The sequence below is a fragment of the Ectopseudomonas chengduensis genome (assembly GCF_900102635.1).
Lineage (GTDB): Bacteria > Pseudomonadota > Gammaproteobacteria > Pseudomonadales > Pseudomonadaceae > Aquipseudomonas > Aquipseudomonas chengduensis.
This window is the reverse complement of sequence record NZ_FMZQ01000001.1, coordinates 1-911553: the sequence shown is the minus strand read 5'-3', so window position 1 is coordinate 911553 and position 911553 is coordinate 1. Positions and strand designations below refer to the sequence as shown.

The window sequence follows — 911553 nt, the reverse complement described above, 5'->3', positions numbered from 1 at the left end:
TCGCTAGAAACCTTGACGCCTTTCAGCTCAATACGTGTCAACCCACAAGCCTTGAGCCCCATGCCCGGCTCGGCACGGCGACAGACACCTTTGCTCGCCGCATCGACGATAAACAGCGCCGGGCCATCAACTGCCTGCGCGCTTACGATCAATCGACTGGCAGCCAGACCGGCGATGACCAGCGCCTTCTCCCCATCGAGCAGATAGTGCTTGCCGCGCTTGCGCGCCCGCGTCGCGGGTTGACCAGCATCGGTCAATACGCCGGGCTCTGTTACCGCCAACGCGAAGCCTGGCGCGCCCTGTTCACTGACGAATGCCGGCAACCAGGCAGCCTGCTGCGCAGAGCCTCCCCAGCGCCGAATGCAATTGGCAGCAGACAGCGGCACCAGCAAGGCCGCGGCCAGAGAAAAGTCGCCCTGCGCCAGGCTCTCGGCGATCAGCGCGTTGCTGAGCACGGTGCACTCCCCAGCAAGACCACCTTGCGCTTCGGCAACACCATAGTGTGCCAGGCCCAGTTCATGCGCCTGATTGAGCAGTGCCGCAGGCACGTGAGCCTCGGCGTCGGCCCCGTGCGCAGCCGGGCGCAGAACCTCCAGCGCGAAGCTCTGGAGCATGTCCACCAGCATCTGCTGTTCTTCGGTCAGTGACAGATCAAACAGGTCGTCGGCCGCCGCGCGCGGCTTGTTGCTGGTGCCGCCGGCGGCCAGGCGAAAACTGGCGCGGCTACCGCTGTAGACGAGCTTCTCGAAGGATTTGCGTACCTTGAGGCGGTCTGGCCAGTCGGCCTGGGCCAGCTTGCTCAGTACGCTCAGGGCCTGGCCCTGGGTATCGACGATCATGGCATCTCGCTCCACGTGAGAGATGCCATCGATGATGCGCTGCCGACTGACGCACGCCTATGACCCTCAAGACGCGGCGCGGCGGCAATCGGGTCAAGCCATCGCCAGGGAAACGTACTGGCTGAGCAAGACCTGCGCCTTGCTCAGCCAGCCGTCATTTGCTGCGAATCTTCTCGACGATAGCGGTGGTGGAGCTGTTTTCCACCAAACCGAGCACACGCACTTCGCCGCCATAGGCCTGGACGATATCGGCACCTACCACCTGATCGATACCGTAGTCGCCGCCCTTGACCAGCACATCCGGCTGCACCTGCTTGAGCAGGCGCTCGGGCGTGTCTTCACCGAAGCTCACCACCCAATCCACCGCCCCCAGGCCGGCGAGCACTGCCATGCGCCGGTCGACGGCATTGATCGGACGCCCCGGACCTTTCAGGCGGCTGACCGAGCCGTCATCGTTGATCGCCACGATCAGACGATCCCCCTGCGCGCGCGCTTGCTCCAGATAGGTCACGTGGCCGGCGTGAAGGATGTCGAAGCAGCCGTTGGTGAAAACGATCTTCTCGCCATGGGCGCGGGCGTCGTCAATGGCGATCAGCAACTGATCCAGGCTCAGTACGCCCCGCTCGGAACCTTCTTCACGCTGTACCGCGCGACGCAGCTCGGGTGCGCTGATGGCGGCAGTGCCCAGCTTACCGACAACGATGCCGGCAGCCAGGTTGGCCAGGGCCACCGCCAGCGGCAACTCTTCGCCCGCAGCAATGGAAGCTGCAAGGGTAGAAATCACCGTATCGCCTGCGCCGGTGACGTCGAACACCTCGCGAGCACGGGCTGGCAGGTGCAGCGGGGCGTGATCCGGGCGCAGCAGGGTCATGCCGTGCTCGCCACGGGTCACCAGCAGGGCCCCCAGCTCCAGTTCGCGCATCAGCGTGGCACCCTTGCTGACCAGCTCGGCTTCATCGGCGCAACCGCCAACGATAAGCTCGAACTCGTGCAGATTGGGGGTGATCAGGCTGGCGCCACGGTAGATGGAAAAGTCCTTGCCCTTGGGATCGGCCAGCACCGCAATGCCCTTGTTGCGCGCGGCCTGGATCAGCACCTGATGATTCTGCAGCGCACCCTTGCCATAGTCCGATAGCACAAGCACCTTGATCCCATCGAGCAACGTATCGACCTCACGCGCCAGGGCGACGGTGTCGGTGTTGAACGGTTCCTCGAAGTCCATACGCAGCAGTTGCTGGTGACGGCTCATCACCCGCAACTTGACGATGGTCGGCTGGTCGTCGAGGCGCTGGAAATGAGTTTCCACGCCGGCGCCATTCAGGCTGTCGCTGAGGCTTTCGGCGGCTTCATCATTGCCGGTCACGCCAACCAGCAAGGCCCGCGCACCGAGTGCGGCGATATTCAGGGCTACGTTGGCAGCACCGCCGGGACGATCCTCGATCTGGTCGACACGCACCACCGGAACCGGCGCCTCCGGAGAAATCCGCGAGGTGCCGCCATGCCAATAGCGATCGAGCATCACGTCGCCTACCACCAGAACGGCGGCTTGGTCATAGCGGGGCATGGTCAGCTTCATGGGAGCTCCAGAGCAAAAAATGGAGAGGATAATAACATGGCCACTCAGTCAACCCGAGCATCCCTATCGGGTAACGCGCGCACCCAGAACAGCTCATGACGACGTACTGCCTTGCGGAAGAAATCATCCTGGCCGACTTCGGGCCAACGCCGCCCAGCCAGTACCCACTGAATTAAGCGACGAAGGCGTTTTTTGAGAGGCAATGGCGTCTGCAAATCATGCTGCATGGCCAACGCCTGCGCCTTGTCCATCCGCACAGAATCTTTCAGAAGCGGGCTCCACAGTCCATCGATCGATAGGCCTGTATGGCAAGGGGGCAACGATATGCCATTGCCAACAGGCCCCATGGGCCAACGATCATTATCATATAGGTGATTGGCATAGAGCAGACGCACCTCAGGGCTCCATTCACTCAGGGCAACTGCCTCGTCGAGAAGCTTGCTGGCCTGTATATGATCAGGGTGAGGATCAAGTTCCGGATGAGGTAGAACCACTACCTCAGGACGAAAAGCAACAAGCAGAGTAGCCAGATCACCAACAAGGTTCCGCCACGATGGCACTCCATCGAGATCGCCAGGCAAAGTAATAGGATTGAAACGGCGCACACTGCGTATATCCGACTCACCCGACTCCAGAGACGGGAAAGCCTGCTCTGGAGCCGAGGCCATGGGCGTCAGCTGAAGACAATAGTACCCCAACTGCACACACCTGCTTGCAGGCACGCCCCCCCACAGCGGAACAGCCAGGCTACTCCAGCTACGCAGGCGCCCCTTGAGACGGGCCGCCGCGGCCCTGTCGAGGCCCATGCGTGCATAGTTATGAGCCTCGATTTCACCTTGAGTGAGCGTCACAATGCAGGCCTCATCACTTCGACTATAGAGACCAAAGGCAGCAAGCTCGGCATCGTCCGCATGTGGCGCAATGACCATCACGCGTCGCATTGCATAATCGGGGTTTGAAAATGCGTATAACCGTACTTCAGTCGAGAGCCGGCAAAACCGCGTACGCAATCGCAGTTTTCCGCTTTGCAGCTCGGGCAACAGACCAGAAATATTGAGGTAACGCCGACCACGCGCGCCCTGCTCGAAATCCTGCCTGTCAAGTATTGCCTCAGCACAGATCAGAATATGGGGGTCTAGCCAGCGTCCCAGCCAGGAACTATGGATGGATACTTCAAGAATGAGCGTGTCCATCGCATTCGTAAGATCGACTGTATCCAGAGCTATCCGCCCCTTGCTCAATGTCCCGGTAGCGACTTGGCTCGAAGCAGGAAATGAATACTGATAGTCGTCTCGCGGCGAGTAAAAGAGATGGTCAGAGAACCAAGCCTCGTGAGCAATCCAAGCCAAGAGTAGAAGTACTGGCAGACTACTCCAGCCAGCAAACCAGTCCAGCGCCACCATAATCGGTAACGCAACAGCCATAGTAATGCGCTTGTTGCGCCGATGACGGCGCAACAGTCCTTGCTTACGTGTTTCCATTTTTTATGTCCGAAACGCGGCAACCCTGCTGCACCAACGATCCTTGTACTCTCGATCGGCTCTGCCGAAAGAGTAGCGCAATGCCTTTCCTTGTTGTCGAGCGTCAGACCATGCAGCTTGAGTATTGATGAAGCTCAGGACACTGCCCGGACTGAGGTGTTGAGCACGAGGGTCGACTCCGCCATTGATGTACTCGTAACTGAGCCAGTTTGGCGACTCAACCCTGTACAACACCTGAACAGCAGTAGGAACACCATCCAAAATCAGCAGGGAGCCTTGAAGCAGCTCGCGCAACAACGCAAATACTTCACTCAGATGGCCTTTCCCCGGCACGGGAAAGCCCCAGCGTCGCTCGAACAGTTCGGTATAGATAGCGGCGAAGTCATCTGGAGCGAACTCGCCCACAGAGCGTACTGTACCGCCGGCCTCCTCGAACAGGCGTAGCTCACGCCTCTGGTTATAGCGAAACTTCTTCGAAAGCTCCTCAGGGGCTCGTGCCATCGCCAACTGCTCTTTCTGCAGACGAAGCCCTGGAAAAACCACCCGATTAAGTTCGGAGATGTAGCTCACCTCATGCCGCAACGGTGCTCGTGCGTCCACAGCGGCAGGGAGAATGATTTCAGCATTGCCAAGGTCAAAGAGTTCACGCTGCCCTTTGCTCTTCAGAACCTTGCGCGAAAGTGCGAGGTAGCGCCCCCATGTAGGAATGGCAGCCTGAATTTCGCCCCCAACAAAGTATCCGAGGTAACGCACGGGTATACCGGCAAGGCCAGAAAGCCGCTCGACCACTAGCGGGTGGGTAATGACGCTCCCTCCGAATCGAGCCCAGGCTAAAGCATAGTCCGCGGCCTCGATCACGTCCCAGCCACGCTCCCTCCAGAAACGCAGATAGCCCAGCATCAAGTATCCTGCTCGATTGAATTATCAGTGCCAGCGTCTTCAAATTGCGTGGAATGCAAGCGAGCGTAATATCCATTACGCTCCAACAACTCGGCATGACTGCCGCGCTCGACGATCTGCCCCTGGTCCATCACCAGAATCAGATCAGCCTTCTCGATGGTGGTCAGGCGATGCGCGATAACCAAAGTGGTGCGGCCCTGCATCACCTGATCCAGTGCGGCCTGGATATGCCGCTCGGACTCGGTGTCGAGCGCCGAGGTGGCCTCGTCGAGGATCAGCACCGGCGCATCCTTGAGCAGCGCCCGGGCGATAGCCAGGCGCTGGCGCTGGCCGCCGGACAGCAGCACGCCGTTCTCGCCGACCAGGGTGTCATAGCCTTGCGGCATCTTCTCGATGAACTCGGCGGCATAGGCATCGCTCGCCGCCTGCTGAACGGCTTCGAGCGGTGCGCCAGCCAGGTCGCCATAAGCGATGTTGTTGCGCACCGTGTCGTTGAACAGGGTGACGTGCTGGGTAACCAGGGCGATATGGCGGCGCAGGTTGCGCAGGGTGTAATCCTCCACATCCACCCCATCGAGCAGGATGCTGCCCTGCTCGTGGTGATAGAAACGCGGAATCAGGCTGGCCAGGGTCGACTTGCCGCTACCGGAACGCCCGACCAGCGCCACCATCTGCCCCGGTTCGGCGACGAAGGAAATATTGTTCAGAACGGGCTTTTCCGAGCCGGGGTAGCTGAAACTTAGCTCCTTTACTTCCAGTCGGCCGCTGACGCGCTCGCGCTCCTGAGTGCCGCGGTCGACCTCCGGCTCCTCGTCGAGCTGCTCGAAGATGCTTTCGGCACCTGCCACACCTTTCTGGATGGTCGAGCTGACCTCGGACAGTTGACGAATCGGCTTGGGCAATAGACCCGCCAGAGTGATATAGGCCACCAGATCACCCGCCGAGGCATCACCACGCAGCCACAGGACAAGAAACATCAGCACAGCCATGGCACTGTAGATCACCAACTGCAGCGAAGGCGTATAGACCGCGTTAGTCTTGACCATCTTCAGCTGCTTGAGCTTATTCTCCTCGCTGGCACCGAGAAAGCGCTGTTTCTCGTAATCCTCACCACCAAAACTGCGCACCACGCGGTAGCCCTGGATGCTCTCGGAGGTGACGTGGGTGACATCACCCATGCTGGCCTGGATCTTCTTGCTCTGCTTGCGAAATTTCTTACTGGTGCTCGTCACCATCAGACCGATGACAGGCAGGATAGCCACCATCACCAAGGTGAGCTTCCAGTTCATCCACAGTAGCGTGGCAAAAAGGAACACTACGGTCATCCCTTCACGCACCACGACCTTGATCGCATCGGTAGCAGCACCGGTTACCATGGTCACGTTGTAGGTGATGCGGGAAATCAGGTGACCGGAGTTGTGACTGTCAAAATAACGGTTGGGTAAGGTCAGCAGATTGTTGAACAAAGCAATACGCAGATCCTGTACCAACCCCATGGAGACCTTGGCAAGATAGTAATTCCCAAGAAACGAGCCGATACCCTGCCATAGCGCGATCAGAACGATCAGTAACGGCACTGCCTGCAACAGCTTTAGTTCAGCAAGCCAGGGCGCATGCTCAAGCACCCAAGGCACTCCAGCAAACAGACCGGCGTCGGGATTGCTCAGCCCGTCGACAAAGAACTTGAGCATGTACCCCAGCATCGGCTGGGTAGAAGCGAAAATTAGAAACCCGACGAGACTGATGGTGAACAGTCCCCAGTAGGGAACTACGTAGCGCAACAATCGCAGATAGACTTTCAGGCTCGATTGTTGGGTAGGATTGGCCATTCAGCTCGTCTCACAGGCAGGATTAGCAAGAGGCGATTGTACCAGCACTGCCTATTTAAGCGCCCAGGCGCATCAGAAGTTTTGCCATCATAGTGGCATTCAGAGGCACCAACTCGTAGACGCCACATCAAAATGCCACTACGATGATCTGTTATGCCCCAATACAGCGAAGCCGCTCGCACCTCAGTAGACAAGGACCCCCAGTAGTGATCTCTCACGGATGGATGAGCAAAAGCAAGCATCACGCCCAGCAGCTCCAGAACACAACTCTTTACGCGACAGATACAGAGACTGGAAAGTCATTGAAAAGCCTCTGGCCGCAGATCAGGGAATTGCTCTCAAAGCGCCGTAAAACGGGAGAAAAGCGGCTTGCACGCCCCCTCACCCGAGAAACAGCAAGCGCGCTTTTCATCAAGGCATCCACAATAGACAGCATTCCTGCGCGAATCAGAACAACGCTAGGGATCAGGCGCCGATCAGGCCTATATGATTGGGTTCTTGAAGAGCTAAACAATCACGCAGAAGCGCAGAAGCGAACTACGCTGGTTCCCAAATTGCTTGGCTACGGCCTGGTTCGCCAGCGTAGCGGTTTGGTTACCGAGGTGTTTTTGAATTATGAAAATCTAGCCGACTGGCTTGATGGCTTCGACTGGCTGCAGCAAAACCCATCGCAGGCCAATTCATTCGCAGAAGCCTGCCTGGAACTGATCACACAACTCAATCAGTCAGGTATCTACCACCTAGATCTTTGGGCGGGGAACGTCATGATTCACGAGGGCAATCTTGAAGACCTGAAGGTGATTGACCTGGAAAATTGCTACATTGGTGACAACCCTCACTCCAGTGAAACGCTGGGCTTTCAGTTTGCTTTCTTGTACCAGCATCAGCTACACGACTTCATAAGCGAGTCGCTCTATGATCAGCTTGTAAGCACGCAACTTGCCAGACTTAAAGGCATTGAACAATCTCGTTTTCGACTCTTCTATGATCACTTCAAGCACCACGGCGCAGATCGCAAGGAACGTCACCTCATCCCCAAAACCGGGCAGCTAGAGAGACTCAAACCAGCACACTGAGCCAAGGCCGGCTTTCGGGCTCTGAGGACCGACAAAAGACAAGGCACGATCAGTGGCCTAAGCGGACAATTTTACGTACCCTAGCAGGCTAAATTTTCATGCCTGCCATACGCGAACACTCAAGACAGCACGAGTGACGAAAACTTGGCAGGCGTAAACATCCAGCATTAGAAAACGATTGATATGACCACCGCTCAGCCACTAACGCAAGAGGCATTCCAGAAGCTAATTCAGGGCGCAGAGAGCATTGAAGAAGATAGCCACGGCCCGAAGGTCTATCGTTTTGAAAATGGCGAATATTTGAAGGTCTTCAGACGCAAGCGCTTACTGTCATCCGCCCTACTGCGCCCCTACTCGCAACGCTTCTGGGAAAATGCATCACGATTAGAAGAGCTAGGTATACCCACGGTGCAACCTCTACAGTTGTTCAAGCTGGCAACAGCAGGCTGGACTGCGATCCACTACAAAGCACTGCCGGGGGAAACACTGAGGGATCTGTTCACTCAGCATGGAGAACTTTCAGCCTCCCTGTTTGAACAGCTAATCGAGCTGTTCAAAGATCTGCATCGCAAGGGTATCTACTTTCGCTCGCTACACCTAGGCAACATCGTTCGCACACCCGAAGGGCAACTGGGCCTGATCGATATCGCCGACCTACAGTTTCTTGCAGGCCCACTGTCCAAGGACAAGATCCGCCGTAATCTTGCCCACTTCGAGCGCTACCTCAAGCATAACGGGCTAGCCGACTTCCCCTTCGACACCCTTGCAAACCGCGTAAGCCAGCCCTAAACAACGTCACCAAATCGTGAAAGGCCCATGATGGGGCTGCTATCAAGCAGACGCCCCCTTCATACCCGTGCCAACTTTGCGCAAGACAGCAAAATGCAGGGCAATAGGTATCCAAATAATGAACCAATGCTCCTTGGGCCTCGACATAAAGGCACTACCTTCGGTCATACCGGCCATGAAGCCATATACAAGTAACACCGAGCTGATGATCACCAAGCCCGACGACCTGTAACGCCAAGCCTGGGAGAAGCCGTAGACATAGAGGCTCAGCCACATCACTCCTCCTGCCAGACCAGTCTGGTAGATGACCCCCAGCGTCAGGTTGTGAGTATCCGCCAGCAAGTAATCAAGGTCCGGCAGGTAAATATCAATGGAGGCGTCATAGCCATGGCCCAGCCACAACACAGGCAAGGTCTGACGCCAAGCGTCCTGCCATATGAACGGACGATACGACAAGCCCCGCTCCAGGGGGTTGTAATCCACCCCCCAGAAACCCAACATGATCGCCAGCGATACCACCGCCGCCAAGACAATTACACGACGATCTCCCAGCAGAAGCACCAGCCAACCCACACAGACCAGCAATGCCAGCAACGGTGTACGCGACCCGGTCAGGAACAGCAAGCAAAGCAACACAACGAACATCGACAGCTTTACAGCGAAGTACCGCCGACTGGTAACCAACGCCCCCATCACCATCACCGTGAAAAAACCATACACGTGCGTGGTCAGCAAAGGATTGTATAGTGCCCCCATGCCCTCCAGGCGCTCAGGCCTGTTCTCATCCATGCCATACATGAGCATGGTGATCAGAGCAAAGAGGCTTGCAAAAACGGCAGCCAGTGCGACGCACTGCACCAGCCGGCGCATATCGTGTTCCGCCATCGCCCCCACAGCTAGCAACAACATCAGCACATAGAGCGGCTGCTTGAGCTTGGAGTAATTCTGCTCGGGAGACCAAGACAACGAAAGCATCACATACAACGAAAAAACCAAGAAAAGAACCAGATAGGGCTGACGCAACTGATGCAGAAAACGCACTGGCGATACTAGCGCGACCAACAGCGTCGGCAATGCCAACGTGGCGTAATAAAGCTTGTGGTAGAGCGAGCGATCACCGATCCAGAACATTCCGGTCAGAAACGCCAGAAGCGCAAGAGGCGCCCAGTAGCCCACATAGCCGTTGTAAATCCGCTCTCGCCAGCCCGCCAATGAAACTTCCCCCTAAACCGATCACTGAAGCGGTTGCCCGTATCAGAAAGCAACCGCTAAACACCCTTGAGTCAGGCAAACAGAAGGCGCAATGCGCCACGTACCACCTTGGCATTCCAGTAACGCACCGGAATCTGACGAATCAGCTCACGTGCCAGGGGCTTGTCGCGATTTGATGCTTTGAGAAACATAGAAACCAGATAACGCCGTGTCACCGCCTCGTAACTTGGATGATCAGAGAAACAGGCATAGGTCTTGAGCATATTGTCAGTCATAAAGCGTAAATGCTTATAGGTATTACTCTCGTGCTTACGGTAGTCAGCCAGTACCTCGCCCAAGATATCGATGTAAAAGCCTGCCCGAAGGATCTTTAGACAAATGTATACATCCTCGAGCCGGATATCCGGATCGAAGCCTCCTACGGCCTCGAGCGCCTCACGACGAAACATGAGCGTAGCTGCTTGTGGACCAGGTTTGCGATCGAGAAAGAGATCATCGAAGTCCAGGCGGCGGAACGGCAAGTGACGTAGCTTCTGTTCACTGTCAGGAAATGGATTGCCCTGCGCATCGATAAAATCGATGTTTGCCGAGCAGATACCTACTTCCGGCTTATCGTGCAGATACGCGACCTGCTTGGCGATACGCTCAGGACGCATGATGTCGTCAGAACCAAAGGGCACGATAATCGAGCCCTTGGCGCGAACGATAGCGGCGTTGAGAGTACGACTCAGCCCCTGATTGGACTGCCGCTGGAAATCGAAATCGTACTCCGCCTGCAATACACGGATACGCTCAACACTGTCGTCCTTGGAACCATCGTCAACAACCAGCAACTCGATGTTCGGATAGCTCTGTGCCAGAACACTACGGATGCTGGCTTCAATGTACGGAGCATGGTTATAGGAAGCGATGATCACCGAAACCAGGGGCTTCCCGGTTAAATCGTCGTGTTTGGGATTATCACTCATAAACCGAGACGCCACTCAAAACATAAAAAAGAACCGAGGCAACAAAACCTCTTGCTTTTACCTGAACCAAGAGAACCAACCCTTACTTAATGTGGATGCCCGCAACGGCAGCGCCATCGCCTCAACGATCTTCTGGCCGATCATCTGAAAACTGTATTGCCGCTCAGCGAGCAACCTTCCCGCGTCAGCAATACGTGCGGCCAACTGAGGATCGTTACGCAGCAGAGACAACTTCTCACGCAACTCTGCAACGTCACGATAGAGCACAAGATTCTCCATATCTCGAAATCCCAGCGCAGAGTTTTCCCTGTCTCCTTGATCGTAGGCCAACAAAACACAGCCACAGGCCATGGCCTCGAAATTCTTGATCATGTACTCCCCCATACCGACGTCTGCACTGACGAAGAAGCGGATTCGATTCAAGGTCTCGCAGTACTCTTCGCCCGAGCGGGTCTTGGTCACCAGGAGGTTCTCAACCTGCCCCAGCTCGTCCAGCAGCGCTTTACGCCCTGAGTAGGCGACACTCTTGGTGCTGCCGACGAACGCCAGCTCGATGTCCCGCTCTCGCTCCCGGTAGGAAAGCAGCGTCTGATCGTAGCCCTTGGGTACAAATACGGCATCGAATCCTTCGTCTTGCAGACGCTTGGCCACATCCGCGCCCGAACTAATGATCCGCACCCAAGGCATGCGCCGATAGTGCGCACTGAACAGACCGGTGTATTTGCAGGGAATGTAATTCTGGTACGCGTCGTGCTCCAAAATCACCAGATTCGGCACGGTACGAATGAAACGCCACTGACGCATTTCCTTCTTGAAGCGCAGGAAAAACAGGATGCGATCATAGCGCGCAGTATCTACGTGCTTGTGAAAATAACCCCGCAGATCGGCCTGCTCGTCGCTGCTCAACCAGCGAATATCGCACTCGCACTGCGCAGCGATACCGTCGTACAGGCGATCTAGAATCGCGCGCTGCTCTTTCTGCACCAGGAACAGGACTTTCAATAGGACTTCCCTAAGAGCTATTGACGCTTGATCTCAAGCGTATGAATCAGTGAACCAATTTGAAAAGCCGCTCGAGTGCTCTATTAGAGCGGATACAAAACAGCCACAGAAATTGAAAAAATCGTTCTCACTCAGAGCATGTAGCCGATCATCATCACGATAAAGGGCCGAAGCGAACTCAATGCAATCAACCGCGTCCCACTTAACAGCCCAAAATCGACATGGGCCTCGAATGATGCATGAAGCACCAGGGTCAGAGCAAAACCATCGCTTTTCGTCTCGACTCAATCACGCAATCGCATGAGCACCGGCCACGGCAGACTCCAGAACGCCTTAAACGCAGCCTGGTCGGAAAAATGCTCCTGCAGACGCTGAGTCATACGTGCAGCGCATGCAGCACGGGCTATTCCGTCAAGCCTGGCGACACGCTGCAGTGCCAAAGCCAAACCATCCGTATCCCCCAATGGGAATAACTCACCGACACCATCGACGACCTCACGACCACCACCACAATCCGTACAAATAAGCGGTAGGCCAGCGGCCATAGCCTCAACCAGCACCATGCCGAAAGGCTCGTGATCAGAGGTCAGAGCGAAACAATCAAACGCACGGAGATAACGCCGGCCGTTGGTAACCTGACCGAGAAAACGAACTTGCTGCTCAATACCCAGCTCGGCAGCTAGCTCTTTTAAAGTCTTCTCTAGCCGACCGCTACCCATGATTGCCAGCAAACTGCCGGCAGGCAATCCAGGCAAAGCCTGAGCGAAACCACGAATCAAGGTCGCTTGATCCTTATCCGGATGCAGGCGGCCAACATTGCCTACGACCCAAGCACCAGCCGGCAATTTCAACACTTCGCGAGCGAAGTCGCGGTCATGAAGCTGGGCTTGAACAGCCTCGATATCCAGACGGTTATATAGCGTAGAAATACGCGACGCATCCCAGCCCGGTAGACTGGCACGAATGTCATCACGCACAGCATCGGAAACGCCTAACAACCACAGGCGTGCTTTGAAAAGGCTGGCGAACAGCCTACGCGAGAAGCGCTGATAGTCGCCAAACGCATGGTGTACACCAATCACTGGCAGGGTGCTGCCCAACAACGCGACATAAATCGGCTTACCTCGGTGGGCAATACACAGCTTGAAATTACGCGTGGCAACCAAGCGACGCATATCTCGGATCGCCGCAAGCTTGAGACCCCGTACATCAGCACTCGTGTAATCAAGGAAAATCACCTCGTCCGAAGCTGAGCCAAGCCGGACGATTTCACTCGGTTTTCCTGTCAGATAGACAGTACACACCTTGTAGCCTGTATCAGCGAACAGGGCGGCGTACTGTCGTGCACAGTCCAAAAATGGACCGTCATAACCATGGCAGAACTGCAGAACCCAGCGCTGCCGCTGGTCAGCAGCCTGTTCAGACGTTGTCATACCAATCCTTGCCGTCCTTGACCACGAGCACGTCTTCCATGATCAGGTACTGCAGGTCCGAACCGTAGAACATGTTCAGCGCGTCGGTCGGCGAGCAGATCATCGGCTCGCCGCGACGGTTTAGCGAGGTGTTCAGCGACACGCCGTTGCCGGTGAGCTTCTCCAACTCCAGCATCAGGTCATACCAGCGCGGGTTGTATTGACGCTCCAGTACCTGGGCGCGCGAGGTGCCGTCTTCATGTACCACTTCGCTGACGCGCTCCTTCCACTCCTCGTTCACCTCGAAGGTGAAGGTCATGAACGGGCTCGGGTGGTCGACCTTGAGCATCTTCGCTGCCACAGTATCTAGCATCGACGGGCAGAAGGGTCTCCAGCGCTCACGGAATTTGATCTGCTCGTTGATGCGATCAGCCACGCCCGGAATACTCGGGCAACCGATGATCGAGCGACCACCGAGGGCGCGCGGACCAAACTCCATACGTCCTTGGAACCAGGCCACGGGGTTGCCGTCGACCATGATCTTGGCGATGCGCTCGGGGGTATTGTCGATGCGCTTGAACACCGGCTTGTTCGGGTGCTTGGCGCAGGCGGCGATGACCTCCTCGTTGCTGTACGAGGGGCCGAGGTAGACGTGCTCCATCTTCTCCACCGGTACGCCGCGCTTGTGCGAGACGTAGGCAGCAGCACCAACGGCGGTGCCGGCGTCGCCAGAGGCCGGCTGCACGAACAGTTCCTTGACGTCATCGCGGGCGATGATCTTCTGGTTCAGCTTGACGTTCAGCGCGCAGCCACCGGCGAAGGCGATCTTGCCGGCTTCCTTGAGGATGTCGCCGAGGTAGTACTCCATCATCTGCAGCGCCAGCTTCTCGAACAGCGCCTGCATGCTGGCCGCGTAATGGATATAGGGGTCATCGGCGATGTCACCCTCGCGCTTCGGGCCGAGCCATTCGATCAGCTTGGGCGAAAAGTAGTAGCCCTTGCCCTTCTCTTTGTAGCGACGGAAACCGATGACGTTGGCGTACTCGGTATTGATGATCAGCTCGCCGTTCTCGAACTTGGCCAGACGCGAGAAATCGTACTTGGCGGCGTCACCGTAGGGTGCCATGCCCATGACCTTGAACTCGCCATCGAGCATCTCGAAACCCAGATACTCGGTGATCGCACCGTAGAGGCCACCGAGCGAATCCGGGTCGTAGAACTCCTTGATCTTGTGGATCTTGCCGTTCTCGCCGTAGCCGAAGAAGGTGGTGGCATACTCGCCCTTGCCATCGATGCCGAGGATCGCGGTCTTCTCCTGGAAGCCCGAACAGTGGTATGCGCTGGAAGCGTGGGCCAGGTGATGCTCGACCGGCTCGATCTTGACCTTCTTCAGGTCGAAACCGAGCTGCACCAGGCACCACTCGATACGCTTCTTGTAGCGTTTGTAACGGCGGTTGCCGAACAGGATGGCATCGAGGGCACGATCAGGCGCATAGGCGTAACGCTTGGCATACTGCCAGCGGGCCTTCTCGAAGATGCTGATGGGAGCAAAGGGAATCGCCACCACGTCGACGTCGGACGGTTTGATCCCGGCTTGTTCCAGGCAGAACTTGGCCGATTCGTAGGGCATGCGGTTCTTCGCGTGCTTGTCGCGCACGAAGCGCTCCTCTTCCACCGCCGCGATCAGCTTGCCGTCGATGTACAGCGCAGCGGACGGATCGTGACTGAGGGCGCCGGACAGGCCGAGAATGGTCAGTGCCACAGGTTTGAGCCTCTAATTCGGGCAGGTGCCAGGCACCTGCGGTAAACGTTGGTTGAGCAACTGGTGCAGGGTAGAGTCCGCCGGCCAGTTGCGCAGAAAACGTGCGCGATCGCGGGCATAGGCCCTGGCGAAGCTGCGCGTGCTGCGATGCTGCCGCATGGCATCCAGATCGATCAGCGACCAGGTGTCCAGCGCATCATCCCAAAACAGATTGTGCCCCTTGAAATCACCGTGGCTGATGCGTTCGCGCAGCAAGGCAGCGAAAAGGCGATCAAGCGCCAGCAGTTCGTTTTCCGGTGGCGTAGCCTGCGTGTATGCCTCGAAACGCGCGATTATATCCTGCCCGCCGCAATAGTCGGTAATCAGGTAAGCGCGACCGCGTAGCCAGCACCAGCGCCGCTCGAGCACGGCCAGCGGCGTTGGCGTGGCGATGCCAAGCAGTTGCAGGCGATTACCCTCACGCCAGCTGTGCCAGGCGCGACTCGGGCGCCAGAAGCGCTTGAGCCAGTGCAGCCAGTTCTTCACGTTGTAGCGTTTGACCACCAGCGGACGGCCCTCGAGCTCGACATGCGCAACCGTAGCACTGCCTCCAAGTTTCAAAGCCTGTCCGCTCGCCAGCGCAACATCCGGAGCCTCCAGTATGGGCTCCAGGCTTGCTGCGCACTCGCGGCGCACCACACGCAGGCCAAAGGCCCCAATACTCGCGGAAAACAGGCTGCAATCGCGCGCGACCTTGCTCAGATAATCGCGCAGCCGCCAGCGTCTCACTTTACTCACTTCGACCAGCAGCGCTTCCAGCGGCAGTGCATGCTCACCATTGGCCAGCAGGTAGTGGATCAGCAACTCTTCGATAAAGGGATCTAACTCCGCTGGTAACTGAGCAAAGAACACACCAAGGTTTTGCAACACCCGTGCACGCGACAGCGGCTGTCCCGCCTGTTCGACCTGCACACCTCCCCCATCGATAAGAAACAACTCGCCGTCCTGCCGCAACAGGTTGTCCAGGTGCAGATCAGCCTGCCAAAGACCCCGCGAGTGCATATGTCCGATAACTGCTAGAGCCTCGCCTAGTACTGCCTGCTGGGCATCAGCCAGTAGCGGTAAACGCTCGACGTTCCGCCAGGCCTGCCAAAGACTCTCGGCCTTTTCCAGGTATTCGAACAGCAGCCAACCACCTACCCCATCAATGAAACCCTCGGATAGCAATGCCGGCGAGAGGAGGTTCTGCTCGACCAGAAGGCGCGCGCCTCTCAGCTCACGCTGAAAATGACGCTCTGCCTTCGCCCCTACCAGCAACTTGGCCAGCACCGAACGACCGCGCCAGCGCGCCAGGCCAACGTAACGCTGCCCCGGCAATACACGTAGTAGAGACTCCAGCTGCAATGCGTCACCGTCCAGCTGCAGCGTTAGCGGTAGCGAGGGAGCCCGCCCCGCATGAGAAAGTTGCTCCAGTTGCATCAGCGCGACTCCTTATGTGATCGACGCGCGCCCAATAGTGCAAACCAGTGCTCCAGCCCCACTTCGCTACCGAGATAGGCTGCCAGTAACTTACGTATATCTGCTGCTTTCCAGACTCCGGCCCGACGCAGCAACGGCTCTAGATCTTTGATCCGATCACGCTTACCAAATAGCAAAGGACGAGTTTTTTCCAGGTCGATCAGTTGCGCCTGAAAACCCGCAGCGCCTTCGCGCAGAAAAATGTGCTTGGGGTAAAAGCAGCCGTGTACCTGCCCTGCCTGGTGCAGGCAGCGCGCTAGCTCGCCACACGCACGGAGAATGCCGGATCGATGTACCTCTCCCAATCCTGGCCACTGCATCAACCAGTGTTCGAGATCCTGCCAACCATCCAGCGCACGGGTCAGCAGCACGGCACGCTGCTCGCCAGAGAAACGGCGCTGTGCGAATAACGCTGCCTGCAGTGAAGGAATGCCCAACACAGAGTAGCGTTGGATATTGCGAAACTCGCGAGCGAAGGTAGGCTCACCAAGCGGACGGAGCAGACTACGCGTCAAGTGATTGCTCTGCCGCTTGAGGTAATAGGCAGCGTTATCCAGCTCAAGCCGATAGACACTACTCCAACCACCACGCTCGGTGTTGGGCTCATCCACCGCCTCCAACTGCAGGGCCCACAGTGCGTCGAAGCTGGCCAGACCGTGACGCTCCAGCAATGCACGATCATGCGCCGCAATAAAATCGGTCACTCCCTGCCCTCGAAGAATTTCAGGATACGTCGCACACGCTGCTTGTCACTCTGACTCAACCGAACACGGCCACGATACTGCAGATAAAAGCGCAACCGCTGCGTGCGTGAAAGCACCCGCTTGGCCACTTTGTCCAGACAGGCTAGATCTTTGATGATGCGGTAATGCAACAGCGGCCCCCACCAGAAGCTGCCGGTAGGGCAATCGATAAAAAACAGCTTTCCCGCCTCGTTAACCAGCAGGTTGCGCCACTTCAAATCATTGTGGGTGAAATGATGGTCATGCAAGGTACGGGTGTGCTGCGCCAATTGCTGACTGATACCTGCAACCCAGTGTGGATTGGCAAGCCGAGCATCTCCATGACTGGCCATCTCAGCCATATCACGTGTGTTTTCCAGCTCACGCGTCACTAAAGCCCCGCGTATAAATGCTCCGCCTCGTCGCTCCAGCCCATGCGCTACGATAGGCGCGGTCGGAATACCCCATTTGGCGAACAACTTGAGGTTCTGCCACTCCGCCTTGACTCGCGGGCGCCCAATATAGTGACGCAGTCCCTTCCCCGCTCCCCAGTAACGCTTGACGTAGTAGCGAACACCGGAAATTTCTACTCGAACGACCTCGGACAATGGATCAGAGGTCAGGCGCTCACCTTCGAGCAGAAAAACCGCTTCCAAGCTATCAAAAGCGCTCAAAAACAGCGGATCGCCATCAACCTCATGCTTCCAAGCTGACATGGTTATCGCCTCACCAGCGTGGGAATTTCCCGCAGAACGCGGCTCAACGGAATAAACGGTCGCCAAACAGTTTTTCCCATCCACTTGAAGGTGAACAGCGGATTAATAACCCTATTGAGAGAATTGAAACCAGGCCGCCAAGTAAAGTCCAAACGACGTCGAGTGATGGTGAAGGTTCGCAGCCCCAATAACGAACCCAAATGTCCACCACCCGAATCATTGCTGATCACGATGGAGCAGCTACAGAGAAAATCCACCAGTCCCTTCAAGTCAGTGAAAGCATGTACGGTGAAACCCTCATACTGCGCTTGCAATGCATCCCTTTCGGCAGGAGTGCCGACAAACTCGACCTGCCACCCCTTAGCAACCAAACTCCTAGCCAGACGCCGATAGCCACGACTCGAATAATTCTTTTTGGCATGCGGCGTCGTTGGGAAAATCGCGATACGAGATCCAGCATCACCTACCACAGCGGGCAGGAATTGAAACCCCATCAGAGGAGTAGCCGGGTCAAGTCCCAGCACTTCCTCAGCATAGAGATCGATCCACTGCACCATGGTTTTTCCAGCTTTCGGATCGCGGCAAATGACATTGTGGGCAGCAGGAATTAGAACCCCATCAATTAACACGGAACGTTGATCGAGCTGAAATCTGGCCGGAAGCTTCTTACCAGATAAGTAAGCAACGTTACTCAATGACAACAGTTCAACTCCGGCTTGAGACGCCTTGATCAGCCAGTCGATGTAGCAAATCACCAGATCATTGCTTTCAGCCAGCGCAGCAACATCTGGCTGCGTCTCTCCAATGATCTCTAGGCCTGGTAAATACTCGCGCACGGCCGACAAAGAAGCAGAGACGACCGTGACCTGAGCACCGGCGGCCTGCAGACGCCAAGCAAGGCGTAGAAACAAGGTTGTGTCTCCCAGAGCCGAGCACGACACCACCGCCACTTTCATCCCCGCACGGATAAATGTCTTCTCTCCCGACATTTACAGTCGACCTCCATAACGTTGTTTACGCTCATACAGTTTCGCCGCCTTGCGCTCCAGCCAGGCGAGCAGAGTCGCTTCCTCGCGCAGTACCTGACGCAATGGACGCTGGAAGTAGGTGCGCAGAAAGCGCAACTTGTCGCGGCGAGTCAGGCCGATATCCAGCACCGAGAAATACAGAGCGGCCAGGTCCTTGTCACGCCAGCGGCGGGGCACTGTGTCTCGCACCTGGGCGCGGTGCAGGTCGATGACCGACAGGCGCAGGTCATCGGCCTGAATCGGCCGATCGGTGTGCAGCAGGAAATGGCAGATATAGCAGTCGCGGTGGTTGACCCCGGCGCGGTGCATGTTGCCGGTCATCTGCGCCACTTCGCGGATCAGCGCCCACTTGAGCGAGGCCTTCGGCGGTTGCTGCGCCCAGTTGAGGCTGAGCTGCTCCAGATCTACGGTCGGCGCCAGCTCTTCGGTGACGATGAACGAGTGCTGACGCGCCGGATTGCTGCCGCGCTCGCCGTAGGCCACGGCGGTCATGGTCGGCACACCGACCTCGGTCAGGCGGGCGATCGCCTGCCACTCCTGTGCGGCACCGAGCACCGGCGCCTTGGCCGTGAGCAGGTTCTTGGCGATTTCTCCCCAGCCGATGCCACGGTGGATCTTGACGAAGTAACCGCGACCGTCGACCTCGGTGCGCAGGGTGCGACGCCCTTCCAACTCGCGATAGACCTGGCCCTGCAGCGCCTCGACGGCCTCAAAGGCATCGCGACCCGCCCACAGGCTCTTGAAGGGTTCGGCAAGAATCAGCTTCACGCGCGTCTCTCCGCGAGGATCACGTCGGCGGCCTTCTTCGGCATCGAATACAGGTCGGCGCTATCGGCATAGAGCAGGCCGTTGCGGCTCCAGAAAGCGCGGCGCTCAGGGTCGGCCAGCATATCGGCCAAGGTACGGTTGAGATGGTTCTGCTCGAAGGGGCTGGGCAGCACGCGGCCGCAATCGGCATCGGCGATGTAGTGGGCGTAGCCGCAGACATCGGTGACCAGTACCGGCAAGCCGGATACCAGCGCCTCCAGCAGTACGGTGCCGGTGTTCTCGTTATAAGCCGGATGGATCAGTAGATCGGCACCGAGCAGGAAGCGCGGAATGTCGCTGCGCCCCTTGAGTATCTGCACCTGATCGGACAGACCCAGCGCCTTGATCTGCAGCAGGAAGGGCTTGGGATCGTCCTGGCCGATGGCGATCAGCCGGGTGCGCTTGCGCAGCTCGCGCGGCAACGCGGCCAGCGCCTTGAGACTGCGATCCAGACCCTTGGTCTTGAAGCCGGAACCAATCTGCACCAGCAACAGGTCGTCGTCGGCCAGCTTGAACTCGCGACGGAACTCGGTGCGAATCTCGGCGGCATTGGCCGGCGCGCGGCGGTCAAAGGCAATGCCGGGCGGCAGCAGGTGGAAACGCTGCAGCGGGGTTTTGTAGTGTTTGATGAATAGCGGCTGCTGCACCTCGGAGATCATCAGAATCTCGGTCTTCGACTCCGGCGCGAACACCGCGCGCTCGTAGTCGGCGAAGTGCTTGTAGCGGCCCCAGCGGCGGTAGATCGGGTTGCGCAGGGTCTGCGCCTTGTCCTCGAAACAGCCGTCGGCGGCATAATAAACATCCAGGCCCGGCATCTTGTTGAAGCCGATCACCCGGTCGACCGGGTCGCGTTTCAAATCAGCCTGCAGCCAGGCGCTGAATTTCTCGTTGCGGCGATGATTGAACAGCGCACGCACCGGTGCCACGCGCACATCGAAACCGCCGGGGTTTTCGCCCTCCCAGATCGGCGTGTAAACACGAATGGCATGGCCACGTGCCTGGCATTCGAGGGCGATACGCATGAAGTCGCGCTGCAGCCCGCCGAAGGGGAAATATTTGTAGAGAACGAAGGCCAGTTGCATAGCCGCTCCTTAAAGGGTGCCGGGAGGCGCGAGCAGCAGCGCCTCCAGTTCCAGGCCGACGCGCTCGGCGCCGAGGCCGTCGAAGCAGGGCTGGTCACGATCACCGCTGCCGGCGTTCGGGCCGCTGGCACACAGGTGAATCTGGCTACGACCGTAGGCACCCACCTTGCCGGGCAACGTCGGGCCATACAAAGAAATATTGGGTACATCCAGTGCAGCAGCCAGATGGCCAAGCCCGGTGTCGACGGAGACGCAGGCGCTGGCACCGGCGATCACCTTGGCCACACCGGCCAGATTGAGCTTTGGCAGTACCGCCGCATGCTGAAGACCGCTGACGATACGCTCGGCACGCGCCTTTTCCGTCTCGTTGCCCCAAGGCAGACGCACGGCCCAGCCCAGCTCGTCCATGCGTTCAGCCAGCGCACGCCAGTCGGCTTCCGGCCAGTGCTTGCTGGCCCAGGTGGTGCCATGCAGGAACACCAGATACGGCTGCGCGGCGGCATCCATCATCGCCGCACGGTTGAGGCCGTAGTCACCGCTGCCGGACGGCAGCGTATAACCGAGTGCCTTGGCGAACAGCTGGCGCACACGCTCCAGGGCATGCTGATCCTTGGCCACCGCGAAGCGGCGGTCGTAGAAGCGACTGGCCAGCGGCTCACGCGCCGAGTCGCGATCCAGCCCCGCTACCGGTGCCGACACATAACGGGTCAGCCAGGCGCTTTTGAGCAAGCCCTGGGCATCGATCACCAGGTCATAGCGGGTCTCGCGCAGACGCCGCTTGAAGCGTGCCCATTCGCCGCTACGCCAGGTGCGCAGCGGATGCTTGCGCCAGCGGCGAATGGCCACCGGGATCACCTGGGACACGGCTGGATGCCAGGCGGGAATCTCGGCGAAGCCTTCCTCCACCACCCAGTCGAAGCGGATACCAGGAATGGCGCGGGCGGCATCGGTCAACGCCGGCAGGGTATGCACCACGTCGCCCAGCGAAGAGGTCTTGATGATCAGTACCCGCAAATCAGTCGCCCTCGACCAGGGTCAAGGTTTCGCCGACCAGCCGATCCAGTGCCTCGATCACCGGGCGCGGCTTGAGTTCGCGCAGGCAGTTGTAGTGACCAAAACGGCAGGTTCGATCGAAGCAGGGGCTGCACTCCAACCCCAGGCGAACGATCTCGACGCGATCGGCCAACGGCGGGGTGAAACCTGGCGAGGTGGAGCCGTAGACCGCCACCAGCGGACGGTTCAGCGCCGCTGCCACGTGCATCAGCCCGGAGTCGTTGGACACCACCGCAGTGGCCGCCGACATCAGGTCGATGGCCTCGGCCAGGCTGGTCTGCCCGGACAGGTTGCTGACTTCCTCACGCAGCCCCGGAATCAGGCGCATGCGAATATCTTCGCCGCCGGCATGGTCGTTCTTCGAGCCAAACAGCCAGACCTGCCAGCCCTCGCGAATCTTGATCTCGGCCACCTTGGCATAGTGCTCGGCCGGCCAGCGTTTGGCCTCGCCGAATTCGGCGCCGGGACACAGCGCCAGCACTGGGCGATCCAGCTGCAGTTCGAACTTGGCCAGCGCGGCATCACGACTGGCTTCATCGATCACCAGACGTGGCTGTGGATAGGGCTGCGACAACGCAGCGCCGGGCTCATAGGCCAGCGCCATGAAGCGCTCGATCATCAGCGGATAGCTGTCCTTGTCCAGCGTACGAATATCGTTGAGCAAGCCATAGCGCATCTCGCCCTTCCAGCCGGTGCGCTTGGGGATGCCGGCGAACCAGGGCACCAAGGCGGACTTGAGCGAGTTGGGCAGCAGGATCGCCTGGTCGTACTGACCGACCAGCGACTTGCCGATGCGCCGGCGCGTGGCCAGGTCGAGCACGCCGTGGCCCAGCGGCAGGCTCAGCGCGGCGCGCACCTCAGGCATACGATCGAGGATCGGCCGGCTCCAGTCCGGCGCCAGCACATCGATCTCGCACTCGGGATGGCGCTGTTTCAGACACTGGAACAGCGTCTGCGCCATCACCATGTCGCCTACCCAGCTTGGCCCAACGATAAGTATCTTCATATCTTTTCCAGAAACGACCGGGGAGGCTCAGAGCCCGCCTGCAATCAGCTGCGCGTCGGTCATGCGTCGTTGCAAAAGGGTCTTGGGCGTTCATTTACCGCAGTAAACTCACGCCCTCGCCCCTGTTGCGCCTAGCCTGACGCTAACTCGCAAGATTACCGGCGGACTCTTGAGGCCTCCCCGTCGAGCCTTCGAGCAATCGCTTACTTGACCAGCGTACGCCATTCGGCGTGGCCACCGGTTTTGCCGGTGACCAGGTCGAAGTAGGCTTTCTGCAGCTTCTCGGTAACCGGACCACGGCGGCCGGCACCAATCTTGCGACCATCCACTTCACGAATAGGCGTGACTTCAGCGGCAGTGCCGGTGAAGAAGGCCTCGTCGGCGATGTACACCTCATCACGGGTGATGCGTTTCTCCACCACCTTGATGCCGTGTTCTTCAGCCAGGGTCAGGATGGTGCTGCGCGTGATGCCGCTGAGACAGGAGGTCACTTCCGGGGTGTACACCACACCGTCCTTGACCAGGAAGATGTTCTCGCCCGAGCCTTCGGCCACGTAGCCTTCCGGATCTAGCAGCATGGCCTCGTCGGCACCGCCAGAGATGGCTTCCTGCAGGGCCAGCATCGAGTTGATGTAGTTACCGTTGGCCTTGGCACGGGTCATGGCGATGTTGACGTGGTGGCGGGTGTAGGAGCTGGTGCGCACCTTGATGCCGGCTTCCAGCGCCTCTTCGCCCATGTAGGCGCCCCAGTGCCAGGCGGCGACGACCACATGCACCTTCAGGCCAGCGGCGCGCAGGCCCATGCCTTCGCTGCCGAAGAACACCATCGGGCGCAGGTAGGCGCTTTCCAGACCATTTTCACGCACGGCGGCACGCTGCGCTTCGTTGATCTCTTCCTTGCTGAAAGGGATCTGCATATTGAAGATGTGCGCCGAATCGAACAGGCGGTCGGTGTGCGCCTGCAGGCGGAAGATCGCGGTGCCGTCCGGGGTGTTGTAGGCGCGCACGCCCTCGAACACGCCCATGCCGTAGTGCAGGGTATGGGTCAGCACATGGGTGTTGGCTTCGCGCCACGGCACCAGTTTGCCGTCGTACCAGATCACGCCATCACGGTCGGACATCGACATCTTGCCTGCTCCTCAAATTCGCTTCACGGTTCGATCAGTAGGTGGGGCCTCAGGCCCCATTGTTCAACTCAAGCCCCAGCTCACGCCACAGGCGCATCACGGCGCGGCGCTCATCCTGGAACTGATCACCCGGCACCACCCCAGGCTGCTTCTGCAGCGCCTGGCGATGGGCAGCCGAGCGATAGATCTTGTAGACCTCACGCAGCAATGCCGCATCCTCGGCGCTCATCAGACCGACCCGCTCCAGACCTTCCAGAATGCGGATGTTATCGGTGAACTCGAGTAGCTGCGGGTGTTGCCACGACCAGGCCAGAGCCGCGTATTGCACCATAAATTCGATATCGACGATACCACCGGCGTCCTGCTTCAGATCGAAGGAAGACGTGGCCTCGAAGGCATTCGGCGCCGTTCCGGCTGCGGTATTTTTGTTGCCAAGGTTGTCGCGCATCTTCGCGCGCATCTCGCTGACCTCGACGCGCAGTGCCCCGATATCGCGCTGACGACCGAGCACCTCGGCGCGCACGCGAGCGAATTCGCCGGCCAGGCGTGAACATCCCACCAGCACCCGTGCGCGCACCAGCGCCTGGTGCTCCCAGGTCCAGGCCTCGTTTTCCTGATAGCGCTGGAAGGCGCCGAGCGAGCTGACCAGAAGCCCGGCTGCGCCCGATGGTCGCAGGCGCATGTCCACCTCGTAGAGCGCGCCGGAGGTGGTCTGGGTGGTCAGCAGGTGAATGATGCGCTGGCCCAGACGGGTGAAGAACTGCGCGCCATCGATGGGCTTGGCGCCGTCGGTCTCGGCCTGCGGGTCGCCGTCATGAATGAACACCAGATCCAGGTCCGAGCCATGGCCGAATTCCAGGCCACCGACCTTGCCATAACCGACGATGATGAAGTCCGGGTCGCACAGCGTGCCATCGGCACGCTGCGGGCGACCATGACGCTGCACCGTATGCTGCCAGGCCAGCGCCAGCACCTGATCGAGAATTGCCTCGGCCAGCCAGGTCAGGTAGTCCGACACCTTCATCAGGGGCAGCGTACCAGCGATTTCCGACGCAGCCACGCGCAGACTGTGGGCCAGCTTGAAGTGGCGCAGCGCCTCCATCTGCTGCTCCAGATCCTCCTCGGGAATACGGATCAGCCGTTCGCGCAGCTCGGCGGCCAGCTCCGGCGCCAGCGGCGGTGAATACAGCCGTCCTTCGTTGAGCAGCTCATCGAGCAACAGCGGATAGCGGGCGATCTGCTCGGCAATCCAGGGACTGGCGGCACAGAGAGTGATCAGACGCTCTAGCGCGCCTGGGTTTTCGCTCAAAAGCACCAGGTAGGCCGAACGCCGTGCGACCTTCTCCACCAGCGGCAGCACCCGCTCCAGCACCAGATCCGGCTTGTCGTGCTCGACGGCCTGCGCCAGCAGCCTTGGAATGAAAGCATCCAGACGCTCACGACCGAGGCGCTGCATGGCGCGCACCTGCGGCCCGTTGCGCAGATCCCCCAGACGCCGACAGGCTGCGTCTGGCTCGATGAAGCCCGCCTCCTGCAGCTGCAGCGCGGCAGCCTCGTCGTCCAGTGCCCCTTGCCATAAAGGCAGCCACTCGGCGCCAACGCAGGCCTCGCCAGCATCCGACTCATCTTCGTCAGGATCGGCGATCACCTGCTGGAAATGCCATTCGATGCGGCCACGCCAGTGCATCAGGCGCTCATGAAAACTCGCCCAGTCAGCGAAACCCATGATCGCCGCCACACGCGCCTGATCCTGCGGGTCGGCCGGCAGCATCTGCGTCTGCCGATCACCGATGCCCTGCAGAGCATGCTCGGCATAACGCAAGAACTCGTAGCCTTCCTTCATCTCCGCAACCACGGCAGGCGGCAGATAACCCTGCCCCTCCAGCGTGGTCAGTACCTTGAGCAGCGGCCGCTGCTGCAGGCTGAGGTCGCGCCCGCCGTGAATCAGCTGGAAGGCCTGGGCGATGAACTCGATCTCGCGAATGCCGCCGGCGCCGAGCTTGATGTTCTCGCTCATGCCCTTGCGCCGCACTTCCTGCTGGATCAGCAGCTTCATCGCGCGCAGCGCCTCGATGGCGGAGAAATCCAGGTAGCGGCGATAGACGAAGGGGCGCAGCATCTCCAGCAGTTCGGCACCCGCGGCCTGATCGCCCCCCACCACGCGCGCCTTGATCATGGCGTAGCGCTCCCAGTCACGGCCCTGGTCCTGGTAGTACTGCTCCAGCGCATTGAAGCTGAACACCAGCGCGCCGCTCGAGCCATATGGGCGCAGGCGCATGTCGGTGCGGAACACGAAGCCGTCGACGGTGATCGCATCCAGCGCCTTGATCAGCTTCTGCCCCAGACGGATGAAGAACTCCTGATTATCCAGCGGGCGCTTCACACCCTCGGTCTCGCCACCTTCGGGATAGCCGAAGATCAGGTCGATGTCCGAAGACAGGTTGAGTTCGTGCGCACCGAGCTTGCCCATACCGAGGATGACCATGTGCTGCGGCTGGCCGCTGCGCCGCCCCACCGGCGTACCGAACTGCGCGCAATGGCGCGGGTACAGCCAGTGATAGGCCAGATCGATGCAGGCATCGGCGAGATCGGACAGATCGCGACAGGTTTCACCGAGCGCCGCCTGGCGACTGAAGTCGCGCCAGATGATGCGCAGTTGCTGGCGATTGCGAAAACGCCGCAGGCAGCGTCCCAAGGCATCCTCATCGGCACACTCGGCCAACTGCGCCTCCAGTTGCTGGCGCAGCTCGCCCGATGTCAGGCTGCGCTCCAGCTCACCGGACTCCGCCAGCGCGACGAACATCTGTGGATCACGCTGAGCCTGCTCGGCGACGAAATCGCTCAGCGCCGACACCTGCCGCCAGACATTGCGGCGTTCTTGCGGCCAGGCGGCGACATGTTCAGCCAGAGCTTGATGTTCGGCCAAAGCGGTTTGCAGTGACTGTTCGGCGCGTTCGGCCAGAGAGACAAGAGAAGGGGGCAACTCGACCAGCAACGGCAGGCTCATGGTCTATCCTTTTGGCGGACTGCCGGACGCACGGTGCAATCGCCCGCAGCCCCGCTCCAGCGGGGCACGCGCGGCCGGCGGTGCCGCGGATTGTAGTTTTACTACGAAAGAATTGTATCCAGAGGGCTGAATCCGTCGTCGAAATGTAGTAAAACTACAAGCGGCCGGTCCTACCCCCGGTAAATCCAAGAATTTCAACTCGCCCGCCCAAAAAGCCGGTGAGACCCAACTGGCCTCCGATTCTGGAAGCCTTTCCGCCCTGGAGCAAGCCATGCAAGACCTCGATCCGATCGAAACCCAGGAATGGCTGGACGCCCTTGAATCCGTCCTCGACCGTGAGGGTGAAGACCGTGCCCATTACCTGATGACCCGCCTGGGCGAGCTGGCCACCCGTAGCGGTGCGCAACTGCCCTACGCGATCACCACGCCTTACCGCAACAGCATCCCGGTAACCCATGAAGCTCGCATGCCCGGCGACCTGTTCATGGAACGCCGCATTCGCTCGCTGGTGCGCTGGAACGCCCTGGCCATGGTGATGCGCACCAACCTGGACGACCCGGATCTGGGCGGCCACATTTCCAGCTTCGCCTCCTCCGCGACGCTGTATGACATCGGTTTCAACTACTTCTTCCAGGCCCCGACCGACGAACACGGCGGCGACCTGGTGTTCTATCAGGGCCACGCCAGCCCTGGCGTCTACGCCCGCGCCTTCATGGAAGGCCGCATCAGCGAAGACCAGATGAAGAACTTCCGCCGTGAAGTGGATGGCAAAGGTCTGTCGTCCTACCCGCACCCCTGGCTGATGCCGGACTTCTGGCAGTTCCCCACCGTGTCCATGGGCCTCGGCCCGATCCAGGCGATCTACCAGGCCCGCTTCATGAAGTACCTGGAAGCGCGCGGCTTCATCCCGGCCGGCAAGCAGAAGGTCTGGTGCTTCATGGGCGACGGCGAGTGCGACGAGCCGGAATCCCTCGGTGCCATCTCCCTGGCTGGCCGCGAGAAGCTGGACAACCTGATCTTCGTCATCAACTGCAACCTGCAACGCCTCGACGGCCCGGTACGCGGCAACGGCAAGATCATCCAGGAACTCGAAGGCGTGTTCCGCGGTGCCCAGTGGAACGTCAACAAGGTCGTTTGGGGTCGCTTCTGGGATCCGCTGTTCGCCAAGGACAAGGACGGCGCCCTGCAGCGTCGCATGGACGAAGTGGTCGACGGTGAATACCAGAACTACAAGGCCAAAGACGGCGCCTACGTGCGCGAAAACTTCTTCAACACCCCGGAGCTCAAGGAGATGGTCAAGGATCTCTCCGACGACGAGATCTGGAAGCTCAACCGTGGCGGCCACGACCCGTACAAGGTCTACGCAGCCTACCACCAGGCCGTGAACCACGGCGGCCAGCCGACCGTGATCCTGGCCAAGACCATCAAGGGCTACGGTACCGGCGCCGGTGAAGCGAAGAACACCGCGCACAACACCAAGAAGGTCGATGTCGACAGCCTGCGTCAGTTCCGCGACCGCTTCGACATCCCGGTCAAGGACGAAGACCTGGAAAACCTGCCGTTCGTGCGCCCGGAGCCGGGCAGCCCCGAGTACAAGTACCTGCACGAGCGCCGTAACGCGCTGGGTGGCTTCGTACCGCAGCGTCGCCAGCAGAGCTTCAGCATCCCCACCCCGCCGCTGGATACCCTCAAGGCCATCCTCGACGGCTCGGGCGACCGCGAAATCTCCACCACCATGGCTTTCGTGCGCATCCTCGCGCAGCTGGTCAAGGACAAGGAACTCGGCCAGCGCATCGTCCCGATCATCCCGGACGAAGCCCGTACCTTCGGTATGGAAGGCATGTTCCGTCAGCTCGGCATCTACTCCTCGGTGGGCCAGCTGTACGAGCCGGTCGATAAAGATCAGGTGATGTTCTACAAGGAAGACAAGAAAGGTCAGATCCTCGAGGAAGGCATCAACGAAGCCGGCGCCATGAGTTCCTTCATCGCCGCCGGCACCTCGTACTCCAACCACAACCAGCCGATGCTGCCGTTCTACATCTTCTACTCGATGTTCGGCTTCCAGCGCATCGGCGACCTGGCCTGGGCCGCTGGCGACAGCCGCACCCGTGGCTTCCTGATCGGCGGTACCGCCGGCCGTACCACCCTCAACGGTGAAGGCCTGCAGCACGAAGACGGTCACAGCCACATGCTGGCAGCGACCATCCCCAACTGCCGCACCTACGACCCGACCTACGGCTACGAGCTCGCAGTGATCATCCGCGAAGGCATTCGCCAGATGACCGAAGAGCAGCAGGACATCTTCTACTACATCACCGTGATGAACGAGTCGTACCAGCAGCCGGCCATGCCGCAAGGCGTGGAAGACGGCATCATCAAGGGCATGTACCTGCTCGAGGAAGACAAGAAGGAAGCCGCACACCACGTGCAGCTGCTGGGTTCCGGCACCATCCTGCGTGAAGTCGTCGAAGCAGCGAAGATCCTGCGTGACGAGTTCAACATCGGCGCCGATGTGTGGAGCGTCACCAGCTTCAACGAACTGCGTCGCGACGGTCTGGCCGTGGAGCGCAGCAACCGCCTGCACCCGGGCCAGAAGCCCAAGCAGACCTACATCGAGCAGTGCCTGAGCGGTCGCAAGGGCCCGGTCATTGCCTCTACCGACTACATGAAGCTGTTCGCCGAGCAGGTTCGTCAGTGGGTTCCGAGCAAGGAATACAAGGTCCTGGGCACCGACGGCTTCGGCCGCAGCGACAGCCGCAAGCAGTTGCGTCACTTCTTCGAAGTGGATCGCAACTGGGTCGTGCTCGCCGCCCTGGAAGCCCTGGTCGACCGCGGCGAAATCGAAGCCAAGGTGCTGGCTGACGCCATCGCCAAGTTCGGTATTGACGCCGACAAAGCCAACCCCCTGGACTGCTAAGGAGCGTAGCGATGAGTGAATTGATTCGCGTACCCGACCTCGGCGGTGAAGGCGAGGTGATTGAACTGCTGGTAAAGGTCGGCGACCGTATCGAAGCCGACCAGAGCGTACTGACTCTGGAGTCCGACAAGGCCTCCATGGAAGTGCCCTCGCCCAAGGCCGGCGTGATCAAGGAAATCAAGGTCAAGATCGGTGACCGCCTGAAGGAAGGCGACGAGCTGCTGGTGCTGGAAGTCGAAGGTGCTGCGCAAGCGGCGCCTGCGCCGAAAGCCGCAGCCGCACCTGCCGAAGCGCCGAAAGCAGCCGCTCCGGCGGCGGCTCCTGCACCTGCCGCGACCAGCAACAGCGTACAGGACGTGCATGTGCCGGACATTGGCACTGACGGCAAGGTCAAGGTCATCGAAGTCATGGTCAAGGCCGGCGACACAATCGAAGCTGACCAGTCGCTGATCACCCTGGAGTCCGACAAGGCCTCCATGGAAATCCCCTCGCCGGCTGCCGGCGTGGTGGAAGAAGTGCTGGTCAAGCTGGATGCCGAAGTCGGCACCGGCGACCTGATCCTCAAGCTGCGCACCGCTGGTGGCGCAACCGCCAGTGCTGCGCCGGCTCAAGCCGCTGCACCTGCTGCTGCGCCTGCCGCCGCACCTGCTCCCGCTGCCGCCGCCCCGGCTGCTGCTTCGGTGCAGGACGTGCACGTGCCGGACATTGGCACCGACGGCAAGGTCAAGGTCATCGAGGTCATGGTCAAGGCTGGTGACAGCATCGAAGCCGACCAGTCGCTGATCACCCTGGAGTCCGACAAGGCCTCCATGGAAATCCCCTCGCCGGCTGCCGGCGTGGTGGAAGAAGTGCTGGTCAAGCTGGACGCCGAAGTTGGTACTGGTGACCTGATTCTCAAGCTCAAGGTCGCGGGCGCTGCACCGGCCGCAGCGCCAGCGCAAGCCAGCCAGGAAGTGCACCGCGTACCGGAAGGCGCCGCACCGGAAGTGGCCGCAGAAGTACGCGCCATCGCCTCGCTGTCGGCTGCTGCCGCCGAAGTCGCCAACGCGCCCAAGCGTGATGGCGCCAAGGTGCATGCCGGTCCCGCCGTGCGTCAGCTGGCTCGTGACTTCGGCGTGGAACTGGCAGATATCGCCGGTACCGGCCCGAAAGGTCGCATCCTCAAGGAAGACGTGCAGGTGTACGTCAAGGCGATGATGCACAAGGCCAAGGCCGCACCGCAGGCGACTGCCGCTGCTGCCACCGCTGGCGCCGGCATCCCACCGATCCCGACCGTGGACTTCAGCAAGTTCGGCGAAATCGAAGAAGTGGCGATGACCCGCCTGATGCAGGTCGGCGCTGCCAACCTGCACCGCAGCTGGCTCAATGTGCCACACGTGACCCAGTTCGATTCGGCCGACATCACCGACCTGGAAGCCTTCCGCGTCGCACAGAAGGCCGTGGCCGAGAAGGCTGGCGTCAAGCTGACCGTACTGCCGCTGCTGCTCAAGGCCTGCGCCCACCTGCTCAAGGAGCTGCCGGACTTCAACAGTTCGCTGGCCCCGAGCGGCAAGGCGATCATCCGCAAGAAGTATGTGCATATCGGCTTCGCCGTCGATACGCCGGACGGCCTGCTGGTGCCGGTGATCAAGAACGTCGATCAGAAGAGCCTGCTGCAGCTCGCGGCTGAGGCCGCCGCCCTGGCGGAGAAAGCGCGCACCAAGAAGCTTTCGGCTGATGACATGCAGGGCGCCTGCTTCACCATCTCCAGCCTCGGCCACATTGGCGGCACCGGCTTCACGCCGATCGTCAACGCGCCGGAAGTGGCGATCCTGGGTGTCAGCAAGGCGACCATGCAGCCGGTGTGGGATGGCAAGGCCTTCCAGCCCAAGCTGATGCTGCCGCTGTCGCTGTCCTACGACCACCGAGTGATCAACGGCGCTGCCGCCGCACGCTTCACTCAGCGTCTGTCGCAGCTGCTGGCCGATATCCGCACCATCCTGCTGTAAATCGTTTCGAGCACGCCACGCTCGCATCCTCAACCCCGCCCATTCAGGCGGGGTTTTTTTTGCTTTCTTTCAGAGCGGTGTGAGGCCTCTCAGCCCTTCTGCACATTGCGAATCAGAAAGCTCAGCGCCTTGGCCAACTCGCCCGCGCCCTGGTGATCACGCACGATGCTCAGCAACGGGCTGCCATCCGCCGGGTTGAACAGCACACAGCGGATACCGCCGGTCGGACACTCGTAGCGGATGAACGGATCGATACCGAACACCGCAACACGCTGATTGCGCACCGAGATGGCGGTGCCCTGCGCGCCACGACTCTCCTCACGCAGGATAAGCTCCCCGGCATTGCCGACATTGAAGCGATACAGCAGGTCCTGCCGCTGCGCCTGGCCAACCTGGTAACCCGCGCGCAGGGCGTAGGTTTCCAGCAATGCATTGCTGTGCGCGAGCAACGCATTGCGCTCGTTGTCGGTCAGATAAAGACGCTTGAGCCCGTCCAGATAAGCAGCCTGCTCGGCACCCTGCAGCGTCGCCGCATCATCGGCGCCGGCAACCGCGGGTATGGCCGTAAAAAGTGCTCCGCCAAGCACCATGGCCATGAGTTTTCTTGTCAGTCTCGCTTGCATGATGCACCCTTGCCGAACGCTATAGTGAAGTAGGCCTGAGCCCTAGCCTCCGTCCGTGCCGCTGCGCCCTCTGGCAGCAGCGGCCCTGTACTGAGAACGGATGCCTCGCCTGGTCAGCATACTGGAAGCCCGCCGCCCAATGAAAAGCCATCCCGATGCCAGCGCACGCTCGGCAGCCGAGGTTGTGACGCAGTTGCCAGTGCCCTCGCGGCTCGGCATGCTGCGTTTCGAGCGCTTGAACGAGCCAAGCTGGGCACTGCTGTTTCTCGACCCGGCCTGCGAACGCCAGCTAGGTATCAGCGCCAGCGATCTCTGCGCGCTGGTGGATGCCCCCTACGCCAGCCTGATGGAGCCCGAGGCGCGCTATCGCCTGCACGACGCCATCCAGCAGCAACTGCTGCAAGGCCCGCATTACCTGGTGCGCTACACCCTACATACCCCGCAAGGTGCTCTGACCCTGCTGGAGATGGGCGAACCCTTCAAACAGCGCAACCGCCAGTTGCTGCGCGGCTATCTGCTGGTAGCGGACGAGAGCCTCGATCAGTTCGCCCCTGCCGAACAGGAGCTGTACACGCAGAATCAGCAACTGCGCAGCTCGCTGCAGCAATATCAGCGCACCCAGAATGACCACCTGCAACACCTCGCCCGCTCACGTACCCAGCAGCAGCTGATCGTGCGTCTGGCGCGCCAGCGCTACACCTCCAGCGACCCTCAGCAGGAAGCGGCCGAACTGATCACCCAGGCCGCCTGCGAGGTCTACGGTGTCGCTCGCGCCGGCATCTGGAAGCTGGGCAGTCATCACCTGGATTCCGTGTCGCTGTACCGCCGCGACCTGGACCGCCACGAACAACTACCGTCGATAAACGCACGTAATTTCCCGCAGTACCTGCAAGCACTGCACAGCGGCCGCGCCATCGACGCGCACGACGCCCAGCACGATCCGCGCACCTGCGAACTGGCCGCCAGCTACCTGCAGCCGCTGGATATCTGCTCGATGCTCGACGCCAGCATACGCATCGAAGGCGAAGTGGTCGGCGTGCTCTGCCTGGAGCACATCGGCGGCCTACGCACCTGGCACGCCGACGAGATCGCCTTCGCCGGCGAGTTGGCCGATCAGTTCGCCCAGGTGCTGATCAACCAGCAGAAACGCAGCGCCACCAGCGCCCTGCATCTGTTCCAACGCGCCGTCGAACAGAGCGCCAGCGCCTTTCTGCTGGTCGACCGCGACGGCCGGGTGGAGTACGTCAACCCCAGCTTCACGGCCATCACCCTGTACAGCAGCGACGAGGTCTGCGGCCACCGTCTGTCCGAGCTGCCGGCGCTGAACAACCTCAGCGACCTGCTGTTCGATGCCGGTTCGAGTCTGGCCGAGCACAGCAGTTGGCAGGGCGAGTTCCGCAGCCGACGCAAGAACCTGGACCCCTACTGGGGCCATCTGTCGATATCCAAGGTGTATGGCGACGATGGCGAGCTGACCCACTACATCGGCATCTACGAAGACGTCACCGAAGCCAAGCTGGCACAGCAGCGCATCGAACGCCTGGCCTACACCGACAACCTGACCAACCTGGGCAATCGCCCCTCGTTCATCCGCAGCCTCGAACAACGCTTTGCTCAGAATACGCAGCAGCCGCTGGTCCTGCTGTTGGTGGACATCGACAACTTCAAGCGGATCAACGACAGCCTCGGCCACCAGACCGGCGACAAGCTGCTCTCGGCCCTGGCCCGGCGCCTGCGCAACAGCCTCGGCGCCAAGGGCACACTGGCACGCTTCGCCAGCAACGAGTTCGCCATCCTGCTCGACGGTTGCGATCAGGACAGCGGCCTGCGCGTCGCTCATCAGGTGCTGCAGACCCTGGACAAGCCGCTGTTCGTCGATAACCAGTTGATCAGCATCACCGGCTCGCTTGGCCTGGCCCTGGCACCGGAACACGGCGACGACCCGCAGACGTTGATGAAGCACGCTGGCCTTGCCCTGCACAAGGCCAAGGCCAACGGCAAGCATCAGGTGCAGCTGTTCACCGAAGAGCTCAATGCCGAGGCCAACTACAAGCTGTTCGTCGAGAACAACCTGCGCCGAGCCTTGACCCAAAGTGAGCTGGAGGTGTTCTACCAGCCCAAGCTGTGCCTGAAAAACGGCCAATTGCTGGGTTTGGAGGCGCTGCTGCGCTGGCACCATCCGGAAAAGGGCATGATCCGCCCTGACCAGTTCATCAGCGTCGCCGAGGAAACCGGACTGATCATTCCCATCGGCAAGTGGGTAGTGCGCCAGGCCTGCCGCATGAGCAAGCAGATCGCCGCCATCGGCATGGGCGAACTGCAGGTGGCGATCAACCTGTCACCCAAGCAGTTCTCCGACCCCGATCTGGTCGGCTCCATCGCCGCCATCCTGCACGAAGAACAGCTCGACCCGCGCCTGCTGGAACTGGAGCTGACCGAGAGCCTGCTGCTGGAAGCGACCGAGGACACCCGCCACCAGCTCGGCCGTCTCAAGAGCCTGGGCCTGACCCTGGCCATGGACGACTTCGGCACCGGTTATTCCTCGCTCAGCTACCTGAAGAAATTCCCCATCGACGTGATCAAGATCGATCGCAGCTTCATCAAGGACATTCCCGACAATCAGGACGACATGGAGATCACCTCAGCGGTGATTGCCATGGCCCACAACCTCAAGCTCAAGGTGGTCGCAGAAGGCATCGAAACTGGCGCCCAGCTCGGTTTCCTGCGCCGCCAGCAATGCGACGTAGGCCAGGGCTACCTGTTCGACAAGCCGATTCCCGGCCGCGAACTGATCGACAGCCTGCGCCGCTACCCCTGCCGGCCACAGGCCGACCAACGGACGTAATACGCCTCACTGCGCGTAGTCCACTACCTACCCACTTCCAGGAGACCGCCATGGTTCTGCGTTCCCAGATTCTCGTTAACAAGGATGTCCTGCCGACTGCCGAGCAGGCCTTGCCCGGCCGCACAGAGGCGATGCCAGTAGCGGACACTCATTACGTCAACGGCAACCCGATCAAGGCGCCCTTCCCCGCCGGCCTGCAACAGGCAGTATTCGGTCTCGGCTGCTTCTGGGGCGCCGAACGACGCTTCTGGCAACAGCCTGGCGTGTTCAGCACGGCGGTCGGCTATGCCGGTGGCCTCACGCCCAACCCCACCTACGAGGAAGTCTGCTCGGGCCTGACCGGACACACCGAAGTGGTACTGGTCGTGTTCGATCCGCAGCAGACCAGCTTCGAAGCGCTGCTCAAGGTGTTCTGGGAAGTGCATAACCCGACCCAGGGCATGCGCCAGGGCAACGACCAGGGCACCCAGTACCGCTCGGCGATCTACTGCCAGGACAACGCTCAACTGAGCGCCGCCAAAGCCAGCCAGGCACGCTTCCAGGCTGAGCTGGACAAGGCCGGAGTGGGCAGCATCACCACTGAAATCGCCGAGGCGCCGACCTTCTACTACGCCGAGACCTACCACCAGCAATACCTGGCGAAGAATCCGGGCGGCTATTGCGGCCTCGGCGGAACAGGCGTATGTCTACCCCCTGAATCTTGAGCACGGGTAACGGGTCGTGGAGCTGAGCAGCATTTCCAGCCAGGTATCGAGTCAGGCATCGGCGCAGATCTCCGCGCAGATGTCGCTTCTGCTGCTGCGCAAGACGCTGGAGCTGCAGGCCGCCAATATCACCGGGCTGGTGCAGTCAGCTGCACCGGTCAGCGCCCCCAGCAATCCGCCCAACCTGGGCAACAGCATCGATGTGATGGCCTGAACAACTAATGCCTTCAGGCCATCAGCCGGACTAAACTGCGGGCAATTAGCCATCGATTGACGAGCCCGGCATGCCCGCCACTCTCCCTACCATCACCCCCGATCAGCTTTGCGTCGGTCTCTACGTCCATCTGGACCTGAGCTGGTGGGAGCATGATTTCGCCTTCAGCAATTTCAAGATCAAGGACGAAGCGCAGATTCGCGCCTTGCGCGCGCTCAACCTGAAGCAGCTGCGCTATGACCCGGCGCGCAGCGACTGCCTGCCCGCGCCTCTCGTCGACAGCGTCACCACCCCTCCTGTAGAAGAACCGCCGGTCGATCCGGAAAGTCAGGCACGCCAAGAACGCGTGGAGAAACTGCGCCACCTGCGCAGCCGCCTGGCCGAGGTGGATCGCCGCTTCATCGAGGCCAGCCAACGCATCAAGACGCTCAACCAGACCCTGCGCAGCCGCCCGGAAGACGCCATGCGCCAGGCCGGCGCCATCGTCAGCGAGATGGTCGAGACGCTGCTCGGGACGCCTGGCGTGGTGCTGCATGGCATCACCGGCAAGGCGGCCGAGGACAGTTACTTCCATGCCCTCAACGTCACCGTGTTGTCCCTGCTGCTCGGGCGCCAGCTCGGCCTCGACAGCGAGGCCTGTCATAGCCTCGGCCTCGGCGCCCTGTTGCACGATATCGGCAAGCTGGAAGTACCGAGCAAGGTGCTACTCAAGCCCGAGCCGCTGACCCGCCCGGAGCAGCAATTGCTGCAAATGCACACCGATTTCGGCCTGCGCATGGGGCAGAAGCTGATGCTCGATGACGAGGTGCTGCGCATCATCCATGAACATCACGAGCACTGCGACGGAAGTGGTTATCCGCGTGGGCTGCGCGAGGCCGCTATCGGCCGCCTGAGTCGTCTGGTGGCCATCACCAACCATTTCGACGGGCTGTGCAACCCGCTCGACCCGCGCCAGGCGCTGAGCCCACACGAAGCCCTAGCGCTGATGTTCAAGCAGCAGCGCGAACAATTCGACGAGGTGGCGCTGAAGGCCTTCGTTCGCGTGATGGGCATCTACCCGCCGGGCAGCCTGGTGCAGCTGGAAGATGAGCGCTATGCGCTGGTGCTGGGCATGAACCCAACTCAGGCGTTGAAACCGACGCTGATTCTCTACGACGCCGACATTCCCAAGCAGGAAGCCCTGATCGTCGATCTCGCCCAGGAGCCAAAGCTCGCCATCGCCCGCAGCCTGCGCCCCTCGCAACTACCGCTGGAGGTGCTGGAGTACCTCAGCCCGCGGCGCAATCTCAGCTACCACATCGAGCCCAACCACAAGCCCGCTTGAGCCCCTTGTAGCCCGGATGCAATCCGGGGATCGGGGGCCACGGCTCCCGGATTTCATCCGGGCTACGCGCTTATGACTTGCCGCTTGGCGCTTCCTCGATCAACCAATCCAGGCGCCAGCCGCCCTGGCTCTGGCCAAGCACATCGGCCAGCCAGGGCAGCAGCTGCTTGAGTTCGTCCTCCAGGCCCCATGGCGGATTGCTGATCACCAGACCCGAGCCGCTCAGACGCGTGGCGTCGTCCGGCGCGTGCACGTAGAGCTCAGTGCGCAGCAGCTTGGGCGCGGCGCTCTTTTGCAGATCGCGGTAGAAGCGCGCCAGCTGTCGCTCATCCTTGATCGGGTACCAGATCGCCACGATGGCCTGGCGCATACGCCCGTGCGCTTCGTTCAAAGCCTCGACGCAGCGCTGCAGCTCATCGGCCTTCTCGAACGGCGGGTCGATCAGCAGCAGCACGCGTTTCTCGCGGGTCGGCATCAGCGCCCGCGGCACCAGCCAGCCCTCGCCCAGGTGCACAGCGACGCGGCGATCGCCGCGCATATTGTCCTTGAGCAGGCGGCCATCCTCGGGGTGCTTCTCGTTGAGCTGCAGACGATCCTGCTCACGGCTGAGCAGCCGCGCCAGTTCGGGCGAGCCGGGGTAATAGCGCAGCTCGCCATCCGGATTCATCGCCCGCACCACCTCCAGATAGGCCTCCACGGCATCCGGCAGGTGCTCGGCCTGCCACAGGCGTGCGATACCCTCCAGGTACTCGCCGGTACGGCTGGCCGCATCGCCATGCAGGTCGTACAAACCGAGTCCGGCATGACTGTCGAGGTAGGCGAAAGGTGCCTCCTTTTTCGACAACAGGCTGATCAGGCGAGTCAGCACCAAATGCTTGAGTACGTCGGCGTGGTTGCCGGCATGGAAGGCGTGGCGGTAGTTCATGGAGGTCTCCGAAGCGGTCGCCAAGTTTACCCGTTGGAAGGGCTTTACGCGCGCATCAGCTCCAGCAACAAGGCCAGCGGCGGGTGCTCACCGGCGTCGCGACGACGTACCAACAATGTAGTCGTTGCGCCAAGCTCAGGGGCGATGGCCTGGTATTGCACCAGATGCACACGCGGGTGACTGTCGAGCAGGCTGCGTGGCAACAGGCCGATCCCCATACCGGCAGCAATGCCGGCAAAGATCGCATCGATGGAGCCATAGCTCTGCCGCGCCGCCACCTGCAAACCACGACTGACGGCCCAGCGCTCAAGGCGCTCGCGGTAATGGCACCCATCGGGGAAACCCAGCAGAGTCTGCGGTCGACTCTCCAGTTGGGTGCCATCCTGCTCGGGCGGCAGCACCAGCATCAGTTCCTCCTGCCAGATGGGCAGGCAGTCGAGCTGAGGATGCTCGAACGGCCCGCCGATCAATCCGCCGTCCAGTTCTCCTGACAACACCCCCTCGACCAGTCGCCGGCTCGGCCCGGTGCTGAGTTGCAGGTTCACTCGCGGAGCCCGCTGGTGGAAAGCCGCCAGCAGCTCAGGCAAACGCACCGCGGCGGTGGTTTCCATCGAGCCCAGACGCAGATCGCCGCTCCAGATATCTTCCTGCACGCTGCGCCAGGCCATCTGGCAAAGCTGCTCCAGATGCTCGGCATGGGGCAACAAGCGTTCGCCGGCCGCAGTCACTCGCAGACGCTGCCCCTGACGCTGAAAAAGCCGGATGTCCAGTTGCTGCTCCAATTGACGAAGGCGCGCCGAGACGTTCGACGGCACGCAGTGCAGGCGCACGCCGGCGGCGCTCAGCGAGCCCTCCCGAGCCACGGCGAGAAAATAACGCAGCAGCTGCGGATTGAGTCGTTGCCAGGCATCCATGACATTCACCAAAAGTGAAAATAGAACGCAATATTTTTCACTAACCATCAAGCAACGACAATGACTAAGGTGGGCAGCACGAACGGAGACCCTATGCCCAGACTCGACCGCGCCCACCTCACTGCCCTGCTCGCCGCCGCACTGGCGCTGGTGGTCGTCCACGCGCTGGGCCGTTTCGCCTTCACCCCCTTGCTGCCACTGCTGCTCGACGACGGCCTGTTCGATCTGGCCCAAGGCGCCCAGTTGGCGACCTGGAATTATCTCGGCTATCTGCTTGGCGCCCTGCTTGCGCTGTTCATGGCCAACCCGCGCGGCCTACGCCTGGGCTTGCCGGCCGCCTTGCTGGTCAATGCCGGCCTGACCCTGGCCCAGGTGTTCACCCACGACGTCGACCTGCTGGCCGCCCTGCGCCTGGCCAACGGCGTCAGCAACGGCGTGGTCTTCGTGCTGGCCCCGGCCCTGGTGCTGGAGTGGCTTGCCCTGCGCCAGGCCACGGCGCTGAGCGGCCTGGTCTATCTGGGCTTGGGTGGCGGCATGTTGCTGTGCGGCCTGCTGGTGGCCATAACCTCATGGCAGGGACCGATGCGCTGGCTGCCGATCGCGCTGTGCGCCCTGCCTCTGGCGCTGTTTTGCGCTCCGATGCTGAGGCGCCTGGCGCGTGATCTGCCCGACAAGCCACCCGCGACCGCCCGTAGCGCATTGTTCGGCAGCCACAACCTGGCGTTGCTGATGGCCTATCTGGGAGCAGGCCTGGGTTACATCCTGCCATTGACCTTTCTGCCGGCCCTGGCTCGCGAACAGCTGCCCGCCGGTCATCCGCTACTGGTCGGCAACTGGTGGTGGACGGCGCTCGCCTGCCTGCTCTCGGCGACGCTGTGGAATCATGCCGGCGCCTGGCTGGGCGATCGTCGTGCCCTGCTGGCCAACTACCTGCTGCAACTGCTCGGCGTGACGATGCCGATCCTGCTGCCCGGTCCCTTTGGCGTCATGACCTGTGCGCTGCTGGTCGGAGGGACCTTCCTCGGCACCGTATTGCTGACCCAGCGCCTGGCCCGCGCCCTCAACCCGGACCAAGGCTTGCGCCTGGCCGCCCTGCTGATCAGTCTGTACAGCGGCAGCCAGTTGCTCGGCCCCTGGCTGGTGCAACACTGGACTGCCGCCGGCCATAGCCTCACGAGCAGCTTCCTTATCGGTACGACGGCATTGCTCTGGGCCGTCCTGTGGGCCTGGCAGGTGTCCGAACCACGATCCCATGCTGAAATGGAGCCATCCCATGTCTCTCACCGCCCTGCTCAACACTGACCTGCCCCTGATCCAGGCGCCGATGGCCGGCTCGCAGGATCATCGCCTGGCCGCCGCCGTGTGCCAGGCCGGCGGCCTCGGCTCGATTCCCTGCGCCATGCTCACGCCTGCCGCCCTGCGCCAGGAGCTGCAGGCGATGCGCGAGCTGACCGAGCGGCCGTTCAACCTCAACTTCTTCAGCCATGTGCCGCCCGAGCCGGACGCGGCCCGCGAGGCTGGCTGGCGCGAAACGCTGGCGCCCTACTATGACGAGTTGGGCGTAGACCCGGCGAGCATTGCCGGCGGACCCGGACGTTTGCCGTTCAACGCCGAAGCGGCCGCGCTGGTGGAGGAATTTCGCCCGGCGGTGGTCAGCTTCCACTTCGGCCTGCCGCAGCCTGACCTGCTGGAGCGAGTACGCCGCAGCGGGGCGAAGATCCTCTCCAGCGCCACCACCCTGGACGAAGCGCTGTGGCTACAGGAACGCGGCGTCGATGCGGTAATCGCCCAAGGACTGGAAGCCGGAGGCCATCGCGGGCACTTTCTGGATTTCGACCTTAGCCGCCAGCTCGGCACCTTCGCCCTGCTGCCGCAACTGGTCGATGCCCTCGACGTACCAGTGATCGCCGCCGGCGGCATCAGCGATGCCCGTGGCGTGACCGCAGCCATGGCCCTCGGCGCCGCTGGCGTGCAGGTCGGCAGTGCTTATCTGTTGTGCCCGGAAGCCACGACCAGCGTCCTGCACCGCGCAGCACTGCAGAGCCCTGCGGCGCGCCATACCGCACTGACCAACCTGTTCAGCGGTCGCCCGGCACGCGGCATCGTCAATCGCCTGATGCGCGAGCTGGGGCCGCTGAGCACGCAGGCGCCAGCCTTCCCCCTGGCCACTGCGGCCATCGCTCCGTTGCGCGCGGCGGCCGAGGCGCGGGGCAGCGGCGACTTTTCACCGCTGTGGGCCGGGCAGAACGTCGCAAGTTGTCGGCCCATGCCTGCCGCCGAGCTGACCCGTGAGCTGGCACAGAGCCTCGGTCGTTCGACATGACAACTGGCACTCTCGCGCAGGCTGGAGCCTAGGCTCCGCCAATTTCCTGGGTTCCCGCGTTCGCGGGTATGACGGTCAACTGATGCCGTAGGGCGGGTGCAACCCGCCATTACCGGAGTGGCGGGTTGCACCCGCCCTACTCATATCGGCCAACCAGTGACTATCACCGCCGATGATGATGCTGGGCAGTCAGGCGGCAGACTGCCTAGACTCGGTCGATCATCTGGAGGCCCGTTCCATGTCCGAGACCCTGCTCAGCTCCCGCAACCTGGCGTTCGAACTTTATGAAGTGCTCGACGCCGAAGCACTGACCCAGCGTCCGCGCTTCGCCGATCACAACCGCGAGACCTTCGATGCGGCGATCAGCACCGCGCGCGGTATCGCCGAAGAGCTGTTCGCCCCGCACAATCGCAAGAACGACGAACACGAACCGCAGTACGTCGACGGCGGCGCGGTGCTGATCCCCGAAGTCGAGCCCGCCCTGCGTGCCTTCCATGAAGCCGGTTTCCTCAATGCCACCCGCGATTTCGAGCACGGCGGCATGCAGCTGCCCAACCTGCTGTCACAGGCCTGCTTCGCGCATTTCCAGTCAGCCAATATCGCCACCAGCTCCTACTCGATGCTGACCATGGGCGTGGCCAACCTCATCGAGGCCTTCGGCAGCGAGGAGCAGAAGTCCCGCTACCTGCAGCCGATCATCGATGGCCGCTTCTTCGGCACCATGGCGCTGACCGAACCGCACGCCGGCTCGTCGCTGTCGGACATTCGCACCAAGGCCGAACCGCACGCCGACGGCAGCTACCGCATCAAGGGCAACAAGATCTTCATCTCCGGCGGCGACCAGCCGATCTCCGAGAACATCGTGCACATGGTGCTGGCCAAGCTGCCGGATGCACCGCCCGGCGTTAAGGGCATCAGCCTGTTCCTGGTGCCCAAGTTCCACGTGGGCGACGACGGCTCGCTGGGCGCGCGCAACGACGTGACTCTGGCCGGCCTGTTCCACAAGATGGGCTGGCGCGGTACTACGTCCACCGCGCTGAATTTCGGCGACAACGGCGAATGCGTCGGCTACCTGGTGGGCAAGCCGCACGCCGGCCTCTCCTACATGTTCCAGATGATGAACGAGGCGCGCATCGGCGTCGGTATGGGCGCGATCATGCTCGGCTACGCCGGCTACCTGTATTCGCTGGACTATGCGCGCAACCGTCCGCAGGGCCGTCAGCCCGATGGCAAGGACCCGAGCAGCCCGCAGATTTCCATCGTCGAGCACGCCGATGTGCGGCGCATGCTGCTGACCCAGAAGGCCTACGTCGAAGGCGCCTTCGACCTCGGTCTGTACGCCGCACGCCTGTTCGACGACACCCACACCCTGGAAACCGCCGAAGAGCGCACCCGTGCCCTGGAACTGCTCGACCTGCTCACGCCCATCGTCAAATCCTGGCCCTCGGAGTTCTGCCTCAAGGCTAACGAGTTGGCCATCCAGATCCTCGGCGGCCACGGCTACACCCGCGAATACCCGGTGGAGCAGTACTACCGCGACAACCGCCTCAACCCGATCCACGAAGGCACCCACGGCATCCAGTCGCTCGACCTGCTTGGGCGCAAGGTTTCGCAGAACGGCGGCGCAGCACTCAAGCAACTGCTCAAGCTGATCAACGACTGCTGCCAGCGCGCCAGCGCTCATGAATCGCTCACCGCCCTGCGCCAGCCGCTGGAGCAGCTGTTGGCACGCCTGCAGGCAGTGACCCTGGCGCTGCTCGGCGATCTGATGAGCGGCAAGGTCAATCAGGGCCTGGCCAACTCGGCGCTGTACCTGAAGGTATTCGGCCACACGGTGATCGGCTGGCGCTGGCTGGAACAGGCGATTCGCGCCGAGCAAGGCCTGGCCCGCAGCGACAATGCCGAGGAGCAGGCCTTCTATCGCGGCAAGCTGCAGGCGGCGCGCTACTTCCTGACCTGGGAGGTGCCGAGCTGCCACCACGAGCTTGCCATTCTCGAGGCTCGCGACGACACCTGCCTGGGTATGCAGGATGCCTGGTTCTGAGGTCGGCGAGTGCGCTCCGAGGCGTCTTGCGACAGGGCGCCTCGGGGCGATTTAGAAAAATGTAATAACCTTTTTGACAGCGGTACGAAGGCTACGGTTAGAATCCCTGGCACGCGCCATGCATAGCGGCGCCCCCGATGACCCAGCCAGGAGTACGCGCCATTGGATGCCAGCGCCATCAATAATCTGTTCTTGATCGGCGCAATGCTGGTAGCAGCCAGCATTCTGGTCAGCGCGTTCGGAACACGTTTCGGCATCCCCATCCTGGTGATTTTCCTTGGTGTCGGCATGCTGGCCGGCACTGACGGCCCTGGCGGCATCATCTTCAACAACTATCCCCTCGCCTATCTGGTCGGCAACCTGGCGCTGGCAGTGATCCTGCTCGACGGCGGCATGCGTACGCGCGTTTCGACCTTCCGCGTGGCCTTGTGGCCATCGTTGTCGCTGGCGACGCTCGGTGTGGTGATTACGGCCGGCCTGACGGGCCTGGCGGCCGCATGGTTGTTCAATCTGACGCTGCTGGAAGGTTTGCTGATCGGCGCCATCGTCGGCTCCACCGACGCGGCGGCGGTCTTTTCCCTGCTTGGCGGACGCGGCCTCAACGAGCGGGTCAGCTCCACACTGGAAATCGAGTCCGGTAGCAACGACCCGATGGCGGTATTCCTCACCGTCACCCTGATTGCCATGCTGTCCAGCGGCCAGACCGGCTTCAGCTGGGATCTGCCGATCCAGCTGCTGCAGCAGTTCGGCCTTGGAACGTTGCTCGGCCTGGGTGGAGGCTGGTTGCTGCTGAAGCTGATAAACCGCATGGAGCTGGCCACCGGCCTGTACCCCCTGCTGGTGGTCAGCGGCGGCCTGATCATCTTCGCCATCACCACTGCAGTGGGCGGCAGCGGCATCCTGGCCATCTACCTGTGCGGCCTGCTGCTGGGCAATAGCCCCATTCGCTCGCGCCACAGCATCCTGCACATGCTCGACGGCCTGACCTGGCTGGCGCAGATCGGCATGTTCCTGGTCCTCGGCCTGTTGGTAACGCCGCACGAGTTGCTGCCCATCGCCCTGCCGGCGTTGGCCTTGGCGCTGTGGATGATTCTCTTCGCGCGGCCGCTGTCGATCTTCCTCGGCCTGCTGCCGTTTCGCGCCTTCCATGACCGTGAGCGAATCTTCATCGCCTGGGTTGGCCTACGCGGCGCCGTGCCTATCATCCTCGCGGTATTCCCGCTGATGGCCGGCCTGCCCAACGCGCAGCTGTTCTTCAACGTGGCGTTCTTCATCGTGATCATCTCCCTGCTGCTGCAGGGCACCAGCCTGCCGCTGGCCGCCAAGCTGATGCGCGTGACCGTACCGCCGGAGCCGGCCCCCGTGTCACGCGCCGGCCTGGAAGTGCACCCGACCAGCCAGTGGGAGCTGTTCGTCTATCGTTTGGGCGCAGAAAAATGGTGCATCGGCGCGGCCCTGCGTGAGTTGAACATGCCGGAAGGTACCCGCATCGCGGCGCTGTTCCGTGGCCGCGAGCTGCTCCACCCGTCGGGTAGTACGCGTCTGCAAGCTGGCGACCTGCTCTGCGTGATCGGTCACGAACACGATCTGCCGGCACTCGGCAAGCTGTTCAGCCAGGCGCCCAAGCGCGGCCAGGACCTACGCTTCTTCGGTGATTTCGTGCTGGAAGGCGACGCCGAGCTGAGCGCAGTCGCGGCGCTCTATGGTTTGAAGCTCGACGAACTGGAAGGCAATCAGCCGCTGGGCCGCTTCATCGCCCACGAAATCGGTGGCGAACCCGTCGTCGGCGACCAGGTGGAGTGGCAGGGCCTGACCTGGACGGTCGCAGCCATGGAAGGGAACAAGGTGCGCAAAGTCGGCGTCAGATTCCCCGAAGGCACGCGCCCAAGCCCTGGGCTGCACTTCTAGCAAACGGTAGAAAACTACCGGCTGATACTCTGCTAGCATCAGCTTCACGCGCGGGCCACAGGGCCCGCGCGTGCGTTGTGCCGCAGGTATTTTCAATCGCCATCGCTCACTCAGTAGATCAATCGACCATGTCTCTGTTGCGCCTTTCCCTTACTGCCATTGTGTTTACCCTGTGTCTCGGTGCCGCGCAGGTATTTGCCGAGGAGCCCCCAAAAGCCGAAAGCGTGCAGCAGAGCCTCGACGGCCTGGCAGACCGCAAGCTGCCGGAAGCCGAGCAACTGGCACTGAAGCAGACGCTTGAGCAGACCCTGCGCATGCTGCAGGACCGCCAGACCGCCGATCAGCGCCTGAGTGACCTGCGCAAGCAACTGGACGACTCGCCGCGCCTGATCAACGAAGCCCAGCGCGAGCTGAGCCGACTCAAGTCCAGCCCGGAAGTACCGATCGCCGAACGTCACGCGCGCACCAGCCTGGCGCAACTGGAGCAACTGCTCACTGACCGTTCCAACCAGCTTACCGAGTGGAACAAGGCGATCATCGAAGCCAACAGTCTGGTCATCACTGCACAGACGCGCCCCGAGCGCGCGCAAGCCGAGATCAGTCAGAATCAGGCGCGCAGCCAGATCATCAATGATGCGCTCAAGACCGGCCGCTATGACGGCAAGCCCCTGAGCCCGGAGCGCCGTGACCAGTTCAATGCAGAACTGGCACTGCTCGCAGCGCAAACGCAACTGCGGCGCCAGGAACTGGCAGGCAACAGCCTGCTGCAGGACCTGGGTGGCGCCCAACGCGCCCTGCTTGAGGAACGCATCAACCGCGCCGAACAGGAGCGTCAGGCACTGCAGAGCCTGATCAATGATCGACGCCGCGCTGAGTCGGAGCAGACCGTGGCCGAGCAGTCCCTGGAAGCTGAACGCGCCAGTTCGGACAAGCTGCTGGCCAAGGAGAGCACCCTCAACCTAAAGCTCTCCGACTACCTACTACGCGCAACCGACCGCCTCAACAGCCTGACCGAGCAGAACCTGCAAACCCGCCAGCAACTGGACAACCTCAATCAGGCCAACCAGGCGCTGGACGAGCAGATTCGGGTACTGCAGGGCAGCCTCCTGCTGTCGAAGATTCTCTACCAGCAGAAACAGGCGCTGCCGAAGCTCAAGCTAGAAGACGGCTCGCTGGCCGACGAGATCGCCGACATTCGCCTCTACCAGTTCGAGCTGAACAAGCAGCGCGACGAGATCAGCGACCCCGCCCGCTACGTGGAGAACCTGCTCAGCGGTCAGCCGAGCGAGGAGGTCACCCCGGAACTGCGCAGTGCACTGCGCGAGCAGCTCAACACCCGGCGTGAATTACTCGACCGCCTCAATCGCTCGCTGAATGCGCTGCTCAATGAATCGATCACCCTGCAGCTCAATCAAAAGGAGCTGCAAAGCACCGCCAGTAGCCTGCGCGCGACTATCGATGAGCAGATGTTCTGGATTCCCAGTAACAAACCCCTGGATCTCGAGTGGCTGAAGACCGCGCCCCATCATCTCGAGCAGCAACTGGCCGATATGCCCTGGGGCATGGCCATCAGTGAGCTTGGCGCCGGCCTGTTCGAGCGTCCGCTGGTGTTCCTGCCGCTGATTCTGCTCTGCGCCCTGATTCTCTGGCGCCGCCAGTACCTGTTCAACAAGCTCAGCGCCCTGCATAGCGACATCGGCCACTACAAGCACGACAGCCAGCTGCATACACCGATGGCACTGGGGCTCAACGTCATCCTTGCGCTGCCGGTCACACTGTTCCTGGCGCTTTGCGGTTATGCCCTGCTGCACGATGCACGCGGGCAGAACCTCTATCTGGGTGCCGCACTCTATGAAATGGCGGAAGCCTGGCTGGTGTTCTACACCCTGCACCGCATTCTTTCCCCGGATGGCGTGGCCATCCTGCACTTCCACTGGCCACCGGCCAACGTTGCCTTCTTCCGTCAGCATCTGCGCCGCCTGGGCCTGGTGGTGATGGCGCTGGTGGCCGTGGTGAGCATAGCCGAACACCAGCCGGCAAGCCTGGCCAACGACGTCATCGGCATCGCCGTGGTCCTGAGCTGCTACGCCCTGATGGCCTGGCTGCTGTTCCATCTGCTGTTCAGCGCACCGCTGCGCGAGAACACTTCCGCCTTGCGCACCGGTGTCGGCGTGCTGTTCAACCTGCTGCCGCTGGCGCTGATCGGTGCGGTCGCCTTCGGCTACTACTACACGGCGCTCAAGCTCACCGACCGCTTGATCGACACCCTTTACCTGCTGATCATCCTGCTTATCGTCGAGGCCACGCTGGTGCGCGGTCTGAGCGTGGCGGCACGGCGCCTGGCCTATCAGCGTGCCTTGGCCAAACGCCAGGCACAGGCCAAGGATGGCACCGAGGGTGAGGCGGTGATCGAGGAGCCGACGCTCGATATCGAGCAGGTCAACCAGCAATCGCTACGCCTGATCCGCCTGGCCCTGCTGGGCGGCTTCCTGGTTTGTCTGTACTGGGTCTGGGCCGACCTGATCGGCGTTTTCACCTACCTCGATACGATCAATCTCTACGAGTACAGCAGCGGTACCGGAGACAACGCGACGCTGGTGCCCATCAGCCTGATGGACGTGATGGGTGCGCTGATCATCGTCGCCATCACCGTGGCTCTGGCGCGCAACCTACCGGGCCTGCTCGAGGTACTGGTGCTGTCGCGCATGCGCCTGGCGCAGGGCAGCGCTTACGCCACCACCACCCTGCTGTCCTACGTGCTGGTAGGTATCGGTATCGTCACCACCCTGTCCACCCTGGGGGTGAGCTGGGACAAGCTGCAATGGCTGGTGGCCGCGCTGTCAGTGGGTCTGGGCTTCGGCCTGCAGGAAATCTTCGCCAACTTCATCTCCGGCCTGATCATCCTGTTCGAGCGCCCGGTGCGTATCGGCGACGTGGTGACCATCGGCAACCTGTCCGGCACAGTGAGCAAGATCCGTATCCGTGCCACCACCATCACCGACTTCGACCACAAGGAAATCATCGTTCCGAACAAGACCTTCATCACCGGCCAGTTGATCAACTGGTCGCTGAGCGACACGGTCACCCGCGTCACCCTCAAGGTCGGTGTCGGCTATGGCTCGGATCTCGATTTGGTGCGCAAGCTGCTGCTGCAAGCGGCGCAGGAAAACCCTAGAGTGCTCAAGGAGCCATCGCCCATCGTCTACTTCCTCAACTTTGGCGAAAGCACGCTGGATCACGAGCTGCGCATCCACGTGCGCGACCTCGGCGACCGCAACCCGGCCACCGACGAGATCAACCGCTTCATCGAGCGCGAGTTCCCGAAGAACGGCATCAACATCGCCTTCCGTCAGGTCGAGGTGTATGTGAAGAACCTGGAACACGGCGAGCAGAAACTCGATCAAAAGGATCTGGCCAAGGCCGCAGCTGCTGGGGCCGCCAGCCTGCAGCAACCACCCAAGCCGCCCGCGGCGCCATGAGCAGTCAGGAACCCTGGTGAAAAGTCTCGATACGCTGAGCTTCGACAACCGCTTCGCTCGCCTCGGCGATGCGTTCTCAACCGAAATACTGCCCGAACCGATCGAGCAGCCAAGGTTGGTGGTGGCAAGCGAGTCAGCCTTGGCTCTGCTCGATCTCGCCACTAGCGAAGCACAGCGCCCCGAGTTCGCCGAACTGTTCGCCGGACACAAACTCTGGGAGGAAGCCGAACCGCGCGCCATGGTCTATTCCGGGCACCAGTTCGGCGGCTACACCCCGCGCTTGGGCGACGGTCGCGGGCTGCTGCTGGGCGAGGTGGTCAACGAGGCCGGAGAGCACTGGGACCTGCACCTCAAGGGCGCCGGCATGACGCCTTACTCGCGCATGGGCGATGGCCGCGCAGTACTGCGCAGCTCGATCCGCGAATTTCTCGCCAGCGAACACCTGCACGCCCTCGGTATCCCCAGCTCGCGCGCGCTGTGCGTGACGGGATCGAGCACGCCGGTGTGGCGCGAGAAGCAGGAAAGCGCGGCCATGGTGCTGCGCCTGGCGCAGAGCCACGTGCGCTTCGGCCACTTCGAATACTTCTACTACACGCGCCAGCACGAGCACCTGAAGACGCTGGGCGAACACGTCATGGCCTGCCACTTCCCGCAGTGCCTGGAACAGGACGAACCCTGGCTGGCGCTGCTGCGCGAAGTGATCGAACGCACCGCCGCGATGATCGCCTACTGGCAGGCCTATGGCTTCTGCCATGGTGTGATGAACACCGACAACATGTCGATCCTCGGCATCACCTTCGACTACGGCCCTTACGCCTTCCTCGACGATTTCGACGCCAACCACATCTGCAACCATTCCGACGACACCGGCCGCTACAGCTTCAGCAATCAGGTGCCCATCGCTCACTGGAACCTCGCCGCACTGGCCCAGGCGCTGACGCCCTTCGCCGCGGTCGAACACTTGCGCGAGGCCTTGGAGTTGTTCCTGCCGCTGTACCAAGCGCACTACCTCGACCTGATGCGCAAGCGCCTGGGTTTCACCAGCGCCGAGGATGAGGACGAAGCGCTGATCCAGCGGCTGCTGCAACTGATGCAGCAGGGCAAGGCCACCGACTACACCTTGTTCTTCCGCCACCTCGGCGAACAGGCGCCAGCCGAGGCACTGAAAATCGTGCGCGAGGATTTCGTCGACCTCGCCGGCTTCGACGCCTGGAGCCGCGACTACCTGGCCCGTTGCGAACGCGAAGGCGGCGAACAGGCCGAACGCCAGGTGCGCATGCATTCGGTCAATCCCAAGTACATCCTGCGCAACTACCTGGCGCAGCAGGCCATCGAAGCCGCCGAACAGGGCGACTATGGCCCGGTACGCGAGTTGCACGCGGCGCTCTCGCGCCCGTTTGACGAACAGCCGGACATGCAGCGCTATGCCGAGCGCCCGCCACAGTGGGGCAAGCACCTGGAGATCAGCTGTTCGTCGTAGACGAGGGTGGACGCCTGAACCTTGGGTGCACCGCGTGCACCAAGCGCCCGCTGACCGCGCAGGATAAATCCACCACCGCTGACGGCGGTTGCACTCACACGACCCAACTGGCCGGCGCAGGTGAGTGATAACGCGCCAGCCAGCGGAGCCGGATGCCTTATTCATTAAATCGAAAAGGCATATAAACCTTTCCAAACATTCTTAGACTATCTAATACAAGCCCACTATCTTGGCGCCCTGCCAGGCCGCCCCGGTGCGCGCCCGATACCTCACACGAGATTCGACGCTAAGGATGCTCATGCCCTGGGACTCCCTACCCTTGCTATTCGTCGGCGCCCTGCTGATCTGGGTGCTCTATGCCTTCGTCCGCGAAAAGTGGAGCCCGGACATCGTCGCAGCCATCGCCGTGGCCGCCTTGCTGGTCAGCCAACTGCTGACGCCGGGCGAAGTGCTCAGCGTGCTGTCCAACTCAGCCCCCGTGACCATCGCCTGCATGTTCGTGCTCTCCGCCGCGCTGGAGCGCACCGGCTGCATCGACGCCCTCGGCAATTGGCTGGGCAATCTGGTCGGCACCAGCCCGATTCGCGTGCTCACCGGCCTCACCGTCACCGCGCTGGTGGTATCGGCCTGCCTGAACAACACGCCGGTGGTGGCCATCCTCACCCCGGTGGCCATCGCCTTGGCGCGCCGCGCCGGCACTCTGCCGTCGAAACTGCTGATTCCCCTGTCCTACGCCACCATTCTCGGCGGCACCCTGACCATGATCGGCACCTCGACCAACATCCTGGTCGACGGCGTCGCACGCAAGGCGGGCATGGCGCCCTTTGGCATCTTCGAGATCACCGGCGTCGGCCTGATCATGGCCGCCTTTGGCATGCTGTACCTGCTGACCATAGGCCGCCACCTGCTGCCGGAACGCGAGACCCTGTCGCGCCAGCTGCGCCCGGATCTGTCGCGCACCTTCATGACCGAACTGCTGGTACCGCACGACTCACCGATGATCGGCAAGACCCTGCACGACGCCAACCTCAACGGCGGCAGCGGCCTGCAGGTGCTCAAGCTGTTCCGTGAAGAGCAGGAGCTGACCGAACCCGGCGCCGACACCCTGCTGGCCAGCGGCGACCGCCTGGTGCTGCACGGCCAGGTCAAGGATGTGGTGGAGCTGCGTGAGAGCGGCCACCTGAGCTTCAACCGCGGTGACGCCTTCGAGACCATCAGCAGCCACGACGTGATTCTCGCCGAGGCCATCGTCGGGCGTAACTCACGCTATAGCCACCGGCCGATGCGCGACCTGGACCTCACCGCGCGCTACGGTATCGCTGTGCTCGCCGTGCATCGCCAGGACGAGAACGTGCAGGGCAACCTCGATGATTTCGAGCTGCAATTCGGCGACGTGATGCTGGTCGAAGGCACGCCAGCGCAGATCAAACGCTTCGCCGATAACGGCGAACTGATCAGCCTCAACGCCGTACAGGAGCGCGCCTTCCGCCGCGACAAGGCACCCATCGCCATCATCGCTACCCTCGCCGTGATGTTGCTGGCCGCCTTCGGCGTGATGCCCATCGAAGGCCTGGCGATCATCGGCGCAGTGACGGTGCTGGCGACCCGCTGCCTGGACGTGGAGGACGCCTACAAGGCTGTCGACTGGAAGATTCTCAGCCTGATCTTCGGCATGCTGGCGATCAGCATCGCCATGGACAAGGTCGGCCTGGTCAAGCTGATGGTGGAGAACGTCATGGGCTGGCTGCCCTGGGCCGGACCGCTGTTGATGTTGAGCTTCATCTATCTGTTCACCTCGATCTTCACCGAGGTGCTGTCGAACAACGCAGTGGCCGTACTGGTGACCCCCATCGCCATCGGTATGGCGCAACACCTGGGCGTCGACCCACGCGCCTTCGTGGTCGCAGTGATGTTCGCCGCCAGTGCCAGCTTCGCCACGCCCATCGGCTACCAGACCAACACCTTCGTCTACAACGCCGGCGGTTACCGCTTCACCGACTTCATGAAGATCGGTATTCCCCTGAATCTGCTGCTATGGGGCGTGGCCACCCTGGTCATCCCCTGGTTCTTCCCGCTGACCCCGCTCTGACTTGATATCCGCAGGCGCTGGCTCCATTTAAGGCACATGACCCACGGAGCATCGCCTCATGTCCGATCCGCTGCTGATTCCCTGCCCACACTGCAACGGGCTCAACCGCATTCCCGCCGAGCGTCTGCATGACGCCCCACGCTGCGGCCGTTGCAAGAGTGAAGTGCTGCCCGCTGCGCCCATCACGCTCACCCAAGCCAACTTCGCCAGCCAGTTGAAAGGCGACCTGCCATTACTGGTGGATGTCTGGGCCAGTTGGTGCGGCCCCTGCCAAGCCTTCGTACCGACCTTCCAGCAGGCAGCCGCACAACTGCAGGGACGCTGCCGTCTGGGCAAGCTCGATAGCGAGGCCAACCCGAACCTGGCCGGGCAACTGGGCATCCGCTCCATTCCCAGCCTGATACTGTTCAAGGGCGGCGTCGAAGTCGCCCGCCAGAGCGGCGCCATGCCGCTGCCGCAACTGCAGGCCTGGCTGCGCCAGCAGGGCATTTAGGATGCACCTATAGCCCGGATGCAATCCGGGGATAGCCGGTCCGCGATTTCCCGGATTGCATCCGGGCTAAGTGCCTGGTGCTCTTGAGCGCTTCGGTCAGTCGCCACGGGCGCTGCGGTCAATTGCAGCGCGCTATCCGCCCCTTAGTCTGGCAAAACGTCCGCTCAAGGAGTTTCGCCATGCCGCTGCCCGTGGAAATCGCTCGTCAGCTCACCGAAGAACAGATCGCCTTCGTCAAACGCAGCGGCCTCAAGGCCGAGGTCCTCGAGCCTGGGTTCATACGCCTGCGCATGCCCCTGCAAGGCAACCAGAACCATATCGGCAGCATGTACGCCGGCGCCTTGTTCACCCTCGCGGAAATACCCGGCGGCGCGCTGTTTCTGACCAGCTTCGACGCCCAGCGCTTCTATCCCATCATCAAGGAAATGAACCTGCGCTTTCGTCGCCCGGCCACGGGCGACATTCAGGTCGAGGCGCGCCTCTCAGCCGAGCAAATCGCCCAGCTGGAAGAACAGGCCAACCAGCAGGGCAAGGCCGAATATCTGCTGGCGCTGCAACTGACCGACGGCAGCGGCGAAGTGGTCGCAGAAAGTCGCGGGTACTACCAATTGCGTTTACGCTGAATGACGCCGCTGCCTGCATTCGCAATCGGTAACAGTCTCCGACCTTGCCATAGGTCAAAAGAGCGGCTATCTGAACAGGCACAATAAAATTGCCGAGGGGTATCGGCAGGAGAGCCGTCACCATGTTCAAGCACATTCTTATCGCCCATGACCTGCGCGACACCGCTGACATGGCGTTGTGCCGCGCCACCCAGTTGGCGCAGCAGCACAACGCCCGCCTGAGCATCCTGCATGTGCTCGACCCCAGCCAGAGCAGCGAACAGCACGAAAAGGCGCGCCAAGCGCTGGACCGCAGCCTGACCCGATACGCCCCTCCTGGCACCGAACTGCGCATGCTCAGCGGCAAACCTTCGGAAGTGGTGCTGCAACAGGTTCAGGACAGCGGCTGCGACCTGCTGGTGCTGGGCGGGCACCACCAGCGTCATGACTTTTTCTCCGGCACCAGCCTCGATCGCATCGCCCGCCGCTGCACCGTGCCGCTGCTGCTGGTAGCGCGCAACGACTCCCATCCTTATCAGCGGGCGCTGGCCGCCATCGACTTCTCCCTGTGCGCCTGCAGTGCCCTCGGCCAGGCCTATCGCCTGCTGCCCGGCGATGCCGAGTTGCACGCTCTACATGTATTCGAACCGGACAAGGGCACCCCGCAGCAGGTGGAACTGCAACTGCAGACCCAGCGCGGCCTGATCGATCAGCTGTTGCAGGACGAAGCGCAAAGCCTGCCGCCTGGCGGTCCGAAGCTGAGCCACGAAGTACTGCAGGGCGGCATCCTGCGCAGCCTGCAAGAGCAGATCAAAACGCGTCGAGCAGAACTGCTGGTGCTCGGCAGCCACGGCCGCAGCGCCTTCTCCCAGGCACTGCTGGGTAGCCTGGCGCAGCATTTCCTGCACAAGGCGCCTTGCGACGTGTTCGTGGTGCGCTAGTCCGTGCGGTCAAAGAGCCGATAACCCATTACTCATTCAGGGCGGCCGTTCGGCCGCCCTTGGCACTGCGGCAACACACCCGCCATCCGACCAGAGGCATAGACGGCCAGCAGCCGGCATCCAGATTCCCCCTCGATGCCAGGGCACAGCATCATAGATGCCAATTAGCCATCATCCTTGTAGAATCGCCCCGCCTAATGGCCAAACCGATGCATACAAGGAGTAGTTTCATGAGTATGGAAAAGACCTTCAGACTGGTCGCCGTTACCTTCCTGCTGGCGCTTTGCGTTGGCTGCGCAACGAGCCGTTCCGAGATCGATGTGAAAGTTCCTTCACTGGAGCTGGCCGCTAACCCCGAAGCCGGCAAAGGCAAGAAGGTGTACATCAGCACAGTCGATGAACGTGTTTTCGAAATCAAGCCTGACCAGGCCGACATCCCGTCGCTGAAGAATGCGGAAACGACTGACCGCTCGATCACCGAGCGGGCCGTTGGTCGCAAGAGAAATGGCTACGGCAAAGCGCTTGGCGACGTTCTGCTGCCATCTGGACGCACCGTTTCCGCCCTGGTCGAAGAGTCCGTGGCCTCTGCCTATCGGCAAGCCGGCTATGACGTGGTGACAGAGCCCAACGCCGCTGGCGCTACCGAGGTGAAGGTTCGCGTCAAGGAGTTCTGGTCATGGTTTTCGCCGGGCTTCTTCTACGTGACGGTGAACAACAAGTCGCGCCTGAACATCGAAGCCGCAGGCCAACCGAACATGGAGATCGTCACGCTGAAAAGCGATGGCATGCAAGCCGTTACCGACAGCGACTGGAGAGCCATCACCGAAGCTGGCCTCCGGGAAATCGCTCAAGAAACCGCCAACAAACTCTGATGCATCAAGCTGAAACAAGAACGCCCCGATAACATCGGGGCGTTCTTGTTTGGCAGGCGTTGAAAGCTATTACTCAAGCCGCCCAGGAGGGCGTCAATCAGCCGCGTTCAGCAGGTCGTGCAGCTCGACGAACTGCTGCGTCAGCTTGTGCCGTGCATCCAGATGGATCAGCGGCGTGCATACCTGGTGCGATTCGCGCATCTTCACCGAGCTCATCAGGTTCACCGGCAGCACCGGCAGGCCCTCGGCGACCAGCTCGTCCAGCAACTGCTGCGGCAAGGTCGCGCGCGGCTGGAACTGGTTGACCACGATGCCTTCCACCTCCAGACCATCGTTATGGTCCTCCTTCAACTCGTCGATCTCGGCCAGCAGGCCATACAGGGCGTTGCGCGAGAAGCTGTCGCAGTCGAAGGGAATCAGCACACGGTCGGCCGCAATCAGTGCGGAAACCGTATAGAAATTCAGTGCCGGCGGTGTGTCCAGGTAGATGTGGTCGTAATCTTCGGCCAGTTCGTCGAGCAGTTTGCGCAGCTTGTTGATCTTGTGTTTCTGCTCCAGCTTCGGCTGCAGCTCGGCCAGCTCGGCCGTGGCGGTGACCACATGCAGGTTGTCGAACGGCGTCTCGTAGATATCCACCTTGCCCTTCTTGGCAAAAGGCCCGGAAGCCAGGGTCTGCTTGAAGAAGTCGGCAATGCCCATGGGAATTTCCTCGCCGGTGAGCCCGGTGAGGTAGTGGGTCGAGTTGGCCTGGGCATCCAGGTCGATCAGTAGCGTACGGTAGCCCTGCGCCGCACTGACCGCGGCGAGATTACAGGCGATGCTGGACTTGCCCACGCCCCCCTTCTGGTTGAACACCACACGTCGCATCGCCGCTCTCCCTGATCTGGAATGGTCCGAATTTTATGCAAAGCCCATGACAAGCACGAGACGTAGGCCACATCGCCATCATCCGCCCATCAGAAGAAGCTGCGCAACATTTGCACAGCGCCGCGTGCATCTAGATAATGCCCGCCCGAACAGATACCGGCACTATGCCATGGCACTGACTGACGCCGCCTCTTTCAGGCGCCCTGTCGTGCCGACCAGTATGCCCGGAGTGGCGAAAAGCCTCGTGCTATGAATTTCCAGATCGAAGGATTGCGCGCCTGGGCCCCCGGCCTGGAGTCAGAGGATGATTGGCGTGCCTGGTGCAACGCCCCCACGGTCGTGCCTGACGACCAGCAGCAGCCGGACGTGAGTTTCCTACCCGCCATGCAACGGCGCCGCCTCAGCCGGCTGGCGCGGATGCTGTTCCATGTCGCCTGGCCACTGGCCGAAGGGCAAGGCCCTCTGCCACTGGTGTTCGCCTCTCGGCATGGCGAAACCCCACGCACACTGGCGATTCTCAACGAACTGGCGAAGGGCGAACCACTGTCGCCCACCCAATTCAGCCTTTCGGTGCATAACGCCATCATTGGCTTGTGGTCGATCCTGCGCGAAGACAACAGCGAAATGACTGCCATGGCTGCAACCGGGGATGGTCTGGAACAGGCCATGCTCGAAGCCAGCGGGCTACTCGCCGAAGGCGCCCCCGCGGTTCTGCTGGTCATTGCCGAAGAGTTGCCGCCCGAGCTCTACAGACCCTATATAGATGACGTACCCTTCTCCTACGCGCTGGCTCTACTGTTGAAACCGGGCAAAACCTGGACCTTGAGCCTCGCACCTGCCGAATCCGGCTTACCCGCCGCCTGGCCACACCCCCTGAACCTGCTGCGCGCCTTGCATGGCGGGCAGCGAACGCTGACTCATTACTGGAAAGACCGCCAATGGACCTGGTCACGCAACGAGGCCTGAGCCCTTACAGCCCGCCTTATGCATGGAGGCTTGTCGCCACCGCAATGAGCTTCGCCCTGTTCGGCGTCGGCGGTGTGCTGCTGCGCGTGCTGGTATTCCCGCTGCTCAGCCTGCTGCCAGGCGACACTCAGCGTCGGCGTACCCGAGCGCGCGCGGTGGTCAGCCGCACCTTTCGCCTATTCGTCGAGTTCATGTTCCGCACCGGCGTACTCACCTATGAGGTCGAGGGTGCAGAACGCCTGGGCCGCCCGGGGCAGATGGTGATCGCCAATCATCCCTCGCTGATCGATGTGGTCGTGCTGATCGCTTTCATCCGCGATGCCAACTGCGTGGTCAAGCAAAGCCTATGGGAAAACCCCTGCATGCGCGGGCCGATTCGCGCCGCCCAGTACATCAGCAACAGCGGCAGCATGGACATGCTTGACGAAGCTGCCGGCGCCCTGCAAAACGGCGAAACCCTGATCATTTTCCCCGAGGGCACTCGTACCGTACCTGGCAGCAGCCCGGAATTTCATCGTGGCGCCGCCGCGATTGCCGTGCGCGGCGCCAGCCTGGTGACCCCGGTGGTCATCAGCGTGACGCCCACGACGCTGACCAAGGCCGAGCCCTGGTACAGCATTCCGTCGCGCCGTTTTCACTTTCGGCTGCGGGTCGGGGAGGATATCGAACCACGCCAATTCACCGAGCAGGCGCCATTGCCGATAGCTTCGCGCAAGCTCAACGACCATCTGCACCAACACTTTATGAAGGAGCTCGCCTCAGATGAGCGATCTGCAACTTGAAATCAAGAACCTGATCATCGATGCCCTCGGCCTCGAGGACATGAGTGCCGATGACATTGGCGCGGAGCAGACTCTGTTTGGCGAAGGGCTCGGCCTGGACTCGGTGGACGCGCTCGAGCTGGGGCTGGCGATCCAGAAGCGTTTCGGCATCAAGATAGACGCTGAAGCCAAGGACACGCGCAAGCACTTCGCCAACGTCGCGAGCCTGGCTGCGTTCGTTTCCGCCCAGAAAGCTGCCTGAGGATTTCACCGATGCAAAGCCGTGAAGAAATCTTCGCCACCCTGCGTAGCGCCCTGGTGGAGCTGTTCGAGCTGGAGGCCGAGCGTGTGACCCTGGACGCCAGCCTGTATGAAGACCTGGAGATCGACAGCATCGATGCAGTCGACCTGATCGACCATATCAAGCGCCAGACCGGACGCAAGCTCGCCGCCGAGGAGTTCAAGAGCGTGCGCAGCGTGGGCGATGTGGTCGAGGCCGTGTATCGCCTGATCAATGACACGCCTCAGACCCAAGACTGACCCCATGGCTCGCCTGTTTGGCCTGCTGTTGCTGATAGCCGGCGTGCTCTACCCGTTCGCCGTCTATTACGGCCTGGAGCATTGGTCGCCGCGTGTGTTCGCCGCGTTGCTGGGCGGCCTCTGGCTGGCCCGCGCCCTGACGGCGCGTCGCCGACCGGGCGGCCTGTGGCTGGCCGTGGCGGCGTTGGTGTTCTGCCTGCTGCTCGGTGTCGCCAACGAACCGGTGCTGCTGCGCTGGTACCCGGTGCTGCTCAACCTGATGCTGCTGGCGCTATTCGGCCTTAGCCTGAAGTTTGGCCCGCCGCTGGTGGAACGCATGGCGCGCTTGCGTGAGCCGGAGCTGCCGGACGTCGCCGTGCGCTACACACGCACCGTCACCAAGGTCTGGGCCCTGTTCTTCCTCGGCAATACCGTCCTGCTGATGGCACTGGCAATGTGGGCACCGCTGTCCTGGTGGACGCTCTACACCGGATTGATCTCTTACGGCCTGATCGGCCTGTTGTTCGCTGGCGAATGGTTGATCCGCCAGCAAGTAAGGAAACACGAATGACCTGGCTGCCCCTCACCGATCTGCTGCTGGCGGCTCAGCCCGAGCGTCAGGTTGCCCTGTATCCAGCCCTGAATCATGCGGCGTTGCGTGAGCACGCCCTGCGCCTGGCCGCCGCCCTGCAGGCGCGCGGTGTACAACGCGTAGCGCTGTATCTGGAAGATGCTGCCGAGCTGGCCATCGCCCTGCTCGGTGCCTGGCGTGCCGGCGTACAGGTTCTGCTGCCCGCCGATGCCCAAGTGCAGACACGTCAGCGCCTATCAGCCCAGGTCGACCTGTGGCTGGACGATCTGACCGAGTTGGATGCCGAGCCGCTGCCAGGCGCACGCCTGCTGCCTGAGCATTGCCGAGTGACCCTGTGCACCTCCGGCTCCAGTGGCGAACCCAAGCTGATCGACAAGAGCCTTGCGCAGCTGGCCAACGAGGTCGAGGCATTGGAGCGGTTGTGGGGTCAGAACCTCGGCCAGGCCACCATCCTCGGCAGTGTCGCCTGCCAGCATATCTACGGCCTGCTGTTCCGCCTGCTCTGGCCGCTATGCGCCGGTCGCCCTGTGTATCGCCGCGCCCTGCCATTCCCTGAAGATCTGCAGCAGGCGAGCCTGGCTATCGCCAGGGGCAGTGCAAGCGTAGCGAGCGCAGTAGCTTGCACCGCCCCTGGCTTCGCCTGGGTCGCCAGCCCGGCCTTGCTCAAACGCATGGGCGACAACCTCGACTGGTCGGCACTGAGCTGCGTGAAACAGGTATTTTCCTCCGGTGGCGCGCTGCCCAGCGAAGCGGCCGAATCCCTGCACGAACGCCTGGGCCAGTGGCCGACGGAAATCTACGGCAGCTCGGAAACCGGCGGTATCGGCTGGCGCCAGGGCGACACAGCCTGGCAGCCGTTCCCAGGCGTCGAGCTGAGTCTCGATGAAACCGGCGCCCTGCGCATCGCTTCGCCGTACTTGCCAGCCGGGCATATCGAACAGAGCGCGGATGCCGCCGAGATCGGTGCTGACGGCCGTTTCGTTCTGCGCGGGCGCCTCGACCGCATCATCAAGCTCGAGGAGAAACGCATCTCCCTGCCCATGCTCGAGCAGGCGCTGATCAGTCATGACTGGGTAACCGATGCCCGCCTTGGCGTGATTCAGGAAGGCCGAGCCTTCCTCGGCGCCGTGCTGGCGCTGAGCCCGAACGGCGTGCATGTCCTGCGCAATCAGGGCCGTCGTAGCGTGACCGAAACCCTGCGCCGGCACCTGGCCGAACACTGCGAAACCATCGCCCTGCCGCGCCGCTGGCGTCTGCTGCTGGAGTTGCCCTACAGCAGCCAGGGCAAGCTGGCGCAGAGCCAGATCGACGCCCTGCTGGCCGCGCCACGCCCGACGCGGGTGGAGCCTGTCAGCGCCGAACAGCGCGACGGCGAATGGCTGCTGCAACTGCAGGTGCCACTGGATCTCGCCCATTTCACCGGCCACTTCCCGCAGACGCCGGTGCTGCCAGGCGTGGTGCAGGTGGACTGGGCCCAGCAGCTGGCGCGCCAATTGATCATCGACCTGCCACCGCGCTTCGCCGGCATGGAAGTGCTGAAATTCCAGCAACTGGTGCGCCCCGGCGACACCCTGCAGTTGTCCCTGCGTTTCGATGCCGAACGCGGCAAGCTGTATTTCGCCTATCGCAATGGCGAGGCAGCCTGTTCTTCCGGGCGCATTCTGCTGGAGCCGGCCCATGGCTGAGCCAGGCTTCAATCCCTGCGCGGTGATCCCGGTGTACGACCACGAGCGGCCATTGCCCGGTGTGGTCGGGCAACTGCGCCGCGCCAGCTTGCCATGCCTGCTGGTGGATGACGGTTCCAACGCGACCTGCGCGGCGGTAATCGACGAACTGGCGCAGCAGCCGAATATTCACCTGCTACGCCTGCCCAGCAACCAGGGCAAGGGCGGCGCGGTAATGGCCGGTCTGCGCGAAGCGGCGCGCCTCGGTTACAGCCATGCCCTGCAGGTAGACGCTGATGGTCAGCACGATCTGAGCACTCTGGATCAGTTCATCGCCGCCGCTCGCGCTCATCCGCAAACCCTGGTCTGTGGTTATCCGCAATACGATGCGAGCGTGCCCAAGTCGCGCCTCTACGCGCGCTACCTGACCCACGTCTGGGTCTGGATCAACTGCCTCTCGCTGCAGATCCGCGACTCCATGTGTGGTTTTCGCATCTACCCGCTGCCGGCTACCCTGGACCTGCTCGATACGGTGAAACTCGGCCGGCGCATGGACTTCGACACCGAGATACTGGTGCGCATGGCCTGGCGCGAGCAGCCCATGCACTGGCTGCCGACCCGTGTGCATTACCCGGCCGATGGCCTCTCGCACTTTCGCCTGTGGCACGACAACCTGCTGATCTCCGGCATGCACGCCCGGTTGTTCTTCGGCATGCTGCTGCGCGCCCCGAGGATTCTATGGCGCAGGCTGGTCGCATGAGCGCTGCCGAGCACACCGATCACTGGGCTCGGCAGAAGGAGCGCGGCAGCTTTCTGCTGATGCGCTTCACCGTCGCTGCCGCGCGTCTGCTCGGACGCCGCCCCCTGGTGCCGCTGCTGTATCTGATCGTCCTGTATTTCTACATCTTCGGCCGCAGCGCGCGGACCAGCATCCATCAATACCAGCACAACCTGGCGAACTGGGGCGCACGCCCCGATCTGCGACCCAGCCGCCGTTCGGTGCTGCGTCAGTTCCTGGCGTTCGCCGACAGCCTACTGGACAAGCTCGACGTGTGGAACGGCCGTCTGCCCTTGCAGGAACTGCAACTGGTCGACCCCGGCAACCTACGCGATACCTTGCATGACGGTAGCCGCGGAAGGCTGCTGGTAGGTGCTCACCTGGGCAACCTGGAGGTCTGTCGGGCACTGGCCGAGCTTGGCGAGCGGGTGCGCATGAATGTACTGGTACACACCAAGCACGCCGAGCGCTTCAACCGTCTGCTGGGCGAATCTGGCGCTAGCCACCTGCGCCTGATTCAGGTCAGCGAACTGGACCCGGCAATCATGCTGCAGTTGGCTGAGCGCCTGGAGCGCGGCGAGTGGCTGGCGATCGCCGGCGACCGCGTGCCGCTGCATGGCGGACGCAATGTCACGGTCGACTTTCTTGGCCAGCCCGCCGCCTTCCCTCAAGGTCCGTGGTTGCTGGCCGGCCTGCTGCAATGCCCGGTCGGGCTGATGCACTGCCTGAAGATCGACGGGCGCTACCAGGTGCGCCTGGAACATTTCGCCGATGCGGTGAGCTGGAAGCGCAGCGAGCGCGACCAGGTGGTTCACGGCTGGGCACAACGTTACGCGCAGCGCCTGGGCGAACACTGCCTGGACGCACCGCAGCAATGGTTCAACTTCTACCCTTTCTGGAAGCGAGATGACGACATACCAGCCTGAGCCGGTGATCTTCGGCGAGCGCGCCCTGACCATCGAGAACATCGTAGCCCTGTCGCAGCGCCAGGCCCGCGCCCAGTTGCAGGACGATGCCGCCTACCGGGAAAAGATCGCCAAGGGCGCGCGCTTCCTCGACACCCTGCTGGACAAGGAAGGCGTGATCTACGGCGTGACCACCGGCTACGGCGACTCCTGCGTGGTCGCGGTGCCGCTGCATCAGGTCGAGGCGCTGCCCAAGCACCTGTTCACCTTCCACGGCTGCGGCCTGGGCAAACTGCTCGACGCGCCGAGCAGCCGCGCCGTGCTCGCTGCCCGCTTGCAGTCGCTGTGCCACGGTGTTTCCGGCGTGCGCGTGGAACTGCTGGAACGCCTCCAAGCGTTCATCGAGCACGACGTGCTGCCCCTGATTCCTGAAGAAGGCTCGGTCGGCGCCAGCGGCGATCTCACCCCGCTGTCCTACGTCGCCGCCACCCTCAGCGGTGAACGCGACGTGCTGTACAAGGGCGAGCGGCGCAGCGCTGCCGACGTGCACCGCGAACTGGGCTGGACGCCGCTGACCCTGCGCCCGAAAGAAGCCCTGGCGCTGATGAACGGCACCGCCGTGATGACCGCCCTGGCCTGTCTGGCCTATGCCCGCGCCGACTACCTGCTGAAGCTGGCGACGCGCATCACCGCGCTCAACGTGATCGCCCTGGAAGGCAACCCGGAGCACTTCGACGAGCGCCTGTTCGCCGCCAAACCGCACCCGGGCCAGACCCAGGTCGCCGCCTGGATTCGTCAGGATCTGGCTGTCGAAGCACCGCTGCCGCCACTGCATCGCCTGCAGGATCGTTATTCGATCCGTTGCGCGCCGCACGTGCTTGGCGTGCTGGCCGACAGCCTGGGCCTGCTGCGCCAGTTCATCGAGATCGAACTCAACAGCGCCAACGACAACCCATTGTTCGACGCCGAGACCGAGCGCACCCTGCACGGCGGGCATTTCTATGGCGGGCATATCGCCTTCGCCATGGACAGTCTGAAGAACCTGGTGGGCAACGTCGCCGACCTGCTCGACCGTCAGCTCGCCCTGCTGGTGGATACTCGCTACAACCATGGCCTGCCGAGCAACCTGTCCGGCGCGCCGGCCGCAACGGCGATGATCAACCACGGCTTCAAGGCCGTGCAGATCGGCGCCAGCGCCTGGACTGCCGAAGCGCTGAAGAACACCATGCCGGCCAGCGTGTTCTCGCGCTCCACCGAGTGCCACAACCAGGACAAGGTGAGCATGGGCACCATCGCCGCACGCGATGCCCTGCGCAGCCTGGAGCTGACCGAGCAGGTCGCCGCTGCCACGCTGCTGGCCGCCAACCAGGGCGTGTGGCTGCGCGAGCAGGCCGGCAAGCAGGACATCCCCGCGCCACTGGCTGCCATGCGCGAGCAACTGGCCAGCGACTTCCCACCGGTGATCGAAGACCGCGCGCTGGAAGGTGAGCTGCGCCTGTGCCTGGAACGCATCCGCACCCAGCACTGGAGGCTGTATGCGTAGCAAGGGCGTATTGCAGGCGGAAATCGAACTGCAGGTGCAGTTCTATGACGTCGACATGATGGAAATCGTCTGGCACGGGCACTACGTCAAATACTTCGAGCAGGCGCGCTGCGCGTTGCTCGACAAGCTCGACCACAACTACCGGCAGATGCGCGATTCCGGCTACGCCTGGCCGGTGATCGACCTGCAGGTGCGCTACGTGCGCGGCGCGCAGTTCGGCCAGCGCATCATCGTGCGCGCCGACCTGGTGGAGTGGGAAAACCGCCTGAAGATCAACTACCTGATCAGCGATGCCGAAACGGGCGAACGCATGACCCGCGGCAGCACCGTGCAGGTGGCCGTGGAAATCGCCACGCGGGAAATGCAGTTCGCCTCGCCACAGGTGTTCATCGATGCCGTGCAGAGGGCCATCGCGTGAAACGCCTGCTCAGCGCCGCACTGGCTGGCATCGGCTGCGTAGCCCGGATGCAATCCGGGAGAAACCTCATTGCCCGCTACATTTTCCGGATTGCATCCGGGCTACTGCTGGCGAGCACAGCCCAGCTGGCGCTGGCCTTCGACCTCGACCAGCTCAGCGAGCAGCTTGGTGAGCCCGAGGTGGTGCGCGGCAGTTTCATCCAGGAAAAGCACCTGCGCGCCCTGCCGCAACCGTTGACCAGCCGCGGCACCTTCGTCCTGGCCAAGGATCATGGCCTGCTCTGGCTGCTGCAACGCCCGCTGCAGCAGGACTACCGCATCGACGCGCAAGGCATCGCCCGGCGCAGCGAGCAGGGTTGGCAGTTCGTCGCCCAGCAAAGCGCCACCGCACAGCAGAACCGCCTGTTCCTCGCGGTGCTCAAGGGCGACAGCAGCGGTCTGCGTCAGGATTTCGAGCTTAGTTTGAGCGGCACAGCCGAGGACTGGCAGCTCGATCTGACACCTCGCAGCGTCCTGCTCAAGCAGGTATTCAAGGCCATCGTCATCAATGGTGGTGAGCTGGTGCAGCGCATCGAACTTCAGGAAACCCAGGGCGACAGCACCGTGCTGCGCCTTGAGGACAATCAGGCCGACCAGTCCCTGAGCGATGCGGAGCGACATGACTTCCAGAGTTGAATACTGGGGCTCACGGCTGTTCCCGCTCGCCCTGCTGCTGCTCGTTGTCGTTGCTGCCTGGCAGTGGCGCGGCGGCGCGCCCATCTCCGCCAACCTGCTGGAGCTGGTACCCAACGGCACGCCGGACGTACTCGAGCAGCAGGCCGTGCAACGCATGCAGGAGCCGCTCAACCGCGAGCTGCTGGTGCTGATCAGCCACCCGCAGCGCGAACAGGCACTGGCGCTGGCTGCCGAACTGGGCACACGCTGGCAGCAGCAGGAGCTGTTCGAGAGGGTGCAGTGGGATCCGCAAGCCGACCTGTCCGGCATACGCCAGCAATTGCAGGATCAACGCCTGGCGCTGTTGCCGGCTGCCGACCGTCAATTGCTGATCGACAACCCGGCCGCCTTCGTCGAGCGGCGTGTGCAGGATCTGTTCGACCCCTTTCGCAGCCAGGGTGTAGTCGCCACCAACGATGACCTGCTCGGCCTCAGCACCCTGGTGGAGAAAGGGCTTCCCCACCAGCACAATGTCCAGGTCGATCTCAGCGGCGCGCTGATCGCCGAAAGCGAGGGAACCACCTGGGCCCTGCTGCGCGCCCGCACCAATGCCGACGCCTTCGACGGCAACCTGGCGCTGGCCGTGAACGATCTGGTCACCCAGGCTCGCAACGAGGTGCAGGCAGGCGGCGGCCAATTGCTCGCCAGCAGCGGACTGCTGTATTCCGCCCACGGCCAGCGCGAAGCTACTCGCGAAATCAGCCTGATGGGCAGCATCGCCAGTGCCGGCGCCCTGCTGATGATGCTGCTGGTGTTTCGCCGGGTACGCGTACTGCTCGCCTTCATTCCCGCAGCCATTGGCGTGCTCGCTGGGCTCACGGCCTGCGTCGCGGTGTTCGGCCATGTTCATGTGATGACTCTGGTGCTGGGCGCCAGCCTGATCGGCGTGGCCATCGACTACCCTCTGCACCTGCTGTCGAAAAGCTGGACGCTGCAACCCTGGGATAGCTGGCGTGCCCTGCGCGCCACGTTTCTTGGCCTGACCCTCGGTCTGCTGACCAATGTCATCGGTTATCTGGCCCTGGCCTTCACGCCGTTCCCGGCACTCAAGCAGGTGGCGATCTTTTCCGCCGCCGGCCTGCTCGGCGCCTACCTGAGCACGCTGTTTCTGCTGCCTACGCTGCTCGGCAAGGCCGCGCTCCGTCCCTGGCAAGCGCCGCATGCTCTGGCACAGCGCCTGCTCGACCAGCGCGAAGCCTTGCTGCGTAAACTGCCCACACCCTGGCTACTGTTGATCTTCGTCCTATTCTGCGCCGGTGGCCTGTTGCAGCTCTCGCACAAGGACGACCTGCGTCAGTGGGCCAGCGTGCCACCGCAATTGCTGGAGCAATCGAAAACCATCAGCCAGATCGTCGGCATGCAACCGACCAGTCAGTTCTTTCTGTTGCGTGCCGACGATGAGGAGCAACTGCTGCAACGCCAGCAGTCTTTGAGCCAGCGCCTGGACAAGCTGGTGGAACAAGGCCAGTTGAAGAGCTACCTGGCACTGAGCCAACTGATGGCGCCAGCCACCCAGCAGGAGGCACTGCGTCAAGCCGTGGCACGACTGCCGAGCCACAGCGCCGCGCTCAGCGAACAGGGCATCCCCGCCGATGCCATCGCGCGGGAGGCGCAACAGCTGCAAACCCTGCCGACGCTGAACATCGACCAGGTGCTCGCCGCGCCGCTCAGTGAGCCCTGGCGACCACTCTGGCTAGGCAACGCCGATGATGGCCAGGTCGCCGGTCTGATCAGCCTGCAAGGCTTGACCGACAGCAATCTACTTGCCGCCCAGGCCGAAGGGCTCGACGGGGTGAAGCTTGTCGACCACCTCGGCGAACTCAATCGCCTGTTCGCCGCCACGCAAGTCAGCGCCGCCGAGCTCAAGCTGGCCTCCTGCCTGTTGATCTTCGCCGTGCTGTGCATCTTCTTCGGCGCACGCGGTGCCGCTCGCGTACTGGCGGTCTCTCTATTGGCCGCACTGGCCAGCCTGGCCAGCCTCGGCTGGCTTGGCCAGCCCTTGACCCTGTTCAGCCTGTTCGGCCTGCTACTGGTCACCGCCATCGGCGTGGACTACGCCATCCTGATCCGCGAGCGGGTCGGCGGTGCGGCCACCAGCCTGCTCGGCACACTGCTGTCGGCGCTGACCACCTGGTTGTCGTTCGGCCTGCTGGCCGTTTCCAGTACGCCTGCGGTGAGCAACTTCGGCCTGGCCATCAGCATCGGCCTGGCCTTCAGCTTCCTCCTCGCCCCCTGGGCGGGCGACGCGCAAGCAAAGGATAAGCATCCATGACGGTCGCCCTATTCTGGTTGCTGGCCCTGGCCATCTACGCACTGGTCGCGGTCGTCGGTGGGCGCCGCCTGATTCCCATCGTCGGCCAGTTGCTGGTGGCGGCACTCGCCATCCCTGCACTGCTGTTGCTGTGGGCCGAGCCGCACTGGCAACTGAACGCCAACGACCTGCTCGCGCCCGACTGGCTGAACCTGGCCTACGGCCTGTGCTTCGCGCTGCTGCTCGGCTATATCCTCAGCGACGTGATCGACCTCGATCTCAGCCCGGCCTGCGTGAAGATCGCCCTGCCGAGTTTTCTCGTGCCGATGCTGGCTGGCCTGGCATGCTCGCTGTGGCTACTGCCCGGCGAGCGCGGCTGGCTGAGCGCGGTGGGCATTGGCCTGCTGTTCTCCATCACCGCCATCCCGGTGCTCTATCTGTTCCTGCAGAGCATCGGCTACCCAGCCGCCGCTACCAAACGCCTGCTGCATGCGGCGATTCTGATGGATTTCATGTGCTGGAGCCTGTTCGGCCTGGCCCAGGGCAGCAGCCAGCCCGCGACACTGCTGTGGCCGCTGCTGGCAGCACAGCTGCCCCTATTGCTGCGCGCAGTCAGACTGAATCACCCGTCGTTCTATAGCCTGCCGTTCTTCGTCCTGATGGTGTTGTTCCAGCAACTGGGGCTGAACGCGCTGGTGTTCGGCATCGCCTACATGCTGTGTCTGAGCTACCTGAAGCAGCCTTTCGTCCTGCCGTTGGCACAGCGTCACTGGAAGCTGTTGATGAATGGCATCGCGGTGCCGCTGATTCTCACTTACGGCGTCCTGCGGGTAGATTTCCATGGCCTGGATCAACATCTCTCCTGGCTGGTCTTGGGTACCCTGCTGGCGCTGCCGGTCATCAGCAAGGTGCTTGGCAGTTGGCTGGGCCTGCATTGGGCAGACCCGGCCGCGTCGGCGCGGATCAAATGGCGTGAAAGCCTGCTGCTGAACATCCGTGGCCTGACCGAAATCGTGTTCCTCAACCTGCTCTTGCAGCTCCAGCTGATTGATTCAACGGTGTACTTCGGCCTGCTGCTGATGAGTCTGTTCTCTACTCTGTTTCCCGCCCTGCTGGGCCGGCACACCGTCAATCATGAAGCGAAAGCCCGCTATGAAATCTCCTGAACTCGAACAACGTCAGATCGTCGTCATCGGTGCCGGCCCGTCCGGCGCCATCGCCGCCGCCATCCTCAAGCGCCAGGGCCACGACGTACTGCTGCTGGAGCGCCAGCGCTTCCCGCGCTTTTCCATTGGCGAAAGCCTGCTGTCGCATTGCCTGGACTTCGTCGAAGAAGCCGGCATGCTCGAAGCCGTCCAGGCCGCAGGCTTTCAGACCAAACATGGCGCCGCGTTCGCCTGGGGCGATCGTTACACCAGCTTCGACTTCCGGGACAAGTTCACCGAGGGCAAGGGCTCGACCTATCAGGTGATCCGCGCCGACTTCGACAAGCTGCTGGCCGACGAGGCCGAGCGCCAGGGCGTGGAGATTCGCTACGAGGAGGAAATCTTCGCCGCTGATTTCTCCGGCGACTGCCCGCGCCTGTCGGTTCGCCGCCTGACCGACGGCCACGAGTACCAGGTCGAGTGCGCTTTCGTTCTCGACGGCAGCGGCTATGGTCGCGTGCTGCCACGCCTGCTCGACCTCGACACGCCATCGGCCTTCCCGGTACGCCGCGCGGTGTTCACCCATATAGAGGACAACATCGACCCGGCCTCGGGCTTCAACCGCGAGATGATCCTCATCACCACCCATCCGACCCTGCGCGACGTGTGGTTCTGGACCATTCCGTTCAGCAACGGCCGCTGCTCGCTGGGCGTGGTCTGCGCGGCTGAACACTATGAGAACTACCCGAAGGATCTCGACGCCTGCCTCAAGCAGTTCGTCGCCGAAACCCCTTCGCTGAGCAAGGTGCTGGGCAACGCCGTGTGGGACACCCCGGCACGCGAGATCAATGGCTACTCGGCCAACGTCAAGAGCCTGCATGGACCAGGTTTCGCCCTGCTGGGCAATGCCGCCGAGTTCCTCGACCCGGTGTTCAGCTCTGGCGTGACCATCGCCATGCGTTCGGCAAGCATGGCCGCCGGGCTGTTGCATCGTCAGCTGGGTGGCGAAACGGTGGACTGGGAAAACGAGTTCGCCATCCCCCTCAAACGCGGCGTGGATACCTTCCGTGTCTACGTCGAAGGCTGGTACGAGGGTTCCTTCCAGGACGTGATCTACTACGAAAAAGCTTCCCCGGAGATTCGCCGCATGATCAGCTCGATCCTTGCCGGCTACGCCTGGGACAGCAAGAATCCCTATGTTTCCGAACCACGCCGACGCCTGCGCGTGCTGGCCGAGCTGTGTTCCCAACCCTGACAAGGACCGTCGATGAACGCCCTGCGCCCCGTCTCGCCCACCTACGTCGAAGAAACCCGCTTCGGCTTCTGGTTCCTGCAGAGCCATGTGTGGCAACACCATGTGCTGCGGGTTGCGATCAACGATCTGGTGCGCCTGACCGGCGGCCCGCTGCCGCAAGCGCCGGTACTGCTCGATGCCGGCTGCGGTCAGGGCCGCTCCTTCGGTCTGCTCAACGCCGCCTTCGCACCGGCGCGGATGATCGGTCTCGACGCCGATCCGCACAGCCTCGAGTGCTCGCACCGCGAGGCCGAGCGCCTGGGCCTGAAGGTCGAACTGATCGCCAGTGACTGCGCCTCCATCGACCTGCCCGACGCCAGCGTCGACCTGCTGTTCTGCCATCAGACGCTGCATCATCTGGTGGAGCAGGAGAAAGCCCTGGCCGAGTTCTGGCGCGTGCTCAAACCCGGTGGCCGTCTGCTACTGGCCGAATCGACCAAGTTCTACATCGACACCTGGGTGATCCGCTGGCTGTTCCGCCATCCGATGCACGTACAACGCAGTGCCGAACAGTACCTGGACATGCTGCGCGACCAGGGCTTCCAGTTCGACGATGCCAGCGTTTCCTACCCCTATCTGTGGTGGAGCCGGGCCAAGGACTTCGGCCTGCTGGAGCGCTGGGGGCTGATGCGGCCAAAACCCGTCGGCCAACGCGACGAAACGCTGCTCAACGTAGTGGCGTGCAAACCGTGATGCCACGCATACTCCTGCTCGTCGCCAGCCTGCTGCTGGGCGCCTGCGCTGCACGCACCCCTGTGCCGTCAGTGGCCCCGGCATTGGTCGCAACGCTGCCGCTCACCCTGCAGATCCAGCGTGAACAGGCAGACGTGCGTCAGGACTGGCTACTGGTGATCCAGCAGGAGGGTCCTGCCCTGCGCTGGTCGCTGATGGACCCGCTCGGTATCCCGCAGGCGCGCCAGCTACTGGATGCCGGACAATGGCGCAACGACGGCCTGTTGCCACCCAACACCGAGGCCCGCGAGCTGTTCGCCGCACTGCTGTTCGCCCTGACCCGCGCCGACGCGCTGCCGGCTTACCCGGCTGGCAGTTGGCAACAGGAGAACGATGAGCGGCGCCGACTCGCGCCAGACTGGACCATCGATTACCACGGCCCTGTGGATTTCACCCTTGGCAAAACCGGCCTGAACTACCGGATACGCGCACTGAACCTGGAAGAAAGCGACTGATGCCCCGCTCCCCAACCCCCGGCTACCTCAATGCACTCGGCCTGCTCTGTGCACTCGGCGAAGGCAAGCAAGCCGTGGCCGATGCGCTGTTCGCCGGTGACACCTCGGGCATGCGCGCCGAAGAGGGCTGGGTCAACGATCGCAGCCTGACGGTAGGCGCCGTGCACGTCGATCTTCCCGCCATGCCTGCAGATTTCGAGGCCTCCCACAGCCGCAACAACCAGTTGCTGCTGGCCGCTGCGCAACAGATCGAGCCCGAGCTGCGCGCAGCCATCACCCGTTTCGGCGCGCAGCGCGTCGGCCTGGTGCTGGGCACCAGCACCTCAGGCATCCGCGAAGCGGGCGAGCATATCGCGCACCATCTCAACGAAGGCACGCTGCCCGCCGAATACAACTACGCCCAACAGGAAATGGCCGCACCGGCTAACTTCCTCGCCGACTGGCTGGGCCTGACTGGCCCGGTGTACTGCCAGTCCACAGCCTGCACCTCCAGCGCCCGTGCCATGCTCAGCGCTCATCGCCTGCTCAGTCAGGGTCTCTGCGATGCAGTGATCTGCGGTGGCGTCGACAGCCTGTGTCGCCTCACCCTGAATGGCTTCTCGTCGCTGGAGGCGGTTTCGGCCGAACCCTGCAATCCGTTCTCGGTGAACCGCCACGGCATCAATATCGGTGAGGCGGCGGCGTTGTTTCTGATGACCCGCGAGCACGGCCCCATCGCCTTCTTCGGCGGTGGCGCCACCTCCGACGCCCACCATATCTCCGCACCGCACCCGGAAGGCCTCGGTGCCCGTGCAGCCATGGAGAAGGCGCTGGCCAACGCCGGCATCGCCGCCAGTGAAATCGACTATCTCAACCTGCATGGCACCGCTACGCGGCATAACGACGTGATGGAGAGCAAGGCCGTGCACGCCCTGTTCCCCACGGGTCTGCCTTGCTCCTCGAGCAAACCTATGACCGGCCACACCCTGGGCGCCGCCGGCGCGCTGGAAGCTGCCTTCTGCTGGCTGACCCTGAGCCAATACAACCGCGACGGCCTGCTGCCACCGCACCTCTGGGATGGCCAGCACGACCCCGAACTGGCGCCCCTCCAACTCGTCCGGCCTGGCGACCGCCTGGCACGTGACCAGGGCCGCTACCTGATGAGCAACTCCTTCGCCTTCGGCGGCAACAACGTCGCACTGATCCTGGGAGATGCCCCATGAGCCTGTGGCCCGTCGCCGAACTGGTGCCCCACGCGGGCAACATGGTGCTGCTCGATGAAGTATTGAGCTGCGATAGCGAAGCGATCGAGGTACGCCTCGTCGTACGCCCGGACGGCCTGCTCAGCGATGCCGACGGCAACCTGCCAGCCTGGACCGGCATCGAGCTGATGGCGCAGGCCATCGCCGCTTTCGCCGGCGTCCAGGCCAAGCGCGCCGGTTTGCCGGTGGAACTGGGTTTTCTGCTAGGCACGCGCAAGTACGCCTGCAACGTCGAGTGTTTCCCCGCTGGCAGCGAGCTGCGCATCCGCGCCCTGTGCTCGCTGCAGGACGACAACGGCATGGGCGTGTTCGAATGCCATCTGCAAGGCCCTGACATCCATGCCGAAGCCCGTCTCAATGTGTTCCGCCCGCCGCAGCCGGCGGTCTATCTACAAGAGCAGCAAGAACAATCCCATGACTGAAAGCACTTCCGCCCCCACCGTTCTGGTCACCGGCTCCAGCCGCGGCATCGGCCGCGCCATCGCCCTGCGCCTGGCGCGCTCGGGCCATGACATCGTCCTGCACTGCCGTTCGCGCCGCGATGAGGCCGAAACCGTGCAGGCGCAGATCGCCGAGCTGGGTCGCCAGGCGCGCATCCTGCAGTTCGACGTATCCGATCGCGCCGCTTGCCGCGAGGCGCTGGAGGCCGATGTCGAGCAACACAGCGCCTACTACGGCGTGGTGTGCAACGCCGGCCTGACCCGTGACGGCGCCTTCCCGGCGCTGTCCGAGGAGGACTGGGATCAGGTGCTGCGCACCAACCTGGACGGTTTCTACAATGTGCTGCACCCGCTGACCATGCCGATGATTCGTCGCCGCGCACCAGGTCGTATCGTCTGCATCACCTCGGTGTCGGGTCTGGTCGGCAACCGCGGTCAGGTCAACTACAGTGCGTCCAAGGCCGGCGTGATCGGCGCTGCCAAAGCCCTGGCAATCGAACTGGCCAAGCGCAAGATCACCGTCAACTGCGTAGCACCTGGCCTGATCGATACCGAGATCCTCGACGAGCTGGTCCCGGTGGACGAGATTCTCAAGATGATCCCGGCCGCCCGCACGGGCACCCCCGAAGAGGTAGCCGGTGCGGTGAACTTTCTGATGTCCGACGAGGCGGCGTACATTACGCGCCAGGTTCTCGCGGTGAATGGTGGTTTGTGTTGATGAAACGTGTAGTCGTCACCGGCATGGCCGGTATCACCTCGCTGGGCAGCGACTGGCCAACCATCTCGGCCGCGTTCAAGGCCGGCAAGAGTGGTATCCGGCGCATGGACGAATGGGACCGCTTCACCGAGCTGAACACCCGTCTGGGTGGGCCGGTGGACGATTTCGTCCAGCCCAAGCACTGGAACCGCAAGCAGACCCGTAGCATGGGCCGGGTGTCCAAGCTGGCCGTGTATGCCGCCGAACGCGCCATGGAGCACGCCGGCCTGCTCGGCGATCCGTGCATCGCTGACGGGCGCATGGGTGTAGCCTGCGGCTCGTCCACCGGCAGCACCGAGGAGGTCAAGGCCTTCGGTAACATGCTGCTGAACTCGGTGGCGGACGGCCTCAATGCCAACTCCTATATCCGCATGATGCCGCACACCACGGCGGCCAATATCAGCATCTTCTTCGGCCTCAAGGGCCGCCTGATCCCGACCTCCAGCGCCTGCACCAGTGGCAGCCAGGGCATCGGCTACGCCTACGAGGCGATCAAGTTCGGTCGCCTGAAGATGATGCTCGCCGGTGGTGCCGAGGAGCTGTGCCCGACCGAAGCCATGGTCTTCGACGCGCTGTACGCCACCAGCCTGAAGAACGACGCGCCACACACCAGCCCGCGCCCCTACGACAGCGGCCGTGACGGCCTGGTAATCGGCGAAGGCGCCGGCATCCTGGTGCTCGAAGAGCTGGAGCACGCCCTCGCCCGCGGTGCCACCATCCATGCCGAGATCGTCGGTTTCGGCTGCAACTCCGACGGTCAGCACGCCACCAAGCCGGTGCAGGAAACCATGCGCGGCGCCATGCAGCTGGCACTCGATGACGCCGGCCTGGAACCCTCGGCAATCGGTTACGTCAACGGCCATGGCACCGCTACCGAACAGGGCGACGTCGCCGAGACCCTGGCCACCAGCAGCCTGTTCGGCGCACAGATGCCGATCAGCTCGCAGAAGAGCTACCTCGGCCATACCCTGGGCGCCTGCGGGGCGCTGGAGTCCTGGTTCAGCATCGAGATGATGAATTCGGACAGTTATGTCTACACCCTGAACCTGGACGAAATCGACCCGGCCTGCGGTGAGCTGGACTATCTGCGCGGCGAGTTCCGCCAGATGAGCCATGAATACGTGATGAACAACAACTTCGCCTTTGGTGGCGTGAACACCTCGCTGATCTTCAAGCGCTGGCAATGACCTTCAACTGACAAGGAACATGGATGATGTCTCGTTTCACTCGATTTGCTCTGATCGTTGCGTTGCTGCTGGGCGTCGCAGCCTGTACGTCAAAGCCGGTGATGAACATTGAGAACCGCACACCCACTTCGGCGGCCAGGAATGAGGATGATATGCGTAGGGCTATTCTCGCCGCGCTGCAAAGCCGCCAGTGGACGGTCGAGCGTGCCGACCGGGGCAACATCATGGCGTTGATTCAGCGACGCAGTCACCAGGCCGAGATCACCATTCCCTACAGCGCGTCGAGCTATTCGATCCGCTACCGCGACAGCCAGAACCTTGGCTACAAAGACGGCAAGATCCATCGCAACTACAACAAGTGGATCCATAATCTGGATCGCAGCATCCAGCAGGAACTGAACAGGGCGTCCTTCTAGCAGGTGCCTGGTTGGTAACGGCCTGTTCATCAGTGCTACAGGCCCAAGCGCAGCAGACGTTGAACGAGCTTTTACATACAGTGATATTCAAGGAGATAACCATGCAAGCAAAAATCTGGAGCACTGCCGCACTTCTCTCCGTCGCCCTGATGCCCGGCCTCAGCCAGGCGCGCGACACCGCTCACTTCCTCGACTTCCAGTCGGTGGTCAACGAAGCCACCCAGGCTGGTCGTCTCGACGGTTCAGTGAAGTTCTACCTGAACAAGACCCCGGCTGGTGCTCAGATCATCAACGCCAACGTCACCACCAGCCAGAAGACCAACGCCTTCAACAAGAGCGATGAGGAAGCCTGCAGCTGGGTTCTGCAATCGGCCCTGATCAAGTTGCAGAACGCTGCCAAGGCCGCCGGAGCCAACGCAGTGGTCGACCTGGCCAGCAACTACAAGAACAAGGAATACCGTGACGACAGCAAATACGAATGCCATGCCGGCGCCATCATGGCCGGTGTCGCGCTGAAGGCCAAATACGCCAAGGTGAAGTGACACCAGCGGCACTCACGCAAAGGCCACCGTCGAGGTGGCCTTCTCACGCAAGGAAGCCCTCTCCCATGTCGAAACTACGCATTGCACTGCTCTTGCTCGCAACGGTAACCCTACTAGGCGGTTGCACTGCTACCCGGGTCACGCCACTAAAGGCGGCGGCCGACCAGATGTGTATCGAAGAGAACCCAAAAGTTCAGGTCAACGACTTCGTGCCCGTACTGCAGGAAGGCTTCGCACGGCATGGAATCCAGACGCAGATCTACTCGCAGATTCCCAGAGCAGACTGCCCTTACGTGGTGACTTACACCGCCCGCCGCTCCTGGGACATGGCGCCGTACCTATCCACCGCCGAAATCACCATCCTCGGCCCGCGGCGCCAGACACTGGCCAAAGCCAACTATCACCTGCGCGGCAAGGGCGGCCTGTCGCTGATGAAATGGCAAGGCACCAAAAGCAAGATAGACCCGGTCATCGACGAGCTGCTGGCCAGCGCACAGTTGAGCAGCGCAGCCCCACCTCCCGCACAGACCCACTCGACAGCCGAGCCACGCAAGAGCCTGGATGAACGCGTGCGTGAGCTGCAGCAGCAAAAGCTCGGCTATGAGGATTATCAACGCGCCTATCGGCAGCTTCTGCTGGAGCACCAGAGCGGACAATAGAGCAGCTGAGCGCTGAGATCTCAGAGCACGAGTGGCAAGAACATCCAGCTACGCCCCATATACTCGCGGTAGGCCTCGCCGAAATAGGCCAGGCACTCGCGCTCCTCACAACGCGCGGCACACCACAGCAGCACGCTGGAGAGCACTGCCAGCAACACGATCAGCATATCGATACGCTTGAAAGCGATGCCCCAGGCCAGCAGCAGCAACGAGCAGTACATGGGGTGCCGGATGTAGCGGAAGATGCCGCCCGTCACCAGCTGCGACGTGCGTTCGAAAGCAAATAGCTCATCATCCTGGCGCTGCTCACCGGCCTGACCAAAACGGCGCATCTGGTACACGCCAGCGAACAGCACTGCCAGCGAAAGACTCAGCAGCACCCAGGATATGCGCTGATGCAGTTCACCCCGGTCGCCGAACCAGAACGGCGCATTGAGTACCAGCATCAGCGCCATCACCTCCCACGCAAGAAAACGATAGAACCCGTGACTGCGTGGATTGCCCAGGGTGCGCCATGAAATTCCCACCAGCAATGCGCTGAGCGCCACAAAAGCCACCAACTGCCAGATCGTCACTGCATCCTCCCTCTATCCCTGCTCTGATACACTGCGTCGCCCGTATGCACCGACCGACCGCCATGGATCGTACCCAACTGCACACACTGCTGCCGCACCAGGGCGACGCTCTCTGGCTGGATGCATTGGTCGATCATGACAGCCTCAATATCCGCGGACTCAGCGCCTGGCATCATCTCGACAAGCTTGGCGAAAATGCCTCGCCTTGCCTGCTGTTCGAGGCCGCAGCCCAACTTTGCGCCGCACATGGTGCCCTATACGGCGAAGCGGATGCCATTGAAATGGCCCTGGTCGGCAAACTTTCCCAGCTCAATCTGCACCCGGTCACACGCTGTGCAGAGCCGCTGCTGGTCAGCGCCCAACAGGAGGCGTTGAGCCCCGCCGGCGCACTCTACGCCTTTGCCATACAGGCTGGCAGCCAAATGCTGCTGGACGGCAAACTGCTGCTGGTACTCGTCCGTGCTTGAGTTACGTGACGTCAGTTTTCGCTACCCAGGTGCAGACGCTTCGGCTCTGCAAGGCATCGATCTGCAGCTAGAAGAAGGCCAGTGCCTGGGCCTGCTCGGCAGCAATGGCGCAGGCAAGACCACACTGCTCGCGCTGCTTAGCGATACCCTCACCCTGCAGCAGGGCGCTATTCGTTGGGATGGCCCGCGTAGTCTGGGCCTGGTGCCGCAGCAACTGGCGTTCTACGCCGAGCTCACGGTCGCCGAAAACCTCGCGCTGTTCGCCGATCTGTACCGCCTGCACGGCGCCCAGCGCCGCCAACGCCTGGAGCTGTGCATCGCCAGCTGCGCCCTCGAAGACAAGCTGTCGCGCCGCGCCGCACGCCTGTCCGGTGGCGAGCAACGTCGTCTGAATTTCGCCATCGGCCTTTTGCAGCCGGCGCGCCTGTATCTGTTCGATGAAGCCACAGTCGGCGTCGATGCCGGCAGCCGGCAACTGCTGCTCGATGCCGTAGAGCGACTCGCTGCGCAAGGCCATGGGGTGATCTACACCAGCCACTATCTGGACGAGGTCGAGCGCGTGGCTGGGCGCATCCTGCTGCTGCATGAAGGCAAGGTACGTCTCGATGTCGACAAGCAGCAGTTGCTCGATGGCGGCCACGGCCTGTTGCTGGAATGGCCGGAGCAGGTTCCCGCCGGTTTTCAGCAACTGCTCGACCAGCTGCAACTGAGCGCCGAGACGCTGCCCGACGGCCTGCGCATCGGCAATCTGGACAGCCAGCAATTGCTGGCGATCACCCAGTTCCTTGCCACACAGCCGAGCCCACCGAGCCTGCTGCGCTTTGGCCGGCCCTCGTTGGAGCAGCTCTATCTGAGCCTCAACGGAGGCCGCCTGTGACCCCGTTGCTGGCGCTGGTGCGCAAGGAATGCCTGCTGCTGCTACGCGACCCGCATGCGCTGGCGGTGCTGTTCATCATGCCGATCCTGTTTCTCGTGCTGATGGCCGCCGCGCTGTCCAACTACCTGAGCGACCAGCCGCCGCCCCTCGACCTTGTGCTCGCGGCTCCGCAGCACAGCGAGGCCAGTGCGTTCTTCCAACAGGCCTTGCAGGAGCAACTGCCAGGCAGCCGGGTGCTCGTCAGCAGCGACGAAGCTCTACCGCACATCATCCTTGCCGATGACTTTAGCGAGACGCTGCTGGACACGCCGCACACAGGCCCCGCACTGACCTATCCCGCGCGCGTCGACAGTCAGACCCGTCAGCGCCTGCGCGCCGCGGTCAACATCGCCCTGGCCCAGACCCGCCTGCTCGCCTACCTGGAAGACAGCGACGCACTGCCGCAGGACATGGACGCAGAGCAGCGCCTGCAACTCATCCGCCAGCGTACCCAAAGCCAGCTCAGCGAGCTGCAGGTGCTGGCCAGCGGCGAGCTCAGCGGCAAGGCCAACGCCAGCCAGTTGAGCGTGCCAGCCTGGCTGATCTTCGGCATGTTCTTCGTCGCCCTGCCGATGGCCGGCGGCTTCCAGCGCGAACAGCAGAGCGGCGCGCTGCTGCGCTTCCGCGCGCTGGGCCTGAGCCCTGCCACCCTGGTGCTGAGCAAACTGCTGCCCTACCTGGTGATCAACCTGTTGCAGTTCGCCCTGCTGCTGGCCATCGGCGTATACGTGCTACCGCTGCTCGGGCTGAGCGGCCTGAGCCTTCCCGGTTCGCCACTGCCATACGTGCTACTGGCCCTGAGCCTGAGTCTGGCCGCCTGCAGCCTGGGCCTGTTGCTGGCCGCCCTGGCGCGTAGCAGCGAACAGGCGTTGCTGCTTGGTGGTGGCCTCAATATCATCCTCGCCGCAATCGGCGGCATCATGGTGCCCAAGAGCGTGATGCCCGAGGCCATGAGCCAACTGGCAGAAATCTCGCCGATGAGCTGGGCGCTGGACGCCTTCCTGACCCTGCTGGTGGGCCAGGGAACGCTCGCCGACATCGCCCCTGACTGTGCCCGTCTTCTGCTGTTCGCCATCCTGCTGGGCGGCGCCGGGCTTTACCTGTTCCGCAAACGAGTGCAGCAAACGCAATGGACCACACACTACTAGAACAAGAACTCAAGCAATTGCTGATCCGTGAGTGCGACAAGGAAGACGACATCGACTGGCAGAGCATCGCCGATGACGAGCCGCTGTTCGGTCAGCAGAGCCGCATCGCCATGGACAGCCTCGATGCTCTGCAGGTGTCCCTGGCCCTGCAGCAGCACTATGGCGTTCGCATCGAGGGCGCCAAGGATGGACGGCGTATTCTCAACAGCATCGCCAGCATTGCGGCCTTTATCAGGCAGCAGCCGTGACACCCATCTACCTCCAGCGCGGCGCCCTGCACAGTGCGCTGGGTGTCGAGCTGCGCAGTGCTGGCAATGCGCTGCGGCAAGGCTCACGTGCGCTTCCCAGCTCGTTCCTGTTGCACGAATTGCAGCAACCGCGCGCCTATCTGAGCGTCGCCGACAGCGGCGAAAGCCGCGACCAGCGTTTTGATCGCCTGATCGGCGAGACACTGGGTGAACAGCCGCAAGACCTGAGCGACTGCCTACTGATCGTCGCCAGCACCAGCCTCGACATCAATGACCTGGAAACGCTGGTGGCAAGCGAAGGCGGCTTTCGTTCGGAGCATTCGACGACACTCGACCTGCTGGCCCGCACGCTACAGCAACGCTGGGGCTTCGCTGACGCCTTCACCCTCAACACTGCCTGCACCAGCGCCGCCAACGGCCTGCTGTATGGCGCACGGATGCTCGCCGCCGGCCTCTACGAACGTGTACTGGTACTGGCCTTCGAGACACCCAGTGCCATCGCCCAGCAAGGATTCGGCGCACTCGACCTGACCAGCCCGAGCGGCGCCTACCGGCCCTTCCACCCTGAGCGCGACGGTCTGATTCTTGGCGAAGCCTATGCCGCCACGCTGCTGGCACGGGAGCCCGGCGAGGCGCCGCTGGCGAAGCTGCTCGGCGGCTTCAGCGCCTGCGACACCAGCAACCTGACCACCACCTGCGAGGACGGCAGCCATATCGACTGGGTGATGCGTGAGGCCCTGCGCAGTGCCGGTGTCGACTCCGGGCAGATCGGCCTGGTGAAGCTGCACGGCACGGCCACAGGTGCCAATGACCGTGCAGAGAGTAATGGCGTGCGCCTGCTGTTCGGCGACGCGCTGCCGCCGCTGTGCGTACTCAAACCCTGGCTCGGCCATACCCTGGGCGCCTGCGGCCTCAGCGAAACTTTGCTGCTCGTGGAAAACCTCGCCAGCCTGCCAGGTGTGGACTACGCCGCCGAAGCCCTGCTGCCACTGAATGGCGCACCACTGACCATCGAGCCAGACAGCCTGCTGCTGGCCAACTTTTTCGGCTTCGGCGGCAACAATGCCAGCCTGGTACTGCAGCGCTGCACGGGAGAACAGGTATGAAACCGGTCATCGCCGCTTGCAGCGTTCGCGGAGATGCAAGCTGCTCCGACAAGGATCTCAAGACCGCTCTGGGCCAGTGGCTGGCTGCCCCGCCACGGCGCATCGACCGCCTGATCCTGCAGGCCCTGCTCTGCACGGCGCCATTGAAAGCCCAGGTACATAGCCGCTGCGGCCTGTACCTGGCGTCGCAGCATCCGGCCCGCGCCACCATGGGCGCCTTGCTCGATGCTGTTTGTGTGCATCAGCGCCAACCCAAGCCCTTCGAGTTCGTCAACAGCGTGAGTAACGCTGCCGGCTTCCACGTCGCCTCACAACTCGGGTTGGAAGGTCCAAATCTTTTCATCGGCGCAGGTCCAAACGTCTGGAAGCAACTCCAGGCGCTGGCCGCCCTGGATCTCGGCGACGGCCTGGTCGATCAGGCGCTGCTGGTGGTGATCGAGGAGAACGGGGACTTTCAGGCACAGGCGGTGTTGGTCGAAGCGCCCACGAAAGCACAGGACTTTGCCGGGCTGACGGCAGGCATCGAAGTCCTGCATCTGCAGCTCTAGCCTGACTTATCGATGGCATTGGTGGGCTGAAGCCCACCCTACGGGGGCTGCAGATGCGGTTCGGTAACTGTAGGGTGGGCTTCAGCCCACCGCGGCCAGCCTCAACCCTTGCGCTTGGCCCAAGCGCCCAACTCTCTCATCAATGCCCGCTCCTGATCGGCAATCGTGCGCAGGCTGTCGGCAATCGGCCTGAAGTCCGGTGCCTCGCCCTTGCTGCGGCTGGCACGCACGCAGGCCGAGGCGAACTGGCGCCAGTCGTCGCCCACCGAGGTGAGCCGCACCGAAGCCTCCTGCAGGCTGGCGTCACCGATCTTCTCGCCGGCCTCCTGCAAAAAGCTGGCGTACATGAAGCGAAAGCCCGCACCGCCGGTGCCGATCTCTTCCTGCATGCGCACGATATGGGTCAGGTACAGGCGGTTGTACTTGGCCTGAGCAGGGTCGAGCGCCTCAACGCATTTGGCCAGGTGCTGGATGCCACGAATACCGATCCATGGCAGCGGCATACCGTCGAGGATGCGCGAGGTGGACAGCACGCTCTGGCGGATCAGGCGCTCCCAATCCTGCTCCGACGACACATCGTCGAGGTAGTACATCAGGCCCTTGGCCGCCAGCGCGCCCTTGGCGAAGCGTGCTTTCTGCAGGTCGGCGCTGGCGCAACGCACCGGCGCCTCGAACACCGGGTCGCTGAGCAGGTACTCGTCGCCGTCGCGCCCATACGCCAGCAGGTTGTGCGCATTGAAGTGAAAACGCATCTCCGGCGGGAAATACGGCAGCCAGAATACCGAACTTTGCAGACCGGCCAGACGACCGCTGTCGAGCGCCGCATCCAGCGCCACGCGGCCCTGCTCGGGATTGGAGAAGGTGCGACTGGTCAAACGCACGCCGAGGCGCTTGCTCAGGGTCTTGATCAAGTGCCGTGGCGGCATGCGGTAGGCAATCAGCGGCATGCCACCGATCTTGACGATCGGCAGGTAGGCGAAGGCCAGACCCGACGCCAGGCCGAAAGCCATCGGCTCGCTCATCGGCAAACCGGCGTGGGTCAACAGGCTGGCCATGACGCCACTTTCGCAGTGGGCGCTCTGACGGTGCTGGAACGCAGTCATGGCAACTCTCTCTGGTAGCGACGCAACTCGTCGATGGTCAGGCCAAAGGCCTCGGCGTAGCGCGCCAGCACGGAGGTACTCAGGCGGCGATAGATATCTGGACGGAAATGCCGACGCACGCGCCATTGCCACAGACCAGTGATCTGCGCCAGCGCCGGCTCATCCATACGGTAGCGGTACATCAGGCATTTCAGAGGTGATAGCTCGCCGCGCTGCCAGAGCGCCAGGGCCTCGGCCTCCTGCGCCTCCAGCTCGGCGACGGCCAGTTGCGTGGCATAGGATTCAGGCTCCCAGCCAACGCTCTGTGCGCCCTGGTAATGACCGCCCTCATCGACGGCATAAAGCAATTTGCTGTGCCCGCCATAGGCGGAGCCGGGATCCTGCGGAACTTCGTCAAGCTTCATCGCCGACCACCGTCAGGTGCATGAACGCACTGGAAAAGCGCCCGCTTTCGGGCACGTAGCAGAGCAACCTCTGGCCGCTGCGCAGGTGCCCGCCATTGAACAGCTCTTCAAGGATGATGAAAATCGACGCCGCACCGGTGTTGCCCTTGCTGGTCAGGTTGGTGAACCAGCGCTCCATCGGGATCGGCAGGTCGACATTGGCCAGACCCACGGCCAGCGGCTCGCGGAAGAACTCCGAGGAGTAGTGCGGGAGGAACCAGTCGATGTCAGCCACGCGCAGCTCGCGGCGCGGCATGATGCGCCGCAGCGCCTCTTCCACGGTGTACTTGACGATGTTCTCGTTGAGCAGCTTGACGTTCTGCTTGATCGCCATCACCGACTGCTTCGCACGCTGATCGGCGTCGTAGCGGCTCCAGCCGCGCAGGGTGTCGTCCTGCATGTCGGCACCGGCATACATGCAGGGTGGCATCTGGTCGGCGAACGAGAGGATGTCCAGCCAGTCGATGCGCAGGCTAAGACCGCTCTGATTAGGATGATCCTGCAACAGCACGGCGCCAGCGCCATCGGACAGCATCCAGCGCAGGAAGTCCTTCTCGAAGGCGATCTCCGGGTGGCTCTCCAGCTCGTCGACGCGGCTCTCGTACTCGGCGTTGAAGTTGCGCGCCTGCATCAGCGTCGAGGCGACCTCAGAACCACAGGCCACGGCAGTACGGCTCTCGCCACTGGCCACGCTCATCCAGGCGTATTTCAGCGCCGTCATCCCGCACAGGCAGATGCCGGCAGTGGTCGCCACTTCGCAGGAGGGGTTACCCAGTTCACCGTGCACCATCACCGCGTGGCCCGGCATCACCTGATCCGGCGAAGAGGTGCTGGCTACCAGGCAGTCGAGCTGGTTCAGCTCGAAACCCTCGCCCTGCAAGCCGCGTATCGCTTCGGCACTGAGCTGCGCATTGCTCATGCTTGGCTCGCCGGTCGCCGGGTCGATGACGTAGTGACGCTGCACAATGCCGTTGCGACGCAGCACCAGCTTGCGCGCGCGTGACGGCTTGCCGCCGACCATGCCCAGGCGCGCTTCCATCTGCTCGTTGTCCACGGGCTCGTGCGGCAGGCAGGCGCTGATGCGGTTGATGAATACAGGGGTTACCACGGTCTTACCTCAGGTCACATCACTCGCCGGACGGGCCGGCAAAGTAGGCCTTCTCTCGCTGGATACGCGCCTTGAACAGCGGCGCCAGCAATTTTTTCAACAGCGCGGTGATCGGCACCACGGTCAGAATCAGGCAAATCAGAAATACGATATACAACACCAGCCCAGCGCCGCGTCGGCGACTCTGCTGCGGGCCGAGCGCCGACAGCAGGCGGCTCCACAGGGTGAAACTACGGTTGCCGACTTTTTCGCTGGCGATCAATTTCTCATCTACTTTCACAGCCCCCAAGCCGGCGAGCATCGGTGCTTCGATAGGCAGCTCGTCAGCGAGCAGCCGACGCGCCATAGCGTCGCCGAAGCGGCTGGCCGCCGCCAATTCCCGTTCGTCGATACCGGCACGCGGCACCCAGCTATAGGGCTTCTGCCGGCCGGTGAACATCCACAGCGGCGTAGCCAGGAAGCTGGCAGCCGTACCGCAGGCATCGGTCAGCACCACGTTGTCTACCAGCTTCGCGCCAAGCGCCTGTAGGCGCGCCTTGACCTTCTCCTGCGCCATTAGCCACATGTTGCGGCAACCGATCAACGTGACCACCGGCGTATCCTTCAGCAGGCGAGCCGCCTCAGGCGAGGCGAGAAAGCTGGTGCACGGCAGCGAGGGCGAGAGGAACCAGACCTGATAGGCCAGGATCACCAGGTCATAGCGCTTGTCGGCATCCACGGCGAGCGGCAGCAACGGCTGCGGCTTCATCAGCACGGTTTCCGGGAAGATGCGAAAGAACCCGAGAAAGGGCCAGGGAAAGGGGAAAGGTTCGGCCGGCTGCAGCGTCAGGAAATCCACCTGGATGTCGTCGCACTCGCGCAGCGGCGCACAGACCGATTGTGCCAAGCGGTCTAATTGGCCAGTCTGAGAAAAATGGACGACTAAAACATGACGCATTCGCGGCGCATTCCCTGCAAAATGCGCAAATTATGCCACAGAGAATTCTTCAAACCGTAACCCGCCTGTGCCAACTTTGCCTATTGGTTCCGCTACTCGTTTGCCAATCGCTCCGGGCAGGCGATCTGCTGATCGAGGTGGACGGCAAGCAGGATCAGGCAAATCTCTATCTGGCGCTGGTGCCAGCCGACCAACAGGACTGGCAACCCAGCCTGCGCGAACTGCAGGGAACGGAAACGCCACTGCTTATTACCGACCTGCCGCCCGGTCGCTACGCCGTGCAGGTGTTTCAGGACAGCAACGGTAACGGCCAGCTGGATCTCAGCCCGCGTGGCATCCCGTTGGAGCCAGTGGGTTTCTCCGGCAATCCATCGCTATTCGGCGGCAAACCAAAACCCAGTGAAAGCCTGTTCGAGCACAGTGATACGGACAGCGTGATCAGTGTGCGACTGATTCCACCGCGCAAAAAGAAGGAGCGCGTGGCACCCGTGGCACCACGCGCTGGGGATCGCTAGCGGCCAGGCAAACTGGCCTGGCCGCCCGGCCGCGGCTTGGCTTATTGGTGATACTGCGCCGACAACTCATGTACAGCCTCGAAGAAGGCGCCTGCATGAGCCGGGTCGACTTCCGGGGTGATGCCATGGCCAAGGTTGAACACATGGCCGCTACCAGCGCCGTAGGCGGCCAGGATGCGCGCCACCTCGGCACGAATCGCCGCCGGCTTGGCGTACAGCACCGCCGGATCCATGTTGCCCTGCAGGGCAACCTTGTCTCCGACACGGGCGCGGGCGCTGCCGATGTCGCACGTCCAGTCCAGACCCAGCGCTTCGGCGCCGGTGTCGGCCAGGGATTCCAGCCACAGACCACCGCCCTTGGTGAACAGGATCACCGGCACACGACGCCCGTCGTGCTCGCGGATCAGGCCATCGACGATCTTCTTCATGTAGGCCAGGGAGAACTCCTGGTAGGCCGCCGCCGACAACGAGCCACCCCAGGAATCGAAGATCTGTACCGCCTGCGCACCGGCCAGGATCTGCCCGTTCAGATAAGCGGTGACCGACTGCGCCAGCTTGTCGAGCAGCGCGTGCAAGGCTTGCGGGTTGTCGTAGAGCATGGCCTTGGTCTTGCGGAAGTCCTTCGACGAACCGCCTTCGACCATGTAGGTGGCCAGCGTCCACGGGCTGCCGGAGAAGCCGATCAGCGGCACGCGGCCATTGAGTTCACGGCGAATGGTGCGCACGGCGTCCATCACATAGCCCAGATCCTTCTCCGGGTCGGGCACCGACAGCGCCTCGATATCGGCCAGGTTGCTGACCACTTTCTTGAAACGCGGGCCTTCGCCAGTCTCGAAGAACAGGCCCTGGCCCATGGCATCGGGAATGGTGAGGATGTCGGAGAACAGGATCGCCGCATCCAGTTGCGGGTAGCGATCCAGCGGCTGGATGGTGACCTCGCAAGCCAGCTCCGGGTTCTTCATCAGGCTCACGAAGTCGCCGGCCTTGGCCCGGGTCGCGCGGTACTCCGGCAGATAGCGGCCGGCCTGGCGCATCATCCAGATCGGCGTGACATCCACAGGTTGCTTGAGCAGGGCACGCAGGAAACGGTCGTTCTTCAGGGCGGTCATGGCAGAGTCCTAGAAAAAAGTGCGGGCATTTTCGCAGACCCCAAAACAAAAGGCACGGCGGGTGCCGTGCCTTTTGTCCATCGCGACGATATGCCGCGACGATTCACCAGCTGCGATAGGGCAGAAACTTGCCGTTGAGCACGATCTGTACACGGTCACCCTTGGGGTCGGCGACGCGGGAAATGTCCATGCTGAAGTCGATGGCGCTCATGATGCCGTCGCCGAATTCTTCGTGGATCAGCTCCTTGATGGTCTCACCGTAGACGTTGATCATCTCGTAGAAGCGGTAGATCAACGGGTCGGTGGGCACGGCCTTGTCCCAGTGCTTGTGCGGGAAGGCCTGCAGTGCGGTGGAGACCTCCACCGGCAATTCGAGCATCTCGCACAGGGCATCTGCCTGCGCCTTGGGCATGCTGTTCATGCCCAGGCAGGCGGAGGTCGTCCACACCGGCGACATGCCGATGCCCTGGCCAAGTGCGGCCCAGTCCAGGCCAAGGCGCTCTTTGGCGGCGGTGATGGTGATGCGCATCTGTTGCTTATCCATGGTGAAACTCCTTCACAGTGGTCAGAGGTACGACCCTGGCGGCCGCTGCCGGCTCGTCCAGGGCGGGGTTGATTTCGGGCGGGAAGCCTTGCTCGTCGGCCACGGTGCGGCCGCGCAGCTCGTGCGAGCGGTTCACCAGAAAGTCCACGAGGTGGTTACGGATGCGGTAGTACGCCGGGTGATGAATCACTTGGTCGCGCTGCCGTGGCCGTGGCAGGTCGATGCGCACCGACTCGGCGATACGTGCCTGCGGGCCGTTGGTCATCAGCAGGATGCGGTCGGAGAGCAGGATCGCCTCGTCGATGTCATGGGTGATCATGAACACCGTCTGCTTGGTGGCGCTCCAGATCTTGATCAGTTCGTCCTGGATCACCCCGCGGGTCAGGGCATCCAGCGCACCGAAGGGTTCATCGAGCAGCAGCAACTGCGGCTGGGTGGCGAAGGCGCGGGCGATGCTCACGCGCTGGCGCATGCCTCCGGACAGCTGCGCCGGCTTGCGCGCCTCGGAGCCGCCCAGGCCGACCATTTCCAGGTACTTGCGGCTGTGCGCACGGCGCTGCTCCTTCGACCACTGCGGGAAACGCGCACGCACGCCGAACTCCACGTTCTCCAGCGCGCTGAGCCAGGGCAGCAGGCTGTAGTTCTGGAACACCACGCCGCGTTCGAGGCTGGGCCCGGCGACTTCCTTGCCGGCCATTTCCAGCGTGCCTTCGCTGAAACTGTCGAGTCCGGCCAGGGCATTGAGAATGGTCGACTTGCCGCAGCCGGAGTGACCGATGATGCAGACGAACTCGCCCTGATCAAGACCGAAGCTGACGTCTTCGAAGACCGTCAGCGGCTCGCTGCCGGGTTGCGGGAAGCGTTTGGCCAGGCGTCGGGCATCGAGAAAATAACGGGACATGACATCACTCCTGGTAGCTGACGAGACGGGCGACGCTGCCCAGCAGAAGGTCGAGCAGCATGCCGACCACGCCGATCATCAGAATCGAGAAGATCACGCTGGCCAGATTGAGGTTGTTCCACTCGTTCCACACGTAGTAGCCAATACCGGTGCCACCGACGAGCATCTCGGCGGCGACGATCACCAGCCAGGCGATGCCCACCGAAATACGCATACCGGTAAGGATGGTCGGCATGGCGGCGGGCAGGATCACGCTGAACGCCGTGCGCAGCGGGCTCAGCTCATGGGTGCGGGCGACATTGATCCAGTCGCGACGCACGCCCGCCACCCCGAAGGCGGTGTTGAGCAGCATCGGCCACACCGAGCAGATGAAGATCACGAAGATCGCCGAGGTCTGCGAATCCTTGATCACGAACAGCGCCAGCGGCATCCAGGCCAGCGGCGAGATCGGTCGCAGGATCTGGATGAAGGGATTGAGCGCGCGGTACATCAGCGGCGACATGCCGATGACGAAACCGACCGGGATCGCCACCAGCGCCGCCAGCAGATAACCGGTCAGTACCCGGTACAACGAATGTGCGAGCTGGATGCCGATGCCCTTGTCGTTGGGCCCGTTGTCATAGAACGGCTGGCTAAGCTCGGCATAGGCATGCGCCAACACCACCGAAGGCGGCGGCACGCGGGCCTCCTGCTCGGCCTCGCCCATGAGCAGGGCGTATTCGTCATCGGCACTGACTGCCGCGCTGGCGGGCACTCGGCAGAGCACCTCCCAGATGGCGAGTAGCAGCACCAACAGCAGCGCGGAGAGGATCGCCGCGCGCAGGGAAATGGACGCTTTCATCACGACCTCCGCATGGCGAAGCTGGCCAGGTAACCGTCCGGATCGGCCGGATCGAAGGGTTTGCCCATCACGCTGAACGACTTGTAGGCATCCGCCGGTACCGGCAGACCGAGCTCTTTCATCACCTTGCCGGCGTCAGCCGCGAGGAACACCCGCTCGGCAATATTGCGGTAGTCGACATCCCCCTGCAGATAGCCCCAGCGCTTCATCTGGGTGAGGATCCACACCGCCATCGACTGCCAGGGGAACGGATCGAAGTCGATGCGCTGCGGCTCGTCATGAATGTTGCCCAGGCCATCGGCATAACGCCCGCTGAGCACCTGCTGCACCACCGGCACCGGCTGGTTGAGGTAGTTGCGAGTGGAGATCGCCTCGGCCACCGCCTTGCGGTTCTCGGCCTTGGAGGAATACTGCGTGGCATCGATCAGCGCATGCAGCAGCGCGCCATAGGTGTTGGGATTCTCGCTGGCGAAGCGCTGGCTGCAGGCGAAGGCGCAGCACGGATGGCCCGGCCACAGCTCCTTGGTCAGCAGGTGGATGAAACCGACCTTCTCCCACACCGCGCGCTGGTTGAACGGGTCCGGCGAGAGGAAGCCATCGAGGTTGCCGGCACGCAGGTTGGCGACCATCTCCGGTGGCGGCACCACGCGAATCTGGATGTCGCGATCCGGGTCCAGGCCATGCTCGGCGACGTAGTAGCGCAGCAGGAAGTTGTGCATCGAGTATTCGAACGGCACACCGAAGCGCATGCCCTTCCACAGTTTCGGATCGCGCTTGTCCTGGTGCTGCATGCCGAGCACGATGGCCTGGCCGTTGACGTTTTCCAGCGCCGGCATGACGAAGGGCGTCTGCGTCGAACCCAGCCCCAGGCTGATGGCCAGCGGCATCGGCGAAAGCATGTGCGAGGCGTCGTATTCGCCGGCCAGCGACTTGTCACGCGCCACCGCCCAGCCAGCGGTCTTCACCGTTTCGACCTCCAGCCCGTACTTGGCGTAGAAGCCCATCGGCTCGGCCATGATGATCGGCGTGGCGCAGGTGATGGGCACGAAGCCGATCTTCAGCTTGGCCTTTTCCAACGGACCAAGGCTGTCCTTGACCGCCGCCTTGACCGCATCCAGCGGGATCATGCTGCCCAGAATCGCCGCCGCGACACCGCCACCGATCATTCCCATGAAACTGCGCCGGGAGAAATCGTTATGGCCGAACACACCACGCACGATGGCGTTCTCCACCGCGCGATCGAGCATGGCCTCGCTGTCATCGGGCAGCGCAGCGGCACTCGGCGTGCAACGCTGGCAAGCACACCCGGCGGCATGGGAAAGCTCGCTGTCGGGGCTGAATGGATCGTCCAGGCTGTTGACGCTCATCGTGATCACTCCTGCGATGGCCTGCCCCAGATTGGTGAGGCGGGCGCTGACTGGGCTGGGCCATTGCTGGCCGGTTCATGTCAGCTATTGCAGGAGCTATACCAGTTCAAAAACATATATAAGCAATTGAAAAATATAGATTTTTAATAAAATCAATAAATACGAAATATCGTTATTCGCGAGAATTCGTCAGATTAAAAAACGATATCTCGTCAACTGGCACGCCCTTTGGATAACGACCTGAAAGGCCAATCCCGAGAGCGCCGCGATGCCCGATCCCAATGCCGCCAGTCAGTTGTTGCTGCAACACATGCAGAGCGCCAGCCTGGTCATCGATCCAATCGACGACCGCATCCTGCATGCCAATCCAGCCTGCTGCGCTCTACTCGGCTGGCCGCTGGATGAACTGCTCGCACTGCGCGCCAGCCGTCTCTGGGCGCATGACCTTGGGGCACTGGTCACCTTCACCGAAGAGGTGCAGGTGCGCGGCAATGCCTGGCGTGACGGCCTCGGATTGCTGCATCACGATGGCGAACGCCTGGAGGTGGAAATCGAGGGCAGCCGGCTGACGCGTGACGGCACTACCCTGCTCGGCCTGCTGATCCAACAGCGTCGCCGCCTCGACGCCCTGCGCGGGCTGGCCGAAGCCGAGCGCTATCAACGTCAGGGACTGCTCGAATGGCAGGGCGTGGAACGCATCTTCCGCCAGTTCGAGCGGCAGAATCAGCTGATCCTCGGCGCCGCTGGCGAGGGCATCTACGGGGTCAACCGTAATGGCGAGACCACCTTCGTCAACCCGGCGGCCGAGCGCATTCTCGGCTGGCGCGCCGACGACCTGATCGGCCACAACATTCACGACCTGATTCACCACCACCATCCCGACGGCAGCACCTACGACGGCCATACCTGCCCGATCTACGCCGCCTTCAACGACGGCGAGGTGCATCAGGTGGCCGACGAGGTGTTCTGGAACAAGGACGGCAAACCGATCCCGGTGGATTACACCAGCACGCCGCTGCGTGACGACGGCGAACTGGTCGGCGCCGTGGTGGTGTTTCGTGACATCAGCGAGCGCCTGGAGACCGAGCGCCGGCTGCGCCAGGCACTGAGCGAAGTGCAGCAGCTCAAGCAACGCCTGGAGCTGGAGAATGCCTACCTGCAGGAGGAAATTCGTGGCGAGTACGCCCAGCACGACCTGGTCGGACGCAGCGCTGCCATGCAGCAGGTGATCCGCCAGATCGAACTGGTCGCCCCCACCGGTGCCAACGTGCTGATCACCGGCGAGTCAGGCACCGGCAAGGAACTAATCGCCCGCGCCATTCACGACAACAGCGGACGCAGCCGCCGCCCACTGATCCGGGTGAATTGCGCAGCGGTACCCCGTGAACTGTTCGAGAGCGAGTTCTTCGGCCATATCCGCGGCGCCTTCACCGGCGCGCTGAATGACCGCGTCGGGCGCTTCGAATTGGCCGATGGCGGCACGCTGTTTCTCGACGAGGTAGGGGAAATCCCTCTGGAGCTACAGAGCAAGCTGCTGCGCGTGCTGCAGGAACAGCAACTGGAGCGGGTCGGCGACAACCGTACCCGCCAGGTCGACGTGCGCGTGATCGCCGCCACCAACCGCGACCTGCGCCAGGAAGTACGTGCTGGCCGCTTCCGTGAAGACCTGTACTTTCGCCTCAACGTCTTCCCCATCGAGTCGGCGCCACTGCGCCAGCGCCCGGAAGACATTCCGCCGCTGGCCCAGCACTTTCTCAGCCGCGCCTGTCGCCAGCTCAACCGCCCTGAGCCCAGCCTGCGCCTGGCCGACATCCAACGCCTGCAGGCCTATTCCTGGCCGGGCAACATTCGTGAGCTGGAGAACCTGATCGAGCGCGCGGTGATCATTTCACCCGGCACCCGGCTGCGCCTTGATCTGCCCAACGACAGCGGTAACGACGCGCCGTCACAGCCACAGGTGGAACAGGAAATGCGGATTTTCACTCAGGGCGAGCAACGCCGGCAGATGCGCGAAAACCTGATCGCAGCACTGAAGGCCTGTGCGGGCAGGATATCGGGGAAGGACGGCGCGGCGCGGTTGCTGGAGCTGAAGCCAACGACCCTGCGCTCACGCCTGGAGAGTTTCGCCATCGACCCGCGCGACTACAGACCACATAGGTCGCAGCCGCGCAGGTACGAGACGAGTCAGACGCCGAGGTAGTCGAGGATGCCTTCGGCGGCGTTGCGGCCTTCGAAGATCGCCGTCACCACCAGGTCGGAACCACGCACCATGTCGCCACCGGCGAAGATCTTCGGGTTGCTGGTCTGGTGCTTGAACTGCGACTGCTCGGGCGCCACGACGCGGCCTTGGCTGTCGGTCTGGATTTCGAACTGCTCGAACCAGGGCGCCGGGCTCGGGCGGAAGCCGAAGGCGATCAGCACGGCTTCGGCCGGGATAATCTCCTCGGAACCCGGGATCGGCTCGGGGCTGCGACGGCCACGGGCATCGGGCTCACCGAGACGGGTCTCGACCACCTTGATGCCTTCCACCTTGTCTTCACCGACGATGGCTATGGGCTGGCGGTTGAAGAGGAACTTCACGCCCTCTTCCTTGGCGTTCTTCACTTCCTTGCGCGAGCCCGGCATGTTCTCTTCGTCACGGCGGTAAGCGCAGGTCACGGCCTTGGCGCCCTGACGGATCGAGGTGCGGTTGCAGTCCATCGCGGTGTCGCCACCACCCAGTACCACGACGCGCTTGCCCTTCATGTCGATGAAGTCTTCCGGCGACTTCTCGAAACCCAGGTTGCGATTGACGTTGGCGATGAGGAAGTCCAGCGCGTCGTAGACGCCCGGCAGGTCCTCGCCCGGGAAGCCGCCCTTCATGTAGGTGTAGGTGCCCATGCCCATGAAGACGGCATCGTACTCATCCAGCAGTTGCTGCATGGTCACGTCCTTGCCGATCTCGGTGTTCAGGCGGAACTCGATGCCCATGCCGGTGAAAACTTCACGGCGGCGGCTGAGTACGGTCTTTTCCAGCTTGAACTCGGGGATACCGAAGGTCAGCAGGCCACCGATTTCCGGGTTCTTGTCGAACACCACCGGGGTCACGCCGTTGCGCACCAGCACGTCGGCACAACCCAAGCCGGCCGGGCCGGCACCGATTACCGCGACGCGCTTGCCGGTCGGTTTGACCTTGGACATGTCCGGGCGCCAGCCCATGGCGAAGGCGGTGTCGGTGATGTACTTCTCCACCGAACCGATGGTCACCGCGCCGAAGCCGTCATTGAGGGTGCAGGCACCTTCGCAGAGGCGATCCTGCGGGCACACGCGGCCGCAGACTTCCGGCAGGGTGTTGGTCTGGTGCGAGAGTTCGGCAGCGGCCAGGATGTTGCCTTCCGAGACCAGCTTGAGCCAGTTGGGAATGAAGTTGTGCACCGGGCACTTCCACTCGCAATACGGGTTGCCGCAGCCCAGGCAGCGATGCGCCTGGTCTGCAGCTTGCGCCGGCTTGAAGTTGTCGTAGATCTCGACGAACTCCTTCTTGCGCTGACGCAGCAGTTTCTTCTTCGGGTCTTTGCGCCCGACTTCGATGAACTGGAAGTCGTTATTCAGACGTTCAGTCATTGCATTACCTCATCAAACCACTTCAGGCGCATTCTTATTGCGGGTTGGCACGGGTGCTGGACAGCAGCGACTTCAGACTGGCCGCTTTCGGTTTCACCAGCCAGAACTTGCGCAGGTAATCGTCCAGGTTTTCCAGCAGGTTCTGCCCCCACTCGCTACCGGTTTCCTCGACATACTCGGCGAGAACGCTTTCCAGGTGGCTGCGGTAAGCCTCCATCGCTTCATTGTTGATGCGTTGGATTTCCACCAGCTCGTGGTTGACGCGGTCGTAGAAGCCGTTGTCCATGTCGAGCACGTAGGCGAAGCCGCCGGTCATCCCCGAGCCGAAGTTGTAGCCGGTCTTGCCCAGTACGCAGACGAAACCGCCGGTCATGTACTCGCAGCAGTGGTCGCCAGTGCCTTCCACCACGGCATGGGCGCCGGAGTTACGCACAGCGAAACGCTCACCCGCGGTGCCGGTAGCGAACAGCTTGCCGCCAGTGGCGCCGTACAGGCAGGTGTTGCCGATGATGGCGCTGTCCTCGGTAGCGAACGGGCTGCCGGCAGGCGGGGTGATGACGATCTTGCCAGCGGTCATGCCCTTGCCCACGTAGTCGTTGGCGTCGCCTTCCAGGCGCAGGTGCAGACCACCGGCGTTCCACACGCCAAAGCTCTGCCCGGCAGTGCCCTTGAAGCGGAAGGTGATCGGCGCGTCATTCATGCCCTGGTTGCCATGCACACGGGCGATCTCACCGGAAATGCGCGCACCGATGGAACGGTCGCAGTTGCCGATGTTCAGCTCGAACTCACCACCGGTCTTGCCGGCGATGGCGTCCTTGGCCATGTCCACCATCTTCTCGGCCAGCAGGCCTTCGTCGAACGGCGGGTTCTTAGGCACCTGGCAGAACTGCGGCTTGTCAGCCGGGATATGTGCGCTGGCCAGCAGCGGCGACAGATCCAGATTGCCCTGCTTAGCGGTTTCGCCCGGCAGCACTTCGAGCAGGTCGGTGCGGCCGATCAGCTCTTCCAGGCTGCGCACGCCCAGCTTGGCCAGCCACTCACGGGTTTCCTCGGCGACGTAGGTGAAGAAGTTCATCACCATCTCGACGGTGCCGATGAAGTGATCCTTGCGCAGCTTGTCGTTCTGCGTGGCCACGCCGGTGGCGCAGTTGTTCAGGTGGCAGATGCGCAGGTATTTGCAGCCCAGGGCCACCATCGGCGCGGTGCCGAAGCCGAAGCTCTCGGCGCCGAGGATGGCTGCCTTGATTACGTCGAGACCGGTTTTCAGACCACCGTCGGTCTGTACCCGCACCTTGCCGCGCAGGTCGTTGCCGCGCAGGGTCTGGTGGGTTTCGGCCAGGCCCAGCTCCCACGGCGCACCGGCATAGCGGATGGAGGTCAGCGGCGATGCGCCAGTACCACCGTCGTAACCGGAAATGGTGATCAGATCGGCATAGGCCTTGGCCACACCGGCAGCGATGGTGCCGACACCGGCTTCCGCCACCAGCTTGACCGACACCAGCGCCTTCGGGTTGACCTGTTTGAGGTCATAGATCAGCTGCGCCAGGTCTTCGATCGAGTAGATGTCGTGGTGCGGCGGCGGCGAGATCAGGGTCACGCCCGGCACTGCATAGCGCAGCTTGGCGATCAGGCCGTTGACCTTGCCACCCGGCAACTGGCCGCCCTCACCGGGCTTGGCGCCCTGGGCCACCTTGATCTGCAGCACTTCGGCGTTGACCAGGTATTCCGGGGTCACGCCAAAGCGGCCGGTGGCCACCTGCTTGATCTTCGAGCTTTTGATGGTGCCGTAGCGGGCCGGGTCTTCACCGCCCTCACCAGAGTTGGAACGGCCACCCAGGCGGTTCATCGCCTCGGCCAACGCCTCGTGCGCCTCCGGCGACAGCGCGCCAAGGGAGATGCCTGCAGCGTCGAAGCGCTTGAAGATCGACTGCAGCGGCTCGACTTCGTCCAGGGAAATCGGCGTGGCGGACTCCTTGACCTTGAGCAGGTCGCGGATCATCGACACCGGGCGGGTGTCGACCAGCTTCGAGTATTCCTTGTACTTCTCGTAGTTGCCTTGCTGCACGGCGTCCTGCAGCGTGCGTACCACGTCAGGGTTGTAGGCGTGGTACTCGCCGCCGTAGACGAACTTGAGCAGGCCGCCCTGCTGGATCGACTTGCGGTTGTTCCAGGCCTCGAAGGACAGCAGCTTCTGCTCGCTTTCGATGTCGACGAAACGCGCGCCCTGGATGCGGCTGGCCACGCCACGGAAGCACAGCTCGGTGACTTCATCGGCCAGACCGACGGCCTCGAACAGCTGCGCACCACGGTAGGACGCGACCGTGGAGATACCCATCTTCGACAGGATCTTCAGCAAGCCCTTGGAGATGCCCTTGCGGTAGTACTTGAACACTTCGTACAGATCGCCCAGCACTTCGCCGGTACGGATCAGGTCGCCCAGCACTTCGTAGGCCAGGAACGGATAGACCGCCGAAGCACCAAAGCCCAGCAGCACGGCATAGTGGTGCGGGTCACGCGCGGTGGCAGTTTCCACCAGGATGTTGCAGTCGCAGCGCAGGCCTTTCTCGGTCAGGCGGTGATGCACGGCACCAGTGACCAGCGCGGCATGCGCCGGCAACTTGCCAGGAGCGATGTGACGGTCGGTCAGCACCAAGAGCACCTTGCCGGCACGCACGGCTTCCTCTGCCTGGTCGGCCATGTTGCGCACGGCCGCTTCCAGACCCAGCGACTCGTCGTAGTTCATGTCGATGACATGACGGTCGAAGCCCGGGCGATCCAGGTTCATCAGCGCGCGCCACTTGGCAGGCGAGATCACCGGGCTGCTAAGAATCACGCGGGTAGCGTGCTCCGGCGACTCGCTGAAGATGTTGCGCTCAGCGCCCAGGCAGATTTCCAGGGACATGACGATCGCTTCGCGCAGCGGGTCGATCGGCGGGTTGGTGACCTGCGCGAACTGCTGGCGGAAGTAATCATAAGGCGAACGCACGCGCTGGCTGAGCACGGCCATCGGTGTGTCGTCCCCCATGGAGCCGACCGCTTCCTGGCCCTGTTCGCCGAGCGGACGCAGCACCTGGTCACGCTCCTCGAAGGTGACCTGGAACATCTTCATGTACTGCTTGAGCTGATCCGGGTCGTAGAAGGCCGAACCGTGGTCGCGATCTTCCAGCGTCGCCTTGATGCGCTGAGCATGCTTGCGCAGCCACAGCTTGTAGGGGTGGCGCGACTTCAGGCGGCTGTCGATGGACTCGGTGTCCAGCACCTGGCCGGTTTCGGTGTCGACGGCGAGGATCTGCCCCGGGCCGACACGGCCCTTGGCAATGACGTCCTCAGGCTGGTAGTCCCACACGCCGATTTCCGACGCCAGGGTGATGTAGCCATTCTTGGTGGTGACCCAGCGCGCCGGGCGCAGACCGTTACGGTCGAGCAGGCACACGGCATGGCGACCATCGGTCAGTACCACGCCGGCCGGGCCATCCCAGGGCTCCATGTGCATGGAGTTGTATTCGTAGAACGCGCGCAGGTCGGCGTCCATGGTCTCGACGTTCTGCCAGGCCGGCGGAATGATCATGCGCAGGCCACGGAACAGGTCGATACCGCCAGTGACCATCAGTTCGAGCATGTTATCCATGCTCGAGGAGTCGGAACCGACGCGGTTGACCAGCGGGCCCAGCTCGTCGAGATCGGGAATCTGCTCGTTGGCGAACTTGGTGCGACGGGCCTGCGCCCAGTTGCGGTTGCCAGTGATGGTGTTGATCTCACCGTTGTGCGCGAGATAACGGAAAGGTTGTGCCAGCGGCCACTTCGGCAGGGTGTTGGTGGAGAAGCGCTGGTGGAAGACCGCGATGGCGGTCTGCAGGCGCTCGTCACCCAGGTCCGGGTAGAACTGCTGCAGGTCCGCCGGCATCATCAGACCTTTGTAGATGATGGTCTTGTGCGAGAAGCTGCAGATGTAGTGGTCGCTGTCGTCGGCATTGGCGACAGACGAGCGACGACGGGCGCTGAACAGCTTGATGGCGAATTCCTGGTCGCTCAGACCTTCACCGCCAATGAACACCTGCTCGATCTGCGGCAGGCGCTCCAGCGCAAGCCTGCCCAGCACGCTGGTGTCGATCGGCACCTTGCGCCAGCCCACCAGTTGCAGGCCGGCCGCGAGGATTTCGCGGTTCATGTTCTCGCGCGCGGCTTCGGCCTTGGCCGAATCCTGATTGAAGAACACCATGCCCACAGCATATTGCGCAGGCAGTTCGACGCCGAATTGCTCCTGGGCGATGGCACGCAGGAATTGGTCGGGCTTCTGGATCAGAAGACCACAGCCATCACCGGTCTTGCCGTCGGCGTTGATACCGCCGCGGTGAGTCATGCAGGTGAGGGCCTCAATAGCGGTATTGAGCAGGTGATGACTAGGCTCACCTTGCATATGGGCGATCAAGCCGAAGCCGCAGTTATCCTTGAACTCATCAGGACGGTACAAACCTGCTTTCATAGGGGAAACTCTCACCAGGCTGCCTAGACCTCAGGCAAATTACTTTCTAATTCAATTACTTAAACCCGAAAAGCGGGCACGGGCCAGCTTTGCATAGGCAAAAGGGAGGTCATTGTACATATCCACCCATGGCGTCACAAATTTTCGTGACGAGGGGGTGAAAGTTTATGTCGCAAAAACGAAGGATAAGACCGCAAGGTCGTGCTAACGACTAAGCGGTCATCTTGGGACAGAGCGTCTAACGGCTCATTTCCTGCTGGATACTGCCCAGCGTACGAGGCCAGGGCTTACCGGCCTGCAGCTTGGCCGGCAGCGTTTTCACGGCCGCCTGAGCGGCATCGCGACTGGAGAAGCTACCATAGGTCAGCACGTACAGCGGCTGCCCCTGGTGGACCTTCTTGAAGTAACGGTATTCGCTGCCACCCTCACGCACCAACGCCTGAATATTAGCCTCCGAACGCGACCCGACCACCTGCAAGGCATAGCGGGACGCGGGCTGCTGCGCGTACCAGTTGGTCGCCGCCCCACCTGAGGCCACAGCCGGAGCCGGCGCGGGAGCAGGAGTCGCTGGCTTCGGCGTAACAGGCTCAGGCTGCTTGGCAGGTGCAGGTGCAGGTGCAGGTGCAGGTGCAGGTGCAGGTGCAGGTGCAGGTGCAGGTGCAGGTGCAGGTGCAGCAGTGATTGGAGCCGAAGGCGGAGTGACTGTCGAGGGCTCAGGCGACGCTGGCGGCTCAAAGTTATCCAGTTCTTCACCCGCCGCCTCAGCCAGAGGCTGGCGAATAACGGCTTGCGATTCTCCCACAAGCGGCAATGGCAGCGGCTGACTGGCGCCTGCGAATTCAATGGCTGGCGCGCGACTTTCCGCAGCAGGCGCTTGCGCCGGCTCTTCAGCTTCTACAGGCGGCGCGGAGGACTGCAAAGGTAGCGACGTGTTGCTAGCCACCGGCGCCGGCGGGGCGGACTCGCGCCCCTGCATGAACCAGGCAGCGGCAACACCCACCAACACCACGGCCAGCGCCAACAGATGCTTCTTCGGCAGAGCAAAACCACCGCCCGCACCACGCCCGGCCGAGCGCTGCGCGAGCATCTGCTCAACCAGCAGTTCACGCGCCTCCTGATTGATTGCCCCAGGCCAACCCTGAGAACGGAGATGAATGTCCTCGATCTGCTCTTCGGTCAACAGATCGATACTCTGACCGGCCCCATCGAGCCGCTGCGCCAAATAGTCTCGCGTCTCTTCTTCGGCGTACGGCTGAAGCTCAATCGCGTGATAACACTCCTCGCCACCTGCCAGCGCCTCCAAGCGCGCCAACAGATCCTGCTCGGCAAACAGAAAGATGTGCGGGCGCCCCTCGGCATTACCTGCAGCAAGCGCCAAAACGCCTTTCAATGCCGCGTCATCCAGTTGATCAGCGTCGTCGACCAACAGATAGACCTCCTGCCCGGTCAACGCCAACTGCCCTACCTGCGCCAGAATCGAACGCACATCGGCCTGAGCAATGGACAACCCCTGAGCGACCTGGCGCAGAAGCGCCTCGCTACCGGTGACACCCTGCGCGACGACAATGCTCTGCACCGCCTGCTTGTTGGTACTGGCCACCAATGCCTGACGTAGCAGCGTCTTACCACTACCTTCGGGACCAACCACTGCGAGCAACAGCTGGCTGTAACGTGCAAGGTGATGCAATTGCCCCAGCACTGGCTTGCGCTGCGCCGGGAAGAACTTGAAGCCAGGTACGCGTGGCGCAAAGGGGTCGTGACTGAACTGGTAATGCGCCAGGAAAGCTTCGTCAGCATGCAAACTGGTCATGGATCACTCTTCAAGAGTTGGACGACAGAGCCAGCGCTACGTAATCGCTACGCAGCGTGGCGTCGAGAATTTCACGCGGGTAGTCGGCAGTCACTACAGCCTCACCCAATCGTTTGAGCAACACGAGACGCAGCTGACCATCGAGCACCTTCTTGTCCACTGCCATATGCTCGAGGAACTGCGCAGGCGTCATGTCCTGCGGCGGCACCACCGGCAGCCCGGCAGCCTGCAACAGACGTACACCTCGGTCTCGATCCGCCGCCGACAGCCAGCCCAGGCGATAGGACATTTCCAGCGCCATCACCGTTCCAGCGGCAACGGCCTCGCCGTGCAGCCACACGCCATACCCCTGCTCGGTCTCGATGGCATGCCCAAAGGTGTGGCCGAGATTGAGAGTGGCACGCACTCCCGACTCACGCTCGTCCGCAGCGACGACACGCGCCTTGGCCGCACAGGATCGCTCGATAGCTTCGGTAAGCGCCTGCTGATCAAGCGCACGCAAGGCCGGCATATTCTGCTCCAGCCATACCAGGAAGGGCTCATCGCAGATCAGGCCATACTTGATGACCTCGGCAAGGCCAGCCGACAATTCGCGAACGGGCAAAGTGTTCAGACTGCTTGTATCGATCAGAACGGCCTTGGGCTGATAGAAGGCACCCACCATGTTCTTGCCCAGTGGATGATTGATGCCAGTCTTGCCGCCCACCGACGAATCGACTTGCGAAAGCAGGGTCGTCGGGACCTGGATGAAATCGACACCTCGCTGATAACAGGCCGCAGCAAAACCCGCCATATCACCGATCACACCGCCACCAAGTGCCACGACAGTGGTGCGGCGATCATGTCGAGCGCTCAGCAGACCATCGAAGATCAGTTGCAAGGTTTCCCAGTTCTTGAACGCCTCACCATCGGGCAGCACCACGGTGGTGACGCTGTAGCCCTCGAGCACCTGCAGCAGTGTTTGCAGATACAGCGGCGCGACGGTGTCATTGGTCACGATCGCCACCTGCCGACCAGCTATGTGCTGCGCGAGCAGCTCAGGGCGGGACAGCAGCCCCTGACCGATATAAATGGGATAGCTGCGTTCAGCGAGATCGACGTAAAGAGTCTGCATGAGGCCCCCAGGATAAAAAGGCCACTAGGATAGCGCAGTTCGCCCCGCGCTTTAACGGGGCGACAAGGCTTCCAGACGCGACAGAATTTCCTGAACCACCATACGCGGCGGACGCTCGTCCGTCTCGATGATGATATCGGCGACCTCTCGATACAAAGGATCACGCATGGCCATCAGATCCCTGAGCACCTGAGCCGGATTGGCCGTGCGCAACAACGGACGATTACGGTCACGCGACGTGCGGTCGATCTGCTGCTCCACCGAAGTGTGCAAGTAGACGACTCGGCCACCAGCATGCAGCGCCTGGCGATTCTCCGGACGCATAACCGCACCGCCACCAGTGGCCAGCACAAGGCCGTCCTGCATCGAGAGCTCGGCGATCACCGCCCGCTCGCGCTCACGAAAGCCCTGCTCACCCTCGACATCGAAAATCCAGGGTATATCGGCACCGGTGCGCTGCTCGATCTCCTTGTCGGAGTCCTTGAAAGACAAACGCAGTTCTTTGGCAAGCAAACGCCCGATGGTGCTCTTTCCAGCTCCCATCGGGCCCACGAGGATTACATTCCGCACTTAGGTCATCGGTTCACAGCAATGGCTTGGTTGTTCATGATGCGCGGAGTGATGAAAACCAGCAACTCGGCTTTGTTGTCCCGAATGATATCTCGACGGAACACACGCCCCAAGAACGGCAGATCACCCAAAAATGGTACTTTCTCGACGGCACTCGTCTGGGTATTGGAGAACACGCCCCCGATGACGATGGTTTCACCATCATTGACCAACACCTTGGCGTTGACCTCGTTCTTGTTGAGCGGAGGGACACCGTTGACCAGATTTGCGAAATCAGGAGCATCTTTCGTGACCTTGACCTCCATGATGATGCGATTATCCGGAGTGATCTGCGGAGTGACTTCCAGAGCCAACGCAGCCTCTTTGAATGACGTAGTGGTCGCGCCACTCGAACTGGCCTCCTGATAAGGAACCTCCTGCCCTTTCAAGATCTTTGCCGTTTCCTTGTCAGAGGTAACCACTTTCGGCTGCGATACGATCTCGCCGTTGCCGGTTTTCTCCATGGCAGACAGCTGAAGATCAAGAACGATATTGCTGCCCAAATAACCTATAGCGATACCAGATGTGCTGTTCTGCACGCCCATGTCAACGAAGGGCAAGTTGGCAAGGCCATCGTCCACCGTGGTATTACCAATCGTGTCGGTACCCAAAAACTTACGCTGCCCAGTGTCTTCATCGAAAATCTGCGCGCCATCTTTGCCACTGACATCCCATCGGCCATTACGCACCGATCCCCCCCAGCGCACGCCAAGAGCCTTGTCATAATCGACGTTGGCCTCAACGATACGCGCCTCGATCATGACCTGCCTGACCGGGATATCGAGTTGAGCAACGATGCGACGCAACTCGTCCAGTCGCTCCTGAGTCTGGTACGCGATAATGCTGTTGGTACGATCATCGACGGTGATGGAGCCACGGCTATCAGGTGTACCGTCGGCACTGGTGACCGACTGAAAGAGCTTGGCCATATCGGTGGCCTTGGCGTAGTTCACTTGGATCAGCTCGCGACGAAGAGGAGCCAGCTCGGCAATCTGCTTCTGCGACTCGAGCTCCTGCCGCTCACGAGCAGCTATCTCGTCTGCCGGAGCCACCAGCAAGACGTTACCAATCTGGCGCTTATCCAGGCCTTTGGTCTTCAACACAAGGTCCAGCGCCTGATCCCAAGGCACATTCTGCAGACGCAGGGTGATGTTGCCAGCGACAGTGTCACTCGCCACCAGATTCAGATCGGTAAAATCGGCGATCAACTGCAGGACAGAACGCACATCGATGTCCTGAAAATTGAGCGATAGTTTCTCACCGGTATAGGCGAATCGCTCAGCATTACGACGCTCGACATCGTCCTGGCTAAGCGGCTTTACACTCAGAGTCAGCTTGTTCTCGGTCTGGTAAGCCAGGTAATCGTATAAACCAACTGGTTCGATCACGATACTGGTTTTTTCTGCGCTACCCGTGGCACTAACGAACTGTACCGGCGTCGCAAAATCCTTCACATCCAGGCGCACACGCAGGGATTCAGGCAGCTCAGTTTTGGCAAAGTCCAGACGAATCTTCCCGCCCTGCTCTTGGATATCAGGGCTCACCGATGCATCGGAAAGGGTAATGACAATATTACCCTCGCCCTGCTCGCCACGTTGGAAGTCGATATTGCTGATTGCTTTCGCCTGCGGCCCATAGGTTTTCTTGGGCGGAACAGCCGCTACCGAAACAGGCGCCGAGGCAGAGGGCCGCGACGCGACGGCAGAAGAATCACCAACCAGAACATACAGATCATTACCCTCAACTCGGGTGCTGTATGGCGCCAGACTGGTGAGATTGACGATCAGGCGGGTACGGTCCTTGGCCTCGACAATGGTAACGCTACGCGCATTGCCGACGCCCAGTTCACGATTCTTGGAGCCGAGCTTGTTCGACACTCCCGGCAGATCCAGAGCGATACGCGCAGGCTGCTCGATGGTATAGCCGCGAGGAGCCGTCACCGGCTCATCGAAGGAAAGCTTCAGCTCAACTCGATCACCAGGCAAACTGGCGACATTCAAATCCTGAAGATTGGCCGCCAATACCGCGGGCGACAGCAGCGCCGCCAGCAGAGCGACGCTAAGACGCGAAAGAGAGCTGTTCATTTTCGTATCCCGTGTGGCAGACAGATTATTTATATTCATTTCTCACCCCGCCCCGTCAGGAGCGCTCCTTCAAGGAAAGGCTGCGTGGTCGCTCAAGCCAGCCACCTTCGCCATCTGGGACAATTTCCATAACATCTATCTTGGAGTCATCGATCACGAGAATCTTGCCGTGGTTACGCCCAAGAAAGTCGCCTACTTTTACACGATGAACACCACCCGCACCGTTAACCAGAGCGAATAACTGGTGATCGTTTCTCAACGTGCCAACCATCTCGAATGTTTCGATGTTGAACCCTTCGAGGAATTGCTTGACACGACTTTCATCAGGCTTGATCTCTGGCGCCCCTTTTTGTCGGGTGACGACATCGATTTTAACCGGGGGCTGAAACGGGCTACGTAAAGACGCAGCACGATAGGTGAAGCTTTCATATGGCTGAAAAGTCGGCAGCGGCTCAATAGCGCCTTTAGGCTTTGCGCGCACTTCATCCATATAGATACGCAAATCGGAAAAATCACCACCGACGCCGCACCCGGCCAGAAGAGAAAACCCCGCCACCAGAACCAAACGAGAGAAACTCATTGTTGAGCCCCCTTATCATTGTAGCGATAGGTCTTGGCCATGATCTGCATGTTCAGGCGACTGGAGCTTTCAGCACTGACGGGTGCCAACTGGAAGTCATGCAAGGTGACGATACGCGGCAGGCTGGCAACACCACTGACGAAGGTCGCAAGGTCGTGATAACCGCCGGTAACTTTGATCTGGATCGGCAATTCGATATAGAACTGCTGAGCCACTTCCGGCAACAGCTTGATCTCTTCAAACTCCAAGCCACTACCCAAACCGGTACGGGTAATATCTTCCAGCAAACCCGGAACTTCGGTATCGCTTGGCAACTGACGCAAAAGAGCGCCAAAGGATACTTCCATCTCCTGCATCTGCTCCTTGTAGGCCTCAAGGTTCGCCGCCTGAAAAGCTTTGCTGGAGAACTGCTCCTTCAGCGTCACCTCTTCTCGCTGACGCTGCTCGAGCATGCTTTGCAGATCCTTGAGGTGAAAGTTGTAGCCCAACGCCAGAACGATAATAAGCAGTAGCAGGGCCGCAATGAATTTGACCGCACTAGGCCAAGACCCAACATTGTTCAAATCAAGATCATTGATATCAATGCTGCGCAGGCTGTCCAAGGAATCTTTAATACTCATTGCACCGCCTCCGCTTTTTCTTGATCAGGCTGTGTCTGCTGCACCGTCAACTGAAACACATTCGCCTGATCCAAAGCCCCCGCAGTAACGGCTTTGACTTCAGTCAGATTGGGAGCGGTTAACCACTCAGAACCATCCAAGTTACGCATCAGATTCGAGACGCGATTATTCGATTCAGCCGCACCAATAATGGCAATGCTCTTACCCGCCATTTTCACATTGGTGAAATACACACCGTCCGGCAGCGTTCTCACCAACTGGTCGAACACACGACCGATAATTGGCCGGTTACCCTGCAAGTCTTGAATGATCTTCATGCGTTCCAACAATTGCTGGCGACGCGTTCTCAACTCACTGATTTCCTTGATACGCGCATCGAGAACTGCGATCTCCTTCTTGATGAAGTCATTTCGCGCATTCTGGTTACTGATTGCCGCACTGAGAAATTGATCACCCAGAAACACCAAACCAGCTGCCACAACGAGGACACCGACAAGGCTTACCAGAAACCGCTGCTTGCGCTCCTCGCGCAGCTGTTCACGCCAGGGAAGTAGGTTAATCCGCGCCATCAGTCGAAACTCCTCATCGCCAGACCACAGGCAATCATCAGTGCCGGCGCATCACTGGCCAGCGCACCGGCGTTGACCTTGCTGCTCAGCGCCATATCGGCAAAGGGATTGGCCACTAGCGTCTGCGTACCGATCTTCTGCTGGATCAGCCGATCGAGATCAGGAATGGACGCGGTACCGCCGGCCAGGAGGATGTAGTCGACATCATTGAATTGCCCGGCGGCGAAGAAGAACTGCAGCGAACGCGAAACCTGCTGAACGACAGCTTCTTTGAACGGTTGCAAAACCTCACTGTCGTAGTCATCTGGAAGACCACCTTGCTTCTTGGCAAGACCAGCTTCCTCGACCGACAGGCCGTAGCGGCGCTGGATTTCCTCGGTCAGTTGCTTGCCGCCGAAAAGCTGCTCGCGGGTGTAGATGGTGCGGCCATTGTGCAGAACACTGAGCGTGGTCATCGTCGCGCCAATATCCACCACCGCGACGGTCAACTCATCGTGACCACCACCCAGCTGCGCCTCCAGCAGGCCGTAAGCGCGTTCGAGGGCATAGGCCTCGACATCGACCACTTTCGCGGTAAGTCCTGCGAGCGCGAGGGCTGCCTCGCGGACTTCCACGTTCTCCTTGCGGCATGCAGCCAGCAGCACCTCTACCCGCTCGGGGTTACGCGGCGCCGGCCCCTGCACTTCGAAATCGATGGCGACTTCTTCCAGAGGGTAAGGAATGTATTGATCGGCCTCGATCTTCAGCTGGTTTTCCAAGTCGTCCTCGGAAAGACCCGCTTCCATTTCGATGGTCTTGGTGATGACAGCCGAACCCGCCACAGCAACCGCGGCCGTCTTGACGCCGCTCTTGGCCTTGGCCAATACGCGAGAGAGCGCCTGACCGACCCCCTCCAGCTCGGCGATGTTCTTCTCTACCACTGCGTTAGGCGGAAGCGGCTCGACTGAATAAGCCTCTACCTTGTAGCGGCTTCCCGAGCGACTCAGTTCGAGGAGCTTGACCGAAGTCGAGCTGATATCGATCCCCAGCAGCGTATTCGCTTTCTTAGTGAAGAGCCCTAGCACGACCGTTTTCCTATTGGCATCCGCGACTTACGGACTATTTATGTTTTTCCACATTAAATATCAGTCTTGACAGAAGCGCAAATGGCTCCCCGGGAAAAAAAACGCTTATAATGTGATCAGCTTTTCCCTTTTAGCCTCGGCTCCTGCTTAACTCATTCTTTTACTTGGAATTCCGAACATTTTGATACGCCTGCTGAAGTTCATCTGGTGGTCTTGCGTTGCCGTTTTTTGTGGGCTGTTGCTCAGTTTCAGCGGCGCGTTTCTTTATCTTAGCCCGACCCTTCCTTCCGTCGAGTCGCTGCGCCAGGTACAGCTGCAGATTCCTCTGCGCGTCTACAGCAGCGACGCCAAGCTGATCGCCGAGTTCGGCGAGATGCGCCGCTCGCCCATTCGCTTCGACGAAATCCCCAAGGAATTCATCAGCGCTTTGCTGGCTGCCGAAGACGATAATTTCGCCAATCATTATGGCGTCGATGTGACCAGCCTGATGCGCGCTGCCACGCAATTATTGAAAAGTGGCCAGATTCAGAGCGGTGGCAGCACCATCACCATGCAGGTAGCGAAGAACTTCTTCCTCACCAGCGAGCGCAGTTTCTCGCGCAAGGCCACCGAAATTCTTCTGGCCTTGCAGATTGAGCGCGAGCTGAGCAAGGACGAGATTCTCGAGCTCTACGTCAACAAGATCTACCTCGGCCACCGCGCCTACGGCATCGAAGCTGCCGCACAGGTGTACTACGGCAAATCGATCCGTGACCTGAACCTGGCACAGATGGCCATGATCGCCGGCCTACCGAAAGCTCCCTCGCGCTACAACCCGCTGGTCAACCCGACCCGCGCCAAAGAGCGCCGCGACTGGATTCTCGGCCGCCTGTATCGCCTGGGCCGTATCGATCAGGCTAGCTACGAGGAAGCGCTTGCCGAGGTAGTCGATGCGCGTTATCACGTTCCCACACCAGAATTGAGCGCTCCTTATATAGCCGAGATGGCACGTGCGGAAATGGTCGGACGCTATGGCAGCGAGGCTTATACCGAGGGCTTCAATGTCACCACCACCGTGCCTAGTCATTTGCAGGAAGTGGCCAACACCGCCCTGCGTGACGGACTGATCGCCTATGACCAGCGCCACGGCTATCGCGGCCCTGAGAGTCGCCTGCCGGGCATGACCCGCGAAACCTGGCTGACCGAACTGGCCAAGTTCCGCAGCATCGGTGGCCTGGAGCCAGCAGTGGTTAGCCAGGTAGAGAAAAGCGGCATTCTGGTACTGACCCGTAACGGCGAAGAACAAGCGGTGTCGTGGGACAGCATGAAATGGGCACGTCCTTTCCTCAACACCAACAGCCTCGGACCGCGGCCGCAGCAGCCCGGCGATGTCACCCAGGTCGGCGATATCGTTCGCGTGCAGCGCCAGGAGGATGGCAGCCTGCGTTTCACCCAAGTCCCCGCTGCGCAGAGCGCGTTGGTCTCCCTCGACCCATACAGCGGCGCCATTCAGTCACTGGTCGGTGGGTTCTCATTCGATCAGAGCAACTACAACCGTGCCGTGCAGGCCAAGCGCCAGCCGGGCTCGAGCTTCAAGCCCTTCATCTATAGCGCGGCTCTCGATAGCGGCTACACCGCAGCGACGCTGGTCAACGATGCGCCGATCATCCTCTCCGACGACTACCTGTCGCAGAAGTGGCGCCCGAAGAACGACAACAACACCTTCCTCGGCCCGATTCGCATGCGTGAAGCGTTGTACAAGTCGCGCAACCTGGTTTCCATCCGCCTGCTGCAGGACATGGGCATCGACCGTAGCTTGCGCTATATCGAGCGCTTCGGCTTCGCCCCGCAGGATCTGCCGCGTAACCTGTCACTGGCACTCGGCACTGCCAGCCTGACCCCCATGGAAATCGCTGAGGGCTGGGCCGCCTTCGCCAATGGCGGTTACAAGATCGAGCCGTACCTGATCGAACGCATTGATGACCGCAACGGCAAGCCGCTGTTCCGCGCCAATCCGGCCCGCGTGCCAGGCAGCGCACCGACCGAGGAGAATGCCAACCTGACGGTTAACGCGGCCGACGATCTGCCCCTGGAAGAACCCAAGGTAGCCGAACAGATCATCGACGAGCGCACCGCCTACATCATGACCAGCATGCTGCAGGACGTGATCAAGCGCGGTACCGGCCGACGTGCTCTCGCCCTTGGCCGCAATGACCTGGCCGGCAAGACCGGCACCACCAACGAGTCCAAGGACAGCTGGTTCTCTGGCTACAACGCCGATTACGTAACCACCGTCTGGGCCGGCTTCGACCAGCCGGAGAGCCTGGGCCGCCATGAGTACGGCGGCACTGTCGCGCTGCCGATCTGGATGAACTACATGGGCGCAGTACTCAAGGATCGCCCCAACCATCTGCCCAAGGAACCCAAGGGGCTACTGACGCTGCGCGTCGACCCGATCAGTGGCCGCGCTGCCGCACCCGGCACACCGGACGCCTATTTCGAACTGTTCAAGAGTGAAGACTCGCCCCCTCCGATGAGTGAGTTCGAACCTGGCATGGGTGTTCCTGGCAGCCCGCTACCGGCCGACGAGATGGCGCCGATCGACTTGTTCTAGGATAAGGCTCAGGCGACAGCAAGCGTCGCCTTGAGCCGAATCACAGACAATAAAAAACCCGCCGAAGCGGGTTTTTTATTGCTCGGCCGATCAGCCGTTGAACACTTCATCCACCGATTTCAGCGGATAGTGCTTCGGATAGGGCAGGGTCGCCACACCGGATTCGATGGCAGCCTTGGCCACGGCATCGCAAACCACGGTGATCAGACGCTGGTCCATCGGCTTCGGAATGATGTACTCGCGACCGAACGACAGTTCGATACCGCCGTAGGCGTCGCAGACTTCCTGCGGTACCGGCAACTTGGCCAGGTCACGCAGCGCCAGGGCGGCGGCGATCTTCATTTCTTCGTTGATGCGAGTAGCGCGCACGTCCAGAGCACCGCGGAAGATGAAGGGGAAACCCAGTACGTTGTTGACCTGGTTCGGGTAGTCGGAACGACCGGTAGCCATGATCACGTCGTTGCGCGTCTCGTGCGCCAGCTCCGGCTTGATTTCCGGGTCCGGGTTGGAGCAGGCGAAGACGATCGGGTTGGCCGCCATGCGCTGGAGATCTTCCGGGCTCAGCAGGTTGGCGCCGGACAGACCGACGAACACATCCGCGCCGTCTAGCGCATCGGACAGAGTGCGACGATCGGTCTCGTGAGCGAACACAGCCTTGTACTGGTTCAGATCATCGCGGCCAGCGTGAATCACGCCCTTGCGATCGATCATGAAGATGTTCTCGACCTTGGCCCCCATGCTCACCAGCAGCTTCATGCAGGAGATGGCGGCAGCACCGGCACCCAGGCAGACGATCTTCGCCTCTTCCAGGGTCTTGCCGGCGATTTCCAGGGCGTTGAGCATGCCGGCAGCGGTGACGATCGCAGTGCCGTGCTGGTCATCGTGGAATACCGGAATGTCGCACTGCTCGATCAGCGCGCGCTCGATCTCGAAGCACTCGGGGGCCTTGATATCTTCCAAGTTGATGCCGCCGAAGGTGATGGAGATGCGCTTGACGGTGTCGATGAAGGCCTGCGGGCTTTCCGAATCGACTTCGATATCGAACACATCGATACCAGCGAAACGCTTGAACAGCACGCCTTTACCTTCCATCACCGGCTTGGAGGCCAGCGGGCCGAGGTTACCCAGGCCGAGGATGGCGGTGCCATCGGAAATAACGGCTACCAGGTTGCCTTTACCGGTGTAACGGTAGGCCAGCTCGGCATCACGAGCGATTTCGCGAACCGGCTCAGCGACACCCGGACTGTAGGCCAGCGACAGGTCGCGGGCAGTAGCAGTGGCTTTGGTCAACTCGACGCTCAGCTTACCGGGGCGGGGCTGGGCGTGATATTCGAGAGCGGCAGTTTTTAGATCTGACATAGTGGCATTTCCGCTTTTGTTGGCTGTTGAACGGGCAGGCGGCCGAGGATACGCAAGTTGTATACACCTGCACAAGACCGTTCGGTCGCGATTGAAGCGCCGCGCTAGCGCAGCGTTTTCAACCACTCGCCAGGCCGCGGCTCACCGCTTGGGTAGAGCCCGTTGAGCAGACGCAACTGCGCCTCGCCATCGACTGGCAGCGGCGAATTCTTGGCCAAAGCGGAGATACTCTGCCCTGCCTTCGCCCTTACCAGGTGCAGGCGCACTGGCTCGGCCAGCTTGCGTTCGGCCGCCTTGAGCGGCCGGTAACTGCGGATAACCTCAAGGAAACGTTGATCCTCGGTTTCCAGCGAGGCACGTCCTTTCACCGCTGCCACGAAAAGGTAAGCGTTGTCGCCGCGATAGATTACCGCCACGCGACGCGCCGACTGCCCCTGCAACACCGCCGTATAGCCCTGCAACGCACCAAGGCGCAGCTCCTCGCCGGCCACCAGACGCTGGTTGCCGACGCGTTGGCGCAGAAATTCGGCGGGCGACAGACGCTTGTCCGCCGTCTCCAGGGTCATGGCGATGAAAGCCTGCTCATCCGGGGTGTGGCCGATCAGCACATCGGGGCGATTGACCAGTTGCCAGCCCTGCGGGTAGGTCAGGGTGAAGTCCAGCTCGCCGTGATAGAAATTGCGCCCACGGCGAATACCGCTGGCGGCCGAATCGCCGAACACCAGGCCGTCGAGCATCTGCAGGAAATTGTCGCGGCCCACTTCCTGATTGCCGCCCACCAGCGCACGCGCAGGACCGATCACCTCCTGCAGACGACGATCATTGTCCGGGTGGGTGTCGAACAAGCCGTGGTAGCCACCCGCCGCGGGCGCTTCGCCGCGCTTGGCTGCCTGCTCGCGGGCGAAATCTTCCTGCGCCTTGAGCACCTTGACCACTTCGATCATCGCCTGCGGATCGTAGCCACCACGCGCCAGGTATTGCGCGCCCAGACCATCGGCCTCCAACTCCATGTCGCGCCCGTAGCCGCGCACGAACGCATTACCCATGGCGCTGGTCAGATCCCCCACTGCGCCGACACCAGTACCGATAGCCGCAGCCTGCCCGAGCAAGCCCCAGGCCGTGGACTGACTTTGCTGGCGCACACTATGGCGGGCCGTGACGTGACCCACTTCGTGACCCAGTACAGCAGCCAGCTCCGCCTCGGAATTCAGATAAGCGAGCAGGCCACGATGGATATAGATGTAGCCCCCCGGCAAGGCGAAGGCGTTGACGTCCGGGCTGTCCACCAGGGTGAAAACGTAGTTGAGCTGATTGCGATGGCTGCTGCGTGCTACCCGCTCGCCGACGCGCTGAATATAAGCCTGCAGTTTGGCGTCCTCATAGCGCGGGTATTGCTTGAGGATTTCCTGGTTGTAGCGCGCCCCGAGCTCCAGCTCCTGGCGCTCACTCATCATCACGAAGTCGTTGCGACCCGTGGCAGGATTGACCGCGCAACCTGCCAGCCAGCTGCAGATCAGGCACAACATCAATGCACGCATCATGGCAACACCTCCAGCATCGCCGAATGAGTAAGCGGCAGCATCCAGCGCGCCTGCCCGGACTTCAAGCCACCGCGACTCTGGCGATCGATGACCCAGCCCCGCGCCTCCACCCGTTGCCCTTCGAGCCGCTGCAACGCGCGCACGTCGAACTCGCCGAGCAGCTCAGGCGCCACGCGCAATACCCGACCACCATCGAGATCGATCCAGAGGCCACCGCGATTGCGTTGCACGCCTGCAACCCGCCCGCTGAGCAAGGCGAAGCCGCCACTCTTTAGTTGGCCAGCCGTCTTCACTTGCTCGGTGCGCCACACACCCAGACGTTGACGCCGAGCCTGGCGCTCGGCCTGTGCCTGACAACTCACGAGTACGCTATTGGGCGCCACGGCGACCATGAACCCAAGGCCTTCACCTAGCAACTGCGCTTCCAGATTACGCCCCTGACGGTCGTAAAGGTGGGCCAGGGTACGACCGTAACGGTCCTTGCGCTGCTCGCCGTAGAGCAGGCCGACACGCCCATCACTGGCATCGACCAGTGCCTGCAGGCGACGTTTGGACTGCACGGCGAAGGGCTCGTCACTGCGTCCCTTGCGCCCCAGCTCAGGTGCGTTGATGCCGATCAGGCGAATGCTGCGCCCATCGGCCAGGCGCACGGTGTCGCCATCGACCACCTGGCGCACCGCAACCTGAACCAGATCTGCGCGTAACGGACAGAAGGCCTGAGCCAGATCGACACAAAGCAGAGAAACGAAAAAGGCGCCCACCAGGGACGCCTTTTTCAGTATCACGGAGTGGCGCATGCCAGATTCCGTTTTCGTTCGGTCGCTTACTTGGCGCCGAATACGCCGAAGCGCTGCTTGAAGCGATCGATACGGCCGCCGGTGTCCAGCACTTTCTGCTTACCGGTGTAGAACGGGTGGCACTCGGAGCAAACGTCGAGGCTCAGGTTCTTGCCCAGGGTGGAGCGGGTCTTGATCACGTTACCGCAGGAGCAGGTAGCGTCGATTTCGACGTAGTTCGGATGGATATCGGCTTTCATCGTGCTTTCCTCGGGGTAGTCGTGCCGCCACCCGACCAATGTCAGGCACCGCACAGAAATAGGCCGCGCATCTTACCAGAGACGCAGACCGATGCAAGCCACGCAAGGCGCCGGTCGTCGCGTGTTAAGATCGCCGGCCTGTCAATGGAGCTTCTGGCTTGCCCAACCTGATCCTGCGCCTCGCCCTGCCCTCGCCGCTGCGCCGCCTGTTCGACTACCTCGCCCCCGCCGGCGTGTCGCGCAGCGCCTTGCAGCCAGGCGCACGCCTGCGCGTGCCCTTCGGCCGGCGCGAGATGATCGGCGTGCTGGTGGAAGTCGACAGCCAGAGCGACGTCCCGACGGACAAGCTCAAGCCCGCCCTGGAATTGCTCGACGCCCGCCCACCGCTGCCGGCGTCGCTGTTCAAGCTGTGCCTGTGGACGGCGCAGTACTACCAGCACAGCCTCGGCGACACCCTGAGCTGGGCCTTGCCCGTGTTGCTGCGCCAGGGCGAGCCCGCCGAAACCCGCCAGGAGCGTTACTGGCTGGCCAACAAAGGCGCCAGCGTCGACGACCCACGCCTGGCCCGCGCACCACGCCAGCGCGACGCCCTCAAGGCACTGGCGCAACACCCGCACGGCGTGGCCCACAGCCTGCTCAGCCAGCTGCAACTCAACCGCGACAGCCTGCAATTGCTGCATGAGAAGGGGCTGGTACGGGTCGAGGTGCGCCGCACCCAGCCGCATGCCAAGCCGGCGCACTGGCTGGCACAACCGGAATTGCCGCTGAATGCCGAGCAACGCGCCGCGGTGAATGCCGTGGCGTCAGGCTGGGACCAGTTCAACGCCTTTCTACTGGCGGGCGTCACCGGCAGCGGCAAGACCGAGGTCTACCTGCAACTGATCCACCAATGCCTGGAGGCCGGCAAGCAGGCGCTGGTGCTGATCCCCGAGATCAACCTCGGGCCGCAGACCTTCGACCGTTTCGCCCGCCGCTTCAACGCGCGCATCGCTCTGCTGCATTCGGCGGTGAACGACCGCGAGCGCCTCGACGCTTGGTTGGCGGCACGCGATGGCGAGGCCGACATCATCATCGGCACGCGCTCGGCGCTGTTCACGCCAATGAAGAACCCGGGGCTGATCATCGTCGACGAAGAACACGACGCCTCCTATAAACAGCAGGAAGGTCTGCGCTACCACGCCCGCGACCTGGCGCTGGTGCGCGCCCGCCAGGAAGACGTGCCCATCGTCCTCGGCTCGGCCACACCCTCGCTGGAAAGCCTGCACAACGCCTACACCGGCCGCTATGCCCTGCTCAAGCTGACACAGCGCGCCGGCGGCGCCAGCCAGCCGCGCTTTCTGCGCCTGGATGTGAAGAGCCGGCCACTGGACTCGGGCATCTCCGGCCCGATGCAGCAGGCCATCACCCAGACACTCGCCGCCGGCCAGCAGGTGCTGGTGTTTCTCAACCGCCGCGGCTTCGCCCCGACCCTGCTCTGCCACGACTGCGGCTGGCTGTCCGAATGCCCACGCTGCGACGCACGCATGACCGTGCACCAGCGCTACCAGGAACTGCGCTGCCATCACTGCGGCCACGTCGAGAAGCAGCCGAGCAATTGTCCAAAATGCCAACACGTCGACCTGCGCCCGGTCGGCGCCGGCACCGAACGCGCCGAAGAGCGCCTGGCGCTGCTGTTTCCCGACTACCCGGTGCTGCGCGTCGACCGCGACAGCACCTCGCGCAAGGGCGCCATGGATCGCCTGTTCGCCACCATCAACAAGGGCGAGCCGTGCATCCTGGTCGGCACCCAGATGCTCGCCAAAGGTCACCACTTCCCGCGGGTGACGCTGGTGTCGATCCTCGACGCTGACGGCGGCCTGTTCTCCGCCGACTTTCGCGCCAGCGAGCGCATGGCGCAGTTGATCGTGCAGGTTGCCGGTCGCGCTGGCCGCGCCGAGGAACCGGGCAAGGTGATCATCCAGAGCCACCTGGCCGACCATCCGCTGCTGGTGCAACTGACCGAGCAAGGCTACTTCGCCTTCGCCGAACAGGCGCTGAGCGAACGCCGCAGTGCCGGTCTGCCACCATTCTGCCACTTGGCGTTGCTGCGCGCCGAAGCGCACAAGCCTGGCCAGGCCGAGAGTTTTCTCGATGAGGCCTGCAGCGAGGCCGAACATTTGCTGGGCGAACTGGGTCTGACCGGCATCGAACTGCTCGGACCGGTGCCCGCACCGATGGAACGCCGCGCCGGGCGCTTCCGCGCGCAACTGCTGCTGCAGGGCAATGCCCGCGCGCCACTGCACCGGCTGCTCAACCGCTGGTTGCATGCACTGGAACAGATGCCTAGCGGCCGTGCGGTACGCTGGTCGCTGGATGTCGATCCGATCGACCTTTTCTGAACCGCATGCCGGCTTTATGTAGAAACGAGCGGCGCTAGCGAACTCCGGCAGTCCGTAGGGTGGGCCGGGCGGCGTCCCGCTTCAGCCCACCAACAGCGGTTAGCGTTGGTGGGCTGAAGCCCACCCTACCCACTACCCACGGAAACGCGGCACGCTTTTCCTTGCCGCTTGTGGCTTGCAGCTTGCTGCTGCTCTTATAATGCGCAGTTTTCGATCAAAGCCCCAAGGCAACCCGAGCCGAACATGAAAGACAGCATTCGCCACCTGATCCAGCAAGCCCTCGACCGCCTGACCGCCGAAGGCGTGTTGCCTGCGGGCCTGACGCCGGCCATCCAGGTGGAGAACACCAAGGACAAGAGCCACGGCGACTTCGCCAGCAACATCGCCATGATGCTGGCCAAACCCGCCGGCATGAAGCCGCGCGACCTGGCCGAGAAGCTGATCGCTGCCCTGCCAGCCGACGAGCAGATCACCAAGGTGGAAATCGCCGGCCCCGGCTTCCTCAATTTCTTCCAGAACAGCGATGCCCTGGCTCAACGCCTGGAAGCTGCGCTGGCTGACGCCAAGCTCGGCGTACGCAAGAACGGCCCGACGCAACGCGTGGTGGTCGACCTGTCGGCGCCCAATCTGGCCAAGGAAATGCACGTCGGCCACCTGCGCTCGACCATCATCGGCGACGGCGTGGCGCGCGTACTGGAGTTCCTCGGCGACACGGTGATCCGCCAGAATCATGTCGGCGACTGGGGCACCCAGTTCGGCATGCTGCTGGCCTACATGCAGGAAAACCCGGCCGCCGCCGAAAGCGAACTGGCCGACCTGGAAGGTTTCTACCGCACGGCGAAGAAGCGCTTCGACGAATCCCCTGAATTCGCCGACCGCGCCCGTGAGCTGGTGGTCCAGCTGCAGGCCGGCGACGCCGAGTGCCTACGCTTGTGGCACCGTTTCAACGACATCTCCCTGTCGCACTGCCAGGCGCTGTATGACCGTCTCGGCGTCAAGCTCTCCATGGCCGACGTCAGGGGCGAGAGCGCCTACAACGACGACCTGCCGCAGGTGGTCGCCGACCTCGCCGCCAAGGGCCTGCTGACCGAAGACAACGGCGCCCAGTGCGTGTTCATGGACGAGTTCAAGAACGCTGAAGGCAAGCCGCTGCCGCTGATCGTGCAGAAGGCCGGCGGCGGCTATCTGTACGCCACCACCGACCTGGCAGCCACCCGCTACCGAGCCAACGTACTCAAGGCCGACCGCGTGCTGTACTTCGTCGACCAGCGCCAGGCCCTGCACTTCCAGATGGTCTTCGCCTGCGCACGCCTGGCCGGCTTCGTCCCGGCCAGCATGGAAATGGAACACATGGGCTTCGGCACCATGAACGGCCCGGACGGTCGTCCGTTCAAGACCCGCGACGGCGGCACCGTGAAACTGGTGCAGCTGCTCGACGAAGCCGAGCAGCGCGCCTACAGCCTGGTCAAGGACAAGAACCCGGAACTGACCGAGGACGAGCTGCGTCAGATCGCCCGCGTGGTCGGCATCGCCTCGGTGAAGTACGCCGACCTGTCCAAGCACCGCACCAGTGACTACAGCTTCAACTTCGACCTTATGCTGAGTTTCGAGGGCAACACCGCGCCCTACCTGCTGTACGCCTACACCCGCGTCGCCAGCATCTTCCGCAAGCTGGGCAAGGGCGTTGATGAAATCGGCGGGCAGATCACCCTGGTCGCCGATCAGGAACAGGCACTGGCTGGCAAACTGGCGCAGTTCAACGAGCTGCTCGGCAATGTGGCCGACAAGGGCACGCCGCACATGCTGTGCGCTTACCTGTACGACATCGCCGGGCTGTTCTCCAGTTTCTACGAGAACTGCCCGATCCTGACTGCCGAAGACGAAGCCACGCGCAACAGCCGTCTGCGCCTGGCGGCCCTCACTGGCCGTACCCTCAAGCAGGGCCTGGAGCTGCTCGGCCTGGAAACTCTGGAGCGGATGTAAATGGCAGCGCGCAAGAAACCGGCGCCGAAACGCGGCGCCAGTCGCTATCAGGCCCCGGCGAAGAAGCCCGTACCGGGCTGGATCTGGCTGGCCTGCGGCCTGGTGGTCGGTGGTTTCTTCATGTTCCTGTTCAGCCTTGAACCGGGCCGTGACGAGATCAAGCGCGACAAGGGCGAGCAGGTGCGCAGCACCAAACCCGAACCGAAACCGACGCAGCCCGAGCCGGCCAGGCCCAAGTACGACTTCTACACCCTGCTGCCGGAGTCGGAAGTGATCCTGCCGCAGGCACTGGAAGAAACGCCGCCCCCCGTGCCCGAACAGAAACCGGTCACCCCGGAAGAGGCTGCGAAGATCGACACCGCTCGCGCCGAAGCTGCGCTCAACGGCCAGGTGCCGCCGCCTGCGCCGCCGGTACTGGCCAGCGCGCCCGTCACCACGCAGTTCTTCCTCCAGGCCGGCTCGTTCCGCAAGCGTGACGATGCCGACACTGTGCGCGCGCAGATCATCCTGCTCGGCCAGAACGTACGCGTGGAAACTGGCAAGGTGCGCGACGAGACCTGGCACCGGGTTCTGGTCGGCCCCTTCGCCAGTCGCGAGCAACTCGCGGCCGCGCAGAAGACCCTGGCAGCCGGCGGCTTCAGCAACCTGCTGTTACAGCAGCGTCAGGTCCGCTGAGTCGACTGCAAGCTGCGAGCGAATTAGGGGCTAACTGGCAACAATACCGCGTGGAGCAAGCTCTGCTCGCGAAGCTTTTGCACCGGCTCGGCTCGCGAGAAGTGCTCGCTCAACTTCCGTGCCTTAACGTTGCCTAGGCTGGCGGGATGGCATTTGTGCAGGGTCAGGCGGAATGGCGAAATCGCCGCAGCGACTGCACCACATCCCGCCCGCATGCTCTACGCATCCTGAGCGACCACAGCGTGGGCAGTTACTCTCACCAGCCCCACTGGGAAAGTCTGGAACAACTGAAAGGGATACAGTCCAATGTCCTCCCTGCTCCTGAACTGGCCTGAGCAGGTCGTAGGTTTTGAGCATATCCAACAGGCCTGTATGGCCGTAAGTCTGGGGCGAGAATGATGGATCGGTACGTTTCAGGTATTGCCCAAGCGCTCCCAGACTCACCTTTCCTTCACTGGTGTCGCTTGTAAGCAACGCCACAGCATCTACTACAAAACGTGGCCGGCGCTTGACTGGGGGTTTAACTGGCTCTGGCTTCGCTACCTCGACCTTCGCCCCCAGATCGACTTGACCGCCCCCCTTGTCAATGTCCTCACTCGGAATAACCTGCACTGGCACCGGACGTGCCCATTCGAAGAATTGGTCGCTGGCATTACGCAAGGCATCCGGCGTTTTTGCCTCACCAACAATACAAACGGTCGCACCACGCTCACGTAGCTTGCGGCACAAGTAAGCGAAGTCGGAGTCGGAAGTAACCAGGCAGAAAGTGTCAGCCCGCTGATCGAATAACGCCTCGAGAGCATCAAGAGCCAAGGCAATGTCTGCAGTATTTTTCCCAGCAGCATACTGATACTGCAAGCAGGGGGTGAATGCCTGATGCACCAAAGCATCCTGCCATCGATTACTCAGGGTCGTGTGATTACCATAACCCCGTCGCAAGACCACTCGCCCAAATTGCGCTACAACACGCAAGGCATGTTCCAGAATATCTGGCGAGACATTGTCGCAGTCCACCAGTACAGCCACACGCGCCTCATGCGCCCCCTGATATGCACTCATCCCTAGCGTTTCCCCTGTCAAATCGGATTACGCAAGATCTTAACGAACACGCACAACATCCGCCCAATGATCTTCAGCCAGCAGCTTCAGCAACCTGCTGTTACAGCAGCGTCAGGTCCGCTGATCGCCGTTTGATCCGCCGCCGGTTGAAAATCTGCGGCGGGCACCCCATCTGAGTTTCCATCAGGGCAAGTTCGCCCCGCAGCGTGGAGATTCACCCTTGACCACCATCGTTTCAGTGCGCCGCCACGGCAAGGTCGTGATGGCAGGCGACGGCCAGGTTTCCCTCGGCAACACCGTCATGAAGGGCAACGCCAAGAAGGTGCGCCGCCTCTACCACGGCCAGGTGCTGGCCGGTTTCGCCGGTGCCACCGCCGACGCCTTCACCCTGTTCGAACGCTTCGAAGGGCAACTGGAAAAACACCAGGGTCATCTGGTGCGAGCCGCCGTCGAGCTGGCCAAGGACTGGCGCACCGACCGCAGCCTGAGCCGCCTGGAAGCCATGCTGGCAGTGGCCAACAAGGACGCATCGCTGATCATCACCGGCAACGGCGACGTCGTCGAACCCGAGGAAGGCCTGATCGCCATGGGCTCCGGTGGCAACTTCGCCCAGGCCGCAGCCCGCGCCCTGCTGATGAAGACTGACCTGTCCGCCCTCGAGATAGCGCAGACTGCACTCGGCATCGCCGGCGACATCTGCGTGTTCACCAATCATCACCAGACCATCGAGGAACTGGACGCCCCCGAGTGAGGCCTATCTAAAAACTACCTGCGTTGTCATCGCCGCGTTGAAAACAGGCTCGGAATGCTCATTTACAACAGTAAAGTCGACCGCGACTCCGACCGTTCCTCGCCTGTTTCCGCCTTGCGCTGACTGCCTCGCCTACGTTTTTAGAGAGCCCCAAGCGTCCATTTTTTTCATAGATTCGATAGCGAGCCAAATTCCATGTCCATGACGCCCCGCGAGATCGTCCACGAACTCAACCGCCATATCATCGGCCAGGACGACGCCAAACGCGCCGTCGCCATCGCCCTGCGCAACCGCTGGCGGCGCATGCAGCTGCCGGCCGAACTGCGCCAGGAAGTCACGCCGAAGAATATCCTGATGATCGGCCCCACCGGCGTCGGCAAGACTGAGATCGCCCGTCGTCTGGCCAAGCTGGCCAATGCGCCGTTCCTGAAAGTGGAAGCCACCAAGTTCACCGAGGTCGGTTATGTCGGCCGCGATGTCGAATCGATCATCCGCGACCTGGCCGATGCAGCGGTGAAGATGCTCCGTGAGCAGGAAATCACCAAGGTCCGCCATCGCGCCGAAGATGCCGCCGAGGAGCGCATCCTCGATGCCCTGCTGCCACCCGCGCGCCAGGGTTTCGGCGACGAGCCGGTGCGCAGCGAGGATTCCAATACCCGTCAGCTGTTCCGTAAGCGCCTGCGCGAAGGTCAGTTGAACGACAAGGAAATCGACATCGAAGTGGCCGACTCGCCCATGGGCGTAGAGATCATGACCCCACCGGGCATGGAAGAAATGACCAACCAGCTGCAGAACCTGTTCTCCAGCATGGGCAAGGGCAAGAAGAAGAGCCGCAAGCTCAAGGTCGCCGACGCACTGAAACTGGTGCGCGACGAGGAGGCCGCGCGCCTGGTCAACGAGGAAGAACTCAAGGCCCGCGCCCTGGAAGCCGTCGAGCAGCACGGCATCGTTTTCATCGACGAGATCGACAAGGTCGCCAAGCGCGGCAATACCGGCGGCGCCGATGTGTCGCGTGAAGGCGTGCAGCGCGACCTGCTGCCGCTGATCGAGGGTTGCACGGTCAACACCAAGCTGGGCATGGTCAAGACCGACCATATCCTGTTCATCGCCAGCGGTGCCTTCCACCTGAGCAAGCCCAGCGATCTGGTGCCCGAACTGCAGGGCCGCCTGCCGATCCGCGTCGAGCTCAAGGCGCTGAGCCCGCAGGACTTCGAGCGCATTCTCAGCGAGCCGCATGCCTCGCTCACCGAGCAGTACAGCGCACTGCTGCAGACCGAGGGTTTGAACATCGAGTTCGCCGAAGACGGCATCAAGCGTCTGGCCGAGATCGCCTGGCAGGTCAACGAGAAGACCGAAAACATTGGCGCCCGTCGCCTGCACACCCTGCTCGAGCGCCTGCTGGAGGAGGTGTCCTTCAGTGCCGGCGATCTGGCAGGCCAGCAGAACGGCGAACCGATCCGTATCGACGCGGCTTACGTCAACGGTCACCTCGGCGAGCTGGCACAGGACGAAGACCTGTCGCGCTATATTCTGTAAACCCCGTAGCCCGATCTTGTAGCCGGTGGCCGGCGTCATTCTGTAGGAGCGGCTGGGCGGCATTCCGCTTCAGCCGCGAAATTCGCGGATAAATCCGCTCCTACAGGACGGTGCAATCACTCAACGGGGCGTTGTGCCTAAAAAGATCACGGAAATCAGCCATGCCCATCCCCAGCGCGATCAAACTGCACAAGGCCTCGAAAACCCTGGAACTGCGCTACGGCGAGCAGAGCTATTCGCTCAGCGCCGAGTTCCTCCGGGTGCACTCGCCGTCGGCCGAGGTGCAGGGGCATGGTAAGCCGATTCTGCAGACCGGCAAGCTCAACGTCGGCCTGGAGCGCATCGAACCGGCCGGCAACTATGCACTGAAACTGTGCTTCGACGACGGCCATGACAGCGGTCTGTACACTTGGGAATACCTCTACGAACTGGCCACCCGGCAGGATCAACTCTGGGCCGAATACCTGACGCAGCTCAGTGCTGCAGGCCAATCCCGCGACCCCAACGAAAGTGTCGTGCGCCTGATACTCTGAACCGCACGCACACCTCGTCGCAGAGCGCTCGCCTTCCTATCCCGACTCATTACCCGGTAGTTAGAACGATTTTTCTAAACTATCGCGGCATACTCTCGCCCCATCGATCAGCTTGCCTAACGGCAAAAACTCGGGTAACCAAGGAACTGGCAGGTTCCCTGCATTTGGCCCAGCCAGATGCAATGCATGACGCGGACCCGATCCGCACCCGGCAACCCGAGCAGTACCTGGCCCCTGTTTCGCCGCGAGCGCAGCCGGTACGTGACTCAGGACAATGGAGCGTCGCAGATGAGTGATAAGAATAACGAAGACTTGAAACGCCAGGCCTCGGAAAACACCCTGGGACTCAACCCGGTGATTGGCATCCGCGGCAAGGATCTCCTGACCTCTGCCCGCATGGTGCTCTCCCAGGCACTCAAGCAACCCTTCCACAGCGCCAAGCACGTCGCCCATTTCGGCCTCGAACTGAAGAACGTCATGCTCGGCCAGTCCGCACTCAAGCCCGAAGACGGCGACCGCCGCTTCGCCGACCCAGCCTGGAGCCAGAACCCGCTGTATCGCCGCTACCTGCAAACCTACCTGGCCTGGCGCAAGGAGCTGCATGACTGGATCGAGCACAGCTCGCTGTCCGAGCAGGACGCCAGCCGCGGCCACTTCGTGATCAACCTGATGACCGAAGCCATGGCGCCGTCCAACAGCATGGCCAACCCGGCAGCGGTCAAACGCTTCTTCGAAACCGGCGGCAAGAGCCTGCTCGACGGCCTCTCGCACCTGGCCAAGGACATGGTGCACAACGGCGGCATGCCCAGCCAGGTGAACATGGAAGCCTTCGAGGTAGGCAAGAACCTGGCCACCACCGATGGCGCCGTGGTGTTTCGCAACGACGTGCTGGAGCTGATCCAGTACAAGCCGATCACCGAGAGCGTGCACGAGCGCCCACTGCTGGTGGTGCCGCCGCAGATCAACAAGTTCTACGTCTTCGACCTGTCGCCGGAAAAGAGCCTGGCGCGCTTCCTGTTGCGCAGCCAGGTGCAGACCTTCGTGGTCAGCTGGCGCAACCCGACCAAGGCGCAGCGCGAGTGGGGCCTGTCCACCTACATTGAGGCGCTCAAGGAAGCCATCGACGTCATCTGCGCCATCACCGGCAGCAAGGACGTCAACATGCTCGGCGCCTGCTCCGGCGGCCTGACCACCGCGTCCCTGCTCGGTCACTACGCAGCGCTTGGCCAGCAGAAGGTCAACGCCCTGACCCTGCTGGTCAGTGTCCTCGACACCCAGCTCGACACTCAGGTGGCGCTGTTCGCCGACGAGAAGACCCTGGAAGCCGCCAAGCGTCGCTCCTACCAGGCCGGCGTGCTGGAAGGCAGCGATATGGCCAAGGTGTTCGCCTGGATGCGCCCCAACGACCTGATCTGGAACTACTGGGTCAACAACTACCTGCTCGGCAATGAGCCGCCGGTGTTCGACATCCTCTACTGGAACAACGACACCACGCGCCTGCCGGCCGCGCTGCATGGCGAGTTCATCGAGATGTTCCGGACCAACCCACTGACCCGCCCGGGCGCGCTGGAAGTCTGCGGCACACCGATCGACCTGAAGCAGGTCACCTGTGATTTCTTCGTCGTCGCTGGCACCACCGACCACATCACCCCCTGGGATTCCTGCTACAAGTCGGCGCACCTGTTCGGCGGCAAATGCGAGTTCGTGCTGTCCAACAGCGGCCATATCCAAAGCATTCTCAACCCGCCGGGCAACCCCAAGGCGCGCTACATGACCAATAGCGCGATGCCGCTGGACCCGAAAGCCTGGCAGGAAAGCTCGACCAAGCACGCCGACTCCTGGTGGCTACATTGGCAGACGTGGCTGAGCGAACGCTCGGGCGAAACCAAGAATGCTCCACGGGCGCTGGGCAACAAGAAATTCCCGGCTGGCGAAGCCGCACCAGGCACCTATGTGCACGAACGCTGATTTTCAGTCTCAACCGCAGTGGCACCGGGAAGTGCCGCACGCCACGACGGTCTGACCGGCGTGGAACCAGGTAACCCCTGGTAACCCTGGAGGCGGCCCGGACGGCCCTCTCCAGCGCTCAACTCCACAGGGGCTGCGCCTATGCCGCAACCATTCGTATTCCGCACCATAGATCTCGATGGGCAGACCATCCGCACCGCGGTGCGGCCGGGCAACAGCCAGTTGGTGCCGCTGCTGATCTTCAACGGCATCGGCGCCAACCTGGAACTGGTGATGCCCTTCGTCGCCGCCCTGGACCCGGAGCTGGAAATCATCGCCTTCGACGTCCCCGGTGTCGGCGGTTCCTCCACGCCGGCCACGCCATACCGCTTCCCTGGTCTGGCCAAGCTGGCAGCGCGCATGCTCGATTACCTCGACTACGGTCAGGTCAATGCCATCGGCGTGTCCTGGGGCGGTGCCCTGGCGCAGCAGTTCGCCCATGACTATCCCGAGCGCTGCAAGAAGCTGATCCTCGCCGCCACCTCGGCCGGTGCAGTGATGGTGCCGGGCAAGCCCAAGGTGCTCTGGCGCATGGCCAGCCCGCGGCGTTATGTGCAACCGTCCTACGGTGTACGCATCGCCCCGGACATCTATGGCGGAGCCTTCCGTCGCGACCCCAAGCTGGCCATGGCGCATGCGAGCAAGGTGCGCTCGGGCGGCAAGATGGGCTACTACTGGCAGCTGTTCGCCGGCCTCGGCTGGACCAGCATCCACTGGCTGCACAAGATCCGCCAACCGACCCTGGTGATGGCCGGCGACGACGACCCGCTGATTCCGCTGATCAACATGCGCCTGCTGGCCTGGCGCATTCCCAACGCCGAACTGCACGTGATCGACGACGGCCACCTGTTCCTGGTGACCCGCGCCGAAGCGGTGGCGCCGATCATCATGAAGTTTCTCGAAGAGGAGCGGCACCGTGCGGTGATGCACCCGCAGCCCACACCCGTACGCCAGCACTGATCGCACCAGCTTGGTGCGCATTGTTCTGCGTGCTCGACAAAGGGGCCGCTCAAGGCTTCTTGTTTTTTCGACGCGGCGCTCTGGAATGCACTTCCCGCGCGCCTGGTACAGGGCTTGCTGCACACCCTGCACAAGTACAAGGTGCGTGTCAGGCAGTCCGCGCCATGCAAAGTCTCTAGACGGTTTGACGACGGAGTGTTGCCCCATGCGAGACAAGTCGAACCCGGCTTCACTGCCGGCACCTGCCAGTTTCATGAACGCCCAGAGCGCGGTGGTGGGCGTGCGCGGTCGCGATCTGTTGTCCACCATGCGCCTGCTGGCCGCCCAGGGCCTGAAGAACCCGCTGCGCAGTGGACGTCATCTGCTGGCCTTCGGCAGCCAGCTTGGCCGGGTGCTGCTCGGCGATACCCTGCACAAGGTCAATCCGCAGGATGCGCGCTTCGCTGATCCGACCTGGCACCTCAATCCCTTCTACCGACGCAGCCTGCAGGCCTATCTGGCGTGGCAGAAACAACTGGCTGCGTGGATCGACGACAGCGACCTGTCGGCTGATGACCGCGCCCGCGCGCGCTTTCTCGCATCGCTGATGAGCGACGCCCTGTCGCCCTCCAACAGCCCGCTCAACCCGCAGGCACTCAAGGAGCTGTTCAACACCGGAGGCAGCAGTGCCTTCAAGGGTTTGCGCCATCTGTTCGACGACCTGCTGAACAACGACGGCCTGCCCAGCCAGGTCAGCAAACACGCCTTCGAAGTCGGCCGCAACCTGGCCTGCACCCCCGGCGCGGTGGTGTTTCGCAACGAGCTGCTGGAGCTGATCCAGTACAAACCGATGAGCGAAAAGCAGTACCTGCGCCCGCTACTGATCGTGCCGCCGCAGATCAACAAGTACTACATATTCGACCTGTCCAACGACAAGAGCTTCGTCCAGTACGCGCTGAAGAACGGCCTGCAGACCTTCATGATCAGCTGGCGCAACCCCGACCCGCGCCATCGCGAATGGGGCCTGTCGAGCTATGTGCAGGCCGTCGAGGAGGCCGTCGATGCCTGCCGTGCCATTACCGGCAGCAAGGACGTCAACCTGCTCGGTGCCTGCGCCGGCGGCCTGACCATCGCCGCCCTGCAAGGGCACCTGCAGGCACGCCGCCAACTGCGCAAGGTTGCCAGTGCCACTTACATGGTCAGCCTGCTCGATAGTCAGATCGACAGCCCGGCGATGCTCTTTGCCGACGAGGAAACCCTTGAGTCGGCCAAGCGCCGCTCCTACCAGCAAGGCGTGCTGGACGGTCGCGACATGGCCAGGGTATTCGCCTGGATGCGCCCCAACGACCTGATCTGGAACTACTGGGTCAACAACTACCTGCTCGGCAGGCAGCCGCCAGCCTTCGACATCCTCTACTGGAACAACGACAACACGCGCCTGCCCGCTGCACTGCATGGCGACCTGATCGATTTCTTCAAACACAACCCGCTTAGCCGCGCGGGTGCGTTGGAGGTCTGCGGTACGCCGGTGGATCTGGCCAAGGTCAACGTCGATAGCTTCAGCGTGGCCGGCATCAACGACCACATCACGCCCTGGGATGCGGTCTATCGCTCGACCCTGCTGCTTGGCGGCAACCGCCGCTTCATCCTGTCCAACAGCGGGCATATCCAGAGCATTCTCAACCCGCCAGGCAACCCCAAGGCCAACTACTACGAGAACACCAAGCTCACCTCCGACCCACGTGCCTGGTATCACGACGCCACGCACCAGCAAGGCAGTTGGTGGCCACAGTGGCTGGAATGGATGCAGGCGCGCTCCGGCGCGCAACGCGAAACCCTGATGGCGCTGGGCAACCAGAACCATCCACCGATGGAGGCAGCGCCCGGCACCTACGTGCATATCCGCTGAAGCGGCATGCCAAGTGCAAACAAAGCCCAGGCGGCATGCTCGCCCCTCATCCGGCGCTTCGCATCACCTTCTCCCTTGGGAAGAATGGCATTAGCGGTGCCGCCACACGACTTTCACGGCAAAGGGATGGCCGGCTGCACGCCGGCCGGTTATCGTCAGTCCTTCGCGCCTAATTGAACAAGAAGCCAAGGATGAAAACCCGCGAGCGCATTCTGCAAACCGCCCTGCAGCTGTTCAACGAGCAGGGCGAGCCCAACGTTTCCACACTGGAGATCGCCAACGAGCTGGACATCAGCCCGGGCAATCTCTACTACCACTTCCATGGCAAGGAGCCGCTGATACTGGAGCTGTTCGAACGCTTCCAGAGCGAGATGGCGCCTTTGCTCGACCCGCCAGCCGAAGCCCAGCTGGACGTCGAGGACTACTGGCTGTTCCTGCACCTGATCGTCGAGCGCCTGTCGCAGTACCGCTTCCTCTTCCAGGATCTGTCCAACCTGGCCGGGCGCCTGCCAAAACTGGCGCGCGGCATTCGTCACTGGCTGAACGCGCTGAAACGCACGCTGGCCTCGCTGCTTGCCCGCCTGATGGCCGACGGCCAACTGAACAGCGGCACCCAGGCGCTCGGCCAACTGGTCGAGCAGATCACCCTGACCCTGCTGTTCTCCCTCGACTATCAGCGCATCCTCAACCAGGAAGGTGAAGTGCGTCTGGTGGTGTACCAGATCATGATGCTGGTGGCGCCGCACCTGAACCAGCCCTCACGCAGCACCGTCGAGCACTTGGCGCAGCGCTACCTGGAAGCCTGATGCGCAGCCGTGCGCACGCCAATGACACGCTGGGAATGTAGGGCGGGTGCAACCCGCCAGAGCGCAAATGGCGGGTTACACCCGCCCTACAAAGCCGAGACGCATCCACGGTTGATGCGCATGGCCCGCCCTGCGAGCAGAAACGCAAACGCCCGGCACTAGGCCGGGCGCTTGTGATCCCGAGAAACTCAGGACGGGGTGGCTGGAGTTGCCGGGGTGGCAGCCGGAGCCGGTGCAGCGGCCGGCGTTGCGGCGGCGGCCGGAGCCGGTGCCGGTGCAGCCGGTTTCGGCGCAGCTGCCTTGGGCGCTGCCGGTTTCTTCGCAGCCGGCTTCTTCGCTGCAGCAGGCTTGGCTGCTGGCTTGGCTGCCGGCTTGGCGGCGGCCGCTGGCTTGGCAGCGGGTTTCGCTGCGGCCTTGGCTGCCGGTTTCGCCGCAGGTTTAGCTGCCGGCTTGGCGGCTGCAGGTTTCGCGGCAGCCGGTTTGGCTGCTGGCTTGGCTGCAGCTTTGGCAGCAGGCTTGGCGGCCGGCTTCGCAGCAGGTTTGGCAGCTGCTTTCGCAGCCGGCTTGGCGGCAACCTTCGCGGCAGGTTTGGGCGCAGCTTTGGCAGCAGGCTTGGCGACCGACTTGGCCGATACGCCAGTGATTTTCTCCAGCTGCTTGGTCAGGCTGTCGACCTTGTCATTCAATGCCTTGACCTCGTTGCGGCTGGGCACGCCCAGACGCGAAATGGCATTGTTCAGACGCTTGTCGAAGGCCTCTTCCAGCTCACCCCATTTGCCGATTGCCCTGTCCTTGACCTCATCGACCTTGGACTTGGCGGAACCGACCTTGGAACCGACGCCGGCTTTCACCGCGCCAACCTGTTTGTCGACTTCGCTCTTGGCCTGCTTTTCAGCCTTCTCGCCGTCCTTGACCAGCGTGTCGAACAGCTTGGTGCCGTCCTTGCTGACCTTGGAATAAGCGCCCAAGCCTGCCAACCAGATCTGACGCGAGTATTTCTCGACCTCGCCGATCCAGGAGCTGGTCTGTTTCTCGGTTTTCTTCTTAACAGCCATCCTGATCTCCTTATTTGGTACGCGCGACATGCTCGAGCAACGCGCTCAGCTCATCCAGCTTAGCAGAGAGTGCTTCAACATCCTGCTTGGACGGAATGCCGATACGGTTCAGAGCGGAAGCCACACGAGTATCGAAAGCCTTCTCGATCTTGTCGAGCTGAACTTCGACCTTGCCTTTAACACTGGTGACATTGCTGTTGACCGACTGCTTGACCGATTCGATCTGGCTGTTGGCGGCTTCTACCTGCTCGTCGACCAGCTTCTTGCCTTTGCTTTCGACGCCTTCACCGGCCTTGACCAGCTCCTTGAAGTATTCAGCCCCCTCGACACCCGCCTTGGCGTAAGCGCCCAGGCCAGCGAGGTAGATCTTGCGGGCATAGCCCTTCACGTCGTCGAACAGACCGGCTTTGTCTTCGACCACGGCTTCTACTTTTTTCTTCACGGCAACTTTCGACATGGTGCACCTCACGCGCTTTGACAGTTAGCGGAAACGCCCACGGAATGCAGGCTTGGGTACACCCTAAGGAGAAAAATTAGAAATCGCATACTAGGAACAGGCGACAGCATGCATGTTCCATGCGACCCAGTGGCGGCGGGCACAGCGCACCCTACTGGCTTGCCGCTGCTCTCAGGCCAGCGATTTGTCCAGCACCTGCTCGATCTCGCGCTGGATCATGCCGCCCATGGGCGACAGCAACAGCCCGAGCTTGAGCTCCACACGCACAGTGTCTTCACCCACCGCGATGCTGCCGTCGGCACCGCTGCGCTTGAACTCCAGGGTGTCGCCGTTCCAGCGATAGCGCACGTCGTACTCGCTGGCCAGGCGCTCGGCCAGGCGTTCGGCCTTCTCGCGGGCGGCCTCGCGACCGAGGGAATGGGATCGTTCGACACGAATACGGGACATGGCAACTCCTTGAACTGGCGGCGTGCCGCACGGCTGCGGCATGAGGTCACATCACTCTACCAGCCCATCGGGCGAGCGGGCACCCAGGCAAGACAAAGGCGCCAGGCGCCTTTAGAATGGTGCGGTTTTCTACCCGGTGAGAGCGACATGAGCGATCCACGCAAGGCCCAGGAGCAGGAACCCACCACCCACTTCGGTTTCCAGGATGTGCCGGAAAGCCAGAAGGCGGAGAAAGTGGCCGAAGTCTTTCACTCGGTGGCGGCCAAGTACGACCTGATGAACGACGTGCTGTCCGGTGGCCTGCATCGCCTGTGGAAGCGCTTCACCATCGAACTGTCCGGCGTGCGCACCGGCAACCGCGTACTGGACATCGCTGGCGGCACCGGAGACCTGACCCGCAAGTTCTCCAGCATCGTTGGTCCGACCGGGCAAGTGGTGCTGGCCGACATCAACGACTCGATGCTCAAGGTCGGTCGTGACCGCCTGCTCGACAAGGGCGTGGCCGGCAACGTGCAGTTCGTCCAGGCCGATGCCGAGAAGCTGCCGTTCCCCGACAACCATTTCGACGTGGTCACCATCGCCTTCGGCCTGCGCAACGTCACCCACAAGGAAGACGCCCTGCGCTCGATGCTGCGCGTGTTAAAACCCGGCGGTCGCCTGCTGGTTCTGGAGTTCTCCAAGCCTGGCAACCCGCTGCTGGCCAAGGTCTATGACACCTACTCGTTCAGCTTCATGCCGCTGGCCGGCAAGTTGATCACCAACGACTCGGAAAGCTATCGCTACCTGGCCGAGTCGATCCGCATGCACCCGGATCAGGAAACCCTCAAGGCGATGATGGTCGACGCCGGCTTCGAGCGCGTCACCTACCACAACATGACTGGCGGCATCGTCGCCCTGCATCGCGGCATCAAGCCTTAATGCTCATCACGGGCTTGCTGGCGGGCGTCGAGGCGGGCCTCAACCGCGCCCTGCGCCTCGATGACACGGCCTTGCCGCGTCTGCAGGCACTGAGTGGCAAGGTCATCGCCGTACAGTGCCAGAGCCCGGCACTGGAGCTGTTCATTCTGCCCAGTGGTGATGGTCTGCAACTCGCCGCACAGTGGCATGCACCCGCCGACTGCACGCTCACCGCACCTGCCGCCAGCCTGCTGCGCCTGGCCCTGAGCCGCGAGAAAACTGCCGTGCTGCATCGCCCTGAGGTATCGCTCGATGGCGACAGCGCGGTGCTGCTGCAACTGGCCGGCATCCTGCAGGATCTGGAGCTGGACTGGGAATACGAAATCTCGCGCTGGCTCGGCCCGGTGGCCACTACCCTGCTCGCCGGTCACCTGCGCAGCCGGGTCAATCTCGCCAGCCACGGCGCCACCAGCCTCAAGCAGAATCTGGCCGACTACCTGGCCGAAGAATCACGCACCCTGGTGGGCCAGCGCGAAGCCGATGCGCGTTTCGCCGAGCTGGATCAACTCAAACTCGCCCTCGACCGCCTGGAAGCACGCATCGAGCGCCTCACTTCTGCCAATAAGTCCGACGCATGAAGCTGCTTGCCGTTCGCCGCCTGTTGCGCATCCAGCGCGTAGTCATCCGCTATCAACTGGACGAGATGCTCTTCGAGCTACCGCTGCCATTCTGGCTGCGCGCGCTATCCTGCCTGCTGCCCTGGCGCTGGCTGCCGCGCAAGACGCTGGCGCTGTCGCGCGGCGCACGTCTGCGTCTGGCGCTGGAAGACCTGGGGCCGATCTTCATCAAGTTCGGCCAACTGCTGTCCACCCGCCGCGACCTGCTGCCGCCGGATATCGCCGATGAGCTGGCGCGCCTGCAGGATCAGGTACCGCCCTTCCCGGAAGAGCAAGCCATCGCCCTGATCGAAGCCCAGCTTGGCGCCCCGGTGAGCGAGCTGTTCGCCCGCTTCGACAGCCAGCCCCTGGCCTCGGCCTCGGTGGCTCAGGTGCATGCCGCGCAGCTGAAAAGCGGCGAGCAGGTGGTGGTCAAGGTGGTGCGCCCGGGCCTCAAACCGGTGATTCGCCAGGACCTGGCCTGGCTGTTCCTGATCGCCCGTATCGCCGAGAAAGCCTCGGCCGATGCCCGCCGCCTGCGCCCGGTAGAAGTAGTCAGCGACTACGAAAAAACCATCTTTGATGAACTCGACCTGCTGCGCGAAGCAGCCAACGCCAGCCAGCTGCGGCGCAACTTCGACGGCTCGCCTCTGCTCTACGTACCGCAGGTGTACTGGGACCTGTGCCGCCACCAGGTGCTGGTAATGGAGCGCATCTACGGCATCCCGGTGACCGACCTGGCGACCCTGGCCGACCAGCGCACCGACATGAAACTTTTGGCCGAGCGCGGCGTGGAGATCTTCTTCACCCAGGTGTTCCGCGACAGCTTCTTCCACGCCGACATGCACCCCGGCAACATCTTCGTCAGCACCCGCACGCCGTGGAGCCCGCAGTACATCGCCATCGACTGCGGCATCATCGGCAGCCTCACCGACGAAGACCAGGACTACCTGGCGCGCAACCTGATCGCCTTCTTCAAGCGCGACTACCGCAAGGTCGCGCAGTTGCACATCGACTCGGGCTGGGTACCGGCCGACACCAAGGTCAACGAGTTCGAGGCGGCGATTCGCACCGTGTGCGAGCCGATCTTCGAGAAGCCGCTGAAGGACATCTCCTTCGGCCAGTTGCTGCTGCGCCTGTTCCAGACCGCCCGGCGCTTCAACATGGAAGTGCAGCCGCAACTGGTGCTGCTGCAGAAGACCCTGCTCAACATCGAAGGCCTCGGCCGTCAGCTCTATCCGGATCTGGATCTGTGGAGCACCGCGCAGCCCTTCCTCGAACGCTGGATGCGCGAGCGCATCAGCCCGCTGCATCTGCTGCGCAACCTGCAGCAACAAGCCGAGCAGGTGCCTCACCTGTCACAGATCGCCCGCGACACCCTGGAACGTCTGCAGCAGCCGGTACAGGTCCAGACCAGTGCACCACGCGACCACTGGACACTGCGCCTGCTTGGTGCGGCACTGATCGGCGCCGGCACCATGCAAGGCCTGGCACCACTGCTGGCCACCTGGCCAGCCTGGCTGATGGTCGGCGGCGGGCTCTATCTGGTGCTGCGCCGATAGCCAGTTGGCTGCGGCACTGGCACACTTGGGGAATTCACGGGCCGAGGCCCGGCGTAACAGATACGGAATACCGATGAACGATTGGCTCGACGAAATCCACTGGAACGAAGATGGCCTGGTGCCGGCCATCGCCCAGGACTACCAGAGTGGCCGCATCCTGATGATGGCCTGGATGAACCGCGAATCCCTGGCCCTCACCGCCAGCGAACAACGCGCCATCTACTGGTCGCGCTCACGTGGCAAGTTGTGGCGCAAGGGCGAGGAATCCGGCCATGTGCAGAAACTGCACGAACTGCGCCTGGACTGCGACGCCGATGTCATCGTGCTGATGGTCGAACAACTGGGCGGCATCGCTTGCCACACCGGTCGCGAAAGCTGCTTCTATCGGGTATACGAGAATGGCGGCTGGAAAACCGTCGACGCGGTGCTGAAAGATCCGCACGCCATCTATGCAGGACACAGCCATGAGTGACACCCTGAGCCGCCTGGCCGAGGTGCTGGAGTCGCGCAAGGGCGCAGCGGCCGACAGCTCCTACGTCGCCAGCCTGTATCACAAGGGTCTGAACAAGATTCTGGAAAAGGTCGGCGAGGAATCGGTGGAAACCATCCTCGCCGCCAAGGACGCCGCCGCCAGCGGTGACTGCAAGGACCTGATCTACGAAACCGCCGATCTGTGGTTCCATAGCCTGGTCATGCTCGCCGCCCTCGGCCAGCATCCCCAGGCTGTGCTGGATGAACTGGATCGCCGTTTCGGCCTCTCCGGCCACGCGGAAAAAGCCGCGCGACCGCAATCCGAATAAACCTTCATTACGGAGTACATATCATGGGCTTTGGCGGTATCAGCATCTGGCAACTCCTGATCATCCTGCTCATCGTGGTCATGCTGTTCGGCACCAAGCGCCTGAAAGGCCTTGGCTCGGATCTGGGCGACGCGATCAAGGGTTTCCGCAAATCGATGGATAGCGGCGAAGCTGAAAAGCCAGCCGTGGAAGAGCCCAAGGGCCAGACCATCGACGCCCAGGCACGCAAGGTCGAAGAGCCAGCGAAGAAAGACTAAGCCATGTTCGACATCGGTTTTACCGAGCTGCTGCTGGTCGGTCTGGTGGCCCTGGTGGTGCTCGGCCCCGAGCGCCTGCCAGGCGCCGTGCGTACGGCCAGCCTGTGGATCGGCCGGATCAAGCGCAGCTTCAACTCGATCAAGGCCGAGGTGGAGCGCGAGATCGGCGCCGACGAGATTCGCCGTCAGTTGCATAACGAGCGGATTCTCGAACTCGAGCGGGAAATGCAGGCGATGAAGCAGGACATTCTCGGCACCGGCAAAAGCGACAATCCGCCAGCGGAGAACAGCGCCAAATCGACTGCCGACACGGCCCCGAGCGTTCAGGACAAGAATCCCCAGCCATGAGCAATAATCCACAAGCCGACCAGGAAATGCCTCTGGTCTCGCACCTGGCCGAGCTGCGTACTCGTCTGTTGCGCTGTGTAGTGATCATCCTGCTGATCTTCGCCGGCCTGTTCTACTTCGCTCAGGATATCTACGCCCTGGTCGCTGCACCGTTACGCGCCTATCTGCCAGAAGGCGCGACGATGATCGCCACAGGGGTCGCCTCGCCGTTCCTGACGCCATTCAAGCTGACCCTGATGTGTGCGTTGTTTCTAGGCATGCCGGTGATCCTGCACCAGATCTGGGGTTTCATCGCGCCGGGGCTATACACCCATGAGCGACGCATCGCGGTGCCGCTGCTGATTTCCAGTATCTTCCTGTTCTATGCCGGCATGGCCTTCGCCTACTTCGTGGTGTTCCCGATCATGTTCGGCTTCTTCGCCAGCGTGACCCCGGAAGGCGTGGCGATGATGACCGACATCGGCCAGTACCTGGATTTCGTCCTGACGCTGTTCTTCGCCTTTGGCGTGGCCTTCGAGATCCCTATCGCTACCTTCCTGGTTATCTGGGTAGGCCTGGTCGACGTAGCGACTTTGCGCAAGAGCCGCCCCTACGTCATTGTCGGCTGCTTCGTGGTCGGTATGGTGCTGACGCCGCCGGACGTGTTCTCGCAGACCCTGTTGGCCGTGCCGATGTGGCTACTGTTCGAAGCCGGTGTACTGGCTGGCGCGCTGGTCAAGCGCAAGCGCGACCAGGAACAGGCCGAAGAAGAAGCCAAGCCCGAAGACCAGCCACCCGCGCCGCTGCCGTGAACCTGCTGCTGCTGGAGGACGCCGACTTCGTCGGTGGCGAGCGGGTACGCCTCAGTGGCAGGCGCCTGAAACATCTACATGAAGTGCATCGCGCCGAGACCGGTGATCGCCTGCGCGTCGGTCATCTTGGCGGCCTGATGGGCGAAGGCCGACTGATCGCCCTGGATGCCGAGCATGCCGAACTGCATGTCAGTCTCGACCAGCCGCCACCGGCCAAGCTACCGCTGACCCTGATCCTCGCCCTGCCCCGCCCGAAGATGCTCAAGCGCGTGCTGCAGACGGTCAGCGCCATGGGCGTGGCGCGCCTGGTATTGGTCAACAGCTACCGGGTGGAGAAGAGTTTCTGGCAGACACCGTTTCTCGAGGCCGAGGCCATTCGCGAACAGCTGATCCTCGGCCTGGAGCAGGCGCGCGACACGGTGCTACCCGAAGTAAGCATCGAGAAGCGCTTCAAACCCTTCGTCGAGGATCGCCTACCGGCCCTGGCGGCCGGCACACTTGGCCTGACCGGCCACCCCGGTGATTACCCGGCCTGCCCGCGCGCCGTCGAGCAACCGGTGACCCTGGCCATCGGCCCGGAGGGCGGCTGGATTCCCTACGAAGTCGAGCTGCTGCGCGAAGCAGCAGGCCTGCAACCGGTGCAGCTGGGCGAGCGCATTCTGCGGGTGGAGACGGCCGTGCCGGCGTTGCTGGCCAGATTGTTCTAAACGCGAACGAGCAACCTGTAGGAGCGAGCTCTGCTCGCCAAGCGTTCGAGTCGCCAGCATTCGCGAGCAGAGCTCGCTCCCACAAACTACCGCTATACCTCAAGCAGAAAGGTCACCGGCCCATCGTTGACCAGGTGCACCTGCATATTGGCGCCGAAGCGTCCGGTGGCGACCTGCGGATGCTGGGCTCTGGCCATTTCCACCAGAGCATCGAACAGCGCAGCCCCCTGCGCGGGTGGCGCAGCGCTGGAGAAACTGGGGCGCATGCCGCTTTTGGTGTCGGCTGCCAGGGTGAACTGCGAGACCAACAACAGCCCGCCTTGCACGTCCGTCAGCGAGCGATTCATCTTGCCCGCCTCGTCGCTGAACATGCGGTAGTTCAGCAGCTTGTGCAGCGCGCGGGACAGACTGGCCTGATCGTCCTGCGGCTCGATGCCGACCAGCGCCAGCAGGCCCTGATCGATGCTGCCCACCACCTCGCCTTCGACCTCCACCCGTGCACCGCTGACGCGCTGGATCAGCAGCTTCATGCATCCTCCGGCGGCAGGTCGAGCAGGCGCCGGGCCATCTGTTCGGCAGCGCGGATCAGCGCATCGGTGATACCGGGTTCCGCCGCCGAGTGGCCGGCGTCACGGATGATCTGCAGCTCGCTGTTGGGCCAGGCCTGGTGCAGCGCCCAGGCGTTGTCCAGCGGGCAGATGGCGTCGTAGCGACCGTGCACGATGATGCCCGGCAGATGGGCGATCTTCGGCATGTCACGGAGCAGTTGGTTAGGCTCGAGGAAGGCGTCGTTGACGAAGTAGTGGCACTCGATACGGGCGATGGACAGTGCCCGATGCGCCTCGCTGAAGCGCTCGACCACCTGGGTGTTGGGACGCAGGGTGGCAGTACGCCCCTCCCAGGTCGACCAGGCCTTGGCCGCATGCATCTGGGCGATCTGGTCGGTACCCGTCAGGCGCTTGTAGAAGGCCTGCATCAGGTCGCCGCGCTCCTCGACCGGGATGGGCGCCACGTAATCCTCCCAGTAATCGGGGAACAGGCGGCTGGCGCCTTCCTGATAGAACCAGCTGAACTCCTGCGGCCGACACAGGAAGATGCCGCGCAGGATCAGTCCATGCACGCGCTGCGGATGCGCCTGTGCATAGGCCAACGCCAGGGTCGAGCCCCAGGAGCCACCGAACAGCACGAACTTGTCGATACCCAGATGCTCGCGAATACGCTCGATATCGGCGATCAGCGCCTGGGTGGTGTTGTTCTCCAGACTCGCGTGCGGCGTCGAACGGCCACAGCCGCGCTGGTCGAAGGTGACGATGCGATACAGGGCGGGATCGAAGTAACGGCGGCTGGCAGAATCGCAGCCGGCACCGGGGCCGCCATGAATGAACAGTACCGGCAACCCATCCGCAGAGCCGCTCTCGTCGATGTACAGCACGTGCGGTTGCTCGACCGCCAGTTCATGGCGAGCGTAGGGTTTGATCTCCGGGTACAAAGTCTGCATGGTTGGCTCCTGTTGGCTGGGCTACAACTGCCGTGTTCCACTCTGCCCGGCATCATAACCATGAAAAGGAAGTTCAGCATGTCGATGCGTCATCTGGCTTGGTCGCTGTTTATGTCCTTCACCCTCCTGCTCGCCGGCTGCGGCGGCGGTGACGACCCGCAGGCCGCTCTGGAGGCGGCCGTTCAGCAGTTGCAGGACAACATCGAGGCCAAGAGCACCGGTGCAGTGCTGGAGCAGTTGCATGGCGACTTCCTCGCCCGCCAGGAGCTGGACCGCGAATGGGCCAAGCGCACCATGACCCTGCTGTTCCTGCGCCACAAGAACATCAAGGTCATCGCACTGGGCAAGAACAGCTGGATCGACGCTGCGATCAGCAGCAAGGGCTATACCGAAGCTCAGGTAGGCCTGAGTGGCGCCGAGGGGTTGATCCCCGACAGCGCGCGGCACTATTCAGTGAAGCTGGAATGGTGGCTCGACGGCAGCGAATGGAAGCTGGCGCGCCTGGATTGGGAGTGAAAGCGTAGCCCGGATCAATCCGGGAAATCCCGGTAGACATCCCCGGATTGCATCCGGGCTACGGGCGAGCGCTGGATCAATCGGCCTGACGCCAGATCAGGTCCGAGGTAACGTAGCCCTGCTCGCGCGCGACGCTGAGCAGCTTGTCGCGGGTTTCCTGATCCACTTCAGGGGTGCGCGAGAGCAGCCAGAGGTACTTGTGCTCCGGGTGACCGACCAGTGCCACGCGATAGTCCTCGTCGTGGTAGATCACCCAGTAGTCGCCCTTAATCGGCAGCAGCTTGCTGGCCCAGTTGTCGAAGCGCACCCACAGCTTGTCGGTTTGCCCTTCGACCTGAGGCTCGGCGACGCCCTTGGCCTCGATCCACTCACCGTCCTTGTCGCGGCAGCGGTTGGTCACGTCGATGCGGCCATCGTCACGCAGACCGTAATGCGCTTCGGACTGCACGCAGTTGCGCTGGAAGAACATCGGCAGGCGCGCCAGCTCGTACCAGGTGCCCTGGTAGCGCTGCAGGTCGACCTGCATGGTCTGCGGTGGCGGTTTGGGGATGCTGCCGGTACCGGAATTGGCGCAGCCGGCCAGGGCGAGAATGGCGCTGGCGATTAGGATCGAACGCATGGAAGCTCCTGTTTACTTGAGTCCCTTGCCGGAGAACAGCATGACCTTGTCCCCGGCGTACTGGACACTGATATAGGCCTTGTCGTCGCCCCAGGTGCAACTGGTCATCCCCAGTGCGCCGGCACACTCACCGGGCGCGCCGAGCAGGTTTTCCACTTCCTGCTTGCTCATACCGGCCTTGAGCTTGGAGTAGTTTTCCTGATTGACCTTGCTGCAGGCGGCGAGCAGGCAACAGGCGAGCAACGCGACGATACGCATCGACATGATGGGTAAAACTCCTGATGGGAAGGTGCCAGCAAGCTTGGCATAGCCGACGACGACTTGCCCGCTTGGAGTTCAGAAACGCGAGCCGGGTTCCCGCAGGAAGGCCTGTTCTTCGTCAGTGCAGCCGCGACCGAGAATCGCATTGCGATGAGGAAAGCGACCGAAACGGGCAATCACCCGCTGATGACGCTCGGCAAAATCGAGGAAATTGGCGAACAATGGCCGCTCATCGACAGCTGCTTCGCTCAGCAGATCAGCAAACAGCTCGACCGCGCGGTCCTGCAAGGGCAGATCTTCGGCGTGCTCGAAGACCAGATAGGCAAACACCCGCTGGATCGGCGTCAGCCTAAGGTCCCAGCCACGCTCAAGGCCCTCCTGCAGCAATGGGCGAGCCCGGCTGTCGCCGGCAAAGGCCCGCGGCGTATCGCGAAAGATCATGCGCGGCAGTTGATCGAGCAGGATCAGCTGTGCCAGCCAACCCTGCGGGTCGTCCGTCCAGCCTTGCAGCTCGCCAGCCAGTGCCTGCTCGACCAGGGCGCCGAACCGCGCCTCTGCCTCACGATCCTGGCTGTCGCGCTTGCCGAACCATAAACCCTGGCGCGCTGCGGCGACTTCGGTAGCGCTGCCTTCGGCACCGAACCACCAGTCGAGCAGCGGTTGCCAGGCGCTCATCAGTTGCGGTGGTAGGCGGTGATACGCAGCACTTCTTCCTTGGAGCCGAGGAATACCGGCACGCGCTGGTGCAGGGAAGTGGGCTGGATATCGAGAATGCGCTGGTTACCGTCGGTCGCGGCGCCGCCGGCCTGTTCGATGATCATCGACATCGGGTTGGCCTCGTACATCAGGCGCAGCTTGCCCGGCTTGTCCGGCTCGCGGGCATCACGCGGGTACATGAACACACCACCGCGGGTGAGGATACGGTGCACGTCGGCCACCATCGAGGCGATCCAGCGCATGTTGTAGTTGCGCCCCAGCGGCCCGGTTTCACCGGCCAGCAGCTCGGAGACGTAACGCTGCACCGGGGCTTCCCAGTGGCGTTGGTTGGACATGTTGATGGCGAATTCCTTGGTCGACTCCGGCACCTTGATGTTGTCGTGGGTGAGCACGAAGCTGCCGAGTTCACGATCCAGGGTGAAGCCTTTTACGCCATCGCCCAGGGTCAGCATCAGCATGGTCTGCGGGCCGTAGATGGCGTAGCCGGCGGCAACCTGCTGGGTGCCCGGCTGGAGAAAGGCTTCCTCGCCCAGGTCGCCGGTTTCACCGTTGCGCTCGGGGCTGCGCAGCACCGAGAAGATGGTGCCGACCGAGACGTTGACGTCGATATTGCTGGAGCCGTCCAGCGGGTCGAATACCAGCAGGTAGGCACCTTTGGGGTACTTGCCAGGGATCTGGTAGGCGTTGTCCATTTCCTCGGAGGCCATGCCGGCCAGGTGGCCGCCCCACTCGTTGGCTTCGAGGAGGATTTCGTTGGAGATCACGTCGAGCTTCTTCTGCACTTCGCCCTGCACGTTTTCGCTGTCCAGGCTGCCCAGCACGCCGCCGAGGGCGCCCTTGGACACCTGGTGGCTGATCGCCTTGCAGGCCCGCGCCACGACTTCGATAAGGAAACGCAGGTCGGCCGGGGTGTTGTGGCTGCGAGTCTGCTCGATCAGGTAGCGGCTCAGGGTGACGCGGGACATGGACGGCTCCGGAAAGGGGAAAAATCGCGCGCAGTTTAACCCGAGTCGCCACGCAATGCTGCCTGCCGGGATGGATGGCTGAGATCGGCGCCTGCCAGCAGCCCGCAAACACGATTGCGCCCGTCGCGTTTGGCCTGGTACAGCGCAGCGTCGGCAGCCTGCAGCAGCTCGTCGAGTGCCTGCCCCTGCTCAGGCCAATGGGCCAGGCCGGCAGACAGGGTCACACGCTGGTCGCCGCCACGGGTGGCGACATCGCGAGTCGCCAGTTGCGCGCAGATGCTCTGCAGGCGCTCGCTGGCCTCGCGCGGATCGCCGCCCGGCAATATCAGCAGAAACTCTTCGCCGCCGATACGAAACACCGCATCGGTGCTGCGCAGGTTGTCCAGCAGGTGCTGCGCGACGGCCTTGAGCACGTCGTCGCCGACCAGGTGGCCGCATTCGTCGTTGAGGCGTTTGAAGTGATCAAGATCGATCAGGGCCAGCGCCAGTGGCAGGTTCTCGCGCTGTGCCCTGGCCAGCTCGCGCTCGAAGAACTCATCCAGATAACGACGGTTGTACAGCCCGGTCAGCGGATCGCACAGGGCCTGCTCGCGCAGTTGCTCGTGCAGGCTGGAGATGGTGCGCAGACGCTCCTCACTCAGCGCCAGCGCCTCGGCCAGCTTGAGTTCACTGAGGTGACGCTGGGTCACGTCACGGATATAGAGCATATGGCCGAGCAGGGTCGGGCCATGGCGGGTGGCGCGCTGGATGGCGCGCACACGCACCTCGTAGTAGCGCGCGGCGCTGGTCAGCGTCAGCGGCAGGTCCTGCTCGGGGCCGTTGTGCTCTTGCAGCAACTGCTGCAGATCGGCACCGAAAACCGGCCACTGCTGCAACTCGGTGCCTTGCCATCCCGATTGCAGGCCTGCCAGTTTCAGCGCCGCCGGGTTGGCCTCGATCACGCGCCCACGCGGGTCGATCACCAGCACCGGATCGAGCAAGGCTTCGAGCAGCAGATGACGGGCCACCGGCAACAGGTCGAACAGGCGCACCCCGACGATCAGCCAGGAGAACGCCATCAGGGTGAAGGCGAAACTGAAGGGCGTCGGGTCGAAGCCGAACAGCGTCCAGCCGAACCCCACATAACCGATATTGGCCACCCAGGGCACCGCGGTGACCAGCACGAAGGCCAGATAATGGCGGCGATGCAGCCCCTGACTCAGCGCCGCGGCACGCGTCACCACGCCCATGCAGAAGGCCATGAACAGGTAGACATAGACGGCGGTGGCGTAGAACAGCGGGCCATGCTCGTAGCGCACCGGCGCACCCAGGCTGGCGTCGACCGGCGCACTGCCAGCCCCGTAGAACAGACCATGCCAGGGGTTGCTCAGCGCCAGCCCCCAGACCAGCAGCGGCACCAGGCTCAGCCCGAGGATGCTGCTGCGTGCCAGAGGCGCGCGCATGCTGTTGACGTATTGCCAGAGGAAGACCGCCCAGAACGTCGGCGTGGCAACGATGCCGGGCCAGGCCATGCTGGCCCAGAACATCTTGCAGTCGGCGGCGAAGAAGCTCATCTCAAGAGCCGCGGCGCCCATCCACCACAAGCTGGCCAAGTGCAGAAGGATAAAGCTGTCACGCCCCGGGAAGTCGCGCTGCCGGGTCACCCAGTGCGCCAGCAGGATCACGCCGAGGCACACCAGCAGCGTCACCAGCACAGGCGCCGAGAAACTCCAGCCGGAAGCCATGCAGGCCTGCATCAGCGACTCCTCCGCATTCCCGGCGAAGCAGTGCGTGAGTCGCATACGCAAGCGACACGAGGCGACTGGGCGATGACGCGAATCGAAATACGCAAGGGCCTTCCTGACCTTCAATGCTGGATTGGCGCGGGGTGCCTAAGATACTGCAAAAGCCCTGCCGCATCTGGGCTTTATTGGCCCATGCCTCTCAGGCGTCTGGTGGGCGACGCAGCACACTGGCGGCCATCGCCGCCAGCAACCCAATTCCCACCAGCAGTACAGCCCAGAGTCCCCAACGCTGCCAGTCCTGACCGGCGCCAGCTTGTGATTCGACCGCAGCGGCAAGCGGCTCGACCAACTCGGCACGACCAAGGCTGACAAGTCGTTCAGGCTGATAACCGGGGATCAGGGTGTGCAGCGGCAATGCTGCCGACTGCGCACTCGGGCTACCCAGCGCCAGCCGATAGGGCGGCTCGCCACGGGTGAGAAATACCAGTTGCGTGGCGCGTAGCGCTACCTGCATGCGAGGCGTATCCGCGCCCAAGCCGCTCCCTCGCGCATCCACCTGCACGCGCAGCTGGCGCACCGGCCAACCAGGCAAGGCCAACTCATCGTTCACCACTTCACGCCCAGCCTCAGGCAGACGATAAAGCACCCCGCTTGTCAGCTGGCGCCAGGCACCCTGGTCGCTGCTGCGCGCCTCGAAGCGCAGTGGCGCCAGCGTGTTGCTCTGTTGCAGTTCGACCCGCAGTCGCTCCAGAGGCAATGACAAGGGCAACTGCCACTGGTACTGCCCCTCAGCGCTGGTCTGCGCCGGCATGGGCTCGGACCACACCAGCGGCGCAGCCTGATGAGCCTGCCGCTGACTGCGCAAGGTAACGGCCTGCAGTTGCGGGGCCCGGGCTGGGTTGCTCCACAGCAGACGCAGATAACGGGCACGCTGCCCAGGCAGTTCGACCTGACGCTGATCGATACGCTCATCGGCGAAGCTCAGACGCGCCACCTGCCCGTCTCCCCAACTACGCCAGTGCTGCAGGTCGTCACTGGCCTCGATGCTGAAGCGCTGAAATCCTTCCTCTGCCCCACTCCAGTCCAGATTCAGACGCACCAGCGGCGCATCGATGACGCTGGCATCGAGCAACCAACCGCGCAGTTGCTGCTCGCTTTCGGTCGGTGCATCGCCGCGAAGTTCGATCAGCGTGCCAGTGGTGCTGCGCTCGACGCGCAGCGCAGGCATTTCCTGGGCATCGGCGCGGCCCCGCAACGGAAACCAGCGCACACCATGCTCCTGTTCCTGCTGCACGGTCTCGCTATGCCCCGGAATCAACGCGTAGGCCTGCATCTGATCATTGCTGTCGAATACGCGTAGATCGCGCAAATCACCATGTCCGGCGGCGAGGTGAGCAGCGAAGGGCAGCTCAAGGCGATACCAGGGGCCCTCACCAGCGAGTTGCAGGGCAGCGCTGTGCCGATAGTCCTGAGGTGTCTCACTGGCCTGACTAAGTGCACTCAGCGACAACCCCAGGAGCAGGCCCCAACGGATGAGTTTCATACGGCAGACTCCTGTTCCTCAGCAGCCGACTTTTCGGCCTTGCGCGGCGGCAGCGGGGCGAAATAGCCCACCACCAGCAACAGCACACCGACCCCGATGAACGAGACGATGCGCTCCAGGCCACCACGGTTGCCCAGCTCGACGAAGAACAATTTGGCTACCACCAGGGCGATCAGCGCAGCACCTAACAGCCACAGCTCGCGGCGTACGCGTAGATGCCCAAAGAGCATCAGCGCCAGGGCGATCAGGGTCCAGACGATGGACAGCCCGGCCTGCACCAGCATCGAATCGAACAACGCTGACGTCTGCCAGGGCACACCACCCCAGTGGTGCGCGGTACGCATCACCATCACCGTCAGCAGGGCAAACAGCGAAACACCTGCGACGCCCTGCACCACTTGCTGTGCACGCGCAGGTTGCAGGCCCAAGCGCGGCAGCGCATCACGTGCCCAGACAAACAGCGCGCCCAGGCACAGCAGCAAACCCAACTCCAGTGGATTGAACAGCGGCAAATAAGGCAGCGGATCGCTATCACCGGCGCTATTGGCATTGGCCAGCCAGAACCAGGCGAGCATCAATGCCGCCAGAGGCGCCGCTGCCCACAGCCGGTATTCACGCTCGAACCCAGCCACCGGCCAGGGTAGGCGACGTGCCTGCGCCATTACCCAAAGGAAAGCGGTCGGCAGCAACGCCCAACCCAGCCAGCGCCAGGCGTTGTAGTGGTCGGCCAGGCTCAGCAGCAGATAGCGCAGCTCCAGCGCCAGCACGCCGATCAGCAACCAGCAGCCGAGCACATGGGCGACGCTGGCCGCCCTGCTCGGCAGTAGATCGCCCAGGGACCACAGGATAAGCAGATGCACCGCGATCACGGCAGCCCAGCCCAGCCAGCCGAAATTCGCGGCTGGATGGTAAAAGGGATGCCAGGCGTGGATCAGGACCAAGCCCGCAACCGGTGCCAGCAGGCTGCATAGCACCGCCAACTCGCGCCAGCGGGTGCGTAATGCCAGCAGCATCCAGAGCAGCGCCGACGAGGCCGCCAGCACTAGCAACGCACTGGCTTGCAGATTCGGCGCCACGAAGCGCAGCACCTCACTGGCCAAAGCCAGTGCCCACCAGGCCGCCCCCCAGGCCAGCAACAGCTGGCCCAGGCGCTGCAGACTGACGCCATCGATGCCCGTATCACGGCCGCTACGCGCCAGCCCCTGCAGGCGCCAGGCGCCGATCTGCGCAGCCAGGCCGAGCACAGCGGGGGTCCAGAAGCCGGTGTGCGCCAGCGGCGACAAGCCCTCGCCACTGATACCCGACAGCAGCAACGGCCCAGCAGCAAGGAAGGCCAGGCCAGCGAAGACCTGCAGCGCCAAGCTGAACAGGAACGCCGCGCGCTGCTGCAGATACAGCGCCAGCCACAGAATCAGCAGGCCCGTGCCGCCCCACACAGCGGCAGCCGCCACCCAGGGCAGGACGAACAACACCGCCAGGTTGATAAATACCAGGCCTACCAGCATCACCATCGACAAGGCACCGAGCAGCCGGCGGTTCTCGCGGATCTGCGGATCGCGCGCCGCCAGTAGCATGCCGGCGATCAGCCCCAGTCCCACCATCGACGCCGCCAGCAGGCCGAACCAGCCAGCACTGAAGCCGCCACGGCCAAACAGCGAATCCAGCGCCATCTGCCCGAGGAACAGCAGACCACCGAGCAACTGGATGGCGAAGGCGCTGTAGACGAAACTTGGCGCGGCGATACGCAGGCCGACGAACAAGGTCGCAAGGCCTGCCAACGCCCAGGCGATGGCGGTGCCGGGGGCCTCGAACAGCAGCGGTGCGATCAGATAGACAAACGCCAGCCCGGCCAACCCCAACCAGGGCAGCAGGCGGTGTTCCCAGGCGTTGGCCGCCTGCGGCGCCTGGCGTAGCTGCCAATAGCTGAACAGCAACGCCGCACCGAGCATCAGCGCGCCCAGCGGCGAGCCGTCCAGCAGGCTGCCATAGCCATGCTCCAGACCACTGACGAAAGCCAGTGCCGCGCCCACCTGCAGCAGCAGGGCGAACGCACGCGCCAGCGGCCGTCCCTGACGCAGACCCAACCAGAAGATACCGGCGCCTTCCACGGCCCAGGCCGCCGCCGTCCAACGGGCATCGAGACCGAGCGGAATGGCCAGACTGGCGAATACCACACCGAGCGCCAGACAGGTTTCCACCAGCAGCAGTGCCTGCTCGCCAGCACGCGCCTTGAGCACCCGCGTCAGCAACAGATAGAACAGGCCCAGGCCGAGGGCGCTGAACGCCGCGGCGAACTCGATATGCCGCACCAATGCGACCTGCAGGCCGAAGCCGATCAACGGCGGACCGAACAGCGTGGTGGCATCGACATAGTCGCCACGCCGTAGCGACCAGCGCAGCAACTCGTCACGCGCCTCGGGCGCATTCGCCGCGTCATGCAGGGTGCGGCGGGCGAATAGCAGGCCGATGGCCACGTACATCAGGAAGAACAGGATCAGGAATGGCTGAGTGCTGCCCAGCAGTTCCGGCGTGTAGGAACGCAGCCCCCACGCGAAACCGATGCCAAAGGTGCCGACGAAGCCGATCAGGTTGAGCAGGCGCCAGGCCTTGAACCAGGCGATGGCAAAGATGCCGGCATTGAGCAGGGCGAAATAGGAGAACAGCGCGACATGGTTGCCGCTGCCGGTGGAGGTGAGGATTGGCGCGGCGAAACCACCGAGCGCCGCCGCAGCGGCCAGGCCAAGGGCGTTCTGCTGCACGGCGAGAATCGCCGAGAACAGCGTCACTGCCACCAGCAGGCCGAGGGCCATGCCCGGATCGAGCAGCGGGTGCAGGCGCATGGCGGCGAACACCGTCAGGTACAGCACGGCGATGCCGGTGCCCTGCAGCACCAGGGCGTAACCGGGATTGCGCCGGCGCAACCACCAGCCCAGGCCGAGCAAGGCCAGGGCACTGGCCGCCACGCCCATGTAGCGCAGCTCGACCGGGACCTCGACGCCTTCGGTGGCGTAGCGCAGGAGGAAGGCCAGACCGAGGAACAGCAGTACCACGCCAACCCGCAGCACGGTGTTACCGCCGAACAGCCAGGCCTTGGCAGCAGCAATACCACGCTCGACCAGATTCGGCTCGCGCGGCGTTTGCTCGCGCCAGGGGCTTTGTTGCGCTGCCGATTGCGGCTGGTAAGCAACCTGAGCAGCCAGTGACGCAGGTTCTGCGACAGGCTGCGATGTTTCGATCTCAGGCAGCGGATCAAGTGTCCAGTCCAGCTCGGGCTCTTCAGCAACGACCGGCTCGGGCTGGGCCTCGGGCGCGGAACTGGCGACAGGGTCAGCAGACGCGGGAACCGACTCAGGTTCGCTTCGCTCGCCCTGCTCGACCTTGACCAGGCGCTCGTGGATGGCACGCGTGCCGTGATCGAAGCGCTCGGCGAAGTCCTTGAGCTGCGCAGTCAGCTGCGCATTGCGCGTCTCCAGCCCTTGCAGACGCAGCGCCTGGCCCAGGCTGAGGCCGATCAGCCCGCCAAGAAGCGCACCTGTGACCGATTCGCTAGCGCCCACGCCGAGCACCAAACCGACCAGCATGAAAATCCATTGCATGCGTTATGTCCCAATCCTGAGAAAGAAGTCGCCTCACGTTCCTGCTGGCCGCCCGAGACGAGCCACAGTATAGGAGCCGCGCCGACCCACACCCAGAGAGACGACTGCCAAGCCGTTCACAGGCACAACGCAAAGCGATCAGCCGCCAGCCGGTGCTTCACAAACGCCACGCGCCCGCTATCATCGCCGCCCCGTGACCGTAGGGCGGACTCGGGAGCGAAGCGAACAGTCCGCCGCACAAGACAGGCCTACCCGAGCATCATGATAAAACCCCGCCTGATAGCCGCTGCAGAGATCGACCGCCTGGAAACCTGGGCCAAATACACGGCAGACATGTGCCATAGCTGCATGTCCACCTGCTGCACCATGCCGGTTGAGGTGCGCCTGAACGATCTGATCCGCCTGGAGCTGGTGGACGAGTTCGAGCGCAGCGAGCCACCGAAGAACATCGCCAAGCGCCTGCAGAAGGACGGCATCGTCGAGCGCTTCAACCAGAAGTCGGGCATCTTCACCCTGATCCGCATGTCCAACAACGACTGCCTGTTCCTCGATCGCAAGACGCGCCTGTGCACCGTCTACGACAAGCGTCCGGACACCTGTCGCCATCACCCCAAGGTCGGTCCGCGACCGGGGTATTGCGCGTACAAGCCAAAGTAGTCGAAAAGGTGCCGGGCGAATCTGGCGTCCAGCTCGCCTGATATACCGAGTTCGCCGCGGGGCGCGGCTCCTACGCAAGCACGAGCAGCCCCGCCGACCTGTAGGAGCCCCGCCCCGGGGCGAAGCTTGCTAGCGGCGCAGGCCTATAACCCGGCCAACGCAGACCGGCTGTGGCAATCCCTGATGCTCGCTGGTCAGCTGCGCGACCTTGTCGGCCACCTGAGCGTCAAACTGCGCCGCGCGGCCGGCGGCGCTGTCGATATTCATCAGCATCTGCTCGCTTTCCGCCAGGCTGGCGTCCTCGCCAGGTCGATACAGCGCATGGTGGATATGCAGGCGTTTGGCGTCATGCGCCAAAAGCTGCGTACGCACTTCCACCGGCTCACCCTCCTTCACCTCCGCCAGGAAGTTGAGGTGACATTCCAGGGTGTACAGGGTGTGCCCGGTACGGACGCGGCCGGCTTCGTCCAGGCCCAGCACGTCCATCAGCGCATCGGTGGCGTGGCTGAAAATCAGCAGGTAGAAGGCATCGCGCAGATGGCCGTTGTAGTCGACCCAGTCGGGGGCAACACCGGTGCGGTAGGTGGTAAGTGGTTTGTTGCACATTTCAGTGTGACTCCTGAAGCGGCCCTCTTCCCCAGCCCCCACTCTGTGCCCCAGCTCTTCGCAGAGCTCAGGTCGCAACAGCGGGCGAAGCAGTGCTTCGCTGTTCCCGCTTTTGCCCCATAAATGGGAGGGGGGAGCTAGCTCGGAGCGGCTGGATATTCTGGCGTAGGGTGCGCCATGCGCACCGGGAGTGACTCGGTTACTCGGCGAACTCGAAGCCATGCTTGGCCTTGGTCTGGCGGATCGCCTCCAACACCGCCAGCAGGCAATCGTCGCGATAGCGCTCCAGGGCATCCAGGCTGCGTTCGCCCTGCTGCTCGGCAGTGCCCTCGACCACCGCGTCGATCAGCCCCTCGGTCAGCTCCGGCGCCTCGAGGTACGTCCAGGGCAGCTTCAGCGCCGGGCCGAACTGGGCCATGAAGTGACGCATGCCGGCCGGGCCGCCGGCCAGGGTGTAGGTCAGGAAACTGCCCATAAAGGACCAGCGCAGGCCGGCGCCGAAGCGGATCGCGTCGTCGATCTCGCCGGTGGTCGCCACGCCGTCGTTGACCAGGTGCAGCGCCTCGCGCCACAGCGCCTCGAGCAAGCGGTCGGCGATAAAGCCCGGCACCTCCTTGCGCACATGCAGCGGGCGCATGCCCAGCGATTGGTAGACCTCGATGGCGGCCTGCACCGCCTCCGGGGCGGTCTTCGCACCGCCCACCACCTCCACCAGCGGCAGCAGATACACCGGGTTGAACGGATGGCCGACCACGCAGCGCTCGGGGTGTGCGGCATCGGCGTAGAACTCGCTGGGCAGCAGGCCCGAGGTGCTGGAGCCGATCAACACATCGGGACGGGCGGCGGCGCTGATCTTCGCGTGCAGCTCGCACTTGAGCTCGAGGCGCTCGGGCGCGCTCTCCTGGATGAAATCGGCATCGCGTACGCAGTCTTCGATGGTGCTGACGAAGCGCAGGCGATCCAGCGAGGCGCCGGGGGCCAGGCCCTGTTTTTCCAGCGCCGGCCAGGCATTGGCCAGACGCGTGCGCAATGCAGCCTCGGCGCCAGGCGCCGGGTCCCAGGCGATCACGTCGAGGCCATGAGCCAGGGCACGGGCGATCCAGCCGGCGCCGATGACGCCGGTGCCAAGAGCGGCGAAGGTCTTGATATCGGTAACGAAGGACATGGTGGGTTCCTTGCGGGTGTAGCCCGGATGCAATCCGGGGATGGCAGGTGAAATTTCCCCGGATTGCATCCGGGCTGTCGCGGCTAAAGCCCCTCCCACAAGCGCGGCGCGAATCGGGGGGGCCGGGCGGCGCTGCGCTCTAGCCGCGGCGTTTGAGCTTCATCTTTTCCCGCCCCTCGGCCGGGGTCAGGGCGCGGCCGCCGAGGCGTTCGATGATCTCGATGGCGCGCTCGACCAACTGGCCGTTGCTGGCGTGCACGCCGCGATCCAGCCAGATGTTGTCCTCCAGACCGACCCGCACGTGGCCGCCGAGCAGCATGGCCTGGGCGACCATGGGCATCTGCATGCGGCCGATGCCAAAGCCGGCCCAGGTGATGCCAGGCGGCAGGTTGTCGGCCATGGCCTTCATGGTCGTGGTGTCGGCCGGCGCGCCCCAGGGGATGCCCAGGCACAGCTGGATCAGCGGGTCGTCCAGCAGCCCTTCCTTGATCATCTGCTTGGCGAACCACAGGTGGCCGGTGTCGAAGATTTCCAGTTCGGCCTTCACGCCCAGCTCGGTGATGCGCTTGGCGCCGGCGCGCAGCTGCGCCGGGGTGGAGACGTAGATGAAATCGCCGTCGCCGAAATTCAGGGTGCCGCAGTCCAGGGTGCAGATTTCCGGCAGCAGTTCTTCGACATGCGCCAGGCGGGTGATTGGCCCTACCAGATCGGTGCCGGCGCCGAACTCCAATGGCTGCTCGCCCCGGCCAATCTCCAGATCACCGCCCATGCCGGCGGTGAGGTTGATGATCACGTCGGTATCGCTTTCGCGAATGCGCTCAACCAACTCGCGGTACAGCGCCACGTCACGGCTGGGCTTGCCGGTCTGCGGGTCGCGCACATGACAGTGGGCGACGGTAGCGCCGGCCTTGGCCGCCTCGATGGCGGCGGCGGCGATCTCCTTGGGCGTGACCGGGATCGCCGGGTGCTTGCCGACGGTGTCGCCAGCGCCGGTCACCGCGCAGGTGACGATAACCTCGTAATTCATTTTCGACTGTCCTTTCCAGAGGCGAACGAGTGCCGACGGCTGAGCCGCAGGCGTTGTGCAAAGAGGGAAATTGGCGCCGAATAAACCGGCGCCGTGGTATCAGTTGCCGGCGACCAGCGCGGCGTTGGCGGGCTTGCCGTCCAGCGTGGTGACGCCATCGAGCCAGGTCTCGACCACCTGCGGGTTGGCCTTGATCCAGTCGCGCGCCACCTGTGCTGGCGCCTTACGATCCATGATCGGCTGCATCAGCTCGGCCTCCTGCGCGCTGGTAAAGCGCAGACTGGTGAGCAGGCGGTTGGCGTTGGGGCAACGCTCGGCGTAGTCCGGCGCGGTGACGGTGGACACCGTGGCGGCTCCATCGTTGGGGCCGAACACGTCGTCAGTGCCGGTGAGGTAGGTGACCTGCATCGACAGGTTCATCGGGTGCGGTTTCCAGCCAAAGAACACCACCGGTTTCTCGTTGCGTACGGCGCGGCCAACGGCGGCGAGCATGCCTGCTTCACTCGACTCCACCAGTTTGAAGCCACCCAGACCGAACTGATTGGAGTCGATCATTTTCTGGATCGCCGTATTGGCGCCCGAACCGGCTTCGATGCCATAGATCTTGCCGTCCAGCTCGTCCTTGAATTTGGCGATGTCGGCCAGGGTCTTGAGGCCCTTGTCAGCGGTGTAGCTGGGTACGGCGAGCACGGCCACGGCGTCATCCAGCGACGGCTCGGCCGCGACCTTGACCGCACCAGCGTCGAGGAAGGGTTTGATGTTGTCGTCCATGATCGGCTTCCAGTAACCGAGGAAGGCATCGATCTGCCCTTTCTGAATACCGGCGAAGATGATCTGTTGCGACGCCTGGGTCTGCTTGGTTTCGTAACCGAGGCCCTGCAACAGTTCACTGGCGACGGCGGTGGTGGCGACCACGTCGGTCCAGCCGACGGCGCCGATGCGAACGTTCTTGCAACTGGCGTCGTCGGCCAGCAGGGAGGTACTGAACAGGCTCAGGGTGCAGCACGCGGCAAGCGCGGTAAGACCTTTCATCTGGGTGCTCCTCATCGTGTCACAGCGGTTCTATTTCGTTTTTCTAGAGGCCTGCCAGCGGGCAGAACCCCCACCGTGCTCGGGAATCTTCGTCTCCCGATGAAACCACCTTACGCTTCGATTTCACGCCTCATTCGCACTTGAGCGACTATCTATTGACCTATACCGACTTTCTGCTTGCATGAAAGCCATGCTGGCCCATTAATCTTTCCGATATGCCCGTAGCCCGGATGCAATCCGGGAATCCGCCCCCGGATTGCATCCGGGCTACCTGCCACCCTGCACCGGCGTCTTGACCTGTATGCCTCAGACCTTCTGCTTCCTGCTGCTACCCGGCTTTTCCATGATGGGCCTGATGTCGGCCATCGAACCGCTGCGCGTGGCCAATCGCTTTCGTGGCGAGCTGTATCGCTGGCGCCTGCTCAGCCAGGACGGCAATGCCGTGCAGGCAAGCAACGGCATGTCGCTCAACGTCGACGACGGCCTGGAACTGCCCGCTGACACCCAGGCGCTGTTCGTGGTCGCCGGCTTCGAACCGCTGGCCCACTACGACCACCATCTGGCGCATTGGCTACAACGGCGCGAACCGGAACTGGCAGTGCTCGGCGGCATCGACACCGGCAGCTTCGTGCTGGCCGAGGCCGGGCTGTTCCAGCACCAGCGTCTGACCCTGCACTGGGAAGCCATCGATGCCTTTCGCGAGCGCTACCCGGCGTTGCTGGTCACCCAGGAGCTGTTCGAGATCGACGGTAAACGCATCACCAGCGCAGGGGGCACCAGCAGCCTCGACCTGATGCTCGGCCTGATCGGCCAGGAACACGGCGAGCCGCTGGCGGTGCAGGTGTCCGAACAGTTCGTGGTCAGCCGCATCCGCACCCGTCTGGATCACCAGCGCATGCAGGTGGCCAGTCGCTACGACCTGCACAACAAGAAGTTGGTGCGGGTGGTCGGCGAGATGGAGCGCCAGTGCGAGCAACCGCTGTCCACCGAGGCGCTGGCCGAGTTGGCCGGCATCACCGTGCGCCAGTTGGAGCGGCTGTTTCGTCATCATCTGGATACCACGCCTTCGGCCTTCTACCTTGACCTGCGGCTGGACAAGGCGCGCCAGTTGCTGCGCCAGAGCGATCTGAACGTGCTGGAGGTGGGCCTGGCCTGCGGCTTCGATTCGGCCTCGTACTTCTCGCGCTGCTACCGCAAGCGCTTCGCCGTCAGCCCCAGCCAGGATCGTCACGAACGACCAGGCAGCTAGGCCAACCGTAGCCCGGATGCAATCCGGGGCCAGGCGCCACAGATTCCCCGGCTTGCATCCGAGCTACGCGGTAACGGGCGAAACGCTGGCATATCCGTTCGCGACCTCGGCTTGACGCTTTCGGCAAACCCTCAGTCGTTTTTGCACCGGGTCGCCCTGCCCCCCAGGGATAAGCTCTCCCCAAAGCGCCGACGACCGACTCGGTGCATCCGTTTAGGGGACAAGCCTGATGAGCCCAGCCGAATTGCACGCCGACAGCATCGTCATCGACGGTCTGATCATCGCCAAGTGGAACCGCGAACTGTTCGAAGACATGCGCAAGGGCGGCCTGACCGCGGCCAACTGCACCGTGTCGGTGTGGGAAGGTTTCCAGGCCACGGTGAACAACATCGTCGCCAGCAATAACCTGATCCGCGATAACAGCGACCTGGTCATCCCGGTACGCACTACCGCCGACATCCGCAAGGCCAAGGAGCAGGGCAAGACCGGCATCCTCTACGGCTTCCAGAACGCCCATGCGTTTGAGGACCAGATCGGCTACGTCGAGGTGTTCAAGCAGCTCGGCGTGGGCATCGTGCAGATGTGCTACAACACCCAGAACCTGGTCGGCACTGGCTGCTACGAGCGCGACGGCGGCCTGTCCGGCTTTGGTCGCGAGATCGTCGCCGAGATGAACCGCGTCGGCATCATGTGCGACCTGTCCCACGTCGGCTCCAAGACTTCCGAGGAAGTGATCCTCGAGTCGAAGAAGCCGGTGTGCTACTCGCACTGCCTGCCGTCGGGCCTGAAGGAGCACCCGCGCAACAAGTCCGACGAGGAGCTGAAGTTCATCGCCGACCACGGCGGCTTCGTCGGCGTGACCATGTTCGCGCCCTTCCTGGCCAAGGGCATCGACTCGACCATCGACGACTACGCCGAGGCCATCGAGTACGTGATGAACATCGTCGGCGAAGACGCCATCGGCATCGGTACCGATTTCACCCAGGGCCACGGCCAGGAATTCTTCGAGTGGCTGACTCACGACAAGGGTTACGCCCGCCGCCTGACCAGCTTCGGCAAGATCGTCAACCCACTGGGCATCCGCACCGTGGGCGAGTTCCCCAACCTCACCGAGACGCTGCTCAAACGCGGCATGCCCGAGCGCGTGGTGCGCAAGGTCATGGGCGAGAACTGGGTGCGCGTATTGAAGGACGTCTGGGGCGAGTAAGCCCCTCCCAACCCAATCCTGGTAGGAGCGGCTTCAGCCGCGATCCGTCCCGCAGGGACGGCGTGCCCTGAAGCTTCGCGGCTGAAGCCGCTCCTACGGTTCAAACTCTGGAGTTTCCGTATATGGCTACCCACGCCCCCGAAATGCCCATCGCCGTCGACGACGAAACCGGCGTCTGGACCACCGACGCGCTACCGATGCTCTACGTGCCGCGTCACTTCTTCGTCAACAACCACATGGGCATCGAGGAAGTGCTCGGCGCCGACAAGTACGCCGAGATCCTCTACAAGGCCGGCTACAAGTCCGCCTGGCACTGGTGCGAGAAGGAAGCCGAGTGCCATGGCATTTCAGGCGCTGCGGTGTTCGAGCACTACATGAAGCGCCTGTCGCAACGCGGCTGGGGTCTGTTCGAAACGCAGAAGCTCGACCTGGAAACCGGCCATGCCGAGGTCAAGCTCAAGCATTCGGCCTTCGTCTACGTGTACGGCAAGGTGGGTCGCAAGGTCGACTACATGTTCACCGGCTGGTTCTCCGGCGCCATCGACCAGATTCTGGCCGCCAAGGGCAGCCCGATCCGCACCGTCACCGTGCAGGAGTACAGCGGCGCCGAAGAGGGCCATGACGACGGCCTGTTCGTCACCCGGCCACTCTGAGTCACCCATAAGAAATCCGTGGGAGCGGCCAGCGCCTCCCACAACGCTAGAGCGCTTACCGTGAGGATGCCGTAATGGCCTTCGAAGCAATGTTCCAGCCGATCCAGATCGGCAAGCTGACCATCCGCAACCGTGTGCTGTCCACCGCGCACGCCGAGGTCTACGCCACCGACGGCGGCATGACCACCGAGCGCTACGTCAAGTACTACGAAGAGAAGGCCAAGGGCGGCATCGGCCTGGCGATCTGCGGCGGCTCGTCCGTTGTCGCCATCGACAGCCCGCAGCAGTGGTGGAGTTCGGTCAACCTGTCCACCGACCGCATCATTCCGCACTTCCAGAACTTGGCCGACGCCATGCACAAGCACGGCGCCAAGATCATGATCCAGATTACCCACATGGGCCGCCGCTCGCGCTGGGACGGTTTCCACTGGCCGACCCTGATGTCGCCGTCCGGCATCCGCGAGCCCGTGCACCGCGCCACCTGCAAGACCATCGAGGTCGAGGAAATCTGGCGGGTGATCGGCAACTACGCCCAGGCCGCCCGCCGCGCCAAGGAAGGTGGCCTGGACGGTGTCGAGCTGTCCGCCGTGCACCAGCACATGATCGACCAGTTCTGGTCGCCGCGGGTCAACAAGCGCACCGACGAATGGGGCGGCACCTTCGAGGGCCGCATGAAGTTCGGCCTGGAAGTGCTCAAGGCCGTGCGCGCCGAGGTGGGTCCGGATTTCTGCGTCGGCATGCGTATCTGCGGCGACGAATTCCACCCGGACGGCCTGTCCCACGAGGACATGAAGCAGATCGCCGCCTACTACGACGCCACCGGTATGCTCGATTTTATTGGGGTAGTTGGATCAGGGTGCGACACCCACAACACCCTGGCCAACGTCATTCCGAACATGAGCTATCCGCCGGAGCCCTTCCTGCACCTGGCGGCCGGGATCAAGGAAGTGGTCAAGGTGCCGGTGCTGCACGCGCAGAACATCAAGGACCCGAACCAGGCCACGCGCATTCTCGAAGGCGGCTATGTCGACATGGTCGGCATGACCCGCGCGCACATCGCCGACCCGCACCTGATCGCCAAGATCAAGATGGGCCAGGTCGACCAGATCAAGCAGTGCGTCGGCGCCAACTACTGCATCGACCGTCAGTACCAGGGCCTGGACGTGCTGTGCATCCAGAACGCCGCCACCAGCCGCGAGTACATGGGCCTGCCGCATATCATCGAGAAATCCACCGGACCGAAGCGCAAGGTGGTCATAGTCGGCGGCGGCCCGGCCGGCATGGAGGCGGCGCGCGTCGCCGCCGAGCGCGGCCATGACGTCACCCTGTTCGAGAAGCAGGCCAGCCTCGGCGGGCAGATCAACCTGGCCGCCAAGGCGCCGCAGCGCGACCAGATGGCCGGCATCACCCGCTGGTTCCAGCTGGAACTGGCGCGCCTGAATATCGACCTGCGCCTGGGCACCGCGGCGGACGCCGCGACCATCCTCGACCTGCGCCCGGATATCGTGGTGCTGGCCAACGGCGGCCACCCCTTCCTCGAGCAGAACGAACACTGGGGTTCGGCCGAAGGCCTGGTGGTGAGCAGCTGGGACGTGCTCGACGGCAAGGTCGCGGTCGGCAACAACGTGCTGGTGTACGACACCATCTGCGAGTTCACCGGCATGTCGGTGGCCGATTTCATGGCCGAGAAAGGCGCCAAGGTGGAGATCGTCACCGACGACATCAAGCCGGGCGTGGCCATCGGCGGCACCAGCTTCCCCACCTACTACCGCAGCCTGTACCCCAAGGAAGTGATCATGACCGGCGACCTGATGCTGGAGAAGGTCTACCGCGAGGGTGACAAGCTGGTCGCCGTGCTGGAGAACGAATACACCGGCGCGAAAGAGGAGCGGGTGGTCGACCAGGTGGTGGTGGAGAACGGCGTGCGTCCGGACGAATCGCTGTACTACGCGCTCAAGCAGGGCTCGCGCAATAAGGGCCAGATCGACGTCGAAGCGCTGTTCGCGATCAAGCCGCAGCCGTGCCTGAGCGAGTCGGGCGACGGCTACCTGCTGTTCCGCATCGGCGACTGCGTGGCCCAGCGCAACACCCACGCGGCGATCTACGACGCGCTGCGGCTGTGCAAGGACTTTTAAGCCCACACACGGACGGCCCCCTCTCCCTAACCCTCTCCCCGAAGGGAGAGGGAACTGGTTCGGCGTAACTCTTTCGGTCCCGCCAAGGAGACCAACCGATGTTGAACACCCTACTCCCCATCCTGCTGTTCGCCGCCCTCGGCCTGGCCGTGCTCGGCGCGGCCAGGCGCTTTCTGATGTGGCGCCGCGGCCGGCCGGCCAAGGTCGACTGGATCGGCGGCCTGCTGAAGATGCCGCGTCGCTACCTGGTGGATCTGCACCACGTGGTCGAGCGCGACAAATACATGTCCAAGACCCACGTCGCCACCGCCGGCGGCTTCGTCCTGGCCGCCGTGCTGGCGATCCTCGTGCACGGTTTCGGCCTGCATAACCGCATCCTCGGCTTCGCCCTGCTGGCGGCCACGGTGCTCATGTTCGTCGGCGCCCTGTTCGTCGCCAAGCGCCGGCGCAACCCGCCGAGCCGGCTGTCGAAGGGCCCGTGGATGCGCCTGCCGAAAAGCCTGCTGATGTTTGCGGCGAGCTTCTTTATCGCCACCCTGCCGGTCGCCGGGATTCTGCCCGAGAATTTCGGCGGCTGGATTCTGGCCGCCGTGCTGGCCGTCGGCGTGGCCTGGGGCGTGTCCGAGCTGTTCTTCGGCATGACCTGGGGCGGGCCGATGAAGCATGCCTTCGCCGGCGCCCTGCATCTGGCCTGGCACCGCCGCGCCGAACGCTTCGGCGGCGGTCGTTCGACCGGCCTCAAGGCGCTGGACCTGAACGACCCGAAAACGCCGCTAGGCGTGGAAAAACCCACCGACTTCACCTGGAACCAGCTGCTCGGCTTCGACGCCTGCGTGCAGTGCGGCAAGTGCGAGGCGGCCTGCCCGGCCTTCGCCGCCGGCCAGCCGCTGAACCCGAAGAAACTGATCCAGGACATGGTCATCGGCCTGGCCGGTGGTAACGACGCCAAGTTCGCCGGCAGCCCCTACCCGGGCATCCCGCTCGGCGAGCACAGCGGCGGCCCGCACCAGCCGATCGTCGACCTCAATGGCAAGGCGCTGGTGGAGGCCGAGACCCTCTGGTCGTGCACCACCTGCCGCGCCTGCGTCGAGGAATGCCCGATGATGATCGAGCACGTCGATGCCATCGTCGATATGCGCCGTCATCTCACGCTTGAGAAGGGGGCAACCCCCAACAAGGGCGCCGAGGTGCTGGACAACCTGATCGCCACCGACAACCCCGGCGGCTTCAACCCCGGCGGCCGCCTGAACTGGGCCGCCGACCTCAACCTGCCGCTGCTCGCCGACAAGGGCGAAACCGATGTGTTGTTCTGGGTCGGTGACGGCGCCTTCGATATGCGCAACCAGCGCACCCTGCGCGCCTTCGTCAAGGTGCTCAAGGCTGCCGACGTCGACTTCGCCGTACTCGGCCTGGAAGAGCGCGACAGCGGCGACGTGGCTCGCCGCCTGGGTGACGAAGCGACCTTCCAGCACCTGGCCAAGCGCAATATCGCCACCCTGGCCAAGTACCGCTTCAAGCGCATCGTCAGCTGCGACCCACACAGCTTCCACGTGCTGAAGAACGAATACGGCGCGCTCGGCGGGCACTACGAAGTGCTGCACCACAGCACCTTTATCGACGAGCTGGTGCGCAAGGGCGCGCTGAACCTCGGCCAGAGCAAGGCGAGCAGCGTGACCTACCACGATCCCTGCTACCTCGGCCGCTACAACGGCGAGTACGAAGCACCACGTTCGGTACTCAAGGCCATCGGCATCGAAGTGAAGGAAATGGAGCGCTCGGGCTTCCGCTCACGCTGCTGCGGCGGCGGTGGCGGCGCGCCGATCACCGACATTCCCGGCAAGCAACGCATCCCCGACATGCGCATGGTCGACATCAAGGAAACCGGCGCCGAGTTGGTGGCCGTCGGTTGCCCGCAGTGCACCGCGATGCTCGAAGGCGTGGTCGCCCCGCGCCCGGAGATCAAGGACATAGCCGAGCTGGTCGCCGAAGTGCTGATCGAAGCCACCGAGGTGGCGGCAAAAAAGCCACTCGCCAAGCGTGAACTGGCGGAGGTGCAGTGATGAAGCAACTGCATACAGCGACGGACGTAGGGCGGGTGCAACCCGCCAGCACCTGTCCGGCGGGTTGCACCCGCCCTACGCAAGCGCCTGACCAGGAGATCGCAGCATGAGCGACATCATCCGCCGCGACCCGCGCGCCGAGTGGATCGCCCGCAACCGCCTGCACCCGCTGCATGCGGCCATGCAGAGCCAGGATCAGACCAGCTGGATGGGCCCCGATGGCATCATCCGCAAGAACCCGCACGCCATCGCCGCCGGCTTCATCGGCCCGGCCGGGCTCAAGCGTATCGACCGCAGCGGCGCCCAGCAGGGCAGCGCCGGCAAACGCAGCAGCGCCAGCGTCGAGGTGCAGCTGCCGCTGCATGTGGTCGAGCAACCGGCCTTCCACGTCTGCGTGGTGCCGGACATGGTCGGCGGCCGTCTGTCCAGCCATGACAAGGACCTGCTCGGCCTGGCCCGCAAACTGGCCGGAGACAACGGCGCGGTGGTCGCCGTGGTGTTCGGCGAGGACAAGGAAAGCACTTTCGACACGGCTGGCGTCGACCGCCTGCTGCGCATCGCAGGCGATGCCTTCGACGGCTACGCCCCGGAAGCCCGCGTACTGGCGCTGAGCGCCGTGGAAAGCCAACTGGCACCGCGCTACTGGCTGCTGCCCGACAGCCGCACCGGTGGCGGCGAGCTGGGTCGGCGCCTGGCCGCCAAGCTTGGTGAGCGCCCGGCTACGCGCGTCTGGCAGGTCGCTGGCGAGCAGGCCATCGGCCGCGCCGGCAGTGGCCAGCAGGATATCCAGCGCGCCCTGCCCCGCCTGATCCTGGCCGCCGCCGAATGCGCCGAGCCGGTCAGCGAAACCCGCCATGAAGCTCGCCTGCTGGAGCTGGGCGAGAAGGTCGCCCACAGCCTGTCACGTATCGAAGATCTCGGCCCGGTGGCCGTGGACCCCGCGCAGATTCCCATGGCCGAAGCCGAGTTCATTCTCTCCGGCGGCAACGGCGTGAAGGATTGGGAGCTGTTCCACCAGGCTGCCATCGCCCTCGGCGCCACCGAAGGCGCCTCGCGCGTGGCGGTGGACGACGGTTTCATGCCGCGCAACCGTCAGGTTGGCGCCACCGGTACCTGGGTCACCGCCCGCGTCTACCTGGCCGTCGGTATTTCCGGCGCCATCCAGCACCTGCAGGGCATCGGTGCCTGTGACAAGGTGGTGGCGGTGAACATGGACCCCGGCTGCGACATGATCAAACGTGCCGATCTTTCGGTGATCGGCGACTCGGCAGCGATCCTTGCGGCGCTGATGGAGCGCGTCGCCGCCTGGCGCCAGGAAGGAAAACGTGATGCGGCGTAGCCCGGATGAAATCCGGGTTCACCACCAGCTTTCCCGGATTGCATCCGGGCTACGGGGACACCATGACTGATCTGAATATCGTCGCCCTGGTCTCGGTCGGCGCCCACCCGACCTCGGGTCGCCCGCGCCGCGCCGAACAGGACGCCCGCGCGGTCGAGCTGGGCCTGCGTCTGGCCGGACAGAACCTGCAACTGCTGCATGCCGGCGACCCACAGGCCGAAGCCCTGCGCGGCTACCTGGGCATGGGTCTGGAACAGCTCGATGTGCTGGAACAGCCCGAAGGTGCCGATGCCCTGCCGCTGCTGGTCGACTATCTGCAAGGCAGCCGCACGCAGCTAGTGCTCACCGGCAGCCAGGCAGAAACCGGCGAAGGCTCCGGCATGCTGCCGTTTCTGCTGGCCGAGCGGCTGGGCTGGCCGATGGTGGTCGGCCTGGCGGAGGTCGAGAAAGTGGAGAATGGCGTGGCCCAGGTGCTGCAGGCGCTGCCGCGTGGACAGCGGCGCCGGCTCAAGGTACGCCTGCCCTGCGTGGCCAGCGTCGACAACGCCGCTCCGGTCGCCCGCCAGAGTGCCTTTGGCCCGGCACGGCGCGGGCAGATCGAAGCCCACGAGGTGACGGTGGTGGACGACTCGCTGCTGGCCGAAGCCAGTCTGCAGCCGGCCAAGTCACGGCCCAAACGGCTCAAGGTGATCAAGGCTAAAACGGGCGCGGAACGGATGAAGGCGGCCACGGCCAAAGCCAGTGGTGGTGGCGGCCAGGTGCTCAAGGATGCCTCGCCACAGGAGGGCGCAGAGGCTATCTTCAAGCTATTGATCGAAGAAGGGGTTCTGCGCTAACCGAGGTTTGAAGACCAACTGCGCAGCGCCTGCCTCGCCACAAGGAGCCACGACCATGATGCATGCCGATCTGATCGACCAGGAAGACTTCCGTGAGCGCCTGATCGCGCTGGGCCTGAGCATTCCACCAGGCGTCACGCCCGAGCAGGCCTGCGAGCTGGCTGTCAGCGGCCTCAGTGCCGAGCGCGCCGTGGCCCTGCGCCACCTGGTGGAAGAACTGCTTGGCGGCAGCGCCACCCTGCTGCCCAACGTACGCGAAGCCATCAGCCGCCATCTGCTGCCAGCGCTGGTGCCGAAGCCTGCTTCGGCTTGATCGATCCCACGGCGCACCCTACGCGCGGAGATCAGCCGTAGGGTGGGCTTTAGCCCACCACTCTGTTTGCGTCCGACCTCGTGGATTTTGCGTGGTTTTGGTGGGCTAAAGCCCACCCTACATCCGGCGCAGACGGCTTTAGCTGCGACTCCAAATAAAACGGGGCGCCACTGGCGCCCCGTTTTCATTGCCGCTCGATTCAGATGCGTACGCTGGCGAAGGTCGACTCGCCCTGGGCACGGTTGAGCGCCAGCACCGCGCTGGAATTGACCTGATGCTCGGGGATCGGCAGCAACATCACCAGGTTGTTGCCCTGCTGACCGGCGCGCTCGTCGCGTGGCGGAATGCCAAAGTACTCGCGGTAGCACTTGGAGAAATGCGGGGTGGAGACGAAACCGCAAACCGACGCCACCTCGATGATCGACATGCTGGTCTGCTTGAGCAGCTGGCGTGCGCGGATCAGGCGCAGCTTGAGGTAGTAGCGCGACGGCGAGCAGTGCAGGTACTTCTGGAACAGGCGCTCGAGCTGGCGACGGGAGATGTCGACGAAGCAGGCCAGCTCGTCGAGATCGATCGGCTCCTCGAGGTTGGCCTCCATCAGCGCGACGATTTCCTGCAGCTTCGGCTGGTTGCTGCCGAGCATGTGCTTGAGCGGCACACGCTGGTGATCCTGCTCGTTGCGAATGCGCTCGTAGATGAACATCTCGGAGATGCCGGCGGCCAGTTCGCGGCCATGCTGCTGGCCGATCAGGTGCAGCATCATGTCCATCGGCGCGGTACCGCCAGAGGAGGTGTGGCGATTGCGGTCGATGGAGAACAGGCGAGTGGTGATGGCCGCACGCGGGAAGGCCTCCTGCATCGAGGCCAGGCACTCCCAGTGCACGCTGCAGTCGTAGCCATCGAGCAGACCGGCCTTGGCCAGCGCCCAGCTGCCGGTGCACACCGCACCGAGCAGGCGCCCCTGGCGCGCCTGCAACTGCAGCCAACTGACATGCTCACGCTTGACGCTGTGCTGAATATCCACGCCACCACAGACGATCACCGCATCCAACGCCGGAGCACTTTGCATGGCAGCGTCTGGAGTGATCTGCAAGCCATCACTGGCGCAGACCGGCAGGCCATCATGAGTCAGGGTATGCCAGCGAAACAGCTCCTTGCCGGAAAGCTGGTTGGCCATGCGCAGGGGCTCTACCGCCGAAGCCAGGGAAATCAGGGTGAAGTTGTCCAGGAGCAGGAAGCCGATGGACTGGGCGACACGGTTCTGGGGTTGCGCCCCTTGGCTGAACTGCGACATTGATGGAACCCTCTCACGCTAAGCACGGTGTGAGCCCAATTAGAAGTGGGCCTCTGTTTTATCCTGGCCAGGTTTGAAAACCGGGCGGCTATGCATCTCTACGCAAAGGTCATGCCTAAATTGATCAAGCGTTCAATAAAAACTGAACCTTCAATACATGGCGCGCCAGACGGACTCCTTGCCCCTGCTTTCAGGGTTTGCGAAACGCTCTCAAGGCCTCTTTGCGCAAGGCTTTGAGCATTTCGGTAGCACAGACTGAGCGGCCTGCTACGGCGTCTCTGGCTGTCAGTAACGGACGAGCGGTAACAACAGCGACCGCTCGGTCACACCTGAGGAAATCGATACCCGCAAGCGTCGCACCAAAAGCTCGCGAAGCGGCGGCTTTGCCAGAATCGCTGCACCAGCAAAGGTCACCGCTCGCTGGCGTGCCAGCCGCCAGGAGCACATGGAGAAGAACATCCTGACGAATCCGCAACAGGTTCGCGATGATCCAACTTTCGCCAGCGCGCCCAGCTCTCCAACCGACTCATGCATATCCAATCGCGCCGCGGCGAACCGTCCGTGTCGAGGTCTTTTCTCGGCATGCCGGTGTCGTTTCTCGCTCAGGGGGCGGCCCACCTCTTGCTGTGAAATAGCCAACCGCCCGCTTCAGGAATCTTCCAGCGGCTCCAGCCGCCCGAACAGAGGCACACCCCATGAACAGATTTGCTCGCTGGCTGCTCGTGATCGCCCTCACCTCCTCCACCGCCCTGCACGCCACAGAAGCCGAGCGCTGCGAGCTGGTGCGCCTGAGCGATGTCGGCTGGACCGACATCACCATGACCACCGCCGTTGCCCGTCTGATACTGGGCGAGATCGGCTATCGCACGCAGATACGCCGCCTGTCGTTGCCCGACACTTACCGCGGATTGTCCGAAGGCCAGTTGGACGTGTTCCTGGGCAACTGGATGCCGGCCCAGAGTGAACTGGTGCAGCCTCACCTGGACAGCGGCAGGATCGAGAAGCTGCACACCAACCTGCCGACAGTGCGTTACACCCTGGCGGTACTGACGCCAGGCTACGAGGGCGGACTGAAGGATTTCGCCGACATCCATCGCTTCAAGGAGGAACTCGGTGGGCAGATCTTCGGCATCGAACCGGGCAACGAAGGCAACGAGATGGTCAAGGGCATGATTCGCGACAACACCTTCGGTCTGGCAGGTTTCAGCCTGGTCGAGTCGAGTGAAAGTGGCATGCTCAACCATGTCGAGCGCGCTCAACGCCTGGGCAAATGGGCGGTATTTCTCGGTTGGGAACCGCACCCGATGAACGAACGTCTGAAGATGAACTATCTGGCCGGTGGTGATGATTATTTCGGCCCCAATTACGGAGCGGCACAGGTCAACACAGTGGCACGCGGCGGATTGAGCGCGCAGTGTCCCAACCTGGCTCGGCTGTTCCGCAACATGACCTTCACCATCGCCGCAGAAAACCAGTTGATGAGTGCCGTACTGGAAGGCAATACCAACCGCCGCCGCGTAGCCAAGCAGTGGATCGAAGACAACCCGCAGATGATTGCGGCCTGGCTGGAAGGCGTGACCCGCTATCAAGGTGGCCCTGTCAGCAAGGTGTTCGACGTATCACTGGCAGGAAATGACTGATAAATTCGACGAAATAGCCGAGAAAAACCAATAAAAATGGCAGATAACAAAGACAACCTGTTAGCTCGAAAGGGTTTTCCATCGTCTTGTCGAGAATCACGCCCAGGCTCGCGACATGAACCAGGCGTGACCAACAGGTCATATTGCGCCGCCTTTCGATTTTTCAGCGACTTTCGGCACTACAGCACCTTTCTCTGTAAATTTTTTTCAACATCGCCGCAGCCCCCGCGCTACGCCGCCTGCGCCTCGCTTGAAGGGCTGAAAACCAGCACCGGCGCGGCTTTCAGCCTTGGCCAAGGGACGAAAAAGTCTGTTAAGGTTTTTAAAGCACGTTCTCGAAAGCGCTTCTCGGCACTCACACCGAGCGCTATTCGAAACGACATCACGCAGTGCTTTCAGGAGCCCGAAAAACGGCGAGAACATGGAAAAACACAGGGTGTGACGGGCCATGTCGTCGCCCAACACGTCAGGGTCGCAAACCGATAATTGCGCAGACCCCAAGACTATATCGTTGAGTCAGCCGATGACGTCGCTGCCGCTTCCCGAGGGGAACGGCAGACTGGGGCTCACCGCCCCGGACCGAAGAACATACAAGCGCTGGCCCACCATCGATAGGGCGCCAGCCCAACAAGAAATTTCGGATGTACGCATGCGCCAGGACGACGCATGAACCCCCAAGGGAATGGGCTTCGAAACACTGCCAGAGGGTTTGGAAAGCGGTTTGCAGCACGGCAAGACAGTGGTCACTCATCAACAGGTTGCATCGACGCAGCGGGCAGTTCTTGCCACCCGCCGCGTGCGCTGCAGCGTGCCCGAGCGCCACACTCGACGCCCGCCGCGAAACGTTCGCCAACCTCGAAACTCAGCAAACACCCACACAGGTATCAGAGGCCTGACACAGCTGATCTACGCTTCGACGATGCGTGCCCAGCCGTGCCAGCGTGAACTGGATGCCGATTGAAGGGGAAACGTCCCATGCAGTCTGGAAAGATCGTGGTCGAACACCTGTACAAGGTTTTCGGCCCCAACCCACAAGAAGCCATCGACCTGCTCAAGGAAGGCTGGAGCAAGGAGAGGATTCTGGCCGAGAAAGGCGCCGTGATCGGCGTCAGCGATGTGTCGTTCAGTGTCGAAGAGGGCGAGATCTTCGTCCTCATGGGCCTGTCCGGCTCTGGCAAATCCACTCTGATCCGTCTGATCAACCGCCTGGTCGAACCCAGCGCCGGTGACGTCTACATCGATGGCCAGAACGTGGCCAAGCTGCCGCAATCGCAACTGATCGACCTGCGCCGACGCGACATGAGTATGGTCTTCCAGTCCTTCGCCCTGATGCCTTCGCGCAGCGTGCTGGATAACGCGGCCTTCGGCCTGGAAGTGGCCGGCACCGGCCGCAAGGAGCGCGAGAAGCGTGCCATGGAAGTGCTCAAGCAGGTTGGCCTGGACACCTTCGCTCACAAGTACCCACACGAACTCTCCGGCGGCATGCAGCAACGTGTAGGCCTGGCCCGCGCGCTGACGGTCAACCCGTCGATGATCATCATGGACGAGGCGTTCTCCGCCCTCGACCCGCTCAAGCGCCGCGAGATGCAGGACGTGCTGCTGGAGCTGCAGAAGACCCATCGCCGCACCATCATCTTCGTCTCCCACGACATCGAAGAAGCCATGCGCATCGGTACCCGCATCGGCATCATGGAAGGCGGCAAGCTGATCCAGGTCGGCACCCCGCAGGAGCTGATCGAGAAGCCGGCCAACGAGTACGTGCGCAACTTCTTCGACACCGTGGACACCAGCCGCTACCTCACCGCCGGCCAGCTCAAGGCCGACAGCGTGCCGACCTACGTGCACAACGGCAGGGCGCCGGACGCGGCGAAGATCTGCAAGGAACTGCAGGCGCTGGACAAGCACTACGCGTTCATCGTCGACGAGGACAACCATTTCCAGGGCTCCATCAGCCTGGAGAAGATCGCCCTGATGGTCGACGGCGACGAGCCCAGACCACTCGAAGCGGATGCGCTCAAGCAGGTGGTGCCGGTACCCGAGGACATGCCGCTGGAACACGTCATCACGCGCCTGGTGGACAACGAAGGTCCGATCCCGGTGGTGGACGCCGAAGGCCATTACTGCGGCGCTATCAGCAAGGGCCGTCTGCTGACCCGACTGCAGGGGGAATCCCATGAGTGACAAGAAACTCGACCTGGGTAGCTGGGTCAACGACGTCGTCCAGCACCTGCTGGACAACTACAGCGGTGCCTTCGACAGCATCGGCAAACTGGTCAGCGGTTTCTCCGAAGGCATCGAAGCCTTGCTCATGCTGCCGCCGGCCTGGCTGCTGATCGCCATCTTCGTCGCCCTCGGTCTGTGGCGCATCGGCGCACGCTTCGCGGTATTCACCGCCGTGGCGTTCATCCTGATCGTCATGACCGGGTTCTGGGAACAGACCGTGGTCACCCTCGGTCTGACCTTCTCCTCGACGCTGATCAGCCTGCTGCTGGGCATCCCGCTGGGCATCTGGGCGGCCAAGAGCGAGCGCGTGGCGACCATCATCCGGCCGATCCTCGACTTCATGCAGACCATGCCGGCGTTCGTCTACCTGATTCCGGCGGCCATGCTCTTCGGCCTTGGCCGCGTGCCCGGCATCATCGCCACGGTGATCTTCGCCATGCCGCCGGCGGTGCGCCTGACCAGCCTGGGCATTCGCCAGGTGAACAAGGAAATCGTCGAGGCCGGCCAGTCCTTCGGCTGCACCAGCCGCCAGCTGCTGTTCAAGGTACAACTGCCCAACGCCATGCCGTCGATCATGGCCGGGGTCAACCAGACCATCATGATGGCCCTGTCGATGGTGATCATCGCCTCGATGGTCGGCGCCGGTGGCCTGGGTAACGATGTACTGGCGAGTATCCAGCGCCTGGACATCGGGCTAGGCTTCGAAAGCGGCATGGCCGTGGTGCTGCTGGCGATCATTCTCGACCGCATCACTGAAAGCTTCGGCACCAAGCAGACCGCCCGCGGCGGCATCTTTGCCTGGTTCAGCGGCAAGCTGCAGCGCCAGTAAACATTTTTTCACTTCACAGGGAACCGCAGATGAAAATGATCAAGACCACTGCCGCCATCGGCCTGCTGTCCTGCGCACTGATGCAGGGCGCCATGGCCGCGGAGCCGGCGAGCTGCAAGCAGGTGCGTTTCGCCGAGATTGGCTGGGCCGACATCGCCGCCACCACGGGTGTGGCCATGACCCTGGTTGAAGGTCTGGGCTACCAGCCGCGCAAGATCATGGCCTCGGTACCCATCGCCTTCACCGGCGTGAAGAGCGGCCAGGTCGATGTGTTCCTCGGCTATTGGGCGCCGTCGATGGACGCGGTGATCGAGCCATTCCTCAAGGACGATGGCGTCAAGGTACTGCCCAAGGCCAACCTCGAGGGTGCCAAGTACACCCTGGCCGTGCCGACCTACGCGGCCGAAGCCGGCCTGAAGAGCTTCCAGGACATCGCCAAGTTCAAGGATCAGCTGGGCGGCAAGATCTACGGCATCGAGCCGGGTAACGATGGCAACCTGCTGATCGACGGCATGATCAAGAACAACCAGTTCGACCTCGGCGGCTTCCGCATGGTCGAGTCCAGCGAAGCCGGCATGCTGGTGCAGGTATCGCGGGCAATCAAGAAGAAAGAGCCGGTGGTTTTCCTCGGCTGGGCGCCACACCCGATGAATACTCAGCACGACATCACCTACCTGTCCGGTGGTGACGACGTGTTCGGCCCTGACTACGGTGCGGCCAAGGTCTACACCGTGGTACCGCCGGATTACGAGGCGCGCTGCGCCAACGTCGGCAAGCTGCTGAACAACCTGCAGTTCACCGTCGATATCGAAAGCCAGCTGATGGAAAAGGTGCTGGAGAAGGAAAACCCGCAGAACGTCGCCAAGGAGTGGATCAAGGCCAACCCGGCGATCCTCGACCAGTGGCTGAGCGGCGTGACCACCTTTGACGGTCAGGACGGCGTTGCCGCCGTGAAGAAACACGTCGGGCTGTAACAGGCCACGACCCGATTCGGGCTCGAACCTCAGGGTTCGAGCCCGGAAACCTCCTCGTAAACCACTAGCGGCTGCTTTCTGGCCGTGACGGGGAGGCTTTGCCCGCGAACCGGCAATCTGCTGCGCAACACGGATTCGCAAGGCCCGCAATGAGAACGAGCCAGTCAACGATCTTGCAACTGCCACTCACTGATGGAGCACAACAAATATGCGCGTTTTCAAACACCTCTGCCTCGGCGCTGCCGCCCTGGCCATCGGCATGGGCAGCGCCCTGGCCGCCGACAAACCTACCCTGAAGATCGGCTACGTCAACGGCTGGGACGACAGCGTCGCCGTCACCCATGTCGCCGGTGAAATCCTGCAAAGCAAACTCGGCTACACGGTCGAACTGAAGCCGGTCGAACCCGCCATCATGTGGCAAGGCGTGGCCCGTGGCGACCTCGATGCCACCCTCTCCGCCTGGCTGCCGGCCACTCATGGCGAGTATTTCGAGAAGCTCAAGGACAAGGTGGAAATCCTCGGTACCAACTACTCCGGCGCCAAGATCGGCCTGATCGTGCCGGACTACGTCGAAGCCAAGACCATCGAGGATCTGGAGAAATACGCCAAGGACTTCGACGGCAAGATTACCGGCATCGACGCCGGTGCCGGCGTGATGCGCCGCACCGAAGACGCCATCAAAGAATACAACCTGGCCAGCATCAAGCTGATGCCGAGCTCGGGCCCGGCCATGGCCACCGCCCTGACCCGCGCCGAGAAAGCGCAGAAGCCGATCGTGGTCACCGGCTGGATTCCGCACTGGATGTTCGCCAAGTGGAAACTGCGCTTCCTCGAAGATCCGAAGAAAGTCTTCGGCGACGACGAGCGTGTCGACACCGTGGCCAATCCTGAGCTGAAGGGCAAGGCCGCCGACGCTGCCGCCTTCCTCAGCAAGATTTCCTGGAGCGGTGAAGAAGTCGGCGCGGTGATGCTGGCCATCCGCGAAGGCGCCAAGCCGGACCAGGCCGCCAAGGACTGGATCGCTGCCAACCCGGAGCGCGTGGAAAGCTGGCTGAAGTAAGCCGCACTCGCTGCACGCCATCGAAGCGGGCCTCTGGCCCGCTTCGTCGTTTTGCGAGGCCACGTGCGCGCCACGGTTACCGAGGATAAGGCGGTGCGCATGGCCAAGGTGGCCCCGCGACGCCCTGCGGAATCGGCGCCACGCCCCCACTCTCCCACCTCGTTTGATTGATCGAACGATCAAAATCCGCCTAGACTCCGGCCCAACTTCCCCCGCTGGAGACACCCATGCCCAAGGTCGGCATGCAGCCCATTCGTCGTTCGCAGTTGATTGCCGCCACCCTGGAAGCCGTCGACCAGGTTGGTATGGCCGATGCCAGCATCGCCTATATCGCCCGCCTGGCCGGGGTCTCCAATGGCATCATCAGCCACTACTTCAACGACAAGAACGGCCTGCTCGAAGCCACCATGCGTCACCTGATGCAGGCGCTCAGCGATGCGGTGGGCGCACGCCGTCGCGCACTGCGCGAGGACAGCCCGCGTGCCCATCTGAAGGCGATGATCGACGGCAACTTCGACGACAGCCAGGTCAGCGGTCCAGCGATGAAGACCTGGCTGGCGTTCTGGGCCAGCAGCATGCACCAGCCTGCCCTGCGCCGCCTGCAGCGGGTCAACGACCACCGTCTCTATTCCAACCTGTGCGGCCAGTTCCATCGCGTGCTACCGCTAGATCAGGCACGCTTCGCCGCCCGCGGCCTGGCCTCGCTGATCGACGGCCTGTGGCTGCGCGGCGCACTGTCCGGCGAAGCCTTCGACACCGAACAGGCACGCCGCATCGCCTACGACTACCTCGACCTGCAGTTGAACAAAGCCCGCTAGCCTGTCGCGAAGGCGCATCGGGGGCGGTGGTCCATTTTTGAGTTTGGTGGGCTGAAGCCCACCCTACAGCCCACCCAGGCCAATCTACGGGCTGCGGGCAACGCCTCGTAGGGTGTCGCGGGGCCACCTTGGCCGTGCGCACCGGCCTCCCCCGCATCCCCAAACGTCCCGAACGGAAATTGCACACAGCCGAAGCGGCGCCAAGGACAAGTGGCGCCCGCCATGTCGCTTTTGGTCACGCCGGGTCGTTTTTATTGATTGATCGTTCAATTTAAATAAAATAGGCTGTTCTCCAAGCAGATTGCCAAGTGCAGAGGACAGCCCATGCCCCGTTTCGCCGAACAGCAGCTCTACATCGGTGGCCAGTACGTCGCCGCCAGCAGTGGAGAAACCTTCGACAGCATCAACCCGGCCACCGGCGAGGTGCTGGCCAAGGTGCAACGCGCCAGCCAGGCCGACGTTGACCGGGCCGTGGCCAGCGCAGCCGAAGGGCAGAAGGTGTGGGCGGCGATGAGCGCCATGCAGCGCTCGCGCATCCTGCGCAAGGCGGTGGACATCCTCCGTGCGCGCAACGATGAACTGGCTGAACTGGAGACCCTCGACACCGGCAAGCCACTGTCGGAAACCCGCTACGTCGACATCGTCACCGGCGCCGACGTGCTGGAGTACTACGCCGGCCTGATCCCGGCCATCGAGGGCGAGCAGATCCCGCTGCGCGAAACCTCCTTCGTCTACACCCGCCGCGAGCCACTGGGCGTGGTCGCCGGTATCGGCGCCTGGAACTACCCAATCCAGATCGCTCTGTGGAAATCCGCACCGGCCCTGGCTGCCGGCAACGCAATGATCTTCAAACCCAGCGAAGTCACCTCGCTGACCGCACTGAAACTGGCCGAGATCTATACCGAGGCCGGCCTGCCAGCCGGCGTGTTCAACGTGCTCACCGGCAGTGGTCGTGAAGTCGGTCAGTGGCTGACCGAGCACCCGGGCATCGAGAAGGTGTCCTTCACTGGCGGCACCGTCACCGGCAAGAAAGTCATGGCCAGCGCCTCCAGCTCCAGCCTCAAGGAAGTGACCATGGAGCTGGGCGGCAAGTCGCCGCTGATCGTCTTCGAGGACGCCGACCTGGACCGCGCCGCCGACATCGCGGTGATGGCCAACTTCTACAGCTCCGGCCAGGTCTGCACCAACGGCACCCGGGTGTTCGTGCCGCGCATGCTGCAGGCGCGCTTCGAGGCCAAGGTACTGGAGCGAGTCAAACGCATCCGCCTCGGCGATCCGCTGGATGACGCCACCAATTTCGGCCCGCTGGTGAGCTACGCGCACATGGACAGCGTGCTCGGCTACATCGAGAAGGGCCGCAGCGAGGGTGCACGCCTGCTGATCGGCGGCGCGCGCGTCAGCGACGGTGAGTACGCCAAGGGCGCCTACGTCGCGCCGACCGTATTCACCGACTGCCGGGACGACATGACCATCGTGCGCGAGGAAATCTTCGGCCCGGTAATGAGCATCCTCATCTACGACAGCGAAGAGGAAGTGATCCGCCGCGCCAACGACACCGACTACGGCCTGGCCGCAGGCGTGGTGACGCGCGACCTCAACCGCGCACACCGGGTGATCCACAAGCTGGAAGCCGGCATCTGCTGGATCAACACCTGGGGCGAGTCGCCAGCCGAAATGCCGGTTGGCGGCTACAAGCAGTCCGGTGTCGGCCGCGAGAACGGCCTGGTCACCCTCGGCCACTACACCCGCATCAAGTCGGTGCAGGTCGAACTCGGCGGCTACAGCTCGGTGTTCTAAGCACCGGTGTCTGTGGGAGGGGCTTCAGCCGCGACCCATTTCGCGGCTAAAGCGGTTCGCCGCCCGGCCCGCCCACGAATTGAATCACCGCCCCGTAACCCGGATGCAATCCGGGAACAGTCACCGCGTTTTCCCGGATCACAGCCGGGCAACAGGAGGAGCCATGACCCAGGAATTCGACTACATCATCATCGGCGCCGGTTCGGCCGGTAACGTCCTGGCCACCCGGCTGACCGAAGACGCAGACGTCAGCGTACTGCTGCTGGAAGCCGGCGGCCCCGACTACCGCCTCGACTTTCGTACCCAAATGCCTGCCGCCCTGGCCTTCCCGCTGCAGGGCCGGCGCTACAACTGGGCCTACGAGACCGACCCCGAGCCGTACATGAACAACCGCCGCATGGAATGCGGACGCGGCAAGGGCCTGGGCGGCTCATCCCTGATCAACGGCATGTGCTACATCCGCGGCAACGCGCTGGACTTCGACAACTGGGCCACGGCCAAAGGCCTGGAAGACTGGACCTATCTCGACTGCCTGCCCTACTTCCGCAAGGCGGAAAGCCGCGACATCGGCCCCAACGATTACCACGGCGGTGACGGCCCGGTCAGTGTGACCACGCCCAAGGCCGGTAACAACCCGTTGTTCCACGCCATGGTCGAGGCCGGCGTGCAGGCCGGCTATCCGCGCACCGATGATCTCAACGGCTATCAGCAGGAAGGCTTCGGCCCGATGGACCGCACCGTGACCCCGGAAGGCCGCCGCGCCAGCACCGCGCGTGGCTATCTGGACCAGGCACGGGCACGGCCGAACCTGACCATCATCACCCACGCCACCACCGACCGCATCCTCTTCGATGGCAAGCGCGCCAGTGGCGTCAGCTACCTGATCGGCAACGCCAACGATGCCACCGAAGCCCGTGCTCGCCGCGAAGTGCTGCTATGCGCCGGCGCCATCGCCTCGCCGCAGATCCTGCAGCGCTCCGGCGTCGGCCCCGCCGCGCTGCTGCGCGAGCTGGACATCGCGCTGGTACACGAACTGCCTGGCGTCGGCCAGAACCTGCAGGACCACCTGGAGATGTACCTGCAGTACGCCTGCACCCAGCCAGTGTCGCTGTACCCGGCACTCAAGCTGCTCAACCAGCCCGGCATCGGCGCGCAATGGCTGTTCGCCGGCAACGGTATCGGCGCCAGCAACCAGTTCGAGGCCGGCGGTTTCATCCGCACGCGCCCGGAGTTCGCCTGGCCCAACATCCAGTTCCACTTCCTGCCGGTGGCGATCAACTACAACGGCAGCAACGCGGTCAACGAGCATGGCTTCCAGGCTCACGTCGGCTCGATGCGCTCGCCCAGCCGCGGGCGTATCCAGCTCAAGTCGAAAGACCCGCGCCAGCACCCGAGCATCCTCTTCAACTACATGAGCGCCGATCAGGACTGGCAGGAATTCCGCGACGGCATACGCCTGACCCGCGAGATCATGGCGCAGCCGGCACTCGATCCTTACCGTGGGCGTGAAATCAGTCCTGGCGAGCATGTGCAGAGCGACGCCGAGCTGGATGCCTTCATTCGCGAGCATGCGGAAACGGCTTTCCACCCGTCCTGCTCGTGCAAGATGGGCGAGGACGACATGGCGGTGGTCGATGGTCAGGGCCGCGTGCACGGCCTGCAGGGTTTGCGCGTAGTGGATGCGTCGATCATGCCGGAGATCATCACCGGCAACCTCAACGCCACCACCATCATGATCGCCGAGAAGATCGCGGATCGGATTCGCGGGCGCCAGCCATTGCCGCGCAGCAATGCGCCCTATTTCGTCGCGGGCGAACGCCCGGTGCGTGGTACGCCGCTGCGCAGCCAGCAAGACAGGTTAGTCGGGTAATTCCTGGCGGATCATCCAGTGGCCCTCGGGCGGCATCAGCCGGCCGAGGTCGAAACGATCCAGTGAGTCGGCGTCGAGCATTTCGATCTGCGGGCTCACCAGTTGCGGCAGCTTTTCGCCCTGCAGGCCACGAACGGCCAGGTCCAGGGCGATGCGCGCCTGAATCACCGGTGAGTCGGTGGGTGCAGCCAGTACCTGCCCCTCGCGAATCTGCTCCAGCACCCGCTCGGTGGCATAGAACGACAACACCTGCGTCTCAGAACCGATATTGCGCACCAACTGCGCGGCGAAGGCCGCGGCTTCGGCATTGGCGATCAGATAATCGAGACGTGGATGCTGCTTGAGCAGCTCCCGCGTCAACTGCGCCTGACTACTGCGATCCACTGGGGCATAACCACCATGGGCCAGGGTCACCCTGGTGCCAGGCAAGGCATCACGCAGGCCGCGCTCGGCATCCTGCACCCAGCCAGCATCGGCCGGGCCGGGTAGCCAGCCGACCTGAATCGGCCGCCCTTCACTGACACGTACCAGATACTTGAGCGTGGCACGCGTCATGTCGGCGAAGTCGACCCGCGAATGCGCGCTGAGCCCCGGGCATTCCAGGCGATTGACCAGATCGATGACCGGCCGACCGGCCTTGATCTGCACTTCTGCTGCGCTGCACAGGTCATAGGTGTTGATACTGGCCACGACGAAGGCATCGGCGCCCTCGGCTACACAATGCCCGAACTGCTCCACTTGCACATCGGCATGCTCGTAGCCACCGGCTTCGTAGATCCCCAGGCGCACGCCAAGACGTCTGGCTTCCTGATCCAGCCCCCAGGCCACGCCCCACCAGTAGCGATCCTTGCCATGGGGCAGCAGCGCACAGATACGCCAGGGCTGGCTGGCCGCTGGCAAAGGCCGGTAATCCAGCATGCGGCCATCGGCACGTACCGGATAAGGGAACCACTCGGCCGCCAGCAGCGACTGGCAAGCCAGCGAAAGCCACAGAGTCAACCAGCGCATGACGCCGTCCTTAGCCCTTGCGGGGCGATGTGCCAGTCACCCCAGCGTAGCACCACCTCGGACACCTGCTTACACGTTGGCAACCCGCAGTTGCCCGGGCTCGATCGGCGGCCTAGAGTGGAGCGCACAGACCATGAGAACAGCATGACCAACCCCACCCTGCTCGACCCCAGAACCGCCCGCCTGCTGCCCTGGATAGTCGCCATCGCCTTCTTCATGCAGACGCTGGATGGCACCATCCTCAACACCGCATTACCGGCCATGGCCGCCGACCTCGGCGAAAATCCATTGCGCATGCAGTCGGTGGTGATCGCCTACATGCTTACCGTGGCCCTGCTGATCCCGGCATCGGGCTGGATCGCCGACCGCTTCGGCACGCGGCGCATCTTCTTCGGCGCCATCGCCCTGTTCAGCCTCGGCTCGCTGCTCTGCGCACTGTCGGAGTCGCTGAGCATGCTGATCGGCGCACGGGTCATCCAGGGCCTGGGCGGCGCGCTGATGATGCCGGTCGGGCGACTGGTGGTGCTGCGCGCCTATCCGCGCTCGGAGCTGGTACGGATCATGAGCTTCATCACCCTGCCCGGCCTGCTCGGCCCGCTGATCGGCCCGAGCCTCGGTGGCTGGTTGGTGGAAGTGGCCAGCTGGCACTGGATCTTCCTGATCAACCTGCCAGTGGGACTACTCGGCTGCTGGGCAGCATTGCGCCATATGCCCGACCTGCGCGGCCCTGAGCGCAGCCGCTTCGATACCGTCGGTTTTCTGCTGTTCGGCGCCGCCATGCTGCTGATCACCGTAGCCCTGGAAGGGCTCGGCGAACTGCACCTGCCGACCATGCGCGTGGTGCTGCTGTTGCTCGGCGGCATGGCCTGCCTGGCCGCCTACTGGCTACGCGCCGGGCGCATCGAGCAGCCATTGTTCGCACCCAAGCTGTTCCACACCCGCAGTTTCGCCGTGGGCATCATCGGCAACCTGTTCGCCCGCCTCGGCAGCGGCGCGCTACCTTTTCTCACGCCGCTGCTGCTGCAACTGGCGATGGGCTATTCGCCGGCCCAGGCCGGCATGAGCCTGATTCCGCTGGCACTGGCGGCGATGGCAGCCAAGCCCCTGGCCAGGCCGCTGATCGAGCGCCTCGGCTACCGCAACATCCTCACCAGCAACACCCTGCTGCTCGGCGCCCTGATCGCCAGCCTGGCCCTGGTCGACGCACAAACCTCGACCTTGCAGCTGATCATCCAGCTGAGCCTGATCGGCGCCTGCAACTCGCTGCAGTTCACCGCGATGAACACGGTAACGCTGATCGACCTGGACAACCGCGACGCCAGCAGCGGTAACAGCCTTCTGTCGGTGGTGGTACAGCTGGCGATGGGCCTTGGCGTTGCATCGGCGGCGGCGCTGCTCAGCGGTTTCAGCCGCGAGCTGGGCGACAACGGCCATGTGCTGGAGGCGTTCCAGGCGACCTATCTGTGCGTTGGCCTGCTGTCGATGCTGGCGGCGGCGATCTTCCTGCAACTGGACACGAAAGATGGCCGTAGCGGGCGCAATATCGAGGTTTCAGCGGACGAATGAGCGGGCCTGCTACACTGCCGGCCTGTTTCTTCACCCCCGAGCTCTTGCCGTGACCGCTACTGCCTTCGCCAGCCTGCCCATTTCTACCGCCATGCAGGCCAATCTCGCCGCCATCGGCTATGCCGAGATGACGCCCATCCAGGCCGCCAGCCTGCCGCTGATTCTCAAGGGCCGCGACCTGATCGCCCAGGCCAAGACCGGCAGCGGCAAGACCGCCGCCTTCGGCATCGGCCTGCTGCATCCGCTCAACCCGCGCTATTTCGGCTGCCAGGCCATGGTGCTGTGCCCGACACGCGAACTGGCCGATCAGGTGGCCAAGGAAATCCGCCGCCTGGCCCGTGCTGCCGACAACATCAAGGTGCTTACCCTCTGCGGCGGTGTGCCTTTCGGCCCGCAGATCGGCTCGCTCGAGCATGGTGCGCACGTGATTGTCGGCACGCCGGGACGAGTGCAGGAGCATCTGCGCAAAGGCACGCTGAAAGTCGATGGGCTCAATACCCTGGTACTCGACGAAGCCGACCGCATGCTCGACATGGGCTTCATCGACAGCATCAGCGAAATCATCGAGCAGACCCCGGCACGCCGTCAGACTCTGCTGTTCTCCGCCACCTATCCGCCCGCCATCGAACAGCTTGCCGCACGTTTCTTGCGTAGCCCGGAGCGGGTCGAAGTGGAGGCGCAGCACGACGACGGGCAGATCGAGCAGCGCTTCTACGAAATAGCGCCGAGCCAACGTATGGAAGCGGTCAGCACCCTGCTGCGGCATTTCCGCAAGCAACCGACGGTGGCCTTCTGCGCCACGCGCCAACAGTGCGACGAACTGGCCGCACAGCTGGAGGCCGAGAAGATTTCCGCCGCCGCGCTGCATGGCGATCTGGAACAGCGTGATCGCGATCAGATTCTCGCGCTGTTCGCCAATCGCAGCCTCAGCGTGCTGGTGGCCACCGACGTCGCAGCACGCGGCCTGGATATCGCCGGTCTGGAAATGGTGATCAACGTCGAGCTGTCGCGTGATGCCGAGGTGCATATCCATCGCATCGGCCGCAGTGGTCGCGCTGGCGAGAAAGGCCTGGCACTGAGCCTGGTGGCCCCGGCCGAAGCCGGTCGCGCCCAGGCCATCGAAACCCTGCAAGGCAAGGAACTGGCCTGGTACCCATTGCCCGCGGCCAAGGCGACGGGTGAGCCGCTGCTGCCGCCGATGCACACCCTGTGCATCGGCGCCGGACGCAAGGACAAACTACGCCCCGGCGATATCCTTGGTGCCCTGACCGGCGACGCCGGGCTGCCCGGTAGCCAGGTCGGCAAGATCGCCCTGTTCGACTACCAGGCCTATGTCGCCGTCGAACGCGACGTAGCCCGCCAGGCGCTCAAGCGCCTCACTGAAGGCAAGATCAAGGGTAGAACGCTGCGTGTGCGTCTATTGTAAGGCTGATATAAAGAATCAAACGGCCTGGGCCGGAGTCACCCATGCGCAATATTCTGGTCATTGAAGACAGCCCACTGGTACTGAAGATCCTCGAGCATCTGTTCCGTCAGGAAACCGATCTGGAACCGATCTTCTGTGCCTCACTGGCAGAAGCGGAAGTCATGCTGGAGACCTCTGCGGCGCTGTTCTTCGCCGCCATCGTCGACCTGCACCTGCCGGACGCACCGGACGGCGAAAGCGTCGATCTGGTGATGCGCTACCACCTGCCGTGCATCGTGCTCAGTGGCAGCTACAACGAACAGCGCCGTGACGATCTGCTGATGAAAGGCGTGGTCGACTACGTACTCAAGGAAAGCCAGCATTCCTACGAGTACGCCTTCCGCCTGCTGCACCGGCTCGATCACAACAGCCATATCAAGATTCTCATCGCCGACGACTCTGCGGCGCAGCGTCACTACATTCGCCACATCCTCGAGCCACATCACTACCAGATCATCGAGGCCAGCGACGGCAAGGAGACCCTACGCCAGCTCAATGAGCATCCAGATATCGACCTGCTGGTGCTCGACCATGCCATGCCCGGCGTCAGCGGTTTCGAGCTGGTCAAGCTGCTGCGCCAGAAACTGCGCCTCAATGACCTGATCATCATCGGCGTGTCCGCCGACCCTAAGGGCTCGCTCAGTGCGCAGTTCATCAAGCACGGTGCTGACGATTTCCTGCGCAAGCCCTTCTGCCCTGAAGAACTGAACTGCCGGGTAATGTCGACCCTGGAGCGACGCGACCTGTTGCGCGCACTGAAGAAGGCCGCGCAGTTCGATGCCCTGACCGGCCTGAACAACCGCCGCGCCTTCTACGAACAAGGCATGCAGATACTGCAGAAGGCGCAACGGGAAAGTCGCGAGGTCAGCGTGGCGATGCTCGATCTCGACCACTTCAAGCAGATCAACGACGGCTTCGGTCATGCCAGCGGCGACAGCGCCCTGGTGGTGTTCGCCCGGGCGATGAGCAATGCCTTCCCCGACATGCTGCTGGGTCGCCTGGGCGGTGAGGAATTTGCCCTGCTGACCCTGCATGGCGCGGATCATGTGGCTCAGGCACTGGATAAACTGCGCCGGCAATGCGCCGGCCTGCATTACGCTGTCGGCGCGCCCGCGCTATCGTTCAGCGCAGGCCTCTATCAGGGTGAACCCGAGGACCTGGAAAGCCTGCTGCATGAAGCCGACATTCGCCTGTACCGGGCCAAGCAACAGGGCCGTGCCCGCACCGTACTGGCCTGATCAGGGGCTGTGGCGCTGCAGCGTCGCGGCATAACTGCCGTCGTCGCTCATGGCCTGAATCGCCGCATCGAAACGCCTGGCAATGTCGCGATGCTGGGCCAGACTGCGCCGCACCAGGATGTGCAGGCCGTTCTCACTCAAGGGCTGCGGCAGGAACTCCAGTTCATCGCGGATGGCACTCAGCTTGTTAGCGAGCAGGTGGCGCGCGACCAGCTCATCCTCCAGCGCCAGCTGCACGCGCCCGGCATGCAGCATCCGCGCGGCGATTTCGAAACTGCCGACACCAACCTTGAGCAGCTGCGGATCGCTGTCGAACTCCCTGGAATAGGCATAGCCCCTGACCACCGCGATGTTGTGCGGGTAGAGATCGGCCAGGGTCTCGAACTGAATGTCGCTCCCTTTGCGCCGCATGAAGCGGATACGGTTGACCAGATAGGGCTGGGAGAAATAGCCATACTCGCTGCGATCAGCGCTGTACCAGGCGTTGATCAGTACATCGTAATCGCCACGCTTGAGCCCCAGCACCGCACGCTCCCAGGGCACCTCCACGTAGCTGGTGGTGTAGCCGGCACGGGTGAGCGCCTGCTCCACCAGATCACTGGCCAGACCTTTGCCGGGCAACCGTTGATCATTGAACGGCGGCCAGGGGTCGGCCACCAGGCGCAACAGCTCGGCCGAGGCCAGTGCCGGCGACAGCAGCAAGAGCAATAGCCAGGCACGCACTGCGGGCATTGGTGGCGATCCATCCGAAATGATCAGTTCTAGTGATAGCAGGCACAACGCCACTCGTCACTGTCTCATATCTGAGACAGTCAGACGGGCGTTATACGCTTGCCAGCCACACCGCGACAGAAGCGTCGGCCCAGAGCGGCTTCGGGTAAACTTCAGCGGTTTTCGCGCAGCGCTGGCTGCGTCAGCGATTCACCTGAGGACATTTCGTGTTGCAAACCGACGTACTGATCATCGGCGCAGGCGCCGCCGGCCTGATGTGCGCAGCCACCGCCGCAGCCCGTGGCCGCCGCGTGCTGGTGCTCGACCATGCCAACAAGGCCGGCAAGAAGATCCTCATGTCCGGTGGTGGGCGCTGCAACTTCACCAACCTGTACTGCGAGCCGAACAACTTCCTTTCCGGCAACCCGCACTTCTGCAAGTCCGCCCTGGCGCGCTTCACCCAGTGGGACTTCATCGGCCTGGTGGCCAAGCACGGCGTGCCCTACCACGAGAAGAAGCTTGGCCAGCTGTTCTGCGATAACAAGTCCAGCGACATCCTCGAATTGCTGCTGGCCGAATGTGCCGAGGCCGGGGCACAGATTCGCCTGGACACGGCAGTACACAGCATCGAAAAAACCGCAGGCGGCTTCCTGCTGCAAAGCGACCTCGGCGAAGTGGCCTGCCAGTCACTGGTGATCGCCACCGGCGGGCTGTCGATCCCGACCCTCGGCGCCACCGGCTTCGGCTATCAGGTGGCCAGGCAATTCGGTCACGAATTGCTGCCGACCCGCGCCGGGCTGGTGCCTTTCACCATCACCGACCCGCAGCTCAAGACGCTGTGCACGGAGCTTTCCGGCACCTCGGTGGAGGACTGCAGGGTGAGCTGCAATGGCCAGAGTTTCGTCGAGAACATCCTCTTCACCCACCGCGGCCTATCCGGCCCGGCGATCCTGCAGATATCCTCCTACTGGCAGCCGGGCGATACCGTGCACATCGACTTGCTGCCACATATCGATCTGCCCGAATGGCTCGCTACCCAGCAGCGCGAGCGTGGCAACAGCGAGCTGAAAACCCTGCTGGCCGAACTGTTCACCAAGAAGATGGCGACCCTGCTGGTCGACAGCTGGTTCAGCAACAAGCCGCTCAAACAGTACACGCCCGGTGAGCTCAAGACGATTGCCGAGCGCCTGTCCGACTGGCAATTGGTGCCGGCCGGCACCGAAGGCTACCGCACGGCGGAAGTGACCCTGGGCGGGGTGAATACTGATGAGGTGTCATCCAAGACCCTGGAGTCGCTCAAGGTACCGGGGTTGTATTTCATCGGCGAAGTGCTCGACGTCACTGGCCACCTGGGTGGCTTCAACTTCCAGTGGGCCTGGGCGTCGGGCTACGCCGCCGCGCAATACGTCTGAGGCTAAAATATTGCGCCCCATTTGACGGTGCAGCGGGAACTGCCGACGCGGCGCAGACTCTGCTATGAACAGCAGATGCAACGCTGCAATCACAGGGACGACGCCGCTTCATGACTCTCGAACAAGGCCTGATTTTCGTCATTCTCGTTGCCAGCATGGGCTTGTTCATCTGGGGCCGCTGGCGCCATGACGTGGTAGCGCTGGGCGCGCTGTTGGCGTGCGTGATCGTTGGTCTGGTGCCCGAGCGCGAGGCCTTTGCAGGTTTCGGTCACCCGGCGGTGATCACCGTCGCCTGCGTACTGGTGCTCAGCCATGGTTTGCAGCGCACGGGGGCGGTCAGTCGACTGGCCCAACGACTGCTGCCCAGCGGCGCTGGCGTGCTGCTTTCCATCGCCGCATTGACCGGCCTGGGCGCGCTGCTCTCGGCATTCATGAACAACGTCGGCGCCCTCGCCCTGCTGATGCCCATCGCCCTGCAGATTGCTGCACGCCTGGAGCTGCCGCCGGGGCGCGTGCTGATGCCGCTGGCCTTCGGCACCATCCTCGGCGGCATGACCACGCTGATCGGTACACCGCCGAACCTGATCGTCTCCAGTTTTCGCGCCCAGCATGGCAGCGGTCCCTTCGCCATGTTCGACTTCAGCCCGGTCGGTGTCGCCGTGGCACTGGCCGGCGTGCTGTTCATCGCCCTGCTCGGCTGGCGTCTGGTTCCCAAGCGCGAAGTGGGTAACGCCGCCAGCTTCGACACCGGCCATTACCTGACTGAGGCGCGGGTCAAGGCAGGCGGCAAGGCCCAGGGCAAGACCCTGCGCGAAATCGAGCAGTTGCTCGACGAGGCCGACGCCCAAGTGGTGGCCATGGTGCGTAACAAGCTGCGCCTGACTGCGCCCAACCCGCGGCGTGTACTGCAGGCTGATGATGTGCTGGTGATCGAGGCCGACCCGCAGGAACTGGGTGAAGTACTCGGCCAGCTGGACCTGTTGCTGGAGGCCGAGCGCGAAGCCAAGGAGGCCGAACAGAAAGAGGACAAGGAGGGTGAAACCGAGAAGAAAGCCAGCAATGACGAAGACCGCGCCATGCAGGAACTGCTGGTCAAGCCCGACTCGTCACTGATCGGTCGCTCTGCCAGCAGCACCCGTTTGCGCAGCCGCTATTCCATCAACCTGCTGGCTATCTCCAGGCAGAGCCATCGCTCGATCAAGCGCCTGCGCTCGACCCTGATCCAGAGCGGTGACGTGTTGCTGATGCAGGGCAGCGCCGAGGATATCGGCGAGTTCGCCAGCGACTATGACTGCGTGCCGTTGGCCGCACGCGCCATCAACATTCCCGATCCGCGGCAGGCCAATCTCGCGCTCGGCATCATGCTCCTAGCCATCGCTGCCGCCGCCTTCGGCCTGCTCTCGGCCGCGATCGCCTTCGCCTGTGGCGTACTGGCCTACATGCTGCTGCGTCTGGTGCCGCTGCGCGCCGTCTACGAGTCCATCGACTGGCCGGTGATCGTGTTGCTCGGGGCTTTGATTCCGGTGGCCGGTGCGATGTCCGCCACGGGCGCAGCCGATCTGCTGGCACGCCTGCTGATGGAGAATCTGGCACAGGGCAACGCCATCATCACCCTGACCCTGTTGCTGGTGGTGACCATGACCCTGTCGGATTTCATGAACAACGCGGCGACTGCAGCTGTGATGTGTCCCATCGCGCTGAGCGCCGCCAGCCAGCTCGGCGTCAGCCCGGACTCGCTGCTGATGGCCGTGGCCATCGGCGCCTCCTGCTCGTTCCTCACGCCCATTGGCCACCAGAACAACACCCTGATCCTCAGCCCTGGTGGTTTCCGCTTCGGCGACTATTGGCGCCTGGGCCTGCCACTGGAAATCCTCGTGGTGCTGGTCAGTGTGCCCATGCTGCTGTGGATCTGGCCGCTGTAATCCGCCATTCACGAGCTTGGGGTGATGCCGAGCACCACATCGAAGCGAGCGACCTGCTCGTCGCTCTGCCCGCTCACCGGCACGAAGGGCACGACCAGCAGTTCGCGCAAGCGTGGGTCGCGGATGGCGTTGAGCAGGCCATCGCGCTGATTGAGCGGCTCGCCGTGCACATAACACTGCGTGGCGAAACGCGGCATGCCGGGCAGGGTCACCGCCAGATGGATATGCGGTGTACGGCCGGGATAGGGCACCGGGCGGATGGTGCGAAAACGGTAGCGCCCATCGGCAGCCGTAGTGAAACGGCCATACCCCTGGAACCCGGGGTCGAGCCTCTGGCGGTCACCGCCGCGACTGTGCAGATAGATACCGTTGGCATCCACTTGCCAGATTTCCACCAGCGCCCCCGCCAGTGGCCGGCCGCCCGCATCGAGGATCGAACCGTGCAGTTGCACGCGAATTCCGCGCGCCTCTGCGGCCTGACCGTCGACTCGCACCAGGTCGTTGTCGCGGTCCAGCGGTAGTTGGTCGGGGTAGAAGGGGCCCAGCGTCTGGCGCGGCGTCAGCAACCGCTCGGCCAGCGCCAGTGCCGGGCTGACCAGCAACGCGCCGCCAGCGGCGAAGAGGAGATGACGACGGCTGGACATGGTCTTTTTCCTCCGTAGCGCGCGGCCCAGGCGGCCCCGCGACACGCTATGACAGATGTTCCAGCACCCCTGCGGCCGATTGAAAGGGCAGGCCGTGGGCCTCTGCCACGCTGCCGCAGGTGATCACGCCCCTGGCCACGTTGAGCCCGTTCAGCAGGTGCAGGTCATCCTGCAAGGCGCGGCGTGTGCCCTTCTGGGCGAGCGCCACGACGAACGGCAAGGTGGCGTTGTTCAGCGCCAGGGTCGAGGTGCGTGCCACCGCGCCGGGCATGTTGGCCACGCAATAGTGCACCACATCATCGACCACATAGGTTGGCTCGGCATGGGTAGTGGCGCGGGAAGTCTCGGCGCATCCGCCCTGGTCGATGGCGACATCCACCAACACAGCGCCGGCCTTCATCTGCCGCACCATGTCCGCAGTGATCAGCTTGGGCGCGGCAGCTCCGGGAATCAGCACCCCACCAATCACCAGATCGGCCGCCAACACCTGCTCGCGCACCGCTGCGCGAGTGGAGTAGAGCGTGGTGATGCGATTGCCGTACTGGGCATCGAGCCGGCGTAGCGCGTCGACGCTCTTGTCCAACACCGTGACATCGGCACCGAGGCCGACTGCCATGGCCAGGGCATGACTGCCGACCACGCCGCCGCCGAGAATCACCACCTTGCCCGGCGCCACACCTGGTACGCCACCCAGCAATACGCCACGTCCGCCGCGGGCCTTTTCCAGGCAGCCGGCGCCGGCCTGGATCGACATGCGCCCGGCCACTTCCGACATCGGCGCCAACAAAGGCAGGCGGCCCTGCGCATCGGTCACCGTCTCGTAGGCGATGCAGGTGGCACCGCCGGCCATCAGCTCTTCGGTCTGCGCCCGATCCGGCGCCAGGTGCAGGTAGGTGAACAGCGTGTGGTGGGCTCGCAACCTGGCGCGCTCCACCGCCAGAGGCTCCTTGACCTTGACGATCAACTGCCCCTGCTGGAACACCTCGGACGAACTGCTGGCGATCTGTGCGCCCGCCTCGAGGTAATCCTCGTCGGCGAAACCGACAGCGGCACCGGCATGGGTCTCGATCCAGACCTCATGGCCGAGCGCCGTCAGCTCGGCCACCGACTGTGGCGTGAGGCCGACTCGGTACTCGTGGTTCTTGATTTCCTTGGGTACGCCGATTCGCATAACCATCTCCAACCATTGCGGGCCAACAGTCTGAAGTCTAGGAAAGCGTGAGCCAGCTCACAGGAAATTCCACGAGAAATTTCGTCCGTCCGTCACTGCCCGAACAGCAGGCGCCGCGCCTCTGCGGTGAGCAAGGCCTGCGGATCGGCGTTCACCTGTTCTACCAGCGCGTAGGCACGCTGCACCGCAGGGCGTGCATCGATGCGTTCGAGCCAGGCAGCCATGTTGGGGAAGTCCTCCAGTTTCTGCTGCTGCATCTTCCACAGTTTGGCCCAGGGGTAGATGGCCATGTCGGCGATGGAATAATCGCCCGCCACGTAGTCGCGCTCGGCCAGCTGGTGGTCCAGCACGCCGTAGAGGCGCGCGGTTTCCTTCACGTAGCGGTCGATGGCATACGGAATCGGCTCCGGCGCGTAGCGCACGAAGTGATGGTTCTGCCCTGCCATCGGGCCAACGCCGCCCATCTGCCAGTACAGCCACTGCAGCACGGTGAAACGCGCGCGTGTCTCGCGCGGCAGGAACTGCCCGCTCTTGTCGGCCAGGTACTCGAGAATCGCCCCGGACTCGAACAGGGCGATGGGCTCACCGCCATCGGCCGGCGCATGATCGACGATGGCCGGAATGCGGTTGTTCGGTGCGATCTTGAGAAACTCCGGCGCGAACTGCTCGCCCTTGCCGATATGCACCGGAACGATGCGGTAGTCGAGCCCGGCCTCCTCGAGAAAGATGCTGACCTTGTGGCCGTTGGGCGTGGTCCAGTAGTACAGGTCGATCATTGGTTTTCCTCCACGTGGATCGCGGCCCGCTTGACCGGGCCGTGAGTCGCTTCATACGTCTGCAGGATGCGCGCGAACCAGGCGCCCAGCGCCGAATCCTCGGCCCAGGGTTGCGCGCCCAGGCACCAGGCCCAGAACAACATGCCAGCCAGCAGGTAGTCACAACCGCCAGGGGCATGGCCTTCGAGGAAGGGCTGATCACGCAGCCACATTTCCAGCGGCGCCACGCCTTCACGGAACAACCGCTCACCGCCCTGCGGATCGGCGAACGCCTCCAGGCTCATGCCCAGCGCCTTCTCCCGGCTACTGCGGAAATACTCGCGGTCGGCCGGGTCGATCACCTGCCAGACCCGCGGAATCAGCAACTTCAACAGCGGCACACGCACCATATGAAAGCTCAGGCGCTCGACCAGGCGGGCGCGCTCGGCAGCCAGCGCGCCACCGAGCAAGGGACGTTGTGGATAACGCTGATCGAGGTGGGCGAAGATCGCCAGACTGTCATGCACCGTTTCACCTTCGTCGATCAGCACCGGCACCAGTTTCTGTCCGGAAAAAGCGATCAAATCCTTGTCAGTGAAACGTGTCGGCCGGCTCTGCCAGTCCAGTCCCTTGTGCGCCAGCGCCAGACGTACGCGCCAGCAGTAAGGCGAGAACACCAGCTCAGGATCGGCGCCGCATAACTCGAACAATTCCCGCATATCACCCCCATTAAAAACCGATCAGTCCAGAATCAAGCGAACAAAGACCAGCGCCGGATTGCTCAGGTGCAGTCCAGGCTGGTCATCACCACTGTAACGGTGGCGCGGATCGAATCCGCAGGCACTGCGGATTTCACCTGGGTGCGCAGCCCGCTCATCACACATTGCAGATAACTGGCGCGAGCCGCGAGGTCCCTGCCGTTGCTCAACTCCCCGCAGGCCACGGCGCGTTCGAGCGCCTGTTCGAAGACCTGGCAGATACCCGCGGTGGCCTGTCGCAGAACCGGCACCAGCGCCGGCTCCGACAAGGAGAATTCATTGGCCACGTTGACCAGCATGCAGCCACGCGGCACGCCGTCAGGGCCATCATCTTCGAGCACACTGAGCAGGCGCTCGCGGATGAAAGCGAGCGGCGAGGCACTGGCGTCAAGCTGCTCCAGCAACAAGGCTCGGCGCTGCGCTACGTAGCGGCTGAAGGCAGCGACGAACCAGGCCTGCTTGCTCGGGTAGGTTTGATACAGGCTGCTCTTGGACAACCCGGTGGCCGCCTGCAGGTCCTGCAGCGACGCGGCTTCATAACCGCGTTGCCAGAACAGCTGCATGGCGTTTTCCAGGGCCCGGTCCGGGCAGAAGCTCTTGGGGCGTCCACGTGTCGTCATGCGCTAAATTTAGAACCGATCAGTTCTAAATTCAAGCCTTGGGCTCCTTCAGATCGACGATGCCGCGCAACAACTCCACCGGCAGCGGAAAGACGATGGTCGAGCTCTTGTCACTGGCGATATTGCTCAGCGTCTGCATATAGCGCAGCTGCATGGCGCCGGACTGGCGGCCGAGCATCTCGGCGGCCTGCATGAGCTTTTCCGAGGCCTGCAGCTCGCCCTCGGCGTGGATCACCTTGGCCCGCCGCTCGCGCTCGGCCTCGGCCTGCTTGGCGATGGCGCGGATCATCGACTCGTCGAGGTCGACGTGCTTGATCTCGACGTTGGCCACCTTGATGCCCCAGGCGTCGGTCTGCGCGTCGAGCACCTGCTGGATGTCGAGGTTGAGCCGCTCGCGCTCGGCGAGCATCTCGTCCAGCTCGTGCTTGCCGAGCACCGCGCGCAGGGTGGTCTGCGCCAGCTGGCTGGTGGCGACGTGGTAATCCTCGACCTGGATGATCGCCTTCTGCGCGTCGAGCACGCGGAAGTAGACCACCGCGTTGACCTTGACCGAGACGTTGTCGCGGGAGATCACGTCCTGGGTCGGCACGTCCAGCACTATGGTGCGCAGGTCCACCCGCACCATCTGCTGCAAGCCGGGCACCACCAGGATCAGCCCCGGGCCCTTGACCCGCCAGAAGCGGCCGAGCTGGAACACCACGCCGCGCTCGTACTCGCGCAGGATGCGAAAGGCCGAGGCGAGCAGGGCCAGGACGATGATCGTCAGCGAGAGAAAACTCAGTTCGAAACCCATCAGTGACCTCCTTGGGGCGGCGGTTCATCCACCGCGCTGACCTGCAGTTGCACGCCCTGGCGTGCCGTCACCCGCACCCGCTGCCCGGGCCGCAGCGGCTCGCTGCCCTGCACCTGCCAGCGTTCGCCCTGCAGCGCCACCCAGCCGCTGCAAGGATCCTCGGCCTGCACCGCGGCGACCGCCACCAGGCTGCCGACCAGGCCGCTGTCGCCGGCCACCTGCTGGCGCCGCCTGGCCTTCAACGCCATGCCGAGGATGGCCAGGATCAGCCCCGCGCTGGTCAGCGCCAGGGTGACGATCAGCGCCAGCGGGATGCCGAAGCCCGGCACATCGGTGTCGATCAGGATCAGCGCGCCGAAGACGAACGCCACCACGCCGCCGATGCCGAGCACGCCGAAGCTGGGCAGGAAGACCTCGACGGTGATGAAGGCGATGCCGAGCAGGATCAGCGCCACCCCGGCGTAGTTCACCGGCAGCAACTGCAGGGCGTAGAGGGCGAGGATCAGACTGATGCCACCGAGCACGCCGCCGATGCCGCTGCCCGGGTTGGAGAACTCGAAGAACAGGCCGTAGACGCCGATCATCATCAGAATCAGCGCCACGCTGGGGTTGGTGATCACCGCCAGCAGGCGAGTGCGCCAGTCCGGCGCATGGCTGATCAAGGGCGCACCGGCGGTAGCCAGGGTGACTTCGACGCCTGCAGCTTGCAGGGTCTTGCCGTCCAACTGGCGCAGCAAGTCGCTCAGGTCCTTGGCCAGATAGTCGATCACCTTCTGCTCCAGCGCCTCTTCGGCGGACAGGCTGACCGCCTCGCGCACTGCCTGCTCAGCCCACTCGGCATTGCGCCCGCGCATATTCGCCAGACCACGAATGTAGGCGGCCGCATCGTTGACCTGCTTGGCGGTCATGGCATCGGCCGAGCCCTTTTCGCCTTGCGCGGGCTTGTCCGTCTCGCCCTTGTCAGCCCCCTCTGGTTTGCTCGGCGAGCCCGGCATACCGATGGCCACCGGCGTGGCGGCGCCGAGGTTGGTACCCGGCGCCATGGCAGCGACATGGCTGGCATAGAGAATGTAGGTGCCGGCGCTGGCCGCCCGCGCACCGCCTGGGGCGACGAAACTGGCCACCGGGATCGGGCTGGCAAGGATCGCCTTGATAATGGCGCGCATGGAGCTATCCAGGCCGCCTGGCGTGTCGATCTCGATCAGCACCAGTTGCGCACCCTCGTCCACCGCCTTGGCCAGACCGCGTACCAGGTAGTCGGCACTGGCCGGGCCGATCACCCCATCCACCTGCAAGCGCACCACCGCGCCCGGCGCCGCACTCGCCCCCACCGAACCGCAGAGGATCAGAGCACACAGACACAGACGCAACCAGCCAGGCAACACGTTCGACTCCCAGGCCCCCAGTGATACCGGACAGGTGGCGGAGGGCCTTTATTGAGCATAGTCCATGCTCCAGCGGGTCCCGCGACAGGGCTGGCGGATGTGCTACAGGGGATGTACGGGTGCGCCAGCAGTTGCTCGCTGCAGGAGCGGACTTTTCCGCGAGACGGACGACGAAATCGCAAAAGGCGCCAGGCCAAACAGATTGCCGGCAGACAGATACCCAACGGCCAACCAGTTCCGGTAGGCTGCTCAGATCGTTTCCGACCAGACTCCCTATGCCCCGCCCTCGCCTCCGTCAATCACTGCGCCGCCTCTGGGCGCTGGACAAGTTCAGCGCCAGCCTGCGGGTATTCATCGCCCTGGCCGGAGCCCTGGCGCTATGCGGGTGGCAGGGCTGGATGCATGGGCTGATCCCACTGTTTCTCGGCATCATCGCCAGCGCCCTGACCGAGACCGACGACAGCTGGCAAGGCCGCCTCGGCGCAGTGCTGGTCACCCTGGCCTGCTTCAGCGCGGCGGCCTATGCGGTGGAATTCCTCTTCCCTTATCCCTGGTTGTTCGTCATCGCCCTGGCCTTTTCCGCCTTTTGTCTGACCATGCTCGGCGCACTCGGTGAACGCTTCGCCACCCTGGGTTCCGGCACCCTGATCCTCGCCGTGTACAGCATGATCGGCGTCGAGCAGCGCGGCGGCGTCGCCGGCCTGTGGCTGGAGCCGCTGCTGCTGGTGGCTGGAGCCGCCTGGTACGGCCTGCTATCGGTGATCTGGCACGCGCTGTTCGCCCATCAGCCGGTACAGCTCGCCCTGGCCCGGCTGTTTCGCGAACTGGGCAAGTACCTCAAGCTCAAGGCGGCGCTGTTCGAACCCGTGCGCCAGCTGGATGTGGAGCAACGCCGCCTGCAGTTGGCCCAGCAGAATGGCCGCGTCGTCTCCGCACTCAACGCGGCCAAGGAGATCATCCTGCACCGGGTCGGTGGCGGTCGACCGGCGCCGAAGGTCAATCGCTACCTGAAGCTGTACTTCCTCGCCCAGGACATTCACGAACGCGCCAGCTCGTCGCACTACCCTTACAACGAACTGGCCGAAGCCTTCTTCCACAGCGATGTGCTGTTTCGCTGCCAGCGCTTGCTGCGCCTGCACGGCGAAGCCTGCCAGCGCCTGGGCAGCGCCATCGAGTTGCGCCAGCCGTTCGAATACCGCGAGCTGTGCAGCCAGGCCCTGGAAGACCTGCATGCCTCGCTCGACCACCTGCACCTGCAAAACAACCCGGCCTGGCGCCGCCTGCTGCGCTCGCTCGGCGCCCTGGCCGGCAACCTCGCCAGCCTCGACCTGCTGCTCGGCAGCGCCAGCAACCCCGACGCCCTGGCCGATGAGCAGGACAGCAGCCTGCTGGATCGCGAACCGCATTCGTTGCGCGAGGTCATCGAGCGCATCGGCCAGCAACTGACCCCCACCTCGCTGCTGTTTCGCCACGCGCTGCGCCTGTCCATTGCTCTGGCCGCCGGTTACGGCCTGCTGCACCTGATTCATCCGACCCAGGGCTACTGGATTCTGCTGACCACCCTGTTCGTCTGTCAGCCGAACTACGGCGCCACGCGTCTCAAGCTGGTGCAGCGCATCGTCGGTACCCTGATCGGCTTGGGGTTAGGCTGGGCATTGATCGACCTGTTCCCCGACCCACGCATCCAGGCCCTGTTCGCCGTGGTCGCTGGCGTCGCCTTCTTCGCCACACGCAGCACGCGCTACACCCTGGCCACGGCGGCGATCACCCTGCTGGTGCTGTTCTGCTTCAACCAGATCGGCGATGGCTATGGCCTGTTCCTGCCGCGCCTGGTCGACACCCTGCTCGGCGGCATGCTGGCCGGGCTGGCGGTGTTCCTGATCCTGCCGGACTGGCAGGGTCGGCGCCTGGGGCGCATGTTGGCGAACACACTGAGCTGCAACAGCGCCTACCTGCGGCAGATCATCGCCCAGTACGCACACGGCAAGCGTGACGACCTCGGCTACCGCCTGGCCCGACGCAACGCGCACAACGCCGACGCGGCTCTGTCCACCACCCTCGGCAACATGCTGATGGAGCCTGGCCACTTCCGTAAGGACGCCGACCTTGGCTTTCGCTTTCTGGTGCTGTCACACACCTTGCTCAGCTATCTCTCCGGGCTTGGCGCCCATCGTGGCGAGCAATTGCCGCAGGCGGCCCAGGCACAATTGCTGGAACAGGCCGAAGCGCTGGCGAGCAGCCTCGATGAAATCGCCACCGGCCTGCGCGGCGAGCAGCCGCTGGCCATCCATAGCGATGAAGAACAGGCACTGGCGCAAAGCCTGGAGCAGATTGCCGACGACGTCGACGAACGCCAACGTCTGGTGCAGACGCAACTGGCGCTGATCTGCCGCCAGCTGGCGCCGCTGCGCACCTTGGCCGCGCATCTGCAGAAGGATCGCCACTAGCAGGCTCATGGGGCTTTCTGCCACTATCTGACGACGCCTAGCTCCCAGGCCTTGCCTATGCCAGCCAACCGACACACCACCCTCGCCTACCTGGTCTCGTTGCCGGGTCTGCTGCTGGTGTGCAGTCTGCTTTTGGCCAGCCAGATTACCCTCGCCAGCACGCGCCTGGGTGACAGCAGCGCAGCACAGGATCTCTACGGCCTGGTCGACTTTCTCGCCGATCCCCAGAGCGCCCTGAGCCTGGACGACGTTCGCGCTGTCGATGCCCCTTTCCAGCCCTCGTTGAACCGCCGTGACCTCAGCTTCGGCTATGTGCCGGGGGTGATCTGGCTGCGCCTGGCGCTGCAATCGGATGCCCAGCAAACACGCGTCTGGCGCCTGGAACTGAATTACGCCTCGCTGGACGAGGTGCGTCTATACGACATCGGCGCCGATGGCGTGCGCGAGTCGCGCAGCGGCGACACCGTGCCCTACGCGCAGCGCAGCGTCGGCCATCGCAACCCGGTATTCGAGATCGCGCTGCAACCCGGCGAGCAGCGCACGCTGTACCTGCGCGCCGACTCGCGCGGCAGCATGACCCTCAGCGGCGCACTGATGTCTTCGCGCGATTTCGAGCAGCACAGCCAGAACGGCTACCTGGCGCATGCCATCTACTTCGGAGTGCTGATCGCCTTGGGGCTGTACAACCTGCTGCTGTTTCTCGCCCTACGCGAGCGGCCTTTCCTCAATTACGTGCTGTTCATGTTCGCCTTCGCCCTCAGCGTGCTGTCGCTCAATGGTCTTGGCGCGCAGTATCTGTGGTCCGAAGCGGCGCCCTGGAGCAACCGCATGCTGCCGGTCAGCCTGACGACGGCGGCGCTGCTGTCGGTGGTTTTTGCGCGCAGCTTTCTTGACACCCGCCAGTGGCTGCCACGCTGGGACAAGGGCCTGCTGATGCTGTCCATCGCCATCGGTGCGGCCGTCTTGGCCAGTGTGCTGCTGCCACTGCAGCGCGCGCTGCAGCTGATGTCGCTGACCGGCCTGATCGCCACCCTGACGCTGCTGGTCACCAGCTTCGTCTGCATTGGCTACCGAGTGCCCGGTGCTCGCCTGTTCGCCCTGGCCTGGCTGATGCTGCTGACCGGCGCGGTGCTGCTGGCGCTACGCAACTTCGCCCTGATTCCGTCGAACTTCATTACCCTGTACGCCATGCAGATCGGCTCGGGGCTGGAGATGATCCTGCTGTCCTTCGCCCTGGCGGCACGCTTCAACGAGCTCAAGCGCCAACGCGAAGCCGCGCTACAGCTCAACGAGCAGATCCTCGCCAAGCGCGTCACCGAACGCACCCAGGCCCTGGAACAGGCCAATCAGCGCCTCAGTGAGCTGGCCCTGCAGGACCCACTGACCGGCCTGCCCAACCGCACCGCCCTGCAGCAACACCTGGAGCAGGCACTGGCGCGCAGCCAACGCCGCAACGAACTGCTCGCCGTGATGCTGATCGACCTGGACGGTTTCAAGCCGATCAACGACCAGCACGGCCACGGCTACGGCGACCTGGTACTGGCCGAAGTGGCGCAGCGCCTGCGGCAATACGTGCGCGATACCGATCTGCCTACGCGCCTCGGCGGTGACGAGTTCGTGGTGATCTGCGAGAGCGTGCAATCGGCCGAAGATGCGCACGACCTGGCCAAACGTCTGCTGGAAGGGCTGGATACGCCGATGTACCTGGAAGATCGTGCCGTGCGCGTCGGCGCCAGCATCGGCATCGCCCTGAGCCGCGGCGCCGACGATGCCACCATGCTGATTCGCCTGGCTGATGCCGCCATGTACCGGGCCAAGGCCGAAGGTCGCAACCACGTGCAACTGGCCACCCAATACCTTTGAACAGGGGCCGCAGCCTAGTGCCCGTCAGTTAACTATCAACGCAGCGAATGCGTAGGAGCGGCGCCCCGCCGCGAATCAGGGCAACACGCACTTGCAAGCTTCGCCCCGGGGCGGGGCTCCTACACAAGGCCGCCTTGGAAGCCCTACCCGATCAGCGTCAGGCCGTCGTCTCTTCATCAACTCGAACCCGATAGCACACCATGGACAAGAATCTGCTGCTGCAAGACGTACTCAACCATCTGCAGACCGACCTCGAACAGGCCAGCCTCGCCGCCCTCAGCGCCCACGAAGCGGCCACCCACGAAGAGAACGTCGCCGAGAACAAGTACGACACCCTGGGCCTGGAGGCCGCCTACCTGGCCAGCGGTCAGGCGCGCCGCGTCGAAGAACTGCGCCAGACCCTGATCACCTGGCGCCAATTGCGCCCGCGCCCCTTCGATATCGAGCAGGGTATCGAGCTCGGCGCGCTGGTTCAGCTTGCGACCGAGGATGGCCACGAACAATGGCTGTTCCTTGGCCCACCAGGCGCCAGCATGAAACTGCGACTGGCCGACCAGACCATCCAGGTGCTCGGCAATACCGCACCGCTAGGGAAATTGCTGCTCGGCAAGAGGCCCGGCGACGAGATAAGCCTGCCAGTAGGGAGTCGGCAGCAGGTTTTCGAGGTGCTGGCAGTCATGTAAGCGGAACTATCTGAGCTAGGGTTGGTAATTAGCGATGAACACCATGCCTAGCGAGAGCCAATACCATGGAAAATCCAGTCCACAGCCTGCCAGCCCTGTTCAAGCAGCTCGGCCTGCCTGACGATGCCGCCAGCATCAACGCCTTCATCAGCACCCATTCACCACTGCCAGATGCCTGCAAACTGTCCGAGGCTCCGTTCTGGACGCCGGCGCAGGCCGCGCTGCTGCGCGAAGAAATTCTTGAAGACGCCGACTGGGCAGAAGTAGTCGATCAGCTCAACCTGCGCCTGCACGGCTGATACCGCGCCTGGCATCAAATACCGGGTCGGACGCGTAGGGTGCGCCGTGCGCACCGTTTTTCCCTATCGCCGAGGCATCGGTGCGCGCGGCGCACCCTACGAACTCATCTCGCGCCAGGTCAGGTACATGCGCAGGTCGAATTCGATCTGCGCATAGCCCGGCAACATGTGGTCGCACAGCTTGTAGAAGGCCTTGTTGTGCTCGCTCTCTTTCAGGTGTGCCAGTTCGTGCACCACGATCATCTGCAAGAAGGCCGGCGCGGCGTCGCGAAACAGCGAGGCAACGCGAATTTCCTTCTTCGCCTTGAGCTTGCCGCCCTGCACCCGCGATACCGCCGTATGCAGGCCCAGCGCGCGGTGGGTGAGGTCGAGTCGATTGTCGTAGAGCACCTTGTCGATAGCCGGCGCGTTCTTCAGGTGTTCCTGCTTGAGCGCCATCACGTAGCCATACAGCGCCTTGTCGCTCTGCACTTCATGCCGGCCCGGATAGCGCTGCGCCAGGTAGTCACCGAGCCGATCATCGGCGATCAGCTGACGAACCTGCTGCTGCAAGGCGACCGGATAACCCTGTAGATACTTCAACGCTACGATCCCACATTCATCAGGACCGCCAGTGTAACGGATGCGGCATTACTCGCTGGGCACCACACGCAGCAGACGCCCCTCTGGGTTATCGGTGAGCAGATAGAGCGCACCATCCGGCCCGCTGCGCACATCGCGAATCCGCTCGCCCAGCTCTTCGAAGAGGATTTCCTCACCGGCCAGCATGCCGTCGCGCACACGGATGCGGCGTACGCTGCGCTCGGCCAGGGTGGCCGCGAACAGGTCGTCCTGCCACTCGGGGAACAACTTGCCGCGATACAGGGTCAGGCTCGACGGCGCTATCGAGGGTGTCCAGTGCAGCAGTGGCGCGGTCAGCCCCGGCAGCTCGGTGTAGGGGCTGACGCGCGCACCGGTGTAATCGATACCGAAGGTCGCCAGCGGCCAGCCATAGTTGTTGCCGGCCTCGATCAGGTTGAGCTCGTCACCCCCGCGTGGGCCGTGCTCATGGCTGTACAGGCGATTGTGCTCGGCATCGAAGAAGATGCCCTGCACGTTGCGGTGGCCGAGGCTGTAGATCTCCGGCGCCGCGCCGTCCTGGCCGATCAGCGGGTTGTCCTGCGGTACGCTGCCGTCACGGTTCAGACGCACGATCTTGCCCAGGTGGTTGGCCGGGTTCTGCGCCTCTTCACGCCAGTCGAAACCGTCGCCCAGGGTCAGCACCAGGGTCTTGTCGGCGAGAAAGGCGATGCGCCCACCGTAATGCGCGGCACCGGCCTTGAGCGGCTGGGCGGTGAACAGCACTTCGAAGTCGTGCAGTTCGTCATCCACCAGGCGGGCACGCGCCAGACGCGTGTTGTTGGCCTCCAGCGAGCCGTGCGCGTAGGTCAGGTAAAGCCAGCGGTTGTCGCTGTAGTCCGGGTCCAGCGCCACTTCCATCAGCCCGGCCTGGGCAGCGATGAAGACCTCGGGCAGGCCCGCCAACGGCTCGGGATCGACACTGCCGTCGGCTTCGATGATGCGCAGTCGCCCGACACGCTCGGTGACCAGCATGCGTCCGTCCGGCAGGAAGGCCACGGCCCAGGGATTCTCCAGCCCTTCGCTGAAGGTTTCGATGCGGTAATCCAGGGCCAGCAGCGGCGTACTGACGAACAGGGCGCAGAGCATCAACGCGCGGGTGCTTCTCAACATGGGCAACGCCTTGTCACAGAGAATCGGAAGAAGTTGGCTGCGCCCGGTAGCGCACCCGCCGACCGAGCAGACCGAACAGCAGCGCACCGACGCTGCCGCAGGCCATCAGCCCGAGCGTGCCGAACGGGCTGCGGTCGGCGGCGATCAGCGTCGGCATCGGTGCCAGCGCATTGGCCAGCGCCAGCGCCGTCCAGATCGCTGCCGCGCCCGCCAGCACGAAGATCAGCCACCGTAGCGACGGCATGCGCCGCGCCAACCAGGCAGCCAGCGGCAGGGCGAACAGAAAGCCCAGCGCACTGAGCAGGGCGAAGGTCGGCGCGAAACCGAGCAGATCGAGGCAGGTGGTGCCAACGCGCACATCCAGCGGCATCGGTGCACCGAGCGCCTGCAAGGCGGCGAGGTTGGTCTGGGTCTGGAAGATCGAGGCAAGCAGCGAGGCCAGCAACACGGCGAGGAGGAAAGCGAGCAACAGACGTGGCTTGCTGGACATGGGGGGCAGTTTCCCGGAACGACAGTGCGCGAATTATGGCGCACCCCACCCACCGTTATGCCCCAGGTGTTTTACAGGGTTTTACCTGCGGCAAACCTGGGGCGATCGAAAACGGCGGGGATCGAAAGCCCAATGATAACGACTTTATATTGGCGCCAATAAAACGACATACGGTCGTCACGCTTTCGCCCCGACTGCCGTTATAAAGCGCGCCACGAGCGCACTCGCTGCTCGTGACAGGCAGCCCTGCCACCCTTCTAGCTCGCGTGTCACACGCTGGAACGCCAAGTAAACCGTTACTGACTCCTGGATGAGATGTGCCCCCGACTGAAGTTTCCGTTTTTCAGGAGCTTTGAACATGATCGAACTCGCCATGTGGAACCTCAGCATTCCAGTCGGCGTCCCCGCGACCACCATCGAGACCCGCGTTCTGGCCGGTGGTTATCAGGATCACTATTTCCAGTCCAAAGATGGCGCCATCTTCTTCTGGTCACCGGTCAACGGCACCACCACCGAAAGTGCCAGCTATCCGCGCAGCGAACTGCGCGAGACCTACGCCGACGGCAGCCTGCGCAACTGGACCTACCCCGGCGCCGACCATTTCCTGCGCGCCGCGCTGAGCGTCAGCCAGGTGCCGTCGACCGGCAAGATCGTCATCGGCCAGATCCATGCCTACAAGAGCTCGCTGCCGCTGCTCAAGCTGGAGTACCAGTACAAGACCAAGACCGCCAGCGGCAACATTGTCGCCAAGGTACGCATGACGCCGAATGCCGAGATTCAGACAGTAACCGTGGCCAGTGGCATCGTGCTCAATCAGGCGTTCAGCTATGCGATCAACCTGAAGCCCGACGGCACCCTGGCGATCCAGCTCGACAGGACCAACTGGAGCACCCGCCTGGACTCCTCCTGGGCGGCCAAACCGCTGTACTTCAAGGCCGGCGTCTACACCCAGGACAACACCGGCTACGAGACCGAAGCCGGCGCTGCGCGCTTCGACCAGCTGAGCATCGAGCATCGCGCGTTGCTCAGCACAGCGCCCTGAGCCGCAAACGCCAGGCATGAAAAAGCCGCGACGCTTGCGCAGTCGCGGCTTTCGGCTGGTCCAGGCGGGCGTTGGCCCGCGCCGGATCAGTTGACCTTGGCGTTCAGCTCGCCGCTGGCATAGCGCTGGTACATACCTTCCAGGGAGATCGGTTTGATCTTGGAGGCGTTACCGGCAGTGCCGAAGGCTTCGTAGCGAGCGATGCAGATGTCACGCATGGCGACGATGGTCTTGGCGAAGAACTTGCGCGGGTCGAACTCGCTCGGGTGCTCGGCCATCATGCGGCGGATGGCACCGGTGGAGGCCAGACGCAGGTCGGTGTCGATGTTGACCTTGCGCACGCCGTGCTTGATGCCTTCGACGATTTCCTCGACCGGCACACCGTAGGTTTCCTTGATGTCACCGCCGAACTCGTTGATCACCTTCAGCCATTCCTGCGGCACGGAGGAAGAACCGTGCATCACCAGGTGGGTGTTGGGGATGCGCTTGTGGATTTCCTTGATACGCTCGATCGACAGCACGTCGCCGGTCGGCGGCTTGGTGAACTTGTAGGCGCCGTGGCTGGTGCCGATGGCAATCGCCAGGGCATCGACCTGGGTGCGCTTGACGAAGTCAGCGGCTTCCTCCGGGTCGGTCAGCAGTTGGCTGTGATCCAGCACGCCCTCGGCGCCGACGCCGTCTTCTTCACCGGCCATACCGGTTTCCAGGCTACCCAGGCAACCCAGCTCGCCTTCCACGGACACGCCGCAGGCGTGGGCGAAGGCCACGGTCTGCTGGGTTACGCGGACGTTGTAGTCGTAGTCGGCCGGGGTCTTGCCGTCTTCCTTGAGCGAGCCGTCCATCATCACCGAGGAAAAGCCCAGCTGGATGGAGCGCTGGCACACGTCAGGGCTGGTGCCGTGGTCCTGGTGCATGCACACCGGGATGTGCGGGAATTCTTCGATGGCAGCCAGGATCAGGTGGCGCAGGAAAGGCGCACCGGCGTACTTGCGGGCACCAGCGGAGGCCTGGACGATGACCGGCGAATCGGTCTTGTCGGCGGCTTCCATGATGGCGCGCATCTGCTCGAGGTTGTTGACGTTGAAGGCCGGCACGCCGTAGCCGAATTCGGCGGCGTGGTCGAGCATCTGGCGCATGCTGATAAGTGCCATGGTGTTTCTGTCTCCCGGTTTGGAGGTCGTTAATCGTGCAAGCCTGCCGCAGGGGCAGGCGTTGTTCAAGTTTCCTGAAGCTCGGGCATGCCCACAGCTCTTGTCTCGGCGTCGCCGAGGATGTTACGGGGCCTTGCAGCCGCGGCCTATCAGGTCATCGGTCGCCGTCCAGTAGACCAGGCCTTCCTCACCCTTGGTGTGGAAGGACAGACGCCCGTCACTGTACAGCGCGCCAGATCCTGCCGGCTCCTGAGTCAGACGATAGACGATGTCGTCACCGCCCAGGCGCACATCCACCTGGTCGACGCTGCCGTTGGCGAAGCGCCACAGCACTTCGGTCTGGCTGTCGCATACCCAGCGATTCCATTGCTCCGGCGCCGCCGGCTGGCTGCTGCAGGCCGCCAACAACGTGGCGGCGACAGCAAGCCCCGCCAGTCTGATTCCGCTCATTGCCTCTCCTCGTCAGCAACGCTGTTCCGGTGCCGCGCCAGTGGGTTGACCACTGCTTTGCTCGACACGCTGATCATCCTGAGTGGTCGGGGTTTCGATCTGCGCCGGGCTGAATACCTCGCAGGCCGCCTCCCTTCCTGCGCCGGCACAACCGGCCAGCAACATACCAATCACGCTCAATGCGGCTAACTTGTCCATGACATGACTCCTTGTACGATGATCCGGTTTTCTACAGACCACCCGTTCACGTCAGGGTTTAATCCGCGGCGGGTGAAGGACTCTCCCTCACCCTAGCCGGTGTTTATTGCGCGCGTTGCTCCAGCGCTTGCACGGCCGGCAGCACCTTGCCTTCGACGAACTCGAGGAAAGCGCCGCCGCCAGTGGAAATGTAGGAAATCTTCTCGGCCACGCCGTATTTGTCGATGGCCGCCAGGGTGTCGCCACCGCCAGCAATGGAGAACGCCGGGCTTTCAGCGATGGCCAAGGCCAGGGCCTTGGTGCCGTTGCCGAACTGGTCGAACTCGAACACGCCGACCGGGCCGTTCCACAGGATGGTCTGCGAAGCCTTGAGCATCTCGGCAAACATCGCCGCAGTCTGCGGGCCGATGTCGAGGATCATGTCGTCTTCAGCCACGTCCTTGACCGCCTTGACGGTGGCGGAGGCCGATTCGGCGAATTCCTTGGCCACCACCACGTCAACCGGCAGCGGTACGCTGACCTTGGCCGCGATGGCCTTGGCGGTGTCGACCAGATCAGCCTCGTACAGCGATTTGCCCACCGGCAGGCCGGCAGCAGCGAGGAAGGTGTTGGCGATGCCGCCGCCGACGATCAGCGAGTCGCAGATATCGGCCAGGGAGTTGAGCACGTCGAGCTTGGTCGACACCTTGGAGCCGGCGACGATGGCCAGCATCGGCCGCGCCGGCTTGTCCAGGGCCTTGCCCAGCGCATCCAGCTCGGCAGCCAGCAGCGGGCCGGCGCAGGCGACCTGGGCGAACTTGGCCACGCCATGGGTCGAACCCTGGGCGCGGTGAGCGGTACCGAAGGCGTCCATCACGAACACGTCGCACAGGGCAGCGTACTGCTGGGCCAGTTCGTCAGTGTTCTTCTTCTCGCCCTTGTTGAAGCGCACGTTCTCCAGCAGCACCAGCTCGCCGGCCTTGACCTCGACACCACCGAGATAGTCCTTGACCAGCGGCACGTCGCGGCCGAGCGCCTTGCTCAGGTAGGCGGCGACCGGCGCCAGGCTGTCTTCCTCGCTGTAGATGCCCTCTTCCGGGCGGCCCAGGTGCGAGCAGACCAGCACGGCAGCGCCCTTCTCCAGCGCCAGCTTGATGGTCGGCAAGGAGGCGAGGATACGCGCGTCGCTCTTGACCACACCGCCCTTCACCGGGACGTTGAGGTCTTCGCGGATCAACACGCGCTTACCAGCGAGGTCGAGGTCGGTCATCTTCAGAACGGTCATGGATCAGTCCTTCACAAAGGCTGGTTGTACAGGGGAAGTGGATACAGCGAGAAAATGTTCGGCGACATCGAGCATACGATTGGCAAACCCCCACTCGTTGTCGAACCAGGCCAGCAGGTTGACCAGGCGCGGGCCGGACACGCGGGTCTGGCTGCCATCGACGATGGCCGAATGCGGGTCGTGGTTGAAGTCGCAGCTGGCGTGCGGCAGCTCGGTGTAGGCCAGCAGCCCCTTGAGCGGGCCACTTTCCGCCGCCTGACGCAACACGCGGTTGATCTCTTCTGCGGAGGTGTCGCGCGCAGTCTGCAGGGTGATGTCCAGGCACGAGACGTTGACCGTCGGCACGCGGATGGCCTTGGCCTGGATACGCCCGGCCAGTTCCGGCAGCAGACGCTCGATACCCCGCGCCAGACCAGTGGACACCGGGATCACCGACTGGAAGGCCGAGCGCGTACGGCGCAGGTCTTCGTGGTGATAGGCATCGATCACTGGTTGGTCGTTCATCGCCGAATGGATGGTGGTAATGGAGACGTACTCCAGCCCCACCACCTCATCGAGAAGTTTCAACAGCGGAACGCCGCAGTTGGTGGTACAGGACGCATTCGACACCAGACGCTCGGCACCGCTCAGGCACTGCTGATTGACCCCGTAAACCACGGTGGCGTCGATATCCGCCTCGCTGGCCATCGGCTGCGACAGCAGCACGCGCGGCGCACCGGCTTCGATGAAGCGTTGCGCCTCGGCACGGGTGACGTACTGCCCGGAGCACTCGAGCAGCAGATCGATGTCCAGCGCTGCCCAGTCAATGGCCTCAGGCTCGCTCTGGCGCAGCACCTTCACGCAGTCGCCGTTGATGTGCAGGCAGTCGCCATCGACCTTCACCTCGCCGGGAAAGCGCCCGTGGGTGGAGTCGAAGCGGGTCAGATATTCGATGCTGGCCTGATCGGCCAGGTCGTTCAGCGCGACGATTTCCAGGCTCGCTGAATTGCCACGCTCGTGCAGCGCGCGCAGCACGCAACGGCCGATGCGGCCATAACCGTTGAGGGCGACACGATAGGGGCGATTGGACATAAGAGGTCTCGTATGAACCTAGGGTGGATCGCGCTTCATCGATCCACCGGGCGCTGTAACGGTGGATGAACAGGGCGCCAGTTACGCGCCCCGATCCACCGCTACAGCGTCGTTCTCAACTCAGGCGTCCAGCAGTTCTTCGGCAGTGGCGACGATGTTGTCGACGGTGAAGCCGAAGTGCTCGAACAGGGCCGGCGCCGGGGCCGACTCGCCGAAGCTGGTCATGCCGATGATGCGACCTTCCAGGCCCACGTACTTGTACCAGTAGTCGGCGTGCGAGGCCTCGATGGCGATGCGCGCACCGACCTGCAGCGGCAGCACGTCCTGCTTGTAGCCGGCGTCCTGAGCGTCGAACACGCTGGTGGACGGCATCGATACCACGCGAACTTTATGTCCGGCGGCGGTCAGTTTGTCGTACGCGGCCACGGCCAGACCGACTTCCGAACCGGTGGCGATCAGGATCAGCTCCGGCTCGCCGACGCTGTCCTTGAGCACGTAGCCACCGCGCGCGATGTCAGCCAGCTGCTGGGCATCACGCGGCTGGTGCGGCAGGTTCTGACGGCTGAACACCAGGGCGCTCGGACCGTCGGCGCGCTCGATGGCGTACTTCCAGGCCACGGCGGACTCCACGGCATCGGCCGGGCGCCAGGTGTCGAGGTTCGGCGTGCCACGCAGGCTGGCCAGCTGCTCGATCGGCTGGTGGGTCGGGCCGTCTTCGCCGAGGCCGATGGAGTCGTGGGTGAACACGTACAGCACGCGCTTCTTCATCAGCGCGGACATGCGCACGGCGTTGCGCGCGTATTCCATGAAGATCAGGAAGGTCGCGCCGTACGGCACGAAACCGCCGTGCAGGGCGATACCGTTCATGATCGCGCTCATGCCGAACTCGCGCACGCCGTAGAACATGTAGTTGCCGGACGCGTCTTCAGCGGAGACGCCCTTGCAGCCCTTCCACAGGGTCAGGTTGGAGCCGGCCAGGTCGGCCGAACCACCAAGGAACTCCGGCAGCAGCGGGCCGAAGGCATTCAGCGCGTTCTGGCTGGCCTTGCGGCTGGCGATGGTCTCGCCCTTCTCGGCGACATCCTTGATGTAGGCAGCGGCCTTCTCGGCGAAATCGGCCGGCAGTTCACCGGCGATACGGCGCTTGAACTCGGCAGCCAGCTCGGGATGGGCAGCGGCGTAAGCGGCGAACTTGTCGTTCCAGGCGGCTTCGGCGGCAGCACCGGCGGCCTTGGCGTCCCACTCGGCGTAGATCTCGGCCGGGATTTCGAACGGGCCATGGTTCCAGCCCAGCGCGGCACGGGTCAGGGCGATTTCGTCGTTGCCCAGCGGCGCACCGTGGCACTCTTCCTTGCCCTGCTTGTTCGGCGAACCAAAACCGATGGTGGTCTTGCAGCAGATCAGGGTCGGCTGTTCCACGCTCTTGCGCGCGGTCTCGATGGCCATCTTGATCTCTTCGGCGTCGTGGCCGTCGACGTTGCGAATCACCTGCCAGCCGTAGGCTTCGAAGCGCTTCGGCGTGTCGTCGGTGAACCAGCCCTCGACTTCACCGTCGATGGAGATGCCGTTGTCGTCGTAGAAAGCGATCAGTTTGCCCAGGCCCAGGGTGCCGGCCAGCGAGCAGACTTCGTGGGAAATGCCTTCCATCATGCAGCCGTCGCCGAGGAACACATAGGTGTTGTGGTCGACGATGTTGTGGCCTTCACGGTTGAACTGCGCGCCCAGCACCTTCTCGGCGATGGCGAAGCCGACGGCGTTGGCGATGCCCTGGCCGAGCGGGCCGGTGGTGGTCTCGACACCCGGGGTGTAACCGTATTCCGGGTGGCCCGGGGTACGGCTGTGCAGCTGGCGGAACTGCTTGAGGTCTTCGATGCCGAGGTCGTAACCAGTCAGGTGCAGCAGCGAATAGATCAGCATCGAGCCATGACCGTTGGACAGCACGAAGCGGTCACGATCGGCGAAGTTCGGGTTGCTCGGGTTGTGCTTGAGGTAGTCGCGCCACAGCACTTCGGCGATGTCCGCCATACCCATGGGGGCACCGGGGTGGCCGCTGTTGGCTTTCTGCACGGCATCCATGCTCAGGGCACGAATGGCATTGGCTCGCTCACGACGGCTGGGCATCGCTGAATCTCCTACGGGGGCTGCTTCTGAATGAAGGGGGCGAAAAAAGACGCCTATTTTCGCCCAGCCGGCCCCCATGGGGCAATGACAGATGGTCGTAGAGACCAAATCAGCCCGCCTGCTCGCTCAGAACGCTCACCGCCGGGCTGCCCGGTCCGCCCAGACACGGTGCCTGAAACAACTCGCCATGCCAGACGCCGGCGAGCGTGCGACTGAACACCAGCGTCCAGACCGCCGCCAGTTGCACCGCCAGCAGCAGACCGATGAAGGTGAACAGGCTCAAACCGGTCACGGCCTGCAGCTCGAAGGTGGCCAGGGCGAATACCCCCAGCGGAAAGGTAAAACCCCACCAGCCGAGGTTGAACGGCATGTTGTCGCGGATGTAGTGGCGGGTGAACAGTGTGGCGATCACCAGCCACCACAGCCCAGCGCCCCACAAGGCCAGGCCGCCGATCAGGCCGAGATCCCGCGCCAGCTCGGCGGCGCTGACCAGCGGCGTACCGGCAAAAGCCAGCGGTGCCGCCTGGCCCATGCTGAGCAAGCCCAGACAGCCGGTAGCCAGCGGCCCCAGCGGCAGCCAGCTGGTGGCGGCGAAATCGGTATCCGGCAATTTGTGCAGGGCCAGGCGCAGCAACACCAGAGTGATCAGCGAGAACGCCAGCGACAGCGACAATCCCCAGAGCACGAAACCGGCGACCAGCAACTGTTGCGCCGCCTCGGCCGCCAGATGCGGCGCCAGCGCCCCTGCCGTGCTGGCGGCGACCTCCGGTGCGACGATAGGTAGCAGCCAGACCGCGGTGAGTTTCTCCAGCGCATGATGCTGGCGGGTGAACATCAGATAAGGCACAAACAAGGCGCCGAGCAGCGCCAGCGCCGCATCCAGCCACCACAGCGCATGGGCCAGCGCGTAAATCCCTTCGCCCCAGCGCGGCACACCGAATAACAGCAAGCCCTTGATCAGCACCGCCAGGCCCATGGGAATGGCGCCAAGGAACATGGACTGCACCGGATGCAGCAACATCGGCCAGATGGTTTCGCGAAACAGCGCCAGGCGCAGCAGAAACAGCAGGCTGAACAGCGCGAACAGACCGACTGCGACAAACCACAGCCCCTCGGCAAGCATCGGCAATCCCGGCAAAGGCCAGGGTAGATGAGCGATCACCAACGCCAGCACACCGGTGCCCATGGTCACGGCGAACCAGCTGGGAGTGAAATGGCGAATGAAAGCCAGGGGCTCGGGTAAACGGCTGAAGGGGCGCGGCATGAGTCGGGTGGTCCCGTGACATGAGTGATGGCGCAAGGGTAAGAATTGGCTTGCCATATGAAAAATACATATTCAGCATTCGATACATACCTTTCATTTATGCATCAACCATGAACCTGCACCATCTCAAGGTCTTTCTGGCCGTGGCAGAAGCCGGCAGCATCAGCGCCGGCGCCGAGCGCCTGCACATCAGCCAGCCTGCCGTAACGCGGGAGATTCGCGACCTCGAAGCCAGCCTCGACCTGCGCCTGTTCGATCGCCAGCCACGCGGCGTGCAACTGACCGAAGGTGGTCTGCGTCTGCACGACTATGCGCGGCGCATCTTCGCCCTGGAGCGCGCCGCCGAACGCGACCTGCGTGACTTCGCCCAACTGGAGCAGGGCGAGCTGCATCTGGGCGCCAGCGCCACGCTCGGCGCCTACCTGCTGCCGCCCCTGCTCACCCGTTTTCGCACTCTGCATCCGCAGATATTCGTCAGCCTGGAAGTCAGCAACACCGATGTCGTGACCCGACAACTGGACGAAGGCCGCATCAGCCTGGGCTTCGTCGAAGGCTCGTTCGCCCAGGCCGACTACGCGCATCGCCTGCTGGCGCGCGATGCCCTGCTTCCGGTGGCATCGCCGCTGCACCCGCTGGCCAGGGCCGAGCGCCTTGAGGCCCGCGACCTGCAGGCGTACCCGCTGTACATGCGCGAACCCGGATCCGGAGCTCGCGCCAGTATCGAGCAGGCCTATCGCGATAACGGATTGGAGCCACAGGCCGGCATGGCCATCGGCAGCACCGAAGCGCTCAAACGCCTGCTCGCCGACGGCCAAGGCATCGCCTGGCTGTCGCAGCGGGTGGTCGAACGTGAACTGGCCAGCGGCGAACTGCAGCGTTTGGCAGTACAGGACCTGCAGATCGAGCGTGAACTGCATGTGCTGTGGCGGCTCGGTACCAGCCTGAGCCCGGCTCCCGCCGCTTTTCTGCAACTGAGCCAGGCGCCAGGCTAGCCCCAATACCAATATCAAAACTTTTTGATATTGGTATTGCTGTATGAAAAATGACCGACTAGACTGCGCCCCCATGACCCTGCGCGCACCCCAGTTGGATTTCGACCCCTGCGACGAGCTCGCCGCCCTGTGCAAGGCCGGCGGTGATCCGTTGCGCCTGAACGTGCTGCGCACCCTGAGCAACGATTCGTTCGGCGTGCTGGAACTGGCGCAGATCTTCGCTATTGGCCAGTCGGGCATGAGCCACCACCTCAAGGTGCTGGCCCAGGCCGGCCTGGTGGCCACGCGCCGCGAGGGCAACGCGATCTTCTACCGCCGCGCGCTGCCCAATGGCCGCCTGCACGCCGCCCTGCTGGACGATATCGACGAACTGCCATTGCCTGGCGATGTGCAAACGCGCATTGCCGCCGTTCATCTGCAACGCGCCACCGTCAGCCGCGATTTCTTCGCGCGCATGGCCACCAGCTTCCAGGCCCAGCAGGATCTGATCGCCGGTTTACCGCAGTACCGCGACAGCCTGCTGGCCCTGCTCGACGCCTTGCATTTCGCGCCAGACGCCACGGCGCTGGAAATCGGGCCTGGCGATGGTGCCTTCCTGCCCGAGCTGGCGCGGCGCTTCGCCCGGGTCACGGCACTGGACAACAGCCCGGCTATGCTCGAACTGGCCAGCCAACGCTGCGCCGCCGAGGGCCTGGATAACGTCGAGCTGAAACTGGCCGATGCGCTAGAGGACGCGCCAGTCACGGCCGATTGCGTGGTGCTGAACATGGTGCTGCACCACTTCGCCACGCCGGCCGAAGCCTTTCGCAAGCTGGCCGCCTTGGTCGCCTCCGGCGGCAGCCTGCTGCTCAGCGAGCTGTGCAGCCACGACCAGAGCTGGGCGCGCGAAGCCTGCGGCGACCTGTGGCTCGGTTTTGAGCAAGAAGACCTAGCGCGCTGGGCGACGGCCGCCGGCCTGACGCCCGGCGAAAGCCTCTACATAGGCCTGAAAAACGGCTTTCAGATTCAATTACGGCACTTTGCCAAACCCGATGCGCACAGCGCCTTCAGCCTCCGGCAAGAAAGGAACCGATAGATGAGCGAATATTCCCTGTTTACCTCCGAGTCCGTGTCCGAAGGGCATCCGGACAAGATCGCCGACCAGATCTCCGATGCGGTGCTCGACGCCATCATCGCCCAGGACAAGCACGCCCGCGTGGCCGTGGAAACCCTGGTCAAGACCGGTGTGGCCATCGTCGCCGGCGAAGTGACCACCAGCGCCTGGGTCGATCTGGAGCAGATCGTCCGTGACGTGATCTGCGACATCGGCTACACCAGCAGCGATGTCGGCTTCGACGGCGCCACCTGCGGCGTGCTCAACATCATCGGCAAGCAGTCCCCGGACATCAACCAGGGCGTCGACCGCGCCAAGCCGGAAGATCAGGGTGCCGGCGACCAGGGCCTGATGTTCGGCTACGCCAGCAACGAAACCGACGTGCTGATGCCGGCACCAATCCGCTTCTCCCACGCCCTGGTCGAGCGCCAGGCCGAAGCCCGCAAGTCCGGTCTGCTGACCTGGCTGCGCCCGGACGCCAAGTCCCAGGTCACCTGCCAGTACGAGAACGGCAAAGTGGTCGGCATCGACGCCGTGGTGCTGTCCACCCAGCACAGCCCGGACGTCTCGCTGGCCGACCTGCGCGAAGGCGTGATGGAGTTGATCATCAAGCACGCCCTGCCGGCCGAACTGCTGCACAAGGACACCCAGTTCCACATCAACCCGACCGGCAACTTCGTGATCGGCGGCCCAGTGGGCGACTGTGGCCTGACCGGACGCAAGATCATCGTCGACTCCTACGGCGGCATGGCCCGTCACGGCGGCGGCGCCTTCTCCGGCAAGGACCCATCCAAGGTCGACCGCAGCGCCGCCTACGCCGGCCGCTACGTGGCCAAGAACATTGTCGCCGCCGGCCTGGCCGAGCGCTGCGAGATCCAGGTGTCCTACGCCATCGGCGTGGCCCAGCCGACCTCCATCTCGATCAATACCTTCGGCACCCACAAGATCGCCGAAGACAAGATCATCAAACTGGTGCGTGACGTGTTCGACCTGCGCCCGTACGCCATCACCAAGATGCTCGACCTGCTGCACCCGATGTACCAGGACACCGCTGCCTACGGCCACTTCGGCCGCACCCCGCAGTCCAAGACCGTCGGCGAAGACAGCTTCACCACCTTCACCTGGGAGCGCACCGACAAGGCCGCCGACCTGCGCGCCGCTGCCGGCCTGTAAGAAAGCCCCTGAAAATGAAAAAGCCCCGCCAGAGCGATCTGGTGGGGCTTTTTCGTGCCTGAGGGCTTATTTGCCGAACATCGAACTCAGGCCCTTGAGTGCATCCTTGGTGGCATTCAGCTGGTCAGGTGCGGCAGCCTGAGTGGAAGCATCGGCCTCGGCGCTGAGACGCTCAAAGCCACCATCGAGCGCAGCCAGGTTTTCATTGGCCTTGTCGTTGCTAGCCAGTGCTGCCAACTGCTTGAGCTGAGCCAGACCGTCCTGATTGGCAGCCATCTGCTCCTGACATTTGGCCTGGATCGAGGCGACCTCGGCAGCGTGAGCAGGCAGAGCGGCGAAAGCCAGAGCGGCGAAACAGGCAACGGAAACAATACGCATCAGTGAAGACCTCTAAGGGTTGAGGCCCGGCTGTCCATGCGCCCACCGCCGGGCAAATCCATTTGTTTGGGGGTTGAAAAGGCGCGCGAATTTATCACCCAGATAGCCAGGCAACAAGAAAAAACCGAACAATATCCGAGATTTAGCTGCCAAGGCTGAGCGAATACCCATCCAGCTGCTAGGCTCGGTGAGTACCTTTGAGCAAGGAAGCTCCGCGATGAAACTCGCCCTGCTGCTATTACTCCTTCCGCTGGCTGCCCAGGCCACCCCCTGCCCCGACTGGCCCGCCAGTCGCGCCAATTCCGAGCTCGCCGCACTCAGTCAGCAGATAGCCGAGTGGGACGACGCCTACCATAACCACGGCCGCTCGCTGGTGGCTGATGAAATCTATGACCAGGCCCGCGAGCGCCTGCAATCCTGGCATCGGTGCTTTCCGACTGCCCGCACGGCATTGGCCGACCCTCTGGCTGGCAGCAGCGGGACGATCGCGCACCCGGTGCCGCAGACCGGCCTGCGCAAGCTCAACGATGCGGCAGTGGCGGAGTGGATCAACAGTCGCGACGATCTGTGGATTCAGCCCAAGGTCGACGGTGTCGCGGTCACCCTGGTCTACCGAGACGGCGTGCTGCGACAAGCCATCAGCCGTGGCGACGGACGCCTTGGCCAGGACTGGACAGCCCGCGCGCGGCAGCTACCGGCCATTCCCGCACGCCTGCAGGAACCGCTCGATGCCGTGTTGCAGGGCGAGCTCTACTGGCGCCTGGACGGCCACGTGCAAGGCCGCGACGGTGGGGTTGGCGCCCGCGGCAAAGCGGCAGGTCTGATGGCGCGACAAACGCTCGACCAGCAACAGGCCAGTGCCATCGGCCTGTTCGTCTGGGATTGGCCGGATGGCCCGGCGAACATGTCTGAGCGCCTGCAAGCCCTGCAGAGACTGGGTTTCGGCGACAGCCTGCACTACACCCAGCCCCTGCGGAACGCCAAGGAAGCCCGCAGTTGGCGCCAACGCTGGTTCGATCAGCCACAGCCGTTTGCCAGCGATGGTGTGGTCCTGCGTCAGGGCACGCGGCCATCCGGAGCGCGCTGGCAGGCAGAAGCGCCGCACTGGGCGATTGCCTGGAAATACCCGGCCGGCCAGGCGCTGGCCGTGGTGCAGGCGGTGGATTTCAGCATCGGCCGTACTGGACGTATCACGCCGATCCTGCGTTTGCAGCCGGTCGACCTCGACGAGCGGCGCATCAGTCGGGTCGCTCTCGGCTCGCTGCAAACCTGGGAGAAGCTGGACATACGCCCCGGCGATCAGGTGGCGATACGCCTGGCCGGCCTGACCATTCCACGCCTCGACCAGGTGATCTGGCGCAGCCCGGAGCGTGCAATAGTGCACGCTCCCGATCCCAATCGATACCACGCCCTCAGTTGCTGGCGACTCAGCAGCGAATGTCAGCAACAGTTCCAGGCACGCCTGAACTGGCTCGCCGGCAAACAGGGGCTGAACCTGCCCGGCGTGGGACCGGGCACCTGGAGCACGCTACTGGCGGGGCAGAAACTGGAGGGTCTGCTCGATTGGCTGGCACTCGATAGCGAACACCTGCAACAGCTGCCCGGTATCGGCCCACGGCGCGCCTCGCAGCTGCAGCAGGCCTTCGCCCAGGCCCAGCAGCGCTCACTGCAGCAATGGCTGCAGGCGCTCGGGGCACCAGCCGGTTTCCAGCTCGGCGCGAAGGATGACTGGGCCACGCTAGTGGCTCGCAGCCACGCCGAGTGGATGCAGCAACCCGGCATGAGCCAGAACAGCGCCGAGCGCCTGTTGGCGTTCTTCAGCCACCCGGAGGTTCAGCGCCTGGGCGTGCAACTGCAGGAGGCCGGCACCGTCGGTTTCCTGCCGCAGGAAAATTCACCGCGCGGTTGACCCAGATCAGCAGATGGCTCAATCCGGTCGAACCTCGCGCAACAACCAGGGTCACTTCGAAGTAGACCTTCACGAGGACAGACCATGATCCGTCAAACCGCTTTGCTCGGCCTGCTGCTGGCCGCCAACCTGAACGCCACACCGCTTCTGGCCGCCGAGGGCGATAGCGGCTGCGCCGTCAAACGCCAGGTGCTCCAGGAGAAGATCGACGCAGCGCACAAGAGCGGCAACTCGCGAGAGCTGGATGGACTGCAACGAGCACTGGGCAATGTCGATGCCCATTGTGATGACGCTTCGCTGCACAAGGAGCGCCTGGCCAGCGTCAAGGAAGCCCGGGAGGAAGTGCAGGAGCGCGAGATGGATCTGCGTGAAGCCATGGCCAAGGGCGATCAGGAGAAGATCGCCAAGCGTCAGGCCAAACTGGCTGAGGCACGCGCCGAACTGCAGCAGGCCGAGGCCGAAGCACGCGCCGATCAGTAAGCGCGAAACGCCTTGTGGCACGCCTCGCAACTGTCCTCGACGGCCTGCACAGCCGGCTCCAGCTCGGAGCGACGTAGCGGCGGTGCGGTCGTGGCCTGTACCAGTGCGGCAGTAGCCTGCTCCAGATCACGCGCCATCTTCTGGAACTGCTCCTGGCGCTGCCAAACCTCGGCATTGGCCTTGCTGCGCTCGTCGTCCGCCACCTCGGGGAAATGCTGCCAGGGCTCGTGCGACAGGCGCTCCAGCTCGCCAGCACCGCTGATGAAAGCCGATTCATCGTAGGGAATGCGGCCGCGCAGCATCCCACCGAGGTCTTCGCTGACCTTGAGCATCTCCTTGAACGCTGCCTGACGCATGCCCAACGGCGAGTTGGGGTCGACCCCTCCACAGGCGGCCAGGGTCAGGCAGACGCAGGTGAGCAGCAGGAGTTTCTTCAGGGTCATCGACACGACTTCCGGGCGACAAGGGGCCGCCAGTATCGCGGCTCGCCCCGGTCGGGCCAAGCGACCTCTTGTCACAACAGCTGTCGTTTGTATGCGTTGGTCAGCCAGGGTTCAGGTACGGAAGCGCCCCAGTTGGCTGTTGAGTTGCTGCACCTCGCCCTGAATCTGCGCACTGACCTGCACCACGCTCTCGGTCTCGCCCTGGCTGCGCTCGGCCAGGCTGGAGATGTGCGTTACCCGCTGATCGATCTCCTGCGCCACCTGGCTCTGCTGTTCTGCGGCCGTGGCGATCTGCGCGTTCAGGACATTGATGCCATCCACCGCCCCGACGATGGTCTCCAGCGCCTCACTGGCCTGACGAATGTGCTGAAGGTTGCCGTCGGCCAGGGCCGCGCTGCGCTGCATCGCCAGAACCGCATCACGCGCACCGCCCTGTAAACGCTGGATGATCGCCTGGATTTCACCAGTCGATTGCTGGGTGCGACTGGCCAGGGTGCGCACCTCGTCGGCGACCACGGCGAAGCCACGCCCTGCCTCACCGGCGCGTGCGGCCTCGATGGCCGCGTTGAGCGCCAGCAGATTGGTCTGCTCGGCGATGCCGGTGATCACTTCGAGCACCTTGCCGACACCACCGGTTTCGGCCTCCAGGCGCTGTACCTGCTCGCCACTGCGCTGCAGCTGTTCCACCAGTTCGGCGATCTGCGCGGCACTACGCTGCACCACCTGCTTGCCGCTCTGCGCACAATCATCGGCACTGCGTGCCGACTCGGCTGCATGGGCAGCGTGACGCGCCACCTCAGCCACGGTGGCGCTCATCTCGTTCATCGCGGTGGCGACCTGATCGAGATCCTCGTACTGGCGCCGCACACCATCGCCCGCCGACTGGGCGGCGCCGACCACATTGCCGACATGCTCTCCGGTACGCTCGCCGCTGCGCTTGACCTCCGCCAGCAAGCCACGCACCTGCTCCTGCATGCGGTTGTAGCCGGCGAAGATGCGGCCGATCTCGTTGTCACCCTGACGACCGTCCAGGCTACGCGTGAAGTCGCCGGAGCCGACCCGGGTCAGCGCCCCCTCCACCGCATTGAGGTTGTGCATCAGCGGGCGCAGGCCGAACTGACGGCCCAGCACCACCAGCGCCAGAATGCCCAGCACGCAACCGAACGCCAGCCACATCTGGCGGCGCTGGCTGCCTTCAGCGTGCGCCGCCATCAAGCCGACAGCCTGGTTCATCTCGCGCAGCAACTCGACCGACTGCTGCTCCAGGGCCTTGAGGTCGACTGCCGCATCGCCCGCAACCACACGCTGCAACTGCGTACGAAAGCCCTGCCAGAGACCACCGACCTTGTTCATCTGCGCCTGGACGCTGGGCTCGGCGATGGCACTGATATTGCGCGCCGCGTTGCCACTCAGCAGGTCGCGATGGGCGGCGTCGAACTGCGCCATGGTGGCTTCCAGCGTCGCTGCAGGCAGGACGCCTTCACGCAGCAACAGCGCCTCCTTGGTCATCTTCTGGCTGAGCATGCGCTGCGCGCCGGCAACATTGATGGTCTCCGGCGATACCGACATGCTCAGGTACAGTGCCACCGAGGCGACCACCGCGAGCAGAAACATCAGCGCATAGGAAAACAGAAATTGCTGATTCAGCGTGCGCAGGCCGATGGCACAGAGCAAGCGGTCGAAAAAGGCAGTGGCGGACATGAGAGGCTCCCTGGCAGACGGCGGGGACCCCGCCAAATAACCGGGAGCAAGCAAGAACGTGGCCAGCGGCCAGCCGCCCTACAGGCTGATTGACCTCATAAAACGCACCAGAACGGCGCAATGACTGATCAGTCACGCGCCTTTCTAGCTCATCGTCACAGCCAGCTGCAGATATCGACTAGGCGGACACCACGAACAGCGCCGCGATCAGCCCCATCCCGGCGAACCACACCAGCGAGCGCACAGGCCCCCAGCCAGCCAGATAGCAGATGAAATACAGCACACGGCTGACGATGAATGCCACGGCCAGTTGGTCGAGCAGCCCCTGCTCGGCACCGCCGGCCTGGTGGGCGATGATCACCGCGGCAGCGAACGCCGGGGTTACCTCGAAGCCGTTGAGCTGGGCGTTGTTGGCGCGCTTGCGCCAGCCCTCCAGGGTACTCAGGAACGCACGCGGATCCTGATTGGCGCGCGGCCCGTAGCCGGGGCCAAGGAACTTGGCTGTGGCAGTACCCAGATAGGGCAGAAAGATGGCGATCAGCACGCACCAGTAGGCGAGGGTCATGGAAGCTCCGCAGCTTGGTAATGGAGTGCGCAGCTTGTCTCGACCAGTAAAGAGCGTCCATGGCCAGCATCGCCCAAGTCGATGGCGATTCGGCCAATCATGCCGCCAGCTTGCCCTCTGCCAGCGCCACGGAGGCCGCGAGCATGGCGCGCAGCAACACCGCGCAGCCGGCAGCCAGATCCGTCGGTGCGGCATTCTCGATTTCGTTGTGGCTGATGCCTCCCTCGCACGGCACGAAAATCATCCCGGCCGGGCCCAGCTCGGCGAGGAAGATCGCGTCATGGCCGGCACCACTGACGATATCCATATGCGACAAGCCCAACCCGGCGGCCGCACCGCGCACCGCCTCGATGCAACCCTGGTCGAAATACAGCGGCGGGAAGTCCGCGGTCGGCGTCAGTTCGAAACTCAGGCCGTGCTTGGCACAGGTCGCCTCGATCACTCCACGCACCGCCTCGATCATCGAATCCAGGCGTTCCGGCTGCAGATGGCGGAAGTCCAGGGTCATGCGCACCTCACCGGGAATCACATTGCGCGAACCGGGGTAGGCCTGCAGGCAACCGACCGTGCCGCAGGCATGCGGTTGATGCTCCAGCGCCACCCGATTGACCGCTGCGACCACGGCCGCAGCGCCGACCAGAGCGTCCTTGCGCAGGTGCATCGGCGTCGGCCCGGCGTGGGCTTCGACGCCCTTGAGAGTGAGGTCGAACCACTTCTGCCCGAGCGCACCGAGCACCACGCCGATGGTCTTGCCCTGATCTTCGAGAATCGGCCCCTGCTCGATATGCGCCTCGAAATAGGCGCCCACCGCATGGCCGCTAACCGTCCGGGGCCCGGCGTAGCCGATGGCGTTCAGCGCCTCGCCGACACTGATGCCCTCGGCGTCGCGTTTGGCCAGGGTTTCTTCAAGAGTGAACTTCTCGGCGAACACCCCGGAGCCCATCATGCACGGGGCGAAACGCGAGCCTTCCTCGTTGGTCCACACCACCACCTCCAGCGGCGCTTCGGTCTGTATGCCCAGGTCATTGAGGGTGCGCAGCACCTCGACGCCGGCCAGTACGCCGAAGCAGCCGTCGAACTTGCCGCCGGTGGGTTGGGTGTCGATATGGCTGCCGGTCATTACCGGCGCCAGCGCAGCGTTGCGTCCGGGGCGGCGAGCGAAGATATTGCCGACGCCATCGACAGTGACGGTGCAGCCAGCCTCCTCGCACCAGCGCACGAACAGGTCGCGCGCCTGGCGGTCGAGATCGGTCAGCGCCAGGCGACAAACGCCGCCTTTGACGGTGGCGCCGAGCTGCGCCAGCTCCATCAGCGATTGCCACAAGCGCTCACCGTTGACGTGCGGCTGGCTGGATTGCAGAACCTCGGTGGCAGTGTTCATGGTCATTTCCTCGGCCTCTCTGGTTGTCTGTGACGCGGGACGCGTCTGCTGGATCGCTTCGCGGGCAAGCCCGCTCCTACACCGGTGCCTTGGCCACCACCGGCCTTGCGCTGCGCAGGCTGCACAAGCCGAAATAGATCAAGCCGCCCAGGAAGGAGCCGGTAAACCAGCCGTAGTCGTAGAACCAGCTGAAGGCGCTGCTACCGAGCGACAGCAGAGTCAGCGCCACCGGCACGGCGAAGGCGGCGAAACCGATCCAGTTCCACGCCGGGTAGACGTCATCGCGGTACAGCCCGGCCAGGTCGAGTTGCTGTTTCTTGATCAGGAAGTAGTCGACCACCATGATCCCGGCAATCGGCCCGAGCAAGCTGGAGTACCCCAGCAACCAGTTGGAGTACACGCTCTCCAGGCTCAGCTCGGAGACCAGCAGCCCTAGCTTTTTCAGCAGCTCATGGCCCATCAGCCCCAGGCCGATCAGGCCGGTGAGGATCACCGCCTTGGTGCGGTCGATCAGCTTGGGGGCGATGTTCTGGAAATCATTGGTCGGCGAAACGATATTCGCCGCCGTATTGGTCGACAGCGTGGCAACGATGATCAGCGCCATGGCCAGGGCGACCCAGCCGGGGCTCTGGATATGGCCGATCAGGCTGACCGGATCTGCCACCGTCTGCCCCACCAGACCTTCCGAGGCGGCGGTCATCACCACACCGAGCGCAGCGAAGAGGAACATGGTCAGCGGCAGACCGAAGATCTGCCCGAGAATCTGGTCCTTCTGACTTTTCGCGTAGCGGCTGAAGTCAGGGATGTTCAGCGACAGAGTGGCCCAGAAGCCGACCATGGCGGTCAGCCCGGCGAGAAAGTAACCGGTGACGCTGGCACCCTCGGGGCGATTGGCCGGCTGCGCCAGCAACTCGCTCATCGACACGTTGGGCAACGCCCACACCAACAGACCGGCACCAACCAGCACCAGCAGCGGTGCGGACAAGGTTTCCAGCAATTTGATCGACTCGGCGCCGCGCAGCACGATCCACAGGTTAAGTGCCCAGAAGATCATGAAACCGATCACCTCGCCGGTGCCACCGAGCGCCTTCCAGCCCTCGAAGATCGAACCCAGCAGCAGGTGGATCGCCAGGCCGCCGAACATGGTCTGAATGCCGAACCAGCCGCAGGCCACCACGGCGCGGATCAAGCAGGGCACGTTGGAACCGAGTATGCCGAACGAGGAACGCAGCAATACCGGAAAGGGGATACCGTACTTGGTGCCGGCAAAGGCGTTGAGGGTCAGCGGAATCAACACCACGACGTTGGCCAGCAGGATCGCCAGCAGCGCCTCGCCTACCGACAGGCCGAAGTAGGCGGTGAGCACACCGCCCAGGGTATAGGTGGGCACACAGATCGACATGCCGACCCACAGCGCGGTGATGTGCCACTTGTTCCAGGTGCGCTGATGCACCTTGGTCGGGGCGATGTCATGGTTGTAGCGCGGGCTGTCGAGTACGTCGCTGCCAGCGTTCAGCTCATACAAGCCCTCCCGCTCGGTCACTTCCGATCTGCTCTGTTGCATGGGCCTCTCCAGTATTTTTCTGATTGTTAGCGCATCGGGCTAATTCGATGGCCGGAGTTCAGTAGCCGGCCAGCACGGGGGCAGCGCCACTCAATAAGCGTGCCGCATTCCCCGGCTGGGCCTGCATCCTGCCTGCTTGAACACATTAAGCATCTGATCTGAAAACGTTTTATCTGAAGCCACAGGCGTCGCCAGCAGACGCCATCGACAGACTCGTGACGGCTTGTCCTGTCAGTCAGGATTCAAACTGGTGCAAGCGATTTTTTTTCGCCGCCCAAGGCCGCGCCATGCCAGGGCACAAGCGGCTGATTTTCCATGAGAAATCTTGACCATATTGGCATTCTGTCAAGTGCGTCAAAATGGTGAGAGCCCTCCCCATTTTGGTGATTTTTAGTTTTTATTGTTAACTTTCAATAACTTAAATATAAAATAATTGATCAAAAAATAATCTTGCCCAATCCAATTACTGCAACTAGATTCAATTCCTGTCAACGCTGACAGGAATAGACACCTACCCTCGTCAGCGCCAAAAAGCCAAGAGCCGACATGCATCGGCCAGCCTGCGAGGAACCCACCATGTCGCTGTTGATCCGTGGCGCCACCCTGGTCACCCATGAGCAAAGCTACCGCGCCGATGTGCTCTGCGCAGACGGCCTGATCCAGGCCATCGGTAACGATCTCGACGCCCCGGCCGGCTGCCAGGTGCTCGACGGCAGCGGCCAGTACCTGATGCCCGGCGGCATCGACCCGCACACCCACATGCAATTGCCCTTCATGGGCACGGTGGCCAGCGAGGACTTCTTCAGCGGCACCGCCGCAGGCCTGGCCGGCGGCACCACCTCGATCATCGACTTCGTGATTCCCAATCCGCAGCAATCCTTGCTCGAAGCCTTCCACACCTGGCGCGGTTGGGCGGAGAAGTCCGCGTCCGACTACGGTTTCCACGTCGCCATCACCTGGTGGAGCGACGAGGTCAGCCGCGAGATGGGCGAGCTGGTGGCAAAGTTCGGAGTCAACAGCTTCAAGCATTTCATGGCCTACAAGAACGCCATCATGGCCGCCGACGACACCCTGGTGGCCAGCTTCGAGCGCTGCCTCGAACTGGGCGCCGTGCCCACCGTGCATGCGGAAAACGGCGAGCTGGTCTATCACCTGCAACAGAAACTCCTGGCTCAGGGCCTAACCGGGCCGGAAGCGCACCCGCTGTCGCGGCCTTCCCAGGTCGAAGGCGAAGCCGCCAGCCGTGCCATCCGCATCGCCGAGACGCTGGGCACGCCGCTGTATCTGGTGCACGTCTCGACCCAGGAAGCCCTGGACGAAATCACCTATGCCCGCGCCAAGGGTCAGCCGGTGTACGGCGAGGTGCTGGCCGGCCATCTGTTGCTGGACGACAGCGTGTATCGCCACCCCGACTGGCAAACCGCCGCCGGCTACGTAATGAGCCCGCCGTTTCGCCCGCGTGGGCATCAGGAGGCGCTGTGGCGTGGCCTGCAGTCGGGCAACCTGCACACCACCGCCACCGACCACTGCTGCTTTTGCGCCGAGCAGAAAGCCGCAGGGCGCGATGACTTCAGCAAGATCCCCAATGGCACGGCAGGCATCGAGGACCGTATGGCGGTGCTCTGGGATGAAGGCGTCAACAGCGGCAAGCTGTCGATGACTGACTTCGTCGCGCTGACCAGCACCAACACCGCGAAGATCTTCAATCTCTACCCGCGCAAGGGCGCGCTGCAGGTTGGCGCCGATGCCGACCTGGTCCTGTGGGACCCGCAAGGCACACGCACTATCTCGGCCAAGACCCATCACCAGCAGGTTGACTTCAACATCTTCGAAGGCAAGACCGTGCGTGGCGTGCCCAGCCACACCATCAGCGCCGGCAAGCTGGTCTGGGTCGATGGCGACCTGCGCGCCGAACGCGGCGCCGGCCGTTATGTCGAGCGCCCGGCCTACCCGGCAGTGTTCGACCTGCTGAGCAAACGCGCCGAGCACAGCCGGCCGACGGCCGTCGAGCGCTAAGCCGCTACACAGGCACCCCACTACTTCGCCACACCGGCCCGCAGAGGCCGGATGGCCGCTTATCCGCTGTTAACTGCCGAATAAAAGCCACAAAACCGTGAGGCAATAACCGTGATAGACACCCTCAGCCATTTGCCGCGACCGGATGCCGGGGCGGCCGAACTGGCCGATCGTTTCAGCGATCTGGCCCCACCGCTCACCGCCCGCCAGGCCGCACTGGAAAGCGCTCGCTGCCTGTATTGCTACGACGCACCCTGCGTGAATGCCTGCCCCAGCGAGATCGACATCCCCTCGTTCATCCGCAATATCAGCCACGAGAACGTTCAGGGCGCGGCCGAGAAGATTCTCTCGGCGAATATCCTCGGCGGCAGCTGCGCCCGCGTCTGCCCCACCGAGATTCTGTGCCAGCAAGCCTGCGTGCGTAACAACGCGCAGGAATGCGCGCCCGTGCTGATCGGCCCTTTGCAGCGCTATGCCATCGACAACGCGCAGTTCAGCGAGCACCCGTTCCAGCGCGCCCCGGCCAGCGGCAAGCGCATTGCCGTGGTCGGTGCAGGGCCGGCGGGTTTGTCCTGCGCTCATCGCCTGGCCATGCACGGTCATGAAGTGGTGATCTTCGAGGCACGCGAGAAAGCCGGCGGCCTCAATGAATACGGCATCGCCAAGTACAAGCTGGTCGACGACTTCGCCCAACGCGAAGTGGAGTTCCTTTTGCAGATCGGCGGCATCGAGATCCGCCATGGCCACAAACTGGGCGACGACCTCAGCCTCAGCGAGCTGCACCAGCAGTTCGACGCCGTATTTCTCGGCATCGGCCTGGCGGCCAGCAAACGCCTTGGCCTGCCGGGCGAAGAGGCGCCGGGGCTGCTCGCCGCCACCGATTACATCCGCGAACTACGGCAGAGCGATGACCTGACGCAACTGCCGGTGGCCGAGCGCTGCATCGTCCTCGGCGCCGGCAACACCGCCATCGACATGGCGGTGCAAATGAGCAAACTCGGTGCCCGCGACGTCAACCTGGTCTATCGCCGGGGCTTCGAGGAAATGGGCGCCACCGCACACGAACAGGACATCGCCAAGGCCAATCAGGTACGCCTGCTGACCTGGGCACAGCCGGACGCGGTGCTGTTGAACGATCAGGGTCAGGTGCGCGGCATGCGCTTCGCCCGCACGCGTCTGGAGAACGGCCGCCTGCAAAGCACCGGACAAACCTTCGAGCTGGCCGCAGACGCCATCTTCACCGCCATCGGCCAGGCCTTTGACGGCCAAGCCCTGAACGACCCGCTGGCCCGCGAACTGAAGCGCGAAGGCGAACGCATCTGGGTCGACGCCCAGCTGCAAACCAGCGTGCCAGGCGTGTATGCCGGCGGCGACTGCACCGCCCTGGGCCAGGACCTCACCGTACAAGCCGTGCAGCACGGCAAGCTGGCCGCCGAGGCCATCCACTCTCACCTGATGCTCAATGTGGAGGCCGCATAAATGGCCGATCTATCCATCGAATTTGCCGGAATCAAGGCCCCCAACCCCTTCTGGCTGGCCAGCGCGCCGCCCACCGACAAGGCCTACAACGTGGTCCGCGCCTTCGAGGCCGGCTGGGGCGGCGTGGTCTGGAAGACCCTCGGTGAAGACCCGGCAGCGGTCAACGTGTCGTCACGCTACTCGGCGCACTTTGGGGCTGACAGAAGCGTCCTCGGGATCAATAACATCGAACTGATCACCGACCGCTCGCTGGAAATCAACCTGCGCGAAATCACCCAGGTGAAGAAGGACTGGCCGGACCGCGCGCTGATCGTGTCCTTGATGGTGCCCTGCGTCGAGGAATCCTGGAAAACCATCCTGCCACTGGTGGAAGCCACCGGCTGCGACGGTATCGAGCTGAACTTCGGCTGCCCCCACGGCATGCCCGAGCGCGGCATGGGCGCGGCGGTCGGCCAGGTACCGGAATACGTGGAGATGGTCACCCGCTGGTGCAAGACCTATTGCTCGCTGCCAGTGATCGTCAAGCTGACGCCGAACATCACCGACATTCGCACCTCGGCACGCGCCGCCCATCGTGGCGGCGCCGATGCGGTGTCGCTGATCAACACCATCAACTCGATCACCAGCATCGACCTGGAGCGCATGGTCGCTCTCCCCATCGTCGGCACGCAGAGCACCCACGGCGGCTACTGCGGTTCAGCGGTCAAACCCATTGCATTGAACATGGTTGCCGAGATCGCCCGCGATCCGGAAACCCGTGGCCTGCCGATCTGCGGTATCGGTGGCATTGGTAGCTGGCGCGACGCGGCGGAGTTCGTGGCGCTGGGTTGTGGCGCGGTGCAGGTGTGTACGGCGGCCATGCTGCATGGCTTTCGCATCGTCGAGGAGATGAAAGACGGCCTGTCGCGCTGGATGGACAGCCAGGGCTACGCCAGCCTGCAAGATTTCTCCGGGCGCGCGGTGGGCAATACCACCGACTGGAAGTACCTGGACATCAACTACCAGGTGATCGCCAGGATCGACCAGGACGCCTGCATTGGCTGCGGCCGCTGCCATATCGCCTGCGAAGACACCTCGCACCAGGCCATCGCCAGCCTGCCCCAGGCCGACGGCACGCATAAATACGAGGTGATCGACGCAGAGTGCGTGGGCTGCAACCTGTGCCAGATCACCTGCCCGGTGCAGGACTGCATCGAGATGGTGACTCAGGACACTGGCAAACCCTTCCTCGACTGGAACCACGACCCGCGCAATCCGTACCGCGTGGCCAGTTGAAAATAGCTCGCGGCTAAAACAGTTCGCGGCTAAAGCCCCTCCCACGGGATAGTAGTGCTCTTGTTGGAGGGGCAGAGCGACGCACTGCTTTAGCCGATGGGGTGAGCAAAGACAAAGACCGTGGGAGGGGCTTTAGCCGCGACAGGCAGCGACTGCGATTACGGCTCCAGCCCGATCCCACGCAAGATCACACTGGTCACCGTCTGCACCGCTCGCTCGAATTGCGGCTCGGAGAGCGCCTGGTGCTCGTTGAGCACCGCCACCTGATGGCTGAAGTCGGCGTAATGCTGGGTCGAGGCCCAGATCATGTAGAGCAGCGCCGACGGCTCGACAGCCAGGATGCGCTTGCCCTCGACCCACTGACGGATCTTCGCCTCCTTCATCTTCGCCCAGTCGTACAGGCCCTCGTCGAGGGTGACACCGAGCACCGGCGCGCCATGGATAATCTCGTTGGCCCAAACCTTTGAGCCATACGGCCGACTGCGCGAGTGGTTCATCTTGGCGCGAATGTAGCTGCTCAATACCACGCGCGGGTCATCGAATACCTCGAAGCACTGGGCATCCTGCTTCCACACTTCGAGCAGATCGAGCAGCACGGCGCGATACAGCTCGTCCTTGGTGCTGAAGTAATAGTGCAGGTTCGAACGCGGCAATTCGGCCTGCTCGGCGATATCGGCCATGGCAGTGCCGCCGTAGCCTTTCTCGGCGAAGACCTTTTCAGCGGCCAGGAGAATCTTCTTGACGTTGCGACGGCGAATTTCGATTTTGTGGTTGGCCATGGCCGATCCGTTGCGACTAGACCTGCCAAGGCTACCACTGGCGATACCGACGGGGCGACGGAAAGCCTTGGGCTGCACGCCGCACGCAGCTATAATCCGCCAGCTTCAAACGACCGGCACAGCTCCGGTCGCTCCCGCCACCTGTCCGAGGGGCGCTGCAGCAGGGCAACCTGTCAGGCTCGGATGGGGCGTTAACCATACGCATCAACGGCGCCCATTCGCAGACAACGAATGGAGAGCTTTCATGAGCGCTTTCAACGACTACAAGGTCGCCGACATTTCCCTGGCCGATTGGGGCCGCAAAGAGCTGATCATCGCCGAATCCGAGATGCCGGCACTGATGGGCCTGCGCCGCAAGTACGCCGCTAGCCAACCGCTGAAAGGCGCGAAGATCCTCGGCTGCATCCACATGACCATCCAGACTGGCGTGCTGATCGAGACGCTCACCGCCCTGGGCGCCGAAGTCCGCTGGTCCTCCTGCAACATCTTCTCCACCCAGGACCAGGCCGCTGCCGCCATCGCCGCTGCCGGTATCCCGGTGTTCGCCTGGAAGGGCGAGACCGAAGAAGAGTACGAGTGGTGCATCGAGCAGACCATTCTCAAGGACGGCAAGCCGTGGGACGCCAACATGGTGCTCGACGACGGCGGTGACCTGACCGAGATCCTGCACAAGAAATACCCGCAGATGCTCGAGCGCATCCACGGCGTCACCGAAGAGACCACCACCGGCGTGCACCGTCTGCTCGACATGCTCAAGGCCGGCACCCTGAAAGTCCCGGCGATCAACGTCAACGACGCGGTCACCAAGAGCAAGAACGACAACAAGTATGGCTGCCGTCACAGCCTCAACGACGCCATCAAGCGCGGCACCGACCACCTGCTGTCGGGCAAGCAGGCGCTGGTCATCGGCTACGGTGACGTAGGCAAGGGCTCGGCGCAGTCGCTGCGTCAGGAAGGCATGATCGTCAAGGTTTCCGAGATCGATCCGATCTGCGCCATGCAGGCCTGCATGGACGGCTTCGAGCTGGTTTCGCCGTACAAGAACGGCATCAACGACGGCACCGAGGCCAGCGTCGACGCTGCACTGCTGGGCAAGATCGACCTGATCGTCACCACCACCGGCAACGTCAATGTGTGCGACGCCGGTATGCTCAAGGCCCTGAAGAAGCGCGCCGTGGTGTGCAACATCGGCCACTTCGACAACGAGATCGACACCGCCTTCATGCGCAAGAACTGGGCGTGGGAAGAGGTCAAGCCGCAGGTGCACAAGATCCACCGCACCGGTGCCGGTACCTTCGATCCGACCAACGACGACTACCTGATCCTGCTGGCCGAAGGCCGTCTGGTGAACCTGGGCAACGCCACTGGCCACCCGAGCCGGATCATGGACGGCTCGTTCGCCAACCAGGTGCTGGCCCAGATCTTCCTGTTCGAGCAGAAGTTCGCCGATCTCTCGGCCGAGAAGAAGGCCGAGCGCCTGACCGTGGAAGTGCTGCCGAAGAAGCTCGACGAAGAAGTGGCGCTGGAAATGGTCAAGGGCTTCGGCGGCGTGGTCACCCAGCTGACCAAGCAGCAGGCCGAGTACATCGGCGTGACCGTGGAAGGCCCGTTCAAGCCGGACGCTTACCGCTACTAATGCGTAGGGTGGGTAAGCCCCTGGCTTATCCACCGCCGACTTCCCGCAAGGTGGATGGAAAAACGCCATCCACCCTACGTCTCCAAGGCTAGAAACCCTATGAGCCAAGAACGCCGCTACAGCTTCGAGTTCTTCCCCACCAAGACCGAAGCCGGGCATGAAAAACTGATGGACGTGGCGCGCCAGCTGGCGACCTACAACCCCGATTTCTTCTCCTGCACTTACGGCGCCGGCGGTTCGACCCGCGACCGCACCCTCAACACCGTGCTGCAGCTCGATGGCGAGATCAAGGTGCCCACCGCCCCGCACCTGTCCTGCGTGGGCGACAGCAAAGCAGAGCTGCGCGAGCTGCTGAACCTGTACAAGAATGCCGGCATCAAGCGCATCGTTGCCCTGCGCGGCGACCTGCCATCCGGCATGGGCATGGCCAGCGGCGAGCTGCGCTACGCCAATGAACTGGTCGAGTTTATCCGCACTGAAACCGGTGATCACTTCCATATCGAAATCGCCGCCTACCCGGAGATGCATCCGCAGGCGCGCAACTTCGAGGACGACATCGCCAACTTCGTACGCAAGGCCAAGGCCGGTGCCGACAGCGCCATCACCCAGTACTTCTTCAACGCCGACAGCTATTTCTACTTCGTCGAGCGCGTGCAGAAACTGGGCGTGGACATTCCGGTGGTGCCGGGCATCATGCCGATCACCAACTACAGCAAGCTGGCGCGCTTCTCCGACGCCTGCGGCGCTGAAATCCCACGCTGGGTACGCAAGCAACTGGAAGCCTACGGCGACGACGCCGACAGCATTCGCGTCTTCGGCGAACAGGTCATCACCGAGATGTGCGAACGCCTGCTGCAAGGCGGCGCGCCCGGTCTGCACTTCTACAGCATGAACCTGGCTGGCCCCAGCCTGGCCATCTGGAACAATCTCAAGCTGCAGCGTTAGCAGGCCGCTTACTCACAGGCTGCCCACCCTGGGCAGCCTGCTCGCTTCGCCCTCCCGCCTTGCCGCCGAAGGATCGCCCCTCATGCTCAAACGCACCAAGATCAACGCCTCAGTCAGCCCCAAGGGCAGCCTGGAAACCCTCTCGCAGCGCGAAGTTCAGCAACTGCGCGAAACCGGCTCCGGTAGCGTTTATCGCCTGTTTCGCCAGTGCGCACTGGCGATCCTCAACACCGGCTCGCACAGCGACAACGCCAAGACCATCCTCGAGGCCTACCCGGACTTCGAAGTGAAGATTCACCAGCAGGATCGCGGCATCCGCCTGGAGCTGATCAACGCGCCGGCCGACGCCTTCGTCGATGGCGAGATGATCGCCAGCACCCGCGAGATGCTGTTCAGCGCCCTGCGCGACATCGTCTACACGCAGAGCGAGCTGGAGAACAAGCGCATCGACCTGGACAGCTCCGAAGGCATCACCGATTACGTCTTCCATCTGCTGCGCAACGCCCAGACCCTGCGCAGCGGCGTGGAGCCGAAGATGGTGGTGTGCTGGGGTGGCCACTCGATCAGCACCGAGGAATACAAGTACACCAAGAAGGTCGGTCACGAGCTTGGTCTGCGCGGCCTGGACATCTGCACCGGCTGCGGCCCGGGCGTGATGAAGGGGCCGATGAAGGGTGCCACCATCAGCCACGCCAAGCAGCGCAACCTCAAGGGCCGCTACCTGGGCCTGACCGAACCCGGCATCATTGCCGCCGAAGCGCCGAATCCGATCGTCAACGAGCTGGTGATCCTGCCGGACATCGAGAAGCGCCTGGAAGCCTTCGTCCGCGTCGGCCACGGCATCATCATCTTCCCCGGCGGCGCCGGCACTGCCGAAGAGTTCCTCTACCTGCTGGGTATCCTCACCCACCCGGACAACCAGGACCTGCCCTTCCCGGTCATCCTTACCGGCCCGAAGAGCGCCGGGCCGTATCTGCAGCAGCTGCATGACTTCATTGGAGCGACCCTCGGTGAGGCCGCCCAGCAGCGCTACCGCATGATCGTCAACGACCCGGCCGAAGTTGCCCGCGAGATGGCCGTCGGCATCAAGGCCGTGCGCCAGTTCCGCCGCGAGCGCAACGACGCCTTCCACTTCAACTGGTTGCTGAAGATCGACGAAAGCTTCCAGCACCCGTTCGAGCCGACCCACGAAGCCATGGCCAGCCTCAACCTCACCCGCGAGCAGCCGTTGCATCACCTGGCCGCCAACCTGCGCCGCGCGTTCTCCGGCATCGTCGCGGGCAACGTCAAGGAGAACGGCATCCGCCTGATCGAGGAGCACGGCCCCTACGAAATTCGCGGTGAAACCACCATCATGCGCCCGCTGGATCGCCTGCTGCAGGCCTTCGTCGAGCAGCACCGCATGAAGCTGCCGGGCGGCAGTGCCTATGAGCCCTGCTATCGAGTAGTCGACTGAGGCTGCGCAAGACGCACTTTCACGGCACCCGCAAAATCGCTAATCTGGCGCGATGTCATTATTCCAGCGCCAGATTATCACCACTCTTTTACTGTGCTGTTGCGCCTTCGCCGCCCGCGGCGAAACGCTGCGCCTGGTCACGGATGCCTGGGCGCCCTACGTCTACGAGGAAGACGGCCAGGCCGCTGGCCTCGACTACGAGATCACCCGCGAGGTGCTGCAGCGCCTGGGGGTAAAGCTGGACCTGCAGTTCCTGCCGTGGAAGCGCTGCCTGCTGGAGCTGGAACTAGGCAATGCAGACGGCATTCTGGATATTTTCCATCTGCCCGAGCGCGAAGCGAGCATGCTCTTCGTCGAAGAGCCGCTAAGTGACGTCGAACTGGTGCTGTTCTACGCACGTAACCGCCCCTACCCCTATGAGAGCCTGAAAGACCTGCGCGACCTGGTGATCGGCATCTCGCCAGGCTACTGGTACAACGACGAAACCTTCCGCAATTCGCCCTTGTTCAGTCGCGAAGAGGCTCCGACTCACGAGGCCAATCTGGGCAAGCTGATCCGCCACCGCGTCGATCTGGTCATCAATGACCGTCGCGCCGGCCTCTACCTGACCACCCAGATGGGCTTGCAACAGCAGGTCGACTACAACCGCAAGGCGGTCGGCCACGACCGTCTATACCTCGCGCTGCGTCACGACCCTGCCCTGGCTAGCCTGGCCAAGGACTTCGCTGACGAACTGCGCCGCTTCAAGCGCGAACCTGCCTATGCCCAACTGCAGCAGCGCTACGCCAACCCTGATCGGCTCAAGCCGTGAACCAACCGACAGGCTGGTAGCTGCGCAAGGCTTCAGCTCTGTTATACTCGGGGCTTCCCGCCAGGCTTGCGCCCGGATGCTAGCTCCCAGAAGCCAGCAGTACCGGACGGGATCACGCCCCCACGTGTGATTCAAGCCAGGCTCTACACCCCCAGGGCCACGCCCTCACTTAGTACAGGATTGCTCATGTCCTTTGCCTCCCTCGGTCTCTCCGAGGCTCTAGTCCGTGCGGTCGAGTCCGCCGGCTACACCCAACCCACTCCGGTGCAACAGCGGGCCATTCCCGCCGTGTTGCAAGGTCGCGATCTCATGGTGGCGGCCCAGACGGGTACAGGTAAGACGGGCGGTTTCGCCCTGCCGATCCTCGAACGCCTGTTTCCGGGCGGTCATCCGGATCGCGAACAACGTCACGGCCCGAAACAACCTCGCGTGCTGGTGCTGACACCCACTCGCGAACTGGCCGCCCAGGTGCATGACAGCTTCAAGGTCTATGCCCGTGATTTGAAATTCGTCAGCGCCTGCATTTTCGGCGGCGTTGGCATGAACCCGCAGGTCCAGGCCCTAGCCAAGGGGGTCGACGTACTGGTGGCCTGCCCTGGTCGCCTGCTCGACCTGGCCAATCAGAAAGCCATCGACCTGTCTCATGTCGAAATCCTCGTGCTCGATGAAGCCGACCGCATGCTCGACATGGGCTTCATTCATGACGTCAAGAAGGTGCTGGCCAAACTGCCGACACAGCGCCAGAACCTGCTGTTCTCGGCGACCTTCTCCAAGGACATCACTGACCTCGCCGGCAAGCTGCTGCACAACCCCGAGCGCATCGAGGTCACGCCGCCAAACACCACGGTCGAGCGCATCGAACAGCGCGTGTTCCGCCTGGCTTCCAGTCACAAGCGCGCCCTGCTCGCCCACCTGATCACCCAGGGCGCCTGGGAACAGGTGCTGGTCTTCACCCGCACCAAGCACGGCGCCAACCGCCTGGCCGAGTACCTCGACAAGCATGGTCTGCCGGCTGCCGCGATCCATGGCAACAAGAGCCAGAACGCGCGCACCAAGGCCCTGGCCGATTTCAAGGCCAACCAGGTACGCATCCTGGTGGCCACCGATATCGCCGCACGCGGCCTGGATATCGACCAACTGCCGCACGTGGTCAACTTCGAGCTGCCCAACGTCGAGGAAGACTACGTCCACCGCATCGGCCGTACTGGCCGTGCTGGCCGTAGCGGCGAGGCCATCTCGCTGGTCGCGCCGGACGAAGAGAAGCTGCTGAAAAGCATCGAACGCATGACCAAGCAGAAGATCCCCGACGGCGACCTGCTGGGCTTCGATGCCAGCACCGTCGAGGCCGAGCGCCCGGAAACCCGCGAACCGCGCCAGCCGCGCGGGCAGAAGCCGGCCAAGGCGCAGAACGCCCAGGGCGGCGACAAGCCCAAGGGCGAGCGTAACAACGGTGGTCGCAGAGACAAGGGCAAGGACAGCGGCAAGGATCAGAAAGCCAAGCCGCAACAGCAAGGCCAGGGCCAGAATCGCCGTGGCCAGCAGCCTCGCAACCAGAGTCGTGGCGCTGCGCCGGCTGTTCCACCATTGCCTCCGGATCGCGACCCGGAAGAGTTCCTCGACGACGAAATCGATAATTTCGGCAATCGAGCCGATTACGTACCGGTGCAGAACAAGCCGCAAGGTCGCGGTCGTCGCCCAGGCGGCGGGGCTGCAGGTAATGGCGCGGCTCCAGGCCAGGGCCAGAAAGCCAACAGCAACAACAGGCAGCCGCGCAGTAACGCAGGCGGCAACCCAGGCACCCCCGGCAAGAATCGCCGTCAAGGTGGCCAGGGTGGTCAAGGCCGTAACGGCGGCGGTCGTGGCCGACCGGCGGACGGTCGTATCACCTCGCTGGATCGCGACGAGCTGCCACGCGCCGAAGCGGCCGTGCGCAACCCGCGCGAAAAGCAGCCAATCATCGTGCACAAGGGCTCGCGCCTGGATCGTTTCCCCAGCGCTGAGCAGCTCGACGAGCTGAGCAACAGCACTCGCCCACGCAGCGAGAAACCGGCGCTGCTGACGCGTAACCGCGAAGAGTAAGCTGCCGCGCTAACGAAAACGCCGCCCATTGGGCGGCGTTTTTCATGGTGCGCTGGCGTGTCCGTTGCGTAGGGTGCGCCGTGCGCACCGATGACCCGCCTCGCCCCTTTTATTACTGACGAACACCTTCGACCGAAATGATCAGCTCGACGGTTTGCGAAGCCGGGCCGAGATCCATGGAAATGTCGAAGTCCTTCAGCGTCAGGGTGGTGGTGCCTTCGAAGCCTGCGCGGTAGCCGCCCCACGGGTCCTTGCCTTCGCCAATGAACTTGGCAGCGATCACCACCGGCTTGGTCACCCCGTTCAGGGTCAGGTTGCCGGTCACGTCAGCAGTGCCTTCGCCAGTGGACTTGACCGAAGTGGATTCGAAGGTGGCAGTAGCGTGCTTGCTCGCATTGAGGAAGTCGGCACTGCGGATGTGCTTGTCACGCTCGGCGTGATTGGTGTCGACGCTGGCGGTCTTCAGGGTCACGTTGACCTTGCTCGCCTCGGGGTTGGCGGCATCGAAGCTGAACGTGCCGTCGAAGTCCTTGAAGGTGCCGTACAGCCAGCTGTAGCCCAGGTGGCTGATCTTGAAGTTGACGAAGGCGTGCTGGCCTTGCTTGTCGATGGCGTAATCAGCCGCCACGGCCTGGCCGCCGATAAGAGCGGAGCCCAGAACCAGTGCAGCGAGGGCATTCTTCAACATGGGGTGTTCTCCTTGCGAGGTTGTCGATCTAGATGGGCATGAGCCCGGTTATGAATTGCTTCAGCGCCCGAACATCCGCAGCAGGGTGCTGTCGCGGTCGATGAAATGGTGCTTGAGTGCTGCCAGGCCATGCAGACCGGCGAAAATCACCAGCCCCCAGGCCAGGTATTCGTGAATCGCCCCAGCAATATCTTCCTGTTGCGCGATACCCGTCAGGGTCGCCGGCACACTGAACAAGCCAAACACCTCGATACCACGGCCATCGGCGGTGGAAATCAGGTAGCCGGAAATCATCACACCGAAAAGGCCGAGATAGAGGACGCCATGACCCAGCTTGGAAGCCAGGCGCGTGAGCCGGCCATGGCTGGCCAGGGCTGCCGGCGCAGGATTGAGCTGGCGCCACAGAACACGCAGCAACATCACGGCAAACAGCAGGATGCCGATGCTCTTGTGCAGGTCAGGTGCACTCTGGCGCCACGGGTCGTAGTAGCTGAGCCCCACCATCCAGAAGCCGAGGGCAAACAGACCGAACACGACCAACGCCACCAGCCAATGCAGCACGACGCTGACCAGACCATAACGAACAGAGGTATTGCGCCATTGCATGGGAGGCTTCCCTAATTCAGTTCCGAGCAAGACTAACGACAAATATATCGATTTAAAGCGGAAAATTTCGCTATGAAACATCGAGAAATGCGATATTTCATTTCAACTTCCTTTCGCCGACCAGTTTAGTTCAACGCGCTCGTTGCAGAGTTCATCAGCAGCAGAACGGACGGTGCACTGCACCAGACCAGCGGCAGCGAGCACGTCTCACTGGCGGCTTCTGGTAGGCTGTGCCGCCGAACCCTGGGAGATTTCGCATGAGCCTGAACGACCACTGGATGCAACGCGACCTCGACGTGTTGTGGCACCCCTGCACCCAGATGAAGGATCACGAGCGCCTGCCACTGGTGGCGATTCGCAAAGCCTCAGGCGTATGGCTGGAGGACTTCGACGGCAAGCGCTACCTGGACGCGGTCAGCTCCTGGTGGGTCAATGTGTTCGGCCACGCCAACCCGCGCATCAACGCGCGCATTCGCGATCAGTTGGATAGTCTCGAGCACGTGATGCTCGCCGGCTTTACCCACCAACCGGTCATCGAGCTGTCCGAGCGCCTGGTGCAGATCACCCCGGCTGGCCTGAACAAGGTGTTCTACGCCGACAACGGTTCCTCAGGCATCGAGGTGGCGTTGAAGATGAGCTTTCACTACTGGCTCAACAGCGGCCAGGCGAGCAAGAAGCGCTTCGTCACCCTCAGCAACAGCTATCACGGCGAAACGGTCGCAGCGATGTCGGTGGGCGACGTGTCGCTGTTCACCGACACCTACAAACCCCTGCTGCTCGACACTATCAAGGTGCCCAGCCCGGACTGCTACCTGCGCCCCGAAGGCGTGAGCTGGGAGGAACACTCGCGCCTCATGTTCGCCCATATGGAACAGACCCTGGCCGAGCATCATCATGAGGTCGCAGCAGTGATCGTCGAGCCGCTGATCCAGGGCGCCGGCGGCATGCGCATGTACCACCCGATCTACCTCAAGCTTTTGCGCGAGGCCTGCGACCGCTATGGCGTGCACCTGATCCATGACGAGATTGCCGTCGGCTTCGGCCGCACCGGCACGATGTTCGCCTGCGAGCAGGCCGCCATCACCCCGGATTTCCTGGTGCTGTCCAAGGCACTGACCGGTGGCTACCTGCCAATGGCTGCGGTGCTGACCACCGATGAGGTCTACAGCGCGTTCTACGACGACTACGCCACTCTGCGCGCCTTCCTTCACTCGCATACCTACACCGGTAACCCGCTGGCCTGCGCCGCTGCGCTGGCGACCCTGGACATCTTCCGTGATGACGATGTGATCGAGCACAACAAGGCCCTGGCGGCGCGCATGGCCAGTGCCACCGCGCACCTGGCCGAGCACCCGCATGTGGCCGAAGTGCGCCAGACCGGCATGGCCCTGGCCATCGAGATGGTGCAGGACAAGGCCAGCAAGACCGCCTACCCCTGGCAGGAACGGCGTGGCCTGAGCGTCTACCAACACGCATTGGAACGTGGCGCGCTGCTGCGCCCACTGGGCAGCGTGGTGTATTTCCTGCCGCCCTACGTCATCACGCCCGAGGAGATCGATTTCCTCGCCGAGGTGGCCAGCGAGGGCATCGATATCGCCACACGCGAATCAGTCAGCGTGGCCGTGGATAACCGCTTTCCCGATCATCGCGATCCGGGTTGAGCGAGCCATAAGCGAAGCCCGGTGGGCACGGCGCACCCTGCGAAAACGCGGCGCCCTTGCCGTAGGGTGCGCCGTGCCCACCAGCGCTTTAAACTTGCCGCTTCGAACTTACCGCCTGCAGCTACCCTTATGCGTCTATCCCGCTTCTTTATCGATGCCCCGCTCTCCCTCGGCCAACACGACCTGCCCGAGGCGCAGGCCCATTACATCAGTCGCGTGCTGCGCCACGCAGTGGGTGACGCCGTGCAGTTGTTCGACGGCAGCGGCCAGGAATACCTCGGCGAGCTGATCGAAGTGGGCAAGAAGAGCGTGCGCGTCGAACTGCGCGAAGCCATCGCCGGGATGAGTGAATCCCCGCTGCGCATCCACCTCGGCCAGGGCCTGTCGCGCGGCGAGCGCATGGACTGGGCCATCCAGAAAGCCACCGAGCTTGGCGCCAGCGAAATCACCCCGATCGTCTCGGCGCGCTGCGAAGTACGCCTGAAAGACGAACGCGCCGACAAGCGCATGGCCCACTGGCGCCAGGTGGCGATCAGCGCCTGCGAGCAATGTGGCCGCTCAGTGCTGCCGTTGATCAACCCACCGCTGGAACTGGCCGCCTGGCTGCAGCAGATCGAAGCCGACCTTAAGCTGGTGCTGCACCCGATCGCAGCTCCCCTGCAAAGCCACGACAAACCGAATAGCCTGGCCTTTCTGGTCGGCCCGGAAGGCGGTTTGAGCGAAGCAGAAGTGGACCAGGCAAAAGCCGTCGGCTTCCATGCCGCCCGCCTGGGACCACGCGTTCTGCGCACGGAAACGGCCCCCGTGGTGGCCCTGAGCGTCGCCCAACAGCTCTGGGGCGACCTCCAGGCGTAAAATGTCGCCTTGGCGTAACAAAATGTGACCTCAAGAGATTGCAAGACCGGCAGTCTTTGTCATGCTCTGCGCGCCGCTCGCGCGACCCGCTCACCAGCAACCTGCGCGCGGCCGAGGCCGGCGCCCCGCAGCGTCGTTCCTCTTCCAATAACAAATCAACGGGCTTCGGCCCCGCCCAAAAGGCGGCCGCATGCCCAGGAGCATTGCATGAACGAACTGGTCTCGACCCTGAACGGTCTGGTCTGGAGCCCGGCGCTGATCTATCTATGTCTTGGCGTTGGTCTCTACTTCTCCCTGCGCGGCCGCTTTCTACAGGTTCGCCACTTCAAAGAAATGATTCGCCTGATGTTCACCGGCAAGACCGATGAACATGGCATCACCTCCTTCCAGGCACTGACCATGACCCTCGCTGGTCGTGTCGGTACCGGCAACATCGCCGGTGTAGCCACTGCGATCACCTTCGGTGGTCCAGGTGCCGTGTTCTGGATGTGGATGGTGGCGTTCCTCGGCGCCAGCTCGGCATTCGTCGAGTCCACCCTCGGTCAGGTCTACAAGGAAAAGCTCAACGGTGAATACCGTGGCGGCCCGGCCTTCTACATCGAGCGTGGCCTGGGTCTGAAGTGGTACGCCTGGCTGTTCGCCGTAGTTACCGTGTTCGCCTGCGGCCTGCTGCTGCCGGGTGTACAGGCCAACTCCATCGCTTCCAGCGCGCAAACAGCCTTCGGTATCGACCCGAACGTCACAGCGGCGGCACTGGCCGTACTGATCGGCCTGATCATCTTCGGCGGCGTCAAGCGTATCGCCCACTTCACCCAGGTGGTCGTACCGTTCATGGCGCTGGGCTACATCCTGGTAGCGATGGTCATCATTCTGCTGAACATCAGCCAACTGCCGGACGTCATCGCACTCATCTTCAAGAGCGCCTTCGGCCTCGAAGCCGGTTTCGGCGCCATCGTCGGCATGGCCATCCAGTGGGGCGTCAAGCGCGGTGTCTACTCCAACGAAGCAGGCCAGGGTACCGGTCCGCACGCTTCGTCGGCCGCCGCGGTCAGCCATCCGGCCAAGCAGGGCCTGGTTCAGGGCTTCTCGGTCTACATCGACACCCTGTTCGTCTGCTCCGCCACCGCCTTCATGCTGCTGATCACTGGTCAGTACAACGTGCAGGCTCCGGATGGCAGCGCGATATTCACCGGTATCGCTGGCGTAGCCGCAGGCCCGGGCTACGTGCAGACCGCGATGGAGAACATGATGCCCGGCTTCGGTAACGCCTTCGTCGCCATCGCCCTGTTCTTCTTCGCCTTCACCACCATCCTGGCGTACTACTACATCGCCGAAACCAACATTGCCTACATCAACCGCAAGGTGAAGCGTCCCATCCTCACCCTGCTGCTGAAGTTCGGCATCATCGCGGCTACCGTGTACGGCACCGTACACACTGCCACCTTCGCCTGGGACCTGGGTGATCTCGGCGTCGGCCTGATGGCCTGGCTGAACATCATCGCCATCCTGCTCATGCACAAGGTCGCCTACAAGTGCCTGAAGGACTACGAGCAGCAGTTGGACGAGGGCAAGGACCCGGTCTTCCACCCGGAGAAGCTCGGTATCAAGAATGCCGACTACTGGGGCACCAGCACCTCGGAAGAGAACCTGACTATCGAGAAGGGCGAAGTGCAGCAACCGCAGCGCTGATAGCTGCACCGCAGTAACGAAAAAGCCCCGGCCAATGCCGGGGCTTTTTCATGGGCGAGGTGATCGCGCCGGGTCTCGGTTCAGATCAGGCCAGCATCGGCGAGCAGTTGCTCCAGTGCAACCAGATCAGGAATACGCACCACCTCCTCACCAACGCGCGCTGCGCCCAGCTCCAGAGGCGCCAGCTCGGCATCGGCGCCTTGCAGCTCACTGCCGACCTTCAGCGAGCGCGGAATACCCTGCACCAGCAGCGCGATGAACTTGACCTTGGGGCGACCGCCCAGGGCATTGATCACCGCAACGCGGGCACCACTGGCGACATGCGCCTGGCCGCCGCTGGCGGCCTCGAAGGAGAGCAGCGGCAAGCGCAGATCACGCCAGGCGATCTGGCCGAGAAACCAGTCGGGAGTGCCTTCAGTGACCTGCGGCGCGCGATAGGGGATCAGCTCCGCCACCGCCACGTTAGGCAGCAGCAGGGTGCGGTCGGCCAGAGGCACCAGCAAGCCGGTGAGACTGGCGGCGCTGTTCTGGGTGACGACGGCTTGGCTCATTGAAACGTCCTCAACTGCAATGTTCGGCGAGGTGATTGACCAGCGCCACGGCCAGCTCACGCGGGTCGGCACTGAAGCTGCTGTAACCGCCTTCGCGCAGGCTGTCGGGCATGCTCGGACTGGCGCAGCTGTCGGCGCGCTGGGTCCAGATCAGGCCACCCTGGCGTTTGACGTAGGCGGCGGCGGCGCTGCCATCGCTGCCCATGCCGCTGAACGCGATCACCCCACACTGGGCACCGAACTGCTGCGCCAGGTTGAGCATCATCTGATCGATGGAAGGACTGTAGGGCTCCGGCCAGCCGCGTTCGGCGATCTGCATCGCGCCGTCTTCGGCAAAGCCCAGCTCGTTGCTGATCGGCACCACCACCACCTCGCCACAACGCACCGGGTCGCCATGACGTGCCGAGTTGACGTGCCACTGACTGTGCCGACCGACCGCCTGCGGCAATGCCGCCTCGAAACTGGCGTCGATGTGTTGGGCATAGATGAAGCCGATGGGCAGGCCGCCAGGCAGGGCATCGAGAAATGCCTTGACCGCCGCCGGACCACCCAGCGAGGCAGCCAGCAGCCATACCTGACGGGCCGGCTCGCCAGCTTTCAGCGGCGTATTGGCCAGTGCTTGCGGCAGCTCCAGACGCGCCGGACGCTGCGCTTCGTCGAGCAGTGCCTGCAGGCTCGGCCCGACCGCCTGGGTCGGATCGCCGACCAGGCGCTTGAGCTTGCCGAACAGGCTGCGCTCCCAACGCGGGTAGTTCTCCGAATGGCGCTCGGGGGCATGGCCCTCGCCGAACAGCACCGGGGCGCTGACACGCTCAAGCAGGCTGTCGACCAGCGGCGAATCTTCCGACTGGGCCAGGTCCACCAACCACAGGTCGGTCTCGCAGGCTGCCAGCTGCTCCTCATCGAGCCGCGCCGGGTCGCTGTTGAGCACCACCTGATAACCACCACCGGCCAATGCCTGCTGCAACACATGGCGCTGCAGCGAGGTGTCGGCGATTACTGCGATACGCGCGGAGGTTTTGTCTGTCATGTCCGTTTGACCCGATGGCTATCCACCAGTTGAGCGATGGTGTCGAGCAGCAAGGACTCCTGATAGGGCTTGCCGAGGTACTGATTGACGCCGATGGACATGGCCCGCTCGCGGTGCTTCTCGCCGGTACGCGAAGTGATCATGATGATCGGCAGATCCTTGAGGCGCTCATCGTGGCGCACCAGCGTGGCCACCTCGAAGCCGTCCATGCGCGGCATCTCGATGTCCAGCAGCATGATGTCGGGCCTGTGCTCCTGCAGCTGGGCGATGGCATCGACCCCATCCTTGGCGGTGACCACGTTCATGCCATTACGCTCAAGCAGACGGCTGGTGACCTTGCGCACAGTGACCGAGTCGTCCACCACCATGACCAGCGGCGGCCGGTCAGCCTCGACCTCTTCATTGGCCGCAGCCTGACGCGAAGCCAGACGCGGCATCAGTTGATTCTGCAGATGCGCATGCAACACACGAATGGTCGCCAGCAGATCGAGAATCACCACCACGCGGCCGTCACCGAGGATGGTTGCACCGGAGATCCCGTGCACCCCGGCGAACTGCGGGCCGAGGCTCTTCACCACGATTTCGCGCGAGCCGGCCAGGCTGTCCACCTGCACCGCCACGGCGTGCTCGCTGGAACGCACCAGGATCACCGGCAGCGGCAGGCTCTGGCCCACCAGCTTGGGCTGCTGACCGTTGTTCAGCAGATCACCCAGGTACTTCAGTTCGTAGGCCTGTCCGGCGTACTCGAAACGCGGCGCGTCGGGCGCGTAGTAGGCCTCCAGCTCGAACGGCGACACCCGCACGATACCTTCAATGGTGTTCAGCGGGATGGCGTACAGGTCCTCGCCGGAGTACACCATCAGCGCGCGGTTGACCGACACGGTGAACGGCAGGCGGATGGTGAAGCGGGTGCCCTGGCCGACGGCCGAATCGATGCTCATCGAGCCGCCGAGCTGCTTGACCTCCGAATGCACCACGTCCATGCCGACGCCGCGGCCGGAAATCTGCGTGACCTTCTCGGCGGTGGAGAAACCGGCCTCGAGGATGAACTGGAGGATCTCGTGATCGGTCAGGTCGCTGTCGGCATCCATCATGCCGCGCTCGATGGCCTTGCGCCGCACCGCGTCGAGGCGGATGCCGCCGCCGTCGTCGTCGAGGGTGAGGACGATGTCGCCGCCCTCGCGACCGAGGTTGAGGCGGATGGTGCCGGTTTCCGGCTTGCCGACGTCGCGGCGTACAGCGCTGGGCTCGATGCCGTGGTCGACGGCATTGCGCAGCATGTGTTCCAACGGCGCGACGATGCGTTCGAGCACGGTGCGGTCCATTTCCCCGTCGGCGTTGCCGACGACGAACTCGACCTGCTTGCCCAGCTCACCCGCCACCTGACGCACGATGCGGCGCAGACGCGGCACCAGACGATCGAACGGCACCATGCGGGTGCGCATCAGACCTTCCTGCAGCTCGGTGTTGACCCGCGCCTGTTGCAGCAGCAAAGTCTCGGCGTCGCGGTTCTTCGCCGCCAGGGTTTCCTTCAAGTCGAGCAAGTCCGAGGCCGACTCGAACAACGCACGGGACAGCTGCTGCAGTTGCGAGTGGCGGTCCATCTCCAGCGGGTCGAAATCTTCATAACCGGCGCGTTCGGCCTCGGCCTGATAGCGACTGAGAATCTGCGCCTGGGTCTCGGTGTCGAGACGGCGCAGTTGGTCACGCACGCGGTCGATGGTGGCTTCCATCTCGCTCAGGGTGAAGCCGACATCGCTCACCTGTTGCTCGACACGGCCACGGAAAATCGAGGTCTCACCGGCCAGGTTGACCAGCCCTTCGAGCAGCTCGGCCGGTACCTTGACCAGCTCCTGTGGCGCGCGGCGGGATGCCGCCTCCAGCGCTGCCTCCTGCGCACGCTGCACGAACGGCAGCACCTTCGGTGCCTGCAACTGGCTCGGCACGTCACTGGCAGCAATGATCGGGTTGAGCAGATTGTTCGCAGGCGCCGCGGCTGATTCGGTAACCACTGGCTCATCGCCGAGGCTGGCACTGAGGCGCTGGCGCAGCACATCGAGCTCGTTCTGCAGCCCTTCGAAACCGGACTGCACATCGAGCAGCAGACTTTCCGGCCAGGGTGCCCCCTGCTGCAGCGCCTCGCTGAGATGCTGCTCCAGGTCGTGGCTCAGATCGCCAAGGCGCTTCTGCCCGGCCAAGCGTGCACCGCCCTTGAGGGTGTGCAGCGTGCGCAGCATCTCGTCGATGGCGCTGACATCATCACGTTGTTCTTCCCAACGCCCGATCGCCGCCTCCATCGCTTCGAGTAGGTCATCGCCTTCTTCCAGGAAGATATCGAGGATGTCGCTGTCAGCCTCTTCGGCTTCATCGCTCTCGACCACAGCCCTGAGTTGGACCGCCGACGGCATGCTCAGCTGCTCGTCAGGGTTGGCACGAAAGCGCTTGATCGTCTCGATCAGGGCATGGCCCTGCGGCACCGCGCGCTGACCACGCACGGCTTCAAGCATCTCGGCCAAACGGTCGTGGCAGGCCTGCAGCAGGGTAAACAACTCCTGACTGGCTCTCAGGCGACCGCCACCGAGCCCCTCGTAAAGGAATTCCAGCTCATGGGCCAGATCGCCGATTTCACGAATCTCGGCCATGCGCGCACCACCCTTGAGGGTGTGCAGATCACGCTGCAGGGCTTCCAGCTCCAGACTGTTGTCGACATCGCCCATCCAGCGCTGCAGAGCGGCACCGGCACTGTCGATGATGTCGAAACCTTCCTCGAGGAAGATTTCCACCAACTCGGGATCGCGCTCTTCATGCCAGTTGGCCAGCGTGCCTTGTGGCTCTGGCTCTGGCTCTGGCTCTGGCTCGACGATAGCCTCGGCCAGCGGCGGCAGTTCATCTTCGGGCAACACCAGCTCGACTTCGTCGATCAGCGGCAACCCTGCCTCAGGCTCTGCCTGTGGCGCTTCGTCGAGCACGATTTCGTCTTCGACCAGTGCCAGAGGCGGCAGCTCGACGCTATCGGGCTCCACCGTTTCGATCGGTTCGACGAGCTCGTCGTCCAGCACCGGTTCCATCTGAGCCACTGCGGCCGACAGACTCTGCGGCATGCCGCCCTGGCGGAACTGACGAATTGCCTGAATCAGGTCGTCACCAGAGACCAGCGGCTGGCGGGCCTGCAACTGATCAAGCATCTGCGCCAGGCGATCATGGCTTTGCTGCAACAGGCTGCCCAGCGCCGGCGAATAGTTGTAACGGCGGTCGACCAAGCCCTCGTAGAGCGACTCCAGTTCGTGGCCTAGATCGCCAATCGGGCGAATCGCGGCCATCCGCGCACCACCCTTGAGGGTGTGCAGGTCGCGCTGCAGGGAGGACAACGGCATGGTGTTGTCCGGCTCACTGAGCCAGCGCTCCAGCGCCTGACCGGCGCTATCGAGAATATCCACAGCCTCTTCGAGGAAGATCTCGACCATTTCCTCATCGAGGTCGGCGTCGACAGGGCTGAAGCCCAGTTCGGCCTCGGCCTGCAGTTCCAGGCCAGCGTCCTCGACGATTGCCGGTTCGGTGGGCGTCTCTTGCCACTGCACCGGCTCGGCCTCAGCTTGCTCCAGCTCGGCAGTGGCCTGGTCCAGCTCGATGATTTCCAGGCCCTCGACGCCAGGCGCCAACAAGGCCAGGGTATGCGGATCGATGGCTTCGCTGAGCAGCTCACGCAGCGCCTGTACGCGCTCGGGTTGCGGGCTGACCTGCAAGGCCGCAGCGACCTGATCCATCATGCCGATCAGCGCTTCGTGAGCCTTTTCCGCTTCGTCGAAAAAGCGTTCGCTGACGGCCAGGCTGCCTTCCTCGACGGCACCATAGAGATCCAGCAGGGCCTCGCAGAGCTCGTCGATCTGCGGCAGCTCGGCCATTTCGGCGCCACGACCGAGCGTGGTCAGCTCTTCCAGCAGCGCAGACAGCTCCTGGCGCTCGGACGGATGCTCGCGCCATTTACGCAGCAGGTCCTCGGCATCCAGCAAGATGTCCATGCCTTCGGCGAGGAAGATGCTGATCATCTGCGGATCGCGGCTTTCACCGCTCTGTGCCATGCGCTCGTCTTCGGCGTTGGCGAGACGTTCCTGATGCAGCGCCTGGACGCGGGCAAGGAATGCATCGGCGCCGGGAATAGGTGCCAGAGGCTGAGTCTCGAGATTGTCGAGACCGATACGGAACACGCCCTCGGCGCTGCTCAACAACTCGGCGGCCGCCAGATCCACCTGAATCAGGTTGGTCTTGAACTCCTTGACCAGCTTCTCCAGCGGCGCAGCGATTTCTGCCACCGGCAGGATGCCGGCCATATAGGCACTGCCCTTGAGGGTGTGCAGCGCACGCTGCAGGTCGTCGGTGACTGGCTGCGGCAGCTCCTGGGCGCAATCGGCGAGAAAGCCCACCAGGGTATCCAGATGGGTTTCCGCCTCGTTGCGGAAGATTTCCAGCAACTGTGGGTCAAGGGGCTCACCATTGAGAGACTCGCTATCGAGCGGTTGGTCGGTGACCGACTCGACCTGCTCGACGACCTCGGTAGCGTCGTCAACGCCCACGGGCTCGGCTACCTGCTGGGCGGCCGGGGCGTCAGATTTTGGGGGCGTCAGCCCCTTGGCCAGGGCATGCGCGGTGGCCGCCAGTAGATCGACATCGTCACGCTGACGCTGAGCCTTGGCGGCGAACTCGTCGACCAGCGCCGGCATCAGCGCCACTACGTCGAGCACTACCTGCTGCACCGGTGCACTCGGTTCGATGCTGCGGTCCAGCACGCGGTTGAGCAAATTTTCGATGGACCAGCCCAGCTCGCCGATGATCAGCGCGCGAACCATGCGGCCGCTGCCCTTGAGCGTGTGGAAGGCCCGACGCACTTCGATCAGCGCGTCCTTGTTATCGGTATCGGCCTGCCACTGCGGCAGGTATTCGCCGATAGTTTCCAGCACCTCGCCGACTTCTTCGATAAAGACTTCCAGCAACTCTTCATCCACCGGCTCTTCATCGGCAGGCGGCGGCAACAGGCTCGGCGGCACATCGGCGGCAGGCGGATTGATCGCCTGTACCGGTGCGGCCATCACGTCAGCCATTGACAGCGGCTTCTCTGCCACTGGCTCCTCGACCTGGATGTGCGGCGCGCTGGGCAGCTCGACTTCCGGCAGTTCCAGATCGGCCAACTCCAGCTCGTCCCACTGATTCGCTTCGGCCAGTTGCTCCAGGCTCAGCTCTTCGAGCTCCAACGCCGGCTCGGCCTGGGCGTCGAACAACGGTGCGGCGATGATCTCTTCGCTCTGCGTACTGGGCAGCTCTTCGAGCTCGCCCAGTTCGAAGGTGAAGGTCTCGGCGCTCTCGCTCACTGCCGGCAGGTCAGGCTCGATGTCGACCAGCTCCAGCTCGGCAACGGCTTCGTCAGGTGCATCGACCGACTCGAAGGCCAGCGGCTCGAGCTCGGCGAGGGGCTCTTCGAGCTGTTCGTCCTCGGCGCCCAGCAGTTCGATTTCCTGCAGCGGGTCAGCCAGCGGCGCCAGGCTTTCCTCCTGCGGTTCGACGCGATCGAGAATCGACGGTTTTTCCTTGAGCGGATAACCCAGTGCTTCCAGGCTCTCCTCGGCGACGTCGAGAATCAGGTCGCCCTGGGTGCCATGGTCCTCGGCCAGACGCTCGAGGTAATACTCGACGCTGGTAATGGCGTCTGCCAGGGTGTCCAGGCTCTGCCAGTTGGGCACGGCCTTGCGCGCCAGCAACTGTTCCTGAATGTAGCGGTTGCAGGCGTTGAGCAGGTCGGCAGCGCGCTGCAGCGGAATCATCGCCAGGCCGCCACGAACCTGCGTCAGCAGGCCGGGGACACGTGCCAGATGCTCGTGGTTCCACTGCGAGGCGATGAACTCGATGATCGCGTCCTTGGCCTGTTCCAGACCGTTGCGCGCCTCTTTGATCACCAACTGATGAATCTGCGCCACATCGGTGGTGGGCAGGTGGCTCTGTTCGTTCTTGCTGTCGTCGCTCGGCCCGACCATGCCGGCCAGCGTCGCCTCGACGTAGAGCAACGCACCGGCGACGTCCATCAGCACGGCATCGTTGGGCTCGCGCTGACCGAGGGACAGGCCGTGAATGACGTCAATCTGGTCGAGAATGACCTTGCGCGGCTGGCCGAAACCGAGCACTGCGAGGGTATCGGCGATCTGCTTGAGCGGCGCCAGCAGGGCGTCCAGCTCACTGGGTTGACTGCGATCACTGCGCACGAACAGGTCCAGGCTGTCCTTGACCCGCACCAACTCTTCGCAGAGAGCCGCCACCACAGAACGCATGGCATCACGGTCAGGACCTGCCAGACGGGCACGTTCCTCATCCACCACTTCGTTGTCGGGCAGCGCTTCGTCGAGACGATACTGTTCCTTCAGGGCGCGAATACGCGGCGACTGCGCCGGCGCTTTGGCCACATAGAACAACAGGTTCTTGGTCAGTTCGTCGCTAGCGGGCTGGTTGATGCCATCGGCACCCTGCTCGACCAGACGCTTGAGTTCCTTGTCGACCTGACGCAGCAAGGTACGCACCGAGGTACCGTTGACCACACTGCCGTTGGCCAGACCTTCGACCATACCGGAAGCGATCTGCCACAGGCCGCCCAACGGGGCGTCCTTGCACAGCGTTTCCAGACGAGCGAAGACGCGCGCCATGTAACCGAGATTGGTCGCCAGGTCCTGATTGCGGATCACGCCGACCAGGGCCATTTGCAGCATCTGCCGCAGCTTGCGCAGCAGCACGGGAAGCTCGGCGGTACGCAGGCGCGCCAGGCTATCGGACGGCAACGCCGGCAGGCGTGCGGACATGTCCGGAGAGAACAGGCTGGTTTCCGACAGCAGCTTCTCACCACGGGCGGCGCGCAGGTCGTTGAGCAGCGGCAGCACGACCATGGGCAGGTCGCGGCGAGCGGTCTGGATGCGGTCGAGGTACACCGGCAGTTGCAGAATGGCCTGCATCAGCACTTCCAGGGCTTCGCCCTGGTTGGCCACGCGACCTTCCATCAGTGCCTTGGCCAACTGCTCCATTTCCTCGGCGAGCAGAGCCGCGCCGTAGAACTCGACCATCTGCAAGGTGCCGTGAACCTGGTGCACGTAGGTCAAGCAGAAGCGCATGCGCGTAGGGTCCTGCGGGTTCTCGACGAACGCCTCCAGGGCTTGCCGCGCCTGCTTCAGGGTTTCCCCGATCTCGCCTTTGACCCACTCCAGGGCGACATAATCATGCCGATCACCCATAGCCACTCCACTCATAAACTTGGCCTTATCCCTTGCGGGTAAACGCCAGAACTCGCTCGTCGGCCACCGGCACCAGTTGCGGGTGCTGCCAACCGGCTACTTCGCCCACGCCCACGACCAGCAGGCCACCCGGCGCCAGGCTTTCGGCCAGGCGATTGAGGATGTCGCGGCGACGCCAGCGGCGGAAATAGATCAGCAAGTTCTGACAGAAAATCACATCCATGCCGGACATCGGCGCCTTGGCCAGTTCCAACACATTGAGCTTGGCGCAGCACACACGCGCGGCCAGGCTCGGTCCCACCTTGAAGCGTCCATCGGCCTGGGCGAGAAAGTAGCGCTCGCGCAGCTCGTCACTCACCTGCTCCAGGCGTCGCGCCGAGTAGCACGCCTCGCGTGCCTTGCTCAGTGCGCCCTGACTGATATCGGTACCGGTCACCGCGAAGTGTTCGGGCAACTCGCTGCCTTGCAGAACCTCCGCGGCCTGAATCGCCAGCGAATACGGCTCTTCACCACTGGAGCAACCCACGCTCCACAATTCCCAGGGTTTGCCCAGGCCCGCCGCCAGACGCTCCTGCAGGTACTGCGAGAGCACCTCGAAGGACGGTGGATGGCGGAAGAAGCGGGTTTCCTGCACGGTCAGACGATCCAGCAGGGTCGACCACTCCACCGCGCCACGCGGCCCGTCGGTGACCTGACGGTAGTAGCTGGCGTAATCCGTAACGCCCAGTTCGCGCATGCGCGCACTCAGATTGGTCTGCAGAAAGGCGCGCCGCTGCTCGCTGATCACCACACCGGTACGCGCCTCGAGCAGCGTCTGCCAGTCGTGAAAATCGGCTTGCGACATATCGGCCACCGGGCGCAATGCCCAAACGCCCGCTGACTGCATACCTTCGCCCTGAGTCATGGCTGTGTAGCGAAGGCTGCCGCCAGCCTCCGCACTCCTTTATCAGGCGTCTGGCAGGGTGAAGCCGGACACCGACTTGCGCATCTCACTGGCCATCTTGGCCAGGTTACCAATGCTCTTGGCGGTGGCGGTGGTACCCGAGGACGTCTGCGAGGTGATCTCCTGGATCACGTTCATGGTGTTGGAAATGTGACCGGCCGAAGAGGCCTGCTGACGGGCGGCGTTGGAAATGTTCTGGATGAGGGCCGCGAGGGTTTTCGATACCTTCTCGATCTCTTCCAGTGCCACACCGGCGTCCTGCGCCAGGCGAGCACCGCGAACCACTTCGGAAGTCGTCTGCTCCATGGAGATAACGGCTTCGTTGGTGTCGGTCTGAATGGTTTTTACCAGCGCCTCGATCTGCTTGGTCGCCGCCGAGGAACGTTCTGCGAGGCGTTGTACCTCGTCCGCTACCACGGCGAAGCCGCGGCCCGCATCACCGGCCATGGAGGCCTGGATCGCGGCGTTCAGTGCGAGGATGTTGGTCTGGTCGGCAATGTCGTTAATCAGGCTAACGATGTCACCGATCTCCTGGGACGATTCACCGAGGCGTTTGATCCGCTTCGAGGTGTCCTGGATCTGCTCACGGATGTTATCCATGCCGGTGATGGTGTTGTGTACGACTTCGTTGCCCTTGTTGGCGATGGCTACGGAACGTTCCGCTACCGCGGAGGATTCCGAGGCGTTCGCCGATACCTGGTCAATCGACACGGCCATCTCGTTGATCGCTGCGGAGGCACCGGCAATTTCCTGCGCCTGGTGCTCGGAAGCTTCGGCCAGGTGCATCGCCGTGGCCTGGGTTTCCTGCGCAGCACCGGCTACCTGAACGGCGGTCAGGTTGATGGTGGCTACCAGGTCCCGCAGCTGGTCGATGGAGTAGTTGATGGAGTCGGCGATGGCACCGGTGAAGTCTTCGGTTACCGTCGCGGCCACGGTCAGGTCACCGTCGGCGAGGTCGGCGATTTCGTCGAGCAGACGCAGAATCGCCGCCTGGTTACGTTCGTTCTTCTCGGCGGTCTCGGCCAGACGACGGTTGGTCTCACGCACCATCACCAGACCGATGAGGATGATCGAACCCAGCGCCAGGGCACCCAGCACGTAGCCAAACAGGGTATTGATGGCACGGCCCGAGGCCAGGTCTTCGAAACCGACGGCCAGCTCGGACGCCTTGTCCAGCAGGGTCTGCGAAACGGTGAAGATGGAGCTGGCCGATTCACGCACCTGGAACAGTTCCGGCGAGGTCTCGAGAATCTCGTCCACCGAACCGGATACGAATTCGAACAGCTCGGAAATCTCGGCCAGACGCTCGAGAGCCTCCTCGTCGGTCACCTGGCTGATTTCCATCGCCGCGTTGCCTTCGAGCATGGCGGCCAGTACTCGACCGAACAGGCTGGCATCACGACCGAACATGTCGGCGGCCTGTACCGAGTCTTCGTCACCGGCCAGTACCTTGTTCACCGAACCGAGAATACGCTCGGCCAGCAGCGACTGACGCTGGGCCACAGAGACCTGGGCAGCCGGCGCACCGCTTTCCAGCAGGATGTCGACCACTTCCTCGTACTCGACCTGCAATTGCGGAATGGTTTCCGCCAGGGTGGCGGCTACCTGGTGCAGCGACAGTACGGTCTGCTCACTGGCAATAATGGCGTCGGTGTTCTGCCGCAGGCTGTCCCAGTCCTGCTGCACCGCAGCCATCTGCGCTTGCACCGAAGAAGGTGCCGGAGGCAGGCCGGTATTGGCATCACCATCGGTCAGGTAACTCCAGCGCCGCTGGAAGTCGTTACGCGCTGCACGCAGCAGGCCGAATGCCTCTGCCTTGCCCGCCGCAGCCTCAGTGGCGTTGTTGGCGATACGCTGGGACAGTACGCGCAGCTCACCGGAGTGGCTGATGTACTCGGTATCGTAGTTGGACTGGGTGTTGATGTAGGCGAAGTTCGCGAACAACAGCACGATGGAGACGATAAGCACGACGAACAGCGCCGCGATCAGCGTGCTACTGCGTGCTCCGACCAACAAATTACCTGCATTGAATTTTTTCATTTTCTGGCCCCCGCCTGGACCGACCGCACTACGGTTCCCATGTAACGCCAAAGAGCCGGCAAAGCCGGCCCAACCGAAAATCTACTGATAGGACACATCGAGAAAACCCGGATTGGTGGTCAGCGCATGAGGGCTGAACACCAACCAGGGTTGTTCTCGTTGAAAGACTCCGTGGATAAACGGCGCAATGCTCGCCTCGAGAGGCGGCAGTTGTTCTGAAAATGCATCCACGGGAAAATGTTGCATGCCGAAAACCTCGTCGACGGTAAGGCCAGCGAAGATCTCCTGGTGGTCCACCACCAGCACTCGCCGCAGCTTGCGCAGCGGCGACAGTTCATTACCGAAGAACCCGCACAGGTCCATGATCGGCAGCAGCCGGCCACGCACGTTGGCCACCCCTTTGACCCAGCCCTTCACACCCGGCAGCAGGGTGTAGCGCGGCTCGTGCAGCACCTCTCCCACTTCCCCCATCGGCGCGACGAAAAATCGCTCGCCCATGCGAAAGCCGATGCCGCTCCAGCTCTGCACCGCCGCCTGTTGCGACGGCAGGCCAGCCGCCAAGACCCGGCAACGCTGGTCAATCTCAAGGAGAATCTGGAAAGGAGTCTGCGCGGACATGCCAGCCTTGGCCTTCTTTTTATTTAGTACACGGACAGCACGGCATCAGCCGGCCAGTACCGCATTGAGGGTCTTCAGCAAGGTATCTTCGTCGATCGGCTTGGTCAGGTAGTCCTTGGCGCCTTGGCGCTTACCCCAGACCTTGTCGGTTTCCTGATCCTTGGTGGTGACGATGATCACCGGAATGTGGCTGGTCTCGGCGTCCTTGGTCAGCTGACGCGTCGCCTGAAAGCCGTTGAGGCCGGGCATGACGATGTCCATCAGCACCGCATCGGGCTTTTCCTGGCGAGCCAGAGCCACGCCGTCAGCGCCGTTTTCCGCCTTGAGTACCTGATGCCCATGTTTTTCCAGCATGGCGGTCAGCTTGTACATCTCGGTCGGGGAGTCATCAACAATCAGAATTCGAGCCATGGTGTTTCCCAATACAGAAGTGGCGTACGGCGGTCAGGCCGGAACGTCAGGAGGCTTGTTCCACCGGGGTGAAGTCGGGCACGTGAGCCTTGATGGCACCGAGCAGCTCTTCCTTGCTGAAAGGCTTGGTCAGGTACTGATCGGAGCCGACGATACGCCCCTTGGCCTTGTCGAACAGACCGTCCTTGGAGGACAGCATGATCACTGGCGTGGACTTGAAAGCACTGTTGTTCTTGATCAGGGCGCAGGTCTGATACCCATCGAGACGCGGCATCATGATGTCGACAAAGATGATGCTGGGATGCGTGTCGGCAATCTTGGCCAGGGCATCGAAGCCATCGACCGCGGTGATGACATCACAACCCACTTTTTTCAGCAGAGTTTCAGCGGTGCGACGAATCGTTTTCGAATCGTCGATCACCATCACTTTCAAACCCTCGGTATGCTGTTCCATGTTCGCCCTACCATCGCCTCGGTGAGTCGTTATATTTGCGTTATCAGTATGCCTGAGGCCCAGTCTTCGATGGGGCTTGACCCAATCGTCGGGCCTTTTTAGCACACTCTCCAGATGCAATCTATAAGCCTGCCAGGGCAGCTCCGCCCTTGACCGCGCGGCCCGGCCGGCGCCACCCTGACAGCCATTGTTCGGCGCGGCCAGCCCGGCCTTCGCCCTTATCCCACGGAGTTTATCCCCCATGAGCCTTCGCCTCGGGATCGTCATGGATCCTATTGCCAGCATCTCCTTCAAGAAGGACAGCTCGCTGGCCATGTTGCTGGCCGCTCAAGCACGCGGCTGGTCGCTGTTCTACATGGAGCAGCAGGATCTCTATCAGGTTCGCGGCCAGGCCCGTGCCCGCCTGCGTTCTCTGGAAGTGTTCAATGATCCGCAGCGCTGGTTCACCCTTGGTACGGAACAGGACACGCCGCTCGCCGAACTGGACGTGATCCTGATGCGCAAGGACCCGCCCTTCGATAACGAATTCGTCTACTCCACCTACCTGCTTGAGCAGGCCGAGAACGACGGCGTACTGGTGGTCAATCGGCCGCAGAGTCTGCGCGACTGCAATGAAAAGTTCTTCGCCACCCAGTTTCCCCAATACACACCAGCGACTCTGGTAAGCCGGCGTCCCGACATTGTGCGCCAGTTTGCCGATGAGCACCGTGACATCATTCTCAAACCCCTTGATGGTATGGGTGGATCGCAGATATTTCGCCACCGCGAAGGCGACCCGAATCTCTCGGTGATTCTGGAAACCCTGACCCTGCACGGCCACCAGCAGATCATGGTGCAGGCCTACCTGCCGGCTATTAAGGACGGCGACAAACGCATCCTGATGATAGACGGGGAACCGGTACCCTATTGCCTGGCACGCATTCCGGCTGCCGGGGAGACCCGCGGCAACCTGGCCGCCGGCGGCCGCGGCGAGGCGCGCCCGCTGACCGAGCGCGATCGCGAAATTGCCGCAGCAGTCGGGCCTACCCTACGCGAAAAGGGTCTGATCTTCGTCGGACTCGATGTGATTGGTGATCATCTGACAGAAATCAATGTCACCAGCCCGACCTGTATCCGCGAGATAGATGCCGCATTCGACACCCGTATCGGCGAACAACTGATGGACTGCATTGCGCGCAAACGCGGGTTAAAAGCTTGACGCAGGTGGCAGCCTGGCGCCCGCAACTTGCAGGCGCCTACTGCTACCCGGCAGACTGCGCGATATTCGAAAGCAGACCCGATACGCGATGAACGCAGCAGCCTCCCCACCGACCGCTTCCTCCGCCAACGCCCGACCGGCGGACCGCCTGGGATTCACCCTGTTTCTCGCGGCAGCACTGCACGCGGCACTGATCCTCGGCGTCGGCTTCACCCTGGAGTCGCCGCCGGAAATCAGCAAGACGCTGGAAATCACCCTGTCCACCTTCAAGAGCGAAGAGAAGCCCAAGGAAGCGGATTTCCTGGCGCAGGACAACCAGCAGGGCAGCGGCACGCTGGAACACACTGCAGCACCCAAGACCACCGAACAGGCGCCCTTTCAGGACAGCGAGGTGCGCAAGGTCACCCCGCCCGCCACCCCGCAGCAGCCTGCCACCAGACAGGAAGCACCCAAGGCTGCAGTCGCCACACGCGCACCGCAGCAGCAGAAAACCCCGGTCAAACGCGAAGAAGCCAAACCGGTTCCTGAGACCCGACCGGCGCCAGTGTTTGACTCCGCTCAGCTGTCAGCCGAGATCGCCAGTCTGGAAGCCGAGCTGGCCCAGGAAGTTCAACAGTACGCCAAACGCCCGAAGATCCACCGCCTCAACGCCGCCTCGACCATGCGCGACAAGGGCGCCTGGTACAAGGACGAATGGCGCAAGAAAGTCGAACGCATCGGCAACCTCAATTACCCCGACGACGCTCGTCGCCAACGTATATATGGCAGCCTGCGCCTGTTGGTATCGATCAACCGTGATGGCTCGCTGTACGAGGTACAGGTGCTGGAATCTTCTGGCCAGGCGGTGCTCGACCAGGCCGCACAACGCATCGTGCGCCTGGCCGCGCCCTATGCGCCCTTCACCGGCGACCTGGCCGATATCGACCGCCTGGAAATCATCCGCACCTGGCGCTTCGAGCGCGGTGATCGACTGTCGAGTAATTAGCCAACCCTGACATCGGTGCGCACGGCGCACCCTGTGAAGTGGCGCCAGCAGCCTGGGTGAAATCCGGCAAAGCGCTGCTCACGCTTGTAGCTTGCCGCCTGTCGTTCCAAACTAGGCGTCATGAAGAAATCAGCCCCCACTTCGCTCAAGCACCACTTCCTGATTGCCATGCCGCACATGGCCGATCCGCACTTCGCGCAGACCGTCACCTACCTGGTCGAACACAACGAGCAAGGTGCGATGGGCCTGGTGATCAACAAGCCCAATGGCCTGAATCTGGCTGACGTGCTCGAACAACTACGCCCTGACGAAGAGCCGGCGGCGTTGTGCCACAGCCTGCCGATCTTCGCCGGTGGCCCGGTACAGACCGACCGCGGCTTCGTCCTGCACCCCGCTGGTCCGCAGTTCCAGGCGACCCTGGAGCTGGGCGAGCTGGGCCTCTCCACCTCGCAGGACGTATTGTTCGCCATCGCCGACGGCAGCGGCCCGGATCGCTACCTGATCACCCTTGGCTACGCCGGCTGGGATGCCGGGCAACTGGAAGCCGAACTGGCCGACAACGCCTGGCTGACCTGCCCCGCCGACAGCAACATTCTTTTCGATCTGCCGTTCGACCAGCGTCTTAACGCCGCCGCCGCACGCCTGGGGGTCAACCTCAGCCTGCTGACCTCGCAGGTCGGGCACGCCTGATGAGCGACAAGCCACTGCGCCTGCTGCTGGGTTTCGACTATGGCACCAAGCAGATCGGCGTCGCCGTCGGCCAGGTGATCACCGGCCAGGCCCGTGAGCTGTGCGTGCTCAAGGCACAGAATGGTGTGCCGGACTGGAACCGCGTCGAAGCGCTGATCAAGGAGTGGCAGCCGGATGCCGTGGTAGTTGGCCTGCCGCTGCACATGGACGGCACGCCCAGCGAGATGAGCGCCCGCGCCGAGAAATTCGCCCGCCGCCTCAACGGCCGCTTCAACCTGCCGGCCTACACCCACGACGAACGCCTGACCACCTTCGAGGCCAAGGGCCAGCGCCTGCGCGAAGGCCAGAGTGGCGGCTATCGCGAGCGCCCGGTCGATGCCATTGCCGCAGCCTTGTTGCTACAAGGCTGGCTAGAGGAAAACTGCACGGTCTGAGAGCTACCTGCGTTGCCGATGCTGCGTTAAAAACAGGCTCGGAATGCTCATTTACAACTCGTAAACTGCGCTTCCTCGCCTGTTTTTGCCTTGCCTCGGCGACCTCGCTTACGCTCTCAGAAGCTGTTCATATTTGGAGTTTCGCCATGCTACCCAACCCCAACGACCTGCTGCCGGCCATGGCCAGCGCCCTGACCCAGCACCTCAACCAGCGCCAGATCAGCGAGCCGCGCTTCATCGGCATCCGCACCGGCGGCGTCTGGGTCGCCCAGGCCTTGCTGCAAGCACTAGGGCGTAACGACGCACTGGGCATCCTTGATGTGTCGTTCTACCGTGACGATTTCACCCAGAACGGCCTGCATCCACAGGTGCAACCATCCGAGCTGCCATTCGAAATCGAAGGCCAGCACCTGGTACTGATCGACGACGTACTGATGAGCGGGCGCACCATCCGCGCCGCGCTGAACGAACTGTTCGATTACGGCCGCCCAGCCAGCGTGACCCTGGTCAGCCTGCTCGACTTGAACGCCCGCGAGTTGCCGATCCGCCCCGACGTGGTCGGCGCCACCCTGTCGCTGGCCGCCAGCGAGCGGGTAAAATTGTCCGGCCCCACGCCGCTGACCCTCGAACTCCAGACGCTCGCCAACTGAGACTCCCTGCGATGACGCCACTCGCCGCCAAGCGCCCGCTGCAACTGAATGACCAAGGTCAGTTGCGCCACTTCCTCTCACTCGACGGCCTGCCCCGCGAGCTGTTGACCGAAATCCTCGACACCGCCGACTCCTTCCTCGAAGTCGGCGCGCGGGCCGTGAAGAAAGTCCCGCTGCTGCGCGGCAAGACCGTGTGCAACGTGTTCTTCGAGAACTCCACGCGCACCCGCACCACCTTCGAGCTGGCCGCCCAGCGCCTGTCGGCCGACGTCATCAGCCTCAACGTCTCCACCAGCTCCACCAGCAAGGGCGAGACACTGTTCGACACCCTGCGCAACCTCGAGGCCATGGCCGCCGACATCTTCGTCGTGCGCCATGCCGACTCCGGCGCCGCGCACTTCATCGCCGAGCACGTGTGCCCGAACCTGGCGATCATCAACGGCGGCGACGGTCGTCACGCGCATCCGACCCAGGGCATGCTCGACATGCTCACCATCCGCCGCCACAAGGGCGACTTCGAGAACCTCTCGGTGGCCATAGTCGGCGATATCCTGCACTCGCGGGTGGCGCGCTCGAACATGTTGGCGCTGAAGACCCTGGGCTGCCCGGACATCCGCGTGATCGCGCCAAAGACCCTGCTGCCCATCGGCCTGGAAGAAAGCTACGGCGTGCGCGTGTTCAGCGACGCCAATGAAGGCCTCAAGGACGTCGACGTGGTGATCATGCTGCGCCTGCAACGCGAGCGCATGCAGGGCGGCCTGCTGCCCAGCGAGGGCGAGTTCTACCGCCTGTTCGGCCTCACCGAACAGCGCCTCAAGCTGGCCAAGCCGGATGCCTTGGTGATGCACCCGGGCCCGATCAACCGTGGCGTGGAGATCGAGTCGGCAGTGGCCGACGGCCCGCAGTCGGTGATCCTCAACCAGGTCACCTACGGCATCGCCATCCGCATGGCCGTGCTGTCCATGGCCATGAGCGGGCAGAACGCCCAACGTCAACTCAACGCCGAGGAGGCCAACTGATGCGTACCGCAATCCTCGGCGCCCGCGTGATCGACCCAGCCAGCGGTCTGGATCAGGTCACTGACCTCTATATAGATGGCGGCAAGCTGGTGGCCACTGGTCATGCACCCTCTGGCTTTATCGCCGACCAGACCCTCGACGCCCAGGGCCTGATCGCGGCGCCCGGCCTGGTCGACCTGTCGGTGGCCCTGCGCGAACCCGGCTATAGCCGCAAGGGCAGCATCGCCACGGAAACCCTGGCCGCAGCGGCCGGTGGTGTCACCAGTCTGTGCTGCCCACCGTTCACCAAGCCGGTGCTGGATACCTCGGCGGTGGCCGAGCTGATCCTCGACCGCGCCCGTGAAGCCGGGCACACCAAGGTCTTCCCCATTGGCGCACTGAGCAAGGGCCTGGCCGGCGAGCAGCTCGCAGAACTCGTTGCGCTGCGCGATGCCGGCTGCGTGGCCTTCGGCAATGGCCTGGACAACTTCCGCAGCAGCCGTACCCTGCGTCGCGCGCTGGAATATGCGGCCACCTTCGACCTGCAGGTGATCTTCCATTCGCAGGATGCCGACCTGGCCGAAGGCGGCCTGGCGCATGAGGGCCCGACCGCCAGCTTCCTCGGCCTGGCCGGCATCCCGGAAACCGCCGAAACCGTGGCCCTGGCCCGCGACCTGCTGCTGGTGGAACAGAGCGGCGTGCGCGCGCACTTCAGCCAGATCACCAGCGCCCGCGGCGCCGAACTGATCGCCAACGCTCAGGCGCGCGGCCTGCCGGTGACCGCCGATGTGGCGCTGTACCAACTGATCCTCACCGACGAGGCGCTGATCGACTTCTCCAGCCTCTACCATGTGCAGCCGCCGCTGCGCTCGCGTGCCGACCGCGATGGTCTGCGCGAAGCGGTGAAGGCCGGGGTGATCTCGGCTATCGCCAGCCACCACCAGCCGCACGAGCGCGATGCCAAGCTGGCACCCTTCGCCGCCACCGAGCCGGGCATCAGCAGCGTGCAACTGCTGCTGCCGCTGGCCCTTAGTCTGGTGCAGGACGGCCTGCTGGATCTGCCGACGCTGCTGGCGCGCCTGTCCAGCGGCCCGGCAGCCGCACTGCGTCTGCCGGCCGGCTCGCTGCGCGTCGGCAGCGCTGCCGATATCGTGCTGTTCGATGCGCAGGCTTCGACCGTCGCCGGTGAGCAGTGGTACTCCAAGGGCAGCAACTGCCCGTTCATCGGCCATTGTCTGCCCGGTGCGGTGCGCTACACGCTGGTCGACGGGCATATCAGTTACAAGGGCTGAGCCACCACGGGCCCGCTACCTAGCGGGCTCGCTTTTCGCAGGGCGTACCCGGCTTTGGCTTCCTGAGTCGCTCTACCTCCTGCATCCATGCAGTCGTCGCGAAGCAGTACGCCGCTTTGTGGTGCCGAGTCTGGCTTGAGTCGGCGGACTGTTCGCTTCGCTCCTGAGTCCGCCCTACTCTCCCCGTCCATCCGCGGCACACACCGCACTCGCGACGACATTGGACGAATGAGTGACTCGGCGGTCATGATCCACGTCAGGTTAGGCAGCCGAAATTTTCCAAATGCCACCGCCCTATGACCCCGCTCGCGCCCAGAGGCGCCGGCCTGGCGTCGCGCTGGCCTTGTTCAGGAGCTTTTGATTTATGTCGCGCTTACCTGTGATCGTGGGTTTTGGGGGTTACAACGCAGCCGGGCGCAGCTCCTTCCACCATGGCTTCCGTCGCACCGTGCAGGAGTCGCTGGAACCCCAGGCGCGCCAGGAAACCCTGGCCGGGCTGGCGCAGATGATGAAGCTGGTGCGCGTGGTCGACGGCCAGTACCGCGATCAGGACGGTCAAGCACTCAGTCTGGCGGAGATCGAAAGCCGCTACGCCAAGGAGATTCTGGCCGGCACCCTCGTGCGCCGCCTAGAAAAGCAGCACCTGGATCCGGACGCGGCCCACTGGCAGAAGAGCATCAGCGTCGCCCCCGCCAATGGCGCCAGCCTGAGTTTCATCACCCAGCGCAAGCAATTGCCCGAGCCACTGCCGGCCAACTGGTCGGTCGAAGAGCTCGAAGGCAACGAAGTACGCGTCACCCTGCATGACAGTTGCGAATTCAAGGTCGACAGCTATCGCCCGCTGGCAGTGAAATCCGCCGGCCAGTTGCCCACCGGCTTCGAGCCGAGCGAGCTGTACAATTCGCGCTTCCACCCGCGTGGCCTGGCCATGACCGTGGTCGGCGTCACCGACGCCCTGCGTTCGGTCGGCATCGACTGGCAGCGCATCGTTCAACATGTCGCACCAGACGAAGTCGCCGTGTTCGCCAGCTGCATCATGAGCCAGCTCGACGAGAACGGCTTCGGCGGCATGATGCAGTCGCGCCTCAAGGGGGGCCGCGTCACCGCCAAGCAACTGGCCCTGGGCCTCAACACCATGCCGGCGGACTTCATCAACGCCTACGTGCTCGGCAGCGTCGGCACCACCGGCAGCATCACCGGCGCCTGCGCCACCTTCCTCTACAACCTGCAGAAAGGTATCGAGCAGATCGCCTCGGGCAAGGCGCGTGTGGTCATCGTTGGCAGCAGCGAGGCGCCGATCAACCAGGAGTGCATCGAGGGATACGGCGCCATGGGCGCGCTGGCCACCGAAGAAGGCCTGCGCCAGATCGAGGGCAAGAGCGACGTGGATTTCCGCCGCGCCAGCCGCCCGTTCGGCGACAACTGCGGCTTCACCCTGGCCGAAGCCTGCCAGTTCTTGGTGCTGATGGACGACGAACTGGCCCTGGAGCTGGGTGCCGATATCCACGGCGCCGTGCCGGATGTGTTCATCAACGCCGATGGCTTCAAGAAATCCATCTCCGCCCCCGGCCCGGGCAACTACCTGACCGTGGCCAAGGCCGTGGCCAGCGCCGTGCAACTGCTCGGCCTGGACGCCGTGCGTAGCCGCAGCTTCGTCCACGCCCATGGCTCCAGCACCCCGGCCAACCGCGTCACCGAGTCGGAGATTCTCGACCGCGTCGCGGCTGCCTTCGGTATCGAGCAATGGCCTATCACGGCAGTGAAGGCCTTCGTCGGCCACTCCCTGGCCACCGCCAGCGGCGACCAGGTGATCGCAGCCCTCGGTGCCTTCAAGTACGGCATCGTGCCGGGCCTGAAGACCATCGACGCAGTCGCCGGCGACGTGCATCAGGATCACCTGAGCCTGTCCACCGAAGACCGCAAGGTGGGTGAGCAGGCGCTGGACGTGGCCTTCATCAACTCCAAGGGTTTTGGCGGCAACAACGCCAGCGCCCTGGTGCTGGCACCGCACGTGACCGAGCGCATGCTGCGCAAGCGCCACGGCCAGGCCGCCTTCGACGCCTACCTGGCGCGCCGCGAGAGCACCCGTGCCGCCGCTGCCGCGTACGATCAGCTTGCCCTGCAGGGCAAGTTGGACATCATCTATAACTTCGGCAACGACATGATCGACGACCAGGCGATCTCCATCACCACCGAAGAAGTGAAGGTGCCGGGCTTCGACCAGCCGTTGGTGTTCAAGAAGGACGCGCGCTACAGCGATATGCTCGATTGAGCCTGTCGCGTTCCCGTAGGGCGGGTGCAACCCGCCAATAACGGCGGGTTTCACCCGCCCTACGATTAAAGCGCCCGCGCCAGCTCGATCAACTCTCCACGCCACTCGGCGGCAGCCGGCAAGGCCAGGAACGAGGGGTTGAGGAAGGTTTCGCGCGCCTCGTAGGTCAGCACTTCGCCAGCCAGGTTCAACACCTCGCCACCGGCCCCTTGCAGCACGCCCTGCGCCGCAGCGGTGTCCCATTGCGACGTAGGCGCCAGCCGCGGGTAGCAGTCGGCATTGCCTTCGGCCAGCAGACAGAACTTCAGCGAGCTGCCGATATTGGCCAGCACCGGCTCACCAAAACGGGCGGCCAAACCGGCGAGCAGGGTTTCTTGGGCTGCACTGGAGTGACGCTTGCTGGCCACCAGGGTGAAGCCCTGAGCGGGCGCCAGACGCACACTGATCGACTGCTCCTCACCCGACACGTCGCTGCGCCAGGCGCCCAAACCGGCCCCACCGTAATAGCAGCGCCCGCTGGCGGGAATGCCAACCACGCCGAAGACCACGCGGCCACGCTCGATCAAGGCGACATTGACGGTGAACTCTTCGGAACCGGCGATGAATTCCTTGGTGCCATCGAGCGGATCGACCAGCCACCAGTGCGTCCAGGCGGCGCGCTCGGCCAGCGGGATATCGGCGGCCTCTTCCGACAGCACCGGCACCTCCGGCGCCAGCGCCTGCAGGCCATCAAGCAGGATATGGTGCGCAGCCAGGTCGGCAGCGGTCACCGGCGAGGCATCGGCCTTCTCCGTCACTGCCACACCGCTGCGCCAGTACGGCAGCGTCGCCGCGCCCGCCGCACGAACCAGTTCGATCACCTGAGGAATATGGGGGTGGCTCACAGGCTGAATTCTCCGCGCTGAGTCAGCAGGTCGCGCACCAGATAAAGAGCAGCCAACGCACGGCCTTCGCTGAACTGTTCGTGCTGGGCCAGGCTGGATAGCTCGCGCAGGCTGATGCGGTCGACCCGCATCGGCTCCGGCTCGTCACCGGGCAGGCGCTCCTCGTACAGATTGCGCGCCAGCACCACCTGAATCTTCTGGCTCATGTAACCGGGCGACAGGCTCAGTTCGGTGATGTACTCCAACTCGTGCGCGCCGAAACCGGCCTCTTCCTTGAGCTCGCGGTTGGCTGCCACCAATACGTCCTCACCCGGCTCGATCAGGCCCTTGGGCAGCGACAGCTGGTAGTCATCTGTGCCCCCGCAGTATTCCTCGATCAGCACCGCGTGCTCGGCGTCGAGCATCGCCACCACCATCACCGCGCCATAGCCGACGCCCTTGCCCACCAGACGCTCGTAGGTCCGCTCGACGCCATTGGAAAAACGCAGCTGCAGCTCCTCGACGCGGAACAGACGGCTGCTGGCGACTATTTCACGGGCGAGAACCGTGGGTTTTTGACGCATGGAACGACTCCTTAGCAGGTCGTTGAAAACTACCTGCGTTGGCAATACTGCGTTAAAAACGCCCTCAAAATGCTCATTTACAATCGTAAACTCCGCTTTTTAGGCCGTTTTTGCCTTGTCTTGCCTGCCTCGCCGACGTTTTCAACGGCCTGCTAGCGTGACCTGGCGGGTTATCATACCGCGGCTTTTCCGATTATCCCCGGCGCAGATTGCACGTTCGCGACGCAGGCCGGTAGATTCACGACCTTCGAGCGCAAGACGACCCCATGCCCCCACTGCCCTGGCACCAGATCGACACCGTCCTGCTGGATATGGACGGCACCCTGCTCGACCTGCACTTCGACAACCACTTCTGGCTCACCCACCTGCCGCAGCGCTACGCCGAGCACCATGGCGTCAGCCTGGCGCTGGCCCAGGCCGAGCTGCTGCCGCTGTTTCGCCAGCATGCCGGTACGCTGAACTGGTACTGCACCGACTTCTGGAGCCGCGAGCTGCGGCTGTCGATCCGTGACCTCAAGCGCGAGGTCGCGCACCTGATCGCCCCGCGCGCGGATGCCGAGGTCTTTCTGCGCGCCCTGCGCGAGGCCGGCAAGCGCGTGGTGCTGATCACCAATGCGCACCGCGACTCGCTATCGCTGAAGATGGAACGTGTCGAACTGGCGCCCTGGTTCGAGCGCCTGATCAGCTCTCACGATTATGGCTTCCCCAAGGAAGATCAACAGTTCTGGTTCGCCCTGCGCCAGGACGTCGACTTCGACCCCGCGCGCAGCCTGTTCATCGACGACAGCTTGCCGATCCTGCGCAGCGCCGGCCGGTTCGGTGTCGCCCATCTGCTTGCCGTGCGCCAGCCAGACAGCCAGGCCGGGCCTAAAAATACCGAGGAGTTCGCCGCAGTGGAGGACTACCGGGAGTTGGTACAGGAACTATCTGCGACGTCCTCGTTGTAGGAGCCGGCTTGCCGGCGATCCCGGATGACGATGATCGCCGGCAAGGCCAAGCGCCCCCGCAGCACCTCAGCGCGGGTTTATTCGGGAATGCGCAATACCTGCCCCGGATAGATCTTGTCCGGGTGACTGAGCATCGGCTTGTTGGCCTCGAATATCTTCATGTAGGCATTGGCATTGCCGTATTCAGCCTTGGCAATGGCGCTCAGCGTGTCGCCCTTCTTCACCGTAACGAAGCGCGCTGCGGGGGCGGGCGTGGTCACGCTGATCTGGTCATCGACTTCACCGACACCGGCCACGTTGCCCAGCGCCAGGAGGATCTTTTCCTTCTCTTCCTGGCTGGCCACTTCGCCACGGGCGATGACCTTGTCACCTTCGACACTGACCTCGATGTTCGGGTTGCCCAGGCCAACCTTGGTAACGTGGTCCTTGAGTGATTCGGCGGCCTGCGCCTCCTGCCCCACCAGCGACTCCCAGAGCTTGACCCCGGCGTCTTTGACAAAGGCAAACAGACTCATGGCGATTCCTCTCGTTCCTTGTGAAGGACCGGGCAAAGCCCCCGGAGACCAAAGTCTAGTTCAGGAAACACCCCTGATTAGCATCCGCGCATTAGAATCCGAGCAAACCAGGAGCCCCCATGGACATAAAGCAGCTGAAATTTCTCATCGCCCTCGACGAGACCCGCCACTTCGGTCAGGCCGCCGCCCGCTGCCACGTGACCCAGCCGACGCTGTCCATGCGCCTGCGCCAACTGGAGGACGAACTGGGCCTTGAACTGGTGCGCCGCGGACAACGTTTCGAGGGTTTCAGCGCCGAAGGCGAGCGCATTCTGGCCTGGGCGCGCAGCCTGCTGGCGGCGCAGGATGGCCTGCTTGCCGAGGCAGCCGCCTGCCGTGGCCATCTGGTCGGCACCCTGCGTCTGGGTGTGGTGCCGCTGGCCAGTTTCGACCCGATGCGCCTGATCAGCCTGTTCGCCGAGCGTCACCCCGGGCTGCGCTTCCAGCTGCACGCGCTGAGCAGCGATCAGATTCTGGAGGGACTGGTACGTAATCAGCTCGACCTCGGCCTGTCCTATCTCGACCGACTCGACCGCGAGCACTTCGCCAGCCTGGAACTGGCCGAAGCACGCATGGGCCTGCTCTACGATCAGCGCCACTTCCACTTCGTCAGCAGCAGCCTGCGCTGGGAGCAGTTAGCCAACTTGCCCCTGGGCCTGCTCTCCACCGGCATGCACTTTCGCCAGTCCATCGATCACAGCTTCCGTGCTCGCGGCCTCAGCCCGCAGGTACGCCTGGAGGCCGATGCCGTGCACCACCTGACTCAAGCGGTCAGCGCCGGGCTGTGCTGCAGCGTCATGCCATTACCGGCCGACGGTGCACCGACCGACGGTCATCTGCGCCTGCTACCCATCGAGGACGCTCATACCCTGGCACCTCAGGGCCTGATCATGCGCCGCGGCGCCCCTGCCTCACCGCTCGCGCAAGCCTGTTTCGAAGAGGCACGAGAGTGGCTGGCGAACGCTTGATAGATTTGCTCGATCAACACATCAAAGCCAACGATTAGACGCTCCCCGCCCATGGGCCTAGGCTTAGCTGTGTCAATCTGTCACAGAGCGCGCCTCGATGGCCAAGCCAGCCGCCCAGCCGCACATTGCCAGTGCCTATACCTACGCCGAACTCGGTGACGGTCGCGCGCAGCACGCTGCACTGGCCGAAGAATGTGCCCTGGCGATCAGCTACAACGACCTGAACCAGGCGGTGATGATGGTTTCGCCCCATCACCTGGAAGATTTTGCCGTCGGCTTCAGTTTTGGCAACGACCTGATCAAGTCAATCGACGACATCTATGACATCCAGTTGCGCGGCCTCGGTGACAGCCGCGAAGCCCGCTTGCAGGTCAGCAGCCGTGCCTTCTGGGCGCTCAAGCAGCAACGCCGGCAAATGGCTGGCACCAGTGGTTGTGGCCTGTGCGGTGTGGATGCACTGGAACAGGCGCTACCGGCCCTGACCGCCCTACCCGGCGCAGCATTACCGCCACTTGAACATCTCACCGGACTGCGCGAGCGCATCGGTGAGCAACAACAACTGGCACGCCACAGCGGCGCGCTGCATGCCGCCCTGTTCATCGATGCCAGCGGTGAGATTCGTCTGTGCCGTGAAGACATCGGTCGCCATAACGCCCTGGACAAGCTGATCGGCGCCATCGCCCGCGAACGTATCGACACTCACGGTGGCTTCGCCCTGGTCACCAGTCGCTGCAGCCTGGAACTGCTGCACAAGGCAGTACGTGCCGGCATCGGCACCCTGGTGAGCCTGTCCGCCCCTACCGCCCTGACCGTGGAGTGGGCGCGGCGCCACCGCCTCAACCTGATCCACCTGCCCCATCACAGCACGCCGCGGGTCTACAGCCCCGCGCCTGACGAAGAAGAACGACCATGAGCCTGCAACCCGTCAATCCTCGCTATAAGCCCTACAAAGGCCCAGCCGCTGGCTGGGGTGCACTGAACGCCGTGACCCGCTTCTGGCTGGACAGCAAGCAGCCGTTCAAGAACCTGCGCGCGCTGCTCAAGACCAACCAGAACGGCGGCTTCGACTGCCCCGGCTGCGCCTGGGGCGATTCGCCCGAGGACGGTCACATCAAGTTCTGCGAGAACGGCGCCAAGGCGGTCAACTGGGAAGCCACCAAACGCCGCGTGGACCCGGCCTTTTTTGCCCGCTACACGGTCAGCCAACTGCGCGAGCAGAGCGACTACTGGCTCGAATACCAGGGCCGCCTGACCCACCCAATGCGCTATGACGCCAGCACCGATCGCTACACGAAGACCACCTGGGCCGAAGCCTTCGCCCTGATTGCCAGGCATCTGAAGGCGCTGCCGAGTCCGGATCACGCCGAGTTCTACACCTCCGGCCGGGCCAGCAACGAGGCGGCATACCTCTACCAGTTGTTCGTGCGCGCCTATGGCACCAACAACTTCCCCGACTGCTCGAATATGTGCCACGAGGCCAGCGGCGTCGCCCTCGGCCAAAGCGTGGGCATCGGCAAGGGCAGCGTGACTTTCAACGATTTCGAGCATGCCGACGCCATTTTCGTCCTCGGCCAGAACCCCGGCACCAACCACCCGCGCATGCTCGAACCGCTGCGCGAGGCGGTCAAACGCGGCGCCCAGGTGGTCTGCTTCAACCCACTGAAGGAGCGTGGCCTGGAGCGCTTCCAGCATCCGCAACACGCGCTGGAGATGCTCACCAACGGCTCCGAGCCGCTGAACACCGCGTTCTTCCGTCCGGCCCTGGGCGGCGACATGGCCGCCATGCGCGGCATCGCCAAGTTCCTCCTGCAGTGGGAGCGCGAGGCGCAGGCCAAGGGTGAAGCAGCGGTGTTCGACCATGCCTTCATCGCCGAGCACACCGATGGTGTCGAGGCCTACCTGAAGCTGCTCGACGACTGCAGCTGGGAGGCGCTGCAGGCTCAGTCCGGCCTCAGCCTGCAGGAGATCGAACAGGCGGCGCGCATGTACCGCCGCGCCGAGCGGGTCATCATCTGCTGGGCCATGGGCATCACCCAGCACCACCATTCGGTGGCCACCATCCAGGAAATCGTCAACCTGCAACTGCTGCGCGGCAACCTCGGCCGCCCCGGCGCCGGCCTGTGCCCGGTACGTGGACACAGCAACGTGCAGGGCGACCGCACCATGGGCATCAACGACCGCCCGCCGGTCACGCTGCTAGACGCCCTGGAAAAGCGCTTTCAGTTCAAGGTACCGCGCGAGAATGGCCACAACACCGTCGAGGCGATCAACGCCATGATCGACGGCCAGGCCAAGGTATTCATCGGCCTCGGCGGCAACTTCGCCCAGGCCACGCCGGACAGCCCGCGTACGCACAAGGCGCTGCAGAGCTGCGAGCTCACCGTGCAGATCAGCACCAAGCTCAATCGCAGTCACCTCACCGTCGGCCGCGACGCGCTGATCCTGCCGTGCCTCGGCCGTACCGATATCGACCTGCAGGCCAGCGGCCCGCAGGCGGTGACGGTGGAAGATTCGTTTAGCATGATCCACGCCTCCTACGGTCAGCTCGAACCGCTCTCCGGCAGCGAGATGCGTTCGGAGCCGGCCATCGTCGCCGGGATCGCCAAGGCCACTCTGGGCAACCACCCGGTGGACTGGGGCGCGCTGATCGCCGATTACGACCGCATCCGCGAGCTGATCGCCGACACCATCCCCGGCTTCCAGGATTTCAACCAGCGTGTCGCTCACCCCGGCGGCTTCTACCTCGGCAACTCGGCCGGCGCGCGCCAGTGGAAAACGGCATCCGGCAAGGCCAATTTCAAGGCCAATGCGCTGCTCGACGACCTGCTGCCCCCGCAGGTGCGCGAAAGCGGTGAGACGCCGGATCTGATCCTGCAGACCCTGCGCTCGCACGATCAGTACAACACCACGGTGTACGGCCTCGACGACCGTTATCGCGGCGTGCGCGGGCAGCGCGATGTGCTCTTCGCCAACGAGGCGGACATCCTGCGCCTGGGCTTCAAGCCCGGTCAGAAGGTGGACATCCGCTCGTTGTGGAACGATGGCATCGAACGCCGGGTGAGCAGTTTCACCCTGCTCGCTTTCGATATCCCGGCCGGCCAGGCCGCTGCTTACTTCCCCGAAGCCAATCCGCTGGTGCCGCTGGAAAGCGCCGGCGTCGGCAGCAGCACACCGACCAGCAAGTTCGTCGCCATCCGCCTGCAGGCTGCCAGCGGCGGCAATCTGCTGGGCAGCAGCGCAACCAGCTGACCGGCGGCCAGGAACCTCGTACAGAAATCGCTGGTCAATGGCATAACGCTCGCCATCTGGCGGTTTCTGTTATCGAGGTGTCCATGAAGTCTCTGCAACTCTTCTTTCCCTTGGCCTGACTAGCGGCGGTTTTGCCTTTGCCGGCAATACCGAGGCCGGCCTGGGCGGCGCACTAGGTGGCGCAGTGGGTGCGATGGTTGGTCAGCAGGTCGGTGGCAACACTGGCGCTGCGGTCGGTGCCGGTCTCGGTGGCGCTGCCGGCAGCATGGTCGGCGCGGATCGCCGCAGCCGTACTGAAGCCGCCATTGGCGGCGCGCTGGGCGCAGCCGGTGGCAACGTCGTCGGGCAGCAGGTTGGTGGCAACACCGGCGGCGTGGTCGGTGCGGCAGTCGGTGGCGGCGCCGGTGGCGCACTGGGCAACTACATGGGCAATGCCAGCTATGACGATGACCGTCGCGGCAAGCATCACCGCCACTACCATGGCAAGAAACACAAGAAGCACCACAAGCACTGGCGCCGTCACTGACGGATGCCTGGGGTCTGTTGGCATTTCGACGCAAGCCGTGCGCGAAACGGCAACAGACCCTAGCCCATGCGCTCGTCATCCGAACGTTGGGGTGACCTAGCAGCTTATGCGCCGTGCCGCCGACACAGTCTGAACAGCGCGACTGGCCTGGCAGCCCCTGGCTGCGCTAAGCTGTCGCCATGACCACGCCATACCTGATCCCGCTCCAGACCAGCAGCACGGACGCCGCCAGCGGCCTGCGCATCGGTGGCGACTGGACGCTGGCCCATTACAGCCGACTCGAACCTCAGGTCCTGGCCCTGCGCGAACGCCTGCACGGCCGGGAAAACATCGACCTCGACGAACTGGCCGCACTGGATACCGCCGGCGCTGCGCTGCTGGTGGAACTGCTGGGTTGTGAGCGCCTGCGCCAACTGGCGCAACAGGACAGCCTGAGCGCCGAGCGCCGCGCCTTGCTGCTGGCAGTGGCAGACACCATGGCGGGCACTCAGCAGGTACAGGAACACGCCACACCTTCGGCACTGCGCGAAGTGCTCGGACATATCGGCGAGGCGGTGGAAGGCACCTGGTGCCAAGGCCGGGAACTGCTCGGCTTCATGGGCCTGACCCTGAGCGGCATGCTGACGATCCTGCTGCGCCCGGCGCGCTGGCGCCTGACCTCGCTGACCGCTCATCTGGAACAGTGCGGCCTCAACGCCGTGCCCATCATCGCCCTGTTGACCTTTCTGGTGGGTGCCGTGGTGGCCTTTCTCGGCGCCACCATCCTCGCCGACTTCGGTGCCACCATCTACACGGTGAACCTGGTGGCGTTCTCCTTCCTGCGCGAGTTCGGCGTGCTGCTCACCGCGATTCTCATGGCTGGGCGCACCGCCAGCGCCTTCACCGCACAGATCGGCTCGATGAAGGCCAACGAGGAGATCGACGCCATCCGCACCCTCGGTCTGAGCCCCGTCGAGCTGCTGGTGCTGCCGCGGGTGTTCGCGATGCTCATCGCCCTGCCGATCCTGACCTTCATCGCCATGCTCAGCGGCATGCTCGGCGGCGCGCTGGTCTGTGCACTGAGCCTGGACATCTCGCCGACCATGTATCTGTCGATCCTGCAGGACAGCGACCTGCTGCAGCACTTCCTCGTTGGCCTGCTCAAGGCACCGATCTTCGCTTTCCTGATCGCCCTGATCGGCTGTCTGGAAGGCTTCAAGGTCAGCGGCAGCGCACAATCGGTGGGCGAGCACACCACCTCGGCGGTGGTGCAGTCGATCTTCGTGGTCATCCTACTCGACGCCCTGGCGGCGTTGTTCCTGATGGAGATGGGCTGGTGAGCCAGGAGACCATCATCGAGGTACGCGACCTGTGCAACCAGTTCGGCACACAGGTGGTGCATCAGCATCTGGACTTCGACCTATATCGCGGCGAAATACTTGGCGTGGTAGGCGGCTCGGGGACCGGCAAGTCCGTGCTGCTGCGCAGCATCGTCGGCCTGCGCCAGCCCAATGCCGGCACCGTACGGGTGTTCGGCGAGGAACTGCTGAGCCTGCCGGCCGAGCGGCGCTCGCAACTGGAACGGCGCTTCGGCGTGCTGTACCAGCGCGGCGCTCTGTTCTCCTCGCTGACCGTCAGCGAGAACATCGCCCTGCCGCTGATCGAACACGCCGGCCTGTCGCGCGCGGCAGCCGAACGCCTGGCCAGGGTCAAGATCGCCCTGGCCGGCCTGCCGCAGGACGCCGCCGACAAATACCCCAGTTCGCTGTCCGGCGGCATGGTCAAGCGCGCCGCCCTGGCCCGCGCCCTGGCACTGGACCCGGACATCCTGTTTCTCGACGAGCCCACCGCCGGCCTCGACCCGATTGGCGCGGCGGCCTTCGACCAGTTGATCCGCACCCTCAGCGACAGCCTGGGTCTGAGTGTATTTCTGGTCACTCACGACCTGGACACGCTCTACAGCATCTGCGACCGGGTCGCGGTGCTGGCACAGAAGAAGGTGCTGGTGGCCGACCGCCTGGACGTGGTGGCCGCCACCGACGACGCCTGGATTCAGCAATATTTTCACGGCCCGCGCGGACGCGCGGCTGCACAGGCCGCCACCGCGGCAGGGAGTCAATGAATGGAACCCAGAGCCCATCACGTGCTGATCGGCCTGTTCACCGTGCTCACGGTGGGCGCCGCGCTGCTGTTCGCCCTGTGGCTGAACAAGGCCGGGGCCGATCGCGCCTTCACCGATTACGAGGTGATCTTCAACGAGGCGGTCAGCGGCCTGTCGCAGGGCAGCGCGGTGCAGTACAGCGGGATCAAGGTCGGTGACGTGATCAGCCTCGGCCTCGACCCGGACGACCCGCGCACGGTGCGCGCGCGCATCCGCATCGTCGGCCATACACCGATCAAGCAGGATACCCGCGCGCGTCTGTCGATCACCGGCATCACCGGCCTGGCGGTGATCCAGCTGTACAGCGGCAGCCCGGAAAGCCCGCCACTGGAAGGCAAGGATGGCCAGCCAGGCATCATCATCTCCGACCGTTCGCCACTGTCCCGGCTGATGGCCAATGGCGAGGACCTGGTGGTCAATATCACCCGCCTGCTCAACCGCGCCAACCGCATGCTTTCGCGCGAGAATGCCGAGCGCGTCTCGCGCACCCTGGAGAATCTGGAGCAGGCCACCGCCGGCCTGGCCGAGCAACGCGGCGAGCTGAGCGAAGCCCTGCAACAGGCTGGCGCTGCCACCCGCGAGGCGGCCGAACTGATGCGCACCGCCAACCGCCTGCTCGACGGCCAGGGCAGTCAGGCGCTGGACAATGCCGAGCGTCTGATGGCCTCGCTGGAACGCAGCAGCCGCAGCATCGAGCAGTTGCTGGAAAGCAATCGCAGTGCGCTGGACAGCGGCATGCAGGGCCTCGGCGAGCTGGGCCCGGCGATTGGCGAACTGCGCGATACACTCGGCGCCCTGCGCAGCTTCTCCCGCCGCCTGGAGCAGGACCCCACCGGCTACCTGCTGCGCAACGACAGCATCAAGGAGTTCCAACCATGAAGCGTCTGTCCCTGCTGCTGGCCGCTGGCCTGCTCAGCGCCTGCTCGATCCTGCCGCAGAGCGAACCATTGGATATCTACCTGCTGCCAGGCGCCGCGCTGCCGGCGCAAACTCAGCGCGTCGACTGGTCGTTGCGGGTCAACAGCCCGGTCAGCAACCAGCTGCTCGACGGCACGCGCATCGTCGTGCTGCCTGAGCCCGGTCGGGTCAACACCTACCAGGGCGTACGCTGGAGCGAACGCACGCCGCAGCTGCTGCGTGGCCGCCTGCTGGACGCCTTTCACGATGACGGTCGAGTTCAGGCATTGAGCAACGAAGAGCAGCGCCTGCAGGCCGATCTGGAGCTGGTCAGCGACCTGCGCAGCTTCCACAGTCAGTATCGCGACGGCCGCCCCGAGGCGCTGATCCAGCTCGACGTGCGCCTGGTCGATGCCCGTGATCAGCGCATCCTCGCCAGCCGCCGCTTCAGCGTCAGCCAGTCGGCGAGCGATACGTCGATTGCTGCAGTAGTGAAAGCCTTCGGCCAGGCTGGCGATCAATTGTCCCGCGAGCTGGTGGACTGGACGCTGGCCGAAGGGCAACGCGCTAACCCGTAGGGTGCGCCGCGCGCACCGAATCCCGAGCGCCGATGGTGCACACAAGCTGGCCAGGTAGCCCGGATGCAATCCGGGGCATCGCGACCCGTATTCCCCGGATTGCATCCGGGCTATGGGACTTACCTTTGTAGGAGCGAGCTCTGCTCGCGAAGCCCTTTGCCGCAGCAATATTCGCGAGCAGAGCTCGCTCCTACAGGCCCGTCAACCAATCGCGCACCTCGGCGTAGGGGTACTCTTCCAGCGCAGCGAAGCCAGCCAACTGACGCGCCTTGAGCTTGGTGAACAAGGGCGTGGTCACGCCGCAGAGAAAGCGCGTCAGGCACTCTTGGCTCGGCCTGCAGCCGGCATGCTGCAGGTGCTTCTCGATGAAGGCGGCGCACAGCGCCTGGGCATCGCGACCATTCAATGACGGCAGCTCGGGCGGTTGCGGCAAGCTGGCTACGCGGCCCTGACACACAGAACAATGCCCGCAGCGCTCGGGCGCGTGCTCGTCGCCGAAGTACAGCGCCAGGCGCCGGCTCAGGCACTCGCGGCTCTCGAACAAACCGAGCATGGCCTGGATACGGGCGATTTCGCTGGCCTCGTGGGCGCGGAAGTGCGCGTACAGATCGGCCGCCAATGCTTCGACCTCGAAGTCGCCATCGAGTACGGCGTAGACCTCGGTCATCTGCTTGCTTTCCAGCTCCAGCCAGCCCTTTTCCTGGAAGTAGTCCAGTGCCTTGACCACCCGCGCGCGCTCGGCGCCATGGTCGCGATACAGCAGGTCGAAATCCAGGGTGCTCCAGGTGCGGGCGCGGCGCGAACTGGCCAGAATGGCCTCGACGAACTGGCGCCGCTCGCCCTCGAACTGCGCCAGCAGGGCCTCGTCCTCCAGCAGCAGCTTGAAGCGATACTCGGCGAAGTAGGCATAGCGCGGCGCGATGATGCCGCGTAGCTCGAGCTGCACCAGCAGGGTCTTGAGCGGCAGCGCACGGATATTGCTCAGCTCCGACAACTGGCCCAGCATCAGCTCCCACTGCCCGCCCGTGCCGACCGCCCGCAGGTCATCGAGCACGGCACGAATCCCGTCGAGTTCCGGCGTATCGCCATAGACGAAGTTTTCCAACACGCTGAGGCCGTCGCGGCTGGCCAGCACCAGGCAGTCCGAAGCCTGACCATCACGACCGGCGCGACCGATCTCCTGGCTGTAGTTTTCCACCGACTTGGGCAGGTCGAAGTGCACCACGTTGCGGATATCGCGTTTGTCGATGCCCATGCCGAAGGCGATGGTGGCGACGATGCATTCCAGCTCGCCAGCCATGAAACGCCGCTGGATCGACTCGCGTGCCTCATGCGCCATACCCGCGTGGTAGGCGCTGACCGCCAGGCCGTCTCGCGCCAGGCGCTCGGCGACCTGCTCGGCGGTCTTCTGCTGGGTGACATAGACGATACTGGCCTGACCGCGCCGCGGCGCCAGCCATTGCTGCAGGCGCTGCGCCTTGGCGGAGCCTGCCACCGGCTCGACCAGCAGATTGAGGTTGGGCCGGTAGAAACCAGTGGTGACCACGTCCGCCTCGGCGATGGCGAATTTCTCGCGCATGTCGGCAATCACCTTGGGCGTGGCCGTGGCAGTGAGCAACAACACTTGAGCGATGCCGAACTGACGCTGATAGTCGGGCAGCTTGAGGTAGTCGGGGCGGAAGTTGTGGCCCCACTCGGAAATGCAGTGCGCCTCGTCGACCACCAACAGCGAGATCGGTACCTGAGCGATGAAATTGCGAAAGCGCTCGTTCTTCAGGCGCTCCACCGAGATCATCAGGATCTTCAGCTCACCGCTGCGCGCGCGATTCATCACCTCGGCAGTCTGCTCGCGGCTCTGCGCCGAATCGATGCTGGCCGCGGCAATGCCATGGGCATGCAGGAAGGCCAGCTGGTCCTGCATCAGCGCCAGCAAAGGCGAGATCACCAGGGTCAGGTGCGGCAGATGCAGGGCCGGCAACTGGTAGCACAACGACTTGCCCGATCCGGTGGGAAAGATCGCCGCCGCCGAACGGCCGGCGAGCACGGCACTGATCACCGTTTCCTGGCCAGGACGCAGGTGATCGAAACCAAAGACACGCTTGAGGGTGGACATGCGCTGTCACTCCATTGACCGCTGAATGGTCCCTGACCATAACGCGGTTCGGTAGGGCGCGCCATGCGCAGCGACGTATTGCAGTGCGTAGGGCGGGCTCAGAGGGTGTTTACAAGATAGGCGAACGCAGGCAAGACAAGGCGAAAACGATCGAAAAAGCGGAGTTTGCGTGCTGTAAATGAGCATTTTGAGATCGTTTTCAACGCAGTATTGCCAAGTACAGCCATTTTGTAGACACCCTCTCAGGAGCGCCAGCGAACAGCCCGCCGGATCATGCCAGGCTCGGCCTCGCAACCTGCACCTAGCGCAGCAATGGCGTACTGCCTTCGGCGAGTACGCCCTACTCCGCGGCGTGCATCCTAGTAGGGCGGGTGAAACCCGCCACGCTGGCCACGGCGGGCCTCACCCGCCCTACGCTGTACGCAGCCTCCAACAACGACAAAGCCGCCCGAAGGCGGCTTTGTCAGAGAGCGCGGGTCAGCTTACAGCTGCGGGCCGGCGTTCTTGATCGCTTCGCTGACATCGAACTTCTGGAAGTTGTCGATGAACAGCTTGGCCAGGCCCTTGGCGGCTTCGTCGTAGGCGTTCTTGTCTGCCCAGGTGTTGCGCGGGTTGAGCAGGTTGGTTTCGACGCCCGGCACCGACTTCGGCACATCCAGGTTGATGATCGGCAGGTGCTCGGTCTCGGCACCGATCAGCGCACCGCTCTGGATGGCGGCAATCACACCACGGGTAGTGGGGATGTTGAAACGCTTGCCGACGCCATAGCCACCGCCAGTCCAGCCGGTGTTGACCAGGTAGACCCTGGAGCCGAAAGCGTTGATGCGCTTGATCAGCAGCTCGGCGTAGACGCCGGCCGGACGCGGGAAGAACGGCGCGCCGAAGCAGGTGGAGAAGGTCGACTTGATACCGCCGCCCGAGCCCATTTCGGTGGAACCGACCAGCGCGGTGTAGCCGGACAGGAAGTGGTAGGCCGCCTGCTCGTTATTGAGGATCGACACCGGCGGCAGTACGCCGGTCAGGTCGCAGGTCAGGAAGATCACGGCATTCGGCTCGCCGCCCAGGTTCTTCTCGCTGCGCTTCTCGACGTACTCCAGCGGATAGGCCGCGCGGCTGTTCTGGGTCAGGCTGTCGTCGGCGTAGTCCGGCACGCGGTTTTCGTCGAGCACGACGTTTTCCAGCACGGTGCCGAACTGGATGGCTTTCCAGATCACCGGCTCGTTCTTCTCGGACAGGTCGATGCACTTGGCGTAGCAACCGCCTTCGACATTGAACACCACGCCTTCGCCCCAACCGTGCTCGTCGTCACCGATCAGGTAACGCGACTCGTCGGCGGACAGGGTGGTCTTGCCGGTGCCGGACAGACCGAAGAACAGGGTGACGTCGCCTTCTTCGCCAATGTTGGCGGCGCAGTGCATCGGCAGCACGTCTTTTTCCGGCAGCAGGAAGTTCTGCACGGAGAACATGGCTTTCTTCATTTCACCGGCGTAACGCATGCCGGCGATCAGCACTTTCTTGGCGGCGAAGTTGATGATCACGCAGCCATCGGAGTTGGTGCCGTCACGCTCAGGCACGCACTCGAAGTTGGCGACGTTGAGGATCTGCCACTCGGCCTTGCCAGCCTGGTTGTAGGTGGTCGGGTTGATGAACAGCTGACGGCCGAACAGGTTCTGCCAGGCGGTCGCGGTGGTCATCTTCACCGGCAGGTAGTGCTCTTCGGCAGAACCTACGTGAACGTGGGAGACGAAGTGCTCCTGGGCGTTGTTGAACGCCACGACGCGATCCCACAGGGCGTCGAACTTGTCGGCCGGGAACGGACGGTTGATGGCGCCCCAGGCGATCTGCGCCTCGGTGCTCGGCTCCTGAACGATGAAGCGGTCGGCCGGCGAGCGGCCAGTGCGATGACCGGTACGTACGACCAGCGCGCCGTTGGCGGCCAGTTCCCCTTCACCACGGCGAATGGCTTCTTCGACCAGTTGCGCGGCGCTGATGTCGGTGTACACGGCGTTGTTGGCTTGCGTCATGAGGGTCCCCGTCGGCCGCTGGCCGAGTCTTCCGAACGTTGTGTAGCACAGGGGCAACTGCACTACACGGTAAAAAAGTCGCGGGAGTATGCCAGAAAAGCGAACTGCTTGGCAGCCTCCGATCTGATAGAGAACGGCTATCGTTCAGAAAAGTTCATCAATGCCGTGTATGCGACGGCGCCTCGCTACCAGCACCAGCGAACAGCTGGGCGATATCGGCAGCGTCGAAGGCATAACGCTCGTTGCAGAACTGGCAATCGATCACCACGCTGCCACCCTGCTCGGCCAGCAACAGTTCGGCATCGGCCTGGCCGAGGCTGGCCAGGGCGCTGGCCGAACGCTCGCGCGAGCAGCTGCAACGGAACTGCAGCGGCTGCTCGTCGAACAGGCGCACATTCTCTTCGTGGTAGAGGCGATGCAGCAGGGTCGGATTGTCCAGACCGAGCAGCTCTTCGGCGGTCAGGGTATCGGCCAAGGTCAGCACGTGGTTCCAGCTTTCCTGGCGCGCCTCGGGCTCAGTCTGATGATGCGCTGGCAACTGTTGCAGCAACAGGCCGCGCGCACGCTGGCCGTCGGCCTTGAGCCAGAAACGGGTCGGCAGCTGTTCGGAGCTGGCGAAATAGTTGGACAGGCACTCGGCCAGGTCGACGCCTTCAAGCTCGACGATGCCCTGGTAGCGCTGGCCCCGGGTCGGATCGATGGTGATGGCCAGCACGCCATTGGGCATCAGGCTTTGCAGATCGGCATCGGCGCCGATCTGCTCGGCTTCATAGCGGGCGATACCGCGCAGTTCACGGGCGCTGGAGCATTCCACCATCAGCAGTGACAGCGGGCCTTCCGAACGGGCCTGCAGCACCAGCAGACCATCGAACTTGAGGGTACCGACCAGCAGGGCGGCGGCGGCCATCATCTCGCCGAGCAGTTGCGCCACTGGCTGCGGGTAGGCGTGCTTGGCCAGCACATGAGCGTAACTTTCGCGCAACGCGACCATTTCGCCCCGCACGTCGGTGTCGTCGAAGAGAAAGCGTTGACTGAAGTCGTTCATGGCGGCTGGCCCAGGGTCTGTAAAAAGGCTGGCGATTTTATGCACAAACGCCATCACATCCAAGGCCCGACCGTCATGTGCACCTGCTCACACAGCAAGAGCCAGCCCCTGAACCTCGACTGAACGGCCGCACTGCTGCCCTTGTACTGCCGCCAGCACTGCCTATCATCCGCGCGCCTTGGGTAAGGCTTGTCACATATTTGCAGAGGGATCTTCCATGTCGAGCACGTTCATCAATCGTCACTGGCAGCCACGCGCCATGCTGGTCTGCCATGTCGCAGCTATCGTGCTGCTCGTCAGTTGGCTGTGGCAGCCCACTCGCGAGTTGTGGGACGCCTTCGACCTGTGGCTGTTCACGCTGCTCAACGATCCAGTACATGCGGGCGGCCTGTGGGCACACGTCTGGGCCATCGGCAGCATGCGCCCAGTGGATGCGGGTGTCGGGGTGGTGATGCTGGCAGTGATGCTCAAGGCCGATCTGATCTTCACCGGTGCCCAGGTGCGTCGGGCCCTGTTCGCCTTTCTCATTGCTCTGACAGTCATGCTGCTGATGCGCGTACTGTTCGCCGATCTGGTCGAATACATGGGTTGGCAGCATGCCAGTCCGTCGCTGGTGGTAGAAGGCAGCGCACGTCTGACCGAGATGTTCCCGGCTTGGGAAGAGCGCTGGGACCTGAAGGACAGCGCCAGCCGCAGCTTCCCCGGTGACCACGCCTCGGTGCTGCTGATCTGGGCCTACTTCATGACGTTCTTCGCCCGCAGCTGGCGCCTGCTGCTGGTCTGGGCGATTACCGTGATCGGCATCCTGCCGCGCCTGGTGGCCGGTGCCCACTGGGGGGCGGATGCCTTCGTCGGCGGCGTATTCCTCAGCCTGCTGGCCCTGGCCTGGAGCTGCTACACCCCGCTGGGTTATCGCGCCAGCGAATGGCTGGAGAAGATTACCCTGCCTATTACCTCGCGCCTGGCCAATCTGCCTCTGCTGGGCCGCATGAGCATCGTCAGCGGGCGCTGAACCGGGTAGCCCGGATGCAATCCGGGAGGGTCGATATGATTCCCCGGATTTCATCCGGGCTACAAACAACGCGACTCGCTCCCACAGGCTTGCGCCTAATCCTCATCCGCCCAGGGGTGGCGCAGACCACCTGCCTGCTGTTCGTTGAACTGATGGATCTGCCGGCGCTGCTTCTTGCTCGGCCGACCATCGGTCTGCATACCCACGGCGCCAGCCTTGCGCATCGCCGCAGCCTGCTCGCGGCGAGCGATACTTTCTTCCGTCTCGCGATACAGCAGTTGCGCCTCGGGCGCGCCGCGGCGGACGCAGGATAGCGCCAACACGACCACGGTGCGTTCATCGAAACCGGTGCGCAGCACGTATTCGTCGCCGATCTTCGGTTCCTTGCCCGGCTTGCAGCGCTCGCCACGATGATGGACCTTGCCTCCTTCTATAGCCGCCTTGCACAGGGCACGTGTCTTGAAGAAGCGTGCCGCCCACAGCCATTTGTCCAGGCGGATCTTGTCGTCGTCTTTTTCGCTCATCTCACTCTCTGAAGGGTTCAGGTATTCGCACGCACGGCAGATGCAGTTGTCACACGACACAACTAGAATGCGCGAAATCATAGGCTTTGTCGGCCGCAGGGGACACTCTCACCTTGAAGACTTTCGACCAGCTCAGCGTGATCGGCCTGCGTGAGTGGATCAATCTGCCAGAGCTCGGCATCATCGGCCTGCGTGCCAAGATCGACACCGGCGCCAGCACTTCGAGCCTGCACGCCAGCGATATCCAGCCGTTTCAGAAGGACGGCGAGGACTGGGTGCGTTTCACCGCCTACCTCGGCACCCAGGTGCAACGCCGTCATCGCTGCGAGGCGCAGATGGTCTCGGTCAAACGCATCAAGAGCTCCAACGGCCAGGCGCAGAGCCGCTACGTGATCCGCACGCACCTGGCCCTCGGCGATCGTCTGTGGCCGGTGGAGTTCACCCTGGCCTGTCGCAAGACCATGCGTTATCGCGTACTACTCGGCTCCAAGGCGCTGATCACCGGCCAACTGGTGGTCAATCCGGCACTCAGCTATGTGCAGGACAAACCCTCACTCTCCTCGTCCCTTCCAGGTGCCCAATGAAGATCGCCGTGCTGTCGCGCAACCCGCGCCTGTATTCCACCCGCCGTCTGGTGGAGGCCGGCCAGCAACGGGGCCATGAAATGGTGGTGATCGACACCCTGCGCGCCTACATGAACATCGCCAGCCACAAACCGCAGATCCACTATCGCGGCCAGGCCATGGACGGCTTCGATGCGGTGATCCCGCGTATCGGCGCCTCGGTGACCTTCTATGGCTGCGCGGTGCTGCGCCAGTTCGAGATGATGGGCGTCTACCCGCTCAACGAGTCGGTGGCCATCAGCCGCTCGCGCGACAAGCTGCGCGCCTTGCAACTGTTGTCGCGCAAGGGCATCGGCCTGCCGGTGACCGGCTTCGCCCACTCCCCGGACGACATTCCCGACCTGATCCAGATGGTTGGCGGTGCACCGCTGGTGATCAAGGTGCTGGAAGGCACCCAGGGCATGGGCGTGGTACTGGCCGAAACGCACAAGGCGGCCGAGTCGGTGATCGAGGCCTTCCTCGGCCTCAAGCAGGACATCATGGTTCAGGAATACATTCAGGAAGCCGGCGGCGCCGACATTCGCTGCTTCGTGGTCGGCGACAAGGTGATCGCGGCGATGAAGCGCCAGGCAAAGGCCGGCGAGTTCCGCTCCAACCTGCATCGCGGCGGCAGCGCCAGCCTGATCAAGATCACCCCGGAAGAGCGCATGACCGCTGTACGCGCAGCCCGCGTGATGGGCCTGAACGTTGCCGGGGTGGACATCCTGCGCTCCAACCACGGTCCGCTGGTGATGGAAGTGAACTCCTCGCCCGGCCTGGAAGGCATCGAGACCACCACCGGCAAGGACGTCGCCGGGATCATCGTCGAACACCTGGAAAAGTACGCCGAACCCGGGCAGACCCGCACCAAGGGGCGCGGATGAGCCCAGTGTTCGACGGTCGCCTGGCGCTGATCGCGCCGGCCTCTGCCATCGCCGAAGACGTGCTCGAGGCGACCCTGGCGCAGCTCGACGTGCTGGGTATCCGCTACCACCTGGGCCAGCACGTGCGCGCCCGCCATCGCTACCTGGCCGGCACGCCGGAGCAACGCCTGGAAGATCTGCACCAGGCCTTCAGCCTGCCGGATATCAGCGCCGTCTGGTGCCTGCGTGGCGGCTATGGTTGTGCACAACTGGTGGCGGATATCGACTGGGCGCTGCTGCGCCTGGCCAGCCCGCGCCCGCTGATCGGTTTCTCCGATCTGTCGATTCTGCTCGAAGCCTTTGCGCAGCAGGGTCTGCCAGCCATTCATGGGCCGGTGGCCACGGCGCTCGGCCATCAGGTGCTGTCGGCGCCCGGCGGCCAGCGTGAACGCCTGGCCTCGATGCAGGCGCTGTGGAGCCTGCTCAAGGGCCAGCACCGGCAACTGCCACTGCGGCATATCAGCGGCCCGCAACATGTCATCGAGGGCACCTTGCAGGGCGGCAACCTGACGGCCCTGGCCAGCGTCTGCGGCACCCATGCCGAGCTGCGTCTGGCCGAGGATTCGATCCTGATTCTGGAGGACGTCGGCGAGCCCTACTACCGCCTGGAGCGCAGTCTCTGGCAACTGCTGCACAGCTTCGCCGGCAAGCGCCCGCGTGCGGTGTGCCTGGGCAGTTTCACCGACTGCCCGCGGCGCGGCGTGCACCATAGCCTGGAGCAGATCATTGCCGAATACCTGGCGCCGCTGGGCATCGCCCTGTACGCCGACCTGCCGAGCGGGCATGGCGACAGCAACTTCCCCTGGCCCTACGGTCAGCAGGCGCGACTGAGCGCTAGCAGCCTGAGCTGGTAGGCCACCTCAGCGCTGGCGCGACTGCATCCAGGCGAGAAACTCGGCCTCGACCATCGGTTTGCCGAACAGATAACCCTGCCCGAGGGCACAATCCTGCTCACGCAGCAGCGCCAGCTGGCTGTCGTGTTCGATACCTTCGGCCACGCACTCCAGGCCCAGGTTGCGCGCGATCATCAGGATGGTCTGCACCAGCATGCGCCCACTCGCTTCACCGTCGAGATCGGCGACGAAGCTGCGGTCGATCTTCAGCCGGTCCAGCGGCAGACGTTTGAGGTAAGTGAGCGACGAGTAGCCGGTACCGAAGTCGTCGATGGCGAAGCGCACGCCCTGCGCCTTGAGCTGCTGCATGTTGCCGATGCAGCGCTCGACATCTTCGAGTAACACGCCCTCGGTGATTTCCAGCTCCAGCGACTGGGCCGGCACGGCGTGATCACGCAGGCACTGCTCGACACGTTCCACGCAGCCAGCCTGACGCAGTTCACGCGGGCTGAGATTGACCGCCAGCACCAGTTGCGGCCATTGCGCCTGCCAGCGCGCCAGCGCCGCACAGGCCTGCTCCAGCACCCACTGGCCAATGTCCTGGATCAGCCCGGTTTCCTCGGCCAGGGGAATGAACTGATCCGGACCGATCTCACCACGCTCTGGGTGCATCCAGCGCAGCAACACCTCGGCACCCGCCACGCTGTTGTCAGCCAGCATCAGTTGCGGCTGGAACACCAGCTGCAGTTGCTGGCGCGCGATGGCCTGGCGCAACTCGCTCTGCAACTGCAGGCGTTGGTCGATGGCAACCTGCATCTCCGGGGCGAAGAAATGCAGGGCATTGCGCCCGGCATGCTTGGCCCGGTACATGGCGGTATCGGCCTGCTTGAGAATGTCCGAGGCCTGTTGCAGGCCCAGCGGGTGCAGGGCGATGCCGATACTGGCGCTGATCGCCAGCTCATGGCCGTCGATCAGGCAACTGCCGTGCAGGCCGCGCAGCAATTTCTCGCCCACTGCTGCGGCCTGCTCGGCAACCGCTTGCGGTTCATGGCCCAGCGCTTCGAGCAGCACCACGAACTCGTCACCGCCGAGACGCGCCAGGGTATCTTCAGTGCGCAGCTCACGAGCCAGGCGTGTGGTCACTTCGACCAGAAGGGCATCGCCAACCAGATGACCGAGGCTATCGTTGACCGTCTTGAAGTGATCCAGATCGATGAACAGCAGCGCGCCCAGGCTGCCCTCACGATTCTCGCGATCCATGGCGTGCTGCAGGCGATCGAGCAGCAGGCGGCGATTGGGTAGGCCAGTGAGCTCGTCGCTGTAGGCCAGGCGCTCGATCTCGCGCTGGTAACGCTGACGTTCGGAGATATCGGTGACGCTGGCGCGAATCAGCAGGCTCTCCCCTGGCATGCGCACCAGGCGCACCTCGCAGGGCAACTGGCGACCGCCGCTGTCGCGATGGCTCCATTCGAACACCGGCGCATCACCGGCAATGGCGCGGCGCAGGAAGGCCTTGCCGGCGCGGGAGGACAGCCGACCATCAGCCTGACGCAGCGGGCTGATGCTTTGAATCGAGCGGCCGAGCAGCTCATCGCGGCGATAACGAAACAGACGCAGGGCGTTCTCGTTGCACTCGACGATGCCGCCCTCCGGGTCGAACAGCAAGATCGCCTCAGGCGCGTGCTCGACCAGTGTTCGGTAGCGCGCCTCGGCCTCACGCCGCGCACTGATGTCCTCGACCAGCAGCAGGAACAGCGTCTGCCGGCCACCACCACCGCGCACGGCGCGCAGGCTGACACGGGTGAAGACCACCAAACCATCGGCACGCAGAAAGCGCTTGTCCATCTCGAAGCCATCGCTGCTACCCAGCAGCACCTGCTCCACATGGGCCTGCTCGATCGGCAGATCGTCCGGGTGCGACAGCTGCTGCCAACTGCAGGCGAGCAATGCGTCTCGACTGCGGCCGAGGATGCTGCACAGCTTCTGGTTGACCTCCTCCCAGCCAAAGCTCTGGGTGGTCAGTGCCATGCCGATCAGCGGCGCCTCGAAGAACAGGCGCAGCCGCTCGTCACGCTCGCGCAGTTGCGACTCGGTGCGTTTGCGCTCGCTGATGTCCTGCACCACGCCATAGATGCGCACCAGGCTACCGTCCTGATTGCGCTCGGCCATGCCACGCAGGCGCACCAGGCGTCCGCCCAGACGCGCGGCCAGGCGCACCTCGATATCCAGATCATCCATCCCGCTCAAGGCTGCCTGCAGGGTCTGCATGATCAGCGTCTGGCTCGGCGTGTCGAAGTAATGCAGCGCCTGCTCGAGATTCGGCGGCCCAAGATGAATGTCGCGTTCGACGATGCGGTAGCAGCCATCGCTCCAGAACATGCCGTAGTCGCTGATCTCCAGCACCCAGCCGCCCAGGTTGGCGATGTCTTCGGTCTGGCTGAACAGATGGCTCTGACGCAGTAATTGCGCACGCTGCAGCTCGACCTTGGCCGCCAGCTCGACACGCTCGGTGACATCATGCTGCAGCCCGACGAAATGGCTGATGCCCTCCCCGTCGCGCATCGGCGCCAATACCACCTCGTTCCAGAACGGCTTGCCGTCCTTGCGATAGTTGCGCACCACCGCGTGGCCACTGCGCCCTTCTCGCAGGGCACGGCGCAATGGTTGCAGCTCCAGTTGGGCGCGATCCTGGCCGAGCAGGAAACGGCAGTTGCGCCCCAGCGCCTCCTCGGCGCTGTAGCCGGTTATCTGGCTGAATGCGGCATTGCAGTACACCAATGGCGTATCGACCTGGCGCGCATCGGCAATGGTCACGCCAAGCGGGCTGGCCTCCATCGCCAGGTTGGCACGGGCCAGTTGCTGCTGCATCTGCGCGCTGCGCGCCAGCGCCTGACGCAGATCGCTGAGCGCCCGGCCCACCAGCAAGGTGGCGCCCATCAGCAGCATGACGGCGAAATGCAACTGGCTACGCTGCAGATCCAGCTCACCGAAACTCGGACTGCCGCGCAGTAGCGGTAGCGGCAGGGTCGCGGCGTACACCAGCAGCACCCCATACAGAGCACCGGCAAAGGCGTGCCGCAGCGCCAGTACCAACATGCTCAGGCCAAGCAGCGGTAGGGCGAGCTGAGCCGGCAGGCTGGCGCTGAGCAGCATCAGCACCAGAAATACGCCTGTCGCCAACAGCCAACCACCTGGCGAACGACTGATGCTCAGCGTCGGCGCGCTATCTACCAGCGGCTCGCGGGTCCAGCCGCGCGCCCGCAGCAGCGGGGTGCCGTACGCCAGCACAGGCGCCGTCAGGGCGAGCATATTGATGGTGTCGCTCAACCAGATCGCCAGGCTGTCCTGCGCCCACTGCTCGCTGGCCTGAAAACCGGTCAGCCAGAGGTTGCTCTGCAAGCCGAGCGCCACCAGGGCACTCGGCATCAACACAGCGAAGGCAAAAAATCTCAGCAGATCGCTCAAACGTCCCAGGGCAGGATCGAAAGGCTGACGCCGCAACAGCCACCAGCCCAGAGCAACGGCAGTGGTTTCCGGCAGGCCGTAGAGCGGCGCCCACGCCCAGGGCAGACCCCAGAGCGGCACGCTGATCAGGGCATTGAGGTACAACGCAGGCAGCACCCGCGGCCCCCACCACAGGCACAGGGCAAGGCCGAGCACCAAGGGCAGGTAACACAATGCCACCCCGTCATTCAGACGGGTCGCCAGGGAAATCCAGGTTGCCAGATGGAAAATCGGCAGCGGCAGCCACCAGGTCCAGTTGGGCAAGCGGTCGGGGAAGGCGGCGGGCATGCAGGCCTCGAGTTGATGCGCTGGCACAGCATAGCCCAGCGCCAGAGCGCTTGGAGCATATTGCCAGCACCCTGACCGTCGTCAGGACGGTCGGTCGTCAGCTACACCGCGTCGCGCGGCAACAGCAGGCCGAGCGGCAGGCGCACCCGCGCCTCAAGGCCGCCACCGGAACGGTTGCGCAACTCGACGCTGCCACCATGCAGAGCTGCGATGCGCTTGACGATGGCCAGACCCAGACCGGTGCCACGCCCGCCACGCGCCCGATCACCGCGAATGAAGGGGTTGAAGATGCTGTCCAGCTCGGCCGGATCGATACCGTTGCCACGGTCCAGCACGCTCAGCACCACATAAGGTGCGTTGTGGTCGCCGGCCAGGCTGGCGACCACCTCGACAGCATCACCACCGCCATGATTGAGAGCGTTCTCCACCAGATTGGTGAGCAGGCGCTTGGTCGAGACACGGCGCAGCGGGAAAGGCGGGATCGGTTCCAGGCACAGGCGCACGCGCTCGCCGTTCTGGTTATAGGGTGCCAGGGTTTCGCGCACCAGTTCGGAGAAGTCCAGCTCCTCCACCGGCTCGTCGCGCCCGTCACGGATGAAGGCGAGAAACTGATCGAGGATGGCGTCCATGTCCTCGATATCGCGCACCATGTCCTCGGTCAGTTCGGAATCGTTGTCCATGAATTCCAGGGCCAGGCGCAGACGCGTCAGCGGCGTGCGCAGATCATGAGAAACACCGGCCAGCATCAGCTCGCGCTCGCGCCCGGCCTGCTCGACGTCCTCGGCCATCTGGTTGAAGGCGCGGTACACCTCGGTCATCTCGCTTGGCGTATCGCCCACCGGCAGGCGTACGCTGCGCCCCTGGCCTAGCTGGCGAGCGGCATAGACCAGGCGCTTGAGCGGCGCATTGAGCTGGCGCACGAAGATCCAGGCGGCGGCCGTGGACAGCAGGCCGATACCGAGGAACCAGCCGAGCACACTCCAGATGCGCTGGCCGCGCAGCGGATGCGGATACATCGGCACCCGCACCCAGCCATCGCCGAGACTCGGCGCCCGCACCCACAGCGCTGGCGGCGTGGTCGCGCGCACGCGGGTTTCGGTATCCGGGCCGAGCTCGGTTTGCATCTGCCGCTGGAAGATTTCGCTGTAGGGCCAGTGCTGTTCACTGGCCGGTACCTTGTCCCGCGGGATGCGCTTGAGCCCGGCGGCCTGGGCGATATGGTCGCGATCATCGGGATTGGCTGCCCAGTAGGCGCGCAAGGTCAACGCCGCACCGTGGCTGTACTGGCGGTCGACCAGCACGTCCTCGTTCATCATCAGGTACACCAGGGTCAGCGCCTTGGAGAACAGTACGACCACGAGCACCAGCCAGAGGGTGCGGGCGAAGAAACTTTGCGGGAACCAGTAGGGGGCTTTCATCAATACACAACCGTAGGAGCGAGCACAGCTCGCGAATCGAAACAACGTTTTCGCGAGCAGCGCCCGCTCCTACATGTCACTTGTTGCCGTCGGGCACGAACACGTAGCCCACACCCCAGACAGTCTGGATATAGCGCGGCTTGGACGGATCCGGTTCGATCAGGCGGCGCAGGCGGCTGATCTGCACATCAATGGAGCGCTCCAGCGCGTCCCACTCGCGGCCCCGGGCCAGGTTCATCAGCTTGTCGCGGGTCAGCGGTTCGCGCGCATGTTGCACCAGCGCCTTGAGCACGGCGAACTCGCCGGTGGTGAGCATGTGCACCTGCTCACCCTTCTTCAGCTCGCGGGTGGCCAGGGACAATTCATACTCGCCGAAGCTGACGCTCTCGTCTTCACTGCCCGGCGCACCCGGTACCACCGGCGCCTGACGACGCAGCACCGCCTTGATCCGCGCCAGCAACTCACGCGGGTTGAACGGCTTGGCCAGGTAGTCGTCGGCGCCCAGCTCCAGGCCCTGGATACGACTGGACTCATCGCCCTTGGCGGTGAGCATGATGATCGGCATCTGGTTGCCGGCTTCACGCAAGCGGCGGCAAGCAGAGAGACCGTCTTCGCCCGGCAACATCAGGTCCAGTACCACCAGATTGAACAGTTCGCGCGCCAGCAGACGATCCATCTGCTCGACGTTTTCCACTGCGCGAACCCGATAGCCCTGCTCATCGAAGAAGCGCTCGAGCAAGCGGCGCAGACGGGCGTCGTCATCGACGATGAGGATCTTCTCGCCTTCGGCGACAGGGGCAGCGGACTGGGTCATGGCGTCTCCTTGGACAGCCGTACTGAGGACGGCAAGTGGCGGCATTATCGCTCAGGCGCATGGGTGGGCGCTCTAGCCATTGTTAGCAGATTTTTCCCCAACGGTTCGCAGCTCTCGCGAATGCGGTGTTTATAATGCGCCGCTTTCGTGTCTGGCCAGCATCTTTGCGGCCGCCCTGTCGCTTCAGTGGGTAGTTTTTATATGGACAGCATCAACAACCGCATCGCCGATGAACTGGGCGTGCGCCCGCAACAGGTTGCCGCCGCCGTGGCCCTGCTCGATGAAGGCTCCACCGTGCCCTTCATCGCCCGTTACCGTAAAGAAGTGACCGGTAGCCTCGACGACACCCAGCTGCGCCACCTGGAAGAGCGCCTGCGCTACCTGCGCGAGCTGGACGAACGCCGCGTGGCGATCCTCGCCAGCATCGAGGAACAGGGCAAGCTGACGCCCGAGCTCAAGCGTGAGATTGACCTCGCCGACACCAAGACCCGTCTCGAAGACCTGTACCTGCCGTACAAGCAGAAGCGCCGCACCAAGGGCCAGATCGCCCTGGAAGCTGGTCTTGGCGAGCTGGCCGATGCGCTGTTCAACGATCCGAATCTCGCACCGGAACAGGAAGCCGAGCGCTTCATCGACGCAGAGAAAGGCTTCGCCGACGTCAAGGCGGTGCTCGAAGGTGCCAAGTACATCCTCATGGAGCGCTTCGCCGAAGACGCTGCGCTGCTCGACAAGCTGCGCAGCTTCCTCAAGGACAACGCCACCCTCAGCGCCCGCCTGGTGCCGGGCAAGGAAAACGAAGGCGCCAAGTTCAGCGATTACTTCGAGCATGACGAAGCGCTCAAGGGCGTGCCGTCGCACCGTGCGCTGGCGATTTTCCGCGGGCGCAACGAAGGCATTCTCAGCGCCAGCCTGAAGGTCGGCGAAGAGCTGCCCGGCGCCATGCATCCGTGCGAGCTGATGATCGGCGAGCGCTTCGGTATCAGCGCGCAAGGCCGTGCCGCCGACAAGTGGCTGGCCGAGGTGGTGCGCTGGACCTGGAAGGTCAAGCTGTACAACCACCTGGAAACCGACCTGCTCGGCGAGCTGCGCGAGAAGGCCGAGGACGAGGCGATTGCCGTGTTCGCCCGCAACCTGCACGACCTGCTGCTGGCCGCCCCGGCCGGCCCGCGTGCCACCCTGGCGCTCGACCCGGGCCTGCGCACCGGCTGCAAGGTGGCCGTGGTCGATGCCACCGGCAAGGTGCTGGAAACCGCCACCGTCTACCCGCACGCGCCGCGCAACGACTGGGACGGCACCCTGGCCATCCTCGCCAAGCTCTGCGCCAAGCATGGCGTCGACCTGATCTCCATCGGCAACGGCACCGCCAGCCGCGAGACCGACAAGCTGGCCGCCGAACTGATCAAGAAAGTACCGGGCCTGAAACTGACCAAGGTGATGGTCTCCGAGGCCGGCGCCTCGGTGTACTCGGCCTCGGAACTGGCCGCTCGCGAATTCCCCGATCTCGACGTATCCCTGCGCGGCGCAGTAAGCATCGCCCGACGCCTGCAGGATCCGCTGGCCGAACTGGTGAAGATCGACCCGAAATCCATCGGCGTCGGCCAGTACCAGCACGACGTGTCGCAGCTCAAGCTGGCGCGCAGCCTGGACGCCGTGGTCGAGGACTGCGTGAACGCCGTCGGCGTGGATGTGAACACCGCCTCTGCCGCCCTGCTGGCACGCATCTCCGGCCTCAATGCGACCCTGGCGCAAAATATCGTGCAGTACCGCGACGCCAACGGCGCCTTCGCCTCACGCGCCGAGCTGAAGAAGGTGCCGCGCCTGGGCGACAAGACCTTCGAGCAGGCTGCCGGCTTCCTCCGCGTGATGAGCGGCGACAACCCGCTGGACGCCTCCGCGGTGCACCCGGAAACCTACCCGCTGGTCGAGCGCATCGCCCAGGACACCGGCCGCGACATCCGCTCGCTGATCGGCGACTCGGGCTTCCTCAAGCGCCTCGATCCGGCCAAGTTCACCGACGAGCGCTTCGGCCTGGTCACCGTCGGCGACATCCTCAAGGAACTGGACAAGCCCGGCCGCGACCCGCGTCCGGAGTTCAAGACCGCCGAGTTCCAGGAAGGCGTGGAAACCCTCAAGGACCTCGAACTGGGCATGGTGCTCGAAGGCGTGGTGACCAACGTCACCAACTTTGGCGCCTTCGTCGACATCGGCGTGCATCAGGACGGTCTGGTGCACATCAGCGCGCTGTCGGAGAAGTTCATCAAGGACCCGCACGAGGCGGTCAAGGCCGGCGACGTGGTCAAGGTCAAGGTGATGGAAGTGGACATCCCGCGTAACCGTATCGCCCTGTCCATGCGCATGGGCGACACCCCCGGCGAGAAAGTCGAGGGCGCGCGTGGCGGCCAGTCGCGCGGTGGCAACCGTGGCGGCAATAGCCCACGCAGCGAACGCCATTCCAGCCAGGACAAACCGGCCCCTGCCACCGGCGGCATGGCCGCCCTGTTCGCCAACGCCAAGCAGTTGAAGAAATGAACATGACCGACAACACCGACAACGTAGGCGCCAGCAGCGCCTTTTCCCGCCTGCTCGGCCTGGAGATTCTCCAGGTCGGCGGCGGCGAGGCGCGCGTGCGCCTGACCCTCACCGACGAGCTGCGCAACCTGCACGGCAAGCTGCACGGCGGCGCGCTGTTCTCGCTGATCGACACCGCCATGGGCCAGGCCAGCCACAGCCTGGGCGATGGCGGCCCGAGCAGCGTGACCCTGGAGTGCAAGATCAACTACATCCGTCCGGTGTCCGAGGGCAGCGTGCTGTGCCACGCCAAGGTGCTGCACGCCGGGCGCCGCACCCAGGTGGTGGAGGCCGAAGTGCTGCAGGGCGACAAGCTGGTCGCCAAGGCGCAAGGCACCTTCGCCTGCGTGTAATCGCCTGCGCTCGGTCTGGTCTAATCTGGCAAACCGTTCGCCCCTTGCAGAGTGCAGGGGCGATCCCCATATTGTGGCGACTGCCCAGTTAGGAATTGCATCTTGAGCGATCTTCTCTCCCGCCGCCTGGCTCAGCTCGGCGAGCCGGCCAACCTGTCCCTGCTGGGTGAGTGTCTGCACGGCATCGAGCGCGAATGCCTGCGCGTCGATCGCGACGGCCAGCTGGCCCTGACCCCGCACCCGCAGGCGCTGGGCTCGGCACTGACCCATGCGCAGATCACCACCGACTACTCCGAGTCGCTGCTGGAGTTCATCACCGGCACCGCCAATGATCCAGCCGCCACCCTCGCCGAACTGGACAGCATCCACCGCTTCGCCTACGACAAGCTCGATGGCGAACTGCTGTGGAGCCCGTCGATGCCCTGCGCCCTGCCGGACGAGGAGACCATTCCCATCGCCCGCTACGGCAGCTCCAACATTGGCCGTCTCAAGTACGTGTATCGCAAGGGTCTGGCGCTGCGTTACGGCAAGACCATGCAGTGCATCGCCGGCATCCACTACAACTTCTCCCTGCCCGAGGGGCTGTGGCAGCTGCAACAGCAGAGCGAAGGCAGCGAGCAGAGTGCGCGTGACTATCAGTCGGCGCGCTATATCGCATTGATCCGCAACTTCCGTCGCTACAGCTGGCTGCTGATGTACCTGTTCGGTGCCTCGCCGGCGCTGGACAAGGGCTTCATGCGTGGCCGTCCGCACCACCTTCAGGAACTGGACGCCAGCACCCTGTACCTGCCCTACGCCACCAGCCTGCGCATGAGCGACCTGGGCTACCAGAGCAGCGCGCAGTCCGGACTGACCCCCTGCTACAACGACCTGGCCAGCTACACCGACAGCCTGCGTCTGGCAGTCGGCACGCCCTACCCGGCCTATGTCGCAGCCGGCATCAAGCGCGGCGACGAGTGGCTGCAGCTGAACACCAACATCCTGCAGATCGAGAACGAGTACTACTCGAGCATCCGCCCGAAACGCGTCACCTACAGCGGCGAGCGCCCGATCCAGGCGCTGATGAGCCGTGGCGTGCAGTACGTGGAAGTGCGCTGCCTGGACATCAACCCCTTCCTGCCGCTGGGCATCGACGTGGCGCAGGCGCGCTTCATCGACGCCTTCCTGCTGTTCTGCGCACTGGAAGACAGCCCGCTGCTGGAAAACGGCGAGTGCAGCAGCTGCACCAGCAACTTCCTCAAGGTGGTCAAGGAAGGGCGTCGTCCCGGCCTGCACCTGCACAGAGGCAACCAGCAGGTGGAACTCAAGGTCTGGGCCAGCGAACTGCTCGAGCGCATCCTGCCGCTGGCCGAACTGCTTGATCGCAGCCAGGGCAGCAGCGTGCATATCGAGGCGTTGGCGCAGCAGCAAGCCAAGGTCGCGGATGTGGAAATGACGCCATCGGCCCAGGTGCTGGCGATTCTGCGTCAGGGCAAGAGCTTCACCGAGTTCGCCATGCAGCAGAGCCTGCGCCACGCCGAATACTTCCGCGGGCAACCGCTTAGCGCGCAGCAGCAGCAAGCCTTCGAACAGGCCGCCCACGACTCGCTGGCCGCGCAGGCAGAGCTTGAAGCGCAGCCCAAGGGTGATTTCGATGCTTTCGTCGCGGCCTACCAGGCGAGCATTCTGGCTTTGGCCGTGTAAGGCGGCGAACCGTCGACTGCGTCACAAAGCCAACCAGCGGAGCAAAAGCCAGGATGGGCGGCCACTCCCCTGGCCGCCCGGCCAGCTAGCATTGCCGGGTAAAGGACGATAGACGAGCAGCGCCCATGGCCGATGACGCCACGCCGCAATGGAGCCTGGAAAGCCTGACCAAGGCCTACCAGCAAGGTTATATGGCCGGCCTTACTGGCCAACCCAGGACCCGCCAGCCCTACCCTGAGGAAATCCCCGCTGCGGCCTGGGAGGCCGGCTGGGACGACGGCTTCGAGCAGATGCGCCTGCAGCAGCACAGCGCCTGAATCCTGAACGCACCCAGGGATTGCGCTGGTGGAGATGTAGCCCGGATGAAATCCGGGGGCATTCTAGCTCGCTCTCCCGGATTGCATCCGGGCTACATGCTCGGCCTTGGCCTCCTGCATCGCTCCAGTGTAGGAGCGGCGTCAGCAGCGAAACTCGCGGATAAATCCGCTCTACAGTTGCGGCCTGCTCTCGCCCCTCCTACAACGTCTTCTCGAACACCTTGGAATTGCGCTGGTAGTTGTACAGCGACGCCCGCGCGGTGGGCATGCGCTCGACGCTGCTCGGCTCGAAGCCGCGCTCGCGGAACCAGTGGGCGGTGCGGGTGGTGAGCACGAACAGGGTCTTGATCCCCTGCGCCCGCGCCCTGGCCTCGATCCGCTCCAGCAGCTCGTCACCACGACCGCCGTGACGGTAGTCGGGATTGACCGCCAGACAGGCCAGTTCGCCACAGTCGGAATCGGCGATGGGATACAGCGCCGCGCAGGCGATGATCAGCCCCTCGCGCTCGACGATGCTGAACTGCTCGATCTCGCGCTCCAGCACCTCGCGCGAACGACGCACCAGAATGCCCTGCTCTTCCAGCGGGCTGATCAACTCGATCAGGCCGCCGACATCTTCGATGGTCGCCTCACGCAGGGATTCGAACTGCTCCTGCGCCACCAGCGTGCCGTTGCCGGTGCGGGTGAACAGCTCGCTGAGCAGCGCGCCATCGGTGGCATAGCTGACGATGTGGCTGCGCTTGACGCCGCCCCGGCAGGCCTCGGCCGCGGCATCGAGCAATTCACCCTGGTAGTTGCTGCCCAGGCGCGTCAGATGCGCCGGCACCTGCTGCGGGCGCAGCTCACGCACCAACCTGCCCTGCTCGTCGAGCAGACCGTCTTCGGCGCCGAACAGCAATAGCTTGTCCGCGCCCAGGTCGATGGCCGCGCGGGTAGCAACGTCCTCACAGGCCAGGTTGAAGATCTCCCCGGTGGGCGAATAGCCGAGCGGCGACAGCAGAACAATGCTGCGCTCGTCGAGCTGGCGATTGATGCCCTTGCGATCGATACGCCGCACCTCGCCGGTGTGGTGATAGTCGACGCCATCGAGCACGCCGATCGGCCGCGCGGTGACGAAGTTGCCGCTGGTCAGGCGCAGGCGCGAGCCCTGCATCGGCGAGGCAGCCATATCCATCGACAGGCGTGCTTCGATGGCGATGCGCAACTGGCCGACGGCGTCGATCACGCATTCCAGGGTCGGTGCGTCGGTGATGCGCAGGTCACGATGGTAATGCGGGATCAGGCCACGGGCAGCCAGGCGCGCCTCGATCTGCGGGCGCGAGCCGTGTACCAGCACCAGGCGCACGCCAAGGCTGTGCAGCAGCACCAGATCGTGAACGATGTTGGCGAAGTTCGGGTGGGCAACGCCTTCACCCGGCAGCATGACCACGAAGGTGCAGTCGCGGTGGGCGTTGATGTAGGGCGAAGCGTGGCGTAACCAGGTGACGTAGTCGTGCATGTAGAGATCCGTAGCGTCCAGACGTAGGGCGGGTACAACCCGCCATGAGCGATAGGGCGGGCTCGGGGCGGGCTCTCATCGTCGTTGCACGTCTTCACTCCGCGTCAGGCAATAGTGTTGGATCAACTGGCGCAGCAGCGCCACAGTGGGTTCGATGCGCGCCAGCTCCAGGTGTTCCCCGGGCTGGTGGGCGCAGTCGATATCGCCGGGGCCGAGCACCAGGGTCTCGCAGCCAAGTTGCTGAAGATAAGGCGCCTCGGTGCCAAATGCCACCGCTTGCGCGCTGTGCCCGGTCAGACGCTCGGCCAGGCGCACCAGCTCGGCATCGGCAGATTGTTCGAAGGGCGGTACGGCCGGGAAGAGCGGGCCGTAGTCGATGCGCACCTGGTGCTTGAGCGCCAACGGCTGCAACTTGCCGCGAATCGCCTCACGCAGCTGCTCCGGGTCCATGCCCGGCAGCGGGCGCAGGTCGAACTCCAGCGCACACTGGCCACAGATGCGGTTGGGATTATCGCCGCCATGGATGCAGCCAAGGTTCAGCGTCGGTTGTGGCACACCGAACTGCGGGTTGTTGAATTCGCGCTGCCACTGCGCGCGCAGGCCGCGCAACTCGCCCATCACGTCCTGCATGGCCTCCAGCGCACTGCGGCCAAGCGCCGGGTCGGAGGAATGGCCGCTCTGGCCGAGAATATCGATGCGCTCCATCATCACGCCCTTGTGCAGGCGGATGGGCTTGAGGCCAGTCGGCTCGCCAATCACCGCCGCACGGCCAAGCGGCCGGCCGGCATCGGCCAGGGCCCGAGCGCCGGCCATGGAGCTCTCTTCATCACAGGTGGCCAGGATCAGCAGCGGCTGCTTGAAAGGCTGATCGAGCAGCGGCCGCACAGCCTCGATGGCCAGGGCGAAGAAGCCCTTCATGTCGCAACTGCCAAGACCCACCCAACGGTCACCGACCTCGGTCAGCTTGAGTGGGTCGCTCTGCCACAGCGCGGCATCGAAGGGCACGGTATCGCTGTGCCCGGCCAGCACCAGACCGCCGGGACCGGAGCCATAGCTGGCGAGCAGGTTGAATTTGCCCGGAGCGATCTGCTGGGTTTCACAGGTAAAACCCAGGTCACCCAGCCAGGCGGCGAGCAGCTCGATAACGGGCGCGTTGCTCTGATCCCAATTGGGCTGGGTACAACTCACCGAAGGCGCTGCGATCAGCGCGGCGAACTGCTCTCGAAAGGACGGCAAGGGCATCGGTGCTCTCCTGGGGCGGAGCTCCATAATAGGAGCATCCAACCTCAGGGGAAACCGTCAGGGCGGAATCAGACCCCGCCGAACAGCGCGCGCAGAATGAAGAAGAAGATGATCGACAGGATCGCACCTGCCGGCAGGGTGATGATCCAGGACAGGAAGATCTTGCCGATCATGCCCAGGTTCAGCGCACCGATACCGCGCGCCAGACCAACGCCGAGAATAGCGCCGACCAACGTGTGGGTGGTGGAAATCGGCAGACCCAGACCGGAGGCGCTGACCACGGTGGTGGCGGCAGCCAGCTCAGCGGCGAAGCCACGGCTGGGGGTCAGCTCGGTGATTTCCTTACCGATGGTGGCGATTACCTTGTAACCGTAGGTGGCCAGACCGACCACGATACCCAGCGCACCCAGCAACAGGATCCAGCCCGGCACAACCGACTTCTCGCCTGCAGCCAACTCACCGCCGCTCTGGATCACGCCGACGATGGCAGCCAGCGGGCCGACAGCGTTAGCCACGTCGTTAGAGCCGTGGGCGAAGGCCATGGCGCAGGCGGTGAAGATCATGAGCACCGCGAACACTTTCTCCACACTGGAGAAATGGAAGGCCTTGTCGGCCTCGACATCGACATGGATGCGACTGAGCAGGGCTACACCGATCAGCATGACCAGCACACCGATACCGATCGAGAGCATGAAGCCCTCGGTGCTGGAGAGATTCAGACCGACGTGCTTGAGGCCTTTGGTCATGGTCATCAGCGAGATCACGAACCCGGTGATGAACATGTACAGCGGCACATAGCGCTTGGCGTTCAGGAAGGGATTATCGGTGTCGATGATCAGCTTCTGCACGCTGACGAACAGACAGAAGGAGATGATCCCGGCCAGCATTGGCGTGACCACCCAGCTGGCAACGATGGGGCCGACGCCGTCCCAGTGCACAGCGTCCACCGATACGCCGACGGCAGCGAAGCCGATGACCGCACCGACGATGGTGTGCGTGGTAGATACCGGCCAGCCGCGCGTCGACGCCACCAGCAGCCAGGTCCCCGCTGCCAGTAGCGCAGACATCATGCCCAGAACCATGAGGTTGGGGCTGATCATGTTGGCATCGACGATGCCGTTCTTGATCGTTTCGGTCACCTCACCGCCGGCCAGGTAGGCGCCGGCGAACTCGAAGACCATGGCGATGATGATCGCCTGCTTGATGGTCAATGCACGCGAGCCAACGGATGTACCCATGGCGTTGGCTACATCGTTGGCACCGACACCCCAGGCCATGAAAAAACCGAAAAGGCAGGCAAGCACGAGCAGAATCAGCCCGTAGTCCGCAATCAGAGACATAAATTAGTTTTCCGTAGATCCCAGAAAGGACACTGGCGCTTAGCGCGCCAGCAGTTGTTCCAGTCGGTTGCCCACTCGTTGGGCACGGTCGGCGACATCGCCGACCCAGTCGATGATCTGATAGAGGAACATCACATCGACCGGGGGAAGGTCCTTCTCCAGCTTGAACAGGTTGCGGCGCACCTCGATTTGCAGGCGATCGGTATCGTTTTCGATCGAACCGAGCTCCTCGATCAGGGTTTCCACCAGCACCGCTTCACGGCCGGCGAAACCGGTCTCGAGCAGCTCGTCCAATTCGTTCATCGCTTTCAGCGCCTGGGCGCTGGCGTCCACGCTGCGCTGCACGTATGTGCGCATCAGCGGCTGCAGCGGCTGCGGAATGGCCATCTGGCGGCCAAGCATCAGGCCGGCGATGTCCTTGGCACGGTTGGCGACTTTGTCCTGTACACTGAGCAGCTCAAGCAGGTCCGAACGCGGTACCGGCAGGAACAGGCTCTTGGGCAGGTGCAGGCGCACGCTTTTCTTCAGCTTGTCGGCCTCGTGCTCCAGCCGGGACATCTCCTGTTGCACCTGTTCTACCTTGGCCCAATCCTCGGCCATTATGGCCTCGAAGAAGGGCACCAGGTTCGCCGCGCACTCGTGGGCCTTGGCGATATGCTGTTGCATGGGGCCGATGGGTGAACGACCGAACAGGCTGACAAAGGGATTGATAGGCATAGGGTAAGCCCCCGTTTTGAGAAGGCCGCAAGTATAGGGACCGGCTTCGTCATTCGCCAGCGCGCGTCATCGGTCTGTCACATTTTCATAAAAGGCGTCATAGCTCTCCACCATGGTCAAAGAAACCGAAATCAAACTGCGCGCCAGCCGCGCCACCCTGGCAGCCCTGCGCGAACACCCGCTGCTGAAGAAGCGCAACAAGAGTGGCTGGCAGCGCGGCGAGCTGTTCAATCAGTATTACGACACCCCGGACCGCGAGCTGGCCAGCGCCAAGGTCGCCCTGCGTCTGCGCCGTGACGGCGAGCAGTTCATTCAGACCCTGAAGAGCCGCGGCCAGAGCGTCGCCGGCCTGTCCGAACGCAACGAGTGGGACTGGTACCTGAGCAAGGCCAAGCTCGACCTGAAAAAGCTCGATGACAGTTGCTGGCCGGCCAGCCTGGCCGAACTGGACAAGAAAACCCTGCAGCCGCTGTTCACCACCGATTTCGTCCGCGAGAAGGCCGAAATCGCCTGGGGCCGCGGCAAGGCCAAGGTAGTCATCGAGGCCGCGCTGGACCTGGGCAAGGTCATCGCTGGTGAGGGCGAAGAAGAGATCTGCGAGCTGGAGCTGGAGCTGCGCCAGGGGGAACCCGCCGCGCTGCTGGAGCTGGCCTGCGAGTTGGCCGCCGAGCTGCCGCTGATGCCTTGCGACATCAGCAAGGCCGAGCGGGGCTATCGTCTGTTCGATGCTGGCAGCTACAACCTCAGCCTGCCAGCACCCGAGCTGCAGGGCGAGATGAGCCTGGACGACGCTTTCGCCGCACTCGCCTGGCACCTGCTCGGCGCCAGCCAGCGCCTGGCCGAGCAGTATCGCTGGAATGGTCACTGGAGCCTGTTGCAGCAATGGCTGGAGCAATTGATCGACCTGCGCGCCCTGATCGCCAGCCTCGGCCAGGCAGCACCGCGTGCCAGCTCGCGGGAACTGCGCGAAGCACTAGATGCCCTGCTCGACGATTGGCGTCCGCGCCTGGCGGCCGGGCAGCACGATGACAGCATGCGGCGCAACGCTCCCGCGCTGTTCGCCGCCGAACTGGATGGCTGCCGCTGGGGCCTGCTGTCGCTGAAGCTGTCGCATTGGCTGCTGCAACGCAGCTGGACGGCAGAGCGCAACAATCGCGGCAATCGCCAGGGTAACGCAGCCCTGGGCAACTGGCTGCCGACTCTGCTGAACGAAGAAGGCACGGCCCTGCAACTGCGCCGCTACCAGCAGCAACCGGAAGACCTGGCCGAGCAGATGCCACGCCTGGAGCGCCTGCTGGTCTGGCTGCGCCTGGCACGCGGGGTGCTGGAAGTGCCCGAGGTCGACCGCCTGTATGGCGAGCTGAACAAGCTGTACGAACTGGCGCAGCAGGAGCTGGACGACGAGCAGCGCCAGCTGCGTGCGACTCAGACGCAGATCGTGAGCAGCCTCAAGGCCTGGAAGGCGTTGGTGAAATAGCGGCTGGGCAGGCACAACATTCGCGGCTGAAGCCGCTTCTACAGATTGCTGCACAACGCCCCGATCAGTGACACCATGAAAAACGGGCCCCGCGGGGCCCGTTTTGCTTTCAGCCAGAAGCTCAGTTGCTACTGGTGCTGCGACGGCTGTCGACGACCTGCTGCCAGGACGGATTGGTGGTCTCGTCCATGGCCTGCTGCATGGCCTTCTTGCGTTTTTCCTCGGCGCGATGGGCGAAGAACCAGGCCAGGAAGGTGGCGAACGACACTGCCAGCAGGATCAGGCTGGCCACCGCGTTGATCTCCGGCTTAACCCCCAGGCGCACGGCGGAGAAGATCTCCATTGGCAAGGTGGTCGAACCCGGACCGGAGACGAAGCTGGCCAGAACCAGATCGTCCAGCGACAGGGCGAAGGACATCATCGCCCCTGCTGCCAGCGACGGCGCGATCATCGGCACGGTGATCAGGAAGAACACCTTCCACGGCCGCGCCCCCAGGTCCATGGCCGCCTCTTCGATGGACATGTCCAGTTCACGCAGACGCGACGACACCACCACCGCCACATAGGCCGAGCAGAAAGTGGTGTGGGCGATCCAGATGGTGGTCATGCCACGCTGCATCGGCCAGCCGATCAACTGCGCCATCAGCACGAACAGCAGCAGCAGCGACAGGCCGGTGATCACTTCCGGCATCACCAGCGGTGCAGTGACCAGGCCACCGAACAGGGTGCGCCCCTTGAAGTGAGTGATGCGGGTCAACACGAAGGCCGCCAGGGTACCCAGCGCCACCGCCGCAATGGCGGTGTAGCAGGCGATTTCCAGCGAGCGCATCACCGAGTTCATCAGCTGGGTGTTGTCCAGCAAACCGACGTACCACTTCACCGACCAGCCGCCCCACACCGTTACCAGCCGCGAGGCGTTGAACGAGTAGATGACCAGGATGACCATGGGCAGGTAGATGAAGATCAGGCCAGCCCAGAGCATGATGCTGGAGAAACTGAAACGCTTCATGGGCGGCCCTCCAGCTCTTTCGCTTGGTTACGGTTGAACAGGATGATGGGCACGATCAGGATCGCCAGCATCACCACCGCCAGGGCGGACGCCACCGGCCAGTCGCGGTTGTTGAAGAACTCCTGCCACAGCACCTTGCCGATCATCAGGGTCTCCGGGCCGCCGAGCAGTTCGGGGATGACGAATTCACCGACCACCGGAATGAACACCAGCATGGAGCCGGCGATGATGCCGTTCTTCGACAGCGGCACGGTGATCTTCCAGAAGTTGTTGAAGTTGCTCGAGCCCAGGTCGGAGGCGGCCTCCAGCAGGCTGAGGTCGTGCTTCACCAGGTTGGCGTAGAGCGGCAGGATCATGAACGGCAGGTACGAATACACGACGCCGATATAGACCGCGGTGTTGGTGTTGAGAATCTGCAGCGGCGTATCGATCAGACCAATGCCCATCAGCAGGCTGTTGAGCAGGCCGTTGTTGCCGAGAATGCCCATCCAGGCATAGACGCGGATCAGGATCGCAGTCCAGGTCGGCATCATGATCAGCAGCAGCAGTACCGTCTGGTGCTCTTTCGGCGCACGCGCGATGGCATAGGCCATCGGGTAGCCGATCACCAGGCAGAGCAAGGTGCTGAAGAAGGCGATCTGCAGCGAACCCAGGTAGGCCGACAGGTACAGTGCATCTTCGCTGAGGAAGATGTAGTTGCCGAAATTCAACAGTAGCGTCAGCTTGTTGTCTGCCCACTGGTAGATTTCCGTATAGGGCGGAATCGCCACGTCGGCTTCGGCGAAGCTGATCTTCAGCACGATGATGAAGGGCAGCAGGAAGAACATGAACAGCCAGAGGAAGGGTATGCCGATAACGGCATGCCGCCCAGTGGGCAGATAGCGCGCCAGTTTGCTCGGTTTCATGATTGCAGTACCACGCCGCTGTCGTCTTCCCAGTACACCACCACCGGATCGTCCCAGGTCGGGCGCTTGCCGCGGCGCTCGGCGTTGGCGATGAAGCACTGCACGATCTGCCCGGAAGTGAGCTTGACGTGGTACACCGAGTGACCACCGAGGTAGGCGATGTCGTGCACGTGGCCACGGCTCCAGTTGTACTCGGGATGCTCGTGGTCATCCGGCAGCGCGGTGGCCATCAGCAGTTTTTCCGGGCGCAGGGCGTAGCTGACGGACTTGTTCTCGGCGCGAGTACTGACGCCGTGACCGATGTAGATCGGCTTGTCCAGATGCGGGCAGTCGATGATCGCGTGGTCGACCTCGTCGCTGGTGATCTGACCATCGAACAGGTTGACGTTGCCGATGAACTCACACACCAGGCGGCTGGTCGGCGTCTCGTAGATATCAATCGGGCTACCGGTCTGGGCGATCCAGCCCAGGTGCATGATGGCGATGCGCTGGGCCATGGTCATGGCCTCTTCCTGGTCGTGTGTCACCATCACGCAGGTCACGCCGACACGCTCGATGATCTCCACCAGTTCCAGCTGCATCTGCGAACGCAGCTTCTTGTCCAGCGCGCCCATCGGCTCGTCGAGCAGCAGCAGCTTGGGGCGTTTGGCCAGGGAGCGGGCCAGGGCCACGCGCTGACGCTGACCACCGGAGAGCTGGTGGGGCTTGCGCTTGGCGTACTGGGTCATGTGTACCAGCTTGAGCATCTCGGCCACGCGCTCTTCGATCTCGGCCTTGGGCAGCTTGTCCTGCTGCAGGCCGAAGGCGATGTTCTGCGCCACGGTCATGTGCGGGAACAGCGCGTAGGACTGGAACATCATGTTGATCGGCCGCTGGTAGGGCGGCATGTCGGTGATGTCGACGCCATCGAGGATGATGCGCCCTTCGGTTGGACGCTCGAAGCCGGCGAGCATGCGCAGCAGGGTCGACTTGCCGGAGCCGGAACCACCCAGCAGGGCGAAGATCTCGCCCTTGTTGATGGTCAGCGAGACGTCGTCGACGGCCACCGTCTCGTCGAACTTCTTGGTCACCCGATCGATCTTGACCAGCACCTCTTTCGGTGTCTGATCCCCCTCGAGGGCTTTTTTGTAGGCGCTGGAGGCAACAGCCATTTAGGAAAACTCCCGGAAGATTGTGCCCGACCCCTGCGGCCGGGCAGGAACGATTACTGACCCGACTTGACCTTGGTCCAACTGCGGGTCATCAGGCGCTGCACGCGAACCGGCAGCTCGGCGGAGATGTACAGTTTGTCCAGCACCGCTTGTGACGGGTAAACGGAGGGGTCGTTGCGCACCTCCTCATCCATGAATTCATCCGCCTTGGTATTGGGGTTGGCATAACCGACGTAGTCACTGACTTCGGCGATCACCTCGGGCTCGAGGAGGAAGTTGATGAAGGCATGCGCCTGCTCGGCGTTCGCCGCGTCGGCGGGAATGGCCATCATGTCGAACCAGAGGTTGGCGCCTTCCTTGGGAATGCTGTAGGAGATTTCGATGCCCTTGCCAGCCTCGTCGGCACGGTCGGCGGCCTGCAGGATGTCGCCGGAGAAACCGGCAGCCACGCAGATGTTGCCGTTGGCCAGATCACCGATGTACTTGGAGCTGTGGAAGTAGGTGACGTAGGGGCGCACTTCCAGCAGCTTGGCCTCGGCCTTGGCGTAGTCGTCGGGGTTGGTGCTGTTGGGGTCCAGGCCAAGGTAATTGAGCATGGCCGGAATCATTTCATCACCGGAATCGAGGAAGGCGACGCCGCACTGGCTGAGCTTCTTGATGTTCTCGGCTTCGAACAGCACAGCCCAGGAATCGATCTCTTCGATGCCGAGCACCGCCTTGACCTTCTCGACGTTGTAGCCGATGCCGTTGGTGCCCCACAGGTAGGGCACCGAATACTGATTACCGGGGTCGTTGGTTTCCAGCTGCTTGAGCAGCGCCGGATCGAGGTTGTCCCAGTTGCTCAGCTTGCTGCGGTCGAGCGGCTGGAAGGCGCCGGCGCGAATCTGCTTGCCGAGGAAATGGTTGGACGGCACCACCACATCGTAGCCACTGCGGCCAGCGAGCAGTTTGCCTTCGAGGGTTTCGTTGGAGTCGAAGACGTCATAGATCGGCTTGATGCCGGTTTTCGCCTCGAACTTGGCCAGCGTCTCTTCGCCGATGTAATCGCTCCAGTTGTAGATGTGCACCTTGGGTTGGGCCAGGGCCACACCACAGACAGCGGAGGCCGCCAGGGCGATCAGAGACTTGGGCAGGGTAACTCGCACAGTATCATCCTCGTTATTGTGTGCCGCCCGAAAAAGGCGCGGCACTTTATAGGAAAATCTTCCGCCGATCAGCGTCCGCTCTTGATTCTTGTCCAGTCGCGGGTCAGCCAGCGTTGCACCTCGGGCGTACGCTCCTCGGCAACGTAGAGTTTGGCCATGACCTCCTCGCTGGGATAAACGCCCGGGTTCTCGCGCACGCTCTCGTCGACCAGCTCGGTGGCCTTGAGGTTGGGGTTGGCGTAGGCGACGTAGTCGCTGATCTTGGCGATCACGTCGGGGCGCAGCAGGTAGTTGATGAATTCGTGGGCTTCGGCGACGTTCTTCGAGTCCTTGGGGATGGCCAGCAGGTCCGCCCACATGGCGGTGCCTTCCTTGGGAATGATGTAAATGATCTCGTCACTACGGCCAGCCTCTTCGGCGCGGTCAGCGGCCTGCAGCACATCGCCGGAATAACCGAAGGCAGCACAGATCTCGCCGTTGGCCAGATCGGAAATGAACTTGGAGCTGTGGAAGTAGGTGATGTAGGGACGCACCTTCATCATCTGCTCGAAGGCTTTTTCGTAGTCTTCGCGCTTGGTGGTATGCGGCGACATGCCCAGGTAGTTGACCGTCTGCGGCAGCACTTCGTCGCCCGAGTCGAGCAGGGCAATGCCACAGGAGGCGAGTTTCTCGGCGTATTGCGGGTCGAACAGCAGCGCCCAGGAATCCAGCGGGATGTCATCGCCGAGCACGGCACGGGCCTTGGTGGCGTTCAGGCCGATACCGTTGGTGCCCCACAGGTAAGGCACCGAGTATTCGTTGCCGGGGTCGCCCGCGGCCAGGTTTTCCATGATGGTCGGGTCGAGATTGACCAGATTCGGCAGCTTGGTCTTGTCCAGCTTCAGGTAGGTGCCGGCACGCACCTGCTTGGCCAGGTAATGGTTGGTAGGCACCACCACGTCATAGCCGCTCTGGCCGGTAGCCAGCTTGCCATCGAGGGTTTCGTTGGAATCGAAAACGTCATACACCACCTTGATGCCGGTCTCCTTCTCGAACTCGGCGATGGTGTCCGGCGCAATGTAGTCGGACCAGTTGTAGACCTTGACCACACGGTCGGCGGCCTGGGCAACAGACATACCAATGGCAGCGGCGATCAGGCCGGCCAGCAGGGTAGAACGACGCATAACGTTTCCTCTTCTCGCGATTTGGGTACCTGGCGGGCGAACCCGCCAGGCGGCGTTGCTTCGTTGCTTAGCGACCGGACTTGATCTTGGTCCAGCTGCGGGTCATGTTGCGCTGCACCGCCGGCGCCAGGTCCGGGAAGGTGTAGATCTTCTTCAGCACTTCCGGAGTCGGGTAAACGCCCGGATCGGTGCGCAGCGCCTCATCGACCAGCGGCGTGGCTGCGGCGTTGCCGTTGGGGAACTGCACGTAGTTGGTGATGTTGGCCATCACCGCCGGCTCCATCAGGTAGTTGAGGAACACGTGTGCAGCTTCGACGTTCTTGGCGTCGGCCGGCACTGCCAGCATGTCGAAGAAGGAGCCCGCGCCTTCCTTCGGAATGTTGTAGCCGACTTCCACGCCGTTCTTCGCTTCTTCGGCGCGCGCCTTGCTCTGGTAGATGTCACCCGAGTAGCCGATGGCGACGCAGATATTGCCGTTGGCCAGGTCGGAGATGTACTTGGAGCTGTGGAAGTAAGCCACCGAAGGACGGATGGAGAGGAACAGTTCCTCGGCCTTCTTCAGCTCGTCAGCCTTGCTGCTGTCCGGGGCGTAGCCCAGGTAGTGCAGAGCGGCCGGGAGAATTTCGGTCGGGGAATCGAGGAAGGAAACGCCGCAGGCCTTGAGCTTTTCCATGTTCTCGGGCTTGAACACCAGATCCCAGGAGTCGACCGGCGCGTCTTCGCCGAGCACGGCCTTGACCTTCTCGACGTTGTAGCCGATGCCGATGGTGCCCCACATGTAGGGGATCGAGTACTGGTTGCCCGGATCGCTCGGTTCCAGGGCCTTGAGCAGGTCCTTGTCCAGGTTTGACCAGTTCGGCAGCTTGGACTTGTCCAGTTTCTGGAACACGCCAGCCTTGATCTGCTTGGCCAGGAACGGGTTGGACGGCACGACTACGTCGTAACCGGAGCTGCCGGCCAGCAGCTTGGCTTCCAGTACTTCGTTGCTGTCGAAGACGTCGTAGACGACCTTGATGCCGGTTTCCTTCTCGAAGTTGGCCAGGGTGTCTTCGGCGATGTAATCGCTCCAGTTGTAGACATGCAGCACCTTGCTGTCAGCCTGAGCAGCGCCTGCCACGGCCGCGGTCAGGGACAACGCGAGAAGGGTCTTGCCGAATGTTTTCATGCGTACAGCTCCTGTTGTTGTGTCGTTATTCCAGAGGTCGCGCAAGCCGTTCGAATCAGGCTGGCTCGTGCACTCTGGCGCAGTCTGGCAAGGTCATGGCACCGCTGACAACTTTCCGTGACTGCGGGCTTTCAGACCGACAGGTCACGCAGGGTCAGATCCAGGCACTTGCGTGCTTTCTCCACCAGCTCATCCACTTCCGCCTGGCTGATCACCAGTGGTGGCGCAATGATCATGGTGTCGCCCACGGCGCGCATGATCAGACCGTTATTAAAGCAGTGGCCGCGGCAGATCATGCCTACCGCCTTGTCACCCGGATAACGTGTGCGCGTCGCCTTGTCCTGCACCAACTCGATGGCACCAAGCATGCCGACGCCGCGCACTTCGCCCACCAGCGGGTGATCCGCCAGCTCACGTAGACGACGATGCAAATATGGTGCCGTTTCTGCTTTCACCCGCTCGACGATGCCTTCTTCCTTTAGAATGCGCAGGTTCTCCAGGCCCACCGCTGCCGCCACCGGATGCCCGGAATAGGTGAAGCCGTGGTTGAAATCGCCATGTGCCTCGATCACTTCGAACACCTTGTCACTGACGATCAGTCCGCCCATCGGCACGTAGCCCGAGGTCAGGCCCTTGGCGATGGTCATCAAGTCAGGCTTGAGGTCGTAATACTGGCTGCCGAACCACTCGCCGGTACGACCAAAACCGCAGATCACTTCGTCGGCGACGAAGAGAATGTCGTACTTGGCGAGGATTTCCTTGATGCGCGGCCAGTAGCTGTCCGGCGGAATGATCACACCACCAGCGCCCTGGATCGGCTCGGCAATGAACGCCGCGACATTCTCTTCGCCCAGTTCGAGAATCTTCTTCTCCAACTGGTCGGCGGCCCAGATGCCGAAGGCTTCCTGGCTCATGTCGCCACCTTCACCGAACCAGTACGGCTGCGGGATATGAGCGATGCCCGGGATCGGCAGGTCGCCCTGCTCGTGCATGAACTTCATGCCGCCGAGGCTGGCGCCGGCCACGGTGGAGCCGTGGTAGCCGTTGTCGCGGCTGATGATGATCTTCTTCTGCGGTTGGCCTTTGCACGCCCAGTAGTGGCGTACCAGGCGCAGCATGGTGTCGTTGCCCTCCGAGCCCGAACCGGTGAAGAACACATGGTTCATGCCGGCCGGCGCCAGCTGGGAGATGGCATGGGCCAGCTCCAGCACCGGTGGATGGGCGGTCTGGAAGAAGGTGTTGTAGAACGGCAACTGGCGCATCTGCGTAGCGGCAGCTTCGACCAGCTCCTCGCGACCATAGCCGACCGCCACGCACCAAAGACCGGCCATGCCATCGAGGATCTTGTTGCCCTCGCTGTCCCACAGATGCACGCCTTTTGCCTCGGTGATGATGCGCGGGCCCTTCTCGGCCAGCTGCTTGTAATCACTGAACGGCGCCAGATGGTGAGCCTGGCTCAGGGCCTGCCAGTGCGCAGTCTTGGGGTTGTTCGCTTGCTTGTTCATTACCACACCTTCTTCTGTGAACGCGGCCGGCTCACGGACTCTTGTAGAGTGGGCCGGGCGGCGATCCGCTTCAGCGCGCTCAAGTAGGGTGGGCCGGGCGGCGATCCGCTTCAGCCCACCGAATCGGCCTGCAATGGTGGGCTAAAGCCCACCCTACACCTGCGCCGGAACTACACCGACAGCAGAAGGAACTCGCGTTCCCAGGAGCTGATCACGCGCTTGAAGTTCTCGTGCTCGGCACGCTTGACCGCGACATAGCCACGGATGAACTTCTCGCCGAGGAATTTCTCGGCGTCCTTGCAGGCTTCCATACGCTCCAGGGCGCTCTCGATGGTCACCGGCAGGCGCAGATTGCGACGCTCGTAACCGCGACCCTTGACCGGTGCGCCGGGTTTGACCCCGCCGACCATGCCCATGTAGCCGCACAGCAGGGTCGCCGCCAGCACCAGGTAGGGGTTGGCATCGGCACCTGCCAGTCGGTTTTCCACGCGGCGGTTCTGCGGGCTTGCCTCAGGTACGCGCAGGCCTACGGTGCGGTTCTCCTCGCCCCATTCCACGTTCACCGGCGCCGAGGTATCGGGCAGGAAGCGGCGGAACGAGTTGACGTTCGGCGCGAACAGCGGCAGCAGCTCGGGGATATATTTCTGCAGCCCCCCGATGTGGTGCATGAACAGCTCGCTCATCGTCCCGTCTTCGTTGGAGAAGATGTTCTTGCCGGTTTTGATGTCGACCACACTCTGGTGGATGTGCATGGCGCTGCCAGGCTCGTCGGTGATCGGCTTGGCCATGAACGTGGCCGCCACATCATGCTTGAGCGCGGCCTCACGCATGGTGCGCTTGAACACCAGAATCTGGTCGGCCAGGTGCAGTGCATCGCCATGACGGAAGTTGATTTCCATCTGCGCCGGGCCTTCTTCGTGGATCAGGGTGTCCAGATCCAGGCCTTGCAGTTCGCACCAGTCGTACATGTCTTCGAACAGCGGGTCGAACTCGTTGGCCGCATCGATGGAAAAGCTCTGACGGCCGGTTTCCGGGCGGCCGGAGCGGCCAACAGGTGCTACCAGCGGGAAGTCCGGGTCGCTGTTGCGCTTGGTCAGATAGAACTCCATCTCCGGCGCGACGATGGGCTTCCAGCCCTTCTCGGCGTACATCTGCAACACCTTCTTGAGGATGTTGCGCGGCGACAGTTCGATAGGGTTGCCCTGCTTGTCGAACGTATCGTGGATCACCATGGCGGTGGGCTCGATGGCCCAGGGCACGACGAAGACAGCGTTGGCGTCCGGACGGCAGAACATGTCGATGTCCGCTTCGTCCAGCAGGTCGTAATAGATGTCGTCCTCGACATAGTCGCCCGTCACGGTCTGCAGCAACACGCTCTCGGGGAGGCGCATGCCTTTCTCGTCGAGAAACTTGTTGGTCGGCGAGATCTTGCCGCGGGCAATGCCGGTCAGGTCACTGATCAGGCATTCGACTTCGGTGATTTTGCGTTCTTTCAGCCAGCTCGTGAGCTGGTCTAGCTTGGTACTCATAGAGACCTCAGGGTTGTAGAACCAGCTTGAGTTATAGCGGGTTCAGCGTTGCCCCGCCTTCTCCCTGCAAGCCTCACCAAAGGCCTGAAAGAAGGCGAGATATTCGGGTGGATGCTACTAGGGGTGCGGCACCTCCGACACCCGGCATTTCACTCCACCGAAATAAAATCGCTCACCCTTTCTCACGAGCCCCGAGCCGTCTAGCTCGGGGCATTGCGCTAACCCAGCGAAACCCGCGAGTGGGCGGTGCGCTGCAGAGCAACTGCCAGGGCGCACGCCAGGGAGCGTTGCGCAGCCACGTACGCTATCGTGCAGGGTATGGAATGAGCGAACAGCCTGACGAGACAGGCCGCGCGACGCAGAGGCCGCAAAGGAGAGATGTTGCTGCGTTGCAGCGGTCATGCTCATGACTGATCCGGCCCATATGATGAGCGGGCTCGCCTCGTTGATGAGGGAAGAGGTCGCGTGACCGATGGTCCTAGTGCAAGCGCTGACGCCGATGGCCGGCAGGCAAAACATGAGACACCCGTATTATTGCTGTTATGGGTTTGAACCGAGCTTAGCCTTGTTCATTTTTTTACACAATAGCTCTGTAAAAAATTGAACACACCCCACTGAGCAACCTGAAAGATCAACGCTTGGAGCCCGCTGAAAGGCCTTGGAATGCCCCAAAAATGGCCGCCACGCCCCACTACAGGGCATCATTGGGCCAGCTTGACAGTAAAGTGCGTTTCGGATTGACTCACACCCATGCAGTCGCATGATTGATATATTTAACAAAAAGGTGTTGCATCATGTCGGTACCCCCGCGTGCCGTTCAGCTTAACGAAGCGAACGCGTTCCTCAAGGAACATCCCGAGGTCCAGTTCGTCGACCTTCTTATTGCAGATATGAATGGCGTGGTGCGCGGCAAGCGCATCGATCGAAACGCTCTGCACAAGGTGTACGAGAAAGGCATCAACCTGCCGGCCTCGCTCTTCGCCCTCGACATCAATGGCTCCACCGTCGAGAGCACCGGCCTTGGCCTGGATATCGGTGACGCCGACCGTATCTGCTTCCCCATCCCCAATACCCTGTGCAACGAACCCTGGCAGAAGCGCCCCACCGCGCAGTTGCTGATGACCATGCACGAGCTGGACGGCACGCCTTTTTTCGCCGACCCGCGCGAGGTATTGCGCCAGGTGGTGCAGAAGTTCGACGAACTGGGCCTGCGTATTTGCGCAGCCTTCGAACTGGAGTTCTACCTGATCGACCAGGAGAACGTGAACGGCCGGCCGCAGCCGCCGCGCTCGCCGATCTCCGGCAAGCGCCCGCATTCGACCCAGGTGTACCTGATCGACGACCTCGACGAGTACGTCGATTGCCTGCAGGACATGCTCGAAGCGGCCAAGGAGCAGGACATCCCGGCCGACGCCATCGTCAAGGAAAGCGCCCCGGCGCAGTTCGAGGTCAACCTGCATCACGTCGAAGACGCCATCAAGGCCTGCGACTATGCGCTGCTGCTCAAGCGCCTGATCAAGAACATCGCCTACGACCATGAAATGGATTCCACCTTCATGGCCAAGCCCTACCCGGGCCAGGCGGGCAATGGTCTGCACGTGCACATCTCGCTGCTGGACAAGAAGACCGGCAAGAACATCTTCGCCGCCGACAACCCGCTGGAGAACCAGCCGCTGCGCCACGCCATCGGCGGCATCCTCGACACCATGGCCGCGAGCATGGCCTTCCTCTGCCCTAACGTGAACTCCTACCGCCGCTTCGGCGCGCAGTTCTACGTGCCCAACGCGCCGAGCTGGGCGCTGGACAACCGCACCGTGGCCGTGCGCGTGCCCACCGGCAGCGCCGACGCCGTGCGCATCGAACACCGGGTGGCCGGCGCCGACGCCAATCCCTACCTGATGCTGGCGTCGATCCTCGCCGGCATCCACCACGGTCTGACCAACCAGATCGACCCGGGCGAGCCGATCGAAGGCAACTCCTACGAGCAACTCGAGCAGAGCCTGCCGAACAACCTGCGCGACGCGCTGCGCGAGCTGGACGACAGCGAAGTGCTGAACAAGTACATCGATCCGAAGTACATCGACATCTTCGTCGCGTGCAAGGAAGCCGAGCTGCAGGAGTTCGAGACCACCATCTCCGACCTCGAATACAACTGGTACCTGCACACCGTGTAACACCGAGAAAGCCGGCCGCAGAAGGCCGTGTAAAAACGTAGCGAGCGAAGGTCAGGCAAGACAAAAACAGGCGAAGAAGCGCAGTTTACAAGTGGTAAATGAGCATTCTGAGCCTGTTTTTAGCGCAGCATGGCCGAGCGCAGTAGTTTTCACACGGCCTGACAGAGCCGGCTTCTTTTTGCCTGCTAACTACTGCCTGCTCTGGCGCTCCGCACCAGGGCCAGCGGTTCGCCGTACGGCGACTGCGCTGACATGCATCAAACCCCGGCGAACAAGACCGCCGGATACTGTTGCTTTGATCAATCGGGGAGTTACTCATGCAACGCGCTCTTGCCGCCATCCTGCTAGGCCTGAGCTGCGGCCTGGCTCAGGCCGCCGACAGCATCCGTGTCTACAACTGGAACGATTACATCGCGCCGCAGGTGCTGGAGAACTTCACCCGCGACACCGGCATCGAAGTCGAGTACCACACCTTCGCCAGCGCCGAAGAGTTGGCGCAAGTGCTGGAAAGCGGTCAGCCCATCGACATCGCCGTACCCTCGCACAACGACCTGCCAGGGCTGATCGCCAGCGGCCGCATTCGCCCGCTGGATTTCAACCTGCTGCCCAACCGCACGCACCTGGACAAGCAACTGCTGAGCAAGCTGGCTGCGGTCGACCCGCAGAACCAGCACGCCGTCCCCTACTTGTGGGGCGCGGTTGGCCTGGCAATCAATACCCCCCGAGCCGAGGCCGCCTATGGTGGCCCCCTGCCGGACAGCTGGAGCTTGCTGTTCGACGCCGAACAGAGCAAGCGCCTGGCCAGTTGCGGCATCAGCGTGCTGGATGCGCCGGATGAAACCCTGTCGCTGCTGCTCAACTACCAGGGCCGCAGCCTGGCACGCAGCGCCCCGAGCCGCGTCGAGCGCGCCGGAGAGATACTCGACGCCCTGCGCCCGAACCTGCGCTACGTCGACAGCGAACGCTATATCGAAGATCTCAACAGCGGCGACCTGTGCCTGGCCATGGCCTGGATCGGCGATGCCCTGGCCGCAGCCCAGGCCGGCCAGCCAGTGCGCTTCGTGGTACCGGACGAGGGCTCGGTACTGTTCGTCGACAACCTGGTGATTCCCGCCAACGCCAGCCGCCCCGATCTCTCTCACCGCTTCATCGACTACCTGATGCAGCCGCAGGTGATCGCCCAGATCACCGCCGAGACGCTCTACCCCAACGGCAATGCCAGCTCTGCACAGTTCATCGACAGCGCCCTGCTGCAGCAGCCCGGCCTGTATCCGGATCAGGACACCAAGCGCCGCCTGTATCCACTGGAGGTTCTCTCGGAGAAACATGCCCAGGTACGCAACAACGTCTGGCAGCGCTTCCGCGACGGCAGCTGAGCAGATGGCGAGGCTTGCCTCGCCAATACCGCCTGACGTCCAATAGCACCTCGCCCACCGAGGAGCTCACCATGTCGCGCCCCGCCAGCACCCGCAAACCGCGCGCCAGCAGCCAGGCACGTATTGCCGTGATTCTCGCTGCAGCACGCGAACTGCTGGCCGAGCAAGGCGTGGCCAATCTGTCGATCTACACCGTGGCCGAGCACGCGAAGATTCCACCCTCCTCGGTCTACCACTTCTTCGCCAGCGTACCGGCCCTGCTCGAAGGGCTGACCGCGGACGTGCACGCAGCCTTTCGCGCCTGCCTGCAGGAACCCGTCGAGCATGCCAGCCTGAACACCTGGCATGACCTGTCGCGTATCGTCGAACAACGCATGCTGGGCATCTACGCGCGCGACGCCGCGGCGCGCCAGTTGATCCTCGCCCAGCACGGCCTGGCCGAAGTCACTCAAGCGGACCACCAGCACGACATCGAACTGAGCCGCCTGATGCAAGCATTGTTCGAGCGCCACTTCCCCCTGCCGCAATTACCGACGGATATCGATGTATTCGCCCTGGCCATGGAGCTGGGTGATCGCGTCTACGCACGCTCCGTGCAACTGCATGGCGAAATCACACCACGCCTGGCCGAGGAAGGCATGCGCGTTTTCGATGCCTACCTGGGCCTGTATCTGCCGTCCGCGCTGCCAAAGAGACCTGCGCCGCTGGCGTAATCCCCGTGTAGAGATCGCCAGGCCACCGAAGCCAAGCCCCCAATTCCTCGCCCCATAGTTGATTGGCGCACACGGAGCCGCTGCGTCGCATATGGATTTAATTCGATAAAAATCGCATTAATTTCGCCAAATCGACCAAAGCACCTTCTAATGCCGATATTTATCGGATATAAATCGAACATCCCGCCCTGGTCGATGTTCAGCCACGGCACTCTGAATGGGCCGCCGGAGCGGCCTGCGAACGAGCCAAGAGGTGCTTCATGTCCCGTATCGTTACCGTCGCCGCGACCCAGATGGCCTGCTCCTGGGATACCCCCGCGAACATCGCCAACGCCGAGAGGCTGGTGCGCCAGGCGGCAGCCCAGGGCGCCCAGATCATCCTGATCCAGGAGCTGTTCGAGGCGCCCTACTTCTGCCAGAAACCGAACGCCGACTACACCCAGCTGGCCACCACGGTGGCAGAAAATCCGGCCATCCAGCACTTCCAGAAGGTCGCTGCCGAGCTGCAGGTGGTGCTGCCGATCAGCTTCTTCGAGCGCGCCGGCCGCGCGCGCTTCAACAGCATCGCCATCATCGATGCCGACGGCAGCAATCTCGGTATTTATCGGAAAAGCCATATCCCGGACGGCCCCGGCTACCACGAGAAGTACTACTTCAATCCGGGCGATACCGGCTTCAAGGTCTGGGACACCGCTTATGCCCGCATCGGTGTCGGCATCTGCTGGGATCAGTGGTTCCCGGAATGCGCGCGCAGCATGGCGCTGATGGGCGCGGAAATCCTCTTCTACCCGACCGCCATCGGCAGCGAGCCGCATGATGCCAACATCAGCTCGCGCGATCACTGGCAGCGTGTGCAGCAGGGCCATGCCGGCGCCAACCTGATGCCGCTGGTGGCCAGCAACCGCATCGGCCGCGAAGAACAGGACGGCTATGACATCACCTTCTACGGCAGCTCGTTCATCGCCAACCAGTTCGGCGAGAAGGTCGAGGAGCTGAACCAGACCGAGGAAGGCGTGCTGGTGCACAGCTTCGATCTGACCGAGCTGGAGAAGGTGCGCACCGCCTGGGGTGTGTTCCGCGACCGCCGGCCGAACCTATACTGGCCGCTTTCCACGCTCGATGGTGAAACCCCATCCGAATGAACGTAGCCCGGATGCAATCCGGGGCTTTTTCTCACGACTCCCCGGATTGCATCCGGGCTACAGGTGAAACATGACCACGCTGAACACCACGCCACGCGCCGATGGTTTCCACATGCCCGCCGAGTGGGCACCGCACAGCCAGACCTGGATGGTCTGGCCCGAGCGCCCGGACAACTGGCGCAACGGCGGCAAGCCGGCACAGGCCGCCTTCGCCGCGGTGGCCAAGGCCATCGCCCAGTTCGAACCGGTGACCATCTGCGTGTCCGCAGCGCAGTACGAAAATGCCCGCGCGCGCCTGGACGACGCCAACATCCGTCTGGTGGAAATCACCACCGACGACGCCTGGGTGCGCGACACCGGCCCGACCTTCGTCACCAACGCCAGCGGCGAAGTGCGCGGAGTGGACTGGGCCTTCAACGCCTGGGGCGGCTTCGACGGCGGCCTGTACTGGCCCTGGCTGCGTGACGACCAGGTGGCGCGCAAGATTCTCGAGATCGAAGGCTGCAAGCGCTATCGCACCGAAGGTTTCGTGCTCGAGGGTGGCTCAATCCACGTCGATGGCGAAGGCACCCTGATCACCACCGAAGAGTGCCTGCTGAACAAGAACCGCAACCCGCACCTGTCGCGCGAAGAGATCGAGGCCGTGCTGCGCGAGCACCTGGCCATCGACACGGTGATCTGGCTGCCCGACGGCCTGTACAACGACGAGACCGATGGCCACGTCGACAACTTCTGCTGCTATGTGCGCCCAGGCGAGGTGCTGCTGGCCTGGACCGACGATCAGAACGATCCCAACTACCCGCGCTGCCAGGCCGCCATGCGTGTGCTGGAAAGCGCACGCGACGCCAAGGGCCGTCAGCTGACCGTGCACAAGATGCCGATCCCTGGCCCGATCCACGCCACCGCAGAAGAATGCGCGGGCGTCGACATCGTCGACGGCAGCCAGGAGCGTAGCCCGGAGGTTCGCCTGGCCGGCTCCTACGTCAACTTCCTTATCGTCAACGGCGGCATCGTCGCGCCGAGCTTCGATGACCCGAAGGACGAGGAAGCCCGCGCGATTCTGCAGCGCATCTTCCCCGAGCATCGCGTGGTGATGGTGCCGGGCCGCGAGATTCTGCTCGGTGGTGGCAATATCCACTGCATCACCCAGCAGCAGCCGGCGCCGCAAGGGCGCTGAACCATGTAGGGCGGGCGTAACCCGCACCGCTGCTGGCGGGTTTCACCCGCCCTACATCTATGAACGCCCGGCACATGCTGGGCGTTTTCGTTAGCGCCAACTCACTCGAACGGCTGCGGCCGCGGCGTATCGTTGTTCGACGGCGGCAGGATCGGCAGGGCGAAGCTCGGCTGCTCGCCGGTCAGGGTCTTGAGAAAGGCGGTGATCTTGCCGATCTCCTCCTCGCTCAGCTTACGACCCAGCTGCAAGCGCGCCATGATGTCTACCGACTCCTCCAGCTTCCAGTAGGCGCCGTCGTGGAAGTAGGGATAGGTCAGTTCGACGTTGCGCAGGGTCGGCACCTTGAACTTGAAGCGGTCGGCGTCCTTGCCGGTCAGGCCAGCCACCCCCTCGGCCGGATTGCTGGTTTCATAGGGTTCGACCAGCCCCATCTTCTGGAACGAGTTGCCGCCCAGCGCCGGGCCGTTGTGACAGGCGACGCAGCCGATGGACTTGAACAGCTCGTAGCCCTCCAGTTCGGTCTGGGTAATGGCCTGCTGGTCGCCCTTGAGCCATAGGTCGAAGCGCGAATTGGGTGTGACCAGGGTCTTTTCGAACTCGGCGATGGCGTCGGTCACTTCATCCAGGGTGATCTCGTCGGTCTTGTACACGACCTTGAACGACTCGCGGTACTGCGGGATCGAGCGCAGCACGTCGATGGCGAGAATGTGAGTGAAGGCCATCTCCATCGGGTTGGCGATGGGGCCGGCAGCCTGTTCCTTGAGGTCGGCAGCGCGGCCGTCCCAGAACTGCGCGAGGTTGAGGCTGGAATTGAGCACCGTGGGCGAATTGATCGGCCCTTGCTGCCAGTTATGACCGATGGAGCTCGGCAGGTTGTCACTGCCGCCCATCGACAGGTTGTGGCAGGAATTGCAGGAAATGAACCCCGAGCGCGACAGGCGCGGGTCAAAGAACAGCTGCTTGCCCAGTTCGACCTTGGCCGGATCGGTGATCTCGGCCGCTGCGATAGGCTCGACGGGTTCGTTGCCCGGTACATTGGCCCAGGCGCTGGCGCCCAGGCACAACCCGGCCATCAGGCTCAGAGTGCGCATGTGTGTATCTCCTCAGGTATTGGCTGTTCTGGTTATGTCCTGACCATGCCCAGCGCAAACCCGGGGCGACTTGATCTACATCAAGCCGCACATGCATGCCACCTCAGTGGATATGTTTCATTTCATTTTGCAGGTGTTGATACCCAGCAGTGGATACGCCGGGCAGAAGCGCAAGATGCCGGTCGCCAGTGGTAACACACCGATCCAGCCCCACAGACCGATGACACCGGCCAGGCTCAGTGCGATAAGAATCAGGCCTGCGGCGATGCGCAGACTGCGCTCGAGCGTTCCAACATTGGCTTTGATCGAGGCTCTCCAGGTCAACGTCCGCGCCGGCCTTCCAGCGCAGTAAAGATCAGCATCCCGGCGAGCATCGCCGCGACGAACAGCAGGGCCTGCCAGTGCCCGGTCAGCAGGATGGCAACGGCCGGCCCCGGACAGATGCCAGCGATACCCCAACCGACGCCGAACAGCAGGCTGCCACCAATCAGGCGAGCATCGAGGTCACGACGCGTCGGCAACTGCATGGCGCCGCCGAGCAGTGCCCAGGCGCGCCGTTGCGCCAGGTGCAACGGCAACGCCGCCACGCAGATGGCACCCACCATCACCAGGGCGAGAGACGGGTCCCAGTTACCGGCCAGATCGAGAAAGGCCAGCACCTTGGCCGGGTTGGCCATACCGGCCAGCAGCAGGCCGAGGCCGAACAGTAGACCGGCTAAGAATGCGCTCAGTCTGGCCATGTTCAGCCCCCCAGAAGATGACGTAGAACAAAGACCGTGGCGAAACCCGTGGCCATGAAGCACAGGGTGGCCAGCATGGAGCGCGGAGATAGACGCGAGATGCCACATACGCCATGGCCGCTGGTGCAGCCAGAGCCGTAGCGCGTGCCGATGCCCACCAGCAAACCGGCGCCAATCAGCGACAGCGCGCCGCCATCGAAGCTGATCGCTGGCAAGGCGCCGAACAGCCCCCACAGCAGCGGCGCCAACAGCAGGCCGAGGAGGAAAAATGCCTTCTCGCCGCGCCCTTCTGCGCCTGGCTGCAGAAGGCTGCCGAGCAGACCGCTGATACCGGCCACGCGGCCATTGGCCAGGGCAAAGATGGCGGCGGCCAGACCGATCAGCGCGCCACCGGCCAAGGCCGTCCAGGGGGTGAAGCTGGCCCAGTCGATGCTCATTGCTGGCCCCCGCAGAACAGCCGATACAGGGTTTCGATCACGGCCAGCGCCGCCGGGCTGCTGATGCGATAGAAGATCTGCTTGCCGTCGCGACGGGTTGCCACCAGCCCTTCACGACGCAGCACGGCCAGTTGCTGGGACAGCGTGGGCTGCTGGATACCAAGCAGCGCCTCCAGCTCACTGACGTTGCGCTCACCCTGCGACAGCTGGCAGAGCAGCAGGAGGCGATCAGGGTTAGCCAATGCCTTGAGCAACTGCCCGGCAGCGTCGGCATTGGCACGCAGCTGCTGGATATCGATGGGTTCATCCATGGGACACCTTCACTCCAAACAATATGTATTTTTATATATTGTATTTTGAATAAGTGTCAGCCCAACTGACCAGCGGTTAAGGAGGGGATTGAACAGGCCTTACAGGAGCGCGCCTATCTGCATCAATCGATGCATGCACAATCGTGGGAGGGGCTTTAGCCGCGACAAGAGCTCGCCGCTGAAGCGCCTCCCACAAGGGGTATCGTCACTCCCCGGATTACATTCGGGCTACCACTGACGCCCTACAAGCGAATTCATTAGCGGAGCCCAGAAACGCAGAAACCCGCCGTAGCGGGTTTCCGGGTCGAGGCCAGATGAATCAGGCGTCGGCGTCAGCAGCAGCCTGATAGGCTGCCGCGTCCAGCAGCTTGTCCAGCTCGCTGGCATCGCTTGGCTTGAGCTTGAAGAACCAGCTGCCGTACGGATCGCTGTTGACGCTTTCCGGACTGTCGGCCAGTGCTTCGTTGATGGCGATCACTTCGCCGCCAACTGGCGCATAGATGTCGGAAGCAGCCTTGACCGACTCCACCACGCCAGCTTCCTGGCCGGCGTTCAGCTGCTTGCCAACTTCCGGCAGCTCGATGAACACCACGTCACCAAGGGCTTCCTGGGCGTGGTCGGAGATGCCCACGGTCACACTGCCGTCAGCCTCCAGGCGCGCCCACTCGTGGCTGGCGGCATAACGCAGATCGGCGGGGATATTGCTCATGTGTCTTTCCTCGTAAGCGATGACGGCAAGTGGGCCGTCAGGACAATTTAGCAGGCCGCGGCGCCAGGGGAAGCCAGCACCGCGACCTGATGATTCAGATAAGAGTTTTACCGTTGCGCACGAAACCTGGCCTGACCACCCGCACCGGGAACCACTTGCCGCGGATCTCCACCTCGGCACGATCCCCAGTGGCTGCAGGCACCCGTGCCAGCGCGATGGATTTGTTCAGCGTAGGCGAGAAGCTGCCGCTGGTGATCTCACCGTCACCGATACCTTCGACGCGCACCACCTGGTGTGCGCGCAGCACGCCACGCTCCTCCAGCACCAGGCCAACGAGCTTGCTCGGGCAACCGGCGGCGCGCTGCGCCTGCAGCGCCGGGCGCCCGATGAAGTCGCGCTCGGCTGGCTCCCAGGCGATGGTCCAGGCCATATTGGCGGCCAGCGGGCTGACCTGTTCATCCATGTCCTGGCCGTAGAGGTTCATACCCGCCTCGAGGCGCAGGGTGTCACGGGCGCCAAGGCCGATAGGCGAAATACCAGCACCGACCAGGTCGTTGAGGAAGGACGCCACCTCGGTCACCGGCAGCACGATTTCCAGGCCATCTTCACCGGTATAACCGGTACGCGCGATGAACCAGTCCCCCTCGGGCAGGCCCTGGAATGGCTTGAGCTCGTGGATCAGTGCGGCACGTGCCTGGCTCAACAGTTCGGAAACGCGTGCGCGCGCCTTCGGCCCCTGAATGGCGAGCATGGCCAGATCGCGACGCTCGCGCAGTTGCACATCGAAATCGCTCGCCTGGGCATGCATCCACGCCAGGTCCTTGTCACGGGTACCAGCGTTGACCACCAGGCGGTAACCCTGCTCGGTGAGGTAAACGATCAGATCGTCGATCACCCCGCCCTGCTCATTGAGCATGGCGCTATACAACGCCTTGCCGGGGCTCTCCAGGCGGGCCACGTCGTTGGCCAGCAGACGCTGCAGGAAGGCCTTCGCCTGACTGCCGCTCACGTCCACCACGCACATGTGCGAGACATCGAACACGCCGCACTCGCGGCGCACCTGATGATGCTCCTCCACTTGCGAACCGTAGTGCAGCGGCATGTCCCAGCCGCCGAAATCCACCATCTTGGCCCCCAGTGCCAGGTGCAGGTCATAGAGGGGGGTGCGCTGTCCCATGGGTTATCTCCTTCCGGGCTTGGCGAAGCGATTCAGACCCCCGAGAAGCTAGCTGCGTTGCCATTGCTGCGTTGCAGCCAGGCTCAAAATGCTCATGTGCAAAAGCACACTCCGCTTTTTCACCTGCCTGCGCCTTGCACTGGCGGCCTCGCTTACGCTTCTCGGCACGTCCGCCGGGTTACCCCGGCTCGCGAATGGCGCGCATTGTAGCCGCATGCGTCCGGGGGGTCATCCTGGCTTCAGGTCGTAGGGCGGGTGCAACCCGCCATGCCCCGACACTGGCGGGTTGCACCCGCCCTACATCGTTGTCTTGATCAACCGAAACCGCGGGCCGAACGGCGGATCAGCAGGATCACCGGCAACAGGCCGACCAGCACCAGGGTCAGCGCCGGCAGCGAGGCGCGCGCCCATTCGCCTTCGCTGGTCATTTCGAATACCCGCACCGACAGGGTGTCCCAGCCGAACGGGCGCATCAGCAGGGTCGCCGGCATTTCCTTGAGCACATCGACGAATACCAGCAGCGCAGCCGACAGGGTACCCGGCAGCAGCAGTGGCAAGTAGACCTTGAAGAACAGCCCGAAGCTGCCAACGCCCAGGCTGCGCGAAGCCTCCGGCAGGGAAGGACGGATACGCGCCAGGCTGGTTTCCAGCGGCCCGAACGCCACCGCCATGAAGCGGATCAGATAAGCCACCAGCAGCGCCGCCAGGCTGCCCAGCAATAGCGGCTTGCCGGCACCGCCCAATGCCGTGGACAGCGGAATCACCAGTTCACGATCCAGAAAGCTGAACGCCAGCATGATCGCCACCGCCAGCACCGAACCCGGCAAGGCATAGCCGAGGTTGCCCAGCGCCACACCGAAACGCACGCCGCGATTCGGCGCCTGACGCCGGGCAAAGGCCAGCAGCATGGCCACGCTCACCGTGATCAGCGCCGCCATGCCACCCAGATAAAGGGTATGCAGAATCAGCCCGGCGTAGCGCTCATCGAGATCGAAGCGGCCGCGTTGCCAGAACCAGGCCAGCAGTTGCAGCAGCGGGATGACGAAGGCACAGGCGAACACCAGGCCGCACCAGGCGCTGGCGGCGACGGCCTTCCAGCCATGCAGGTGGTACAGCGCCTTGCCCCGCGGCCGCTCGTTGGCTGGCCGCGCGGCGCCACGCGCACGGCGCTCGCCATAGAGCACCAGCGCCACCGCCAGCAGCAGCAGGCTGGCCAGCTGGGTGGCACTGGTCAGGCTGTAGAAGCTGTACCAGGTCTTGTAGATCGCCGTGGTGAAGGTGTCGAAGTTGAAGACCGACACCGCACCGAAATCGGCCAGGGTTTCCATGATAGCCAGGGCCAGACCGGCGCCAATGGCCGGTCGCGCCATCGGCAGCGCCACCCGCCAGAACGCCTGCCAGGGGCTCTGCCCGAGCACCCGCGCTGCCTCCATCAGGCCCTTGCCCTGGGCCAGAAACGCGCCACGGGCGAGCAGGTAGACGTAGGGGTAGAAAACCAGCACCAGCACGATGATCACACCACCGGTGGAGCGCACGCGCGGCAAGCGCAAGCCGCTGCCGAACCATTCGCGCAGCAGCGTCTGCACCGGGCCGGCGAAATCCAGCAGGCCGACGAAGACGAAGGCCAGGACATAGGCGGGAATGGCGAAGGGCAGCATCAGCGCCCAGTCCAGCCAGCGCCGACCCGGGAACTCGCAAAGGCTGGTGAGCCAGGCCAGGCTGACGCCCAGCAGTGTCACGCCCACACCGACGCCAATCACCAGCGTCAGCGTGTTGCCAATCAGCCGCGCCATCTGTGTCTGCCACAAGTGCGACCAGATCTGCTGATCCACCTCATGCCAGCTCAGCAGCAATACCGACAACGGCATCAGCACCAGAACGGCGACGGCAAGGACGATGGGGTACCAGCGACGCTGGACGGGATGCGGCACGCGGATTCCTCGACTACGCAAATGACGACGCCCCGGCTAGGCGGGGCGTCGCAGTATAACGGCAGCGCTGTGCTCGTCGATGATCGTTCCCGCGCTCCGCGTGGAAATGCAGCTCTCGACGCTCCAGCGTCAGAAGCCAATAGGCCGGGGCGTCACTGGCGACGTACCCACGCCGAAGCGTGGGCGCGATCCCCTTTACTGCCAGCCGGCGCGATCCATCAGCATGGTCGCTTCAGCCTGACGCTTGCCCGCCACTTCGGTAGCGATCGAGTCAGCCTTGAAGCTGCCCCAGGCAGCCACTTCATCGGACGGTGCGACCGCCGGGTTGGCCGGGAACTCCTGGTTGACGCCAGCGAAGATGCTCTGTGCCTCCGGGGTGGTCATCCACTCCAGCAGCTTCTTGGCCTGCTCGGCATGCGGTGCATGCTTGGTCACACCGGCACCGGCCAGGTTGACGTGCACGCCACGGTCGTCCTGGTTCGGCCAGAAAGGTTTGACCTTCAGATCCGGCTGCTGCTTGTGCAGACGGCCGTAGTAGTAGGTGTTGGTGATGCCCACGTCGCACTGGCCGGCGTCGATGGCCTGCAGCAGCGCGGTGTCATCCGGGAATACGTCGGTGGCCAGGTTGTTGACCCAACCCTTGACGATCTCCTCGGTCTTCTCGGCGCCATGGGTTTCGATCAGGGTGGCGGTCAGCGACTGGTTGTAGACCTTCTTGCTGGTGCGCAGGCACAGGCGGCCTTCCCAGTTCTTGTCAGCCAGGGCTTCGTAGGTGGACAACTCTTCCGGCTTGACGCGCTCGGTGGAGTAGAAAATGGTCCGCGCGCGCAGCGACAGGCCAGTCCAGCTGTCGGTGCTGGAGCGGTACTGGGCGGGGATGTTGGCGTCGATCACGTCGGACTTGGTCGGCTGCAGCACGCCTTCCTGTTCGGCCTGCCAGAGGTTGCCGGCGTCGACGGTAATCAGCAGGTCAGCCGGGGTGTTGGCACCCTCGGCCTTGAGACGGGCGATCAGCGGGGCTTCCTTGTCGGTGATGAACTTCACCTTGACCCCAGTCTTCTCGGTGTAGAGATCGAATACCGGCTTGATCAGCTCGTCGATACGGGCGGAGTAGACCACCACTTCATCAGCAGCCTGAACGGCGGTTGCCAGGGTGCTGAGGGTGAATGCAGCGAGAAGCGCGTTGCGAGCCTTCATGGGACCAGCCTCTTGTGGGTGAGCAAAGTGGCTGAATAGTAGTGAATGTTATTTGCCTTCTCAACGTAAACAGCGAGACGACACGCAGCAGTTATTACAAGTTGCGTCAGCTCAGGCTCGCGCCAGTTCCGGCAGGTCGCCGGCCAGCCCAAGCGCCTGACGCACGAACAGCGCCTTGGCCTCGGCCTGGCCGTCGACCAGGTCGAGACCGACGTTGCGCAGCAGGCGCAGCGGCAACGGGTCGGCCTGGAACAAGCGCTGAAAACCTTCCATCGCCGCCATCATCGCCAGGTTGTGCGGCATGCGCCGACGCTCGAAACGGCTCAGCACGCGCTCATCGCTGAGGTGCTCACCGCGTTCAGCGGCATGCAGCAGCACCTCGGCCAGCACGGCGGCATCGAGGAAACCCAGGTTGACGCCCTGCCCCGCCAGCGGATGGATGGTGTGCGCAGCATCGCCAATCAGCGCCAGCCCAGGCTCGACATAACGCTTGGCATGACGCTGGCGCAGCGGGATACACAGACGACGGTCGGCGTGCAGCACCATGCCCAGGCGCGATTCGAAAGCCTTGCCCAGTTCGACGCAGAAAGCCTCGTCGTCCAACGCCATCAAGCGCTCGGCTTCGACCGGCACAGTCGACCAGACGATCGAGCACCAATGCTCGCCGGCAGGCCCTGCCAGCGGCAGGAAGGCCAGTGGACCATCGTCGGTGAAGCGTTGCCAGGCAGTGGCCTGGTGCGGTCGCTCGCAACGCACGCTGGTGACGATGGCATGGTGCAGATAATCCCATTCGCGCGTGGCACAGCCGGCCAGGCGACGCACCGCGGAGTTGGCGCCGTCGGCCGCGACCAGCAGCGGTGCGCGCAGTTGGCGACCATCGGTAAGCGTCAGCAGCCAGTCATCGCCGGAGCGGCGCAGCTGCTCCAGGCGCGCGCCAGGCAACAGACCGATCTGGCTGTCGTGCAGCCTTTCGAGCAGGGCATCCTGCACCACACGATTCTCGACGATATGGCCAAGCGTCTCGGCATGCACGCTGGCCGCAGCGAAGTGGATGCTGCCGGTGCCAGAGCCATCCCAGACGCGCATCTCGCCGTAGGGGCTGGCACGCCGAGTGGCGATGCCCTGCCAGGCGCCCAGGCGTTCGAGAATGCGTTGGCTGGCCATCGACAGCGCGCTGACACGCGGCTCGAACGGCGCCCGGGCATCGAACGGCGCCACGCTCAGCGGGCTGCCGTCGACAATCAGGATATCCAGACCGCAGTGCTCCAACGCCAAGGCCAGGGTACTGCCAACCATACCGGCGCCGACGATGATCAGATCCGCTCGCATATCACTCCTTAAACCCCAGGTTGCGCTGTGCGCATCATGACTCCCTATAGGTGCGCACAGCGCACTCTGCGGAGCTGATCATAGATTGCGGGTTCCCATGCCCATGGCCTGACGGGCGAACCAGCGTTTGGCCGGCGGCAGCAGGTCGAGGCCGAGCAAACCCAGGTTGCGCCCGGCAGTCAGCAGCGGCTGCGCGTTGCTGAACAGGCGCGTCACCTGGTCGGAGAAGCCGACGGTCATTTGCTGATCGAGCTGTTGCCTTTGTTGGTAACGCTGCAGGGTGGCGAAATCGCCCAGTGTTGCCTCGCTATCGATAAGCACCTCGGCCAGCGCCAGAGTATCGCGCAGCGACAGGTTGTAGCCCTGGCCGGCGATGGGGTGCAGGCTGTGCGCGGCGTTGCCCAGCACCACCAGATGCGGACGCACCTGCTCCTGCGCCTCGACCAGGCTCAGCGGATAGAGATGCCGCGCACCCACCTGGCGCAAGGCGCCCAGGCGATAACCGAAGGCCTGCTGCAACTCGCTGAGAAAACTGGCCTCACTGGCGCGCAACAGACGTTCGGCGTCAGCCGCGGCGCGCGTCCAGACCAGTGCGCAGCGGTTATCGCTCAAGGGCAGCAGCGCCATCGGGCCGTCATCGGTGAAGCGCTCGAAGGCCTGCCCGCGGTGCGCCTCCAGCGGGCTGACGTTGGCAATCAGCGCACTCTGCCCATAAGGCTTGCTGCTGACGCCGATACCAAGCTGCTCACGCAGGCCGGAACGCCCACCATCAGCGAGAATCGCCAGGTCGCAGTCGAGGCAGGTTTCGTCGTTCAGGGTCAGGCGATAGCCGTCGTCGAGACGCTGCATGCCGACCACTTCGGCCGGGCAACGCCACTCGATCACATCCGCATCCAGCGCCTGCCACAGACAATGGCCGAGCCAGGCGTTCTCAGCTACGTAACCGAGCGCCGGTACGCCTTCCTCGATGGCCTGCAGGCGCGTGGCGCCGAAGCGGCCGCGGTCGGAAACATGAATCTGCTGAATCGGCTCGGCCCGCTGGGCAATGCTCTGCCACAGGCCCAGGCGCTCGTAGATCAACCGGCTGCCATAGGAGAGCGCGGTAGAGCGCGCGTCATAGCTGGGCTGGTATTCGCTGCCCGGGGCGAAGGGTTCGATCAGGGCGATGCGCCAACCACGCTGACGCGCCGTGTCCTGCAGGGCCAGTGCCAGGCTGGCACCCACCAGGCCGCCGCCGATAATGGCCAACTGTACGCGTGACATGGGCTCAGGCCGCCTCGGTGCGCGCGGCCGCCATCAATGCCTCGATCTCGGCAACGGTCTTGGGCACACCGTTGGTGAGAATCTCGCAGCCCGTCTTGGTCACCACCACGTCGTCCTCGATGCGCACGCCGATGCCGCGCCATTTCTTGGCGACCTTGTCGTTGTCAGGGGCGATATAGATGCCTGGCTCGACGGTCATCGCCATGCCGACCTCCAGCACGCGCCACTGCCCGCCGACCTTGTAGTCGCCGACGTCATGCACATCCATGCCCAGCCAGTGGCCGGCGCGATGCATATAGAAAGGCTTGTAGGCTTCGCTGGCGATCAGCTCGTCAACATCACCCTCGAGCAAGCCCAGCTCCACCAGGCCGGCAGTGATCACCCGCACGGTGGCCTCATGGGCCTCGTTCCAGTGCCGGCCTGGAGCAATGAACTTGAATGCCTCCTCGTTGGCCTTGAGCACCAGCTCGTAGATGGCCTTCTGCTCGGGCGAGAACTTACCGCTGACCGGGAAGGTGCGGGTGATGTCGCTGGCGTAGCAGTCGATCTCGCAGCCGGCGTCGATCAGCACCAGATCGCCGTCCTTGAGCGCCGCGTCATTCTCGCGGTAGTGCAGGATGCAGGCATTGCGGCCGGCGGCGACGATGCTGCCATAGGCCGGCATCTTCGCCCCACCCTTGCGGAATTCGTAGTCCAGTTCGGCTTCCAGGTGATATTCGAACAGGCCGGCGCGACTCGCCTGCATGGCACGGATATGAGCGCGCGCACTGATCTCGGCAGCCTCCTTCATCACCTTCACTTCGGCGGCCGATTTGTACAGGCGCATGTCGTGCAGCAGGTGGTTGAGGGCGACGAATTCGTTTGGCGGCATGGCGCCCTGGCGCGCCTTGGCGCGGATGTGGTTGACCCACTCCATCAGCCGATGATCGAACTCCTGATTGCTGCCGATGGCGTAATAGACACGTTCGCGGCCTTCGATCAGCCCCGGCAGGATGTCGTCGATATCGCCAATGGGGAAAGCATCGTCGGCGCCAAACTGGCTGATCGCACCGTCCTGGCCGGCACGCAGGCCATCCCACAACTCGCGCTCGGGATCACGCTCGCGACAGAACAGCACATATTCACCGTGCTCGCGCCCAGGGATCAGCGCCATCACCGCTTCCGGCTCGGGAAAACCGGTGAGGTACTGGAAATCGCTGTCCTGACGGTAGACATGCTCGACGTCACGGTTGCGGATATACACCGGCGCCGCCGGCAGAATGGCGATGCTGTTGGGTTCCATCTGCGCCATCAGCGCCTTGCGCCGACGGGCATATTCGGACTTGGGGATGCTGATCAAGGCAGGCTCCGACGAAAAATCAGTGCAGGGAGGGTTTGGCAGCAGGCGCCGCAGGTTTGGCGCACTCGGTGAACAGCAGCAGCGGCGCGACACGCAAGTACTCCATCACCTCCATGTAGTCGCTCTCGCCATCCTCCGATTCTTCCAGTGCACTCTGCACCTGGGCGATGGCGGAGAGATCCTGCAACACTTCCATGGCCTCGGCACTCAGTGCTCCGTCGCGAGCGGTCAGGCCGAAGCCACCGAGGAAGCCCTGACACCACTGACCCAGAGCGACCGCGCGCTGCGCCAGCGGGGTTTCGTCATCCGGCAACAGCAGCACCACGGTGACGTCTTCGCTGCACAGCTCACCCTTGACCATTTCCTGCAGGCCGATCAGCGCCTGACGCACGTTGTCCTGCGGCTCGCCACCGAGCAGGTCGGCCGCGTCGAGCAGCCAGGCATCGGCGTCGAAGCCAGCGCCCGCACAGCTGCGACCAAGCAGCAGGCCGTGCAGTTCGGCAGGGGAAACGGAATGCCCGGCGCTGTTGAGCAAAGCGGCGAAGGCGGCGTAGGGAGAGCTTGGAATCGACATAGATAGCTAGGCGCCAGGCGGCGCAATCTCTAGAATGGAGGCCTCGTATCCTAGCACCGGCAGACGCGCCAAGACCATCCGAGGCCGCCGGAGTGATGCCGTCATCTGCATCACACCACTGCTATCCGTGGTTTGACCCGTAGCCGGGACAGGCCTATATAGTCCAGCCATTCCCTCCCATAGCGAGAGCCCATGGAAGACGCCGATCTGCACGCATTGACCGCCAAGCTGGAACTCTTGATCCAGCGTGTCGAGCAGCTAAAGGCTCACAACCGACTCCTGCTGGCGAATGAACAGGCCTGGCGTGAGGAACGCGCCCATCTGATCGAAAAGAACGAAATGGCCCGGCACAAGGTCGAATCGATGATTTCGCGCCTTAAAGCCCTGGAGCAGGACTCATGACCCAGTCGAATACCGTGACCGTCCACATTCTGGACAAAGAATATTGCATCGCCTGCCCGCAGGACGAACGCGCCAATCTGGAAAGTGCGGCTCGCTACCTGGACGGCAAGATGCGCGAGATCCGTACCAGCGGCAAAGTGATCGGTGCCGACCGTGTCGCCGTGATGGCAGCCTTGAACATCACCCACGACCTGCTGCACAAGCAGCAGCGCCTGGATCAGGACGCCAATTCCACCCGCCAGCAGGTGCGCGATCTACTCGATCGTGTCGACCATGCACTGGCCGACGATCCGAGTTCCTGAGTACCGCCATGCCTGCCAGTTCGTCGCAGGCCGCCCCGCAGACCCTCTGTTCGGGTATACTGGGCGCAACTTCCTGGGGTGTGCGCCAGTCGGTGATGTCCCTGAGCCGATACGCACAACCACGGGGGTTGCACGTTGGGGCCGGTGTGCATGTCCGCCTGACGGAAAGCCTTAACGCCTCCTGCAACCTCCACCTTGAACTTTCGGGTTCAAGGGCTAAACCGACAGCGGCACGCCGGGAAGTCATCATTTCCAGCAGTGACCTTCAGCGCTGCTACCCGCCTCGTTCGAACCTCCTTTCATGACTACGCCCGCCACTCTCAGTCGCCCGCAACTGCGCCGCGTGCTGCGCCAGCGTCGACGTGCACTCAGCCGCAGCCAGCAACGTCTTGCCGCGCGTAACCTCTATCGTCAGTTGGCACAAAGCCCGCAGTTTCGCCGCGCCAGGCACATCGCCCTGTACCTGCCCAACGATGGCGAAATCGACCCAAGGCCTTTGCTGGCCGCCGCACACAAGCGCGGCAAACACACCTACCTGCCGGTGCTCAGCGCCTGGCCGCGCACCAAGATGGTGTTTCAGCGCGTCAGCCAGCACGAGAAACTGGCGGGCAATCGCTTCCGCATCCTCGAACCACGCACGCAGCCCAAGCGCCAACGCAAGGTCTGGGCACTGGATCTGGTGCTGCTACCGCTGGTGGGCTTCGATGATCGCGGCGGGCGCCTGGGTATGGGCGGCGGCTTCTACGACCGCAGCCTGGCTTATCTGCGCATGCGCAAAAATTGGCACATGCCGACACTACTGGGCCTGGCGCATGAATGTCAGCGCGTGGAAGAACTGGCGATGGCCAGCTGGGACGTGCCCTTGCAGGCAACGGTGACGGACAAGGCGTGGTATTGAATCGAAAGATGCGGCACCGCGTTCCCTGCGGCGCTTACGCTGGCAGTCCGCGAATCAGGGCTGCTGCGTTACATTGATCGGAGCTTCGCTCTGGCGCTCCCAAAGGCTCTGGGTGTAACCCGTGGTAACCACGCCCAGACTGAACAGTACGACGAGAACCCACAAAAGATCTGGCTTGCGTTTCATCTATTGCCTCCCCCTTCAAGGCAATGCGCGCGTTGGTCGCGCGTTATTGTTGTGTGCAATACGACGGCGCCAAGCGTTAAGCCGGGCATTTTCCGTCAGCGCCAAGCACTGTGCAATTTCCGGCGCCAACCGGCCGTCGGAGATATCCCTCAAACGAGCGTCCGCTTACGGACAGACCTGCAGGAGCAAAGTTCATGCCTTATTGGCTGATGAAGTCCGAACCCGATGAATTGTCCATCCACGACCTGCAACGACTGGGCAAAACGCGCTGGGATGGCGTACGCAATTACCAGGCGCGCAACTTCATGCGCGCAATGAAACCGGGCGATCTGTTCTTCTTCTATCACTCCAGCTGCCCGCAACCCGGCATCGCCGGCATTGCACGTATTGCCGGCGAGATCTACCCGGACCCCACCGCGCTCGATCCGCAAAGCCATTATCACGACCCCAAGGCCAGTACCGAGAAGAACCCCTGGAGCGCTCTGGACGTCGAGTTCGTCGAAGCCTTCGACGAGGTGCTGGCGCTGCAGCACCTGAAGAACAATCCGCTACTGGCCGAACTGGCGTTGGTACAACGTGGCAGTCGCCTGTCGGTGATGCCGGTGAGCGATGCCGAATGGACAGCAATTCTCGCCATGCGTTGAGTCGCATGCGGCACTGTGCTATCACCACACAGAGCTTAGGAGTTTTTCCATGCCGGCATCCTCCCCCTGGCCGGCGCGACTTGCGCTGGCATTCCTGTTACTGGTGCTGAGCGGCGCCAGCGTTCTGCTTTGGCGTCAGATCGAGGCCGTACAGCAACAGCGTGTCGATGAGCGTATCGGCTACCAGGCACGCAGCCTGGCGCGTCAGCTGGAGAGCACGCTGCACCTGGAGGTGGCCAGCCTCGAACGCATCGCCCGCTTGTGGAACAGCCTGGGCCGCCTGCCGCATGCCAGTTGGGGGGAGGAGGTGGAGCGCGTACTGCAAGGCTTTCCCGCCTATCAATCCATCCAGTGGGTCGGCGACGATCTACGCATGCGCTGGCTGCTACCGGTGGCCGGCAACGAAGCGGCGCTGAATTTTCGCCTGTACCCGGAGCACCCCAATTACCCACTGGCGATGGAGGCTCGCGAGAGCGGCGAACAACGTTTCTCCAACAGCTTCGATCTGGTCCAGGGCGGACGCGGCTTCGTCCTCTACACACCGCTGTACCGCGAACATGACGGCACCAAGGTGTTCGACGGTTTCCTCCAGGGCGTATTTCGCGTCGAACCGCTGATGCTGCAGTTGCTCACCCAGATCGATCGCGAAGCCTTTAACCTCGAACTGCTGGAGAACAGCCACAGCCTGTTCCGTCATGGCGCAGCGGACACCGATATGCGACACAGCCTGCAACTGGGCCTGAGTCTGCTCAACAACCAGGACTTCAGTCTGCGCCTGAGCCCCACCGAGCAACTGCTCGACCAGCTCGAGTCGCCCTTGCCCGGCGTGGTGCTCGGCGCCAGCCTGGCGATCAGCCTGCTACTGGTCGCCGCCCTGGCCCTGGCCCTGGAGAACAGCCGTCGTGCCCATGCCCTGCAACTGGCCAACCGCCGCTTCAAGCTGGAGGCCGAACGCCGCGAAGAGACCGAGCAGCGCCTGCGCGAGAACCGCGAGCGCCTACAACTGGTGCTGGACCTGACCGACTCCAGCCATGACGGGCTGTTCATCTTCGACAGCGGCACCCGCGAGCTGCTGCACATGAATCAGGCCACCTACGCCACGCTCGGCTATCGCCCTGAACAGTTCGCCGAGCTGCTGCGCGATGATCCGGAGAAACTCCTGCCAGGCTTCCACCGCTGGCTGGAGCAGGCGCGCCAGGCGCAGCGCGACAACCTCTCGCGGATATTCCAGCGCGAGCTGATCCGCCGCGATGGCAGTCGCCAACCTGCCGAAATCAACACCCAACTGGTGCAGTTGCATGACCGCGAATACCTGATCGCCGTTTCCCGCGACAACAGCGAGCGCCTGCAACTGGAAGCGCAACTGCAGCGCCTGTCACAGCTCGACGGCCTGACCGGGCTGTACAACCGCCGTTACTTCGATCAGCAACTGCTCGCCGAATGGCGCCGCCTGCGCCGCCTCGACGCGCCCCTGGCGCTGCTGATGCTGGATATAGACCACTTCAAGGCCTACAACGATGCACTCGGCCACCTCGCCGGTGACGATGCCCTGCGCAGAGTCAGTGCAGCCCTGCGCGACAGCCTGCAACGCGAAGGCGATACGGCCTGCCGCTACGGTGGCGAGGAGTTCGCGATCATTCTCGCCAACACCAATCAGGAGGGTGCCGAGCAGGTCGCCGCGCGCGTCCATGCAGCCATCGCCAGCCTGGATATCCATCACCCGGCCAGCCCGTTCGGCCAACTGACCCTGAGCATCGGTATCACGGTGGTCGACCCAGTGAGCGACGAACAGCCAGGCGAACTGCTCGCCCAGGGTGATCAGGCGCTGTATCGTGCCAAGCATGAGGGTCGCAACCGAACCTGCCTGTGGCAGCCCCCCGCGCTTGACCTGCATCAAGGCCCCTGAGGCGCATCAGGCAGACAATGGAAATGTCGTGAAAGCCTCCAGCCATGGGGCGCTACAGGGAAGCCGAGATGACCAACGCAAAACGCCGCCTGCCCTATCTGTTCGCCGCCAGCCTGGCCTTGCTGGCGGCCGCAGCCTGGTGGCAACTGCGCCCGGCGGGGCTGGGCGAGGGTTTCGCCAGCGGTAACGGGCGCATCGAAGCCACCGAAGTGGATGTGGCGACCAAACTCGCCGGGCGCGTCGCCAGCATCGAGGTCGACGAAGGTGACTTCGTCGAGCCCGGCCAGATTCTCGCGCGCATGGACACCCAGGTGCTCGAAGCCCAGCTGGCCCAGGCCCGTGCCCAGTTGCGCCAGGCAGAGAATGGCCAGATCACCGCCGCCAGCCAGATCAGCCTGCGTCAAAGCGAAAAACTTGCCGCCGAGGCCGTGGTGCACCAACGCCAGGCTGAGCTGGATGCCGCGCGCAAACGTCACGCGCGCAGCGCCACGCTGGTCAAGCGCAACGCCCTGCCTCAGCAGACTCTGGATGACGATCTGGCCCGCCTGCAGAGTGCCGAGGCCGCGCTGGCCGCCGCCCGCGCTCAGGTCAGCTCGGCCGAGGCCGGCATAGCTGCAGCCCAGTCGCAGGCCATCGAAGCGCAATCGGCGACCGAAGCGGCCCGCGCCAGCGTCGAGAGGCTGCAGGTGGACATCGACGACAGCCAGCTCAAGGCTCCACGCGCCGGCCGCGTGCAATACCGCGTCACTCAACCCGGCGAAGTGCTCGGTGCCGGCGGCAAGCTGCTCAACCTGGTGGATCTGACCGACGTCTACATGACCTTCTTCCTGCCCGAGCGCCAGGCTGGCCGCGTCGCGTTGGGCAGCGAGGTGCGCCTGGTGATCGACGCCGCGCCGCAATACGTGATCCCGGCCAAGGTCAGTTATGTCGCCAGCGTCGCCCAGTTCACGCCGAAAACCGTGGAAACCGCCAGCGAGCGCGAGAAACTGATGTTCCGGGTCAAGGCGCGCATCGACCCCGAGCTGCTGAGCAAGCACCTGCAGCAGGTGAAGACCGGTGTGCCCGGCATGGCCTACCTGCGCCTCGACCCTGAGGCTGAATGGCCTGCACATCTGGCGATCAAGGTTCCGCAATGAACGCGCCGGTCGCACGCCTGGCTGGCGTCGGCCTGCGCTATGGCCAGACCCACGCCCTGCAACAGGTCGACCTGGCCCTGCCAGCCCGCTGCATGGTCGGCCTGATCGGCCCGGACGGCGTCGGCAAGTCCAGCCTGCTGGCGCTGATCGCCGGGGCGCGCAAGCTTCAGGAAGGCAACATCGAAGTGCTTGGCGGCGATATGGCCGATGCCCGCCATCGTCGCCGCGTCTGCCCGCATATCGCCTATATGCCGCAGGGCCTGGGCAAGAACCTGTATCCGACGTTGTCGGTGTTCGAGAACCTGGATTTCTTCGGTCGCCTGTTCGGCCAGGACGCCGCCGAACGCGAACGGCGCATCGACGACCTGCTGCGCAGCACCGGCATGGCGGCCTTCCGCGAGCGCCCAGCGGGCAAGTTGTCCGGCGGCATGAAGCAGAAGCTCGGGCTGTGCTGCGCGCTGATTCATGACCCGGATCTACTGATCCTCGACGAGCCGACCACTGGCGTCGACCCGCTGTCGCGCAACCAGTTCTGGGAGCTGATCGCGCGCATCCGCACGCAGCGCCCGCAGATGAGCGTGCTGGTGGCCACCGCCTACATGGAGGAGGCCGAGCGCTTCGACCATCTGGTGGCGATGGATGCCGGCCGCGTGCTGGCCGAAGGCAGCCCGGCGGAACTGCGCGCACGCACCAACAGCGTCAGCCTGGAGCAGGCCTTTATCGCCCTGCTGCCCGAGGAACGCCGCCGCGGCCATCAGCAGGTGGTCATTCCACCCCTGCAAGACAGCAACGAGATCGCCATCGAAGCCAAGGGCCTGACCATGCGCTTCGGCGATTTCATCGCGGTGGACTCGGTATCGTTCCGCATCCGCCGTGGCGAGATCTTCGGTTTTCTCGGCTCCAACGGCTGCGGCAAGAGCACCACCATGAAGATGCTCACCGGCCTGCTACCGGCCAGCGAGGGCGAGGCGCTGCTGTTCGGCCAGGCAGTCGACCCGCGCGACATGGCCACGCGCAAGCGCGTCGGCTACATGTCCCAGGCGTTCTCCCTGTATGGCGAGCTGACGGTTCGGCAGAACCTGGTACTGCATGCCCAGCTGTTCCATGTCCCGGCCGAGGAGATCGAGCCGCGTGTGACGCAGATGGCCGCACGCTTCGACCTCGGCGAGGTCATGGACATGCTCCCCGAACGCCTGCCCCTGGGCATCCGCCAGCGCCTGTCGCTGGCCGTGGCGGTGATCCACAAGCCGGAGATCCTGATCCTCGACGAACCCACCTCGGGGGTCGACCCGGTCGCCCGTGACGGCTTCTGGCAACTGATGCTCGACCTGTCGCGCCAGGACGGCGTGACCATCTTCATCTCTACCCACTTCATGAACGAGGCGCTGCGCTGCGATCGCATCTCGCTGATGCACGCCGGCAAGGTACTCGACAGCGACACGCCGCAAGGCCTGATGGAAAAACGCGGGCTGGACAGCCTGGAAGCCACCTTCATCGCCTACCTGCAGGAGGCCGTCGGCGTGCAACCGGTCAGCGAGGTGCCGCCACTGGAACAGGCGCCACCCGCGCAGCGTCAGCGCTTCAGCCTGCGCCGCCTGCTCAGCTACGCCCGCCGCGAGGCGCTGGAGCTACGCCGCGACCCGATTCGCGGTGGCATGGCGCTGCTCGGCACGGTATTGCTGCTGTTCATCATCGGCTACGGCATCAGCCTCGATGTGGAAGACCTGACCTTCGCCGTGCTGGATCGCGACCAGACCACCACCAGCCAGGAATACCACCTGAACCTGTCCGGATCGCGCTACTTCCTGGAGAAAACGCCGCTCTCCGATTACGACGAGCTGGAACGACGCCTGCGCAACGGAGACATCAGCCTGGCGGTGGAGATTCCGCCGAACTTCGGCCGCGACCTCAAGCGCGGCGCCAGCCCGCAGATCGGCATGTGGATCGACGGCGCCATGCCGACCCGCGCAGAAACCATCAAGGGCTACGTGACCGGCCTGCACCAGCACTACCTTAGCGAGCTGGCGCGGCGTTCGCCGCAGCCGCAAGCAGCCAACGCCGCCGAGTTGGAAGTGCGCTATCGCTACAACCCGGACGTGGAGAGCCTCAAGGCCATGGTGCCGGCAGTAATTCCGCTGCTGCTGATGCTGATTCCGGCGATGCTCACGGCCCTCGGCGTGGTGCGCGAGAAGGAACTGGGCTCGATCATCAACCTCTACGTCACCCCGGTCACCCGCCTGGAATTCCTGCTCGGCAAGCAACTGCCCTACATCGCCCTGGGCCTGTTCAACTTCATCCTCCTGGCGCTGCTGGCAGTCACCGTGTTCGACGTGCCGCTCAAGGGCAACCCGCTGACCCTGCTGGCCGGCGCCCTGCTCTACCTGGCGTGCGCCACAGGCCTCGGCCTGCTGATGTCGACCTTCACCAAGAGCCAGATCGCCGCGGTCTTCGGCACCGCCATCGTCACCCTGCTGCCGGCCATCCAGTTCTCCGGACTGATCTACCCGGTCGCCTCGCTGGAAGGCGCAGGCGCGGTGATCGGCCAGCTCTACCCGACCTCGCAATTTCTGGTGATCAGCCGCGGCATCTTCTCCAAGGCACTGGAGCTGCAGGACCTGGCCGGCTACTTCGCCGCCCTGGCACTGACCATCCCGCTGCTGACGCTGCTCAGCGCCAGCCTGCTGCGCAAACAGGAGGTCTGATGGAACGCCTGGCCAATATCCTGCACCTCGGCATCAAGGAGTTGCGCAGCCTGCAGCATGACCTGGCGCTGGTACTGCTGATCCTCTGGGCCTTCAGCATGGGCGTTTACTCGGCCGCCACCAGCATGCCGGAGAGCCTGCACAACGCCGCCATCGCCGTGGTCGACGAAGACCAGTCGCAACTCTCAGAGCGCCTGATCCAGGCCTTTCAGGAGCCCTATTTCCGTACCCCGGAACGCATCGACCTGAGCGAGATGGATCGCGGCATGGATGCCGGGCGCTACACCTTTACCCTGAACATTCCGCCGAACTTTCAGCGCGACGTGCTCGCCGGTCGCAGCCCGGCAATCCAGCTCAATGTCGATGCGACGCAGGTAAGCATGGCCTTCACCGGTGCCGGCTACATCCAGAACATCGGCGCCAGCGAAGTGGCCGAGTTCGTCCGCCGCTACCGTGGCGAGCTGCAGCAGCCGGCCGAACTGGCGCTGCGCATACAGTTCAACCCCAACCTGACGCGCGCCTGGTTCGGCTCGGTGATGGAGGTGATCAACCAGATCACCATGCTGTCGATCATCCTCACTGGTGCGGCGCTGATCCGCGAACGCGAGCATGGCACCGTGGAACACCTGCTGGTGATGCCGGTGACGCCACTGGAAATCATGCTGGCCAAGGTCTGGTCGATGGGGTTGGTGGTGCTGGCGGCTGCAGCCCTGTCACTGCTGCTGGTGGTGCAGGGATGGCTGCAGGTGCCGATCGAAGGCTCCATTGCTCTGTTCCTGGCCGGGGCGGCGCTGCACCTTTTCGCCACCACCTCGATGGGCATCTTCTTCGGCACGCTAGCGCGCTCGATGCCGCAACTGGGCCTGCTGATCATCCTGGTGCTGCTGCCGCTGCAGATCCTCTCCGGCGGCACCACGCCACGCGAGAGCATGCCCGAGCTGGTGCAGCAGATCATGCTGGCGGCGCCGACCACTCACTTCGTCGCGCTAGCCCAGGCCATTCTCTATCGCGGTGCGGGGCTGCCCATCGTCTGGCCCTATATGCTGGCCATCGCCGGCATCGGCGCTCTGTTCTTCGTCGCGGCGCTGAGCCGCTTTCGCAAGACCCTGGCGCAGATGGCCTGAACAACATGTAGGAGCGGCTTCAGCCGCGAAAATCACGCTGCTGAAGCCGCACCCTTTCACTGAATAATCAGATTGTTGAACAGCAGGTCTTCGACGATGGGCTTGCCCTCTTCGCCATTGATCGCGTCCTGCACCTGCTTCAAGGCCTCCAGGCGCAGGTTCTCACGGCCATCGGGCGCGTTGATGATCTCGCTGGTCTGCGCCGAGAACAGCATCACCATCTGATGGCGGATCAGCGGTTCATGCTGCTTGAGCTTCTCCTCGGCCTCGGTGCCGGTCACCCGCAGGGACACATCGGCCTTGAAGAACTTCAGACGATTGCCTTGATCCGCCAGGTTGCCGATCAAGGCTGGCGTCAGGTTGTGATAAATCGTCGCAGGAGCCTCCTCCTTCTTTTCCGAAGAGGCCAGGGCAGGCAGGCAGATCGACAGGCTCAGTAGCAGGGCGGTCAACAGTTTCACGTTCGGCACTCCATCGGGGATGTGCCTAGCATAGCCATCCACAGGCCTGCACCCAAGTCCGGCGCTTATGCCGACCTATCAGGCATCGGCATGCTCGTTGACCCCCGGCGGGCGCTTTCTACACTGCATGGCACCCTGCAAGAGGAATGACCTTGATGAAAGCCCTGCTGTGCAAAGCCTTCGGCCCCGCCGACACCCTGGTACTGGAAGACCTGCCAAGCCCCGAACCGAAAAAAAACGAGGTGCTGATCGAGGTGCAGGCCGCCGGGGTCAACTTCCCCGACACGCTGATCATCGAAGGCAAATACCAGTTCAAGCCGCCCTTCCCCTTCGCCCCGGGTGGCGAGGTAGCCGGTGTGGTCAAGGCCGTCGGCGAGAAAGTCAGCCATCTGCGCGCGGGTGATCGGGTCATGGCGTTGACCGGTTGGGGAGGCTTCGCCGAAGAGGTCGCCGTGCCGGCCTACAACGTGCTACCGGTGCCAAAGAGCATGGACCTGACCACCGCGGCGGCCTTCGGCATGACCTACGGCACCTCGATGCACGCCCTCAAGCAGCGCGCCAACCTGCAACCGGGTGAAACCCTGCTGGTCCTCGGCGCCTCCGGCGGCGTCGGCCTGGCGGCGGTGGAAATCGGCAAGGCCATGGGCGCCAAGGTCATCGCCGCGGCGAGCAGCGCCGAGAAACTGGAAGTGGCGCGCAAAGCCGGCGCCGATGAGCTGATCAACTACAGCGAGCAGAGCCTGAAGGACGAGGTGAAGAAGCTCACCGGCGGCCAGGGCGTGGACGTGATATACGACCCGGTGGGCGGCACGCTGTTCGAAGAAGCCTTCCGCAGCATCGGCTGGAACGGCCGCTTCCTGGTGGTGGGCTTCGCCGCCGGCGGTGGCATCCCGGCACTGCCGGCCAACCTGCCGCTGCTCAAGGGCGCATCCCTGGTCGGCGTATTCTGGGGCTCATTCGCCCAGCGCCAGCCGCAGGACAACGCCGCGAATTTCCAGCAACTGTTCGCCTGGCATGCCGAAGGCAAGCTCAAGCCGCTGGTGTCGCAAACCTTCCCGCTGGAGCGTGGTGGCGAGGCCATCGATGCCCTCGGCCAGCGCAAGGCGGTGGGCAAGGTGGTGGTGACTGTGCGTTAGCAGTGCGTAGGGCGGGTGCAACCCGCCGAATCAATCAGTGGCGGGTCGCACCCGCCCTACCACTTTTTCGTTCAACCTCGCGGCGCGTAGGCGAACACGTCGGCGCGCATCTGGTGCGCGTCCATCCCCGCTTCGACCAGTGCATCGAGCGTGGCGTAGACCATCGCTGGCGAGCCGCTGGCATAGACGTGCAATGCCTTGAGATCCGGGAAATCCTCGCGCACTGCTTCGTGCAACAGGCCGCAACGACCCTGCCAGCCACACTGGTCGCTGACTACCTGATGCAGGTGCAGATTATCCAGCTGTTGCCACTCGGCCCAATGTGGCAGCTCGTAGAAATCCTCGGGCCGACGCGCGCCCCAGTACAGATGCACTGGGTGAGCGAAACCCGCCGCGCGGCAGTGCTCGATCAGGCTGTGCATCTGGCCCATGCCAGTGCCGGCAGCGATCAGCACCAGCGGCCCATCGGGCAGGTCGGCGAGGTGGGTGTCACCGTAGGGCATCTGCACGCGAGCCATGCCGTTGCTGCGCAGATGCTCCAGCAGGGCAATGCTGCTGTCCTCGCGGGCGAGGATGTGCAGCTCCAACTCACGCCCGGCGTGCGGCGCCGAAGCCAGGGAGAAGGCCGCCATCTCGTCATCCGGGCGCTGCAGCAGCAGGTACTGCCCGGCGTGATAGCGCGGCGCCTTGCCGGCCGGGGTGCGCAGACACACGCGGAACACATCGCCACCCACGGCCTGGCATTCGGTTACCTGGCAGTTCAGCTCGCGCACCGGCAACTCACCCGGCGCCAGCACGCCATCCCAATGCAGCACGCAGTCTTCCAGCGGCTCGGCCAGGCAGGTGAACAGCTCGCCGTGATCCAGCTCGGCGCCGTTCTGCCGCACGCGCCCTTCCACCAGCAAGGCGGCGCAGATATGGCAGTTGCCGTTGCGGCAGCTCTGCGGACAGTCGTAGCCCAGGCGCCGGGCGCCATCGAGAATGCGTTCGCCCGGATGCAGCGCGAGGGTGACGCCGGAAGGTTGCAGGGTGACGTTCATCAATCGATTCCCAGCTCGCTCCACAGCGCGTCGATACGTGCCACCACGGCTGGATCCTTCTCGATGGCGCGGCCCCATTCGCGGGTGGTCTCGCCCGGCCACTTGTGGGTGGCGTCCAGGCCCATCTTCGAACCCAGGCCGGAGATCGGCGAGGCGAAGTCGAGGTAGTCGATCGGCGTGTTGTCGATCATCACCGTGTCGCGCTTGGGGTCCATGCGCGTGGTAATCGCCCAGATCACGTCATTCCAATCCCGTGCGTTGATATCGTCGTCGGTGACGATAACGAACTTGGTGTACATGAACTGTCGCAGGAACGACCACACACCGAGCATTACGCGCTTGGCGTGGCCCGGGTACTGCTTCTTCATGGTCACCACTGCCATGCGGTAGGAACAGCCTTCCGGCGGCAGGTAGAAATCGGTGATCTCGGGGAACTGCTTCTGCAGGATCGGCACGAACACTTCGTTCAGCGCTACGCCGAGGATCGCCGGCTCATCTGGCGGCCGGCCGGTGTAGGTGCTGTGGTAGATCGGATCGCGGCGCCGGGTGATGCGCTCGACGGTGAACACCGGGAAGGTGTCGACCTCGTTGTAGTAGCCGGTGTGGTCGCCGTACGGACCTTCCGGCGCAGTCTCGCCCGGATGGATCACGCCTTCGAGCACGATCTCGGCACTGGCTGGCACCTGCAGTTCGCTGCCACGCGCCTTGATCAGCTCGGTGCGATGGCCGCGCAAGAGGCCGGCGAAAGCGTATTCGGAGAGGGTATCGGGCACTGGCGTCACGGCGCCGAGAATGGTCGCAGGATCCGCGCCCAGCGCGACGCAAACCGGGTAAGGCTTGTCCGGGTGCTTCTGGCACCACTCGCGGTAATCCAGCGCGCCGCCACGGTGGCTGAGCCAGCGCATGATCACCTTGTTGCGACCGATCACCTGCTGGCGGTAGATACCGAGGTTCTGTCGCTCCTTGTTCGGGCCCTTGGTGATGGTCAGGCCCCAGGTGATCAGCGGCGCCACGTCGCCCGGCCAGCAATGCTGGATCGGCAGTTTGCCGAGGTCGACGTCATCGCCTTCCTCGATCACTTCATGGCAAGGCGCATCCTTGACCACCTTGGGCGCCATGGAAATGACCTTCTTGAAGATCGGCAGCTTGCTCCAGGCATCCTTGAGGCCCTTGGGCGGCTCGGGCTCCTTGAGAAAGGCCAGCAGCTTGCCGATCTCGCGCAGCGAGGACACCTCTTCGGCGCCCATGCCCAGCGCCACGCGCTTGGGCGTACCGAACAGGTTGCCGAGCACTGGCACATCGAAGCCGGTGGGCTTTTCGAACAGCAGCGCCGGGCCGCCCTTGCGCAGGGTGCGGTCGCAGATTTCGGTCATTTCCAGAACGGGCGATACCGGGGTCTGGATGCGCTTGAGTTCGCCGCGCTTTTCCAGTTCACGGATGAAGTCGCGCAGGTCGCGATACTGCATGCAGGAGCCTCGTGTCGGACAGGCAAGAGTCGGCCGCAAAGTTTAGCGCCGAAGTCGGGCTTTCAGAAGGCTTGAAAGCTTCCAGATACGACAAGGCCGGGTTTCCCCGGCCTTCTGGCAAGCCACAACGCTTATTTGCGCTTCATCGACAAGAAGAACTCGTCGTTGGTTTTCGTGGCCTTGAGCTTGTCGATCAGGAACTCGATGGCGGCAATCTCGTCCATCGGGTGCAGCAGCTTGCGCAGAATCCACATGCGCGACAGCTCTTCCTCACCGGTCAGCAGCTCTTCACGACGAGTCCCCGACTTGTTGATGTTGATGGCCGGGAACACACGCTTCTCGGAAACACGGCGATCGAGGATCAGCTCCATGTTGCCGGTGCCTTTGAATTCCTCGTAGATCACTTCGTCCATCTTCGAGCCGGTTTCCACCAGCGCGGTGGCGATGATGGTTAGCGAGCCGCCTTCTTCGATGTTACGCGCAGCACCGAAGAAGCGCTTCGGCTTCTCCAGGGCGTGGGCGTCGACACCACCGGTGAGTACCTTGCCGGAGCTCGGGATCACAGTGTTGTAGGCACGCGCCAGACGGGTGATGGAGTCGAGCAGGATGACCACATCCTTCTTGTGCTCGACCAGACGCTTGGCCTTCTCGATCACCATTTCGGCGACCTGCACGTGGCGGGTCGGCGGCTCGTCGAAGGTGGAGGCGACCACTTCGCCGCGCACGGTGCGCTGCATTTCGGTCACTTCTTCCGGGCGCTCGTCGATCAGCAGAACGATCAGGTGGCACTCGGGGTTGTTGCGGGTGATGTTCGAGGCGATGTTCTGCAGCATGATGGTCTTGCCCGCTTTCGGCGGAGCGACGATCAGGCCGCGCTGGCCCTTGCCAATCGGCGCGCAGAGGTCGATCACACGGCCGGTGATATCCTCGGTGGAGCCGTTGCCGGCTTCCATGGTCAGGCGCTTGTTGGGGAACAGCGGCGTCAGGTTCTCGAACAGGATCTTGTTCTTGGCGTTTTCCGGACGGTCGAAGTTGATGCTGTCGACCTTGAGCAGAGCGAAGTAACGCTCGCCTTCCTTCGGCGGACGGATCTTGCCGACGATGGTGTCACCGGTACGCAGGTTGAAACGGCGGATCTGGCTGGGCGAGACGTAGATATCGTCAGGGCCAGCCAGATAGGAAGAGTCGGCACTGCGCAGGAAGCCGAAACCGTCCTGGAGGATCTCCAGCACGCCGTCGCCGGAAATCTCCTCGCCGCTTTTGGCATGCTTTTTCAGCAAGGCGAAGATGATGTCCTGCTTGCGCGAACGAGCCATGTTTTCCTGGCCCATTTGTTCGGCCATGTCCAGCAGTTCGGCAATCGGCTTTTGCTTGAGTTCGGTCAGATTCATAGGAATGACGTGATCATCGAGAGGAGAAGAAAGCTGTTAGCTTGAGAGGCCGCGCCGCAGAGAAGGCGACAGGATCGCGAACGAGTTCGTATAGGAGTGAATCGGCGACGGCGTGCAGAGAGCTGCATGGAGGATGCAGCGGAGTCGAATTTAACACCGTGAAAAAACAGCGTCTAGCCCCGAAAACGAAAAACCCCGCAAATTGCGGGGCCTCTTCCAGAGCGACTTGCCTCAGAGCGGTAGGGTGGGCTTCAGCCCACCAGCACGCCAACTGCAACCAGCTCGGTGGGCTAAAGCCCACCCTACTTCTTCAGCCCCCTCAGATGTTGCTGTCGAGGAAAGCAGCCAGCTGCGACTTGGACAGCGCGCCGACCTTGGTCGCTTCGACGTTGCCGTTCTTGAACAGCATCAGGGTCGGGATACCGCGCACGCCGTACTTCGGCGGGGTTTCCTGGTTCTCGTCGATGTTCAGTTTGCAGATCTTCAGCTTGCCTTGGTATTCCTTGGCGATCTCGTCGAGCACCGGTGCAATCATCTTGCACGGGCCGCACCACTCAGCCCAATAGTCGACCAGAACCGGACCTTCAGCCTGGATGACGTCCTGGTCGAAGCTGGCGTCGCTGACGTTGGTGATGAATTCGCTCATGAGGAGTCTCCGTGATTCGGAAGCAAAAAAGTGGCGCCATCATAGCCCGGCTTGAGTGACACCGAAAGGCACTGACGATTGAGCCTTTCAATAGTCGCCAATGTAGGCCTCAATCGCCCAGCGTGGTGAAGGCGATGCCGGTGCGCAGTGCGGCGGCGCGGATATGCTGCTGCATGGCCTTTTGCGCCGGGCCGGCGGCATGCCGGGCAAGGGCCTTGATGATCTTGCGGTGCTCCTGCCAGGTCTCCATCGCTCGCTCCGGGCGGATGAACGGCAGCTTCTGGCTTTCCAGAAAGATATCGGCGCTGGAGGTGACCAGGGCGAACATTGCCTGATTGCCGCTGGCTGCGAGTATGCGCTGGTGGAACTCGAAATCCAGCCGGTTGGCCTGCTCGAAATCACCGGCACGCAACTCGCGGCGCATCTGCTCGACGTTGTCCTCGAGGATATCCAGCTCCTCAGCGGTCATCACACCGGCCGCCAGGCCGCAGGCGAAGCCCTCCAGAGCGAAGCGCAACTGAAAGGTATCGGCCGCCGATATCTGTGCAGCGAAGGGCCAGGCGAAAGCGCCGGCCGCCTCGGCCTTACTCGCCTCCTGCACGAACACACCCTTGCCAGCCTGCACGCTGACCAGGCCCAACGCGCTGAGCGACGACAGCGCCTCACGCAGCGACGCACGACTGACACCAAGGCGCTCGGCCAGATCACGCTGCGACGGCAGTGCGTCGCCAGGGCGATAGCCCTCTTCCTCGATCAGGCGACGGATTGCCTGCAAGGCGTATTCGGGTACCGCGCGGGGAGCAGAAGCATTCATGACTGTTCGGGCCGGTCAGTCCAGTAAAGCCGCCTTTGTAAGGCCATAAGCATATTTCAGGCAAGCGACGCCCCCTTGTGGACCAGCTCAGCGCACGAACGCACCGAGATGGCTCAGGAATGCTTCTGACCATTCGGTCAGCTACGTCAACTGTTCAGACCAGTAAGACCTTGTTTCCACTCGTCTGAGGCGATGAAAGCCCTGATTTCATTGAACTTGGCACAGGCGATGCACTGCAGGAACCAAGCAAAACGCTTCAGTTTTCATTCACCAGGAGTTCGACATGCGCAAATTTCACCGCACCCTGCTGGGTACCCTGTTCGCCGCCCTGGCCTTCGGCGCCAGCACCGCTCACGCCGATGCACTCGAAGACATCAGCAAGGCTGGCGTACTGAAAGTCGCCGTACCGCAGGATTTTCCGCCGTTCGGCTCGGTTGGCCCGGACATGAAACCGCGCGGCCTGGATATCGATACCGCACAACTGCTGGCCGACAAGCTGGCGGTGAAGCTGGAGCTGACCCCGGTCAACAGCACCAACCGCATACCCTTCCTCACTACCGGCAAGGTCGATCTGGTGATCTCCAGCCTCGGCAAGAACCCCGAGCGTGAAGCGGTGATCGACTTCTCCGCTGCCTACGCCCCCTTCTACCTCGGCGTGTTCGGCCCGGAAGACGCCGCCATTGCCAGCCTCGATGACCTGAATGGCAAGACCATCAGCGTCACCCGTGGCTCCATCGAAGACATCGAGCTGAGCAACGTCGCTCCGAAAGGCGCCACCATCAAGCGCTTCGAGGACAACAACTCGACCATCGCCGCCTACCTCTCCGGCCAGGTCGAGCTGATCGCCAGCGGCAACGTGGTGATGGTGGCCATCTCCGAGCGCAACCCCAAGCGCGTACCCAGTATGAAGCTCAAGCTCAAGGATTCGCCGGTGTACGTCGGCGTGAACAAGAACCAGAGCGCGCTGCTGGACAAGGTCAACACCATCATCGCCGACGCCAAGGCCGACGGTAGCCTCGAGTCGCTCAGCCAGAAGTGGCTGAAGCAGCCGCTGCCGGCCGGCCTCTGAGCCGCGCGGAGAGCTGAGCCATGGCGTATCAGTTCGATTTCGCCGCCGTCCTGCAGCACAGTGATCTGCTGCTGCAGGGCGCGGCCTTCACCCTCGGCCTGACGGCGATCGGCACCCTGCTGGGCGTCGGTCTCGGCATCGTCGGGGCGATACTGCGCGCCTGGCGCATCCGCCCGTTCGACCGCATTTTCGGCGTCTACGTGGAGCTGATCCGCAATACGCCGTTCATCGTCCAGCTGTTCTTCATCTTCTTCGGCTTGCCCTCGCTCGGCGTACGTCTGAGTGAATGGGAGGCAGCCATTCTGGCCATGGTGATCAACCTTGGCGCCTACTCCACGGAGATCATCCGTGCCGGCATCCAGGCCATCCCGCACGGCCAGCTCGAGGCTGCCAGCGCACTGGCCATGAGCCGCTTCGAGACGTTCCGCCATGTGGTGCTGCGCCCGGCGCTGGGAAAGGTGTGGCCGGCCCTGTCGAGCCAGATCATCATCGTCATGCTCGGTTCGGCGGTGTGCTCGCAGATCTCCACCGAGGAGTTGTCGTTCGCCGCCAACTTCATCCAGTCGCGCAACTTCCGCGCCTTCGAAACCTACCTGCTGACCACCGCGCTGTACCTGATCATGGCCATCGGCATTCGCCAGTTGCTGGCCTGGGTCGGCCGCCGCTTCATCATGGGAGCCCGCTGATGGACTTCACTCTCTGGGACATCCTGCGCAATCTGCTCACCGGCCTGCAGTGGACGCTGCTGCTGTCGCTGGTGGCGTTTGTCTGTGGCGGCATCGCCGGTCTGCTGGTGTTGCTGGCCCGCCTGTCGCCGTTATCGGCGCCGCGCATCCTCGCCCGTGGCTATATCGAACTGTTCCAGGGCACGCCGCTGCTGATGCAGTTGTTCCTGGTGTTCTTCGGTATCGCCCTGCTCGGCATCGACGTATCGCCCTGGCTGGCCGCAGCCACCGCATTGACGCTGTTTACCAGCGCCTTTCTCGCCGAAATCTGGCGCGGCTGCGTCGAGTCGATCAGCCGTGGCCAGTGGGAGGCGTCCGAAAGCCTGGCCATGAGCCGCCTGGAAACTCTGCGCCACGTAGTCCTGCCACAGGCGCTGCGCATCGCCGTGGCACCTACCGTCGGTTTCTCGGTGCAGGTGGTCAAGGGCACCGCGGTGACCTCGATCATCGGTTTCACCGAGCTGACCAAGACCGGCAGCATGCTGGCCAACGCCACCTTCGAGCCGTTCATGGTCTACGGTTTCGTCGCCCTCGGTTACTTCCTGCTTTGCTACCCGCTCTCGCTCGCTGCATACCGCCTGGAAAGGAGGCTGAATGTCACTGCTTAACGTCACCGCCCTGCACAAGTATTACGGCGACAACCACGTACTCAAGGGCATCGACCTCAAGGTCGAAGAAGGCGAAGTGGTCGCCATCATCGGCCGCAGCGGCTCGGGCAAGAGCACCTTCCTGCGCACCCTCAACGGCCTGGAGTCGATCAACGACGGCGTGATCGAAGTCGACGGCGATTACATCGACGCCGCCCGCGCCGACCTGCGCAGCCTGCGGCAGAAAGTCGGCATGGTGTTCCAGCAGTTCAACCTGTTCCCGCACCTGACCGCCGGCGAGAACGTCATGCTGGCGCCACAGGTGGTGAAGAAGACCTCACGCGGCGAAGCCGAGAAAACCGCCCGCCAGATGCTCGAACGCGTCGGCCTGGCGGAGAAATTCGACGCCTACCCCGAACGCCTGTCCGGCGGCCAGCAACAGCGCGTGGCCATCGCCCGCGCCTTGGCCATGTCGCCCAAGGTGTTGCTGTGCGACGAGATCACCTCGGCGCTCGACCCGGAGCTGGTGAATGAGGTGCTGGCGGTGGTCAAGCAGTTGGCCAGCGAGGGCATGACCCTGATCATGGTCACCCACGAGATGCGCTTCGCCCGCGAAGTGGGTAACAAGCTGGTGTTCATGCACCATGGCAAAGTGCATGAGATCGGCGACCCGAAAGCGCTGTTCGCTGCCCCGCAGACCGAAGAGCTGCGCAACTTCATCGGCTCGGTGAACCTGTGAACGCCATGACGCCGCTGCCATTACGCATCGAACCACTGACTCGCGAAGCCTTCGCGCCGTTCGGCGACGTGATCGAAACTGCCGGCGCCACGGCCTTCCCGATCAACGCCGGCACCACCACTCGCTACCACGATCTGGTGCAGGTGGAGCTGGCCGGTGAGGCGCCGCGCCCCCTGGTCAACCTGTTCGAAGGTAAGGCCTGGCACGCACCCGTCGAGATTCGCATGCTCGAACGTCACCCGCTGGGCAGCCAGGCGTTCTACCCGGTGGATGGCGGGCGCATGCTGATTGTCGTCGCGCCGCCCGGCGAACTGGATGAGTCGCAGATCCGCGCCTTCATCAGCGCGCCGGATCAGGGCGTGAACTACGCTCGCGGCACCTGGCACCACCCTTTACTGTGCCTGCAACACCCCGGCCGCTTCCTGGTGGTGGACCGTGGTGGCGACGGCCATAACTGCGACGAGCAGATGCTGAGACAGCCACTTAGTGCGCTAAACCTGCCCTGATCACAGGTCTAGACCAGTTTCATGCGACATCCGTATGCGTTGGCTCATGCGCTCAGTCGTGGCACGATGGCGCGGAAATCGAACGAGATGCCGTAATCATGCCTAACGCCCCTGCCGAGAGTTTTCCCCTGATCGCTGCCATCGACCTGGGGTCGAACAGCTTTCATATGGTGCTGGCCAAGGCCGACAATCACGAAATTCGCATCCTCGAGCGCCTCGGCGACAAGGTCCAACTGGCCGCGGGCCTGGACGACGAGCGCCAGCTCAGCGAAGAAGCGATGCAGCGCGGGCTCGACTGCCTGCGTCGTTTCGCCCAATTCACCAACACACTGCCGGAAGGCGCTGTACGCATCGTCGGCACCAACGCCCTGCGTGAGGCGCGCAACCGCGCGGTGTTCATCCGCCGCGCCGAGGAAATTCTCGGCCATCAGGTCGAGGTGATTTCCGGCCGTGAAGAAGCCCGTCTGATCTACCTCGGCGTGTCCCACAGCATCGCTGACACCCCCGGCAAACGCCTGGTGGCCGACATTGGCGGCGGCAGCACCGAGTTCATCATCGGCCAACGTTTCGAGCCGCTGCTGCGTGAAAGCCTGCAGATGGGCTGCGTCAGCTTCACCCAGCGTTATTTCAAGGACGGCAAGATCACCCCGGCGCGCTATGCCCAGGCCTACACCGCTGCCCGTCTGGAACTGATGGGCATCGAGCAGAGCCTGCGCCGCCTCGGCTGGGAAGATGCCGTCGGCGCCTCCGGCACCATCAAGGCCATCGGCCTGACGACCAAGGCTGCCGGCCTGAGCAATGGTGAGATCACGGTCGAGGGCCTGGCCTGGCTCAAACGCAAGCTGTTCAAGCTCGGCGAAGTGGACAAGATCGACCTCGACGGCATCAAGCCGGACCGCCGCGGCATCTTCCCCGCCGGCCTGGCGATTCTCGAAGCCATCTTCGATGCCTGCGACATCCAGCGCATGAGCCACTCCGAAGGTGCTCTGCGCGAAGGCGTGCTGTACGACCTGCTCGGCCGTCACCAGCACGAGGACGTACGCGAACGCACGCTGTCGGCGTTCATGGAGCGTTACCACGTCGATGTCGATCAGGCCGCTCGGGTCGAGGCAAAGGCGCTTTCAGCGCTGGACAAGGTTGCCAATGATTGGGGGCTGACCGACGACTGGCATCGTGAACTGCTCAGCTGGGGCGCCAAGGTGCACGAGGTGGGTCTGGATATCGCCCACTACCAGTACCACAAACACGGCGCCTACTTGATCGAGCACTCCGACCTGTCGGGTTTCTCGCGTCAGGATCAGCAAATGCTCGCCCTGCTGGTGCGCGGCCACCGCCGTAATATTCCCAAGGACAAGTTCGCCGACTTCGGCGAGGAAGGCGTGAAGCTGATGCGCCTGTGCGTGCTGCTGCGCTTCGCCATCCTCTTTCACCATATTCGCGGCACGCAGAGCATGCCCGAGGTGCAGTTCAAGGTCGGCGACAACAGCCTGGAAATCGTCTTTCCTGAAGGCTGGCTGGCCGCCAACCCGCTGACCTTGGCGGACTTCGAAGCTGAAGCCGAGTGGCTCAAGCGCATCGACCTGACGTTGAGCGTGCGTTGATACCCCGGTGCGCATGGCGCACCCTACGGACGTGGCTCGACCTGTAGGGCGGGTGAAACCCGCCAGGACCGTAAAGCTCTCTCTCCCGGCCTGATCGCCAGCGATCAGGCGCTCATCGGCGCAGGAAGCAGTGCTTCCAAAAACGCGCCTCTTCGCCCCATAAATGGGAGAGGGTCATCAGATGGCCGCAAGCGGCCTTTTTAACGCGTCACGATCACTGGTGCGGTGAGTTTCTCCAGCAAGCCGGACTGCGCGCTGCGCGGGTTCTGGTTGCCGGTGGGCTGCTGGCGCAGGTAACGACCATCGGACTGCAGCACCCAGGCCTGGGTGTTGTCGGTCAGGTAGCTTTCCAACTCCTTCTTTACGCGCATGATGAGCTTCTTGCCCTCCACCGGGAAGCAGGTCTCGACACGCTTGTCGAGGTTGCGCTCCATCCAGTCGGCGCTGGACAGGTAGATCTTCTCGTCACCGCCATTGAGGAAGTAGAACACCCGCGTATGCTCGAGGAAGCGACCGATGATCGAGCGCACCTGGATGTTGTGCGACACCCCGGCGATACCCGGGCGCAGGCAGCACATGCCACGCACCACCAGGTCAATCTTCACCCCGGTCTGGCTGGCCTTGTACAGCGCGCGGATCACCTTGGGGTCGGTCAGCGAGTTGAACTTGGCGATGATGTGCGCCGGCTTGCCTTCGGCTGCAGCTGCGGTTTCCTTGGCGATCAGGTCGAGCAGGGTCTTCTTCAGGGTGAAGGGCGCGTGCAGCAGTTTCTTCATGCGCAGGGTCTTGCCCATGCCAATCAGCTGGCTGAACAGCTTCGACACGTCCTCGCCCAGAGCCACGTCGGCGGTGAGCAGGCTGTAGTCGGTGTACAGCTTGGCGTTGCCGGCGTGGTAGTTGCCGGTGCCCAAGTGTGCATAGCGGACGATCTCGCCGTTCTCGCGGCGCAGGATGAGCATCATCTTGGCGTGAGTCTTGAAGCCGACCACACCGTAGATCACTACTGCACCAGCGGCCTGCAGACGGCTGGCCAGGGCCAGGTTGGACTCTTCGTCGAAGCGCGCACGCAGCTCGATCACCGCGGTGACTTCCTTGCCGTTACGCGCTGCCTCCACCAGGGCGTCGACGATCTCCGAGTTGGCACCGGAGCGATACAGCGTCTGTTTGATCGCCAGCACGTGCGGGTCTTTCGCCGCCTGGCGCAACAGGTCGACCACCGGGGTGAAGGACTCGAAGGGGTGCAGCAGGAGGATGTCCTGCTTACTGACCACGCTGAAGATGTTCTCGGCGTTCTGCAGCAGCTTGGGGATCACCGGAGTGAACGGCGCGTACTGCAGCTCCGGGTGGTTATCCAGGCCGGTGATGCTGAACAGCCGGGTCAGGTTGACCGGGCCGTTGACCTGGTACAACTCGCTCTCGGTCAGGCCGAATTGCTTGAGCAGGTGATCGCGTAGGTGTTTCGGGCAGGTGTCGACTACCTCCAGACGCACCGCATCACCATAGCGACGGCTGAACAGCTCGCCGCGCAGGGCACGCGCCAGGTCTTCGACGTCCTCGGTATCCACCGACAGGTCGGCGTTACGGGTCAGGCGGAACTGGTAGCAGCCCTTGACCTTCATGCCCTGGAACAGGTCATCGGCATGAGCGTGGATCATTGACGAAAGGAATACGTAGTTGTCGCCGGGCCCGCCGACGTCTTCCGGGACCTTGATGATACGCGGCAGCAGACGCGGCGCCGGGATGATGGCCAGACCGGAGTCGCGACCGAAGGCATCGACACCCTCCAGCTCGACGATGAAGTTCAGGCTCTTGTTCACCAGCAGCGGGAAGGGGTGCGTCGGATCAAGGCCGATAGGCGTGATGATCGGCGCGATCTCGTCGCGGAAGTAGCGGCGCACCCAGGCCTTGAGCTTGGTCGTCCAGTAACGGCGGCGGATGAAGTTAATGTTGTGCTTGGCCAGCGCCGGGAACAGCGTGTCGTTGAGAATGGCGTACTGGCGCTCGACCTGCTCGTGCACCAGCTCGCTGATCCGCGCCAGCGCCTGGTGCGGCTGCAGGCCATCGGCGCCGGCCTGTTCACGGGCGAAGTTGATCTGTTTCTTCAGGCCGGCGACGCGAATCTCGAAGAACTCGTCGAGGTTGCTGGAGAAGATCAGCAGGAACTTCAGGCGTTCGAGCAACGGATAGGACTCGTCCAGCGCCTGTTCCAGCACGCGGATGTTGAACTGCAACTGCGACAGTTCACGGTGGATGTACAGGCTGCTGTCATCCAGGCTGGGGATCGGGGCCGGCGGCGGAGTTTCCACCACTGGCGTCTCGGCGACCACCTCGGCCTGAGGCGGGTTGTTGTCGAGCACTTCGCTGTTGAGTCCTTCGCTGTTCATCGCTGGGTTCCTGAGAGCGTCATCGCCCTTGTTTTAGCAGTTCTGCCGCCCGTACGGCGAAATAGGTGAGGATGCCATCGGCACCGGCACGTTTGAAGGCGGTGAGTGACTCCAGTATGACCGCCTCACTCAGCCAGCCGTTCTGGATCGCGGCCATGTGCATGGCGTACTCGCCACTGACCTGATAGACGAAGGTCGGCACCTTGTAGGCATCCTTGACCCGCCAGAGGATGTCCAGATAGGGCATGCCGGGCTTGACCATGACCATGTCGGCGCCTTCGGCCAGGTCGGCCGCCACTTCATGCAGCGCCTCGTTGCCGTTGGCCGGGTCCATCTGGTAGCCGAGCTTGTTGCCCTTGCCGAGGTTGGCCGCCGAACCCACCGCGTCGCGGAACGGGCCGTAGTAGGCGCTGGCGTACTTGGCCGAGTAGGCCATGATGCGCACATTGACGTGATCGGCCAGCTCCAGCGCCTCGCGGATCGCCTGCACACGGCCATCCATCATGTCCGACGGCGCCACCACCTGGGCACCAGCCTCGGCATGCGACAGCGCCTGCTTGACCAGCGCATCGACGGTGATGTCGTTCTGCACATAACCGGAGTCGTCGAGAATGCCGTCCTGGCCGTGGGTGGTGAACGGGTCGAGAGCGACGTCACTGATCACACCGAGCTCGGGGAATTTTTCACGCAGGGCGCGGATCGCGCGCTGGGCGATACCGTCCGGGTTCCAGGCTTCCGCCCCATCCAGGGACTTCTTCTCCAGCGGGGTAACCGGGAACAGCGCCAGCGCCGGAATGCCCAGCGCCACCCAATGTTCGGCTTCCTTCAGCAGCAGGTCGATGGACAGGCGTTCGACGCCCGGCATCGATGGCACGGCTTCACGGCGGTTTTCGCCGTCGAGGACGAACACCGGCAGAATCAGATCATCGACGCTCAGGCGATTCTCGCGCACCAGGCGACGGGAGAAATCGTCGCGGCGATTGCGACGCAGGCGGGTGGCGGGGAACAGACGATTGGCGGGGGTAACGCTCACGGCAGACTCCAGAGCCCGCACGAGCGGGCCAGTGTGACGGTTATAAGCGACCATTATGACCAAATGATGACGGCCAAATGACCGCGTGCGACGGCGAGTCGCACAGCCAGTCGCGCATTGTGGCATGACGCGCCACCTTCCGGCCTCCTCGTGGTCAGAGTAGTCTTCAGCACCTGCATCGATGAGCTCACGGCATGCTCCAAGACCTGATCCGCCAGTTTGGCTACCCGGCACTGGTACTCGGCACCTTCCTCGAAGGTGAGGTATCCCTGCTGCTGGCCGCCTACATGGCCGTGCGCAACGTACTGGAGATCGAATGGGTGGCGCTGTGCGCCTTCCTCGGCACCTTCGCCAGCGATCAGCTGTGGTACTACCTTGGCCGCCGTCACGGCCGCGCGCTGCTAGAACGCAAACCGCGCTGGCAACCGCTGGGCGAACGTGCCAGCGCGCTTATCAAGCGTTACCCGGATCTGTGGGTGCTGTGCTTTCGCTTTCTCTACGGCCTGCGCACGGTGATGCCGCTCACCATCGGCCTGTCCGGCTATTCCTGGCGCCGCTACCTGCTGCTCGACGCCATCGGCGCCGGTGTCTGGGCCGGCGGCATCAGCCTGCTGGCCTACAGCCTGGGCAATGCCATGGGCGGCCTGCTTGAAGAACTGCGCAACTACCAGGTCATCCTGCTCGCGGCCGTGGTGCTGCTGCTTTCCCTCGCCTGGCTATACCGGTGGCGTCAGCGCCGGCGCGGCTGAGCCGCGCGCCAGCCAGATACCCATCAGCGCGTAGGGCGTACCGGGCGGCGATCCGCTCGCCGCAGGCAGTACGCCGCTGCAGCTTCACGACTCATGTGGATATCAGGTCATGCGCCAATGTGCGGACTGTTCGCTTCGCTACGAGCGGCCGGCGTTCCGGTCCGCCCTACGCGCGGCACCAGCCACAATCCAAGCATGCTGACTAGGCTGTAGCCGATCAGCCAGGCCCAGGCGGTGGCATCCAACGTCAGCATGCCGAGTTCGCCGGCCAGCCAGAATGCCGGCAGGTTGATCGCCAGACGCAGGCACTCCAGACGCCAGGCATGGCTGCGGTTCTCCAGCCACATGCCGATGCTGTACAGGCCCAGGGCCATCCACAGACAGGCCAGCAGCACGGCGCCGGTGGCCAGCGCATCGCCCTGCGCCAGCAGCCACACGACGGCCAGCAGGTAGCAGACGAACTGCAGCAGCGCGTAGACCTGCGCGCCGCGCCCCAGCGGTACCTCGAACTTGCGGAAATGGCTCAGGTCCGCCTTGGCCTGCGGGTAACGCGCCGCGACGTCGGCCGGGCGCCAACCGGTAGGCATGAACCAGATGCGCAGCTTGTCCCACCAGGAACTGGCGCGCCTGGCATCACTCCATAGCCCGGCGTAGACCTGCAGGTTGGCCCACAGCGGGTTCCAGCTGGCCAGCGGCACGGTCACGCCGAAGACCACCGGTTCTTCGTCGAGCTCCTCCTGGAAGGTGCCAAAAATTCGATCCCAGACAATGAACACACCGCCGTAATTGCGATCCATGTAGATAGGATTCTGTGCATGATGCACGCGGTGGTTGGACGGGGTGATGAACAGCCACTCGAACCAGCCCAGTTTGGGGATATGCCGGGTATGCACCCAGAACTGATACAGCAGGTTCAGGGCGGCAACGCTGAGGAAGACCAGCGGCGGTACACCGACCACGGCCATCGGCAGATAGAAGATCCAGCCGAAGATGAAACCGGTGCTGGTTTGCCGTAACGCGGTGGAGAGGTTGTAGTCCTCGCTCTGGTGGTGCACCGCATGGGCGGCCCAGAGCACATTGCGCTCATGGCCCAGGCGGTGGTTCCAGTAGTAGCAGAAATCGTAGAAGACGAAGGCGAAGAGCCATACCCAGAGACTGCTTTCGGACAACTCGAACAGCGCCAGCTGCTCCCAGGCGAAGGCGTAGGTCAGCAGGACGACCACCTTGGTGAGAATCCCGATGGCCTGGGACAGTACGCCGGCACTGACGCTGTTAAGGGCATCGGCCAGGCGATAGGTGCGCATGCCGCGCCAGCGGTCAGCGAGCAATTCCAGGCCGATCAGCAGGAAGAAGAAGGGCATTGCGTAAAGAACGTAATTCATGACTGCACCATATCGTTGTACTTGTGTCGGGAATGAGCTGTTATTCATCCTATGCGCAGCTTCGTCAGGCTTCGCGGCGGCAAATGACAGTCCGAGTGGCATTTGGCGACAACCCCAGCATTGGTAATACCCGCGCCCGTTTCAAGGTCGCGTCTTTCCTCACCAGGAGTCGAGCATGAGCAAGAAAGTGGCAGTGATTCTGTCCGGCTGTGGCGTCTACGATGGCGCCGAGATCCATGAAAGCGTGATCACCCTGCTGCGCCTCGACCAGCGTGGTGCCGAAGTCCAGTGTTTCGCCCCTAACGTGCCGCAGCTGCACGTGGTCGATCACTACAGCGGCGACGAGATGAACGAAACACGCAACGTGCTGGTGGAATCGGCGCGCATCGCCCGCGGCCAGATCAAGGACGTCAAGCTGCTGCACATGGCAGAGTTCGACGCGCTGATCCTGCCCGGCGGCTTCGGCGTAGCGAAGAACCTCTCCGACTTCGCCACCAGCGGCGCCGGCTGCACCGTGCAGCCTGACGTGCTGGCGGCTTGCAAGGCGTTCGTCGATGCCGGCAAGCCGGTCGGCCTGATGTGCATCGCCCCGGTACTGGCGGCGAAGATCTTCGGTGCCGGCGTGGTCTGCACCATCGGCAGCGATCATGACACCGCCGCCGCCCTGACCCAGATGGGCGCCGAGCACCATGAGTGCGAGGTCAGCGATATCATCGAAGACAGCCAGCGCAAGCTGGTGACTACACCGGCCTATATGCTCGCCCAATCCATCGCCGAGGCAGCGTCGGGCATCAACAAACTGGTCGACCGTGTGTTGGAGCTGGCGCACCACTGATTTTCAGGCGTCGGCATGTGGCGTTGCGCCTGAATTGACGCTGGGGTCCCGTGGGGTGGGTTGGGCGGCGTTCCGTTTTAGCCCACCTTGATTGCCATTGGTGGGCTGAAGCCCACCCTACGGGCAGGAGTCTTGAACTTTGTAGGGTGGGCTTCAGCCCACGCTCATCGATACTGAAGCTGAAGCGGAACGCACCCGAATCCTCCCACAGGAGTCAGGCCGATCCGGCCAATGCTCAGGGCACTCCTGCATTGCCTCTGGCCAAGTCTTGCGCGGTACTGCAGCGTGGCGACAGGATTTCCCGGAGCCCCTGCCATGTCCCAGCCCTTCGTCCTCAGCCCCGACCTGCAACAGGCGGTGGCCAGTTTCTTCCAGCGCATTCCCTTCAATCAGGTGCTCGGCATCGAGCTCGATGAGCTGAGCTCCGAGCGGGTGACCATGCACCTGCCGATGAAGCCCGAGCTGATCGGCAACTTCGTTCACGGCATCCTGCACGGCGGAGTGATTTCCTCGCTGCTCGACGTCTGCGGCGGCGCCATGGCGCTGATCGGCGCCTTCGCCAACCACCAGCACCTGCCGCCAGCCGAACGCATGAGCAAGCTGTCCAAGCTCGGCACCATCGACCTGCGCATCGACTACCTGCGTCCAGGCCGCGGCCAGCGTTTCACTGCCACGGCCACGCCACTGCGCGCCGGCAACAAGGTGGCGGTGATTCGTATGGAGCTGCATAACGACGAGGGCGTGCTGGTGGCGGTTGGCACCGGCACCTATCTGTGTGGCTGACGGAGTCCGCCATCCCCGGATTTCATCCGGGCTACAACGCTGAAAATGGGTTTGCCATACGCCCCGTAGCCCGGATGCAATCCGGGGCAGCTAACGACTCAAACGCGTGAGAATCCGATCCAGCGCATTGGCGAAGGCCTGCCGGTCCTTCTCCGAATACGGCGCCTGGCCACCACCCACCTGGCCCTGCTCGCGCAGGTCGGTGAACAGATTACGCACCGCCAGACGCTCGCCCATGTTGCGCTCGTCGAACTCGCGACCACGCGGGTCGAGTGCGGCGACGCCCTTCTTCACCAGGCGGTCGGCCAGCGGCACGTCGCTGCAGATCACCAGCTCGCCGGGCACCGCGTGTTCCACCAGATGATCATCGGCCGCATCCGGCCCGCTGGGCACCACGATCAGTTTCACGCAGGCGAAGTTCGGCCGCGCCACGGCCTGCCCGGCCACCAGCACCACTTCGAAACCCCGCTTGAGGGCGAACTTGACCACCTGATCCCGCGCCGCCCGAGGGCAGGCGTCGGCGTCGATCCATACGCGCATGCAGCAACTTCCGCAGAGAAACCAGCGCCCAGTATGCCAGCAGGCGCGAGGCTCAGGCCTGGTAGAACGGCTCGCAGCGCTCACGCACGGCGCGCGACAGGTTGTCCTCGGCCAGTTCGATCAGATCCAGCTCCACCTCGTCCGGCAGCAGCTCGGCTACCAGCGCAGCCAGGCGACGCTGACCACTCACGTCGGCGCCGGAAATTGCCAATAGCAGCCGCGGCTGCGGACCGATGGCTGGATCACGCAACGCAGCGAGAAAGGCCTCACGTATGGCAAGTTGGGCACAGGCCGCTGAGAGTGCCTGCTCCAGGGTGGGGTGACGCAATACAGCCAACGCCAGATCGGGGCTGTCGGCGTAGTGAGTGGAATGGATCGAGGAAGACATGCGCGCACTCGGCAGAGGAATTGGAAGCAGCCTAGGTGCACTGAGACCAGCTGTCGTAGCGGCGGTTCACGCTATGACACAACGAGGACGGGCAAAGCTCGCCCTCGTTCAAACCTGAGTAGGCTAGGCCTGCTCGACCATGCGCCGACGCTCCCCTAGCAGGCTGCGCCCGTACAGCAGGGCGATACCGACCAGCGCCAGGCCCTGCGCCGACAGGCTCCAGGCATCGGCATGAATGCCCAGCCAGTCGAACTCGAAGAAGGCCACCGGACGCGTGCCGAGCACGCCGGCCTCCTGCAACGCGGCCACGCCATGGCCAGCGAAGACCACGGAGAGCACGCATAGCAGCACTGCGTTGACGCCGAAGAAGGTTGCCAGCGGCAGTTTGCGCGAGCCGCGCAGGATCACCCAGGCCAGGCCGATCAGCAGCACCAGCGCGGCAGCGGCGCCGGCCAGCACCGCACCGTGCCCGGCAGGGCCGGCCTGCAGCCAGAGGGTTTCGTAGAACAGGATTACTTCGAACAGCTCGCGATACACCGAGAAGAACGCCAGCACGGCGAAGCCGAAACGGCCACCACCGCCGACCAGGCTGCTCTTGATGTAATCCTGCCAGGCCGCAGCGTGGCGACGATCATGCATCCACACGCCGACCCACAGCAGCACTACGCTGGCGAACAACGCCGTGGCGCCCTCCAGCAGCTCGCGCTGGGCGCCGCTGATGTCGATCAGGTAGGCCGCCACCGCCCAGGTCGCGACACCGGCCAGCAGCGCCAGCCCCCAGCCGATGTGCACACTGCGTACCGCCTGCTGCTGCCCGGTATTGCGCAGAAAGGCGAGAATCGCCGCCAGCACCAGAATCGCCTCCAGCCCCTCGCGCAGCAGAATCAGCAGACTGGCGAAGAAGCTCAGGCTGTCGTCCATGGCGCCATCAGCCAGCAGCGCAGCGGACTTGTCCAGCTCGACCTTGGCCCGCTCCAGTGCCTGGGCAGCCTGCGCGACGCTGGCACCATCCTGCAGCGCCTGCCGATAGGCCATCAGGGCGCGCTCGGTGGTCTTGCGCTGCGCGGCATCGAGGTTGTCGAGAGCGCTTTCGACCAGTTCGAAGCCTTCCAGATAGGCGCCTACGGAGAGGTCATAAGCCTGCTCGCGATCACCTTCGCGATAGGCCTGCAGGCTGCGCTCCAGGGTCGAGCGGGTGTAACCGATGAGCTGCTGCGGACCACGCTGCTCCACTACCGGATGAGCACGCAGGGCGCGGAACGCGGCGACATCGCCGCCGGTGGCGGCGATCTCGGCAGGCGTGCGCCCTGCCAGCTCGTTCATGGCAAAGCGTGTCTGGCTCTGCGCCGGTGCTGTTGTGAAACCGGCGATGTAGGCAGCCAGATCCCAGCGTTGACGCTCGTCGAGCTGATCGGCGAAGGCCGGCATATCGGTGCCTTCGATGCCCAGACCGAGGGTGTTGTAGAGATCGTAAAGGCTCAGCCGATCCAGACGCGCGGCATCACGCAGATTGGCCGGTGCTGGCTCCAGGCCGATACCGGCAGGTCCATCGCCCAGGCCGGTGTCGCCGTGGCACACCGAGCAGTGCTGAGCGTAGAGCGGCGCGCCGCGTTCCGGGTCCGGCGTCAGCACTGGGCTCTGCACCACCTGATAGAGCTCGGCCAGACGTGCGCCCAGTTTGCGGGCGGCGCCAGCAACCTCCTCGCCCGGCTGGCGCTGAGCAATTGCCTGACGCAGATTGCTGACGCCCTGCTCCAACTCGGCGCGGCCGGCCTGAGCGGGCAAGGCGACGATCAGGCCCTGCAGTACATCGAGAAACTCCAGTTGCTCCTGATATTCACCGGCATCGATAACCTGACCGCCCGCAACGGTGGCCGGGTAATCAGCGCCGATGTAACCGATCAGGTGCAACGCCTGTGCGGCACCGTCGAGGGGCTCGCCAATGGCGAGAAAGCTCAGGCTGGCCAGCAAAGGCAGCATCAGCCAGGAAAGAGAGAAGCGAAAGCGGGTCATTAATGCATCCCAAACGAGAATGGGTGGCATTAAATTGTTGCTGGCCTAACGATTGAGCACAAGAAGAATATGAAATATTCAGTAACAAACTGCCGAGCGGAACCTGAAAGACTGCCTTGCCCGCACAGGCGGGCATTCAGAACCTGCGAATCACCTGGGCTCCCGCCTTCGCGGGAGTGACGATGAATGGCTTTTTCAGAACATCCCTGGCAAACGCCATCGGCCAGCGTTGAACGATAGCGAACGAGACTCAGACTGCCGCGCGCTTGACCGTCGCCAACAGGCCGGCCGCAGCTGCGAACAGTGCGGCGAAACTGCGATTCATCACCCGCTGCTGGCGAGGTGTGCGCAGCAGGCGCAGCACTCGCGAGGCAAGGCCGGTGTAACCGGCCATGACGATCAGATCGACGATGATCATGGTCACGCCCATGACCAGATACTGCGCCACCAGCGGCGCATGCGGATTGATGAACTGCGGCAGCACCGCGAGCATGAAGACGATGGCCTTGGGGTTGCTGAAGTTGACCAGAAAGCCACGCAACACCAGGGTCAGCGGCCGGCCGATAGGACGCTCGGCCGCGCCGGCATCCAGATCGCTGGGCAGGGCGACCCACTGTTTGTAAGCGAGGAACACCAGATAGGCCACGCCGAACCACTTGATCAGGCTGAAGGCCAGGGCCGAGGCCGCCAGGACGGCGCCTACACCCGCGGCGACGATGGCGATCTGCAGCGCCAGACCGAGCTGCAAGCCGAGCGCGTTCCAGTAGCCGCGCCAGAAGCCGTACTGCATACCGGCCGACATCGAGGCCACGGCACCAGCACCCGGCGACAGGCTGATCACCCAGCAGGCGACGAAAAAAGCGAGCCAGGTTTCGAGAGCCATGGCGTGATACCTCAGGAAAGAAAAACGGGAGCAGGCGTTAAAGCCTACTCCCGTCCGATCAATCCGGCGAGCCCTTGCGCAGTTGCACCGGCTCACTCGGTTCCTGCTTGCGCATCCGCCCGCGCAGGCGGATGTTGATGGCCTCGACGGCGAGAGAGAAGGCCATGGCGAAGTAAACGTAGCCTTTCGGCACATGCACATCGAAGCTCTCGGCGATCAGCACGGTACCGACGACGATCAGGAACGACAGCGCCAGCATCTTCAGGCTCGGATGCTTGTCGATGAACGAAGCGATGGTGCTGGCCGACAGCATCATCACCAGCACCGAGATGACGATGGCGGCGACCATCACCGGTACGTGCTGCACCAGGCCGACGGCGGTGATCACCGAGTCGAGGCTGAACACGATGTCGATGATGGCAATCTGGATGATGATGCCCATGAAGCCGTAACTCTTCTTCGGTGCATCCTGGCCGCCCTCTTCCGCACCTTCGAGGCTGTGGTAGATCTCCGCCGTACTCTTGAACAGCAGGAACAGGCCCCCGAAGAACAGGATCAGGTCGCGCCCGGAAATCCCCTCACCGAAGACATGGAACAGGTCAGTGGTCAGGCGCATCACCCAGGTGATCGACAGCAGCAGCAGGATGCGCGTCCCCATGGCCAGCGCCAGGCCGAAGAAGCGCGCCCTGGGCTGCTGCTCGGCCGGAAGTCGGCTGACCAGAATGGAAATGAAGATGATGTTGTCGATACCCAGAACAATTTCCAGGGCGGTCAGAGTCAGGAACGCGACCCAAATTTCCGGGTTGCTGAGCCATTCCATTCGGAGTTACTCCAGCGAGGGGTTAGGTTGTGTAGGAAAAGTGACTGGCGACGACGGCCACGCATGGCCGCGGCGTACAGGCACCTTTCGTACAGACCCTAGGTTGCGCGATGCTTCTCGAAGTACGCGAGCTCAGCGCCAGCGCCGTACCGACTTCTGGAAGAACAGACTGTTGGGCACCTGGAGCAACGCGCCGGCCGCGTCTTCGCTGAGATCCTGCAGAGTGGTATAGAACAGATTGATGGCAATGACCCGGCCTTTGACGCCCGGTTTGTCGGCACTGTCGATCACCTCGACCGTATCGCCGATACGGAACGGCCCCATGGTGAAGATCAGCAGCGCGCAGAACATGTTCGACAGCACGCTCCAGATGGCGAAGAACGCCACCGCGGCGACCGCGGTGAAACCGGTCAGCGCCGTCCACAGCACGGTCGCGGAAACACCCAGCCGCTCCAGCACCATGAGCAGAGCGCTACCCATGATCAGCCAACGCACCAGCCCGCGCAGCGGCTGCAGCACCTCTGCCGGCAGCAGGCTGTAACGCGCTCCGAGGCGGCTGATGGCACGGGTGAGAATGCGCTGGGCGATCCACGCCAGCAGGATGATCAGCAGTACCTGGCCGGTGCGAATCAGTGGGTCGCGCCAGGCCGCCAGCAGTTCAAGCTGTTCCATTACTCGGCTTCCTCCAGTTGCTGCTGCAACGCCTCCAGGGTTTCCAGCGCCAGCAGCCAGGCTTCCTCCAGCTCGGCCTCGCGGGCCTTGAGCTGCGCCTGTTCGGCCAGACGCTGGCGCAGCTCATCCTTGCGCGCGGACTCGTACAGACCGCTGTCGCCCAGCTGGGTTTCCACGGTGGCGAGCTTTTCCTGCACCTTGCCCAGCTCCTGCTCGAGCTTGTCGGCCTGCTTCTTGTGCGGCGCCAGTTGCTGACGCAGCGCGGCGGCGGCCTGGCGCTGGGCGCGCTTGTCGGTCTTGTCCGCCGCCCCTTCAGCCGGTGCGCTCGGTGGCGCCTGGCGCTGCCGGTAATCGACCAGCCAGCGCGCGTAATCGTCCAGATCGCCGTCGAACGGCACCACCCGTCCTTCGGCAACCAGCAGGAATTCATCGGTGGTGCTCTTGAGCAGATGACGATCGTGCGAGACCACCACCACAGCACCGGCGAACTCCTGCAGGGCCATGGTCAGGGCCAGGCGCATTTCCAGGTCGAGGTGGTTGGTCGGTTCGTCGAGCAGCAACAGGTTGGGCTTTTCCCAGGCGATCAACGCCAGGGCCAGGCGCGCCTTCTCGCCACCGGAGAAATTCACCACCGGCTCGTCACAACGCGGGCCACGGAAGTCGAAGCCGCCGAGAAAATCGCGCAAGGTCTGCTCGCGCTCGCTGGGCGCCAGACGTTGCAGATGTAGCAGCGGGCTGGCCTTGTCGTCCAGTGAATCGAGCTGATGCTGAGCGAAGTAGCCGATCACCAGGTTTTCGCCGCGGGTCAGGCTGCCACCGAGCGGCTGCAGTTCGGCCGACAGGTTCTTGATCAGCGTCGACTTGCCCGCCCCATTGGGGCCAAGCAGGCCGATGCGCGCGCCGGGCACCAGGCTCAGCTTGACCTGCTGCAGCACAGTTTTGTCGCCATAACCGAGGCGACCTTCGCTGAGGCTGAGCAGTGGCGTGGAGATCTTGTCGGCTTCACGGAAGACGAAGTCGAAGGGCGAGTCGACATGCGCCGCGCTCAGCTCTTCCATGCGCTCCAGGGCCTTGATCCGGCTCTGCGCCTGACGGGCCTTGGTGGCCTGGGCCTTGAAGCGGGCGATGTACTTTTCCATGTGCGCGCGCTGCGCCTGCTGCTTCTCGTACGCCTGTTGCTGCTGGGCCAGACGCTCGGCACGAGTCCGCTCGAAAGCCGTGTAGCCGCCGCGATAAAGGGTCAGCTTGCGCTGTTCGACATGGGCGACGTGGTCGACCACTGCATCGAGAAAATCGCGGTCATGGGAAATCAGCAGCAAGGTGCCGGGGTAGTTTTGCAGCCAGCCTTCCAGCCAGAGAATGGCGTCCAGATCCAGGTGGTTGGTCGGCTCGTCGAGCAGCAGCAGGTCGGACGGGCACATCAGCGCCTGGGCCAGGTTCAGGCGCATGCGCCAGCCACCGGAGAAGTCGCCGACGCGGCGATCCATCTGCGCGTTCTCGAAGCCCAGGCCGGCCAGCAGCTTGCGCGCGCGGGCGTCGGCGGTGTAGCCGTCGGCGCTGTCCAGCTCGCTGTGCAGGCGAGCGATGGCCGCACCATCATGCGCCTGCTCGGCGACGGCCAGTTCGGCCTGCACGCGGCGCAGGTTGTGATCGCCGTCGAGCACGTAATCCACCGCCAGCCGATCGAGAGTATCGACCTCCTGACGCATATGGGCGATGCGCCAATCACCGGGCAGCAGGCAATCGCCGGCATCAGGCGTCAGCTCGCCACGCAACAGGGCGAACAGGCTGGATTTACCGGCGCCATTGGCACCGATCAGGCCGGCCTTGTGACCGGCGTGCAGGGTCAGCTCGGCGCCTTCGAGAAGACGCTGCGGGCCACGCTGTAGAGTGAGGTTCTGGAGTCGGATCATAATGGCGGCGGAGTCTACCAAATCGCCCCGGAGGCCGCGTGCAGGATCTGTGGAATTTCGCCCTCGAACTCTACGCCAGAGCAGGCGTGGAACAGGCCTGCCTGGAGTTGCAGGACACAGGCAGTGACGTTTGCCTGCTGCTGACCGGTGCCTGGTTGCAGCGGCGCGGTGTGCGCTGCCTGGATGAGCGCCTGCAAGCACTGCAGCAAGCGGCTGCCCCCTGGCAACGCGAGGTGATCGCGCCTTTGCGTCAGGTACGCCAGGACTGGCGCGCGAACGCAAGCCAGGATGCGGAACTCGCAGCCTTGCGTGAGCAGGTCAAGAAACTGGAACTGCAGGCCGAGCGGATATTGCTCGATCGTTTGCAGGCGCTGGCCGAGAACTGGCCAAACGAGGCAGGCGGAGACGATTGGCTGATTCGCCTGGCCGGAGGGGACAGCGCCGCGCTGCAGGTGCTACGCGGCGCCGTTGATCACCCTTAGGAAGCGCTCGGAGTACCCGGGGCGGTGGCCCCATTGGTGGCCGCAGGAGCAGCAGGGGCTGCCGCAGCAACTGGTGCGGCAACTGCCTTGGCAACTGCTGGCTTGGCCGGAGCTTTCTTCGCCGGGGCCTTGGCAGCGGCTGGTTTCTTCACCGCAGCCGGCTTGCTGACCGGTTTGCTCGCGGGTTTTGCAGGCGTGGCCTTGGCAGCCGGCTTAGCAGCGGGTTTGGCGACCGGTTTACTGGCTGCTGCGGGCTTGGCGGGTGCTTTTGCTGCAACAGGCTTGGCTGCCGGTTTGGTGGCTGGCTTGGCGGCAGCGGGCTTGGCGGCAGCTTTCGGCGCAGCGGGTTTTGCCGCAACAGCCTTGCTGGCAGTTGGCTTAGCCGCAGGCTTGCTGGCTGCTGCCGGTTTCGCTACTGGCTTGGCGACGGGTTTGCTCGCCGGTTTGGCAGCAGCCGGTTTGGCCGGGGCCTTCTTCACTGGTGTCTTCGCAGCAGCAGGCTTCTTCGCCGCGACCGGCTTGCTGGTCGGTTTGGCGGCCGGAGCAGCGGCTTTGGCCTCACGTACATCCAGCGCCTTACCAGCGGCTTCCTTCACTTTGCCTACGCCCTGTGCCAGCTTCAGGCTTTCCTGGGCATCACGCTTGAGCTGGGCGATGTAGGTGCGGGTTTCGCTCTGGCTGGCCTTGAGCGAGTCGAGCAGCTCCTCCAACTCGGCGACTGCGTCCTTCGCCTTGGCTTGCGCCTTGGCCTTGCCGGCAACAGCAGCGTCCTGCAGCTTGCTGCGGGCCTTGTGCAGTTTTTCCTGCGCCTTGCCGCGCTGCTTCTCCAGCTTGGCGAGCAGTTTCTCGGCGTCGATCAGCGCTTGCGAGCAGGCATTTTCCAGGTGTTCGAGCAGGCTGGCAGACAGTTGGTGCAGCAGGTGCAACGGGGTAGTGATGGACTTCTTCTTGGCCGACATGGCGCGCCTCCAGGCGGATGTGAACGCGCCCATACTAGACGCAGCCGCGAGGGCTCGCCATAGGCCTTTTGGCGAGCCGAGCAGATGCCGAACCACGCTGGCATAATCGCCAAAGCCTTTTGCCGTTTCAGCGCACGCTGCGGCGCCGCGTAACCTCAACAGCCCCTAAGCATCTTGATCGGGAGACACCGTAATGAGCCGCGCCGTACTAGCCGCCCTCGCTATCTGCTGCAGCCTGGGCGTACAGGCTGACCAGCACCAGCAGGATCTGGCCTACAGCCTCGGCGTGCGTCTTGGCGAGCGTCTGCACGACGAGGTGCCAGACCTGCCGCTGAGCGAGCTGCTCGAAGGCTTGCGCCGGGCCTACGAGGGCAAGCCCCTGCGCCTCGACGCCAGCCGGATCGAGCAGCTGCTCGATGAGCACGAAGCGCGTATCGAAGCCTCGCCACAGCGCCAGAGCAAAGCTATCGAAGCCGAGCAGCGTTTTCTCGCCGAGCAACGTCGCCGCCCAGACGTGCGGGCACTGGCCAACGGCGTACTGGTGACCGAACTCAGCCCTGGCAGCGGTCCCATGCCCACCGCTCGCAGCCGAGTACAGGTGAGCTACCGCGGCGAACTGGCGGACGGCAGCGTCTTCGACGAGAGCAGCACACCGCAGTGGTTTCGCCTGGACAGCCTGATCGGCGGCTGGCGCAGCGCACTGCTGCAAATGCCGAAAGGCGCTCACTGGCGCCTGGTGATTCCATCGGATCAGGCTTACGGGGAGGAAGGTGCGGGCGACCTGATACCGCCCTATGCGCCACTGGTATTCGATCTACGCCTGCTCGACGTAGCCGACTGAAGGCTAGCCTGCCGGCCTGATGCCGATCCGATCAGAGCGGCCTTGCGTAGGAGCCCCGCCCCGGGGCGAAGCTTTTCAAGTGCGTTCAAGTGCGCACCGTCCTGATTCGCGGCGAGGCGCCGCTGCTACAAACTTGATGCGCCGACGCTTAACTGACTGGCGTCAGCCTGACGGCCCGGAGTGTTCCGGACCATTGCCAGCAAGGGCTCAGAGCGCTTCGGCGGCCTGTTCCTGATGAGCGTTGTGCAGCACTTCGATCAGGCAGTCTTCCAATTCGAAGCGCTCGTGCAGCAACTGCCCCAGATGATTGAGCTCTGCCACCAGCGACGTGCTGTCGCGACAATCGCCATTGTCGCAGTGGTCATTGAACGCCAGCGCGACCGCCGTAATGGCTTCGATACGCGGGTAGATCTGCTTGGCCAGTTCCAGACCACGCTGGTCGTTGAAGGCCTTGGCCTCGTTGGTCAGTTGCTCGTAGACCTCGAAGTGACCAGCAGACACGTAGTCCACCAGCAATTCGCAGAAACCCTGCAGAGGCTCACAGTTGATGGCTGGCGCCTGCGGCGCCTTGGTGAGGGCGGTGTAAGCCAGCACAAGTTCGCGGCGTTCACCCAGCCAGCGATCGATCAGCTGGTGAACCCCACCCCAACGTTCCTGTGCATTCTGGCAACTCTCAAGCATGATAAACCTCGCTTCCCTTATCGATAATGCCTGTTATACGTCCGCTCCCGAGACGTTTTTCTGTCAATCGGTGCTTGGCCTTGGGAAGGCAACCGCAAAATGGCATTTTTCCGGCGGTGCGTGCGAGCCAGATTATGCTCGTGGGCACCCACCATCAAGGCATCGCCGTGAGAAAGTTTCATACGAGCGTTTAATCTCGAAGCCACGACCCGCGTGGCTTCGTGCAATTCGCATTCTCAATTGCGACGCAGCAGCTGGAACAGGCAGAAACCGAGCATGCCGACGAAACCGAGCAGGCTCCACTCGGGGATGCTCATGCCAAACAGCGTCCACTTCACCTCAGCACAGTCAGCGCTGCCCTGGAACACCAGGCGCACGATGTCCTGCATCGGCAGGGCTTCCATCATGAACTCGAGGCTGGGCAGACAGGCTTCGAGCTGATCGGCCGGTACGCTCTGCAGCCAGATCTGCCGGCCAGCGGTAGCGGCGCCAGCGCCGGCGAACAGCAGTGCCAGCACCGCGTAGATGCGACGACCGAGACTCCCCGGCCCATGGATAGCAGCGATCAGGCAGACCACGCCGAACAGAATCACGCAGATTCGCTGCAGCACGCACATCGGACAGGGTTCCAGGCCGACGACATGTTCCAGGTACAACGCAGCCGCCATCAGCAGTACGCAGCCGATGAATGCCAGGAAAAACAGAGGACGCGGGCTGGCCAAGTGCATGGTGGCTCCGGGAGGGAAATCGAGGGCAGTACGGTAGAGGAAAGCGAGGGCGCCTTTCAAGGCGCCCCATGACTCAGAGCAGGCTGTTCATCATGCCCGAACGCCCCTCCGTCCGTACGGCGAGTGCGCTGCGGCAATCAGCCGCATCCATTCAGGCTGTCACGCCCTGCGGTTGCGGCAGCGGTGGCAAGCCCTGATGCAACAGGCCGAGGCTCTCCAGCAACAGCTGATTGCTGCGTTCCAACTCGCCCAATTGCGCCAGCAGACGCGCCAGCTCGGCGCAGGTTTCCGGGTGGCGCTCGAGCTTCAGACTGGTCTCGAAATAGTCTCGCGCCTTGCCCCACAACTGGTTCTGCAGGCTCAGACGGCCCAGGGTCAACAACAGGGCAGGATCCTGCGGATGCTGCTTGAGCCAGAGTTCGGCCGTTTGCAGCTGACGCGCCGGGTCGGCGCCACGCAGCACACCGTAGAAGCGCGCCAGACGGCTGTCGTAACCACGTTTGAGCGCGCTGCGCAGCACTTCCTCGGCTTCTTCCTGCGCGCCCAGTCGACGCAGTTGCTCGACATAGGTGGCGATCAGCTCAGGCTCCTGACGCAGTGGCGCGGAAAGCTGCTGCCAGGCTTGCGTCAGCGGCTGAAGTGCAGTTTCGCCATGGCCCTGGCCAGCCAGTCCGGCATCGGCCAGGCGACCACGCCAGGTTTCGCGCTCCAGTTCGTCGAGTTCTGCGGCGGGCAGCGCCTTTTCCTTGCGCAACTCGGGCAGCAAGCCAAGCAGTGCCGACCAGTCCTGGCGCTGCAGATACAGACGCTGCAACTGACGCAGCACCAGGTGATGGCCTGGGTGGCGCTCACGCATGGCCTGCAGGGTTTCCAGCGCCGCGTCGCTGTCGCCGCGGTTACGCTGCAGCTCGGCGTGGGTCAGGGCAATCGCCAGTTCGGCCTGGGGTTGCTTGTTCAGTGCGCGTTCGAGCAATGCGTCGCTCTGCTCGTGATCGCCAAGCTTGCTGGCAGCCCGAGCAGCGCCGAGGTAATACATCAACGGCTGACTGTCGGCTTCGGCGGCACGGGTCAGTTGACGCTGGGCACGCGCCCAGTGACCTTCGGCCAGGTCGAGCATGCCCTGCTCGGAAGCCAGGCGCACACGGCGGTTGCGATGCAGACGCGACCAGGGGTTGGCCAGCCGTGTCGAGCTGAGCAACAAACGCAGTGTCCACTTGATCAGGTAGTACAGCGCCACCACGACCACCAGCAGGCCAAGGAATGCCCACAGGCCGGACTGGTAGCGAAAGCCCTGGTAGGCGAACAGCACATAACCGCGGTCGGCCTCGATGGCCAGACTGAGCAGATACAGCCCGGCGGCTATGGCCAGCAATAACAGGAGCCAGATCAGGCGTCTCATTGCGCCTCCCCGGCCGCCGCGGCCCCCTGCCGACGTTGCGCCTGTTTACGTTGCAGGTAGGCCTGCAGCGCATCGAGCGAGTCGCTCAGGTCCGGCACCTTGACCTCGATGCTGGCATCGGCCAGCTCGCCGAAGCGCTGGCGCAGGGCGCGACTGTCCGGGTTGTCTAGGTTGAAGTGGGCATCGAGGATTTCCTCGGCCTGTTTCAGCGACTGCTTGTACACACCGGTCTGACCATGCAGTGCGGCCCACTGCGCCTGTTCCAGCGCCAGCGACAGACTCAGGCGCACCTGCGACAGGCTTTGCCCGGACAGCAGCGGACGCACGTTGCGATCGGCGTCGAACTCGATACGGAAGTACTCCGAAAGCTTCTTCGCCCACTCGCTCCACCAGGCACTGCCGTCGCCTTCGGCTGCCAGGTCGGAGAGCACGTCACCCTGCCCTTCGAAGGTCGGCGCCAGTGGATTGAGGGTAGCGGCCTGCTCACGCAAGGCGCCCAGCTGCAGGAACAGGCCAACGCGATCCGGGCGCTCGGTGGTGCGCAGGGCTTCGAGACTACGGCTGAGCTGCTCGCGGGCGGCGAATGCGGCAGGGTCGTCCTGCTCGCGGAGGATTTCATCGGCGGCCAGTACCAGCGCTTCGGCGCTGGCCACATCCTGCAATGCCGACAACCGCAGGGTTGCCAGACGCAGCAGGTGCTCGGCTTCATCAAGACGCCAATCCTGGCGGCTACCATCGAGCACGCTTTCCAGGCGCTGGCTCATGCGCTGCTGATCGCTCTGCAGATTGGCCAGCAGGCGACGGCGCTCGTCCAGCTCGGCCGCACTGGGCAGGGCGGACAGACGCGAATCGAGGCGTTGGGCCAGCTCATCCACTTTCTTCGCACTGTCGTCACGGGTGCGCTGCAGGTCTTCGGCCTGCTGCAGGTCCCTGCTCTGCATTGCATGCAGTTGCCACAGGCTCCAGCCGCCAGCACCGGCGCCAGCCAGGCCAATCAGCAGGGCGAATGCGGCAAGGCCGCTGCCACCGCCACTGCGTGGTGCCTTCACCGGTGGCGGTGCAGGTGTGGGTTTCACGGCTTCGCTGGCCGGTTTTTCTTCTGGCGTGTTCGGGGTGGATGCTTCGCTCACGTATCCGTCCTTTTAGAGGGCGGCAGCCGGAAACTGCTCCAAAGCTGCCTGCAAGGCCGCGGCACTGGCGCCGCGACAGTCCACAACGATCTGGGCACCCGCAGCGCAGGCCTGTTCGGCGACGCGCGGGCTGGGTACGAACAAGGGTAGCCGAGCCAACGCCGGCCAGTCATCGCCGGCTAGCTGCAGCAGATGTTCGAAACCCTGCCCACTGCTGACAACCAGGCCATTCAGGCGTTCCGCTCGCACTTGTCGGCTCAGCTCGCCCGGCGCGTAATGCGGCAGTACGCGGCGATACAGTGGCAGATAGTCGACGCTCACACCTTGGCTACGCAAGCGCTCGGCGAGGAATTCTCGGCCACCTTCGCCACGCAGGATCAGCACGCGCGGTGCAGGTGCCGCGATGGCCTGCTGCAGTGCAGGCAGAGCGAGCAACGCCTCACTGTCATCGCCCGAATCGGGAAAATGCACGCTTAAGCCTTGCTCGGCGAGTACCGCAGCGGTAGCCGCACCGACACTGAACCAGGGCAGATCAGGCGTCGGCGCCCCATGCTGCGCCAAGAGCTGCAGGCCAATTCGGGCTGCCGGCTTGCTGACCACGATCACCGCGCAGTAACGCTGCAAATCGGCAAAGGCGCTGCGCTGCTCGAGTGTCTCATCCAGCGTCTCGATGGCCAACAGCGGCATGCAGTGGCTGACGACACCCTGCGCAGCCAGGGTCTGCGCCAGCGCCGCACAATCCTCGGCAGGACGCGTCAGCAACAGGCGCCAAACGCTCAAGGGTGACCGGCCTCACCATAAACGGCCTGGAGAATGGCGTCAGCCCCCTGCGCCAGCAGCGCCTCGGCGACACGCACCCCCAGAGCCTCGGCATCGCTACTGGCGGCGCGATCTTCGGCGCGCAGCAACAGGCCGCCGTCAGGTTGGCCGACCAGGCCGCGCAGCCACAGCTGGTCATCTTCGAGCAGGGCATAGCAGGCGATAGGGACCTGGCAGCCGCCATTGAGGTGCTTGTTCAGCGCGCGCTCGGCGGTGACACGTAGCGCGGTGTCACGGTGATGCAGCGGCGCCAGCAAGGCATGCACGTCGCTGTCGGCACTGCGGCATTCGATACCCACGGCGCCCTGGCCGCCGGCCGGCAGGCTGTCCTCGGCGCTGATCGAGCTGCGGATGCGGTCTTCGAACCCCAGGCGAATCAGGCCAGCGGCGGCAAGGATGATAGCGTCGTACTCGCCGGCATCAAGCTTGGCCAGGCGGGTATTGACGTTGCCGCGCAGGAACTGGATTTTCAGATCGGGCCGGCGCGCCAGCAGCTGGGCCTGACGGCGCAGACTGGAAGTACCGACCACGCTGCCGGGCAGCAGCGCATCGAGGCTGGCATAGGTGTTGGAGACGAAGGCGTCGCGCGGGTCTTCACGCTCGCAAATGCAGTACAGGCCCAGCCCTTCGGGAAAGTCCATCGGCACGTCCTTCATCGAGTGCACGGCAATGTCGGCCTCGTTTTCCAGCAGTGCGGTTTCCAGCTCCTTGACGAACAGCCCCTTGCCACCGATCTTCGCCAGCGGCGCGTCGAGCAGCTTGTCGCCGCGGCTGACCATGGGCACCAGACTGACCTTCAGACCGGGATGAGCCTGTTCCAGGCGGGCTTTGACATGTTCGGCCTGCCACAGGGCCAAGGCGCTCTTACGGGTGGCGATGCGAATTTCGCGGGACATGAGGCAATTCCAGAAAACCGATTGCCGCGAATCATAACAGGCTCGCCCGACGCCGGCGGAAGGAGGCGGCCATAGGCCGCAGCCGGCGACCCGCTATAGCGACTGCATCATCTTGCGCACACCGGCCACATGGCGGCGACTGACCACCAGCGAGTCACCCTCGAGCCCCTTGAGGAACAGTTGAAAGTGCCCGAGCGGGGTGCGCTGCAGGCGCTCGATACGCTCACGCGCCACCAGCGCATTGCGGTGGATGCGCACAAAGCGGTCACCGAACTCGTCTTCCAGCGCCTTCAACGGCTCATCCAGCAGGACTTCACCGCCCTCGTGACGCAGGGTGACGTATTTGTGGTCGGCGATGAAGTAGACCACGTGATCCAGCGGAATCAGCTCGATGCCCTTGCGGGTACGGGCACTGATATGGGTACGCGGGCCACCGCCAGTCTCCGCTGCGGGACGAGTCAGGGCGGCCAACTGCACACGATTGGGCCGCTCGGCCTTTTTCAGCGCTTCGCTCAGGCTCTCAGGCCGCACCGGTTTGACCAGATAGCCCACTGCACTGACCTGGAAGGCTTCCAGAGCGAACTCATCATGCGCCGTGCAAAAGATCACCGCTGGCGGCGCTTCGCGCTCGCACAATTTGGCAGCCACCTGCAGGCCGTCGAGGCCGGGCATGCGGATATCCAGCAGGACCACATCCGGCTTGAGGCTATCAATCAGGGTCAGGGCTTCCTCGCCATTGCTGGCAGCGGGCTCCAAGACCCGGTAACCCTCGAGCTCACCGACCATGCGGCTCAGGCGCTCGCGGGCAAGGGGTTCGTCATCGACGATCAGGACATTCATATTGCTCTGGCTTCCTGCGTGAGTCTCGCACAAGGATAGCGTAGACAGCTGTAGTGACGGCCGTCACGGCGCTCCACGCTGAGACTCGCGCGCGGCCCAAAAAGTGCCGCCAGGCGCGCATCGATATTACTCAGCGCTTGCTGCGTTCCCCGTGACGGATGCTGCTCGCCCCGCTCTTCATACGGATTGCTGACACACAAGCTGAACACACCATCCTGGTAATCCGCCTCGACCCGCACCAGGCCGCCTTCGATACGCGGCGCGATGCCATAGATCAGCGCATTCTCCAACAGAGGCTGCAGGGTCAGCTGGGGAATCGGCAGATCCTCCGGCACACCTTCTACCTCCCACTGCAACTGTAGTCGCTCGCCGAGCCGATAGTGCTCGATCGATAGATATCGTTTCGCCAGTTCCAGTTCCTCCTTCCACGGCACCAGCGTGCCAGGTTTGGCCAGGCTGGCGCGAAACAGATCGGACAGATCCAGCACCGCCTGCTCGGCCTTGTAAGGATCGAGCGTGACCAGGCTGGCGATGCTGTTGAGGCTGTTGAACAGAAAGTGCGGGCGAATCCGCGCTTGTAACGATTCGATCCGCGCACGCAGCTCGGCCTGCTCCTGCCGACGCCATTGGCTCTGCAGATAGAAATAGCGTAGCAGCAGTGCGGACATGATCAGGCTGATCAACGCATGACGCAGATAAAGATTCACTTCACCACTGCGCGGCAGCGGCCCACCCAGCTCGTAATAGTCGGCCACCGCCGTACAACCCAGGGTCAGCAGCACCACCAGCGCGCAGCACAGCCCCCCAGCCAACGCGGGACGCAGACGTGCCAGCAGCGGCCGCAAGCGGCAGAGCACAGCAGCCGACAGCAGCACGATCCACTGCACGAACAGTGAAGTCAGGGCCAGGCGTACCCAGTCGAACCCCGGCGTCATCGGTTCGGCGAGCACCAATACCAATACCAGCAACTCGGCCAACAGCACCATGCTCAGCAGCGCTTCGGGCTGACACAGTTCCGGGACGAAGAAGTCGTCGATAGCGGCGTTGTATTTGTTCTTGGTAGAGGATTGTCTGTGCATCGACGCAGTTTCCTTGTCGCCCTGCGAGCCGGCAAGCCAGACGGCCCCAGCCGGACAAAATAAAGCACCGAAATGCCGCCTTCAGGGCAAAATTGTGAAGCAGCCGACAACGCCATCGAACGCCCAACGGCGAACGCGCCCCGGCGAAACGCCTGCCGACCCTGTTATTATCGACGCACTTTGTCCGCCATGCCGGCCGCCGACGCGGCCGCCCGATCCAGAGCCCGAACCAGAGCAAGTGCCATGAGCAGCGAAAAAACCAACCAATCCTGGGGCGGCCGCTTCAGCGAACCTGTCGACGCCTTCGTCGCCCGCTTCACCGCCTCGGTCGAATTCGACAAGCGCCTGTACCGCCACGACATCATGGGCTCCATCGCCCACGCCAGCATGCTGGCCAAGGTCGGCGTCCTCAGCGATGCCGAGCGTGACGCCATCATTGATGGGCTCAAGCAGATCCAGGGTGAGATCGAAGCCGGCCAGTTCGACTGGCGCGTCGATCTGGAAGACGTGCACATGAACATCGAAGCGCGTCTGACCGACCGCATCGGCGTTACTGGCAAGAAGCTGCACACCGGTCGTTCGCGCAACGATCAAGTGGCCACCGATATCCGCCTGTGGCTGCGCGACGAAATCGACCTGATCCTCGCCGAGATCACTCGCCTGCAGCAGGGCCTGCTGGGATTGGCCGAAGCCGAAGCGGACACCATCATGCCGGGGTTCACCCACCTGCAGACCGCCCAGCCGGTGACCTTCGGCCATCATCTGCTGGCCTGGTTCGAAATGCTATCGCGCGATTACGAACGCCTGGTCGACTGCCGCAAGCGCACCAATCGCATGCCGCTGGGCTCGGCCGCACTGGCCGGCACCACCTATCCAATCCAGCGTGAAATCACTGCACAATTGCTGGGTTTCGACGCCGTTGGCGGCAACTCGCTGGACGGTGTATCGGATCGCGACTTCGCCATCGAATTCTGCGCCGCCGCCTCCCTGGCGATGATGCATCTGTCGCGCTTCTCCGAAGAGCTGGTGCTGTGGACCAGCGCCCAGTTCCAGTTCATCGACCTGCCGGATCGCTTCTGCACTGGCAGCTCGATCATGCCGCAAAAGAAGAACCCGGACGTGCCCGAGCTGGTGCGCGGCAAGACCGGCCGCGTGTTCGGCGCCCTGACCGGCCTACTGACCCTGATGAAAGGCCAGCCGCTGGCCTACAACAAGGACAACCAGGAAGACAAGGAACCGCTGTTCGACGCCGCCGACACCCTGCGCGACAGCCTGCGCGCCTTCGCTGACATGGTCCCGGCGATCAAGCCCAAGCGCGAGATCATGCGCGAAGCGGCGCTGCGCGGTTTCTCCACCGCCACCGACCTGGCCGACTACCTGGTGCGCAAGGGCCTGCCCTTCCGCGACTGCCACGAGATCGTCGGCCACGCGGTCAAATACGGCGTACAGAGCGGCAAGGACCTGGCCGAGATGAGCCTGGACGAGCTGCGCCAGTTCAGCGACCAGATCGGTGATGACGTATTCGCCGTGCTGACCCTGGAAGGCTCGGTCGGCGCACGCGACCATATCGGTGGCACGGCGCCAAATCAGGTGCGTGCGGCGGTAGCGCGCGGTCGGGAACTGCTGGCTAGCCGCTAAGCGACTTCTCGGAGAAAACTGGGGAAAAGGAGTTCCCATGGCAGAATTGTTGCTGCGCGGTTTGGCGTTAATTGCCGAGATCGCGCTTGAAATCATCATCGGCTATGTCTTCTACACCACCGGCTGGCTGGCACTACGACTTTTGACTCTGGGCCACTACCCGAATCTGCCGCTGCGCGTGGCCGACCCTATGGGTTCACGCAGCGCCTGGGTCGCCACGTTCGGTTTTCTCTGCCTGGTTGGCCTGCCCCTGACGTGGCTCACCGTCACTTACAGCTGAACACTGCCGCGAGACATTCCATGGCTATAAATATCCGCCCTGCCACCCCTAACGACGCCGAGCTGATACTGCGCTTTATCACCGACCTGGCCATCTACGAAAAGGCCGAGCATGAGGTGAAGACCGACGCGGCCGGCATCCGCGACAGCCTGTTCGCCGAAGGCAGCACTGCCCACGGTCTGATCTGTGAGAACGACGGCCAGCCCATCGGCTATGCCGTGTACTTCTTCAACTACTCCACCTGGCTGGGCAAGCACGGCCTTTACCTAGAGGACCTCTACGTCAGCCCCGAGGCTCGCGGACTGGGCGCCGGCAAGGCGCTGCTGCGCCATCTGGCACAACTGGCCGTGGCGAGGGGCTGCGGTCGCTTCGAGTGGTCGGTGCTGGACTGGAACACCCCGGCGATCGACTTCTACGAATCCTTCGGCGCCCGTCCGCAGAGCGAATGGACGACCTATCGCCTCACCGGCCAGGCCTTGCTGGACTTCGCCGCAGGCTGAGCAAGCCAGCGTCTGGCCAGGGCAACACCTCTGGCCTAAGGTAATTACACCTCCACCTGCTCCAGACCATCATGCGCACACTCCTTGCACTGCTCAGCGTTATCGCCCCGGCACTGACGGCGGCGACACCGGTCACCATTCCCGTCAATGCATCCTGGCATATGCAGCTCGATGGCAAACTGCAAACACCCAATCGCCTGGTCTATAACATCGACCTGTACAACACGCCCAAGCAAACCATCACCAATCTCAAGGCGGGTGGCCGTATCGTCATCTGCTATTTCAGCGCGGGCACCTGGGAAGACTGGCGCAGCGACGCTCAGGCCTACCCCACGGCGGCGCTGGGCAAAGCATTGCCTGATTGGCCTGGCGAGCGTTGGCTCGACTATCGCCGTGACGATGTACGCCAACTGCTCGCCAAACGCCTGGACCTGGCCGTCGACAAGGGCTGCGACGCAGTCGATCCGGACAACGTGGACGGCTACAGCAATGACAATGGCCTGAGCCTGACGGAAGCCGAGCAAATAGACTTCAACCGCTGGCTGGCCAGCGAGGCGCACAGCCGCGACCTGAGCATCGGCCTGAAGAATGCCGTAGAACTGCTGCCTGAGCTTGGCGACTACTTCGACTTTGCCATCAACGAGAGCTGCTATCGCTACAACGAATGCGACGGTTACAGTCACATGCGCAGCCAGGGCAAACCGATCTTCATCGCCGAATACCGCACCCTCAATACGAGTCTTTGCAGTCGAGCCGCGAACTCCGGCTTTCGTCTGCAATTCTTCAAAGTCAGCCTGAAGGGCGTTGGCGTCCCCTGCGACTGAGCCTGGGCCAGAACACGAGAGAAACCATGAGTCAAAACAACGAGCAAGAAGACGAAGACTTCGCCGAAGCCACCCTGATTCAGGCTATCGAAAACCAACTGGAAAGCGGTGAGCCCGCTGCAGCCAAGGCGGTTTACAACAAGCTGACGCTGGTCGGTTACGAGCGCGAGGAGATCCTCGAGCTGATGGCGCTGGTTCTGGCCCATGAAGTCGACGCCATGCTGCGCGAGGATCGCCCCTTCGATGGCACCTGGTATGAGCAGGCCCTGCGCGCCCTGCCGGAGCTGCCGGAAGAAAACTGAGCAAGGATTGATCCAGGCCACTGGCCGGACTGGCAAGCAGATTACTACTGTCACTGCCAAACCCGACCAGGAAGGCACCGTCCTCGATGGCCTGTCAGTCGACTCGAACTCTCGCTCTGCTTGTCTTCACGCTCTGCTTGAGCGGAGCGTGCATTGCTCGAGCCGAAACGCCGCGTATTGGTGCTGAGGATGACTGGCACCCTTACACCGCTCTGCGCAATGACAGGATCGAGGGCATGTCGGCAGACATAGTCCGCGCCGCTTTCAGTGCCAGCGACACGTCCGTCGAGCTGACGCCGTACCCCTATTCGCGCTGCATGGAGCTGGCGCGCTCAGGCAGCCTGGCAGGCTGCTTCAACACCACACCTGACGCGCACATCCGCGCGAAGTTCCTGTTACCGCAGGAGGTGCTGTTCAGCGACGATATTTTGCTCTGGGGCCATGCAGGGGACGCGGCAATAGATGACCTGGACGCCATCCGTGGCAAACGCGTGGCAGTCACCATCGGCTATACCTACGGCGAGTACTTCGACAGCTATGCAGATATCCAGCGCATTGCGGTACGGCGCGATATCAATGGCTTTCGCATGCTGCAGCGCGGGCGCGTGGACTACGTCATCGCCTTTCGCGGCACCACCGACGCACTGCTGCGCGACAACCCCGAACTGGTCGGCCAATTCAAGGCGCTGACCAGGGTGCATCGCCCGCGACTCTACTTGACCTTCTCCCGCCGCCACCCGCGGGCTGCTGCCTTGCTGCGCGACTTCGACGCAGGCATGCGACAGATCAGGCAGGATGGTACCTATCAACGAATTCTCGCCAACTGGCAGCTCAGCGATGGGCAGAGCGCGGCACATGGCTCTACACTGCAAGAGCGCCATAACAACAAGACGGAGTCACCATGAAGTCATTCACCGCTGACCTGATCGACGAGCTGGAAATCCTCGCCCTGTACAACCTGGACAATCATCAGGAGGGGCTAAAGGTGCACAACAACGCCTCATTCAAGGCGCAAGGCGCCATCACCCGTCTTCACGAAAAAGGCCTGGTGAGCCAAGCCGACGGCGGCTATCTGACCAGCCTGGGCATCGATGCCGCCGAGCATGCGCAAGCCCTGTTGACCATTCTCTCGACCCGTCAGACCACCTCCGCTTAATCTCGGTTGCCCGCCGGCCGCCCTTAAGGGAAAGGCGCGGCGGGCGATATAGCGTCAAAGGCACTGCACTGGCGAGCCTGCCGCTGATAGGCTTGCCGGATCTGCAGTAGAGTTCGAGCATGACGCGCACGCAGGAAATACGCCCCGATATCGATGACGGCATCGACCGCAAGGTGCTGGCGCAACTGCGCGCGCGCTTTCTGCAGATCAATCAGGGCCGCCTGCAGCGGGCCATGGAGGCGCTGTCCACACGCCAGCAACTGGTCCTCAAGCTGTTGCCATTGCTGCTGCACGTCAATCATCCACTGCTGCCTGGCTATGTCTCGGCCAGCACACCGGCCGGCCTCAGCGGCTTCGAGCCGGATGATGCCAGCCTCGCCGAAGTCCAGCGACTGACCCGCTCCTTCGTCTACAAACCGCGTCGCGGCCAGGGCGCTGCGCCGCTGCATGGCCTGTTCCTGATGGGCAGCCTGGGCACCGTGGCGCAGGCCGAACAGAGCGATATGGACCTGTGGTTATGCCACTCGCCCAACCTCACGGCGCAGGAACTGCAGGACCTGCGCAAGAAGTGCGACCAACTGGAAAGCTGGGCTGCCACTCAGGGCGCCGAGGTGCACGTCTTTCTGGTCGACCCGCAGCGCTTCACCCAGGGCGCGCGTGAGGCGCAACTGACCTCCGACGATTGCGGCACCACCCAGCACTATCTGCTGCTCGACGAGTTCTACCGCACCGCCATCTGGCTAGGCGGTCGTACGCCGCTCTGGTGGCTGGTGCCGGTCTACGAGGAAACGCGCTATCACGACTACTGCCGCATCCTGCTGAGCAAGCGTTTCGTGCGCGCCGAAGACGTACTGGACCTCGGCAACCTGGCGCATATCCCACCGGAAGAGTTCATCGGCGCCGGCATGTGGCAGCTGTACAAGGGCATCGAGTCGCCCTACAAGTCGGTGCTCAAGCTGTTGCTGACCGAGGTCTACGCCAGCGAGCATCCCCAGGTCGAGTGCCTGGCGCTGCGTTTCAAACGGGCGGTGTTCGAAGGCCGCCTGAACCTCGACGAACTGGACCCCTACATCGTCGTCTACCGTCGCCTGGAAGAGTATCTGAGCGCGCGCGGCGATCAGGAAAGGCTGGAGCTGATTCGCCGCTGCCTGTACCTGAAGGTCAACAAAAAGGTCAGCCGCCCACCGACGCGCGGCCGCACCAAAAGCTGGCAGCGCCTGCTGCTCGAGCGCCTGACGGCGGAATGGGGCTGGCACAGCCGCCAGCTCAACGTGCTCGACAGTCGCAGCCAGTGGAAAGTGCGCCAGGTCGCCGCCGAGCGCCGCGTGCTGGTCAACGAACTGACCTACAGCTACCGCTTTCTCTCGCAGTTCGCCCGCACTGCCGAGACCGGCAGTTCACTGAACAACCGTGACCTCAACGTGCTGGGCCGGCGCCTGTATGCAGCCTTCGAGCGCAAGGCCGGCAAGGTGGAGTATATCAACCCCGGCATCGCCCCGGACCTGGCCGAAGACACCCTGACCCTGGTCCAGCACCCCAGCCCCGAGGCGCCCAACGAATACCAGTGGGCGCTGTTCAACGGCAGCCTGGGCGCCCAGGAGTGGAGCGACTTTGCCCCGCTAAAGCGCTCGCGCGAACTGATCGAACTGCTCGCCTGGTGCCATCGCAACGGCGTGATCGACAGCAGCACGCGCCTGTCGCTGCACCCAGGCAGCAGCGACCTGACCGATTTCGAACTGTCCAACCTGATCGCCAGCCTGCAGCAAAGCTTCCCCTTGCCGCAGCCCAGCGTCGAAGAAGCCGCCCTGCTGCGTGCCAGCATCCCCAGCCAGGTGCTGTTGCTGGTCAATGTCGGGGTAGACCCGCTCAGGCAGCACAGCCAGATGAACGTGCACATGACCACCGGGCGCACCGATGCGCTGGGCTATTCGGGGGTGCGCGAGAACCTGGTACTGACCCTCGATCAGGTGGTGCTCAACAGCTGGAACGAACTGCAGGTCAGCCGCCATGACGGCACCGACGCCCTGCTCGACTGCCTGCGCGATCTGCTCAACAGCTTGCCGATCGGCGGCCCGCAACCCCAGGTACAGGTGCGCTGCTACTGTCGTAATCGCGCCCAGCCGATTGCCGAACGCGTCGACGAGTTGCTGCGCGACCTGCTCAACACCTATGCCGAAGGTCGCCAATCACGCTATCTGGTGCAGGTACGTCAGCATTACCACGTGTTGCAGCTGACACCCGGCCAGGTCAGCCACGCTGCTCTGGGTGATCTGCCAGCGTTGCTGGAGCACCTAGGCGCCGAGCAGGAGCTTTACAGCCCTCTGCATCTGGACCGCTATGCCCTCGATGGCGACGACCTCGCGCTGATCCTGCCCATGGGCCGCCCACAGTGCATCCAGGTGTTCTATCGCGTGCACGAAACCAGCGGCGAAGCGGAACTGACCCTGCTCGATGAACGCAATGCACTGTGGCGCCGGCGCCTGCCATTTCGCGATGAGCAGAGCCTGCTGACGCCGATCCATCGTTTCCTGCAGTCATTGCTGTATCGGCGCAATGCCATGCTGCCGCTCGATGGTGCCGACAACCAGCCGCCGCTGGAAATTCTCTACTACCAACTGCTGCCGGCGGCGCCATTACGCGCTCAGCGCCTCGAGCGCAGGCCGGCGCCCGAGGCGCAGGTCAGCCACCCGTTCTACGATGTGCAGGCCATCGTCGAGCCTGGCGACGGTCGCCAGCGCCACGTCACCCTGTACTGCAACCATCGCGAATTCTCAGAGCTGGAGTACGGCCGCGAGCTGTATCGCGCCGTGGCGCAGCACATCCTCGCCCAGCGTGCCGGCGGCGAACGCTATCCCTGCTACATCACCGACCTCGACCTGTCCGCCGTGCTGGCCGGGCAACAGGCGCAAACGGTGCATTACCTGCACTCCAAGAGCGGGCTGGAAGATGCCCTCAATACGGCGCTGCAGCAGGTCTAGCCCTTCATCGGCGCATCCGGATTGTTCAGTGCATAGAGGTAGCAGCCGCCCATGCTGTGGTTGGCGGCGACACCTCCGTAACTGGCGGTGAAGGTCACCGGCAAGCCCAGGTGCTGATAGAACCAGCGATCACTGTCCGCCGGTGGCACCTCGGGCACCAGGTCGCTGTCGTTGACCAACCGGTAAGTCGGCACGGCCAGCCCATTGTAATAGCTGGCGAACGCCGGGGACGCCAGACGCGGGCTGGCAAAGTTGTAATGCTGCAGCGGCAATGCAGGCCAGCGCTGCAGCAGATCCGGCACCACCAGCGTACTCAGGGTGCTGCCCAGGCTGTGACCACAGGCCCAGAGCCGCGCCTGCGGCTGCAAGCCGTCCAGTGCCAGCAGAGCCTGGTCACGCAACGAGGTGTAGAGTTTCAGAAAGCCGTCGTGCACCAGACCCGCCCCAGCCTGCCAGGGGTAGTCGCGCTGATCCAGGTCGAGGTCATCGAGCCAGTCCTGCACCGACTCGGTGCCGCGAAACACCAGGTAGCAATCACCCTGCGGATCCCGCGCGGCGAAGCCGAAGGGCTCGGACTCATTGAACACATGCCACTCGCTGAGCACGCTCCAGATCGGCGCGGAAAGCTGCCAGCCTTCCAGATCAGGCTGTTGCCAATGAAAGTGCTCGGGCGAGCGCGGGCACTGCTGCGCCAGCCATTGCTCGTACTGGTCGTAGGCGGCCATCAGCAGCTCGGCGCACAGCAAGGCGCGCGACAATTGGTAGGACGGCGGGAAATACAGCGGCAGACTCGGCATGGCGAGGCCTCCTTGCCATTAGCGGAAACCTCACTCTAGCCCAGCCTGGGGAAAGGCGTCAGCGGTCGTATTCGCCCGCTGCTTCCGGCTGGTATTCGACTTCCAGCAGGGTCAATTTGAGCTGCTTGCCGCCCGGCGCCGGCCAGTCGATGTGCTGGCCGACGGACAGACCGAGCAAGGCGCTGCCGACTGGCGCAAGGATGCTGACCTTGCCTTCGCCACCGGCATCCTGCGGGTAGACCAGGGTCAGGTGATAGTCCTTGCCGCTGCTCTCCTCGCGGCAGTGCACGCGCGAGTTCATGGTCACCACACCGGCCGGCACCTCGTCGTGCCCCACCACTTCGGCACGATCCAGCTCGGCCTGTAGCGCTTCTGCGCCAGGGCCGAACTCGTCCAGGCTGTCGAGCAGGCGCTCCAGACGCTGCAGATCGAGGCGAGTAATGGTGATGGTCGGTGAGCTGTTCATGATGCCGGGCGGACTCCTTGCGTAAACCGTAAAAAAGCAAAACCCCGCCCGAAGGCGGGGTTAAGCTGAATGTTCTGTCGAACCCTAACACAGCCGGACAAATAAACAAGACTGCTGGGTCAACGGCCCTGCTGGCGCTGTTGCAAACGCTGCTGCGCCGCCTGGCAGATCAAGCGGCGGCGGGCATTATCGGCCGCGCTCCAGTCAAGAATCTCCTGCAAGGTGCGGCCACAGCCCAGGCACTCATCGCGCTCGTCGAGGCAGCACTGGCGCCGACAGGGTGATGCCAGCGGCGCTTCGCTCGGCTCAGAGCTCATCGAACTCCAGCTCGGTGCCGCATTGCTCAAGGGTGATGCGCACCAGCATCTCGCCCAGTTGCTCGTCACTGGTATCGCAGATCCAGCGCCCTTCGGCCTCGTCATAGTCGAAATGGAAACCACCGGAGCGCGCGGCCAGCCACAGCTGACGAATCGGCTCCTGACGGCTGAAGATCAGCTGGCTGCCGTTATCGAAGCGCACCGTCAGCACACCGGCGCTGTTTTCCAGATCGACGTCCAGGCCGCTGTCGTCGAAGATGTCCTCCACCGCCTGCTGGGTGGCATCGACCAGGTCGTGAAAGCGGGCTTCGCTCAGGCTCATTGGGGTGTCCTCACTAGATGCAGCGACTGCAGAAAAATTAGGCGAAAACGCAAAACCAGGCTAGCGGCCTAGGCGCAAAGGTGGCGACGGTACTCGCCCGGACTCGTTCCCGTCCAGCGACGAAATGCGCGCGCCAGCGAACCCGGCTCGCTGAAACCGACCAGAAAGGCGATTTCCGCCAGTTCCAGTGTGGGGTCGCGCAGGTAGTGCAGCACCAGTTGCTGGCGGGTTTCGTCGACCAATTGGCTGAACGACAGCCCGCCCTCACGCAAGCGCCGCTGCAAGGTCCTTGGGCTTAGCGCCAGAGCAGCGGCGATGGTCTCCAGATCAGGCCCTTGCTCCGGCAACTGGCGCGCCAGCTCCAGACGCGCGCGATCGAGCACGCTGTAGCCCTGATTGAGCTCGGCCAGCAGGCGATCGGCGTAGGCATCGAGCATGCCACGCACCTGAGCATCGGCCTGGTTCAGCGGCGCCGCGAGCAAACGTTTGGGAAAGATCAGGGCATTGTCGGGTTGATCGAACAGCACCGGGCAGCGAAAGATGCGCGCGTGCTCAGAGGTATCCGCCGGCGCCGGATGCTGGAAGCGCACCTCGGTCGGCGCAATATCCAGGCCGCTGATCCAGCGTCCAAAACTGACCCAGCCGGCCAGGGTTCCTTCACTCAGCTGGCGCTGCTGCTGCGCCAGCAACGGCTGCCAGCTGTGGGCGACCAGCGGCTCGCTGTCGGGCCGAGCGGGCTCGTCGTCGAGCACGACCAGCCCCAGGTTGCCAACCAGCGAGGCATAGCGCGCCTGGCGATGCAGCGCGTCAGCCAGGGTTGCGCAGCTCATGATCAGGTAACCGAGCACGCCGTAATAACCCGGCCGTACCGATTCCCCCAGATGCAGGCCCAGATCCGGGTCGCCAGTCAGGCGCACGCCTTCGCCCAGCAGCGTCAGGTAAGCACTGGCCGCGATGCGCTGATCGCGCTGGCTCAGGGCTTCAGGACTGAGCTGGGCATGGGCGAGCAGCGCGTCGGCCGCCACCCCCTGGCGCTGCAGGTGTTCGATAAGGCCTTGCAGGTAGGCTACCGAGACCGAGCCGGCCAGAATCGCGGGATTGTCCATCAAGGCTCCTCGTTACTCGCCGCATGCTAACCCAAGCCGGCACGAATGCCTTCGGCACACACGCCAGATGCAGACGCAAATCGAGCCAGCGCCCCGCCAGGCGGGCGCCGGGCGCATAGGCAAGGTGGCAGGGGGTCGGTATACTCCGGCGCAATTCACGCTTATTTTCAAGGACTGTCCCATGAAGCGACTGACCCTCGCGCTCCTCGCCGCCGTTTGCCTGCTGGCTGGCTGCGGTCAGAAAGGCCCGCTGTACCTGCCGGGCGACGACAACGCCGGCAACAGCCGAGACCGTTTCGAACTCTGACAGGAGCTGCCCCATGGAAGCCTTCAACTACCGCGACGGTGAGCTGTTCGCGGAAGGCGTTGCCTTGTCCGCGCTGGCCCAGCGCTTCGGCACGCCCACCTACGTCTATTCCCGCGCACATATCGAAGTGCAGTACCGCGCCTATGCCGATGCCCTGGCCGGCATGCCGCACCTGGTCTGCTTCGCGGTCAAGGCCAACTCCAACATCGGCGTGCTGAACGTGCTGGCACGCCTCGGCGCCGGCTTCGACATCGTTTCCAGCGGTGAGCTGGAGCGCGTCCTGGCCGCCGGTGGCGAGCCGAGCCGCATCGTCTTCTCCGGCGTTGGCAAGAGCCGCGACGACATGCGCCGCGCGCTGGAAGTCGGTGTGCACTGCTTCAACGTCGAGTCCAGCGTCGAGCTGGAGCGCCTGCAGAAGGTAGCTGCCGAGCTGGGCGTCAAGGCGCCCGTCTCGCTACGGGTCAACCCGGACGTGGACGCCGGCACCCACCCGTACATTTCCACCGGCCTCAAGGAAAACAAGTTCGGCATCGACATCGAGCAGGCCGAGGCGGTCTACGCCCGCGCTGCCGAGCTGCCGAACCTGGAAGTGATCGGCGTCGACTGCCACATCGGTTCGCAGTTGACCACCCTTGAACCCTTCCTCGATGCCCTGGATCGCCTGTTGCTGCTGGTCGACAAGCTGGCCGCGCGCGGTATCACCATCAAGCATCTGGATCTCGGTGGTGGCCTTGGCGTGCAGTACCGCGACGAGCAGCCGCCGCTGGCCGGCGACTACATCACCGCCGTGCGCAAACGCCTGCAAGGTCGCGACCTGGGCCTGGTGTTCGAACCGGGCCGCTTCATCGTCGCCAACGCCGGCGTGCTGCTGACTCAGGTGGAATACCTCAAGCACACCGAGCACAAGGACTTCGCCATCGTCGATGCGGCGATGAACGATCTGATCCGCCCCGCCCTGTATCAGGCGTGGATGGACGTGTCGCCGGTGCAGCCGCGTGAAGGCGAGTCGCGTAACTACGACCTGGTCGGACCGATCTGCGAGACCGGCGACTTCCTGGCCAAGGATCGTCAGTTGGTGCTGGCCGAGGGTGACCTGCTGGCCGTGCGCTCGGCAGGCGCCTATGGCTTCGTCATGAGCTCCAACTACAACACCCGCGGCCGCGCCGCCGAGGTGCTGGTGGATGGCGAACAGGCTTATGAAGTGCGTCGTCGCGAGACAGTCCAAGAGCTCTATGCCGGCGAAAGCCTGCTGCCGGCCTGAGGGCGACGTCATGCTATTGCGCTTTACCAAGATGCACGGCCTGGGTAATGACTTCATGGTCCTCGACCTGATCAGTCAGCACGCCCACGTGCAACCCAAGCATGCCAAACAATGGGGCGACCGCCACGTCGGCGTCGGTTTCGACCAACTGCTGATCGTCGAGCCGCCGAGTCACCCGGATGTCGACTTCCGTTACCGCATCTTCAACTCCGACGGCTCGGAAGTTGAGCAGTGCGGCAACGGCGCGCGCTGCTTCGCCCGCTTCGTGCTGGACAAGCGCCTGACCACCAAGAAGGTCATTCGCGTCGAGACCAAGAGCGGCATCATCGAGCTGCGCGTGCAGAACGATGGCCAGGTCTGCGTCAACATGGGCGCACCGCGCCTGCAGCCGGAACAGGTGCCGTTCCAGGCCGACCAGGCCGCGCTGACCTATCGCGTCGACGTCGAGGGCCAGAGCGTCGAGCTGGCCGTGCTGTCGATGGGCAATCCGCATGCGGTGCTGCGCGTCGACAACGTTGATGACGCACCGGTGCATACGCTCGGGCCGAAGCTGGAACACCACCCGCGCTTCCCGCAGCGGGTCAATGTCGGCTTCCTCCAGGTGCTTGACCGCAAGCATGCGCGCCTGCGCGTGTGGGAGCGTGGTGCCGGCGAAACCCTGGCCTGCGGCACCGGCGCCTGCGCGGCGGCCGTTGCGGCCATTCGCCAGGGCTGGATGGATTCGCCCGTGCAACTGGAACTGCCAGGCGGCAAACTGTCCATCGAATGGGCAGGCGAGGGTCAGCCGGTTATGATGACCGGGCCCGCTGCCCGCGTATACGAAGGACAGGTTCGCCTATGACCGACCAGCAGGATTCGCCCAAACCGCTCGATTCGGAAACGGTCGCGGCCTATCTGCGCCTGCACCCGGAGTTCTTCATCGACCATGAAGAACTGATCCCCGAGCTGCGTATTCCGCACCAGTCCGGCAACGCCGTGTCGCTGGTAGAACGCCAGGTCAAGCTGCTGCGCGAGCGCAACATCGAGATGCGCCACCGCCTTGGCCAGTTGATGGACGTGGCGCGCGACAACGACCGCCTGTTCGACAAGACCCGCCGCCTGGTGCTGGACCTGCTCGATGCCGGCAGCCTCGAGGAAGTGGTCGGCGTGGTCGAAGACAGCCTGCGCCATGAATTCCAGGTGCCCTTCGTTGGCCTGATCCTGTTCAGCGACAACAAGCTGCCGGTCGGTCGCTCGGTCAGCTCGGCCGAGGCACATCAACAGGTCGGCGGCCTGCTCAGCGGCGGCAAGACCATCTGCGGCGTATTGCGCCCGCATGAGCTGGAGTTTCTCTTCGGCAAGGAAGACGCGCCGCAAGTCGGCTCCGCCGCCGTGGTCAGCCTCAACCATCAGGGCCTGCATGGCATTCTCGCCATCGGCAGCGCCGACCCGCAGCACTACAAGAGTTCGCTCGGCACCTTGTTCCTCAGTTATATCGCCGAAGTACTGGCCCGCGTACTGCCGAGTTTCGCCACGCCGCTGCGCTCGGTACGCTAGCAGGCCGTTGAAAAACGTAGGCGACGACTGCATGGATGCAGGAGGTAGAGCGAAGCAGGAAGCCCGAGCCGAGGCAGCCAGTGCAATACCGATGGCGGCCCCACAAAAACAGCCGAAAAACGACCGGGGTCGCGTCCGACTTTACGTGTTGTAAATGAGCATTTTGACTGGGCTCGCACGCGAGGCTGTTTTTAACGCAGCAATGGCAACGTAGGTAGTTTTTCAACGACCTGCTAGGTCGTGTAGGGTGGATGACGAAGCTCATCCACCATTGGCCCGTTCGGAAGCCGACACGTGACACTTGAAGCCCACCTCGACGCGTACATCGAACACCTGCGCCGCGAGCGCCAGGTGTCGACGCATACCCTCGACGGCTATCGGCGTGATCTCGGCAAGGTGCGGGCATTCTGCGAAGCCGAAGGCCTGAGCGACTGGGCCGGGCTGGACACACGCAACCTGCGCCGCCTGGTCGCCCGCCTGCATCAGCAGGGCCTGGCAAGCCGCAGCCTGGCGCGCCTGCTCTCGGCCACCCGCGGCCTCTATCAATATCTGTTGCGTGAAGGCCTGTGCCGTCACGATCCGGCGACCGGCCTGAGCCCGCCAAAACGCGAGCGCCGCCTTCCCCGCACCTTGGACGCCGACCGCAGCGCGCAACTGCTCGACGGCGCAGTCGAGGACGACTTCATCGCCCGCCGCGATCAGGCCATGCTCGAGCTGTTCTATTCCTCGGGCCTGCGCCTGTCCGAACTGGTAGGGCTCGATCTCGACGGCCTGGACCTGCCCGCTGGGCTGGTACGGGTGCGCGGCAAGGGCAACAAGGTGCGCGAACTGCCGGTCGGCAGCCTGGCGCGACAGGCACTGGAGCAATGGCTGCCGCTGCGCAAACTGGCCAACCCTGGAGACGGCGCGGTATTCATCAGCCAACAGGGCCGCCGCCTCGGGCCGCGCGCGGTGCAGCTGCGCGTGCGCCAGGCCGGCGTACGCGAGCTGGGCCAGCACCTGCATCCGCATATGCTGCGGCACAGCTTCGCCAGCCATATGCTGGAGTCTTCGCAGGATCTGCGCGCCGTGCAAGAGCTGCTCGGCCACGCCGATATCGCCACCACGCAGATCTACACCCACCTGGACTTCCAACACCTGGCCAGTGTCTACGACCAGACCCATCCACGTGCCAAGCGCAAAGGCGGCTCCGAATGAGCATTAAACTGATCACCTTCGACCTCGACGACACCCTGTGGGACGTCACTCCGGTGATGCAGGATGCCGAAGCCGCCCTGCGCAATTGGCTGGCCCTGCATGCGCCGCGCCTGGGCGCGGTGCCGGTCGAGCATCTGTGGGCGGTCCGCAGCCGTCTGCTCGACGCCGAGCCGATGCTCAAGCATCGCCTCAGCGAGCTGCGCCGGCGCATTCTGTTTCACGCCCTGGAAGACGCCGGCTACCCGCACAACGAGGCGCAGACGCTGGCCGAAGCGGGATTCCAGGTCTTTCTCAGCGCCCGCCATCAGGTCGAACTGTTCACCGAGGTACATCCGACGCTGGAGGCCTTGGCCGAGCGCTTCATGCTCGGCGTGATCACCAATGGCAATGCCGACGTGCGGCGCCTGGGTCTGTCGGACTACTTCCAGTTCGCCCTGTGCGCCGAAGAACTGGGCATCGGCAAACCCGACCCGAAACCTTTCCGTGAAGCCCTCAGCCGCGCAGGCGGCGTGGCGGCCGAGCGCGCCGTGCATATCGGCGATCATCCCAGCGACGATATCGCCGGTGCTCAGGCAGCCGGCATGCGTGCGATCTGGTTCAACCCGCAGGGCCGAGCCTGGGAAGGTGAGACGACACCAGACGCGCAAATCAGCAGCCTGGCAGAGCTGCCCGCGTTGCTGGGCAGTTGGATGCGTTAATCCAGCCCCCTTGTAGGAGCCCGCTTGCGGGCGATCAGGACGACCGCAAGTGGATCGCCCGCAAGCGGGCTCCTACGAGATGCCGGCGCGGGCATACTGCGCCCCCCGTGATCTGCGCCGCCCCGGATTGCCGCCAGGGATGGCGGACACAAAAAACCCGCCACAGGGGCGGGTTCCTTGTAGCTAGCCGTCCTCAGATGGGGCGGCTGCCGTATTTGCTGTCGGGCTTCTTGGGTGGGTCGGCGACCACATTGGGCTCCACCTCCTGCACCTTGCCACCACGGGAGAGAAACTCTTCCATGGCACGCGCCAGGGCATCGCGCTCCTTCTGCTTGGCTTCGATGCTGGGCAGCTCATCGACTTCAACGGCTTTGGCCTTGCTCTTCTTGCCGCTGGCTACGACCGCACCATCGCCTTCATCGTCGCCGCTGTCGCCGTCATCGGCAGCAGCCAGCTCCTCACCATCGTCCTCGTCAGCCCCGTCCAGATCGTCTTGTTCCAGGTCTTCGTCGCTCATGTTCAACCTCATGACTTGCGAAAAGCAGGTTAGTTATAGCCCAGTCGCGCGATGTACACCGCTCGACCGGAAAAAATTCAAATAGCCTCACCATGCAAGGTCGCCACCACTCGCCGAGCACCGCCATGATCGCGATGCTCACCAAGGTAGATCCCCTGCCAGGTACCAAGCGCCAGCCGTCCCTGCTGTATCGGCAGCTGTAGCTGAAAGCCCAGCAGACTGCCCTTGAAGTGCGCCGGCAAATCATCCGGCCCTTCGTAATCGTGCTCGTAGCCCGCCTCCCCCTGCGGCACCAGACGGTTGAAGAAGCGCTCGAAATCGCGGCGCACCGCGGGATCGGCGTTCTCGTTGACCGTCAGCGATGCCGAGGTGTGCTGCAGCCACAGATGCAACAGACCAACACGTACCTGCGCCAGTTCCGGCAATGCTGCCAGCACTTCTTCGGTCACCAGATGAAAACCGCGCTCACGCGGGCGCAGACTGATGATGCGTTGCTGCCACATGCCGCTCTCACTCTCGATGACTCCAGCGCGCGCATTCTAGCGTGCTGCCAGAAAAAACAAAGGGCGCCCGAAGGCGCCCTTTGCGATTTACCGGAGGATCACTTGTTGGTGAATTCCGGGTAGGCCTCCATACCGCACTCGGCGATATCCACACCTTCGTATTCTTCTTCTTCGCTGACGCGCAGACCGATCACCGCCTTGATGATGCTCCAGACGATCAGGCTGGCGATAAATACCCAGGCGAAGATGCTGCCGATACCCAGCAACTGAGCACCCAGCGAAGCATCGCTGTTGGTCAGGCAAACAGCCAGCAGACCCCAAATGCCGACCACACCGTGTACGGAGATGGCACCAACCGGATCGTCGATCTTGACCTTGTCCAGACCGAGGATGGCGAACACCACCAGCACACCACCCACGCCGCCAATCAGAGTCGCCTGCAGGCCGCTCGGGGTCAGCGGTTCGGCGGTGATGGCCACCAGGCCAGCCAGGGCACCGTTGAGCGCCATGGTCAGGTCAGCCTTGCCGAACAGGATGCGGGCAACGATCAGCGCGGCAATCAGGCCGCCGGCGGCTGCCATGTTGGTGTTGACGAACACCTGGGCAACGGCGTTGGCGTCTTCGATGGTGCTCATCTTCAGCTGCGAGCCGCCGTTGAAGCCGAACCAGCCCATCCACAGGATGAAGGTGCCGAGCGTCGCCAGCGGCAGGTTGGCACCCGGGATGGCGTTGACCTGGCCGTTGGCGCCGTACTTGCCTTTACGTGCACCGAGCAGCAGCACACCAGCCAGAGCAGCGGTAGCACCCGCCATGTGAACCACACCGGAGCCTGCGAAGTCGAGGAAGCCTGCTTCGTTGAGGAAGCCCGAGCCCCATTTCCAGAAACCCTGAACCGGGTAGATGAAGCCGGTCATGACCACGGCGAAAGCCAGGAAGGCCCACAGCTTCATGCGCTCGGCAACGGCACCGGACACGATCGACATGCAGGTCGCGGCGAACACCACCTGGAAGAAGAAGTCCGAACGGGCCGAGTAGTAAGGTGCATCGTCGCCACCGGCTAGTACCGAGTCGACGCTGTTTTCGTCACCGATCAGGAAGCCCAGGCTCGGCAGGATGCCGCCTTCCGGGCTGGAGTACATGATGTGGTAGCCGATCACCAGGTACATGACGCTGGCCACGGCATAGAGCGCCACGTTCTTGGTCAGGATCTCGGTGGTGTTCTTGGCACGCACCAGGCCGGATTCGAGCATGGCAAAACCCGCTGCCATCCACATCACCAGGGCACCACAGATCAGAAAGTAGAAGGTATCGAAGCCGTACTGCAATGCAGTCAATGCTGTGTTATCCATTTTTCACCTCTTGCCGCGCTTTTGTAGTGCGCTGTTCGGTTGAAACGTCCAGGTTGGCTCAGGACGCGTCCGCATGCTTACAGGTCGTTGCCACGCTCGTTCTGGATCACCGGAACCCCTGCGCCGTGAGGCGACCAGGCATTCCCATCACTAGGCCGAGCGCAAGACCAAAGAGGGTCTGGCACAGCAGAGCGGCGAAGACATCGCCGGCTCCGGCTTTGGCCCTCGAAAACAGCGTAAAGCCAGAATTCGAGGACAAAAGGGCTCCTAGCCCTGCGAAAGTTCGCAGAGTCATGGGTTTACTCCTGGGGCGTGGGGTTCGGAGGCTTGTTAGATCGCGTCGGTATCGGTTTCGCCGGTACGGATACGAATCGCCTGTTCCAGGTTGACTACGAAAATCTTGCCGTCACCGATCTTGCCGGTGTTGGCAGCCTTGGTGATGGCCTCGATCACGCGATCGAGCTGATCGTCAGCGATGGCCACGTCGATCTTCACCTTGGGCAGGAAGTCGACCACATACTCGGCACCGCGATACAGCTCGGTATGACCTTTCTGGCGGCCGAAGCCCTTGACCTCGGTGACGGTAATGCCCTGCACGCCGATCTCCGACAGCGACTCGCGCACGTCGTCCAGCTTGAACGGCTTGATGATGGCAGTGACTAGCTTCATGAAACTTTCTCCCGTGTAAGGTGGACTTGCCCCAGGAATTGCGAACCCGGCTCAAGTCTAAGCGCAGTGTCTGGCTTTTGTAATGCACCGACCGCTCCAGCCTGGCGTGGTCGATACCCACCAACCGCTCCCGACGAAGCACTCCCCCGCTTCGCCTGCAGCACCAGAACTGCATCGGTGCATGCGTCGCTGGGGTCTAAGCAGAAAGCTTGCCAGCTCACGCAAAAGCGCTATCTATCAAGCCTTTAACAGCTTCCAGCCACGGTGACCGGTCATTCACGTCGAATGCAGCGCACAAACTTGGTGCATAGGCACATTGAGTAATGCTCAAAAATCGTGCAATCAGTGCTAGACCTCCCCGCCGGAGGCTGCGTGCTACACTGCCGACCGTCTGTTTACGGAACCTGATCATGCTGCCGCCGAAAGCCTTGCTCGACACTCTCAGTAGCCACGCCTCGCGCCTTTTCAGCGGCGACAGCCCGCTGCCTCGCGCCGAACTGGAAGCGCAGTTCAAAGCCCTGCTACAGAGCGGTTTCAGCAAGCTCGATCTGGTCAGCCGTGACGAATTCGACAGCCAGATGGTGGTCCTGGCCCGCACCCGCGCTCGCCTCGAGGCGCTGGAAGCAAAGGTCGCCGAACTGGAAGCCAAGCTCACCGCCGCAGACTAAGGTTATGTTGTAGGAGCGGCTTCAGCCGCGAACAGGCTTCGCGGCTGAAACCGCTCCTACAGGCACTGCACCCCACTTGATCAAGGAGCGATCATGTCCCTGGCCATCGTTCACAGCCGTGCCCAGGTCGGCGTCGAAGCACCGGCTGTCACCGTCGAAGCGCACCTGGCCAACGGCCTACCCTCCCTGACGCTGGTGGGCCTGCCGGAGACAGCAGTCAAGGAGAGCAAGGATCGCGTGCGCAGCGCCATCCTCAATGCCGCCTTCGAATTCCCCAGCAAACGCATCACCTTGAACCTCGCGCCCGCCGATTTACCGAAAGACGGCGGCCGTTTCGATCTCGCCATCGCCCTGGGGATTCTCGCGGCCAGCGGCCAGGTGCCGGCTCAATCCCTGGACGAATGCGAATGCCTGGGCGAACTGGCGCTGTCCGGCGCGGTGCGTCCCGTGCAGGGCGTATTGCCGGCAGCCCTGGCCGCGCGCGCAGCCGGGCGCACCCTATTGGTGCCACAGGCCAATGCCGAAGAGGCCAGCCTGGCCTCAGGGCTGAAGGTAATCGCCGTCGAGCACCTGCTGCAGATCGCCGCGCACCTCAACGGCAGTGCTCCTCTCGAACCCTACGCCGCCCAAGGTCTGCTCAGGCAGAGCCTGCCCTATCCGGATCTGGCTGAAGTGCAGGGCCAGTTGGCCGCCAAACGTGCGTTGCTGGTGGCCGCCGCTGGATCGCATAACTTGCTGCTCAGCGGCCCACCCGGTACCGGCAAGACGCTGCTCGCCAGCCGCCTGCCCGGCTTGCTGCCGCCTCTGGACGAGAGCGAGGCCCTGCAGGTCGCCGCCATCCATTCGGTAGCCAGCCATCTGCCGCTGCAGCACTGGCCGCAGCGCCCCTTTCGCACGCCGCACCACAGCGCCTCCGGGCCGGCATTGGTGGGGGGTGGCAGTCGCCCGCAACCTGGTGAAATAACCTTGGCCCATATGGGCATCCTGTTCCTCGATGAGCTGCCGGAATTCGATAGGAAAGTGCTGGAGGTGCTGCGAGAACCGCTGGAAAGCGGCCACATCGTCATTGCCCGGGCACGCGACAAGGTACGTTTCCCCGCGCGTTTTCAACTCGTTGCCGCCATGAACCCTTGCCCTTGCGGCTATCTGGGCGACCCGAGCAACCGCTGTCGTTGCACACCGGAGCAGATCCAGCGTTACCGCGCCAAGCTGTCCGGGCCACTGCTCGATCGCATCGACCTGCACCTGACGGTCGCCCGCGAAACGACGATATTGAACGCCCCACCGCAAGATGGCGAAAGCACTGCGCAGGCGGCATCCAAAGTGGCGCGGGCACGTGAGCGACAACTGCAACGTCAAGGGACGGCCAATGCCTTTCTCGACTTGCCCGGCCTGCGCCAGCACTGCGCCCTGAGCGGCGCGGATCGTCAGTGGCTGGAGAGCGCCTGCGAACGTCTCGGCCTGTCGCTACGCGCCGCGCACCGAGTGCTCAAGGTGGCGCGCACACTGGCAGACCTGGCGGAGCAGCAGCAGATCAGCCGTGAACATCTGGCCGAAGCGCTGCAGTATCGCCCCGCCGCGGGATGAATCAGCGGAAGCGCTCGACCTCCTGACGCAGTTGAGCGGCCAGGCGATCCAGCTCGCGCGCGGTATCGGCCAGGTTGGCCACCACTTCACGCTGCTCGCCATTGGCCTGGGCGATGCTCTGCAGGTTGGCGCTGAGCACGGTTGCAGTGCTGCTTTGCTCGCTGGTAGCGGTGGTGATGGCGGCGAATTGCTCGCCGGCCTCGGCGCTCTGCTCACTGATCTGCGCCAGCGCCGCAGCCACCTTGGCGTTACGTTCCAGGCCATCCTGCATCAATTGTCGGCCGTGCTCCATGGTGGCGATGGCGCTGCTGGTCTCGCTCTGGATGCTGCCGATCATGGTGGAAATCTCGTTGGTCGCCTCACGGGTGCGTCCAGCCAGGTTGCGCACTTCGTCGGCGACCACGGCAAAACCGCGGCCCTGCTCGCCGGCACGTGCGGCTTCGATGGCAGCGTTGAGCGCCAGCAGGTTGGTCTGGTCGGCGATCGCCGTAATGACGCTGACGATACCGCCGATCTCCTGGGAGCGCTGGCCGAGGCCGTTGATGGCCGTGGAGGTTTGCTCAAGTGCTTCGGCGATCTGCACCAGCGCTTCGGAAGCCTGATCCATCGAGGTACGCCCGATGCGGGTTTGCTGGGCATTGTCGCTGGCCAGGCGTTCGGTGCTGCGCATGTTGTCGGCGATGTTCTGCGAGGTGGCACTGAACTCCTCCACCGCGCCGGCCATGCTGCTGATCTCGCCGGATTGCTGGTCGATGCCCTGATAGGCGTCACGTGACAGCGTGGACATCCCTTGCGAGCGCGCGCTGACATCCTGAGCGGCGCTGCGAATACCCGCCACCATGCTTGCCAGCGCCTCGCCCATGCGGTTGAAGCTGCGCGCCAGCTCACCGATCTCATCGCCGCTGGACTGCGCCATGCGCGCACCAAGATCACCGGCACCGAGCGCCTGCGCCTGCTGTACCAGATCGCCCAGCGGGCGCAGTTTGCGTCGCAACAGCCAGACCACGGCGATCACCGCCAGCAGCAGGGTCAGTGCACTGCCAATCGCCAGCTGGGTACCGACACGCCAGGTGACGGCCTGAATTTCCTCGCGCGGCATGCTCGCCAGCACCATCCAGGGTCCGCCGGCAAAGGGCATGGCGACACTGTAGAACTCATTCTGGCCGTCGTTCCAGAAACCGCCGTCCCCCGAGTGAGCGATCAGCTCGCCGAGGGCTGCCGGTAGTGTATCCAGAGCGCCAGTGCCAGCGGGCTTGACCAGCCACTTACCCTGCTCGTCGAGCAGGGCAAGTGAGCCCGTTTCGCCAATCCGAAATTCGCTCAGTTTTTTGAATTGCAGCTTCTGCGCATCGGTGTAGTCGAAGCCGACGAACAGCACGGCAATGACCTGCCCACTGCCATCACGCACGGGGGTGTACTGGGTCATGTAGTTGCGGTCGAAGAGCAAAGCCCGGCCCACGTAATTCTGCCCGGCCAGCAGGCGCTGATAGGCCGGGTGCTGGTGATCAAGCGCCGTTCCCAGAGCACGAGTGCCGTCCTGCTTGGTCAGCGAGGTGGTGATGCGGATGAATTCGCTACCGTCACGCACGAATACCGTGGCCACACCCGCAGTCATGCGCGTGAAGTCATCGACCTCGGTGAACTCGTTGTTCAAGCGCGTAGCCCCCAGGTAAAGCGCAGGTGTCTGCAGGCTGCCGACACTCACACGCTCGTCACTGCGCACCTGCAGCCCTGTACTGAAGCGCTGTTCGAACAATCCAGCCAGACGCTGCGTGCTCTCACGCAGGCTGCCATGGAAGGTTTCGAGCTGGTCGGCCAGCAACCCCGCCTCGCTGCCCAGGTGCTTTTCGCGAGTGACCAGATTGGCCTCGTTGAGTGAGCGCAGGGCAAACAGGGTGCTGACGCTGATCAGCAGCACCAGCACCAAAGCCAGCATGGCAGCCAGTTGCAGGGCTATACGAGAGCGAGGAGGATTCATGAGGACTCCAGGTGTGCGCCCATGGGCATATGGGCAGATAACTCAGGCAATTTCGATACCACCTAGTCGTCATATGACTCGGCGAAAGGGCGCGAGGATACTTGAGCACTCAGCTCGGTCAATATCAAAGCGCCATACGGTCGTCATTTATTATCAAAACAGCGTGACGGAGTGATGATTGATAGGTTTCATCGATCGCTCAATAGATGATGGCACTCATAACTAGAGAGAGCAGCCTGGCCACACTACAGTCGACCTGCCCGGTCTTGGATGGCCGTCAGCGCCCTGAGCGCTGGCCATGACCGTTCAGCGCAAACGCTCGACCTCGGGCAGTGCCAGCGCGGCGACCTCCGCCAGCAAGTAGTCACGCAAACGCTGCAGTCGTGTCTGCGCACGATGTCCACGCGGCCACACCATATAGTAGCTGTCGCCACTGAATACCGCCGTCGGCCAGGGCACGCCTAGCCGGCCGGCATTCACGTCCTCGGCCACCATCAGCAGATCACCAATGGACACGCCATAGCCGCGTGCCGCCGCAACGATGCCCAATTCGAGCATGTCGAACAGCTGCCCGGTCTTCAGCGGCACCTGTTCGATCAGGCCTGTAGCCTGCAACCAGCGCCGCCAGTCGCGACGATCCGGCGTCGGGTGCAGTTGCTCCGCCGCGCGCAGCCGCGCCAGCGACCAGGGGCCGGCCTCAGAATCGCCGGCAGCGCACACCGGAATCAGCCATTCCTCGAACAGCAGCACGCTCTCCCACTCATCTGGAAACTGACCATCAGACAGCAGCACCGCGCAGTCGAAGGGTTCATGGCGGAAGTCGACCTTGTCCACGTCCATCCAGGCACTGGTGAGCTGCACTTCGCTATCCGGGTTGGCCAGACGAAAGTGCGACAGGCGCGCCAACAGCCAACGCATGGTCAGGGTCGAAGGTGCCTTCAGGCGCAGCACCTCATCATCGGCGAGCAAGACAGCGCTGGCACGCTCCAGTGCATCGAAACCCTCACTCAGCCCCGGTAGCAGGGCGCGGGCCGGATCGGTCAGGTGCAGGCTGCGACCGCGGCGCTCGAACAGACGGCAGGCGAAGTACTCCTCCAGCGTGCGGATATGCCGACTCACCGCGCTCTGTGTGATGGCCAGCTCTTCGGCGGCGCGCGTGAAGGAGGCATGCCGGGCTGCGGCCTCGAAGGCGCGCAGGGCGTAAAGCGGTGGCAAACGACGACTCACCGCATCGGACCATGAGTTTTAATCATGCCTGGCATGGCTATTTTCCTTTTGTGAGCAATCGACAAGAACCACAGAATAGCGGTCATTGCTCATCTCCTGACAGACAGGAGATGCTCCCCCTACCGAAGTTTTACTCATCATGAAGAATTCCCTTGCCCACGAACTGGGTGCGCTGCTGCGCCTGGCCGGCCCGCTGATCTCCGCACAGCTGGCCCACGCGCTGATGATTTTCACCGACACGCTGATGATGGCCATGCTCGGCCCGCAGCAGTTGGCCGGCGGCGCACTGGGTGCCACCTGCTATTTCATCTTCTCGATCTTCTGCACCGGGGTGATCGCCGCGGTGGGCAGCCTGATCGCCATCCGCCATGGCGCGGGCGATCCGCGGGGTATCACACGTCTGATCCAGAACGGCCTGTGGCTGGCCATGCTGCTGGGCGTAGCCAGTGCGCTGTGCCTCAACAGTCTAGGCCCGCTGCTGCCGCATCTGGGTCAGGACCCAGGCGCGGCCAGCCAGGCCATGGAGTTCCTGCGCCCACTGTCGCTGGCCCTGCCTGGCTACCTGTGCTTCATGGCGCTGCGCGGCTTCACCAGTGCCATTGGTCACCCTGGCCCGGTGATGGCCATCAGCATCGCCGGCACCATCGCCAACTTCGTCATCAACTATGCGCTGATCAAGGGCTGGTTCGGCCTGCCCAGCCTGGGCCTGACCGGCATCGGCATGACCACTGCCCTGGTCAGCAGCGCCATGGCACTGGCATTGGCACTGTACATCCTGCTCTCGCCGACCTATCACCGCTACAAACTGCGGGGCGGTGTGGGCCGCCCACAAGGGGCAGAAATGCGCGCCCTGCTGCGGCTGGGCCTGCCCATTGGCGGTACCTACGCCGCCGAGCAGGGGCTGTTCACCTTCGCCACCCTGTGCATGGGCGCGCTTGGCAGTGTGCAACTGGCGGCACATCAGATCGCCATGCAGACGGTGGCGCTGGCGTTCATCGTGCCGCAAGGGCTGTCCTATGCGGTGACCTTCCGCGTCGGCCTGCATTACGGTGCCGGGCATCTGCACCTGTCGCGCCTCAGCGGCCATCTGGGCATGGCCCTGGGAGCGGCGTTGATGCTGCTGTTTGCCCTGCTGTTCTGGCTGCTGCCGGAGTGGATCATCGGTCTGTTCCTCGACCGCCACGACCCGGCGTTCGCCAATATCGTCACCCTCGCGGTCAGCCTGCTGGCGATCGCCGCCTGGTTCGAGCTGTTCGATGGTTTGCAGAGCATCGCCATGGGCGCGATCCGCGGGCTGAACGACGGCCGCACCACCCTGCTGATCGGTCTGACTGGCTACTGGTGCGTGGGCGCACCGCTGGTCTGGCTGTTCGCCTTCGCCCTTGGCTGGGGCGCACAGGGCGTCTGGTGGGGCCTGGCTGCCGGCCTGGCGGTAACGGCGAGCGGTCTGGTGTTGGGCTTCCAGTGGAAAACTGCGCGCCTGCAGCGGCCACTTGCGGTAGAAGGCGAGACCTGCCTGTCGTAGCCCGCATGCAAGCCGGGGTCGTGTGCGGCATATTCCCTGGCTTGCGTCCGGGCCAGGATCAGCCGCCGCCGAGCAGCGGCTGGCGCAGGCCGAACACCAGAAAGCGTGCCAACTCCGCCAGAGGTATGGCCTTGCTGATCAGGTAGCCCTGTACCTGATCGCAACCAAACTGGCGCAGCATGTCGAGCTGCTCGATGTTCTCCACCCCTTCGGCCACCACCTCGAGATTGAGGTTGTGCGCCAGATTGATCATCGCCCGCACCAATTGGCGATTCTCGGCACGCTCGCCCATGCCACCGACAAAGCTCTTGTCGATCTTCAGCAGGGTGATCGGCAGGTTGTTGAGATGAACGAAAGACGAGAAGCCGGTGCCGAAGTCGTCCAACGAGAAACGCACGCCGAGCCGCCCAAGCGCCAGCATGGTCTGCTGCACCTGATCGCTGCGGCGCATCACCGCGGTTTCGGTCAACTCGAACTCCAGCCACTGCGCATCGACCCCGCGTTCTTCGATCAGGCGGCTGAGGGTCGGCAGCAACTGGCTGTCCTGAAACTGGCGGAACGACAGGTTGACCGCCATATGCAGTGCCGGCAGGCCGCGCCCACGCAGCCACTGCATATCGCGCAGGGCACGGGAGATGACCCAGTAACCGAGCGGTACAATCAACCCGGTTTCTTCGGCCAGCGGTACGAATTCATTGGGCGAAAGCAGCCCACGCTCGCTGTGCTGCCAGCGCACCAGCGCCTCCAGGCCGACGATGCGCCCGCTCTTCAGGCACAGGCGGGGCTGATAATGCAGCTCCAGTTCGTCACGGCGTAGAGCGCGGCGCAGCTCGCCTTCCAGATCGGCCTGGCTGCGTGCGCTGCGGTTCAGGCGTTCATCATAGACATGAAACACGCAGCCTTGCTGATTCTTGGCCTGTTGCATGGCGATATGCGCGTGCCACAGCAGCGGGTCGGCGCCCTCGCCCGCACGGGCATGCGCCAGGCCAAGGCTGCAACCGATCAGCAGACTCTCGCCATCCACCCAGTAAGGCTCACCCAATACTTCGGTGACGCGCTCGGCGAGGTGCTCCACGCGCTGCGGATCGCGGCGTGCATCGAGCAACAGTGCGAATTCGTCGCTGCCCAGACGCGCGATCTGATCGCAGGGCTGCAGCAGCCCCTTGAGCCGCGCCACCACCTGCAGGATCAGGCGGTCGCCGGCCTGGTAGCCGAGGGCATCGTTGGCGTGACGGAAGTTGTCCAGATCGAGGTGACCCAGCACCAGGCCACGGCCGCCACACTCGGCCAGGCGCGCCGCGAGCAGAGTCTGGAACCCCTGGCGATTGGCGATGCCGGTCAGGGGGTCCTGTTCGGCCAGGCGCTGCAGGGTGTGCTTGAGGTTGCCCTGTTCGCGCACGTAGCGCAGGCAACGGCGCAGCACGTCGAGGTTGAGGCTGCCGCGCACCAGCCAGTCGCTGACACCGGCAGGTTCTTCGACTGGCTCCTCGTCGAGCAGCAGGACGATGGGCAAGGGGCACTGATGGGGTTCGGGAAGACGATCCGGGGTACTCAGCAGCAGACCGCTGGCGTGATCATCGAACAGGTTGCTGGCCGCTTCCCATGACGGCGCGGTAATCAGCGGGGATGGGCTGCCCAGGGCGCTCAACTGCTCGCGCAACAATTCGGCCCAGTCCGGCGTTTCCGCCAACAGGACCAACCGCAAGGGTTCGACGAGCGTGGACAAGCAACCTCCCCCAATGACCACAAGAATGATGGCGAATCGCGTCGCCTTAACGCGCCGTAATCGGCGTCTAATCAATCACATCCGTGCGAAAGGTAGTGCAGATCCTGAGGTATAGCCAGTAAACCGACAAGTGGGACCAGAGTACTGGAATAAAGTGATTAACCAAGTGCATGGCTATGCAATTTCGTGCGCTAGGCCACAGTTCCGGACGGTCGCGGCAGAAGTCGCCAGGCCTGTTAAAATGCGCGGCCCTTTTTCTGCGAACGATCCCATGTCCCGACTGAACCCCCGGCAACAAGAGGCCGTGAACTACGTCGGCGGCCCGCTTCTGGTGCTCGCCGGTGCCGGTTCCGGCAAGACCAGCGTGATCACGCGCAAGATCGCCCACCTGGTGCAGAACTGCGGCATCCGCGCCCAGCACATCGTCGCCATGACCTTCACCAACAAGGCCGCGCGTGAGATGAAAGAGCGCGTCGGCACCCTGCTCAAGGGCAGTGAGGCGCGCGGCCTGACCGTGTCCACCTTTCACAACCTGGGCATGAACATCATCCGCAAGGAATACGCGCGCCTGGGCTACAAGCCCGGCTTCTCGATCTTCGACGACGGCGACATCAAGGCGCTGCTCAGCGACATCATGCAGAAGGAGTATTCCGGCGACGACGGCGCCGATGAGGTGAAGAATCTCATCGACAGCTGGAAGAACGACCTGATCCTGCCCGACGAAGCCCTGGCCAAGGCGCGCAATCCCAAGGAGCAGACCGCCGCCATCGTCTACCTGCACTACCAGCGCACGCTCAAGGCCTACAACGCGGTGGACTTCAACGACCTGATCCTGCTGCCGGTGAAGCTCTTTCAGGAGCACGCCGACATCCTCGAGAAATGGCAGAACCGCATCCGCTACCTGCTGGTGGACGAATACCAGGACACCAACGCCAGCCAGTACCTGCTGGTGAAGATGCTGGTGGGCATGCGCAACCAGTTCACCGTGGTCGGCGACGACGACCAGTCGATCTACGCCTGGCGCGGTGCGCGCCCGGAAAACCTGATGCTGCTCAAGGAGGACTATCCGTCGCTGAAAGTGGTGATGCTGGAGCAGAACTACCGCTCCACCAGCCGTATCCTCAAATGCGCCAACGTGCTGATCGCCAACAACCCGCACGTGTTCGAGAAGCAGCTGTGGAGCGAGATGGGCATGGGCGACGAGATCCGCGTGATCCGCACCCGCAACGAAGACGCCGAGTGCGAGCGCGTAGCCCTAGAAATCCTCACCGAGCACCTGCGCACCCAGCGCCCGTACAGCGAATTCGCCATCCTCTATCGCGGCAACTACCAGGCCAAGCTGATGGAGCTGAAACTGCAGCACCACCAGATTCCCTATCGCCTGTCCGGCGGCACCAGCTTCTTCGCCCGCCAGGAGGTGAAGGACCTGATGAGCTACTTCCGCCTGCTGGTCAACCCGGACGACGACAATGCCTTTCTGCGGGTGATCAACGTGCCGCGCCGCGAGATCGGCTCGACCACCCTGGAAAAACTCGGCAACTACGCCAACGAGCGCAAGATCAGCATGTACGCCGCCGCTGGCGAGATCGGCCTTGGCGAGCATCTCGATGCGCGCTTCACCGAGCGCCTGCAACGCTTCACCCGCTGGATGGATCGGGTGCGCCAGGAGTGCGCGCAGAACGATCCTATCGCTGCGATTCGCAGCATGGTCATGGACATCGACTATGAGAACTGGCTACGGCAGAACGCCTCCAGCGACAAGGTCGCCGACGCGCGCATGGGCAACGTCTGGTTCCTCGTCGACGCGCTGAAGAGCACGCTGGAGCGCGACGAAGACGGCGACATGACCATCGAAGACGCCATCGGCAAGCTGGTGCTGCGCGACATGCTCGAACGCCAGCAGGAAGAGGAAGAAGGCGCCGAGGGCGTGCAGATGATGACCATGCACGCCTCCAAGGGTCTGGAGTTTCCGTCGGTGTATATCATCGGTTTCGAGGAAGAGATTCTCCCTCACCGTTCCAGCATCGAGGCTGACACCATCGAGGAGGAGCGGCGCCTGGCCTATGTCGGCATCACCCGCGCCAAGCGCAACCTGGCGCTGACCTTCGCCGCCAAGCGCAAGCAGTACGGCGAGGTGATCGACTGCTCGCCGAGCCGCTTCCTCGACGAACTGCCACCGGAAGACCTGGTGTGGGAAGGCCTGGAAGAGGCGCCGGTGGAGGTCAAGGCGGCACGCGGCAACGATGCCCTGGCCAATATGCGGGCGATGCTCAAGCGCTGAGATCATGGCTGACTGGTGTATGGTCGGGTTATTCGGTGGGCTGAAGCCCACCCTACAGACCTGAAGCCCAGGTCTTGCTGTCTGGTGGGCGAAAGCGGATCGCCGCCCGGCCCACCCTACCCCGCTCTTACACAACGTAGGGTGGGCTTCAGCCCACCACTTCAACTGGCACCCTCTTCATATTTGCCAGTCAGAAGAGAACATCGTTCAGAAACAGGGACTGAAACCATGCGCACTTTCACGCTCGACCTCGATGCCCTGATTCAACTGATCAATGGCCGTGAGCAGCAGGAGAACTGGCTGGATCTGGAAAGTGGTAGCGTTCTGACCCTGCCTGCGGAAGATCACTACAGCGACGAGCGCCAGCAGATCGAACTCGATCCCGAGCGCTACAGCCAGGTGCCCAACCTCGACGTTCCCCAGCGGGTGGCCATGCGCGAATCCTTCCTGTTCACCCTTGACGATGTGCATGCCCACCCACTGCTCAGCGCCGCGCTGACCGGGCGCAGGCCGCTGCGCGCGTTCGACTACGAGATCGAGGCCTTTCCAGCGATTCGCGAACAGTGGCAGGCCTACGAGATCAAGCAACTGCGCGAGTACGTCCTAAACTGGCTCTACGAACTGGGCATCGAGCCCGCACCGGACAAGCTGCCGCTGGATACGCGTGGCATTCCCAGGGATATTCTGCGGCGGCTGAGTAAGAGCGCCTGAGCGGAGCACACCCGGATTGCATCCGGGCTACAGTTGGCAATGGCTAACAACCTGTCCAAGCGGTCAACTGGCCACAACTGTCGGGCAGGCTACGGTTTCACTACACAATGCAGGGCATTTTGAGCGAAAATCCGCAGCTTTTCTGCTCAACCAGAGGATCGACCGTGGAGTCGTTGAAACAGAAGATTTGCAGCGAAGGCATCGTGCTGTCCGAGCATGTACTCAAGGTGGACGCCTTTCTCAACCACCAGATCGATCCGCGCCTGATGCAGGAGATCGGCCACGAGTTCGCCCAGCGTTTCGCTGGCCAGGGCATCACCAAGATCGTCACCATCGAGGCCTCGGGCATCGCTCCGGCGGTGATGGCCGGCCTCGAGCTGGGCATTCCGGTGATCTTCGCGCGCAAGTTTCAGTCGCTGACGCTCAAGGACGACCTGCTGATCTCCAAGGTGTTCTCCTTCACCAAGCAGACCGAAAGCACCATCGCCATTTCCGCCCGTCACCTGACCGCCGCGGACCGCGTACTGGTGATCGACGATTTCCTCGCCAACGGCCACGCCGCCAAGGCGCTGATCGACCTGATCCAACAGGCCGGCGCCCAGATTGCTGGTATCGGCATCGTCATCGAGAAATCCTTCCAGGACGGCCGCAACCTGCTGGAGAGCGAAGGCTACCGCGTCGAGTCGCTGGCCCGTGTTGCCGCGCTGGAGAACGGCCAGGTACGTTTCCTCGACTAAAGACGGTGCACGGCCTCGCGCGCTTTAGGACGCGGCGGTAGCCTGCAGGCCCGCCAGCAGCAAACGCTGGTAGAGGGCTTCACGCACCCCATCCGGCGCCTCCAGACTCATGCGCCGCAGATGCTCGGGGTAGATGGCCGGCTCGGGCGCTTCGAGCGTGGCCTTGCCCAGTTCCAGTATTTCGGTCAGGCGCAGCTTGCTCTTGAGCCAGCTCAGCGCCCGCACCAGATCCTGCTCCACCGTACTGAAGTCGCTGCCTAGCGGATATTCGGCGAACAGCGGCGAATGCTCAGTACGCAGCGCCTGCAGGCGTTCGGGCAAGTTGTTGCCGAAGCGCTCATCGAGCCGGAAATCCGCCGGCAGCTTGCCGGCCTGCTGGGCCTGCTCGATCAGCCCGTTCTGGAAGCGTGAATCGCTGATCTTGAGCAGCGCCTCGATCACCTGCGCGTCGGTCTTGCCACGCAGATCGGCGATGCCGTATTCGGTCACCACGATATCGCGCAGGTGCCGAGGGATGGTGGCGTGGCCATAGTCCCAGACGATGTTCGAATTCACCTCGCCGCCTGATTCGCGCCAGCTGCGCAGCAGCAGGATCGAGCGCGCATCCTCCAGCGCATGGGCCTGGGCGACGAAGTTGTATTGCCCGCCTACGCCGCTAAGCACCCGACCGTCCTCCAGTTGATCGGCCACGCCTGCGCCGAGCAGGGTCATGGTGAAAGCCGTATTGATGAAGCGTGCATCACGGCGCTGCAGACGCTTGAGTTCCTCTTCACCGTACAGCTCGTTGATATAGCGGATGCCGGTCATGGCAAAGCGCTGCCGTTCGCTGTCATCCAGCTCGCGCAGACGCCGGTAGAAGCTTTCCGGGCCGAGGAAGAAACCGCCATGCAGCACCACGCCGCCCTGTGCGCTGCCGAGGCAGGACTGCAGATGAGCCTGCGCCTGAGGATCGCTCAGGTCAGCCGCGACTCGGCTACCGTCAGGCAGGTGTAACTCGCCCTTCTCCAGCCGGATTTCGCCACGCAGCATGCCGCTATCGCGCAGCCAGGCCAGATCGCTTGGCTGCAACTTCGTCGGCAGCCCCGCGTCGACCAGCGCCTGAACGCTGTGTGGCCGGCCCTTTTCATCCAACGCGCCACTACAGGCCAGACGCTGCAGACGCAGATGCGGGTAGACCCGACGCCGCAGCAGACCGGCCTCGGCCAGTGCCAGCAAACCGTTGACGAACATTTCGCTGCAGCCATAGAGGCCCTGATCGAGCGGTTCGAGACCGCCACTAGCGGCGATTTCCCCCGCCCACTCATCAGCATGCAGCGCCTGTAACAGTGCGCGGTAGCGGGCATTGTCGTCCTGCCTGGCCATCAGCGCCGACGCCAGGGCATCACCCATCGCACCAATGCCGATCTGCAGGGTGCCGCCGTCGCGCACCAGGGTGCTGGCGAACAGGCCGATGCAATGATCCTGCAGGGTCACAGGCATGTTCGGCGTGGAGAACAGCGTGGTGCACTCGTCCTCGCCGATATGGATATCGAAGGTATCGCGCGACACCTGGGCATCGCCGGCCATGTAGGGCAGATCACTGTGGATCTGAGCGACGCTGAGCACGGTCTCGCCAGCCTTGCGGCGCTTGTCCAGCAGTGGCAGCAGATCGAGGGTGACGTCCGGGTTGCAGCTCAGGCTGAAATGCTCGGGCTGCGCGGCGTCGACGGCGACCAGTTGGGCGACCAGATTCAGGCCCTTGGCATTGAGGTCGCGGGCGACATGGCTGTAGTTGCTGCTGATGTAGTCCTGCTGCGCCGGCTCGCACTCGAGCAGGCTGCCGGGCTGGAAGAAGAACTGCTCGACGCGCACGTTGGCCGGTAGGTTGCCGCTGTGCAGATCGGCGAGAAAATCCAGCTCGGGATAATCGCCGTAGACCCGGTCGACGAAAGGTTCGAGAAAGCGCCGCTGCAAGTCCTGGCCGGCACGCGGACGCGCCAGGCACAGCGCGGTGTAGATGGTCAGTTGCCGCTCGGGCATCTCCCGCACCCGTGCATACAGCGCGTTGACCCAGCGATTGGGCTTGCCCAGGCCGAGCGGTAAACCCAGATGAATCGGCCCGGCGATCTCGCTCAGTACGCGGTCGACGGCTTGTTCGAGGGTACAGGTGTGCGGCATCTGACGCTCCTCGCGACATCCATGACGAATGCAGCTTGGACTGTGTAGCCACCGGCATGGTTGCATGCCGCCGCCAGAAACGAAAAAACCGCCCGGAGGGCGGTTTTTCAGGGAAGAGACAGGTCTTACAGACCGGACATCTTCTTGATCGCTTCACGCAGTTCGTCGTCCGAGCAATCAGCGCAGGTGCCTTTCGGCGGCATGGCGTTGATGCCGGAGATGGCCTTGGCCAGGATGCCGTCGAGACCGCCCTGGTGGTCGGCACGCTCTTTCCAGGCAGCGGTGTCGCCGATCTTCGGCGCGTCCAGCACACCGGTGGCGTGGCAGGCATTGCAATGCTTGGCGATGATGTCGTCAGCGGTGCGTGCACCACCACCGGCGGATGCGGCGACGGTTTCGACGCCCTTGCACTCTTCGCCCATGATGCACACCTCGCCTACAGGCTTGAGGCGCTCGGCGATAGCTTCATCGGTCGTGGCCTGAGCAGTCACTGCCCACAGGGCCAATACGGCAGCCGGTACTGCCAGCATTTTCTTCATCAGATTCACGGTACACCCTCTTCGTGGCTAGTCACGCCCGCGGCCACGGTTTCGCGAGCGGGCGACAGTATAACGGCAAGCAGGCCAGGCCGAAACAACCCATATTGTCGCAGGGTTATTGATCAGAAGTTCGCTGGCGTCGTGGCACTGATCAACCGCGCCGGTACATCGAACGGATTGCGGAAGCGATGCGGCTTGCTGCTTTCGAAGTAATAGCTGTCGCCCGGTTCGAGGATGAACACCTCGTTGCCAACGGTCAGCTCCAGCTTGCCCTCGACCAGCATGCCAGCCTCTTCGCCTTCGTGGGCGTACATTTCGTCACCGGTGTCGGTGCCGGCCGGGTAGGTTTCGTCGAGGAAGGAAATGGCGCGACTCGGGTGGGCCTTGCCAATCAGCTTCATGGTGATGGCGCCACTGCAGATATCGGTCAGTTCGGCGGCACGATAGACCACCTGGGTCTGGTTCTCCTGCTCCATGTCGAGCGAGAAGAATTCCACCAGCGACATGGGAATGCCGCCGAGCACCTTTTTCAGCGAACTGATCGAGGGGCTGACACTGTTCTTCTCGATCATGGAAATGGTGCTGTTGGTGACGCCCGCCCGCTTGGCGAGTTCACGCTGGGATAGGCCTTTGAGCTTACGAATCGATTGCAGTCGAACGCCGACGTCCAATGCTGGAATCCCCCTTGGGATAAGAGACGGAAAAGTGTCCGTATCATGGCATAGCGTTCGGAATTTACAACACTTGCGTTCACCCTTCGCCTACACGGCAAGCTCAGCCCCCGAGATAGAGCAGCGGTACCCGCCGCAGGTTGCAGAAAATCTGATAGGGAATGCTACCAGCCGCCATGGCCACGTCGCTGGCCAACACCTGCTTGCCCCATAGTTCGACATGGCTGCCAAGGCCGGTCTGTGGCAGATCGGTCAGGTCCACGGTCAGCATGTCCATCGACACGCGGCCGATCAGGCGGGTCAGTTGACCGTCCACCATCACTGGCGTGCCGCTCGGCGCGTGGCGCGGATAGCCGTCGGCATAGCCCATGGCGACCACACCGACGCGGGTCGGCCTTTCGGCGACGAAGCGCGCGCCATAACCCACCGGCTCGCCGGTCGGCAGTTCACGCACACTGATGACCTTCGACTCAAGGGTCATCACCGGCTGCAGGCGCGCGGCCTGCTCCTGAGCCTGTTCGAACGGCGTGGCGCCGTACAGCATGATGCCGGGGCGCACCCAGTCGCTCGGCACCTGGGGCCAGCCAAGCACGGCCGGCGAATTGCGCAGGCTGACCTCGGCGCTCAGGCCTTCGCGAGCCTGCTGGAACACCGCCAACTGCTCGGCCGTGCGCTCGCACTCGGGCTCGTCGGCGCGGGCGAAGTGGCTCATCAGCACGATCTTGCTGACCTTGCCGCTGGCCAGCAGGCGACGATAGGCATGCTGATAATCGGCCGGGTGCAGGCCGACACGGTGCATGCCGCTGTCGAGTTTGAGCCACGCGGTCAGCGGCTTGCTCAGTTGGGCCTGCTCGATCGCATCGATCTGCCACTGCGCATGAATCACGCACCACAGGTCATGCTGGTCGATCAGCGCCAGCTCATCAGCCTCGAAGAAGCCTTCGAGCAGCAGGATCGGCGCGCGAATGCCCGCTTCGCGCAGTACCAGCGCCTCTTCGATGCAGGCCACGGCAAAGCCGTCGGCCTCGGCTTCGAGTGCCTGCGCACAGCGCACCGAGCCATGCCCGTAGGCATCGGCCTTGACCACGGCCAGAGCACGGGCGCCGCTCAGTTCGCGGGCCAGGCGGTAGTTATGACGCAGGGCATCGAGGTCGATCAGGGCACGGGCAGGACGCATGGTCGTTTATCTCTCAATCATTCGCTGAGGCGACGGTTTTTCGTAGCCCGGATGAAATCCGGGGTCATGCCGACAAGTCGCCATTCAAAAAAAACCCGGCGGGGGAGCCGGGTGAAAAGCCAACACAAAAAAATTCCGGGAGAATTTTTTGACGTCGCTTGCGACGGCCCGGAGGGTTGCCGCCATGGATGGCAGGCAACAAAAAGCTGTGGCCGCCTCAGACGGCAGCCACCACGCACATTTCCACCAGCACTTCGGGCTTGTACATCTTCGCCTCGACGCAGGCGCGGGCCGGTGCATGGCCGTCGGCGACCCAGGCGTCGTACTCGGCGTTGAGGCCGTCGTAGTCGGCCATGTCCTTGAGGAAGATGGTCAGCGAGAGAATCTTGCTCTTGTCGCTGCCACCTTCGGCCAGCATCTTGTCGATGTTGGCCAGGGTCTGGCGGGTCTGCTCGCGGATGTCACCGTCGAAGTCATCAGCCAACTGGCCGGCGAGGTAAATCGTGCCGTTGTGGATCACCACTTCGCTGTAGCGTTTGGCCACATGCAGGCGCTGAATCGACATAAAGCTAAAGCTCCTTGAATTGCGAAAGCGCGAAGGCTATCAGGTGCGCAGTGGCTGCGGTGCAGCTTGCACTTCGCGCGCCTTGCGCGAGTAACGCGAGATATCCAGGCCGTCGGCGCTGATCTGCGGGCGCTTGTTGGCCATCAGGTCGGCGAGCAGGCGACCGGAGCCACAGGCCATGGTCCAGCCCAGGGTGCCGTGGCCGGTGTTGAGGAACAGGTTGCGGAAGGCGGTGCCACCCACGATCGGTGTGCCGTCAGGCGTGGCCGGACGCAGGCCGGTCCAGAAATCGGCGCGTTGCAGATCGCCGCCTTGCGGGTAGAGGTCGGCGGTGATCATTTCCAGGGTTTCGCGACGACGCGGGTTGAGCGACAGGTCGAAACCGGCGATCTCGGCCATGCCACCGACGCGGATACGGCCATCGAAGCGAGTGATGGCGACCTTGTAGGTCTCGTCGAGAATGGTCGAGGTCGGCGCCATGTCGGCGTTGACGATAGGCACGGTCAACGAATAACCCTTGAGCGGATACACCGGCGCACGCACGCCCAGCGGCTTGAGCAGTTGCGGGCTGTAGCTGCCGAGAGCGAGCACGTAGCGGTCGGCGGTTTCCAGCTTGCCGTCGATCCACACGCCGTTGATACGGTCGCCCACGGCGTCCAGGCGCTGGATGTTCTGGCCGAAACGGAACTCGACGCCGAGCGCCTTGGCCATGTCCGCCAGCTTGGTGGTGAACATCTGGCAGTCGCCGGTCTGGTCGTTGGGCAGGCGCAGGGCACCGGCCAGCTTGTGTTTGACACCAGCCAGGGCCGGCTCGACGCGAGCGATGCCATCGCGGTCGAGCAGCTCGAAGGGTACGCCGGAGGCTTCCAGCACGGCGATGTCCTTGGCAGCGGCATCGACCTGGGCCTGGGTGCGGAACAGCTGGGTGGTACCGAGCTGACGGCCTTCGTAGGCGATGCCGGTCTCGGCGCGCAGCTCGTCGAGGCAATCGCGGCTGTACTCGGACAGGCGCACCATGCGCTCCTTGTTGATCGCATAGCGGCTGGCGGTGCAGTTGCGCAGCATCTGCGCCATCCACAGGTACTGGTCGACGTCACCAGTGGCCTTGATCGCCAGCGGCGCGTGTTTCTGCAGCAGCCACTTGATGGCCTTCAGCGGCACGCCCGGGGCGGCCCAGGGCGAAGCGTAGCCCGGAGAAACCTGGCCAGCGTTGGCGAAGCTGGTTTCCAGCGCCGGGCCGTTCTGACGGTCGACCACCACCACCTCGAAACCCTGACGGGCGAGGTAGTAAGCACTGGCGGTACCAATCACACCGCTGCCGAGAACCAGAACACGCATGTTTTTCTCCCCGCCGCGCCCAAGGCGCGTGCGTTACAGGCCATTGTTGTCGATGGGCGCAGTATAGGAAGAGCCGTGCAGTGCTTTTCACCATATACACAGCTATATTTGGCGAGAATTCTTGGCAAAAAGCCGTTTTGCAGAGGCGGATTCCCCATGAGAACCCAGCATCAAAGCCGTCGTGAACTGGACAAGATCGACCGTAACATCCTCCGTATCCTGCAGGAGGACGGGCGCATCAGCTTCACCGAACTGGGCGAGCGCGTGGGCCTGTCGACCACGCCCTGCACCGAGCGCGTACGCCGCCTGGAGCGCGAGGGCATCATCATGGGCTACCACGCCCGCCTCAACCCGCAGAACCTCAAGGCCAACCTGCTGGTGTTCGTCGAGATCAGCCTGGACTACAAGTCCGGCGACACCTTCGAGGAATTCCGCCGTGCCGTGCTCAAGCTTCCGCACGTGCTGGAATGCCACCTGGTATCCGGCGACTTCGACTACCTGGTGAAGGCGCGCATCAACGAGATGGCCAGCTACCGCAAGCTGCTAGGCGACATCCTGCTCAAGTTGCCGCACGTGCGTGAGTCGAAGAGCTATATCGTCATGGAAGAGGTTAAGGAATCGCTGGCCCTGCCGGTGCCGGAGTGAGCCTGTAGGAACGGGCTCTGCTCGCGCCTACAGGGTGGTTGTCCTCACCACGCTCTGCGTCCACCTGCGGCAAGTCGTGGCGCGGAGCGCCACCGCAGGGGCTACCACGCAGAGCGTGGGAGCCATCAGCCTAAGACGGCGACTGAAGGGCCACGCGGGGCTCAACCCAAAACCATGTAGACCGCCACTGCCACCATCAAACCACCGAAGACAAAGCCCTGTATTCGTAGGGATTGGTCTGATGTAAACCGTCCGAGAATCACTTGCCCGCCATATATCCAGGGAAAGTGACAAATGATCCCCACCAGCAGGAAAGCTCCGGTCAGCACCGCCACCTGCGGGCCCAATGCTCGATCCGGCCGCAGGAACTGGGCAAACATCACTGCCACCATCGAGTGGATCTTGACGTTCAGCAGCACGGCAACGATGCCGCTGACCATCCCCATGCGCTCCACCGTCTGGGCCTTCTTGCCAGGTGCGGCAGAGCGGAAGAATCCCCAGGCCAGATACAGTACATAGGCCGCCCCCGCCCACAGCATCACCTTATGACTTTGCGGGTACTGCAATAGCAGCGCCCCAAAACCGAGCCCATAAAGCAGGCATAACAGAACATTGCCGATTTCAAACCCCAGCCAGAACGGGCCGGTGCCCTTCAACCCGAAACGCGCCCCGGACAGCGCCAGCACCGTGTTCCCTGGCCCAGGACTGATCACCATCGGCACCGCATACCCGAGAAAAACCGCGACAAGCTCCGGCGACATCACAACCTCCCATTTCCTAATCGATTTCAGGGAGTTAACCGGCGTTTGCAGCAGCGGGGAAATGATCTAATCTCGGGCATTGGATAAATATAGCTAATGGAAGACCCATGCGCCGTCTGCCGCCACTGGGGGCCGTCCGCGCGTTCGAAGCTGCCGCCCGCCACCTGCATTTCACCCGTGCTGCCGACGAACTGGCGGTGACGCAGGCCGCCATCAGCCATCAGGTGCGCCTGCTGGAAGAGTGGCTGGGCCAACCGCTGTTCGAGCGCCGTGGCCGGGTGCTGGCCTTGACACCCACCGGAGCCACCTACCTGGCTGAGCTGACCCCGGCGCTGGAACGTATCGCTGCCGCCAGCGCCACTGCTCGCCGCCCGGCCAATGGCCCAGTGCGGGTAACCGTTCTGCCGTCGCTTGCCGCACGCTGGCTGGTGCCGCACCTTCCCGCCTTTCAGGCCGCCCACCCAGAGATTGACCTGCAATTGACCACCACAGCCGACCTGTGGGACGGCAGGGACACTCGCTTCGACCTTGGCCTGCGATCCGGCCCCGGTGGCTGGCCCGGCCTGAACAGCGCCCTGCTGGCCACCGAAACCCTGACCCCGCTGTGCAGCCCAGCCCTACGCGAGGCCCTGCCCGCTTCCTGCACACCACCAGACCTGCTACGCCATCGCCTGCTGCACGACACGCCGAAAGGGAATTGGGGGCGTTGGTTCAGTGCCGCCGGCTACCCGGATCTACCGGTGCCAGCTGGACTGAACCTGACCGATTCCGCCATCGCTCTTCAGGCCGCCGCCGATGGGCAGGGCGTCGCACTGGGACGGCTGTTTCTGGCTGCGGCAGACCTGCGCGCCGGGCGGCTGGTGATGCCCTGCCCGGAGCAGCGGATCTCCAACGACTATGCCTACTGGCTGGTCTGGCCGCCACGCCATGACGCCAACCCGGCCATTACCGCCGTCAGGGACTGGATACGCTCTACTGCACAGTCTGAAAACACAGGGGCAGAACAGGCTTAAAGTAGCTGGTCGTTAAACCAATGGACCGGTGCAGCACACCTCCCCAGCAGGGTGAGGCTCGTGCCGTCCCCTACACCAACCGCTGCCGCGTCGTGGCGATCAGGCGGTGTACCTGACGCTCGACCGCAGGCGCGATCGGCTGCTCCGGTCCACGGGCATGTGGGCAGGGGAGATTGGGTGTGGTGCCGAACAGGCGGCAGATCAGCGGGCGCTGGTCGTACACCTCGCAACCATTGGGCCCCAGGTGCACGCAGTTGTACTCGGCCAGCGCCGCGTCATGCTCGGCCTCGCTTTTCACCGGCAGGCGCGCCAGCTCCTCGGACGAAGCCGTGACCGGCCCGCAACAATCGTGGCAACCGGGCACACAGTCGAAGCGCGGGATCTGGCGGCGCAGGTGGTCGATCTTGCGGTCGGTGCAGCTCATGCTCGGGCGCCCTGATACGAAGTTGGCAGTTTACAGCGCCCCAGCAAACCAGGCGTAGCCCGGATGCAATCCGGGAACTGTTGCGAGAGCGTGATGCGCACGACCTTGGCGATCCCGCGACACCTAGCGGGAAATCCCGCTTTTTTCCGCTGGCCTCTTGGCGCCGGACGGATCACGCGCTTATGCTGCGTTGAATTTTCCACACAACAAAATCAGGATTTCGCACATGAACGCCCGCGTTCACCAGCCCGTCCACAGCCCGCAGCATGCCGCTTCCTATTACGCCGCCAGCGTCAATCGCCAGCAGGCCTACCCGCCCCTGGGCGGTGAGCTGCAGGTGGACGTGTGCATCGTCGGTGGCGGTTTCAGCGGCCTGAACACCGCCATTGAGCTGGCCCAGAAAGGCCTGTCGGTGGCGCTGCTGGAAGCGCGCAAGATCGGCTGGGGCGCCAGCGGGCGCAACGGCGGGCAGCTGATTCGCGGCGTTGGCCATGATGTCGAACAGTTCGAATCGGTGGTCGGCAAGGACGGCGTGCGTCAGTTCAAGCTGATGGGCCTGGAGGCGGTGGAGATCGTGCGCGCACGCGTCGCCCAGTACCAGATCGATTGCGATCTGACCTGGGGCTACTGCGACCTGGCCAACAAGCCGGCGCACATGGAAGGCTTCGCCGAAGACAAGGCCGAGCTGGAAAGCCTCGGCTATCGTCACGAACTGCGCATGGTGCCGAAGGAGCGCATCCATGAAGTGGTCGGCTCCGACAACTATCACGGTGCCATGATCGACATGGGCTCGGGCCACCTGCACCCGCTCAACCTGGCGCTCGGCGAAGCCGCTGCCGCCCAATCGCTCGGCGTGCAGCTGTTCGAAGACTCTCCGGTGACACGTATCGACTACGGCAGCGAGGTGCGCGTGCACACCGCCAATGGCCAGGTGCGCGCCAAGTACCTGGTGCTGGCTTGCAATGCCTACATCAACGGCCTCAACCCGACCCTCAGCGGTAAGGTGCTACCGGCCGGCAGCTACATCATCGCCACCGAGCAACTTTCCGAAGAGCAGGCGCGGCAACTGATTCCGCAGAACATGGCGCTGTGCGACCAGCGCGTGACAGTCGACTATTACCGACTCTCCGCTGACCGCCGCCTACTGTTCGGTGGTGCCTGCCACTATTCCGGGCGCGATCCGGCCGATATCGCTGGCTACATGAAGCCGAAGATGCTCAAGGTGTTCCCGCAACTGGCCGATGTGCGCATCGACTACCAATGGGGCGGGATGATCGGCATCGGCGCCAACCGCCTGCCGCAGATCGGCCGACTCAAGGATCAGCCCAATGTGTTCCACGCCCAGGCTTATGCCGGGCACGGCGTCAACGCCACGCACCTGGCCGGCAAGCTGCTCGCCGAGGCCATCGCCGGCCAGGAAAGCCGCGGCTTCGACCTGTTCGCCCAGGTGCCGCACATGACCTTCCCCGGCGGCAAACACCTGCGCTCGCCGCTGCTGGCACTGGGAATGGCCTGGCATCGATTGAAAGAGCTGCTGTAGTGCCGTGATCGATGAGGCGCCGTTGATTGCGGGCGCTCAATATGGAAGTAGAACCAGACACAACGCAACCGCTGCGTAAATCACACCAGTGACTTTGTTGAGCGCGGCTTTGTTGTCTAAAGCCGCACGCGCCTTGTGGGCGAGAAACATGTACCCGCCATAGATCGACAGCGAAATGACCATCGCCGTCAGACTCAGGGCAACAGCCTGGATGGTGTACGAAAAATATGGACTGATGAAACTGGGGTAGATGAGCAGGCTTGCCAGCCACCCCTTGGGGTTGGTCAAGGAGACGAGAAACGAATCGGCAAACATCTTCCTTTGGCTCGACATTTCCGTCTTGGCGTCGCTTGATCCGGACGTCGTGAAGAAGGCCCCGAACGCGAGGGAGGCAAGATAGATCCCCCCGCCCCAGCGCAAATAAGTCAGCACCCAACGGTTGTCTTGGATAAGCAAACCGACGCCCAACAGCACCACGATAGCGTGGACGGCTGTCGCCAATCCAAAGCCGAATGCGCCGGGCAACGTTGCTCTGACTCCGTGCTTGAGCGCCTGCGCAACCGCAAACGCAACGTTCGGCCCAGGCACGGCAACTGCGCCCGTGAAGGCCGCAGAAAACAACAACAGCAAATGCCAATCCATAAAACCACCAAAGCCGTCTCACTACCCAGGCTCAAATGCAATCCGGGCTTACAGCCTCCATAACGGCAGTCCCCGAAAACTGGTGCGTACCCCACCGCAGAGCACCGACATGTATCCGTGTCGGGCGCTAGGACGTGACCTTGCGCTGCTCGGAAACCAGGCGCACCGCCAACCCGGCCAGCACACCGCCCATCACGTAGCGCTGCGCGACCAGCCAGCGTGGCCTGCCCACCAGCCACGCCGACAGGCTGCCGGCGAACAGTGCGATGAGCAGATTGACCGTAAAGCTGACGCTGATCTGGGTCAGCCCGAGCAGGATGCTCTGCTGGAATACCGAGCCATGCTCAGGCGATACGAACTGCGGGAAGATCGACAGGTAGAACACGGCGATCTTCGGATTCAGCACATTGGTCAGAAACCCCATCAGCAGCAGCCGCGAGGGTGGGTCTGCTGGCAGTTGCCGGGCTTCGAAAGGTGATCGTGCACCGGGCCGGACAGCCTGCCAGGCGAGATAAAGCAGGTAGGCTGCCCCCGCCCATTTGAGCAGGTCATAGGCAACGGGAATCGCCAGAAACAGGGCCGTGATGCCCAGCGCCGCGGCAAACATGTGCACGACAAAGCCCAGGATGACACCCAGCAGCGAGATCACGCCGGCCTTGCGCCCCTGGCAAATGGAGCGCGAGATCAGGTAGATCATGTTGGGGCCCGGCGTCAGCACCATCAGCAGCGCTGCACCGGCAAACAGCAGCAAGTCGTTCAGCGGAACCATCAAGATCTCCCAGTCTCAACCTGGCAGGGTCTCATTCATAACGTCCAGAACGGTCGACTCGCCTCGCGCTCGGCCTGGGCGCGGCTGAGGCCGATGTCGCGCAGTTGCTGGTCGTTGAGCTTGAGCAGCACGCGACGAGTGTTCAGGCGCCGCCAGAAGGCCGGCCAGTCGCGGCCGAAGTAGCGAACCTCGCCCTTGTGCCTCGTAATCCGCACGGCCTCACCTAGTGCTACGAAATCTGTATTGCTGAACCCGGTCATGGCTGTTCTCCCGTTGTCTTCTGTCATGGGAGATCAGAATGCCGTCAGAAGAAAAGTCATGACAGATCCAAAAAACTCTTATTAACTCCATACAGATTCCGCACATTTTCCCCTGAATGGGAATTTTCGCGCTGATCTGTACTGGTCTCAGTTAATACACCCTGGACGAACCGGACGACTGCCATGACGCTCTATCTGAATCTGGCCGAACTGCTCGGCACCCGCATCGAGCAGGGTCTGTACCGCCCCGGCGACCGCCTGCCGTCGGTACGCAGCCTGAGCCAGGAGCACGGCGTCAGCCTCAGCACTGTGCAACAGGCCTACCGTCACCTGGAGGACATGGGCCTGGCCTCGCCGCGGCCGAAGTCCGGCTACTTCGTACCGCTGGGGCGACAAATGCCCGCGCTGCCGCAGATCAGTCGCGCGGCGCAGAGGCCGGTGGAAGTTTCGCAGTGGGATCACGTGCTGGAGCTGATCAGCAGCTCACCGCAGCACGACATGCTGCAGCTGGGCCGCGGTCGTCCGGACATCAGCGGCCCGACGCTGAAACCGCTGCTGCGCAACCTGTCACGCCAGGCGCGTCGGCAGGACCCGGACGTGCTCACCTATGGCGGCATTCGCGGTGACATCCGCCTGCGCGAACAGATCGCCAGGCTGATGCTCGACTCCGGCTGCCAGCTGGAGGCCGAAGATCTGGTAGTCACCACCGGTTGCCACGAGGCGCTGTCGGCGGCGGTGCGCGCCATCTGCCAGCCCGGCGATATCGTTGCGGTCGACTCGCCGAGCTTCCACGGCGTGATGCAGGCGCTCAAGGGCTTCGGCATGAAGGCGCTGGAATTACCCACCGACCCGCTCACCGGAATCAACCTCGACGCCCTGGAAATGGCCCTGGAGCAGTGGCCGATCAAGGCCATCCAGCTCACGCCCAACTGCAACAACCCGCTTGGCTACATCATGCCCGACGCCAACAAGCGCGCCCTGGTCGCCCTGGCGCAGCGCTTCGACGTGGCCATCATCGAGGACGACGTCTACGCCGAGCTCGCCTACAGCTACCCACGCCCGCGCAGCATCAAGTCCTTCGATGAGGACGGCCGCGTACTGTTCTGCAGCTCCTTCTCCAAGACCCTGGCGCCGGGCCTGCGCGTCGGCTGGATCGCTCCAGGGCGCTATCTGGAGCAGGTGGTACACATGAAGTACCTGGGCACCGGCAGCACCGCGCAGCTACCGCAGCTGGCCTTGGCCGAGTTCCTCAAGGACGGGCACTACGAACCGCATCTGCGGCGCATGCGGGCGCAGTACCTGCGCAGCCGCGACCTGATGGTGGATTGGGTCAGCCGCTATTTCCCGGCTGGCACCCGGGTCAGCCGCCCGCAGGGTAGTTTCATGCTGTGGGTGGAGATGCCCCAGGGTTTCGACAGCCAGAAGCTCAACCGCGCCCTGCTGCCGCACAAGATCCAGATCGCGCCGGGCAGCATCTTCTCGGCGGCCGGCAAGTACCGTAACTGCATCCGACTCAACTACGCCGAGCCGCCCAGCACAACGATCGAAGCGGCGGTGAAGCAGATCGGCGCGACCATCGCCGAGCTGATCGAAGAGGCCGACCTGCAGCACACGCAGGATCTCGGGCAGTGGCGCTGAGCCGGTTCAGGAACGCGCCGCTTCCATCTCGCTGAAGGCCCCGCGCTTGCTCGCCAGGATGATGAACACGAAGGCGCCAGTAGCCATCATCAGCGGCAGCGCATGGCCGCTCAGCCACTGGCTGACGGCACCTGTGGTGAGTGGCCCGATCAGGCAGCCTAGGCCCCACAACTGGGCGACATGGGCATTGGCGCGCACCAGTTCGTCGTCGCGGTAACGCTCGCCGATCATGATCAGCGACAGGGTGAACAGACCGCCCGCGCTGGCACCGAAGGCCACCAGCACCGGCCAGATCACTGGCGTATGCAACAACGGCGGAATCGCCAGGCTGGACACCAGCAGCACGATGCCGCAACCACGGAACAGCAACTGCCGCGACATGCGGTCAGCCAGCCAGCCGATGGGCAGCTGCAGCACCGCATCGCCGACCACCACCACGCTGACCATGAACAGCGCCACCTCCTGAGTGAAGCCCTGACGCAGCCCGTAGATCGGTAGCAGGGTCAGCATCATCGCTTCGAAGGCAGCGAACAACATCACCGCCCAGGCAATCGCTGGCAGCTTGCGGCAGAACACCAGCAGGCCGCGCCCAGAAGCGCTGTGCGCATCCACCTTGGGTGCGCCGGTACGCCCTAGCAGAACCAGCGAGCCGCCGATCAGCAGGCACACGCCCGTCCAGAAACCGGCATCGGTGGCCGTACCGAGCGCCGTCAGCAGCAGCGGGCCACTGAGCTGACTGAGGGCATAACCGGTGCCGTACAACGCCACCAGGCGACCACGCCACTTCTCCACCGCCAGCTGGTTGATCCAGCTTTCACCGAGGATGAACACCACGGTCAGGGCCACACCGATGAACAGGCGCAGCCCCACCCAGACCGCGTAGTTCTGCACCAGCGCCAGCCCCGCCACCGATATCGCACCCAGCAGCAGACACAGCTGCATCAGCACGGTGGTGCCCAAGCGCGCCGCCAGACGCCCGGCCAGCAACGCACCGAGCAGCACGCCGACAGCCGGAGTCGCCGCCATCACGCCGATGGCGAAGGAGTCGTAGCCCCAGCTTTCCAGGCGCAGCGAAACCAGCGGCATGGTCACGCCCAGTGCCAGACCGATGCTGATGACCGCCGCACAGACGGCGAAATAGGTGCCCCAACGCATTGCCAGACTCCTTTATGTCGTGGCTCTGAAACAAAAAATGCTCCGACCCTGTGTTGCCTGCGCGGCTTGGAGCAAGGCGTAGGGTGCGCCGTGCGCACCTGGGCTTACCACCCACCTCTGCTCAAGGTGAGAAATGGCTGGTGCGCGCGGCACACCCTACGAATCCAGGCCATCGCACGCTCGGTGGCAACGGCTGGATCTCATACGGTATTGATCCATAACCAAACAAAACGGCCGGACCTCCCTAAGGAAACCCGGCCGCAGGTGTGGCTCACAGGGAGCCGGCCCCGAAGGGCGGACCTCAGGAGAGCCAGAAGACTCTCCTTCAAAATAGATTTCCGGCCAAATTCAGCGCCGAAAAAGATCTTCTGGCCTAAGGCCAGACAAGGCGCCCCGGAGCTTTCAAGCGCAGCGTACTGCAGTACGTGAGCATTGAAAGCGAGGACGCAACGCCGTATGGCCGACGACCAGGAGATCGCCCCGCTGCCGCTACAGTTTGATCCAGGTGGACTTCAGCTCTGTGTACTTGTCGAACGCGTGCAGCGACTTGTCGCGGCCGTTGCCGGACTGCTTGAAGCCACCGAACGGCGCGGTCATGTCACCGCCATCGTACTGGTTGATCCACACGCTGCCGGCGCGCAGCGCCTTGCCGACCAGGTGGGCACGCGACAGGTTGCTGGTCCATACCGCTGCAGCCAGGCCATAGATGGTGTCGTTGGCGATGGCGATGGCCTCGTCCTGGTCATCGAAACCAATCACCGACAGCACCGGGCCGAAGATCTCTTCCTTGGCGATGCGCATGGCGTTGTTCACGCCGTCGAAGATGGTCGGCTCGACGTAGGTGCCGCCCGTTTCTTCCATCACGCGCTTGCCGCCGGCCACCAGCTTGGCGCCGTCGTCATGGCCGGCCTGGATGTAGCTCAGCACATTGTTCATCTGCGTGGTGTCGACCAGTGCACCGACGTTGGTCGCCGGGTCCAGCGGGTTGCCCGGCTTCCAGGCCTTGATCGCCTCGACCACCATGGGCACGAAGGTGTCCTTGATGGCGTTCTCCACCAGCAGGCGCGAACCGGCGGTGCAGACTTCGCCCTGGTTGAAGGCAATGGCGCTGGCAGCCGCTTCGGCAGCGGCCTGCAGGTCCGGCGCGTCAGCGAAGACGATGTTCGGGCTCTTGCCGCCTGCTTCCAGCCAGACGCGCTTCATGTTCGACTCGCCAGCGTAGATCATCAGTTGCTTGGCGATCTTGGTCGAACCGGTGAACACCAGGGTGTCGACGTCCATGTGCAGAGCAAGGGCCTTGCCGACGGTGTGGCCGAAGCCTGGCAGCACGTTGAACACGCCCGCCGGAATGCCGGCCTCGATGGCCAGCTGGGCGATGCGGATACCGGTCAGCGGCGACTTCTCGGACGGTTTGAGGATGATCGAGTTACCAGTGGACAGCGCCGGGCCAAGCTTCCAGCAGGTCATCAGCAGCGGGAAGTTCCACGGCACGATGGCGGCGACCACTCCGACCGGCTCGCGGGTGACCAGGCCCAGCTCGTCATGGGCGGTGGCGGCGACTTCATCGTAGATCTTGTCGATGGCCTCGCCGCTCCAGCGGATAGCGTTGGCGGCGCTGCCGACGTCGATGCTCAGCGAGTCGCTGATCGGCTTGCCCATGTCGAGGGTTTCCAACAGGGCCAACTCCTGACCATGCTCTTCGATCAGCTCGGCGAAGCGGATCATCACCTTCTTGCGCTTGGCCGGGGCCATGCGCGACCACACACCGGATTCGAAGGTGGCGCGGGCATCCTTGACCGCCACGTCAGCGTCAGCCTGGTCACAGCTGGCCACCATGCCAAGCAGGCGGCCGTCGACCGGGCTGATGCATTCGAAGGTAGCGCCAGACTCGGCGGCGCGGTACTCACCGTGTACGAACGCACGGGTTTCGATGGTCAGGGTCTTGGCACGCTGTTCCCAGTCGGCACGAGTCAGGCTAGTCATTCCGGCATCCTCTCAATGGGTGGAAGCGGCGTCCGCGAGGGCGCGCACTGTCAATAATTCTGCAAGGCCAGATCGCTGGCCAAATCCTGTCTGACACACTAAACCAGAGGGCTGTGGCTTTTCAATATTTTTGACATAGACCGGCAAAAGCCCTTGTCATGTTCGTTTTTTTAAACATAGACTGTTGCCACGACTTTCCCGCGAAGGCCCTATGGTCGCGCGGTTGCCGCCACCGACACCATGGAACAGCCAGATGAACATCGAACAGATCGTCGACTTCGCTCAGGCCGGCACGGCCGCCGAACACTATCGCCCAGCGCCGGAAAAAGTGCTCAAGGGCGACCCGGAGCAAAGCGTGCGCAACCACTACAGCAGCCCCTGTGGTCAGTTCAGCACCGGCATCTGGGAAGGCGCCGTGGGTCAGTGGACGGTGAGCTACACCGAGCACGAGTACTGCGAGATTCTCCAGGGCGTGTCCGTGCTGCGTGACGCCGACGGCAACGCCAAGACCGTACGCGCCGGCGACCGCTTCGTGATTCCTGCCGGTTTTTCCGGCACCTGGGAAGTACTCGAGGCCTGCCGCAAGGTCTACGTGATCTTCGAGTCCAAGTAAGCACCTGATCCCGAGCCTTACGGACTGGTTCCGGGCTCACCGAATCCTGTTGTTGCTTGTCACCCTTTGGCCCGCCTAGCGCGGGCCTTTTTCTGCGCATCAAAAGCTTCAGCGCACGAGCGCCGCTGCCGAGGCGGTCGAACGCATCGTTCCGGAAGTCAGCGCCAGCAGCGCGAACAGGGCAATGGCGTAATCCATGCTCAGCCAACTCGCCAGCCCGCCAAACACAGGAGCTCCCAGCGTCTGGCCGATGGCGATACTGAGAAAGGCGACCGTCAGCCCGGTCGCGGGCCGTTCAGGCAGCGCCGAAACACCCCAGACCAGATAGATGCCACTCAAGGTGATGTAGGCCGCACCAAACAGCGCGCCGCCTACAAGCACCATGGTCGCCGTGCTGCCAATACCGACCAGGACGATAGCGAACGCCAATGCGCCCAGACACGATCGATGCGCCCGGTCGACACCCAGCTTGGCGATCAGGCTGCCAGCACCTGCGCCAGCGATGCCGGCGACGCCGATGACCATCCAGAGCAACCCCGCCCCGGCGCCTTCCCAGCCCAGACGCCACGACACGATCTGGCTGCCGAACGACCACAGCGCCGTGCTCGCTGCGCCCATCAGCAAAGAAGCGACCACCAGGCGCCTGAGCGCCGCACTGAACGGAGGTCGACCGGCATCAGCCTGACTGCGTGAGCAGGCCGTATGCGGGACATGGCGAGCTGCCAACACCGCGAGCACACATGCCGTAGCAGCGAAGACGCCGTAGGCCAGGCGCCATTCACCGCCGATCATAAGGGCGACGGGAGCGGACAGGATCACACCGGCACTGGTGCCGGCATTGATCAGGGTATTGCTGGCGTCCTGCCGCTGTGGCTGAACGATCACAGCCACAGCGGCCGCCATGGGCGGTGACGCCAATCCAGTACTCACACCGGCCAACAGAACCGCAGCGGCAAGCCACGCCGCAGAAGGCGCCAGGGCAATACCCAGCATGCCCAAGGCCGCAATCAGCGCGGCCACGACGGCAACGGTACGCGCCCCCATGCGTTCGGTCAGCTGCGCGGCCACGACGATGGCAAGGCAGTAGCCCAGAAACGAGCCACCGGCGATCAGCCCGCCCATGGCATCCGTCAGGGCGAGATCCGCATCGATCTGCGGCAGGAACAAGCCGAAGGCGAAACGAGCAAAGCCGTAGCACACGGCGATCAGGCCGAAGCCCGTTGCGCCGAGATAGAACTCACGACTCATGCCCGCGCCCGTTCGACCAGCGTCGTCGCCGCCCTGCGCGCGGTATCCACCGCCGCTATGCCGCGATAACCGGCAGCGGCTGTCGCCCCCTCGAAGAGCACGACGATTTGCTCGATCAGCTCATCATCCACGCCAGGGCCCATTTGCCGGGCGAGGATCTGCCCAACCGTTTCACTGAAGCGTGCCTTGTACGCGGCGACCGCTTCGGTGATTTCCGGCACGGCGCTGCCGATCTCACCTTGCGCGCGCAGGAACAGGCATCCACGCGCCCCCTCTTCACCCATCCAGCCTGCCAATGCATCGAACAGCGCCTCGACGCTGTCTACCTCAAGACGTTGCAGGAAGCGCTGGCCACGGGTCATCAGCACCGCCGCGATGAGTTCATTCTTGCTGCCGGCGTGCTTGTACAACGTCCGGCTGGACATGCCGGCGGCCTGGGCCAGGCGATCCATGCCGGTTGCGTTGAAGCCGTGACGGTCGAACAGATTTTCGGCTGCAGATATGAGCTTCGTGTCTATATTCATGAAGACCAAGGTAAAACGATCATTTTACCCCGTCAACCGAATAGCCAATTTCAGGCAAAAAAAGACCCGCACAAGGCGGGTCTCTTCATGAGCACGCAGGCGCGTGCCCAGCTTCCGGCTCAGGCCAGTTCGTCGAAGCACTCGGCGACGATGGCGATGCCTTTTTCCAGTTGCGCGTCAGGAATGGTGACGGGCATCAGGAAACGGATGACGTTGTAGTAGGTACCGCACGACAGCAGGATCAGGCCCTTGTCGCGCGCACGGGCGACGATCTTGCCAACCAGCTCGGCAGCTGGCTTGCTGTGGTCGCCGCCTTCGAACAGCTCGATGGCGACCATCGAGCCCAGGCCACGCACGTCACCGATCACCTTGTGCTTCTCGGCGATGGTCTTCAGGCCCGCCTTGAGCTTCTCGCCCACGGCTTTGGAACGCTCCAGCAGCTTCTCTTCATCGAACACCTTGAGCACGGCCAGGGCCGCGGCGCAGGCAATCGGACTACCGGCATAGGTGCCACCCAGGCCACCGGGGGCAATGGTGTCCATGATCTCGGCCTTGCCGCACACGCCGGAAATCGGGAAGCCGCCACCAACGGACTTGGCGAAGGTGGTCAGATCCGGCACCACGCCCAGTTGCTCGGTGGCGAAGAAGGTACCGGTACGGCCGGCGCCGGTCTGCACTTCGTCAGCGATCAGGAGGATGCCGTGCCGGTCGCACAGAGCGCGCAGGCGCTGCATGAAGGCCGGGGAGTTGACGTAGAAACCACCTTCGCCCTGCACCGGCTCGATGATGATCGCGGCAATGTCCTGCGGCTGCGCGTCGTTCTTGAAGATGCGCTCGATGCTGGCGATGGACTCGTCCTCGCTCACACCATGCAGCGGGCACGGCGCCTGGGCGCGGTACACACCAGCAGGCATCAGACCCATGCCGGCGGAGTACGGCACCACCTTGCCGGTCAGCGACAGGGTCATCATGGTACGGCCGTGGTAGGCGCCGGTGAAGGCGATCACGCCAGCGCGGCCGGTGGCAGCACGGGCGATCTTAACGGCGTTTTCCACGGCTTCGGAGCCGGAGGTGACCAGCAGGGTCTTCTTGGCGAAGTTGCCCGGCACGCGCTTGGCGATCTCTTCGCACAGCTCGATGTAGGGCTCGTAGGCCAGCACCTGGAAGCAGGTGTGGGTCAGCTTGGTCAGTTGCTCCTGAACGGCAGCGATCACCTTCGGATGCAGGTGGCCGGTGTTCAGCACGGCGATACCGCCGGCGAAGTCGATGTACTCGCGGCCTTCGACGTCCCATACGGTGGCGTTCTCGGCGCGCTCGGCGACGATCGGGTGGATCTGGCCGACACCGCGCGGTACGGCGGCGGCACGGCGTTGCAGCAGGGATTCGTTGGTCTTGCTCATGGTGTCCTCATGGTCGTCCCCGGCGGGAGGTCGGTTCAGCATGCGATGATCGACTGAACCGAGCCCGCGAGGGACTCAATAGGGTTACGACTTACAACCGGGGCGCCGCACGCTCTTTCGCACCTTGCCCCGTCTTGGAAACCAGCAGATTTCCGAATCAGATGCCGCCCAGGCACATGTACTTGATCTCGAGGTAGTCCTCGATCCCGTACTTGGACCCTTCGCGGCCCAGGCCGGACGCTTTCACGCCGCCGAACGGCGCGACTTCGTTGGAGATCAGGCCGGTGTTGATACCCACCATGCCGTACTCCAGCGCCTCGGCCACGCGGAACACGCGGCCCAGATCACGGGCATAGAAGTAGGACGCCAGGCCGAACTCGGTATCGTTGGCCATGGCGATCACTTCGGCCTCGTCCTTGAAGCGGAACAGCGGCGCCAGCGGGCCGAAGGTCTCTTCCTTGGCCACAGCAGCGGTTTTCGGCACGTCGAGCAGAATGGTCGGCTCGAAGAAGGTGCCACCCAGGGCATGCGGCTTGCCGCCCAGGGCCAGCTTGGCGCCTTTGCCCACGGCATCCTCGATATGCTCCTGGACCTTGGCCACGGCCTTCTCGTCGATCAGCGGACCGGTGGTGGTGCCGTCTTCCAGACCGTTGCCAATCTTCAGCTTGCCCACGGCAGCGATCAGTTTCTCGGCAAAGGCATCGTAGACGCCGTCCTGCACGTAGATGCGGTTGGCGCAGACGCAGGTCTGGCCGTTGTTGCGGTACTTGGAGATCAGCGCGCCTTCGACTGCGGCATCCAGGTCGGCGTCATCGAAGACGATGAACGGTGCGTTGCCGCCCAGCTCCAGCGACACCTTCTTGATGTCCTGGGCGCACTCGGCCATCAGCTGACGACCGATCTCGGTCGAACCAGTGAAGGACAGCTTGCGCACGATGGGGTTGCTGGTCAGCTCGCCACCCACTTCACCGGCGCTGCCGGTGACCACGCTCAGCACACCTTTCGGAATACCGGCGCGCTCGGCCAGCTCAACCAGGGCCAGGGCGGAGAACGGGGTCTGCGAAGCGGGCTTGATCACCATGGTGCAACCGGCGGCCAGCGCCGGGCCGGCCTTGCGGGTGATCATCGCGGCGGGGAAGTTCCACGGGGTGATGGCTGCGGTGACGCCGATCGGCTGCTTGATCACGATCAGGCGCTTGTCCGGCTGATGGCCGGGGATCACGTCGCCGTATACGCGTTTGGCTTCTTCGGCGAACCACTCGATGAAGGAGGCGGCGTAGGCGATTTCACCCTTGGCTTCGGCCAGCGGCTTGCCCTGCTCCAGGGTCATCAGGCGGCCCAGATCATCCTGGTTTTCCATCAGCAGTTCGAACCAGCGGCGCAGCTTGTTCGCACGCTCCTTGGCGGTCAGCGCACTCCAGGCCGGCAGCGCCTTCTCGGCAGCCTCGATGGCGCGGCGGGTCTCGGCGCGGCCCATCTTCGGAACGTGGCCGATGATCTCGCCAGTGGCCGGGTTGTTCACGGCAATGGTCTGACCGCTGTCGGCGTCCAACCACTGGCCATCGATATAAGCCTGTTGGCGCAGCAGCTGGGGGTCTTTCAGTTGCATGGCAGTCTCCTTCAGTTCCGACACCCGGGCGTCGGCGTAAGTCGTTGGAGTCACGGGCAGAGCCCGCAAGGCCGAAAAGGAGCCGTGCGGGACCTGGTAATGGATTCAGAGCCGTTGAACGTGCGAGGGTTCAGAATGACTGAACACGCCGTTTGAAATCTCAAACGAATCCTAGGATCGGCAGGGGTAAAGGGCAATAGGTGGCCGGGCAAAAACCTTAAAATAATGGCAGAAACTTCTGAAATACAGGTTCTGGCAGCCAGAAAGTGTAAAGTCCGTTCTGAATAATGCACACTCATGCAGAATGGACGCTAACCGCCGAGATGCGTATGATTGCGCCCCGCAACGCACTCGTAGCTCAGCTGGATAGAGTACTGCCCTCCGAAGGCAGGGGTCGTGGGTTCGAATCCCGCCGAGTGCGCCATTTTAGAAGCCCGCCAGTGTGCGGGCTTCTGCGTTTTTGTTGCCCACAGACGCAAGCGTCTTATAGCGTTGGGCGTTCTGCGGTAGTAAATGCAGCTACACGCCAAACCCCTTGGTAGTGAACATCGTTTACGGATGAACCGGAGGTGAGTGGTTGATATGGCAAATAGCGACCTGATTCTCTACAGCACGGAAGACGGCCTGGCGCAGTTCTCGCTGCGAGAAATGGATGGTCAGGTCTGGTTGACGCAACTGGAAATGGCTGAGCTCTATCAGACCAGCAAGCAGAATATCGGCAAGCACATTCAAGCCGTTATCACTGATGGGGAGCTGGCTGAAGAGGCAGTTGTAAACCAGAAGTTTACTACTGCCGCCGATGGCAAAGATTACCTGACCCGCCTCTACGCACTGCCGATGATCATTGCCGTGGGCTACCGCGTACGCTCCACGCGCGGCACTCAGTTCCGCCAGTGGGCCACTCGAACCTTGGGTGAGTACCTGCAGAAAGGCTTCGTGATGGACGACGCCCGACTGAGGGAGCCGCGCTGGGACTACTTCGATGAACTGCTCAAGCGCATCCGTGACATACGAGCCTCGGAGAAGCGTTTCTATCAGAAAGTGCGTGACCTCTTTACCCTGGCCGAGGATTACCGCGCCAACGAGCAGGACACTGCCAAACTGTTTGCCGAAGTGCAGAACAAGCTGTTCTTCGCCGTTACCGGTCACACTGCAGCCGAGCTGATCGTGAGAAGAGCCGATGCCAGCGAACCCAATATGAACCTACTCAGTTTCAAAGGTGACCGGGTGCGAAAGGCCGACGTGGTAGTAGCCAAGAACTACCTTGACGCCGAAGAACTGGAACAACTCAACCGCCTGGTCGGTATGTTCCTGGATTTTGCCGAGCTACGTGCAGAACAGCGCAAGCACCTGCAACTCGCCGACTGGCGGCAATACATCGACAGTTTCATGGCCTTCAACGAACAGCCACTGCTGCGTACTGCTGGCAACGTCAGCCATGAGCAGATGAAACAGGTGGCACATGAACGTTACGAGCAGTTCGACCAGCAGCGCCGCAGCGCCGAAGCCCTGGCAGCCGACGCTCAGGAGCTGGCAGCCTTGGAGCGCTTGGAAAAGCGCCTGAATGCAAAGAAAAAATCCAAGTGACCGAATACCCGCTCGCGCGATCTGGGTGTTAGAGCCTGAACCTGGAGCAACTGCATGCGCTGCTAGTCACGGTCGCCGGAGTTCAAGGCCGAAGCCGTCAGGCAGGTAGTTGAGCGTGGATGTTCAGTAGCAGAAATCGCCGCACGCCTTGGCGTCTCTACTCACAGCCTCCACAAGTGGGTAAAGGCTGTCACGCCCGATAAGTCGGAGAGGCAGGCCAGTGAGTTACTGGAAGCTAAGAGTGAAACTCTGCGGTTACGGGCCCAGATGCGCCGCCTTGAAGAAGAGCGGGACATATTAAAAAAGCCGCGCGGTACTTTGCCAGGGCGCCCGAGTGAAGTACCGCTTCATGAACGAGCATCACCACCAGTACGCAATTACCACGATGTGTCGGGTGCTGCGGATTGCTCGTGCCGGGTTCACCTGTCTCAGATCGTGAGCAGGAAAACAGCCGACTGCTGAAACTAATCCGCGACTCCTATGCGGCTAGTCGTGGTGTTTACGGTGCACTCCGGGTCTTTGGCGACCTACGGGAGGCTGGGTAACGGACATTACCTATATCCGTACTTGGCAGGGCTGACTTTACTTGGCCGTGGTGGTGGACCTGCATGCACGCAAGGTCGTTGGCTGGTCAATGACCGACGCTGGCCCGAGAGCTGGCTCTGGACGCATTGCTCATGGCCCTTTGGCGGCGTAAACCCAAGGAGCGCGTGATCGTTCACTCCGATCAAGGTAGTCAATATGGCAGCGATGACTGGAAGCGCTTCTGTGCGGCCAACAACCTGGGGCCCAGCATGATCCGGCGCGGTAACTGCTGGGATAATGCGGTGGCCGAGTCTTTTTTCAGCAGCTTGAAGAAAGAACGCATTCGCAAACGCATCTATAAAACCCGCGACCTGGGCAGGGCTGATGTGTTCGACTACATCGAAGTGTTTTACAACCGAACCCGCCGCCACAGTCACTTGGGTGGTGTCAGTCCTGAGGCATTTGAACGTGCCTCATTATGAGGTCGGGAAATGTCTACCAGAGCCGGGGTAGTCCAAGATCGAGCAGGCCAAGGCTCAGGTACGTGCCAAGGTCGAGCCCCCGTTCCGGGTGATCAAGCGGCAGTTTGGGTACACAAATGTACGTTTCCGGGGGGCTGGTGAAGAGCACCACGCAGTTGGTCACGCTGTCGAACCTGTGGATGGTGCGTCGGCATTTGCAGACGAATGCAGGAGTGGTGTGCCTGTGATGCGGGAAATGCTTGCAGCGAGGTCGTCGTGGCGGCCAGAAACACCGAAATGAGTGGGCGATCTGATCATTTTTGATCGGTTTTCTGCTTTCAAAATCGGCGGAGGCTGAAGTTGGCCGGAAATACAGGGTTACTTCAGATATTCCTTAACGCTGCGATTTGAGATGCGGGTGGATCTACGCTCTGGGGCAAGCAAGAGCGGGGTTTATGGAGGACGTTTGCGAACCATTACCGGCGTTGCGCCGGAGTTGCGACATTACGACGTGGATGTTTGATGCTTATGGATTAGGAGAAAACAACGGGGGGCTTTATGCCCTGCCTTGATCGTGGAGAAGACTTCGCTGTGGATAAATTATAACTTTTTACTCTGATAGTAAGATTCGGAAAGATATTGAAATTCTTCATCTACATCTTTCAGGAGTGCCGTGTTTGATATTGCAAGGAGCACCTGCTGTATTTCTTTCTTTTGGCTTTCGCCATGTAGATTGCCTGCATTAATTTCTGATAATGTCTTTTGGATTCTTTCAAGTGAACGCCATTGAAATTGGTTGATATCTGTTTGCCATTTGAGCATTGCATCGACCTTTTGTTTTATTGCTTGCAGGCTTAGGTTGCGTTGAAGTTTTTCAGACTCTGTTCTTTCTTCAATGTCTTCGACGCTGTCAGCGGTGAGTAAGAAATGATTCTGCTGTTCGGCAGCTCTTAGATGTTCTTTTAGAACTCGAAGTTCGTGGTTTTGCCCTTTTTTTGTCAGCCCCGTGTAGTCTTGCTTCACAACGTGAACCTCCCACATCTTCACCCCAATTCCTTTGCTCAACATAGCGAGCAGGGCCGTTGCGTTGACGATCTCACCTTTGTCGCCAGAGTAAAGTTTCAATATCTTTAATCGGAGGTCTATCTGGTAGCCTTCCGCAAAAGCTATTAGTTTCTGGGCGCAAATGTGACAAGGGGATTTCGTCAGTTTTAACGTGACGGGAAGCTTTCGTGCGGCTATAGCGTATGGGACTCTAAGCTCCATCATTACTGGGCTGTCCCATACTTCGTCCCACGCAGACATGAAGAAATCTTCGCAATGGTTTCCGGTCTGCGGGACGGTGTTCGGTATTTTGTAGGTCACGGTGCTGCCACCAGGGTTGTTGCAGAAACGTCCAAATATATAACCGCCTACCTTCGTCAAACCGACAACAAGCGTTTGTGAGTCGTTTAGAGAGAAGGCGTTGGCTGTGCCGCCCATACTAATGGGGTCGAATATGTATCCGGTTTTTATAATTGATGTTTTATCTGCTTGGCATTCGGCAATCGACTCGGAATACACTGTCCCATATTTTCCGACTGGCATATTAAATTCCCTTTGACTTTGTCTACGCTCATCCGGCGAATGGCCTGGCGATGAAAAGGTAGACAGGGATCGTCAGAGTTGCCAGTCAAGGCAACTATTAGCAACTCCTTTCCCTCTGTCCGCTTCGTTTTCCACGGGGCATCGTCGACTGACATTGCGTCTTGAACAGCCACCGCCGCCCTCCTAGCGGCGAAGGCTTTGGCAATCCACCTCGCACCCGGCCCATGCCGAGCTTTTTCGTTATGGGAGACGTAAGCGCTCCATAAACCCCACCCTTGCTTGCCCCAGAGCGTAGATCCACACGCATCTAAAATCGCAGCGTTAGGCGTGGAGTTCCGCAGCAGCAAGGCTTCGTAGTCTTCCACACACGTGGCGCCGGGGAGGCGTTCGAGGACGTGGCACAGCCAAGCGTAAGGCTCCTGGCCATTGGCCTTGGCGGTTTCGATCAGGCTATAGATCTGTGCGCTGGCGGTGGCTCCTTGTGGGGTGTCGCTGAACAGCCAGTTCTTGCGCCCAATGACGAACGGGCGAATGGCATTTTCGGTGCGGCTTGTCCGGCGACCTGCGGTTTGGTCTTGGCCAACCAGGCTTTGAGTTTTACCAGTAGCGGCAGGCTGCGCTGTTGGCGGGCGGCCAGGCGTTCTTCGTCGCGGGCGGCGTTTAGGTCGAGCTCGATGCCGTAGAGCTTTTTGATGAGGTTCAGCACCATGTCGGCGTGACCAGTTTTGCCCTTGGGCTGCACTTTCTGGACGTCGACGAATTTGCGCCGGGCATGCGCCCAGCAGCCCAGACGCTCGATGCCATCTTGCGCCGCTACGGCGTTGTAGCCGGCATAGTCGCCGGTCATCAGGTAGCCGCGATGGGTTCGAATCCCACCGAGGTACCACTTAAGAAGCCCTCCACTGTGCGGGCTTTTTCGTTTTCCTAGTTCCTTCACGGCATACTCTGGGCGCTCTAAACCCTGAGCATCGGCGCCGGGCAATGGAGAGAAATACGCGTGGACATTCTGCCGCTGATCGCTATCGCATCCGTGGTGTTCTTCATCTATTCATGGCAACGCTCGAGGCGCAGGCCACATCCGGGCAAAAGAAGGCGCAACAGCCTGAATGGGCAGGATTCCATCCCTGGATACGGTGACGGGGGCTTCGATTCAGGCGGAGGGGGGCGACTGATCCGTCGTCCTTATCTCAAATCACCCCCAAGGTCAGCGCCTTCAAGGTTGCCGCCGCGCGCGTCGAACACTGCAGCTTGCGGAACACGCTCTCGACATGGGTGCGCACCGTGCTCGGGCTGATGCCCAGGTCACGCGCCACTTCCTTGTTGCTGGCTCCGCTGCTGATGCGTTGCAGAATCTGCGTCTCGCGTTCGCTGAGCAGGCCGTTGCCGGGTTTGCTGACCAGCGGCGCCTGCTCGCCATGCGCGGCGCTGATCACCGCCTGGCAGGCGCGCGGGTCGAAGCGCCCCTGCTCGGCTTCATCCAGCAATACGCGGGAGGCCTGCTCATCGCTGAAGGCAGCGCGCCAGGGGCGTTCGCCACGCAGCGCCAGCCAGGCCAGTGCAGTGCTCAGCAGACGGTGTTCGATCTGCAGGGAGTCGCCACTCAACGAGCGGAAATAGCCGCTGCCATCCAGGCGTTCGTAGGCATGCGCGGCCAGTTGTCCGGCTTGGTTCAGGCCACCGATCTGGCTGCAGGCGCGGTGCGTCCAGTAGGGCACCAGGCGCACCGCTTCGAGATCACCATCGAGCAGTGGGCCGGGCGTGCTCCAGATTCGATTGGGCACGGCCGCCCGGCCCAGGCCATGGATCAGCGCGGCCTTGGCCAGCATGTCGAGGCGATCTTCGGGCAAGCCCCAGAGCCGCGCAGCGTCGCGCACCAGGCTCGCGGCCTGGCGTGAATAGCCGGCCAGCCAGGGCAGCTTGAGGTCGATCACGTCACCCACCAGGGTCAGGGAAACCTCCGGCCCGCTGGCAGGCTGCACGCCCTCGGGTGTGCGCAGCGCTTGCAGCCAATCCGCTGCATGGCCGCTGAGCAGGTCGACGAGTTCAGCGGGATAACGACGATCACCCTGCGCGCCGATCCACTCCAGCGCCGCGTCCAGGCCGTGGGCCCGCGAGAGGATTTCCAGATCGCCAGCCAGCACCACGTGGTAAACCACCTGCGGAATATCGGGATGACGCAGGCCCAGCGGTCGGCCACTGCCGTCGAAGCACTCGAAGATATGGCGCAGACCTCGCTCGACCTCCACACCCAGCGCCAGGGTGCGGGCGATATCGCCGGCGATCTCGCAATGCACCTGGGCCAGCGGCGTGGTGCGCAGCATGGCACGTTGGCCGGCGGCATCGAGGGTTTGCGCGAGCATGGCGCGGCGGCCGCCGACGTCGTCACCGAGCAGATGCATGAAGCCATCGGCGTTGGCGGTACAGCCGGACCAGCGCAGCAGCGCCACCTGCCGGGCTGCATCGATTTGCGCCTGATCACCGCCACCGGCCTGCACCAGCCATTGCGCCAGACGCGCGGTACGCCGCGACTGATCGATGGGCTGGCCCATGCTCAGATCGCCGACCATGGCCAGTGCCAGCATGACGTCTTCCAGCGCGACGGCGTCATTCACCTTGCAGCTCTCCTTTATTTGCAGGCCTCGGATAAACGACCGATACCGGGACACCGGCGCATTATCGACACTGAACTCCCCCAAGCACAGGAGATTCAATCATGTTCAATACCAAGCCGCTGATCCTCGCCCTCGCCATCGCCAGCCCCTTCTTCGCAGTCAGTACCCAGGCCGCCGACGCCAAGCCTTCGGTAGTTATCGTTCACGGCGCCTTCGCCGACGGTTCCGACTGGGCCAAGGTCGTGCCGCTGCTGCAGGATAAGGGCATCAAGGTTACCGTGGTGCAGAACCCGCTGACCTCGCTGGCCGACGACGTCGCCGCCACCCAGCGCGTGCTGAACAACCAGGACGGCGACGTGGTACTGGTCGGCCACTCCTGGGGCGGCACGGTGATCAGCCAGGCCGGTAGCGACGACAAGGTGCGCAGCCTGGTCTATGTCGCGGCTTTCGCGCCGAATGCGGGCCAATCCACCGGCGAGCTCTACGGTGGCTATCCCACCGCGCCGGGCTCGAGCCAGATCGCGGCCGACAAGAACGGCTTCCTCTACCTGACGCCGCAGGGCATGGCCGCCGACTTCGCTCAGGATCTGCCTGCCAAACAGACGGCGATCATGACCGCCACCCAGGGCCCGATCCGCGCGGCGGCGTTCGATGAGCGCACCAGCGTCGCGGCCTGGAAGCAGAAGCCGTCCTGGTACCTCGTCGCCAGTGACGACCGCATGATCGTGCCGCAAATGCAGCGCGACTTCGCCAAGAAGATCGGCGCGCAGACCACCGAGGTCGCCGCCAGCCACGTACCGCAGCAGTCGCGCCCGAGCGATGTAGCCAAGGTGATCATCCAGGCAGTGGAGAAAACGCAGGCTGCCGCTAAATAAAGATTCGGCCTTCAGAATGAAAAATGCCGCACCCTCACGGGTGCGGCATTTTTCGTTGCAGCGCTGTGATCAGCTCAGCGCATCACGGCTGTGCACGCCGTCGACCAGGCGCTGGATGCCCAGCGGGTTGGCGTTCTGCAGCGCCTCCGGCAGTACCTCGTCCGGGTAGTTCTGGTAGCACACCGGGCGCAGGAAGCGGTGGATGGCCAGGGTGCCGACCGAGGTACCACGGGCGTCGGAAGTCGCCGGGTACGGGCCGCCATGGACCATGGAGTCGCACACTTCCACGCCAGTCGGGTAACCGTTGAGCAGCACGCGGCCGGCTTTGACTTCCAGCAGCGGCAGCAGGTCGCGGAAGGCGGTGAGGTCTTCACGCTCGGCGATCAGGGTCGCGGTCAGCTGGCCGTGCATGCTCTGCAGGGCACGGGTCAGCTCGGCGCTGTCGGCGACTTCGACGACGATGGTGGTCGGGCCGAAGACTTCTTCCTGCAGCAGGTGGTCGCCTTCGAGCAGCATGCTCACGTCGGCCTTGAACAGCTGCGGCTGCGCCTGGTTGCCGGCCTGCTCGTTGCCCGCCAGGTGAGTGACCTTGGCATGGCCTTTGAGCTGCGCCACGCCACCGGCGTAGCTGCGCAGGGTGCCGGCGTTGAGCATGGTCTGCGCAGGCTGCGCGCCCATGGCATCGGCCAGGCCGGCGACGAAGTCACTGAACTCGGCGCTGCGAATGCCGATAACCAGGCCTGGATTGGTGCAGAACTGACCACAACCCATCACCACCGAACCGGCCAGTTCCTTGGCCACGGTGGCGCCACGCGCCTTGAGGGCGCCCGGCAGGACGATCACCGGGTTGACGCTGGACATCTCGGCGAACACCGGGATCGGCTGCGGACGGGCAGCGGCCATGTCGCACAGGGCACGACCGCCTTTCAGCGAACCGGTGAAGCCAACAGCCAGGATGGCCGGGTGCTTGACCAGAAGCTCGCCGACACCGCCGCCGAAAATCATGTTGAACACGCCTTTGGGCATGCCGGTTTTCTCGGCCGCGCGGATCACCGCATCGGCCACGCACTCGGCAGTGGCCATGTGGCCACTATGCGCCTTGAACACCACCGGGCAACCGGCGGCCAGGGCCGACGCGGTGTCGCCACCAGCGGTGGAGAAGGCCAGCGGGAAGTTACTGGCGCCGAACACGGCGACCGGGCCGACACCGATCTGGTACTGACGGATATCCGGGCGCGGCAGTGGCTGACGATCCGGCAGGGCACGGTCGATGCGCGCACCGTAGAAGTCACCACGACGCAGCACCTTGGCGAACAGGCGCATCTGGCCACTTGTACGACCACGTTCGCCCTGGATGCGGGCAGCCGGCAGTGCGGTTTCGCGGCAGACAAGGGCAACGAAGTCGTCACCGAGGGCATCGATCTCGTCGGCGATGGCCTCGAGGAACTCGGCGCGGCGCACGGCCGACAGGTTGCGATAGATCGGATAAGCGGCGGCAGCAGCCTGGGCGGCAGCGTCGACTTCTTCCGGCGTGGCCTGGATGAAGGTGTACGGCAGCGCTTCACCGCTGCTGGCGTCGAGGCTCTTGTGCTCGACGGTGCCGGCGGCGCGGCGCTCACCGCCGATGTAATTGTGGCCAGTCAGACTCAGCATGGTGTACTCCTGTCAGGAGGGACGGCAGCGCCGCCCCGGGACAATGAATGAGGCCTCGACCTTTTGGGTCGAGGGGTGACAACTCTACTTCAGTTGTCAGACATATGATAAGTGATAACTTCAAAATTCGTCCCTTGTGAGGGCACAATCCGCAATCTGCCAGGCGGATTTTCGACCCGACAGCAACGCCGCCGGGCCTGACAGCGGCTTAAAGCTGGCGTACACCACCGACCTTCACCTCTGGCGCATGCACGCTGATCCCATTGCGTAACGGTTCACCCAGCGCATCGAGGCTGACCTCGAAGGTATCGCCCGGCTGCGCCTTGATGCCATCGGCGAACGACAGCGTCGCGGTACCGAAGAAGTGCACGTGCACATCGCCGGGACGCAGGAACTGGCGGTACTTGAAGTGGTGGTACTCGAGGTTCTCCAGGCTGTGGCACATGTTGTCCTCGCCGGAGAGGAACTCCTTCTCCCACAGCACCTGGTCGCCACGGCGGATACGGCTGATGCCGGACAGGTGACGCGGCAGCTCGCCGATCAGCATTTCCGGGCCGAAGGAGCAGAAGCGCAGCTTCGAGTGAGCCAGGTACAGGTAGTTCTTGCGCTCGACCACGTGATCGGAGAACTCGTTGCCCAGCGCGAAGCCGATGCGATAGGGCTGGCCATCGTCGCCAATCACGTAGAGGCCTGTCAGCTCAGGCTCCTCACCGAAATCTTCGGCGAAGTCCGGCACCGGGAAGTCCTCGCCGGGGCGAACCACGATGCTGCCATCGCCTTTGTAGAACCACTCCGGCTGTGCGCCTTCGCTGCCTGAGGCCGGGCGACCGCCGGCCATGCCCCACTGGAACATCTGCATGGTGTCGGTGAGCTTGCCTTCGGCCTGCTGCGCCTCGACCTGCTGGTGCATCTTGTCGCGGGTGGAGGCGCTGCCCAGATGAGTCAAGCCAGTGCCGGACACCAGGCAGTGCGCCGGGTCGGCGTGATCCAGCGGAGCCAGCACGCGGCGCTGCTCGATCAGTTCGGCATAGACCGGACCAGGCTCGACGCCCAGGCGCTCGATCTCGGCGATCAGGCCATGGCCGTTGCGAATAGCCTGCAGCGCCAGCTCACGGGTCGTGGCCACGCCCTTGACCACGCTGACGCGCGCCTCACCGACGACGCCGACCTGACGCTGGCCCTGCTCGTTCTCAAACTGAATCAGCCGCATTGCACCACTCCTGCCGTTTTCTGTTGTTCTTGTGCGTCGCGATTGCGACGTTGCTGGCCGGCACTTTAAAAACTGCCCGCGGTGCTGCCTAATGAAAGCTTCTGATTAGGTGATAACTTTTCGTCATCCCCATGCTGCCACCGCTGACCTACATCGTTTCCCGCCTGCGTATTCGCCAGCTGCGATTGCTGATCGCCCTCGACGAACTGGGCACGCTGCATCGCGCGGCCGAGCGCATCGCCATCAGCCAGCCGGGCGCGACCAAGGCGTTGCACGAAATCGAGACGACCTTCGGTACGCCGCTGTTCACCCGTTCGGCACAGGGCCTGCAGGCCAATGACCTGGGCCGCTGCGTAATCCGCTATGCGCGGCTCATCCACTCGGACCTGGCCCACCTGCATGAGGAAATGCAGAGCATCCTGCAGGGCCATGGCGGCCACCTGGCGATCGGCACCGTCGCCGGCTCGGTGCCGCTGGTACTGCGCGCGCTCACCAGCCTGCGGCAGATGCAACCGGACATTTCCGTGCAGATCGTCGAAGACATCAGCCCGCGCTTGCTCAAGCTGCTCGACGAAGGCCGCCTGGATCTGGCCATCGCCCGTACCAGCGGCAGCCAGCACCCGGACGACTACGAATGCCTGAGCCTGCATGCCGAACGCCTGGTGCTGGTGGCCGCGCCGCAGCACCCGCAACAGGACAACCCGGCACTGAGCCTGGCCGACCTGAGCGGTTACAGCTGGGTGGTCTATCCCACGGGTACACCAATGCGCACGGTGCTGGAGCGCGAGTTCGGCGAGGCGGGCCTGGAGTTCCCGCGTTATCCACTGGAAACATCCTCGACCTTCACCATGCTCAGCCTGCTGCAGGAAGACCCACAACTGGTGGCGGTGATGCCCTACTCCATCGCCTGTTCCAGCGAGGACTTTGGTCTGCTGCGGCGCCTGCCATTGGAACTGCAGGCACGCAACGAACCCTGTGCCATCGTCCATCGCCGCGGCAGCAGCCTGTCACCGCTGGCGAGCCTGTTGCTGGAACATCTGCGCAACGAGCAACAGGCGCTGGCGGAGGACTAGGACGCACGTAGCACGGAGCAAATCCGGGCTACCAGAGCGCCTTCGGCAGTCGCTGCAAGTAGCCGATCAGGCGCGCTGACGGCGAGTCAGGTTGTCGATGAAGGCCAGCAGGCCGAAGGTCCAGGGCGCCAGCGCACTGCTGTGCTGCACGCGATTATGCAGCGCGCCGAGCTGGCGACTGCTGATGCTGACCAAGTCACCCAGTTTGTGAGTGAAGCCGTTGCCGGGTTGATCGCGATCTTCGGTCGGGGCGAACAGCGTACCCAGATACAGCAGGAAGCCATCCGGGTACTGGTGGTTGGCATTGAGCGTCTGACCAACGATATCCAGCGGGTCGCGACTGATCTGGTTCATGCTGCTGCGGCCCTTGAGCACGAAACCATCATCGCCTTCGACGCGCAGGTCGACTTCGGCGTTGCGCACGTCGTCGATGCTGAAGCTCTGGTCGAACAGACGGATGAACGGGCCGATGGCGCACGAACCATTGTTGTCCTTGGCCTTGCTCAGCAGCAGCGCACTGCGCCCCTCGAAGTCGCGCAGGTTGACGTCGTTGCCGAGGGTCGCGCCGAGCACCTGCCCGCGGCTGTTGACCACCAGTACCACCTCGGGCTCCGGGTTGTTCCAGGCCGAGCCAGGATGAATGCCGATGTCCATGCCGCTACCGACGGCCGCCAGCACTGGCGCCTTGGTGAAAACCTCGGCATCCGGGCCGATGCCCACTTCCAGGTATTGCGACCACAGTCCCTGCTCCTGCAGCAGTGCCTTCAGGCGCATGGCATTTTCCGAACCGGGGACGACACTGCGCAGGTTGTCACCAATCACCGCGCGCACCTGGCCGCGGATTTCTTCCGCACGCTGCGGATCGCCGCCGGCGCGCTCTTCGATCACGCGCTCGAGCATGCTGGCCGCGAAAGTCACGCCTGCCGCTTTGATCACCTGCAGATCCGCTGGCGCCAGCAGGCTTGGCAGGGCGGCATTACGCTCGCTGCCGCTGTTGGCCAGCAGCTCGGCGACACTGCACAGGCGCTGAGCGCGGCAGTCATGCACGCGCATGGCCAGGTTTTCCAGCTCGCACAGGCCGGCCAGGGTGGGTGACAACGAGCAGAGGTCGAACACACCATCTTCATGCAGCAGCACAGGGACCGGCCCGGCCAGGTCGCCTGGCAGCCAGATGCGCGCGATCAGGGTGCCGGCAAGGCCATCTTCGGGAAGCGTGTTTTCGGGGGTGAGGATCAGGGGGCGGGCCATGGGCGGACTCTTGAATTGTTGTTGGGAGGCGACCGCACAGCACCCCAAATGGATGCCCGGCCGCTGCTGTGCGACCATAGCCAAGCGTTCGTGCACTCGACCAATGACGAATCGTCAACGCCCGATACACACTGGTTATCGCACCGCCTCACAGGGAGTTCCGTAGTCGTGAGCCTGAACAAGCTGCCCACCCTGCATAACTGGCTGCGCCTGCGCCATCTGCAGCTGATAGAAACCCTCGCCGACACCGGCAACATGCACGCCACGGCTCAACAAATGGGGTTGAGTCAGCCAGCGGTGAGCAAGATGCTGCGCGAGATCGAGCAGATGTTCGACTTCGCCCTGTTCGACCGCCAGCCACGCGAGCTGGTCGCCACCGAACTCGGCCTGACGGTGATCGCCTATGCCCGGCGCACGCTCAACGACTGCCAGCACTTCGCTCAGGAGCTCGATACCCTGCGCCAAGGCGGCTATGGCCATCTGCGCGTCGGCGCGATCTTCGCCGCCACTGCCCAGGTCGTGCCGAAAACCCTGCTGCAGCTCAAACGCCAACGCCCGCTGCTGACCATCGAGTTGGTCGAGCACACCAGCGACTACCTATTGCAGATGCTCCTGCACAAGCAGCTGGACCTGGCCATCGGGCGCTTCACCGAGCCGCGCCAGCAGGAGCATTTCAGCTATCAGGAAGTGGCTAGCGAACCCTTCCTGCTCTGCGCCGACCCAGCTCACCCGCTGGCCCGCGAGGCGACGCCGAGTGCCCGTGATCTGGAGCAGTGGCCGTGGGTGGTGTACCCGTCCAACACGCCCCTGCGGCGCATGATCGAACAGGCCTTCAACGACGCCGGCATCCGCTTCCCGCTCAACCGGGTGGAAACCGCCTCGGTGCAATCGACCCTGCACCTGCTGCACCACAGCCAGGCGCTGGCGCTTCTGCCGGAGGCCATCGTCCTGCAGCAGGTGGCACTGGGGCAGTTGGTCCTGCTGCAACCACCACTGCAGACGCCATCGCTCGGCTATGGCCTGCTGCGACGCAAGGACGAACCGCTGTCCGCCAACGCTATGCAGTTCTACGAGGCGCTGCAAAGCGTGCTCGACAGCCCCAGATAACCCCTCGTTATGGGCTGATTACTAAGCCTCATTAGACAGCCCGGTTTGTCAGACAATAGTGTGCAGGCCATGCCCAACCCTCTGACACGGGCTATCGCGACCGAACTGCTGCAGTGACGGCGCGATCACTGACAATAATTTCAATAGGTGACATCCATGCTTTCCACCCAGGCTGGCGCTGCGCGCCGCACCCTCAAATCCCTCCTGCTGTCCGCCCTGCTGGTCTCGCCCATGGCCATGGCGGCTTACCCGGACAAGCCCATCCAGCTGATCGTGCCCTGGGCTGCCGGCGGTGGCAGCGATGCGGCGGCACGTGGTATCGCCGCGGCCCTGGAGAAAGAACTGGGCGTCACCATCAACGTGGTCAACCGTGCGGGCGGCAACGGTGTCGTCGGTCACAGCGTGATGGCCACCGCCAAGCCGGACGGCTACACGCTGGGTTTCATCACCGGCGAGCTGAACATGATGCACTGGCAGGGTCTGACCAAGCTGACCTACAAGGACTACACCCCGATAGCCATGACCAACTATGACTATCCGGGCGTGCAGGTCGCGGCAGATGCGCCGTACAACAGTGTCGGCGAGCTGCTGGAAACCATTCGTAACGAACCCAAGGGCACCATCAAGGCCTCGGGCACCGGCCTGGGCGGCATCTGGCACGTGGCCTTCGCTGGCCTGCTGCTGGAGCAGGGTATCGACCCGCAGAAGATCACCTTCGTGCCGAGCCAGGGCGCAGCGCCGGCCATGGTCGAACTGGCGGCCGGCAGCATCCAACTGGTACCGACCTCGGTACCGGAAGCCCGCTCGATGATCGATGCCGGCAAGGCCAAGGGCCTGGCCATTCTCTCGCCCGAGCGCAACCCGGCCTTCCCGGACATCCCGACGCTCAAGGAGAGCCTCGGCAGTGACTACTCGCTGGGTGAATGGCGTGGTATCGCAGGGCCCAAGAACCTGTCGCCGGAAATCGCCGCCACCCTCGAAGCGGCGCTGGAGAAAGCCTACAAGTCCGACATGTATCAGGATTACATGCATAAGCTGGGCTTCGGTGCGGAGTGGCGCAACACCGCCGACTTCAACGTCTTCCTTGAGGAAAACAACACCTACATGGGCGGCATCATCGAAAAGATCGGCATGAAGAAGTAAGCCCGACCTTCGATACGGCGCCCCTTCGGGGTGCCGTTTGCCTTTACTCGGTTGTATGAGAGTTCATCCATGAAAGACCTTCTGTTCGGTCTGATCTTCATCGCCCTGGGTCTGGGTGTATGGCTGATGGCCCGCGAGTTTCCGGTAGTGCCCGGCATGCAGTACGGCGCCGACTTTTTCCCCACGCTGATCGCCATAGGCATGGCTGCTGGTGGGGTATTGCTCAGCTTCAACGCATTGCGCCAGCTGCGCACGGAGGGGGTCGGCGACAACTCCGGCTTTGGCCTGCCGTCACTGGCTGTGCTACTGCCTTGCGCACTGGTCGTGGCCTACATCTACCTCAGCGAAATCATCGGCGCCGCCCCGATGATGCTGTTGATCATGCTGATTCTGCTGATCCAGCGTGGCGTACGCCTGATGCCATCTCTGGTCATCAGCCTCGTGGCCACCGCGGTCATCAGTCTCTCCTTCGGTCACCTGCTCAAAGTTCCCTTGCCCGTCGGGCCCCTAGGTTTCTGAGGAGCCACCCATGAACGAGTTACTCGACGGCATTCTGCTCGTCTTCAATTTCCAGACGCTGCTGGTGATCCTGCTGGCCGCGCTGTTCGGCGTTTTCGTCGGAGCCATTCCGGGCCTGTCGGCCACCATGGCCGTTGCGCTGCTGGTCCCGATCACCTTCGCCATGGAGCCGACCGCGGCCATCGCCGCCATTATCACCACCGCGGCCATGGCCATCTTTGCCGGCGATATTCCCGGCACCTACCTGAACATTCCGGGTACCCCCGCCTCCGCCGCCTACGTGGCCGACTCAGCAGCGCTGGGCCGAGCAGGGCGTGCACGTGAGGCGCTGGGCCTGAACGTCACCTGCTCGGTGATCGGCGGCCTGACCGGCACGCTGGTACTGGTGATGATCGCCCCGTCGCTGGCCGAGTTCGCGCTGAATTTCAGCTCCTTCGAATACTTCTGGCTGGCCGTGCTCGGCCTGGGCAGCGCGGTGTTCATCTCCACCGGCTCGGCGGTAAAAGGCTTCCTGTCGCTGATGGTCGGCCTGCTGCTGGCCACGGTCGGCCTGGACATGGTCACCGGCGCGCCGCGCTTCACCTTCGATGTGCCCGATTTGATGGGGGGCATCAACTTCATCCCGGTGATGATTGGTTTCTTCGCCATGTACGAGGTGATGAAGCTCTATTCCATCCCCCGCGACAAGGCCAACGCGCAGGACGCGACGCAAACCATCGCCCCCCAGCATGGCAGCGTCTTCGGCTTGGTGCCGACGCACCTCAAGCGTTACTGGAAGAACGTGATCCGCGGTAGCAGCCTGGGCGCCTTCATCGGTGCCTTGCCTGGTGCCGGCGCCGATATCGCTGCATGGATCTGCTATGCCGTCAGCAAGAAGCGCTCGAAAACGCCTGAAGCCTACGGCAAGGGCCATGTCGAAGGCCTGGTGGACGCGGGCTCGGCGAACAACGCTGCAGTGGCCGGTGCGTGGGTGCCGGCGCTGGTGTTCGGCATCCCGGGTGACTCGATCACCGCCATCGTCATTGGTGTGCTGTACATGAAAGGCATGAACCCAGGGCCGACCATCTTCATGGACAACAGCGCCATGGCTTACGGCCTGTTCACCGCGTTCTTCGTCGCCAACCTGATCATGTTGCCGATCGGCTACCTGGCGATCCGCAGTGCCCATGTGTTCGCCGTGACGCCGACACGCGTGCTGATGCCGATCATCCTGTGCTTCTGCATCGTCGGTGCCTTCGCCATCAACAACAGCCTGACCGACGTGTGGATCATGCTGGTCTGCGGCATCGTCGCCTACCTGATCGCCACCGCTGATTTCCCCATCGCCCCGGCGATTCTCGGCCTGGTGCTGGGCAACATTCTCGAAACCAACTTCATGACCTCGATGATCAAGGCCGACGGCAATCTGCTGGCCTTCGTCGAGCGTCCGATCAGCATCGGTCTGGCCCTGCTGGTACTGCTGGTGGCCCTGTTCCCGGTACTCGCCAAGTACTGGCGCATGCGCTACCCACGCGCCCTGCCCCTGTCCAAGGAAGCCATCGAATGAGCCGCATCGCCCCCGAACAACTGGAACATTTCATCCAGCAACTCTTTCTCGGGGCTGACGTCAGCCCCGAGGTCGCCAGCGTGGTCAGCCGGGTGTTGGTGGAAGGCGACCTGCTCGGCCACCACACCCACGGCGTGAAACTGGCCCAGGGTTATCTGCGCGATCTGCGCAGCGGCCACGCCAAGGGCCAGGCCGCCAGCCTGCAGGTCGTGCGCCAGAGCCCGGCGGCGGTGCTCTACGACGCCGACTACCTGCTCGGCCCCTACTGTGTCGAACAAGCGCTGGACTTCACCGCCCAAGCCGCCCGCACCTTCGGTATTGGTGTGGCGACCATTCGCCGCTCGCACCATATCGCCTGCCTGGCCGCCTACCTGCAGCGCTACACCGAGCAGGACCTGATCCCGCTGGTGCTGACCTCCGATCCGGCCGTGGCCTCGGTGGCGCCGCACGGCGGGCTGGACCCGGTGTACACACCGAACCCGCTGGGCATCGGCATTCCCACCGGGGAGAAGCCGATCCTCATCGACGTCAGCATGTCGACCATCACCAACGGCCTGGTGAACAAGACCCACCAGGCCGGCGGCCAGCTGGAACATGCGGCGCTGATCGACCAGGACGGCCAGCCGACGCGCGACACCACGACCTTCTTCGCCACGCCGCCGGGCGCCATCCTGCCCCTGGGCAGCCTGGAGTTCGGCCACAAGGGCTTCGCCCTCGGCACCCTGGTGGAAGCGCTGACCGCCGGCCTGGGCGGCTTCGGCCGCAAGGACGGGGTCAAGCAATGGGGCGCCGCCGTCACCGTGCTGACCTTCGACCCGGCCTTCTTCGGCGGCGTCGAGGAGTTGAAAGCGGAGATGGATCACTTCGTCGCGGCCTGTCTGGAAAGCCGCCCGCGCGTGGCGCAGAGCCCGGTGCGTATGCCTGGCCACGCCGGTATCGCGCGCCGGGCCAAGGCCTTCGAGCAGGGGCTGGAGCTGCCGGAGGATGTGCTGGCGGCGTTGCGCACCGCGGCCAGCGAGGCCGGCAGCGATTGGCCGTTCTGATTGCTCCGATCGGTTAAACAAACGCCGCGATGCCCTTGCCGGGTCGCGGCGTTTTTTATGGACTTGTGCCCCCTGTAGCAGCGGATTTATCCGCGAATTCGGTTCTCCGTCCGACCGTTCCTACGCAAGCTGAATCGGCGCATCGACACCTAATGCGTAGCCCGGATGCACTCCGGGAGTGGCTTGTCGGGCAATGGTTTGCCCCGGATTGCATCCGGGCTACGAAAACATGAAGGTCAGTGGAATAAAAAATAGCCGGGAGCTATTTTCGACGTAGTGGGCGACGCCCCCGAAAGGGTGGCTACCAAGGATGGCAGGTCATAAAAAGCTGCCTCGCACCTGCAGATTCGTGGGTGGGTGCGAGGCAGTTGGAAAACTAGCGACGAATGGCTTCGGCCAAGCCGCGCCAGACGGGATCGTGGATCAGATCGGGCGTCAGTTCCTCCAGGCTGCTGCAGCCCAGCAGCCCCAGGGAACGGTCCATCTCGCTACGCAGGATCTCGATCGCGTGGCTGGCCCCCGGGCCTTTGCCCGCGGCCAGGCCATAGAGACCCGCACGCCCCAGGAACACCCCATCGGCGCCCAACAGACGGGCCTTGAGAATGTCCGTGCCGCGGCGGAAACCACCATCTAGGAACACGCTAACGCGCCCCTTGAGCTGCCGCACGATACCGGGCAGCACCTCCATGGCCGACACTGCGCCATCGAGCTGGCGACCGCCGTGATTGGACAGCACCACGCCATCGACGCCGTACTTGAGTGCCTGGGGCGCATCGTCCGGATGCATCAGGCCCTTGACGATGAGTTTTCCGGGCCACAGGTCGCGCAACCAGGCAATGTCCTGCCAGCTCAGGGTGGCGTCCAGCTCCTGGCCGATGGCACTGGCCGCGCCTTTCACCGAGTCCTGTCCTGGCTTCAACAGATTGCCCAGGTTCTTGAAGCGCGGCACGCCATGGGGTACCAGCACATCCCAGACCCAGCCTGGATGGGCCGCGACGTCCAAGGCATTGCGCAGGTCGAGCTTCAGCGGCCGGCTGTAATTGCGCCGGTCCCACTCACGATTGCCGAGGATCGCACTGTCGGTGGTGACCACTATGGCCTCCAGTTCCAGCGCCTTGCAGCGCGCCACCAGATCAGCAACGTGCTGGCGGGTGCGGTACAGGTAAATTTGCATCCAGGCACGCACCCCGTCGATGGCAGCGATCTCTTCGATGGCGACGGTGGAAGCATTGCTCAGCACGAAGGGAATACCGGCACGGGTGGCCGCCTGGGCCAGGTGCCAATCACCACGATCGGTCAGCAGGCCGTTGAAACCAGTCGGGCCGATCAAACAAGGCATGCTCGATGGACGCTCGAAGAAATGACACCCCAGATCGCGCTGGCCAACATCGACCAGTGTGCGCGGCTGCAGGGTGATGCCCTCGAATACGCTGCGGTTACGCCTGAGCGTCACCTCATCGTCGGCGCCGCCCTCGACATACTCGAAGGAAAAGTTCGGCAACCGGCGGCGCGCCATCTCGCGCAACTCGTCAATATTCTGCGCACGGCGAAAATCGCGCCCTGGGTACAGGCGTCGTTGCATATTCAAACCTCATCTCGTTCAGGTACGGGGCGACAGGCGCCGCCCAATGTTCAACGCTGCCAGGCCACCACGTTCTGGCGCTGCTCACCCAGGCCACTGATGCTCAGGCGCATGCGGTCGCCGGGCTTGAGGAACTGCGGCGGCTGCATGCCGGCGCCGACGCCCGGAGGCGTGCCGGTGCAGATCACGTCGCCCGGGTTGAGCGTCATGAACTGGCTGATGTAGCTGACGATCTCGTCGATGGAGAAGATCATCGTGCGGGTGTTGCCGTTCTGCCGGGTCTCGCCGTTCACACTCAGGTGCATATCGAGATTGCGCAAGTCGGTGATTTCGTCAGGCGTCACCAACCAGGGACCGATGGGAGCGAAGGTGTCGCAGCCTTTGCCCTTGTCCCAGGTGCCGCCCCTTTCGAGCTGATAGGCACGCTCGGACACGTCGTTGACGATGCAGTAGCCGGCGACATGCTCCAGCGCCTGCTCACGCTCGACGTACTGCGCCTTGCGCCCGATGACGATGCCCAGCTCCACTTCCCAGTCGGTCTTTTCCGAGCCACGCGGAATGATCACGGCGTCGTTGGGACCACAGATGGCGCTGGTAGCCTTCATGAACAGCACCGGCTCACTGGGCACCGGCAGGTTGGATTCCTTGGCGTGGTCGGCGTAGTTCAGCCCGACGCAGATCAGCTTGCCGATGTTGGCGATGGGCGTACCGATGCGCACGCCATCCTCGACACGCGGCAGGCTGAGTGGGTCGAGTGCGCGCAGTTCGTCGAGCGCCTTGGGGTCGAGCGTACGCGGGCTGATGTCGAGCACGTGCAGCGACAGATCGCGCAGGCTGCCATCGGCGGCGAGCAGCGCGGGCTTCTCCTGACCCGGCGGGCCGTAGCGCAGCAGTTTCATGCCTTGTCCTCTTGCGGGCAGGCGCTTACGCGCACGCCGTTGATCTCACCCAGCACGTCGAACAGGCGCGGCACGTACTTGTCGCCGTGACCGAGCGCCTTGGCCAGCATGAAGGTCTGGTACACCGCATCGGAAACGATGCCGGTGGTCGGCGTCAGCTTGGTCAACTCGGTGTAATAGCGCATGTCCTTCTCGCAGTTGGCCAGGGCGAACTGCTGCCCGGAGTCGTCACCGTGCAGGACGTAGGGGATGATCCGCTCGAAGGTGCGGCTGTAGCCGCCGCTCATGCTGCAGATCTCGGCGAATGCGGCCAGGTCGATGCCATTCTTCGCCGCCGTGCAGAATGCCTCGGCGAGGATGGTGGCGTTGCCCTGGGAGATGAAGTTGTGGATCACCTTGGCCTTGTGCCCCGAGCCCAGCGGGCCGAGGTGATGGATGGTCTCGGAGAAGCACTCGAGCACCGGACGCACCCGCTCCAGCACGGCGGCATCGCCGCCGGCGAGCACGTTGAGGCGCCCGGCCTGGGCATCCTTGGGCGTGCGGTTGACCGGCGTGTCGAGGTAATGCCCACCGCAAGCGGTCACCTGTGCAGCCAGCTCGGCGGTGCGATTCGGATCGCCGGTGCTGCAGTCGACCACGATCTGCCCCGGACGCAGACCGGCCAGCACGCCCTGCTCGCCAGCCAGGGTGCGACAGACCTCGGCCGTGCCCGGCAGGCACAGCAGCACCACGTCGACGGCACGGGTCAACTCGGCGGCATTGGCGAACTCGCGCGCGCCCTTGCCGACCAGGTCATCGACCGGCTGACGGTTGCGGTGTGCCATCACCCCCAGGGCGAAACCCCGTTTCTGGATGTTGGCGGCCATGGCGTGGCCCATCAATCCGAGGCCGATGAAACCGACATTGATAGCGGTCATGAGCGTTTCTACCTTGAGTGCAGGCGCAGCGGCCGCCGTGCGACGGCCGAGTGCAGGAGGGGATTACTGGGCGTTACGGACCTGGGCAATCTCGGCGTTCATTTCGGCCATCAGCTCAGGACCATACTCAGCCACCAGCTTCTCGACGGTGGGACGCACCTGCTCACGCATGCGCTCGATCTCCGCCGGAGCGACCTCGTTGATCTGCATGCCGTACTTGGCCAACGCTTCGCGAGAACTCACGGCCATCTCGCGGGACACCTTGCGCTCGTAAGCCTGGGCCTCCAGCGAGGCGCTGCGTACCAGCTCACGCTCGGTCTCGTTGAGCTTGTCCCAGGTACGCTTGCTGAAGATCGCGACCAGCGGATCGTAGAAGTGGCCGGTCAGCGACAGGTACTTCTGCACTTCGTAGAACTTCGAGGTCTCGATGGCCGCCAGCGGGTTTTCCTGGCCATCCACGGTGCGGGTTTCCATCGCGGTGTACAGCTCGGTGAACGACAGCGGTACAACGCTGGCGCCCAGCGCGCGGAAAGACTCGATGGCGGTGGGGATCTGCTGCAGACGCAGTTTCAGGCCCTTGAGGTCCTCGACCTTCTCGACCGGATGCTTGCTGTTGGTAACGTGGCGGAAGCCATGGTCCCAGTAGCCCAGGCCGATGATGCCGTGCGGCTCCAGAGTAGTGAGCAGGTTCTGCCCGGCCGGGCCATCGAGCACTGCGTCGACTTCTTCGGTGTCCTGGAACAGGAACGGCAGACCGTACAGGGCAAAGCCCTTCTCAATGCCGGACAGCAAACCCGGGGTGACCAGCGTCATGTCGACGGTGCCACCTTGCACCGAGGAAATCACCTGCGCATCACCACCGAGGGTGCCGCTGGCGAACACCATCACCTTCATCTTGCCGCCACTCTTTTCCTTGATAATCTCGGCGAACTTCTGCGCGCCAAGGCCATGCGGATGGTCCTTGGCCTGGACGAAAGCGATCTTGAAGTTGTGACGGTTGATTTCCTCGGCATGCACCGCCGCCGACAGCAGCATCGCGGATGAGCACAGCAGTGCAGTCAGCGCTTTGGGGATGAATTTCATGACTACGTCCTCTTGTTTTTATGTGTGCCGTTTCCGGCATGGATGTGGGCGGGAAAAGCCCTGGGCACAAGCCGCCAGGGAACGGCCTGTACGCAATCTGGGGGTCAGAACAGCCACTGCGCTGGAACCAGCAGCAGTTGTGGAAAGGCCAGCAACAGGCCAATCACCAACAGTTCGGCAAGGAGGAACGGCAGCACACCGCGCGCCGTAGCCAGGAAGTCGATCTTGGAAACCCCGGCCACCACGTTCAGCACCAGGCCGACTGGAGGGGTGATGAGGCCGATGGCGCAGGTCATGACGAAGATCACGCCGAAGTACACCGGGTCGATGCCCGCCTCGACCGCGACCGGCATCATCACCGGCGCCAGGATCAGGATGATCGGCGACATATCCATGGCCATACCGATCACCACGATGATCGCCACGATCAGCAACATCAGCAGGCGCGGACTGTCCATCAGTGGCTCGAGCACCTCGACCACCGAGCTCGGCAGGTCGGCGACGGTGATCATCCAGGCGGCGACCATCGCCGAGGCCACCAGGAACATCACCATCGAGGTGGTCAGCACCGAGGACAGCAGCACCTGGTACATGCTCTTCCAGGTCAGCTCGCGGTAGATCACCAGCGATACGAACAACGCATACACCGCCGCCACCACGCCGGCCTCGGTCGGGGTGAAGATGCCGGCGCGCAGCCCGACCAGGATGATCACCGGCAGCAGCAGCGCCCACACGCCCTCGTAGAAGGCCTTGAGAATCTCCTTCAGCGGCGCGCGCGGACGGGTGATCAGGGTTTCGCGATTCGAGACCAGGTACCAGGCGACGCACAGCGACAACCCCATCATCAGACCCGGCGCGATGCCAGCCAGGAACAGCTTGGTGATCGAGACGTTGGCGGCCACGCCGAACAGGATCAGGCCGATGGACGGCGGCAGCACCGGCGCGATGATCCCCGAAGCGGCCACCAGACCGGCCGAGGTGGCGCGGTCATGACCGACCTTGACCATCATCGGCACCAGCAGCGCAGCCAGTGCGGCAGCATCCGCGGCAGCCGAACCCGAGAGGCTGGCCAGCACGCAGGCCGCCAGGATGGTCACGTAACCGAGGCCGCCCTTGATGTGCCCAACCAGCGCGACAGCCATGTTGACGATGCGCTTGGACAGGCCACCGGCGTTCATCAGCTCGCCGGCCAGCATGAAGAAGGGCACGGCCATCAGCGGAAAGCTGTCCGCTCCGTTGACCAGCCCCTGGGCGACGATCTGCGCATCGAACAGGTCCAGGTGATACATCATGGCCAGTGCACAGAGGATCAGCGCATAGGAAATCGGCACGCCAATCGCCATGGCGCCCAGCAGGGAAAACACGAAAATCGCGATGATGATCATCACATCACTCCGTTCTTATTATGTGGAGCGCACCGCCCGTGGCAGGTGCAGGCCAGCGGGCGTACTACTGATGAATCTCGGCGGAGAGGTCCGGACGATGGATGTCACCGCCCATGGCCAGCCGTGCAATCTCGTAGAGGTGGATGGCGCAGGCCGACAGGCCGAAGAACACGCCCGTGCCGTAGAACAGGCCCATCGACCAGCCGGTGACCGGTGACGGCATGCTCCAGTTGATCTGCACCTGCTGCCAGCTACCCCAGAAGAACAGCCCCGAGCAGGCCAGCATCAGCAGCTGCGAGAGGATCAGACAGCCGCGCTCGCCCCAACTAGGCAATGCTCGCAAGGCCAGGTCGACGCCCATGTGGCCACGCTCACGCAGCAGGATCACCGCGCCCAGAAAGGTCAGCCAGACGAAGGCCCAGCGCGAGACTTCCTCGGACACCAGGATGCTGTCGTTGAAGGCGTAGCGCAGCACGACGTTGCCGAATACCAGCACCACCATGGTGATCAGGCAGATGATCCCCAGCACCTTGAGCAACGTGAAGTAACCCTCGATGAGCTTATGCATGACGCGCGCCCCATCGACGGAAGGCAGGGAAAACCGGACAGGGAAACGGCTGATTGCCGACGCGCCCCGAGAGATGGCAACGGTCCATCAGGAAGGCCTCACATTGTTGTTTTTGTGGCTGCCGAGCAGCTGTGTGGCAGTGACACTAACACCGTAAATTATTGCGTGCAATGTTCATTTTTGTCAGTATCTTGGCCAGACGATCACAACAACAACGAGAACGCGCCATGCAACTCATCAGCAACAGCCAGACCGTGGTTATCCTCAGCGACCAGGATTCCGTAGCCGTCGCCCGCCGTGCCCTGGCGCGTGGCAGCCGTATCGAAAGCCTTGCCCTGGACGCGCTGGACGACATCCCCGCCGGGCATAAGATCGCCCGCCGCGCCATCGCTGCCGGCGAAGCCGTGCTCAAGTACGGCCAGGTCATCGGCGTCGCCAGCCAGGACATCGCCGCCGGCGCCCACGTGCACACCCACAACGTGTCGATGCCGCAGAGCCACGCCAACAACCAGCTGCCACCGCCCATCGAGCGCACGCCGGTACTGCCACCGGAACAGCGCCGCCGCTTCATGGGTTATCGCCGTCCGGATGGCCGCGTCGGCACACGTAACTACATCGGCATCCTGTCCACGGTGAACTGCTCGGCGACCGTGTCACGCGCCGTGGCCGCGCACTTCAACGGCTCGGAGTTGCTCAAGCGCTACAACATCGACGGCGTGGTGGCGCTGACCCATGGCAGCGGCTGTGCGATCAATACCGAATCGGAAGGCTTCAAGTTCCTCGAACGCAGCATTTGGGGCTATGCCTGCAACCCCAACATCGCCGGCGCGCTGGTGATCGGCCTGGGCTGCGAGACCAACCAGATTTCCTCGCTGATGAAGCGCTACAACATCAGCGAAGGGCCGAACTTCCGCGTCTTCAATATCCAGAACGCCGGCGGCACCCGTGCCAGCATCGCCCGCGCCATCGAACAGGTGACCGAGATGCTCGACGCCATCGGCCGCCTGGAACGCACCTCGGAAAGCGTCGAGCACATCATGGTCGGCATGCAGTGCGGCGGCTCCGACGGCTACTCCGGCATCACCGCTAATCCGGCGCTGGGCTATGCCGCCGACCTGCTGGCCCAGCACGGTGGCACCGCGATTCTCAGCGAAACGCCGGAAATCTACGGCGCCGAGCACCTGTTGATCGCCCGAGCGATCAGCCATGAAGTCGGCCAGAAACTGCTCGACCGCCTGACCTGGTGGGAGGAGTACACGCGCATCAACGGCGCCGAGCTGAACAACAACCCCTCGCCGGGCAACAAGGCCGGCGGCCTCACCACCATCCTGGAGAAATCCCTCGGCGCGGCGGCCAAGGGTGGCACCAGCTCGCTCAACGGCGTGTACGAGTGGGGCGAGCCGATCACCGAGCGCGGCTTCGTGTTCATGGACAGCCCCGGCTACGATCCGGTGTCGGTGACCGGCCAGGTGGCCTCCGGCGCCAACATGATCTGCTTCACCACCGGGCGCGGTTCGGTATCCGGCTTCAAACCCGCGCCCTGCATCAAGCTGGCCACCAACACCGAGATGTTCCGCAAGCTCGAAGAGGACATGGACATCAACTGCGGCGGCATCGTCGACGGCGAACTGAGCATCGCCGAAGCCGGGCAGAAGATCTTCGACATCCTCATCGAGATCGCCTCGGGCGAGCCGTCCAAGAGCGAGCTGTACAACTACGGCGACAACGAGTTCGTGCCGTGGCAGGTGGGCGCGGTGACCTGATCGTCAGACGCTGAAGGAATGAAAAACGGCCGGGCAATCCCGGCCGTTTTCATTGCTGACGTACATCTGTGATGTGTTACCTCGTAGGAGCCCACTTTCTCTGCCGGCACCTCGATCGCCCGCAAGCGGCCTCCTACGGCAACAGCGGCGTCTACGCGTCGATCCGCTCCAGATAGGGCACGGCAGCGATACGGTTATGCTCACGGAAGTACGCCATGCGCTGTTTGACCTTGCGCTCGGCGATTACCAAGTGCTCTTCCATGCTTTGCGCAGCCAGGTCAGGGCGGCCGGCCTGCAAGTTCTCGAAAATGCTCAAGTGCTCGCGGAAGAAGGGCTCTTCATCGGGGAAATAGCTCTTGTCCAGCAGGATATGCTTGCCCGATAGCAGCAGCGAGTGGGTGCGGCGCAATATCTGCAGCATCTGCCGGTTGGGGCAGCAGCCGAGCGTTTCGATGTGCAGGTCGCTTTCCAGGTCGTCGAACTGGCGACTGTCCATATCCGGGTAGAGCGCCATGGCCTGATGCAGACGCTCGATGTAGACCTCGATCCGCTCGGGCTCGATGAACTCCGCGGCGCGCACCAGCACGTAGGGCTCCAGGCGCCGGCGCACTTCATACAGTTCGCCGAGTCGTTCCTCGTCCCACTGTCCGAGCTGCCAACGGGAGCGCTCGTCGCGCTCGACCAGGCCCATCAACGACAGGCGTGTGAGCACCTGGCTGGAGACCGTGCGGCTGATGCCGTAATGGCGTGACAGCTCCAGCTCATTGATGCGGTAGGTGCCGAACAGCGACTGATGCAGCAGGTCGCGCTCGATCTGGTCATAGACCGCCTTCCAGCTTTCCGTCTTGCGCGGAGCCTGAGCGCGATCATCCGTCAGTTTGAAATCGCTCGCCTCCAGCTTGCGCCGCAGCACCTTGCCAGGCTGCGCCCCGACCAGATAACCACGGCCGTCGAACGTACAGACCAGACCTGCCTGATGCAGGTTGAGCAGCGCCTGGCGCACAGGCGAACGGCTCACACCGAACAGATCCGCCAGGGGCCCTTCGAGCAGCAACGTTCCCGACTTGAGGCGACCTTTACGGATGCTCGTTGCGATGAGTTCGAACAGCTGATCGTTGAGATGCTTCTTCATTATTGTTTTCGGGTCATATGTGGGAAGGGGAAGAACCGCAGAGCTCCATACCCCGCAATACTCCTACAGATGACAGCCTCATACAAAACAGCTTTTGCATGCAATGTTCTTTATCGACAACTCGTTGCACCGTGACGACATGCGCAACCCGATGTGCACGCCCTCACAACGGCGCACCCGGTGATCACCAGTGCCTCGAAACCGTAGGCGCAAGCAGCCAGTGAGGCAGATCACAACCTGATCAACATCCGCGACCTGTCGCTGCTGCGTTCGACCAGTACCGACCAGACCAACGCGGCGAGCCAGGAGCTGTCGGTCACAACCAGTTGATGAGGTGCTTTCGGTTGTGACCCGACAGCAAGCCCCTGTTTCAACCTGAGCTCAAGGGCACTCACGGTCACTCTCGAACTCGCGTCAGGCCAAAGGCGACTGAAGTCGCTTAGCGGCTGAGCATGAAGGTTTCGAACTCGAGATCGTCCAGCGCTTCGTTGAGACGATACAACCCCAGGAGTACGCACAGCAGCAGCGACAGGGTGAAACCGTAGCCGAAGAACGTCGGGCCAAGCATCTGGCTGAACAGGGTCAACGCACCGTTCGCCAGGACGAAGAGAACGCAGAGTTCGAGGACGATGGCGCGCTTGTCCAGATAGAAGAACACGTTGAGCAAGGCCATGAACACCACCTGAATGCTCACGCCGATCACGTCGATATAGAACAGCGGCAGGTAGTAGTGCGAGATGCCCAGCCAGGACAACAACTGCGGCGCGAGCAGAAACAGCAGAACCAGGGTCAGCCCCTGCACCTTGCAGATCTCCATCAGGCCCTGGCGAATCGCCAGGATCATCTGTTCCTTGAGCCAGCCGATGTGCTGCAGGGTTTCCCCGCCGCGGATCGCGTCATAGACCCGCTCGTACCACTCGGCGAAGTCGGTTTCGATACGCACCAGGAACACCGCCATGCCGGGGATGATCGACAGGTAGGCGAGGAAGATCGGCAGGTCATAGAGGATCGATGCCCGCAATGGGCCGATCACGGCTTCGGAAGTCGAGGGGTTGAACCAGAAGATGAACTTGTCGATCCAGATGCCCAGGTTGTAGCACAGCCCTGTCAGCAGCAGGCTGCCGAAAACCTGACGACGCTTGAGGAAATCGAACGCGACCAGGCGCTCGGCCGGGTACTCGCGAAGGATGTCGAAGAGGAAGATGAACAGCAGGCTGGAGTGACCGATCAGCAGACCCAGCAGCAGGCCGTCGATATTGAGAAAGCGCAGCAGATAGGCCGAGGCGACCATCAGCGAGTAGCCGAGGAACATCACCCCGAGGATGCGGTTGTAGGCCTTCATCCCGGACAGGAAGATGATCACCAGCCACAGGTTGCACAGCACCACGAAGTTGGCCATCACCAGCAGGCGATAGGAAAACGACTGATCGAACAGCAAGCCCAGCACACAGATCGCCAGCAGCCCCGAGACAATAGTCACCAGCAGCAGTATGCCCACCAGGTTGGGCAGGATCAGGTCCAGGCGCCGTTCGAACAGCCGATCGGAAACGAAGCGGGTGAAGAACAGCTGCAGCCCGCCGGTGAGGATCAACGACGTTGCCATCAGGTAGGTCACGGTGACCAAGAACTGACCGATCAGCGTTTCCGGCAGCACCGCCCCCAGGCTCAGCACGCCGATGAGCATCACGCTGATGATCGACAACACCCACGGGCCGGAACTGATCAGGCCGGCATACAGGTAGGCGCGCATCGTCGAGGTGTAGGAGTCCTTGGACAGGATCTTCCTCAGTTCAAAGCCTATACCCGCCATTACGCGCTCTCCGTGCCTTCGCGATACAACTCGCGATAGCGCGCGAGCATCAGTTCTTCGGTGTAGTAACGTCGCACACGCTCCAGGCCGACGGCCTGGGCCGCCTTCCAGCGCTCGGGATTGCGTAACAGCGAGAGGATGGCGCGCGAGGTGGCCTGCGGGTCGGCGATGGCCACTACCTCCCCCGCCGAGCCGAGCTGGCGATCTTCCTGCGTGGAGCCTTCGACCAGCTCGCGACACGAGCCGACATCACTGGTCACCACCGGCGTGCCGGCGGCCCAGGCCTCGAGCACCACCAGCGGCTGCGCCTCGCTGATCGACGTCAGCACCATAACGCCCAGCTGCGGTACGACTTCGCGCACCTGGCGGAAGCCGAGAAAACGCACCTTGTCCTGCAGCCCCAGGCTGGCCACCAGGCTATGGCACTCGGCCGCGTAATCCGGATCTTCTTCTTCCGGCCCCACGATCCAGCCCTCGGCTTCGGGTATGACGCTGACCACACCACGGATGGCGCGGATGAAGGTTTTGACGTCCTTGATCGGCACCACTCGCCCAACCAGGCCGGCCACCGGTGGCACGCCTTCTGGCCGGCTGAGCAGCGCCTGATCCCAACTGGCCAGATCGATGCCATTGGGGATCACCCGCGTGCGCTCCTCGGGAGCGCCATCGAGAACCTGACGCCGCCTGTTGCCCTCGTACAGCGCGATGATGGAGTGTGCGGATCGGTAGGTGATCAGCCCGATACGCTCGAAGAAGCGGATCCACAATCTGCGGATGTAGCTGACCTCCGCATCGAGGCCGGTGCTCAGGCGCTCGTCGGGGCTTTCGGCGATCCAGCCCGCCTGCGCCAGATCGATCTTGCGTTCCTTGGTATAGATGCCGTGCTCGCTGAGCAGGTAATAACAGCCCCAACGGCGCTGCAGGACGCTGCCCAACATGCCCGCATACCCAGTAGAGATGGAATGCAGCATGCGCGCGCGCGGTAGCGTTCTGGAAACCTCAGCGAGCATGAACAGCGGCGCCTGCATGGAGCGCAGCGTCCAGAAGTAATTGACGAACGACGGATCAGCGCAATGCTGGGTATAGCCGTCGACGATGGCATCCCAGCTGGCACGACTTTGCAGGAAGGCCTCACGGCCGATGCGCCCGGCAGCCAGGGTATCGACGAATGCATCGCCCTGCTCAGCGCTGGGTTCCTCCGGGTTGTGCAGGAAACGGTGCACATCCAGCATCAGCTCGGCCAGCTCTGCGCTCGCACGGGTACTGGTGGTGGGAATCGAACTCCAGGAGTCTTCGAGGAAATGCTCCTGAATGTGCACCACGTTGTCCGGGATGGCGTAATGGCGCTTGCCGTAGGCCTCCTTCTGACCGCCGATGAACAGCACCGAGAAAGTCAGCTCAGGCAGCCCCAGGATCAGCTGGTTGATCCAGCTCGACACGCCCCCGCGCACATAGGGCCAGGTTCCCTCGAGCAACAGGCAGACATCGACGCTCTGCACGTCGGGAACAGCGGATTTCTCACTCATAACCAGTATCTTGCCAAGGCCGCGAAGGGGGGACGTTGCAACAGCTCGGCCGGCATCGTCGCCAGCATGTCTGGAATTTCCTCATAGCGTTGACGCAAAAACGCGATCTCAGCCCGATATGGCGCCAACTGCACCGCATCCATCCCGGCCTGCGCCGACTGGTCGAACTGCGCCAACGCCTCATCGAGATTGCCCTGTTCCATAGCGATGCGCCCGGCCAGCAAGTGCAGCTCGCCACCCGAGTTGCCTTGCAGCGCCGCCACCACATGGCTCCAAGCCTGCTGCAGCACGTGCTCCAGAACACTGCCCTGAGCCAGGCCGACATAGGCAAGTTCCCAGTACCAACGCGCCAGTTGCCCATGCAGGGCGAACTTGCGATCCGTGCTGGCGCTCTCCATATCTGCCAGAGCGCGTTCGATACGCTGGTTGATTCGGCTTTCACGCTGATCGAGCATCGAGTAGGCCAGCAAACGCACATCGTCAGATGGATCGCGCAGCGCCAGCTTGAGAATCGGGATGGCCTCCTTGCTGCGCATGCGTCGTGTGGCGAAGATCGCCGTCAGGCGCTGGTCGGGGTCACGCGCATGACGCAACACGTCCTGAAGGCCGCCATCGCTGAACATCAACTCCTGCTTGCGCTCGCGCGGCCGGAAAGGCAGCTCGGGAACGGCGGTCGCCTCCCAGGACTGCACCTTGCGCTTGCGCGGCAAGTAGAGGGCCGGAAACAGCGCCAGCGCTACGCCGATCATGCCGATCAAGGGGATGAAGAATGAGACGCTGAAAATGAACAGCAGGCTCCAAGGCAAGGGGTAACGATAGCGGCGCGGCAGCAGCAGCCAGATCCCGGCAGCCAGCATCGCACTGCCCAGGCCATGCGCGGAGGCATAGAGCAACGCGGCCTGATGAATCGGGAGATCGCTGACCGCACTGGCCCAGCTCCCGACCTCGAGCAGCGCAGCGCCGCTAAACAGCCACTTGCTGATCATTCAATGCGCACTCGTTGAAGAGGAAGTGTCTCAATGCATCCCGCTCATCACCGCCCTCGAACAGGAACTGATGCGTCTGTATGCCCAGCGAATCAAGATCTCGGCCCTGGCCAAAGCGTTCTGCGAAAAGCTGCCGGATACGCACCAGGTATCCCTGCGCGCCCTCACCCGAGGTCAGCGGCAGCAGCACCAGCACCAGGCGACTGCCGCGACCGTTGATGACCTTGAGCTGGACATCAAGACCGCGCTGGCTGCCTTCCAGCAGACGCTGAACCTCTTCTCCATTTTCCTCGGAGAGTTCGAACGCATACAGGCTGGCCGGCAGGTCGTGGTCGCGCGCATCGGACAGCGAGCGCTTGAGCAATTGCGAGTAGTGCTGGGCATCGGCATCTGGCAGTTGCAGAGCCTGCGCATCGCTCATCAACAGATCGGCAATGTGCCCGGCGAGAATCGCCAGCAGGCTGAAACTGCGTTCGTGGAACATGAAGAACGGCATCTGCTGAATCGCCAACACGGCCAGAATGCGGTCTTCGGTATCGATCAGCGGCACACAGACCTGCAACGCGGAATGCCGGGCGCCTTCGCCACGATCCAGCACCTCGGAGCGCACACTGACCAACTCACCGCGCTGCAGGCACTGGCGTAACAGCACATCGTTGCCGTTCAGCTCGCCCATTTCTCCCAGCGTGGCCAAAGGTCGAGGGTCGACTTGAGTGTTGTCCGTGACCCGATAGAGCCCCGCCACTCGCAACGAGCCGTATTGGGCAAGCAGGGAGATGACCGTATCAGCCAGGGTCTTCAGGGCGTCGCGATCACCAGGCAAGGCACGCAGCTGTTCGCGAAGGCTCAGGAGTGAGCTGCGCAGACTCTGGTCGTTGCCCGCTACGCGTTGCTCCAGGCGATCATGCGAGATACGCAGGATATGGTGGGAACGGGTGAACTCATCGAGCCGCAGCTGGCGATACTCGTTGGCCAGACTGAGCCGCTCGAGGCGGCGTTCCCAGATGTCGCGGAACTCTCCGACCAGCATGCTGCAGAGCAACATGCCGACGATGAAGGACGCCGGGATGTCCAGATAGAGCGCCCACCCCGACAGCCGAAACACGAACAGCGCAGCAATCAGCAATGCGGCGCTGAACAGCCCCTGCAGGAATCCGTAACGAACGCCGAGCAGGATCGGTACGAGAATCATCCAGGGGAACGACGCCACCACGAGCAGGGGGTCGTCCGGCGATAGCCAGTAGCCGAAACCTAGGGCGAGGAGGCTCAGCAGACAGGTTTCCCACCAGGAAACACGGCCACTGGCCCTCGGCGCAAGAATGAAATCCTTGTGGGCAGACTGCATCGTCATTACTCGAAGTCGAGGTTACCGACCAGCTCACGCAGCACCTTCTGCGCCGCCCCCGCCAGACTCTCGCGCGACCAACCCGCACGGGCGCCGCTCGAGCTCCAGACCACGCGGCCGGTAGCCGGCTCCAGCACCTGCAGGCTGACGCCCACAGCGGGTTCGCCATCGAGGCCATTCTTGTACTGCCACTCCTCGACGCTACCGGTGATCACGTAAGCCAGACGCTGTTGGCGCGCCCAGTCGAGAGCCTGGATCTGGCGCTCACGATCGTCCTGCAGCAACAGGTCCTGACGCGGCGCCTGGGGATACATGAGCGGACGCACGCCCTCTTCCGCCAGAATGCTGATCAGGATCTGCTCGGCGCGCTCACCGGCCTGCGGAGTCTGGGCGTAGTTGATCAGTGGCGCGACGCCCCAGGAGGCGTTGCGCGGCAGCGTCTGGCCACTTTCGCGGGTGAAGCTCGAGCACCCGGTCGCGAGTGCTGCAATGACCACCAGGGTCAGGCAACGGATGATTTGCATCGTCATTCCTCCTTTGAGAATCCTTGCTTAGCGCCCAAAGCGGGTGCTGTAGGTAATACCCATGGACCCGCCGGCATCACCCTCTCCACCACGGGGAGCGGATTGATAGCCGAGGGTCACAGCCAACTCGTCATCACCGAACAACTCGACGCCAACGCCCAGGTTGATGCCGTAGTTGAACTGCTTTTCCGTCCACTGCCAGCCGGCAATGGTGTCGACCATCCAGGTGAACTGTGGACGGGTTCGATTCAGTGCGCCGGGGAAGCCTCGGCGCCAGGTGCTGGCGACGTACACCTGGCCGTAACGATCCTGCATGAGCTCCTCGCCCAGGATCGTCGCCCCCAGCGTGGTATCGAAGGGTATGTAGGCACCTCCGTTCGCGCTCAGAAGCTCACTGGGAACCTCGCTCTCGACACTGTTCTTCTGGTAATCGAGGCCGGTACGCAGGAGCCAGGAAGGATCGTCGAAGAACAGCATGTGCCCCCACTCGACGGATACGCCATTGCCAGTGCCGAGCGCATCGCCGCTTCTCGAGCTGTAGCGGCTGTGCGTGATCGACCAGCTCAGCTGGTCACGCGCGGAAAAGCCGTGCTGACCTCTCAGGCCCAGGCCGTCACGCATACCCAGGGCGCGCAACAGCCCGGTGTCATCGACCTGCCGGTGCCAATCCACGGCGATGCCCAGTTCGTCGCGCGAGCTCAGACGCCAGGTCCGCTCGACGCCCAGGCCATGGCGATCATCGTCATCGCGCAGACTGCTGTCGAGGTACAGGCTGAGGTCGCCATCGGACAGCTCTCGACGGGTATGCAGCTTGAGATTGCGCTCGTTGCCCATCACCGCGCTGTCCAGGTTGGCGCTGTCATAGCGCATCTGGTCGAGTTGCAGATCGGCATACCAGTCGTCGCCCAGATTGCGCGCGACGCGCAAGCGAGGCCCGGAGATATCCAGGTCGCCGAAGTCCATCTTGTGCCAACCCAGCTGGATACCCTGCGGTGAGCGTTCCAGCATGCCGGTAGCCTGATAGAGCAGTTGCTGGCGAATGGACACCGGCTGCTCGTCACCCTGGGCGCTGAGCGCAGTGGCCAATGCCTCGCCGTCATGCCCCAGGCGAGCGAGAACCTCGACCTGATGTGCTACGTCCAGGCCACCGCGCTGCAGAAGACGCTGCATCTGTTCACGGTTATCGCTGCGTAGCGCCTGCTGAATCTGATCGTAATTGCCAGGTTCAAGGCCGCGTGCAGCCCCCCAAGCCAGCCAGTCGTCCTTGAGCGCCGCCTGGTTGCCCGCGTCCAGCCGCTCGAGGAAATGTTCGAACCAGAGTTGCAGCGTCGCCTGCTCGCCGTTCCACAACTGCCTGGCCTGCGCCAGCGAAACCAGCGAGCCCTGGCTACCCGCGAGCAGGCGCAGGTACATGGCATAACCTTCCGGCGTTGCGATGATGCGCGTGCGGTCCATATCCTTGAGCAATTGACGACGCAGGCGCCAGGCCAGGTCGGCATAACCCGCAGCCTCGGCAGCATCGGCGTAAGCAGCCAGCGCCAGACGATCTGATGGATTGGACTTGAGGTGTTGACGGAACCAGAGCAAGGCCTCGCCTGTGTTGTTGAGCATCATGTGACCGGTCGCATAGGGCAGCCACAAACGACTGTCAGCCACAGCCCGTGAGCGCCATTGCGGCAGCAGCGCGGCGAGGACATCGCGCTGCGCGTTGTCGATGTAGAACCAGAGCATGCGCTGACGCACCAGGTTGTCTTCCGGGAACTGGGCCAGGGCCTGCTTGTAGAACGCGCTGGCCTGCTCGTATTGCCCGTCCTGGGCGGCGAGCGCGGCACGGGCGAGCCAGTACTGCGAACTGCCACGGCCCGCTGGCGACTGCTCTGCCTCAGCCAGCAGCGCTCTGAGCGTATCCCAGTCACGCAAGGTCTCGGCCAGCTGCAATGCCACGGTCAACCGCGCAACTCTGCCGGTACGCCGCCAACTATCGACGAGGACCTGCAGGGCACGGCGCGGCTCTTTGTCCCAATAGATCCTTATCAGACGATCTTCATCATCCCGGCCCAACGGCACGTCGAGGCTGACCAGACGCTCGTATGCCGCGCGAACGTCGGCATCCCGCTCGAGTTTCCAGGCAAGGTCAGCGCGCAACTGCCAGTATTCGGGATCATCCACCTTGCTCGCATCCACGTCGGTCAGTACCGCCCAGGCCTGATCCGCCTGAAAGAGGTTCCAATGCACCTTGGCCCAGCGGATACGATCTTCGGTGGTCAGGCTCGTGCGCTGAGCCATGCTGGCCCAGAGCTCAGCCTCCTTGTCGAGCTGCTGGGTGTTCTCTAGCAGCATGCGCAGGCGCTTGCGAGCAAACAGATGATTGGGGTAGCGCTGCAGATAAGCCCGTAGCCAGGACTCCGCATCTTCAGGAGTGCCACGGACCTCATGGCTGTATACCAGCGTGTCCACTTCCTGATCCGTCATCTGCCGCTGACGGTCGATGGCCGAGAGCGTACTGACCACCTGATCGAAATCGAACAGCTGCAATGCGTAGCGCCAGACGCGCTCACGCATTGCCGGGTCTTCCTGATGAGCGAGCATCTGTACCCAGTAGTTCAATGCCTGCTGGGTATGCCCGGTCCATTCTGCCAGGCGTGCCAGTTCAGCCATCAACTCGAAATCATCGGGAGCCTGCGCCAGCAGTTGCGGCCCGAGCTGCCAGGCACGCTCGATGGCACCGGATGCCAGACTGAGGCGGAAATCGGCATTGAGTGCCCGATGATCATCGGACTTCAGGCTCAACCAGTGCTGAACGAAGCTCTCGGCAAGATCGAAGCGCTGCGCCGCCTGTGCAGCGTCCACACCTTCGGCAAGCCAATCCAGCGATTGCTGCTCGGCATTCAACTCACCAAGATGCTGTGCCAGCAGCTCCGCGGCCTGCGCGGAGTGGTTTGCAGCGCGCAAGGCATTGAATGCCTCACGCAGGTGCTCGACACGCTTTTGCGCATCCGGCTCCGCCGCGGCCAACTGCAGGTAGATTTGCGCAGCGCCACTTTGGTCATTGTTCGCCAGGCTCCACAAAGCGGCTTCGCCCAGCCAGTGAGTGCGTCGCGCGGCATCACGCTCGGCGAGCGCCTTGTAGGACGTCACGGCCACATCCAGGCCACCGATCTCCAGCGCGTAACGCGCCGTGCGCTCCAGCATGGAGTTATCCAGGTCAGCGATGTTCAGCGCCCGCAACTCCTCGATCAGCTGCGCACGCTGCGCCTCGCTGATACCGTTCGGATCGGCCTGAGCCCTGAGGATATCCAGCATCACCACATAGAACGGGGTAATGGCCAAAAGGCGGCCTTGCAGCTGTTCGAGGTACTCGCGGGCACGCTTGAAGTCACCGACCTGAATCAACTGATCGATCAGTCTCAGCCGCAGCTGGTCATCCTCGGGGTGTGCCTTGATCAGCAGTTCGGTATAGCTGATGGCCACAGCGTCAGGCGCCGTATCTGCGGCCGGAAGGAATACATCCTCGCTCTTGTAGGACAGGGCCAGCAACGCAATCACGAAGAGCGCGACAAGCACGATCATCCATGGGTTGAGCAGGCGCGTTTGGCGCTCACGTTTACTGGTTGCAGATAAGCTTTCCATCTCTCACCCGCTTCATTGGCAACTCGAAATGCCAGATACCCTTGTCAGCCTTCGCCTGAAAGCGACTGCCCCCCACCTGTACCTGACACGCCCTGTCCGAGCGAACGCTGAACGTCAGCGGGAACTCTCCCTCGAAGGAAAACGTGACGTTTCTGTCATCGTTGTAACGCCAGGCAGTCAGCGGGATGTTGGCCTCCTCCAGAGACGGACGCGGATCACGCGTTTCGCGCAGCGCCAGCACCGCCTGAGGCCCGCTGAGGTGCACGTAACGTCCCTGCGGCAGATCTCGCACACCCGCAACCCCCACGGAGCGCGACAGATCGGGCCAGCCCAGAGCCGGGTCGAGACGCAGCGTACGCATGCCCACCAGCCCCCTGACCAACCACGCGCCATCGCTGCGCTTGGCCAGGCTCGCTCGGTAGAGGCCTTCTACGCGCTGGATGTAATCGCTCATCCACAGCGACAGCGGCTGGCTGTCGACCATGGCCTGATAGGTCTGCTTCATCACCCGAATGGAGGCCTGCTTGGTACCCGAGTAGAAGTGGTAATACAGGTGAAAGCCACGCAGGCGGCGCGGGCTGTCGGTCAGCGCGAAGGTTTCCTGCACACCACGGAAGCCGTAGTAGGGCCCCGTCCATAGATTCGTATAGACGTTCTCGTTGATCACCGGCGCGTAGAAGTGCAGGCCTCCGGGGGTCGGACGAATCAATGGATAGAGGCCGGTCAGCGAAGGGTAGGCATTGGTCAGAACCGTGTTGCCGCCGTTGACGTTGGGCAGACCGCTGTCATAGGCCAGCTTGAGCGTCTCGGCACTGGGCATGGCATCACCCGACCAGAAGATCATCTTCACCGGCTTCTCAGGCGTGGTCAGGCGCTGGTTGATGTAGTCGCGTGCGCCCACGACCTCGCGCTGCATGTCCAGCGTCTTGTAGCCTGGAATGGCCATCATGTAGCCGTACTGCGCCTCGAAGTCCTCACGTTGCGACGACTTCTCCGGCTGCCAGAAGAACGGGTGACTGAAGGTGTGGCTGGCGACTTCGACCTTTGGGTCGGCAAAGATCTTGCGGGCGATCGGCTCCAGCTCCCGAGCCAGGTGCGGATACATGCCCTTGGGGCCGACCTCACCTTCGATCACCGACACCGAAGTCAGCAACGGATAGGGGGTGATGAAATCATCCAGTACCTGGATACCGGAGTAAGGCGTACCAGTTACCTCGGCGCGGGAAACGAAACCATCGCCATCGAGGTGCACGGTGGCGATCCGTCGGCCGTTTTCCGTCGTCGTGTCAGGTCTGGGGATGGGAGGCAAGGCGAAGGCGCGCTGGAGGAAAGCGAAGGGGTCGACGATCCAGCGACGGTGATCCAGCCCCTCTTCGAATACATAGGGCGTCAGCACGTATCCGCCCCAACTGCCCGTGGCGACAGGGACATAGCGCCTTTCACCACTACGCAGAGCCACAGCGGCCTGGGTCACGTCAGGATTGGTAACCGTCAGCGCGGGCAGCTCCCGGGTACGCAAGCGCATGGGTGCCTCGAACCCACCGACCAGCGCCGCATCATGCGATTCCAGCACGGCGTCATCGGCAATCGGCTGCGACAGGGTGCGAATACCAAGACGGCTGAGCAGGCTGTCGTTGTCCAGCGGCAGACCGGAAAAGAAAGCCAGCGGTACCTGTTCATCGAGCCGCTTGTTCAGCCAATCCTCGAAGATGTCGCGCTTCTCCGGGGCACCACTGGTCATCCAGACCACGACGCCGGCATACAGTCCCTTGAGCGAACGTTGCGGCAGCGACGCGTCGGCAGGCCAGTAGTCGACACGATATCCCAGGTACTCGAGCAGCCCGCCAAGATAGATATGGCCCGGGTTGTCCTCGAGCTCACCTTCCCGAGGGTCATAGACCAGACCGATACGCCGTGGCTGGACCTCGATGGAGCTCACCCCCAACGCATTCAATTCAGGCGACGTGATGTAGGGAATGAAGCCCTCACGAACCAGGCGAGCGGCAAGCTCGCGTGACTCCTTACGCTGCTCTGGCGGCAGGTACTCGATCGCCACGACCGGAATGCCTTTTGACCGTGCGTCATTGAGGTGCGGCAGCAACCAGTCGCGATCACGCTGCGGCACCTGGCGATAACCGCCCCCTGCAGCGTCCCATCCTGCATACAGGGACTCTACGGCCACGGCAGAAGCGACGCCCGGCAGCTCGGGTAGAACATCGAAGCCGCGATTGAAGAACAACTTGAGTTCGGGCTCGCAGCGATGCATCTGCTGTAGAAGACTTTTCAGGGCCAGGCGCTGCGGTTCCTGAAAAGCTTTGGGTTGGAGATGGAAACTGTCCAGCGTATCGAGAAAAACGCCGTCGTAACCTTGCCCTTTCAGAGCACTGGCTCGGCCAAGGAGATAGTCGCGCCAGGCGGATGCATCGAGATCCATGACCTGACTGTTCCAGGCACTGTTTCTGATGCTGCTGGCAGCGTCCTTCAAGCCGGCCGCGGTGAGATCACCATGGTATTCACCGACCGACAGGTAAGCGAACACCGTGCGGCCCTGGGCCTTGAGATAAGCGAGGTCGGAAGCGGAGACATGTCCGGGTTCAACAACCACCCACTCGAACTGCGAAAGCTCGGGGAGCGGCGGCTCATCGGCGTACCAGAAAGCTACGCTGGAGGGCTGGGCAAGTGCTGTACTAGCGAAAAACGCAACGGCCAGGCTGAAAAGCCCGGCTATTCCATTTGAGAATTTCAACTGATCAACCCACTGAACTGAAAAGCGCTTGCACGCCTACTTCTCTCAGAAACCTCTGGCGAGGTGTCCCCCCGTCACTTGCTGAAACTCTAGTCGACCCCTGGACTTTGAGCACAATCGTGACGCTTATATGTATCGGCATTGAATCAGCACGACCAATAAACTGTCAATTTTCCGATATGCAGCTCAGACAGGCGGCATTTGCACCCAGGAAAAGTCAATTAAATGACTAAAACGGAGCAATATGCGCGCCGGAATAATAGCTTTTTGGCATCACGCCAAGCAACCTTGCGCCAGAGACTCGACAATCCTCGCCTCGCCATTGCAACGCAGAGGTGAAACTCACTCCCTCAGCACTGCCGAACTCTCACACCGGCGCACTGGCCTGCATGGAGGCGCGCTGGGCGAAGGTCTGCTGGAAGGCGGCCAGGCCAGGATGAGCGGCGCGCCAATCGAGATCGGAGAAGCGGAAGTCCAGGTAGCCCAGCGCGCAGGCGACGCCGATCTGCCCCAGGTCGAGCGGGCCCTGTAGTCGTTCGACTTGGCGTTCCAGCTCCGCCAAAGCCCGCTGGATCTTACCCAGCTGCCCCTCCAGCCAGGCTGGCCATTGCAGCTCGGTGGGTCGTGCGGCGCGCTCGTATCGCGCCAGCAGTGCCGCGTCCATCAGGCCGTCAGCCAGTGCCGCCAGGCGCAGCACCTGCCAGCGCGCAGCACCGTCCGGTAGCAGCTTCGGACCTTGATGCAGGGTGTCGAGGTATTCGCAGATCACTCGGCTGTCATACAGCGCCTCACCGTCGTCGCTCAGCAGTACTGGAATCTTGCCCAGCGGGTTGAGGGAATTGACCCGCTCGTTGAGCGTGGTGGGCAGCACGGCGGTGTCGAGCAATTCGATTCGGTCCAACAGGCCGGTTTCTGCAGCCAGTACGCGAACCTTGCGAGCGAAGGGTGAGGCAGCGGCGTAGATCAGTTGCATGCGCGTGTTCCTGTGTCGTGTTGTGAGAAAGCCGGTCGAAGCCTTAGGCTGTGCGCCACCTCAACCGGCGTGAATGTCCCCATGGTCATCGAGAAAAAGATCAACACGGCGTCCGTGAACCTGAAGTCGCTGGATCCGCTCGACCATAGCCTCGAGCTGCTGCACTTCGGCTTCCGTGGCCTGACGGTGGCGGCCGACCGCTTTCTCGAAGCGCGTGGGCTGTCCCGTGTGCACCACCGTATTCTGTATGTGATCGCCCGCGTCGATGCAATCAGCGTCGGTGAACTGGCCATAACCCTGGGCGTCAGCAACCAGGCGCTGCATCGCCCGCTGTCGCATCTGTTCGAGCAGGTGCTGGTGCAGTACACCCGCGAACCGGGCCGGCATCGCTTCAAGCTGCTGGCACTGAGCGAGGCAGGCTCGGCGCTGGAAGCCGAAGCCACCGAGCTGGAGCGGCGCACCCTGCGTGACGCCTTCGCCACCACCGACGCCGACGGTCAGGACGCCTGGCGCCGGGTGATGTTGGCGCTGGCCGAACAGCTCAACTGAGTACGCTCAAGTGATGCGCTCGCGCACCACGATGCACTTGGTCAGCGGCTGAATCAGCGCCTGCGGCGCATCCTCCCAGCCCACCACCTGTGGATTGACCAGCAGGGGATCACAGCAGCCGCTGTGCACCAGATCCAGCACCTTGGGAATATGCTGCTGCACGCTGCAGGCACCGACCGAGAAGGTGACGTCGCGCAGGTACATGTCGAACAGCGGAATCTTCGGGTCGTCGAAGATGATGCCGATGCACGAGCAATGCCCGCCGGGTGCCAGCGCCAACAGGCCACGGCGCAGCGCCTGATGATCACGGGTAGCGGAGATAACCAGGTCATAGCTGCGGTCGAGATCGCGCCCTGCCAGATCGACACCCGCGCCGCTGCGCGCGGCAAGCTGCTGGCGCAGTGGATGCTCATCGAGGTAGTCGACGCTCGCAGCTCCCGCGGCACGTGCCATCTGTACGGCCAGTACACCAAGACTTTCCGTGCCGCCAACCACCAATACACGGGCATCCTGCCGTGTGGCCAGCGGCCGGCTGGCGGCCACCCAGGCATCGGTGAGGTTGTCGCTGGCGCTGGACACGGCCACGGGGTCGAGCCCGGCCGGCAAGGGCACCAGCATGGCGTCGGCGAACGGCACCAGCACCATTTCCGAGAACAATCCACCCCAATGCCCGCCTGCCGGCACACCGTAAGCGGCCATGCGCGGCACCGAGGTACAAGCACTGGAGCGCCCGGCCAGGCATTGAGTACAGCTGCCGCAGGCGATCTTCCAGGGCACCGAAACCAGATCGCCACGGCGCAGGTTACGCACGGCCGACCCGACTTCCAGCACCTCGGCCACACATTCATGGCCCAGCGCGAAGGGCGGCTTGAACGGCGTGGTGCCAGCGATCAGGCGACGATCCAGATCACAGGAGGCCGAGGCGATGGGCCTGACCAATGCACTGGCCGCAGTAGCAAGTTGTGGATCGGGCGCCTCGACCCAGGCCAGTTGGCCGGGGCCCTGAACCATAAGCTCCTTCATGCCTTGGCCGCTCCGATGACGAAGGTGGTGGTGGCCTTGGCGCACAGCTTGCCCTGCGCATCGAGGATCTGCGCGTCGCAGATCGCCAGACTGCGGGTGCGCTCGACCACCCAGCCGCGCACCTGATAGACCTCGCCGGGGCGCAGCGGACGCACGTACTTGACGTTGAGATCCACTGTCGAGTGCGGCACGTCCACCTCCAGGATGGAGAACAGCGCCAGCGCCGCGGCGCCGTCCAGGCAGGTGGCGGCGAAACCACCATGCACGGCGCCAGCCGGGTTGAGATGACGCTGATCCGGACGCCCCTCCAGGGTGATGCTGCCCGCCTCCACCTGCACCGCATGGATACCCATGGTCTCGCCGATTGAGGGCGCCGGCAGTTCGCCGCGGATCAGCGCTTGCAGGGCCTTCAGGCCGGAGGTCACGGGCAGCGAAGCGAAATCGTTCATGGCGGTACTCCTCAAAAAGAGACAATTCTCGGCGCAGGCATTGCCTGTACAGATGCAGGACTGTTCTTACGGTAGTGCCTGCTCGGCATTCACATCAACACTATTGAAGTGACAAACGACCGGGCATTTCAGACAGCGCGCCATCTGCCACCAAAGTCGCACCGAGCGATCACCGCTGACCGGCGTGGATGCGGCACAATCAGCCATCGCAGGAAAAGGACAGGCCCATGCTGATCGATGAAGAACTGACCCTGAAAAAGCTGGAGGTCTTTCTCGCCTTCATGCGCAGTGGCAACCTGGCGCGTGCCGCCAACGAGTTGCAGACCAGCAACGTCAGCGTGCACCGCGCCATCCATTCGCTGGAAAGCGCGCTGCGCTGCCCGCTGTTCAAGCACGAGGGGCGCAACCTGATCCCCCTGGAAAGCGCCTATGTACTGGAAGAGAAAGCCCAGAAGCTGATCCAGGACGCCCAGGAGATGGTGCGCCTGACCCGCGAGGCGGCCGGCTTCGGCGCCGAGCGCTTCAAGCTCGGGGCGCTCTACTCGCTGACGGTGAAGACCGTGCCGCAACTGATCATGGGCCTGAAACTACGGCGCAGCGAGCTGAACATCGACCTGGTGCTCGGTTCCAACGTCGACCTGCTGTACAAGCTGAAGAACATGGAGCTGGACGCCATCCTCATCGCCCTCGACGACAGCGTCAGCGACCCGGATTGCGAGCAACTGGCGCTGTTCTCCGACGACATTTTCCTCGCCGCACCCAACGACTCGCCCTTCGCCGATCACGCCGAAGTGGACCTGGCCGATCTGCGCGATTCGACCTTCATCACCCTGACCCAGGGCTACGCCACCTTCCGCGACGGCGAGCGCGTGTTCAAGCAGGCCGGCTTCGAGCCCAAGGTGGCGATGCAGGTGAAAGACATCTTCACCCTGCTCAGCATGGTCAGTTCCGGCGTCGGTTATGCCCTGCTACCGGGGCGCGTGGCGGCGGTATACGAGAACCGCGTAAAGCTGATCCCGCTGCAGGCCAAGTACCACTTGCAGCAGCATATCGGCGTGGTCTTTCTCAAGGCCAAGGAACGCGACCCGAACCTGCTGGCGCTGCTCGCCGAATGCCGGATGTATAGCCGGCAATCTTAGGAGCCGAGAATGAACTTACCCGCAGGCGTGGCACGGCTGTAGGAGCCGGCTTGCCGGCGATCAGGGCAAGAGTATCGCCCGCAAGCGGGCTCCTACATGATCGCGGGGGTATAGAAAAAGCCCGCCACAAGGGCGGGCAAAGGTCAGCCCAGAAGGCCTCGCATCAGAAAGTAGAGCAACGATGGGCCGAGCAGGCAGCCCAGGGCGGTGTAGAACGCCGCGGTCAGACAGCCGTAGGGCACCAGCTTCGGATCGGTCGCAGCCAAGCCGCCGGCCACGCCGCTGGAGGTGCCCATCAGGCCGCCGAAGATCACCGCGCTGCGCGGATTGTTCAGGCCGATATAGGGCGCAATGAAGGGCGTCGCCACCATCACCAGAATCGCCTTGATCAGGCCGGCAGCAATCGACAGCGCCATCACGTCGGAGCTGGCGCCGATGGCTGCACCGGTTACCGGGCCAACGATATAGGTCACCGCGCCGGTGCCGATGGTGGTCAGACTGACCACGTCGGTGTAACCAAAGGCCATGGCCACCCCGACACCCGCCACGAAGGAGGCGAAGACGCCGACGAACAGCGCCAGCACCCCGGCGAAACCGGCGCGCTTGAGCTCCTCGACACTGACACCGAAGCCAGTGGCGACGATGGCGAAGTCACGCAACATGGCACCACCGAGCAGGCCGATGCCGGCGAACAGCGGAATATCCACCAGGCCTTTCTGCCCGCCGGTGTAAGCCCCGCCGATATAGGACAGCAGCAAGCCAAGCAGGATGGCGATGGCCGAGCCGTGCAGGCGGCCCTTGGTGAACTTGTCGGAAATCCAGTACGACACCCACATGGTGATGCCGATGATGGCGAAGCCGCTGAGCAGGCCGTAGCCGGTAATGACCTTCATCAAAGATTCGTACATGGCAGTCACCGTGGCGCTTTGTTCAGGGAGGGGGCTACGTCGGTTTCAGGCTTCTTTTGCCCGATGCGGCTCAGTGCGGGGACCAGCGCAAAACCGATGGCGACGGCAGCGGTGCCAGCGAGAATCGCCATCGGGCCGCCTTTGAGGGCACCGTAGACGTTCTGCTGGGCGGCCATGGCGACCACGATGGGGATGTAGATGGCGCTCCAGAACTCCACGCCCTGTTCCGACTTGCCGGTTAACAGGCCGCGCTTGCTCAGGTAACTGCCGAGGAAGATCAGCAGAATCATGGCGATACCGACACCGCCAACGTTGGCGGGCACGCCGATGAGTTTGCCCAGCAGTTCACCGATAAAGATGCCTGCCAGGGTGCAGAACGCCAGGAAGGCGACACCGTAGATGATCATTGTTGTTGTCCTCGTCTTACGTATCGAAGTTGTTGTTTTTGTGCTTCGGTAAACGCTACGGCTCAGCGGTCGCGGCTTACCTCCTGACGCAACATGGCGTCGAGTGTATCCAGACGTGCGCCCTCGAAGGCGATTGCCTGGCCGGCATCGAAGACGCGCCGGGCGAGCCCGGTCAGCACGCCACCGGGCGGGAGTTCCAGGTGCAGACGCACGCCGCGCTCATAGGCGGTAACGAGGGTGGCCTGCCAGTCGACGACGCGGCTCATGTTCATGGCCAGGTCATCGCGCAAGATTTCGGGATCACGGATCAGGCGCGCCGAGCTGCTGCTCAGGTAGCGCACCTGCGGTGTACACAGCTTGACCTTGGCGAACGCAGTGGCCAGTTCGCGGGCCGGCTCATCGAGCAGTTCGCAGTGCGACGGCACGCTCATGGCCAGGCGCTTGGCCATACCGGCGCCAAGGGTGCGAGCGCGCTCGGCCACGGCTGCCATGGCGGCATCGCTGCCAGCGATCACCAGCTGGGTTTCAGCGTTGATATTGCCCAGGTACACAGGGCCTTCGGCTTCGGCCAGCAGGCGTTCGACGCTGGCCTGGTCGAGGCCGAGAATGGCGGTCATGCCATGGCCACTGGGATAGGCGCGCTGCATCAGCTCGCCACGCAGGGCGACCAGGCGTACGGCATCGGCAAACTCCAGCGCGCCGGCCACCACGGCAGCGGCATAGGCGCCGATGGAAAGCCCGGCGACATAGTCCGGGTGATGCCCGCGTTCGCTGAGCAGGCGTGCGGTGGCGACGCCGGCGATCAGCAGGCAAAGCTGCACGGCACGGGTGTTTTGCAGCGCTTCTGCCGAATCCAGCAGGCGTACGTCCTCGTCCAGCGCCGCGCTGGCATGCTCGATACAGACCTGCACCACCGGCGCATCGGGCAATGCCTGCAGCATCCCAGGCTGCTGCGCGCCCTGGCCGGGGAAGGCCCAGAGCGTGCTCACGCCGCCACCTGCTGCGATTGCCAGGGGTCGCTGACCAGCAGCGGCCCGTTCTGGGTTTTCAGCAACACGCGTGGCGCCTCGCTGGCCCATTCACGCAGCGCCACGGCGCCGTAAGGAGTTTCCAGTTGCAGGTCGATACGCCCCGGCGCCTCGTCCAGCACGGCACACAGTGCACGCGCCCAGTCGCGGGGCAACTGATGAGGGGTTCGTAACGACAGGTCGAGATCGCTGTCCGGGTGTGCGGCGCTGATGCCGCTGGCCAGTTCGAAGCCCAGACTGCCGGTTACGCCCCAGGCCAGGCCCAGGGCATCGAAACGTGGTGCCAGTTGGCTCAAGGCACGCAACGCCGGCCAATGCGGCCGGGCATGACTGCGCCAGCGCCCGGCCCTGGCCACCGCCTGCGGGCTGACCAGACGGCTGATCTCGCTCACACGCATCCAGGTGGCATGCCGCTGTTCACGCGCGGTGCCACGAATACCCACCGCGACCCAGCCGGATTCAGCCGGCGCACGGCGCACCACCACCGGCACATGCCCGCCCAGGGCGGCACGAGCCCAGGCCGGCGCCTCCTGCGGCAGGTGCTCAGGGCGCAGGCCCCAGAGCAGATCATGTGGACGGGGTGTCGGGTGCATCGACCTTTCCTCTGTAGGGTGCGCCGTGCGCACCGGGCTATCGAAAAACTCTCTGGTGCGCACGGCGCACCCTACGGTGGCCGTTCACACCCTGTTCACCACTGCGCGCGCAAGGCCTCGCGCACCTGACTGGAAGCCGCGCGGTTGGCGGCGCCCAGGCGGTTGCGCAGGTCGCGCGGGCTGCCGGCGATGTCGGCCAGAGCGCGGCTCAGGGCGTCCTGCACGCGGGCCAGATCAGCACGGGTCGGCTGCGTCACCTGCTCGACATCGAGCACATCCGCGAGCAGGCCGAGCGAGGCGTAGCTATCCAGGTCGTAGGCCATCGGCGGCACGCTGGCAGCCAGCACCTCCAGCTCGTCGACGCTGCGCAGGGTGATACGCGCGGCGGCGGCCTTGCCCATGGCATGCACCATCACCCCGGCATCGCGCAGGGCGATCAAGCGGTTGGCCTGATAGCCGTGGGCGAGGAAGGCGCCGGACATGGCCTTGCCCACCAGCAGGCCGATCACTGCATGCCCGGCCAGACGAGCACGGGCGTAAGCGTCCACCGCGCCGGCCAGCGCCTGGTGGATGCCATAGGCTTCCTCACGGCGGCCGTAGGCCTGGCTCGGCACGTCGACGATGGCGATCAGCGCACGTTTGTGGGGGTTATCGCGATCCGCCTCGATGGCTTCGTCCACCGCCTGTGCCAAACCCCAGCCTTCGAGCAGGCCAACCTCGCCATTGCGGGCGCGGGGGAAAGGATTGTTGGCATCGGCGATCACCGCCAGATAGCGCACCGCCTGGCCAGCCAATTCACCATCGGCCACGCGCAGCGAAGCAGGCAAACCTGGTTGCGGCTGGGCATCGCCGGCCAGCGCCTGGAACCAGTGCAGGCCACGTTGTTCCTGTGCAGTTGTCATGTTCATGCTCCCTGGTAGGCGCTGCGCACGGCAGCGGCATCGGCCTGGACGGCGGTGTCGACAGCGCGCAGGCGCTGCAGGAACCAGGCGTGGTGACGGCTGCGTTCCAACGCGGGTTTACCCTTGGCGAACAGCCCATGCAGCTCGCTGCGAATGGCGTCGACGTCATCGGCTACATAGCCATCCACCAGACCGCTGGCGTGGCGCTGCTCGCCGCCGGTCAGGCTCCAGATAAAGGGACGGTCGCGCGAGTCGTACTCGTCCAGCCCGGCCTCCTGTTCGATCACCTGCGGGCCGTTGAGCCCCAGACGCGCCTCGCGGGTCACCAGCAGGTAGCTGCACAGCCCGGCGGCGATGGACATGCCGCCGAAGCAACCGACCGGGCCGGCGACCAGGCCGATCACCGGCTGATACTGGCGCAGCTCGACGATGGCAGCCTGTATCTCGGCGATGGCCGCCAGGCCCAGGTTGGCTTCCTGCAGGCGCACGCCACCTGTTTCCAGCAGCAGCACGGCGCGGGTCGGCGTGCCGGCCTTGTTGTCTTCAGCCGCCAGTTCCAGGGCGCCGGCGATTTTCGCCCCACCCACTTCGCCGAGGCTGCCGCCCTGGAAGGCACCTTCGATGGCGATCACCACCGCAGGCTGACCGTCGATCAACCCCTTGGCCACCACCACGCCGTCATCGGCCTGCGGCACGATGCCCTGCTTGGGCAGCCAGGGCGACATCAGCCGGGCGAAGGGGTCGAGCAACTCACGGAAACTGCCGGCGTCGAGCAGCGCGCGAGCCCGCTGACGAGCACCCAATTCGGTAAAGCTGCGCTGCGCCAGCAAGCGCGCAATGTTCTGATCAGCCATGGTTCAGTTCCTCCAGGCCTTGCTCCAGGCGCAGGCGCACCACACCCGGCGTGGCGCCGAAATCATGGATGGCGATGTTCAGCGCGGGCAGCTGCTGCTCGCGGAACATGCGTTCGAACAAAAGTTGCCAGCGCGGCGCGCTGCCGTTCACCGAGGTCACCACCTGGATCGCCAGGGTGCCGGCCTGACCGGGTTCGAGCAGTACTTCCAGGTCGCCGGAGCCGACGCAACCCACCAGCGCGCGACCTTGGGCCGGTTGCCCGGCAGGAAATTGAAAAGACAGGGTTTCCATTTCACAGACTCCCAAGCTGCGCCGGCAGGTCATGCTGCAGGCGGTCGAGGAACAGGGTGGCGGCGAGCAGATCGGCAGAGCCGCCAGGCGAGGCGCGCAGGCGCAGCATGTCGCGTTCGAGGTCGCGCAAATGGCGACGGCCGTCGAGGCTGGCGCAGCCGCCGGCAGCGAGCACCGCGCGAGCACCGCTCTGCATGCAAGTCAGTCCGGCCATACCGGCGCGGTAGAGCACGCAGGTGTCGGCCAACTGGGTCATGATCGCCAGCAAGGCATCGAGACGGGCGTTCTGCTCCCCTGCCCCGGCAGCGCGGCTGCGCGCCAGTTGCGGCAGCGCCTGCTGGATCACCGCGGGGAAGCCAAGCTGCGCTTCCTCACGGGCGCCATGCACACCGTACAGACGGCAAACCTGCGCGCCATGGCTGTCGCCAGTGACGGGCGCGGCGCGGTCATTGAGCAGGGCCAGGCGTGCGGCGCGTACGGCGACCTGCTCTGCTGCCAACTCGCGGGGTTCGAGTGCAGCAGCAGCACTGAGCAGACCCAGCGCCCAGATTGCGCCGCGATGGGTGTTGACGCCGCCAGTGACGCGCAGCATCTCCACCTCACCTTCGCGACCAATGCGGCCTAGGTCTTCACGCAGGTGTAAATTGATCTCGCCACGTTGCTGCGCGGCCTCGGCCATGGCCTTGAAGCTCGGCCACAGGGCCAGCGCCGAGGCGTGCATCAGGCCCAGGTGCAGGTCGGTGTGCGCGCCGCTGCCACGCCGGTCGACCAGACCCGGCTTGGGCGACAGGTCGGCCTCGTCGATCAGCGCGTCGACGGCCAGGTCGGCCAGCCAATCGCCCAGGGACAGCGAGAGCTCTGGCTGAATTGCATTCAGTGCATTCATCACCAGCTCCTGAACTTGGCGGGCGGGTTGTACAGGCCGCCCGACCACTCGACCAGCTCGGCGATGCTTTTGGCTGCGAGCAGTTCGCGGCTGGCGTCGGTGCGGCGGATGCCGAGGTCTTCGGGCAGGGCGATCAGCCCTTCGCGGCGCATGCGCGCGGTTTCTTTCGGGTCATGACGCAGGCCGATGGCGGTGACGCCGGCGACCGCGGCGATCATCGCCTGGCGCTCTTCCAGGGTGCGTGCCTTGTACAGGTAGGCGATGCCTTCCTCGGTGAGCAGGTGGGTGACGTCGTCGCCGTAGATCATGATCGGTGCCAGCGGCATGCCGACCTTCTTCGCCACGTCCACCGCATCGAGCTGCTCGACGAAGGTGGGCTTGCCGCCTTCCTGGAAGGTCTCGACCATCTGCACCACCAGCTTCTTGCCACGCTCGAGCAGCGGCGCTTCGCTGTCGCCCGGGCGCATGTCCAGCCAGGCAGGCGTCGAATGACGCCGACCACGCGGGTCATGGCCCATGTTCGGCGCGCCGCCGAAACCGGCCAGGCGGCCACGGGTGACGGTGGAAGAATGCCCATCGCCGTCCACTTGCAGCGTGGCGCCGATAAACAGGTCGACCGCGTACTGCCCGGCCAGCTGACACATCATGCGGTTGGAGCGCATCGAGCCGTCGCGGCCGGTGAAGAACACGTCCGGGCGCTGGGCAATGTAGTTCTCCATGCCCAGCTCGGTGCCGAAGCAGTGCACGCTTTCCACCCAGCCGGTCTCGATAGCCGGGATCAGCGTCGGGTGCGGGTTGAGCGTCCAGTTGCGGCAGATCTTGCCCTTCAGGCCCAGCGACTCACCGTAGGTGGGCAGGATCAACTCGATGGCGGCGGTATTGAAACCGATACCGTGGTTGAGCGACTGAACCTTGTGTTTTTCGTAGATACCGCGAATCGCCATCATCGCCATCAACACATGTACCGACGTGATATGGCGCGGGTCGCGGGTAAACAGCGGCTCGATATAGAACGGCTTGTCGGCCACCACCACGAAGTCGACCCAGGAGGCGGGAATGTCGACGCGCGGCAACTCGTCGACGATCTCGTTGACCTGGAAGATCACGATGCCGTCGCTGAACGCCGTGGGCTCGACCAGCGCCGGGGTGTCCTCGGTGCTCGGGCCGGTGTAGATGTTGCCGTGGCGGTCGGCCTGAAAGCCGGCGACCAGGGCGACGTTGGGGATCAGATCCACCAGCAGGCGCGAGTACAGCTCGATGTAGGTGTGGATAGCGCCGACTTCCATCTGCCCGTCTTCGAGCAGTTGGCCGATGCGCAGGCTCTGCGGCCCGGCGAAGGAGAAGTCGAGCTTGCGGGCGATGCCGCGTTCGAACAGATCGAGATGCTCGGCGCGGCTGACGCTGGGCATGATCATGTGCAGGTCGTGCAGGCGGCCCGGGTCGGCCTTGGCCAGCGAGCGGGAGAGAAAGTCCGCCTGCTTCTGGTTGTTGCCTTCGAGCACCACGCGATCGCCGGGGGCGATCAAGGCTTCGAGGGCCGCGACGATCTTGTCGCTGGGCAGGACCACGCCATCGGCGAGGTTGCGCACCTGATCGAGTCGCCGGGCTTTTTCAGCGCGACGACGCGACCACTGCGGCGGTGGGGATATTGTTGTTGTCATTGAAGACTCCACGAGTTCCGCTGTCGTGGAGGCACATTAGGAGCGTGACCCTCGGGTCATCAATCAAGCAGCTCGCGCTATCGTTACGCTCAGGTTAACGATTGCTCAAGCACGGGCGTCAGCGGGATCATCCAGCGTCGAACGCGCGGGCGTCCTGGCTACCTCCAGCCGATCACGGCCGCGTTGCTTGGCCTGGTAGAGCAGCTTGTCGACGCTGTTGAGGAAGTCCAACGGGCGGTCGTGGGCGCCCGGCACAATGGTGCCGACACCGAGGCTGATGGTGAGCAGGGACGACACCGACGAGCGCTCGTGGGCAATGCGCTGCTGGCGTACCTGCTGGCGGCAGCGCTCGGCGATATGGCGGGCAGCGGCCTCGTCGGTCTCCGGCAGCACCAGCACGAACTCCTCGCCACCGAAGCGTCCGACAAAATCCCGTGGCCGGCTGGCCGCGCGGCTCAGCGCCTGGCCGACACTCTTCAGGCAATCGTCGCCCTGGATATGGCCATAGTGGTCGTTGAACTGCTTGAAGTGATCGATATCCAGCAGGATCAGCGACAGCGGCTGCTGGGTGCGCTGGGCATTGGCCCATTCGCTGGCCAGCACCGTGTCGAACATGCGCCGGTTGGCGACGCCGGTGAGACCGTCCTTGTAGGAGTATTCCTCCAGCTGCTTCTGCAGGGTCAGCAGCTGTTCCTCAGTCTTCTTGCGCTCGCTGATGTCGAACATGAAGCCGATCAGCGAATCCACCTCGCCGTTGTCGTCGCGCACCACGTGCACCACGTCGCGAATCCACACGTAGTCGCCAGCGGCGGTCAGCGCACGGTAGTCAGCCTCATGATCGACGCCGTTCTGCGATTGCGCGACGCAGAATTGCACCACCTTCTCGCGGTCGTCCGGGTGCATGCGTGTCGCCCAGTCTTCGGCGCTGACCCAGCTGGCCTGCGACCAGCCCAGCAGCGTCTCGATCTGCGGGCCGATGTAGGCGAAGGTCATGGTCTTCCAGTCGATCTTCCAAGGGATCGCCCGGGTGGACTCGAGCAGGGTCTTGTAGACGGCGCTATCGTTTTCTACGGCTTCGCTCATGGTGGCCTGGCATGAAGGGAGGAAGACTTGTCCTTATACACCAGCCGGTGGACGCAGGGATGCGCAGATCGGACCACCTGCGGAACTTCCCCGGAATGCGCGCCGGTTCATGAAACCAGCCTTGTGCCGGCAATCCCCATCCGCAAGAATGCCGCCCCCTGCCATTGACTGCACGGTCACGGGCAGCATGCCAACAATAACCGGGCATCGACCCGGTAGTCCCCAACGAGGCTAGGCCGACGTCCTTCGTCAGGTCGAATCTTGCAAGCCATCCCGATCCGTACCCAGGCCCGCCACACTCGGCGCCGGCCTCGGCTCTGCGTTTTCCGTAAAAAGGTGTGTCGATGTTCAAGACCTCTCTGGCGGCGGCTTTCGCCGCTCTGCTGTGTTCCGCGCCGGTACTGGCCGAGCCGATCCTGATCAAGTTTTCCCACGTGGTGGCCGAGGACACTCCCAAGGGCAAAGGCGCCCTGCTGTTCAAGCAATTGGTGGACGAGCGCCTGGCCGGCAAGGTGAAGGTCGAGGTATACCCCAACTCCAGCCTGTTCGGCGATGCCGACGAACTGCAGGCGCTGCGCGACAACAAGGTGCAACTGCTGGCACCGTCGCTGTCGAAATTCGAGCAATACACCACCCAGTTGCAGGTGTTCGACCTGCCGTTTCTGTTCGATGACCTGGAGGCGGTGAAGCGCTTCCAGAAGCGCGAGAAGAGTCGCGAGCTGCTGCGCTCGATGGCCGGCCACAACATCTATGGTCTGGCCTACTGGAACAACGGCATGAAGCAGCTCTCGGCCACCCGTGCGCTGCACACCCCGGCCGATGCCGCCGGCCTGACCTTCCGCATCCAGCCGTCGGCGATTCTCGAACAGCAGTTCGCCCGCGTCGGCGCCAGCAGCCTGCGCCTGCCTTTTGCAGAGACCCAGGCAGCGCTGCAGGCCGGCCGGGTACAGGGAGCGGAGAATCCCTGGTCCAATATCGTCAGCCAGCAACTTGGCGCGCTGCAGCCTTATGTCACTGAAACCGAGCATGGCGTGCTGAGCTACATGCTGGTGAGCAGCTCCAGCTTCTGGATCAGCATTCCCTATCAGGTGCGGGTGCAGTTGGAGGCAATCATCGATGAGGTCACCATGGCGGTGAATCTCGAGGCCGAAGCGCTCAATGCCCGTGATCGCCAGCGTCTGGTCGCCGCCGGCAATCAGGTCGTCAGCCTCAACAGCGAACAACGCGCGGCCTGGCGTGCAGCGATGCAACCGCTGTGGCAGGAATATGAGGGCAAGATCGGCAGCGATGTGCTGCGCGCGGCGCAGACGGTCAACCGGCGCTGACCGCCCTCTGCCAACGACCTGCAACAAGCGCTACAAGGCGCCGTTGCAGGTCGACAGGCACTCAGGCCTCTTTGGCCTGCAGGCCCGCGTACAGGCGGGTCAGTTCGTTGAGATGGCGGAACAACGAATCGGTGCTGATGGTGATGGCAGTACCGACGAAACCCTGACTGGCGTGCAAGTCGATACCCTTGAGGGTGAAGCCCCAGTTCGCCCGAACCCGACGCTGGGTCGCAGCAATTTCCTCGCTCGGTGCACCGCGGGCTTCCAGCTCCTTGAGGATGGTTTCGAAGTCGCTCACGGCCTTGTCCAGCTTGGCGTCCAGATCCGGTGCCTGCACTTGCCAGGACTTGGCCATGTAGAGCATGGCAATGCGCTGGGTCTGCACGCGCGCCCAGCCGGTGCGGTGCACCGATGCGCCCATGGCGCCCAGGTGCTTGCCCATCAGGTCACTGACGGTCTGCGTCTGCTGCAGCAGTTCCTCACTGGTGGCGAGCATCTGGGCGGCCTTGGCCTGCTCCGGCTTGGCTTCCAGCTGCTGACGGTAGGAGGCCCAGGTGCCATCGATCCTGGCCAGCGCGGCCTTGATCTCGGCAGTCGGCGCGTAAGCGGTCAGTGCCTTGTGACTGGCATCGAAACGCTCGATGGTTTCCTGCAGCTGACGCTGGGCGGCATCCACGCGCACATCGGCACCCAGCATGAGGTAGTTCTTGGCCATGCGCTGGGTCAGCGAACGCTGCAGGCCCGTCATGTTCATGGCTTCGGAATCGCTCAACTGCGCCAGGCTGGGCACGCTCACCAGCGCGGTACAGGCGAGCAGGAGGAGAGTCAGGTACTTCTTCAACACGTCGGTACTCCAAAATTCGAGAACAAGGCAATGCACCGGAAGCACAAGCCACCGGAACGGGTTGAACCCTTTGAATGCGGGGTTTTTATTGGAATGCGAGAGGGCAGATATGACGGGCGCCGGGCCCACATCCTGCGGAGAGGGGGCGATGATAGCTGTTAAAACGCCATCATTCTGTGCGACCAGTCAAAAAGCGGATCGATGGTCAAATCAGCTGGCTGGCATCAGGTTCGGATGTCCTTTTCCAGTAAGCCAACAACCCGGCAGCAAACATGCCTGCGCTCGACGGCCGGCCGCGCTCGAATTAAAAAAGCCGTCAGTCGCCAAAAAAAGGGGGAGGGCGACCGACGGCTGAGGAGAGGAAAACCATCAGGACAACAGGCTGACCACGCTGGAACGACTGATATTGGCCTGGGCCACCACGGTCTGAGTCACCGCCGCGTAGCTGCTGGGGCTGCGCCGCATCAGGCTGAACACTTCACCGGCAAAATCCTTGGCCCACTCACGCTCGTTGTGATCGGCATGACGGGCGAGAAAGTCGCGAATTTCTTCCTGACGATGGCTGAGTTGCTCACGCAGCGTGCCAATCCGGTCCAGCGCCGCCACCACTTCGTCCAGTGCTCGGCGCAGCTCGCGGGCACCATCGAGGCGCGCCGCCTCGGGCAGGCGCAACATCTGCTCCTCGTGACTGACCACGACCGCCTGAGCCTGGCTTGCCAGCTTGCCTTCGCCCTGCACGCGCAGTTCGCCCTTGAGCTGCTGCCATTCGCTCTCGCGGGCGCTGAACTTGAGCGCCCCGCCGTGATCGACTTCAGCGCGGATGCCCGCCGGACCCAGGCCGGCGTTGAAACGCCGGAGAATCTGCTGCTCGCTCAAACCCTCGTCGAGCACCACCGCCAGCGGCTCGGCCAGCTTGCGTCCGGCGCTGAACAGCAGAGTTTCCTTGCCGGCCTGCTGCACCGCGGCGATGGAGTCCAACCCCTGCAAACTGAAGCGGCTGCGCACCGGCTCGCTGAGACGCAACTTGAAGCTGGCATCCAGGGTTTCGCCGGAGCGCTGGCTGCGTTCGGCGAGCAGCTTGCGCACCTGCTCCAGCTCACGCTTGATGCCGTCGCGTTCCCCAGCCTGGGCATTGCTCAACTCGCGACTGAGACTGAGCTTGAGCTGGCCGAGGCGCCCGGCCAGTTCGCCGAGGTAACTGTCGGCCGCCTGCATCGAGGTCAACTGCTGGTTGAGCTGCAGGTTGAAGGTGGCACTCTTGCCACGCGGCGGTGGCACCGGCTCAGCGGGCAGCTGCTTGCGCTGGCGCTGCAGGGACTGCTCGCCCTGCACCGGACGGCGCGCCTGCGGATCGAGCGCGGTGACGACCGGGAGCTGTGTATCGACCTTGATCACCAATGTCACTCCTTACAGCAGGCTGAACAGCGACATCTCATTGATCTTCAGGTAGGTCTTTTGCGTCGCGCCAAGAGCCAGCTGGTAGTTGTTCAGAGCAATGGTGGCGCCAGCATAGTCCAGCTGCGATAGCTCGCCTTCGATCTTCTGGTTGACCAGCGACACATCCTCGTTGCTGTCATTGAGCAGGCTCAGGGCATTCTGCCGGCCGCCCAGTTCAGTGACCGAGCCGAGAACGCGGCCATGCGCATCATCCAGGGCGCCGAGGGTGTCGGTGATCTGTTGGCGTACGGCCGGATCGGTGGCGTCCAGCGCCGGGTCCTGCAGGGTGTTGATCAGGGCACGCAGCTCGTTGAGCATGCCCACGCCTGCGCCGAAGACGCTGGCCGCGGTGACGTTCTCATCGACCAGCACGCCGTTGGCCACGGCAGCCTGACGGTGCTTGTCGTTGCCGGTCAGGCTGTAGGTCTGGGTCGCGGCATCGAAACTCAGCGCCGGGGTGTCACTCAGGGTGCCGGAGAACAGGTAGCGGCCCTCTTCGTCGCGCACGTTGGCGAAGCTGACGATGGTGTCTTCGATGATCGACAGCTCACCGGCCATAGCGGCCAGGTCTTCGCTGGTGTTGGAGCCGTTGGCCGCCCACAGCAGCAGATCGCGCACGTTGAGCATGGCATCGGAAGTGGACTTGAGGTTGGCTTCCTGGGTCGACAGGCTGCCGGAGACGTTGGCGATGTTCTTGCGAAACTGCTCCAGGCTCGCCTCTTCACGCTGCACGCGCAGCACCCGCACGCTGGCAATGGGGTCGTCCGACGGCAGCAGGATGCGCTTGCCGGTGGCCATCTGCTGCATCAGCTTGCCCAACTCGGCAGAACTGGTGTTCATCGAGTTGTGCATCAGCGAAGTGATCTGCGAGTTGGTGATGCGCATCATGGCTGAATCTCTCTGGAAAGCGCGTCAGAACGCGGCAAGCATGTCGTCGAACAACTGGTTGGCGGTGCTGATCACCTTCATGTTGGCCTGGTAGGCCTGCTGGTAGGTCATCAGATTGACCGCCTCCTCGTCCAGGCTCACGGCGCTGACGCTGTCGCGCTGCGATTGCGCCTGCTGGGTCACGGCGGTGGCGGACTTGAAGTCGGCCTGGTTCTGCCGACTGTCGCTGGCCACCTGGCCAAGCAAGCCGGCATAGGCGTCATTGAGGGTGACCTGGCTGCCACCCAGGGTGATGGTCTGGTTCTTCAGGCCGAGCAGGTCCAGCAGCACCTCGTTGTTGCCGGTCTCCCCCGCCGCCGAGGAGAACGCCAGCTGTTCAGCGGTCAGCGGCTCGATACGCAGCAGTGCGGTGGTACTGGTGGGGTCGTAGACGAACAGCGGCTGGCCGGGGTTGCCATCGAGGTCGAAGCCGGTAGCCAGCACGTCGTTGACCATCTGCGCCAGCTGACTGGCCATGTCGTGCAGGGCCTCCAGGTTTGGTCGCAGGCTGTTGTACTCGACATCGTAAAGGCCGCCGAACGCGCCGCCGAAACCATCCTGACGCAAGGGGAAGCTGGTGCCGGCGAAGGCCAGGCTGACTTCCTGCTCACCCGTGGCGGTCATCGCCACCTTGAGCTGGCCGGCGGTGGGGCCGGCCACCAGCGGCTGACCGTTGGCCAGGGCGACGCTGACCGAACCGTCCGGGGTCTCGTTGACGCGCAGCTTGGCGAACTGGCTGAGCTCGCCGATCAGGCTTTCACGGTGATCGCGCAGTGCGGTGCTGTCACCCTTGACCGACTCGGTCTCGACGATCTTCTTGTTCAGCAGCGCAATGTTCTCGGTCAGGCCGTTGATCTCGGTGGCCATGGCGGTGCGCTGCTCCTGCAGTGCCTTGACCTGCGCGTCGATGTTGCTGCTCAGGCCATTGAAGCGCTGCGCCAGGTTACCGGCCTCGCTGATGATCTGCTGACGCAGGGCGATGGAGCCCGGTGTGGCGCTGGCTTCACTGAGCGCCGCGAAGAACTGGTCGAGGCCGGCACTGATGCTTGAACCGGTACCGGACATCAGCGCTTCCAGCGCGGTCAGGTACTGCTGCGAGGCGCCGTAGAAGTTCTGCTCGGTGGTCGCGCGCCATAGCTGCTGGTTGTGGAATTCGTTGGTCATGCGGCGGATGCTGATCACCTCGACCCCGCCGCCGACGCTCAGGCCGCCCTGCCCGGCCAGCGACCCGGTGATGGTCTGCAGACGGCTGAAACCGGGCGTATTGACGTTGGCGATGTTCTGCCCGGTAGTGGCCAGGGCCACCTGGCTGGCACGCACACCGCTGTAGGCGATCTGGTTGAGGATGCTCACGGCTTAGGACTCCTGACGCTCGAAGCGCATCGGCTGAGCGAAGGCCGCCAGACGCGGCGCTCGGGCGTCGTCGGCAGCGAATTGGGCTGTTACTGAAGACAGGGCGACGGAATCCTCGGCGGACTTAAATTCATCGCGCGCCAATACCTGCTTGCCGGCGACGGCACCGAGCAGCAGACCACTGTCGGCACTCAGGGCACTGGCCAGCTGCTGGCGGGTCTGCGCGCTGAGCGAGGTCTGTTGCTGCACGTCGTCCTTGACCGGTATTTCACGGCTGGCCAGGTCGCCGAGAATCTTGCGCGTGTAGTCGCGGGTTTCCTGGAAGGGGATGCGCTCGATCCAGGCACCGGTGGCGATCTCGCCACTGCGCGGGTCGCCATTGACCTTGAGCCACTCGTCGACGCGGCCGGGGCCTGCGTTGTAGGCGGCCAGCGCCAGCGCCTGATGACCGTCGTAACGCTGCAGCATCTTGTCCAGGTAGGCACTGCCCAGACGCTTGTTGTAGTCGGCGTCGCTGGTCAGGCGGGCTTCGTTGAATGGCAGGCCGAGCTCGGCTGCCATCTCCCGCGCGGTGTCCGGCATCAGCTGCATCAGGCCGCGCGCGCCCTTGGGCGATACGGCGTCGACACGACCGGCCGACTCCTGCTGGATGACCCGATCGACCAGAGCGAGAAAGCCCGCCGAGCTCTTGTCCCAGACCTTGCCCAGGCCGTCGACGCCACGCTGCCAGGTCGCGCGCAGCGGCTCCAGCAGACTGCTGGAGGAACGCTGCGGCAGCTCCGCCGAACGGGCAGCGGCTGCGGCCGCTTGCAGATCCACTGCGCTATCGCCACCGCCGGACAGTTGCTTGACCAGCATGTCGGCGATGCCGGTCTGCTTGCGCCCGGCCAGGGTTTCAGCCAGCACCTCGTCGTAGAAGTCGCGCATGGTGTCCATCTCGCGGCTGCGCATCGGATTGCCTTCGGCGAGCACGTCGCTGGCCTTGCGCATCTGCTTGAGGATCTGCTGCAGGAACAGCGCCTCGAACTGCTCGGCGGCGGCCTGCAACTGCTGCTCGCGGGCGGTGCCGATGCCGTCGGCGCTGCCGCGATGGCTGTTCATGTGTTGGGCGAGGGAAACGATGCTCATGGCTCAGATCACGATCAGTTCAGCGTTGAGGGCACCGGCCTGTTCCAGCGCCTGGAGGATGCTCATGACATCGTCCGGGGTGGCGCCGAGGCTGTTCACGGTGTTGATGATGCTGTCCAGGCTGGCGCCATCGGGCCACTTGAACATGGCGTTCTTGTCTTGGCTGACGGCGACGTCGGAGCGCGGCACCACGGCGGTCTGGCCACCGGAGAAGGCATTGGGCTGGCTGACCTGGGGGTTCTCGCTGATGGTCACGGTCAGCGTACCGTGAGCCACCGCCGCGGCCTTGACGCGCACGCCCTGGCCAACCACCACGGTACCGGTACGGCTGTTGAACACCACACGCGGCCGTTCGCGGCCCTCTTCCACCTCCAGCCCTTCGAGCATGGCCATGAAGCCGATGCGCTGGGTGCTGGTGATTGGCGCGCGAATGGAAATCTTGGTCGAGTTCAGGGCACTGGCGGTGCCGCTGCCGAAGCGGCCATTGACCGCCTCGACCACCTTGGCAGCAGTCTGGAAACTGGGCTGGCGCAGGTTGAGCATGACCTCGTCACGCGTACTGAAATCGCTGGGGATCATCCGTTCGACGGTGGCGCCGTTGGGCACGCGACCGCTGTTGGCAGAGTTGATCGCCACGCTGGAGCCGCTCTGCCCGGTGGCATTGAGGCCACCAACGACGACAGCGCCCTGGGCCAGGGCATAGGTCTCGCCATCGACCCCCTGCAGCGGGGTCAGCAGCAGTTGGCCGCCGCGCAGGCTCTTGGCATCGCCCAGCGAAGCGACGGTGATGTCCACGGTCTGCCCCGGGCTGTAGGACGGCGGAATTTCCGCGGTCACGGTCACCGCCGCGACGTTCTTCAGCTTGGGGTCGACGTTCGGCGGCAGGTTGATGCCGAACTGCTTGATCATGTTCGCCACCGACTGGCTGGTGAAGCGCACCTGGTTCTTGTCACCGGTACCATCCAGGCCGACCACCAGGCCATAGCCGATCAACTGGTTGCCGCGAATGCCTTCGATATCCACCAGATCCATCAGCGGCACGGCCTTGGTCGACAGCGGCCAGGTCAGGAGCAGGGCGACGAGTGAGCGTTTGATCATGATCCGGGCCTCAGAGCGGGAACAGCGGGCTGGTGAAGAAGCGCGTCAGCCAACCGGCCGAGTTGCTGTCACTGAGCACGCCGCGACCGGCGTAGGAGATGCGCGCGTTAGCCACGTTCTGCGAGGACACCTGGTTGGCGCGGTTGATGTCGTCCATGCGCACCAGGCCGACCAGACGGATGTATTCATCGCCCTGGTTCAAGCGCAGCGCCTTCTCGCCCTTGATCAGCAGCGTGCCGTTGGGCAGCACCTGATGCACGGTCACGGCGATGGAGCCGCGCAGGGTGTTTTGCTGCGAACTGCGCGCCGAGCCATTGAAATCACGCTCGGCTTCGGCGGAGCTTTCCAGGCGGTCGTAGGTCTTGCCCAGCACCGTGGGAATACCGACGGATACGCCCGAACTCTTGCCAAAGCTGGTACCGGCGCTCTTGCTCGACTGGGTGGACTCGTCGAGCACCACGGTGAGGATGTCGCCGACCCGCACCGCACGCTTGTCGCCGATCAACGAGCCGCTGTAGCCACTGCGAAACAGCCCGCCACCGGTGCTCGGCGGCACGCTGTAGTCCAGTTGCAAGGGTTCGTAATGGCTCGAGTCTTCGTCGGGCAGCATCTCGTTGAAGCTGGCGCAACCACCCAGGGTCAGCAGCAGAGCGAGCGGGATCAGGCGCTTCATGGCAATCACACGGTCTGGTTGAGGAACTGCTGCATGCCCGACGCAGCGTCGAGCACCTTGGCGTTGGCCTCGTAGGCGCGCTGGATGGAGATCATCGCCACCATGGCCTCGACCACCTGCACGTTGGAGCCTTCCAGCACACCCTGCTTGATATTGCCCAGGCCTTCTTCACCCGGCACGCCTTCGACCGGCTCGCCGCTGGCCACGGTCTCGCGGTAGAGGTTGCCGCCGAGGGCTTCGAGACCGCCCGGGTTGGTGAAGTTGACCAGGGTGATCTGCCCCAGCTCCGAGGGCAGGCTGTCGCCGGCCAGCACGGCGGTGACGATGCCATCGCTGCCCACGGTGAAGCGGCTGCTGCCGGCCGGCACTTCGATGGCCGGTGTCAACGGCAAGCCCTGGGAGTTGACGATCATGCCTTCGGCATTGAGCTGCAGCTGGCCGTTCTCGGTGTAGTAGATGTCGCCATTGGGCGCCTCTACCTGGAAGAAGCCGGCGCCGACAATGGCCAGGTCCATCGGCTGGCCGGTGGTCTGGATGCTGCCTTCGGTGAACACCTTCTGCGTACCGGCCACGCGTACGCCGCTGCCGAGCTGAATGCCCGACGGCACGGTATTGACCTCATCGGCCTGCGCACCTGGTTGCAACTCGATGGCGTAGAACAGGTCCTCGAACACCACACGGTCGCTCTTGAAGCCGTTGGTGTTGACGTTGGCCAGGTTATTGGCCACGGCGCTCATGGCCTTGTCCTGGGCGGCCAGGCCGGTCTTGCTGACCCAAAGTGCGGAACTCATGTGCTGTCTCCTTTGTACTGGTAGCCCGGATGCAATCCGGGGAAATCGTTCCCGGATTGCATCCGGGCTACTCGTCGTGTTCGGTCACCCGTAGGGTGGGCTTCAGCCCACCTGGTTCATTCGGCAATGGTGGGCTGAAGCCCACCCTACAATCGGAATGCTCAACTGCCGCGAATCATCCGGTTGCCGGCTTCGGACAGGTCCTCGGCGGCCTTCATCATCTTTACCTGGGTCTCGAACAGGCGGTTCAGGCTCATGGTCGCCACCAGTTGATCGATGGCGCCGACGTTGCTCGCCTCCAGGTAACCAGAGACCAGTACCGGCGCTTCCATGTCTTCGGCCGGTTGGCCGTCGGTGCGTGCCAGCAGACCGCTGGCATCCTTGCTCAGGTCGGCGGCATCGACATCCACCACGCGGATGCGATCGACCTCGGCGGTGACGAAATCGCCACGCGGGATCACCGATACGGTGCCGTCGCGCCCGATGTGCAGGCTGTCGTACTCGGGCAGCACGATGGGGCCGCCCTCGCCCAGCACGGCGCGGCCGTTCAGGGTCAGGCGCAACTCGGCATCGACCTGCAGCGCGCCGTTGCGCGTGTAGCGCTCGGCGCCTCCATCACCTTCGACGGTGAACAGGCCGCGGCCCTGGATCGCCACGTCGAGATCACGGCCGGTGGCCATCAGCGCGCCGGGTGCCAGGTTGACGCCGTTGTTCTTCACCCGCGCCAGGTGGCGGCTGTCGTAGCCATAACCTTCCACGGTGACGGCTTGGGCTTGCTCCAGGTCGGCACGAAAGCCGGGGGTGTTGACGTTGGCCAGGTTGTTGGCACGCACCGTGAGCGAGCTCATGGTGCGGCTGGCGGCGGTCATTGCGGTGTAACCGAGACGGTCCATGGGTCAGCCTCAGATCGCGCCGAACAGCACTTGGGTGAGTTCCTTGTTGGTGGTCAGCACCTTGGTGTTGGCCTGGTAGTTGCGCTGACCCTCCATCAGGCCGACCAGTTGCTGGGTCAGGTCGACGTTGGAGTTCTCCAGCGAACCGGCCACCAGCGCGCCGAACGGGCCGACACCGGGCACGCCGATCAGCGCGGCGCCGGAATCGGCGGTCTCCACCCAGGCAGTACCGCTGATGTTCTTCAGGCCGCCGGCATTGGCGAAGGTGGCCAGCGCCACCTGGCCCTGCAGCATGCGCTGGCCGTTGCTGTAGTTGGCGTAGACCATGCCGTCCTTCTCCACCGACAGGCCGGTCTGCTCGCCCGCCGCATAGCCGCTGGCGCGGTTGGTGGTGACGACGAAGTCGGAGCCGTACTGGCTGGAGTTGCTGTAGTCGATGGCGATCGCCATCGGGTCGACGCCCGGCAGGGCGAAGCCGACGTTGACCGGGCCGACCGGCGCGGTGAGCGTACCGTTGGTGCCGAAGGTCAGTGCCTGCGGGCCGCCGACGGCGGTGTTGCCCTGGTAGTAATAGGTGTCCCAGGTGTTGTCGCCAGTCTTCACGAAGTACTGGGTAAGGGTGTGTTCCTTGCCCTGGGAGTCGAATACCTTGGTGGTGTAGGTGGAGTTGTAGGTGTTCACGTCCGCCGGATCGAACGGTGCGGTGGCCGGCACGGTCTGGTTGGAGTCCAGGTTCATGACGAAGGCCAGGGTGTCGGTGGCGCGAGCCGGCAGGTTGGCGTTCTGCAGTTGCAGGTCGCCCATGGCGCCGACCAGCAGGTTGCCGGCGGCGTCCACCGGATAACCCTGCAGGGTCTGCCCGGCGGCGTTGACGATGTTGTTGTTCTTGTCGGCGCCGAACACGCCGGCGCGGGTGTAGCTCAGGTCGCCGTTGGTATCACGGGTGACGAAGAAACCACCGCCGGAGATGGCCAGATCCAGGCTGCGTCCGGTGGTGACCAGAGAGCCGCCCTGGCTGATGCTCTGGGTGGTGGCCAGTACTTCCACGCCCATCGCCTGGCTGTCGGCGTAGATGCTGCCGAACTCGGTACGCGAGGACTTGAAGCCGGTGGTGCCGGCGTTGGCGATGTTGTGGCTGATGGTGTTGAGCTGTTCGTTGACGGCGCTGAGGCCGGTCATGGCGATGTTGAAACTCATGGCGACTGGACCTTTGAATTGAACGAGTAGGAGGGTTCAGAGCAGACCGGCGGTCTGCGTCTGGCCGAATTCGGTGATGTTGTAGAAGGGCACGGAGCCGACGCCGATGACTTCCAGTACCGGCCCCTCGGCGCTGACGCGCACCTGGGTGACGCGACCCGCCACTTCGACCTTGGGGTACTCGCCGCTGTCGCTCTTGACCTCGACCTTGTAGCTGCCCGGCGCCAGGCCCAGCGCCTTGGGGTCCAGCTCGAAGGGCACGCGCCCCGGCGCCTGGGAACCGAGGTCGATTTCCTTCTTCACCCCATTGCTGTCGGTGACCACCAGGGCCAGCTTGCCGGCGGCATGCTCCAGGTTGATCTCGCCCTTGACCTTGTCCGCGCCCAGCTCCAGCTGCTCGGTCGCCACCTTCACTTCCTGGCCGACCAGGCCAGCGGCGGTGAGGGTCTGCAGGTTGTCCAGCAGCACCAGGTTGCTCTTGCTCAGCGAGGCCATGTTTTCCAGGCTCTTGACCTGGCTCATGGCGGCGAACTGGTTGAGGAACTCGGTACTGTCCACCGGTTTGGTCGGATCCTGGTTCTGGATCTGCGCGACCATCAGGGTGAGGAAGTTGTTTTCCAGCTGGGTCGCGTCACTGACGTTGACCGACTGCTTCACCGCCTCGTCGATGCTGTAAGCGGGATTGTTCTGGCTATTGTTGCTGACCGTGGTCATCAGGATTCTCCGAGCTTGAGCAGGCCCTGCTGCATGCTTTTCAGGCGATTGAGCACTTCGACGCTGGTCTCGAAGCTGCGGGTGGCCGACATCATGTCGGTCATCTCTTCGATCTGATCGATGTCGGCGTAGAACACGTAGCCCTGGTCATCGGCCAGGGGATTGTCCGGCTCGTAGCGGCGCACCGGTTCGCGACCGGCGGTGACCACATCGAGCACCTGCACATGGGCGCCGCCCATGCCCACGCTGCGGGTCAGCTGGTCGTTGTTGTAGACGGCAGCGAACACCGGCTTGCGTGCCTGGTACACGTCCTCGGCGTTGGCCGCAGCCGAGTCGGCGTTGGCCAGGTTGCTGGCCACGGTGTTGAGGCGCACGGTCTGTGCATTCATCGACGAGCCGGCGATGCGGTAGATGGAGTCGAAAGCCATGATCAGCGCCCCTCGATGGCCTGTTTCAGGCCCCTGAATTTCATGCTGAGAAAGGTCAGGCTGGTCTGGAAGTCCATGCTGTTCTTGGAGAACGCGGCCTGCTCCACACTCAACTCGACGCTGTTGCCGTCCTGCGACGGTTGGGTCGGTACGCGGTACTTGAGATCCGCGCTGCTGGCCGCGAAGGCCTGCTGCGGATCGACTCGCTGCATCTCGCCAGCGAAATCGATGTCACGGGCGAGAAAGCCTGGCGTGTCTTCGTTGGCCAGGTTGGCAGCGAGGATTTCGCTGCGCTGCATGCGCAGTTCGAGCGCTCGCGAATGCAGGCCCACCACGTCATCAATCCGTATACTCATTTACCGGTACCCTTAACCCAAGGTTGTGCCCAGGTGCCTTCAGCACAAAGCGTGCCCAACCCAGAAGAGAGCCGTATCACATTGATTTTCAAGGTATTCACAAGATCGAAAGACAGCTTCCGCGTCGCCGTCCTTCCGCATCGAAGCGCGGCCTGGGGGAAAAGCGGAAAGGTTTTTTCCGCCTACGCGTCGACGCTTTTCCTCCTTGCTCTGCTGCCGCTGAGCGCTGCGCACGGCGAGACCGATGCCGCCAGCCAGATCGATCAGGCCGTGACCGCCCATATGCAGCAGATGCTGGCCGAGGAAGCCAAGCGCCAGGCCTGGCAAGGGCAGCGCCACAGCCTCAATATCACCCTGCTCAATAGCGCCGAACGCCTGCCGACCTGCACCCAGGCACTGGGCGTGACGGTCGCCAGCGATGATCCCTCGCCCCTGTCACGTCAACGCCTGGAGCTAAGCTGCGCAGATGCGCCCGGCTGGAGCGTCACGGCCCTGGTACAGGCCAGTGTGTTCCTGCCGGCCGTGCATGCCGCACGCGTGATCGAGCGCGGCCAGACCATCGCCGCCGAACAGTTGCAACTGCAGGAAGTGAACGTCGGCAGGGCCTCTCGCGGCTTCTATAACAACCTCGACGAAGTGGTCGGCCAGGGCGCCAAGCGCCGCGTGCGCGCCGGCCAGTTGATCGCGCCGAACCTGCTCACCGCGCCCCTGCTGATCCGCCGCGGCCAGCAGGTGACCATCATCGCCAGCCAGGACGGCATCTCCGCGTCGGCCACCGGCGAGGCGTTGGCCAACGGCCGCGAGGGCGAGGTGATTCGCGTGCGCAACCTCGGCAGCCAGAAGGTGATCGAGGCGCAGGTAGTGGAAGAAGGGGTGGTGACCAGCACCTTCAGGTAGGGTGTCATGCCACGTGGGAGGCGCTTCAGCGGCGAGCGGGTCTAGCGGGTCGCGGCTAAAGCCCCTCCCACAAATATGTAGGGCGGGTGAAACCCGCCACCGTCATCAGGCGGGTTTCACCCGCCCTACGCCCAGCCCTCCAAGCGCATGGTGGCTCGCACCAGGCGCTGCTCTTCCTGCTCGATCTCCTGCAGGTTGTCGCGAATGCTGTGGATATGGTCGCGCGCGGCGCGCTGCGCCTGTTCCGGCAGGCGTTCGATGACCGCGTGATACAGCCGTGAATGCTGACGGTCGATCTGCCGTTTCTGCGCCGGGCGGTGGTAGAGGTTGTTCACCGAGGCGAATACGGTGCTGAGCATCAGATCGGTCAGCGACTGCAGGGTGTGCACCAGCACCGGGTTGTGCGAGGCCTCGCAGATGGCCAGGTGAAAGGCATGGTCGAGGCGCGCATGTTCACGCGGGTCGACCGGATTTTCCTGTGCATGAGCCGCCAACATCTCTTCGTAGCGCCGGGTGAGCAGGACGAAATCCGCCTCGGTGCCACGCAGCGCCGCCAGGCGCGCCGACTCGCCCTCGAGCAGGCCGCGCACCTCCAGCAGGTCATACAGGGTGCGCGGCTGCGAGTTGAACAGATGCATCAGCGGGCTGGCGTCGCGCTCGCCACTAAGCTTGGCCACCCGTGAATCGCGACCCTGGGCGGTGTCGATGATGCCGCGCCCGCGCAGTACCTTGAGCCCTTCACGCAGCGCCGAACGGGAGATGCCCAGCTTTTCGCACAGGCGCCGCTCCGAAGGCAACGGCTGGCCCACCTTGAGTACGCCATCGACGATCAGTCGCTCGATACGCTCGGCCACCACGTCACTCACCTGGCGTCGTGCGACGCCCTGCTGCCCGTCCATTCGCCACCTCCGCAGAACTGGTCGTACCAATTTTTAAAGACCACCTTAGATCTTCTGGACGCCAGCATGCAAGCCACGCCGAATAAGACCTTAGACCTATCCCGAGCGAAAGCCTGACGAAAGAAACTGGTCCTACCAGCACCAAAGAGAATGGACGTAAAAATGCAGGCGGCCTAAACATGCAGGCCAAGGTCGCGGCATGACCGCCAATAACAACAACGTCCACGATTGAGCCTGCCATGAGCATTCTGTATGACGAGCGTGTCGACGGCGCGCTACCCACGGTCGACAAGGCCGCCCTGCTGGCGGAGTTGCGCCAGTGCCTGCCCGACCTCGACATCCTGCACACCCAGGAAGACCTCAAGCCTTATGAGTGCGATGGCCTGTCCGCCTACCGCACCACCCCGATGCTGGTAGTGCTGCCCGAGCGCATCGAGCAGGTGCAGCAGTTGCTCAAGCTCTGCCACGCCCGTGGCGTGCCGGTGGTGGCGCGCGGCGCCGGTACCGGTCTGTCCGGCGGCGCACTGCCGCTGGAGAAGGGCATCCTGCTGGTGATGGCGCGCTTCAACCAGATTCTCGAGATCAACCGCGAAGGTCGCTTCGCCCGGGTACAGCCCGGCGTGCGCAACCTGGCGATCTCCCAGGCCGCGGCACCCTTCGACCTGTATTACGCCCCTGATCCGTCCTCGCAGATCGCCTGCTCCATCGGTGGCAACGTCGCCGAAAATGCCGGTGGCGTGCACTGCCTGAAGTACGGCCTGACCGTGCACAACCTGCTCAAGGTCGACATCCTCACCGTCGAAGGCGAATTCATGACCCTCGGCAGCGACGCCTTGGACGCCCCCGGCTTCGATCTGCTGGCGCTGTTCACCGGCTCCGAAGGCATGCTCGGCATCGTCACCGAGGTGACGGTCAAGCTGCTGCCCAAGCCGCAGGTAGCCAAGGTGCTGTTGGCGGCCTTCGACTCGGTGGAAAAGGCTGGCCGCGCGGTGGGTGACATCATCGCTGCCGGTATCATCCCCGGCGGCCTGGAAATGATGGACAACCTGGCCATTCGCGCCGCCGAAGACTTTATCCACGCCGGCTACCCGGTGGAGGCCGAAGCCATCCTGCTCTGCGAGCTGGACGGCGTGGAAGCCGACGTGGCCGACGACTGCGAGCGCGTGCGCGGCGTACTGGAAAAGGCCGGCGCTACCGAAGTGCGCCTGGCCCGCGACGAGGCCGAACGGGTGAAATTCTGGGCCGGGCGCAAGAACGCCTTCCCCGCAGTCGGGCGCATCTCGCCGGACTACTACTGCATGGACGGTACCATCCCACGGCGCGAGCTGCCGGGCGTGCTGCGCGGCATCGCCGAGCTGTCCGAGGAGTACGGCCTGCGCGTGGCCAACGTGTTCCACGCCGGCGACGGCAACATGCACCCCTTGATCCTCTTCGATGCCAACGTGCCTGGCGAGCTGGAGCGCGCCGAGGCCATCGGCGGCAAGATCCTAGAACTCTGCGTCAAGGTCGGCGGCAGCATCACCGGCGAGCACGGCGTGGGTCGCGAGAAGATCAACCAGATGTGCGCGCAGTTCAACAGCGACGAAATCACCCTGTTCCACGCGGTGAAGGCGGCGTTCGACCCCAGCGGCCTGCTCAACCCGGGCAAGAACATTCCCACCCTGCACCGCTGCGCCGAGTTCGGCGCCATGCACGTGCACCACGGCCAACTGCCCTTCCCGGAACTGGAGCGTTTTTGATGTCGCATGATTTCGACGCCAGCGCCGCGCTGCTGGAACAGGTCAACCACGCACTGAACAGTGCCACACCGCTGCGCATCCAGGGCAGCGGCAGCAAGGCCCATCTGGGCCGTGCCACCACGGGCGAAGTGCTGGATACCCGCCTGCATCGCGGCATCGTCAGCTATGACCCCACCGAGCTGGTGCTCACCGCCCGCGCCGGCACCCCGCTGGCCGAGATCGAGGCGGCGCTGGAGGCCAACAACCAGATGCTGCCGTGCGAACCGCCGCACCTGGGTGATGGCGCCACCCTCGGCGGCATGGTTGCCGCCGGGCTGTCCGGCCCGCGCCGGCCCTGGGCCGGTTCGGTGCGCGATCAGGTGCTCGGCACCCGTGTGATCACCGGCCAGGGCAAGCTGCTGCGCTTCGGCGGCGAGGTGATGAAGAACGTCGCCGGCTACGACCTGTCGCGACTGATGGCCGGCAGCTTCGGCTGCCTCGGCCTGCTCGCCGAAGTGTCGCTCAAGGTGCTGCCCAAACCGCGCCAGGTACTCAGTCTGCGCCTGGAAGTGGACGCTCTGCACGCCCTGAACAAGCTCGCCGAATGGGGCCAGCAGCCGCTGCCGATCAGCGCCGCCAGCCACGACGGTGCGGCGCTGCACCTGCGCCTGGAGGGTGGCCAAGGCTCGGTTCAGGCCGCGCGCCAACGCCTCGGTGGCGAAGAGATCGACAACGGCTACTGGCATGAACTGCGCGAACAGCGCCTGCCGTTCTTCAGTGCCAGCGGCACGCTCTGGCGTCTGTCGCTGCCAGCCAACAGTGGTCTGCTCGACCTGCCCGGCCGCCAGTTGATCGACTGGGGCGGCGCGCAGCGCTGGCTGAAAACCGACGCCGATGGCGAACTGATCCAGCGCGTAACGGCCAAGCTCGGCGGCCATGCCACCTGCTTCGCCGCCGGCCAGGCACAACCTTTCCAGCCGCTGGCTGCAACGCTGCTGCGCTACCAGCGCCAGCTGAAGAACCAGCTCGACCCCCAGGGTATTTTCAACCCTGGCCGCCTATACGCCGAGGTATAAGACGTGCAGACCAATTTGAGTGAACAGGCCAAACGCCTGCCGCGCGCCGAGGAAGCCGAACGCATCCTGCGCTCCTGCGTGCATTGCGGCTTCTGCAACGCCACCTGCCCGACCTATCAGTTGCTCGGCGACGAGCTGGACGGCCCGCGCGGGCGCATCTATCTGATCAAGCAGATGCTCGAAGGCAACGAAGTCACGGCCAAGACCCAACAGCACCTGGATCGCTGCCTGACCTGCCGCAACTGTGAAACCACCTGCCCCTCCGGCGTGCAGTACCACAATCTGCTGGATATCGGCCGCGAAGTGGTCGAGCAGGCGGTGCCGCGGCCACTGAACGAACGCCTGCTGCGTCAGGGCCTGCGTACCGTGGTGCCACGGCCGGCGCTGTTCAAGACGCTGACCCAGACTGGCCTGGCCCTGCGCCCGCTGCTGCCGGCCGCGCTCAAGGCCAAACTGCCGCGCGAGATTCGCCCGGCCAAGCCACGTCCGACGCAGCAGCACACGCGCCGCGTGTTGATGCTCGAAGGCTGCGTGCAGCCGGGGCTGTCGCCCAACACCAACGCCGCCACCGCGCGCGTGCTCAATCGCCTGGGCATCAGCGTCACACCAATCCGCGAGGCCGGCTGCTGCGGCGCCGTGGACTATCACCTCAATGCTCAGGAAGCCGGCCTGCAACGCGCCCGACAGAACATCGACGCCTGGTGGCCGGCCATCGAGGCCGGCGCCGAAGCCATCGTGCAGACCGCCAGCGGCTGCGGCGCCTTCGTCAAGGACTATGGCCACCTGCTCGCCAGCGACCCGGCCTACGCGGCCAAGGCGGCGCGGGTCAGCGCCCTGGCCAAGGACCTGGTCGAAGTGCTGCAAAGCGAGGCACTGGAGCAGTTGCAGGTACGCGCCGAGCAGCGCCTGGCCTTCCATTGCCCCTGCACCCTGCAGCATGCACAGAAGCTCGGCGGCGCTGTTGAAGGCGTGCTGACGCGCCTCGGTTTCGGCCTCACTGCCGTGCCGGATAGCCATCTGTGCTGCGGCTCGGCCGGCACCTATTCGCTGACCCAGCCGGCGCTGTCACGCCAGCTGCGCGACAACAAGCTCAATGCCCTGGAAAGCGGCAAACCGGACGCCATCGTCACCGCCAACATCGGCTGCCAGACCCACCTGGACGGCGCCGGGCGTACGCCGGTAAGGCACTGGATCGAAATAGTCGAAGAGGCCATGGCGTGAAAGCCTGAACCCTCTCCCCCGGCCCCTCTCCCATAAATGGGCGAGGGGAGAAAAGCCAAGAATGAGGTATGCCATGCAACACAAAGCCGTACTCAGCCAGAACGAAGTTGCCCAGATCCTCCAGGCAGCCCGCAGCGAAGCGCAGCAACAGGGCTGGGCTGTGGCCATCGCCGTGGTCGACGACGGCGGTCACCCGCTGGCCCTGGAACGCCTCGACGGCTGTGCGCCCATCGGCGCCTATATCGCCACCGAGAAAGCGCGCAGCGCCGCCATCGGTCGCCGCGAAACCAAGGGTTACGAGGACATGGTCAATGGCGGGCGCAACGCCTTCCTCAGCGCGCCGCTGATTACCTCGCTTGAGGGTGGCGTGCCGGTGCTGGTGGATGGCCAGGTGGTGGGTGCCGTGGGCGTGTCCGGGGTCAAGGCCGAGCAGGATGCGCAGGTGGCCAAGGCGGGTATTGCGGCGCTGTAAGCGCTGACGCACGCGCCCAGCGGCGAAATGGATCTGAAGAGCTTCGCCCCGGGGCGGGACTCCTACAACACATTGATTGACCCGCACCACCATGGGCGGATGCAGACAGGAGAACAGAAAATGACCGAACGCGTGCAATGTCAGCGCCTGCAGGTAGCCGCCGAGCTCAAGCAATTCATCGAAAGCGAAGTGCTGCCCGGCAGCGGGATCGAGGCGGCAGCCTTCTGGAGTGGTTTTGACGCGCTGGTGCATGACCTGGCACCGCGCAACCGTGCCCTGCTGGCCGAGCGAGACCGTCTGCAGACCGAACTGGATGCCTGGCATCGCGCCAACCCCGGCCCGATCCGCGACATGAACGCTTACCGCGCCTTCCTCGGCGCCATCGGCTATCTGCTGCCGCAGCCGGAGAAGGTCAAGGCGACCACCGCCAACGTCGACAGCGAAATCGCCACCCAGGCCGGCCCGCAACTGGTGGTGCCGGTAATGAATGCACGTTACGCGCTCAACGCTGCCAACGCCCGTTGGGGCTCGCTGTACGACGCCCTGTACGGCACCGACGCGATCAGCGAAGAGGGTGGTGCGAGCAAGGGCCCGGGCTACAACGAAGTACGCGGCGCCAAGGTGATCGCCTTCGCCCGCGCCTTCCTCGACCAGGCCGCACCGCTGGCCAAGGGCTCGCACGCTGACGCCAGTGCCTATGCCGTGGTCGCCGGCCAGTTGCAGGTGACCCTGAGCAGCGGCGCGCAGACCTCCCTGGCGCAGCCGGAGAAGTTCGTCGGTTTCCAGGGCGAGGCCGCCACGCCGAGCGCCGTGCTGCTGAAAAACAACGGCCTGCACTTCGAGATTCAGATCGACGCGGGCAGCCCCATCGGCCGCACTGATGCCGCCGGTGTGAAGGACGTGCTGATGGAAGCGGCGCTGTCGACCATCATGGACTGCGAGGACTCGGTGGCCGCCGTCGACGCCGCCGACAAGGTAGTGATCTATCGCAATTGGCTGGGCCTGATGAAAGGCGACCTGGCCGAGGAGCTGGACAAGGGTGGCAAGCGCATCACCCGCCGCCTCAACCCCGATCGCACCTACACCGCTGCAGATGGCAGCGAACTGAGCCTGCACGGTCGCTCGCTGCTGTTCGTGCGCAACGTCGGCCACCTGATGAGCAACCCGGCCATCATCGATGGCGAAGGTCATGAGATTCCCGAGGGCATCCTCGATGCGGTGATCACCAGCCTGATCGCCCTGCACGACCTGCAGCGTCGCGGTAACTCGCGCACCGGCAGCGTCTATATCGTCAAACCAAAGATGCACGGCCCGTTCGAAGTGGCCTTCGCCAACGAGCTGTTCGGTCGCGTTGAACAGCTGCTGGGCATGCCGGCCAACACCCTGAAGATGGGCATCATGGACGAGGAGCGGCGCACCAGCGTCAACCTCAAAGCCTGCATCGAGGCCGCCAGCGCGCGGGTGGCCTTCATCAATACCGGTTTTCTCGACCGCACCGGCGACGAGATGCACACCGCCATGGAAGCCGGCGCCATGCTGCGCAAGGGCGATATGAAATCCAGCGCCTGGATCCAGGCCTACGAGCGCAACAACGTGCTGGTCGGCCTGGCCTGCGGGCTACGCGGCAAGGCGCAGATCGGCAAAGGCATGTGGGCCATGCCGGACCTGATGGCGGCCATGCTCGAACAGAAGATCGGCCACCCGAAAGCCGGCGCCAACACCGCCTGGGTGCCGTCGCCGACCGCCGCCGTGCTGCACGCCCTGCACTACCACAAGATCGACGTGCAGGCGGTGCAGAGCGAGCTGGAGCTGATCGACCTGGCCAGTCAGCGCGACAGCCTGCTGAATGACCTGCTCAGCGTACCGGTCAGTGCCGAACGCCCCTGGAGCGCCAGCGATATTCAGCAGGAACTGGACAACAACTGCCAGGGCATCCTCGGTTACGTGGTGCGCTGGGTCGAGCAAGGCGTCGGCTGCTCCAAGGTGCCGGACATCCACAACGTCGGCCTGATGGAAGACCGCGCCACCCTGCGCATCTCCGCCCAGCACATCGCCAACTGGCTGCACCACGGCGTGGTCAGCGAGGCCCAGGTACGTGAGACGCTGCAGCGCATGGCGCAGGTGGTCGACGGACAGAATGCCGGCGATGCGGCCTACCGCCCGATGGCACCGAACTTCGAGCAATCCCACGCCTTCCGCGCCGCCAGCGACCTGGTATTCAAGGGCCGCGAGCAACCGTCCGGTTACACCGAGCCGCTGCTGCATGCCTGGCGTTTGCGCTTTAAAGAGGAGGTCTGAACATCTCACCGATCATGTAGGAGCGGCGCCCCGCCGCGAAGCTGGAGAAAAGCTTCGCCCCGGGGCGGGGCTCCTACACAAGGGGGTTAACAACCGTGGATGGCTATTGATGCCTTCACGGAGCAGTAGCAAGCCCTGACGGTTTCTGACCGTCGGGGCTTTCGAGCATGAGCGCGGCGGCTGCCGTCGCAGCTCACGGAAAGGTCGGTGCCGTGGTGCCCGGCCCTTCCAGATGCGTGGCGCCGGGTGTCCCCGGAAAACTGTGGTTCACAAGAAAAAGAAGGAACCAACCCATGAGTCAAACGCTGCTGTCCATCCTGGCCTTCGTGCCACTGGTGCTAGCGGGTGTACTGCTGATCGGCTTTCGCTGGCCGGCCAAGTACGCGATGCCGCTGGTGTTCGTCCTCACCGCCCTGATCGGCCTGCTGGCCTGGGACATGTCCCTCAACCGGGTCATCGCCTCCAGCCTGCAGGGGCTGATTCTCACGGCCTCGATCCTGTGGATCATCTTCGGCGCGATCCTGCTGCTGAACACCCTCAAGCACTCCGGAGGTATCTCGGCGATCCGCCGGGGCTTCTCCAATATCAGTCCGGATCGCCGCGTACAGGCGCTGATCGTCGCCTGGTTGTTCGGTTGTTTCATCGAGGGCGCCTCCGGTTTCGGCACCCCGGCTGCCGTGGCCGCACCGCTGCTGGTAGCCCTGGGCTTCCCGGCACTGGCCGCGGTGGTACTGGGGATGATGGTGCAGTCCACACCTGTCTCCTTCGGTGCGGTGGGTACGCCGATTCTGGTGGGTGTCGGCGCCGGTCTGGATAGAACCGGCATCACCGAACAACTGGTGGCCACCGGCAGCACCTGGGAAACCTTCTTCCACCTGATCTACTCGCGGGTGGCCATCACCCACGGCCTGATCGGCCTGCTGATGCCGCTGATCATGGTGATGATCATGACGCGCTTCTTCGGCAAGAATCAGAGCTGGAAGGAAGGCCTGGCCATCGCGCCGTTCGCCATCTTCACCGCCTTCGCCTTCTCCCTGCCGTACATGGCCGCCGGCGTGTTCCTCGGCCCGGAATTCCCCTCGATGATCGGCGCCCTGGTTGGCCTGGCCATCGTGGTGCCGGCCGCCAAGGCCGGCTTCCTGCTGCCAAAGGAAACCTGGGACTTTGCCGATCCCAAGGACTGGCCGTCCGACTGGATGGGCAAGATCGAGATGAAGCTGGATGAGGTGGCCGGCAAGGCGCCAATCTCGGTGCCCATGGCCTGGGCGCCCTACCTGCTGCTGGCGGTGTTCCTGGTCATCTCGCGTATCTTCCCCGAGGTGAAAGCGGCGCTGATGAGCCTGAGCTTCGGCTGGAAGGACATCCTCGGTGAGACCGGCGTATCCGGCACCATCGAGCCGCTGTATCTGCCAGGGGGCATCCTGTGCATGGTGGTGCTGGTGACCTTCTTCCTGCACCGCATGCGTTTCTCCGAGCTCAAGGCGGCAGTGGGCGAGTCGAGCAAGACCCTGCTCGGCGCCGGCTTCGTGTTGATCTTCACCATTCCCATGGTGCGTATCCTGATCAACTCGGGGGTCAACGGCAGCGATCTGATGTCGATGCCGGTGGCGATGGCGCAACTGGTGGCCGACAGCGTCGGCGGCGTGTATCCGTTCTTCGCCCCGGCGGTCGGCGCCCTGGGCGCCTTTATCGCCGGCTCCAACACCGTATCCAACCTGATGCTGTCGCAGTTCCAGCTCAATGCTGCCGAGCTGATCGGGGTATCCGGAGCGATGATGGTGGCCGTGCAGTCGGTCGGTGCCGCGGCGGGCAACATGATCGCCATCCACAACGTGGTAGCGGCATCGGCGACCGTTGGTCTGCTCGGGCGTGAAGGCATCACCCTGCGCAAGACCATCCTGCCGACGCTCTACTACCTCGCTGCAGCCGGCTTGATCGCGCTGGTGGCGATGTACGGCATGGCACTGACCGATCCGCTGATGACCAGTCGCTGACTCTGACGGGTCGTGCACTGTGCGACCCGACTTTGGTTGGTCCCTGGCTGGTGGCGAATGCCACCGGCCGGCTTGGCGCGTCAGTACAATTGCGGTAGCTTGCGTCGCGCAACACCGTGAGATTGGCCTGAGGTTTTTATGAAAAAGTGGCAATGCGTGGTCTGTGGACTGATTTACGACGAGAGCCAGGGCTGGCCGGATGACGGCATCGCTCCCGGCACCCGCTGGGAAGACGTGCCGGAAGACTGGCTATGCCCTGACTGCGGCGTCGGCAAGATGGATTTCGAGATGATCGAAATCGGCTGATCACGCCTGGTTTTCAAAAAACGGCGACCCTCGGGTCGCCGTTTTTATTACATCAATCGCGCCTACTGAATAATCACCAGCCTTGCATCCGGGCTACGAAGCCGAACCAACATCACAGCAGCACCCTGCCAAGCCCGCGCCAGAGCCTTCGCCGCGATTGCTGGAGAAAAATCTTCAGCGCCATTTAATCAGCGCCAGAAGCCGGTCGCCCTTCACTTACAGCAGGCAATCACAGCCAGCTTCACTCAACTGAAGGAATATCATCATGGCTCTGTCGATTCATACCAACTACTCCTCGCTGATCACCCAGACCAACCTGGGCAAGACCAACAACGCCCTGGGCACCAACCAGCAGCGTCTGGGCACTGGCTTCCGCATCAACTCCGCTGCCGACGACGCCGCCGGTCTGCAGATCGCTACCCGTCTGAACGCCCAGTCCCGCGGTATGGACGTGGCCATGCGCAACACCAGCGACGCCGTATCGCTGCTGCAGACCGCCGAAGGCGCCTTCAGCGAAATGACCGATATCGTTCAGCGCATGAAAGACCTCGCCACCCAGTCCTCCAACGGCACCAACGCCCAGGCCGACCGTGACGCCCTGCAAGCCGAATACGACGAGCTGGGTAAAGAGCTGGCCAATATCATGACCAACACCAGCTACGCTGGCGACGCCCTGTTCGGTCTTGACGGTGCTACCGGCAAGTTCGGTGCCGCCGCCGTGACGTTCCAGATCGGTGCCACCACTGCCGAAACCCTGGAGCTGGACGCTACTACCCAGTCCGCTGCCCTGGGTACTGCCCTGGACGGCCTGTCCAGCAACTACACCACCCCAGGCACTGCCGGTACTGAAATCGCCGACGCCGCTGGCGCCAACGCCATGATTGATACCATCAACACCGCTCTGGACGACATTGGTGCCATGCGCGCCGCCTTCGGTGCCAACATCAACCGCCTGAACCACACCGCCAACAACCTGGCCAACATGAAGGACAACACCGACATGGCCAAGGGTCGCATCATGGACGCCGACTTCGCCAAGGAAAGCGCCAACATGAGCAAGAACTCCATGCTGATGCAGTCGGGCATCTCCATGCTCAAACAAGCCGGCCAGATGCCGGGCATGGTCATGTCCCTGCTGGGCTGATCCCGCGTCATCCAGGCGCAAAGGATTGCGCCGATCCCTCCCAACGCCCCGCATCCGCGGGGCGTTTCTTATGGCCAGCGGCCACCTCTGCATCCCACCTCATCAGGCGCATTGATCAACTGTCATCAAGCTCAGACATGATCGATACGGCTTCGGCGAATCTCGGCGATATCGTCGACTTCGCCCACAGACTGGCTAGTATTGAGTGAGCGCCCCCAGCGAACGGCAACCTGCTTCCAGCAACAAGCAGCTGGCACAAGACTTGCCAGTGCATTTCTCTGGCGCCAGAATGCCGACCGTCTGTCGCCGGGAAATTTCCCGCATGGAATTGCCGCTCGCCTCAAGGACCGCATGAACACCAGCCCCGAAACGCCGCTAGCCGAGCCGGAAAGCAACATTGCGTGCCTGATCATCAGGACCGGCCGCAGCGATTGTTATGCGCATTTCTACCCGGCGCTGTATCAGCTGACCCTGGTGAAGAGCGGCATCGAAGAGAAGATCGATCTGGGCTACTCCGGCAGCCGCCTGCTCGAGCGTTTACTGCGCGAGCCTGGTGAAGTGGTCTCGCGCGAGGAACTGATGAGCCACGCCTGGGCCGACCGGGTTGTCGGCCAGGGCAGCCTCAACCAGCAGATCTACACCCTGCGCCAGGTACTGGGCGACGAGAAGAGCCGCGAGATCATCCAGACCCTGCCGCGCCGTGGCTACCTGCTGAACCCCAACTATCTGGTCTATCCACCGAGCATCGACGACATCGGCGCAGTCAGCGAAGCACTCGATACACCGACGCCACAGCCAGCCTTTCTGCGCCACCACAGTCGTCAGCGGGCATCCTGGCTGCTTCTGCTGAGCCTGTTCAGCATCATCGGTATCGCCTTGTTCACGGCGCTGTACACCATCAGCCAGCCCAAGGACCTGCACAGCAGCGAAATGAATCTGGGCTCACTGCAGGTGCGCTACATCGATCAAGACCCACAAAGGCTGCAGCAGCTGATTCTGCAGACTCACGGCCTGACCAGCCGGCTTACGGTACTGGCCAGCAAACCGGCCAACCTGATACTGAGCCTGCGCGGCGGCTTCTATGAACTGCTGTGCTTGCAGGTCAACGGTGGTGCACGCTCGCTGATGTTGCACGAAAGCCAGCTTAATCAGGTGGCCGACGCCCAACTGAGCAGGTGTCTGCCATGAGCCAGGGCAAACAGTGCGGCATCAGCGGCGGCTGGTTGCTGACCATGCTCGCCACGGCCTTGGCGATGCTGCTGAGCATGCTCGTGCTGTGGCTGAACTTCATCTCCAGCGCCGAGCTCGACGGTCGTTACCAGTCCACCGGTCAGGTTCATCTGAGCAATGGCCAGGTGTTGGAAATCAGCCACAGCCTGCAGGTCAACCATGGTCGTTTCTATGCCATGACCCGGCAGGGCGACAGCATCCTGGAGACGTCGGGGGTGGTGGAGTACGGTTTCCTCGGCAACTACCGGCTGCGCGTCGAAGACGGTCAGGTCACCGGGCTGGCCAGCGAAGTCGACGACGAACTGGTGTTCAACCTGCTCTACGGCCGACACAAGGGTTCGACCATTCGCCTGACCAGCCTCGATGGCTGTCTCTATGCGCTGGAGACTCGGCAGATCTACTGCCCGGCGCGCAATCTGTAGAGCGAAGCTGGTCACGACTCAAGACTCCGGCGCGCTGAGCTGCGCCCCCTCGGCACGGTATTCCACACGCACCTGGGTCTCGCCGAACAACTCGCGGTACAGGCCTTCGGCCTGACTGGTCAGCAACAGCAGCTCGATACGCCGGTTGGCGCCGTTCTCCGGATCACTGGGTAACAAGGGCATGCCATCCGCCTGAGCAGCGACCTGCAGCACGTTGCCACTCGGCAGGCCAGCCTCGACCAGCACGTTGCGGGCACGCAGCGCGCGGTCGCCGGAGAGGTTCCAGTTGTTGTAACCACCAACCACGCCGCGATAGGGCATGGAATCGGTGTGGCCGCTGATGATCAGATGGTTTTCCACCCGCGCCAGAATCCCAGCCAGACGCTGCAGCAGCTTTTCGAAGTGCGGATTCAGGTGGGAACTGCCGCGGTTGAACATGAAGCGCTGCGAATCGTCCTTGATCAGGACGCGCAAGCCCTGCGGTACCACCTGCACTTCGATGTTGGCCTCAGCGTCCAGTTGCAGCGCCAGCGCCTCCATCAGCTTGGCCAGATCCTGCATCTGCTGCGACTCGGCATAGTGTGGCCGGCGGGCGGGTCCCGGCTGGCCATCGCCCTGTTCAGCACCCGGATCTTCCTCGGGCGTGCGCGCCTGGTTTTCCCGGTCCTGGCGCGGGCTGACCTGCACCGGCACCCCATCGAGATCCAGCGGCGTGGTGCTGGTGCCGTCGAAGATGCCGGCACCACCATCGACCAATGGATTGTTCAGCTGGTCGGCATTGGCGCGGCTGGCGTCCTGGGTCTGCGGCTGGATGATCCACAGCACCATGAACAGCGCCATCATGGCCATGGTGAAATCGGCGAAGGCTACCTTCCAGGCACCGCCATGCCCGTCGTGGCCACCCTTCTTGCTACGACGCTTGATGATGATTTCATGGCCTTCACCGGCACGCGGTTTCATGCCGCGTCCCTTTCATCTTCGTAACGGTTGACCCAGATCTCCAGCTGCTTGAACGCCGGTTTGACGTCCTGCTCGATCAGCTTGCGCCCGGCGTCCACCGCCAGCAGGGTGGGCTTGCCGGCAACGTGGGCGACCAGGGTGGTGCGCACGCACTCGAGCGCCGACATCTCGGTCTTGATGCACTGGCCCATGGCGCTGGACAGCGGATCCATCACGCAGTAGCACATGAAGATACCGAGGAAAGTGCCCACCAGCGCGGCGGCGACGTGGGCGCCGATCTCGGCCACCGAACCACCGATGTTGCCCATGGTGATGACGATGCCGAGGATCGCCGCGAGGATGCCGAAGCCCGGCATGGCTTCGCCGATCTTGTGCAGCGAGCGCGACGGCTGCATCAGCACATGCTCCATCGCCTCCAGCTCCTGCTCGAGGAAGCCTTCGAGTTCATGGGCGCTGATCTTGCCCATGGCCATCAGGCGGAAGTTGTCGGCGATGAAGGCCATCAGGTTCTTCTCCTGACGGATCAGCGGGTACTTGGCGAACAGCTCGCTCTGCTCGGGCTCCTCGATATGCGCGTCGAGCACCTTGAGGCCGCCGACATCGACCATCTCCAGCAGCTCATAGAGCAGCATCAACAACTGGCGCTGGAATTCCTCGCCACGTTTCTTGTAGACGAACACGCCTTTGATCTGATGCAGCATCTCGATCAGCACGTCCTTGGGATTGGCCACCACCAGAGCACCAAAGCCCGCCCCGACGATGATGATCACCTCGGCCGGCTGCCAGAGCATGGCCAGCTCACCATGGGCCATGACGTAGCCACCGAGCACGCAGGCGACGATGATCAATGCACCTAATAACTTCTGCACCCTAGCCTCTCTCGTTCAGGTAGCGACTGGCCTTGGCGATCGCCTGCTTGCTCAACTGGCAGACGCGCGCGTCGCTCAGCTCCAGCACCAGGGCGATTTCCTTGAGGCTCAGCTCATGTTGGTAGTAAAGGGTCAGCACCAGTCGTTCGCGCTCGCTGAGCTGGCTCAGCGCCTGGGTCAGCAGGCGCTCCTTGAGCACGCGGTCCTCGACCGCACTGCTGCCACAGGCGAAGCCCTCGTGGCCGTTCTGCAGCAACTCATCGAGGCTTTCGATCGCTTCGCAGGCATCGGCCTGGAGAAACTCCTGATAATCCTTGGCACTGATTCCGGTCGCCTGGAGGATCTCTTCCTCCTGCGGCACACGACCCAGTTGCCGCGCCAACTGGCGGATGGCGTCGCGGATCTTGTGGGTCTGCTGGCGCACCTGACGCGGCCGCCAGTCCTGACGGCGCAGCTCATCGAGAATCGCGCCACGGATGCGCAGCGCGGCGAAGCGACCGAACTGCTCGTCCGGTGTGCCATAGCGGCGCAGGCATTCGAGCAAGCCCATCAGACCAATCTGCTCCATGTCTTCGCGGTCGAGTACCTGGTTGGCCTGCAACGCCAGCTGACTGACGATGCGCTTGACCAGCGGCAGGTACTGCAACAGCCACTTCTGCTCGGCCCCAGGGGCGAACAGCGCAGCCCCGCCCTGTTCGGCGGCGTAGCGATAGTCAATGGCGCAGTTGGCGTTCATGGCAAAGGTACCTACTGGACGATCAGTTTGCTGACCAGCACATTGGCGAACGGCATCGCCAGCTTCTTGCTGGCGAAGTCATCGAACAGCGCGCTTTCCAGCGTGCCCTGCAGCTCTGGAATGGGCATGCCACGCAGCTTCTCGAAGGTCATGGCAGACAGGTGGGCGACCACCGAATTGCGCACCATCGGGTCGATCTGCTCGAGCTTCTTCGGATCGGTTTCGAGGTCGGCCTGCAGCACCAGGTCGAGTACGAAGTAGTGCTCGCGGTGCTCGCCCTTGAGGCTGACGATGACTTTCTCGATGGGGAAGAAGCGGTATTCGCTGTTGGCTTCCTCCACTTCGCTGCCGGCATTGCCAGCAGAAATGCCGAGCACGGCCTGGCCGGTCTGCATGGACTTGAGCGTGGCGTAATTGAAGATGGTGCCGCCAACCACCACCAGGGTGTTGAAGATAACCAGCAGCAGGAGGACGCGCGGCATTGTCATGACTACTCTCGATTCACTAACGGGAAATTAAACGGTGACCAGCACATCGCTGGTCGATTGCGCGCCATTGCGCTCGCCACCGGCGGGTAGCGCGACGGCAGCGGCCACCTCATCCTCGACGAGCCAGCGCTGGGCCTGCGCCTGTTGCTGCTGACGACCGCCCTGAGCATCGGCGGAGACCTGCACATTGACCTGCACGAAGTTCTGCCCGACCAGCTCCTGACGTAGGCGCTCGCTGGTCTGCTGCAACAGGCGGGCGACATCGGCGTTGGCGGCCGAGAGCTGCACGCTGAGGCGGCCGGACTCATGACTGAGGAAAATTTCCAGGCTGCCCAGCTCCGGCGGGTCGAGGCGGATGGTGGCGTTCTGTATGCGCTGGTTGATCTGCAGCTCCACATGCTCACGCAGGCTGGCCAGCATTTGCTCGCCCCACTGCGTCTGTGGTGCATGCAGCTTGAGCGGACGCTCGGCCGTCAGCGGCGTAGCAGTTGCGGCGGAGGATGTTGCGCTGCCGGGAATGGTTTTATCTGCGTCCGTGCTGATGCTCGGCAGGCGTTCGAGATCGCTCGTCTCGATGACCTCGGTCGCCATGGCCGGCGCCGCAGTCTGTATCGCGATCTCGGCTGCCATCTGCGGTATGGGCGCCGCTACCTGGGGTGACAACGGTTGCTGGCTGAGCGCTGGAGCACTGGCGCTGTGCGACGGCTGAGCTGGCAACTGCTCACGCGGCTGTAGCTGCGGCTGCGGCTGGCCGAGGAGCTCGGCAGGCAACGCGGCAGCCTGCTCGACTTGCTCCGAGCCGTCCTGATGCAGCGGTTCATGCAGCACCTGCTCAGGAGTTTCACGCGCCTCGATATGCACCGCCTGCTGGTCCAGCATGCTGGCCAGCCACTGCTCGGCATCCGCTTCGCTGAGGGTGACCTTCACGGCAGCGGCCTCTTCACTCAGCGGTACCCCTGGCTCGGCGGCGATGAAGCCCTGTACGGCCAGTTGCAGATCGAACGACGCAGTCTCACCGCCAGTGCCCAGAGCCTGGGAAAAGCCGGCCGGCAAAGTTTGCACCGCGGAGTCCGTCAGGTTCACCTGAGCATTGGCATTGATCGCTTGCAACACCTTTTATCTCCCACCCTGATACAGATCGACGCGCATGTAAGCGCTGCGCCCTTCGGCGTATTCCAGGTGCGTCAGCAGTAGCCGACGCACCCGCTCACACTCTTGCGCGCAGGCGATGCGCGCCTGTCCGTGCAACTGCTGCAGATGCCGCTTGGCCTCGCGCACTTCGTCGCTCAGCGTCGGTAGCCCGGCCAGCAGCTGCAGGCACGAGCGGATCAGCGCATCGATCTCGCCGATGCGCGTCCAGTCGCCCTGCTCCAGCGCCTCGGCCAGCTGGCCATGCAGGTGCTGCAGGGCGCGCAGTTCACTTGCGCGTTGCATTCACGCCTTCCCAGCCTTCGCGCAGCACACCGAGCAGGCCGACCACTTCGTCCAACCCCTCCAGCGACAGGCTCACGCTGACATCGGAGAGGCGATAGATGCAGTAGTCGTAGAGCCGCGCCAGACCCTGCACCAACTCGCCGCCGTTCTCGTAATCAAGGGCCCCATTGAGACCGCCGAGGATGTTCAGGCATTTCTCCAGGGACTGGCCCTTCTGCTGGTAACGCTTGGCCTCGATATGACCACGGGCACGCGCCAGCTCGTCGAGCAGGCCGTCGAACAGCACCAGCACCAGCTCGTAGGGCGAGGCCGCAGCGGCGCGCGCCTCGAGGTCCACGGTGCGATAGCTGTCGTAACTTTCGTTGAGGTTGTAGGCACTCATCAGAACATTCCGTAGGTCTGCTCCATCGCCGCCATGGTCTGCATGAGACCGGTGTACTGACGGAGATAGCGGCTGTAGTAGGAGTCGTACTGCTTCTGGATGTTGTCGAACTGCTGATCGACACGGCGCAGCTGGGTGTTGAGGGTGTCCTTACGATTGGTCAGCAGGCCGCCGGCGCTGCTGGTGTAGACCGCCAGGTTCTTGTCCAGGGTGTCGAGCAGGTTGCCCTTGTCGGTGAACAGCTTCTCGAAGCCTTCCGGGTTGGCTGCCACGGCCTTCTCGAAGCGGGCGTTGTCGATGGTCAGCTTGCCGTTGCGGTCGGCGACGATGCCGAACTCGTTGAGGCTCACACCGCCGAACGAGGTGCGCACCAACTGGTTGAGCATGGTCTCGATGGCGCGCACGCTGGCATCGCCAGCCAGAGGCCCGCGACCACCACTCTCGCTACCGCTGGAGGTGAGCGAGTCGAAACTAGTCATCAGCGCATTGAAGGCGCTGACGAAGGTTTGCGCCTTCTCCTTGGTGGCTTTCTGGTCCTGGCCGACTTCCATGGTCAGCGGCGCGTCACCGCTCTTGTGCGCCTTGTTGAAGGTCAGACTGACGCCATCGATGATGTTGTCGAAGGTGTTGCTGGTACTGGTCAGCTCGATACCGGTCTCGCCACCCAGACGCACGATGGCGTCCTTGGCCACGGACAGCTCCTGCCTGCTGGCCACCGCACCTTCAACCGCGGCATTGCCACTGGCGCTCAGGCTGATGGCCTGGTCGGCGCCAGTCTTCTCGCTGGTCAGCACCAGGTTGACCTGGCCATTGCTGCGTACCAGGGTCGCCTTGACGCCATTGTTGTCGCTCGCGCCGTTGATCGCTGCGGCCAGCTCATCGAGCGTGGCGACGGCTCCGAGGTCGACATTGAACGCGTCGCCGCCCTGGCCGATGGTCAGGCTGCCACTGCCGAGGTCGCCGTCCTGCAGCCCTTGCAGGGCAACCTGGCTCTTGCTGGCCAATTGCTGAACGAAAAAGTCGTAACTGCCGGCCACGGCCTTGGAGCCCACTGTAGCGCTGGCATAACCTTCCTGGCTGAAGCTCGCACTGTTGACCAACATGCTGCTGCCGGCCAGCTTGAGACCGCTGGCGGCAGTCTTGAAAGCCTTCAGGGCGGTATCCAGGCTGGTCAGGGCACTGAGCTGCGCCTTGTATGCGGCCTGGTTGCGGTTGGCCTTGGCCAACTGGCCCTGAATTTCGTATTGGGCCAGTTGGGTCGCCATGCTTTGCACGTAATCTGAATCGATAGCCATAGTCGGACACCCGTTTTCCTGTGAGATAGCAATAGCGGTGCCAACAGCTGAAACCCTTGATTTAGAGGGCTCTAGGCGTTCCGCCAGGTGAAAGATCCTTTCCGCTTGCACACTGCTGAACGACGAGCGGAAGGCCAACTTCCGCCTGCGTCGCGCTGGTGGCGGACGTACCGATTACAAAGGCGACAGCACAGGGGGGTGACTTAAGGAAAACGCCGCAGAGAGCGGGCAAACCACAGCATCAGCGGTGACGCGGTGCGCGCAGCGCACCCTACCGATGGCACCAGCCCCGTCCGCGGTACACGCATGCCCCGTAGGGTGCGCCATGCGCACCGGCGCCACTGCGCAACAACGGAAACACCAGAAATGCGCGAGCGCGCGACAGTGTTGCGGCGGGATATCCGCAGAAGGAGCGTAGCCGGCAGGCCTTGCCGAGCTATTCGCCGCCGACGGCGAAGTTCGGCAGGCTGTTGACCGGCTGACGGAAGTTGAAGGGAATGGACTCGACGGCCAGACCGACGTTGCGCTGCACCACGAAATGCAGGTGCGGGCCGGTGCTGTTGCCGGTGTTGCCGGAGCGCGCCAACAGGCTGCCGGTTTCCACCCGCTGGCCTTCACGCACGCTGACCGAGCCCTTCATCAGGTGCAGGTAAACGCCCATGGTGCCGTCGTCATGCAGGATGCGCACGAAGTTGCCGGCCGGGTTGTTGCCGCGGCCGCTCTGCTGGTTCTCGGTCTTGACCACCACACCACCGCGCGCGGCGACGATGGGCGTGCCCTCGGGCATGGCGATGTCCACTGCATAGCGGCCCTTGGGCGTGAAATGACTGTAGGTGCCGTTGGCGCCCTGGGTCTGACGGAACGGACCGCCACGCCAGGGCAACGGATAACGATGGATGCTCGGCTGCAGGCGCGGATCACCGAGGGCGTAGCGCAACCTGGGTTTGTAGCGCAGCGGTTTGCTGGCGTCCTGCGCGGTGAGGGTAGCCAGGCGGATATTGCTGCGCGGTGGCAGCACCCAGCGAATCGGTTTGTCCGGCGCGCCGATGGCGTTCTGTACCTGTTCCAGCCGCAGTTCGATTTCCACCGGCGCATACAGGTCATTGCGAATCAACAGGGTCTCGCCGGCTTCGTGCTTCTTGGTTTCCAGCTTCACCTGGTTGTCCAGGCGCTCGACCATGCGGTCGTTGAACACGAACACCTGCGCGCCGGGCGCAGCCTGATCGCTATAGGTCACCACGCCGTTCTTGTCGACGTACTTGTAGATGGTCAGCGCAGCGGCCTGGCCGCAAAAGACCAGCAGACTGCAGAGAATAATCAGACGCCCTAGCATAACGACTCGGATCTTATGGCTTTTTGATATCCGGGTTAGCAAGACTAGCAGCGCAGCACGGAGTGCGCGAGACACCGACCGTCAGGCTGTGAACCGGCTCACCGCCATTGGTCGGCATGGCGCCCTGGATTGCACCCGGGCTACGGGTTGGCAGGCCCAGCAGCGTGTCAGCGAGGAAGATAACGGCGTAAGCCGAGGCAATGCGTAGCAGAAGATGGTGCGGGGACAGCGCCGGGCGACCCGCGCCACCCAGAGCCTCGGAGCAGATACAGATGATCGCTGTCGTGACACTACGCGCCGGGGCTGAAATGCTTCTGCGCGGTGCCACGGGCGATCAGCCGCGACAGGTAGTCGAGCTTCTGCGGATCGCGGTCGACGAAGCGAAAGGTCAGTTGCAGCCATTCGCTGTCGGGTTTGGGTTCGAATGCCGCCACCGCGTGCAGGTAGCCATTGAGCCGCGCGGTTTCCGCTGCTTCGCCCTGTTCCAGGTCGAGCACTGCACTCTCCAGCACCTGCGGCAGCTGCTCGGTGCGCTTGACCACCAGCAGTGCCTCCTTGAGGCTCAGCGCCTTGATCACGCAGGCCATGCTGCCCGCCGGTAAACGCAGCTGACCCTGGCCACGGCCGGCCGGCGACTTGCTTGCGGCGGCCGGGGCAGGTGCGACACTCGGTGCCGCAGGGGCGGCAGCTGCCGGGGTTGGTGCACTGGTCTTTACCACCTCGGCCTTGCCACCGGTGAGTGCGGCCAGCGAGTCGTTGGCGAAGCCACCTGTGCTCAGCATCTTCGACGGCGCGCTGGACATCAGCGCCTGCAGCTTGCCAGCGCGTTGCAGGGCCTTTTTGACCTTGGTCACCAGCTGTTCGTTGGAGAAGGGTTTGCCGATGTAATCGGAAACACCGGCCTGGATAGCCTGCACCACGTTCTCCTTGTCACCACGGCTGGTCACCATGATGAAAGGCGTGGTTTTCAGGTTGTCCTGCTCGCGGCACCAGGTCAGCAGCTCGAGGCCGGACATCTCCGGCATTTCCCAGTCACAGAGGATCAGGTCGACCACCTGACGGCTCAACATCTGCTGGGCCTTGCGGCCATTGATCGCTTCCTCGATCTGTACGCCGGGGAAATTATCGCGCAGCCCTTTCTTGACCAGATCACGGATAAAGGTCGCGTCATCCACCACCAGCACACTGACTTTGCTCATCGGCCACTCCTGTACGAATGGCGGTAAGCATAGTCATGGCCAGTGGCCTAAGGCCAACGGAAAACGCCGGACGTGCAACAAATCGCGCAAACGAAACGGCCCGGGAAGTCCCGGGCCGTCGGCACGAAGCAGGCGTCAGCCGTTGGACTTGCCCTCGACCTCTTCACGCATGCGGGTCAGGCCGATATGGCGCACATCGGTACCACGCACCAGGTAGATCACCAGTTCGGCGATGTTGCGCGCATGATCGCCGATGCGCTCCAGCGAGCGCAGCGCCCAGATCACATTGAGCACGCGGGAGATCGAACGCGGATCTTCCATCATGTAGGTGACCAGTTCACGCAGCGCAGTCTTGTACTCGCGGTCGACGGTCTTGTCGTGCTGGGCCACGGCCAGGGCCAGGTCGGCGTCGAAACGGGCGAAAGCGTCGAGAGCGTCCTGCACCATCTTGCGCACCTGGTCGCCGATGTGGCGGATCTCGACGTAACCCTTGGGCGCCTCGCCTTCCTCGCTGAGTAGGATGGCGCGCTTGGCGATTTTGGTCGACTCGTCGCCGATGCGCTCGAGGTCGATCACCGACTTGGAGATGCTGATGATCAGGCGCAGGTCGGAGGCCGCCGGCTGGCGGCGGGCGAGGATGCGGATGCACTCCTCATCGATGTTGCGCTCCATCTGGTTGATCTGGTCGTCGATCTCGCGCACCTGCTGGGCCAGGCCGGAGTCGGCCTCGATCAGCGCGGTGACGGCATCGTTGACCTGCTTTTCCACCAGGCCGCCCATGGCCAGCAGGTGGCTGCGCACCTCTTCCAGCTCGGCGTTGAACTGCTGGGAGATGTGCTGGGTAAGGTTGTCTTTGTTGATCATGTTTCGCTCCGCGAAAGCTGCCGGCTTGGATGGCCATGGTGCGAACGGCGCACCCTACACGTTGAGTTTCAGCACTAAGGCCCTTGGAAAATGCTCTCTGGCGCGAAGGGCACGCGCTGACAGTACGGCGCCCGACAAAGCCAGGAAGTATTTGCCATGGCCTTAGCCGTAACGACCGGTGATGTAGTCTTCAGTCTGCTTCTTGGCCGGGTTGGTGAACAGGGTATCGGTGTCGCCGAACTCGATCAGCTTGCCCATGTACATGAACGCGGTGTAGTCGGAAACGCGCGCCGCCTGCTGCATGTTGTGGGTGACGATGACGATGGTGTACTTGCTCTTGAGCTCGTAGATCAGCTCTTCGACCTTCAGCGTGGAGATCGGATCGAGCGCCGAGCAAGGCTCGTCGAGCAGCAGCACTTCCGGCTGCACGGCCACGGTACGGGCGATTACCAGACGCTGTTGCTGACCGCCGGACAGGCCGAGGGCCGAGTCGTGCAGACGGTCCTTGACCTCATCCCACAACGCGGCGCTCTTCAGTGCCCATTCCACCGCCTCGTCGAGTACGCGCTTGCTGTTGATGCCCTGGATACGCAGGCCATACACCACGTTCTCGTAGATGCTCTTGGGGAAGGGGTTGGGCTTCTGGAACACCATGCCGACGCGACGGCGCAGTTCGGCCACGTCCTCGCCCTTGCGGTAGATGTTGCGCCCGTCGATGTTGATCTCACCTTCCACACGGCAACCGTCGACCAGGTCGTTCATGCGGTTGAAGGTACGCAGCAGGGTCGACTTGCCGCAGCCGGACGGGCCGATGAAGGCGGTCACGCGCTGCTTGGGAATATCCATCTTGACGTCGAACAGCGCCTGCTTCTGGCCGTAGTACAGGTTCAGACCCGGCACGGCGATGGCCGTGGTCTCGTTGGCCAGGCTCAGGCTCTGCTTATCACGGCCGAGGGCGGCCAGATCGATACCGTGGGTATGGGTTTCGTGTTGCATAAACTCACTCCGTTCGTAGCTACAAGCTGCAAGCTGCGCACCGGCGGTGCGCGACTCGTAGCTGCGTTAGTGATCCAGCGCCTTGTACTTCTCGCGCAGGTGGTTACGGATATAGACCGCAGTCAGGTTGAGCAGGGCGATAACGATCACCAGCAGCAGCGCAGTGGCGTAAACCAGCGGACGCGCGGCCTCGACGTTGGGGCTCTGGAAGCCGACGTCGTAGATGTGGAAGCCCAGGTGCATGATCTTCTGATCCAGGTGCAGGTAAGGGTAGTTACCGTTGAGCGGCAGGGTCGGTGCCAGTTTCACCACACCCACCAGCATCAGCGGCGCCACCTCACCAGCGGCACGTGCCACGGCCAGGATCAGGCCGGTCATCATCGCCGGGCTGGCCATCGGGATGACCACCTTCCACAGCGTCTCGGCCTTGGTCGCGCCAAGCGCCAGCGAACCTTCACGTACTGCACGCGGAATACGCGCCAGGCCTTCCTCGGTGGCGACGATGACCACCGGCAGGGTGAGGATCGCCAGGGTCAGCGAGGCCCACATCAGGCCCGGGGTGCCGAAGGTCGGCGCCGGGGCGGACTCGGGGAAGAACAGCTGGTCGATCGAGCCACCCAGCACGTAGACGAAGAAGCCCAGACCGAATACGCCGTAGACGATCGACGGTACGCCGGCCAGGTTGTTCACCGCGATGCGGATCACCCGGGTCAATGCGCCCTGATGCGCGTATTCGCGCAGGTAGACCGCGGCGATCACGCCAAATGGGGTAACGATCACCGCCATCAGCATGACCATCAGCACGGTGCCGAAGATCGCCGGGAAGATACCGCCTTCGGTGTTGGCCTCACGCGGCTCGTCGCTGACGAATTCCCACAGCTTCATGGCATAGAAGCCGAGCTTGTCGACGATGCCCATGGCGTTCGGGCGGAAGGCGCGGACGATCTTGCCCAGTTCGATTTCGGTCTGGCGTCCATCGCTGGCGGCCAGGGTCACGCTGTCGCGATTGATCTGCTGGGTCAGCGCCACCATGCGCTCTTCGAGCACCTTGTACTCGGCATTCAGTGCATCGCGACGGGCATCCATGTCAGCCTGGGCAGCGGCGTCCAGCTTGTCCTGCAACTGCAGCTTGCGGCCTTCCAGACGAATGCGCTCCAGGCCATGGTTGATACGGCCGATGTCCTTCTTCTCCAGACGCACCAGCTGTGCGTGCAGGTCGTCGACGCGATCCAGGCGCTCCTGCAATGCAGCCCAGGCCGCATCGCCCTCAGCGACCACCTGGCCACTTTCCTTGACGTTGACCAGGTTGCCGTAGAAGTTGCCCCACTCGCGGCGCTCCAACACGGTGATGCCGGCCGGCTTGCGCGGGTTGCTCAGCCACTCGCCAACCACCCAGGTGAAGTCGGCACCGAACAGCTCGCGGTTACCCACCTTGAGCAATTCGCGGGTCATGAATTCGCCACCTTCGGCCACCGGCAGGCCGGCTGCGGCGAGACGTGCACGTGGCACTTCCTCGACCTGCACCACCTCACCCAGCATCACCCGGGCTTCCTGGCCAGGCACCTGGTAGTCAGCTTCGAGAATATCTGCCGGCCAGAAGTGGCCGAGGCCGCGAGAGGCAATCACTGCCAGCAGACCGAGGGTCATGATGATGGCGATGGCAACGGCGCCTCCGCTCATCCACACGCCTGGGGCGCCGCTCTTGTACCAGGATTTCAGGTTGTTCTGTTTCACGGACATATACCTTCCAAAACCTTAGAGCGACGAATACTTGGTGCGTAGGCGCTGACGAATCAGCTCGGCCAGGGTGTTCATCACGAAGGTGAACAGGAGCAACACCATCGCCGCCAGGAACAGCACACGGTAGTGGGTGCCGCCAACTTCCGACTCGGGCATTTCCACGGCGACGTTGGCCGCCAGGGTGCGCATGCCTTCGAAGATATTCATGTCCATGATCGGCGTGTTACCGGTAGCCATCAGCACGATCATGGTCTCGCCCACCGCGCGGCCCATGCCGATCATCAGCGCCGAGAAAATGCCCGGGCTGGCCGTGAGAATCACCACGCGGGTCAGGGTCTGCCAGGGCGTGGCACCGAGCGCCAGGGAACCGAAGGTCAGGCTCTTGGGCACGCTGAACACGGCGTCTTCGGCAATCGAGTAGATGTTCGGGATCACCGCGAAGCCCATCGCCAGGCCGACCACCAGAGCGTTGCGCTGGTCGAAGGGGATGCCCAGGTCGTTGGACAGCCACAGGCGCATGTTGCCGTCGAACAGCCAGTTTTCCAGATGCCCACTGATCGCGATGGAGAACCAGCCCACAGCGACCACCACCGGAATCAGCAGTGCCGCTTCCCAGCCTTCGGGAACACGGTGGCGGATGGACTCAGGCAGCTTGGTCCAGAGGAAACCGAACAGCAGGATGCCCACCGGTGTCAGCAACAAGAGGCTGAAGATGCCGGGTAAGTGGTTCTCCAGAAACGGCGCGAGGAACAGGCCGGCGAAGAAACCGAGAATCACCGTCGGCAACGCTTCCATCAGCTCGATCACCGGCTTGACCTTGGTGCGCATGCGCGGCGCCATGAAGTAGGCGGTGTAGATCGCTGCAGCCACGGCCAGCGGCGCAGCCAGCAGCATGGCGTAGAACGCCGCCTTGAGGGTACCGAAGGCCAGCGGCGACAGGCTCAGCTTGGCTTCGAAGTCGGTGTTGGCGGAAGTGGACTGCCAGACGTAGTCAGGCTCCGGGTAGCTTTCGTACCAGACCTTGCCCCACAGCGAGCTCCAGGAAATTTCCGGGTGCGGGTTATCCACCACGAAGCGCTGCAGCTTGCCGTCCGACTCGACCAGCACACGACTGGCACGCGGCGACAGGGCGGCGATGGCGCTGCCTTCGGCGACCTGCTCCTTGAGCAGGGTGCGGTGCGCGGTGCTGTGGAAGATGCCCAGGCGCCCGTCGGCATCCAGGGCCATGAAGCCTTTGCGGCGCTCTTCGGGAAGGATCTGGGTGATTGCGCTGTCGCCGAGCTGGAAGCTGCGGATCGACTGGAAGGTGGACTTGCCATCCTGATCGCGCACCATGAACCACTGCTGGATGCCGCCCTTGGCGTCGCCGATCATGATCGAGATGCCACCGAGCAGACTGGTGGCGCTGGTCACGCGATTGGAACCGCCCTTGAGCAGTTCGTAGCGGCCATTGAGGCCACGCTTGCGCAGATCGAAAACGTCGGCACTGGAATCGCCGTTGAACACGTACAGCCACATCTGCCGCGGGTCGAGAATCAGCTGACTGATCGGCTCGCCGATCTGCGGCAGGTTGATGCGCTCCTCGCTGACACTCACCTCGCCGGTGAACAGGTTCTCTTCGCGAGCGAGGCTGATCAGGTGCAGCTCGTTGCCCGTGGAGCCAGCCAGCATCAGCGTGCCGCTGTTGAGATTGACGGCGATGTGCTCGAGCGGACGCCCCTGCGGATCGACCTCGATCGGTGCTTCACCGTAGGGGTATTCGATCTGCGGCGCGATGGCCCGTACGTTATCCGGGTAGGTGATCTTGTAACTGTGCTGAATGATCAGCGCTTGGCCGTTGGACAGGCCCAGTACCACGCGGCGCGTACCCGGCTGATCCTGACCGACGGAGGCGACGCTGACGCCTTGCGGCAGTGGCAACTGCAGGCGCTGCAGGGCTTCGCCACTCTTGAGCTCGAAGAACTGCACGGCGCCGGAAGTATCCAGGCGCATGGCGACCTGGTTCTGCTCTTCCACGGCGAGAAGCAATGGCGCCTGGGCCTCGGCCAGCCAGGCCGGTTGCTGAGCCTTGCGCGACTCGAGCTCGGCGCCCTGGAACATGGGCAGCACGACATGGGCGAGGTAGAAGAAGATAAGGGTGATGGCACCGAGCACCGCCAGACCACCGATGGAGACGTACCAACGCGCCATGCGGTCCTTCAACGCGCGCAGACGGCGCTTGCGTTGCAGGGCGGGCGTGTTGAAGTCGATCCCTAGAGGGTTCTGCGAACGGTTCATGGATTCGTTTGCCAAGTCATTCATGCGAGAAGTCTCTGCGCGGGCTTGATTGCAGCGCATACGGCTGCCCAGGCTTGTCAATTTAGCGGGCTTGTATGACAGAAAGATTACAGTCTACTGACATGACAAAGCCCGCCACCCATGGGGTGGCGGGTTCGTCGAATGGCCTCGCTAGCTAGAGCCAGGCCATCAGGCTGGAAGCCTTACAGACCCAGGTCCTTCATCGCTTTATCGGCGACCTTGGACGGCAGCGGGATGTAACCATCCTTCATCACGACTTCCTGGCCCTGCTTGGACAGCACCAGCTTGATGAACTCGGCATCCAGCGGGCTCAGCGGCTGGTTCGGCGCCTTGTTGACGTAGACGTAGAAGAAGCGAGCCAGCGGGAACTTGCCAGCCAGAGCGTTCTCTTCCGACGCCTCGAAGGCTTCACCGCCCTTCTTCGACAGCGGCACGGCGCGGACGCTGGAGGTCTTGTAGCCGATGCCCGAGTAACCGATGGCGTTCAGGGTGCTGGAGATCGACTGGACAACCGAAGCCGAACCCGGCTGCTCGTTGACGTTGGACTTGAAGTCGCCTTTGCACAGGGCTTCTTCCTTGAAGTAGCCGTAGGTGCCGGATACCGAGTTACGACCGAACAGCTGCAGCGGCTTGCCTGCCCACTCGCCAGTCAGACCGAGGTCACCCCAGGTCTTGATGTCCTTGTCGCCACCGCACAGGCGGGTGCTGGAGAAGATCGCATCGACCTGCTCGATCGACAGCGACTTGATCGGGTTGTCCTTGTGTACGAACACGGCCAGGGCGTCGATGGCAACCGGAACGGCGGTCGGCTTGTAGCCGTACTTCTCTTCGAAGGCCTGGATTTCGCTGTCCTTCATCGGACGGCTCATCGGGCCCATGTTGGCGGTGCCTTCGGTCAGCGCGGGTGGCGCAGTGGAGGAACCAGCGGCCTGGATCTGGATGTTGACGTTGGGGTAGTTCTTCTTGAACTCTTCTGCCCACAGGGTCATCAGGTTGGCCAGCGAGTCGGAACCGACGCTGGACAGGTTGCCCGACACACCGGAAGTCTTTTCATAGGTCGGCAGAGCCGGGTCGACGGCGGCTACAGCAGATACGGCGCTTACGCCAGCGGCGGCGAAAGTCAGGGCCGCCATCAAACGCTTCAGTTTCATGCCTTGCTCCTAGCAGGATAGTGTTGGATGGAACTGGCCCAAGTATCTGCAGGCCACGTGACCACTCTATGAAACGAATGTGACAGTTAAATGAACGTCGACGAGTTTCGGTTGCGGCAGAGAGAGAAAGTACTTCGGATGGTTTGGGGGAAGTGCGGGTCATACTGAACTGGCAGGTTGTGTGCGTATCGCTTACTGGCTTAGCACTATCCGTTACCGCGTGCGCTGAGCGTTTGGGTGGCGCCCGTAAGGGGCGAAACCCAAACGTTCAGACGACGTGCTAACGGATAGTGCCAGCACCGAAAGCACACACTTATTTGCCAGTCCGGGCTACTCAGACCCAATAAAAAGCCCCCGCACGCAATGCGTGCAGGGGCTCGTAACAGCGCCGCAGTGGTTACTGCATGTTCTGCTTCAGCGCCCGCATGCGGTCGTGGCAAGCCCGCACCTTGGGCATCTCCACGGCCAGCAGCACGCGAACATCATTGTCCGCACTTTCCAGCGCATCTTCGAAGGCATGCAAAATGCGGTCTTCCGCTTCCTCCAGCTGCGCGACGTAGGTGGCGTCCTCATCCTTGGCCAGGGTCGCGCGGGTGTCGGCGTAGAACTGGCGCAGTTTGCCCAGCATGGTGCCGCCAGACGCCGGCTCACTCTGGTTGGCCGCGACCTTGACGCTCAAGGCGTCGATCACTTCGGTCTTGGCGCGCACCATGTCGCGGAACAGCGCCTGCAGGCGGATGTCCTTGACCTCTTCGTGGGCATGCTCGTAGAAGCGCTTGCCGTCACGGGTGATTTCGATCAGTTCGTTGAGTTGTGCGGTCTTGCTGCTCATGGATTCACTCCTTGGCGATGGGACTTGCGGGTTGATGGCCATTCCAGTGGCCGGGATTGCTTGAGATTCAACTGCTGATGCGCAGGGCGTCGGCATCGACGCCACGCACACCGCGGATATTGCGGGCGGTCTCGACTGCCAATCGCTTCTCGGCACTGCTCAGCACACTGCCGCGCAGACTGACCAGGCCGTCGTCGGTGCTCACCGTAATGTTCATGGCGTCCAGATTGCGGCTGTAGAGGAAACTGGCCTTGACCTTGCTGGTGATCCAGCTGTCACTGATGTTCTCGCGCGCTTCGTCGAGTGTGGTTTGCACTTCGCTGCTACTGCTGTCGGCAGTGCTGATGCTGAGGTGGTTGAACACTTCGCGCACGCCATCGGTATTGGCTGCCAGCTGGCCTGCCAACTCCTTGGCCGCCGGCGTCTGCGCATGACCACTGAGGGTGATGTTGCCGGTTTCGCTCTTGACCTGGATGTCCAGGCCGCGGGTGTTGCTGTTCCACAGCAACTTGGACTTCACCGTGGCGGCGAGGCTGGCGTCCTCAAGGCGCTGCGCCATGCTCGGCGCATCGCCCTCGACCGCGTCACTGCTGACCTCGATGCGATTGTCCACCGAATCGATGCCATCTATGCTCAGCGCCACCTGCTCGGCCAGCTCTTTCTGAACATCGTTCTCGACCTTGCCGTTGAGGGTGGCCGCGCCATCCTCAACGTCGATATCGAGCTTGAAAGGGTTGAGATGCCGGTTGAGCGCGAAGGCTGTCCAGATCGAACCTTCCTGGCGGGCCGCATCCAGCTGTGCTGATAGCTGACCTTCGGCAGCGTGGCTGGCCACAGGCGTCAGGCCGAGCATCAGCGCGGTGCCGGCGGCCAGTAACAAAGGCTTGAACGGGGGCATGAGTTCACTCCTGTTCGTGAGACGATACAGGCAATATCGCAAGCCCCGTGCCAGTCAGAAGAAATTAAAATTCCCTTTTAAAACAAATATTTATCAACAATAAAGGCACCCTGCCTGCATGCAGGGTGCAGTATCGGCACAGTCGAGCCGTGCAACTTGCATGGTTTTTACCTGACTAAGCTGCATTGACCCGTCAGATGGAGCACATACATGGCAGTTGCAGAGCAAACCAGTGGACGCATTCTGCTGGTGGACGACGAAGCGGCAATCCTGCGTACCTTCCGTTACTGCCTTGAAGACGAAGGCTATGACGTCGCCGGTGCCAGCAGTGCGACTCAAGCCGAGGCGCTGCTGCAGCGACAGGTGTTCGACCTGTGCTTTCTCGACCTGCGCCTGGGCGAGGACAACGGCCTGGACCTGTTGGCGCAGATGCGCATCCAGGCCCCCTGGATGCGCGTGGTGATCGTCACCGCCCACTCGGCCGTGGACACCGCGGTCGATGCCATCCAGGCCGGCGCCGCCGACTATCTGGTCAAACCCTGCACCCCCGATCAATTGCGCCTGGCCGCCGCCAAGCAACTGGAAGTGCGTACGCTGGCCGCACGCCTGGAAGCTCTGGAAGGTGAGGTACGCAAGGCCAAGGACGGTCTCGACTCGCATAGCCCGGCGATGATGGCGATTCTGGAAACCGCACGGCAGGTCGCCGCTACCGACGCCAACATCCTCATTCTCGGCGAATCCGGCACCGGCAAGGGTGAGCTATCGCGTGCCATCCACGGCTGGAGCCGCCGTGCCAAGCGCACCTGCGTGACCATCAACTGCCCGTCACTGACGGCCGAGCTGATGGAAAGCGAGCTGTTCGGTCACGCCCGCGGCTCCTTCACCGGTGCCAGCGAAAGCACCCAGGGCCGCGTCAGTCAGGCCGACGGTGGCACCCTGTTCCTCGACGAGATCGGCGACTTCCCGCTGACCCTGCAGCCCAAGCTGCTGCGCTTCATTCAGGACAAGGAGTACGAGCGCGTCGGCGATCCGGTGACCCGGCGTGCCGATGTGCGCATCGTCGCCGCCACCAACCTGGACCTCGACGAAATGGTGCGCGAGGGCCGCTTCCGCGAAGACCTGCTGTACCGCCTCAACGTCATCACCCTCAAGCTGCCGCCGCTACGCGAACGTCACGAAGACGTGATGGGCCTGGCCGAACGCTTTCTCGCCCGCTTCGTCAGCGACTACGGGCGCCCGGCGTGCGGTTTCAGCCCCGAGGCTGCCGCCGCCCTGCAGGCTTATCACTGGCCAGGCAATATACGCGAGCTGCGCAACGTCATCGAGCGCGCCAGCATCATCTGCCAGAGCGACGTCGTGGAGGTTAGCCATCTCGGCCTGGGCGGCAACGGCGAAGCGCCGAACAATGCCGTGCGTGTCGGCGCAGCGATGAGCCTCGAAGAGCTGGAAAAGGCGCATATTGCCGCCGTGCTGGCCAGCAGCAACACCCTCGACATGGCGGCCAAGACGCTGGGTATCGATACCTCGACCCTCTACCGCAAACGCAAGCAGTACAACCTCTGACCACGGGATTTCCATGAAGCTGTCGATGAAGCTTCGCACGCGACTGTTCCTTAGCATCTCCGCGCTGATCACCGTTGCACTGCTGGGCCTGCTGCTCGGCCTGTTCAGCGTCACACAGATGGCGCGCAGCCAGAGCGACCTGATCCAGCGCGGCTTTGACGCCGTGCAGATCGGCCAGAAGTTGCGCCAGCACCTGGGCGACGAACTGATCGTGCTGATCGCTCAGCAGCCCGATGCGCAGCGCCTCGAAGCCATCCGCCAGTCGTTCCGCGCCACCTTCGACGAAGGCCTGAGGGCCAACCTCGGCAAAGACTACGCCAGCGGGCTGGAGCAAGCAGCAGCGCTTTACGACGAGATGGAACAGGCTGCCAGTAGCGCGATGCCGGACGGCCAGACACCCCATAACCTGGGTGCTCACAAACCCTTCACCGAGGCCTTCCAGCGTCTGCGCAACCATCTCCTGGAACAACAGGATCAGATCGTCGACTGGGTCATCTCGGCCGAGAGCAAAGCGGGCGAGCGCTCGCAACTGATCGCCGGGTTGCTGGTGCTCATCGGCCTCGCGGTATTGGCGATCGGTGTACTCACTGCCCACGGCATCGCCCGCCGCTTCGGCGCCCCCATCGACATGCTGGCACGAGCCGCCGACCAAATCGGCCAGGGCAAGTATGACGTGGTGCTGCCAGTATCGCCGGTGCTCGAACTGGCCGTGCTGAGCCGCCGCTTCGGCCTGATGACCGAGGCGCTGCGCGAATACCACTCGAGCAACCTCAACCAGTTGCTCAGCAGCGAGGGGCGTCTGAAGGCAGTGCTCGACAGCATCGATGATGGCCTGGTCATTCTCGACACCCAGGGCAGCATCGAACACGCCAATCCGGTGGCGCTGCGCCAGCTGTCCTGGTCGGCCGAAATCGTGGGCCAGCCCATCGGCCCGCTGTTGCCCGAGCATGCGGTGGACGAGGCGCTGCGCCGGGTGCTGGCAGGCGAACTACTGCAGGAGCCACCGGCCGACCTGCAGATCGAACGCGACGGCGAGACCAGACTGCTGGCCTGGGCCCTGACCCCGGTACAGGTGCGCGAGGGCGGTAGTGCGGGGGCGGTGATGGTGCTGCGGGACGTCACCAAGCAACGCGCCTTCGACCGGGTGCGCAGCGAGTTCATCCTGCGCGCCTCCCATGAACTGCGCACGCCGATCACCGGTATTCATATGGCTTTCAGCCTGCTGCGCGAACGTCTCTCACTGCCGTCAGGCGGACGCGAGCAGGAACTGATACGCACCGTCGACGAGGAGATGCACCGCCTGGTGCAGTTGATCGACGACCTGCTCAACTTCTCGCGCTACCAGAATGGCGTGCAAACCCTGCAGCGCCGCCCCTGCGACCTAAGCGAAATGATCCAGCAGCTGTCTCAACGTTTTACCGAGAGAGCCGCGGAGCGCGAGGTGACGGTGCTTTGCGAAGTCCACGAGCCCCTGCCGCAGCTTGAGCTCGATGCCGCGCAGCTGCAGCGACTGCTCGATAACCTGACCGACAATGCCCTGCGCTACAGCAACCCGGGTGACAAGATACGACTACAGGCGCGTCGCCATGGCGAACAGGTGATCGTCAGCGTGCAGGACGAAGGCGAAGGGATCCCCTTCGAACAACAGGCGCGGATCTTCGAACCCTTCGTTCAGGTCGGCAGACGCAAGGGTGGCGTCGGCCTCGGCCTGGCGCTGGCAAGGGAGATCGTGCAGTTGCACGGCGGCCAGCTGAGGGTTCATTCGCGCCCAGGCGAAGGCGCCAACTTCTATTTCAGCTTGCCGGTCTGAGGTAGACGACCGGGGTAACGGCCTGTTCACGCGCAATAAAAAACGCCACGGTCTTCGTGGCGTTTTCTTGTTTCCTTGGCGCGGGATCAGCTTCAGCGCAGCACCGGGTCGAACTTGATCCGGCGCCCGGCCATCAACGCGACCAGAAAGCCCGCACCAAAGACGACGCTGCCACCCTTGAGCAGCAGGGCGATACCCTCGTCCAGAGCGGGGCTCAGCCACAACACCGCCAGGCTCGACAGGGTCATGATCAACAACAGGACGGCACTTCTGGACATGGCAGGACTCCTTGTCGGTCAGAACACCCAGCGCGGGGTGCTATTGGCAGGGCGTGGCTCACGGTTGGCGGTATCGGTGTCGCCCTCGTTGGAGATGCGCAGCCACTGCGCATCGTCGCCGATGGCTCCGACAGCGCGGGAGGGCTGGGCACGCAGTTCGGCGGAGCCTTCCTGCTGTGCAGCAGCGCGCGATTGCCACACCGGCGAGTTGGAAAGGGTGAACTCGGCCGTTTTCGCAACGGCTCCGGCCGAACCACTGAAATCTTTGGCGTAAGCCCCGTTGACCAGCAATGCAGCGACGCAAAACAGGCTCACTCGGACGATGTTCATGACGCTTCTCCATCAGCAGGTCAGTCGGGGGCTTACATGACTGATTCTGCAGCGCTCATGCCAACATCAATTTCTATAAAATATCCTTATAAATCAATTACTTAAAACAAAAATCGGCACCTTGCGCCATGCACTTTGCAAGATGCATGAATTACGACACGTGCAATTTGCACGATCAGCTGCGTAGTGGCAGCAGGATGCTGAAACAGGAGCCTTCGCCGAGGCGACTGCTGAGCTCGATGCGACCGTCATGGGCCTGGACGATCTGCTCGCTGATGAACAAGCCGAGCCCAAGCCCTTGCGCGACGCTGGTTCCGGAGACGCGCTCGAACTGCTCGAATACCCGCCGCTGATCGGCCTCGGAGATGCCCAGGCCCTGGTCACGCACCTCGGCGCGGGCCATATCGTCCACCACCCGCACACGCACCGACACAGGTTTACCATCACCGTAGCGCAGGGCGTTGGTCAGCAGGTTGGCCAACACCTGCTCGATGCGGAACTCGTCCATCATCACCGGCGCCGGACCCTCGACGTGCAACTCGATATGGCTGCCGGTATTGGTGAACTGCGCGGCTAGGCTCTCCACCACGTTGCCAGCCAGCACGCCGAGGTCGCCGGGTTCTGGACGTACGGACAGCTTGCCGGTGCGAATGCGCGAAACATCCAGCATGTCGTCGATCAGGCGGCTCAGGCTGCGGATCTGCCGCTCGTCGCGGCTGACCATCTCCTGCAGCTTTTCCGGGCTGAAGGCATCCATGCGCCCCTGCTCCAGGCGCAGCCGGCGCAGTTGCACGTCGAGGATCAGACCGTTGAGTGGCGTGCGCAGCTCGTGCGAGGCGATGGACATGAACACGTCGCGCATCTGCACCGCTTTCTGCAACTCGCCCTGAGTCTCGCGCAGCTCGGCGAGCAGTGCCTCCTGCTCACGACGCGCCGCCTCGACCACCTCCAGTTGCATGCTCAACGCCTTGCGATGGCGGTACAGCTCGACGAACATCGCCACCTTGCTGCGCACCTCGAAGGGCGACAGCGGCTTGTGCAGGAAGTCCACCGCACCGCTCTCGTAGCCGCGGAAGGCGTAGTCCATGTCGCGGCCGACCGCGCTGACGAAGATGATCGGGATATGCTTGGTCTTCTCCGTGCCGCGCATCAGCTCGGCCAGTTCGAAGCCGTTCATGCCCGGCATCTTGACGTCGAGAATGGCCAGGGCGAACTCATGCTCGAGCAGCAGCGACAGCGCCTCGTCGGCGCTGCTGGCCTGGAACACGGTGCGGTCCTCGCTCTGGATCAACGAACGCAGCGCCAGCAGGTTTTCCGGCAGGTCGTCGACGATCAATACCTTGGCTTCAATCTTCCTCAGCATGGCAGGGCATCCAGTTCGGCCAGCAGCAGGCGCATGGCATTGATAGACAGGAGAAAATCCGGTTTCAGCAGGGCCAGCGCGGCATTCGGCATGGTGGGCACCTGCGCGTCGGCAGGCTCCTGCACCAGCGTCAGGCCGCCCGCCTGTTTGATCGCCAGCAGACCGGCTGCGCCATCCTCGTTGGCGCCGGTGAGCAGCGCGGCAGCCAGCTGCTCGCCATAGGCGTCGGCAGCGGACTCGAAAAGAATATCGATCGATGGCCGGGAGAAATGCCGCGGCTCCTCACGACTGAGGGAGAAGCTACGATCGGTTTCGATGGACAGGTGGTAACCGGCGGGCGCCACGTAGACCACGCCGCCACTGAGGTACTCCTTGTCCTCGGCTTCCTTGGCAGGTAGCTTCAGGCGGCGCTGCAGCAGATCGGCCAGCAGACTGTCGCTGCGATCGGGCTGATGCAGCAGGCAGACCACCGGCAACCGGTAGTCCGGCGGCAGGTCTTCGAGCAGGCTCAACAGCGCCTCGACACCACCGGCCGAGGCGCCAATCAGCAGGGCCTGCAGCGGCGCACGCACCTGGCCGCGGAGGTTGATCCGTTGGCTGCTCATCGCTTGCGGAAAATCCGCTCGGGCCGCGACACCGCTTCGAACTGCCGGGCATAGGCAGAGAAATCCAGACTTTCCTTGCTGCCCAGACCGAGAAAACCGCGGTGGCAAAGGGAGTCGTGGAACAGGCCAAGTGCACGGTCCTGCAGGTCGCGGTTGAAATAGATCAGCACGTTGCGGCACGACACCAGATGGGTTTCGGCGAACACGCTGTCGGTGGCCAGGCTGTGATCGGCGAAGGTCACGTTGGCGCGCAACGACTTGTCGAACAGCACCCGATCGTAGGCCGCCGAGTAGTAGTCGGAGAACGCCCGCTTGCCGCCGGACAGCTGGTAGTTCTGGGTGTAAGTGCGCAGGTTGTCGAGGGCGAAGATGCCCTGCTCGGCCTTCTCCAGCGAGTGCGGATTGATGTCGGTGGCATAGATCATGGTGCGTTCCAGCAGGCCTTCCTCGTGCAGCAGAATAGCCAGGGAATACACCTCTTCGCCCGTGCTGCAGCCAGCCACCCAGACCTTCAGCGAGGGATAGGTGTGCAGCAGCGGCACCACCTGCTCGCGCAGGGCGAGGAAGTATTCGGGGTCGCGGAACATCTCGCTGACCGGGATGGTGAGGTACTGCAGCAGCTGCATGAACGCCTGCGGCTCGTGCAGGATACGCGCCTGCAACGCCGAGATGGTCGGGCAATCCAGCTGAGTCTGCGCCTGACGCACGCGGCGCTTGAGCGAGGCTTTCGAGTAGTCACGAAAGTCGTAGCTGTAGCGCAGGTAGATCGCCTCGATCAGCAGGCGCAGCTCGATTTCGTCAGGCATCACAGACGCTCCAGCTTGGGCATCCATACGCGGATCAGGGAGAACAGGCGATCCAGGTCGATGGGTTTGGCCAGGTAATCGTTGGCGCCAACCTCACGGCAGCGCTCCTGGTCATCCTTCATCGCCTTGGCCGTCACCGCAATGATCGGCAGGTTCTTCCAACGGTCTTCCAGACGAATCTGCCGGGTGGCTTCGTAGCCGTCCATCTCCGGCATCATCACGTCCATCAACACCAGGTCGATGTCTTCGCGCTCGCGCAACTTGTCCAGTGCTTCGAAACCGTTGCGCGCGACTTCGACCGTGGCGCCCTTCTGCTCCAGCGCGCTGGACAGAGCGAAGATGTTGCGCACGTCATCGTCGACCAGCAGCAGGCGCCGGCCCTCGAACAGCTTGTCGCGGCTGCGCGCGGTCTTGAGCATGCGCTGGTGCTCGCTGGACAGCTCGGCCTCGACCTTGTGCAGGAACAGGGTGACCTCATCCAGCAAACGTTCTGGCGAACGCGCGCCCTTGATGATGATCGAGCGCGAGTACTTGAGCAGCTCGGCTTCCTCGTCGCGGGTCAGGTTGCGCCCGGTGTAGACGATCACCGGCGGGAAGGAGCAGATGTCCTCCTCGGCCATGCGCCGCAGCAGCTCGTTGCCCTGCATGTCGGGCAGCTTGAGGTCGATGATCATGCAGTCGAACACCGTGTCGCGCAGCTTTTCCAGCGCATCGCCAGCCAGTGCGACGGCGGTGATCTCGATGTCTTCGTCGCTGATCAGGCGGGCAACGCTGTCGCGTTGCAGCGGGTCGTCCTCGACCAGCAGTACACGCTTGACCTGCTGATTGAGCTTGGCCTCGAGCCTGCCGAAGACTTCCTTGAGCTGATCGCGGCTGGTGGGCTTGAGCGCATAGCCAACCGCCCCCAGGTGCAGCGCGGCCTCGCTCTGATCCTCTACCGAGACCACATGCACCGGGATATGACGGGTCTGCGGGTCGTCCTTCAGCCGTTGCAGCACACCGAGGCCTGAGCCGTCGGGCAGGCGCATGTCGAGCAGGATGGCATCCGGGCGGTACTGCCGCGCCAGCTCCAGGCCTTCATCGGCGCAGGTAGCCACCAGGCAGGCGTAGCCCAGTTCGTGAGCCAGATCGAAGAGGATGCGGGCGAAGCGTACTTCGTCCTCGACCACCAGCACGCGACGGCCGCCACGCTCGTCGAGGTGCTCGCGGTCATCGGCGAAAGGCGCTGGCGCTCGCGGCATCGCCGGGGCGGCAGCGACAGCGGCGACCGGCAGTGGCGGCTCAGCCACCACCAGAGGCGCGGCAATCGGCTGGCTCGGGGCAGCGCCCTCGACCAAGCGCTCGGGCAGCAGCAGGGTGAAGGTACTGCCCTCGCCCGGCACGCTGCTGACCGTGATCGAGCCTCCGAGCAACCCGGCCAGGTCACGCGAGATGGACAGCCCCAGGCCGGTACCGCCATAACGGCGATTGGTGGTGCCATCGGCCTGGCGGAAGGCCTCGAAGATCGCCTGCTGCTGATCCGCAGCGATGCCAATGCCGGTATCGCGCACGGCGAAGGCCAGGTAATGGTCATCCTGCCGCGATACGCTGAGAGTCACGCCGCCGCGGTCAGTGAACTTGAAGGCGTTGGACAACAGGTTGCGCAGGATCTGCTCGGCGCGCTGGCGGTCGGTGAACAGCACCTGCGGCAGCTCGCCCTGCTGTTCGATCTCGAAACTCAGGCTGCGCTCGCCCGCCAGCGGTACGAACACATCCCGCAAGCCTTCGAGCAGGCTTGCCAGCGGCGTGCGCTCGGGGCGTATCTCGAGCTTGCCGGCCTCGACCTTGGCGATGTCGAGAATGTCGTTGATCAGGTTGAGCAGATCGTTGCCAGCCGAGTAGATCGACTCGGCGAACTTGACCTGTTCGTCGTTGAGGTTGCCGTTGCCGTTTTCCGCCAGCAGCTTGGCCAGAATCAGCGAGCTATTGAGCGGCGTGCGCAGCTCGTGGCTCATGTTGGCAAGGAACTCGGACTTGTAGCGGCTGGCGCGCTGCAGCTCCTCGGCACGCTCTTCCAGCTGCGCCTGGATGCGGCCGAGGGTGGTGTTGCGCTGGTCCAGCTCGTCGCGCTGGTCGGCCAGTGTCTGCGCCTGCTCGGAGAGCTTCTCGTTGGTCTGCTCCAGCTCGGCCTGCTGGGTTTCCAGGTGCGCCTGAGACTCCTTGAGCACGCGCGCCTGCTGCTCCAGCTCCTCGTTGGCGGCACGCAGCTCTTCCTGCTGGGTCTGCAGTTCCTCGTTGAGTTGCTGAGTCTGGCCGAGCACCTCTTGCAGACGCTGGCGATAGCGCGCTGCTTCAAGTGCCATCCCGACATTGCTGGCGATGGCCTCGAGGAACTCGCGCTCACGCGGCTCCAGTACACGCATGAAGGCCAATTCGACCACACCGTTGACGCGATCTTCGGACTGCAGCGGCACCAGGGCAACGCTCACTGGCTGGCCTTCGCCGAGACTCGAAGCGACCTTGATGTAATCCGCCGGCAGATCATCCAGACAGACCAGACGACGGCCACGAGCAGCCTGTCCGATCAGCCCCTCACCGCGGTAGAAATGCTCCTTGAGGCTGGCGTCCTCGCTGAAGCCATAGCCGGCAACGCGCGTGAGGTCGCCTGTCTGAGCATCGCGCAGATACAGGGCGGCCACCACGCAATTGAGATACTCGGCGAGAAACTCAAGGGAGCGATCGGCCAATTCCTGCACCTGCGGCTGGCCGAGTAGACGCTCGGCCAGCAGGGTCTGGCCGCCGCCCAGCCAGGCACGGCGACGCTGCTCATCGGCGTAATCGGACTGCTTGGCCATCGCCAGTGAATAGGTCTGCGAGAGATTCATCAGCTCACGGCGACCGAACAGCGCCAACAGGGCACTGAACAGGATGCTGATCACCAGATAGATGCCAGCCCCCCAGAGCGTGGTGCTGCTTACTTCGGTATTGCGCTGCCGCCGCAGCTCGCGTTCGCTGTTGATGAAGGTGTCGAGCTCACGGCGCATGCCATCGGTGAGGTTCTTGCCACGCCCGCGCCCAACTTCAGCCAGATAATTGCCACCGTCACGGCGGCTGCCTATGACCTCCTGGGCGAACAGATCCCACTGCTCCTGCAACGCCAGCAGGCGTTCGAGCCGCTGCACCTGTGGCGGGTTGTCGCCGACCATGCCGATGAGCTGCTCGGTCAGCGGACGATACTTGCCGCGCGCCTGCTCGTAGGGCGCGAGGTAGTCCTCGTCACCACTGAGCAGGAAGCCGCGCATGCCGGTTTCCAGGTCCAGCGTCAGCTTGTACACCTCGCTGGCTCTGTTGAGCACCTGGTCGGTGTGCTCGACCCAGCGGATCACATTGAGCAGGTAGCCGATCAACAGCGCGAAGAACAGCGCGCCGACCAGCCCCAGGCCGAGCGGCAGCCCGACGTTACGGTTGAGAATCCGGCGAAACCCTTTTTCGTCCATTGCGGACTCATTCGACATTGGGACGTCCATTCGATGATTGTCTCGCTTGTTCTTATCTGTCCGGGGAAGGCGTATGGCACACTGACCGCGCACCGACTCCGAAGTTTGCCAAACATTCGCGCATTCTGCGCGCTGAAACAGAGAGCCCCATGACCGAAATCGACTGCGCCAGTACCAAGACCATCCTGTTGGTCGAGGATGACGATGTCGTACGCCAACTCACCGCTGAAGTCCTCGGGGAGTTCGGCTATCGCGTCCTTGCCCTGCGCGACGGGCACAGCGCCCTGGAACGGCTGCGCAGCGAACAGCACTTCGATCTGCTGATGAGCGACATCGGTCTGCCCGGGATGGACGGACGCGAACTGGTGGAGGCCGCGCGCCAGTTGCGACCGACCCTGCCGGTGCTGTTCGCCAGCGGCTATTACGAACGCGAACTGCTCGAAGAGGTGCGCGCCCGCGACAGCGCGGCAGCCACCGAGAGCATCGTAAAACCCTATGACTTCAAGCTTCTTGCTCAACGATTGAGCGAACTGGCGGGCTGACGAAGCGGCATCTAGGCTGATTGCAGGTCCCTGGACAGGAGAGTCCGCCGATGCGTTACGCCAACCCGCTTTGCCTGGCTCTACTCACTGCGCTGCTGCTCAGCGGCTGCGCCAGCCAGACCACCAAACCCACACAGTTCTCCGGCTACCTCGCCGACTACTCCCAGCTTCAACCAGCCACTTCAGCCACTGGCGCACCGGTGCTGCGCTGGATTTCGCCGCAGTTCAGGAGCGAGCGCTACACGGCGGTGTATGTGGAGAAGCCGACCTTCTATCCAGAGCCAGTTCCCAGCGATCAGGTCAGCGCGCAAACGCTGGAAAGTGTCCGTGATTATCTGCATCAGGCGTTGATCCGTGAGTTGCAGGGGCGCATGACGGTGGTCAAAGAACCGACCATGGACAGCCTGGTACTGCGCAGCGCGATCACCGGCGTGACGGTTTCCACCGAAGGGCTCAAGGCCTATGAAGTGATTCCTGTCGCCCTGGTACTCGCTGCGGCAACCACAGCCGCAGGCACCCGTGACCGCGACAGCACCATCTTCATCGAGCTGGAGGGCCTCGATGCCCGCACCAGCGAACCGGTGCTGCGTGTAGTGCGCAAGGGGCACGGCCTGACGCTGGAGAACAGCAGCACGCAACTGACCCTGGAAGATCTCAAACCGGTGCTGGACGTCTGGGCGCGTGATGCGCGTGATTTCCAACCTGGCCCACGCTGATCGACCTGCCAGTACAGCAACCGTAGCGCAGCACCATGCTGAGCAGATGATCGGCTATCAGGCGGATCGATAGCACTTGCCGCACTCGGCTTCAGGCGTGAGGCTCAGGAAAAACGCCAGCCGAGGAACGTGCATGCCCAGCATCAACCCTGCCCGCGAGGATCTGCTGGCGTTCGCCGAGCGCATGCCCAGTGATACGCCGATCCTCATGCTCAATCTGCTGCGCTTCAACAGCCAAGCTGCGTATGGCGCAGACAGTCCCCACGCACCCTGCAGCGGGCGCGAAGCCTATGCGCGCTACAGCCGCACCGCGCTGAGCAAGGTCCGTGAAGTGGGTGGTGAGGTGCAGGTGATGGCAGACGTCCACCTGGCTTTGATCGCACCGAAGCAAGAGCAGTGGGATCTGCTTCTGCTGGTGCGCTATCCCTCGTCAGCAGCCTTTTTGAGCATGCTCGCGGACCCCGAATACCAGGCCGCCATCGTTCATCGCAGCGCAGCGCTGGCCGACTCTCGGCTGATCGGCACCACGCCTAGCTGAGCTCTATCCTGCCGCCTGCAGATTGAGCACCAGCAACCGCGCTGCAGTTTCGGCATCCGGCTGGCCGTCGTAGTTGGCCGGGCGATACTTCATCTGGAAGGCGGCGATGACATTGCGCGTCGCCTCATCCAGCTCACCGTGCTGCGGCACCGTGTAGCCATTTTGCGCCAACTGCTTCTGGAACCACTGCACGCTGGGCAGACTGGTGCTGAACAGCGCCTGTTGGCGCGCCACGGCGTCCTCGTTCGGCCAGGGCACCAGGCCCTCATCGGCCAGACGCTTCCAGGGGAACAGCGGGCCCGGATCGACCTTGCGCTGCGGCGCCACATCGCTGTGCGCGATGATCGAGCCCAGCGGTAGCTGGTGACGCTTGACGATGTCCTTGAGCAGCACGATCAGGGTGTCGATCTGCTGCGGCGCGAAAGGTTGCCAGTAGCGCCCCGCTGGCGTCTGGTAGTAGCCCTGATTGACCAGCTCGATGCCGATGGTCGAAGCGTTGAGCCAGGTGCGCCCCTGCCACTCGCTGACGCCGACGTGCCAGGCGCGACGGTTCTCGTCAACCAGGCGGTAGACGGTCGGCGGTGCATCACCGATCAGGTAGTGGCTGCTCACCTCGGTCTGCGTCAGCAGATCGAGCGAGCGTTGCAGGTCAGCAGAGGTGTAGTGCAACACGACGTATTGCACCCGGCTGTTCTGACCGGTCGCGGTGTGACTGTCATCGATACGTAGACCACCGGTGCAACCGGCAAGCAGAACAAGGACGAGGGCAAGGCAAAGAGACTTCATGCGTGACCGAATACGCTCTGCAGGTTGTCCAGCAGCATGTCGACGCTGAGCATGATCAACAGCATGCCCATCAATCGTTCTACCGCCATCAACCCGCGATTACCGAGAAAACGCTGCAGGAACGAAGCCTGCAACAGAATGAATGCCGTCGCCGCCCAGGCCAGGATGACCGCCAGGTAGAGCTCCCAGAGCGGCCCGGTGTGGGTGTTGCGCAGAGTCATCAGCACCGCAAGCGCTGAAGGTCCGGCGACCGCCGGCGTGGCCAACGGCACCAGCATCGGCTCGCCATCCGGCACGTCGCCGAGCAGGCCCTGCGGGCTGGGAAAGATCAGGCGCATGGCGATGACGAACAGGATGATACCGCCGGCAATCGCGGTTGCCTCGCGTGACAGCCCGAGGCTGGTGAGGAATTTGTCACCAAAGGTGAGGAACAGCAGCAACAGGCCAAGGGCGAACAGCAGTTCGCGCGCGGCGATCCACAACCGTCTGCGCGGCTCGACGTTCTTCAGCGCGGCAATGTAGATGGCGATATTGCCGAAAGGGTCGGTGACCAAAAAGATCAGCACGGCAATGCTGAAGATGTCCATGGGCGTCTCCGGTGGCTAGTGCGCATAGTCTAGGGCCTTAGGGGGTCGCCTCGCGAGTCGGGGCCACGGTCAGATTCGAGCATCTTCAGCGCGCGTGGAAATTTTATGACCATTAGCGCCGTAATGGTTCCAGGAAACAACACTCGAAAAAATGTATACAAAGTAGTAGCCAATGTGGCAACAAAATGTCTACATTGACCGCACAAGAACAACAGCGAGTAGCTTTCCCATGACCTCCACCACCCAGCGCCCCGAGGACGAGAACCTCGGCCTCGGCTCCAATCTGCTCTACGGCCTGCAGCACGTACTGACCATGTACGGCGGCATCGTCGCGGTACCCCTGATCGTCGGCCAGGCGGCCGGTCTGTCGCCTGCCGATATCGGTCTGCTGATCGCCGCCTCGCTTTTCGTCGGTGGCGCTGCCACTTTGCTGCAGACCATCGGCTTGCCGTTCTTCGGCTGTCAGTTACCGCTCGTGCAGGGCGTGTCGTTCGCCAGCGTCGCCACCATCGTGGCGATAGTCGGCGCCAATGGCGGTGAAGGCGGGCTGCCGGTGGTATTCGGCGCGGTGATAGGCGCAGCGGCGATCGGGCTGCTGATCACGCCGATCTTTTCCAAGATCACCAAGTTCTTCCCGCCGCTGGTGACCGGCATCGTCATCACCACCATCGGTTTGACGCTGATGCCTGTCGCCGCGCGCTGGGCCATGGGCGGCAACAGCAGTGCAGCTGACTTCGGCAGCATGGCCAACATCGGCCTGGCCGCCTTCACCCTGACCACCGTGCTGCTGCTGAGCAAGGTCGGCAGCGCCACCATCTCGCGCCTGTCGATCCTGCTGGCCATGGTGATCGGCACTCTGGTGGCGGTGGCATTCGGCATGGCCGATTTTTCCAAGGTCAGCGAAGGGCCGGTGCTGGCCTTTCCGGCACCGCTACATTTCGGCATGCCGGTGTTCGAGGTGGCAGCGATCATCTCGATGCTGATCGTGGTGATGGTGATCCTGGTGGAAACCTCGGCCGACATCCTCGCCGTCGGCGACATCATCGACACCAAGGTCGACTCCAGACGCCTCGGCAACGGTTTGCGCGCGGACATGATCGCCAGTGTCGTTGCGCCGCTATTCGGCTCCTTCACCCAGAGCGCCTTCGCCCAGAACGTCGGCCTGGTTGCCGTGACTGGCGTGAAGAGCCGCTACGTGGTCGCCACCGGCGGGCTGATTCTGGTCACCCTCGGCTTGCTGCCGATCATGGGCCGAGTGATCGCCGCAGTGCCGACCTCGGTGCTTGGTGGTGCCGGCATCGTGCTGTTCGGCACCGTTGCCGCCAGCGGCATCCGCACCCTGGCCAAGGTCGACTACCGCAACAACATGAACCTGGTGATCGTCGCTACTTCCATCGGCTTCGGCATGATCCCCATCGCCATGCCCAGCTTCTACCATCACTTCCCGGCCTGGTTCGAGACCATTTTCCACTCCGGCATCAGCTCGGCGGCGATCATGGCGATCCTGCTCAACCTGCTGTTCAACCATTTCACCGCCGGCAACTCGGATCAGCAGTCGGTATTCGTCGCAGGCACCGAGCGCAGCCTGCGCTACCGCGACATCGCCGCCCTGCACGATGGCGACCACTTCATCGGCGGCAAGCTGTACGACGCTCAGGGCAACGAGGTGCCGCTGCAGGAGGAGGACGATCACGCGCCACGGGCACGAACCGCTGGAGCAACCAGCAGGGACCCGGCCGAGGCAACATCCTAGAAGGAGTGAGTGGTTCGTACGGGAGCCGCGGCGCCTGCCGCTGCGGCTCGACGTAGACGGGATCAGGCAGCCTGTTCGACTCGGTTACGCCCCGCGCCCTTGGCGCGATATAGCGCCTGGTCGGCACGTTCGAAGGTGACCTCGGTCGCCTCGCCATTGCGAAACTCGGCGATACCGGCGGAGAAGGTGATGGTCACCGGCTCACCCTTGAAGTGGAACGGGCAGGCCTCGATTGCCGCGCGCAGGGTTTCCAGAAGCTGGACACCTCCCTCCAGCGGCGTTGCAGGAATCAGCAGAACGAACTCCTCGCCACCAAAACGGGCAATGAAGTCGGTCTTGCGCAAACGCTTGCTGAGCTCCCCGGCGATGATCTTCAGCACTCGATCACCTGCCAGGTGGCCGTAGCCGTCGTTGATCCGCTTGAAGTGATCGACGTCCAGCACCGCCAACAACAGCTGGCCGCCATAGCGTTGGCGACGAGCAACTTCCAGGTCGAGACGCTCGCTCCAGGCGGCACGGTTGGGCAACCCAGTCAGGGGGTCCAGCAAGGACTTCTGTCGCTGCTCCTCGATATGCTCGCGAAATTGCTGCGCTTCCTGCTCCATCTCGGCGACACGCTTGACCAGGCCCTGCAGCCGCTCGGCCACGTCGTCTTCACTGCTGTCGCGCTGACGCTGATGACTGCTGACACTTTGCAAGAGCCCTTCCAGGCGCTGTTCCAGAGCCTGCTTGAGCGATTCCAGATCGGCAGCTTCCTGCACGCTGTTCTGCAGATCGCTGACCTGATCCCGCAGTTGCTGGTTGAAACTGCGCGCATTCTCCACTGACGCGCTGTAGCCCTCGTGCGCCTCGCTGAGGGTTTCGATGAAGGCAGCCAGGCGCTCGTTGAGTTGCTTGAGATAGCCGGCAAACTCGCGCTGGCCGCTATCGGTGACGGCAAGCACCAGCACGGCCAGATCATCCAGCACCGGCACCAGCTCGTACCAGTTGAGATTGCCCTCGAGTCGCAGGCGCAGCGCGTCACCTTGCGGCAGATGGCGCGCCGGCAGCTCGAGCTCGTCGAGCAGGCCACGCAGACTGCTGGCGATATGCGGCGCCACCGCGCTGTATCCAGGTTCGCTGCTGGGCAATGAAAACGGGCTGTCGTCGGCACCCTCCTGCCGCACCAGCCCCGGCGGCAGAGGCAGGCTATCGAGCACGGGCGAAGCCTCGTGGGCCTGATGCTGGGCCGGCGCGCTAATCACTCTGGCAACACGGGGAGGCGACTCGTTCGCTACCGCGACGGTGGCAGGCGCGGATGCTGGCGTTGGCGTTGGCGCTGGCTCTGGTGCGGGCTCCTCGATAACGCTAGCGACCTCAGCAACACGGTCCGGCGCATCCTCATTGCTTTCGCTGGTCTCGCTGCGCGAGCCGAACAGGCGCTGAAGCAGGCCTGGTTGTTCCTGCGCCGGAGCCTGCAGAACGGTCAGCGCCTGGCCCTGCAGATTACTCAGCTGGCTGAGCAGCGCCGGCAGCAGGTACTGGTGTGCGGTGGCATCCTGCAACTGCTTGCCCAGTGATTTGAGTGCCTTGCGCACCTCGCGGGGCGGTTGCAGACGCTGTAATTGCTCGATCAAGCCAGCCAACGCAGTCGCAGCCTCTGCGGCACGCTGCTGACGGCGCTGCTCGGAATCCAGCACAGCCTTTTCCAGACGCGGGATAAGGCCGCCCAATGCAGCGTCCATATCGTCGCGGCGAAGAATTTCGCGCATTTCCTGCATGCATTGATCGACCGCCTTGTCCGCGCCCTCGGCGGCCAGGCTGCTGCGCACCAGCCCCCGGCGCAGCAGATCCAGGCGCAACTCCCAACCGCGGTCGAGCTTCTCCTGCTGTTCCAGGCTGCTCAGGTACTTTTCTTTCCAGCGTTGCGCGTCATCGCTCATACGGCTTACTCGGGAGATGGCGTCTTCAGCATAGGCATTTGCGCAGCATTCTGTGCTTCCGGCAGGCGGATTTCCACGGCCACGGGAAGGTGATCGGAAATCGGCTGACTGAGTACATCGACGCGCCCCAGCTCGAGCTCGGAACTGATCAGAATATGATCGAGGCAGCGCTGCGGTCGCCAGCTGGGGAAGGTCGCTTCGACCTGCGGCGCGATCAGGCCGAGGTCGCGCAACGGGGAGCTCTCCAGCAGGTCGACAGCATGGGTGTTCATGTCGCCCATCAGCACCAGGTGGCGAAACTCGCTGACACGCTCACGAATGTAGGCCAGTTGCCGCGTCCGGGTGCGAGCTCCCAGCGCCAGATGCATCATCACCACGCCCAGTGCATGCTCACCCTCGCCCAAACGCAGGAAGATCGCACCACGCCCAGGCGGGCCGGGGAGCGGATGGTCTTCCAGCAGAGAGGGACGCAAACGGCTGAGCACACCGTTGCTGTGCTGGGCGAAGCGCCCGAGATTGCGATTGAGCTGTTGGTACCAGAAGGGAAAGGCCCCCTGCTGGGCCAGGTACTCGACCTGATTGATGTAGCCCGAACGCAGGCTGCCACCATCGACCTCCTGCAAAGCCACCAGATCGAAGTCGGCGAGCAGATCACCGATGCGCTGCAGGTTGCCGGCACGCCCTGCATGGGGCAACAGATGCTGCCAGCTGCGGGTCAGGTAGTGATGATAACGCTGGGTATTGATGCCGACCTGGACGTTGAAACTGAGCAGACGCAACAGGCCGTCGGCTGGCCAGTCGCTCTCGGGCGAGCAGTGCGGGTTGATCTGTGGATCGCACAGACCAACCGCACGTGTCTTTCGCCAGCGGCGCAGCATGCTTCGCGCCTGCGGCCGCTTAAAGCGCCTCGCGCTCCTTGGCGATCAGGTGGTCAGCGACCTGCAGGGTCTGCTGTGGGCCACCGGCCGAGCCCAGGTCGAAGCGATACTTGCCACCGACAACCATCACCGGTACGCCAGTGATCTGGTAGGCCATGGCCAGTTTCTTGGCCTTTTCCATCTGGCCTTTGACGGCGAAGGAGTTGAAGGTCTTGAGGAAGGCATCACGATCAACGCCCTGGGTGGCGACAAAATCGGCAAACTCTTCGGCCGAAGCCAGCTTCTTCTTCTCCTGGTGGATGGCGTTGAACACGGCGTCATGCACCTTGTGCTCGACCTTCATGCTTTCCAGGGTGATGAACGCCTGACCATGCACGTTCCAGATGCCACCGAACAGCGCCGGCACGCGGACGAAGTTGACGTCTTCCGGCAGCTTCTCGACCCAGGGGTTGAGAGTCGCTTCGAACTGATAGCAGTGCGGGCAGCCGTACCAGAACAGCTCCACCACTTCGACCTTGCCAGGCTTGGACACCGGCACCGGGCTCTTCAGCTCGACGTACTGCTGGCCAGCCACCGGCTCGGCATGAGCAGTGATACCGAACAGACTGCTGAGGGCCAGAGCGGCGCCGAGAATCAGGTTACGCATGGGGTACTCCTTGGTAGTAGGCATCGCCTCGTGGCGAATCGCTAGTAAGACCGGACGACACGAGGCAGGTTCCGGCCATTGTAGCCGCGGCGCAAATGAAAAAGGGTGGCCGTAGCCACCCTTTGTCTTGCCAAAAGCAACGATGGTCCGTCAGTGCAGGCCCTGGATGAAGCTGGATACAGCTTCGATATCCTTGTTGCTCAGTTTGGCAGCGATGGCGCGCATGATCATCGCGTCGCCGTCGTTGGTGCGATTGCCTTCGCGGAAGTCGGTCAGCTGCTTGGCCACGTACTGAGCGTGCTGGCCGCCCAGGTGCGGGAAGCCGGCAGCGGCCAGGCCAGCGCCGTTGGGCGAATGGCAACCGATGCAGGACGGCATGCCCTCTTCCAGCTTGCCGCCACGGAACAGTGCTTCACCACGCTCGACCAACTTGGGATCGGCGGCACCAACGCTCATCTTCTGGCTGGAGAAGTAAGCGGCGATGTCAGCCATGTCCTGTTCGCTGAGGTTGTCCAGCATGCCGGTCATTTCGACCACCGGACGGGCACCGGACTTGATGTCGTGCAGCTGCTTGAGCAAGTAACGCTCGCCCTGACCGGCCAGCTTGGGGAAGTTTGGTGCAGGGCTGTTGCCATCGGCGCCATGACAGGCACCACAGACAGCGACTTTGCCCTGACCGGCTTCGGCATCGCCAGCAGCCTGTGCCACGCCAGTGAGGCCCAGGGTCAACAGCAGACTCACGAGTACTTTGTTCATCAGCTAATCCAATTACGGCTAAGAGAGAAAGGGTTATCGAGCGGGCTTACTCACTCGGTCATCAGCTTGATGACCGCCTGGTAATCCTCGGCCGAGCAGTCCATGCACAGGCCGCGCGGCGGCATGGCATTCAAACCATTGGTAACGCTCTGCACCAGTGTATCCATGCCCTTGGCCAGACGCGGCTCCCATGCGGCCTTGTCGCCCTTCTTGGGCGCCGTGGGAATCTGGCCGTTGTGGCATACACCACAGGAACGGTCATACACAGCTTGCGGATCCTGAGCAGCATAGCCGTTGAACGACAACATCATAACGGCAGCAGCAAGCAGCATTTTCTTCATCAGATCAACCTCATCAGGGTTGGGAACGTCCTGCTTTCTATCGAGCAGAGATTTAATCGCTCCCGGCAATTGGGTTCCTGCGGGTGGGACAAAGCGCACACAAAATCTGCGGCATTATATACTGGCAACACTGAAACGGAAACGACGCCCCCTGCCGCCCCCTCTGGGGCGCAGCAGGTGCGCGGAAATGTCGCAAGCCCTCGAACCACTGAACAGGAATCGAGGCATCCACCGGATACCCCCATGCTCCCGAAAAATCCCATCATCGGTCTGTGCCAGCAGGCCAGCTTCCTCATCAGCGCCGCCAAGGTCGATCAGTGCCCCGAGGACAGCGGCCTGGAGGTGGCCTTCGCCGGCCGCTCCAACGCTGGCAAGTCGAGCGCGCTCAATACCCTCACTCACGCCAGCCTGGCGCGCACCTCGAAAACACCGGGACGCACGCAGTTGCTCAATTTCTTCCGCCTGGACGACGAGCGTCGCCTGGTCGACCTGCCCGGCTACGGTTATGCCAAGGTACCGATCCCGCTCAAACAGCACTGGCAGAAACATCTGGAAGCGTATCTGGGCAGCCGCGAGAGTTTGAGCGGCCTGGTGTTGATGATGGATATCCGCCATCCGCTGACCGAGTTCGACTGCATGATGCTGGACTGGTCGGTAGCCAGTGGCATGCCGCTGCATATCCTGCTGACCAAGGCCGACAAACTGGCTTTCGGCGCAGCGAAGACCACCTTGCTCAAGGTGCGCCAGGAAATTCACAAGCAGTGGGGCGAGGCCATCAGCATCCAGCTGTTCTCGGCGCCTAAGCGCATGGGCGTGGAAGAGGCGCAGATGGTGCTGGCAGGTTGGCTGGATCTGTTGCCGGAAGAGGATGAGGAAAGCGCCGAGGAATAAGTCGTAGGGTGCGCTGTGCGCACCTGGATCGTAGGGAGTATTCGGTGCCCACTAAGGAACAGCAGGAGCGGGCCCCAACCTCTCCCGGAGGGAGAGGTTCATCAGAATGCGGCTAGCGGCACTTTTCTATAGGCAAAAAAAACCCCGAGCTTCGTATGGGGAGGGAGAAGTTCGGGGTTCAAGGTCTGAACCGCTAGGGCGGGGTTCAGATGTCTGCCAACACTTAACACAACAAAGGAGCATTGAAGGGCTTAACGGCCATTCATGAACTCTGACCGGGTGGGTTTGCAGAAAGTTCATCGCCGTCTTAAAAACCATTTGCAATAAGAAAGCGCCTTTTGATTCCCTGAAACCCAAAAGCTAGAGCGGCCGCGGCTCTATGCCGCGGCGACGAGCCTCAATGCGCCTCGTCCCAATTGGCGCCGACGCCGACTTCCACCAGTAGCGGTACATCCAGGTCGGCGGCGCCACTCATCAGGCTCTTGAGTTTGGCGCTGACCTCGTCGATCAGTTCCTCACGCACCTCCAGCACCAGTTCGTCGTGCACCTGCATGATGATGCGTGCATCGATGCCGCTGTCCTGCAACCAGCTGTCCACGGCGATCATGGCGCGCTTGATGATGTCCGCAGCCGTGCCCTGCATCGGCGCATTGATCGCCGCGCGCTCGGCGCCCTTGCGCATGGCCTGGTTCTGCGCGTGGATCTCCGGCAGGTACAGGCGACGGCCGTAAACTGTCTCCACATAACCCTGCTCGGCGGCCTGCGCGCGGGTGCTTTCCATGTAGGTCAGCACGCCGGGATAGCGGGCGAAGTAACGATCGATATAGGCCTGCGCCTCCTTACGTTCGACGTCGATCTGCTTGGCCAGGCCGAAGGCGCTCATGCCGTAGATCAGACCGAAGTTGATGGCCTTGGCCTTGCGCCGCTGATCGCTGCTCACCTCTTCCAGTGCCACACCAAAAACCTCGGCAGCAGTGGCCCTGTGCACGTCCAGATCATGGTGGAAGGCATCGAGCAGACCTTTGTCCTTGGCCAGGTGGGCCATGATGCGCAACTCGATCTGCGAGTAGTCCGCGGCCATCATCTTGTAGCCCTTGGGCGCCACGAAAGCCTGGCGGATGCGCCGGCCTTCGGCGGTGCGGATCGGGATGTTCTGCAGGTTCGGGTCGCTGGAGGACAGGCGGCCAGTAGCGGCGACCGCCTGGTGATAGCTGGTATGGATACGCCCGGTGCGCGGGTTGATCTGCTCCGGCAGCTTGTCGGTGTAGGTGCTCTTGAGCTTGCTCAGGCTGCGGTACTGCATCAGCACCTTGGGCAGTTCGAAGTCCTGCTCGGCCAGTTCTGCCAGCACCGCTTCGGCGGTGGAGGGTTGGCCCTTGGCAGTCTTGCTGATCACCGGGTAGCCGAGTTTTTCGTAGAGGATCACGCCGAGTTGCTTGGGCGAGGCGAGGTTGAATTCCTCACCGGCGATCTCGAACGCCTTGCGCTCCAGCTCCACCAGTTTCTCGCCCAGCTCGACACTCTGCTCGCCGAGCAGCTTGGCATCGACCAGCGCGCCGTTGCGCTCGATGCGCGCCAGCACCGGTACCAGCGGGATTTCGATGTCGCGCAGCACTTTGGCCAGGGACGGCACAGCTTCGAGGCGTCCCCACAGTTCCTGATGCAGACGCAAGGTCACGTCGGCATCCTCGGCGGCGTACGGGCCGGCCTGCTCCAGGGCGATCTGATCGAAGGTCAGCTGCTTGGCGCCCTTGCCGGCGATGTCCTCGAAGCGGATGGTGCTGTGGTTCAGGTACTTCAGCGCCAGGCTGTCCATGTCGTGACGGGTGGCGGTGGAGTCCAGTACGTAGGATTCGAGCATGGTGTCGAAGGCCACGCCCTGCACCGTGATCGGCGTGCTGGCATTGGCCAGGACGTTGATGTCGTACTTGGCGTGCTGGCCCACCTTGGCCTTGGCCGGGTCTTCGAGGATCGGCTTGAGCGCCTTGAGCACTGCGTCGCGATCGAGCTGCTGCGGCACGCCCATGTAGGAATGCGCCAGCGGGATATAGGCCGCCTCACCGGCCTTGACCGCGAAGGACAGACCAACCAACTGCGCCTGCTGGGCATCAATGCTGGTGGTCTCGCTGTCGAAGGCGATCAGTTCTGCCTGCTCCAGTTTCTTCAGCCAGGCATCGAACTGCGCCTGCTCCAGTACCAGCTGGTAATCACCGCTGCTTGCCGATGCGGGTTCAGCGGCCTCTTCGGCGGTTTCACCAGTCGGCTCGGCGAACAGATCGCCAGCCGGCGCAGCAGCCTTGGCCGCCAGCGCCTTGTTCTGACGCAGCAGGTCGTCCAGCCAGTTCTTGAACTCCAGCTCGCCGTAAAGCTCCACCAGCGCGGCCTGATCCGGTTCGCCGGGATGCAGCGACTCGATCTCGATATTCAGCGGCACGTCGGTCTTGATGGTCGCCAGCTGATAGGACAGGTAAGCCATCTCGCGGTGCTCTTCGAGCTTGGCTGGCAGGCCCTTGGCGCCACGGATCGGCAGCTCGGGCACCTTGTCGAGGTTGGCGTAGAGCACGTCGAGGCCGCCGCCGATACCAACCAGCAAGCCCAAAGCGGTTTTCTCACCGACACCAGGCACACCCGGAATGTTGTCGACCTTGTCGCCCATCAGCGCCAGGTAGTCGATGATCAGCTCAGGGCCGACACCGAATTTCTCCTTTACGCCATCGGCATCGTAGACGCTTCCCGTCATGGTGTTGACCAGCGTAACGTGCGGGCAGACCAGCTGCGCCATGTCCTTGTCACCAGTGGAGATGACCACGTCGCGCTTTTCCCCGGCCGCTTGCCGCGCCAGGGTGCCGATCACGTCATCGGCTTCAACCCCTTCGACGCACAGCAGCGGCAACCCCAGGGCGCGCACGCTGGCGTGCAGCGGCTCGACCTGCACGCGCAATTCGTCCGGCATGGATGGCCGATTGGCCTTGTACTCGGCGAACAGCTCGTCGCGGAAGGTGCCGCCCTTGGCGTCGAAGACCACGGCAAAGGGGCTGTTCGGGTACTGCTTGCGCAGGCTCTTGAGCATGTTCAGCACGCCCTTCACCGCTCCGGTGGGCATGCCCTTGGAAGTGGTCAGCGGCGGCAGGGCGTGGAAGGCGCGGTACAGATAAGAGGAACCGTCGACCAGAACGAGGGGAGCTTGGCTCATGCGCGGGATCAACCTTTTCGGCGGGTGCAGCGGTAGAATGGCTGCATCGGTGAACAACGAAGGAGCAAGATTACCATGGGTACATTGAATCGCCTGATGCTGGTCGGCCTGTTGGCCTGTGTCCCCCTTGCTGCTCACGCCGAAGATCCGGTATCCGGCGACCCGGATGTGACCATCCGCCAGGACGGCGACCGAACCATTCAGGAATACCGGGTCAATGGCTTCCTCTACGCCATCAAGGTCATCCCGAAGAACGGTAAACCCTACTTTCTCGTTCGCGCCGATGGCAGCGACGGCAACTTCGTACGTTCGGACGATCCGGACATGCTGATCCCGTCCTGGGAAATCTTTAGCTGGTAAGGCAATTAAGGTCTGATATGTCGGTATTCACCCCCCTGGAGCGTCATGAGCTCGAAGTCTTCCTGGCTCCCTATGGGCTTGGCCGGTTGCGTGACTTCCAGGGCATTGCTGCGGGCAGCGAAAACAGCAACTTCTTCGTCAGCCTGGAGCAGGGCGAATATGTCCTGACCCTGGTCGAACGCGGCCCGGTGGCCGACCTACCGTTCTTCATCGAATTGCTCGACGTGCTGCACGACGCCGGCCTGCCGGTGCCCTACGCCCTACGCACGCAGGACGACGAGGCATTGCGCACCCTGGCCGAGAAACCGGCGCTATTGCAGCCCCGGCTGTCAGGCAAGCATGTGCGCGATGCCAACGCCCATCACTGCCAGGAAGTGGGTAGCCTGCTGGCGCGCATTCACCTGGCCACTCGCGAACAGCCGGTGGAACGTCGCAGCGACCGCGGGCTGGATTGGATGCTCGCCGAAGGTCCGAGCCAGGCGCTGAAGCTTGATGAACAGGCGTTGCCGCTACTACGTGATGCACTGGCCGAGATCGCCGAACTGAAGCCGCGCATCCTCGCTTTGCCGCGGGCGAACCTGCATGCCGACCTGTTCCGCGACAACGTGCTGTTCGACGGCAACCACCTCGCAGGGGTGATCGACTTCTACAACGCCTGCTCGGGGCCGATGCTCTACGACCTGGCCATCACTCTCAACGATTGGTGCTCGAACGAAGACGGCAGCCTAGATGGCGCTCGCGCCCGTGCGCTACTCGGCGCCTATGCGGCTCTACGCCCGTTCAGCGCTGCCGAAGCAGAGCTGTGGCCAGCCATGCTGCGCGTGGCCTGCGTGCGTTTCTGGCTGTCACGTCTGATCGCCGCCGAGTCGTTCGCCGGGCAGGAAGTGCTGATTCATGATCCTGCCGAATTCCAACGGCGCTTGGCACAACGTCAGCAGGTCAACCTGCCCCTGCCGTTCGCACTTTAGGACACGCCCCGTAGGGTGCGCCGTGCGCACCAATACCGTTGAGCGCCCGCCGGTGCTCGCGGCGCACCCTACAAGCCCAAACTCAGGGCCGTAGCCCGGATGAAATCCGGGAAACTCTGTGCCATACAGCCTTGATGGTGGTGGTTCGTAGGCACACCCAAGCCGATCAGCTACCCGAAACCAGGCCCGGCAACTGCTCGGCCAGCTTGGCGTTGTTGATCGGCGCACGGATGAAGCCGCGCTGGGTGCCATCCGGGCCGATGATCACCAGATTGCCGCTGTGATCGACGGTGTAGTTTTCCTTGCTGGTGTCAGCCGGGATGTAGGGGATGCTTACCGAGTTGGCGAATTTCTGCAGGGTTTCCTCTTCGCCGGTCAGGCCCTTGAAGCCCGCATTGAAGAAGCCCAGGTACTTGCTCAACTGCTCCGGCGTATCACGATGTGGGTCGACGCTGACCATCACCACGCTCAGCCGTGCGCGAGTTTCTTCGGGCAACTGGGTCTGCAATTGGCGCAGTTGAGCGAGGGTGGCCGGGCAGATATCCGGGCAGAAGGTATAACCGAAGAACAGCAGCTTCCAGTCACCCTTGAGCTGATCAACCGCAACGTCCTTGCCGTCCTGATCGACCAGGCTCAGCGACGGCAGGCTACGGTTCTGCGGCAGCAGGACGATACCGGCATCGAGCAGCGCCGCCGGGTCGCCCTGGCTTTTACTGCTGAGCACCTTGTTGACGGTAAGCCCCAGCACCAGGGCCACGATTGCGACAAGAACGAAAACCGTTGTGTGGGTACGAGTCATGAAATCCCTTAGCTAGCTTTTGCAAACCGTCTGCCACGCCACAGCTTGCTAGATGTTCAACAGCAGATAGTGATCCGCGAGCAGCGCGATAAACAGCAGGAACAGGTACCAGATACTGTACTTGAAGGTATTGATCGCGGCGTGCGGTTTGCTGTCACGGTACAGCACCCAGGCCCAGTGCAGGAAGCGGCCGCCCAGTAGCACGGCGCAAACCAGGTACAACGGCCCGCTCATGTGGATGGCGTAGGGCAGCAGGGTCACCGCGAACATCACCAGGGTGTAGAGCAGGATATGCACCTTGGTGTAGTGCTCACCGTGGGTCACCGGCAGCATGGGGATGTCGGCCTTGGCGTATTCGGCCTTGCGATGGATAGCCAGGGCCCAGAAGTGCGGCGGCGTCCAGGCGAAGATGATCAGCACCAGCAGCAGCGGCTCGGCACTGAGGTGGCCGGTAACAGCGACCCAACCCAGCAACGGTGGAGCAGCACCCGCCAGGCCGCCGATCACGATGTTCTGCGGCGTGGCGCGCTTGAGAAAGCCGGTGTAGATCACCGCATAACCGAGCAATGAGGCCAGGGTCAGCCAGGCAGCCAACTCATTGGTGAACACCATCAGCAGGCTCATGCCGGCGATGGCCAGCAACAGGGCGAAGGTCAGCGCCGCCACCGGCGAGACACGCCCGGCGGTGACCGGACGCTTGTGTGTGCGCGCCATGATCGAGTCGATGCGCCGATCTACCACATGGTTGACTGCAGCTGCCGCGCCGGCACACAGGCCGATGCCGAGGTTGCCGAACAGCAGCACGGTCCAGGGCACACCGGCACGGGTAGCGAGGAACATGCCGACCAGCGAGGTGATCAGCATCAGCATCACCACCCGCGGTTTGGTCAGCTCCAGATAATCGCGCCAGGTGGCGTGTTCGGAGTGAGCTCGCAGCATTGTCGCCATGGCATTGCTCCTTGATTCGTTATTTACCGGCCTTGAACCAGACCGTTGGAAACCAGAGTCGTGCGCCTGCCCGCCAGATCAGATGCTTCACGAGCCGCCGCAGAAACAGCCCTCAGGCGATAGTTGATCAGCACCATCACCAGCAGCAGAGCAGCGCCACCAGCGTTGTGCGCCACCGCCACCAGCAGCGGTAGATGGAAGATCACGTTGCTGATACCCAGGCCAACCTGCACAGCCAGCGCCAGCAGCAGCAGACCGGCCAGGCGCGGCAGCTTGGCAATGCGCAACTTCCAGGCCAGAGCCAACAGCGCCAGCGTTACCAGCAGCGCTCCGATGCGATGGCTCATGTGAATGGCGGTGCGCGCGTCACTGTCGAGCTGTCCGCCCAGGTAGTTGGGGCCGATGTGCTGGGTCAGGTGAAAGCCCTTGCCGAAATCCATAGCAGGCCACCACTCGCCGTGACAGGTGGGCAGGTCGACGCAGGCGACAGCGGCGTAGTTGGAACTGACCCAGCCACCGAGGGTGATCTGCCCGATCACCAGCAGCAGGCATGCCGCCGCCAACGTGCGCAGGCGCCCCGGCAACTGCAGCGGGGCGAATCGTCCAGACAGGCGCAAGGTGAGCAAGGTCAACAGACTGAGCGTGGCGAAACCGCCGAGCAGGTGAGCGGTGACCACCTGCGGCCATAGCTGCAGGGTGACCGTCCACATGCCGAAGGCGCCCTGCAGAATCACCAGCGCCAGAATCGCCAGCGGCAACTTGAGCGGCTGAGTTGGCTCCGCACGACGGCGCACGGACAGGGCAGCAATAGCGAGGATCACCAACCCCAGTGCGCCGGCAAAGTAGCGATGGATCATCTCGTACCAGCCCTTGGCAACCTCTACCGGCGCCTCGGGAAAACGCGCTTCGGCGATGGCCTGCTTGTGCTCGCTCATCGGCACGCCGAGAAACCCGTAGCAGCCTGGCCAATCCGGGCAACCCAGACCGGCATGGGTCAGTCGGGTGTAGGCGCCCAGCAGCACCACCACCACGGTCAGGAGGGTCGCGAACAACGCTAGACGGTAACCGGGCTTGTGCATGTCTACTCCTTGGGCACTGGGCCTTACGCTCTGTCGATATGGACAGAGCGTGGCGTCAACCGATCAGGGAAATTTTCAGCAGGTAGCGCAGATCATCGAGAATGGCCTTGCCCTTGCTGCCGGCCGGATAGCGCAGCACCAGATTGCCGTGTGGATCGACCAGCCATAGCTGTGCCCCCGGCACTGCCTCAGCGGCCTTGTCGTAGGCCTGCAGATCCAGCTGATAGCGTCCAAGTTGCGGGTACTCGCGCTTGAGCGTGGCGTCATAGTCGGCCGGCAATGGCTCGGCCAGCGCCAGGCCGTGACTGGCGCGGGCAGTCTCGCGATTGAGGCCAATCTGGATCTGCCGCGCCAGGTAAACCAGCTGCTGACAGTCGGCCTCACAGGCGCCCGGTGCTGTCACCAGAATCTGCCACAGCGGCTCCACCTCCCCCTGCACGCCGAGATCGGCAAGGGTGCGCCCATCGCCGATCAGCACACCGTGGTAGCTGCGCGTCTCTGGCACCCAGAAGCGCCACTGGTACATGGCGCTGGCCAGGAACATCGGGCCGATGGCGATGGCCAGGATCAACAACAACTGCAGGCGACCACGCCCCTTGCGCGGCGCCTCAGGCATGGCGATGGCTGGGTTCATGACGATGCTCCCGTGCATTGTGAATTCCAAGATAAATGAACAGACCAAGCAGCGCGGCAGCCAGAGAGAACCACTGCACCGCATAGCCAAGATGTTTGCTGGGGCTCATGGCCACGATTGGCCAATCGACGCGATAACTGGCCGGCCCGGGCTCCAGACGCACCTCGAAAGGCAGACCACCACGACCCAGCTGGCGCCAGAGACTGTCGGCCTCGACCTGCGTGATCAGTCGCGGCCAGCCTTCGGTCGCCGCACCGGAGCGCAGATTGAAACCACCAGAGGGCGCGACATAGACCCAGGCAGTGAGTTGCAGCACGCCGTCAGGGCTATCGAAAGGTGGCGCTGTGCGCCGATCCGGCCAAGGCAGCCAGCCGCGATTGAGCAACACCCAGAGACCGCTGGACTGATCGTAGAAAGGCTGCAGCAACTCGACACCGGCATGGCCATCACGGATACGGCTATCGAGCAGCAGGCTGTGCTCGCTATCGAAGTGCCCACGCAGTTGAACGCGGCGGTAGGCAGGATCACGCATGGGCTCAAGCTGCTCGAGGCTGATCGGCTCGGCCGTCCGCCGTGCCTCGAAGCTGGCCAACAGCTGGCGCTTCTCATCGCCACGCTGCAGCTGCCAGAAGCCCAGCCAGAGCAACCCCGGCAGCAGCAGGGCAACCAGCACGCTGGGCAACCAACCGGGACGGAAGGCGCTCATTGCGCCCTGCCGATACGGTCTGGGTTGCTGGCTATACTGCAATGCATCACGTCAATCCCCCGGAGTCTCACATGCTCAAGGCCGCGATCGTCCTCATGCTGCTGGCAACCATCGCCAGCCTGTTCAGCGGCCTGTTCTTCCTGGTCAAGGACGAAGGCCATGGTTCCCGCGTGGTCGGCGCGCTAACTGTCCGTGTCGGCCTGACCGCTATTACCGTTGCCCTGATCGCCTGGGGCTTCTACTCAGGGCAACTGGTCTCTCACGTTACCTGGTAGCCCCCGCTACAGTACGTAGACGAAGATGAACAGGCCGAGCCAGACCACATCGACGAAGTGCCAATACCAGGAGGCGGCCTCGAAGCCGAAGTGCTGATCGGCGTCGAAGTGCCCACGCATGATGCGCACCAGCATCACGATCAGGATGATGGTACCGAGCGTCACATGCGCACCGTGAAAGCCGGTGAGCATGAAGAAGGTGGCGCCGTAGATGCCTGAGCCAAGCGTCAGCCCAAGCTCGGTGTAGGCCTCGATGTACTCCTCGACCTGAAAGAACAGGAATGCCAGGGCCAGCACGATGGTAGCGGCCAGCCAGGCCTTGAGCGGGCCACGGTGGTTCTTCTTCAGAGCATGGTGGGCAAAGGTGATGGTGACGCTGGAGGACACCAGCAAGATGGTGTTGACCAGCGGCAGATGCCAGGGGTCGATCACCCCGCTCGGTGGCGGGAACAGCTTGGAGTCGGGGTTCTGCAACATCGGCCAGCTGTATTCGAAACCGTCCCAGAGCATGTTGGCCACGCCCTTGTCACCTTCGCCGCCGAGCCAGGGGCCGGCCCACATGCGGATGTAGAACAGGGCACCGAAGAAGGCGACGAAGAACATCACCTCGGAAAAGATGAACCAACTCATGCCCCAGCGAAAGGAACGGTCCATCTGCGCGCTGTACAGACCGCTGCGGCTTTCCTTGATGACGTTGCCAAACCAGCCGAACAGCATCCAGGCCAGGATCAGCCCGCCGACGAAGAAGATCAGCGGCCCGTTGGAGCCTTCACGCCCCGCCGACAGATCGTTGAACCAGGTGCCAACACCGTAGAAGCTGACCAGCAGACCAATGGTGGCGACGATGGGCCACTTGCTCTGCGCCGGTACGTAATAGTTCTCGTGACTTTCGTGACTCGACATTGTTGTTCTCCTTATGGAGCCTGTGCCACTGGCGGTTTGCGCGCGGTGATATCGAACAGGGTGTAGCCCAAGGTCAGGTGCTTCACGTCCTGCGGCAGGTCGCGGTCGACGATGAAGCGCACCGGCATTTCGATGCGCTCGCCTGGCTGCAACACCTGCTGGGTAAAGCAGAAACACTCGGTTTTGTGAAAGAAGGCCGCCGCCTTCGAAGGCGATACGCTGGGTATCGCCTGCGCGCTCATCGGCTTGTCGCTGGGGTTATAGGCGACGAACAGCATGTCGCGCGCCTCACCCGGGTGAACCAGGATCTCGTCGGCCTGGGGCCCGAACTCCCAGACCATGCCGGCGGCGTTGGTGGCGAGAAACTGCACGCGCACCTGGCGCTGCTCATCCACCATTTGCTCGCCCTGGTAGGCCCCTGCCGTCTTGCCGTTGATGCCGAAGACCCGGCACATGGCGTCGTAGAACGGCGGCAGGACGAAGATGCCGAAGCAGAACATCACCACCACCACGAGCAGCAGACGGGTAACCAGGCGACGAGTCGCGATGACCTCGCTCACGGCAGACCTCCTATTTCACTTCCGGCGGCGTGCTGAAGGTGTGGTAGGGCGCCGGTGAAGGCACCGTCCACTCCAGGCCTTCGGCACCGTCCCAGGGTTTCGCCGGGGCCGGCTTGCCGCCGCGAATGCACTTGATGACGATGAACAGGAACAGCAACTGAGTAGCCCCGAACATGAACGCGCCGATACTGGAGATCATGTTGAAGTTGGCGAACATCATGTTGTAGTCGGGGATACGCCGCGGCATGCCAGCCAGGCCAACGAAGTGCATCGGGAAGAACGCCAGGTTCATGCCGATGAAGCTCATCCAGAAATGCAGCTTGGCCAGGGTTTCGTCATACATGTGGCCGGTCCACTTCGGCAGCCAATAGTAGGCCGAGGCGAAGATGCCGAAGATTGCGCCAGGCACCAGCACGTAGTGGAAATGCGCCACCACGAAGTAGGTGTCGTGGTACTGGAAGTCCGCCGGCGCGATGGCCAGCATCAAGCCGGAGAAACCACCGATGGTGAACAGGATGACGAAGGCCACCGAGAACAACATCGGCGCCTCGAAGGTCATCGAGCCCTGCCACATGGTGCTGGCCCAGTTGAACACCTTCACCCCGGTGGGCACGGCAATCAGCATCGTCGCGTACATAAAGAACAGCTCACCAGTCAGTGGAATGCCGACGGTGAACATGTGGTGCGCCCAGACGATGAACGACAGGAAAGCGATCGCCGCCGTGGCGTAGACCATCGAGGTGTAGCCGAACAGCGGCTTGCGCGCGAAGGCCGGGATGATCGAGCTGACCGCGCCGAAGGCGGGCAGGATCATGATGTACACCTCGGGGTGACCGAAGAACCAGAACACGTGCTGGAACAGCACCGGATCCCCACCGCCAGCAGCATTGAAGAAGCTGGTGCCGAAGTGGATGTCCATCAGCATCATGGTCACGCAGCCAGCCAGTACCGGCATCACCGCAATCAGCAGAAACGCGGTGATCAGCCAGGTCCAGACGAACAGCGGCATCTTCATCAGGGTCATGCCGGGGGCGCGCAGGTTGAGGATGGTGGCGACCACGTTGATCGCCCCCATGATCGAACTGATGCCCATCAGGTGCACGGCGAAGATGAAGAAGGTGGTGCTCTCCGGCCCGTAGGTGGTCGACAGCGGCGCGTAGAAGGTCCAGCCGAAGTTCGGCCCGCCGCCTTCCATGAACAATGTCGAGACCAACAGGCCGAAGGCCGCCGGCAAAAGCCAGAAGCTGAAGTTGTTCATCCGTGGCAGGGCCATGTCCGGCGCGCCGATCATCAGCGGGATCATCCAGTTGGCGAGGCCGACGAAGGCCGGCATCACCGCACCGAAGACCATGATCAGGCCGTGCATGGTGGTCATCTGGTTGAAGAATTCCGGCTGCACGATCTGCAGGCCCGGCTGGAACAGCTCGGCACGGATGACCATGGCCATCGAGCCGCCCAGCAGAAACATGCAGAAGCTGAACCACAGGTACATCGTGCCGATGTCCTTGTGGTTGGTGGTCAGCACCCAGCGCATCAGGCCCTTGGCCGGGCCATGGTGGTGGTCAGTATGACCGTGGTCGATCACTGCACTCATGTCCTTACTCCTGCGCCTTGGAGAAATCGAGAATGTCCTTGGGCGTGACCATGTCACCGACATTGTTGCCCCAGGCGTTGCGCTCGTAGGTGATGATGGCGGCCAGGTCGACCGGCGACAGCTGCTTGCCGAAGGCGGCCATGGAGGTACCCGGCTTGCCTTGGTAGACGATGTGGATATGCCCCTCGGCCGGCCCGGTGGCGATGGCCGAGCCCTTGAGCGCCGGGAACATCGGTGGCAGACCTTCACCGGTAGGCTGGTGGCAGGCTGCGCAAGAGGTGTTGTAGGCCTTCTCACCACGCGCCATCAGCTCTTCCATGGTCCATTCCTTGCTGGTCAGCTCACGCTCAGCGGCGGCAGCCTGCTTGCGCTCGGCCAGCCAGGCATCGAAGTCTTCCTTGGACTTGGCCTCGACCACCACCGGCATGAACCCGTGGTCCTTGCCGCACAGCTCGGTGCACTGACCACGGTAGATGCCGGGCTCCTCGATGCGCGTCCAGGATTCGTTGATGAATCCTGGGATGGCGTCTTTCTTCACTGCCAGTGCCGGTACCCACCAGGAGTGAATGACGTCGGCGGCGGTGATCAGGAAGCGCACCTTGGTGCCCACCGGCACCACCAGCGGCTCGTCGACTTCCAGCAGGTAGTGTTCGCCCTTGGCTTCGCGGTTATTGATCTGCGAGCGCGGCGTGGTCAGGTTACTGAAGAACTCGACATCCTGACCCAGGTACTTGTAGTGCCACTTCCACTGGTAGCCAGTGACCTGAATATCCAGCTCGGACTCGGAGGTGTCGTAGATCTCGATCAGCGTCTTGGTCGCCGGGATCGCCATCACCACCAGAATGGCCAATGGCACCACGGTCCAGAGAATCTCGACGGTTGTGCTTTCGTGAAAATGCGCGGGTTTCTGGCCAGTGGAGCGGCGGTGCATGATCATCGACCAGAACATGGCGCCGAACACGATCACGCCGATCACAACGCAGATCCAGAAAATGGTCATGTGCAGATCGAAAACGGAGCGGCTGACGTCGGTTACACCGGGCGCCATATTGACCGTCCACTGCGCGTGCGCCGAGCCTAATGCCAGCCACAGCAGGAGGCCCATCCAGACTCGTGGATGTCGCATCATTGCGGGTTCCCCTTGATTGTTCTTGTTATCCCGCCGGCTGAGCCTGCGGCTAAGGGATCGACTGCCATAGAGCGACAAGGCGGAATCACTGTCCGCGTACCGCGCTCAACTGCTGGCGACTACTGCCGAAACCTCTCCGTGCCTGAGCTCGTCCGGTTCCATCAGGTACTGCCTTTCGAACTCGAGTATAGACGGGGAGTTGCACCTGGCAACGTACGCGCAAAAATCGCCGAAGGCGCGCAAGCCTTGTGCTAAACGCCCCGGCTGACGCGGGGTGTAGCCGTTCTGACACAGGCATTTATAGCCAACTCGCATAAGTATGAAAAAGTTATGACAATCGCGTCTTAGCCGACTGCCGGAGCCGGCTAAGGTTCACGTCCATGTCCTGAAATGTAGGAGCCGTCATGAACACCGCCGCCCTTCGTCAATTGATCACCCAGGCTCGTCAGCAGGAAAGTGGCAGCCAGGCTCTCTCGCGCTTCCTGCAGGCACAGCTGGAGCGCCTGCACCCGTCCATCCGTCTACCGGAGGATGATGCGCCTGGGGCACTGACCGCCTTCGTCATCGCCTATATCGAGGAGGTGCCGGACGTGCTCGACGCTGCTGCCGAAGTAGCGCGCGAAGCAGGAATCGAGGCTGCCGTGAAACCGGTGCTGAAGATCGCCGAGCATTTCTTCCTGCAGCCACCAGCGCTGATGGAGGGTCACGAAGGACTCGAAGGCCTGCTCGACGAGGCCTATCTGGCTCATCGCCTGGTGGAAGAGGTCAATGACCGCTACATCGCGCACCTCGGCCAGCCGCTGATCCCGCTGGACACCACACGCGCCAACCTGATCGCCCACCAGTTGATTGGCGAGCCCTTCGCCAACCAGCTCGACGAAGCGGTGCATCATGCCTTGGCCGGTATGCTCGATGACGCCAGCTTCGACCAACCCTCGGTGCAGGCCTACCGCGAGCGCCTGGCGGCGCCGGATACCGCCTCGGCCTGGCGGCGCTGGCCCTGCCTGTCGCAGCAGTTGGGCGTGGAGCTGCAACTCAAGGCGTGATCAGCAGCAGGATCAGAGTCAAGGTCAGCAGCGAGCCGAGGGTAGAGAACAGGATCGCCCGCGACACCAGCGCCGCCTGGCGCTGGTAGTACTCGGCGAGCATGAACGGCCCAGTGCCCGTTGGCAGCGCGCTGAGTAGCAACGCGGCGTGCGCCCAGAACGGCGGCAGGTCGAGCAGCACGAAGGCAATGAACCAGGTCACCAGCGGCTGCAAAACCAGCTTCAAAGCCACCAACGGCCAGGCGCCTTCGCTCGGCCCGCTCTGCCGCTGCGCCAGGAACAACCCCAGCGACACCAGTGCGCAGGGCACCGTGGCGGCGCCGAGCAGGCGCAGAAATTCGTCCAGCGCCGTGGGCATCTGCACGCCACCAAACGCCCAGGCAGCACCAAGCAATGGCGCGACCACCAGCGGGTTTTTCAGGAGCGCCATGACCACCTGCACGATGGCGCCGCCCAACCCCTTCTTACTCTGCAGGCCTACCTCGATGCACACCACCGCCAGGCCGAACAGCACGCACACCACCAGCAGCGAGGCGATCAGCGCGGGCGCCATACCGTCCTCACCCAGTACCAGCACGCACAGCGGAATGCCGATATAACCGGTGTTGGCATAACCGGCACTGAGCCCATCGATGCTGGCGTCAACCAGGCTGCCAGTGGTTTTCCAGCGATACACCAGCGTGACCAGAAACACCGCGAGCATGCCGCCGGTAAAGGCAAGCAAGAAACCGGGCTGCCAGATGTGTGCCCAGTCGGCCTTGGCCGTAAGGCTGAACAGCAACGCAGGCAGGCCGAGCCAGACCACGAAGCGGTTCATTTCCGATGCGGCAGTCTCTCCCAGGCGATTGGTTCGCCGGCAGATGAAGCCAACCAGGATCAGGCCGAAGATCGGCAGCAGGACGTTGAGAACGGTGGACATCAGGCTACGCCGTCGACAGGAAGAGGCCGAGACTAGGGCGCAGAACCGTGCAGAGCAAGCCGCGCGCTGTGATTCGTGTCCGTCACTGGGCGTCTAGCTCAGACCTGCCGGGCAATGCCCGACGCCCTCGCGAGCCTGAGCATGCAAGCGTTGTTGAACGAAATTCTCGATGAAGTCCGCCCACTGATCGGCCAGGGCAAGGTGGCCGACTACATTCCCGCACTGGCCAGCGTGGTGCCCGATCAACTGGGCATCGCCGTGTATGGCAACGACGGCCAGGTGCATGTCGCCGGCGATGCCCGCACGCCTTTCTCGATCCAGAGCATTTCCAAGGTGTTCAGCCTGGTCCAGGCCATCGGCCACAGCGGCGAAAGCATCTGGCAGCGCCTCGGCCACGAGCCGTCCGGGCAGCCGTTCAACTCGCTGGTGCAGTTGGAGTTCGAGCGTGGCAAGCCGCGCAATCCGTTCATCAATGCCGGCGCCCTGGTCATCTGCGACATCAACCAGTCGCGCTACGCCGCACCGGCGCTATCGATGCGCGACTTCGTCCGGCGCCTGTCGGGCAACCCCGAAGTGACGGTGGACAACCATGTCGCCGAGTCGGAGTACCAGCACCGCGCGCGCAACGCGGCCGCAGCCTACCTGATGCAGTCGTTCGGCAATTTTCACAACGAAGTCGAGGCGGTGCTGCGCAGCTACTTCAGCTGCTGCGCGCTGCGCATGAGCTGCGTCGACCTGGCGCGTGCCTTCGGCTTCCTGGCCAATGAAGGTTTCTGCCAGCACAGTGGCGAACAGGTGTTGTCGCCCCGCCAGACCAAGCAGATCAACGCCATCATGGCTACCAGCGGCCTGTACGACGAAGCCGGCAACTTCGCTTATCGCGTCGGTCTGCCGGGCAAGAGCGGCGTCGGCGGCGGCATCGTCGCGGTGGTACCAGGGCAGTTCAGTGTCTGTGTGTGGTCACCGGAGTTGAACGCCGCAGGTAACTCCCTGGCCGGGATCAAGGCGCTGGAGCTGCTCAGCGAGCGCATCGGCTGGTCGGTGTTCTGATTCGATAGGGTATGGTCGCAGCAGGCCGCGCCGTCGTGCGGCCACTGACGAAAAGACCAGGAGTGCCCATGTCGATGCCCGAATACCACATGTTCGCCGCTGCGCCCGCGCCGGTCGCACCGTTCTCCCACGCCTGCGAAGCCGATGGCTGGGTATTTATCACCGGCCAGTTGCCCATCGATCCAGGCAACGAAGCGGCGCCGCTGCCCGAAGGCATCGAGGCGCAAACCCACAAGACCTTCGACAACCTGCTGGTAGTGCTCAACGGCCTGGGCCTGGGGTTGGAAAACGTGGTCTCGGCGCGCGCGTTCCTCACTGACTTCTATAGCGATTACGAGCGCTTCAACGCGGTTTACGCCAGCTACTTCCCCGAAGGCAAACGCCCGGCGCGCACCTGCATCGGCACCACCGGGCTGGCGCGGCACGCGCTGGTGGAGATCGATTTCATCGCTCGCCGGCCATAGGGCCTGTTGAGCTTTTGTAGGAGTCGCGCCCCGCGACGAATGCGGTGTACACCCTCGATTTCACTGAGTGGCAACAATCGCTTCGCCCCTAGGCGGGGCTCCTACAGGTGTGCGCTATGGCCTGCACAGGGTTGCAACGACCCTTTTACAAACCACAGACGCTGCCGTCGCTACGCGGGTCCGCAGCGCCTTCGAGAACGCCGCTGGGGTGGCGTAGCAGCGCGCCAGCGTGGCCCATGGTGTCGCTGAAGGCTTCGTCCAGCACCTCGATCACATGGCCGGCGGCGCGCAATTGCTCGATCAGCTCGGCGGAGAAGCGATTCTCCAGCTTGAGACTGGTGCTGACGTCGCCCCAGGTGCGCCCCAGCAGCCAGCGCGGCGCGGTGATGGCGGCCTGCAGGTCGCTGCCCAGACGATAACGGCTGAACAGCGCGGCCTGGGTTTGCGGTTGGCCTTCGCCGCCCATGGTGCCGTAGCTCAGCACGCGGCCGTCGTCGAACAACGCCAGCGCCGGGTTGAGAGTGTGGAACGGCTTGCGTCCAGGCTCCAAGGCCTGCAGCGCGGCCGGGTCGAGGGAGAAGCTGATGCCGCGGTTCTGCCAGGCCACGCCGCTGGACGGCAGCACCATGCCGGAGCCGAACTCCCAGTACACACTCTGGATAAAGCTCACCGCGCGGCCTTCGCTGTCGATGCAGCCCATCCAGATGGTGTCGCCGGGGGAGGTCGGGCGCGGCCATTCCAGGGCGCTGTCAGGGTCGACCGCCGCCGCCAGAGCATCGAGGTTTTCCGGGGCGAGGAAGCCTTGCGGGTCGGCCGGCACGCGGCGCGGGTCGGTGACCACACGATCACGGATCATGAATGCCTGTTTGGTCGACTCGACCAGGCCATGCACATGGGCGAAGCCTTCGGCCTCGACGACCTTGAGGCGCTCGAACACGCCGAGGATCAGTAGCGAGGCCAGACCCTGGGTTGGCGGTGGCATGTTGTACAGGGTGGCGTCGCCCAAACGCACCTGCAGCGGGGTAACCACCTGGGCCTGGTAGGCCTGCAGATCGGCCAGGCGCAGCGGGCTGCCCAGTTGTTCCAGCTCGGCAGCCATGCGCGTAGCCAGCTCGCCTCGGTAGAAGTCATCCAGGCCTTTTTCTGCCAGGTGCGCCAGGGTGTCGCCCAAAGCCGTCTGCTTCATCAGGCTGCCTTCGGCGGGCACCTGACCATTGTTCAGATAGACATCGGCGAAACCCGGCACGTCCTTGAGTTCATCGAACTTGACCCGCGTCAGATGCGCCTGGCTGCGGCTGACAACGATACCGTTGCGCGCCTGGCCAATAGCCTCGGCGAGCAAGTCGCGCAGCGGCAGCGGCGTACCCCATGCGGATGCCACTTCCAGAGCCTTGGCCCAGCCGCCGATGGTCCCGGCGACGGTAAGCGCGGCCGTCGGACCACGGCTGGGGATCGCCTCCAGGCCAGCGTAGAACGCGCGATCAGCCAGGGCCGCGCTGCTACCGCAGGCGTCGATGGCCACCGGGGCCTTGCCCGGCTCGTGGATCAGCCAGAAGCCGTCACCGCCAATAGCGTTCATGTGCGGATAGACCACCGCGATGCTGGCAGCCGCGGCGACCATGGCTTCGACAGCGTTGCCGCCTGCCTTGAGCACGTCACGGCCGGCCTGGGCGGCCAGGTGATGGGGGGCGACGAAAATGCCGCGGGTGGCGTGGGTACTTTTCAGCATGATCGTTCCTCAGAGGGCAAAGGCGCCAAACAGCATGCGTACTGCTGTAAGGGCCAAAAACAGGGCAAACAGACGGCGCAGCAGGCGCGCGTTGATGGCATGGGCGATGCGTGCGCCCCAGGGCGCGGTGAGCATGGTCACCGGCACGATCATCGCCAGGCCGAGCAGGTTGACATAGCCCAGGGTGGCCGGTGGCAGGTTGTCCGCACCCAGGCCGTTGATCAGGTAGGCCAGGGCGCCGGGCAGGCTGATCACCACGCCCAGGGCGGCGCCGGTGCCCACGGCAATGTGCATGGGCGTGCGGCAGGCATTGAGGATCGGCACGCTGAGGGTGCCGCCGCCAATGCCCATCAGGGTCGACAGGCTGCCGATGAACACCCCGAGCACACTGGTACCGGCTGTGCCGGGCAGCCCGTCGCGCAGGCTCAGGTTGCGCTCGACCGCCATGTTCAGCGCCACCAGCAGGGCGATCACAGCGAAGATCGCCGCCAGCACCTGGCCGCTGAGATAGCCGCTTAGCAACGCACCGATCAGCACGCCGATCAGGGTGCCGGGTATCAGCGGCTTGAGCAGTTCAGGCTTGAGCCCGCCGCGCTTGTAGTGCGCCCTGGCGGAGATGATCGAGGTCGGCACGATGGCCGCCAGCGAGGTGCCGACCGCCACGTGCATACGTACTTCAGGATCAATGCCGAGCAGGGTGAACAGGTGATACAGCACCGGCACGATGACGATACCGCCACCGACGCCGAGCAAGCCGGCGAGAATGCCGGCCACCGCGCCGGTCAGCAGCAGAGCGCTGACCAGCCCGGCCAGCCACAGCGGGCTGTAGGCAGAGAAAAATTCCATAGGCGTTCTCTTATGTGAGGGTTACCAGCCGATTGCCTTAGGCAGCCAGGTCGCCAGGGTCGGGAAGGCGAACACCAGGGCCACGGCGAGCATTTGCAGCGCCACGAAGGGCAGTGCGCCGATGTAGATGTCCTTGGTGCTGATGCCTGGTGGTGCCACGCCCTTGAGGAAGAACAGCGCCCAACCGAACGGTGGCGTGAGGAACGACATCTGCAGGTTCAACGCCACTAGAATCGCCAGCCAGACCATGTCGGTGCCATAGCCCATGAATACCGGCAGGAACATCGGCAGGGCGATGTAGGAGATCTCGATCCACTCCAGAAAGAAACCGAGCACGAACAGCAGCACCATAAGGAACAGGATCGCGCCCAGTTCGCCGCCCGGCAGCAGGCTGAACAGATCATGCACCAGGGCTTCGCCGCCCAGGCCGCGGAAGGCCAGGGAGAACGGCTGCGAGCAGAGCAGGATGAGGAAGATCATCGCGCTGATGCTCAGGGTGCCGTGCAGGGTCTGCTTGAGGGTATCTCGGTTCAGACGTCTGGCGCAGCCGGCGATGACCAGCGCGCCAAGTGCACCGATGGAGGCCGCTTCGGTCGGCGCGGCCAGGCCGCCGATGATCGAGCCAAGCACACAGACCACCAGCAGCAGCGGCGGCAATACCGATTTGGCGATGTTCTGCCACAGCTGTTTGCGGCTGATCAGCGCGCGCTCCTCGGCAGGAATCGCCGGCACCCACTGCGGGCGCAGCCAGCCGAGCAGCAGCATGTAGACGATGTAGACGCCGGCCAGCATCAGGCTGGGAATAAAGGCGGCGGCGAAGATCGAACCCACCGACTCGCCGAGAATATCGGCCAGCAGAATCAGCACCAGGCTCGGCGGAATGATCTGCCCCAGGGTGCCGGAGGCGCAGATGGTGCCGCAGGCCACGCTGGGTTTGTAGCCGCGGCGCAGCAGCACCGGCAGGGTCAGCAGGCCGATGGTCACCACGGTGGCGCCAACGATACCGGTCGAGGCACCGAGCAGCACGCCGACCAGCACGATGGCCAGGCCCATGCCGCCGTTGAGGCCACCCATGGCTTGGCCAACCGTCTCCAGCATGTCCTCTGCGACCCTGGATTTCTCCAGCATCACCCCCATGAAGGTAAACAGCGGAATCGCCAGCAGCGTGTAGTTGCTGACCACGCCAAACATGCGCGCCGGTAGCAGGCTGAACAGCATCGGGCCGAAACCGATCAGGCCGGCGGCGAAACCGGACACAGCCAGGGAGATGGCCACCGGTACGCCGACCATCATCATCGAGAAAAAGGCGAGCACCATCAGGATTGCCAGCCATTCATTGGGGCTCATGGCAAGGCCTCCTCAGGTGTCGGGTTGGATGCGAGCAGGCTCTTGAGGGCACGCAGGGTGTCAGCAATGCCTTGCAGGGCAAACAGGGCAAAGCCCAGCGGCAGAAAGGCCTTGACCAGAAAGCGATGGGGCAGGCCGCCAGGGTCCGGCGAGCCTTCGCCAATGGCGTAGGACTGCATCATGTAATGCCAGCAGACCCAGGCCAGGAACGCGCCGATCAGGCAGGTCGCCAGGGCACTGAACAGATCCACCGCAGCCTGGGTGCGCGGCTGGAACTTCTCGTAGATGAAGTCCACCCGCACATCGGCACGGTGTTTCAACACGTAGGAGATGCCAAGCAGCGCGATGGGCGAAATCAGAAACCATTCAAGCTCCTGCAACGCCACCGGGCTCACGGAAAAGCCATAGCGGATCAGCACGTTGGCCGACACCAGCAGGACCAGCACCAGCACGCAGCCGCGTGCCAGACTGCCCAGGGTCTCGACCAACTGCTCGATGCGGTTGATCACGGCATGCATCGCCTCACACCCCCAGGTCCATGAAGCCTTTTTCGCCGGTGGCCGACCAGCTGCTGTACTTCTTGCGGAACGCCATGAAGTGATCGTGCACTTTGCGTGTTGCCGGGTCGGCGGCAGCCATGCTGGCGAGGGTGTCGTTGGTCACCTCGCGCAGGCGGGTGATGATGTCGCCCGGCAGCGGCTTGGCGATCACACCTTCATTGGTCACCAGGTCTTCCAGGGCATCGGCGTTGACCGCATCGGACCATGCCAGGCTCTCGGCATTGCAGGCCTGGGCGCAGATGCGCACGATGGCTTGCAGGTCGGCCGGCAGGGTTTCCCAGGCCTTCTTGTTGATGATCAGCTCGGTGACGTTGGTCGGCTCGTGCCAGCCGGTGGTGTAGTAGTTCTTCGCGGCTTTATGCAGGCCCATGCGGCGGTCCTGATAGGGTCCGACGAATTCGGCAGCATCGATCACTCCGCGCTCCAGCGCCGGGAAAATCTCGCCGCCAGGCAGCAGCCTTACCGCCACGCCCAGTTCGCTGTAGACCTTGCCGGCCAGGCCCGGCACACGCATTTTCAGGCCCTTGAGGCTATCGACGTTTTCCAGTGGCTGACGGAACCAGCCGGTCATCTGGGTGCCGGTGTTGCCCATGGGCATCGGCACCAGGCCATGGGGCGCGTAGAGTTCTTCCCAGAGTTGCAGCGCGCCGCCGTTGTACAACCAGGCGTTCATGCCCTGGGTATTCATGCCGAAGGGCACGGCGGTGAAGAACTGCGCGGCGGGGATCTTGCCGGCCCAGAAGAAGGCATTGGCGGCGTTCATTTCCACCATGCCACTGGACACCGCATCGAAGCCTTCCAGCGCCGGGATCAGCTCGCCAGCAGCGAAGTGCTGAATCTTCAGGCGGCCATTGGACATGGCCTCGACACGCTTGCAGAAATCGGTCGGGCTGCCCGGCCCCTGCACATAGAACGGCGAGCCGGGCGCGTAGGCGTTGGTCATCTTCCAGTTGAAGGTTTTCTCGTTGGCAGTGGCGATGCCCGAGGCACCCAGGGTCAGGCCTGCGCCTGCGGCAACGGCTCCAGCACCGAGGAATTTACGACGGTTAAGGCTCATGGGGCGGTCTCCAGTTACACAGTGGCTCCGATCAGCGGGATGGCCTATCGGATGTAAAGTGGTCTGGAAGCCCTAGAGCAACACGCGTGCCAGTAGAAAAATATATATAACTTATTGTTTTATAATGACTTATCTATTTTTTGAAGAATATGGCCGTTAGCCAGACTGCACAAAAAATAAGCACCTCTGGGCTGTCGCTTGCGACGAATCGTCAATACGCCACGGGTAATGAATACATTTGTCAGCAGTGCCAAACCATTTGCATACGATCGGTCCGCTGACCTTGCCTTCAACTGACGAATGTCAGTTATGCACTAGATGAGCGCACTGAGCGCTTTTTTAAGGCGCCGACGCTTCCGGAACAGTGAGAAATAGCTCGATGTATCAGGATGTTACAGGCGAGCACCGCCACGACGGTGCTTCACCCGCGTCATCAGTGCCTTGCAGTCAACCGTGAGAATCTCCGGGTGGTTGAAGATATGCTCGCGCACGAAAGCATCGAAGGTCTCGTAGCTGTCGGTCAACGTGTGGATGTGCAGGCTTTTCAGATCACTCATGATGTACAGGCTGACCACCTCCACGGTAGCCGAGAGTCGCTCGGCGACGGCTTCGATAGCATGCGGCGCGACAGTAAGATCGACGAAGGTGGAAATACCCTTGCCGAGCTTTTCCGGATTCACCACAGCGGTGAATTTCTCGATGACGCCGGTATCGACCAGGGCCTGTACCCGAGTGCGTGCGTGGGCTCTGGATATATTGAGCTGGCGAGCGATATCGGCAAAAGAGGTGCGCGAGTCCTTGATCAGGATATTCAGCAGAGCGTTGTCGAGCTTGTTCATGGCTGTCAGCTTGAAGACGAGGGGGCACTGGCGATGCGCAATGCATGCCAACCTCCCTCTCTCGCCCCCACCTACAGCAGCTTGCGGTACTGCACGAATCCCGAGCGCTCACCGATGCGCTCGTACAGCAGCTTGGCCTGGCTGTTGCTCTCGTGCGTCAGCCAGTGCACCCGTGAACAGCCGGCAGCACGCGCCTGCTCGTAGACATGCTGGATCAGCTGACGACCAACGCCGCCACTGCGCTGGCCCTTGGCGACGAACAGGTCCTGCAGGTAGCAATAGTCACCGGTGGTCCAGGTCGAGCGGTGGATGACCCAGTGCACCAGGCCAATGGCCTGGTCACCCTGCCAGGCCAGGGCGGCGCCCATGGGCTCGGCGGGGTCGAGAAAGCGCTGCCAGGTAACGGCGCTGGTCTCGGCTGGAATCTCGGTCATATAGAAGCGCTGGTAGCCCTGCCACAAGGGCAACCAGGCTTCGTGATCGGCAGCGACTACAGGGCGAATTTCGATGCTCATCGTCCTTCCTCTGTTCGGGCAGGTGGATCAGTCGCTCATCTCACCACAGAGATCGCGCGCCAGCCAGTGTTCAACCTCAGCTTGTGGCAAACCGGCGCCGAGCAGGGCGAACAGCTTGCCCAGTGCCGCCTCGCGGGTCATGCCGCCACAGGACACCAGGCCGACCTCGGCCAGACGGCTGCCGGCCGCATACACACCGAACTGCACATGGCCTTGCGGGCACTGACTGATTGCCGCCAGCACCACACCGCGCTGATGCGCCTCACGCAGCACGCTCATCAATTGCGCATCGCCGGCCGGGCCGGTGCCACTGCCGTAGCACTCCAGCAGCAGCCCCTGCACGCCGCTGGCCAGCAGAGCTTGCAGTTGCCCGGCCTGCACCGCCGGATGCAGTGGCAGCACGGCAAGATTGACCGGCTGGCGCGGCTGGCGGAAGTCGATCCGCGCATCGACCGAGGCCCGTTCGGCCTGACGCTGACGCGGCAGTACCTGGAAGGCATCGAAAGCGTCGCTGCGCAACTTCGAGCAACGTGCGCCATGCAGCAGCTGGCCGTTGAAGTAGAGGTGCACGCCAGGCGCGACGCCGCGATACAGCGCGCGCATGGCGCCGAACAGGTTGGGCCAGGCATCACCGCCATCGACACCGGCCGGCTGCATGGCGCCGGTCAGCACCACCGGCACGTCGAGGCCGAGCAGCAGGAAGCTCAGCGCGGCGGCGCTGTAGGCCAGGGTATCGGTACCATGCAGTACCAGCACGGCGTCGTGGCCATGGGTCTGCACGGCGGTGACGATCTCGTCACGCAGCGCCAGCCAGTGGCCGGTGTTCATGTTGGCGCTGTCGATCAGCGGCAGCAGCTCGCGGAAGGTCCATTGCGGCAGCTCGCTGGCGTTCTCGCTGGCTTGTTGGGTGCGCATGCGCGCCTCGAAACCCGAGGCCGGCGCCAGGCCGTCCGCGCTCATCTGCATGCCGATGGTGCCGCCTGTGTACAGCACCAGGAGTTTTTCTGGGGTCGCCATGGGCTCTCCTCACAAATCACGGGTCTGCGCGACATTCGCAACGTCGCTTACGACTGCCCGAACAATGGCTGCCAAAGCTGGCAGGCAAGAAAAAGGGGGCCTTGCCCCCTTCTTCCATCTGAGTCAGATCAACGCTGGTAGACGCGATCACCGATTTCCGCCTGGTCGGCGGTTTTACCCGGCTGCCCCCCCCAGACGGCAGGGTCGAGGTCCAGATCAGCGAACTGCTTGGCATCGAGTACCGGCGACTCAACACCTGCCTTGATCTGGCTATCGTAGTCGCGCATCAGGCGCAGGCCCACCTTGAACAGCAGCGCCAGGGCAATCAGGTTGCAGATCGCCAGCAGACCCATGGTCACGTCAGCGAAGGCGAACACGGTGCCCAGATCCTGCACCGAACCCCACAGCACCAGGCCGACCACCAGCACGCGGTAGATCATCACCGGGCCGCGCTTCTGGCTGAAGAAGCCCAGGGCGTTCTCACCCAGGTAGTAGTTGTAGATCAGGGTGGTGAAGACGAACAGCAGCAGCGCCAGGCTGACGAACACCCGGCCCCACTCGCCGACCACGGCCGCAACGGCGCTCTGGGTCAGCACCACACCGGCCTGTTCCATGCCCGGCTGATACACGCCGGACAGCAGGATGATCAGCGCGGTGCAGCTGCACAGGATCAGGGTGTCGATGAATACGCTGAGCGACTGCACGATGCCCTGCGCAGCCGGATGCTTGACCTCGGCGACCGCGGCCACGTTCGGCGCACTGCCCAGGCCGGCTTCGTTGGAGAACAGGCCGCGCTTGACGCCCATGATGATGGCCGCGCCGATGCCACCAGCGAAGGCCGGCTCGAGGCCGAAGGCGCTCTTGAAGATCAGGGCGAAGGTGGCTGGAACTTCGGTGATGTTCAGACCGATCACCAGCAGCGCCATGCCCAGGTAGGAGAACGCCATCACCGGCACCAGCACGTCGGCGAACTTGGCGATGCGCTTGATGCCACCGAAGATGATCAGACCGATCACCACGGTCAGGGCAATGCCACTGGCCAGGGTCGGGATACCGAAGGTGTCGTGCAGCGAGCTGGCGACGGTGAAGGACTGCACGGCGTTGAAGCCGAAGCCGAAGGTCACCAGCAGCAGGATCGATACGACGATACCCAGCCAGCGCTGACCGAGACCATGCTGAATGTAGAAAGCCGGGCCGCCGCGGTAGCCGCCATCAGCCTCGCGACGCTTGTACAGCTGCGCCAGCGAGCACTCGAAGTAGCTGGTGGCCATGCCAACCAGGGCCACGACCCACATCCAGAAGATGGCGCCCGGACCACCGAGCATGATCGCCACCGATACACCGGCGATATTGCCGGCGCCCACGCGGCCAGCCACCGAAAGCATCAGCGCCTGGAACGAGCTGAGCTGGCCCGGCTGACGCTGGAATGCCTCGCTGAAGATACGGAACATGCTGCCGAAGTAGCGGAACTGGACGAAGCGTGAGGCGATGGTGAAGAACAGGCCAAGGCCGATCAGCATCACGATCAGCAGCTTGCTCCAGATGAGGTCATTGAGAAGATCGAGCATGGAGGCTTTCTCTCTTGTTGTTCTGAATGGGAATGCGCCGCGCCGGGCGGGTGGCGCAATCTTTGGTGAAGGCGCCGCGCGGGACAATTTCGCAGGTCGCGGCGATCTGATGCGAGTTGATGCTAGAATCGCGTCATTCGCATCAGCTGGAGCGGCCATATGTCCGATTCCCTCGGCAGCAATCTGAAATTGCTTTGCAGCCATTACCGCTCGATTGCCGAGGTATGTCGCAAGCTGGCGATCAACCGCGCGCAGTTCAACCGCTACCTGGCCGGGCAGAGCCGACCGACCACGCACAACCTCAAGCGCATCTGCGATTTCTTCGGTGTAGAACCCTTCGAGCTGGCCATGCCGGCCGAGCAGTTCACCCGCCTGATCGGTGCCCGCAGCGGCGATGCGCAGCAGCAAAGTGGCAACGACCCGCTGCTGGACCTGTTCGCCCCACTGCGCCGTCAGGCCAGCCCGATGGAGCGCTACTGCGGCTACTACTTCGAATACTCCAACTGCATGTCGGTACCGGGACACGTACTGCTGTCACTGGTGCACCTGCGCGAGGAGCGCGGCAACTACCTGTTCGAGCGCCAGGAACGCCAGGAGCGCCAGGAACCCACACGCGGCGGCAGTGAGGACTGGGTGCGCTGTCGCTACCTGGGCACGGCGTTCTTCCTGCAGGACCGCCTGTTTCTGGTGGACTACGAGTCGCTCACCGGCAACGAAATGAGCCAGACCATCCTCATTCCCAGCTTCAAGAGCCGCATCATCCGCCTCAATGGCATCAAGACCGGCGTCTCCAGCGGCGACCGCCGCACACCAGCCTGCACCCGCGTGGTCTGGCAGTACCTGGGCAACGAGATCAACCGGGTCAACGCCTATCGCCAGTTGATGCTCTACGCCCCCGACGACCCGCGCATCGACGACGACATCCGCCAGCGCCTGGGCGGCGCGCAGCTGCGTGCTGGGTTGTTCGAGATGGAGTAGGGCGTTACCCCCGCAGCGCCTCCAGGCGCTGCCTCTGCCGCCCCGCTTCATCGAAGTTATCCACAGCCAGCCAGCGCTCGAAGGCCTCGCGGCATGCCGGCCATTCCCCGTCGATGATGGAGAACCAGGCGGTGTCACGGTTGCGGCCCTTGCGCACCATATGTTGACGGAACAGCCCTTCCTGGCTGAAGCCGAAGCGCTCGGCGGCGCGCAGCGAGCGGGCATTGGCCGCATCGCACTTCCATTCCAGGCGGCGATAACCGAGATCGTCGAAGGCGTGGCGCGCCAGCAGATAGACCGCCTCGGTCGCGCCTGGGGTACGCTGCATCGGCGCGCCGAAGGCGACGTGGCCGATCTCGATGCTGCCGTCCTGCGCGGTGATACGCAGGTAGCTGAACAGCCCCAGGGCGCGGCCGCTGGCCAGGTCGACCACCGCATAGAACAGCGGATCACGGCTCTGCGCATTGCCGGCCAGCCAGGTATCGAAGGCGCCTCGCTCGGTGAAGGGACCGTAGGGCAGATAATCCCAGAGCGCCGGGTCCGGCCCCTGCAGCGCGCGCCACAGATCATCGCCATGCCGCGTGACATCGAGTGCTTCGAGACGCACGAAACGGCCTTGCAAGGTGCGCTGGTCCGGTGTGGGACGGGGTTGCCAGTGAGCGAGATCACGCGTCATCAGAAGAGCTTCCTGTACTGGATGAAACCGGAGCGGTCGCCGATGCGGTCGTAGAGCATACGCCCCTGGTAGTTGCTTTCCTGGGTCAGCCAATGCACGCGGCTGGCACCGGCAGCGCGGGCCTCGGCGTAAACGTGCTCGATCAGCGCGCGGCCGATGCCACCACCACGAATGTGCTCGGCGACGAACAGATCCTGCAGGTAGCAGTAGTCACCACTCGTCCAGCAACTGCGGTGATAGATGAAGTGCACCAGACCGACCGCCTCGCCGTCCTGCCAGGCCAGGGCGGCGTGCATCGGCTCGGCCGGGTCGAGAAAGCGCTGCCAGGTGAGGGCGCTGGTCTCGGTTGGGATCTCGGCCTGGTAGAAACGCTGGTAAGCCTGCCAGAGCGGCAACCAGGCGGCGTGATCGGCAGCGGTGATGGGGCGAATGTCGAGCATGATGGCCTTCCTTCGGTGATCAGTCGGTGGGATTCATCTGCGCCGCCAGTTCGTGGTCGCGCGGGTTGTTGGACGTTGCCAGGCCGGTGCGCACGCCGGCCTGATCGCTGGCTGAGCGGTTCTGGCTGAGCTTCCATTTACCTTCGAGTCGGCGAATCGGCAGGGCGAAGCCGACGATGGCGCGCAGCATGGCGTCGATGTAATCGCGCGGCGCATCGCTGACAGCCCAGGGCTGCGGGCGCCCTTGTTCGTGACGGTCGCTGAGGCGGCTGACCAGTTGCAGCAGGCGCTCCGGCTCGTCGAACACCTCGGCCCGGCCCCAGGCATGCACGGCGATGTAATTCCAGGTCGGCACCACCTTGCCGTGCTCGGCCTTGGCCGGGTACCAGCCAGGGTGCACGTAGGCGTCCGGCCCACTGAACACAACCAGCGCCTCGGCGCCGCTGGCCAGGTCACGCCAGTGCGGATTGGCGCGGGCGAAGTGGCCGTACAGGGTGCCGAGCTCGCCTTCGCCAGGTTCAAGCAACAGCGGCAGATGGCTGGCTTGAAGGCCCTGTGCGCCAGCGCTGGTCACGATGGCCAGTCCACTGGCCTGTATCTGCACGTGCAGGCTGGGCAGATCGTCCTGGCGAAAGGCGGCGGGGCAGTACATGACGTTTTCTCCTGGCGTGATGGGGCCATGCTAGGCAGGATATTGGCCTGACGTAAGGTCCATTACCGACGACTTTGATAGAGCCAATCTACCCATCATGAAACGCTCGCCCGCCTTGCCATTCGACCTTTCCGGCATTCATCTGCAGCCCGGTCAGGGCCTGGCGCGCCAGCTCTACCAGGCCTTGCGCGAGCGCATCCTCGATGGCCGCCTGGCCAGTGGCACGCGCCTGCCGGCAAGCCGTGAGCTGGCCACCCTGCTCGGCATCTCGCGCAACACCGTGACCCGCGCGCTGGACCAGCTGTATGCCGAGGGCTACGTGGCCGGGCGGGTCGGCGATGGCACCTACGTCGCCGAGCTGACGCGCCATCGACCTGCCCCGGTGGCAGCCGTCGCCCCGGCAGCGGCCAGCCCGGCAATGCAGCTGTTGCACAACCATCACCTGGCGATGCCCGCCGCGGGCGCACCGCGCGCCTTTCGTATCGGCGTGCCGGCTTTCGACCTGTTCCCCTTCGAGACCTGGGCACGTCTGCAGGCGCGCTTCTGGCGCAAACCCTCGCTGGCACGACTCGGCTATGGCGACCCCGCTGGCGACCTGCAGCTGCGCGAACTCATCGCCGCCTACCTGCGCAACAGCCGCGGCCTGACCTGCGAGGCGCAGCAGATATTGATCACCTGCGGCTCGCAGCAGGCCATCAGCCTCTGCGCGCAATTGCTGATTCAACCGGGCGACCGTGTGGCCATTGAAAACCCCGGCTACCGCGCGGCGGGCCATGCCTTCGCCGTGGCCGGCGCGCAGCTGTGCGGCGTGCCGGTGGACCATGACGGCCTGGACGTCGACGCCCTGCAGCGTCTGAACGATTGCCGGCTGGCCTATGTCACGCCCGCGCACCAGTACCCCACCGGCGTCACCCTGTCGCTGCCGCGACGCCTGGCCTTGCTGGAGTGGGCCAAGCGCGTGAATGGCTGGATCATCGAGGACGACTACGACGGCGAGTACCGCTACAGCGGCACCCCGCTCGCACCGCTGGCAGCTTTGGACGAGCAGCAGCGGGTGATCTACATCGGCACCTTCGGCAAGCTCGCCTTTCCCGCACTGCGCCTGGGCTATATGGTGCTGCCGCCCGCGCTGGCCGAAAGCTTCGCGAGGCGCCAGGCGCTGGAGATACGCCACTCGGAGGTCGGCACCCAGGCAGTGATGGCCGAATTTATCGCTGCCGGGCACTTCCAGCGCCATGTGCGGCGCATGCGTCAGGCGGCGCGCAGCCGCCGTGACGCCTTGCTCACGGCCTGGCCGCAGGCGATTCCCGGATGTGCGCCGTTGCCGGCCGTGGAAGCCGGTCTGCACCTGAGCATCAGGGTCGAGAGCCTGGCCCGTGAGCGTGAGCTGATCGGCGCCGCCCGCGCAGCCGGCATCGAGATGAACCCCTTGAGCGACTACTGGCTGCCCGCCAGTGAAACGGCTGAGGACGCCCGCGCCGGGCTGGTGCTGGGTTTTGCGGCGGTGCCCGAGGCGCAGATCATCGAGGCGGTGCAGACGCTACGTCGGGCCTGGAGGCTGTAACGCAGGCCAATCGGCGGTACGCGCGGCGCACGCTACGGCAGCCACCCTTGAATGGCAGACAAAAAACTGCCGGGAGCAGGTTTTGACGTCGCTTGCGACGGCCCGAAGGGGGCGCCTCTAAAAACGTTGGCGAGGCGGTCAGCGCAATACCGATGGCGGCCCCGCAAAAACAGGCGAAAAACGGTCGGAGTCGCGCTCGACTTTACGTGTTGTAAATGAGCATTCTGAGCCTGCTTTCAACGCAGCGATGACAACGCAGGTAGTTTTTAGAGGCGCCCAAGGGTGGCCGCCAGGGATGGCAGGCCACAAAAAAGGGATGGCCGAGGCCATCCCTGAAGGTTGAGGCTGGTGAAGGCCTCCTATGAAAGCGGTTGCTCAGGCAGCGTTGTCGCTGTTGTAGATCTCGCGATCCAGCTCCTTCTCGCTGCTGCCCACCAGGGTGGTGGTCATCAGGTCGCCGGCGACGTTCACCGTGGTGCGCGCCATGTCGAGGATGCGGTCGATACCGGCGATCAGCGCCACGCCTTCCAGCGGCAGGCCGACCGAGGTCAGCACCAGGCCGAGCATGATCAGACCGGCGCCGGGCACACCGGCGGTGCCGACCGAAGCCAGGGTGGCGGAGAGGATGATCATCAGGTACTGACCGGCATTCAGGTCGATGCCGAAGGCCTGGGCGATGAACAGCGCCAGCACGCCCTGGTAGATCGCGGTGCCGTCCATGTTGATGGTGGCGCCCACCGGCAACACGAAGCCGGCTACGCCCTGCGACACACCGAGGTTCTTGCGCGCGCACTCGATGGACACCGGCAGGGTGCCGGAGCTGCTCGAGGTACTGAAGGCCACTGCCAGCGCCGGGGCGATGCCGCGGAAGAAACGCAGCGGGCTGAGACGCGCCAGGCCGCCGATCAGACCACCGTAGATCAGCAGCATATGGGCGATGCTGGCCAGGTAGATCACCCCGATCACCCCGGCCAGCGGCAGCAGCACCTCGATGCCATGGGAGGCGACCACACCGGCGATCAACGCGAACACGCCGATGGGGGCGAAGCGCATCACCAGGTCGGTGAGTTTGTAGAACACCTCGGCCAGGCTGTCGAAGAGACGGACCACCGGCGCAGCCTTTTCGCCAACCAGATTCATGCTCACGCCCAGGGCGATGGCGAAGACGATGATCTGCAGGATGTTGCCTTCGGCGAAGGCGGTCACCGGGTTGGTCGGTACCAGGCCCACCAGGATCTGCACCAGCGAGGGCGCCTGCTTGGCCTCTTCACTGCCGCTGACAACCATGTTCATGCCTTCACCGGGGCTGAACAGGGTGCCGAATGCCAGGCCGATGCTCACCGCGAAGGCAGTGGTGATCAGGTAGATGGCGATGGTCTTGACGCTGATGCGGCCAAGCTTGGCGCTGTCGCTCATGGCGGTGATGCCCGCCACCAGGGAGACGAACACCAGCGGCACGATGAGCATCTTGATCGCGTTGAGAAACAGCGCGCCGACCGGCGCCAGCCCCAGGGCGAGACTCTTGAACAGCATGCCGACGACCACACCGAGCACCAGGCCGACGAGGATCTGCTGCCACAACGGCACGCGCGCAAGGAAGGAAGAGGAAGCGGTGTTGCTCTGACTCATGTGGTTGTACACCCGGATTGTCGTTGTTGTGGGGCCGTCTGCGCGGCCTTCAGCGGTGCCGCCCCATGAACAGGCTCGAGGGCGGAAATGAACACGCCGCCCAAAGGGGCGGCGCGTGTCATTCGATCAATCAGCCCTGCAGCGGAACCAGGCGCGGGGCAATCATGTTCTCGGGGCGCAGGATGTCGGCCAGGGTGGCCTCGTCCAGCAGCTGCTCTTCGCGCACCAGCTCCAGCACACCGCGCCCGCTGTCCAGAGCGACCTTGGCGATGCGGGTGGCGTTCTCGTAGCCGATGTAGGGGTTCAGCGCGGTGATCAGACCAATGGAGTTTTCCATCAGTTCACGGCAGCGCGCCTCGTTGGCGGTGATGCCGTCGATGCACAGCTCGCGCAGCATATCCATGGCGCGGGTGAGCAGGCGGATCGAGTCGAAGATCTTGTAGGCGATCAGCGGCTCCATCACGTTCAGCTGCAGCTGGCCACCTTCGGCCGCCATGGTCAGGGCCAGGTCGTTACCGATAACCTCGAAGGCCACCTGGTTGACCGCCTCGGGGATCACCGGGTTGACCTTGCCCGGCATGATCGAGCTGCCCGGCTGACGCGCCGGCAGGTTGATCTCGTTGATGCCGGTACGCGGGCCACTGGAGAGCAGACGCAGGTCGTTGCAGATCTTCGACAGTTTGACCGCGGTGCGCTTGAGCATGCCGGAGAACAGCACGAAGGCGCCCATGTCGCTGGTGGCTTCGATCAGGTCGACAGCCGGAGTCAGCGGGTGACCGCTGATGATCGCCAGGCGCTTGACCGCTAGGGCCTGGTATTTCGGGTCGGCGTTGATGCCGGTGCCGATCGCGGTACCGCCCAGGTTGACTTCGGTGAGCAGGGTCGGCGCCAGCAGTTTCAAGTGCTGCAGGTCTTCACCGAGGGTGGTGGCGAAGGCGCGGAATTCCTGGCCGAGGGTCATCGGCACGGCGTCCTGCAGCTGGGTGCGACCCATCTTCAGCACGTGGCCGAACTCCAGACCCTTGGCGGCGAACGACTGGATCAGCTTGTCCAGCGCACCGAGCAGGCTGTCGTGGCCGAGCAGCAGGCCGAGGCGGATGGCGGTCGGGTAGGCGTCGTTGGTCGACTGCGCCATGTTCACGTCGTTGTTCGGGTGCAGGTGCTGGTACTGGCCCTTCTCAAAGCCCATGGCCTCCAAAGCGATGTTGGCGATGACCTCGTTGGCGTTCATGTTGGTCGAGGTGCCGGCGCCGCCCTGAATCATGTCGACCACGAACTGCTCGTGGAACTCGCCCTGGATGATGCGTGCGCAGGCGGTGCTGATCGCCGTGTGCTTGGCGGCGGACAGATGACCCAGTTCGCGGTTGGCGTCAGCCGAAGCCTGCTTGACCATGGCCAGGCCGATCACCAGCTTCGGGTAATGCGACAGCGGCACGCCGGACAGGCGGAAGTTCTGCACGGCACGCAGGGTCTGGATGCCGTAATAGGCATCGGCAGGGACTTCGAGGGTGCCGAGCAGGTCTTTTTCGACGCGAACAGATGCAGCAGAGGACATGATAGCGATGGCTCTTGGGAAATGCGGCGAGTGCCGCGATGCCCATAGAATAGGGGCCCCGACCGTCTCGCTACCAATGCCGTTACTTGCTGCCCTATGCACAATCGGCATAATGTCGATGTGACTGCGGGATAGCGGCAAACGTAGGGTGGGTTAGCCGCATGCTGCCATTGCCGAACATCACGTCGTTCGAGACGCGGTGTAACCCACCATCGTCTGGTGGGTTACGCGACGCACCACGGCAGTTGCGTCTGCCGGACCGCGTTCAGCGTCGCTAACCCACCCTACGCCTCGTGCAAGCCTCGGGAGCCTGCGATGAACCTGGAAACCAAATGGCTGGAGGACTTTATCGTCCTGGCCGCCACCCGCAGCTTCTCCCAGGCCGCGGAAAAGCGCTTCGTCACCCAGCCGGCGTTCAGCCGACGCATCCGCAGCCTGGAAGGCATGCTCGGCCTGACCCTGGTCGACCGCTCCTGCACGCCCGTCGAACTCACCGAGGCCGGCCGGCTGTTTCTGGTCACCGCGCGCAGCCTGGTCGAGCAGCTCGGCGAAGTGGTGCGCCACCTGCACAACCTGGAAGGTCAGCAGGGCGAAATGCTGTCGATTGCTGCCGCCCACTCGCTGACCCTGGGCTTCTTCCCGGAATGGATCGCCCGCCTGCGCCGCGAAGGCCTGCCCCTGACCACCCGCCTGGTGGCGACCAACGTCGGCGAAGCGGTGCATTCACTGCGTGAAGGCGCCTGCGACCTGATCCTTGCCTACTACGACCCCGACGCGGCGCTGCAGATGGACCCGGCAATATTCCCCTCGCTGCACCTGGGCGCGACCTCGATGTTGCCGGTGTGCGCGGTGAGCGAATCCGGCGCGCCGCTGTTCGACCTCGACGGCGGGCAGAGCGTGCCTCTGCTGGCCTACAGCGCTGGCGCCTTTCTCGGCCGTTCGGTCAACCTGCTGCTGCGCCAGCGCGCCCTACGCTCGACCACGGTGTACGAAACCGCCATGGCCGACAGCCTCAAGAGCATGGCCCTGCAGGGCATGGGCGTGGCCTGGGTGCCACGGCTGTCGGTCACCGCCGAACTGGCCCGCGGTGAGCTGGCCATCTGCGGCGGCGAGCACTGGCAGATCCCCCTGGAAATCCGCCTGTACCGCTGCGCCCTGGTACGCAAGGCCGCGGTGCGTTTGCTCTGGCGCAAGCTGGAGACGGGGGAGGTGGGTGGCTGAGCGCCCTGCGGGTAAGGCATTCGCGGCTGAAGCCGCTCCTACAGCTTGTGCGGTGTTCCGTAGGAGCGGCTTCAGCCGCGAGCTTTCAGGGCCGCTCACTTACCCGACTTGATCGACGTCCAGGCGCGCGTACGCACCCGCTCGATCTTCTGCGGCAGCGGCTGCACCACGTACAGCGACTTCTGCAGCTCCGGCGTCGGGGTCAGGTCGTGGTCGTCGGCGATTTCCGCGCCCACCAGCTGCATGCCCGGCACGTTGGGGTTGGGGTAGCCGAGAAAGTCGCTGATCGGCGCGATCACCTTGGGTTCGAGCAGGTGGTTGATGAAGGCATGCGCCTCGTCGACGTTCTGCGCGCTCTTGGGGATGGCCCAGGTGTCGAACCAGATCGGCGCGCCTTCTTTCGGCAGACGCCAGTTGATCGTCACGCCATTGCCGGCTTCCTTGGCGCGGTTGGCGAACTGGTAGAAGCTGCCGGAGTAGCCGATGGCCACGCAGATGTCGCCGTTGGCGATGTCGGTCATGTACTTGGCGGAGTGGAAGTAGGCCACGTAGGGGCGCACCTTGAGCAGCAGTTCGGTGACCTTGTCGTAGTCGGCCGGGTTGGCGCTGTTGGGGTCGAGGCCCAGGTAGTGCAGGGCGATGGGGATGATCTCGGTGGGCGAGTCGAGCATGGCCACGCCGCAGGATTTGAGCTTCTCCATGTACTCGGGCTTGAACACCAGGTCCCAGCTGTTGACCGGCGCGTCGTCACCGAGCGCAGCCTTGACCTTGTCCGGGTTGTAGCCGATCAGCACGGTGCCGTACATGTAGGGCACGCCGTACTGGTTGCCCGGGTCGTTCTTCTCCAGCAGGCCGAGCAGCACCGGGTCGAGGTTCTTCCAGTTGGGCAGCTTGGACTTGTCCAACGGGGCAAATACGCCGGCCTTGATCTGGGTTTCGAGGAACTGGTTGGACGGGATCACCAGGTCATAGCCGGAGTTGCCGGTGAGCAGCTTGGCTTCCAGCGCCTCGTTGGTCTCGAAGGTGTCCCAGGTGATCTGGATGCCGGACTCCTTCTGGAAGTCCTTGGGCACCTCCGGGAGGATGTAGTCGGCCCAGTTGTATACGCGCAGCTCCTTGGCCTGCACCGCGCCGCTGAGCAGGGTGGCGCTGCACAGGGCGACGCCGAGCATCTGTTTGATGGCTTTCATCGTTTCTCACCCCTGAAATGTTGCTCTTGTTTTGGCAGATTTGATCGCCGATCAGGCGCCTTCGAAGCCTTCCAGCACGTTGACCGCGTTGACGCCAATGGCCTCCACGGCGTAGCCGCCTTCCATGATGAACAGCGTCGGCAGGCCCAGCGCGGCGATGCGTCGGCCCATGGCCAGGTAGTCCGGGCTGTCGAGCTTGAACTGCGAGATCGGATCTTCCATGTAGGTGTCCACGCCCAGCGACACCACCAGCACCGCGGCGCCGTAGTCGGCGATGCGCTGGCAGGCCTGTTCCAGCGCGGCGTTCCAGGTGTCCCAGGAACTGCCCATGGGCAACGGATAGTTGAAGTTGTAGCCCTCGCCGGCGCCCTCGCCCAGTTCGTCTGCATAACCGAGGAAGAACGGGAACTCCTCGGCCGGATCGCCGTGGATGGAGGCGAACAGCACGTCGCTGCGCTGGTAGAAGATGTCCTGGGTGCCGTTGCCGTGGTGGTAGTCGACATCGAGGATGGCGACTTTCTTGCGGCCCTGGTCGAGGAAGGCCTGTGCGGCGATGGCGGCATTGTTCAGGTAGCAGTAGCCGCCCATCAGGTCGCCGGCGGCATGATGGCCTGGCGGACGACACAGGGCGAAGGCGCTGTGGGCGCCGTTGGCAATCTCCTGCTGGGCGCTGAGCGCGACCTGGGCAGCGCTGTAGGCGGCCTGCCAGGTGCCGGCAGTGATCGGCGCGCCGCCATCGAAACTGTAGTAGCCGAGCTGGCCGTGCAGGTCATTGGGGATCATCCGGCGCAGGGTGCGCGCCGGCCAGGTGAAAGGCAGCAGATCGCCCTTGCCGCCCTGCTCCTGCCAGCGCGCCCAGGCGCCCTTGAAGAATTCCAGGTAGGCCTTGCTGTGGATGCGCTCGATGGGCGCCAGGCCGAAATCCTTGGGCGCGCGGACTTCGCCGAGCTGGCGAGCCTTGACGCGCGCAAGGATGTGGTCGGCGCGCTGCGGCTTCTCGAAGCAGGGCATCAGCTGCCCGTCGATCAGCTCGCATTTGCCATGGTGCAGGTGGTGGTCGTCGCTGTAGTAGGTGAGCATGCAAAGCGCTCCAGGCTCGTTGTTGTGCCTGCATTGTTCGCCCGCTGGCAGCGAATCGAGAACGCTGGCAACGGCCAAAAGGGGATCGAAATGGCCAAAAAATGGCCGAGAGCGATTTTTTAACAGCGCGTAGCGACGCTGCCCGCCGGGTCGCCGCCAGGGAGGGTAGGCCATGAATCTCCCCACCACCCGCGGCAGGTAAATGTAACAACCCGTGATGCTTAAGCTTTCCTTAAGCCTGGCGGCCGATGGTGGCAACCTGCCTGGGGCCAAGCCCCTTACCATCAGCCACGCCAAAGGATGCCGAGCATGTCGACACCGGCCCGCCGCCCCGTTCGCGCCCTGACGATGCTCGCACTGCTTGCACTATCCAGCGCCGCACTCGCTGATACCGACTGCGCTCGGCAAGACCGCAGCGCCTGGATGCCCGAGTCGCAGTTCCGCGAGCAGATGAAGCGCCAGGGCGTGCAGATCACCAAGTTCCGCATCACCCCCGGCAATTGCTACGAGATCTATGGCTTCGATGCCAACGGCCGCAAGCTGGAGATCTACTACGACCCGGTCGATGCCCGCCCGGTAGAAGAAGTCGCCAGCTCGCACCTGGCTTCGCCCAGACACCCCTGAACCACCGAACATGACCTCGACCCTCAAGACATGCGCCCTGCTGCTGGGCGCTGCCACGGTGTTCGCCTGCGCCTGGTTCGGCGCTGGCCCACACGCGCTGGCGCCCTTCGCCAGCCAGCTAACGGCGCCAGCCGATGCGTCACCGGCCATGGCCGCGCACTTCGCCTCCTCCGATCTGGAGGATTTCGTCCATTCCGCCTCGATCACCGGCTTGCCCGGCGGCGATCTGATGGCAGCCTGGTTCGCCGGTACTCGCGAAGGCGCCGCCGACGTACAGATCCGCGCCGCGCGCTTCGATGCCAGCAGCGGCCAGTGGAGCGCCGAGCGTGTGCTGGCCAGCCGCGAGTCGACCCAGCGCGCGGTCGGCAAGCACATCCGCAAGCTGGGCAATCCGGTGATCAGCCTGGCGCCGGACAACCGCCTGTGGTTGTTCTACGTCTCGGTGTCGCTCGGCGGCTGGGCCGGCAGCGCGGTCAATGCCATGGTTTCTGACGACCTCGGCGACACCTGGTCGGCGCCCCGGCAACTGGTCACCAGCCCCTTTCTCAACATCAGCACCCTGGTGCGCGCCGCGCCGGTGTTCCACACCGACGGCAGCATCGGCCTGCCGGTGTATCACGAGTTTCTCGGCAAGTTTCCCGAGTACCTGCACCTGAGCGCGAACGGCGAAGTGCTGGGCAAGTACCGCATCGGCAAGGGGCGAGATTCTCTGCAACCGACCGTGGTGGCGCTGGACGAACGCCGCGCCGTGGCCCTTTTGCGCTATGCCGGCGAGGAGCATCACCGCGTGCTGGCCAGCTACAGCGAGGATGCCGGGCGCAGCTGGAGCCATCCGCAGCCGGTGGAGCCGAGCAACCCCAACTCGTCCCTGGCGGCGGTCGGTCGCCCGGACGGCAGCTTGCTGGTGGCGATGAACGACCTCGAAGACGGGCGCTTTCGCCTGACCCTTTATGCCACCGACGCCAACCTGGCCAACTGGCGCACTCTCGGCGAGCTCGACGAAAGCCCCAACCCCTGGGGCGAACCGATTGCGCAAGACGAATTCCCGGCCGTGGTCAGTGAAAAATTCCGCGCCAGCGGCGGCAAGCCGGAGCAGCAGGCGCAGTTCCTCGAACGAGTGAGCGCGCGCATGTGCAGCGCCGAGGGCTGCACCTTCGATTACGAATATCCCTACTTCACTCGTGACCGCGAAGGCGCCTACCACCTGGTGTATTCGTGGAACGACATGTTCATCAAGCACCTGAGCTTCAACGAGGCCTGGCTCTCGGAGCGCCGCCCACATGACTGATTTCTGGCTGCCGCATCTGGCCTTCACCCTGCTCGCATTCCTGATCTTCGCGCGCCTGACGCGCACTGCGACGCAGCGCGGCATCCTGCTGGCGGGTTGCCTGCTGCTCAGCCTGGTGCCGGTCCAAGGCATCAGCCTGGCACTGCAGTTGCGCACTTATATCGGCGACCTGTCGGTGGCCAGCCTGGTGCTGCTTGGCTGGGCGACGCTATGCCGTTTTGGCCTGTCGCACGCCGGTGCCCGTGATCGCCTGGCCAGCCTGGCGCTGTTCGCCGGCCTGGCCGTGCTGCTCTACCCGGCGGCGTTGGGCCTGAGCTATGCCGACCCGTACCAGCTGGGCTTCGAACCCCGGCCCATGTTGTTGGTGCTGGGCCTGTTGTGCGCGGTGCTGATCCTCCAACGCAGCTGGCTCGGCGCACTGACATTGGTGTTGGCGACCCTGGCCTTCGCCCTGCGCCTGGGCGCCTCGGAAAACTACTGGGATTACCTGATCGACCCCTACCTGGCCCTCTACAGCCTGGGCGCGTTGCTGAGCGCCGCTGTGCGCTGGCTGCTGGCCCGACCGACAAGGAAACTCGCATGAGCTGGCTGAAATCACGCCGCCTGCATTACCTGGCAGGCCTGACGGCGCTGCTGTTCGTACTCTTCGCCGCCCTGCGCGGGCTGTTTCTGCTGGGCTTTTCCGCTGTCGAAAGCATCAGCGAACCGGATGTGCTGCCCACGCTCGGCATCGGCCTGCGCTTCGACCTGCGCCTGGCCCTGCTGCTGATGCTGCCGGCAGGCATCCTGCTGGCCTTGCCCAGGCTGCGCCTGGCGCGCTTTCGCGCGGTGCGCTGGCTGCTGCGCGGCTATCTGCTGCTGGCCGTGGCCGCGCTAGGCCTGCTCTACATCATCGACTTCGGCCACTACGCCTACCTGGGCGTGCGCCTCAACGCCACGGTGTTGCGCTTTGCCGGTGATGCGCAGATCTCCGCCGGCATGCTCTGGCAGACCTACCCGGTGCTGTGGATAACCCTGGCTTGGCTGGCGGGTGTGGCGCTGTGGGCCTGGGCGCTGCTGCGCCTGGAGCGCGTCACCCTGGATCGACCGCAAGCACAACGAGTCGGCGTGTTGCCGGCAATCGGCGGTGCGGCGGTGGTGGGCGTGCTGGTCTTCTTCGGCCTGCTCGGCCGCGCCAGCGCGCTGAACCTGGAGAACCCGGTGCCGCTGCGCTGGAGCGACGCCTTCTACAGCGGCAACAGCCAGATCGGCGCGCTTGGGATCAATCCGGCGCTGTTTCTCTTCGACACCCTCAAGCTCGAACCCGCCGCCTTCGACGAGGCCGCCACGCGCGAGCATTACCAGGTGGTGGCCGATTACCTGGGGGTCAGCGAGCGCGATGCGCAGGCGCTGAACTTCTTCCGCCACCAGCCGCTGCAGGCGCACCGCATCCAGGCCGAGCGCCCGCCCAACGTGGTCTTCGTCATGCTCGAATCCCTCGGCACCAGCGCCGTGGGCGCCTATGGCAACCCGCTGAACCCGACGCCGAATCTGGATCGTCTGGCTAAGGAGAGCTGGTTCTTCCGCCACTTCTACGTGCCGGTCACCGGCACCGCCAAGACGGTGTGGGCGAGCATCACCGGTATCCCCGATGTATCACGCCAGGAGACGGCGACGCGCAACCCGCTGATCGCCCGTCAACGCACGCTGATCAACGCCCTGCCAGGCTACGAGAAGTTCTACATGATCGGCGGCAACGCCGGCTGGGCCAACATCAATGCGCTGATCCGCCAGAGTATCGACGGCGTGCAACTCTATGAGGAACGCCACTGGCAGTCGCCGCAGGTGGACGTGTGGGGTATCTCCGACCTGGATTTCTTCAAGGAGAGTTCGCAGATTCTCGGCGCACTGCCAAAGGACAAGCCGTTCTTCGCCTACCTGCAAACCTCTGGCAACCACCGGCCCTTCACCATCCCCAAGGACAACGACGGCTTCGAGGCGCTCGACCTGCCGCTGGAGCAGGTGCAGCAGGCCGGCTCGCGCAGCGTCGAGCAGTACAACGCGGTGCGTCTGCTGGATTTCAATATCGGCCGCCTGATGGAGCTGGCCAAGGAGCAGGGTTTTTACGACGACACCATTTTCGTCTTCTTCGGCGACCACAACACCCGCATCAGCCAGATCCCGCACATGGCGCCAGCCTTCGAGCAACTGGGGCTGGAGAGCAACAACGTGCCGCTGCTGATTCATGCACCGAAATGGTTGGCGCCGCGCGAGTTCGACGAAGCCGTGGGCCTGGCCGACCTGCTACCGACCGTTGCCGGGCTGGTCGGCGTGCCCTTCGACAACGGTGGCCTCGGTCGCGATCTGCAATTACCTGCGCCGGAAGGCGAACGCGTGGTGCCGCTCGTGCTGCAGGAAGGCACCTTCCCGGTGATCGGCGCGGTGAGCCGTGACTTCCTCGTGCAGATGCAGCACGACGGCAGCTCGCCGACCCTGCACGACCTGCGCTCGCCGACGCCGCGCGATAACGTCGCCGAGCGCCACCCGCAAGAGTTCCAGCGCCTGCTGGCGCTGAGCCGTGGCTTGCATGAAGCAGCGCGGCTGCAGATGTACCGCAACGTGCAGGCGGAGGAATGAGCGATACCTGTGGGAGGCGCTTCAGCGGCGAGCTTTTATCGCGGCTAAAGCCGCTCCTACGGAGGTGTGAGTTGCCGCTCTTGTAGGAGCGGCTTCAGCCGCGAATGCCATCGCTCGTCTCAGGCGCGAAAGCGGCTTGGCGGCACGCCGCTCCAGCGTTGGAAAGCATGGCGAAAACTGGCCGTCTCGCTGAAGCCGAGCACCTCGGCGATGCGATACACCGGCCATTGCTCCTCGCTGAGCAGCGCCTTGGCGCGCTCGAAGCGCAGCTCGTCGAGCAAGCCCTGGTAGCTGGTGCCCAACTCCTGCAGGTGACGGCGCAGGGTACGCGGCGAGCAATGCATCTGCTGCGCCAGGTTCTCCAGCCCCGGCGGCTCGGCCAACTGCGCGGCGAGCAACTGGCGCACCCGCTCCAGCCAGGCCTGGCGGCTGCTGAACTCGGCGTTCAGACGGCGGCAGCGTTCCACCATGTCGCCGTGGGTCACGCTGTCGGCCAGCGGCAGCCGGCGCTCCAGCAACGCGGCGGGAAAGGCGAAGGCATTGCGCTGTGCCGAGAAACGCAGCGGGCAGGGAAAGCTCTGCGCATAGCGCGAGACGTAGTCTGGCCGAGCGTAGGTGAACTCGGCGCCTTCCAATGACAGCGGCTGGCGTAGCAGTTCGTCACCGATCAGCTTCAGCGAGGCCAGGCACATCTCCACGTTGAAGACTTCCAGTGCCTCGGCATCGCGGTAACCGCTGGCGCAGATCCAGGCCAGCTCACCTTCCACCTGCATGTCGAGGCGAAAATAGGTGCCGAGTAGCGCCGGGTACTGCAGCAACAGACGCCAGGCGTCACCAAAGGTGGCAGCCGAGAGCGCGGCGTAACCCAGCAGCCCATAGGAGGAAACATGCAGGCTGCGCCCCAGGTCGAGCCCCAGGTCAGCACGCAAGGCCAGGGCATTGGCGCACACCTGCAGCTCCTGCACCCGGGTGATGCGCGCGTCGGCATTGTCCAGATCAGCCGCACCAATGCCGCTCCCAGCCAGCAATTGCGGGCGTAGTTCGGGCTGCTCGGCGAAGCGCTGGAGGATCAGGGAAACCACATGCAGGGTGGTCAGTGGGGCGTGCAGCATGATGCGTTCCGTCGGTGCAGATGCGCAAAAGAACGCAAAAAACATGCCTTGCACTTTTCACATCCCGATGCGTTCAGGCCTGCGTCGTGTACTGGCGCAAGGTCAGCCAGAGTTTGGGCGTGCTAAAGTCCGCTGCCGTTTTCAAGGAAGAAATCCTATGCGATCCCTGCTGCGTACCGCGTTGCTGCCCGCTTGCCTGCTACTCGCCGCCTGCGGACAAGAGCCCCAGGTCAAACTGCGATTCGACGAATCCATTCGTGAAGGCGCCGGCATAAAAGGCACCTATCTCGATAGCCTGCAGCGGCTCTTCCAGGAGCTGGGTTATCGTCCGGGCCATCTGCGTTACAGCCTGGTCGATGGTGATGAACAGGCGCTCATGGTCAGGCTGCAGTCCGAGCCACTGGAGCCTGTGCAGCGTGAAGCCCTGACCGCGCGTTTCACTCCGATCCTGCAGGCCCGAGAACACTGGCCGGCCACCCTCGAGATCACCGGCATCGAAGGCGAGCTGCCGATGCCGCTGCGCACCTCGTTCACCGCCCAGGGCCAGCCTTTCATGGTCAAGCAAGAGAACCTCAGCGCGTTCGGCCGGCCTTCTTCATTGGAGGAAGTGTTCTGCCGTATCGAGGTGAAGCTGAATGAGCAACTGCCCGCGCTGAGTTTTCAACGCGCCCGAAACTGGGGCGATGAAGAGCATCCGGGCAGCATGGGCGAGATCGCGCTGGACTCGGAGAACGTACGCATTCCAGCCAGGCTGCGCTTCAGCGATCCGCAGTTGCAAAAGGCCGTGGACGAACGTCAGGTAGAGGTGATCATCGACAACGATGACTACCTGACCAGCCCCATCAAGAAACTGGTATTCGAGATCGGCAGCATGGGCAAATACGTGCTGATCGGGCAGAACACGCTGCTGGGCGACGGCTATCACGAGCGCTGTGCCGACCTCGCGGTAGAAGTTGGCCGGCCCTTCAACCTGTTCATGGGCCAGGGGATCGACCGCCTGACGGCATTCGAACTGCTCGACAATGAGGGGTGAGGCCCCGCCCGAAGGCGGGGATCTTGGTCAGCGATTACGCAGAATGGCGTTGATGAAGTCGCCCTGATTCGGTTCATCCTTGAGGGTGGTGAACTGCAGTTGGCCGTCCTGCTCGCGCAACTTCATGCTTTCGCCGAAACGGCAGTCGACGCCCTTGAGGGTCTTGGCTTCGGCCTTGTAGCGGTCGTCCTTGCCACACAGGTAGGCCATCTGGTTGACCACTTCACCGCAGAAACTCGGCACGCTGAGGCCGATCAGTTGTTCATCGGATATCGCGCTCCAGTCCACCTTGGTGCTCAGCGGGGTGGCGCAGGCTTTGGAGGCTTCGCCGTCGATCTCCTGCAGGCGCGCGCTGTAATCGGCAACACGCTGCTTGCGGTCGAAGGCGGCGAGGCGCGCCTGCAGGCCATCCTTCTCCTGCTTCTGGTAAATCGCCAGGAGGTCCTTCGGCTTCAGCGCCTTGGTCTTGTCCTCGTTGTAGCTGAGCTCGAAGCCCTGGGTGTTCGGCAGGTTGAGCTGGTAGCTCTCGCCGCTCCAGGCGCGGCGCTTGTTCAGCAGGTTGTAGTCGCGGCCATCGAGACGGATGCCATAGTCGCGCTGCTCGTTGCCCAGCTCGCGAACGTCGGTAAGGAACACCACTTCGTCGAGCGGGTGATTGATGCCGCGCACCTGCACCAGCGCCTGCGTGCCGTCAGCGGAAGGGGCCAGCGCCAGGCTCACGCCCTGGCCGGCATCGAATACCTGCGGATGCTTGGCCAGATCCAGCGCAGCGGCTTGAAGGGAAAGCAGGGAGAGGGCAACGAGCGAAACGTACTGTTTCATGACGACACGTCCTTGTTCGGATGAAGAGCGCACAGTATAGCCCGCCACCTGGCGGCGATCTGTGCGCCCGTCCGCGTCCGTTCTGTAGGAAAGTTGCCAGTCCGCGGCCTTGCTCGAATCAGAACTGCAGCACCACCCGCCCCTCGATCTGCCCACCGCGCATTTGATCGAAGATGCCATTGATGTTGTCGAGCTTGTCGCTGTGCACCGTGGCCTTGACCAAACCCTCGCCAGCGAAATCCAGCGCTTCCTGAAGATCGGCGCGAGTCCCGACGATCGAGCCGGTGATCGTGATGGCCTTGAGCACCACATCGAAGATCGGCGTGGGGAAGTCACCCGGCGGCAGGCCGACCAGGGCCACCGTACCGTGCCGACGCGCCATACCGATGGCCTGGCCGAAGGCAGCGTTGGACACCGCAGTGACCAGCACGCCATGAGCGCCACCGATATCGCGCTGCACCACCTCGGCGGGGTTTTCCTTGCGCGCGTTGATGGTCAAGCTGGCGCCGAGCCTGCGCGCCAGTTCCAGCTTGGCGTCGTCGACGTCCACCGCAATCACGTGCAGGCCCATGGCGCGGGCATACTGCACCGCAACGTGGCCGAGGCCGCCGATACCGGAGATCGCCACCCACTGGCCGGGGCGCGCCCTGGTTTCCTTGAGGCCCTTGTATACCGTCACCCCCGCGCAGAGGATCGGCGCGATCTCGAGGAAGTCGACATTCTTCGGCAAAATGCCGACGTAGTTCGGGTCAGCCAGCACGTATTCGGCGTAGCCACCGTTGATCGAGTAACCGGTGTTCTGCTGACCCTCGCACAGGGTTTCCCAGCCGGTCAGGCAGTGCTCGCAGCAGCCGCAGGCGGTGTACAGCCAGGGCACGCCGACGCGGTCGCCCTCCTTGACCCGCGTGACGCCGCTGCCGACCGCTGCCACGTAGCCGACCCCTTCATGGCCGGGAATGAATGGCAGGCTGGGTTTTACCGGCCAGTCGCCTTCGGCGGCGTGCAGGTCGGTATGGCAGACGCCCGAGGCCTCGATCTTCACCAGAATCTGCCCGGGGCCAGGCAGCGGGGTTTTCACCTCCTCGATACGCAGCGGCTCACCAAAGGCGTGGACGACTGCGGCTTTCATGGTCCGGTTCATGCGCGGTTCCTCTTGCATGCGAGTGTCTGTCCAGTGTGCGCGCGCAGCCCACGCCGGCATTGCTCCAGAGCAAGGTTTAGGCGGTTTTCACCCTCTGCCACAGCTTGCATGACAAACGGTCATCGCCACTGCCCGCCAGCAGTGGCTTTGCGTTATACTGCGCGGCCTTCGGCCGGCCGCACCCGGCCAACGAATCATGACAAGCCACGCTGGCCCGCCCGCGTGGCTTGTTGGTTTTTGACGCGCCGCGAGGCGCCCGAGAGAAGAGGCACTTTGATGAGCGCACTGGTTGGCGTGATCATGGGCTCCAAGTCCGATTGGTCCACCCTTAGCCACACCGCCGAGATGCTGGACAAGCTGGGCATCCCCCACGAGGTCAAGGTGGTTTCCGCCCACCGCACCCCGGATCTGCTGTTCCAGTACGCCGAAGAGGCTGAGGCGCGTGGCATTCAGGTGATCATCGCTGGCGCCGGTGGCGCCGCTCACCTGCCGGGCATGTGTGCGGCCAAGACGCACCTGCCGGTACTCGGCGTGCCGGTGCAGTCGTCCATGCTGTCGGGTGTCGACTCGCTGTTGTCGATCGTGCAGATGCCGGCCGGCATTCCGGTCGCCACCCTGGCCATCGGCAAGGCCGGCGCGGTCAACGCAGCGCTGCTGGCCGCCAGCATCCTCGGTCACCAGCATCCGCAGTTCCATGCGGCGCTGAAGCTGTTCCGTCAGGAACAGACCGATACCGTGCTGAGCAACCCGGACCCGCGCGAGGCCTGAAGCCATTCCATCAGGGGCAGCGACACGGCGCATGTGAACGCTGTGCGCTGCCCGGGATGCGCATTTACCGGCGTAAACTCCGCTTCCTGCGCTGCGGGCAGCGCTCAACTGCTTGGTCTCGCCACCTGCTGAAAAGGGGCTTTGTTATGAAAATCGGTGTGATCGGTGGCGGCCAGCTGGGCCGCATGATGGCCCTGGCGGGTACCCCGCTGGGCATGCAGTTCGCCTTCCTCGACCCGGCGCCGGATGCCTGCGCCCAGGCGCTCGGCGAGCATATCCGTGCGGACTATGGCGATCAGGATCACCTGCGCCAGCTGGCCGACGAGGTCGACCTGGTCACCTTCGAGTTCGAGAGCGTGCCGGCCGAAACCGTGGCCTTCCTCTCGCAGTTCGTGCCGGTCTACCCGAGCGCCGACGCCCTGCGCATCGCCCGTGATCGCTGGTTCGAGAAGTCCATGTTCCGCGAGCTGGGCATTCCCACACCGGAGTTCGCCGACATCCAGTCGCAGGCCGACCTAGACGCCGCCGTGGCCAGCATTGGCCTGCCGGCGGTGATGAAGACCCGCACCCTGGGCTATGACGGCAAGGGCCAGAAAGTCCTGCGCAAGCCGGAAGACGTCAGCGGTGCCTTCGCCGAGCTGGGCAGCGTGCCGTGCATCCTCGAAGGCTTCGTGCCCTTTACCGGCGAAGTGTCGCTGATCGCCGTGCGCGCCCGTGATGGCGAAACCCGCTTCTACCCGCTGGTGCACAACACCCACGACAGCGGCATTCTCGCCCTGTCCGTCGCCAGCACCGATCATCCGCTGCAGGCGCTGGCCGAGGATTACGTCGGCCGCGTGCTGGACAAGCTCGATTACGTTGGCGTGCTGGCCTTCGAGTTCTTCGAAGTCGACGGCGGTCTCAAGGCCAACGAGATCGCCCCGCGCGTGCACAACTCCGGGCACTGGACCATCGAAGGCGCCGAGTGCAGCCAGTTCGAGAACCACCTGCGCGCCGTCGCCGGCCTGCCGCTGGGTTCCACCGCCAAGCTGGGCGAGAGCGCGATGCTCAACTTCATTGGTGCAGTACCGCCGGTGGAGCAGGTGATCAGCATCGCCGACTGCCACCTGCACCACTATGGCAAGGCCTTCAAGGCCGGGCGCAAGGTCGGGCATGCCACGCTTCGCAGCGCTGATCGCGCCGCTCTGGATGTCGCGATCAAGGCCGTACAGGCATTGATCGCAAAAGGCTGAGCCGGCATGTTGCGACTACGCTCTTGAATGATGGCAGTCATTCAAGAGCGTCCCGCATGAAGTACCTGTCTGCCCTGCTGCCCCTGATATCCGCGCTGACCTGCAATGCGGCGGACGACGTACTACGCGTCGATTTCCGTGAGCGCACACCAGAGATGCGCGTGGTTGACGGCCTACCCAGCGGCCCACTGGTCAGCGTGCTGGAAACCGCTGCCCAGCGTGTCGGTGTCGAACTGCACTGGCGCCAGGCGCCCTTCCTGCGCAGCCTCGACGATCTGCGCACCGGGCGCATCGACCTGGTGCCGCGCGTGCTCATGACCGAGGCGCGCCGCGCCTATATCCACTACCTGCCCAGCATCGGCAACCAGCCGCTGCATGTGCGCTTCGTCGTGCGCCCCGGGCAGGAAGCGCGCCTGAGCCGTTACGAGGATTTGTACGAGCTGGCCCTGGGGGGCAAGCGTGGTACGGCCTATTTCGAACCTTTCGACAGCGATGACCTGCTCGATCGCGCCTATGTCAGCGACGATGCGCAACTGGCTGCGATGTTCCGGGCTGGGCGCCTGGATACCATCGCGGTGATCGACGCTGCACCGATGGAGGCGCAATTCCAGGCCATGAACTTTCGCGACTACAGCTACGCGCACTACACCCACCAGCAGGTACTGGGCAACCACTTCGGCGCATCGCTGAGGCGCTACCACAGCGACCGAGGCGAACTCTACGACCGCCTTGGCGCTGAGCTGCAACGCATGCGTGAAGAGGGCGAAGTTGCCCTGATCTACCACCGTTATGGCGTTCTGCCGCCAGACGAGGCGAACTGATAGCCCCATTGACTTGTCCCATGACGGGCCTGCCGCATGAGCGGCACTTATCAAGGAGACACGCCAATGGGCATTATCGGCACCATCTTCATCGGCCTGATCGTCGGGTTGATCGCACGTTTTCTCAAACCCGGCGATGACAGCATGGGCTGGATCATGACCATCCTGCTCGGCATCGGGGGCTCCATCGCGGCCACTTACGGTGGCCAGGCCCTGGGCATCTACGAAGCCGGACAGGCCGCCGGCTTCATCGGCGCAGTGATCGGCGCCATCGTCCTGCTGGTAATCTACGGCGCGATCAAGAAGGGCTGACAAGCCCAGGTCAGGAGCCGACTTGTCGGCTCCTCGTTAACGCCGCCACGAGATGCCATAGCCCATGCGCCACCTGCTGCTCGCCCTACTGTTTTGTACCGGCCTGGCCCACGCCGAACTGCCGGAAACCGACTGGCTCGACCTGATGCCACCCGAAGACCGCAAGGCCCTCGAGGAAATGCCCGACATCAGCCACGACACCCCCGAAGGCGACAGCACCTTCTACAGCGAGGGCGGCCTGCGCCAGCAGGATCAGGATCTGCCGGCAGTGATGTACTCCGCCAAGACCGTGCCCGAACTCGACGGCAAGGCCATCCGCCTGGGCGGCTATCCGGTGCCGCTGGAAAACGACGAGAAAGGCAACAGCACCCTGTTCTTCCTGGTGCCCTATCCGGGCGCCTGCATCCACGTGCCGCCACCGCCGCCCAATCAGTTGGTGCTGGTGCGCTACCCCAAGGGCATCGTCCTTGACGATATCTATGCCCCGCTGTGGGTCAGTGGCGAACTGAAGGTGGAGCAGGTCAGCAATGACCTGGCCGACGCCGCCTATGCCATGGACGCGGGCGAAGTACGCCTGGTAACTGACGAAGACCTTTACTGATCGCCCCGGAGTGCACGCATGAAAGCTGCAGCCCTGTTATTGCTCTGCCTGCTGTCCACCGCTGTGCTGGCTCTCGAGCCAGGCGAGCGCCTGGCACCCTGGACGCTGCTCGATCAGCATGACGCGCCCTACACCCTGAATGACGAGACCCGCATCCTCCTGGTCGCCCGCGACATGGACGGCGCCAAACTGGTCAACGCTGCCCTGGAAGGCAAGCCCAAGGGCTATCTGGACGAGCGCCACGCGGTCTTCCTCGCCGACATCAGCCGCATGCCCAGCGTCATCGCCACCCTCTTCGCCCTACCGAAGATGCGCGACTACAACTACCGCATCCTCCTCGACCACGACGCCCGCATCGCCCCGCGTTATCCGGCCGGCGAGGGCGAAGTGTTGTGGTTGCAGTTGGAGGATGGGAGGTTGGTGGAGCAGAAGGTGTTCAAGGAGGCGGTAGCGCTGGAGCAGGCATTGGCCGCAGAGCAGCCCTGATTGCTGCGCGCTACTTTCTCTCCAGCACGCGCGGTGGAATCCTCGCCTGCTTTTGGGCGGCGGTCATCTTCTCATGATACTGGCCATAGGCTTGCCGGGCCTGTTCTCGCTCTCCCAGCGCCCAGTAGGCATCCGCCAGGTTGAGGTAGGCGACGACCCTGTCCGGATGCTTGCGGGTGATGTGCTGCAGCAGTTCCACCGCCTCCGGGTAATGGCCGGCCTGCTCGAACAGAAAGCCTAGGTCGTTCGACCAGCCGACCTTTTGCGGGAAGTAGTATTTCTCGACGATGTAGTTGCCGGGCTCGCAGTCGCCATCCTCATCGCCCGAGAGGAAGTAGCCGACGAGGGTTTTCAGCGCTTGTGCGTCACCCACCTTGTAAGCCTTCAGAGCGGCGTCGAAATTGCTAGCTACCGTCTCCGGCATCAGTTTTTCCGCCATGTTACCCGATGTCTGGTGCGCCAGACGTAACTCCTTCAATACACCGAAGACTCGTCTGCCATCGAAGTTAGCAATCGATATAACGCCAAGGATCTTCCTGTCGATTGAGTAGGTACTCAGGAGCGAATGGTCGCACTCGGAGTTGTTCTCGTTCAGAAGAACTTGGTTCAGATCGAAGGACTTCGCGGTGGCGTCGTACCTGAATCTCAGGTTGAAATTATAGGCACCATTACCCTCCTCACGGGTGATCAGCAGCAGGTAATCTCCTGATCGGGTAGATGGCGAAAGCAGATCGTAGCGCTCGCCCTGCAGATCAATGGCAGTTATCTTGGTCTGACGCTCGGCAAGCAGTTTCGCCGTGTAGCCGTCGTAACTATTGGGCGAGTATTCGTTCTCAATAAGCGGCAGTGCCTTGTCCGTGTCGACCAGTACCATACCTGAGCGATCAGTAATCTGCAGACGCTGTATGTCTGCGCTACCCTCTTCAATGGGCAACTCTCTCAGCGATAACAAGCCTTCGGGACGTAGCGTTTCTCCTAAGGTCACAGGGCTGACCAAAGTCAGAGCCAACGGAAAAATAAACGCCTTGAGTTTATTAGTCACTTTTCAATATTCCGTATATAAATTCGAAATTTTCTCTGCGCTTTTCGTAACTATCGGTATGCAGGTTCACAATCTTGGTAATTTCGTTTGTATGGGTTGTGCTATTACCCGATTTAGCATTCAGCCTTTTCCATTCCCAGAAGCCTAGAGCACTTAGAAGGCCATACTTGGTTTCAAGTACCTGATCAGGATTGGCAACGATGTTGATGTTCTCGTTGGGAATTTTAGCCTTTAGCAGGCGCTCGACCTCTTTGTAGTTTTCCTTCCAAGTCAGCTGAATGAAACCCTTACCCTTATAGGCTAGTCCTTCAGAACAACCACCAGGATTCAGATGGAAATTCTGTCCAGGCACGCTACAACAATATATGCGCTTGGCAATTTCGTCTTCTTGTGGCAATTGTGAATAGGCCTTATCTCTTATGACTCTGTAGCCACTTTTCACGTTTGCTGGCAGCGCATTGTATTGTGCCAGCGATATACGCTTATACCCTAGCTCCTCTGCCTCCTGGGGATAATGACTGAAATATCTAGCAAATTTATCCTTAAGAGCCTCCGTCGAGTACCAAAGACTTTCTTCTTTACCGACGAGTGCGTCGCCCACTTCGGCCTTAACTTGGGCAAAGAATTGGGAAATCCTCTCTGGAGTATTGACCTCGAACAACGTGGCGTATTTGTTGAACAGTGTCCTGACTTCTTCCCGTACGGATTCCTGCGAGGACGGGAAGATCTTTTTCATGTTCTCGGCACTGATCAGTTCGCCTCCCGGGGCTGCAGAGAGGTTCTGCATAATCACCAAGTTGATCGGCTGAAAATGCCAGGCCTTGCCCGCCGCATCGAGCTTCAGACTGTCGGCCACATCGCTCCACCAGCTCAGGGTCTGGATGCGGTTCTTCTCTTCGACCCAGTCCTGGTTGGGGTCATCGGCTGCGTGGCCCATCAGGTCGTCGAGTTCGTCCCAGCGCGCCACATCCCAGAACCACTCGCTGTCGTGCCGGGTGACCAGCTGCGAAATGGATTGTGCGAGCCAGGGCTTCGCCAGTGCCGCCTGAATCTCTTCGGCGGTCATCTTGCCGTCGCGGTTGGTGTCGATGATGTCGTACAGACGGCTGCGCACCGGGCCTTTGTCGGACTGGTCGATAGCGCCCTGGTAGCTGGCCTTCTCGTCGTCGGACAAGCGGCGAGCCGCGTTGAGGTAGTAGGCCAGCCCCGAACTAGGGGTATCGGTATCCTCGAGAAAATCGAAGCCTTCCCACTCCCACGGACTGTGGCGGGTGGTGATGAGCTCCTGTTCTGCCAACCAGCCATTGATGGGCTGGCCATCCTTGTTGGCCAGCAGATCATCGAGGCGCCACCAGTTGGTCTCGGGCGAACAGCCAGTTACCGTGTTGCTGGCCGGAATCTTGATCCTGGCCTCAGCAGGCAGCGCATCCAGCAGGTTCTGCGGCAGGATCAGGTCGACGCCGATCTCGTCTCCTTCATCACTCAGTTTCGGCGGATTGTCGCTCTTGATGTCATCCCGGTGAGGGATCAGCTTGCTGGCTCCGGCGTGGATCTTGAGCAGGGTCTTTTCTTCGACCGGCAGGTTCTGCGCCCAGGTACGGCTTTCGCTGATGAACGCAGGTACGTCTTCACAACTGAAGACTTCCAGATGCAGCAGTTCCTGAGGTGAACCGTCGCTCTTATTTTGGTACTTGCCGACATGGCCGATCAGGTCGCCGGCCTTTATTGGCACGGGTGGATCGAGAAGCACCACCGAGCCCGTGGCCTTGGGCTGCGATTGAGACGTCAGGAAGGAAGACGCGACATAGCCCGGCAGGCTGCCGTCCTCCTTTGGCGTGAGGGCGGGCTGGTCATTGCCACTGATCACCTGTTCGAGCTTGAGGAAGGTGCCCTCGCCCGAGGCGCGAATCTGGGCGCCCTTGCTGAGCTTGCCGATAATCGAGGCATTGCTGCGGGCTTCGGCCCTGACATTGAGTTCGCCGCTGCGAGTGTTGACCGTATAGATACCGGCACCCCAGAAGGTCGGTCGCGCCAGCTTCTCGTCCTGGCGGTAGTCCTTCCAGCACTTGAGGTGCATGTACAGGCTGTAGAGGGTCAGCTTCGGCGGCTTGGGTTTCGACTCGTCAGTGGTTGCCGGGGCCTTGGGCTGCAGCGTATGCCTGACCAGGACGAAGGCGGTGGAAAACGGCGCCCTGATCTGCAGTGGTGGCCGGCCGGCGTAGGTGCTGACGGGATACTCGTCATTGATGCGATAAGCGACCACTTCACCATGAGTCATACAATTGACGCGGCTCTGATCGAAGGCTTCGGAGGTACCTTTGTCCAGATGGATTCCGCCATGCCACAGGCCATTTCCACCGATGGGGTAAAACCCGGCCCTAGCTTTGCTTAATGCGGTCAGATGTTGCAGCGCATTGCCTGTAAGCGCCGTGCATGGGTAGCACCAGTCACCCTTGGCTGCGCTTACACCGCCACCGGCAACGCTCGGATTTTCTTCGTCCGGGTTGAGGGTGCCGCTGACCATATCGGCGATATAGCGCTTGAAATCGGCTTCCTCAAGCTCGGCATGGACGTGGATGGCGCCTACCTGGTCTCCCGATCTATCCGTTGTGGCTTGAATGCCTATGTGCTGGCCATAAGTGATGGCATCGCCATCGTTGACTTTAAACGTAGGATGAAGGTGCAGAATTTGCCCGAGCAACTGGCCGTTGCTGGGCGCATCGTAGATCTTCAATGTGCCGAAGGAGCGGCTGGTCTTGGCGTAGCCGGACAACGGACTGGGAACCGGGACAGATCGGTTACTGCTATCAACCAGCAGCACGAAATCCTTCTTGATGAGTGTGCGCCCACCGATATAACGCACCTCTTCAAGCTTTCCGTTGATAACCTCATAGTCTCGGTTGGCTTCCCGCCCTTTGGAGGGATGGTGCTTAGCGAGGTCTTCGTAGCGGTTCACGTCCTCAATGCGGTTTCCAACACTTTCAACGATCTTGTAGCGACGCCTTGTCATGTCATGTCCTGGGTTTTAATCGTGTTGAACGGTCAGAGGCCGCAGGCCGCTCCGAAAGTCTTGTATGTCTCTGTCTTGCCGTCCGAATCGAAGGTGAGGTCGACGTACCGGTCATCCGACTCGTTGTATTCCGAGTGATTGAACTGCCTGACGGTCGTGAGCGTGGCACTCATGTCGGCATAGGCGTATGCCGCCCCGGTCTCGGTGATCTCGGTCTGTTGCAGTTCCTGGACGGTGCCGGCGATCTTGACGAATAGCACCTCGTCGATTTCCACGGCGATCGGCTGGGCGTAGGGCAGCGCCCGGTAATGCTCATCGGCCGGTACCAGCGCGCAACGGTAGTTCTCGATTCCGCCCCCTTCTTGGTACTGGGTGACGGCTTCCTGGTAGGTTATGGGGTCGAGCTCGAGAGCGGCGCAACCCGCCAGATACCCGCACGACAGGATGCATAGCAGTACCTGGCGGGCGGTGTGTTGCAAGGGGTGTCTCTTTATCTTGGTATTCATCGTTTGGTTCAGCCCGAAAAATTCATGGTTCTCTTCACTTTCTTGCGGGGGTTGAGCAGATTGGCGAATGCCTGCTCCAACAAACTCCCCGCCTTATCGCTATCGGCCATGCCCGGCAGCACGGGCGGTTTGATGCCGATGCCCGAGCCCTTGCCTGGTGAGCCGCCGGCGTTGAGGCGGGTCAACGGGCCGCTGATGGTGATGCCGCCGGGGTCGAGTTTGATAAAGCTTCCGCCGGCCTTGAGCGTCAGTTCGATGCCCGCTTCGATGACCATCTTCTGCCCGGCCTTGAGGTGGATCTCGCGGCCCGCCTTGGTCAGTTGTGCGGTACCCAGTTTGATGTGCTGGTCGGTGCCCACCGTCAGGTGATCCTGCGGTTTGACCTCGACCTTGCGGTCGGCGGTGACGGTGAGGTGTTCCTCGGCCAGCAGTTCGGTGTAGCTGTTCTTCTCCACGGTGTCGTGGCGCTCGTTGCCGACGCGGATCTTCTGGTCGTGTTCGATGTTCTCGTCCCAGTCGCGCTGGGCATGAATGTAGATCTGCTCGGCGCCCTTGCGATCCTCGATGCGCAGTTCGTTGTAGCCACCACCGCCGGGGCTGCTCAGAGTCTTGAACACGCTGCGCGTCTTGTTCGCCGGCAGGTCATAGGGCACCACGTGTTCGGCGTGGTAAAGGCAACCGGTGACCAGCGGCTGGTCGGGGTCGCCTTCGAGGAAGGTGACCAGCACTTCCATGCCGATACGCGGGATGGTGATGGCGCCGTAACGATCGCCGGCCCAGCTGGAGCTGACGCGCAGCCAGCAGCTGGTTTTCTCGTCGGCCTGGCCTTCCCGGTCCCAGAAGAATTGCACCTTGACCCGGCCGTATTCGTCGCAGTGGATTTCTTCGCCGGCAGGCCCCGTGACCACGGCGCTCTGGCTGCCCAGCACGCGGGGTTTGGGGTGAGCGAGTTGCGGGCGGTAGGGCACGTTCCAGGGGGTGGCGAGGAAGCGGTTGCGGTAACCCTGGCAAAAGTCCTCGTCTGCGGCGGACTGCGCCTTACCGGTCACGCCGTGCAGGAGCGCGTTCGCCCCCTTGCTCAACATCGAATCGCTAGTGATCGACTCTTCCAGCACCTGCGGCTGCTTGCCTTCGTGCAGCACTTCGGTGAGCAGCCAGAGGTCGTTCCAGTCGCTGCGTGGATGCTCGGAAATCTCCAGCAGGTGCCCCGTAACCAGCCGCGGCTGGTCGCTCTGTCCTTCCAGTTGCTGGTAGTCGGCGCGGTGGCGCTCCAGGGCGCGTTTGGCCAGGTGCTTGCCGCGCGTGCGGTCGGTGTAGCGGCCGGGATAGTCGTAGTCTTCCAGATCGGGCAGGCCGTCGTTCTCGCCGGCTTGCTCGCTCTGGTAGGCCGCCTCCAGGAGCAGCCGTGGCTGCTCGAAATCGTAGTCACGGCGGGTGGTGCGGCGGGTGCGGGTTTCCAGGCGCAGGGCCAGGCGCTTGATCACCGGGTCGTCGGCGGTCATGCCGCTGTCCTGGATATAGGGTGTGGGCTGGCCAAGCTTGGCGAAGGCGGTCTGGTCGTCGCCGAAGGTCAGCACGTGGCCGCTTGCGCTGTGCTGGAAGTGGTAGTGGATGCCTTCCTCCTCGCACAGGCGCTGGACGAAGTGCAGGTCGCTCTCGTCGTACTGCACGCAGTAGTCGCGCTCGGGGTAGACGGTGGGGCCGAGTTGGAACTGGTAGCCACCCTGGACGATGCCGTGCTCTTCCAGCACCTGGGCGACGATCTGCGGCACCGTCAGGTGTTGGAAGATGCGCTGGTTGGTGCGGTGCGCCAGGTACGCAAGCTGCGGCACGATGGCCAGGTGGTAGCGGGTCAGGCGCTTGCCGGACTCGCCCTGCTCGACCCGGTGGATCAGGCCGTGGATGCCGTCGCCATTGGGGCTGAAGGCGAGGAAGGCGCGCTGGTGCAGCAGGCTGGCCAGGTCGAGGTCCGGCCGTTCACTGATCAGCTCGACGTCGAAGCGATAGGGCTGGCTGATGGCCTCGCGGCCGCTGAATTCGAGCAGCTGCAGGTCGTGCTCGACGCCCTCGATGCTCAGGCTGAAATGGGTTTCGTTGGCCGGGTTGAACATGTGCGTATCCTTTCGATTGAGTCCTTTTCAACAGCCTGTTATGCCTTCTTGCCCAGCCAGCGCTGCAGACGCGAAGCCGGTGGCCGGCGAAACGCGTCGAGCAGCTCGCTGCAGCCGATCTGCCGCTGGCTTTCCTCAAAGGCCAGCGCGATACGCAGGGCCTGCCAGCAGTGCAGCGGCACCTGCGCCGGGCGTTGCAGTTGCCTGTCCAGCTCCATGCTCCTGGCCTGCTTGGCACTGAGGCGACGGAACGGGTGTTGCCCACTGGCCAGCTCCACCAGCACACAAGCCACCGCATAAACGTCGGCAGCAGCCGACAGCGCGGCGCCTTCGAGCAGCTCCAGCGCGGCGTAGCGCGGTGTCCAGGCGGCAATACGGTTGCGACACAGGCGTGGCAGACCAGGCAGCAAGCCCTCCATAGGCTGGCCCAGACCATAATCGAACAGGCGCAGGCCGTCGTCGGCCAACATCACATTGCTGGGCTTCAGGTCACCGTGCAGCACACCCAGTTCGTGGGAATAGGCGAGGGCGTCGAGCAGGGGGATGGCGATATCGCGAAGTTCCTCCCAGGGCAGCCCCTCCGGGCGTTCGCACAGCAGCTGATCGAGGGTCAGGCCGCGCATCAGCTCCAGGGTGATGAAGGCGCGCTCGCAGGCAGTGTCCACTTCGAAGCCGAACAGGCGCACCACATGCCGGTGGTTGAGCCGCGAGGTGAGGGCGAACTCGCTGTAGAGCAGGGCGTTGGCGTCCGGGTACTCGGCGAAGTCGTCGCTGAGAGTCTTCAGCGCGACATAGGGCTCGGGGTCGCCGAACTGTTCGCGCAGCAGATCACGCGCGCGATATACCGCCCCCATGCCCCCAACGCCGAGCAGGCGCTCGATCTTGTAGCGCCCACCAAGCACATCGGGCAGCTCGCCCGGCGCCTGGCGCGGCATTTCGCGCACAGGTTCCTTGGCCGCGGTGGCGGCCAGGGCGAAGTAGGTGAGGTCGCTGGCTTCGGCGGCTTCGATCATTGGCGGATCACCACGGCACTGAGGTTGTCACGGGCCGGGCCGTCGAGCACGCGCTGGAACAGGCGCTCCACGGCCAGGTGCGGCGAAGGCAGGTTGAGGCAGGCGCCCAGCTCGTCGGCGGAAACGCCCTGGTAGAGGCCGTCGCTGCACAGCAGGAAGACATCGCCGGGCAGCACGTCGAGTTCGAGGATGTCCAGTTGCAGGGTTTCGCTGGCGCCGATGGCGCGGGTCAGGGCATGCGCCGCCGGGTGGCGCGCGGCTTCCTGCGGCGTCAGGCCCTGTTCGTCGATCAGTTGCTGCACCAGTGAATGGTCGCGACTGAGCTGATACAGCCGCGCGCCGCGCCACAGGTAGCAGCGGCTATCACCGGCCCAGACGCAGGCAGCGCGGTCCTCCTCGAGCAACAGGGCGACTACGGTGCTGCCGATCACCGTGTCCGGGCGGTCGGCGGTAACGGTCAGCTCCTGGCCGAGCCGATGGTTGAGCCGGTGCAGCGCCTGGCGCAACTCCACCAGCCGCTGGGCGAGGCTACCTTCCGGCAGCTCGGCCAGATGCTCAACGATCAGACGGCTGGCCAGGGCACCGTTCTGATGCCCGCCCATACCGTCGGCCACCACCCACAGGCCCTGCTCGGGCAGGGCCAGGAAGGCGTCCTCGTTGCGTGCGCGCACCTTGCCGGTGTCGGTGCGTGCGGCGCTGCGCCAGGCGCTGGCGACTGCAGTCATCAGAGCGTCGCCGGCAGCTTGAAGCTGCGCAGCAGGCCGATGTCGAACGGGTTCGGCGAGCGCTGACTGTGCAGCAGGTAGTTGGCGTGCAGACCACCGAGGTTGGCCTTGAGGATCAGCACGTCACGACCGCTGTGGTAGTCCACGTCCATCAGGTCGAGCAGACGGAACAGCGACCAGGGGCCAGTGTTCTTCTCGATGCCGACGCGACGACCACCAAGCTCTTCGACCACCAGGCTGGTGCGATCTTCCTCGCTCGCCGCTGGCCAGCGGAAAGACGTGGCAACGATCGGGCCGTGGCGGTATTCCAGCTGCTGCTTGCCGAAGCGGAAGTCGGCGCGACTCAGGCTGGAGTCCAGCGAGTAGGGCTCGAGCTTGAACAGCACCTGCGGCTCAGCCGGGTTCTCGGCGAAGAAGCTGCGGCGGATCACCTGGGCGCGACTCATCTGCAGGAGGAACTCGCGCGATAGCGGCAGGCCACGACCATCGACGCGGCGCAGGCGGTATTCGTCGGCGCTGCCACTGACGAAGGGGCGCAGGTACTGGTCGAAGAAGCGCTCGGCGATGCCCTGGGCCTTGAAGAACTCGCGGAAATCCGCCACCGCCACGTCGCTTTCGCTGTGCGCGGTGAAGGGGTAACGCTGCTTCAGCGAGTTGTCGTAGGCGGCGTATAGCTCGCTCTGATAGCGCTGGTTGAGGAAGTGGTAGGCGTCATTGAGTACCAGCGTCCAGCTGTCCTCGGCCAACAGCGCCAGCCAGTTGCCAATGGGCTGTGGCAGGCGCGCGGCGGCAGTGCGTACCTGGTTGATCGCATCACGCTTGCCGCCCATGCGTGCCTTGGCCATCTCGAATGCAGCCTGGTCGCTGGCGCCGGCATTGGCCAGGCTGGCCAGCTGGCGTTGCAGCTCGTCCAGAGCCTGCAGGCTGGCCGCCAGGTCGACGCCGGCACCGCCGTTATCGTCGAGTAGCTTGTGCAAGCTCTCGAAGCGGCGTTCCAGCGTCTTGCGCGCCGTATCCGGGGTGTTCTTGGCCAGCGCCTGCTGCGCCTGTTCAGCGGCGGCACTGGCCAGCTTGGCGGCTTTGCCCAGCTTGCCCTTGGCGCCTTCCAGCGCTTCGGCGGCGGCGCCGGCATCGTCGGCGGCCTCAGCCAGCCCCTTGAAGCGGGTGTTGTCACGCACTTCCACCAGCAACTGCAGCAGCGGCGAGTTGGCAGCGGTCAGGCCGTTGAGCAGGGCAGCACCGCGACCGGCACTGCCGATCGGTTCCAGGCCAAGCTGAGCGATGGCCTCGCCCCAATAGTTGCCGTAATCGCGGAAGTACAGTTGCTCCAGCTCCACCATCAGGCGACCCAGGTCACCTGCGCTGAGGGTTTCGCCTTCGCCCAGCACCCAGTTGTCACGCAGGATCTCGCGCACCAGATTGCCGCCCTGAGCGGTGAAGGTCTTGCTGTAGCCGTTCTGGGTGTAGAAGCCGGGAATGGCGTAGTCGCTGCCACTGATCAGCCCACCCTGCGGGCCGAGTTTCTGGCTCAGACGGTATTCCGGCAGATTGCGCGCCTGTTCCCGCAGCATGCGGTAGACCACGTTGGCCAGCGACTCGCTGCGCAGCACCTGGCGCGCCTGGGCAACCAGCTGGGCGTTGAGGGCATAGGGCGCGAACGGCTCGTCGAGCAGACGCGCGAAATGGGTATTGAGACCATGCTGCGCTGGGCTGTTGCCGGCGTAGCGCAGCGACCAGTCGGCGGCGACCCATTCCTTGAGGAAGTCGGCATCGCGACGTTCTTCCAGGTTGAGCATCAGGTAGGCACGCAGGCTACCGAGCAGACGCTCGCGGTCGCTGAGGTTGGCACGGATCTGTGCTTCCAGCTGACGGGCCACGCGCGGCAGCAGCAGGTTTTCCAACTCGGCGCGATAGGTCGAATACACCGGAGGATTGACCGCCTCGCCCTGGAACAAGCCGGTACGCTCCAGGTAGGACACCTCGCCCTTGGGTGGGAACACCAGGGTCGCGGCGTAGCTGCTGTCCAGCGCCTTGAGGGTTTGCAGGGCATCGTCCTGCGCATTGATCGAACCATGCTCGCGGGTAAGCTTCTGGGCGATCTCGCGTAGCTCTTCCAAACGGCCGTGGTTGGCCGAGAAGCCGCTGGCCCAGAGCACACCGAACAGCGCCAGCACGGCGAAGGCGGTGGCGTACATGGCACGCTGGCCCCAGTCGATGCGACGCACCTCCTTCTGATCCAGGCCGGCCAATTCGGCCTCGGGGAAGATCACCCGGCTGAGCAGATGATTGATAAACCGTGCGCGACCGCTGCGGAAGGTCGGCAGCGCGCTGTCGGCCAGGCCGAGGTTGCGACCGATACCAGCCGTCAGCGGGTCGAGTTGTTCGTTCAACTGCGGTGCACTGGTCAGGTAAAAGCCGCGCAACTTGCTGGCCCGCTGGTAGCGGTTGCCGGCGAAGGCCAGTTCGATGAACAGGCACAGGCGCTCGCCGATCTGGCCGAGCTGGTGCGGGAAGTCGAGGATGCGGCCACGGCGCTGGGTGTCGCGCTCCTGGTGCATGCGCAGGATCACCTGGCTGTTGAGGCGGCGCAGCAGTTCTTCGAACTCCTGGCGTACGACGCCCACATCGCTGGCGTTCTGCTCCTTGCGGAAGCTGGCGCCGAGCACCTGCTCGCTTTCTTCGCGTGACAGCTGGTCGAAGAACTCGTCGAAGCCCAGTACCTTGTCGGCCTTGCTCAGCACCAGATAGACCGGCACATCGGCGCCCAGGCGCTGGTGGATCTCATGCAGGCGCTGGCGGGTCTGACGGGCCAGGGTTTCCAGCTCCACTTCGCTACCGCCCTGCAGCTGCTCGACCGGAATGCTCACCAGCACACCATTGAGCGGGCGCGCACGGCGCTGGCGTAGCAGACCCAACAAGGTGCCCCAGGCGCGGCCGTCGACCTGCGCGTCAGGCTGGGTCAGGTAGCGCCCGGCGGTATCGATCAGCACCGCATGGTCGGCGAAGTACCAGTCCGCGTAGCGGGTGCCGGACACGTCCTTGGTCAGGCGCTGGCTTTCGCCACGGTTGAGCGGGAAGTCCAGGCCGGAGAAATCCAGCAGGCTGGTCTTGCCACTGCCCTGCGGGCCGAGCAGCAGGTACCAGGGCAGGTCGTTGCGCCACTTCTCGCTGCGCCCGCGGTACAGGCTGGAGCGCTTGAGGGTGCGCAGGGCGTCCTTGAAGCGGTGGCGCAGCTCGTTCTGCTCTTCGCTGATCTGCTCCTCGCGACGCAGGCGCTCCTGGGCGTCGGCGTCACTTTCCTCGGCCTTCTTGCGCGCGGTGGCGCGCCAGCTGGCGAAGACCATGGCCAGGCCCCAGAGCAGGAAGATCAGACTGATGGTCAACAGACGGCTGGTGGCCGACTCCCAGAACTTGTAGTCACTGACGGCCAGCAGCGGGCCGACGAACCACACCAGCAGGGCGAGAATCAGAACCAGCAGCAGGCTCCAGACCCAGGTCTTGCGGAAAAAGGCGCCAAGTTTGGCGAAGAAGCTCTTCATTTCACGTCATCCATGCTGACACCCGAGGCCGGGTCGAGTTGCTGATACGGCTTGAGCACGGTGTCGCGCTGCTCGCCCAATACCCAGGCGAAGCCGCCATACATCATCACCAGGCACATCAGGGTGAACAGCGCCACCAGCCACCACGGCACGATGCGCACCAGGCGTCGGCGGGTGTCCTTGAGGCCCTGCCAGTGCGGCGAGACTTCACGCGGCACATCGCCGCGCAACTGGCGGATCTGTCGGTAGAGGCTGTCGCGCACCGCTTCCAGTTCGAGCATGCCGCGCTGCAGCACGCGGTACTTGCCCTCGAAACCGAGCGACAGGCACAGGTACATCAGTTCCAGCATCGGCAGGTGCTTGACCGGGTTGCGCGACAGGCGCTCGAGCAGCTGGAAGAACTTCTCGCCACCGAAGGTCTCGTTGTGGAACGAGGACAGCAGGCTCATCTGCGACCACTGGCTCTCGTTGCCCCAAGGCGTGGTCACCACCGCTTCGTCGACCACGGTGCACAGCACGTAGCGTGCGGCCATTACCTGGCTGCTCTCGGCGCCATCGTGCAGAGCACGGTGCTCGAACAGCTTGATCTCGCGGGTCAGGCGCTGGTTGAGCGCATCCATGTCCTCGCTTTCGAAGCTGTGTTTGAGCCGCACCACTTCCGAGAGCAGCGTGGAGGCTGCCGCCACCAGCGGGTTGAGGCTGATGTTGAAGCTCTCCGCCGGGCGCAGGCGCGCGGCGAAGATCATGCGTTCCTCAAGCTGCTCGAACTTCGGTGGCGCGCTGAAATCGGTCAGCGGGCTTTCGGCGCGCGCTTCGCCCTTGCGGTTGAGGATGACCGTCTTGTCATCCTGGCCGTATTCCATTTCCTTGGTTGTCATGGTCAGTTCCTGATCGCCCAGAATTTCAGCTCAAGCCCGGTGAACTCGCCGGACACGTGGAAGGCGAAGCCGCCGGAGCGTTCCAGCTGCGCCAGTTCCTCGGAGCTGAGCTCCAAGGCGAAGTAGGTGTTGCCCGAATGGAATGGGATCTGCCGCGGTGCCACTGGCAGCGGTTTGACCTTGATCCCCGGAAGGTGCAGGTTGACCAGTTGGCGGATGCGCTCCACCGGGCCGACCTTGAGGTGCGCGGGCAGGCGCTGACGCAGCTCCTCGGAGTCGCACTGGGCGCTGGCGGCGAGTACGAAGCTGGAGGTGCCGAGCAGCTTGTGGTCGTGCAGCGGCGACACCTGGATGCCGTACTGACGCTGCTGCAGAAGCATCTCGATGGCGTGCTGCTCGAGCACCATCGACAACACCTGCCGGATGGCGTCCATCAGCTTGCGGAAACTCATGCCCTGGTCGCTGTGCAGATAGCGGCCTTCCAGGCGCGGACGTTTGGTCTCGCTGGAGAAGGTCGCCAACTCGCCGAGCAGGCCGACCAGTTCGCGGTAGATCTGCTCCGGGTGTACCTGCTCGACGCCCAGGTGGTGGCGCAGGATCGGTTCGTAGCGGTTGATCAGCTGCAGCATCATGAAGTCACCAACCTCGGCGCCGCCCACCTTGCCGGTGGCGCGGATGCGCTCGGCGAGGATGTCGCCGCGGTGGGCGAGCATGCTGATCACTTCCTTGAGGCAGCTCAGCAGGTAGCCGGAGGCCTGGAAGTTGACGTAGGTCGGGCTGAATTCCGGATCGAGGCTGATCACCCCGTCCGGCGTGGTGTCGAGCACTTCGCACAGCTTCATCTTCACGTAGCCCTGGTCGCTCTGCTGCTCGCCGAGCAGCAGGCGGAAATCCGGGCGACCAGTGCTGACCTGGCTGACGCTGCTGTCACCGGCGTTGCAGTCGGCCACTTCCTCGTCGAAGGCGACGTAGCGCGCCAGCACGTCGCGCTGGTCCGGGCGACGGCTCTCGATGTGATTACCGGTGACCAGCGGCAACGCCAGGTAGACGGGGGTGTTGCCGGTGTTCGGCGGTACGTCCAGGCCCAGCGGCTCGCGCTCGGCACCGAGGTCGAACAGACTGCCGTCAGGCAGCACGCCACTGGCCTTGCTCACCACCAGCTTGCCCATGTTGAGAAACTGGCGGTCGATCTCCAGTTCGAAGAAGCCCCAGGCGTAGCTGTCCAGTTTCTGCGTACGCACCTTGAGCTGGTGATCGAAGTAGCGATCGTTCTGCTGGAAATGCTGTGGTCGCAGCAGCATGCCTTCCTGCCAGACGACTTTATGCTGGCTCATCGGTTGCGCTCCTGCTCGTCATCCAGGTTGCGAATGCCGCGCTCGTCGAGCCGCAGGTTGGCCGCGTTGCGTTGCTGCTCGTCAATGGCAATGACGTAGCGCCAGCTGGCTTCCGGCAGGTCGCGATAGGCGGCGAGCACGCCGACATAGCGGCTGCCCTCCTGCACCGATACTTTCAGTTCACGGGTTTCGCCCGGGCGCAGCTCCAGTTCTTCCTGGGTCACCAGGTCCGGCGCCAGCGCTTCTTTCGGACGCTGGTAGAGGGAGAAGAAATCGGCATTCTCGAAAGCCACCGGGTGCTTGAGCTCCATCAGGCGGATCACGATAGGCGAAGGACGACCGTTGAGGTCCGGGTTGAGCTGGTCGCTGCCGGCCAGGCTCAGGTCCAGCTTGGTCATGGTCGAGTAAGGCGACAGCGCGGCGCAGCCAGCGAGAGTCAGGAGTGCGGCGCATAGGGCCAGGGAAAGCAAGCGAGGCATGGTGTTCATCCTTGAAGGTCGGTATTGAGGGTGGCGATCAGGCGAACCTGCTCTTCGTAGGCACTGGCAAAATCACGGGCGAACAGGCGATCGCTCCAGTCATCGTTCTGCGCCAGCGCCGCATGCAGGCGACGATAGGCACGCCAGCGGCCGCCATCGGTGGCCAACAGCGGTTTGCGCCCATTGCGCTCGAAACGCAGGGTCAGTTGCTCGGGCGTGAACTGTTCGAACATGCCCTTGACCGCTGCGCGGCTGGCGGCGAGCAGCGCCACCTGGTGCGCCTGCAGGTCGCGGAAGCTGCGATTGATGGCCTGCTCGGCCGGCAGTTGGCCAGGCTTGCCGCCACGCAGCAACGCGGTCAGCGTCTCGCTGGTATCCAGGCCATGCTTGAGCGGGTTGTTGCCAGCGCTCTGCACCGTGGTCAGGGCCAGGCGCAGTTCGTTCTTCAGCTCGCTGCGGGTACGCAGGGCCTGCTGCAGGCTGCCGACGCTCTGCTTGAGCAGCTTGGCGGCATTCAGCGCCAGCGCTTCGCGGGCATCCTCGTCGAGGTCGTCGAGGCGCACGCCGAGGGCATCGGCGAACTTCTCCCAGAAAGTCGGCGGCAGGCGCTCGGGCTCCGGGGCGACTTTCGGCTGCGGCGCGGGCGCCGGCATCACCAACTCGGGCACCAGCAGGTTTTCCTCGTCGATCTGCGCGTAATCGCGCTGCTGCGCCTGGGCCATGCTCGGGCGCAGTACGGCAGTCAGATCGTCCACTTCGGCGTAGACGCGCTCTTGCTGTTCCAGGGCGGTGATCGGGTCGAGGTCGAGGAAGGCGTCATCGGGGATGATGCTCCCAGCGGCCTGCGGCAGACCGATATCACCCTCGAACATGGCCGGGTCACGCACCAGGCGCGCACGGATCTCGAAGTCGCCCAGGCAGTACACGCTGCCATGCTCGATGCGCTGCGGACTGCCCTTGGCCAGGCTGGCGCCACTGTCCTTGAGCTGGATACCGTTGCTGCTGGTGTCGGTCAGGTAGAACGCGCCATCGCGATAGCTCACTTCTGCATGCCGACTGGACAGGATGCGCTTGCGATCCGGGATCACCCAGTCGCACTCGTCGGCTCGACCGATCACGCCGCCGGCCTGCTTGAATGTCTTGGTGGTCAACAGACCTGGCACGAACTGCTGCGCGCTGACCACATCGAATACCAGTTCCATGGTGAACCTACTCCTTGCGGTCAGTGGCCGCGTTTCTCGGCTTGCGGGTCGCCCAGCGGGCGGTATTGGTCGTCGCTGAACTTGTAGTTGCCTGTGCAGCCGGCCAGGGCAATGGCCAGGGCGAGCAGGGCGGCGGTCCGATAGCGATGCAGCATGGAATGCGCTCCTTGGGTGAAAGTGAATGAAAGATGGGCAGGCATGCTCAGACCTCGCTCGGGCTGATCTTCAGCCGTTGCATGCGGTACAGCAGGGTGCGCCGGGGCAGACCCAGCTCGTTGGCGGCGTTGGTCTGGTTGCCGCGGTTCTTGCGCAGGCAGTCGAGCAGCAGGTTGCGCTCAAGCCGATCCATGCGCTCGCGCAGGCTCAGCGGTTCGCTGCCTTCGCTCTGGGTCTGCTCCAGATTGAAGTGCTCGGGCAGCAACTCGCCGCCTTCGCAGAGCAGCACGGCGCGCTCGACCACACCCTTGAGCTCACGCACGTTGCCGGGGAAGGCGTAGCCGGCCAGATGCTCCAGAGCGGCATCGCTCCAGCGGCAGGCGTCACGCTGCAGCAGGCCGCTGGCAGTGCTGGCGAAGTGACGCGCGAGCAACAGGATGTCTTCGTCACGCTCGCGCAGCGCCGGCAACTCGATGGGGAAATGCGATAGGCGATAGAACAGGTCTTCGCGGAAGCGGCCTTCCTCGACACGTTTGCGCAGCTCCTGGTGGGTGGCGGCGACGATGCGCACGTCGACCTTGTGCGTCTCGCTGCTGCCCAGGGGGCGCACTTCGCCCTCCTGCAGCACGCGCAGCAGCTTGGCTTGCAGGGTCAGCGGCATGTCGCCGATCTCGTCGAGAAACAGGGTGCCGCCATCGGCCGCATCGAACAGGCCCGGCTTGTCACGGTCGGCGCCGGTAAAGGCGCCCTTGCGGTAGCCGAACAGCTCGCTCTCCAGCAGGTTTTCCGGCAGCGCGGCGCAGTTCTGCACGATGAACGCCTTGCTACGCCGCGCGCCGCAATCGTGGATGGCGCGAGCGACCAGTTCCTTGCCGGTGCCGGTCTCGCCGGTGAGCAGCACGCTGACCGGGCTGTGCAGCACCTTGCCGATCAGTTGGTAGACGCGGCGCATGGCCGGGCTCTGGCCGAGCAGGCCGTAGCCGCTGGCACAGGGCGTGCCTGGAACAGACGAGACGCTTGCAGCACTGGCGGCACCGTCGACAGCTGGTGCACGTAGACGCTGCAACAGCTGCAGCTGAGCCAAGGCGAAACTGCCAAGCTGGGCGAAAGAGGCGGCAAAGCCCTGCAGGATTCGCCGCTCATGGCTGGCCACCAACAGCAGACCACGAGTACGGCCAACGCCGTCATGCAGCGGCAGGCACAGCAAGCTGCGCCAGGCACGGCTGCCTTCCGGCAGACAGGCGATGTTGTGCAGACCGCTGTCGAGTTCGTCGATACACAGCACCTGGTTCTGGCACAGGCAGTACTGCAGCAGCTGTTCGCCGTCATAGTCACTGGGCAGGCTGGCTGACTCACGCGGTTGCAGCAGGCCGTCGAGCCACTCGGCCGAGAGGGTCAGGCGGGTGTTGGTATGGTCCAGCAGATACAGCTGGCCCAGCGCACAGTCGGCAAGTTCGGCCGTGGCACGCACCAGGTTGGCGAGCAGGCGGTCACTGCTGGCAGCGCCGGCCAGTTCGGCATAGCGGCCAAGCAGGGCTTCGGCGTAGCGAAGCGGTTGCGGAACTTCGGCGAACATCGGCGGCACCTCAGGCGAACTCGCAGATCACGGCCGCATCGCCATCCAGCGTGGCGTGCACACGTTGCAGGCTTTCGCCAGCGGCCATGGCATCGAGCAGGCGGTCGACCACCAGCGGCTGCAGGTGCTGGTCGATCAGGTGATCGATCAGGCGCGCGCCGCTGTCGCCATGGGTGCAGCGCTCGGCCAGGTGCTCGACCAGGCCGTCGCAGTGACTGAAGGCGAGCTGACGACGGGCCAGGCGCTCGCCGAAACGGGCCAGCTTGAGGCCGACCAGCTGGCGCAGCAGGTCGCTGTCCATCGGGTAGTAAGGCACCACGCGCATACGGCCGAGCAGGGCCGGCTTGAAGTGCTGGCTCAGCTGCGGGCGGATGGCCAGCTCCAGGTCCTCGGCGGCCGGGCGCTCGCCGCCGGCGCAAAGGCCGGCAATGCGTTCACTGGCCAGGTTGCTGGTCATCAGGATCAGGGTGTTGCGGAAGTTGATCTCGCGCCCTTCGCCGTCGTTGGCCACGCCCTTGTCGAAGATCTGGTAGAAAACGTTCATCACGTCCGGGTCGGCTTTTTCGACTTCGTCGAGGAGGATCACCGAGTAGGGTTTCTGCCTTACCGCCTCGGTGAGCATGCCGCCTTCGCCGTAACCGACGTAGCCGGGCGGCGCGCCGATCAAACGCGAGACGGTGTGTTTTTCCTGGAACTCGGACATGTTGATCACAGTGAGGAAGCGCTCACCGCCGTACAGCAGGTCGGCCAGGGCCAGGGCTGTCTCGGTCTTGCCGACGCCGCTGGGGCCGACCAGGAGGAGCACGCCCACTGGTGCATCGGGCTTGTTGAGGCCGGCGGCGGTGGCGCGCATGGCCTTGTCCAGCGCCTGGATCGCCTGCTCCTGACCACGCACGCGCTGGCGCAGGTCGTCGGCGAAGGTGATGACCTTGGTGTTGTGCTCACGGGCCAGTTGGCTCAGCGGCACGCCGGTCCAGTGGCTGATCACCTCGGCCACCAGGCGCGGGCAGACCTCGAAGCTGACCAGACGCTCGCTGGCCTGGGCGGCAGCCAGCTCGGCCTGGATGGCGCGCAGTTCGGCTTCCAGTTCTTCCAGGCTCGGGCGTGGTTCGTCGCTGGCCTCTTCATCGTTACCCAGACGCGCGGCGGCGCATTGCTTGCGCTGTTCCAGCAGCCGTTCGGCCAGCTCGCGCTGCACGGCCCAGCGGGTTTCCACCTGCTCCAGCTCGGCGCGGGCGGCGACCAGACGGTTTTCCAGGGTATCTAGCGCTTCGCCGTCGATAGCCAGGCCGGCGTCCAGGTCACGGCGCATGGCCTCACCCTGGCGCTCGCCCTCGGCAATCTCGCCGCGCAGACGCTCCAGCGCCTCGGGCGCAGCAGCCAGGCTGATGCGCACACGGGCGCAGGCGGTGTCGAGCACATCCACGGCCTTGTCCGGTAGCTGGCGACCAGCGAGGTAGCGCGCCGACAGCTCGGCAGCGGCAACCACGGCGTCGTCGCGCAGGTAGATGCCGTGGCTCTTCTCGTACACCGGCGCCAGGCCGCGCAGGATGGTCACGGCTTCGTCGACGGTGGGCTCGTGCAGCTGCACCGGCTGGAAGCGGCGGGCCAGGGCCGGGTCCTTCTCGAAGTACTTCTTGTACTCGCTCCAGGTGGTGGCGGCGATGGTGCGCAGCTCGCCGCGGGCCAGGGCCGGCTTGAGCAGGTTGGCGGCGTCGCCACTGCCGGCCTGGCCACCGGCGCCGATCAGGGTGTGGGCTTCGTCGATGAACAGGATGATCGGCTTGGGCGAGGCCTTGACCTCGTCGATCACGCCCTGCAGGCGGCGCTCGAACTCGCCCTTGACGCTGGCACCGGCCTGCAGCAGGCCGAGGTCCAGGCACAGCAGCTCGACGCCCTTGAGCACCTGCGGCACCTCGCCAGTGGCGATGCGCAGGGCCAGCCCCTCGACGATGGCAGTCTTGCCCACGCCAGCCTCGCCGACGACGATGGGATTGTTCTTGCGTCGTCGAGCGAGGATATCGACCATCTGGCGGATCGCGCCGTCACGGCACAGCACCGGGTCGAGCTTGCCGTCGCGGGCCTGCTGGGTGAAGTTGTGGGTAAAGCGCGCCAGGTTGGATTCACCACCGGCTGCCGGCTTGCCACCTGCGGCCTGCGGCTGCTGGCTGAGGGCGAAGTCGCGCAGACGCTCGGCATTGAGCTTGCTCAGCAGCGTCTGATAACGGCTGCCGGCATAGCGCATGGGGTTGCGCAGCAGGGCGAGGATCAGCGCGGCCTGGTCGATCTGACTGGCGCCCAGCTCCAGGTTGGCCACCAGCAGGGCGTCCTGCAGCCACTGCACCAGTTCGGCAGAAAACACCGGGTTGCGCGACTCGCTGTGCTCGCCGCGCGGCTGCAGCGCCTGGGCCAGCTCGCCGGCATCGATCTCGGCATCCTGCAGGGCACGCGCCAGCATGCTTTCCGGGCGCTCGAGCAGGCCCAGCAGCAGGTCTTCGACGAGGATCTTGTTGCCGCCGCGTACCACGCAGCGTTCGGCGGCCATCTCCAGGTCGCGCTTGCTCGCGGCGTCCAGGGCTTGAACCAGTTGTTGCAGGTCGACGTTGATCATTTCATCTGTCCTTAATGAATCTTGCTACCGAGGGTGACCAGACCGTCGGCGTTCTCACGGCCGAGCCAGGTGGTCCAGCCCAGCAGGCAGGGGTTGCCTTCGCCGATGCGCAGGTCGCGGATTTCGTCCTGACGCAGCTCCAGGCGGATGTCGTAGTCCAGCGGATCGCGCAGGGTGAAGCGCACCAGCGCACAGAGCGGTTGGTAACCCGTGCCGATCGGCAGGAACTCGTGAAAGCGCGTCCAGCCCAGCTGGCGCACGTGGATGCGGAACTTGCCACCGCGGTCGCGTACGCGCTCGCCGAGCACGGTGTCTTCGCCGAGCAGACTGTTGGCACGGCCGAGGCGGTTGCGCTGCTCTTCCAGCACCACCACCTGGCGCTCCAGGCACTGCTCGATGAACAGTTCGGCGTGCTTGAAGTAGTAACGCAGCACCGACTCGATCAGCGCCGCCGAATGGGCGCGCAGGCTGAGCAGGCCGAGGTAGGGCAGCAGGCGCTTCCAGTTCAGCTCCTGGGCCTGGCGGATCTGCTCGCTGCCCAGGCCGATCAGGGCGAACAGGTGCGCAGAGAAGGCGTCCATCGCCCCGCTCTGGAAGCTGGCGCGGTAGCGGTACTTCTGCCAGATCGGCAGCAACAGGCGCTGCAGACGATTGTTGAACAGGTCGAGGAAGTCGCGGGTCGGGTTGCCGTCCTCGCTGTCGCCCAGAGCCTGCTCGCTGTAGAAGGCCGGTAATGGTGAACCGCCGCCGAACAGGCCGACCAAGTTGACGCGCATGCGCGCGCGCAGCTCGCCGTGCTCCTCGAAGAACTGCACGCGATCGATATCGCTGCCGGGGAAACCCAGGCTCGGATTGGCCTGGAACTCCAGGTATTCGTAAAGGCGCTCCTCATCCAGATGCGGATGCGCAGCACCCAAGCGCTCCAGCACCAGCTGTACGGCCTGGAACAGGCTGTACTCGCGGATGCCTTTGCTCAATCGAGTTAGAGCAGGGGCTGCTGCCCCATACGTGGCGTCCATTTGTACAACTCTCCCTGTGTGCTCTGTACGTGCAGCTCGTGGTAGCTGTTGAGGCTGGCGTAGAGGGCGAAAAATTCATTGAGTACCGAGGCGAAGAGGAACAGGTCGCCCTCACCCAGATACCCTTCCGGGTTCATGGTCAGTTCAGTGCGTACGCCGCGCACCGGCAGGCCGCGGTGCAGGCGGTCGACGTGGCGATGGCCAATGTTCTTGAGGCCCCCGAGCAGGCGCTTGCTGACGCGCTCGGCGTGCTGGTCGTAGTAACGCGGCAGGTCGTAGGTTTCGAGGATCACCTTGAGCGCCTCGACGTTGGCCAGCGACAGGTAGTTCAGCGACATGTTGGAAATCAGCTTCCACAGGAAGTCGCGGTGCAGCGGCGGCGCATAACTGGGTGTAACGGCGCTGATATTGCGGAAGCTGAGGAAGTCCGGGGTGTCCTCGCTGGGCAGGCAGATATCGCCCAGGCGCAGTTGACGCGGCAGGTTCTGGTTGGTGCAGGTCAGCTCGATGGACAGTGTCTCGTGCTGGTCGAGGTTGCGCAGGCCGAAGCTGAGCCAGGTTTCCAGGCCGTCGCCGAGCATCGAGGGTTGCTGGCGCACGCTGTAGTGCGGGCGCGCCACCGGCACGTCGAAGCTGGGGTCATGTTCGAACGACTCGAACGGCACGTACTCCTCGTAGCCCATGCCGCCCGGCTTCCAGCCGGTGACGCGGTCCACCGAAAACACACCGCAATGCTGCGAATCGAACTCGGCCGGCAGCAGCAGGTACTGATCCTGCTTGCCATCGAGGCGGATCGGGATGGCGTCATGCTGGAACAGGTTGACCACCGGCGTGCAGTACAGGCGCACGTTTTCCAGGGTCGGACGGATACGCTGCACGCCCGCCTTGTGGATATCGAAACGCAGCTCCAGGCCGCGCGCCTGCTTGAGCAGATCCTCGGGCAAGCTTTGAATGGCCTCCAGGCCGAGCAGGTCGACGAAGAGGAACTTCTCCTGGAAGGCGAAGTATTCCTGCAGATAGCGGTAGCCGCGGAAGGTATTCAGCGGGTAGGGGATCAACGCCTCGTCTTCGGCGAAGCCCACCGGCTGCACCTTCTCAGGCTTGAGCTGCAGCGTGCCGAGGGTCTGGCCGAAGGCATCCTGCATCGGTTTGCCAGCAGCATCGAGCAGCACCAGCTGGATGCCGCCGAGATTGCGCAGCAGCGCCAGGTAGAGCATCTGACCGATATAACGCTCGCCGGCCAGGTGCAGACGCAGCTTGTTCAGGCCGATCTCGCCGATATGACCGTCGGCGCTCATGCCCAGACGCAGGCTGAGCAGCGCGCCGTCACCCTTGACCGAGTAATCCAGGCCGTTCAACGCCAGCGGCAGCACTTCGGTGGGGAAGCAGGTGCGAAAGCGGCAGGTGACGCCCTCGATGGCCTTGGCTTCTACCGGCGTGCCACGACCAACCGGCAGCGCCGGACCGGGGCGGGTTAACGGGTCGAACTGCAGCATGCTGAAGGCCGGCAGCGGGCGCATGTAGTTCGGCCACAGCAGATGCATCAGCGAGTGAGTCAGCTCCGGCAGCTCGTCGTCGAGCTTCTGCCGCAGGCGCCCGGTGAGGAAGGCAAAGCCTTCGAGCAGACGCTCGACGTCCGGGTCGCGCCCCGCCTGGCCGAGGAACGGCGCCAACGCCGGGCTGCGCTCGGCGAAACGCTTGCCCAGTTGGCGCAGGGCAGTGAGTTCGCTTTGGTAGTAGTGGTTGAAAGACATCTCAGCGGCTCGTCCATGTGGCTGGGTCGACACAATCGCCGGCGTTGGCCAGCAAAGCGTCGGCGCGGTGGTCATTCCACTGCGCGGGGATCAATTCCAGGTCGCCTATCGGCGGGCTCTGGGTCGGGCAACCATTACGGGACGTCCAGACGCAATGCCGTGGCTGGAACCCTTGCGCTTCGACCGTCATGACAACGATGCACAGCGGCGCATCTGCCAGCACAGCGAAGAGCCGCCAATCCTCGTGGGCGCCAAAGGCGAATCGACCCTGACTGTCGCTGCGCACCTGATAGCTGTGCGAGGTGTCGCTGGCGACCTCAAGAATGAGCGCCGCACCACGCACCGGCTGACCGTTCTCTGCGGAAACTAGACGCCCATCGATAGCCGGGTTGATCGGCGCCGCATGCGGGGCCAACACGCACCCCTGCAGCGCAAGCACTGCCAGCAGATAGCTCCATCGAACCCGAGAACGCAGATGACGATTCATCACGAGCGACTCAACCGCCAATCAACACGGTGCCGGAGCCAGCCACCACGGTATTGCCATGACTGCCCACGCTACCCACCACCGCCGCCGGCTTGCCGTTGATCAGCACGGTAGGAATCACCGCGCCGGACATAGTGCCGCCGCAGGCGGAGGCATCGCCCATGCGCGCAGCGGGCAGGCTGTCGAACAGCACGTCGGGTGAGCCGGCGGCGATCGGGTTGGTGCCGTGGCCGGGAATCGGGCAGGCAGTGGGATCGCTCAGGCGGGCGGCGGGTTTACCGGACATGTGACGCTCCTGGGTTGACGTTGACCTGACCGCTGCCATCCAGGCTCGCGGAGAAACTGACCTGACGCCTGATGCCGTCCATTTCCAGCATCGCGTCGATGGCGAAGGCCTGACGCAAAGGGTCATGGGTACGCGGCAGGGAAATCACCCGCACTTCGCTTAAACGCGGTTCGTACACTTCGATAAAGCGTTCGATGGCGATACGTGCCTGCTGCAGCGAATCGTGCAGCGACAGGCGCATATCGTTCAAATCGGGCAACCCGTAGTCGGGCAACGTTTGCACGCTGCCCGCCCGGGTGCTGAGCATTTTCGCCAGGTGGGTAGCCACCGACGCCATGGCGGAGACCTCGCGGCTCCAGCCAGCACGCTGGCTGGCTTCACCGCCGAGGCGTTCGAACAGGCTTCCGTACCCGGCCATGGATGCTTATTCCTTGTCCAGCTTGCCGACCAGCGACAGGGTGAAATCGGCACCCATGTACTTGAAGTGCGGGCGCACGTTGAGGCTGACGCGGTACCAGCCCGGCTCACCATCGACATCGCTGACGATCACTTGGGCGGCGCGCAGCGGACGACGGCTACGCACTTCGGAGCTCGGGTTTTCCTGGTCGGCGACGAACTGGCGGATCCACTTGTTGAGTTCCAGTTCGAGGTCGGTGCGCTCTTTCCATGCGCCGATCTGCTCGCGCTGCAGCACTTTCAGGTAGTGGGCCAGGCGGTTGATGATGAACATGTACGGCAGCTGGGTGCCGAGTTTGTAGTTCAGTTCGGCGGTCTTGCCTTCTTCGCTGATGCCGAAGAATTTCGGCTTCTGCGTCGAGTTGGCGGAGAAGAACGCGGCGTTGTCGCTGCCTTTGCGCATGGTCAGGGCGATAAAGCCTTCTTCGGCCAGCTCGTATTCACGACGGTCGGAGACCAGTACTTCGGTCGGGATCTTGGTTTCGATCTCGCCCATGCTTTCGAAGTGGTGCAGCGGCAGGTCTTCTACCGCGCCACCGCTCTGCGGGCCGATGATGTTCGGGCACCAGCGAAACTTGGCGAAGCTGTCGGTCAGCTTGGAGGCGAAGGTGTAGGCGGTGTTGCCCCACAGGTAATGCTCGTGGCTGTTGGCGACGTTTTCTTTGTAGACGAAGGTCTTCACCGGGTTGTCTTCCGGGTCGTACGGGTTGCGCAGCAGGAAGCGCGGTACGGTCAGGCCGACGTAGCGGGCATCTTCCTGCTCGCGGAAACTCTGCCATTTGGCGAATTGCGGGCCTTCGAAGTGATCTTTCAAATCTTTCAGGTCTGGCAGGCCGGTGAAGCTTTCCAGGCCGAAGAACTTCGGACCTGCCGCTGCGATAAACGGTGCATGCGACATGCAGGCGACGCTGGCGACGTACTGCATCGTTTTGACGTCAGGCGCGCTCGGGTCGAAGAAGTAGTTGGCGATCAGGGCGCCAACTGGCTGGCCACCGAACTGGCCATATTCAGCGGTGTAGATGTGCTTGTACAGGCCGGACTGCATGATTTCCGGGCTGTCTTCGAAGTCATCCAGCAGATCCTGCTTGGAGGCGTTGATGATCTCCAGCTTGATGTTTTCGCGGAAGTTGGTGCGATCCACCAGCAGCTTGAGGCCGCGCCAGGAGGATTCCAGCGCCTGGAACTCGGCGTTGTGGAGGATTTCGTCCATCTGCCGGCTGAGCTTGGCGTCGATCTCCGCGATCATGCGGTCGACCATGGCCTTTTTTACTGGCTCATTTTCGTTTTGCGGCTTCAGCAACTCTTCGATAAAGGCCGATACACCGCGCTTGGCGATGTCATAGGCTTCGTCGCCCGGAGTCAGTTTGGTCTCGGCAATGATGCGGTCGAGGATGCCGAGGTCGGCGGCGCTGCGACCGCTCTCTACTGCTGCACTAGTGCTCATGAATTAGCTTCCTTGTTAATTGAATCAGGAGTCCAGCTTGCCTTGGGCAGCCAGGCCGAGTTCACCGAGTACGCGGTCACGCGAGTCGTCGTCAGCCAATACGCTTTCGATCGCTTTGCGGAAGGCCGGGGCATTACCCAGTGGGCCTTTCAGGGCGACCAGGGCGTCGCGCAGTTCCATCAGCTTTTTCAGTTCAGGCACTTGCTCGACCAGGTTGGCCGGGTTGAAGTCCTTCATCGAGTTGATGTTCAGCTGCACGGCCATTTCGTCGTCGGTCGGCTCGTCCTGCAGACGGTTAGGCACGGCGAAAGTCAGGTTGAGTTCCTGCTTGGCCAATACTTCGTCGAAGCTGTTCTTGTCGATGCTGATCGGCTTGCGGTCTTCGATCTTGCGATCGTCGGCGCGCTGGGTGAAATCACCCAGAACCATCAGTTTCAGTGGCAGTTCGATCTCTTCCTGGGCGCCGCCGGTAGCGGGTTTGAAAGTGACGTTAATGCGTTCCTTGGGGGCTACCGAGCCTTCTTTGGCCATGGGTGTTCTCCTTTGCGTTGATGGCCCGGAGGCCTTGATTGGGCGTGTTGGCGCCTTACTCCAGCACCACCTCGAGGTCGAGGTGGCACAACCTGCGATAGATCTCGTCCTTGCTGTCGCGCACTGCATGGTTCTGCGGCAGGAGCTCGCAGCAGTTGTGCAGCAAACGCAGCACATCCAGGGCGAGATCGGGTTCCCACTCGCCGAGACCGGAGGCTTGCAGCGTCTGGTCGAGCGATTCGAGTTGGGTCTTGGCCAGGTCGTACTTCTTCGCGGCGAAGCACAGGCGGGCCAGGGTCAGTTGCCAGAAGAAACGCTCGCGGCCGCCACGGGCACGCGACATGCCTTGCTTGAGCTGTTGCACGGCGGCTTTCAGGCCGTCCTTGCGCAGCCCGGGTAGCACCTGCTGCAGGGCTTCCTCCCAGGGCGGTGTGGCACCCTGCTCGCTGGCAACTGGCTTCTTCTCCACTTCCGGCGCCTGCAGGTGCGGCAGCACGTGGGCGCCGATCCAGGCACGGGTTTCGGCGTCGGCGAAGGGCACGCCGTCGTGAAAACGCAGCTCGTCCAGACCGGGAACACGCTGCAGGAACAGGGCGAACTGGATTTCCACCTCGCGCATGGCCTGTTCGGCCTTGAGCTCCTGCAGGCATTCCCAGACCAAGCGCTGGCCGTCGAGCCAGAACGGCGCACGGGCGATGCTGGCTTCGAGGTCAGCGAGCAAATCGGCATAGGCGCCCTGGGCGAAGCGCTCCTTGTAGGACGCCAGCTTGTCGGCTGGCAGGCCGCGCAGGGCGGTGATCTGTTCGGCGTTACGCTCGGGCAGCGACTCGATGGGCAGCCACAGCAGGGTGCGCGCCAGGCGCAGCGGCTTGAGGTCGGTGGCCTTGTTCTTCAGCCACCAGGCGCACAGCGGGCGAGCGGCATCCTGCTGGCTGCGCAGGGCCTTGTGCGCATCCTTCTCGCTTTCGATGGGGCCGCTGCCGGTGATGATCTGGGTAGCGACTTGCTTGACCTGGGCGATGGCAGCGCCGACTGTGCCCGGCTCGGCCTGGCCCTGGCTGGCGCGCTTGATCTGCTCGTCGAGGCGGCGGCACAGCGGCAGCAGCAGCGGCGAGTCCTCGCCGAGGTGGCTCGACAGGGCGGCTTCCAGACCGTGCAGGTGTTCGGCCAGGCGGCGAAACAGCGGCAGCTGTTCGCTGATCGGCACGTGTTCGGCCAGCGCCTGCTCCAGGCGCGGCAACAGCCAGTTGATGGCGGCAGTGCGGGTACGCGCCTTGCGCGGGTGCAACTCGTGCCAATGGTGCTCGCAAAGGTAGTGCAGCAGGTTCAGACCGGCCTGCAGGCCGGCGAAGGATTCGCGCTGGAAAAGGCCCCAGGTCAGCCAGGTGGCGGCCCGCAAATCCTTGGACTGGGTGGTCAGCAGGTTCTCGCTGCCCTCGCGTACCTTCTGCCAGTCGATAGCGCCGGTTTCATGCAGCGACGAGGCCTTGCCCAGCTCGGTTTCCAGCATTTCGTATTCGCTGGAATAACGCACGTCTTCACCGGCGAAGTTCCCTTCATTAATAGGGGATTTGGCCAGATTGAGATAATGAGCGGTGAGCTTGCTGGAGTACGTCATTCCATGACTCGACTATTAAAGTGGGCAACTTCCGCGAAATCTCATATCGCCGCTATGGCTTAGAGAAAACATCGCAGTGCGCAACTTTTTGCGCAGTTGTTTGTGCAACAAATTGCGCAAGATCCTTATAGGTCGGGCATCCTAGCCCCATGACCCGAGGTGAGCAACCGCCCAAAGTGTGAAACACCTAACATTCGTCGACATCTTTCAAATTATTACCGGAACGCTAGAGCCGACTATTTGTCTCGCACTTAGGACAAGTTGTTATCGATGTTTTGCGTTTCAGATAAGCCCTTGGATAGTTGTAAGAAATTACTTACTAGCAAATTAGTGGCGCATCACACTTACTGGCGCATTGATATTATTTTTTGTGATGCCAGCCACTGTCCAGAGAGCTGGCTTTATGCCAGGACAGCCAGCCAGCTCAGCGCCTGTCAGTTCAGCAGAGGCTCGCTGGACAGGCGCAGCTCCAGACGATGCCGCTCGTCGGCTTTCAGTTGCAGGACATCCTCAAGCACATTGGCCGTCTCGATGCAGAGCATGTTCTGCCAGGCGTCGTCGGGAAATTGCGAGAGGCGCTTGGCCTTGTCGACCCACGGATTCCACAGCACGGCCGAACGTGAACCACGGGCATCCAGATGGATGCGCCGCCCCCAGCCGGGGTCGACGATACTCAGCCGCGCGGGGGTATCGAGGTAGATGCGATCCGTCTCGGCGCTGAATCCCAGTTCGTCCTGCTGACGCAGCTCCTGCCAGTCCAACAGGGTGTCGAGGTAACGACAGGCCTGCAGCCCCTCGACGCTGACCTGGCGCACGTCGCTGACGGCGAAGTAGCTGTGCAGCGCCTGGCTCAGGGTCAGGGGCGTGTCACCGCGATTGTGGGTTTCCAGGCTCATGCTGAGATCCTGCGCCAGACGCACGACGAAGGTCAGGCCGACGTCCCTGGGCCAGCCGTCCAGCGGCTGATTACGCGTGTCATAGGCAAAGCGCAGAGTGACAGTGTCGTCCTCCTCGTCGATGCCCAGCAGCTCCCAGTCCAGCGCTCGCACCAGGCCGTGGGCCGGCGCCTGCTCCTGATGGTAGTGCGCCTGCACGGCCTGCGGATTGCGCCGCAGGTCACCGAACCAGGGCCAGCACACCGGCACACCACCACGCACGCTTTGGCCACGTTGGTAGGCCGCATCCGGGCTTAGCCAGATCAGCGGCGGCTGCTCGCCCTGCTGGTAACTGAGAATCTGCGCACCCTGCTGGGCCACCAGCAATTCGCTGTCGGCGGCACGAATGCGCCAGCAGACCAGTTGATCCAGTTCCACGCGTTCGACTTGGGCGGTGCTCATGACGACCTCTCGCTGAGATAGATGACAGATAGTGTGACAACGCAAAAAGCAAAACGCCCATCACAAGGACGGGCGTTTTGCCAAACCAGCCAGCGATACTTATTTGCCGTAGACCTGCTCCGGCAGCCAGGTGATCAGCCCGGGGAAGATGTAGGCGATTACCAGCAGCAGAATCTGGATCAGGATGAACGGCACGACACCCTTGTAGATGGTGCTGGTGGGAATGCTCGCCGGCGTCACGCCACGCAGATAGAACAGCGCGAAGCCGAATGGCGGAGTGAGGAAGGACGTCTGCAGGTTCAGTGCGATCATCACGCCGAGCCAGATCGGATCGAGGCCCATGGCCAGCAGCACCGGCCCGACGATCGGTACCACCACGAAGGTGATCTCGATGAAGTCGAGAATGAAGCCGAGCAGGAAGATCACCAGCATCACCAGGAAGAACGCACCCAGCACGCCGCCTGGCAACTGGGCGAACACGTCCTCGATCAATGCCTCACCGCCGAAGCCACGGAACACCAGCGAGAACAGCGAAGCACCGATCAGGATCATGAAGACCATGGCACTGATTTCGGTGGTGCCGTAGGCCACTTCCTTGAGCTGGCCAAAGTTCAGCTTGCCCTTGCTGAAAGCCAGCAACATGGCGCCCACGGCACCCAATGCAGCAGCCTCGGTCGGCGTGGCATAACCGGCGAGGATCGAGCCCAGCACCGCGCCGATCAGGATCAGCGGCGGAATCAGCGCCTTGCCCAGCTTGCCCCACTCGATCGGACCCAGTTCCTCCTGCGGCAGCGCCGGCAGTTTCTTCGGCTGGAGGATGGCGACTGCGATGATGTAGACGATGTACAGGCCAACCAGCAGCAGCCCAGGAATCAGCGCGCCGACGAACAGGTCGCCGACCGATACGGTCTTCGGCGAGAAGATGCCCATCTTCAACTGTGCCTGCTGATAGGCGCTGGACATCACGTCACCCAGCAGCACCAGCACGATCGAGGGTGGAATGATCTGCCCCAAGGTGCCGGTAGCAGCCAGTGTCCCGGTGGAAATGGCCGGGTCGTAACCGCGGCGCAGCATGGTCGGCAGTGCCAGCAGGCCCATGGTCACCACGGTGGCACCGACGATACCGGTAGAAGCAGCCAGCAGAGCGCCGACCACGCACACGGAAATCGCCAGGCCGCCACGCAGGGTGCCGAACAGGCGCGACATGGACTCGAGCAAGTCCTCGGCCACCCGTGAACGTTCCAGCATCACCCCCATGAACACGAACAGCGGCACGGCGAGCATGGTCTGGTTGTTCATGATGCCGAACAGACGGTTCGGCAGGGCGCTGAGGTAACCGGGGTCGAAGGTGCCCGTGACGACGCCGATAGCGGCGAACAGCAGGGAAACGCCGGCCAGGGTGAACGCCACCGGGAAGCCGGCCATCAAGGCCACGCAAATACTGACGAACAGCAGAATCGCCATCAACTCAGCCATGTTTCACCTCCGGAGCCGGCAGGCGACCGCTGAAGACGTAGAGCGCCTTGATCAGATTGGAAATACCTTGCAGTACCAGGCTGATGACCAGTACCAGGATGATGCTTTTCTGCAGGTAGACGAATTTCAGCCCGCCAGACTCGCTGGAGGCTTCGAAGGTCGACCAGGCATTGCTGACGTAGTCCCAGCTGGCCCAACCGAGAAACAGCGCGACCGGCAGCAGGAACAGCAGGTTACCGAAAATCTCCACCAGCGCCTGACGGCGGCCGCTGAACTTCTGGTAGAAGATATCCACGCGCACGTGACCGTTGCGCTGCAGCACCCAGGACGCTGCGCCCATGAACACCAGTGCGTGAGCGTAAAGCACCGCCTCCTGCAGGGCTGTCGCGCCGATACCGAAACCGTAACGCAGTACCACGACGATGGTGGTACCGATCACCAAGAATACCGTCAGCCAGGCGCAGGCCTTGCCGAACCAGCTGTTGAGCGCATCGATCAGATATGCAAGAGCTAGGGGAAATGAAGGCTTGTCGGACATAGTGAGTCCTTTATCGTTATGAGTAGGAGACAGGACAGCAAGCCGGTTGGCTGCACGTCACGCCGCCCGCGTCCTTGTGAGCCGCAGGCCGGCGATTCTAGGCAGGCTACTGGTAATGCAGCAATGCCCGTACAACTTTAGTCGTATTAGCTAGGCTTGTAGGTCACGACCCCCTATGTTATTCACGCCCGGTCTACCTTCGGCGATCCCGTGGTAAGACCAATACAACAAGAAGGAGCATTGCATGAAACGTCGCGACATACTCGCCGCAGCGGGCGTAGGCCTTGCAGCAACCGCACTGGCTGGCTGTAAAGAAGATGCCAAGAGCGCCGCAGCACCCCAAGAGGGTTCGAGTTCCCAAACCTTCAACTGGAAGATGGTCACCTCCTGGCCGAAGAACTTTCCGGGCGTCGGCGTGGGGGCCGAGCGCTTCGCCAAGCTGGTCGAGGAAATGAGTAACGGCCGCCTGAAGGTCAAGGTGTACGCAGCAGGTGAACTGGTACCGGCACTGGAAGTGTTCGATGCAGTCTCCCGTGGTACCGCCGAGATGGGTCACGGCGCACCGTATTACTGGAAAGGCAAGGTCCCGGCTGCGCAGTTCTTCTGCGCCTCGCCATTCGGCCCCAACGCCCAGGAAATGAACGCCTGGCTGCACCGCGGTGGTGGTCAGCAGCTGTGGGAAGAGGTCTACAAACCCTTCGGCGTGCTGCCGATGGCCTGCGGCAACACCGGCGTGCAGACCGCTGGCTGGTTCAACAAGGAAATGAACTCGGTCGACGACTTCAAGGGCCTGAAGATGCGTACCCCGGGCCTGGGCGGCGAAGTGCTGACCAAGATGGGCGGCACCGTGGTCAACATGCCCGCCGGTGAAATCTTCACTGCCATGCAGACTGGCGCCATCGACGCCACCGAGTGGATCGGCCCATACAACGATCTGGCTCTCGGCCTGCACAAAGCAGCCAAGTACTACTACACCCCGGGCTGGCAGGAGCCGAGCGTTCTGTTCGAGCTGGACGTCAACATCAAGGCCTGGGAAACCCTGCCGCCGGACCTGCAAGCCATCGTTCGCGCTGCTGCTCGTGACGTCAACGGCGACATGCTCGACGATTACAACGCCAAGAACATGGAGGCCATGGAGCAACTCAAGGCCGACGGCGTGGAAGTTCGCCGCCTGCCGGACGAAGTCCTGGCCCGCCTGAAGGAAGTGGCGGCCGAGGTGGTCGATGCCAGCGCAGCGGCCGACCCGGCAGCAACCAAGGTGTGGGAACACCAGAAGGCCTACCTCAAGCGCCTGTACGAATACGCGGAAAGCAACGAGAAGGATATCTACAACATCCGCGGCTGATCGCTCAGCAAAACAAAACGCCGGCTTCTAGCCGGCGTTTTCGTTACTGCAGTTCGCGTTTGCGCTGGGTGAACGTCAACCGCGTCGCGGCGGGACCGGACGAGTGCGACCACTGCCGTCGATGGCGACGAACACGAATACCGCTTCGGTGACCTTGCGCCACTCGTTGGACAGCGGATCGTCGCTCCACACCTCGACCATCATCTGAATCGAACTGCGGCCGATCTCCAGTGCCTGGGTGTAGAACGAGAGCTGGGCGCCCACCGATACCGGTACCAGAAAGGCCATGCGATCGATGGCAACGGTCGCCACGCGGCCACCTGCGACCTTGCTCGCCATCGCGGTGCCGGCGAGATCCATCTGCGATACCAGCCAGCCACCGTAGATATCACCGAAACCATTGGTCTCGCGCGGCAACGCAGTGATCTGCAGGGCGAGGTCACCCTGGGGAATCGGGTCTTCCTGTTCGTAGTCGTTCATCGGTTCGAGACTCGCGGCGCGGTTGTTGTTCTGGGCGCGGAACCCGCATGGCACACGGGCGCAGCGAGTATACCGACTGTGCAGTCGACGAGCGACCACTCTGGCGGGGCGTAAAACGTCACAGCCCATGCGGGGTCGGGCAAAACGCACGACCGGGCAAACCTCGTTCGGGCAGTATGCCTGCCTCCTAAGACTTTATAAAAACGCAAACCAATGATTTACAAGGCTTTTATAAAAATAAAAAGTCTGGCACGGGTGATGCAACGTTCCCAGTGAGTGACCGGTCATGCACCGGTTGCAATACAGAACAAGGAAGAGACGGATAGCGCGCCATCCGCCTCCAACGCAACAGGAGAATCGCCATGTGGATAGTTGCTCTGGTGCTCGCCACCTTGCTGCTTCTGCTCAGCCTGACGCTCGCCAGCGTTGTACTGATTGGCCAGACCCTGTGCGCGAGCCGCAATACCGCCGAGCTGGAGCTGCCCACGGGCGCTGCGCCCCAGCCTCTGGACCCGAGCAACGCGCAAGACCCCTGGCCTGCCTGGGCCATTACCCACTGATCCATCGAGGAGAAACATCATGCTTAGTTGGGCAGTCACTTTCCTGATCATCGCCATCATCGCCGCAGTACTGGGCTTCGGTGGTATCGCCGGCACCGCTGCTGGTATCGCCAAGATCCTATTCGTGGTGTTCCTGGTGCTGTTCATCGTCTCGTTCGTCATGGGCCGCCGCCCGCGTCTTTAGGGAGAGATAGATGCAGTCGATTCACGCCATTGCCGCCGCCCTGCTGATGGGCGGCGCCCTGGCGGCTCAGGCCGCCGACCGCGACACCAGTTTCCATCCAGGCGAGTTGCTCACCAGCAACACCGAGTACCGCCAAGCCTGGCAGGACCTGGTAAAGGATGAAGAGCGCCTGCCGGACTGGCTGATCAATCTCAGCGGCCTTTCTACCCCCATGCAGGCAGTGGAAGCCGATAGTGATCGCTACCTGGTCGGCCAGGTCTGCGAAGCGCACAGATGTTTCGGCCAGCGCGCCTATGTCGCCTTCGAATGGGAAGACGACGAAGCCTACGCGCTGTACGTGCAGGTACCCGACGGCCTGCCCGAGGATCGCGCGCCCAGTGAACACGCCAGCCTGCGCTGGTTGGGCGACCCGGACGAGGAGGTCCAGCAGATGCTGATGGAACAGCTGCGCAGTGATCCCAACTGGTACTAGGCATGGTGCCCGCTTATCGAGGCTGGGAGCGAACTGACCGCCGAACAACCGCGTAACGGCAGTTTGCCGGACGTCCCATGGAATCGGGCGACGCGTTATCATCCCCCGCCAGAACGACGAGGGGGTACGGCATGCTCAATGGCCTGTGGCTGAGTTTTTTTCTGGTGGCAGCAGTCGCGGGCTTCTCCCGCTGGCTAATCGGCGATGACCCGGCGGTGTTCGGCGCCATGGTCGAGAGCCTGTTCGCCATGGCCAAGCTGTCGGTGGAAGTGATGGTGCTGCTGTTCGGCACCATGACCCTGTGGCTCGGCCTGCTGCGCATCGCCGAGCAAGCCGGCCTGGTGGATGCCCTGGCGCGCGTGCTGGGCCCACTGTTCGCGCGCCTGATGCCGGAAGTGCCGCGCGGCCATCCGGCGCTCGGGCTGATCACCATGAACTTCGCCGCCAACGGCCTGGGTCTGGACAATGCCGCCACGCCCATTGGCCTCAAGGCCATGCGCAGTCTGCAGGAGCTGAACCCGGACAAGCTCACCGCGAGCAACGCGCAGATTCTCTTTCTGGTGCTCAATGCCTCGTCGCTGACGCTACTACCGGTCTCTATCTTCATGTATCGCGTCCAGCAGGGTGCAGCCGACCCGACTCTGGTGTTCCTGCCCATCCTGCTGGCAACCAGTGCCTCGACCCTTGTCGGCCTGATCTCGGTAGCGCTGATGCAGCGCCTGCGCCTGTGGGATCCGGTGGTACTGGCCTACCTGATCCCAGGGGCGCTGCTGCTCGGTGGCTTCATGGCCCTGCTCGCCGGCCTCAGCGCCACCGCTCTGGCGGCGCTGTCATCGTTGCTCGGCAACCTGACCCTGTTCGGCGTGATTCTGGCCTTCCTGGTGGTCGGCGCACTGCGCAAGGTCAAGGTCTACGAGCAGTTCATCGAAGGCGCGCGCGAAGGCTTCGATATCGCCAAGAGCCTGCTGCCGTATCTGGTGGCGATGCTCTGCGCAATCGGCGTGCTGCGGGCTTCCGGCGCCCTGGAGTTCGGCCTCGACGGCATCCGCTGGATGGTGGAAACCTTCGGCTGGGACACCCGTTTCGTCGATGCACTGCCCACCGCCCTGGTCAAGCCGTTCTCCGGCAGTGCAGCGCGCGCCATGCTGATCGAGACCATGCAGACCCATGGCGTGGACAGCTTCCCAGCGTTAGCCGCGGCAACCGTCCAGGGCAGCACGGAAACCACTTTCTACGTGCTGGCGGTTTACTTCGGCGCAGTGGGTATCCAACGTGCTCGCCACGCCGTCGGCTGCGCTCTGCTGGCGGAGCTGGCGGGAGTGATCGCAGCGATCACCGTCACCTACTGGTTCTTCGGCTGATCATCTTCGCGCTGGGGCGGCTCAATCGGCACCCAACCCCAGCTTGTCGCCCGCCCAGCTCAGCAACGGATCGGTGTGCTGGTATTCACGCAACGCCAGCAGCTTGGGCGCGATGAACGCCTCGAAGTCCTCGGGCTGCTCGAAATACACCCCGGTGAAGATGGTGAACATCGACTTGTTGCCGACCGTGGCATAGAACAGGTTGCCCACCGGCTCGCCGTCCTGGGTAAGCAGCTTGAGGCTGGCGCGACTGGCCAGCTTGGTTTCCAGCGGCAGATCCTGCTGCACCAGCCCGCTGTCACGCAGGCCGAACGAGGCGCCGAACGTCTCGGCATAACTGGTCATCAGCGCATCAGCGGCGCGCGGATAGAGAGAGACACCGCTGTAGAGATAGAACCAGTCGCTGCCCTCGCTCTCAAAACTGAGGTCGATGCTGCGCGCAGCGTAGGTCACCAGCTTCTCGTAGTGCCCTTCGTCCGGCGCCTCGTAAGCGGCGAAATCCTCACCGCTGAGCAGCAGGCGGCGCTCCTCGGCAAGTGGCGGTTCGTTGTCGATGCAGCCGCCGAGCGACAGCGCGACGAACAACACCAGCATCATCCTGAACATGACTATCCTCCCTGAATAAGCGCGGCCAGCTTGCCTGATCCACGCCTCTGTGGCCAGCCGCAACCCTCGTGGCTGTGCGCGGCACCACAGCCTCCGTGCGCCTGGCGTAAATCGCCACGGCCGCTGGCGACTTCTGCCATTGTCAGCTGGCGGTCGTCTGCCTAGCCTGGCGTCGGTAAAAACCATAATCACAAGGCCTGCGTCTCAACGGGCCACGTCCGTCGCACCGGCGCTCTTCCGGTATTTGAACGGACCAGGGCGGACATCAGTATCCGCCGGGAGGCAATCATGCGCGTTCTGATCACCGGTGCTGCCGGCTTCATCGGCCATCAGCTGCTCGACGAACTGGCCATCCAGCACCCTGAATGGACACTGATCGCCGCAGACATCCGCCCCCTCGCCAGCCAAGGGCTGAAAGCCAACGTCGAGCCAGTGCTACTGGACATGGGCCGCCCGGCGCAGGTGCGTGCCTGCATCAGCGGCTGGAAACCGGATGCCATCGTCCATCTGGCCACGGTGATCCGCCCACCACGCGATATGACCGAAGCCCACCTGCACGCCATCGAAGTCGGTGGTACCCAATGCCTGGTCGATAGCGCACTCGCCAACGGTGTGCGCCAACTGGTGCTCACCAGCTCCGGTGCAGCTTACGGCTACGCCGCGGACAATGCCGAATGGATCGACGAAGATCAGCCGCTACGTGGCCACCCACATTTCGCCTACGCCAAGCACAAACTGGAAATCGAACAACTGTTGGCGCGCTACCGCAAGGAACATCCGCAGCTGCGTCAACTGGTGCTGCGCCCCGGCACCATCCTTGGCAAGCGCCTGAACAACCCGATCAGCGACCTGTTCAAGAAGCGCACGGTGCTGGGCGTGCTCGGCCACAGCAGCCGTTTCGTGTTCATCTGGGAGCAGGACGTGGTCGGCATCATCCGCCAGGGCCTGGAAAAGAACCGCGAAGGCATCTACAACCTGGCCGGCGATGGCGCGTTGGGCCTCAAGGAAATCGCCGAGATCCTCGGCAAACCCTACCGGCCGCTACCGGCGCCGCTGCTCAGCGGCGCGCTGCGCCTGCTCAAACCACTGGGGCTGAGCCAGTACGGCCCGGAGCAGCTGGATTTTCTGCGCTACCGACCTGTGCTGGCCAACCAGCGCCTGAAGGAGGAATTCGGCTACCAACCGCGCTATTCAAGCCGCGAAGCCTTCTACGCCTTCCTCGCCGCCCAGGGCATCAGCTACCACTCAAGCGAAAGCCAATCTTGAGCGTGACCTGGTAGTGACCCACCTTGCCATTCTCGATATGGCCACGGGTGTCGACGACCTCGAACCAGTCCATGTTGCGCACGCTCTTGGCGCATTCGGCCAAGGCGTTCTCGATGGCCTCCTCGATGCTGGTGCGGGACGAGCCGACGATCTCGATCTTCTTGTAGGTGTGGTGGTTGGACATGTCATTGCTCCACGGTGGCTTTACTACCAGCCTAGACCAGCAGCCAGAGCGCGCCCCCGAAATGACCTAAACCCGTAGCTCGCGCTCCAGCCAGCGCGCCAGTTGCTGAGCGCGGCCGTCCCGCGCGCGACCAGGCACCCACAACGCCAGGCGCGCCGACGTTTCGACGAAGCCCCAAGGCGCGACCAGGCGACCATCGGCCAGGTCGTCGGCTACCAGCATCTGCGGAGCTATAGCCACACCGAGGCCCGCCGCGGCGGCCTCCAGCAGATAGTAGAGATGTTCGAAGCCCTGCCCATGCTGCAGCTTGTGCGAGTCGAGCCCTTGCGCAAGGGCCCATTGCGGCCAGGCTTGGGGGCGCGACGCGGTATGTAGCAGCGGCTCATCCAGCAAGGCGGCCGCCGGCGCCGAACCGAGCTGCCCATAACTGGCGTAGCGTGGGCTCAGCACCGGGCCGATGCGCTCTACGCCCAGCTCGTACACCTGCATGTCCACCGGCCAGGGCGGGCTGGCGAAGCACAGGGTGGCATCCACTCCAGGGCGACGCGGGTCCAGTTCGCCCTCACTGGCGGATAACTGCAGGCGCAGTTCCGGTAACTCGCGATTGAGGCGATCCAGACGCGGGATAAACCAGCGTGCCAGCAGGCTGCCGGGGCAACCGAGGACGAAGGGTGCATCGTCCTGGCGCTGGCGCAGCTCGGCACAGACGCCACGCAGGCGCTCGAAGGCATCGCTTGCCGCATCACGCAGGCGCATGCCGGCATCGGTGAGTTTCACGCCGCGACCATCCTTGTCGAACAGGCTGACCCCAAGCTGTTCTTCCAATGCACGAATCTGCCGGCTGATCGCACCATGGGTAACATGCAGCTCCTCGCCCGCACGGCTGACACTCTGCAGACGAGCGGCGGCCTCAAAGGCGCGCAGGGCATTCAGCGGGGGCAGTTCTCGGCTCATTGACTTGTGACTTTTCCTGACATGTCAGGGCAATCTAATCGCTTTTCAGCCTGCCCGCCAGGGGTAGAATGGCGCCATTGCCAATCCTCCTGTCCGCTTGTGGGCAGAGGACCCAGACAGGAGCTCGATCATGACCTCATTTCGCACCGGCCCCGACGCTCGCGGCCTGTTCGGCCGCTTCGGCGGTCAGTTCGTCGCCGAAACCCTGATGCCGCTGATCAACTCGCTGGCGGCCGAGTATGAGAAGGCCAAGAACGATCCAGTCTTCCTCGAAGAACTCGCCTACTTCCAGCGCGACTACATCGGCCGTGCCAGCCCGCTGTACTACGCCGAGCGCCTCTCCGAGCACTTCGGCGGAGCGAAGATCTACCTCAAGCGCGAAGACCTGAACCACACCGGCGCGCACAAGATCAACAACTGCATCGGCCAGATCCTCCTGGCCAAGCGCATGGGCAAACAGCGCATCATCGCCGAGACCGGCGCTGGCATGCATGGCGTGGCCACCGCCACCGTGGCTGCACGTTTCGGCATGCAGTGCGTGGTGTACATGGGCACCACCGACATCGACCGCCAGCAGGCCAACGTCTTTCGCATGAAGCTGCTCGGCGCCGAGGTGATCCCGGTCACGGCCGGCACCGGCACCCTCAAGGACGCCATGAACGAAGCCCTGCGCGACTGGGTGACCAACGTCCACAACACCTTCTACCTGATCGGTACCGCCGCCGGTCCGCATCCGTACCCAGCCATGGTGCGCGACTTCCAGTCGGTGATCGGCAACGAAGTGCGCGAGCAGATCCTGGGGAAGGAAGGGCGCCTGCCCGACTCGCTGGTCGCCTGCATCGGCGGTGGCTCCAACGCCATCGGCCTGTTCCACCCCTTCCTCGATGACGAAGGCGTGCAGATCGTCGGCGTCGAGGCAGCTGGCCATGGCATCGATACCGGCAAGCATGCGGCGAGCATGGCCGGTGGCGCACCGGGCGTGCTGCACGGCAACCGCACCTTCCTGCTGCAGGACGAGGACGGCCAGATCACCGATGCCCACTCGATTTCCGCCGGCCTCGACTACCCCGGCGTCGGCCCGGAACACGCCTGGTTGCACGAGATCAAGCGCGTCGAGTACGTGCCGATCAGCGATGACGAAGCCCTCGAAGCCTTCCACCACTGCTGCCGCCTGGAGGGCATCATCCCGGCCTTGGAAAGCGCCCACGCGCTGGCCGAAGCCTTCAAGCGCGCACCCAAGCTGCCCAAGGATCACCTGATGGTGATCAACCTGTCCGGTCGTGGCGACAAGGACATGCAGACCGTGATGCACCACATGCAGGACAACCAGGAGAAGCACGCATGAGCCGCCTGCAGAACCGTTTCGCCGAACTGAAAGCGGAAAACCGCGCCGCGCTGGTGACCTTCATCACCGCCGGTGACCCCGACTACGCCACCTCGCTGAGTATCCTCAAGGGCCTGCCGGACGCTGGCGCCGACGTGATCGAGCTGGGCATGCCCTTCACCGACCCGATGGCTGATGGCCCGGCCATTCAGCTCGCCAACATCCGCGCACTGGCCGGCAAGCAGGGCATGCAGCAGACGCTGCAGATGGTTCGTGAATTTCGCGAAGGCAACCAGAGCACGCCGCTGGTGCTGATGGGCTACTACAACCCGATCTTCGTCTACGGCGTCGAACGCTTCATCGCTGATGCCAAAGAGGCCGGCGTCGACGGCCTGATCGTGGTCGACCTGCCGCCGGAGCACAACGACGAGCTGTGCGAGCCAGCGCAAAGCGCGGGCCTGGACTTCATTCGCCTGACCACGCCGACCACCGACGACGACCGCCTGCCCACCGTACTGGCCGGCAGCTCCGGCTTCGTCTATTACGTGTCGGTGGCGGGTGTCACTGGCGCCGGTGCGGCGACCATGGATCATGTCGAAGAGGCAGTGGCGCGCCTGCGTCGCCACACCGACCTGCCGCTGTGCATCGGCTTCGGCATCCGCACCCCGGAGCACGCCGCCGAAGTGGCCAAGCGCGCCGAGGGCGCGGTGGTCGGCTCGGCGCTGATCGACAAGATCGCCGAGGCGAAAAGCCCGCAGCAGGCCATCGACGGCGTACTCGGCCTGTGCCGCGAACTGGCTGAAGGGGTGCGTGGCGCGCGCCGCTGATCGTCCTCGATGCAAAGAAAAACCGCTGCTCCTGGCGACAGGGCAGCGGTTTTTTCGTTACGGCATCAGCCGTCTACTCGCCAGCACGCTTGAGCAACTGCTTGCAACGCTCGGACAGGTGCACCACACGCAAGTGCTTGCCGGCGCGCTCGTAGCGCTCACGCAGAGTCTTCAGCGCGGCGATGGCCGAGTAGTCGACGAAGCTCAGGTGGCGGCAGTCCAGGGTGACCTGCTGCGGGTCATCGGCCGGCTCGAACTGCGCGAGGAAGGTGGTGCAGGAGGCGAAGAACAGCGTGCCGTGGGCACGGTAGAGCTTGCTGCCATCGGTCTGCATATCGCTGTCGGCATACAGCTCGCGGGCGTGCTGCCAGGCGAAATTGAGCGCGGCGATGACGATGCCGCAGAGCACGGCGGTGGCCAGGTCGGTGGCGACGGTGATGGCGGTCACCGCGACGATCACCAGCACATCGTTGGCCGGCACCTTGCCGGCCACGCGCAGCGAACCCCAGGCGAAGGTCTGCTGCGCCACCACGAACATCACGCCGACCAGCGCCGCCAGCGGGATACGCTCGATCAGTGGCGAGAGGAACAGCACGAAGAGCAGGATCATCGTCCCGGCGACCACCCCGGACAGGCGCCCGCGCCCGCCCGAACTGAGGTTGATCACGGTCTGGCCGATCATCGCGCAGCCGCCCATGCCGCCGAACAGGCCGGAAGTCATGTTGGCCACGCCAAGGGCTACACACTCACGATCCGGGTGGCCGCGGGTGGCGGTGATCTCGTCGGTCAGGTTCAGCGTCAGCAGGGTTTCCAGCAGACCGACCAGGGCCATCAGCACGGCGTAGGGGGCGATGATGATCAGAGTGTCCAGCGTCCAGGGAATGTCCGGCAGCACCAGGCTCGGCAGGCCGCCGGCAATCTGCGCCATGTCGCCGAGGGTGTGAGTGGGTAGATCCAGCAGATAGACCAGCGCACCGATGCCGAGAATCGCCACCAGCGCCGGCGGCACGGCGCGGGTCAGCCGCGGCAGCAGGTAGACGATGACCATGGTCAGCGCCACCAGGCCGAGCATCAGGTACAGCTCCTTGCCTTGCAGCCAGTGGCCGTCGTGCTGAAAGTGCTCGAGCTGAGCCAGGGCGATGATGATCGCCAGGCCGTTGACGAAGCCCAGCATCACCGGATGCGGCACCATGCGGATCAGCTTGCCCAGGCGCAACAGGCCGAACGCCAGCATGATCAGGCCGCCGAGCAGCACCGTGGCCAGCAGGTACTGCACGCCGTGCTGCACCACCAGGGCGACGATCACTACCGCCATCGAGCCGGCGGCGCCGGAGATCATGCCGGGCCGGCCACCGAACAGGGCGGTGAGAGTGCAGATGATGAAGGCGCCGTACAGGCCCATCAGCGGGTTGACCTGGGCCACCAGGGCAAAGGCGATGCACTCGGGCACCAGGGCGAAGGACGAGGTCAGGCCGGCCAGCAGGTCAGCGCGTAGGCGTGCGGGTTTCATGGAGTCTCGGCAAGCCGGCGGGGGCCGGGCGATGGCAGCGGAACGAAAAGGGGCGCGCATGGTAGCGCCCGAGCGCTCGTCCGTCATGCCCGATGCCGACTGTTCAGACGATAGTTGCCACACCTACGGATATGAAGCAGCCGCTGCTGGATCGCTCCAGCAGCAGCTCGCTCATCGCGGTCTCAATGGCTGTGTGTCGGACTCTGCCCCACATTTGCCTGAGCCGGGGCGAACTTGGAAAGGACGTGGTCCTTCATCCCGCGCGCCAGTTCTTCCTCGTCGAAGAACACCTCGCCAAAACCTTCGCGGCGGAAGATTTCCACCGCATCGGCGCTGTGGGTGCGGATCACGACTTCCACCTGCGGGTTCAGCGCCCGCGCGGTTTCGACCATGCGCTGCACGTTCAACGGATCGGGCGTGGCGATCACCAGCATCGACGCCTTGGCGATATGCGCCTGGATCAGCGTGCCCGGCTCGGCCGAATCACCGCTGACCGCCGCGATGCCCTGGCCGCGGATCTGCTCGACGCGCTCGCGATTCTGCTCGACCACGACGAAGGGAATGCCGCGCTCCAGCAGAGCCTTGGCGATGCGTCGACCTACCCGGCCGTAGCCAACCACCACCACTTGCCCCTCGAGGTACTTGCGCTCGGTACTGGCCGGCAGCACTGCCAGCGGGTCTTCACGAAATTCGAGGCGTCGCGCCAGGGCAGAACGCCGCAGCGCCAGCTCTTTGATCGGTTTGATGCAGGCGAACACCAGTGGATTGAGAGCGATGGAAATCAGCGCGCCAGCCAGCACCAGGCTCATGCCCTCGGCCGAGAGCAGACCAAGGTCCTTGCCCAGTCCCGCGAGGATGAAGGAGAACTCGCCGATCTGCGCCAGGCTCGCCGCCACGGTCAGCGCCGTGCTCAGCGGGTAGCGGAAAGCCAGAACCAGTAGCGCCGCCGCCAGGCCCTTACCGACGATGATGATGGCCACCACGGCTAGAACGCGCAGCGGCTCTTCGACCAGCACGGCCGGCTCGAACAACATGCCCACCGAGACGAAGAACAGTACCGAGAAGGCATCGCGCAGCGGCAGCGACTCCTCGGCCGCACGGTGCGAGAGGTCTGACTCGCGCATCACCGTACCGGCGAAGAACGCGCCAAGCGCGAAAGACACATGGAACAGCACCGCTGCACCATAGGCGATGCCGATAGCAGCGGCGACGACGGAGAGCGTGAACAGCTCGCGAGAACCGGTCTTGGCGATCTGCAGCAGCAGCCAGGGCAGCACGCGGCGCCCGACTACCAGCATCAGCGCAATAAAGCCGGCTACCTGCAGCAGGGTCATACCCAGCACCTGCCAGAGCGGCGTACCGGCATCGGCACCGATCACCTTGCCGCCGAGCATGCCGGCCAGGGGCGGCAACAGCACCAGCACCAGTACGGTGGCCAGGTCTTCCACCACCAGCCAGCCTACGGCGATACGGCCATTCATCGAGTCGGTGATGCCGCGCGTATCCAGCGCCTTGAGCAGCACCACAGTGCTGGCGCAGGACAGCGACAACCCCAGCAGGAGACTTTCACCGAAGGTCCAGCCCCACCAGCTGGCCACACCAAGCCCGAGCACGGTGGCCATGCTCATCTGCACCACCGCGCCCGGTAGGGCGATTTTCTTCACGGCCAACAGGTCTTTCAGGGAGAAGTGCAGGCCGACGCCGAACATCAGCAACATCACGCCGATCTCCAGCAACTGCGGCGCCAGTTCCATGTCCGCAACCATGCCGGGGGTCGCCGGGCCTAGCGCGATGCCCGCCAAGAGATAACCCACCAACGCCGGCAGCTTCAGCTTCTCCGCGATAAAACCGAAGATCAGAGCCAGACCAAAGCCACCGGCCAACATGGTGATGAGAGATATGTTGTGCTCCATCGCACCTCCTGTTTGCGTGAGTTTTCCTATCGCAACATCTGTGCCGCGACCAGATATACCCCAATAGAATAAGAAACAAATCTTATATCACGCTTTCATTCTTCCTACTTTTCCAGTCAGCTACTGGTTCAGCAAGCGTTGTGCAACGTACCCGTTGGATACCTACAACGCCCGGAATAGACGCGAATGACCGGCATGTACCATTCATCGGAAGAAACCCGCGCTAGCGAGCCCGCCGCAAATTCGGCAACCTGAAGGCAAGCAAGACGAGGAGCCCCGCCATGAGCAAGAATCTACTGATCACTGGTGCCAGCCGCGGCATCGGTCGCGCTACTGCCTTGCTGGCCGCCGCTAGCGGCTGGACGGTCGGGGTCAACTACCGCAACGACCGTGCCGCCGCCGATGAGGTGGTGGCGCAGATCGAGGCCATGGGCGGCAAAGCCGTCGCCCTGCCTGGCGATGTGGCCAATGAGGAGGATGTACAGCGCCTGTTCGAGGCCATGGACAGGCTCGGCTCGCTGCACGGTCTGGTGGTCAATGCCGGCATCGTCGCCCCGCCCATGCCGCTGCTGGAGATGAGCGGCGAGCGCTTGCAACGGATGTTCGACGTCAATGTGCTGGGCAGCTACCTCACCGCACGCGAGGGCGCCCGACGCATGGCCCGCAGCCGCGGCGGCGAGGGTGGTTCGATGGTGCTGGTGTCGTCGGTGGCCGCCAGTCTTGGCGCGCCCTTCGAGTACGTCGACTACGCCGGCGCCAAAGGCGCGATGGACGTGCTGACCCGCGGCCTGGCCAAGGAGTTGGGCGGCGAAGGCGTGCGGGTCAACGCCGTGCGCCCGGGGCTGATCGATACCGAGATTCACGCCAGCGGCGGCCAGCCGGACCGTGCCGAGCGCCTGGGCAAGGCGACACCGTTGGGCCGCGCCGGGCGTGCCGAGGAAGTCGCCGAAGCCATCGTCTGGCTGCTCGATGACAAGGCCAGCTACACCACTGGCGCGCTGATCGATATCGCCGGCGGCCGATAGAGCCCAGGATCGCGCCTAACGCCCCTGCTACACTCGCAGAACTCAATCCCAGTGCGGCGCGAAGCCCGGGTTGGCGACGCGCTCGCCACGCTCCAGAGCCTTGATTGCAGCCATGTCCTCGGTGCTCAAACGCAGCTCGGCGGCGACCAGGTTGGCGGCCAGATTGTCGCGTTTGGTCGACGACGGAATCACCGCATAACCCTGCTGCAGCGACCAGGTCAGGGCCACCTGCGCCGGGCTGACGCCATGGCTAGCGGCGATGCGCTGGATCACCGGCTCGGCCAGCACCTTGCCGTAGGCCAGCGGCATGTAAGCAGTCAGATGGATGCCCTGCTGACGGGCGAATTCCACCAATTTGCGGTTCTGCAACAGCGGATGGATTTCCACCTGATTGGTGGCGATTTCGTCCACCCCCACGGCCTCGATGGCCTGGCGCAAATGGGCGATGGTGAAGTTGGACACGCCAATCGCTGCGGTCAGCCCCTGGCGCTTGGCTTCCAGCAGCTCGCCCAGATACTGCGCCACGGGAATCTCATCGTTCGGCGACGGCCAGTGGATCAGTGTCAGATCGACCCGCTCCAGGCCCAGGCGCTGCAGACTTTCCTGCAAACTGGCGATCACCCGACCGCTGCCGAGGTTCTCGGTCCAGATCTTGGTGGTGACGAACAGCTCGTCACGCGCCACGTTGCTGGCGGCGATGGCCTGGCCGACCGCGGCCTCGTTACCGTAGATCTGCGCCGTGTCGATATGCCGGTAACCCAGCTCCAGGCCGGTATGCACCGAGTCGATGGCCACCTGGTCCTTGAGGCGGAAGGTGCCAAGACCGAAGGGGGGAATGAATTTCATGACGAATGTCCTCATCAGGTCGTGAATGGATGGCCGATCAGCAGACCGACGCTGGAACTGAATGGTTCGGCCTGACTCAGCGGATAAAAGTTGCAGGCCGAAGGCAAAGGGCGGGCAGCAGGCAGGCTTGCTGGGGAGCAGTATCCGCGCCAGACTCATGCGAAAAAACCTAACAAGCCAGCAAACACTTTTGACTGAAGATCAACAATGAAGACCAGCCTGGAAGAAATGCTCGCCTTCGTCAGCGTGGTCGACTGCGGCTCGATCAGCGCCGCAGCCGAGCAGCTCGAGCAAACCGCGTCCGGCGTCAGCCGTGCCCTCAGCCGGCTGGAGGAAAAACTCGCCGTCACCTTGCTACGCCGCACCACGCGGCGTCTGGAATTGACCGAGGAGGGCGAGGTGTTCCTGGCCCAGGCGCGGCGTATCCTCGCCAGCGTCGAGGAAGCGGAGGAACAGATGACCCTGCGCCGCCAGGCACCGGCCGGGCGTTTGCGCATCAACACCGCCTCGCCTTTCATGCTGCACGTGATCGTGCCGCTGATCGGCGAATTTCGCGCGCTTTATCCGCAGATCGAGCTGGAACTGAACAGCGACGACCGCATCATCGATCTGCTGGAACGCCGCACCGACCTGGCCATCCGCATCGGCAACCTGCCGGACTCCAGCCTGCACGCCCGACCACTGTGTCACAGCCGCCGCCGCGTGCTGGCCAGCCCCGATTACCTGCGCCGCCATGGCACGCCGACACTTACCGAGGATCTGACCGGGCACAGCCTGATCGGCTTCACCGAGCCGGACAGCCTCAACGAATGGCCGCTACGCCACGCCCTCGGCGAGCGCTGGCGCATCACACCGAGCCTGCGCGCCTCCAGTGGCGACACCATTCTCGAACTGGCCCTGGCCGGCCAAGGCCTGGTGTGCCTGTCGGACTTCATGACCGATGCCACCCGCACCAGCGGCGCACTGGTGGAGGTGCTGGCCGAGCAACGCGTGGAGGTGCGCCAGCCGATCAACGCGGTGTACTACCGCAACACCGCGCTGGCGTCGCGCATCACCTGCTTTCTCGATTTTCTCAGCGAGCGGCTGGGCTGTCCGAGCTGAAGCACACCACGACTGAGGAAAATCGACCGTAGCCCGGATGCAATCCGGGGCCTGAGCTGCGGGTTCCCCGGATTGCATCCGGGCTACGGCAGGCATAACGAAAAGGGCGACTCATCGAGTCGCCCTTTTTCCGATGGCCGGCGTAGGAGCCGCGCCCGCGGCGAATGCTACGGGGCTGGCGACGCAGAAGTCCGAGGCTTCGCCCCCGAGGCGGGGCTCCTACACTTTTGCGTCTCGTGCTGGCCCTGCAGGGCGTGCACAGCGTCTTACTGCGCGGCCTGCAGGCTCCACTCGGCCAGCTTCTGCTGCTTGTAGCTGAGCGCCGCAGCCGGCACCGGGGTGACCTTGCCAGTCTCCATCCAGCGCTTGAGGCGGTTGGCGTCGGCCATGTGGGTGTACTTGCCGAATGCACCGAGTACCACGAAGGCCACCGGACGGTTGGCGATGGTGGTGGCCATCACCAGGCAGCGACCGGCGGCATTGGTGAAGCCGGTCTTGCTCAGGTTGATGTTCCAGTCGGGCTTGCGCACCAGGGCGTTGGTGTTGCGAAAACCCAGGGTGTAGTTGGGCTTGCGGAAAGCCACGGTGGCTTCGGAGTCGGTGCTGAACTGGTGGATCAGCGGATACTGGTTGGCCGCCTTGACCATCAGCGCCAGGTCACGGGCCGTGGCGACGTTCAGTTCGGACAGGCCGGTGGGTTCGACGAAGTGGCTGCTGTGCATGCCCAGCGCCTTGGCCTTGGCGTTCATGGCTGCGACGAAGGCGGCGTGACCACCTGGGTAATGGTGCGCAAGACTGGCGGCAGCGCGATTCTCCGAGGACATCAGCGCCAGGTGCAGCATTTCGCGGCGCGTGATTTCACTGCCGATGCGCACGCGGGAGAACACACCCTGCATTTCCTGGGTGTCGCGGATGGTGATGGGCAGCATCTCGTCCAGCGGCAGCTTGGCGTCGAGCACCACCATGGCGGTCATCAGCTTGGTGACCGAGGCGACCGGCAGGCGCAGGTCCGGGTTGCTGGAATAGAGCTCCTGGCCGGTCTTCAGATCGATCAGCAAGGCACTACCGGCGGCCAGCTCCTGCTTCGGCTGGGCAGGCGCGGCCTGGAGGTTCGAAACAACAAGGCTGCCGCACAGCAGCAGGCCCAAAATCGAATGACGGAGTTTCACGGTTCACTTCACCGGTTGGAGTGTGGGGGCCGCTGGCAGACGTGGAAAACGACCGGCTAGAGCGGCGGCGATCAGTATAAGGATCACGCTTGGCTATTGCAGTATGGCCCGATCAAACGGTTGCTGCTGGCGAATCCAGCTCGGCCTGCAACCAGTCGACGAAACGCGCGGTCAGGCGCTGGCGACGCTTGCGCTCGGGTAGCACCAGGTAATAGCCACGCGCCGAATGCGCCTCGGCCTCACCCAGACGACAGAGCAGCCCCTGAGCCAGAAGTTCATCCACCAGGTGGCGCCAGCCGATGGCCACGCCCTGCCCGGCAATCGCCGCCTGGATCAGCAGGGTGTAGTTGTCGAAACGCAACGCGCCGGGTGTCGGCAGGCTGGCGATGCCGAGGGCGCGGAACAATCCCTCCCAGTCGAACCAGCGCGAGCGGTGCTCGGGGCGCAGGTGCAACAGCGGCAGCTCGGTCAGAACCTCCGTCGGCAGCGGTAGCTGACGTTCGCCGAGCAGACGCGGGCTGCACACCGGAAACACCTCTTCGCGGAACAGCAGGTGCGCTTCGCCATGCTTGAAACGACCGTCGCCAAAACGGATCGCCACGTCGATGTCGCTGGGTACCGTGGCCGGGTCGCGCTCGCTGGTGATCAGGCTGACGTCCACCTCCGGGTACAGGCGGTTGAAGCGCTGCAGGCGCGGCATCAACCAGTAGGCGGCGAAGGCGAAGTCGGTGGCCACCTGCAGCACTTCATGCTGCTGGCGCGCGGTGACGGCGACGAGCCCGGCATCGAGGCTGGCCAGCCCTTCCTGCACATGCGCCAACAACAGCTCGCCGGCCTCGGTCAGCACGATGCCCCGATAGACGCGATCGAACAGGCGCGTGGCCAGTTGCTGCTCCAGACGCTTGATCTGCTGGCTGATCGCCGGCTGGCTGCTGCCCAATTCACTGGCGGCGGCGGTGAAACTGAGCTGGCGCGCGGCCGACTCGAACACCCGCAGCGCGTCGAGCGACAGCCCATCGATGGCTTTAAACATAAGCTCTGCTTATCCGAGGCATGTTTCACAGCCGGGTTTACCCTGCTGCCGTTCTACCGGAATCATGGAGCCAGCACTGTCGCATAAACCAATAGTATGGAATAGCCGCCACCATGAAGCGCCCGAATATCCTCTTCATCATGGCCGACCAGATGGCCGCGCCGATCCTGCCGCTGCACGACGCCGCCTCGCCGGTGCAGATGCCCAACCTGATGAAGCTGGCCGAGCAGGCCGTGGTGTTCGACTCGGCCTACTGCAACAGCCCGCTCTGCGCGCCGTCGCGCTTCACCCTGGTCAGCGGGCGGCTGCCATCGAAGATCGGCGCCTATGACAATGCCGCCGATTTCCCCGCCGATGTGCCGACTTACGCCCATTACCTGCGCCGCCTCGGCTACCGCACTGCGCTATCGGGCAAGATGCACTTCTGCGGCCCGGACCAGTTGCACGGTTACGAGGAGCGCCTGACCAGCGACATCTATCCCGCCGACTACGGCTGGGCGGTGAACTGGGACGAGCCGGACGTGCGCGCCAGTTGGTACCACAACATGTCCTCGGTGCTGCAGGCCGGCCCCTGCGTGCGCAGCAACCAGCTGGATTTCGACGAGGAGGTGGTGTTCAAGGCCCGCCAGTACCTCTACGACCACGTGCGCATGACCCCGGATCAGCCGTTCTGCCTGACCGTGTCGATGACCCACCCGCATGACCCCTACACCATCCCCCGCGAATACTGGGATCGCTACGAGGGCGTGGACATTCCCATGCCGCGCCAGCACATCGAGCAGACCGAACAGGACCCGCACTCGCAGCGTCTGCTCAAGGTCATCGACCTGTGGGACAAACCGCTGCCCGAGGACAAGATCCGCGACGCCCGCCGCGCCTACTTCGGCGCCTGCAGCTATATCGACGACAACATCGGCAAGCTGCTGAAGACACTTGAAGAATGCGGCCTGGCCGAGGACACCCTGATCGTCTTCTCCGGTGACCACGGCGACATGCTTGGCGAGCGCGGCCTCTGGTACAAGATGCACTGGTTCGAAATGTCCGCCCGCGTGCCGTTGCTGGTGCATGCACCGCAGTGCTTCGCCGCGCGCCGGGTCAGCCAGTCGGTCTCCACTCTCGATCTGCTGCCAACGCTGGTGGAACTGGCCGGCGGCCAGGTCGAGCAGGGCCTGGAGCTGGAGGGTCACTCGCTGCTACCGCACCTGCAAGGCAAGGGTGGCCACGACGAAGTACTCGGCGAATACATGGCCGAAGGCACGGTCAGCCCGCTGATGATGATTCGCCGCGGGCCATGGAAGTTCGTCTATTCCGAACAGGACCCGCTGCTGCTATTCAACCTGGACAATGACCCGCTCGAGCGTCAGAACCTGGCCGAGTGCGGCGAGCACAAGGGCATCCTCGCCGGCTTCCTGGCCGAGGCCCGCGAGCGCTGGGATATTCCGGCCATCCACGCCGCCACCCTGGCCAGCCAGCGCCGTCGCCGCCTGGTGGCCGAAGCACTGAGCCAGGGCAAGCTGACCAGTTGGGATCACCAGCCCTGGGTCGACGCCAGCCAACAGTACATGCGCAACCATATCGATCTCGACGACCTGGAACGCCGCGCCCGTTTTCCCCAGGTATGAACCTTTTCCCACTGCCGCCCCCAAACCAGAAGAAAAAAGGAGAGACGCCATGAACCGATTCAGTGTGCTGTTACTCGCGGCAGCGCTCACCAGCGCCGGCGACGTCTGGGCCGAGGACGCCGCCTGTGCCACGGTCAAGCTGGGTGACCCGGGCTGGAGCGACATCGCCGTGACCAACGGCATCGCCAGCTTCCTGCTCGACGGCCTGGGCTACAAGGCGCAAACCCAGACCCTGGCCGTGCCGATCATCTTCGCCGGCCTGCAGAAGGGCCAGGTCGATGTATTCCTCGGCAACTGGATGCCGGCGCAGCAGAGCAATTACGACAAGTTCGCCGCCAGCGGCGAAGTGGACAAGCTGGCGCAGAACCTCGAAGGCACCGAGTACACACTGGCCGTACCAACCTATGCCTATGAGGCCGGGGTGAAGACCTTCGCCGACCTCGACAAGCACGCCGACAAGTTCGGCAAGAAACTCTACGGCATCGCCTCCGGCTCACCCGCCAACGAGTCGATCAGGCAGATGATCGCCGCCGACGAATTCGGCCTGGGCGACTGGACGCTGGTGGAGTCCAGCGAACAGGCGATGCTGGTGCAGGTCGGCCGCGCGGTGAAACGCGACCAGTTCGTGGTGTTCCTCGGCTGGACGCCACACCCGATGAACGTGCAGTACGACATGAAGTACCTGAAAGGCGGCGAGAAGTATTTCGGCGACAGCGGCCAGGTCAACACCCTGGCGCGCAAGGGCTACGCCGCGCAGTGCCCCAACGTCGGCAAGCTGCTGAGCAACCTGACTTTCACCCAGGAGATGGAGAACAGCATCATGGATCAGGTGCTGAGCAAACAGGCCAGCAACGACGCCGCGATCAAGGCCTGGCTCCAGGCCAACCCGCAGGTACTCGATGGCTGGCTGCAGGGCGTCACTACCCGCGACGGTGGCGACGGTCTGGCCGCTGTGAAGGCGCGGCTTTGAATTAACCGCGGCAAGTGAGTAGGGTGGAGTCGCCTGCGGCCCACCCTCGACCCGAATCATGCGCCTACCTGACCGACAGACCCTGCTGCCGTTTCTCCGCTGGTTGCCTGGCATCAGCCGCAAGACCCTCGGCAACGATCTGCTGGTGGGCCTGACCGGCGCCATCCTGGCCCTGCCGCAATCGCTGGCCTACGCGCTGATTGCCGGCCTGCCCGCCGAATACGGCCTGTACGCCGCCATCGTGCCGGTGATCATCGCCTGTCTGTGGGGCTCGTCCTGGCACCTGATCTGCGGGCCGACCGCCGCGATCTCCATCGTCCTGTTCACCAGCGTCAGCCCCATGGCGCGCATCGGCAGCGACGAATTCATCGCCCTGATCCTGCTGCTGACCTTTCTCGCCGGGCTGTTCCAGTGGCTGCTAGGTATGCTGCGCTTCGGCGCCCTGGTGAACTTCGTCTCGCAGTCGGTGGTGCTCGGCTTCACCCTCGGCGCGGCGCTGGTGATCGCCATCGGGCAGATGCCCAATCTGCTCGGCGTCGAGGTCGCCAACCAACCCACGGCCCTGACCAGCCTGCTGCAGATCGGCCAGCACCTGCCCGAGGCGCACTGGCCGAGTCTGGCCCTGGCGGCCTTCACCCTGCTGCTCAGCGTAGCCGTGCGCAAGCTCTGGCCCAAGGCACCTGCGTTGCTGATCGGCCTGGTCTGCGGCAGCCTGCTGGCCTGGTTGCTGCCTGCGCGCTTCACCGCTGACATTGCCCTGGTCGCACCATTCACCAGCGGCCTGCCACCGCTGACTGCGCTGAGTTTCGACCTCGACGACGTGCTGCGCCTGCTACCGGCAGCGGTGGCCTGCGGCATGCTCGGGCTGGTCACCAGCCTGTCCATCGCTCGTGCGCTGGCGGTGAAATCGCACCAGTTCCTCGACGCCAACCAGGAGGTGCGCGCCCAGGGCCTGTCGAACATGCTCGGGCCGTGGTTCTCCGCCTCGCTGTCGGCCGGCTCCTTCACCCGCTCGGCGCTGAACCTGCAGGCTGGCGCGCGTACGCCGTTGGCCGGGGTGTTCTCGGCGCTGCTGGTGGCGCTGTTCGCGGTGTTCGGCGCAGCGCTGCTGACGCATATCCCGCTGCCGGTGATGGCGGCCGGCATCCTGCTGATCTGCTGGGGCCTGGTGGATCTGCCGGCGATCCGTGCACTACGTCGAGTCAGCCGCTCCGAGTTCATGGTGATGCTGCTGACCTTCGCCGCCACCCTGGTGCTGGAGCTGCAGACGGCGATCTACGCCGGCGTGTTGGCCTCGTTGTTCTTCTACCTCAAGCGCACCTCGCAGCCGCGCGTGCGCCTATGGCAGGACGGCGAAGACGAGGTGCTGCGCATCGAGGGCTCGATCTTCTTCGGCGCCTGCCAGTACATTCAGCAGTTGCTGCAGCGCAGCCGCGGGCAGCGCCTGGTGATCGACGCGCGGCACATCAACTTCATCGACTATGCCGGCGTGGAGATGCTGCATCAGGAGGCACGCCGCCTGCAGGCGCTGAAACGCAGCCTGGTAATGCGTCAGGCACGGCCGCCAGTGGTGGAGGAAATTCTCAAGCTCGAAGGCGCCGAGCGCTGCCCGGTGTTGTTCGAGGATTGAGTGAGATACGGGCGGTGCGCGCGGCGCACCCCACCTGGCGGCGCAGGGAACGCTGAGGTTCAGCCCGCCAGTTGACGGCGCAGCTCAGCCAGCACCGGCGCGGTGTCCGGACGCACGCCACGCCACAGCTCGAACGCCTCGGCCGCCTGCTCGACCAGCATGCCCAGCCCGTCCAGGCAGCGCGCCGCGCCCTGCTCGGCTGCCCAGCGGTTGAAGGCGGTCGCCTCACGGCCGTACATCATGTCGTAGCAGACGGTATGACCAGGCTGGATCAGGCTCGGCGCGATCGGCGGCAGCTCACCACCGAGGCTGGCGGAAGTACCGTTGACGATCAGGTCCACCGGCGCATCGATCCAGTCGAAGCCAGCGGCGACCAGCGGACCGAGATCGGCGAATTCACGCACCAGTTGTTCGGCCTTGGCCACGGTACGGTTGGCGATCACCAGCACGGCCGGCTTCTGCGCCAGGAAGGGTTCGAGCACACCGCGCACGGCACCGCCGGCACCCAGCACGAGGATGCGCTTGCCGGCCAGGCTGAAGCCAGCGTTGTCCTGCAGATCACGAGTCAGGCCGGCACCGTCGGTGTTGTCGCCCAGCAGGCGGCCGTCGGCCAGTTTCTTCAGGGTATTCACCGCGCCGGCGCGACGCGCACGCTCGGTCAGCTCGTCGGCCAGGCGAAAGGCCTCTTCCTTGAACGGTACGGTGACGTTGCCACCTTGGCCTTCGGCGAAGAAGGCGCGGGCATCGCCAACGAAGTCATCCAGCGGCGCCAGGCGTGCATCGTAGGTCAGCGCCTGGCCGGTTTGCTCGGCGAACAGACGGTGGATCAGCGGCGATTTGCTGTGGCCGATGGGGTTGCCGAAGACGCAGTAGCGGTCCATGGAAAGTCCTGTTTGTGTAGGAGCCAGCTTGCTGGCGATTCGCTCTGGGCCAGATCACCCGCAAGCGGTCTCCTACGGGAAAATGGCGCCAGTTCGTAGCCCGGATGAAATCCGGGGCGGCCTATAAACTGTCCCGGATTGCATCCGGGCTACAGGATCATGACGTGGCCGACAGCCAATCACGATCGGTCAGGAAGTACTCGGTCAGGCGCGCCTCGATGCTGCCCGGCTCCGGCTTCCAGTCATAGCCCCAGCGCACATGCGGCGGCAGCGACATGAGGATCGACTCGGTGCGCCCGCCGGACTGCAGGCCGAACAGCGTGCCACGGTCGAACACCAGGTTGAACTCGACGTAGCGGCCGCGGCGAAAGGCCTGGAACTCACGCTCACGCTCGCCGAACGGCATCAGCTTGCGGCGCTGGACAATGGGCAGATAGGCCTGGATGTAGGCATCACCAATGGCACGCATGAAAGCGAAGCTGGTATCGAAGTCCCACTCGTTGAGGTCGTCGAAGAACAGCCCGCCGATGCCACGCGGCTCGCCGCGATGCTTGAGGTGGAAGTAGCGGTCGCACCAGGCCTTGAACTTGGGGTAAACCTCGGCGCCGAACGGCGCACAGGCGTCATGCGCAACCTGGTGCCAGTGCACGCAGTCCTCTTCATTGGCGTAGTAGGGCGTGAGGTCGAAACCACCACCGAACCACCACACCGGCTCCTCGCCTGCCTTCTCGGCGCTGAAGAAGCGCACGTTGGCGTGCGAGGTCGGCACGTAGGGGTTTTCCGGATGGATCACCAGCGACACGCCGAGGGCCTGGAAGCCACGACCGGCCAGCTCGGGGCGATGGGCGCTGGCCGACGGCGGCAGGCTGTCGCCGAACACGTGGGAGAAATTCACCCCGCCCTTTTCGATCAGCGCGCCGTTCTCGATCACCCGCGTGCGCCCACCACCACCGGCCGGACGCTGCCAGGCGTCCTCGGCGAACACGGCCTGGCCGTCTTCGGCTTGCAGGGCAGAGCAGATGCGATCTTGCAGGTCGAGCAGGTAGGCCTTCACGGCCTCGGTACGGTCAGTCACGGCGGCACCTTGAACAGAGAGCAGGTCGAAATCGGCGGGCAGCATAGCATTCACCCAGGCACATCCGCAGTTGACGTCGGTCAATCGGGACGATTGGATAGGCTCTTTCGCCGCTTGCAGCGGCGCCGATCAGACAAGGAATCCGAGATGGCCAAGCGTATCGAGTTCAGCCAGCACGGCGGCAGCGACGTGCTGCAGTACCGTGACTACCAGCCGGCAGCACCTGGCCCGCGCGAGGTGCGCGTGGCCAACCGGGCCATCGGCCTGAACTTCATCGACACCTACTTCCGCAGCGGCCTCTATCAGCCGCCCGCGCTGCCGTCGAGCCTGGGCACCGAAGGTGCCGGCGTGGTCGAGGCGATTGGCAGCGAGGTCGAAGGCCTCAAAGTCGGTGACCGCGTCGCCTACGCCACCGGCCCGCTCGGCGCCTACAGCGAACTGCACGTGCTGCCCGCCGACAAGTTGGTGAAACTGCCGGACAACATCAGCTTCGAGCAGGCCGCTGCGGTGATGCTCAAGGGTCTGACCGTGCAGTACCTGTTGCGCCAGACCTATGAGCTCAAGGGTGGCGAGACCATCCTGTTCCACGCTGCGGCCGGCGGTGTCGGCTCCTTTGCCTGCCAATGGGCCAGAGCGCTGGGTGTGAAGTTGATCGGCACCGTCAGCTCGGCCGAGAAAGCGGCGCGGGCCAAGGAACAGGGTGCCTGGGCGACCATCGACTACAGCCATGAAAACGTCGTGCAGCGCGTACTGGAACTGACCGACGGCGCCAAGTGCCCGGTGGTCTACGACGGCGTCGGCAAGGACACCTGGGAAACCTCGCTGGACTGCGTGGCACCGCGCGGCCTGCTGGTCAGCTTTGGCAATGCCTCGGGCGCGGTAACCGGCGTCAACCTGGGCATCCTCGCGCAGAAGGGCTCGCTGTACGTCACCCGCCCGACCCTGGCCGGCTACGCCACCAGCGCGCAACGCCTGCAGGCCATGGCCGACGACCTGTTCGGCATGATCGCCAGCGGCAAGCTGCAGGTGGAAATCAGCAACCGCTACGCGCTCAAGGACGCCGCCGCCGCACAGGATGCGCTGAGCTCAAGGCAGACCACCGGCTCGACCATTTTGATGCCGTAAAACAGTCGCGGCTAAAGCCCCTCCCACGATCGTGGGAGGGGCTTTAGCCGCGAGCATTGGCCAGTCAGGACGGGCGAATTACATCGCCCGTACGCAGGTCACGAATCAGACTGGGATTCTTGCGTCCACCCAAGGCGCCGCCGAGCACCTTGTCCAGTTCATCCGGGAAGTACTGCTCGACGCGCAGACGCGAACGCGCTGAAGGGCGCCCCGCCGGGTTGGCCGAGGTGGAGATCAGCGGCCCGGTGTAGCGGCACAGCGCACGCACCAGCGGATGGTCACTGACGCGCAGGGCAACGGTATCGTGCTGACCTGTGACCCACTCGGGCAGACGATTCTGATGCGGCACCAGCCAGGTGTTCGGACCTGGCCAGCTGCCGGCCAGGCGCTCCTGCCAGACCTCAGGCAGATCATCGAGCAGGAAGTCGAACTGTTCGATGTCGTCGGCCACCACGATCAGCCCCTTGTGCATCGGCCGCTCCTTGAGCGCCAGCAGGCGATACACCGCCTCTTCATTCCAGGGATCGCAGCCCAGGCCCCAGACCGCCTCGGTCGGATAGGCGATCACGCCCCCCTCACGCACCACTCGCGCCGTTTGCTGTATCTGCCAGTTGCTGGCCATCGACTGTCTCCCGCGGAATCAATGGGCGGCAGTCTATCCAAGCCAATGGTTGCCTGCCACGGGCCTTAACAGCCTGTTAACGATTGCGCGCCAGCCAACGCCCGGCCTCGTTACACACCAGACCATCGAGCTCCAACTCGGTCAAAGCTCCCAGCACCTGTGACAGCGGCCAACCGCTGGCCTGCACCAGCGCCTCGGTGCTGTGCGGCGCGGCATGCAGCAAAACCAGCAATGGATGCTCGACGCTAGCAAGCGGCACCGATACAGGTTCGGCGGTTGGAGTCTGCCAGCCATGCAGGGCTTCGAGGATATGCTCGATGCTTTCCACCAGGGTGGCGCCATCCCGAATCAGTTGATGGCAGCCTCGCGCTCCGGGATGGTGGATGGAGCCAGGAATGGCGTAGACCTCGCGCCCCTGCTCGGCGGCCAGGCGCGCGGTGATCAGTGAGCCACTGGAAGGGCTGGCCTCGACCACCAGTACACCCAGCGACAACCCACTGATGATCCTGTTGCGCCTCGGGAAATTACTGGCCTGCGGTGGACAGTCCAGAGGCAATTCTGAGACCAGCGCGCCACCTTGCTCGATGATCTGCGCCGCCAGCCCCACATGCCGCCGCGGGTACAGGCACTGCAAGCCAGTGCCCAGCACGGCCACCGTTTTGCCGCCGCCCTCCAGCGCCCCCTGATGCGCGGCGCCATCGATCCCCAATGCCAGACCGCTGGTGATGACGAAACCACCGCCCGCCAGGCTACGGGCAAAGGCCCGCGCGTTATCCAGGCCGGGCTGCGAGGCGCGTCGACTGCCGACCATGGCCAGTTGCGGCGCCTCCAGCACACCCGGATCGCCCGCCACGAACAACAGCGGCGGCGCATCCGCCAGCTCGCCGAGCAGAGCCGGATAGGCTGGATCGTCCCACATCACCACATGCTGATCAGGCTGATCCAGCCAGTGCAGGGCAGCAGCCGCTCGCTCGCGGATATCCGCACTGCGCCGGGGCTCGGCGCAGGCAGCCGGCAACCCCAACGCACGCCAGGCGCTGGCCGGCGCACTGAGCGCAGCCGAGGCGCTATCGAAAGCGCTCAGGAGTTTGCGAAAGCGCCGCGGCCCCAGCTCTGGCAATAGATGCAGACGCAAGCGGGCTTCGAGCTCGGCAGGAGAAACGGCGGGGGAAAGCGAGGAGGATGCAGGCATGGCGATTCTTCCCTGATAAGTCGCACCGCCATCCTGGCGGCCAGAAAGCACGAGCCCCGCTAGTGCGGGGCTCGTTGGGCATTACGGGTTGCGGACCTTGTCCATCACCGCCAGTTGACGGCTGGCCTGCAGTACCAGACCGTAGCTGAGCTTGTCATAGGTGCGGAACACCATCAGCAAGCCGGAGCGCTCGTCCGGGATCTTCACGTTTTCGCCGGTAACGCGGTCACGTACGGTCTCGCCGGTCTTGAACACCGCCAGCACGTTGCCGATTTCCAGGCCATCGCGCAGCCCCTTGTTCAGGGTGACAACGTCGAACTGGCCGATCTGGCTGACGCCGCGCGGCACATCGAGGATCAAGCCGTCGATGTCGGTTATCGGTTCGCTGGGCATGAAGGTGGAGTTGATCGCACGCTCCTCGGTGGGGAACAGGCGATCTCCCAGGCGTACTTCCTGAGTCGAGCGCTTCAGCAGCAGGGTACCGACATCACCTTCTTCGGCCACGATCTCGCCAGAACCGACATCATCGGCGTTGATACCGAGGAATTCCTGAGTCTCAGGGTCCACGTAGGTCTTGCCCTGACGGAAGATGCCGTAGATCGGGTTCTGTTCGTCGAACTCGCCACGGGCGTAGACACGATCGCCAGCGCCGCTGACCACGCGCTCGGCGTTGCCGGCGACGACGTAAGGCTTGCCGTTGAATTCTTCCGGCGTGTCGACGATACGGTTGCTCAGCAGGAAGCTGTTGATCGCCTCCAGCGGGATAGTCGGGATCGCTTCGGCCATTGGCGTGCTGCGCACCTGCGGCGACAGCTTGATGGTACCGCGCGACTCACCGCGGTTGAGCATCAGGCGCGGCTGACCGTCAACGTAGACCAGATTGAGGGTATCGCCGGGATAGATCAGGTGCGGGTTGGCGACCTGTGGGTTGGCGTGCCAGATCTCCGGCCATTTCCACGGCTGGCGCAGGAACTTGCCGGAAATGTCCCAGAGGGTATCGCCCTTGACCACTGTGTAGCGGTCCGGGTGACCGTCCTTGAGTTGCACTTCGGCCTGAGCCAAGCTGGTCAGGGCCAGTCCGCCCGCTGCAAAGAGCAGGGCGAGTAGTGATTTCCTCATACGGTGAATCCCTTTATTATGTGCCTTCACGTGAAGCGCCCTAGCGCCGCGTGCCAAACCCGCTGATTCCGCGGCGTGAAGCCGTTTTTCAATGCTGTTCATCATCTTAGCAGCGGATTTTGACTTTATTCTACAAGTGCATCACAAACGCATATGGCGATCCTGAATATCCTCGAATTTCCTGATCCACGCCTGCGTACCATCGCCAAACCGGTGGACGTCGTGGATGACTCCATCCGTCAACTGGTCGACGACATGTTCGAGACCATGTATGACGCACCCGGTATCGGCCTGGCGGCGACGCAGGTCAACGTGCACAAGCGCGTGGTGGTCATGGACCTGTCCGAGGACAAGTCCGAACCGCGGGTGTTCATCAACCCCGAGTTCGAGTCGCTGACCGACGAGATGGACCAGTACCAGGAAGGCTGCCTGTCGGTGCCCGGCTTCTACGAGAACGTCGACCGCCCACAGAAGGTCAAGATCAAGGCGCTGGATCGCGATGGCCAGCCCTACGAGCTGATCGCCGAAGGCCTGCTCGCCGTGTGCATCCAGCACGAGTGCGATCACCTCAACGGCAAGCTGTTCGTCGACTACCTGTCCAACCTCAAGCGCGACCGCATCAAGAAGAAGCTGGAAAAACAGCATCGTCAGCGCGCTTGATTCATTTATTCCCAAGGCTTGCGTAGCAGGTCGCATGGAAACGTCACGAGCGAAGGTTAGGCAAGGCGAAAACAGACGAGGAACGGTCGGAGTCGCGTTCGACTTTACGAGCTGTAAATGAGCAGTCCGAGCCTGTTTTCAACGCGGCATAACCGAGCGCAGTAGTTTCCATGTGACCTGCCAGGCAAGCCTTTTTCTTTGGTGACCCCATGCGTATCGTCTTTGCCGGCACCCCGGAATTCGCCGCCGAACACCTCAAGGCCCTGCTGGCCAGCCCGCACCAGATCGTCGCTGTCTATACCCAGCCGGATCGCCCGGCGGGTCGTGGTCAGAAGCTGATGCCGAGCCCGGTAAAACAGCTCGCCGTCGAGCACGGCATCCCGGTCTACCAACCGGCCAGCTTGCGTAATGAAGAGGCGCAGGCCGAGCTGGCGGCGCTCAAGCCGGACTTGATGGTAGTAGTCGCCTACGGCCTGATCCTGCCGCAGGTGGTACTCGACACCCCGCGCCTGGGCTGCATCAACAGTCACGCCTCCTTGCTGCCGCGCTGGCGCGGGGCTGCGCCGATCCAGCGCGCAGTGCAGGCCGGCGACGCCGAGAGCGGCGTCACCGTGATGCAGATGGAGGCAGGCCTCGATACCGGGCCGATGCTGCTCAAGGTCAGCACGCCGATTACTGCTGACGATACCGGCGGCAGCCTGCATGACCGTCTCGCCCAGCTCGGCCCGCAGGCGGTGCTGCAGGCCATCGACGGCCTGGCTGCCGGCACGCTGAAGGGTGAAGTGCAGGACGATGCCCTGGCCAACTACGCACACAAACTGAACAAGGATGAGGCTCGCCTCGACTTCAGCCGCCCGGCCGTGGAACTGGAGCGCCTGGTGCGCGCCTTCCACCCCTGGCCAATCTGTCACACCACGCTGGGCAGTGATGCCCTCAAGGTGCATGCGGCCGAGATCGGCGTAGGCAAGGGTGCTCCCGGCACCATCCTCGCCGCCGACAAGCAGGGCCTGACCGTGGCCTGCGGCGAATGTGCACTGCGCCTGACCCGCCTGCAGTTGCCCGGCGGCAAGCCGCTGGCCTTCGCCGACCTATATAACAGCCGCCGCGAGCAGTTCGCCCCCGGTCTGGTACTCGGTCAATGAACCCGCGCCTGGCCGCCGCCCGCGCCCTGACTGCCGTGCTCTCCGGCAAGGCTTCTCTGGGCAGCAGCCTGCCGCCGCAGCTGGACAAGGTCGAGCACCACGACCGTGCCCTGGCACAGGACCTGGCCTTCGGCGCCGCACGCTGGCAACCGCGCCTGCAACTGCTGGCCGACAAACTGCTGGAAAAACCCTTCAAGGCTGCCGACAAGGACGTGGAAGCGCTGCTGCTGATAGGCCTCTATCAGTTGCTGCACAGCCGCATCCCGGAGCATGCCGCCATCGGCGAGACAGTAGGCTGCGCCGGAGCGCTGAAAAAGCCCTGGGCCAAGGGCTTGCTCAATGCCGTACTGCGCCGCGCACAACGCGAGCATGAAGAGATTTTCGCCGAACTGGATCGCGACCCGGTGCTACACACCGCGCACCCGCGCTGGCTGCAAAAAAAGCTCAAGGCCTTCTGGCCCGAGCACTGGCAAGCCATCTGCGCCGCCAACAACGCGCATCCGCCGCTGATCCTGCGGGTCAATCGCCGTCATGGCAGCCGCGATGACTATCTCGCCGAGCTGCGCAGCGCCGGCATCGATGCCGAACCCTGTACCTTCAGCCGCGATGGCGTGCGCCTGCTGCAACCCTGCGACGTGACCACCCTGCCGGGCTTCAAGGAAGGCCGCGTCAGCGTGCAGGACGAAGCCGCGCAACTGGCTGCCGACCTGCTCGAACTGGCGCCACGCCAACGTGTGCTGGATGCCTGCTCGGCACCAGGCGGTAAGACCTGTCACCTGCTGGAAGTCGAGCCGGGACTCAGCGAAGTGGTCGCCGTGGATCTGGAAGCCAAGCGCCTGGCGCGCGTTCGCGAAAACCTCGAACGCCTGCAACTCGACGCCACCCTGATCGCCGCCGACGGCCGCGATACCGGCGCCTGGTGGGACGGCCAGCCATTCCAGCGCATCCTGCTCGATGCGCCGTGCTCGGCCACCGGGGTGATCCGCCGTCATCCGGACATAAAGCTGACTCGCAAACCTGAAGACATTCCCGCCCTGGCCCAGCTACAGGGCGAGCTGCTCGATGCGTTGTGGCCGACCCTCGCGCCTGGCGGCATCCTGCTCTACGCCACCTGCTCGGTGCTGCCGACGGAAAACAGCGAAACCATCGCTGCCTTCCTCGCCCGCACCCCCGATGCCCGAGAAATAGCCATCGAGGGCGATTTCGGCCTGCAGCCCGCCCACGGTCGCCAGTTGCTGCCACAGCTGGACGGCCACGACGGCTTCTACTATGCCAAGCTGTTCAAAAGGCCACAGGTACTCTGAAATAGTCGTCATTACTCGCTGCGCTCGCCCTATTCGGGCCACACTAAAGTGCGTTCAGCGCAAGCGCTGTCCCGCGAAGGCGGGAACCCAGAAAACCGAAGCACCTGGGCTCCCGCCTTCGCGGGAGTGACGGTTGCCAATATTTCCAACGGAGCGTATCGGTGAAAATCATCATTCTCGGCGCCGGCCAAGTGGGCGGCACCCTGGCGGAACACCTCGCCAGCGAGGCCAACGACATCACCGTGGTCGACACCGATGGTGATCGCCTGCGCGACCTCGGCGACCGCCTGGACATCCGCACCGTGCAGGGCAAGGGCTCCTTCCCCACCGTGCTACGCCAGGCTGGCGCCGATGATGCCGACATGCTGGTGGCGGTGACCAACAGCGACGAAGTCAACATGATGGCCTGTCAGGTGGCCTACACCCTGTTCCACACGCCGACCAAGATCGCCCGGGTGCGCGAGGCGGCCTACCTGACCCGCGAGGCGCTGTTCGACAACGAAGCGATTCCGGTCGACGTGCTGATCAGCCCCGAGCAGGTGGTGACCAACTACATCAAGCGCCTGATCGAATACCCCGGCGCCCTGCAGGTGATCGACTTCGCCGAAGGCAAGGCGCAGCTGGTGGCGGTCAAGGCCTACTACGGCGGCCCGCTGGTGGGCCAGCAACTGCGCCAGTTGCGCCAGCACATGCCCAATGTCGACACCCGCGTCGCGGCGATCTTCCGCCGCAACCGGCCGATCATGCCCAAGGGCGACACCGTGATCGAGGCCGATGACGAAGTGTTCTTCATCGCTGCCAAGGCGCACATTCGTGCGGTGATGAGCGAGATGCGTCGTCTCGAGGACAGCTACAAGCGCGTGGTGATCGCCGGTGGCGGCAATATCGGCGAGCGTCTGGCCGAGGCCATCGAAAGTCGCTACCAGGTGAAGATCATCGAGATGAACCCAGCGCGCTGCCGCTATCTGTCGGAGAACCTCGACAGCACCATCGTGCTGCAGGGCAGTGCCTCGGATCGCGACCTGCTGGTGGAAGAGAACATCAACGATGCCGACATCTTCCTCGCCCTGACCAACGACGACGAGGCCAACATCATGTCCTCGCTGCTGGCCAAGCGCCTGGGTGCGCGCAAGGTGATGACCATCATCAACAACCCGGCCTATGTCGATCTGGTGCAGGGCGGCGAGATCGACATCGCCATCAGCCCGCAGCTGGCCACCATCGGTACCCTGCTGACCCACGTGCGCCGTGGCGATATCGAAAGCGTGCACAGCCTGCGCCGTGGCGCCGCCGAGGCGCTGGAGGTGATCGCCCATGGCGATGCCAAATCGAGCAAGGTGATCGGCCGCGCCATCGAAGACATCGCCCTGCCACCAAGCACCACCATCGGCGCCATCATCCGCGACGAACAGGTGCTGATCGCCCATGACGACACGGTGATCGAGTCTGGTGACCACGTGATCCTGTTCCTGGTCGACAAGAAGTACATCCGCGACGTCGAGCGCCTGTTCCAGGCGGGTCTGACGTTCTTCTGAAGCTATAGAAGACAAATTTCGTAGGAACGAGCTCTGCTCGCGAAGCGTTTCGAGCGGCTGAGATTCGCGAGCAGAGCTCGCTCCTACAATCGACACCAGCGAGGCCGACGAAGGAGACTCCCTGTGAGCACTGAAGCACTGGAAAAGATGTTGGCCAAGGGTATGGACAACGCTCTGCTGCGGTTCGGCCTGGGCAAGGCCCACCTGGATGGCGGTAATACGGTGCAGGCGGCCGAGCACCTGCAACGCTGCGTGGAATTCGACCCGGCCTATTCAGCGGCGTGGAAGCTGCTAGGCAAAGCGCTGCAGGCCGAAGGCGACATCGACGGCGCGCGCCAGTCCTGGCAGCAGGGCATCGCTGCCGCCCAAGCCAAGGGCGACAAGCAGGCCGAGAAGGAAATGACCGTGTTTTTGCGCAAGCTGGACAAGCCGGGGAGCAATCGCGGCTAAAGCCCCTCCCACAAGCTCAGTACCACCCCGCTGATCGAAAAGCCCCTACGGACTGTAGGAGGCGCTTCAGCGGCGAGCTTCTGGGCATTCTGGAGGTAGCCGATCCAGGATCAGGGCTCAGCCATCGCAGCTGAAGCCCTTTCCACAGGATGGCAACCTATTCGCGCTATCGAGCTCAGAGCACCTCGCTGGCCACCGCATCCACCGCCGCCTTGGCGATCCCCACTACCTCGTCCGCCTCGGCCTTGGTCAGTACCAGCGGCGGGGCGAAGCCGAGGATGTCGCCGTGCGGCATGGCGCGGGCGATCATGCCGCGTTCCAGGCAGGCGGCAGAGACACGCGGGCCGACCTTGAGCGCGGCATCGAATGGCGTGCGCGCCTCTTTGTCAGCCATGAACTCCAGCGCCGCGAGCATGCCGACACCGCGCACTTCGCCCACCAGGGGATGACCTTCGAAGGTCTGGCGCAGTTGCTGGTTGAGGTAGGCGCCGACGTCAGCGGCGTTGGCAGAGATATTTTCCTTTTCGAGAATATCCAGGTTGGCCAGCGCAGCGGCGGCGCAGATCGGATGGCCGGAGTAGGTCCAGCCATGGCCCATGGCGCCGTCACGGCTGGAGGCCTCATCGATCACGCTCCACACCTTCTCGCCGACAATCACCGCCGACAGCGGCGCGTAGGCACTGGTCAGGCCCTTGGCGGTAGTGATCAGGTCCGGCTGCATGCCGAACATCTGGCTGCCCATCGGCGTGCCCAGACGACCGAAGGCGCAGACCACTTCGTCGGCGATCAGCAGGATGTCGTACTTGGCCAGCACCGCCTGGATCGCCTCCCAGTAACCGGTGGGCGGGACGATGATGCCGCCGGTGCCCATCACCGGCTCGCCGATAAAGGCGGCCACGGTCTCCGGCCCCTCGGCCAGGATCAGACGCTCCAGATCCTCGGCGCAGTGGCGGACGAAGGCTGCCTCGTCCATGCCGGCCGGCGCCTTGTAGAAGTGCGGGCAGGCGGCGTGCTTGATGTCCGCGTGGGGCAGGTCGAAGTGCTGGTGGAAGCTGGCCAGGCCGGTGAGGCTGCCGGTCATGATGCCCGAGCCGTGGTAGCCGCGCTGGCGGGAGATGATCTTCTTCTTCGCTGGGCGGCCGAGCACGTTGTTGTAGTAACGCACCAGCTTGATCTGGGTCTCGTTGGCGTCGGAGCCGGACAGACCGTAATAGACCTTCTTCATGCCCTTGGGCGCCCAGTCGATGATGCGCGCCGACAGCTCGATGATCGCCTCGGTCGAGTGGCCCACGTAGGTGTGGTAGTAGGCCAGCTCCTTGGCCTGCTTGTAGATCGCCTCGGCCACCTCGGTGCGACCGTAACCGATGTTCACGCAGTACAGCCCGGCGAAGGCGTCGAGCAGCTCGCGGCCTTCATGGTCACGAATACGGATACCCGAGGCGCCGGTGATGATACGGCCCTTGAGCGCGCCGCTGGCGTGATCGTGGGCGTGGGTGGACGGGTGCATGAAGTGGGCACGGTCCTGGGCGAACAACTCGTCGTAATGGCTCATGAAAAATCCTCCGGTTTGGCTCAGTAGCGCTGGCCCTGATGATGAATGCAGAAGTATTTGGTCTCGACGAAGGGCTCGAAGCCTTCCGTGCCGCCCTCACGGCCGAGGCCTGAGGCTTTCATGCCACCGAATGGGATCGGGTGGCCGGTGAACTTGGTGCCGTTGACCGCGACCATGGCGTGGTCGAGGCGGCGGATCAGCGGGTGGACGACGTCCACGCGGTTGGAACAAATGTAGGCGGCCAGACCGTATTCGGTGTCGTTGGCCATGGTCACAGCCTCGTCCAGGTTGTCGAAGGCGCGCACGCCGGCGATGGGGGCGAAGTTCTCCTCGCGGTAGATGCGCATGCTGTCGGTAACGTCGGCCAACAGCGTCGGCTGCCAGAACCAGCCGCCCAGCGCATGCGGCTCGCCACCGGCCAGCAGGCGCGCGCCCTGTTCGATGGCATCGGCGACCCGGGCGGCCGTCACGTCCAGCGCGGCCTGGTGCATCAGCGGGCCGATCTGATTGCGCGCGTCATGGCCCGGGCCGACGTGCAGGTCGCGCACGGCCTTGGCGAAGCGCTGTAGAAATTCTTCATAAACAGGGCGCTCGACCAGGATACGGTTGGCAGCGCAGCAGTCCTGGCCGGAGGTCTGGAACTTGGCGTCCAGCGCCACCTGCACGGCGTGATCCAGGTCGGCGTCAGCGCAGACGATCAACGGCGCGTTGCCGCCCAGCTCCAGCGCCACCTTCTTCACATCTTCGGCAGCGGCCTGCAGCACCAGCTTGCCGACGCGGGTCGAGCCGGTGAAGCTCACCGAACGCACCCGCGTGTCCTTGACCAGGGTTTCCATAGCCATCTGCGGTTCGCCCAGCACCACGTTGAACACGCCGGCGGGCAGCCCGGCTTCCTCGGCCAATTGGGCCAGGGCAAAGGCGGAATAGGGCGTCTCGTGCGCCGGTTTGACCACCACGGTGCAGCCGGCGGCCAGGGCAGCGGCGGCCTTGCGGGTGATCATCGCACTGGGGAAATTCCAGGGTGTGAGCAGCGCGCAAACGCCGACCGGCTCCTTCAGCGTACCGAGCTGGGCACCGGGGATATGGCTGGGAATGGTCTGGCCGTAGAGCCGGCGCGCCTCTTCGGCGAACCAGGGAATGAAGCTGGCGGCGTAGCGGATCTCGCCACGGGCTTCGGCCAACGGCTTGCCCTGTTCCTGGCTGAGGATGCGCGCCAGGTCTTCCTGATGCTGCAGGATCAGCTCGGCCCAGCGCCGCAGCAACGCCGCGCGGGTTTCCAGGCTCTGCTCGCGCCAGTCGGCGAAGGCGCGCTGGGCGGCGTCCACCGCGGCGATGATCTGCGTCTGGCCAAGCATCGGCACATGGCCGATCACGCTCTGGTCGGCCGGGTTGTGCACGGCGATGCTGGCGCCGTCGTCACTGTGCAGCCAGTGACCGTCGACGTAGCACAGCGATTTGAACAGCAGGGGATGGTCGAGGGGCATGGCAATGTCTCCGGGCCGATGGGCATGGGAGACATGCTAGGGAAGGGTGGCTTGGCGTTTTTTCCAAGCGCCCCCGGCGTCACCTCAGTTTTTTCTGAAGGTGGCGGGGCAATAGGAGAATTCTCGTGTGGCGTAGCCCGGATGAAATCCGGGGCAGGGCACAGAACATTCCCGGATTGCATCCGGGCTACGGATTCAGCTCAGGCCGTGGCGGTACGCTGCGGCAACGCCCGCACGATGGCACTGAGCAGCATGCCGTACAGCGGCACGAAGAGGATCAGGCTGATGGCCAGCTTGATCACGTAGTCCACCGTGGCGATCTCCACCCAGTTGGCCGCCATGAACGGATCGTCGCTGCGCCAGAAGGCCACCGAGAAGAACAGGAAGGTATCGAGCAGGTTGCCGAGGATGGTCGAGGCCGTCGGCGCGACCCACCACTGGCGCATCTGCCGCAAACGGTCGAACACCTGGATATCGAGCAACTGGCCGAAGGCGTAGGCCAGGAAACTGGCCACGGCGATACGGAAGACAAACAGGTTGAATTCGCCCAGCGCCAACAGGCCGCCAAATGCACCTTCGTGGAACAGCACCGACACCACGTAGGAGGCGACCAGCGCAGGTAGCATCACCCGGGCGATCACCACCCGTGCGGCATGCTTGCCGATCAGACGCACGGTCAGGTCGGTGGCCAGGAAGATGAACGGGAAGCTGAACGCACCCCAGGTGGTATGCCAGCCGAACAGGGTGATCGGCAGCTGCACCAGGTAGTTGCTGGCGATGATGATGAGGATATGGAAGGCGATCAGGCCGGCCAGCACGGGCCGACTGACCGACGCAGGAATCAGGGTCATATCGATGTCCTTTTTCATGAAGTGGGGTGAGGGAACCCACTGCCGCAGCCGACATGGCCACGAGCGGCGCGCATTCTAGCGCGTTGTTGACCCACGGGATAGGTTTTGCCGCAGATGGCCAGGCCGCTCGGATGAAAGGTCGCGCCGTCGCTGACTCAGGCCTCCGGCACCACCCGCTTGGCCAGTTGGAAATGACGCTGCCAGTACGAATTGTTGAGGCGGTCGATACGCACCTTGGTGCCGCGCCGCGGCGCGTGGACGAAGCGGCCCTCACCGATGTAGATGGCCACGTGATCCACCGAGCGGCTGCGAATGCGGAAGAACAGCAGATCGCCGGGCTGCAGATCGCTGCGCTTCACCGACGGTGCATCCAGGCGTGACAGTGCGCGCGAGGTACGCGGCAGGTCGAGGTCGTCCTGAGTCTTGAATGCATATTGCACCAGGCCGCTGCAATCGAAGCCGTGGCGCAGGCTGGTACCACCCCAGCGGTAAGGCGTGCCCAGTGCACCGAGGGCGCGGTCGATCACTTCGCTGGCCGGTTTGGGCGCGGCCGCTGGCGCAGTGGCTGGAATGGTGTGAATGCGAAAGGTGGCGGAGGCTTGGGTACAAATTCCCAGTAAAAGAGCGCCTCCCAGGCAAAGTGACATGAAGAATTTATTCAAACCCAGTGACCCTGGTGATTGGCCTTTGCGCGGAAGCCCTTCCGAATCAAGGCATTGCATCGGAAACGGACCTCCTGCCCGTCCCGGAGACGGACTGCCTGGAAAAGTCTTTGGTTCATTTTCAAGCGAGACGAGTCGACGAACGGTTTGCCGCTGAAGCCTTCGTATTCCCGACCAATCGCGCCCAATTGCACCCCTCCGTCTGAGCCGCCCCTACAGGCCGTTAAGGCCACGGAGCGACCCATACCGACGGCGTGAGTAGCCACGGCGATGGCCTGACGGCGGTGAAGACGAAGAGCTGCTGCCCTCGGTCGAGCCACTGACTGTAGAGTGGGTTAGCGACGCTGAACGTGAATCGAAGATGCCCACTATCGCGGCGCGTAACCACAGGCGATGAAACGTAGCGCTCCGATGGTGGGTTACGCCGCAGCCAATGGGGTGAAACGCTCGGTCACCTCGGCAGGCGGCTAACCCACCAGATGCCCGACATCTCATGGCGGCGTACCTTAGTCGTCCAGTTCTGCGGGCGCACCTGCCGTGTCCGCCTTGATGGTCTTGGTGACGATGTAAGTGAAGTAGCGCTCGATGCCGAGGTCTTCCAGCAGCAGTTGGTCGATGAAGCGCTGGTAGTGGTCGATGTCGCGGGCGCGGATCATCGCGATGTAATCGACGCCGCCACCGGTGGCGTAGCAGAAGCCCACCTCCGGCGCCTCGCTCAGGCGCTGCTCGAAGCGGCGCATGTCCTGCGCGGTGTGGCGGGCCAGGGTGATTTCCACCAGCACCTGTTGGCTGCGAAACAGCGCTGCCCAATCGATCTGCGCGCGGTAGCCCTTAATCAGCCCGGCGCTTTCCAGCTTGCGCACCCGCTCCCAGGCAGGCGTCACCGACAGGTTGATCGCCTCGGCCAGGGCCGACTTGGTGATCCGCCCGTCGCCTTCGAGGATGCGCAGGATCTTCAGGTCATAGCGGTCGAGCTTGTGCATCGGCAGTACGCCTATCTTGGGAACGATGCGAGGCTTGTAGGAGCGAGCTTGCTCGCGAAGTTTTTGCCTTACCGGCGTTCATGAGCATGGCCAGGCGCTCTCACAGCGGCTGCAGGTTGGGTTTCTCAACTCACCACCTCGGCGATGACCGCGAGGGTATCACCACCTTTCACCAACCCCGGAAAATGCCGCGCAGCGAGCAGGCCGCTGCGTTTGGCGCGGTATTCCCGGGCCGGCTCGCCGGTGCGACGGGCGCTGTGCACGCGGGCGATTACCTCGCCTTTCTCGACGTGCTCGCCGAGGTCACGGCACATCTCCAGCAGGCCGTCATCCTCGCTGGCGACGAAGCAGTCGCCGTCGAGCATATCCAGCATCACCGATTCACCGGCTTCGATTTCACCCTGCAGCAAGCCGAAGTGGATCAGCAGGTTGCGCACCCCGCGCTCGGCGATGGCCAGGCTTTTCGCCGTGCTGCTACCGCCGCCACCCAGTTCGGTGGTGACGAACACCTTGCCCAGCTCCTCGGCGGCGGTGTCGTACATGCCCACTGCGTCCAGTTCCAGCATGCGCATGCAGTAGGGCGCGGCGAAGGCGCGCATGCCGGCGGCGCAGGCAGCGTCCTGGGCCGCATCCGGCAACATGTGGCAGGCGGCGAACGGCAGGAAGTCCAGGGTCTTGCCGCCGGAGTGGATGTCCAGCACCACGTCGGCCAGCGGCAGCAGCGTGCGCTGGAAGTAATCGGCGATCTTCTGCGTCACCGTGCCGTCCGGCTTGCCGGGGAAGCTGCGGTTGAGGTTGCCCTTGTCGATGGGCGAGGTGCGGGTGCCAGCCTGCACCGCCGGGGTGTTCATGAACGGCACGATGATCACTCGGCCAGTGACGTCCTCGGCGCGCAGGCGCTGGGCCAGCTTGCTCAGTGCCAGCGGGCCTTCGTACTCGTCACCGTGGTTGCCGCCGGTAAGCAGCGCGGTGGGGCCGCTGCCGTGCTTCACCACGGTAACCGGGATCATCACCGCGCCCCAGGCCGAGTCGTCGCGGGAATAGGGCAGCTTGAGGAAGCCGTGTTGTACGCCGTCACGGTCGAAATCGACCGTGGGGCTGATGGGGTTGTCGCGCAGTTGGGTCATGGTGCAAAGCCCGGCATAAGTGGATGTCTCGATAGCGCCGCTTTTCGTAGGAGCTGGCTTGCCAGCGATGCGTTGTTGATGCGGATCGCCGGCAAGCCGGCTCCTACAATCAAGCGGCATCAATCCTTCACGAACAGCTTGCGCGGTACGTCGCAGAGGGTTTCCACGCCGCTGTCGGTGATCAGGATCGATTCGGTGATCTCCAGGCCCCAGTCGTCCAGCCACAGGCCGGGCATGAAGTGGAAGGTCATCCCTGGCTGCAGCACGCTCTCGTCGCTCGGACGCAGACTCATGGTGCGCTCGCCCCAGTCCGGCGGATAACTGATACCGATGGGGTAGCCGCAGCGGCTGTCCTTGTGGATGCCGAACTTCTCCAGCACCTTGAAGAAAGCACGGGCGATATCGCCGGTGGTATTGCCCGGTTTTGCAGCCTCCAGGCCGGCGGCGATGCCTTCGACCACGGCTTTCTCGCCATCGAGGAAATGCTGAGGCGGCTTGCCCAGGTAAATAGTGCGCGACAGCGGGCAGTGGTAGCGCTTGTAGCAGCCGGCGATCTCGAAGAAGGTGCCGGCACCGCTGATCATCGGCGAGTCGTCCCAGGTCAGGTGCGGTGCGCTGGCATCGGCGCCGGTGGGCAACAGCGGCACGATGGCCGGGTAGTCGCCGCCGTGGCCGTCGGCACCGAGGATGCCGGTGCGGTAGATCTCGGCGACCAGCTCGTTCTTGCGCAGGCCCGGTTCGATCTTGTCGAAGATCGCCGCGTGCATCTTCTCGACGATCTTCGCCGCGACGCGCATGTAGCCGATTTCGGTAGGCGACTTGATCGCCCGCTGCCAGTTGACCAGCGCAGTGGAGTCGACGAAGCGCGCGCTGGGCAGGTTGCGCTGCAGCGAGCCATAGGCGGCGGCGCTGAAGTAGTAGTTGTCCAGCTCGACACCGATGCTGAGTGTGTCCCAGCCACGTGCGGCGATGACCTCCTTGGACAGGTAGTCCATCGGGTGGCGCTCGGTGGACTGCACGTAGTGGTCGGGGTAGCCGACGATGTTGCTCTGCTGCATGAACACCGTGCGCTTGGCGCCGTTGGCGTCCTGACCACGGCCATACCAGACCGGCTCGCCATCGAGCGCCAGCAGCACGCACTGGTGCACGTAGAACGACCAGCCGTCATAGCCGGTGAGCCAGGCCATGTTGGACGGATCGGTGACGATCAGCAGTTCGATGCCCCTGGCCTGCATGGCGCTGCGCGTCTTGGCCAGGCGCTGGGCATATTCCTCCCGGCTGAAGGGGAGGTTGACGACGATTTCGGACATTGCGGTTGCCCTCATGATGGAACGGTTATTCAGGCGCGGCGTGCCGCGCCCGCAGGTTTCATGAATCGAAACTGAGGCCTTTGCCGGCCGCGACAGCGCGCTGGTAGGCGAGGCTGGCGATGGCGGTGTCCTGGGCCCCGGTGCCGGTGAGGTCGCACAGGGTGATCTGGTCGGGCGCGATGCGACCGGGACGCTGCCCGGCGATGACCTGGCCGAGCTCGGCGAAGTCATCCTCGGCATGCACCAGGCCGGCGGCGATGGCGTGGTGCAGCTCGCCCAGCACACGGGTCTGGCTCAGGCGGTCGGCGACGTAGGCATCGACCCGCGCCAGCACGGCCGGGGCGATCTCGTTCTTGTGCTCGGCATCCGAGCCCATGGCGGTGATATGCAGGCCCGGACGCAGATGCTGCGGCTCGATCAGTGGCTCGCGACTCGGCGTGGTGGTGATGGCGATATCGGCGCCATCCAGCGCCGCGTCGACGCTGTCCACCGCGCGCGCATCGTCCAGCTCGGCGGCCATGGCCTGGGCCTTGGCGGGATCACGCGCCCAGATACGCACCTCGCTTACATCGCGCACCAGGCGCAGAGCCTGCAACTGTAAGCGCGCCTGCTCGCCGGCACCGAGGATGGCGACCACCTTGGCGTCCTCGCGGGCCAGCCATTTGGCGGCGATGGCGCCAGCGGCCGCGGTGCGCACGGCGGTGAGGTAGCCGTTGTCCAGCAGCAGCGCATCGGCCAGACCGGTCTGTGCCGAGAACAGCATCATCAATCCATTGAGGCTGGGTAAACCAAGCTTGGGGTTGTCGAAGAAACCGGGACTGACCTTGATCGCGAAATGGGCGACGCCGGGCAGGTAGGCAGTCTTCACGTCCACCTCGCCGTTATGCTCAGGCACGTCCAGACGCAGGATCGGCGGCATCGCCACCGCGGCCGTGGCGAGCAGGCGAAAGGCGTTTTCCACCACCGCGAGGCTGTCGGTGTCGAGGCCGACGCAGTCGCGCAGGTCGGCCTGGTTGAGAATCAGGGTCTTGGCCATGGAGGCTCCTCAGGCGTCGGCGCCGTTGATCACGCGCAGGTGCTGGTCGATATCAATGTTGCGACCGCTGATCACCACCACCACCGGGCCACGCGGCTCGATCAGGCCGTCGAGCAGGGCGGCGATGCCCACCGCTGCGGCGCCTTCGATTACCAGTCGCTCCTCGCGGTAGGCATGGCGAATGCCGCGGGCGATGGAAGCTTCGTCGAGCAGGTGCACCTGGTCGCACAGCTCGCGGGTGAGGGCGTAGGTGTAGCGGTTGTCCAAGCCGATGCCGCCGCCGAGGGAATCGGCCAGGGTCGGCAGCTCCTCCACCTCGACCGGCTCGCCGGCCTGCAGGCTGGCGTGCATCGCCGCGCCCAGTTGCATGCTGATGCCGTAGGTACGAATCGCCGGACTGGCCGCCTTGATCGCCAGCGCCACGCCGGCGAACAGGCCGCCGCCCGACAGCGGCACCAGCACTTCGCAGACATCCGGGCACTGCTCGAGAATCTCCAGGCCCAGGCTGCCCTGGCCGGCGATCACGTGCGGGTGGTCGAAGGGTGGGATAAACGCGGCGCCCTGCTCGCGAGCAATGCGCAGGGCTTCGAGCTGGGCATCGTCCTGGCTGCGGCCGCTGATCACCACCTCGGCGCCCAACTCACGAATGGCGCGCACCTTGTTCTGCGGCACCAGCTCGGAGAGGCAAACGATGGCCTTCACACCCTGCTGCGAGGCGGCGAAGGCAAGGGCACGGCCATGGTTGCCGGTGGAGGCAGTGACCACGCCGAGGCGCTTCTGCTTGGCACCCAACTGCGCCACCGCATTGCTCGCGCCGCGCAGCTTGAAGCTGCCGGTGGCCTGCTGCGATTCCAGCTTCAGCCACACCGGCACACCGGCCAGGCGACTCAGGCTGGGCGAATGTTCCAGCGGCGTCTGACGCACCAGGCCGGCGATACGCTGGCGGGCCTGAAGCAGGTCATCGAAGGGGATGGAAGACATGGCGCACGTTCCGTGAAGGTGTGCGGCCGAGTGTATGAGCGGGAAATTGAGTGGCTGAATGTACTAGGACGATTTTTTATCTGGGCGTTTGTGCCATGTGGAAATCGGTGCGCACGGCGCACCCTACAGACACGTCGACCGTAGGGTGCGCCGCGCGCATCCGCTTGTAGCCTGGATGAAATCCGGGAAGCATTGGAACAAACCACTCCCGGATTTCATCCGGGCTACAAGAGCCCCTCTCCCCAACCCTCTCCCGCAAGCGGGAGAGGGGGCTAAATCCTTGTACCGTTGGAAGTGTTGTAGGAGCGGCTTCAGCCGCGAAACTCTTCAACAGCGCTAAAAATCATGCACCTTCGGGTACTGCTCGAAGACGTCACGCACGATCTGCACGCCCTGGCGCATCTTCGCTTCGCTGCATTCGGCGCCGACGCACAGGCGCACCGCGCGCGGCCGAGGCATGCCGGGCGGGACGAAGGGATCGGGCAAGGTCAGCGCAACGTTGCGCCGACGCAGCTCGCGCAGCAGGCCATCGGTTTCCCAGCCTTCGGGCACGCGCAACCAGCTGTTGAGCGAATAGGGATGGTTGCCGATCAGGTGCTCGCCCAGTTCCTGCTCCACCAGCGCCTGCCGGTTGGCCAACAATTGCCGCTGCAGCTGCACCAGATCCTCTGCCTCACCTGAATCGATCCAGCGCGTGGCGATTTCACCGAGCAGCGACGGCGCCATCCAGCTGTTGACCCGCAGGATGCTCTCGGTGCGCAGGGCCAGGCGTTTGGGCATCACCAGATAACCTATGCGCAGGCCGGTGAGCACCGATTTGGTCATGCTGGTGCAGTAGAACGACAGCTCCGGCGCGTAATGGCTGAGCGGCCGCGTGGCCTGCTGGCCGGCCAGCAGCGGGCCGTAGACGTCATCTTCGATGATGTACACGCCATAGCGGCGGGCGATCTCGGCGATCTCGCGGCGGCGCTCATCGGGCATCAACGCGCTGGTAGGATTGTTCAGATTGGGTGTACAAACCAGCGCGGTAATGCGCTCATTGCTGCACATGTCCTCGAAGTGCTCAGGGTTCAGCCCATAGCGATCCATCTCCAGGCCCTTGAGGGTGAAGCCGAGCACCTGCGAGCTGCCGATGGCGCCGTGGTCGGTCAGGCCTTCGCAGAGCACCACGTCATCCGGGCCGGCGAGGGTGGCCAGGGCGAGGAAAATACCGTGGGCAGCGCCGCTGGTCAGCAGCACGTCCTCGATACCGACATCCATGCCCAGACGCGCCAGCCAGCGCACTGCCGACTCGCGCTGGTGCTGCATGCCGGCTATCGGGCGAAAGGCGTGAATCCACGGCTGATCCGGCTCCTGCGCCAGCTCCAGACAGGTCTGTCGCCACAGGCGATCGTGGGCATCGGTGTGCAGGATGCGCGCGTTGGAAAAGTCCATCAGCGCCTGCTCGGTTTGATCGAGCATGCTGGTGGCCACCCGCTCGCTGGTGCGCCGCGAAACGAAACTGCCACGGCCCACCTCGCAACGCACGCGGCCCTGGCGCTCCAGCTCCTTGTAGGCGTTGGTCACGGTCTGCACGCTGATGCCCAGGGCATCCGAAACCTGGCGTTGCGGTGGCAACCGCTGGCCGTCGATCAGGGTACCCTGTTCGATATCGGCGGCGACTGCCTGGACCAGCAGCTTGTACTTCGATTCGCCCGGGCGAGCGTTAGCCAGGGCCTTCTTCCAGTTGTGCATCGATGGCTCCTCCGGCGACTGCGTTCAAGCATCCCGCGTGAGGCGTTACGATTCAATTGTCCTAGTGCAATGCCGTAGCCAAAAAAGCCTTTGTATGCTCGGGCCAAGGGTGGAAAACAGTGCCTTGGCACCTCAGAAGAATTACCACCTGGCGTGAACAGCGCTCCAACGCTCTTGATTTACCTGCCTCCTAACACAGCACGCCGCCGTTGGCGGACTACAAGAAACAGGAGAACACCAAGATGAGTAGCGTTATCCCCTCCCGCTTCGGCCGCCTCGCGCTGGCCTGCACCCTGCTCACCGGCCTCGCCGCCGGCGCCCAGGCCTCGACCCTGGACAAGGTCAAGGACAGCAGCAGTGTGCGCATCGGCTACGCCAACGAAACCCCCTTCGCCTACACCGCTCTCGATGGCAGCGTTACCGGCGAGTCACCGGAGATCGTCAAGAAGATCTTCGAGCGCATGGGCGTCGAGAAGATCAACCCGGTGCTCACCGAATGGGGTTCGCTGATCCCCGGCCTTCGCGCCAGCCGCTTCGACCTGATCGCCGCCGGCATGTACATCACCCCCGAGCGCTGCAAGCAGGTGCTGTTCACCGACCCGCACTACCAACTGCCCGACACCCTACTGGTGAAAACCGGTAACCCGAAGGGCCTGCACAGCTACGAAGACATCGCCAAGAGTGGGGCCAAGGTGGCGATCATGTCCGGCACGGTGAACCTGGGTTATGCCCGCAGCGCCGGCATCACCAACGACCAGATCCTCCAGGTGCCGGACACCACCGCACAGTTGCAGGCCGTGCGCGCCGGGCGTGCCGATGCCGCCGTCGGCACCCAGCTGACCATGAAGGGCCTGGCCGACAAGGGCGGCGACAGCGTCGAAGCCATCGCCGAATTCAAGGACGATCCGGCCCATACCGGTTACGGCGCCCTGGCCTTCCGCCCGGAAGACAAGGAGCTGCGCGATGCGGTGAATGCCGAGCTGAAGCAGTGGCTGGGCAGCGAAGAGCACCTGGCCACGGTGGGGCCCTTCGGCTTCGACCAGTCCAACATCACCGACAAGACCGCCGCCGAACTCTGCGGCCAGTAATGCACGGGTAACGCCGCGCACCCAGGTGCGTGGTGTATTTCCCTGCATAGAGCGGTAGACATCCATGACCGATCTTCTTCCCCTGCTGCTGCAAGGCGCCTGGGTCACCGTGCAAGTCACCTTCTGGGGCTCGCTGCTGGCCATCGTCAGCGCGGTGATCGCTGCCCTGGGCAGGCTGTCGCCAATTGGCCCGCTGCGCTGGCTGGCGATCACCTACATCGAAATCTTTCGCGGCACCTCGCTGCTGGTGCAGCTGTTCTGGCTGTATTTCGTGCTGCCGATGCCGCCATTCAACGTCGAGATGAGCGCCTTCACCGTGGCCGTCGTCGGCCTCGGCCTGCATATCGGTGCCTATGGCGCGGAAGTGATGCGCGGCGCGATACGCTCGGTGGCCAAGGGTCAGTACGAGGCCTGTACGGCACTGAACATGCGACCCTCGAAACGCTTCCTGCGCATCATCCTGCCGCAGGCGCTGCTGGCGGCGATTCCACCAGGTACCAACCTGCTGATCGAACTACTGAAGAACACCTCGCTGGTATCGCTGATCACCCTGTCTGACCTGGCCTTCCGCGCCCGTCAGCTGGATCAGGCGACCTTCATGACGCTGGAGATCTTCGCCCTGACCCTGCTGCTGTATTTCGTCATGGCCCAGGTGATCAACCTCGGCATGCGCCTGCTGGAAAAACGCCTGAGCCGTGGCCGGATGCGCGGAGGCCTGCAATGAATTTCTTCGACTGGGATTTCGCCCTGAGCATCCTCCCGGATCTGCTCAAGGCCTCGCTCAATACCCTGCTGATCACCTTCGCCGGTTTTGCCATCGCCATCGTCCTCGGCCTGCTGCTGGCCATCGCCCGGCGCAGCAAGCACCTGTGGCTGTCCTGGCCGGTGGCCGGGCTGATCGAGTTCATCCGCAGCACGCCGCTGCTGATCCAGGTGTACTTCCTGTTCTACGTGTTCCCCAACTACGGCCTGAATCTCACCGCGCTGCAGGCGGGCATCCTCGGCATCGCCCTGCACTACGCCTGCTACACCGCCGAGGTGTATCGCGCCGGGCTGGATGCCGTGCCGCGTGGCCAGTGGGAAGCGGTGACGGCATTGAACATGTCGCCGCTGTCGGCCTACCGGCAGATCATCCTGCCGCAGGCACTGCGGCCGATCCTGCCGGCGCTGGGCAACTACCTGGTGGCCATGCTCAAGGACACCCCGGTGCTGTCGGCCATCACCGTGGTGGAGATCATGCAGCAAGCCAAGAACATCGGCTCGGAGAGCTTCCGCTACCTCGAGCCCATCACCATGGTCGGTCTTTTCTTCCTGCTGCTCAGCCTGGCCCTGGCCTGGTGCGTGCGGCGCGTGGAAGATCGGCTGGAGGTCACTGCCCGATGACTGCTTTCCTCAACTCCACAGACGCTGCCGGGAGTTCCTCAATGCCCCAGCCCATCGTTCGCTTCACCGACGTGACCAAGCGTTACGGCAATCTCACCGTGCTCAACAAGCTCAACCTGGACGTCGCCCCCGGCGAAAAGGTGGCGATCATCGGCCCCAGCGGTTCGGGCAAATCCACCCTGCTGCGCGCGTTGATGACTCTGGAGAGCATCGACGAAGGGGTGATCTCGGTCGACGACGAACCTCTCACCCACATGCCCGGCCGCGACGGTCGTCTGGTGCCCGCCAGCGCCAGCCACCAGCGCAAGGTGCGCGGCAAGATCGGCATGGTGTTCCAGAGCTTCAACCTGTTCCCGCACATGTGCGCGCTGCAAAACGTGATCGAGGCGCCGATGCAGGTGCTCGGCATGGGCAGGAAGGAGGCCACCGAACGCGCCGAGGACCTGCTGGCAATGGTCGGCCTGGGCGAGAAGCTGCGCCATTTCCCCTTGCAGCTCTCCGGCGGTCAGCAGCAGCGCGTGGCCATCGCCCGTGCGCTGGCGATGCGGCCCAAGGTGATGCTGTTCGACGAAGTGACCTCGGCGCTCGACCCGGAACTGTGCGGCGAGGTGCTCAATGTCATCCGCCGTCTAGGCAGCGAGCACAACCTGACCATGCTGATGGTCACCCACCAGATGGGCTTCGCCCGCGAGTTCGCCGACCGTGTGTGCTTCTTTCACCAGGGCTGCATCCATGAACAGGGCACGCCGGATCAACTGTTCGGCAACCCACAGCAGGAGCGAACCAAGGCGTTTCTGAGTGCGGTGAACGAGGCCAATTGAGGATGGGTTCACGCCCTGCTGCGCGCAATCTTGTAGGAGCGGCTTTAGCCGCGATTTTTCGCGGATGAATCCGCTCCTACAGAATCGGTATGCGTCAGCGGGACTAACGCGGCTGGCGCGCCTTGATCGCCGCCAGCATCTTCTGCGCCAGCGCAGCGTAATCACCGTCGAAGTGGTGTCCGCCCTTGATCATCAGGTGCTCCCCCGGAGCGCCGGCTTCGGTGCAGCCGCTCTCGGCCGTCTCCTCGCTGCCGTAGATGCAATACACCTTGGCCGCCGGCACCTTGCGCAGTTCGGGGCTGGTCGGCGCCTCCGCACCATCCTTGCCGAGCCAGCCACTGACGGCGATCTCGAAACTGCCGCTACGGGCGAAGGCCAGCAGCAGCATCGCGTCGATCTGCTGCTGATCGATGGCCGGCAAGCGGTTGTAGATCGCCGGCAGCACGTCGGCGCCGAAGGAATAACCGGCCAGCACGAAGCGCTGCACATGCCACTTGTCGCGGTACTGCTGCATCAGCCGAGACAGGTCGGCGGCGCTCTGCTCCGGGCTCTTGTGCTGCCAGTAGTAACGCAGGGTGTCGATGCCCACCACCGGATAACCGGCCGCGGCCATGTGCTCGGCGGACGCGCGGTCGAGGTCACGCCAACCGCCATCGCCGGAATAGAACAGGGTCAGAGTTTCGGCCGGCTGCGCCGAAGGATGCTCGATCACTGGCATAGCCGCGCCCTGACTGGCGAGCAGGCGCTGCAACTGATCGGCCAGCAGCGTCGGCAGCGGCGTGCCCAGCGCGCCGATACGCGGCTCACCGTTGGACTGTTCACGCAGGAAGCGGGCGTTGTCGTCACCCGGATTGTCGTTCCACAGGGCGATCCAGTGACCGTGCTCGGCCTTGTTCGGCAATGGCTCGGCGCAATCGGGCTTGGCCAGGTCGAAGCCGACCGACAGCGCCTGGGCCTCATCGCTCTGCTGCGCCGCCAGCCAGCGCCAGGCCGAGGCCGCTGCCGGGCCGATACCGGCCACCAGGGTCGGGGCGCCGCTCAGTTCCTCGCTGGCCAGGCTGATCAGTTGCTGTTGCGCCTTGCAGTCGCCAGGCGAGAAGGGCAGTTGCAGCAGGCGCAGATCGCCGACTTCGGCAAAGCGGCGTAGCGTGGTTTCGTCCAGCGCCTGGTCGGCAGGCGCGAGCAGCAGCACACGCTGACGCGCGTCCCCCTGGCTCAGCAGTTGCGCCGAGTTGCCCTGTATCTGCACCGTCTGCAGATGCGGTACCGCACGCATCGACCACCAACCCACTGCGCCTGCAGCCAGGGCCACAACCAGCAACAACCCACCCAGCCTCCTTGTCGTCCTGCTCATCTCAGCGCCTCACCAGTCCACCCAGGCCGCCAGCGATCAACGTGGCGGTGTCGGCCAATGCCACCCAAGGATCGAGCCCGGCCGGCACGGCCAGGTAACGCGGCTCCCACTGCGGCAGGAACTTGTCCTTGAAGCGGCGCAGGCCCTGGAAGTTGTAGAAGTTCTCACCACGGTCGAACACCAGCGCACCCAGGCGCAGCGGCAGCGGCGCCCCCTTGCGCGTCTGCAGACCGGCCAGCGGCACCATGCCGAGGCTGAAGCGCGCATAGCCCTCGCTCTGGAACTGCTGGATCAGGCCGAGCATGAGAAATTCCATGGTCGACTTCGGCGCATCCGGCAGCACGCGCATCAGGTCGAGGCTGGCCACAGCGCGCGTCTCGCATTCCAGCAGGTTGGCGAAGGCCACCGCACGACCTTCGAAACGCACCACCACGACGCGAAAGTGCGCCAGGTACTCGGGGCTGAAACGGCCCAGGGAAAAGCCTTTCTCGCGTACGTTCTTGCCCTGCAACCAGGCATCGGAGATCGCCTGCAGCTCTGCCATCGGCACCTGGCCGGGGGCATGGAACTCCAGGCTCAGGCCATCGCGCTGACCGCGATTCCAGGTATAGCGCAGCGCCTTCATCTCCTTGCCGTTGCTGGCCAGATCGAAGGTTTTCAGGTCCACCAACGCCTCTTCGCCGAGCTTCAGCGCGGTCAGGCCTATGTCGATATAGCCGGGCAGATTCTCCGCGCGCACCTGGTAGAACACCGGCCGCGCATGGTGGCGGTCACACAGGTCACGGAACTGCCAGATCAGCTCGGCACGTGCCGCCGCCGGGCCAATAGGATCGAACAGTGCAACCAGGCTGCGGCCGCGCAGCGCGTACATCAGAAACGCTTCGCCATCAGGGTGGAACAGCAACGCCTTGTCGCCACTCAGGGCCAGGCTGCCCTCCGGCTGGCGCGAGGCTTGAACGATGGCGCGGGCACGCAGCAACGCCTCGCTGTCCGGCAGGCTGATGCTCGGTGGTGTGGCGCGCAACAGCCAGGTCAGGCCGACGGCCAACAGCACCAGGGCGCTGCCCAGTGCGGCCCGCAGGCCGCGCGGGGCGTTGGCATCCAGCTCGAACTGCCACCACAGCTGATGGCTGTAGGCGACATCTTGATAGACGAACAGCAGCAGCCACACCGAGGCGGCGATCACTCCAGCCGTGGCCGCCAGCGCCAGGCCGGATGCCGGCACGTCCATCAGCCGGCTGCGCCGGTAGAACTCGCGGCGAAACAGCGCCAGCAAGCCGGCGATGGCCGCCAGGGCCAGGGCCTCCGGCCAGTCGAAGCCCTTGAGCAATGACAGCACCACACCCAGGCAAAGCAGCACCAGGGTCAGTGCCCAGGCCGCCGACAGGCGCCGGCGCAGCCCTTGCGCCAGCAACAGGCAAAGCGTGCCCACCAGGCTGGCCGCCAGGTGCGAGGCAGCGATCAGTTGCGGTGGCATGAGAAAGCCCAGGGCCTCGAGATGCTCATCCACAGTGGGGGTCACCCCGGAGAACAGCAGCACCATACCGGCGCAGAACACCAGCAGCGCCAGCAGCGGCACCACCATGCCGCTGGCCACGCGCGCCACCTGCCGTGGAAACCACAAGCGGCGCGCCTCGGCAGCCAGCAGCAGGAGCCCGGCCGCCACCAGCGGTAGCACCACATAGAGCAGGCGATAGAGCAGCATCGCCGCGACCAGACCGGCCGGGTCGATGCGCGAGGAAAAGGCCGCCAACAGCACTGCCTCGAACACCCCGACACCGCCCGGTACATGGCTCAGCACACCGGCCGCCAGCGCCAGCATGTAGACCAGCACGAAGGAGGAGAAAGGCGGAGCCTCGGGCAACAACAGGTAAAGCACGCTGGCGGCAATCAGCACATCCAGGCTGCTGATCAACAACTGCGTCAGGCTCATGCGTAGGCCCGGCAGACGCAGACTGAAACGTCCCAGATCCACCTGCCAGCAGCCGGGCGCGGGGCACTCGGCCAGGCGTTTGCGGCTGACCAGCAGCACCACGGCCGTGGCGGCGACCAGTATGGCAACAGCCAACGCCGCCAGCACCGGCTCGGACAGGTGCAGCGCGGCCGAGGCATCCTCGAGATCGAACAGCGCCGCCAATGCTGCGAGGATCGGCAGGCTGACGCCGAGCGACAGGCTGGCGAACAGGCTCATACGCGCCACATCGCCCGCGCTCAGCCCATTGCGCCCGTACAGGCGGTAGCGCACCGAACCACCGGACAACGCCGACAGGCCCACCGCATTGCCGATGGCAAAAGCGCAGAAACCGCCGAGTGCCAGGGTCGGCGGCGGCAGGTCGACGCCCGCATAGCGGCTGGCTGACCACTCGTAGGCGAGCATCACCAAAAAGCCCAGCACGGTGGCCAGCAAGGCGGCGAGCAAGGCCTGCGGCGGCACGGCCGCCAGGGATTCACGCACCTGATCCGGGTTGATCTCGCGCACCAGGTGCCAGCAGGCGACCAGCGCCAGGCCGAACAACAGCAGCGAGAGACCGAGACCGATCAGTTGGCGGTTGCGTTGCAACCAGCCGGGTTGTGAAGGAGGAAGAAGATCAGGCGCATCAGCGCCCTGGACGGGGAGTTCGGATACCGCTCGACTCATGTCGAAAACGCCTCTGATGGACGCCACCTCGGAGTGAGGCCTAGATCAGAGTGTAGATGTAACAAAATGTTCCATTGAGCCGAAACGCTCGTTGCGAATGTCCGAACTGGCTGGCTCCGTTCAGGCCTCGCCGAGAAACCTCAGGCCGGCCCCTTCAGCATCCACGCGCATCACTTCCATCTTCAATACCGGCGCAGGGAAGGGCAAATCCTGCACCTGGCCGATCACTTCGGTGCCGACCGACAAGCTGGCCATGTCCGGATGCTTCACGTAGACACCGCTATCGGACAGGTCACGAGTCTGCGCCAACAGCTCGCCGAAGCTGGGGTGGCTGATCTTGATCCGGCACTTCATCGGGGTACGCACCTGCTGGCGCTGGTTCGGCATGACGGCTCCGGGGGTAGGCGGACGATGCAGCCTTTAATAACGCAAAATCGAAGCAATTCCCAACGCTCGACAGAAAAAAGGCGCCATCGAGGCGCCTTCGTTCATCATCGTGCTCAGTGGCAGTACGTCAGTACCACTTGGCCTCACCATCCGGGCGTTTCTTGAAGCGCTTCATGCTCCACATGTACTGGCTCGGGTAGTTGCGCACGTAACGCGACACCACTTCGCTCATCGCCGCCACGCCTTCTTCGACGTTCTCGCTGTACATCCCTTCGGGGGCCGCCTCGAGGATCACCTTGTAGCCGCGGCCATCCGGCAGACGCAGCGCATGCAGGAACACACCGACCGCCTTGCCACCGGTGAGCATGCCCGGCACGAACTTGCTGGTCAGCGCGGTGGTACCGAGGAAGGGCACGAACACACCCGACGAACGGCTCGGCTCCGGGTCGGCCGGAATGCCCACGGCGCCGCCACGGCGTACTTCCTTGATGACACTGAGGATGCCTTCCTTGGTCGACGGCGCGACGCGGTTGCCCATCTGCACGCGCTGCTGCTGCAGCAGCTCGTCGACCGCCTTGAGCTTCGGCGGGCGGTAGAAAATGATCGGTTTGCACTGGTTGCAGTAGAAGTGGTTGAGCACTTCCCAGTTGCCCAGATGGCTGGTGATGCCGACCACGCCCTTGCCGGACGCCAGCGCCTGCTGCAGCACGTCCAGGCCTTCCACTTCACGCACCAGCTTGAGCGATTTCTGCGCCGGCCAGATCCAGGCGCAGGCACTTTCGGTCAGGGTCTTGCCGATGTCCTTGAGGCTTTGCCCGACCAGTTTGTCCAGCTCGGCCTGATTCAGCTCCGGGAAGCACTTGCTCAGGTTGATGCGCACCACGTCACGCGAGCCGTTCGGCAGCTTCCACATCAGCCAGCCGATGGCATTGCCCACGGCCTGTACGGCGCGCCAGGGCAGCAGTGCGAACAGACGCAGGAACCCGACCACCAGGGCGCCCTTGAGTTTTTCCACGAGAGACTCCAAGCGTTTCTGCAAAGCGCCCAGTTTAACAGGACGTTCAAAAACGTTGGTGAGACAAGGCGTAACGACCAGGGCCAGCTCAGTCAGTAAAGGCTCGTCCGCAGCCGCTGCTGTAGATCGCGCTCGTAGGCCTCGACGTCGAATTCCTCATAGATGCAGCGGAAGATGTCGCCCGCACTTGGCAGGCTGGCGCGCACCACCTGGCGCGATGCATCCCACAGACCGGAACGCACCGCCGCTTTGGAGCACTGGAAGTAGCAGCTGTCGATATGGATGCGCAGCACGCTGCGCGGCAGCTTGCCCTGGGCACGGCCCAGTTCCAGAAGCTCGGGGTCGAGGGAGATTTCGGCACGGCCGTTGACCCGCAGGCTCTCGCCGACGCCCGGAATCAGGAACAGCAGCGCCACCTGCGGGTTGAGCACGATATTGCGCAGGCTGTCGATGCGATTGTTGCCGGGGCGATCCGGCAGCAGCAGGGTCTGGTCGTCGAGAACCTGCACGAAGCCCGGCGCATCACCACGCGGCGAGCAATCCAGGCCATCCGGGCCAACGCTCGCCAGCACCACGAAGGGCGAGGCTTCGATCAGCGCGCGGTAGGGTTCGATCAGCCGCGGCAACTCCTTACGCCGCGAGCGCTCGTGGCTTTCGCCGTACAGTGCCTGCAATTCATCCAGCGTGGTGATGGTGGTCATGAGCCCTTCAGTTGCGCATAGCGGTCGCAGTCGGTGGTGTGGTCCATCACCATACCCGTGGCCTGCATGAAGGCATAGCAGATGGTCGGTCCGACGAAGTTGAAGCCAGCCTTGCGCAACGCCTTGCTCATCGCCTCGGCTTCAGGCGTCACTGCCAGCATCTGGCTGCGGTCGCTGAAGTGGTTGATCTTCGGTTCGCCGCCGACGAACGACCAGAGCCAGGTCACCGGATCCTCCAGCTTCAGCCAGGCCTGGGCGTTCTGCCGCACGGCCTTGAGCTTGAGGCGGTTGCGGATGATCCCGGGGTCCTGCATCAGCACCTCGATCTCTTCATCGCTCAAGCGCGCCAGACGCTCGGGATCGAACCCATGCAACACCTGGCGATAGCGCTCGCGCTTCTTCAGCACAGTGATCCACGACAGGCCGGCCTGCGCGCCTTCGAGCAGCAGCATCTCGAACAGATGGCCGGCATCGCGCTGCGGCACGCCCCATTCCTCGTCGTGATAGGCCTGGTACAGTGGATCGTCGGTACACCAGAAGCAGCGGGGCATGGCGGTAAGCCTCGGTCGGGGGTCGAAGCGACGACTATAGCGGCAAAATAACTGGATATAAATACAGTCTAATGTGACTTGAATGATGCCGATGTGCCGTACCCTGCGGCCTGCGCCGAGTTTCGATATACTCCCCGGCTTTCCCTCGCAAGCCTCCACAGGTGATTTTTTCGTGAGCCAGACCAAGCCTGCCGTGCGCACCTTCCAGGACCTGATCCTGGCCCTGCAGAACTACTGGGCCGAGCAGGGCTGCGTGGTGCTGCAACCCTACGACATGGAAGTGGGCGCCGGCACCTTCCACACCGCCACATTCCTGCGCGCCGTCGGCCCGGAGACCTGGAACGCCGCCTACGTGCAGCCTTCGCGTCGCCCCACCGATGGCCGCTATGGCGAAAACCCCAACCGCCTGCAGCACTACTACCAGTTCCAGGTGGTCTTGAAGCCCAACCCGGAGAACTTCCAAGAGCTGTACCTGGGTTCGCTGAAGGCCATCGGCCTCGACCCGGAAGTGCACGACATCCGCTTCGTCGAAGACAACTGGGAATCGCCGACCCTCGGCGCCTGGGGCCTGGGCTGGGAAATCTGGCTCAACGGCATGGAAGTCACCCAGTTCACCTACTTCCAGCAGGTCGGTGGCATCGAGTGCTACCCGGTGACCGGCGAGATCACCTACGGCCTGGAGCGCCTGGCCATGTACCTGCAGGGCGTCGACTCGGTCTACGACCTGATTTGGACCGACGGCCCGTTCGGCACCGTGACCTATGGCGACGTGTTCCACCAGAACGAAGTGGAGCAGTCCACCTACAACTTCGAGCACGCCAATGTCGAGAAGCTGTTCGAGCTGTTCGATTTCTACGAGAGCGAAGCCAATCGCCTGATCGAGCTGGAGCTGCCGCTGCCGACCTACGAGATGGTGCTCAAGGCCTCGCACACCTTCAACCTGCTCGACGCCCGCCGCGCTATTTCAGTGACCGCGCGCCAGCAGTACATCCTGCGCGTGCGCACCCTGGCCCGTGCGGTAGCGCAGAGCTACCTGCAGGCGCGCGCCAAGCTCGGCTTCCCCATGGCCACCCCCGAACTGCGTGACGAAGTACTGGCCAAGCTGGAGGCGCAAGCATGAGTGCACAAGATTTCCTGGTCGAACTGGGCACCGAAGAGCTGCCACCGAAAGCCCTGAAAAGCCTCGGTGAGGCCTTCCTCGCCGGTATCGAGAAAGGCCTCAAGGCCGCCGGCCTGGGCTATGCCGCCAGCCGCGTGTACGCCGCGCCCCGTCGCCTGGCAGTGCTGGTCGAGCAGCTCGAAGAGCAGCAGGCCGACCGCAGCATGAACCTCGACGGTCCGCCCATCCAGGCCGCCTTCGACGCCGACGGCAACCCGACCCAGGCCGCCCTGGGCTTCGCCCGCAAGTGCGGCGTGGATATCGCCGAGATCGACCGCAGCGGGGCGAAACTGCGCTTCGCCCAGCACATCCCTGGTCAGCCAGCAGTCAACCTGCTGCCGACCATCGTGCAGGACTCGCTGAACGACCTGCCGATCCCGAAACGCATGCGCTGGGCCGCCCGCCGCGACGAATTCGTGCGCCCGACCCAATGGCTGGTGATGCTGTTCGGCGACGCCGTGGTCGACTGCGAGATCCTCGCGCAGAAGGCTGGTCGCGTGTCCCGTGGCCACCGCTTCCACGCCAACCGTGACGTGCGCATCAGTAGTCCGGCCAACTACGCCGAAGACCTGCGCAGCGCCTACGTGCTGGCCGACTTCGCCGAACGCCGCGAGCTCATCAGCCGCCGCGTCGACGAACTGGCTGCGGCCGAGCAGGGCACGGCCATCGTGCCGCCGGCGCTGCTGGACGAAGTCACCGCCCTGGTGGAATGGCCGGTGCCGCTGGTCTGCTCGTTCGAGGAACGCTTCCTCGAGGTGCCGCAGGAGGCGCTGATCAGCACCATGCAGGACAACCAGAAGTACTTCTGCCTGCTCGATGCGAACGGCAAGCTGCTGCCGCGCTTCATCACCGTGGCCAACGTCGAGTCCAAGGACCCGGCGCAGATCGTCTCGGGTAACGAGAAGGTGGTGCGCCCGCGCCTGACCGACGCCGAGTTCTTCTTCAAGCAGGACAAGAAGCAGAAGCTCGAAGGCTTCAACCAGCGCCTGGCCAACGTGGTGTTCCAGGCCCAGCTCGGTTCGGTATTTGAAAAGGCCCAGCGGGTATCGGCGCTCGCCGGTTTTATCGCCCGCGAAGTCGGTGGCGACGCCCAGCGCGCCGCCCGTGCCGGCCTGCTGTCTAAATGCGACCTGGCCACCGAGATGGTCGGCGAATTCCCCGAGATGCAGGGCATCGCCGGTTACTACTACGCGCTCAACGACGGTGAGCCGCAGGACGTCGCCCTGGCCCTGAACGAGCAGTACATGCCGCGCGGTGCCGGCGCCGAACTGCCGAGCACCCTGACTGGCGCTGCCGTGGCCGTGGCCGACAAGCTCGACACCCTGGTCGGCATCTTCGGCATCGGCATGCTGCCGACCGGCTCGAAGGACCCGTACGCCCTGCGTCGCGCCGCCCTCGGCGTGCTACGCATCCTGATCGAGAAGGGCCTGGATCTGGACCTGGCCACTACGGTCGACTTCGCCGTGGCCCAGTACGCCGGCAAGATCAAGACCGACGGTCTGGCTGCTCAGGTGCTGGAGTTCATCTTCGACCGCCTGCGTGCGCGCTACGAAGACGAAGGCATCGAAGTCGCCGTGTACCAGGCGGTGCGTGCGGTGGGTCCGACCTCGCCGCTGGACTTCGACCAGCGCGTGCAGGCCGTGCAGGCCTTCCGCAAGCTGCCGCAGGCCGCTGCCCTGGCCGCCGCCAACAAGCGCGTGTCGAACCTGCTGAGCAAGGCCGAAGGTGGCGTTGCCGCCCAGGTCGAAGCGCACTACTTCAACAACCCCAGCGAGTTCGCCCTGCACGCCGCCATCCAGCAGGCCGACCAGGCCGTACAGCCCCTGGCCGCCGCCCGCCAGTACAACGAGGCCCTGGCCAAACTGGCTGGTCTGCGCGAGCCGGTGGACGCCTTCTTCGAGGCGGTGCTGGTCAACGCCGAAGACGCGCGCGTGCGCGCCAACCGTTACGCCCTGCTGGCCCGCCTGCGCGGGCTGTTCCTCGGCGTGGCGGACATCTCGGTACTGGGCTGACGCCAGGCGCTGGCCGCGAAGGTTTTCGCGGCCAGCGGTCGTTTCCATCTCTGCTTCTGGCGTGGCTGCATGAAACTGCTGATCCTCGACCGCGACGGTGTCATCAACCAAGACTCCGACGCCTATATCAAGACGCTCGACGAGTGGATCCCGATCCCTTCGTCGATCGCCGCCATCGCGCGCCTGTCGCAAGCCGGTTGGACGGTGGCCGTGGCTACCAACCAGTCCGGCATTGCCCGTGGCTATTACGACCTGGCGACCCTGGAGTCGATGCACGCGCGTCTGCGCCAGCTGGTGGCGGAGCAGGGCGGTGAGGTCGGCCTGATCGTCCATTGCCCGCACGGGCCGGACGATGGCTGCGACTGCCGCAAACCGAAACCTGGCATGCTCCGGCAGATCGCCGCGCACTACGCCACGGAACTGGCAGGAATCTGGTTCGTCGGCGATACCAGCGGTGACCTGCAGGCCGCGCTGGCCGTCGATTGTCAGCCTGTGCTGGTGAAAACCGGCAAGGGCGAACGCACCCTGGCCAAGCCACTGCCGCCAGGAACCCTGGTATTCGATGATCTGGCGGCTGTCGCCGATCAATTGCTCTCATAAGGTGTGAAGGTTCATGGCGCTAGTGCAGGCATTCAGAGTCACGCTTTTCTACCTGCTGCTGTCGTCCAGCTCGTTCTTCTGGTGCCTGATCAGCCTGGTGGTCGCACCGCTGCTGCCGTTCCGCCAACGCTACCGCTTCGTCGTTCAGGCCTGGTGCAACTGCGCCGTGTGGCTGGCCAAGGTGATCGTCGGGATTCGCTATGAAGTGCGCGGCCTGGAGAACATCCCCGAGCGCCCCTGCGTGATCCTCGCCAACCACCAGAGTACCTGGGAGACCTTCTTCCTCTCCGGCCTCTTCGAGCCACTGTCGCAGGTGGTCAAGCGCGAACTGCTGCGCGTGCCGTTCTTCGGCTGGGGCATGGCGCTGCTCAAGCCCATCGCCATCGACCGCAGCAACCCCAAGGCGGCGCTCAAGCAACTGGCCAAGCAGGGCGACGAACGCCTCAAGCAGGGCGCCTGGGTGCTGGTGTTCCCCGAAGGCACGCGGATTCCGCCAGGCCAGATCAGCAAGTTCTCCCGCGGCGGCACCGCACTGGCGGTGAATGCCGGCCTGCCGGTACTGCCCATCGCACACAACGCCGGTGAGTTCTGGCCCAAGGCTGGCTGGGGCAAGCGCCCGGGCACTATCCAGGTGATCATCGGCCAGCCGATGTACGCAGAAGGCGAAGGGCCGCGTGCCATCGCCGAGCTCAACGAACGTGCTTTTCAGTGGGTACGCCAGCAACAGACCGAACTGCGTGGCGAAGAGCCGCAGTTGAGCCGTCTGGGCGAAACCGCCTGATCTGTGGATAAGCTGTGCATCAAATGCAAGCAAAGCGCCATCATTGCCTGCATCGAACTGATTTTCCTGGCGAATCACCAGCGCTAGGAAAATCGCCTAACAGGGTATAAGTTGTCGCCTCAGTAGGGGCGGGTGCAACCCGCCATCAGCGCTCTGGCGGGTTGCACCCGCCTTACGCATGACCGTCGATAAAGCCGCTTCTACCTCGATGGGTTCACAGTCTCGCCCGCGGCAATGGCCGAAGATGGGACACGAAAAGGAATTCGCTGCCATGCCGTCGATCTACCAGCTCAAACCGGCCTTCCAGAACCTGCTACGTCCCGGCGTCGAACGCCTTTACGCACGCGGCGTCACCGCCAACCAGGTCACTCTGGCTGCAGCCCTGGTCTCCGTGCTGCTGGGCACCCTGCTCGCAGCCTGCAGTCATATCACCTGGCTATTCGCCCTGATTCCCCTGTGGATGCTGCTGCGCATGGCGCTGAACGCCGTTGACGGCATGCTCGCCCGCGAGTTCGGCCAGCAATCGAAGCTCGGCGCCTACCTCAATGAACTCTGCGACGTGATCGCCGACAGCGCCCTGTATCTGCCCTTCGCCTTGCTGGCAGGCGTCTCGCCGCTGCTGGTGATCCTCGTGGTGCTGCTGGCGGTGATCAGCGAATACGCCGGCGTGCTCGGCCCCATGGTCGGCGCCTCACGGCGCTACGACGGGCCGATGGGCAAGAGCGACCGAGCCTTCTGCTTTGGCGTGCTCGGCGCTGGCGTCGCCACGGGCCTGCTGCCGGCCTTGTGGATCAATCTGCTGCTGGGTCTGATCCTCGCCCTGCTGCTCTATACCCTCTACAACCGCGTTCGCCGGGGTTTGGCCGAAGCGGTCTGACCCGTCCTACGGAATAAGGAGATTCCATGCGCCCCGTACAACTGCACACCTTCACCACGCATGACGGCGTCGAGCTGAGCTATCGCCACTGGCCGGCGACGACGCCTGCCGATGGCCCACGCCAGGCCGTGGTGCTGTTTCACCGTGGGCACGAACATGGTGGGCGAATGGCCCACCTGGTGGACGAACTGGAGCTGCCGCACTGCGACTTCTTCGCCTGGGATGCCCGTGGCCATGGCCTGTCGCCCGGCGCACGCGGCGACAGCCCGAGCTTCGCCACCAGCGTGCGCGACGTGCAGACCTTCGTCGAGCATATCGGCAGCCAGCACGCCATTGCCGAACAGGACCTGGCGGTGGTTGCGCAGAGCGTCGGCGCGGTGATCGTTTCCACCTGGGCCCACGACTACGCGCCCAAGGTGCGCTGCCTGGTGCTCGCCTCGCCGGCCTTCAAGGTCAAACTCTACGTGCCCTTCGCCCGCCCTGGGCTGAAGCTGCTGCACGCCTGGCGTGGCAACTTCTTCGTCAACAGTTACGTGAAGGCGAGGTTCCTTAGCCATGATCCCGAGCGTATCGCCTCCTTCGAAAACGACTCGCTGATCGCCCGACCGATCTCGGTGACCATGCTGCTCGGCCTGTACGAGGCCGCCGATCGCATCGTCGCCGACGCCCAGGCGATCCAGGTGCCGACCCAACTGCTGATCTCCGGCGCCGACTTCGTCGTTCATCGCAAACCGCAGGAGGACTTCTTCGAGCGCCTCGGCAGCCTGCGCAAGGAAAAGCACCTGCTACCGGGTTTCTTCCATGACACCCTCGGCGAGCGCGACCGCGCCCATGCCCTGAGCCGCGCGCGGCGCTTTATCCTGCGCAACTTCGAGGAGCCGGTGACGCGCCCCTCGCTGCTCGATGCCGACCGCCTGGGCGCCACCTGCGCCGAGGCCGAGAAACTGGCCGCACCGCTGCCGAAAAATTCGCTGCGCGACCTTTACTGGCGCGCCACCCGTGCCGGCATGCGCCTGGGTAGCACGCTATCCGAAGGAGTGAAGCTGGGCTTCGACACCGGCTTCGATTCCGGCAGCACGCTCGATTATGTCTACCGCAACCAGCCGACCGGCAAGGGCGCGCTGGGCCGCCTGATCGACCAGAACTATCTGGATTCCATCGGCTGGCGTGGCATTCGTCAGCGCAAGCTGCACGCCGAAGAGCTGCTGCGCCTGGCCATGGCCAGGTTGCGCGAGGCGGGCAAGGCAGTGCGCATCGTCGATATCGCTGCAGGCCATGGCCGCTACATCCTTGAATCGCTGGAAGGCCAGGAGCAGCGCCCCGACGCGATCCTGCTGCGCGACTACAGCGACATCAACGTGCGTGACGGCAATGCACTGATCCAACAAAAGGGCCTGGGCGACATAGCCCGCTTCGTCAAAGGCGATGCCTTCGACCGTGAAGACCTGGCCGCGCTCGAGCCGAAGCCGACCCTGGCAGTGGTCTCCGGCCTGTACGAGCTGTTCGGCAGCAACCAGATGGTCGGCGACTCGCTGGCCGGACTGGCAGCCGCCGTCGAGGAGGGCGGCTACCTGGTCTACACCGGCCAGCCCTGGCACCCGCAACTGGAGCTGATCGCTCGCGCCCTGACCAGCCACCGCGATGGCCAGGCCTGGGTCATGCGCCGGCGTAGCCAGGCGGAGATGGATCAGTTGGTGGAAGCAGCTGGTTTCCGCAAGGTGGCACAGCGTATCGACCAGTGGGGCATCTTCAGCGTGTCCCTGGCGCAGCGGGTAAAGTGATGGATAGCGCGCGCGAACAGGGATTGTGGAAGCGCGGCGTACTCTGGCTGCTGTTGCTCGGCCCGCTGTTCTTCGCCAGCTACGGCTTCGCCAACTGGTTCACCGGGCAACGCGAGGACGTCGGCAGCCTGGTCTTCGCCTGGGAGCCGCAGATTCCACTCTGGCCATGGACCATCGTGCCGTACTGGTCTATCGACCTGCTCTACGGACTGTCCTTCCTGTTGCCGGCTTGCCGTCGCGAGATGGATCGCCATGCCCTGCGCCTGCTCGCCGCACAGGTGATCTGCGTGGCCTGCTTTCTGCTCTGGCCGCTGCGCTTCACCTTCGAGCGGCCGCCCCTGGACGGCACCTTCGGCCTGATGTTCGACGTGCTGATGGGCTTCGACAAACCCTTCAACCAGGCGCCTTCGCTGCATATCACCCTGCTGGTGATCATCTGGGCGATGTTCGCCAATCACATCCGCGGGCTGTTCTGGCGTGGCCTGCTGCACGGCTGGATGGCGCTGATCGGCATCTCCGTGCTGACCACCTGGCAGCACCACTTCATCGATCTGCCCACCGGGGCGCTGGCCGGCTTCTTCTGTCTATGGCTGCTGCCGCTGCAGGGCGATACGCCGCTGAAGCAGATACGCCTGGCCAGCGATCCGCGCCGTTGGCGCCTGGCACTGCGCTACGGGCTTGGCGCAACGCTATGCGCCGTGCTGGCCGTCAAGCTGGGCGGTGCCTGGCTGTGGCTGTTCTGGCCGGCGGCTTCACTGGCGCTGGTTGCGCTCAACTACCAGCTGTTCGGTGCTGGCGGTTTCCAGAAGCAGGCCAATGGGCGCCTCAGCCCAGCCGCCACGACGTTGCTCGCCCCCTATCTGCTCGGTGCCTGGATCAATTCGCGGTTGTGGACGTTTCGCAAGCCAGCGCCCAGCCAGATCGTGGAGGGCATCGACCTCGGCCGCCTGCCCGCCATGGGCGATCTCGGTGGTTATGCCGCCCTGGTCGACCTCTGCGCCGAGCTGCCGCTGCAGCACACGCCACAGAACTACTGCAGCCTACCGTCACTGGATCTGGTGGCGCCGGATGCGCTGACCTGCCAACGCGCCGCCGAGGCCATAGAAAACCTGCGCCACAAGGGCCCAGTGCTGGTGTGCTGTGCACTGGGCTACTCGCGCAGTGCCACCGCCGTGGCGGCCTGGCTGCTGCATAGCGGCCGCTGCCAGGGCGTGGATGCGGCCGTGGCGCTGATCCGCCAGGCGCGGCCACAGGTCGTGCTCGGCCCGCAGCATCTGGCCGCGCTGCAATCCATGGTCGATGCACAACCGGGGTTGGAGGTCGCTCATGCAGGCTGATCTGCTGCTGGTCGCGGCACTGTTACGACGTGGCCGCAGCCTCGATCATTGCTCCAGCGCGCTAAGCCTGGTCGCCGTGCTCTTCGGCCTGGCACCTTGGCTGGGTGCACCGCCCAGCCTGATCCTGGCGCTGCTCTGCGCCGTGCTGCTGATCGCCGGCCTGGCCGAAAAATACTGGGCGTTGCGCGTGGCGCTAGACGCCGAGCTGTTCCAACGCCTGGCTGAAGCCGGAGAACAGCTCGACAGCCAGACTCATGCGCTGGATCAGGCCCTACAGAATCTTGGCCTGCAAAATGCGCAACAGGCTGGCCGCAGCTGGAGCCTTCGATCTCAGGGCGCACTCGGCCTGCTGCGCAAACAGGCCCTATGCCTGTTGCTACAGATCGTCATCGTCGTACTCGGGTTCTTCATCGTTCTCGCTTAAGGAGTCGCCATGCTCGCCGCATTGACCGCTTTCGCCATCACCTCGGCAGCTCGCCTGCTGACCGGCGCACGAGCCCTTTGGCTCGGCAGTACCGCGCAGGCGACCCAGCGCCTGTACTACGCCAACCACAGCAGCCACGGCGACTTCGTCCTGCTCTGGGCCTCGCTGCCGCCGGAGCTGCGCAAGCGCACCCGGCCGGTGGCCGGCGCCGACTACTGGCAGAAACCGGGCGTGCGCAGCTTCCTGATCAACAAGGTATTCAACGGCGTGCTGGTCGACCGCGAGCGCAAGGAAGGCGCCAACCCGCTGCAGGCGATGCTCGACGCGCTGGACGGCGGCGACTCGCTGATCATCTTCCCCGAGGGCACGCGCAATCTCGGCGACGAGCCCTTGCTGTCCTTCAAAAGCGGCCTTTATCACCTGGCTCAGGCGCGCCCGGACGTGGAGCTGGTGCCGGTGTGGATCGCCAACCTCAACCGGGTGATGCCCAAGGGCAGGGCGCTGCCGCTGCCGCTGCTGTGCACCCTGAGCTTCGGTGCGGCGCTGGAGCCCATCGAGGGGGAGGGCAAAGACGCCTTCCTGGAACGCGCGCGTAACGCCCTGCTGGCACTGGCACCCGAGGAGGCCTGAGATGGATAACAACACTTTGCTGCTGTTCGCCGGTATCGGTGCCCTGTTGTTGCTGGCCAGCCTGGTCGGCTTCGTCCTCAAGCGGCGCAGTGGCGATCAGCCCAACCCGGTGATCGACAACCTCAACGCGCGGATCAATGCCTGGTGGGTGATGGTGCTGGTGATCGGCATCGCCTTCCTGTTCGGCAACAATGGCGTGATCCTGCTGTTCTACTTCGTCTCCTTCTATGCCCTGCGCGAGTTCATGACCCTGACGCCGACCCGGCGCAGCGATTACCCGGCGCTAGTGGCGGCCTTCTACTTCGCCCTGCCGATGCAGTACCTGCTGATCGCTTTCGGCTGGTACGGCCTGTTCGCCATCTTCATCCCGGTCTATCTGTTCCTGCTGTTGCCGATCCTGGCTTCGCTGGGCGGCGACACCACCCGCTACCTCGAGCGTGCGGCCAAGGTGCAGTGGGGCTTGATGATCGCCGTTTACTGCATTTCCTCTGTACCTGCTCTGCTGACTTTGGATATTCCCGGCTATGAGGGGCGCAACCTGCTGCTGATCGCCTGGCTGATCATCGTCGTGCAGCTCTCCGACGTGCTGCAGTACGTCTGCGGCAAGCTGGCCGGCAAACACAAGATCGCGCCCAACCTGTCACCCTCGAAAACCGTGGAAGGCTTTGTCGGCGGCGTAGCGCTGGCCACGCTGATTGGCGCCATGCTGTGCTGGATCACGCCGTTCGCGTTCTGGCAGGCCGCACTGTTCGCGCTGCTGGTGTGCATCCTCGGCTTCGCCGGCGGCCTGGTGATGTCGGCGATCAAACGCGACCGCGGGGTGAAGGACTGGGGCCACATGATCGAAGGCCACGGCGGTATGCTGGATCGCCTGGACTCGGTGTGCTTCGCCGCGCCGGTTTTCTTCCATATGGTGCGCTACTGGTGGGCCTGATCTGGCGCAAGTACTGGGGCAGAGGATTGCACTAGAGTTAAGCAACTCCAGAGAACAAGAAGGCCGACATGATCGCCCACACCCAGACACTGTTCGGAGCCGTCGCGCTGGTCGCCGTGATCATGGGCAGTTGCCTGATCCTGGTCGGCCAGTTGCGTCATCGCGACGGCATGCTCACCACTGGACTGGGCATGCTCTCCCATGCGCTGGCCTACATTGGCTTCACCCTGTTCGGTCAGGTATCGATGTGGATCAGCTACGTGCTGGCCAACACCTTGCTGTCCACCGCGCTGGCGTTCTACACGGTCAGCCTGCCGCTGATCCACGGCCGACGCCCGCCCTGGCGACTGGCCTTCGCCTTCCCGCTGCTGCTGGGCGCGTTGCTAAGCCTGCTGATCGATACCCAGGAACCCCGCCAACTGGTAGCCTGCCTGCTGCTGTTCACGCAATGCCTGGTCATCCTGCGCCTGAGCCGCACCCATGCCGTGTCCGGCGGGCGTGCCCACCGAATCCTGATGATCGGTGCTGGCATCAGCCTGTTCGGCCTGGGCATTCGTGTGGTGGTCATCCTCAGCGGTGCGCCGGCAGAGATGCACTACGACGTCAGCAACCTGAAGCAGACGGTATCGGTCGCCCTCGGTGCCGCCACCATCATCATGTTCTCCTTCGGCCTGGTGCTGCTGTCGCGCGAGCGCATCGAATCGGAGCTGCGCCAGACCGCCCTGCGCGACACGCTCACCAGGCTGCCCAATCGCCTGGCGATACTCGAACAACTCACCGACGAGCTGGAGCGTGCCCGCCGCCAACACACGCCGCTGTCCATCGCCATGCTCGATCTGGATCACTTCAAGCAGATCAACGACAGCCACGGCCACCTGGTCGGCGATGACGTGCTCAGGCACTGCGCGGACCATCTTCAGCAGCGGCTGCGGCGCAACGACAGCATCGGTCGTTATGGTGGTGAGGAATTCCTGCTGATTCTGCCCGGCACCGACGCCAGCGGCGCGCTGGAGTTGGTCGATCAGCTCCGCCAATCCCTGACTCAGCACCCGGCGCAGGTCGACGACAAGAACATCGCCTTGAGCTTCAGCGCCGGTGTTTACGGCAGCACCAGCCCCGTCGCCGAGGACATCACTGGCATGCTGCTGAAGGCCGACGCCGCGCTCTATCGAGCCAAGCATGCCGGGCGTAACACACAGGTCCTGGCCACAGCGGACTGAGGGAGGGGCTCGGATTTACTGGAGATCCCCGGAAGGCCAACAGCTTTCTTCTGGCAGACCTGAGTCATACCTGGCTACCAGCGTTCAGCGTCGCCTGACTTTCCTGCAGGCAACAAAAAACCCGCCGAAGCGGGTTTTTCATGACCTTCCGACATCCTGTCGTTTGCCATCCTGGCGCGGTCTGTCTTCCGTGACTCGGGACATCCAGTTCCCGGTATGTGTGTGTAGATTAGCTAGCCTGCGCAGGCAACGGGAGAGGTCAGTTGCGCCTCTCCATGTAAGCCTTTTGCCACAACATCAGAAGTCCAGATTCGACACCGCCAGGGCGTTGGACTCGATGAAGTCGCGGCGCGGCTCCACGGCATCGCCCATCAGGGTGTTGAAGATCTGGTCGGCGGCGATGGCGTCCTCGATGGTCACCTTGAGCATGCGGCGCACTTCCGGGTCCATGGTGGTTTCCCACAACTGATCCGGGTTCATCTCACCGAGACCTTTGTATCGCTGGATGCTGTGACGCTTGGTGCTTTCGGTCATCAGCCAGTCCAGCGCTTCCTTGAAGGTGCTGACCGGTTTCTTGCGCTCGCCACGCTGCACGTAGGCGCCTTCTTCCAGCAAGTTGTTCAGCTGTTCGCCCAGGGTAGTGACGGTCTTGTAGTCATTGCTGGCGAAGAAGTCGCGGTTGAAGGTAGTGTAGCTGGAAAGGCCGTGAGATTTGACCTCGACCTCCGGCAGCCACAGGTGACGCTCGCGGTCTTCACGCAGACTGGCACTGTAGGTCTGGCCAGACTTCTCGGTAGTCTTCAGACGTGCAGCGAAGCCTTCCAGCCAGTTCTGCATGAAGGCCTGATCAGCGAGCTGCTCCACCGGAATGCGCGGCAGATAGACGAAGTGCTCGGTGATGTCCTTGGGATAGACACGCGATAGTCGATCCAGGGTCTTCATCACGCCACGGTATTCGCCCACGAGCTTTTCCAGCGCGCCGCCAGACAGGCCTGGGGCATTCTCGTTGACGTGCAGGCTGGCGTCTTCCAGGGCCGACTGGGTCATGTATTCATCCATGGCCTCGTCGTCCTTGATGTACTGCTCCTGCTTGCCTTTCTTCACCTTGTACAGCGGCGGCTGAGCGATATAGATGTAGCCGCGCTCGACCAACTCCGGCAACTGACGAAAGAAGAAGGTCAACAGCAGGGTACGGATGTGCGAACCGTCGACGTCAGCATCGGTCATGATGATGATGTTGTGATAACGCAGCTTGTCGATGTTGTATTCATCACGGCCAATGCCGCAGCCGAGCGCAGTGATCAGCGTGCCGACTTCCTGCGAGGAAATCATGCGGTCGAAGCGCGCGCGTTCGACGTTGAGGATCTTGCCCTTGAGCGGCAGGATCGCCTGGGTCTTGCGGTTACGGCCCTGCTTGGCAGAACCGCCCGCGGAGTCACCCTCCACGATGTAGAGTTCGGACAGCGCCGGGTCTTTTTCCTGGCAGTCGGCCAGTTTGCCGGGCAGGCCGGCAATGTCCAGTGCACCTTTACGGCGAGTCATTTCACGGGCTTTACGAGCCGCTTCGCGGGCACGCGCGGCATCGATCATCTTGCCGACCACGGCCTTGGCTTCGTTGGGGTTTTCCAGCAGGAAGTCGGAGAAGTACTTGCCCATCTCCTGTTCGACCGCAGTTTTTACCTCGCTCGATACCAGTTTGTCCTTGGTCTGCGAGCTGAATTTCGGGTCCGGCACCTTGACCGAGATGATCGCAGTCAGACCTTCGCGGGCATCGTCACCGGTGGTGGAAACCTTGAACTTCTTGGCCAGGCCTTCGGCCTCGATGTAGTTGTTCAGGTGGCGGGTGAGGGCGGAACGGAAACCGGCCAGGTGCGTACCACCGTCACGCTGCGGAATGTTGTTGGTGAAGCAAAGCAGGTTCTCGTTGAAGCTGTCGTTCCACTGCAGGGCAACTTCGACACCAACGCCGTCTTCTTCGCGCTGAACGTTGAAGTGGAACACCTGGTTGACCACGGTCTTGTTGGTGTTCAGGTACTCAACGAAAGCCTTCAGACCACCTTCGTACTTGAACAGCTCTTCCTTGCCGGTGCGCTCGTCGCGCAGCAGGATGCCCACGCCGGAGTTGAGGAAGGACAGTTCGCGCAGACGCTTGGCCAGGATGTCCCAGCTGAAGTGGATGTTGGCGAAGGTCTCTTCGGACGGTTTGAAGTGGATCTGCGTACCGGTACCGTCGGTGTCACCGACAGCGGCCAGAGGCGCTTGCGGTACACCATGCACGTAGGTCTGTTCCCAGATCTTGCCGCTACGGCGGATGGTCAGCACCAGCTCCTTGGAGAGGGCGTTCACCACCGAGACACCCACGCCATGCAGGCCGCCGGATACCTTGTAGCTGTTGTCATCGAACTTACCGCCGGCGTGAAGCACGGTCATGATGACCTCGGCCGCCGAGACGCCTTCTTCCTTGTGCATGTCGACCGGGATACCACGGCCGTTATCGCGCACACTGATCGATTCATCCGGGTGGATGGTGATGGTGATTTCACTGCAGTAGCCTGCCAGCGCTTCGTCGATCGAGTTGTCGACCACCTCGAACACCATGTGGTGCAGACCACTACCATCGTCAGTGTCACCGATGTACATCCCGGGACGTTTGCGTACGGCGTCCAGTCCTTTCAGCACCTTGATGCTGGAGGAGTCGTACGTTTGGTTCTCGCTCATGCCTTCACTCCCGATGGTCTTGGGTCTGGGTGATACGGCCATGTTCCACGTGGAACATGGCAACCGGCGTATCCGTCTGCCAGCCTTCCCTCAACAATTCATGATCTACACAGGTGATGAACACCTGGCAGCGCAAATCTTCCAGCAGCCGGCACAATGCCTGACGATGCTGTTCATCCAGCTCCGACGGTAGGTCGTCCACCAGATAGATACACTGGCCACGCTTGGCTTCGTTGACCAAGTGGCCCTGGGCGATGCGCAAAGCGCACACCACCAGTTTCTGTTGTCCTCGCGACAGAATCTCTGCCGCGTTGTGCCCCGCCAGTCGCAGACGCAAATCAGCGCGCTGCGGTCCGGCCTGGGTATGCCCGAGTTGCTGGTCGCGGAGGAGGGATGTGGCGAGCACTTCGCTCAATTCCCGATCCTTGTCCCAACCGCGGTAATAACTCAGGGTCAGTCCTTCCAGCTCCAGCAGCTCGGCCAGGGTCCGTTCGAACACCGGTTTCAGGGCCTGAATATAGGCACGTCGGTAGGTGTCGATTTCCTCGCTGGCACTGCATAGTTCGCGGTCCCATGCGGCCTGCGAAGCACCGTCAAGTGTACCATGGCGCAGCCACGAGTTCCGCTGCTGCAGGGCTTTCTGCAGGCGTTGCCAGGCGCCGAGAAAGCGATGTTCCACGTGGAACACACCCCAATCGAGAAACTGCCGGCGAATCTTCGGTGCACCTTCAAGCAGTCGAAAGCTATCGGGGTTTATCAGCTGTAGTGGCAACAGATCGGCTAGCTGCGCAGCGCTACGCGCGTTCTGCCCATCGATACGAATCTGCAGCTCACCCTGACGATCGCGAGAGATACCCAGATTGCTGGAGCCGCCTTCGGCCAACTGCACCTGACCGAAAATGGTACAGGCGGGTTGCTCGTAATGGATGACCGGCTGCAGGCGGGTGCTGCGGAAGGAGCGGGCGAGGCCGAGCAGATGGATCGCCTCGAGCACGCTGGTCTTGCCGCTGCCGTTGGCGCCGTGGAGGATGTTGATGCGGGAGGAGGGGGAGAGGGTCACCGGGTGCAGATTGCGCACCGCGGTGACCGTGATACGGCTTAGGGACATTAAAGACGCATCGGCATGACAACGTAGGCAGAATCGTCGTTGTCGGCTTCCTGCAGCAGGGCACTGCTGTTGGAGTCGGAGAGGATCAGGCGCACCTGCTCGGTGCCCATCACGCCCAGCACATCCAGCAGATAGCTGACGTTGAAACCGATCTCCAGGCCGCTGCCCGCATAGTCGACAACGATCTCTTCCTCGGCCTCTTCCTGCTCAGGGTTGTTGGCTTGAATCTTCAGCAGACCAGACGCCAGGGTCAGGCGAATGCCACGGTACTTCTCGTTGGACAGAATCGCGGTGCGGCTGAAGGCTTCGCGCAGGCCCTGACGATCCGCCAGCACCAGTTTGTCACCACCACGCGGCAGCACGCGCTCGTAATCCGGGAACTTGCCGTCGACCAGTTTCGAGGTGAAGGTGAACTCGCCGGTGTTGGCACGGATGTGATGCTGACCGAGAACGATGGCGACTTCGGCGTCCTGCTCGGTGAGTAGGCGAGCCAGTTCGAGAATACCTTTGCGCGGCACGATGACCTGATGCTTGCCTTCCTGCTGGATGATCGCTTCCATGGAGCACATGGCCAGACGGTGACCGTCGGTAGCGACCGCTCGCAGCAGACCGCTCTGTACTTCCAGGAGCATGCCGTTGAGGTAGTAGCGCACATCCTGCTGGGCCATGGCGAAGCTGGTACGTTCGATCAAACGACGCAGCTTGGCTTGCGGCAGGTTGAAGGTCAGCGACCCCGGACCTTCCTCGACGGTAGGAAAGTCGTTGGCCGGCAGCGTCGACAGAGTGAAACGGCTGCGCCCGGCCTTGACCAGCAGCTTCTGCTCGTCGACACGAATATCGATCAGCGCGTCGCTCGGCAGGCTTTTGCAGATGTCCATCAGCTTGCGCGCCGGCACGGTAATTTCACCCGGTTCGGCGGCATCTTCGAGTGTGACGCGGCCAACCAGTTCGACCTCGAGGTCGGTACCGGTAAGCGACAGCTGCTGGCCTTCGACCACCAGCAGGACGTTGGACAGAACCGGCAGCGTCTGGCGTCGTTCCACGACACCGGCGACCAGTTGCAGGGGTTTCAACAGGGCTTCGCGTTGAATAGTGAAATGCATGGTCTAGTCCCTTGCCTCGTGGAGCTGCATTGATTTGATCAGGTAGTCAGGGTGCGCAGCAGGTTCTTGTAGTCCTCGCGGATGTCCGCGTCGGATCCCCTAAGTTCAGCAATCTTACGGCATGCGTGCAACACCGTGGTGTGATCGCGACCGCCGAAGGCCACACCGATTTCCGGCAGGCTGTGATTGGTCAGTTCCTTCGACAATGCCATGGCCACCTGACGCGGCCGGGCGATCGAGCGCGACCGACGCTTGGAAAGCAGATCGGTGATTTTGATCTTGTAGTACTCAGCGGTGGTGCGCTGAATATTATCGATGCTGACCAGCTTGTCCTGCAGGGCCAGCAGATCCTTGAGCGACTCGCGGATCAGCTCGATGGTGATGTCGCGACCCATGAAGTGCGAGTGGGCGATCACACGCTTCAGCGCGCCTTCCAGTTCGCGCACGTTGGAGCGAATGCGCTGGGCGATGAAGAACGCGGCATCGTGCGGCAGATCTACCTTGGCCTGGTCGGCCTTCTTCATCAGGATCGCCACGCGGGTTTCCAGCTCAGGGGGCTCGACCGCCACGGTCAGGCCCCAGCCGAAGCGCGACTTCAAGCGCTCTTCCAAACCTTCGATCTCTTTCGGGTAACGGTCGCTGGTGAGAATCACCTGCTGACCCCCTTCGAGCAGCGCGTTGAAGGTGTGGAAGAACTCCTCCTGGGAACGCTCCTTCTTGGCGAAGAACTGGATGTCGTCGATCAGCAGCGCATCGACCGAACGATAGAAGCGTTTGAATTCGTTGATGGCGTTGAGCTGCAACGCCTTGACCATGTCGGCGACGAAGCGCTCGGAGTGCAGGTACACGACCTTGGCGTTAGGGTTCTTCGCCAACAGGTGATTACCCACAGCATGCATCAGGTGAGTCTTGCCCAGACCAACGCCGCCATACAGGAACAACGGGTTGTAACCGTGCTTGGGGTTGTCCGCCACCTGCCAGGCGGCCGCGCGCGCCAACTGGTTCGACTTACCCTCGACGAAGTTATCGAAGGTAAAGGTGCGGTTGAGGTAGCTGGTGTGCTTGAGGCCACCTTCGACCTGTACGGTACGTTCGGTGCGTGGCGCCACCGCGGGGGTCGGCGGTTGTGGCGCGGAGCCGCCCATGGAGTCGAAGCTGGCACGCGACGGTTCCTGCTGTGCAGGCGGCGGCACCGGCTTGCTGACGGATGCGGCGGCCTGAACCTGAGCGGCACGCGCAGCAGCAGGCAAAGGGGCCGTTGGCGCGACTCGGGCAGTCGCTGCACGCTTGCTGCCTATTAATAAGGAAAGCGCAGGAACCAGACCACCAGCGCGCTCACCGAGCAACTCGAGCAAACGGCTCAGGTACTTCTCGTTGACCCAATCGAGTACGAAACGATTCGGCGCATACACGCGCAGCTCGTCGCCTTCGGCTTCGACCTGCAGAGGACGGATCCAGGTGTTGAATTGCTGGGCTGGCAACTCGTCGCGCAAAAGCTCGACGCATTGCTGCCATAGTTCCACTGACACTGACTATCCCCTATCCAGGCGGCGATGCAAAAACAGCCGCCATTGTAACGGCCAACGACCGAGTTATCCACACAGCAGGGACTAGATGGCCAAGTAAAATCAAAGCCTTAGTTCCATTCATCAGACTTATCAGTAGCTGCGTAAGCCTTGTGGATAAGCACCCCGTAAGCTTCTGTAAAAGCCTGGGGATGAACGGGCGGATAACCCTGCTGTGGGTAACACGGCATTCTATCCTCAGGCTGTCTGCAGGACACGCACAGACGAACCACGCCTTTTGGACAGACTTATCATCACCGGATGAGCAAGCAGGGCGCTGCAGCCAAAGGGTTGTCCACAGACGCTGGCAGCACCATTCAACATAAACATAGAAAAAGAGCTTTAAACCCTTTTCCTTCTTTCTATTTCTATCTGGCGAATAAGGTTGGTTGGAAATTGACCTACCGCGCGGCTTTCTCTAGAATTGCCGGTCTCTTTAAACCAGGGTCATTCCGACCCTAGTCGATCACCCAGGTAACGCACCATGAAACGCACTTTCCAACCCAGCACCATCAAGCGCGCTCGCACCCACGGTTTCCGTGCCCGCATGGCCACCAAGAACGGCCGTGCCGTCCTGTCGCGTCGTCGCGCCAAGGGCCGCAAGCGTCTGACTGTCTAATTCATCCAGACAGGTGGTGAGTCGAGGCTTCGGCCGGGAAAAGCGACTGCTGACTCCCCGGCAATTCAAGGCAGTCTTCGACTCCCCAAGCGGTAAAGCTCCGGGCAAAAGTGTCCTGCTGCTAGCGCGCGATAACCAGCTTGATCATCCCCGCCTAGGTTTGGTGATCGGCAAAAAGAGCGTCAAGCTCGCCGTCGAGCGCAACCGCATCAAGCGTCAAATCCGCGAGTCCTTTCGCCTCAATCAGGACAACCTGACAGGCTGGGACATCGTGGTGGTCGCCCGCAAAGGGCTAGGTGATCTGGAGAATGGCGAACTTGCTCAGCAGTTCGGCAAACTCTGGAAACGCTTGGCCCGAAGCCGGCCCAGTCGCGACGCAGACTTATCCCCCGGGACAAGCGACAATCCCCATGCGTAAAGCGGCTCTAGCCTGTATTCAGGTTTATCGCTACGCCATCAGTCCGCTGATGGCCAGTCATTGTCGCTTCTATCCCAGCTGCTCCTGCTATGCCTACGAAGCCATCGAGCAACATGGCTTCCTGTGTGGTGGCTGGCTGACAGCGCGCCGTCTCGGTCGCTGTCACCCCTGGAATCCCGGCGGTTTCGATCCAGTTCCACCCGTTAAAAAATCCCGTTCCCCTTCGATGGCCGAATAATCATGGATATCCAACGTTCGATCCTGATCGTCGCCCTGGCAGTCGTGTCCTACCTCATGGTCCTGCAATGGAACGAGGACTATGGCCAGGCTGCCCTGCCAGCCGAGGTTAGTACCTCGACCGCTGCGACGCCTGCCCTGCCCGACACACCTGCTGCAACCGCCAGCACCGGCGGCGACGACATCCCCACTGCCGTGGCCGAGCCCACTGCTGCTGCCGTTGCGCCTACCGCCGCTGTCAGCGACGAGCTGATTCGCGTCAAGACCGATGTGCTGGACCTGGCCATCGACCCGCGTGGTGGCGATATCGTGCAGCTGCGTCTGCCGCAGTACCCGCGTCGTCAGGACCGCCCGGACGTTCCGTTCCAGCTGTTCGATAACGGCAACGAGCGTACCTACCTGGCACAGAGCGGCCTGATCGGTCAGAACGCGCCGGATAAATCCAGCGGTCGTTCCCTGTGGAGCAGCGAGAAGCAGAACTACGAACTGGCCGAAGGCCAGGACAGCCTGGTGGTCGATCTCACATTCAGCGAGAACGGCGTCAACTACATCAAGCGCTACAGCTTCAAACGCGGCCTCAACCCACAGTGCTCGGCGCGTGAGCAACAGTTGAAGAAGCCTGGCTGCATCGATCCGTCCGCCTATCAGGTCGACGTGCGTTACCTGATCGACAACCAGAGCGCGCAAGCCTGGAGCGGCAACCTGTTCGCCCAGCTCAAGCGCGACAACAGCGGCGACCCGTCCTCGACCACCGCTACCGGCACCGCTACCTACCTCGGCGCGGCACTTTGGACCGCCGACGAGCCGTACAAGAAGGTGTCGATGAAGGACATCGACAAGCAGTCCTTCAAGGAAACCGTGCAGGGCGGCTGGGTCGCCTGGCTGCAGCACTACTTCGTCACCGCCTGGGTGCCGAGCAAGGACAGCACCAACCTGGTACAGACCCGCAAGGACAGCCAGGGTAACTACATCGTCGGCTTCACCGGCCCGTCCGTGCAGGTCGCTGCCGGCACGCAGGGCGAAACTGGCGCGATCCTCTATGCCGGTCCAAAGCTGCAGGAGCACCTGGGCACCCTGTCCCCGGGGCTGGAGCTGACCGTCGACTACGGCTTCCTGTGGTTCCTCGCGCAGCCGATCTTCTGGCTGCTGGAAGTGATCCATGGCGTGCTCGGCAACTGGGGTTGGTCGATCATTGTCCTGACCATCATCATCAAGCTGATCTTCTTCCCGCTGTCGGCTGCCAGCTACCGCTCCATGGCGCGTATGCGTGCCGTATCGCCGAAACTGCAGGCGCTGAAAGAGCAGCACGGTGACGATCGCCAGAAGATGTCCCAGGCGATGATGGAGCTGTACAAGAAAGAAAAGATCAACCCGCTGGGCGGCTGCCTGCCGATCCTGGTGCAAATGCCGGTGTTCCTCGCCCTCTACTGGGTGCTGCTGGAATCCGTCGAGATGCGTCAGGCGCCCTGGCTGCTGTGGATCACTGACCTGTCGATCAAGGATCCGTTCTTCATCCTGCCGATCATCATGGGCGCGACCATGTTCATCCAGCAGCAGCTCAACCCGACGCCGCCGGACCCCATGCAGGCCCGCGTGCTGAAGTTGATGCCGATCATCTTCACCTTCTTCTTCCTGTGGTTCCCGGCAGGTCTGGTGCTGTACTGGGTGGTCAACAACTGCCTGTCCATCGCCCAGCAGTGGTACATTACGCGCAAGATCGAAGCGGCAGCGAAACCGGCCAACGCCTGATTCGCCAAGGCTTCCAAGCATCAAGCAAACGCCCCATGATTGGGGCGTTTTGCTATCCAAGCATTTGTCGTAGGAGCGAGCTCTGCTCGCGAATCGCTGTTATCCACAGCTTTTATCCCTCGAGCCTACTAGCCCCGTAAACATCGAGTAAACCGCCATGAACCACGCCCGAGATACCATCGCAGCCGTCGCCACCGCCCAAGGTCGGGGTGGTGTGGGTATCGTGCGGGTATCTGGTCCACTGGCCGGTCAATTGGCTCAGGCCATCTGCAGGCGCGAGTTGAAGCCACGCTTCGCTCATCACGGGCCGTTCTATGGCGAGAGCGAGCTGACGCTGGATGAAGGTCTGGCCATCTACTTTCCCGGCCCCAACTCCTTCACTGGTGAAGACGTACTGGAACTTCAGGGCCACGGTGGCCCGGTGGTGCTCGATCTGCTGCTGCGCCGCTGCATGGCGTTGGGGGCGCGCCTGGCGCGTCCTGGTGAGTTCAGCGAACGTGCCTTCCTCAATGACAAGCTCGACCTGGCTCAAGCCGAGGCCATCGCCGATCTGATCGAAGCCAGCTCCGAACAGGCCGCACGCAATGCACTGCGTTCGCTGCAGGGCGAGTTCTCCAAACGCGTGCATGCACTGACCGAGTCCTTGATCCAGCTACGCATCTACGTCGAAGCCGCCATCGATTTTCCCGATGAAGAGATCGACTTTCTCGCCGATGGCCATGTGCTGAGCCAGCTCGACGGCGTGCGCGACGACTTATCCACAGTATTGCGCGAAGCGGGCCAGGGCGCCCTGCTGCGCGACGGCATGACCGTGGTCATCGCCGGCCGGCCCAATGCCGGCAAATCCAGCCTGCTCAATGCCCTGGCCGGCCGTGAAGCGGCCATCGTCACCGATATCGCCGGCACCACCCGCGATGTGCTGCGCGAACATATCCACATAGACGGCATGCCCCTGCACGTGGTCGACACCGCCGGCCTGCGTGATACCGATGATCAGGTCGAGCGCATAGGCGTGGAGCGTGCCCTCAAGGCCATCAGCGAAGCGGATCGCGTGTTGCTGGTAGTGGACTCCACCGCGCCGGAAGCCGCTGATCCCTTTGCCCTGTGGCCAGAGTTTCTGGACCAGCGCCCGGACCCGGCACACGTCACCCTGATCCGTAACAAGGCCGATCTCTCCGGCGAGGCAGTAACACTTGAAACCAGCGCCGATGGCCACGTCACCCTCAGCCTGTCAGCCAAATCAGCCGATGGCCTGGAACTGCTGCGCGAGCACCTGAAAGCCTGCATGGGCTATCAGCAGACCGCCGAGAGCGGCTTCAGCGCTCGGCGGCGCCACCTCGAAGCGTTGCTGCAGGCGCAGCAGCACCTCGAGCACGGCCGCAATCAGCTCACCCTGATGGGCGCTGGCGAGCTGCTGGCCGAGGATCTGCGTATGGCCCAACAAGCTCTGGGCGAGATCACTGGCGCCTTCAGCTCCGATGATCTGCTGGGGCGCATCTTCTCCAGCTTCTGTATTGGCAAGTGAAACCACATACCCAGGCGCTCTACACTCACCGTCCTCTTATCCACAGCTAGCCTGTAGGAGCGGATTTATCCGCGAAAAGAGCATAGGTCGCGCCGTCAATCCGCCTCTTCCTGCCTCCCCGGATTTCATCCGGGCTACGAACTGCAGGCCAGTCACAGGCTGCGTCTCAGGCTGACACCGATGGCAATCGTCGGCTCATCCAGCCCACCTTCCATAAGCTTGCGAGCCATCAAGGGCTGACATGGCACCGTGCCAATGCCCGATTTTCAGACGAAATCCGGGTGTTCTGAAGAGTTATTCATAGTGAAATAAACCCTGTGGAAAACCGCCCTTAAGCACTGCCCATAACCCTATGACAAAGCTGGGCGTAACTGCCACTGTGGGTAACTAGCACTTTCATCCACAGTGGTTCAGCAGCTTGCCCAGCGGAACCGAGCAGGAATGACACAGGCTTATCATTCGCTGTACACCAGTAGCAGCAAGGCTTGTAGAGCTTTATCCACAGAAAAGGCTCTCTCTATACATAAACATAAAGAACAAGCTTTATAAAAATTCTCTCTTTTTTATTCTTTATAAGCCTGAGCGTACTTTTCACCCGGAAGGGGTCATCAGGTAAAGGCTCGAGGAGAGAGGAACACAACCAAGCAGCTGGCTATTTTTTGTGCAGAAGGCTTCATTCAGCAGGCTTAAGTCCCTATACTTGCCGCCTTTCTTTCAGACCCCTTCTCAACAGGCACGAGGTGCGTGGTGGATTTCCCTTCCCGTTTTGACGTGATCGTGATCGGCGGCGGTCATGCCGGTACCGAAGCAGCCCTGGCTGCAGCACGCATGGGCGTGAAGACCCTGCTGCTCACCCACAATGTCGAGACCCTCGGCCAGATGAGCTGCAACCCGGCTATCGGCGGGATCGGCAAGAGCCATCTGGTCAAGGAAATCGATGCCCTGGGCGGCGCCATGGCCATCGCTACCGACAGGGGCGGTATCCAATTCCGTATTCTCAACAGCCGCAAAGGCCCAGCCGTACGTGCGACCCGCGCACAGGCCGACCGCGTGCTGTACAAAGCCGCGGTACGCGAGATCCTGGAAAACCAGGCCAATCTGTGGATTTTTCAACAGGCAGCTGATGACCTGATTGTGGAAAACGCTCAGGTCAAAGGCGTGGTCACCCAGATGGGCCTCAGGTTCCATGCGGATTCTGTGGTTTTGACCACAGGCACTTTCCTCGGCGGACTTATCCACATTGGTCTGCAGAACTACTCCGGCGGCCGTGCCGGTGATCCGCCCTCCATCGCTCTGGCTCACCGTTTGCGCGAGCTACCGCTGCGCGTCGGTCGCCTGAAAACCGGTACGCCGCCACGCATCGATGGCCGTTCGGTGGATTTCTCGGTGATGACCGAGCAACCGGGCGATACCCCCACGCCGCTGATGTCATTTCTCGGCAAGCGCGAGCATCAACCGAAGCAGATCAGTTGCTGGATCACCCATACCAACGCACGTACCCACGAGATCATCGCCGCCAACCTCGACCGCTCGCCGATGTACTCCGGTGTGATCGAAGGTGTCGGCCCGCGTTATTGCCCGTCGATCGAAGACAAGATTCACCGCTTCGCCGACAAGGACAGCCACCAGGTGTTCATCGAGCCGGAAGGCCTGACCACCCATGAGCTGTATCCCAATGGCATCTCTACCTCGCTGCCGTTCGACGTGCAGCTGGAGATCGTGCGTAGCATTCGCGGCATGGAGAACGCGCATATCGTGCGTCCCGGTTATGCCATCGAGTACGACTACTTCGACCCGCGCGATCTCAAGTACAGCCTGGAAACCAAGGTCATCGCCGGCCTGTTCTTCGCTGGCCAGATCAATGGCACCACCGGCTACGAAGAAGCCGGTGCTCAAGGCCTGCTGGCGGGCTGCAACGCTGCCCTGCGCGCGCAGGGCAAGGAGGCATGGTGCCCGCGTCGTGACGAAGCCTACATCGGCGTGCTAGTCGACGACCTGATCACCCTGGGCACCCAGGAGCCGTACCGCATGTTCACCTCGCGCGCCGAATACCGGCTGATCCTGCGTGAGGACAACGCCGACCTGCGCCTGACCGAGAAAGGCCGCGAGCTGGGCCTGATCGACGACGAGCGCTGGGCCGCTTTCGAGGCCAAGCGCGAAGGCATCGTCCAGGAAGAGCAGCGCCTGAAGAGCACCTGGGTGCGCCCGGGCACGCCGCAGGGTGATGCCATCGCCGCGCGCTTCGGTACGCCGCTGGCCCACGAATACAACCTGCTCAACCTGCTGGCTCGCCCGGAGATCGACTACGCCACCCTGGTCGAACTGACCGACGCGCCGGTTGTGGATAACCAGGTGGCCGAGCAGGTCGAGATCAAGACCAAGTACGCCGGCTACATCGACCGCCAGCAGGACGAGATCGCCAAGCTGCGGGCCAGCGAAGACACCAAGCTGCCGGATGATCTGGACTATGCCTCGATCTCCGGGCTGTCCAAGGAGATCCAGTTCAAGCTGGGCAATACCCGCCCGGCCACGCTTGGCCAGGCTTCACGGATCCCCGGGGTCACCCCGGCGGCGATTTCCCTGCTGCTGATTCACCTGAAAAAACGTAGCGCCGGGCAGAAGCTGGAGCAGAGCGCCTGATGTCGGTCACTCAGCGTCACGCCGAAGAACTGCTGCAGGGTGCCCGCGAGCTGGGCATCGAGCTCAGCGTCCTGCAGCAGGAACAACTGCTCGCCTACCTGGGCCTGCTGATCAAGTGGAACAAGGCCTACAACCTCACCGCGGTGCGTGATCCCGACGAGATGGTCTCGCGCCATCTGCTCGACAGCCTGTCGGTGGTGCCGTTCGTGGCCGAGCTTGGGGATAACTGGCTGGACGTCGGCAGTGGCGGCGGCATGCCTGGCGTGCCGCTGGCGATCATGTTCCCCGAGCGGCGTTTCACTCTGCTCGACTCCAACGGCAAGAAAACCCGTTTTCTGGTGCAGGTGAAACTGGAGCTGAAACTCGCCAACCTCGAGGTTGTCCACAACCGGGTCGAAGCGTATCGCCCCGAGCAGCCTTTCGATGGCATCAGCTCGCGGGCTTTCAGCAGCCTGGAAGACTTCAGCAACTGGACGCGCCACCTCGGCAGCGTCGACACCCAGTGGCTGGCGATGAAAGGCGTGCACCCGGATGACGAATTGCAGGCCTTGCCGACGGACTTCCGTCTCAGCGCCACGCATGTGTTGCGGGTTCCCGGTTGCCAAGGCCAACGCCATCTGTTGATACTGCGTCGCTCGGTCTAAGGGGAAAGAAGATGGCCAAGGTATTCGCGATCGCCAATCAGAAAGGCGGCGTGGGCAAAACCACGACGTGCATCAACCTGGCCGCTTCACTGGTGGCAACCAAGCGCCGCGTGCTGCTGATCGACCTCGACCCGCAGGGCAACGCGACCATGGGCAGCGGTGTCGACAAACACGGTCTTGAGTACTCGATCTACGACGTGCTGATCGGCGAATGCGACCTGAGCCAGGCCATGCAGTTCTCCGAGCACGGCGGCTACCAGCTGCTGCCGGCCAACCGTGACCTGACCGCCGCCGAAGTCGCCCTGCTCGAGATGAAGATGAAGGAAAGCCGCCTGCGTTATGCCCTGGCGCCGATCCGCGAGAACTACGACTACATCCTCATCGACTGCCCGCCTTCGCTGAACATGCTGACCATCAACGCCCTGGTCGCCGCCGACGGCGTGATCATCCCCATGCAGTGCGAGTACTACGCGCTCGAGGGGCTGTCCGATCTGGTCAACAGCATCCAGCGCATCGCTCAACTGCTCAATCCCAAGCTGCAGATCGAAGGTCTGCTGCGCACCATGTACGACCCGCGCATCAGCCTGACCAACGACGTCACGGCTCAGCTCAAGCAGCACTTCGGCGACAAGCTGTATGACGCAGTGATCCCGCGCAACGTGCGCCTGGCCGAAGCACCGAGCTTCGGCATGCCGGCGCTGGTCTACGACAAACAATCCCGTGGGGCCATCGCCTACCTGGCCTTGGCCGGCGAGCTGGTGCGCCGTCAGCGCGCCGCCGCGAAAACCGCTACCGCTTAAGGAACATCCGCATGGCTGCGAAGAAACGAGGTCTGGGTCGAGGTCTGGACGCACTGCTCGGCGGCAACACCGTCAATGCACTGCAGGAAGAGGCCGCCCAGGTCGACACCCGTGAACTGCAATACGTGCCCCTGGAGCTGATCCAGCGTGGCAAGTACCAGCCGCGTCGTGACATGGACCAGACCGCTCTGGAAGAGCTCGCCGCCTCCATTCGTGCCCAGGGTGTGATGCAGCCCATCGTCCTGCGCCCCATCGGCGGTGGTCGTTTCGAGATCGTCGCCGGTGAACGCCGTTGGCGGGCCAGCCAGCTGGCCGGTCAGGACAAGATTCCGGCCATGGTCCGTGAGCTGCCGGATGAAGCGGCGATCGCCATGGCGCTGATCGAGAACATCCAGCGCGAGGACCTCAACCCGATCGAGGAAGCCGTCGCCCTGCAGCGCCTGCAGCAGGAATTCGAGCTGACTCAGCAACAGGTCGCCGATGCCGTGGGTAAATCCCGCGTCACCATCACCAACCTGCTACGCCTGATCGCCTTGCCGGAGGAGATCAAGACCCTGCTTTCCCACGGCGATCTGGAGATGGGACATGCCCGTGCCCTGCTCGGTTTGCCCCTCGAACAGCAGGTCGAAGCCGCGCGACATGTTGTCGCACGTGGCCTGACCGTTCGTCAGACCGAGGCTCTGGTGCGCCAGTGGCTGAGCGCCAAACCTGCCCCGGCCAAAGCCAAGGCCGACCCGGACATCAGCCGCCTGGAGCAGAAGCTCGCAGAGCGTCTGGGCTCGCCCGTACAGATCAAGCACGGCAGCAAGGGCAAAGGGCAGTTGGTGATTCGCTACAACTCCCTCGACGAATTGCAGGGTGTACTGGCGCACATTCGTTGAAACAATTCAGTCTGTAGTCCTACTTCTCTCCTACTACAGCAAGGTTGATCGGGCGCAGGCTGAACCCTATACTCGCCGCGCAATTTTGTCGGCTACAGGCCGGGTTTCGGCGCCTTGCAGGGAGAGGTCGATGGGCATCCCCAGTAAGGTCCCGTTTCATCGTCAGCCAGGTTTTCCGATCCTGATTCTTCAGGCCATCGTGACGGCTGTGATTGCAGTGATTTTTGCCGTCAGTGGCGGATGGGTCGCGGCCTATTCGGCATTGCTGGGAGGGCTGATCGCCCTGCTGGCCAACGCGTATTTCGCATTCAAGGCCTTTCGTTACTTTGGCGCGCGTTCGGCCCGAGCCATCGTCCAGTCGATCTGGGCCGGGGCCATGGGTAAATGGATTATCACGGCAGTGCTGTTTGCACTGGCGTTCGTAGGGGTTGAACCACTTGCACCGATGCAGCTGTTCATCGGTTATCTGCTTGGCCTTCTGGCTGCAGCCTGTGCCCCCCTACTCATGAAAGTTTTCTGAAGCATTGGACCGTTTGAGGCGTTTATGGCTGATACCCCAGCAGAATATATCCAGCATCACCTGCAGAACCTGGTCTACGGCTCTCACCCGGATAAGGGCTGGATCATTGCCCAGACCCCGGAAGAGGTGAAAGCGATGGGCTTCTGGGCTGTCCATATGGACACCCTGGGCTGGTCCCTGTTCATGGGCCTGATCTTCATCACCCTGTTCCGCATTGCCGCCAAGCGCGCCGTTACCGGCGTACCGACCGGCCTGCAGAACATGGCCGAGATGTGCATCGAGTTCGTCCAGGGCATCGTCAAGGACACCTTCCACGGCAAGAACCCGCTGGTTGCGCCGCTGGCCCTGACCATCTTCGTCTGGGTGTTCCTGATGAACAGCCTGAAGTGGATCCCGGTCGACTACATTCCTGGCCTGGCCCATGCCATGGGCCTGCCGTACTTCAAGATCGTCCCCACCGCCGACCCTAACGGTACCTTCGGTATCTCCCTGGGCGTGTTCCTGCTGATCATTTTCTACAGCATCAAGGTCAAGGGCATCGGTGGCTTTACCAAGGAACTGTCGTTCACCCCGTTCAATCACTGGGCGCTGATTCCTTTCAACCTGTTCCTGGAAATCATCGGCCTGCTGACCAAGCCGCTGAGCCTGGCCCTGCGTCTGTTCGGCAACATGTATGCCGGTGAAGTGGTGTTTATCCTGATCGCGCTGCTGCCCTTCTACGTTCAGTGGGGTCTCAACGTGCCATGGGCTATCTTCCACATCCTGGTCATTCCGCTGCAGGCGTTCATTTTCATGGTGCTGACCGTGGTTTATCTGAGTGCTGCGCACGAAGATCACCACTGATCAACATCGAAAAACCCGAAAACCCCTAACTCGTAACCTTAACCTCTAAAAACTCTGGAGCTAACTATGGAACTCGTCTACATCGCCGCTGCCATCATGATCGGTCTGGGTGCCCTGGGTACCGGTATCGGCTTCGCCCTGCTGGGCGGCAAGCTGCTGGAATCCACCGCTCGCCAGCCTGAGCTGGGCCCGCAGCTGCAAACCAAGACCTTCCTGATGGCCGGTCTGCTCGACGCCGTTCCGATGATCGGTGTTGGTATCGCGATGTACCTGATCTTCGTTGTCGCGGGTTAAGAGTTCCTGAGTTCGAGGCAGCATGATGAGTGCTGCCTCTTCAGGCTTTTCTTCCCTGAACACGAGATAGCACGAGGTAAATCGCTGTGAACATTAACCTGACCCTGTTCGGTCAAACGATTGCCTTCGCTATTTTCGTCTGGTTCTGCATGAAGTTCGTATGGCCGCCGCTGACGCTGGCCATGCAGGAACGCCAGAAGAAAATCGCAGAAGGTCTGGATGCTGCCGGGCGCGCTGAGCGCGATCTGCAGTTGGCCCAGGAACGCGCTGCCCAGATGCTTCGTGAAACCAAAGAGCAAGCTGCCGAGATTCTCGATCGGGCGAACAAGACCGCCAACGCAATCGTCGAAGAAGCCAAGGCCCAGGCCCGCTCTGAAGGTGAAAAGCTGATTGTTGGCGCCAAAGCCGAAATCGATCTGGAAGTGAACCGTGCCAAGGAACAACTGCGTGCACAGGTAGCAGCTCTGGCTGTCACCGGCGCCGAGCAGATCCTGCAGTCCTCCGTGGACGGCGCTGCGCACAACGATCTGGTCGCAAAACTGGCCTCTCAACTCTAAGCGAGGCTCGCGATGATCAATACCAACACGCTCGCTCGGCCCTACGCGAAAGCTGCGTTTGAGTTTGCCAGTGCTGCACAGCAGGCCGATGCCTGGCTGAACATGCTGTCGCTGTCCGCTGCTGCGGTTCAAGCGCCGGCCATGGCTCAGCAGTTGGTCAACCCGGCGTTGACCGATGAGCAGAAAGTCAATGTGCTGGCGCAGCTCTGTGCCGGTCACATCGACGCTTCGTTCAGCAACTTCCTGCACTCGCTGGGTAGCAATGACCGACTGTCGCTGCTGCCGGTAGTACGCGAACAATTCGCTGTGCTGAAGGCTGAAGCCGAACGCGCCCTCGATGTCGAGGTCGAGTCGGCGTTCGAGCTCAGTGCTGAGCAATTGCAAACTCTGGCTGCCGCCCTTTCCAAGCGGCTCGATCGCACCGTCCAGCCCACGCCCGTGGTCAATCCCGCCCTGATCGGCGGTGTTGTCATTCGTGCAGGTGACCTGGTCATCGACGGTTCGGTCCGCGGCAAGCTGAACAAGCTGGCCGAAGCGTTGAAATCCTGATTTGAGGGAACTGGCATGCAGCAATTGAATCCTTCCGAAATTAGCGAAATCATCAAGCAGCGCATTGAGTCGCTTGATGTATCCGCTCAAGCCCGTAATGAAGGCACCATCGTCAGCGTTTCCGACGGTATCGTGCGCATCTACGGCCTCGCCGACGTCATGTACGGTGAGATGATCGAATTCCCTGGTGGCGTGTACGGCATGGCGCTGAACCTGGAGCAAGACTCCGTAGGTGCCGTAGTACTGGGTGGTTACCTGACCCTCGCCGAAGGCATGAGCGCCAAGTGCACCGGTCGCATCCTGGAAGTTCCGGTTGGTCCGGAGCTGCTGGGCCGCGTCGTTGACGCACTGGGCAACCCGATCGACGGCAAAGGCCCGATCAACGCCGCCGCTACTGACGCCGTTGAAAAGGTTGCACCGGGCGTGATCTGGCGTAAGTCGGTCGACCAGCCGGTGCAGACCGGTTACAAGTCGGTCGATGCCATGATCCCGGTAGGCCGTGGCCAGCGTGAGCTGATCATCGGTGACCGTCAGATCGGTAAGACTGCTCTGGCCGTCGACGCCATCATCAACCAGAAAGACAGCGGCATCCGTTGCGTCTACGTCGCCATTGGTCAGAAGCAATCGACCATTGCCAACGTGGTCCGCAAGCTGGAAGAAGCTGGCGCCCTGGCCAACACCATCGTGGTTGCAGCTTCGGCTTCCGAATCCGCTGCCCTGCAGTTCCTCGCGCCGTACTCCGGTTGCACCATGGGTGAATACTTCCGCGACCGCGGTGAAGATGCCCTGATCGTGTACGACGACCTGTCCAAGCAGGCCGTTGCCTACCGTCAGATCTCCCTGCTGCTGCGCCGTCCGCCAGGCCGTGAAGCCTACCCGGGCGACGTGTTCTATCTCCACAGTCGTCTGCTGGAGCGCGCTTCCCGCGTTTCCGAAGAGTACGTCGAGAAGTTCACCAATGGCGCCGTGAAGGGCAAGACTGGCTCGCTGACCGCTCTGCCGATCATCGAAACCCAGGCCGGTGACGTTTCCGCGTTCGTTCCGACCAACGTGATCTCGATCACCGACGGTCAGATCTTCCTGGAATCGGCCATGTTCAACTCGGGTATCCGTCCGGCCGTCAACGCCGGTATCTCGGTATCCCGTGTCGGTGGCGCGGCTCAGACCAAGATCATCAAGAAGCTTTCCGGTGGTATCCGTACCGCTCTGGCTCAGTACCGTGAACTGGCGGCATTCGCCCAGTTCGCTTCTGACCTGGACGAAGCCACCCGCAAGCAGCTCGAGCATGGTCAGCGCGTAACCGAGCTGATGAAGCAGAAGCAGTATGCGCCGATGTCCATTGCCGAAATGTCGGTGTCCCTGTACGCAGCCGAGCGTGGCTTCCTGCAGGACGTCGAAGTCGCCAAGATCATCAGCTTCGAGCAGGCCCTGATCGCCTTCTTCAAGCGTGATCACGCCGACCTGATGGCGAAGATCAACGAGAAGGGTGACTTCAACGACGAAATCGACGCTGGCCTGAAAGCCGGTATCGAGAAGTTCAAGGCCACCCAAACCTGGTAACCGCAGCGGGGGCTTTGGCCCCCGCCTGCTTGAACCAAAAGGTGTGAAATGGCAGGCGCAAAAGAGATTCGCAGCAAGATTGCGAGCATCAAAAGCACGCAAAAGATCACCAGCGCCATGGAAAAAGTGGCGGTCAGCAAAATGCGCAAGGCTCAACAGCGCATGGCTGCTGGTCGTCCCTATGCTGAGCGTATTCGTCAGGTGATTGGTCACCTGGCCAAGGCGAACCCGGAATACCGCCACTCGTTCATGGTGGAGCGTGATGTAAAGCGCGTCGGTTATATCGTGGTGACCTCGGACCGTGGTCTGTGTGGTGGCTTGAACATCAACCTGTTCAAGGCGCTGCTCAGAAGCCTGAAGGAATGGCGCGACCAGAAGGTCGAGGCTGATTTCTGCGTGGTGGGCAGCAAGGGCGCGAGCTTCTTCCGCAGCAACGGAGGCAACGTGGTTGCCGCCATCAGCAAGCTGGGTGAAGAGCCGTCCATCAACGACCTGATCGGTAGCGTCAAGGTCGTGCTGGATGCCTACGCCGAGGGCCGTATCGACCGTCTGTATCTGGTGTCGAACAAGTTCGTCAACACCATGACGCAGAAGCCGGAAGTGCAGCAGTTGTTGCCGTTGGCCGCGAGCGATGCGCAAGGCGTGCAGAAAGGTCTGTGGGACTACGTGTACGAGCCGGACGCCCAGCAATTGCTGGATGCGCTGCTGGTACGCTACATCGAGTCGCAGGTCTATCAGTCCGTGGTCGAGAACAGCGCGTGCGAACAGGCTGCGCGGATGATCGCGATGAAGAACGCAACCGACAACGCCGGTGATCTCATCAAAGACCTGCAGCTGGTTTACAACAAGGCTCGTCAGGCAGCGATCACCCAGGAAATTTCGGAAATCGTCGGCGGCGCTGCCGCGGTTTAAGAACGGTTCAAATATTCAGAGGAACCAAAGATGAGTAGCGGACGTATCGTTCAAATCATCGGCGCCGTCATCGACGTGGAATTTCCGCGTGACAAGGTGCCGAGTGTTTATGAAGCGCTGAAAGTAGTTGGCGCCGAAACCACCCTGGAAGTTCAGCAGCAGCTGGGCGACGGCGTGGTACGTACCATTGCGATGGGTTCGACCGAAGGCCTCAAGCGTGGCCTGGACGTCAACAGCTCTGGCAAGGCCATCTCCGTACCGGTCGGTAAAGCGACCCTGGGCCGGATCATGGACGTGCTGGGCAACCCGATCGACGAAGCCGGCCCCATCGGTGAAGAAGAGCAGTGGGAAATCCACCGCCCTGCGCCGAGCTATGCTGAACAAGCTGGCTCCAACGAGCTGCTGGAAACTGGCATCAAGGTTATCGACCTGGTCTGCCCGTTCGCCAAGGGCGGTAAAGTCGGTCTGTTCGGTGGTGCCGGTGTCGGCAAGACCGTGAACATGATGGAACTGATCCGTAACATCGCCATCGAGCACAGCGGTTATTCCGTGTTCGCCGGTGTGGGTGAGCGTACTCGTGAGGGTAACGACTTCTACCACGAGATGAAGGACTCCAACGTTCTCGACAAGGTAGCCCTGGTCTACGGTCAGATGAACGAGCCACCAGGCAACCGTCTGCGCGTAGCACTGACCGGCCTGACCATGGCCGAGAAGTTCCGTGACGAAGGTCGTGACGTTCTGTTGTTCGTCGACAACATCTACCGTTACACCCTCGCCGGTACCGAAGTATCCGCACTGCTCGGCCGTATGCCGTCGGCAGTAGGTTACCAGCCGACCCTGGCCGAGGAGATGGGCGTTCTGCAGGAGCGTATTACCTCCACCAAGAAAGGCTCGATCACCTCGATCCAGGCTGTCTACGTACCTGCGGACGACCTGACCGACCCGAGCCCGGCGACCACCTTCGCCCACTTGGACGCCACCGTCGTTCTGTCCCGTGACATCGCTTCCCTGGGTATCTACCCGGCCGTTGACCCGCTGGATTCCACCAGCCGTCAGCTGGACCCGAACGTGATCGGCCAGGATCACTACGAGACCGCTCGTGGTGTTCAGTATGTTCTGCAGCGCTACAAGGAGCTGAAGGACATCATCGCGATCCTGGGTATGGACGAATTGTCCGAAGACGACAAGCAGCTGGTATCGCGCGCTCGTAAGATCCAGCGCTTCCTGTCCCAGCCGTTCTTCGTGGCTGAAGTCTTCACCGGTGCCCCGGGCAAGTACGTGTCCCTGAAGGACACCATTGCCGGCTTCAGCGGCATTCTCAAAGGCGACTACGACCACCTGCCGGAACAAGCGTTCTACATGGTAGGCGGCATCGACGAAGCCATCGAGAAAGCCAAGAAACTGTAAGTAACGGGTGCGCCCTCTAGAGGGCGTCCAGGCCGGAGTGGGCAGCAGCCCGATCCGGCCTCTCAACCGAGGCATTGTTATGGCTATGTCAGTCCACTGCGATATCGTCAGTGCGGAAGAAGAGCTGTTCTCGGGGCTGGTGGAAATGGTCATCGCCCACGGTCACCTCGGTGACCTGGGTATCCTGCCGGGCCACACCCCGCTGCTGACCGATCTCAAGCCGGGTCCGGTGCGAGTGATCAAGCAGGGTGGCACCGAGGAGGTGTTCTACATCTCCGGTGGCTTCCTGGAAGTTCAGCCGAGCATGGTGAAGGTTCTTGCCGACACCGCTGTTCGTGCCGGCGACCTGGATGAAGCCGCTGCCATCGAAGCGCGCAAGGCGGCCGAGAAGGCGCTGAGCGAGAAGGGCACCGAGTTCGACTACGGCAGTGCTTCGGCACGCCTGGCCGAGGCTGCTGCTCAGCTGCGCACCATCGAAGAGATGCGCAAGAAGTTCGGCGGCCGCAGTCGCTGATCGCGTATCGCGGTATCACGCAAAGGGGCGACTTAGGTCGCCCCTTTGCGTTTCTGGCAAAATAGCGCTTTCTTCGCGCGGCTCTCTGGCCGCGGCCAAATCTTGCCCAGCAAGGAGCTTTCTATGAGTCTGGATATCGTCATTCTTGCCGCTGGCCAGGGCACGCGCATGCGTTCCGCTTTGCCCAAGGTGCTGCACCCGGTCGCCGACAAACCCATGCTGGGGCATGTCATCGACACCGCGCGCAGCCTGCAGCCGCAGAGCATCCAGGTGGTGATCGGTCATGGCGCTGACAAGGTGCGTGAGCGCCTGGCCGCGGCCGACCTGAATTTCGTCATCCAGGCTGAGCAGCTCGGCACCGGCCACGCCGTGGCCCAGGCTCTGCCGCAGCTCAGTGCCGAGCGCGTGCTGATTCTCTATGGCGACGTGCCGCTGATCGAACCTGCCACCCTGCAGCGCCTGCTGGCCCTGGTCAGCGATGATCAGTTGGGCCTGCTCACCGTCGAGCTGGCTGACCCGACCGGCTACGGCCGTATCGTTCGCGATGAGGCTGGCGTGGTGCAGGCCATCGTCGAGCACAAGGACGCCAGCGAGGCGCAGCGGCAGATCCGCGAAGGCAACACCGGCATCCTCGCCGTACCGGGCAAGCGCCTGGCCGACTGGCTGGGGCGTCTGTCCAACAGCAACGCTCAGGGCGAGTACTACCTGACCGACGTGATCGCCATGGCCGTGGCCGATGGTCTAGTGGTGGCCACCGAACGCGCCGCCGACGAGATGGAGGTGCTCGGTGCCAACGACCGCATCCAGCTGGCTCAGCTCGAATGCCATTACCAGCAGCGCCTGGCCCGCCGCTTGATGGCCCAGGGCGTCACCCTGCGCGATCCGCATCGCTTCGATGTACGCGGCGAAGTCAGCGTTGGCCGCGACGTGACCATCGACATCAACGTCATCCTCGAAGGCAAGGTAGTGATCGAGGACTTTGTTTCGATCGGTCCGAACTGCGTGATCAAGGACTCGGTGCTGCGCAAGGGCGCTATCGTCAAGGCCAACAGCCACCTGGAAGGTGCCGAGATGGGCGAGGGCGCCGACTGTGGTCCGTTCGCCCGCCTGCGTCCCGGCACCAAACTGGGCGCCAAGGCCCATGTGGGTAACTTCGTCGAACTGAAGAACGCCGTGCTGGGCGAGGGCGCCAAGGCCGGTCACCTGAGCTACCTGGGCGATGCCGAGATCGGCGCGCGAACCAACATCGGTGCCGGCACCATCACCTGCAACTACGACGGTGCCAACAAATCCCGCACGGTGATGGGCGAGGACGTCTTCATCGGCTCCAACAGCGCCCTGGTGGCGCCGGTAACGCTGGGGGCCCGTGCGACCACCGGCGCCGGTTCGGTAGTGACCAGCGACGTGCCGGCGGATACGCTGGCAGTGGGTCGGGCCAAGCAGCGCAATATCGAAGGCTGGAAGCGCCCGACGAAGAAGTGAACCCGATCCAGCCTGGGTGACCAGGCCTGTGGATAACCTGCCGGAGGCAGTCCTGTATGTTCGGTGTGACGGATTACGCCGCCTTCGTGGTGGCCTTCATCATCCTGCTGGCCATTCCTGGCCCAGGTAACCTGGCGCTGATCCTGTCCACCGGCAAGGGAGGGATTCGCGGTGGATTGGCCTCTACCCTGGGGATCATGCTCGGCGATCAGGTACTGCTGTGGCTGGCGGTGGCCGGTGTCGCCGCGCTACTCAAGGCCTATCCGGCAGCCTTCCATCTGGTGCAGTGGCTTGGCGCCGGCTATCTGGTCTACCTCGGCCTGCGCATGATCCTGGCCAAGCCGGGGGCCGCGCCGACGCTGGACATCAAGCCGCGCCAATACCTATGGCAAACCCTGGTGATCACCGTCTTCAACCCCAAGGCCATCATTTTCTACATGGCGTTCTTTCCGCTGTTCATCGATCCGCAGCGGCATCAGGGGCTGATTACTTTCGGTTTCATGGCCGTGACCATCATGGCGCTGACCTTTTTCTACGGCTTGCTGATCGTGCTGCTGACGCACTTTCTCGCCGAGCGCATGCGCGCCAACCCACGTATCGCACGGGGGTTGGAGAAACTGGGCGGGCTGTGCCTGGTCGGCTTCGGGGTCAAACTGACGTTGAACTGATCGACGGACGCTTGCGGGCTTTTCGATCATATGTTTTGATTCGCGCCATTATCTTTCGAATCGAAACTTAAGCATGTCGAAGCGCAACACGCCGCAACGTCGTCACACCATCCTTGCCTTGCTAGCCGAGCAGGGCGAAGTGAGCGTGGACGCCCTGGCGCAGCACTTCGCCACCAGCGAAGTGACCATTCGCAAGGACCTCGCTGCCCTGGAAAAGAACGGCCTGCTGCTGCGTCGCTATGGCGGCGCGGTGCCGGTGCCGCAGGAGCTGATCAGCGAGCCGACGCAGCCCATTTCCCCCTACAAGCAGGCGATTGCCCGTGCCGGCGTGGCGCGCATCCGCGAACACGCACGCATCATCATCGACAGCGGCACCACCACCGCGGCGATGATCCCGCAGCTTGGCCACAAGCCCGGTCTGGTGGTGATGACCAACTCGCTCAATGTGGCCAATGCTCTGCGCGAACTCGAACACGAGCCGGTGCTGCTGATGACCGGCGGCACCTGGGACCCACACTCGGAGTCCTTCCAGGGCCAGGTGGCCGAACAGGTGCTGCGCTCCTACGACTTCGACCAGCTGTTCATCGGCGCCGATGGCATCGACCTGGAGCGTGGCACCACCACCTTCAACGAGCTGCTCGGTCTGTCGCGGGTTATGGCCGAGGTGGCTCGTGAAGTCATCGTCATGGTCGAGAGCGACAAGATCGGCCGGCGCATTCCCAATCTGGAACTGCCCTGGAGCAGCCTCCATACCCTGATAACCGACGAGCGCCTGGATGCCCAGGCTGCCGAACAAATACGCGCGCGCGGCATTCCGCTGATCCTCGTGCCGCTGGAAAACTAAGGAGAGCCCCATGTGTGGAATCGTAGGCGCCATCGCCGAGCGCAATATCACCCCGGTCCTGGTCGAAGGCCTCAAGCGTCTGGAATATCGCGGCTATGACAGCGCCGGTGTGGCGCTCCTGACCGAGCAGGGCGCACTGGATCGCCGCCGCCGCGTCGGCAAGGTCAGCGAACTGCAGGCCGCGCTGCAAGCCGAGCCACTGGCCGGGCGTCTGGGCATTGCCCACACTCGTTGGGCTACCCACGGTGCGCCGAGCGAGCGCAACGCTCACCCGCATTTCTCCGGGCACGAGCTGGCGGTGGTGCACAACGGCATCATCGAGAATCACGAAGAGCTGCGCGAGCGCCTCAAGGGCCTGGGCTACGTCTTCACCTCCGATACCGACACCGAAACCATCGTCCACCTGCTCGAGCACAAGCTGCAGCAGCTTGGCGACCTCAGCGCTGCGCTCAAGGCCGCCATCCCGGAACTGCATGGCGCCTACGGCCTGGCGGTGATCAGCGCCAAGCAACCGGACCGCCTGCTCGCCGCGCGCAGTGGCAGCCCGCTGGTGATCGGTCTGGGTCTGGGCGAAAACTTCCTCGCCTCCGACCAGTTGGCCCTGCGCCAGGTCACCGACCGCTTCATGTACCTGGAAGAAGGCGATATCGCCGAGATTCGTCGTGACGGTGTGCAGGTCTGGGACGCCGCCGACAATCCGGTGCAGCGTGAAGCCGTGCAGTACCACGAAGGTGCCGAGGCAGCGGACAAGGGCGAGTACCGCCACTTCATGCTCAAGGAAATCCACGAGCAGCCCAAGGTGGTGCAACGCACCCTGGAAGGCCGCCTGGGCAGCGATCACGTGCTGGTGCAGGCCTTTGGCCCGCAGGCTGCCGAGCTGTTCGCCAAGGTCAAGAACGTGCAGATCGTCGCCTGTGGCACCAGCTACCACGCCGGTATGGTCGCCCGTTACTGGCTGGAAGAGCTGGCCGGCATTCCCTGCCAGGTCGAAGTGGCCAGCGAGTTCCGCTACCGCAAGGTGGTGGTGCAGCCGGACACCCTGTTTGTCAGCGTCTCGCAGTCCGGCGAGACCGCCGACACCCTGGCCGCGCTGCGCAACGCCAAGGAGCAGGCGCCGGGGCAGGGCGGCTACCTGGCCAGCCTGGTGATCTGCAACGTCGGTACCAGCTCGCTGGTGCGCGAGTCCGACCTGTGCCTGCTGACCCAGGCCGGCCCGGAAATCGGCGTGGCCTCGACCAAGGCCTTCACCACCCAGCTGGTCGGCCTGATGCTGCTGACCCTGGCCCTCGGCCAGGTGCATGGCAGCCTGGACAAGGCGCTGGCCGCCGAACTGGTGGAAGAGCTGCGTCGCCTGCCGACCCGTCTGGGCGAAGCGCTGGCCATGGACAAGACCGTGGAGAAGATCGCCGAACTGTTCGCCGAGAAGCACCACAGCCTGTTCCTTGGCCGTGGCGCGCAGTACCCGGTGGCCATGGAAGGGGCGCTCAAACTCAAGGAAATCTCCTATATCCACGCCGAGGCCTACCCGGCCGGCGAGCTCAAGCACGGGCCATTGGCCCTGGTCGACAGCGATATGCCGGTGGTCACAGTAGCGCCGAACAACGAATTGCTGGAGAAGCTCAAGTCCAACCTGCAGGAAGTGCGCGCCCGTGGTGGTGAGCTGATCGTCTTTGCGGACCAGCAGGCCGGTATGCGCAACGGCGAGGGCACCCATGTGGTGAACATGCCGCATATTCACGACCTGCTGGCGCCGATCCTCTACACCATCCCGCTGCAGCTGCTGTCCTATTATGTTGCCGTGCTCAAGGGCACCGACGTCGACCAGCCGCGCAATCTGGCAAAAAGCGTTACGGTGGAGTGAGGGGGCGCTTGTGAAACGTGAAGATATAAGGGCCAGAAGCGCCGCTGGCGTGCAGTTCGATACCCATCTGATGCCCAACCCGGGCAATACCCGGGAGTGGATCGTGCTGTTCAAGAAGGATGCGGGTACCAGCTACTTTCTGATCGACGAGCAGGATGAGGTGGAGTGCTTTGCCGACCTCAATGGTCTGATCGAGGAATTGCGGCAACTCGGCATCAAAGGTGCGGAGATTCATCTGTGAGTCTCTCGCGCCACTTCGTCACCTAGGTGCCCTATGCCGATCCGCTATGCCCGACGCCTGACCGGGCGCAAACGCAGTGTCGTGGCCAACCGTCATCTGGGTTACGCCCTGGCCTTTGTCGCCGGGGCAATCAATGCCGGGGGCTTTCTTGCGGTGCAGCAGTACACCTCGCATATGACAGGGATTGTCTCGGCCATGGCCGACCATATCGCCCTGGGTGCCTATGATCTGGTGCTCGGTGGGCTGGGTGGGGTGTTGTCGTTTGTCCTGGGTGCCATCGCCTCGACCCTGATGGTCAATTACTCCAAGCGCCGCCGCCTGCACAGCGAAAACGCCCTGCCGCTGCTCTGTGAGGCGGCACTGCTGCTGTGCTTCGGTCTGCTTGGCGCCACCCTGGCAACCATCGAGGGGCTGTTCGTGCCCCTGACGGTGATGCTGCTGTGCTTCATCATGGGGCTGCAGAATGCCCTGATCACCAAGTTGTCGCGGGCAGAAATCCGCACCACCCATATCACCGGCATCGTCACCGATATCGGTATCGAACTGGGCAAGCTGCTGTACTGGAACCGCCATGGCGACAGGCACGGTCGGGTCCAGGTCGACCGTCAGCGCCTGCAGGTGTTGAGCCTGCTGGCGCTGTATTTCTTTATGGGTGGGATTGCCGGTGCCTTTGGCTTCAACGGCCTGGGCTATATCGCCACCCTACCGCTGGCGTTGTTGCTGGTAGGCCTGGCTCTGGTGCCAGCGGTGGATGATCTGCGCTCGGGGTGGCGCCGTTTTAGACGCGCCCGGCAGGGTTGAGTCGACCTTGAGAGCGGGTGGACAACTGCGCGTTGTCCACCTTCTTAAGCCTCTGCCGCGCCCTGCTCCTTGATCCCGTAGAACACGCAATACAGCACCGGCAGCACCACCAGCGTCAGCAGGGTGGCGAAGCCCAGGCCGAACATGATCACCACCGCCATGCTCTGGAAGAAGGCATCGGTCAGCAGCGGGCTCATGCCCAGGATGGTGGTCAGGGCGGCCATGGCCACCGGGCGCACGCGGCTGATCGAGGCGTCTTCCACGGCTTGCAGGGCATCCTTGCCGCTGGCCAGCTGCAGCTGGATTTCGTCCACCAGGACGATGCCGTTCTTCACCAGCATACCGCTCAGGCTAAGCAGGCCGAGCAGGGCCATAAAGCCGAAGGGGATGCCGGTCAGCAGAAAGCCCAGGGTCACGCCGATCATCGCCAGGGGCACGGTGAGCCAGATCACGGTGGCGCGCTTGAACGAGTCGAAGAGCAAAATGGTGATCATAAACATCACCAGATAACCCAGCGGCAGGCTACCGAACACTGCACCTTGCGCATCGCGGGAGCTTTCATACTCGCCGCCCCATTCCAGGCTGTAACCCTCGGGCAGGGGGATGGCCTCGATCTGCGGCTTGAGGCGCTGGAACAGCTGGGCTGCGGTTTCGCCGCTGAGCAGGGAAGGATCGGCCTGTACGGTGAGCGTGCGTTTGCGATCCAGACGCATGATCAGCGGGTCTTCCCACTCGGTGTTAAAGCCCAGCAGCACCTGTTCGATGGGCAGGTAGCCGCCCCGGGCGTTGCTCCAGATCTGCAGGTCACTCAGGCTGTCGGCATTCAGCCGCTCGTTGTCCGGGGTGCGCGCGACTATTGGCAGCAGGCGGGTGCCGTCGCGGTACAGGCCGACATTCATGCCGGAGAAGCTCATGCGCAGCAGGTCATCCAGCTCACTCTTGTCCACCCCCAGTTCGCGGGCGCGGGCCTCGGCGAATTGCGGGCGGACCAGCTTGGTGCGCTCATACCAGTCGTGCATCACTGCATTGGCTACCGGGTCCTGGCGCATCAGACGGCTGACCTCGCCTCCCAGGCGGCGCAGTTCGTCGGGGTCGGGGCCGCTGAAGCGCGCCTCGATCTTGCTGTCGTTGCCGGGGCCGAGCATCAGTTGCTTGAACTTGGGCTTGATCTGCGGGTACTGCTCGGCGACATGCAGTTCCAACTGGTTGATCAGCGGCTCGATGCGCTCCAGGTTGTCGGTGCGCACCAGCAGCTGAGCGTAGTTGGGGTACTGCTTCTGCGGTGAGTAGGTGAGGATAAAACGCAGGGCGCCCTGACCGATTGTGCTGCTGACCGTGGTCACCCCTTCCTGCTCCAGTACATGCTGATCCAGTTCGGCCACCAGCTGCTCGGTGTAGCGGATATCAGTGCCCTGGGGTAGCCACAGGTCGATAAAGAACATCGGCGTATTGGACGGCGGAAAGAAGCTCTGGCGCACCTTGCCGAAGCCGGCAATGGCCACCACCAGCAATACCACCAGCATGCCCAGAGTGAGGCTACGGCGGTGCAGGGCGAAGTCGAGCAGGCGCCGGTAGCTGGTGAAGATCACCCCGCCGTAGGGGTCGCCCTGATCCTGGCCGGTCAGGGTCTGGTTATCGCGGAAGAACAGGCTGGCGAAGAACGGCGTCAGGGTGATGGCAGTCACCCAGCTGAGCAGCAGGGAGATCATCAGCACCTGGAACAGCGACAGGCAGAACTCGCCGGTGGAGTCGTCCGACAGGCCGATGGGGGCGAAGGCGATGATGGCGATCAGGGTGGCGCCGAGCAGCGGCAGATTGGTCTGGCGGACGATGCCCCGCGCTGCCTCCAGGGTGCTCTGGCCGCGTTGACGGCCGACCAGAATGCCTTCGACGATAACGATGGCGTTGTCCACCAGCATACCCAGGGCGATCACCAGGGCACCGAGGGAAATGCGCTGCAGCTCGATGCCCAGCAGGCGCATAAAGATAAAGCTGCCGAGCACCGTGAGGGCCAGGATCAGGCCGATCAGCAGGCCGCTGCGCAGGCCCATAAAGATCAGCAGCACGACGATCACGATGGCCACCGAGGCGACGAAGTTGATCACGAAACCCTGCACCGAGGCCTGCACTTCGGCGGCCTGGTCGTAGAACACCTGCAACTGCATACCGGCCGGGCGCTGGGCGTCCAGTTCGGCCAGGCGCGCGTTGATCGTCGCGCCGACATCCACCACGTTGACCTTGGGTGCGAAGGAAACGCCCAGGGTCAGGGCCGGCTGGCCGTTCATGCGGTAGAGGTTGCCCGGTGTTTCGCTAAAGCCGCGGCTGACCTGGGCGATATCGCCGAGAGTGACCTGCTGCGCGCTGCCCGGGTCGCTGATGATCAGGCGCTCCAGCTCGCGCACATCCTGCAGCTCGCCAGTGGGGTGCAGGCGGATCGACTCGCTGCCGACCAGAATGCGCCCGGCGTTGGACACCACGTTCTGCTGGCTGAGCACCTGGGCCAGGCGCTGCGGGGCGATACCCAGGGTGCTCATCTTGCTGCGCGAGATTTCCACCTGCACCTGCTCCTGGCGGGCGCCGGCCAGGCTGACCTTGCCTACGCCAGGCAGCAACACCAGTTCACGGCGCAGGTAGTCGGCGAAGTCGCGCAGCTCCTGGGCGCTGTAGCCTTCGCCGGTGACCAGCAGGAAGAAGCCGAATACATCACTGAAGTCGTCGCGGATCTGCGGCGGGTTGACTCCCGGTGGCAGGCTGGGCTGCAGGTCGTTGATCTTGCGCCGCAATTCGTCCCAGATCTGCGGGATCTGCTCGGCCTTGTACTGGCTGTGCAGCTCCAGGCTGATCTGCGAGAGCCCGGCGCTGGAGATGGAGGTGACCTTCTTGATCGAGGGCAGCTGCTGAATGGCGTTTTCCAGGGGATAGCTGACTTCCTCTTCCACCTGCTGCGGCGAGGCGCCGGGGTAGCTGGTGATGACCATGGCGTTTTTCAGGGTGAAGGAGGGGTCTTCCAGGCGGCCGATGCCGAGAAAGGCCATCAACCCGCCGATGCCCAGCACCAGGGTGACCAGCCAGCTGGTGACGCGGCGCTGGATAAAATAACCGGCGATATCCATTTACAGCCCCCGCTCGCGTACCCAGGGCCGCACTGCCTGGCCTTCCTCCAGTTCGGCGCCACCGACGGCGACGATCTGCTCGCCGGGCTCGATGCCGCTGAGCACTTCGATACCGTTACGGGTCAGCTGGCCGACTTCGACCTGGCGCGCGGTGAGGCGCAACGTGCCGTCCTGCTCGCGCGCCACCCATACCTGCTTGACTTCGGCGGCGACGCTATCCGGGCTGAATACCGCCTCCACCGGCACCAGCAGGCGATTGTCCGGGTTGCGGCTGATTTTGGCGAAATCGATCTTGACCGTGGCGCTCATGCCCGGCAGCAGGTTGAGCTCCTCGGGGCGAGGCATGGACAGGGTGACCTGATAGGTCAGGGTCTTGGGGTCTGGCTGGGTGCTGTGTTCCTTGTACACCGCCTCGAATTCGCGATCCGGCAGGCTGTCGAGAATCACGCTGGGGTGATAGCCCACGCTGTCTTCACGACTGCGCAGGTTGGTCAGCAGGTTTTCCGGCATCTGGAACAGCACATCCAGGCTGTCGCCGCTCTGCAAGGTGACGATAGGTTGCTTGGCCTGCACCACCTGGAAGTTATCCACATGGGTGTTGGCCGCTACACCGTCGAAGGGTGCGAGGATGCGGGTGTAGTCCAGCTCCTGACGAGCCAGGCTCAGGGCAGCGCTGGCCGAGTCGAGGGCGGCCTTGCGCTGGTCATATTCGGAGCGGGAAATCATCTGCCGCTCAAGCAGTTGAGCAATGCGCTTGAACTGGGCGTTGGCCAGGTCGAAGCTGGCCTGGCGATCACGTACCCGCAGACGCTGGTCGGTGTCTTCGATGCTGGCAATCAGCTGGCCGCGCTTGACCGGCTGGCCCTGCCGCACCTCCAGCGTCTTCAGCTGGCCGCCGATGCGAAAGGACAGCTCGGCTTCCTCGGTGGCCTTGAGGCGGGCGGGGAATTCGCGCAGGCGCTCGCTGGCGGGGTCTTCCACGGTAAACAGCTTGACCAGGCGCGGTGCCTGTTCCTGGGGGGCGGGTGCCTGGTCGCAGCCGACCAGTAGCAGGCTGGCCGGTAGGCACAGACAGAGGAGGGGGCGTAGGTTCAAGATGACTATCCCTGATAACGACACAATAGAAGGTCGCACCCAATCGAGTGCGTATGGCCGAGAGTTTAGGGGGTAATTGCTGCGATCTCCATGGGTGTGTTCGGCGACGCCAAGATGACCACCGCCCTGCTGGATCGGCTGACCCACCACTGCCACATCGTCGAAACCGGTAACGAGTCCTATCGCCTGCAACACAGTAGCTTGGCGGCCCAGGCCAAGATCAAATCACGGGAGCGAAAGCGTAAGGGCGGCCAGGAACCGGAGGACGATGAGCCGTTCTGATTTCATGGCGACGACGGCCTGCTACATGGCTGCGTGTGGCAGGTCTTAAACAACTGAACTGGGCTAGCGAAGGAGTGGGGGCAACAGCAGCTGCGCTGGTAGACTTATCCACAGTTGCTGGTAACAAAATCAGCAATCCGCCCTGGGTCAAATTTCAATCGGCAGGGTGGGTCAATTTTCCATCAGCGCCAACAGTACAAGTATGTCGAGCAGATTCACTGCGGCGATATCATGGCTGGTTGAGCATCGGTCGCAGTGGAATGACTGGCTAGGGTTAGGCCACCAGCCGCAGTTGCGGGGCAAGGGCAAGGTAGTCTTGGGGCATGGTTGATAGGATTGCGGCGACTTTCTCTCGCGGTAGCTGGTCAGCGAGCAGCGCTTCAAGTTTGCCGAGCCGCTCCAGGACGGCGTGGGTACGATCCCATTGAGTACTGAACCGCTTGGCCGTCATCTTCTGCTCGACAAGTACCAGATAACGGCTGCGATCGTAGGTATAGCGCATGGTGACCTTGCTCGACGATCCGTCTTCATCTTGCTCCGAGAAGACCAGCTCGAACACCAGCCCCTGCGATGTCTTTCGCGCCGAGGACTCGACGTAGTCATCTTCGAAGAGATTGTCGATAAGTTCGCTGGGCTGAACGCCACGGGTTACGTGGAGAGTCGAGAGCTCATCAACCAGTATTCTGATGGATTCTAGACTCATTTCAGCATTCTCCTTAATTCATCGATGATCACTACCACGTACTCAATCGACTTGGTCAGTGAGCTGTTGTCACGGTCAGCAACCCTACCGAATTTCTTCACCAGCTTGGTGTAGATAAAGCTCACCAGTATACCGTCGTTAGGCATGTTGGGTTTCGCCATCGGTAGGTGGTTTTTGAATATCGGATAAAGGGTAGAAGCTTTTTCTTCGATTTGCAGATCGCTGAGCAATGTTGCGACCTCGTCCTGAGCCTTCTTGGTAAGGATCTCGCGGAGTTGCTTACGCGCGATTTCAGGCCGCTTCTCCACGAGGTTGGGGTCTATGATCTGAGCTGCTTTCTTTGTCTCAGCACTCAGGAAGACGTTCTTGAGCTGTGCAAGAACATCCGCGTCATAGCCCTCAATCCCCGGAAGCGCCTGGACCTTCTGCGTTGCGATGGACTCGACTTCGGCCCGTTTCTCCGAAAATATCTTGTTGAAGTCCAGATCTCCAAGGTAGGAGTCACGGTCACTCACAAATGCTTCGGAGCTGGAAACACCACCCAGGTTCTGCTCTTTGCGCGTGTAGTCCTCGTCCGTGATTGTGTAGTCGCGGGTGCGCTGGTGTTTGGCCCGATCAACCTCAGTCTGGAAGGCAGTCCACATCGAATCCAAGCCGGTCTCCTGGTGATAGATCACCACGGCGTTGTTATCGATCTCAAAAGCCGTGATCTCGTCGGCTGGGATCGCCCGCAAAACCCTGCCCACAATTTGTGCGAAGGCATTTTCGCTTCGGTAGGGACGGAAGAGGGCCAGAACAGTGAGGTAACGATGGTCGTAGCCTTCCATCAACATGTTCACGGAGATAACGACATCGCACTGGTGGTTATCGATTACCCGGAATGCCGCATCGATATCTGCTAACTCCATGTCGCTGTGCACTACAGCTGCAGTCAGGTTCTTGGATTGATACCAGGTGCGCAGGTCCTCGGCGTGGGTGATGCTGCAACCGACAGCGAGAATCTTGTGTGGCACGTCCGGAGAGGTTTTCCGGAGCTCATCCAGTTTCTGAATGCTTAGGTTGATTACGTCCATTGAGCATTCTGGAGACAAGGCTACGCTGCGCTCTACCCACTCTCGGTCCTTGAATTCGAGGACTTGCTCTTTGGAGAGCCGAACACCTGGCTGCTCGGTGACGGTGAAGTAAAGCTCATGAGCATTTACGGTCTCTTTCCTCAGCCACTTAACATACCGATCACGCATCACCTCGGAGAGAGGCGTCTTATGGATCAGTTTTCCTGGCACTTCTTGGTTGTCGCCGCGGAACGGCGTACCAGTCACAAAGATCTTCTTAGCCTTGGAAAAGTGGGCCAGGGTCTTTTGCCAGCTACGTGCCGGCGCATGGTGCCCCTCATCAATGATGATGAGGTCGAAGAAGTCGGACGGCACCCGCTTCGTCAGTGACTGTCCGCGCTCGTTGTATACCTGCTGGATGTTCGAATAGACGAAGTGGGCTTGCTCAAGGCTGGCCTGATGGGTATCAGACGTAAATTCGCATGTGACCGGCAGATCCTCGGCACTGAAAATCACATCGAAATTGATCCAGAAGTTGTCTTCTAGCAGCTCCTGTGTCCGTCGAATGCTCTGCTTGGTGACCAGGCCTGGTGTAATGATCAACACACGTCCCTTTGCCAGGCCGAAAGGTACGATGGAGATCAGCCCGCTTTTGCCCGTCCCTGTCGGCAGGACGATTAGTGCATCCTCGTTGGAGTTCTCGAAATGCTCCTGCGCCTTGATATAGGCCTCGATCTGGGGGCTACGCAGCTTTTTATTGCCAAGGATATTGGCTGCCGTTTCGGTGAAATAATTCATAGACAGTCGAGATTCCTATCGGCGACGCGCGCCAAGGTGCCTGCTCGCTGGACAAGCACTCGGCGACGGGGACAGAGGTAGTTGAGGTGCGGCGGACGTGGCATTGAAATATCCGTATTTCGGGCTGGGCATCACGAGATTCTGATGATGGTCGAGCGTGTGCACTACGACTGATTGTAGCCTAGTGACATCACGCTTTGGCGCCTGACTTTCTTGAGAATACCCACACGCCATCGTGTGCGTGGACAATTCAATGCTGAGCTTTGTAGCCAACGACAAGGTTCATCGCCACTAGGATGTCCAAGGGGTGGTCAGTGATGGCACCCCTGAGCCGTCTCAGGGTTCTGGCACCCGCTGACTACCATCATGATGGGCCCCATATCTGGATCACCAAGCCCACGCGGTACTCCCTTAAGCCAATTCAATGGACGGTATCTCGATCCAGCGGCAGTGGGCTGCGATCCTTGTTTATGGCACGCGGCATGTGTGTAGGGCACGTGTGAGGCGGGGGCTGGCTGTGTCAAACTTTATTCTTGGCTGCGGTGGGGCTTTTTGGGCGGGCGCGTTAGGCTGTGTCAAACTATGTTTCGGTTGTTGTGGCAGGCCCTAGCGCTGAAGCTAGCGGATTTTGCGGCCCTCTATGTCAAACTATATTCTGGGTATCCACCGTCCATCTGGACGGGCTTTTGCGTTTCCATCACGCCGAAATCCTGCTCAGGTGCAGCTCTTCGGGGCGCAGCGTAAGGACGCGAACGCCGTCTCGGGTGACCGCCACGGTATGTTCGAATTGCGCCGAGAGCTGGCCGTCGCGGGTCACCACCGTCCAGCCGTCGCGCAGCGTACGCACGTCCGCCGTTCCCCGGTTGAGCATGGGTTCGATGGTGAAGGTCATGCCTTCGCGCAGGGTCAGGCCGGTGCCGGCTTTGCCCCAGTGCAGTACTTCGGGTGGCTCGTGCATTTCCCGGCCGATGCCGTGGCCGCAATACTCCCTGACCACCGAGTAGCGATGGGCGCGGGCATGGCGTTCGATGGCATGACCGATATCGCCGAGGCGGGCGCCGGGTCTGACGGCTTCGATGCCCTTGCACATCGCCTCATAGGTGACTTCGGCCAGCTGACGAGCCTGGTCCGACACCTTGCCGATCAGGTAGGTCTTGCTCGAATCGGCGATATAGCCGTTCTTCTCCAGGGTGATATCGAAATTCACCAGATCGCCATCGCGCAGGATATCGTCGGCGCTGGGGACTCCATGGCACACCACCTCGTTGCGTGACGTGTTCATGGCGTAGGCGAAACCATACTGGCCCTTGCTCGCCGGGCGCGCCTTGAGTTCACCCACGATGTAGTTATCCACAAGGTCGTTGACCTGCAGGGTCGACATGCCGAGCAGATCCAGGCGATCCAGGTAGCCGAACACGGACGCCAGCAACCTGCCGGATTCCGCCATCAGGGCGATCTGTTGCGGTGTCTTGCTCATGAGGCATCCGCCATTCTTGGCGGAACCACCACGCCGGCTGCACGCATCTCGGCGGACATCAGCTCATTGAAGCTCAGCGTCGGGTTCATCTCGCAGAGCATGCCGATGCGAATCCAGAAACCCGCCTGTGCATTGATCGAACGGCCCGAGACGCTGCTCGCCCGGCGGATTTGGTCATGCAGCTCGTCATCGATGTTGACGATGCCCATGGATACCTCCTTATATATGATTCGTATATGAAGCATATATAACTATGGGACTGATTTCACTCACCGATCATCAGTGAGCAAGGCGTGCTCACCTCATCCTTTACACTATGAGCCGTATCCGCTGCCGTATGCAGGCAGTGGGATCATCTGAGTCACGCTGGAACAGGAGAGAGGATGAAGCGCGCGGATGTGAAACGCAGAACGAGCGAGGGGGTTGTGTTCGATACCCAGGTCATGGTCAATCCGGCCAATACCGCTGAGTGGATCGTATTTTTCAAGAAAGGCGCAGGGCGTAGCTTCTTTCTGGTTGATGAGGCCGAGCAGGTCGAGACCTTTGCCAGCCTGGATGAGTTGATGCCGGAGCTGCGGGCTCTGGGTATCAAGCGGGTCGAGGTGCAGCTCTGAGGGTGAGTTGCTAACAGTTGCCGTGGATCATCTTGTGGATATCCTTGTGATACCAGGCTGAAGCCCAGATAAACCGGGCTAATCAGCCTGTTGTTCAAAAACTGATCCTTGTCGCATCGTTATTCACAATAGCTCTGGATAAACTTCGGCCTATCTTGTTGATAAGTTATCAGGCGTCAGCTATCACGGGGCTTTCAGCGCTTTGCGCAGTTTCTCGCCAGATGACGGATGGCTCAGTCGTTGCCAGGGCGATAAAGATGGCGATGCGCCGAGTCATATAACGCTGACTCGGCAAAGACACCCGGATCGAGCACTCGCCCGACCAGAATCAGTGCCGTGCGGCGAAAGCCCTTGGCTGCGACCTTGGTCTCGATATCGGCGAGGGTGCCGAGCACCCAGTCCTGATTCGGCCAACTGGCCCTGTGGATAACCGCGATGGGGCAGTCGGCGCCGTAGTGCGGCAGCAGTTCGCCGACTATGGCCGGCAGCTGGCGCACGCCGAGGTGGATGGCCATGGTTGCGCGGTGCCGCGCCAGATCCTGCAGTTGCTCGCCCTCGGGCATCGGCGAAGTGGTGCCGTAGCGGGTGAGAATTACGGTCTGGGCGATGCCCGGCAGGGTCAGCTCGCTTTCCAGCAAGGCCGCGCAGGCGGCGGTGGCCGTGACGCCGGGGATGATCTCGAAAGGGATGCCCAGAGCACGCAGCTCGCGAATCTGCTCGCCGATAGCGCCGTACAGCGAAGGGTCGCCGGAGTGCACGCGGGCCACATCCTCGCCGCGCTCATGGGCCTGGCTCAGCAGCGTAATGATCTCACTCAGGTGCAGCTCGGCCGTGTTGATTACCTGCTCCGCGTTGTGGCCGTGCAGGACTGCTGCGGGCACCAGCGAGCCGGCATAGAGGATCACCGGGCACGAACGAATCAGGCGCTGGCCCTTGACGGTAATCAGCTCGGGATCGCCGGGGCCGGCGCCGATAAAGTAGACGGTCATGCTACGGGCTCTCTATCGAAGGTGGCCAACGCACAGGTGGCGTTGGCCGTGCGGGTTTTCTCGCCCAGCAGGCGAGCTGCCTTGCCCAGTTGCGTGGCCAGAGCCAGGGCGCAGGGTTCAGCCACAGCGGGGCTGCCCGTTACGGATCGGACGAGGGCACTGCCGGCGTTCTCCGACTGGTAGAGGGTGAGTGCTTCGGGGGGGAAGAACGTCAGCTCCAGATTCAAGTGGGTTGCCAGTTGATGCAGCCCCGGCTCGTCGCGCTTGTGGGCGATGCTGGCCAGTCCAACGAGGTTATCCACAGTCAACTCATGCTGGGCCAGGCTGTGGATGAGCAGGGCGAGCAGGTCTTGCTGGGGGCAGTCGCGCCTGCAACCAAGCCCAGCCACCACCATGGGCGAGGCGTCAGGGCCGGGGTTCGAGGGGCTAGGCATCATCAAGGGCGCTCGTGCTGTGCAGCGGCGTAGCTCACCATGGCGCATCCCACCGGTCAACCGCGATTGACCGGCCGCCGCGGCCTGCGTAGCCTTCTCGCTTTCGAGGTTCTTCCCGGTACGGCGCCGGGGAGCTAAGAGGGAACAGGGTCGATGCCCTGGCTGCCCCCGCAACTGTGAACGGTCTTACACCCTTCGATACACCACTGCCGTCAGGCGGGAAGGTGAAGGGCACGCAATGCGCAGACCGTGAGCCAGGAGACCTGCCTCGACTGACCAGCCATTTGCTCGGACGGGGTGATCCGACGCGGCCAGCACGCACCTGCGTGCCCGCCTGCGCGTACCCGTCCGCCGAACTTACCGACGCCACGGGGCCCTCCATGAAAACCCTCGCCAAACTGCCTGTCACCATCGTCACCGGTTTTCTCGGTGCTGGTAAAACCACCCTGCTGCGCCATCTGCTGGCTAACGCCGGCGGCCGCCGTATCGCGGCGATCGTCAACGAGTTCGGTGAGCTGGGGATCGATGGTGAGATCCTCAAGCAGTGCTCCATCGACTGCAGCGAGGAAGAAGCCAACGGCCGCGTCTTCGAACTGGCCAACGGCTGCCTGTGCTGCACCGTGCAGGAGGAGTTCTTCCCGGTGATGCGCGAGCTGGTGGCGCGCCGTGGCGATCTCGACCATATACTTATCGAGACCAGCGGCCTGGCGCTGCCCAAGCCGCTGGTGCAGGCCTTCAACTGGCCGGAAATTCGCAACGCCTGCACCGTCGATGCGGTGATCACCGTGGTCGACAGCCCGGCGGTGCTCGCCGGCACCTTCGCCGCCTTCCCGGATCAGGTGGACGAGCAGCGCAAGCTCGACCCCAACCTCGATCATGAATCGCCGCTGCACGAGCTGTTCGCCGACCAGTTGGCCAGCGCCGACCTGGTGATCCTCAACAAGGCCGATTTGCTCGACGCCGAGGCGTTGGCCGCGGTGCGCGCCGAGGTGGCCGAGGAGCTGCCGCCGGCAGTGAAGGTGATCGAGGCGCACGGCGGCGAGCTGCCGCTGGACGTGCTGCTGGGCCTGAACAGCGAAACCGAGCTGCATATCGACAGCCGCCGCACCCATCACGACGATGAAGACGAAGACCACGATCACGAGGAGTTCGACTCGTTCCACGTGGAACTACCGGAAGCCGAGGAGGCGCGTCTGCTGGCCGCACTGAAGGATGCGGTGACCAAGTACGGCATCCTGCGGGTGAAAGGTTTCGCTGCCATCCCTGGCAAGCCGATGCGCCTGCTGGTGCAAGGTGTCGGTCAGCGTTTCGATCGCCACTTCGACCGCGCCTGGCAAGCCGACGAGCCGCGCCTGAGCCGCCTGGTGGTGATCGGCCAGCAGCTCGACCGCGCGGCTATAGAAGCCGAGCTGCAAGCAGCGCTGGCCTGAGTGATTGTGGGAGGGGCTTTAGCCGCGATCCAATTCGCGGATAGTCGCGGCTAAAGCCCCTCCCACGATTCGCGCCTTCCTCGGAGCGAACATGCATCTCCTGCGTACCCAGCCTGGCACCCAACTGCCGGCCGACAGCATTGCCGACCTTGGCCAGACGCCTGCCGAGCTGGTGATCCTGTGCACGGGTGACTCGCACCTCTCTCTGCTGGCTGAAGCCGCCCGGCACCTGCCGGAGGACTACCCCAGCCTGCGCCTGGCCAGCCCGGCGCAACTGAGCAACAACGCCTCGGTGGACTTCTACGTCGAGCAGGTGCTGCAGCACGCCAAGGTCATCCTGATCTCGGTGCATGGCGGGGTGAGTTACTGGCGCTACGGTGTCGAACGCCTGGTGGAGCTGGGTACGCGTGGCGCCACGGTGATCATGGTGCCGGGCGACGACAAGCCCGACCCGGAGCTGAGTGCCCTCGGCAACGTTAGCGAAGAAGACAGCCAGCGCCTCTGGCAGTACCTGCGCCAGGGCGGGCTGGATAACGCGCGCCAGCTGTTCCGCTACATCGGCAGCCGCTGGCTGGGGCGCGACGACAGTTGGCAGGAGCCGCAGCCGCTGCCGCGCGTCGGCCTGTATCACCCCAGCGCCAGCCCGGCCCGGCTTGCCGACTGGCAGATTCAGTGGCAGCCAGGCGCACCGGTGGTGGCGCTGCTGTTCTACCGCAACCATGTGCAGTCGGCGAATACCGCCTTCGTCGATACCTTCTGTGAGCACCTTGTCCGCCAGGGCCTCAACCCGCTGCCGATTGCGGTGGCCAGCCTCAAGGAGCCTGCCTGCCTGGATCAGGTGCAGGCCTGGCTGGACGAGACGAGCGCCGCGCTGATCATCAACACCACCGGCTTCGCCCTGTCCAACCCCGAGGCGCCGCAGGCGCGGGTGTTCCGCCGCGACATTCCGGTGCTGCAGGCCATCTGCTCGTTGGACAACCACACGCAATGGCAGACCAGCGCCCAGGGCCTGGGTTCGCGTGATCTGGCCATGCATGTGGTACTGCCCGAGCTGGATGGCCGGCTGATCGGCCCCGCCATCAGCTTCAAGGGCCTGGCCTGGCGCAGCGAGCGTAGCCAGAGCGACGTAGTGTGCTACCAGGCGCACGAGGCGGGGATGGCCTTCGTTGCTGCGCTGGCGCGTAACTGGTGCCAGTTGGCGATTAAAAGCAACGATCAGAAGCAAATCGCGCTGATCCTGGCCAACTACCCGACCCGTGATGGCCGTATCGGCAACGGTGTGGGCCTGGATACGCCGGCCGCCGCGCTGAATATTCTTCGTTCCCTGCAGGCGCAGGGCTACCCGGTGGATAACCTGCCTGATAGCGGCACCGCACTTGTCCACAGCCTGCTCGGTGGCGTCACCAATGATCTGGATGGCCTGGATACACGGCCCTGCGCGCAAAGCCTGGCGCTGGACGACTATCTGAAGTTTTTCCACAGCCTGCCGCCGGCCAACCAGCAGGCGGTGCGCGAACGTTGGGGCGAGCCGCAGCAGGACCCGATGTTCCGCAGTGGGCGGATGATGGTCGCCGGGTTGCGCTTCGGCCTGACCTTCGTTGGCATCCAGCCGGCGCGCGGTTATCAACTGGACGCGGCGGCGGTCTATCACGACCCCGATCTGGTGCCGCCGCATGGCTATATCGCCTTCTACGCCTGGCTGCGCACGGCCTTCGCCGCCGATGCGCTGATCCACGTCGGCAAGCACGGCAACCTGGAATGGTTGCCGGGCAAGAGCGTCGGCCTGTCCGAGGGCTGCTGGCCGCAGGCGCTGATCGGCCCACTGCCCAACATCTACCCCTTTATCGTCAACGACCCCGGTGAGGGCGCTCAGGCCAAACGCCGCACCCAGGCGGTGATCATCGACCACCTGATGCCGCCGCTGACCCGCGCCGAAAGCTACGGCCCGCTGCGTGATCTGGAGCGCCTGGCCGACGAATATTTCGAGGCCAGCCAGCTCGACCAGCGCCGCGCCGTGGAGCTGCGCGGCGAGATCCTGGCCAAGGTGCGCGAGGCCAGTCTCGACCGCGAGCTGGGCCTGCAACTCAACGATGATCCGGAAAGCTGGCTGCCGCAGCTCGACGCCTACCTGTGCGACCTCAAGGAATCGCAGATTCGCGATGGCCTGCACGTGTTTGGTGAGTCGCCGGCTGGCCAGTTGCGCCGCGACACCCTGCTGGCACTGCTGCGCATCCCCCGGGGCGATGGCCTGGGCGCCAATGCCAGCCTGCTGCGCGCGCTGGCCCGTGGTCTGGAGCTGGGCCTCGATCCGTTGGATTGCGACATGGGCCAGACCTGGGAAGGGCTGCGTCCACAAGCACTACAGGCTGTGGATAACAGTTTGTGGCGCACCGTAGGGGACACCCGTGAGCGCCTGGAGCTGCTGGCGCTGAGACTGATCGAGCAGCGTCTGACGGGTGAGCGCACTGACGCCTTCGGCGCCGAGGTGGCGCTGATTCTCGATGGCCTGGCCGATTACGTCGCGCCCTTGCTCGATGCCTGCGGCGATGCCGAGATGGGTGGCCTGCTGGCGGCACTGGAAGGGCGCTTCGTACCCGCCGGGCCAAGCGGCGCGCCGAGCCGTGGACGCATCGACGTGCTGCCCACCGGGCGTAACTTCTTCACCGTCGACGTGCGCCACCTGCCCACGCCGACCGCCTGGCGCCTCGGTGTGCAGGCCGCCGACCGCCTGCTGGAGCGCCACCTGCAGGACGAAGGCGACCACCTGCGCCAGCTCGGCCTGTCGGTGTGGGGCACGGCGACCATGCGCACCGGTGGCGACGATATTGCTCAAGCGCTGGCGCTGATGGGCGTGCGCCCGGTGTGGCAGCCCGGCAGCCAGCGTGTCGAGCGCTTCGAGGTCTTGGCTCTGGAACAGCTCGGCCGGCCACGGGTAGACGTCACCCTGCGCGTGTCGGGCTTCTTCCGCGACGCCTTCAGCAACCTGATTCGTCTGTTCGACGAGGCCGTGCAGGCGGTTATCGAACTGGACGAGCCGGAAGACATGAATCCGCTGTCGGCGCGGGTCTGGCGTGAGTCGCTCATCCTCAAGGATGACGGCCTGGATGAAGCCGAAGCGCGGCGTCAGGCCGGCTGGCGGGTGTTCGGCGCCAAGCCGGGCGCCTATGGCGCCGGGGTACAGAACGCCATCGAGGAACGTCTGTGGCAGAGCCGCGCGGATCTGGCCGAGGTCTATCTCAACTGGGGCGGCTACGCCTACGGCAGCGGCGCCGAGGGTGCCCCGGCGCGGCAGCGCTTCGTCGAGCGCCTGGAACAGATGCAGGCGGTGCTGCACAACCAGGATAACCGCGAGCACGACATCCTCGATTCCAACGACTACTACCAGTTCCAGGGCGGCATGCTGGCGGCGGTGGAGACCCTGCGCGGGCTCAAGGTGGCCAGCTACTTGGGTGACAACAGCCAGCCGGACACCCCGCGCATTCGCACCTTGAAGGAAGAACTCAACCGCGTGGTGCGTGCCCGCGCCGCCAATCCCAAATGGATCGAAGGCATGAAGCGCCACGGCTACAAGGGTGCCTTCGAACTGGCCGCGACCATCGACTACCTGTTCGCCTTCGACGCCACCAGCGAGCTGGTCGACGATCACCAGTACGCGCTGCTCACCGATGCCTACCTGCTCGACAAAGACACCCGAGACTTTATTCAGCAGCACAACCCCGGCGCGCTCAACGACATCCTCGAACGCCTGCTGGAAGCCCAGCAGCGCGGCCTGTGGGAGAATCCCGGCGAATACCGGGAAGCGCTGGAGAACCTGCTGCTCGATAGCGAAGAGTCATGAAGCGACACCTTCCCGTAGGGTGGGTTAGCCGGCTGTCGCGGTTGCCGGCCAACTCGTTGAAGCGGTTACGGCGTAACCCACCGTCGGCGGCACACGGTATGTCGCCTAGTGGGTTACGCGGCGCGCCACGGTTTTCTGCAGATATAAGGCTGGCGTTCTGCGCCGCTAACCCACCCTACGGGTGGCTGCCGGTAGCCCGGATGCAATCCGGGGCCGTTTTCGATATTCCCGGATTTCATCCGGGCTACGTCTAACTCCACGGATCACAGCCATGACCGAACATCACTTCCCCCTCGCCGCCGTGGTCGGCGCCGATTCGCTGAAGCTGGCGCTGTGCCTGGCGGCCATCGATCCGGCCATCGGCGGCGTGCTGATCGAAGGCCCGCGCGGCATGGCCAAATCGACCCTGGCCCGTGGCCTGGCTGATCTGCTCGACGGTGGGCGCTTCGTCACCCTGCCGCTGGGGGCGAGCGAGGAGCGCATCGTCGGCACCCTGGATCTGGATGCGGCCCTCGGCGAAGGCCGGGCGCAGTTTTCCCCTGGCCTGCTGGCGCGTGCCGATGGCGGCGTGCTTTATGTCGATGAGGTCAACCTGCTGCCAGACCATCTGGTCGATCTGCTGCTGGATGCCGCCGTCAGCGGCGTCAACCATGTCGAGCGTGACGGCATCTCCCATCGTCACGCCGCGCGCTTCGTGTTGATCGGCACCATGAACGTCGAAGAGGGCGAGTTGCGCCCGCAACTGCTCGACCGCTTCGGCCTCAACCTGGCGCTCGATGGCCAGCCGCAGCCAGCCGAACGTGCCGAGATCGTCCGTCGCCGTCTGGCCTTCGATGCGGCACCCGCAGCCTTCCTGCAACGCTGGCAGGGCGAGCAGGACGCCCTGGCCGAACGCTGCCGCAATGCCCGCCAGCGCCTGGCAGATATTCCGCTGGATGACGCCGCCCTTGGCGAGATCAGCCAGCGCTGTTTCGCCGCCAGCGTCGATGGCCTGCGCGCCGATCTGGTCTGGCTGCGTGCCGCCCGCGCCCATGCCGCCTGGCGTGGCGCGGCGGGCATCGAGCCTGTGGATATCGATGCGGTGGAGGACTTCGTTCTGCGCCATCGCCGTCGTCAGCCACAACCGCCGGCTGCCACGCCGCCCGAACAGGGCCAGGCACCGCAGCAAGCGCAGGAACAGAGCCAGGGTGAAGGTCAGTGGGGCGAGCTGCCGGCGCAGCCGCAAGCCATGGGTGAGCGGCGCGTGCCGCCGCGTTGGCCAAAAAAGCCCTGAGCATCCGCCCGCGCACAGCCACTGGCGCGGATGCCCGTAACCGGCCCGGACGACTCGGTGGCGGCCTGCGCGGCGCTGCGCGTAACGGCGTGGCCGGTCGTATCGACTGGGCGGCGACCCTGCGCCAGGGCCGGCCGCAACGCCGCGAACAGTTGGTGCTGCGCCCGCGCAGCCAGCAGGCTGAGGAACTGTGGCTGGTGCTGGTCGATGCCTCTGCCTCCACTCGCCGCCATGGCGCCCTGAGCTTGGCCAAGGGCGTGCTCGCCGAAGTCTTCGACAGCGCCTATCGCCAGCGCGCGCGCCTGGCCGTGCTGCAGGCCGGTGGCCGTAAAGCGCAATGGCTTTGGCAGGGGCGCAAGGCCAGCGCCGAGTTGCATCGCTGGCTGCACGAATTGGGCGCGGGAGGCGGCACGCCGCTGCTCGATGCACTGCAGCAGGCCGGCGACTGGCTGCTACGTCGCCAGCGCGTGAAACCGCATGAACGCCAGCGCCTGCTGATACTGACTGATGGCCGCCTGCGCGACTGGCCGTCGCTGGCGCCGCTGCCGTGCCCGAGCCTGCTGCTCGACACCGAGCGTGCGCCCATCCGCCTCGGCCGTGCGCGTAAGCTGGCGCAGGCGCTGCAGGCCGAGTACCAACATATCGACGACCTGGCGCCCGGCGTGTCGGGGCGCACCTGGAGAACCCCATGAAAACCCTGCTGCTGGTCGGCATCGGCGCCGGCGACCCGGACTACATCACCTATCAGGCGATCAAGGCGCTGCGCCGTAGCGACGTGATCTTTCTGATGGACAAGGGCGCGGCGAAGCACAAGCTCAACGCCCTGCGCCGGGAAATCTGCGCGCGCTTCCTGGACGGCCACACACCGCGTTTCGCCGAAGGCCAGCAGCCGGAGCGAGAACGCGAGGCTGCGGACTACCGCGCCAGCGTCGACGAGCTCAACCGTGACAAGCAGGCGGTGTTCGAGCAACTGATCGACGAGCAGATGGCCGATGGCGAGACGGCGGCCTTTATGGTCTGGGGCGACCCGTCGCTGTACGACAGCAGCATCCGCATCATCGAGGCCATCGCCGCGCGGCGTAGCGATTTCGTCTATGACGTGATCCCCGGCATCACCAGCCTGCAAGCGCTGACCGCCCGCCACCGCATCCCGCTCAACAGCATCGGCCGCGCCGTGGAAATCACCACCGGCCGACTGCTTGCCGAAGGCTGGCCGCAGGGCGTGGACAGCGTGGCGGTGATGCTCGACGCCAAGGACACCTACCGCCGCTTCGTCGGCCACGGCCTGCACATCTACTGGGGCGCTTACGTCGGCACCGCCGATGAAATCCTCATCGCCGGCCCGCTGGACGAGGTGGCCGAACGCATTGCCACGACCCGCGCCGAGGCGCGCGAGCGTAATGGGTGGATCATGGATAGTTATTTGCTGCGCAAGGAGGGTGTGGCACGGGAGTGATGTGGTGAGTGAGGGGCGGTGGACAAAAAGAGCGTTGTCCACCCTACGCCTGTGCAAGAGCAGCCCGCTTACATCATGAAGTGTCTGGAATCCTTTTCGGGACCGAGGCTGTTTTGCGCGCGGCGTATCAAGCCTGGAACCTCGTCGATCAGATAAGCCCAGAATCGGTCGTCGTTCACCGTCTGTTCAACGAGTTGGATTGGCAGGAAACGCTGCATTTCGCTGCGAAAATCTGCCTTGACCTGCAGGTCGTTGATCAGCGTCGCTGAGCGCTGCGCAGCTTTTTCCAGGAAGTCGCGGGTTTGCACCCGGTGGTCGTTGAGTTTGTCGGGTAGCAACTGCAGGGCTGGTTCTATCTTCTGCTGTTTCAGCCAGAGCAGGTCCCATAGATCGCGGCTCTTGATCCGCCCCTGCCTCAGAACGAATGCCAGGATCTTGTCGACATAGATTTCCTCGAGTGCTTCTGCGTTGAGGATCAGGCCTTGGGTGCCCATGTTCACTCCATAGGGGTTGAGTAGCACTCTGGGCGTGCTCATGTAGCTCGGGATGGCGCAGATATCGATATGAATGCGTTGGGCTGGCAGGTTGCGTGCGTCCGGGCGCGTCTGTACCCTCAGCTTCCAGGTATCGACGTTTCCGGACTCCTTGCTTGGTTCGCTGACGTCTACCTGCAGGCTGTATTTTGTCTGCAGCCTTTCTATCAGGATGGCCCTCAACTGAGCGAAACCGTCTCGGTTGAAATCGGCGCCGCCGGTGAAGTCCAGATCCTCGCTCAGGCGGTTGGAGCCATAGCAGGCCCGCAGGCAGGTCCCGCCGATAAAGCAGAGTTTCTCGAGCAGGCCGGTCTCGCTCAGTACCAGCATGATGTCGTGATGCAGCAGTTCCTTTTCTACCACGACGCGCAGGTTGGCTAGGTCAGGCTGGTTGCCGATGGCCTGGTCTACCAGTTGGTCAAACAAACTCATTGGCGATGCTCCAGTCGATCAGGTCGAGATTCCTTTTCGCAGCCTTCATATCGCGGATGGCCAGCGCAGGCTTGGCTCGCCACATCCGGCATTTGCTGTCGTAATCAAGTTGCCCCGAGAGTGCCTCGGCTTTTTGTGCGGTGTGAACGAATTCGATGGTGCCCCATAAACCACATTTGATCAGGTTGCTGCGGCCCGACGACATCAGCGTGATCCAGTTCATCGGTATTTGAGAAATGATGCCTGCGTCGCTCAGCGCCGTTTCCAGGCTTATATAGTTGAACTCATGTGCGCGCAGGCGTGCCGCAGCATGAAACAGCAACAGGCCGGTTGTCGGTTTGACGGGTCGATAGAAGTAGAGGCCACGGCAGATACGCTCCAACTTCCCGTCCCGGGCAGCCCGGCTGAGCAATGCGCGGTACGCCTCAGCGGAAATGTCCGGAACCAGGGCGCGCATATCCGAAGGCGTGAACAGGTAGCGTTCTGCATTCGCCAAGCTGCTCAGGCCGTCATAGAGGCGGCGTATGGGCTGGGCTGTTTCTCGGCGTTGGCTCATCACGATAACTCAACGGTAAGTGACGATAAGTGTAACTTGCTGTTGAGTTTTCGCAATTAGACGTCTCTGGATGAGACGACGGATACCACCACTTGGTCCGGCCAATGCCTGCGAATCTAGAGGTGTCTACGTTGCTACCGCCGATGAAGTTCTCATCGCTGGGTCGAACGCCTTGCCTCCACTTGTTGCGCAAGGACGGTTCGGCGCAGGGATGGCGTGAGGACGGTGGACAAGCAGAGCGTTGTCCACCCTACGCGTTACTCGTGTTTTGAGTGAGTCTGCAGCGATTTTTCCATCACGATGGTGCGTTCCGCGCCGTGAAGCTCATCGCGAATTTTCCGATAGCCCATGCTGGCGTAGAAACCTTCAGCGGTTAGTGATGACGGTACCAACAGCGTGAGCATGTCGGCGTTCAGCGCCTGAGCGTGGATCGTTTCCATCAGCTTGCGACCCACTCCGCTGCCCTGATGGCCGGGCTCGACGAAGACCGTTCTGACAACATCGCCGTCGAGGCTGGCGGTGGCGATCAGATCGTCGTGCATCAAGGCGACGAAAACCTTGCGCTTGTTGAGCAATACAGCCACAGCTTCGGGTGTGAAGCTTTTCTCGACCTGGGCGATCACCTCAGCTGGATAGTCCTGAGCATTCGACTCGCGTAACGCGGTGATCACGATACGGCTGATCGCCGCCGCATCCTCCTTCGTCGCAAGCCTGATCCTGCAGTCCATGCTGTTCTCGCTTTTTTGTCGTTCAACAACTCAGCCGGGGTTTTCCAAGTCGCTGATTTCTTGCTGATAAACCCGCATACCACGCGCCTGATAGTTGGCCAGGGCCGCCGGATGATCGAAGGTGCAGGTGTGCACCCAAACGCGCTCAGTCCCCGGCCACTGCCAGGCCGATTGAATGGCATGGCTGAGCAGTGGGCCACCGAAGCCGCGGTCGAGAAACTGCGGAGCCAGGCCGAAGTAGCGGATCTCCGTGCTGCGCCCGTCAGGACGGAACAGCTCGTAGTAACCGGCGATGGCGCCATGGTGATAGGCGACCCAGGTACGGTGTGCTTCGTTTTCCACCATGGTGCGCCACTGTGCGTCGCTCCAGTCGTCCAGGTCACCCCATTCCCAGGTCGAGCCGACCAGTTGGTAGAGAAAGCGATTGAGTGCCGGCTGAGGCTCTTCGCACTCGACGATCTGCAGGTCGCTGCGCTGAGGCTTGGCCTTCAGTTGATCCAGCGAGGTCATCTCCAGGTAGTACGTGGTGTACGTCTGCGCCATCAGAGCCAACTCCAGGAAACCCCCATATACACCCCAAACCCTTCCCCGGGCGTGGAGCGCGCTACATCGGCGCCGTTGTCGTTATAGCCCGGTGTAACGGTGGCGGCATAGCGTTTGTCGGTCAGGTTGCGCAGGTCGAGCCAGGTTTGCCAGTCGTCTTTCGGCGAGGCGTAGCCGAGGGTGGCGCCGAAGGTGGCGTAGGCATCGGCGTAATAGGAGTTGGCGTAGTCCACCGCCACCTTCGAGGCGTACTGGGTGTTGAGGCCTGCGTAGAAACCGCTCGGGTGGTCGTAGCGCAGCTCTGCCTGGTAGTAGTGGCGCGGCAGGCCGGGCAGGCGGTTGTCGCCGAAGGCATCGTCATCGCGGTAGTGGAAGTCGCTGAAGGTGTAGGCCTGGCGCAGGCTCAGTGCGCCAGCGGCGCCGCCTTGCCACAGCGGGCTGGTCAGACCGGCTTCGATGCCCTGGTGCACGGTGGGGCTGGCGTTGGATTCGGCGATGACGTTGGGCTCGATCTCGACGGTGAGCAGCTCGTGACGTACCTGCGAGTAGTAGTAGGCCAGCTCCCACTGGCCCAGCGCGGAATCACCGCGCCCGCCAACCTCGAAGGTGGTGGCGGTCTGGTTGTCCAGGCTGATGGCAGCGCGCTGGCGCGCGGCATAGGGCTGCGTGGTGGTGCTGGAGAAGCGCAGCGGCGAGCCCCAGAGCATCGACCAGGCATGCGGTGGTTCCACCGAGCGGCTGATATTGCCGTACAGCTGCACCTCGGGGTTGAGCTGATAGCGCAGGCCGATACGTGGCGCGTAGTCCCAGGTGCTTTCGTCGAGCTTGTCGTCGTTGGTCGGCCAGGTCACCTGCACTTCGCGGCGGGTATGGATCAGCGCCAGGCCGCTGGTCAGCCACAGGTCAGGCGCCAGCTCCAGTTCGTTGCCGATATGCAGCACGTTGTCCGAACCCAGGTGCTCGTAGTCGCGCATCAGAGTGCCGGCCGGATAGGGCATGCCGTTGACGTTGATCGGCAACGCCGCGGTCTCTTTCGCTTTGCTGCTCGGCAGGTTGATGGTGCTGCGCCAGCCGATGGTGGTGCTGCTATTGAGCCCGAACAGGGTATGCCGGCGCGTGTAGTTCAGAGTGCCGCTGATATCGCTGTAGTCCACGCGGATACGGTAGGCGCCGCCGCGATAGGCGGTCTCGGTGATATCCATGGGGTAGTGGTGATAGGCCAGGCCGGCGACCAGGGTGGAGTCGTCGTCGATCTGCCAGGTGGTCTTGTTGGCCAGCCAGGTGCTGCCGGGCTGATCGCGGTGGGCGTCGATGCTGCGATTGGACGCGTTGGCCTGGCGCGGGTCGTCCTTGAGTTGCGCTTTGCTCAGGCGGCCGGGCGTTTCATGCTCGGTTTCGCGGTAGCGCAGGTAGAAGCGCGTCTCCAGATTCTCATTGAGCCGATAGCCGAAGTTGGCGGCCACGCCCTTGCCTTTGCCCGACGCGTGATCTTGATAGCCATCGGTGTGGCTGTCGGTGAGGGCGAGGTAGTAGTCGAAATCGCCCAGCACCTGGCCGGAGGCGATGTTGCGCTTCTGGTAGCCACGGCTGCCGGTTTCATAGCGCAGTTGCAGCTTGGGCGCGGTGTAGCCAGTGTGGGTGATGTAGTCGATGGCGCCGCCCAAAGCCAGCGAGCCACGGTCGAAGCCATTGGCGCCGCGCAGCACTTCGGCGCGACTTATCCACAAGGGTTCCAGCAGTTCGTAGGGCGTGCCGCCGGAGCCGGTCAGCGGCAGGCCGTCGAGCAGGATGTGGGTGCCGGAAGCGTGCGAGCCGGGGCCACGATTGATACCCGAGCCACGCACGCTGATCTTCACGCCCTCGTTGCCGGGCGACTGCGCATAGACCCCGGGCTGGTAGGCCAGCACGTCGGCGACGCCGGCCACGCGGCCCTGCTCGACCTTGTCCATGTCCACCAGGTTGGTGGCGCCAGGGACCTGTTTCAGCTCTTCCTGCGCGGTCTCGATGTCGCTCAGCGGTGCGCCGCTGACCTGCATGGCGTCCAGTTGCATGGGCTGCTGAGCCAGGGCGATTGGCGCTGCCAGGCAGTTGAAGGTCAGCAGGGCCAGGCGGACCGGTCGAGCGTATAGCGGCTGGGGCAACATGCGAAGGTTCCATTGAGCGGGCTACGAGTCTGTCTGATGGATGACGCAGGCGATTCGTCACCATCGTCCGCAACCCTACAGAATCCTTCGCTCAGACGCCTGACGTGTTGTCAGCCGTTTCACTCGGCAGAGAAGAACGCGGCTACCTGTGACTGCGCCACGGCGCGGGCTTCCAGCAGGGCATGCTCACCTCTGGCGGTACCCTCCACACAGAAGAAGTGCATGTTCTTGAGGCCCACCGTGGCCAGGGCCGCCTGCAGGTAGGGGCGCAGGAAGTCTGGCTGCCGCGCCTGATCGCCGCTGATCAGCCCGCCTGAGGCCAGCGCCACGTACACCGGGCGGTCACGTAGCAGGCCAACCTTGCCTTGCGGTGTGCCGTTGAATGTCATGCGAATCCGCACTATGTGATCGACCCAGGCCTTGAGTGTCGAGGGGACGGTGTAGTTGTGCATGGGGGTGGCGATCAGCAGCACATCCGCTTCGTCGAGCTGACGGATCAGCTCGGCGGAGCGACGCCGGGCGCTGCCGGTCTCTGCCTGGTCACTGTCAGAGGGAGAGGCCAGAGCCATGGCATAGTCGTGATCGACATGTTGCAGATCGTTGAGGTCGACGTCCTGCACCTCCAGCGAGTGCCGACCAGCGAGGCCGTCGAGCACCTGTTGAGACAGACGCAGGCTTTCCGATTCAGCGCCACGCGGGCTGCTGATCAGGCGCAGCACACGGATAGCTGCAGGCATGGGCGTAACCTCTCTGAGATCGGGCTTCAGGCCAGGTCGGCCTTGTCCAGGCCGAACTGCTTGTCAGCGGAGCCCGGCACGTTACGGAAGGCTACGCTCAGGCGATTCCAGCCATTGATGGCGACCACCAGGAAGCTCAGGTCCGACAGTTCCTGCTCGGAGAACTGCTCGCGCACGCTGGCGTAGATGGCGTCGGACACGCCATGCGGCGACAGCTGGGTCAGGGCTTCTGTCCACTCCAGCGCGGCGCGCTCCTGCGCGGAGAACAGCGGCGATTCGCGCCAGACGGCGACATGGTGCAGGCGCAGCTCGCGCTCGCCATGGATCTTCGCTTCCTTCACGTGCATGTCGACGCAGAAGGCGCAGCCATTGATCTGCGAGGCGCGCAGCATGACCAGGTGAGCCAGCGGCGCAAGGAACGGGCTGCGGGTCAGCAGCGTGGAGAATTCGGCGTACTTGCCGGAGGCCTTGGGGGAGAGTGCGAAGTAATCGAGGCGCTGGCTCATGGTTTTCATCCATCTGCGAGTTGAGAAGAAACCGATGCCCCTCTGCAACTGGCAGTACCACTGCGGCCCGGTGAGGACGAATGTACGCACCAGTGGTCTAGCCACATAGATCCATTTTTGTGGATTGTTACTGGTCCACTTTGCGCAACCGACTCATTCGTTGTACGGCCAACGCCTGCCGGGGTGGTAGGAGACAGACTGCGGCCAGTGCGCCGCAGCCGTGAGTCAAGCGTGGCGAGGTCTCAGGCCGGTTGATAGTTCAGCGGCCGCCTCGACGACTCGGGTAGCGCCAGGCCACCCGCCAGGGCCAGCAGGGCGATGACGATCAGGTAGTAGGCCGGCGACATGCGATTGCCGGTCGCCTCGATCAGCCAGGTGGCGATCAACGGCGCGGTGCCGCCGAAGATGGTGTAGGCCAGGTTATAGGTGAACGCCGAGGCGGTGTAGCGCACGCGGGTGGGGAACTGCTCGGATAGCAGCACGGCGGTTACCACGCCGCAGATCACCGCACCCACTGCCAGCAGCATGGCGCCCAGGGCTGAAGCCAGCAGGGTGCCCGAGGCGGCCAGGGTGAACGCCGGGTACACCGCGACAATCAGCGCCACCCCGGCAGTCAGGATGGTGCGGCGACGGCCTACACGATCCGAGTAGCGACCGACGAAAGGGCACAGCAGGGCGGCGAAGAACAGCGCGATCAGGCTGGCCAGCAAAGCCACCGGCCGTGCTGCGCCACCGACCACCTGCATGTAGGTGGTCAGGTAAGTGGTGAACATGTAGAACGATAGCGCCGTGGCGGAGATGAACGCCGACAGGCAGAGCACGGTGCCGCTGTGCTCGCGCAAGGTTTCGCGCAGCGGCGAATGTTCCGGATGAGGTTGCGCGGCCAGGGCCTGGAAGGCCGGCGACTCGTCCAGGCGCATGCGCATGTACAAGCCGACCAGGCCCAGCGGTGCGGCGATCAGAAAGGGCACGCGCCAGCCCCAGGCCTGCATCTGCGCTTCGTCCAGCCACAAGCCCATGCCGAACACCAGCCCGGCTGCGCAGGCGAACGCCATGAAGGTCGAGACCGGCACGAAGCTGCCATAACGGGCCTTCTGTTCGGTGGGCGCGTGTTCCATGACGAAGGCGCAGGCGCCGGCATACTCGCCACCGGCGGAGAAACCCTGCAGGCAACGCGCCAGCGCCAGCAGCAGCGGGGCGAACAGGCCGATGCTGGCGTAGGTCGGCAGCAGGCCGATCAGCGTGGTGGCGCCGGCCATCAGTAGCACGGTGATCGACAGCACGCGCTTGCGTCCGATGCGGTCGCCAAGAATGCCGAAGACGATACCGCCCAGCGGGCGCAGGGCGAACGATACGGCGAACACGGCGAAGGTCTGCAGCAGCGCCAGGGTCGGATTGCCCGGCGGGAAGAACAGCGAGGCGATGGTCACGGCGAGAAAACCGTAGACGCCGAAGTCGAACCACTCGACGAAGTTGCCGATGGCCGAGGCGGCGATCACCTTGTGCAAGGTGGCTGGGCTGACCTGCTGGCCTGTGTTGATAGCATTCATGCGACGCTCCTGATCCCTGATTTAGACGGCTTCAGGCAGGTTACGGAGCGATAGCCGGGGCGGGCGCTTCGCAGGCGACAGTGGCGTTGCCGTGAGCGACCTCAGCCCTGGGGAAACTGCGCCGGATCGGAGAAGCAGGCGCGCAGGTGATCGAACACCAGGCGCACCCTTGGCGGCACCGGGCCCTGCTGTGGGCGGTAGATGAACAGCTGCCAGGGATCGGGCGCCTGCTCCGTCAGCACCGCCTGCAGGTGGCCGCTTTGCAGATAGGGCTGCGCCAGGTAGGCGGGCAACTGGCCGTAGGCCAGGCCGGCGAGCACGGCTTCCAGTTCGGCTTCGGGGTCATCGCACACAAACGCGGGCGCGGGCGGATGCAGGCTGGGGCCGTGAGCGAAGGTCCACGGCCAGGGGCGGCCATTCTTGCGGTCGATCAGCACCGACAGCGGCCGCTGCTGCAACTCGTCGAGGTCACGCGGCGCGCCGCTGGCAGCGATCAGTTCCGGCGTAGCCACTACCTGCAATGGCACCGGTGCCAGGGCGCGGGCGACGTAGCGGCTGTCACGCAGGAAGCCGACGTGGATGCCGATGTCGATCTGCGCCTCCACCGCGTCGGTGATCTCGTCCTCCAGGCGCAGGTTCAGCACCAGCTGTGGGTGCTGCTTGAGCAAGGGCTGCAGGAACGCCACCAGAAAGCGCTTGCCGATGGCCTGCGGCGCGGTGATGCCGATGCGCCCGGCGATGGCTGACTCGGCGTCGGCGCGGTGGCCGCGAAACAGCGCGTCGAAATCCTCCAGCTTTTGCCTGGCGCGCACCGCGTAGGCCTCACCGAAGGCGGTGATATGCACCTGGCGGGTGTTGCGGTGGAAGAGAATCTCGCCGAGTTCTTCCTCCAGCGCCTTGATCGCGCGGGTCACCGCCTGCGGGGAAACGCCCAGGCGAGTCGCTGCCTCGCGGAAATTGCTGCAGTCGGCCGCGCTGCAGAAGATGCGGATCATCTCCATGCGATTGAGCATGTCGGGGCGCCTTTGTATTCCATGATGTGGAATAGCCTAATCCAAACTCTTCCATTTATTGAAACGGAAATCGCCTCTAACGTGAGCCCATGTCCGGCCTACGGCACGGACACTCCAACCAATCGAGAGAGGGCTTACCCATGAGCAACAACATTTCCGGCAAGGTCGTGGTCATCACCGGCGCCAGCAGCGGCCTGGGCGAAGCGACCGCCCGCCATCTGAGCAAGCTGGGCGCCAAGGTGGTGCTGGCCGCACGGCGCAAGGAGCGTCTCGAGAAACTGGTCAGCGAGCTGGTCGCCGCTGGTGGCGAGGCCGTGGCCTACCAGACTGACGTGACCCGCGCCGATGAGGTCAAGGCGCTGATCCAGGGCGCACTGGACACCTTCGGCCGCGTCGATGTGCTGGTCAACAACGCCGGGCTGATGGCCATCGCACCGCTGAGCGACGTGCGCGTCGAGGAGTGGGAGCGCATGATCGATATCAACATCAAGGGCGTGCTGTACGGCATCGCCGCAGCGTTGCCGGTGTTCCAGCAGCAGAACGCCGGGCACTTCATCAACATCGCCTCGGTGGCCGGGATCAAGGTGTTCAGCCCCGGCGGTACCGTCTACAGCGGCACCAAGTTCGCCGTACGGGCCATCTCCGAAGGGCTGCGTCATGAGGTAGGCGGTAGCATCCGCACCACCACCATCGAGCCCGGCGCGGTCGACTCCGAGCTGAAGTTCGGCAGCTCGCACCAGCAGAGCCGCGACTTCGTCGTCGACTTCTACAAGCAGGCGATCCCGGCGGAATCGGTGGCGCGCGCCATCGCCTACGCCATCGAGCAGCCGGCCGACGTCGACATCAACGAGATCGTCCTGCGCCCGACCGTGCAGGAGTTCTAATCCCCTGTTGCTAAGACAGGCGCTTGCGATGTGGGCCTTCACGGGCCAGCATGCGAGCGCCTTTTTCGTTTTCAGGAGCCTGCATGAGCGCGCCCATCCGTCCCGTCGACCTGGCCAAGGCCTACCGTCTGCTCAACCACGGCCCCACCGTACTGGTGTCGGCGCGTCATCAGGCTGTGGATAACGTCATGGCGGCAGCCTGGTGCTGCGCCCTGGATTTCGATCCACCGAAGCTGACCGTGGTGCTGGACAAGGCCACCCGCACCCGCGCGCTGATCGAGGGCAGCGGCCTGTTCGCCATCCAGGTGCCGACCGTGGCGCAACTGCAGCTGACCCAGGCGGTGGGCAACGCCAGCCTGGCCGACGACCCGGCGAAGCTGGCCCATACCGGCGTCGAGCTGTTCACCATGGAAGGCCACGACCTGCCGCTGGTGGCGGGCTGCTCCGCCTGGCTGGTCTGTCGGCTGATCGATGAGCCGCACAACCAGCAGGCCTACGACCTATTTATCGGCGAGGTGATCGCCGCCTGGGCCGACGAGCGCGTGTTCCGCGATGGCCGCTGGCATTTCGAAACGGCCGACCCGAGCCTGCGCAGCCTGCATCACGTGGCCGGTGGGCATTACTACGCGATTGGCGAGGCGCTCAAGGCCTGATGCCGGACGTGCTCAGCGCGCCAGCGGTAGCGCCACACCGATCAGCACGAAGAGCACACCGCAGCTGCGGTTGAAGGCGCGGCCGCCGCGCTGCAACCAGGGGCGTACGCGAAACGCCAGTAGCGCCAGCAGCAGTTCGACGAGGAACTCGACCACGGCGAAGGTCGCTGCCATCACCACGAACTGCACGGCCAGGCCGCGCTGCGGGTCGACGAACTGCGGTAGAAAGGCGCCGTAGAACAGGATCACCTTGGGATTCGACAGCGCCGACAGCAGGCCTTGGCGAAACAGCCGGCTGGTGCTGGGGCGGACGCCGCTGTCGGCCAGGATCAGGTTCATCGGCGGCGAGCGCCACAGCTGCACGCCCAGCCAGATCAGGTAGGCGCCGCCGATCCACTTGAGCGCCAGCAGCGCGTTGGGCGCGGTCTTGAGCAAGGCACTGAGGCCGAACATGGCCAGGGCGATCAGCGTGCTGAAGCCGACCACACCGCCAAGGATGGTGGCCAGTGCCATGCGCGCGCCGTACAGCCCGCCGTGGGTCAGTGCCAACAGGCTATTGGGGCCGGGCGTGAGTGCCAGGCCAAGGGTGGCGACGAAGTAGACGAGCCAGAGTTCGAGGGCCATGCGGGTCTCCTGTTTGGGCGCGGCCAGTCTAGTCAGCGACAGGTACTTGAATGAGGTAGATTCTGGCTATCTAACGGTTGATTCTGGACATCACATGGCCGAAAGCCCCGACCTGCGTTTTCTCTTGCTGCCCCTGCCGGAATTTGCCCTGCTGCCGTTCGGTGGTTTTCTCGACAAGTTGCGCTTCAGCGCCGACGACGAGGACTACAGCCGACAGCGCTACTGCGCCTGGACCATTCTCGGCCTGCAGCCAGGGCATGTGCTGTCCAGCAGCGGTGCGGCGCTGCGTATCGAGGCCACGCCGGACGAGCTGAAGCTGGCCGACTACGACTATCTGGTGTTGTTCGGTGGGCGCAACGCACAGGCCACCGCTGCGCTGGCGCCGGCCTACCAGCCGTTGCTGCGTCGCGCCGCACGCGCCGGAGTGAAGCTGGTGGCGATCGACAATGCCAGCTTCCTGCTCGCCGCCTGCGGCCTGCTCGACGGTCATCGGGTGGCAGTGCACTGGCGCCATGAGGCGGAATTCCGTGCCAGCTTCCCGAACTTGCGACTAGCCCGCGAGCGCCTGTACTGCTTCGATGGCGCGCGGATCTCCTGCGCTGGCGGTACGGCGGCCATCGACCTGGCGGTGGAGCTGTTGGCCCAGGGCAGCGGCCGGGCGCGGGCGCTCAAGGGCCTGGCCGACATGCTGGTGGACGAGACGCGCAGCGGCCAGCACGCGCTGCGTTCACTGCACACCACATCGAGCGGCGAGCGCCATGTCGACCGCGCCATCGCCCTGATGCGCCATGGCCTGGCCAGCGCCGATGGCATCGAGCAGCTGGCGGCCAGCGTCGGTATCAGCCGGCGTCAGCTGGATCGCCTGTTCCAGGCCAGCCAGGGTATGAGTGCGCGCGAATACTGGAACGAGCTGCGCCTGCAGCACGTGCGCTGGCGCCTGCTCAACTCCAGCCACAGCCTGGCGCAACTCGCCGACGAGATCGGCGTCAGCGATGCCAGTCATCTGGGCAAGCTGTTCCGCCAGCGCTTCGGCCTGGCGCCCGGAACCTTCCGCCGTCAGGGTGGTGTGTTTTAGGAGCCGCGCCCCGCGGCGAATGCTGCGGATAAACTCGGTATCGCGGCATCGCCGCAATCGCTTCGCGCCGGGGCGGCGCTCCTACAGGTTTGTCATTAGCGGCAGCCACACCGAAGCCAGCAGCAACACAGCCATGCAGCGGTTGAACAACAGCAGCCTGGCCGGTTGCCGCAATAGGCGCGCGCCGCCGACGCCCAGCACACCCCAGGCCAGCAGGCAGGGCGTGGACACCAGCAGGAACAGCGTCGCGTAGCTCGCCACCGCGCCGAACGAGGCCTGGCCGTCGAGGAAGATCGCCGTGACCGAGACGCTCATCAGCCAGGTCTTGGGGTTGATCAGTTGCAGGCCGGCGCCCTGGGCGAAGCCCTGGCGCCGGTCGACGCCGCGCTCGTCCAGGCCGGCAGCTTCGGCGCGCATCAGCTTGCAGGCCATCCAACTGATCCAGGCGGCGCCGGCCCAGGTCATCGCCGTCTGCAACAGCGGGGCGCGGGCCAGTAGTTCGCCGAGGCCCAGGCCGACCACCAGCAGCATCAGACTGGCAGCGAGGCTGGCGCCCAAGGCGATGGCCAGAGCGATGGACAGGCCGAAGCGCGCGGCGCTGCCGAGGATCAGCAGGTTGGTCGGGCCGGGGGTGATCGACGCCACCGAGGCGAAGAGGATGAAGGGCAGCCACTGGTTCATGGCCGCGCTCGTTGAGCAGTGAAGGGCATCGGGCATCGCTCCATATCGGGTATGGCGCGATTGTCCGGCTGGCTGATTCAGCGGTCTTGAAGCTTTGTGCAGAGGCTGCGGTAGGCGCCCGGGGTAAGGCCGTTGGCACGGCGGAACCAGCGGCCCAGGTGACTCTGGTCGGCGAAGCCCAGGTCGCTGGCGACATCCGCCGGTGCCGTGCCGAGGGCCAGCAGCCGGCGTGCGCGCACCAGACGCAGCTGGATCAGGTAGCCATGTGGGGCAATGCCGAAGGCCGCCTTGAACGCACGGCTGAGGCGGAAGCGGTCGACGCCGCAGACTCGCGCCAGTTCGTCGAGGCCGATGTTCTCTTGAAAGTGTGCATGCAGGTAGTCGCGGGCACGCAGGGCCACGCGGGGTATCTGCGGGCTGCCCGGCAGGCGCTGGCGCCAGTGCAGGCTGCGTGAGATGCGCTCCAGCAGCGTATCCAGCGCCGCGTCGCGCACCATGCGCGGCTCGTTGTCGTTTAACGCCTGCAGGGCATTGGCGATACAGGGCAGCAGGCCGGGGTCGTCCGGTTGGGTGCGTGGTACGCCGGGCAGACAGTCGGCGGGTGCCTGTTCGAACAGCGCTGGCAACGCGCGCTCCAGCCAGGCCGGCTCGAGATAGAGGGTGGAGTAGGTGAAGCCGCCCGGTGTCGGCGCGTGGCCGTCGTGGATATCGCCGGGCTCGAGGAAGAAGGTCTGTCCCGGCACACTGCTGAACAGCGCGCGTCGGCAATGGAACTGCTGCACGCCCTGCTCGGTAAAGCCGATCAGGTAGCTGTCGTGCCAGTGCGGGTCGTAGGCGTGGCCCTCGAAATGCGCACGGATCACCTCGATGCCGGTATCGGCATCCTGCTTGAGGTCGACCCATGACTGCGCGTTCATCGCCTGCTGCCCGTTTGTGCTGTGAACGCTTGAGCTTACCGCGTCCAGTGCGCAGGGCTAGAAGGTTTGTGCAGGCGCCTTTCGTAGGAGCTGGCTTGCCAGCGATCAAGGTGTTCGACGGTGCCGGATTGCCCGCAAGCGGGCTCCTACAGATCGGGATACCAGCGCGGTGTATAGGCCCACTCGCCGCCATCGGCCCGGGGGAAGCGGCGGGTCTGGCTGGAGCCGATGATCACCAGGGTGCGCATGTCGACCATCTCCGGCGTCAGCTCGCCGAGGGTGAGGTTGCGCAGGGCTTCGGCGGGACGGCCGATATCGCGGCCGAGTACCACCAGGGTCTGCGGTTCGCGGTGCTGGCGCAGCAGTTCCAGTGCGCGGCCAAGCTGCCAGGGGCGGGACTTGGAGATCGGGTTGTAGAAGGCCATGGCCAGATCGGCGATGGCGGCGTGCTGCAGGCGCTTTTCGATCACTGCCCAGGGCTTGAGGTTGTCGGACAGGGATATCAGGCAGAAGTCGTGACCCAGCGGCGCACCGGCCTTGGCGGCGGTAGCCAGGGCGGCGGATACGCCCGGCAGTACTTCCAGCTCGACGCCGTGCCAGGCATCGTTTTGCGGGCTTTCCAGCGCCTCCATCACCGCGGCGGCCATGGCGAACACGCCGGGGTCGCCCGAGGAGATCATCACCACCCGCCGGCCGCTGGCGGCCAACTCGAAGGCATGGGCGGCGCGCTGCAGTTCCTCGCGATTGTCGCTGGGGTGTACGCATTGATCGGCGCGCAGCGGGCCGGCCATCTTCACGTAGGTGTCGTAGCCGAGCAGGTCTTGCGCTTCGTCGAGGGCGCGGCGCACGGCGGGGGTCATGTGTTCGGCGGCACCGGGGCCGAGGCCGACCACGCTGAGGCGGCCACGGCGCTGGCCGAGGCGCTCGATATCCAGCGGCTGTTCACCCAGCAGCAGGCGCAGGCCGTCGCCTACAAGGTGCTCGGGCGGCAGCTCGGTGGTGCTGTGGATAAAGCGCAGCGGAAGGTTTAGTTCGCGTGCCGCTGCGTGCAGGTCGGCGTTGGCCATCCAGGCTTTGTCCGCGAGCAGAACGGCCAGCGCTTGCGGCGCCAGCTTGGCATCGCTCAGCGCCTGCTGCAGTCGGGTGGCCAGGTCGGCGCCGGGGCGTTCGATCAGCGCAGCGGCGACGCGCGGGTGGATCAACAGTTCGTCCGGTTGCGCCGGGCGCGCCTGTGCGGTGATGTGGATAACCCGACTGGCGGCGTCATCCACAGGCAGCTGCGCGGCCTCCAGCCAGGGCGCCTGGCCTTCTATGCGTACCGTCTCGCCGCCGAGCAGGTCGCTGACGAAGCGCTTGCCCTGCTGCAGGTCGGCCAGGGTATAGCCGGCTGGCGGCTCCAGCAGGCAGGTGCCGAAGCGCAGTTCGCCACTGGTGGTGATGGCCGGCGTTACGCCCAGGTGCGCGGCGATCTCGCGGGCCAGACGATTGACCCCGGCCAGGCCACCGAGCAGCGGTACTACGGCGCTGCCGTCCTCGGCCAGGGCCAGCACCGGCGGCTCGGCGCCCTTTTCCGCCAGCAGCGCGGCCAGGCTACGGATGACGATACCGGCGGCGCACAGCACCACAAGCGGCTGGCCGGCGCGGTACAGGGCGCGCAGGGTATCGCTGAACTCGTCGTAGTGGCGCTCGGCGCCGTCGGCGCGCCCGCGCAGGCCGTGGATCACCGCCTGTGGATAAAGCGCCTTGAGACGTTGTGCAGTGGCCAGCGCGCTGGCGCCGAGGATGACGATGTTCATGCGGTAAATCCTGTAGCCCGGATGCAATCCGGGGAATGGGTTTCCCGGATTGCATCCGGGCTACGGTCTTGAGACGGGTAGGGCGGGTGCAACCCGCCAGCTCGCTGCAGGCGGGTTGCACCCGCCCTACGGGATTACCCCCGCCATTTCTGCCCAGGCACCAGAATCATCGAGAAATACGGCGAATCCATCGGCTCCACCTCGTCCAGTGCGACGATCTTCTGGCTGGCCATGGTCGCGCGTTCTACGTAGTGGGCGCGGTCGTCCAGGCCGAGCTTGCGCAGCACGCGGCGCACCTTTTCGAAGTTGCGCCCGAGTTTCATCACCACGGCCGCTTCGGCGTCGCGTAGGCGCTGTTCCAGCTCGTCTTCCGGCAGTACGCCGGACAGCACGCTCAAGCTCTGGTTGCGGTACACCAGCGGGGTGCCGAGCACCGAGGCGCAGCCGAGCATGGAGCACACGCCGGGCACCACTTCCACCTCGTAGCGGTCAGCCAGTCGGTCGTGCAGATACATGTAGGAGCCGTAGAAGAACGGATCGCCCTCGCAGATCACCGCCACGTCCTGGCCGGCGTCCAGCAACTGGGCGATCTGCTGCGCGCAGGTGTCGTAGAAGTCGGCGATCACATCCTCGTAGGACAGCGGCGGGGCAAGCTTCTCGGTGGTTACTGGGTAGACCAGCGGCAGGCGCTGCTGGGCGACGTCCAGGTGCTCTTCGATGATGCCGAAGGCGTTACCGCCGTGGCCGGCGTTGTGTTTGGCCTTGGCCACGAAGTAGGCCACCACCGGCGCGCCTTTGAGCAGGCGCAGCGCCTTGAGGGTGAGCAGCTCGGGGTCGCCGGGGCCGACGCCGAGACCGAGCAGACGGCCAGCCATCATTCCACCTCCGAGGCGAGGGCGTTGACCGCCGCTACCGCCATGGCGCTGCCGCCACGGCGGCCACGGACGATCACGTAGGGCACGCCACGACTGTCTGCGGCCAGGGCGTCCTTGGATTCTGCCGCGCCGATGAAACCCACCGGCATGCCGATGATCAGTGCCGGCTTCGGCGCGCCGGCGTCGAGCATTTCCAGCAGGTAGAACAGCGCCGTGGGGGCGTTGCCGATCACCACCACGCTGCCTTCGAGATGTTCACGCCAGTGTTCCAGAGCCACCGCCGAGCGAGTATTGCCGACTTCGCGGGCCAGCTCCGGTACGCCGGCGTCGTGCAGGGTACAGATCACTTGGTTGTTAGCCGGCAGGCGCGGGCGGGTGATGCCCTCGGCGACCATGCGCGCATCGCAGAGGATCGGCGCGCCGGCCAGCAGCGCGGCGCGGCCAGCGGCGCCGGCACCGGGGGAGAAGCGCAGATCCTCCACCACGTCGACCATGCCGCAGGCATGGATCACCCGTACGGCGAGTTTTTCCAGGTCGGCGGGGATGCCGTCGAGGTTGGCTTCGGCGCGAATGGTGGCGAAGGAGCGGCGGTAGATTTCCTGGCCGTCGCGGATGTAATCAAGCATCGGGTGTTCCTGCGGGGTGTTGGCGGGCGAACCAGACGCCGGCCTCGTCGATGGTCATGGCTGGCGCCAGCAGGCGACCGAAACCGGGCGCCTCGGGCGTGCGTTGGTAGAGCTGGTAGTGATCGGGCGTGCTGGCCAGCAGGGTATAGGGCTGTACGCGGGCGCTGGCGCAACTGCGCGGGCAGGCGCTGAGATGCACCTGCGGACGGGCGCCGCTTTCGCGCAGCAGCTCCGCCAGGTGCAGGGCGTGGTGCTTGCTGTCGGCCAGGCCGCGCGCGCAGGCCGCCGAGCCGGTGCAGGCGACCAGGCCAAGCAGCGGCTCGTCGATGTGGGTCAGCAGGCCGAGTTCGCCCAGTGCTGCCATCAGTTCACGGCTGGCGGATTCCGGCACATTGCCCAGCAGCACGCCTTGCCAGGGGGTCAGGCGCAGCTCGCCGTCTCCCAATCGCTCGCTGAGGTCTGCGAGCGTCAGCAGCTGTTCGGCATGCAGTCGGCCCAACTGGGCGCCGGCTGCGACCATGCACAGGCCGCTCTGCGCTTGTGGATAAATCCCAGCCGGCGAGCGGTTGATCGTCGCGGCAGTCTGCCAATTGGCCGGTGCCGGGTGCAGGGGAAAATCCAGACGCGTCTGCAGGCGTTGCAACAGCTCGCTGGCCGGGATCTGTGCCAGCAACTGGCGCATGCGCGATTGTTCGGGTATCGCCAGTTCAAGGAACAGCAGCAGGAGTTCGCGCACCAGCGTGACCGTATGTGTCGCCTCGACTCGCGCCAGCGGCGCGTCGAAGGGGCAGCCGGCCAGGCCCAGCAGCAGGTACTGGTCGTCCTCGGCGGTCAGCCACAGGTCGTGGGGGTGTTCGCGCATGGCCAGGGCTTCGCCACCGTCCAGTTGCAGGGCGAACTTGGGCGACAGGGCATGCAGCACCGGGGTGTCCTGCAGCAGGTCGAGCAACTGGCTGGCCAGCGGACGCACGTCCATCCGTGCCTGCGGGTCGAGACCGGCGGCGGGGCTGAGCATCAGGTTGCGCACATCGTCGGCAGCGGCCACTCGGGGACCGAGCTCGGCGCCGAGCAGGGCGTCGATCAGTGTGCTTTCCTGGCCGGGCAATACGCCACGAATCTGCAGATTGCTGCGGTTGGTCAGCTCCAGCACACCGCTGGCATGCTGCCGCGCTGCTTCGGCAATCGCTTGCGCCTGGGCACTGCGCAGCATGCCGCCGGGCAGTTTGACCCGGCAGATGCCGCCATCCAGCGCAGGCACGATGCGCAGCAGGCCGGGGCAGGCGGAAGGACGGACGGATGTAGGCAAGCGGTCACCTGTGGCTAACGACGCGGCGACCGAACCAGCGAAATCCCATTGGGGACTCCATGGCATCGGTACACCCCGCCCGATGTTGGCACTCGCGACCAGCGTTCGTCGGCAGGTCTCCTGGCTGACAGGTCTTCGTCCGCCGCGCCTTCCCGGTTACCCAGTGGCCGATTGCGTTGGACTCGCTGTTTACAGTTGCGGGGGCAGCCACGGTGAACCGTGTTCCCTCTTGGGGAAGCTCTGAAATGGCCATCTACCGTCACTCCCGCGCAGGCGGGAGCCCAGGTAGTACTGAGATTCTGGATTCCCGCCTGCGCGGGAATGACGACTATTTCAGAGTTTCCTTAGGCCCTTTACTGAGTCGTATCGACTCAAGGGCACCGACGAAGGCGCTATTATGCCCGCTTTGCCCGGAGCGCGGACAGGCGCTCCGTCGGGCCTGTGTGAGGACATTGGATGAAACCCTGGTTGACCCTGGTCGGCATCGGCGAAGACGGCTACCCCGGCCTGGGCAAGGCCGCGCGTCGCGCCTTGCTGGCGGCCACCCGTATCGTCGGCGCGCCGCGCCAGCTGGCGCTGCTGCCGCCGTGCATCAGCGGCGAGCGGGAAACCTGGCCCAGCCCCTTCGATCTACAGCCGTTGCTGGCCCGACGCGGCGAGGCGGTGTGCGTGCTGGCCAGCGGTGATCCGATGTTCTATGGCGTTGGTGCCAGCATGGCGCGCCAGCTGCCGGCCGACGAGTTGCAGGTGTTGCCTGCGCCGTCTTCGGTGTCGCTGGCGGCGGCGCGTCTGGGCTGGCCGCTGCAGGAGGTGGAGGTGCTGTCGCTGGTCGGCCGGCCGCTGGCCACGCTCAATGCCCGTCTCTATCCCGGTACGCGCCTGCTGGTGTTGAGCGCTGATGGTGACACCCCCGCGCAGGTCGCCGCAGCCCTGTGCGCACGCGGTTTCGGCGCCAGTCGTCTGACTCTGCTGGAGCACCTTGGCGGCCCCGACGAGCGCCGCATCGAGGGCCTGGCCGCGAGCTGGGACCTGCCGCGCGGCGCTGACCTCAACCAGCTGGCCGTGGAGTGCCTGGCCGACGCCGGGGCACAACTGTTGCCACCGACCTGTGGTCTGCCTGACGAGGCCTACCGTCACGACGGCCAACTGACCAAGCGTGACGTGCGCGCGGTCACCCTGGCGCGGCTGGCGCCGCTGCCCGGCGAGCTGCTGTGGGATGTCGGCGCCGGTTGTGGCTCCATCGGCATCGAGTGGATGCGCGCGCACCCGGCCTGCCGCGCTATCGCCATCGAGGCCAACGAGGGCCGTCAGGATCATATCCGCCACAACCGCGATGCCCTCGGCGTACCTGGTCTGCAGCTGGTCGCCGGGCATGCGCCCGAGGCGCTGGACGGGCTGCCGGCACCGGATGCGATCTTTATCGGCGGTGGCGTCACCGTACCCGGTGTACTGGATGACTGCTGGGCCGCGCTCAAGTCCGGCGGACGCCTGCTGGCCAATGCCGTGACCATTCAAAGCGAGGCGGCGCTGGTCGCCTTCCGCGAACAGAATGGCGGCGAGCTGCTGCGTCTTACCGTGGCCCAGGCACAGCCGCTGGGCGGCTTCGACACCTGGCGTGCGGCGCTGCCGATCACCCTGCTGGCGGTGCGCAAACCTTGAGCGCACGCATCCTGTTGCTCGGTGGCACCACCGAGGCGCTGCGTCTGGCGCGTCGACTGGGGTCGGAAACCATCTACAGCCTGGCCGGCCTTGGTCGCGTGCCGGATGACCTGGCCTGCCGCGTGCGCGTCGGCGGCTTTGGCGGTGCCGAAGGCCTGGCGGCCTTTATCGACCGCGAAGGCATCGAGCTGCTGCTGGATCTGACCCACCCCTATGCGGCGCAGATCAGCCATAACGCGGCCCGCGCTGCAGAACTGGCGGGCGTGCCATGCTGGGCATTGCGGCGCCCTGGCTGGCAACCGGGCCCGGGTGACGACTGGCGCGAGGTGGAAGGCTGGGATGAACTGACCCGTGCGCTGGCGCCTTTCGAACGGCCGTTTTTCACCTCCGGGCGCGAGCCGCTGGCGCATTTGCACGAGATTCCCGCGCACCAGCACTGGACGGTGCGCTGCCTGCAGGCCGAGCCGGCGCCGCCGCGCGCAGAGGTGATCGGCGCACGCGGGCCGTTCTCCCTGGAGGAGGAACGCGCACTGTTCGCGCGCCTGCGCTGCGACGTGCTGGTGAGCAAGAACAGTGGCAGCGCCTCCACCGAGCCGAAGTTGCAGGTCGCCCGTGAGCTTGGATTGCCGGTTTTGCTGTTGCGTCGCCCGCAGTTGCCGGCGGTAACGTGTGAGTTCGCGGAGTTGGACGCTCTCTACGAGGCGCTGTCCCTGTAGGGCGGGTGAAACCCGCCAACGCCGGCCTGGCGGGTTGCACCCGCCCTACGCCTGCGCTGATTCTGTAGGGTACGCCGCGCGCACCGGGCCTTCTATCACCCGCCGGATTGCCTCCGGACCACGACGCGCTGCTAGACTGCCGGCCCGTTCTGGAGACCGTCATGAGCCAACCCCCCTACGTCCGCGTTCTGTTTATCGGCCCCGGCCTGGGTCGTGGGGCATCGTCCGAGCGTCTGCAGCAGCGCGTCGAAGCGTTGCTGGGTGAGGCGCATCTGCACGACAGCGAGCAGGATGGCTTCTGGCAGGCCATCGCTGCGGCGCCGCGACCACTGCTAGTGGTCGATCTGGAGCCGCGCGCCGATGCTGCGCACCGTGATTGGCTGCGCGAGCGCATCGCCGAACGCGGCGCCGGAGCCGAGGTGTTCGTGGTCTGCACGGCGCTGGAGGACACCTGGCTCGATGGCCTGAGCGCACTGCTGGCGCATCGCGAAGAGCATCTGCCCTGCAGTGACGTGCCGCCCGTTCCTGCGCATCACGCCTGGTCGCAGATCCCTCCACATGCGCAGCGCCTGCTGCTGTGCAACGGCCCGCGCTGCACGCGCAAGGGCGCGCTGGGCCTTTGGAAAACCCTGCGTCAGCGGCTCAAGGCCGCCGGCAAGCTGGAGTGCGAAGGCGGTGTGCATATCACCCGCAGTCAGTGCCAGTTCCCCTGCGACCTGGGGCCGACCGCGAGCCTTTATCCACAGGGCGAGTGGTACGGCATCAAGGACGAGGCGGCGGTGATTCGCCTGGTTGATGAGCGCCTGGTGGCGGGCAGGGCATTGCCGGAGTTGCGTATCGATGAGCAGGGCAACAATTAGCAACTCGGATTACGCCTGCGGCCAATTCAAGCTACAAGCAATCGCCGCTAAAGCGCCTCCCACAATTCCCCCCGCGCCTTGACTTGAGCGGGTGTGGGTGGTCATATCCGCCCCGCTTCAGGTGTCTCACGCCGCCGCGCGTGAGGTGAAACGGGAAGTCGGTTGAAGTCCGACGCTGCCCCCGCAACGGTAAGCGAGCGATCGCATCGATACGCCACTGTGCGCCCCGCGCATGGGAAGGCGATGCGTTCATGACCCTCGCAAGCCCGGAGACCGGCCTGGAGTCGTTTGTGTCTGGCAACCCGCGGTGGGCGGGCGTTGACTCCAGTAGGGCGCCGCCGTGCCCCTGTCTGCTGTTGCGCATTTCCATCGGATTGCCGTGCCTTTTCTCTTTGCGATGGAAGCAATATGGCGCGCCATTTCCGCTACAAGAACCTCTCTTCTGCATGCCTGAACGAAGGGCGTGAGCCCGTTTCAGGCTACCTGCGAAAAACGATAATGTTATGTTATAACAATAACATTATCGCCTCAGGCACCAACTGCGAAGCGTCAAGGCTGACCGCCTTCAACGCGTACACCCGGAGCCTGGAGCGTCCTGACGACTCTCCTGGAAGATCCGGAATCACTCACGTGCAGCACCTTCTACGCCTCTGCTCCCTGCCATTCGCGCTGCTGGTCGGCGGTGTGGCCATGGCCAGCGAATCTCATGTCGATCTCCCTGCCGTCACCGTCCAGGCACACGCTGCCGAGGAAGGCGAGAGCGATCTGCATACACCCACCACGTCCGGCTCCCGCCTGGAGCTTTCGGCCCTGCAAACACCGGCCAGCACCAGCAGCCTGAGCGGCGCCGAGGTACGTGGGCGCAACAACCTCACGGTGCAGGAAGCCGTGACCCGCACGCCGGGTATCAGCAGCATCGGCTCGCCCGGCAATGGCGGCACCGCGCTGTCGGCGCGCGGCTTCACTGGCCATTCGGCGACCATGCAGCTGTACGATGGCACCCGCCAGTACGTCGGCGCCGGCACCGTGACCTTCCCGGTGGACACCTGGTCTGTAGCGCGCATCGACGTGCTGCGCGGCCCGGCTTCGGTGCTCTATGGTGAGGGCGCCACCGGCGCGGTGATCAACGTGGTGCCGAAGAAGCCCTTCGCCGGCGAGATCCGCAACCAGCTGCGCCTCGGCTACGGCAGCGACGACCGCCGTCAGGCTGCGCTGGACAGCGGCGGTTCGCTGAGTGACGAACTGAGCTACCGCTTCAACATCAATCAGCAGGCCAGCAATGGTTGGGTCGACCGCGGTGATTCGGACAGCCTGGCGCTCAGCGCCGCCCTGCGCTGGGACGCCCATGACGACCTGAGCTTCACCCTGTCCCACGACCATGGCGACCAGAGCCCGATACGTTATCTCGGCACGCCGCTGGTGGCCGGCAAGTACCGCGAGAGCATCCGCGAGCGCAATTACAACGTCGCCGACGCGGATATCCGCTATAACGACCAGATCACCCGCCTGGTGACGGACTGGCGCATCAACGACGCGCTCAGCGCCAGCAACCAGCTCTACTACATCAAGACCCAGCGCTACTGGCGCAATGCCGAGGCCTATCGCTGGCAGCCGGGTGATACGGTCGAGCGCAGCGAGTTCTACCGGATCAAGCACACCCAGGAGCAGGTCGGCGACCGCCAGACCTTCACCCTCTATCACGCCCTGTTCGGCCTCGATAGCCGCACGGTGGTCGGTGTGGATTACAACCGCATCCACTTCGCCCGCCAGCACGATTTCGCCAGCAGCTTCAGCGACAGCGTGCCGCTGGCCGGCTCCGGCGGCGGTCAGTACCAGAGCACCGACCCGCTCGGCTACGGCCCGCGTGAGCGCAACCTGGCGCGGCAGTTCTCGCTGTTCGCCGAGAACCGTACCCAGCTGACCGAGCGCCTGTCGCTGGTCACCGGGGTGCGCCGTGATCAGGTGCATATCCAGCGCGACAACCTGATCGATGGCAGCAGCGTCGACCGCAGCCTCAGTGGCGACAACTGGCGTGCCGGCCTGGTCTTCGCCCTGACCCCCGAACTGTCGCTGTACGGTCAGTACGCCACCAGCACCGAGGGGGTGAACAATCTGCTGACTCTGAACCCGACTCAGCAGCAGTTCGATCTGAGCGAAGCCAGGCAGAGCGAGATCGGCCTCAAGCAGATGTTCTGGGGCGGGCAGGGCGAGTGGACGCTGGCCGCCTACCATATCGTCAAGAAGAAGCTGCTCAGCCGCACAACCCCGACCTCGCCCACCGAGCAGATCGGCCAGCAATCCTCCGATGGCCTGGAGGTCTCGCTGGAACTGGCGCTGGGCCAGGGCTGGCAAGTGTCGGCCAACGCCGCCCTGGTGCGTGCCGAGTACGACGACTTCATCGAAGGTGGTGGCGACCGCAGCGGCAATCGCCCGACCGACGTGCCCAAGCGCACCGCCAACCTGTGGCTGAACAAGGCGCTTGGTGGCGGCGTGGATGCCGGTATCGGCGCGCGTTATGTCGATGCGCGTTATGCCGATACGGCCAACACCGCCAAGGCGCCTGGCTACACCGTGGTCGACGCCAACATCGCCTGGCAGGCGTTGCCGGACGTGCGCCTGGGCCTGGAGCTGAACAACCTGTTCGACCGCCAGTACGCCACCACCGCCAGCAGCGACGGCGAGCAGTGGTACCTGGGAGCGCCGCGTTCGTTCTTCGTCACCGCGGATTACAGCTTCTGATGACTCCGCGTTTGCGTATTCAGGCGCTGGCCTGGTCGCCCGACGGCCAGCGTCCGCTGCTCGAGGGCATCGACCTGGACGTCGGCGATGGCGAGCTGCTGGGGCTGATCGGCCCCAACGGCAGCGGCAAGACCAGCCTGCTGCGCTGCGCCTATCGCTTCCAGCGGCCCAGCGCCGGCCAGGTCAAGCTGGACGGCGAGGCGCTGTGGCAGCGCCCGCCGCGCTGGAGTGCGCAGCGCGTGGCCGTGGTGCTGCAGGAATTTCCGCAGGACTTCGGCCTGCGCGTGCACGAGGTGGCGGCCATGGGCCGTACGCCGCACAAGGGGCTGTTCGATGGTGACGATGTCGAAGATCGGCGCCTGGTGGATGAGGCGCTGGCCCGTGTCGGTTTGAGCGACCTGGCGCAGCAGCCCTTCGCCTGCCTCTCGGGTGGCGAGAAGCAGCGCGCTCTGCTCGCCCGTGCCCTGGTACAGCAGCCGCAAGTGCTGATCCTCGACGAGCCGACCAACCACCTCGACCCGCGCTACCAGCTCGAACTGCTGGGCCAGATCAAGGCGCTGGGCCTGGCGACCCTGGCCAGCTTCCATGATCTGAACCTGGCGGCGGCCTTCTGCGACCGCCTCTGCGTGCTCGACCAGGGCCGTCTGGTGGCCATCGGCACGCCTGCCGAGGTGCTGACCGCCGAGTTGCTGCAGCAGGTGTTCGGCCTGCAGGCGTTGGTCGATACCCATCCACTGGCGGGTCATCCGCGCATTACCTGGATTGTTTGATGAAGCGTTTACGCACGGTTGCGTCTGTAGGAGCGAGCTCTGTTCGCGAACCCTGGGGAGCGACAGAAGCTTCGCGAGCAAAGCTCGCTCCTACACTCATTGGTGCGATCCTGCTGGCGCTGGCCAGTCCCGCTTGGGCCGTCACCGTCACCAGCTGCGATCGCCAACTCACCATCGAGCGACCGCCGCAGCGTGCGGTCAGCCACGACATCACCCTGACCGCCATGCTCCTGGACCTCGGCCTGAGGCAGCGTATGGTCGGCTACAGCGGCATCAGCGGCTGGAAAACCGTCGAGCCGGCCATGCAGGCGCAGCTCGACGGGCTGCCCGAACTGGCCGCACGCTATCCGTCGCTGGAGAATCTGCTCGATGCCGACGCCGACTTCTTCTTCGCCGGCTGGAACTACGGCATGCGCATCGGCGGCGAGGTCACCCCGGCCAGCCTGGCGCGTTTCGGCATCCCGGTGTACGAGCTGAGCGAGTCCTGCGCGCACGTTATGCCCAAGCGCGTCGCCAGCCTGGACGATGTCTATACCGACCTGCGCAATCTCGGCCGCATCTTCGCCGTCGAGGATCGTGCCGAGACCCTGGTACAGGGCATGCAGGCGCGGGTAGCGGCGGTAAGCGCGCAGCTCGGTGAGCAACCGACGCGGCCGCGAGTGTTCGTCTACGACAGCGGCGAGGACCTGCCCTTCAGTGCCGGCCGTTTGGGCATACCGCAGTCGCTGATCGCCGCGGCCGGTGGGCGCAACGTGATGGACGGCGTAGCGGCCAACTGGATGCAGGTGGGCTGGGAGGCCGTGGTCGAGCAGGACCCGGAGCTGATCCTGATCGTCGACTATGGTGAGCGCACGGCGGCGCAGAAGCGCGATTTTCTCCTGCAGCATCCGGCGCTGCAGGGCGTCACGGCGATTCGCCAGCAGCGCTTCGTGGTGCTCTCCTATCTCGCCGTCACACCGAGCCTGGACAACGTCGCCGCCATCGAAGTGCTGGCTGCCGCGCTGCATCCCGAGGCCTTCCCGCAGTGACGCGTTTTCGCTTGCTGCTGCTCGGCCTGGCGGTATTGCTGGCGCTGTCCTGTGCGCTGTCGCTGGTCTTCGGTGCGGCTCAGGTGCCGCTGGAGCGCGTGCTGGCAATACTCGCTCGGCAGCTGTTCGGCATCGAGCCCGCAGTGGCGGTGAGCATTGGCCAGGACAGCATCGTCTGGCAACTGCGCGCGCCACGGGTGCTGCTCGGCGCGCTGGTCGGCGCCGGGTTGGCGCTGGTGGGTACGGCGCTGCAGGCGGTAACGCGCAACCCGCTGGCCGACCCGCACCTGCTCGGCGTCAGCTCTGGCGCAGCCTTCGGTGCGGTGCTCGTGGTGCTTTACCTGGGCGAGTTCGCCGGGATGCTCAGCCTGCCGCTGGCGGCCTTCGTCGGCGCCATGGCGAGCATGCTGCTGGTGCTGGCCATCGCCAGCCGCGGTGGTCGGCTGCACAGTGAGCGCCTGCTGCTGGCCGGCGTGGCGGTATCCTTCGTGATGATGGCGGCAAGTAATCTGTTGCTGTACCTGGGCAACCCGCATGCGGCCAGCTCGGTGCTGTTCTGGATGCTCGGTGGCCTCGGCCTGGCGCGCTGGGAACTGCTCTGGCTGCCGGCGCTGTGCCTGGCGCTGGCGCTGGCCGTGCTGCTCGGCCTGGGTCGCGCGCTGAATGCGCTGATGGCCGGCGAGCAGAGCGCGGTGAGCCTGGGCCTGGAGCCACGCCGGGTGCGCCTGCTGGTATTCGTGGTGGCCTCGCTGCTCACCGGCGTGCTGGTATCGCTGTCCGGCGCCATCGGTTTCGTCGGGCTGATGCTGCCGCACGTGGCGCGCTTTCTGGTCGGTGCCGAGCATCGTCGCGTGCTGCCGGTGGCGGCGCTGCTGGGGGCGCTGTTCCTGGTCTGGGTCGATGTCGCCGCGCGCACCTGGCTGGCACCGCAGGATCTGCCCATCGGCATCGTCACCGCCGCCATTGGCGGGGCGTTCTTCGTGGCCCTGCTCAGGCGCCGCTAGTCGCCAGGATCGAACTGCTGCAAGGGCGCAAAGGTCATCTAAGCTAGTCTCTGTAACACAGACTCCTGGCCAGGAGGGATGCCCATGCTCGCGCAATTGCCCACCGCACTTCGTGATCTACGACTGCCGCTGCGCCTGAAACTGTGGGACGGCAAGCAGATCGACCTTGGGCCCAAACCCAGGGTGACGCTGGTGGTGAAGGATCCCTCGCTGGTCACGCAATTGGCCCATCCCAGCCTGGATGCATTGGGCGCTGCCTATGTCGAGGGACGGGTGGATCTGGAAGGCCCCATCGAAGAGGCCATCGAGGTTGGCGATGCGCTGAGTACGGCGCTGCTCGGGGATGAATCCACGCCAGCTGAGCGATACGCCGCCCACGACAAACGCAGCGACGCCGAGGCCATCAGCTACCACTACGACCTGTCCAACGAGTTCTACCGACTGTGGCTGGACCGCGACATGGTCTACTCCTGCGCCTACTTCGAAACCGGCCAGGAAGACCTGAACCAGGCCCAGCAGGCCAAGCTGCGCCACCTGTGCCGCAAGCTGCGCCTGCAACCGGGTGACAGGCTGCTCGACGTCGGTTGCGGCTGGGGCGGCCTGGCGCGTTTTGCCGCGCGCGAGTTCGACGTCGAGGTCTATGGCATCACCCTCAGTCAGGCGCAGCTGGAGCTGGGCCTGCAGCGCGTGGCCGAGGAGGGCCTGGAAGGGCGCGTGACCCTGGAGCTGTTGGATTACCGTGACCTGCCGCAGGACGGCCGCTTCGACAAGGTGGTCAGCGTCGGCATGTTCGAGCACGTCGGCCACGCCAACCTGCCGCTGTACTGCCAGCGTCTGTTCGGTGCGGTCAAGGCCGGCGGCCTGGTGATGAACCATGGCATCACCTCACGCTTCACCGATGGTCGTCCGGTCGGCCGTGGTGCGGGTGAGTTCATCGACCGCTACGTGTTCCCGCAGGGCGAGCTGCCGCACCTGGTGACCATCAGCAAGGCGATCAGCGAGGTCGGGCTGGAGATCGTTGATGTCGAGAGCTTGCGCCTGCACTACGCGCGCACCTTGCAGCTGTGGAGCCAGGGCTTGGAGCGGCAGCTGCAGAAGGCCGCGCAGTGGGTACCGGAAAAGTCCCTGCGTATCTGGCGCCTGTACCTGGCCGGCTGCGCGTACGGTTTCCAGCATGGCTGGATGAACCTGCATCAGATCCTGGCGGTGAAACCGCGCGATGACGGCGGTCATGATCTGCCGTGGACCCGTGCTGACCTGTATTCGTGATGGAGTAACATGCGGCTCGTATTGATCCCGCGAGCCGCCTATGCCCTTGCCGCAACAGCATCGTTACCGCGTACTGTTCACCGTTCTGGCGATTCTCGCCGGTCTGCTGCTGAGTCTCTGGCTCGGTGGACGGCATGCCGAGCAGCGCGCCTGGGACGAGCGCAGCGTCGAGGCGCGCGGGCAGTTGCAGCTCTATGCCCAGTCGATTCGCACCCTGGTCGAGCGCTTCAGCTCGGTACCGGAAGTGCTGGCGCTGGACAGCGACATTCGCAGCCTGCTGCGCGCGCCGCATGATCGTCAGCTCCGCCAGGCGCTGAACCAGCGCCTGGAGCGGCTCAACGCGGCCGCCGGCTCCACCGTGCTGTACCTGCTCGATGCCCAGGGCGAAACCCTGGTGGCCAGCAACTGGCGCGACTGGAGCAGCTTTGTCGGTAACAACTACGCCTTCCGTCCCTATTTCCAGAACGCCCTGCGCGATGGCGGCGCACGCTATTTCGCGGTGGGCGTGACCACCGGTATTCCCGGCTATTTCCTCTCCCACGTGGTGCGCGATGCCAAGGGCGAGCTGCTCGGCGTGCTGGTGGTCAAGCTGGAGCTGGAAGACCTGCAGCGCGAATGGGTCGGCCAGCCCGGCGTGCTGCTGGTCGCCGACAGCTATCAGGTGGTGATCCTCAGCAACAAGCCGGTCTGGCGTTTCCGCGCTCTGCAGCCACTCGACGAACAGGCGCGCGCCGAACTGGTGGAGGTGCGCCGCTACGCCGAGCAGGCGCTGCAGCCGCTGGCGCATCAGGTGCATCGGCACATCGACGACGATGCGGACTGGGCACGCGTCGATGGCCCCGACGGTAATCGCGACTATCTCTGGCAGCGTCTGCACATGCCCGAAGAGGGCTGGAACCTGCATCTGCTCAGCGAGCCGGTCGGTCTGGCGGACAGCGTGCGTAGCTATCGCCTGGCTGCTGCCGGGGTATGGATGACCTTCGCTTTCCTGCTGTTGTTCCTCGCCCAGCGGCGCAAGAACCAGCGTTTGCAGGCCGGCATCCGCGAGCGCCTGGAGCGCGAGGTGGCGCTGCGCACCGCCGAGCTGCGCGAAGCCCAGGACGGCTTGGTACATGCCGCCAAGATGGCCGCGCTGGGGCAGATGTCGGCGGCCCTGGCGCATGAGATCAACCAGCCGCTGACCGCCCTGCAGATGCAGCTCGGCAGCCTGCGCCTGCTGCTCGACAGTGGTCGGCCGGAAGCTGTGCGCGACGGTCTGCAGCGTATCGATGGCCTGCTGCAGCGCATGGCGGCGCTGACTGGCCACCTCAAGACCTTTGCCCGCAAGACCCCGGCCGGCCTCAGCGAGCGCCTGTGCCTCGGTGATGTGCTGGAGCAGGCCCTGCAGCTGTTGGCGCCGCGTATGCGCAGCGAGCAGGTGGAGCTGCGCACGCAGATAGACGACGAGGCCGAAGTGCTTGGCGATGCCATCCGCATCGAACAGGTGATCCTCAACCTGCTGCACAACGCCCTCGATGCCATGGCCGAGAGCGAGACGCGCATCCTCCTGGTACGCATCGCCCGTGAAGGCGATGGCTGCCTGCTCAGCGTCGAGGACAGTGGCGGCGGTATTGCCGAAGAAACCCTCGGTCGTGTGTTCGAACCCTTCTTCACCACCAAACCGGTGGGGCAGGGGTTGGGGCTTGGGCTGGCGGTGTCCTACGGTATCGTGCGCGATCTCGGCGGCACGCTGGAGGCGCATAACGGTGAGCTGGGTGCGGTGTTTACCTTGCGTTTGCCCGCCGCGCCGTAACCCGGATTGCTGCGCGTAGGCCTTGTAGGAGCCCGCTTGCGGGCGATGCTCCGCGCCACAAAGGCCTATCGACGGCAAGCCGGCTCCTACACGGGGCATATCGGTGGGCCTGGGGTGGGTTGGTGCTCGCTGCGCGGCGCTGCCTGATCGTAGTGTGCGCGGTGCGCACCGGTCGCTCCCCCGGATCGTATTCGTCGGGCTACACTGCCCGCCGTTCTCAAGAGGAGGTGCCATGAGCGCTCAGGTCATAGTGGTCGACGACGAAGCGGCGATTCGCGAGGCGGTACAGCAGTGGCTGGAACTGTCCGGTTTCGACGTGCGTACCTGCGCCAGTGCGGCCGAAGCCTTGGCTCTGGTCGATCGCGACTTCCCCGGCATCGTCGTCAGCGATGTGCGTATGCCCGGCAGTGACGGCCTGCAATTGCTCGACAAGTTGCTGGAGGTCGACAGCGACCTGCCGGTGATCCTGGTCACCGGTCATGGCGATGTACCCATGGCGGTGCAGGCGCTGCGTCAGGGTGCCTATGACTTCATCGAGAAACCCTTCACCCCCGAGCGTCTGCTCGACAGCGTGCGCCGCGCGCTGGACAAGCGCCGGCTGGTTTGCGAGAACCGCCAACTGCGTCGGCAGGTGGCCGACAAGGGCCGTATCGAGAGCCAACTGATCGGCATTTCGCGGCCGATGGAAAACCTGCGGCGGCAGATCCTCGAACTGGCCGGCACCTCGGTGAACGTGCTCATTCGCGGCGAGACCGGCAGCGGCAAGGAGCGCGTGGCGCGCAGCCTGCACGATTTCAGTCCGCGTGCCAGCAAGGCCTTCGCCGCGCTGAACTGTGCGGCGATTCCCGAGACCATCTTCGAAAGCGAGCTGTTCGGTCACGAGAGCGGCGCCTTTACCGGCGCCCAGGCACGGCGCATCGGTCGTATCGAGCATGCCGATGGCGGTACCCTGTTTCTCGACGAGGTGGAGAGTCTGCCGCTGGCGCAACAGGTCAAACTACTGCGCGTGCTGCAGGAAAAGACCCTGGAACGCCTCGGCTCGAACAAGAGCATCCAGGTCGATCTGCGGGTGATCAGCGCGGCCAAGCCGGATCTGCTCGACGAGGTCAAGGCCGGGCGTTTCCGCGAGGACCTGGTGTACCGCCTGAACGTCGCTACCCTGCATATTCCGCCGCTGCGCGAGCGCCGCGAGGACATTCCGCTGCTGTTCGAGCATTTCGCCCATGAGGCGGCGCTGCGTCATGGGCGCGAAGCGCCGCCACTGGCGCCGAGCGAACTTGCTCGGTTGCTCGGCCATGACTGGCCGGGCAACGTCCGTGAGCTGATCAACGCCGCCGAGCGCCATGCCCTGGGGCTGTCCAGCCCGCCGCCGGCCGAACGCTTTGCCGGCCAGGCGCTGGCGCAGCAGATGGAAGCCTTCGAGGCGCAGTGCCTGCACAACGCCTTGCTGCAGTGCCAGGGCAACATCGCCGCGGTGATGGAAATGCTGCAACTGCCGCGCCGCACCCTCAACGAGAAGATGCAGCGCCATGGCCTGGCGCGCGGTGATTACCTGCCTGGCGGCGAGGAATAAGCCAGCGCCGACTTACTGTAGGAGCCGGCTTGCCGGCGATGTTCTTACAGATGATCGCCCGCAAGCGGGCTCCTACGGGGTCATCCGCTCTCGGGATTGCACCTGCCTACCTCAGTAAGCGGAATTTTGCCGACCCTGTCACAGGTGTAGGCGATTTCCCGCTCAATGACCCATTGGTCTTTAGATGTAACCCCTCTATCTCGGGCTTTCCAGGCCCTGGCACGGCATCTGCTATGACAGTTACAGCCGCGCAGCATCTTGCCGACGTGGCGACCATAACAACGACAAGAGGTCAGCCCATGAACTGCCATGCCCCTCGCGCCATGCCGCACTCGCTGCCGTGCATGGGCCGCCTTCCTACCGCGCCCGCCGCGGCTCTTGTCCAACGTTGCACCCTGCGCTGCTGATCGCGCAACGCCGACGCCGCCTGTGTGGCGTCGTCTAGAGTGAAACTCTGCATACAGCCAATAACAACGACGGAGATACTTCCATGCGACTGACCAAGAAACTCAGCCTGTTCGCCGCTGCCGCGGCCATCACTGCCAGCACCGCAGTGCTTGCTGCCCCGACCTTCATCAACGTGCTCACTGGCGGTACCAGCGGTGTGTACTACCCGATTGGCGTGGCCCTTTCGCAGCTCTACAGCAACGGCATCGAGGGCTCCAAGACCTCGGTCCAGGCGACCAAGGCGTCGGTGGAAAACCTCAACCTGCTCGAAGCCGGTCGCGGTGAGCTGGCCTTCGCCCTCGGTGACTCGGTCGCCGATGCCTGGAACGGCGTCGAAGACGCTGGCTTCAAGGCGCCGCTGAAGAAGATCCGCGCCATCGCCGGTACCTACCCGAACTACATCCAGATCGTTGCCAACGCCGAATCCGGCATCAAGACCCTGGAAGACCTCAAGGGCAAGCGCATCTCCGTGGGCGCGCCGAAGTCCGGCACCGAGCTCAACGCTCGCGCCATCTTCGAAGCCGCTGGCCTGACCTACAAGGACATGGGCAAGGTCGAGTTCCTGCCGTACGCCGAGTCGGTCGAGCTGATCAAGAACCGTCAGCTGGACGCCACTCTGCAGTCCTCCGGTCTGGGCATGGCCGCCATCCGTGACCTGGCCTCGACCATGAAGATCAGCTTCGTCGCCATCCCGGCCGAAGTGACCGCGAAGATCGACAACGCCGCCTACGAGGCTGCCACCATTCCGGCCGGCACCTACGACGGCCAGGACGCCGACGTACCTACCGTGGCCATCACCAACATCCTGGTCAGCCATGAAGGCGTCTCCGACGAAGTGGCCTACCAGATGACCAAGCTGATGTTCGACAACCTCGGCCGCTTGGGCACCGCTCACTCCGCCGCTCAGGACATCAAGCTGGAAAGCGCCACCAAGAACCTGCCGATCCCGCTGCACCCGGGTGCCGAGCGCTTCTACAAGGAAGCCGGCGCGCTGTAATGACGGCTCGGACCGTGGCGCTTGCGCCGCGGTCTGGTCTTCACAGAATCGCGAATAAAACCGGCGTTCATGGACGGTAGGTTTTGTTGGCGACTCTGTCTCCGTATCGAAGTAGTCATGAGGTTTGCACTCCATGAGTGAACAAAACAACGGCCTGGCCGCCAGCCCGTCCGACTGGCCGAAGGCACTCTTTGCCGTCGCGCTGCTGTTCTCCATCTTCCAGATTGTCACCGCGGCCTTTCACCCGGTATCCACTCAGGTACTGCGTGCCGTGCACGTCGGCTTCCTGCTGTTGCTGGTGTTCATCAGCTTTCCGGCGCTTGGCAAGGGTCGTCCGTGGCAGCCAGTGGCCTGGCTGCTGGGCCTTGCCGGCATGGCCACTGCGATCTATCAGTGGTACTTCGAGGCGGACCTGATCCAGCGTTCCGGCGACATGACCACCAGCGACATGATCGTCGGCCTGGTTCTGATCGTGCTGGTATTCGAAGCCGCGCGCCGGGTCATGGGCATCGCCCTGCCGATCATCTGCGCGCTGTTTCTCGCCTATGGCATGCTTGGTCAGTACCTGCCGGGTGACCTGATGCATCGCGGCTACGGCCTCGATCAGATCGTCAACCAGCTGTCGTTCGGCACCGAAGGCCTGTACGGCACCCCGACCTACGTCTCGGCCACCTACATCTTCCTGTTCATCCTGTTCGGCGCCTTCCTTGAGCAAGCCGGGATGATCAAGTTGTTCACCGACTTCGCCATGGGTCTGTTCGGCCACAAGGTCGGCGGCCCGGCCAAGGTATCGGTAGTGTCCTCGGCACTGATGGGCACCATCACCGGTTCCGGCGTGGCCAACGTGGTCACCACCGGCCAGTTCACCATCCCGCTGATGAAACGCTTCGGTTATCGCCCGGCTTTCGCCGGTGGCGTCGAGGCGACCTCGTCGATGGGCAGCCAGATCATGCCGCCAATCATGGGCGCCGTGGCCTTCATCATGGCCGAGACCATCAACGTACCCTTCTTCGAAGTGGCCAAGGCCGCGCTGATCCCGGCGTTGCTGTACTTCGGTTCGGTGTTCTGGATGGTCCACCTGGAGGCCAAACGCGCCAACCTGCGCGGCCTGCCCAAGGACGAATGCCCGAATCCATGGCGTGCCGTGCGTGAACGCTGGTTCCTGCTGATCCCGCTGTTCATCCTCATCTACCTGCTGTTCTCCGGACGTACCCCGCTGTTCTCCGGCACTGTTGGTCTGGCGCTGACCGCCATGGTCATCCTCGGTTCGGCGATCATCCTGCGGGTCTCGTCCAAGGTCATGCGCTTCGCCTTCTGGATCGCCCTCGGTGTGCTCTGCGCCGGCTTCTTCCAGCTGGGTATCGGCGTGGTGTTCGGCGTCATCGCGGCGCTGGTGGCGGTCTGCTGGTTCGTCAAGGGCGGTCGCGAAACCCTGACCCTGTGCCTGCACGCGCTGGTCGAAGGTGCGCGTCACGCGGTGCCGGTGGGTATCGCCTGTGCCCTGGTCGGGGTGATCATCGGTGTGGTGTCGCTGACCGGGGTGGCCTCCACCTTCGCCGGCTACATCCTCGCCATCGGCCAGGACAACCTGTTCCTGTCGCTGGTGCTGACCATGCTCACCTGTCTGGTGCTGGGCATGGGCATTCCGACCATCCCCAACTACATCATCACCAGCTCGATTGCCGCGCCGGCCCTGCTGGAACTGGGCGTGCCGCTGATCGTCTCGCACATGTTCGTCTTCTACTTCGGCATCATGGCCGACCTCACTCCGCCGGTGGCGCTGGCCTGCTTCGCCGCCGCGCCGATCGCCAAGGAGCGTGGTCTGAAGATCAGCCTGTGGGCGGTGCGCATCGCCGTGGCCGGCTTCGTCGTGCCCTATATGGCGGTCTACTCGCCGGCGCTGATGCTGCAGGGCGACAGCCTGCTGGCGACCGTCTACGTGGGCCTCAAGGCCTTGCTGGCCATCGGCATCTGGGGCGCGGTGTTCACCGGCTTCCTGCAGGCCAAGCTGAGCTGGTGGGAGCGTGCCCTGGGCTTTGCCGCCGGCGCCAGCCTGATCCTGGCCACACCGATCAGCGACGAAATCGGCTTTGCCCTCAGCGCCATCTTCATCGCTCAACACGTCTGGCGCGCTCGTCGTGCCGAGGCGGCGACGGCGTGATCGGCCTGTGCCTGGGGTTGGCCGGCGCGGTATGGGCAGAGTTGCCCACGCCGGCCTTCACCCTGGCCTGGACCCACACCATCGAGAAGGTGCGCTGGGAAGAGGATTACCGCGTCACCGCCGAGGGCCTGGTCCTCGGCGAGGCGCGGGTCAAGGGTTCCGGCGCCGGAATGGAAATTCCCGACGGCGCCGAACTGCGCAATGGCAGCTGGCACTACCAGCGTCAGCTACCGCCTTTGCAACCCCTGCGAGTCGGGCGTACGCCTGAAGCTGGGGATTACCAACTGTGTTTCAACCAGCGTTGTCGCCCGATGAGCGATTGGCTCGGCCCGCCACAAGCGAGCCAGCCGGCGTTGGAACTCTGGAGCTGTGAGCTGAGCTCCCCTGCGGCTGACGCGGGCTAGGTTCGCCAGAGCGGACTCAGGCTTCCGGCGCCACAAGTGCCGGATCAAAAGAAGGAAACCCCCATGCGGCGCGAGCCGGTGGGGGTTTTGTTCATCTGCGGCCTGCTAGGCTTGGCTAACCACCTGCCCAGGAGACCCGTCATGCGCCCTATCTTTCGTTTCGCCCTCCCGCTCGCTCTCTGTCTGTCGCCCGTCATGGCCAGCGCCCTGGATCTCCAGCCCGGTGTCTGGGAGGTCAGCTCGCACAACATGCAGGTGGGTGGCCAGGCCATGCCCGGCATGGAGGAAATGCTGGCGCAGATGCAGAACCTGCCGCCCGAACAGCGGCAGATGATGGAGAACATGATGGCCGAGCAGGGCATCAAACTCGGTGCCGGTGGCGTGCAGATGTGCCTCACCGCCGAGCAGATCAAGGCTCAGGAAATCCCCCTGCACGATCCTGACTCCGGCTGCAGCAACGAGATTCTCGAACGCAGCGCGACGCTGTGGAAATTCCGCTTCAACTGCCCGGATGCCCAGGGCGAAGGGGAGACGCGTTTCGTCAGCGACAAGGAATTCACCACCCAGGTCAAAGGCACTTACAACGGCCAGCCGAGCAGCATGGAAAGTCGAGCACGTTGGGTAGGGGCGGATTGCGGCACCCTCAAAAGCAAATAAATGCAGCTGTAGATGTAAATTATTCGTATTGACTAGGGAGATGCCTGCTGCGAGAATTTTGTCGCTAATTATTTGCATTTGCGATTGGCAAATGCCTGCCAGGGAGGCACTCGGCTGCGAAGGGACTGCCAGCGGCTATCGACAGCGCATCAGGAGATCGTCCCTTGTTCAGCAGAAAAACCCACCTGGCCGTGGCGGTTGCGGCCGCCTGCAGTTTCAATCAAGCCCTGGCCGAGCAGGAGCAGATCGAGCTCGATGCCCAGACCGTGGTTGGCAGCAGTACGGTGGCCGAGGTCGATAGCTACAAATCCACCCCCAGCAGCGCTGCGACCAAGCTCGACCTGACCCCGCGGCAGACGCCGCAGTCGATTTCCACCCTGAGCGGCGCCCAGCTGCGCGACTTCAAACTCACCAGCGTCAACGATGCACTCAAGGCCGTGCCGGGCGTGCAGGTGCAGGAAGTCGAAACGGATCGCACTTACTACACCGCCCGCGGCTTCGATATCACCAACTTCCAGTACGACGGCATCTCCGTGCCCTTCGTCTACGGCAACGTCGAGGGCGATCTGGATACCGCCATGTACGAGCGCGTGGAAGTCATCCGCGGTGCCAACGGCCTGATTTCCGGCACCGGCAACCCGTCGGCAACGGTCAATTTCGTGCGCAAGCGACCGACCGTCGTACCGCAGGCGCGCGTCGACCTGACTGCCGGCTCCTGGGACAAGCGACGTATCGATACCGACGTATCCGGCGCGCTCAACGATGCCGGCACGGTGCGTGGGCGCGTGGTGTACGCCAACGAAAACAAGAACTCCTACCTCGACCGTTACTCGCGTGAGAAGAACGTGTTCCATGGCGTACTGGAGTTCGACCTGGACGACCGCACCGTCTTCACCCTCGGCCACACCCTGCAGACCAGCGACGCCAACTCGCCGATGTGGGGGGCTTTGCCGCTGAACTATACCGATGGCTCGAAGACCGATTACTCCCGCTCCACCAGCACTTCTTCAGACTGGGCCTATTGGGACGTCAAGGAAAACCGCACGTTCGCCGAGCTGGCGCACACCTTCGACAACGGTTGGCAAGCCAAGACCGTACTGACGCGAGTGGAAAAGAAGGGCGATGGCTCGTTGTTCTATATGTACGGTACGCCGGATCGGAATACCGGCCTCGGCCTGTTCAGCTATCCGTCCGAGTACAAGGACGAGAACAAGCAGCTGATCGTCGATGTACAGGCCAGCGGCCCGTTCAGCCTGGCGGGCCGCCAGCATGAAGCCGCGCTGGGCGCCAGTTGGTCGCGCTCGGAGCTGAGCGATATCTCCTATTACGACTCCACCACCGGCACTGCCCTGCCGCCGCTGGAGCAGTGGCATGGCAACATCGGCAGACCGCTGAATGATCTGCCCACCAACGGCAGCGATTTCACCGACCGTATGAAGAGCATGTACGGTGCCGCGCGCTGGAGCTTGACCGATAACTTGAGCCTGATCACCGGCACGCGTGTCGTCGACGTGAAAAGTAACGGTACCAATTACGGCGTTGCGAAGACCTCGAAGGACAGCGGCAAGGTGGTGCCCTATGCGGGCGTGGTCTACGACATCACCGATCAGTACTCGGTCTATGCCAGCTACACCGAGATCTTCGATCCGCAGACCAAAACCAATGCTGCAGGCTCGCGCTTGGAGCCGGTAGAGGGTGTGAACTACGAGGTGGGCATCAAGGGCGAGCTGTTCGATGACAAGGTCAACGTGGCGCTGGCCGTATTCCGCACCGAGCAGGACAACTTCGCCCAACAGGCGGGCACCATCGGTGGCCGCGCCTATTACCGCGCGGTCGAGGGGCTGACCAGCGAAGGCTACGAGATCGAGATTTCCGGCCAGCCCATTCAGGGGCTGGAGCTGAATGCGGGCTACACCTTCGTCGACATCACCAATGCCGATGGCTCGCACGGGGTCACCTACTCGCCCAAGCACATGGTCAAGACCGCTGCCACCTATCGTGTTCCAGCGATGGACAAGCTCAAGGTTGGCGCTGCTGTGCGTTGGCAGGATGACACTCACAACGGTATCGCCGAGCAAGATGCCTACGCCGTGGTCGACCTGATGGCCAGCTACGACATTGACCCGAACTGGAGCGTGTCGGCCAACCTCAACAACCTCACTGATGAGAAGTACCTGAGCAGCCTGTACTGGACTCAGGCCTACTACGGCGCCCCGCGTAATGCCAGCGTGAGCGTCAGCTGGAAGTACTGAGCCGCGGCCACGCCACGGGTCGACTCACAGCCCGTGGCGACGGCGGATTTCTCCCACCAGCTCGGCTCGCTCTTCGAGAAAACGGTTGAACGCCTCGATCAGTTGCGGGTGGTGGATGCTCGACAGGTAGTAGTGATCTTCCACGTGCGGCAGCTCTGGGTCGAACACCAGGCTGTCAGCCGCCATACGCATCTGCCTGAGTTGGTGGGCTACTACCCTGGGGTTGAGGTAGACCGCGTCGACGCGGTCACTGCTTGCCATGCGCAGCAACGAGTCGATCTGGTTGGCCTGGATCAGGCGGATTTTTCCGGCGCGGATGTCCGGCAGGTAGGGCCAGGGCGTGAAGCCATTCTGCGTGCCAAGCAGTTCGATGCGCTGCTGGCCCTGACCGAGATGCTGCGGTTTGACCAGAATGCCGTCGACATAGGGCGCTGCCGGGGCGCTGTAGTGGATGTCATGGCCGGCTTTCTGGTCGGCGTTCCATTGCGGGTGATCGGGGAACTTGAGGTCGACCCGGCCAGACAGGAAATCGCCGAGCAGGCGCCTGACCGGCAGCGGCATGTAGACGAAGCGATAGCCATGCTCGGCGGCGAAGGCGTCCAGCAGATCGCGTGCATAGCCACGGTATTCGCCGTTCTCCACATCCGAGTAAGGCTGATAGGGCTGCAGTTCGACACCGACGTGAATCTCCTCCTGTGCCAGAGCGGGCAGGACGAACAGGCAGAGCAGCAGGGCAAAGCACTTGGTCATGGCAGGCGGGTTCTCGCTGACAGCTAACAGCGGCTGGCATCCTAACCATAGCCGCGGCTCAGAGAATCGGCGAGATCAGCCGCGCTACGCGCATGCCCAGTTGCTGCAGGCGGTGCAGGTTGCGCCGGTCGGCGTTGACCAGCTCGCGTGAGCGGCTGAAGTCTTCCTCCAGCATGTTCGCTACCTGGGCGTTGAAGCCCTCGTCGAAGGTCAGCAGGTTGACCTCGAAATTCAGGCGGAAGGAACGGTTGTCCAGGTTGGCGCTGCCCAGCATGCTGACATCGTGGTCGATCAGCAGCGCCTTCTGGTGCAGGAACCCCGGTTGATAACGGAAGATGCGCACGCCGGCGCGCAGCGCCTCGAAGGCGTAGAGGCTGGAGGCAGCATAGACAATGCGGTGATCGGGGCGTGACGGCAGCAGCAGGCGCACGTCCACGCCGCGCATCACCGCCAGGCGCAGCGCGGCGAACAGCGCCTCGTCGGGCACGAAGTACGGGCTACTCAGCCACACCCGCTCGCGCGCGGCATGAATCGCTTCGACGAACAGCAGCGAGCAGGTTTCCTGCGGGTCGGCCGGGCCGCTGGCGATCACCTGGCAGAGCAGGCCGGGGCCATCCTGCTTGCTCGGCATCAGCAGCGGCGGCAGCTTCTGACAGGCCCAGTACCAGTCTTCGGCGAAGGCTTCCTGCAGGCTGGCCACCACGGGGCCGCGCACCTCGACGTGGGTGTCGCGCCAGGGCGCCAGTGGCGGCTTCTGCCCGAGGTATTCGATGCCGACGTTGAGCCCGCCGAGAAAGCCGATCTCGCCGTCGACCACGACGATCTTGCGGTGATTGCGGAAATTCAGCTGAAAGCGATTGAACAGCCCGGCGCGTGTGGGGAAGGCGTGTATCTGCACGCCGCCGCGGCGCAGGCGATCGATGAAGGCGGCGGATAGCGAATGGCTGCCGACGCCGTCATACAGCACATGCACCTGTACGCCCGCGGAGGCGCGCTCCAGCAGTACGTCTTGCAGGCACCGGCCGAGGCGGTCATCACGGATGATGAAGAATTGCAGCAGGATCACCTGCTGGGCGCTGGCCAGGGCTGCGAAGATGGCGGCGAAGGTGGCTTCGCCGTCGATCAGCAGTTCGACGCGGTTGCCGATCAGGCCGGGCAGATGCGACAGGCGCGGCAGCGCGCGCAGGCGGTCGTAGGCCGGCGACAGGTGCGCCGCCTTGGCTTCCTCGACCCAGGGGCGCCAATCCTGTTCGGCCATGGCGTGGTGCATTTCCTTGTCGGCCTGGCGCCGCGCCTTGACGTAGGCATCGAAGCGGCTGCGGCCGAACACCAGGTACGGCAGCAGCGTCAGGTAGGGCATGAAGAACAGCGACAGGCCCCAGGCCAGCGCGCCCTGGGCGGTGCGCACGGTCAGCACGGCGTGGATCGCGGCCAGTACACCAAGGGCGTGGATGGTGGCGATCAGATACGCGAACAGATGGGGAATGCCGAAATCCGCAGGCATGCAGGGTCTTCCTTTGCACAGGCTGTGTGCAGCTGACCACGGGGGTTATGCAGCGTTCGCGAGCATCCTGCCATGGCTATCTGGCGAATGGCAGTGTCGGGCAAATTGCCACCTTTCGAGGAATTATTCAGGACTTTCATGTGTCTGTGAGTCTGAGTGAGCGGAATTCATGTGTTACCCTTTCCGGTTCGACCCGTTTGCAGGTCGTCTTTAATTCGAGGAGGGCATCCGTCCTGTTCACGTTCGGCTTAGCGAGCCCAAAACACATCAAGGAGTACGCCTCGTATGGGAAACGTCCCTTCGCATGACACGTCCCCGCCATCCGCAGCGGAAACCCACGAAGGCATCCCGGCACCGACCGGTGAAGCCAACCTGATCGACACCGATTACGTCATCGGTCAGGACAACATCAAAGGGCAGTTCGTCTTCGCCCTCGACATTCACGGCAAGGTCTTCACCATCTCCGCACTGGTCGCGGTGATCTTCGTGATCCTCGCCCTGGCCCTGCAGAATCAGATCGAACCGCTGTTCAGTGGTGTGCGCGACTGGCTCACTCACCACATGGCCTGGTTCTTCATCGGCGCCGCCAACATCTTCGTCCTGCTCTGCCTAGGGCTGATCGTCTCGCCGCTGGGCAAGGTGCGCCTCGGTGGCAAGGACGCGACCCCCGACTACACCTACATGGGTTGGTTCTCCATGCTGTTCGCCGCCGGTATGGGCATCGGTCTGATGTTCTACGGTGTGTCCGAACCCATGTCGCACTACAGCGCGGCGATGGGCGGGATCACCGTCGGTGAAGACGGTGTGCGTACCGACTGGGCTCCGCTTGGCGGCGCCGCCGGTAATGCCGAGGAGGCCGTGCGCCTGGGCATGGCCGCGACCATCTTCCATTGGGGCCTGCACCCCTGGGCGATCTACGCCATCGTCGCGCTGGCGCTGGCGCTGTTCTCGTTCAACAAGGGCCTGCCACTGTCGATCCGCTCGATCTTCTACCCGATCCTCGGTGAGCGCGTCTGGGGCTGGCCGGGGCATATCGTCGACATTCTCGCGGTATTCGCCACACTGTTCGGTCTGGTCACTTCGCTGGGTTTGGGCGCGGAGCAAGCGGCTGCGGGTGTGGAATACCTGTTCGGCATCCCGGCCACGGACACCACCAAGGTGCTGCTGATCGTCGCCATCACTCTGATCGCCCTGGCCTCTGTGGTCGCCGGCCTCGACAAGGGCGTCAAGCGCCTGTCGGAGATCAACATGGGCCTGGCCATGGCCCTGCTGCTGTTCATCATCATCGCCGGGCCGACCCTGGTGATATTCACTGACTTCTTCAAGAACCTCGGTGCTTACCTGCAGTACCTGCCGGCGCTGTCCAACCCGGTCGGCCGTGAAGATGCCAACTTCAGCCAGGGCTGGACCGCCTTCTACTGGGCTTGGTGGATCAGCTGGTCGCCGTTCGTGGGCATGTTCATCGCCCGCGTCAGCCGTGGCCGCAGCGTGCGTGAATTCCTCGTTGCCGTACTGCTGGTGCCGTCGCTGGTCTCGGTGCTGTGGATGACCGCCTTCGGTGGCACCGCCATCAACCAGTTGCTGGTCGATGGTTTCACCGGTGCGCAGGACGCCGGCCTGGAGCTGAAGCTGTTCAGCATGCTCGGTGAAATGCCGTTGACCGGCATCACCTCGTTCATCGGTATCGTGCTGGTGGTGGTGTTCTTCATCACCTCGTCGGACTCCGGCTCGCTGGTGATCGACACCATCACCGCGGGCGGCAAGGTCAATGCACCGGTACCGCAGCGCGTGTTCTGGGCCAGCATCGAAGGCGTCATCGCCATCGCTCTGCTGCTCGGTGGCGGTCTGGTGGCGCTGCAGGCGATGGCCGTGTCGACGGGCCTGCCGTTCACCATCGTGCTGCTGGTGGGCTGTATTTCCATCGTCAAAGGCCTGATGAGCGAGCCGCGTTAGGCGGGCTACCCCCGCATCCGGCGCTTGGCGCCACCTTCTCCCAAGGGAGAAGGGCATCGAGGAGAGCGTCGCTGTGTCCCTCTCCCATTTATGGGAGAGGGATAGGGTTGCCGATCAGATAAGGCCGCCAAAGTTGCCTTTCGTAGGAGCCCCGCCCCGGGGCGAAGCTTTTCAGTTGCGCATCGCCCTGGTTCGCGGCGGGGCGCCGCTCCTACGCATTCGCAGCGTCGACGCTCAACTGACTGGCATCAAGGTGAGAGGGGGCTTTAAACGCCCTATCATCGCCCCCTGCCACACACAAAAACGCCGCGAACCTGTGCAGGTTCGCGGCGTTTTGCATATGGCGATAGCGTATCAGCACTCGATGATATTCACCGCCAGGCCGCCACGGGCGGTTTCCTTGTATTTGGTCAGCATGTCGGCGCCGGTCTCGCGCATGGTCTTGATCACCTTGTCCAGGCTTACGTAGTGCGAGCCATCGCCGTACAGCGCCATACGCGCGGCGTTGATGGCTTTGACCGAAGCGATGGCGTTGCGCTCGATGCAGGGGATCTGCACCAGGCCGCCGACCGGGTCGCAGGTCAGGCCCAGGTGGTGCTCCATGCCGATCTCGGCGGCGTTCTCGACCTGCTCCGGGGTGCCGCCGAGTACCGCGCACAGCGCGCCGGCCGCCATCGAACAGGCCACGCCGACTTCACCCTGGCAGCCGACTTCGGCGCCGCTGATCGAGGCGTTTTCCTTGTACAGGATGCCGATGGCACCGGCGGTGAGCAGAAAGTCGATGATGCCGCGCTCGCTGGCGCCGGAAATGGCGTTGGCGTAATAGTGCAGCACCGCCGGGATGATGCCGGCGGCGCCGTTGGTGGGCGCGGTGACCACGCGGCCACCGGCGGCGTTCTCCTCGTTCACCGCCAGGGCCCAGAGATTGACCCAGTCGAGCATGCGCAGCGGGTCTTCCAGGTAGCTGCGCTGGAAGCCGCCCAGCTTGCGCGCGAGGATCGCGGCACGGCGGCGCACCTTGAAGCCACCCGGCAGGATGCCTTCGGTGCGGCAGCCACGGTCGACGCAGGCCTGCATCACCTTCCAGATTTCCAGCAGGCCGGCATCGGTCTCTTCGTCGCTGCGCCAGTGGCGTTCGTTGCGGCGCATCACCTCGGCAATGCCGATGCCGTTCTCGCGCGCCAGGCGCAGCAGGTCGGCGCCACTGCTGAACGGCAGCGGCAGGCTGGTGGCGTCCGGGGCAATGACCTTGTGCTTGGAGCCGTCGGCGAGGATCGCCTCGCTGACCACGAAGCCGCCACCCACCGAGTAATAAGTGGCCTCGTGCACCTGAATGCCGGCGGCGTCGAAGGCCGCGAAGCGCAGGCCGTTGGCATGCAGCGGTAGCGCCTTGCGGAACATCTTCAGGTCGGCCTTCTCGTCGAAGGCGACGGCGTGCTTGCCGGCCAGAACGATACGCTTGTCGCGGCGGATGGCCTCGATGTAGCCCGGCACCTGGTCCACGTCGACGGTATCCGGCTCATGGCCGCTGAGGCCGAGCAGCACCGCCTTGTCACTGCCGTGGCCCTTGCCGGTGGCGCCCAGCGAGCCGTACAGCTCGGCGGCGACGCGGGTCACCTGCGGCAGGTGGTCGTGGTTCTCCAGCGCGTGGGTGAACAGCGCGGCCGCGCGCATCGGGCCAACGGTGTGGGAACTGGAGGGGCCGATACCGACTTTGAACAGGTCGAAAACGCTGATAGCCATGGCGAGATTCTTCTTCTGTGGGCACGGCTGAAAACCGGGTTTTCAGCGATGCCTGTATGTGGGTGAACCACGCGCCCGGTTCAGCGCGTGTGGATATCTCTATCTAAGGCCGGCCATATCATTATGTATACTGATTTATTTTTAACCTATTCGTTAGCGACCCTTAACTATTGAGATCGCGTCATGGACATCACCCGCCTGCGCACCCTGCGTGAACTGGCCCGTTGCCGCACCATGGCCGCCGCTGCCGAGTCGCTGCACCTGACGCCCTCGGCGGTTTCGCAGCAGGTGTCCCAGCTCGAGCGTGAGGCGGACATGGCGCTGATCGAACGGCGCGGGCGCGGCGTGGTGCTGACCCCGGCCGGCGAGCGCCTGGTGGCGCATGCCGAACGCATTCTCATGGTGCTCGACGAAGCACGCTCGGAGCTGGCGCTGCTGCGCGGGGAAATCGCCGGTGAATTGCGCGTGGCAGCCTTCCCCTCGATTGCCGTGGCGGTGATCGCGGAAACCGTGCGGGCGCTGCGCAGCGCCTACCCTCGGCTGAACGTGGTGGTATTGGAACTGGAACCGCAGGAAAGCCTAAGCGCCCTCGGCGCCTGGCAGATCGACGTGGCGGTGATCGACGACCTGGCCGTGCAGCCCGACGAAAACCGCGAGAACTACGCGCTGATTCCCCTGACCCAGGACCTGCTGCACGTGCTGCTGCCCATCGACCATGCACTGGCCAGGCGCGACAGCCTGACCATCGCCGAGCTGCGCGACGAAGCCTGGGCGCTGGACTCCACCGGCAGCTCGTTCGGCGAATTCATCACCAACCTGTGTCGCCGCTCGGGCTACGCGCCGCGCATCAACGCCCACTGCGCCGGCTTCGAGATGGTCGCGGCCATGGTTGCCTCGGGCAACTCCATCTCCATCGTCTCCGGCCTGCGCCTGGTACGAACGCTGCCCGGCGTCACCGCCGTGCCGCTGGCGCCCGATATCCAGCGCGGCGTGTTCCTCGCCTACCGCAAGGGCGAGCGTGACCATCCGGCTGTGAATGTATTTCTCGACGAGGCGGTTTATACGGCTGACAGGGTGCTCGGCTAGCAGCACAGCCTGTAGGGTCGAGGGGGACGCCCCAGTCTGCTGTTCGCGAAGCTTTTGGCTTTTGCTCCCCTCTCCCATTTATTGGGGGCACGCCTAGTGGAGAGGGGTTGGGGGAGAGGGTGTTTTTGATGCGCACGGTTGTAACGTCATTCGCCTGCCTGACGGTGGATAAGCTTCGCGTTGGCTACGCGCCCCGATCCACCCTACGTTCGGTAATACCAGCGGACTCTGTCGCCCACGTAGGGTGGATGACGCTTTTTTCATCCACCATTTACACGGTGGTTATCCGGGCTACTTGCTATGTCAGATAGCCGGCTGGGTAAATAATCTGTTCCTTTGACTATCATCCCTCAGCGATTAGCTATTTGGCGAATACCACCTCTACACAGTCAGATCATATCAGTTGGCTTCACCCTACCACCTAGTCTGCGCAATCTTTGGTTAGTGACTGCTGCCTTCTGGCGAACGGTTTTAAGCTCTTTCTTCTCCTTGACTAGAGCACGCCTCAAAGCTGTGTTCTCATCGCAGGCCACCTGGGCAACGTCCAGAGCCTGCCTGGCCCGTGCGATAGATACCTGTAGCTCATCAACTGCTCTCTGTGGCAACCGGCCATATACCCATGATCGAAGGCCAGTATGCTGCTTGAGGTACTCCTCGAGATCGCGTACGCGTTCTGAGCATTCAGTTCGTACTCGTTCTAATTGCCATGCTTTATGCTCTACCTGCTTCAGTTCCTGCAGGAGTACAGGCTTTCTCTCCTTAACATGTTGATCATGCTTGATCATCAAGGCCTCTCGGTCTCTGATCGCAGCATCAGTCATGACCATTTCGCCATCGAGCACGTTGACGCATTTGCCGGAAGCTCTTTCCCTTTCGATCCAGTACCGCTCTCGCTCCCCCAGCCAGGATTGAAGATTGTATGGAGAAAGGTTGTCAGGGGACTTCTCGACTATCTCCGCAGTGAAACCACTGCTGCCGTATAAATTCCAGTGCTTTTGCATGGCGGGGTTGCCATGGGCGCCAAGCTGGAAGTCCTTCCAGTGGCTCTCCAGGCGGTGATTAATGTTTTTCGACTGTCCAATGTATGTACTGTCATCAATGCCTAAACGCAGCCGATAAATACCAGCAATTACAGTAGGAGATACTTGTGGGGCAGTGATTGGTGCGCTGGCCTGAAGTGTAATGATGATCTCGAATTTTTCGATGTCGACTTTGATGTCTTTGGGATCTACCAAGTGAACGGTGATAGAGGCTAAGTCGGCCTCCATGGCAGGTGAAATCACTCGAGAGTGAACGCGCCGAATGTGGCCAATCTTCCGGTTGCCAACAAGGACGGCGACTGCATTCCTATCGTGGGAGTTACCTGGTTCGCGCATCAATGTGAGAGGGTGAAGCATACGGATTTGCTGCACTAATTGCTCGTCCAGCCCGTAGTATTGAATGCCCACCACGCTAGTTTTGATATTTCTTCTCATATGAACTGGTTCCTAAGGAAACCCTGAAGAAAACTTCCCGTTTCTGGCGAAATACGCTGAGCCAGTCGCCCAAATTTCCCGCCGAAGCAGATAATGTCCCCAATGCTAAGCGGCGAAACCAGCCACAAACTTGTGGATCTGCAGGTGAGTCACCACACGGCAGTTACTGTTTGCGAAGTGATGTACAAATGCTAGGCGGCGGTAGGCCAAGTAATCCAGCAACTGGTGAGCGTCAGCAAGCCAAATCAGTGAGCAATCACCATGTACGAATAGTAGGCGGGGATTACCCGCTTTGCTCGTCCCTTCGGGGCGCACTGAAGTGCGTTGGTCACAAGGGGCTTGTCGGACCGATTTTTTAACGAAGCATCATCGATGCGTAGATACTTTCCGTACAGAGTCTAACTCCACAGCGCCCCCACCGGCGTATGCGCCGGGTAGTGCCTCGCCACCTGCGCCTGCAGCAGCTCCCCACAGGCCAGCGCATCGGTCAGCGCATGGTGCGCCGAGTACAGCGGCAGGCCATAGCGCAGGCGGCTGTCGGCCAGGCGGATGGAAATTGGCTGTCGGCCGCGCAGGCGGTCCCACCAGCCCACGGTGCGTTTGGGGTGCAGGCGGGCTTCCAGTTCCATAGTGTCGATGATGGGGAAGATCAGCCCTTCGCCCAGGTGCTGGCGCACGGCCTGGTCGAGGAAGCTGCGTTCGATGTTGCGGTAGTGCGCCACCACCACCTTGCCGGCCAGGGTTTCGAGCAGTTCGTCGAGCACGCTGGCCAGGCGCGGGGCGTGGCGGATGTCGCTGTGGGTGATGTGGTGGAAGGTGACCGATTCGGCGTTCAGCTCGCCGGTGGGCTTGACCACCCAATAGCGCGACTCGCTGCAGCGGATGCGTTGCAGGCTCAGCGGTACCAGGCCAAGGCTGACGATGGCGTTTTCGCGTGGGTCGAGGCCGGTGGTTTCCACGTCCAGCGCCACCAGCGGGACATCCTCCAGAGGTGTATCAGCCGCGACGCAGCCGGCGCCGTAGAAGGCGCGTAGGCGCGGGTCGCGGCTGCTGTCGGCGAGGCTGGCGAACAGTTGCGGCCAGTCCTGGGCCGCGCGCTCACTCATCGCGGACGGCTCGCCGGTTGCGCCGGGTAGCGAAAGCGCAGGAATTTCTGCGCGTTGCTGATCACCTGGAAGGCTTCCTTGAGGTGCTGGCGTTCGCTGGCGCTGAACTGTTCCGGCTCGATGTAGTTGCTTGGCGCGTTGCTGGCTTCGACTTCACGGGCCTGATGGCGCACGCGCACCAGGCTGAGGAACTCGAAGGCGTAGCGCAGGTGCTCCAGCGCTTCCTTGGGCAGCAGCTTGGTGGCAGCGATGGCGTCGAGGCGATCCAGCGAGTTTTGCGCCTTGGAACCACAGGCCAGGGCGTGCACGCGGATCAGGTCGGTGAGCGGCGCGGTGCCGCGGCCCTTGAGGTTGATGATGTTGCGGTGGCGGCCGTCGGTTTCCATCACGAAGGTGCGGAAGAAGCCCAGCGGCGGCGTGCGGTTGAGCGCGTTACGCGCCAGCGCGGCGAGGAAGGCGGGACTGGCGCTGGCCTTCTGTGCCAGCAGATCCTTGAGATTTTCCACCAGCTCGGTTTCGCCGTAGAGGCCGTCGAGGTCGAAGAAGATGCTGGCGTTGAGCAGAGTTTCCGGGTTGGGCCGCTCGATCCATTCGCTGAAGTACTGCCGCCACACCTTCAGCGGCTGCCGCCACTTGGGATTGGTGGCCATGATGCCGCCCTTGCAGTAGCTGTAGCCGCAGGCGGCCAGGCCGTCGCTGACGAACTGCGCCAGTTCGGCGAAGTAGGCGTCGTGTTCGTCCGCATCGAAGCTATCGTCGAGCACCAGGGCGTTGTCCTGGTCGGTGAGCAGCAGTTGTTCGTCGCGGGCCATGGAGCCGGCGGCCATGAAGCAGTAGGGCACCGGTGGCGGGCCGAGTTTCTGTTCGGCCAGCTCCAGCAGACGCTGGCTGAAGGCGCGGCCGATACCGCTCATGGCGCTGCCGACCATGTGTGCGCTGGCATCGTCGGCGACCATGCGCACGAAGGTGGCGCGCAGGTCCGGCAGCAGGCTTTTGAGCCCCTCCACCGAGGTCTTGTTGAAGATGCCGTTGACCAGATACAGGCTGCTGCGCGACTCGTAGCGGATGATGTCGGCCAGCGCCACCACACCCACTGGGCGGCGGCGATGCAGCACCGGCAGGTGGTGGATGTTGTTGCGCAGCATGCACAGCATGGCCTCAAACACCGAGTCGTCGGCCTGCAGGGTGATGGGGTTGGGCGTCATGATCTGGCTGACCGGGGTGTCGCTGGGCAGGCCGGCGGCGACCACGCGGGTGCGCAGGTCGCGGTCGGTGAGGATGCCGGCCATCACCTGGTTCTGCTGCTCGGCCACGTCTACCTGGTTCGGGTCGGGCCAGCGCGTGCCGGGATCGACGACGATCACCGAGGACACGCTATGTTCGGTCATCACCTGCGCCACCTGCTGGATCGGCGTATCCAGCGGCACGCTGACCGCGCCGCGCGAGATCAGCTTGCGCACCTTGATCTTCATCAGCTCGCTGGCCTTGCCGTGGCTGTCCTCCAGAGCGGACTTGAGCCGCGACTGACCTTCGGCTTCGACGAAGTCGGCGAAACTGTCGAACTGCTCGCACAGTTGCTGGAACAGCGCGCCAGGGATGAAGTAGATCAGGCTGTCTTCGATCGCGGTGGCACCCAGCCGTACCTTGTTGCCGCGCAGCAGGCCGGCCTGACCGAAGATGTCGCCCTCGCTGAGGCGGTTGTGCAGTTCGCCGCCACGCCGGTGGATTTCCACCGCGCCGCTGCGCACGTAATGCAGCTCGTGGATCGGCGCACCGACGGCGAGGATTTCGCTACCGGCCTTGAAGTAGCCCACCTGCACCTGGCGGGCGATCTCGTCGAGAGTTTGTTCCGGCAGGTTGTCGAAGGGGGCGTAGCGATTCAGGTGGTCGCGGATCTCGATCAGTTCGATCTGCATGCGATGTCCTTTACAGCGTGGGCGTCTATCTAAGCACAGACGCCGCCGGCTTTGCCCGGTTCCAGGCCGATCAAGCAGCCGCTCCGGGAATGGCCGTTACCCGTTCAGGATAGCCACAGCGCCCTTTGCTGCGCAGGCAACTGACATAACCCCGGCTGCTGTACATCAGTCATGACGATGTTTCTGGGGGCAACGATCGGTGGGCGGTACTGGGTCGTGGCCGCCCGCATGCCAGGGGTGACAGCGCAGTAGCCGGCGCAGGGTCAGCCACAGGCCGCGTAGCAGGCCGTGCTGTTGCAATGCCTCGATGGCGTAGTGTGAGCAACTGGGGTGAAAACGGCAGCGCGGCCCCAGCAATGGGCTGATCAGGTACTGGTAGCCGCGTAGCAGAGAGATGGCCAGGCGTTTCATGCGTGACGACTCCTCGGGATCAGCACGTCGGCGGCGCTTCTGGCGCTGGCTCAGGGGCGGCTTTTGCCGACGCCAGATGCAGGCAAAACCGCATGCCTGTTCAACTCCAGTTCCAGCTGCTTTCGGCCACTGCGTCGTGGGCGTGCAGGCTTTCCGCGTGCACGACCCGCAAGCGCAAGGCGCTGACCTGAGGTAGCTGGTATAGGGCTTTGTGCAGGCGGCGGGCAGCGTCTTCACAGAACATCAGATTTTGTCCGTTGGCCAGGGCGAAGGCCTGTTCGTCGGCGCGCTTCACCGCGGTCTGTACCGGTGTGCCGAGGGCGTGTTCGGCGCTATCGATCAGGGCCAGCACGGGCAGTTCGACGCAGCCTGGCGCCAGGCGCAGTTGCAGGGTCGCCGTACTGCGCTGACTGTGCGGGGTGGCGACGATGCCCTGGGTCGAGCCGAGCCAGTCGAGCACGCTGGAGTAATCCACCTGCTGGTCGGGAAAGTCCCAGGCGAAGCGTTGTTGGATCAGCTGCCGTGCCAGCGCTGCCGAGCAAGGGCAGGTGGAGGAGTAACCGACCTCGACCTGTAATTCGATGTTCACGCCGCGACCGTCCTGACGAGCACGTAGCTCGAAGGGGTAGCCCTTCCAACCGTTCAATGGGCTGACCAGCGCCGGACGCTTGAGCGGCACTTCGCCGCGCAGAGTCAGGGTGGCGCTGTCGGACAGCTCCTGGTGGCTGCTCAGGCAGTCGTCCAGCACCTGCAGCACCGCCGGCACGTTCAATGGCTGATGCACCAGGCGCTGCGCCGCCAGGTACAGGCGCGACATGTGGATGCCGCGTGCGCCGGCATCATCGAGGCTGACGCCGATATCGACGCTGGCGGTCACGGCGGCGTCCGCCAGACGAATGGGCAGGGCGATGCCGGCCATGCCGACCCAGTCCAGCGGTAGGTCATGGTGGGTGGCTTGGGCGGCAATATCCGGCAGAGGCTGTTCGTTCATCGTAAATCCGTGGGTAGCGGTCAGAAATAAATGTTATGTTATAACAATTGAAACAAGCCAGCCGATTTGCCATGACCCTGACCGCGACCACCGAAGCCGAACTGCTGGCCCAGCCAGCCGACGACTACATGAACGACGCCCAGCAGCAGTTCTTCCGCGAGCTGCTGCTGGCCCAGCGTGCCGAGTTGCAGGTGCGCATCGACGAGGAATTCACCGAGCTGCGCCAACCCGATACCAGCAGCGACGTCGCCGACATCGGCGCCGCCGAGGAGCAGCGGCAATGGCAGCTGCGCCTGCTGGAGCGGGAAAAGAAGCTGCTGGACAAGATCGACCAGGCGCTCGAACGCCTGGCGCGTGGCGAATACGGCTGGTGCGCCGAGACCGGCGAACCCATCGGCCTCAAGCGCCTGCTGCTGCGCCCGACCGCGACCCTGTGCATCGAAGCCAAGGAGCGCCAGGAGCAGCGCGAAAAACATCAGCGTGACCGTGACTGAACGAGGAACACTCCCATGAATCAGCGTCTACCCGTTACCGTGCTGTCCGGCTTTCTCGGCGCCGGCAAGAGCACCCTGCTCAACCATGTGCTGAAGAACCGCGAAGGCCGCAAGGTCGCGGTGATCGTCAACGACATGAGCGAGATCAACATCGACGGTGCCACCGTCCAGCAGGACGTCAGCCTCAACCGCGCCGAAGAGAAGCTGGTGGAGATGAGCAACGGCTGCATCTGCTGCACCTTGCGCGAAGACCTGCTCGACGAGGTCAGCCGCCTGGCCAGTGAAGGCCGCTTCGACTACCTGCTGATCGAATCCACCGGCATCAGCGAGCCGCTGCCGGTGGCCGAGACCTTCACCTTCCGCGACGAGCAGGGTCGCAGCCTGTCCGACCTGGCGCGGCTGGACACCATGGTCACGGTGGTCGACGGGGTGAACTTCCTGCGCGATTTCCATGAGGCCGACAGCCTGGCCAGCCGTGGCGAAACCCTGGGTGAGGAGGACGAACGCTCGATCACCGACCTGCTGATCGAGCAGGTGGAGTTCGCCGACGTGATCCTCATCAGCAAGATCGACCTGATCAGCCAGGCCGAGCGCGAGGAGTTGATGGCCATCCTGCGCGGGCTCAACACCCACGCCGACATCCAGGCCATGAGCATGGGGCAGATCGCCCTGGACAAGATCCTCGACACCGGCCGCTTCGACTTCGACCGCGCCTCGCAGGCACCGGGCTGGCTCAAGGAACTGCGCGGCGAACACGTACCGGAAACCGAGGAATACGGCATCGCCTCCAGCGCTTACCGCGCGCGCCGGCCGTTCCATCCGCAGCGCTTCTTCGATTTCCTCTCTCAGGAATGGCGCAACGGTCGTCTGCTGCGCTCCAAGGGCTTTTTCTGGCTGGCCAGCAAATATCAGGAGGCCGGCAGCTGGTCGCAGGCCGGCGGGCTGATGCGCCACGGCTTGGCCGGACGCTGGTGGCGCTTCGTGCCCAAGCAGCACTGGCCGCAGGACGAGGAAGGTCTGCAGACGATCATGAAGCACTGGAGCGCCGAAGTCGGCGACTGCCGCCAGGAGCTGGTATTCATTGGCCAGAACATCGACTTCCCGCAGTTGGTGCGTGAGCTGGACGACTGCCTGCTGACCGACGAGGAAATGGCTGGCGGCCCGGATGCCTGGTGCCTGCTCGCTGATCCGTTCGGTGCCTGGCAGCAGGAGGCCGCCTGATGTTCGCCCTGCAGTTGCCGAAAGTGTCCCGGCAGGTGCTGGGCGAGGATATCCAGGTGCTCAGCGAGGTGCTGCATGACGGCGTCAACCTGGCCGTCTGGCAGCGCCGCCTGCCGGCGCAGATCGCCGACTTCGCTGACGCGCTGCTGGCGCAAGGTGAACCGCTGGCGCAGTCCATGACCCTGGAGCTGCCGCGCGCGGACAGCGAGCCGAACCTCGACGGCCTGGTGGCGCAGTACGCCGATCTGCCGGGTCAGGCGGCTTTTCTCGCCGACGTGGCCTGGCTGGTGCGGGCCTATGCCTGCCTGCTCGACGCGCAGCGTATAGGGCTGCGCCTGCGCGCGCTGGACAAGGCCATGTGCCCGCGGTTTCACGTCGACCATGTGCCGGTGCGGCTGATCACCAGCTATGCCGGTGTCGGCAGCGACTGGCTGGAGGAGGGCGTGATGCCGCGCAGCAAGCTCGGCCAGCCAGGTGCAGAGCCGCAGGACGAGGCGTTGATCCAGCGTCTCGACGCCGGCCATGTGGCGCTGGCCAAGGGTGAGAAATGGCACGGCAACGAGGGGCGCGGGTTGATCCACCGCTCGCCGCAGCCGCCGGTGGGTGAGCGACGTCTGTTGTTGACCCTGGATTGGCTGGCCTGAGTCGCGCGAAACCGCAGTTGCGTAGGGTGCGCTGTGCGCACCGCGAACACCGAGGCGTTTGCTGGTGCGCACAGCGCATCCTACGGATAGCGGCAAGCCTTTAAAAAATAGGCCGGAGCAACTGCCCCGGCCTTAAGCACCAAGAGATCATGCCGACGCGTGACTCGGCATGAGGGTTACGTGAGGTACCCGAGGTCATTAGGCGCCTGTTGGGTGACAGTTTGATGTCAGCGTTTCCGCGTAGGGCGGGTGCAACCCGCCAAGCAGGGAGTGGCGGGTTGCACCCGCCCTACAACACTCGGCTCAGGGCTTGATCCACGTGCCCTGGTATTGGCTGGTGCAGGCCGGCTCCAGGTACAACGCGTCGCTGGCCACGCCGTAGTAGTGGATGTCCTGCAGGTACATACCGCTACCGGCGCGCGCGTTCTGGCAGACGCCGTGGGCACCCTTGGGGCACTGCTCGACGAACTCCACCTCGACCGTCTGGCCTTGCAACTGCGGCTGGCAGAAGCCCTCGCGAAACAGCGTGGCGGGGATGTTGCGATTCTCCTGGCAGACCTTCACGTCCAGGCGTTCGGCCTGGCTATGCACCACGCAGGCTTCGGCCAGGGCCAGGCCCGGCAGCAGGGAAAACAGCAACAGCCATGCACGCATCGTTTCGACTCCCGAAAAACTGCCGGCGAATCTAACATGCTGCTTAATCGCAGTCTGTGCTGGCACTTGTCTGGCGAACCACCGAACATCAATTCATGCTCAGTCAAATCCCTACCCACCTCATTGCCGGCCCGCTCGGTGCCGGTAAGACCACGTTGATCCGTCACCTGCTGGCGCAGAAACCGGCGGGCGAGCGCTGGGCGGTGCTGATCAACGAATTCGGCCAGATCGGTCTGGACGCCGCCTTGCTCGAGCAGGGCGACGACGGCATTGCCATGGCCGAAGTGGCAGGTGGTTGCCTGTGCTGCGTCAATGGCGCGCCGTTTCAGGTTGGCCTCGGGCGCCTGCTGCGCAAGGCCAGGCCCGACCGCCTGCTGATCGAGCCGTCCGGCCTGGGGCATCCGGCGCAGTTGCTGGCGCAATTGCGTCAGCCGCCCTGGCTCGGTGTGTTGGCCGTGCAACCGGCACTGCTGGTGCTGGATGCTGCCGCGCTGGCGGCAGGCCAACCGCTGCCGGACGTGCAGAGCCAGGCGCTGGATGAAGCCGGCTTGCTGCTGTTGAACAAGAGCGAAGGCTTGGACGCCGAGACGCGAGTGCGGATTGCTACCGATCTGCCATCCGTGCCGCTGCACTGGACCACGCAGGGTCGGCTCGACCTGGCCCTGTTGCCGGGGCTGGCGGCGCAGGCCTCGCCCATCGAGGTGAGCGCCGAGTTACCCACGACTGCACCCGGCCTGGCGCAGATCTGGCGCAACGCCGCCGAGCCTGTCTGCCAGGTGCAGGATCAGACCGAGGGCTGGAGCATTGGCTGGCGCTGGCACCCGAGCCAGCGTTTCGACCTCGAGCAGGTCAGCCGCTGGCTGCAGAGCCTGGGTTGGCGCAGGGCCAAGGCCGTGCTGCATGGCGCCGCAGGCTGGCACTCGTTGAATGCCTTGCAGGGGCAAGCGTTGGCGGCCTGGAGTCCGAGCGAATGGCGCAGGGATTCACGGCTGGAGTTGATCTTCGATCAGGCACAGGACATCGACGCGCTGAAGGCGTCGTTTTCAGCCTGCCGAATCCTGGCGACAGGCTGATAAACTCGCCGCGCTCTCGTCGTTGTGGATAACTTTCATGCAACTGCTGCCCTGGTCTCATGACACCTCTGCCGGCTTCACCCTGCGCGGCTGGCACACACCGCCGTCGGGCAAGCCGCTGCTGCATTTCCTGCACGGTAATGGCTATTGCGGGCGCGTCTACACACCGATGCTGGCGCTGCTGGCCGAGGACTTCGACCTCTGGTTGTGCGATGTGCAGGGCCATGGCGACAGCGACCATGGCGGCCGCTTCCATGGCTGGAACCGCAGCGCCGAGCTGGCGGTGGAAGCCTTTGATGCCCTGCGTGGGTCGTTCGGTGAAGTGCCGCGCTTCGCCCTTGGCCACAGCTTCGGTGGTGTGCTCACCAGCTTGATTCTGGCGCGCCATCCCGAGTTGTTCCGCCGTGCCGTGCTGCTCGATCCGGTGCTGTTCAGCCCGGCGATGATCGGGGTGATGGCGCTGTCCGATGTGGTTGGTCTGGCGCAGCGCACCGGTATGGCGAAAAAGGCGCAGAAGCGCCGCCGGCAATGGCCGGACCGTGCCAGCGCGCACGCCGCACTGCATGGTCGCGGCATGTTCCGTGGCTGGGACGAGGCGGCATTCGACGCCTATATCGAGCATGCGCTGAAGGAGGTCGAGGGCGGTGTCGAACTCAAGTGTCGACCCAGCCGCGAGGCGGATATTTTCGGTTCCTTCCCGCGGCGCCTGTGGCCTTCGCTGGCCAAGGTGACGACGCCGACCGAAGTGATTCACGGCTCACGCACCTATCCCTTCGTTGCCAAGTCCGTGGCGCGCTGGTGCGCGAGCAACCCCCATGTGCGCAGTCAGGTGGTGCCGGGTGGGCACTGCTTCATGCAGGAGCAACCGGCAGACAGCGCCGAGCGCGTGGCTGACTTTCTGCTGCAGCGCAGTTGATAGGTCTTTACATCGTGTAGGAGCCGGCTTGCCGGCGATCAAGTAGCGCAATATCACCGGCAAGCCGGCTCCTACGATTGAGGCTGCACGCTGCTCTACTGCGCTTTGCGCCGCCAGTCTTCCAGGCGGATGACGTTGCCTGGCTGCTGCACCGCAACCGGCTCGGGCTGCGGCTCCAATATCGGGTGGGGCTGCAGTTCGATGCGGCCGAGGTGCGGGCCGAACATGCTGATATGCCCGCGCAGGCGCTGCTCACCGGTGACGGTGAACTCGAAGTCATAGAGTCGCGCCAGACGACGATGGCCTTTGGCATCACGCTGGATAGCCAGGCGGCGCAGTGCCACGGCACCGTCGAGCAACTCCACGTCGAGTTTGGCGCAGTGCTGCTTGGCGAAGGCCAGCGCACGCTCGCGAATACCGTGGCCGCGCCACAGCCAGGCGCAGACGGCAGCGAACAGCATCAGCAGGAAGACATCGAACAGGTTGATCATGGCGACTCCGGCTTCGGGAGACAGAGCTTAGCTTATCTGCCACGTGCTTCTCAGCACAGTTGCTTGCCCATGCGTCGGCTCTGCATTAGCGTTCGCTCTCTTCAAATGAAAAGGACGTCACCATGCATTGCCCCGCCTGCCGTACGACTCGCCTGCAACCAGCAAAACTCGAAGATGGCCTGCTTGGCCACGGCTGCGCACAGTGCCAAGGCACACTGGTCAGCCTGCTGCACTACCGCGACTGGGCCGAGCGCCAGCCAGCACACGAGACATCAACCGAGCTGGCCGCCGAGGCCGAAGCGGGCGAAACCAGTCATGCCCTGAGTTGCCCCAAGTGCGCCAAGCTGATGAGCAAGTTTCAGATCAGCGGCACCCGTGCCAACCGTCTCGACCTATGCGGTACTTGCGACGAAGCCTGGCTGGACAGCGGCGAATGGCAATTGCTCAAGGCCCTGGAGCTGAGCCAGCGCATGCCGGCGATCTTCACCGACGCCTGGCAGCGCCAGGTGCGTCAGCAGGCCAGCGAGCAGGCCCGACGTGAGCGCTTCAGCCGCATCGCCGGCGAGGAAGCCATCGCTCGCGCCGACGAGATTCGTACCTGGCTCAAGGATCATCCGCAGCGTCGCGAGCTGCTGTTCTATATCGGTCACGATTGAGGAGGCGATGGCCCGCCCGTTACGACCCTATGCCTGGTTCTTTTCGTCGCTCAACGCCTGGTAGCGCTGTTGCAACTCGTCGCGAATCTGCCGGCGCTGCTTGGCCTGGCGCTGGCGACGCAGGCCGTCGGCGGTATCCGGCTGCAGTTCAGGGATCGGCGCCGGGCGGCCATTGGCATCGACCGCGACCATGGTGAAGAAGCAACTGTTGGTGTGGCGCACCGAGCGCTCACGGATGTTCTCGGTGATGACCTTGATGCCGATCTCCATCGAGGTGCGGCCGGTGTGGTTGACCGAGGCGAGGAAGGTGACCAGCTCACCGACATGCACCGGTTCGCGGAACATCACCTGGTCCACCGACAGGGTCACCACATAGCAACCGGCATAGCGGCTGGCACAGGCGTAGGCGACCTCGTCGAGGTACTTGAGCAGGGTGCCACCGTGGACATTTCCGGAGAAATTGGCCATATCCGGGGTCATCAGTACGGTCATCGTCAGTTGCGCGGTTCCGGCTTCCATCGTTGCTCCGAGTACGTGTGGGGCTTATGGGAGTAAGGCCTGCTGGTTCTATGCAAGATACACACTCACTACTGCAAGGATGCCATCCATGCTGATTCGCTCGAAATTATTGCTCCTGCCGCTGCTGCTGGGGCTCGCGGGTGCCGTGCAGGCGACCGAAGAATGCGCCACAGCGGTGCAGTGCAACCAGGTCGGCAGCGCCGCCTATCAGGACGGCCGCTTTGAGCAGGCCATCGAAGCGTTCGAGCGTCAGTTACGACGCGTCGAGGATGACGATACGGCACAGTTGGAGTTGGCGCTGAACAATCTCATCCTCGCCAATCTGCGCGCTGGCGATGCGGGCATGGCGCGTGCCTGGCTGGGCGTGGCGCTGGACAACAACCTCAGCGGCTCCTCGACCCGTCTGCACCTGCGCAAGGTGGCCGAGGCACTGGATTATCCGGCGCTGAGCGCCAGCCCCGTCGGCCGCTACCTGCGCTACGGCGGCCAGGCGGTGTGGAGCGAGCTGCTGATCAGCGAGGACGGCAATGGCGGCTATCACGGCAGTTTCTCGCCCGTGCGTGCCGGTGCCCGAGTCGAGGAATATGGTCCAGCCGCCATCGGTGAGCTGGATGGCAAGCTGGTCGGTGATGGCGTGCAGATGCGCCTGGAGGATGCCGGCCTGGGCAGCGGCTGTGCGGTGCAACTGCTGCGTGAGGGCATCGAGCTGCGCGTGCAGGAGGTGTTCGCCGAGGGCTGTCAGGTCTATGGCGGCATGGGCATCAGCGTCGGTGGTCGTTACATCAAAGTGAGCCCATGAGGTTCACAGGCCGTAGCGCGCCTTGAGGCGCTGCACCGTATCCGGCCGTTGGGCGAGGAAGGCGTCGAAGCGTTCGATCAGATCCGGCCGGCTTGCGCTGCTGAGGTGAAAACTGGTGTAGGTCAGCGGCAATTGCGGGTCCAGTTGCAGGTCGTTGTCGGTCATGTCCAGTTGGCCGAGCTGGTAGCGCACCACCTGTGGGTTGGCGTAGAGCGCATCCAGGCGGCCGCGCACCACCATGCGGATCAGGCTGTGCAGGTCCTGGGTTTCCACCAGATGCACGGTGCCGGCGTCGAGCTGGGGTTGCCAGGCCTGCGCGGTGAAGCCGCGCACGGTGCCCAACTGGCGAATGTTGTTAAGGCCCTGGCCGCGGCGGTTGGCGAGCACCATGGTACCGTCGACTATCTGTACGACTGCCTCGCTGTAGTAGAGGTGGCGATCGGCCTTGGCCTGGCGCGCCCACTCGGTGTTGTCGGGGAACAGCAGGTCGAGGCTCTGCTCGTCGAGCATGTTGCGATACAGCCGATTGAGCGGCTGCGGCAGCAATTCGAGGGTCAGCCCCTCGTGCTCGGCGAAGGCTTCCAGCAGGTCCAGGCAGTAGCCTTCGGGTGGGCTTTCGAGCGTGGCGCGGTAGTAGGGGTAGTAATCGTGCTGCTCGATGCCGACGCGCAGGGTTTCGCCCTGCGTCAGCGCAGCCGCCATCAGCAGAGCCAGCAGTAGCCAGCGTTTCATGAGTCGTTCTCCGCCTCCTCGCTGGCTACAGATTAGCTCACCGTCAGGTCAGGCGTGATTGAGATACCAGCGCCAATCCTGCTCACCCACTTCCCCCATGAACTGGCGGAACTCGGCCCACTTGATCGCCAGGAACACCTTGAGGAAGTCCTCACCCAGCGCCTCGCGTGCCCAGCTCGAACCTTCCAGGTTGCGCAGGGCGGTTAGCCAGTCGGTGGGCAGGGTTTCGCGGGCCTGCTCGTAGCCGTTGCCGACAATGGCCGCGCCCGGGTCGATTTGCTCGCGGATGCCCTTGTGGATGCCGGCGAGGATCGCCGCCGCGGCCAGGTAGGGGTTGGCGTCGGCGCCGCAGATGCGGTGCTCGACGTGGCGGCTGTTGGCCGGCCCGCCCGGCACGCGGAACGACACGGTGCGGTTGTTCACCCCCCAGCTCTTGGCCAGCGGCGCGTAGCTGTTGGCCTGGAAGCGGCGGAAGGAGTTGGCGTTGGGGCAGAAGATCGCCAGGGCGTCATCGAGCGTAGCCATCATGCCGCCGATGGCATGGCGCAGTAGCGGCGTGCCTTGTGGGTCTTCGCTGGCCATCAGGTTGTTGCCCTCGGCATCGGCCAGCGATACGTGCATATGCATGCCGCTGCCGGCCAGGTCGCCGAACGGCTTGGCCATGAAGCAGGCCTGCAGCCCGTGCTTGTTCGCCACGCCCTTGACCAGGCGCTTGTAGCGCACGCCTTCGTCCACCGCCTGCAGCGCATCGAAGCGGTGTTCCAGGGTCAGCTCGAGCTGGCCGGGGGCGTACTCGGAGATCGCCGTACGCACTGGCAAACCCTGTACTTCGCAGGCGGCGTAGAGGTCGTCGAGGAACGGCTGCATCTGCTCCAGCTCATACACGCCGTAGACCTGCGGCGCCTGCGGGCGCACACCGTTCATCTGCACGGCGGGCTGCGGGCGACCATTGGCGTCGCGCTGCTTGTCCAGCAGGTAGAACTCCAGCTCCACCGCCATCACCGGGTGATAGCCGTCGGCCTTGAGCGCGTCGATGGTGCGCGCCAGCACATGGCGCGGATCGCCCGGCGTGGCCGGCAGGCCTTGAGTCGGATGCATGCTCACCTGCAGCTGGCCGGTGGGCACCGTGCGCCAGGGTTGCAGGGTCAGGCTGCCGGGTAGCGGGTAGGTCCAGCAGTCGGCGTCGGCCACTTCCCATACCAGGCCGCTTGCCTCGACGTCCTCGCCCTGGATGGTCAGCGAGAGGATCGAGCTGGGCAGCGGCCGGCCGTTCTCGTAGATGGCCAGCAGTTCGTCGCGGTGCAGCAGCTTGCCGCGCGGGATGCCGTTGGCGTCGATCAACATCAGCTCGATGCTGCGTACGTCGGGGTGGCGTTCGAGGAAGTCGCGCGCTTCCCGGGGATTGGCGAATTGCATGGCGGTTCTCGCAAAGGGTCGTGGGGCGCAGTTCATCCTGTGGGAGGGGCTTCAGCCGCGATTGTCGCCGCTGAAGCGCCTCCCACGGGTATCACTCACGGGCGCCGGGAATGGCCAGCAGCTCGCTGAGGGCCGTATCGAGCATGGCGATCAATTTGTCCACATCAGCCTCGGTGGTGCTTGGGCAGCACAGAGTCATGTTGTGAAACGGGGTGATCAGGATGCCGCGGTTGATCAGGTACAGGTGCAGGGCCATCTGCAGCTCGTCATGGAACGCCGCTTCGGCCTCGGCGCCGGTGCGCGGCGGGGTGGCGCAGAACTGGAATTCGCAGCGTGCGCCCAGCTCGGTCACCGACCAGTTCAGGTCGTGCTTGCCGATCAACTGGCGCAAGCCCTCGGCCAGGCGCGCTGCCAGCGGCAGCATGTGGTCGTAGGCCGCCTGGGTCATCACCTGTTCCAGGTTGGCACGCATGCAGTGCATGGCCAGAGCGTTGGCCGACAGGGTGGTGCCCATGCCGCTGTGGCCGTGACCGTGGCTTTCTTCACTGGCGCGCTGACGCGCCTTACTCATGGCGCCTGCCATCTCTGCGCTGCAACCGAAGATGCCGCAGGGCACGCCACCGGCGATGGGTTTACCGACCACGAAGAAGTCCGGGTCGAGGCCCCACAACCGCGTGCAGCCGCCGATGTCGGTGGAGATGGTGTGGGTTTCGTCGATGATCAGCAGGCTGCCGTACTTGCGCGTCAGCTCGCGGCACTTCTGCATGAAGCCCGGATCGGGCAGCACCATGCCGATGTTGGTCATCGCCGGCTCGCAGAGCAGGGCGCAGACGTCGCCCTGAGCCAATGCGGCTTCCAGCGCTGCGACGTCGTTGAAGGGAATGGCGCGGCTGTGCTCGGTCAGGTCGTAGGCCTGGCCGACCAGACCGGAGCGGTGCACGGTCTGGCCATCGCGTTCGCGCACCATCACGTCGTCGACAGTGCCGTGGTAGCAGCCGTCGAACACCAGCAGGGTCTTGCGCTGGGTGATGGCGCGCGCCCAGCGCAGCACGTAGCGGTTGGAATCGGTGGCGGTGGCGGTCACCTGCCAGTAGGGCAGGCCGAAGCGCTGGGCCAGCAGCTCGCCACAGACCACGGCGTCCTCGCCGGGCAGCATGGTGGTCAGGCCATTGTTGGCTTGTTCGGCGAGGGCGCGAGCGACCGGGTCGGGCGAGTGGCCGAACATGGTGCCGGTGTCGCCCAGGCAGAAGTCGATGTACTCATGACCGTCCACGTCGAAGAAACGCGCACCCTTGGCGCGTTCGACGAACAGCGGCACTGGCGTCGACCAATCGGCCATCCAGTGCATCGGTACGCCGCCGTACAGCGAGTGACGGGCGCGTTCGGCCAGCGCCACGGACTTCGGATTGCGGGACAGGAACAGTTCGCGCTCGGCAGCGACGAAACGATCAACGGCGATTGGGCTGATACCACTGGCGGTGGTCATGGGTCTTACCTCGATTGGACGCTACAGGCATGATATTTTGTGATCACAAAATAGTAAATGGTCTTATAGAGCTCAGGATTTTTGCCATTAAAGATGTATTTGTGATCACGAAATATTTCATGTTCAGCCATTTTTCACACAAAATCAGTTCCTGACGTAGACTCGCCACATTTCTCACTGGAGCCTTTCATGCGTGACTGTAGCCTGACCCTTGCTCAACTGCCGGCGCCACCGAGGGAGGTAGCGCATGGCTGACAATCTGCAGGAACAGCTGTATCAGAACATCCGCTCGGGCCTGCTGGCAGGGCGCTTTCAACCTGGGGAGCGGTTGAAGATCCGTGACCTCGCGGCACAATGGGGCACCAGCCCGATGCCGGTTCGCGCGGCCCTGCAGCGGCTGGTGGCCGAGGGCGTGCTGGAGGGTGAGCAGCAGCGCTCCGTGCGGGTCCCGTCGATGACCCGCGAACGTTACGAGAACATCTTTCAGGTGCGCCTGGCGCTGGAAGGCCTGGCAGTGGAGTTGGCCACGCCAAGCCTGAGCCGCGACGACCTGGCCCTGCTGCGGGACTGCGTGCAACGCATGGATGTGGCCATCGAGACGCGCCAGGTGCAGGACTACCTCAACGCCAACAGCCAGTTTCACCTGCACCTGTACGGCGCCTGCGGCAACCCGGTGCTGATGCGTTCGATCGAGTCGCTATGGCTGCAGATCGGCCCCTTCTTCAACCGGCTTTTTACCGGCGCCGACCTGTCGCTACGGCTCAACGACTTTCATGAAGACGCCTTCGCCGCCATCGAGGCCGGCGACGCCAAGGGCGCACGTCAGGCCATGGAGCAGGATCTGCTGTATTTCGCGCGGTTTTTGCTCAACCTGCTGGCGTTGGAGCAGGGCGAGGTGTGAGCCGGGTTTGGCTGATGTGTTGTGCCGGTCGCGGCTGAAGTCCCTCCCACGGGGTCACGTGCGGCTGCCAACTGTGGGAGGCGCTTCAGCGGCGACAAGGCTTTGTCGTCAGCTCTCCAGCCAGACGTCGCGGCACCAGTGCCAGACCGAGTCCCAGCTTTCGTCGGTCAGCTCGCCTTCGTCGCCATCCCATAGCCAGACCTGCCCTTCCACATCCACGGCGTAGTAGTCGCGGCCGTCCTGGCACAGCGGCACCAGATCGCGTGGCAGGCCGAGGCTCCAGGCTTCGGCGGCGACTTCGGGCAGGTAGGTGTGCGATTGCGGATCACTGGCGGTCACTGGCTCCAGGCGGCCGTAGACCACATCACTGACCTTGAGCAGGTATTCGCGCAGCTCGAAGGGCAAGTGAATGAGGATCTGCTCCTGAATTTCCACCAGGGTCTCTTCTTCCGGCAGCTCCAGCGGTACCGGTACCGGCTCGTTGAGTTCGCGCAGCTGTTCGATGACTTCTTCCACGGCGTCGGCTCCTCATCAGGGGGGATCGGCTTTATACAGTAGCTGGCCGGCAGAATGAAAACATGTCGACGTCACGGCATACTGGCGCTTTTGCGGAGCCCTTTGATGTCACCTCTTGCCTGGTACTGCCTGCACCACAGCGAACTCGATACCGCCACCCTCTATGAGCTGCTGGCGCTGCGCACCCAGGTGTTCGTGGTCGAGCAGAACTGTCCCTATCTGGAAACCGATGGTCAGGACCTGGTCGGTGACACCTGCCACCTGCTGGCGCGTGACGAGTCGGGGCTGGTGGGCTATCTGCGCCTGCTCGATCCGCAGCGTATGGAAGGCGAGGTGGTGATCGGTCGGGTGGTGATCGCCGAGCGGGCGCGCGGCACCGGGCTGTGTCACCGGCTGATGGAGCAGGCGCTGCTCGAGTGTCACCAGCGTTGGCCGGGCGTGCCGGTGTATCTGTCGGCGCAGGCGCATCTGCAGGGTTACTACGGGCGTTACGGTTTCGCGGCGGTGAGCGAGGTGTACCTGGAGGATGACATCCCGCATATCGGCATGCGCCGGGCGGCTACCGATCCATCGTGATGGGCTGTAGGAGCGGCTTCAGCCGCGATAACCGGCAAATGCCGAAATAAAAAAACCCGGGCAAGCCCGGGTTTTCAGTGCGCCGTAGCGATCAGTTCTGGCGAATGCCGGCGATCAGCCAGGGCTGGTTGTCGCCCTGGGCGCGCTCCAGGCGCCAGCTTTCGCTGAACGGCTCGCCCTGGTCGAAGCGCGAGGTCTTCGACACACCGCTGAAGGTCAGGGTGGCGATGGTCTTCTCGGCGTTATCGTCGACACCATCGAGTTGCACGTCGAGGTTATCGACGTAAGTGGACTGGAAGCCGTCACCCAGTTCGGCGCGCTCGCGCTTGAGGAACTCCAGCAGTTGCGGGGTGACGAACTCGGAGATCTTGTCCATCTCGTCGGCGTCCCAGTGCTGCTGCAGGTTCATGAAGTGCTCGCGACCGGCGGCGATGAAGCTCTGCTCGTTGAACCAGGCCGGGGCGTTGATCACCGGAGCGGCCGAGGCCAGGCGACCACCGAAGATATTGCTGCCAGCGGCCGGCGCGTTGTCGGCGTTCGGCATTTCACGCTGGTACGGCGCACCGGCAGCAGCCATTTGTGGCTGTTGGCGAGCGCGACGGGCGGCGAGGAAACGGAACAGCAGGAAGGCGATCAGGCCGAAGATCAGCATGTCCATGATCTGCAGGCCTTCGAAACCATCACCCATGAACATCGAGGCCAGCAGGCCACCGGCGGCCAGACCGGCCAGCGGGCCGAGCCAGCGCGAAGCGCCGCTGGCGGCAGCGGCAGGCTGTTGACGACCGGGTGCCTGGGCAGCCGACTGCGCCGGCGGCGTGGCCTGGCGGGTCTGGTGGCTGGGCGCGGAGCCGAAGGATTTGCCACCGCCAAAACGCTTGGCGTGGGCTTCGAAGCTGAAGGTCAGTGCCAGGCACAGCACCATGGCGATACTGAGGAAACGCTGCATCACGGTTTTCTCTCTTGTGGAAAAGCTTGGTGGGCATCTTGCCCGTCATGGGTGGGCATGACCAGTGACAGAATGTTTCCGGCTTTTGCCTGTAGGGCGAGCACCCTGCGATTTGTCCGCGTAGCCCGGATGCAATCCGGGAAGGCCCGCACCATGGCTCCGGATTTCATCCGGGCTACGGGCGTTGCAGTAGCAGGGGCAGGGGGCCGCAGCGTAGTTGGCCACGCAGAAAGGCGCGGAAGGTTGCTGCGTCTTCTTCGGGGTGGCGCAGCCAGTGCACGAAGCTGCGCAGGTAGGCGCCGGTGAGCAGGGTTTCCTCGGCGATGCGGCGCAGGTGCAGGCTTTGCCGGCCAGCGGCTTCGCGCCACCACTGCACGGTGCGGCTGATGCGCATCAGGCCGAGCACCTGCAGGTGGATATGCCCGGGTTCGAGCTTGTACAGCAGCATCTGTCCGGTGACGGCCCGGTGGGTAGCGAGGCTGTCGAGCCAGGCCAGCAGGCAGCTTTCCAGACGTTGTTCGGCGTTCAGACCTTGCAAATCGGGATTTCTGGCGTGGCCGAGCATGGCCAGGTCGGCGCGGTCGAACCAGGCTTCCACCAGATCGTCCTTGTCGCGGTAGTGACGGGCGATATCGTCCAGGCCGATGTCGAGCGCGGCGGCGACGTCGAACAGGTGCAGGCGCTCCCAGCCGCAGACGTCGGCCAGTTGCAGGGCGTTATCAAGAATGTGGGCGGGGTCGGTCGGCTTGTTTTTCATCCGTGAAGTATGGCCGCCAGGGCATGAGGCGCAGCCTGGAACGACAAACGGAGCCCGATAGGTCAGATGTGGCCGCGCCGAACGGGTAGGAGCGGCGCCCCGCCGCGAAGCTGGGTTAAAGCTTCGCCCCGGGGCGGGGCTCCCACAAGGGTAAGGGCTATAACCCTGAGCGGCTCAGCGCCAGTCGTACAGCTCTTTCTCCGACAGCGCCTGCATCGAGGTGGCCAGCGCCTGGAAGGCCTGCATGGAGGCCCAGATGCGGCCGTTGAGCTCGCTCTGCGCGGCCAGCTCGCCAAGCACTTGTTCGCTCTCGCGTTGCATGGCCTGCAGCACCTCGTCGGGGAAGCGCTTGAGCAGCGTGCCGCTCTTCTTCAGTTCGTCCAGCGCCAGGGCGTTGTGGTAAACGTAGTCGTCCATCATGTCCTGGGTCGCTGCGCGTGCCGCTTCGGTGACGATGGCCTGCAGGTCGGCCGGCAGCGCATCGAATGCCTTCTGGTTGATCAAGAGTTCGAGCACCGATTGCGGCTCCTGCCAGCCGGGGTAGTAGTAATACTTGGCGGCCTTCTGCAGGCCGAAGGCCAGGTCGTTGTAGGGGCTGACCCAGTCGGTGGCGTCGATGGCGCCGGTCTGCAGGGCGGTGAAGATTTCGCCACCCGGCATCACCACGGTGGTCGCACCCAGGCTGCTCCAGACTTCGCCGCCGAGGCCCGGCATACGGATCTTCAGGCCTTTGATGTCAGCCAGGCTGTTGATTTCCTTGTTGAACCAGCCGCCCATCTGCATGGTGCTGTTGCCCGCCGTCAGCGGCTTGAGGCCGAACGGTGCATAGGCTTCGTCCCACAGCGCCTGGCCGCCGCCTTTGTTCAGCCAGGCGTTCATTTCCAGGGTGGACAGGCCGAAGGGCACCGCACCGAAGAACTGTGCGGCCGGCACCTTGCCCTTCCAGTAGTAGGGCGTGCCGTGGCCGAGTTCGGCCGTGCCGCGCGACACCGCGTCGAACACTTCCAGCGCCGGCACCAGCTCGCCAGCGGCATAGACCTTGATGGTCAGGCGCCCGGCGCTCATGGCGTTGACGCGCTCGGCCAGGCGTTCGGCTGCGGTGCCGGTGCCGGGTGCGTTCTTCGGCCAGGTGGTGACCATCTTCCAGTGGAAGGTCTGGGCGGGGGCTGCGGCCTGGTCGGCCGGCGCGGAGTCGTCCTTGCAGCCGATGAGGCCGAAGGCGAGCAGGGGCAGGAGGAGCAGAGAGCGAAGACGCATCGGCAGTTATCCCTAAGAAAAACGGGGCTCTTGGCCCCGTTCAGTTGGCTCAACGCCAGTTGTACAGCTCTTTCTCGGTCAGCGCCTGCATGGCGCTGGCCTCTTCGAGGAAGGCTTTCTGCGAGGCCCAGATGCGGCCGTTGAGGTCGTTCTCGGCAGCCAGAGCTTCGAGCACCACGTTGGATTGCTCACGCATGGCTTGCAGCACCTCGTCCGGCAGACGCTTGAACTGCACGCCCTCGCTCTTCAGGCTTTGCAGCGCCTTGGCGTTGTTGAACACGTAGTCGTCCATCATATCCAGGGTCGCGGCGCGCGCGGCTTCGACGACGATGGCCTGCAGGTCGGCCGGCAGCGCGTCGAAGGCTTTCTGGTTGACCATGGATTCGACCACGGCCTGCGGCTCCTGCCAGCCCGGGAAGTAGTAGTACTTGGCCGCCTTGTGCAAGCCGAAGGCCAGGTCGTTGTACGGGCCGACCCAGTCGGTGGCATCGATGGCGCTGGTCTGCAGGGAGGTGAAAATCTCGCCACCCGGCAGGTTGACGGTGATCGCGCCGAGCTTGCTCCAGGCTTCGCCGCCGAGGCCCGGCATGCGGATCTTCAGGCCTTTGATGTCGGCCAGGCTGTTGATTTCCTTGTTGAACCAGCCGCCCATCTGCATGGTGGTGTTGCCGGCCGACAGCGGCTTCACGCCGAAGGGTGCGTAGGTTTCGTCCCACAGTGCCTGACCGCCGCCCTTGCTCAACCAGGCGTTCATTTCCAGGGTGGACAGGCCGAATGGCACGCTGCTGAAGAACTGCGCAGCCGGCACCTTGCCCTTCCAGTAGTACGGCGTGCCATGGCCCATCTCGGCGGTGCCGCGCGAGACGGCGTCGAACACTTCCAGCGCCGGCACCAGCTCGCCAGCGGCATAGACCTTGACGGTCAGGCGCCCGGCGCTCATGGCGTTGATGCGCTCGGCCAGGCGCTCGGCAGCGGTGCCCAGGCCGGGGAAGTTCTTCGGCCAGGAGGTGACCATCTTCCAGTGGACGGTTTCTGCTGGCTTGGCAGCGGCTTGCTCGCTGGCAGCCTTGTCTTCTTTACAGCCAACCAGGCCGATGGCGGCGATCAGTGCCACAGCGGCGCCGAACAGATTGCGGCGATTCATCGATTATCTCCAGATACGGTGTGCTAATAGGCTTCAAGCTTGGCGTACGCCAGCATCAGCCATTTACTGCCTTCGTTTTCGAAATTCACTTGGACCCGCGCCTGGGCGCCAGCACCCTCGAAATTGAGGATGGTGCCCTCGCCGAACAGGCTGTGACGTACGCGCTGGCCCAGGTTGAAGGGCGTTTGCGGTATGGCACTGCCGGCGAACAGGCTGCCGCCACCCATCGAACTGGTGCTCATCGGGCGGCTGACGCTGTTGCTCAGGCGTACTTCCTGAATCAGCGGTGCGGGGATTTCGCGGACAAAGCGCGACACCTTGTTATAGGTCTCGCTACCGTAGAGACGCCGTGTTTCGGCGTAGCTGATCACCAGCTTCTGCATGGCACGGGTAATGCCGACATAGGCCAGGCGGCGTTCTTCTTCCAATCGGCCCGGTTCTTCCAGGCTCATCTTGTGCGGGAACAGACCCTCTTCCATGCCCACCAGGAACACCAGCGGGAATTCCAGGCCCTTGGCGCTGTGCAGGGTCATCAGTTGAATACTGTCTTCGTTCTCGGCGGCCTGGGTGTCCCCGGCCTCCAGCGAGGCGTGGGTGAGGAAGGCCTGCAGCGGGGTCAGCTCGTCGTCCTCATCGTTCTCGAAGGTACGCGCGGCGCTGACCAGTTCCTCCAGGTTTTCCACCCGGGCCTGGCCCTTCTCGCCTTTTTCCGCCTCGTGATAGGCGAGCAGGCCGCTCTTTTCGATGACCACCTGGGTCATCTGGTGCAGCGGCATGGCCAGCACCTGCTCGGCCAGGCTGTCGATCAGTTCGATGAAGCCGGCCAGGGCGCCCGAGGCGCGAGCGGGCAGCGCCTTGACCGTCAGCATCAGGCGAATCGCCTCCCACATATGCACGTCATGGGCGCGGGCGTATTCGCGGATGGTCTCGATGGTCTTCTCGCCGATGCCGCGCGCCGGCACGTTGATGATGCGCTCCAGCGCTGCATCATTACCGCGCCCGTCGAGCAGGCGCAGGTAGGCCATGGCGTTCTTGATCTCGGCACGCTCGAAGAAGCGCTGACCGCCGTAGATGCGGTAGGGGATCTTCTCGCGCAGCAGCGCCTCTTCCAGCACCCGCGATTGGGCGTTGGAGCGATAGAGAATGGCGATCTCGCTGCGCTTGAGGCAGTCCTTGCGCAGGGCGTCCTCGATGGTTTCCACCACGTAGCGCGCTTCGTCGTGCTCGTTGAAGGCGGCGTACAGAGCCAGTGGCTCGCCATCACCGACGTCGGTGCGCAGCTCCTTGCCGAGGCGCCCTTGGTTGTTGGCGATCAGCGCGTTGGCGGCATTGAGGATGTTCGCCGTGGAGCGGTAGTTCTGCTCCAGACGGATGATCTCGGCATCGGCGAAATCGCTGTCGAACTGCTGGATGTTCTCGATCTTCGCGCCGCGCCAGCCGTAGATCGACTGGTCATCGTCACCCACCACCATCAGGCTTTCGCCGCCCTTGGCGAGAAAGCGCAACCAGGCGTATTGCACGGCGTTGGTGTCCTGGAACTCGTCGACCAGGATATGGCGGAAGCGGCGCTGGTAATGCTCCAGCAGGCCGGCATTGTCGCGCCAGAGGTCGAGGGCACGCAGCAGCAGCTCGGCGAAATCGATGACGCCGGTGCGTGCGCAGGCCGCCTCGTAGGCTTCATAAATGCCGCGCATGGTGGCCAGGAATAGGTCGCCGCTGGCCTGGATGCCCTGCGGGCGGATGCCCTCGTCCTTCTGCCCGTTGATAAACCACTGTGCCTGCTTGGCCGGCCAGCGCTGCTCATCCAGGCCGAGGTCGCGGATCACCCGCTTGATCAGGCGTTGCTGATCGTCGGAGTCGAGAATCTGGAAGTTCTCGGCCAGCTTGGCCTCCTTCCAATGCGCACGCAGCAGGCGGTGAGCCAGGCCGTGGAAGGTGCCGACCCACATGCCGGCAGGGGCGTGGCCCAGCACGTCTTCGATACGGTGACGCATCTCGGCGGCCGCCTTGTTGGTGAAGGTCACCGACAGGATGCTGTGTGGCGAGACGTCCAGGCGCTGGATCAGGAAGGCGATGCGGTGCACCAGCACACGGGTCTTGCCCGAGCCGGCACCGGCCAGCACCAGCTGATGACCAGGCGGCGTGGTGACCGCGTGGTGCTGGGCGGGATTGAGGGTGGTGAGTCTGTGATCGAGGTCATTTTGCATCGCGGCATTCTAGGGGGCCGGACAGGGGAGGGCAAACCGTCAGCCAGGCGCGGTGAAACGAGCCTGACGCAACCGACGACTGGCAGGTCAGGGCGTAGATGGGCGTGGCCAGGCGGCTAAAGGCCATCACGCTCTGCCGGTGCCCGCCAAAAGATGGGCGCCAAGCCGTGAAATTGCCCACATCGTTGTTGGGCACGGCGTCTGTCTCGGGTATTCTCCGGCGACGTCAGGGTTGGGAGCGTCGCAAAAAGCGCCCAATACCCTTAGGCAACCATTACAAGAAAATCGCCTATGACCGCCACGACTAGCGCCGTAGTTCAAGAGGTGACGCTGGACCCGCATCAGGCTGAACGTCAGTTCGCCACGGATATTGCCGTTGAGCGTACCCGCCTGTTGTTCCAGGGTTCGCGCCTGCCCACGTTGCTCATGCTGCTGGTCGGCCTGGCCTGCAGCCTGTTGCTCTGGAGTCAGCAGAGCGCACCGATGCTGGCTGCCTGGCTGGGCTGGGTAGTGCTGCTGGCGCTGTTGCGCCTGACTCAGGTGAATGCCTTCAACGAGGCGCTGCCGAGCCGCCAGGCCGAGCCCTACTGGCGACGCATCTTCCTCTTCGGTGCCGGTGCATCCGGGTTGACCCTCGCCTTCGCCGTGATCGTGCTGGTACCTGCCGATGTCTTCTACCAGCAGGCGCTGGTCTACGGCCTGATCGCCGCAGCGATTCTCTCGGCCAGCGTGGCCTATGCCGTCAGCCTGTCAGCCTTCCTCACCTTCGCCTTGCCCTGCCTGCTGCCGTCGGCCGGCTTCCTGCTGCTCTCCGGCAGCGGCCTGCAACGCGGCTGGGGGCTGCTCAGTGTGATCTTGTTTCTCGCCCTGCTGGTGGTGGCCTGGCAGGTCAACCGTCTGGTGCAGCGCAGCTTGCTGCAGCGCTTTCACAACCTGGCGCTGATCAGCAACCTGGAGCACGCCAAACAGCGTGCCGAAGGGCTCAATGAAGAACTGGCGCGTGAGGTGGAGCAGCGTCGCCGTGCCGAGCGCGAATTGCGCGGCGCCCATGGCGAGCTGGAAATGCGTGTGGCCGAACGTACCCTGGAGCTGGACGAAGCGACCCATGCCCTGGGCAAGAGCCAGGCGCGCCTGGCCCTGGCGCTGGAGGCGAGCGAGCTGGGGCTGTGGGACTGGGATCTGGAAAGCGACCAGGTGCACCACTCGCACCTGCGCGAGCTGTTCGGTCTGGAGCCGGGCCAGGTGCAAGTGATGCTGCGTGACCTGACCCCGCGCCTGCACCCGGATGATCTGCCAGGCTTGCGCCGGGCGCTGGTCCAGCACCTCAAGGGGCGCAGCGAGGATTATCAGATCGAGTACCGCGTGCGCCATGTCGATGGTCACTGGGTCTGGGTCGAGGACCGTGGCCGTGCGGTCGAGCGCGACGCCGCCGGCCGTGTGCGGCGCATGCTCGGCACGCGGCGCGACGTCAGCGCGCGGCGTCAGCAGGAGCAGCAACAGCGCCTGGCCGCGACCGTGTTCGAAGCAGCCAGCGAAGGCATCTTCATTCTCGACCCCGACTACCGCGTGCTGGCGGTCAACCGTGCGTTCAGCGCGGTGACCGGATACAGCCGTGAGGAAGTGGTCGGGCGCACGGTGACCAGCCTGATCGGCAGCCGCGAGATGCGTCGGCAATACCAGATGATCCGCCAGGAGCTGGACAGCAGCGGCACCTGGCAGGGCGAACTGATCGAGACGCGCAAGAGCGGCGAGCTTTACCCGCAGTGGCTGCAGCTCAACCTGGTGCGCGATGTAACAGGTCGGCCCAGTCATATCGTCGGTTTCTTCGCCGATCTCAGTGCGCGGCGCGAGGCCGAGGAGCGCCTGCGCTACCTGTCGCATTACGACGACCTGACCGGCCTGGCCAACCGCAGCCTGTTCAAGGAGCGTCTGCACGATGCCAGCCAGCGCGCCCGCCAGAGCGGGCGCAGCATCGCCCTGGTGCATATCGACCTGGACCGCTTCAAGCTGCTCAACGACAGCCTCGGCCACGAGGTCGCCGACCAGTTGCTGCGCCAGATGAGCCGCCGCCTGACCCAGGCGGTGCCGGAGGCCGACTGCATCGCACGGCTCTCGGGCGACGAATTCGCCATCATCCTCGACGCCTACGGCAGCCTTTCCAGCCTGGCGCGGGTGGCCAGTCGGCTGCTGGCCAAGTTGCGCGTGCCGATGACCGTCGGTGGCCACGAGCTGGTGATCAGCGCCTCGCTGGGTATCAGTCTGCTGCCGGACTACGCCCGCGAGATCAGCGCGCTGATCAGCCAGGCCAACATGGCCGTGCAACACGCCAAGCACCTGGGCGGCAACACTTTCCAGTTCTTCACCGACAACCTGCAGGCCTGCACCCTGGAGCGTCTGCAGCTGGAGAACCAGCTGCGCAAGGCCATCGACGAAGGTCAGCTGGAAGTGTTCTACCAGCCCAAGCTGAACCTTGCCGACGACCAGCTCAACGCGGCCGAAGCGCTGGTGCGCTGGCGCCATCCGCAGCAGGGCATGGTGGCGCCTGGCGAGTTCATCGGCTTGGCCGAAGAGACCGGGCTGATCGCGCCGATTGGCGAGTTCGTGCTGCGTCAGGCCTGCCGCCAGGCGCGCCAGTGGCAGGAGGAGGGGCTGGCGCAGATACGGGTGTCGGTGAATATCTCGGTGTATCAGTTGCGCCAGGGCAACCTCACCAGCCTGGTCCGCCAGGTGCTCGAAGAAACCGGCCTGGCGCCGCAGTACCTGGAGCTGGAACTGACCGAAAGCCAACTGCTGGACAACGTCGACAGCGTCATCGTCACCTTCCGTCAGCTGCGTGAACTGGGGGTCAAACTGGCCATCGACGATTTCGGCACCGGTTATTCTTCACTCAGCTACCTCAAGCGCTTCCCGGTGCACTACGTGAAGATCGACCAGACCTTCATCCGCGATCTGTCGCCCGGTGGCGAGGACGCGGCGATCACCCGTGCGATCATCGCCATGGCCCACAGCCTGGAGCTGAAAGTGGTGGCCGAGGGTGTGGAAACCCAGGCGCAGATGGATTTCCTCAAGAGCCAGAACTGCGACGAGATCCAGGGCTTCCTGATCAGCCGCCCGGTTGAGGCCAGCGCCTTCGCCGAGCTGCTGCGTGCGCAGATCGACAATCCGCTGGATTGAGCGCCGCTGGCTCGCTACCCGGGCAGCGTGCGTTTACTTGGCGAACAGCTGGCCGATGTCCTTGAACGCCTTGAACTCCAGGGCGTTGCCGCAAGGATCGAGGAGGAACATGGTGGCCTGCTCGCCGACCTGGCCCTTGAAACGCACGTAGGGCTCGATGACGAACGTCGTCTCGCGGCTGCGCAGGCGCTCGGCCAGCGCTTCCCAGTCTGCCCAGCCGAGCACCACGCCGAAATGCGGCACCGGCACGTCATGACCGTCCACCGGGTTGCTCACGGCTGATTCCTGGTAGGCCATCTTTGGCGCTTCGTGGATCACCAACTGGTGGCCGAAGAAATCGAAGTCCACCCAGTGCTCGCTGCTACGACCCTCGGCACAGCCGAACACCTCGCCGTAGAAATGCCGCGCGGCAGCCAGGTCGTACACGGGAATCGCCAGGTGAAAGGGAGCAAGGGCCATCACGCAATACCTCTGATTGTTGTGGGTAGGGCGGGTACAATCCGCCATCGATGTTCATCGCACCAGCCTACCAACAGCAAAATTGTTCTAAAGCGAATATTCTTGCTCGCAAGCTCAACTATTTTCGATCAATCGAGGGCCTCAATGCTGCGCGAGCTGAAAACCTTCATCACCGTCGCTCGCCTGGGCACCTTCGCTGCCGCTGGCCAGCAGGTGGGGCTGACCCAGTCGGCGGTCAGCGCGCAGATGCGCGTGCTGGAGCAGCACCTCGGCGTGCGCCTGTTCGACCGCAGTGGCCGCGCTGCCGTGCTCAACGCAGCCGGCCGGCACGCCTTGCCGCTGGCCGAACAGATGCTCGCGCTGTACGCGCAGATGGCGTTGCCGCCGGCCGCCGATCAGTGGCAGGGCGAGCTGCGCGTCGGCGCCATCGCCACCTTGCAGACCGGCTTGCTGGCCGAGGCGCTGCCGCGCTTTCGGCAACTGGCACCGCGGGTCGAACTGAAGCTGGTGCCGGGCGTGTCGTTGCAGCTGTTCAGTCAGCTGGATGCGGGTGAGCTGGATCTGGCGCTGTTGATCAAGCCGCCGTTTGCCTTACCCAAGGAACTGCTGGAAGTACCGCTAGCGCGCGAGCCCTTCGTGCTGATCGCCCCGCTGGACGTGGATGGAGACGACCCATTGCGCCTGCTCGTCGAGCAGCCTTTCGTGCGCTACGACCGCGCTTCGTTCGGCGGGCGCCAGGTGACGCGCTTCCTGCGTGAGCAACGCCTGAACGTGCGCGAGGCACTGGAGCTGGATGAACTGGAAGCCATCGTGCGGCTGGTAGAAAACGGTATGGGCGTGGCCCTGGTACCGCGTGCGGGCCTGTGGCTGCAACGGCCGACGCACCTGCGGGTGATCGAGCTGGGCGAGCTGACCTTCCATCGTGAGCTGGTCGCCCTGGTGCGTCGTGCGCAGCGCCAGCCGGCACTGGATTGCTTGTTGAGCTGCCTGCTGTCGAGAGATGCGCCTGGGTAAGGGCAGCGCACTGCTGTCTGCGCCGGAAGTGACAGTTGCAGTCACTTCCGGCTGCTGGCTCAGATGTCCCAGACCAGATTGATCGCGAAGTTGCGCCCCGGCTGGGTCAGGCGGTCGAGGTTGGCGGGGGCGGTCACACCGGCCTCTCCATTGCCGTCGTAGCCGCGCACGTCGTCCCACTGCCAGTACTGTTTATCGGTCAGGTTGTACAGGCCGGCATTGACGGTGAGATCGTCGGTCAGCTTGTAGTAGCCGGTCAGATCGAGAAAGCCATAGCCGGGTGTGGCGAACTGGCTGCCGTCACCGGTCGGGGAGTTGAAACCGCTCTGGTCGATGCGGGTCTTGCGCTTGACCAGTGTCCAGTTCAGCAGGCCGCCAAAACGCTCCTGCTCGTAGCCCAGGCCGAATACGCCGGTCAGCGGGTTGATGCTGTTCAGCGGTTCGCCGGTTTCTTCGTCGCGACCACGGGCATAGGCGATCGAGCCTTGCGCGTACAGGCCCGGCAGCGCGCCGAAGTTGTCCAGGTTCAGGCGGCCCTTGGCTTCCGCACCGCGGATGCTGGCGCGGCTGATGTTACGGCTCTGGAAGACGGTCAGGCCGCCAGCCGTACCTACGGCATCTTCGTCAATGAAGTCGCGGTAGCGGTTGTAGAACACGGCCAGGCTGAAGCTGCCGCCTTCGAAGTTGCCGCGCAGACCGGTTTCCAGGCTGCGGCTGGTTTCCGGGTCGAGATCGGGGTTGGGCTCCACAATGTAGGGCGGGTTGCTGTTCTGGAAGCGGCCGTACATCTCCTTCGCCGTTGGTGTGCGGAAGCCTTCTGCGTATTGGGCAAAACCGGTGTAGTGCTCATCGAGGGCATAGGTCACGCCGAGCTTGGGCGAAACGCGCTGCCAGGTCGTGCTCGCGTCTGTGGGTTCGAAGGTACTGCTTGCAGGGGCGCTGGCCAGGTACTCGTCGGTCAGATCGGGCTTGAGCTTGGTCCGGTCGTAGCGAATACCCGGCAGGAACGTCCACTGGTTCCAGCGGATCTGGTCTTGCAGAAATACGCCGTAGACATCGATGGTCGGATCCGGGAAGTCGCTCTGGGTGGTGAGGGTATCGCCGGCATTGTTGCTGATCGCGCCGACGGTGGGGCAGTTGGCACCCAGTGCCTGCAGGCAGACGCCATAACCGCTGCGCTGGCCGGTAACCTCCTGACGCTTGAGGTTGAAGCCGTAGGTCAGCAGGTGATCGGTTTCACCCAGGGCGAAGGCCTTGTCCAGCTGTGCGTTGAGCACCCACTGGCGATCCTTGTAGTCGGTACTGCGATAGCGCATCACGTCGCGGGTGATGGCCTGGGTAAAGAAGTTCCTGGGGGTGTAGCGCTCTTGGGTGCTTTGGTCGGTCTTGGCGATCTGGTAATTCAGGCTCCATTTCAGGCTGTCGGCCAGCAGACTGTCCAGCGCCAGGCTGTGCTCCAGGCCGAAGCGCTCGCGGGTGATGGTGTCGTTGCCAGCACGACTCGCGTAGTAGTTCTGCCCCGCACCGATGGTCGGAGCGTTGAATGGCCCGCCGACGGCGCTGAGTTGATTGCTGTCGCGATCATCCTTGTACTTCTCATAGGTCAGCTGCAGGCGGTCGCTGTCGTTGTAGTTCCAACCCAATTTGGCCAGGACATTGGTGGTGCGAACGTCTTCCGGGTTGGCCGCTGTGCGATTCAAGCCGGTACCGCCGTGGTTACCGTAGGAGTCGGTCTCATGGCCGTTGCGCTGGGACAGGTGCAGCAGCGCATCGAAGTCCTCATGGCGACCGGCGATGGTGGCCGAGTTCAGCCAGCTTTCGTCGGCGGAGCTGTAGCCTGTCTTCAGGCGGGCGCCGCCGTTGCGGCCATCCTTGATGATGTCGTCAGCATCGAGGGTGAAGTAGCTGACCGCACCACCAATGGCATTGCTGCCATACAGGGCCGAGGCCGGGCCACGGAGAATTTCTACCCGCTTGATGATCTCCGGGTCGACGTAGTTGCGCTGGGTATTGGCATAGGGGCCGTAGTAGAAGCTGGCAGGTATCTCGACGCCGTCGACCTGAGTCAACACTCGGTTACCATCGATGCCGCGGATGTTGTAGCCGGTGAGGCCGGAGCGCTGACCAGTGCCGCCGACGGAGACGCCAGGCTCGTCGCGTACCAGCTGCTTGATGGTGTTGATGTTGTTGCGGTCCAGGAGGGTTCGATCGCGCACGCTGACCGTACTGGGAACGGCGTTTACATCCTGCTCGTGAAGCGTGGCGGTGACCGTCGTTGGTTGGAGGGCGAGCGATTGCGCAGGGTTCTTCATCAGCACCACGCTGCGTTCCCCAACGCTGCGGTAGCTCAAGCCGGTGCCTTCGAGCAGGCGCGCCAAGGCCAGTTCCGGCGATTGGCGGCCACTGGTTCCCGGCGAGTCGATACCGTCGGCCAATTGTGCCGGCAGGCCTATCTGCCAGCCCGTGACGTCGCTGAAGGCGTTCAGCGCCGAGACCAGTGGCTGGCGCTCGATGGCGAAGCTGTAACCGCTCTGGCTGTGCTGCTGCGCCGCTGGCGCCAGCTCGGCAGCATGGGCCAGCGGCAGGCTGGCGCAGGCGATGGAGAGTGCCAGCAGCGACAGGCTGGCGGTGGACAGTCGCGGGAAATGCGGGCGCCTGGTGTGAAGGGGCATCGTTGTGCTCTCTGCGGGTGTCGTCGGAAAGGTCAGTTAATGCGAATTGTTTGCATTGTTCTGACGGGACGAACGAATCCCTCAGTGAGCGTAAAAATTCTTTTTCTCAGTTGAGAATCAGCAGCGATGGGTACTCTTGCAGCTGCGCCGAGGTCACCTGCGCCAGCGAGCGCATGATGTCGGCGGGGTCGCTCAGGCGATAGTTGCCGGTGATGCGCAGGTCATTCAGCTCGGCGTTGCGGTTGATGATCCAGCCGGGGTAGTAGCGGCGCAGTTCAGCCAGCACTTCGTGCAAAGGGCGATCATCGAAGATCAGGCGGCCCTGAACCCACGCGAGTTGGCTGGCTGTGGTGCCGTGGATACGCTTGCCGACACCGTCCGGGCCGATGCGGATGCTGTCGCCGCTTGCCAGGTAGATGCGTGTGTCGTTGCCGCGAGCATGCACCTCGATCTCGCCGCGTTCGACGCTGACTTCGGCGGCATCGTCGAGATAGCGCACGGAGAATGCGGTGCCGCGTACCGATATCTGAACGGGGCCAGCGGTCACCTGAAATGGACGGCTGCTGTCCTTGGCGACATCGAAATAGGCTTCGCCTCTGAGCAGCTGCGTGACGCGCTGACTCGCGTCGATCTGACTGGAGAACGCGCTGCCGGTGTTGAGCAGTACGTGCGAGCCATCGGCCAGATCCAGACTCTGGCGCTGGCCAACGGCCGTGACATGATCGGCGCGCAGGCGCAGCAGCAGATCGCTGTGCAGGGTGATGCCGACCACCAGCAGCAGCGAGGCGGCGATCGCCAGCGCGCCACCGATGCGCCGCGAGCGCCTGGGCGCCGGTTGCCTGCGCTGCTGCAGGCGCGCGGCTGCGCTGACCAGCGTGGGCGATTGCCAGCACTGCTGCGCGCGCTCGAACGCCTCGGCATTGGCAGGGGAGGCGGCCAGCCACTCGGCGAATCGCGCCCGGCAATCATCGTCCGCATCTTCCAGCAGAAGCAGCCAGTCCAGCGCCTGGCTCAGCGATGTGTCGCTGTCGGTGGGGGTTCCCTGCTGCTGGTGCATCGGGCTGTTCTCGAAACCGGGGCGCAATATTCTGGCCGAAGGTGCGGGGGAGCGATAGTCGCTCATGTCGGAGGCGCGAGGCGCTCGATCAGGGTCATGCACAGGGTCATGATCAGTTTCAGTTCTTTCTGCACCGTGCTGGTCGATACGCCGAGCTCTGCAGCGATCTCTGCGTAACCCTGGCCATGCAGACGGCTGAGGATGAAGATGCGTTGCTGGCGTTCGCTCAACTGTTCCAGGGCGTTGCCCAGTCGTTGCAGCAGGCGTTCGGCGTGCAGACTGTCTTCGCTGGATGAACCCGGAGCGGGGACGGCCTGCATGATGGCGTCCGGCACGTCATCAAGCATGGTGCGCGACTGCATGCGCTCGCGGCGCAAGTGGTCGAGCGCCAGATTGCGGCCCGTCTGGAAGAGAAAGGGTTCGAGGTGATCGACCGGTTTGTCGCGCAGGCTACGGGCGACCCGCAGGTAGGTTTCCTGCACCAGCTCCTCGGCGATGCTGGCGTTTTTGACGATTTTCACCAGCGTGCGCAGCAGCGGGGTGCGCTGGCTGATGAAGACGCTGTCTAGATTGGGGATGGTCACTGGCAAGCCTGGTTCGCCGACTACTTCGCGAATAATAATCACTTTTAATAAGGTCGGCTAGCGAGCGCATGTAGGAAGCCCGTCTGCAGCGCCATATTCCCGTGTTTCGCGTTATTTTTACGGAGCTTGGTAGGTTCGTTCGTCTTTAAAAGACAGTGGCAGTCGAACGTCCTGCACGCTTCATCGAGCGGTGCAGGGGACGGGCTGCCGTACTTCATGCCAGTCATCAGCGAGCTTTCCATGACCGCCTCTTCGCAACTGTCCCATCCGCTGCGTTCGCAGCGCCTAAACCAGATTACCCACGAGCCGCACAGCCACCTCGACAACCTGGTCAAGAGCCATGATCCTTTCGGTAGCCCTGAACGGTTTTCCCATTTCGTGGCCGCCCAGTATCTGTTCCAGCGTGATCTGGAAAAGCTCTATAACGACCCGCAACTGATCAAGCTGGTGCCTGATCTGCTGCAGCGCTGCCGCGTCGAGCAGGCCGCGCTGGACCTGGCCGATCTGCAGCGCGCGCTGCCTGAGGGCGATGACAGCATTCGCAACAAGACTATGGGCACCGGCGAGGCGCTGGCCTGGCTGTTCGTTTCCGAAGGTTCCAAGCTCGGCGCCGCTTTCCTGCTCAAGCGCATGCCGGCGCTGGGCCTCAGCGAGACCTTTGGCGCGCGTCACCTGGGCGAGCCGGAAGGTGGCCGCGCCCAGGGCTGGAAGGCCTTTACCGCGGTGCTCGACAGCGTCGAGCTGGATGCCGAGCAGGAGCGTCTGGCCGAGGCGGCGGCCATCGCCGCCTTCGAGCGTTTCACCGTGCACCTGGAACGCTGCTTTGCCTGAAACCACGCTGGCGTGTTCGGCCTGGCAGCGCTGGCTATGGCTGCTGCTGGCCTACCTGAGCATCGGCATGGCCATGCTCGGGATGATACTGCCGGGCCTGCCCACCACGGAGTTCGTCCTCCTGGCGGCCTGGGCGGCGTCGCGCAGCTCACCACGGCTGGCCGCCTGGTTGGAGTATCATCGGGTGTTCGGCCCGTTGCTGCGTGACTGGAAAAACGGCGGCCTGATCGCCCGGCGCACCAAGTGGGTGGCGAGTGCCAGCATGCTGCTCGCGCTGAGCATCCTGCTACTGACCGTCAACCATATGCCTTCCGTGCTGTTTGCTGCCGCTGGCATGAGCTGCGGTGCGCTGTTCATCTGGACGCGCCCGGAAAAGCCCAGGGCAGGTTAGTGCGCTCGGTGGGAGGGGCTTCAGCCGCGACTACGACCGTCGTCTAGGCGCCTGCCAGTGTCGTAGCCCGGATGCAATCCGGGGGCGGTGGCCACATTACCCCCGATGCGCACGGCGCACCCTGCGGGGCACCGACACATTCCACGCATAAAAATGCCGCGCAGCTTTGCAGCGGCGCGGCATCGGGTACGGCGTCAGCGGCGATCAGAACGCCGGCACGACGGCGCCTTTGTACTTCTCTTCGATGAACTGCCTGACCTCGGCGCTGTGCAGAGCCTTGACCAGCTTCTGTACGGCGTCGCTGTCCTTGTTGTCGGCGCGGGTCACCAGGATGTTCACGTACGGCGAGTCGCTGCCTTCGATGGCCAGGGCGTCCTGGGTCGGGTTCAGCTTGGCTTCCAGGGCATAGTTGGTGTTGATCAGGGCGAGGTCGACCTGGCTCAGCACGCGCGGCAGGGTAGCTGCTTCCAGTTCACGCACCTTGATCGCCTTCGGGTTCTCGACGATGTCCTTCGGTGTGGCGAGGATGCCGGCTTCCGGCTTGAGTTTGATCACGCCGGCCTTCTGCAGCAGCAGCAGGGCGCGGCCGCCGTTGGTGGCGTCGTTGGGGATGGCCACGGTAGCGCCTTGCGGCAGCTCGCTGAGGTTCTTGATCTTGCTCGAGTAGGCGCCGAAGGGCTCGACGTGCACGCCGGCAACGCTGACCAGCTCGGTCTTGCGGCTGGCGTTGAACTCGTCCAGGTACGGCTGGTGCTGGAAGAAGTTGGCGTCGAGGTTCTTCTGCTGCACTTGCAGGTTGGGCTGCACGTAGTCGGTGAACACGCGCACCTTCAGCTCCACGCCTTCTTTGGCCAGGGCCGGTTTGACGAACTCGAGGATCTCCGCATGCGGCACCGGGGTGGCGGCGACGTTGAGGGTTTCGGCCTGGGCCGAGAAGGCCGCGCAGGCGGCCAGGGCAGTCAGCAGTTTCTTCATTTCAAGGTTCCTTTTGGGAAGGTTGGCGCGGGTCTCGCGGGTAGCGAGTCGCCGCTTGTCGTGATTACTTACGGGAGAAATGTACGACCAGACGATCACCGACCATCTGCAGCACCTGCACCAGAATCAGCAGCAGGATTACGGTCACGGCCATCACGTCCGGCTGGTAGCGCTGGTAGCCGTAGCGCACGGCCAGGTCGCCGAGGCCGCCGCCGCCGATCAGGCCGCTCATGGCGGTGTAGGACACCAGGGTTATCGCGGTAACGGTGGTGGCCGCGAGCAGGCCGGGCAACGCCTCGGGCAGCAGCGCGCGGGTGATGATCTGCCAGGTAGTGGCGCCCATCGCCTGGGTCGCTTCGATGATGCCGCGCTCCACCTCGCGCAGGGCGGTTTCCACCAGGCGCGCGAAGAACGGCGTGGCACCCACCACCAGTGGCGGAATGGCGCCGGCGACGCCCAGCGAGGTGCCGACCAGCAGCTCGGTGAAGGGGATCATCAGGATCAAGAGGATGACGAAGGGCACCGAGCGCAGGATGTTCACCACCAGCGACAGCGCGCCGTACAGGGCCTTCTGTTCGAACAGCTGGCGCGGGCCGGTGAGGAACAGCAGCACGCCGAGCGGCAGGCCGAGCAGCACGGTGAACAGCATCGAGCCGAGCAGCATGTTCAGGGTGTCGAGGCTGGCCTGCCAGATTTCCGGCCAGAACACGTTGGGTAGCAGTTGTTCGAGCATCAGCGCAGTACCTCCAGATGCACATCGGCGGCGCCGAAGCGCGCCAGCGCGGCGTCGATGTCGCCACCGGTCAGGGCCAGGGTGAGCTGGCCGTAGGGGGTGTCCTTGATGCGGTCGATGCGCCCGGCAAGGATGCTGTAGTCCACCCCGGTTTCACGGGCCACGGTGCCCAGCAGTGGCGCGTAGGTGGCCTCGCCCTGGAAGGTCAGGCGCAGGATGCGGCCTTCGACATGGGCGAAGTCATCGCGCTGCTCGGCTTCGTCGACGTGCTCGGACTCCTGCACGAAACGCTTCGTGGTCGGGTGCTGCGGGTGCAGGAACACCTCGGCCACCGGGCCTTCCTCGACGATGACGCCGGCATCCATCACCGCCACGCGGTCGCAGACGCGGCGGATCACGTCCATCTCGTGGGTGATCAACACGATGGTCAGGCCCAGTTCGCGATTGATCTCGGCCAGCAGCTGCAACACGGCGGTGGTGGTCTGCGGGTCGAGGGCGCTGGTGGCCTCGTCGCACAAGAGGATCTTTGGCCGGGTGCTCAGCGCACGGGCGATGCCGACGCGCTGCTTCTGCCCGCCGGAGAGCTGCGCGGGGTATTTGTTGGCGTGATCCTGCAGGCCGACGCGCGCCAGCAACTCGGCAACGCGGGCGTCGATCTCGGCGCGGCTCAGTTCGCCGGCCAGACGCAGCGGCATGGCGATGTTGTCGGCGACGGTCTTCGACGACAGCAGGTTGAAGTGCTGGAAGATCATCCCGACCTGTTGGCGGAAGCGGCGCAGGCCATTGGAGTCGAGGGCGGTGACGTCGACGCCGTCGATCTCGATGCGACCGCCCGAGGGTTCTTCCAGGCGGTTGATCAGGCGCAGCAGGGTGCTTTTGCCGGCGCCGGAGTGGCCGATGATGCCGAACACCTGGCCGCTGCCGACCTGCAGCGTGGTGGGCTGCAGCGCCGGAATCTCACGACCGGCGACGCGGTAGGCTTTGTGGACGGATTGAAACTGGATCACGCGAACGACCTTTTGGGTGTGTTCAAGGGCGGGCCCCCAGGTGGAAGGGGCCGGCCTTCGGGCGCCGGGTGGGGCGCAAAAGGGCGCTAGTTTACCCGGCGGTGTTTAGGCCGAGAAAATCTTTGTTGGCCTATGGTTATTACAAAATGGCATTACCGATAAGCGACAGACATCAGTTGCGCTTTGGGCTCAACAGCAGGCGTGGCACCTGTTGCGGAGCGATCTTCTGGCTCAACTGCGGACGAAAGCTCGGGTCGAGTTTCTTGATGCGTGCCGACAGCAGCGCCGCAACCCAGGGATAATCCTTGGCCTCGCGTACTTCGATGCGCACGGCGCAGCGAAAGGTCACGACATCCGCCGCCACGCTGTCGAGCAGGCGGCGCAGGTTTTCGTTGTCCTGGTTGTCCAGCATAGGCATGGCCACGCTGCTGGTGGCGGCGTTCGGATCGATCAGGCGTGCTGTGGGCTTGCTCTCGACCACTGGTGCTGGCTGGCTTGCGGCTATCGGAGCGGTTGCTGCCTTGGCCGCTGCCTGGCGTTCGCTGGCCTGGCGTTGCTGGCGCAGTTGCTCCTGGCGCTCGGCATCGAGCTTGGCGGCTGCATCGCGTGCCTGTTGCTCGGCAGCTGCCTGGCGTGCCGTACGGGCGCTGTCGATGGCCTGGTTGAGATCGTGACTCAGGGCCGGCGCCTGCGGCATCAGGCTGCGGGCCTGGCCCAGTGCCTGCGCGGCGCGATCCAGATCGCCCTGCTGCAGCGCTTCGCGGCCTTGCTCCATATAGGCCTCGGCCAGCTGGCGCTGGTACTGCTCCAGACGCGTGTCGCGGCTGGCGCGCTGCTGCAGTGTGCTGAGCTGGCTGCGCGCGTCGTCGAGGCGTTCTTCGGCCAGGCTCAGGTCGAGCTGACGGAAGGCGACGACCAGATCGTCGACCGGCGGGAGGCTGTGCTGCTGGCTGCTCTGGCAACCGGCCAGAAGTAGAACCAGAAAAAGCGGAAGACCACGAAAAGCGAACGACTTCATAACTACGCGTCTCGAATTGTGCAAAAAACGCGCAATCATACAGGTTCGTACCGCTGATTTCATCTCGATCGGTCGTGCCGTAGCCCGGATGCAATCCGGGGAAAACGTGGTGGAGCATTCCCGGATTGCATCCGGGCTACGCAGAGCGCGTCATCAGGTGTTGCGCTTGGGTAACGCGAAGCTGGCCAGAAACAGCGCGGCGGCGCTGACCACGATGGATGGCCCGGCCGGGGTGTCCTGGTACCAGGACAGGCTAAGCCCTGCACACACGGCCATCAGGCCGAGCAGGCTGGCGCCCACAGCCATCTGTTCTGGCGTGCGTGCGTGGCGTTGGGCGGCGGCGGCGGGGATGATCAGCAGTGAGGTGATCAGCAGTACGCCGACGATCTTCATCGCCACGGCGATCACCACGGCAATCAGCAGCATCAGCGCCAGGCGAATCGCCGCCACCGGCAGGCCTTCGACCCGCGCCAGCTCTTCGTGCACGGTGATCGCCAGCAGCGGCCGCCACAGCCAGGCCAGCAGCGCCAGCACCAGCGCGCTGCCACCGATGATCCAGGCAAGGTCGGTGGGACTGACGGCGAGCAGGTCGCCGAACAGGTAGCTCATCAGGTCGATGCGCACGTCATGCATGAAACTCAGCGCCACCAGGCCCAGCGACAGGGTGCTGTGGGCGAGGATGCCCAGCAGGGTGTCGGAGGCCAGCGGCTGGCGCTGTTGCAGGGTCACCAGCAGCACGGCGAGCAGCACGCAGCCGACGGTCACCGTCAGGGTCGGGCTGACGTCGAGCATCAGGCCCAGTGCCACGCCGAGCAGGGCCGCGTGGGACAGGGTGTCGCCAAAATAGGCCATGCGCCGCCACACCACGAAGGAGCCGAGCGGGCCGGCCACCAGGGCCAGGGTAAGGCCGGCGAGCAGAGCGTTGAGGAGAAAATCGGGCATCAGTGTTTGCAACCAGGGCCGTGAACGTGAGCCGGCCCGTGGATGGTCAGGCCCGGCTCAACCACGCCGCCATGCAGGTCGTGAGCGTGGTCATGATGGTGGTGGTAGACGGCCAGGCTCTTGGCGTCCTGGCCGAACAGTTCGATGAACGCCGGGTCGCCGCTGACCTGCTCCGGGTGCCCCGAGCAGCACACATGGCGGTTGAGGCAAACCACCTGATCGGTGGCGCTCATCACCAGATGCAGATCGTGCGAGACCATCAGCACGCCGCAGCCATGGCGCTCGCGCAGTCGCGAGATCAGCCGATACAGCTCGGCCTGGCCGGCGACGTCGACGCCCTGCACCGGCTCGTCGAGCACCAGCAGTTGCGGCTCGCGTAGCAGCGCACGGGCCAGCAGTACGCGCTGCATCTCGCCGCCGGAAATGCTCTGCAGCGGGCTGTCGATCACCTGTTCCGCACCGACCTCGGCCAGTGCTGCCTGGACGCGTTTGCGATCCACCCCCGGTACCAGGCGCAGGAAACGCAGCACCGACAGCGGCAAGGTGGCGTCGACGTGGAGTTTTTGCGGCATGTAGCCGATGCGCAGGCGTGGCGCCCGGCGCACGTTGCCACGCTCAGGCTGCAGCAGGCCGAGCACCACGCGCACCAGGGTGGTCTTGCCCGCACCATTGGGCCCGATCAGGGTGACGATTTCGCCGGGTTGTACGCTCAGCTGCACATCGTCCAGCACAGGCTGGCCGTTGAAGCTGACGGCGACCCCATCGAGACGGATCAGCGCGTCGCTCATGCCGTGCCCTTGCAGCCTGCGCAGAGGCCGACCACTTCCACGGTCTGGCTTTCGACGACGAAACCGACGCCAGCCGCCCCGTCGACGATGGCCTGGCTGATCGCTGGTTGCTCCAGTTCGGTCGCCGCATGGCAAGCGCGGCAGATCAGGAACTGGCCTTGATGCGCATGCTCCGGGTGGCTGCAACCGACGAAGGCGTTGAGTGAGGCGATGCGGTGCACCAGGCCGTTTTCCAGCAGGAAATCCAGCGCGCGGTAAACCGTCGGTGGTGCGGCGCGGCGACCGTCTTCGTCGCTCAATACGCCGAGAATGTCATAGGCGCCCAGCGGTTTGTGACTGGCCCAGACCAGCTCCAGCACGCGTTTGCGCAGGGCTGTCAGGCGCAGGCCCTGGCGGGCGCAGATGGCTTCGGCCTCGGCCAGGGCATGGCTGACGCAGCGGGAGTGGTCGTGAGGGCGTGCAGCCAGGGGTGTGTCGGTCATGGGCAAGGACGGCGCTGGTAAGAGACGTTATTATATTACCCGTTCAATTCCATCCGAGTATGCCCCGTGTTGCGTCTTTTCTGTCTCTTTACCCTGCTTTCCGTCGCCAGCGCCCAGGCCGAGGTGCGTGTGCTGACCAGTATCAAACCGCTGCAACTGATCGCCGCGGCGGTGCAGGACGGCATCGGCGAACCCGAGGTGCTGCTGCCGCCCGGTGCCTCGCCGCACCACTATGCGTTGCGCCCATCCGACGTACGGCGAGTGCGTGATGCCGACCTGCTGTACTGGATCGGTCCGGACATGGAGGGTTTTCTGCCGCGGGTGCTGGGCAGCCGCGACAAGCCTCAGGTGGCGGTGCAGGATCTGCCCGGCATGACCCTGCGCCACTTCGGCGATAGCCACGACGAACACGATCATGACCAAGACGAGCATGATCATGGCCACGAACATGCCAGCGATGAGCTTGGTCATGACCATGATCACCGTCCGGGCAGCCTGGATGCCCACCTGTGGTTGGCCGCCGACAACGCCAAGGTGATCGCCGCGCGCATGGCGGCAGACCTGGCCAAGCTGGATGCCGCCAACGCCGCGCGTTACGCCGCCAATCTCAAAGCCTTCGAAGCGCGCCTGGATGCGCTCGATGGCCGCATTCGCCCGCAACTGGCCGCTTTGCAGGGCAAGCCGTATTTCGTCTTCCACGAAGCCTTCGACTATTTCGAGGCCGCCTACGGCCTCAAGCACGCAGGCGTGTTCAGCGTGCTGACCGAAGTACAGCCCGGCGCCCGTCACGTCGCTGCCATGCGCAAGACGCTGCAACAGACGGGCCCGAGCTGCGTATTCAGCGAACCGCCTCTGCGCCCGCGCCTGGCCGAAACCCTCACAGCCGGCTTGCCGGTGAAACTGGCGGAACTCGATGCCCTCGGCGGCGCCCTGCCAGTCAGTGCCAACGGCTATGAACAACTGCTGGAAAACCTGGCCGGTGGCCTGAGCGAGTGCCTGAATAGCCTGTAAGACCTTTGGCGTCGTGAACGTTTTTCACGTAGCCCGGATGCAATCCGGGAGCGATGGCAACGGCCCCGGATTGCATCCGGGCTACAACTAATCGAACGTCCTGCCCCGTGGGAGGGGCTTCAGCCGCGACGAGTCGAGCTACGAGCTGTAACCGTCCTCACATTGCCGCTGACCGGCGCAAACCACTAGGCTTGCGCTTTTGCCGCGAGCGCCCGCCATGTCGCCCACCGCCTCTCGCCCGTCCAACGCCACGCTGGTGCTGCTGGCCTCGCTTTACTGTGCGCAGGGCCTGCCTTCCGGGCTGATCGCCCACTCGCTGCCGGTGCTGCTGCGCCAGCATGACGTCGACCTGGCGCTGATCGGCTTGCTCAAGCTGCTGGCGCTGCCCTGGCTACTTAAAGTCTTGTGGGCGCCCTGGATCGACCGTCTGGCCTCGCCCCGCCTGGGCCACCACCGTGGCTGGATCCTGCCGCTGCAAAGCGGCGTGATTGTCTGTGTCGCGGCACTGGCGCTGCTCGCCCCGCAGACGCTGTTCGGCTCCGGCCTGTGGTTGTTGCTCGGCTTGCTGCTACTGATCAACTTGCTGGCAGCGACCCAGGACATCGCCACCGATGGCCTCACCGTGCGTCTGTTGCCCGAGCGCTGGCGTGGTCTGGGCAACAGCCTGCAGGTCGGCGGCTACAAGGTCGGCATGATCGTCAGCGGCAGTGGCCTGCTGCTGGTGATCGACCCGCTGGGTTGGAGCCTGGCGCTTGGCCTGCTGGCTGGCCTGATTCTGCTGATGACCGTGCCGATCTGGCTGTTCCCCGAGCGCCGCCTCTTGCCCTTCCAGCCCGCCCTGGCCGAAACCGCCCTTGGCCCACGCTTGTTGCTGAACCACTATCGCGGCCTGCTGGCGCAGCCCGGCATGCTGCTGTGGTTGGCGGTGGTGCTGACCTTCAAGCTCGGTGACTCGCTCGGCTCTCCCATGATCAAGCCGATGCTAGTGGACCAGGGCTGGAGCACCGGGGCGCTTGGTCAACTGACCCTGATCAGCAGCCTGGCCGGCATCGGCGGCGCCCTGCTCGGCGGCCTGCTCTACGCCCGTATCGGTGTGCTACGCGCGCTGATCCTGTTCGGCGCCTTGCAAGCCATCGGCATCGCCGCCCTGGCCTTGCTGGTGGGGCAGGGCGCCAATGTCGGCCTAGTCTACGCCGTGACCTTGTTCGAGCAAGTGGCCGACGGCATGTCCACCGTCGCGCTGTTCGCCGCGATGATGCGCATGTGCCGCCCCGAACATGAGGGTGCTGACTTCACCCTGCAGGCCTCGGCGCAGTTGCTGCTGTCCGGCTTCGTCGGGGCCAGCAGCGGGGTGCTGGCCAAGGCGTTGGGGTATGAGGGGCTGTTCGTTGGGGCGGGGGTGTTGGGGATGCTGGTGTTGGGGGGCGTGCTGATGCACGCACGCCGTACTCAAGGCTGAGAACGGCGCGGCCTGACCAGGGAGCAATTCAGCGAGGAATGCTCAGGGACCAGTCTCAGGCGTTAGTCGGCGCAGGTTCGCTCAGAGCCTGAAGTGATTTCTTCGCGCCGAGAATACCGATGACGCCGACGGGGACGAATGGCACGCAGCCGATGATGAACAGGATGGCGCCCAGCTTGGTCTTGTCGAGCATGACCAGCAGCATGCCGAGTAGGTTCAACGCCAGAAACGGCAGCATCCAGACGAACAGGCCTTCATAGCGGGGTTCCATGCTGATCCAAATCACCGCGAGCAGATGAATGAAAGCGCCCAGTGGCATTTTGAAGTCCATCTTGTTCATGCGTTCTTTCCTTGAGTGTGTTGTTGGAGGTTGGTTGTCTGCAATCAACCGGCATAACGCACATGGCGAGCCATCAGGTTGGGGCGGCTGAAGGTGTCGATCTGGGGGATGCGTTCGTTCATTTCGCGCTCTTTGGCCTTGAAGGTTTCATCGTCCATATCGCGCCAATAGCGCGGTGCGCGGCCAGTTTGGCGGTCGTGCTCGGCGGTGGTGGGGTCGAGGTGGCGAAAGGCTTCCAGCTCTGGGGTGTCCGGCATAGGCTTGCTGATGTCCATGTAGTTTTGCAGGTAGTCCCAGAGGGCGCAGGGCACGGCGGTGCCGCTGCAGGCGCCAACGAAGTTGCCCATATTGATCCAGATGTCACGGTAGCGATGGACGATGCACAACACGTTGTTGGGCAGCCCCTGGCGATCCGGCGTGACAGTGATATAGGCATCGAACTCGTAGAAGGGCGCGACCTTTTCGCCGATGGTGCCGTTCTTTTTGTATTCGCCGTTATTGTTGTAGTCGAAGACGGTGACCAGCCCGGTGCGGCGGTTGAACTCCCAGAGTGGGCCTCGGGAGGCTTTGATCCAGAGTTTGGGGAAGTGATTGATAACAAGTGAGCCGACTCCCCACATGGATAGAGAAGGTAGAGCTACAAAAATAAAAGCGTCTAAGAGATTTTTAAATAGCTCTATTTGCCACCCTTCTTGAGAGTAGCTAGTGATTGATGCAAATGAAAGAAGTGCAATTGGGGATAAGAAAAAAAAACCAAACTCTCCAAAGGCCTTTAAGTAAATCCAAAACTTGGAACTTGCTGGAAATTGAGCGTGACGAATTTTTTCATTATCCAATCGATCATGAAGGTCAATATGCTCGAATGGCTTAGGTATATATTCATCGCGACTTTTCTGTTCATCTCTGACCCTATCCATCTCTTCCTGACGACGTAAGGAAGCTGGCTTGATATTGGTCAGTACGCAGGACGGAAACATGTCCTGAGTATTGCCCCAGGGCAGGCGCATGCTCCCGAAGCGGCGCAACCAGGGTTGTTTCTCAGCCGGCGGTTGGTCGGGTATGCGCTCCGGGTGATAGGCCTCAGCGCTGTAGAACGAATCAGGATTCGGCATGGGTCTTCTCATCGGCCCAGAAGGGTTCGTTGGTCTTGTTGAAGTTGGCGGCTGTTGCCTTGGCAGGATCGGCCTTGCCGCTTCTGATCGGCGGGGCGGGGAAGAGCCAGACGAGCGCGCCAGGGCGGCAGACTTTTTCGCCGGTATCCAGTGCCAGGCGCAATTGTGCGCGTACCTGCCATTGGTGATGCAGGCTGCTGTCACGCAGATTACCCGTCCAGCGTCTGGCTGGTGGCGTGTGCACATATAACTCGCGGCCATCGGGCAGTATGCGCTGAGTCACTGGGTCGGGGTTATGCACGGTGACTGTCGCGGGAAGCGGGTCACCGTTGCCGCGATAGCGTATTTCACTGCTGCGCAGGCGTGTTTCAGGATGAATGCTGACATCACCCATCTGCGCCAGCAGGCCAGGCAGATTGCTGCTGATGCGGATGCGGGTATTGGCGCTGGACAGCGTGCGCAGCTCGGCAGCCTCATTCCTGTCCAGCTTGGCATCCGGCTTGAAGTAGGGGTTGGGCTCGATGGCGATGCGAATGCCGGCGAAGATGCCCACCAGGCGATAGAAGGCTTCCTGCGTATCATCCGTCAGGTAATCGCGAGGCTCCGCGCCAAAGGGGCCGCATTCCAGCCAGTCCTCCAGTTGGGTGCTGCTGAGCCAGAACACCAGGCCTGCGCCGAGCGCGATCAGCACCAGTGCGGCCAGGCTGAAGGGGCTTAGGCCGAACAGTGCGCTGCTGCCGCCGAAGAAGGGGGCGATAGCACCGAGCATGGCGCCTGCGGCCATGGCACCAAAGCCCCAAACGGCATCATCCCCCCATTGCCAGGCATGGATGGCGTCCATAATGCAGACGACCGCCATGACAATGCTGGCTGCTGCGGTGACGAGCAAACGAACCGATATTTGTGTAACGACCTTTTCGCCCAGTGTCCGCCCCAGAAATCCTGGTAGTTTCTCAGGGTTGAGAGTCCAACGGATCTTGCGGACATATACTGAGAACCGATTGGCATCCTTCATTTTGAAGGCCAGCATTTCAAATGCTATTGCGGTATCAACTATTGCGCTCATTGTTCCAAAACCAGCTCTGGCACTACCTTTTGTTTGTTTGGTGCTTTCCTGCGCCTCCCACTCCGCAAACAAATTCCACATCTCCAACGACAGCACCGCCATCGAAAACGCGCCGCTATTGAGCGTCTGGAAGTACAGATTACGCTGCCCGGCCTCGACGGTACGGGCCAGTTCCTGAATGCGCTGATCGGCTAGCTGCATTTCCTTCTGTGCCGTCTGCGCCAGTTCCTGGGCTTGTTTCATGCGGCTGTCCAGGGCAGTTTGCTGGCTACGGGAGGCGACAACCTGTTGCGTGGCCGCATGTACCATTGCAGCGCGCTCGGCATTGATCTGGCTGGCAATGCTCTCGGCCTGTTCGGCCATCATTCGGGCGTTCTTGTGGCGGTTCAAGGCCTTAATCAGTCGCGCAGTTTGCTGGTTTTCCGGCATGGCCGCGACCATATGATCGGCGCTTTCACTGGGCAAGTTCTGACGGTTGGCCGTACGCGCGTTGCTGCTGGCTGACAGGTTGCCTTGGCCGTCCAACACTTCACCATAAGCGCGGATCGTGCGCTGGATATCCAAAGGCAGATCACTCAGCGCGAAGATATAGTAGCCGCCTGCCTTGGCTGCGCTACGGCGCATCAGGCGCAGTTCGCCGAAGTGTTCGATGAGCATGCTGCGCAGTTGCTCGATACTCATGCCGTGCAGGCGGATATTCATGGGCCTGGCTTCGGCAGCGAGCTTGCCGCGCGTAACGTTTTCCAGCCCTTGGGCCTCGCTCAGCGCTTGGCGACGTTTGTCCAGTTCGGCCTGTGCGCTGCGCTGTTGGCTTTCGGCTGCTTGCTGGGCTTTTTCGGCTTGCTGGCGTTGCTCGGTGGCTTGCTCGCGACCGCGCCTGGCGTTGTCGTGTCGATTTTGCGCGTGCTGGCGCTGTTGGTTGGCGGCGGCGCGCTCCGTCTTCGCTTTATCGATACCTTTGCTAGCCGCCCTGATTGGGCCGTCCAGGTGTTCATAGATACTGACTAGGGCGTTGGCAATGGTTTTGCCTTCGAGGATCACGGCGCTGGCCAGCCCGCCTGCATCGAGCAGGGCTTGAAGATGAGCCGCATCGATGGTGGTTTGCCCTTCCTTCGGTGCCTGTAGTTTCTCCTGTGCGGCCAGCACCGTGGCGCGGAAGCTGCCATCGCCGGTGTTTTCCTCGACTTGCGCCGGTTTGACATAGGCCTGCTCCAGTTTGGCCAAGTCATACTTGGGCCAGAACAGGCGGTGCAGGGGGTGTTGCACTTTTTCGGCTACCTGCAGGATGAACCGGCGCCCGGCGGAACCGGACTGACTCAAGCATGACCGTCCGTTGACAGCATCGACGAGCTGCGGGCTATTGCTGGCCAATGGGTCGTGATCAGCGGCTGTGGTGGCCAGCGAGGAAAATGCCTGGGCGGCAAAGTGCAGGGCGGCGACGTACTCGAAGTGATCCAGGCTGAGGTGATCGGCGATGGTCTGCTGGCACGCGCCTTTTTCCAACAGATCCACCAGGCATTGCTGGCTGCTTTCCATGGCTTGCCAGGCTTCCATGCGCTCGATGGCTGCGGTGAATCGGTTCAGATCCTGCAGTCCGGTCGGGGTGATCTTGCTGATGGAGGCGTGCAGCTTGTTCACTTCGCCGGATACGCTCCTGGGCACTATCGTCTGCTGCACGAGCATGGCGCTGGCGAAGTGGCCATGGGTGCGTGCGTACTCGGCGCATTGCTCCAGCAGCATCTTGTGACTGGCGATCTTGGCCGTCAGATGGCGCAAGCGGAACTGGTTGTCATCGAGCAGAATGGCGCAAAGCTGTCTAGGGCGCAGCGCAGCAAAGATGTCCGTTGCGCCAGGCTGCGCTTGCCACAGCTCTTTGGCCTCGAACGTTGGCTCGCTTCTGGGCTTCTGCGCCGCCAGCTTCTCGCGCAGGGCTTGTTCGATGGCGCCCATTTCCACTTCAGGTTCTGCGGGCGTGGTCTTGCCGGCCTTGCAGGCATCGAGAAAGGCATTGGCCGCCTTCAGGCTCTTGGCGGGGTACTGACCACTCAAGTCGCAGAGGTAGCGGCTGGGGTTGTCCAACATCAACTCATAGCCGGCCTGCCTGGCGCGCTGCGGTGCGGCGATGCTCAGCGGAAAGGCCCAGAGGTCAAGGTTCATCCGCACCAAGCGAGCCTCGTTAAGAGGCTGCGCTGAGTCCATTATCTGCTTGTAGGCTTCGATGATCTCCAGCCCGCCCGGTTTGCCAGTGAAGAGTTTATCGAAGGTGGCCTTGGAGACATCCAATTGTCTCTGGCTGATACGGGTGCGCCTGGTTGCCGTATCGCGCTCAAGAAAGGTAAGGCGGGCTGCACTCAACTGGATTTCGGAGAAACAGAGTTGAACGCTCAGTTCCTTGCGGTTGTTCCACTGCGAGGGCAGCCAGATTTCTTCCAGCCCGACCCCCACGGCTTTGCGCGGCCCGGATTTGAAGCCGGCGCCCTGGCGATAGCTGGCAACCCGTACATCATGATAGGTGACGCCACTCTCGCTGTTGCGCACCTCCAACTCGCGCCAGAGCTTGTCACGATAGAACAGGTACAAGTAACCATTGCGCAGGCTTACCGGTGTACCGAGGTCATATCGGCTCTTGCTGCCTGGCAAGGCAGTCATGGGCACCACCGGCACGATCTGGTTCCACTGAATGTCATGCTCGGGCTGGCGAGGTGTTGTGCGCAGTTCGTCATGCAGCGGTAGGCGGATCGGCCCGCCCTCGCTTGCAGCGATTTCCAGATACAAACTCCGTTTTGACTGGCTCTCCCAGTCCCACACATGCAGCACGCTGCTGAAGCTGTCGCTGGCCTGAATTTCAGGTTTGTCCTGCTGGGTCAGGCTGATGAGTGGCGCGTTCTTTTCATCGCAGATTACTAGTTTCTGCGTGTTTGGGTGGTTCTTGCCCACTACCTGGACGATGAGCTTGCCGGCCTCGCAGGCGGCGCCTTTGCTCAGTGCGCATACGTTGTTGCTCATACGCTGCTTTCCTTGTCTGTCGTATTCATGATCAGGTGCCGAGCGAGTGTCTTGAGGCGTTCCTGATCCGTTCCTGGCGGTAGTGCATCTGGCAGTGTCGCGTCAGGGTTGGCGTGGCGCAGATCGAGATAGGCACTCAGGGACTCGGCAGAAACGAAGCCGGCCTGCATGCCGGCGCTCAAGTAGCCCCAGGCCGTTTCGAAGCGGATGCCGCGCTGGTGTTCCCACCACTGGTAAAGAAAGTGCTCGCCTTGCTGGCGCTGCAGGGCTTGTTCCTGCGTGGTGGTCAGATGCAGTTCATGTGTGGTGGTTCCTGGGCGCCACGTCTGTGCTTGTTGGTTGTCGATCTGCTGCCAGGCTTCGCGGCCGTCGGCGCGTTCGTGCCAGGTGCCGCCATACCAGCTCAGACGCTGTATCGGGCCGAGCCATAGGGGGCGAGTTTCGGCATCGCAGGCTGGAAAGAAGTAACTGGCGGTGCGTGGCCTGGAGTAGCGCAGTACGCCGCGGCGCTCCTGATCGAAGCGGATGAACAGGATGTGACGCAGGTGGGCCAGCAGGCCTTCGGTTGCTCCTGTGGTTTCCAGCAGTAGGCCGGGCCAGGAGAGCGGTTCGTTCTGCATGGCGGCAAGTAGCGAGGGATTGGCCTGTGCATCGATCAGCAGGGGGCTTTCTTCCTCGCAGGCGGCCAGTTCGGTGCCGTCGAACAGGCGTGTCGGGTCCGGGCTTTCGCCAAGTCGATACAGCTCGGGCAGCAAATGCTCCGTGCGTTCCAGCAGCAGCCAATGCCCCGTGCTCATGTGCTGGCTCCGGCAGTCATGGCCTTACGGCAGGGGCAGTCGGATAGCGGGCATTGCATCGGGGTGCCACCCTTGGGCTTCTGGCAGAGTTCGACGATGGGCAGCTCTTCACGCAGGCGCTGTTTGAGCAGTCCTCCCGGCACATCCGCATCCGCCGGCTTCGCCGCCCCCGGCAACACTGGCGCCGCCCCCGAACCACTGCCCGGCGCACCGCCGGAGTTGATCTTGATCACCGGCCCGACCAGGGTGACGCCGCCACCGTCGAGTTTGATGAAGCTGCCGCCGCCCTTGAGGGTGAGTTCGCTGCCGGCTTCGAGCACGACCTTGAGGCCGCTGGAAAGGTGGATTTCCTGGCCGGCCTGGATGAACTGGCCGTTGCCCAGCTTGATGTGCTGGCTGTCGCCGACGGTGAGGTGGTCGTTGGCCTTGATCTCGGTCTTGCGGTCGGCGTGGGTGGTGCGGTGTTCTTCGGCCTTGAAGTGGCTGTAGGCGTTGGCTTCGACAGTGTCGTGGCGCTCGTTGCCGACGCGGATCTTCTGGTCGTGCTCGATGTTCTCGTCCCAGTCGCGCTGGGCGTGGATATAGATCTGCTCGGCGCCCTTACGATCCTCGATGCGCAGTTCGTTGTAGCCGCCACCGCCAGGGCTGCTCAGGGTCTTGAATACGCTGCGGGTCTTGTTCGCCGGCAGGTCGTAGGGCACGACGTGTTCGGCGTGGTACAGGCAACCGGTGACCAGCGGCTGGTCGGGGTCGCCTTCGAGGAAGGTGACCAGCACTTCCATGCCGATGCGCGGGATGGTGATGGCGCCGTAGCGATCGCCAGCCCAACTGGAGCTGACGCGCAGCCAGCAGCTGGTTTTATCGTCGGCCTGACCTTCGCGATCCCAGAAGAATTGCACCTTGACCCGGCCATATTGGTCGCAGTGGATTTCCTCGCCAGCCGGGCCTGTGACCACGGCGCTCTGGCTGCCGAGTATGCGCGGCTTGGGGTGGGCCAGCTGGGGACGGTAGGGCACGTCCCAGGGCGTGGCGGTGAAGCGGTTGCGGTAGCCTTGGTGGAAGTCGGTGTCGCCAGGAGCGCCCTCACCCCCGGCCCCTCTCCCGGAGGGAGAGGGGAGATTAAGTACCGACTCTTCCAGCACCTGCGGCTGCTTGCCTTCGTGCAGCACTTCGGTCAGCAGCCAGAGCTGGTTCCATGCCTCGCGCGGGTGCTCGGTCAGGTCGAGGAAGTGGCCGCTGACCAGGGTCGGCGAGTCGCCGTCGCCCTGGGCCAATTCGAAGTCGTGGCGGTGGCGCTCCAGGGCGCGCTTGGCCAGGTGCGTGCCGCGCTCGCGGTCGGTATAGCGGCCCGGGTAGTCGTAGTCTTCCAGCTTGGGTTGGGCATCGCCGTCGGCCTTGGCTTCCAGCTGCAGGCGCGGCTTCTCGAAGTCGTAGTCGCGGCGGGTGACCTGGCTGGTGCGGGTTTCCACGCGCACGCCGAAGTGTTTGATCACTGGGTCATCGGCCACCAGGCCGGTGTCCTGCTGGTAGGCCAGCGGTGCCAGACGCGGGAACACGGTCTGGTCGTCGCCGAAGGTCAGTACATGGCCTTCGCTACTGTGCTGGAAGTGGTAGTGGATGCCTTCTTCCTCGCACAGGCGCTGGACGAAGTGCAGGTCGCTCTCGTCGTACTGCACGCAGTATTCGCGCTCGGGGTAGAGCGAGCCGAGTTGGAATTGGTAAGCGTCGGCCTGGATGCCGTGCTCTTCGAGCACCTGGCCGATGATCTTCTCCACCGTCAGGTGCTGGAAGATGCGCTGATTGGTTCGGTGTGCCAGGTAGGCCAATTGCGGCACCAGGGTCAGGCGGTAACGCGTCATGCGCTTGCCGGATTCGCCCTGGGCGATGCGGTGGATCAGGCCGTGGATGCCGGCGCCGTTCTGATCGAAGGCGAGAAAGGCGCGCTGATGCAGCAGGCTCTCCAGATCGAGGTCGGGGCGTTCGCTGATCAGTTCCACATCGAAGGCGTAAGGCTGGCTGACCGCCTCGCGCCCTTTGAACTCGAGCACCTGCAGGTCGTGTTCGACACCGTCGATGCTGAGGCTGAAATGGGTCTGGTTGGCCTGGGCGAACATTCGTTGTTCCTCTCGATCATTCCATGATGGGCGCGTGGCGCGCTCCAGGTTGTAACCGAATCGGCCGCCGCGCGCTGGCAACGGTCGAGGTTTTCGGCGATTGGCCAGCGCTTTGTGCGCAGCCTGCCGAAACGCAACGGCCAGGACGATGCCTGGCCGCTACGGTGACGCGGACGCGATCCCGCCTTAGGCAGAGATCGGGGTACGCCAGTCGTCGGAGCCGGAAGTACCGGAGACTTCATGGGTCCAGACGATCTTGCGGTAGGTGAAGTAGACGTCTTCCAGGTGGGTGAAGTGCGCCATGTTCGGGTCCTGGCAGTTCGGCATGCGCGACTGTACGTCGACGATCACGGCGTCTTCCAGCTCGATGGTGAAGTAGTGCTCCTGGGTACCGGTGGAGGAGGTGCGGTACCACTCCAGGCGGCACTTGTTCAGACGCTCGCCGGAGGTCAGGGCGTTGAAGATCAGCGGCGAGGACTTGTCGAAGACCTTGGTGATCATCAGCGGCTTGTGCACGCGCTGGCCGGTCGGTTGGCCGGACTGCGGGTCGCGCGGGATGATGACCTGGTGGTTGTAGGCTTGCACCAGAATCTGGTCTTCATGACCTTCCTGGAAAATATTGCCGACCGAGTCCTCGGTGAAGGTGCCAGCGGTGATCAGACCTTGTTTGGTGCCTTCGAGGGACAGATACGCGGGTGTTGGCATGAGTGCTCTCCTTGCCTGGGTCATGGATCGTGATCGATCCGGGAGCCATGGCTAAAGCGAGCGGCATGCCATAAAAATAAAATCCTTTATAAACATATATTTAGCATGACCTATTGGGCGCTATTGGTCACGATGAGTGTTTCGTCACGCTATATTGCGCAACAAGTTGCGCAGTGCTGTGCAGGTTATTGCGCAGTCTGCTGAACAGCCTGTATTCACTGGCCTGCGCCAGTTTCAGCGCAGATTTATCCACAGCACGCTGCGCAAGAAGCTGCCAGGTTGGTCATTCGGCCCAATGGCGCCCGTGACGCTCCAGCAGGTGTTGCAGTTGCTCCGGGCCATCGCTGCCGGCCGGGTAGGGGCGCGGGCTCTGGTAGTGCTGGAGCCAGCCCTGCAGGATCGGGTCGACCCACTGCCAGGCCGCTTCCACTTCATCGCGGCGCATGAATAGGGTGGAGTCGCCCTCGATCACGTCGAGCAGCAGGCGTTCGTAGGCGTCCCAGCGGCGCTGCTGGTTGAAGACATTGGCCAGGTTGAGGTCCAGCTCCACGGGTTTGAGATGCATGCCCTTGCCGGGGTTCTTGGCCATCAGTTGCAGGCTGATGCGCTCTTCCGGCTGCAGGCGGATCAGCAACTGGTTGGCTTCGCCCTCATGGAACAGACGGTGCGGCACCGGCTTGAACTGGATGAGGATTTCCGAGGTTTTCTTCGCCAGGCGCTTGCCGGTGCGCAGGTAGAACGGCACGCCTGCCCAGCGCCAGTTGTCGATCTCCACCTGCACGGCGACGAAGGTTTCGGTGTCACTGTCGTTGTCGACGTTCTTCTCGAAGTAGTAGGCGGGCACGTCATGGCCGCCGATCTTGCCGGCGGTGTACTGGCCGCGCACGGTCTTGTCCTGCACGTCGAGACCGGAGATGGGTTTCAGCGCTTCGAGGATCTTCACCTTTTCGTTGCGCACCGCCTCGGCGTCGAAGCGCACCGGCGCCTCCATAGCCACCAGGCAGAGCAGTTGCAGCAGGTGGTTCTGGATCATGTCGCGCATGGCGCCGGCCTGGTCGTAGTAGCCGCCGCGGTTTTCCACGCCCAGGGTTTCGCACACGCTGATTTGCACGTGATCGATATGTCCAGCGCGCCAAACCGGCTCGAACAGGGCGTTGGCGAAGCGCAGCGCCATGAGGTTCTGCACGGTTTCCTTGCCCAGGTAGTGATCGATGCGAAACACCCGCGTTTCGTCAAATACGGCGCCGATGGCGGCGTTGATCGCACGAGCTGACTCCAGCGAGTGGCCGATGGGCTTTTCCAGCACGATGCGCGCTGCCGGCCCGGCCAGACCGGCGTTGGCCAGGTGTGCGGCGATGGCTTCGAACAGGCTCGGGGCGGTAGCCAGGTAATAGACCCGTACACGCCCGTCATCACGCCCAAGGCGTTTGGCCAGGCGGCCGAAATCGGCGCTTTGCGCCGCATCCATGGCGAAGTAGTCGAGGCGTGCGGCGAAGCTGGCCCAAGTCTCGTTGGCAAAATCGGCGCGCGCTACCTGAGCGCGGCAGTGACGCTCGGCCAGGGCCTGGTAGGCCTCGCGGCTGTGGCTGCTGCGGGCCAGGGCAAGGATGCGCACATCGGCGTGCAGACGTCCTTCGCGGTGCAGGTGATAGAGCGCCGGCAGCAATTTGTGCAGGGCCAGGTCGCCCGTACCACCGAAGACCAGCATGTCGCAGGGGATGCTCAAGGGAAGACTCCGACTCGTTAAGGCAGGCCGTTGCAAGCTACCTGCGTTTGCAGCAAAGAGGCAGTGAAAAGATCGGCTGCGCCCCTTTGCCGGAAAGTTCGTTCAGCGAATTGGCAGTGGCTTGGCTGTGCGCGAGCGCGAGCTATGTAGTATAACTACAAGGTCACTACAACCGCCGCCCGCCGATCATAACCGAGCTATGACCCAGCGAGTGCCGCGGTAGACCCTTTTCTGCATAGAGCCTATCTCAGTGAATCTGTTGCAACACATCGCCCAGTCGCGCCACCTGCTGCGCAAGTCCGAACTCAAGGTGGCCGATCACGTCTTGCTCGATCCTGCATCGGTGATGCACAGCTCCATGGCCGAACTGGCGCACAGCGTCGGCATCAGCGAGCCGACCATCGTGCGCTTTTGCCGCGCCATCGGTTGCAGTGGTTTCCAGGATCTCAAGCTGAAGCTGGCGCAGAGTCTGGCTGCCGGGGCCAGCTTCGGTCAGTTCGCGATTCACGAGGATGACTCGGTCGCCGACTTCAGCCTGAAGATCTTCGACACCACCCTGCATACGCTGATGGAGGTGCGCGAGAAGCTCGACCCCGAGGCGTTACAGCGCGCCATCGCCGCCTGCTCCAACGCGCAGCGCGTGGAGTTCTACGGCTTCGGTGCATCGGGTGCGGTGGCGGCCGATGCCCAGCACAAATTCTTCCGCCTGCTGCTCAACGCAGCCGCTTATTCCGACCCGCACATGCAGGCGATGAGTGCGGTGACCCTGCAGCCGGGCGACGTGGCGGTGTGCATTTCCCAGTCCGGCCGTTCCAAGGACTTGCTGATCACCGCCAACCTGGTGCGTGAGTCCGGCGCCAGCCTGATCACCCTGTGCCCTAGCCAGACGCCACTGGCGGAGCTGTCGACCGTCAACCTGGCCATCGATGTGCAGGAAGACACCGAGATCTACACCCCCCTGACCTCGCGCATCGCCCACCTGGTGGTGATCGACGTGCTGGCCATGGGCGTAGCCATGGCGCGCGGGCCGAGCCTGGTCAACCACCTCAAGAGCGTCAAGCGCAGCCTGCGCAGTCTGCGTCTGTCGCCGAAGTCGCTGCGTAACAGCGAGGATTGAGAGCGGGTTCATCGCCTGTTCATCTTCACGCCGTCAAAGCGTCATCTCCCCGGGTGAAGCTGGGTACTCCAGTCCTCGTTCCGGGAGAACCGAGATGCCTCGTATCTTCGATGACGCGCAACTGCACGACCAACCTGATGCCAAGACCCGGCGCAAGCTGCAAGACCAGCGCCGCATGGCCTATCGCCGGGCCATCGAGCATTATGCCGAGCAGTGCCAGCTGCAACGCGAGCTTGCCGACTTCCCCGAGCTGGTTTCCGCCAGCTACCTTCAGCACGGCGAACCTGATTCGCGCCGCGCCGCCTGACTTTCTTGTTGCCCTGCCTGCGGGCAGGGCAGTGAGCTTGCCCGATTCTACGAACTTATTGCCCGGTTCTGCTGATCTCTGTGGTCGGCAGCGACAGCAGGTTTTGCGCCCACTACAGTGATTATCTGGCCCCCTGTGTGCGGGGTTGACCGTGACCACCGGCAGTCATGCCGGAACCATCAGACACCATCAGAACAAGGTGGGTAGACCATGATTACCCTGAATCTCAATGGCAAGGACCATGAGCTGGACGTGGCCGACGACATGCCGCTGCTCTGGGCATTGCGCGACGTCGCCAATCTCACCGGCACCAAGTACGGCTGTGGCATGGCCCTGTGCGGCGCCTGCACGGTGAACGTCGAAGGCCAGCCGACTCGCTCCTGCGTCACCCCGGTATCGGCGGTGGTCGGCAAGCGCATCAGCACCATCGAGGCGGTTGGCGAAGACACCGTGGGCAAGGTGGTTCAGGACGCCTGGCGGCAACTGGACGTGGTCCAGTGCGGCTACTGCCAGTCCGGGCAGATCATGGCGGCGACGGCGCTGCTGAGCAGCAACAAGGCGCCGAGTGATGCCGATATCGACGCGGCCATGAGCAGCAACATCTGCCGCTGCGCCACCTATGTGCGGATTCGCGCCGCCATTCACGAAGCTGCCGGCAAACTGGCCTGAGGAGGCGCATAGACATGGGCAAGATCGAAACCCCCGATAGCGCCACTCGCGGCATCCTCAATGTCAGCCGTCGCACCCTGCTCAAGGGCGCAGGTGGCCTGGCGCTGGGCATCTTCTTCGCGCCGCTGATGCGCGGTATGGATGCGCTGGCGGCAGGTGGCCCGCTGGAACCGAACGCCTTCGTGCGTATCGACCTCGACGGTACGGTGACTGTGCTGGCCAAGCATCTGGAAATGGGTCAAGGCAGCTACACCGGTCTGGCCACCCTGCTCGCCGAAGAGCTGGATGCCGACTGGGACAAGGTACGCGTCGAAGGCGCGCCCGCCGATGTGAAACGCTACAACAATCTCGCCTTCGGCCCCATGCAGGGCACTGGCGGCAGCACCGCCATGGCCAACTCCTGGGAGCAGATGCGCAACGCCGGCGCCACCGCCAAGGCCATGCTGGTGGCTGCGGCCGCGCAGCGCTGGAGCGTACCGGCCAGCGAGATCAGCGTCAGCCAGGGCGTGGTCAGTCACGCCGGCTCCGGCCGTAGCGCCGGCTTTGGTGAGCTGGTCGAGGCGGCGGCGTCACTGCCGGTGCCGGAGCAGGTGCAACTCAAGGACCCCAAGGACTTCAAGCTGATCGGCAAGCTCGAGCTGCGCCGCAAGGACAGCACCGACAAGACTGACGGCAGCGCCATCTTCACCCAGGACTTCAAGCTGCCCGGCATGCTGGTGGCCATGGTTGCCTATCCGCCACGCTTCGGCGGCGTGCCACGCTCGGTCGACAGCAGCAAGGCCAAGGCCGTGCGTGACGTGGTCGAGGTGGTGGAGTTTCGCGATCTGCCACATGGTCGTTCGGGCGTCGCCGTGTTGGCGAAGAACACCTGGGCGGCGCGCCAGGGTCGTGATGCGCTGGTGATCGAGTGGGACGAGAGCCAGGCCTTCACCCTGGGCAGCGAGGAAATTCTCGCGCAATACCGCGACGATGCGGGCAAGCCAGGTCTGCCGGCCACGAGCAAGGGCGATACCGATGCGGCGCTGGCCCAGGCGGCTAAAACCGTCGAGGCCGAGTACGAGTTTCCTTATCTGGCGCACGCGGCGATGGAGCCGATGAACTGTCTGGTGAAACTCTCCAGTGACCGCTGCGAAATCTGGAATGGCGAGCAGTTTCAGACCGTCGACCAAGCCATCATCAGCGGCTACCTGGGCATGACGCCCGAGCAGGTTTCGCTGACCCAGCTGTATGCCGGCGGCAGCTTTGGTCGCCGCGCTGGTTCGGTGTCGGACTACCTGCTGGAGGCGGTGGCCATCACCAAGGCAGCGCGTGACAAGGGCGTGGATGTGCCGGTGAAGATGGTCTGGACGCGCGAGGACGATACCCGTGGCGGTTATTTCCGGCCGCTGTACCTGCACCGCGTGCGCATCGGCCTGGACCAGGCCGGCAAGCTGCAGGCCTGGCACAACCGCATCGTCGGCCAGTCGATCATGGCCGGTACTTCGATGGAGCCCTTCATGATCAAGGACGGCATCGACCATACCTCGGTCGAGGGCCTCTCCAACCTGTCCTATGCGGTGCCCAACCTGCAGGTGGAGCTGAGCACGCCGAGCAATATCAAGGTGCCGGTGCTGTGGTGGCGTTCGGTCGGTCATACCCACACCGGTTATGTCGCCGAAACCATGATCGATGAGGCCGCCGTCGCTGCAGGGCAGGACCCTTATGCCTTCCGTCATGCGCTGCTGGACAGTCATCCGCGTCACCGCGGTGCGCTGGAGCTGGCCGCCAAGGAGGCTGGCTGGGATAAACCACTGGCGGCGGGTGGCGAGGGCGAGAAGCGCGGGCGTGGCATTGCCGTGCACGAGTCGTTCGGCTCGTTCGTGGCGCAGGTCGCCGAAGTCACGGTGAAGGCCGATGGCAGCTACCGTCTGGATCGCGTCGTGTGCGCCGTGGACTGTGGCATCGCGATCAACCCGGATGTGATCAAGGCGCAGATGGAAGGCGGTATCGGCTTCGCCCTGGCGGCCGCCCGGCACAGCGCGATCACCTTGAAGGAAGGGCGGGTCGAGCAGTCGAACTTCCACGACTTCCAGGTGTTGCGCCTGAACGAGATGCCCAAGGTCGAGGTGCATATCGTACCGTCGGCGGCAAATCCGACCGGTGTCGGTGAGCCGGGTGTGCCGCCGCTGGCGCCAGCGTTGGCCAACGCCCTGTTCGCGGCCACTGGCGTGCGCTTGCGCAAGCTGCCGTTCCCGGCGCAGATCAAGGCCTGACGTCCGATACTGGAAACAGGAACGCCCGGGGTAATCCTGGGCGTTTGCGTTTATGGGGGCTGGTTTTCCCGGATGGCATCCGGGTTACGGTGGTGGCGCGAAACAAGCGGGGCGCTGCCGTTCGCTCCTGCAGGTGGATCAGACTCAGCTCGTGTGGGGGCGATCCGCGTTGGCCCGCCAGCCGTGGTGGGCTGAAGCCCACCCTACCAGTCTGAGTCCGGCGGTTGAGTGGATGTAATTGAGCTTGAGGGATGCAGGCCGTAGGGTGGGCTTTAGCCCACCAATTGTGGTCAGCGTGGACTAAAGGGATCGCCGCCCGGCCCATCCCACAAGTCTGTAGCCCGGATGCAATCCGGGGCTATGATCAGGAAGCGGTCAGTCTGGCCGCGGTCTCGATATCGCTGCAGTCCAGCGGCGTTGGCGTGTGGATCGCCGCCTGGCGATGCTTGAGCATGCCGCCTGCACGAAGGTTAATGGCGGCTGTCATCTCGGCGAGAATCGCCGTGGCCACGCTTTCCGGCGTGTCGCCGCCGATGTCCAGGCCGATGGGGTAGTGCAGGCGCTCCAGCGCCGGCAAGTGCGGGCTGTGTTGGCGGATCTCGTCCAGCAGACGCTCGGTGCGATCGCGTGGCCCCAGTTGGCCGATATAGGCCGGCGTGCCCAGCAGCACGCTGCCCAGCCAGTGGCGATCCTGGCTGTAGCTGTGGCTCATGATCGCCACCATGGCGCCGTCGGTGAGTGCGTGCAGGTCATAGGGTGGGCGGGCATCGACCTGCAGTACCGTATCTGCGTCGGGAAAGCGCTCGGCGCGGGCGAAATGGGCGCGGCCATCGACCACGGTGACGTGCCAGTCCAGCAGTTTGGCCATATGCGTCAGCGGCTGCGCATCATGCCCGGCGCCGAAGATCACCAGGCGCCGCTGCGGCGCCAGGTATTCGCAGAACACCTCGATATCGCCATGCGCATCACGGTAGCTGCGCAGCGAGGAGCGGCCATCGGTCAGGGTTCGTTGAAGATCGGCGCGAACCTCGGCGTCGAGTGCGGAATCGAGCAGGCGGCCGTTGTCGCCCAGCGAGGGATGCAGGCATAGGCGATCGCCGACACGCACGCGGGCGTTGCGATAGCTGCCGATCACCGTGGCGACCGCCCCGGCCTGGCTGCTTTCGCGCACCTGGCGCAGCAACTCGAGCACGGCCAGCGGCTTTTCCGCGCTGTGGCGCTCGAGCAGCACGTGCACGGTGCCGTTGCAGCCGAGGCCGAAGGTCAGTGCGGCGTCCTGATCGTCATCGTCGTCCTGGGTGGCGGTGCTGTAACGGCGGATCACGGCTTCGCCGCCATCAGTCAGCCACCAGGCCTTCTTCGCCACTTCGGACTCCAGGCAGCCGCCACTGATGGTGCCCACGGTGCCGCCGTAGAGCGGGATCAGCATACGCGCGCCGGGGCGGCGGTAGGCCGAGCCTTCGACCTTGACCACGGTGGCGAGTACGGCCTGGCCGTTGTCGCGCTCCAGAGCGCGAAGGGCGCCGAGCAGGGCGCTGATTCCCGACAGCATAGGTTTCTCCCAGGCAGGTTTTGGTGGAGCGATCCCAGGATGCCAATGTCCCGTATGTCAGTTAAGAAGGGTTAGGCCGATCCTGCGAGATTCTTGCCCGATCCTGTGTGGCTGGGCTGGAAGCGCTCGGCCAGTTTGACGATTTGCGCGCGCTCGGTGCGGATGAAGTCGACGAAGGCCTGCGCTACCGGCGACAGGCGCCGGCCGCGGATATTCACCACGCACCAGCTGCGCTGCAAGGGCAGCTCGGCCACCGGCAGCTCGCGCAACAGGCCGTGTTGCAGCTCCAGACGCACGGCATGGCGTGGTAGCAAGGCAATGCCGAGGCCGGCGAGCACCGCCTCGCGCTGCGACTCCAGCGAGCCGATCTCCAGGGTGTTGGGGAAGTGCGCACGTTTCTGGTGGCAGTACTCTTCGCAGGCGCGACGAGTCCCCGAGCCGCTTTCGCGAATCAGCAGGGGATAGGCGGTGAGGTCCTGCAGCTGGAGGCTGTCCGCTTCGCACAGGGGGTGATCCGGCGGCGCCACGGCGATGATCGGATTCTCGAGAAAGGGCATGAAGTCCAGCGCCAGGTCCTGCGGCACCTGGCTCATGATCATCAGGTCGTCGCGGCTTTGGGTCAGGCGGCGCACCACCAGGGCGTGGTTGACCACCGTTAGGTTGAGGCTGACTTCCGGGTATTGGCGGCGAAATTCGGCGAACAGGTGGGGAATGAAATATTTCGCGCTGGATTCCACGCACAGGTTGAGCTGCCCCTGCAGTGAGCCCTGCAGGTCGGACAGCTGCATGTCGAGGCTCTCCAGGCGGCCGAAGATATCGCTGCTGGCGCGTTTGAGTGCTTCGGCGGCTTCGGTCAGGTAGAGCTTCTTGCCGACGTACTCGAACAGCGGCTGGCCGACCAGCTCCTCCAACTGACGAATCTGCAGGCTGACGGCGGGCTGGGTCAGCGCCATTTCCTCGGCCGCGCGGCTGTAGGAGCCGTGCTCGCACACGGCACGGAATACCTGGAGCTGGCGCAAGGTCATGCGCAGCAGGGTTTTACGCACGGTTTCGTCCTCGTTCGATCAATGCATAAGTAATTACTTATGCACGATCAAATAATTATTCATTTTTGTTAATTCGTATAGCCGGATAGGGTTTCACCACGTTTGCAACCAACTGTTGCAGCGGCCCGTGCAGCTCTGCGCTGAGGATTGGATCGTGATAAGAAAAATACTGATCGCCAACCGTGGTGAGATTGCCGTCCGCATCGTGCGGGCCTGCGCCGAGATGGGCATCCGCTCGGTGGCGATCTACTCCGACGCGGATCGTCATGCCCTGCACGTCAAGCGTGCCGACGAGGCGCACAGCATTGGCGAAGATCCGCTGGCCGGCTATCTGAACCCGCGCAAGCTGGTCAATCTGGCCGTGGAAACCGGTTGCGATGCGCTGCACCCCGGCTATGGCTTTCTGTCCGAGAATGCCGAACTTGCAGAGATCTGCGCCGAACGTGGGATCAAATTCATAGGCCCGAGCGCGGAAGTCATCCGCCGCATGGGCGACAAGACCGAAGCGCGTCGCAGCATGATCAAGGCCGGTGTACCGGTCACCCCCGGTACTGAAGGCAACGTCGCCGACCTGGCCGAAGCCCTGCGTGAAGCCGAGCGCATCGGTTATCCGGTGATGCTCAAGGCCACCTCCGGTGGTGGCGGTCGCGGCATTCGTCGCTGCAACAGCCGCGAGGAGCTGGAGCAGGCCTACCCGCGGGTCATCTCCGAGGCGACCAAGGCCTTCGGCAGCGCCGAAGTCTTCCTGGAAAAATGCATCGTCAATCCCAAGCACATCGAGGCGCAGATTCTCGCCGACAGCTTCGGCAATACCGTGCACCTGTACGAGCGCGATTGCTCGATCCAGCGCCGTAACCAGAAACTGATCGAAATCGCCCCCAGCCCGCAGCTCACCCCCGAGCAGCGCGCCTATATCGGTGACCTCGCCGTGCGCGCGGCGCAGGCCGTGGGCTACGAGAACGCCGGTACCGTGGAGTTCCTGCTCGCCGAAGGCGAGGTGTACTTCATGGAGATGAACACCCGGGTGCAGGTGGAGCACACCATCACCGAGGAAATTACCGGCATCGACATCGTTCGCGAGCAGATTCGCATCGCCAGCGGCCTGCCGCTGTCGGTCAAGCAGGAAGACATCATCCACCGCGGTTATGCCCTGCAGTTCCGTATCAACGCCGAGGACCCGAAGAACAACTTCCTGCCCTCGTTCGGCAAGATCACCCGTTACTACGCGCCCGGCGGGCCCGGCGTGCGCACTGACACGGCGATCTACACCGGCTACACCATTCCACCCTATTACGACTCGATGTGCCTGAAGCTGATCGTCTGGGCGCTGACCTGGGAAGAGGCCATGGACCGCGGCTTGCGCGCGCTGGACGACATGCGCGTGCAGGGCGTGCGCACCACCGCGCCCTACTACCAGGAAATCCTGCGTAATCCGGAATTCCGTAGCGGCCAGTTCAATACCAGCTTCGTCGAAAGCCACCCTGAACTGACCCAATACTCGATCAAGCGCAACCCGTCGCACCTGGCCATCGCCATCGCCACCGCCATCGCTGCCCACGCGGGCCTGTAGGGGACATCATGAGCAAGAAGATCACCGTTACCGATACCGTCCTGCGCGATGCCCACCAGTCGCTGCTGGCCACGCGCATGCGCACCGAGGACATGCTGCCGATCTGCGACAAGCTCGACCGCGTCGGCTACTGGTCGCTGGAAGTCTGGGGTGGCGCCACCTTCGACGCCTGCGTGCGCTTTCTCAAGGAAGACCCCTGGGAGCGCCTGCGCCAGCTCAAGGCCGCGCTGCCCAACACCCGCCTGCAGATGCTCCTGCGCGGGCAGAACCTGCTCGGCTACCGCCACTACAGCGATGACGTGGTCAAGGCCTTCGTGGCCAAGGCGGCGGTCAACGGCATCGACGTGTTCCGCATCTTCGACGCGATGAACGACGTGCGTAACCTGCGCGTGGCCATCGAGGCAGTGAAGGCTGCCGGCAAGCACGCCCAGGGCACCATCGCCTACACCACCAGCCCGGTGCACACCACCGAGGCGTTCGTTGCCCAGGCCAAGGCCATGCAGGCGATGGGTATCGACTCCATCGCCATCAAGGACATGGCTGGCCTGCTCACACCTTACGCCACCTTCGCGCTGGTCAAGGCACTGAAGAGCGAAGTCGATCTGCCGGTATTTATCCACAGCCACGACACGGCAGGTCTCGGTTCGATGTGCCAGCTCAAGGCCATCGAAGCCGGCGCCGATCATATCGATACCGCCATCTCCAGCCTGGCCTGGGGCACCAGCCATCCGGGCACCGAGTCGATGGTCGCCGCGCTCAAGGGCAGCGAATTCGACACCGGCCTGGACCTGGAGCTGATCCAGGAAATCGGCATGTACTTCCACGCCGTGCGCAAGAAGTACCACCAGTTCGAGAGCGAGTTCACCGGCGTGGATACCCGCGTGCAGGTCAACCAGGTGCCGGGTGGGATGATTTCCAACCTGGCCAACCAGCTCAAGGAGCAGGGCGCGCTGAACCGCATGAACGAAGTGCTGGAAGAGATCCCGCGCGTGCGTGCCGACCTCGGCTTCCCGCCGCTGGTGACACCGACGTCGCAGATCGTCGGTACCCAGGCGTTCTTCAACGTGCTGGCCGGCGAGCGTTACAAGACCATCACCAACGAGGTGAAGCTGTACCTGCAGGGCCGCTACGGCAAGGCGCCGGGCAAGGTCGACGAGCAACTGCGCAAGCAGGCCATCGGCAGCGAAGAAGTGATCGACGTGCGCCCGGCCGACCTGCTCAAGCCCGAGCTGGCGCGCCTACGTGAAGAGATCGGCAGCCTGGCCAAGTCCGAAGAGGACGTGCTGACCTTCGCCATGTTCCCCGATATCGGGCGCAAGTTCCTCGAAGAGCGCGCGGCCGGCACCCTCAAGCCGGAAGAGCTGCTGCCCATGCCGAACGGTCAGGGCAAGGCCGCGCCGGTGGGTGGTGAAGGCGTGCCGACCGAGTTCGTGGTCGACGTGCACGGCGAAAGCTACCGCGTGGACATCACCGGTGTTGGCGTCAAGGGCGACGGCAAGCGCCACTTCTACCTGTCCATCGACGGCATGCCGGAAGAAGTGGTGTTCGAGGCGCTCAATGAATACGTCGCAGGCGCTGCTGGCAAGCGCAAGCAGGCCGGTGCACCGGGCGACGTGTCCACCACCATGCCGGGCAACATCGTCGATGTGCTGGTCAAGGAAGGTGACACGGTCAAGGCCGGTCAGGCGGTGCTGATCACCGAAGCGATGAAGATGGAAACCGAAGTGCAGGCGCCGATTGCCGGCACCGTCAAGGCCGTTCACGTGGCCAAGGGCGACCGCGTCAATCCGGGCGAAGTGCTGGTGGAAATCGAAGGTTAACCTCTATGGAGCCCGGCCTGTTGGATGGGCAAGTTTGACGGGGCGTAACCCGGGCTCCTTTTTTATTCAGCGCTACGGCGCAGGTTTGTCCCGGGGGCCGCAAGGCTCCCTTTTTTTGCACGGCACATCCATGTGCTTCACCCCTTCGGTCGCCTCGCGCAAAACGTTAACGGCGTTTTTGCGACTCGCCAGCGTGGGGGCCAAGCCTGGCGTGCCGGCTAAGCTTTCCGGTCATGCCCCGGCGCTTCGCCTTCGTGGCGAGGTAAAGCAGGGCGATCAGCACCGCCTTGTGCCGGGGCATGGCCCTTTCCTTTGGTTGGGTAGCCGTCCGCGTAGGGTGCGCCGTGCGCACCGGCGCGGGTGGTGAACAGTGGCAGGTGTGCACAGCGCACCCTGAGAAGCAGGGGAGGTGAACTGAGGTGGGTCTGGATCCGGTGGTGCTGTTTTTCGTCTTCGGCCTGGTCGCCGGCCTGCTCAAGAGCGAGCTGAAGCTACCGGCGGCGTTGTACGAGACGCTGTCGATCATCCTCCTGCTGGCCATCGGGCTGCACGGCGGCGTGGAGCTGGCGCAGCAGGCCAGCCTGCAGCTGCTCGGTCAGTCGGCGTTGGTACTGGCGCTCGGTGTGCTACTGCCGATCCTGGCGTTCGTCCTGCTGCGCGGCCTGCGTTTCGACCGCGTCAACGCCGCGGCGGTGGCGGCGCACTACGGTTCGGTCAGCGCCGGTACCTTCGCCGTGGTAGTGGCCTACATGCTGGCCAAGGGCATCGAGTTCGAGAGTTACATGCCGCTGTTCGTGGCCATCCTGGAGATTCCGGCGATTCTGGTCGGTATCGTTCTGGCCAAAGGCATTTCGCGTGAGACCCACTGGGGCGAACTGGGCCGCGAGATCTTCCTCGGCAAGAGCATCATGCTGCTGCTCGGCGGCCTGGTGATCGGCGCGATCGCCGGTAAGGAGGCAATCAAGCCGCTGGAGCCGCTGTACACCAGCATGTTCAAGCCGGTGCTGGCGTTCTTCCTGCTGGAGATGGGCCTGATCGCCTCCGGCCAGCTCGGTGCGCTGAAGCAGTTCGGTGTGCGCCTGGCGGCCTTCGCCCTGCTGATGCCGCTGCTCGGTGCGCTGATCGGTGCCTTGCTGGCGCGCTTCATGGGCCTGAGCCTGGGTGGCACGGCGATGCTGGCCACGCTCGCGGCCTCGGCGTCCTATATCGCCGTGCCGGCGGCGATGCGCCTGGCCTTGCCCGAGGCCAACCCGTCGCTGTCGCTGACCGCCTCGCTGGGCATCACCTTCCCATTCAATATCCTGATCGGCATTCCGCTGTACCTGGCGCTGGCCGAACGACTGATCGCTTGGGGGTTCTGAGATGAACGCACATAGCCGCACCCTGCTCACCGTGATCTGCGAGGCGGCGCTGGAGAAGCGCCTGCTGGCCGATCTGGAAGCGCTCGGCGCACCCGGCTGGACCATTTCCGACGCGCGTGGCCGTGGACACCGCGGCGTGCGCAGCGCCGGCTGGGACACCGAAGGCAACATCCGCCTGGAAATCATCTGCAACCGCGAATTGGCCGAGCGCATCGCCGAGCATCTGCAGGTGCGCTACTACGACCACTTCGCCATGGTCTGTTACCTGGCGCAGGTGGAAGTGCTGCGTGGGGAGAAGTTCTGACTGGTCCCTGGTAGGGTGCGCTATGCGCACCAGACCAGGTTAGCCGTGATCGGGGGGAGTCTGGTGCGCGCGGCGCACCCTACGGCCTAAAGTCCTTCCCACGTTCACGGTGCGTTTTGTGGGAGGGGCTTTAGCCGCGACCGGGTGAGGCTCGGTGCGCGGCCACCCTGCAAGGGCTTTCAGCTTTGTGGAAAACGCGCGCGTGGCGTCGCCATTGGAATCTTGTCGCCATCGAGCGGCAGGAAGCTGCCCAGCTCGGCGTCGTAGGCCTTGATCTGGCTGGTTTCGATGTCATACACCCAGCCATGGATGAACAGTTGGCCGCGCGCCAGCTTGGCTGCCACCGACGGATGGGTGCAGAGGTGGTTGAGCTGCGCCACCACGTTCTCTTCGGTCAGCACGGCAAGGGCTTCCTTGTCGTCGCTGCAGTTGCAGTTCTCTGCCACCACGCTGCGTGCTACCTCGGCATGACGCAGCCAGGCTTTCACCGTGGGCATGGTTTCCAGCGAGGCCGGGTTGAGCACCGCTTTCATCGCGCCGCAGTCGGAGTGGCCGCAGATGACGATGTGTTGCACGCCCAGGGCCATCACCGCGTACTCGATGGCGGTGGAGACGCCGCCCATCATCTGCCCGTAGGCCGGCACCACATTACCGACGTTGCGGTTGACGAACAGGTCGCCGGGCGAGCTCTGGGTGATCAGCTCCGGCACCACGCGCGAGTCGGCGCAGGTGATGAACATGGCGCGTGGGTTCTGGGCGGTGGCGAGCTTCTTGAACAGCTCTTCCTGCTGCGGGAAGACCTCGTTGCGAAAGCGCTTGAAGCCATCGACTATGCTGTGCAGCGCCTGCTCGGCGGTTTCGTTGCCCTCGTGGGCCTGAAGCGGAATCACCTGATGTTTGTAAGGCATGCCCTGAACCTCTGGGTTGTCTGAAAATACGCTGCTAGAACGACTGTCGCTGCGCTGTGCGAGTCACACGCCAAGTGTCGCCTCCAGCGAGCTGAGCGACAACCGGCGGTTTCGGGTAATTCGCCCAGGCGCACAGGGAGCCTGTGTCGCTGCCAGCTGGCACCGCGAGGGTGGGCCTGGTCAGCGCGCGCTCTGTCGTTCCAGTTCATGCAGGTAGGGCAGGTCGGGGCCGACCCGGGCGCAGGTCAGCGCGGCAGCCTCGATGGCCAGGCGCAGCATGGCGTCGATCTGCTCACGGCTCAGCGTCGCCAGCGCCTCGGGGCTGTCCAGATCGTGGCGGGCGAGGTAGCTGAGCAGCGCGGCCTGGAAGGTATCGCCAGCGCCAACGGTGTCACGGGTGTGCACCTCCACGGCTGGTACCGACCAGTGCCCGTAGTGGCTGTGGACGCTGGCGCCTTTGCTGCCGTGGGTGAGAAACACCAGTTGGCAGCGCTGGTTGAGCCAGCTCGATGCGACCTGCTGCGGGTCGCGTTCGGGGTACAACAGCTGCAGATCCTCTTCGCTGACCTTGATCAGATGCGCGTAGCCGGCGAAGGTCTCGACGCGCTCGCGCCAGTGGGCGATATCCGGCGCCGGGCCGAGGCGTACGTTGGGGTCGAGGCTGATCAGGCGCTGCTGATGTTCGCGTTGCACCAGCGTCAGCAGCGTCTCGGCCACTGGCTCCACCACCAAAGAGAAGGAACCGACATGCAGGCCGCGCACCTGCGCATCCAGTGCCGGCAGGTGCTCGGCGAGCAGCTGGCGGTCGGCACAGCCTTCGCCACGGAAGGAATACTGCGGCGAGCCGGCAGCGTCCAGGCCGACCATCGCCAGGGTGGTCGGCGCATCGCTGGCGATCAGGTAGGCATCGCTCACGCCTTCGTCACGCAGCACCTGGCGCAGGCGCTGGCCGAGGCTGTCCGAGGAAATCCCGGTGAACAGCGCCGAGTTGGCGCCCATACGGCGCAGGCCCAGCGCCACGTTGAACGGCGAGCCACCGGCGATGGCCTTGAAGGCCAACTCATTGCCACACCCACCGTCGCCCTGGATGAACACATCGAACAGCGCTTCGCCACAGACCAGGTACATGTTCTTCTCCGTATCGGTTAACGGGCACCTCTAAAAACCACCTGCTTCGCCTGATGCCAATCAGTTAAGCGCCAAGGCGGGGAATTCGTAGGAGCGGCGCCCCGCCGCGAAGCTGGGCGGCGCGGACTCGAGAGGCTTCGCCCCGGGGCGGGGCTCCTACGGACGCCGCTTTGATAGCCGTATCTCATCGGCACTATCTGCCTTGCCTAGGTTCTTGGAGGTGCCCTCAAGGCGTTCTCACGCCGGTGTGCTCTCGGCCAGCAGGCTTACCTGCTTGCGGTAGCGTTGATAGACCATTTCGTACTGCGCCGTGCGCGCCGGGTCCGGCTGGGTCTGCGTGCTGGCATCGAGGTGCACGCAACGCTCGCACAGTTCGGCCAGCTGCGCCTGGCGATCCGCTCCGGGCGTCAGGCACCAGGCGGCCTGGATCGCGGCGCCCAGCGCGGCGGCTTCGGTGTGCTGCGGGCAGACCAGTGGCGTGCCCATGATGTCGGCGATCACCTGGCGCCACACCGGGCTCTTCGCCGCGCCGCCGATCAGGCGGATGGTCTGGCTCTGCAGGCCGCTGGCGCGCAGCAGGTCGAGGCCGTAGCGCAGGCCGAAACTGCTGCCCTCGACCACCGCCCGGCACAGATTGGCGCGGGTCAGGTTGTCGCTGTCCATGCCCAGCAGGCTGGCGCGCGAGCTGGGCAGTGCCGGCACCCGTTCGCCATTGAAGAACGGCAGCATGAGCAGGCCCTCGGCGCCGATGGGCGATTGCTCGACCAGTTCGCCGAAGGTCTGGATGTCCAGTTCCAGCAGTTGCTGGATCAGCCCGGTGGCGCTGGTGAGGTTCATGGTGCAGATCAGCGGTAGCCAGCCGCCGCTCGATGAGCAGAAGGTCGCCACCTGAGCATGCGGGCTGATCATCGCTTGATCGCTGTAGGCGTAGAGCGTGCCGGAGGTGCCCAGACTCATGGTGATCGCGCCCGGACGGATATTGCCGGTGCCGATGGCGCCCATCATGTTGTCGCCACCGCCGCTGGCCACCACGGCATCCGGGTTCAGGCCCAACTGCCGGGCGATCTGCGGGCGGAGGCTACCCACTGGCTGATCTGCCTCGATCAGCTCTGGCAGCGCCTTGCAGAGGCGCCCGCTGGGGTCGATGACGTTCAGCAGCTCGCGGTCCCAGCTGCGCGTGCGCACGTTGAAATAACCCGTGCCGGAGGCGTCGCCGTACTCGCTGCAGGCACGGCCGGTGAGCCAGTGGTTGAGGTAATCGTGCGGCAGCAGAATATGCGCGATGCGGGTGAACAGATCCGGGTGCTGCTCCTGGGTCCAGAGCAGCTTGGACACCGTGTAGCCCGGCGCGATGGCCACGCCCAGGCGCTGCAGCGAGCCGGCCTCGCCGCCGAGATGATCGAGCAGGCGCTGGTTCTCCGGGGTCGACTCGGTGTCGCACCAGAGCTTGGCCGGGCGCAGCACCGCGCCCTGTTCATCGAGCAGCACCAGGCCATGCTGCTGGCCGGAGACGCCAATGCCGAGAATCCGCTCGCCGCTGATGCCCGCAGCCGTCAGCGCCTGTCGGGTTGCCTGCTCGAAAGCCTCCAGCCATTGCTGCGGCTGTTGCTCGCGGCGGCCATTGGCGCCGCTCTGCAGCGTGTGGCTGGCGCTGCCGGCGCCGAGCACCTGGCCGCTGTCAGCATCCAGCACCAGCGCCTTGGTGCCCTGGGTGCCGCAGTCGATACCGAGGTACATGGCTCAGTCGCCCAGCAGTGTCTGCAGGGTACGGGTCACGCCGAGCTTGCGCAGGCTGTCGTAACACAGCTCGAAGGCTTCGACGAACGCTGTCGACTGCGCGATGGCGTTGCCGAAGATCGCCTCGACGCCCAGTACCCGCTCGCGCACCTTGTCGTCATCGGCCACCAGCGCCTGGCAGAACGCGGCGCGCGGATCGGGGATGCGATAGCGCTTGCCGTTCTCGTCGACGCCCTTGAGGTACAGCGCCCAGGCTGCGACTACCAGGGCCGCGCGCTCCAGCGGCCGACCGTCTTCGATCAGACGGTTGAGGGTGGGCACGATGAACTTGGGAAACTTCGACGAGCCATCCGAGCAGACCCGCTCCAGCTGATCGGCGATGGCCTGGTTGGAGAAGCGCTCGATCAGCGTGTCCTTGTAGGTGCTCAGGTCGATGCCCGGAACCGGCGCCAGCTGCGGGGTCACGTCCAGATCCATGAAGGTGCGCACGTACTGGCGCAGCAGCGGGTCGTTCATGGTTTCGTGGACGAAGCGATAGCCCTTGAGAAAGCCCAGGTAGGTCAGCGCCAGGTGGCTGCCATTGAGCAGCTTGATCTTCATTTCCTCGTAGGGTGTGACGTCGTCGGTGAACTGCACGCCGACCTCTTCCCAGGCCGGCCGACCGCTGACGAACTTGTCCTCCAGCACCCATTGCACGAAGGGCTCGCAAACCACCGGCCAGGCGTCGTCGACGCCGTGCTGCTCGGCCAGTTGCTGACGATGGGCGGCGCTGGTCATCGGCGTGATGCGGTCGACCATGGCATTGGGAAAGCTCACATGATGGTCGATCCAGGTGGCCAGCTCGTGGTCGGCCAGGTGGGCGAAGGCCAGCAGTGCCTTGCGCGTGACGTCGCCGTTGTGTGGCAGGTTATCGCAGGACATCAGGGTGAAGGCCGGGATGCCGGCGGCGCGACGTTTGGCCAGGGCCGCGCAGAGAAAGCCGAACACGCTTTGCGGCGATTCGGGATGACGCAGGTCGTGGGCAATGGCTGGCAGTTCGGCGAGAAATTCGCCGCTGCTGTCGTCGATGCAGTAGCCACCCTCGGTGATGGTCAGCGAGACGATGCGAATCGTCGGGTCGGCCAGCTTGTCGATCAGCGCCTGCGGCGACTCCTCGGCCAGCAGCATGTCGGTGATCGCGCCGATCACCCGCACCGGCAGGTTCGGCTCGTCGCCCAGTTCGACCAGGGTGTAGAGGTAATCCTGGCTGGCCAGGGCATCGCGCATGGCGCGGTCCTCACTGCGCACGCCGACCCCGCAGATACCCCAGTCCAGTGCCAGGCCCTGGTTCATCAGGGCATCGGTGTAGACCGCCTGGTGGGCGCGGTGAAAGCCGCCGACGCCAAAATGGGCGATGCCGGTGCGGATCATCTCTGCGGTGTAGCTGGGCAGCGCGACGGCGCCGCCAAGCCGGGAAAGCTGCTGGCGATTGAGTTTCATCTGGAACATCCCGTGATGGAGCGGCGTCAGGCGGCCTGCTGCAGTGGTTTGGCGACGGCTTGGCCATCGGCGTCGAAGAGGTGGCAGTGCGCCGTGTCGAAATCCAGGGTCAGGGCTTCGCCATAACGCGGCGCGAAGTCGCCGCGTACGCGCACCGTGAGCATCTCGCCCGAGGTGCAGCGCACATGGCAGAAGGTGTCGCTGCCCAGGCGCTCGCTGACGTCGGCGGTCACCTGCATGCGGCCCGCGCTGGTGCTGACCACGTTGAGGTGTTCCGGGCGTACGCCCAGGGTCACCGTGCTGCCGACGCTGAGGCCGGTGGCGGACTGCGGCAGCGTCACGTGCGTGCCGCATTCCAGCTGCACGTCGCAGCTGCCGGCCTCGACCCTGTTCAGGGTGCCGCGCAGAAAGCCCATCTTCGGCGTGCCGAGAAAGCCGGCGACGAACAGGTTGGCCGGGTGGTGATACAGCTCCAGCGGTGAGCCGACCTGCTCGACGCGACCGCCATTGAGCACCACCACCTTGTCGGCCAGGGTCATGGCTTCGACCTGGTCGTGGGTCACGTAGATCATGGTCGCCTGCAGATCCTTGTGCAGCCGTGCCAGCTCCAGGCGGGTCTGCACGCGCAGGGCGGCGTCGAGGTTGGACAGCGGCTCGTCGAACAGAAAGATCTTCGGGTTGCGCACGATGGCGCGGCCGATGGCCACGCGCTGGCGCTGGCCACCGGAGAGCTGCTTGGGTTTGCGTTCGAGCAGCGCCTCGAGCTGCAGGATGCGCGCGGCATTGGCGACCTTGGCTTCTATCTCCTGCTTACCCACCCGGGCCAGGTCGAGGGCGAAGGACAGGTTCTTGCGCACGGTCATGTGCGGGTACAGCGCGTAGGTCTGGAACACCATAGCCAGGTCGCGTTTGGCCGGTGCAGTGTCGGTGATGTCCTGGCCATCGAGTTCGATATGGCCGCTGCTGACCTCTTCCAGCCCGGCGATCAGGCGCAGCAGGGTGGATTTGCCGCAGCCGGACGGGCCGACGAAGACCACGAACTCGCGGTCGCGGATGTCCAGGTCGACACCCTGGATGATCGCCGTGCCGTCGAAGCCTTTTTGCAGATTGCGGATCTTCAGATCAGCCATGTGGAAGGTCTCCCGTTATTTCACCGCGCCGAAGGACAGGCCGCGTACAAGTTGTTTTTGGCTGATCCAGCCGAAGATCAGGATAGGCGCGCAGGCCAGGGTCGAAACGGCGGAGAGCTTGGCCCAGAACAGGCCCTCGGGGCTGGAGTAGGAGGCCACCAGGGCAGTCAGCGGGGCGGCGGCGGAGCTGGTCAGGTTGAGCGACCAGAACGCCTCGTTCCAGCACAGGATCAGCGACAGCAACATGGTCGATGCCAGGCCGCCGCGAGCGATCGGCAGCAGTACGCGGACGATCTCCTGCCAGGTGGTGGCGCCATCCAGGCGCGCCGCTTCGAGGATGTCCACGGGGATGTCCTTGAAGTAGGTGTAAACCATCCACACGATGATCGGCAGGTTGATCAGGGTGTAGATGATGATCAGCGCCAGGCGTGAATCGAGCAGACCGAACTGCTTGGCCAGCAGGTAGATCGGTACCAGCACGCCCACCGGTGGCAGCATCTTGGTCGACAGCATCCACAGCAGCGTGCGCTTGGTGTGGCGCGTCTCGAAGAAGGCCATGGAGTAGGCGGCTGGCACGGCCAGGAGCATGCACAGCAGCGTCGCCGAGAGGGAGATCAGCACCGAGTTCCAGGCGAAGGCGAAGTAGTCGCTGCGCTCGTTGATGTGCAGGTAGTTCTCCAGCGTCGGGGTGAAGATGAACTGCGGCGGCGTGGCGAAGGCGTCGATCTCGGTCTTCAGGCTGGTCAGCACCATCCAGAAGATCGGGAAGAAGATCACCGCGGCGATCGCCCAGGCCAGGGCGCCGATGATCAGGCTCTGCAGGCGACGGGATTGTTTCAGCGTCAGCATCTCAGGGCCCTCACTGCTTGTCGGTCAGGTTCTTGCCGATCATGCGGATCAGCACGATGGCGGCGATGTTGGCGATCACCACCGCGATCAGTCCGCCCGCCGAGGCCATGCCGACGTCGAACTGCAGCAGGGCCTGGGTGTAGATCAGGTAGGCGAGGTTGGTCGACTCGTAGCCGGGGCCGCCGCTGGTGGTGGTGTAGATCTCGGCGAATACCGAGAGCAGGAAGATGGTCTCGATCATCACCACCACGGCAATTGGCCGCGCCAGGTGCGGCAGGGTTAGGTGCCAGAAGATGGCGATGGGGCCGGCGCCGTCGAGGCGCGCGGCTTCCTTCTGCTCCTGATCCAGCGATTGCATGGCGGTCATCAGGATCAGGATGGCGAACGGCAGCCATTGCCAGGACACGATCATGATGATCGAGAACAGCGGGTGGTGCGCCAGCCAGTCCACCGGCTGGGCGCCGAAGAACTGCCAGATGGCGGCGAGAATCCCCGATACCGGATGGAAGATCAGGTTCTTCCACAGCAGCGCGCTGACCGTGGGCATGATGAAGAACGGCGAGATCAGCAGCACCCGTACGATGCCACGGCCGAAGAACTCGCTGGCCTCCAGCAGCGCCGAGATCAGCACGCCGAACACCACGCTGATCAGCAGCACGCTGCCCACCAGCAATACGGTATTGCCGGCGCCGGAGAGGAAAGCGGCGTCGGTGACGAAGTATTCGAAGTTCTCCAGACCGACGAAATCGTTCTCGCCGGGGTACAGCAGGTTGTAGCGGATCAGCGAGAAATAGACGGTCATGCTCAGCGGCACGATCATCCAGATCAGCAGCAGGGCCACCGAGGGGCTGACCAGAAACCAGCCGGGCGCCAGGCGCCTGGGCTTGCGCGCCACCGGCGTAGTGGCCTGCGTGGCGGGGGTATCGATGGCCGGAGAATTCATCATGCCTCCGAGGGCGGAATTGGGGGGGGGCGTAACGCAAGTGGGCGGCCGGTAGGGTGGGCCGGGCGGAGTTCCGTCCCGTAGGGTGGGCTTCAGCCCACCACGAACTCACGGTGAAACCCTGGTGGGCTAAAGCCCACCCTACAAAATGGCTACTTCGGGTAGCCAGCGCGCTTCATTTCCCGCTCGGTGCTCTGCTGTGCCGCTTGCAGGGCCTGCTGCGGTTGCATCTGCCCGGTGAGCGCGGCGGTGAACAGCTTGCCGACGCTGGTGCCGATGGCCTGGAACTCGGGAATGGTCACCAACTGGATGCCCACGTAAGGCACCGGCTTGGCGCTGGGGTCGGCCGGGTCGGCCTTCTGCAGCGAGTCCAGAGTGACCTTGGCGAACGGCGCGGCCTGCATGTAGGCGTCGCTGTAGGTCGAGGCGCGGGTGCCCGGCGGCACGTTGGCCACGCCATCCTTCTCGGCGACCAGTTCGGCATAGGCCTTGGAGGTGGCCCAGGCGCTGAAGGTCTTGGCGGCGTCCTTGGACTTGGAGCTGGTGGGAATCGCCAGGGCCCAGGAGTACAACCAGGAAGCGCCCTTGTCGGTGACCTGGGTCGGCGCGAAGGTGAAGCCGACGGCGTCGGCGACCTTGCTTTGCGAGGTATCGGTGACGAAGGAACCGGCCACGCTGGCATCGACCCACAGCGCGCACTTGCCGCTGTTGAACAGCGCCAGGTTCTCGTTGAAACCGTTGCTGGAGGCGCCGGGTGGGCCGTATTTCTTCATGTTGTCGACGTAGAAGTTCAGCGCGTTCTGCCATTCGCTGCCGGTGAATTCCGGCTGCCACTGCTCATCGAACCAGCGCGCACCGTGGGCGTTGGCCAGGGTGGTGATCAGCGCCATGTTTTCGCCCCAGCCGGCCTTGCCGCGCAGGCACAGGCCGTACTGGCCTTTGTCTGGCTGGTGCAGTTTGCCGGCGAATTCGGCCATCTGCTCCCAGGTCGGTTGCTCGGGCATTTCCAGACCGGCCTGCTCGAACAGGTCCTTGCGGTAATAGGTGATCGAGGCTTCGGCATAGAACGGCAGGGCGTACAGCGTGCCCTTGGCGGACAGGCCTTCGCGCACCGAGGGGAAGACGTCGTCTAGGTCGTAGTCGGCCGGCAGTTCGGTCATCGGCTCCAGCCAGCCTTTCTCGCCCCACAGCGCCGCTTCGTACATGCCAATGGTGAGCACGTCGAACTGGCCACCCTGGGTGGCGATATCTGTGGTCAGGCGCTGGCGCAGCACGTTCTCCTCGAGCACCACCCACTTCAGACGGATGTCGGGATTCTGTTCTTCGAAAGTCTTGGCGAGCCGCTGCATGCGGATCATGTCGCTGTTGTTGACCGTGGCGATGGTCAGGGTTTCGGCGCCCTGAGCAACCAGGGTGAGGGACAGGCAAGAGGCTGCAACGAGGGCTTTGATCGAGTTGTTCATGCTTGTGAACTCCTCTCCCGCGCCTGTATGGCTGCGGAAGATCGTTATTGTTTTTGTTTGGCTCGGGCCGGATTACACCCCCGCAGGCCTGCACGAACAAATCCTTGAGTGCACAGTGATCGATACTTTTTTGCACTGATCGGGCAGCGCCAAACCGCCACGGTAAGGGGTGTAACTCTCTGGCATGAGGGGTGTAGAGGAGGTCGGAGCAGGGGAGGACTACCGATTCAGTACAGGTTTTGCTCGGTCAGGCGCTGCACCGCCAGCTTGCGATAACCGGAGGGGGTCATGCCCTTGAGCTGCTGGAAACGGCGGTTGAAGTTGGAAATATTGCTGAAGCCGGACTCGAAGCACACGTCGGTCACCGGCTTGTCGCTTTTGCTCAGCAGCTCGCAGGATTTGCTCACCCGCAGGCGATTGACGAATTCGACGAAACCACGCCCGGTGGCCTGCTTGAAGAAGCGCGAAAAGTAGGTGGTGGTCATGCCCAGGTGCTCGGCGACTTCCTCCTGGCTGATGCCCTGCGCGTAGTGCTGGAAGATGTAGTCCACCGCCCGGTTGATGCGCTCGACATGCTGCTCGTCGCCCAGCTCCGAAGAGGTCACGGCCGAGAGCAACTGGTAATCCTCGCTGCCGGCGAGCAGCTCCATGAGGATGAAGAAATGGCCCAGGCGGGTGATGCCGCGGCTGTTGGCGATCTTGCCCATCAGTACGCCGGCTTCGCGAATCAGCAGCGGGTCGCGGAACTCGATGCCGAACTGCGCACGGGCCAGCAAGGGTTGCAGGGTCTTCAACTCGGCGAACACCGCCGTACCGCTCTCCAGCACTTCATCGGTGAAGTTGACCAGCATGTCGCGGGTTTCCACCACCTCGCCTTCCTCGACCTGGCTGATCCAGTTGTGCGGCAGGCCAGGGCCGGTGAGGAACAGGGTATAGGGGGAGAAATTGCCGATGTAGTCGCCGATGAACACCTTGCCGGAGCTGGCGACGATCAGGTGCAGCTCGTATTCCTTGTGAAAGTGCCAGCGCACCAGCGGCGAGGGAAAGCCGTGCTGGCGGTAGATCAGCGAATGGCCTTCATGGTCGTCCATCAGTTCGTAGGACGGGTCGGCTACGCGGGATGTGCGGGTCATGGTCGTCGTCGGTCAATGCCTCAAGAAGGATCTGTACGAAAAATACCTGCGCTCGGTGATGCTTCGTTAAAAAACGGTTCGCCTGACCTTCGCTCGGAAACTTTTCGTACGGATCCTGCCACGTTTTAACATATCGAGACGGGCTGCCAAGTCAGAGCAGGCTCAATTGCGCACCCGGCGGGCAGAACTGCGAACAGTCCAGCACCACGCTGCCTCGCTGATCCAGGCCGAGCCTGCGCCGCGCCAGGCGAAAACGCTGCTCCAGCAGATCGGCGAACAGGCCCTCGCCACGCATGCGGCTGCCGAAGCGGCTGTCGTAGTTCTTGCCGCCACGGCTCTGGCGAATCAGGCTCATCACGTGGGCGGCGCGATCCGGAAAGTGCACCTGCAGCCACTCCTCGAACAACCCGGCGATCTCCAGCGGCAGGCGCAGCAGTACGTAACCGGCCGAACGAGCGCCGGCGTCACGGGCGGCTTCCAGGAGTGCTTCCAGCTCCATGTCGTTGATCTGCGGAATCATCGGCGCGCAGATTGCGCTGACCGGGACACCCGTTTCATGCAGCGTGCGCATGGCACGCAGGCGCGCCGCTGGGGCGGCAGTGCGCGGCTCCATGATGCGTTTGAGTTCGTCATCCAGGGTGGTCAGGCTGAAGGCCACGCTGACCAGGTTGTGCCTGGCAAGCTCGCTGAGCAGGTCGAGGTCGCGCAGGATCAGTGAGCCCTTGGTGATGATGTGCAACGGGTGCTTGTAGCGCAGCAGGATTTCCAAGGCCTGGCGGGTCAGGCGCTGTTCGCGCTCGATGGGCTGGTAGGCGTCGGTGTTGATGCCCAGGGCGATGGGTTGCGGCACGTAGCCGGGTTTTTGCAGTTGCTCTTCGAGGCGTTCGGCCAGGTTGGTCTTGGCGATCAGGCGGGTTTCGAAGTCGATGCCCGGCGACATGTCCCAGTAAGCGTGAGTCGGCCTGGCAAAACAGTAGATGCAGCCATGCTCACAGCCACGGTAGGGGTTCACCGAGCGGTCGAAGCCTACATCCGGCGAGTTGTTGCGGGTGATCGCCGTCTTCGCCTGCTCCTTGCGCACTTCGGTGGCGCGACTTGGCGGGGTCTCGTCCTGATACCAGCCGTCGTCTTCCTGCTCCGAACGGGTCGGTGCATAGCGGTTGTGCGGATTGCTGGCGGTACCACGGCCACGTGGCGGCAGGCTGACGGACATGTTCGGACTCCAAAATATACTGTATAAAAATACAGTTATTTGAGACCCGGGCAAGTCCCTTCTGTCGCGGCGTCGATCAAACGGCCGCGATCTGCGGCGCTTCCTCACGCTTGGCATAACGCTGCGCCAGCACCGCGCAGACCATCAGCTGGATCTGGTGGAACAGCATCAGCGGCAGGATCAGTACGCCGATGGCGCCGCCGGCGAACAGCACCTGGGCCATGGGTACGCCGGTGGCCAGGCTCTTCTTCGAGCCACAGAATAGGATGGTGATGCGGTCTTCCAGGCTGAAACCCAGCCATTTGCCCAGCAGGTGGGTCAGCACCAGGGCCAGTGCCAACAACACGCAGCAGGCGGCAATCACCAGCAGCAGGGTGGTCAGCGGTACCTGCTGCCACAGGCCGCCAATCACCGCGGCGCTGAAGGCGGTGTAGACCACCAGCAGGATCGAGCTCTGGTCGACGTATTTCAGCCAGCTCTTGTTCTGGTTGACCCAGCCGCCGATCCAGCGCTGGGCGATCTGGCCGAGAACGAATGGCAGCAGCAACTGCAGGCTGATCTTGCCGATGGCATCGAGGGTCGAGCCGTTGTCGCCCTGCACGCCCATCAGCAAGGCCACCAGCAGCGGGGTGACGAAGATACCGAGCAGGCTGGAGGCCGCCGCGCTGCAGATCGCCGCCGGGATGTTGCCGCGCGCCAGCGAGGTGAAGGCGATGGCCGATTGCACGGTGGCCGGCAGCGCACACAGGTAGAGCATGCCCAGGTACAACTCCTTACCCAGCAGCGGCTCCAGTGCCGGCCTGAGCGCCAGGCCGAGCAGCGGAAAGAGGATGAAGGTGCAGGCGAATACCAGCAGGTGCAGACGCCAGTGCCCGGCACCAGCGAGAATCGCCTGACGCGACAGTTTGGCGCCGTGCATGAAGAACAGCAGGGCGATGGCCAGGTTGGTGATCCATTCGAAGATCGTGGCGACCTGGCCGCTGGCGGGTAGCAGTGTGGCGGCGAGCACAACGGCGAGCAGAGTCAGGGTGAAATTGTCGGGCAGCAGGCGGCGCAGGAACATGGCGAATCTCGGACTTGCGATACAGGAGGGCGCCAGACTATCGTCGTCGAAAATTTCCGGCTAACGCTAAAGAGCCAGCAAGTGTCGCCAAACAGACATCCCGCCACCCTGCATCGCAGCCTGCCCGAGCTGCCCAGCCTGCCTCGGCCGCTGTATGGCCGCACCGAATCGCTGACCAATCGCGCCCTGACCTTCCGCCATACCCACCCCTGGGTGCAGCTGTCTTACGCCATCGCCGGGGTGCTCGAGGTGCAGACCGCTGGGGCTCGCTTCGTCGCCCCTCCGCAGCGCGCGGTGTGGGTGCCGGCGGGGGTCGAACATCAGGTCTTCAGCTCGCCACGCACCGAGATGCGCAGCCTGTACATCGACGGCAGCGCGGTGCCCTGGGGGCCGGCCGAGTGCCGAGTGTTGGCGGTCAGCCCGCTGCTGCGCGAGCTGATTCGCGGTTTCAGTGCGTTGCCGGCCGAATACGACGAGCAGGGCGCGCCGGGTAGATTGGCGGCAGTGTTGCTGGACGAACTGCGCGCTGCGCCAGAGGTGGCGTTGATGCTGCCGCTGCCACAAGACGCGCGGCTGCGCGAGGTCTGTCAGGGGTTGGAGGATGCGATGCTGCGCCAGCTCGGTCTGGGCGAATGGGGCGAGCGCCTGGGGGTTTCGGAAAAGACCCTGAGCCGGCTGTTCCTGCGTGAGACGGGTCTGAGTTTTCGCGTCTGGCGCCAGCGACAGCGCCTGCTCGATGCGCTGAGCCCGTTGGAGCAGGGCGAGCGCGTCACCGATGTGGCGCTGGCCTGCGGCTATGACTCGCTATCGGCCTTTATCGCCGCCTTTCGCCGCCAGTTCGGCGCAACGCCGGGGGAGTTTTTCCGCGAGTAGGGCTATAGAGGCTCAGCGTAGCTGCACTGGCAGTGTCTTGCCGCCCTGCTGTTGCCAAATGCCCGTCAGCTCGCCACTTTTATCCACCCTAAGCTCGAAGTGCGCAGGTGGATAGCTGGACTCGTACAACTGCCGATACTCAGGAACGCTAGCGTCTCCTTCCAAGGGCGTATATTCAACTTTCGCATCGCGATACAAGGCACTCGATAGGCGATTGCGGCTCTTATGACTCAGGACAAGAGTTATCGGAATAGAGCCATCGAGGCTACCTTGATAGACACCGCCTGCCCGAATGTCGGGTGGACGCTTACAGTTGGCACCGTCTTTGATAAGTAGGCAGTGTCCATACGGAGTGAGATCATCTTCCAGCGCCCTGTAGCTGATGAGATTCTCGAAGTCGCCAAGCGCGTCCAAGTCTCGTATGTAGGGGAGCATACAGCCTGTTATGCTCATGGTCAGATGCTGACTGCCCAAGTGGACGTGCTCTTCGTCAATGCTCCTGCCCAAGCGAGTTTGTCTGCATTGCTCGTAGGTAATGCGTTGCAATGCGGCTCTCTCGGGGTTGGAGCTATCCAGTGATACCGCTCGACCGTCTCTGCCATTAGTGATGATCTCACCGCTAAGGAAGTCCGTAATACGTTGACTGCGCTGTTGGCGAAGCTGCGCGTGCAGATTCCGCAGCCCACTTTCACTCAGCAATTGTTCGAGAATGATCGGTTGGCCGCTGGCTAGATCGAACAGATAGTTGATGGATTGCCTGGACGTGAACGCTCCGCCCGTATCACTCTCGATGGTTACCGCCAAAAAGCCCGGCCCGTACCTATCCACGTGATAATCCAGGCGTGTCACACCCCAGATTTCGCCCTCCTTCGGCCAGATATTTTCGAACGGGGAGCTTTCGAAGCTATCTGGAAGGAGCTTCAATTCAATGGCATGCAGGTAGGTGTTGATGCGTTTTACCGCATCGCCGGTTCCCAACAGTTTCGGGAAGCGGTATGTGCCGTTGCCATGCTCTGTTTGCAACGACTCTATCTGGACTTCCGCGGCTAGAGGCAAAGCGAATGTCAGAAGTATCAACGAAAGAATGCGCATAGGCCCTCCATGGCCAGAAGTGGGATTACTCGCTCGGTTTTTTCAGCTTGGGATTGGGGAAGAACTGCACGGCCTGCACATTGGGGTCGGCTGCCTTGGGCTTCAGGCCGCTGACGTTGACCCGCGTGGGGATCTCCTTGGGCACCGAATTACCGCGTGCGTCGAGGGTGTCGGCGTAGCCGCACTTGACGCATTCGCGGTGCGGCACGCCGTCGACGTTCCACATCTTGATGCTGTCGGTCTCGCTGCACGCCGGGCACACGGCGCCGGCGATAAAGCGTTTCGGGGTGCTGTTCACAGGCGCATCGCTCATGCGGCCTCCTGGCTCAGGCCGAGGTGGCGCAGCAGGGCATCGATGCTCGGCTCTCGACCGCGGAAGTCGACGAACAGCACCATCGGTTCCTGCGAGCCGCCGCGGGCGAGGATCGCTTCGCGGAAAGCGCGGCCGGTCTCGGCGTTGAACACGCCTTCTTCCTCGAACTTGGAGAAGGCGTCGGCACTGAGCACCTCGGCCCACTTGTAGCTGTAGTAACCGGCCGCATAGCCACCGGCGAAGATGTGCGCAAAGCCGTTGGCGAAACGGTTGTAGGCCGGCGGGCGCAGTACCGAGACTTCGCTGCGGATCGCCTCAATCACGTCCAGCACGCTGCGGCCATCGCCGTGGCTGGCGTGCAGCTCGAAGTCGAACAGCGAGAACTCCAGCTGGCGCACCATCATCAGCCCGGACTGGAAGTTCTTCGCCGCCAGCATCTTGTCCAGCATGGCCTGCGGCAGCGCCTCGCCGGTCTCGAAATGGCCGGAGATCAGCGCCAGGCCTTCGGGCTCCCAGCACCAGTTCTCCATGAACTGGCTCGGCAGCTCCACCGCGTCCCAGGCCACGCCGTTGATGCCCGAGGCACCGGCGTGCTCGACGCGGGTCAGCAGGTGATGCAGGCCATGGCCGAATTCGTGGAACAGGGTGGTGACCTCATCGTGGGTCAGCAGCGCCGGTTTGCCGCCGACCGGCGGGGTGAAGTTGCACACCAGGTTGGCCACCGGGGCGATCAGCTTGCCCTGAGCGTCGCGGCGCTTGTCGCGGGCGCCGTCCATCCAGGCGCCGCCGCGCTTGTTGGCGCGGGCGTAGAGGTCGAAGAAGAGGCGGCCGACGTGTTGGCCGTTCTCGCTGATCTCGAACAGGCGCACATCCGGGTGCCAGGTGTCGAAGCCCTTCAGCTCGCGAATTTCGATGCCGTAGAGCTTCTGCACGATGGCAAACAGGCCGGTGAGCACCTTGTCCACGGGGAACCAGGCGCGCACTTCTTCCTGGGAAATGCTGTAGCGCTGCTGGCGCAGGCGCTCGCTGTAGTAGCCGACGTCCCAGCTCTGCAGGTCATCCAGGCCCTGCTCGGCGGCGAAGGCCTTGAGCTCGGCGAGATCCTGCTCGGCGAAAGGCTTGCTGCGCACGGCCAAGTCGCGTAGGAAGCTCAGCACCTGGTCGGTGTTCTCGGCCATCTTGCTGGCCAGGCTCAGTTCGCTGTAGTTGGCGAAGCCGAGCAGGCGCGCCAGTTCCTGGCGCAGGTCGAGAATCTCGCTCATCAGCGGGCCGTTGTCGTTCTGCCCGGCGTTCGGCCCCTGGTCGGAGGCGCGGGTGCAGTAGGCGGCATAGACCTCTTCGCGCAGGGCGCGGTCATCGGCGTAGGTCATCACCGCGTAGTAGCTGGGGAATTCCAGGGTGATCAGCCAGCCGTCCAGGCCTTTGGCCTCTGCGGCCTGTTTCATCTGCGCCTTGGCCGAGTCGGTCAGGCCGCTCAGCAGGGTTTCGTCGGTGACGTGCTTGGTCCAGGCCTGGGTGGCGTCGAGCAACTGGTTGGAGAACTTGCTGGTCAGCTCGGACAGGCGCATCTGGATTTCGCCATAGCGCTTCTGCTGCTCGGCCGGCAGGTCGATGCCGGACAGACGGAAGTCACGCAGGGCGTGTTCGAGAATGGTCTTCTGCGCCACGTCGAAATTGGCCGCAGCCGGGCTCTTGGCCAGTGCGTCATAGGCCTCGAACAGCGGCTTGTTCTGGCCCATCTCCGTCCAGTATTCCGACAGCTTGGGCAGGCAGGCCTCGTAGGCCGCGCGCAGCTCTGGGCTGTTGCATACGGCGTTGAGGTGGCTCACCGGGCTCCAGGCCCGGCCCAGGCGCGCGCCCAGCTCGTCCAGAGCCAGCACCAGGCCGTCCCAGCTCGGATTGGCCTGCTGTTGTTCGAGCAGTTTGGCGATGGCAGCGCGGCTGTCTGCCAGGATCTGGTCGACGGCGGGCTCGACGTGTTCCGGTTTGATCTGCGAATAGGGCGGCAGGTCGAAGTCTTGCAGCAGGGGGTTGTTCGCGGTCACGACGAGGCACCTGTGGCGAATGAATGTGGGGTTGCGGCGCAGAGCGGTAATAATTCTGGCGCGATAGAAACCGACATGGGGGCCATCTTAATTAGAATCAAGCTTTCCCGCAGCTCAGGAGCTTCTATCGTGGCGATTCGCAAATACCAGCAGCACGTTCCACAACTGGGCGAACGTGCCTTCGTCGACGCTTCTGCCGTGGTCATCGGCGACGTCGAACTGGGCGAGGACAGCTCAGTCTGGCCGCTGACCGTGATCCGCGGCGACATGCACCGCATCCGTATCGGCGCGCGCACCAGCGTGCAGGACGGCAGCGTGCTGCACATCACCCACGCCGGGCCGTTCAACCCTGATGGCTACCCGCTGATCATCGGTGACGAGGTGACCGTCGGGCACAAGGTCACCCTGCACGGCTGCACCCTGGGCAACCGGATTCTGGTCGGCATGGGCAGCATCGTCATGGACGGTGCGGTGGTCGAGGATGAGGTGATCATCGGCGCCGGCTCGCTGGTGCCGCCTGGCAAGCGTTTGGAAAGCGGCTATCTGTATGTCGGCAGCCCGGTGAAACAGGCGCGCCCGCTGACCGACAAGGAGCGCAACTTCTTCAGCTACACGGCGGGCAACTACGTGAAGCTCAAGGAGCTGCACCTGGCCGAAGGCTACGACCAGTGAGCGACGAACTGATCATTCGGCCCATCGAGGCGGCCGATTTCGACCAGGTCTGGCCGATCATTCGTGACGTGGTGCAGGCGCAGGAAACCTACGCCTTCGACCCGAACATGGATCGTGAAACGGCCTGGAAAACCTGGGTCGAACTGCCGCGCGCGACCTTCGTTGCCGAGCAGGATGGGCAGATTCTCGGCACCTACTACATCAAGGCCAACGCCGCTGGGCCGGGCGATCATGTATGCAACTGCGGCTATATGACCGCCCCGGCTGCCCGTGGCCGCGGCGTCGCCGGCCAGCTCTGCGCTCACTCGCTGGAGGTGGCACGCGAATTGGGTTTCAGCGCCATGCAATTCAACAGTGTGGTGGCGACCAATACGGTGGCCGTGGCGCTATGGCAGAAACACGGTTTCGCGATTGTCGGCACCTTGCCCAAGGCCTACCGCCACGCCCAGCATGGGTTGGTGGATTGCCATGTGATGTTTCGCGCGCTGGGTGAGTGAGCCTGGAACCGCCTATCCTGCCGTGGGAATCTTGTATCCTTGGCCACCGTTCCGATCCTGAACAGGCCCCGCCATGCATCACTCCATCATCTTCTTCGACCTCGACGGCACTCTGACCGACCCGCGCGAGGGCATCACCCGCTCGGTGCAGTACGCCCTGGCCAAGCTGGGTATCGATGAGCCGGACCTGGCCGCGCTGGAGCACTTCATTGGCCCGCCGCTGTTGCAGTGTTTCATGAGTACCTATGCGCTGGACGAGGCCACTGGATGGCAAGCGGTCAATCATTATCGTGAGCGCTTTCGGGTTACCGGGCTGTACGAAAATCGTGTGTTCGATGGGGTGGAGACGCTGCTCGAGGCGCTGGTGGCGCAGGGCCGCACGCTCTATATCGCGACCAGTAAACCGACAGTGTTCGCCGAGGAAATTGCCCGGCACTTCGGCTTCGACCGCTACTTCAAGCGCATCTACGGCAGCGAGCTGGATGGCACCCGCACCAACAAGGTGGAGCTGTTGGCGCATCTGCTGGACTCGGAGCGACTGGCGCCCGGTTCGGCGCTGATGATCGGCGACCGCAAGCATGACCTGATCGGCGCCCGCAGCAATGGTTTGCAAGCGGTGGCGGTCGGTTACGGCTTCGGTAGTCGTGAGGAGTTGCTCGGCGAGACGCCGGACTTTCATTTCGAGACGCTGGAGCAGATGCACCGGGCGTTTGGCTGCTGAGGGCATAGGAGCGGGCTCGCTTGCGAAAGATTCGCGAGCAGAGCTCGCTCCTACAAAAAGCAGCTGTAGATAGATCAGCCGTTGCGCTGATAGACGATCTTCTTGGTGCCGCCGTCGCAACTGCCGACGACCATGCTCTGATCCTGAACTTCGTCGTTGGGCACGATTTCCAGGGTGTAGCTGGGCACGTTGTTGGCCTGAATCTTCACTTCGATTTCCTGCTTGAGTTCTTCGCAGGGCTTGGGCGCGGCCAGCGCGCCGCCAGCAAGGAGCATCAGGGCCAGGGCGGGAATCAGTCGTTGCATCGCTTGTACCTCCGGTGTTGGGCGAAACCTGAGTAGGTTGGACTGGCAATCTGCCCCGCAGTTCTAGTCGTTTTGCATCAGGCTTTCCAACGCGGCCCGACGATCCGCTTCCGGCAGCCGACCGAGCGCGGCCACGGCGGCGTAGAACGCGCGCCAATCCCGGCCCTCACGCGTGAACAGTGCCGCGAAAGCCGGCACCCATTGGTCGTAGAGGCCGAAGGGCAGCAGCTTGGCGTTGTTCAGCGGGCTTTCGATCCAGGCGTCATAACGCCCCAGGCCACCCCAGTCGCGCTGGCGCAAGGCGCGGTAGTCGCGGCGCAGGCGCTCGAACTCGGTTTGCTTGGCGGCGCGCATGGCTTCTTCTGACAGATTGCTGGCATAGAGCTGACGCAAACGCTCGCGGCTGGCCAGCACCAGTTCGATGAACTGCTGGCGCTGGCGGTCGTCGCTGGCCGGCGGCGTTTCACCACGGGCCGCGTGCCACTGACGCAGCCCCTCGCGTTCGACGAAGGTGGCGAAGGACTCGTTGAAGGCCGTATCGCCCGGCAGGTAGTACTGCTGGTGCGCCAGCTCGTGGAAGATCACCGCGATGAAACGCTCGTCGCTCCAGCGCAGCATGGTGTTGAGCAGCGGGTCATCGAACCAGCCCAGGGTGGAGTAGGCCTCGACACCGCCGATGTAGGTATCCAGCCCCTGCTGGCGCAGCAGCGCGGCAGCACCGCGGGCTCGGCCCTGTTGATAGTAGCCGCGGTAGGCGACGCAACCGGCGATGGGGAAACAGTGCAGCTCGGGGTCTAGCGAGAACTCCGGCGTGGCGAAGACATTCCACACCACGAAGGGGCGCTCCAGGTCGGCGTAGAGGCGATAGCTGCGGTTCTCTGGCAACTGCAGACTGGCGCTGGCGAAGTCCCGCGCCTGCTGGCTCAGCGTCAGGCGCCTGGCCAGATCGGGGTCGGTGGCCGAGTCATGCAGCAGACGCTCGATCGGCTGGCGTGCCTGCAACAGTTGCCATTGGCCCTGACCGAGATGGGCGTAATAGTCGAGGGTCGAACAGCCGCCCAGCAGCAGGGCGAGCAGGGGAACCGCGCAGCGGCGCAGCAGGTCTTTAGAAGAGGCGTTGGGCATGCCGTCACGCTAGCTGATCGCGTTGCTTGTCTCCAGCCCCGTGCGTGTGAATAGGCTCGTTTCGCCTCGGTTTTGCCCGCCTCCCGATGTAGGCTGGTGTCTGAACCCTATCGTGGAGGTCGCCATGCGCGCCCTGTTTCTCGCCCCCGCCCTGATGATGCTCGGGGCCTGTGCTTCACCCCTGCCCAAGCCCGACCCGCAGCAGGCCTGGGTCGAGTTGTATTCCACCGCCGATACTTTGCTGATGGCTGACCGCCTGGACGGCAAGCGCTGGCCGGATGGCCGCTACTTTCAGGTGACGCCCGGCCAGCATGAGCTGGAAACACGCTTCCAGTTCGAGGTGCGTAGCGGTGGGTCGATAGGGATGCAGAGCGAGCCATTGCGCATGACCTGCGAGATTCGCCTGCGCTACGAAGACTTTGCGGCTGGCCAGCGCTACCGCGTCGAGGCACGTCAACAGCTGATGAAAGCGCAGGCCTGGCTGTATGACGAGCAACGCAACGTGTTGGCGCGTGGCGAGGTGCTGCGTTGCGGGACGGCCATCTAGGCCAGGGCTGATCCGCACGGCGCGCCCCGCTGATCAATGGGGGCGCCGCGGGTGCAAGGTCAGGCTTCGAGTATGCCTTCCAGGGTGATCGTGGCGTTCAGTACCTTGGATACCGGGCAGCCGGTCTTGGCAGCTTCCACGGCTTTCTCGAAGGCGGCGCGTTCGGCGCCTGGGATCTTCGCGCGCAGCGTCAGATGCACGGCGCTGATTTCGAAGCCGCCCTCGACCTTTTCCAGGGTCACTTGCGCCTTGGTGTCAATGCTCTCGGCGGTCATGCCGGCGTCGCCCAACTCCTTGGACAGCGCCATGGAGAAGCAGCCCGCATGAGCGGCGCCGATCAGCTCTTCGGGGTTGGTGCCGGGCTTGTCCTCGAAGCGGGTGTTGAAACCGTAGGGCGAGTCCTTGAGGACGCCACTTTCGGTAGAGATGGTGCCTTTGCCGTCCTTGATACCACCTTGCCAGTGGGCCGAAGCTGTCTTCTTCATATGCGTCTCCCATCGTATGAACGGGGCCACCGATCTGGCGGCCTGTTCTGATTCAGAGGGCTGTCACGCGTACAAGTTCGCACTTAGCAGGCTGTTGAAAAACTACCTGCGTTGCCATTGCTACGTTAAAAGCAGGCTCAAAATGCTCATTTACAGCTCGTAAACTCCGCTTTTTCGCCTGCTTTTGCCTTGCACTGGCTGCCTCGCCTACGTTTTTCAACGGCCTGCTAGCCGTGTTGCAGCTCGGCGAGGATGTCGAAGGCGTGCAGGCGGTCGGCGAAGTCGTACATGTCGCAGGTGAAGATCAGCTCGTCCGCTTCGGTTTGCTCCAGCAACTGTTCCAGGCGCTGACGCACGGTCTGCGGCCCGCCGATGGTAGCCAGGCCGAAGAACTCGCCCACGGCCTGGCGCTCGTGCGGCAGCCACAGGCCGTCCATGCTCGGTACGGGCTTGCGTTGCACCAGGCTCTGGCCGCGGATCAGCGCCAGGATGCGCTGGAACGCGGAGGTGGCCAGGTACTGCGCCTGCTCATCGCTGTCGGCTGCCAGCAGCGGTACGCCAAGCATCACATAAGGCTTGTCCAGCACCGCCGAGGGGCGGAAGTGGTTGCGGTAGATGCGGATCGCCTCGTGCATGTAGCGCGGTGCGAAGTGCGAGGCGAAGGCGTAAGGCAGGCCCTTCATGCCGGCCAGCTGGGCGCTGAACAGGCTGGAGCCGAGCAGCCAGATCGGCACATTGGTGCCCGCCCCGGGCATGGCGATCACCCGTTGCCCTTCCTGGCGCGGGCCGAGGTAGGCCTGCAGTTCCTCGACGTCATTGGGGAAGTCGTCGGCGCTACCATCGCGGCTGCGGCGCAGGGCATGGGCGGTGTACTGATCGGCGCCGGGCGCGCGGCCCAGGCCCAGTTCGATACGCCCGGGATAGAGCGTGGCGAGGGTGCCGAACTGTTCGGCAATCACCAGCGGCGCATGGTTGGGCAGCATCACGCCGCCAGCGCCCAGGCGGATTTTCGAGGTGCCGGCGGCCAGATAGCCGATCAGCACTGAGGTGGCGGAGCTGGCGATGCCGTCCATGTTGTGGTGCTCGGCCACCCAGAATCGCTCGAAGCCGAGGCTCTCGACATGTCGGGCCAGCGCCAGCGAATTGTGCAGGGCCTGAGCGGCATCGCCATCGTCGCGAATCGGCGCCAGGTCGAGGGTGGAGAGCTTGATGGAGGCCAGTCGGCTCATTGGGGAATTCTCCTCGTTGCATGGCCGGCCACTCTAACCCCTCGGGTCCAGGCAGCGCACGCCAGGCACAGGCATAGTCATCATCGATACGGGTGATGCGCTGATGCCGTCGCGGCTGTTTTGCGCCGCGGGATGCTCGGTGATGAGCGTGGCGAATGGTGCCCAGGACCGCCGTGTTGGCGAGCGAACCTGTGCCTCAGGCAGTGCCGTGCTGGGCGCGGTATTCGCCAGGGGTCAGGCCGGTCCACTGGCGGAAGGCGCGGAAGAATACGCTGGGTTCGGAGTAGCCCAGCAGCAGGGCGATTTCCGCCGCAGGTAGGCGTCCGTCGCGCAGGTGTTGTTCGGCCAGCTGGCGGCGCGTGTCGGCCAGCAGGTGCTGATAGCTGCAGCCCTCTTCGGCCAGCCTGCGCTGCAGGGTGCGTTCGCTCAGGTTCAGCGTACGGGCCAGCTCGGCGCGGTCGGGTTCGCCGTGTGCCAGTTGCTCGCCGAGCAGGCCGATGACCCGCGCACTGAGGCTGGCGCTGGGCAGGCGGGCGAGCAGGGTTTCGGCATGCTGGCGCAGCAGTTGCTGCAGCGGCGGGTTGGCCTGGATCAGGGGCGCCTGGCCCAGGGTCCGGGGCAGGGCGATGGCGTAGTCGTCGCTGGCGAACTGCAGTGGGCAGGCGAACACGTCCTGATAGGGCGCAAGGTCGGCTGGTTCAGCGTGACGAAATTGCGCGCCGAGCAGGCGGAAGTCGTCGAGCAGCGGCATGGTCATCTGCACCCAGCAGGCCATCATCGCCAGGACGCGGATGCGGGTTGCCGGATGCTGCGGATGCAATGGGCGGTACAGCAGCAACAGGCTGTCGTCGCGAGTATCGATATGCAGTTCGCCGCCCTCGCCAGCGAGGCGCTGATAGCGTAGTGCGGCGTTCAGCGCATCGCTCAGGGTGGCGCTGCTCTGCAGCAGATAACTGAGGACGCTGAATGGGCCTGGGGTGAGGTTGCGACCGAGCAGCAGGCCGGGTTCCGGGTGCTGCAGGCGTGAATCCAGCTCATGCCAGAGGGTCTGCTGGACGCTGAAGGGGATGCGCGCGTCGGGATCAGCCAGTTGCTGGTCAGTCAGGTTACAGACGCTGAGCAGCGCCTGACGGTCGAGGCCGAGGCGACTGGCTGCGTGCAGCACAGCCTGGGTCAGACTGGCGCTGACCGAGGCCTGCGATGATTCATGAGGGACGTTCGACATTGGTCGATTCTGCCCAATGCCGGGGTTGGACGATAGCCTGCGCCCCACACAATGAGTTACGACCGGTTGGTCAACAAGGCGTGCATATTCGTCGCAAGCAGTTAGACTTCCCACCCGGACGTCGCTCACAAGGCACGCTCGCTCAAAACAACAGAAAAAGGAGATATCCCATGAAAGGCAAATCCTTGGCATGGGTCCTGTCCGCCGCGCTCGCGGGTACTGCCCTGAGTGGTATGGCACAGGCCGAAGAGAAATTCGTCACCATCGGCACCGGCGGCCAGACCGGCGTCTATTACGTGGCCGGTCAGTCCATCTGCCGCTTCCTCAACCGTGGCTCGGCTGAGCACGGCATCAAGTGCAACGCGCCGGCCAGCGGCGGCGGTGTGGCCAACGTGAATGGCATTCGCAGCGGCGAATTCAACTTCGGCATCATGCAGTCCGACCACCAGTTCAAGGCTCTCAACGGCGCTGCACCGTTCGAAGCCGAAGGTGCGATGAGCGATATCCGTGCGGTGTTCTCGCTGCAGAGCGAAGTGTTCACTGTCCTCGCCCGTCGTAGCGCCAACATCGCCAGTTTCGATGATCTCAAGGGCAAGCGCGTTAACGTCGGCAACCCGGGTTCCGGTCAGCGTGACACCCTGGAAGAGATCATGGCTGTCAAAGGCTGGGATCGCTCTGCCTTCGCCCTGGCTGCCGAGCTGAAGCCGGCCGAACAGGCCAGCGCTCTGGGCGACAACAACATCGATGCCATGACCTACTTCGTCGGTCATCCGAATGGCGCGATCCAGGAAGCTACCACCACCACCGACGCCGTTCTGGTTCCGGTGACCGGCGCCGAGATCGACAAGCTGCTGGCCGAGAAGACCTACTACACCAAGGCCGACATCCCTGGCGGTCTGTATAAGGGCAACGATCAGCCGACGCCGTCCATCGGCGGCAAGGCCGTGCTGTCCACCAGCGCCAAGGCCGATCCGGAAGTGGTCTACCAACTGGTCAAATCGGTGTTCGACAACATCGACCGCTTCAAGCGTCTGCACCCGGCCTTCGCTGACCTGAAGGAAGAAGACATGATCAAGGTCGGTCTGACTGCCCCGCTGCATGAGGGTGCAGAGCGTTACTACAAAGAACGCGGCTGGCTGTAAGCCTTCGAGGGTGTCTACAAATTGCTGCGCTCGGCCATGCTGCTTTGTAAACACCCTCTTTGGGCCCTGTCGGCCAGCCGGTCAGGGCCGTTCGTGATGCGTCGCCAGGCGCGTCACTCGATTCGCTTCTAGTGTTAAACAAACCCGCAGGCTCAGGCCCGCGGGTTTTGCCGTTTTCCGTTTACTCAAATGCAGGTTCGCCCCATGCATGACAAGCAACTTTCCACCGAGGAACTGATCGCCCAGGATGTCGGCGCGCGCACGCCCGTCGGCTCGATGGCCCAGGTGATCACCGGCCTGGCCCTGCTCTGGTCGCTGTTCCAGCTGTGGATCGCCTCGCCACTGCCGTTCATCTTCGGTGTCGGCGTGCTCAACGATACCCAGACCCGTGCCATTCACCTGGCATTTGCCCTGCTGCTGGCGTTTCTCGCCTACCCGGCGTTCAAACGCTCGCCGCGTGATCGCGTGCCGCTGCTGGATATCGCTCTAGGCCTGGTCGCCGCGGCCAGTGCTGCCTATCTGTTCATTTTCTATCAGCAGTTGGCCCTGCGCCCCGGCAGCCTGACCACAGGTGACCTGGTTACGGCCTGCATCGGTATCCCCCTGCTGCTGGAAGCCACGCGCCGTGCTCTTGGCCCACCCCTGGCGATCATCGCCCTGGTGTTTCTCGTTTACAGCCTGGCCGGCCCCTATATGCCGGGGATATTGGCGCACCGTGGGGTCAGCTTCAACGCGTTGGCCAACCACCAGTGGATCACCACCGAAGGCGTGTTCGGCATCGCTCTGGGTGTATCCACCAGCTTCGTGTTCCTCTTCGTGCTGTTCGGCGCGCTGCTCGAGCGCGCCGGTGCTGGCCATTACTTCATCCAGCTGGCGTTCAGCCTGCTCGGCCACTTCCGTGGTGGCCCGGCCAAGGCGGCGGTGCTGGCTTCCGGCCTGACCGGGATGATTTCCGGCTCGTCGATCGCCAACGTGGTGACCACCGGTACCTTCACCATTCCGATGATGAAACGCACCGGCTTCTCTTCGGAGAAGGCTGGTGCGGTGGAGGTGGCCTCCTCGGTCAACGGCCAGATCATGCCGCCGGTGATGGGGGCTGCAGCCTTCCTGATGGTCGAGTACATCGGCATGCCCTATGTCGAGATCATCAAGCACGCCTTCCTGCCTGCCGCGATTTCCTACATCGCGCTGCTCTACATCGTTCATCTTGAGGCGCTCAAGCTCGGCCTGCAGCCCATTGGCGGTCATCAGCCCAAGCCCTGGCTGCGTCGCCTGACCGGTTTCGCCTTCGGTGCAGCGCTGATCAGTGGCCTGTCGCTGGCGGTCTACTACGGCCTGGGTTGGCTCAAGCCGGCGCTCGGTGAATATGCCCTGCCGGTGATCGGTGTTCTGCTCGCAGTGGTCTACCTGGCGCTGCTGAAAGTCGCCGCTAGCGTGCCGGTACTGCCGCCGGAAGACCCCAACGCGCCGCTGGAAGAGCTGCCGCAGACCCGCGCGGTGCTGCTGTCCGGCCTGCACTTCCTGCTGCCGGTGGTGGTGCTGGTCTGGTGCCTGATGATCGAGCGCCTGTCTCCCGGTCTGTCGGCCTTCTGGGGCAGCGTGATGCTGATCATCATCCTGCTCACCCAGCGCCCGCTGCTGAGCTGGATGCGCCGCGATGGCAGCCATGACCACGGCAGCTTCATCGATGGCGTGATTGATCTGCGCGAAGGCCTGATCGCTGGCGCCCGCAACATGATCGGTATCGGTATCGCCACGGCGGCGGCGGGCATCATCGTCGGTGCGGTGTCGCAGACCGGCGTTGGCCTGGTGCTGGCCGATCTGGTCGAGCTGCTGTCGATGGGCAACCTGCTGCTGATGCTGATCCTGGTGGCGGTGTTCAGCCTGATCCTCGGTATGGGCTTGCCGACTACCGCCAACTACATCGTGGTGTCCAGCCTGCTGGCGCCGGTGGTGGTGGCGCTGGGGCAGCAGAACGGCTTGATCGTGCCGCTGATCGCGGTGCACCTGTTCGTCTTCTACTTCGGCATCATGGCCGACGTAACGCCACCGGTGGGGCTGGCCTCGTTCGCCGCGGCGGCGGTGTCCAAGGGCGATCCGATCAAGACCGGTATCGTGGCGTTCTTCTACAGCCTGCGTACCGCTGCGCTGCCGTTCCTGTTCATCTTCAACACTGACCTGCTGCTGATCGACGTCGACTTCTGGCACGGCGTGATCATCTTCATCGTGGCGACCATCGCCATGCTGATATTCGCTGCCGGCACCCAGGGTTTCTTCCTGGTGCGCAGCCGCCTGTACGAGAGCGTGTTGCTGCTGCTGGTGGCCTTCACCCTGTTCCGCCCCGGCTTCTGGATGGACATGCTGCACGACCCCTATCAGGAGGTGCCGCCGGCCGAGCTGGCGCAAGCGCTCGATGGGGTAGAGGACGGCAGCTCGCTGCGCCTGCGCATTCTCGGCGAGAACGCCGTGGGCGACCCGCGTGAGTTCACCGTGCTGCTGCCGGTGCCGGATGGCGCGTCGGGCCAGGCGCGCCTGGAGAAGCTCGGCCTGAACCTCTATGAGGAAGGCGACAAGGTGCTGGTGGACAGCGTCACCTTCGGCAGCCTGGCCGCTGATGCGGGTCTGGAGTTCGATCAGCAGATCCTCAGCGTGCGGGCACCGACCGACCGCTGGATCAAGGAGCTGATGTGGATTCCGGGCTTCCTGCTGTTCGGTCTCGTTGTGCTGCTGCAGCGTCGCCGTCAGGTCGCGCAGACCGCATAACCTAGCCTGGCAACTGACAACAAGGCAGCTTCGGCTGCCTTGTTCGTTTATTGACCATGCCCCCATTTGTGTAGGAGCGGCGCCCCGCCGCGAACCCGGGCGGCGCCGACCCAAAAGCTTCGCCCCGGGGCGGGGCCCCTACGCAAGAGGGGATTTGCGAAGCCTATCTGACAGGCATTGAGCTTCGGCTGCCTTGTTCGTTTATGCCCTGGGCGCGGATTGCTAGACTCGCCGGCCTGACCACTCAGACAACAAGGACGCAGCCAGCATGTCGACGCCGCGCGTGCATTACCCCTGGTACAAGAAGGAAGACACCGACGCCTTCTTCGCCCTGTTCCAGAACAACATCGCCAACTTCGTGATCATCGCCATCAGCATGCTGGGCATGGGTTTCCCTGCCGAAATCGTGTTCGGCCAGGTACTGCCGGGGGCGGCGGTGGCGGTGATGGCCGGTAACTTCTACTACGCCTGGAGCGCCGCGCGTCTGGCGCGCAAGGAGAACCGCGCCGACGTCACCGCGCTTTCCTACGGCATCAGCACGCCGGTGATGTTCGTCTTCCTGTTCGGCGTGCTGCTGCCGGCGAAGAACCTCACCGGTGACGCCGAGCTGGCCTGGAAGGTGGCGGTGGCTGCCTGCTTCATCAGTGGTCTGATCGAGGCTGCCATCAGCCTGTTCGGCAACTGGGTACAGCGCCGCTTGCCGCGTGCGGCCATGCTTGGCGCGGTGGCTGGGGTGGCGCTGACCTTCATCGCTGGCGAGATGCTGTTCAAGACCCTGGAAATCCCGGTGATCGGTCTGCTGGTACTGGCCATCACCATCGTCGGCCTGGTGGCGCGGGTAAGCATGCCGTTTCGCCTGCCGGCTTCGCTGTTCGCCATCGTCGTCGGTACGGCGCTGGCCTACCTGATCGGCGCCGCCGATAGCGGCAAGTTCAGCGATGCCTTCACCCACCTGGGTTTCTACCCGCTGCTGCCCAACCTGGCCTGGTACGAGGGCCTGGGCCTGCTGTTCACCAGCCTGCTGGCGCTGATGACGGTGATCCTGCCGATCACCCTGTACAACGCCATCGAGACCATGAACAACGTCGAGGCCATGAGCGCCGCCGGTGACAGCTACAGCGTGCGCGAGTGTCAGGCCGTGGACGGACTGGGCACCTCGCTCGGTGCACTGTTCGGCGGCGTGTTCCCGACCACCGTGTACATCGCCACCGTGGGCTCGAAGTGGATGGGCGCCGGGCGTGGTTACAGTCTGCTCAATGGAGCGGTGTACGGCCTGGCGACCATGTTCGGCCTGATCGCCTTCATCGCCGCGCTGATTCCGGTATCGGTGGTGGCGCCGATCCTGGTATTCGTCGGCATGTCGATGATCGCCACCGCGTTCAACAGCAACCACGCCCGTTACTATCCTGCAGTGGCGTTGGCGATGCTGCCGTATTTCGCCAACTACCTGATGACTCGCTTCAATCGGGGCGCGCCGGAGGTGGTCGAGGGCATCTCCAGTGCCATCGGCGCGTTGGGGCAGGGCGCCATGTTCAGCGCCATCCTGCTCGGTGCCATGTGCGTGGCGGTGATCGACCGTCAGTTCCGCCAGGCCACCGTCTTCGCGTTGGTGGCAGCCGGCATGGCCTTCGTTGGCCTGATGCACGCACCGAAGCTGGCCTGGTACGCCGCGCCGGACTTCGTCCACGGCTATCTGCTGATGGCGCTGTTCTTCGCCTGGTATGCCTGGCGCGGCGTGGAGCCGGCCGCGCCCGAGCGAGTAAGCAGCGCCGACTGAGTCACTCGCCACCCTCGAGTCTGAGCGCGCCGGTCTCCTGGCCCTCCAGCACCACATAGGCGCTGGAGCAGAACAGCGAGTTGAGGCGCTTCATGTCGGCGATCAGCTCCAGATGCAATGAGCTGGTCTCGATGCTCTGCAGCACCTGGCGCTGCAGGCGGCCGATATGCGCGTGCGCCAGGCGCCGCTCCTGCGCGCGGAAGCGGCGCTTCTCGCGCAGCAACTGGCTGGCACTGGCGTGATCGGCGCTGAGGAACACGTTAAGGCCCAGGCGCAGGTTGGCTGTCAGTTGCCCATGCAGGCTGGTCAGCTCCTCCAGACCTTTCTCGGAGAAGGCTCGGCGCTGCGCAGTCTTCTCGTTCTGGATCTTGCCGAGCATGCGTTCGATCAGCTCGCCGGCCTGCTCCAGGTTCACCGCCAGCTCGAGCACCTCGGCCCAGCGCCGGCTCTCGTGTTCGCTCATCGCCTCGCGCGGGATCTGCGCCAGGTACAGCTTGACCGCCCGGCACAGGCTGGCGACGTCGTCATTGAGCAGGCGCAGCTCCTTGTTCAATGCCGGCTGGTTCTGCTCCAGCACCGGCAGCAGGTGGCCGAGCATGGCCTCGATCTTGTCGCCCACGCGCAGGGTTTCGCGCACGGCGTTGGCCAGCGCCAGGCTTGGCGTGGTCAGCGCCGTCGGGTCGAGGTGGCGCGGGCGGGCGATGCCGCTGTCATCGGCACGGTCCGGCAGCAGCCAGTTGCAGAAGCGCGCCATCCAGCCGACGGTGGGTAGCATCAGCAGGGCGCGCAGGCTGTTGTAGAGCAGGTGGAAGAAGATCACCAGCTCCGCCGGGCGCCAGTTCAGACTGTCCAGCCAGTCGGCCAAGGGCTGCAGTACCGGCAGCACCAGCAACAGTCCGATCAGCTTGTAGATCAGACTGCCCAGCGCCACGCGACGCCCGGCCGGGTTCTGCAGGCTGCTGGTGAGAAAGGCCAGCAGACCGCTGCCGATGTTGGCACCGATCACCAGGCCGATGGCCACCGGCAGGCTGATCAGCCCGGCACCGGCCAGGGTGGCGGTGAGCAGCACGGCGGCCAGGCTGGAGTAGGTGAGCAGGGCGAACAACGCACCGACCAGCGCGTCGAGCAGCAGATCGCCGGTCAATGACGCGAACAGCACGCGAATGCCGCGCGCTTCGGTGATTGGCGTGGCGGCGGCGACGATCAGCTCCAGCGCCAGCAGCATCAGGCCCAGGCCGATGGCCACCCGGCCGAGTTGGCCCGCGCGGGTCTGCCGCCGCGAGAGGAAGAAGATCACCCCGAGAAAGATCAGCAGCGGGCTCAGCCAACTGAGATTGAGCGTCAGCACGCGGGCCATGAGCGCCGTGCCGACGTCAGCACCGAGCATGATCGCCAGGCCCGGCGCCAACGCCATCAAGCCCTGGGCGACGAAGGAGGTGACCAGCAAGGCCGTGGCGTTGCTGCTCTGCACCAGCGCCGTGACGCCGATGCCGGCGACGAACGCCAGCGGCCGGCGGCCGATATTGTGGCTGAGCACCTTGCGCAACTGCGAGCCGAACACGCGCAGGATGCCGGTACGTACGATTTGTGTGCCCCAGACCAACAGGGCAATGGCTGACAGCAAATGCAGCAGGGTCAGCATGAATCGGCCCCCCTGAAAGACGGCCGATGAGGAATTATGGTTTCGGCCTGTATAGATGAGCATCGGCCGAAATCACTGATAAAGCCAGTCAACCGTCGCGCAGTACCTTGAGTTCGGCATCATCGGCGGAGAAGCCGCGCTCGAGCTTGAACTTGAGGCTGAGGTCGGTCCGCGAGTCGGCGAACTTGAGCGCTTCGGCCAGGCTGATACGGCCGGCTTCGAGCAGGGCGAACAGGTGCTGGTCGAAGGTTTGCAGACCTTGTTCGGCCGCTCGCGCCGTGGCTTCGCGCAACTCGTCCAACTCATCGCGCTGGATCAGGTCGCGGATGTAGGGCGTGCCCAGCATCAGCTCCACCGCTACCACGCGTTTTTGCGCGATGCCCGGTACCAGGCGCTGGCCGATCACCGCGAGCAGGTTGTGCGCCACGTCGGCCAGCACCTGCTTGCGGGCGGCGTCGGGAAAGAAGCGGGCGATACGCTCGATGGCGTGGCTGCTGCTGGTGGCATGCAGCGTGGCCACGCACAGGTGGCCGGTTTCGGCGTAATGCAGCGCGTGCTGCATGGTCGCGGCGTCGCGGATCTCGCCGAGCATGATCACGTCCGGCGCCTCGCGCAGCACGTTGCGCAGGGCGTCGTCGAAGCTGTGGGTATCGAGGCCGACTTCCCGCTGGTCGATGATCGAGCGTTGGTGGCTGTGGAGAAATTCGATGGGGTCTTCGATGCAGACGATATGCCCGCTCTTGTGGCGATTGCGGAAATCCAGCATCGCCGCCAGGGTGGTTGATTTGCCCGAACCGGCTGCGCCGGTGACCAGGATCAGCCCGCGATCCTGCATGGCCAGTTTTTCCAGCATTTTCGGCAGACCGAGGGCCTCGAAACTGGGAATCTGGCTCTTGATCAGGCGCACCACCATGGCCACTTCGCCGCGCTGGTAGTAGAGGTTGACCCGATAACGTCCGGCGCCCTGCAGGCTGACCGCCAGATTCATCTCCAGATCGCGCTCGAACTCGGCGATCTGCTTCTGCGTCATCAGTTGATAGGCCAGCTGTTGCACCTCGCCGGCCTTCAAGATGCGCTGGCCCACCGGCTGGCTGTGTCCTTCCACTTTCATGTGCGGCGGTGCGCCGACGCTGAAGAACAGGTCCGAGCCGCCGTGCTGGTGGATCAGCTGCAGATAGGGGAAAACGTCAGGCTGATCGTTGGCGTTGGTGTCATTCATCGGCTTGCCGCATCTCGTTCGTGTTGCGACAAGAATAGACGGCGCCCTGCCCAGCCCGTTGCTTCGTATCAAGAGAACAGCATGAATTGTCGCCCTATAGCCTGGTTGCACTGGACAGCCGTGCTCGTGAGAGCAAGAGTCAATGATCGGGGCAGCAAGGCGATTGCACGCCAGTGACTGGAGATTGATGGTGGGATTATGGGGGGCGGCTCTGCTGAGTCTGCTGTTGTGCGTATCGGCGCGAGCGGAGGTGCTGCACCTGGCTACGGGCGATGACTATGCGCCGTTCACTGGCAAGGCATTACCTGGTCAGGGCATGCTCACCCAGGTGGTGCGGGCGGCGCTGGCTGAGCAGGGGTCGGCAATCACGCTCGACTGGCTGCCCTGGAACCGCGGTTACCTGAAAGCCAAGCGCGTTGAGTACGACGCCACCTTTCCCTACGTCCGTTCTGCCGAGCGCGAGGCGGAGTTTCTCTACTCGGCGCCCATTTATGTGGCCGAACAATACATCTTCAGCCGTGCCGGTGATCACATCGAGCTCGATGATCTACCCGCCATGATTGGCCGGCGACTCTGCTATCCGCTGGGCTGGCAGCCGCCGGCGGCGATCCAGCAAATGGTCGAGCAGGGCGTACTGCGCCGTCATTCTCCACTGGGTCTGCAGGAATGCGCACGGTTACTGCTGCTCGAACGTGACGACCTGTTCATTGCCGACCGTAACCTGGGTGGCAGTGCTTTGCACAGCGCTGGCGCTGATCTGGCGCAGTTTCACCGGTCACGGGTGCCGTTTCAGAGCAGTACGCTGCACTTCATCGTCTCGCGGCAGCATCCGCGCGCGGCCGAGTTGATCGAGCGCTTCGACCGTGGTCTGGCGGCGCTCAAGGCGCGTGGGGAGTATCAGCGCCTGATCGAGAGTTACGTGGAGTAGCGCTAAGCCGATATTGCGGTTCAGGCCAGCAGCGTCATGATCGCCACCAGGCTGCCAGCCGCCAGCAGCGTCTGCAGGGTGATGATGCCGGCCATCAACTGGCTGTCGCCGCCCAACTGGCGTGTCAGCACGTAGGCGGTCGGTGCGGTGGGCAGGGCGAAGAACAGCACCAGCACCGCACTTTCCATCGCGGGCAGGTTCAGGCCCCAGGCCACGGCCCAGGCCAGCAATGGCATGGCCAACAGACGCAGCGCGCTGCTCCAGCCCAATGCTGGAACTTCCCCGCCCAGCTGTTCGGGCTTGAGTGCCGCGCCGACGCAGAGCAGGCCCAGCGGCAGACTGGCGGCCGCGAGCAGGCTGAGCAGGCGATCCGTACCGCCCGGCAAGCCGATACCGGTGAGGTTGAACAGCGCGCCGCCGGCGCAGGCGAGTATCAACGGATTCTTCAGGATCGGCAGCAGCAGGCTGCGGGCGCTGACGCCACGCTCGGCAGTCAACGACCATACCGAGAGCACGTTAACCGTCGGCACCATCAGCGCCAGCATGATGGCCGCCAGGGTCAGGCCTTCCTGGCCGAACAGGCTGCCCACTGCCGCCAGGCCGAGGTAGGTATTGAAGCGCAGAATGCCCTGGGTGAAGGCACCGAAGCGTCCGGCCGGCCAGCCACGTAGCCGTCGCACCAGCAGCAGTGCCAGCCAGGCGATGCCCAGACCGAGCAACACGGCCAGAGCCAAGCGCGGCAGTGCCGGGTTGTTCAGCGGCGCCTTGGCCAGGCTGGAGAACAACAGGGCGGGGAACAGGATGAAGTAGTTGAGGCGCTCGGCGCCTGGCCAGAAGGCCTCGCTGGGAAACTCTCGCAAACGCAGCCAGTAGCCGGCGACTATCATGGCGAACAGCGGCCACAGGGCCAGCAACAGGTCGATCACGGGAACCCCCGGTAGCGGTGAGCGCCTATCTTGGTCAGCGCACCGCCGCATTGCAAGACGGAGACGGCATGAGCGAGAGACATGAAGGCGGTTGCCAGTGCGGCAGCCTGCGTTACCGCATCGAGGCACCGCTGCAGGACATCGCCCATTGCCATTGCTCGATCTGCCGGCGTAGCAGCGGAGGCATTCTCACCACCTGGGTCACCGTCTCGCACCAGGCGTTTCAGTGGTTGCGCGGCACGCCTCGCGCCTTCGCTTCTTCGGTCAGTTGCACGCGCTATTTCTGCGGCGACTGCGGCGCGCACCTGGCGCTCCATACCGACCTCAGTCCGGACACACTGGACGTCACCGTCGCCACGCTGGACGAACCGGAGCAAGCCCCGGCGGATCGGCATATCTGGGTGAGCAGCCGGCTGCCCTGGTTGACGATCGATCCGCAGTTGCCGGAAGAGTGGCAAGAAGAGATAGATTAGGTAGCTCAACATAAACGCATAAGGGATCGATTCAGAGTTAATCGCAGATTGATTTTTGCGCCGAAAAGCATTCCCATGAAGCGATGTCTATGTCACATTTCGAAAAATTAAGTGCAGCTAACGTTTGAATACAAAAGGCTTTTTCGCCTTGCTGACTGACGCGATCTTCCAACGTCATTTGGAATGATTGTGCCGTAATTTCTATTTTCAGATGGCCAGGGAAAGGATGACCGCACATGTCAGGCGCATTGCTCCGCACGGGTAACCTTCAGGAATTCAAGGCGCTGGGTGTCGATGGTCAGCCGGTGTACAGCGCCGCGCTGCAACTGCGCGAGGCCATTCGCCTGAAGATGGGGCGCGAAGCCTCCAGTTGCCTAGCCATTCCGCAGCCCAACGAAACCGGTGACCGCATCGATTGGTACGCGCCTGTAGAGGGCGACGTGATCCCCTGGTCGGCGGCCACGGTTGAAGAGCGCGCGAATGCCTATGCTCAGCTTGAGGTGATGCACGCCAAACTGGGTGCTACCAGCGAAAGCATGCGTGCTGACGCGCAGAACCGGGAAAAGCAGATATTCGGTCGCCTGCTGGAAAAAACCATTCACTTTCCCGACAGCGACCATGTCTACCTGGTCGATGGCAAGCCCGTCATCACCTTCTGGGGGTTCACCGATCACGCGGGAACCTATGATCACGACCCGCTGTTGTGTCTGCGTCCGCCTGTGCCCAGCGCTGCGCCAGTAGCACCGCTCGCGCCGCCCCCGCTGGCCACCGCCGTGCCGGTTGAGGTGGTGAAGAAGTCGCGTTGGTGGCGCTGGCTGTGGCTGTTGCTCCTGCCACTGCTCCTGCTGTTGCTGTTGTTCTTGCTGCGCGCCTGTGCGCCAACGGTCGAGTTGCCACTCGGCCTCGATCGCATCGATCTGCCGGGATTGCCGGTGCATGAGCGTGATATCGGCGTGTTCGGTCGTGGTGGGTCGGTCGATGGTGCCGGGTCGGGTGCTGCTATCGATGGTCAACTGCCGGACGGACAGGAGTCTCCCGCTGCCGAGCAGGAGGAGGGCGCTGCTGCACACGACGAGCCCGATGCACCGGGCGAAGAACCGCCGCCGTCCGCGCCTGAGGATGCAGCCGCTGAGGAGCCATCTGCCGAGCCGCCACAGGAGCAGCAGGAACCTCGCAAGCAACCGCCGGGTCGGGACGTACCACAAGACCTGAGCATTCCCCCGCAGGCACTGGAAACCGGCTCCACTGAGTTCCTCAACGGTAACTGGAAAGCGGGTGCCGGTATTCAGGATGCGCAGACCGGCAAGCCCATGCAACTCGACTATGACTTCAAGGATGGCAAGGGGCAGGTCAAGGTGCGACGTGGTGATGGTGTCGAGTGCTCGGGTGCGGTGAATGCCGCGATGCAGGGCGGCAAGCTGGCGATCAGCAACCAGGGGCAGGCTGCCTGCAACGATGGCAGCAGCTACAAGCTGCCGGAAGTCGTGTGCAGCCCGGATAGCCGTAGCGCTGCTGACTGCACGGGTAGTTATGAGAACAAGCAATTCCCCATGTCCATGAGGCAGGGCGTCGAGTAACAGGCCCTTGAAATTCCAGGCAGTTCCAACGGCCTGCCACGACCCGAGAACAGGGCGGAAAAACGCATCATGTTTCCAGAAAAGACCGACTACGAAGATAAGATCACCCTGATCATGGGCAGCGGTGTCCAGTTCCTGGATTTCGCCGTGACCCTTGAACTGCGCCGCGAACTACCTGGCGAGTTCGTGCGCCAGCGCAACGATGGCCCGTTGGCGCGGCTGATGTTCGATGAACGCAGCAACAGCTTTTTCCATCCGGCAGCCCCGGGCAGTCCTGTGAGCCCAGCCTACAGCGTAGCGGTCGAGCAGTCGGTGCGTCTGCTCAAAGGGCTCTGGCTACCCTTGCCATTCTTTCGCTTCAGCCCACCTCGGCGTTTCGACGATGGCCCGTCGAACTGGGCGCGTATGCGCATCATCGAGCTCAAGGAGGGTGAGGATCCAGATGGTCATACTCACCGGGTGACCCTGGCCTTCGATACCAAAGTATTCGCCAGCCGCAGCGATACCGCCTATCTGGCGCCGACCAGTGATGATGTGCGAGCCGGCGCGGCATTTGCCCTGGCACATCAGGCCGACGAGATGGGCTGGTTCCTCGACCTGGCCTGGGTCGATGGCTGGCTACGCGAAGTGTTCACCGAGCAGGCGCAACTGCCGCCGATACGCATGCAGCTCGATGACATCGAGCACGAGTGTCAGGAGCTCTATCATCAGGCGCATTACCTCAACTTGCTGCACCTGCTCGGTACGGCGTTGCCGGTGCCGGAGCTCAAGGTGGTGTCCAACCGCGACAGCGATCTGCACAAGGCGATTCCGGTGGACATGGTGCTCGATGTCGGCAACTCGCGCACCTGCGGCATCCTGATCGAGGATCACCCGCAGGAGAATGATGGCCTGAGCAAGCGCTATGAGCTGGAACTGCGTGACCTGACCCAGCCTGAGCACGTTTATCCGGAACCTTTCGAAAGCCGTATCGAGTTCGCTCAGGCGGTATTCGGCAAGGATCACTTTTCGGTGCAAAGTGGCCGTCGCGAGGCCTTCCAGTGGCCGACCATCGCCCGCGTTGGTCGCGAGGCCGGACGTCTGGCCAGTCGCCGGCGTGGAACCGAAGGCTCGACCGGCCTGTCCAGCCCGAAGCGTTACCTGTGGGACGAGGACAACTACGAGCCGGGCTGGCGCTTCAACTGCGCCTACGTCAAATCCGAAAGCGAGCCGCACGCCACTGCTGCGCCCGTCGCCGGGTTGATCAACGAGAAAGGTCAGGCGCTCTACAGCCTGCCCTTCGACGAACGCATGCCGGTGTTCCACCCGCACTATTCGCGCAGCTCGTTGATGACCTTCATGCTCTGCGAAGTGCTCGGCCAGGCATTGATGCAGATAAACAGCCCGTCGCAGCGTCTGCGCATGAGCCATTCGCGCGTGCCGCGCCACTTGCGCTCGATCATCCTCACCGTGCCGCCGTCGATGCCCAAGCCCGAGCGCGAAATCTTCGCCAAGTGCATGGAGCAGGCCATCGGCCTGGTGTGGAAGAGCCTTGGCTGGCACCCTGAAGACGATCCGATCAACATCAAGGACGCCAAGGGCCGCGAGACCGCTTGGCCATTCCTACCGGAAGTGCATGTGCAGTGGGACGAGGCCACCTGCGGCCAGGTCGTCTACCTGTTCAACGAAACGCAGAACAACTTCGCCGGTCGTCCGGAGGAGTTCTTTGCCACCATGGCGCGTCCGGATCAGCCGCACAAGGATCGTCTGACCATCGCTTCGATCGATATCGGTGGCGGCACCACCGACCTGGTGATCACCGAATATCGGCTCGATGATGGCGTGGGCAGCAACGTCTATATCACCCCCTCGCAGCGTTTTCGCGATGGTTTCAAGGTCGCCGGTGACGACATCCTGCTCGACGTGATCCGCCAGTTCGTCCTGCCGGCATTGGGCTCGGCGCTGCGTGATGCGGGTGTCGACAACCCTGATGCGTTGCTGTCCAAGCTGATCGGCAGCGAGCCGCTGGCCGTGCAGGACGCCGTGCTGCGCCAGCAACTGACTCTGCAACTGTTCAGCCCTATCGGTCTGCGCCTGCTCAAGGCCTACGAACAATATGACCCGCTGGATGCCGGCACCCTGGTCAGGGGCACTTTCGGCGAACTGCTTGGCGACGAGCGTCCCACCGACGATGTGCTTGACTATTTCAGCAGTGCCGTACGCCGCCAACTGGGTAACGGCAGCGAGCCGTTCGACCTGCTGGCGACAACGCTCAACGTCAGTCTGCGGCGCATTCACGAGGCGTTCATCGGCGATCGCATGAACATCGGCAAGACCATTCAGGCGCTGTGCGAAGTTGTCCACAGCTACCCCTGCGATGTGCTCCTGCTCACTGGGCGTCCGTCGCGTCTGCCCGGTGTGCAGGCGCTGTTTCGCAAGCTGCTGCCGTTGCCGCCGGGACGCATCCTGCCGCTCAACCAGTACCGCACCGGTGGCTGGTACCCGTTCAACAAGCTCGACCGTATCGAGGACCCGAAGACCACGGCCGCAGTCGGCGCCATGCTCTGTCTACTCAGCCGCAGCCTGCGGCTGCCCAACTTCTTCTTCCGTTCGGCGGCGTTCAAACCCTACTCGACGTTGAAGTTCCTCGGTCTGATCGACAACAACAACGTGATCAAGGACGGTAACGTCTACTTCCGCGATATCGATCTCGACGACCCCGAGTACGAGCTGCCCGAGTTGACCTTCGATATGCGCGGCACCATGCGCCTGGGCTTCCGCCAACTGGCCAACGAACGCTGGTCTGCAGCGCCGCTGTACATCCTCAGCATCGAGAACCAGAAGCTGCGCGAGCAGGTCGCTTCCCAGGGGCTGGTGCTCAAGGTGCGCCTGGGCATCAAGCCTTCGCGCAATCCGGCTGAAGGCAGCGAGAGCTTCGAATTTCTTGGTGCCGAATCCAACAGTGGTTCGGTCAGCCGCTCGCACATTCGCCTGCGCCTCAACACCCTGTCCGACGCCGGGCTGGGTGAATCCCAATATTGGCTCGACAGCGGGAGCGTGTTTCGCAAATGAGTAACTCGCCTGAGCAACTGACCCGACACTGGGCCGCCATTCATACCGGTGCCGGCGAGGCGATCCGCTGGATCGGCGACGTGCGCCGCAGCGCGCCACGCCTGGATAACGAAGCGGACGACCTGATCCTAAGCCTGCGTCGCGTGCGCAATACCGCCCGACGCCTGGGCGGCGTTTCCGGCCTGCCGATGACCGTGGGTTTCTTCGGTCTGTCCCAGGCCGGCAAGTCGTACCTGATCTCGACCCTGGCTGCCGGTGCCAACGGCAAGCTGGAGACTGATTTCGGTGGCAGTCGTCTGGACTTCCTCACCCATGTCAATCCGCCGGGTGGAGGCAAAGAGGCCACCGGCCTGGTCACCCGTTTCAGCCGTACTGCGCGCCCCGGCCCGGACGATTTCCCGCTGGAGCTGAAGCTGTTCGGCGAAGTGGAAGTGGCCAAGGTGCTGGCCAACTCCTTTTTCAACGATTTCAACACCGAGAAGGTGTCCTATCGCTTCGATGAAGCGGCCATCCGCCAACTGCTCAAGGAACTCGGCCAGCGCCGCCAGCTCAAGCCGGTGCCCGGAGTCAGCGAGGACGACGTGGTGGCCCTGTGGGACTACCTGCAAGGTAGTTTCCCGGCGTCGCTGAGTGGTCTGGCTGGGTACTACTGGCCCGTGGCCGTGGAGCTGGCGCCCTGGCTGGCGGTGGAGGATCGCACCCGGCTGTTCTCGATCTTCTGGGGTGAGATCAACGAGTTGAGCGAGGCCTACCAGAGCTTCGCCAGAACCCTGAGCAGCTTGGGTAACGCCGATCGCGTATTCGCTCCGCTCGATGCCCTGGTGCGGCAGACCGACAAGGGCCTGTCGCAGGCCGACAGCATCATGAACGTCGACATGCTCGAGCGCTTGGGCAAGGACAGCGACAAGCGCATCGGCGTGCGCCCATTCATTGACGGCGAGCTGCGTGCGTCGGTCGAGCTGTCCCTGGCGCAACTGGCCGCACTCACCGTCGAGTTGGTGTTCCCGTTGGTTGAGCCTACTAGCGAGCCGCTGTTCGAGCAGGTCGACCTGCTCGATTTTCCCGGCTATCGCGGCCGCTTGTCGGTCGAGTCGCTGGACGACGTGCGTCGCGCGGTGAGCAGCGACGAAGCCAGCCCGGTGGCGCAACTGATCCTGCGCGGCAAGGTTGCCTATTTGTTCGAGCGCTACACCGACAGCCAGGAAATGAACGTGCTGATCGTCTGTACGCCATCGAACAAGCAGTCCGACGTCACCGCTGTCGGTCCGGTACTGACCCGCTGGATCGACAAGACCCAGGGCGCCAAGCCCGAAGAGCGTGCTCTGCGTAAGCCGGGCCTGCTGTGGGCCATCACCATGTTCGACATGCGCATTGGTAGCGACTTGGACAAGGGCGAAGACCTACTGCGCCTCGGTTGGGGTAGCGGCGGCATGATGAAGATGACCATGCTCGAACGCTTTGGCCAGTACACCTGGCTGCAGGAGTGGACGGCCGGTCAGCCCTTCGATAACACCTTCCTGGTGCGCAAACCGCGCATGAAGGTGACCTTCCTCGACGTGCAGGCTGGTGAAGAGATCGGTATCAACGCAGCTGCCCAGGATTCGTTGGGGCTGATGCGCAGTACCTTCGTCGAAGACGAAACTGTACAGCGCCACGTCAACCAGCCGCAGCAGGCCTGGGACGCGATGCTGGAGCTGAACGATGGCGGCATGGGCCGTATCAGCCAGTACCTGCGTGGCGTGGCGCTGCGCGAGGTCAAGCTGGGGCGTATTCGTGAACAGCTCGATGATGTACTGCATCTGCTGGATAGCCGGCTTGGCCACTGGTATCAGGCAGAAGGCGCCGGCGAGCTGGAGAAGAAGCGCAAGATCGCCAAGCAGATCTTCGACGCGGTCTGGCCGCGGCGCATTCTGCTGGGTGAACTGTTGCAGAGAATGCAATTGCCTGACGATCTGGTTCGGGGTCTGTACCTGCGCGCCGATGACGAAGAACCTACTGCTCTGGTGAGCGATAGTGGGAGCAGCGGTGTTGTGAGCGGGGGGGCGCTCAACCTGGGTGATGACCTGGGACACGACGATAGTTTTGATCTGTTCGGCGACAGCGAGTCGGCGCCTCGCTCGTCGAGCAATGCCTTACCGCTGCGCTCCAGCGGTAGCGATGCACGTTTCGCCCAGGCCGTACTGCGTGAGTGGATAAGCCACCTGCGCCACCTGCCTGAAGACATGCGTCTGATGACCTATCTGGGCTTCTCCAAGCCAGCGGTCGAGGCTCTGGTTGATGAGCTCATCACCGGCGCTAGTCGCCTCGACCTACAAACACGCCTGCTGCAGGCCATCGTCAGTACCGAGCAGATTGGCACCAAACGCGAGCAGCTGGCCGGACGTCAGGTGCTCACCGCGAAAACCGTGCTGGGCGATTTCATCGGCTGGCTAGGGTTCATCGAGTCACCCCTGGGGCAGCGTCCCGACAGCCGCATCGAGCGTGGCGCCAAGCTATTCCAGGCGCCACCGGTTATCGTCCCGGGCAAGCTGCCGCAACTGCCGGCGCAACCCCTGGAACACACGCGCAACTATGTGGGCGACTGGCTGGTAGCGCTGGCCAAGATCGCTGAAGACAACGCCGGTCACAGTGCTGGCCGAGAAATCACACCGGAGCAGAACGAGACGCTGGGCAAGGTGCTCGCCACCCTGCATGCGGATCGGACGGAATAAGTCATGTTGAGAATCGAACTGAAGGCAGCGCAGAGCGGCCAACCTGGTCATGGAGAGCTGACCGTACATGGTTGGCAGGAGGGCAGTGACGCCCTCGAACTGACCGTGCAGCGCAATCAGGATGGCCGCTACCTCGGTGAAAACGGCGAATGGGATACGAGCCCATCCTGGCATACGCTCGATGGCTTGAACCTGGTTGATGAAAAGCTCAGTGGCGAGGTCGGCCCCTGGCTGATCGACCCGTTGATGCTTGATCCTCAGATGGCCTACATGCTGCAGCTGCGTAACGAGGACGGCAGCGACAAGGGTGTGCTGCGCATCCTTGGCAGCATTCTGTCCTCCAAGGCAGCAGGTAACTCGACGCATGACGAAAAGAAGGTTGAGCGCAAGGCCCAGCCGGTCATCGTGCCGGTTTTGCCAGAAGTACTGCCCGAGCCGCCTGCGCCTGAGCCCGAGGTGATTTCAGCACCCGCGCCTGAGCCGGTGGTTGTCGAAGCGCCGCCTGCTCCATCACCTCAGACCCCGGTGGCAAAGAAAGGCAGCAAGCTTCCGCTGATCCTGATCACCATACTGCTCATCCTGGCCCTGGCAGTTGCGGCCTGGTGGTTCCTGCTGCGCACGCCGTCGACCGATATCGCGCCAAGCGACACGCCGGCTTCAGTGGTAGGGGCGATGGCCGCGTGCAGTTCGCAAGCCCTATCTGATGCCAGGGAGGATCTGTCTTTCATCCAGGCCTGCCTGAAGTCCAATCCGTCCAGCGAACAGGTGCTGGAGGTGATCGCCGTTGCCAAGGATGCCAAGCGCTGTGGCGTGGTGCAGCGTCTGTATGCGCACAAGGCGCAGTCGGGCGATGCCGCCATTGCCTATGCCTATGCCCGCGAGTACGACCCGGCGCATTATGCCAGCGGCGGTTGCATCGAAGCGGCTGACGCTGAGACTGCGATGTATTGGTACGAGATTGCCGTGAACAACGACCCGGACAATCAGGACGCCAGCCAGCGGCTGGAGGAGCTGAAGAAATGACCGTGCGCACCGCCCCGGGCGTCAAACTGTTGTTTGCCGGCCTGCTGCTGAGCGCAGCAGCGCCACTGATGGCGGCAGACAAACCGCTGCTGCAGGAAGGCAAGAAGACCCTCTACCAGCGCGTGCTGACCACGCCGACCTGCCAGCTTGGCGATAGCGCTGGCGCTAGTGGCGGTAAGGCGCAGCCAGCATTCACCCGCTTTTACGTGTACCAGCGTGAGCAGGCAGGCAACACCGAGTGGCTGAAGGTCGGCCCTGACAGCTATGGCAAGACCGTCGGCTGGATTAAGGGCGACTGCGCCGTTCCGTGGAAGATGCAGATGACCCTGGCCCTGACCAACCCGGCCGGTCGTGATCCGCTGCTGTTCTTCCGCAACAAGGACAGCCTCGAACAGCTCTTTGCCAAGGACGACCCGGCGCCACTGCTCAAGCCGATCCTGGCCAACATGAAGGCCAATGGCCGTGATCCGGCGGTGGCTGCCCGCGAGCCGGATTACGCGGTGGATCTGACGAAGAATTTCTACCTGTTGCCGGTGCTGGAAGCCGAGGAAACCTTCACCGAGAAGGGTTTCCAGGTGCGCCTGCTCAACGTCGCTTCGGTGAGTGCGGCGGAGTCGGCCGACAAGGAGGGCGCGGACAAGAACGCCACGGCAGATGCCAACACCCTCAAGGGGTTCAGCGCCGCCGTGGTGTTCGTCATCGACTCGACCATTTCCATGGGGCCGTACATCGACCGTACCCGTGAGGCGGTCAAGCGTATCTACGACCACGTCGAGCAGGAAAAGCTGCTGGATCAGGTCAAGTTCGGTCTAGTCGCCTACCGCTCCAGCACCAAGGAAGTGCCCAAGCTTGAATACGTCAGCAAGATGTACGTCGACCCGAGCACGGTCAAGGACGGTAAAGACTTCCTGGCCAAGGTCGCCGAGCTCAAACCGGCAACTGCGTCCAGCAGCAGTTACGACGAAGACACCTACGCCGGCGTGATGCAGGCGCTGGATCAGGTCAAATGGAATGAGTTCGGTGCACGCTACATCGTACTGGTTACCGATGCGGGCGCAGTCGATGGTGACAGCAAGCTGTCGTCCACTGGCCTGAACGCCGAGCAGGTGCGCCTGGAGGCCAAGTACCGTGGCGTGGCGATCTACAGCCTGCACCTGAAGACCCCGAGCGGCTCGAAGAACCATGCCTCGGCCGAGGCGCAGTACACGGATTTGTCGACCAACGCTTTCCTCAATAAGCCGCTGTACTACCCGGTGGATGCCGGCAACGTCGAGAGCTTCGGCAAGATGGTCGACAGCCTTGGCGATGCCATCACTGCACAGGTCAAGGCGGCCTATCGCGGCGACATGGCGGCCGGTAGCGCGCTGGGGGCCGATGCGGAGTACGCCAAGGCGAAATCCGGCAAAGGTGGCGATACCGCCCTGGCCGAGGATGCCGAGCTGCTCGGACACGCCATGCGCCTGGCCTACCTCGGCGAAAAGACCGGTGCCAGTGCGCCGCCGGTGTTTCAGGCGTGGATCAGTGACCGTGACTTCGTGCGTCAGGATGTACCCACTACCGACGTGCGTGTGCTGATGACCAAGAGTCAGCTCAGCGACCTTAGCGATGTGGTCAAGCAGATCGCCGATGCTGCTAACGAAGGCCTGATCTCGCCCAGCGACATGTTCGAGCGCCTGCGTTCGGTGGCCGCGACCATGGGCAAGGATCCCAACCAGCTCAAGGACAAGACCATCAAGGTCGCCGACATGGGCCTGATGGCTGAATACCTTGATGGCCTGCCTTATCTCAGCGAGGTGCTCAGCCTCGACGAGGAAACCTGGAAAGGCATGGAAGGGCTTGAGCAGGAGAAATTCATTCGGCGCCTGAACACCAAGCTCAAGTACTACCAGCGCTACAACGCCGATGCCGACCGCTGGGTATCCCTGGCGCCGGGCAGTGACCCACGCGAGCACGTTTACCCGGTGCCGCTGGAGGCTTTGCCTTAGGACTTGGGTCATGTTGCATATCGAGGACATGCGCATTCGCCGGGGTAGCGACTACCAGATCGTCTTGCCGCGCCTGATTCTTGGCCGTGGCGAGGTGGCGGCAATCACCGGCGCCAGCGGTTGTGGCAAGAGCACGCTGCTGGAAATGATTGGTCTGATCCTGCGTCCCGATGGGCTCGGCCAGTTCCGTCTGGGAGATGCCGATGGGCTGGATGTTGCCGCGCTGCTGCGCGATGACCGCCAGGCGCAATTGGCTGATATTCGCGCTCAGCGTTTGGGCTTCGTGTTGCAGAGCGGCGGTCTGCTGCCGTTTCTCAGTGTGCGGCAGAATATCGAGTTGCCCCGGCGCATGCTTGGTCTACCTGGCAAGAGCGAGTTGGTCGACGAGGCCATCTCTCGTCTGCGCCTGCAACCCTTGCTGGGCAAGTTGCCGGCGCAGCTGTCTATCGGCGAGCGCCAGCGGGTGTCTTTCGTCCGCGCGATCGCCCATGAGCCCGACCTGCTGCTGGCCGACGAGCCGACCGCAGCGCTCGATCCTCTGCAGGCGCAACGCTTGTTCGAGCTGATCATCGAAATCGTCCAGCGTTTCCAGATCGCCGCGTTGTTGGTTACCCACGACTGGGATCTGGTGCGCGATTGTGCGATCCGCAACATCGTCGGCACGCTGCAGGGTAGTGCCGTCGATGCCAGCGCCGACGGCACGGTGTTCCATGACGCGGCCTGAGACTCGCCCCCGTCTGCGTTTGCTGATCGAATTGGCAGCGCGTGACCTGTGGCACGACCGCAAGGTGTCGCTGTGCATCGTCGCCTCGCTGGTGGCGGTGATCGCGCCCCTGCTGTTGTTGTTCGGCCTCAAGCATGGCGTGGTCTCGCAGCTCAATGATGAGTTGCTCAGCGACCCGCGCAACCTCGAAGTGCGCATGCTCGGCAACTATGACTTGGCCGGCGGCTGGTTCGAGCGTTTGCGTGCCCAGCCCGGCGTAGGCTTCGTCATCCCGCTGACCCGTTCGCTGAACACCCAGGCCGACCTGCAGCGCGACAGTCAGCATTTTGTCGCTAATGCCGAAGTCATCCCGACAGCCAGTGGCGATCCGCTGATCGCCGCTTTGCCGTCGCCCGCGACGTTGGAGCAGGTACTGCTCAGCGCCAGTGCGGCAAGCCGACTCGGCGTGCAGGTCGGCGATACGTTGCGTCTGCTGGTGCTGCGCAAGCTCGATGGCAGCAACGAGCGTGGCGAACTGACGGTGACCGTGGGTGGGGTGCTGGAGAACAGCGCCTTTACCCGGCCGGCGGTGCTGGTGCGCCTTGATCTGCTGGTGGCGATGGAAAATTTTCGCGATGGTTATGCCGTGCCGATGTTCGGCTTCCTCACCGGCGAGGTGGCGCCGGTGCGCGAGCGCTATGCCCGTGCGCGCATCTACGCCCGGGGTCTGGATGATGTGGCCAGCATTGCCAATTGGCTTGATGGCGAGCGCATAGAGAGCAGCACGCGGGCGCGTGAGATCGAGTCGGTCAAGGCCATCAGCCATGTGCTCGGCCTGATTTTCGCGGTGATCGCCTGGACCGCGGTGATCGGTTGCGTGGCCTCGCTGGCCGGGGCCTTTCTCGCCAATATCGACCGCAAGCGCAAGGATCTGGCGCTGTTGCGTCTGCTTGGTTTTCAGCGTTCGGCTGCTGGCGCCTACGTGATGGTTCAGGCGGCGCTGCTCACCTGTTTGGCTTTTGCTTTGGGCTACGCTGCCTACCTGGTCGGCAGCCATGTATTCAATACGGCGCTGGGCGCCAACCTGGCCGACGACGGCTTCGTCTGCAAGTTGGAAAACATTCATATTTTGCTGGCCTTCGCCAGTGCATTGCTGATCGCCATCGTCGTGGCGGCTGTAGGAGGGTTTCGTGCGATCCATATTCAACCGGCTGAAAGCCTGCGTGACCTCTGAGCAGGCCTTGCTGGCAGCGGCGACGTTGCTGGCGCTGGGCAGTCTGCCGGCCCAGGCCGCTTGGGAGGAGAAGTACTACAATCCCAAACCGCTGGCCGATGACGTGATCCTGCCGATGCCGTGCGAGGGTTCGTTGGTGCTGCGTAAGGTACAGGTTCCAGTCGCCAGCCCGATGGGTGACTATGGCGTGACCCTCGGTCAGGACAGCGACGAGTGGGGCTACATCGAGCAGGCCCGCCCCAGCTACATCGCCGGTAGTTTCACGGTGCAGAAACCGGAACCGGGGCGCTATTACCTGCTGGCCAAGTACGAGTTGAGCGAGCTGCAATACCAGGCAGTGATGAACGATACCTGCCCGACGCCTTCGACCAAGCTGCGCCTGCCGCAGGTCGGCGTCAGCTGGTTCGACGCCACTGCCTTTGCCGACAAATACAGCCTGTGGCTACGTAAGAATGCCGCTGCCAAGCTGCCCAAGGAGGATGGCGCAGCGGGCTTCCTGCGCCTGCCGACCGAGGCCGAGTGGGAGTTTGCCGCACGTGGCGGCATGGCCGTTTCCCAGTCCGAGTTTCGCGATATTCGTTTCCCCACGCCGGATGGTGGGCTCGGTGCTTATGCGTGGTTCGCTGGTGCGCAGTCGGCCAATGGCAAGCTGCAACTGACCGGTTTGCTCAAGCCAAATCCGCTGGGTCTGCATGACGTTCTGGGCAACGTCGATGAGATGCTCTTCGAACCCTTCCGCCTGAACAAGCTCGATCGCCAGCATGGCCAGGCTGGCGGCTATATCGTGCGTGGCGGTAACTACCTGACGCCGCAGGCTGAGCTGCGCACCGCATTGCGTCAGGAACAGCCTTACTACGCCAGCGCTGGCGAGCAGAACAAGCTCAAGACCGGCGGTGTGCGCCTGGCCCTGGTGGCGCCGGTGCTGACCTCGCGCGAGCGCATCAAGCAGGTCGAGCAGGACTGGAAGAAACTCGGTACTCCGGCAGCGAGCAAGGCCACAGGCAGCAAGGACAACAAGGATCCGGTCGCGGAAATCGCCAGCATCGCCAGCGGCGTGCAGGATGACGCGCTCAAGCAGCAACTGGAAAAGCTGCGTGGCGATCTGCGTGCCAACACCCAGGCACGTGACGAGCAACGCGACCAGGCGATCCGCTCCGAACTGCAATTGGGTGCTTTCCTCTGCACCAAGCTCAAGGACGACGGCATGTTCCTCGATACTCTGGAAGGCAACTACAAGCGTAGTTGTGGAGCAGGTGAAGATGACCAGATGAGCCGCTGCGATGCGCGCAAAGAGCAGCTCGAAGGTCATCGCAAGGTGCTCGACTTCATGCTCAACTACTATGCCGACACGGTGGTCAGTGGTGCGCTCAACTACACCTCGGCCACCGTCGAGCCGCAAGTCAGTGTGGTGGCTCAACAAATGGCGGCGCGCAGCAAAAGCAACCTGCGCAGTTACCTCGACACCCACTGGAAGAATCTGAATAGCTACATGAAAAGCGGCAAAGTGGCGCGCAGTCAGTGGCTGGAATCCTGTAAATCCATTTAAGCGAAGGGCATGGACATGAAAGCAGTAGCGTTGTTGGATCAACGGATGAAATGGGTCGTTCTGGGTCTCGCTCTCGTATTGACTGGCTGTCAGACCACCGGCACGACGCCGGCTGCCAATCAGGCGCCGGTCGACCCACGGCTGGCCAACAGCAGTTCGGCGCAGTTCTTCAGCAAGTCGGGTTGGCAAGCCTGTGCCGGTGGCGCGGTGGTCGGCATGCTCGCCTGCCAGCTGGGTAACCCGAGCAAGAAGGCTCAGTGCATGGTCGCTGCCGGTCTGGCTGGCTGTGGCGTGGGCATGGGCGCCAACTATTATCTGGATAACCAGCGCAGCCAGTATGCCAACGCGGAAGACCGTCTTGATGCGACCATCGCCGACGTGCGCAAGGACAACCAGGAGCTGCAGATGCTCAGCGATACCGCGCGTAGCGTGATCGCCGATGACAAGCGCAAGATCGAGCAGATCAAGCAAGACATCGCCGCCAACAAGGTGCAGAGCGCCCAGGCGCAGAAGCAGCTCGCCGAGATCGATGCCAACACCGCCTACCTGAAGAAATCCCTGGCCGACGTACGCTCCAAGCAGCAGGAGTGGACCAAGGTTGCCGCCGCCGAGCGCAACAATGGTGCCCGTACCGATACCTTGGATGCGGAGATCGGCAAGATGCAGAAGCAGATCGCGCAACTGGAGTCGGAAATCGACCAGCTGTACCAGCAGCGTTCTTCGATCCGGCTCGGTTAAGAGTCTGTTCGCGACCTGAACAGACTCCGGGAAACTCTCGGTCAACATGACAGGTAGGGTGCGCTGTGCGCACCTTTACCGACCTTTTCGGTGTGCGCGGCACACTCTGCAGCGACAGCCTAATCAGGCTCCAAGGAATACGTCCATGCCTCCACTTCGTTCTTTTGTCCTACTGGCTGGCGTCGCCATGCTTGCCGGTTGTGCCGTCAGTTCGCAGGAATGCGACCCGCGTAATGCCGATGCCGGGTTCGCCACCAAATTCGGTTGCAAGACCCAGGGCGTCTACGCCCAGCGTGTCGAGGAGAAGGAAAAGATCCTGCTCGACGAGCAGAAAACCAACCAGTTGTTCCGTGATGTCTATGCCGCTATCGAGCAGGAGAAAGCGTCGGTTGGCAAGGATCTGGCGACCCAGCAGGCGCAGTACGCCTCCTTGAACAAGTCGCTGAACGCCCTGCTTGGTGAACTCAAGAATAAGGCCAAGGGCAACCGGCGCATCGAGGCAGAAATTGCTGCGCTGGAGAACGACCTGAAAAATATCAACCAGCAGGAGAATCCGGCCGTGCTGCAGAAACAGGTTGAGCTGCAGAAGCTGCGTAGCAAGGTTTCCAGCCTGGAAAGCGATCTTGGCCTGCGTTGATCATTGCCGTTACACCTGCATGCCGGTCGTTCCGCCAGCAGGCTTTTCCCTGACTACCTAAGCAGGAAGCTGACCGCCATGAAGCGAATCTCCCGCCTGTCCTCCCAAACCCGTAGCGCGGCAGATGCCCTGGCCGGTCATGGCGAACTCACGCAGATCCTGCGCCGGCACCTGCCGCCGAGCACGGCGACCCTGTACGCCAAGCCGAAGCAGGCCGAGGGTGATATCGTCGAATGGTATTCGGATCTTGGCGGCCAGCCGGTACCGTTCAGTCAGTTGGATGAGAAGGAGGCGGCGCAGGTGCGCCACCTGCTCGACGAGCGACTGGCTTCTATCGAACAACTGGCCAGCCAGCTCGATGCACAGGGTGGCGATGGTGTACGCCAGGCGGCTCTGTTGCGTGAAGCGGCCCGTTATCCCGACACCTCGACCCTGTATTCGCTCAATGGCCAGCCGCTGGTGACCTTCTGGGGCGGTGGCCAACCCCCAGCGCCACCGATCACGCCTGTTACCGCGGAAGCTGGTGCGTTGCCGCCAGGTGCAGCAGCCGTGGTCAGCGAGGTGCCACGCAAGCGGCGCTGGTGGTTGTGGCTGCTGCTTGCCCTGCTGTTGCTGGCCCTACTAGCGGCGCTCTGGTGGTGGCTGTTCTGTCGCGAGCCGGAAACCCCGCCTGTGCCAGTCGAGTCTCCGGTGGCCGAAGAGCCGGCCGTGCCTGAGGAGGTTCCATCCGAGCAGGAGCCAGTGGAAGAGGATCCGGTGGTCGAGGAGCCCGAACCCGAGCCGGAAATTCCGCTGCCACCGCCGATTCCCGAGCCCAAGCCTGAACCAAAACCCGAGTCCAAGCCGGATCCTGCCGAGCTGCTGAAAAAACGTATCGATGGCATCGCCCGAGACTGTTCGGCCCTGCAGAAGATGCAGCGCGAAGAGCCGTTGCTCAAGGACAACGCCGCTCTGCGCGAGCAGGTCGAGCAGAACTTGGCGAAGAACTGCAAGGAGCAGTTGATCACTAATGCCAAGAACCTTTGCCCCGATGAGCGTCCGAAGGAGTTGGCGCCGGAGATGGTCATTGTCTTCGATGCTTCCGGTTCCATGGATATCAGCATGCTGGCCACACCCAAGGAAATCGAACAGGCAACGATGGTGCAAGGGGTTGCCAATATCGCCACGCAGCTGCTGCTTGGAACCAATGCCCCGAACACGATGGGCCATGTATTCCGTGAACCCAAGCGCATCACCACGGCGCGCGAGGCGACTATTGGCGTGGTGCAACAGTTGCCCAGTGATGCCAACGCCGGACTGGTGCTGGTGGAGAGCTGTCCGGGCGCCCGCAGCGTCGGCTACTTCGGTCCTGACCAACGAGCAGATCTGCTGTCACGCCTGCGCACCGTGACACCGGTACAAGGCACGCCTCTGGCCGATGGCATCGCCAAGGCCGGACAGATGCTCGATGGGGTCAACCGCGAGTCGGTGATGCTGGTGGTGTCCGATGGCGAGGAGAGTTGCAACCAGGATCCCTGTGCGATAGCCCAGGCCTTGGCGCGCAGCAAACCGCACTTGAAGATCAACGTGGTCGATATTCTCGGCACCGGTGCCGGGAATTGCCTGGCGGCGGCGACCGGGGGCAAGGTGTTCACCGCGCGCAACGTCAATGAGCTGCAGATCATGACCAATCAGGCTGCGCAGGACGTGCTGCCGCCAGCACACTGCAAGCGCTAAGAACCAGGGCGGGCGCAAAGGGAGAGCAAGGCCAGGCTTTTATAGCGACGAGCCTGCTCACCCTCGCGCTACGGACAATTCCGATCTGCGCCAGCATGTGCCTTACGGCAGCTCCAGCCCGCCACTGGCCTTGTGCAGGGCGCGCAGGTGTTCGCCCAGCGTCACCAGATTGGCCTCATTGGCTTCCAGCTCGGCCAGGCGCTCGGGTTGTAGCAGGTTGCGCACTTCGCCATCGAGCTCGTCGCTGAGCTGGCGCAGTTGCTGCTGACGCTCACGGCTGCTGATTTCGAGGCGCTCCCATTCCTGCTGTTGTGGCAAGCCGTAGCCGCCTTCGAGCAGTTCGGCCGGACGGCTGAGGAAGCCGCTGTTGGCCAGTATCTGTTCCAGCGCGGCGCCGGCCTTGTTCAGGCTCGGATCGCCAGCGGCGCGGCCGGTCAGGTAGCGACGCTTGAGTTCGTCCTGAGCCAGCAGCAATTGCCTGCGCAGTGCGGCTTGCTCCAGCAACAGCAGGGCTGCGCTGGCGCGCAGGTCGGCCTTGGCGAACCAGTTGCGTCGCGTTTCGGCAGGTTGTTCCAGCCAGGTTTCGACGCTGTCCTGAGTGATTGGCAGGCGTTCGCGCAGGACGCGGAACATGGCCTGGTAACGTTCGCGGAAGGAGTCGAAGCGATAGCCCAGGCGCAGCGCCTCGCGCGGGTCGTCGAGCACTGTGGTGTCGGCCAGCCCGCGTGCATCCATCAGTTCCAGCAGGCCGTTGGGCAGGATGCTGTCGAGGGCATGCAGGCGCGGATTTCCGGTACCGCTGCGTAGCAGCTTGAGGGTTTCCACCGCACAGTTGTTGGAGACGAAGTAGTAGTCACCGTCATAGCTCCAGTGCTGTTCGGCGGCGCGTACCACCAGTTGTTCGACCTCGTCGCGCGACAGGCGCAGCGGTACCGAGGCCAGGCTGCGCAGCTCGACCTTGGTGTATTCATCAATCACCTGCTCCAGCGGCAGCACGAACAGGCGTGAGGGGTAGACGCCGGTCAGGCCATCCCAGCTCGACAGTTGCAGGTCGCCGACGAAGGCACGGTAGGACAGCACCAGATGGTGGTCGAGATCCAGGCGGCAGTCCGGGCCACGTGGCCGGCCTGGTGCGCAGACCACCAGGCGCAGCATGCTGTGGCCCCAGCGGCTCATCCAGGCATCGTTGGCTTCAGCGAGCAGGTAGTCGGCTTCATACACACGCTCAGGGTCGAGGCGCCCCAGTGGCTGCAAGGCGAAGTCGCGCCCGGCATTGAGGTAGGGGTAGTCGTTGCTGCAGTTCTCGCTGGGCGGCGTCCAGTCGAAGTGCTCACGGAAATAGCGCGCCAGCGAGGGGCGGCGGCAGGCATAGCTGGGGTCGAGCAGAAAGTATTCGAGGTTGACCGCGACGAACTCCAGCGCATTGGTCAGCTCGTAGCTGTCCGGGCTGCGTGCGACCTGGCCGTTGTCCAGATCGCGCGCGCCACGCTGGCCGACACGTTGCGGCCAGCCAGCCAGATCGAGCAGGCGCGGGTCGTCGCTGAGGGTGAAGCGGCGCTCGGTCTGGCCACGACAATCCTCCGGCAGCCCAACCGGGCCCATGGAGCTGACGCGCTGTCGGCATTGGCTGATGTGGCGGCGCTCGGCCGCAGACCAGAGGCGGGCGCGGTCGTAGAGGTGGGTCAGTTCATGCAGCAGGGTGGCCAGCAGTTCCTGGCGCTGGGTGCCGTGCGGGCGACCGGTGCGATTTTCTGCCGCCGAGCCGTCGACCAGCTTCGGCAGTAGCTCGGCGTTAAGCTCGATGCCGCTGAAGCGACCGACCTGGCCGTAGATATCCGAGGGCAGTCCGGTACGCCAGCTGACCCTCACTTCTCGGTCCAGTTGCTGGGCGAAGCGCGGGGGCAATGCGGCCATTGCCTCGTCCAGCAGGGCCTGGCTCGCCTGGCGTTCGGCTGCGCCTAGAGCGCTGTCGTCCAGCGTCAGACGCAGCTGCGCCTGGGCGAAGCCTGCGGCCAGCGCCAGCAGCGCACCGCAGCACCAGGCGGCGAGGTGGGTCACAGAGCGAGAATGGCTTCGGCCAGTTGCAGATCGCTGGCAGCCTGCGCTTGCGGCAACTGCTGGCGGATGGTCTGCAGCGCAGCTTCCAGTTGCGCACCGCGAATCTCACCGGCGCTGGCGACGAAGCTGGCGGCATCGTCACGGGCCTGCACCACGGCTTTCATATCACGCAGCGAGGTGGTGGTGTCGGACGTGAAGTTGATGCTGCGATCCAGGGCGCGCACCACGATGTTGCTGGTGGCGACCACGGTTTGCGCCTGAGCGATACCGCTGAACAGGGCACAGGCGGCGACGGCGATGACGAATGAACGACGCATGATTAAGGAGCTCCGAGAACTGCAGAACGGACGATTTGACGTGGACAGGCCGGCGCGGTTCCCCGCGACCAGGCAAGTAGGCGAAGTTTACGGGGCCATGCAGCGTCGGTCAGCAGCGAGCTTATCGATAGACGTGTGCAAAGTTTTCACAGGCTGAGGATGGCCTGAGCCAGGGCCAGGTCATCCGCTGTCGCCAGCGCGGCGTCATGACGGCGAATGTGCGCCAGGGCCGCTTCGAGTCGTACGCTGCGGATCGCGCCAGCGCTGGCGACGAAACTGGCGGCGTCATCGCGCGCCGCGCGCAGCTGTTTCATGTCGCGCAACGAGCTGGTCGCGTCCGAGGTGCCCTCGGCAGTGCCGGCCAGGGCGCCTCCCAGAGTATCGGTCGTCGCGACCAGGCTGCTGGCACAGGCGGTGCCTGCCAGCCCTAATGAAAGGAGCGCTGCAATCAGGGATTTCTTCAGGTGCATATAGGGTAACTCCGGTAGGGCGGGGCGCTGTTCTGCCCGCATCCGCAGCTTAGCCCAACGGCATTCCTAGCTCCATTACTGGCTCAGCGCCAGAAGGGCTTGGCCAGTTCCCGCTCACGCTCCGCTGTGCTGATGCCGGCGTCAGCCAGTTGTTGCTCGTTGAGCAAAGCAAGCTGCCGACGGGTACGGCGGTTGCGCTGCCAGTAACGCAGCGTCGAGTAGAGACCGAGCCAGTGCAGGGTCTTGCCGTGTGCAAGTTGCGGGAGTGGTTCGTGAGTGCGGTCCATGGCGTTCTCCTGTCGAGAGACAAGGGTGGCAGCTCATGTTCTCGCAAGCGCTCTTAGGCGAGCAGATACAACCGGGGGGAATTGTGCGGGGGCAGCGGCGGTTTTATGGCAACTGTACTGCTCGCTCGGGCGATGACTGTTGCAGATAAAACGAAAGCCCCACCGCAGCAGAGACGGTGGAGCTCTCAGAAGATCCCAACTTGGGATGGAGCAAAGCGGGGGTGTTAACGCCAGAACGGCTTCTGCAGTTCGACGTAACGCTGATTTTCGCTAATGCCGGCGTCAGCGAGCAGGCGGGCATCCAGTCGAGCCAGTTGACGACGGCTGACGATGCGGCGCTGCCACAGGCTGAGGGTGGCGATAACGCGGAGCAGCCAGGCCGATTTGTCGCTGGCAACGCTGTGAGTTTGAAGCAGGGCGGAACTGAGGGTACGTTCCATGGTGGTCATCCTTCCGCTTGTGGCGGCGCTGGTGTTTGCTTTCGATGGGCACATTATCCCGAGCGCAGTGGTGGCTCAGTAGTCACAGCTGGATGAAATTGTCGTGCTATTAGATAGGTTGCTTTGTAACTGTTCGGTCAGGAATCGATATTACTGTACTGGCCATAAGTGAAAAGACTGGGTGCAACCGACTTGAGCGAGATTTTTCACTGGGTGCAACCCAATTAGATTGGTCTTTCAAGCAGTACAGTTTGAAATTGATTTGTCGCGATGATTGACCTGAAAATCAGCTTTTTTGTTGGTTACATAAGCAGGAAACCCGGCGCATGGCCGGGTTTCCTGTCTGACCGGTCAGGGCTTATTCCACGGCCTTGACCATGTCCTCGATTACCTTCTTGGCGTCGCCGAAGACCATCATGGTCTTGTCCATGTAGAACAGTTCGTTGTCCAGGCCCGCGTAGCCGCTGGCCATCGAGCGCTTGTTGACGATCACGGTCTTGGCTTTGTAGGCCTCGAGGATCGGCATACCAGCGATCGGCGACTTCGGATCGTTCTTCGCCGCCGGGTTGACAACGTCGTTGGCACCCAGCACCAGCACCACGTCGGTCTGACCGAACTCGGAGTTGATGTCCTCCATCTCGAACACCTGCTCGTACGGCACCTCGGCCTCGGCCAGCAGTACGTTCATGTGGCCAGGCATACGCCCGGCGACCGGATGGATCGCATACTTCACGGTCACGCCGCGATGAGTCAGCTTCTCGGCCAGTTCCATCAGTGCATGCTGGGCACGCGCCACGGCCAGGCCGTAACCGGGCACGATGACCACGGTGTCGGCGTTGGTCAGCAGGAAGGCGGCGTCGTCGCTTGATCCCGACTTCACGCTGCGTTGCTCCTGGCTGCCGCTGGCTGCCCCGGCATCTGCATCGGCGCCGAAGCCACCGAGGATGACGTTGAAGAACGAACGGTTCATCGCCTTGCACATGATGTACGAGAGGATGGCGCCCGAAGAGCCGACCAGGGAACCGGCGACGATCAGCATCGAGTTGTTCAGCGAGAAGCCGATACCGGCCGCCGCCCAGCCCGAGTAGCTGTTGAGCATCGACACCACCACCGGCATGTCGGCGCCGCCGATAGGGATGATGATCAGCACGCCGATGACGAACGCCAGCGCCACCAGGATGGCGAACGAGGTGATGTCGCCAGTGAAGGTGTAGACCAGGCCCAGGCCGAGAATGGCCAGCCCGACGGCCAGGTTGAGCAGGTGCTGGCCCTTGAAGACCACCGGCGCGCCCTGGAACAGGCGGAACTTGTACTTGCCCGACAGCTTGCCGAAGGCGATCACCGACCCGGAGAAGGTGATGGCGCCGATGGCTGCACCGAGGAACAGTTCCAGGCGGTTACCGGCCGGGATCGGGTCGGCCATGCCGGCGACGATGCCCAGAGACTGTGGTTCGGCCACCGCGGCAATGGCGATACATACCGCTGCCAGGCCGATCATGCTGTGCATGAAGGCGACCAGCTCCGGCATCTTGGTCATTTCCACGCGCTTGGCCATGACCGTGCCGATGCTGCCGCCGACCAGCAGGCCGGCGATGACGAAGCCCAGGCCCTGTAGGGCCAGTTCGCTGCCCAGCTTGTGGATCAGGCCGACCGTGGTGACGATGGCGATGCCCATGCCGACCATGCCGAAGACGTTGCCGCGTCGCGACGAAGTCGGGTGCGACAGGCCCTTGAGCGCCTGGATGAAGCACACCGAGGCGACGAGGTAGAGAACAGTGATCAGGTTCATGCTCATCGATTACTTCTCCACCTGGGCCTTCGGGGCCTTCTTCTTGAACATTTCCAGCATGCGCCGGGTTACCAGGAAGCCGCCGAACACGTTGACCGCAGCCAGGGCCACGGCCAGGGTGCCCATGGTCTTGCCCAGCGGAGTGACGGTAAGCGCGGCAGCCAGCATGGCGCCGACGATCACGATCGCCGAGATGGCGTTGGTCACGGCCATCAGCGGGGTATGCAGGGCCGGGGTGACGTTCCACACCACGTGGTAGCCGATATAGATGGCCAGCACGAAGATGATCAGGTTGTAGATGCCGTCGGAAATCAGATCCATGTCCCTACTCCTTAGCCGTTCTTGCGCACGACTTCGCCGGCATTGCACATCAGGCAGGCCGCGACGATGTCGTCTTCGAGGTTGAGCTGGAACTGGCCTTCCTTGTCGATCACCAGCTTGAGGAAGTCCAGCAGGTTGCGTGCGTACAGGGCGGAAGCGTCTGCCGGCACCAGTGCCGCCAGGTTGGTGTGGCCGACCAGGGTCACACCGTGCTTGACCACTACCTTGTCGGCTTCGGTCAGCGGGCAGTTGCCGCCCTGGGCTGCTGCGAGGTCGATGACCACGGAGCCCGGCTTCATTTCGGCGACCGTTGCCTCATGCAGCAGCGTCGGTGCCTTGCGACCGGGAATGAGTGCCGTGGTAATAACAATATCGGCCTGTTTGGCGCGCTCGTGTACGGCCTTGGCCTGACGCTCCATCCAGGACTGCGGCATCGGTCGGGCATAGCCGCCCACGCCTTGGGCGCATTCACGCTCTTCATCGGTCTCGAAAGGCACGTCGACGAACTTGGCGCCGAGAGACTCGATCTGCTCCTTGACTGCTGGACGCACATCGGAGGCCTCGATCACCGCACCCAGGCGCTTGGCCGTGGCGATGGCCTGCAGACCGGCAACGCCGGCACCGAGAATCAAAATACGCGCGGCCTTAACGGTGCCGGCAGCAGTCATCAGCATCGGCATGAAACGTGGATAGTGATGGGCTGCCAGCAGCACGGCCTTGTAGCCGGCGATATTGGCCTGCGAGCTCAGTACGTCCAGGCTTTGCGCGCGGGAGGTGCGCGGTGCGGCCTCCAGGGCGAAGGCAGTGACGCCGCGAGCATTCATGCGCGCGATGGTCTCGTTGCAGAACGGGTTGAGCATGCCAACCAACACCGCTCCGGCTCTCATATGAGAGAGCTCGGCGTCGGTCGGTGCGACCACCTTGAGCACGAGGTCTGCGCCAAACGCGGCAGCGTCGTTGCCAATGGTCGCGCCAGCAGCCTCGTAAGCGCTGTCTGGAATGCTGGCGCTGATGCCGGCGCCGGCCTGGACGGTCACCTGATGACCTTGGCCGACCAGCTTCTTGATGGTCTCTGGGGTCGCGGCAACCCGCGTCTCCCCGGCATAGGTTTCGAGAGGAACACCGATGTGCACTTCTAATCTCCTGCGTGATCTTTTTTGTGAACCGGGGCACTGCGCTGGCGCGCCGGCGATTGGGGATCAGCACATAACCCGCCGGAGGTGGCGAGCGCGGCGATTGTGCAATCGAACGCAAACCCTTACAAGAAGTTATGGAGTAAAAAAAATGCATTACTACAAGTAATGGGTCTATGAGGGATTTTTATACTGTGTGCAGCCCGCGCAGATTCGGGCCGACAGCAGATTCTGCGCAGCTTGTAGGGCAGTATAGGCAGTCACGCGCTGGATGACCGCTGGTCGAATCGGGAGGAGTGTGGAGAGTAACGAACAGTCCGTTCAGAATAGTGCTATAGCCCGAAAGTAGTGGTTGCTGTGCACTTTTCCTGGAAAGGCATATGTAGTGTGACCGCTTGTTCGCTACGGGTTCTGTCTCTGGGCGTAACTATTCGCTGCGGGCTAAAAGCGATCATGCTCCGGCGATGATCATGCGCCTCGGTAGGCATCGGCCTGGGCCAGGAGCCAGTCTCGAAAGGCCTTCAGTGCCGCTGACTCGGCCTTGCGTTCCGGCACCATCAGATAATAGGCGCGGTCGTTGTTTGGTACAGCGCGGTCGAGGGCAATCACCAGGCTGCCCTCTTCCAGTTCGCTCTGGATCAGAAAGGGTGGGATCAGGGCGATGCCCATTTCATGTTGAGCGGCCTGCGCCAGCATGGAAAACAGTTCAAGTCGCGGGCCGGTCATGTCGCGGGCCACATTCATGCCTTGGGCGGCGAACCACTGGCGCCAGGCATAGGGGCGTGTGGTCTGCTGCAGCAGCGGCAAGCTGGCGATGCGTTCGGCGTCGACTGGGGCATCGCCCAGCAGCGCCGGGCTGCACACCGGTAGCAGGTGCTCATGCATGAGGAAATGGGCTTCGGTGCCCGACCATTCGGCGTCGCCGTAATAAATGGCGGCATCGAAGTGAGTGTCGGCGAACAGGAAGGGGCGTGTGCGGTTGGTCAGGTGCACCGTCACCTCAGGGTGCAGTTGCTGAAAGGCACGCAAGCGTGGCAACAGCCACTGGGTGCCAAAGGTCGGTACCACCGCCAGCTCGATGCTGGTGGTGCCCTGGTTGCCCATCAGCGCCAGGGTGTCGCGCTCAACTGCATCGAGCTGCGCTGCCACCTTGCGACTGTAAGCAACGCCCGCTTCGGTCAGCACCACGCCGCGCCGGGAGCGGCGAAACAACTCGACATTGAGAAAGCTCTCCAGTCCGCCGATCTGCCGGCAGATCGCGCTCTGCGTCAGGTTCAGTTCGTCGGCGGCCTTGGTGAAGCTCTGGTGGCGAGCGGCGGATTCGAAGGCGACCAGGGCAGCGGTGCTGGGTATCTTGCGACGCATGTATGCAAAAGCCTCACTCGTAAGCGATAGGTTTAGGTGAATAAACTATCTCGGAGTGAGAAGAATGCACAGGTCTGTGCAGATTCTGCGTTTGTACTCTGCTCGAGGCCGGCCTAGGATCAAAGCATTCGGGGTTGGCTGGACCGACCGCTCACTTCACCGCTTCGAGGTTTCTCGCAATGGCCAAGGCAAGCTTCAACTGGATCGACCCGCTGCTGCTCGATCAGCAACTGACCGAAGAAGAGCGCATGGTGCGTGATAGCGCCCAGCAGTTCGCTGACGACAAGCTGGCGCCCCGCGTGCTGGAAGCCTTCCGTCATGAGCAGACCGATCCGAAGATCTTCCGCGAAATGGGCGAAACCGGCTTGTTGGGCGCGACGATTCCTGAGGCCTACGGCGGCAGTGGCCTGAACTACGTGTGCTATGGCCTGATCGCTCGTGAAGTGGAGCGTATCGACTCCGGCTACCGCTCGATGATGAGCGTGCAGTCCTCGCTGGTGATGGTGCCGATCAACGAGTTCGGTAATGAAGCGACCAAGCAGAAGTATCTGCCCAAGCTCGCAAGTGGCGAGTATATCGGCTGCTTCGGCCTGACCGAGCCGAACCACGGCTCCGATCCCGGCTCCATGGTCACGCGCGCCAAGAAGGTCGACGGTGGCTACCGCCTTAGCGGTAGCAAGATGTGGATCACCAACAGTCCGATCGCCGATGTCTTCGTGGTCTGGGCCAAGGACGATGCCGGCGAGATTCGTGGCTTCGTGCTGGAGAAAGGCTGGGAAGGGCTGTCTGCTCCGGCCATCCACGGCAAGGTCGGTCTGCGCGCGTCGATCACCGGCGAGATCGTCATGGACAACGTGTTCTGCCCGGAAGAGAACGCCTTCCCTGATGTACGCGGCCTGCGCGGCCCGTTCACCTGCCTGAACTCCGCCCGTTACGGTATCAGCTGGGGCGCACTGGGCGCCGCCGAGTTCTGCTGGCACACCGCGCGCCAGTACGTGCTCGATCGCCACCAGTTCGGCCGGCCGCTGGCGGCTAATCAGCTGATCCAGAAGAAGCTGGCCGACATGCAGACCGAGATCACCTTGGCTCTACAAGGCTGCCTGCGCCTCGGACGAATGAAGGACGAAGGCACTGCTGCGGTGGAAATCACCTCGATCATGAAGCGCAACAGCTGCGGCAAGGCGCTGGATATCGCCCGCATGGCGCGCGACATGCTCGGCGGTAACGGCATCAGTGACGAGTTCGGCATTGCCCGTCACCTGGTCAATCTTGAAGTGGTCAATACTTACGAGGGCACCCATGACGTGCATGCGCTGATCCTCGGTCGCGCGCAGACCGGCATTCAGGCGTTCTTCTGAAGGCTCGCACCTCTCACTGATCCATGGTGCGCGTGGCGCACCCTACGGAGAAGCCCATGTCTGGTGCTCTGTCCCATATCCGCGTGCTTGATCTATCCCGCGTGCTGGCTGGCCCTTGGGCCGGACAAATATTCGGTGACCTCGGTGCTGAGGTGATCAAGGTCGAGCGTCCAGGTTCCGGTGACGACACCCGGCACTGGGGGCCTCCTTATATAAAGGATGCTGAGGGTAATGACTCGCGTGAGGCGGCCTACTTTCAAAGTGCCAATCGCAACAAGCAGTCGCTGACCCTGGATTTCACCCAGTCCGAAGGCCAGCGCCTGGTGCGTGAGTTGGTCGCGCAGTGCGATGTGCTGCTGGAGAATTTCAAGGTCGGTGGTCTGGCGGCCTATGGCCTGGATTACGAGTCGCTGAAGGCGATCAACCCAAGGCTGATCTACTGCTCCATCACCGGTTTCGGTCAGAACGGTCCCTATGCCAAGCGCGCCGGCTATGACTTCATGATCCAGGGCCTCGGGGGGCTGATGAGCCTGACTGGGCGCCCGGAAGGTGAGGAGGGTGCCGGCCCGATGAAGGTCGGCGTGGCCCTGACCGATATCCTCACTGGTCTCTACGCGACTGTGGGTGTGCTGGCCGCGCTGAATCAGCGTGAGCAATCCGGTGTGGGTCAGCATATAGATGTGGCCTTGCTTGATGTGCAGGTCGCCTGTCTGGCCAATCAGGCCATGAACTACCTGGCGACAGGTGTATCACCCAAGCGCCTGGGCAATGCCCATCCCAATATCGTGCCCTACCAGGATTTCCCCAGTGCCGATGGCAACTTCATCCTTGCGGTGGGTAACGATGGGCAGTTCCGTAAGTTCTGCGAAGTGGCGGGTATTGCGAACCTTGCCGATGACCCGCGCTTTGTCACTAACAAGGCCCGGGTTGCCCATCGTGCCGAGCTGATCCCGCTGTTGCGCCAGGCCACGGTATTCAAGACCACCGCGCAGTGGATCGAGCAGCTGGAAAAGGCCGGCGTGCCCTGTGGGCCGATCAATGATCTGCAGCAGGTGTTCGCCGACCCTCAGGTACAGGCGCGAGGTTTGCGTCTCGACCTGCCTAATGCCCTGGGCAGCAGTACGCCGCAGGTCGCCAGTCCGCTGCGCCTGTCTGCGACGCCAGTGGCCTATCGTTCGGCTCCGCCACTGCTGGGCCAGCACACCGAAGCCCTGCTGCAGAGATTGCTGGGCATGAGTGAAATGCAGATTGCCGAGCTGCGCGAGGCAGGGGTGATCTGAGCCTCTGTATATAGGTGGGAGGGTAGTTGATCCGATTTACGCAATTATTTGCATGTCAGGGGTTTACAGCTCGCCGTGCTCAGGTAGAATGCGCGCCACTTCAGCGATGAAGCGCTTCAAAAACTGCTTGTTAATCAATAAGTTAAGTTGACTGAAGGGCTTGCAAAGCTGGATCTGGCGTGTAGAATGCGTGCCGGTCGATAGGGTGGTGGTTTGATCCTGTTGGTGGTTCGGTCGAATGGATCGAAAGCGGTTTGAAAGAGGTGGTTGACAGCGGTTTTGAACGCTGTAGAATGCGCCTCCCGCTGGAGAGAAGAAGTTCTGATCGAAGGCGCAAGTGGTTGAGTAGAAAGAAGTTTCTCCGGAAACAAAGTCGAAAAACAGCTTGACAGATAGAGAGGCTGCTGTAGAATGCGCGCCTCGGTTGAGACGAAAGGCTTAACCAACTGTTCTTTAACAACTGAATCAAGCAATTCGTGTGGGTGCTTGTGAGGTAAGACTGATAGTCAACTGATTATCAGCATCACAAAGCAACACTCGTTAATTCGAGAGTTACCTTTCATTAATTTGAAAGTTTTG

Annotated in this window: 822 protein-coding genes, 1 tRNA gene, 1 other RNA gene, 4 pseudogenes and 4 riboswitches (1 of these 832 only partly in view); of the genes and pseudogenes, 375 read left to right on the top strand and 453 right to left on the bottom strand. The window is 63.4% G+C overall.

Annotated elements, in window-relative coordinates:
- The 5 genes from BLS08_RS04140 to msbA form a co-directional block, all read right to left on the bottom strand.
- Window positions 1–839: the 5' portion of an acyl-CoA dehydrogenase family protein gene (locus BLS08_RS04140; RefSeq protein WP_055984294.1), read on the bottom strand. The gene continues 433 nt to the left of window position 1, outside the view; 839 of the gene's 1272 nt are visible here — the first part of the coding sequence; the start codon lies at window positions 837–839; the stop codon falls past the left edge of the window.
- A gap of 154 nt (window positions 840–993) precedes the next feature.
- Window positions 994–2415 (bottom strand): bifunctional D-glycero-beta-D-manno-heptose-7-phosphate kinase/D-glycero-beta-D-manno-heptose 1-phosphate adenylyltransferase HldE, encoded by a 1422-nt coding sequence (gene hldE / locus BLS08_RS04135; protein ID WP_055984297.1) that lies wholly within the window; start codon window positions 2413–2415, stop codon window positions 994–996.
- 44 nt (window positions 2416–2459) lie between these two features.
- Window positions 2460–3896 (bottom strand): PIG-L deacetylase family protein, encoded by a 1437-nt coding sequence (locus BLS08_RS04130; RefSeq protein WP_055984300.1) that lies wholly within the window; start codon window positions 3894–3896, stop codon window positions 2460–2462.
- Window positions 3897–3899: 3 nt separating this feature from the next.
- Entirely contained in the window at window positions 3900–4796 is an 897-nt protein-coding gene (locus tag BLS08_RS04125; RefSeq protein ID WP_055984303.1) for a GNAT family N-acetyltransferase, read from the bottom strand.
- Window positions 4796–6625, bottom strand: coding sequence for a lipid A export permease/ATP-binding protein MsbA (gene msbA, locus BLS08_RS04120; RefSeq protein WP_055984306.1), 1830 nt, complete (start codon window positions 6623–6625; stop codon window positions 4796–4798). The genes BLS08_RS04125 and msbA overlap by 1 nt, the downstream gene beginning before the upstream one ends.
- Window positions 6626–6849: 224 nt before the next feature.
- Between msbA and BLS08_RS04115 the strand changes: the two genes are divergently transcribed.
- Entirely contained in the window at window positions 6850–7701 is an 852-nt protein-coding gene (locus BLS08_RS04115) for a lipopolysaccharide kinase InaA family protein (protein ID WP_055984309.1), read from the top strand.
- Window positions 7702–7884: 183 nt separating this feature from the next.
- The gene (locus BLS08_RS04110) at window positions 7885–8490 is read left to right on the top strand and encodes a BUD32 family EKC/KEOPS complex subunit (RefSeq protein WP_045733922.1); all 606 of its coding nucleotides are present in this window, start codon (window positions 7885–7887) and stop codon (window positions 8488–8490) included.
- 42 nt (window positions 8491–8532) lie between these two features.
- Here BLS08_RS04110 and BLS08_RS04105 read toward each other — a convergent pair whose 3' ends face one another.
- The 15 genes from BLS08_RS04105 to glnE form a co-directional block, all read right to left on the bottom strand.
- Window positions 8533–9702, bottom strand: a complete 1170-nt coding sequence (locus tag BLS08_RS04105) for an O-antigen ligase family protein (protein ID WP_055984312.1) — start codon at window positions 9700–9702, stop codon at window positions 8533–8535.
- A gap of 71 nt (window positions 9703–9773) precedes the next feature.
- Window positions 9774–10670 (bottom strand): glycosyltransferase family 2 protein, encoded by an 897-nt coding sequence (locus BLS08_RS04100; RefSeq protein WP_045733920.1) that lies wholly within the window; start codon window positions 10668–10670, stop codon window positions 9774–9776.
- Window positions 10671–10727: 57 nt separating this feature from the next.
- Window positions 10728–11672, bottom strand: a complete 945-nt coding sequence (locus BLS08_RS04095) for a glycosyltransferase family protein (RefSeq protein WP_055984317.1) — start codon at window positions 11670–11672, stop codon at window positions 10728–10730.
- 284 nt (window positions 11673–11956) lie between these two features.
- Window positions 11957–13105, bottom strand: coding sequence for a glycosyltransferase (locus BLS08_RS04090; RefSeq protein ID WP_055984320.1), 1149 nt, complete (start codon window positions 13103–13105; stop codon window positions 11957–11959).
- Window positions 13092–14846 (bottom strand): carbamoyltransferase family protein, encoded by a 1755-nt coding sequence (locus BLS08_RS04085; protein ID WP_055984323.1) that lies wholly within the window; start codon window positions 14844–14846, stop codon window positions 13092–13094. The genes BLS08_RS04090 and BLS08_RS04085 overlap by 14 nt, the downstream gene beginning before the upstream one ends.
- 12 nt (window positions 14847–14858) lie before the next feature.
- Entirely contained in the window at window positions 14859–16304 is a 1446-nt protein-coding gene (locus BLS08_RS04080; RefSeq protein ID WP_055984327.1) for a lipopolysaccharide kinase InaA family protein, read from the bottom strand.
- Window positions 16304–17047 (bottom strand): lipopolysaccharide kinase InaA family protein, encoded by a 744-nt coding sequence (locus BLS08_RS04075; protein WP_055984330.1) that lies wholly within the window; start codon window positions 17045–17047, stop codon window positions 16304–16306. The genes BLS08_RS04080 and BLS08_RS04075 overlap by 1 nt, the downstream gene beginning before the upstream one ends.
- On the bottom strand, window positions 17044–17781 hold the full coding sequence (locus BLS08_RS04070; protein ID WP_045733914.1) for a lipopolysaccharide kinase InaA family protein: 738 nt from the start codon (window positions 17779–17781) through the stop codon (window positions 17044–17046). The genes BLS08_RS04075 and BLS08_RS04070 overlap by 4 nt, the downstream gene beginning before the upstream one ends.
- 2 nt (window positions 17782–17783) lie before the next feature.
- Window positions 17784–18770: a glycosyltransferase family 9 protein gene (locus BLS08_RS04065; protein WP_055984333.1), complete on the bottom strand. Its 987-nt coding sequence runs from the start codon at window positions 18768–18770 to the stop codon at window positions 17784–17786.
- Window positions 18771–19577: a lipopolysaccharide core heptose(I) kinase RfaP gene (rfaP, locus tag BLS08_RS04060; RefSeq protein ID WP_055984335.1), complete on the bottom strand. Its 807-nt coding sequence runs from the start codon at window positions 19575–19577 to the stop codon at window positions 18771–18773. It lies immediately after the preceding gene.
- On the bottom strand, window positions 19574–20698 hold the full coding sequence (locus BLS08_RS04055; RefSeq protein WP_055984338.1) for a glycosyltransferase family 4 protein: 1125 nt from the start codon (window positions 20696–20698) through the stop codon (window positions 19574–19576). Before BLS08_RS04055 ends, rfaP begins: the two co-directional genes overlap by 4 nt.
- Before the next feature lie 9 nt (window positions 20699–20707).
- Window positions 20708–21712, bottom strand: a complete 1005-nt coding sequence (gene rfaC / locus BLS08_RS04050) for a lipopolysaccharide heptosyltransferase RfaC (RefSeq protein WP_055984341.1) — start codon at window positions 21710–21712, stop codon at window positions 20708–20710.
- Between the two features lies 1 nt (window position 21713).
- Window positions 21714–22757, bottom strand: a complete 1044-nt coding sequence (gene waaF, locus BLS08_RS04045) for a lipopolysaccharide heptosyltransferase II (protein WP_021487826.1) — start codon at window positions 22755–22757, stop codon at window positions 21714–21716.
- A 203-nt stretch (window positions 22758–22960) separates the two neighbouring features.
- Window positions 22961–23884, bottom strand: a complete 924-nt coding sequence (locus BLS08_RS04040) for a branched-chain amino acid transaminase (protein WP_090336057.1) — start codon at window positions 23882–23884, stop codon at window positions 22961–22963.
- 49 nt (window positions 23885–23933) lie between these two features.
- Window positions 23934–26891, bottom strand: coding sequence for a bifunctional [glutamate--ammonia ligase]-adenylyl-L-tyrosine phosphorylase/[glutamate--ammonia-ligase] adenylyltransferase (glnE, locus tag BLS08_RS04035; RefSeq protein ID WP_055984344.1), 2958 nt, complete (start codon window positions 26889–26891; stop codon window positions 23934–23936).
- A gap of 271 nt (window positions 26892–27162) precedes the next feature.
- On the opposite strand from glnE, the gene aceE reads away from it, so the two are divergent.
- Both aceE and aceF read left to right on the top strand, forming a co-directional pair.
- Window positions 27163–29808 (top strand): pyruvate dehydrogenase (acetyl-transferring), homodimeric type, encoded by a 2646-nt coding sequence (gene aceE / locus BLS08_RS04030; RefSeq protein ID WP_003459082.1) that lies wholly within the window; start codon window positions 27163–27165, stop codon window positions 29806–29808.
- A gap of 11 nt (window positions 29809–29819) precedes the next feature.
- Window positions 29820–31796, top strand: coding sequence for a dihydrolipoyllysine-residue acetyltransferase (gene aceF / locus BLS08_RS04025; protein WP_055984347.1), 1977 nt, complete (start codon window positions 29820–29822; stop codon window positions 31794–31796).
- 89 nt (window positions 31797–31885) lie between these two features.
- Here the strand turns inward: aceF and BLS08_RS04020 are convergent, their stop codons facing one another.
- Window positions 31886–32392: a hypothetical protein gene (locus BLS08_RS04020; RefSeq protein ID WP_021487821.1), complete on the bottom strand. Its 507-nt coding sequence runs from the start codon at window positions 32390–32392 to the stop codon at window positions 31886–31888.
- Window positions 32393–32558: 166 nt separating this feature from the next.
- Here BLS08_RS04020 and BLS08_RS04015 point away from each other — a divergent pair, with 166 nt between their 5' ends.
- The 4 genes from BLS08_RS04015 to BLS08_RS04000 all read left to right on the top strand — a co-directional run bounded on the left by BLS08_RS04015 (window position 32559) and on the right by BLS08_RS04000 (window position 37506).
- Complete coding sequence (locus tag BLS08_RS04015) at window positions 32559–35264, top strand: putative bifunctional diguanylate cyclase/phosphodiesterase (protein ID WP_059390754.1); 2706 nt, start codon at window positions 32559–32561, stop codon at window positions 35262–35264.
- Between the two features lie 50 nt (window positions 35265–35314).
- A complete protein-coding gene (gene msrA / locus BLS08_RS04010) occupies window positions 35315–35968 on the top strand; it encodes a peptide-methionine (S)-S-oxide reductase MsrA (RefSeq protein ID WP_017678605.1) in 654 nt (217 codons plus the stop codon).
- 16 nt (window positions 35969–35984) lie between these two features.
- On the top strand, window positions 35985–36182 hold the full coding sequence (locus tag BLS08_RS04005) for a putative motility protein (protein WP_017678604.1): 198 nt from the start codon (window positions 35985–35987) through the stop codon (window positions 36180–36182).
- 70 nt (window positions 36183–36252) lie between these two features.
- Complete coding sequence (locus BLS08_RS04000) at window positions 36253–37506, top strand: HD-GYP domain-containing protein (RefSeq protein WP_017678603.1); 1254 nt, start codon at window positions 36253–36255, stop codon at window positions 37504–37506.
- A gap of 70 nt (window positions 37507–37576) precedes the next feature.
- Here the strand turns inward: BLS08_RS04000 and BLS08_RS03995 are convergent, their stop codons facing one another.
- Together BLS08_RS03995 and BLS08_RS03990 are read right to left on the bottom strand one after the other, a co-directional pair.
- Window positions 37577–38431, bottom strand: coding sequence for a 23S rRNA (adenine(2030)-N(6))-methyltransferase RlmJ (locus BLS08_RS03995; protein WP_021487818.1), 855 nt, complete (start codon window positions 38429–38431; stop codon window positions 37577–37579).
- 44 nt (window positions 38432–38475) lie between these two features.
- A complete protein-coding gene (locus BLS08_RS03990; protein WP_045733903.1) occupies window positions 38476–39345 on the bottom strand; it encodes a LysR substrate-binding domain-containing protein in 870 nt (289 codons plus the stop codon).
- A 93-nt stretch (window positions 39346–39438) separates the two neighbouring features.
- Between BLS08_RS03990 and BLS08_RS03985 the strand changes: the two genes are divergently transcribed.
- From BLS08_RS03985 to BLS08_RS03935, 11 genes are all read left to right on the top strand, one after another.
- Window positions 39439–40647 carry a YbfB/YjiJ family MFS transporter gene (locus BLS08_RS03985; RefSeq protein WP_090336055.1) on the top strand — a complete coding sequence of 403 codons (1209 nt, stop codon included), beginning with the start codon at window positions 39439–39441 and terminating at the stop codon, window positions 40645–40647.
- Window positions 40619–41668, top strand: coding sequence for an NAD(P)H-dependent flavin oxidoreductase (locus BLS08_RS03980; protein WP_064493889.1), 1050 nt, complete (start codon window positions 40619–40621; stop codon window positions 41666–41668). The genes BLS08_RS03985 and BLS08_RS03980 overlap by 29 nt, the downstream gene beginning before the upstream one ends.
- 238 nt (window positions 41669–41906) lie before the next feature.
- Window positions 41907–43712, top strand: coding sequence for an acyl-CoA dehydrogenase (locus BLS08_RS03975; RefSeq protein WP_017678598.1), 1806 nt, complete (start codon window positions 41907–41909; stop codon window positions 43710–43712).
- A gap of 162 nt (window positions 43713–43874) precedes the next feature.
- A complete protein-coding gene (locus BLS08_RS03970; RefSeq protein WP_021487814.1) occupies window positions 43875–45620 on the top strand; it encodes a potassium/proton antiporter in 1746 nt (581 codons plus the stop codon).
- 128 nt (window positions 45621–45748) lie between these two features.
- On the top strand, window positions 45749–49099 hold the full coding sequence (gene mscK / locus BLS08_RS03965) for a mechanosensitive channel MscK (RefSeq protein ID WP_090336054.1): 3351 nt from the start codon (window positions 45749–45751) through the stop codon (window positions 49097–49099).
- A gap of 16 nt (window positions 49100–49115) precedes the next feature.
- The gene (selO, locus tag BLS08_RS03960) at window positions 49116–50579 is read left to right on the top strand and encodes a protein adenylyltransferase SelO (RefSeq protein ID WP_090336052.1); all 1464 of its coding nucleotides are present in this window, start codon (window positions 49116–49118) and stop codon (window positions 50577–50579) included.
- Between the two features lie 298 nt (window positions 50580–50877).
- Complete coding sequence (locus tag BLS08_RS03955) at window positions 50878–52668, top strand: SLC13 family permease (protein WP_059390302.1); 1791 nt, start codon at window positions 50878–50880, stop codon at window positions 52666–52668.
- Window positions 52669–52726: 58 nt separating this feature from the next.
- Entirely contained in the window at window positions 52727–53161 is a 435-nt protein-coding gene (gene trxC, locus BLS08_RS03950) for a thioredoxin TrxC (protein WP_055984353.1), read from the top strand.
- A gap of 179 nt (window positions 53162–53340) precedes the next feature.
- Window positions 53341–53784 carry a YiiD C-terminal domain-containing protein gene (locus BLS08_RS03945; protein ID WP_055984355.1) on the top strand — a complete coding sequence of 148 codons (444 nt, stop codon included), beginning with the start codon at window positions 53341–53343 and terminating at the stop codon, window positions 53782–53784.
- Window positions 53785–53906: 122 nt separating this feature from the next.
- Window positions 53907–54704 (top strand): universal stress protein, encoded by a 798-nt coding sequence (locus BLS08_RS03940; protein WP_017678592.1) that lies wholly within the window; start codon window positions 53907–53909, stop codon window positions 54702–54704.
- Window positions 54705–54934: 230 nt separating this feature from the next.
- Window positions 54935–55576: a hypothetical protein gene (locus BLS08_RS03935; protein ID WP_017678591.1), complete on the top strand. Its 642-nt coding sequence runs from the start codon at window positions 54935–54937 to the stop codon at window positions 55574–55576.
- A 93-nt stretch (window positions 55577–55669) separates the two neighbouring features.
- On the opposite strand, the gene BLS08_RS03930 is transcribed toward BLS08_RS03935, so the two are convergent.
- The gene (locus tag BLS08_RS03930) at window positions 55670–56443 is read right to left on the bottom strand and encodes a ParA family protein (RefSeq protein ID WP_017678590.1); all 774 of its coding nucleotides are present in this window, start codon (window positions 56441–56443) and stop codon (window positions 55670–55672) included.
- 249 nt (window positions 56444–56692) lie between these two features.
- Here BLS08_RS03930 and BLS08_RS03925 point away from each other — a divergent pair, with 249 nt between their 5' ends.
- From BLS08_RS03925 to BLS08_RS03815, 23 genes are all read left to right on the top strand, one after another.
- The gene (locus tag BLS08_RS03925) at window positions 56693–57409 is read left to right on the top strand and encodes a beta-ketoacyl synthase chain length factor (protein WP_017678589.1); all 717 of its coding nucleotides are present in this window, start codon (window positions 56693–56695) and stop codon (window positions 57407–57409) included.
- A gap of 44 nt (window positions 57410–57453) precedes the next feature.
- The gene (locus BLS08_RS03920; protein WP_017678588.1) at window positions 57454–58191 is read left to right on the top strand and encodes a lysophospholipid acyltransferase family protein; all 738 of its coding nucleotides are present in this window, start codon (window positions 57454–57456) and stop codon (window positions 58189–58191) included.
- A complete protein-coding gene (locus BLS08_RS03915; protein ID WP_017678587.1) occupies window positions 58172–58432 on the top strand; it encodes a phosphopantetheine-binding protein in 261 nt (86 codons plus the stop codon). The genes BLS08_RS03920 and BLS08_RS03915 overlap by 20 nt, the downstream gene beginning before the upstream one ends.
- An 11-nt stretch (window positions 58433–58443) precedes the next feature.
- Window positions 58444–58710, top strand: a complete 267-nt coding sequence (locus BLS08_RS03910) for an acyl carrier protein (protein ID WP_017678586.1) — start codon at window positions 58444–58446, stop codon at window positions 58708–58710.
- A 4-nt stretch (window positions 58711–58714) separates the two neighbouring features.
- Window positions 58715–59260 (top strand): COG4648 family protein, encoded by a 546-nt coding sequence (locus BLS08_RS03905; RefSeq protein ID WP_017678585.1) that lies wholly within the window; start codon window positions 58715–58717, stop codon window positions 59258–59260.
- Window positions 59257–60966: an acyl-CoA synthetase family protein gene (locus BLS08_RS03900; RefSeq protein ID WP_017678584.1), complete on the top strand. Its 1710-nt coding sequence runs from the start codon at window positions 59257–59259 to the stop codon at window positions 60964–60966. The genes BLS08_RS03905 and BLS08_RS03900 overlap by 4 nt, the downstream gene beginning before the upstream one ends.
- Complete coding sequence (locus BLS08_RS03895) at window positions 60959–61705, top strand: glycosyltransferase family 2 protein (RefSeq protein ID WP_017678583.1); 747 nt, start codon at window positions 60959–60961, stop codon at window positions 61703–61705. Before BLS08_RS03900 ends, BLS08_RS03895 begins: the two co-directional genes overlap by 8 nt.
- Window positions 61702–62649: an LpxL/LpxP family acyltransferase gene (locus tag BLS08_RS03890; protein WP_026088732.1), complete on the top strand. Its 948-nt coding sequence runs from the start codon at window positions 61702–61704 to the stop codon at window positions 62647–62649. Before BLS08_RS03895 ends, BLS08_RS03890 begins: the two co-directional genes overlap by 4 nt.
- Complete coding sequence (locus BLS08_RS03885; protein WP_017678581.1) at window positions 62630–64171, top strand: HAL/PAL/TAL family ammonia-lyase; 1542 nt, start codon at window positions 62630–62632, stop codon at window positions 64169–64171. Before BLS08_RS03890 ends, BLS08_RS03885 begins: the two co-directional genes overlap by 20 nt.
- Window positions 64164–64589, top strand: a complete 426-nt coding sequence (locus BLS08_RS03880; protein WP_017678580.1) for an acyl-CoA thioesterase — start codon at window positions 64164–64166, stop codon at window positions 64587–64589. The genes BLS08_RS03885 and BLS08_RS03880 overlap by 8 nt, the downstream gene beginning before the upstream one ends.
- Window positions 64590–64636: 47 nt before the next feature.
- Window positions 64637–65263: an outer membrane lipoprotein carrier protein LolA gene (locus BLS08_RS03875; protein WP_051037341.1), complete on the top strand. Its 627-nt coding sequence runs from the start codon at window positions 64637–64639 to the stop codon at window positions 65261–65263.
- On the top strand, window positions 65247–67574 hold the full coding sequence (locus tag BLS08_RS03870) for an MMPL family transporter (protein ID WP_017678578.1): 2328 nt from the start codon (window positions 65247–65249) through the stop codon (window positions 67572–67574). Before BLS08_RS03875 ends, BLS08_RS03870 begins: the two co-directional genes overlap by 17 nt.
- The gene (locus tag BLS08_RS03865; protein ID WP_017678577.1) at window positions 67571–68719 is read left to right on the top strand and encodes a cation:proton antiporter; all 1149 of its coding nucleotides are present in this window, start codon (window positions 67571–67573) and stop codon (window positions 68717–68719) included. The genes BLS08_RS03870 and BLS08_RS03865 overlap by 4 nt, the downstream gene beginning before the upstream one ends.
- The gene (locus BLS08_RS03860) at window positions 68706–69953 is read left to right on the top strand and encodes an NAD(P)/FAD-dependent oxidoreductase (protein ID WP_017678576.1); all 1248 of its coding nucleotides are present in this window, start codon (window positions 68706–68708) and stop codon (window positions 69951–69953) included. Before BLS08_RS03865 ends, BLS08_RS03860 begins: the two co-directional genes overlap by 14 nt.
- Window positions 69954–69965: 12 nt before the next feature.
- A complete protein-coding gene (locus BLS08_RS03855) occupies window positions 69966–70685 on the top strand; it encodes a class I SAM-dependent methyltransferase (RefSeq protein ID WP_017678575.1) in 720 nt (239 codons plus the stop codon).
- Window positions 70685–71179, top strand: a complete 495-nt coding sequence (locus BLS08_RS03850) for a hypothetical protein (protein WP_017678574.1) — start codon at window positions 70685–70687, stop codon at window positions 71177–71179. Before BLS08_RS03855 ends, BLS08_RS03850 begins: the two co-directional genes overlap by 1 nt.
- Window positions 71179–72381, top strand: a complete 1203-nt coding sequence (locus BLS08_RS03845; RefSeq protein ID WP_017678573.1) for a beta-ketoacyl-[acyl-carrier-protein] synthase family protein — start codon at window positions 71179–71181, stop codon at window positions 72379–72381. The genes BLS08_RS03850 and BLS08_RS03845 overlap by 1 nt, the downstream gene beginning before the upstream one ends.
- Window positions 72378–72842, top strand: a complete 465-nt coding sequence (locus BLS08_RS03840; RefSeq protein WP_017678572.1) for a hotdog family protein — start codon at window positions 72378–72380, stop codon at window positions 72840–72842. Before BLS08_RS03845 ends, BLS08_RS03840 begins: the two co-directional genes overlap by 4 nt.
- Complete coding sequence (gene fabG / locus BLS08_RS03835; RefSeq protein WP_017678571.1) at window positions 72835–73578, top strand: 3-oxoacyl-ACP reductase FabG; 744 nt, start codon at window positions 72835–72837, stop codon at window positions 73576–73578. The genes BLS08_RS03840 and fabG overlap by 8 nt, the downstream gene beginning before the upstream one ends.
- Complete coding sequence (locus BLS08_RS03830; protein WP_017678570.1) at window positions 73578–74804, top strand: beta-ketoacyl-ACP synthase; 1227 nt, start codon at window positions 73578–73580, stop codon at window positions 74802–74804. The genes fabG and BLS08_RS03830 overlap by 1 nt, the downstream gene beginning before the upstream one ends.
- A 26-nt stretch (window positions 74805–74830) precedes the next feature.
- Window positions 74831–75220: a hypothetical protein gene (locus BLS08_RS03825; protein ID WP_169886821.1), complete on the top strand. Its 390-nt coding sequence runs from the start codon at window positions 74831–74833 to the stop codon at window positions 75218–75220.
- A gap of 101 nt (window positions 75221–75321) precedes the next feature.
- Window positions 75322–75762: a hypothetical protein gene (locus tag BLS08_RS03820; RefSeq protein ID WP_017678568.1), complete on the top strand. Its 441-nt coding sequence runs from the start codon at window positions 75322–75324 to the stop codon at window positions 75760–75762.
- Window positions 75763–75827: 65 nt separating this feature from the next.
- Window positions 75828–76421 carry an Sbal_3080 family lipoprotein gene (locus BLS08_RS03815; RefSeq protein ID WP_033377663.1) on the top strand — a complete coding sequence of 198 codons (594 nt, stop codon included), beginning with the start codon at window positions 75828–75830 and terminating at the stop codon, window positions 76419–76421.
- 20 nt (window positions 76422–76441) lie between these two features.
- On the opposite strand, the gene BLS08_RS03810 is transcribed toward BLS08_RS03815, so the two are convergent.
- Window positions 76442–76996: a methyltransferase family protein gene (locus tag BLS08_RS03810; protein ID WP_017678566.1), complete on the bottom strand. Its 555-nt coding sequence runs from the start codon at window positions 76994–76996 to the stop codon at window positions 76442–76444.
- Window positions 76997–77058: 62 nt separating this feature from the next.
- Here BLS08_RS03810 and BLS08_RS03805 point away from each other — a divergent pair, with 62 nt between their 5' ends.
- Genes BLS08_RS03805 through BLS08_RS03780 form a run of 6 tightly spaced genes read left to right on the top strand, consistent with a single transcriptional unit; the run spans window position 77059 to window position 81429 of the window.
- Entirely contained in the window at window positions 77059–77463 is a 405-nt protein-coding gene (locus BLS08_RS03805; RefSeq protein ID WP_017678565.1) for a beta-hydroxyacyl-ACP dehydratase, read from the top strand.
- Window positions 77456–78340 carry an ABC transporter ATP-binding protein gene (locus tag BLS08_RS03800; protein WP_017678564.1) on the top strand — a complete coding sequence of 295 codons (885 nt, stop codon included), beginning with the start codon at window positions 77456–77458 and terminating at the stop codon, window positions 78338–78340. Before BLS08_RS03805 ends, BLS08_RS03800 begins: the two co-directional genes overlap by 8 nt.
- On the top strand, window positions 78337–79527 hold the full coding sequence (locus BLS08_RS03795) for an ABC transporter permease (protein WP_017678563.1): 1191 nt from the start codon (window positions 78337–78339) through the stop codon (window positions 79525–79527). The genes BLS08_RS03800 and BLS08_RS03795 overlap by 4 nt, the downstream gene beginning before the upstream one ends.
- Window positions 79509–79775 (top strand): acyl carrier protein, encoded by a 267-nt coding sequence (locus BLS08_RS03790; RefSeq protein WP_026088730.1) that lies wholly within the window; start codon window positions 79509–79511, stop codon window positions 79773–79775. The genes BLS08_RS03795 and BLS08_RS03790 overlap by 19 nt, the downstream gene beginning before the upstream one ends.
- Entirely contained in the window at window positions 79772–80881 is a 1110-nt protein-coding gene (locus BLS08_RS03785; protein ID WP_017678561.1) for a beta-ketoacyl synthase N-terminal-like domain-containing protein, read from the top strand. The genes BLS08_RS03790 and BLS08_RS03785 overlap by 4 nt, the downstream gene beginning before the upstream one ends.
- Window positions 80878–81429 carry a hypothetical protein gene (locus BLS08_RS03780; RefSeq protein WP_017678560.1) on the top strand — a complete coding sequence of 184 codons (552 nt, stop codon included), beginning with the start codon at window positions 80878–80880 and terminating at the stop codon, window positions 81427–81429. The genes BLS08_RS03785 and BLS08_RS03780 overlap by 4 nt, the downstream gene beginning before the upstream one ends.
- 101 nt (window positions 81430–81530) lie before the next feature.
- Here the strand turns inward: BLS08_RS03780 and BLS08_RS03775 are convergent, their stop codons facing one another.
- The 4 genes from BLS08_RS03775 to BLS08_RS03760 are packed head-to-tail and all read right to left on the bottom strand — an operon-like array spanning window position 81531 to window position 85020.
- The gene (locus tag BLS08_RS03775; protein ID WP_017678559.1) at window positions 81531–82532 is read right to left on the bottom strand and encodes a BtrH-related acyltransferase DarH; all 1002 of its coding nucleotides are present in this window, start codon (window positions 82530–82532) and stop codon (window positions 81531–81533) included.
- Window positions 82529–82936, bottom strand: coding sequence for a DarG family dialkylresorcinol biosynthesis protein (locus tag BLS08_RS03770; protein ID WP_017678558.1), 408 nt, complete (start codon window positions 82934–82936; stop codon window positions 82529–82531). The genes BLS08_RS03775 and BLS08_RS03770 overlap by 4 nt, the downstream gene beginning before the upstream one ends.
- Window positions 82926–84083, bottom strand: coding sequence for a beta-ketoacyl-ACP synthase III (locus tag BLS08_RS03765; protein ID WP_017678557.1), 1158 nt, complete (start codon window positions 84081–84083; stop codon window positions 82926–82928). Before BLS08_RS03765 ends, BLS08_RS03770 begins: the two co-directional genes overlap by 11 nt.
- A gap of 19 nt (window positions 84084–84102) precedes the next feature.
- Window positions 84103–85020, bottom strand: coding sequence for a hypothetical protein (locus tag BLS08_RS03760; RefSeq protein WP_026088729.1), 918 nt, complete (start codon window positions 85018–85020; stop codon window positions 84103–84105).
- Window positions 85021–85157: 137 nt separating this feature from the next.
- Between BLS08_RS03760 and BLS08_RS03755 the strand changes: the two genes are divergently transcribed.
- Entirely contained in the window at window positions 85158–85535 is a 378-nt protein-coding gene (locus BLS08_RS03755; protein ID WP_017678555.1) for a DUF2141 domain-containing protein, read from the top strand.
- Between the two features lie 41 nt (window positions 85536–85576).
- Here the strand turns inward: BLS08_RS03755 and hemE are convergent, their stop codons facing one another.
- The 5 genes from hemE to BLS08_RS03730 form a co-directional block, all read right to left on the bottom strand.
- Complete coding sequence (gene hemE, locus BLS08_RS03750) at window positions 85577–86644, bottom strand: uroporphyrinogen decarboxylase (RefSeq protein WP_017678554.1); 1068 nt, start codon at window positions 86642–86644, stop codon at window positions 85577–85579.
- 103 nt (window positions 86645–86747) lie between these two features.
- Complete coding sequence (gene cynS, locus BLS08_RS03745) at window positions 86748–87188, bottom strand: cyanase (RefSeq protein ID WP_017678553.1); 441 nt, start codon at window positions 87186–87188, stop codon at window positions 86748–86750.
- Window positions 87181–88089, bottom strand: coding sequence for an ABC transporter ATP-binding protein (locus BLS08_RS03740; protein WP_017678552.1), 909 nt, complete (start codon window positions 88087–88089; stop codon window positions 87181–87183). The genes cynS and BLS08_RS03740 overlap by 8 nt, the downstream gene beginning before the upstream one ends.
- A 4-nt stretch (window positions 88090–88093) precedes the next feature.
- The gene (gene ntrB / locus BLS08_RS03735) at window positions 88094–88930 is read right to left on the bottom strand and encodes a nitrate ABC transporter permease (RefSeq protein ID WP_017678551.1); all 837 of its coding nucleotides are present in this window, start codon (window positions 88928–88930) and stop codon (window positions 88094–88096) included.
- Window positions 88930–90297: a CmpA/NrtA family ABC transporter substrate-binding protein gene (locus BLS08_RS03730; protein WP_017678550.1), complete on the bottom strand. Its 1368-nt coding sequence runs from the start codon at window positions 90295–90297 to the stop codon at window positions 88930–88932. The genes ntrB and BLS08_RS03730 overlap by 1 nt, the downstream gene beginning before the upstream one ends.
- A 268-nt stretch (window positions 90298–90565) precedes the next feature.
- Between BLS08_RS03730 and BLS08_RS03725 the strand changes: the two genes are divergently transcribed.
- Window positions 90566–92497, top strand: a complete 1932-nt coding sequence (locus BLS08_RS03725; RefSeq protein ID WP_017678549.1) for a sigma 54-interacting transcriptional regulator — start codon at window positions 90566–90568, stop codon at window positions 92495–92497.
- On the opposite strand, the gene BLS08_RS03720 is transcribed toward BLS08_RS03725, so the two are convergent.
- The 10 genes from BLS08_RS03720 to BLS08_RS03675 form a co-directional block, all read right to left on the bottom strand.
- A complete protein-coding gene (locus BLS08_RS03720; RefSeq protein ID WP_017678548.1) occupies window positions 92482–93900 on the bottom strand; it encodes an FAD-dependent oxidoreductase in 1419 nt (472 codons plus the stop codon). The genes BLS08_RS03725 and BLS08_RS03720 overlap by 16 nt on opposite strands.
- Before the next feature lie 34 nt (window positions 93901–93934).
- On the bottom strand, window positions 93935–98383 hold the full coding sequence (gltB, locus tag BLS08_RS03715) for a glutamate synthase large subunit (RefSeq protein WP_017678547.1): 4449 nt from the start codon (window positions 98381–98383) through the stop codon (window positions 93935–93937).
- Window positions 98384–98621: 238 nt separating this feature from the next.
- The gene (locus BLS08_RS03710; protein WP_017678546.1) at window positions 98622–100193 is read right to left on the bottom strand and encodes an SPOR domain-containing protein; all 1572 of its coding nucleotides are present in this window, start codon (window positions 100191–100193) and stop codon (window positions 98622–98624) included.
- 10 nt (window positions 100194–100203) lie between these two features.
- Complete coding sequence (aroB, locus tag BLS08_RS03705; protein ID WP_017678545.1) at window positions 100204–101307, bottom strand: 3-dehydroquinate synthase; 1104 nt, start codon at window positions 101305–101307, stop codon at window positions 100204–100206.
- Window positions 101308–101358: 51 nt separating this feature from the next.
- Entirely contained in the window at window positions 101359–101877 is a 519-nt protein-coding gene (gene aroK / locus BLS08_RS03700) for a shikimate kinase AroK (RefSeq protein WP_026088727.1), read from the bottom strand.
- Window positions 101878–101882: 5 nt separating this feature from the next.
- Window positions 101883–104000, bottom strand: a complete 2118-nt coding sequence (pilQ, locus tag BLS08_RS03695; RefSeq protein WP_017678543.1) for a type IV pilus secretin PilQ — start codon at window positions 103998–104000, stop codon at window positions 101883–101885.
- Window positions 104001–104055: 55 nt separating this feature from the next.
- Window positions 104056–104580 carry a type 4a pilus biogenesis lipoprotein PilP gene (gene pilP, locus BLS08_RS03690; protein ID WP_017678542.1) on the bottom strand — a complete coding sequence of 175 codons (525 nt, stop codon included), beginning with the start codon at window positions 104578–104580 and terminating at the stop codon, window positions 104056–104058.
- Complete coding sequence (gene pilO, locus BLS08_RS03685) at window positions 104577–105200, bottom strand: type 4a pilus biogenesis protein PilO (protein ID WP_017678541.1); 624 nt, start codon at window positions 105198–105200, stop codon at window positions 104577–104579. The genes pilP and pilO overlap by 4 nt, the downstream gene beginning before the upstream one ends.
- Window positions 105197–105769: a type 4a pilus biogenesis protein PilN gene (gene pilN, locus BLS08_RS03680; protein WP_017678540.1), complete on the bottom strand. Its 573-nt coding sequence runs from the start codon at window positions 105767–105769 to the stop codon at window positions 105197–105199. The genes pilO and pilN overlap by 4 nt, the downstream gene beginning before the upstream one ends.
- On the bottom strand, window positions 105769–106833 hold the full coding sequence (locus BLS08_RS03675) for a pilus assembly protein PilM (RefSeq protein WP_017678539.1): 1065 nt from the start codon (window positions 106831–106833) through the stop codon (window positions 105769–105771). Before BLS08_RS03675 ends, pilN begins: the two co-directional genes overlap by 1 nt.
- Before the next feature lie 181 nt (window positions 106834–107014).
- Here BLS08_RS03675 and BLS08_RS03670 point away from each other — a divergent pair, with 181 nt between their 5' ends.
- Window positions 107015–109426: a penicillin-binding protein 1A gene (locus BLS08_RS03670; RefSeq protein ID WP_017678538.1), complete on the top strand. Its 2412-nt coding sequence runs from the start codon at window positions 107015–107017 to the stop codon at window positions 109424–109426.
- A 90-nt stretch (window positions 109427–109516) separates the two neighbouring features.
- Here the strand turns inward: BLS08_RS03670 and BLS08_RS03665 are convergent, their stop codons facing one another.
- From BLS08_RS03665 to rpmE, 4 genes are all read right to left on the bottom strand, one after another.
- Window positions 109517–110785 (bottom strand): malic enzyme-like NAD(P)-binding protein, encoded by a 1269-nt coding sequence (locus BLS08_RS03665; RefSeq protein ID WP_017678537.1) that lies wholly within the window; start codon window positions 110783–110785, stop codon window positions 109517–109519.
- 104 nt (window positions 110786–110889) lie between these two features.
- A complete protein-coding gene (locus tag BLS08_RS03660) occupies window positions 110890–112326 on the bottom strand; it encodes a M48 family metalloprotease (RefSeq protein ID WP_017678536.1) in 1437 nt (478 codons plus the stop codon).
- Entirely contained in the window at window positions 112323–113123 is an 801-nt protein-coding gene (locus BLS08_RS03655) for a thermonuclease family protein (protein ID WP_055984360.1), read from the bottom strand. Before BLS08_RS03655 ends, BLS08_RS03660 begins: the two co-directional genes overlap by 4 nt.
- A gap of 26 nt (window positions 113124–113149) precedes the next feature.
- Entirely contained in the window at window positions 113150–113362 is a 213-nt protein-coding gene (rpmE, locus tag BLS08_RS03650; protein WP_003459015.1) for a 50S ribosomal protein L31, read from the bottom strand.
- 158 nt (window positions 113363–113520) lie between these two features.
- On the opposite strand from rpmE, the gene BLS08_RS03645 reads away from it, so the two are divergent.
- The 3 genes from BLS08_RS03645 (at window position 113521) to BLS08_RS03635 (ending at window position 118398) form a co-directional block, all read left to right on the top strand.
- Window positions 113521–115740, top strand: coding sequence for a primosomal protein N' (locus BLS08_RS03645; protein WP_017678534.1), 2220 nt, complete (start codon window positions 113521–113523; stop codon window positions 115738–115740).
- A gap of 243 nt (window positions 115741–115983) precedes the next feature.
- Complete coding sequence (gene argS, locus BLS08_RS03640; RefSeq protein WP_055984364.1) at window positions 115984–117723, top strand: arginine--tRNA ligase; 1740 nt, start codon at window positions 115984–115986, stop codon at window positions 117721–117723.
- A complete protein-coding gene (locus BLS08_RS03635; RefSeq protein ID WP_055984367.1) occupies window positions 117724–118398 on the top strand; it encodes an SPOR domain-containing protein in 675 nt (224 codons plus the stop codon).
- A gap of 123 nt (window positions 118399–118521) precedes the next feature.
- Here BLS08_RS03635 and BLS08_RS03630 read toward each other — a convergent pair whose 3' ends face one another.
- The gene (locus tag BLS08_RS03630; protein ID WP_082469361.1) at window positions 118522–119457 is read right to left on the bottom strand and encodes an NYN domain-containing protein; all 936 of its coding nucleotides are present in this window, start codon (window positions 119455–119457) and stop codon (window positions 118522–118524) included.
- Between the two features lie 220 nt (window positions 119458–119677).
- Between BLS08_RS03630 and hslV the strand changes: the two genes are divergently transcribed.
- The 7 genes from hslV (at window position 119678) to BLS08_RS03595 (ending at window position 127938) form a co-directional block, all read left to right on the top strand.
- Window positions 119678–120208 (top strand): ATP-dependent protease subunit HslV, encoded by a 531-nt coding sequence (gene hslV / locus BLS08_RS03625; RefSeq protein WP_017678531.1) that lies wholly within the window; start codon window positions 119678–119680, stop codon window positions 120206–120208.
- A gap of 195 nt (window positions 120209–120403) precedes the next feature.
- Window positions 120404–121744 carry an HslU--HslV peptidase ATPase subunit gene (gene hslU / locus BLS08_RS03620; RefSeq protein WP_017678530.1) on the top strand — a complete coding sequence of 447 codons (1341 nt, stop codon included), beginning with the start codon at window positions 120404–120406 and terminating at the stop codon, window positions 121742–121744.
- Window positions 121745–121905: 161 nt separating this feature from the next.
- A complete protein-coding gene (locus BLS08_RS03615; protein ID WP_055984373.1) occupies window positions 121906–122277 on the top strand; it encodes a gamma-butyrobetaine hydroxylase family protein in 372 nt (123 codons plus the stop codon).
- Window positions 122278–122565: 288 nt separating this feature from the next.
- A complete protein-coding gene (gene phaC / locus BLS08_RS03610) occupies window positions 122566–124245 on the top strand; it encodes a class II poly(R)-hydroxyalkanoic acid synthase (protein WP_055984376.1) in 1680 nt (559 codons plus the stop codon).
- 141 nt (window positions 124246–124386) lie between these two features.
- Complete coding sequence (gene phaZ / locus BLS08_RS03605; RefSeq protein WP_017678527.1) at window positions 124387–125244, top strand: poly(3-hydroxyalkanoate) depolymerase; 858 nt, start codon at window positions 124387–124389, stop codon at window positions 125242–125244.
- A 205-nt stretch (window positions 125245–125449) separates the two neighbouring features.
- On the top strand, window positions 125450–127132 hold the full coding sequence (phaC, locus tag BLS08_RS03600) for a class II poly(R)-hydroxyalkanoic acid synthase (RefSeq protein ID WP_017678526.1): 1683 nt from the start codon (window positions 125450–125452) through the stop codon (window positions 127130–127132).
- A gap of 191 nt (window positions 127133–127323) precedes the next feature.
- Entirely contained in the window at window positions 127324–127938 is a 615-nt protein-coding gene (locus tag BLS08_RS03595) for a TetR/AcrR family transcriptional regulator (RefSeq protein WP_017678525.1), read from the top strand.
- 188 nt (window positions 127939–128126) lie between these two features.
- Here the strand turns inward: BLS08_RS03595 and BLS08_RS03590 are convergent, their stop codons facing one another.
- The 3 genes from BLS08_RS03590 to BLS08_RS03580 form a co-directional block, all read right to left on the bottom strand.
- Window positions 128127–128993 carry a phasin family protein gene (locus BLS08_RS03590; RefSeq protein WP_017678524.1) on the bottom strand — a complete coding sequence of 289 codons (867 nt, stop codon included), beginning with the start codon at window positions 128991–128993 and terminating at the stop codon, window positions 128127–128129.
- A 10-nt stretch (window positions 128994–129003) separates the two neighbouring features.
- The gene (locus BLS08_RS03585; RefSeq protein ID WP_017678523.1) at window positions 129004–129450 is read right to left on the bottom strand and encodes a phasin family protein; all 447 of its coding nucleotides are present in this window, start codon (window positions 129448–129450) and stop codon (window positions 129004–129006) included.
- A 171-nt stretch (window positions 129451–129621) separates the two neighbouring features.
- Window positions 129622–129897 carry a polyhydroxyalkanoic acid system family protein gene (locus BLS08_RS03580; protein WP_017678522.1) on the bottom strand — a complete coding sequence of 92 codons (276 nt, stop codon included), beginning with the start codon at window positions 129895–129897 and terminating at the stop codon, window positions 129622–129624.
- A 147-nt stretch (window positions 129898–130044) separates the two neighbouring features.
- Here BLS08_RS03580 and ubiE point away from each other — a divergent pair, with 147 nt between their 5' ends.
- The 9 genes from ubiE (at window position 130045) to BLS08_RS03535 (ending at window position 135915) form a co-directional block, all read left to right on the top strand.
- On the top strand, window positions 130045–130815 hold the full coding sequence (gene ubiE, locus BLS08_RS03575) for a bifunctional demethylmenaquinone methyltransferase/2-methoxy-6-polyprenyl-1,4-benzoquinol methylase UbiE (protein WP_017678521.1): 771 nt from the start codon (window positions 130045–130047) through the stop codon (window positions 130813–130815).
- Entirely contained in the window at window positions 130815–131432 is a 618-nt protein-coding gene (locus BLS08_RS03570) for a ubiquinone biosynthesis accessory factor UbiJ (protein WP_090336050.1), read from the top strand. Before ubiE ends, BLS08_RS03570 begins: the two co-directional genes overlap by 1 nt.
- Entirely contained in the window at window positions 131429–133012 is a 1584-nt protein-coding gene (ubiB, locus tag BLS08_RS03565; RefSeq protein WP_017678519.1) for a ubiquinone biosynthesis regulatory protein kinase UbiB, read from the top strand. The genes BLS08_RS03570 and ubiB overlap by 4 nt, the downstream gene beginning before the upstream one ends.
- A 73-nt stretch (window positions 133013–133085) precedes the next feature.
- The gene (gene hisI / locus BLS08_RS03560; protein WP_003458972.1) at window positions 133086–133484 is read left to right on the top strand and encodes a phosphoribosyl-AMP cyclohydrolase; all 399 of its coding nucleotides are present in this window, start codon (window positions 133086–133088) and stop codon (window positions 133482–133484) included.
- A complete protein-coding gene (locus BLS08_RS03555; protein WP_003458971.1) occupies window positions 133477–133812 on the top strand; it encodes a phosphoribosyl-ATP diphosphatase in 336 nt (111 codons plus the stop codon). The genes hisI and BLS08_RS03555 overlap by 8 nt, the downstream gene beginning before the upstream one ends.
- A 23-nt stretch (window positions 133813–133835) precedes the next feature.
- Window positions 133836–134069, top strand: a complete 234-nt coding sequence (tatA, locus tag BLS08_RS03550) for a twin-arginine translocase TatA/TatE family subunit (protein ID WP_003458970.1) — start codon at window positions 133836–133838, stop codon at window positions 134067–134069.
- Between the two features lie 3 nt (window positions 134070–134072).
- The gene (gene tatB, locus BLS08_RS03545) at window positions 134073–134417 is read left to right on the top strand and encodes a Sec-independent protein translocase protein TatB (protein WP_017678518.1); all 345 of its coding nucleotides are present in this window, start codon (window positions 134073–134075) and stop codon (window positions 134415–134417) included.
- On the top strand, window positions 134414–135208 hold the full coding sequence (gene tatC / locus BLS08_RS03540; RefSeq protein ID WP_017678517.1) for a twin-arginine translocase subunit TatC: 795 nt from the start codon (window positions 134414–134416) through the stop codon (window positions 135206–135208). Before tatB ends, tatC begins: the two co-directional genes overlap by 4 nt.
- Window positions 135205–135915, top strand: coding sequence for a 16S rRNA (uracil(1498)-N(3))-methyltransferase (locus BLS08_RS03535; RefSeq protein ID WP_017678516.1), 711 nt, complete (start codon window positions 135205–135207; stop codon window positions 135913–135915). Before tatC ends, BLS08_RS03535 begins: the two co-directional genes overlap by 4 nt.
- A gap of 92 nt (window positions 135916–136007) precedes the next feature.
- Here the strand turns inward: BLS08_RS03535 and dtd are convergent, their stop codons facing one another.
- On the bottom strand, window positions 136008–136445 hold the full coding sequence (dtd, locus tag BLS08_RS03530) for a D-aminoacyl-tRNA deacylase (protein ID WP_017678515.1): 438 nt from the start codon (window positions 136443–136445) through the stop codon (window positions 136008–136010).
- Window positions 136442–137413 (bottom strand): prolyl aminopeptidase, encoded by a 972-nt coding sequence (gene pip, locus BLS08_RS03525; RefSeq protein ID WP_017678514.1) that lies wholly within the window; start codon window positions 137411–137413, stop codon window positions 136442–136444. The genes dtd and pip overlap by 4 nt, the downstream gene beginning before the upstream one ends.
- A gap of 78 nt (window positions 137414–137491) precedes the next feature.
- Here pip and BLS08_RS03520 point away from each other — a divergent pair, with 78 nt between their 5' ends.
- Window positions 137492–137929: an LPS-assembly lipoprotein LptE gene (locus BLS08_RS03520; RefSeq protein ID WP_017678513.1), complete on the top strand. Its 438-nt coding sequence runs from the start codon at window positions 137492–137494 to the stop codon at window positions 137927–137929.
- 76 nt (window positions 137930–138005) lie between these two features.
- On the opposite strand, the gene BLS08_RS03515 is transcribed toward BLS08_RS03520, so the two are convergent.
- From BLS08_RS03515 to BLS08_RS03485, 7 genes are all read right to left on the bottom strand, one after another.
- Complete coding sequence (locus tag BLS08_RS03515; protein WP_017678512.1) at window positions 138006–138548, bottom strand: lipocalin family protein; 543 nt, start codon at window positions 138546–138548, stop codon at window positions 138006–138008.
- 12 nt (window positions 138549–138560) lie between these two features.
- The gene (bamE, locus tag BLS08_RS03510) at window positions 138561–138812 is read right to left on the bottom strand and encodes an outer membrane protein assembly factor BamE domain-containing protein (protein WP_003458959.1); all 252 of its coding nucleotides are present in this window, start codon (window positions 138810–138812) and stop codon (window positions 138561–138563) included.
- Between the two features lie 72 nt (window positions 138813–138884).
- The gene (locus BLS08_RS03505) at window positions 138885–139484 is read right to left on the bottom strand and encodes a DUF924 family protein (RefSeq protein WP_017678511.1); all 600 of its coding nucleotides are present in this window, start codon (window positions 139482–139484) and stop codon (window positions 138885–138887) included.
- Window positions 139484–140491, bottom strand: coding sequence for a class 1 fructose-bisphosphatase (locus BLS08_RS03500; RefSeq protein ID WP_017678510.1), 1008 nt, complete (start codon window positions 140489–140491; stop codon window positions 139484–139486). Before BLS08_RS03500 ends, BLS08_RS03505 begins: the two co-directional genes overlap by 1 nt.
- 35 nt (window positions 140492–140526) lie before the next feature.
- Entirely contained in the window at window positions 140527–142227 is a 1701-nt protein-coding gene (locus tag BLS08_RS03495; protein WP_017678509.1) for a histidine kinase N-terminal 7TM domain-containing diguanylate cyclase, read from the bottom strand.
- Between the two features lie 187 nt (window positions 142228–142414).
- Window positions 142415–143758, bottom strand: a complete 1344-nt coding sequence (locus BLS08_RS03490) for a DUF3999 domain-containing protein (protein WP_017678508.1) — start codon at window positions 143756–143758, stop codon at window positions 142415–142417.
- Complete coding sequence (locus tag BLS08_RS03485) at window positions 143755–147354, bottom strand: DUF2339 domain-containing protein (RefSeq protein ID WP_017678507.1); 3600 nt, start codon at window positions 147352–147354, stop codon at window positions 143755–143757. The genes BLS08_RS03490 and BLS08_RS03485 overlap by 4 nt, the downstream gene beginning before the upstream one ends.
- Before the next feature lie 261 nt (window positions 147355–147615).
- On the opposite strand from BLS08_RS03485, the gene BLS08_RS03480 reads away from it, so the two are divergent.
- Entirely contained in the window at window positions 147616–148011 is a 396-nt protein-coding gene (locus tag BLS08_RS03480) for a YkgJ family cysteine cluster protein (protein WP_021487773.1), read from the top strand.
- 129 nt (window positions 148012–148140) lie between these two features.
- Here the strand turns inward: BLS08_RS03480 and BLS08_RS03475 are convergent, their stop codons facing one another.
- From BLS08_RS03475 to choX (BLS08_RS03460), 4 genes are all read right to left on the bottom strand, one after another.
- Entirely contained in the window at window positions 148141–148617 is a 477-nt protein-coding gene (locus tag BLS08_RS03475) for a thioesterase family protein (protein ID WP_017678504.1), read from the bottom strand.
- Window positions 148618–148816: 199 nt separating this feature from the next.
- Complete coding sequence (locus tag BLS08_RS03470; protein ID WP_017678503.1) at window positions 148817–149782, bottom strand: L-carnitine dehydrogenase; 966 nt, start codon at window positions 149780–149782, stop codon at window positions 148817–148819.
- A 139-nt stretch (window positions 149783–149921) separates the two neighbouring features.
- Complete coding sequence (locus tag BLS08_RS03465; RefSeq protein WP_017678502.1) at window positions 149922–150809, bottom strand: 3-dehydrocarnitine:acetyl-CoA trimethylamine transferase CdhC; 888 nt, start codon at window positions 150807–150809, stop codon at window positions 149922–149924.
- A gap of 99 nt (window positions 150810–150908) precedes the next feature.
- A complete protein-coding gene (gene choX / locus BLS08_RS03460) occupies window positions 150909–151841 on the bottom strand; it encodes a choline ABC transporter substrate-binding protein (protein ID WP_017678501.1) in 933 nt (310 codons plus the stop codon).
- Window positions 151842–152142: 301 nt separating this feature from the next.
- On the opposite strand from choX (BLS08_RS03460), the gene BLS08_RS03455 reads away from it, so the two are divergent.
- From BLS08_RS03455 to BLS08_RS03420, 8 genes are all read left to right on the top strand, one after another.
- On the top strand, window positions 152143–153090 hold the full coding sequence (locus BLS08_RS03455) for a GlxA family transcriptional regulator (RefSeq protein ID WP_090336048.1): 948 nt from the start codon (window positions 152143–152145) through the stop codon (window positions 153088–153090).
- Between the two features lie 229 nt (window positions 153091–153319).
- Entirely contained in the window at window positions 153320–154297 is a 978-nt protein-coding gene (locus tag BLS08_RS03450; protein WP_045733842.1) for a dipeptidase, read from the top strand.
- A gap of 122 nt (window positions 154298–154419) precedes the next feature.
- Window positions 154420–154950 (top strand): DUF5943 domain-containing protein, encoded by a 531-nt coding sequence (locus tag BLS08_RS03445; RefSeq protein ID WP_064493864.1) that lies wholly within the window; start codon window positions 154420–154422, stop codon window positions 154948–154950.
- Window positions 154951–155024: 74 nt separating this feature from the next.
- Window positions 155025–157085 (top strand): dimethylglycine demethylation protein DgcA, encoded by a 2061-nt coding sequence (gene dgcA, locus BLS08_RS03440; protein ID WP_090336047.1) that lies wholly within the window; start codon window positions 155025–155027, stop codon window positions 157083–157085.
- 98 nt (window positions 157086–157183) lie between these two features.
- A complete protein-coding gene (gene dgcB / locus BLS08_RS03435; RefSeq protein WP_090336045.1) occupies window positions 157184–159145 on the top strand; it encodes a dimethylglycine demethylation protein DgcB in 1962 nt (653 codons plus the stop codon).
- Window positions 159146–159251: 106 nt separating this feature from the next.
- Window positions 159252–160484 carry an electron transfer flavoprotein subunit alpha gene (gene etfA / locus BLS08_RS03430; RefSeq protein ID WP_090336044.1) on the top strand — a complete coding sequence of 411 codons (1233 nt, stop codon included), beginning with the start codon at window positions 159252–159254 and terminating at the stop codon, window positions 160482–160484.
- Between the two features lie 62 nt (window positions 160485–160546).
- Window positions 160547–161320, top strand: coding sequence for an electron transfer flavoprotein subunit beta (gene etfB / locus BLS08_RS03425; protein WP_059391123.1), 774 nt, complete (start codon window positions 160547–160549; stop codon window positions 161318–161320).
- 55 nt (window positions 161321–161375) lie between these two features.
- Entirely contained in the window at window positions 161376–161633 is a 258-nt protein-coding gene (locus BLS08_RS03420; protein WP_017678493.1) for a hypothetical protein, read from the top strand.
- Window positions 161634–161832: 199 nt separating this feature from the next.
- On the opposite strand, the gene gbdR is transcribed toward BLS08_RS03420, so the two are convergent.
- Window positions 161833–162927, bottom strand: a complete 1095-nt coding sequence (gene gbdR, locus BLS08_RS03415; protein ID WP_017678492.1) for a choline metabolism transcriptional regulator GbdR — start codon at window positions 162925–162927, stop codon at window positions 161833–161835.
- A gap of 695 nt (window positions 162928–163622) precedes the next feature.
- Here gbdR and BLS08_RS03410 point away from each other — a divergent pair.
- From BLS08_RS03410 to betA, 8 genes are all read left to right on the top strand, one after another.
- A complete protein-coding gene (locus BLS08_RS03410; protein ID WP_090336042.1) occupies window positions 163623–164567 on the top strand; it encodes an ABC transporter substrate-binding protein in 945 nt (314 codons plus the stop codon).
- Between the two features lie 975 nt (window positions 164568–165542).
- A complete protein-coding gene (locus BLS08_RS03405) occupies window positions 165543–166748 on the top strand; it encodes a quaternary amine ABC transporter ATP-binding protein (protein ID WP_017678490.1) in 1206 nt (401 codons plus the stop codon).
- Window positions 166741–167619: an ABC transporter permease gene (locus tag BLS08_RS03400; RefSeq protein WP_003458908.1), complete on the top strand. Its 879-nt coding sequence runs from the start codon at window positions 166741–166743 to the stop codon at window positions 167617–167619. Before BLS08_RS03405 ends, BLS08_RS03400 begins: the two co-directional genes overlap by 8 nt.
- A 29-nt stretch (window positions 167620–167648) precedes the next feature.
- Complete coding sequence (locus tag BLS08_RS03395) at window positions 167649–168593, top strand: choline ABC transporter substrate-binding protein (RefSeq protein ID WP_017678489.1); 945 nt, start codon at window positions 167649–167651, stop codon at window positions 168591–168593.
- 208 nt (window positions 168594–168801) lie between these two features.
- Entirely contained in the window at window positions 168802–169653 is an 852-nt protein-coding gene (locus BLS08_RS03390; protein WP_017678488.1) for a glycine betaine ABC transporter substrate-binding protein, read from the top strand.
- 227 nt (window positions 169654–169880) lie between these two features.
- A complete protein-coding gene (gene betI / locus BLS08_RS03385) occupies window positions 169881–170471 on the top strand; it encodes a transcriptional regulator BetI (RefSeq protein WP_059390801.1) in 591 nt (196 codons plus the stop codon).
- Between the two features lie 324 nt (window positions 170472–170795).
- Window positions 170796–172268 (top strand): betaine-aldehyde dehydrogenase, encoded by a 1473-nt coding sequence (betB, locus tag BLS08_RS03380; protein ID WP_090336041.1) that lies wholly within the window; start codon window positions 170796–170798, stop codon window positions 172266–172268.
- Window positions 172269–172431: 163 nt separating this feature from the next.
- Window positions 172432–174138, top strand: coding sequence for a choline dehydrogenase (gene betA, locus BLS08_RS03375; protein ID WP_045733831.1), 1707 nt, complete (start codon window positions 172432–172434; stop codon window positions 174136–174138).
- Here betA and torT read toward each other — a convergent pair.
- The gene (gene torT, locus BLS08_RS03370; protein WP_017678484.1) at window positions 174127–175146 is read right to left on the bottom strand and encodes a TMAO reductase system periplasmic protein TorT; all 1020 of its coding nucleotides are present in this window, start codon (window positions 175144–175146) and stop codon (window positions 174127–174129) included. The two genes, betA and torT, sit on opposite strands and share 12 nt — an antisense overlap.
- A 144-nt stretch (window positions 175147–175290) precedes the next feature.
- Between torT and mdtD the strand changes: the two genes are divergently transcribed.
- The 3 genes from mdtD to BLS08_RS03355 are packed head-to-tail and all read left to right on the top strand — an operon-like array spanning window position 175291 to window position 179415.
- On the top strand, window positions 175291–176712 hold the full coding sequence (gene mdtD, locus BLS08_RS03365; RefSeq protein ID WP_017678483.1) for a multidrug transporter subunit MdtD: 1422 nt from the start codon (window positions 175291–175293) through the stop codon (window positions 176710–176712).
- Between the two features lie 49 nt (window positions 176713–176761).
- Window positions 176762–178138 carry an ATP-dependent RNA helicase DbpA gene (dbpA, locus tag BLS08_RS03360; RefSeq protein ID WP_059390803.1) on the top strand — a complete coding sequence of 459 codons (1377 nt, stop codon included), beginning with the start codon at window positions 176762–176764 and terminating at the stop codon, window positions 178136–178138.
- Between the two features lie 41 nt (window positions 178139–178179).
- Window positions 178180–179415 carry a GGDEF domain-containing response regulator gene (locus BLS08_RS03355; RefSeq protein ID WP_017678481.1) on the top strand — a complete coding sequence of 412 codons (1236 nt, stop codon included), beginning with the start codon at window positions 178180–178182 and terminating at the stop codon, window positions 179413–179415.
- Here the strand turns inward: BLS08_RS03355 and BLS08_RS03350 are convergent, their stop codons facing one another.
- Window positions 179416–180147 carry a substrate-binding periplasmic protein gene (locus tag BLS08_RS03350; protein ID WP_090336039.1) on the bottom strand — a complete coding sequence of 244 codons (732 nt, stop codon included), beginning with the start codon at window positions 180145–180147 and terminating at the stop codon, window positions 179416–179418.
- Window positions 180148–180353: 206 nt separating this feature from the next.
- On the opposite strand from BLS08_RS03350, the gene BLS08_RS03345 reads away from it, so the two are divergent.
- A complete protein-coding gene (locus BLS08_RS03345; RefSeq protein WP_021487755.1) occupies window positions 180354–181538 on the top strand; it encodes a BaiN/RdsA family NAD(P)/FAD-dependent oxidoreductase in 1185 nt (394 codons plus the stop codon).
- A 110-nt stretch (window positions 181539–181648) separates the two neighbouring features.
- A complete protein-coding gene (locus BLS08_RS03340) occupies window positions 181649–183460 on the top strand; it encodes an SLC13 family permease (RefSeq protein ID WP_090336037.1) in 1812 nt (603 codons plus the stop codon).
- Between the two features lie 8 nt (window positions 183461–183468).
- Here BLS08_RS03340 and BLS08_RS03335 read toward each other — a convergent pair whose 3' ends face one another.
- The 7 genes from BLS08_RS03335 to BLS08_RS03305 all read right to left on the bottom strand — a co-directional run bounded on the left by BLS08_RS03335 (window position 183469) and on the right by BLS08_RS03305 (window position 189583).
- A complete protein-coding gene (locus BLS08_RS03335; protein WP_017678477.1) occupies window positions 183469–184104 on the bottom strand; it encodes a dioxygenase family protein in 636 nt (211 codons plus the stop codon).
- Between the two features lie 46 nt (window positions 184105–184150).
- Window positions 184151–185275 carry an alanine dehydrogenase gene (ald, locus tag BLS08_RS03330; RefSeq protein ID WP_017678476.1) on the bottom strand — a complete coding sequence of 375 codons (1125 nt, stop codon included), beginning with the start codon at window positions 185273–185275 and terminating at the stop codon, window positions 184151–184153.
- A 92-nt stretch (window positions 185276–185367) separates the two neighbouring features.
- Window positions 185368–186051: a glutathione S-transferase N-terminal domain-containing protein gene (locus tag BLS08_RS03325; RefSeq protein ID WP_090336036.1), complete on the bottom strand. Its 684-nt coding sequence runs from the start codon at window positions 186049–186051 to the stop codon at window positions 185368–185370.
- A complete protein-coding gene (locus BLS08_RS03320) occupies window positions 186048–186749 on the bottom strand; it encodes a glutathione S-transferase family protein (RefSeq protein WP_090336034.1) in 702 nt (233 codons plus the stop codon). Before BLS08_RS03320 ends, BLS08_RS03325 begins: the two co-directional genes overlap by 4 nt.
- A 62-nt stretch (window positions 186750–186811) precedes the next feature.
- Entirely contained in the window at window positions 186812–187351 is a 540-nt protein-coding gene (locus BLS08_RS03315) for a TetR/AcrR family transcriptional regulator (RefSeq protein ID WP_017678473.1), read from the bottom strand.
- A gap of 88 nt (window positions 187352–187439) precedes the next feature.
- On the bottom strand, window positions 187440–188201 hold the full coding sequence (locus BLS08_RS03310) for a slipin family protein (protein ID WP_017678472.1): 762 nt from the start codon (window positions 188199–188201) through the stop codon (window positions 187440–187442).
- Window positions 188201–189583, bottom strand: coding sequence for an NfeD family protein (locus tag BLS08_RS03305; protein WP_055984752.1), 1383 nt, complete (start codon window positions 189581–189583; stop codon window positions 188201–188203). Before BLS08_RS03305 ends, BLS08_RS03310 begins: the two co-directional genes overlap by 1 nt.
- Window positions 189584–189861: 278 nt before the next feature.
- On the opposite strand from BLS08_RS03305, the gene yccS reads away from it, so the two are divergent.
- From yccS to BLS08_RS03285, 4 genes are all read left to right on the top strand, one after another.
- Window positions 189862–192033, top strand: coding sequence for a YccS family putative transporter (yccS, locus tag BLS08_RS03300; protein WP_055984425.1), 2172 nt, complete (start codon window positions 189862–189864; stop codon window positions 192031–192033).
- Between the two features lie 57 nt (window positions 192034–192090).
- A complete protein-coding gene (locus BLS08_RS03295; RefSeq protein WP_055984429.1) occupies window positions 192091–193896 on the top strand; it encodes a diguanylate cyclase in 1806 nt (601 codons plus the stop codon).
- A gap of 200 nt (window positions 193897–194096) precedes the next feature.
- On the top strand, window positions 194097–194579 hold the full coding sequence (locus BLS08_RS03290; protein WP_055984432.1) for a GreA/GreB family elongation factor: 483 nt from the start codon (window positions 194097–194099) through the stop codon (window positions 194577–194579).
- A 65-nt stretch (window positions 194580–194644) separates the two neighbouring features.
- Entirely contained in the window at window positions 194645–194878 is a 234-nt protein-coding gene (locus BLS08_RS03285; protein ID WP_003458871.1) for a DUF2789 domain-containing protein, read from the top strand.
- Window positions 194879–194974: 96 nt separating this feature from the next.
- Here the strand turns inward: BLS08_RS03285 and BLS08_RS03280 are convergent, their stop codons facing one another.
- The 3 genes from BLS08_RS03280 to BLS08_RS03270 are packed head-to-tail and all read right to left on the bottom strand — an operon-like array spanning window position 194975 to window position 197099.
- The gene (locus BLS08_RS03280) at window positions 194975–195469 is read right to left on the bottom strand and encodes a YgjP-like metallopeptidase domain-containing protein (protein WP_162237610.1); all 495 of its coding nucleotides are present in this window, start codon (window positions 195467–195469) and stop codon (window positions 194975–194977) included.
- Between the two features lie 39 nt (window positions 195470–195508).
- Window positions 195509–196609 carry a PQQ-dependent sugar dehydrogenase gene (locus BLS08_RS03275; RefSeq protein ID WP_055984435.1) on the bottom strand — a complete coding sequence of 367 codons (1101 nt, stop codon included), beginning with the start codon at window positions 196607–196609 and terminating at the stop codon, window positions 195509–195511.
- A 13-nt stretch (window positions 196610–196622) separates the two neighbouring features.
- Entirely contained in the window at window positions 196623–197099 is a 477-nt protein-coding gene (locus BLS08_RS03270) for a hypothetical protein (protein ID WP_017678465.1), read from the bottom strand.
- A 358-nt stretch (window positions 197100–197457) separates the two neighbouring features.
- Between BLS08_RS03270 and BLS08_RS03265 the strand changes: the two genes are divergently transcribed.
- Window positions 197458–198141, top strand: a complete 684-nt coding sequence (locus BLS08_RS03265) for a polysaccharide lyase family 7 protein (protein WP_055984438.1) — start codon at window positions 197458–197460, stop codon at window positions 198139–198141.
- Between the two features lie 86 nt (window positions 198142–198227).
- Here the strand turns inward: BLS08_RS03265 and fba are convergent, their stop codons facing one another.
- The 7 genes from fba to BLS08_RS03230 all read right to left on the bottom strand — a co-directional run bounded on the left by fba (window position 198228) and on the right by BLS08_RS03230 (window position 205660).
- A complete protein-coding gene (gene fba, locus BLS08_RS03260) occupies window positions 198228–199292 on the bottom strand; it encodes a class II fructose-bisphosphate aldolase (RefSeq protein ID WP_055984446.1) in 1065 nt (354 codons plus the stop codon).
- A gap of 123 nt (window positions 199293–199415) precedes the next feature.
- Window positions 199416–199742 (bottom strand): MliC family protein, encoded by a 327-nt coding sequence (locus BLS08_RS03255; RefSeq protein ID WP_003458860.1) that lies wholly within the window; start codon window positions 199740–199742, stop codon window positions 199416–199418.
- Window positions 199743–199754: 12 nt separating this feature from the next.
- Window positions 199755–199940, bottom strand: coding sequence for a hypothetical protein (locus BLS08_RS03250; protein WP_055984449.1), 186 nt, complete (start codon window positions 199938–199940; stop codon window positions 199755–199757).
- Window positions 199941–200043: 103 nt separating this feature from the next.
- Window positions 200044–201204: a phosphoglycerate kinase gene (locus tag BLS08_RS03245; protein ID WP_055984452.1), complete on the bottom strand. Its 1161-nt coding sequence runs from the start codon at window positions 201202–201204 to the stop codon at window positions 200044–200046.
- A gap of 3 nt (window positions 201205–201207) precedes the next feature.
- A complete protein-coding gene (gene epd, locus BLS08_RS03240) occupies window positions 201208–202275 on the bottom strand; it encodes an erythrose-4-phosphate dehydrogenase (RefSeq protein ID WP_055984455.1) in 1068 nt (355 codons plus the stop codon).
- 120 nt (window positions 202276–202395) lie between these two features.
- Window positions 202396–204396 (bottom strand): transketolase, encoded by a 2001-nt coding sequence (gene tkt / locus BLS08_RS03235; protein WP_055984458.1) that lies wholly within the window; start codon window positions 204394–204396, stop codon window positions 202396–202398.
- A gap of 109 nt (window positions 204397–204505) precedes the next feature.
- A complete protein-coding gene (locus BLS08_RS03230) occupies window positions 204506–205660 on the bottom strand; it encodes a TDT family transporter (RefSeq protein WP_055984461.1) in 1155 nt (384 codons plus the stop codon).
- A 110-nt stretch (window positions 205661–205770) separates the two neighbouring features.
- On the opposite strand from BLS08_RS03230, the gene BLS08_RS03225 reads away from it, so the two are divergent.
- From BLS08_RS03225 to metK, 3 genes are all read left to right on the top strand, one after another.
- Window positions 205771–206652 carry a LysR family transcriptional regulator gene (locus tag BLS08_RS03225; RefSeq protein WP_055984464.1) on the top strand — a complete coding sequence of 294 codons (882 nt, stop codon included), beginning with the start codon at window positions 205771–205773 and terminating at the stop codon, window positions 206650–206652.
- A 73-nt stretch (window positions 206653–206725) separates the two neighbouring features.
- Window positions 206726–207727 carry an ArsR/SmtB family transcription factor gene (locus BLS08_RS03220; RefSeq protein ID WP_055984468.1) on the top strand — a complete coding sequence of 334 codons (1002 nt, stop codon included), beginning with the start codon at window positions 206726–206728 and terminating at the stop codon, window positions 207725–207727.
- Window positions 207728–208918, top strand: coding sequence for a methionine adenosyltransferase (gene metK / locus BLS08_RS03215; RefSeq protein ID WP_055984470.1), 1191 nt, complete (start codon window positions 207728–207730; stop codon window positions 208916–208918). It abuts the gene before it with no gap.
- A gap of 66 nt (window positions 208919–208984) precedes the next feature.
- Here the strand turns inward: metK and BLS08_RS03210 are convergent, their stop codons facing one another.
- A complete protein-coding gene (locus tag BLS08_RS03210; protein WP_055984475.1) occupies window positions 208985–209296 on the bottom strand; it encodes a hypothetical protein in 312 nt (103 codons plus the stop codon).
- 217 nt (window positions 209297–209513) lie between these two features.
- Here BLS08_RS03210 and ligB point away from each other — a divergent pair, with 217 nt between their 5' ends.
- Together ligB and BLS08_RS03200 are read left to right on the top strand one after the other, a co-directional pair.
- Window positions 209514–211205 carry an NAD-dependent DNA ligase LigB gene (gene ligB / locus BLS08_RS03205; RefSeq protein ID WP_090336032.1) on the top strand — a complete coding sequence of 564 codons (1692 nt, stop codon included), beginning with the start codon at window positions 209514–209516 and terminating at the stop codon, window positions 211203–211205.
- Between the two features lie 84 nt (window positions 211206–211289).
- Window positions 211290–211685, top strand: coding sequence for a DUF1090 domain-containing protein (locus BLS08_RS03200; protein ID WP_075744958.1), 396 nt, complete (start codon window positions 211290–211292; stop codon window positions 211683–211685).
- On the opposite strand, the gene BLS08_RS03195 is transcribed toward BLS08_RS03200, so the two are convergent.
- The 5 genes from BLS08_RS03195 to BLS08_RS03175 form a co-directional block, all read right to left on the bottom strand.
- On the bottom strand, window positions 211679–212128 hold the full coding sequence (locus tag BLS08_RS03195; RefSeq protein WP_090336030.1) for a c-type cytochrome: 450 nt from the start codon (window positions 212126–212128) through the stop codon (window positions 211679–211681). The two genes, BLS08_RS03200 and BLS08_RS03195, sit on opposite strands and share 7 nt — an antisense overlap.
- A gap of 111 nt (window positions 212129–212239) precedes the next feature.
- Complete coding sequence (locus BLS08_RS03190; RefSeq protein WP_090336028.1) at window positions 212240–213829, bottom strand: methyl-accepting chemotaxis protein; 1590 nt, start codon at window positions 213827–213829, stop codon at window positions 212240–212242.
- A 178-nt stretch (window positions 213830–214007) separates the two neighbouring features.
- Window positions 214008–214394, bottom strand: coding sequence for an MAPEG family protein (locus tag BLS08_RS03185; RefSeq protein WP_003458833.1), 387 nt, complete (start codon window positions 214392–214394; stop codon window positions 214008–214010).
- A 97-nt stretch (window positions 214395–214491) separates the two neighbouring features.
- Window positions 214492–215775 (bottom strand): Zn-dependent hydrolase, encoded by a 1284-nt coding sequence (locus BLS08_RS03180; protein WP_090336026.1) that lies wholly within the window; start codon window positions 215773–215775, stop codon window positions 214492–214494.
- 76 nt (window positions 215776–215851) lie between these two features.
- Window positions 215852–217339, bottom strand: a complete 1488-nt coding sequence (locus BLS08_RS03175; protein ID WP_003458830.1) for an NCS1 family nucleobase:cation symporter-1 — start codon at window positions 217337–217339, stop codon at window positions 215852–215854.
- Window positions 217340–217915: 576 nt separating this feature from the next.
- Between BLS08_RS03175 and hydA the strand changes: the two genes are divergently transcribed.
- From hydA to preA, 3 genes are all read left to right on the top strand, one after another.
- Window positions 217916–219355 carry a dihydropyrimidinase gene (hydA, locus tag BLS08_RS03170; RefSeq protein ID WP_090336024.1) on the top strand — a complete coding sequence of 480 codons (1440 nt, stop codon included), beginning with the start codon at window positions 217916–217918 and terminating at the stop codon, window positions 219353–219355.
- 111 nt (window positions 219356–219466) lie between these two features.
- The gene (locus BLS08_RS03165) at window positions 219467–220834 is read left to right on the top strand and encodes an NAD(P)-dependent oxidoreductase (protein WP_074855200.1); all 1368 of its coding nucleotides are present in this window, start codon (window positions 219467–219469) and stop codon (window positions 220832–220834) included.
- Complete coding sequence (gene preA / locus BLS08_RS03160) at window positions 220835–222109, top strand: NAD-dependent dihydropyrimidine dehydrogenase subunit PreA (RefSeq protein WP_003458824.1); 1275 nt, start codon at window positions 220835–220837, stop codon at window positions 222107–222109. It begins immediately after the preceding gene.
- A 158-nt stretch (window positions 222110–222267) separates the two neighbouring features.
- On the opposite strand, the gene BLS08_RS03155 is transcribed toward preA, so the two are convergent.
- Window positions 222268–222888: a TetR/AcrR family transcriptional regulator gene (locus BLS08_RS03155; protein ID WP_003458822.1), complete on the bottom strand. Its 621-nt coding sequence runs from the start codon at window positions 222886–222888 to the stop codon at window positions 222268–222270.
- 141 nt (window positions 222889–223029) lie between these two features.
- Window positions 223030–223111: riboswitch (S-adenosyl-L-homocysteine riboswitch) on the top strand.
- 21 nt (window positions 223112–223132) lie between these two features.
- On the opposite strand from BLS08_RS03155, the gene ahcY reads away from it, so the two are divergent.
- The 5 genes from ahcY to BLS08_RS03130 all read left to right on the top strand — a co-directional run bounded on the left by ahcY (window position 223133) and on the right by BLS08_RS03130 (window position 229815).
- On the top strand, window positions 223133–224524 hold the full coding sequence (gene ahcY / locus BLS08_RS03150) for an adenosylhomocysteinase (RefSeq protein ID WP_017678449.1): 1392 nt from the start codon (window positions 223133–223135) through the stop codon (window positions 224522–224524).
- Between the two features lie 99 nt (window positions 224525–224623).
- Window positions 224624–225469, top strand: coding sequence for a methylenetetrahydrofolate reductase [NAD(P)H] (gene metF / locus BLS08_RS03145; RefSeq protein WP_090336022.1), 846 nt, complete (start codon window positions 224624–224626; stop codon window positions 225467–225469).
- A gap of 82 nt (window positions 225470–225551) precedes the next feature.
- On the top strand, window positions 225552–226925 hold the full coding sequence (ppnN, locus tag BLS08_RS03140) for a nucleotide 5'-monophosphate nucleosidase PpnN (protein WP_017678447.1): 1374 nt from the start codon (window positions 225552–225554) through the stop codon (window positions 226923–226925).
- 52 nt (window positions 226926–226977) lie between these two features.
- Window positions 226978–227736, top strand: coding sequence for a substrate-binding periplasmic protein (locus BLS08_RS03135; RefSeq protein ID WP_090336021.1), 759 nt, complete (start codon window positions 226978–226980; stop codon window positions 227734–227736).
- Between the two features lie 186 nt (window positions 227737–227922).
- On the top strand, window positions 227923–229815 hold the full coding sequence (locus BLS08_RS03130; RefSeq protein ID WP_090336019.1) for an RNA helicase RhlE2: 1893 nt from the start codon (window positions 227923–227925) through the stop codon (window positions 229813–229815).
- Between the two features lie 112 nt (window positions 229816–229927).
- Here BLS08_RS03130 and BLS08_RS03125 read toward each other — a convergent pair whose 3' ends face one another.
- Window positions 229928–230503 (bottom strand): YceI family protein, encoded by a 576-nt coding sequence (locus tag BLS08_RS03125; RefSeq protein ID WP_090336017.1) that lies wholly within the window; start codon window positions 230501–230503, stop codon window positions 229928–229930.
- Window positions 230504–230563: 60 nt separating this feature from the next.
- On the bottom strand, window positions 230564–231109 hold the full coding sequence (locus BLS08_RS03120) for a cytochrome b (protein WP_090336015.1): 546 nt from the start codon (window positions 231107–231109) through the stop codon (window positions 230564–230566).
- Between the two features lie 257 nt (window positions 231110–231366).
- On the opposite strand from BLS08_RS03120, the gene BLS08_RS03115 reads away from it, so the two are divergent.
- The 3 genes from BLS08_RS03115 to BLS08_RS03105 all read left to right on the top strand — a co-directional run bounded on the left by BLS08_RS03115 (window position 231367) and on the right by BLS08_RS03105 (window position 235314).
- On the top strand, window positions 231367–232770 hold the full coding sequence (locus BLS08_RS03115) for an adenosylmethionine--8-amino-7-oxononanoate transaminase (RefSeq protein WP_090336014.1): 1404 nt from the start codon (window positions 231367–231369) through the stop codon (window positions 232768–232770).
- 129 nt (window positions 232771–232899) lie between these two features.
- On the top strand, window positions 232900–233625 hold the full coding sequence (locus BLS08_RS03110; RefSeq protein WP_090336012.1) for a 16S rRNA (uracil(1498)-N(3))-methyltransferase: 726 nt from the start codon (window positions 232900–232902) through the stop codon (window positions 233623–233625).
- Window positions 233626–233832: 207 nt separating this feature from the next.
- Window positions 233833–235314: an alanine/glycine:cation symporter family protein gene (locus tag BLS08_RS03105; protein ID WP_017678440.1), complete on the top strand. Its 1482-nt coding sequence runs from the start codon at window positions 233833–233835 to the stop codon at window positions 235312–235314.
- 80 nt (window positions 235315–235394) lie between these two features.
- On the opposite strand, the gene BLS08_RS03100 is transcribed toward BLS08_RS03105, so the two are convergent.
- The 8 genes from BLS08_RS03100 to pilG all read right to left on the bottom strand — a co-directional run bounded on the left by BLS08_RS03100 (window position 235395) and on the right by pilG (window position 248623).
- On the bottom strand, window positions 235395–235865 hold the full coding sequence (locus BLS08_RS03100) for a chemotaxis protein CheW (protein WP_017678439.1): 471 nt from the start codon (window positions 235863–235865) through the stop codon (window positions 235395–235397).
- Between the two features lie 10 nt (window positions 235866–235875).
- Window positions 235876–236895, bottom strand: coding sequence for a chemotaxis protein CheB (locus BLS08_RS03095; protein ID WP_011920661.1), 1020 nt, complete (start codon window positions 236893–236895; stop codon window positions 235876–235878).
- A complete protein-coding gene (locus tag BLS08_RS03090; protein ID WP_017678438.1) occupies window positions 236892–244157 on the bottom strand; it encodes an Hpt domain-containing protein in 7266 nt (2421 codons plus the stop codon). Before BLS08_RS03090 ends, BLS08_RS03095 begins: the two co-directional genes overlap by 4 nt.
- Before the next feature lie 25 nt (window positions 244158–244182).
- Entirely contained in the window at window positions 244183–245043 is an 861-nt protein-coding gene (locus tag BLS08_RS03085) for a protein-glutamate O-methyltransferase (protein ID WP_026088723.1), read from the bottom strand.
- 60 nt (window positions 245044–245103) lie between these two features.
- On the bottom strand, window positions 245104–247140 hold the full coding sequence (locus tag BLS08_RS03080) for a methyl-accepting chemotaxis protein (protein WP_017678436.1): 2037 nt from the start codon (window positions 247138–247140) through the stop codon (window positions 245104–245106).
- 81 nt (window positions 247141–247221) lie between these two features.
- The gene (locus tag BLS08_RS03075) at window positions 247222–247758 is read right to left on the bottom strand and encodes a chemotaxis protein CheW (RefSeq protein WP_017678435.1); all 537 of its coding nucleotides are present in this window, start codon (window positions 247756–247758) and stop codon (window positions 247222–247224) included.
- A gap of 45 nt (window positions 247759–247803) precedes the next feature.
- Window positions 247804–248169, bottom strand: coding sequence for a twitching motility response regulator PilH (gene pilH, locus BLS08_RS03070; protein ID WP_003458790.1), 366 nt, complete (start codon window positions 248167–248169; stop codon window positions 247804–247806).
- A gap of 46 nt (window positions 248170–248215) precedes the next feature.
- Window positions 248216–248623, bottom strand: a complete 408-nt coding sequence (pilG, locus tag BLS08_RS03065) for a twitching motility response regulator PilG (RefSeq protein ID WP_017678433.1) — start codon at window positions 248621–248623, stop codon at window positions 248216–248218.
- 241 nt (window positions 248624–248864) lie between these two features.
- Here pilG and gshB point away from each other — a divergent pair, with 241 nt between their 5' ends.
- The 8 genes from gshB (at window position 248865) to BLS08_RS03025 (ending at window position 257142) form a co-directional block, all read left to right on the top strand.
- Complete coding sequence (gshB, locus tag BLS08_RS03060) at window positions 248865–249821, top strand: glutathione synthase (protein WP_055984493.1); 957 nt, start codon at window positions 248865–248867, stop codon at window positions 249819–249821.
- Window positions 249822–249909: 88 nt separating this feature from the next.
- Window positions 249910–250806: an energy transducer TonB gene (locus tag BLS08_RS03055; protein WP_017678431.1), complete on the top strand. Its 897-nt coding sequence runs from the start codon at window positions 249910–249912 to the stop codon at window positions 250804–250806.
- Between the two features lie 120 nt (window positions 250807–250926).
- Window positions 250927–251496, top strand: a complete 570-nt coding sequence (locus BLS08_RS03050; RefSeq protein ID WP_017678430.1) for a YqgE/AlgH family protein — start codon at window positions 250927–250929, stop codon at window positions 251494–251496.
- Window positions 251493–251930, top strand: coding sequence for a Holliday junction resolvase RuvX (ruvX, locus tag BLS08_RS03045; protein ID WP_090336010.1), 438 nt, complete (start codon window positions 251493–251495; stop codon window positions 251928–251930). Before BLS08_RS03050 ends, ruvX begins: the two co-directional genes overlap by 4 nt.
- Before the next feature lie 146 nt (window positions 251931–252076).
- On the top strand, window positions 252077–252580 hold the full coding sequence (gene pyrR / locus BLS08_RS03040) for a bifunctional pyr operon transcriptional regulator/uracil phosphoribosyltransferase PyrR (RefSeq protein ID WP_011920652.1): 504 nt from the start codon (window positions 252077–252079) through the stop codon (window positions 252578–252580).
- Between the two features lie 11 nt (window positions 252581–252591).
- A complete protein-coding gene (locus tag BLS08_RS03035; protein WP_011920651.1) occupies window positions 252592–253599 on the top strand; it encodes an aspartate carbamoyltransferase catalytic subunit in 1008 nt (335 codons plus the stop codon).
- Entirely contained in the window at window positions 253599–254870 is a 1272-nt protein-coding gene (locus tag BLS08_RS03030; protein ID WP_055984497.1) for a dihydroorotase, read from the top strand. Before BLS08_RS03035 ends, BLS08_RS03030 begins: the two co-directional genes overlap by 1 nt.
- 364 nt (window positions 254871–255234) lie before the next feature.
- Window positions 255235–257142 (top strand): beta-ketoacyl synthase, encoded by a 1908-nt coding sequence (locus BLS08_RS03025; RefSeq protein ID WP_090336008.1) that lies wholly within the window; start codon window positions 255235–255237, stop codon window positions 257140–257142.
- Window positions 257143–257207: 65 nt separating this feature from the next.
- Here BLS08_RS03025 and cysQ read toward each other — a convergent pair whose 3' ends face one another.
- Window positions 257208–258026 (bottom strand): 3'(2'),5'-bisphosphate nucleotidase CysQ, encoded by an 819-nt coding sequence (gene cysQ / locus BLS08_RS03020; RefSeq protein WP_090336007.1) that lies wholly within the window; start codon window positions 258024–258026, stop codon window positions 257208–257210.
- On the bottom strand, window positions 258023–258589 hold the full coding sequence (nudE, locus tag BLS08_RS03015) for an ADP compounds hydrolase NudE (RefSeq protein ID WP_090336005.1): 567 nt from the start codon (window positions 258587–258589) through the stop codon (window positions 258023–258025). Before nudE ends, cysQ begins: the two co-directional genes overlap by 4 nt.
- A 266-nt stretch (window positions 258590–258855) precedes the next feature.
- On the opposite strand from nudE, the gene yrfG reads away from it, so the two are divergent.
- Window positions 258856–259536, top strand: coding sequence for a GMP/IMP nucleotidase (gene yrfG, locus BLS08_RS03010; protein WP_055984504.1), 681 nt, complete (start codon window positions 258856–258858; stop codon window positions 259534–259536).
- A gap of 77 nt (window positions 259537–259613) precedes the next feature.
- Here the strand turns inward: yrfG and lysM are convergent, their stop codons facing one another.
- Complete coding sequence (gene lysM, locus BLS08_RS03005) at window positions 259614–260051, bottom strand: peptidoglycan-binding protein LysM (protein WP_017678421.1); 438 nt, start codon at window positions 260049–260051, stop codon at window positions 259614–259616.
- Window positions 260052–260170: 119 nt separating this feature from the next.
- Here lysM and BLS08_RS03000 point away from each other — a divergent pair, with 119 nt between their 5' ends.
- The 8 genes from BLS08_RS03000 to BLS08_RS02965 all read left to right on the top strand — a co-directional run bounded on the left by BLS08_RS03000 (window position 260171) and on the right by BLS08_RS02965 (window position 268448).
- Window positions 260171–261058, top strand: a complete 888-nt coding sequence (locus BLS08_RS03000; RefSeq protein WP_055984508.1) for a LysR family transcriptional regulator — start codon at window positions 260171–260173, stop codon at window positions 261056–261058.
- Between the two features lie 97 nt (window positions 261059–261155).
- The gene (gene fdhD, locus BLS08_RS02995) at window positions 261156–261971 is read left to right on the top strand and encodes a formate dehydrogenase accessory sulfurtransferase FdhD (RefSeq protein WP_003458763.1); all 816 of its coding nucleotides are present in this window, start codon (window positions 261156–261158) and stop codon (window positions 261969–261971) included.
- Window positions 261968–264307, top strand: a complete 2340-nt coding sequence (locus BLS08_RS02990) for an FdhF/YdeP family oxidoreductase (RefSeq protein WP_003458760.1) — start codon at window positions 261968–261970, stop codon at window positions 264305–264307. Before fdhD ends, BLS08_RS02990 begins: the two co-directional genes overlap by 4 nt.
- A 115-nt stretch (window positions 264308–264422) precedes the next feature.
- Window positions 264423–264833: a YMGG-like glycine zipper-containing protein gene (locus tag BLS08_RS02985; protein ID WP_055984511.1), complete on the top strand. Its 411-nt coding sequence runs from the start codon at window positions 264423–264425 to the stop codon at window positions 264831–264833.
- Between the two features lie 179 nt (window positions 264834–265012).
- The gene (locus BLS08_RS02980) at window positions 265013–266152 is read left to right on the top strand and encodes an MlaE family ABC transporter permease (protein WP_003458757.1); all 1140 of its coding nucleotides are present in this window, start codon (window positions 265013–265015) and stop codon (window positions 266150–266152) included.
- Window positions 266149–266934, top strand: coding sequence for an ABC transporter ATP-binding protein (locus tag BLS08_RS02975; RefSeq protein WP_090336003.1), 786 nt, complete (start codon window positions 266149–266151; stop codon window positions 266932–266934). The genes BLS08_RS02980 and BLS08_RS02975 overlap by 4 nt, the downstream gene beginning before the upstream one ends.
- Window positions 266935–267852, top strand: a complete 918-nt coding sequence (locus tag BLS08_RS02970; protein WP_090336001.1) for an MlaD family protein — start codon at window positions 266935–266937, stop codon at window positions 267850–267852.
- On the top strand, window positions 267849–268448 hold the full coding sequence (locus BLS08_RS02965; protein WP_090336000.1) for an ABC-type transport auxiliary lipoprotein family protein: 600 nt from the start codon (window positions 267849–267851) through the stop codon (window positions 268446–268448). The genes BLS08_RS02970 and BLS08_RS02965 overlap by 4 nt, the downstream gene beginning before the upstream one ends.
- 190 nt (window positions 268449–268638) lie before the next feature.
- Here the strand turns inward: BLS08_RS02965 and BLS08_RS02960 are convergent, their stop codons facing one another.
- From BLS08_RS02960 to hslO, 3 genes are all read right to left on the bottom strand, one after another.
- A complete protein-coding gene (locus BLS08_RS02960) occupies window positions 268639–270561 on the bottom strand; it encodes a RecQ family ATP-dependent DNA helicase (RefSeq protein ID WP_090335998.1) in 1923 nt (640 codons plus the stop codon).
- A gap of 482 nt (window positions 270562–271043) precedes the next feature.
- Window positions 271044–272585, bottom strand: coding sequence for a phosphoenolpyruvate carboxykinase (locus tag BLS08_RS02955; RefSeq protein ID WP_090335997.1), 1542 nt, complete (start codon window positions 272583–272585; stop codon window positions 271044–271046).
- Between the two features lie 157 nt (window positions 272586–272742).
- Complete coding sequence (hslO, locus tag BLS08_RS02950; protein WP_090335995.1) at window positions 272743–273630, bottom strand: Hsp33 family molecular chaperone HslO; 888 nt, start codon at window positions 273628–273630, stop codon at window positions 272743–272745.
- A 217-nt stretch (window positions 273631–273847) separates the two neighbouring features.
- Between hslO and BLS08_RS02945 the strand changes: the two genes are divergently transcribed.
- Window positions 273848–274642, top strand: a complete 795-nt coding sequence (locus BLS08_RS02945; RefSeq protein WP_090335993.1) for a phosphatase PAP2 family protein — start codon at window positions 273848–273850, stop codon at window positions 274640–274642.
- A 95-nt stretch (window positions 274643–274737) separates the two neighbouring features.
- On the opposite strand, the gene BLS08_RS02940 is transcribed toward BLS08_RS02945, so the two are convergent.
- Entirely contained in the window at window positions 274738–275166 is a 429-nt protein-coding gene (locus BLS08_RS02940) for an RNA-binding S4 domain-containing protein (protein WP_090335991.1), read from the bottom strand.
- Between the two features lie 113 nt (window positions 275167–275279).
- Here BLS08_RS02940 and rimB point away from each other — a divergent pair, with 113 nt between their 5' ends.
- Genes rimB through BLS08_RS02925 form a run of 3 tightly spaced genes read left to right on the top strand, consistent with a single transcriptional unit; the run spans window position 275280 to window position 277545 of the window.
- Complete coding sequence (gene rimB, locus BLS08_RS02935) at window positions 275280–275750, top strand: retropepsin-like aspartic endopeptidase RimB (protein ID WP_017678396.1); 471 nt, start codon at window positions 275280–275282, stop codon at window positions 275748–275750.
- Window positions 275747–276652 (top strand): 30S ribosomal protein S6--L-glutamate ligase, encoded by a 906-nt coding sequence (gene rimK, locus BLS08_RS02930; protein WP_090335989.1) that lies wholly within the window; start codon window positions 275747–275749, stop codon window positions 276650–276652. Before rimB ends, rimK begins: the two co-directional genes overlap by 4 nt.
- Window positions 276649–277545, top strand: a complete 897-nt coding sequence (locus BLS08_RS02925) for a S66 peptidase family protein (RefSeq protein WP_090335987.1) — start codon at window positions 276649–276651, stop codon at window positions 277543–277545. Before rimK ends, BLS08_RS02925 begins: the two co-directional genes overlap by 4 nt.
- Before the next feature lie 6 nt (window positions 277546–277551).
- Here the strand turns inward: BLS08_RS02925 and BLS08_RS02920 are convergent, their stop codons facing one another.
- The 3 genes from BLS08_RS02920 to ompR form a co-directional block, all read right to left on the bottom strand.
- Window positions 277552–281316 carry a bifunctional diguanylate cyclase/phosphodiesterase gene (locus BLS08_RS02920; RefSeq protein WP_090335985.1) on the bottom strand — a complete coding sequence of 1255 codons (3765 nt, stop codon included), beginning with the start codon at window positions 281314–281316 and terminating at the stop codon, window positions 277552–277554.
- Between the two features lie 101 nt (window positions 281317–281417).
- Window positions 281418–282734: an ATP-binding protein gene (locus BLS08_RS02915; protein WP_079784872.1), complete on the bottom strand. Its 1317-nt coding sequence runs from the start codon at window positions 282732–282734 to the stop codon at window positions 281418–281420.
- 76 nt (window positions 282735–282810) lie between these two features.
- Window positions 282811–283548 (bottom strand): osmolarity response regulator transcription factor OmpR, encoded by a 738-nt coding sequence (gene ompR, locus BLS08_RS02910; protein ID WP_021487699.1) that lies wholly within the window; start codon window positions 283546–283548, stop codon window positions 282811–282813.
- A gap of 201 nt (window positions 283549–283749) precedes the next feature.
- Between ompR and BLS08_RS02905 the strand changes: the two genes are divergently transcribed.
- The 4 genes from BLS08_RS02905 to rmf all read left to right on the top strand — a co-directional run bounded on the left by BLS08_RS02905 (window position 283750) and on the right by rmf (window position 288469).
- Window positions 283750–286077, top strand: a complete 2328-nt coding sequence (locus BLS08_RS02905; protein WP_090335983.1) for a Tex family protein — start codon at window positions 283750–283752, stop codon at window positions 286075–286077.
- Window positions 286074–286469, top strand: coding sequence for a PaaI family thioesterase (locus BLS08_RS02900; RefSeq protein WP_003458708.1), 396 nt, complete (start codon window positions 286074–286076; stop codon window positions 286467–286469). Before BLS08_RS02905 ends, BLS08_RS02900 begins: the two co-directional genes overlap by 4 nt.
- A gap of 102 nt (window positions 286470–286571) precedes the next feature.
- Window positions 286572–288152 carry a glutamate--cysteine ligase gene (gene gshA, locus BLS08_RS02895; protein ID WP_090335981.1) on the top strand — a complete coding sequence of 527 codons (1581 nt, stop codon included), beginning with the start codon at window positions 286572–286574 and terminating at the stop codon, window positions 288150–288152.
- A 125-nt stretch (window positions 288153–288277) separates the two neighbouring features.
- Entirely contained in the window at window positions 288278–288469 is a 192-nt protein-coding gene (rmf, locus tag BLS08_RS02890) for a ribosome modulation factor (protein ID WP_090335979.1), read from the top strand.
- 199 nt (window positions 288470–288668) lie between these two features.
- Here the strand turns inward: rmf and argA are convergent, their stop codons facing one another.
- From argA to BLS08_RS02870, 4 genes are all read right to left on the bottom strand, one after another.
- Window positions 288669–289967, bottom strand: a complete 1299-nt coding sequence (argA, locus tag BLS08_RS02885) for an amino-acid N-acetyltransferase (RefSeq protein WP_017678386.1) — start codon at window positions 289965–289967, stop codon at window positions 288669–288671.
- A 75-nt stretch (window positions 289968–290042) separates the two neighbouring features.
- Window positions 290043–291209: an acetylornithine deacetylase gene (gene argE, locus BLS08_RS02880; RefSeq protein ID WP_017678385.1), complete on the bottom strand. Its 1167-nt coding sequence runs from the start codon at window positions 291207–291209 to the stop codon at window positions 290043–290045.
- A 68-nt stretch (window positions 291210–291277) separates the two neighbouring features.
- Window positions 291278–292549 carry an inorganic phosphate transporter gene (locus tag BLS08_RS02875; RefSeq protein WP_017678384.1) on the bottom strand — a complete coding sequence of 424 codons (1272 nt, stop codon included), beginning with the start codon at window positions 292547–292549 and terminating at the stop codon, window positions 291278–291280.
- A 39-nt stretch (window positions 292550–292588) separates the two neighbouring features.
- The gene (locus BLS08_RS02870; RefSeq protein WP_017678383.1) at window positions 292589–293266 is read right to left on the bottom strand and encodes a TIGR00153 family protein; all 678 of its coding nucleotides are present in this window, start codon (window positions 293264–293266) and stop codon (window positions 292589–292591) included.
- Between the two features lie 112 nt (window positions 293267–293378).
- Between BLS08_RS02870 and BLS08_RS02865 the strand changes: the two genes are divergently transcribed.
- Entirely contained in the window at window positions 293379–294743 is a 1365-nt protein-coding gene (locus tag BLS08_RS02865; RefSeq protein ID WP_017678382.1) for a CYTH domain-containing protein, read from the top strand.
- Window positions 294744–294864: 121 nt separating this feature from the next.
- Here the strand turns inward: BLS08_RS02865 and BLS08_RS02860 are convergent, their stop codons facing one another.
- From BLS08_RS02860 to BLS08_RS02825, 8 genes are all read right to left on the bottom strand, one after another.
- Window positions 294865–295752, bottom strand: coding sequence for an ABC transporter permease subunit (locus BLS08_RS02860; RefSeq protein WP_017678381.1), 888 nt, complete (start codon window positions 295750–295752; stop codon window positions 294865–294867).
- Entirely contained in the window at window positions 295749–296657 is a 909-nt protein-coding gene (locus tag BLS08_RS02855) for an ABC transporter permease subunit (RefSeq protein WP_017678380.1), read from the bottom strand. The genes BLS08_RS02860 and BLS08_RS02855 overlap by 4 nt, the downstream gene beginning before the upstream one ends.
- Entirely contained in the window at window positions 296654–297808 is a 1155-nt protein-coding gene (potA, locus tag BLS08_RS02850; protein WP_017678379.1) for a polyamine ABC transporter ATP-binding protein, read from the bottom strand. Before potA ends, BLS08_RS02855 begins: the two co-directional genes overlap by 4 nt.
- 53 nt (window positions 297809–297861) lie before the next feature.
- The gene (locus BLS08_RS02845) at window positions 297862–298953 is read right to left on the bottom strand and encodes a polyamine ABC transporter substrate-binding protein (protein WP_017678378.1); all 1092 of its coding nucleotides are present in this window, start codon (window positions 298951–298953) and stop codon (window positions 297862–297864) included.
- 68 nt (window positions 298954–299021) lie between these two features.
- Window positions 299022–300116: a polyamine ABC transporter substrate-binding protein gene (locus tag BLS08_RS02840; protein WP_017678377.1), complete on the bottom strand. Its 1095-nt coding sequence runs from the start codon at window positions 300114–300116 to the stop codon at window positions 299022–299024.
- A gap of 67 nt (window positions 300117–300183) precedes the next feature.
- Window positions 300184–301281, bottom strand: a complete 1098-nt coding sequence (locus BLS08_RS02835) for an extracellular solute-binding protein (protein ID WP_017678376.1) — start codon at window positions 301279–301281, stop codon at window positions 300184–300186.
- A 131-nt stretch (window positions 301282–301412) separates the two neighbouring features.
- The gene (locus BLS08_RS02830; protein ID WP_017678375.1) at window positions 301413–302786 is read right to left on the bottom strand and encodes an aspartate aminotransferase family protein; all 1374 of its coding nucleotides are present in this window, start codon (window positions 302784–302786) and stop codon (window positions 301413–301415) included.
- Window positions 302787–302956: 170 nt separating this feature from the next.
- Window positions 302957–304315: a glutamine synthetase family protein gene (locus BLS08_RS02825; RefSeq protein WP_017678374.1), complete on the bottom strand. Its 1359-nt coding sequence runs from the start codon at window positions 304313–304315 to the stop codon at window positions 302957–302959.
- Window positions 304316–305109: 794 nt separating this feature from the next.
- Here BLS08_RS02825 and BLS08_RS02820 point away from each other — a divergent pair.
- The 5 genes from BLS08_RS02820 (at window position 305110) to aguA (ending at window position 310897) form a co-directional block, all read left to right on the top strand.
- A complete protein-coding gene (locus BLS08_RS02820; RefSeq protein ID WP_017678373.1) occupies window positions 305110–306489 on the top strand; it encodes a glutamine synthetase family protein in 1380 nt (459 codons plus the stop codon).
- A 317-nt stretch (window positions 306490–306806) separates the two neighbouring features.
- The gene (locus BLS08_RS02815) at window positions 306807–307865 is read left to right on the top strand and encodes a polyamine ABC transporter substrate-binding protein (protein ID WP_017678372.1); all 1059 of its coding nucleotides are present in this window, start codon (window positions 306807–306809) and stop codon (window positions 307863–307865) included.
- 71 nt (window positions 307866–307936) lie between these two features.
- Entirely contained in the window at window positions 307937–308578 is a 642-nt protein-coding gene (locus BLS08_RS02810) for a TetR/AcrR family transcriptional regulator (protein WP_017678371.1), read from the top strand.
- A gap of 260 nt (window positions 308579–308838) precedes the next feature.
- On the top strand, window positions 308839–309720 hold the full coding sequence (gene aguB / locus BLS08_RS02805; RefSeq protein ID WP_017678370.1) for an N-carbamoylputrescine amidase: 882 nt from the start codon (window positions 308839–308841) through the stop codon (window positions 309718–309720).
- Between the two features lie 70 nt (window positions 309721–309790).
- The gene (gene aguA / locus BLS08_RS02800) at window positions 309791–310897 is read left to right on the top strand and encodes an agmatine deiminase (protein ID WP_017678369.1); all 1107 of its coding nucleotides are present in this window, start codon (window positions 309791–309793) and stop codon (window positions 310895–310897) included.
- A gap of 101 nt (window positions 310898–310998) precedes the next feature.
- On the opposite strand, the gene BLS08_RS02795 is transcribed toward aguA, so the two are convergent.
- The 13 genes from BLS08_RS02795 to BLS08_RS02735 form a co-directional block, all read right to left on the bottom strand.
- A complete protein-coding gene (locus BLS08_RS02795) occupies window positions 310999–311988 on the bottom strand; it encodes a cytochrome-c peroxidase (RefSeq protein ID WP_017678368.1) in 990 nt (329 codons plus the stop codon).
- A gap of 117 nt (window positions 311989–312105) precedes the next feature.
- Window positions 312106–312294: a YgaP family membrane protein gene (locus BLS08_RS02790; RefSeq protein WP_026088717.1), complete on the bottom strand. Its 189-nt coding sequence runs from the start codon at window positions 312292–312294 to the stop codon at window positions 312106–312108.
- Window positions 312295–312308: 14 nt separating this feature from the next.
- Window positions 312309–312728: a DUF6691 family protein gene (locus tag BLS08_RS02785; RefSeq protein WP_017678366.1), complete on the bottom strand. Its 420-nt coding sequence runs from the start codon at window positions 312726–312728 to the stop codon at window positions 312309–312311.
- 2 nt (window positions 312729–312730) lie between these two features.
- Window positions 312731–313165, bottom strand: coding sequence for a YeeE/YedE family protein (locus BLS08_RS02780; RefSeq protein WP_017678365.1), 435 nt, complete (start codon window positions 313163–313165; stop codon window positions 312731–312733).
- The gene (locus BLS08_RS02775) at window positions 313162–313476 is read right to left on the bottom strand and encodes an ArsR/SmtB family transcription factor (protein WP_017678364.1); all 315 of its coding nucleotides are present in this window, start codon (window positions 313474–313476) and stop codon (window positions 313162–313164) included. Before BLS08_RS02775 ends, BLS08_RS02780 begins: the two co-directional genes overlap by 4 nt.
- Window positions 313477–313795: 319 nt before the next feature.
- Window positions 313796–314185, bottom strand: a complete 390-nt coding sequence (gcvH, locus tag BLS08_RS02770) for a glycine cleavage system protein GcvH (RefSeq protein WP_017678363.1) — start codon at window positions 314183–314185, stop codon at window positions 313796–313798.
- A 94-nt stretch (window positions 314186–314279) separates the two neighbouring features.
- Entirely contained in the window at window positions 314280–315362 is a 1083-nt protein-coding gene (gcvT, locus tag BLS08_RS02765; protein ID WP_055984524.1) for a glycine cleavage system aminomethyltransferase GcvT, read from the bottom strand.
- 314 nt (window positions 315363–315676) lie between these two features.
- Entirely contained in the window at window positions 315677–317293 is a 1617-nt protein-coding gene (locus tag BLS08_RS02760) for an ABC transporter permease (protein WP_055984525.1), read from the bottom strand.
- A gap of 195 nt (window positions 317294–317488) precedes the next feature.
- Window positions 317489–318490, bottom strand: coding sequence for an extracellular solute-binding protein (locus BLS08_RS02755; RefSeq protein WP_017678360.1), 1002 nt, complete (start codon window positions 318488–318490; stop codon window positions 317489–317491).
- 111 nt (window positions 318491–318601) lie between these two features.
- Complete coding sequence (locus BLS08_RS02750; RefSeq protein ID WP_017678359.1) at window positions 318602–319819, bottom strand: 2-octaprenyl-3-methyl-6-methoxy-1,4-benzoquinol hydroxylase; 1218 nt, start codon at window positions 319817–319819, stop codon at window positions 318602–318604.
- 78 nt (window positions 319820–319897) lie between these two features.
- Complete coding sequence (gene ubiH, locus BLS08_RS02745) at window positions 319898–321082, bottom strand: 2-octaprenyl-6-methoxyphenyl hydroxylase (protein ID WP_017678358.1); 1185 nt, start codon at window positions 321080–321082, stop codon at window positions 319898–319900.
- 4 nt (window positions 321083–321086) lie between these two features.
- Window positions 321087–322421, bottom strand: coding sequence for a Xaa-Pro aminopeptidase (gene pepP, locus BLS08_RS02740; protein WP_017678357.1), 1335 nt, complete (start codon window positions 322419–322421; stop codon window positions 321087–321089).
- Between the two features lie 19 nt (window positions 322422–322440).
- Window positions 322441–322995, bottom strand: a complete 555-nt coding sequence (locus BLS08_RS02735; RefSeq protein ID WP_017678356.1) for a YecA/YgfB family protein — start codon at window positions 322993–322995, stop codon at window positions 322441–322443.
- A 192-nt stretch (window positions 322996–323187) separates the two neighbouring features.
- Here BLS08_RS02735 and BLS08_RS02730 point away from each other — a divergent pair, with 192 nt between their 5' ends.
- From BLS08_RS02730 to BLS08_RS02715, 4 genes are all read left to right on the top strand, one after another.
- Window positions 323188–323397: a TIGR02449 family protein gene (locus BLS08_RS02730; RefSeq protein ID WP_003458652.1), complete on the top strand. Its 210-nt coding sequence runs from the start codon at window positions 323188–323190 to the stop codon at window positions 323395–323397.
- Window positions 323394–323699: a cell division protein ZapA gene (locus BLS08_RS02725; protein ID WP_017678355.1), complete on the top strand. Its 306-nt coding sequence runs from the start codon at window positions 323394–323396 to the stop codon at window positions 323697–323699. The genes BLS08_RS02730 and BLS08_RS02725 overlap by 4 nt, the downstream gene beginning before the upstream one ends.
- A 67-nt stretch (window positions 323700–323766) precedes the next feature.
- Window positions 323767–323945: non-coding RNA, 6S RNA (gene ssrS / locus BLS08_RS02720), on the top strand.
- 55 nt (window positions 323946–324000) lie between these two features.
- Window positions 324001–324597 (top strand): 5-formyltetrahydrofolate cyclo-ligase, encoded by a 597-nt coding sequence (locus BLS08_RS02715; RefSeq protein WP_017678354.1) that lies wholly within the window; start codon window positions 324001–324003, stop codon window positions 324595–324597.
- A 54-nt stretch (window positions 324598–324651) separates the two neighbouring features.
- Here BLS08_RS02715 and BLS08_RS26680 read toward each other — a convergent pair whose 3' ends face one another.
- Entirely contained in the window at window positions 324652–324783 is a 132-nt protein-coding gene (locus BLS08_RS26680) for a hypothetical protein (protein ID WP_003458646.1), read from the bottom strand.
- Window positions 324784–324977: 194 nt separating this feature from the next.
- On the opposite strand from BLS08_RS26680, the gene BLS08_RS02710 reads away from it, so the two are divergent.
- From BLS08_RS02710 to BLS08_RS02690, 5 genes are read left to right on the top strand one after another with little or no spacing between them, the layout of a single operon-like run.
- The gene (locus BLS08_RS02710) at window positions 324978–325427 is read left to right on the top strand and encodes an EVE domain-containing protein (protein WP_003458645.1); all 450 of its coding nucleotides are present in this window, start codon (window positions 324978–324980) and stop codon (window positions 325425–325427) included.
- A gap of 49 nt (window positions 325428–325476) precedes the next feature.
- On the top strand, window positions 325477–327333 hold the full coding sequence (locus BLS08_RS02705; protein WP_017678353.1) for a sensor domain-containing diguanylate cyclase: 1857 nt from the start codon (window positions 325477–325479) through the stop codon (window positions 327331–327333).
- A gap of 44 nt (window positions 327334–327377) precedes the next feature.
- Window positions 327378–328469, top strand: a complete 1092-nt coding sequence (locus tag BLS08_RS02700) for an HlyD family secretion protein (protein ID WP_017678352.1) — start codon at window positions 327378–327380, stop codon at window positions 328467–328469.
- Window positions 328466–331171 carry a ribosome-associated ATPase/putative transporter RbbA gene (gene rbbA, locus BLS08_RS02695; protein WP_055984530.1) on the top strand — a complete coding sequence of 902 codons (2706 nt, stop codon included), beginning with the start codon at window positions 328466–328468 and terminating at the stop codon, window positions 331169–331171. The genes BLS08_RS02700 and rbbA overlap by 4 nt, the downstream gene beginning before the upstream one ends.
- Window positions 331171–332295, top strand: a complete 1125-nt coding sequence (locus tag BLS08_RS02690; RefSeq protein ID WP_017678350.1) for an ABC transporter permease — start codon at window positions 331171–331173, stop codon at window positions 332293–332295. Before rbbA ends, BLS08_RS02690 begins: the two co-directional genes overlap by 1 nt.
- Before the next feature lie 56 nt (window positions 332296–332351).
- Here the strand turns inward: BLS08_RS02690 and BLS08_RS02685 are convergent, their stop codons facing one another.
- Window positions 332352–332756, bottom strand: coding sequence for a flagellar basal body-associated FliL family protein (locus BLS08_RS02685; RefSeq protein WP_017678349.1), 405 nt, complete (start codon window positions 332754–332756; stop codon window positions 332352–332354).
- 155 nt (window positions 332757–332911) lie between these two features.
- On the opposite strand from BLS08_RS02685, the gene BLS08_RS02680 reads away from it, so the two are divergent.
- Complete coding sequence (locus BLS08_RS02680; RefSeq protein ID WP_017678348.1) at window positions 332912–333892, top strand: NADPH:quinone oxidoreductase family protein; 981 nt, start codon at window positions 332912–332914, stop codon at window positions 333890–333892.
- Between the two features lie 71 nt (window positions 333893–333963).
- On the opposite strand, the gene BLS08_RS02675 is transcribed toward BLS08_RS02680, so the two are convergent.
- From BLS08_RS02675 to BLS08_RS02655, 5 genes are all read right to left on the bottom strand, one after another.
- A complete protein-coding gene (locus BLS08_RS02675) occupies window positions 333964–334932 on the bottom strand; it encodes a CDP-6-deoxy-delta-3,4-glucoseen reductase (protein ID WP_017678347.1) in 969 nt (322 codons plus the stop codon).
- Window positions 334932–336398 (bottom strand): 4-hydroxy-3-polyprenylbenzoate decarboxylase, encoded by a 1467-nt coding sequence (gene ubiD, locus BLS08_RS02670; RefSeq protein WP_090335977.1) that lies wholly within the window; start codon window positions 336396–336398, stop codon window positions 334932–334934. Before ubiD ends, BLS08_RS02675 begins: the two co-directional genes overlap by 1 nt.
- Window positions 336399–336529: 131 nt before the next feature.
- Window positions 336530–337789: a transcription termination factor Rho gene (gene rho / locus BLS08_RS02665; protein WP_090335975.1), complete on the bottom strand. Its 1260-nt coding sequence runs from the start codon at window positions 337787–337789 to the stop codon at window positions 336530–336532.
- A 319-nt stretch (window positions 337790–338108) separates the two neighbouring features.
- Window positions 338109–338435 (bottom strand): thioredoxin TrxA, encoded by a 327-nt coding sequence (gene trxA / locus BLS08_RS02660; RefSeq protein ID WP_003458627.1) that lies wholly within the window; start codon window positions 338433–338435, stop codon window positions 338109–338111.
- A 109-nt stretch (window positions 338436–338544) separates the two neighbouring features.
- Entirely contained in the window at window positions 338545–339249 is a 705-nt protein-coding gene (locus BLS08_RS02655; protein WP_090335974.1) for a FadR/GntR family transcriptional regulator, read from the bottom strand.
- Window positions 339250–339532: 283 nt separating this feature from the next.
- Between BLS08_RS02655 and BLS08_RS02650 the strand changes: the two genes are divergently transcribed.
- The 6 genes from BLS08_RS02650 (at window position 339533) to ppx (ending at window position 344476) form a co-directional block, all read left to right on the top strand.
- A complete protein-coding gene (locus BLS08_RS02650) occupies window positions 339533–340318 on the top strand; it encodes a transporter substrate-binding domain-containing protein (RefSeq protein WP_090335972.1) in 786 nt (261 codons plus the stop codon).
- 20 nt (window positions 340319–340338) lie between these two features.
- Window positions 340339–341004, top strand: coding sequence for an amino acid ABC transporter permease (locus BLS08_RS02645; RefSeq protein WP_090335970.1), 666 nt, complete (start codon window positions 340339–340341; stop codon window positions 341002–341004).
- On the top strand, window positions 341001–341651 hold the full coding sequence (locus BLS08_RS02640) for an amino acid ABC transporter permease (RefSeq protein ID WP_169886825.1): 651 nt from the start codon (window positions 341001–341003) through the stop codon (window positions 341649–341651). Before BLS08_RS02645 ends, BLS08_RS02640 begins: the two co-directional genes overlap by 4 nt.
- A complete protein-coding gene (locus BLS08_RS02635; protein ID WP_090335969.1) occupies window positions 341638–342369 on the top strand; it encodes an amino acid ABC transporter ATP-binding protein in 732 nt (243 codons plus the stop codon). Before BLS08_RS02640 ends, BLS08_RS02635 begins: the two co-directional genes overlap by 14 nt.
- Entirely contained in the window at window positions 342366–342875 is a 510-nt protein-coding gene (locus BLS08_RS02630) for an ureidoglycolate lyase (protein WP_090335967.1), read from the top strand. Before BLS08_RS02635 ends, BLS08_RS02630 begins: the two co-directional genes overlap by 4 nt.
- A gap of 98 nt (window positions 342876–342973) precedes the next feature.
- Window positions 342974–344476 (top strand): exopolyphosphatase, encoded by a 1503-nt coding sequence (ppx, locus tag BLS08_RS02625; protein ID WP_167375867.1) that lies wholly within the window; start codon window positions 342974–342976, stop codon window positions 344474–344476.
- Between the two features lie 200 nt (window positions 344477–344676).
- Here ppx and ppk1 read toward each other — a convergent pair whose 3' ends face one another.
- A complete protein-coding gene (gene ppk1, locus BLS08_RS02620; RefSeq protein WP_090335964.1) occupies window positions 344677–346860 on the bottom strand; it encodes a polyphosphate kinase 1 in 2184 nt (727 codons plus the stop codon).
- Between the two features lie 19 nt (window positions 346861–346879).
- Window positions 346880–347893, bottom strand: a complete 1014-nt coding sequence (gene hemB, locus BLS08_RS02615) for a porphobilinogen synthase (RefSeq protein ID WP_055984533.1) — start codon at window positions 347891–347893, stop codon at window positions 346880–346882.
- Between the two features lie 194 nt (window positions 347894–348087).
- Between hemB and BLS08_RS02610 the strand changes: the two genes are divergently transcribed.
- The gene (locus BLS08_RS02610) at window positions 348088–348642 is read left to right on the top strand and encodes a DedA family protein (protein WP_003458614.1); all 555 of its coding nucleotides are present in this window, start codon (window positions 348088–348090) and stop codon (window positions 348640–348642) included.
- 107 nt (window positions 348643–348749) lie between these two features.
- On the opposite strand, the gene BLS08_RS02605 is transcribed toward BLS08_RS02610, so the two are convergent.
- Window positions 348750–350024 carry a sterol desaturase family protein gene (locus BLS08_RS02605; RefSeq protein WP_090335962.1) on the bottom strand — a complete coding sequence of 425 codons (1275 nt, stop codon included), beginning with the start codon at window positions 350022–350024 and terminating at the stop codon, window positions 348750–348752.
- Window positions 350025–350199: 175 nt separating this feature from the next.
- Here BLS08_RS02605 and elbB point away from each other — a divergent pair, with 175 nt between their 5' ends.
- Both elbB and BLS08_RS02595 read left to right on the top strand, forming a co-directional pair.
- Entirely contained in the window at window positions 350200–350859 is a 660-nt protein-coding gene (elbB, locus tag BLS08_RS02600) for an isoprenoid biosynthesis glyoxalase ElbB (RefSeq protein ID WP_003458610.1), read from the top strand.
- A 315-nt stretch (window positions 350860–351174) separates the two neighbouring features.
- Entirely contained in the window at window positions 351175–351642 is a 468-nt protein-coding gene (locus tag BLS08_RS02595) for a thioesterase family protein (RefSeq protein ID WP_003458608.1), read from the top strand.
- Between the two features lie 90 nt (window positions 351643–351732).
- On the opposite strand, the gene BLS08_RS02590 is transcribed toward BLS08_RS02595, so the two are convergent.
- The 7 genes from BLS08_RS02590 to BLS08_RS02560 form a co-directional block, all read right to left on the bottom strand.
- On the bottom strand, window positions 351733–352182 hold the full coding sequence (locus BLS08_RS02590) for a YaiI/YqxD family protein (RefSeq protein ID WP_004373364.1): 450 nt from the start codon (window positions 352180–352182) through the stop codon (window positions 351733–351735).
- A 52-nt stretch (window positions 352183–352234) separates the two neighbouring features.
- Window positions 352235–352570 carry an enhanced serine sensitivity protein SseB C-terminal domain-containing protein gene (locus tag BLS08_RS02585; RefSeq protein WP_017678332.1) on the bottom strand — a complete coding sequence of 112 codons (336 nt, stop codon included), beginning with the start codon at window positions 352568–352570 and terminating at the stop codon, window positions 352235–352237.
- Between the two features lie 123 nt (window positions 352571–352693).
- Window positions 352694–354583, bottom strand: a complete 1890-nt coding sequence (locus BLS08_RS02580) for a cytochrome c/FTR1 family iron permease (protein ID WP_090335960.1) — start codon at window positions 354581–354583, stop codon at window positions 352694–352696.
- Window positions 354584–354833: 250 nt separating this feature from the next.
- Complete coding sequence (locus BLS08_RS02575; protein ID WP_017678330.1) at window positions 354834–355466, bottom strand: LysE family transporter; 633 nt, start codon at window positions 355464–355466, stop codon at window positions 354834–354836.
- A gap of 58 nt (window positions 355467–355524) precedes the next feature.
- The gene (locus BLS08_RS02570; protein ID WP_059390875.1) at window positions 355525–356286 is read right to left on the bottom strand and encodes a TerC family protein; all 762 of its coding nucleotides are present in this window, start codon (window positions 356284–356286) and stop codon (window positions 355525–355527) included.
- 132 nt (window positions 356287–356418) lie between these two features.
- A complete protein-coding gene (locus tag BLS08_RS02565) occupies window positions 356419–356958 on the bottom strand; it encodes a mechanosensitive ion channel family protein (RefSeq protein WP_017678328.1) in 540 nt (179 codons plus the stop codon).
- Window positions 356958–358871, bottom strand: a complete 1914-nt coding sequence (locus BLS08_RS02560) for an ATP-binding cassette domain-containing protein (protein ID WP_090335959.1) — start codon at window positions 358869–358871, stop codon at window positions 356958–356960. The genes BLS08_RS02565 and BLS08_RS02560 overlap by 1 nt, the downstream gene beginning before the upstream one ends.
- Before the next feature lie 38 nt (window positions 358872–358909).
- Here BLS08_RS02560 and BLS08_RS02555 point away from each other — a divergent pair, with 38 nt between their 5' ends.
- A complete protein-coding gene (locus BLS08_RS02555; protein WP_090335957.1) occupies window positions 358910–359353 on the top strand; it encodes a TIGR02444 family protein in 444 nt (147 codons plus the stop codon).
- Here the strand turns inward: BLS08_RS02555 and BLS08_RS02550 are convergent.
- The gene (locus BLS08_RS02550; RefSeq protein ID WP_021487660.1) at window positions 359350–360312 is read right to left on the bottom strand and encodes an AlgP family protein; all 963 of its coding nucleotides are present in this window, start codon (window positions 360310–360312) and stop codon (window positions 359350–359352) included. The genes BLS08_RS02555 and BLS08_RS02550 overlap by 4 nt on opposite strands.
- A gap of 193 nt (window positions 360313–360505) precedes the next feature.
- Here BLS08_RS02550 and BLS08_RS02545 point away from each other — a divergent pair, with 193 nt between their 5' ends.
- Window positions 360506–361153, top strand: a complete 648-nt coding sequence (locus tag BLS08_RS02545) for an FKBP-type peptidyl-prolyl cis-trans isomerase (protein WP_059390879.1) — start codon at window positions 360506–360508, stop codon at window positions 361151–361153.
- Between the two features lie 207 nt (window positions 361154–361360).
- On the opposite strand, the gene rsd is transcribed toward BLS08_RS02545, so the two are convergent.
- The 8 genes from rsd to BLS08_RS02505 all read right to left on the bottom strand — a co-directional run bounded on the left by rsd (window position 361361) and on the right by BLS08_RS02505 (window position 368725).
- Window positions 361361–361834 carry a sigma D regulator gene (gene rsd / locus BLS08_RS02540; protein WP_090335955.1) on the bottom strand — a complete coding sequence of 158 codons (474 nt, stop codon included), beginning with the start codon at window positions 361832–361834 and terminating at the stop codon, window positions 361361–361363.
- A 236-nt stretch (window positions 361835–362070) separates the two neighbouring features.
- A complete protein-coding gene (locus tag BLS08_RS02535) occupies window positions 362071–362562 on the bottom strand; it encodes a disulfide bond formation protein B (protein WP_075744844.1) in 492 nt (163 codons plus the stop codon).
- A 151-nt stretch (window positions 362563–362713) separates the two neighbouring features.
- Window positions 362714–363961 carry a heme biosynthesis HemY N-terminal domain-containing protein gene (locus BLS08_RS02530; RefSeq protein ID WP_017678321.1) on the bottom strand — a complete coding sequence of 416 codons (1248 nt, stop codon included), beginning with the start codon at window positions 363959–363961 and terminating at the stop codon, window positions 362714–362716.
- Window positions 363958–365091, bottom strand: a complete 1134-nt coding sequence (locus BLS08_RS02525; protein WP_017678320.1) for a uroporphyrinogen-III C-methyltransferase — start codon at window positions 365089–365091, stop codon at window positions 363958–363960. Before BLS08_RS02525 ends, BLS08_RS02530 begins: the two co-directional genes overlap by 4 nt.
- A gap of 12 nt (window positions 365092–365103) precedes the next feature.
- Window positions 365104–365871 carry a uroporphyrinogen-III synthase gene (locus tag BLS08_RS02520; RefSeq protein ID WP_017678319.1) on the bottom strand — a complete coding sequence of 256 codons (768 nt, stop codon included), beginning with the start codon at window positions 365869–365871 and terminating at the stop codon, window positions 365104–365106.
- Window positions 365868–366806, bottom strand: a complete 939-nt coding sequence (gene hemC / locus BLS08_RS02515; protein WP_017678318.1) for a hydroxymethylbilane synthase — start codon at window positions 366804–366806, stop codon at window positions 365868–365870. Before hemC ends, BLS08_RS02520 begins: the two co-directional genes overlap by 4 nt.
- A 93-nt stretch (window positions 366807–366899) precedes the next feature.
- Window positions 366900–367646: a LytR/AlgR family response regulator transcription factor gene (locus tag BLS08_RS02510; protein ID WP_017678317.1), complete on the bottom strand. Its 747-nt coding sequence runs from the start codon at window positions 367644–367646 to the stop codon at window positions 366900–366902.
- Window positions 367643–368725: a sensor histidine kinase gene (locus BLS08_RS02505; protein WP_017678316.1), complete on the bottom strand. Its 1083-nt coding sequence runs from the start codon at window positions 368723–368725 to the stop codon at window positions 367643–367645. Before BLS08_RS02505 ends, BLS08_RS02510 begins: the two co-directional genes overlap by 4 nt.
- 243 nt (window positions 368726–368968) lie before the next feature.
- Between BLS08_RS02505 and argH the strand changes: the two genes are divergently transcribed.
- From argH to BLS08_RS02465, 8 genes are all read left to right on the top strand, one after another.
- On the top strand, window positions 368969–370363 hold the full coding sequence (gene argH, locus BLS08_RS02500) for an argininosuccinate lyase (protein ID WP_017678315.1): 1395 nt from the start codon (window positions 368969–368971) through the stop codon (window positions 370361–370363).
- A 37-nt stretch (window positions 370364–370400) separates the two neighbouring features.
- Window positions 370401–370643 (top strand): hypothetical protein, encoded by a 243-nt coding sequence (locus BLS08_RS02495; protein ID WP_017678314.1) that lies wholly within the window; start codon window positions 370401–370403, stop codon window positions 370641–370643.
- 20 nt (window positions 370644–370663) lie between these two features.
- Complete coding sequence (locus BLS08_RS02490) at window positions 370664–371143, top strand: GNAT family N-acetyltransferase (RefSeq protein WP_017678313.1); 480 nt, start codon at window positions 370664–370666, stop codon at window positions 371141–371143.
- 71 nt (window positions 371144–371214) lie between these two features.
- Window positions 371215–371967, top strand: a complete 753-nt coding sequence (locus tag BLS08_RS02485) for an endo alpha-1,4 polygalactosaminidase (RefSeq protein WP_244155362.1) — start codon at window positions 371215–371217, stop codon at window positions 371965–371967.
- Window positions 371968–371993: 26 nt separating this feature from the next.
- Window positions 371994–372269: a hypothetical protein gene (locus BLS08_RS02480; RefSeq protein WP_021487646.1), complete on the top strand. Its 276-nt coding sequence runs from the start codon at window positions 371994–371996 to the stop codon at window positions 372267–372269.
- Between the two features lie 86 nt (window positions 372270–372355).
- On the top strand, window positions 372356–373174 hold the full coding sequence (locus BLS08_RS02475) for a substrate-binding periplasmic protein (protein ID WP_394327929.1): 819 nt from the start codon (window positions 372356–372358) through the stop codon (window positions 373172–373174).
- The gene (locus BLS08_RS02470) at window positions 373171–373425 is read left to right on the top strand and encodes a TIGR02647 family protein (RefSeq protein ID WP_021487644.1); all 255 of its coding nucleotides are present in this window, start codon (window positions 373171–373173) and stop codon (window positions 373423–373425) included. Before BLS08_RS02475 ends, BLS08_RS02470 begins: the two co-directional genes overlap by 4 nt.
- A 119-nt stretch (window positions 373426–373544) precedes the next feature.
- Window positions 373545–376403 (top strand): class I adenylate cyclase, encoded by a 2859-nt coding sequence (locus BLS08_RS02465; protein ID WP_090335952.1) that lies wholly within the window; start codon window positions 373545–373547, stop codon window positions 376401–376403.
- On the opposite strand, the gene BLS08_RS02460 is transcribed toward BLS08_RS02465, so the two are convergent.
- The 5 genes from BLS08_RS02460 to BLS08_RS02440 all read right to left on the bottom strand — a co-directional run bounded on the left by BLS08_RS02460 (window position 376400) and on the right by BLS08_RS02440 (window position 379411).
- Window positions 376400–377200 carry a lipase family protein gene (locus BLS08_RS02460; RefSeq protein WP_075744833.1) on the bottom strand — a complete coding sequence of 267 codons (801 nt, stop codon included), beginning with the start codon at window positions 377198–377200 and terminating at the stop codon, window positions 376400–376402. The two genes, BLS08_RS02465 and BLS08_RS02460, sit on opposite strands and share 4 nt — an antisense overlap.
- A gap of 58 nt (window positions 377201–377258) precedes the next feature.
- Complete coding sequence (rnk, locus tag BLS08_RS02455; RefSeq protein WP_090335950.1) at window positions 377259–377666, bottom strand: nucleoside diphosphate kinase regulator; 408 nt, start codon at window positions 377664–377666, stop codon at window positions 377259–377261.
- Window positions 377667–377785: 119 nt separating this feature from the next.
- Window positions 377786–377983, bottom strand: a complete 198-nt coding sequence (locus BLS08_RS02450) for a DUF1289 domain-containing protein (protein ID WP_090335949.1) — start codon at window positions 377981–377983, stop codon at window positions 377786–377788.
- Window positions 377973–378305, bottom strand: coding sequence for an iron donor protein CyaY (gene cyaY, locus BLS08_RS02445; protein WP_003458550.1), 333 nt, complete (start codon window positions 378303–378305; stop codon window positions 377973–377975). Before cyaY ends, BLS08_RS02450 begins: the two co-directional genes overlap by 11 nt.
- A 68-nt stretch (window positions 378306–378373) precedes the next feature.
- A complete protein-coding gene (locus BLS08_RS02440) occupies window positions 378374–379411 on the bottom strand; it encodes an AraC family transcriptional regulator (protein WP_090335946.1) in 1038 nt (345 codons plus the stop codon).
- 181 nt (window positions 379412–379592) lie between these two features.
- Between BLS08_RS02440 and lptM the strand changes: the two genes are divergently transcribed.
- From lptM to BLS08_RS02410, 6 genes are all read left to right on the top strand, one after another.
- Window positions 379593–379718, top strand: a complete 126-nt coding sequence (gene lptM / locus BLS08_RS02435) for an LPS translocon maturation chaperone LptM (protein WP_017361215.1) — start codon at window positions 379593–379595, stop codon at window positions 379716–379718.
- A 13-nt stretch (window positions 379719–379731) separates the two neighbouring features.
- Window positions 379732–380979 carry a diaminopimelate decarboxylase gene (gene lysA / locus BLS08_RS02430; protein WP_055984575.1) on the top strand — a complete coding sequence of 416 codons (1248 nt, stop codon included), beginning with the start codon at window positions 379732–379734 and terminating at the stop codon, window positions 380977–380979.
- Between the two features lie 10 nt (window positions 380980–380989).
- Complete coding sequence (dapF, locus tag BLS08_RS02425; protein WP_090336080.1) at window positions 380990–381820, top strand: diaminopimelate epimerase; 831 nt, start codon at window positions 380990–380992, stop codon at window positions 381818–381820.
- The gene (locus BLS08_RS02420) at window positions 381817–382515 is read left to right on the top strand and encodes a DUF484 family protein (RefSeq protein ID WP_090335944.1); all 699 of its coding nucleotides are present in this window, start codon (window positions 381817–381819) and stop codon (window positions 382513–382515) included. Before dapF ends, BLS08_RS02420 begins: the two co-directional genes overlap by 4 nt.
- Before the next feature lie 294 nt (window positions 382516–382809).
- Window positions 382810–383712, top strand: coding sequence for a tyrosine recombinase XerC (xerC, locus tag BLS08_RS02415; RefSeq protein ID WP_090335942.1), 903 nt, complete (start codon window positions 382810–382812; stop codon window positions 383710–383712).
- On the top strand, window positions 383709–384410 hold the full coding sequence (locus tag BLS08_RS02410; RefSeq protein ID WP_090335940.1) for an HAD family hydrolase: 702 nt from the start codon (window positions 383709–383711) through the stop codon (window positions 384408–384410). Before xerC ends, BLS08_RS02410 begins: the two co-directional genes overlap by 4 nt.
- Before the next feature lie 193 nt (window positions 384411–384603).
- Here the strand turns inward: BLS08_RS02410 and sutA are convergent, their stop codons facing one another.
- From sutA to glnK, 4 genes are all read right to left on the bottom strand, one after another.
- Window positions 384604–384927 carry a transcriptional regulator SutA gene (gene sutA, locus BLS08_RS02405; RefSeq protein WP_017678298.1) on the bottom strand — a complete coding sequence of 108 codons (324 nt, stop codon included), beginning with the start codon at window positions 384925–384927 and terminating at the stop codon, window positions 384604–384606.
- A gap of 77 nt (window positions 384928–385004) precedes the next feature.
- The gene (locus BLS08_RS02400; RefSeq protein WP_017678297.1) at window positions 385005–385430 is read right to left on the bottom strand and encodes a secondary thiamine-phosphate synthase enzyme YjbQ; all 426 of its coding nucleotides are present in this window, start codon (window positions 385428–385430) and stop codon (window positions 385005–385007) included.
- A gap of 98 nt (window positions 385431–385528) precedes the next feature.
- Entirely contained in the window at window positions 385529–386779 is a 1251-nt protein-coding gene (locus BLS08_RS02395) for an ammonium transporter (RefSeq protein ID WP_017678296.1), read from the bottom strand.
- Window positions 386780–387109: 330 nt separating this feature from the next.
- Window positions 387110–387448 (bottom strand): P-II family nitrogen regulator, encoded by a 339-nt coding sequence (gene glnK, locus BLS08_RS02385; protein ID WP_003096476.1) that lies wholly within the window; start codon window positions 387446–387448, stop codon window positions 387110–387112.
- Window positions 387449–387858: 410 nt separating this feature from the next.
- Between glnK and BLS08_RS02380 the strand changes: the two genes are divergently transcribed.
- Window positions 387859–388116: an accessory factor UbiK family protein gene (locus BLS08_RS02380; protein ID WP_021487638.1), complete on the top strand. Its 258-nt coding sequence runs from the start codon at window positions 387859–387861 to the stop codon at window positions 388114–388116.
- A 93-nt stretch (window positions 388117–388209) separates the two neighbouring features.
- Window positions 388210–389703: a YifB family Mg chelatase-like AAA ATPase gene (locus tag BLS08_RS02375; protein ID WP_055984591.1), complete on the top strand. Its 1494-nt coding sequence runs from the start codon at window positions 388210–388212 to the stop codon at window positions 389701–389703.
- Between the two features lies 1 nt (window position 389704).
- Here BLS08_RS02375 and BLS08_RS02370 read toward each other — a convergent pair whose 3' ends face one another.
- Window positions 389705–391681 carry a methyl-accepting chemotaxis protein gene (locus BLS08_RS02370; protein WP_055984593.1) on the bottom strand — a complete coding sequence of 659 codons (1977 nt, stop codon included), beginning with the start codon at window positions 391679–391681 and terminating at the stop codon, window positions 389705–389707.
- A gap of 306 nt (window positions 391682–391987) precedes the next feature.
- Window positions 391988–392908 carry a LysR substrate-binding domain-containing protein gene (locus BLS08_RS02365; RefSeq protein WP_017678292.1) on the bottom strand — a complete coding sequence of 307 codons (921 nt, stop codon included), beginning with the start codon at window positions 392906–392908 and terminating at the stop codon, window positions 391988–391990.
- Between the two features lie 139 nt (window positions 392909–393047).
- Here BLS08_RS02365 and BLS08_RS02360 point away from each other — a divergent pair, with 139 nt between their 5' ends.
- Window positions 393048–394433, top strand: a complete 1386-nt coding sequence (locus BLS08_RS02360; protein ID WP_017678290.1) for a NorM family multidrug efflux MATE transporter — start codon at window positions 393048–393050, stop codon at window positions 394431–394433.
- Window positions 394434–394491: 58 nt separating this feature from the next.
- Here the strand turns inward: BLS08_RS02360 and BLS08_RS02355 are convergent, their stop codons facing one another.
- Window positions 394492–396159, bottom strand: coding sequence for a putative bifunctional diguanylate cyclase/phosphodiesterase (locus BLS08_RS02355; protein WP_021487634.1), 1668 nt, complete (start codon window positions 396157–396159; stop codon window positions 394492–394494).
- Between the two features lie 271 nt (window positions 396160–396430).
- Here BLS08_RS02355 and rep point away from each other — a divergent pair, with 271 nt between their 5' ends.
- The 3 genes from rep to BLS08_RS02340 all read left to right on the top strand — a co-directional run bounded on the left by rep (window position 396431) and on the right by BLS08_RS02340 (window position 399888).
- Window positions 396431–398440 carry a DNA helicase Rep gene (rep, locus tag BLS08_RS02350; RefSeq protein ID WP_055984596.1) on the top strand — a complete coding sequence of 670 codons (2010 nt, stop codon included), beginning with the start codon at window positions 396431–396433 and terminating at the stop codon, window positions 398438–398440.
- Window positions 398441–398668: 228 nt separating this feature from the next.
- Window positions 398669–399151, top strand: coding sequence for a UPF0158 family protein (locus BLS08_RS02345; protein ID WP_017678286.1), 483 nt, complete (start codon window positions 398669–398671; stop codon window positions 399149–399151).
- 164 nt (window positions 399152–399315) lie between these two features.
- Window positions 399316–399888 (top strand): xanthine phosphoribosyltransferase, encoded by a 573-nt coding sequence (locus BLS08_RS02340; protein ID WP_017678285.1) that lies wholly within the window; start codon window positions 399316–399318, stop codon window positions 399886–399888.
- A gap of 24 nt (window positions 399889–399912) precedes the next feature.
- On the opposite strand, the gene BLS08_RS02335 is transcribed toward BLS08_RS02340, so the two are convergent.
- The 6 genes from BLS08_RS02335 to dadA all read right to left on the bottom strand — a co-directional run bounded on the left by BLS08_RS02335 (window position 399913) and on the right by dadA (window position 406335).
- Window positions 399913–402045, bottom strand: a complete 2133-nt coding sequence (locus BLS08_RS02335) for an acetyl-CoA hydrolase/transferase C-terminal domain-containing protein (RefSeq protein WP_017678284.1) — start codon at window positions 402043–402045, stop codon at window positions 399913–399915.
- A gap of 125 nt (window positions 402046–402170) precedes the next feature.
- Window positions 402171–402593 (bottom strand): c-type cytochrome, encoded by a 423-nt coding sequence (locus BLS08_RS02330; protein WP_017678283.1) that lies wholly within the window; start codon window positions 402591–402593, stop codon window positions 402171–402173.
- A gap of 113 nt (window positions 402594–402706) precedes the next feature.
- Window positions 402707–403255, bottom strand: a complete 549-nt coding sequence (locus BLS08_RS02325; RefSeq protein ID WP_004423167.1) for a cupin domain-containing protein — start codon at window positions 403253–403255, stop codon at window positions 402707–402709.
- A 103-nt stretch (window positions 403256–403358) separates the two neighbouring features.
- A complete protein-coding gene (gene alr, locus BLS08_RS02320) occupies window positions 403359–404432 on the bottom strand; it encodes an alanine racemase (protein ID WP_017678282.1) in 1074 nt (357 codons plus the stop codon).
- Window positions 404433–404649: 217 nt separating this feature from the next.
- Window positions 404650–404997, bottom strand: a complete 348-nt coding sequence (locus BLS08_RS02315) for a RidA family protein (protein ID WP_013713456.1) — start codon at window positions 404995–404997, stop codon at window positions 404650–404652.
- 39 nt (window positions 404998–405036) lie between these two features.
- Window positions 405037–406335, bottom strand: a complete 1299-nt coding sequence (gene dadA, locus BLS08_RS02310) for a D-amino acid dehydrogenase (protein WP_017678281.1) — start codon at window positions 406333–406335, stop codon at window positions 405037–405039.
- A 156-nt stretch (window positions 406336–406491) separates the two neighbouring features.
- Between dadA and dadR the strand changes: the two genes are divergently transcribed.
- Window positions 406492–406980, top strand: a complete 489-nt coding sequence (gene dadR / locus BLS08_RS02305) for a transcriptional regulator DadR (RefSeq protein WP_017678280.1) — start codon at window positions 406492–406494, stop codon at window positions 406978–406980.
- Between the two features lie 161 nt (window positions 406981–407141).
- Here dadR and BLS08_RS02300 read toward each other — a convergent pair whose 3' ends face one another.
- The gene (locus tag BLS08_RS02300) at window positions 407142–407741 is read right to left on the bottom strand and encodes a LysE family translocator (protein ID WP_017678279.1); all 600 of its coding nucleotides are present in this window, start codon (window positions 407739–407741) and stop codon (window positions 407142–407144) included.
- A gap of 107 nt (window positions 407742–407848) precedes the next feature.
- On the opposite strand from BLS08_RS02300, the gene gcvA reads away from it, so the two are divergent.
- Entirely contained in the window at window positions 407849–408754 is a 906-nt protein-coding gene (gene gcvA / locus BLS08_RS02295; RefSeq protein WP_017678278.1) for a transcriptional regulator GcvA, read from the top strand.
- 70 nt (window positions 408755–408824) lie between these two features.
- Here gcvA and BLS08_RS02290 read toward each other — a convergent pair whose 3' ends face one another.
- Window positions 408825–409178: a YkgJ family cysteine cluster protein gene (locus tag BLS08_RS02290; RefSeq protein ID WP_017678277.1), complete on the bottom strand. Its 354-nt coding sequence runs from the start codon at window positions 409176–409178 to the stop codon at window positions 408825–408827.
- Between the two features lie 226 nt (window positions 409179–409404).
- Between BLS08_RS02290 and BLS08_RS02285 the strand changes: the two genes are divergently transcribed.
- Window positions 409405–410718, top strand: coding sequence for an NAD(P)/FAD-dependent oxidoreductase (locus BLS08_RS02285; RefSeq protein ID WP_017678276.1), 1314 nt, complete (start codon window positions 409405–409407; stop codon window positions 410716–410718).
- Window positions 410719–410754: 36 nt separating this feature from the next.
- Here BLS08_RS02285 and BLS08_RS02280 read toward each other — a convergent pair whose 3' ends face one another.
- The 3 genes from BLS08_RS02280 to BLS08_RS02270 all read right to left on the bottom strand — a co-directional run bounded on the left by BLS08_RS02280 (window position 410755) and on the right by BLS08_RS02270 (window position 412389).
- Window positions 410755–411360, bottom strand: a complete 606-nt coding sequence (locus tag BLS08_RS02280) for a LysE family translocator (RefSeq protein ID WP_026088710.1) — start codon at window positions 411358–411360, stop codon at window positions 410755–410757.
- A gap of 127 nt (window positions 411361–411487) precedes the next feature.
- A complete protein-coding gene (locus tag BLS08_RS02275; protein ID WP_017678274.1) occupies window positions 411488–412129 on the bottom strand; it encodes a LysE family translocator in 642 nt (213 codons plus the stop codon).
- 35 nt (window positions 412130–412164) lie between these two features.
- On the bottom strand, window positions 412165–412389 hold the full coding sequence (locus BLS08_RS02270) for a DUF1127 domain-containing protein (RefSeq protein ID WP_017678273.1): 225 nt from the start codon (window positions 412387–412389) through the stop codon (window positions 412165–412167).
- Between the two features lie 183 nt (window positions 412390–412572).
- Between BLS08_RS02270 and BLS08_RS02265 the strand changes: the two genes are divergently transcribed.
- Window positions 412573–414027 carry an aminotransferase-like domain-containing protein gene (locus tag BLS08_RS02265; protein WP_017678272.1) on the top strand — a complete coding sequence of 485 codons (1455 nt, stop codon included), beginning with the start codon at window positions 412573–412575 and terminating at the stop codon, window positions 414025–414027.
- A gap of 6 nt (window positions 414028–414033) precedes the next feature.
- Here the strand turns inward: BLS08_RS02265 and BLS08_RS02260 are convergent, their stop codons facing one another.
- Window positions 414034–415182: an MFS transporter gene (locus BLS08_RS02260; RefSeq protein ID WP_017678271.1), complete on the bottom strand. Its 1149-nt coding sequence runs from the start codon at window positions 415180–415182 to the stop codon at window positions 414034–414036.
- 489 nt (window positions 415183–415671) lie between these two features.
- Complete coding sequence (locus BLS08_RS02255; protein WP_017678270.1) at window positions 415672–417165, bottom strand: aldehyde dehydrogenase; 1494 nt, start codon at window positions 417163–417165, stop codon at window positions 415672–415674.
- Between the two features lie 253 nt (window positions 417166–417418).
- Here BLS08_RS02255 and BLS08_RS02250 point away from each other — a divergent pair, with 253 nt between their 5' ends.
- Entirely contained in the window at window positions 417419–417778 is a 360-nt protein-coding gene (locus tag BLS08_RS02250) for a cupin domain-containing protein (protein ID WP_017678269.1), read from the top strand.
- Between the two features lie 108 nt (window positions 417779–417886).
- Here the strand turns inward: BLS08_RS02250 and BLS08_RS02245 are convergent, their stop codons facing one another.
- From BLS08_RS02245 to gabD, 4 genes are all read right to left on the bottom strand, one after another.
- Window positions 417887–419026: an MFS transporter gene (locus tag BLS08_RS02245; protein ID WP_017678268.1), complete on the bottom strand. Its 1140-nt coding sequence runs from the start codon at window positions 419024–419026 to the stop codon at window positions 417887–417889.
- The gene (locus tag BLS08_RS02240; protein ID WP_017678267.1) at window positions 419023–419550 is read right to left on the bottom strand and encodes a TetR/AcrR family transcriptional regulator; all 528 of its coding nucleotides are present in this window, start codon (window positions 419548–419550) and stop codon (window positions 419023–419025) included. The genes BLS08_RS02245 and BLS08_RS02240 overlap by 4 nt, the downstream gene beginning before the upstream one ends.
- A gap of 119 nt (window positions 419551–419669) precedes the next feature.
- Window positions 419670–420950, bottom strand: a complete 1281-nt coding sequence (gene gabT, locus BLS08_RS02235; RefSeq protein WP_017678266.1) for a 4-aminobutyrate--2-oxoglutarate transaminase — start codon at window positions 420948–420950, stop codon at window positions 419670–419672.
- A 157-nt stretch (window positions 420951–421107) separates the two neighbouring features.
- Window positions 421108–422559 carry an NADP-dependent succinate-semialdehyde dehydrogenase gene (gene gabD, locus BLS08_RS02230; protein WP_017678265.1) on the bottom strand — a complete coding sequence of 484 codons (1452 nt, stop codon included), beginning with the start codon at window positions 422557–422559 and terminating at the stop codon, window positions 421108–421110.
- A gap of 347 nt (window positions 422560–422906) precedes the next feature.
- On the opposite strand from gabD, the gene BLS08_RS02225 reads away from it, so the two are divergent.
- The 4 genes and pseudogenes from BLS08_RS02225 to BLS08_RS02210 all read left to right on the top strand — a co-directional run.
- Window positions 422907–422983, top strand: a tRNA-Arg gene (locus tag BLS08_RS02225).
- Between the two features lie 158 nt (window positions 422984–423141).
- A complete protein-coding gene (locus BLS08_RS02220) occupies window positions 423142–424146 on the top strand; it encodes a virulence RhuM family protein (RefSeq protein WP_017676522.1) in 1005 nt (334 codons plus the stop codon).
- Between the two features lie 72 nt (window positions 424147–424218).
- Window positions 424219–425153 (top strand): annotated as a pseudogene (locus BLS08_RS02215) (IS3 family transposase); the annotation flags it as partial.
- Between the two features lie 34 nt (window positions 425154–425187).
- A pseudogene (locus tag BLS08_RS02210) lies at window positions 425188–425380 on the top strand (transposase); the annotation flags it as partial.
- 352 nt (window positions 425381–425732) lie between these two features.
- Here the strand turns inward: BLS08_RS02210 and BLS08_RS02205 are convergent.
- The 3 genes and pseudogenes from BLS08_RS02205 to BLS08_RS02195 all read right to left on the bottom strand — a co-directional run bounded on the left by BLS08_RS02205 (window position 425733) and on the right by BLS08_RS02195 (window position 429331).
- Window positions 425733–426719, bottom strand: coding sequence for a hypothetical protein (locus BLS08_RS02205; RefSeq protein WP_017676520.1), 987 nt, complete (start codon window positions 426717–426719; stop codon window positions 425733–425735).
- 323 nt (window positions 426720–427042) lie between these two features.
- A pseudogene (locus BLS08_RS02200) lies at window positions 427043–427581 on the bottom strand (IS66 family transposase); the annotation flags it as partial.
- Between the two features lie 325 nt (window positions 427582–427906).
- Window positions 427907–429331, bottom strand: a complete 1425-nt coding sequence (locus BLS08_RS02195) for an HD domain-containing phosphohydrolase (protein WP_017676519.1) — start codon at window positions 429329–429331, stop codon at window positions 427907–427909.
- A gap of 101 nt (window positions 429332–429432) precedes the next feature.
- Here BLS08_RS02195 and BLS08_RS02190 point away from each other — a divergent pair, with 101 nt between their 5' ends.
- A complete protein-coding gene (locus BLS08_RS02190; protein WP_017676518.1) occupies window positions 429433–430206 on the top strand; it encodes an alpha/beta fold hydrolase in 774 nt (257 codons plus the stop codon).
- A gap of 69 nt (window positions 430207–430275) precedes the next feature.
- Here the strand turns inward: BLS08_RS02190 and BLS08_RS02185 are convergent, their stop codons facing one another.
- Both BLS08_RS02185 and araD1 read right to left on the bottom strand, forming a co-directional pair.
- Window positions 430276–431859: an aldehyde dehydrogenase (NADP(+)) gene (locus BLS08_RS02185; protein ID WP_017676517.1), complete on the bottom strand. Its 1584-nt coding sequence runs from the start codon at window positions 431857–431859 to the stop codon at window positions 430276–430278.
- Window positions 431860–432067: 208 nt separating this feature from the next.
- A complete protein-coding gene (gene araD1, locus BLS08_RS02180; protein ID WP_017676516.1) occupies window positions 432068–433069 on the bottom strand; it encodes an AraD1 family protein in 1002 nt (333 codons plus the stop codon).
- 131 nt (window positions 433070–433200) lie between these two features.
- On the opposite strand from araD1, the gene BLS08_RS02175 reads away from it, so the two are divergent.
- The gene (locus tag BLS08_RS02175) at window positions 433201–434142 is read left to right on the top strand and encodes a LysR family transcriptional regulator (protein ID WP_017676515.1); all 942 of its coding nucleotides are present in this window, start codon (window positions 433201–433203) and stop codon (window positions 434140–434142) included.
- Window positions 434143–434208: 66 nt separating this feature from the next.
- Here the strand turns inward: BLS08_RS02175 and BLS08_RS02170 are convergent, their stop codons facing one another.
- Complete coding sequence (locus BLS08_RS02170; RefSeq protein ID WP_017676514.1) at window positions 434209–435390, bottom strand: fumarylacetoacetate hydrolase family protein; 1182 nt, start codon at window positions 435388–435390, stop codon at window positions 434209–434211.
- A 168-nt stretch (window positions 435391–435558) separates the two neighbouring features.
- On the opposite strand from BLS08_RS02170, the gene BLS08_RS02165 reads away from it, so the two are divergent.
- The 5 genes from BLS08_RS02165 (at window position 435559) to BLS08_RS02145 (ending at window position 440748) form a co-directional block, all read left to right on the top strand.
- Window positions 435559–436497, top strand: a complete 939-nt coding sequence (locus BLS08_RS02165; protein ID WP_017676513.1) for a LysR family transcriptional regulator — start codon at window positions 435559–435561, stop codon at window positions 436495–436497.
- 156 nt (window positions 436498–436653) lie between these two features.
- A complete protein-coding gene (locus BLS08_RS02160; RefSeq protein ID WP_017676512.1) occupies window positions 436654–437640 on the top strand; it encodes a tripartite tricarboxylate transporter substrate binding protein in 987 nt (328 codons plus the stop codon).
- Between the two features lie 69 nt (window positions 437641–437709).
- Complete coding sequence (locus BLS08_RS02155) at window positions 437710–438159, top strand: tripartite tricarboxylate transporter TctB family protein (RefSeq protein ID WP_017676511.1); 450 nt, start codon at window positions 437710–437712, stop codon at window positions 438157–438159.
- A gap of 10 nt (window positions 438160–438169) precedes the next feature.
- Window positions 438170–439705, top strand: a complete 1536-nt coding sequence (locus BLS08_RS02150) for a tripartite tricarboxylate transporter permease (RefSeq protein ID WP_090335939.1) — start codon at window positions 438170–438172, stop codon at window positions 439703–439705.
- Complete coding sequence (locus BLS08_RS02145) at window positions 439702–440748, top strand: Ldh family oxidoreductase (protein ID WP_090335937.1); 1047 nt, start codon at window positions 439702–439704, stop codon at window positions 440746–440748. Before BLS08_RS02150 ends, BLS08_RS02145 begins: the two co-directional genes overlap by 4 nt.
- A 376-nt stretch (window positions 440749–441124) precedes the next feature.
- Here BLS08_RS02145 and BLS08_RS02140 read toward each other — a convergent pair whose 3' ends face one another.
- The 6 genes from BLS08_RS02140 to BLS08_RS02115 form a co-directional block, all read right to left on the bottom strand.
- Window positions 441125–442330 carry an alpha-hydroxy acid oxidase gene (locus BLS08_RS02140; protein WP_090335935.1) on the bottom strand — a complete coding sequence of 402 codons (1206 nt, stop codon included), beginning with the start codon at window positions 442328–442330 and terminating at the stop codon, window positions 441125–441127.
- 50 nt (window positions 442331–442380) lie between these two features.
- A complete protein-coding gene (locus tag BLS08_RS02135) occupies window positions 442381–443229 on the bottom strand; it encodes a fumarylacetoacetate hydrolase family protein (protein ID WP_090335933.1) in 849 nt (282 codons plus the stop codon).
- A complete protein-coding gene (locus BLS08_RS02130) occupies window positions 443226–444146 on the bottom strand; it encodes an NAD(P)-dependent oxidoreductase (protein ID WP_090335932.1) in 921 nt (306 codons plus the stop codon). The genes BLS08_RS02135 and BLS08_RS02130 overlap by 4 nt, the downstream gene beginning before the upstream one ends.
- Before the next feature lie 63 nt (window positions 444147–444209).
- Window positions 444210–445229 (bottom strand): TRAP transporter substrate-binding protein, encoded by a 1020-nt coding sequence (locus BLS08_RS02125; RefSeq protein WP_017676505.1) that lies wholly within the window; start codon window positions 445227–445229, stop codon window positions 444210–444212.
- Between the two features lie 104 nt (window positions 445230–445333).
- Window positions 445334–446611 carry a TRAP transporter large permease subunit gene (locus BLS08_RS02120; RefSeq protein ID WP_026088528.1) on the bottom strand — a complete coding sequence of 426 codons (1278 nt, stop codon included), beginning with the start codon at window positions 446609–446611 and terminating at the stop codon, window positions 445334–445336.
- A gap of 67 nt (window positions 446612–446678) precedes the next feature.
- A complete protein-coding gene (locus BLS08_RS02115) occupies window positions 446679–447182 on the bottom strand; it encodes a TRAP transporter small permease (protein WP_017676503.1) in 504 nt (167 codons plus the stop codon).
- Between the two features lie 227 nt (window positions 447183–447409).
- On the opposite strand from BLS08_RS02115, the gene BLS08_RS02110 reads away from it, so the two are divergent.
- Entirely contained in the window at window positions 447410–448945 is a 1536-nt protein-coding gene (locus BLS08_RS02110) for a UxaA family hydrolase (protein ID WP_017676502.1), read from the top strand.
- Window positions 448946–449096: 151 nt separating this feature from the next.
- Here BLS08_RS02110 and BLS08_RS02105 read toward each other — a convergent pair whose 3' ends face one another.
- The 9 genes from BLS08_RS02105 to BLS08_RS02065 form a co-directional block, all read right to left on the bottom strand.
- Window positions 449097–450077, bottom strand: a complete 981-nt coding sequence (locus BLS08_RS02105; RefSeq protein WP_169886822.1) for a GntR family transcriptional regulator — start codon at window positions 450075–450077, stop codon at window positions 449097–449099.
- A gap of 439 nt (window positions 450078–450516) precedes the next feature.
- The gene (gene pelG / locus BLS08_RS02100) at window positions 450517–451887 is read right to left on the bottom strand and encodes an exopolysaccharide Pel transporter PelG (protein WP_017676500.1); all 1371 of its coding nucleotides are present in this window, start codon (window positions 451885–451887) and stop codon (window positions 450517–450519) included.
- Entirely contained in the window at window positions 451887–453413 is a 1527-nt protein-coding gene (pelF, locus tag BLS08_RS02095) for a GT4 family glycosyltransferase PelF (protein WP_017676499.1), read from the bottom strand. Before pelF ends, pelG begins: the two co-directional genes overlap by 1 nt.
- Window positions 453410–454399 (bottom strand): HEAT repeat domain-containing protein, encoded by a 990-nt coding sequence (locus BLS08_RS02090; protein ID WP_017676498.1) that lies wholly within the window; start codon window positions 454397–454399, stop codon window positions 453410–453412. Before BLS08_RS02090 ends, pelF begins: the two co-directional genes overlap by 4 nt.
- Window positions 454377–455744, bottom strand: coding sequence for a PelD GGDEF domain-containing protein (locus tag BLS08_RS02085; RefSeq protein ID WP_017676497.1), 1368 nt, complete (start codon window positions 455742–455744; stop codon window positions 454377–454379). The genes BLS08_RS02090 and BLS08_RS02085 overlap by 23 nt, the downstream gene beginning before the upstream one ends.
- Window positions 455745–455749: 5 nt before the next feature.
- Window positions 455750–456268, bottom strand: a complete 519-nt coding sequence (locus BLS08_RS02080; protein ID WP_017676496.1) for a hypothetical protein — start codon at window positions 456266–456268, stop codon at window positions 455750–455752.
- 27 nt (window positions 456269–456295) lie between these two features.
- Window positions 456296–459838, bottom strand: a complete 3543-nt coding sequence (locus BLS08_RS02075) for a tetratricopeptide repeat protein (RefSeq protein ID WP_017676495.1) — start codon at window positions 459836–459838, stop codon at window positions 456296–456298.
- Between the two features lie 34 nt (window positions 459839–459872).
- The gene (locus BLS08_RS02070; protein ID WP_026088525.1) at window positions 459873–462644 is read right to left on the bottom strand and encodes a bifunctional glycoside hydrolase/polysaccharide deacetylase family protein; all 2772 of its coding nucleotides are present in this window, start codon (window positions 462642–462644) and stop codon (window positions 459873–459875) included.
- 367 nt (window positions 462645–463011) lie between these two features.
- The gene (locus BLS08_RS02065; protein WP_017676493.1) at window positions 463012–463617 is read right to left on the bottom strand and encodes a glutathione S-transferase; all 606 of its coding nucleotides are present in this window, start codon (window positions 463615–463617) and stop codon (window positions 463012–463014) included.
- Window positions 463618–463698: 81 nt separating this feature from the next.
- On the opposite strand from BLS08_RS02065, the gene BLS08_RS02060 reads away from it, so the two are divergent.
- Window positions 463699–464166, top strand: a complete 468-nt coding sequence (locus BLS08_RS02060) for a MarR family winged helix-turn-helix transcriptional regulator (RefSeq protein WP_017676492.1) — start codon at window positions 463699–463701, stop codon at window positions 464164–464166.
- 6 nt (window positions 464167–464172) lie between these two features.
- Here the strand turns inward: BLS08_RS02060 and BLS08_RS02055 are convergent, their stop codons facing one another.
- Entirely contained in the window at window positions 464173–465189 is a 1017-nt protein-coding gene (locus tag BLS08_RS02055) for a zinc-dependent alcohol dehydrogenase (RefSeq protein ID WP_026088524.1), read from the bottom strand.
- Window positions 465186–465638: a PaaI family thioesterase gene (locus BLS08_RS02050; RefSeq protein ID WP_017676490.1), complete on the bottom strand. Its 453-nt coding sequence runs from the start codon at window positions 465636–465638 to the stop codon at window positions 465186–465188. The genes BLS08_RS02055 and BLS08_RS02050 overlap by 4 nt, the downstream gene beginning before the upstream one ends.
- Before the next feature lie 227 nt (window positions 465639–465865).
- Here BLS08_RS02050 and BLS08_RS02045 point away from each other — a divergent pair, with 227 nt between their 5' ends.
- Entirely contained in the window at window positions 465866–466777 is a 912-nt protein-coding gene (locus BLS08_RS02045; protein WP_017676489.1) for a LysR family transcriptional regulator, read from the top strand.
- Between the two features lie 143 nt (window positions 466778–466920).
- Here BLS08_RS02045 and madM read toward each other — a convergent pair whose 3' ends face one another.
- The 10 genes from madM to BLS08_RS01995 form a co-directional block, all read right to left on the bottom strand.
- Entirely contained in the window at window positions 466921–467685 is a 765-nt protein-coding gene (gene madM, locus BLS08_RS02040; RefSeq protein WP_026088523.1) for a malonate transporter subunit MadM, read from the bottom strand.
- 5 nt (window positions 467686–467690) lie between these two features.
- On the bottom strand, window positions 467691–468092 hold the full coding sequence (madL, locus tag BLS08_RS02035) for a malonate transporter subunit MadL (RefSeq protein WP_017676487.1): 402 nt from the start codon (window positions 468090–468092) through the stop codon (window positions 467691–467693).
- A 62-nt stretch (window positions 468093–468154) separates the two neighbouring features.
- Complete coding sequence (gene mdcH, locus BLS08_RS02030; RefSeq protein WP_017676486.1) at window positions 468155–469081, bottom strand: malonate decarboxylase subunit epsilon; 927 nt, start codon at window positions 469079–469081, stop codon at window positions 468155–468157.
- Complete coding sequence (locus BLS08_RS02025) at window positions 469078–469713, bottom strand: malonate decarboxylase holo-ACP synthase (protein WP_017676485.1); 636 nt, start codon at window positions 469711–469713, stop codon at window positions 469078–469080. The genes mdcH and BLS08_RS02025 overlap by 4 nt, the downstream gene beginning before the upstream one ends.
- A gap of 95 nt (window positions 469714–469808) precedes the next feature.
- On the bottom strand, window positions 469809–470615 hold the full coding sequence (gene mdcE / locus BLS08_RS02020) for a biotin-independent malonate decarboxylase subunit gamma (protein ID WP_017676484.1): 807 nt from the start codon (window positions 470613–470615) through the stop codon (window positions 469809–469811).
- A 2-nt stretch (window positions 470616–470617) separates the two neighbouring features.
- Window positions 470618–471469, bottom strand: a complete 852-nt coding sequence (locus BLS08_RS02015) for a biotin-independent malonate decarboxylase subunit beta (protein WP_017676483.1) — start codon at window positions 471467–471469, stop codon at window positions 470618–470620.
- Window positions 471462–471761 carry a malonate decarboxylase subunit delta gene (locus BLS08_RS02010; protein WP_017676482.1) on the bottom strand — a complete coding sequence of 100 codons (300 nt, stop codon included), beginning with the start codon at window positions 471759–471761 and terminating at the stop codon, window positions 471462–471464. Before BLS08_RS02010 ends, BLS08_RS02015 begins: the two co-directional genes overlap by 8 nt.
- A gap of 1 nt (window position 471762) precedes the next feature.
- A complete protein-coding gene (locus BLS08_RS02005) occupies window positions 471763–472647 on the bottom strand; it encodes a triphosphoribosyl-dephospho-CoA synthase (RefSeq protein WP_017676481.1) in 885 nt (294 codons plus the stop codon).
- Window positions 472647–474308, bottom strand: coding sequence for a malonate decarboxylase subunit alpha (gene mdcA, locus BLS08_RS02000; protein ID WP_026088522.1), 1662 nt, complete (start codon window positions 474306–474308; stop codon window positions 472647–472649). The genes BLS08_RS02005 and mdcA overlap by 1 nt, the downstream gene beginning before the upstream one ends.
- 105 nt (window positions 474309–474413) lie before the next feature.
- Window positions 474414–475391: a sensor domain-containing diguanylate cyclase gene (locus BLS08_RS01995; protein ID WP_017676479.1), complete on the bottom strand. Its 978-nt coding sequence runs from the start codon at window positions 475389–475391 to the stop codon at window positions 474414–474416.
- 344 nt (window positions 475392–475735) lie between these two features.
- On the opposite strand from BLS08_RS01995, the gene BLS08_RS01990 reads away from it, so the two are divergent.
- Window positions 475736–476716, top strand: coding sequence for a DctP family TRAP transporter solute-binding subunit (locus BLS08_RS01990; protein ID WP_017676478.1), 981 nt, complete (start codon window positions 475736–475738; stop codon window positions 476714–476716).
- 61 nt (window positions 476717–476777) lie between these two features.
- On the opposite strand, the gene BLS08_RS01985 is transcribed toward BLS08_RS01990, so the two are convergent.
- The 13 genes from BLS08_RS01985 to BLS08_RS01925 all read right to left on the bottom strand — a co-directional run bounded on the left by BLS08_RS01985 (window position 476778) and on the right by BLS08_RS01925 (window position 488555).
- A complete protein-coding gene (locus BLS08_RS01985; protein ID WP_017676477.1) occupies window positions 476778–477560 on the bottom strand; it encodes a type IV pili methyl-accepting chemotaxis transducer N-terminal domain-containing protein in 783 nt (260 codons plus the stop codon).
- 369 nt (window positions 477561–477929) lie between these two features.
- Window positions 477930–478958, bottom strand: a complete 1029-nt coding sequence (locus BLS08_RS01980; protein ID WP_017676476.1) for a hypothetical protein — start codon at window positions 478956–478958, stop codon at window positions 477930–477932.
- Between the two features lie 9 nt (window positions 478959–478967).
- Window positions 478968–479882, bottom strand: a complete 915-nt coding sequence (gene flgL, locus BLS08_RS01975; protein ID WP_026088520.1) for a flagellar hook-associated protein FlgL — start codon at window positions 479880–479882, stop codon at window positions 478968–478970.
- A 27-nt stretch (window positions 479883–479909) separates the two neighbouring features.
- Window positions 479910–481277, bottom strand: a complete 1368-nt coding sequence (gene flgK, locus BLS08_RS01970) for a flagellar hook-associated protein FlgK (protein WP_017676474.1) — start codon at window positions 481275–481277, stop codon at window positions 479910–479912.
- 3 nt (window positions 481278–481280) lie between these two features.
- Window positions 481281–482405: a lytic transglycosylase domain-containing protein gene (locus tag BLS08_RS01965; protein WP_026088519.1), complete on the bottom strand. Its 1125-nt coding sequence runs from the start codon at window positions 482403–482405 to the stop codon at window positions 481281–481283.
- 3 nt (window positions 482406–482408) lie between these two features.
- Window positions 482409–483503: a flagellar basal body P-ring protein FlgI gene (locus tag BLS08_RS01960; RefSeq protein ID WP_017676472.1), complete on the bottom strand. Its 1095-nt coding sequence runs from the start codon at window positions 483501–483503 to the stop codon at window positions 482409–482411.
- Window positions 483504–483513: 10 nt separating this feature from the next.
- Window positions 483514–484176, bottom strand: a complete 663-nt coding sequence (gene flgH, locus BLS08_RS01955) for a flagellar basal body L-ring protein FlgH (protein WP_017676471.1) — start codon at window positions 484174–484176, stop codon at window positions 483514–483516.
- Window positions 484177–484181: 5 nt separating this feature from the next.
- Window positions 484182–484967 (bottom strand): flagellar basal-body rod protein FlgG, encoded by a 786-nt coding sequence (gene flgG / locus BLS08_RS01950; RefSeq protein ID WP_017676470.1) that lies wholly within the window; start codon window positions 484965–484967, stop codon window positions 484182–484184.
- A 161-nt stretch (window positions 484968–485128) separates the two neighbouring features.
- Complete coding sequence (locus tag BLS08_RS01945; RefSeq protein ID WP_017676469.1) at window positions 485129–485860, bottom strand: flagellar basal body rod protein FlgF; 732 nt, start codon at window positions 485858–485860, stop codon at window positions 485129–485131.
- Window positions 485861–485869: 9 nt separating this feature from the next.
- Window positions 485870–487057 carry a flagellar hook protein FlgE gene (flgE, locus tag BLS08_RS01940; RefSeq protein WP_017676468.1) on the bottom strand — a complete coding sequence of 396 codons (1188 nt, stop codon included), beginning with the start codon at window positions 487055–487057 and terminating at the stop codon, window positions 485870–485872.
- A gap of 36 nt (window positions 487058–487093) precedes the next feature.
- Window positions 487094–487771, bottom strand: a complete 678-nt coding sequence (gene flgD, locus BLS08_RS01935; protein WP_017676467.1) for a flagellar hook assembly protein FlgD — start codon at window positions 487769–487771, stop codon at window positions 487094–487096.
- On the bottom strand, window positions 487771–488199 hold the full coding sequence (flgC, locus tag BLS08_RS01930) for a flagellar basal body rod protein FlgC (RefSeq protein ID WP_017676466.1): 429 nt from the start codon (window positions 488197–488199) through the stop codon (window positions 487771–487773). Before flgC ends, flgD begins: the two co-directional genes overlap by 1 nt.
- A gap of 2 nt (window positions 488200–488201) precedes the next feature.
- Complete coding sequence (locus tag BLS08_RS01925; protein WP_026088518.1) at window positions 488202–488555, bottom strand: flagellar basal body protein; 354 nt, start codon at window positions 488553–488555, stop codon at window positions 488202–488204.
- An 81-nt stretch (window positions 488556–488636) separates the two neighbouring features.
- Between BLS08_RS01925 and flgA the strand changes: the two genes are divergently transcribed.
- Entirely contained in the window at window positions 488637–489452 is an 816-nt protein-coding gene (gene flgA, locus BLS08_RS01920) for a flagellar basal body P-ring formation chaperone FlgA (protein ID WP_017676464.1), read from the top strand.
- Between the two features lie 125 nt (window positions 489453–489577).
- On the opposite strand, the gene glcC is transcribed toward flgA, so the two are convergent.
- A complete protein-coding gene (glcC, locus tag BLS08_RS01915; protein WP_017676463.1) occupies window positions 489578–490351 on the bottom strand; it encodes a transcriptional regulator GlcC in 774 nt (257 codons plus the stop codon).
- Window positions 490352–490590: 239 nt separating this feature from the next.
- On the opposite strand from glcC, the gene glcD reads away from it, so the two are divergent.
- The 10 genes from glcD (at window position 490591) to BLS08_RS01865 (ending at window position 502232) form a co-directional block, all read left to right on the top strand.
- Window positions 490591–492090: a glycolate oxidase subunit GlcD gene (gene glcD / locus BLS08_RS01910; protein WP_017676462.1), complete on the top strand. Its 1500-nt coding sequence runs from the start codon at window positions 490591–490593 to the stop codon at window positions 492088–492090.
- The gene (gene glcE / locus BLS08_RS01905; RefSeq protein WP_017676461.1) at window positions 492090–493145 is read left to right on the top strand and encodes a glycolate oxidase subunit GlcE; all 1056 of its coding nucleotides are present in this window, start codon (window positions 492090–492092) and stop codon (window positions 493143–493145) included. Before glcD ends, glcE begins: the two co-directional genes overlap by 1 nt.
- 3 nt (window positions 493146–493148) lie before the next feature.
- Window positions 493149–494366, top strand: coding sequence for a glycolate oxidase subunit GlcF (gene glcF / locus BLS08_RS01900; protein WP_017676460.1), 1218 nt, complete (start codon window positions 493149–493151; stop codon window positions 494364–494366).
- Between the two features lie 73 nt (window positions 494367–494439).
- Window positions 494440–494838, top strand: a complete 399-nt coding sequence (locus tag BLS08_RS01895) for a heme-binding protein (protein ID WP_017676459.1) — start codon at window positions 494440–494442, stop codon at window positions 494836–494838.
- Between the two features lie 120 nt (window positions 494839–494958).
- On the top strand, window positions 494959–497136 hold the full coding sequence (locus BLS08_RS01890; protein ID WP_017676458.1) for a malate synthase G: 2178 nt from the start codon (window positions 494959–494961) through the stop codon (window positions 497134–497136).
- Between the two features lie 293 nt (window positions 497137–497429).
- Window positions 497430–499130: an L-lactate permease gene (locus BLS08_RS01885; protein ID WP_017676457.1), complete on the top strand. Its 1701-nt coding sequence runs from the start codon at window positions 497430–497432 to the stop codon at window positions 499128–499130.
- A gap of 138 nt (window positions 499131–499268) precedes the next feature.
- Entirely contained in the window at window positions 499269–499436 is a 168-nt protein-coding gene (locus BLS08_RS01880; protein WP_003242223.1) for a rubredoxin, read from the top strand.
- Between the two features lie 265 nt (window positions 499437–499701).
- Window positions 499702–500580 (top strand): lateral flagellin LafA, encoded by an 879-nt coding sequence (lafA, locus tag BLS08_RS01875; RefSeq protein ID WP_017676456.1) that lies wholly within the window; start codon window positions 499702–499704, stop codon window positions 500578–500580.
- A gap of 351 nt (window positions 500581–500931) precedes the next feature.
- The gene (locus tag BLS08_RS01870) at window positions 500932–501768 is read left to right on the top strand and encodes a winged helix-turn-helix domain-containing protein (RefSeq protein ID WP_017676455.1); all 837 of its coding nucleotides are present in this window, start codon (window positions 500932–500934) and stop codon (window positions 501766–501768) included.
- Entirely contained in the window at window positions 501765–502232 is a 468-nt protein-coding gene (locus BLS08_RS01865) for a hypothetical protein (RefSeq protein WP_017676454.1), read from the top strand. Before BLS08_RS01870 ends, BLS08_RS01865 begins: the two co-directional genes overlap by 4 nt.
- Window positions 502233–502250: 18 nt before the next feature.
- On the opposite strand, the gene BLS08_RS01860 is transcribed toward BLS08_RS01865, so the two are convergent.
- The 17 genes from BLS08_RS01860 to BLS08_RS01780 all read right to left on the bottom strand — a co-directional run bounded on the left by BLS08_RS01860 (window position 502251) and on the right by BLS08_RS01780 (window position 519707).
- Window positions 502251–503192: a flagellar motor protein MotB gene (locus BLS08_RS01860; RefSeq protein WP_017676453.1), complete on the bottom strand. Its 942-nt coding sequence runs from the start codon at window positions 503190–503192 to the stop codon at window positions 502251–502253.
- Window positions 503189–504061 carry a flagellar motor stator protein MotA gene (gene motA, locus BLS08_RS01855; protein ID WP_021487573.1) on the bottom strand — a complete coding sequence of 291 codons (873 nt, stop codon included), beginning with the start codon at window positions 504059–504061 and terminating at the stop codon, window positions 503189–503191. Before motA ends, BLS08_RS01860 begins: the two co-directional genes overlap by 4 nt.
- 1 nt (window position 504062) lies before the next feature.
- A complete protein-coding gene (locus BLS08_RS01850) occupies window positions 504063–504797 on the bottom strand; it encodes a FliA/WhiG family RNA polymerase sigma factor (protein ID WP_017676451.1) in 735 nt (244 codons plus the stop codon).
- Window positions 504798–504808: 11 nt separating this feature from the next.
- Complete coding sequence (locus tag BLS08_RS01845; protein WP_017676450.1) at window positions 504809–505285, bottom strand: flagellar basal body-associated FliL family protein; 477 nt, start codon at window positions 505283–505285, stop codon at window positions 504809–504811.
- Between the two features lie 27 nt (window positions 505286–505312).
- Window positions 505313–506398, bottom strand: a complete 1086-nt coding sequence (locus BLS08_RS01840; protein ID WP_017676449.1) for a flagellar hook-length control protein FliK — start codon at window positions 506396–506398, stop codon at window positions 505313–505315.
- Window positions 506399–506401: 3 nt separating this feature from the next.
- Window positions 506402–506719 carry a hypothetical protein gene (locus BLS08_RS01835; protein WP_017676448.1) on the bottom strand — a complete coding sequence of 106 codons (318 nt, stop codon included), beginning with the start codon at window positions 506717–506719 and terminating at the stop codon, window positions 506402–506404.
- Window positions 506703–507101 carry a flagellar export chaperone FliS gene (gene fliS, locus BLS08_RS01830; RefSeq protein WP_017676447.1) on the bottom strand — a complete coding sequence of 133 codons (399 nt, stop codon included), beginning with the start codon at window positions 507099–507101 and terminating at the stop codon, window positions 506703–506705. Before fliS ends, BLS08_RS01835 begins: the two co-directional genes overlap by 17 nt.
- On the bottom strand, window positions 507101–508396 hold the full coding sequence (gene fliD / locus BLS08_RS01825) for a flagellar filament capping protein FliD (RefSeq protein WP_017676446.1): 1296 nt from the start codon (window positions 508394–508396) through the stop codon (window positions 507101–507103). Before fliD ends, fliS begins: the two co-directional genes overlap by 1 nt.
- 436 nt (window positions 508397–508832) lie before the next feature.
- A complete protein-coding gene (locus tag BLS08_RS01820) occupies window positions 508833–509729 on the bottom strand; it encodes a peptidoglycan DD-metalloendopeptidase family protein (RefSeq protein ID WP_017676445.1) in 897 nt (298 codons plus the stop codon).
- A 290-nt stretch (window positions 509730–510019) separates the two neighbouring features.
- The gene (locus BLS08_RS01815) at window positions 510020–510928 is read right to left on the bottom strand and encodes a response regulator (protein ID WP_017676444.1); all 909 of its coding nucleotides are present in this window, start codon (window positions 510926–510928) and stop codon (window positions 510020–510022) included.
- 135 nt (window positions 510929–511063) lie between these two features.
- Complete coding sequence (gene phoU / locus BLS08_RS01810; protein WP_017676443.1) at window positions 511064–511792, bottom strand: phosphate signaling complex protein PhoU; 729 nt, start codon at window positions 511790–511792, stop codon at window positions 511064–511066.
- Window positions 511793–511954: 162 nt separating this feature from the next.
- Window positions 511955–512788 (bottom strand): phosphate ABC transporter ATP-binding protein PstB, encoded by an 834-nt coding sequence (pstB, locus tag BLS08_RS01805; protein ID WP_013713351.1) that lies wholly within the window; start codon window positions 512786–512788, stop codon window positions 511955–511957.
- Between the two features lie 66 nt (window positions 512789–512854).
- A complete protein-coding gene (gene pstA / locus BLS08_RS01800; protein ID WP_026088517.1) occupies window positions 512855–514522 on the bottom strand; it encodes a phosphate ABC transporter permease PstA in 1668 nt (555 codons plus the stop codon).
- Window positions 514523–514543: 21 nt separating this feature from the next.
- A complete protein-coding gene (locus tag BLS08_RS01795) occupies window positions 514544–516829 on the bottom strand; it encodes an ABC transporter permease subunit (RefSeq protein WP_017676441.1) in 2286 nt (761 codons plus the stop codon).
- A 179-nt stretch (window positions 516830–517008) separates the two neighbouring features.
- Window positions 517009–517977 carry a PstS family phosphate ABC transporter substrate-binding protein gene (locus BLS08_RS01790; protein ID WP_017676440.1) on the bottom strand — a complete coding sequence of 323 codons (969 nt, stop codon included), beginning with the start codon at window positions 517975–517977 and terminating at the stop codon, window positions 517009–517011.
- A gap of 397 nt (window positions 517978–518374) precedes the next feature.
- A complete protein-coding gene (locus BLS08_RS01785; protein WP_017676439.1) occupies window positions 518375–518809 on the bottom strand; it encodes a ferritin-like domain-containing protein in 435 nt (144 codons plus the stop codon).
- A 67-nt stretch (window positions 518810–518876) separates the two neighbouring features.
- Window positions 518877–519707, bottom strand: coding sequence for a BON domain-containing protein (locus BLS08_RS01780; protein WP_017676438.1), 831 nt, complete (start codon window positions 519705–519707; stop codon window positions 518877–518879).
- Window positions 519708–519917: 210 nt separating this feature from the next.
- Between BLS08_RS01780 and algB the strand changes: the two genes are divergently transcribed.
- Both algB and BLS08_RS01770 read left to right on the top strand, forming a co-directional pair.
- Window positions 519918–521270 carry a sigma-54-dependent response regulator transcription factor AlgB gene (gene algB / locus BLS08_RS01775; RefSeq protein ID WP_017676437.1) on the top strand — a complete coding sequence of 451 codons (1353 nt, stop codon included), beginning with the start codon at window positions 519918–519920 and terminating at the stop codon, window positions 521268–521270.
- A 13-nt stretch (window positions 521271–521283) separates the two neighbouring features.
- Window positions 521284–523080, top strand: a complete 1797-nt coding sequence (locus BLS08_RS01770; RefSeq protein WP_021487565.1) for an ATP-binding protein — start codon at window positions 521284–521286, stop codon at window positions 523078–523080.
- A 92-nt stretch (window positions 523081–523172) separates the two neighbouring features.
- Here BLS08_RS01770 and BLS08_RS01765 read toward each other — a convergent pair whose 3' ends face one another.
- The 6 genes from BLS08_RS01765 to BLS08_RS01740 all read right to left on the bottom strand — a co-directional run bounded on the left by BLS08_RS01765 (window position 523173) and on the right by BLS08_RS01740 (window position 529956).
- Complete coding sequence (locus BLS08_RS01765; RefSeq protein WP_017676435.1) at window positions 523173–523358, bottom strand: PA3371 family protein; 186 nt, start codon at window positions 523356–523358, stop codon at window positions 523173–523175.
- A gap of 18 nt (window positions 523359–523376) precedes the next feature.
- The gene (locus tag BLS08_RS01760; protein WP_017676434.1) at window positions 523377–523688 is read right to left on the bottom strand and encodes a hypothetical protein; all 312 of its coding nucleotides are present in this window, start codon (window positions 523686–523688) and stop codon (window positions 523377–523379) included.
- A 175-nt stretch (window positions 523689–523863) separates the two neighbouring features.
- Window positions 523864–525051: a hybrid sensor histidine kinase/response regulator gene (locus BLS08_RS01755; RefSeq protein ID WP_017676433.1), complete on the bottom strand. Its 1188-nt coding sequence runs from the start codon at window positions 525049–525051 to the stop codon at window positions 523864–523866.
- A complete protein-coding gene (locus BLS08_RS01750) occupies window positions 525045–525656 on the bottom strand; it encodes a chemotaxis protein CheB (RefSeq protein ID WP_017676432.1) in 612 nt (203 codons plus the stop codon). Before BLS08_RS01750 ends, BLS08_RS01755 begins: the two co-directional genes overlap by 7 nt.
- Window positions 525653–526462, bottom strand: coding sequence for a CheR family methyltransferase (locus tag BLS08_RS01745; protein WP_017676431.1), 810 nt, complete (start codon window positions 526460–526462; stop codon window positions 525653–525655). The genes BLS08_RS01750 and BLS08_RS01745 overlap by 4 nt, the downstream gene beginning before the upstream one ends.
- Window positions 526462–529956, bottom strand: a complete 3495-nt coding sequence (locus BLS08_RS01740; protein ID WP_026088516.1) for a response regulator — start codon at window positions 529954–529956, stop codon at window positions 526462–526464. The genes BLS08_RS01745 and BLS08_RS01740 overlap by 1 nt, the downstream gene beginning before the upstream one ends.
- A gap of 131 nt (window positions 529957–530087) precedes the next feature.
- On the opposite strand from BLS08_RS01740, the gene BLS08_RS01735 reads away from it, so the two are divergent.
- From BLS08_RS01735 to BLS08_RS01725, 3 genes are all read left to right on the top strand, one after another.
- Window positions 530088–530480 carry a response regulator gene (locus BLS08_RS01735; protein ID WP_017676429.1) on the top strand — a complete coding sequence of 131 codons (393 nt, stop codon included), beginning with the start codon at window positions 530088–530090 and terminating at the stop codon, window positions 530478–530480.
- 50 nt (window positions 530481–530530) lie between these two features.
- Window positions 530531–531196, top strand: coding sequence for a DUF3313 domain-containing protein (locus BLS08_RS01730; protein ID WP_017676428.1), 666 nt, complete (start codon window positions 530531–530533; stop codon window positions 531194–531196).
- A gap of 133 nt (window positions 531197–531329) precedes the next feature.
- Window positions 531330–531734, top strand: coding sequence for a DUF1330 domain-containing protein (locus tag BLS08_RS01725; protein ID WP_017676427.1), 405 nt, complete (start codon window positions 531330–531332; stop codon window positions 531732–531734).
- Window positions 531735–531737: 3 nt separating this feature from the next.
- On the opposite strand, the gene BLS08_RS01720 is transcribed toward BLS08_RS01725, so the two are convergent.
- Window positions 531738–532520, bottom strand: a complete 783-nt coding sequence (locus BLS08_RS01720; protein WP_021487559.1) for an N-acetylmuramoyl-L-alanine amidase — start codon at window positions 532518–532520, stop codon at window positions 531738–531740.
- On the bottom strand, window positions 532517–533107 hold the full coding sequence (locus BLS08_RS01715; protein WP_017676425.1) for a MarC family protein: 591 nt from the start codon (window positions 533105–533107) through the stop codon (window positions 532517–532519). The genes BLS08_RS01720 and BLS08_RS01715 overlap by 4 nt, the downstream gene beginning before the upstream one ends.
- Window positions 533108–533336: 229 nt before the next feature.
- On the opposite strand from BLS08_RS01715, the gene BLS08_RS01710 reads away from it, so the two are divergent.
- Complete coding sequence (locus BLS08_RS01710) at window positions 533337–534860, top strand: nucleobase:cation symporter-2 family protein (RefSeq protein ID WP_017676424.1); 1524 nt, start codon at window positions 533337–533339, stop codon at window positions 534858–534860.
- Window positions 534861–534922: 62 nt separating this feature from the next.
- Here BLS08_RS01710 and BLS08_RS01705 read toward each other — a convergent pair whose 3' ends face one another.
- From BLS08_RS01705 to BLS08_RS01685, 5 genes are all read right to left on the bottom strand, one after another.
- Window positions 534923–536782: a GGDEF domain-containing protein gene (locus tag BLS08_RS01705; RefSeq protein ID WP_017676423.1), complete on the bottom strand. Its 1860-nt coding sequence runs from the start codon at window positions 536780–536782 to the stop codon at window positions 534923–534925.
- A 5-nt stretch (window positions 536783–536787) separates the two neighbouring features.
- Window positions 536788–537660, bottom strand: a complete 873-nt coding sequence (locus BLS08_RS01700) for an endonuclease/exonuclease/phosphatase family protein (protein WP_017676422.1) — start codon at window positions 537658–537660, stop codon at window positions 536788–536790.
- Between the two features lie 19 nt (window positions 537661–537679).
- Complete coding sequence (locus BLS08_RS01695; RefSeq protein WP_017676421.1) at window positions 537680–538306, bottom strand: thiol:disulfide interchange protein DsbA/DsbL; 627 nt, start codon at window positions 538304–538306, stop codon at window positions 537680–537682.
- Between the two features lie 150 nt (window positions 538307–538456).
- Complete coding sequence (locus tag BLS08_RS01690) at window positions 538457–539062, bottom strand: c-type cytochrome (protein WP_017676420.1); 606 nt, start codon at window positions 539060–539062, stop codon at window positions 538457–538459.
- 50 nt (window positions 539063–539112) lie between these two features.
- Window positions 539113–539403 (bottom strand): c-type cytochrome, encoded by a 291-nt coding sequence (locus BLS08_RS01685; protein WP_017676419.1) that lies wholly within the window; start codon window positions 539401–539403, stop codon window positions 539113–539115.
- 243 nt (window positions 539404–539646) lie between these two features.
- Here BLS08_RS01685 and yihA point away from each other — a divergent pair, with 243 nt between their 5' ends.
- Window positions 539647–540294, top strand: coding sequence for a ribosome biogenesis GTP-binding protein YihA/YsxC (gene yihA / locus BLS08_RS01680; RefSeq protein WP_017676418.1), 648 nt, complete (start codon window positions 539647–539649; stop codon window positions 540292–540294).
- 397 nt (window positions 540295–540691) lie between these two features.
- Here the strand turns inward: yihA and polA are convergent, their stop codons facing one another.
- On the bottom strand, window positions 540692–543487 hold the full coding sequence (gene polA / locus BLS08_RS01675) for a DNA polymerase I (protein ID WP_017676417.1): 2796 nt from the start codon (window positions 543485–543487) through the stop codon (window positions 540692–540694).
- 75 nt (window positions 543488–543562) lie between these two features.
- Here polA and BLS08_RS01670 point away from each other — a divergent pair, with 75 nt between their 5' ends.
- Both BLS08_RS01670 and BLS08_RS01665 read left to right on the top strand, forming a co-directional pair.
- On the top strand, window positions 543563–543847 hold the full coding sequence (locus BLS08_RS01670) for a DUF2782 domain-containing protein (RefSeq protein ID WP_017676416.1): 285 nt from the start codon (window positions 543563–543565) through the stop codon (window positions 543845–543847).
- 17 nt (window positions 543848–543864) lie between these two features.
- Window positions 543865–544815, top strand: coding sequence for a homoserine kinase (locus BLS08_RS01665; RefSeq protein ID WP_017676415.1), 951 nt, complete (start codon window positions 543865–543867; stop codon window positions 544813–544815).
- Between the two features lie 166 nt (window positions 544816–544981).
- On the opposite strand, the gene BLS08_RS01660 is transcribed toward BLS08_RS01665, so the two are convergent.
- From BLS08_RS01660 to BLS08_RS01640, 5 genes are read right to left on the bottom strand one after another with little or no spacing between them, the layout of a single operon-like run.
- Complete coding sequence (locus BLS08_RS01660; RefSeq protein WP_026088515.1) at window positions 544982–545614, bottom strand: SCO family protein; 633 nt, start codon at window positions 545612–545614, stop codon at window positions 544982–544984.
- Between the two features lie 48 nt (window positions 545615–545662).
- Complete coding sequence (gene cyoE / locus BLS08_RS01655; RefSeq protein WP_017676413.1) at window positions 545663–546562, bottom strand: heme o synthase; 900 nt, start codon at window positions 546560–546562, stop codon at window positions 545663–545665.
- A gap of 23 nt (window positions 546563–546585) precedes the next feature.
- Window positions 546586–547641 carry a COX15/CtaA family protein gene (locus tag BLS08_RS01650; RefSeq protein ID WP_017676412.1) on the bottom strand — a complete coding sequence of 352 codons (1056 nt, stop codon included), beginning with the start codon at window positions 547639–547641 and terminating at the stop codon, window positions 546586–546588.
- 55 nt (window positions 547642–547696) lie between these two features.
- Complete coding sequence (locus tag BLS08_RS01645) at window positions 547697–548275, bottom strand: hypothetical protein (RefSeq protein WP_017676411.1); 579 nt, start codon at window positions 548273–548275, stop codon at window positions 547697–547699.
- Window positions 548250–548981 (bottom strand): SURF1 family protein, encoded by a 732-nt coding sequence (locus BLS08_RS01640; RefSeq protein WP_017676410.1) that lies wholly within the window; start codon window positions 548979–548981, stop codon window positions 548250–548252. Before BLS08_RS01640 ends, BLS08_RS01645 begins: the two co-directional genes overlap by 26 nt.
- A gap of 71 nt (window positions 548982–549052) precedes the next feature.
- Between BLS08_RS01640 and BLS08_RS01635 the strand changes: the two genes are divergently transcribed.
- Entirely contained in the window at window positions 549053–549256 is a 204-nt protein-coding gene (locus tag BLS08_RS01635; RefSeq protein ID WP_017676409.1) for a twin transmembrane helix small protein, read from the top strand.
- A gap of 6 nt (window positions 549257–549262) precedes the next feature.
- Here BLS08_RS01635 and BLS08_RS01630 read toward each other — a convergent pair whose 3' ends face one another.
- From BLS08_RS01630 to coxB, 4 genes are read right to left on the bottom strand one after another with little or no spacing between them, the layout of a single operon-like run.
- The gene (locus BLS08_RS01630) at window positions 549263–550159 is read right to left on the bottom strand and encodes a cytochrome c oxidase subunit 3 (RefSeq protein WP_017676408.1); all 897 of its coding nucleotides are present in this window, start codon (window positions 550157–550159) and stop codon (window positions 549263–549265) included.
- A gap of 11 nt (window positions 550160–550170) precedes the next feature.
- Complete coding sequence (locus tag BLS08_RS01625) at window positions 550171–550719, bottom strand: cytochrome c oxidase assembly protein (protein WP_017676407.1); 549 nt, start codon at window positions 550717–550719, stop codon at window positions 550171–550173.
- A 10-nt stretch (window positions 550720–550729) separates the two neighbouring features.
- Entirely contained in the window at window positions 550730–552313 is a 1584-nt protein-coding gene (gene ctaD / locus BLS08_RS01620; RefSeq protein WP_017676406.1) for a cytochrome c oxidase subunit I, read from the bottom strand.
- 4 nt (window positions 552314–552317) lie between these two features.
- Window positions 552318–553442, bottom strand: a complete 1125-nt coding sequence (gene coxB, locus BLS08_RS01615; protein ID WP_026088514.1) for a cytochrome c oxidase subunit II — start codon at window positions 553440–553442, stop codon at window positions 552318–552320.
- A gap of 404 nt (window positions 553443–553846) precedes the next feature.
- On the opposite strand from coxB, the gene BLS08_RS01610 reads away from it, so the two are divergent.
- Entirely contained in the window at window positions 553847–554488 is a 642-nt protein-coding gene (locus tag BLS08_RS01610) for a hypothetical protein (RefSeq protein ID WP_017676404.1), read from the top strand.
- On the opposite strand, the gene BLS08_RS01605 is transcribed toward BLS08_RS01610, so the two are convergent.
- Window positions 554478–555407 carry an AEC family transporter gene (locus BLS08_RS01605; RefSeq protein WP_017676403.1) on the bottom strand — a complete coding sequence of 310 codons (930 nt, stop codon included), beginning with the start codon at window positions 555405–555407 and terminating at the stop codon, window positions 554478–554480. The two genes, BLS08_RS01610 and BLS08_RS01605, sit on opposite strands and share 11 nt — an antisense overlap.
- A gap of 141 nt (window positions 555408–555548) precedes the next feature.
- Between BLS08_RS01605 and glsB the strand changes: the two genes are divergently transcribed.
- Together glsB and BLS08_RS01595 are read left to right on the top strand one after the other, a co-directional pair.
- Window positions 555549–556457, top strand: coding sequence for a glutaminase B (gene glsB, locus BLS08_RS01600; protein WP_017676402.1), 909 nt, complete (start codon window positions 555549–555551; stop codon window positions 556455–556457).
- A 68-nt stretch (window positions 556458–556525) separates the two neighbouring features.
- On the top strand, window positions 556526–556921 hold the full coding sequence (locus BLS08_RS01595; RefSeq protein ID WP_017676401.1) for a RidA family protein: 396 nt from the start codon (window positions 556526–556528) through the stop codon (window positions 556919–556921).
- A gap of 145 nt (window positions 556922–557066) precedes the next feature.
- On the opposite strand, the gene BLS08_RS01590 is transcribed toward BLS08_RS01595, so the two are convergent.
- The 9 genes from BLS08_RS01590 to BLS08_RS01550 form a co-directional block, all read right to left on the bottom strand.
- On the bottom strand, window positions 557067–558650 hold the full coding sequence (locus tag BLS08_RS01590) for a gamma-glutamyltransferase family protein (RefSeq protein ID WP_017676400.1): 1584 nt from the start codon (window positions 558648–558650) through the stop codon (window positions 557067–557069).
- 9 nt (window positions 558651–558659) lie between these two features.
- Window positions 558660–559496, bottom strand: a complete 837-nt coding sequence (locus BLS08_RS01585; RefSeq protein ID WP_017676399.1) for a sulfite exporter TauE/SafE family protein — start codon at window positions 559494–559496, stop codon at window positions 558660–558662.
- 21 nt (window positions 559497–559517) lie between these two features.
- On the bottom strand, window positions 559518–560843 hold the full coding sequence (locus BLS08_RS01580; RefSeq protein ID WP_017676398.1) for a TRAP transporter large permease: 1326 nt from the start codon (window positions 560841–560843) through the stop codon (window positions 559518–559520).
- Complete coding sequence (locus BLS08_RS01575; protein ID WP_017676397.1) at window positions 560840–561361, bottom strand: TRAP transporter small permease subunit; 522 nt, start codon at window positions 561359–561361, stop codon at window positions 560840–560842. The genes BLS08_RS01580 and BLS08_RS01575 overlap by 4 nt, the downstream gene beginning before the upstream one ends.
- 4 nt (window positions 561362–561365) lie before the next feature.
- Window positions 561366–562460 (bottom strand): TRAP transporter substrate-binding protein, encoded by a 1095-nt coding sequence (locus BLS08_RS01570; protein WP_017676396.1) that lies wholly within the window; start codon window positions 562458–562460, stop codon window positions 561366–561368.
- A gap of 392 nt (window positions 562461–562852) precedes the next feature.
- Window positions 562853–563299 carry an Lrp/AsnC family transcriptional regulator gene (locus tag BLS08_RS01565; RefSeq protein ID WP_017676395.1) on the bottom strand — a complete coding sequence of 149 codons (447 nt, stop codon included), beginning with the start codon at window positions 563297–563299 and terminating at the stop codon, window positions 562853–562855.
- Between the two features lie 71 nt (window positions 563300–563370).
- On the bottom strand, window positions 563371–563814 hold the full coding sequence (locus BLS08_RS01560; protein WP_017676394.1) for a GNAT family N-acetyltransferase: 444 nt from the start codon (window positions 563812–563814) through the stop codon (window positions 563371–563373).
- Window positions 563815–563841: 27 nt separating this feature from the next.
- Entirely contained in the window at window positions 563842–564831 is a 990-nt protein-coding gene (locus tag BLS08_RS01555) for an asparaginase (protein WP_017676393.1), read from the bottom strand.
- A gap of 128 nt (window positions 564832–564959) precedes the next feature.
- On the bottom strand, window positions 564960–566399 hold the full coding sequence (locus tag BLS08_RS01550) for an alanine/glycine:cation symporter family protein (protein ID WP_017676392.1): 1440 nt from the start codon (window positions 566397–566399) through the stop codon (window positions 564960–564962).
- Between the two features lie 159 nt (window positions 566400–566558).
- On the opposite strand from BLS08_RS01550, the gene BLS08_RS01545 reads away from it, so the two are divergent.
- Window positions 566559–567377, top strand: coding sequence for a helix-turn-helix domain-containing protein (locus BLS08_RS01545; protein ID WP_017676391.1), 819 nt, complete (start codon window positions 566559–566561; stop codon window positions 567375–567377).
- Window positions 567378–567381: 4 nt separating this feature from the next.
- Here the strand turns inward: BLS08_RS01545 and BLS08_RS01540 are convergent, their stop codons facing one another.
- From BLS08_RS01540 to BLS08_RS01530, 3 genes are read right to left on the bottom strand one after another with little or no spacing between them, the layout of a single operon-like run.
- Window positions 567382–568053, bottom strand: a complete 672-nt coding sequence (locus BLS08_RS01540; RefSeq protein WP_017676390.1) for a GNAT family N-acetyltransferase — start codon at window positions 568051–568053, stop codon at window positions 567382–567384.
- Window positions 568053–568493 carry a GNAT family N-acetyltransferase gene (locus BLS08_RS01535; protein WP_017676389.1) on the bottom strand — a complete coding sequence of 147 codons (441 nt, stop codon included), beginning with the start codon at window positions 568491–568493 and terminating at the stop codon, window positions 568053–568055. Before BLS08_RS01535 ends, BLS08_RS01540 begins: the two co-directional genes overlap by 1 nt.
- A 19-nt stretch (window positions 568494–568512) precedes the next feature.
- On the bottom strand, window positions 568513–569145 hold the full coding sequence (locus BLS08_RS01530) for an FMN-binding negative transcriptional regulator (protein WP_017676388.1): 633 nt from the start codon (window positions 569143–569145) through the stop codon (window positions 568513–568515).
- A 97-nt stretch (window positions 569146–569242) separates the two neighbouring features.
- On the opposite strand from BLS08_RS01530, the gene pdxR reads away from it, so the two are divergent.
- Window positions 569243–570709: a MocR-like pyridoxine biosynthesis transcription factor PdxR gene (gene pdxR / locus BLS08_RS01525; RefSeq protein ID WP_055986035.1), complete on the top strand. Its 1467-nt coding sequence runs from the start codon at window positions 569243–569245 to the stop codon at window positions 570707–570709.
- 375 nt (window positions 570710–571084) lie between these two features.
- Here the strand turns inward: pdxR and BLS08_RS01520 are convergent, their stop codons facing one another.
- Entirely contained in the window at window positions 571085–572338 is a 1254-nt protein-coding gene (locus BLS08_RS01520; RefSeq protein WP_055986186.1) for a dicarboxylate/amino acid:cation symporter, read from the bottom strand.
- A 130-nt stretch (window positions 572339–572468) separates the two neighbouring features.
- Window positions 572469–573893, bottom strand: coding sequence for an aspartate ammonia-lyase (locus tag BLS08_RS01515; RefSeq protein WP_021487525.1), 1425 nt, complete (start codon window positions 573891–573893; stop codon window positions 572469–572471).
- 315 nt (window positions 573894–574208) lie between these two features.
- On the opposite strand from BLS08_RS01515, the gene BLS08_RS01510 reads away from it, so the two are divergent.
- Window positions 574209–575114, top strand: coding sequence for a LysR substrate-binding domain-containing protein (locus tag BLS08_RS01510; protein WP_017676384.1), 906 nt, complete (start codon window positions 574209–574211; stop codon window positions 575112–575114).
- Window positions 575115–575209: 95 nt separating this feature from the next.
- Here the strand turns inward: BLS08_RS01510 and BLS08_RS01505 are convergent, their stop codons facing one another.
- Together BLS08_RS01505 and BLS08_RS01500 are read right to left on the bottom strand one after the other, a co-directional pair.
- Complete coding sequence (locus BLS08_RS01505) at window positions 575210–576304, bottom strand: polyamine ABC transporter substrate-binding protein (RefSeq protein WP_017676383.1); 1095 nt, start codon at window positions 576302–576304, stop codon at window positions 575210–575212.
- Between the two features lie 51 nt (window positions 576305–576355).
- A complete protein-coding gene (locus tag BLS08_RS01500) occupies window positions 576356–577384 on the bottom strand; it encodes a histone deacetylase family protein (protein WP_017676382.1) in 1029 nt (342 codons plus the stop codon).
- Between the two features lie 309 nt (window positions 577385–577693).
- Between BLS08_RS01500 and BLS08_RS01495 the strand changes: the two genes are divergently transcribed.
- The 4 genes from BLS08_RS01495 to BLS08_RS01480 are packed head-to-tail and all read left to right on the top strand — an operon-like array spanning window position 577694 to window position 581912.
- Window positions 577694–578008: a PepSY domain-containing protein gene (locus BLS08_RS01495; RefSeq protein ID WP_017676381.1), complete on the top strand. Its 315-nt coding sequence runs from the start codon at window positions 577694–577696 to the stop codon at window positions 578006–578008.
- A gap of 10 nt (window positions 578009–578018) precedes the next feature.
- On the top strand, window positions 578019–579296 hold the full coding sequence (locus BLS08_RS01490; protein ID WP_017676380.1) for a sialidase family protein: 1278 nt from the start codon (window positions 578019–578021) through the stop codon (window positions 579294–579296).
- Window positions 579289–579879, top strand: a complete 591-nt coding sequence (locus BLS08_RS01485; protein WP_017676379.1) for a hypothetical protein — start codon at window positions 579289–579291, stop codon at window positions 579877–579879. Before BLS08_RS01490 ends, BLS08_RS01485 begins: the two co-directional genes overlap by 8 nt.
- Window positions 579876–581912, top strand: coding sequence for an LTA synthase family protein (locus BLS08_RS01480; protein WP_055986040.1), 2037 nt, complete (start codon window positions 579876–579878; stop codon window positions 581910–581912). The genes BLS08_RS01485 and BLS08_RS01480 overlap by 4 nt, the downstream gene beginning before the upstream one ends.
- Window positions 581913–582031: 119 nt before the next feature.
- Here the strand turns inward: BLS08_RS01480 and BLS08_RS01475 are convergent, their stop codons facing one another.
- Window positions 582032–583024 carry an AraC family transcriptional regulator gene (locus BLS08_RS01475; RefSeq protein WP_017676377.1) on the bottom strand — a complete coding sequence of 331 codons (993 nt, stop codon included), beginning with the start codon at window positions 583022–583024 and terminating at the stop codon, window positions 582032–582034.
- A gap of 157 nt (window positions 583025–583181) precedes the next feature.
- Here BLS08_RS01475 and BLS08_RS01470 point away from each other — a divergent pair, with 157 nt between their 5' ends.
- Window positions 583182–584057, top strand: coding sequence for a hypothetical protein (locus BLS08_RS01470; RefSeq protein WP_017676376.1), 876 nt, complete (start codon window positions 583182–583184; stop codon window positions 584055–584057).
- Between the two features lie 27 nt (window positions 584058–584084).
- Here the strand turns inward: BLS08_RS01470 and BLS08_RS01465 are convergent, their stop codons facing one another.
- Window positions 584085–584879 (bottom strand): hypothetical protein, encoded by a 795-nt coding sequence (locus tag BLS08_RS01465; protein WP_017676375.1) that lies wholly within the window; start codon window positions 584877–584879, stop codon window positions 584085–584087.
- Between the two features lie 118 nt (window positions 584880–584997).
- Entirely contained in the window at window positions 584998–586020 is a 1023-nt protein-coding gene (gene adhP / locus BLS08_RS01460) for an alcohol dehydrogenase AdhP (protein ID WP_017676374.1), read from the bottom strand.
- A gap of 276 nt (window positions 586021–586296) precedes the next feature.
- Between adhP and purE the strand changes: the two genes are divergently transcribed.
- The 6 genes from purE (at window position 586297) to BLS08_RS01430 (ending at window position 590240) form a co-directional block, all read left to right on the top strand.
- Window positions 586297–586788, top strand: coding sequence for a 5-(carboxyamino)imidazole ribonucleotide mutase (purE, locus tag BLS08_RS01455; protein ID WP_055986043.1), 492 nt, complete (start codon window positions 586297–586299; stop codon window positions 586786–586788).
- A 146-nt stretch (window positions 586789–586934) separates the two neighbouring features.
- Window positions 586935–588020: a 5-(carboxyamino)imidazole ribonucleotide synthase gene (locus tag BLS08_RS01450; RefSeq protein WP_004422931.1), complete on the top strand. Its 1086-nt coding sequence runs from the start codon at window positions 586935–586937 to the stop codon at window positions 588018–588020.
- A 56-nt stretch (window positions 588021–588076) separates the two neighbouring features.
- Window positions 588077–588841 (top strand): substrate-binding periplasmic protein, encoded by a 765-nt coding sequence (locus BLS08_RS01445; protein WP_055986046.1) that lies wholly within the window; start codon window positions 588077–588079, stop codon window positions 588839–588841.
- Window positions 588842–588907: 66 nt separating this feature from the next.
- Window positions 588908–589153, top strand: coding sequence for a GlsB/YeaQ/YmgE family stress response membrane protein (locus BLS08_RS01440; RefSeq protein ID WP_004422923.1), 246 nt, complete (start codon window positions 588908–588910; stop codon window positions 589151–589153).
- Window positions 589154–589217: 64 nt separating this feature from the next.
- The gene (locus BLS08_RS01435; protein WP_055986049.1) at window positions 589218–589754 is read left to right on the top strand and encodes a DUF3299 domain-containing protein; all 537 of its coding nucleotides are present in this window, start codon (window positions 589218–589220) and stop codon (window positions 589752–589754) included.
- An 18-nt stretch (window positions 589755–589772) separates the two neighbouring features.
- Window positions 589773–590240, top strand: a complete 468-nt coding sequence (locus BLS08_RS01430) for a hypothetical protein (protein ID WP_055986050.1) — start codon at window positions 589773–589775, stop codon at window positions 590238–590240.
- 10 nt (window positions 590241–590250) lie between these two features.
- Here the strand turns inward: BLS08_RS01430 and BLS08_RS01425 are convergent, their stop codons facing one another.
- The 25 genes from BLS08_RS01425 to BLS08_RS01305 form a co-directional block, all read right to left on the bottom strand.
- Complete coding sequence (locus BLS08_RS01425; protein ID WP_017676367.1) at window positions 590251–591282, bottom strand: tetratricopeptide repeat protein; 1032 nt, start codon at window positions 591280–591282, stop codon at window positions 590251–590253.
- On the bottom strand, window positions 591275–594292 hold the full coding sequence (locus BLS08_RS01420; RefSeq protein ID WP_177342771.1) for a hypothetical protein: 3018 nt from the start codon (window positions 594290–594292) through the stop codon (window positions 591275–591277). The genes BLS08_RS01425 and BLS08_RS01420 overlap by 8 nt, the downstream gene beginning before the upstream one ends.
- Before the next feature lie 32 nt (window positions 594293–594324).
- Entirely contained in the window at window positions 594325–594771 is a 447-nt protein-coding gene (locus BLS08_RS01415) for a hypothetical protein (RefSeq protein WP_231976554.1), read from the bottom strand.
- A gap of 35 nt (window positions 594772–594806) precedes the next feature.
- Entirely contained in the window at window positions 594807–596909 is a 2103-nt protein-coding gene (gene tssI, locus BLS08_RS01410; protein ID WP_017676364.1) for a type VI secretion system Vgr family protein, read from the bottom strand.
- A 38-nt stretch (window positions 596910–596947) separates the two neighbouring features.
- A complete protein-coding gene (locus BLS08_RS01405) occupies window positions 596948–597922 on the bottom strand; it encodes a serine/threonine-protein kinase (protein ID WP_017676363.1) in 975 nt (324 codons plus the stop codon).
- Complete coding sequence (locus tag BLS08_RS01400; protein WP_017676362.1) at window positions 597919–598647, bottom strand: PP2C family protein-serine/threonine phosphatase; 729 nt, start codon at window positions 598645–598647, stop codon at window positions 597919–597921. The genes BLS08_RS01405 and BLS08_RS01400 overlap by 4 nt, the downstream gene beginning before the upstream one ends.
- The gene (tssM, locus tag BLS08_RS01395) at window positions 598647–602186 is read right to left on the bottom strand and encodes a type VI secretion system membrane subunit TssM (RefSeq protein WP_017676361.1); all 3540 of its coding nucleotides are present in this window, start codon (window positions 602184–602186) and stop codon (window positions 598647–598649) included. Before tssM ends, BLS08_RS01400 begins: the two co-directional genes overlap by 1 nt.
- Window positions 602183–603064, bottom strand: coding sequence for a type IVB secretion system protein IcmH/DotU (gene icmH, locus BLS08_RS01390; RefSeq protein ID WP_017676360.1), 882 nt, complete (start codon window positions 603062–603064; stop codon window positions 602183–602185). Before icmH ends, tssM begins: the two co-directional genes overlap by 4 nt.
- 2 nt (window positions 603065–603066) lie before the next feature.
- On the bottom strand, window positions 603067–604398 hold the full coding sequence (tssK, locus tag BLS08_RS01385) for a type VI secretion system baseplate subunit TssK (RefSeq protein WP_017676359.1): 1332 nt from the start codon (window positions 604396–604398) through the stop codon (window positions 603067–603069).
- The gene (tssJ, locus tag BLS08_RS01380) at window positions 604395–604877 is read right to left on the bottom strand and encodes a type VI secretion system lipoprotein TssJ (RefSeq protein ID WP_017676358.1); all 483 of its coding nucleotides are present in this window, start codon (window positions 604875–604877) and stop codon (window positions 604395–604397) included. Before tssJ ends, tssK begins: the two co-directional genes overlap by 4 nt.
- 5 nt (window positions 604878–604882) lie before the next feature.
- Window positions 604883–606079, bottom strand: coding sequence for a type VI secretion system-associated FHA domain protein TagH (gene tagH, locus BLS08_RS01375; RefSeq protein WP_017676357.1), 1197 nt, complete (start codon window positions 606077–606079; stop codon window positions 604883–604885).
- Window positions 606080–606099: 20 nt separating this feature from the next.
- Entirely contained in the window at window positions 606100–606234 is a 135-nt protein-coding gene (locus tag BLS08_RS01370; protein ID WP_017676356.1) for a hypothetical protein, read from the bottom strand.
- 47 nt (window positions 606235–606281) lie between these two features.
- Complete coding sequence (locus BLS08_RS01365) at window positions 606282–607811, bottom strand: sigma-54-dependent Fis family transcriptional regulator (RefSeq protein WP_017676355.1); 1530 nt, start codon at window positions 607809–607811, stop codon at window positions 606282–606284.
- A 10-nt stretch (window positions 607812–607821) separates the two neighbouring features.
- A complete protein-coding gene (gene tssH, locus BLS08_RS01360) occupies window positions 607822–610422 on the bottom strand; it encodes a type VI secretion system ATPase TssH (protein WP_017676354.1) in 2601 nt (866 codons plus the stop codon).
- An 11-nt stretch (window positions 610423–610433) separates the two neighbouring features.
- Window positions 610434–611441, bottom strand: a complete 1008-nt coding sequence (gene tssG, locus BLS08_RS01355) for a type VI secretion system baseplate subunit TssG (protein WP_026088511.1) — start codon at window positions 611439–611441, stop codon at window positions 610434–610436.
- On the bottom strand, window positions 611405–613195 hold the full coding sequence (tssF, locus tag BLS08_RS01350) for a type VI secretion system baseplate subunit TssF (protein ID WP_017676352.1): 1791 nt from the start codon (window positions 613193–613195) through the stop codon (window positions 611405–611407). The genes tssG and tssF overlap by 37 nt, the downstream gene beginning before the upstream one ends.
- A 1-nt stretch (window position 613196) precedes the next feature.
- Window positions 613197–613682 carry a carboxypeptidase-like regulatory domain-containing protein gene (locus BLS08_RS01345; RefSeq protein WP_186351327.1) on the bottom strand — a complete coding sequence of 162 codons (486 nt, stop codon included), beginning with the start codon at window positions 613680–613682 and terminating at the stop codon, window positions 613197–613199.
- A gap of 10 nt (window positions 613683–613692) precedes the next feature.
- Window positions 613693–613968 (bottom strand): PAAR domain-containing protein, encoded by a 276-nt coding sequence (locus tag BLS08_RS01340; RefSeq protein WP_017676350.1) that lies wholly within the window; start codon window positions 613966–613968, stop codon window positions 613693–613695.
- The gene (tssE, locus tag BLS08_RS01335) at window positions 613958–614386 is read right to left on the bottom strand and encodes a type VI secretion system baseplate subunit TssE (RefSeq protein ID WP_090335930.1); all 429 of its coding nucleotides are present in this window, start codon (window positions 614384–614386) and stop codon (window positions 613958–613960) included. Before tssE ends, BLS08_RS01340 begins: the two co-directional genes overlap by 11 nt.
- Before the next feature lie 6 nt (window positions 614387–614392).
- Window positions 614393–615868, bottom strand: a complete 1476-nt coding sequence (gene tssC, locus BLS08_RS01330; RefSeq protein ID WP_090335928.1) for a type VI secretion system contractile sheath large subunit — start codon at window positions 615866–615868, stop codon at window positions 614393–614395.
- A gap of 24 nt (window positions 615869–615892) precedes the next feature.
- Complete coding sequence (gene tssB, locus BLS08_RS01325) at window positions 615893–616399, bottom strand: type VI secretion system contractile sheath small subunit (RefSeq protein ID WP_090335926.1); 507 nt, start codon at window positions 616397–616399, stop codon at window positions 615893–615895.
- Window positions 616400–616454: 55 nt separating this feature from the next.
- Complete coding sequence (tssA, locus tag BLS08_RS01320) at window positions 616455–618017, bottom strand: type VI secretion system protein TssA (RefSeq protein WP_017676346.1); 1563 nt, start codon at window positions 618015–618017, stop codon at window positions 616455–616457.
- Between the two features lie 434 nt (window positions 618018–618451).
- A complete protein-coding gene (locus BLS08_RS01315; RefSeq protein WP_017676345.1) occupies window positions 618452–619354 on the bottom strand; it encodes a D-hexose-6-phosphate mutarotase in 903 nt (300 codons plus the stop codon).
- A gap of 99 nt (window positions 619355–619453) precedes the next feature.
- On the bottom strand, window positions 619454–620830 hold the full coding sequence (locus BLS08_RS01310) for a TRAP transporter large permease (protein ID WP_017676344.1): 1377 nt from the start codon (window positions 620828–620830) through the stop codon (window positions 619454–619456).
- The gene (locus tag BLS08_RS01305) at window positions 620823–621368 is read right to left on the bottom strand and encodes a TRAP transporter small permease subunit (RefSeq protein ID WP_017676343.1); all 546 of its coding nucleotides are present in this window, start codon (window positions 621366–621368) and stop codon (window positions 620823–620825) included. Before BLS08_RS01305 ends, BLS08_RS01310 begins: the two co-directional genes overlap by 8 nt.
- Window positions 621369–621612: 244 nt before the next feature.
- On the opposite strand from BLS08_RS01305, the gene BLS08_RS01300 reads away from it, so the two are divergent.
- The gene (locus tag BLS08_RS01300) at window positions 621613–622713 is read left to right on the top strand and encodes a TRAP transporter substrate-binding protein (protein WP_017676342.1); all 1101 of its coding nucleotides are present in this window, start codon (window positions 621613–621615) and stop codon (window positions 622711–622713) included.
- Between the two features lie 75 nt (window positions 622714–622788).
- Here the strand turns inward: BLS08_RS01300 and BLS08_RS01295 are convergent, their stop codons facing one another.
- A complete protein-coding gene (locus BLS08_RS01295; RefSeq protein WP_017676341.1) occupies window positions 622789–623193 on the bottom strand; it encodes an acyl-CoA thioesterase in 405 nt (134 codons plus the stop codon).
- 362 nt (window positions 623194–623555) lie between these two features.
- Here BLS08_RS01295 and BLS08_RS01290 point away from each other — a divergent pair, with 362 nt between their 5' ends.
- The 4 genes from BLS08_RS01290 to BLS08_RS01275 all read left to right on the top strand — a co-directional run bounded on the left by BLS08_RS01290 (window position 623556) and on the right by BLS08_RS01275 (window position 625770).
- Window positions 623556–623753 (top strand): hypothetical protein, encoded by a 198-nt coding sequence (locus BLS08_RS01290; RefSeq protein WP_017676340.1) that lies wholly within the window; start codon window positions 623556–623558, stop codon window positions 623751–623753.
- A 19-nt stretch (window positions 623754–623772) separates the two neighbouring features.
- Complete coding sequence (locus tag BLS08_RS01285; RefSeq protein ID WP_017676339.1) at window positions 623773–623937, top strand: DUF1328 domain-containing protein; 165 nt, start codon at window positions 623773–623775, stop codon at window positions 623935–623937.
- Between the two features lie 10 nt (window positions 623938–623947).
- Window positions 623948–624409, top strand: a complete 462-nt coding sequence (locus BLS08_RS01280) for an inhibitor of vertebrate lysozyme family protein (protein WP_017676338.1) — start codon at window positions 623948–623950, stop codon at window positions 624407–624409.
- Between the two features lie 131 nt (window positions 624410–624540).
- Window positions 624541–625770 (top strand): nucleoside recognition domain-containing protein, encoded by a 1230-nt coding sequence (locus BLS08_RS01275; RefSeq protein WP_017676337.1) that lies wholly within the window; start codon window positions 624541–624543, stop codon window positions 625768–625770.
- 21 nt (window positions 625771–625791) lie between these two features.
- Here the strand turns inward: BLS08_RS01275 and BLS08_RS01270 are convergent, their stop codons facing one another.
- Window positions 625792–626376 (bottom strand): hypothetical protein, encoded by a 585-nt coding sequence (locus tag BLS08_RS01270; protein WP_017676336.1) that lies wholly within the window; start codon window positions 626374–626376, stop codon window positions 625792–625794.
- Window positions 626377–626664: 288 nt separating this feature from the next.
- On the opposite strand from BLS08_RS01270, the gene BLS08_RS01265 reads away from it, so the two are divergent.
- Window positions 626665–627642 (top strand): SDR family oxidoreductase, encoded by a 978-nt coding sequence (locus tag BLS08_RS01265; RefSeq protein WP_017676335.1) that lies wholly within the window; start codon window positions 626665–626667, stop codon window positions 627640–627642.
- On the opposite strand, the gene BLS08_RS01260 is transcribed toward BLS08_RS01265, so the two are convergent.
- Window positions 627611–627826, bottom strand: coding sequence for a dodecin (locus BLS08_RS01260; RefSeq protein WP_017676334.1), 216 nt, complete (start codon window positions 627824–627826; stop codon window positions 627611–627613). The genes BLS08_RS01265 and BLS08_RS01260 overlap by 32 nt on opposite strands.
- A 66-nt stretch (window positions 627827–627892) precedes the next feature.
- Window positions 627893–628780, bottom strand: a complete 888-nt coding sequence (locus tag BLS08_RS01255; protein WP_017676333.1) for a LysR family transcriptional regulator — start codon at window positions 628778–628780, stop codon at window positions 627893–627895.
- A gap of 130 nt (window positions 628781–628910) precedes the next feature.
- On the opposite strand from BLS08_RS01255, the gene trpB reads away from it, so the two are divergent.
- Complete coding sequence (gene trpB, locus BLS08_RS01250) at window positions 628911–630125, top strand: tryptophan synthase subunit beta (RefSeq protein ID WP_017676332.1); 1215 nt, start codon at window positions 628911–628913, stop codon at window positions 630123–630125.
- Complete coding sequence (trpA, locus tag BLS08_RS01245) at window positions 630122–630931, top strand: tryptophan synthase subunit alpha (RefSeq protein WP_017676331.1); 810 nt, start codon at window positions 630122–630124, stop codon at window positions 630929–630931. Before trpB ends, trpA begins: the two co-directional genes overlap by 4 nt.
- Window positions 630932–631004: 73 nt before the next feature.
- On the opposite strand, the gene BLS08_RS01240 is transcribed toward trpA, so the two are convergent.
- A complete protein-coding gene (locus BLS08_RS01240) occupies window positions 631005–632441 on the bottom strand; it encodes a SulP family inorganic anion transporter (RefSeq protein WP_017676330.1) in 1437 nt (478 codons plus the stop codon).
- Between the two features lie 182 nt (window positions 632442–632623).
- Window positions 632624–634354 (bottom strand): cation:proton antiporter domain-containing protein, encoded by a 1731-nt coding sequence (gene ybaL / locus BLS08_RS01235; RefSeq protein WP_017676329.1) that lies wholly within the window; start codon window positions 634352–634354, stop codon window positions 632624–632626.
- Between the two features lie 281 nt (window positions 634355–634635).
- On the opposite strand from ybaL, the gene BLS08_RS01230 reads away from it, so the two are divergent.
- Window positions 634636–635379, top strand: coding sequence for an SDR family oxidoreductase (locus BLS08_RS01230; protein ID WP_017676328.1), 744 nt, complete (start codon window positions 634636–634638; stop codon window positions 635377–635379).
- 42 nt (window positions 635380–635421) lie between these two features.
- Here BLS08_RS01230 and dkgB read toward each other — a convergent pair whose 3' ends face one another.
- On the bottom strand, window positions 635422–636225 hold the full coding sequence (dkgB, locus tag BLS08_RS01225; protein WP_017676327.1) for a 2,5-didehydrogluconate reductase DkgB: 804 nt from the start codon (window positions 636223–636225) through the stop codon (window positions 635422–635424).
- Between the two features lie 207 nt (window positions 636226–636432).
- Between dkgB and BLS08_RS01220 the strand changes: the two genes are divergently transcribed.
- A complete protein-coding gene (locus tag BLS08_RS01220; RefSeq protein WP_017676326.1) occupies window positions 636433–637326 on the top strand; it encodes a LysR substrate-binding domain-containing protein in 894 nt (297 codons plus the stop codon).
- 266 nt (window positions 637327–637592) lie between these two features.
- On the opposite strand, the gene pbpG is transcribed toward BLS08_RS01220, so the two are convergent.
- Both pbpG and BLS08_RS01210 read right to left on the bottom strand, forming a co-directional pair.
- A complete protein-coding gene (gene pbpG, locus BLS08_RS01215) occupies window positions 637593–638495 on the bottom strand; it encodes a D-alanyl-D-alanine endopeptidase (protein ID WP_017676325.1) in 903 nt (300 codons plus the stop codon).
- A 112-nt stretch (window positions 638496–638607) separates the two neighbouring features.
- Window positions 638608–639528, bottom strand: coding sequence for a choline sulfate utilization transcriptional regulator (locus tag BLS08_RS01210; protein WP_017676324.1), 921 nt, complete (start codon window positions 639526–639528; stop codon window positions 638608–638610).
- 113 nt (window positions 639529–639641) lie between these two features.
- Between BLS08_RS01210 and betC the strand changes: the two genes are divergently transcribed.
- Genes betC through BLS08_RS01195 form a run of 3 tightly spaced genes read left to right on the top strand, consistent with a single transcriptional unit; the run spans window position 639642 to window position 643750 of the window.
- Window positions 639642–641150 carry a choline-sulfatase gene (betC, locus tag BLS08_RS01205; RefSeq protein WP_017676323.1) on the top strand — a complete coding sequence of 503 codons (1509 nt, stop codon included), beginning with the start codon at window positions 639642–639644 and terminating at the stop codon, window positions 641148–641150.
- Between the two features lie 49 nt (window positions 641151–641199).
- Entirely contained in the window at window positions 641200–642120 is a 921-nt protein-coding gene (gene choX / locus BLS08_RS01200) for a choline ABC transporter substrate-binding protein (protein ID WP_017676322.1), read from the top strand.
- 58 nt (window positions 642121–642178) lie between these two features.
- Complete coding sequence (locus tag BLS08_RS01195; protein WP_017676321.1) at window positions 642179–643750, top strand: SulP family inorganic anion transporter; 1572 nt, start codon at window positions 642179–642181, stop codon at window positions 643748–643750.
- A 59-nt stretch (window positions 643751–643809) separates the two neighbouring features.
- Here BLS08_RS01195 and aroE read toward each other — a convergent pair whose 3' ends face one another.
- Together aroE and hemF are read right to left on the bottom strand one after the other, a co-directional pair.
- Entirely contained in the window at window positions 643810–644631 is an 822-nt protein-coding gene (gene aroE, locus BLS08_RS01190) for a shikimate dehydrogenase (protein ID WP_017676320.1), read from the bottom strand.
- Between the two features lie 157 nt (window positions 644632–644788).
- Window positions 644789–645706 carry an oxygen-dependent coproporphyrinogen oxidase gene (hemF, locus tag BLS08_RS01185; protein ID WP_026088510.1) on the bottom strand — a complete coding sequence of 306 codons (918 nt, stop codon included), beginning with the start codon at window positions 645704–645706 and terminating at the stop codon, window positions 644789–644791.
- A gap of 147 nt (window positions 645707–645853) precedes the next feature.
- Here hemF and BLS08_RS01180 point away from each other — a divergent pair, with 147 nt between their 5' ends.
- A complete protein-coding gene (locus tag BLS08_RS01180) occupies window positions 645854–646831 on the top strand; it encodes an NADPH:quinone reductase (protein WP_017676318.1) in 978 nt (325 codons plus the stop codon).
- A 64-nt stretch (window positions 646832–646895) separates the two neighbouring features.
- On the opposite strand, the gene BLS08_RS01175 is transcribed toward BLS08_RS01180, so the two are convergent.
- From BLS08_RS01175 to BLS08_RS01165, 3 genes are all read right to left on the bottom strand, one after another.
- The gene (locus BLS08_RS01175) at window positions 646896–647453 is read right to left on the bottom strand and encodes an L-threonylcarbamoyladenylate synthase type 1 TsaC (RefSeq protein ID WP_017676317.1); all 558 of its coding nucleotides are present in this window, start codon (window positions 647451–647453) and stop codon (window positions 646896–646898) included.
- Between the two features lie 76 nt (window positions 647454–647529).
- Window positions 647530–648645 (bottom strand): DNA-processing protein DprA, encoded by a 1116-nt coding sequence (gene dprA, locus BLS08_RS01170; RefSeq protein ID WP_026088509.1) that lies wholly within the window; start codon window positions 648643–648645, stop codon window positions 647530–647532.
- Window positions 648646–648726: 81 nt separating this feature from the next.
- The gene (locus BLS08_RS01165) at window positions 648727–649764 is read right to left on the bottom strand and encodes a LysM peptidoglycan-binding domain-containing protein (RefSeq protein WP_017676315.1); all 1038 of its coding nucleotides are present in this window, start codon (window positions 649762–649764) and stop codon (window positions 648727–648729) included.
- Between the two features lie 153 nt (window positions 649765–649917).
- On the opposite strand from BLS08_RS01165, the gene def reads away from it, so the two are divergent.
- From def to BLS08_RS01140, 5 genes are all read left to right on the top strand, one after another.
- Window positions 649918–650424 (top strand): peptide deformylase, encoded by a 507-nt coding sequence (def, locus tag BLS08_RS01160; RefSeq protein ID WP_013713230.1) that lies wholly within the window; start codon window positions 649918–649920, stop codon window positions 650422–650424.
- Between the two features lie 209 nt (window positions 650425–650633).
- Window positions 650634–651566, top strand: a complete 933-nt coding sequence (gene fmt / locus BLS08_RS01155) for a methionyl-tRNA formyltransferase (RefSeq protein ID WP_017676314.1) — start codon at window positions 650634–650636, stop codon at window positions 651564–651566.
- A complete protein-coding gene (rsmB, locus tag BLS08_RS01150) occupies window positions 651563–652870 on the top strand; it encodes a 16S rRNA (cytosine(967)-C(5))-methyltransferase RsmB (RefSeq protein WP_017676313.1) in 1308 nt (435 codons plus the stop codon). The genes fmt and rsmB overlap by 4 nt, the downstream gene beginning before the upstream one ends.
- A 161-nt stretch (window positions 652871–653031) precedes the next feature.
- Window positions 653032–654405, top strand: coding sequence for a Trk system potassium transporter TrkA (trkA, locus tag BLS08_RS01145; protein WP_017676312.1), 1374 nt, complete (start codon window positions 653032–653034; stop codon window positions 654403–654405).
- Window positions 654406–654528: 123 nt separating this feature from the next.
- Window positions 654529–654855: a tetratricopeptide repeat protein gene (locus tag BLS08_RS01140; protein WP_017676311.1), complete on the top strand. Its 327-nt coding sequence runs from the start codon at window positions 654529–654531 to the stop codon at window positions 654853–654855.
- 175 nt (window positions 654856–655030) lie between these two features.
- Here BLS08_RS01140 and BLS08_RS01135 read toward each other — a convergent pair whose 3' ends face one another.
- The 10 genes from BLS08_RS01135 to ehuR all read right to left on the bottom strand — a co-directional run bounded on the left by BLS08_RS01135 (window position 655031) and on the right by ehuR (window position 666575).
- Window positions 655031–656407 (bottom strand): aspartate aminotransferase family protein, encoded by a 1377-nt coding sequence (locus tag BLS08_RS01135; RefSeq protein WP_017676310.1) that lies wholly within the window; start codon window positions 656405–656407, stop codon window positions 655031–655033.
- 20 nt (window positions 656408–656427) lie between these two features.
- A complete protein-coding gene (locus BLS08_RS01130; RefSeq protein ID WP_017676309.1) occupies window positions 656428–657891 on the bottom strand; it encodes an NAD-dependent succinate-semialdehyde dehydrogenase in 1464 nt (487 codons plus the stop codon).
- A gap of 200 nt (window positions 657892–658091) precedes the next feature.
- The gene (locus tag BLS08_RS01125) at window positions 658092–658742 is read right to left on the bottom strand and encodes a 7-cyano-7-deazaguanine/7-aminomethyl-7-deazaguanine transporter (protein WP_017676308.1); all 651 of its coding nucleotides are present in this window, start codon (window positions 658740–658742) and stop codon (window positions 658092–658094) included.
- Window positions 658743–658897: 155 nt separating this feature from the next.
- Window positions 658898–659464: a C40 family peptidase gene (locus BLS08_RS01120; RefSeq protein WP_033377397.1), complete on the bottom strand. Its 567-nt coding sequence runs from the start codon at window positions 659462–659464 to the stop codon at window positions 658898–658900.
- Between the two features lie 446 nt (window positions 659465–659910).
- Window positions 659911–660387 (bottom strand): Lrp/AsnC family transcriptional regulator, encoded by a 477-nt coding sequence (locus tag BLS08_RS01115; RefSeq protein WP_017676305.1) that lies wholly within the window; start codon window positions 660385–660387, stop codon window positions 659911–659913.
- 125 nt (window positions 660388–660512) lie between these two features.
- The gene (gene doeB / locus BLS08_RS01110) at window positions 660513–661514 is read right to left on the bottom strand and encodes a N(2)-acetyl-L-2,4-diaminobutanoate deacetylase DoeB (protein ID WP_017676304.1); all 1002 of its coding nucleotides are present in this window, start codon (window positions 661512–661514) and stop codon (window positions 660513–660515) included.
- 119 nt (window positions 661515–661633) lie between these two features.
- On the bottom strand, window positions 661634–662824 hold the full coding sequence (gene doeA, locus BLS08_RS01105; protein WP_017676303.1) for an ectoine hydrolase DoeA: 1191 nt from the start codon (window positions 662822–662824) through the stop codon (window positions 661634–661636).
- Window positions 662825–662882: 58 nt separating this feature from the next.
- Entirely contained in the window at window positions 662883–663860 is a 978-nt protein-coding gene (eutC, locus tag BLS08_RS01100) for an ectoine utilization protein EutC (RefSeq protein ID WP_017676302.1), read from the bottom strand.
- A gap of 9 nt (window positions 663861–663869) precedes the next feature.
- Window positions 663870–664841, bottom strand: coding sequence for a hydroxyectoine utilization dehydratase EutB (gene eutB, locus BLS08_RS01095; protein ID WP_017676301.1), 972 nt, complete (start codon window positions 664839–664841; stop codon window positions 663870–663872).
- Window positions 664842–665177: 336 nt separating this feature from the next.
- Window positions 665178–666575, bottom strand: coding sequence for a MocR-like ectoine utilization transcription factor EhuR (gene ehuR / locus BLS08_RS01090; RefSeq protein ID WP_017676300.1), 1398 nt, complete (start codon window positions 666573–666575; stop codon window positions 665178–665180).
- A 242-nt stretch (window positions 666576–666817) separates the two neighbouring features.
- Between ehuR and ehuB the strand changes: the two genes are divergently transcribed.
- The 4 genes from ehuB (at window position 666818) to ehuA (ending at window position 669867) form a co-directional block, all read left to right on the top strand.
- Window positions 666818–667663: an ectoine/hydroxyectoine ABC transporter substrate-binding protein EhuB gene (ehuB, locus tag BLS08_RS01085; protein ID WP_017676299.1), complete on the top strand. Its 846-nt coding sequence runs from the start codon at window positions 666818–666820 to the stop codon at window positions 667661–667663.
- Between the two features lie 64 nt (window positions 667664–667727).
- On the top strand, window positions 667728–668387 hold the full coding sequence (ehuC, locus tag BLS08_RS01080; protein ID WP_017676298.1) for an ectoine/hydroxyectoine ABC transporter permease subunit EhuC: 660 nt from the start codon (window positions 667728–667730) through the stop codon (window positions 668385–668387).
- Window positions 668384–669046: an ectoine/hydroxyectoine ABC transporter permease subunit EhuD gene (ehuD, locus tag BLS08_RS01075; protein WP_017676297.1), complete on the top strand. Its 663-nt coding sequence runs from the start codon at window positions 668384–668386 to the stop codon at window positions 669044–669046. The genes ehuC and ehuD overlap by 4 nt, the downstream gene beginning before the upstream one ends.
- Window positions 669047–669087: 41 nt before the next feature.
- Window positions 669088–669867, top strand: a complete 780-nt coding sequence (ehuA, locus tag BLS08_RS01070) for an ectoine/hydroxyectoine ABC transporter ATP-binding protein EhuA (RefSeq protein WP_017676296.1) — start codon at window positions 669088–669090, stop codon at window positions 669865–669867.
- 103 nt (window positions 669868–669970) lie between these two features.
- Here the strand turns inward: ehuA and BLS08_RS01065 are convergent, their stop codons facing one another.
- From BLS08_RS01065 to BLS08_RS01040, 6 genes are all read right to left on the bottom strand, one after another.
- A complete protein-coding gene (locus BLS08_RS01065) occupies window positions 669971–671221 on the bottom strand; it encodes a virulence factor family protein (RefSeq protein ID WP_051037276.1) in 1251 nt (416 codons plus the stop codon).
- 1 nt (window position 671222) lies between these two features.
- Window positions 671223–673859 carry a bifunctional lysylphosphatidylglycerol flippase/synthetase MprF gene (gene mprF / locus BLS08_RS01060; RefSeq protein ID WP_033377395.1) on the bottom strand — a complete coding sequence of 879 codons (2637 nt, stop codon included), beginning with the start codon at window positions 673857–673859 and terminating at the stop codon, window positions 671223–671225.
- A 120-nt stretch (window positions 673860–673979) separates the two neighbouring features.
- The gene (locus BLS08_RS01055; RefSeq protein WP_017676293.1) at window positions 673980–674246 is read right to left on the bottom strand and encodes a PilZ domain-containing protein; all 267 of its coding nucleotides are present in this window, start codon (window positions 674244–674246) and stop codon (window positions 673980–673982) included.
- A gap of 127 nt (window positions 674247–674373) precedes the next feature.
- Entirely contained in the window at window positions 674374–675261 is an 888-nt protein-coding gene (locus BLS08_RS01050; protein ID WP_017676292.1) for a lysophospholipid acyltransferase, read from the bottom strand.
- 92 nt (window positions 675262–675353) lie between these two features.
- Entirely contained in the window at window positions 675354–675962 is a 609-nt protein-coding gene (locus BLS08_RS01045) for a pyridoxamine 5'-phosphate oxidase family protein (RefSeq protein ID WP_017676291.1), read from the bottom strand.
- The gene (locus BLS08_RS01040) at window positions 675959–676513 is read right to left on the bottom strand and encodes a DNA-3-methyladenine glycosylase I (protein WP_017676290.1); all 555 of its coding nucleotides are present in this window, start codon (window positions 676511–676513) and stop codon (window positions 675959–675961) included. Before BLS08_RS01040 ends, BLS08_RS01045 begins: the two co-directional genes overlap by 4 nt.
- A 172-nt stretch (window positions 676514–676685) precedes the next feature.
- On the opposite strand from BLS08_RS01040, the gene glyQ reads away from it, so the two are divergent.
- From glyQ to BLS08_RS00985, 11 genes are all read left to right on the top strand, one after another.
- On the top strand, window positions 676686–677633 hold the full coding sequence (gene glyQ / locus BLS08_RS01035) for a glycine--tRNA ligase subunit alpha (protein ID WP_017676289.1): 948 nt from the start codon (window positions 676686–676688) through the stop codon (window positions 677631–677633).
- Complete coding sequence (gene glyS / locus BLS08_RS01030) at window positions 677630–679684, top strand: glycine--tRNA ligase subunit beta (protein WP_017676288.1); 2055 nt, start codon at window positions 677630–677632, stop codon at window positions 679682–679684. Before glyQ ends, glyS begins: the two co-directional genes overlap by 4 nt.
- 69 nt (window positions 679685–679753) lie before the next feature.
- On the top strand, window positions 679754–680284 hold the full coding sequence (gene gmhB, locus BLS08_RS01025; RefSeq protein ID WP_017676287.1) for a D-glycero-beta-D-manno-heptose 1,7-bisphosphate 7-phosphatase: 531 nt from the start codon (window positions 679754–679756) through the stop codon (window positions 680282–680284).
- 13 nt (window positions 680285–680297) lie between these two features.
- Complete coding sequence (locus BLS08_RS01020) at window positions 680298–681065, top strand: lysophospholipid acyltransferase family protein (RefSeq protein WP_017676286.1); 768 nt, start codon at window positions 680298–680300, stop codon at window positions 681063–681065.
- A 271-nt stretch (window positions 681066–681336) separates the two neighbouring features.
- The gene (locus tag BLS08_RS01015; protein WP_017676285.1) at window positions 681337–681942 is read left to right on the top strand and encodes a CDP-alcohol phosphatidyltransferase family protein; all 606 of its coding nucleotides are present in this window, start codon (window positions 681337–681339) and stop codon (window positions 681940–681942) included.
- Window positions 681943–681968: 26 nt separating this feature from the next.
- Complete coding sequence (locus tag BLS08_RS01010) at window positions 681969–683723, top strand: bifunctional alpha/beta hydrolase/class I SAM-dependent methyltransferase (protein WP_017676284.1); 1755 nt, start codon at window positions 681969–681971, stop codon at window positions 683721–683723.
- Entirely contained in the window at window positions 683723–685060 is a 1338-nt protein-coding gene (locus BLS08_RS01005; protein ID WP_017676283.1) for a phosphatase PAP2/dual specificity phosphatase family protein, read from the top strand. Before BLS08_RS01010 ends, BLS08_RS01005 begins: the two co-directional genes overlap by 1 nt.
- Window positions 685050–685484, top strand: a complete 435-nt coding sequence (locus BLS08_RS01000) for a hypothetical protein (RefSeq protein WP_017676282.1) — start codon at window positions 685050–685052, stop codon at window positions 685482–685484. The genes BLS08_RS01005 and BLS08_RS01000 overlap by 11 nt, the downstream gene beginning before the upstream one ends.
- 9 nt (window positions 685485–685493) lie before the next feature.
- On the top strand, window positions 685494–686114 hold the full coding sequence (locus BLS08_RS00995) for a lysophospholipid acyltransferase family protein (RefSeq protein ID WP_017676281.1): 621 nt from the start codon (window positions 685494–685496) through the stop codon (window positions 686112–686114).
- A gap of 1 nt (window position 686115) precedes the next feature.
- Window positions 686116–687048 (top strand): phosphatidate cytidylyltransferase, encoded by a 933-nt coding sequence (locus tag BLS08_RS00990; protein ID WP_017676280.1) that lies wholly within the window; start codon window positions 686116–686118, stop codon window positions 687046–687048.
- Between the two features lie 68 nt (window positions 687049–687116).
- Window positions 687117–688268: a GGDEF domain-containing protein gene (locus BLS08_RS00985; protein ID WP_090335925.1), complete on the top strand. Its 1152-nt coding sequence runs from the start codon at window positions 687117–687119 to the stop codon at window positions 688266–688268.
- A 297-nt stretch (window positions 688269–688565) separates the two neighbouring features.
- Here BLS08_RS00985 and gyrB read toward each other — a convergent pair whose 3' ends face one another.
- Genes gyrB through dnaA form a run of 4 tightly spaced genes read right to left on the bottom strand, consistent with a single transcriptional unit; the run spans window position 688566 to window position 694726 of the window.
- A complete protein-coding gene (gene gyrB, locus BLS08_RS00980; protein ID WP_017676278.1) occupies window positions 688566–690986 on the bottom strand; it encodes a DNA topoisomerase (ATP-hydrolyzing) subunit B in 2421 nt (806 codons plus the stop codon).
- A 4-nt stretch (window positions 690987–690990) separates the two neighbouring features.
- Window positions 690991–692094 (bottom strand): DNA replication/repair protein RecF, encoded by a 1104-nt coding sequence (gene recF, locus BLS08_RS00975; RefSeq protein WP_090335923.1) that lies wholly within the window; start codon window positions 692092–692094, stop codon window positions 690991–690993.
- Window positions 692094–693197, bottom strand: a complete 1104-nt coding sequence (gene dnaN / locus BLS08_RS00970; protein ID WP_017676276.1) for a DNA polymerase III subunit beta — start codon at window positions 693195–693197, stop codon at window positions 692094–692096. Before dnaN ends, recF begins: the two co-directional genes overlap by 1 nt.
- Window positions 693198–693235: 38 nt before the next feature.
- Entirely contained in the window at window positions 693236–694726 is a 1491-nt protein-coding gene (gene dnaA, locus BLS08_RS00965) for a chromosomal replication initiator protein DnaA (protein ID WP_026088505.1), read from the bottom strand.
- A gap of 520 nt (window positions 694727–695246) precedes the next feature.
- On the opposite strand from dnaA, the gene rpmH reads away from it, so the two are divergent.
- The 24 genes from rpmH to BLS08_RS00845 all read left to right on the top strand — a co-directional run bounded on the left by rpmH (window position 695247) and on the right by BLS08_RS00845 (window position 717328).
- Window positions 695247–695381, top strand: a complete 135-nt coding sequence (gene rpmH / locus BLS08_RS00960) for a 50S ribosomal protein L34 (protein WP_003246698.1) — start codon at window positions 695247–695249, stop codon at window positions 695379–695381.
- 13 nt (window positions 695382–695394) lie between these two features.
- On the top strand, window positions 695395–695799 hold the full coding sequence (rnpA, locus tag BLS08_RS00955) for a ribonuclease P protein component (protein WP_036994791.1): 405 nt from the start codon (window positions 695395–695397) through the stop codon (window positions 695797–695799).
- On the top strand, window positions 695792–696037 hold the full coding sequence (gene yidD / locus BLS08_RS00950) for a membrane protein insertion efficiency factor YidD (protein WP_090335921.1): 246 nt from the start codon (window positions 695792–695794) through the stop codon (window positions 696035–696037). Before rnpA ends, yidD (BLS08_RS00950) begins: the two co-directional genes overlap by 8 nt.
- 2 nt (window positions 696038–696039) lie before the next feature.
- Entirely contained in the window at window positions 696040–697785 is a 1746-nt protein-coding gene (gene yidC, locus BLS08_RS00945; RefSeq protein WP_090335920.1) for a membrane protein insertase YidC, read from the top strand.
- A gap of 157 nt (window positions 697786–697942) precedes the next feature.
- Entirely contained in the window at window positions 697943–699310 is a 1368-nt protein-coding gene (gene mnmE, locus BLS08_RS00940) for a tRNA uridine-5-carboxymethylaminomethyl(34) synthesis GTPase MnmE (protein WP_090335918.1), read from the top strand.
- Between the two features lie 747 nt (window positions 699311–700057).
- Window positions 700058–701950 (top strand): tRNA uridine-5-carboxymethylaminomethyl(34) synthesis enzyme MnmG, encoded by a 1893-nt coding sequence (gene mnmG, locus BLS08_RS00935; protein WP_059391031.1) that lies wholly within the window; start codon window positions 700058–700060, stop codon window positions 701948–701950.
- Window positions 701947–702594 carry a 16S rRNA (guanine(527)-N(7))-methyltransferase RsmG gene (rsmG, locus tag BLS08_RS00930; protein ID WP_031306271.1) on the top strand — a complete coding sequence of 216 codons (648 nt, stop codon included), beginning with the start codon at window positions 701947–701949 and terminating at the stop codon, window positions 702592–702594. Before mnmG ends, rsmG begins: the two co-directional genes overlap by 4 nt.
- Before the next feature lie 11 nt (window positions 702595–702605).
- Window positions 702606–703394: a ParA family protein gene (locus BLS08_RS00925; protein WP_090335916.1), complete on the top strand. Its 789-nt coding sequence runs from the start codon at window positions 702606–702608 to the stop codon at window positions 703392–703394.
- Between the two features lie 11 nt (window positions 703395–703405).
- Window positions 703406–704275: a ParB/RepB/Spo0J family partition protein gene (locus tag BLS08_RS00920; protein WP_017676268.1), complete on the top strand. Its 870-nt coding sequence runs from the start codon at window positions 703406–703408 to the stop codon at window positions 704273–704275.
- A 130-nt stretch (window positions 704276–704405) separates the two neighbouring features.
- Window positions 704406–704795: a F0F1 ATP synthase subunit I gene (locus tag BLS08_RS00915; RefSeq protein ID WP_045733559.1), complete on the top strand. Its 390-nt coding sequence runs from the start codon at window positions 704406–704408 to the stop codon at window positions 704793–704795.
- Between the two features lie 24 nt (window positions 704796–704819).
- The gene (gene atpB, locus BLS08_RS00910; RefSeq protein WP_090335913.1) at window positions 704820–705638 is read left to right on the top strand and encodes a F0F1 ATP synthase subunit A; all 819 of its coding nucleotides are present in this window, start codon (window positions 704820–704822) and stop codon (window positions 705636–705638) included.
- 66 nt (window positions 705639–705704) lie between these two features.
- Window positions 705705–705932 (top strand): F0F1 ATP synthase subunit C, encoded by a 228-nt coding sequence (gene atpE, locus BLS08_RS00905; protein ID WP_003241387.1) that lies wholly within the window; start codon window positions 705705–705707, stop codon window positions 705930–705932.
- An 86-nt stretch (window positions 705933–706018) separates the two neighbouring features.
- Window positions 706019–706489: a F0F1 ATP synthase subunit B gene (locus BLS08_RS00900; RefSeq protein ID WP_021487439.1), complete on the top strand. Its 471-nt coding sequence runs from the start codon at window positions 706019–706021 to the stop codon at window positions 706487–706489.
- A 12-nt stretch (window positions 706490–706501) separates the two neighbouring features.
- Window positions 706502–707038: a F0F1 ATP synthase subunit delta gene (locus BLS08_RS00895; protein ID WP_021487438.1), complete on the top strand. Its 537-nt coding sequence runs from the start codon at window positions 706502–706504 to the stop codon at window positions 707036–707038.
- A gap of 15 nt (window positions 707039–707053) precedes the next feature.
- On the top strand, window positions 707054–708598 hold the full coding sequence (atpA, locus tag BLS08_RS00890; protein ID WP_021487437.1) for a F0F1 ATP synthase subunit alpha: 1545 nt from the start codon (window positions 707054–707056) through the stop codon (window positions 708596–708598).
- 48 nt (window positions 708599–708646) lie between these two features.
- Window positions 708647–709510 (top strand): F0F1 ATP synthase subunit gamma, encoded by an 864-nt coding sequence (gene atpG / locus BLS08_RS00885; RefSeq protein ID WP_017676262.1) that lies wholly within the window; start codon window positions 708647–708649, stop codon window positions 709508–709510.
- A 30-nt stretch (window positions 709511–709540) separates the two neighbouring features.
- Window positions 709541–710917: a F0F1 ATP synthase subunit beta gene (gene atpD / locus BLS08_RS00880; RefSeq protein WP_017676261.1), complete on the top strand. Its 1377-nt coding sequence runs from the start codon at window positions 709541–709543 to the stop codon at window positions 710915–710917.
- 79 nt (window positions 710918–710996) lie between these two features.
- Entirely contained in the window at window positions 710997–711431 is a 435-nt protein-coding gene (locus BLS08_RS00875) for a F0F1 ATP synthase subunit epsilon (protein ID WP_017676260.1), read from the top strand.
- 123 nt (window positions 711432–711554) lie between these two features.
- Complete coding sequence (gene glmU / locus BLS08_RS00870) at window positions 711555–712913, top strand: bifunctional UDP-N-acetylglucosamine diphosphorylase/glucosamine-1-phosphate N-acetyltransferase GlmU (RefSeq protein WP_090335912.1); 1359 nt, start codon at window positions 711555–711557, stop codon at window positions 712911–712913.
- A 56-nt stretch (window positions 712914–712969) separates the two neighbouring features.
- On the top strand, window positions 712970–713581 hold the full coding sequence (locus BLS08_RS00865; RefSeq protein ID WP_064493636.1) for a LysE family transporter: 612 nt from the start codon (window positions 712970–712972) through the stop codon (window positions 713579–713581).
- Window positions 713582–713654: 73 nt separating this feature from the next.
- Window positions 713655–714425 carry a DeoR/GlpR family DNA-binding transcription regulator gene (locus BLS08_RS00860; RefSeq protein ID WP_090335910.1) on the top strand — a complete coding sequence of 257 codons (771 nt, stop codon included), beginning with the start codon at window positions 713655–713657 and terminating at the stop codon, window positions 714423–714425.
- Window positions 714426–714435: 10 nt separating this feature from the next.
- Window positions 714436–716286 (top strand): glutamine--fructose-6-phosphate transaminase (isomerizing), encoded by a 1851-nt coding sequence (gene glmS, locus BLS08_RS00855; protein WP_090335908.1) that lies wholly within the window; start codon window positions 714436–714438, stop codon window positions 716284–716286.
- A 10-nt stretch (window positions 716287–716296) separates the two neighbouring features.
- Window positions 716297–716527: a hypothetical protein gene (locus BLS08_RS00850; protein ID WP_055986069.1), complete on the top strand. Its 231-nt coding sequence runs from the start codon at window positions 716297–716299 to the stop codon at window positions 716525–716527.
- A 33-nt stretch (window positions 716528–716560) separates the two neighbouring features.
- Window positions 716561–717328, top strand: coding sequence for a YoaK family protein (locus BLS08_RS00845; RefSeq protein WP_055986072.1), 768 nt, complete (start codon window positions 716561–716563; stop codon window positions 717326–717328).
- 44 nt (window positions 717329–717372) lie between these two features.
- Here the strand turns inward: BLS08_RS00845 and BLS08_RS00840 are convergent, their stop codons facing one another.
- Window positions 717373–720441: an efflux RND transporter permease subunit gene (locus BLS08_RS00840; protein ID WP_055986075.1), complete on the bottom strand. Its 3069-nt coding sequence runs from the start codon at window positions 720439–720441 to the stop codon at window positions 717373–717375.
- A complete protein-coding gene (locus BLS08_RS00835) occupies window positions 720442–721536 on the bottom strand; it encodes an efflux RND transporter periplasmic adaptor subunit (protein WP_055986078.1) in 1095 nt (364 codons plus the stop codon).
- A gap of 96 nt (window positions 721537–721632) precedes the next feature.
- On the opposite strand from BLS08_RS00835, the pseudogene BLS08_RS00830 reads away from it, so the two are divergent.
- Window positions 721633–721818: pseudogene (locus BLS08_RS00830) on the top strand (ATP-binding protein); the annotation flags it as partial.
- Window positions 721819–722092: 274 nt separating this feature from the next.
- On the opposite strand, the gene BLS08_RS00825 reads toward BLS08_RS00830, so the two are convergent.
- The 4 genes from BLS08_RS00825 to BLS08_RS00810 all read right to left on the bottom strand — a co-directional run bounded on the left by BLS08_RS00825 (window position 722093) and on the right by BLS08_RS00810 (window position 726057).
- Window positions 722093–722521, bottom strand: coding sequence for a hypothetical protein (locus tag BLS08_RS00825; RefSeq protein WP_055986080.1), 429 nt, complete (start codon window positions 722519–722521; stop codon window positions 722093–722095).
- On the bottom strand, window positions 722518–724371 hold the full coding sequence (locus tag BLS08_RS00820; protein ID WP_090335907.1) for a DEAD/DEAH box helicase: 1854 nt from the start codon (window positions 724369–724371) through the stop codon (window positions 722518–722520). The genes BLS08_RS00825 and BLS08_RS00820 overlap by 4 nt, the downstream gene beginning before the upstream one ends.
- A 697-nt stretch (window positions 724372–725068) precedes the next feature.
- The gene (gene map, locus BLS08_RS00815) at window positions 725069–725848 is read right to left on the bottom strand and encodes a type I methionyl aminopeptidase (protein WP_090335906.1); all 780 of its coding nucleotides are present in this window, start codon (window positions 725846–725848) and stop codon (window positions 725069–725071) included.
- Entirely contained in the window at window positions 725845–726057 is a 213-nt protein-coding gene (locus tag BLS08_RS00810; RefSeq protein WP_090335904.1) for a ParD-like family protein, read from the bottom strand. Before BLS08_RS00810 ends, map begins: the two co-directional genes overlap by 4 nt.
- Window positions 726058–726231: 174 nt before the next feature.
- Between BLS08_RS00810 and BLS08_RS00805 the strand changes: the two genes are divergently transcribed.
- Window positions 726232–726462: a hypothetical protein gene (locus BLS08_RS00805; RefSeq protein WP_074677152.1), complete on the top strand. Its 231-nt coding sequence runs from the start codon at window positions 726232–726234 to the stop codon at window positions 726460–726462.
- 233 nt (window positions 726463–726695) lie between these two features.
- Here BLS08_RS00805 and cobM read toward each other — a convergent pair whose 3' ends face one another.
- Both cobM and BLS08_RS00795 read right to left on the bottom strand, forming a co-directional pair.
- Window positions 726696–727451 (bottom strand): precorrin-4 C(11)-methyltransferase, encoded by a 756-nt coding sequence (gene cobM, locus BLS08_RS00800; RefSeq protein ID WP_090335903.1) that lies wholly within the window; start codon window positions 727449–727451, stop codon window positions 726696–726698.
- Window positions 727448–727888: a cobalamin biosynthesis protein gene (locus BLS08_RS00795; RefSeq protein ID WP_090335901.1), complete on the bottom strand. Its 441-nt coding sequence runs from the start codon at window positions 727886–727888 to the stop codon at window positions 727448–727450. The genes cobM and BLS08_RS00795 overlap by 4 nt, the downstream gene beginning before the upstream one ends.
- An 86-nt stretch (window positions 727889–727974) precedes the next feature.
- Window positions 727975–728170, top strand: a riboswitch (cobalamin riboswitch).
- 95 nt (window positions 728171–728265) lie between these two features.
- On the opposite strand from BLS08_RS00795, the gene cobW reads away from it, so the two are divergent.
- From cobW to cobF, 5 genes are all read left to right on the top strand, one after another.
- Window positions 728266–729315 (top strand): cobalamin biosynthesis protein CobW, encoded by a 1050-nt coding sequence (cobW, locus tag BLS08_RS00790; RefSeq protein ID WP_090335899.1) that lies wholly within the window; start codon window positions 728266–728268, stop codon window positions 729313–729315.
- A 91-nt stretch (window positions 729316–729406) separates the two neighbouring features.
- A complete protein-coding gene (gene cobN / locus BLS08_RS00785) occupies window positions 729407–733153 on the top strand; it encodes a cobaltochelatase subunit CobN (protein ID WP_090335898.1) in 3747 nt (1248 codons plus the stop codon).
- Between the two features lie 271 nt (window positions 733154–733424).
- The gene (locus BLS08_RS00780; protein ID WP_090335896.1) at window positions 733425–734426 is read left to right on the top strand and encodes a magnesium chelatase ATPase subunit I; all 1002 of its coding nucleotides are present in this window, start codon (window positions 733425–733427) and stop codon (window positions 734424–734426) included.
- Complete coding sequence (locus BLS08_RS00775) at window positions 734408–735118, top strand: vWA domain-containing protein (protein ID WP_090335895.1); 711 nt, start codon at window positions 734408–734410, stop codon at window positions 735116–735118. The genes BLS08_RS00780 and BLS08_RS00775 overlap by 19 nt, the downstream gene beginning before the upstream one ends.
- Window positions 735115–735882: a precorrin-6A synthase (deacetylating) gene (cobF, locus tag BLS08_RS00770; protein WP_090335894.1), complete on the top strand. Its 768-nt coding sequence runs from the start codon at window positions 735115–735117 to the stop codon at window positions 735880–735882. The genes BLS08_RS00775 and cobF overlap by 4 nt, the downstream gene beginning before the upstream one ends.
- Before the next feature lie 68 nt (window positions 735883–735950).
- On the opposite strand, the gene BLS08_RS00765 is transcribed toward cobF, so the two are convergent.
- The 9 genes from BLS08_RS00765 to BLS08_RS00725 form a co-directional block, all read right to left on the bottom strand.
- Window positions 735951–736847, bottom strand: a complete 897-nt coding sequence (locus BLS08_RS00765; RefSeq protein ID WP_090335892.1) for a nucleotidyl transferase AbiEii/AbiGii toxin family protein — start codon at window positions 736845–736847, stop codon at window positions 735951–735953.
- Window positions 736834–737403 (bottom strand): type IV toxin-antitoxin system AbiEi family antitoxin, encoded by a 570-nt coding sequence (gene abiEi, locus BLS08_RS00760; RefSeq protein ID WP_090335891.1) that lies wholly within the window; start codon window positions 737401–737403, stop codon window positions 736834–736836. The genes BLS08_RS00765 and abiEi overlap by 14 nt, the downstream gene beginning before the upstream one ends.
- A 257-nt stretch (window positions 737404–737660) precedes the next feature.
- Window positions 737661–738131, bottom strand: coding sequence for a GNAT family N-acetyltransferase (locus BLS08_RS00755; protein WP_090335889.1), 471 nt, complete (start codon window positions 738129–738131; stop codon window positions 737661–737663).
- Window positions 738132–738161: 30 nt separating this feature from the next.
- Window positions 738162–738674 carry a GNAT family N-acetyltransferase gene (locus BLS08_RS00750; protein ID WP_090335887.1) on the bottom strand — a complete coding sequence of 171 codons (513 nt, stop codon included), beginning with the start codon at window positions 738672–738674 and terminating at the stop codon, window positions 738162–738164.
- A complete protein-coding gene (locus BLS08_RS00745; protein WP_090335886.1) occupies window positions 738674–740818 on the bottom strand; it encodes a TonB-dependent receptor family protein in 2145 nt (714 codons plus the stop codon). Before BLS08_RS00745 ends, BLS08_RS00750 begins: the two co-directional genes overlap by 1 nt.
- 119 nt (window positions 740819–740937) lie before the next feature.
- Window positions 740938–741555 (bottom strand): FMN-dependent NADH-azoreductase, encoded by a 618-nt coding sequence (locus BLS08_RS00740; protein ID WP_090335884.1) that lies wholly within the window; start codon window positions 741553–741555, stop codon window positions 740938–740940.
- Between the two features lie 26 nt (window positions 741556–741581).
- Window positions 741582–742070: a carboxymuconolactone decarboxylase family protein gene (locus BLS08_RS00735; protein WP_082107409.1), complete on the bottom strand. Its 489-nt coding sequence runs from the start codon at window positions 742068–742070 to the stop codon at window positions 741582–741584.
- A 233-nt stretch (window positions 742071–742303) separates the two neighbouring features.
- Window positions 742304–743611: an MFS transporter gene (locus BLS08_RS00730; RefSeq protein ID WP_090335883.1), complete on the bottom strand. Its 1308-nt coding sequence runs from the start codon at window positions 743609–743611 to the stop codon at window positions 742304–742306.
- Window positions 743612–743712: 101 nt separating this feature from the next.
- Entirely contained in the window at window positions 743713–744624 is a 912-nt protein-coding gene (locus BLS08_RS00725) for a LysR family transcriptional regulator (RefSeq protein WP_075750985.1), read from the bottom strand.
- A gap of 140 nt (window positions 744625–744764) precedes the next feature.
- On the opposite strand from BLS08_RS00725, the gene BLS08_RS00720 reads away from it, so the two are divergent.
- Both BLS08_RS00720 and BLS08_RS00715 read left to right on the top strand, forming a co-directional pair.
- Window positions 744765–745508: an SDR family oxidoreductase gene (locus BLS08_RS00720; protein ID WP_021487416.1), complete on the top strand. Its 744-nt coding sequence runs from the start codon at window positions 744765–744767 to the stop codon at window positions 745506–745508.
- An 83-nt stretch (window positions 745509–745591) separates the two neighbouring features.
- The gene (locus BLS08_RS00715; RefSeq protein ID WP_021487415.1) at window positions 745592–746161 is read left to right on the top strand and encodes a flavin reductase family protein; all 570 of its coding nucleotides are present in this window, start codon (window positions 745592–745594) and stop codon (window positions 746159–746161) included.
- Window positions 746162–746173: 12 nt separating this feature from the next.
- Here the strand turns inward: BLS08_RS00715 and BLS08_RS00710 are convergent, their stop codons facing one another.
- Entirely contained in the window at window positions 746174–746785 is a 612-nt protein-coding gene (locus BLS08_RS00710) for a LysE family translocator (protein WP_021487414.1), read from the bottom strand.
- Window positions 746786–746879: 94 nt separating this feature from the next.
- Here BLS08_RS00710 and BLS08_RS00705 point away from each other — a divergent pair, with 94 nt between their 5' ends.
- Window positions 746880–747860: a GlxA family transcriptional regulator gene (locus BLS08_RS00705; protein WP_090335881.1), complete on the top strand. Its 981-nt coding sequence runs from the start codon at window positions 746880–746882 to the stop codon at window positions 747858–747860.
- Between the two features lie 81 nt (window positions 747861–747941).
- Here the strand turns inward: BLS08_RS00705 and BLS08_RS00700 are convergent, their stop codons facing one another.
- The 6 genes from BLS08_RS00700 to cobG all read right to left on the bottom strand — a co-directional run bounded on the left by BLS08_RS00700 (window position 747942) and on the right by cobG (window position 754061).
- Entirely contained in the window at window positions 747942–748541 is a 600-nt protein-coding gene (locus BLS08_RS00700; RefSeq protein WP_167375866.1) for a LysE family translocator, read from the bottom strand.
- 77 nt (window positions 748542–748618) lie between these two features.
- On the bottom strand, window positions 748619–749458 hold the full coding sequence (locus tag BLS08_RS00695; RefSeq protein WP_090335878.1) for an AraC family transcriptional regulator: 840 nt from the start codon (window positions 749456–749458) through the stop codon (window positions 748619–748621).
- Window positions 749459–749604: 146 nt separating this feature from the next.
- On the bottom strand, window positions 749605–751254 hold the full coding sequence (gene cobJ, locus BLS08_RS00690; protein ID WP_090335877.1) for a precorrin-3B C(17)-methyltransferase: 1650 nt from the start codon (window positions 751252–751254) through the stop codon (window positions 749605–749607).
- Between the two features lie 134 nt (window positions 751255–751388).
- Window positions 751389–752129: a precorrin-2 C(20)-methyltransferase gene (locus BLS08_RS00685; protein WP_090335876.1), complete on the bottom strand. Its 741-nt coding sequence runs from the start codon at window positions 752127–752129 to the stop codon at window positions 751389–751391.
- Window positions 752129–752755 (bottom strand): precorrin-8X methylmutase, encoded by a 627-nt coding sequence (locus tag BLS08_RS00680; protein WP_059391055.1) that lies wholly within the window; start codon window positions 752753–752755, stop codon window positions 752129–752131. Before BLS08_RS00680 ends, BLS08_RS00685 begins: the two co-directional genes overlap by 1 nt.
- Entirely contained in the window at window positions 752748–754061 is a 1314-nt protein-coding gene (gene cobG / locus BLS08_RS00675; protein WP_090335874.1) for a precorrin-3B synthase, read from the bottom strand. Before cobG ends, BLS08_RS00680 begins: the two co-directional genes overlap by 8 nt.
- A 93-nt stretch (window positions 754062–754154) precedes the next feature.
- A riboswitch (cobalamin riboswitch) is annotated at window positions 754155–754337 on the bottom strand.
- A 180-nt stretch (window positions 754338–754517) separates the two neighbouring features.
- On the opposite strand from cobG, the gene cbiE reads away from it, so the two are divergent.
- The 15 genes from cbiE (at window position 754518) to BLS08_RS00600 (ending at window position 774389) form a co-directional block, all read left to right on the top strand.
- Window positions 754518–755720 (top strand): precorrin-6y C5,15-methyltransferase (decarboxylating) subunit CbiE, encoded by a 1203-nt coding sequence (cbiE, locus tag BLS08_RS00670; RefSeq protein WP_090335873.1) that lies wholly within the window; start codon window positions 754518–754520, stop codon window positions 755718–755720.
- Window positions 755717–756436: a cobalt-precorrin-6A reductase gene (locus tag BLS08_RS00665; protein ID WP_021487405.1), complete on the top strand. Its 720-nt coding sequence runs from the start codon at window positions 755717–755719 to the stop codon at window positions 756434–756436. The genes cbiE and BLS08_RS00665 overlap by 4 nt, the downstream gene beginning before the upstream one ends.
- A 161-nt stretch (window positions 756437–756597) precedes the next feature.
- On the top strand, window positions 756598–757296 hold the full coding sequence (locus BLS08_RS00660) for a (2Fe-2S) ferredoxin domain-containing protein (RefSeq protein WP_090335871.1): 699 nt from the start codon (window positions 756598–756600) through the stop codon (window positions 757294–757296).
- 102 nt (window positions 757297–757398) lie between these two features.
- Window positions 757399–757592: riboswitch (cobalamin riboswitch) on the top strand.
- A gap of 334 nt (window positions 757593–757926) precedes the next feature.
- Window positions 757927–760035 carry a TonB-dependent receptor gene (locus BLS08_RS00655; RefSeq protein WP_090335869.1) on the top strand — a complete coding sequence of 703 codons (2109 nt, stop codon included), beginning with the start codon at window positions 757927–757929 and terminating at the stop codon, window positions 760033–760035.
- Window positions 760035–760805: an ABC transporter ATP-binding protein gene (locus BLS08_RS00650; RefSeq protein ID WP_055986157.1), complete on the top strand. Its 771-nt coding sequence runs from the start codon at window positions 760035–760037 to the stop codon at window positions 760803–760805. Before BLS08_RS00655 ends, BLS08_RS00650 begins: the two co-directional genes overlap by 1 nt.
- Window positions 760805–761833, top strand: a complete 1029-nt coding sequence (locus BLS08_RS00645; RefSeq protein WP_017676226.1) for an ABC transporter substrate-binding protein — start codon at window positions 760805–760807, stop codon at window positions 761831–761833. Before BLS08_RS00650 ends, BLS08_RS00645 begins: the two co-directional genes overlap by 1 nt.
- On the top strand, window positions 761830–762837 hold the full coding sequence (locus BLS08_RS00640) for a FecCD family ABC transporter permease (protein ID WP_017676225.1): 1008 nt from the start codon (window positions 761830–761832) through the stop codon (window positions 762835–762837). Before BLS08_RS00645 ends, BLS08_RS00640 begins: the two co-directional genes overlap by 4 nt.
- Window positions 762838–762921: 84 nt before the next feature.
- Complete coding sequence (gene cfaB / locus BLS08_RS00635) at window positions 762922–764106, top strand: C17 cyclopropane fatty acid synthase CfaB (RefSeq protein WP_017676224.1); 1185 nt, start codon at window positions 762922–762924, stop codon at window positions 764104–764106.
- A 40-nt stretch (window positions 764107–764146) separates the two neighbouring features.
- The gene (locus BLS08_RS00630; RefSeq protein WP_017676223.1) at window positions 764147–765898 is read left to right on the top strand and encodes a sensor histidine kinase; all 1752 of its coding nucleotides are present in this window, start codon (window positions 764147–764149) and stop codon (window positions 765896–765898) included.
- Between the two features lie 232 nt (window positions 765899–766130).
- The gene (locus BLS08_RS00625) at window positions 766131–767471 is read left to right on the top strand and encodes a sigma-54-dependent transcriptional regulator (RefSeq protein WP_017676222.1); all 1341 of its coding nucleotides are present in this window, start codon (window positions 766131–766133) and stop codon (window positions 767469–767471) included.
- A 490-nt stretch (window positions 767472–767961) separates the two neighbouring features.
- Window positions 767962–768915, top strand: coding sequence for a TAXI family TRAP transporter solute-binding subunit (locus BLS08_RS00620; RefSeq protein WP_021487397.1), 954 nt, complete (start codon window positions 767962–767964; stop codon window positions 768913–768915).
- Between the two features lie 133 nt (window positions 768916–769048).
- A complete protein-coding gene (locus BLS08_RS00615) occupies window positions 769049–771076 on the top strand; it encodes a TRAP transporter permease (RefSeq protein WP_090335868.1) in 2028 nt (675 codons plus the stop codon).
- A complete protein-coding gene (locus BLS08_RS00610; RefSeq protein WP_072425204.1) occupies window positions 771073–771480 on the top strand; it encodes a DUF1850 domain-containing protein in 408 nt (135 codons plus the stop codon). The genes BLS08_RS00615 and BLS08_RS00610 overlap by 4 nt, the downstream gene beginning before the upstream one ends.
- A 141-nt stretch (window positions 771481–771621) precedes the next feature.
- A complete protein-coding gene (locus tag BLS08_RS00605) occupies window positions 771622–772137 on the top strand; it encodes a DUF3617 domain-containing protein (protein WP_090335866.1) in 516 nt (171 codons plus the stop codon).
- Window positions 772138–772301: 164 nt separating this feature from the next.
- The gene (locus BLS08_RS00600) at window positions 772302–774389 is read left to right on the top strand and encodes a TonB-dependent siderophore receptor (protein WP_090335864.1); all 2088 of its coding nucleotides are present in this window, start codon (window positions 772302–772304) and stop codon (window positions 774387–774389) included.
- Between the two features lie 24 nt (window positions 774390–774413).
- On the opposite strand, the gene BLS08_RS00595 is transcribed toward BLS08_RS00600, so the two are convergent.
- Both BLS08_RS00595 and cls read right to left on the bottom strand, forming a co-directional pair.
- Window positions 774414–775139, bottom strand: a complete 726-nt coding sequence (locus tag BLS08_RS00595; RefSeq protein ID WP_090335862.1) for a substrate-binding periplasmic protein — start codon at window positions 775137–775139, stop codon at window positions 774414–774416.
- 58 nt (window positions 775140–775197) lie between these two features.
- Window positions 775198–776643: a cardiolipin synthase gene (cls, locus tag BLS08_RS00590; RefSeq protein WP_090335860.1), complete on the bottom strand. Its 1446-nt coding sequence runs from the start codon at window positions 776641–776643 to the stop codon at window positions 775198–775200.
- A gap of 285 nt (window positions 776644–776928) precedes the next feature.
- Between cls and BLS08_RS00585 the strand changes: the two genes are divergently transcribed.
- Complete coding sequence (locus BLS08_RS00585) at window positions 776929–778596, top strand: BCCT family transporter (RefSeq protein WP_021487392.1); 1668 nt, start codon at window positions 776929–776931, stop codon at window positions 778594–778596.
- A 354-nt stretch (window positions 778597–778950) separates the two neighbouring features.
- Here the strand turns inward: BLS08_RS00585 and BLS08_RS00580 are convergent, their stop codons facing one another.
- A complete protein-coding gene (locus BLS08_RS00580) occupies window positions 778951–780339 on the bottom strand; it encodes an L-serine ammonia-lyase (RefSeq protein WP_090335859.1) in 1389 nt (462 codons plus the stop codon).
- Window positions 780340–780522: 183 nt separating this feature from the next.
- Here BLS08_RS00580 and BLS08_RS00575 point away from each other — a divergent pair, with 183 nt between their 5' ends.
- The gene (locus BLS08_RS00575) at window positions 780523–781425 is read left to right on the top strand and encodes a LysR family transcriptional regulator (protein WP_090335857.1); all 903 of its coding nucleotides are present in this window, start codon (window positions 780523–780525) and stop codon (window positions 781423–781425) included.
- Between the two features lie 389 nt (window positions 781426–781814).
- Here BLS08_RS00575 and BLS08_RS00570 read toward each other — a convergent pair whose 3' ends face one another.
- From BLS08_RS00570 to folE2, 5 genes are all read right to left on the bottom strand, one after another.
- A complete protein-coding gene (locus BLS08_RS00570; RefSeq protein ID WP_090335856.1) occupies window positions 781815–782900 on the bottom strand; it encodes an HIRAN domain-containing protein in 1086 nt (361 codons plus the stop codon).
- Between the two features lie 398 nt (window positions 782901–783298).
- Window positions 783299–784006, bottom strand: coding sequence for a 3'-5' exonuclease (locus tag BLS08_RS00565; RefSeq protein ID WP_090335854.1), 708 nt, complete (start codon window positions 784004–784006; stop codon window positions 783299–783301).
- The gene (locus tag BLS08_RS00560; RefSeq protein WP_090335852.1) at window positions 784003–785922 is read right to left on the bottom strand and encodes a DUF294 nucleotidyltransferase-like domain-containing protein; all 1920 of its coding nucleotides are present in this window, start codon (window positions 785920–785922) and stop codon (window positions 784003–784005) included. The genes BLS08_RS00565 and BLS08_RS00560 overlap by 4 nt, the downstream gene beginning before the upstream one ends.
- Window positions 785923–786087: 165 nt before the next feature.
- Window positions 786088–786333 (bottom strand): membrane protein insertion efficiency factor YidD, encoded by a 246-nt coding sequence (gene yidD, locus BLS08_RS00555; RefSeq protein ID WP_017676208.1) that lies wholly within the window; start codon window positions 786331–786333, stop codon window positions 786088–786090.
- Window positions 786334–786433: 100 nt separating this feature from the next.
- Entirely contained in the window at window positions 786434–787324 is an 891-nt protein-coding gene (folE2, locus tag BLS08_RS00550) for a GTP cyclohydrolase FolE2 (RefSeq protein ID WP_017676207.1), read from the bottom strand.
- 71 nt (window positions 787325–787395) lie between these two features.
- On the opposite strand from folE2, the gene dksA reads away from it, so the two are divergent.
- Genes dksA through BLS08_RS00535 form a run of 3 tightly spaced genes read left to right on the top strand, consistent with a single transcriptional unit; the run spans window position 787396 to window position 789683 of the window.
- Complete coding sequence (gene dksA, locus BLS08_RS00545; RefSeq protein ID WP_017676206.1) at window positions 787396–787818, top strand: RNA polymerase-binding protein DksA; 423 nt, start codon at window positions 787396–787398, stop codon at window positions 787816–787818.
- 15 nt (window positions 787819–787833) lie between these two features.
- Window positions 787834–789039 (top strand): zinc metallochaperone GTPase ZigA, encoded by a 1206-nt coding sequence (zigA, locus tag BLS08_RS00540; protein ID WP_017676205.1) that lies wholly within the window; start codon window positions 787834–787836, stop codon window positions 789037–789039.
- Window positions 789039–789683: a DUF1826 domain-containing protein gene (locus tag BLS08_RS00535; protein WP_017676204.1), complete on the top strand. Its 645-nt coding sequence runs from the start codon at window positions 789039–789041 to the stop codon at window positions 789681–789683. Before zigA ends, BLS08_RS00535 begins: the two co-directional genes overlap by 1 nt.
- 303 nt (window positions 789684–789986) lie before the next feature.
- On the opposite strand, the gene BLS08_RS00530 is transcribed toward BLS08_RS00535, so the two are convergent.
- Window positions 789987–790337: a hypothetical protein gene (locus BLS08_RS00530; RefSeq protein ID WP_017676203.1), complete on the bottom strand. Its 351-nt coding sequence runs from the start codon at window positions 790335–790337 to the stop codon at window positions 789987–789989.
- 95 nt (window positions 790338–790432) lie between these two features.
- Here BLS08_RS00530 and BLS08_RS00525 point away from each other — a divergent pair, with 95 nt between their 5' ends.
- Both BLS08_RS00525 and BLS08_RS00520 read left to right on the top strand, forming a co-directional pair.
- On the top strand, window positions 790433–791410 hold the full coding sequence (locus BLS08_RS00525) for a CobW family GTP-binding protein (RefSeq protein WP_017676202.1): 978 nt from the start codon (window positions 790433–790435) through the stop codon (window positions 791408–791410).
- A gap of 37 nt (window positions 791411–791447) precedes the next feature.
- On the top strand, window positions 791448–792326 hold the full coding sequence (locus tag BLS08_RS00520) for an alpha/beta fold hydrolase (RefSeq protein WP_017676201.1): 879 nt from the start codon (window positions 791448–791450) through the stop codon (window positions 792324–792326).
- A gap of 95 nt (window positions 792327–792421) precedes the next feature.
- On the opposite strand, the gene BLS08_RS00515 is transcribed toward BLS08_RS00520, so the two are convergent.
- Window positions 792422–792817, bottom strand: a complete 396-nt coding sequence (locus BLS08_RS00515) for a DUF3301 domain-containing protein (protein WP_017676200.1) — start codon at window positions 792815–792817, stop codon at window positions 792422–792424.
- 122 nt (window positions 792818–792939) lie between these two features.
- Between BLS08_RS00515 and BLS08_RS00510 the strand changes: the two genes are divergently transcribed.
- Complete coding sequence (locus BLS08_RS00510; RefSeq protein WP_017676199.1) at window positions 792940–793473, top strand: TFIIB-type zinc ribbon-containing protein; 534 nt, start codon at window positions 792940–792942, stop codon at window positions 793471–793473.
- A gap of 27 nt (window positions 793474–793500) precedes the next feature.
- Here the strand turns inward: BLS08_RS00510 and BLS08_RS00505 are convergent, their stop codons facing one another.
- Complete coding sequence (locus tag BLS08_RS00505; RefSeq protein ID WP_017676198.1) at window positions 793501–793992, bottom strand: acyl-CoA thioesterase; 492 nt, start codon at window positions 793990–793992, stop codon at window positions 793501–793503.
- An 88-nt stretch (window positions 793993–794080) separates the two neighbouring features.
- Here BLS08_RS00505 and BLS08_RS00500 point away from each other — a divergent pair, with 88 nt between their 5' ends.
- Window positions 794081–794791 carry a tetratricopeptide repeat protein gene (locus BLS08_RS00500; protein WP_017676197.1) on the top strand — a complete coding sequence of 237 codons (711 nt, stop codon included), beginning with the start codon at window positions 794081–794083 and terminating at the stop codon, window positions 794789–794791.
- A 3-nt stretch (window positions 794792–794794) separates the two neighbouring features.
- On the opposite strand, the gene BLS08_RS00495 is transcribed toward BLS08_RS00500, so the two are convergent.
- From BLS08_RS00495 to BLS08_RS00485, 3 genes are all read right to left on the bottom strand, one after another.
- Window positions 794795–795523 (bottom strand): substrate-binding periplasmic protein, encoded by a 729-nt coding sequence (locus BLS08_RS00495; protein ID WP_017676196.1) that lies wholly within the window; start codon window positions 795521–795523, stop codon window positions 794795–794797.
- 48 nt (window positions 795524–795571) lie between these two features.
- On the bottom strand, window positions 795572–796939 hold the full coding sequence (locus tag BLS08_RS00490) for a glutamine synthetase family protein (protein ID WP_017676195.1): 1368 nt from the start codon (window positions 796937–796939) through the stop codon (window positions 795572–795574).
- Window positions 796940–797030: 91 nt separating this feature from the next.
- The gene (locus BLS08_RS00485; RefSeq protein WP_017676194.1) at window positions 797031–798425 is read right to left on the bottom strand and encodes an aspartate aminotransferase family protein; all 1395 of its coding nucleotides are present in this window, start codon (window positions 798423–798425) and stop codon (window positions 797031–797033) included.
- 247 nt (window positions 798426–798672) lie between these two features.
- Between BLS08_RS00485 and BLS08_RS00480 the strand changes: the two genes are divergently transcribed.
- Entirely contained in the window at window positions 798673–799326 is a 654-nt protein-coding gene (locus BLS08_RS00480) for a GntR family transcriptional regulator (RefSeq protein ID WP_017676193.1), read from the top strand.
- A gap of 108 nt (window positions 799327–799434) precedes the next feature.
- On the opposite strand, the gene BLS08_RS00475 is transcribed toward BLS08_RS00480, so the two are convergent.
- Window positions 799435–799842, bottom strand: coding sequence for an SMI1/KNR4 family protein (locus tag BLS08_RS00475; protein WP_017676192.1), 408 nt, complete (start codon window positions 799840–799842; stop codon window positions 799435–799437).
- Between the two features lie 105 nt (window positions 799843–799947).
- On the opposite strand from BLS08_RS00475, the gene BLS08_RS00470 reads away from it, so the two are divergent.
- The gene (locus BLS08_RS00470) at window positions 799948–800418 is read left to right on the top strand and encodes a GNAT family N-acetyltransferase (RefSeq protein ID WP_017676191.1); all 471 of its coding nucleotides are present in this window, start codon (window positions 799948–799950) and stop codon (window positions 800416–800418) included.
- 91 nt (window positions 800419–800509) lie between these two features.
- On the opposite strand, the gene BLS08_RS00465 is transcribed toward BLS08_RS00470, so the two are convergent.
- The 5 genes from BLS08_RS00465 to uvrD form a co-directional block, all read right to left on the bottom strand.
- A complete protein-coding gene (locus tag BLS08_RS00465) occupies window positions 800510–801364 on the bottom strand; it encodes a Tim44 domain-containing protein (RefSeq protein ID WP_017676190.1) in 855 nt (284 codons plus the stop codon).
- A 175-nt stretch (window positions 801365–801539) separates the two neighbouring features.
- Window positions 801540–802121 carry a TetR/AcrR family transcriptional regulator gene (locus BLS08_RS00460; RefSeq protein WP_017676189.1) on the bottom strand — a complete coding sequence of 194 codons (582 nt, stop codon included), beginning with the start codon at window positions 802119–802121 and terminating at the stop codon, window positions 801540–801542.
- A gap of 174 nt (window positions 802122–802295) precedes the next feature.
- Window positions 802296–803378 carry a TRAP transporter substrate-binding protein gene (locus BLS08_RS00455; RefSeq protein ID WP_017676188.1) on the bottom strand — a complete coding sequence of 361 codons (1083 nt, stop codon included), beginning with the start codon at window positions 803376–803378 and terminating at the stop codon, window positions 802296–802298.
- 49 nt (window positions 803379–803427) lie between these two features.
- Window positions 803428–804522, bottom strand: coding sequence for a TRAP transporter substrate-binding protein (locus tag BLS08_RS00450; protein WP_017676187.1), 1095 nt, complete (start codon window positions 804520–804522; stop codon window positions 803428–803430).
- A 23-nt stretch (window positions 804523–804545) separates the two neighbouring features.
- Window positions 804546–806729, bottom strand: coding sequence for a DNA helicase II (gene uvrD, locus BLS08_RS00445; protein WP_017676186.1), 2184 nt, complete (start codon window positions 806727–806729; stop codon window positions 804546–804548).
- Window positions 806730–807020: 291 nt separating this feature from the next.
- On the opposite strand from uvrD, the gene BLS08_RS00440 reads away from it, so the two are divergent.
- Window positions 807021–809903 (top strand): EAL domain-containing protein, encoded by a 2883-nt coding sequence (locus BLS08_RS00440; RefSeq protein ID WP_017676185.1) that lies wholly within the window; start codon window positions 807021–807023, stop codon window positions 809901–809903.
- 33 nt (window positions 809904–809936) lie between these two features.
- Here BLS08_RS00440 and BLS08_RS00435 read toward each other — a convergent pair whose 3' ends face one another.
- Window positions 809937–810362, bottom strand: a complete 426-nt coding sequence (locus tag BLS08_RS00435; RefSeq protein ID WP_017676184.1) for a VOC family protein — start codon at window positions 810360–810362, stop codon at window positions 809937–809939.
- Window positions 810363–810506: 144 nt separating this feature from the next.
- Here BLS08_RS00435 and BLS08_RS00430 point away from each other — a divergent pair, with 144 nt between their 5' ends.
- Window positions 810507–811376, top strand: coding sequence for a LysR family transcriptional regulator (locus tag BLS08_RS00430; RefSeq protein WP_017676183.1), 870 nt, complete (start codon window positions 810507–810509; stop codon window positions 811374–811376).
- Window positions 811377–811435: 59 nt separating this feature from the next.
- Here the strand turns inward: BLS08_RS00430 and BLS08_RS00425 are convergent, their stop codons facing one another.
- From BLS08_RS00425 to BLS08_RS00415, 3 genes are all read right to left on the bottom strand, one after another.
- Window positions 811436–814048 carry a TonB-dependent receptor gene (locus BLS08_RS00425; RefSeq protein WP_017676182.1) on the bottom strand — a complete coding sequence of 871 codons (2613 nt, stop codon included), beginning with the start codon at window positions 814046–814048 and terminating at the stop codon, window positions 811436–811438.
- Window positions 814049–814154: 106 nt separating this feature from the next.
- Complete coding sequence (locus tag BLS08_RS00420; protein ID WP_026088495.1) at window positions 814155–815105, bottom strand: FecR family protein; 951 nt, start codon at window positions 815103–815105, stop codon at window positions 814155–814157.
- 62 nt (window positions 815106–815167) lie between these two features.
- Window positions 815168–815689, bottom strand: coding sequence for an RNA polymerase sigma factor (locus tag BLS08_RS00415; RefSeq protein ID WP_017676180.1), 522 nt, complete (start codon window positions 815687–815689; stop codon window positions 815168–815170).
- A gap of 240 nt (window positions 815690–815929) precedes the next feature.
- On the opposite strand from BLS08_RS00415, the gene BLS08_RS00410 reads away from it, so the two are divergent.
- The gene (locus BLS08_RS00410; protein ID WP_026088494.1) at window positions 815930–816520 is read left to right on the top strand and encodes a biliverdin-producing heme oxygenase; all 591 of its coding nucleotides are present in this window, start codon (window positions 815930–815932) and stop codon (window positions 816518–816520) included.
- Window positions 816513–816911 (top strand): YbaN family protein, encoded by a 399-nt coding sequence (locus BLS08_RS00405; RefSeq protein ID WP_017676178.1) that lies wholly within the window; start codon window positions 816513–816515, stop codon window positions 816909–816911. Before BLS08_RS00410 ends, BLS08_RS00405 begins: the two co-directional genes overlap by 8 nt.
- Window positions 816912–817115: 204 nt before the next feature.
- Here the strand turns inward: BLS08_RS00405 and BLS08_RS00400 are convergent, their stop codons facing one another.
- The 7 genes from BLS08_RS00400 to zur all read right to left on the bottom strand — a co-directional run bounded on the left by BLS08_RS00400 (window position 817116) and on the right by zur (window position 822856).
- Window positions 817116–817886 carry a MetQ/NlpA family ABC transporter substrate-binding protein gene (locus tag BLS08_RS00400; RefSeq protein WP_090335851.1) on the bottom strand — a complete coding sequence of 257 codons (771 nt, stop codon included), beginning with the start codon at window positions 817884–817886 and terminating at the stop codon, window positions 817116–817118.
- 64 nt (window positions 817887–817950) lie between these two features.
- Window positions 817951–818619 carry a methionine ABC transporter permease gene (locus tag BLS08_RS00395; protein ID WP_012020239.1) on the bottom strand — a complete coding sequence of 223 codons (669 nt, stop codon included), beginning with the start codon at window positions 818617–818619 and terminating at the stop codon, window positions 817951–817953.
- The gene (locus tag BLS08_RS00390) at window positions 818619–819626 is read right to left on the bottom strand and encodes a methionine ABC transporter ATP-binding protein (protein ID WP_090335848.1); all 1008 of its coding nucleotides are present in this window, start codon (window positions 819624–819626) and stop codon (window positions 818619–818621) included. Before BLS08_RS00390 ends, BLS08_RS00395 begins: the two co-directional genes overlap by 1 nt.
- A gap of 172 nt (window positions 819627–819798) precedes the next feature.
- Window positions 819799–820644, bottom strand: a complete 846-nt coding sequence (locus tag BLS08_RS00385; RefSeq protein WP_090335847.1) for a PA5502 family lipoprotein — start codon at window positions 820642–820644, stop codon at window positions 819799–819801.
- Window positions 820645–820797: 153 nt separating this feature from the next.
- A complete protein-coding gene (znuB, locus tag BLS08_RS00380; RefSeq protein WP_090335845.1) occupies window positions 820798–821586 on the bottom strand; it encodes a zinc ABC transporter permease subunit ZnuB in 789 nt (262 codons plus the stop codon).
- On the bottom strand, window positions 821586–822374 hold the full coding sequence (gene znuC, locus BLS08_RS00375; protein ID WP_075750869.1) for a zinc ABC transporter ATP-binding protein ZnuC: 789 nt from the start codon (window positions 822372–822374) through the stop codon (window positions 821586–821588). The genes znuB and znuC overlap by 1 nt, the downstream gene beginning before the upstream one ends.
- Entirely contained in the window at window positions 822371–822856 is a 486-nt protein-coding gene (zur, locus tag BLS08_RS00370; RefSeq protein WP_045733488.1) for a zinc uptake transcriptional repressor Zur, read from the bottom strand. The genes znuC and zur overlap by 4 nt, the downstream gene beginning before the upstream one ends.
- A gap of 66 nt (window positions 822857–822922) precedes the next feature.
- On the opposite strand from zur, the gene znuA reads away from it, so the two are divergent.
- Window positions 822923–823867: a zinc ABC transporter substrate-binding protein ZnuA gene (gene znuA / locus BLS08_RS00365; RefSeq protein ID WP_075750865.1), complete on the top strand. Its 945-nt coding sequence runs from the start codon at window positions 822923–822925 to the stop codon at window positions 823865–823867.
- Between the two features lie 217 nt (window positions 823868–824084).
- Window positions 824085–825326: an MFS transporter gene (locus tag BLS08_RS00360; RefSeq protein ID WP_090335844.1), complete on the top strand. Its 1242-nt coding sequence runs from the start codon at window positions 824085–824087 to the stop codon at window positions 825324–825326.
- Between the two features lie 55 nt (window positions 825327–825381).
- Here BLS08_RS00360 and BLS08_RS00355 read toward each other — a convergent pair whose 3' ends face one another.
- The 7 genes from BLS08_RS00355 to zwf form a co-directional block, all read right to left on the bottom strand.
- Window positions 825382–825666 carry a hypothetical protein gene (locus BLS08_RS00355; RefSeq protein ID WP_090335842.1) on the bottom strand — a complete coding sequence of 95 codons (285 nt, stop codon included), beginning with the start codon at window positions 825664–825666 and terminating at the stop codon, window positions 825382–825384.
- A 44-nt stretch (window positions 825667–825710) separates the two neighbouring features.
- Complete coding sequence (locus BLS08_RS25960) at window positions 825711–826778, bottom strand: hypothetical protein (RefSeq protein ID WP_139204187.1); 1068 nt, start codon at window positions 826776–826778, stop codon at window positions 825711–825713.
- Window positions 826765–830388 carry a hypothetical protein gene (locus BLS08_RS00345; protein WP_139204186.1) on the bottom strand — a complete coding sequence of 1208 codons (3624 nt, stop codon included), beginning with the start codon at window positions 830386–830388 and terminating at the stop codon, window positions 826765–826767. Before BLS08_RS00345 ends, BLS08_RS25960 begins: the two co-directional genes overlap by 14 nt.
- A 458-nt stretch (window positions 830389–830846) precedes the next feature.
- On the bottom strand, window positions 830847–831647 hold the full coding sequence (locus tag BLS08_RS00340; protein ID WP_090335838.1) for a DUF4123 domain-containing protein: 801 nt from the start codon (window positions 831645–831647) through the stop codon (window positions 830847–830849).
- Window positions 831644–833761 (bottom strand): type VI secretion system Vgr family protein, encoded by a 2118-nt coding sequence (tssI, locus tag BLS08_RS00335; RefSeq protein ID WP_090335836.1) that lies wholly within the window; start codon window positions 833759–833761, stop codon window positions 831644–831646. Before tssI (BLS08_RS00335) ends, BLS08_RS00340 begins: the two co-directional genes overlap by 4 nt.
- A gap of 186 nt (window positions 833762–833947) precedes the next feature.
- Window positions 833948–834466: an Hcp family type VI secretion system effector gene (locus BLS08_RS00330; protein ID WP_003241180.1), complete on the bottom strand. Its 519-nt coding sequence runs from the start codon at window positions 834464–834466 to the stop codon at window positions 833948–833950.
- Between the two features lie 283 nt (window positions 834467–834749).
- Window positions 834750–836192: a glucose-6-phosphate dehydrogenase gene (gene zwf, locus BLS08_RS00325; RefSeq protein WP_090335835.1), complete on the bottom strand. Its 1443-nt coding sequence runs from the start codon at window positions 836190–836192 to the stop codon at window positions 834750–834752.
- Between the two features lie 250 nt (window positions 836193–836442).
- Between zwf and hexR the strand changes: the two genes are divergently transcribed.
- The 4 genes from hexR to BLS08_RS00305 all read left to right on the top strand — a co-directional run bounded on the left by hexR (window position 836443) and on the right by BLS08_RS00305 (window position 840537).
- Window positions 836443–837309 carry a transcriptional regulator HexR gene (hexR, locus tag BLS08_RS00320; protein WP_003464720.1) on the top strand — a complete coding sequence of 289 codons (867 nt, stop codon included), beginning with the start codon at window positions 836443–836445 and terminating at the stop codon, window positions 837307–837309.
- Window positions 837310–837403: 94 nt separating this feature from the next.
- Window positions 837404–837616 carry a PA3496 family putative envelope integrity protein gene (locus tag BLS08_RS00315; RefSeq protein WP_017676164.1) on the top strand — a complete coding sequence of 71 codons (213 nt, stop codon included), beginning with the start codon at window positions 837404–837406 and terminating at the stop codon, window positions 837614–837616.
- Between the two features lie 210 nt (window positions 837617–837826).
- The gene (locus BLS08_RS00310; RefSeq protein ID WP_045733479.1) at window positions 837827–838285 is read left to right on the top strand and encodes a (2Fe-2S)-binding protein; all 459 of its coding nucleotides are present in this window, start codon (window positions 837827–837829) and stop codon (window positions 838283–838285) included.
- Between the two features lie 14 nt (window positions 838286–838299).
- Entirely contained in the window at window positions 838300–840537 is a 2238-nt protein-coding gene (locus tag BLS08_RS00305) for a xanthine dehydrogenase family protein molybdopterin-binding subunit (RefSeq protein ID WP_045733478.1), read from the top strand.
- A gap of 364 nt (window positions 840538–840901) precedes the next feature.
- On the opposite strand, the gene BLS08_RS00300 is transcribed toward BLS08_RS00305, so the two are convergent.
- Entirely contained in the window at window positions 840902–842089 is a 1188-nt protein-coding gene (locus tag BLS08_RS00300) for an XdhC family protein (protein WP_085063132.1), read from the bottom strand.
- A 71-nt stretch (window positions 842090–842160) separates the two neighbouring features.
- On the bottom strand, window positions 842161–843135 hold the full coding sequence (locus BLS08_RS00295; RefSeq protein ID WP_090335833.1) for a LysR family transcriptional regulator: 975 nt from the start codon (window positions 843133–843135) through the stop codon (window positions 842161–842163).
- A gap of 154 nt (window positions 843136–843289) precedes the next feature.
- On the opposite strand from BLS08_RS00295, the gene BLS08_RS00290 reads away from it, so the two are divergent.
- The 4 genes from BLS08_RS00290 to BLS08_RS00275 all read left to right on the top strand — a co-directional run bounded on the left by BLS08_RS00290 (window position 843290) and on the right by BLS08_RS00275 (window position 848190).
- A complete protein-coding gene (locus tag BLS08_RS00290; protein ID WP_059391091.1) occupies window positions 843290–844705 on the top strand; it encodes an acetyl-CoA carboxylase biotin carboxylase subunit in 1416 nt (471 codons plus the stop codon).
- An 8-nt stretch (window positions 844706–844713) separates the two neighbouring features.
- Window positions 844714–846525 carry a sodium-extruding oxaloacetate decarboxylase subunit alpha gene (oadA, locus tag BLS08_RS00285; protein WP_017676158.1) on the top strand — a complete coding sequence of 604 codons (1812 nt, stop codon included), beginning with the start codon at window positions 844714–844716 and terminating at the stop codon, window positions 846523–846525.
- A 419-nt stretch (window positions 846526–846944) separates the two neighbouring features.
- Window positions 846945–847886 (top strand): sodium-dependent bicarbonate transport family permease, encoded by a 942-nt coding sequence (locus BLS08_RS00280; RefSeq protein ID WP_017676156.1) that lies wholly within the window; start codon window positions 846945–846947, stop codon window positions 847884–847886.
- 1 nt (window position 847887) lies between these two features.
- A complete protein-coding gene (locus tag BLS08_RS00275) occupies window positions 847888–848190 on the top strand; it encodes a P-II family nitrogen regulator (protein WP_017676155.1) in 303 nt (100 codons plus the stop codon).
- 179 nt (window positions 848191–848369) lie between these two features.
- Here the strand turns inward: BLS08_RS00275 and BLS08_RS00270 are convergent, their stop codons facing one another.
- The 11 genes from BLS08_RS00270 to BLS08_RS00220 form a co-directional block, all read right to left on the bottom strand.
- On the bottom strand, window positions 848370–849098 hold the full coding sequence (locus BLS08_RS00270) for a carbonic anhydrase (protein ID WP_003464702.1): 729 nt from the start codon (window positions 849096–849098) through the stop codon (window positions 848370–848372).
- A gap of 180 nt (window positions 849099–849278) precedes the next feature.
- On the bottom strand, window positions 849279–850226 hold the full coding sequence (locus tag BLS08_RS00265; protein WP_017676154.1) for a carbohydrate kinase family protein: 948 nt from the start codon (window positions 850224–850226) through the stop codon (window positions 849279–849281).
- 237 nt (window positions 850227–850463) lie between these two features.
- Entirely contained in the window at window positions 850464–851963 is a 1500-nt protein-coding gene (xylB, locus tag BLS08_RS00260; protein WP_017676153.1) for a xylulokinase, read from the bottom strand.
- Between the two features lie 3 nt (window positions 851964–851966).
- Window positions 851967–853442 (bottom strand): mannitol dehydrogenase family protein, encoded by a 1476-nt coding sequence (locus BLS08_RS00255; protein ID WP_055986195.1) that lies wholly within the window; start codon window positions 853440–853442, stop codon window positions 851967–851969.
- A gap of 26 nt (window positions 853443–853468) precedes the next feature.
- Window positions 853469–854572, bottom strand: coding sequence for an ABC transporter ATP-binding protein (locus tag BLS08_RS00250; protein ID WP_017676151.1), 1104 nt, complete (start codon window positions 854570–854572; stop codon window positions 853469–853471).
- Window positions 854573–854587: 15 nt separating this feature from the next.
- Complete coding sequence (locus BLS08_RS00245) at window positions 854588–855421, bottom strand: carbohydrate ABC transporter permease (protein WP_017676150.1); 834 nt, start codon at window positions 855419–855421, stop codon at window positions 854588–854590.
- 10 nt (window positions 855422–855431) lie between these two features.
- Window positions 855432–856364, bottom strand: a complete 933-nt coding sequence (locus tag BLS08_RS00240) for a carbohydrate ABC transporter permease (protein ID WP_017676149.1) — start codon at window positions 856362–856364, stop codon at window positions 855432–855434.
- A 152-nt stretch (window positions 856365–856516) separates the two neighbouring features.
- Window positions 856517–857827, bottom strand: a complete 1311-nt coding sequence (locus BLS08_RS00235) for an ABC transporter substrate-binding protein (protein ID WP_017676148.1) — start codon at window positions 857825–857827, stop codon at window positions 856517–856519.
- 227 nt (window positions 857828–858054) lie between these two features.
- Window positions 858055–858960: an AraC family transcriptional regulator gene (locus tag BLS08_RS00230; protein WP_017676146.1), complete on the bottom strand. Its 906-nt coding sequence runs from the start codon at window positions 858958–858960 to the stop codon at window positions 858055–858057.
- A gap of 151 nt (window positions 858961–859111) precedes the next feature.
- Entirely contained in the window at window positions 859112–860173 is a 1062-nt protein-coding gene (locus tag BLS08_RS00225) for a PA0069 family radical SAM protein (RefSeq protein WP_017676145.1), read from the bottom strand.
- A 76-nt stretch (window positions 860174–860249) separates the two neighbouring features.
- Window positions 860250–861236: a bile acid:sodium symporter family protein gene (locus BLS08_RS00220; RefSeq protein ID WP_017676144.1), complete on the bottom strand. Its 987-nt coding sequence runs from the start codon at window positions 861234–861236 to the stop codon at window positions 860250–860252.
- 81 nt (window positions 861237–861317) lie between these two features.
- On the opposite strand from BLS08_RS00220, the gene BLS08_RS00215 reads away from it, so the two are divergent.
- The gene (locus tag BLS08_RS00215; protein ID WP_017676143.1) at window positions 861318–862109 is read left to right on the top strand and encodes an AraC family transcriptional regulator; all 792 of its coding nucleotides are present in this window, start codon (window positions 861318–861320) and stop codon (window positions 862107–862109) included.
- Between the two features lie 12 nt (window positions 862110–862121).
- On the opposite strand, the gene BLS08_RS00210 is transcribed toward BLS08_RS00215, so the two are convergent.
- The 3 genes from BLS08_RS00210 to prlC are packed head-to-tail and all read right to left on the bottom strand — an operon-like array spanning window position 862122 to window position 865559.
- Window positions 862122–863201 (bottom strand): hypothetical protein, encoded by a 1080-nt coding sequence (locus tag BLS08_RS00210; protein WP_017676142.1) that lies wholly within the window; start codon window positions 863199–863201, stop codon window positions 862122–862124.
- Window positions 863202–863226: 25 nt separating this feature from the next.
- Window positions 863227–863514, bottom strand: a complete 288-nt coding sequence (locus BLS08_RS00205; RefSeq protein ID WP_017676141.1) for a YheV family putative zinc ribbon protein — start codon at window positions 863512–863514, stop codon at window positions 863227–863229.
- Window positions 863511–865559, bottom strand: coding sequence for an oligopeptidase A (gene prlC, locus BLS08_RS00200; protein WP_017676140.1), 2049 nt, complete (start codon window positions 865557–865559; stop codon window positions 863511–863513). Before prlC ends, BLS08_RS00205 begins: the two co-directional genes overlap by 4 nt.
- Window positions 865560–865688: 129 nt before the next feature.
- On the opposite strand from prlC, the gene BLS08_RS00195 reads away from it, so the two are divergent.
- The 3 genes from BLS08_RS00195 (at window position 865689) to BLS08_RS00185 (ending at window position 867449) form a co-directional block, all read left to right on the top strand.
- A complete protein-coding gene (locus tag BLS08_RS00195; RefSeq protein ID WP_017676139.1) occupies window positions 865689–866231 on the top strand; it encodes a gamma carbonic anhydrase family protein in 543 nt (180 codons plus the stop codon).
- Window positions 866228–866728, top strand: a complete 501-nt coding sequence (locus BLS08_RS00190) for a GNAT family N-acetyltransferase (protein WP_017676138.1) — start codon at window positions 866228–866230, stop codon at window positions 866726–866728. The genes BLS08_RS00195 and BLS08_RS00190 overlap by 4 nt, the downstream gene beginning before the upstream one ends.
- 73 nt (window positions 866729–866801) lie before the next feature.
- A complete protein-coding gene (locus BLS08_RS00185) occupies window positions 866802–867449 on the top strand; it encodes an HAD family hydrolase (protein ID WP_017676137.1) in 648 nt (215 codons plus the stop codon).
- A gap of 74 nt (window positions 867450–867523) precedes the next feature.
- On the opposite strand, the gene BLS08_RS00180 is transcribed toward BLS08_RS00185, so the two are convergent.
- Both BLS08_RS00180 and BLS08_RS00175 read right to left on the bottom strand, forming a co-directional pair.
- The gene (locus BLS08_RS00180) at window positions 867524–867754 is read right to left on the bottom strand and encodes a DUF1161 domain-containing protein (RefSeq protein ID WP_013717841.1); all 231 of its coding nucleotides are present in this window, start codon (window positions 867752–867754) and stop codon (window positions 867524–867526) included.
- Window positions 867755–867817: 63 nt separating this feature from the next.
- Window positions 867818–868879 carry an aminopeptidase gene (locus BLS08_RS00175; protein ID WP_017676136.1) on the bottom strand — a complete coding sequence of 354 codons (1062 nt, stop codon included), beginning with the start codon at window positions 868877–868879 and terminating at the stop codon, window positions 867818–867820.
- Window positions 868880–869003: 124 nt separating this feature from the next.
- Here BLS08_RS00175 and BLS08_RS00170 point away from each other — a divergent pair, with 124 nt between their 5' ends.
- The gene (locus tag BLS08_RS00170; protein WP_017676135.1) at window positions 869004–869426 is read left to right on the top strand and encodes a PA0061/PA0062 family lipoprotein; all 423 of its coding nucleotides are present in this window, start codon (window positions 869004–869006) and stop codon (window positions 869424–869426) included.
- Between the two features lie 59 nt (window positions 869427–869485).
- Here the strand turns inward: BLS08_RS00170 and BLS08_RS00165 are convergent, their stop codons facing one another.
- The 3 genes from BLS08_RS00165 to BLS08_RS00155 form a co-directional block, all read right to left on the bottom strand.
- Window positions 869486–869911 carry an OsmC family protein gene (locus BLS08_RS00165; RefSeq protein ID WP_017676134.1) on the bottom strand — a complete coding sequence of 142 codons (426 nt, stop codon included), beginning with the start codon at window positions 869909–869911 and terminating at the stop codon, window positions 869486–869488.
- A 227-nt stretch (window positions 869912–870138) separates the two neighbouring features.
- Window positions 870139–871140, bottom strand: a complete 1002-nt coding sequence (locus tag BLS08_RS00160; protein WP_017676133.1) for an LLM class flavin-dependent oxidoreductase — start codon at window positions 871138–871140, stop codon at window positions 870139–870141.
- A 196-nt stretch (window positions 871141–871336) separates the two neighbouring features.
- Window positions 871337–872365, bottom strand: coding sequence for an AraC family transcriptional regulator (locus BLS08_RS00155; RefSeq protein WP_017676132.1), 1029 nt, complete (start codon window positions 872363–872365; stop codon window positions 871337–871339).
- 170 nt (window positions 872366–872535) lie between these two features.
- Between BLS08_RS00155 and BLS08_RS00150 the strand changes: the two genes are divergently transcribed.
- The 3 genes from BLS08_RS00150 to BLS08_RS00140 all read left to right on the top strand — a co-directional run bounded on the left by BLS08_RS00150 (window position 872536) and on the right by BLS08_RS00140 (window position 878047).
- Window positions 872536–873507 (top strand): TAXI family TRAP transporter solute-binding subunit, encoded by a 972-nt coding sequence (locus BLS08_RS00150; RefSeq protein WP_017676131.1) that lies wholly within the window; start codon window positions 872536–872538, stop codon window positions 873505–873507.
- A 204-nt stretch (window positions 873508–873711) separates the two neighbouring features.
- A complete protein-coding gene (locus BLS08_RS00145; protein ID WP_017676130.1) occupies window positions 873712–876270 on the top strand; it encodes a TRAP transporter permease in 2559 nt (852 codons plus the stop codon).
- Window positions 876271–876538: 268 nt separating this feature from the next.
- Entirely contained in the window at window positions 876539–878047 is a 1509-nt protein-coding gene (locus BLS08_RS00140; RefSeq protein ID WP_017676129.1) for a uracil permease, read from the top strand.
- Window position 878048: 1 nt separating this feature from the next.
- Here BLS08_RS00140 and BLS08_RS00135 read toward each other — a convergent pair whose 3' ends face one another.
- Both BLS08_RS00135 and BLS08_RS00130 read right to left on the bottom strand, forming a co-directional pair.
- A complete protein-coding gene (locus BLS08_RS00135) occupies window positions 878049–879689 on the bottom strand; it encodes a Na/Pi cotransporter family protein (RefSeq protein WP_017676128.1) in 1641 nt (546 codons plus the stop codon).
- A gap of 88 nt (window positions 879690–879777) precedes the next feature.
- Window positions 879778–880908 (bottom strand): PilT/PilU family type 4a pilus ATPase, encoded by a 1131-nt coding sequence (locus BLS08_RS00130; protein WP_017676127.1) that lies wholly within the window; start codon window positions 880906–880908, stop codon window positions 879778–879780.
- Between the two features lie 187 nt (window positions 880909–881095).
- On the opposite strand from BLS08_RS00130, the gene BLS08_RS00125 reads away from it, so the two are divergent.
- On the top strand, window positions 881096–881836 hold the full coding sequence (locus BLS08_RS00125; protein ID WP_017676126.1) for a substrate-binding periplasmic protein: 741 nt from the start codon (window positions 881096–881098) through the stop codon (window positions 881834–881836).
- Window positions 881837–881856: 20 nt separating this feature from the next.
- Here BLS08_RS00125 and BLS08_RS00120 read toward each other — a convergent pair whose 3' ends face one another.
- A complete protein-coding gene (locus tag BLS08_RS00120; protein ID WP_017676125.1) occupies window positions 881857–882762 on the bottom strand; it encodes an AEC family transporter in 906 nt (301 codons plus the stop codon).
- Window positions 882763–882830: 68 nt separating this feature from the next.
- Here BLS08_RS00120 and BLS08_RS00115 point away from each other — a divergent pair, with 68 nt between their 5' ends.
- From BLS08_RS00115 to BLS08_RS00060, 12 genes are all read left to right on the top strand, one after another.
- On the top strand, window positions 882831–883235 hold the full coding sequence (locus BLS08_RS00115; protein WP_017676124.1) for a GFA family protein: 405 nt from the start codon (window positions 882831–882833) through the stop codon (window positions 883233–883235).
- Between the two features lie 236 nt (window positions 883236–883471).
- Window positions 883472–884812, top strand: coding sequence for an SrfA family protein (locus BLS08_RS00110; protein WP_017676123.1), 1341 nt, complete (start codon window positions 883472–883474; stop codon window positions 884810–884812).
- A 69-nt stretch (window positions 884813–884881) separates the two neighbouring features.
- Entirely contained in the window at window positions 884882–887863 is a 2982-nt protein-coding gene (locus BLS08_RS00105) for a virulence factor SrfB (protein ID WP_017676122.1), read from the top strand.
- Window positions 887860–890574: a putative virulence factor gene (locus BLS08_RS00100; RefSeq protein WP_017676121.1), complete on the top strand. Its 2715-nt coding sequence runs from the start codon at window positions 887860–887862 to the stop codon at window positions 890572–890574. The genes BLS08_RS00105 and BLS08_RS00100 overlap by 4 nt, the downstream gene beginning before the upstream one ends.
- Before the next feature lie 3 nt (window positions 890575–890577).
- Complete coding sequence (locus tag BLS08_RS00095) at window positions 890578–891597, top strand: hypothetical protein (RefSeq protein WP_017676120.1); 1020 nt, start codon at window positions 890578–890580, stop codon at window positions 891595–891597.
- The gene (locus tag BLS08_RS00090; RefSeq protein WP_017676119.1) at window positions 891594–893582 is read left to right on the top strand and encodes a vWA domain-containing protein; all 1989 of its coding nucleotides are present in this window, start codon (window positions 891594–891596) and stop codon (window positions 893580–893582) included. The genes BLS08_RS00095 and BLS08_RS00090 overlap by 4 nt, the downstream gene beginning before the upstream one ends.
- A 10-nt stretch (window positions 893583–893592) precedes the next feature.
- Entirely contained in the window at window positions 893593–894306 is a 714-nt protein-coding gene (locus BLS08_RS00085) for an ABC transporter ATP-binding protein (protein ID WP_017676118.1), read from the top strand.
- Window positions 894293–895519 carry an ABC transporter permease gene (locus BLS08_RS00080; protein WP_017676117.1) on the top strand — a complete coding sequence of 409 codons (1227 nt, stop codon included), beginning with the start codon at window positions 894293–894295 and terminating at the stop codon, window positions 895517–895519. Before BLS08_RS00085 ends, BLS08_RS00080 begins: the two co-directional genes overlap by 14 nt.
- Window positions 895509–897065: a formylglycine-generating enzyme family protein gene (locus BLS08_RS00075; protein WP_017676116.1), complete on the top strand. Its 1557-nt coding sequence runs from the start codon at window positions 895509–895511 to the stop codon at window positions 897063–897065. Before BLS08_RS00080 ends, BLS08_RS00075 begins: the two co-directional genes overlap by 11 nt.
- A gap of 45 nt (window positions 897066–897110) precedes the next feature.
- Window positions 897111–897803, top strand: coding sequence for a hypothetical protein (locus BLS08_RS00070; RefSeq protein ID WP_017676115.1), 693 nt, complete (start codon window positions 897111–897113; stop codon window positions 897801–897803).
- Window positions 897804–897948: 145 nt separating this feature from the next.
- A complete protein-coding gene (locus BLS08_RS00065; protein WP_017676114.1) occupies window positions 897949–898440 on the top strand; it encodes a hypothetical protein in 492 nt (163 codons plus the stop codon).
- Between the two features lie 78 nt (window positions 898441–898518).
- Window positions 898519–900156, top strand: coding sequence for a VWA domain-containing protein (locus BLS08_RS00060; RefSeq protein ID WP_017676113.1), 1638 nt, complete (start codon window positions 898519–898521; stop codon window positions 900154–900156).
- A 102-nt stretch (window positions 900157–900258) separates the two neighbouring features.
- Here BLS08_RS00060 and BLS08_RS00055 read toward each other — a convergent pair whose 3' ends face one another.
- The 9 genes from BLS08_RS00055 to BLS08_RS00015 form a co-directional block, all read right to left on the bottom strand.
- Complete coding sequence (locus BLS08_RS00055) at window positions 900259–902214, bottom strand: DUF7844 domain-containing protein (RefSeq protein ID WP_017676112.1); 1956 nt, start codon at window positions 902212–902214, stop codon at window positions 900259–900261.
- Window positions 902211–902531, bottom strand: coding sequence for a DUF2388 domain-containing protein (locus BLS08_RS00050; RefSeq protein WP_017676111.1), 321 nt, complete (start codon window positions 902529–902531; stop codon window positions 902211–902213). The genes BLS08_RS00055 and BLS08_RS00050 overlap by 4 nt, the downstream gene beginning before the upstream one ends.
- A gap of 146 nt (window positions 902532–902677) precedes the next feature.
- Window positions 902678–903001, bottom strand: coding sequence for a DUF2388 domain-containing protein (locus tag BLS08_RS00045; protein WP_017676109.1), 324 nt, complete (start codon window positions 902999–903001; stop codon window positions 902678–902680).
- Between the two features lie 83 nt (window positions 903002–903084).
- A complete protein-coding gene (locus BLS08_RS00040; protein ID WP_017676108.1) occupies window positions 903085–903288 on the bottom strand; it encodes a DUF1127 domain-containing protein in 204 nt (67 codons plus the stop codon).
- 224 nt (window positions 903289–903512) lie between these two features.
- Entirely contained in the window at window positions 903513–903728 is a 216-nt protein-coding gene (locus BLS08_RS00035) for a DUF1127 domain-containing protein (RefSeq protein ID WP_017676107.1), read from the bottom strand.
- Window positions 903729–904086: 358 nt separating this feature from the next.
- Window positions 904087–905523, bottom strand: coding sequence for an NAD(P)(+) transhydrogenase (Re/Si-specific) subunit beta (locus BLS08_RS00030; protein WP_017676106.1), 1437 nt, complete (start codon window positions 905521–905523; stop codon window positions 904087–904089).
- Window positions 905524–905526: 3 nt separating this feature from the next.
- On the bottom strand, window positions 905527–905838 hold the full coding sequence (locus BLS08_RS00025; RefSeq protein WP_017676105.1) for an NAD(P) transhydrogenase subunit alpha part 2: 312 nt from the start codon (window positions 905836–905838) through the stop codon (window positions 905527–905529).
- 11 nt (window positions 905839–905849) lie between these two features.
- A complete protein-coding gene (locus BLS08_RS00020) occupies window positions 905850–906971 on the bottom strand; it encodes a Re/Si-specific NAD(P)(+) transhydrogenase subunit alpha (RefSeq protein ID WP_017676104.1) in 1122 nt (373 codons plus the stop codon).
- A 468-nt stretch (window positions 906972–907439) separates the two neighbouring features.
- Window positions 907440–908336, bottom strand: coding sequence for a LysR family transcriptional regulator (locus BLS08_RS00015; RefSeq protein ID WP_017676103.1), 897 nt, complete (start codon window positions 908334–908336; stop codon window positions 907440–907442).
- Window positions 908337–908515: 179 nt separating this feature from the next.
- On the opposite strand from BLS08_RS00015, the gene BLS08_RS00010 reads away from it, so the two are divergent.
- Both BLS08_RS00010 and BLS08_RS00005 read left to right on the top strand, forming a co-directional pair.
- Complete coding sequence (locus BLS08_RS00010) at window positions 908516–909694, top strand: acyl-CoA dehydrogenase (protein ID WP_017676102.1); 1179 nt, start codon at window positions 908516–908518, stop codon at window positions 909692–909694.
- 56 nt (window positions 909695–909750) lie between these two features.
- Complete coding sequence (locus tag BLS08_RS00005; RefSeq protein ID WP_017676101.1) at window positions 909751–910974, top strand: CaiB/BaiF CoA transferase family protein; 1224 nt, start codon at window positions 909751–909753, stop codon at window positions 910972–910974.
- The last annotated feature ends 579 nt before the right edge of the window (window positions 910975–911553 follow it).

What these genes read in the sequence shown, in the direction of transcription:
- BLS08_RS03075 (WP_017678435.1), bottom strand. Translation starts at nt 247,758, where the DNA reads ATGTCCGCGCAGACTCCTTTCCAGATTCTCCTTGAGATTGACCAGCGT.
- BLS08_RS03870 (WP_017678578.1), top strand. Translation starts at nt 65,247, where the DNA reads ATGACTTCCAGAGTTGAATACTGGGGCTCACGGCTGTTCCCGCTCGCC.
- BLS08_RS00360 (WP_090335844.1), top strand. Translation starts at nt 824,085, where the DNA reads ATGTCGCCCACCGCCTCTCGCCCGTCCAACGCCACGCTGGTGCTGCTG.
- adhP (WP_017676374.1), bottom strand. Translation starts at nt 586,020, where the DNA reads ATGAACCGGACCATGAAAGCCGCAGTCGTCCACGCCTTTGGTGAGCCG.
- BLS08_RS01230 (WP_017676328.1), top strand. Translation starts at nt 634,636, where the DNA reads ATGAGCAAGAATCTACTGATCACTGGTGCCAGCCGCGGCATCGGTCGC.
- BLS08_RS01765 (WP_017676435.1), bottom strand. Translation starts at nt 523,358, where the DNA reads ATGTCCAGAAGTGCCGTCCTGTTGTTGATCATGACCCTGTCGAGCCTG.
- lysA (WP_055984575.1), top strand. Translation starts at nt 379,732, where the DNA reads ATGGAAGCCTTCAACTACCGCGACGGTGAGCTGTTCGCGGAAGGCGTT.
- BLS08_RS01505 (WP_017676383.1), bottom strand. Translation starts at nt 576,304, where the DNA reads ATGAAAGCCATCAAACAGATGCTCGGCGTCGCCCTGTGCAGCGCCACC.
- BLS08_RS00755 (WP_090335889.1), bottom strand. Translation starts at nt 738,131, where the DNA reads ATGGACTGCAGGATCAGGCTTGCGACGAAGGAGGATGCGGCGGCGATC.
- sutA (WP_017678298.1), bottom strand. Translation starts at nt 384,927, where the DNA reads ATGAGCGACGAAGACCTGGAACAAGACGATCTGGACGGGGCTGACGAG.
- BLS08_RS00010 (WP_017676102.1), top strand. Translation starts at nt 908,516, where the DNA reads ATGGCCAAGGCAAGCTTCAACTGGATCGACCCGCTGCTGCTCGATCAG.
- BLS08_RS03925 (WP_017678589.1), top strand. Translation starts at nt 56,693, where the DNA reads ATGAATTTCCAGATCGAAGGATTGCGCGCCTGGGCCCCCGGCCTGGAG.
- BLS08_RS00920 (WP_017676268.1), top strand. Translation starts at nt 703,406, where the DNA reads ATGGCTGCGAAGAAACGAGGTCTGGGTCGAGGTCTGGACGCACTGCTC.
- BLS08_RS01555 (WP_017676393.1), bottom strand. Translation starts at nt 564,831, where the DNA reads ATGGCGACCCCAGAAAAACTCCTGGTGCTGTACACAGGCGGCACCATC.
- BLS08_RS01640 (WP_017676410.1), bottom strand. Translation starts at nt 548,981, where the DNA reads ATGAGCGCCTTCCGTCCCGGTTGGTTGCCCAGCGTGCTGGTTGCCCTG.
- BLS08_RS02700 (WP_017678352.1), top strand. Translation starts at nt 327,378, where the DNA reads ATGGGGCGCTACAGGGAAGCCGAGATGACCAACGCAAAACGCCGCCTG.
- BLS08_RS03120 (WP_090336015.1), bottom strand. Translation starts at nt 231,109, where the DNA reads ATGCAATGGCGCAATACCTCTGTTCGTTATGGTCTGGTCAGCGTCGTG.
- BLS08_RS03655 (WP_055984360.1), bottom strand. Translation starts at nt 113,123, where the DNA reads ATGCGCCACTCCGTGATACTGAAAAAGGCGTCCCTGGTGGGCGCCTTT.
- BLS08_RS01565 (WP_017676395.1), bottom strand. Translation starts at nt 563,299, where the DNA reads ATGAACAAGCTCGACAACGCTCTGCTGAATATCCTGATCAAGGACTCG.
- cobN (WP_090335898.1), top strand. Translation starts at nt 729,407, where the DNA reads ATGCATCTCCTGCGTACCCAGCCTGGCACCCAACTGCCGGCCGACAGC.
- BLS08_RS00440 (WP_017676185.1), top strand. Translation starts at nt 807,021, where the DNA reads ATGACCGCCACGACTAGCGCCGTAGTTCAAGAGGTGACGCTGGACCCG.
- rsmB (WP_017676313.1), top strand. Translation starts at nt 651,563, where the DNA reads ATGAACCCGCGCCTGGCCGCCGCCCGCGCCCTGACTGCCGTGCTCTCC.
- BLS08_RS03155 (WP_003458822.1), bottom strand. Translation starts at nt 222,888, where the DNA reads ATGGCCAACCACAAAATCGAAATTCGCCGTCGCAACGTCAAGAAGATT.
- BLS08_RS02810 (WP_017678371.1), top strand. Translation starts at nt 307,937, where the DNA reads ATGTCGCGCCCCGCCAGCACCCGCAAACCGCGCGCCAGCAGCCAGGCA.
- yidD (WP_017676208.1), bottom strand. Translation starts at nt 786,333, where the DNA reads ATGAAACGCCTGGCCATCTCTCTGCTACGCGGCTACCAGTACCTGATC.
- BLS08_RS02605 (WP_090335962.1), bottom strand. Translation starts at nt 350,024, where the DNA reads ATGAATTACGTTCTTTACGCAATGCCCTTCTTCTTCCTGCTGATCGGC.
- BLS08_RS02945 (WP_090335993.1), top strand. Translation starts at nt 273,848, where the DNA reads ATGTCGAGCACGTTCATCAATCGTCACTGGCAGCCACGCGCCATGCTG.
- etfB (WP_059391123.1), top strand. Translation starts at nt 160,547, where the DNA reads ATGACTGATCTGAATATCGTCGCCCTGGTCTCGGTCGGCGCCCACCCG.
- BLS08_RS00455 (WP_017676188.1), bottom strand. Translation starts at nt 803,378, where the DNA reads ATGCGTCTTCGCTCTCTGCTCCTCCTGCCCCTGCTCGCCTTCGGCCTC.
- etfA (WP_090336044.1), top strand. Translation starts at nt 159,252, where the DNA reads ATGAGCGACATCATCCGCCGCGACCCGCGCGCCGAGTGGATCGCCCGC.
- BLS08_RS03245 (WP_055984452.1), bottom strand. Translation starts at nt 201,204, where the DNA reads ATGACCGTTCTGAAGATGACCGACCTCGACCTCGCTGGTAAGCGCGTG.
- BLS08_RS01575 (WP_017676397.1), bottom strand. Translation starts at nt 561,361, where the DNA reads ATGCATGCCGTGATCAACCGCATCGAGCAGTTGGTCGAGACCCTGGGC.
- BLS08_RS00500 (WP_017676197.1), top strand. Translation starts at nt 794,081, where the DNA reads ATGCTGATTCGCTCGAAATTATTGCTCCTGCCGCTGCTGCTGGGGCTC.
- ubiH (WP_017678358.1), bottom strand. Translation starts at nt 321,082, where the DNA reads ATGTCACGCGTACAGTTGGCCATTATCGGCGGCGGCCTGGTGGGTGCC.
- yidD (WP_090335921.1), top strand. Translation starts at nt 695,792, where the DNA reads ATGCGTAAAGCGGCTCTAGCCTGTATTCAGGTTTATCGCTACGCCATC.
- BLS08_RS02335 (WP_017678284.1), bottom strand. Translation starts at nt 402,045, where the DNA reads ATGCCGCACACCTGTACCCTCGAACAAGCCGTCGACCGCGTACTGAGC.
- BLS08_RS03115 (WP_090336014.1), top strand. Translation starts at nt 231,367, where the DNA reads ATGAGCCTGAACGACCACTGGATGCAACGCGACCTCGACGTGTTGTGG.
- ppnN (WP_017678447.1), top strand. Translation starts at nt 225,552, where the DNA reads ATGCTCAAACGCACCAAGATCAACGCCTCAGTCAGCCCCAAGGGCAGC.
- hisI (WP_003458972.1), top strand. Translation starts at nt 133,086, where the DNA reads ATGAACGATTGGCTCGACGAAATCCACTGGAACGAAGATGGCCTGGTG.
- pilG (WP_017678433.1), bottom strand. Translation starts at nt 248,623, where the DNA reads ATGGAACAGCATACCGAGGGTTTGAAAGTGATGGTGATCGACGATTCG.
- BLS08_RS03485 (WP_017678507.1), bottom strand. Translation starts at nt 147,354, where the DNA reads ATGCAATGGATTTTCATGCTGGTCGGTTTGGTGCTCGGCGTGGGCGCT.
- BLS08_RS02370 (WP_055984593.1), bottom strand. Translation starts at nt 391,681, where the DNA reads ATGAATCCTCCTCGCTCTCGTATAGCCCTGCAACTGGCTGCCATGCTG.
- BLS08_RS00310 (WP_045733479.1), top strand. Translation starts at nt 837,827, where the DNA reads ATGATTACCCTGAATCTCAATGGCAAGGACCATGAGCTGGACGTGGCC.
- BLS08_RS00165 (WP_017676134.1), bottom strand. Translation starts at nt 869,911, where the DNA reads ATGAAGAAGACAGCTTCGGCCCACTGGCAAGGTGGTATCAAGGACGGC.
- BLS08_RS00560 (WP_090335852.1), bottom strand. Translation starts at nt 785,922, where the DNA reads ATGCAGATCGAACTGATCGAGATCCGCGACCACCTGAATCGCTACGCC.
- BLS08_RS02420 (WP_090335944.1), top strand. Translation starts at nt 381,817, where the DNA reads ATGACCGACCAGCAGGATTCGCCCAAACCGCTCGATTCGGAAACGGTC.
- BLS08_RS00005 (WP_017676101.1), top strand. Translation starts at nt 909,751, where the DNA reads ATGTCTGGTGCTCTGTCCCATATCCGCGTGCTTGATCTATCCCGCGTG.
- gyrB (WP_017676278.1), bottom strand. Translation starts at nt 690,986, where the DNA reads ATGAGCGAGAACCAAACGTACGACTCCTCCAGCATCAAGGTGCTGAAA.
- BLS08_RS00085 (WP_017676118.1), top strand. Translation starts at nt 893,593, where the DNA reads ATGTTGCATATCGAGGACATGCGCATTCGCCGGGGTAGCGACTACCAG.
- BLS08_RS01130 (WP_017676309.1), bottom strand. Translation starts at nt 657,891, where the DNA reads ATGCCCCTCGACCATCCCCTGCTGTTCAAATCGCTGTGCTACGTCGAC.
- BLS08_RS02710 (WP_003458645.1), top strand. Translation starts at nt 324,978, where the DNA reads ATGCCTTATTGGCTGATGAAGTCCGAACCCGATGAATTGTCCATCCAC.
- BLS08_RS02115 (WP_017676503.1), bottom strand. Translation starts at nt 447,182, where the DNA reads ATGCATAAGCTCATCGAGGGTTACTTCACGTTGCTCAAGGTGCTGGGG.
- BLS08_RS03025 (WP_090336008.1), top strand. Translation starts at nt 255,235, where the DNA reads ATGTCGCGCTTACCTGTGATCGTGGGTTTTGGGGGTTACAACGCAGCC.
- BLS08_RS02495 (WP_017678314.1), top strand. Translation starts at nt 370,401, where the DNA reads ATGGCAGAATTGTTGCTGCGCGGTTTGGCGTTAATTGCCGAGATCGCG.
- BLS08_RS02965 (WP_090336000.1), top strand. Translation starts at nt 267,849, where the DNA reads ATGAAGCGTCTGTCCCTGCTGCTGGCCGCTGGCCTGCTCAGCGCCTGC.
- BLS08_RS03055 (WP_017678431.1), top strand. Translation starts at nt 249,910, where the DNA reads ATGAACGCAGCAGCCTCCCCACCGACCGCTTCCTCCGCCAACGCCCGA.
- glyS (WP_017676288.1), top strand. Translation starts at nt 677,630, where the DNA reads ATGAGTGCACAAGATTTCCTGGTCGAACTGGGCACCGAAGAGCTGCCA.
- BLS08_RS03780 (WP_017678560.1), top strand. Translation starts at nt 80,878, where the DNA reads ATGAAACCGGTCATCGCCGCTTGCAGCGTTCGCGGAGATGCAAGCTGC.
- rho (WP_090335975.1), bottom strand. Translation starts at nt 337,789, where the DNA reads ATGAATCTGACCGAACTCAAGCAAAAGCCGATTGCCGAACTGCTGGAC.
- BLS08_RS00615 (WP_090335868.1), top strand. Translation starts at nt 769,049, where the DNA reads ATGAGTGAACAAAACAACGGCCTGGCCGCCAGCCCGTCCGACTGGCCG.
- BLS08_RS01650 (WP_017676412.1), bottom strand. Translation starts at nt 547,641, where the DNA reads ATGCACAAGCCCGGTTACCGTCTAGCGTTGTTCGCGACCCTCCTGACC.
- eutC (WP_017676302.1), bottom strand. Translation starts at nt 663,860, where the DNA reads ATGGCCAAGACCCTGATTCTCAACCAGGCCGACCTGCGCGACTGCGTC.
- BLS08_RS01685 (WP_017676419.1), bottom strand. Translation starts at nt 539,403, where the DNA reads ATGAAGAAAATGCTGCTTGCTGCTGCCGTTATGATGTTGTCGTTCAAC.
- BLS08_RS01605 (WP_017676403.1), bottom strand. Translation starts at nt 555,407, where the DNA reads ATGTCCACCGTTCTCAACGTCCTGCTGCCGATCTTCGGCCTGATCCTG.
- BLS08_RS02470 (WP_021487644.1), top strand. Translation starts at nt 373,171, where the DNA reads ATGAAGTCATTCACCGCTGACCTGATCGACGAGCTGGAAATCCTCGCC.
- ehuC (WP_017676298.1), top strand. Translation starts at nt 667,728, where the DNA reads ATGACCGATCTTCTTCCCCTGCTGCTGCAAGGCGCCTGGGTCACCGTG.
- rpmE (WP_003459015.1), bottom strand. Translation starts at nt 113,362, where the DNA reads ATGAAAGCCGATATCCATCCGAACTACGTCGAAATCGACGCTACCTGC.
- BLS08_RS01210 (WP_017676324.1), bottom strand. Translation starts at nt 639,528, where the DNA reads ATGTTTAAAGCCATCGATGGGCTGTCGCTCGACGCGCTGCGGGTGTTC.
- BLS08_RS00430 (WP_017676183.1), top strand. Translation starts at nt 810,507, where the DNA reads ATGCTGCGCGAGCTGAAAACCTTCATCACCGTCGCTCGCCTGGGCACC.
- BLS08_RS03325 (WP_090336036.1), bottom strand. Translation starts at nt 186,051, where the DNA reads ATGATCGACCTGTACTACTGGACCACGCCCAACGGCCACAAGGTCAGC.
- ehuR (WP_017676300.1), bottom strand. Translation starts at nt 666,575, where the DNA reads ATGCACAACTGGAAGAAGGCCCTGGCTAACGCTCGCCCGGGCGAATCG.
- BLS08_RS01630 (WP_017676408.1), bottom strand. Translation starts at nt 550,159, where the DNA reads ATGTCGAGTCACGAAAGTCACGAGAACTATTACGTACCGGCGCAGAGC.
- flgE (WP_017676468.1), bottom strand. Translation starts at nt 487,057, where the DNA reads ATGAGTTTCAACATCGCCATGACCGGCCTCAGCGCCGTCAACGAACAG.
- BLS08_RS00570 (WP_090335856.1), bottom strand. Translation starts at nt 782,900, where the DNA reads ATGAGAAGAAATATCAAAACTAGCGTGGTGGGCATTCAATACTACGGG.
- BLS08_RS00875 (WP_017676260.1), top strand. Translation starts at nt 710,997, where the DNA reads ATGGCTATGTCAGTCCACTGCGATATCGTCAGTGCGGAAGAAGAGCTG.
- tssF (WP_017676352.1), bottom strand. Translation starts at nt 613,195, where the DNA reads ATGTCTTTCAACCACTACTACCAAAGCGAACTCACTGCCCTGCGCCAA.
- ahcY (WP_017678449.1), top strand. Translation starts at nt 223,133, where the DNA reads ATGAGCGCTTTCAACGACTACAAGGTCGCCGACATTTCCCTGGCCGAT.
- BLS08_RS00400 (WP_090335851.1), bottom strand. Translation starts at nt 817,886, where the DNA reads ATGAAGAAACTGCTGACTGCCCTGGCCGCCTGCGCGGCCTTCTCGGCC.
- BLS08_RS01690 (WP_017676420.1), bottom strand. Translation starts at nt 539,062, where the DNA reads ATGAACAAAGTACTCGTGAGTCTGCTGTTGACCCTGGGCCTCACTGGC.
- BLS08_RS01255 (WP_017676333.1), bottom strand. Translation starts at nt 628,780, where the DNA reads ATGAGCCGAGAACTGCCCCCGCTGAATGCCCTGCGCGCCTTTGAGGCC.
- BLS08_RS00250 (WP_017676151.1), bottom strand. Translation starts at nt 854,572, where the DNA reads ATGGCTGATCTGAAGATCCGCAATCTGCAAAAAGGCTTCGACGGCACG.
- metK (WP_055984470.1), top strand. Translation starts at nt 207,728, where the DNA reads ATGAGCGAATATTCCCTGTTTACCTCCGAGTCCGTGTCCGAAGGGCAT.
- BLS08_RS02255 (WP_017678270.1), bottom strand. Translation starts at nt 417,165, where the DNA reads ATGACTAGCCTGACTCGTGCCGACTGGGAACAGCGTGCCAAGACCCTG.
- BLS08_RS02915 (WP_079784872.1), bottom strand. Translation starts at nt 282,734, where the DNA reads ATGAAAGCCCCCTACTGGTTCCCGCAAAGTTTCTTCGCCCGCACCCTC.
- BLS08_RS01280 (WP_017676338.1), top strand. Translation starts at nt 623,948, where the DNA reads ATGCAGTCGATTCACGCCATTGCCGCCGCCCTGCTGATGGGCGGCGCC.
- fabG (WP_017678571.1), top strand. Translation starts at nt 72,835, where the DNA reads ATGACTGAAAGCACTTCCGCCCCCACCGTTCTGGTCACCGGCTCCAGC.
- alr (WP_017678282.1), bottom strand. Translation starts at nt 404,432, where the DNA reads ATGCGTCCTGCCCGTGCCCTGATCGACCTCGATGCCCTGCGTCATAAC.
- BLS08_RS00030 (WP_017676106.1), bottom strand. Translation starts at nt 905,523, where the DNA reads ATGAGCATGAACCTGATCACTGTTCTCTACCTCGTCGCCTCGGTGTGC.
- BLS08_RS02025 (WP_017676485.1), bottom strand. Translation starts at nt 469,713, where the DNA reads ATGCACCCGACACCCCGTCCACATGATCTGCTCTGGGGCCTGCGCCCT.
- msbA (WP_055984306.1), bottom strand. Translation starts at nt 6,625, where the DNA reads ATGGCCAATCCTACCCAACAATCGAGCCTGAAAGTCTATCTGCGATTG.
- BLS08_RS00205 (WP_017676141.1), bottom strand. Translation starts at nt 863,514, where the DNA reads ATGAGCGATGCGCCTGTGAACAGCACCCCGAAACGCTTTATCGCCGGC.
- BLS08_RS03030 (WP_055984497.1), top strand. Translation starts at nt 253,599, where the DNA reads ATGCGTACCGCAATCCTCGGCGCCCGCGTGATCGACCCAGCCAGCGGT.
- BLS08_RS00460 (WP_017676189.1), bottom strand. Translation starts at nt 802,121, where the DNA reads ATGAAAAACAAGCCGACCGACCCCGCCCACATTCTTGATAACGCCCTG.
- BLS08_RS02090 (WP_017676498.1), bottom strand. Translation starts at nt 454,399, where the DNA reads ATGATCAGCAAGTGGCTGTTTAGCGGCGCTGCGCTGCTCGAGGTCGGG.
- BLS08_RS00465 (WP_017676190.1), bottom strand. Translation starts at nt 801,364, where the DNA reads ATGCAGCGTTTCCTCAGTATCGCCATGGTGCTGTGCCTGGCACTGACC.
- BLS08_RS00395 (WP_012020239.1), bottom strand. Translation starts at nt 818,619, where the DNA reads ATGCTCGAACAACTGCTACCCAACGTGTTCTGGCCGGAAATCTGGCAG.
- folE2 (WP_017676207.1), bottom strand. Translation starts at nt 787,324, where the DNA reads ATGAACGAACAGCCTCTGCCGGATATTGCCGCCCAAGCCACCCACCAT.
- BLS08_RS02185 (WP_017676517.1), bottom strand. Translation starts at nt 431,859, where the DNA reads ATGCTGAGTCTGACTGGCCACAATTACATCGGCGGTGAGCGCCGCGCC.
- BLS08_RS01585 (WP_017676399.1), bottom strand. Translation starts at nt 559,496, where the DNA reads ATGGAATTTTTCTCTGCCTACAGCCCGCTGTGGCTGGCCGGGCTGGTC.
- BLS08_RS02300 (WP_017678279.1), bottom strand. Translation starts at nt 407,741, where the DNA reads ATGTCGCCGGAGCTTGTCGCGGTTTTTCTCGGGTATGCGGTGCCGATG.
- mnmE (WP_090335918.1), top strand. Translation starts at nt 697,943, where the DNA reads ATGAACCACGCCCGAGATACCATCGCAGCCGTCGCCACCGCCCAAGGT.
- BLS08_RS03895 (WP_017678583.1), top strand. Translation starts at nt 60,959, where the DNA reads ATGGCTGAGCCAGGCTTCAATCCCTGCGCGGTGATCCCGGTGTACGAC.
- BLS08_RS01635 (WP_017676409.1), top strand. Translation starts at nt 549,053, where the DNA reads ATGCTCAAGGCCGCGATCGTCCTCATGCTGCTGGCAACCATCGCCAGC.
- BLS08_RS03615 (WP_055984373.1), top strand. Translation starts at nt 121,906, where the DNA reads ATGCCCATCCCCAGCGCGATCAAACTGCACAAGGCCTCGAAAACCCTG.
- BLS08_RS00745 (WP_090335886.1), bottom strand. Translation starts at nt 740,818, where the DNA reads ATGTTGCCCCAGCCGCTATACGCTCGACCGGTCCGCCTGGCCCTGCTG.
- BLS08_RS02865 (WP_017678382.1), top strand. Translation starts at nt 293,379, where the DNA reads ATGGTCAAAGAAACCGAAATCAAACTGCGCGCCAGCCGCGCCACCCTG.
- BLS08_RS00255 (WP_055986195.1), bottom strand. Translation starts at nt 853,442, where the DNA reads ATGAAACTCAATCGCCAGCAGCTTTCCCGGCTTGGCGGCGCCGTCGCG.
- rpmH (WP_003246698.1), top strand. Translation starts at nt 695,247, where the DNA reads ATGAAACGCACTTTCCAACCCAGCACCATCAAGCGCGCTCGCACCCAC.
- BLS08_RS00410 (WP_026088494.1), top strand. Translation starts at nt 815,930, where the DNA reads ATGACCGCCTCTTCGCAACTGTCCCATCCGCTGCGTTCGCAGCGCCTA.
- BLS08_RS02190 (WP_017676518.1), top strand. Translation starts at nt 429,433, where the DNA reads ATGTTCAATACCAAGCCGCTGATCCTCGCCCTCGCCATCGCCAGCCCC.
- BLS08_RS03805 (WP_017678565.1), top strand. Translation starts at nt 77,059, where the DNA reads ATGGATCGTACCCAACTGCACACACTGCTGCCGCACCAGGGCGACGCT.
- BLS08_RS02725 (WP_017678355.1), top strand. Translation starts at nt 323,394, where the DNA reads ATGACCCAGTCGAATACCGTGACCGTCCACATTCTGGACAAAGAATAT.
- BLS08_RS03130 (WP_090336019.1), top strand. Translation starts at nt 227,923, where the DNA reads ATGTCCTTTGCCTCCCTCGGTCTCTCCGAGGCTCTAGTCCGTGCGGTC.
- BLS08_RS00660 (WP_090335871.1), top strand. Translation starts at nt 756,598, where the DNA reads ATGAGCCAACCCCCCTACGTCCGCGTTCTGTTTATCGGCCCCGGCCTG.
- BLS08_RS01370 (WP_017676356.1), bottom strand. Translation starts at nt 606,234, where the DNA reads ATGCTGCATCGCTATCGGACCGCCGCCCTGCTCGCCCTGGCCATTGCC.
- BLS08_RS04130 (WP_055984300.1), bottom strand. Translation starts at nt 3,896, where the DNA reads ATGGAAACACGTAAGCAAGGACTGTTGCGCCGTCATCGGCGCAACAAG.
- hydA (WP_090336024.1), top strand. Translation starts at nt 217,916, where the DNA reads ATGTCGCTGTTGATCCGTGGCGCCACCCTGGTCACCCATGAGCAAAGC.
- rsd (WP_090335955.1), bottom strand. Translation starts at nt 361,834, where the DNA reads ATGCTTGAGAGTTGCCAGAATGCACAGGAACGTTGGGGTGGGGTTCAC.
- BLS08_RS01275 (WP_017676337.1), top strand. Translation starts at nt 624,541, where the DNA reads ATGCTCAATGGCCTGTGGCTGAGTTTTTTTCTGGTGGCAGCAGTCGCG.
- BLS08_RS02610 (WP_003458614.1), top strand. Translation starts at nt 348,088, where the DNA reads ATGCTCCAAGACCTGATCCGCCAGTTTGGCTACCCGGCACTGGTACTC.
- BLS08_RS03175 (WP_003458830.1), bottom strand. Translation starts at nt 217,339, where the DNA reads ATGCAACAGAGCAGATCGGAAGTGACCGAGCGGGAGGGCTTGTATGAG.
- BLS08_RS03320 (WP_090336034.1), bottom strand. Translation starts at nt 186,749, where the DNA reads ATGCGGGAATTGTTCGAGTTATGCGGCGCCGATCCTGAGCTGGTGTTC.
- yccS (WP_055984425.1), top strand. Translation starts at nt 189,862, where the DNA reads ATGCCCCGCCCTCGCCTCCGTCAATCACTGCGCCGCCTCTGGGCGCTG.
- dnaN (WP_017676276.1), bottom strand. Translation starts at nt 693,197, where the DNA reads ATGCATTTCACTATTCAACGCGAAGCCCTGTTGAAACCCCTGCAACTG.
- BLS08_RS03035 (WP_011920651.1), top strand. Translation starts at nt 252,592, where the DNA reads ATGACGCCACTCGCCGCCAAGCGCCCGCTGCAACTGAATGACCAAGGT.
- ubiB (WP_017678519.1), top strand. Translation starts at nt 131,429, where the DNA reads ATGAAGCTGCTTGCCGTTCGCCGCCTGTTGCGCATCCAGCGCGTAGTC.
- BLS08_RS02595 (WP_003458608.1), top strand. Translation starts at nt 351,175, where the DNA reads ATGTCCCAGCCCTTCGTCCTCAGCCCCGACCTGCAACAGGCGGTGGCC.
- BLS08_RS03125 (WP_090336017.1), bottom strand. Translation starts at nt 230,503, where the DNA reads ATGTTGAAGAATGCCCTCGCTGCACTGGTTCTGGGCTCCGCTCTTATC.
- BLS08_RS00490 (WP_017676195.1), bottom strand. Translation starts at nt 796,939, where the DNA reads ATGCAATTCGCCAATCCCCGGGAAGCGCGCGACTTCCTCGAACGCCAC.
- BLS08_RS00810 (WP_090335904.1), bottom strand. Translation starts at nt 726,057, where the DNA reads ATGGGCATCGTCAACATCGATGACGAGCTGCATGACCAAATCCGCCGG.
- recF (WP_090335923.1), bottom strand. Translation starts at nt 692,094, where the DNA reads ATGTCCCTAAGCCGTATCACGGTCACCGCGGTGCGCAATCTGCACCCG.
- BLS08_RS01535 (WP_017676389.1), bottom strand. Translation starts at nt 568,493, where the DNA reads ATGCTCGACATTCGCCCCATCACCGCTGCCGATCACGCCGCCTGGTTG.
- BLS08_RS00700 (WP_167375866.1), bottom strand. Translation starts at nt 748,541, where the DNA reads ATGAACCAGTGGCTGCCCTTCATCCTCTTCGCCTCGGTGGCGTCGATC.
- BLS08_RS03740 (WP_017678552.1), bottom strand. Translation starts at nt 88,089, where the DNA reads ATGTCCCGTTATTTTCTCGATGCCCGACGCCTGGCCAAACGCTTCCCG.
- BLS08_RS04090 (WP_055984320.1), bottom strand. Translation starts at nt 13,105, where the DNA reads ATGACAACGTCTGAACAGGCTGCTGACCAGCGGCAGCGCTGGGTTCTG.
- BLS08_RS02590 (WP_004373364.1), bottom strand. Translation starts at nt 352,182, where the DNA reads ATGCGCGTATGGATCGACGCCGACGCCTGCCCTCGGGCGGCGCGGGAT.
- uvrD (WP_017676186.1), bottom strand. Translation starts at nt 806,729, where the DNA reads ATGCAAAATGACCTCGATCACAGACTCACCACCCTCAATCCCGCCCAG.
- flgC (WP_017676466.1), bottom strand. Translation starts at nt 488,199, where the DNA reads ATGGCTTTCGACTCCATCTACCGCATCGCCGGCTCGTCGATGAATGCA.
- BLS08_RS02110 (WP_017676502.1), top strand. Translation starts at nt 447,410, where the DNA reads ATGCAACTCATCAGCAACAGCCAGACCGTGGTTATCCTCAGCGACCAG.
- zigA (WP_017676205.1), top strand. Translation starts at nt 787,834, where the DNA reads ATGAATCAGCGTCTACCCGTTACCGTGCTGTCCGGCTTTCTCGGCGCC.
- BLS08_RS01005 (WP_017676283.1), top strand. Translation starts at nt 683,723, where the DNA reads ATGGATAGCGCGCGCGAACAGGGATTGTGGAAGCGCGGCGTACTCTGG.
- BLS08_RS01540 (WP_017676390.1), bottom strand. Translation starts at nt 568,053, where the DNA reads ATGACGCGTGATCTCGCTCACTGGCAACCCCGTCCCACACCGGACCAG.
- BLS08_RS04115 (WP_055984309.1), top strand. Translation starts at nt 6,850, where the DNA reads ATGAGCAAAAGCAAGCATCACGCCCAGCAGCTCCAGAACACAACTCTT.
- pelF (WP_017676499.1), bottom strand. Translation starts at nt 453,413, where the DNA reads ATGAGTGAGAAATCCGCTGTTCCCGACGTGCAGAGCGTCGATGTCTGC.
- gshB (WP_055984493.1), top strand. Translation starts at nt 248,865, where the DNA reads ATGAGCCTTCGCCTCGGGATCGTCATGGATCCTATTGCCAGCATCTCC.
- BLS08_RS02220 (WP_017676522.1), top strand. Translation starts at nt 423,142, where the DNA reads ATGGCAAATAGCGACCTGATTCTCTACAGCACGGAAGACGGCCTGGCG.
- BLS08_RS26680 (WP_003458646.1), bottom strand. Translation starts at nt 324,783, where the DNA reads ATGAAACGCAAGCCAGATCTTTTGTGGGTTCTCGTCGTACTGTTCAGT.
- BLS08_RS03860 (WP_017678576.1), top strand. Translation starts at nt 68,706, where the DNA reads ATGAAATCTCCTGAACTCGAACAACGTCAGATCGTCGTCATCGGTGCC.
- BLS08_RS00865 (WP_064493636.1), top strand. Translation starts at nt 712,970, where the DNA reads ATGTTCGGTGTGACGGATTACGCCGCCTTCGTGGTGGCCTTCATCATC.
- gabD (WP_017678265.1), bottom strand. Translation starts at nt 422,559, where the DNA reads ATGCAACTGAAAGACCCCCAGCTGCTGCGCCAACAGGCTTATATCGAT.
- BLS08_RS03630 (WP_082469361.1), bottom strand. Translation starts at nt 119,457, where the DNA reads ATGAGTGCATATCAGGGGGCGCATGAGGCGCGTGTGGCTGTACTGGTG.
- ppx (WP_167375867.1), top strand. Translation starts at nt 342,974, where the DNA reads ATGCCTAACGCCCCTGCCGAGAGTTTTCCCCTGATCGCTGCCATCGAC.
- aceF (WP_055984347.1), top strand. Translation starts at nt 29,820, where the DNA reads ATGAGTGAATTGATTCGCGTACCCGACCTCGGCGGTGAAGGCGAGGTG.
- BLS08_RS01520 (WP_055986186.1), bottom strand. Translation starts at nt 572,338, where the DNA reads ATGAGTCAGAGCAACACCGCTTCCTCTTCCTTCCTTGCGCGCGTGCCG.
- BLS08_RS00620 (WP_021487397.1), top strand. Translation starts at nt 767,962, where the DNA reads ATGCGACTGACCAAGAAACTCAGCCTGTTCGCCGCTGCCGCGGCCATC.
- tssH (WP_017676354.1), bottom strand. Translation starts at nt 610,422, where the DNA reads ATGATCAACGTCGACCTGCAACAACTGGTTCAAGCCCTGGACGCCGCG.
- atpA (WP_021487437.1), top strand. Translation starts at nt 707,054, where the DNA reads ATGCAGCAATTGAATCCTTCCGAAATTAGCGAAATCATCAAGCAGCGC.
- BLS08_RS02345 (WP_017678286.1), top strand. Translation starts at nt 398,669, where the DNA reads ATGCGCACTTTCACGCTCGACCTCGATGCCCTGATTCAACTGATCAAT.
- ppk1 (WP_090335964.1), bottom strand. Translation starts at nt 346,860, where the DNA reads ATGAACAGCGAAGGACTCAACAGCGAAGTGCTCGACAACAACCCGCCT.
- tatC (WP_017678517.1), top strand. Translation starts at nt 134,414, where the DNA reads ATGAGCAATAATCCACAAGCCGACCAGGAAATGCCTCTGGTCTCGCAC.
- BLS08_RS02015 (WP_017676483.1), bottom strand. Translation starts at nt 471,469, where the DNA reads ATGGCTGATCAGAACATTGCGCGCTTGCTGGCGCAGCGCAGCTTTACC.
- BLS08_RS02750 (WP_017678359.1), bottom strand. Translation starts at nt 319,819, where the DNA reads ATGCGAGCGGATCTGATCATCGTCGGCGCCGGTATGGTTGGCAGTACC.
- choX (WP_017676322.1), top strand. Translation starts at nt 641,200, where the DNA reads ATGAACCGATTCAGTGTGCTGTTACTCGCGGCAGCGCTCACCAGCGCC.
- BLS08_RS01000 (WP_017676282.1), top strand. Translation starts at nt 685,050, where the DNA reads ATGCAGGCTGATCTGCTGCTGGTCGCGGCACTGTTACGACGTGGCCGC.
- yidC (WP_090335920.1), top strand. Translation starts at nt 696,040, where the DNA reads ATGGATATCCAACGTTCGATCCTGATCGTCGCCCTGGCAGTCGTGTCC.
- BLS08_RS04020 (WP_021487821.1), bottom strand. Translation starts at nt 32,392, where the DNA reads ATGGCCATGGTGCTTGGCGGAGCACTTTTTACGGCCATACCCGCGGTT.
- gcvT (WP_055984524.1), bottom strand. Translation starts at nt 315,362, where the DNA reads ATGGGACAGCGCACCCCCCTCTATGACCTGCACCTGGCACTGGGGGCC.
- BLS08_RS03930 (WP_017678590.1), bottom strand. Translation starts at nt 56,443, where the DNA reads ATGCGACGTGTGGTGTTCAACCAGAAGGGGGGCGTGGGCAAGTCCAGC.
- fliS (WP_017676447.1), bottom strand. Translation starts at nt 507,101, where the DNA reads ATGAGTGCCTACAACCTCAACGAAAGTTACGACAGCTATCGCACCGTG.
- choX (WP_017678501.1), bottom strand. Translation starts at nt 151,841, where the DNA reads ATGAAAGGTCTTACCGCGCTTGCCGCGTGCTGCACCCTGAGCCTGTTC.
- ehuD (WP_017676297.1), top strand. Translation starts at nt 668,384, where the DNA reads ATGAATTTCTTCGACTGGGATTTCGCCCTGAGCATCCTCCCGGATCTG.
- BLS08_RS01795 (WP_017676441.1), bottom strand. Translation starts at nt 516,829, where the DNA reads ATGAATGACTTGGCAAACGAATCCATGAACCGTTCGCAGAACCCTCTA.
- ald (WP_017678476.1), bottom strand. Translation starts at nt 185,275, where the DNA reads ATGCGAATCGGCGTACCCAAGGAAATCAAGAACCACGAGTACCGAGTC.
- BLS08_RS00485 (WP_017676194.1), bottom strand. Translation starts at nt 798,425, where the DNA reads ATGACCACCGCCAGTGGTATCAGCCCAATCGCCGTTGATCGTTTCGTC.
- BLS08_RS03985 (WP_090336055.1), top strand. Translation starts at nt 39,439, where the DNA reads ATGCCCAGACTCGACCGCGCCCACCTCACTGCCCTGCTCGCCGCCGCA.
- glcC (WP_017676463.1), bottom strand. Translation starts at nt 490,351, where the DNA reads ATGGACGGGCAGCAGGGCGTCGCACGACGCCAGGTGAGTGACGTGGTG.
- BLS08_RS00535 (WP_017676204.1), top strand. Translation starts at nt 789,039, where the DNA reads ATGTTCGCCCTGCAGTTGCCGAAAGTGTCCCGGCAGGTGCTGGGCGAG.
- glcE (WP_017676461.1), top strand. Translation starts at nt 492,090, where the DNA reads ATGTCGCATGATTTCGACGCCAGCGCCGCGCTGCTGGAACAGGTCAAC.
- mprF (WP_033377395.1), bottom strand. Translation starts at nt 673,859, where the DNA reads ATGAGTCGAGCGGTATCCGAACTCCCCGTCCAGGGCGCTGATGCGCCT.
- BLS08_RS02820 (WP_017678373.1), top strand. Translation starts at nt 305,110, where the DNA reads ATGTCGGTACCCCCGCGTGCCGTTCAGCTTAACGAAGCGAACGCGTTC.
- BLS08_RS00680 (WP_059391055.1), bottom strand. Translation starts at nt 752,755, where the DNA reads ATGCTTGATTACATCCGCGACGGCCAGGAAATCTACCGCCGCTCCTTC.
- BLS08_RS03595 (WP_017678525.1), top strand. Translation starts at nt 127,324, where the DNA reads ATGAAAACCCGCGAGCGCATTCTGCAAACCGCCCTGCAGCTGTTCAAC.
- betC (WP_017676323.1), top strand. Translation starts at nt 639,642, where the DNA reads ATGAAGCGCCCGAATATCCTCTTCATCATGGCCGACCAGATGGCCGCG.
- BLS08_RS01180 (WP_017676318.1), top strand. Translation starts at nt 645,854, where the DNA reads ATGGCCAAGCGTATCGAGTTCAGCCAGCACGGCGGCAGCGACGTGCTG.
- BLS08_RS01430 (WP_055986050.1), top strand. Translation starts at nt 589,773, where the DNA reads ATGAAAGCTGCAGCCCTGTTATTGCTCTGCCTGCTGTCCACCGCTGTG.
- BLS08_RS01965 (WP_026088519.1), bottom strand. Translation starts at nt 482,405, where the DNA reads ATGAGCATCGTTTCCCTCGCCCAACACATGAACAGCCATCGCGGCAGC.
- BLS08_RS03085 (WP_026088723.1), bottom strand. Translation starts at nt 245,043, where the DNA reads ATGCAGTCAGCGGGCGTTTGGGCATTGCGCCCGGTGGCCGATATGTCG.
- BLS08_RS01820 (WP_017676445.1), bottom strand. Translation starts at nt 509,729, where the DNA reads ATGCTAGGGCGTCTGATTATTCTCTGCAGTCTGCTGGTCTTTTGCGGC.
- BLS08_RS02240 (WP_017678267.1), bottom strand. Translation starts at nt 419,550, where the DNA reads ATGAATATAGACACGAAGCTCATATCTGCAGCCGAAAATCTGTTCGAC.
- BLS08_RS00805 (WP_074677152.1), top strand. Translation starts at nt 726,232, where the DNA reads ATGAAGCGCGCGGATGTGAAACGCAGAACGAGCGAGGGGGTTGTGTTC.
- BLS08_RS00210 (WP_017676142.1), bottom strand. Translation starts at nt 863,201, where the DNA reads ATGCGCATTCTTTCGTTGATACTTCTGACATTCGCTTTGCCTCTAGCC.
- BLS08_RS02380 (WP_021487638.1), top strand. Translation starts at nt 387,859, where the DNA reads ATGCTGCCGCCGAAAGCCTTGCTCGACACTCTCAGTAGCCACGCCTCG.
- BLS08_RS00135 (WP_017676128.1), bottom strand. Translation starts at nt 879,689, where the DNA reads ATGCTGACCCTGCTGCATTTGCTGTCAGCCATTGCCCTGTTGGTCTGG.
- BLS08_RS03095 (WP_011920661.1), bottom strand. Translation starts at nt 236,895, where the DNA reads ATGACAGACAAAACCTCCGCGCGTATCGCAGTAATCGCCGACACCTCG.
- BLS08_RS00355 (WP_090335842.1), bottom strand. Translation starts at nt 825,666, where the DNA reads ATGAACAAGATGGACTTCAAAATGCCACTGGGCGCTTTCATTCATCTG.
- BLS08_RS01125 (WP_017676308.1), bottom strand. Translation starts at nt 658,742, where the DNA reads ATGACCCTGATTCCTGCGTCGGTCAGTCGGCCCGTGCTGGCCGGCCTG.
- BLS08_RS01295 (WP_017676341.1), bottom strand. Translation starts at nt 623,193, where the DNA reads ATGAACGACTACGAACAGGAAGACCCGATTCCCCAGGGTGACCTCGCC.
- BLS08_RS00525 (WP_017676202.1), top strand. Translation starts at nt 790,433, where the DNA reads ATGCTCAGTCAAATCCCTACCCACCTCATTGCCGGCCCGCTCGGTGCC.
- BLS08_RS03490 (WP_017678508.1), bottom strand. Translation starts at nt 143,758, where the DNA reads ATGAAACTCATCCGTTGGGGCCTGCTCCTGGGGTTGTCGCTGAGTGCA.
- dapF (WP_090336080.1), top strand. Translation starts at nt 380,990, where the DNA reads ATGCTATTGCGCTTTACCAAGATGCACGGCCTGGGTAATGACTTCATG.
- BLS08_RS02260 (WP_017678271.1), bottom strand. Translation starts at nt 415,182, where the DNA reads ATGCGTTGGGGCACCTATTTCGCCGTCTGTGCGGCGGTCATCAGCATC.
- rimK (WP_090335989.1), top strand. Translation starts at nt 275,747, where the DNA reads ATGAAGATCGCCGTGCTGTCGCGCAACCCGCGCCTGTATTCCACCCGC.
- atpB (WP_090335913.1), top strand. Translation starts at nt 704,820, where the DNA reads ATGGCTGATACCCCAGCAGAATATATCCAGCATCACCTGCAGAACCTG.
- BLS08_RS03200 (WP_075744958.1), top strand. Translation starts at nt 211,290, where the DNA reads ATGATCCGTCAAACCGCTTTGCTCGGCCTGCTGCTGGCCGCCAACCTG.
- BLS08_RS01860 (WP_017676453.1), bottom strand. Translation starts at nt 503,192, where the DNA reads ATGAAACCGCGTGCCGGTGAAGGCCATGAAATCATCATCAAGCGTCGT.
- BLS08_RS03355 (WP_017678481.1), top strand. Translation starts at nt 178,180, where the DNA reads ATGCGCAATATTCTGGTCATTGAAGACAGCCCACTGGTACTGAAGATC.
- purE (WP_055986043.1), top strand. Translation starts at nt 586,297, where the DNA reads ATGAGCGCACTGGTTGGCGTGATCATGGGCTCCAAGTCCGATTGGTCC.
- BLS08_RS01290 (WP_017676340.1), top strand. Translation starts at nt 623,556, where the DNA reads ATGTGGATAGTTGCTCTGGTGCTCGCCACCTTGCTGCTTCTGCTCAGC.
- BLS08_RS00080 (WP_017676117.1), top strand. Translation starts at nt 894,293, where the DNA reads ATGACGCGGCCTGAGACTCGCCCCCGTCTGCGTTTGCTGATCGAATTG.
- cyaY (WP_003458550.1), bottom strand. Translation starts at nt 378,305, where the DNA reads ATGAGCCTGAGCGAAGCCCGCTTTCACGACCTGGTCGATGCCACCCAG.
- BLS08_RS00565 (WP_090335854.1), bottom strand. Translation starts at nt 784,006, where the DNA reads ATGAGTGAGCGCGCGGCCCAGGACTGGCCGCAACTGTTCGCCAGCCTC.
- BLS08_RS00180 (WP_013717841.1), bottom strand. Translation starts at nt 867,754, where the DNA reads ATGCAACGACTGATTCCCGCCCTGGCCCTGATGCTCCTTGCTGGCGGC.
- argH (WP_017678315.1), top strand. Translation starts at nt 368,969, where the DNA reads ATGAGCAGCGAAAAAACCAACCAATCCTGGGGCGGCCGCTTCAGCGAA.
- phaC (WP_055984376.1), top strand. Translation starts at nt 122,566, where the DNA reads ATGAGTGATAAGAATAACGAAGACTTGAAACGCCAGGCCTCGGAAAAC.
- mscK (WP_090336054.1), top strand. Translation starts at nt 45,749, where the DNA reads ATGTCTCTGTTGCGCCTTTCCCTTACTGCCATTGTGTTTACCCTGTGT.
- BLS08_RS01560 (WP_017676394.1), bottom strand. Translation starts at nt 563,814, where the DNA reads ATGAGCATCGAAATTCGCCCTGTAGTCGCTGCCGATCACGAAGCCTGG.
- BLS08_RS02410 (WP_090335940.1), top strand. Translation starts at nt 383,709, where the DNA reads ATGAGCATTAAACTGATCACCTTCGACCTCGACGACACCCTGTGGGAC.
- BLS08_RS00125 (WP_017676126.1), top strand. Translation starts at nt 881,096, where the DNA reads ATGGTGGGATTATGGGGGGCGGCTCTGCTGAGTCTGCTGTTGTGCGTA.
- BLS08_RS00705 (WP_090335881.1), top strand. Translation starts at nt 746,880, where the DNA reads ATGGCCGAAAGCCCCGACCTGCGTTTTCTCTTGCTGCCCCTGCCGGAA.
- glmS (WP_090335908.1), top strand. Translation starts at nt 714,436, where the DNA reads ATGTGTGGAATCGTAGGCGCCATCGCCGAGCGCAATATCACCCCGGTC.
- BLS08_RS03470 (WP_017678503.1), bottom strand. Translation starts at nt 149,782, where the DNA reads ATGTCCTTCGTTACCGATATCAAGACCTTCGCCGCTCTTGGCACCGGC.
- BLS08_RS03100 (WP_017678439.1), bottom strand. Translation starts at nt 235,865, where the DNA reads ATGAGCCAAGCCGTCGTCACCCAGAACAGCGCCGCCAGTCTCACCGGC.
- BLS08_RS03290 (WP_055984432.1), top strand. Translation starts at nt 194,097, where the DNA reads ATGGACAAGAATCTGCTGCTGCAAGACGTACTCAACCATCTGCAGACC.
- BLS08_RS02825 (WP_017678374.1), bottom strand. Translation starts at nt 304,315, where the DNA reads ATGAGTACCAAGCTAGACCAGCTCACGAGCTGGCTGAAAGAACGCAAA.
- znuB (WP_090335845.1), bottom strand. Translation starts at nt 821,586, where the DNA reads ATGCCCGATTTTCTCCTCAACGCTCTGCTCGCCGGCCTTACCCTGGCC.
- BLS08_RS02680 (WP_017678348.1), top strand. Translation starts at nt 332,912, where the DNA reads ATGAAAGCCCTGCTGTGCAAAGCCTTCGGCCCCGCCGACACCCTGGTA.
- BLS08_RS03725 (WP_017678549.1), top strand. Translation starts at nt 90,566, where the DNA reads ATGCCCGATCCCAATGCCGCCAGTCAGTTGTTGCTGCAACACATGCAG.
- BLS08_RS01220 (WP_017676326.1), top strand. Translation starts at nt 636,433, where the DNA reads ATGAAGACCAGCCTGGAAGAAATGCTCGCCTTCGTCAGCGTGGTCGAC.
- BLS08_RS00720 (WP_021487416.1), top strand. Translation starts at nt 744,765, where the DNA reads ATGAGCAACAACATTTCCGGCAAGGTCGTGGTCATCACCGGCGCCAGC.
- msrA (WP_017678605.1), top strand. Translation starts at nt 35,315, where the DNA reads ATGGTTCTGCGTTCCCAGATTCTCGTTAACAAGGATGTCCTGCCGACT.
- trpA (WP_017676331.1), top strand. Translation starts at nt 630,122, where the DNA reads ATGAGCCGCCTGCAGAACCGTTTCGCCGAACTGAAAGCGGAAAACCGC.
- betB (WP_090336041.1), top strand. Translation starts at nt 170,796, where the DNA reads ATGCCCCGTTTCGCCGAACAGCAGCTCTACATCGGTGGCCAGTACGTC.
- BLS08_RS00710 (WP_021487414.1), bottom strand. Translation starts at nt 746,785, where the DNA reads ATGGCCCTCGAACTCTGGCTCGTCTACTTCGTCGCCACCCTTGGCCTG.
- flgH (WP_017676471.1), bottom strand. Translation starts at nt 484,176, where the DNA reads ATGAAGCGCCTGATCCCGCTCGCTCTGCTGCTGACCCTGGGTGGTTGC.
- BLS08_RS00995 (WP_017676281.1), top strand. Translation starts at nt 685,494, where the DNA reads ATGCTCGCCGCATTGACCGCTTTCGCCATCACCTCGGCAGCTCGCCTG.
- BLS08_RS02705 (WP_017678353.1), top strand. Translation starts at nt 325,477, where the DNA reads ATGCCGGCATCCTCCCCCTGGCCGGCGCGACTTGCGCTGGCATTCCTG.
- BLS08_RS00270 (WP_003464702.1), bottom strand. Translation starts at nt 849,098, where the DNA reads ATGCCTTACAAACATCAGGTGATTCCGCTTCAGGCCCACGAGGGCAAC.
- BLS08_RS02650 (WP_090335972.1), top strand. Translation starts at nt 339,533, where the DNA reads ATGCGCAAATTTCACCGCACCCTGCTGGGTACCCTGTTCGCCGCCCTG.
- BLS08_RS02855 (WP_017678380.1), bottom strand. Translation starts at nt 296,657, where the DNA reads ATGAAACCGAGCAAACTGGCGCGCTATCTGCCCACTGGGCGGCATGCC.
- aguB (WP_017678370.1), top strand. Translation starts at nt 308,839, where the DNA reads ATGTCCCGTATCGTTACCGTCGCCGCGACCCAGATGGCCTGCTCCTGG.
- dtd (WP_017678515.1), bottom strand. Translation starts at nt 136,445, where the DNA reads ATGAAGCTGCTGATCCAGCGCGTCAGCGGTGCACGGGTGGAGGTCGAA.
- BLS08_RS00300 (WP_085063132.1), bottom strand. Translation starts at nt 842,089, where the DNA reads ATGCTGTCGGGAATCAGCGCCCTGCTCGGCGCCCTTCGCGCTCTGGAG.
- BLS08_RS03505 (WP_017678511.1), bottom strand. Translation starts at nt 139,484, where the DNA reads ATGAGCGCCTGGCAACCGCTGCTCGACTGGTGGTTCGGTGCCGAAGGC.
- BLS08_RS03400 (WP_003458908.1), top strand. Translation starts at nt 166,741, where the DNA reads ATGAGTGACAAGAAACTCGACCTGGGTAGCTGGGTCAACGACGTCGTC.
- BLS08_RS03445 (WP_064493864.1), top strand. Translation starts at nt 154,420, where the DNA reads ATGGCTACCCACGCCCCCGAAATGCCCATCGCCGTCGACGACGAAACC.
- BLS08_RS00750 (WP_090335887.1), bottom strand. Translation starts at nt 738,674, where the DNA reads ATGGCGCAGACGTACACCACGTACTACCTGGAGATGACCTCGCTGGAT.
- BLS08_RS03820 (WP_017678568.1), top strand. Translation starts at nt 75,322, where the DNA reads ATGCAAGCAAAAATCTGGAGCACTGCCGCACTTCTCTCCGTCGCCCTG.
- BLS08_RS01115 (WP_017676305.1), bottom strand. Translation starts at nt 660,387, where the DNA reads ATGCACAAGCTCGACCGCTATGACCTGAAGATCCTGCGCATCCTCGAA.
- BLS08_RS00235 (WP_017676148.1), bottom strand. Translation starts at nt 857,827, where the DNA reads ATGAACAACTCGATCAAAGCCCTCGTTGCAGCCTCTTGCCTGTCCCTC.
- BLS08_RS00130 (WP_017676127.1), bottom strand. Translation starts at nt 880,908, where the DNA reads ATGAATGACACCAACGCCAACGATCAGCCTGACGTTTTCCCCTATCTG.
- mdcA (WP_026088522.1), bottom strand. Translation starts at nt 474,308, where the DNA reads ATGACAACAACAATATCCCCACCGCCGCAGTGGTCGCGTCGTCGCGCT.
- tatB (WP_017678518.1), top strand. Translation starts at nt 134,073, where the DNA reads ATGTTCGACATCGGTTTTACCGAGCTGCTGCTGGTCGGTCTGGTGGCC.
- BLS08_RS03080 (WP_017678436.1), bottom strand. Translation starts at nt 247,140, where the DNA reads ATGAAAAAATTCAATGCAGGTAATTTGTTGGTCGGAGCACGCAGTAGC.
- BLS08_RS01580 (WP_017676398.1), bottom strand. Translation starts at nt 560,843, where the DNA reads ATGAGCCCCAATGAATGGCTGGCAATCCTGATGGTGCTCGCCTTTTTC.
- def (WP_013713230.1), top strand. Translation starts at nt 649,918, where the DNA reads ATGGCGATCCTGAATATCCTCGAATTTCCTGATCCACGCCTGCGTACC.
- BLS08_RS02735 (WP_017678356.1), bottom strand. Translation starts at nt 322,995, where the DNA reads ATGTCGATTCCAAGCTCTCCCTACGCCGCCTTCGCCGCTTTGCTCAAC.
- BLS08_RS01260 (WP_017676334.1), bottom strand. Translation starts at nt 627,826, where the DNA reads ATGTCCAACCACCACACCTACAAGAAGATCGAGATCGTCGGCTCGTCC.
- BLS08_RS02075 (WP_017676495.1), bottom strand. Translation starts at nt 459,838, where the DNA reads ATGATCGTGCTTGTCGCGCTCTTCGTGATTGCGTTGCTGGCCCTGTCC.
- BLS08_RS03945 (WP_055984355.1), top strand. Translation starts at nt 53,341, where the DNA reads ATGCCGCTGCCCGTGGAAATCGCTCGTCAGCTCACCGAAGAACAGATC.
- tssG (WP_026088511.1), bottom strand. Translation starts at nt 611,441, where the DNA reads ATGGACGCCACGTATGGGGCAGCAGCCCCTGCTCTAACTCGATTGAGC.
- BLS08_RS03580 (WP_017678522.1), bottom strand. Translation starts at nt 129,897, where the DNA reads ATGTCCCGTATTCGTGTCGAACGATCCCATTCCCTCGGTCGCGAGGCC.
- BLS08_RS00315 (WP_017676164.1), top strand. Translation starts at nt 837,404, where the DNA reads ATGCCTCGTATCTTCGATGACGCGCAACTGCACGACCAACCTGATGCC.
- BLS08_RS02535 (WP_075744844.1), bottom strand. Translation starts at nt 362,562, where the DNA reads ATGCACTTGGCCAGCCCGCGTCCTCTGTTTTTCCTGGCATTCATCGGC.
- BLS08_RS03825 (WP_169886821.1), top strand. Translation starts at nt 74,831, where the DNA reads ATGTCTCGTTTCACTCGATTTGCTCTGATCGTTGCGTTGCTGCTGGGC.
- BLS08_RS02570 (WP_059390875.1), bottom strand. Translation starts at nt 356,286, where the DNA reads ATGGAATGGCTCAGCAACCCGGAAATTTGGGTCGCGTTCCTGACTCTG.
- BLS08_RS03255 (WP_003458860.1), bottom strand. Translation starts at nt 199,742, where the DNA reads ATGAGCGGAATCAGACTGGCGGGGCTTGCTGTCGCCGCCACGTTGTTG.
- aroE (WP_017676320.1), bottom strand. Translation starts at nt 644,631, where the DNA reads ATGGACCGCTACTGCGTCTTCGGCAACCCCATCGGCCACAGCAAATCG.
- BLS08_RS00095 (WP_017676120.1), top strand. Translation starts at nt 890,578, where the DNA reads ATGTTGAGAATCGAACTGAAGGCAGCGCAGAGCGGCCAACCTGGTCAT.
- BLS08_RS02645 (WP_090335970.1), top strand. Translation starts at nt 340,339, where the DNA reads ATGGCGTATCAGTTCGATTTCGCCGCCGTCCTGCAGCACAGTGATCTG.
- BLS08_RS02140 (WP_090335935.1), bottom strand. Translation starts at nt 442,330, where the DNA reads ATGCAACGACGCCTGTACCCAGGGCGCGATTTTCGCCGTGCGCAGAAT.
- BLS08_RS01740 (WP_026088516.1), bottom strand. Translation starts at nt 529,956, where the DNA reads ATGTCGAATGAGTCCGCAATGGACGAAAAAGGGTTTCGCCGGATTCTC.
- BLS08_RS01660 (WP_026088515.1), bottom strand. Translation starts at nt 545,614, where the DNA reads ATGACTCGTACCCACACAACGGTTTTCGTTCTTGTCGCAATCGTGGCC.
- BLS08_RS01710 (WP_017676424.1), top strand. Translation starts at nt 533,337, where the DNA reads ATGACCTCCACCACCCAGCGCCCCGAGGACGAGAACCTCGGCCTCGGC.
- BLS08_RS01705 (WP_017676423.1), bottom strand. Translation starts at nt 536,782, where the DNA reads ATGAGCGATGACGCGCAACGCTGGAAAGAAAAGTACCTGAGCAGCCTG.
- BLS08_RS01475 (WP_017676377.1), bottom strand. Translation starts at nt 583,024, where the DNA reads ATGCTGCACGCCCCACTGACCACCCTGCATGTGGTTTCCCTGATCCTC.
- BLS08_RS00990 (WP_017676280.1), top strand. Translation starts at nt 686,116, where the DNA reads ATGGATAACAACACTTTGCTGCTGTTCGCCGGTATCGGTGCCCTGTTG.
- BLS08_RS00495 (WP_017676196.1), bottom strand. Translation starts at nt 795,523, where the DNA reads ATGAAACGCTGGCTACTGCTGGCTCTGCTGATGGCGGCTGCGCTGACG.
- BLS08_RS02135 (WP_090335933.1), bottom strand. Translation starts at nt 443,229, where the DNA reads ATGAAACTGCTGCGCTACGGCCCGCCGGGTCAGGAGAAGCCCGCGCTG.
- pilH (WP_003458790.1), bottom strand. Translation starts at nt 248,169, where the DNA reads ATGGCTCGAATTCTGATTGTTGATGACTCCCCGACCGAGATGTACAAG.
- BLS08_RS02400 (WP_017678297.1), bottom strand. Translation starts at nt 385,430, where the DNA reads ATGTGGCAGCAACGCATCATCAGTCTGCGCCCGCGTGAGCGCGGTTTT.
- BLS08_RS01240 (WP_017676330.1), bottom strand. Translation starts at nt 632,441, where the DNA reads ATGAAACCCGCACGCCTACGCGCTGACCTGCTGGCCGGCCTGACCTCG.
- bamE (WP_003458959.1), bottom strand. Translation starts at nt 138,812, where the DNA reads ATGTCGATGCGTATCGTCGCGTTGCTCGCCTGTTGCCTGCTCGCCGCC.
- BLS08_RS00060 (WP_017676113.1), top strand. Translation starts at nt 898,519, where the DNA reads ATGAAGCGAATCTCCCGCCTGTCCTCCCAAACCCGTAGCGCGGCAGAT.
- BLS08_RS03885 (WP_017678581.1), top strand. Translation starts at nt 62,630, where the DNA reads ATGACGACATACCAGCCTGAGCCGGTGATCTTCGGCGAGCGCGCCCTG.
- BLS08_RS00100 (WP_017676121.1), top strand. Translation starts at nt 887,860, where the DNA reads ATGAGTAACTCGCCTGAGCAACTGACCCGACACTGGGCCGCCATTCAT.
- BLS08_RS03250 (WP_055984449.1), bottom strand. Translation starts at nt 199,940, where the DNA reads ATGGACAAGTTAGCCGCATTGAGCGTGATTGGTATGTTGCTGGCCGGT.
- BLS08_RS01055 (WP_017676293.1), bottom strand. Translation starts at nt 674,246, where the DNA reads ATGCCGAACCAGCGCCAGCAGGTGCGTACCCCGATGAAGTGCCGGATC.
- BLS08_RS03830 (WP_017678570.1), top strand. Translation starts at nt 73,578, where the DNA reads ATGAAACGTGTAGTCGTCACCGGCATGGCCGGTATCACCTCGCTGGGC.
- BLS08_RS01545 (WP_017676391.1), top strand. Translation starts at nt 566,559, where the DNA reads ATGTCCGATTCCCTCGGCAGCAATCTGAAATTGCTTTGCAGCCATTAC.
- BLS08_RS01760 (WP_017676434.1), bottom strand. Translation starts at nt 523,688, where the DNA reads ATGAACATCGTCCGAGTGAGCCTGTTTTGCGTCGCTGCATTGCTGGTC.
- BLS08_RS03935 (WP_017678591.1), top strand. Translation starts at nt 54,935, where the DNA reads ATGAGTATGGAAAAGACCTTCAGACTGGTCGCCGTTACCTTCCTGCTG.
- BLS08_RS02940 (WP_090335991.1), bottom strand. Translation starts at nt 275,166, where the DNA reads ATGAGCGAAAAAGACGACGACAAGATCCGCCTGGACAAATGGCTGTGG.
- glmU (WP_090335912.1), top strand. Translation starts at nt 711,555, where the DNA reads ATGAGTCTGGATATCGTCATTCTTGCCGCTGGCCAGGGCACGCGCATG.
- hemC (WP_017678318.1), bottom strand. Translation starts at nt 366,806, where the DNA reads ATGTCCCGCGAAATTCGCATCGCCACCCGTAAGAGCGCCTTGGCCCTG.
- BLS08_RS01995 (WP_017676479.1), bottom strand. Translation starts at nt 475,391, where the DNA reads ATGAGCGAAGCCGTAGAAAACGATAGCGCCGTCTACAAGACCCTGCTC.
- BLS08_RS02080 (WP_017676496.1), bottom strand. Translation starts at nt 456,268, where the DNA reads ATGCAAATCATCCGTTGCCTGACCCTGGTGGTCATTGCAGCACTCGCG.
- aroB (WP_017678545.1), bottom strand. Translation starts at nt 101,307, where the DNA reads ATGCAGACTCTTTACGTCGATCTCGCTGAACGCAGCTATCCCATTTAT.
- BLS08_RS00595 (WP_090335862.1), bottom strand. Translation starts at nt 775,139, where the DNA reads ATGACCAAGTGCTTTGCCCTGCTGCTCTGCCTGTTCGTCCTGCCCGCT.
- BLS08_RS01870 (WP_017676455.1), top strand. Translation starts at nt 500,932, where the DNA reads ATGAACACCAGCCCCGAAACGCCGCTAGCCGAGCCGGAAAGCAACATT.
- BLS08_RS00105 (WP_017676122.1), top strand. Translation starts at nt 884,882, where the DNA reads ATGTTTCCAGAAAAGACCGACTACGAAGATAAGATCACCCTGATCATG.
- BLS08_RS01310 (WP_017676344.1), bottom strand. Translation starts at nt 620,830, where the DNA reads ATGGCTGAGTTGATGGCGATTCTGCTGTTCGTCAGTATTTGCGTGGCC.
- abiEi (WP_090335891.1), bottom strand. Translation starts at nt 737,403, where the DNA reads ATGAGCCAACGCCGAGAAACAGCCCAGCCCATACGCCGCCTCTATGAC.
- BLS08_RS00715 (WP_021487415.1), top strand. Translation starts at nt 745,592, where the DNA reads ATGAGCGCGCCCATCCGTCCCGTCGACCTGGCCAAGGCCTACCGTCTG.
- gabT (WP_017678266.1), bottom strand. Translation starts at nt 420,950, where the DNA reads ATGAGCAAGACCAACGAATCCCTGCTGCAACGCCGTGCCGCCGCCGTA.
- BLS08_RS01785 (WP_017676439.1), bottom strand. Translation starts at nt 518,809, where the DNA reads ATGAGCAGCAAGACCGCACAACTCAACGAACTGATCGAAATCACCCGT.
- gcvA (WP_017678278.1), top strand. Translation starts at nt 407,849, where the DNA reads ATGCGCCGTCTGCCGCCACTGGGGGCCGTCCGCGCGTTCGAAGCTGCC.
- BLS08_RS00925 (WP_090335916.1), top strand. Translation starts at nt 702,606, where the DNA reads ATGGCCAAGGTATTCGCGATCGCCAATCAGAAAGGCGGCGTGGGCAAA.
- BLS08_RS02545 (WP_059390879.1), top strand. Translation starts at nt 360,506, where the DNA reads ATGAGCCGCGCCGTACTAGCCGCCCTCGCTATCTGCTGCAGCCTGGGC.
- BLS08_RS03410 (WP_090336042.1), top strand. Translation starts at nt 163,623, where the DNA reads ATGAACAGATTTGCTCGCTGGCTGCTCGTGATCGCCCTCACCTCCTCC.
- dgcA (WP_090336047.1), top strand. Translation starts at nt 155,025, where the DNA reads ATGGCCTTCGAAGCAATGTTCCAGCCGATCCAGATCGGCAAGCTGACC.
- pdxR (WP_055986035.1), top strand. Translation starts at nt 569,243, where the DNA reads ATGAAACGCTCGCCCGCCTTGCCATTCGACCTTTCCGGCATTCATCTG.
- BLS08_RS01405 (WP_017676363.1), bottom strand. Translation starts at nt 597,922, where the DNA reads ATGATCGAAGCCGCCGAAGCCAGCGACCTCACCTACTTCGCCCTGGCC.
- BLS08_RS01745 (WP_017676431.1), bottom strand. Translation starts at nt 526,462, where the DNA reads ATGCCTGACGAAATCGAGCTGCGCCTGCTGATCGAGGCGATCTACCTG.
- BLS08_RS25960 (WP_139204187.1), bottom strand. Translation starts at nt 826,778, where the DNA reads ATGCCGAATCCTGATTCGTTCTACAGCGCTGAGGCCTATCACCCGGAG.
- BLS08_RS00895 (WP_021487438.1), top strand. Translation starts at nt 706,502, where the DNA reads ATGATCAATACCAACACGCTCGCTCGGCCCTACGCGAAAGCTGCGTTT.
- BLS08_RS02065 (WP_017676493.1), bottom strand. Translation starts at nt 463,617, where the DNA reads ATGCAACTGATCTACGCCGCTGCCTCACCCTTCGCTCGCAAGGTTCGC.
- BLS08_RS02970 (WP_090336001.1), top strand. Translation starts at nt 266,935, where the DNA reads ATGGAACCCAGAGCCCATCACGTGCTGATCGGCCTGTTCACCGTGCTC.
- ehuB (WP_017676299.1), top strand. Translation starts at nt 666,818, where the DNA reads ATGAGTAGCGTTATCCCCTCCCGCTTCGGCCGCCTCGCGCTGGCCTGC.
- BLS08_RS04000 (WP_017678603.1), top strand. Translation starts at nt 36,253, where the DNA reads ATGCCCGCCACTCTCCCTACCATCACCCCCGATCAGCTTTGCGTCGGT.
- waaF (WP_021487826.1), bottom strand. Translation starts at nt 22,757, where the DNA reads ATGAAGATACTTATCGTTGGGCCAAGCTGGGTAGGCGACATGGTGATG.
- BLS08_RS03665 (WP_017678537.1), bottom strand. Translation starts at nt 110,785, where the DNA reads ATGTCAGATCTAAAAACTGCCGCTCTCGAATATCACGCCCAGCCCCGC.
- polA (WP_017676417.1), bottom strand. Translation starts at nt 543,487, where the DNA reads ATGAGCCAAGCTCCCCTCGTTCTGGTCGACGGTTCCTCTTATCTGTAC.
- BLS08_RS02830 (WP_017678375.1), bottom strand. Translation starts at nt 302,786, where the DNA reads ATGAACAAGCAAGCGAACAACCCCAAGACTGCGCACTGGCAGGCCCTG.
- BLS08_RS02010 (WP_017676482.1), bottom strand. Translation starts at nt 471,761, where the DNA reads ATGGAAACCCTGTCTTTTCAATTTCCTGCCGGGCAACCGGCCCAAGGT.
- madM (WP_026088523.1), bottom strand. Translation starts at nt 467,685, where the DNA reads ATGTACGAATCTTTGATGAAGGTCATTACCGGCTACGGCCTGCTCAGC.
- BLS08_RS02150 (WP_090335939.1), top strand. Translation starts at nt 438,170, where the DNA reads ATGAACGAGTTACTCGACGGCATTCTGCTCGTCTTCAATTTCCAGACG.
- BLS08_RS01880 (WP_003242223.1), top strand. Translation starts at nt 499,269, where the DNA reads ATGAAAAAGTGGCAATGCGTGGTCTGTGGACTGATTTACGACGAGAGC.
- ubiD (WP_090335977.1), bottom strand. Translation starts at nt 336,398, where the DNA reads ATGCAGTATCGCGACCTGCGCGACTTCATCCGTGAACTGGAAAAGCGC.
- preA (WP_003458824.1), top strand. Translation starts at nt 220,835, where the DNA reads ATGGCCGATCTATCCATCGAATTTGCCGGAATCAAGGCCCCCAACCCC.
- BLS08_RS01270 (WP_017676336.1), bottom strand. Translation starts at nt 626,376, where the DNA reads ATGTTCAGGATGATGCTGGTGTTGTTCGTCGCGCTGTCGCTCGGCGGC.
- BLS08_RS03475 (WP_017678504.1), bottom strand. Translation starts at nt 148,617, where the DNA reads ATGTGCAACAAACCACTTACCACCTACCGCACCGGTGTTGCCCCCGAC.
- BLS08_RS00230 (WP_017676146.1), bottom strand. Translation starts at nt 858,960, where the DNA reads ATGACCCGCACATCCCGCGTAGCCGACCCGTCCTACGAACTGATGGAC.
- BLS08_RS01450 (WP_004422931.1), top strand. Translation starts at nt 586,935, where the DNA reads ATGAAAATCGGTGTGATCGGTGGCGGCCAGCTGGGCCGCATGATGGCC.
- BLS08_RS02360 (WP_017678290.1), top strand. Translation starts at nt 393,048, where the DNA reads ATGAAGAATTCCCTTGCCCACGAACTGGGTGCGCTGCTGCGCCTGGCC.
- BLS08_RS03865 (WP_017678577.1), top strand. Translation starts at nt 67,571, where the DNA reads ATGACGGTCGCCCTATTCTGGTTGCTGGCCCTGGCCATCTACGCACTG.
- BLS08_RS01590 (WP_017676400.1), bottom strand. Translation starts at nt 558,650, where the DNA reads ATGCTGAAAAGTACCCACGCCACCCGCGGCATTTTCGTCGCCCCCCAT.
- coxB (WP_026088514.1), bottom strand. Translation starts at nt 553,442, where the DNA reads ATGATGCGACATCCACGAGTCTGGATGGGCCTCCTGCTGTGGCTGGCA.
- fdhD (WP_003458763.1), top strand. Translation starts at nt 261,156, where the DNA reads ATGGCCAAGCCAGCCGCCCAGCCGCACATTGCCAGTGCCTATACCTAC.
- BLS08_RS02690 (WP_017678350.1), top strand. Translation starts at nt 331,171, where the DNA reads ATGGAACGCCTGGCCAATATCCTGCACCTCGGCATCAAGGAGTTGCGC.
- lysM (WP_017678421.1), bottom strand. Translation starts at nt 260,051, where the DNA reads ATGAGTCTGTTTGCCTTTGTCAAAGACGCCGGGGTCAAGCTCTGGGAG.
- BLS08_RS02460 (WP_075744833.1), bottom strand. Translation starts at nt 377,200, where the DNA reads ATGCCGAGTCTGCCGCTGTATTTCCCGCCGTCCTACCAATTGTCGCGC.
- BLS08_RS03270 (WP_017678465.1), bottom strand. Translation starts at nt 197,099, where the DNA reads ATGTCCAGCAAGCCACGTCTGTTGCTCGCTTTCCTCCTCGCCGTGTTG.
- BLS08_RS02510 (WP_017678317.1), bottom strand. Translation starts at nt 367,646, where the DNA reads ATGAATGTCCTGATCGTCGATGACGAACCCCTTGCCCGCGAGCGCCTG.
- BLS08_RS02465 (WP_090335952.1), top strand. Translation starts at nt 373,545, where the DNA reads ATGACGCGCACGCAGGAAATACGCCCCGATATCGATGACGGCATCGAC.
- dkgB (WP_017676327.1), bottom strand. Translation starts at nt 636,225, where the DNA reads ATGAAATTCATTCCCCCCTTCGGTCTTGGCACCTTCCGCCTCAAGGAC.
- BLS08_RS02815 (WP_017678372.1), top strand. Translation starts at nt 306,807, where the DNA reads ATGCAACGCGCTCTTGCCGCCATCCTGCTAGGCCTGAGCTGCGGCCTG.
- BLS08_RS02055 (WP_026088524.1), bottom strand. Translation starts at nt 465,189, where the DNA reads ATGAAGGAGCTTATGGTTCAGGGCCCCGGCCAACTGGCCTGGGTCGAG.
- BLS08_RS03000 (WP_055984508.1), top strand. Translation starts at nt 260,171, where the DNA reads ATGGACATAAAGCAGCTGAAATTTCTCATCGCCCTCGACGAGACCCGC.
- BLS08_RS03975 (WP_017678598.1), top strand. Translation starts at nt 41,907, where the DNA reads ATGTCCGAGACCCTGCTCAGCTCCCGCAACCTGGCGTTCGAACTTTAT.
- ctaD (WP_017676406.1), bottom strand. Translation starts at nt 552,313, where the DNA reads ATGAGTGCAGTGATCGACCACGGTCATACTGACCACCACCATGGCCCG.
- BLS08_RS01595 (WP_017676401.1), top strand. Translation starts at nt 556,526, where the DNA reads ATGTCGATGCCCGAATACCACATGTTCGCCGCTGCGCCCGCGCCGGTC.
- tssJ (WP_017676358.1), bottom strand. Translation starts at nt 604,877, where the DNA reads ATGCCTCGCTTGCTTTCCCTGGCCCTATGCGCCGCACTCCTGACTCTC.
- lptM (WP_017361215.1), top strand. Translation starts at nt 379,593, where the DNA reads ATGAAGCGACTGACCCTCGCGCTCCTCGCCGCCGTTTGCCTGCTGGCT.
- BLS08_RS01715 (WP_017676425.1), bottom strand. Translation starts at nt 533,107, where the DNA reads ATGGACATCTTCAGCATTGCCGTGCTGATCTTTTTGGTCACCGACCCT.
- BLS08_RS01780 (WP_017676438.1), bottom strand. Translation starts at nt 519,707, where the DNA reads ATGCCCCCGTTCAAGCCTTTGTTACTGGCCGCCGGCACCGCGCTGATG.
- dksA (WP_017676206.1), top strand. Translation starts at nt 787,396, where the DNA reads ATGACCCTGACCGCGACCACCGAAGCCGAACTGCTGGCCCAGCCAGCC.
- BLS08_RS01990 (WP_017676478.1), top strand. Translation starts at nt 475,736, where the DNA reads ATGTTCAAGACCTCTCTGGCGGCGGCTTTCGCCGCTCTGCTGTGTTCC.
- pelG (WP_017676500.1), bottom strand. Translation starts at nt 451,887, where the DNA reads ATGGCGGGTATAGGCTTTGAACTGAGGAAGATCCTGTCCAAGGACTCC.
- BLS08_RS02505 (WP_017678316.1), bottom strand. Translation starts at nt 368,725, where the DNA reads ATGCACAGACAATCCTCTACCAAGAACAAATACAACGCCGCTATCGAC.
- BLS08_RS02315 (WP_013713456.1), bottom strand. Translation starts at nt 404,997, where the DNA reads ATGTCGATTCAGCGCCTGCATGTGGCCAAACGCTACAGCGAAGTGGTG.
- BLS08_RS00155 (WP_017676132.1), bottom strand. Translation starts at nt 872,365, where the DNA reads ATGTCGAACGTCCCTCATGAATCATCGCAGGCCTCGGTCAGCGCCAGT.
- BLS08_RS02655 (WP_090335974.1), bottom strand. Translation starts at nt 339,249, where the DNA reads ATGAATGCTTCTGCTCCCCGCGCGGTACCCGAATACGCCTTGCAGGCA.
- BLS08_RS00050 (WP_017676111.1), bottom strand. Translation starts at nt 902,531, where the DNA reads ATGCGTCGTTCATTCGTCATCGCCGTCGCCGCCTGTGCCCTGTTCAGC.
- tssM (WP_017676361.1), bottom strand. Translation starts at nt 602,186, where the DNA reads ATGAAGAGCTTCTTCGCCAAACTTGGCGCCTTTTTCCGCAAGACCTGG.
- BLS08_RS02480 (WP_021487646.1), top strand. Translation starts at nt 371,994, where the DNA reads ATGAGTCAAAACAACGAGCAAGAAGACGAAGACTTCGCCGAAGCCACC.
- BLS08_RS00650 (WP_055986157.1), top strand. Translation starts at nt 760,035, where the DNA reads ATGACTCCGCGTTTGCGTATTCAGGCGCTGGCCTGGTCGCCCGACGGC.
- ybaL (WP_017676329.1), bottom strand. Translation starts at nt 634,354, where the DNA reads ATGGAGCACAACATATCTCTCATCACCATGTTGGCCGGTGGCTTTGGT.
- BLS08_RS02635 (WP_090335969.1), top strand. Translation starts at nt 341,638, where the DNA reads ATGTCACTGCTTAACGTCACCGCCCTGCACAAGTATTACGGCGACAAC.
- BLS08_RS00515 (WP_017676200.1), bottom strand. Translation starts at nt 792,817, where the DNA reads ATGATCAACCTGTTCGATGTCTTCCTGCTGATGCTGTTCGCTGCCGTC.
- BLS08_RS04055 (WP_055984338.1), bottom strand. Translation starts at nt 20,698, where the DNA reads ATGCAACTGGCCTTCGTTCTCTACAAATATTTCCCCTTCGGCGGGCTG.
- BLS08_RS03105 (WP_017678440.1), top strand. Translation starts at nt 233,833, where the DNA reads ATGAACGAACTGGTCTCGACCCTGAACGGTCTGGTCTGGAGCCCGGCG.
- glnK (WP_003096476.1), bottom strand. Translation starts at nt 387,448, where the DNA reads ATGAAGCTAGTCACTGCCATCATCAAGCCGTTCAAGCTGGACGACGTG.
- BLS08_RS01120 (WP_033377397.1), bottom strand. Translation starts at nt 659,464, where the DNA reads ATGCAATGCCTTGATTCGGAAGGGCTTCCGCGCAAAGGCCAATCACCA.
- doeB (WP_017676304.1), bottom strand. Translation starts at nt 661,514, where the DNA reads ATGACCCAACTGCGCGACAACCCCATCAGCCCCACGGTCGATTTCGAC.
- BLS08_RS01020 (WP_017676286.1), top strand. Translation starts at nt 680,298, where the DNA reads ATGGCGCTAGTGCAGGCATTCAGAGTCACGCTTTTCTACCTGCTGCTG.
- BLS08_RS00435 (WP_017676184.1), bottom strand. Translation starts at nt 810,362, where the DNA reads ATGGCCCTTGCTCCCTTTCACCTGGCGATTCCCGTGTACGACCTGGCT.
- BLS08_RS00730 (WP_090335883.1), bottom strand. Translation starts at nt 743,611, where the DNA reads ATGAATGCTATCAACACAGGCCAGCAGGTCAGCCCAGCCACCTTGCAC.
- BLS08_RS01015 (WP_017676285.1), top strand. Translation starts at nt 681,337, where the DNA reads ATGCCGTCGATCTACCAGCTCAAACCGGCCTTCCAGAACCTGCTACGT.
- BLS08_RS00305 (WP_045733478.1), top strand. Translation starts at nt 838,300, where the DNA reads ATGGGCAAGATCGAAACCCCCGATAGCGCCACTCGCGGCATCCTCAAT.
- dprA (WP_026088509.1), bottom strand. Translation starts at nt 648,645, where the DNA reads ATGCCTGCATCCTCCTCGCTTTCCCCCGCCGTTTCTCCTGCCGAGCTC.
- BLS08_RS04015 (WP_059390754.1), top strand. Translation starts at nt 32,559, where the DNA reads ATGAAAAGCCATCCCGATGCCAGCGCACGCTCGGCAGCCGAGGTTGTG.
- BLS08_RS02560 (WP_090335959.1), bottom strand. Translation starts at nt 358,871, where the DNA reads ATGATCCGACTCCAGAACCTCACTCTACAGCGTGGCCCGCAGCGTCTT.
- BLS08_RS00915 (WP_045733559.1), top strand. Translation starts at nt 704,406, where the DNA reads ATGGGCATCCCCAGTAAGGTCCCGTTTCATCGTCAGCCAGGTTTTCCG.
- BLS08_RS02730 (WP_003458652.1), top strand. Translation starts at nt 323,188, where the DNA reads ATGGAAGACGCCGATCTGCACGCATTGACCGCCAAGCTGGAACTCTTG.
- rmf (WP_090335979.1), top strand. Translation starts at nt 288,278, where the DNA reads ATGGCCGATGACGCCACGCCGCAATGGAGCCTGGAAAGCCTGACCAAG.
- BLS08_RS02205 (WP_017676520.1), bottom strand. Translation starts at nt 426,719, where the DNA reads ATGCCAGTCGGAAAATATGGGACAGTGTATTCCGAGTCGATTGCCGAA.
- BLS08_RS03395 (WP_017678489.1), top strand. Translation starts at nt 167,649, where the DNA reads ATGAAAATGATCAAGACCACTGCCGCCATCGGCCTGCTGTCCTGCGCA.
- map (WP_090335906.1), bottom strand. Translation starts at nt 725,848, where the DNA reads ATGAGCAAGACACCGCAACAGATCGCCCTGATGGCGGAATCCGGCAGG.
- ntrB (WP_017678551.1), bottom strand. Translation starts at nt 88,930, where the DNA reads ATGAAAGCGTCCATTTCCCTGCGCGCGGCGATCCTCTCCGCGCTGCTG.
- BLS08_RS00645 (WP_017676226.1), top strand. Translation starts at nt 760,805, where the DNA reads ATGAAGCGTTTACGCACGGTTGCGTCTGTAGGAGCGAGCTCTGTTCGC.
- BLS08_RS02290 (WP_017678277.1), bottom strand. Translation starts at nt 409,178, where the DNA reads ATGAGCTGCACCGACCGCAAGATCGACCACCTGCGCCGCCAGATCCCG.
- BLS08_RS03635 (WP_055984367.1), top strand. Translation starts at nt 117,724, where the DNA reads ATGGCAGCGCGCAAGAAACCGGCGCCGAAACGCGGCGCCAGTCGCTAT.
- tagH (WP_017676357.1), bottom strand. Translation starts at nt 606,079, where the DNA reads ATGGAACTGGTATTCGATGTGGTCAGCGCGCAGCAGTTCGTGCCAGGT.
- BLS08_RS02775 (WP_017678364.1), bottom strand. Translation starts at nt 313,476, where the DNA reads ATGGATGAACCCATCGATATCCAGCAGCTGCGTGCCAATGCCGACGCT.
- gbdR (WP_017678492.1), bottom strand. Translation starts at nt 162,927, where the DNA reads ATGTCGCAGTTCAGCCAAGGGGCGCAACCCCAGAACCGTGTCGCCCAG.
- BLS08_RS01815 (WP_017676444.1), bottom strand. Translation starts at nt 510,928, where the DNA reads ATGAGCAAAGTCAGTGTGCTGGTGGTGGATGACGCGACCTTTATCCGT.
- ligB (WP_090336032.1), top strand. Translation starts at nt 209,514, where the DNA reads ATGAAACTCGCCCTGCTGCTATTACTCCTTCCGCTGGCTGCCCAGGCC.
- BLS08_RS01670 (WP_017676416.1), top strand. Translation starts at nt 543,563, where the DNA reads ATGGGTACATTGAATCGCCTGATGCTGGTCGGCCTGTTGGCCTGTGTC.
- BLS08_RS03730 (WP_017678550.1), bottom strand. Translation starts at nt 90,297, where the DNA reads ATGAGCGTCAACAGCCTGGACGATCCATTCAGCCCCGACAGCGAGCTT.
- BLS08_RS02105 (WP_169886822.1), bottom strand. Translation starts at nt 450,077, where the DNA reads ATGAAGAAGCATCTCAACGATCAGCTGTTCGAACTCATCGCAACGAGC.
- BLS08_RS02490 (WP_017678313.1), top strand. Translation starts at nt 370,664, where the DNA reads ATGGCTATAAATATCCGCCCTGCCACCCCTAACGACGCCGAGCTGATA.
- BLS08_RS02980 (WP_003458757.1), top strand. Translation starts at nt 265,013, where the DNA reads ATGACCACGCCATACCTGATCCCGCTCCAGACCAGCAGCACGGACGCC.
- BLS08_RS01960 (WP_017676472.1), bottom strand. Translation starts at nt 483,503, where the DNA reads ATGATCAAACGCTCACTCGTCGCCCTGCTCCTGACCTGGCCGCTGTCG.
- trpB (WP_017676332.1), top strand. Translation starts at nt 628,911, where the DNA reads ATGACCTCATTTCGCACCGGCCCCGACGCTCGCGGCCTGTTCGGCCGC.
- BLS08_RS03420 (WP_017678493.1), top strand. Translation starts at nt 161,376, where the DNA reads ATGATGCATGCCGATCTGATCGACCAGGAAGACTTCCGTGAGCGCCTG.
- BLS08_RS01420 (WP_177342771.1), bottom strand. Translation starts at nt 594,292, where the DNA reads ATGACAAGGCGTCGCTACAAGATCGTTGAAAGTGTTGGAAACCGCATT.
- BLS08_RS02920 (WP_090335985.1), bottom strand. Translation starts at nt 281,316, where the DNA reads ATGCCCGCCGCCTTCCCCGACCGCTTGCCCAACTGGACCTGGTGGCTG.
- hemE (WP_017678554.1), bottom strand. Translation starts at nt 86,644, where the DNA reads ATGACCGCCCTGAAGAACGACCGTTTCCTGCGTGCCCTGCTCAAGCAA.
- BLS08_RS03905 (WP_017678585.1), top strand. Translation starts at nt 58,715, where the DNA reads ATGGCTCGCCTGTTTGGCCTGCTGTTGCTGATAGCCGGCGTGCTCTAC.
- argA (WP_017678386.1), bottom strand. Translation starts at nt 289,967, where the DNA reads ATGCACGACTACGTCACCTGGTTACGCCACGCTTCGCCCTACATCAAC.
- tatA (WP_003458970.1), top strand. Translation starts at nt 133,836, where the DNA reads ATGGGCTTTGGCGGTATCAGCATCTGGCAACTCCTGATCATCCTGCTC.
- BLS08_RS02275 (WP_017678274.1), bottom strand. Translation starts at nt 412,129, where the DNA reads ATGGTTCCGCTGAACGACTTGCTGCTGTTTGCCGGTGCAGCGCTGCTG.
- BLS08_RS01945 (WP_017676469.1), bottom strand. Translation starts at nt 485,860, where the DNA reads ATGGACCGTCTCGGTTACACCGCAATGACCGCCGCCAGCCGCACCATG.
- BLS08_RS01665 (WP_017676415.1), top strand. Translation starts at nt 543,865, where the DNA reads ATGTCGGTATTCACCCCCCTGGAGCGTCATGAGCTCGAAGTCTTCCTG.
- BLS08_RS03660 (WP_017678536.1), bottom strand. Translation starts at nt 112,326, where the DNA reads ATGATGCGTGCATTGATGTTGTGCCTGATCTGCAGCTGGCTGGCAGGT.
- BLS08_RS03710 (WP_017678546.1), bottom strand. Translation starts at nt 100,193, where the DNA reads ATGACCAGTTTGCATGCTGACGAAGCTTTCCTGGCGCATTACCAGTTC.
- tssK (WP_017676359.1), bottom strand. Translation starts at nt 604,398, where the DNA reads ATGAGCCAGCATAAAGTCGTCTGGCAGGAAGGCATGCTGCTGCGACCA.
- znuC (WP_075750869.1), bottom strand. Translation starts at nt 822,374, where the DNA reads ATGAGCGACGCGCTGATCCGTCTCGATGGGGTCGCCGTCAGCTTCAAC.
- BLS08_RS03995 (WP_021487818.1), bottom strand. Translation starts at nt 38,431, where the DNA reads ATGAACTACCGCCACGCCTTCCATGCCGGCAACCACGCCGACGTACTC.
- BLS08_RS01470 (WP_017676376.1), top strand. Translation starts at nt 583,182, where the DNA reads ATGCGATCCCTGCTGCGTACCGCGTTGCTGCCCGCTTGCCTGCTACTC.
- BLS08_RS00045 (WP_017676109.1), bottom strand. Translation starts at nt 903,001, where the DNA reads ATGCACCTGAAGAAATCCCTGATTGCAGCGCTCCTTTCATTAGGGCTG.
- BLS08_RS03900 (WP_017678584.1), top strand. Translation starts at nt 59,257, where the DNA reads ATGACCTGGCTGCCCCTCACCGATCTGCTGCTGGCGGCTCAGCCCGAG.
- BLS08_RS03225 (WP_055984464.1), top strand. Translation starts at nt 205,771, where the DNA reads ATGAACCTGCACCATCTCAAGGTCTTTCTGGCCGTGGCAGAAGCCGGC.
- BLS08_RS02245 (WP_017678268.1), bottom strand. Translation starts at nt 419,026, where the DNA reads ATGAGTCGTGAGTTCTATCTCGGCGCAACGGGCTTCGGCCTGATCGCC.
- BLS08_RS00765 (WP_090335892.1), bottom strand. Translation starts at nt 736,847, where the DNA reads ATGAGTTTGTTTGACCAACTGGTAGACCAGGCCATCGGCAACCAGCCT.
- BLS08_RS01175 (WP_017676317.1), bottom strand. Translation starts at nt 647,453, where the DNA reads ATGGCCAGCAACTGGCAGATACAGCAAACGGCGCGAGTGGTGCGTGAG.
- gmhB (WP_017676287.1), top strand. Translation starts at nt 679,754, where the DNA reads ATGAAACTGCTGATCCTCGACCGCGACGGTGTCATCAACCAAGACTCC.
- gcvH (WP_017678363.1), bottom strand. Translation starts at nt 314,185, where the DNA reads ATGAGCAATATCCCCGCCGATCTGCGTTATGCCGCCAGCCACGAGTGG.
- BLS08_RS03570 (WP_090336050.1), top strand. Translation starts at nt 130,815, where the DNA reads ATGCTCATCACGGGCTTGCTGGCGGGCGTCGAGGCGGGCCTCAACCGC.
- tssI (WP_017676364.1), bottom strand. Translation starts at nt 596,909, where the DNA reads ATGTTCAACCCGGCCAACGAAACCCATTTCAGCCTGAGCATCGAGGGC.
- BLS08_RS02130 (WP_090335932.1), bottom strand. Translation starts at nt 444,146, where the DNA reads ATGACCGCTATCAATGTCGGTTTCATCGGCCTCGGATTGATGGGCCAC.
- BLS08_RS01465 (WP_017676375.1), bottom strand. Translation starts at nt 584,879, where the DNA reads ATGAAACAGTACGTTTCGCTCGTTGCCCTCTCCCTGCTTTCCCTTCAA.
- flgD (WP_017676467.1), bottom strand. Translation starts at nt 487,771, where the DNA reads ATGACCACGGTCAGCAACAATAGCCAGAACAATCCCGCTTACAGCATC.
- BLS08_RS00140 (WP_017676129.1), top strand. Translation starts at nt 876,539, where the DNA reads ATGTCGACGCCGCGCGTGCATTACCCCTGGTACAAGAAGGAAGACACC.
- BLS08_RS03555 (WP_003458971.1), top strand. Translation starts at nt 133,477, where the DNA reads ATGAGTGACACCCTGAGCCGCCTGGCCGAGGTGCTGGAGTCGCGCAAG.
- BLS08_RS03590 (WP_017678524.1), bottom strand. Translation starts at nt 128,993, where the DNA reads ATGGCTGTTAAGAAGAAAACCGAGAAACAGACCAGCTCCTGGATCGGC.
- BLS08_RS03110 (WP_090336012.1), top strand. Translation starts at nt 232,900, where the DNA reads ATGCGTCTATCCCGCTTCTTTATCGATGCCCCGCTCTCCCTCGGCCAA.
- atpG (WP_017676262.1), top strand. Translation starts at nt 708,647, where the DNA reads ATGGCAGGCGCAAAAGAGATTCGCAGCAAGATTGCGAGCATCAAAAGC.
- BLS08_RS03315 (WP_017678473.1), bottom strand. Translation starts at nt 187,351, where the DNA reads ATGCAGCTGTTCTGGCAACGCGGTTATGAAGCCGCGTCGCTGCAGGAC.
- BLS08_RS03520 (WP_017678513.1), top strand. Translation starts at nt 137,492, where the DNA reads ATGTCGATGCGTCATCTGGCTTGGTCGCTGTTTATGTCCTTCACCCTC.
- BLS08_RS02905 (WP_090335983.1), top strand. Translation starts at nt 283,750, where the DNA reads ATGGACAGCATCAACAACCGCATCGCCGATGAACTGGGCGTGCGCCCG.
- BLS08_RS00605 (WP_090335866.1), top strand. Translation starts at nt 771,622, where the DNA reads ATGCGCCCTATCTTTCGTTTCGCCCTCCCGCTCGCTCTCTGTCTGTCG.
- fmt (WP_017676314.1), top strand. Translation starts at nt 650,634, where the DNA reads ATGCGTATCGTCTTTGCCGGCACCCCGGAATTCGCCGCCGAACACCTC.
- BLS08_RS00070 (WP_017676115.1), top strand. Translation starts at nt 897,111, where the DNA reads ATGAAATGGGTCGTTCTGGGTCTCGCTCTCGTATTGACTGGCTGTCAG.
- BLS08_RS00510 (WP_017676199.1), top strand. Translation starts at nt 792,940, where the DNA reads ATGCATTGCCCCGCCTGCCGTACGACTCGCCTGCAACCAGCAAAACTC.
- BLS08_RS00840 (WP_055986075.1), bottom strand. Translation starts at nt 720,441, where the DNA reads ATGGATATCGCCGGTTATTTTATCCAGCGCCGCGTCACCAGCTGGCTG.
- BLS08_RS00175 (WP_017676136.1), bottom strand. Translation starts at nt 868,879, where the DNA reads ATGCCCAACGCCTCTTCTAAAGACCTGCTGCGCCGCTGCGCGGTTCCC.
- BLS08_RS01570 (WP_017676396.1), bottom strand. Translation starts at nt 562,460, where the DNA reads ATGAGCCTTAACCGTCGTAAATTCCTCGGTGCTGGAGCCGTTGCCGCA.
- BLS08_RS03515 (WP_017678512.1), bottom strand. Translation starts at nt 138,548, where the DNA reads ATGCGTTCGATCCTAATCGCCAGCGCCATTCTCGCCCTGGCCGGCTGC.
- BLS08_RS01530 (WP_017676388.1), bottom strand. Translation starts at nt 569,145, where the DNA reads ATGTACTGCCCCGCCGCCTTTCGCCAGGACGATCTGCCCAGCCTGCAC.
- BLS08_RS02050 (WP_017676490.1), bottom strand. Translation starts at nt 465,638, where the DNA reads ATGAACGATTTCGCTTCGCTGCCCGTGACCTCCGGCCTGAAGGCCCTG.
- BLS08_RS03190 (WP_090336028.1), bottom strand. Translation starts at nt 213,829, where the DNA reads ATGTCCGCCACTGCCTTTTTCGACCGCTTGCTCTGTGCCATCGGCCTG.
- yihA (WP_017676418.1), top strand. Translation starts at nt 539,647, where the DNA reads ATGCTCCCGAAAAATCCCATCATCGGTCTGTGCCAGCAGGCCAGCTTC.
- aguA (WP_017678369.1), top strand. Translation starts at nt 309,791, where the DNA reads ATGACCACGCTGAACACCACGCCACGCGCCGATGGTTTCCACATGCCC.
- BLS08_RS00420 (WP_026088495.1), bottom strand. Translation starts at nt 815,105, where the DNA reads ATGCACCAGCAGCAGGGAACCCCCACCGACAGCGACACATCGCTGAGC.
- algB (WP_017676437.1), top strand. Translation starts at nt 519,918, where the DNA reads ATGGCAGTTGCAGAGCAAACCAGTGGACGCATTCTGCTGGTGGACGAC.
- BLS08_RS00035 (WP_017676107.1), bottom strand. Translation starts at nt 903,728, where the DNA reads ATGGAACGTACCCTCAGTTCCGCCCTGCTTCAAACTCACAGCGTTGCC.
- BLS08_RS02270 (WP_017678273.1), bottom strand. Translation starts at nt 412,389, where the DNA reads ATGACCGGGTTCAGCAATACAGATTTCGTAGCACTAGGTGAGGCCGTG.
- BLS08_RS00225 (WP_017676145.1), bottom strand. Translation starts at nt 860,173, where the DNA reads ATGTCCGTCAGCCTGCCGCCACGTGGCCGTGGTACCGCCAGCAATCCG.
- BLS08_RS01345 (WP_186351327.1), bottom strand. Translation starts at nt 613,682, where the DNA reads ATGAATCGTCATCTGCGTTCTCGGGTTCGATGGAGCTATCTGCTGGCA.
- BLS08_RS03920 (WP_017678588.1), top strand. Translation starts at nt 57,454, where the DNA reads ATGAGCTTCGCCCTGTTCGGCGTCGGCGGTGTGCTGCTGCGCGTGCTG.
- mdcE (WP_017676484.1), bottom strand. Translation starts at nt 470,615, where the DNA reads ATGACAACTGCACAGGAACAACGTGGCCTGCACTGGTTCCAGGCGCTG.
- BLS08_RS02860 (WP_017678381.1), bottom strand. Translation starts at nt 295,752, where the DNA reads ATGAAGCGTTTCAGTTTCTCCAGCATCATGCTCTGGGCTGGCCTGATC.
- BLS08_RS01305 (WP_017676343.1), bottom strand. Translation starts at nt 621,368, where the DNA reads ATGTCCGACAAGCCTTCATTTCCCCTAGCTCTTGCATATCTGATCGAT.
- BLS08_RS01300 (WP_017676342.1), top strand. Translation starts at nt 621,613, where the DNA reads ATGAAACGTCGCGACATACTCGCCGCAGCGGGCGTAGGCCTTGCAGCA.
- elbB (WP_003458610.1), top strand. Translation starts at nt 350,200, where the DNA reads ATGAGCAAGAAAGTGGCAGTGATTCTGTCCGGCTGTGGCGTCTACGAT.
- BLS08_RS02900 (WP_003458708.1), top strand. Translation starts at nt 286,074, where the DNA reads ATGAACATGACCGACAACACCGACAACGTAGGCGCCAGCAGCGCCTTT.
- cfaB (WP_017676224.1), top strand. Translation starts at nt 762,922, where the DNA reads ATGCTCGCGCAATTGCCCACCGCACTTCGTGATCTACGACTGCCGCTG.
- pilN (WP_017678540.1), bottom strand. Translation starts at nt 105,769, where the DNA reads ATGGCGCGGATTAACCTACTTCCCTGGCGTGAACAGCTGCGCGAGGAG.
- BLS08_RS02285 (WP_017678276.1), top strand. Translation starts at nt 409,405, where the DNA reads ATGAACGCCCGCGTTCACCAGCCCGTCCACAGCCCGCAGCATGCCGCT.
- BLS08_RS00115 (WP_017676124.1), top strand. Translation starts at nt 882,831, where the DNA reads ATGAGCGAGAGACATGAAGGCGGTTGCCAGTGCGGCAGCCTGCGTTAC.
- rep (WP_055984596.1), top strand. Translation starts at nt 396,431, where the DNA reads ATGTCCCGACTGAACCCCCGGCAACAAGAGGCCGTGAACTACGTCGGC.
- BLS08_RS01135 (WP_017676310.1), bottom strand. Translation starts at nt 656,407, where the DNA reads ATGAGCCATTACGACGAGTTGTTCGCCCAGGACCGTGCCCACTTCATG.
- argS (WP_055984364.1), top strand. Translation starts at nt 115,984, where the DNA reads ATGAAAGACAGCATTCGCCACCTGATCCAGCAAGCCCTCGACCGCCTG.
- BLS08_RS02955 (WP_090335997.1), bottom strand. Translation starts at nt 272,585, where the DNA reads ATGACGCAAGCCAACAACGCCGTGTACACCGACATCAGCGCCGCGCAA.
- BLS08_RS01770 (WP_021487565.1), top strand. Translation starts at nt 521,284, where the DNA reads ATGAAGCTGTCGATGAAGCTTCGCACGCGACTGTTCCTTAGCATCTCC.
- BLS08_RS03465 (WP_017678502.1), bottom strand. Translation starts at nt 150,809, where the DNA reads ATGAATTACGAGGTTATCGTCACCTGCGCGGTGACCGGCGCTGGCGAC.
- oadA (WP_017676158.1), top strand. Translation starts at nt 844,714, where the DNA reads ATGAGCAAGAAGATCACCGTTACCGATACCGTCCTGCGCGATGCCCAC.
- nudE (WP_090336005.1), bottom strand. Translation starts at nt 258,589, where the DNA reads ATGCGTCAAAAACCCACGGTTCTCGCCCGTGAAATAGTCGCCAGCAGC.
- glsB (WP_017676402.1), top strand. Translation starts at nt 555,549, where the DNA reads ATGCAAGCGTTGTTGAACGAAATTCTCGATGAAGTCCGCCCACTGATC.
- BLS08_RS01645 (WP_017676411.1), bottom strand. Translation starts at nt 548,275, where the DNA reads ATGAACCCAGCCATCGCCATGCCTGAGGCGCCGCGCAAGGGGCGTGGT.
- BLS08_RS00160 (WP_017676133.1), bottom strand. Translation starts at nt 871,140, where the DNA reads ATGAGCCGACTGGCCTCCATCAAGCTCTCCACCCTCGACCTGGCGCCG.
- BLS08_RS00580 (WP_090335859.1), bottom strand. Translation starts at nt 780,339, where the DNA reads ATGGCTATCAGCGTTTTCGACCTGTTCAAAGTCGGTATCGGCCCCTCC.
- BLS08_RS03585 (WP_017678523.1), bottom strand. Translation starts at nt 129,450, where the DNA reads ATGTCGAAAGTTGCCGTGAAGAAAAAAGTAGAAGCCGTGGTCGAAGAC.
- tssB (WP_090335926.1), bottom strand. Translation starts at nt 616,399, where the DNA reads ATGGCCAAAGAAGGCTCGGTAGCCCCCAAGGAACGCATTAACGTCACT.
- BLS08_RS00725 (WP_075750985.1), bottom strand. Translation starts at nt 744,624, where the DNA reads ATGCTCAATCGCATGGAGATGATCCGCATCTTCTGCAGCGCGGCCGAC.
- BLS08_RS03185 (WP_003458833.1), bottom strand. Translation starts at nt 214,394, where the DNA reads ATGACCCTCGCCTACTGGTGCGTGCTGATCGCCATCTTTCTGCCCTAT.
- BLS08_RS01195 (WP_017676321.1), top strand. Translation starts at nt 642,179, where the DNA reads ATGCGCCTACCTGACCGACAGACCCTGCTGCCGTTTCTCCGCTGGTTG.
- BLS08_RS01865 (WP_017676454.1), top strand. Translation starts at nt 501,765, where the DNA reads ATGAGCCAGGGCAAACAGTGCGGCATCAGCGGCGGCTGGTTGCTGACC.
- zur (WP_045733488.1), bottom strand. Translation starts at nt 822,856, where the DNA reads ATGACCGACACACCCCTGGCTGCACGCCCTCACGACCACTCCCGCTGC.
- BLS08_RS03350 (WP_090336039.1), bottom strand. Translation starts at nt 180,147, where the DNA reads ATGCCCGCAGTGCGTGCCTGGCTATTGCTCTTGCTGCTGTCGCCGGCA.
- BLS08_RS01500 (WP_017676382.1), bottom strand. Translation starts at nt 577,384, where the DNA reads ATGCTCACCTACTACAGCGACGACCACCACCTGCACCATGGCAAATGC.
- cls (WP_090335860.1), bottom strand. Translation starts at nt 776,643, where the DNA reads ATGCCTGCGGATTTCGGCATTCCCCATCTGTTCGCGTATCTGATCGCC.
- BLS08_RS00520 (WP_017676201.1), top strand. Translation starts at nt 791,448, where the DNA reads ATGCAACTGCTGCCCTGGTCTCATGACACCTCTGCCGGCTTCACCCTG.
- BLS08_RS02550 (WP_021487660.1), bottom strand. Translation starts at nt 360,312, where the DNA reads ATGTCGGCCAAGAAGAAGTCCATCACTACCCCGTTGCACCTGCTGCAC.
- BLS08_RS02440 (WP_090335946.1), bottom strand. Translation starts at nt 379,411, where the DNA reads ATGGACAATCCCGCGATTCTGGCCGGCTCGGTCTCGGTAGCCTACCTG.
- potA (WP_017678379.1), bottom strand. Translation starts at nt 297,808, where the DNA reads ATGGCTGTTGCCTCCAGCGCCTACAAAAAAGCCCTCGAGGGGGATCAG.
- BLS08_RS01485 (WP_017676379.1), top strand. Translation starts at nt 579,289, where the DNA reads ATGACTGATTTCTGGCTGCCGCATCTGGCCTTCACCCTGCTCGCATTC.
- BLS08_RS00530 (WP_017676203.1), bottom strand. Translation starts at nt 790,337, where the DNA reads ATGCGTGCATGGCTGTTGCTGTTTTCCCTGCTGCCGGGCCTGGCCCTG.
- BLS08_RS01720 (WP_021487559.1), bottom strand. Translation starts at nt 532,520, where the DNA reads ATGAAGTCTCTTTGCCTTGCCCTCGTCCTTGTTCTGCTTGCCGGTTGC.
- BLS08_RS03340 (WP_090336037.1), top strand. Translation starts at nt 181,649, where the DNA reads ATGACTCTCGAACAAGGCCTGATTTTCGTCATTCTCGTTGCCAGCATG.
- BLS08_RS04110 (WP_045733922.1), top strand. Translation starts at nt 7,885, where the DNA reads ATGACCACCGCTCAGCCACTAACGCAAGAGGCATTCCAGAAGCTAATT.
- BLS08_RS03760 (WP_026088729.1), bottom strand. Translation starts at nt 85,020, where the DNA reads ATGCGTCATGTTTTAGTCGTCCATTTTTCTCAGACTGGCCAATTAGAC.
- pip (WP_017678514.1), bottom strand. Translation starts at nt 137,413, where the DNA reads ATGCAGACTTTGTACCCGGAGATCAAACCCTACGCTCGCCATGAACTG.
- BLS08_RS03855 (WP_017678575.1), top strand. Translation starts at nt 69,966, where the DNA reads ATGAACGCCCTGCGCCCCGTCTCGCCCACCTACGTCGAAGAAACCCGC.
- metF (WP_090336022.1), top strand. Translation starts at nt 224,624, where the DNA reads ATGAGCCAAGAACGCCGCTACAGCTTCGAGTTCTTCCCCACCAAGACC.
- flgG (WP_017676470.1), bottom strand. Translation starts at nt 484,967, where the DNA reads ATGAGTTCCGCACTTTGGGTCAGCAAGACCGGCCTGGCCGCCCAGGAC.
- cyoE (WP_017676413.1), bottom strand. Translation starts at nt 546,562, where the DNA reads ATGGCGACAATGCTGCGAGCTCACTCCGAACACGCCACCTGGCGCGAT.
- BLS08_RS00795 (WP_090335901.1), bottom strand. Translation starts at nt 727,888, where the DNA reads ATGATGCCTAGCCCCTCGAACCCCGGCCCTGACGCCTCGCCCATGGTG.
- BLS08_RS02780 (WP_017678365.1), bottom strand. Translation starts at nt 313,165, where the DNA reads ATGAGCATCGACTGGGCCAGCTTCACCCCCTGGACGGCCTTGGCCGGT.
- epd (WP_055984455.1), bottom strand. Translation starts at nt 202,275, where the DNA reads ATGTCCAATCGCCCCTATCGTGTCGCCCTCAACGGTTATGGCCGCATC.
- atpD (WP_017676261.1), top strand. Translation starts at nt 709,541, where the DNA reads ATGAGTAGCGGACGTATCGTTCAAATCATCGGCGCCGTCATCGACGTG.
- BLS08_RS02755 (WP_017678360.1), bottom strand. Translation starts at nt 318,490, where the DNA reads ATGAAGGCTCGCAACGCGCTTCTCGCTGCATTCACCCTCAGCACCCTG.
- tkt (WP_055984458.1), bottom strand. Translation starts at nt 204,396, where the DNA reads ATGCCCAGCCGTCGTGAGCGAGCCAATGCCATTCGTGCCCTGAGCATG.
- BLS08_RS03845 (WP_017678573.1), top strand. Translation starts at nt 71,179, where the DNA reads ATGCCCCGCTCCCCAACCCCCGGCTACCTCAATGCACTCGGCCTGCTC.
- cobM (WP_090335903.1), bottom strand. Translation starts at nt 727,451, where the DNA reads ATGACCGTCTACTTTATCGGCGCCGGCCCCGGCGATCCCGAGCTGATT.
- BLS08_RS02575 (WP_017678330.1), bottom strand. Translation starts at nt 355,466, where the DNA reads ATGGCTCTCGAAACCTGGCTCGCTTTTTTCGTCGCCTGCTGGGTGATC.
- fliD (WP_017676446.1), bottom strand. Translation starts at nt 508,396, where the DNA reads ATGGCTATCGATTCAGATTACGTGCAAAGCATGGCGACCCAACTGGCC.
- BLS08_RS02170 (WP_017676514.1), bottom strand. Translation starts at nt 435,390, where the DNA reads ATGGCCCGCCCCCTGATCCTCACCCCCGAAAACACGCTTCCCGAAGAT.
- BLS08_RS03220 (WP_055984468.1), top strand. Translation starts at nt 206,726, where the DNA reads ATGACCCTGCGCGCACCCCAGTTGGATTTCGACCCCTGCGACGAGCTC.
- BLS08_RS01895 (WP_017676459.1), top strand. Translation starts at nt 494,440, where the DNA reads ATGCAACACAAAGCCGTACTCAGCCAGAACGAAGTTGCCCAGATCCTC.
- BLS08_RS00220 (WP_017676144.1), bottom strand. Translation starts at nt 861,236, where the DNA reads ATGTTCCTGCGCCGCCTGCTGCCCGACAATTTCACCCTGACTCTGCTC.
- phaZ (WP_017678527.1), top strand. Translation starts at nt 124,387, where the DNA reads ATGCCGCAACCATTCGTATTCCGCACCATAGATCTCGATGGGCAGACC.
- BLS08_RS00860 (WP_090335910.1), top strand. Translation starts at nt 713,655, where the DNA reads ATGTCGAAGCGCAACACGCCGCAACGTCGTCACACCATCCTTGCCTTG.
- BLS08_RS01365 (WP_017676355.1), bottom strand. Translation starts at nt 607,811, where the DNA reads ATGTTCGCCGAAGTTCCGCAACCGCTTCGCTACGCCGAAGCCCTGCTT.
- cbiE (WP_090335873.1), top strand. Translation starts at nt 754,518, where the DNA reads ATGAAACCCTGGTTGACCCTGGTCGGCATCGGCGAAGACGGCTACCCC.
- hldE (WP_055984297.1), bottom strand. Translation starts at nt 2,415, where the DNA reads ATGAAGCTGACCATGCCCCGCTATGACCAAGCCGCCGTTCTGGTGGTA.
- BLS08_RS03050 (WP_017678430.1), top strand. Translation starts at nt 250,927, where the DNA reads ATGAAGAAATCAGCCCCCACTTCGCTCAAGCACCACTTCCTGATTGCC.
- BLS08_RS03790 (WP_026088730.1), top strand. Translation starts at nt 79,509, where the DNA reads ATGGACCACACACTACTAGAACAAGAACTCAAGCAATTGCTGATCCGT.
- tssA (WP_017676346.1), bottom strand. Translation starts at nt 618,017, where the DNA reads ATGACGTACTCCAGCAAGCTCACCGCTCATTATCTCAATCTGGCCAAA.
- BLS08_RS01890 (WP_017676458.1), top strand. Translation starts at nt 494,959, where the DNA reads ATGACCGAACGCGTGCAATGTCAGCGCCTGCAGGTAGCCGCCGAGCTC.
- BLS08_RS02870 (WP_017678383.1), bottom strand. Translation starts at nt 293,266, where the DNA reads ATGCCTATCAATCCCTTTGTCAGCCTGTTCGGTCGTTCACCCATCGGC.
- hslO (WP_090335995.1), bottom strand. Translation starts at nt 273,630, where the DNA reads ATGAACGACTTCAGTCAACGCTTTCTCTTCGACGACACCGACGTGCGG.
- BLS08_RS01285 (WP_017676339.1), top strand. Translation starts at nt 623,773, where the DNA reads ATGCTTAGTTGGGCAGTCACTTTCCTGATCATCGCCATCATCGCCGCA.
- BLS08_RS01925 (WP_026088518.1), bottom strand. Translation starts at nt 488,555, where the DNA reads ATGAGTATACGGATTGATGACGTGGTGGGCCTGCATTCGCGAGCGCTC.
- BLS08_RS02530 (WP_017678321.1), bottom strand. Translation starts at nt 363,961, where the DNA reads ATGAGACGCCTGATCTGGCTCCTGTTATTGCTGGCCATAGCCGCCGGG.
- tssI (WP_090335836.1), bottom strand. Translation starts at nt 833,761, where the DNA reads ATGTTCGCCCAGGCCAACCAGACCCATTTCAGCCTCAGCATCGACGGT.
- lafA (WP_017676456.1), top strand. Translation starts at nt 499,702, where the DNA reads ATGGCTCTGTCGATTCATACCAACTACTCCTCGCTGATCACCCAGACC.
- BLS08_RS00150 (WP_017676131.1), top strand. Translation starts at nt 872,536, where the DNA reads ATGAAAGGCAAATCCTTGGCATGGGTCCTGTCCGCCGCGCTCGCGGGT.
- BLS08_RS03335 (WP_017678477.1), bottom strand. Translation starts at nt 184,104, where the DNA reads ATGTCCAGCCGTCGTCATCTCCTCTTCGCCGCTGGCGGCGCGTTGCTG.
- BLS08_RS02375 (WP_055984591.1), top strand. Translation starts at nt 388,210, where the DNA reads ATGTCCCTGGCCATCGTTCACAGCCGTGCCCAGGTCGGCGTCGAAGCA.
- BLS08_RS03500 (WP_017678510.1), bottom strand. Translation starts at nt 140,491, where the DNA reads ATGTCCCGCGTCACCCTGAGCCGCTACCTGATCGAGCAGACTCGCAGC.
- BLS08_RS00825 (WP_055986080.1), bottom strand. Translation starts at nt 722,521, where the DNA reads ATGAGTCTAGAATCCATCAGAATACTGGTTGATGAGCTCTCGACTCTC.
- BLS08_RS02005 (WP_017676481.1), bottom strand. Translation starts at nt 472,647, where the DNA reads ATGAATGCACTGAATGCAATTCAGCCAGAGCTCTCGCTGTCCCTGGGC.
- BLS08_RS00145 (WP_017676130.1), top strand. Translation starts at nt 873,712, where the DNA reads ATGCATGACAAGCAACTTTCCACCGAGGAACTGATCGCCCAGGATGTC.
- BLS08_RS02785 (WP_017678366.1), bottom strand. Translation starts at nt 312,728, where the DNA reads ATGGCCAGACTGAGCGCATTCTTAGCCGGTCTACTGTTCGGCCTCGGC.
- BLS08_RS00845 (WP_055986072.1), top strand. Translation starts at nt 716,561, where the DNA reads ATGCCGATCCGCTATGCCCGACGCCTGACCGGGCGCAAACGCAGTGTC.
- BLS08_RS02160 (WP_017676512.1), top strand. Translation starts at nt 436,654, where the DNA reads ATGCTTTCCACCCAGGCTGGCGCTGCGCGCCGCACCCTCAAATCCCTC.
- BLS08_RS03405 (WP_017678490.1), top strand. Translation starts at nt 165,543, where the DNA reads ATGCAGTCTGGAAAGATCGTGGTCGAACACCTGTACAAGGTTTTCGGC.
- BLS08_RS03980 (WP_064493889.1), top strand. Translation starts at nt 40,619, where the DNA reads ATGTCTCTCACCGCCCTGCTCAACACTGACCTGCCCCTGATCCAGGCG.
- dgcB (WP_090336045.1), top strand. Translation starts at nt 157,184, where the DNA reads ATGTTGAACACCCTACTCCCCATCCTGCTGTTCGCCGCCCTCGGCCTG.
- BLS08_RS03195 (WP_090336030.1), bottom strand. Translation starts at nt 212,128, where the DNA reads ATGACCCTGAAGAAACTCCTGCTGCTCACCTGCGTCTGCCTGACCCTG.
- BLS08_RS00450 (WP_017676187.1), bottom strand. Translation starts at nt 804,522, where the DNA reads ATGAATCGCCGCAATCTGTTCGGCGCCGCTGTGGCACTGATCGCCGCC.
- BLS08_RS01480 (WP_055986040.1), top strand. Translation starts at nt 579,876, where the DNA reads ATGAGCTGGCTGAAATCACGCCGCCTGCATTACCTGGCAGGCCTGACG.
- BLS08_RS01010 (WP_017676284.1), top strand. Translation starts at nt 681,969, where the DNA reads ATGCGCCCCGTACAACTGCACACCTTCACCACGCATGACGGCGTCGAG.
- BLS08_RS02450 (WP_090335949.1), bottom strand. Translation starts at nt 377,983, where the DNA reads ATGAGCTCTGAGCCGAGCGAAGCGCCGCTGGCATCACCCTGTCGGCGC.
- trxC (WP_055984353.1), top strand. Translation starts at nt 52,727, where the DNA reads ATGTCCGATCCGCTGCTGATTCCCTGCCCACACTGCAACGGGCTCAAC.
- BLS08_RS04040 (WP_090336057.1), bottom strand. Translation starts at nt 23,884, where the DNA reads ATGTCGATGTCCGACCGTGATGGCGTGATCTGGTACGACGGCAAACTG.
- BLS08_RS00330 (WP_003241180.1), bottom strand. Translation starts at nt 834,466, where the DNA reads ATGCCAACACCCGCGTATCTGTCCCTCGAAGGCACCAAACAAGGTCTG.
- BLS08_RS01440 (WP_004422923.1), top strand. Translation starts at nt 588,908, where the DNA reads ATGGGCATTATCGGCACCATCTTCATCGGCCTGATCGTCGGGTTGATC.
- BLS08_RS01885 (WP_017676457.1), top strand. Translation starts at nt 497,430, where the DNA reads ATGAGTCAAACGCTGCTGTCCATCCTGGCCTTCGTGCCACTGGTGCTA.
- BLS08_RS02585 (WP_017678332.1), bottom strand. Translation starts at nt 352,570, where the DNA reads ATGTCTTCCTCGATCCATTCCACTCACTACGCCGACAGCCCCGATCTG.
- BLS08_RS03390 (WP_017678488.1), top strand. Translation starts at nt 168,802, where the DNA reads ATGCGCGTTTTCAAACACCTCTGCCTCGGCGCTGCCGCCCTGGCCATC.
- BLS08_RS00575 (WP_090335857.1), top strand. Translation starts at nt 780,523, where the DNA reads ATGGACATCACCCGCCTGCGCACCCTGCGTGAACTGGCCCGTTGCCGC.
- BLS08_RS00245 (WP_017676150.1), bottom strand. Translation starts at nt 855,421, where the DNA reads ATGCTGACGCTGAAACAATCCCGTCGCCTGCAGAGCCTGATCATCGGC.
- betA (WP_045733831.1), top strand. Translation starts at nt 172,432, where the DNA reads ATGACCCAGGAATTCGACTACATCATCATCGGCGCCGGTTCGGCCGGT.
- BLS08_RS01495 (WP_017676381.1), top strand. Translation starts at nt 577,694, where the DNA reads ATGTCGACACCGGCCCGCCGCCCCGTTCGCGCCCTGACGATGCTCGCA.
- BLS08_RS00585 (WP_021487392.1), top strand. Translation starts at nt 776,929, where the DNA reads ATGGGAAACGTCCCTTCGCATGACACGTCCCCGCCATCCGCAGCGGAA.
- BLS08_RS03890 (WP_026088732.1), top strand. Translation starts at nt 61,702, where the DNA reads ATGAGCGCTGCCGAGCACACCGATCACTGGGCTCGGCAGAAGGAGCGC.
- BLS08_RS01435 (WP_055986049.1), top strand. Translation starts at nt 589,218, where the DNA reads ATGCGCCACCTGCTGCTCGCCCTACTGTTTTGTACCGGCCTGGCCCAC.
- flgL (WP_026088520.1), bottom strand. Translation starts at nt 479,882, where the DNA reads ATGCGCATCACCAACTCGCAGATCACTTCGCTGATGCACAACTCGATG.
- BLS08_RS03265 (WP_055984438.1), top strand. Translation starts at nt 197,458, where the DNA reads ATGATCGAACTCGCCATGTGGAACCTCAGCATTCCAGTCGGCGTCCCC.
- BLS08_RS00735 (WP_082107409.1), bottom strand. Translation starts at nt 742,070, where the DNA reads ATGAAAACCATGAGCCAGCGCCTCGATTACTTCGCACTCTCCCCCAAG.
- BLS08_RS03455 (WP_090336048.1), top strand. Translation starts at nt 152,143, where the DNA reads ATGCCTCAGACCTTCTGCTTCCTGCTGCTACCCGGCTTTTCCATGATG.
- BLS08_RS02875 (WP_017678384.1), bottom strand. Translation starts at nt 292,549, where the DNA reads ATGTCTCTGATTGCGGACTACGGGCTGATTCTGCTCGTGCTTGCCTGC.
- xylB (WP_017676153.1), bottom strand. Translation starts at nt 851,963, where the DNA reads ATGTACCTCGGTATCGACTGCGGCACCCAGGGCACCAAGGCGCTGGTG.
- BLS08_RS03840 (WP_017678572.1), top strand. Translation starts at nt 72,378, where the DNA reads ATGAGCCTGTGGCCCGTCGCCGAACTGGTGCCCCACGCGGGCAACATG.
- phaC (WP_017678526.1), top strand. Translation starts at nt 125,450, where the DNA reads ATGCGAGACAAGTCGAACCCGGCTTCACTGCCGGCACCTGCCAGTTTC.
- araD1 (WP_017676516.1), bottom strand. Translation starts at nt 433,069, where the DNA reads ATGCGGCTGATTCAGTTTGAGAACGAGCAGGGCCAGCGTCAGGTCGGC.
- mdtD (WP_017678483.1), top strand. Translation starts at nt 175,291, where the DNA reads ATGACCAACCCCACCCTGCTCGACCCCAGAACCGCCCGCCTGCTGCCC.
- BLS08_RS02840 (WP_017678377.1), bottom strand. Translation starts at nt 300,116, where the DNA reads ATGCGTCGTTCTACCCTGCTGGCCGGCCTGATCGCCGCTGCCATTGGT.
- tssC (WP_090335928.1), bottom strand. Translation starts at nt 615,868, where the DNA reads ATGAGCACTAGTGCAGCAGTAGAGAGCGGTCGCAGCGCCGCCGACCTC.
- BLS08_RS03495 (WP_017678509.1), bottom strand. Translation starts at nt 142,227, where the DNA reads ATGCAGGCCTGCATGGCTTCCGGCTGGAGTTTCTCGGCGCCTGTGCTG.
- BLS08_RS00780 (WP_090335896.1), top strand. Translation starts at nt 733,425, where the DNA reads ATGACCGAACATCACTTCCCCCTCGCCGCCGTGGTCGGCGCCGATTCG.
- BLS08_RS00820 (WP_090335907.1), bottom strand. Translation starts at nt 724,371, where the DNA reads ATGAATTATTTCACCGAAACGGCAGCCAATATCCTTGGCAATAAAAAG.
- BLS08_RS04100 (WP_045733920.1), bottom strand. Translation starts at nt 10,670, where the DNA reads ATGAGTGATAATCCCAAACACGACGATTTAACCGGGAAGCCCCTGGTT.
- BLS08_RS03720 (WP_017678548.1), bottom strand. Translation starts at nt 93,900, where the DNA reads ATGACTGAACGTCTGAATAACGACTTCCAGTTCATCGAAGTCGGGCGC.
- BLS08_RS01750 (WP_017676432.1), bottom strand. Translation starts at nt 525,656, where the DNA reads ATGAGCAGCCAACGGATCAACCTCCGCGGCCAGGTGCGTGCGCCGCTG.
- gltB (WP_017678547.1), bottom strand. Translation starts at nt 98,383, where the DNA reads ATGAAAGCAGGTTTGTACCGTCCTGATGAGTTCAAGGATAACTGCGGC.
- BLS08_RS00090 (WP_017676119.1), top strand. Translation starts at nt 891,594, where the DNA reads ATGACCGTGCGCACCGCCCCGGGCGTCAAACTGTTGTTTGCCGGCCTG.
- BLS08_RS02835 (WP_017678376.1), bottom strand. Translation starts at nt 301,281, where the DNA reads ATGAAAACATTCGGCAAGACCCTTCTCGCGTTGTCCCTGACCGCGGCC.
- BLS08_RS02795 (WP_017678368.1), bottom strand. Translation starts at nt 311,988, where the DNA reads ATGCGCACTCTGAGCCTGATGGCCGGGTTGTGCCTGGGCGCCAGCGCC.
- BLS08_RS03915 (WP_017678587.1), top strand. Translation starts at nt 58,172, where the DNA reads ATGAGCGATCTGCAACTTGAAATCAAGAACCTGATCATCGATGCCCTC.
- BLS08_RS04070 (WP_045733914.1), bottom strand. Translation starts at nt 17,781, where the DNA reads ATGTCAGCTTGGAAGCATGAGGTTGATGGCGATCCGCTGTTTTTGAGC.
- BLS08_RS02395 (WP_017678296.1), bottom strand. Translation starts at nt 386,779, where the DNA reads ATGGATAACACAGCATTGACTGCATTGCAGTACGGCTTCGATACCTTC.
- BLS08_RS03910 (WP_017678586.1), top strand. Translation starts at nt 58,444, where the DNA reads ATGCAAAGCCGTGAAGAAATCTTCGCCACCCTGCGTAGCGCCCTGGTG.
- BLS08_RS00630 (WP_017676223.1), top strand. Translation starts at nt 764,147, where the DNA reads ATGCCCTTGCCGCAACAGCATCGTTACCGCGTACTGTTCACCGTTCTG.
- tssE (WP_090335930.1), bottom strand. Translation starts at nt 614,386, where the DNA reads ATGGCCGGGTACGGAAGCCTGTTCGAACGCCTCGGCGGTGAAGCCAGC.
- BLS08_RS02960 (WP_090335998.1), bottom strand. Translation starts at nt 270,561, where the DNA reads ATGTCCACCCTCAAGCGTGTCTTTGGTTTCGATCACCTGCGTCCTGGC.
- phoU (WP_017676443.1), bottom strand. Translation starts at nt 511,792, where the DNA reads ATGATCAACAAAGACAACCTTACCCAGCACATCTCCCAGCAGTTCAAC.
- BLS08_RS02060 (WP_017676492.1), top strand. Translation starts at nt 463,699, where the DNA reads ATGGTCATCGAGAAAAAGATCAACACGGCGTCCGTGAACCTGAAGTCG.
- BLS08_RS03955 (WP_059390302.1), top strand. Translation starts at nt 50,878, where the DNA reads ATGCCCTGGGACTCCCTACCCTTGCTATTCGTCGGCGCCCTGCTGATC.
- BLS08_RS00685 (WP_090335876.1), bottom strand. Translation starts at nt 752,129, where the DNA reads ATGGCTGGCCGTCTGCTCGGTCTCGGCGTCGGCCCCGGCGACCCCGAG.
- cobF (WP_090335894.1), top strand. Translation starts at nt 735,115, where the DNA reads ATGAAAACCCTGCTGCTGGTCGGCATCGGCGCCGGCGACCCGGACTAC.
- BLS08_RS01700 (WP_017676422.1), bottom strand. Translation starts at nt 537,660, where the DNA reads ATGCTGCGCCGCTGGCGAAAGACACGTGCGGTTGGTCTGTGCGATCCA.
- BLS08_RS01340 (WP_017676350.1), bottom strand. Translation starts at nt 613,968, where the DNA reads ATGTCCGGTAAACCCGCCGCCCGCCTGAGCGATCCCACTGCCTGCCCG.
- BLS08_RS00275 (WP_017676155.1), top strand. Translation starts at nt 847,888, where the DNA reads ATGAACGCACATAGCCGCACCCTGCTCACCGTGATCTGCGAGGCGGCG.
- BLS08_RS03850 (WP_017678574.1), top strand. Translation starts at nt 70,685, where the DNA reads ATGCCACGCATACTCCTGCTCGTCGCCAGCCTGCTGCTGGGCGCCTGC.
- BLS08_RS00480 (WP_017676193.1), top strand. Translation starts at nt 798,673, where the DNA reads ATGGCTGACAATCTGCAGGAACAGCTGTATCAGAACATCCGCTCGGGC.
- BLS08_RS00110 (WP_017676123.1), top strand. Translation starts at nt 883,472, where the DNA reads ATGTCAGGCGCATTGCTCCGCACGGGTAACCTTCAGGAATTCAAGGCG.
- BLS08_RS00040 (WP_017676108.1), bottom strand. Translation starts at nt 903,288, where the DNA reads ATGGACCGCACTCACGAACCACTCCCGCAACTTGCACACGGCAAGACC.
- BLS08_RS02265 (WP_017678272.1), top strand. Translation starts at nt 412,573, where the DNA reads ATGACGCTCTATCTGAATCTGGCCGAACTGCTCGGCACCCGCATCGAG.
- BLS08_RS02280 (WP_026088710.1), bottom strand. Translation starts at nt 411,360, where the DNA reads ATGGATTGGCATTTGCTGTTGTTGTTTTCTGCGGCCTTCACGGGCGCA.
- BLS08_RS04125 (WP_055984303.1), bottom strand. Translation starts at nt 4,796, where the DNA reads ATGCTGGGCTATCTGCGTTTCTGGAGGGAGCGTGGCTGGGACGTGATC.
- dadR (WP_017678280.1), top strand. Translation starts at nt 406,492, where the DNA reads ATGAGAACCCAGCATCAAAGCCGTCGTGAACTGGACAAGATCGACCGT.
- BLS08_RS03090 (WP_017678438.1), bottom strand. Translation starts at nt 244,157, where the DNA reads ATGGGTGATCGGCATGATTATGTCGCCCTGGAGTGGGTCAAAGGCGAG.
- BLS08_RS01315 (WP_017676345.1), bottom strand. Translation starts at nt 619,354, where the DNA reads ATGAGCACCGCCCAAGTCGAACGCGTGGAACTGGATCAACTGGTCTGC.
- rbbA (WP_055984530.1), top strand. Translation starts at nt 328,466, where the DNA reads ATGAACGCGCCGGTCGCACGCCTGGCTGGCGTCGGCCTGCGCTATGGC.
- BLS08_RS01730 (WP_017676428.1), top strand. Translation starts at nt 530,531, where the DNA reads ATGCGTTACGCCAACCCGCTTTGCCTGGCTCTACTCACTGCGCTGCTG.
- BLS08_RS00425 (WP_017676182.1), bottom strand. Translation starts at nt 814,048, where the DNA reads ATGCCCCTTCACACCAGGCGCCCGCATTTCCCGCGACTGTCCACCGCC.
- BLS08_RS01165 (WP_017676315.1), bottom strand. Translation starts at nt 649,764, where the DNA reads ATGAGGAAATCACTACTCGCCCTGCTCTTTGCAGCGGGCGGACTGGCC.
- BLS08_RS00240 (WP_017676149.1), bottom strand. Translation starts at nt 856,364, where the DNA reads ATGAATTCTCCGGCCATCGATACCCCCGCCACGCAGGCCACTACGCCG.
- dadA (WP_017678281.1), bottom strand. Translation starts at nt 406,335, where the DNA reads ATGCGTGTTCTGGTTCTCGGCAGCGGTGTGATTGGTACCGCCAGTGCT.
- BLS08_RS00505 (WP_017676198.1), bottom strand. Translation starts at nt 793,992, where the DNA reads ATGGAAGCCGGAACCGCGCAACTGACGATGACCGTACTGATGACCCCG.
- BLS08_RS02565 (WP_017678328.1), bottom strand. Translation starts at nt 356,958, where the DNA reads ATGGAACAGCTTGAACTGCTGGCGGCCTGGCGCGACCCACTGATTCGC.
- ompR (WP_021487699.1), bottom strand. Translation starts at nt 283,548, where the DNA reads ATGACCCAGTCCGCTGCCCCTGTCGCCGAAGGCGAGAAGATCCTCATC.
- BLS08_RS02580 (WP_090335960.1), bottom strand. Translation starts at nt 354,583, where the DNA reads ATGACCCGCTTTCGCTTCTCTCTTTCCTGGCTGATGCTGCCTTTGCTG.
- ubiE (WP_017678521.1), top strand. Translation starts at nt 130,045, where the DNA reads ATGAGCGATCCACGCAAGGCCCAGGAGCAGGAACCCACCACCCACTTC.
- BLS08_RS02925 (WP_090335987.1), top strand. Translation starts at nt 276,649, where the DNA reads ATGAGCCCAGTGTTCGACGGTCGCCTGGCGCTGATCGCGCCGGCCTCT.
- BLS08_RS01735 (WP_017676429.1), top strand. Translation starts at nt 530,088, where the DNA reads ATGACCGAAATCGACTGCGCCAGTACCAAGACCATCCTGTTGGTCGAG.
- BLS08_RS02175 (WP_017676515.1), top strand. Translation starts at nt 433,201, where the DNA reads ATGCTGCCACCGCTGACCTACATCGTTTCCCGCCTGCGTATTCGCCAG.
- glcD (WP_017676462.1), top strand. Translation starts at nt 490,591, where the DNA reads ATGAGCATTCTGTATGACGAGCGTGTCGACGGCGCGCTACCCACGGTC.
- BLS08_RS03480 (WP_021487773.1), top strand. Translation starts at nt 147,616, where the DNA reads ATGATAAAACCCCGCCTGATAGCCGCTGCAGAGATCGACCGCCTGGAA.
- pilQ (WP_017678543.1), bottom strand. Translation starts at nt 104,000, where the DNA reads ATGAACAGCTCTCTTTCGCGTCTTAGCGTCGCTCTGCTGGCGGCGCTG.
- eutB (WP_017676301.1), bottom strand. Translation starts at nt 664,841, where the DNA reads ATGTCTTCCATCCCCTTCGATGACCTGCTTCAGGCCCGCCAGCGTATC.
- BLS08_RS02475 (WP_394327929.1), top strand. Translation starts at nt 372,356, where the DNA reads ATGGCCTGTCAGTCGACTCGAACTCTCGCTCTGCTTGTCTTCACGCTC.
- madL (WP_017676487.1), bottom strand. Translation starts at nt 468,092, where the DNA reads ATGATCATCTACGGTGTCGCCTTCCTGGCGTTCTGCACCCTGGCAGGC.
- BLS08_RS01835 (WP_017676448.1), bottom strand. Translation starts at nt 506,719, where the DNA reads ATGCAACGCGCAAGTGAACTGCGCGCCCTGCAGCACCTGCATGGCCAG.
- BLS08_RS01400 (WP_017676362.1), bottom strand. Translation starts at nt 598,647, where the DNA reads ATGACTGCAGTCGCCAGCGCCTGGCGCAGCGCCGCACGCACCGACACC.
- cobW (WP_090335899.1), top strand. Translation starts at nt 728,266, where the DNA reads ATGAAAACCCTCGCCAAACTGCCTGTCACCATCGTCACCGGTTTTCTC.
- BLS08_RS02145 (WP_090335937.1), top strand. Translation starts at nt 439,702, where the DNA reads ATGAGCCGCATCGCCCCCGAACAACTGGAACATTTCATCCAGCAACTC.
- BLS08_RS01850 (WP_017676451.1), bottom strand. Translation starts at nt 504,797, where the DNA reads ATGAACGCCAACTGCGCCATTGACTATCGCTACGCCGCCGAACAGGGC.
- BLS08_RS01790 (WP_017676440.1), bottom strand. Translation starts at nt 517,977, where the DNA reads ATGAAACTGAAGCGTTTGATGGCGGCCCTGACTTTCGCCGCCGCTGGC.
- BLS08_RS01040 (WP_017676290.1), bottom strand. Translation starts at nt 676,513, where the DNA reads ATGCCCCGCTGCTTCTGGTGTACCGACGATCCACTGTACCAGGCCTAT.
- BLS08_RS00185 (WP_017676137.1), top strand. Translation starts at nt 866,802, where the DNA reads ATGCATCACTCCATCATCTTCTTCGACCTCGACGGCACTCTGACCGAC.
- BLS08_RS01445 (WP_055986046.1), top strand. Translation starts at nt 588,077, where the DNA reads ATGAAGTACCTGTCTGCCCTGCTGCCCCTGATATCCGCGCTGACCTGC.
- BLS08_RS02675 (WP_017678347.1), bottom strand. Translation starts at nt 334,932, where the DNA reads ATGAACGTCACCCTGCAACCTTCCGGCGTCACCCTCGCGCTGCATCCG.
- cynS (WP_017678553.1), bottom strand. Translation starts at nt 87,188, where the DNA reads ATGGATAAGCAACAGATGCGCATCACCATCACCGCCGCCAAAGAGCGC.
- BLS08_RS03135 (WP_090336021.1), top strand. Translation starts at nt 226,978, where the DNA reads ATGTCATTATTCCAGCGCCAGATTATCACCACTCTTTTACTGTGCTGT.
- cobJ (WP_090335877.1), bottom strand. Translation starts at nt 751,254, where the DNA reads ATGAACATCGTCATCCTCGGCGCCAGCGCGCTGGCCACTGCACAACGT.
- BLS08_RS01515 (WP_021487525.1), bottom strand. Translation starts at nt 573,893, where the DNA reads ATGTCCTCTGCTGCATCTGTTCGCGTCGAAAAAGACCTGCTCGGCACC.
- yrfG (WP_055984504.1), top strand. Translation starts at nt 258,856, where the DNA reads ATGCCCCCACTGCCCTGGCACCAGATCGACACCGTCCTGCTGGATATG.
- BLS08_RS00065 (WP_017676114.1), top strand. Translation starts at nt 897,949, where the DNA reads ATGCCTCCACTTCGTTCTTTTGTCCTACTGGCTGGCGTCGCCATGCTT.
- BLS08_RS02250 (WP_017678269.1), top strand. Translation starts at nt 417,419, where the DNA reads ATGAACATCGAACAGATCGTCGACTTCGCTCAGGCCGGCACGGCCGCC.
- BLS08_RS02990 (WP_003458760.1), top strand. Translation starts at nt 261,968, where the DNA reads ATGAGCCTGCAACCCGTCAATCCTCGCTATAAGCCCTACAAAGGCCCA.
- BLS08_RS01695 (WP_017676421.1), bottom strand. Translation starts at nt 538,306, where the DNA reads ATGCGTAACCTGATTCTCGGCGCCGCTCTGGCCCTCAGCAGTCTGTTC.
- BLS08_RS00170 (WP_017676135.1), top strand. Translation starts at nt 869,004, where the DNA reads ATGCGCGCCCTGTTTCTCGCCCCCGCCCTGATGATGCTCGGGGCCTGT.
- hslU (WP_017678530.1), top strand. Translation starts at nt 120,404, where the DNA reads ATGTCCATGACGCCCCGCGAGATCGTCCACGAACTCAACCGCCATATC.
- aceE (WP_003459082.1), top strand. Translation starts at nt 27,163, where the DNA reads ATGCAAGACCTCGATCCGATCGAAACCCAGGAATGGCTGGACGCCCTT.
- BLS08_RS01845 (WP_017676450.1), bottom strand. Translation starts at nt 505,285, where the DNA reads ATGACAATGCCGCGCGTCCTCCTGCTGCTGGTTATCTTCAACACCCTG.
- BLS08_RS00625 (WP_017676222.1), top strand. Translation starts at nt 766,131, where the DNA reads ATGAGCGCTCAGGTCATAGTGGTCGACGACGAAGCGGCGATTCGCGAG.
- BLS08_RS00025 (WP_017676105.1), bottom strand. Translation starts at nt 905,838, where the DNA reads ATGGATCTGATTTCCGACGGCATCTACAACCTGATCATCTTCGTGCTG.
- BLS08_RS03275 (WP_055984435.1), bottom strand. Translation starts at nt 196,609, where the DNA reads ATGTTGAGAAGCACCCGCGCGTTGATGCTCTGCGCCCTGTTCGTCAGT.
- BLS08_RS03990 (WP_045733903.1), bottom strand. Translation starts at nt 39,345, where the DNA reads ATGGATGCCTGGCAACGACTCAATCCGCAGCTGCTGCGTTATTTTCTC.
- betI (WP_059390801.1), top strand. Translation starts at nt 169,881, where the DNA reads ATGCCCAAGGTCGGCATGCAGCCCATTCGTCGTTCGCAGTTGATTGCC.
- BLS08_RS02045 (WP_017676489.1), top strand. Translation starts at nt 465,866, where the DNA reads ATGCTGATCGATGAAGAACTGACCCTGAAAAAGCTGGAGGTCTTTCTC.
- BLS08_RS03875 (WP_051037341.1), top strand. Translation starts at nt 64,637, where the DNA reads ATGCAATCCGGGAGAAACCTCATTGCCCGCTACATTTTCCGGATTGCA.
- pyrR (WP_011920652.1), top strand. Translation starts at nt 252,077, where the DNA reads ATGCTACCCAACCCCAACGACCTGCTGCCGGCCATGGCCAGCGCCCTG.
- BLS08_RS03450 (WP_045733842.1), top strand. Translation starts at nt 153,320, where the DNA reads ATGAGCCCAGCCGAATTGCACGCCGACAGCATCGTCATCGACGGTCTG.
- BLS08_RS03210 (WP_055984475.1), bottom strand. Translation starts at nt 209,296, where the DNA reads ATGCGTATTGTTTCCGTTGCCTGTTTCGCCGCTCTGGCTTTCGCCGCT.
- BLS08_RS03815 (WP_033377663.1), top strand. Translation starts at nt 75,828, where the DNA reads ATGTCGAAACTACGCATTGCACTGCTCTTGCTCGCAACGGTAACCCTA.
- argE (WP_017678385.1), bottom strand. Translation starts at nt 291,209, where the DNA reads ATGCCCTTGCCGTCCTTTCGAGAGCAGTTCGCCGCGCTGATCGCAGCG.
- BLS08_RS01510 (WP_017676384.1), top strand. Translation starts at nt 574,209, where the DNA reads ATGAACCTGGAAACCAAATGGCTGGAGGACTTTATCGTCCTGGCCGCC.
- pilP (WP_017678542.1), bottom strand. Translation starts at nt 104,580, where the DNA reads ATGAGTTTCTCTCGTTTGGTTCTGGTGGCGGGGTTTTCTCTTCTGGCC.
- fba (WP_055984446.1), bottom strand. Translation starts at nt 199,292, where the DNA reads ATGGCACTTATCAGCATGCGCCAGATGCTCGACCACGCCGCCGAATTC.
- ehuA (WP_017676296.1), top strand. Translation starts at nt 669,088, where the DNA reads ATGCCCCAGCCCATCGTTCGCTTCACCGACGTGACCAAGCGTTACGGC.
- BLS08_RS00695 (WP_090335878.1), bottom strand. Translation starts at nt 749,458, where the DNA reads ATGAACGCGCAGTCATGGGTCGACCTCAAGCAGGATGCCGATACCGGC.
- doeA (WP_017676303.1), bottom strand. Translation starts at nt 662,824, where the DNA reads ATGTCCGAAATCGTCGTCAACCTCCCCTTCAGCCGGGAGGAATATGCC.
- rnk (WP_090335950.1), bottom strand. Translation starts at nt 377,666, where the DNA reads ATGAACAGCTCACCGACCATCACCATTACTCGCCTCGATCTGCAGCGT.
- pstB (WP_013713351.1), bottom strand. Translation starts at nt 512,788, where the DNA reads ATGCAACACGAAACCCATACCCACGGTATCGATCTGGCCGCCCTCGGC.
- BLS08_RS02485 (WP_244155362.1), top strand. Translation starts at nt 371,215, where the DNA reads ATGCGCACACTCCTTGCACTGCTCAGCGTTATCGCCCCGGCACTGACG.
- BLS08_RS03230 (WP_055984461.1), bottom strand. Translation starts at nt 205,660, where the DNA reads ATGCCGCGCCCCTTCAGCCGTTTACCCGAGCCCCTGGCTTTCATTCGC.
- BLS08_RS03310 (WP_017678472.1), bottom strand. Translation starts at nt 188,201, where the DNA reads ATGGGTTTCGAACTGAGTTTTCTCTCGCTGACGATCATCGTCCTGGCC.
- BLS08_RS03880 (WP_017678580.1), top strand. Translation starts at nt 64,164, where the DNA reads ATGCGTAGCAAGGGCGTATTGCAGGCGGAAATCGAACTGCAGGTGCAG.
- BLS08_RS01490 (WP_017676380.1), top strand. Translation starts at nt 578,019, where the DNA reads ATGACCTCGACCCTCAAGACATGCGCCCTGCTGCTGGGCGCTGCCACG.
- BLS08_RS00740 (WP_090335884.1), bottom strand. Translation starts at nt 741,555, where the DNA reads ATGCCTGCAGCTATCCGTGTGCTGCGCCTGATCAGCAGCCCGCGTGGC.
- BLS08_RS03180 (WP_090336026.1), bottom strand. Translation starts at nt 215,775, where the DNA reads ATGAACACTGCCACCGAGGTTCTGCAATCCAGCCAGCCGCACGTCAAC.
- BLS08_RS00470 (WP_017676191.1), top strand. Translation starts at nt 799,948, where the DNA reads ATGTCACCTCTTGCCTGGTACTGCCTGCACCACAGCGAACTCGATACC.
- BLS08_RS00385 (WP_090335847.1), bottom strand. Translation starts at nt 820,644, where the DNA reads ATGAAGTCGTTCGCTTTTCGTGGTCTTCCGCTTTTTCTGGTTCTACTT.
- trxA (WP_003458627.1), bottom strand. Translation starts at nt 338,435, where the DNA reads ATGAGCGAATTCATCACCAACGTCAGCGACGCCAGCTTCGACCAGGAC.
- BLS08_RS04080 (WP_055984327.1), bottom strand. Translation starts at nt 16,304, where the DNA reads ATGCAACTGGAGCAACTTTCTCATGCGGGGCGGGCTCCCTCGCTACCG.
- BLS08_RS02085 (WP_017676497.1), bottom strand. Translation starts at nt 455,744, where the DNA reads ATGCAGTCTGCCCACAAGGATTTCATTCTTGCGCCGAGGGCCAGTGGC.
- torT (WP_017678484.1), bottom strand. Translation starts at nt 175,146, where the DNA reads ATGCGCTGGTTGACTCTGTGGCTTTCGCTGGCTTGCCAGTCGCTGCTG.
- BLS08_RS03770 (WP_017678558.1), bottom strand. Translation starts at nt 82,936, where the DNA reads ATGAAGCTTGACGAAGTTCCGCAGGATCCCGGCTCCGCCTATGGCGGG.
- pilO (WP_017678541.1), bottom strand. Translation starts at nt 105,200, where the DNA reads ATGAGTATTAAAGATTCCTTGGACAGCCTGCGCAGCATTGATATCAAT.
- BLS08_RS04065 (WP_055984333.1), bottom strand. Translation starts at nt 18,770, where the DNA reads ATGTCGGGAGAGAAGACATTTATCCGTGCGGGGATGAAAGTGGCGGTG.
- BLS08_RS03295 (WP_055984429.1), top strand. Translation starts at nt 192,091, where the DNA reads ATGCCAGCCAACCGACACACCACCCTCGCCTACCTGGTCTCGTTGCCG.
- BLS08_RS01045 (WP_017676291.1), bottom strand. Translation starts at nt 675,962, where the DNA reads ATGACCACCATCACCACGCTGGATGAATTGCAGGCACTGTACGGCGAA.
- BLS08_RS01265 (WP_017676335.1), top strand. Translation starts at nt 626,665, where the DNA reads ATGCGCGTTCTGATCACCGGTGCTGCCGGCTTCATCGGCCATCAGCTG.
- BLS08_RS01725 (WP_017676427.1), top strand. Translation starts at nt 531,330, where the DNA reads ATGCCCAGCATCAACCCTGCCCGCGAGGATCTGCTGGCGTTCGCCGAG.
- glnE (WP_055984344.1), bottom strand. Translation starts at nt 26,891, where the DNA reads ATGAGCCTGCCGTTGCTGGTCGAGTTGCCCCCTTCTCTTGTCTCTCTG.
- BLS08_RS02125 (WP_017676505.1), bottom strand. Translation starts at nt 445,229, where the DNA reads ATGAAATTCATCCCCAAAGCGCTGACTGCACTGCTGTGCTCATCCGCG.
- BLS08_RS03775 (WP_017678559.1), bottom strand. Translation starts at nt 82,532, where the DNA reads ATGACTGCGTTCCAGCACCGTCAGAGCGCCCACTGCGAAAGTGGCGTC.
- BLS08_RS00985 (WP_090335925.1), top strand. Translation starts at nt 687,117, where the DNA reads ATGATCGCCCACACCCAGACACTGTTCGGAGCCGTCGCGCTGGTCGCC.
- BLS08_RS01755 (WP_017676433.1), bottom strand. Translation starts at nt 525,051, where the DNA reads ATGCTGAGGAAGATTGAAGCCAAGGTATTGATCGTCGACGACCTGCCG.
- BLS08_RS03940 (WP_017678592.1), top strand. Translation starts at nt 53,907, where the DNA reads ATGTTCAAGCACATTCTTATCGCCCATGACCTGCGCGACACCGCTGAC.
- atpE (WP_003241387.1), top strand. Translation starts at nt 705,705, where the DNA reads ATGGAACTCGTCTACATCGCCGCTGCCATCATGATCGGTCTGGGTGCC.
- BLS08_RS00015 (WP_017676103.1), bottom strand. Translation starts at nt 908,336, where the DNA reads ATGCGTCGCAAGATACCCAGCACCGCTGCCCTGGTCGCCTTCGAATCC.
- BLS08_RS03285 (WP_003458871.1), top strand. Translation starts at nt 194,645, where the DNA reads ATGGAAAATCCAGTCCACAGCCTGCCAGCCCTGTTCAAGCAGCTCGGC.
- BLS08_RS00265 (WP_017676154.1), bottom strand. Translation starts at nt 850,226, where the DNA reads ATGTACCTGGTCTGTGGCGAAGCGCTGTTCGATGTGTTCATCCAGGGC.
- BLS08_RS01065 (WP_051037276.1), bottom strand. Translation starts at nt 671,221, where the DNA reads ATGAGCAGGACGACAAGGAGGCTGGGTGGGTTGTTGCTGGTTGTGGCC.
- BLS08_RS02715 (WP_017678354.1), top strand. Translation starts at nt 324,001, where the DNA reads ATGACTACGCCCGCCACTCTCAGTCGCCCGCAACTGCGCCGCGTGCTG.
- BLS08_RS01550 (WP_017676392.1), bottom strand. Translation starts at nt 566,399, where the DNA reads ATGCTCGATCTTCTCAATGACCTCATCTGGAGCAAGCTGCTGATCGTG.
- BLS08_RS02155 (WP_017676511.1), top strand. Translation starts at nt 437,710, where the DNA reads ATGAAAGACCTTCTGTTCGGTCTGATCTTCATCGCCCTGGGTCTGGGT.
- icmH (WP_017676360.1), bottom strand. Translation starts at nt 603,064, where the DNA reads ATGACAACCAAGGAAATGGAATACGGCCAGGATGACAAGACGGTCATC.
- BLS08_RS01610 (WP_017676404.1), top strand. Translation starts at nt 553,847, where the DNA reads ATGAACACCGCCGCCCTTCGTCAATTGATCACCCAGGCTCGTCAGCAG.
- BLS08_RS00340 (WP_090335838.1), bottom strand. Translation starts at nt 831,647, where the DNA reads ATGAGCACGGGGCATTGGCTGCTGCTGGAACGCACGGAGCATTTGCTG.